866 protein-coding genes, 16 tRNA genes, 2 other RNA genes and 10 pseudogenes (2 of these 894 running past the window's edge) are annotated in these 922746 nt (G+C 74.3%); 515 read left to right on the plus strand and 379 right to left on the minus strand.

Going from position 1 to position 922746, the window contains the following annotated elements; all coding sequences use genetic code 11:
* From JD78_RS22475 to JD78_RS00555, 3 genes are all read right to left on the minus strand, one after another.
* Positions 1-740 carry the 5' portion of a flagellin N-terminal helical domain-containing protein gene (locus tag JD78_RS22475; RefSeq protein ID WP_166520883.1) on the minus strand. It extends 430 nt beyond the left edge of the window, so only the first 740 of its 1170 coding nucleotides appear in the window; the start codon lies at positions 738-740; its stop codon lies beyond the left edge, outside the window.
* A 128-nt stretch (positions 741-868) separates the two neighbouring features.
* Positions 869-1702: a flagellin N-terminal helical domain-containing protein gene (locus JD78_RS00550; RefSeq protein WP_153361093.1), complete on the minus strand. Its 834-nt coding sequence runs from the start codon at positions 1700-1702 to the stop codon at positions 869-871.
* 124 nt (positions 1703-1826) lie between these two features.
* A complete protein-coding gene (locus JD78_RS00555; protein WP_153361094.1) occupies positions 1827-2786 on the minus strand; it encodes a sigma-70 family RNA polymerase sigma factor in 960 nt (319 codons plus the stop codon).
* Between the two features lie 169 nt (positions 2787-2955).
* Between JD78_RS00555 and JD78_RS00560 the strand changes: the two genes are divergently transcribed.
* The 8 genes from JD78_RS00560 (at position 2956) to JD78_RS00595 (ending at position 9463) form a co-directional block, all read left to right on the plus strand.
* The gene (locus JD78_RS00560; RefSeq protein ID WP_153361095.1) at positions 2956-3444 is read left to right on the plus strand and encodes a flagellar protein FlgN; all 489 of its coding nucleotides are present in this window, start codon (positions 2956-2958) and stop codon (positions 3442-3444) included.
* Positions 3441-4856, plus strand: a complete 1416-nt coding sequence (gene flgK, locus JD78_RS00565; RefSeq protein WP_153361096.1) for a flagellar hook-associated protein FlgK — start codon at positions 3441-3443, stop codon at positions 4854-4856. Before JD78_RS00560 ends, flgK begins: the two co-directional genes overlap by 4 nt.
* A gap of 4 nt (positions 4857-4860) precedes the next feature.
* A complete protein-coding gene (gene flgL / locus JD78_RS00570; protein WP_153361097.1) occupies positions 4861-5772 on the plus strand; it encodes a flagellar hook-associated protein FlgL in 912 nt (303 codons plus the stop codon).
* A 140-nt stretch (positions 5773-5912) separates the two neighbouring features.
* On the plus strand, positions 5913-6164 hold the full coding sequence (gene csrA / locus JD78_RS22795) for a carbon storage regulator CsrA (RefSeq protein WP_153361098.1): 252 nt from the start codon (positions 5913-5915) through the stop codon (positions 6162-6164).
* Positions 6165-6301: 137 nt separating this feature from the next.
* Positions 6302-6856, plus strand: coding sequence for a hypothetical protein (locus tag JD78_RS00580; protein WP_153361099.1), 555 nt, complete (start codon positions 6302-6304; stop codon positions 6854-6856).
* 152 nt (positions 6857-7008) lie between these two features.
* Entirely contained in the window at positions 7009-8169 is a 1161-nt protein-coding gene (locus JD78_RS00585; RefSeq protein WP_228395226.1) for a sigma-70 family RNA polymerase sigma factor, read from the plus strand.
* Positions 8170-8360: 191 nt separating this feature from the next.
* Entirely contained in the window at positions 8361-8708 is a 348-nt protein-coding gene (locus tag JD78_RS00590) for a hypothetical protein (protein ID WP_153361100.1), read from the plus strand.
* On the plus strand, positions 8705-9463 hold the full coding sequence (locus JD78_RS00595; protein WP_153361101.1) for a hypothetical protein: 759 nt from the start codon (positions 8705-8707) through the stop codon (positions 9461-9463). Before JD78_RS00590 ends, JD78_RS00595 begins: the two co-directional genes overlap by 4 nt.
* 21 nt (positions 9464-9484) lie before the next feature.
* Here the strand turns inward: JD78_RS00595 and JD78_RS00600 are convergent, their stop codons facing one another.
* From JD78_RS00600 to JD78_RS00615, 4 genes are all read right to left on the minus strand, one after another.
* A complete protein-coding gene (locus JD78_RS00600) occupies positions 9485-11137 on the minus strand; it encodes an NlpC/P60 family protein (RefSeq protein ID WP_153361102.1) in 1653 nt (550 codons plus the stop codon).
* Positions 11138-11538: 401 nt separating this feature from the next.
* The gene (locus JD78_RS00605; RefSeq protein WP_166520884.1) at positions 11539-12735 is read right to left on the minus strand and encodes an IS110 family RNA-guided transposase; all 1197 of its coding nucleotides are present in this window, start codon (positions 12733-12735) and stop codon (positions 11539-11541) included.
* A 302-nt stretch (positions 12736-13037) separates the two neighbouring features.
* Complete coding sequence (locus JD78_RS00610) at positions 13038-14339, minus strand: citrate synthase (RefSeq protein WP_153356401.1); 1302 nt, start codon at positions 14337-14339, stop codon at positions 13038-13040.
* A gap of 111 nt (positions 14340-14450) precedes the next feature.
* A complete protein-coding gene (locus tag JD78_RS00615) occupies positions 14451-15845 on the minus strand; it encodes a class II fumarate hydratase (RefSeq protein WP_153356404.1) in 1395 nt (464 codons plus the stop codon).
* A 177-nt stretch (positions 15846-16022) separates the two neighbouring features.
* Between JD78_RS00615 and JD78_RS00620 the strand changes: the two genes are divergently transcribed.
* Together JD78_RS00620 and JD78_RS00625 are read left to right on the plus strand one after the other, a co-directional pair.
* The gene (locus tag JD78_RS00620) at positions 16023-16628 is read left to right on the plus strand and encodes a hypothetical protein (RefSeq protein WP_153356408.1); all 606 of its coding nucleotides are present in this window, start codon (positions 16023-16025) and stop codon (positions 16626-16628) included.
* 29 nt (positions 16629-16657) lie between these two features.
* The gene (locus tag JD78_RS00625; protein WP_153356411.1) at positions 16658-17308 is read left to right on the plus strand and encodes a DUF1707 SHOCT-like domain-containing protein; all 651 of its coding nucleotides are present in this window, start codon (positions 16658-16660) and stop codon (positions 17306-17308) included.
* Between the two features lie 47 nt (positions 17309-17355).
* On the opposite strand, the gene glpX is transcribed toward JD78_RS00625, so the two are convergent.
* The gene (gene glpX / locus JD78_RS00630; RefSeq protein WP_267128549.1) at positions 17356-18414 is read right to left on the minus strand and encodes a class II fructose-bisphosphatase; all 1059 of its coding nucleotides are present in this window, start codon (positions 18412-18414) and stop codon (positions 17356-17358) included.
* 67 nt (positions 18415-18481) lie between these two features.
* On the opposite strand from glpX, the gene JD78_RS00635 reads away from it, so the two are divergent.
* Complete coding sequence (locus JD78_RS00635) at positions 18482-19135, plus strand: DUF4245 domain-containing protein (RefSeq protein ID WP_153356414.1); 654 nt, start codon at positions 18482-18484, stop codon at positions 19133-19135.
* Between the two features lie 2 nt (positions 19136-19137).
* Here the strand turns inward: JD78_RS00635 and JD78_RS00640 are convergent, their stop codons facing one another.
* The 4 genes from JD78_RS00640 to JD78_RS00655 are packed head-to-tail and all read right to left on the minus strand — an operon-like array spanning position 19138 to position 22580.
* A complete protein-coding gene (locus JD78_RS00640; RefSeq protein ID WP_153356417.1) occupies positions 19138-19362 on the minus strand; it encodes an exodeoxyribonuclease VII small subunit in 225 nt (74 codons plus the stop codon).
* Positions 19359-20582 (minus strand): exodeoxyribonuclease VII large subunit, encoded by a 1224-nt coding sequence (gene xseA / locus JD78_RS00645; RefSeq protein ID WP_153356420.1) that lies wholly within the window; start codon positions 20580-20582, stop codon positions 19359-19361. Before xseA ends, JD78_RS00640 begins: the two co-directional genes overlap by 4 nt.
* A gap of 22 nt (positions 20583-20604) precedes the next feature.
* Positions 20605-21456, minus strand: coding sequence for a M15 family metallopeptidase (locus JD78_RS00650; protein WP_153356423.1), 852 nt, complete (start codon positions 21454-21456; stop codon positions 20605-20607).
* Between the two features lie 59 nt (positions 21457-21515).
* On the minus strand, positions 21516-22580 hold the full coding sequence (locus JD78_RS00655) for a lipid droplet-associated protein (RefSeq protein WP_153356426.1): 1065 nt from the start codon (positions 22578-22580) through the stop codon (positions 21516-21518).
* A gap of 98 nt (positions 22581-22678) precedes the next feature.
* On the opposite strand from JD78_RS00655, the gene JD78_RS00660 reads away from it, so the two are divergent.
* Entirely contained in the window at positions 22679-23650 is a 972-nt protein-coding gene (locus JD78_RS00660; RefSeq protein ID WP_153356429.1) for a 4-hydroxy-3-methylbut-2-enyl diphosphate reductase, read from the plus strand.
* 87 nt (positions 23651-23737) lie between these two features.
* Here the strand turns inward: JD78_RS00660 and JD78_RS00665 are convergent, their stop codons facing one another.
* Entirely contained in the window at positions 23738-24175 is a 438-nt protein-coding gene (locus tag JD78_RS00665) for a DUF6542 domain-containing protein (protein WP_166520885.1), read from the minus strand.
* A 658-nt stretch (positions 24176-24833) separates the two neighbouring features.
* Between JD78_RS00665 and JD78_RS00670 the strand changes: the two genes are divergently transcribed.
* The gene (locus JD78_RS00670) at positions 24834-25829 is read left to right on the plus strand and encodes a YihY/virulence factor BrkB family protein (RefSeq protein WP_166520886.1); all 996 of its coding nucleotides are present in this window, start codon (positions 24834-24836) and stop codon (positions 25827-25829) included.
* Positions 25830-25833: 4 nt separating this feature from the next.
* On the opposite strand, the gene JD78_RS00675 is transcribed toward JD78_RS00670, so the two are convergent.
* The 3 genes from JD78_RS00675 to JD78_RS00685 are packed head-to-tail and all read right to left on the minus strand — an operon-like array spanning position 25834 to position 28976.
* On the minus strand, positions 25834-26904 hold the full coding sequence (locus JD78_RS00675; protein ID WP_153356438.1) for a DNA recombination protein RmuC: 1071 nt from the start codon (positions 26902-26904) through the stop codon (positions 25834-25836).
* A 36-nt stretch (positions 26905-26940) separates the two neighbouring features.
* Positions 26941-27492, minus strand: coding sequence for a methylated-DNA--[protein]-cysteine S-methyltransferase (locus tag JD78_RS00680; protein WP_228394886.1), 552 nt, complete (start codon positions 27490-27492; stop codon positions 26941-26943).
* Positions 27489-28976 (minus strand): AlkA N-terminal domain-containing protein, encoded by a 1488-nt coding sequence (locus JD78_RS00685; RefSeq protein WP_228394887.1) that lies wholly within the window; start codon positions 28974-28976, stop codon positions 27489-27491. Before JD78_RS00685 ends, JD78_RS00680 begins: the two co-directional genes overlap by 4 nt.
* A gap of 142 nt (positions 28977-29118) precedes the next feature.
* On the opposite strand from JD78_RS00685, the gene JD78_RS00690 reads away from it, so the two are divergent.
* The 4 genes from JD78_RS00690 to JD78_RS00705 all read left to right on the plus strand — a co-directional run bounded on the left by JD78_RS00690 (position 29119) and on the right by JD78_RS00705 (position 32858).
* Positions 29119-30015, plus strand: coding sequence for an ABC transporter ATP-binding protein (locus JD78_RS00690; RefSeq protein ID WP_153356444.1), 897 nt, complete (start codon positions 29119-29121; stop codon positions 30013-30015).
* A complete protein-coding gene (locus JD78_RS00695) occupies positions 30012-30842 on the plus strand; it encodes an ABC transporter permease (RefSeq protein ID WP_153356447.1) in 831 nt (276 codons plus the stop codon). Before JD78_RS00690 ends, JD78_RS00695 begins: the two co-directional genes overlap by 4 nt.
* A gap of 115 nt (positions 30843-30957) precedes the next feature.
* On the plus strand, positions 30958-32202 hold the full coding sequence (locus JD78_RS00700) for a sensor histidine kinase (RefSeq protein WP_153356450.1): 1245 nt from the start codon (positions 30958-30960) through the stop codon (positions 32200-32202).
* Entirely contained in the window at positions 32199-32858 is a 660-nt protein-coding gene (locus tag JD78_RS00705) for a response regulator (RefSeq protein WP_279526826.1), read from the plus strand. Before JD78_RS00700 ends, JD78_RS00705 begins: the two co-directional genes overlap by 4 nt.
* A gap of 106 nt (positions 32859-32964) precedes the next feature.
* On the opposite strand, the gene JD78_RS00710 is transcribed toward JD78_RS00705, so the two are convergent.
* Positions 32965-33450 (minus strand): hypothetical protein, encoded by a 486-nt coding sequence (locus tag JD78_RS00710; protein ID WP_153356452.1) that lies wholly within the window; start codon positions 33448-33450, stop codon positions 32965-32967.
* Positions 33451-33556: 106 nt separating this feature from the next.
* Here JD78_RS00710 and ychF point away from each other — a divergent pair, with 106 nt between their 5' ends.
* Both ychF and JD78_RS00720 read left to right on the plus strand, forming a co-directional pair.
* The gene (gene ychF, locus JD78_RS00715; protein WP_153356455.1) at positions 33557-34630 is read left to right on the plus strand and encodes a redox-regulated ATPase YchF; all 1074 of its coding nucleotides are present in this window, start codon (positions 33557-33559) and stop codon (positions 34628-34630) included.
* 133 nt (positions 34631-34763) lie between these two features.
* Positions 34764-34961, plus strand: coding sequence for a YhdT family protein (locus tag JD78_RS00720; RefSeq protein ID WP_153356458.1), 198 nt, complete (start codon positions 34764-34766; stop codon positions 34959-34961).
* A 5-nt stretch (positions 34962-34966) separates the two neighbouring features.
* Here the strand turns inward: JD78_RS00720 and JD78_RS00725 are convergent, their stop codons facing one another.
* From JD78_RS00725 to JD78_RS00735, 3 genes are all read right to left on the minus strand, one after another.
* Positions 34967-35428, minus strand: coding sequence for a hypothetical protein (locus tag JD78_RS00725; RefSeq protein WP_153356461.1), 462 nt, complete (start codon positions 35426-35428; stop codon positions 34967-34969).
* Between the two features lie 89 nt (positions 35429-35517).
* Complete coding sequence (locus JD78_RS00730) at positions 35518-36282, minus strand: LmeA family phospholipid-binding protein (protein ID WP_166520887.1); 765 nt, start codon at positions 36280-36282, stop codon at positions 35518-35520.
* Positions 36279-38672: an MMPL family transporter gene (locus JD78_RS00735; RefSeq protein WP_228394888.1), complete on the minus strand. Its 2394-nt coding sequence runs from the start codon at positions 38670-38672 to the stop codon at positions 36279-36281. Before JD78_RS00735 ends, JD78_RS00730 begins: the two co-directional genes overlap by 4 nt.
* 93 nt (positions 38673-38765) lie before the next feature.
* Here JD78_RS00735 and JD78_RS21620 point away from each other — a divergent pair, with 93 nt between their 5' ends.
* The 4 genes from JD78_RS21620 (at position 38766) to JD78_RS00750 (ending at position 40855) form a co-directional block, all read left to right on the plus strand.
* Positions 38766-39323, plus strand: coding sequence for a hypothetical protein (locus tag JD78_RS21620; RefSeq protein WP_153356465.1), 558 nt, complete (start codon positions 38766-38768; stop codon positions 39321-39323).
* 107 nt (positions 39324-39430) lie between these two features.
* On the plus strand, positions 39431-39796 hold the full coding sequence (locus JD78_RS00745; RefSeq protein ID WP_194290387.1) for a hypothetical protein: 366 nt from the start codon (positions 39431-39433) through the stop codon (positions 39794-39796).
* A gap of 78 nt (positions 39797-39874) precedes the next feature.
* Entirely contained in the window at positions 39875-40165 is a 291-nt protein-coding gene (locus JD78_RS21625) for an ANTAR domain-containing protein (protein ID WP_194290388.1), read from the plus strand.
* A 75-nt stretch (positions 40166-40240) separates the two neighbouring features.
* Entirely contained in the window at positions 40241-40855 is a 615-nt protein-coding gene (locus JD78_RS00750) for an LURP-one-related family protein (RefSeq protein WP_228394889.1), read from the plus strand.
* Positions 40856-40886: 31 nt separating this feature from the next.
* On the opposite strand, the gene JD78_RS00755 is transcribed toward JD78_RS00750, so the two are convergent.
* From JD78_RS00755 to JD78_RS00765, 3 genes are all read right to left on the minus strand, one after another.
* Positions 40887-41294 carry a hypothetical protein gene (locus tag JD78_RS00755; RefSeq protein ID WP_153356468.1) on the minus strand — a complete coding sequence of 136 codons (408 nt, stop codon included), beginning with the start codon at positions 41292-41294 and terminating at the stop codon, positions 40887-40889.
* A gap of 82 nt (positions 41295-41376) precedes the next feature.
* Positions 41377-41736 (minus strand): hypothetical protein, encoded by a 360-nt coding sequence (locus JD78_RS00760; RefSeq protein WP_153356471.1) that lies wholly within the window; start codon positions 41734-41736, stop codon positions 41377-41379.
* A 108-nt stretch (positions 41737-41844) separates the two neighbouring features.
* A complete protein-coding gene (locus JD78_RS00765) occupies positions 41845-42153 on the minus strand; it encodes a hypothetical protein (RefSeq protein ID WP_153356474.1) in 309 nt (102 codons plus the stop codon).
* Here JD78_RS00765 and JD78_RS00770 point away from each other — a divergent pair.
* Positions 42146-43135, plus strand: coding sequence for an LLM class flavin-dependent oxidoreductase (locus tag JD78_RS00770; RefSeq protein WP_153356477.1), 990 nt, complete (start codon positions 42146-42148; stop codon positions 43133-43135). The two genes, JD78_RS00765 and JD78_RS00770, sit on opposite strands and share 8 nt — an antisense overlap.
* Positions 43136-43138: 3 nt before the next feature.
* Here the strand turns inward: JD78_RS00770 and JD78_RS00775 are convergent, their stop codons facing one another.
* From JD78_RS00775 to JD78_RS00795, 5 genes are all read right to left on the minus strand, one after another.
* The gene (locus JD78_RS00775) at positions 43139-44431 is read right to left on the minus strand and encodes a C40 family peptidase (protein ID WP_153356481.1); all 1293 of its coding nucleotides are present in this window, start codon (positions 44429-44431) and stop codon (positions 43139-43141) included.
* 132 nt (positions 44432-44563) lie between these two features.
* Positions 44564-44974, minus strand: a complete 411-nt coding sequence (gene dhaM / locus JD78_RS00780) for a dihydroxyacetone kinase phosphoryl donor subunit DhaM (protein ID WP_153356484.1) — start codon at positions 44972-44974, stop codon at positions 44564-44566.
* Positions 44975-44980: 6 nt separating this feature from the next.
* The gene (gene dhaL, locus JD78_RS00785; RefSeq protein WP_208103936.1) at positions 44981-45613 is read right to left on the minus strand and encodes a dihydroxyacetone kinase subunit DhaL; all 633 of its coding nucleotides are present in this window, start codon (positions 45611-45613) and stop codon (positions 44981-44983) included.
* A gap of 2 nt (positions 45614-45615) precedes the next feature.
* The gene (gene dhaK / locus JD78_RS00790; RefSeq protein WP_153356487.1) at positions 45616-46617 is read right to left on the minus strand and encodes a dihydroxyacetone kinase subunit DhaK; all 1002 of its coding nucleotides are present in this window, start codon (positions 46615-46617) and stop codon (positions 45616-45618) included.
* A gap of 21 nt (positions 46618-46638) precedes the next feature.
* A complete protein-coding gene (locus JD78_RS00795) occupies positions 46639-47559 on the minus strand; it encodes an MIP/aquaporin family protein (RefSeq protein ID WP_153356490.1) in 921 nt (306 codons plus the stop codon).
* Between the two features lie 271 nt (positions 47560-47830).
* On the opposite strand from JD78_RS00795, the gene fdhA reads away from it, so the two are divergent.
* The 3 genes from fdhA (at position 47831) to JD78_RS00810 (ending at position 49995) form a co-directional block, all read left to right on the plus strand.
* Positions 47831-49054 carry a formaldehyde dehydrogenase, glutathione-independent gene (gene fdhA / locus JD78_RS00800; protein WP_153356493.1) on the plus strand — a complete coding sequence of 408 codons (1224 nt, stop codon included), beginning with the start codon at positions 47831-47833 and terminating at the stop codon, positions 49052-49054.
* A 58-nt stretch (positions 49055-49112) separates the two neighbouring features.
* Complete coding sequence (locus tag JD78_RS00805; protein ID WP_153356498.1) at positions 49113-49310, plus strand: hypothetical protein; 198 nt, start codon at positions 49113-49115, stop codon at positions 49308-49310.
* A 76-nt stretch (positions 49311-49386) separates the two neighbouring features.
* A complete protein-coding gene (locus JD78_RS00810) occupies positions 49387-49995 on the plus strand; it encodes a GDSL-type esterase/lipase family protein (protein ID WP_228394891.1) in 609 nt (202 codons plus the stop codon).
* A 160-nt stretch (positions 49996-50155) separates the two neighbouring features.
* Here the strand turns inward: JD78_RS00810 and JD78_RS00815 are convergent, their stop codons facing one another.
* From JD78_RS00815 to JD78_RS00825, 3 genes are read right to left on the minus strand one after another with little or no spacing between them, the layout of a single operon-like run.
* Positions 50156-50935 (minus strand): succinate dehydrogenase/fumarate reductase iron-sulfur subunit, encoded by a 780-nt coding sequence (locus JD78_RS00815; protein WP_228394892.1) that lies wholly within the window; start codon positions 50933-50935, stop codon positions 50156-50158.
* Positions 50932-52878 (minus strand): fumarate reductase/succinate dehydrogenase flavoprotein subunit, encoded by a 1947-nt coding sequence (locus JD78_RS00820; protein ID WP_153356501.1) that lies wholly within the window; start codon positions 52876-52878, stop codon positions 50932-50934. Before JD78_RS00820 ends, JD78_RS00815 begins: the two co-directional genes overlap by 4 nt.
* Before the next feature lie 18 nt (positions 52879-52896).
* On the minus strand, positions 52897-53607 hold the full coding sequence (locus JD78_RS00825) for a succinate dehydrogenase cytochrome b subunit (protein WP_228394893.1): 711 nt from the start codon (positions 53605-53607) through the stop codon (positions 52897-52899).
* Positions 53608-53786: 179 nt separating this feature from the next.
* Between JD78_RS00825 and JD78_RS00830 the strand changes: the two genes are divergently transcribed.
* Positions 53787-54398, plus strand: coding sequence for a sulfite oxidase-like oxidoreductase (locus tag JD78_RS00830; protein ID WP_153356507.1), 612 nt, complete (start codon positions 53787-53789; stop codon positions 54396-54398).
* Entirely contained in the window at positions 54391-55191 is an 801-nt protein-coding gene (locus JD78_RS00835) for an FAD-binding oxidoreductase (RefSeq protein WP_228394894.1), read from the plus strand. The genes JD78_RS00830 and JD78_RS00835 overlap by 8 nt, the downstream gene beginning before the upstream one ends.
* A 68-nt stretch (positions 55192-55259) precedes the next feature.
* On the opposite strand, the gene JD78_RS00840 is transcribed toward JD78_RS00835, so the two are convergent.
* Positions 55260-57371, minus strand: coding sequence for a catalase (locus JD78_RS00840; RefSeq protein WP_153356510.1), 2112 nt, complete (start codon positions 57369-57371; stop codon positions 55260-55262).
* 154 nt (positions 57372-57525) lie between these two features.
* Here JD78_RS00840 and JD78_RS00845 point away from each other — a divergent pair, with 154 nt between their 5' ends.
* The 3 genes from JD78_RS00845 (at position 57526) to JD78_RS00855 (ending at position 59055) form a co-directional block, all read left to right on the plus strand.
* Positions 57526-57810 carry an ATP-binding cassette domain-containing protein gene (locus JD78_RS00845; protein WP_153356513.1) on the plus strand — a complete coding sequence of 95 codons (285 nt, stop codon included), beginning with the start codon at positions 57526-57528 and terminating at the stop codon, positions 57808-57810.
* Positions 57811-57940: 130 nt separating this feature from the next.
* Positions 57941-58129: a hypothetical protein gene (locus JD78_RS00850; protein WP_153356516.1), complete on the plus strand. Its 189-nt coding sequence runs from the start codon at positions 57941-57943 to the stop codon at positions 58127-58129.
* Between the two features lie 104 nt (positions 58130-58233).
* On the plus strand, positions 58234-59055 hold the full coding sequence (locus JD78_RS00855; RefSeq protein ID WP_228394895.1) for a formate/nitrite transporter family protein: 822 nt from the start codon (positions 58234-58236) through the stop codon (positions 59053-59055).
* A 3-nt stretch (positions 59056-59058) separates the two neighbouring features.
* On the opposite strand, the gene JD78_RS00860 is transcribed toward JD78_RS00855, so the two are convergent.
* Together JD78_RS00860 and JD78_RS00865 are read right to left on the minus strand one after the other, a co-directional pair.
* Positions 59059-59604 carry a DUF1990 family protein gene (locus tag JD78_RS00860; protein ID WP_153356519.1) on the minus strand — a complete coding sequence of 182 codons (546 nt, stop codon included), beginning with the start codon at positions 59602-59604 and terminating at the stop codon, positions 59059-59061.
* Between the two features lie 21 nt (positions 59605-59625).
* Positions 59626-61191: a putative bifunctional diguanylate cyclase/phosphodiesterase gene (locus JD78_RS00865; protein WP_166520888.1), complete on the minus strand. Its 1566-nt coding sequence runs from the start codon at positions 61189-61191 to the stop codon at positions 59626-59628.
* Between the two features lie 158 nt (positions 61192-61349).
* Between JD78_RS00865 and JD78_RS00870 the strand changes: the two genes are divergently transcribed.
* Positions 61350-62207, plus strand: coding sequence for a HipA family kinase (locus tag JD78_RS00870; protein WP_153356522.1), 858 nt, complete (start codon positions 61350-61352; stop codon positions 62205-62207).
* The gene (locus JD78_RS00875) at positions 62204-62593 is read left to right on the plus strand and encodes a DUF3037 domain-containing protein (protein ID WP_153356525.1); all 390 of its coding nucleotides are present in this window, start codon (positions 62204-62206) and stop codon (positions 62591-62593) included. Before JD78_RS00870 ends, JD78_RS00875 begins: the two co-directional genes overlap by 4 nt.
* 10 nt (positions 62594-62603) lie before the next feature.
* On the opposite strand, the gene JD78_RS00880 is transcribed toward JD78_RS00875, so the two are convergent.
* The 5 genes from JD78_RS00880 to JD78_RS00895 form a co-directional block, all read right to left on the minus strand.
* Positions 62604-62975, minus strand: a complete 372-nt coding sequence (locus JD78_RS00880) for a 4a-hydroxytetrahydrobiopterin dehydratase (protein WP_153356528.1) — start codon at positions 62973-62975, stop codon at positions 62604-62606.
* 33 nt (positions 62976-63008) lie between these two features.
* The gene (locus JD78_RS00885; protein WP_153356531.1) at positions 63009-63722 is read right to left on the minus strand and encodes a phosphoadenylyl-sulfate reductase; all 714 of its coding nucleotides are present in this window, start codon (positions 63720-63722) and stop codon (positions 63009-63011) included.
* Positions 63723-63891: 169 nt separating this feature from the next.
* Positions 63892-65571 carry a nitrite/sulfite reductase gene (locus tag JD78_RS00890; RefSeq protein WP_153356534.1) on the minus strand — a complete coding sequence of 560 codons (1680 nt, stop codon included), beginning with the start codon at positions 65569-65571 and terminating at the stop codon, positions 63892-63894.
* A gap of 93 nt (positions 65572-65664) precedes the next feature.
* On the minus strand, positions 65665-65769 hold the full coding sequence (locus JD78_RS22800) for a putative leader peptide (RefSeq protein ID WP_369074098.1): 105 nt from the start codon (positions 65767-65769) through the stop codon (positions 65665-65667).
* Positions 65770-65790: 21 nt separating this feature from the next.
* Positions 65791-66273, minus strand: coding sequence for an RrF2 family transcriptional regulator (locus JD78_RS00895; RefSeq protein WP_166520889.1), 483 nt, complete (start codon positions 66271-66273; stop codon positions 65791-65793).
* 27 nt (positions 66274-66300) lie between these two features.
* Between JD78_RS00895 and JD78_RS22480 the strand changes: the two genes are divergently transcribed.
* Together JD78_RS22480 and JD78_RS00905 are read left to right on the plus strand one after the other, a co-directional pair.
* A complete protein-coding gene (locus JD78_RS22480) occupies positions 66301-67065 on the plus strand; it encodes an NUDIX domain-containing protein (protein ID WP_153356538.1) in 765 nt (254 codons plus the stop codon).
* Positions 67066-67245: 180 nt separating this feature from the next.
* Positions 67246-68088, plus strand: a complete 843-nt coding sequence (locus tag JD78_RS00905; protein WP_166520890.1) for an endonuclease domain-containing protein — start codon at positions 67246-67248, stop codon at positions 68086-68088.
* Between the two features lie 140 nt (positions 68089-68228).
* On the opposite strand, the gene JD78_RS00910 is transcribed toward JD78_RS00905, so the two are convergent.
* On the minus strand, positions 68229-68399 hold the full coding sequence (locus JD78_RS00910) for a CsbD family protein (RefSeq protein ID WP_153356545.1): 171 nt from the start codon (positions 68397-68399) through the stop codon (positions 68229-68231).
* Between the two features lie 410 nt (positions 68400-68809).
* Between JD78_RS00910 and JD78_RS00915 the strand changes: the two genes are divergently transcribed.
* The 7 genes from JD78_RS00915 to JD78_RS00945 all read left to right on the plus strand — a co-directional run bounded on the left by JD78_RS00915 (position 68810) and on the right by JD78_RS00945 (position 76909).
* Positions 68810-70531, plus strand: coding sequence for an ABC transporter family substrate-binding protein (locus JD78_RS00915; protein WP_166520891.1), 1722 nt, complete (start codon positions 68810-68812; stop codon positions 70529-70531).
* Between the two features lie 266 nt (positions 70532-70797).
* Positions 70798-71787 (plus strand): ABC transporter permease, encoded by a 990-nt coding sequence (locus tag JD78_RS00920; RefSeq protein WP_153356550.1) that lies wholly within the window; start codon positions 70798-70800, stop codon positions 71785-71787.
* 31 nt (positions 71788-71818) lie between these two features.
* Positions 71819-72781 (plus strand): ABC transporter permease, encoded by a 963-nt coding sequence (locus tag JD78_RS00925; RefSeq protein ID WP_153356553.1) that lies wholly within the window; start codon positions 71819-71821, stop codon positions 72779-72781.
* Between the two features lie 23 nt (positions 72782-72804).
* Positions 72805-74100, plus strand: coding sequence for an ABC transporter ATP-binding protein (locus JD78_RS00930; protein ID WP_228394896.1), 1296 nt, complete (start codon positions 72805-72807; stop codon positions 74098-74100).
* The gene (locus JD78_RS00935; RefSeq protein ID WP_153356556.1) at positions 74097-75158 is read left to right on the plus strand and encodes an ABC transporter ATP-binding protein; all 1062 of its coding nucleotides are present in this window, start codon (positions 74097-74099) and stop codon (positions 75156-75158) included. The genes JD78_RS00930 and JD78_RS00935 overlap by 4 nt, the downstream gene beginning before the upstream one ends.
* A gap of 432 nt (positions 75159-75590) precedes the next feature.
* On the plus strand, positions 75591-76487 hold the full coding sequence (gene mshB, locus JD78_RS00940; protein ID WP_153356559.1) for an N-acetyl-1-D-myo-inositol-2-amino-2-deoxy-alpha-D-glucopyranoside deacetylase: 897 nt from the start codon (positions 75591-75593) through the stop codon (positions 76485-76487).
* Positions 76484-76909, plus strand: coding sequence for a hypothetical protein (locus tag JD78_RS00945; protein ID WP_153356563.1), 426 nt, complete (start codon positions 76484-76486; stop codon positions 76907-76909). The genes mshB and JD78_RS00945 overlap by 4 nt, the downstream gene beginning before the upstream one ends.
* Here JD78_RS00945 and JD78_RS00950 read toward each other — a convergent pair.
* Entirely contained in the window at positions 76866-77618 is a 753-nt protein-coding gene (locus JD78_RS00950) for a GNAT family N-acetyltransferase (RefSeq protein WP_153356565.1), read from the minus strand. The two genes, JD78_RS00945 and JD78_RS00950, sit on opposite strands and share 44 nt — an antisense overlap.
* A 172-nt stretch (positions 77619-77790) precedes the next feature.
* Here JD78_RS00950 and fdxA point away from each other — a divergent pair, with 172 nt between their 5' ends.
* Positions 77791-78117 carry a ferredoxin gene (gene fdxA, locus JD78_RS21630; protein WP_075012384.1) on the plus strand — a complete coding sequence of 109 codons (327 nt, stop codon included), beginning with the start codon at positions 77791-77793 and terminating at the stop codon, positions 78115-78117.
* A 29-nt stretch (positions 78118-78146) separates the two neighbouring features.
* A complete protein-coding gene (gene dapC / locus JD78_RS00955; protein ID WP_279526870.1) occupies positions 78147-79229 on the plus strand; it encodes a succinyldiaminopimelate transaminase in 1083 nt (360 codons plus the stop codon).
* Position 79230: 1 nt separating this feature from the next.
* On the opposite strand, the gene JD78_RS00960 is transcribed toward dapC, so the two are convergent.
* Positions 79231-80163 carry an AraC family transcriptional regulator gene (locus JD78_RS00960; protein ID WP_153356570.1) on the minus strand — a complete coding sequence of 311 codons (933 nt, stop codon included), beginning with the start codon at positions 80161-80163 and terminating at the stop codon, positions 79231-79233.
* A gap of 144 nt (positions 80164-80307) precedes the next feature.
* On the opposite strand from JD78_RS00960, the gene JD78_RS00965 reads away from it, so the two are divergent.
* Entirely contained in the window at positions 80308-81081 is a 774-nt protein-coding gene (locus JD78_RS00965) for a Rossmann-fold NAD(P)-binding domain-containing protein (protein WP_228394897.1), read from the plus strand.
* The gene (locus tag JD78_RS00970) at positions 81081-81539 is read left to right on the plus strand and encodes an anthrone oxygenase family protein (protein ID WP_153356574.1); all 459 of its coding nucleotides are present in this window, start codon (positions 81081-81083) and stop codon (positions 81537-81539) included. Before JD78_RS00965 ends, JD78_RS00970 begins: the two co-directional genes overlap by 1 nt.
* Before the next feature lie 3 nt (positions 81540-81542).
* On the opposite strand, the gene JD78_RS00975 is transcribed toward JD78_RS00970, so the two are convergent.
* Together JD78_RS00975 and dapD are read right to left on the minus strand one after the other, a co-directional pair.
* Positions 81543-82259, minus strand: coding sequence for a hypothetical protein (locus JD78_RS00975; RefSeq protein WP_208103938.1), 717 nt, complete (start codon positions 82257-82259; stop codon positions 81543-81545).
* Positions 82260-82530: 271 nt separating this feature from the next.
* The gene (gene dapD, locus JD78_RS00980; protein ID WP_153356576.1) at positions 82531-83517 is read right to left on the minus strand and encodes a 2,3,4,5-tetrahydropyridine-2,6-dicarboxylate N-succinyltransferase; all 987 of its coding nucleotides are present in this window, start codon (positions 83515-83517) and stop codon (positions 82531-82533) included.
* Positions 83518-83680: 163 nt separating this feature from the next.
* On the opposite strand from dapD, the gene JD78_RS00985 reads away from it, so the two are divergent.
* The 7 genes from JD78_RS00985 to JD78_RS01015 all read left to right on the plus strand — a co-directional run bounded on the left by JD78_RS00985 (position 83681) and on the right by JD78_RS01015 (position 90616).
* Positions 83681-85624, plus strand: coding sequence for a phosphatase PAP2 family protein (locus JD78_RS00985; RefSeq protein ID WP_208103939.1), 1944 nt, complete (start codon positions 83681-83683; stop codon positions 85622-85624).
* 64 nt (positions 85625-85688) lie between these two features.
* Positions 85689-86807 carry a succinyl-diaminopimelate desuccinylase gene (gene dapE / locus JD78_RS00990; RefSeq protein WP_208103940.1) on the plus strand — a complete coding sequence of 373 codons (1119 nt, stop codon included), beginning with the start codon at positions 85689-85691 and terminating at the stop codon, positions 86805-86807.
* Entirely contained in the window at positions 86804-87619 is an 816-nt protein-coding gene (locus tag JD78_RS00995) for an LOG family protein (RefSeq protein WP_153356578.1), read from the plus strand. Before dapE ends, JD78_RS00995 begins: the two co-directional genes overlap by 4 nt.
* A gap of 2 nt (positions 87620-87621) precedes the next feature.
* A complete protein-coding gene (locus tag JD78_RS01000; protein ID WP_153356580.1) occupies positions 87622-87975 on the plus strand; it encodes a DivIVA domain-containing protein in 354 nt (117 codons plus the stop codon).
* Entirely contained in the window at positions 87968-88438 is a 471-nt protein-coding gene (locus JD78_RS01005) for an SRPBCC family protein (RefSeq protein WP_153356582.1), read from the plus strand. Before JD78_RS01000 ends, JD78_RS01005 begins: the two co-directional genes overlap by 8 nt.
* A 148-nt stretch (positions 88439-88586) precedes the next feature.
* A complete protein-coding gene (locus tag JD78_RS01010) occupies positions 88587-89297 on the plus strand; it encodes an ABC transporter ATP-binding protein (protein ID WP_153356584.1) in 711 nt (236 codons plus the stop codon).
* A complete protein-coding gene (locus tag JD78_RS01015; RefSeq protein WP_208103941.1) occupies positions 89294-90616 on the plus strand; it encodes a hypothetical protein in 1323 nt (440 codons plus the stop codon). The genes JD78_RS01010 and JD78_RS01015 overlap by 4 nt, the downstream gene beginning before the upstream one ends.
* Here JD78_RS01015 and JD78_RS01020 read toward each other — a convergent pair.
* The 4 genes from JD78_RS01020 to JD78_RS01035 are packed head-to-tail and all read right to left on the minus strand — an operon-like array spanning position 90613 to position 93711.
* On the minus strand, positions 90613-91110 hold the full coding sequence (locus JD78_RS01020) for a hypothetical protein (protein ID WP_153356586.1): 498 nt from the start codon (positions 91108-91110) through the stop codon (positions 90613-90615). The genes JD78_RS01015 and JD78_RS01020 overlap by 4 nt on opposite strands.
* Positions 91107-92363, minus strand: a complete 1257-nt coding sequence (locus tag JD78_RS01025) for a molybdopterin-dependent oxidoreductase (protein ID WP_153356588.1) — start codon at positions 92361-92363, stop codon at positions 91107-91109. Before JD78_RS01025 ends, JD78_RS01020 begins: the two co-directional genes overlap by 4 nt.
* On the minus strand, positions 92360-93031 hold the full coding sequence (locus tag JD78_RS01030; protein WP_153356590.1) for a TIGR04282 family arsenosugar biosynthesis glycosyltransferase: 672 nt from the start codon (positions 93029-93031) through the stop codon (positions 92360-92362). The genes JD78_RS01025 and JD78_RS01030 overlap by 4 nt, the downstream gene beginning before the upstream one ends.
* A complete protein-coding gene (locus tag JD78_RS01035; protein ID WP_153356592.1) occupies positions 93028-93711 on the minus strand; it encodes a glycosyltransferase family 2 protein in 684 nt (227 codons plus the stop codon). The genes JD78_RS01030 and JD78_RS01035 overlap by 4 nt, the downstream gene beginning before the upstream one ends.
* 79 nt (positions 93712-93790) lie before the next feature.
* On the opposite strand from JD78_RS01035, the gene JD78_RS01040 reads away from it, so the two are divergent.
* Genes JD78_RS01040 through JD78_RS01050 form a run of 3 tightly spaced genes read left to right on the plus strand, consistent with a single transcriptional unit; the run spans position 93791 to position 97647 of the window.
* Positions 93791-95143: a hypothetical protein gene (locus JD78_RS01040; RefSeq protein ID WP_153356594.1), complete on the plus strand. Its 1353-nt coding sequence runs from the start codon at positions 93791-93793 to the stop codon at positions 95141-95143.
* A 44-nt stretch (positions 95144-95187) separates the two neighbouring features.
* Positions 95188-96093 carry a DMT family transporter gene (locus tag JD78_RS01045; protein WP_153356596.1) on the plus strand — a complete coding sequence of 302 codons (906 nt, stop codon included), beginning with the start codon at positions 95188-95190 and terminating at the stop codon, positions 96091-96093.
* A gap of 21 nt (positions 96094-96114) precedes the next feature.
* The gene (locus JD78_RS01050; RefSeq protein WP_153356598.1) at positions 96115-97647 is read left to right on the plus strand and encodes a carboxylesterase/lipase family protein; all 1533 of its coding nucleotides are present in this window, start codon (positions 96115-96117) and stop codon (positions 97645-97647) included.
* A gap of 52 nt (positions 97648-97699) precedes the next feature.
* Here JD78_RS01050 and JD78_RS01055 read toward each other — a convergent pair whose 3' ends face one another.
* Positions 97700-98758: an NAD-dependent epimerase/dehydratase family protein gene (locus tag JD78_RS01055; protein ID WP_153356601.1), complete on the minus strand. Its 1059-nt coding sequence runs from the start codon at positions 98756-98758 to the stop codon at positions 97700-97702.
* A 26-nt stretch (positions 98759-98784) separates the two neighbouring features.
* Here JD78_RS01055 and JD78_RS01060 point away from each other — a divergent pair, with 26 nt between their 5' ends.
* The 7 genes from JD78_RS01060 (at position 98785) to JD78_RS01090 (ending at position 105292) form a co-directional block, all read left to right on the plus strand.
* The gene (locus JD78_RS01060) at positions 98785-99357 is read left to right on the plus strand and encodes a DNA-3-methyladenine glycosylase I (protein ID WP_153356602.1); all 573 of its coding nucleotides are present in this window, start codon (positions 98785-98787) and stop codon (positions 99355-99357) included.
* 133 nt (positions 99358-99490) lie between these two features.
* Positions 99491-99658, plus strand: coding sequence for a DUF3117 domain-containing protein (locus tag JD78_RS01065; RefSeq protein ID WP_064972432.1), 168 nt, complete (start codon positions 99491-99493; stop codon positions 99656-99658).
* An 83-nt stretch (positions 99659-99741) separates the two neighbouring features.
* A complete protein-coding gene (locus tag JD78_RS01070) occupies positions 99742-101286 on the plus strand; it encodes a leucyl aminopeptidase family protein (protein ID WP_228394898.1) in 1545 nt (514 codons plus the stop codon).
* Positions 101287-101377: 91 nt separating this feature from the next.
* Entirely contained in the window at positions 101378-101554 is a 177-nt protein-coding gene (locus JD78_RS01075) for an antitoxin (RefSeq protein ID WP_228394899.1), read from the plus strand.
* Positions 101555-101631: 77 nt separating this feature from the next.
* Positions 101632-103467, plus strand: a complete 1836-nt coding sequence (locus JD78_RS01080; RefSeq protein WP_243730951.1) for a hypothetical protein — start codon at positions 101632-101634, stop codon at positions 103465-103467.
* Positions 103464-104402: an ABC transporter ATP-binding protein gene (locus JD78_RS01085; protein ID WP_153356608.1), complete on the plus strand. Its 939-nt coding sequence runs from the start codon at positions 103464-103466 to the stop codon at positions 104400-104402. The genes JD78_RS01080 and JD78_RS01085 overlap by 4 nt, the downstream gene beginning before the upstream one ends.
* The gene (locus tag JD78_RS01090; RefSeq protein WP_228394900.1) at positions 104399-105292 is read left to right on the plus strand and encodes an ABC transporter permease; all 894 of its coding nucleotides are present in this window, start codon (positions 104399-104401) and stop codon (positions 105290-105292) included. Before JD78_RS01085 ends, JD78_RS01090 begins: the two co-directional genes overlap by 4 nt.
* 105 nt (positions 105293-105397) lie before the next feature.
* Here the strand turns inward: JD78_RS01090 and JD78_RS01095 are convergent, their stop codons facing one another.
* The 6 genes from JD78_RS01095 to JD78_RS01120 all read right to left on the minus strand — a co-directional run bounded on the left by JD78_RS01095 (position 105398) and on the right by JD78_RS01120 (position 113009).
* A complete protein-coding gene (locus JD78_RS01095; protein ID WP_153356610.1) occupies positions 105398-106000 on the minus strand; it encodes a TetR/AcrR family transcriptional regulator in 603 nt (200 codons plus the stop codon).
* Positions 105993-108149, minus strand: a complete 2157-nt coding sequence (locus JD78_RS01100; protein ID WP_153356612.1) for a beta-glucosidase family protein — start codon at positions 108147-108149, stop codon at positions 105993-105995. Before JD78_RS01100 ends, JD78_RS01095 begins: the two co-directional genes overlap by 8 nt.
* A 66-nt stretch (positions 108150-108215) precedes the next feature.
* The gene (locus tag JD78_RS01105; protein ID WP_243730952.1) at positions 108216-109709 is read right to left on the minus strand and encodes a phytoene desaturase family protein; all 1494 of its coding nucleotides are present in this window, start codon (positions 109707-109709) and stop codon (positions 108216-108218) included.
* 44 nt (positions 109710-109753) lie between these two features.
* Positions 109754-110410, minus strand: a complete 657-nt coding sequence (locus JD78_RS01110) for a DUF6461 domain-containing protein (RefSeq protein ID WP_153356616.1) — start codon at positions 110408-110410, stop codon at positions 109754-109756.
* 18 nt (positions 110411-110428) lie between these two features.
* Positions 110429-111298, minus strand: a complete 870-nt coding sequence (locus JD78_RS01115; RefSeq protein ID WP_153356618.1) for a polysaccharide deacetylase family protein — start codon at positions 111296-111298, stop codon at positions 110429-110431.
* A 199-nt stretch (positions 111299-111497) separates the two neighbouring features.
* Positions 111498-113009 carry an HNH endonuclease signature motif containing protein gene (locus JD78_RS01120; RefSeq protein ID WP_228394901.1) on the minus strand — a complete coding sequence of 504 codons (1512 nt, stop codon included), beginning with the start codon at positions 113007-113009 and terminating at the stop codon, positions 111498-111500.
* A gap of 82 nt (positions 113010-113091) precedes the next feature.
* On the opposite strand from JD78_RS01120, the gene JD78_RS01125 reads away from it, so the two are divergent.
* On the plus strand, positions 113092-113511 hold the full coding sequence (locus tag JD78_RS01125; protein WP_153356621.1) for a nuclear transport factor 2-like protein: 420 nt from the start codon (positions 113092-113094) through the stop codon (positions 113509-113511).
* 49 nt (positions 113512-113560) lie between these two features.
* Here JD78_RS01125 and JD78_RS01130 read toward each other — a convergent pair whose 3' ends face one another.
* The 3 genes from JD78_RS01130 to JD78_RS01140 form a co-directional block, all read right to left on the minus strand.
* Positions 113561-115105, minus strand: coding sequence for a DUF2252 domain-containing protein (locus JD78_RS01130; protein ID WP_153356624.1), 1545 nt, complete (start codon positions 115103-115105; stop codon positions 113561-113563).
* Between the two features lie 73 nt (positions 115106-115178).
* Entirely contained in the window at positions 115179-116228 is a 1050-nt protein-coding gene (locus JD78_RS01135; RefSeq protein ID WP_153356627.1) for an ABC transporter permease subunit, read from the minus strand.
* Positions 116225-117139 (minus strand): ABC transporter ATP-binding protein, encoded by a 915-nt coding sequence (locus JD78_RS01140; protein ID WP_153356630.1) that lies wholly within the window; start codon positions 117137-117139, stop codon positions 116225-116227. The genes JD78_RS01135 and JD78_RS01140 overlap by 4 nt, the downstream gene beginning before the upstream one ends.
* A 115-nt stretch (positions 117140-117254) precedes the next feature.
* On the opposite strand from JD78_RS01140, the gene JD78_RS01145 reads away from it, so the two are divergent.
* Positions 117255-118223, plus strand: a complete 969-nt coding sequence (locus JD78_RS01145; protein ID WP_153356633.1) for an App1 family protein — start codon at positions 117255-117257, stop codon at positions 118221-118223.
* Here JD78_RS01145 and JD78_RS01150 read toward each other — a convergent pair.
* Positions 118172-119212: an MsnO8 family LLM class oxidoreductase gene (locus JD78_RS01150; RefSeq protein WP_153356636.1), complete on the minus strand. Its 1041-nt coding sequence runs from the start codon at positions 119210-119212 to the stop codon at positions 118172-118174. The two genes, JD78_RS01145 and JD78_RS01150, sit on opposite strands and share 52 nt — an antisense overlap.
* Positions 119212-120339 carry a spore photoproduct lyase family protein gene (locus JD78_RS01155; RefSeq protein WP_166520892.1) on the minus strand — a complete coding sequence of 376 codons (1128 nt, stop codon included), beginning with the start codon at positions 120337-120339 and terminating at the stop codon, positions 119212-119214. The genes JD78_RS01150 and JD78_RS01155 overlap by 1 nt, the downstream gene beginning before the upstream one ends.
* Positions 120340-120437: 98 nt before the next feature.
* Between JD78_RS01155 and JD78_RS21635 the strand changes: the two genes are divergently transcribed.
* On the plus strand, positions 120438-120857 hold the full coding sequence (locus JD78_RS21635) for a DUF350 domain-containing protein (protein ID WP_153356639.1): 420 nt from the start codon (positions 120438-120440) through the stop codon (positions 120855-120857).
* A 47-nt stretch (positions 120858-120904) separates the two neighbouring features.
* Here JD78_RS21635 and JD78_RS01160 read toward each other — a convergent pair.
* Positions 120905-121753: pseudogene (locus JD78_RS01160) on the minus strand (EamA family transporter); the annotation flags it as partial.
* A gap of 71 nt (positions 121754-121824) precedes the next feature.
* On the opposite strand from JD78_RS01160, the gene JD78_RS01165 reads away from it, so the two are divergent.
* Complete coding sequence (locus JD78_RS01165; RefSeq protein ID WP_153356642.1) at positions 121825-122724, plus strand: LysR family transcriptional regulator; 900 nt, start codon at positions 121825-121827, stop codon at positions 122722-122724.
* Between the two features lie 15 nt (positions 122725-122739).
* Here JD78_RS01165 and JD78_RS01170 read toward each other — a convergent pair whose 3' ends face one another.
* A complete protein-coding gene (locus JD78_RS01170) occupies positions 122740-123087 on the minus strand; it encodes a hypothetical protein (RefSeq protein WP_153356645.1) in 348 nt (115 codons plus the stop codon).
* Positions 123088-123236: 149 nt separating this feature from the next.
* On the opposite strand from JD78_RS01170, the gene JD78_RS01175 reads away from it, so the two are divergent.
* Both JD78_RS01175 and JD78_RS01180 read left to right on the plus strand, forming a co-directional pair.
* Positions 123237-124424, plus strand: coding sequence for a zinc-dependent alcohol dehydrogenase (locus JD78_RS01175; protein WP_153356648.1), 1188 nt, complete (start codon positions 123237-123239; stop codon positions 124422-124424).
* Between the two features lie 82 nt (positions 124425-124506).
* Positions 124507-125472, plus strand: a complete 966-nt coding sequence (locus JD78_RS01180) for a GGDEF domain-containing protein (protein ID WP_153356651.1) — start codon at positions 124507-124509, stop codon at positions 125470-125472.
* Between the two features lie 17 nt (positions 125473-125489).
* Here the strand turns inward: JD78_RS01180 and glgA are convergent, their stop codons facing one another.
* Complete coding sequence (glgA, locus tag JD78_RS01185; RefSeq protein WP_153356654.1) at positions 125490-126662, minus strand: glycogen synthase; 1173 nt, start codon at positions 126660-126662, stop codon at positions 125490-125492.
* A 70-nt stretch (positions 126663-126732) separates the two neighbouring features.
* Here glgA and glgC point away from each other — a divergent pair, with 70 nt between their 5' ends.
* Both glgC and JD78_RS01195 read left to right on the plus strand, forming a co-directional pair.
* Positions 126733-127953, plus strand: coding sequence for a glucose-1-phosphate adenylyltransferase (gene glgC / locus JD78_RS01190; protein ID WP_153356657.1), 1221 nt, complete (start codon positions 126733-126735; stop codon positions 127951-127953).
* A 7-nt stretch (positions 127954-127960) separates the two neighbouring features.
* The gene (locus tag JD78_RS01195) at positions 127961-128461 is read left to right on the plus strand and encodes a 2'-5' RNA ligase family protein (protein ID WP_153356660.1); all 501 of its coding nucleotides are present in this window, start codon (positions 127961-127963) and stop codon (positions 128459-128461) included.
* A 3-nt stretch (positions 128462-128464) separates the two neighbouring features.
* Here the strand turns inward: JD78_RS01195 and JD78_RS01200 are convergent, their stop codons facing one another.
* A complete protein-coding gene (locus JD78_RS01200; protein WP_153356663.1) occupies positions 128465-129142 on the minus strand; it encodes an O-methyltransferase in 678 nt (225 codons plus the stop codon).
* A 213-nt stretch (positions 129143-129355) separates the two neighbouring features.
* On the opposite strand from JD78_RS01200, the gene sigE reads away from it, so the two are divergent.
* From sigE to JD78_RS01220, 4 genes are all read left to right on the plus strand, one after another.
* Positions 129356-129955, plus strand: coding sequence for an RNA polymerase sigma factor SigE (sigE, locus tag JD78_RS01205; RefSeq protein ID WP_243730953.1), 600 nt, complete (start codon positions 129356-129358; stop codon positions 129953-129955).
* The gene (locus tag JD78_RS01210; protein ID WP_153356666.1) at positions 129952-130557 is read left to right on the plus strand and encodes an anti-sigma factor family protein; all 606 of its coding nucleotides are present in this window, start codon (positions 129952-129954) and stop codon (positions 130555-130557) included. Before sigE ends, JD78_RS01210 begins: the two co-directional genes overlap by 4 nt.
* 203 nt (positions 130558-130760) lie before the next feature.
* Positions 130761-132155: a S1C family serine protease gene (locus tag JD78_RS01215; protein ID WP_228394902.1), complete on the plus strand. Its 1395-nt coding sequence runs from the start codon at positions 130761-130763 to the stop codon at positions 132153-132155.
* A 119-nt stretch (positions 132156-132274) separates the two neighbouring features.
* Complete coding sequence (locus JD78_RS01220; protein WP_153356669.1) at positions 132275-132670, plus strand: twin-arginine translocase TatA/TatE family subunit; 396 nt, start codon at positions 132275-132277, stop codon at positions 132668-132670.
* Between the two features lie 87 nt (positions 132671-132757).
* Here the strand turns inward: JD78_RS01220 and JD78_RS01225 are convergent, their stop codons facing one another.
* The gene (locus JD78_RS01225) at positions 132758-133918 is read right to left on the minus strand and encodes an Mrp/NBP35 family ATP-binding protein (protein ID WP_153356672.1); all 1161 of its coding nucleotides are present in this window, start codon (positions 133916-133918) and stop codon (positions 132758-132760) included.
* 75 nt (positions 133919-133993) lie between these two features.
* Positions 133994-134569 carry a VanZ family protein gene (locus tag JD78_RS01230; protein WP_153356675.1) on the minus strand — a complete coding sequence of 192 codons (576 nt, stop codon included), beginning with the start codon at positions 134567-134569 and terminating at the stop codon, positions 133994-133996.
* Positions 134570-134720: 151 nt separating this feature from the next.
* Here JD78_RS01230 and JD78_RS01235 point away from each other — a divergent pair, with 151 nt between their 5' ends.
* Genes JD78_RS01235 through JD78_RS01250 form a run of 4 tightly spaced genes read left to right on the plus strand, consistent with a single transcriptional unit; the run spans position 134721 to position 136931 of the window.
* Positions 134721-135419: an AzlC family ABC transporter permease gene (locus JD78_RS01235; protein WP_153356678.1), complete on the plus strand. Its 699-nt coding sequence runs from the start codon at positions 134721-134723 to the stop codon at positions 135417-135419.
* Positions 135416-135733: an AzlD domain-containing protein gene (locus tag JD78_RS01240; RefSeq protein WP_153356681.1), complete on the plus strand. Its 318-nt coding sequence runs from the start codon at positions 135416-135418 to the stop codon at positions 135731-135733. Before JD78_RS01235 ends, JD78_RS01240 begins: the two co-directional genes overlap by 4 nt.
* A 47-nt stretch (positions 135734-135780) precedes the next feature.
* Positions 135781-136416, plus strand: coding sequence for a DUF6518 family protein (locus JD78_RS01245; protein WP_153356684.1), 636 nt, complete (start codon positions 135781-135783; stop codon positions 136414-136416).
* Between the two features lie 17 nt (positions 136417-136433).
* The gene (locus JD78_RS01250) at positions 136434-136931 is read left to right on the plus strand and encodes a P-loop nucleotide/nucleoside kinase family protein (RefSeq protein WP_166520894.1); all 498 of its coding nucleotides are present in this window, start codon (positions 136434-136436) and stop codon (positions 136929-136931) included.
* A gap of 18 nt (positions 136932-136949) precedes the next feature.
* On the opposite strand, the gene JD78_RS01255 is transcribed toward JD78_RS01250, so the two are convergent.
* A complete protein-coding gene (locus tag JD78_RS01255; protein ID WP_153356691.1) occupies positions 136950-137492 on the minus strand; it encodes a DUF1003 domain-containing protein in 543 nt (180 codons plus the stop codon).
* Entirely contained in the window at positions 137485-138723 is a 1239-nt protein-coding gene (locus JD78_RS01260; protein ID WP_153356694.1) for a magnesium transporter MgtE N-terminal domain-containing protein, read from the minus strand. The genes JD78_RS01255 and JD78_RS01260 overlap by 8 nt, the downstream gene beginning before the upstream one ends.
* A gap of 23 nt (positions 138724-138746) precedes the next feature.
* Between JD78_RS01260 and JD78_RS01265 the strand changes: the two genes are divergently transcribed.
* Genes JD78_RS01265 through JD78_RS01275 form a run of 3 tightly spaced genes read left to right on the plus strand, consistent with a single transcriptional unit; the run spans position 138747 to position 141585 of the window.
* Positions 138747-139658: a PhzF family phenazine biosynthesis protein gene (locus JD78_RS01265; protein ID WP_228394903.1), complete on the plus strand. Its 912-nt coding sequence runs from the start codon at positions 138747-138749 to the stop codon at positions 139656-139658.
* Positions 139655-140578 (plus strand): DMT family transporter, encoded by a 924-nt coding sequence (locus tag JD78_RS01270; RefSeq protein WP_228394904.1) that lies wholly within the window; start codon positions 139655-139657, stop codon positions 140576-140578. Before JD78_RS01265 ends, JD78_RS01270 begins: the two co-directional genes overlap by 4 nt.
* A 53-nt stretch (positions 140579-140631) precedes the next feature.
* Positions 140632-141585, plus strand: coding sequence for an HpcH/HpaI aldolase/citrate lyase family protein (locus JD78_RS01275; protein ID WP_153356697.1), 954 nt, complete (start codon positions 140632-140634; stop codon positions 141583-141585).
* Positions 141586-141595: 10 nt separating this feature from the next.
* Here JD78_RS01275 and JD78_RS01280 read toward each other — a convergent pair whose 3' ends face one another.
* Positions 141596-142279 carry a hypothetical protein gene (locus JD78_RS01280; protein WP_153356700.1) on the minus strand — a complete coding sequence of 228 codons (684 nt, stop codon included), beginning with the start codon at positions 142277-142279 and terminating at the stop codon, positions 141596-141598.
* A gap of 122 nt (positions 142280-142401) precedes the next feature.
* Between JD78_RS01280 and JD78_RS01285 the strand changes: the two genes are divergently transcribed.
* Positions 142402-143340, plus strand: coding sequence for an NADP-dependent oxidoreductase (locus tag JD78_RS01285; protein WP_153356702.1), 939 nt, complete (start codon positions 142402-142404; stop codon positions 143338-143340).
* A 104-nt stretch (positions 143341-143444) separates the two neighbouring features.
* Complete coding sequence (locus JD78_RS01290) at positions 143445-144380, plus strand: DUF808 domain-containing protein (RefSeq protein ID WP_153356705.1); 936 nt, start codon at positions 143445-143447, stop codon at positions 144378-144380.
* Between the two features lie 3 nt (positions 144381-144383).
* Here the strand turns inward: JD78_RS01290 and JD78_RS01295 are convergent, their stop codons facing one another.
* Together JD78_RS01295 and JD78_RS01300 are read right to left on the minus strand one after the other, a co-directional pair.
* The gene (locus JD78_RS01295; RefSeq protein ID WP_166520895.1) at positions 144384-145064 is read right to left on the minus strand and encodes a DNA alkylation repair protein; all 681 of its coding nucleotides are present in this window, start codon (positions 145062-145064) and stop codon (positions 144384-144386) included.
* A 7-nt stretch (positions 145065-145071) separates the two neighbouring features.
* Positions 145072-145473, minus strand: a complete 402-nt coding sequence (locus tag JD78_RS01300) for a hypothetical protein (protein WP_153356708.1) — start codon at positions 145471-145473, stop codon at positions 145072-145074.
* Between the two features lie 150 nt (positions 145474-145623).
* Here JD78_RS01300 and JD78_RS01305 point away from each other — a divergent pair, with 150 nt between their 5' ends.
* From JD78_RS01305 to JD78_RS01335, 7 genes are all read left to right on the plus strand, one after another.
* Positions 145624-146007, plus strand: a complete 384-nt coding sequence (locus JD78_RS01305) for a hypothetical protein (protein ID WP_153356711.1) — start codon at positions 145624-145626, stop codon at positions 146005-146007.
* Between the two features lie 158 nt (positions 146008-146165).
* Positions 146166-147431 carry a TadA family conjugal transfer-associated ATPase gene (locus JD78_RS01310; RefSeq protein WP_166520896.1) on the plus strand — a complete coding sequence of 422 codons (1266 nt, stop codon included), beginning with the start codon at positions 146166-146168 and terminating at the stop codon, positions 147429-147431.
* Positions 147428-148291, plus strand: a complete 864-nt coding sequence (locus JD78_RS01315; RefSeq protein ID WP_166520897.1) for a type II secretion system F family protein — start codon at positions 147428-147430, stop codon at positions 148289-148291. Before JD78_RS01310 ends, JD78_RS01315 begins: the two co-directional genes overlap by 4 nt.
* Complete coding sequence (locus JD78_RS01320) at positions 148288-149229, plus strand: type II secretion system F family protein (protein ID WP_153356713.1); 942 nt, start codon at positions 148288-148290, stop codon at positions 149227-149229. The genes JD78_RS01315 and JD78_RS01320 overlap by 4 nt, the downstream gene beginning before the upstream one ends.
* Positions 149230-149257: 28 nt before the next feature.
* On the plus strand, positions 149258-149464 hold the full coding sequence (locus tag JD78_RS01325; protein ID WP_153356716.1) for a hypothetical protein: 207 nt from the start codon (positions 149258-149260) through the stop codon (positions 149462-149464).
* Positions 149433-149861, plus strand: coding sequence for a TadE/TadG family type IV pilus assembly protein (locus JD78_RS01330; RefSeq protein ID WP_153356718.1), 429 nt, complete (start codon positions 149433-149435; stop codon positions 149859-149861). The genes JD78_RS01325 and JD78_RS01330 overlap by 32 nt, the downstream gene beginning before the upstream one ends.
* Positions 149858-150328 (plus strand): hypothetical protein, encoded by a 471-nt coding sequence (locus JD78_RS01335; protein WP_228394906.1) that lies wholly within the window; start codon positions 149858-149860, stop codon positions 150326-150328. The genes JD78_RS01330 and JD78_RS01335 overlap by 4 nt, the downstream gene beginning before the upstream one ends.
* Before the next feature lie 110 nt (positions 150329-150438).
* On the opposite strand, the gene JD78_RS01340 is transcribed toward JD78_RS01335, so the two are convergent.
* Together JD78_RS01340 and JD78_RS21640 are read right to left on the minus strand one after the other, a co-directional pair.
* The gene (locus JD78_RS01340; protein WP_208103942.1) at positions 150439-151995 is read right to left on the minus strand and encodes a DUF4832 domain-containing protein; all 1557 of its coding nucleotides are present in this window, start codon (positions 151993-151995) and stop codon (positions 150439-150441) included.
* Between the two features lie 77 nt (positions 151996-152072).
* Positions 152073-152318 carry a hypothetical protein gene (locus JD78_RS21640; protein ID WP_208103943.1) on the minus strand — a complete coding sequence of 82 codons (246 nt, stop codon included), beginning with the start codon at positions 152316-152318 and terminating at the stop codon, positions 152073-152075.
* Positions 152319-152513: 195 nt separating this feature from the next.
* On the opposite strand from JD78_RS21640, the gene JD78_RS01345 reads away from it, so the two are divergent.
* Positions 152514-152798 (plus strand): hypothetical protein, encoded by a 285-nt coding sequence (locus JD78_RS01345; RefSeq protein ID WP_153356724.1) that lies wholly within the window; start codon positions 152514-152516, stop codon positions 152796-152798.
* 4 nt (positions 152799-152802) lie between these two features.
* On the opposite strand, the gene JD78_RS01350 is transcribed toward JD78_RS01345, so the two are convergent.
* Together JD78_RS01350 and JD78_RS01355 are read right to left on the minus strand one after the other, a co-directional pair.
* Positions 152803-153456 (minus strand): response regulator transcription factor, encoded by a 654-nt coding sequence (locus JD78_RS01350; protein WP_153356727.1) that lies wholly within the window; start codon positions 153454-153456, stop codon positions 152803-152805.
* A complete protein-coding gene (locus tag JD78_RS01355; protein ID WP_153356730.1) occupies positions 153444-154682 on the minus strand; it encodes a sensor histidine kinase in 1239 nt (412 codons plus the stop codon). The genes JD78_RS01350 and JD78_RS01355 overlap by 13 nt, the downstream gene beginning before the upstream one ends.
* Positions 154683-154834: 152 nt before the next feature.
* Here JD78_RS01355 and JD78_RS01360 point away from each other — a divergent pair, with 152 nt between their 5' ends.
* The 4 genes from JD78_RS01360 (at position 154835) to JD78_RS01375 (ending at position 158657) form a co-directional block, all read left to right on the plus strand.
* Positions 154835-155059 (plus strand): hypothetical protein, encoded by a 225-nt coding sequence (locus JD78_RS01360; RefSeq protein WP_153356733.1) that lies wholly within the window; start codon positions 154835-154837, stop codon positions 155057-155059.
* Complete coding sequence (locus JD78_RS01365) at positions 155056-155820, plus strand: ABC transporter ATP-binding protein (RefSeq protein ID WP_153356736.1); 765 nt, start codon at positions 155056-155058, stop codon at positions 155818-155820. The genes JD78_RS01360 and JD78_RS01365 overlap by 4 nt, the downstream gene beginning before the upstream one ends.
* Positions 155821-155823: 3 nt before the next feature.
* Positions 155824-158334 (plus strand): ABC transporter permease, encoded by a 2511-nt coding sequence (locus JD78_RS01370; RefSeq protein ID WP_208103944.1) that lies wholly within the window; start codon positions 155824-155826, stop codon positions 158332-158334.
* Positions 158335-158453: 119 nt separating this feature from the next.
* The gene (locus tag JD78_RS01375) at positions 158454-158657 is read left to right on the plus strand and encodes a hypothetical protein (RefSeq protein ID WP_153356740.1); all 204 of its coding nucleotides are present in this window, start codon (positions 158454-158456) and stop codon (positions 158655-158657) included.
* A 39-nt stretch (positions 158658-158696) separates the two neighbouring features.
* Here JD78_RS01375 and JD78_RS01380 read toward each other — a convergent pair whose 3' ends face one another.
* A complete protein-coding gene (locus tag JD78_RS01380) occupies positions 158697-158927 on the minus strand; it encodes a hypothetical protein (protein ID WP_153356743.1) in 231 nt (76 codons plus the stop codon).
* Positions 158928-159185: 258 nt separating this feature from the next.
* Positions 159186-159422: a hypothetical protein gene (locus JD78_RS01385; RefSeq protein WP_153356747.1), complete on the minus strand. Its 237-nt coding sequence runs from the start codon at positions 159420-159422 to the stop codon at positions 159186-159188.
* Between the two features lie 185 nt (positions 159423-159607).
* Between JD78_RS01385 and JD78_RS01390 the strand changes: the two genes are divergently transcribed.
* Positions 159608-161377 carry a putative bifunctional diguanylate cyclase/phosphodiesterase gene (locus JD78_RS01390; protein WP_228394908.1) on the plus strand — a complete coding sequence of 590 codons (1770 nt, stop codon included), beginning with the start codon at positions 159608-159610 and terminating at the stop codon, positions 161375-161377.
* A gap of 9 nt (positions 161378-161386) precedes the next feature.
* Here the strand turns inward: JD78_RS01390 and JD78_RS01395 are convergent, their stop codons facing one another.
* Positions 161387-161698: a DUF6343 family protein gene (locus JD78_RS01395; RefSeq protein ID WP_208103945.1), complete on the minus strand. Its 312-nt coding sequence runs from the start codon at positions 161696-161698 to the stop codon at positions 161387-161389.
* Between the two features lie 46 nt (positions 161699-161744).
* Between JD78_RS01395 and prfB the strand changes: the two genes are divergently transcribed.
* The 3 genes from prfB (at position 161745) to ftsX (ending at position 164584) form a co-directional block, all read left to right on the plus strand.
* Positions 161745-162854: a peptide chain release factor 2 gene (prfB, locus tag JD78_RS01400; RefSeq protein WP_153356750.1), complete on the plus strand. Its 1110-nt coding sequence runs from the start codon at positions 161745-161747 to the stop codon at positions 162852-162854.
* 89 nt (positions 162855-162943) lie between these two features.
* On the plus strand, positions 162944-163633 hold the full coding sequence (gene ftsE, locus JD78_RS01405) for a cell division ATP-binding protein FtsE (RefSeq protein ID WP_153356753.1): 690 nt from the start codon (positions 162944-162946) through the stop codon (positions 163631-163633).
* Between the two features lie 66 nt (positions 163634-163699).
* Positions 163700-164584 carry a permease-like cell division protein FtsX gene (gene ftsX / locus JD78_RS01410; protein ID WP_153356756.1) on the plus strand — a complete coding sequence of 295 codons (885 nt, stop codon included), beginning with the start codon at positions 163700-163702 and terminating at the stop codon, positions 164582-164584.
* Between the two features lie 65 nt (positions 164585-164649).
* Here the strand turns inward: ftsX and JD78_RS01415 are convergent, their stop codons facing one another.
* Positions 164650-164832: a DUF559 domain-containing protein gene (locus JD78_RS01415; RefSeq protein WP_166520898.1), complete on the minus strand. Its 183-nt coding sequence runs from the start codon at positions 164830-164832 to the stop codon at positions 164650-164652.
* Positions 164833-165674: 842 nt separating this feature from the next.
* Between JD78_RS01415 and smpB the strand changes: the two genes are divergently transcribed.
* Together smpB and JD78_RS01425 are read left to right on the plus strand one after the other, a co-directional pair.
* On the plus strand, positions 165675-166151 hold the full coding sequence (gene smpB / locus JD78_RS01420) for an SsrA-binding protein SmpB (RefSeq protein ID WP_153356763.1): 477 nt from the start codon (positions 165675-165677) through the stop codon (positions 166149-166151).
* A 4-nt stretch (positions 166152-166155) separates the two neighbouring features.
* Positions 166156-167079 carry an NADP-dependent oxidoreductase gene (locus JD78_RS01425; protein ID WP_153356765.1) on the plus strand — a complete coding sequence of 308 codons (924 nt, stop codon included), beginning with the start codon at positions 166156-166158 and terminating at the stop codon, positions 167077-167079.
* On the opposite strand, the gene JD78_RS01430 is transcribed toward JD78_RS01425, so the two are convergent.
* Entirely contained in the window at positions 167066-167512 is a 447-nt protein-coding gene (locus JD78_RS01430; protein WP_153356768.1) for a hypothetical protein, read from the minus strand. The genes JD78_RS01425 and JD78_RS01430 overlap by 14 nt on opposite strands.
* 73 nt (positions 167513-167585) lie before the next feature.
* On the opposite strand from JD78_RS01430, the gene JD78_RS01435 reads away from it, so the two are divergent.
* From JD78_RS01435 to JD78_RS01470, 8 genes are all read left to right on the plus strand, one after another.
* The gene (locus tag JD78_RS01435; RefSeq protein WP_153356770.1) at positions 167586-168581 is read left to right on the plus strand and encodes a GNAT family N-acetyltransferase; all 996 of its coding nucleotides are present in this window, start codon (positions 167586-167588) and stop codon (positions 168579-168581) included.
* Between the two features lie 20 nt (positions 168582-168601).
* Positions 168602-169546, plus strand: coding sequence for a glycoside hydrolase family 25 domain-containing protein (locus JD78_RS01440; protein ID WP_153356773.1), 945 nt, complete (start codon positions 168602-168604; stop codon positions 169544-169546).
* Between the two features lie 260 nt (positions 169547-169806).
* Complete coding sequence (gene corA / locus JD78_RS01445; protein ID WP_153356775.1) at positions 169807-170979, plus strand: magnesium/cobalt transporter CorA; 1173 nt, start codon at positions 169807-169809, stop codon at positions 170977-170979.
* A gap of 2 nt (positions 170980-170981) precedes the next feature.
* Positions 170982-171527, plus strand: a complete 546-nt coding sequence (locus JD78_RS01450) for a GNAT family N-acetyltransferase (protein WP_153356778.1) — start codon at positions 170982-170984, stop codon at positions 171525-171527.
* Positions 171528-171602: 75 nt separating this feature from the next.
* Positions 171603-171977: a transfer-messenger RNA gene (gene ssrA, locus JD78_RS01455) on the plus strand.
* 164 nt (positions 171978-172141) lie between these two features.
* On the plus strand, positions 172142-173743 hold the full coding sequence (locus tag JD78_RS01460; RefSeq protein WP_153356781.1) for a sodium-dependent transporter: 1602 nt from the start codon (positions 172142-172144) through the stop codon (positions 173741-173743).
* Complete coding sequence (locus JD78_RS01465) at positions 173740-173874, plus strand: methionine/alanine import family NSS transporter small subunit (protein ID WP_153356783.1); 135 nt, start codon at positions 173740-173742, stop codon at positions 173872-173874. The genes JD78_RS01460 and JD78_RS01465 overlap by 4 nt, the downstream gene beginning before the upstream one ends.
* A 225-nt stretch (positions 173875-174099) precedes the next feature.
* Positions 174100-175011 carry a hypothetical protein gene (locus JD78_RS01470; RefSeq protein WP_153356786.1) on the plus strand — a complete coding sequence of 304 codons (912 nt, stop codon included), beginning with the start codon at positions 174100-174102 and terminating at the stop codon, positions 175009-175011.
* A gap of 16 nt (positions 175012-175027) precedes the next feature.
* Here the strand turns inward: JD78_RS01470 and adhE are convergent, their stop codons facing one another.
* Complete coding sequence (gene adhE, locus JD78_RS01475) at positions 175028-177685, minus strand: bifunctional acetaldehyde-CoA/alcohol dehydrogenase (protein WP_153356789.1); 2658 nt, start codon at positions 177683-177685, stop codon at positions 175028-175030.
* Positions 177686-177850: 165 nt separating this feature from the next.
* Between adhE and JD78_RS01480 the strand changes: the two genes are divergently transcribed.
* Positions 177851-178852 (plus strand): aldo/keto reductase family protein, encoded by a 1002-nt coding sequence (locus JD78_RS01480; RefSeq protein ID WP_153356792.1) that lies wholly within the window; start codon positions 177851-177853, stop codon positions 178850-178852.
* A gap of 73 nt (positions 178853-178925) precedes the next feature.
* Here the strand turns inward: JD78_RS01480 and JD78_RS01485 are convergent, their stop codons facing one another.
* The gene (locus JD78_RS01485) at positions 178926-179459 is read right to left on the minus strand and encodes a superoxide dismutase family protein (RefSeq protein WP_153356794.1); all 534 of its coding nucleotides are present in this window, start codon (positions 179457-179459) and stop codon (positions 178926-178928) included.
* A gap of 111 nt (positions 179460-179570) precedes the next feature.
* Entirely contained in the window at positions 179571-181094 is a 1524-nt protein-coding gene (ggh, locus tag JD78_RS01490) for a glucosylglycerate hydrolase (protein ID WP_153356797.1), read from the minus strand.
* Between the two features lie 320 nt (positions 181095-181414).
* Between ggh and JD78_RS01495 the strand changes: the two genes are divergently transcribed.
* On the plus strand, positions 181415-182653 hold the full coding sequence (locus JD78_RS01495) for an EAL domain-containing protein (protein WP_228394909.1): 1239 nt from the start codon (positions 181415-181417) through the stop codon (positions 182651-182653).
* A 66-nt stretch (positions 182654-182719) separates the two neighbouring features.
* Complete coding sequence (locus JD78_RS01500; RefSeq protein WP_153356801.1) at positions 182720-182899, plus strand: DUF1059 domain-containing protein; 180 nt, start codon at positions 182720-182722, stop codon at positions 182897-182899.
* Positions 182900-182908: 9 nt separating this feature from the next.
* Here JD78_RS01500 and JD78_RS01505 read toward each other — a convergent pair whose 3' ends face one another.
* Positions 182909-183937, minus strand: coding sequence for a potassium channel family protein (locus tag JD78_RS01505; RefSeq protein WP_228394910.1), 1029 nt, complete (start codon positions 183935-183937; stop codon positions 182909-182911).
* A 60-nt stretch (positions 183938-183997) separates the two neighbouring features.
* Positions 183998-184528 (minus strand): MarR family winged helix-turn-helix transcriptional regulator, encoded by a 531-nt coding sequence (locus tag JD78_RS01510; protein WP_166520899.1) that lies wholly within the window; start codon positions 184526-184528, stop codon positions 183998-184000.
* Positions 184529-184610: 82 nt separating this feature from the next.
* Here JD78_RS01510 and JD78_RS01515 point away from each other — a divergent pair, with 82 nt between their 5' ends.
* Positions 184611-185462 (plus strand): patatin-like phospholipase family protein, encoded by an 852-nt coding sequence (locus tag JD78_RS01515; protein ID WP_208103946.1) that lies wholly within the window; start codon positions 184611-184613, stop codon positions 185460-185462.
* Positions 185463-185530: 68 nt separating this feature from the next.
* Here JD78_RS01515 and JD78_RS01520 read toward each other — a convergent pair whose 3' ends face one another.
* On the minus strand, positions 185531-186061 hold the full coding sequence (locus tag JD78_RS01520) for a MarR family winged helix-turn-helix transcriptional regulator (protein ID WP_228394911.1): 531 nt from the start codon (positions 186059-186061) through the stop codon (positions 185531-185533).
* Positions 186062-186151: 90 nt separating this feature from the next.
* On the opposite strand from JD78_RS01520, the gene JD78_RS01525 reads away from it, so the two are divergent.
* The 7 genes from JD78_RS01525 (at position 186152) to JD78_RS01555 (ending at position 192314) form a co-directional block, all read left to right on the plus strand.
* Entirely contained in the window at positions 186152-186709 is a 558-nt protein-coding gene (locus JD78_RS01525; RefSeq protein WP_153356810.1) for a YceI family protein, read from the plus strand.
* 126 nt (positions 186710-186835) lie between these two features.
* The gene (locus JD78_RS01530; RefSeq protein ID WP_153356813.1) at positions 186836-187330 is read left to right on the plus strand and encodes a MauE/DoxX family redox-associated membrane protein; all 495 of its coding nucleotides are present in this window, start codon (positions 186836-186838) and stop codon (positions 187328-187330) included.
* The gene (locus JD78_RS01535) at positions 187320-188090 is read left to right on the plus strand and encodes a DsbA family protein (protein WP_153356816.1); all 771 of its coding nucleotides are present in this window, start codon (positions 187320-187322) and stop codon (positions 188088-188090) included. Before JD78_RS01530 ends, JD78_RS01535 begins: the two co-directional genes overlap by 11 nt.
* A gap of 12 nt (positions 188091-188102) precedes the next feature.
* The gene (locus tag JD78_RS01540; RefSeq protein ID WP_153356819.1) at positions 188103-188447 is read left to right on the plus strand and encodes a hypothetical protein; all 345 of its coding nucleotides are present in this window, start codon (positions 188103-188105) and stop codon (positions 188445-188447) included.
* 139 nt (positions 188448-188586) lie between these two features.
* Complete coding sequence (typA, locus tag JD78_RS01545) at positions 188587-190476, plus strand: translational GTPase TypA (RefSeq protein WP_153356822.1); 1890 nt, start codon at positions 188587-188589, stop codon at positions 190474-190476.
* Positions 190477-190783: 307 nt separating this feature from the next.
* Positions 190784-191257 carry a DUF5994 family protein gene (locus JD78_RS01550; RefSeq protein WP_228394912.1) on the plus strand — a complete coding sequence of 158 codons (474 nt, stop codon included), beginning with the start codon at positions 190784-190786 and terminating at the stop codon, positions 191255-191257.
* A gap of 73 nt (positions 191258-191330) precedes the next feature.
* A complete protein-coding gene (locus JD78_RS01555; RefSeq protein WP_166520900.1) occupies positions 191331-192314 on the plus strand; it encodes an NAD-dependent epimerase/dehydratase family protein in 984 nt (327 codons plus the stop codon).
* Between the two features lie 58 nt (positions 192315-192372).
* Here JD78_RS01555 and JD78_RS01560 read toward each other — a convergent pair whose 3' ends face one another.
* The 7 genes from JD78_RS01560 to JD78_RS01585 all read right to left on the minus strand — a co-directional run bounded on the left by JD78_RS01560 (position 192373) and on the right by JD78_RS01585 (position 198596).
* Entirely contained in the window at positions 192373-192999 is a 627-nt protein-coding gene (locus JD78_RS01560; RefSeq protein WP_194290393.1) for a class I SAM-dependent methyltransferase, read from the minus strand.
* A gap of 29 nt (positions 193000-193028) precedes the next feature.
* On the minus strand, positions 193029-194030 hold the full coding sequence (locus JD78_RS01565) for an NAD(P)/FAD-dependent oxidoreductase (RefSeq protein WP_153356827.1): 1002 nt from the start codon (positions 194028-194030) through the stop codon (positions 193029-193031).
* 230 nt (positions 194031-194260) lie between these two features.
* Positions 194261-195280: a sulfite exporter TauE/SafE family protein gene (locus tag JD78_RS01570; RefSeq protein ID WP_153356831.1), complete on the minus strand. Its 1020-nt coding sequence runs from the start codon at positions 195278-195280 to the stop codon at positions 194261-194263.
* An 87-nt stretch (positions 195281-195367) separates the two neighbouring features.
* Positions 195368-195475, minus strand: coding sequence for a putative leader peptide (locus tag JD78_RS22735; protein WP_323368778.1), 108 nt, complete (start codon positions 195473-195475; stop codon positions 195368-195370).
* 58 nt (positions 195476-195533) lie between these two features.
* Entirely contained in the window at positions 195534-196952 is a 1419-nt protein-coding gene (locus tag JD78_RS01575; RefSeq protein ID WP_166520901.1) for an MFS transporter, read from the minus strand.
* Between the two features lie 11 nt (positions 196953-196963).
* Positions 196964-197965 (minus strand): inorganic phosphate transporter, encoded by a 1002-nt coding sequence (locus tag JD78_RS01580; RefSeq protein ID WP_153356834.1) that lies wholly within the window; start codon positions 197963-197965, stop codon positions 196964-196966.
* A 7-nt stretch (positions 197966-197972) separates the two neighbouring features.
* The gene (locus tag JD78_RS01585; RefSeq protein ID WP_228394913.1) at positions 197973-198596 is read right to left on the minus strand and encodes a DUF47 domain-containing protein; all 624 of its coding nucleotides are present in this window, start codon (positions 198594-198596) and stop codon (positions 197973-197975) included.
* A gap of 203 nt (positions 198597-198799) precedes the next feature.
* Here JD78_RS01585 and JD78_RS01590 point away from each other — a divergent pair, with 203 nt between their 5' ends.
* From JD78_RS01590 to JD78_RS01610, 6 genes are all read left to right on the plus strand, one after another.
* Positions 198800-200503, plus strand: a complete 1704-nt coding sequence (locus tag JD78_RS01590) for a copper resistance CopC/CopD family protein (RefSeq protein ID WP_153356837.1) — start codon at positions 198800-198802, stop codon at positions 200501-200503.
* 24 nt (positions 200504-200527) lie between these two features.
* Entirely contained in the window at positions 200528-201250 is a 723-nt protein-coding gene (locus JD78_RS01595; protein ID WP_228394914.1) for a YcnI family copper-binding membrane protein, read from the plus strand.
* The gene (locus tag JD78_RS01600) at positions 201247-201939 is read left to right on the plus strand and encodes an SCO family protein (protein WP_228394915.1); all 693 of its coding nucleotides are present in this window, start codon (positions 201247-201249) and stop codon (positions 201937-201939) included. The genes JD78_RS01595 and JD78_RS01600 overlap by 4 nt, the downstream gene beginning before the upstream one ends.
* Positions 201936-202802, plus strand: coding sequence for a hypothetical protein (locus JD78_RS01605; RefSeq protein WP_243730955.1), 867 nt, complete (start codon positions 201936-201938; stop codon positions 202800-202802). The genes JD78_RS01600 and JD78_RS01605 overlap by 4 nt, the downstream gene beginning before the upstream one ends.
* Positions 202787-203029, plus strand: a complete 243-nt coding sequence (locus JD78_RS21905; RefSeq protein WP_243730956.1) for a hypothetical protein — start codon at positions 202787-202789, stop codon at positions 203027-203029. The genes JD78_RS01605 and JD78_RS21905 overlap by 16 nt, the downstream gene beginning before the upstream one ends.
* Before the next feature lie 196 nt (positions 203030-203225).
* Positions 203226-204020, plus strand: a complete 795-nt coding sequence (locus tag JD78_RS01610; RefSeq protein ID WP_153356843.1) for a M23 family metallopeptidase — start codon at positions 203226-203228, stop codon at positions 204018-204020.
* A 90-nt stretch (positions 204021-204110) separates the two neighbouring features.
* Here JD78_RS01610 and JD78_RS01615 read toward each other — a convergent pair whose 3' ends face one another.
* From JD78_RS01615 to JD78_RS01640, 6 genes are all read right to left on the minus strand, one after another.
* Positions 204111-204599 (minus strand): hypothetical protein, encoded by a 489-nt coding sequence (locus JD78_RS01615; protein ID WP_153356846.1) that lies wholly within the window; start codon positions 204597-204599, stop codon positions 204111-204113.
* A gap of 11 nt (positions 204600-204610) precedes the next feature.
* Positions 204611-204850: a helix-turn-helix transcriptional regulator gene (locus tag JD78_RS01620; RefSeq protein WP_228394916.1), complete on the minus strand. Its 240-nt coding sequence runs from the start codon at positions 204848-204850 to the stop codon at positions 204611-204613.
* 177 nt (positions 204851-205027) lie between these two features.
* Positions 205028-205702, minus strand: a complete 675-nt coding sequence (locus JD78_RS01625; protein WP_153356853.1) for a response regulator — start codon at positions 205700-205702, stop codon at positions 205028-205030.
* Positions 205699-208221 (minus strand): ATP-binding protein, encoded by a 2523-nt coding sequence (locus tag JD78_RS01630; RefSeq protein ID WP_243730957.1) that lies wholly within the window; start codon positions 208219-208221, stop codon positions 205699-205701. Before JD78_RS01630 ends, JD78_RS01625 begins: the two co-directional genes overlap by 4 nt.
* Before the next feature lie 91 nt (positions 208222-208312).
* Positions 208313-208492, minus strand: coding sequence for a hypothetical protein (locus JD78_RS01635; RefSeq protein ID WP_153356856.1), 180 nt, complete (start codon positions 208490-208492; stop codon positions 208313-208315).
* A gap of 200 nt (positions 208493-208692) precedes the next feature.
* Positions 208693-209319: a DedA family protein gene (locus JD78_RS01640; protein ID WP_166520903.1), complete on the minus strand. Its 627-nt coding sequence runs from the start codon at positions 209317-209319 to the stop codon at positions 208693-208695.
* Between the two features lie 144 nt (positions 209320-209463).
* Between JD78_RS01640 and JD78_RS01645 the strand changes: the two genes are divergently transcribed.
* The 11 genes from JD78_RS01645 (at position 209464) to JD78_RS01695 (ending at position 220210) form a co-directional block, all read left to right on the plus strand.
* Entirely contained in the window at positions 209464-209898 is a 435-nt protein-coding gene (locus JD78_RS01645) for a helix-turn-helix domain-containing protein (RefSeq protein WP_243730958.1), read from the plus strand.
* 10 nt (positions 209899-209908) lie between these two features.
* Positions 209909-210331, plus strand: a complete 423-nt coding sequence (locus tag JD78_RS01650) for a VOC family protein (RefSeq protein WP_153356864.1) — start codon at positions 209909-209911, stop codon at positions 210329-210331.
* Positions 210332-210636: 305 nt separating this feature from the next.
* Entirely contained in the window at positions 210637-210717 is an 81-nt protein-coding gene (gene kdpF, locus JD78_RS22805; protein WP_153356986.1) for a K(+)-transporting ATPase subunit F, read from the plus strand.
* Positions 210717-212378 (plus strand): potassium-transporting ATPase subunit KdpA, encoded by a 1662-nt coding sequence (gene kdpA / locus JD78_RS01660; RefSeq protein ID WP_166520904.1) that lies wholly within the window; start codon positions 210717-210719, stop codon positions 212376-212378. Before kdpF ends, kdpA begins: the two co-directional genes overlap by 1 nt.
* Positions 212375-214429 (plus strand): potassium-transporting ATPase subunit KdpB, encoded by a 2055-nt coding sequence (gene kdpB, locus JD78_RS01665; protein WP_166520905.1) that lies wholly within the window; start codon positions 212375-212377, stop codon positions 214427-214429. Before kdpA ends, kdpB begins: the two co-directional genes overlap by 4 nt.
* Positions 214429-215037 (plus strand): potassium-transporting ATPase subunit KdpC, encoded by a 609-nt coding sequence (gene kdpC, locus JD78_RS01670; RefSeq protein WP_166520906.1) that lies wholly within the window; start codon positions 214429-214431, stop codon positions 215035-215037. Before kdpB ends, kdpC begins: the two co-directional genes overlap by 1 nt.
* Positions 215038-215130: 93 nt before the next feature.
* Positions 215131-215203, plus strand: a tRNA-Ala gene (locus JD78_RS01675).
* A 465-nt stretch (positions 215204-215668) separates the two neighbouring features.
* Positions 215669-216400: an SIR2 family protein gene (locus tag JD78_RS22810; RefSeq protein WP_424991701.1), complete on the plus strand. Its 732-nt coding sequence runs from the start codon at positions 215669-215671 to the stop codon at positions 216398-216400.
* The gene (locus JD78_RS01685; RefSeq protein ID WP_153362418.1) at positions 216397-218130 is read left to right on the plus strand and encodes an ATP-binding protein; all 1734 of its coding nucleotides are present in this window, start codon (positions 216397-216399) and stop codon (positions 218128-218130) included. Before JD78_RS22810 ends, JD78_RS01685 begins: the two co-directional genes overlap by 4 nt.
* A gap of 200 nt (positions 218131-218330) precedes the next feature.
* On the plus strand, positions 218331-218909 hold the full coding sequence (locus JD78_RS01690; protein ID WP_153362417.1) for a hypothetical protein: 579 nt from the start codon (positions 218331-218333) through the stop codon (positions 218907-218909).
* Positions 218910-219175: 266 nt separating this feature from the next.
* Positions 219176-220210, plus strand: a complete 1035-nt coding sequence (locus tag JD78_RS01695; protein WP_153362416.1) for a beta family protein — start codon at positions 219176-219178, stop codon at positions 220208-220210.
* Here the strand turns inward: JD78_RS01695 and JD78_RS22815 are convergent.
* Positions 220104-220751, minus strand: a complete 648-nt coding sequence (locus tag JD78_RS22815) for a sce7726 family protein (RefSeq protein WP_166520907.1) — start codon at positions 220749-220751, stop codon at positions 220104-220106. The genes JD78_RS01695 and JD78_RS22815 overlap by 107 nt on opposite strands.
* Before the next feature lie 436 nt (positions 220752-221187).
* Here JD78_RS22815 and JD78_RS01705 point away from each other — a divergent pair, with 436 nt between their 5' ends.
* Positions 221188-223020 (plus strand): MMPL family transporter, encoded by a 1833-nt coding sequence (locus tag JD78_RS01705; RefSeq protein ID WP_166520908.1) that lies wholly within the window; start codon positions 221188-221190, stop codon positions 223018-223020.
* On the opposite strand, the gene JD78_RS01710 is transcribed toward JD78_RS01705, so the two are convergent.
* The 4 genes from JD78_RS01710 to JD78_RS01725 all read right to left on the minus strand — a co-directional run bounded on the left by JD78_RS01710 (position 222911) and on the right by JD78_RS01725 (position 227227).
* Positions 222911-224383, minus strand: coding sequence for a CCA tRNA nucleotidyltransferase (locus JD78_RS01710; RefSeq protein ID WP_208103947.1), 1473 nt, complete (start codon positions 224381-224383; stop codon positions 222911-222913). The genes JD78_RS01705 and JD78_RS01710 overlap by 110 nt on opposite strands.
* A complete protein-coding gene (locus tag JD78_RS01715; RefSeq protein WP_153362566.1) occupies positions 224380-225246 on the minus strand; it encodes a DNA polymerase beta superfamily protein in 867 nt (288 codons plus the stop codon). Before JD78_RS01715 ends, JD78_RS01710 begins: the two co-directional genes overlap by 4 nt.
* Before the next feature lie 147 nt (positions 225247-225393).
* Positions 225394-225762 (minus strand): VOC family protein, encoded by a 369-nt coding sequence (locus JD78_RS01720; RefSeq protein WP_153362642.1) that lies wholly within the window; start codon positions 225760-225762, stop codon positions 225394-225396.
* 55 nt (positions 225763-225817) lie between these two features.
* Entirely contained in the window at positions 225818-227227 is a 1410-nt protein-coding gene (locus tag JD78_RS01725; protein ID WP_208103948.1) for an RNB domain-containing ribonuclease, read from the minus strand.
* A gap of 167 nt (positions 227228-227394) precedes the next feature.
* Here JD78_RS01725 and JD78_RS01730 point away from each other — a divergent pair, with 167 nt between their 5' ends.
* Entirely contained in the window at positions 227395-229053 is a 1659-nt protein-coding gene (locus JD78_RS01730; RefSeq protein ID WP_166520910.1) for a M48 family metalloprotease, read from the plus strand.
* Between the two features lie 12 nt (positions 229054-229065).
* Here the strand turns inward: JD78_RS01730 and JD78_RS01735 are convergent, their stop codons facing one another.
* Positions 229066-229584 (minus strand): MarR family winged helix-turn-helix transcriptional regulator, encoded by a 519-nt coding sequence (locus JD78_RS01735; RefSeq protein ID WP_166520911.1) that lies wholly within the window; start codon positions 229582-229584, stop codon positions 229066-229068.
* A 105-nt stretch (positions 229585-229689) separates the two neighbouring features.
* Between JD78_RS01735 and JD78_RS01740 the strand changes: the two genes are divergently transcribed.
* The 3 genes from JD78_RS01740 (at position 229690) to JD78_RS01750 (ending at position 232945) form a co-directional block, all read left to right on the plus strand.
* On the plus strand, positions 229690-230595 hold the full coding sequence (locus JD78_RS01740; RefSeq protein WP_166520912.1) for a dioxygenase family protein: 906 nt from the start codon (positions 229690-229692) through the stop codon (positions 230593-230595).
* Between the two features lie 95 nt (positions 230596-230690).
* Positions 230691-231518 (plus strand): alpha/beta fold hydrolase, encoded by an 828-nt coding sequence (locus tag JD78_RS01745; protein ID WP_166520913.1) that lies wholly within the window; start codon positions 230691-230693, stop codon positions 231516-231518.
* A 155-nt stretch (positions 231519-231673) separates the two neighbouring features.
* Positions 231674-232945: an HNH endonuclease signature motif containing protein gene (locus JD78_RS01750; RefSeq protein ID WP_323368850.1), complete on the plus strand. Its 1272-nt coding sequence runs from the start codon at positions 231674-231676 to the stop codon at positions 232943-232945.
* A 64-nt stretch (positions 232946-233009) separates the two neighbouring features.
* On the opposite strand, the gene JD78_RS01755 is transcribed toward JD78_RS01750, so the two are convergent.
* Entirely contained in the window at positions 233010-233729 is a 720-nt protein-coding gene (locus JD78_RS01755) for an Ltp family lipoprotein (RefSeq protein WP_153360845.1), read from the minus strand.
* Between the two features lie 164 nt (positions 233730-233893).
* On the opposite strand from JD78_RS01755, the gene mdlC reads away from it, so the two are divergent.
* On the plus strand, positions 233894-235474 hold the full coding sequence (mdlC, locus tag JD78_RS01760; protein ID WP_208103949.1) for a benzoylformate decarboxylase: 1581 nt from the start codon (positions 233894-233896) through the stop codon (positions 235472-235474).
* Between the two features lie 19 nt (positions 235475-235493).
* On the opposite strand, the gene JD78_RS01765 is transcribed toward mdlC, so the two are convergent.
* The 3 genes from JD78_RS01765 to JD78_RS01775 all read right to left on the minus strand — a co-directional run bounded on the left by JD78_RS01765 (position 235494) and on the right by JD78_RS01775 (position 238930).
* Positions 235494-235937 (minus strand): ATP-binding protein, encoded by a 444-nt coding sequence (locus JD78_RS01765; protein WP_228395201.1) that lies wholly within the window; start codon positions 235935-235937, stop codon positions 235494-235496.
* Positions 235934-238117 carry a SpoIIE family protein phosphatase gene (locus tag JD78_RS01770; protein WP_153360844.1) on the minus strand — a complete coding sequence of 728 codons (2184 nt, stop codon included), beginning with the start codon at positions 238115-238117 and terminating at the stop codon, positions 235934-235936. Before JD78_RS01770 ends, JD78_RS01765 begins: the two co-directional genes overlap by 4 nt.
* A gap of 117 nt (positions 238118-238234) precedes the next feature.
* Entirely contained in the window at positions 238235-238930 is a 696-nt protein-coding gene (locus JD78_RS01775) for an SDR family NAD(P)-dependent oxidoreductase (RefSeq protein WP_153360843.1), read from the minus strand.
* Positions 238931-239032: 102 nt separating this feature from the next.
* On the opposite strand from JD78_RS01775, the gene JD78_RS01780 reads away from it, so the two are divergent.
* Positions 239033-239860 carry a helix-turn-helix transcriptional regulator gene (locus JD78_RS01780; RefSeq protein WP_153360842.1) on the plus strand — a complete coding sequence of 276 codons (828 nt, stop codon included), beginning with the start codon at positions 239033-239035 and terminating at the stop codon, positions 239858-239860.
* Here the strand turns inward: JD78_RS01780 and JD78_RS01785 are convergent.
* Entirely contained in the window at positions 239776-240678 is a 903-nt protein-coding gene (locus JD78_RS01785) for a helix-turn-helix domain-containing protein (RefSeq protein WP_153360841.1), read from the minus strand. The two genes, JD78_RS01780 and JD78_RS01785, sit on opposite strands and share 85 nt — an antisense overlap.
* Positions 240679-240779: 101 nt before the next feature.
* Between JD78_RS01785 and JD78_RS01790 the strand changes: the two genes are divergently transcribed.
* A complete protein-coding gene (locus tag JD78_RS01790; RefSeq protein WP_153360840.1) occupies positions 240780-241607 on the plus strand; it encodes an SDR family oxidoreductase in 828 nt (275 codons plus the stop codon).
* Positions 241608-241620: 13 nt separating this feature from the next.
* Here JD78_RS01790 and JD78_RS22485 read toward each other — a convergent pair whose 3' ends face one another.
* The 4 genes and pseudogenes from JD78_RS22485 to JD78_RS01810 all read right to left on the minus strand — a co-directional run bounded on the left by JD78_RS22485 (position 241621) and on the right by JD78_RS01810 (position 245089).
* Positions 241621-242232 (minus strand): MFS transporter, encoded by a 612-nt coding sequence (locus tag JD78_RS22485; RefSeq protein WP_267128566.1) that lies wholly within the window; start codon positions 242230-242232, stop codon positions 241621-241623.
* 64 nt (positions 242233-242296) lie between these two features.
* Positions 242297-243016 (minus strand): annotated as a pseudogene (locus JD78_RS22740) (MFS transporter); the annotation flags it as partial.
* A 262-nt stretch (positions 243017-243278) separates the two neighbouring features.
* The gene (locus tag JD78_RS01805; protein WP_153360838.1) at positions 243279-243692 is read right to left on the minus strand and encodes a hypothetical protein; all 414 of its coding nucleotides are present in this window, start codon (positions 243690-243692) and stop codon (positions 243279-243281) included.
* A 26-nt stretch (positions 243693-243718) separates the two neighbouring features.
* Positions 243719-245089 carry a reverse transcriptase family protein gene (locus JD78_RS01810; protein ID WP_208103950.1) on the minus strand — a complete coding sequence of 457 codons (1371 nt, stop codon included), beginning with the start codon at positions 245087-245089 and terminating at the stop codon, positions 243719-243721.
* 270 nt (positions 245090-245359) lie between these two features.
* On the opposite strand from JD78_RS01810, the gene JD78_RS01815 reads away from it, so the two are divergent.
* The gene (locus JD78_RS01815) at positions 245360-246319 is read left to right on the plus strand and encodes a DMT family transporter (RefSeq protein ID WP_153360837.1); all 960 of its coding nucleotides are present in this window, start codon (positions 245360-245362) and stop codon (positions 246317-246319) included.
* Positions 246320-246332: 13 nt separating this feature from the next.
* Here the strand turns inward: JD78_RS01815 and JD78_RS01820 are convergent, their stop codons facing one another.
* The 4 genes from JD78_RS01820 to JD78_RS01835 form a co-directional block, all read right to left on the minus strand.
* A complete protein-coding gene (locus tag JD78_RS01820; protein WP_153360836.1) occupies positions 246333-248561 on the minus strand; it encodes a putative bifunctional diguanylate cyclase/phosphodiesterase in 2229 nt (742 codons plus the stop codon).
* A gap of 88 nt (positions 248562-248649) precedes the next feature.
* Entirely contained in the window at positions 248650-249045 is a 396-nt protein-coding gene (locus tag JD78_RS01825; RefSeq protein ID WP_153360835.1) for a PPOX class F420-dependent oxidoreductase, read from the minus strand.
* Between the two features lie 34 nt (positions 249046-249079).
* On the minus strand, positions 249080-251179 hold the full coding sequence (locus JD78_RS01830; protein WP_153360834.1) for a SpoIIE family protein phosphatase: 2100 nt from the start codon (positions 251177-251179) through the stop codon (positions 249080-249082).
* Between the two features lie 192 nt (positions 251180-251371).
* The gene (locus JD78_RS01835) at positions 251372-252901 is read right to left on the minus strand and encodes an MFS transporter (RefSeq protein WP_153360833.1); all 1530 of its coding nucleotides are present in this window, start codon (positions 252899-252901) and stop codon (positions 251372-251374) included.
* Between the two features lie 221 nt (positions 252902-253122).
* Between JD78_RS01835 and JD78_RS01840 the strand changes: the two genes are divergently transcribed.
* Entirely contained in the window at positions 253123-254763 is a 1641-nt protein-coding gene (locus JD78_RS01840) for an APC family permease (protein ID WP_153360832.1), read from the plus strand.
* 1 nt (position 254764) lies between these two features.
* Here the strand turns inward: JD78_RS01840 and JD78_RS01845 are convergent, their stop codons facing one another.
* Positions 254765-256312 (minus strand): MFS transporter, encoded by a 1548-nt coding sequence (locus tag JD78_RS01845; protein ID WP_153360831.1) that lies wholly within the window; start codon positions 256310-256312, stop codon positions 254765-254767.
* Positions 256313-256402: 90 nt separating this feature from the next.
* Here JD78_RS01845 and JD78_RS01850 point away from each other — a divergent pair, with 90 nt between their 5' ends.
* Both JD78_RS01850 and JD78_RS01855 read left to right on the plus strand, forming a co-directional pair.
* Positions 256403-256999: a TetR/AcrR family transcriptional regulator gene (locus JD78_RS01850; RefSeq protein WP_153360830.1), complete on the plus strand. Its 597-nt coding sequence runs from the start codon at positions 256403-256405 to the stop codon at positions 256997-256999.
* A gap of 92 nt (positions 257000-257091) precedes the next feature.
* Positions 257092-257274 carry a hypothetical protein gene (locus tag JD78_RS01855; protein WP_153360829.1) on the plus strand — a complete coding sequence of 61 codons (183 nt, stop codon included), beginning with the start codon at positions 257092-257094 and terminating at the stop codon, positions 257272-257274.
* On the opposite strand, the gene JD78_RS01860 is transcribed toward JD78_RS01855, so the two are convergent.
* On the minus strand, positions 257271-258482 hold the full coding sequence (locus tag JD78_RS01860) for a DUF2786 domain-containing protein (RefSeq protein ID WP_153360828.1): 1212 nt from the start codon (positions 258480-258482) through the stop codon (positions 257271-257273). The two genes, JD78_RS01855 and JD78_RS01860, sit on opposite strands and share 4 nt — an antisense overlap.
* 181 nt (positions 258483-258663) lie before the next feature.
* Positions 258664-258885, minus strand: coding sequence for a hypothetical protein (locus tag JD78_RS01865; RefSeq protein WP_153360827.1), 222 nt, complete (start codon positions 258883-258885; stop codon positions 258664-258666).
* A gap of 96 nt (positions 258886-258981) precedes the next feature.
* On the opposite strand from JD78_RS01865, the gene JD78_RS01870 reads away from it, so the two are divergent.
* The 4 genes from JD78_RS01870 to JD78_RS01885 all read left to right on the plus strand — a co-directional run bounded on the left by JD78_RS01870 (position 258982) and on the right by JD78_RS01885 (position 262406).
* On the plus strand, positions 258982-259764 hold the full coding sequence (locus JD78_RS01870; RefSeq protein WP_153360826.1) for an isocitrate lyase/PEP mutase family protein: 783 nt from the start codon (positions 258982-258984) through the stop codon (positions 259762-259764).
* A 43-nt stretch (positions 259765-259807) separates the two neighbouring features.
* Complete coding sequence (locus tag JD78_RS01875) at positions 259808-260350, plus strand: class I SAM-dependent methyltransferase (RefSeq protein WP_153360825.1); 543 nt, start codon at positions 259808-259810, stop codon at positions 260348-260350.
* A 45-nt stretch (positions 260351-260395) separates the two neighbouring features.
* Positions 260396-261577, plus strand: coding sequence for an acyl-CoA dehydrogenase family protein (locus JD78_RS01880; protein ID WP_208103951.1), 1182 nt, complete (start codon positions 260396-260398; stop codon positions 261575-261577).
* A gap of 124 nt (positions 261578-261701) precedes the next feature.
* The gene (locus tag JD78_RS01885) at positions 261702-262406 is read left to right on the plus strand and encodes a response regulator transcription factor (RefSeq protein ID WP_194290481.1); all 705 of its coding nucleotides are present in this window, start codon (positions 261702-261704) and stop codon (positions 262404-262406) included.
* Positions 262407-262419: 13 nt separating this feature from the next.
* Here JD78_RS01885 and JD78_RS01890 read toward each other — a convergent pair whose 3' ends face one another.
* The 9 genes from JD78_RS01890 to JD78_RS01930 all read right to left on the minus strand — a co-directional run bounded on the left by JD78_RS01890 (position 262420) and on the right by JD78_RS01930 (position 269439).
* Positions 262420-263238, minus strand: a complete 819-nt coding sequence (locus tag JD78_RS01890; protein WP_166520914.1) for a response regulator — start codon at positions 263236-263238, stop codon at positions 262420-262422.
* Complete coding sequence (locus tag JD78_RS01895) at positions 263232-263699, minus strand: hypothetical protein (protein WP_166520915.1); 468 nt, start codon at positions 263697-263699, stop codon at positions 263232-263234. The genes JD78_RS01890 and JD78_RS01895 overlap by 7 nt, the downstream gene beginning before the upstream one ends.
* Positions 263696-264352: a signal peptidase I gene (locus JD78_RS01900; protein WP_153360822.1), complete on the minus strand. Its 657-nt coding sequence runs from the start codon at positions 264350-264352 to the stop codon at positions 263696-263698. The genes JD78_RS01895 and JD78_RS01900 overlap by 4 nt, the downstream gene beginning before the upstream one ends.
* Before the next feature lie 44 nt (positions 264353-264396).
* Positions 264397-265029 carry a TasA family protein gene (locus JD78_RS01905; protein WP_166520916.1) on the minus strand — a complete coding sequence of 211 codons (633 nt, stop codon included), beginning with the start codon at positions 265027-265029 and terminating at the stop codon, positions 264397-264399.
* Positions 265030-265223: 194 nt separating this feature from the next.
* Positions 265224-266663, minus strand: a complete 1440-nt coding sequence (locus JD78_RS01910) for a sensor histidine kinase (RefSeq protein WP_153360821.1) — start codon at positions 266661-266663, stop codon at positions 265224-265226.
* Positions 266660-267079, minus strand: coding sequence for a response regulator (locus tag JD78_RS01915; protein WP_228395199.1), 420 nt, complete (start codon positions 267077-267079; stop codon positions 266660-266662). Before JD78_RS01915 ends, JD78_RS01910 begins: the two co-directional genes overlap by 4 nt.
* 198 nt (positions 267080-267277) lie before the next feature.
* Positions 267278-267976 carry a DUF3618 domain-containing protein gene (locus JD78_RS01920; protein WP_153360820.1) on the minus strand — a complete coding sequence of 233 codons (699 nt, stop codon included), beginning with the start codon at positions 267974-267976 and terminating at the stop codon, positions 267278-267280.
* Positions 267977-268012: 36 nt separating this feature from the next.
* On the minus strand, positions 268013-268633 hold the full coding sequence (locus tag JD78_RS01925; RefSeq protein WP_228395198.1) for a phage holin family protein: 621 nt from the start codon (positions 268631-268633) through the stop codon (positions 268013-268015).
* Positions 268630-269439, minus strand: a complete 810-nt coding sequence (locus JD78_RS01930; RefSeq protein ID WP_153360819.1) for a hypothetical protein — start codon at positions 269437-269439, stop codon at positions 268630-268632. The genes JD78_RS01925 and JD78_RS01930 overlap by 4 nt, the downstream gene beginning before the upstream one ends.
* A gap of 356 nt (positions 269440-269795) precedes the next feature.
* On the opposite strand from JD78_RS01930, the gene JD78_RS01935 reads away from it, so the two are divergent.
* Positions 269796-270659 (plus strand): siderophore-interacting protein, encoded by an 864-nt coding sequence (locus tag JD78_RS01935; RefSeq protein ID WP_153360818.1) that lies wholly within the window; start codon positions 269796-269798, stop codon positions 270657-270659.
* A gap of 36 nt (positions 270660-270695) precedes the next feature.
* Here JD78_RS01935 and JD78_RS01940 read toward each other — a convergent pair whose 3' ends face one another.
* Entirely contained in the window at positions 270696-271361 is a 666-nt protein-coding gene (locus JD78_RS01940; RefSeq protein ID WP_153360817.1) for an NADPH-dependent F420 reductase, read from the minus strand.
* Between the two features lie 44 nt (positions 271362-271405).
* Positions 271406-272323, minus strand: a complete 918-nt coding sequence (gene ypfJ / locus JD78_RS01945; RefSeq protein ID WP_153360816.1) for a KPN_02809 family neutral zinc metallopeptidase — start codon at positions 272321-272323, stop codon at positions 271406-271408.
* 122 nt (positions 272324-272445) lie between these two features.
* Here ypfJ and JD78_RS01950 point away from each other — a divergent pair, with 122 nt between their 5' ends.
* From JD78_RS01950 to JD78_RS01960, 3 genes are all read left to right on the plus strand, one after another.
* The gene (locus JD78_RS01950; RefSeq protein WP_153360815.1) at positions 272446-272892 is read left to right on the plus strand and encodes a nitroreductase family deazaflavin-dependent oxidoreductase; all 447 of its coding nucleotides are present in this window, start codon (positions 272446-272448) and stop codon (positions 272890-272892) included.
* A complete protein-coding gene (locus JD78_RS01955) occupies positions 272796-273731 on the plus strand; it encodes an SDR family NAD(P)-dependent oxidoreductase (RefSeq protein WP_166520917.1) in 936 nt (311 codons plus the stop codon). Before JD78_RS01950 ends, JD78_RS01955 begins: the two co-directional genes overlap by 97 nt.
* Before the next feature lie 137 nt (positions 273732-273868).
* On the plus strand, positions 273869-274813 hold the full coding sequence (locus JD78_RS01960) for an ABC transporter substrate-binding protein (RefSeq protein ID WP_208103952.1): 945 nt from the start codon (positions 273869-273871) through the stop codon (positions 274811-274813).
* Positions 274814-274852: 39 nt separating this feature from the next.
* Here JD78_RS01960 and JD78_RS01965 read toward each other — a convergent pair whose 3' ends face one another.
* From JD78_RS01965 to JD78_RS01975, 3 genes are read right to left on the minus strand one after another with little or no spacing between them, the layout of a single operon-like run.
* On the minus strand, positions 274853-275824 hold the full coding sequence (locus tag JD78_RS01965; protein ID WP_153360812.1) for an aldo/keto reductase: 972 nt from the start codon (positions 275822-275824) through the stop codon (positions 274853-274855).
* A 44-nt stretch (positions 275825-275868) separates the two neighbouring features.
* On the minus strand, positions 275869-276921 hold the full coding sequence (locus JD78_RS01970; RefSeq protein WP_153360811.1) for a winged helix DNA-binding domain-containing protein: 1053 nt from the start codon (positions 276919-276921) through the stop codon (positions 275869-275871).
* 37 nt (positions 276922-276958) lie between these two features.
* Entirely contained in the window at positions 276959-277498 is a 540-nt protein-coding gene (locus JD78_RS01975) for a GNAT family N-acetyltransferase (RefSeq protein ID WP_166520918.1), read from the minus strand.
* 91 nt (positions 277499-277589) lie between these two features.
* On the opposite strand from JD78_RS01975, the gene JD78_RS01980 reads away from it, so the two are divergent.
* Both JD78_RS01980 and JD78_RS01985 read left to right on the plus strand, forming a co-directional pair.
* The gene (locus JD78_RS01980; protein ID WP_153360809.1) at positions 277590-278501 is read left to right on the plus strand and encodes an isopenicillin N synthase family dioxygenase; all 912 of its coding nucleotides are present in this window, start codon (positions 277590-277592) and stop codon (positions 278499-278501) included.
* Positions 278502-278706: 205 nt separating this feature from the next.
* Positions 278707-279117: a DUF1801 domain-containing protein gene (locus tag JD78_RS01985; RefSeq protein ID WP_228395197.1), complete on the plus strand. Its 411-nt coding sequence runs from the start codon at positions 278707-278709 to the stop codon at positions 279115-279117.
* Positions 279118-279120: 3 nt separating this feature from the next.
* Here JD78_RS01985 and JD78_RS01990 read toward each other — a convergent pair whose 3' ends face one another.
* Complete coding sequence (locus tag JD78_RS01990) at positions 279121-279789, minus strand: phosphoribosyltransferase (RefSeq protein WP_166520919.1); 669 nt, start codon at positions 279787-279789, stop codon at positions 279121-279123.
* A gap of 183 nt (positions 279790-279972) precedes the next feature.
* Between JD78_RS01990 and JD78_RS01995 the strand changes: the two genes are divergently transcribed.
* Both JD78_RS01995 and JD78_RS02000 read left to right on the plus strand, forming a co-directional pair.
* Positions 279973-280191: a three-helix bundle dimerization domain-containing protein gene (locus JD78_RS01995; RefSeq protein WP_153360806.1), complete on the plus strand. Its 219-nt coding sequence runs from the start codon at positions 279973-279975 to the stop codon at positions 280189-280191.
* A gap of 35 nt (positions 280192-280226) precedes the next feature.
* Entirely contained in the window at positions 280227-281855 is a 1629-nt protein-coding gene (locus tag JD78_RS02000) for an ABC-F family ATP-binding cassette domain-containing protein (protein ID WP_243730959.1), read from the plus strand.
* 37 nt (positions 281856-281892) lie between these two features.
* Here JD78_RS02000 and JD78_RS02005 read toward each other — a convergent pair whose 3' ends face one another.
* From JD78_RS02005 to JD78_RS02015, 3 genes are all read right to left on the minus strand, one after another.
* Positions 281893-283536 (minus strand): GMC family oxidoreductase, encoded by a 1644-nt coding sequence (locus JD78_RS02005; protein ID WP_166520920.1) that lies wholly within the window; start codon positions 283534-283536, stop codon positions 281893-281895.
* The gene (locus tag JD78_RS02010; RefSeq protein ID WP_153360804.1) at positions 283533-284507 is read right to left on the minus strand and encodes a glycosyltransferase family 2 protein; all 975 of its coding nucleotides are present in this window, start codon (positions 284505-284507) and stop codon (positions 283533-283535) included. The genes JD78_RS02005 and JD78_RS02010 overlap by 4 nt, the downstream gene beginning before the upstream one ends.
* A 130-nt stretch (positions 284508-284637) precedes the next feature.
* Positions 284638-285876, minus strand: a complete 1239-nt coding sequence (locus JD78_RS02015; RefSeq protein ID WP_153360803.1) for an amino acid deaminase/aldolase — start codon at positions 285874-285876, stop codon at positions 284638-284640.
* Between the two features lie 125 nt (positions 285877-286001).
* Here JD78_RS02015 and JD78_RS02020 point away from each other — a divergent pair, with 125 nt between their 5' ends.
* Positions 286002-287315: a D-arabinono-1,4-lactone oxidase gene (locus JD78_RS02020; protein WP_153360802.1), complete on the plus strand. Its 1314-nt coding sequence runs from the start codon at positions 286002-286004 to the stop codon at positions 287313-287315.
* A gap of 243 nt (positions 287316-287558) precedes the next feature.
* On the opposite strand, the gene JD78_RS02025 is transcribed toward JD78_RS02020, so the two are convergent.
* Positions 287559-288767: an MFS transporter gene (locus tag JD78_RS02025; protein ID WP_153360801.1), complete on the minus strand. Its 1209-nt coding sequence runs from the start codon at positions 288765-288767 to the stop codon at positions 287559-287561.
* A 180-nt stretch (positions 288768-288947) separates the two neighbouring features.
* Entirely contained in the window at positions 288948-290129 is a 1182-nt protein-coding gene (locus JD78_RS02030; RefSeq protein WP_166520921.1) for a zinc-dependent alcohol dehydrogenase, read from the minus strand.
* Positions 290130-290480: 351 nt separating this feature from the next.
* Between JD78_RS02030 and JD78_RS21915 the strand changes: the two genes are divergently transcribed.
* Positions 290481-291587, plus strand: coding sequence for a M23 family metallopeptidase (locus JD78_RS21915; RefSeq protein ID WP_243730960.1), 1107 nt, complete (start codon positions 290481-290483; stop codon positions 291585-291587).
* A gap of 221 nt (positions 291588-291808) precedes the next feature.
* On the plus strand, positions 291809-292744 hold the full coding sequence (locus tag JD78_RS02040; RefSeq protein ID WP_153360800.1) for a cation diffusion facilitator family transporter: 936 nt from the start codon (positions 291809-291811) through the stop codon (positions 292742-292744).
* Between the two features lie 57 nt (positions 292745-292801).
* Here JD78_RS02040 and JD78_RS02045 read toward each other — a convergent pair whose 3' ends face one another.
* Positions 292802-294349 (minus strand): MFS transporter, encoded by a 1548-nt coding sequence (locus tag JD78_RS02045; RefSeq protein WP_228395192.1) that lies wholly within the window; start codon positions 294347-294349, stop codon positions 292802-292804.
* A 78-nt stretch (positions 294350-294427) separates the two neighbouring features.
* Between JD78_RS02045 and JD78_RS02050 the strand changes: the two genes are divergently transcribed.
* Entirely contained in the window at positions 294428-294943 is a 516-nt protein-coding gene (locus tag JD78_RS02050) for a metallophosphoesterase family protein (RefSeq protein WP_208103953.1), read from the plus strand.
* Positions 294940-295836, plus strand: coding sequence for a putative RNA methyltransferase (locus JD78_RS02055; RefSeq protein WP_153360798.1), 897 nt, complete (start codon positions 294940-294942; stop codon positions 295834-295836). Before JD78_RS02050 ends, JD78_RS02055 begins: the two co-directional genes overlap by 4 nt.
* 30 nt (positions 295837-295866) lie before the next feature.
* On the opposite strand, the gene JD78_RS02060 is transcribed toward JD78_RS02055, so the two are convergent.
* On the minus strand, positions 295867-296145 hold the full coding sequence (locus JD78_RS02060) for a GlsB/YeaQ/YmgE family stress response membrane protein (RefSeq protein ID WP_153360797.1): 279 nt from the start codon (positions 296143-296145) through the stop codon (positions 295867-295869).
* A 312-nt stretch (positions 296146-296457) separates the two neighbouring features.
* Between JD78_RS02060 and ctaD the strand changes: the two genes are divergently transcribed.
* A complete protein-coding gene (gene ctaD / locus JD78_RS02065; RefSeq protein ID WP_153360796.1) occupies positions 296458-298224 on the plus strand; it encodes an aa3-type cytochrome oxidase subunit I in 1767 nt (588 codons plus the stop codon).
* A 155-nt stretch (positions 298225-298379) separates the two neighbouring features.
* On the plus strand, positions 298380-299618 hold the full coding sequence (gene serB / locus JD78_RS02070; protein ID WP_153360795.1) for a phosphoserine phosphatase SerB: 1239 nt from the start codon (positions 298380-298382) through the stop codon (positions 299616-299618).
* A 214-nt stretch (positions 299619-299832) separates the two neighbouring features.
* Here the strand turns inward: serB and JD78_RS02075 are convergent, their stop codons facing one another.
* Together JD78_RS02075 and JD78_RS02080 are read right to left on the minus strand one after the other, a co-directional pair.
* Entirely contained in the window at positions 299833-300402 is a 570-nt protein-coding gene (locus JD78_RS02075) for a nicotinamidase (protein WP_166520922.1), read from the minus strand.
* Positions 300403-300433: 31 nt separating this feature from the next.
* Positions 300434-301726, minus strand: a complete 1293-nt coding sequence (locus JD78_RS02080; protein ID WP_153360794.1) for a nicotinate phosphoribosyltransferase — start codon at positions 301724-301726, stop codon at positions 300434-300436.
* A 62-nt stretch (positions 301727-301788) separates the two neighbouring features.
* On the opposite strand from JD78_RS02080, the gene clpS reads away from it, so the two are divergent.
* Entirely contained in the window at positions 301789-302085 is a 297-nt protein-coding gene (gene clpS / locus JD78_RS02085) for an ATP-dependent Clp protease adapter ClpS (RefSeq protein ID WP_153360793.1), read from the plus strand.
* Entirely contained in the window at positions 302082-302579 is a 498-nt protein-coding gene (locus JD78_RS02090; protein ID WP_153360792.1) for a DUF2017 family protein, read from the plus strand. The genes clpS and JD78_RS02090 overlap by 4 nt, the downstream gene beginning before the upstream one ends.
* Here JD78_RS02090 and JD78_RS02095 read toward each other — a convergent pair.
* Positions 302518-302871, minus strand: a complete 354-nt coding sequence (locus JD78_RS02095; RefSeq protein ID WP_153360791.1) for a hypothetical protein — start codon at positions 302869-302871, stop codon at positions 302518-302520. The two genes, JD78_RS02090 and JD78_RS02095, sit on opposite strands and share 62 nt — an antisense overlap.
* Before the next feature lie 112 nt (positions 302872-302983).
* Here JD78_RS02095 and JD78_RS02100 point away from each other — a divergent pair, with 112 nt between their 5' ends.
* The 7 genes from JD78_RS02100 (at position 302984) to JD78_RS02130 (ending at position 308177) form a co-directional block, all read left to right on the plus strand.
* Positions 302984-303418, plus strand: coding sequence for a M67 family metallopeptidase (locus JD78_RS02100; RefSeq protein ID WP_153360790.1), 435 nt, complete (start codon positions 302984-302986; stop codon positions 303416-303418).
* Positions 303419-303649: 231 nt separating this feature from the next.
* Positions 303650-303928, plus strand: coding sequence for a ubiquitin-like small modifier protein 1 (locus tag JD78_RS02105; protein WP_153360789.1), 279 nt, complete (start codon positions 303650-303652; stop codon positions 303926-303928).
* 47 nt (positions 303929-303975) lie between these two features.
* Positions 303976-304926 carry a PLP-dependent cysteine synthase family protein gene (locus JD78_RS02110; RefSeq protein ID WP_153360788.1) on the plus strand — a complete coding sequence of 317 codons (951 nt, stop codon included), beginning with the start codon at positions 303976-303978 and terminating at the stop codon, positions 304924-304926.
* Positions 304926-305582: an HAD-IA family hydrolase gene (locus tag JD78_RS02115; RefSeq protein WP_153360787.1), complete on the plus strand. Its 657-nt coding sequence runs from the start codon at positions 304926-304928 to the stop codon at positions 305580-305582. Before JD78_RS02110 ends, JD78_RS02115 begins: the two co-directional genes overlap by 1 nt.
* Positions 305583-305620: 38 nt before the next feature.
* Entirely contained in the window at positions 305621-306439 is an 819-nt protein-coding gene (murI, locus tag JD78_RS02120; protein ID WP_153360786.1) for a glutamate racemase, read from the plus strand.
* Entirely contained in the window at positions 306436-307176 is a 741-nt protein-coding gene (locus JD78_RS02125) for an MBL fold metallo-hydrolase (protein WP_153360785.1), read from the plus strand. Before murI ends, JD78_RS02125 begins: the two co-directional genes overlap by 4 nt.
* Positions 307177-307223: 47 nt before the next feature.
* Complete coding sequence (locus JD78_RS02130) at positions 307224-308177, plus strand: DNA polymerase domain-containing protein (RefSeq protein WP_153360784.1); 954 nt, start codon at positions 307224-307226, stop codon at positions 308175-308177.
* 63 nt (positions 308178-308240) lie between these two features.
* Here the strand turns inward: JD78_RS02130 and gndA (JD78_RS02135) are convergent, their stop codons facing one another.
* The 4 genes from gndA (JD78_RS02135) to JD78_RS02150 all read right to left on the minus strand — a co-directional run bounded on the left by gndA (JD78_RS02135) (position 308241) and on the right by JD78_RS02150 (position 311665).
* Positions 308241-309680: an NADP-dependent phosphogluconate dehydrogenase gene (gene gndA / locus JD78_RS02135; protein ID WP_153360783.1), complete on the minus strand. Its 1440-nt coding sequence runs from the start codon at positions 309678-309680 to the stop codon at positions 308241-308243.
* A gap of 70 nt (positions 309681-309750) precedes the next feature.
* A complete protein-coding gene (gene bcp / locus JD78_RS02140; RefSeq protein WP_153360782.1) occupies positions 309751-310251 on the minus strand; it encodes a thioredoxin-dependent thiol peroxidase in 501 nt (166 codons plus the stop codon).
* 83 nt (positions 310252-310334) lie between these two features.
* Positions 310335-310739 (minus strand): secondary thiamine-phosphate synthase enzyme YjbQ, encoded by a 405-nt coding sequence (locus JD78_RS02145; RefSeq protein ID WP_153360781.1) that lies wholly within the window; start codon positions 310737-310739, stop codon positions 310335-310337.
* A gap of 47 nt (positions 310740-310786) precedes the next feature.
* The gene (locus tag JD78_RS02150; protein WP_153362622.1) at positions 310787-311665 is read right to left on the minus strand and encodes an alpha/beta fold hydrolase; all 879 of its coding nucleotides are present in this window, start codon (positions 311663-311665) and stop codon (positions 310787-310789) included.
* A gap of 86 nt (positions 311666-311751) precedes the next feature.
* Here JD78_RS02150 and JD78_RS02155 point away from each other — a divergent pair, with 86 nt between their 5' ends.
* Genes JD78_RS02155 through rdgB form a run of 3 tightly spaced genes read left to right on the plus strand, consistent with a single transcriptional unit; the run spans position 311752 to position 313595 of the window.
* Positions 311752-312240, plus strand: a complete 489-nt coding sequence (locus JD78_RS02155; RefSeq protein WP_153362621.1) for a MarR family winged helix-turn-helix transcriptional regulator — start codon at positions 311752-311754, stop codon at positions 312238-312240.
* Positions 312241-312273: 33 nt separating this feature from the next.
* Complete coding sequence (rph, locus tag JD78_RS02160) at positions 312274-312996, plus strand: ribonuclease PH (protein ID WP_153361732.1); 723 nt, start codon at positions 312274-312276, stop codon at positions 312994-312996.
* Positions 312993-313595 (plus strand): RdgB/HAM1 family non-canonical purine NTP pyrophosphatase, encoded by a 603-nt coding sequence (gene rdgB, locus JD78_RS02165; protein WP_153361733.1) that lies wholly within the window; start codon positions 312993-312995, stop codon positions 313593-313595. The genes rph and rdgB overlap by 4 nt, the downstream gene beginning before the upstream one ends.
* Before the next feature lie 4 nt (positions 313596-313599).
* On the opposite strand, the gene JD78_RS02170 is transcribed toward rdgB, so the two are convergent.
* Positions 313600-314226, minus strand: coding sequence for a hypothetical protein (locus tag JD78_RS02170; protein WP_153361734.1), 627 nt, complete (start codon positions 314224-314226; stop codon positions 313600-313602).
* A complete protein-coding gene (locus JD78_RS02175) occupies positions 314223-316178 on the minus strand; it encodes a glycosyltransferase (protein ID WP_153361735.1) in 1956 nt (651 codons plus the stop codon). Before JD78_RS02175 ends, JD78_RS02170 begins: the two co-directional genes overlap by 4 nt.
* 192 nt (positions 316179-316370) lie before the next feature.
* Between JD78_RS02175 and JD78_RS02180 the strand changes: the two genes are divergently transcribed.
* Complete coding sequence (locus JD78_RS02180; RefSeq protein WP_153361736.1) at positions 316371-316988, plus strand: TasA family protein; 618 nt, start codon at positions 316371-316373, stop codon at positions 316986-316988.
* Between the two features lie 81 nt (positions 316989-317069).
* Positions 317070-317567 carry a hypothetical protein gene (locus tag JD78_RS02185; protein WP_153361737.1) on the plus strand — a complete coding sequence of 166 codons (498 nt, stop codon included), beginning with the start codon at positions 317070-317072 and terminating at the stop codon, positions 317565-317567.
* A 10-nt stretch (positions 317568-317577) separates the two neighbouring features.
* Here the strand turns inward: JD78_RS02185 and JD78_RS02190 are convergent, their stop codons facing one another.
* The 3 genes from JD78_RS02190 to JD78_RS02200 all read right to left on the minus strand — a co-directional run bounded on the left by JD78_RS02190 (position 317578) and on the right by JD78_RS02200 (position 319100).
* Positions 317578-318237, minus strand: coding sequence for a hypothetical protein (locus tag JD78_RS02190; RefSeq protein WP_153361738.1), 660 nt, complete (start codon positions 318235-318237; stop codon positions 317578-317580).
* A gap of 47 nt (positions 318238-318284) precedes the next feature.
* The gene (locus JD78_RS02195) at positions 318285-318995 is read right to left on the minus strand and encodes a hypothetical protein (RefSeq protein ID WP_153361739.1); all 711 of its coding nucleotides are present in this window, start codon (positions 318993-318995) and stop codon (positions 318285-318287) included.
* Between the two features lie 24 nt (positions 318996-319019).
* A tRNA-Leu gene (locus JD78_RS02200) sits at positions 319020-319100 on the minus strand.
* A gap of 64 nt (positions 319101-319164) precedes the next feature.
* Between JD78_RS02200 and JD78_RS02205 the strand changes: the two genes are divergently transcribed.
* From JD78_RS02205 to JD78_RS02225, 5 genes are read left to right on the plus strand one after another with little or no spacing between them, the layout of a single operon-like run.
* Positions 319165-319398 (plus strand): DUF3618 domain-containing protein, encoded by a 234-nt coding sequence (locus tag JD78_RS02205; protein WP_153361740.1) that lies wholly within the window; start codon positions 319165-319167, stop codon positions 319396-319398.
* A gap of 20 nt (positions 319399-319418) precedes the next feature.
* Entirely contained in the window at positions 319419-319916 is a 498-nt protein-coding gene (locus JD78_RS02210) for a DUF427 domain-containing protein (protein WP_153361741.1), read from the plus strand.
* Positions 319917-319953: 37 nt separating this feature from the next.
* A complete protein-coding gene (locus JD78_RS02215; protein ID WP_153361742.1) occupies positions 319954-320247 on the plus strand; it encodes a metal-sensitive transcriptional regulator in 294 nt (97 codons plus the stop codon).
* Between the two features lie 25 nt (positions 320248-320272).
* Entirely contained in the window at positions 320273-320482 is a 210-nt protein-coding gene (locus JD78_RS02220; protein WP_208103954.1) for a heavy-metal-associated domain-containing protein, read from the plus strand.
* Positions 320479-322758, plus strand: coding sequence for a heavy metal translocating P-type ATPase (locus tag JD78_RS02225; RefSeq protein WP_166520923.1), 2280 nt, complete (start codon positions 320479-320481; stop codon positions 322756-322758). Before JD78_RS02220 ends, JD78_RS02225 begins: the two co-directional genes overlap by 4 nt.
* A 123-nt stretch (positions 322759-322881) precedes the next feature.
* Here the strand turns inward: JD78_RS02225 and JD78_RS02230 are convergent, their stop codons facing one another.
* Positions 322882-323505, minus strand: a complete 624-nt coding sequence (locus JD78_RS02230) for a TetR/AcrR family transcriptional regulator (protein WP_228395330.1) — start codon at positions 323503-323505, stop codon at positions 322882-322884.
* 137 nt (positions 323506-323642) lie between these two features.
* Here JD78_RS02230 and JD78_RS02235 point away from each other — a divergent pair, with 137 nt between their 5' ends.
* Positions 323643-324722 carry an EAL domain-containing protein gene (locus JD78_RS02235; protein WP_228395331.1) on the plus strand — a complete coding sequence of 360 codons (1080 nt, stop codon included), beginning with the start codon at positions 323643-323645 and terminating at the stop codon, positions 324720-324722.
* A 61-nt stretch (positions 324723-324783) separates the two neighbouring features.
* Here JD78_RS02235 and JD78_RS02240 read toward each other — a convergent pair whose 3' ends face one another.
* Positions 324784-325383, minus strand: coding sequence for a histidine phosphatase family protein (locus JD78_RS02240; protein ID WP_153361745.1), 600 nt, complete (start codon positions 325381-325383; stop codon positions 324784-324786).
* Complete coding sequence (locus tag JD78_RS02245; protein WP_208103955.1) at positions 325376-326629, minus strand: MFS transporter; 1254 nt, start codon at positions 326627-326629, stop codon at positions 325376-325378. The genes JD78_RS02240 and JD78_RS02245 overlap by 8 nt, the downstream gene beginning before the upstream one ends.
* Positions 326630-326790: 161 nt before the next feature.
* Here JD78_RS02245 and JD78_RS02250 point away from each other — a divergent pair, with 161 nt between their 5' ends.
* Entirely contained in the window at positions 326791-327648 is an 858-nt protein-coding gene (locus JD78_RS02250) for an aldo/keto reductase (RefSeq protein ID WP_153361746.1), read from the plus strand.
* Positions 327649-327790: 142 nt separating this feature from the next.
* Here JD78_RS02250 and JD78_RS02255 read toward each other — a convergent pair whose 3' ends face one another.
* The 5 genes and pseudogenes from JD78_RS02255 to JD78_RS02275 all read right to left on the minus strand — a co-directional run bounded on the left by JD78_RS02255 (position 327791) and on the right by JD78_RS02275 (position 333741).
* Entirely contained in the window at positions 327791-328870 is a 1080-nt protein-coding gene (locus tag JD78_RS02255) for an NAD-dependent epimerase/dehydratase family protein (protein WP_153361747.1), read from the minus strand.
* 112 nt (positions 328871-328982) lie between these two features.
* Complete coding sequence (locus tag JD78_RS02260; RefSeq protein ID WP_153361748.1) at positions 328983-330275, minus strand: PP2C family protein-serine/threonine phosphatase; 1293 nt, start codon at positions 330273-330275, stop codon at positions 328983-328985.
* Between the two features lie 72 nt (positions 330276-330347).
* Positions 330348-331180, minus strand: a pseudogene (locus tag JD78_RS02265) (alpha/beta fold hydrolase).
* A gap of 30 nt (positions 331181-331210) precedes the next feature.
* A complete protein-coding gene (locus JD78_RS02270; protein ID WP_166520924.1) occupies positions 331211-331906 on the minus strand; it encodes a PAS domain-containing protein in 696 nt (231 codons plus the stop codon).
* Positions 331792-333741 (minus strand): putative bifunctional diguanylate cyclase/phosphodiesterase, encoded by a 1950-nt coding sequence (locus tag JD78_RS02275; RefSeq protein ID WP_166520925.1) that lies wholly within the window; start codon positions 333739-333741, stop codon positions 331792-331794. The genes JD78_RS02270 and JD78_RS02275 overlap by 115 nt, the downstream gene beginning before the upstream one ends.
* A gap of 155 nt (positions 333742-333896) precedes the next feature.
* Here JD78_RS02275 and idi point away from each other — a divergent pair, with 155 nt between their 5' ends.
* Complete coding sequence (gene idi, locus JD78_RS02280) at positions 333897-334448, plus strand: isopentenyl-diphosphate Delta-isomerase (RefSeq protein ID WP_153361751.1); 552 nt, start codon at positions 333897-333899, stop codon at positions 334446-334448.
* 12 nt (positions 334449-334460) lie between these two features.
* Here idi and JD78_RS02285 read toward each other — a convergent pair whose 3' ends face one another.
* Positions 334461-335447: an ATP-binding protein gene (locus JD78_RS02285; protein WP_153361752.1), complete on the minus strand. Its 987-nt coding sequence runs from the start codon at positions 335445-335447 to the stop codon at positions 334461-334463.
* Positions 335448-335578: 131 nt separating this feature from the next.
* Between JD78_RS02285 and JD78_RS02290 the strand changes: the two genes are divergently transcribed.
* A complete protein-coding gene (locus JD78_RS02290; RefSeq protein WP_153361753.1) occupies positions 335579-336658 on the plus strand; it encodes an FAD-dependent oxidoreductase in 1080 nt (359 codons plus the stop codon).
* Positions 336655-336819, plus strand: coding sequence for a hypothetical protein (locus tag JD78_RS02295; protein WP_166520926.1), 165 nt, complete (start codon positions 336655-336657; stop codon positions 336817-336819). The genes JD78_RS02290 and JD78_RS02295 overlap by 4 nt, the downstream gene beginning before the upstream one ends.
* Positions 336820-336831: 12 nt before the next feature.
* Here the strand turns inward: JD78_RS02295 and JD78_RS02300 are convergent, their stop codons facing one another.
* The 4 genes from JD78_RS02300 to JD78_RS02315 all read right to left on the minus strand — a co-directional run bounded on the left by JD78_RS02300 (position 336832) and on the right by JD78_RS02315 (position 341752).
* A complete protein-coding gene (locus JD78_RS02300) occupies positions 336832-337275 on the minus strand; it encodes a MarR family winged helix-turn-helix transcriptional regulator (RefSeq protein ID WP_228395332.1) in 444 nt (147 codons plus the stop codon).
* Positions 337276-337472: 197 nt separating this feature from the next.
* Positions 337473-339884 carry a SpoIIE family protein phosphatase gene (locus JD78_RS02305; RefSeq protein WP_153361754.1) on the minus strand — a complete coding sequence of 804 codons (2412 nt, stop codon included), beginning with the start codon at positions 339882-339884 and terminating at the stop codon, positions 337473-337475.
* Positions 339881-340597, minus strand: coding sequence for a biliverdin-producing heme oxygenase (locus tag JD78_RS02310; protein WP_228395333.1), 717 nt, complete (start codon positions 340595-340597; stop codon positions 339881-339883). Before JD78_RS02310 ends, JD78_RS02305 begins: the two co-directional genes overlap by 4 nt.
* 15 nt (positions 340598-340612) lie before the next feature.
* Complete coding sequence (locus JD78_RS02315; RefSeq protein ID WP_153361755.1) at positions 340613-341752, minus strand: helix-turn-helix domain-containing protein; 1140 nt, start codon at positions 341750-341752, stop codon at positions 340613-340615.
* Positions 341753-341893: 141 nt separating this feature from the next.
* Here JD78_RS02315 and JD78_RS02320 point away from each other — a divergent pair, with 141 nt between their 5' ends.
* Positions 341894-342826: a proline dehydrogenase family protein gene (locus JD78_RS02320; RefSeq protein ID WP_153361756.1), complete on the plus strand. Its 933-nt coding sequence runs from the start codon at positions 341894-341896 to the stop codon at positions 342824-342826.
* Positions 342827-342860: 34 nt separating this feature from the next.
* Complete coding sequence (pruA, locus tag JD78_RS02325; RefSeq protein WP_153361757.1) at positions 342861-344486, plus strand: L-glutamate gamma-semialdehyde dehydrogenase; 1626 nt, start codon at positions 342861-342863, stop codon at positions 344484-344486.
* Between the two features lie 21 nt (positions 344487-344507).
* Here pruA and JD78_RS02330 read toward each other — a convergent pair whose 3' ends face one another.
* Complete coding sequence (locus JD78_RS02330) at positions 344508-345053, minus strand: gluconokinase (RefSeq protein WP_153361758.1); 546 nt, start codon at positions 345051-345053, stop codon at positions 344508-344510.
* A 51-nt stretch (positions 345054-345104) separates the two neighbouring features.
* Between JD78_RS02330 and JD78_RS02335 the strand changes: the two genes are divergently transcribed.
* On the plus strand, positions 345105-346280 hold the full coding sequence (locus JD78_RS02335) for an MFS transporter (protein WP_153361759.1): 1176 nt from the start codon (positions 345105-345107) through the stop codon (positions 346278-346280).
* 2 nt (positions 346281-346282) lie between these two features.
* Here JD78_RS02335 and JD78_RS02340 read toward each other — a convergent pair whose 3' ends face one another.
* A complete protein-coding gene (locus JD78_RS02340) occupies positions 346283-346654 on the minus strand; it encodes a hypothetical protein (RefSeq protein ID WP_153361760.1) in 372 nt (123 codons plus the stop codon).
* A 157-nt stretch (positions 346655-346811) separates the two neighbouring features.
* On the opposite strand from JD78_RS02340, the gene JD78_RS02345 reads away from it, so the two are divergent.
* Entirely contained in the window at positions 346812-347519 is a 708-nt protein-coding gene (locus JD78_RS02345; protein WP_153361761.1) for a GAF and ANTAR domain-containing protein, read from the plus strand.
* A gap of 57 nt (positions 347520-347576) precedes the next feature.
* Here the strand turns inward: JD78_RS02345 and JD78_RS02350 are convergent.
* Positions 347577-347649: transfer RNA gene (locus tag JD78_RS02350), tRNA-Lys, on the minus strand.
* Positions 347650-347832: 183 nt separating this feature from the next.
* On the opposite strand from JD78_RS02350, the gene JD78_RS02355 reads away from it, so the two are divergent.
* Positions 347833-349029: a L,D-transpeptidase gene (locus JD78_RS02355; protein ID WP_228395472.1), complete on the plus strand. Its 1197-nt coding sequence runs from the start codon at positions 347833-347835 to the stop codon at positions 349027-349029.
* A gap of 16 nt (positions 349030-349045) precedes the next feature.
* Here JD78_RS02355 and JD78_RS02360 read toward each other — a convergent pair whose 3' ends face one another.
* Positions 349046-349588, minus strand: coding sequence for a DUF1353 domain-containing protein (locus tag JD78_RS02360; protein WP_153362583.1), 543 nt, complete (start codon positions 349586-349588; stop codon positions 349046-349048).
* A 151-nt stretch (positions 349589-349739) separates the two neighbouring features.
* Here JD78_RS02360 and JD78_RS02365 point away from each other — a divergent pair, with 151 nt between their 5' ends.
* Positions 349740-349895: a hypothetical protein gene (locus JD78_RS02365; protein ID WP_166520927.1), complete on the plus strand. Its 156-nt coding sequence runs from the start codon at positions 349740-349742 to the stop codon at positions 349893-349895.
* Positions 349896-349993: 98 nt separating this feature from the next.
* Here JD78_RS02365 and JD78_RS02370 read toward each other — a convergent pair.
* Together JD78_RS02370 and orn are read right to left on the minus strand one after the other, a co-directional pair.
* Positions 349994-350069, minus strand: a tRNA-His gene (locus JD78_RS02370).
* A gap of 49 nt (positions 350070-350118) precedes the next feature.
* Complete coding sequence (gene orn, locus JD78_RS02375) at positions 350119-350799, minus strand: oligoribonuclease (RefSeq protein WP_153362325.1); 681 nt, start codon at positions 350797-350799, stop codon at positions 350119-350121.
* A gap of 145 nt (positions 350800-350944) precedes the next feature.
* On the opposite strand from orn, the gene JD78_RS02380 reads away from it, so the two are divergent.
* Entirely contained in the window at positions 350945-352168 is a 1224-nt protein-coding gene (locus tag JD78_RS02380; protein ID WP_153362326.1) for a hypothetical protein, read from the plus strand.
* Between the two features lie 1446 nt (positions 352169-353614).
* Positions 353615-354214, plus strand: coding sequence for a hypothetical protein (locus tag JD78_RS02385; RefSeq protein WP_166520928.1), 600 nt, complete (start codon positions 353615-353617; stop codon positions 354212-354214).
* A gap of 3 nt (positions 354215-354217) precedes the next feature.
* On the opposite strand, the gene JD78_RS02390 is transcribed toward JD78_RS02385, so the two are convergent.
* Complete coding sequence (locus JD78_RS02390; RefSeq protein WP_153362328.1) at positions 354218-354820, minus strand: SACE_7040 family transcriptional regulator; 603 nt, start codon at positions 354818-354820, stop codon at positions 354218-354220.
* A gap of 55 nt (positions 354821-354875) precedes the next feature.
* On the opposite strand from JD78_RS02390, the gene JD78_RS02395 reads away from it, so the two are divergent.
* A complete protein-coding gene (locus tag JD78_RS02395) occupies positions 354876-356480 on the plus strand; it encodes a carboxyl transferase domain-containing protein (protein ID WP_153362329.1) in 1605 nt (534 codons plus the stop codon).
* Between the two features lie 46 nt (positions 356481-356526).
* Here the strand turns inward: JD78_RS02395 and JD78_RS02400 are convergent, their stop codons facing one another.
* A complete protein-coding gene (locus JD78_RS02400) occupies positions 356527-357057 on the minus strand; it encodes a ferritin (protein WP_153362330.1) in 531 nt (176 codons plus the stop codon).
* A gap of 98 nt (positions 357058-357155) precedes the next feature.
* Between JD78_RS02400 and JD78_RS02405 the strand changes: the two genes are divergently transcribed.
* From JD78_RS02405 to JD78_RS02430, 6 genes are all read left to right on the plus strand, one after another.
* Complete coding sequence (locus JD78_RS02405; protein WP_153362331.1) at positions 357156-357299, plus strand: hypothetical protein; 144 nt, start codon at positions 357156-357158, stop codon at positions 357297-357299.
* Between the two features lie 54 nt (positions 357300-357353).
* The gene (locus tag JD78_RS02410; RefSeq protein ID WP_153362332.1) at positions 357354-359345 is read left to right on the plus strand and encodes an ATP-binding protein; all 1992 of its coding nucleotides are present in this window, start codon (positions 357354-357356) and stop codon (positions 359343-359345) included.
* A 2-nt stretch (positions 359346-359347) separates the two neighbouring features.
* Entirely contained in the window at positions 359348-360502 is a 1155-nt protein-coding gene (locus JD78_RS02415) for an acyl-CoA dehydrogenase family protein (protein ID WP_166520929.1), read from the plus strand.
* Between the two features lie 346 nt (positions 360503-360848).
* Complete coding sequence (locus JD78_RS02420; protein ID WP_166520930.1) at positions 360849-362522, plus strand: prealbumin-like fold domain-containing protein; 1674 nt, start codon at positions 360849-360851, stop codon at positions 362520-362522.
* A 61-nt stretch (positions 362523-362583) separates the two neighbouring features.
* Positions 362584-363147: a GNAT family N-acetyltransferase gene (locus JD78_RS02425; RefSeq protein ID WP_166520931.1), complete on the plus strand. Its 564-nt coding sequence runs from the start codon at positions 362584-362586 to the stop codon at positions 363145-363147.
* A gap of 226 nt (positions 363148-363373) precedes the next feature.
* Positions 363374-365602, plus strand: coding sequence for a LamG-like jellyroll fold domain-containing protein (locus tag JD78_RS02430; RefSeq protein ID WP_208103956.1), 2229 nt, complete (start codon positions 363374-363376; stop codon positions 365600-365602).
* A 56-nt stretch (positions 365603-365658) separates the two neighbouring features.
* Here the strand turns inward: JD78_RS02430 and JD78_RS02435 are convergent, their stop codons facing one another.
* On the minus strand, positions 365659-366672 hold the full coding sequence (locus JD78_RS02435) for an NADPH:quinone reductase (protein WP_153360095.1): 1014 nt from the start codon (positions 366670-366672) through the stop codon (positions 365659-365661).
* 47 nt (positions 366673-366719) lie between these two features.
* Positions 366720-367052, minus strand: coding sequence for a WhiB family transcriptional regulator (locus JD78_RS02440; RefSeq protein WP_194290468.1), 333 nt, complete (start codon positions 367050-367052; stop codon positions 366720-366722).
* Positions 367053-367431: 379 nt separating this feature from the next.
* Between JD78_RS02440 and JD78_RS02445 the strand changes: the two genes are divergently transcribed.
* Complete coding sequence (locus JD78_RS02445; protein WP_166520933.1) at positions 367432-367668, plus strand: hypothetical protein; 237 nt, start codon at positions 367432-367434, stop codon at positions 367666-367668.
* 28 nt (positions 367669-367696) lie between these two features.
* On the opposite strand, the gene JD78_RS02450 is transcribed toward JD78_RS02445, so the two are convergent.
* Positions 367697-369376, minus strand: a complete 1680-nt coding sequence (locus tag JD78_RS02450) for a DUF885 domain-containing protein (protein WP_208103957.1) — start codon at positions 369374-369376, stop codon at positions 367697-367699.
* A 169-nt stretch (positions 369377-369545) separates the two neighbouring features.
* Here JD78_RS02450 and JD78_RS02455 point away from each other — a divergent pair, with 169 nt between their 5' ends.
* Complete coding sequence (locus tag JD78_RS02455; protein WP_166520934.1) at positions 369546-371441, plus strand: adenylyl cyclase; 1896 nt, start codon at positions 369546-369548, stop codon at positions 371439-371441.
* Positions 371442-371483: 42 nt separating this feature from the next.
* On the opposite strand, the gene JD78_RS02460 is transcribed toward JD78_RS02455, so the two are convergent.
* The 7 genes from JD78_RS02460 to JD78_RS02490 form a co-directional block, all read right to left on the minus strand.
* On the minus strand, positions 371484-372452 hold the full coding sequence (locus tag JD78_RS02460; protein WP_208103958.1) for a LacI family DNA-binding transcriptional regulator: 969 nt from the start codon (positions 372450-372452) through the stop codon (positions 371484-371486).
* 125 nt (positions 372453-372577) lie between these two features.
* Positions 372578-375187 (minus strand): bifunctional FO biosynthesis protein CofGH, encoded by a 2610-nt coding sequence (locus JD78_RS02465; RefSeq protein WP_153360079.1) that lies wholly within the window; start codon positions 375185-375187, stop codon positions 372578-372580.
* 205 nt (positions 375188-375392) lie between these two features.
* A complete protein-coding gene (locus JD78_RS02470; protein ID WP_153360077.1) occupies positions 375393-376226 on the minus strand; it encodes an ABC transporter permease in 834 nt (277 codons plus the stop codon).
* Positions 376223-377077: an ABC transporter ATP-binding protein gene (locus tag JD78_RS02475; protein ID WP_228395137.1), complete on the minus strand. Its 855-nt coding sequence runs from the start codon at positions 377075-377077 to the stop codon at positions 376223-376225. The genes JD78_RS02470 and JD78_RS02475 overlap by 4 nt, the downstream gene beginning before the upstream one ends.
* A 107-nt stretch (positions 377078-377184) precedes the next feature.
* Complete coding sequence (locus tag JD78_RS02480; protein ID WP_153360075.1) at positions 377185-378291, minus strand: hypothetical protein; 1107 nt, start codon at positions 378289-378291, stop codon at positions 377185-377187.
* A complete protein-coding gene (locus JD78_RS02485) occupies positions 378275-378787 on the minus strand; it encodes a sigma-70 family RNA polymerase sigma factor (RefSeq protein ID WP_153360073.1) in 513 nt (170 codons plus the stop codon). Before JD78_RS02485 ends, JD78_RS02480 begins: the two co-directional genes overlap by 17 nt.
* Before the next feature lie 107 nt (positions 378788-378894).
* Entirely contained in the window at positions 378895-379404 is a 510-nt protein-coding gene (locus JD78_RS02490) for a flavin reductase family protein (protein WP_153360071.1), read from the minus strand.
* A gap of 35 nt (positions 379405-379439) precedes the next feature.
* On the opposite strand from JD78_RS02490, the gene JD78_RS02495 reads away from it, so the two are divergent.
* Together JD78_RS02495 and JD78_RS02500 are read left to right on the plus strand one after the other, a co-directional pair.
* Positions 379440-380861 (plus strand): dihydrolipoyl dehydrogenase family protein, encoded by a 1422-nt coding sequence (locus JD78_RS02495; RefSeq protein WP_153360069.1) that lies wholly within the window; start codon positions 379440-379442, stop codon positions 380859-380861.
* A 3-nt stretch (positions 380862-380864) separates the two neighbouring features.
* The gene (locus tag JD78_RS02500; RefSeq protein ID WP_166520936.1) at positions 380865-381827 is read left to right on the plus strand and encodes an NAD(+)/NADH kinase; all 963 of its coding nucleotides are present in this window, start codon (positions 380865-380867) and stop codon (positions 381825-381827) included.
* Here the strand turns inward: JD78_RS02500 and JD78_RS02505 are convergent.
* Positions 381812-382597, minus strand: a complete 786-nt coding sequence (locus JD78_RS02505; RefSeq protein WP_166520937.1) for a transglutaminase-like domain-containing protein — start codon at positions 382595-382597, stop codon at positions 381812-381814. The two genes, JD78_RS02500 and JD78_RS02505, sit on opposite strands and share 16 nt — an antisense overlap.
* A gap of 164 nt (positions 382598-382761) precedes the next feature.
* Here JD78_RS02505 and JD78_RS02510 point away from each other — a divergent pair, with 164 nt between their 5' ends.
* Both JD78_RS02510 and JD78_RS02515 read left to right on the plus strand, forming a co-directional pair.
* On the plus strand, positions 382762-383580 hold the full coding sequence (locus JD78_RS02510) for an SGNH/GDSL hydrolase family protein (RefSeq protein WP_153360067.1): 819 nt from the start codon (positions 382762-382764) through the stop codon (positions 383578-383580).
* 87 nt (positions 383581-383667) lie between these two features.
* Entirely contained in the window at positions 383668-384357 is a 690-nt protein-coding gene (locus JD78_RS02515; RefSeq protein WP_153360065.1) for a hypothetical protein, read from the plus strand.
* Positions 384358-384399: 42 nt separating this feature from the next.
* Here the strand turns inward: JD78_RS02515 and JD78_RS02520 are convergent, their stop codons facing one another.
* The 3 genes from JD78_RS02520 to JD78_RS02530 form a co-directional block, all read right to left on the minus strand.
* Positions 384400-386865 (minus strand): putative bifunctional diguanylate cyclase/phosphodiesterase, encoded by a 2466-nt coding sequence (locus JD78_RS02520; RefSeq protein WP_153360063.1) that lies wholly within the window; start codon positions 386863-386865, stop codon positions 384400-384402.
* A gap of 90 nt (positions 386866-386955) precedes the next feature.
* Positions 386956-387495, minus strand: coding sequence for an STAS domain-containing protein (locus tag JD78_RS02525; RefSeq protein WP_243730962.1), 540 nt, complete (start codon positions 387493-387495; stop codon positions 386956-386958).
* A 21-nt stretch (positions 387496-387516) separates the two neighbouring features.
* Positions 387517-387819: a DUF427 domain-containing protein gene (locus JD78_RS02530; RefSeq protein WP_153360061.1), complete on the minus strand. Its 303-nt coding sequence runs from the start codon at positions 387817-387819 to the stop codon at positions 387517-387519.
* Between the two features lie 130 nt (positions 387820-387949).
* Between JD78_RS02530 and JD78_RS02535 the strand changes: the two genes are divergently transcribed.
* Positions 387950-389011 (plus strand): LLM class flavin-dependent oxidoreductase, encoded by a 1062-nt coding sequence (locus JD78_RS02535; protein ID WP_194290466.1) that lies wholly within the window; start codon positions 387950-387952, stop codon positions 389009-389011.
* 19 nt (positions 389012-389030) lie between these two features.
* Here the strand turns inward: JD78_RS02535 and JD78_RS02540 are convergent, their stop codons facing one another.
* From JD78_RS02540 to JD78_RS02550, 3 genes are all read right to left on the minus strand, one after another.
* Positions 389031-390008 carry a sensor histidine kinase gene (locus JD78_RS02540; protein WP_153360057.1) on the minus strand — a complete coding sequence of 326 codons (978 nt, stop codon included), beginning with the start codon at positions 390006-390008 and terminating at the stop codon, positions 389031-389033.
* Positions 390009-390069: 61 nt separating this feature from the next.
* Positions 390070-390828: an ANTAR domain-containing protein gene (locus tag JD78_RS02545; RefSeq protein ID WP_166520938.1), complete on the minus strand. Its 759-nt coding sequence runs from the start codon at positions 390826-390828 to the stop codon at positions 390070-390072.
* Between the two features lie 231 nt (positions 390829-391059).
* A tRNA-Arg gene (locus tag JD78_RS02550) sits at positions 391060-391132 on the minus strand.
* A 238-nt stretch (positions 391133-391370) separates the two neighbouring features.
* On the opposite strand from JD78_RS02550, the gene JD78_RS02555 reads away from it, so the two are divergent.
* Together JD78_RS02555 and ettA are read left to right on the plus strand one after the other, a co-directional pair.
* Positions 391371-391895, plus strand: coding sequence for a single-stranded DNA-binding protein (locus JD78_RS02555; RefSeq protein ID WP_153360053.1), 525 nt, complete (start codon positions 391371-391373; stop codon positions 391893-391895).
* Between the two features lie 113 nt (positions 391896-392008).
* Positions 392009-393679, plus strand: coding sequence for an energy-dependent translational throttle protein EttA (gene ettA / locus JD78_RS02560; RefSeq protein ID WP_153360051.1), 1671 nt, complete (start codon positions 392009-392011; stop codon positions 393677-393679).
* Positions 393680-393746: 67 nt separating this feature from the next.
* Here the strand turns inward: ettA and JD78_RS02565 are convergent, their stop codons facing one another.
* The gene (locus JD78_RS02565) at positions 393747-394178 is read right to left on the minus strand and encodes a protein-tyrosine phosphatase family protein (RefSeq protein WP_153360049.1); all 432 of its coding nucleotides are present in this window, start codon (positions 394176-394178) and stop codon (positions 393747-393749) included.
* Positions 394179-394250: 72 nt separating this feature from the next.
* On the opposite strand from JD78_RS02565, the gene JD78_RS02570 reads away from it, so the two are divergent.
* Positions 394251-394664 carry an acyl-CoA thioesterase gene (locus JD78_RS02570; protein WP_243730963.1) on the plus strand — a complete coding sequence of 138 codons (414 nt, stop codon included), beginning with the start codon at positions 394251-394253 and terminating at the stop codon, positions 394662-394664.
* Between the two features lie 81 nt (positions 394665-394745).
* Here the strand turns inward: JD78_RS02570 and JD78_RS02575 are convergent, their stop codons facing one another.
* The 7 genes from JD78_RS02575 to JD78_RS02605 all read right to left on the minus strand — a co-directional run bounded on the left by JD78_RS02575 (position 394746) and on the right by JD78_RS02605 (position 402567).
* Positions 394746-395273, minus strand: a complete 528-nt coding sequence (locus JD78_RS02575) for an MOSC domain-containing protein (RefSeq protein ID WP_228395135.1) — start codon at positions 395271-395273, stop codon at positions 394746-394748.
* Positions 395274-395353: 80 nt separating this feature from the next.
* Entirely contained in the window at positions 395354-395953 is a 600-nt protein-coding gene (locus JD78_RS02580; RefSeq protein ID WP_208103959.1) for a biotin transporter BioY, read from the minus strand.
* Positions 395954-396051: 98 nt separating this feature from the next.
* Positions 396052-397635, minus strand: coding sequence for a glycoside hydrolase family 13 protein (locus tag JD78_RS02585; protein WP_153360045.1), 1584 nt, complete (start codon positions 397633-397635; stop codon positions 396052-396054).
* Positions 397636-397663: 28 nt separating this feature from the next.
* Complete coding sequence (locus JD78_RS02590; RefSeq protein ID WP_153360043.1) at positions 397664-398062, minus strand: globin; 399 nt, start codon at positions 398060-398062, stop codon at positions 397664-397666.
* Positions 398059-399306, minus strand: coding sequence for an MFS transporter (locus JD78_RS02595; RefSeq protein WP_153360041.1), 1248 nt, complete (start codon positions 399304-399306; stop codon positions 398059-398061). Before JD78_RS02595 ends, JD78_RS02590 begins: the two co-directional genes overlap by 4 nt.
* Positions 399307-399368: 62 nt before the next feature.
* On the minus strand, positions 399369-400385 hold the full coding sequence (locus JD78_RS02600) for a mechanosensitive ion channel family protein (RefSeq protein WP_153360039.1): 1017 nt from the start codon (positions 400383-400385) through the stop codon (positions 399369-399371).
* A 76-nt stretch (positions 400386-400461) separates the two neighbouring features.
* Complete coding sequence (locus tag JD78_RS02605) at positions 400462-402567, minus strand: prolyl oligopeptidase family serine peptidase (RefSeq protein WP_153360037.1); 2106 nt, start codon at positions 402565-402567, stop codon at positions 400462-400464.
* A 131-nt stretch (positions 402568-402698) separates the two neighbouring features.
* On the opposite strand from JD78_RS02605, the gene JD78_RS02610 reads away from it, so the two are divergent.
* On the plus strand, positions 402699-403310 hold the full coding sequence (locus JD78_RS02610) for an HNH endonuclease (RefSeq protein WP_228395134.1): 612 nt from the start codon (positions 402699-402701) through the stop codon (positions 403308-403310).
* A gap of 4 nt (positions 403311-403314) precedes the next feature.
* Here JD78_RS02610 and kynU read toward each other — a convergent pair whose 3' ends face one another.
* Positions 403315-404598 (minus strand): kynureninase, encoded by a 1284-nt coding sequence (gene kynU / locus JD78_RS02615; protein ID WP_153360035.1) that lies wholly within the window; start codon positions 404596-404598, stop codon positions 403315-403317.
* Positions 404599-404634: 36 nt separating this feature from the next.
* Between kynU and JD78_RS02620 the strand changes: the two genes are divergently transcribed.
* The 3 genes from JD78_RS02620 (at position 404635) to JD78_RS02630 (ending at position 406996) form a co-directional block, all read left to right on the plus strand.
* Positions 404635-406065, plus strand: a complete 1431-nt coding sequence (locus tag JD78_RS02620) for an amidase (protein WP_153360033.1) — start codon at positions 404635-404637, stop codon at positions 406063-406065.
* 48 nt (positions 406066-406113) lie between these two features.
* Positions 406114-406455: an aa3-type cytochrome oxidase subunit CtaJ gene (gene ctaJ / locus JD78_RS02625; RefSeq protein WP_153360031.1), complete on the plus strand. Its 342-nt coding sequence runs from the start codon at positions 406114-406116 to the stop codon at positions 406453-406455.
* A 61-nt stretch (positions 406456-406516) separates the two neighbouring features.
* Entirely contained in the window at positions 406517-406996 is a 480-nt protein-coding gene (locus JD78_RS02630; RefSeq protein ID WP_153360029.1) for a DUF5130 family protein, read from the plus strand.
* Between the two features lie 82 nt (positions 406997-407078).
* Here JD78_RS02630 and pepN read toward each other — a convergent pair whose 3' ends face one another.
* Positions 407079-409628 (minus strand): aminopeptidase N, encoded by a 2550-nt coding sequence (pepN, locus tag JD78_RS02635; RefSeq protein ID WP_153360027.1) that lies wholly within the window; start codon positions 409626-409628, stop codon positions 407079-407081.
* A gap of 206 nt (positions 409629-409834) precedes the next feature.
* On the opposite strand from pepN, the gene JD78_RS02640 reads away from it, so the two are divergent.
* Both JD78_RS02640 and JD78_RS02645 read left to right on the plus strand, forming a co-directional pair.
* Positions 409835-410476 (plus strand): mycothiol-dependent nitroreductase Rv2466c family protein, encoded by a 642-nt coding sequence (locus JD78_RS02640; protein ID WP_279526827.1) that lies wholly within the window; start codon positions 409835-409837, stop codon positions 410474-410476.
* A gap of 84 nt (positions 410477-410560) precedes the next feature.
* Positions 410561-411331, plus strand: a complete 771-nt coding sequence (locus JD78_RS02645) for an SDR family oxidoreductase (RefSeq protein WP_153360023.1) — start codon at positions 410561-410563, stop codon at positions 411329-411331.
* A 9-nt stretch (positions 411332-411340) separates the two neighbouring features.
* On the opposite strand, the gene JD78_RS02650 is transcribed toward JD78_RS02645, so the two are convergent.
* Both JD78_RS02650 and JD78_RS02655 read right to left on the minus strand, forming a co-directional pair.
* A complete protein-coding gene (locus JD78_RS02650; protein ID WP_153360021.1) occupies positions 411341-412105 on the minus strand; it encodes an MBL fold metallo-hydrolase in 765 nt (254 codons plus the stop codon).
* A 9-nt stretch (positions 412106-412114) separates the two neighbouring features.
* Positions 412115-413830 (minus strand): SpoIIE family protein phosphatase, encoded by a 1716-nt coding sequence (locus JD78_RS02655; protein ID WP_228395133.1) that lies wholly within the window; start codon positions 413828-413830, stop codon positions 412115-412117.
* A 217-nt stretch (positions 413831-414047) separates the two neighbouring features.
* On the opposite strand from JD78_RS02655, the gene JD78_RS02660 reads away from it, so the two are divergent.
* The 3 genes from JD78_RS02660 to JD78_RS02670 are packed head-to-tail and all read left to right on the plus strand — an operon-like array spanning position 414048 to position 415129.
* Entirely contained in the window at positions 414048-414533 is a 486-nt protein-coding gene (locus JD78_RS02660) for a ribose-5-phosphate isomerase (protein WP_153360017.1), read from the plus strand.
* A gap of 10 nt (positions 414534-414543) precedes the next feature.
* Positions 414544-414708 (plus strand): hypothetical protein, encoded by a 165-nt coding sequence (locus JD78_RS02665; RefSeq protein ID WP_153360015.1) that lies wholly within the window; start codon positions 414544-414546, stop codon positions 414706-414708.
* A gap of 22 nt (positions 414709-414730) precedes the next feature.
* On the plus strand, positions 414731-415129 hold the full coding sequence (locus tag JD78_RS02670; RefSeq protein ID WP_153360013.1) for a hypothetical protein: 399 nt from the start codon (positions 414731-414733) through the stop codon (positions 415127-415129).
* A 23-nt stretch (positions 415130-415152) separates the two neighbouring features.
* Here the strand turns inward: JD78_RS02670 and JD78_RS02675 are convergent, their stop codons facing one another.
* The 3 genes from JD78_RS02675 to JD78_RS02685 form a co-directional block, all read right to left on the minus strand.
* On the minus strand, positions 415153-416394 hold the full coding sequence (locus tag JD78_RS02675; protein WP_153360011.1) for a GNAT family N-acetyltransferase: 1242 nt from the start codon (positions 416392-416394) through the stop codon (positions 415153-415155).
* A 62-nt stretch (positions 416395-416456) separates the two neighbouring features.
* Entirely contained in the window at positions 416457-417113 is a 657-nt protein-coding gene (locus JD78_RS02680; protein WP_153360009.1) for a response regulator, read from the minus strand.
* On the minus strand, positions 417110-418414 hold the full coding sequence (locus tag JD78_RS02685) for a sensor histidine kinase (protein WP_153360007.1): 1305 nt from the start codon (positions 418412-418414) through the stop codon (positions 417110-417112). Before JD78_RS02685 ends, JD78_RS02680 begins: the two co-directional genes overlap by 4 nt.
* 251 nt (positions 418415-418665) lie before the next feature.
* Here JD78_RS02685 and JD78_RS02690 point away from each other — a divergent pair, with 251 nt between their 5' ends.
* From JD78_RS02690 to JD78_RS02705, 4 genes are all read left to right on the plus strand, one after another.
* Positions 418666-420420, plus strand: a complete 1755-nt coding sequence (locus tag JD78_RS02690; protein WP_153360005.1) for a hypothetical protein — start codon at positions 418666-418668, stop codon at positions 420418-420420.
* A gap of 76 nt (positions 420421-420496) precedes the next feature.
* On the plus strand, positions 420497-421513 hold the full coding sequence (locus JD78_RS02695) for a sigma-70 family RNA polymerase sigma factor (protein WP_153360003.1): 1017 nt from the start codon (positions 420497-420499) through the stop codon (positions 421511-421513).
* Between the two features lie 30 nt (positions 421514-421543).
* Entirely contained in the window at positions 421544-421951 is a 408-nt protein-coding gene (locus tag JD78_RS02700) for a VOC family protein (protein WP_208103960.1), read from the plus strand.
* Positions 421951-422505, plus strand: coding sequence for a dihydrofolate reductase family protein (locus JD78_RS02705; RefSeq protein ID WP_153360001.1), 555 nt, complete (start codon positions 421951-421953; stop codon positions 422503-422505). Before JD78_RS02700 ends, JD78_RS02705 begins: the two co-directional genes overlap by 1 nt.
* 29 nt (positions 422506-422534) lie before the next feature.
* Here JD78_RS02705 and JD78_RS02710 read toward each other — a convergent pair whose 3' ends face one another.
* Positions 422535-423146 (minus strand): TetR/AcrR family transcriptional regulator, encoded by a 612-nt coding sequence (locus JD78_RS02710; RefSeq protein WP_153359999.1) that lies wholly within the window; start codon positions 423144-423146, stop codon positions 422535-422537.
* Positions 423147-423302: 156 nt separating this feature from the next.
* On the opposite strand from JD78_RS02710, the gene JD78_RS02715 reads away from it, so the two are divergent.
* A complete protein-coding gene (locus JD78_RS02715) occupies positions 423303-424259 on the plus strand; it encodes a hypothetical protein (protein ID WP_194290463.1) in 957 nt (318 codons plus the stop codon).
* Positions 424260-424806: 547 nt separating this feature from the next.
* Here the strand turns inward: JD78_RS02715 and gndA (JD78_RS02720) are convergent.
* Complete coding sequence (gndA, locus tag JD78_RS02720) at positions 424807-426258, minus strand: NADP-dependent phosphogluconate dehydrogenase (protein ID WP_153359997.1); 1452 nt, start codon at positions 426256-426258, stop codon at positions 424807-424809.
* 573 nt (positions 426259-426831) lie between these two features.
* Here gndA (JD78_RS02720) and JD78_RS02725 point away from each other — a divergent pair.
* The 5 genes from JD78_RS02725 (at position 426832) to JD78_RS02745 (ending at position 434477) form a co-directional block, all read left to right on the plus strand.
* Entirely contained in the window at positions 426832-427653 is an 822-nt protein-coding gene (locus JD78_RS02725; protein ID WP_208103961.1) for an SDR family NAD(P)-dependent oxidoreductase, read from the plus strand.
* Between the two features lie 1563 nt (positions 427654-429216).
* Complete coding sequence (locus tag JD78_RS02730) at positions 429217-430782, plus strand: ABC transporter substrate-binding protein (protein ID WP_153359995.1); 1566 nt, start codon at positions 429217-429219, stop codon at positions 430780-430782.
* A 76-nt stretch (positions 430783-430858) separates the two neighbouring features.
* Entirely contained in the window at positions 430859-431800 is a 942-nt protein-coding gene (locus JD78_RS02735; protein WP_153359993.1) for an ABC transporter permease, read from the plus strand.
* Positions 431797-433629 carry a dipeptide/oligopeptide/nickel ABC transporter permease/ATP-binding protein gene (locus JD78_RS02740; protein ID WP_153359991.1) on the plus strand — a complete coding sequence of 611 codons (1833 nt, stop codon included), beginning with the start codon at positions 431797-431799 and terminating at the stop codon, positions 433627-433629. The genes JD78_RS02735 and JD78_RS02740 overlap by 4 nt, the downstream gene beginning before the upstream one ends.
* The gene (locus JD78_RS02745; protein WP_153359989.1) at positions 433629-434477 is read left to right on the plus strand and encodes an ATP-binding cassette domain-containing protein; all 849 of its coding nucleotides are present in this window, start codon (positions 433629-433631) and stop codon (positions 434475-434477) included. The genes JD78_RS02740 and JD78_RS02745 overlap by 1 nt, the downstream gene beginning before the upstream one ends.
* A gap of 37 nt (positions 434478-434514) precedes the next feature.
* Here JD78_RS02745 and JD78_RS02750 read toward each other — a convergent pair whose 3' ends face one another.
* Positions 434515-435501 (minus strand): Gfo/Idh/MocA family protein, encoded by a 987-nt coding sequence (locus JD78_RS02750; RefSeq protein ID WP_153359987.1) that lies wholly within the window; start codon positions 435499-435501, stop codon positions 434515-434517.
* Positions 435498-436118 (minus strand): TetR/AcrR family transcriptional regulator, encoded by a 621-nt coding sequence (locus JD78_RS02755; protein WP_153359985.1) that lies wholly within the window; start codon positions 436116-436118, stop codon positions 435498-435500. The genes JD78_RS02750 and JD78_RS02755 overlap by 4 nt, the downstream gene beginning before the upstream one ends.
* A 258-nt stretch (positions 436119-436376) precedes the next feature.
* On the opposite strand from JD78_RS02755, the gene JD78_RS02760 reads away from it, so the two are divergent.
* From JD78_RS02760 to JD78_RS02785, 6 genes are all read left to right on the plus strand, one after another.
* On the plus strand, positions 436377-438749 hold the full coding sequence (locus JD78_RS02760; protein ID WP_208103962.1) for a beta-glucosidase family protein: 2373 nt from the start codon (positions 436377-436379) through the stop codon (positions 438747-438749).
* A gap of 148 nt (positions 438750-438897) precedes the next feature.
* Complete coding sequence (locus JD78_RS02765; protein WP_153359980.1) at positions 438898-440358, plus strand: glycoside hydrolase family 43 protein; 1461 nt, start codon at positions 438898-438900, stop codon at positions 440356-440358.
* A 93-nt stretch (positions 440359-440451) separates the two neighbouring features.
* Positions 440452-441651 carry a glycoside hydrolase family 1 protein gene (locus JD78_RS02770; protein ID WP_153359978.1) on the plus strand — a complete coding sequence of 400 codons (1200 nt, stop codon included), beginning with the start codon at positions 440452-440454 and terminating at the stop codon, positions 441649-441651.
* A gap of 74 nt (positions 441652-441725) precedes the next feature.
* On the plus strand, positions 441726-444689 hold the full coding sequence (locus JD78_RS02775; protein ID WP_153359976.1) for a glycoside hydrolase family 2 TIM barrel-domain containing protein: 2964 nt from the start codon (positions 441726-441728) through the stop codon (positions 444687-444689).
* Between the two features lie 44 nt (positions 444690-444733).
* Entirely contained in the window at positions 444734-446527 is a 1794-nt protein-coding gene (gene uidA, locus JD78_RS02780) for a beta-glucuronidase (RefSeq protein WP_153359974.1), read from the plus strand.
* Between the two features lie 181 nt (positions 446528-446708).
* Positions 446709-447911: an MFS transporter gene (locus JD78_RS02785; RefSeq protein ID WP_153359971.1), complete on the plus strand. Its 1203-nt coding sequence runs from the start codon at positions 446709-446711 to the stop codon at positions 447909-447911.
* Here JD78_RS02785 and JD78_RS02790 read toward each other — a convergent pair.
* The 3 genes from JD78_RS02790 to uxaC are packed head-to-tail and all read right to left on the minus strand — an operon-like array spanning position 447908 to position 452261.
* Positions 447908-449476, minus strand: a complete 1569-nt coding sequence (locus JD78_RS02790; RefSeq protein WP_208103963.1) for a gluconokinase — start codon at positions 449474-449476, stop codon at positions 447908-447910. The genes JD78_RS02785 and JD78_RS02790 overlap by 4 nt on opposite strands.
* Positions 449473-450846 carry a mannitol dehydrogenase family protein gene (locus JD78_RS02795; protein WP_228395131.1) on the minus strand — a complete coding sequence of 458 codons (1374 nt, stop codon included), beginning with the start codon at positions 450844-450846 and terminating at the stop codon, positions 449473-449475. Before JD78_RS02795 ends, JD78_RS02790 begins: the two co-directional genes overlap by 4 nt.
* Positions 450843-452261, minus strand: a complete 1419-nt coding sequence (gene uxaC, locus JD78_RS02800; protein WP_153359969.1) for a glucuronate isomerase — start codon at positions 452259-452261, stop codon at positions 450843-450845. The genes JD78_RS02795 and uxaC overlap by 4 nt, the downstream gene beginning before the upstream one ends.
* 130 nt (positions 452262-452391) lie before the next feature.
* Here uxaC and JD78_RS02805 point away from each other — a divergent pair, with 130 nt between their 5' ends.
* Positions 452392-453681 (plus strand): lactate racemase domain-containing protein, encoded by a 1290-nt coding sequence (locus tag JD78_RS02805; protein ID WP_153359967.1) that lies wholly within the window; start codon positions 452392-452394, stop codon positions 453679-453681.
* Here the strand turns inward: JD78_RS02805 and JD78_RS02810 are convergent.
* Positions 453582-454685, minus strand: coding sequence for a LacI family DNA-binding transcriptional regulator (locus JD78_RS02810; protein ID WP_228395130.1), 1104 nt, complete (start codon positions 454683-454685; stop codon positions 453582-453584). The genes JD78_RS02805 and JD78_RS02810 overlap by 100 nt on opposite strands.
* Positions 454686-454985: 300 nt before the next feature.
* On the opposite strand from JD78_RS02810, the gene JD78_RS02815 reads away from it, so the two are divergent.
* Positions 454986-457256: a glycoside hydrolase family 3 C-terminal domain-containing protein gene (locus tag JD78_RS02815; protein WP_153359963.1), complete on the plus strand. Its 2271-nt coding sequence runs from the start codon at positions 454986-454988 to the stop codon at positions 457254-457256.
* Between the two features lie 28 nt (positions 457257-457284).
* On the opposite strand, the gene JD78_RS02820 is transcribed toward JD78_RS02815, so the two are convergent.
* The 4 genes from JD78_RS02820 to JD78_RS02835 all read right to left on the minus strand — a co-directional run bounded on the left by JD78_RS02820 (position 457285) and on the right by JD78_RS02835 (position 461157).
* Complete coding sequence (locus JD78_RS02820; RefSeq protein WP_153360098.1) at positions 457285-458355, minus strand: IS110 family RNA-guided transposase; 1071 nt, start codon at positions 458353-458355, stop codon at positions 457285-457287.
* 306 nt (positions 458356-458661) lie between these two features.
* The gene (locus JD78_RS02825) at positions 458662-459246 is read right to left on the minus strand and encodes a TetR/AcrR family transcriptional regulator (protein WP_166520939.1); all 585 of its coding nucleotides are present in this window, start codon (positions 459244-459246) and stop codon (positions 458662-458664) included.
* A gap of 126 nt (positions 459247-459372) precedes the next feature.
* Positions 459373-460113, minus strand: coding sequence for an SDR family NAD(P)-dependent oxidoreductase (locus tag JD78_RS02830; protein WP_153359959.1), 741 nt, complete (start codon positions 460111-460113; stop codon positions 459373-459375).
* A 384-nt stretch (positions 460114-460497) separates the two neighbouring features.
* Complete coding sequence (locus JD78_RS02835) at positions 460498-461157, minus strand: TetR family transcriptional regulator (RefSeq protein ID WP_153359957.1); 660 nt, start codon at positions 461155-461157, stop codon at positions 460498-460500.
* 224 nt (positions 461158-461381) lie between these two features.
* Between JD78_RS02835 and JD78_RS02840 the strand changes: the two genes are divergently transcribed.
* The 4 genes from JD78_RS02840 (at position 461382) to xylA (ending at position 466663) form a co-directional block, all read left to right on the plus strand.
* Positions 461382-463505, plus strand: coding sequence for an ABC transporter permease (locus tag JD78_RS02840; protein WP_208103964.1), 2124 nt, complete (start codon positions 461382-461384; stop codon positions 463503-463505).
* 454 nt (positions 463506-463959) lie between these two features.
* Complete coding sequence (locus tag JD78_RS21645; RefSeq protein ID WP_208103965.1) at positions 463960-464133, plus strand: hypothetical protein; 174 nt, start codon at positions 463960-463962, stop codon at positions 464131-464133.
* Positions 464134-464500: 367 nt separating this feature from the next.
* Entirely contained in the window at positions 464501-465394 is an 894-nt protein-coding gene (gene larE, locus JD78_RS02850; RefSeq protein WP_228395129.1) for an ATP-dependent sacrificial sulfur transferase LarE, read from the plus strand.
* 78 nt (positions 465395-465472) lie between these two features.
* Positions 465473-466663, plus strand: coding sequence for a xylose isomerase (gene xylA / locus JD78_RS02855; protein WP_166520940.1), 1191 nt, complete (start codon positions 465473-465475; stop codon positions 466661-466663).
* 85 nt (positions 466664-466748) lie between these two features.
* On the opposite strand, the gene larB is transcribed toward xylA, so the two are convergent.
* The 7 genes from larB to JD78_RS02890 all read right to left on the minus strand — a co-directional run bounded on the left by larB (position 466749) and on the right by JD78_RS02890 (position 474155).
* Positions 466749-467429, minus strand: a complete 681-nt coding sequence (gene larB / locus JD78_RS02860; RefSeq protein ID WP_153360624.1) for a nickel pincer cofactor biosynthesis protein LarB — start codon at positions 467427-467429, stop codon at positions 466749-466751.
* Between the two features lie 81 nt (positions 467430-467510).
* Positions 467511-468005 carry a GtrA family protein gene (locus tag JD78_RS02865; protein ID WP_243730964.1) on the minus strand — a complete coding sequence of 165 codons (495 nt, stop codon included), beginning with the start codon at positions 468003-468005 and terminating at the stop codon, positions 467511-467513.
* Between the two features lie 251 nt (positions 468006-468256).
* Positions 468257-469465, minus strand: a complete 1209-nt coding sequence (gene larC / locus JD78_RS02870; RefSeq protein WP_153360627.1) for a nickel pincer cofactor biosynthesis protein LarC — start codon at positions 469463-469465, stop codon at positions 468257-468259.
* Between the two features lie 138 nt (positions 469466-469603).
* Complete coding sequence (locus tag JD78_RS02875) at positions 469604-470266, minus strand: response regulator transcription factor (RefSeq protein ID WP_153360629.1); 663 nt, start codon at positions 470264-470266, stop codon at positions 469604-469606.
* Positions 470263-471441, minus strand: coding sequence for a sensor histidine kinase (locus JD78_RS02880; protein ID WP_153360631.1), 1179 nt, complete (start codon positions 471439-471441; stop codon positions 470263-470265). Before JD78_RS02880 ends, JD78_RS02875 begins: the two co-directional genes overlap by 4 nt.
* Positions 471438-471818, minus strand: coding sequence for a sensor histidine kinase (locus JD78_RS02885; RefSeq protein ID WP_153360633.1), 381 nt, complete (start codon positions 471816-471818; stop codon positions 471438-471440). Before JD78_RS02885 ends, JD78_RS02880 begins: the two co-directional genes overlap by 4 nt.
* A 192-nt stretch (positions 471819-472010) precedes the next feature.
* Positions 472011-474155 carry an MMPL family transporter gene (locus JD78_RS02890; RefSeq protein WP_208103966.1) on the minus strand — a complete coding sequence of 715 codons (2145 nt, stop codon included), beginning with the start codon at positions 474153-474155 and terminating at the stop codon, positions 472011-472013.
* Positions 474156-474522: 367 nt separating this feature from the next.
* On the opposite strand from JD78_RS02890, the gene JD78_RS02895 reads away from it, so the two are divergent.
* Positions 474523-476157 (plus strand): methyl-accepting chemotaxis protein, encoded by a 1635-nt coding sequence (locus JD78_RS02895; RefSeq protein ID WP_208103967.1) that lies wholly within the window; start codon positions 474523-474525, stop codon positions 476155-476157.
* Between the two features lie 63 nt (positions 476158-476220).
* Here JD78_RS02895 and JD78_RS02900 read toward each other — a convergent pair whose 3' ends face one another.
* On the minus strand, positions 476221-476775 hold the full coding sequence (locus tag JD78_RS02900; protein WP_153360637.1) for a TetR/AcrR family transcriptional regulator: 555 nt from the start codon (positions 476773-476775) through the stop codon (positions 476221-476223).
* 53 nt (positions 476776-476828) lie between these two features.
* On the opposite strand from JD78_RS02900, the gene JD78_RS02905 reads away from it, so the two are divergent.
* The 3 genes from JD78_RS02905 (at position 476829) to JD78_RS02915 (ending at position 480345) form a co-directional block, all read left to right on the plus strand.
* The gene (locus tag JD78_RS02905) at positions 476829-478481 is read left to right on the plus strand and encodes an FAD-binding protein (protein ID WP_208103968.1); all 1653 of its coding nucleotides are present in this window, start codon (positions 476829-476831) and stop codon (positions 478479-478481) included.
* 73 nt (positions 478482-478554) lie between these two features.
* Positions 478555-479118, plus strand: a complete 564-nt coding sequence (locus JD78_RS02910; protein WP_228395177.1) for a MarR family winged helix-turn-helix transcriptional regulator — start codon at positions 478555-478557, stop codon at positions 479116-479118.
* A 258-nt stretch (positions 479119-479376) separates the two neighbouring features.
* On the plus strand, positions 479377-480345 hold the full coding sequence (locus tag JD78_RS02915) for a phospholipase D-like domain-containing protein (RefSeq protein WP_153360639.1): 969 nt from the start codon (positions 479377-479379) through the stop codon (positions 480343-480345).
* Positions 480346-480380: 35 nt separating this feature from the next.
* On the opposite strand, the gene JD78_RS02920 is transcribed toward JD78_RS02915, so the two are convergent.
* A complete protein-coding gene (locus JD78_RS02920) occupies positions 480381-480893 on the minus strand; it encodes a hypothetical protein (RefSeq protein ID WP_153360641.1) in 513 nt (170 codons plus the stop codon).
* 1194 nt (positions 480894-482087) lie between these two features.
* Between JD78_RS02920 and JD78_RS02925 the strand changes: the two genes are divergently transcribed.
* Complete coding sequence (locus JD78_RS02925; RefSeq protein WP_153360643.1) at positions 482088-486890, plus strand: DEAD/DEAH box helicase; 4803 nt, start codon at positions 482088-482090, stop codon at positions 486888-486890.
* A 308-nt stretch (positions 486891-487198) separates the two neighbouring features.
* Here JD78_RS02925 and JD78_RS02930 read toward each other — a convergent pair.
* Positions 487199-487272, minus strand: a tRNA-Gly gene (locus tag JD78_RS02930).
* Positions 487273-487348: 76 nt separating this feature from the next.
* Here JD78_RS02930 and JD78_RS02935 point away from each other — a divergent pair.
* The 5 genes from JD78_RS02935 (at position 487349) to clpX (ending at position 492147) form a co-directional block, all read left to right on the plus strand.
* A tRNA-Pro gene (locus JD78_RS02935) sits at positions 487349-487422 on the plus strand.
* A gap of 95 nt (positions 487423-487517) precedes the next feature.
* Entirely contained in the window at positions 487518-488963 is a 1446-nt protein-coding gene (gene tig / locus JD78_RS02940) for a trigger factor (RefSeq protein ID WP_153360645.1), read from the plus strand.
* Positions 488964-489257: 294 nt separating this feature from the next.
* Positions 489258-489899, plus strand: a complete 642-nt coding sequence (locus JD78_RS02945; protein ID WP_438861314.1) for an ATP-dependent Clp protease proteolytic subunit — start codon at positions 489258-489260, stop codon at positions 489897-489899.
* Between the two features lie 17 nt (positions 489900-489916).
* A complete protein-coding gene (locus tag JD78_RS02950; protein ID WP_153360647.1) occupies positions 489917-490555 on the plus strand; it encodes an ATP-dependent Clp protease proteolytic subunit in 639 nt (212 codons plus the stop codon).
* 317 nt (positions 490556-490872) lie between these two features.
* Complete coding sequence (gene clpX, locus JD78_RS02955) at positions 490873-492147, plus strand: ATP-dependent Clp protease ATP-binding subunit ClpX (protein ID WP_153360649.1); 1275 nt, start codon at positions 490873-490875, stop codon at positions 492145-492147.
* Positions 492148-492250: 103 nt separating this feature from the next.
* On the opposite strand, the gene JD78_RS02960 is transcribed toward clpX, so the two are convergent.
* Together JD78_RS02960 and valS are read right to left on the minus strand one after the other, a co-directional pair.
* Positions 492251-493165, minus strand: coding sequence for a DUF559 domain-containing protein (locus JD78_RS02960; RefSeq protein WP_153360651.1), 915 nt, complete (start codon positions 493163-493165; stop codon positions 492251-492253).
* A gap of 140 nt (positions 493166-493305) precedes the next feature.
* The gene (gene valS, locus JD78_RS02965; protein WP_153360653.1) at positions 493306-495891 is read right to left on the minus strand and encodes a valine--tRNA ligase; all 2586 of its coding nucleotides are present in this window, start codon (positions 495889-495891) and stop codon (positions 493306-493308) included.
* Between the two features lie 19 nt (positions 495892-495910).
* Here valS and JD78_RS02970 point away from each other — a divergent pair, with 19 nt between their 5' ends.
* The 3 genes from JD78_RS02970 to JD78_RS02980 all read left to right on the plus strand — a co-directional run bounded on the left by JD78_RS02970 (position 495911) and on the right by JD78_RS02980 (position 498067).
* Positions 495911-497287 (plus strand): bifunctional folylpolyglutamate synthase/dihydrofolate synthase, encoded by a 1377-nt coding sequence (locus tag JD78_RS02970; RefSeq protein ID WP_153360654.1) that lies wholly within the window; start codon positions 495911-495913, stop codon positions 497285-497287.
* On the plus strand, positions 497284-497664 hold the full coding sequence (locus JD78_RS02975) for a DUF4233 domain-containing protein (protein ID WP_153360655.1): 381 nt from the start codon (positions 497284-497286) through the stop codon (positions 497662-497664). The genes JD78_RS02970 and JD78_RS02975 overlap by 4 nt, the downstream gene beginning before the upstream one ends.
* 163 nt (positions 497665-497827) lie before the next feature.
* Positions 497828-498067 carry a hypothetical protein gene (locus tag JD78_RS02980; protein ID WP_153360656.1) on the plus strand — a complete coding sequence of 80 codons (240 nt, stop codon included), beginning with the start codon at positions 497828-497830 and terminating at the stop codon, positions 498065-498067.
* 12 nt (positions 498068-498079) lie between these two features.
* Here the strand turns inward: JD78_RS02980 and JD78_RS02985 are convergent, their stop codons facing one another.
* Both JD78_RS02985 and JD78_RS02990 read right to left on the minus strand, forming a co-directional pair.
* Complete coding sequence (locus JD78_RS02985) at positions 498080-498616, minus strand: Clp protease N-terminal domain-containing protein (protein WP_166520941.1); 537 nt, start codon at positions 498614-498616, stop codon at positions 498080-498082.
* A 1-nt stretch (position 498617) separates the two neighbouring features.
* The gene (locus JD78_RS02990) at positions 498618-498833 is read right to left on the minus strand and encodes a helix-turn-helix domain-containing protein (RefSeq protein ID WP_153360658.1); all 216 of its coding nucleotides are present in this window, start codon (positions 498831-498833) and stop codon (positions 498618-498620) included.
* Positions 498834-498906: 73 nt separating this feature from the next.
* On the opposite strand from JD78_RS02990, the gene ndk reads away from it, so the two are divergent.
* The 18 genes and pseudogenes from ndk to holA all read left to right on the plus strand — a co-directional run bounded on the left by ndk (position 498907) and on the right by holA (position 519349).
* Positions 498907-499329 carry a nucleoside-diphosphate kinase gene (gene ndk, locus JD78_RS02995; protein WP_153360659.1) on the plus strand — a complete coding sequence of 141 codons (423 nt, stop codon included), beginning with the start codon at positions 498907-498909 and terminating at the stop codon, positions 499327-499329.
* A gap of 82 nt (positions 499330-499411) precedes the next feature.
* Positions 499412-501337 carry a TIGR03960 family B12-binding radical SAM protein gene (locus tag JD78_RS03000; RefSeq protein WP_153360660.1) on the plus strand — a complete coding sequence of 642 codons (1926 nt, stop codon included), beginning with the start codon at positions 499412-499414 and terminating at the stop codon, positions 501335-501337.
* A complete protein-coding gene (locus JD78_RS03005; protein WP_153360661.1) occupies positions 501338-502105 on the plus strand; it encodes a TIGR03936 family radical SAM-associated protein in 768 nt (255 codons plus the stop codon).
* Positions 502106-502368: 263 nt separating this feature from the next.
* Positions 502369-505755: an Rne/Rng family ribonuclease gene (locus JD78_RS03010; RefSeq protein WP_153360662.1), complete on the plus strand. Its 3387-nt coding sequence runs from the start codon at positions 502369-502371 to the stop codon at positions 505753-505755.
* Positions 505756-505955: 200 nt separating this feature from the next.
* Positions 505956-506267: a 50S ribosomal protein L21 gene (rplU, locus tag JD78_RS03015; protein WP_153360663.1), complete on the plus strand. Its 312-nt coding sequence runs from the start codon at positions 505956-505958 to the stop codon at positions 506265-506267.
* Between the two features lie 7 nt (positions 506268-506274).
* Positions 506275-506550: a 50S ribosomal protein L27 gene (gene rpmA, locus JD78_RS03020; protein WP_153360664.1), complete on the plus strand. Its 276-nt coding sequence runs from the start codon at positions 506275-506277 to the stop codon at positions 506548-506550.
* Positions 506551-506657: 107 nt separating this feature from the next.
* Positions 506658-508148 carry a GTPase ObgE gene (obgE, locus tag JD78_RS03025; RefSeq protein WP_166520942.1) on the plus strand — a complete coding sequence of 497 codons (1491 nt, stop codon included), beginning with the start codon at positions 506658-506660 and terminating at the stop codon, positions 508146-508148.
* Positions 508145-509266, plus strand: a complete 1122-nt coding sequence (proB, locus tag JD78_RS03030) for a glutamate 5-kinase (protein WP_208103969.1) — start codon at positions 508145-508147, stop codon at positions 509264-509266. The genes obgE and proB overlap by 4 nt, the downstream gene beginning before the upstream one ends.
* 13 nt (positions 509267-509279) lie before the next feature.
* Positions 509280-509759, plus strand: coding sequence for a peptide deformylase (gene def / locus JD78_RS03035; protein ID WP_153360665.1), 480 nt, complete (start codon positions 509280-509282; stop codon positions 509757-509759).
* Between the two features lie 12 nt (positions 509760-509771).
* On the plus strand, positions 509772-510386 hold the full coding sequence (locus tag JD78_RS03040; protein WP_153360666.1) for a GNAT family N-acetyltransferase: 615 nt from the start codon (positions 509772-509774) through the stop codon (positions 510384-510386).
* 80 nt (positions 510387-510466) lie between these two features.
* Complete coding sequence (locus JD78_RS03045; RefSeq protein ID WP_153360667.1) at positions 510467-511717, plus strand: glutamate-5-semialdehyde dehydrogenase; 1251 nt, start codon at positions 510467-510469, stop codon at positions 511715-511717.
* Between the two features lie 272 nt (positions 511718-511989).
* Positions 511990-512700 carry a nicotinate-nucleotide adenylyltransferase gene (gene nadD / locus JD78_RS03050; RefSeq protein WP_166520943.1) on the plus strand — a complete coding sequence of 237 codons (711 nt, stop codon included), beginning with the start codon at positions 511990-511992 and terminating at the stop codon, positions 512698-512700.
* Positions 512697-513155 (plus strand): ribosome silencing factor, encoded by a 459-nt coding sequence (rsfS, locus tag JD78_RS03055; protein ID WP_153360668.1) that lies wholly within the window; start codon positions 512697-512699, stop codon positions 513153-513155. Before nadD ends, rsfS begins: the two co-directional genes overlap by 4 nt.
* Complete coding sequence (locus JD78_RS03060; RefSeq protein WP_153360669.1) at positions 513152-513916, plus strand: histidine phosphatase family protein; 765 nt, start codon at positions 513152-513154, stop codon at positions 513914-513916. Before rsfS ends, JD78_RS03060 begins: the two co-directional genes overlap by 4 nt.
* Positions 513917-513980: 64 nt before the next feature.
* On the plus strand, positions 513981-514841 hold the full coding sequence (locus tag JD78_RS03065) for a DegV family protein (protein WP_153360670.1): 861 nt from the start codon (positions 513981-513983) through the stop codon (positions 514839-514841).
* Positions 514842-514991: 150 nt separating this feature from the next.
* Positions 514992-515873, plus strand: coding sequence for a ComEA family DNA-binding protein (locus JD78_RS03070; RefSeq protein WP_153360671.1), 882 nt, complete (start codon positions 514992-514994; stop codon positions 515871-515873).
* Positions 515874-516555: 682 nt separating this feature from the next.
* Positions 516556-518016, plus strand: a pseudogene (locus JD78_RS21920) (ComEC/Rec2 family competence protein); the annotation flags it as partial.
* Between the two features lie 379 nt (positions 518017-518395).
* Entirely contained in the window at positions 518396-519349 is a 954-nt protein-coding gene (holA, locus tag JD78_RS21925; protein ID WP_228395179.1) for a DNA polymerase III subunit delta, read from the plus strand.
* Positions 519350-519511: 162 nt separating this feature from the next.
* On the opposite strand, the gene rpsT is transcribed toward holA, so the two are convergent.
* A complete protein-coding gene (gene rpsT / locus JD78_RS03085) occupies positions 519512-519772 on the minus strand; it encodes a 30S ribosomal protein S20 (RefSeq protein WP_153360672.1) in 261 nt (86 codons plus the stop codon).
* A gap of 187 nt (positions 519773-519959) precedes the next feature.
* On the opposite strand from rpsT, the gene lepA reads away from it, so the two are divergent.
* Together lepA and JD78_RS03095 are read left to right on the plus strand one after the other, a co-directional pair.
* Positions 519960-521804 (plus strand): translation elongation factor 4, encoded by a 1845-nt coding sequence (gene lepA, locus JD78_RS03090; protein WP_153360673.1) that lies wholly within the window; start codon positions 519960-519962, stop codon positions 521802-521804.
* Positions 521801-522460 carry an MOSC domain-containing protein gene (locus JD78_RS03095; RefSeq protein WP_228395180.1) on the plus strand — a complete coding sequence of 220 codons (660 nt, stop codon included), beginning with the start codon at positions 521801-521803 and terminating at the stop codon, positions 522458-522460. The genes lepA and JD78_RS03095 overlap by 4 nt, the downstream gene beginning before the upstream one ends.
* 4 nt (positions 522461-522464) lie before the next feature.
* On the opposite strand, the gene JD78_RS03100 is transcribed toward JD78_RS03095, so the two are convergent.
* Positions 522465-523430, minus strand: a complete 966-nt coding sequence (locus JD78_RS03100; protein WP_166520945.1) for a zinc-binding dehydrogenase — start codon at positions 523428-523430, stop codon at positions 522465-522467.
* A 55-nt stretch (positions 523431-523485) separates the two neighbouring features.
* Positions 523486-524487 (minus strand): selenide, water dikinase SelD, encoded by a 1002-nt coding sequence (gene selD, locus JD78_RS03105; RefSeq protein ID WP_153360674.1) that lies wholly within the window; start codon positions 524485-524487, stop codon positions 523486-523488.
* 61 nt (positions 524488-524548) lie between these two features.
* On the opposite strand from selD, the gene JD78_RS03110 reads away from it, so the two are divergent.
* From JD78_RS03110 to selB, 8 genes are all read left to right on the plus strand, one after another.
* A tRNA-OTHER gene (locus JD78_RS03110) sits at positions 524549-524644 on the plus strand.
* A gap of 166 nt (positions 524645-524810) precedes the next feature.
* A complete protein-coding gene (locus JD78_RS03115) occupies positions 524811-525809 on the plus strand; it encodes a LacI family DNA-binding transcriptional regulator (RefSeq protein WP_153360675.1) in 999 nt (332 codons plus the stop codon).
* Between the two features lie 328 nt (positions 525810-526137).
* Entirely contained in the window at positions 526138-527496 is a 1359-nt protein-coding gene (locus JD78_RS03120) for an extracellular solute-binding protein (RefSeq protein WP_208103970.1), read from the plus strand.
* 88 nt (positions 527497-527584) lie between these two features.
* Positions 527585-528532, plus strand: coding sequence for a carbohydrate ABC transporter permease (locus JD78_RS03125; RefSeq protein ID WP_153360676.1), 948 nt, complete (start codon positions 527585-527587; stop codon positions 528530-528532).
* Positions 528529-529449 carry a carbohydrate ABC transporter permease gene (locus JD78_RS03130; protein ID WP_208103971.1) on the plus strand — a complete coding sequence of 307 codons (921 nt, stop codon included), beginning with the start codon at positions 528529-528531 and terminating at the stop codon, positions 529447-529449. Before JD78_RS03125 ends, JD78_RS03130 begins: the two co-directional genes overlap by 4 nt.
* A gap of 113 nt (positions 529450-529562) precedes the next feature.
* Complete coding sequence (arfA, locus tag JD78_RS03135; RefSeq protein WP_153360677.1) at positions 529563-531074, plus strand: arabinosylfuranosidase ArfA; 1512 nt, start codon at positions 529563-529565, stop codon at positions 531072-531074.
* A gap of 151 nt (positions 531075-531225) precedes the next feature.
* Positions 531226-532536: an L-seryl-tRNA(Sec) selenium transferase gene (gene selA / locus JD78_RS03140; RefSeq protein WP_166520946.1), complete on the plus strand. Its 1311-nt coding sequence runs from the start codon at positions 531226-531228 to the stop codon at positions 532534-532536.
* Positions 532527-534272, plus strand: coding sequence for a selenocysteine-specific translation elongation factor (gene selB, locus JD78_RS03145; protein ID WP_166520947.1), 1746 nt, complete (start codon positions 532527-532529; stop codon positions 534270-534272). The genes selA and selB overlap by 10 nt, the downstream gene beginning before the upstream one ends.
* Before the next feature lie 82 nt (positions 534273-534354).
* Here selB and JD78_RS03150 read toward each other — a convergent pair whose 3' ends face one another.
* On the minus strand, positions 534355-535140 hold the full coding sequence (locus JD78_RS03150; protein ID WP_228395181.1) for an enoyl-CoA hydratase-related protein: 786 nt from the start codon (positions 535138-535140) through the stop codon (positions 534355-534357).
* A 49-nt stretch (positions 535141-535189) separates the two neighbouring features.
* Here JD78_RS03150 and hemW point away from each other — a divergent pair, with 49 nt between their 5' ends.
* Entirely contained in the window at positions 535190-536434 is a 1245-nt protein-coding gene (gene hemW / locus JD78_RS03155; RefSeq protein WP_153360679.1) for a radical SAM family heme chaperone HemW, read from the plus strand.
* 137 nt (positions 536435-536571) lie between these two features.
* Here hemW and JD78_RS03160 read toward each other — a convergent pair whose 3' ends face one another.
* Positions 536572-537810 (minus strand): Cache 3/Cache 2 fusion domain-containing protein, encoded by a 1239-nt coding sequence (locus JD78_RS03160; protein WP_228395182.1) that lies wholly within the window; start codon positions 537808-537810, stop codon positions 536572-536574.
* 308 nt (positions 537811-538118) lie between these two features.
* On the opposite strand from JD78_RS03160, the gene JD78_RS03165 reads away from it, so the two are divergent.
* From JD78_RS03165 to JD78_RS03180, 4 genes are read left to right on the plus strand one after another with little or no spacing between them, the layout of a single operon-like run.
* Complete coding sequence (locus JD78_RS03165; protein WP_153360680.1) at positions 538119-539051, plus strand: ABC transporter ATP-binding protein; 933 nt, start codon at positions 538119-538121, stop codon at positions 539049-539051.
* A complete protein-coding gene (locus JD78_RS03170) occupies positions 539048-539788 on the plus strand; it encodes an ABC transporter permease (protein ID WP_153360681.1) in 741 nt (246 codons plus the stop codon). Before JD78_RS03165 ends, JD78_RS03170 begins: the two co-directional genes overlap by 4 nt.
* A 35-nt stretch (positions 539789-539823) precedes the next feature.
* The gene (locus tag JD78_RS03175; RefSeq protein ID WP_153360682.1) at positions 539824-540939 is read left to right on the plus strand and encodes a sensor histidine kinase; all 1116 of its coding nucleotides are present in this window, start codon (positions 539824-539826) and stop codon (positions 540937-540939) included.
* Complete coding sequence (locus tag JD78_RS03180; RefSeq protein ID WP_166520949.1) at positions 540936-541541, plus strand: response regulator transcription factor; 606 nt, start codon at positions 540936-540938, stop codon at positions 541539-541541. Before JD78_RS03175 ends, JD78_RS03180 begins: the two co-directional genes overlap by 4 nt.
* Here JD78_RS03180 and JD78_RS22940 read toward each other — a convergent pair.
* Positions 541538-542002 (minus strand): type II toxin-antitoxin system VapB family antitoxin, encoded by a 465-nt coding sequence (locus tag JD78_RS22940; RefSeq protein ID WP_481822771.1) that lies wholly within the window; start codon positions 542000-542002, stop codon positions 541538-541540. The genes JD78_RS03180 and JD78_RS22940 overlap by 4 nt on opposite strands.
* A gap of 339 nt (positions 542003-542341) precedes the next feature.
* Here JD78_RS22940 and JD78_RS03190 point away from each other — a divergent pair, with 339 nt between their 5' ends.
* From JD78_RS03190 to JD78_RS03220, 7 genes are all read left to right on the plus strand, one after another.
* Entirely contained in the window at positions 542342-550195 is a 7854-nt protein-coding gene (locus tag JD78_RS03190; protein ID WP_166520950.1) for a DNRLRE domain-containing protein, read from the plus strand.
* A gap of 612 nt (positions 550196-550807) precedes the next feature.
* Positions 550808-551741, plus strand: a protein-coding gene (locus tag JD78_RS22820; protein WP_424991692.1) for an IS5 family transposase whose coding sequence is annotated in 2 segments (ribosomal slippage) — positions 550808-551158 and positions 551160-551741 — 933 coding nt in all. Because the reading frame shifts where the segments join, the coding sequence is not laid out codon by codon here.
* Complete coding sequence (locus JD78_RS03200; RefSeq protein WP_166520951.1) at positions 551645-552763, plus strand: polymorphic toxin-type HINT domain-containing protein; 1119 nt, start codon at positions 551645-551647, stop codon at positions 552761-552763. Before JD78_RS22820 ends, JD78_RS03200 begins: the two co-directional genes overlap by 97 nt.
* On the plus strand, positions 552741-553238 hold the full coding sequence (locus JD78_RS03205; RefSeq protein WP_153362575.1) for a hypothetical protein: 498 nt from the start codon (positions 552741-552743) through the stop codon (positions 553236-553238). The genes JD78_RS03200 and JD78_RS03205 overlap by 23 nt, the downstream gene beginning before the upstream one ends.
* Before the next feature lie 378 nt (positions 553239-553616).
* Complete coding sequence (gene hrcA, locus JD78_RS03210; protein WP_166520952.1) at positions 553617-554639, plus strand: heat-inducible transcriptional repressor HrcA; 1023 nt, start codon at positions 553617-553619, stop codon at positions 554637-554639.
* 18 nt (positions 554640-554657) lie between these two features.
* Positions 554658-555800 carry a molecular chaperone DnaJ gene (gene dnaJ / locus JD78_RS03215; protein WP_166520953.1) on the plus strand — a complete coding sequence of 381 codons (1143 nt, stop codon included), beginning with the start codon at positions 554658-554660 and terminating at the stop codon, positions 555798-555800.
* Positions 555797-556555 (plus strand): 16S rRNA (uracil(1498)-N(3))-methyltransferase, encoded by a 759-nt coding sequence (locus tag JD78_RS03220; RefSeq protein ID WP_166520954.1) that lies wholly within the window; start codon positions 555797-555799, stop codon positions 556553-556555. Before dnaJ ends, JD78_RS03220 begins: the two co-directional genes overlap by 4 nt.
* 109 nt (positions 556556-556664) lie before the next feature.
* On the opposite strand, the gene JD78_RS03225 is transcribed toward JD78_RS03220, so the two are convergent.
* From JD78_RS03225 to JD78_RS21665, 5 genes are all read right to left on the minus strand, one after another.
* Positions 556665-558266: a PhnE/PtxC family ABC transporter permease gene (locus JD78_RS03225; RefSeq protein WP_166520955.1), complete on the minus strand. Its 1602-nt coding sequence runs from the start codon at positions 558264-558266 to the stop codon at positions 556665-556667.
* The gene (locus JD78_RS03230) at positions 558263-559006 is read right to left on the minus strand and encodes a phosphonate ABC transporter ATP-binding protein (RefSeq protein ID WP_153362624.1); all 744 of its coding nucleotides are present in this window, start codon (positions 559004-559006) and stop codon (positions 558263-558265) included. Before JD78_RS03230 ends, JD78_RS03225 begins: the two co-directional genes overlap by 4 nt.
* The gene (locus JD78_RS03235; RefSeq protein WP_243730966.1) at positions 559003-559932 is read right to left on the minus strand and encodes a putative selenate ABC transporter substrate-binding protein; all 930 of its coding nucleotides are present in this window, start codon (positions 559930-559932) and stop codon (positions 559003-559005) included. The genes JD78_RS03230 and JD78_RS03235 overlap by 4 nt, the downstream gene beginning before the upstream one ends.
* 164 nt (positions 559933-560096) lie before the next feature.
* Positions 560097-560741 carry an MmyB family transcriptional regulator gene (locus JD78_RS03240; protein ID WP_208103974.1) on the minus strand — a complete coding sequence of 215 codons (645 nt, stop codon included), beginning with the start codon at positions 560739-560741 and terminating at the stop codon, positions 560097-560099.
* A gap of 45 nt (positions 560742-560786) precedes the next feature.
* Positions 560787-560945: a hypothetical protein gene (locus JD78_RS21665; protein ID WP_208103975.1), complete on the minus strand. Its 159-nt coding sequence runs from the start codon at positions 560943-560945 to the stop codon at positions 560787-560789.
* 102 nt (positions 560946-561047) lie between these two features.
* Here JD78_RS21665 and JD78_RS03245 point away from each other — a divergent pair, with 102 nt between their 5' ends.
* A complete protein-coding gene (locus JD78_RS03245) occupies positions 561048-561836 on the plus strand; it encodes an SDR family NAD(P)-dependent oxidoreductase (RefSeq protein ID WP_153361472.1) in 789 nt (262 codons plus the stop codon).
* Positions 561837-561878: 42 nt separating this feature from the next.
* Here JD78_RS03245 and JD78_RS22825 read toward each other — a convergent pair whose 3' ends face one another.
* Both JD78_RS22825 and JD78_RS22830 read right to left on the minus strand, forming a co-directional pair.
* Positions 561879-562385 (minus strand): methyl-accepting chemotaxis protein, encoded by a 507-nt coding sequence (locus JD78_RS22825; RefSeq protein ID WP_424991702.1) that lies wholly within the window; start codon positions 562383-562385, stop codon positions 561879-561881.
* Between the two features lie 6 nt (positions 562386-562391).
* Positions 562392-563474, minus strand: a pseudogene (locus tag JD78_RS22830) (GAF domain-containing protein); the annotation flags it as partial.
* Positions 563475-563582: 108 nt separating this feature from the next.
* On the opposite strand from JD78_RS22830, the gene JD78_RS03255 reads away from it, so the two are divergent.
* The 5 genes from JD78_RS03255 (at position 563583) to JD78_RS03275 (ending at position 567412) form a co-directional block, all read left to right on the plus strand.
* The gene (locus JD78_RS03255; RefSeq protein WP_153361474.1) at positions 563583-563954 is read left to right on the plus strand and encodes an HIT domain-containing protein; all 372 of its coding nucleotides are present in this window, start codon (positions 563583-563585) and stop codon (positions 563952-563954) included.
* A gap of 78 nt (positions 563955-564032) precedes the next feature.
* Complete coding sequence (locus tag JD78_RS03260; RefSeq protein ID WP_228395285.1) at positions 564033-565163, plus strand: PhoH family protein; 1131 nt, start codon at positions 564033-564035, stop codon at positions 565161-565163.
* 5 nt (positions 565164-565168) lie between these two features.
* Positions 565169-565681 (plus strand): rRNA maturation RNase YbeY, encoded by a 513-nt coding sequence (ybeY, locus tag JD78_RS03265; protein WP_153361475.1) that lies wholly within the window; start codon positions 565169-565171, stop codon positions 565679-565681.
* Positions 565678-567051, plus strand: a complete 1374-nt coding sequence (locus tag JD78_RS03270) for a hemolysin family protein (protein ID WP_153361476.1) — start codon at positions 565678-565680, stop codon at positions 567049-567051. Before ybeY ends, JD78_RS03270 begins: the two co-directional genes overlap by 4 nt.
* A gap of 22 nt (positions 567052-567073) precedes the next feature.
* Entirely contained in the window at positions 567074-567412 is a 339-nt protein-coding gene (locus tag JD78_RS03275) for a cytidine deaminase (protein WP_153361477.1), read from the plus strand.
* A 131-nt stretch (positions 567413-567543) separates the two neighbouring features.
* Here the strand turns inward: JD78_RS03275 and JD78_RS03280 are convergent, their stop codons facing one another.
* Positions 567544-568140, minus strand: coding sequence for a hypothetical protein (locus JD78_RS03280; RefSeq protein ID WP_153361478.1), 597 nt, complete (start codon positions 568138-568140; stop codon positions 567544-567546).
* A gap of 60 nt (positions 568141-568200) precedes the next feature.
* On the opposite strand from JD78_RS03280, the gene era reads away from it, so the two are divergent.
* The 3 genes from era to JD78_RS03295 all read left to right on the plus strand — a co-directional run bounded on the left by era (position 568201) and on the right by JD78_RS03295 (position 570769).
* Positions 568201-569118 carry a GTPase Era gene (era, locus tag JD78_RS03285; RefSeq protein WP_228395286.1) on the plus strand — a complete coding sequence of 306 codons (918 nt, stop codon included), beginning with the start codon at positions 568201-568203 and terminating at the stop codon, positions 569116-569118.
* A gap of 92 nt (positions 569119-569210) precedes the next feature.
* Positions 569211-570008: a DNA repair protein RecO gene (gene recO, locus JD78_RS03290; RefSeq protein ID WP_153361480.1), complete on the plus strand. Its 798-nt coding sequence runs from the start codon at positions 569211-569213 to the stop codon at positions 570006-570008.
* Positions 570005-570769: an isoprenyl transferase gene (locus JD78_RS03295; RefSeq protein ID WP_153361481.1), complete on the plus strand. Its 765-nt coding sequence runs from the start codon at positions 570005-570007 to the stop codon at positions 570767-570769. The genes recO and JD78_RS03295 overlap by 4 nt, the downstream gene beginning before the upstream one ends.
* Positions 570770-570829: 60 nt before the next feature.
* Here JD78_RS03295 and JD78_RS03300 read toward each other — a convergent pair whose 3' ends face one another.
* Both JD78_RS03300 and JD78_RS03305 read right to left on the minus strand, forming a co-directional pair.
* Positions 570830-571222 carry a Fur family transcriptional regulator gene (locus tag JD78_RS03300; protein ID WP_153361482.1) on the minus strand — a complete coding sequence of 131 codons (393 nt, stop codon included), beginning with the start codon at positions 571220-571222 and terminating at the stop codon, positions 570830-570832.
* The gene (locus JD78_RS03305) at positions 571222-571614 is read right to left on the minus strand and encodes an ArsR/SmtB family transcription factor (protein WP_153361483.1); all 393 of its coding nucleotides are present in this window, start codon (positions 571612-571614) and stop codon (positions 571222-571224) included. Before JD78_RS03305 ends, JD78_RS03300 begins: the two co-directional genes overlap by 1 nt.
* Positions 571615-571665: 51 nt before the next feature.
* On the opposite strand from JD78_RS03305, the gene JD78_RS03310 reads away from it, so the two are divergent.
* Positions 571666-571941 carry an antibiotic biosynthesis monooxygenase gene (locus tag JD78_RS03310; RefSeq protein WP_153361484.1) on the plus strand — a complete coding sequence of 92 codons (276 nt, stop codon included), beginning with the start codon at positions 571666-571668 and terminating at the stop codon, positions 571939-571941.
* A gap of 7 nt (positions 571942-571948) precedes the next feature.
* On the opposite strand, the gene JD78_RS21670 is transcribed toward JD78_RS03310, so the two are convergent.
* Together JD78_RS21670 and argG are read right to left on the minus strand one after the other, a co-directional pair.
* Complete coding sequence (locus tag JD78_RS21670) at positions 571949-573919, minus strand: methyl-accepting chemotaxis protein (protein ID WP_208103976.1); 1971 nt, start codon at positions 573917-573919, stop codon at positions 571949-571951.
* Positions 573920-574058: 139 nt separating this feature from the next.
* Positions 574059-575507, minus strand: a complete 1449-nt coding sequence (argG, locus tag JD78_RS03320; RefSeq protein ID WP_153361485.1) for an argininosuccinate synthase — start codon at positions 575505-575507, stop codon at positions 574059-574061.
* 118 nt (positions 575508-575625) lie between these two features.
* Here argG and JD78_RS03325 point away from each other — a divergent pair, with 118 nt between their 5' ends.
* Complete coding sequence (locus JD78_RS03325; RefSeq protein WP_153361486.1) at positions 575626-577038, plus strand: glycine--tRNA ligase; 1413 nt, start codon at positions 575626-575628, stop codon at positions 577036-577038.
* An 80-nt stretch (positions 577039-577118) separates the two neighbouring features.
* On the opposite strand, the gene JD78_RS03330 is transcribed toward JD78_RS03325, so the two are convergent.
* Positions 577119-578213, minus strand: coding sequence for a type IV toxin-antitoxin system AbiEi family antitoxin domain-containing protein (locus tag JD78_RS03330; RefSeq protein WP_153361487.1), 1095 nt, complete (start codon positions 578211-578213; stop codon positions 577119-577121).
* Between the two features lie 274 nt (positions 578214-578487).
* Here JD78_RS03330 and dusB point away from each other — a divergent pair, with 274 nt between their 5' ends.
* From dusB to JD78_RS03365, 8 genes and pseudogenes are all read left to right on the plus strand, one after another.
* Positions 578488-579648 (plus strand): tRNA dihydrouridine synthase DusB, encoded by a 1161-nt coding sequence (gene dusB / locus JD78_RS03335; protein ID WP_228395287.1) that lies wholly within the window; start codon positions 578488-578490, stop codon positions 579646-579648.
* Complete coding sequence (locus JD78_RS03340) at positions 579645-580103, plus strand: Rv0361 family membrane protein (RefSeq protein WP_153361488.1); 459 nt, start codon at positions 579645-579647, stop codon at positions 580101-580103. The genes dusB and JD78_RS03340 overlap by 4 nt, the downstream gene beginning before the upstream one ends.
* A 232-nt stretch (positions 580104-580335) precedes the next feature.
* Positions 580336-580914: pseudogene (locus tag JD78_RS21940) on the plus strand (PEP/pyruvate-binding domain-containing protein); the annotation flags it as partial.
* Entirely contained in the window at positions 580878-582920 is a 2043-nt protein-coding gene (gene ppdK, locus JD78_RS03345) for a pyruvate, phosphate dikinase (protein WP_424991703.1), read from the plus strand. The pseudogene JD78_RS21940 and the gene ppdK, both read left to right, overlap by 37 nt.
* 93 nt (positions 582921-583013) lie before the next feature.
* A complete protein-coding gene (locus JD78_RS03350; protein ID WP_194290512.1) occupies positions 583014-583640 on the plus strand; it encodes a YdcF family protein in 627 nt (208 codons plus the stop codon).
* Positions 583641-583651: 11 nt separating this feature from the next.
* Entirely contained in the window at positions 583652-584131 is a 480-nt protein-coding gene (locus JD78_RS03355; RefSeq protein WP_153361489.1) for a hypothetical protein, read from the plus strand.
* Positions 584131-586014, plus strand: a complete 1884-nt coding sequence (dnaG, locus tag JD78_RS03360) for a DNA primase (RefSeq protein ID WP_153361490.1) — start codon at positions 584131-584133, stop codon at positions 586012-586014. The genes JD78_RS03355 and dnaG overlap by 1 nt, the downstream gene beginning before the upstream one ends.
* Positions 586011-586589: a hypothetical protein gene (locus JD78_RS03365; RefSeq protein ID WP_153361491.1), complete on the plus strand. Its 579-nt coding sequence runs from the start codon at positions 586011-586013 to the stop codon at positions 586587-586589. Before dnaG ends, JD78_RS03365 begins: the two co-directional genes overlap by 4 nt.
* An 18-nt stretch (positions 586590-586607) precedes the next feature.
* Here JD78_RS03365 and JD78_RS03370 read toward each other — a convergent pair whose 3' ends face one another.
* Complete coding sequence (locus JD78_RS03370; RefSeq protein ID WP_153361492.1) at positions 586608-586850, minus strand: hypothetical protein; 243 nt, start codon at positions 586848-586850, stop codon at positions 586608-586610.
* Between the two features lie 138 nt (positions 586851-586988).
* Here JD78_RS03370 and JD78_RS03375 point away from each other — a divergent pair.
* The 4 genes from JD78_RS03375 (at position 586989) to JD78_RS03390 (ending at position 589599) form a co-directional block, all read left to right on the plus strand.
* Positions 586989-587061, plus strand: a tRNA-Asn gene (locus tag JD78_RS03375).
* Between the two features lie 250 nt (positions 587062-587311).
* Positions 587312-588151: a GAF and ANTAR domain-containing protein gene (locus JD78_RS03380; protein ID WP_153361493.1), complete on the plus strand. Its 840-nt coding sequence runs from the start codon at positions 587312-587314 to the stop codon at positions 588149-588151.
* Positions 588138-588854, plus strand: a complete 717-nt coding sequence (locus JD78_RS03385; RefSeq protein ID WP_153361494.1) for a GAF and ANTAR domain-containing protein — start codon at positions 588138-588140, stop codon at positions 588852-588854. Before JD78_RS03380 ends, JD78_RS03385 begins: the two co-directional genes overlap by 14 nt.
* Positions 588855-589023: 169 nt before the next feature.
* Positions 589024-589599 (plus strand): STAS domain-containing protein, encoded by a 576-nt coding sequence (locus tag JD78_RS03390; protein ID WP_166520958.1) that lies wholly within the window; start codon positions 589024-589026, stop codon positions 589597-589599.
* A gap of 108 nt (positions 589600-589707) precedes the next feature.
* Here the strand turns inward: JD78_RS03390 and JD78_RS03395 are convergent, their stop codons facing one another.
* The 5 genes from JD78_RS03395 to JD78_RS03415 all read right to left on the minus strand — a co-directional run bounded on the left by JD78_RS03395 (position 589708) and on the right by JD78_RS03415 (position 594980).
* Positions 589708-591387, minus strand: coding sequence for a thiamine pyrophosphate-binding protein (locus JD78_RS03395; RefSeq protein WP_153361496.1), 1680 nt, complete (start codon positions 591385-591387; stop codon positions 589708-589710).
* 94 nt (positions 591388-591481) lie between these two features.
* Entirely contained in the window at positions 591482-592477 is a 996-nt protein-coding gene (locus JD78_RS03400) for an ABC transporter substrate-binding protein (RefSeq protein ID WP_153361497.1), read from the minus strand.
* Positions 592478-592547: 70 nt separating this feature from the next.
* The gene (locus JD78_RS03405) at positions 592548-593330 is read right to left on the minus strand and encodes an ABC transporter ATP-binding protein (protein ID WP_153361498.1); all 783 of its coding nucleotides are present in this window, start codon (positions 593328-593330) and stop codon (positions 592548-592550) included.
* A gap of 13 nt (positions 593331-593343) precedes the next feature.
* The gene (locus tag JD78_RS03410; RefSeq protein WP_153361499.1) at positions 593344-594129 is read right to left on the minus strand and encodes an ABC transporter permease; all 786 of its coding nucleotides are present in this window, start codon (positions 594127-594129) and stop codon (positions 593344-593346) included.
* Positions 594126-594980, minus strand: a complete 855-nt coding sequence (locus JD78_RS03415) for an ABC transporter permease (protein WP_208103977.1) — start codon at positions 594978-594980, stop codon at positions 594126-594128. Before JD78_RS03415 ends, JD78_RS03410 begins: the two co-directional genes overlap by 4 nt.
* Before the next feature lie 378 nt (positions 594981-595358).
* On the opposite strand from JD78_RS03415, the gene JD78_RS03420 reads away from it, so the two are divergent.
* The 4 genes from JD78_RS03420 to JD78_RS03435 all read left to right on the plus strand — a co-directional run bounded on the left by JD78_RS03420 (position 595359) and on the right by JD78_RS03435 (position 598524).
* Positions 595359-596741, plus strand: a complete 1383-nt coding sequence (locus JD78_RS03420) for an FAD-binding oxidoreductase (protein WP_153361500.1) — start codon at positions 595359-595361, stop codon at positions 596739-596741.
* A 65-nt stretch (positions 596742-596806) separates the two neighbouring features.
* Positions 596807-597250, plus strand: coding sequence for a DUF3237 domain-containing protein (locus JD78_RS03425; protein WP_208103978.1), 444 nt, complete (start codon positions 596807-596809; stop codon positions 597248-597250).
* A 147-nt stretch (positions 597251-597397) separates the two neighbouring features.
* On the plus strand, positions 597398-598081 hold the full coding sequence (locus JD78_RS03430) for a permease (RefSeq protein ID WP_194290514.1): 684 nt from the start codon (positions 597398-597400) through the stop codon (positions 598079-598081).
* A 161-nt stretch (positions 598082-598242) separates the two neighbouring features.
* Positions 598243-598524: a hypothetical protein gene (locus JD78_RS03435; RefSeq protein ID WP_153361502.1), complete on the plus strand. Its 282-nt coding sequence runs from the start codon at positions 598243-598245 to the stop codon at positions 598522-598524.
* An 18-nt stretch (positions 598525-598542) separates the two neighbouring features.
* Here the strand turns inward: JD78_RS03435 and JD78_RS03440 are convergent, their stop codons facing one another.
* Both JD78_RS03440 and JD78_RS03445 read right to left on the minus strand, forming a co-directional pair.
* A complete protein-coding gene (locus JD78_RS03440) occupies positions 598543-599112 on the minus strand; it encodes a hypothetical protein (protein WP_153361503.1) in 570 nt (189 codons plus the stop codon).
* 30 nt (positions 599113-599142) lie between these two features.
* On the minus strand, positions 599143-599445 hold the full coding sequence (locus tag JD78_RS03445) for a hypothetical protein (RefSeq protein WP_153361504.1): 303 nt from the start codon (positions 599443-599445) through the stop codon (positions 599143-599145).
* A 97-nt stretch (positions 599446-599542) separates the two neighbouring features.
* On the opposite strand from JD78_RS03445, the gene JD78_RS03450 reads away from it, so the two are divergent.
* The gene (locus JD78_RS03450) at positions 599543-599797 is read left to right on the plus strand and encodes a hypothetical protein (protein ID WP_153361505.1); all 255 of its coding nucleotides are present in this window, start codon (positions 599543-599545) and stop codon (positions 599795-599797) included.
* A 1-nt stretch (position 599798) separates the two neighbouring features.
* On the opposite strand, the gene JD78_RS03455 is transcribed toward JD78_RS03450, so the two are convergent.
* On the minus strand, positions 599799-601028 hold the full coding sequence (locus JD78_RS03455) for an acyl-CoA dehydrogenase family protein (protein ID WP_153361506.1): 1230 nt from the start codon (positions 601026-601028) through the stop codon (positions 599799-599801).
* 27 nt (positions 601029-601055) lie between these two features.
* Positions 601056-601565 carry a mycothiol transferase gene (locus JD78_RS03460; RefSeq protein WP_153361507.1) on the minus strand — a complete coding sequence of 170 codons (510 nt, stop codon included), beginning with the start codon at positions 601563-601565 and terminating at the stop codon, positions 601056-601058.
* Between the two features lie 108 nt (positions 601566-601673).
* Here JD78_RS03460 and JD78_RS03465 point away from each other — a divergent pair.
* The 5 genes and pseudogenes from JD78_RS03465 to JD78_RS03485 form a co-directional block, all read left to right on the plus strand.
* Positions 601674-603473 (plus strand): annotated as a pseudogene (locus JD78_RS03465) (non-ribosomal peptide synthetase); the annotation flags it as partial.
* A 155-nt stretch (positions 603474-603628) separates the two neighbouring features.
* Entirely contained in the window at positions 603629-604249 is a 621-nt protein-coding gene (locus tag JD78_RS03470) for a thioesterase domain-containing protein (RefSeq protein ID WP_243730967.1), read from the plus strand.
* A gap of 131 nt (positions 604250-604380) precedes the next feature.
* Positions 604381-606927, plus strand: coding sequence for an AMP-binding protein (locus tag JD78_RS03475; protein WP_166520960.1), 2547 nt, complete (start codon positions 604381-604383; stop codon positions 606925-606927).
* Between the two features lie 428 nt (positions 606928-607355).
* Entirely contained in the window at positions 607356-608762 is a 1407-nt protein-coding gene (locus tag JD78_RS22500; RefSeq protein ID WP_166520961.1) for a lytic murein transglycosylase, read from the plus strand.
* A 52-nt stretch (positions 608763-608814) separates the two neighbouring features.
* The gene (locus JD78_RS03485; RefSeq protein WP_153357399.1) at positions 608815-609843 is read left to right on the plus strand and encodes an ion channel; all 1029 of its coding nucleotides are present in this window, start codon (positions 608815-608817) and stop codon (positions 609841-609843) included.
* On the opposite strand, the gene JD78_RS03490 is transcribed toward JD78_RS03485, so the two are convergent.
* The 5 genes from JD78_RS03490 to JD78_RS03510 all read right to left on the minus strand — a co-directional run bounded on the left by JD78_RS03490 (position 609833) and on the right by JD78_RS03510 (position 613444).
* Positions 609833-610318: a GAF domain-containing protein gene (locus JD78_RS03490; protein ID WP_153357397.1), complete on the minus strand. Its 486-nt coding sequence runs from the start codon at positions 610316-610318 to the stop codon at positions 609833-609835. The two genes, JD78_RS03485 and JD78_RS03490, sit on opposite strands and share 11 nt — an antisense overlap.
* 99 nt (positions 610319-610417) lie before the next feature.
* Positions 610418-610918 (minus strand): DUF2505 domain-containing protein, encoded by a 501-nt coding sequence (locus JD78_RS03495; RefSeq protein WP_153357394.1) that lies wholly within the window; start codon positions 610916-610918, stop codon positions 610418-610420.
* A gap of 54 nt (positions 610919-610972) precedes the next feature.
* The gene (locus tag JD78_RS03500; protein ID WP_153357391.1) at positions 610973-611266 is read right to left on the minus strand and encodes a hypothetical protein; all 294 of its coding nucleotides are present in this window, start codon (positions 611264-611266) and stop codon (positions 610973-610975) included.
* A 55-nt stretch (positions 611267-611321) separates the two neighbouring features.
* Complete coding sequence (locus JD78_RS03505) at positions 611322-611714, minus strand: hypothetical protein (RefSeq protein ID WP_153357388.1); 393 nt, start codon at positions 611712-611714, stop codon at positions 611322-611324.
* A complete protein-coding gene (locus tag JD78_RS03510; RefSeq protein ID WP_166520962.1) occupies positions 611711-613444 on the minus strand; it encodes a carbon starvation CstA family protein in 1734 nt (577 codons plus the stop codon). Before JD78_RS03510 ends, JD78_RS03505 begins: the two co-directional genes overlap by 4 nt.
* A gap of 89 nt (positions 613445-613533) precedes the next feature.
* Here JD78_RS03510 and JD78_RS03515 point away from each other — a divergent pair, with 89 nt between their 5' ends.
* Entirely contained in the window at positions 613534-614283 is a 750-nt protein-coding gene (locus JD78_RS03515; RefSeq protein WP_166520963.1) for a pyridoxamine 5'-phosphate oxidase family protein, read from the plus strand.
* A 5-nt stretch (positions 614284-614288) separates the two neighbouring features.
* On the opposite strand, the gene JD78_RS03520 is transcribed toward JD78_RS03515, so the two are convergent.
* Both JD78_RS03520 and JD78_RS03525 read right to left on the minus strand, forming a co-directional pair.
* Positions 614289-614798 carry a MarR family winged helix-turn-helix transcriptional regulator gene (locus tag JD78_RS03520; RefSeq protein ID WP_153357383.1) on the minus strand — a complete coding sequence of 170 codons (510 nt, stop codon included), beginning with the start codon at positions 614796-614798 and terminating at the stop codon, positions 614289-614291.
* 129 nt (positions 614799-614927) lie between these two features.
* Complete coding sequence (locus JD78_RS03525) at positions 614928-616427, minus strand: aldehyde dehydrogenase family protein (RefSeq protein ID WP_153357380.1); 1500 nt, start codon at positions 616425-616427, stop codon at positions 614928-614930.
* Positions 616428-616717: 290 nt separating this feature from the next.
* Between JD78_RS03525 and JD78_RS03530 the strand changes: the two genes are divergently transcribed.
* From JD78_RS03530 to JD78_RS03570, 9 genes are all read left to right on the plus strand, one after another.
* Positions 616718-617596, plus strand: a complete 879-nt coding sequence (locus JD78_RS03530) for a transketolase (RefSeq protein WP_153357378.1) — start codon at positions 616718-616720, stop codon at positions 617594-617596.
* Positions 617596-618561 carry a transketolase family protein gene (locus JD78_RS03535; protein ID WP_153357375.1) on the plus strand — a complete coding sequence of 322 codons (966 nt, stop codon included), beginning with the start codon at positions 617596-617598 and terminating at the stop codon, positions 618559-618561. Before JD78_RS03530 ends, JD78_RS03535 begins: the two co-directional genes overlap by 1 nt.
* A 39-nt stretch (positions 618562-618600) precedes the next feature.
* Positions 618601-619695: a zinc-dependent alcohol dehydrogenase gene (locus tag JD78_RS03540; RefSeq protein WP_166520964.1), complete on the plus strand. Its 1095-nt coding sequence runs from the start codon at positions 618601-618603 to the stop codon at positions 619693-619695.
* On the plus strand, positions 619692-621209 hold the full coding sequence (locus JD78_RS03545) for a sugar ABC transporter ATP-binding protein (RefSeq protein ID WP_153357372.1): 1518 nt from the start codon (positions 619692-619694) through the stop codon (positions 621207-621209). The genes JD78_RS03540 and JD78_RS03545 overlap by 4 nt, the downstream gene beginning before the upstream one ends.
* On the plus strand, positions 621209-622225 hold the full coding sequence (locus JD78_RS03550) for an ABC transporter permease (protein WP_228394947.1): 1017 nt from the start codon (positions 621209-621211) through the stop codon (positions 622223-622225). Before JD78_RS03545 ends, JD78_RS03550 begins: the two co-directional genes overlap by 1 nt.
* A 104-nt stretch (positions 622226-622329) precedes the next feature.
* A complete protein-coding gene (locus tag JD78_RS03555) occupies positions 622330-623319 on the plus strand; it encodes a sugar ABC transporter substrate-binding protein (protein WP_153357369.1) in 990 nt (329 codons plus the stop codon).
* Positions 623320-623404: 85 nt separating this feature from the next.
* On the plus strand, positions 623405-624202 hold the full coding sequence (locus JD78_RS03560; RefSeq protein WP_153357366.1) for an SDR family NAD(P)-dependent oxidoreductase: 798 nt from the start codon (positions 623405-623407) through the stop codon (positions 624200-624202).
* Between the two features lie 9 nt (positions 624203-624211).
* A complete protein-coding gene (locus JD78_RS03565) occupies positions 624212-625066 on the plus strand; it encodes a sugar phosphate isomerase/epimerase family protein (protein ID WP_153357363.1) in 855 nt (284 codons plus the stop codon).
* Between the two features lie 47 nt (positions 625067-625113).
* Entirely contained in the window at positions 625114-625479 is a 366-nt protein-coding gene (locus JD78_RS03570) for a hypothetical protein (RefSeq protein WP_153357360.1), read from the plus strand.
* Here the strand turns inward: JD78_RS03570 and JD78_RS03575 are convergent.
* The 3 genes from JD78_RS03575 to JD78_RS03585 form a co-directional block, all read right to left on the minus strand.
* Entirely contained in the window at positions 625457-625837 is a 381-nt protein-coding gene (locus tag JD78_RS03575) for a hypothetical protein (RefSeq protein ID WP_153357358.1), read from the minus strand. The two genes, JD78_RS03570 and JD78_RS03575, sit on opposite strands and share 23 nt — an antisense overlap.
* A 163-nt stretch (positions 625838-626000) precedes the next feature.
* Positions 626001-626074 (minus strand) — tRNA-Ile (locus tag JD78_RS03580).
* 25 nt (positions 626075-626099) lie between these two features.
* Positions 626100-627551, minus strand: coding sequence for an arylsulfotransferase family protein (locus JD78_RS03585; protein ID WP_166520965.1), 1452 nt, complete (start codon positions 627549-627551; stop codon positions 626100-626102).
* 64 nt (positions 627552-627615) lie between these two features.
* Between JD78_RS03585 and JD78_RS03590 the strand changes: the two genes are divergently transcribed.
* Together JD78_RS03590 and JD78_RS03595 are read left to right on the plus strand one after the other, a co-directional pair.
* On the plus strand, positions 627616-628566 hold the full coding sequence (locus JD78_RS03590) for a DUF368 domain-containing protein (protein WP_208103979.1): 951 nt from the start codon (positions 627616-627618) through the stop codon (positions 628564-628566).
* A gap of 312 nt (positions 628567-628878) precedes the next feature.
* Positions 628879-629379, plus strand: a complete 501-nt coding sequence (locus JD78_RS03595) for a DUF3145 domain-containing protein (RefSeq protein WP_153357350.1) — start codon at positions 628879-628881, stop codon at positions 629377-629379.
* Positions 629380-629572: 193 nt separating this feature from the next.
* Here JD78_RS03595 and JD78_RS03600 read toward each other — a convergent pair whose 3' ends face one another.
* From JD78_RS03600 to JD78_RS03625, 6 genes are all read right to left on the minus strand, one after another.
* Positions 629573-630985, minus strand: a complete 1413-nt coding sequence (locus JD78_RS03600; RefSeq protein ID WP_153357347.1) for an acyl-CoA carboxylase subunit beta — start codon at positions 630983-630985, stop codon at positions 629573-629575.
* Positions 630986-630998: 13 nt separating this feature from the next.
* Positions 630999-632240, minus strand: a complete 1242-nt coding sequence (locus JD78_RS03605; protein WP_153357344.1) for a beta-ketoacyl-[acyl-carrier-protein] synthase family protein — start codon at positions 632238-632240, stop codon at positions 630999-631001.
* Positions 632241-632311: 71 nt separating this feature from the next.
* The gene (locus JD78_RS03610; RefSeq protein WP_153357341.1) at positions 632312-632557 is read right to left on the minus strand and encodes an acyl carrier protein; all 246 of its coding nucleotides are present in this window, start codon (positions 632555-632557) and stop codon (positions 632312-632314) included.
* An 83-nt stretch (positions 632558-632640) separates the two neighbouring features.
* Positions 632641-633624, minus strand: a complete 984-nt coding sequence (locus JD78_RS03615) for a beta-ketoacyl-ACP synthase III (protein WP_153357338.1) — start codon at positions 633622-633624, stop codon at positions 632641-632643.
* A gap of 62 nt (positions 633625-633686) precedes the next feature.
* Positions 633687-634889, minus strand: coding sequence for an acyltransferase domain-containing protein (locus tag JD78_RS03620; protein WP_153357336.1), 1203 nt, complete (start codon positions 634887-634889; stop codon positions 633687-633689).
* A 149-nt stretch (positions 634890-635038) separates the two neighbouring features.
* A complete protein-coding gene (locus JD78_RS03625) occupies positions 635039-636247 on the minus strand; it encodes a PucR family transcriptional regulator (protein ID WP_194290399.1) in 1209 nt (402 codons plus the stop codon).
* Positions 636248-636292: 45 nt separating this feature from the next.
* Here JD78_RS03625 and JD78_RS03630 point away from each other — a divergent pair, with 45 nt between their 5' ends.
* Entirely contained in the window at positions 636293-636835 is a 543-nt protein-coding gene (locus tag JD78_RS03630; protein ID WP_166520966.1) for a pirin family protein, read from the plus strand.
* Between the two features lie 39 nt (positions 636836-636874).
* A complete protein-coding gene (locus JD78_RS03635) occupies positions 636875-638068 on the plus strand; it encodes a M20 metallopeptidase family protein (protein WP_153357333.1) in 1194 nt (397 codons plus the stop codon).
* A 107-nt stretch (positions 638069-638175) separates the two neighbouring features.
* On the opposite strand, the gene JD78_RS03640 is transcribed toward JD78_RS03635, so the two are convergent.
* On the minus strand, positions 638176-639183 hold the full coding sequence (locus JD78_RS03640; protein ID WP_243731112.1) for a type IV toxin-antitoxin system AbiEi family antitoxin domain-containing protein: 1008 nt from the start codon (positions 639181-639183) through the stop codon (positions 638176-638178).
* 266 nt (positions 639184-639449) lie between these two features.
* On the minus strand, positions 639450-642251 hold the full coding sequence (gene aceE / locus JD78_RS03645) for a pyruvate dehydrogenase (acetyl-transferring), homodimeric type (protein ID WP_153357326.1): 2802 nt from the start codon (positions 642249-642251) through the stop codon (positions 639450-639452).
* A gap of 267 nt (positions 642252-642518) precedes the next feature.
* On the opposite strand from aceE, the gene JD78_RS03650 reads away from it, so the two are divergent.
* The 4 genes from JD78_RS03650 to JD78_RS03665 all read left to right on the plus strand — a co-directional run bounded on the left by JD78_RS03650 (position 642519) and on the right by JD78_RS03665 (position 646438).
* Positions 642519-642947, plus strand: coding sequence for a DUF3052 domain-containing protein (locus tag JD78_RS03650; RefSeq protein WP_153357323.1), 429 nt, complete (start codon positions 642519-642521; stop codon positions 642945-642947).
* Positions 642948-643044: 97 nt separating this feature from the next.
* Positions 643045-643506, plus strand: a complete 462-nt coding sequence (locus tag JD78_RS03655; protein WP_153357320.1) for a peroxiredoxin — start codon at positions 643045-643047, stop codon at positions 643504-643506.
* 94 nt (positions 643507-643600) lie between these two features.
* A tRNA-Val gene (locus JD78_RS03660) sits at positions 643601-643672 on the plus strand.
* Positions 643673-643753: 81 nt separating this feature from the next.
* Positions 643754-646438: a putative bifunctional diguanylate cyclase/phosphodiesterase gene (locus JD78_RS03665; protein WP_153357317.1), complete on the plus strand. Its 2685-nt coding sequence runs from the start codon at positions 643754-643756 to the stop codon at positions 646436-646438.
* A gap of 12 nt (positions 646439-646450) precedes the next feature.
* Here the strand turns inward: JD78_RS03665 and JD78_RS03670 are convergent, their stop codons facing one another.
* Positions 646451-648409 (minus strand): FUSC family protein, encoded by a 1959-nt coding sequence (locus tag JD78_RS03670; protein WP_153357315.1) that lies wholly within the window; start codon positions 648407-648409, stop codon positions 646451-646453.
* Between the two features lie 82 nt (positions 648410-648491).
* On the opposite strand from JD78_RS03670, the gene JD78_RS03675 reads away from it, so the two are divergent.
* The 6 genes from JD78_RS03675 (at position 648492) to nadA (ending at position 658033) form a co-directional block, all read left to right on the plus strand.
* Positions 648492-652223: an ABC transporter ATP-binding protein gene (locus JD78_RS03675; protein ID WP_228394945.1), complete on the plus strand. Its 3732-nt coding sequence runs from the start codon at positions 648492-648494 to the stop codon at positions 652221-652223.
* Positions 652224-652385: 162 nt separating this feature from the next.
* Positions 652386-653507 carry an L-dopachrome tautomerase-related protein gene (locus JD78_RS03680; protein WP_153357312.1) on the plus strand — a complete coding sequence of 374 codons (1122 nt, stop codon included), beginning with the start codon at positions 652386-652388 and terminating at the stop codon, positions 653505-653507.
* A 163-nt stretch (positions 653508-653670) separates the two neighbouring features.
* A complete protein-coding gene (locus JD78_RS03685) occupies positions 653671-654861 on the plus strand; it encodes a Nif3-like dinuclear metal center hexameric protein (protein ID WP_194290401.1) in 1191 nt (396 codons plus the stop codon).
* Positions 654862-654996: 135 nt separating this feature from the next.
* Positions 654997-655737 (plus strand): zinc ribbon domain-containing protein, encoded by a 741-nt coding sequence (locus tag JD78_RS03690; RefSeq protein WP_153357310.1) that lies wholly within the window; start codon positions 654997-654999, stop codon positions 655735-655737.
* Positions 655738-655819: 82 nt separating this feature from the next.
* The gene (locus tag JD78_RS03695; RefSeq protein ID WP_153357307.1) at positions 655820-656935 is read left to right on the plus strand and encodes a bifunctional RNase H/acid phosphatase; all 1116 of its coding nucleotides are present in this window, start codon (positions 655820-655822) and stop codon (positions 656933-656935) included.
* A gap of 72 nt (positions 656936-657007) precedes the next feature.
* On the plus strand, positions 657008-658033 hold the full coding sequence (gene nadA / locus JD78_RS03700) for a quinolinate synthase NadA (RefSeq protein ID WP_228394944.1): 1026 nt from the start codon (positions 657008-657010) through the stop codon (positions 658031-658033).
* Between the two features lie 21 nt (positions 658034-658054).
* On the opposite strand, the gene JD78_RS03705 is transcribed toward nadA, so the two are convergent.
* Both JD78_RS03705 and JD78_RS03710 read right to left on the minus strand, forming a co-directional pair.
* Positions 658055-659287, minus strand: a complete 1233-nt coding sequence (locus tag JD78_RS03705) for an SLC13 family permease (protein ID WP_153357304.1) — start codon at positions 659285-659287, stop codon at positions 658055-658057.
* Between the two features lie 5 nt (positions 659288-659292).
* Positions 659293-660048, minus strand: a complete 756-nt coding sequence (locus tag JD78_RS03710; RefSeq protein ID WP_153357301.1) for a sulfite exporter TauE/SafE family protein — start codon at positions 660046-660048, stop codon at positions 659293-659295.
* Positions 660049-660072: 24 nt separating this feature from the next.
* Between JD78_RS03710 and JD78_RS03715 the strand changes: the two genes are divergently transcribed.
* The 3 genes from JD78_RS03715 (at position 660073) to rnpB (ending at position 661608) form a co-directional block, all read left to right on the plus strand.
* Entirely contained in the window at positions 660073-660432 is a 360-nt protein-coding gene (locus JD78_RS03715; RefSeq protein WP_228394943.1) for a DoxX family protein, read from the plus strand.
* A gap of 28 nt (positions 660433-660460) precedes the next feature.
* Positions 660461-661180, plus strand: a complete 720-nt coding sequence (locus JD78_RS03720; RefSeq protein WP_153357299.1) for a PIG-L deacetylase family protein — start codon at positions 660461-660463, stop codon at positions 661178-661180.
* A gap of 28 nt (positions 661181-661208) precedes the next feature.
* An RNA gene (rnpB, locus tag JD78_RS03725) (RNase P RNA component class A) lies at positions 661209-661608 on the plus strand.
* Positions 661609-661678: 70 nt separating this feature from the next.
* Here rnpB and JD78_RS03730 read toward each other — a convergent pair.
* The 3 genes from JD78_RS03730 to JD78_RS03740 form a co-directional block, all read right to left on the minus strand.
* Complete coding sequence (locus JD78_RS03730) at positions 661679-661882, minus strand: hypothetical protein (RefSeq protein WP_153357296.1); 204 nt, start codon at positions 661880-661882, stop codon at positions 661679-661681.
* 98 nt (positions 661883-661980) lie between these two features.
* Complete coding sequence (locus JD78_RS03735) at positions 661981-664236, minus strand: putative bifunctional diguanylate cyclase/phosphodiesterase (RefSeq protein ID WP_153357293.1); 2256 nt, start codon at positions 664234-664236, stop codon at positions 661981-661983.
* Positions 664237-664313: 77 nt separating this feature from the next.
* Positions 664314-665186 (minus strand): AMIN-like domain-containing (lipo)protein, encoded by an 873-nt coding sequence (locus JD78_RS03740; protein WP_166520968.1) that lies wholly within the window; start codon positions 665184-665186, stop codon positions 664314-664316.
* 380 nt (positions 665187-665566) lie between these two features.
* Here JD78_RS03740 and JD78_RS22835 point away from each other — a divergent pair, with 380 nt between their 5' ends.
* The gene (locus tag JD78_RS22835; RefSeq protein WP_153357287.1) at positions 665567-665977 is read left to right on the plus strand and encodes a YkvA family protein; all 411 of its coding nucleotides are present in this window, start codon (positions 665567-665569) and stop codon (positions 665975-665977) included.
* A gap of 15 nt (positions 665978-665992) precedes the next feature.
* Here JD78_RS22835 and JD78_RS03750 read toward each other — a convergent pair whose 3' ends face one another.
* Positions 665993-666337 carry a DUF8129 domain-containing protein gene (locus JD78_RS03750; protein WP_153357285.1) on the minus strand — a complete coding sequence of 115 codons (345 nt, stop codon included), beginning with the start codon at positions 666335-666337 and terminating at the stop codon, positions 665993-665995.
* Between the two features lie 178 nt (positions 666338-666515).
* On the opposite strand from JD78_RS03750, the gene JD78_RS03755 reads away from it, so the two are divergent.
* Both JD78_RS03755 and JD78_RS03760 read left to right on the plus strand, forming a co-directional pair.
* Positions 666516-667646: a baeRF2 domain-containing protein gene (locus tag JD78_RS03755; protein ID WP_153357282.1), complete on the plus strand. Its 1131-nt coding sequence runs from the start codon at positions 666516-666518 to the stop codon at positions 667644-667646.
* Between the two features lie 38 nt (positions 667647-667684).
* Positions 667685-667900: a hypothetical protein gene (locus tag JD78_RS03760; RefSeq protein ID WP_228394942.1), complete on the plus strand. Its 216-nt coding sequence runs from the start codon at positions 667685-667687 to the stop codon at positions 667898-667900.
* Between the two features lie 62 nt (positions 667901-667962).
* Here the strand turns inward: JD78_RS03760 and JD78_RS03765 are convergent, their stop codons facing one another.
* A complete protein-coding gene (locus JD78_RS03765) occupies positions 667963-668982 on the minus strand; it encodes a LacI family DNA-binding transcriptional regulator (RefSeq protein ID WP_153357276.1) in 1020 nt (339 codons plus the stop codon).
* A gap of 215 nt (positions 668983-669197) precedes the next feature.
* On the opposite strand from JD78_RS03765, the gene JD78_RS03770 reads away from it, so the two are divergent.
* Complete coding sequence (locus tag JD78_RS03770; protein WP_153357274.1) at positions 669198-669623, plus strand: ChaB family protein; 426 nt, start codon at positions 669198-669200, stop codon at positions 669621-669623.
* Between the two features lie 18 nt (positions 669624-669641).
* Positions 669642-670424: a potassium channel family protein gene (locus JD78_RS03775; protein ID WP_153357271.1), complete on the plus strand. Its 783-nt coding sequence runs from the start codon at positions 669642-669644 to the stop codon at positions 670422-670424.
* Here the strand turns inward: JD78_RS03775 and JD78_RS03780 are convergent.
* Complete coding sequence (locus tag JD78_RS03780) at positions 670402-671679, minus strand: M24 family metallopeptidase (RefSeq protein ID WP_166520969.1); 1278 nt, start codon at positions 671677-671679, stop codon at positions 670402-670404. The two genes, JD78_RS03775 and JD78_RS03780, sit on opposite strands and share 23 nt — an antisense overlap.
* A gap of 54 nt (positions 671680-671733) precedes the next feature.
* Positions 671734-672954, minus strand: a complete 1221-nt coding sequence (locus JD78_RS03785) for a GGDEF domain-containing protein (protein ID WP_166520970.1) — start codon at positions 672952-672954, stop codon at positions 671734-671736.
* A 138-nt stretch (positions 672955-673092) separates the two neighbouring features.
* On the opposite strand from JD78_RS03785, the gene JD78_RS03790 reads away from it, so the two are divergent.
* The 3 genes from JD78_RS03790 to JD78_RS22505 all read left to right on the plus strand — a co-directional run bounded on the left by JD78_RS03790 (position 673093) and on the right by JD78_RS22505 (position 674400).
* On the plus strand, positions 673093-673284 hold the full coding sequence (locus JD78_RS03790) for a hypothetical protein (RefSeq protein WP_153357263.1): 192 nt from the start codon (positions 673093-673095) through the stop codon (positions 673282-673284).
* Between the two features lie 100 nt (positions 673285-673384).
* Positions 673385-674080 carry an NADPH-dependent F420 reductase gene (gene npdG / locus JD78_RS03795; RefSeq protein ID WP_153357260.1) on the plus strand — a complete coding sequence of 232 codons (696 nt, stop codon included), beginning with the start codon at positions 673385-673387 and terminating at the stop codon, positions 674078-674080.
* Between the two features lie 8 nt (positions 674081-674088).
* Positions 674089-674400 carry a DivIVA domain-containing protein gene (locus JD78_RS22505; protein WP_153357257.1) on the plus strand — a complete coding sequence of 104 codons (312 nt, stop codon included), beginning with the start codon at positions 674089-674091 and terminating at the stop codon, positions 674398-674400.
* A gap of 4 nt (positions 674401-674404) precedes the next feature.
* Here the strand turns inward: JD78_RS22505 and panB are convergent, their stop codons facing one another.
* Positions 674405-675235 carry a 3-methyl-2-oxobutanoate hydroxymethyltransferase gene (gene panB, locus JD78_RS03805; RefSeq protein WP_153357254.1) on the minus strand — a complete coding sequence of 277 codons (831 nt, stop codon included), beginning with the start codon at positions 675233-675235 and terminating at the stop codon, positions 674405-674407.
* A gap of 245 nt (positions 675236-675480) precedes the next feature.
* Between panB and JD78_RS03810 the strand changes: the two genes are divergently transcribed.
* The 6 genes from JD78_RS03810 (at position 675481) to JD78_RS03835 (ending at position 683122) form a co-directional block, all read left to right on the plus strand.
* Positions 675481-676821, plus strand: a complete 1341-nt coding sequence (locus JD78_RS03810) for a glutamine synthetase family protein (RefSeq protein WP_153357251.1) — start codon at positions 675481-675483, stop codon at positions 676819-676821.
* A gap of 51 nt (positions 676822-676872) precedes the next feature.
* The gene (locus JD78_RS03815) at positions 676873-677619 is read left to right on the plus strand and encodes a type 1 glutamine amidotransferase (protein ID WP_153357248.1); all 747 of its coding nucleotides are present in this window, start codon (positions 676873-676875) and stop codon (positions 677617-677619) included.
* A gap of 2 nt (positions 677620-677621) precedes the next feature.
* Positions 677622-680735 (plus strand): bifunctional [glutamine synthetase] adenylyltransferase/[glutamine synthetase]-adenylyl-L-tyrosine phosphorylase, encoded by a 3114-nt coding sequence (locus tag JD78_RS03820; protein WP_153357245.1) that lies wholly within the window; start codon positions 677622-677624, stop codon positions 680733-680735.
* Positions 680736-680740: 5 nt separating this feature from the next.
* Complete coding sequence (locus JD78_RS03825) at positions 680741-681361, plus strand: FMN-binding negative transcriptional regulator (RefSeq protein WP_153357243.1); 621 nt, start codon at positions 680741-680743, stop codon at positions 681359-681361.
* A complete protein-coding gene (locus JD78_RS03830) occupies positions 681358-681726 on the plus strand; it encodes a CDGSH iron-sulfur domain-containing protein (protein ID WP_228394941.1) in 369 nt (122 codons plus the stop codon). Before JD78_RS03825 ends, JD78_RS03830 begins: the two co-directional genes overlap by 4 nt.
* Positions 681727-681835: 109 nt before the next feature.
* The gene (locus JD78_RS03835) at positions 681836-683122 is read left to right on the plus strand and encodes a hypothetical protein (protein ID WP_153357240.1); all 1287 of its coding nucleotides are present in this window, start codon (positions 681836-681838) and stop codon (positions 683120-683122) included.
* Between the two features lie 27 nt (positions 683123-683149).
* Here JD78_RS03835 and JD78_RS03840 read toward each other — a convergent pair whose 3' ends face one another.
* From JD78_RS03840 to glnA, 4 genes are all read right to left on the minus strand, one after another.
* Entirely contained in the window at positions 683150-684175 is a 1026-nt protein-coding gene (locus JD78_RS03840; protein WP_153357238.1) for an iron-containing redox enzyme family protein, read from the minus strand.
* A gap of 70 nt (positions 684176-684245) precedes the next feature.
* The gene (locus JD78_RS03845; protein WP_153357236.1) at positions 684246-685805 is read right to left on the minus strand and encodes a methyl-accepting chemotaxis protein; all 1560 of its coding nucleotides are present in this window, start codon (positions 685803-685805) and stop codon (positions 684246-684248) included.
* Between the two features lie 137 nt (positions 685806-685942).
* Positions 685943-686914: a D-2-hydroxyacid dehydrogenase gene (locus JD78_RS03850; protein ID WP_153357235.1), complete on the minus strand. Its 972-nt coding sequence runs from the start codon at positions 686912-686914 to the stop codon at positions 685943-685945.
* A 147-nt stretch (positions 686915-687061) separates the two neighbouring features.
* Positions 687062-688495, minus strand: coding sequence for a type I glutamate--ammonia ligase (gene glnA / locus JD78_RS03855; protein ID WP_153357233.1), 1434 nt, complete (start codon positions 688493-688495; stop codon positions 687062-687064).
* 246 nt (positions 688496-688741) lie between these two features.
* Here glnA and JD78_RS03860 point away from each other — a divergent pair, with 246 nt between their 5' ends.
* Positions 688742-689164: an RDD family protein gene (locus JD78_RS03860; RefSeq protein ID WP_153357231.1), complete on the plus strand. Its 423-nt coding sequence runs from the start codon at positions 688742-688744 to the stop codon at positions 689162-689164.
* Positions 689165-689230: 66 nt separating this feature from the next.
* Here JD78_RS03860 and JD78_RS03865 read toward each other — a convergent pair whose 3' ends face one another.
* The 3 genes from JD78_RS03865 to JD78_RS03875 all read right to left on the minus strand — a co-directional run bounded on the left by JD78_RS03865 (position 689231) and on the right by JD78_RS03875 (position 692565).
* The gene (locus JD78_RS03865) at positions 689231-690067 is read right to left on the minus strand and encodes a DUF4191 domain-containing protein (protein ID WP_153357229.1); all 837 of its coding nucleotides are present in this window, start codon (positions 690065-690067) and stop codon (positions 689231-689233) included.
* A 79-nt stretch (positions 690068-690146) separates the two neighbouring features.
* Positions 690147-691133 carry a lipoyl synthase gene (gene lipA, locus JD78_RS03870; RefSeq protein WP_228394939.1) on the minus strand — a complete coding sequence of 329 codons (987 nt, stop codon included), beginning with the start codon at positions 691131-691133 and terminating at the stop codon, positions 690147-690149.
* A 94-nt stretch (positions 691134-691227) separates the two neighbouring features.
* Entirely contained in the window at positions 691228-692565 is a 1338-nt protein-coding gene (locus JD78_RS03875) for a hypothetical protein (protein ID WP_153357228.1), read from the minus strand.
* Positions 692566-692690: 125 nt separating this feature from the next.
* Between JD78_RS03875 and JD78_RS03880 the strand changes: the two genes are divergently transcribed.
* Entirely contained in the window at positions 692691-693620 is a 930-nt protein-coding gene (locus JD78_RS03880; protein ID WP_153357225.1) for an LLM class F420-dependent oxidoreductase, read from the plus strand.
* 90 nt (positions 693621-693710) lie between these two features.
* Here the strand turns inward: JD78_RS03880 and JD78_RS03885 are convergent, their stop codons facing one another.
* Both JD78_RS03885 and JD78_RS03890 read right to left on the minus strand, forming a co-directional pair.
* Positions 693711-694532 carry a phosphocholine cytidylyltransferase family protein gene (locus tag JD78_RS03885; RefSeq protein WP_208103980.1) on the minus strand — a complete coding sequence of 274 codons (822 nt, stop codon included), beginning with the start codon at positions 694530-694532 and terminating at the stop codon, positions 693711-693713.
* A gap of 2 nt (positions 694533-694534) precedes the next feature.
* Positions 694535-695656 carry a CDP-glycerol glycerophosphotransferase family protein gene (locus JD78_RS03890; RefSeq protein ID WP_153357222.1) on the minus strand — a complete coding sequence of 374 codons (1122 nt, stop codon included), beginning with the start codon at positions 695654-695656 and terminating at the stop codon, positions 694535-694537.
* A 555-nt stretch (positions 695657-696211) separates the two neighbouring features.
* Here JD78_RS03890 and leuS point away from each other — a divergent pair.
* Positions 696212-699124 carry a leucine--tRNA ligase gene (gene leuS, locus JD78_RS03895; RefSeq protein WP_153357220.1) on the plus strand — a complete coding sequence of 971 codons (2913 nt, stop codon included), beginning with the start codon at positions 696212-696214 and terminating at the stop codon, positions 699122-699124.
* Positions 699125-699201: 77 nt separating this feature from the next.
* Here the strand turns inward: leuS and JD78_RS03900 are convergent, their stop codons facing one another.
* The 3 genes from JD78_RS03900 to JD78_RS03910 are packed head-to-tail and all read right to left on the minus strand — an operon-like array spanning position 699202 to position 701505.
* Positions 699202-699591, minus strand: a complete 390-nt coding sequence (locus JD78_RS03900; protein WP_153357217.1) for a PPOX class F420-dependent oxidoreductase — start codon at positions 699589-699591, stop codon at positions 699202-699204.
* On the minus strand, positions 699588-700229 hold the full coding sequence (gene lipB / locus JD78_RS03905; RefSeq protein ID WP_153357213.1) for a lipoyl(octanoyl) transferase LipB: 642 nt from the start codon (positions 700227-700229) through the stop codon (positions 699588-699590). The genes JD78_RS03900 and lipB overlap by 4 nt, the downstream gene beginning before the upstream one ends.
* 10 nt (positions 700230-700239) lie before the next feature.
* Entirely contained in the window at positions 700240-701505 is a 1266-nt protein-coding gene (locus tag JD78_RS03910) for an FAD-dependent oxidoreductase (RefSeq protein WP_153357211.1), read from the minus strand.
* Positions 701506-701625: 120 nt separating this feature from the next.
* On the opposite strand from JD78_RS03910, the gene JD78_RS03915 reads away from it, so the two are divergent.
* Positions 701626-703386, plus strand: coding sequence for a serine/threonine-protein kinase (locus JD78_RS03915; protein ID WP_153357208.1), 1761 nt, complete (start codon positions 701626-701628; stop codon positions 703384-703386).
* 5 nt (positions 703387-703391) lie between these two features.
* Here JD78_RS03915 and JD78_RS03920 read toward each other — a convergent pair whose 3' ends face one another.
* The 4 genes and pseudogenes from JD78_RS03920 to lpdA form a co-directional block, all read right to left on the minus strand.
* Positions 703392-704297, minus strand: a complete 906-nt coding sequence (locus tag JD78_RS03920) for a TIGR01777 family oxidoreductase (RefSeq protein WP_153357205.1) — start codon at positions 704295-704297, stop codon at positions 703392-703394.
* Positions 704298-704382: 85 nt separating this feature from the next.
* Positions 704383-705870, minus strand: a pseudogene (gene sucB / locus JD78_RS03925) (2-oxoglutarate dehydrogenase, E2 component, dihydrolipoamide succinyltransferase); the annotation flags it as partial.
* Positions 705795-706241 carry a biotin/lipoyl-containing protein gene (locus JD78_RS21975; protein WP_341800125.1) on the minus strand — a complete coding sequence of 149 codons (447 nt, stop codon included), beginning with the start codon at positions 706239-706241 and terminating at the stop codon, positions 705795-705797. The gene JD78_RS21975 and the pseudogene sucB, both read right to left, overlap by 76 nt.
* Positions 706242-706311: 70 nt before the next feature.
* Positions 706312-707691 (minus strand): dihydrolipoyl dehydrogenase, encoded by a 1380-nt coding sequence (gene lpdA / locus JD78_RS03930; protein WP_153357199.1) that lies wholly within the window; start codon positions 707689-707691, stop codon positions 706312-706314.
* A gap of 157 nt (positions 707692-707848) precedes the next feature.
* On the opposite strand from lpdA, the gene JD78_RS03935 reads away from it, so the two are divergent.
* A complete protein-coding gene (locus JD78_RS03935; protein WP_153357196.1) occupies positions 707849-708199 on the plus strand; it encodes an oxidoreductase in 351 nt (116 codons plus the stop codon).
* A gap of 40 nt (positions 708200-708239) precedes the next feature.
* Here JD78_RS03935 and JD78_RS03940 read toward each other — a convergent pair whose 3' ends face one another.
* Entirely contained in the window at positions 708240-709754 is a 1515-nt protein-coding gene (locus tag JD78_RS03940; RefSeq protein WP_153357193.1) for a leucyl aminopeptidase, read from the minus strand.
* A 90-nt stretch (positions 709755-709844) separates the two neighbouring features.
* On the opposite strand from JD78_RS03940, the gene gcvT reads away from it, so the two are divergent.
* Positions 709845-710966 (plus strand): glycine cleavage system aminomethyltransferase GcvT, encoded by a 1122-nt coding sequence (gene gcvT / locus JD78_RS03945; protein ID WP_194290398.1) that lies wholly within the window; start codon positions 709845-709847, stop codon positions 710964-710966.
* 6 nt (positions 710967-710972) lie between these two features.
* On the opposite strand, the gene JD78_RS03950 is transcribed toward gcvT, so the two are convergent.
* From JD78_RS03950 to JD78_RS03965, 4 genes are all read right to left on the minus strand, one after another.
* Positions 710973-712097, minus strand: a complete 1125-nt coding sequence (locus JD78_RS03950; RefSeq protein WP_228394938.1) for a YihY/virulence factor BrkB family protein — start codon at positions 712095-712097, stop codon at positions 710973-710975.
* Positions 712098-712172: 75 nt separating this feature from the next.
* Positions 712173-712445, minus strand: coding sequence for a DUF4235 domain-containing protein (locus JD78_RS03955; RefSeq protein WP_153357185.1), 273 nt, complete (start codon positions 712443-712445; stop codon positions 712173-712175).
* Positions 712442-712984 (minus strand): DUF3618 domain-containing protein, encoded by a 543-nt coding sequence (locus JD78_RS03960; RefSeq protein ID WP_153357182.1) that lies wholly within the window; start codon positions 712982-712984, stop codon positions 712442-712444. Before JD78_RS03960 ends, JD78_RS03955 begins: the two co-directional genes overlap by 4 nt.
* Complete coding sequence (locus tag JD78_RS03965; protein ID WP_153357180.1) at positions 712981-713298, minus strand: hypothetical protein; 318 nt, start codon at positions 713296-713298, stop codon at positions 712981-712983. The genes JD78_RS03960 and JD78_RS03965 overlap by 4 nt, the downstream gene beginning before the upstream one ends.
* A 167-nt stretch (positions 713299-713465) precedes the next feature.
* Here JD78_RS03965 and JD78_RS03970 point away from each other — a divergent pair, with 167 nt between their 5' ends.
* Positions 713466-713678 carry a hypothetical protein gene (locus JD78_RS03970; RefSeq protein WP_153357177.1) on the plus strand — a complete coding sequence of 71 codons (213 nt, stop codon included), beginning with the start codon at positions 713466-713468 and terminating at the stop codon, positions 713676-713678.
* A gap of 22 nt (positions 713679-713700) precedes the next feature.
* Here JD78_RS03970 and JD78_RS03975 read toward each other — a convergent pair whose 3' ends face one another.
* Both JD78_RS03975 and JD78_RS03980 read right to left on the minus strand, forming a co-directional pair.
* Positions 713701-714684 (minus strand): aldo/keto reductase family protein, encoded by a 984-nt coding sequence (locus JD78_RS03975; RefSeq protein ID WP_153357174.1) that lies wholly within the window; start codon positions 714682-714684, stop codon positions 713701-713703.
* Between the two features lie 139 nt (positions 714685-714823).
* The gene (locus JD78_RS03980) at positions 714824-715438 is read right to left on the minus strand and encodes a DUF3043 domain-containing protein (RefSeq protein WP_153357171.1); all 615 of its coding nucleotides are present in this window, start codon (positions 715436-715438) and stop codon (positions 714824-714826) included.
* A gap of 219 nt (positions 715439-715657) precedes the next feature.
* Here JD78_RS03980 and JD78_RS03985 point away from each other — a divergent pair, with 219 nt between their 5' ends.
* Positions 715658-716014 (plus strand): HesB/IscA family protein, encoded by a 357-nt coding sequence (locus JD78_RS03985; RefSeq protein WP_153357167.1) that lies wholly within the window; start codon positions 715658-715660, stop codon positions 716012-716014.
* A gap of 313 nt (positions 716015-716327) precedes the next feature.
* Here JD78_RS03985 and asnB read toward each other — a convergent pair whose 3' ends face one another.
* Genes asnB through JD78_RS04000 form a run of 3 tightly spaced genes read right to left on the minus strand, consistent with a single transcriptional unit; the run spans position 716328 to position 718999 of the window.
* The gene (gene asnB / locus JD78_RS03990) at positions 716328-718262 is read right to left on the minus strand and encodes an asparagine synthase (glutamine-hydrolyzing) (protein ID WP_153357162.1); all 1935 of its coding nucleotides are present in this window, start codon (positions 718260-718262) and stop codon (positions 716328-716330) included.
* A 37-nt stretch (positions 718263-718299) separates the two neighbouring features.
* Positions 718300-718644: a DUF3817 domain-containing protein gene (locus JD78_RS03995; protein ID WP_228394937.1), complete on the minus strand. Its 345-nt coding sequence runs from the start codon at positions 718642-718644 to the stop codon at positions 718300-718302.
* On the minus strand, positions 718634-718999 hold the full coding sequence (locus tag JD78_RS04000) for a metalloprotease (RefSeq protein ID WP_153357159.1): 366 nt from the start codon (positions 718997-718999) through the stop codon (positions 718634-718636). The genes JD78_RS03995 and JD78_RS04000 overlap by 11 nt, the downstream gene beginning before the upstream one ends.
* A gap of 264 nt (positions 719000-719263) precedes the next feature.
* Here JD78_RS04000 and ctaC point away from each other — a divergent pair, with 264 nt between their 5' ends.
* Both ctaC and JD78_RS04010 read left to right on the plus strand, forming a co-directional pair.
* Complete coding sequence (gene ctaC, locus JD78_RS04005; protein ID WP_228394936.1) at positions 719264-720070, plus strand: aa3-type cytochrome oxidase subunit II; 807 nt, start codon at positions 719264-719266, stop codon at positions 720068-720070.
* Positions 720071-720103: 33 nt separating this feature from the next.
* On the plus strand, positions 720104-720505 hold the full coding sequence (locus JD78_RS04010; protein ID WP_153357156.1) for a cytochrome c oxidase subunit 4: 402 nt from the start codon (positions 720104-720106) through the stop codon (positions 720503-720505).
* A gap of 801 nt (positions 720506-721306) precedes the next feature.
* On the opposite strand, the gene qcrB is transcribed toward JD78_RS04010, so the two are convergent.
* Genes qcrB through ctaE form a run of 4 tightly spaced genes read right to left on the minus strand, consistent with a single transcriptional unit; the run spans position 721307 to position 725619 of the window.
* A complete protein-coding gene (gene qcrB / locus JD78_RS04015; protein WP_153357153.1) occupies positions 721307-723007 on the minus strand; it encodes a cytochrome bc1 complex cytochrome b subunit in 1701 nt (566 codons plus the stop codon).
* On the minus strand, positions 723007-724125 hold the full coding sequence (gene qcrA, locus JD78_RS04020) for a cytochrome bc1 complex Rieske iron-sulfur subunit (protein ID WP_153357150.1): 1119 nt from the start codon (positions 724123-724125) through the stop codon (positions 723007-723009). The genes qcrB and qcrA overlap by 1 nt, the downstream gene beginning before the upstream one ends.
* Positions 724122-725012: a cytochrome bc1 complex diheme cytochrome c subunit gene (qcrC, locus tag JD78_RS04025; RefSeq protein WP_153357147.1), complete on the minus strand. Its 891-nt coding sequence runs from the start codon at positions 725010-725012 to the stop codon at positions 724122-724124. Before qcrC ends, qcrA begins: the two co-directional genes overlap by 4 nt.
* Positions 725013-725019: 7 nt before the next feature.
* Positions 725020-725619: an aa3-type cytochrome oxidase subunit III gene (gene ctaE, locus JD78_RS04030; protein ID WP_341800126.1), complete on the minus strand. Its 600-nt coding sequence runs from the start codon at positions 725617-725619 to the stop codon at positions 725020-725022.
* Positions 725620-725755: 136 nt separating this feature from the next.
* Here ctaE and JD78_RS04035 point away from each other — a divergent pair, with 136 nt between their 5' ends.
* Both JD78_RS04035 and trpD read left to right on the plus strand, forming a co-directional pair.
* Positions 725756-726178 carry a response regulator gene (locus tag JD78_RS04035; protein ID WP_153357142.1) on the plus strand — a complete coding sequence of 141 codons (423 nt, stop codon included), beginning with the start codon at positions 725756-725758 and terminating at the stop codon, positions 726176-726178.
* Positions 726179-726183: 5 nt separating this feature from the next.
* Entirely contained in the window at positions 726184-727242 is a 1059-nt protein-coding gene (gene trpD / locus JD78_RS04040) for an anthranilate phosphoribosyltransferase (protein WP_153357139.1), read from the plus strand.
* Between the two features lie 11 nt (positions 727243-727253).
* Here the strand turns inward: trpD and JD78_RS04045 are convergent, their stop codons facing one another.
* Both JD78_RS04045 and JD78_RS04050 read right to left on the minus strand, forming a co-directional pair.
* A complete protein-coding gene (locus JD78_RS04045; protein ID WP_153357136.1) occupies positions 727254-727541 on the minus strand; it encodes an Lrp/AsnC family transcriptional regulator in 288 nt (95 codons plus the stop codon).
* Positions 727538-729460 carry a DEDD exonuclease domain-containing protein gene (locus JD78_RS04050; protein ID WP_267128551.1) on the minus strand — a complete coding sequence of 641 codons (1923 nt, stop codon included), beginning with the start codon at positions 729458-729460 and terminating at the stop codon, positions 727538-727540. The genes JD78_RS04045 and JD78_RS04050 overlap by 4 nt, the downstream gene beginning before the upstream one ends.
* 396 nt (positions 729461-729856) lie before the next feature.
* Here JD78_RS04050 and JD78_RS21980 point away from each other — a divergent pair, with 396 nt between their 5' ends.
* The 4 genes from JD78_RS21980 to JD78_RS04070 all read left to right on the plus strand — a co-directional run bounded on the left by JD78_RS21980 (position 729857) and on the right by JD78_RS04070 (position 733970).
* Positions 729857-730012, plus strand: a complete 156-nt coding sequence (locus JD78_RS21980) for a hypothetical protein (protein ID WP_228394951.1) — start codon at positions 729857-729859, stop codon at positions 730010-730012.
* A gap of 330 nt (positions 730013-730342) precedes the next feature.
* Positions 730343-731461, plus strand: coding sequence for a C40 family peptidase (locus JD78_RS04060; protein WP_153357131.1), 1119 nt, complete (start codon positions 730343-730345; stop codon positions 731459-731461).
* Between the two features lie 83 nt (positions 731462-731544).
* Positions 731545-732852 (plus strand): M48 family metallopeptidase, encoded by a 1308-nt coding sequence (locus JD78_RS04065; RefSeq protein WP_153357129.1) that lies wholly within the window; start codon positions 731545-731547, stop codon positions 732850-732852.
* Entirely contained in the window at positions 732849-733970 is a 1122-nt protein-coding gene (locus JD78_RS04070) for a glycosyltransferase family 4 protein (protein WP_153357126.1), read from the plus strand. Before JD78_RS04065 ends, JD78_RS04070 begins: the two co-directional genes overlap by 4 nt.
* A 26-nt stretch (positions 733971-733996) precedes the next feature.
* Here the strand turns inward: JD78_RS04070 and JD78_RS04075 are convergent, their stop codons facing one another.
* Positions 733997-735790: an AMP-dependent synthetase/ligase gene (locus JD78_RS04075; protein WP_153357123.1), complete on the minus strand. Its 1794-nt coding sequence runs from the start codon at positions 735788-735790 to the stop codon at positions 733997-733999.
* Between the two features lie 178 nt (positions 735791-735968).
* Between JD78_RS04075 and JD78_RS04080 the strand changes: the two genes are divergently transcribed.
* From JD78_RS04080 to JD78_RS04095, 4 genes are read left to right on the plus strand one after another with little or no spacing between them, the layout of a single operon-like run.
* Complete coding sequence (locus JD78_RS04080) at positions 735969-736400, plus strand: SRPBCC family protein (protein ID WP_153357121.1); 432 nt, start codon at positions 735969-735971, stop codon at positions 736398-736400.
* Between the two features lies 1 nt (position 736401).
* Positions 736402-737580 carry an ArsA family ATPase gene (locus tag JD78_RS04085; protein ID WP_153357118.1) on the plus strand — a complete coding sequence of 393 codons (1179 nt, stop codon included), beginning with the start codon at positions 736402-736404 and terminating at the stop codon, positions 737578-737580.
* Positions 737577-738005, plus strand: a complete 429-nt coding sequence (locus tag JD78_RS04090) for a hypothetical protein (RefSeq protein ID WP_153357115.1) — start codon at positions 737577-737579, stop codon at positions 738003-738005. Before JD78_RS04085 ends, JD78_RS04090 begins: the two co-directional genes overlap by 4 nt.
* On the plus strand, positions 738002-739003 hold the full coding sequence (locus JD78_RS04095; RefSeq protein WP_153357113.1) for an ROK family protein: 1002 nt from the start codon (positions 738002-738004) through the stop codon (positions 739001-739003). Before JD78_RS04090 ends, JD78_RS04095 begins: the two co-directional genes overlap by 4 nt.
* 120 nt (positions 739004-739123) lie before the next feature.
* Here the strand turns inward: JD78_RS04095 and JD78_RS04100 are convergent, their stop codons facing one another.
* Genes JD78_RS04100 through JD78_RS04110 form a run of 3 tightly spaced genes read right to left on the minus strand, consistent with a single transcriptional unit; the run spans position 739124 to position 741897 of the window.
* A complete protein-coding gene (locus JD78_RS04100; protein WP_153357110.1) occupies positions 739124-740359 on the minus strand; it encodes an ornithine cyclodeaminase, nickel-pincer nucleotide-dependent in 1236 nt (411 codons plus the stop codon).
* A 54-nt stretch (positions 740360-740413) separates the two neighbouring features.
* Positions 740414-741103: a hypothetical protein gene (locus JD78_RS04105; RefSeq protein ID WP_153357107.1), complete on the minus strand. Its 690-nt coding sequence runs from the start codon at positions 741101-741103 to the stop codon at positions 740414-740416.
* The gene (locus tag JD78_RS04110; protein ID WP_208103981.1) at positions 741100-741897 is read right to left on the minus strand and encodes an alpha/beta hydrolase; all 798 of its coding nucleotides are present in this window, start codon (positions 741895-741897) and stop codon (positions 741100-741102) included. The genes JD78_RS04105 and JD78_RS04110 overlap by 4 nt, the downstream gene beginning before the upstream one ends.
* Positions 741898-742037: 140 nt before the next feature.
* On the opposite strand from JD78_RS04110, the gene JD78_RS04115 reads away from it, so the two are divergent.
* Entirely contained in the window at positions 742038-742820 is a 783-nt protein-coding gene (locus JD78_RS04115; RefSeq protein ID WP_153357105.1) for a lysophospholipid acyltransferase family protein, read from the plus strand.
* On the opposite strand, the gene JD78_RS04120 is transcribed toward JD78_RS04115, so the two are convergent.
* Positions 742806-744458: a cation:proton antiporter gene (locus JD78_RS04120; protein ID WP_153357102.1), complete on the minus strand. Its 1653-nt coding sequence runs from the start codon at positions 744456-744458 to the stop codon at positions 742806-742808. The genes JD78_RS04115 and JD78_RS04120 overlap by 15 nt on opposite strands.
* Positions 744459-744596: 138 nt before the next feature.
* Here JD78_RS04120 and JD78_RS04125 point away from each other — a divergent pair, with 138 nt between their 5' ends.
* The 3 genes from JD78_RS04125 to JD78_RS04135 are packed head-to-tail and all read left to right on the plus strand — an operon-like array spanning position 744597 to position 745892.
* Positions 744597-744902, plus strand: coding sequence for an antibiotic biosynthesis monooxygenase (locus JD78_RS04125; protein ID WP_208103982.1), 306 nt, complete (start codon positions 744597-744599; stop codon positions 744900-744902).
* Positions 744903-744955: 53 nt separating this feature from the next.
* Positions 744956-745396: a RidA family protein gene (locus JD78_RS04130; RefSeq protein WP_153357099.1), complete on the plus strand. Its 441-nt coding sequence runs from the start codon at positions 744956-744958 to the stop codon at positions 745394-745396.
* 4 nt (positions 745397-745400) lie between these two features.
* Positions 745401-745892, plus strand: a complete 492-nt coding sequence (locus JD78_RS04135; RefSeq protein ID WP_228394935.1) for a polyadenylate-specific 3'-exoribonuclease AS — start codon at positions 745401-745403, stop codon at positions 745890-745892.
* Positions 745893-746152: 260 nt separating this feature from the next.
* Here the strand turns inward: JD78_RS04135 and JD78_RS04140 are convergent, their stop codons facing one another.
* Positions 746153-748270: a methyl-accepting chemotaxis protein gene (locus JD78_RS04140; RefSeq protein ID WP_153357096.1), complete on the minus strand. Its 2118-nt coding sequence runs from the start codon at positions 748268-748270 to the stop codon at positions 746153-746155.
* A gap of 200 nt (positions 748271-748470) precedes the next feature.
* On the opposite strand from JD78_RS04140, the gene JD78_RS04145 reads away from it, so the two are divergent.
* The 3 genes from JD78_RS04145 to JD78_RS04155 all read left to right on the plus strand — a co-directional run bounded on the left by JD78_RS04145 (position 748471) and on the right by JD78_RS04155 (position 752493).
* Positions 748471-749808 (plus strand): class II 3-deoxy-7-phosphoheptulonate synthase, encoded by a 1338-nt coding sequence (locus tag JD78_RS04145; protein WP_153357094.1) that lies wholly within the window; start codon positions 748471-748473, stop codon positions 749806-749808.
* A gap of 16 nt (positions 749809-749824) precedes the next feature.
* Positions 749825-750874, plus strand: a complete 1050-nt coding sequence (locus JD78_RS04150) for a threonine aldolase family protein (RefSeq protein WP_153357091.1) — start codon at positions 749825-749827, stop codon at positions 750872-750874.
* A 131-nt stretch (positions 750875-751005) separates the two neighbouring features.
* Entirely contained in the window at positions 751006-752493 is a 1488-nt protein-coding gene (locus tag JD78_RS04155) for a GntP family permease (RefSeq protein ID WP_153357088.1), read from the plus strand.
* Positions 752494-752573: 80 nt separating this feature from the next.
* Here the strand turns inward: JD78_RS04155 and JD78_RS04160 are convergent, their stop codons facing one another.
* From JD78_RS04160 to JD78_RS04175, 4 genes are all read right to left on the minus strand, one after another.
* The gene (locus JD78_RS04160; RefSeq protein WP_208103983.1) at positions 752574-753761 is read right to left on the minus strand and encodes a S8 family peptidase; all 1188 of its coding nucleotides are present in this window, start codon (positions 753759-753761) and stop codon (positions 752574-752576) included.
* Positions 753762-753919: 158 nt separating this feature from the next.
* The gene (locus tag JD78_RS04165) at positions 753920-754834 is read right to left on the minus strand and encodes a deoxyribonuclease IV (protein WP_228394933.1); all 915 of its coding nucleotides are present in this window, start codon (positions 754832-754834) and stop codon (positions 753920-753922) included.
* 10 nt (positions 754835-754844) lie between these two features.
* Positions 754845-756851 (minus strand): Stk1 family PASTA domain-containing Ser/Thr kinase, encoded by a 2007-nt coding sequence (pknB, locus tag JD78_RS04170; protein ID WP_153357085.1) that lies wholly within the window; start codon positions 756849-756851, stop codon positions 754845-754847.
* A 154-nt stretch (positions 756852-757005) separates the two neighbouring features.
* Positions 757006-758118, minus strand: a complete 1113-nt coding sequence (locus tag JD78_RS04175; RefSeq protein ID WP_153357083.1) for an alpha-hydroxy acid oxidase — start codon at positions 758116-758118, stop codon at positions 757006-757008.
* A gap of 13 nt (positions 758119-758131) precedes the next feature.
* Here JD78_RS04175 and JD78_RS04180 point away from each other — a divergent pair, with 13 nt between their 5' ends.
* The 3 genes and pseudogenes from JD78_RS04180 to JD78_RS21985 all read left to right on the plus strand — a co-directional run.
* Entirely contained in the window at positions 758132-758455 is a 324-nt protein-coding gene (locus JD78_RS04180) for an Rv2175c family DNA-binding protein (protein WP_153357080.1), read from the plus strand.
* A 24-nt stretch (positions 758456-758479) separates the two neighbouring features.
* Positions 758480-758854, plus strand: coding sequence for a lycopene cyclase domain-containing protein (locus tag JD78_RS04185; RefSeq protein ID WP_153357077.1), 375 nt, complete (start codon positions 758480-758482; stop codon positions 758852-758854).
* Between the two features lie 56 nt (positions 758855-758910).
* A pseudogene (locus JD78_RS21985) lies at positions 758911-759060 on the plus strand (lycopene cyclase domain-containing protein); the annotation flags it as partial.
* Here the strand turns inward: JD78_RS21985 and JD78_RS04195 are convergent.
* The 3 genes from JD78_RS04195 to JD78_RS04205 are packed head-to-tail and all read right to left on the minus strand — an operon-like array spanning position 759057 to position 762654.
* The gene (locus JD78_RS04195; protein ID WP_208103984.1) at positions 759057-760019 is read right to left on the minus strand and encodes a phytoene/squalene synthase family protein; all 963 of its coding nucleotides are present in this window, start codon (positions 760017-760019) and stop codon (positions 759057-759059) included. The pseudogene JD78_RS21985 and the gene JD78_RS04195 overlap by 4 nt on opposite strands.
* A complete protein-coding gene (gene crtI, locus JD78_RS04200; protein WP_228394932.1) occupies positions 760016-761527 on the minus strand; it encodes a phytoene desaturase family protein in 1512 nt (503 codons plus the stop codon). Before crtI ends, JD78_RS04195 begins: the two co-directional genes overlap by 4 nt.
* Positions 761524-762654 carry a polyprenyl synthetase family protein gene (locus tag JD78_RS04205; protein ID WP_228394931.1) on the minus strand — a complete coding sequence of 377 codons (1131 nt, stop codon included), beginning with the start codon at positions 762652-762654 and terminating at the stop codon, positions 761524-761526. Before JD78_RS04205 ends, crtI begins: the two co-directional genes overlap by 4 nt.
* Positions 762655-762822: 168 nt before the next feature.
* Here JD78_RS04205 and metF point away from each other — a divergent pair, with 168 nt between their 5' ends.
* Complete coding sequence (gene metF / locus JD78_RS04210) at positions 762823-763722, plus strand: methylenetetrahydrofolate reductase [NAD(P)H] (protein WP_228394930.1); 900 nt, start codon at positions 762823-762825, stop codon at positions 763720-763722.
* 19 nt (positions 763723-763741) lie between these two features.
* Here the strand turns inward: metF and JD78_RS04215 are convergent, their stop codons facing one another.
* A complete protein-coding gene (locus JD78_RS04215; RefSeq protein WP_153357068.1) occupies positions 763742-764359 on the minus strand; it encodes a hypothetical protein in 618 nt (205 codons plus the stop codon).
* Positions 764360-764442: 83 nt separating this feature from the next.
* On the opposite strand from JD78_RS04215, the gene JD78_RS04220 reads away from it, so the two are divergent.
* From JD78_RS04220 to JD78_RS04230, 3 genes are read left to right on the plus strand one after another with little or no spacing between them, the layout of a single operon-like run.
* Complete coding sequence (locus tag JD78_RS04220) at positions 764443-765552, plus strand: LolA family protein (RefSeq protein ID WP_228394929.1); 1110 nt, start codon at positions 764443-764445, stop codon at positions 765550-765552.
* Between the two features lie 5 nt (positions 765553-765557).
* The gene (locus JD78_RS04225; protein WP_153357066.1) at positions 765558-766484 is read left to right on the plus strand and encodes an ABC transporter ATP-binding protein; all 927 of its coding nucleotides are present in this window, start codon (positions 765558-765560) and stop codon (positions 766482-766484) included.
* Positions 766481-767290, plus strand: coding sequence for an ABC transporter permease (locus JD78_RS04230; protein WP_153357064.1), 810 nt, complete (start codon positions 766481-766483; stop codon positions 767288-767290). Before JD78_RS04225 ends, JD78_RS04230 begins: the two co-directional genes overlap by 4 nt.
* Before the next feature lie 16 nt (positions 767291-767306).
* Here the strand turns inward: JD78_RS04230 and JD78_RS04235 are convergent, their stop codons facing one another.
* Positions 767307-768116, minus strand: a complete 810-nt coding sequence (locus JD78_RS04235; protein ID WP_153357063.1) for a lipase family alpha/beta hydrolase — start codon at positions 768114-768116, stop codon at positions 767307-767309.
* Positions 768117-768172: 56 nt separating this feature from the next.
* Here JD78_RS04235 and JD78_RS04240 point away from each other — a divergent pair, with 56 nt between their 5' ends.
* Together JD78_RS04240 and JD78_RS04245 are read left to right on the plus strand one after the other, a co-directional pair.
* A complete protein-coding gene (locus tag JD78_RS04240; RefSeq protein ID WP_153357061.1) occupies positions 768173-768829 on the plus strand; it encodes a CDP-alcohol phosphatidyltransferase family protein in 657 nt (218 codons plus the stop codon).
* Between the two features lie 109 nt (positions 768830-768938).
* A complete protein-coding gene (locus JD78_RS04245) occupies positions 768939-769913 on the plus strand; it encodes a carbohydrate kinase family protein (RefSeq protein ID WP_153357059.1) in 975 nt (324 codons plus the stop codon).
* A gap of 394 nt (positions 769914-770307) precedes the next feature.
* Here JD78_RS04245 and JD78_RS04250 read toward each other — a convergent pair whose 3' ends face one another.
* From JD78_RS04250 to JD78_RS04275, 6 genes are read right to left on the minus strand one after another with little or no spacing between them, the layout of a single operon-like run.
* A complete protein-coding gene (locus JD78_RS04250; protein WP_228394928.1) occupies positions 770308-770952 on the minus strand; it encodes a flavin reductase family protein in 645 nt (214 codons plus the stop codon).
* Entirely contained in the window at positions 770949-772079 is a 1131-nt protein-coding gene (locus JD78_RS04255; RefSeq protein WP_153357058.1) for a glycosyltransferase family 2 protein, read from the minus strand. Before JD78_RS04255 ends, JD78_RS04250 begins: the two co-directional genes overlap by 4 nt.
* The gene (locus JD78_RS04260) at positions 772076-772879 is read right to left on the minus strand and encodes a carotenoid biosynthesis protein (protein WP_228394927.1); all 804 of its coding nucleotides are present in this window, start codon (positions 772877-772879) and stop codon (positions 772076-772078) included. Before JD78_RS04260 ends, JD78_RS04255 begins: the two co-directional genes overlap by 4 nt.
* Entirely contained in the window at positions 772876-774510 is a 1635-nt protein-coding gene (locus tag JD78_RS04265) for an FAD-dependent oxidoreductase (protein WP_208104204.1), read from the minus strand. The genes JD78_RS04260 and JD78_RS04265 overlap by 4 nt, the downstream gene beginning before the upstream one ends.
* Entirely contained in the window at positions 774507-775088 is a 582-nt protein-coding gene (locus JD78_RS04270; RefSeq protein WP_153357055.1) for a GNAT family N-acetyltransferase, read from the minus strand. The genes JD78_RS04265 and JD78_RS04270 overlap by 4 nt, the downstream gene beginning before the upstream one ends.
* Positions 775085-775606 carry a YbaK/EbsC family protein gene (locus JD78_RS04275; protein ID WP_153357052.1) on the minus strand — a complete coding sequence of 174 codons (522 nt, stop codon included), beginning with the start codon at positions 775604-775606 and terminating at the stop codon, positions 775085-775087. The genes JD78_RS04270 and JD78_RS04275 overlap by 4 nt, the downstream gene beginning before the upstream one ends.
* 290 nt (positions 775607-775896) lie before the next feature.
* On the opposite strand from JD78_RS04275, the gene JD78_RS04280 reads away from it, so the two are divergent.
* Genes JD78_RS04280 through JD78_RS04290 form a run of 3 tightly spaced genes read left to right on the plus strand, consistent with a single transcriptional unit; the run spans position 775897 to position 780505 of the window.
* Positions 775897-776220, plus strand: coding sequence for a DUF6504 family protein (locus JD78_RS04280; RefSeq protein ID WP_153357050.1), 324 nt, complete (start codon positions 775897-775899; stop codon positions 776218-776220).
* Positions 776220-776753 (plus strand): SAV_6107 family HEPN domain-containing protein, encoded by a 534-nt coding sequence (locus JD78_RS04285; RefSeq protein WP_153357047.1) that lies wholly within the window; start codon positions 776220-776222, stop codon positions 776751-776753. The genes JD78_RS04280 and JD78_RS04285 overlap by 1 nt, the downstream gene beginning before the upstream one ends.
* Entirely contained in the window at positions 776750-780505 is a 3756-nt protein-coding gene (locus tag JD78_RS04290) for a DNA polymerase III subunit alpha (protein WP_153357044.1), read from the plus strand. The genes JD78_RS04285 and JD78_RS04290 overlap by 4 nt, the downstream gene beginning before the upstream one ends.
* 76 nt (positions 780506-780581) lie before the next feature.
* Here JD78_RS04290 and JD78_RS04295 read toward each other — a convergent pair whose 3' ends face one another.
* Positions 780582-780788, minus strand: coding sequence for a hypothetical protein (locus JD78_RS04295; protein ID WP_153357041.1), 207 nt, complete (start codon positions 780786-780788; stop codon positions 780582-780584).
* Positions 780789-780955: 167 nt separating this feature from the next.
* Here JD78_RS04295 and JD78_RS04300 point away from each other — a divergent pair, with 167 nt between their 5' ends.
* Complete coding sequence (locus tag JD78_RS04300) at positions 780956-781711, plus strand: methyltransferase domain-containing protein (protein WP_153357038.1); 756 nt, start codon at positions 780956-780958, stop codon at positions 781709-781711.
* 16 nt (positions 781712-781727) lie between these two features.
* Positions 781728-782915: an alkaline phosphatase family protein gene (locus JD78_RS04305; protein ID WP_153357035.1), complete on the plus strand. Its 1188-nt coding sequence runs from the start codon at positions 781728-781730 to the stop codon at positions 782913-782915.
* A 3-nt stretch (positions 782916-782918) separates the two neighbouring features.
* On the opposite strand, the gene JD78_RS04310 is transcribed toward JD78_RS04305, so the two are convergent.
* The 3 genes from JD78_RS04310 to JD78_RS04320 are packed head-to-tail and all read right to left on the minus strand — an operon-like array spanning position 782919 to position 785498.
* Positions 782919-783872, minus strand: a complete 954-nt coding sequence (locus tag JD78_RS04310) for a sucrase ferredoxin (protein ID WP_228394926.1) — start codon at positions 783870-783872, stop codon at positions 782919-782921.
* The gene (locus JD78_RS04315; protein WP_243730968.1) at positions 783853-785166 is read right to left on the minus strand and encodes a cupin domain-containing protein; all 1314 of its coding nucleotides are present in this window, start codon (positions 785164-785166) and stop codon (positions 783853-783855) included. The genes JD78_RS04310 and JD78_RS04315 overlap by 20 nt, the downstream gene beginning before the upstream one ends.
* 44 nt (positions 785167-785210) lie before the next feature.
* Positions 785211-785498 (minus strand): hypothetical protein, encoded by a 288-nt coding sequence (locus tag JD78_RS04320; RefSeq protein WP_153357026.1) that lies wholly within the window; start codon positions 785496-785498, stop codon positions 785211-785213.
* 146 nt (positions 785499-785644) lie between these two features.
* Between JD78_RS04320 and JD78_RS04325 the strand changes: the two genes are divergently transcribed.
* The 6 genes from JD78_RS04325 (at position 785645) to JD78_RS04350 (ending at position 790619) form a co-directional block, all read left to right on the plus strand.
* Complete coding sequence (locus JD78_RS04325; RefSeq protein ID WP_153357023.1) at positions 785645-786628, plus strand: acyl-CoA dehydrogenase family protein; 984 nt, start codon at positions 785645-785647, stop codon at positions 786626-786628.
* The gene (locus JD78_RS04330) at positions 786625-787374 is read left to right on the plus strand and encodes a PIG-L deacetylase family protein (protein WP_153357020.1); all 750 of its coding nucleotides are present in this window, start codon (positions 786625-786627) and stop codon (positions 787372-787374) included. The genes JD78_RS04325 and JD78_RS04330 overlap by 4 nt, the downstream gene beginning before the upstream one ends.
* The gene (locus JD78_RS04335; RefSeq protein ID WP_153357016.1) at positions 787371-787985 is read left to right on the plus strand and encodes a class I SAM-dependent methyltransferase; all 615 of its coding nucleotides are present in this window, start codon (positions 787371-787373) and stop codon (positions 787983-787985) included. Before JD78_RS04330 ends, JD78_RS04335 begins: the two co-directional genes overlap by 4 nt.
* Positions 787982-788710 carry a glycosyltransferase family 2 protein gene (locus tag JD78_RS04340; protein ID WP_208103986.1) on the plus strand — a complete coding sequence of 243 codons (729 nt, stop codon included), beginning with the start codon at positions 787982-787984 and terminating at the stop codon, positions 788708-788710. The genes JD78_RS04335 and JD78_RS04340 overlap by 4 nt, the downstream gene beginning before the upstream one ends.
* 115 nt (positions 788711-788825) lie before the next feature.
* A complete protein-coding gene (dinB, locus tag JD78_RS04345) occupies positions 788826-790097 on the plus strand; it encodes a DNA polymerase IV (RefSeq protein ID WP_228394925.1) in 1272 nt (423 codons plus the stop codon).
* 153 nt (positions 790098-790250) lie between these two features.
* The gene (locus JD78_RS04350; RefSeq protein WP_166520971.1) at positions 790251-790619 is read left to right on the plus strand and encodes a DUF3040 domain-containing protein; all 369 of its coding nucleotides are present in this window, start codon (positions 790251-790253) and stop codon (positions 790617-790619) included.
* A gap of 114 nt (positions 790620-790733) precedes the next feature.
* On the opposite strand, the gene JD78_RS04355 is transcribed toward JD78_RS04350, so the two are convergent.
* From JD78_RS04355 to JD78_RS04370, 4 genes are all read right to left on the minus strand, one after another.
* Positions 790734-791714 (minus strand): ribose-phosphate diphosphokinase, encoded by a 981-nt coding sequence (locus tag JD78_RS04355; protein WP_153357010.1) that lies wholly within the window; start codon positions 791712-791714, stop codon positions 790734-790736.
* Positions 791715-791786: 72 nt separating this feature from the next.
* Positions 791787-794054 (minus strand): transglutaminase TgpA family protein, encoded by a 2268-nt coding sequence (locus JD78_RS04360; RefSeq protein WP_243730969.1) that lies wholly within the window; start codon positions 794052-794054, stop codon positions 791787-791789.
* 134 nt (positions 794055-794188) lie between these two features.
* Complete coding sequence (locus JD78_RS04365) at positions 794189-795532, minus strand: DUF58 domain-containing protein (protein WP_153357007.1); 1344 nt, start codon at positions 795530-795532, stop codon at positions 794189-794191.
* A gap of 25 nt (positions 795533-795557) precedes the next feature.
* Entirely contained in the window at positions 795558-796487 is a 930-nt protein-coding gene (locus JD78_RS04370) for an AAA family ATPase (protein ID WP_243730970.1), read from the minus strand.
* Between the two features lie 337 nt (positions 796488-796824).
* Between JD78_RS04370 and mraZ the strand changes: the two genes are divergently transcribed.
* From mraZ to JD78_RS04465, 20 genes and pseudogenes are all read left to right on the plus strand, one after another.
* A complete protein-coding gene (mraZ, locus tag JD78_RS04375) occupies positions 796825-797259 on the plus strand; it encodes a division/cell wall cluster transcriptional repressor MraZ (protein WP_153357004.1) in 435 nt (144 codons plus the stop codon).
* 458 nt (positions 797260-797717) lie between these two features.
* Positions 797718-798731: a 16S rRNA (cytosine(1402)-N(4))-methyltransferase RsmH gene (gene rsmH / locus JD78_RS04380; RefSeq protein ID WP_228394922.1), complete on the plus strand. Its 1014-nt coding sequence runs from the start codon at positions 797718-797720 to the stop codon at positions 798729-798731.
* Complete coding sequence (gene ftsL, locus JD78_RS04385) at positions 798728-799345, plus strand: cell division protein FtsL (protein ID WP_153357001.1); 618 nt, start codon at positions 798728-798730, stop codon at positions 799343-799345. The genes rsmH and ftsL overlap by 4 nt, the downstream gene beginning before the upstream one ends.
* A gap of 138 nt (positions 799346-799483) precedes the next feature.
* Positions 799484-801202, plus strand: a complete 1719-nt coding sequence (locus tag JD78_RS04390; RefSeq protein WP_166520973.1) for a peptidoglycan D,D-transpeptidase FtsI family protein — start codon at positions 799484-799486, stop codon at positions 801200-801202.
* A gap of 229 nt (positions 801203-801431) precedes the next feature.
* Positions 801432-801506: pseudogene (locus JD78_RS21990) on the plus strand (hypothetical protein); the annotation flags it as partial.
* Between the two features lie 116 nt (positions 801507-801622).
* A complete protein-coding gene (locus tag JD78_RS04395) occupies positions 801623-802870 on the plus strand; it encodes a UDP-N-acetylmuramoyl-L-alanyl-D-glutamate--2,6-diaminopimelate ligase (protein ID WP_243730971.1) in 1248 nt (415 codons plus the stop codon).
* Positions 802867-804297 carry a UDP-N-acetylmuramoyl-tripeptide--D-alanyl-D-alanine ligase gene (locus JD78_RS04400; RefSeq protein WP_153356998.1) on the plus strand — a complete coding sequence of 477 codons (1431 nt, stop codon included), beginning with the start codon at positions 802867-802869 and terminating at the stop codon, positions 804295-804297. Before JD78_RS04395 ends, JD78_RS04400 begins: the two co-directional genes overlap by 4 nt.
* Positions 804294-805373, plus strand: a complete 1080-nt coding sequence (mraY, locus tag JD78_RS04405; RefSeq protein ID WP_153356995.1) for a phospho-N-acetylmuramoyl-pentapeptide-transferase — start codon at positions 804294-804296, stop codon at positions 805371-805373. The genes JD78_RS04400 and mraY overlap by 4 nt, the downstream gene beginning before the upstream one ends.
* 11 nt (positions 805374-805384) lie before the next feature.
* The gene (murD, locus tag JD78_RS04410) at positions 805385-806824 is read left to right on the plus strand and encodes a UDP-N-acetylmuramoyl-L-alanine--D-glutamate ligase (protein ID WP_153356992.1); all 1440 of its coding nucleotides are present in this window, start codon (positions 805385-805387) and stop codon (positions 806822-806824) included.
* Between the two features lie 23 nt (positions 806825-806847).
* Positions 806848-808605, plus strand: coding sequence for a putative lipid II flippase FtsW (gene ftsW, locus JD78_RS04415; protein ID WP_166520974.1), 1758 nt, complete (start codon positions 806848-806850; stop codon positions 808603-808605).
* Between the two features lie 13 nt (positions 808606-808618).
* The gene (gene murG / locus JD78_RS04420; RefSeq protein ID WP_166520975.1) at positions 808619-809791 is read left to right on the plus strand and encodes an undecaprenyldiphospho-muramoylpentapeptide beta-N-acetylglucosaminyltransferase; all 1173 of its coding nucleotides are present in this window, start codon (positions 808619-808621) and stop codon (positions 809789-809791) included.
* Positions 809792-809873: 82 nt separating this feature from the next.
* On the plus strand, positions 809874-811352 hold the full coding sequence (gene murC / locus JD78_RS04425) for a UDP-N-acetylmuramate--L-alanine ligase (protein ID WP_153362086.1): 1479 nt from the start codon (positions 809874-809876) through the stop codon (positions 811350-811352).
* Positions 811353-811455: 103 nt separating this feature from the next.
* Entirely contained in the window at positions 811456-812178 is a 723-nt protein-coding gene (locus tag JD78_RS04430) for a cell division protein FtsQ/DivIB (RefSeq protein ID WP_228395384.1), read from the plus strand.
* Between the two features lie 384 nt (positions 812179-812562).
* Complete coding sequence (gene ftsZ / locus JD78_RS04435) at positions 812563-813846, plus strand: cell division protein FtsZ (protein WP_153362084.1); 1284 nt, start codon at positions 812563-812565, stop codon at positions 813844-813846.
* Between the two features lie 141 nt (positions 813847-813987).
* The gene (gene pgeF, locus JD78_RS04440; protein WP_228395383.1) at positions 813988-814707 is read left to right on the plus strand and encodes a peptidoglycan editing factor PgeF; all 720 of its coding nucleotides are present in this window, start codon (positions 813988-813990) and stop codon (positions 814705-814707) included.
* Positions 814704-815477: a YggS family pyridoxal phosphate-dependent enzyme gene (locus JD78_RS04445; protein ID WP_153362083.1), complete on the plus strand. Its 774-nt coding sequence runs from the start codon at positions 814704-814706 to the stop codon at positions 815475-815477. Before pgeF ends, JD78_RS04445 begins: the two co-directional genes overlap by 4 nt.
* A 57-nt stretch (positions 815478-815534) precedes the next feature.
* Positions 815535-816356, plus strand: a complete 822-nt coding sequence (locus tag JD78_RS22510) for a cell division protein SepF (RefSeq protein WP_153362082.1) — start codon at positions 815535-815537, stop codon at positions 816354-816356.
* Between the two features lie 52 nt (positions 816357-816408).
* Positions 816409-816708: a YggT family protein gene (locus tag JD78_RS04455; protein WP_153362081.1), complete on the plus strand. Its 300-nt coding sequence runs from the start codon at positions 816409-816411 to the stop codon at positions 816706-816708.
* Between the two features lie 94 nt (positions 816709-816802).
* Positions 816803-817528 carry a DivIVA-like cell division protein Wag31 gene (gene wag31 / locus JD78_RS04460; RefSeq protein WP_153362080.1) on the plus strand — a complete coding sequence of 242 codons (726 nt, stop codon included), beginning with the start codon at positions 816803-816805 and terminating at the stop codon, positions 817526-817528.
* A gap of 159 nt (positions 817529-817687) precedes the next feature.
* Positions 817688-818380 carry a hypothetical protein gene (locus JD78_RS04465; RefSeq protein WP_153362079.1) on the plus strand — a complete coding sequence of 231 codons (693 nt, stop codon included), beginning with the start codon at positions 817688-817690 and terminating at the stop codon, positions 818378-818380.
* Positions 818381-818419: 39 nt separating this feature from the next.
* On the opposite strand, the gene ileS is transcribed toward JD78_RS04465, so the two are convergent.
* The gene (gene ileS / locus JD78_RS04470) at positions 818420-821575 is read right to left on the minus strand and encodes an isoleucine--tRNA ligase (protein ID WP_153362078.1); all 3156 of its coding nucleotides are present in this window, start codon (positions 821573-821575) and stop codon (positions 818420-818422) included.
* Positions 821576-821671: 96 nt separating this feature from the next.
* Between ileS and JD78_RS04475 the strand changes: the two genes are divergently transcribed.
* Complete coding sequence (locus JD78_RS04475) at positions 821672-823183, plus strand: potassium/proton antiporter (RefSeq protein ID WP_153362077.1); 1512 nt, start codon at positions 821672-821674, stop codon at positions 823181-823183.
* A 198-nt stretch (positions 823184-823381) separates the two neighbouring features.
* Here the strand turns inward: JD78_RS04475 and mqo are convergent, their stop codons facing one another.
* On the minus strand, positions 823382-824866 hold the full coding sequence (mqo, locus tag JD78_RS04480; protein ID WP_153362076.1) for a malate dehydrogenase (quinone): 1485 nt from the start codon (positions 824864-824866) through the stop codon (positions 823382-823384).
* A gap of 286 nt (positions 824867-825152) precedes the next feature.
* Here mqo and lspA point away from each other — a divergent pair, with 286 nt between their 5' ends.
* The 6 genes from lspA to JD78_RS04510 all read left to right on the plus strand — a co-directional run bounded on the left by lspA (position 825153) and on the right by JD78_RS04510 (position 832638).
* Positions 825153-825794 carry a signal peptidase II gene (gene lspA / locus JD78_RS04485; RefSeq protein WP_153362075.1) on the plus strand — a complete coding sequence of 214 codons (642 nt, stop codon included), beginning with the start codon at positions 825153-825155 and terminating at the stop codon, positions 825792-825794.
* A gap of 37 nt (positions 825795-825831) precedes the next feature.
* Complete coding sequence (locus tag JD78_RS04490) at positions 825832-826794, plus strand: RluA family pseudouridine synthase (RefSeq protein ID WP_166520976.1); 963 nt, start codon at positions 825832-825834, stop codon at positions 826792-826794.
* 36 nt (positions 826795-826830) lie between these two features.
* Positions 826831-827652: a CPBP family intramembrane glutamic endopeptidase gene (locus tag JD78_RS04495; RefSeq protein WP_228395382.1), complete on the plus strand. Its 822-nt coding sequence runs from the start codon at positions 826831-826833 to the stop codon at positions 827650-827652.
* Positions 827649-828113, plus strand: a complete 465-nt coding sequence (locus tag JD78_RS04500; RefSeq protein ID WP_153362074.1) for a GNAT family N-acetyltransferase — start codon at positions 827649-827651, stop codon at positions 828111-828113. The genes JD78_RS04495 and JD78_RS04500 overlap by 4 nt, the downstream gene beginning before the upstream one ends.
* Positions 828114-828326: 213 nt before the next feature.
* Positions 828327-831893 (plus strand): DNA polymerase III subunit alpha, encoded by a 3567-nt coding sequence (gene dnaE / locus JD78_RS04505; RefSeq protein ID WP_166520977.1) that lies wholly within the window; start codon positions 828327-828329, stop codon positions 831891-831893.
* An 85-nt stretch (positions 831894-831978) separates the two neighbouring features.
* Entirely contained in the window at positions 831979-832638 is a 660-nt protein-coding gene (locus JD78_RS04510; RefSeq protein WP_153362073.1) for a DUF2567 domain-containing protein, read from the plus strand.
* Between the two features lie 27 nt (positions 832639-832665).
* Here the strand turns inward: JD78_RS04510 and JD78_RS04515 are convergent, their stop codons facing one another.
* Positions 832666-833589, minus strand: coding sequence for an LON peptidase substrate-binding domain-containing protein (locus tag JD78_RS04515; RefSeq protein WP_228395381.1), 924 nt, complete (start codon positions 833587-833589; stop codon positions 832666-832668).
* A gap of 119 nt (positions 833590-833708) precedes the next feature.
* Here JD78_RS04515 and hisD point away from each other — a divergent pair, with 119 nt between their 5' ends.
* The 6 genes from hisD (at position 833709) to JD78_RS04545 (ending at position 839976) form a co-directional block, all read left to right on the plus strand.
* Complete coding sequence (gene hisD, locus JD78_RS04520) at positions 833709-835010, plus strand: histidinol dehydrogenase (protein WP_153362072.1); 1302 nt, start codon at positions 833709-833711, stop codon at positions 835008-835010.
* On the plus strand, positions 835007-836128 hold the full coding sequence (locus tag JD78_RS04525) for a histidinol-phosphate transaminase (RefSeq protein ID WP_166520978.1): 1122 nt from the start codon (positions 835007-835009) through the stop codon (positions 836126-836128). The genes hisD and JD78_RS04525 overlap by 4 nt, the downstream gene beginning before the upstream one ends.
* Positions 836125-836721, plus strand: a complete 597-nt coding sequence (gene hisB, locus JD78_RS04530) for an imidazoleglycerol-phosphate dehydratase HisB (protein ID WP_153362071.1) — start codon at positions 836125-836127, stop codon at positions 836719-836721. Before JD78_RS04525 ends, hisB begins: the two co-directional genes overlap by 4 nt.
* 5 nt (positions 836722-836726) lie before the next feature.
* Positions 836727-836903 (plus strand): hypothetical protein, encoded by a 177-nt coding sequence (locus tag JD78_RS04535; RefSeq protein ID WP_166520979.1) that lies wholly within the window; start codon positions 836727-836729, stop codon positions 836901-836903.
* Positions 836904-836955: 52 nt separating this feature from the next.
* Positions 836956-837594 (plus strand): imidazole glycerol phosphate synthase subunit HisH, encoded by a 639-nt coding sequence (hisH, locus tag JD78_RS04540; protein ID WP_243730972.1) that lies wholly within the window; start codon positions 836956-836958, stop codon positions 837592-837594.
* 84 nt (positions 837595-837678) lie between these two features.
* A complete protein-coding gene (locus JD78_RS04545; protein ID WP_166520981.1) occupies positions 837679-839976 on the plus strand; it encodes a M28 family peptidase in 2298 nt (765 codons plus the stop codon).
* A gap of 3 nt (positions 839977-839979) precedes the next feature.
* Here the strand turns inward: JD78_RS04545 and JD78_RS04550 are convergent, their stop codons facing one another.
* A complete protein-coding gene (locus tag JD78_RS04550; protein WP_153362509.1) occupies positions 839980-840744 on the minus strand; it encodes an SDR family NAD(P)-dependent oxidoreductase in 765 nt (254 codons plus the stop codon).
* An 8-nt stretch (positions 840745-840752) separates the two neighbouring features.
* Positions 840753-841364, minus strand: coding sequence for a nitroreductase family protein (locus tag JD78_RS04555; protein ID WP_153362510.1), 612 nt, complete (start codon positions 841362-841364; stop codon positions 840753-840755).
* 61 nt (positions 841365-841425) lie between these two features.
* On the opposite strand from JD78_RS04555, the gene priA reads away from it, so the two are divergent.
* From priA to JD78_RS22840, 5 genes are all read left to right on the plus strand, one after another.
* Positions 841426-842160, plus strand: a complete 735-nt coding sequence (priA, locus tag JD78_RS04560; RefSeq protein WP_153362511.1) for a bifunctional 1-(5-phosphoribosyl)-5-((5-phosphoribosylamino)methylideneamino)imidazole-4-carboxamide isomerase/phosphoribosylanthranilate isomerase PriA — start codon at positions 841426-841428, stop codon at positions 842158-842160.
* Positions 842157-842561 carry a RidA family protein gene (locus tag JD78_RS04565; protein ID WP_153362512.1) on the plus strand — a complete coding sequence of 135 codons (405 nt, stop codon included), beginning with the start codon at positions 842157-842159 and terminating at the stop codon, positions 842559-842561. The genes priA and JD78_RS04565 overlap by 4 nt, the downstream gene beginning before the upstream one ends.
* The gene (gene hisF, locus JD78_RS04570; RefSeq protein WP_153362513.1) at positions 842558-843352 is read left to right on the plus strand and encodes an imidazole glycerol phosphate synthase subunit HisF; all 795 of its coding nucleotides are present in this window, start codon (positions 842558-842560) and stop codon (positions 843350-843352) included. Before JD78_RS04565 ends, hisF begins: the two co-directional genes overlap by 4 nt.
* Before the next feature lie 129 nt (positions 843353-843481).
* A complete protein-coding gene (locus tag JD78_RS04575; RefSeq protein WP_166520982.1) occupies positions 843482-845581 on the plus strand; it encodes a DUF222 domain-containing protein in 2100 nt (699 codons plus the stop codon).
* Positions 845562-846248 carry a GNAT family N-acetyltransferase gene (locus tag JD78_RS22840; RefSeq protein ID WP_153361515.1) on the plus strand — a complete coding sequence of 229 codons (687 nt, stop codon included), beginning with the start codon at positions 845562-845564 and terminating at the stop codon, positions 846246-846248. Before JD78_RS04575 ends, JD78_RS22840 begins: the two co-directional genes overlap by 20 nt.
* On the opposite strand, the gene JD78_RS04585 is transcribed toward JD78_RS22840, so the two are convergent.
* Both JD78_RS04585 and JD78_RS04590 read right to left on the minus strand, forming a co-directional pair.
* Positions 846170-846544 carry an N-acetyltransferase gene (locus JD78_RS04585; RefSeq protein WP_166520870.1) on the minus strand — a complete coding sequence of 125 codons (375 nt, stop codon included), beginning with the start codon at positions 846542-846544 and terminating at the stop codon, positions 846170-846172. The genes JD78_RS22840 and JD78_RS04585 overlap by 79 nt on opposite strands.
* A gap of 67 nt (positions 846545-846611) precedes the next feature.
* Complete coding sequence (locus tag JD78_RS04590; RefSeq protein ID WP_194290519.1) at positions 846612-847241, minus strand: TIGR03085 family metal-binding protein; 630 nt, start codon at positions 847239-847241, stop codon at positions 846612-846614.
* A gap of 162 nt (positions 847242-847403) precedes the next feature.
* On the opposite strand from JD78_RS04590, the gene JD78_RS04595 reads away from it, so the two are divergent.
* The 17 genes from JD78_RS04595 to JD78_RS04680 all read left to right on the plus strand — a co-directional run bounded on the left by JD78_RS04595 (position 847404) and on the right by JD78_RS04680 (position 870284).
* Positions 847404-849209 (plus strand): ABC transporter ATP-binding protein, encoded by a 1806-nt coding sequence (locus tag JD78_RS04595; protein WP_228395294.1) that lies wholly within the window; start codon positions 847404-847406, stop codon positions 849207-849209.
* Entirely contained in the window at positions 849206-851083 is a 1878-nt protein-coding gene (locus JD78_RS04600; RefSeq protein WP_153361516.1) for an ABC transporter ATP-binding protein, read from the plus strand. Before JD78_RS04595 ends, JD78_RS04600 begins: the two co-directional genes overlap by 4 nt.
* Positions 851084-851130: 47 nt before the next feature.
* Positions 851131-851553 (plus strand): hypothetical protein, encoded by a 423-nt coding sequence (locus tag JD78_RS04605; RefSeq protein WP_153361517.1) that lies wholly within the window; start codon positions 851131-851133, stop codon positions 851551-851553.
* A 29-nt stretch (positions 851554-851582) separates the two neighbouring features.
* Entirely contained in the window at positions 851583-852083 is a 501-nt protein-coding gene (locus JD78_RS04610) for a hypothetical protein (protein ID WP_153361518.1), read from the plus strand.
* 10 nt (positions 852084-852093) lie between these two features.
* On the plus strand, positions 852094-853749 hold the full coding sequence (locus JD78_RS04615) for an FAD-binding dehydrogenase (RefSeq protein WP_153361519.1): 1656 nt from the start codon (positions 852094-852096) through the stop codon (positions 853747-853749).
* Complete coding sequence (locus JD78_RS04620) at positions 853746-854456, plus strand: hypothetical protein (protein WP_153361520.1); 711 nt, start codon at positions 853746-853748, stop codon at positions 854454-854456. Before JD78_RS04615 ends, JD78_RS04620 begins: the two co-directional genes overlap by 4 nt.
* A gap of 35 nt (positions 854457-854491) precedes the next feature.
* Positions 854492-854890 (plus strand): phosphoribosyl-AMP cyclohydrolase, encoded by a 399-nt coding sequence (gene hisI / locus JD78_RS04625; RefSeq protein ID WP_153361521.1) that lies wholly within the window; start codon positions 854492-854494, stop codon positions 854888-854890.
* A gap of 2 nt (positions 854891-854892) precedes the next feature.
* Complete coding sequence (locus JD78_RS04630) at positions 854893-856407, plus strand: anthranilate synthase component I (RefSeq protein ID WP_153361522.1); 1515 nt, start codon at positions 854893-854895, stop codon at positions 856405-856407.
* On the plus strand, positions 856404-857024 hold the full coding sequence (locus tag JD78_RS04635; RefSeq protein WP_153361523.1) for a Trp biosynthesis-associated membrane protein: 621 nt from the start codon (positions 856404-856406) through the stop codon (positions 857022-857024). Before JD78_RS04630 ends, JD78_RS04635 begins: the two co-directional genes overlap by 4 nt.
* A 132-nt stretch (positions 857025-857156) precedes the next feature.
* A complete protein-coding gene (trpC, locus tag JD78_RS04640; protein WP_153361524.1) occupies positions 857157-857966 on the plus strand; it encodes an indole-3-glycerol phosphate synthase TrpC in 810 nt (269 codons plus the stop codon).
* 87 nt (positions 857967-858053) lie between these two features.
* Entirely contained in the window at positions 858054-859442 is a 1389-nt protein-coding gene (gene trpB / locus JD78_RS04645) for a tryptophan synthase subunit beta (protein ID WP_438861319.1), read from the plus strand.
* A complete protein-coding gene (gene trpA, locus JD78_RS04650; protein ID WP_153361525.1) occupies positions 859439-860239 on the plus strand; it encodes a tryptophan synthase subunit alpha in 801 nt (266 codons plus the stop codon). Before trpB ends, trpA begins: the two co-directional genes overlap by 4 nt.
* Entirely contained in the window at positions 860236-861264 is a 1029-nt protein-coding gene (lgt, locus tag JD78_RS04655) for a prolipoprotein diacylglyceryl transferase (protein WP_228395296.1), read from the plus strand. Before trpA ends, lgt begins: the two co-directional genes overlap by 4 nt.
* Positions 861265-861689: 425 nt before the next feature.
* Complete coding sequence (gene gltB, locus JD78_RS04665) at positions 861690-866363, plus strand: glutamate synthase large subunit (protein ID WP_208103988.1); 4674 nt, start codon at positions 861690-861692, stop codon at positions 866361-866363.
* Positions 866356-867843, plus strand: coding sequence for a glutamate synthase subunit beta (locus JD78_RS04670; RefSeq protein WP_153361526.1), 1488 nt, complete (start codon positions 866356-866358; stop codon positions 867841-867843). The genes gltB and JD78_RS04670 overlap by 8 nt, the downstream gene beginning before the upstream one ends.
* 117 nt (positions 867844-867960) lie before the next feature.
* Positions 867961-869376 carry a pyruvate kinase gene (gene pyk / locus JD78_RS04675; RefSeq protein WP_153361527.1) on the plus strand — a complete coding sequence of 472 codons (1416 nt, stop codon included), beginning with the start codon at positions 867961-867963 and terminating at the stop codon, positions 869374-869376.
* A complete protein-coding gene (locus tag JD78_RS04680; protein ID WP_228395297.1) occupies positions 869373-870284 on the plus strand; it encodes an acyl-CoA thioesterase in 912 nt (303 codons plus the stop codon). The genes pyk and JD78_RS04680 overlap by 4 nt, the downstream gene beginning before the upstream one ends.
* 19 nt (positions 870285-870303) lie before the next feature.
* Here JD78_RS04680 and JD78_RS04685 read toward each other — a convergent pair whose 3' ends face one another.
* Positions 870304-872031, minus strand: a complete 1728-nt coding sequence (locus JD78_RS04685) for a pyridoxal-dependent decarboxylase (RefSeq protein ID WP_243730973.1) — start codon at positions 872029-872031, stop codon at positions 870304-870306.
* 325 nt (positions 872032-872356) lie between these two features.
* Positions 872357-872430: transfer RNA gene (locus tag JD78_RS04690), tRNA-Leu, on the minus strand.
* Positions 872431-872499: 69 nt separating this feature from the next.
* On the opposite strand from JD78_RS04690, the gene JD78_RS04695 reads away from it, so the two are divergent.
* Positions 872500-873114: an ANTAR domain-containing response regulator gene (locus JD78_RS04695; protein ID WP_153361528.1), complete on the plus strand. Its 615-nt coding sequence runs from the start codon at positions 872500-872502 to the stop codon at positions 873112-873114.
* Positions 873115-873425: 311 nt separating this feature from the next.
* Positions 873426-874757, plus strand: coding sequence for an ABC transporter substrate-binding protein (locus JD78_RS04700; protein WP_153361529.1), 1332 nt, complete (start codon positions 873426-873428; stop codon positions 874755-874757).
* 133 nt (positions 874758-874890) lie between these two features.
* On the opposite strand, the gene JD78_RS04705 is transcribed toward JD78_RS04700, so the two are convergent.
* The 6 genes from JD78_RS04705 to JD78_RS04730 form a co-directional block, all read right to left on the minus strand.
* Positions 874891-875319, minus strand: a complete 429-nt coding sequence (locus JD78_RS04705) for a DUF1772 domain-containing protein (RefSeq protein WP_153361530.1) — start codon at positions 875317-875319, stop codon at positions 874891-874893.
* Between the two features lie 216 nt (positions 875320-875535).
* The gene (locus tag JD78_RS04710; protein WP_208103989.1) at positions 875536-876423 is read right to left on the minus strand and encodes an ABC transporter ATP-binding protein; all 888 of its coding nucleotides are present in this window, start codon (positions 876421-876423) and stop codon (positions 875536-875538) included.
* Positions 876420-877274, minus strand: coding sequence for an ABC transporter ATP-binding protein (locus JD78_RS04715; RefSeq protein WP_243730974.1), 855 nt, complete (start codon positions 877272-877274; stop codon positions 876420-876422). Before JD78_RS04715 ends, JD78_RS04710 begins: the two co-directional genes overlap by 4 nt.
* Positions 877275-877451: 177 nt before the next feature.
* Positions 877452-878450 (minus strand): branched-chain amino acid ABC transporter permease, encoded by a 999-nt coding sequence (locus JD78_RS04720; protein WP_153361531.1) that lies wholly within the window; start codon positions 878448-878450, stop codon positions 877452-877454.
* A 3-nt stretch (positions 878451-878453) separates the two neighbouring features.
* Positions 878454-879677, minus strand: a complete 1224-nt coding sequence (locus JD78_RS04725) for a branched-chain amino acid ABC transporter permease (RefSeq protein ID WP_153361532.1) — start codon at positions 879675-879677, stop codon at positions 878454-878456.
* A gap of 281 nt (positions 879678-879958) precedes the next feature.
* Complete coding sequence (locus tag JD78_RS04730) at positions 879959-880381, minus strand: PaaI family thioesterase (protein ID WP_153361533.1); 423 nt, start codon at positions 880379-880381, stop codon at positions 879959-879961.
* A 67-nt stretch (positions 880382-880448) separates the two neighbouring features.
* On the opposite strand from JD78_RS04730, the gene polA reads away from it, so the two are divergent.
* Positions 880449-883232 carry a DNA polymerase I gene (gene polA, locus JD78_RS04735; protein WP_153361534.1) on the plus strand — a complete coding sequence of 928 codons (2784 nt, stop codon included), beginning with the start codon at positions 880449-880451 and terminating at the stop codon, positions 883230-883232.
* A gap of 21 nt (positions 883233-883253) precedes the next feature.
* On the opposite strand, the gene JD78_RS04740 is transcribed toward polA, so the two are convergent.
* A complete protein-coding gene (locus JD78_RS04740; RefSeq protein ID WP_153361535.1) occupies positions 883254-883922 on the minus strand; it encodes a 2'-5' RNA ligase family protein in 669 nt (222 codons plus the stop codon).
* Positions 883910-884812, minus strand: a complete 903-nt coding sequence (locus tag JD78_RS04745; RefSeq protein WP_153361536.1) for a class I SAM-dependent methyltransferase — start codon at positions 884810-884812, stop codon at positions 883910-883912. The genes JD78_RS04740 and JD78_RS04745 overlap by 13 nt, the downstream gene beginning before the upstream one ends.
* 227 nt (positions 884813-885039) lie before the next feature.
* On the opposite strand from JD78_RS04745, the gene rpsA reads away from it, so the two are divergent.
* On the plus strand, positions 885040-886527 hold the full coding sequence (rpsA, locus tag JD78_RS04750; protein WP_166520983.1) for a 30S ribosomal protein S1: 1488 nt from the start codon (positions 885040-885042) through the stop codon (positions 886525-886527).
* A 629-nt stretch (positions 886528-887156) separates the two neighbouring features.
* On the opposite strand, the gene JD78_RS04755 is transcribed toward rpsA, so the two are convergent.
* Positions 887157-887411 carry a hypothetical protein gene (locus JD78_RS04755; RefSeq protein WP_153362488.1) on the minus strand — a complete coding sequence of 85 codons (255 nt, stop codon included), beginning with the start codon at positions 887409-887411 and terminating at the stop codon, positions 887157-887159.
* A gap of 165 nt (positions 887412-887576) precedes the next feature.
* Between JD78_RS04755 and coaE the strand changes: the two genes are divergently transcribed.
* Together coaE and JD78_RS04765 are read left to right on the plus strand one after the other, a co-directional pair.
* A complete protein-coding gene (gene coaE, locus JD78_RS04760) occupies positions 887577-888173 on the plus strand; it encodes a dephospho-CoA kinase (protein WP_153362489.1) in 597 nt (198 codons plus the stop codon).
* A gap of 104 nt (positions 888174-888277) precedes the next feature.
* Complete coding sequence (locus JD78_RS04765; protein WP_153362490.1) at positions 888278-888766, plus strand: VOC family protein; 489 nt, start codon at positions 888278-888280, stop codon at positions 888764-888766.
* A 72-nt stretch (positions 888767-888838) separates the two neighbouring features.
* On the opposite strand, the gene JD78_RS04770 is transcribed toward JD78_RS04765, so the two are convergent.
* The 4 genes from JD78_RS04770 to JD78_RS04785 all read right to left on the minus strand — a co-directional run bounded on the left by JD78_RS04770 (position 888839) and on the right by JD78_RS04785 (position 889852).
* Positions 888839-888913, minus strand: a tRNA-Val gene (locus JD78_RS04770).
* A 57-nt stretch (positions 888914-888970) separates the two neighbouring features.
* Positions 888971-889041 (minus strand) — tRNA-Cys (locus tag JD78_RS04775).
* Positions 889042-889083: 42 nt separating this feature from the next.
* Positions 889084-889155 (minus strand) — tRNA-Gly (locus JD78_RS04780).
* Positions 889156-889291: 136 nt separating this feature from the next.
* On the minus strand, positions 889292-889852 hold the full coding sequence (locus JD78_RS04785) for an SsgA family sporulation/cell division regulator (RefSeq protein ID WP_153362491.1): 561 nt from the start codon (positions 889850-889852) through the stop codon (positions 889292-889294).
* Between the two features lie 164 nt (positions 889853-890016).
* On the opposite strand from JD78_RS04785, the gene JD78_RS04790 reads away from it, so the two are divergent.
* From JD78_RS04790 to JD78_RS04915, 26 genes are all read left to right on the plus strand, one after another.
* Positions 890017-890640, plus strand: a complete 624-nt coding sequence (locus tag JD78_RS04790; protein ID WP_228395450.1) for a sigma-70 family RNA polymerase sigma factor — start codon at positions 890017-890019, stop codon at positions 890638-890640.
* Complete coding sequence (locus JD78_RS04795) at positions 890640-891539, plus strand: anti-sigma factor domain-containing protein (RefSeq protein ID WP_153362493.1); 900 nt, start codon at positions 890640-890642, stop codon at positions 891537-891539. The genes JD78_RS04790 and JD78_RS04795 overlap by 1 nt, the downstream gene beginning before the upstream one ends.
* Positions 891540-891637: 98 nt before the next feature.
* On the plus strand, positions 891638-892072 hold the full coding sequence (locus JD78_RS04800) for a TIGR02611 family protein (protein WP_228395451.1): 435 nt from the start codon (positions 891638-891640) through the stop codon (positions 892070-892072).
* Between the two features lie 25 nt (positions 892073-892097).
* Positions 892098-892169, plus strand: a tRNA-Val gene (locus tag JD78_RS04805).
* 80 nt (positions 892170-892249) lie between these two features.
* A complete protein-coding gene (locus JD78_RS04810) occupies positions 892250-892720 on the plus strand; it encodes a hypothetical protein (protein WP_166520984.1) in 471 nt (156 codons plus the stop codon).
* A 35-nt stretch (positions 892721-892755) separates the two neighbouring features.
* Positions 892756-893133: an HNH endonuclease gene (locus JD78_RS04815; protein WP_166520985.1), complete on the plus strand. Its 378-nt coding sequence runs from the start codon at positions 892756-892758 to the stop codon at positions 893131-893133.
* An 11-nt stretch (positions 893134-893144) separates the two neighbouring features.
* Positions 893145-893699, plus strand: coding sequence for an MOSC N-terminal beta barrel domain-containing protein (locus JD78_RS04820; protein ID WP_166520986.1), 555 nt, complete (start codon positions 893145-893147; stop codon positions 893697-893699).
* 50 nt (positions 893700-893749) lie between these two features.
* The gene (locus JD78_RS04825; protein ID WP_166520987.1) at positions 893750-894877 is read left to right on the plus strand and encodes a CapA family protein; all 1128 of its coding nucleotides are present in this window, start codon (positions 893750-893752) and stop codon (positions 894875-894877) included.
* Between the two features lie 77 nt (positions 894878-894954).
* Entirely contained in the window at positions 894955-897009 is a 2055-nt protein-coding gene (gene thrS, locus JD78_RS04830) for a threonine--tRNA ligase (protein WP_153360701.1), read from the plus strand.
* A complete protein-coding gene (locus tag JD78_RS04835; RefSeq protein WP_153360702.1) occupies positions 897006-897590 on the plus strand; it encodes an HIT family protein in 585 nt (194 codons plus the stop codon). Before thrS ends, JD78_RS04835 begins: the two co-directional genes overlap by 4 nt.
* Entirely contained in the window at positions 897591-898256 is a 666-nt protein-coding gene (gene pgsA / locus JD78_RS04840) for a phosphatidylinositol phosphate synthase (RefSeq protein WP_153360703.1), read from the plus strand.
* Positions 898257-898294: 38 nt separating this feature from the next.
* Positions 898295-899212, plus strand: a complete 918-nt coding sequence (locus JD78_RS04845; protein WP_153360704.1) for a phosphatidylinositol mannoside acyltransferase — start codon at positions 898295-898297, stop codon at positions 899210-899212.
* On the plus strand, positions 899212-900441 hold the full coding sequence (locus JD78_RS04850) for a glycosyltransferase family 4 protein (protein WP_153360705.1): 1230 nt from the start codon (positions 899212-899214) through the stop codon (positions 900439-900441). Before JD78_RS04845 ends, JD78_RS04850 begins: the two co-directional genes overlap by 1 nt.
* Before the next feature lie 11 nt (positions 900442-900452).
* On the plus strand, positions 900453-901001 hold the full coding sequence (locus JD78_RS04855) for a LemA family protein (protein WP_153360706.1): 549 nt from the start codon (positions 900453-900455) through the stop codon (positions 900999-901001).
* A gap of 64 nt (positions 901002-901065) precedes the next feature.
* Complete coding sequence (gene pdxS / locus JD78_RS04860; protein WP_153360707.1) at positions 901066-901974, plus strand: pyridoxal 5'-phosphate synthase lyase subunit PdxS; 909 nt, start codon at positions 901066-901068, stop codon at positions 901972-901974.
* Positions 901971-902672 carry a pyridoxal 5'-phosphate synthase glutaminase subunit PdxT gene (pdxT, locus tag JD78_RS04865; protein ID WP_279526829.1) on the plus strand — a complete coding sequence of 234 codons (702 nt, stop codon included), beginning with the start codon at positions 901971-901973 and terminating at the stop codon, positions 902670-902672. The genes pdxS and pdxT overlap by 4 nt, the downstream gene beginning before the upstream one ends.
* Positions 902669-903427: a YebC/PmpR family DNA-binding transcriptional regulator gene (locus JD78_RS04870; protein WP_153360708.1), complete on the plus strand. Its 759-nt coding sequence runs from the start codon at positions 902669-902671 to the stop codon at positions 903425-903427. Before pdxT ends, JD78_RS04870 begins: the two co-directional genes overlap by 4 nt.
* Positions 903428-903579: 152 nt before the next feature.
* Entirely contained in the window at positions 903580-904152 is a 573-nt protein-coding gene (gene ruvC / locus JD78_RS04875; protein WP_153360709.1) for a crossover junction endodeoxyribonuclease RuvC, read from the plus strand.
* Positions 904149-904784, plus strand: a complete 636-nt coding sequence (ruvA, locus tag JD78_RS04880) for a Holliday junction branch migration protein RuvA (RefSeq protein WP_153360710.1) — start codon at positions 904149-904151, stop codon at positions 904782-904784. Before ruvC ends, ruvA begins: the two co-directional genes overlap by 4 nt.
* Before the next feature lie 80 nt (positions 904785-904864).
* The gene (gene ruvB, locus JD78_RS04885; protein ID WP_166520988.1) at positions 904865-905989 is read left to right on the plus strand and encodes a Holliday junction branch migration DNA helicase RuvB; all 1125 of its coding nucleotides are present in this window, start codon (positions 904865-904867) and stop codon (positions 905987-905989) included.
* Positions 905990-906150: 161 nt separating this feature from the next.
* Positions 906151-906489, plus strand: coding sequence for a preprotein translocase subunit YajC (yajC, locus tag JD78_RS04890; RefSeq protein ID WP_153360712.1), 339 nt, complete (start codon positions 906151-906153; stop codon positions 906487-906489).
* A gap of 9 nt (positions 906490-906498) precedes the next feature.
* A complete protein-coding gene (gene secD / locus JD78_RS04895) occupies positions 906499-908046 on the plus strand; it encodes a protein translocase subunit SecD (RefSeq protein WP_166520989.1) in 1548 nt (515 codons plus the stop codon).
* Positions 908043-909509, plus strand: a complete 1467-nt coding sequence (secF, locus tag JD78_RS04900; protein WP_153360713.1) for a protein translocase subunit SecF — start codon at positions 908043-908045, stop codon at positions 909507-909509. The genes secD and secF overlap by 4 nt, the downstream gene beginning before the upstream one ends.
* A complete protein-coding gene (locus JD78_RS04905) occupies positions 909506-910120 on the plus strand; it encodes an adenine phosphoribosyltransferase (protein ID WP_228395184.1) in 615 nt (204 codons plus the stop codon). Before secF ends, JD78_RS04905 begins: the two co-directional genes overlap by 4 nt.
* Before the next feature lie 30 nt (positions 910121-910150).
* On the plus strand, positions 910151-912220 hold the full coding sequence (locus JD78_RS04910; protein ID WP_153360714.1) for an NAD(+) synthase: 2070 nt from the start codon (positions 910151-910153) through the stop codon (positions 912218-912220).
* A gap of 95 nt (positions 912221-912315) precedes the next feature.
* The gene (locus JD78_RS04915) at positions 912316-914715 is read left to right on the plus strand and encodes a RelA/SpoT family protein (protein ID WP_153360772.1); all 2400 of its coding nucleotides are present in this window, start codon (positions 912316-912318) and stop codon (positions 914713-914715) included.
* A gap of 134 nt (positions 914716-914849) precedes the next feature.
* Here the strand turns inward: JD78_RS04915 and JD78_RS04920 are convergent, their stop codons facing one another.
* Both JD78_RS04920 and JD78_RS04925 read right to left on the minus strand, forming a co-directional pair.
* A complete protein-coding gene (locus tag JD78_RS04920; RefSeq protein ID WP_166520990.1) occupies positions 914850-915494 on the minus strand; it encodes a class I SAM-dependent methyltransferase in 645 nt (214 codons plus the stop codon).
* A gap of 41 nt (positions 915495-915535) precedes the next feature.
* Entirely contained in the window at positions 915536-916342 is an 807-nt protein-coding gene (locus JD78_RS04925; protein ID WP_153360715.1) for a peptidylprolyl isomerase, read from the minus strand.
* A 149-nt stretch (positions 916343-916491) separates the two neighbouring features.
* Here JD78_RS04925 and JD78_RS04930 point away from each other — a divergent pair, with 149 nt between their 5' ends.
* The 4 genes from JD78_RS04930 to aspS are packed head-to-tail and all read left to right on the plus strand — an operon-like array spanning position 916492 to position 921285.
* The gene (locus JD78_RS04930; protein ID WP_153360716.1) at positions 916492-917190 is read left to right on the plus strand and encodes an MBL fold metallo-hydrolase; all 699 of its coding nucleotides are present in this window, start codon (positions 916492-916494) and stop codon (positions 917188-917190) included.
* On the plus strand, positions 917187-918449 hold the full coding sequence (gene hisS, locus JD78_RS04935; RefSeq protein ID WP_153360717.1) for a histidine--tRNA ligase: 1263 nt from the start codon (positions 917187-917189) through the stop codon (positions 918447-918449). Before JD78_RS04930 ends, hisS begins: the two co-directional genes overlap by 4 nt.
* Positions 918446-919453, plus strand: a complete 1008-nt coding sequence (locus tag JD78_RS04940) for an aldo/keto reductase (RefSeq protein ID WP_228395185.1) — start codon at positions 918446-918448, stop codon at positions 919451-919453. Before hisS ends, JD78_RS04940 begins: the two co-directional genes overlap by 4 nt.
* A gap of 50 nt (positions 919454-919503) precedes the next feature.
* Positions 919504-921285: an aspartate--tRNA ligase gene (gene aspS / locus JD78_RS04945; protein WP_153360718.1), complete on the plus strand. Its 1782-nt coding sequence runs from the start codon at positions 919504-919506 to the stop codon at positions 921283-921285.
* A gap of 86 nt (positions 921286-921371) precedes the next feature.
* Here the strand turns inward: aspS and JD78_RS04950 are convergent, their stop codons facing one another.
* Complete coding sequence (locus JD78_RS04950; protein ID WP_153360719.1) at positions 921372-922250, minus strand: type IV toxin-antitoxin system AbiEi family antitoxin; 879 nt, start codon at positions 922248-922250, stop codon at positions 921372-921374.
* 216 nt (positions 922251-922466) lie between these two features.
* Positions 922467-922746, minus strand: the 3' end of a protein-coding gene (locus tag JD78_RS04955) for an aldo/keto reductase (protein ID WP_153360720.1). It continues 581 nt past the right edge of the window; 280 of the gene's 861 nt are visible here — the last part of the coding sequence; its start codon lies beyond the right edge, outside the window; its stop codon occupies positions 922467-922469.

The following is a 922746-nucleotide window of genomic DNA, read 5'->3' on the forward strand; positions in this document are numbered from 1 at the left end:
TTGGTGAGCTTGTCGCCGGCGGTGTCGGCCGAGGCGAACCTGACCGAGGCCAGGTCCACGCTCTTGCCGTTGTAGGAGATCGACCCGTTGAGGCCGTCGAACCCGGCAGCGGTGGTGTAGTCGTTCGCCGCACCGACGGTGGACACCGAGGCGGTGCTGGCCGCGGCGTTCGTGGTCTGCGTGCCGGTGGTGCCGGTGCCGGCGGCGGACACGTCGACGCCCTCGACGCCCAGGCCCTGGGCGCCCATGGCGGTGCCGATGCTGACGCCGATGGTCTCCCCGGCGTTGGAGCCGACCTGGAAGCTGGTGTTGTACTTGCCGTCCAGCAGCTGCTTGCCGTTGAAGTTCGTCGTGGAGGCGATCCGGTCCAGCTCGCTCTTGAGCTGGGACACCTCGGACTGGATGTTCTTCTTCGCGTCGTCGTTGAGCGAGCCGGCGTTGGACGCCTGCACCGACAGGTCGCGCATGCGCTGCAGGATCGAGTGCGTCTCGGTCAGCGCGCCTTCCGCGGTCTGCACGACCGACACACCGTCCTGGGTGTTGCGGACGGCGACCTTGAGGCCACCGATCTGCGAGCGCAGGCCCTCGGAGATGGCCAGGCCGGCGGCGTCGTCGGCGGCGCGGTTGATGCGGAAGCCGGAGGAGAGCTTCTCCAGCGACTTGCTCATCTGGCTGTCGGTGACCGACAGGTTCCGGTAGGAGTTCAGCGCAGCGATGTTGTTGTTGACGGTCAGACCCATGGTGGTGGTGCCTCCTTGGACGGGGCCTCGGCGCCCACCACGTCCGTGCGGTGGGCTCTGGCCCCCTCAACGGCGGCTGCCGGGAGGCTCTTGAGCGCCGCTGCGGAGGATCCCCCTCCCGGGGGAGGTCAGCTCAGCAGGCGCAGCACCCGGGGGGCCGACTGGTTGGCCTGGGCCAGCATCGCCGTGCCGGCCTCGGTGAGCACCCGGGTCCGGGCGAGCTGGGTGGTCTCCTGGGCCATGTCGGCGTCGCGGATGCGGCTCTCGGACGCCGCGGTGTTGGTCAGCGCTGTCCCGAGCTTCTCGATGTTGTGCTCGAGCCGGTTCTGCACCGCGCCGACGGCCCCGCGGATCGTCGACACGTGACCGATCGCCGCGTCGAGGGCGGCGATCGCCGCGCGCGCGCCCGAGACGGGGGCGTCCGGGTCGGTCCGCACGTCCACCGCGGCCACGCCCAGCCCGCTGGCGTCCATGGCGGGCCCGAGATCGATCGCGATGGTCTGGCCGACGTCGGCACCGATCTGGAAGCCGGCCCGGTAGCTCCCGTCGAGGAGCGGCCGGCCGTTGAACCGGGTGGTGCCGGCGATCCGGTCCAGCTCGCTGGTCAGCCCGGTGATCTCCGACTGCACGGCTGTCCGGGCGGCGTCGTCGAGAGCGCCGGCGTTGGCCGCCTGCACCGACAGGTCCCGCATCCGGTGCAGGATGCCCTGCGTCTCGGTCAGTGCCCCCTCGGCGGTCCGCAGCACCGAGATGCCGTCGTGGCTGTTGCGCAGCGCGACCCGCAACCCGCCGATCTGGGCCCGCATGTTCTCCGAGATCGCCAGGTTGGCGGCGTCGTCCGCCGCCCGGTTGATCCGGCTGCCGGAGGTCAGCCGCTCGAGCGAGGTGGTCAGCTGGCGGTCGGCGACCGCCAGGGCGCGGTGGGAGTTCAGGCCGGCGATGTTGCTGATGACGAGGCTCAAGGGACCCTCCGTGGACCGAGCGCGGTGAGCAGGCCCACCGCAGTCGTGCGTGGGCCTCCTCACCTACGGTCCGCCCGCTCCGGTGTTGAGCCGAAACGGGTGGGGTGCCGGGTGCTGCTGTGACTCAGGCCGGCTGGGCGGCGGCCTCGCGTTCGGCGACCTGCCAGCCGTACCGCTGGCGCACCCGGGCGGCCGGCGTCGGCACCGCCGTCCGGGGTGCCGCGGGGGCCGGGACCGACGGCCGCGCCGCCTCCCGGCCGGCACCCTGCGCAGCGGCTACCCGGTCCACGTAGGCGCGCTGCTGGTTGCGGGCGCGCACCCCGCCCTGCGCCGTCACGGGCGCGCCGTCCCACACCTCGCTCATCGCCGCGTGCAGCAGGGTGAGGGCGCGGGCCCGCATCTGCGAGACCCGGGACAGGGTCACGCCGAGGGAGTCGGCGATGTCGGTCAGCGACTCGTCACCGAAGAAGTTCCGCTCCACGACCTCGTCGAGGCGGTCGGGGAGGGCGCGGATCGCCTCGTGCAGGTGCCGGGCCCGTTCGGAACGCAGCAGCGCGCGCTCGGGGGAGTCGCCGGTGTCGGGCAGGTCCAGGGAGGTGCCGTCGACGCCGGTCTCGGCGTCGATGCTGACCATCACGGCCCGGTGCACGTCGACCTGGAGGGAGTCCAGCTCGGCCCGGCCGACCCCCAGGCTGGCGGCGAGCTCCTCGCGGGTGGGCGGCCGGCCCAGGCTCATGGTGAGGGCGTCGGCGGCGGCGTCGGTGCGCCGGGCGGCGGCGCGGACCGAGCGGCTGGCCCAGTCGCCCGAGCGCAGCTCGTCGAGGACGGCGCCCTGGAGGCGGGGGAGGGCGTAGGTCGCGAACGTCGCCCCGGCCGTCGGGTCGAACCGGCGGGCCACCTCGACCAGCGCGACGCGGGCGCAGGCCTGCAGGTCCTCCCGGCTGACGTGGCTGGGCAGCGAGATGCGCGAGGCCACCGCGTTCACCGCGAAGTGCGTCAGCGGCAGATGGGTGGTCACCAGTGCGTCGACGTCGGGGTGTCGGCGTTCGCCCCCGGCGACGGGGGTGGGGCTGGCTGCGGTCACGAGGTCTCTCTCGGCGGGCCGGAGCCGGACCGGGACCGGCTGGCGCCGATTTCTGTGTGACCGCGCCGCTCGGCTTGACCGGACGCCGGCCGGTGCCGATGGAGGTGCGTCGGCAGGCCCACCCGGGCACGTGCCGCGGACGGAGACGACGACGAGGAGGGCGGCCGGCATGGACCACCAGCACCTGTCGACGTTGCTGTGGCGGGAGCACGAGCTCCTGGACCTGCTGCTGTTCAAGGCCGAGGAGAAGCAGTACCTGATCCTCACCGGGAAGAGCCGCTGGCTGCCGCGCATCGCGCACGAGATCGAGGTCGTCCTGGAGCAGCTGCGCACCCTCGAGGTGGAGCGCGCCGCCGCGACCGAGCAGATCGCCGGCCGGCTCGGGCTGGAGGCCAACCCCTCGCTGCGGCAGCTGGCCGACTCGGCGCCCGCGCCGTGGAACGACCTCTACGCCAAGCACCACGAGGCGCTGCTGACGCTCGTCACCGAGCTGCGCAGCCTCTCCGACGCGAACAAGGAGCTGATCGAGAGTGGGCTGTCGGTGATCGGCGACGCGCTGCTGTCCTCCCGCACGGGGACCGCGTCGGGCACCTACACGCATAACGGCCGCAGTGCGGGCAACGCCTACCGCTCGGTGACCCTGGACGGTGCCCTGTGAGTGGCACGTTCGGCGGTCTGAACACCGCGACGTCGGCCCTGTGGGCCCAGCAGCGCGGACTGGACGTCACCGGGCAGAACGTCGCCAACGTCAACACCGAGGGCTACAGCCGCCAGCGCGCCGAGCTGCAGTCGGTCGGGGGCAACCCGGTGCCGGCGATCTGGTCGGTGAGCAAGGACGTCGGCCAGGGCGTCAACGCCGACACCGTCATCCGCATCCGGGACGCGTTCCTGGAGGCGCGCGCCCAGGCGGAGAGCGGCAGGACCGCCTCGCTGACGGTGCACGACACGACGCTCGCCCAGATCGAGCAGGCGTTCCGGGAGCCGGGCGAGACCGGCATCCAGGCCAAGCTCACCGACGTCTTCAAGTCCTGGGGCGACCTGGCGAGCAACCCGACCGAGGACGGCGCCCGCACCGCGGTGCTGCAGAAGACGGCCACCCTGGTCGCCGAGTTCCGCACCACCGACGCCGCGCTCGACAAGGCCTGGACGCAGACCCGCAGCGCGCTCGACGTGCTGGCCGACGACGTCAACACCACCATCGCGCAGGTGGCCCAGCTCAACACCGCGATCAAGAAGGCGACCCAGACCGGGCTGCCGAGCAACGAGCTCGCCGACCAGCGCGACGCCCTGGTACTGAAGCTGTCCCAGACGATCGGCGCCACCTCCTCGAAGGGCGACTTCGGCACCGTCGACGTCGCGGTGGGCGGTGCGACGCTGATCTCCGGGAGCTCCTCGACCGGTCTCCGGGTCGTGGGGACCAGCGACCCGCTCGCGGTGACGGGCACCGACCCCCGGCTGGTCACCGACCCCGGGGGGACGACCGTGACCCCGGGCGGCACGGGCGGCGGCCAGCTCACCGCGCTGCGCGAGACCATCCCCGGGTACCGGGCCCGGCTGGACGGCGTCGCCCAGCGGCTGGCCGACGAGTTCAACTCCGCGCACACCGCGGGGGTGGACAAGACCGGCGCCCCCGGCGGCGCGCTGTTCGACGACGGGGCCGGCGCGTTGACCGGCATCACCGCCAAGACGCTCACGCTGGCGATCAGCGACACCCGTCGGCTCGCCGCCGCCGACGGGTCCACGGCCCCCACGCCGACCACCGACAACCGCAACGCGATGGCGATCGCCAAGCTGCAGAGCTCCCCGGACGGCACCGCGGTGGCCTACCGCCAGCTGATCGTCCAGCTGGGCGTCGACGCGTCGGTGGCGACCGGCAACCTGAAGACCCAGACGGTGGTGGCCAGTCAGGTGGAGGCCTCCCGCGAAGCCGTCTCCGGGGTGAACCTCGACGAGGAGATGACCAACATGCTCCGCTTCCAGCACGGCTACTCGGCGGCGGCCCGCATGATCACCACGATCGACGAGACGCTCGACGTGCTGATCAACCGCACCGGCCGCGTGGGGCTGTGACCCGATGAGGATCACGCACAAGGCCGTCGTCCAGACCAGCCTGCAGGGGCTGAACCGGAACATGGACGCGATCCAGAGGCTGCAGCAGCAGCTGACCTCCGGCAAGACGATCAACAAGCCCTCGGACGACCCGGCCGGCACCAACGCCGCAATCCTGACCCGGCAGGAGCTGGCCACCGCCACGCAGCACGCCCGCAACATCAGCGACGGCATGGGCTTCCTCGATGCCACCGACTCGACCCTGCAGAACATGATCTGGCAGGTGCAGAAGGTGCGGGACCTGACCGTCAAGGGCCTGAACACCGGGGCGATGGGCGAGGACTCGCGGGCCGCCATCGCCACCGAGGTCGCCGGCATCCGGGAGAGCCTGCTGGGGCTGGCCAACCGGACGGTGCAGAACCGGCCGATCTTCGGCGGCATCACCGCCGGACCCGCCGCCTACGACGTCGCCTCCGGTGGCTACGTCGGCAGCGGGGACGGCGGGACGCCGATCAACCGGCAGGTCTCCGACGCCGACGTCATCCGCATCGACATCACCGGCCCGGAGGTCTTCGGCGTGAACGACCCGGGGGCGACCCCGCCCACCCGCGACCTGTTCGCGATCGTCGGGGACATCGCGGGCGACGTGGTCGCTGACCCGGCCGCGCTGGAGGGTCACCTGGCGGCGCTGGACGAGGCGCTCAGCCGGATGCTCAAGGGTGCCGCCGACATCGGCACCCGCACCTCCCGGCTGGAGACCGCCAAGCAGGTGAACGCCGACCTGCAGCTGTCGCTGACCAGCCGCTCGGCCGACATCGAGAACGTCGACCTGGCGAAGACCATCATGAACCTGCAGATGCAGCAGACCGGCTACGAGGCGGCCCTCGGGGCCACGGCGAAGGCGATCCAGCCGAGTCTGCTGGACTTCCTGCGCTGAGCAGGGGCGGGTCGGTCGCCGGTCCGGCGGCCGACCTGCCGAGAAGGGAAGTGCGGGACGTCGCCTGACGGCGTCCCGGTCCCGCACCCGCGCGGGGCACGCCACGGATGGCCACACACACCCATGGAGGGGTCAACGACATGCTCACACTCACCCGCAGCGTCGGCGAGAGCATCCGCATCGGCGAGGACATCGAGGTCTACGTCGTCGAGGTCCGCGGTGGCACCGTGCGGCTGGGCTTCAAGGCCCCCCGCGAGGTGGCGATCCACCGCGAGGAGGTCTACCGGCAGATCGCCGAGGCGAACGCCCTCGCCGCCGAGGTGGCCGCCGATGCGCTGGGCGCCTTGGCAGCATTCGCGCCAGAGTCGGAGCAGGCATCCAGCAAGAAGTGACAACGGTCTGGACATTTCGGGCCAACTAGCGCTCGACTCGTCCGCCTCAGTAGTCACAGGGCGGCGAGTCTTGCCGTCGGTCAATCGGGCACTGCGCAACTCTTCCCCTACCGCGCCAGTTACAGGGGGAGACCAAGATGGCACTCAGCGCACGCACCACGAGCACGGTCGAGGCGGTCGACCTGCTCGCCGACAGCACCCTCGCCGACGGCACCGCCGACAGCACCCCGGTCGACGCCGGCTGGTCCGACACGGTCGTCGTGCACGTGCAGCTGCGCCCGCGTCGCTCGGCCACCCGCCGGTGCCTCGCCGCGCTCACCGCGCTGGCCGCACGGCACGAGTCGGTCGCCTTCGCGCTGACCGGCCTGTCGGGTGACGCCCGCGCCGTGCGGGTGACGGTCGGCGTCGAGCTGGGCCCGCGCGACCAGATCGCCCGGTTCTCCCCCGAGGCGCAGGCGGCCTACGCCTTCGTCGACGCCCTCTTCACCGACCTCTACGACTTCATGCCGGTCTACGTCGGGGAGCCGAACGAGGCCGAGCGGGCGGCCGTGGCCGGCGTGCTCGACGCCGTCGGCGGTGCGCGGACCCCCGCGCCCCGCGCGCCGATGCCCCGCATCCCCACCCCGCGCACCCCGTCCTCCGTCGTGGGCGCGCCGGTCGCCGGCCTCCGCGGCATCCCCGTCCCGGCCTGAGCCCGGACGGCGTCCCCCCACAGCAACGACTGTCCCTCCGCACCAACGCTGGTGCAGGGGGAAAGGCATTGATCAGGTCACCTGATCGACGCTGAGAGGCCAGCCGGCCACCCGACACCCCGCCCACCTGCACTTCCCCTCAGGAGGACCCGGTGCCCCAGCACACCACCACCGCCGACACGACCACCACCGCTGACACGGCCACCACCGTCGACAGCACCCTCCTCGACAGCACCCCGGTGACCGACGACGAGCGCGGCCGCGGCCGCGAACCGCTGGTCTTCGGCGGGCTCCCGGAGGCCGAGGGGTGGGCGCTCGCCCCGATCACCCCGCGCGACCGGGTGCACTTCCGCACCGACCGCGAGATCTCGCTGGCCGACTTCCGGGCCGCCCTGCCCGCCGGCGTCGAGGTCAGCTACGACGAGGGCGAGGGGCTCTACCGGGTCGACGGCCGGCCGGGCACGGGGGAGGCGCTGGCCACCCTGGTCCGCAACTGGTGCGCCGGTGAGGGGATCGCCACCGTCGGGCTGCGCCCGGAGGCCGGCGTCCGCCGCCGGGCACCGCGCGACCTGCCGCCGGCGTTCCTCGCCGACCTGTGCCGGCACTACTGCCGGGTCAGCCTCAAGCGCCTGCAGCGGAACATGAGCACCATCCGGCTGCACCTGCCGGACAACGACGACATCGACCAGCAGGTGGCCGAGTGGGTGCTCAAGGCGGTGTCCACCTACGACGAGACGAAGTCGGTGCCCTTCGGCGCCTACCTGGCCACCCAGCTGTCCAAGTGGGTGCACGACCTGGGCCGCAACGCCTACGGCCGCACCGCCGCCGACACCGAGAACAAGCAGCAGAAGGCGGTCGCCGCCTTCACCGCCGAGCACCAGCGCCGGCCCAGCGAGAAGGAGCTCGCCGCCTACATGGGGCAGAGCGTGGCCACGCTGCGCCGCAACTCCCAGACCGTCGCCACGCTCACCGGCCTGCGCAACCTGCAGTCGCTGGACGGCGGCGCCGACGCCGTGGAGTTCGTGCTCCCGGACAGCTCCGAGGTGCCCGACGAGATCATGGGCGAGGCCGAGCAGACGCTGCTGTCCCACGCGCTCACCGCCGCCTGCGCCCCCGACCCCACCGCGCGGCGTGACCAGCGCGCCGCCCAGCCCAACGTGCTCGGCTGGGCGACCTGGTACCTGACCACCTGGGGCGGCAAGACCAAGACGCAGCTGTCGGCGGACCTGGGCACCTCGGTGCGCAACATGAACGTGCACGCCGACCGCGCCGAGAAGGCCCTCAAGACCCGGCTGACCGAACTGGGCGGCTGACCCCGTTCCTCGCCCGGCGACCGCCCGGCCACCCCGACCCGGGTGGCCGGGCGGTCGCCGTTCCGGGACGTGACGATGTGGCAAATGTGCCGGGCTACGGGTCGAACTCGCCGCCGACCTGCCGATATCCCTCTCGTGACCGCCCCGTACCGCGCCCGCCGCACCGCGCGGGAGCGCCGGGGGAACGGCTCGTGAGCGTCCCGCCCGCCGAGGACACCGACCAGTCCGTCCTCGTGCCGCACTGGCTCGACGCCGCCGACCGGGGCGAGGTCGAGCGGGCCGTGCAGGCTGCCCTCGACGGCGAGCCGGTGCACCCCGTGGCCGCCGTCCACCTCGGTGACGTGCTCACCGAGCTGCACGTGGCCGCTGCCCGGGAACTGGTCTGGCCGGCCTCGGTGGCCCGGGTCCGGAGCGCGACCGGCTGGGGGGACGACGTCGTCCCGGTCCGGTTGTCGGCCGTGGAGCTGGCGAGCGTGCTGTCGCTCACCGGCCTCGCCCCCGTCGCCCGGGCCGCCCTGACCACCGGGCGCAGCCGGTGACCGACTCGCCCTTCGGGTCCCCGGCCGGGCTGCTGCGCCGGCTCGTGCGCACCGAGGTCGATCCCGACGACGTCCGCGACGCCGTGGACCACCTGGCCGGGACCGCGCCGCTGCCGGGGCTGCGGCTCTCGGTCGCCGACGGGCCGCGCGGGGAGCTCCTGGTCGTCGAGGAGGCCGGCCGGACGAGCCGGGTGCTGATCGGTGAGCTCGCCGCGCAGATGACCCGGGCACGCGTCGCCGGCACCCCCGACGAGGTGCTGGCCGCGCTGCGCCGCTGGCTGGACCACCGGCCCGTGCCCGACGCGGTTGCCGCCGCGGCCGGGGTGGCCGTCCTCGACTGGGCCGAGGGACGCGCCGGCGCGCTGGGCTGGCGGGTGGTGGTCCGGCGGGCCGGCCTGCTGGTGCCCTGGCGCCCGTCCCGGAACGCGTCGCTGCCCGACGTGCACCACACCCGCTCGGCCGCCTGGGACCGGTCGCTCGCCGTGGAGGGAGCGCTGCGGGTCGAGGGGCCGGTGGGCCTGTGGACCACCACGAGCGTCCCCGGCGCCGACTCCGCCGTCCTCGTCGCCCCCGGCCGGTTGCTGGGCGAGATGCGGGCGCGCGGCATGCGGGTGCGCGACGTGCACGCGGTGGTGACGCCGGGGCGCCCGGTCGCCTGCGCGGAGGCGGGCGTGGCCCGCCGGCTGGTGGCCGAGGCGGCCGACCTGAGCGTCGTCCTGCCCTGGCGGCGCATCCCCGACCTCGGCTGGAGCTGACCGCACCTCCCGCCGGCCCGGTCAGGCCAGGGCGCCGTACTCCCAGTGCCAGGGCTCGGGGTTGCTGCCGCCGGCCTGCGCCCAGTCGGGGTGCACCCAGCCCCAGCGGCCGGCGTTCGCCTGCATCCAGGCGCTCTGCACCGTGCCGAAGCGGTTGATCCCGCCGCACAGGTCGACCGCCAGGGCCCAGCCGTGGTTGGACGTGCCCGGGACCGCGGTGATCCGCGGCTTGCGCGCGTGGGCGTCGATCTGCGCGCTCAGCGACCGGTAGGAGTCGGTGATGCACAGCGGGCCGCCGAAGGTGGCCTGGTAGGCCGCGGACATCGCGGTGTAGGCAGCCGCCGCGTCGCAGCGCAGGCGGTGCGGGTAGCCGATCGAGCACAGCTGGTCGGCCGGGATGCGCCCGTTGGCGAACCCGCCCCAGGCCGGGTCGACGGGTGCCCGGTCGCTGCCCGGTGCCGGCACCGGGGCGCTGCAGGTGGGCGCGGTGGGTGAGGCGGCCGGCAGCGGCGCCGGGGTGCCGGTCGGCACGGTGACCCGGACGGCGGCGCGCAGGTCCGGGACCTCGCGCACCGCGACCTGCCAGCGGTCGGCGGAGGCGGACAGCACGCTGCGGCCACCGACGTAGATGCCCACGTCGTCCACCGTGGTGCCGCCGACGGTGGTGAACACCAGGTCGCCGACCTGCAGCTGCCCCTCGGGCACGGGGGTGCCCTGCGCCCACTGGGCGGCCGGTGCGGCCGGCAGGCCGAAGCCGCCGTGGGCCCAGACGGCGGAGGTGAAGCCGCCGCAGTCGAACCCGTCGGGGCCGCTCCGCCCGGGCAGGTAGGGCCGGCCCAGCAGGGCGAACCCGGCGCTGACCGCCGCGACCGTCTCGGCGGGCAGCACGGTGATCGTCGAGCCGGCGGCGTAGGTCAGGGCGACGCCGGGCACCGGAGTGCCGGCGGCGTCCCGGAGGGCGGCCAGGCCGGTCGGCAGCGAGTCGGGGTCGGCCAGCTCGGCGGCGGCGGGCGGCGTGACGCCGGCGACGGCGAGCCGGGTCAGGTACTCCTGCCAGCCGGTCACGGCGGCGGCGTTGTCGGCCGCCTGCGCGGGGCTGGCGGTGGCGCCGGCCGACCCGGCCCAGGACGCGGCGGTGAGCGGGTCCAGGTCGGTGACCAGAGCCCGCACCTCGGCCAGCACCTCGCCGGACTCCCGTCGCGCCTCGGCGGCGCGTGCCTCGGCCGCGGTGGCGGCGTCGGTGTACTCCGCGGCCCGCACGGCAGCCGAGGCGACCCGCGCCACCCGGGCGTCCCGGTCGTCGGTGAGCTGCTCGGCGAGGCCCTGGGCGTGCAGCACGTCGCCGGTGGTGCCGGGGGAGTGGAGCGAGAGCTGGGCCAGCGGCCAGCGCTCGTCGGCGCTGCGCTGGTAGGCGGCCGTGGCGATCTCGCCGACGGCGACCCGGTCGGCGGCGACCTCGGCCAGCACGGCTGCCCCGGCGTCCCGGGCCTGCTGGGCCTGGGCGGCATGGCGCGCGGCGGTGTCGGCGGCGGTCCGGTAGCGGGCGGCGGCGTCGGCGAGCTCGGTGGCGGTGCCGGGTGCCTGTGCCTGGCCGGCGACCTGGCCGGCCTCGGTCGGCGGCTGGGCGATCGAGCCCAGCAGCGCGACGATCGTGGCGGTGGCCCCGGTGACCACGGCCAGCCGCCGCCACCACAGCCGCAGGGACCGGCGGGCGGGAGGCTTTCCGGGGGACCGGCGGGCACCGGCGGGGCGGGGGCGGCCCGAGGTCCGGGGCCGCCCGGTGCCGGGGTTCCGGCGCTGAGCGGTGGGACGGGGCCGGTGGCCCCGGCGGGGCGGCCGGTGCGGTTGCCGGGGACGGGGCGCTGACGGGGGCTCTGGGCGCGAGGCCGTGGCGCAGCGGACTGCGCGCGCGGTGCGGGCACCGGGGTCCCCCTCGGGTCGTCGGCCGGGTCGTCGGGCCGCCGGGTGGCGACCTGCTCCGATCCCATCGACGTCCCCCGCCGGGGGGTGGAGGGTCCTCACGCGTTCGGGGGGTGCACCTCACCCCATCGGGGGGGGTGTCCCTATGGGTCCGGTCAAGCCGGTCGGGCGGACCGGGTCTCGTAGAGGGTGCCTTCGCGGAGCATGGCGAACAGGACGTCGACTCGGCGTCGGGCCAGGCAGATGAGGGCGGCGTTGTGTCGTTTCCCGGCGGCGCGCTTGCGGTCGTAGTAGGCCCGTGAGGTTGGGTCGGCCAGGGCGGCGAAGGCGGAGAGGAACAGTGCCCGCTTGAGCTGCTTGTTGCCTCCCTGGGGCGGGTGCTCGCCGCGGATCGAGGAGCCCGAGCGGCGGGTGACCGGCGCCAGGCCGGCGTAGGCAGCCAAGTGCCCGGAGGTCGGGAAGGCGCTGCCGTCACCGACTTCGAGCAGGATGCGGGCTGCGGTCCTGACCCCCACGCCGGGCATCGAGGTCAGGACCTTGGCAAGAGGGTGGGCATCGAGGATCCCTTCCACTTCCTCGGCGATCTGCCGCCGTTGGGTGAGCACTTGGGCCAGGGATTCGGCCAGCCGCGGCAGCACCTTCTCCGCGGCTGCGCTGCCGGGAACGACCACTGTCTGCTCGTCGAGTGCGGCGAGCAGGTCGGTGACCAGTTGCTCGCCAGCGCGGGGTGCGGCCTTGCGGGCAACGGTGATCAGTCGCCGCTTGCCGGCTGCGCGAAGTCCGGCGGGGCCGCCGAAACGGGAGAGCAACTCCAGCACGACCGTGGTGCTCACTCGAGGACCGAGCACTCGCTCGGCGGCGGGGTGGATCTGGGTGAGCAGCCCGCGGATGCGGTTGCTCAGCCGGGTGGCCTCGGCGGCCTGGTCATCGTCGAATCCGATCAGCACGCCGAGCTCGGCCAGCACTTCTTCACCGGGATCAACCTGGCGCAGTGTGCGCGGCATGGTCCGGGCGGCCTCGGCGATGACGTAGGCGTCCCGGGCGTCGGTCTTGGCCGACCCCGGGTGCAGGTCCGCGATCCGGCGCATCGCCAGCCCGGGCAGGTAGGCGACCTGGCATCCCACGTCCCGGGCGACCGCGATCGGCAGCGCACCGATTGTGGCCGGCTGATCCACGACCACCAGCACGTCGCCGTGAACCTGCAGGCCGGTGAACAGTTGGCGCAACCGCTGCTCGTCTTGCGGTAGCGCCCCGTCGTGCAGCCGCTTCCCGTCAGGGTCCAGTGCCACCGCGTGATGGGTGCCTTTGCCGACGTCCAACCCGCAGAAGATCGCGTAGCCGAGATCGCTCATCGATGTGCCTCCCGCACCGATGCCCGTCCTGGCCAGTCGAGCACCGGTTGCCGGCAGCCACGTTACGAAGACCTACCCGAAGGCAGCCATGTCCCTATCAGCGGTCCACCAGTGCCACCAGGCCCGGTGACAACACCCCCCGGATCATCAACGACAGGGGCAGTCAGTCATGCCGGACCTGGTGACCAGGAGCCCCCTCAGCGGGGACGCGAGGAAGGTAACGGGGGGGATACCCACACATGACCGAGCCCCCGCCGTCCGGGTGGACGACGGGGGCCGGTGAGGTGTTGGCGCGGGCGGGACTACCGCTGGGCGATCTCCAGGAAGGAGCGCTCGGCCGGGCCGGTGTAGACCTGCCGCGGACGGCCGATCTTGGTCGCCGGGTCCTCGATCATCTCGCGCCACTGGGCGATCCAGCCGGGCACGCGACCGAGCGCGAAGAGCACGGTGAACATCCGGACCGGGAAGCCCATCGCCCGGTAGATGAGCCCGGTGTAGAAGTCGACGTTCGGGTAGAGCTTGCGCTCGATGAAGTAGTCGTCGGAGAGGGCGATCTCCTCGAGCTGGCGGGCCAGGTCGAGCAGCTCGTTGTTGCCGCCGAGCTTGCTCAGCACGGTGTCGGCGGTCTGCTTCACGATCGCCGCGCGCGGGTCGTAGTTCTTGTAGACCCGGTGACCGAAGCCCATCAGCTTGACGCCGGGCTCCTTGTTCTTGACCCGCTCGACGAACCGGGGGATGTCGCCGCCGTCGCGCTTGATCGCCTCCAGCATCTCCAGCACCGACTGGTTGGCCCCGCCGTGCAGCGGGCCGAACAGCGCGTTGATGCCGGCGGAGACCGAGGCGAACAGGTTGGCGTGCGAGGAGCCGACCAGCCGCACCGTGGAGGTGGAGCAGTTCTGCTCGTGGTCGGCGTGCAGGACGAAGAGCATGTCCAGTGCCTTGACCAGCTCCGGGTCGGCCTCGTACGGCTCGGCCGGGAAGCCGAAGGTCATCCGGAGGAAGTTCTCCACCAGGCCCAGGGAGTTGTCCGGGTAGAGCATCGGCTGGCCCACGGACTTCTTGTAGGCGTAGGCCGCGATCGTCGGCAGCTTGGCCAGCAGCCGGACGGTCGAGAGCTCCACCTGCTCGGGGCTGAACGGGTCGAGCGAGTCCTGGTAGAAGGTGGACAGCGCGCTGACCGCCGAGCTGAGCACCGGCATCGGGTGGGCGTCCCGCGGGAAGCCGTTGAAGAACTGCTTGAGGTCCTCGTGCAGCAGGGTGTGCCGGCGGATCCGCTGGTCGAACGCTTCCAGCTGGTCGGCGGTGGGCAGCTCGCCGTAGATCAGCAGGTACGACACCTCGAGGAAGCTGGCCTGCCCGGCCAGCTGGTCGATCGGGTAACCCCGGTACCGCAGGACCCCGGCGTCACCGTCGATGTAGGTGATCTCCGAGGTGCAGGACGCGGTGTTCACGAAGCCGATGTCCAGCGCGACCCTGCCGGTCGTGGACAGCAGCTTGCTGGTGTCGATGCCAGGGGCGCCCTCCGTCGCGGGGATCTCCCGCAGGGGGAGTTCGCCGCCGGGGAAGCGCAGGGCCACGTCGTCGGTGCTCGCTGTCTCGCTCATCAGCTCTGGACGCTACTGCCCCGGGCCCCCGGATGGCGTGCCCGGGGGGCAGGAATCCTGCGCGTGGCACACCATCCGGGTCGCTCGTCCGGGGTGGGTCTCCCGGCTGGGTCAGGGGTGGGTCATCGACAGCACGTCGAGGGCGGCGTCCAGCTGCTCCTCGGTGAGCTTCCCCTGCTGCACGTAGCCGCGCTCCACGACGACCTGGCGGATCGTCTTCTGCTCGGCCAGCGACTGCTTGGCGACCTTCGCCGCCTCCTCGTAGCCGATGTACTTGTTCAGCGGGGTGACGATCGAGGGCGAGGACTCCGCGTACTCCCGGCACTGGTCGACGTTCGCGGTGATGCCGTCGACGCAGCGGTCGGCCAGCAGCCGGCTGACGTTGGCCAGCAGCCGGATCGACTCCAGCACGTTGCGGGCCATCAGCGGCAGGGTCACGTTCAGCTCGAAGACCCCGGTGGTGCCGGCGTACGTGACGGCGGCGTCGTTGCCGATCACCTGCGCGCCCACCTGGATGACGGCCTCGGGGATGACCGGGTTGACCTTGCCCGGCATGATCGAACTGCCCGGCTGCAGGTCGGGCAGTTCGATCTCGCCCAGGCCGGTGCGCGGGCCCGAGCCCATCCAGCGCAGGTCATTGGCGATCTTGATGAGCCCGACGGCGATCGTCTTGAGCTGGCCGGAGCCCTCGACCAGGGCGTCGCGGGAGCTCTGCGCCTCGAAGTGGTCGCGCGCCTCCGACAGCGGCAGACCGAGGTCGGCGGCGAGCTTCTCGATGATCGCGGCGGCGAAGCCGGGTGGGGTGTTGATCCCGGTGCCGACGGCGGTGCCGCCCAGCGGCAGCTCGCCGATCCGGGGGAGCGAGGCGTGCAGCCGCTCGATGCCGTACCGGACGGCGGCGGCGTACCCGCCGAACTCCTGGCCCAGGGTGACCGGGGTGGCGTCCATCAGGTGGGTGCGGCCGCTCTTCACGACCTCGGCGTACTCGGTGGCCTTCCGCTCCAGCGACGCGGCGAGGTGCTCCAGCGCCGGCACCAGGTCGGTGACGATCGCCCGGGTGGCCGCCACGTGGATCGCCGAGGGGAAGACGTCGTTGGACGACTGCGAGGCGTTGACGTGGTCGTTGGGGTGCACCGGGGAGCCCAGTGCCTCGGTGGCGAGGGTGGCGATGACCTCGTTGGTGTTCATGTTGCTCGACGTGCCCGAGCCGGTCTGGAAGACGTCGATCGGGAAGTGCGCGTCCCACTTCCCGGTGGCCACCTCGGCCGCGGCGGCGGAGACGGCGTCGGCGATCTCCTGCGGCAGGACGCCGAGTGAGGCGTTCACGGTGGCCGCGGCGCCCTTGATGGCGGCCAGGGCACCGATCAGCTCGCGCTCGATCGGGGTGCCGGAGATGGGGAAGTTCTCGACGGCGCGCTGGGTCTGGGCCCGCCACTTCGCCCAGGCGGGGACGCGCACCTCCCCCATGGAGTCGTGCTCGACGCGGTAGTCCGTCTCGGTGGCCACGGTGCGCTCCCGGTGTGGTGTGGATGCTGACAGCTCGCGCCAGCGACCCTAGACACCCCCGGGGACGGGGCCGTCCCGGGCGCCTGTGGACAACGGACCGGCCGGGCCGGGTGAGCGCTCTAGCGTTCCTCGGACCCGACCGGCGCGACGCCGGTCCCGGAAGCCCCGGAGGCCCCCTTGTCCGAGCAGCAGCCCCGTCGTCCGCAGTCGCCGGGGCCAGGCGCCGCCTGGCCGGCCCCCGGCTGGTCGGCGGGTACCGCGGTGCCCGGCGGGGCCTGGCCGGGCTCCCCGGCGCCCGCTCCCCGCGACGCCCGGCGGGGCGGGCCACCGCTGGTCACGGCCGCGGTCGTCGGCGGCGTCGTCGCGCTGGGCATCGTGCTGGCGGTGGTGCTGGGCGCGTGGGTCGTCCGGTCGGGCGCCGAGGACCTGGGCCGGGGCATCGGGGCCGGGATGATCGACGCCTCGGCGGCGGCGATGGACGACGCGCTGGCCGACCTCCGGGACGACTACGGGATGGCCGACCGCGGCCTGGGCATCTTCGGCCCGGACGACTCCGGCCTGGACGCGGCCGAGGTGGAGCAGACGGCCCCGGAGGCGCCCGACGGTCTGGGCGAGGACCCGGTGCTGGACGCCCTCGCCCAGCGCTGCTTCGACGGCGAGTTCCACACGTGCGACGACCTGTACCAGGAGGCGCCGCTGGACCCGGGGTACGGGCCGTACGGCCTGACCTGCGGCGGCCGGGTCGCGGAGTACGACGTCTGGACCTGCAGTCAGCTGGACTGAGGCGGGCCGCCGCCCGTTAGGGTCCGGCCATGGCCGAGGACCCAGCTGCCGAGCGTCCCGTCGTCCGTGCGTCGGACGCCGACCGTGAGGCGGTGGTGACCCGGCTGCAGACCGCCGTGGGGGAGGGGCGGCTGGACCTCGACGAGTTCACCCAGCGGGTCGACGCCGCGTACGCGGCGACGACCACCGCCGAGCTCGAGGCGCTGCTGGGCGACCTCCCCGGGCCGGCGTCGGACGTGCCGGCGGTCGGGGAGATCGTCGGGGAGCGGACCACCGGCGCCATCGCCACCGTCTTCGGCGACGTGAAGCTGACCCCGGTGATCGGGGTGCCGGAGCGGGCCAGCACCGTGTTCGGCGACGTCCGGATCGACCTGCGCGGGCTGCGCACCGCCGAGCAGACCGTGCACCTGCAGCTGGGCACGGTCTTCGGCGACGTCGACGTGATCGTCAGCGAGGGCGTCGCCGCGGAGATCGAGGGCTGGACGGTGTTCGGTGACCGGAAGACCGAGCTGGCGCCGGTGCCCCGGCTGGCGGGCACGCCCCGGGTGCTGGTCCGCGGCTGGACCGTCTTCGGTGACCTGCGGCTGCGCAGCCTGGCGCCGGGGGAGTCGCCGAGCCGCTGGCGCGCCGTGATGGACCGGCTCGCCGCCCGCCGCGACCAGCCGCCGCCCCAGGCATAGGAAGCTCTGCACCCGGTTTCCCGGCCGGGAACCGGGTGCAGAGCTTCCTATGCCTCGTCGTCCTCGCCGAAGGGCACTGCCGAGTACTCGTTGAGCTTGGCCAGCGAGTGCAGGCTGTCGATCGAGCGGATGGTGCCCGACCGCGACCGCATCACCAGCGACTGCGTGGTGGCACCACCGGAGCGGTACTGGACGCCGCGCAGCAGCTCGCCGTCGGTGATCCCGGTGGCGACGAAGAAGACGTCGCCCTGCACCAGGTCGTCGATGGTCAGCACCCGGTCCAGGTCGTGCCCGGCGTCGAGCGCCCGCTGCCGCTCGGCGTCGTCGCGGGGCCACAGCCGGCCCTGCAGCGCGCCGCCCATGCACTTGAGCGCGCAGGCGGTGATGATCCCCTCCGGGGTGCCGCCGATGCCCATCAGCAGGTCGACGCCGGTGCCCTCCCGGGCGGCCGCGATGGCCCCGGCGACGTCGCCGTCGGTGATGAACTTGATCCGGGCGCCGGCCTCCCGCACCTCGCTCACCAGCTGCTCGTGGCGCGGGCGGTCGAGGATGCACACGGTCACGTCGCCGACCGAGCTGCGCTTGGCCTTGGCGACCTTGCGGATGTTCTCCGCGACCGGCGCGGTGATGTCGACGACGTCGGCCGCGGCCGGCCCGGTGGCGATCTTGTCCATGTAGAAGACGGCCGACGGGTCGTACATGGCGCCGCGGTCGGCGACGGCCATCACCGCGATCGCGTTGGGCATGCCCTTGGCCATCAGCGTGGTGCCGTCGATCGGGTCGACGGCGACGTCGTAGTCGTTGCCCCAGCCGTCGCCGACGTGCTCGCCGTTGTAGAGCATCGGCGCCTCGTCCTTCTCGCCCTCGCCGATGACGACGACGCCGCGCATGTGGACGCTGCCGATCAGCGCGCGCATGGCGTCGACCGCCGCGCCGTCGCCGCCGTTCTTGTCGCCCCGGCCGACCCACCGGCCGGCCGCCAGCGCGGCGGCCTCGGTGACCCGCACCAGCTCCAGGGCCAGGTTGCGGTCGGGGGCCGGGCGGTCGGCGCGGAGTGTCGAGGGCGGCCGGACCGGTAGCGGGCCGTCGGGCACGGGCAGGGACACGGGACCTCCTGACGTCCGCACGGCGCCGTGCGGCGGGGTGGTGGAACGGTGCTGCGATCCTAGGGGCATGCCCGAGAACGGCCAGGACGGCGAGCACCGCACCCCGACCACCGACGACGCCGCCGCGCCATCCGCCCCCACGGCCACCGCAGCCGCTGCTCCCGGGCCGTCCGCCGCCGGGGCGAGCGCGCCGCCGGTCGACCGGATGCAGCGGTTCACCCCGGCGAACATGATCCGCTCGCTGCTGCCCCTGGTGGCGGTCTGCCTGGTGATCGTCGGGGTCACCGCGCTGCGCCAGAACCCGGAGGACCCGATCCGGGAGGTGGAGATCGCCGGCACGGTGGCGCGCGCCGCGACCGCCGCCGGTCACCCGCTGCCGGTGCCGCAGGGCCTGCCCGACGCGTGGCGGCCGACGAGCGTGCGCGGCGACCTGGAGGCGCCGGTGACGCTGCAGATCGGCTGGTACACCCCCGGGGAGGAGTACGCCGGGTTCGTGGTGAGCGACGACCCCGACGCCGACCCGCTCACCGACGTGCTGGACGGCGCGACCGGCGGCAGCCCCACCGAGGTGGACGGCGAGACCTGGCAGCGGCTGACCAGCGAGCGCGGGGAGACGGTGCTGACCCGCACCGACGGCCCTTCGACCCTGCTGGTGACCGGGTCGGCGACCGACGCGGAGCTGGAGCAGCTGGCCGCCGCCGTGGAGCCGCTCGACCCCTGAGGTCAGTCGCCGTCCGCGGGGGTGGCGGCGGCGAGGCGCTCGCGGGCCCGGTCCAGCCAGTGCTGGCACATCTCGGCCAGCTGCTCGCCGCGCTCCCACAGCGCGAGCGACTCCTCCAGGGTCAGGCCACCGGCCTCGAGCCGGCGGACGACGTCGGCGAGCTCCTCGCGGGCCTGCTCGTAGGTCTGGGTCGGCTCGGCCTGGTCCGGCGCGGGGGTCTCGCTCACGAGTGCCCATCCTGCCGGTCGACGCGCACCGGCAGCCGGCCGCCCGCGACGCGGACCTGCAGCCGCTCGTCGTCGCCGACCTCCGCCGGGTCGCGGACCAGGGCGCCGTCGGCCCGCTGCACCACCGCGTAGCCACGCTGCAGCGTGGCGGCGGGGGAGAGCGCGGTCACCCGGGCCCGGGCGTGCTCGAGGTCGCGCTCGGCGACCTCCACGGTGTGGGTCAGCGTGCGGGTGGCGCGTCGCCGCAGCCCGGCGACGTCGTCGGCGCGCCCGGCCAGCAGCCGCCCCGGGTCGGCCAGCACCGGGCGGCTGCGGACCGACTCCAGCCAGCGCTCCTGCTGCTCCAGCCGGGCGCCGACCAGGTGCCGGGCGCGGGCGCGCAGCCCCTCGACCAGCCGCCGCTGCTCGCCGATCTCGGGCACCACCCGGTGCGCGGCGTCCGTGGGGGTGGCGGCCCGGACGTCGGCGACGTGGTCGACCAGCGTGGTGTCGGTCTCGTGGCCGACGGCGGTCACCACCGGGGTGCGGCAGGCGGCGATGGCCCGCACCAGCCCCTCGTCGGAGAAGGGCAGCAGGTCCTCCACCGAGCCCCCGCCGCGGGCGATCACGATCACCTCGACGGCCGGGTCGGCGTCCAGCCGCTGCAGCCCGGCGATCACGGACTCCGCGGCGGTCGGCCCCTGCACCGCGCAGTTGTGCACCGCGAAGCGGATGGCCGGCCAGCGGCGGCGGGCGGTGACCAGGACGTCCCGCTCGGCGGCGCTGTCCCGCCCGGTGATCACCCCGACGACGGCGGGAGCGAAGGGCAGCGGCCGCTTGCGGTGCACCTCGAACAGCCCCTCGGCGGCCAGCAGCCGGCGGATCCGCTCGATCCGGGCCAGCAGCTCGCCGAGGCCGACCGCCCGGATCTCCGTGGCGCGCAGCGAGAAGGAGCCGCGGGCGACGTAGTAGTCCGGCCGGGCCCGGACGATCACCCGCGCCCCCTCGGTGAGCTCCAGCCCGGGCCGGTCGGCGACGTCCCGGTGACAGGTGACCGGCACCGACAGGTCGGCCGCCGGGTCGCGCAGGGTGAGGAAGACCGTTGCCGCCGCGCCCCGGCGGGACAGCTGCGCGACCTGGCCCTCGACCCACACCTCGCCGAGGCGCCCGATCCACTCGGCGACCTTGCGGGCCACGGTGCGCACCGGCCACGGCGACTCGGGGGAGGACGGGCTGGTCACCCGCCCGAGGGTGCCATGCTCGTCAGCCGGGGTAGCCGGGGGCGGCGGGCAGCCCGAAGAACTCCTCCAGGGTGGTGACCCCGGTGCGCTGCAGCTCGGTGGCCAGCTCCGGGCCGACGTACCGCACGTGCCAGGGCTCGTACTTGAAGCCGGTGACGTCCTGGGCGCCGTCCGGGTAGCGGACGACGTAGCCGAACTCCGGGCCGCGCGCGGCGACCCACCGGCCCTCGGCCGTGGTGGCGAAGCAGCTCTCGATGTCGCAGCCCCCGCCGCCGACGTCGGCCGACAGCCCCGTCTGGTGCTCGCTGTGGCCGGGACGGGCCACCTGGACCTCGGCCCGGTCCTCGCCGAACCGGCGGACCTGGGCGTCGAAGAGGCCGACCTGGTAGTCGTAGGAGCGGTACGCGCTCTGCACGCCCAGGGTGAGCCCGTCGGCCGCGGCGGCGGCGATCATCGCGTCCATCGCCTGCGCGGCCTCGGCGCGCAGCTGGTAGCCGTTCCCGATGGGCACCAGGTCGGCGGGCGCGAAGTCGATCGGCGCGAGCGGACGCGCCTTGTTCACCACCACCCACGGGCTGGCCGGGTCGTCGATGGACAACCGTGCCCGGTCGAAGGCCGGCTCGGCCGGCGTCGGGGGCGCCGAGGTGGTGGGCGCCGAGGTGGTGGGTGACGCGGTGGTGGGTGACGCGGTGGTGGGTGCCACGGTCGCCGGCGTCCCGGACGCGGTCGCTGCCGCGGCGGGCGGGTCGGCGGGGGCGCGGACCTCCCGCACCACCAGGACGACCCCGACCGCCAGCACGAGGACCACCACCACCGACAGCCAGGTCCGTCGTCGTCGCGCCGCGGCGTCGCGCTGCCTGCTGCTGTCGGTCACGGTGGGCCATCCTGGCAGCGCACGCGGCCGGCGCGCGGCACGCCGGGTGGCGGGGCGGGTCAGCCGCGGTCGGCGCTCAGCTTCTCCAGCCGGTTCTGCAGCAGCGTCACGAACGGCGCCCGAGCCCGGGTGGCCCGCTCGTAGTCGAGCAGGTCGGCGACCGTCTCGGCCGGGTAGGAGCGCAGGTGGCCGCGCAGCGCCGGGATGCTGAAGCTGTCGTACCCCTCGACCGGGGCGGTCACCTCGGGCTGCTCGTCGGCCGCCGGCCCGCCCGGGGCCAGCGGGTCACCGGCCGCGCTGTCGGTCACCGGGCTGCCCGGGGTGACGCTCTCCGCCGCCTCGGGGCCGCCGAGGTCGACGAGCTCCGCGGCGGCCTCGTCGAGCGCGTCCGCGGTGCCGGGCGCAGCGTCCCCGCCGGCGACCACGGCGTCGGCCACGAGCTCGTCGGCGACGGCGTCGCCGACCGCCTGCTCGTCCTCCGCGACGTCGGCGACGGTGTCGGCGGTGAGGTCGGCCAGCACCTCGTCCGGCACGGCGGCGGGCACCTCCTCGGCGATCTCGTCCGCCACGTCGTCGGCGAGCTCGTCGACGACCGCGGTGATCTCGTCGGCGGCCGGGTCGTCGGGCAGCGCGGCGACCTCGGCGGGGGTGATCTCGTCAGCGGTGGGGGAGCTCTGGTCCAGCACGGCGACGGCGACGTCGTCCGGGAGCACCTCCGCATCGAGCACCGGCGCGCCGGCCACCGGCAGCGCGTCGGCCGCGAGGTCGTCGGCCAGCACGTCGGCGAGCTCGTCGGCGTCGGTCTCCTCCGGGACGTCGGCCACCCGGTCGAACGCCGAGCTGCGCGGGGCGGGGGCGCCGGCCGGCGGGGGCGGCGCGGGCAGGTCGTCGTCGAAGGTGGCCAGGCCCGGTTCGGCGGCGCCGAGCAGGCCGGTGAACACCTCGTCGCCGCGGGCGACCAGCCCTGAGTACTGCTGCTGCAGCCGCAGCGACGTCTGCAGCGCCTGACCGATCAGCCGCACCGGCAGGCCGGGCAGCTCTCCGGGCAGCTTGCGGGCCTCGTCGAGCACGGTGGCGGCCAGTCCGGCGGCCGCGCGGACCACCTCGGGGATCTCTCGAGCCATGGGCCCAGCGTGCCGTACCGGGCGCGGCACGGCAGCCTGACCTGTGTCCTTCCTCGCTCAGGGGGAGCAGGTGGCGACCGGTCTTTACCATGGGTGGCATGGCTGAACCGCGTGGACGTGTCCTGCTGGCCGACCCCCGGGGCTACTGCGCCGGCGTGGACCGGGCGGTGGTGGCCGTCGAGCGCGCCCTGGAGATCCACGGCGCCCCGGTCTACGTCCGGAAGCAGATCGTCCACAACAAGCACGTGGTGGCCACGCTCGAGCGGCGGGGCGCGGTCTTCGTCGAGGAGACCGACGAGGTGCCCGAGGGCTCGGTCGTGGTGTTCAGCGCGCACGGGGTCTCCCCGGCGGTGAAGACCCAGGCCGCCGAGCGGTCGCTGCGGACCATCGACGCGACGTGCCCGCTGGTGACCAAGGTGCACATGGAGGCCAAGCGCTTCGCCAAGGACGACTACGACATCCTGCTCATCGGCCACCGCGGGCACGAGGAGGTCGAGGGCACGATGGGCGAGGCCCCGGCCCACACCCAGCTGGTCGACGACGCCGACGACATCGCCAACGTCCAGGTCCGCGACCCGGAGAAGGTCGTGTGGCTGTCGCAGACGACGCTCTCGGTCGACGAGACGCTGTCCAAGGTCGACTCGCTGAAGGCCCGGTTCCCCGGTCTGCAGAGCCCGCCGAGCGACGACATCTGCTACGCAACGCAGAACCGCCAGCAGGCGGTCAAGCAGATGGCCGCCGAGTGCGACCTGGTGCTGGTGGTCGGCTCGACGAACTCGTCGAACTCCGTGCGGCTGGTCGAGGTGGCGCTGGAGGCCGGTGCCCGCGACTCCCACCTGGTCGACTTCGCCTCCGAGATCGACGAGGCCTGGCTGGCCGGCGTCGGCACCGTCGGGGTGACCAGCGGGGCCTCGGTGCCCGAGATCCTGGTCAGCGAGGTGCTCGACTGGCTGGCGGCCCGCGGTTTCCCGGACGTGGAGACGGTGAAGGCGGCCGAGGAGCGGCTGGTCTTCGCGCTGCCGCACGAGCTCAAGCAGCGGCGCGAGACGCTCGCGGTCGACGCCGACTGACCCCTCCGCCACGCGCGACGGCCCGGCACCCCATGGGGGTGCCGGGCCGCCTGCGTCCGTGTCTGCTGCCCGGGCCGGGTCAGGCCGTCAGCGGCGGGTGACCAGCCGGAACAGCGAGACGGCGACGGCGGCGCCGGTCGCGATCGCCATCGCCGGGAAGCCGCGTACCAGCAGGGTGGCCAGCGTCGGCAGGGTGAACGTCGCCGAGGGGGCCAGCACGATGTTCAGCAGGGCCACGCCGATGAACACCAGCGGCGGGGAGACCAGCACGGTCACCAGGTCCCGGCGACGCACGACGAGGGCGGCGAAGCCGCTGCTCACCGTCAGCGCCGCGAGGGTGATCGTGCCCAGCCCGATCCCGATGTAGGAGTCCGCGGCGGCCGCGACGAGCGTGACCAGGAAGGCGCCGAGCACCGCGACCAGGCCCGGGGTGCGGGGGCCGGCCGCCGGCGCCGGCCGCCCGGCGGTCGACGAACCGCCGCGGCGGGGCGCCTCGGGCGGTGGGGTGCGTCGCTGCGGGGCCACCGGACGGGAGTCCCGGGAACGGCGGGGATCGAGGTCGGCGGGCCGGCGGGTGCTGGCGGCCTCCCACGGCTCCGCGCCGCGCGCGTCGGGTCGGCGGCGTTCGGGGCGCGACCGCGCTCGGGCGCGCGGCTCTGCGCCTCCCGGGGCATGCGCTCACGGCCACGCGGCGCACCGCCGCTGCTCGCCCGCGGCGAGGGGTACCCGCGGCCCGCGGCTGCGCCGGTGTCGCTGCGTTCTGCCCGCATGGCGTCCTCCCGCCTGTCCTGGAGCCCAGCATCACGGAGCCTGGCATCGACACTGACCGGAGTGATCGTGCACCTCCTCGTCGTCGGGAGGAGGTGCGCCCCTCACCGGTCGGGCCACGGTAGCGGCCCTTCCTGAGTGAACGCTGGACCCGACCGGGAACGGCGGGTCAGAACTCGCCGGTGTCGCACCCGCCGGGGTGGCGGATTGTGCGCACGGACGCGTCACCTGCACCACCCACCCCGGCAGTCGACCGCCCGCCGCACGACGGCCACGTCCGGTGGCGGTCCGGTGACGACCTGACCCGGCGCGCATGACCGGGCACCGGCCGGGGGAGTCCTCACGGGTCCGGTCGATCGCCGGCTGCCGCGACGCGACCGCCCGTCGACGACCCGATCAGGAGGGGCCTGCCCGCATGAGCTCGGTGAGCGAGGTCCCGGAGGTCGCCGCCCGGGACGGCGAACGGCTGACCGCCGGCGATGCGTGGGCGACCTTGCGCAGCTGCCGGGCCACTGCGCTGTGGCGTGCGTCCTGGAACCGGTTCCGGTACGGCGACGGCTTCTCCCACGCGCGGGCGCTCGGTCTGCAGCTGTCGCTGGCCGCGGTCCCGCTGCTGATCGCCGCGATCGGGGTGAGCAACCTGCTCGAGACGCCGTCGCTGCGGCTGCTGGTCGACCGGACGGTGCTGCAGCTCTCGCCCAGCGCCTCCGACGACATGGTCCGGCGGGTGTTGTCGCCGTGGAGCGACGAGCCGGACGGAGTCCCGCTGGCCACCGCCCTGGGCCTGGCCGCAGCGACGTTCGCACTGGCGACCGGCATGGGCCAGCTCGAACGGGGGGCCAACCGGATCTACGGCATCCAGCGCGACCGTCCCACCGTCGAGAAGTACCGCCGGGCCGTGGTGCTGGCGGCGCTCGCCGGCGTGCCCCTGTTCGTGGGTTCGCTGCTGGTGACCACGCTGTTCTCCGCCGCGATGGCGATGGAGGAGGTGTACGGCGTCGACGACGACGTCGTCGTGCTGATCGTCGGCCCCGTCGCCGTCGGGCTGCTGCTGGCCGCGATCACCCTGATGCTCCGGCGGGCGCCGCACCGCCGGCAGCCCGGCTGGTCGCTGCTGGTGCTGGGCAGCGTCCTGGCCCTGGGGCTGTGGACCGGGCTCACCCTGCTGCTGGCGGCCGTGCTCGACCTGATCGGCTACCTGGGCTCGGCGTACGGCCCGCTGACCGGCATCATGGCACTCCTCGTCTGGGCGCAGCTCAGCTCCGGGGCGATCTTCCTGAGCTTCGCCGTCTCCGCCGAACTGGAGCTGGCGGCCATCCGGGTGGCCGAGGGGCGCTTCGCGCGGACCACGGGGCCGGCCGCCGGCGGCTCCCGGCCCAGCGGGGCGTCCGCCACGGGCGCCCACCCCTGACCGGTCAGCCCGTGGTGCCGTCGCGCTCGCCGAACCCGGGCAGCTCCTGGGCCGGTGGGCGGAGGGCCCGCACGGTGCCCTCCACGGGGGCCGGGGTGGGCACCGGCGCCTCGGCGACGCCGAGGTCGTCGAAGCGGCGGGTGGCGACCAGCACCGACCGCTCGTAGGAGCCGACCGTCTCGTTGTACCGGGTGAGCGCCGAGCCCAGCGCCGAGCCGAGCCGGGTCAGGTGCCCGGAGAGCGTGCTCAGCCGGGCGTGCACCGTGCGCCCGGTCTCGAGCACGGCGGCGGCGTCCTGGGCCAGCCGCTCCTGCCGCCAGGAGTAGGCCACGGTGCGCAGCAGCGCCAGCAGGGTGCTGGGAGTGGCGATGACGACGTCGCGGCCGAAGCCGTGCTCGAGCAGCGCCGGTTCGGCCTCCAGTGCGGTGGTGAGGAAGCCGTCGGAGGGGACGAACAGCACGGTGAACGGGGCCGCGGTGCCGAAGGCGGTCGGGTAGTGGCGGGCGGCGAGGGTGTCGACGTGGACCCGCAGCTGCCGCGCGTGGTCGGCGACCCGCTGGGCGCGGACCGCCGGGTCGGTGGCCTGCACCGCCTCGATGTAGCCGGTGAACGGGACCTTGGCGTCGACGACCACCTGCCGCCCGTCGGCGAGGGTGACCACCAGGTCGGGCCGGACGGCGGCGCCCTGGGCGGTGGTGGCCCCCGGCTGCTCGACGAAGTCGCAGTGCTCCAGGAGGCCGGCCACCTCGACCACCCGGCGCAGCTGGAGCTCACCCCACCGGCCGCGCACGTGCGGGGTGCGCAGCGCGGTGACCAGCGCCGCGGTCTCCTGGCGCAGCAGGGCGGAGGTCTGGCCGATGGTGCCGACCTGCTCGCGGAGCTCGCCGTGGGCGGTGGCCCGGTCGCGTTCGATGCCGGCCAGCAGCCGGTGCAGGTGGTCGAGCGACTCGTGCACCGGCTCGAGCCCGTCGGGCGCCGCGGTGGACCGCCCCCGCAGCGCGACGACGCCGAGCGTGATCGCGGTGGCCAGCAGGGCCCCGAGCAGGAGCCCGAGCAGCAGGGAGGCGGCGTCCATGCGCGGCACCCTGCCGCACGGGTCCGACAGTTCCGCTCAGCCGACGGGTGTCGCTGCGTGGGCGGCTTCGTGGTCGAGCAGCCAGCGCTTCACCGGGGTGCCCCAGCGGAAGCCGCCCAGCCCGCCTCCGGTGGCCAGCACCCGGTGGCAGGGCACGAACAGCGCGGCGGCGTTGCGCGCGCACGCCCCGGCCGCGGCACGCACCGCGGCGGGCCGGCCGCACCGGACGGCGAACTGCGCGTAGGTGTCCGGTCGCCCGGCGGGCACGGTGCGGAGCACCTCCCACGCCTCGGTGAGGAACGGGCCGGAGCGCTGCCGCACCGGCACCCCGTCGATCGCGGTGACGTCGCCCGCGCCGAACGCCTCGACGGCGTCCAGCACGGGCAGCCGGCGGGCGCGCTCGACCGCCTGCGGCCGCAGGGTCGGGTGCACCACGGGCAGCAGGTCGTCGAGGTCGGCGGTCCAGCCGCTGGCGAGCACCACGTCGTCCTCGCCGGTCACGAGCACGGTGAACGGGCCGGGCGGGGTGGCGACGGTGGCGTACCGGGCGGTGGCGGACGGGGACATGGTGGACGGGGAGGTGGTCACGAGACGCTCCGTTCGGGGAGGGGACCGCGGGTGAACAGGCTGGGCACCGCGAGCGCCCACAGGTGCATCACGGCGTAGGACCGCCACGGCCGCCAGCGGGTGGCGGCGTCGGCGTCGGAGCTGCCGAGCGCGGCGAGGCTGCGGCGCAGCGCGAGGTCGCCGGGGAGCCAGACGTCGGGGTCGGCCAGCCCGCGCAGGCCGACCAGGGCCGCGGTCCACGGGCCGATTCCGGGCAGGGCGAGCAGGGTCCGCTCGGCCTCGCCGCGGTCGACGCCGGGCCCGAGGGTCACCGTGCCGTCGGCGAGGGCGGTGGCCAGGGTGGTGACCGTCCGCCGGCGGGCGCCGGTCAGACCCACCTCGGACAGGTCGGCGTCGGCCAGCGCCTCCGCCGTGGGGAAGGCGTGGGTGAGGGTGCCGACCGGCTCGGCCAGCGGCCGCCCGGCCGTGGTGACCAGCCGGGCGGTCAGCGTGCGGGCGCCGGCCACCGACACCTGCTGGCCGAGCACCGCGCGCACGGCCAGCTCCGCGGCGTCGGGGGAGGCCGGCACCCGCCGTCCGGGGGCGGTGGCCACCAGCGGGGCCAGCGCGGCGTCGGCGCCGAGCAGCTCGTCGACGGCGGCCGGGTCGGCGTCCAGGTCCAGCAGCCGGCGGCAGCGGGACACCGCCGTCCCCAGGTCGCGCAGGTCGGTGAGCCGCAGTTCGGCGGTGACCGCCGGCCCGCCGTCCGGGGCGGGGGAGAGCCGGACGACGGCCGGGCCGTGCGGCAGGGCGAGCACCCGGGCGAAGGTCGTGCCGTCCCACTCCTCCAGGCCGGGGGTGGCGTGCGCGCCGAGGAACAGCAGCACCTCGTCGGCGGCGAACGGCGCCCGGGCGGCCAGCCGCAGGGTCAGCCGCCCCGGCGCGCCACCGTCCCCGCGCGGGGTGGCCGGGCGCAGCGCGGTGGGCGTGGTCGCGAAGACCGCGCGGATCGTGTCGTTGAACTGCCGGATGCTGGCGAAGCCGGCCGCGAAGGCGACGTCGGCCATCGGCAGCGCCGTGGTCTCGATCAGCACCCGCGCGGTCTGCGCCCGCTGCGCCCGGGCCAGTGCCAGGGCGCCGACGCCCAGCTCCGCGGTGAGCAGCCGGTGCAGCTGCCGTTCGGAGTAGCCCAGCGCCGCGGCGAGCCCGCCCACCCCGCCGCGCTCGACCTCGCCGTCGGCGATCAGCCGCATCGCCCGGGCGACGACGTCGGCGCGGACGTCCCACGCCGGCGAGCCGGGGACGGCGTCCGGGCGGCAGCGGCGGCAGGCCCGGAACCCGGCCGCCTGGGCCCCGGCCGCCGTGGTGTGGAAGGAGACGTTGCGTTGCAGCGGGGTGCGCGCGGGGCAGGAGGGGCGGCAGTAGATGCCGGTGCTGTGCACGGCGGTGACGAACCAGCCGTCGAATCGGGCGTCCCGGCTGGCGACCGCGCGGTAGCAGCGTTCGGGGTCCAACAGCTCGGTCACGACGTCGAGCATGGCACCGCCGCGGGCCGGTAACTGGCGGGTATCGGACGCGGCGATGGCGGGCGGGCGTCCACCGATCGGTGGACGCCCTCCCCACGCTCCGGTGGTCCCGGCGGGCCCGGTGCGGCGACAGGCTCGGGTCATGACATCGACTCAGGTGGCCCCGCCGGCCGCGTACACCGACCGGGACGCCCCGGCGGTGTCCGTCCGCGGGCTGCGGAAGAGCTACGGAGGGAAGGCCGTGCTCGACGGCCTGGACCTGGAGGTCCGCCGCGGGGAGTGCTTCGCGCTGCTCGGGCCCAACGGTGCCGGCAAGACCACCACGATCGAGGTGCTCGAGGGGGTCCGCCGCCGCGACGACGGCGGCGTCGCCGTCCTCGGGGCGGACCCGGCCACCGCCGGCCGGGCGTGGCGCGCCCGCCTCGGCGTGGTGAGCCAGGGCGAGGGCGCCGCGCAGGCGCTGACCGTGCGCGAGGCGCTGGACCACTTCGCCGCCTACCACGCCCGGCCGCGCCGCACGGCCGAGCTGCTCGCGGCGGTGGGCCTGGAGGAGAAGGCCGGCACCCGGGTGGGGCGGCTCTCCGGCGGGCAGCGCCGCCGGCTGGCGGTGGCGCTGGGCGTGCAGGGCCGGCCGGAGCTGGTGTTCCTGGACGAGCCGACGACCGGGATGGACCCGGTGGCCCGGCGGCAGTTCTGGGAGCTGGTCCGCGGCCTGCGCGCCGAGGGGACGACGGTGCTGCTCACCACGCACTACCTCGACGAGGCCGCCGAGCTCGCCGACCGGGTCGGGGTGATCGCGGGCGGCCGGCTGGTCGAGGTGGCGCCACCGGCGGAGCTCGGCGCGGAGCTGCGCCGGATCGCGACCGTCACCTGGCTCGACGGCGGCAGCCGGCGTCAGGTGCGCACCGAGGCGCCGGCCGCGGTGCTGCGCGACCTGCTGGCCACCACCCCGCACGAGGTCCCCGGCCTCACCGTCACCCGGCCCGGCCTGGAGGACGTCTACCTGCAGCTCGTCAGAACCCCCGGAGGAGACCAGTGACCACCGTCCTCGACACCCCCGTGCACACGGCGCCGCCGTCGGCAGCCCGGATCGCGCTGGCCCGCACCCGACTGGAGCTGCGGCTGTTCGCCCGGGAGCGCCAGCAGGTGGTGTTCTCCTTCGCCTACCCGATCGTGATGATGGTCGTCTTCGGCTCGGTGCTGGGCGGCGACGTGCTGCCCGGCGGCGTGCCGTTCCCGCAGTACTTCCTGGCCGGGATCGCCGCCACCGGGATCATGCTGACCAGCTTCCAGTCGATCGCCACCTCGATCGCCGCGGAGCGGGAGGCCGGCCAGCTGGAACGGCTGCAGGTGCTCGGCACCCCGCCGGTGGCCTACTTCGCCGGCAAGGCCGGTCTCGTGCTGGTGACGACGGCGGTGCAGCTGGCCCTGCTGCTGCCGGTGGCGCACTGGGGCTACGACGTCCCGATGCCGGCGGACGCCGCGGACTGGGCGACCTTCGCCTGGGTCGCCGTCCTCGGGTCGCTGGCCGGCACCGTGCTCGGCATCGCCGTCGCCGGGCTGCCCGGCAGCGCCCAGTCGCTGACCACCGGGGTGACGGCGTTCGCCGTGGTCCTGCAGTTCTTCAGCGGGGTGTTCTTCGCCTTCCCCGAGCTGCCCGGCTGGATGCAGCAGCTGGCGGCGGTGTTCCCGCTGAAGTGGCTCACCCAGGGCATGCGGTCGGCGTTCCTGCCCGACCAGGCCGCGGCGTTCGAGGTCGCCGGGGGATGGGAGCACGGCCGGACCGCCCTGGTGCTGGCCGGATGGGTGATCATCGGCGTCGTGGTGTGCACCCGGACCTTCCGCTGGCGCCACGCTGACCGATGAGACGGGCTGACCGATGAGACGGGCTGACCGATGAGACGGGCTGACCGATGAGACGGGCTGACCGATGAGACGGGCTGACCGATGAGACGGGCTGACCGATGAGACGGGGCGACCGTTGACCGTCGTCTCCCGGCTGCGCGCCGCTGTCCTCCCCGACCGGGGCCCGGACAGCGGTGCGCCGCTGTCCGGGCGCGGGTGGCGGATCACCGTCGTCGGCTTCCACGTGGTGTTCGTCGTCCTGCTGGCGCTCGCGGTGGTCGCCACCCAGGTGGGCCGGGTCGAGGGCTCGCCGGGTTGGGCGCTGGCCGCACTCGCCGTTCTCGCGGTGGCCTACCTGTTCCTCGGCGCACCGGCCCTCGCCGAGGAGCACCCGGCCCGCGCGGTCGGGTACCTGACCGTCCTCGTCGTGGTCTTCGGGGTGCTGGGCTGGCAGGCGCCCCAGTTGCTGTTCCTGCTCTTCCTGGCCTATCCGCAGATCTGGTTCCTGGTCGAATCGCCCCGTCCGGGCGCGGTCTGGACGGCGCTGCTGGCGGTGGCGAGCGCGGTGGGCCCGATGACCGCCTGGCGGCGAGGCGAGGAACCACTGTCGGAGGTGCTCGACTCGGGGATCGGCCTGGTGTTCAGCCTCGCGCTGGGGCTGTGGGTGAGCCGGGTGCTGCAGCAGAGCCGCGAGCGGGGGCTGCTGATCGAGGAGCTGGAGGCCACCCGCGGTGAGCTCGCCGCGGCCCACCACCAGCAGGGCATCGCCGCCGAGCGGGAGCGGTGGGCGCGGGAGGTGCACGACACCCTGGCGCAGGGCTACACGAGCATCGTGGTGCTCGCCCAGACCGCGGCCGCCCAGCTGCCCACGGACCCCGGCGCCGCCGCGGAGCGGGTCGCGCTGATCGAGGAGGTCGCCCGGGACAACCTGGCGGAGGCCCGGGCGATGGTCGCGGCGTTCGCGCCGGTGTCGCTGGACTCCGCGACGCTGCTGGAGGCGCTGCAGCGGCTGGCCGAGCGGTTCGGCCGGGAGACCGGGATCGACACCCGGGTCGACCTCGCGGCGCTGGACGAGGCGGGCGCGCTGACCCGGGCGGAGGAGATCGTGCTGCTGCGCGGTGCGCAGGAGGCGCTGGCGAACGTGCGCCGGCACGCCGCGGCGACGTCGGTGGTGCTGCAGGTCAACCGGGTCGGCGCGGGGGAGTCGGGGCAGGTGTCGGTGCACGTGGCGGACGACGGGGTGGGCTTCGACCCGGCCACGGCACCGGGGGTGGGCCTGGCCGGGCTGCGCGACCGGGCCGCGGAGGTGGGCGGCGCGGTCGACGTCGTGTCCGCCCCGGGGCAGGGCACCCGGGTGACCGTCCGGGTGCCGGCCTCGTGAGCACCGACCGGGTGAGCGTGCGGGTGCTGGTGGTCGACGACCACCCGGTGGTGCGCGGCGGGGTGGTCGGCTGGCTGGCCGCGCAGCCGGACATCGAGGTGGTGGGGGAGGCCGGCGACGGGCTGGCGGCGCTCGCGGCGGTGGCCGAGCACGCGCCGGACGTCGTCCTGATGGACCTGCGGATGCCCCGGATGGACGGCGTGACCGCGACCGGACGGATCCTCGCGGCGCACCCCGGCGTGCGGGTGCTGGTGCTGACCACCTACGACACCGACGCCGACATCGTGCGCGCGGTCGAGGCGGGCGCGGCCGGCTACCTGCTCAAGGACACCCCGCTGCCGCAGCTGGCCGACGCGGTGCGGGCCGCCGCGCGCGGGGAGACCGTGCTCGCCCCGCCGGTGGCCGCGCGGTTGGTCTCCCGGATGCGGGCGCCCGCGGTGGAGGCGCCGACGGAGCGGGAGCTGCAGGTGCTGGCCGGGGTGGCCCGGGGGCTGACCAACGCGCAGATCGGCCGCGAGCTGTTCATCGGTGAGGCCACGGTGAAGACGCACCTGCTGCGGGTGTTCACCAAGCTCGGCGTCGACGACCGCACCCGCGCGGTGCTGGTCGCCGTCGAGCGCGGCCTGCTGCCCGGCCCCGGCGCGGCCTCGGGCTGAGGGGGTGCTTCCGCCCCGCGAGTGCAGTTGTTGCCGCCGACACGGGCCGGCACACCGGCGCGAGCGGCAACAACTGCGCACTCGACCGGCACAGCTCACCGTCGGGTCAGTCGGCGGGACCCCAGGGGACGATCGGACCCAGCAGCTCGGCGTCGTGCGGCACGCCGTCGGCATCGTGGTGGACGGCGCGGTGCTCGTGGCTGCCGGCGGCGTGGGACAGCGCGGCCAGCAGCAGCTGCAGGGCGGGCCGGTCGAGCCCGGCGGCGAGGTCGCCCAGGTCGACCGACCGGCCGTCGGCGAGGCTGGCGGCGGCCCGCAGCAACCGCCGCTGGCTGCTGGTGCCGGTGAGGACGCCGGTGCGCAGGGCGCAGTCCAGCTCGGGCCAGAGGACGGCGGCCCACGGACCGCCGTCCAGCGCGCCGTCCAGGGCGATGGTGATCAGACCGGCGGCCTGGAGCCGGGGCAGCCAGTGCCCGTCGTTGGCCAGCAGCAGGATCGCGGCCTCGGCCGCGTAGTCACCGACCGCAGCGCGGAGCAGCGCGCCCTCGAGCGCGGTGAGGTCGAGGTCGGCCACCCGTGGTTCGTCGAACACCGTGCCTCCCTGGGGCTCCGGACGGAGTGCCCAGCAGTGTGCGCGCGGGGTCCGACAGTTCCGCCGTCGGCGGCGTCCTGGCGGACTGCACCTAGGCTGTTGCCCCGTGAGTCTCACCATCGGCATCGTCGGCCTGCCCAACGTCGGCAAGTCGACGCTGTTCAACGCCCTGACCAAGAACGACGTCCTCGCGGCGAACTACCCGTTCGCGACGATCGAGCCCAATGTCGGCGTCGTGGGCGTCCCCGACCCGCGGCTGGACCGGCTGGCCGAGGTCTTCGGTTCGCAGAAGACCATCCCGGCCACGGTGAGCTTCGTCGACATCGCCGGCATCGTCCGCGGCGCCAGCGAGGGCCAGGGGCTGGGCAACAAGTTCCTGGCCAACATCCGCGAGAGCGATGCGATCTGCCAGGTGATCCGGGTGTTCACCGACCCCGACGTGGTGCACGTCGAGGGCAAGGTCGACCCGGCCGACGACATCGAGACGATCAACACCGAGCTCGTCCTCGCCGACATGCAGACCCTGGAGAAGGCCGTCCCGCGGCTGGAGAAGGAGTCGCGCAAGGACAAGGACCGCAAGGTCCTGCACGACGCCGCGGTCGCCGCGCAGGCGGTGCTCGACGAGGGGAAGACGCTCTTCTCCGCCGGGGTCGACCCCGAGTCGCTGCGCGAGCTGTCGCTGTTGACCACCAAGCCGTTCCTCTACGTCTTCAACGTCGACGCCGACGAGCTGGCGAACGAGGCGACGCTGGACGAGCTGCGCGCGCTGGTCGCGCCGGCCGAGGCGATCTTCCTGGACGCGCAGACCGAGTCCGAGCTGATCGAGCTGCCCGCCGACGAGGCCGCCGAGCTGCTGGCCTCGATCGGGCAGGACGAGCCGGGGCTGGACCAGCTGGCGAAGGTCGGCTTCCGCACCCTCGGCCTGCAGACCTACCTGACCGCCGGGCCCAAGGAGTCGCGGGCCTGGACGATCCCGGTCGGCGCCACCGCGCCCGAGGCGGCCGGGGTCATCCACACCGACTTCCAGCGCGGCTTCATCAAGGCCGAGATCGTCGGCTTCGACCAGCTGATGGAGGCCGGGTCGATGGCCGAGGCCAAGTCCAGGGGCTGGGTGCGCATCGAGGGCAAGGACTACGTCATGGCCGACGGCGACGTCGTGGAGTTCCGCTTCAACGTCTGAGCGGGGCCGGGCAGACGGTCGGGCACACCGGGAGCCGCTCGGGCGTTGACCTCCAGCAGCCGCGCGCCGCTGCCGATGCAGTGGCGTGAGGCTCGTCCGACGAGTGAGCACCCGAACCGATCGAGGAGACCCCATGGACTACCTGCGCCAGTTGCAGGCGGAGCGCCCTGTGCTGTTCTGGGTGGGCATGCTGGTGGTGTTCCTCGTCGTCTTCCAGCTCGCCCTGTTCCTCATCGGGCTCGTCATCGGCCCGTTCGGGCTGCCGTCCTGGGCGCCGATCGTGGTGCTGCTGGGCGCCCTGGTGTTCATCGCCCGACGCCAGCAGCGGTAGGCGGCTCAGCCCAGGGTCGCGGTCATCGTGATGCTGCCGTCGGTGATCGTCGTGCACTCGAGGCTGAGCGGCCCGGCGGACACCCCCTCGCCCTCGCTGCAGGAGATCTCCTGACCGGCGACGCCCACCGTGGCCCGCCCGTCCTGCAGCTGGCCCAGCGTCACGGTGGTGCCGAAGACGTCGACCTCCGCGCCCTCCCCGGCGAGCGTGACCGAGCACGAGCTCCCCGAGCAGTCGACGCCGGTCTGCGCACTCGTGGCGTCGGCGGACTCGCTGGGCGTCGCCGAGTCCGAGGTCTCCGTCGCCTCGCTCGTCTCCTCGCCGGCGGGGCTCTCGGCGGCCGTGTCCAGCGCGCTCGTGGCGTCGTCGACCGATTGATCGGAGCAGCCGGTCAGCGGGACGAGGAGGAGGCCGGCGGCGGCGAGACCGGACGCCAGGCGGAAGGGCTGCCTTCGGTGAGTGGTCATGGATCGAGCCTAAAGTGACCCAGATCACACCGCTGGCTCGGTCGTCAAAGTGTCATGCCAGCGTGACCTGCGCCACCCGACCCCCGACGTCACGGCCGGACGACGACGTCGGTACCCCGGACTCCCAGCACCAGCCCGTCCTCGGTGGTCTCGATCGCGGCGAGCTCCTGACCGAAGGGCAACAGGTCGAGCGGCACCAGGAACTCGAACCGCTGCCCGAGCAGGGCCTCGCCGGCGGCGTCCAGGGGTGTCCCGGTGTCCAGGGCACGGGGTGAGACGGCCAGCGTCCCGTCGCGGGGGGAGACGTCGGCGAGGGCGGACGCGGAGACCGGCCGGCCCAGGAGCCCGACCGTCCCGGTCAGCCGCACCTCGCCCCCCGGGGCGGCGCCGACCGTCACCGGGCGCCCGGTGACCTCGAGGTAGCGGTTGAGGTCGTCGTAGCCGAGGAACGCCTCGGTGACCGACCGCTCGACCCACACCGGCGCGGTGTCCTGGACGAGGAGGTCGTGGAAGGACACGTGCACCCCGTTGAGCCGGGCGGTCACCGCGTCGACCGACATCGGCCCGGAGGAGACCACGTCCAGGGAGACCTCGACGTCGTCGTACCGGCCCTGCACCGCCTGGGCGAGGAAGAACGTGCCGTGCACCTGGACCGTCGGCCGTTCGGCCACCCCGGTGGCCTGCTGGATGCCACGCGCCAGCACCGACTCCGCACCCCACCGGGCCAGCCGGTCCGCGCCCCACAGCAGCAGCAGGGTGCCGAGCACCACCGCGACGCCCAGCAGCACGGTCGCTCGGGCCGGTCCCGCCCGCCGGCCGGCCGAGCCACGCCCCGTCGCGCTCGCGCCGGTCACCGTGGTCCCGCCTCGACCCCGGCGGGCTGCCGCTCCTCGTCGTCCACGTCGGCCAGCACCCGGGCTTCCAGCGACTCGTCCCGCAACACCTCGGGTCCGCCGCTGCGGGCGCCGACGACCCCGGTGCGGCGCAGCTCCTCGATCCCGACCGACGCGGTGCGCACCCGGCTGCTGGGCCAGCTCGCCGACCGGCCCAGCAGGGTGAGCACGGCGGGGGTGAGCACCGGGCGGATCAGGAACGTGTCGATGAGCAGGCCGACGGCCATGGTGAAGGCGATCTGCCGGAACGTCTGCAGCGGGATGATCGCGACCATCGCGAAGGTGGCCGCCAGGATCAGCCCGGCCGCGCTGATCGCCCGGGACGTGCTCGGCATCGCCAGCATGATCGCCTTGCTCAGCGGATGCCGGGCGGCGGCCTCCCAGATCGAGCCGACGGCGAACACGTTGTAGTCCGAGCCGAGTGCGAGCAGCAGCACGGCGGTCGCGAACGGGACGTAGAACGCCAGCCCGGGGTCGCCCAGGAGGACCTGGAACACCAGCACGCTGAGGCCGAGCGCGGCGGCCACCCCCAGCGCGCTGCACGCCAGCAGCACCACCGGGGCGCACAGCGCGCGCAGGTAGACGATCAGGATCAGCAGCTCGACCAGCAACGCGGCCGTCAGCGTGGTCCGCAGGTTGTCCCGGGTGATCGCGGCCAGCTCGCCGGCGATCGCCGTCTGCCCGGTGACCGCCGCCTCGGCGTCCTCCAGGCCGGCCTCCGCGGCCAGCGTGTCCAGCCGGGTGCTCAGCTCGCGCAGGTCGCTGATCGCCGGCGCCCCCAGCGGGTCGCTGTCCAGCACGACGACGAACCGCGCGGCGTCGCCGTCCTCGGAGAAGACGACGCCGTAGCTGTCCGGCAGCGGGTTCTGCGCCGGCCCGAGCACCTCCGCCACCCCGGGCTGGGCCGCGATGGCCGACTGCAGCCGCTCCAGGGCCGGCCGCTGCTCGATGACGTCGTCGCCCTCGACGATCACCTCCGTGGGGGCGATGACCCCGCGGACACCGGCCTCTGCGAGCACCTCCGCGCCCTGCCGCACCGGGTCGTCGGCCGGCAGGCCGGAGGTGAAGGAGAGGTCCAGGCGCATCTGCAGCAGCGGCGCCGCAGCCAGCACGAGCAGCCCGGTCGCGAGCAGGGTCGCCACCGTCGCGCCCTTCCGGGAGACGACGATGCGCAGCAGCCGGCCGTTGCCGCGCCGGGTCGGCCGGCGGGGCGAGCGGCTCCGCGTGCCCAGCCCGAACAGCCGTTCCCCGAGGATGGCCATCAACGCCGGCACCAGGGTCAGCGACACCAGCACCCCGATGACGACGGTCAGCGAGAGCGCGGGCCCGAACGCCTGGAACAGCTGGAAGTCCGCCGCGAGCAGCGCCGCGGTGCCGGCCGCGACGGTGATCCCGGCGACGGCGATGATCGGCGCGTTGGCGGTGACCGCCCGCCGGGTGGCGTCCAGCCGCGGCAGCCCCCGGTCCAGCTGCTGGCGGAGGCCGGCGAAGAAGAGCACGCAGTAGTCGGTGATCACCCCGATCAGCAGCGCGGCGATCAGCGGTTGCAGCTGGTCGGGCAGCGCGAAGCCCAGCGTGGCGGCGAGCACCCCCAGGCTGCGGATGGCGACCAGGTAGCCGAGCCCGGCGGCCACGAGCACGACGAGCGGGGCCACCACCGAACGGAAGGTCAGCCCGACGACGCCGGCGATCAGCACCAGGGTGGCCACCTCGAACAGGTGCAGCCGCGACTCCAGGTGGTCGGCCTGGGCGACCTGGGCCGGCAGCACGCCGGCGACGAAGGTCTGCACCGAGTCCTGGTTGTGGAAGTGCGCGGCGTACTCGCGGGCCAGGTCCCGGGTCCGCTCCAGCGACGTGTAGTTCGAGACGTACAGGTAGGTGACGGCCGTGTCCGGCGTCGAGGTGGGCACCGGGACGGCCGCGACGATCTGCCCGCGCCCGGGCGGCACGTCGCCGTCCAGGTAGGCCTGCGTGTGGGCCGCCGCCCACAGCGCCACGTCGGCCTGGGTCAGCACGCTGAGCCCGTCGGGGTCGTGCACCACGACCGAGACCTGGGAGAGCACCGGCACCCGGAACAGCTCCAGGGAGCGTTCCTGGACGGCGGCGGCCGGGCTGCCCTCCGGCAGGAGGTTGCCGATGTCGGCTCCGCCGCCCCCGCCGGCCGTGGGGAGGAGCGCCGAGACCACCACGGTCAGTGCGAGCCAGCCCACCAGCACGAACCAGCGGGCCTTGACGACCGCGTCGCGGTAGGCGCGGCCGGCTCTCCGGAACCCCCGCCGCACCGGCCCGGTCACCCGCCGGGCGGCGGCAGCCAGCCCGGTGGACGATCGGGTGGCGGCCGTGGCTGGCACCGGGGCCTCCAGCCTCGCGGTACTACCGGGTGAGCTCAGCAGTCGAAGGCTACCGGCGGTCGAGGACCGCCGCCCGACGGTGGGAGGACGACCATGACCGACACCGAGCCCGACCCCGACCCCGGCCCCGATCCCGACGACGGGGCCGGAGCAACGTCGCCGGACGGTGCACGCGGTCCGGGGCGGGCGGTGCGCGGATGGCTGGTCGTCGCCGGTTTCGTGGGCGGCGTCGTCGCCGGCGGGCTGCTCGTCGGCCTGGTCGGCGAGGGGTCGGCGCCCGTCCCGCTCCCCGCCGCGGCCGACCCCGCGCAGGACGTCACCATCCGGCTGCCGGACGCACCGGCCGTGGGCGAGTCCGCCGAGGTGGTGGTCAATGCCGACTGCCTGCGGGCGGTGAACGGGGCCCAGGACGTCGTCGCCACCGTCGACGACCTGGCCGAGGCGGCAGCGGCGCTCAACGCCGCCCGCCTCGACGAGGTGGTCCGGCGTCTCCAGCCACTGCAGGGGCGGCTGCGTGACGACCTCGCCGGCTGCACGGTCGTCGCCGTGGACGACGGAGCGGACCCCACGGCCACCACGTCCCCGGCCACCACGGCACCGGCCACCACGTCCCCGGCCACCACGACCTCGCCGTCGGCACCTCCGACCTGAGCCGCTGGTTTCCCGGCGGCGCCATCGGGACAGTCACCAGGAGCCGGTGAGCACCGTCGGCGGAGACCGTCAGGCAGCCGCTCTGGCGCACGACCGGCCGGAGACACGTGCCCCTCGTCGAGAACTTCCACCGTGCGCTCGCCGAGGCCGCGACCGAGCTGCCCGACGCGGAGCTGCTCCCGGAACGTCTCGCCCGGGCGTGCGCCCGGGTGCTGCCGGTGGACGGCGCCGGCATCTGCCTCTTCTTCCTCTCCGACCGGCGGTTGCCGCTGGGGTCCAGTGACGCGGAGTCGGCCGAGGCGGAGCGGCTGCAGTTCACCTCCGGCGAGGGGCCGTGCCTGGCCGCCCACGCCGCGGGCGAGCCCGTGCTCGCCGACGAGGCGGCGATCCGTGCCCGGTGGCCGGGCTTCTACGACAGCCTGGTCGCCCGCACGCGGATCCGGAGCACGATCTCGCTCCCGCTGCGCGACTAACTCCGGGGCATCGGGGCTCTCGACCTGTACCTCGTCCCGCCGCACGACGTCGGCTCGCTGAGCCTGCGGGACGCCCTGGTGGTCAGCGGTGAGATCGGCGCGGTGCTCCAGGCGCAGAGCCAGACGGGCAGGGGCCGGTCCGACGGACCGGGGTGGCTGGACGCCCCGGCCGCGGCGCGGCGCTCCACCGTGTGGCAGGCGATGGGCTTCGTCAACTCCGCCCTGGCCGTGCCCAGCCCGGACGCGCTGGCTCTGCTCCGGGCCCGTGCCTACGCGGAGGGGACGTCCCTCGATGAGCTCGCGGCCCGGGTCCTCGACCGCACGGTGCCGCTCGACGACCTGGCCCCGGACGCCGACAGCTCCCGGTAGCGCGGTGCCTCCCCACCGGGCCGTGTGTCGGGCAGGATCGCTCCGTCGTCCGAACCCCGACAGGAGCGCTCAGCCGTGACCAGCCCGCAGCACCAGCCCGCCGCCATGGTGGTGCCCGCCTTCTTCGTGAAGCAGCGGATCACCATGATGGTCAACCGCTACGAGGTCCTGGCGGCGAACCCGGACGGCTCCGAGGGGCAGCTGATGGCCCTCGCCGAGCAGAAGCGGATGAAGCTCAAGGAGGAGGTCGTCTTCTTCGCCGACGAGTCCAAGAAGCGCCGGGTCTTCTCCTTCAAGGCCCGTCAGCGGCTGGACGTCGCGGCGGAGCACGACGTGTACGACGAACAGGGCCAGCCGCTGGGCATGTTCAGCAAGCAGTTCGGCGCCAGCCTGCTGCGCTCGACCTGGAACCTCTCCGCGCCGGGCATCGAGGCGGTCGGGCAGGAGCGGCGCCCGGTGCTCGCCGTCGTCCGCCGGGTCTGGACGTTCCTCCCGGTGGTGGGCGACGTGTGGGTGCCGTTCGTCTTCCACTTCGACTTCACCGACACCGCGACCGGGCAGCCGGTGCTGGTCAGCGAGCGGCAGAAGGCGGTCCGCGACCGCTACCGGGTCACCGTCCCCGACCCGCGGCTGGACTTCCGGGTGGCGGCCTCGATGGCCGTGGCCCTGGACGCCCTGCAGAGTCGCTGAGTCGCCCTGCAGAGTCGCCCTGCAGAGTCGCTCAGAGGTAGCGGGCCTCCAGTTCGGCGAAGAAGGCCTTCGCCAGGGCGACGAAGTCGGCCTCGCGCAGGACGATCTCGTCGCCCACGTGGTGGCCCAGCACGCTGTGCCCCGGGTGGTAGCGCAGTTCCCGGTCGGCGAGCACCCGGCCGCCGCTGCGCAGTGACGCGGCGAGCACCCGCACCTCGGTGAGCGCGTTGCCGTCCTCGCCCTCGACGTCGCGGCCCCGGTGCACGAAACAGCCCTCCAGCACCAGCACCAGGTCGGTGAAGAAGACCGGCTCGAACTCGCCCAGGGCGGCGTGGTCGCCGACGGCCGCCGACAACCGCCGCCAGGCGGCGACCCGGTCGTCGACGGCGGCCCGCCGCGCGTCGATGTGGTCCTGGCTGTAGCAGCTGTGGCTCAACACGGCGGCTCCTCGTCGAGACGCGCGCTCCTGGCCGGGGCGTGGTCTCCCGAGGGTGCCACCGGGAGCCGGTGGGGGAAAGGGCTCAGACCCAGCTGTAGCGCTGCTCGCCGGTCCGCGGCTGGGGGACCGCCCACTCGGCCGGCGCCGGGGCGTCCCACCGGTGGTCGTAGCGGATCGGGACGACCAGGTCGTCGTCGGTCCGGTGCCGCGGGACCGGGGGAGGGGCGTAGCGGGCGGCCTGCCACTGGGGGAGCCGGACGTCGGCCAGCGGCATCCAGCTGGCCCGCCGCAGGCCGCCGATCTCGAACTGCACGCGCAGCTCGCAGCGGCCCCACGCGTCGTGGCGCCAGCCCAGCAGGGCTGCGGGGAACCACTCGCCCAGGTGGAAGAACTCGACGTCGAGCGGCGCTCCGGCGAGCGTCGTCATCCCAAGGTCCGGCACGAGGCGGACTGTAAGGCGTTGATCATGGTCGCCGGGTGAGGCGCGCGACGCGTGTGACGCCCGTGGCCACCGGGACGGCGCGTCGCCCGGATGCCACGTCCGCGCTGGTCAGCCAGCAGCTCCGGCATCCACCCGGGCGTCGTGCTCGGCGTCGGTCATCGGCCGTGCGCCCTCGAAGGCGGCGCGCGGCACGGCGTCGGGGACCGCCCGGGAGGCACCCATCGCGACCACCGCCACGGTCGTGCCCCGTAGCACCGCGCCCAGGCGGTCGGGCTCCGGCGGGCCGGGCGGCGGGTGTCGGAGGGGTACCGGGGTGGTCACCGGGGCGGTGTGGCAGCGCACCGGACCGCCGGGAAGCAGGTCCACGCCCCGCGCGTTGTCCCGGGCAACCGACTGGAAGGCCTGCACCATGCGCATCCCGCTGTCCGTCCTCGACCTCGCCCCGATCGCCCGCGGGGAGACCGTGAGCAGCAGCATCGCGGCGAGCGTCGCCCTCGCCCAGCGTGCGGAGGCCACCGGCTACCGGCGGGTCTGGTACGCCGAGCACCACAACATGCCGACGATCGCCTCCTCGGCCACGAGCGTGCTCATCTCCCACGTCGGCGCGCACACCAGCACGATCCGGCTCGGTGCCGGCGGCGTCATGCTGCCCAACCACTCGCCGCTGACGATCGCCGAGCAGTTCGGCACGCTCGCGTCGATGTACCCCGACCGCATCGACCTGGGCCTGGGCCGGGCGCCGGGGTCGGACCAGAACACCATGTACGCCCTGCGGCGCGACCCCGGCTCCGCGGAGACCTTCCCGCAGGACGTGCTCGAGCTGCAGGCCTACCTGACCGGCAACTCACGGGTGCCCGGCGTCGACGCGATCCCCGGCAAGGGCACCGACGTGCCGCTGTTCATCCTCGGCTCCTCGCTGTTCGGTGCACACCTCGCCGCGGCGCTGGGCCTGCCGTACGCCTTCGCCAGCCACTTCGCCCCGCAGGCGCTGGAGGCCGCCGTCGCCACCTACCGCCGGGAGTTCAAGCCGTCGGAGCAGCTGGCCGAGCCGTACGTGATCGCGGGGGTGAACGTGGTCGCCGCCGACACCGAGGAGGCCGCCCAGCAGAACCTGGTGGCGGTCCGCCGCAACCTCGCGATCGGGCTGTTCGGCCGCGGTCGGTCGCTGACCGACGAGGAGGCCGACCTGCTCCTCGAGCAGGGCGCCGGCCACCACGTGGGCTCGATGCTGACCCACACCGCCGTCGGCACCCCGGCCCAGGTCGGGGACTTCCTCGACCGGTTCCGCAAGCAGGCCGACGCCGACGAGCTGATCGTCGCCCACCAGTCGCCCACCACCGAGGGCCGGCTGCGCTCGGTCGAGCTGACCGCGGAGGCCGTCGCGGACCCCGCGGCCTGAGCCTCAGGCGCTGGGGCGGACACCACCGATGAAGCCGCCCCAGCGCATCGAGGTGACCCGGATGACCGAGCCGCTCTGCGGAGCTTCGAGGATCCGCCCGTCACCCAGGTAGATCGCCACGTGGTGGATGGTCGCCGCGTTGCTCGTGTCGGTGGCCCAGAAGACCAGGTCCCCCCGCTGCAGCTCGGCCCGGGCGACCTTCGGCAGCGCGGAGTACTGGGCCCGGCTGTTGCGCGGGATGCTGATGCCGGCCTGGGCGTAGGCGTAGCGGGTCAGGCCGGAGCAGTCGAAGCCGACGATGCCGGCGTCCACACCCCAGCCGACGCTCGGCCCGGACAGCGACCCGCCGCCCCAGGAGTAGATGGTGCCGAGGTACCGCTCGGCGGCGTCGATCGCGGTCTCCGCGGACGACGCGGACCCGGCGCCGGCCCGGGGACCGGCCGACGCGGCGGACGAGCCGGAGCTGAGCTGCTGACGCACCGGCTGGGCCTGCGCCCGGCTCGATGCGGCAGCGGCCTCCTGGCGCCGGCGCTCCTCGGCGGCGGCCCGCGCCCCCTGCAGGCCGGACAGCGTCTGCTGGGCGGAGTCGAGCTGCGCCTGCAGCCGGCTCTGCTCGGCGGCGAAGGCCGCAGCCTGCTGACGGGCGCCGGCCTCGATCTGCTCGGCGGCGGCCAGGGCCGCGGCGGCGTCCTGGCGCAGCACCTCGGCGTGGGCCAGCGACTCGCGGGCCGCGGCGTCGGCGGCGGTCGCCTGCTGCTCGGCCACCGTGACCTCGGCAAGGACGTCGGTCCGGTGCAGCCCGGCGGCGTCCAGCAGGGCGGCGCGCTCCAGCACCTCCGCCGGGCCGCCGGCGCTCAGCAGCGCGGCGATGCCGGGGGAGGTGCTGCCCTGCTGGTAGCTCGTCCGGGCGAAGTCGGCCACCGCGCCGCGGGCGGCGGTGAGGTCCTCGGCGGCCCGCCGGGCCGCGGCGGCGGCGGTCTCGGCGGCGGCCTGCGCCGTCTCGTACTCGGCCTGCTTGCCCTGGAAGGTGTCGAGCGCGATCGCCGACTGCGCCTGCGCGGCGGCCAGGTCGGCCTGCGCGCCGGCCAGCTGGGCGGCGGCGGTGCCGACCTGCCCGGCGGCGTCGGCCCTGGCCTGCTCGGCGGCCTGCAACTGGGCGTCACTGGGGGCGCCCGGCGTCGCGGCGGCGACCCCCGGCGCGACCACCAGGGCGACGGCGACGGCGGTGACGACGGCCGCCGCGCGGTGCGCCAGCCGTGCTCCGACCCGACGTCCGGCCGACACCTGCGTGCTCACGATCGCGCTCCTCAGCTGGTCCGTTCACCCGTCCGGGTGACCTGACCACCTGATCGGCGTGGTGCCGGAGGTGCTTGAGGGGCTGGCGAGGAACTGAGTTGCCACAAGCAACCCGTCGCCGTCGCGGTCGGCTCAGCCCAGGTGCGCCTCCTTCGGCGCCAGCCCGCGCGCGGCCTCGGCGGCGACCGCCTCCCGGGCACCGCCTCCAGCGGCCACCACCGCGGCGCCGACCAGCCCCTCGACCAGGGGGCCGGGGGAGAGCACCACCCGCTCGCGCAGCGCGTCGTCGACCAGTTCCAGCGCCGTCTCGGCCGAGAGCACCGCGCTGCCCAGGTCCATCAGCACCACCACGCCGTCACCGCGGTCGGCAGCGGTCAGCGCCTCGGAGATCGCCACCGCATCGGTGCCGAGCCCGCCGTCGTCGGTGCCGGCCGCGACCTCGATCCGGACGTCCTGGGCGGTGACCATCTCCCGGGCGAGCGTGATCGCGGCCTCGGCCAGCGGCCGGCTGTGCGAGACCACGACCAGCCCCACCTGCGCCATCGCCGCTCAGCCCAGTTCGGCGGCCGCGGTCTCGACCAGCAGGCTGGTCGAGGTGGCCCCGGGGTCCTGATGGCCGATGCTGCGCTCGCCGAGGTAGCTGGCCCGGCCCTTGCGGGCGAGCATCGGTACGGTCGCGTCCCGTCCGTCCCGGGCGGCATCCGCCGCCGCGGTGAGCGCCTCGCCCAGCGGCTGGCCCGCGGCGAGCGCGGCGTCGAGGGCGTCGCAGGCCGGGATCAGCGCATCGAGCATCGTCTTGTCCCCGGCCTCGGCCTTGCCCCGCGCCACGACGCCGTCGAGCCCGGCACGCAGCGCCCGGGCGAACGTCTCCGCGTCCCACGGGCCGGCGCCGCCCGCGCCGGCCAGCCGGAGGAAGAACGTGCCGTACAGCGGGCCGCTGGCGCCGCCGACCTTGCTCACCAGCGTGGTGCCGACCTGCTTGAACAGGGCCGCGGCGTCGGCGGGCGGGGCGTCGTCCAGCGCGGCCACCACCGCGGACATGCCCCGGTCCATGTTCGTGCCGTGGTCGCCGTCGCCGATCGCCTGGTCCAGCTTGGTCAGCTGGTCCCGGTTCTCGGCGACGGCGCCGGCGAAGGCCCGCAGCCACGCCTGCAGGGCGTCGACGGAGATCTCGTCGGCCACCCTCACACTCCCCACCGCAGCGCGGGGGTGCGCACGGGTGCGTCCCACAGCCGCAGCAGGTCGTCGTCCACCCGGAGCAGCGTCACCGAGCAGCCGGCCATCTCCAGGCTGGTCATGTAGGAGCCCACGAGCGACCGGGCCACCTGCACCCCGGCCTTCTCCAGCACCTGCACCACCTCGCCGAACATCAGGTACAGCTCGATCAGCGGCGTGCCGCCCATGCCGTTGAGGAACACCAGCGCACCGTCCCCGCCGGTGTAGTCCAGGTCGGCCAGCACCGGTTCCAGCAGCATCTCGGCGACCTCACGGGCCGGCGCCACCGGTACCCGGCGGCGTCCGGGTTCCCCGTGGATGCCGATCCCGACCTCCATCTCTCCCTCGGGCAGGTCGAAGGTCGGCGTCCCCGCGCTGGGCACCGTGCAGGAGGTGAGCGCCACGCCCATGCTGCGGCTGCGGGCGTTCACCGTCCGGGCCAGTTCGGCCACCTCGGTCAGCGGTCGCCCCTGCTCGGCAGCGGCCCCGGCGATCTTCTCGGCGAGCACGGTGGCGCCCACGCCCCGCCGGCCGGCGGTGTAGAGGCTGTCCTGCACGGCGACGTCGTCGTCGACCACCACCGAGACCACCTCGGTGCCCGACTCGGCAGCCACCAGCTCGGCCGCCATCTCGAAGTTCATCACGTCCCCGGTGTAGTTCTTCACCAGGTGCAGCACCCCGGCGCCACCGTCGACGCCGGTGGTCGCGGCGACCATCTGGTCGGGCACCGGGGAGGTGAACACCTCCCCGGCGCAGGCGGCGTCGAGCATGCCGACCCCCACGAACCCGCCGTGCATCGGCTCGTGACCGGAGCCGCCCCCGGAGACGATGCCGACCTTCCCGCGCACCGGGGCGTCGCCGCGGAAGACCACCCGGTTGGGGTGGTCGACCCGCAGCTCGGGATGGGCGATCGCCAGGCCGCGCAGGGACTCGGCGACGACGTCGGCGGGGTCGTTGATGAGCTTCTTCACGGTTCTCCTCCGAGGTGGTGGTCAGGGTGTGTCGGCGGCGCGGGGGCGTCCGCGCGCCTCGCTCGTCGGCCGGTCCTGCTCGACGGTGGTGCGGGGGAGCGGGGCGCGACCGTCCCCGGTGGGTGCGGAGTCGGGCTCGATGGGGGTCCGGCCGGCCTCCGGCTCGTCCTCCACCGGCAGCCGCCGGCCCACCAGCAGCTCGTAGAGCAGGGCACCGACGACGGCGCCGATCAGCGGGCCCACGATCGGCACCCACCAGTAGAAGTCGCCGTTCTGATCTCGCCACGCCCCGCCGTAGCCGGTCAGGTAGGAGACCAACCGCGGACCGAAGTCGCGGGCGGGGTTGATCGCGTAGCCGGCGTTGGTGCCCCAGGCCATGCCGATCGCGACGACGATCAGGCCGATCACGAACGGGCCCAGGTTGACCCCCGGCGCGGTGTTGCGCAGGTCGGTCACGGCCAGCACCAGGAACAGCAGGATCGCCGTCCCGATGATCTGGTCGCGGAACGCACCCCAGGTGCCCACCGGCAGGGCGCCGTTGCCCGGCAGGGTCGAGAAGATGCCCTGGGTGGCGATGGTGTGGTCGGGGTCGATGGCGGCGATGACCTCGGTGTAGTTCCACCGGACCAGGGCGGCGGCGGCCATCGCCCCCAGCGTCTGGGCCAGCGCGTACGGCGCCACCTTGCGCCAGGGGAAGTCGCGGAACACCGCCAGGGCGAGGGTGACCGCGGGGTTGATGTGCGCGCCGCTGATCCGCGCGGCGGTGTAAACGCCCAGGGTGACGCCCAGGCCCCAGGCCCAGGCGATGCTGTCGTGGTCGCCGAGGCCGCCGGCCACCACCTGGGCGACGACGCCGACCCCGAACAGGATCAGGATGAACGTCCCGGCGAACTCGGCGGCCAGCTCGGCCGCCAGCGTGCGTTGCTTCACGGGCTCGGACACGGTCCCTCCAACACTGCGGTGGGTTGGACGGGAACAGGGTGGTGTGATCGCCGTCCCAGCACAATGCCCCGCTGCGCGCCGTTCCAGATCGGGACCTCCGACCCGGGCCGCAGGTCCCGGGCGGGCGTGTCACGTGCACGAGCCGCGATGCGAAGTGCTGCCCCGACGGCCGGACAGGAGCACCATCGGAGGCGTGGCCCGCCGGCCGGTGCACGGTGCCGGGGTGGGCGGGCGACGCGCAGCACGGTCCCCGAGCAGAAGGAGCCATCAGATGGCCGGCAACAGAGGCGTTGCGTACATCGAACCGGGCAAGGTCGAGGTCCAGACCATCGACTACCCGAAGCTGGAGCTGCAGGACGGGCCCGGGGTCAACCCGGCGAACGTGGGACGCAAGCTGAACCACGGGGTGATCCTCAAGGTCGTCACGAGCAACATCTGCGGCAGCGACCAGCACATGGTCCGCGGCCGGACGACGGCGCCGCCCAACCTGGTGCTGGGTCACGAGATCCTCGGCGAGGTCGTGGAGAAGGGGTCCGACGTCGAGTTCATCGAGGTCGGCGACCTCTGCTCCGTACCGTTCAACATCGCCTGCGGGCGCTGCCGGAACTGCAAGGAGGGCAAGACCGGGATCTGCCTGAACGTGAACCCGGCCCGCCCGGGTGCGGCCTACGGCTATGTGGACATGGGCGGCTGGGTCGGCGGGCAGGCCGAGTACGTGACGGTGCCCTACGCCGACTGGAACCTGCTGAAGTTCCCGGACAAGGACCAGGCCATGGAGAAGATCATGGACCTGACCATGCTCTCGGACATCTTCCCGACCGGCTTCCACGGTGCCGTCACCGCCGGGGTGAAGCCGGGCTCGACGGTCTACATCGCCGGGGCCGGCCCGGTCGGGCTGGCGGCGGCCGCCGGCGCGCAGCTGCTGGGCGCGTCGGTGGTGATCGTCGCCGACCTCGTGGAGCAGCGGCTGGCGCAGGCCCGCAGCTTCGGCTGCGAGACCATCGACGTCAGCAAGGGCGACCCGAAGGACCAGATCGAGCAGCTCCTGGGTGAGCCGCAGGTGGACGCCGCAGTCGACGCGGTCGGTTTCGAGGCCCGCGGGCACGGCGAGGGGTCGACCAAGGAGGCGCCGGCCACGGTGCTGAACTCGCTGATGGAGGTCACCGCGGCCGGCGGGGCCATCGGCATCCCTGGGCTCTACGTCACCGGTGACCCCGGGGGCATCGACGAGGCGGCCAAGGTGGGCTCGCTGTCGCTGAGCCTGGGCACCGGCTGGGCGAAGTCCCTGTCGTTCACCACCGGCCAGTGCCCGGTGATGCGCTACAACCTCGGGCTGATGAAGGCGATCCTGCACGACAAGGTGCAGATCGCGAAGGCGGTGAACGCCACGGCCATCTCGCTGGACGAGGCGCCGCAGGGCTACCAGGACTTCGACTCCGGCGCGGCGAAGAAGTACGTGATCGACCCGCACGGGATGACCGGCAAGGCGGCCTGACCTCCCCGCACCGCACCGTCCTCCCCCGGGCCCCGGCGGCTCGGGGGAGGATGGGCCGGTGAACGTCTTCACCGACTACGCCGAGACCCACTGGGTGCCCATCAACGGCGACATGGTCACGGTGCAGACCGTGGACGCCGCCGGCCGGCGGGAGACCCACGTGCTCTCCGTCCCCGACGCGCTGGCGCAGTTCAAGGTCAAGTACCCGTTCATCGACGACGGGATGGCCGCCGAGCTCTTCGCCCAGGGCGGCTGACGCCGGCCGGGGACCCGCGCCCGGGAGGAGCCGCAGCTCACGCAACAGGGGCGGGTGCTGCGCCGTTGTACCGGTCGTGACGCTGCACCTGCTGGTCCTCGGCGACTCCCTGGCGTTCGGCACCGGCGCCGCCTCGTCGGCGGACACGCTCGGCGCCCGGCTCACCCGTGCCCTCGAGGCCGCCGGCCGTGCGGTGCGCCGCACCGTGGTCGCCGTCCCCGGGGCGACCTCGCTCGACCTCGACGCCCAGGTGCGCCGCGCACCGCAGGACGCCGACGTCGCGCTGCTGGTGGTCGGCGCGAACGACCTGACCCGGCAGGTGTCGCCCGCGCAGGGCGCCGCGGCCCTCGGCGCGGCGGTCACCCAGCTGCGCCGGCGCGGCACCGACGTGCTCGTCGTCCCGACCCCGGACCTCTCCGCGGTCGCCTGGGTGCCGCCGGCGCTCCGGTCGGTGGTGGCGGCCGTCTGCGACCAGGTGCGCAGCCGGCAGACCGCGGCCGCCGAGGCGGCCGGTGGGGCGGTGGCCCCGGTGGCGCCGGCGCTGTCCGCCCGGTTCGCCGCCGATCCACGGCTGTTCTCCGCCGACCGGTTCCACCCTTCCTCGGCGGGCTACGCGCTGGTCGCCGATGCGCTGGCCCCGCACCTGCTGACCCTGGTCGCGCGGCGGGAGGACGCCGCCGCCTGACCAGCGACGCGAGATCTGCGAACTCGGGGCCAAGGCGGCTCCTAAAGCCCGAGATCGCAGATCTCGCGTCCCACGGACGACGAACGGGCCGGCACCCCGGTGGGGGTGCCGGCCCGTTCGGCCGGATCGGTCGCTCAGCTGGCCGGCACGCCTCCGGCGCTCAGCTGGCCGGCACGCCTCCGGCGCGGAGTGCGCCGAGCAGGTCGTGGTTGAGCCGGGAGATGGTCTCCATCGAGATGCCCTTCGGGCAGACCGCGGAGCACTCGCCGATGTTGCTGCAGCCGCCGAAGTCCTCGGCGTCCTGCTGCGCCACCATCTTCAGCACCCGGGCGTCCCGCTCCGGCTGCCCCTGGGGGAGCAGGCCGAGGTGGGCGACCTTGGCGGCGGTGAACAGCATCGCCGAGCCGTTCGGGCAGGCGGCGACGCAGGCGCCGCAGCCGATGCAGGTCGCCGCGTCGAACGCCGCGTCGGAGTCCTTCTTCGGCACCGGCATGGCGTGCGCGTCGGGCGCGGTGCCGGTCGGGACGCTGATGAAGCCACCCGCGGAGATGATCCGGTCGAAGGCCGAACGGTCGACCGCGAGATCCTTGACCACCGGGAAGCCCCCGGAGCGCCACGGCTCGATGTCCAGCACGTCGCCGTCGTTGAACGACCGCATGTGCAGCTGGCAGACGGTCGCCTGCTCCGGGCCGTGGGCGATGCCGTTGATCATCAGGCCGCAGGACCCGCAGATGCCCTCGCGGCAGTCGTGGTCGAACGCCACCGGGTCGTCGCCGTCGAGGATCAGCTTCTCGTTCAGCACGTCGAGCATCTCGAGGAAGGACATGTCGGGCGAGACGTCGGTGACGTGGTAGGTCACCATCTTGCCCTTCTGCGTCCGGTCCCGCTGGCGCCAGATGCGCAGGGTCAGGCTCATCATGCGTGGCTCGGTGGTGGTCACTTGTAGCTCCGCTGTGCGAGGTGGACGACTTCGTACTCGAGGGCCTCGCGGTGCAGCACGGGCGGCACGCCCTCCGGGGTGTACTCCCACGCGGCGACGTAGGCGAAGTTCTCGTCGTCGCGCAGCGCCTCACCCTCAGGCGTCTGGCTCTCGGCCCGGAAGTGGCCGCCGCAGCTCTCGTTGCGGTGCAGCGCGTCGACGCACATCAGCTCGGCGAGCTCGATGAAGTCGGCGACCCGGCCGGCGTGCTCGAGGTTCTGGTTGAAGATGCCCTGCTCGCCGGAGACCTTGACGTTGGTCCAGAACTCCTGGCGGATCTCCGGGATCCGGTCCAGCGCCTTGCGCAGGCTCTCCTCCGAGCGCTCCATCCCGCACAGGTCCCACATGAGCTTGCCCAGCTCACGGTGGAACGAGGCGACCGTGCGGGTGCCGTTGATCGACAGCAGCTTCTCGGTCTGGGCGCGGACGCCCTGCTCCGCCTCGACCACCGCCGGGTGGGTCGTGTCGACCTTCGGGAACGGGCCGTCGGCGAGGTAGTCGTTGATCGTGTTCGGCAGCACGAAGTAGCCGTCGGCCAGGCCCTGCATCAGGGCGCTGGCACCCAGCCGGTTCGCGCCGTGGTCGGAGAAGTTGGCCTCACCGATCACGAACAAACCCGGGATCGTGGACTGCAGGTCGTAGTCGACCCAGAGCCCGCCCATCGTGTAGTGGACCGCCGGGTAGATGCGCATGCCGGTCTCGTACGCGTCCTCCCCGGTGATCCGGTTGTACATGTCGAAGAGGTTCCCGTACTTGGCCTCGATCGCCTTGCGGCCCAGCCGCTGGATCGAGTCGGAGAAGTCCAGGTAGACGCCCAGCCCGTTCGGGCCCACGCCGCGGCCCTCGTCGCAGACGTTCTTCGCCTGGCGCGAGGCGATGTCGCGGGGCACCAGGTTGCCGAACGCCGGGTAGATGCGCTCGAGGTAGTAGTCGCGCTCGTCCTCGGGGATCTGCCGCGGGTCGCGGGTGTCGCCGCGCTCCTTGGGCACCCAGACGCGGCCGTCGTTGCGCAGCGACTCGCTCATCAGCGTCAGCTTCGACTGGTAGTCGCCGCTGACCGGGATGCAGGTCGGGTGGATCTGGGTGTAGCAGGGGTTGGCGAACAGCGCGCCCTTCTTGTGCGCGCGCCAGGCCGCCGTGACGTTGGAGCCCTTGGCGTTCGTCGACAGGTAGAAGACGTTGCTGTACCCGCCGGAGGCGAGCACGACGACGTCGGCCATGTGCGAGGTGATCTCACCGGTGATCAGGTGCCGGACGACGATGCCCCGGGCGCGCCCGTCGACGACGATCAGGTCGAGCATCTCGGTGCGCGGGTGCTGCTCGATGTTGCCCAGCCCGATCTGCCGCTCCAGCGCCTGGTAGGCGCCGTACAGCAGCTGCTGGCCGGTCTGGCCGCGGGCGTAGAAGGTGCGCGACACCTGCGCGCCACCGAAGGAGCGGTTGTCCAGCAGGCCGCCGTACTCGCGGGCGAAGGGCACGCCCTGGGCGACGCACTGGTCGATGATGTTGGTGCTCACCTCGGCGAGGCGGTGCACGTTGTCCTCGCGGGAGCGGAAGTCGCCGCCCTTCACCGTGTCGTAGAACAGCCGGTGCACGCTGTCGCCGTCGTTGCGGTAGTTCTTCGCGGCGTTGATCCCGCCCTGCGCGGCGACCGAGTGGGCGCGGCGGGGGCTGTCCTGGAACCAGAAGTTCTTGACCCGGTAGCCGGCCTCGGCGAGGGTCGCCGCGGCCGAGCCGCCGGCCAGGCCGGTGCCGACGACGATGACCGACAACCGCCGGCGGTTGGCCGGGTTGACCAGCCGGGCACGGAACTTCCGCTCCTCCCACCGCTGGGCGATGGGGACGTCGCGGGGTGCCTTGGTGTCGGCGATCGGCTCGCCGACGGTGAAGAGCTCGAGAGGCATCGCAGGTGTCCTTCTCTCTCAGTCGATCAGGCCGAAGGCGACGGACAGCGGGACGAGCAGGAAGCCCACGGTCAGCACGGTGGCGACGACGTAGGCGAACGCGTTGACCGCGCGCTCACGCCGCTTGTTGGTCTGGCCCAGGGTCTGGGTGGCGGCGAAGATGCCGTGCCGCAGGTGGAGGCCCAGCAGCAGCATCGAGACCACGTAGAACGCGGTCACCGGGATGTTGGAGAAGCTGGCGACCAGCCGCTCGTAGGGCGTGCTGTCGTGGCCCTCGGGGTTCACCGCGCCCAGGGTGAGGTCGAGGATGTGCCAGATGATGAACAGCGCCAGGATCACCCCGCCCCAGCGGACGGTGCGCGAGGCGAAGCTCTGCTGGACGCGCTTCTTCGTCGCGTAGGGCACCGGACGGGCGCGCTTGGCCTGGCGCCACAGCGAGATGGCCGCCCAGAAGTGCGCGACCACGGCCACCAGCAGCACGAGCCGGATGATCCAGAGCGCCGTCTGGGCCGGCAGGGCCGGCTCACCGATGGTGCGGATCCACCCGGAGTAGCTGTTGAAGGACTCGGGGCCCGAGAACGCCTTCAGGTTGCCGATCATGTGCGCGACCAAGTACAGGATCATGATGATCCCGCTGACCGCCATCACCGTCTTCTTGACGACCGAGTTGCTGAACCGGCCGGTCTTCGGGGCCCTCGGCGGAGCCTGCTGCGTCGTCGTCGTCGCCACGTCACCCAAGGTATTCCCTGTGCCCACGTGACACCCAGGTGAACCCGCCGTGACACGGCTCATGTAAGGCGACCCTCACCTCGGCCCCTCGGGAGACACCGGGCCCCGAGGAGGAGGATGATCTCCGCCGGACAGCCCCGCCGCCGCCCGCCAGGGCCGGTCAGAGAGGAACCTCGGACGTGCCTGGACCCACTCGCGGCTTCCTCGGCCGCCGCCGCGGCCCCAGTGACCCGCGGCTCCCACCCGGCCAGTACGACGCCGGCGGTGACTGGCCGGTGCTGACCGCCGAGCCCACGCCGCGGATCGCCCCGGAGACCTGGACGATCACCGTCGACGGCGAGGTCGAGAACCCCACGACCTGGACCTGGGACGAGGCGCACGCGCTGCCCGCCTCGGCCTACAGCGGTGACATCCACTGCGTCACCACCTGGTCGAAGTTCGACACCCACTTCGCCGGCGTCAGCGTCGACTCGCTGCTGGAGGTCGCCAAGCCGACCGCCGAGGGGCGGTTCGTGATGGCGACGGCGAAGACCGGCTACACGACCAACCTGCCGCTCGAGGACGTCACCGGCGGCAAGGCCTGGCTGGTGTGGGAGTACGAGGGGCAGCCGCTGCCGATCGAGCACGGCGGCCCGGTGCGCATGCTGGTGCCGCACCTGTACTTCTGGAAGAGCGCCAAGTGGATCAGCAAGATCACGCTGCTCAAGCGCGACCAGCCCGGCTTCTGGGAGCAGAACGGCTACCACGACCGGGGCGACCCCTGGAAGCAGCAGCGGTACCAGGGTGACTGAGGCCGACGCCGTCCTGCCGGACCCGGCGACGCCGCCCGGAGCGGGACCGCAGCCGGTCGAGCCGCCGGCCCTGGTGACCCCGTCTGCGCCGGCGGGTGGGTGGACCACCGCGACCGTCGCCGGGCTGCGCCGGCCGATCGCCCGCTCGGTGGAGCTGCGGCTGGACGTCCACGACCGGGTCGACCACCTGCCCGGTCAGCACTACGTCGTCCGGCTGACCGCCGAGGACGGATACACCGCGCAGCGGTCCTACTCGGTGGCCTCGGCTCCGGGTGACCCGCTGGTGGAGCTGTTCGTGGAGCGCCTGGACGACGGCGAGGTCTCCACCTACCTCGCCGACGTCGTCGAGCCGGGTGACGAGCTGGAGGTCCGCGGCCCGATCGGGGGCTGGTTCGTCTGGGACGGCACCAGCCCGGCACTGCTGGTCGGCGGAGGCAGCGGCGTCGTGCCGCTGGTGGCGATGGTGCGGCACGCCCGGGACATCGGACGGCTGGACCTGCTGCGGGTGGCGGTCTCGGCGCGCACGTTGGCCGAGCTGCCCTACGCCGAGGAGCTCGCCGCGGCCGGCGCGCTGATCGTGACCACCCGGGAGGCGCACGGCATCCGCCCGGCCGCCCGGATGACCGCGATGGACCTGCTGCCGTTGTGGGAGCCGGGGCAGACCGCGTACGTGTGCGGCTCCGCCGCCTTCGCCGAGGCCGCCGGCCAGCTGCTGGTCGGCATGGGCGTGGCGCCGTCGGCGATCCGGCTGGAGCGGTTCGGCCCCTCGGCGCTGGAGCAGCCGGCGCGCTGAGCCAGCCTCGACCGGTGTCCAGCGGCCCCGGGGTGCGTCCGCACCCCGGGGCCGCTGCACGCCGTGGGTCAGGCCGCCGGCGGCACCGCGGAGGAGGTCACCAGCGGCGCGCGGTCCCACACCTTGTGCTGGCCCAGTGCGGCGACCAGGTCCGCCGCGAGCGCAGCACCGCTGTCGGCGGCGAGGACGCCGGGACCGGTGGTGTCGATGCCGGCGGCGGTGAGCACCTCGGCGCCATCGCCCCAGGTGCCGAACGCCTTGAGCTGGCGGAAGGCCTCGTGCAGCAGCACGACCGCCTTGATGTCCTTCTCCTTCGGCGCGCCGTCGGCGACGACGACCGCGTCGAACTCGATGGAGCGGGCGGTCACGTAGGTGCGCTCCACGACCTGCGCGTCCGCCCCGGAGCCGAGCTCGCCGCCGACCGGGGCGAGCACCTTGACCTGGGCCCCGGCGCTCTCGACCGCCTCGCGGAAGGCGGCGATGCCGGCCAGGTCGGCGTCCGGCCCGGCGATGACGGCGACCTGCCGGCCGTCGACCGGGTACGTCTCCCCGGTGACCTGCGCCAGCGCCGGTGACGGGTCGAGGTGGTCGACGAGATCGGGCTCCGGCGCCGGCAGGCCGAGACCGGCGGCGACCGCCCGGCACAGCTCGGTGTCGATCTTGGCGAGCACGGTGAGCGCCCGCTCCTTGATCTCCTTCTCGTAGACCTTGCCCAGCTCGAAGGCGTAGGCCTCGGTGACGTGCACCTGCTCGGGGTGGGACAGGCTGGCGTAGAACATCGCGGCCTGGGAGAAGTGGTCCTCGAAGGAGGACTGGCTCTCCCGGACGACGTCACCCTCGACGTGCCGGGGCACGTTCACGTAGCCGCCGTGCTCCCAGTCGGCCGGCACCGGCTCGCCGCCGTCCACCCAGTTGGGCAGGTAGGGGGCGTCGCCCTCCGGGATGCCCTGCTGCATGAAGCCGTCGCGGTGGTTGTCGTTCACCGGCGCGTGCGGGCGGTTGATCGGGATCTGCCGCCAGTTCGGCCCGCCGAGCCGGGTGAGCTGGGTGTCCAGGTAGGAGAAGTTGCGCCCCTGCAGCAGCGGGTCGTTGGTGAACTCGATGCCCGGGACCACGTGGCCGGTGTTGAACGCGACCTGCTCGGTCTCGGCGAAGTAGTTCGTGGGGTTGGCGTTGAGCACCAGCTTCCCGATCGGCTGGACCGGGACCATCTCCTCCGGGACGATCTTCGTCGGGTCGAGCAGGTCGATGCCCTCGTACATCTGCTCGTCGTTGTCCGGGAAGACCTGCACGCCCAGCTCCCACTCCGGGAAGGCGCCGGCCTCGATGGCGTCGGCGAGGTCGCGGCGGTGGAAGTCCGGGTCGGCGCCCATCGCCAGTTGCGCCTCCTCCCAGGTGAGGGAGTGCACGCCGAGCTTCGGGGTCCACTTGAACTGCACCAGCACCGTGTCCCGGGCCTCGTTCACCAGGCGGAAGGTGTGCACCCCGAAGCCCTCCATCATCCGGAACGAGCGCGGGATGCCCCGATCGCTCATGTTCCAGATCGTGTGGTGGGTGGCCTCGGTGTGCAGCGTCACGAAGTCCCAGAAGGAGTCGTGCGCCGACTGCGCCTGCGGGATCTCCCGGCTGGGGCTCGGCTTGCCGGCGTGGATGATGTCGGGGAACTTGATCGCGTCCTGGATGAAGAACACCGGCATGTTGTTGCCGACCAGGTCCCAGTTCCCCTCCTTCGAGTAGAACTTCACCGCGAAACCGCGGGTGTCCCGGGCCGTGTCGGCCGAGCCGCGCGAGCCCAGCACCGTGGAGAACCGGACGAACACCGGGGTCTGCAGGTCCTTCTCCGCGAGCACCGCGGCGCGGGTGATGTTCCCGGCGGTGCCGTAGGCGGTGAAGACGCCGTGCGCGGCCGCACCGCGGGCGTGCACCACCCGCTCGGGGATGCGCTCGTGGTCGAAGGCGTTGATCTTCTCCCGGAGGTGGAAGTCCTCCAGCAGGGTCGGGCCGCGCCGGCCGGCCTTGAGCGAGTGGTCGGTGTCGGGGAGGCGGACGCCCATGGGCGAGGTCACGAACTCCCCGGCCTGGGCGCGCGGGTCGCGGCCCTCCTCCGGGCCGGTGTAGCCGACGCCGGTGGCGCTGACCGTCTTCGGGGCGGACTGGTCGGGCTTGCGCTTCGGGGGCACGTGGTTCTCCTGCTGTCGAGCGTGCTGCGGTGGTCGTTGCCCTCCGTCTACCCGGCCCGCCGGGCGCCGGAAACGGCTCGGCGCCGTCCGCCGGGGTGGGGTGCCCTCGCGTGTCCGCCGTCGCCCGCGCGGGCCGGTCTGGTGAGGTGACGCGGTGATCGAGCTCACCGGGCTCACCAAGCGCTACCGGGCGCGCACCGCGGTCGAGGACCTCACCGCCCGGGTCGAACCCGGCCGGGTCACCGGCTTCCTGGGGCCGAACGGGTCGGGGAAGACGACGACGATGCGCTGCGTGCTCGGGCTGACCCGGCCCACCGCGGGCGCGGCCACCGTGCTGGGTGTTCCCTGCACCGAGCTGGCCCGGACGACGACGTCGCTGGAGGCGGCGTACTACGCGCTCACCGGGGCCGACGTCGAGTACCGGGCCCGTGGGCGATGACCGGGCTGCTGCGCAGTGAATGGACCACGCTCGGGTCGCTGCGCTCCACCTGAGCGGTGGCGGTGTACGCGCTCCTCGCGGTCGGGTTCGGCTGGCTGGCGGCGGCCACCACGCCGTCGGCCGAGGACCGGTGTTCGGGCTCCCGCTGTTCGGCGACCTCGCCGCCTCGCTGGCGCAGGCGCTGCCGGTGCTCGGGGTCGGCGGGGTGCCCTTCCTGGCCGACGGTCCGGGGTGGCCGGTCGGGTTGGCCGTCACGGCCGCCTGGGCAGGTGCCGTGTGGTTCCTGGCGGCGCTCCTGCTGGTCCGCCGCGACGTGTAGCGGGTGTGTGCCGGTCCCCAGCGGGGTGTGCGCCGCGCCCCAGCGGGTAGTGCGCGGCCGGACCGCGGCGCGCCCCGCCCGGCCATCGGGCAGGAGGAACGACCGTGGCCATCCGCGAGGAGGACGCCCGGGAGGAGCTCGGCGAGACGCCGGGCCCCACCGAGGACGAACTGCAGGAGGCGTTCGACGCCATCGTCAGCGACGGCGCCCAGCGCCTGCACCGCAGCTGGCGCGAGGTGCTCACCACCGGCTTCGCCGGCGGGCTCGAGGTGGCCACCGGCGTGCTGCTGCTGTTCGCCGTCTACGCGGAGACGGGCAGCCACCTGCTGGCCGGGCTCGCCTTTTCCGTCGGCTTCATCGCCCTGCTGCTGGCCCGCAGCGAGCTGTTCACCGAGGGCTTCCTCGTGCCGGTGACCGCGGTGGCCGCCGGCCGGGCCAGCCTCGCGCAGCTGGGCAAGCTGTGGAGCGGCACCCTGCTGACGAACCTGCTCGGCGGGTGGATGTTCATGTGGCTCGTCGTGCGGGCGTTCCCCGACCTCCGGGCCACGGCGATCGAGAGCGCCGTCCACTTCGTCGACGCCCCGCTGGACCTCCAGTCGGCGTCACTGGCCTTCCTGGCCGGGATCGCCATCACGCTGATGACCCGGATGCAGCACGGCACCGAGTCCGACCCGGCGAAGATCGTCGCCGCGATCGCCGGGGCGTTCGTGCTCGCCGGTCTCCAGCTGTTCCACTCGATCCTGGACTCGCTGATCGTCTTCGCCGCGCTGCACGCCGGGGCGCCGTTCGGCTACGGCGACTGGCTGGCCTGGTTCTGGTACACCACCCTGCTCAACATGGCCGGGGGCCTGTTCGTGGTGACCCTGCTCCGGCTGGTCCGCAGCAAGCAGATGATCCAGGACGAGCGCGCCGCGGCCGGGGCCTGACGATCAGCCGCGCGCCGCGCGGCGCATCGTCGTCACGTACCGGTCCAGCGCCAGTGCCTGCACCCGGCTGCTGACCGGGGCGCCGAGGCGGGCGAGCGGGGTGGCCAGCCGGGAGAAGGCGCGCAGCTCGTAGTGGACCTCGCCGTCGGGGTCCCGGGTGACGACGAAGCTCTCCTCGCCGCTCTCCGGGTGGCCGGGCAGCGTGCCGTAGGCGAACCCGCGCCGATCGGGCTCGTCGACCACCCACACGACGCGGCACGGGACGTCCAGGCCCAGCCGGCGCAACCCGGCGGTCATCAGCACGACGGTGCCGACGGCGCTGGCCGGGCCGCTGGCGTGGACCCGCAGGCCGGCACCGCGCTGGGCGGCCCAGCGGAACACGGCCGCGGCGGCGTGGTCGAACGCGACGGGCCCCGAGCCGAGGTGCTCGCGACGGTCCACGTGGTGGTAGCCGGCCGGCAGCTCGGCGTCCCGGGTGGCGCCCACCTCGGGGTAGGTGAACGGGGCGTCGGCGAGCTGGGCGAGGGTCGTGCGGCGGAGGATTCCCACCCGGCCAGTGTGCACGCCGGCTCAGGCGCGGGCGCTGTGCTCCCGCAGGCGCTGCTCCACCGCGGCCACCAGCGCCGGCAGCTCCGCGGACGGGATGGCGCCGCCCAGCCAGAAGCCCTGGATCTCGTCGCACCGCAGGGCGGTGAGCTCCCGCCAGGTGGCGACGCTCTCCACCCCCTCGGCGACCACCCGCAGGCCCAGGTCGTGCGCCAGCCCGATGATCGCCTTCACGATCGTGCGCGAGCCGGCGTCGGTGAGCATGCCCATCACGAACGAGCGGTCGACCTTGAGCGTCTGCACCGGCAGCTGCGACAGGTAGGCCAGCGAGGCGTGCCCGGTGCCGAAGTCGTCCACGGACAGGCCGACGCCCAGCAGCCGCAGCTGGCGGAGCACCTCCCTCGCCCGGGCCGGGTCCTCCATCACGGCGGTCTCGGTGATCTCCAGCTCCAGTGCCCCCGGGGCCACCCCGGCATCGCGCAGCAGGGCGGCGACGTGGCCGGGCAGCTCGAGGTCACCGAGGCTGCGCGCGGAGAGGTTGACCGCGACCCGCAACGGCCGACCGGCGTCGGCCCAGGCGCGGCTGTCCGCGAGGGCCTGCACCAGGACCGCGTCGGTGAGCTCCCGGATCAGCCCGGTCTGCTCGGCCAGGTCGATGAACGACCCGGGCAGCAGCAGACCCCGGCGCGGGTGCTCCCAGCGGACGAGGCCCTCGACCCCGATCACCCGGCCGGTGCGCAGGCAGACCTGCGGCTGGTAGTGCAGCCGCAGTTCACCGGCCGCGACGGCCCGGCGCAGCTCACCGTGCAGCACCAGCCGGTCGGCGTCGAAGGTGTCGATGGCGGGGGAGTAGACGACCAGCCCCGTCCGGTGGGTCCGGGCGTCGGCGAAGGCGACGTCGGCCCGGCGCATGAGCTCCAGCGGGTCCGTCACGGGGCCGGCGGCCAGGCCCGCGCAGACGGACACGTCCAGGGAGAGTTCGCCCAGCTGCACCGGCTGCTGCAGGGCGGTGAGCAGGCCGAGTGCCGAGGTGCCCGGGTCCGCGGTGGCCGCCCCGGTGAACAGCACGCCGAACTCGTCGCCGCCCAACCGCGCCACCACGGCACCGGTCGGCGCCTCGGCAGTGAGCCGGTCGGCCACGGCGCGCAGCAGGTCGTTGGCGGTGTCGTGGCCCAGGGTGGCGTTCACGTCGCCGAACCCGTCCAGGTCGATGAACAGCAGCGCCGGTGGCGTCGCGGCCTCGGCGGCCAGCGCGCCGTCGACGGCTGCGGCGAAGGCGTCGCGGTTGAGCAGGCCGGTGAGCAGGTCGTGGCGAGCGCGGTGGGAGAGATCGGACTCGGCGCGGGCCCGCCGGCGGTGCTCGCGCTTGAGCTGGGCGCCGCGGCGGGCACCGAAGACGATCATGAACAGGTGGCTGCCGGCCAGCAGCACCACCAGGTGGTCGACCGGGACGGGCCCCCGCGACCAGCGGACCAGGGTGGCGGGCAGGTCCACGGCCACGCTGACCGCCCCGAGCGCGAGGGTCAGGGCGGCGACCACGCAGAACTCGACCAGCACGGTGCGGCGCAGTCCGGCGGCGTTCTCACCCACGCTGCCTCCCCGACGCCGGGGGCACCGACCTCTCGGTGGTCGGGTGCCCATCGGTGCACCGTCGTCCGCGACCTGTTCCGGCTGGAGGGGCCACCGGGCCCGGCTCACCACATCGGGGGAGTGGGACGTGCCGGCCCGGGCGGTACGTTGAGCCCACTGTGCTGCCCGCCGTCACCGCCACCCGCTACGTCACCCCGCTCCGCGAGGGTGGCTCGCTGCCCGGCCTCATGGAGGCCGACGACCTGGGCACCTACGTGGTCAAGTGGCGGGCGGCCGGGCAGGGCGTCAAGGTGCTCGCTGCCGAGGTGGTCTGCGGGGAGCTGGCCCGCCGGCTGTCGCTGCCGGTGCCGGCCCTGGTCACCGTCGACGTCGCCCCGGAGCTCGCGGTCGGGGAGCCGGACGTCGAGGTGCAGGAGCTGCTGCGGAACTCGGCCGGGGTGAACCTCGGGATGGACTACCTGCCCGGTGCGCTGGACTTCGAGGCCGGCGCCGCCCGGGTGTCGCCGGAGCTGGCCGGGCGGGTGCTCTGGTTCGACGCGCTCGTCGGCAACGTCGACCGGTCCTGGCGCAACCCGAACATGCTCTTCTGGCACGACCGGCTGCACCTGATCGACCACGGGGCCTCGCTCACCTTCCACCACAACTGGGCGGGGGCCGACGCCGCGGTGAGCCGCCCGTACGACGCCGCCCAGCACGCGCTGGTCGAGTGCGAGCCCGACGTGCCCGCCGCCGACGCGGCGCTGGCGCCCCGGGTCACCCGGGAGCTGCTGCACGAGGTCCTCGCGCTGGTGCCCGACGCCTGGCTGGAGGGCCCCGGCGCCGACGACGGGCCCGCGGACGTGCGGGGTCGCTACGTCGACCAGCTGCTGGCCCGGCTGGTCGCCCGCGACTCCTGGCTGCCCGGCCTGGTCGGCGCCGCCCGATCCGGCGGTGCGGGACGGCGCTCGGCGCCGCGTGGGGAGAACCGGCCGTCCTGGCTCGGCCCCCCGCCGCCCGAGGGCGTGACGCAGCGGTGAGGCAGACCTTCGAGTACGCCGTGCTGCGCGTGGTGCCCCGGGTGGAGCGGGGGGAGTGCCTCAACGCCGGGGTGCTCGTCTACTGCCGCCAGCTGGACTACCTGGGCGCCCGGCTGCACCTGGACGTCGACCGGCTGCGGGCGCTCGACCCGACCGCCGACCCGGCGGCCATCGGTGCCGCGCTGCAGGCGGCCGGCGACGTCTGCGCGGCCGAGCCCGCCGCCGGGGCGGCGGGCCGGGAGGTGCTGGGCTCGCGGTTCCGCTGGCTCACCGCGCCACGGAGCACCGTCGTCCAGCCGGGGCCGGTGCACACCGGCCTGACCGCCGACCCCGACGCCGAGGCCGACCGGCTGCTGCGGCTGCTGGTCCTGCCCGTCGAGGGCTGAGGTAGGGCCTCTATGCGCCGCTGCCGGGCTGACGGTCCGGGGCGAGCAGCGTGTCGACCTGGGCGGCCAGCTCGGGGTCGGTGTCGGTGAACGGCGCCAGCGCCTCGTCGGCGCGCCGGGCGTACTCGACGTCCAGCTCCGTCACGCCCCCGGCGGAGTGCGTCGTGACGGCGATCCGCAGCGTGCGCCAGCGGACGTCGACGTCGGGGTGGTGGTCCAGCTCGCCGGCGGCCAGCGCCAGGTCGGCCATCACCTCGGCCGCGTCGGCGAAGTCGATCCCCTGGACGGTCCGCTCGATGCCGGAGGTGTCCCCGGACCACTCGGGCAGCCCGGCGAGAGCGGCGGTGAGCTGGTCGGGTGTCAGCGGGGTGCGGCGGGCCATGCCGTCAGTGTGGCCGAGCCCCGATGATGGCGCTCAGACGTGCAGCCCGCACTCCACCTTGTTCTTGCCCGCCCAGCGGCCCGCGCGCGGGTCCTCGCCGGGGGCGACCGGCCGGGTGCAGGGGGCGCAGCCGATCGAGGCGTATCCGATCTCGGCCAGCGGGTTCACCGGCACCTGGTGCTCGGCGATGTAGCCGTCGACGTGCTCCTGCGTCCACGCCGCCAGCGGGTTCACCTTCACCATGCCCCGCTTGGCGTCCCAGTCGACGACCTTGGTGGCGGCCCGGGTGACCGCCTCGTCGCGCCGCACGCCCGAGCCCCAGGCCACGAAGGCGGCCAGCGCCTGCGCCAGCGGCTGCACCTTGCGCAGCGAGCAGCACAGGTCCGGGTCGCGCTCGTACAGCTTCGGGCCGTGCGCGGCGTCCTGCTCGGCCACCGAGAGCGGCGGCTGCACGTTGTGCAGCGTGATCGGCAGGACGCCGGTGATCCAGTCGCGGGTGCCGATCGTCTCGGCGAAGTGGTAGCCGGTGTCGAGGAAGACGACGTTCACCCCGGGGACGGCGCGGCTGGCCAGGTGCGCGAGCAGTCCGTCGGCCATGCTGGAGGTGATCGCGAACCCGTCGCCGAAGGTCTCCCCGGCCCAGGTGAGCACGGCGAGTGCCTGCTCCACCGGGTCGGCGATGCCCTCGAAGCGGGCCTCGGCCTCGGCGGCCAGCTCCGGCGTCGGCTGGACGAGGGACGTGGTCACGGTCGGTTCACCCCAGTTCCGGTCAGGTGCACGGTGAAGGTGCGCAGGCACGACGTGCAGTGCCAGCCCCCACCCTCCGGGACGAGGTCCTCGTCGCCGCAGTACGGGCAGTGGAACACCGGCAGCTGGCGGGTCCTTCCCGGTCGCGGCTCGCCCTCCTCCGACATGGTCAGACCAGCCACTCCTCTTCTGCGCGCGCGACGTACTGGGCGAAGCGCTCGCCGGGCTCGCGGCGCTCGAGGTAGCCGCGGAGGACCCGCTCGCAGTAGTCCGCGGTCTCCTCCTTGGTGATCTTGTGGCCGCGGAACTTGCGGCCGAACGAGGCCTCGACCCCGAGGTGACCGCCCAGGTGCACCTGGAAGCCCTCGACGCTCTCGCCGGCGGCATTGCGGACGATCATGCCCTTGAAGCCGATGTCCGCGGTCTGGAAGCGGGCGCAGCTGTTCGGGCAGCCGTTGACGTTGATGCCGATGGGCTCGTCGAAGTCCGGCAGCCGCCGCTCGAGCTCGGCGTAGAGCTCCTGGGCGTGCTGCTTGGTCTCGACGATCGCCAGCTTGCAGAACTCCAGGCCGGTGCAGGCCATGGTGCCGCGGCGGAAGGCGCTGGGGCGCACCAGCAGGTCGTGCTCGGCCAGCGCGGCGACCAGGTCCTCGACCCGGTCGTCGGGGACGTCGAGGATGACCAGCTTCTGCTGGGTCGTCGTACGGATGCGCCCACCCTGGGTGCCGTACTCCTCGGCGAGGTCGGCGATCCGGGTGAGCAGCGTGCCGCTGATCCGGCCGGTGCGCAGCGCGAAGCCGAGGGCGTTGGTGCCGTCCTTCTGCTTGCTGACGCCGACGTGGTCACGCGACTCGTGCTTCGGCCGGGCGGTGGCCGGGCCGTCGGGCAGCTTCTCGTGCAGGTACTCGTCCTCGAGCACCTGGCGGAACTTCTCCGGCCCCCAGTCGGCCATGAGGAACTTGATCCGGGCGTGGTTGCGCGACCGGCGGTAGCCGTAGTCGCGGAAGATCGCGGTGCAGGCGGCCCAGACGTCGCTCACCTGCTCCGGGCGGACGAAGACCCCGATCCGCTTGGCGAACATGGGGTTGGTCGACAACCCGCCGCCCACCCACAGGTCGTAGCCGACCTCGCCGGCCTCGTTCACGACGCCGTTGAGCGAGACGTCGTCGATCTCGGGCTCGGTGCAGCGGTCGACGCAACCGGACATCGACGTCTTCCACTTGCGCGGCAGGTTGCTGAACTGCGGGTCGCCCAGGTACTTCTCGACCGTCTGGGCCAGCACCTCGGAGGCGTCGACGACCTCGTCCTCGAGCACGCCGGCAAGCGGGCAGTTCAGCATCACCCGGGGCACGTCGCCGCAGGCCTCCATCGTGCTCAGGCCCACCGACTCCAGCCGCCGCCAGATCTCCGGCACGTCCTCGATCCGGATCCAGTGGTACTGGACGTTCTGCCGGTCGGTGACGTCGGCGACGTCCCGGCCGAACTCGGTGCTGATCCCACCGAGGACCCGGAGTGCCTCGCTGGTCAGCTGCCCGCCGTCGATGCGGGCCCGCATCATGAAGTAGGAGTCCTCGAGCTCCTCGGCCTCCAGCACGGCGGTCTTCCCGCCGGGGATGCCCTGGGCGCGCTGGGTGTAGAGCCCCATCCAGCGCATCCGCCCGCGCAGGTCACCGGGGTCGATGCCGCCGAAGCCGGTGTGCGCGTAGATGTCGAGGATCCGCTGACGGACGTCGAGCCCGTCGGAGTCCTTCTTCATCCGCTCGTTCGGGTTCAGCGGCTCGCGGTAGCCCAGCGCCCACTGGCCCTGTCCGCGGACGGGGCGGTTGCTGCTGCGGGTGGGGGTCGACACTTCAGTCGTTCTCCTCTGCGCCGGCACGCCGAGCGTGCGCGACGCGGCCGGGTGTGGGTGCAGCGGGGAGGCTGCGGGGGAGCAGGGCCGTGGTCAGCGCGCGGCGCGACAGGCGGCGCTGGAGACCCGCGCCAGGTCGACGTGCAGGCGCTCCACGAGCAGGGCGCCGCAGTCCGTCACGCCTCGATGGTGCCACACCGCCCTTCCCTCCGGCGGTGCTCAGTCGGCGGCGGGGACGCCGAAGGAGCGCCACGCGCTCTCCAGCTCGACCAGCTCGGCCACCTGCGGGGGCATGGTGCCGGCGACGACGTCGGCCAGCGTCACGTTCTCCAGCACCTTCCGGTAGGCCTCCCGGGCGGCGACCCACACGTTGGCCAGGGGGGCGGCCGGGCCCGGGTACTCGACGTCCTCCGGGCGCTGGCCGTGCACCTCGGCGAGGAACCCCTGCTCCACCCGCATGACCCGTGCGATGGAGACCTCCGACGGCGGCAGGGCCAGACGGTAGCCGCCCTCCCGGCCGCGCTGGCTGGTGACCAGCCGGGCGTGCTGCAGGTCGCCCAGGATCGCCTGCAGGAACCGCGCCGGGATGCCCTGCGCCTGGGCGATCCGCTCCGAGGTCAGCGAGTCCGGGGCCGCGGCCGCCAGCTCGACGGCGGCCCGTACCGCGTAGTCGACCCGGGCTGAGATGCGCACGGCGCCCATCCTGCCGTGTCTGGTTGGCTGGACCGCGTGTCCCAGCTGAGGTTCACCACGTTGGTGGAGGCACCGCTCACCGTCGCCTTCGACGTGGCTCGGTCCCTCGGGCGGCCCTGGTCGCGGCCGTTGCAGGAGGTCGTCTCCGACCGGCCGTGGTCCGACGTCTACGCGGCGGCGCCCGGTGGGGGGCTGCGCCGGCTGGTGCACACCCGGCACTTCTCGGCCACCGGCGCCGGCACGCTGGTCGAGGAGCAGGTCGACTGGGAGACGGTCCTGCCCGGCGCCCTGGGCGGCCTGGTCGACCAGACGCTGGTGCGCCGCCGGCTCGTCCGGGCGATGCAGGCGCACCTGGACGCCTACGCCGCGGCAGCCGCGGAACGCGCGCTGGAGGTGACCCAGGTGGTCGGCGCCGCCCTGGTCGACGACCGCCGGCGGGTGCTCGTCGCGCGCCGCGGGTCCGGGCCGCTGGCCGGGCTGTGGGAGTTCCCCGGCGGCAAGGTCGAACCGGGGGAGCCGGACCTGGATGCGCTGGTGCGCGAGTGCCGCGAGGAGCTGGGCGTCGCGATCACCCCGCACGCGTTCCTGGGCGAGGTGCCGCTGGACGGCGTCGTCGCCGGTGGCGCGCCGGGCGCCTCGACGCTGCGGGTGTGGTGGGGCCGGGTCACCGGCGGCGAGCTGGTCGCCCACGAGCACACCGAGCTCCGCTGGGTGGTCGAGGACGAGCTCGAGGAGCTCGACTGGATCCCCGCCGACCGCCCGCTGCTCCCCGCCGTCCGCGCCCTCCTCACCCGCCTCTGACCCCCTCTCAGCTTTCGGCGCCGAAACCGGCCGGCTTTCGGCGCCGAAACCCGGCCAGGATTCGGCGCCGAATCCTGGGCTGTGGATGACGCCGGCGGACGACGGCCCGGATCGGACACGCTTAGCGACGTGACTCCCGTCCGTCGACCGCCGCACGGCCTCTTCGTCGGTGCGCATGCCGTGGCCGAGGGAGCAGTGACGCGCGACCAGTTGGACCGCGGGCTGTACCGGCGGGTCGTGCGCGGGGTCTACGCGCCGCCAGGCATGCCGTTCGATCACGAGCTGGTCGCCCGGGCCACGGCGCTCGTCATGCCGCCGGAGGCCGCCCTCGCCGGACGGTCGGCCGCTGCGTGGTGGCAGGGGCGGACCGCGGGCTCGCGGGACCCGGTCCGCGTGGTCGTGCCCAAGACCTCGGCCTGGCGCGGACCGCGCGGAGTGCTCGTCCACCGGACCGAGGTACGGGCGGGGGAGATCGTCGAGACCGACGACGGCATCCGGATCACCTCCGTCGAGCGGACCGTCTGGGACGTGGCCGCGCTCGAACGGCTCAGGGACGCCGTCGCGTGTCTCGATGCCATGGCGTTCGGCGGAGAGCTTCCCGACGAGGTCCTCCGGCGCGTGCAGCGGACCGCGACACACCAGTGGGGGTCGCGGCGGGTGCGCAAGGCCCTGTCGTTGGTCGACGGACGGGCGCAGAGCCCCGCGGAGTCGTGGGTCCGGGTGGCCTGTCATGCCGCCGGCCTGCCGGAGCCGGTGCCCCAGTTCGTCGTCGTCGACGGAGGCGCGTTCCTCGGCAAGGTCGATCTGGCGTGGCCGGAGGCGAAGCTGATCGTCGAGTACGAGGGCCCGCACCACTTCGACCCGGTCAAGGCCCAGAAGGACGACGCCCGCTACGCCGCCCTCCGCGCAGCGGGCTGGTGGGTCATCAGGTTGGCCAACGCGGACCTCAGGGACATGGACGCCGTCGTCGACCGCATCCGCACGGCACTGGCGCTCGCCACGCCCCGCCCGTTGGGGCAGTGACCCAGCCGGGTTTCGGCGCCGAAACCTGGCTGGGTTTCGGCGCCGAAACCAGGAGGACCTCGTGCTCCTCACCCCGGGCGCGCGAGAGCGCCGCACCGGTCGGACGGGGTGCGGCGCTCTCGACCTGCTGGCTCAGTTGGTCACTTGAAGGTGTCCTTGACCTTCTCGCCAGCCTGCTTCAGGTTGCCGGCGGCCTGGTCCTTCTCACCCTCGGCCTGCAGGTCGCGATCGTCGGTCGCCTTGCCGACGGCCTCCTTGCCCTGACCACCGAGCTCTTGGGCCTTGTTCTTCATCTTGTCCATGGCGCTCATGCGAACTCCTCCGTCGGGTCGGCCGTGGTCGGGTCGACTGGGAGACCGCGTACCCAGCGTGCTGGGGGCGGACACCCGGCGTGTTGTCGGCGTGTCCGGGTGTGTATCGGGCCACACGGAAGATCGTTCGCCAGTCACGCTGCAGAAGCGGAAATCCCGTGGCTTGCGGGGCAGGTGTTGCACCGATGTTTCGGGTCGCTGCGCGCGGTCCTTTGCACAGGTCACAAGTTGATGACGGTCGTGGACGACCCCTCCGGGGCTGCCTACTGTCCTCCCCGTCCGCTCTGTGGGACCGCGTGTCTGCCAGATGCGTACGCATTCGTCACCGACCGGCCACCTCGCCGTCTCCAGGCAGGTCCCGGTTCCCGACCGCCTCCCGTGCCAGTCGCGGGTCGAGGAGGAAATCGAACGTGAAGTTGAGCAAGCGCAGCGGGGCGCTCGTCGCCGCCGGGGTCACCGGCGCGATGGTGCTGTCGGCCTGCGGCGGCAGCAGTGACAGCGGTGGGGGCGGGGGCGAGTCCGGCAACGGGCGGGTCGTCTACGGCGAGGCCACCGACTTCCCGGAGAACCTCTACCCGTTCATCGCCGCGGGCAACGCCACCTCGACCCAGACCGTGATCGGCCGGGTGCTCCCGTCCGCGTTCAACGTCAACGCCGACTTCGACGTCACCTGGGACGAGAACGTGCTGGCCGAGGAGCCGACGCTGGACACCAGCGGTGGCCAGCAGGTGAACGTCTACACGATCAACGACGACGCGGTCTGGAGCGACGGGACGCCGATCTCGGCCGACGACTTCGAGTTCACCTGGCGGGCCAACCGCAGCGCGGACCCGGCCGACGGCGGGTGCGAGACCGTGCTGTCGACGAACGGCTACGCCAACATCGAGTCCGTCGAGGGCTCCGACGACGGCAAGACCGTCACCGTGACCTACGCCGAGCCGTACGCCGACTGGCAGTCGCTGTTCAGCACCTTCCTGCCCGCGCACCTCATGGACAGCGAGGACGACGCCGAGCGCTGCGCCACCACGACCGAGGGCTGGCCGACCGCGAGCGGCCTGCCGGAGGACATCTCCGCCGGCCCGTGGCAGGTCGTGTCGGACAACATCGACACCGGCAACCAGGTCATCGTGCTGACCCCGAACCCCGAGTGGTGGGGTGACGCGCCGGGTCTGAGCCAGCTGGTCATCCAGAACATCGGCAACGACCCGACGACCGCCGTCCAGGGTCTGCAGAACCAGGAGCTCGGGGTCATCTACCCGCAGCCCCAGCTGGACCTGGTCAACCAGGTCGAGGACCTCGCGCCCAACGTCCAGAGCGAGATCACCTTCGGGCTGAGCTTCGAGCACCTGGACTTCAACGCCTCCGACGTCCACCTCGCCGACCCGAACGTCCGCAAGGCGTTCGCGATGGCGCTGGACCGCGAGGAGATCGTGGCCCAGACCGTGGGGCAGTTCTCCTCCGACGCCCAGGTGCTGAACAACCGGCTGTACGTGAACAACCAGCCGCAGTACCAGGACAACGCGCCCGAGGAGTACAAGTCGGCCAACCCCGACATGGCGCGCCAGCTGCTCGAGGAGTCCGGCTACTCCCAGGGCCCCGACGGCATCTACACCCACCCCGAGCGTGGGCGCCTGGCCATCCAGATCAACACCACGGCGAACAACCCGCTGCGGCAGACCACCATCGAGGTCATGATCCCGCAGCTGGAGGATGCCGGTATCGACGCGACCTTCAACGCCGACCCGGACATCTTCGCCGGGGCCGACCGGCCCACCAGCCTCGAGGCCGGTGGCTTCCAGGCCGCGCTGTTCGCCTGGGTCTCGACGCCGTTCGTCTCGTCCAACCAGTCGATCTACTACTCGCCGGACAACGGCCTGGGGCAGAACTACTCCCGCACCGGCACCCCGGAGATCGACCAGCTGCTGGCCGAGATGGTGTCCACCCCGGACCCCGACGCCGCCGCTGACCTGGCCAACCAGGTCGACACGGCGCTGTGGGACCAGATGGCCACCCTGCCGCTGTACCAGAAGCCGACCTTCATCGCGTACCAGTCCGACATCCAGAACGTGGAGGACAACGCGAGCCAGGCCGGGCCGCTCTGGAACTCCGAGGAGTGGACGCTCGCCGAGTGAGTGCCGGCCGGTGCCCCTGACTCCAGGGGCACCGGCCACCCGGCCGGCCCAGCCGGCCGGTGCCGCACGACCCTGAGCACGACCACAGCCCCCGGTGCTAACCGGGGGCTGTGGCATGCCCGGACCCGGTGTTTCGTCCTCGTGACGACGCCATTCCCGGCTGATTCCCCGGACGACGTCGCGCCTCCCGGGGTGACCGACCGCAGACTGTCCGAGCGTCCCGCCTCCGTGCCGGAGGACGTCCGCTCCCGGCGTAAGGTGCACTGATGTTCTTCTTCGTGGTGCGGCGGCTGATCGCATCCGTGCTGGTCCTGCTGGCCAGCTCGCTCCTCGTCTTCGCGCTGTGCGCGGCGAGCTTCGACCCGCTCCAGCGGTTCCGGCAGCGGCAGCCGCCACCGACGCAGGAGTACCTGAACGGCGTGGCCGAGTCCCTCGGGCTGAACGACCCCTTCCTCGTCCGCTACTGGCGGTGGCTCTCCGGCGTCTTCACCGGCGACTTCGGCGAGACGCTCAACGGCACGCCGGTCGGTCCGCAGCTGATCACCCGGCTCGGGGTGACCGGGCGCATGCTGATCGCCGCCATGGTCATCGCCGTGCTGCTGGCCATCGTGGTCGGTGTGATCGGCGCCGTCCGGCAGTACAAGCCGTCGGACTACACCTTCACCTTCCTGGCCTACCTGCTCATCGCGCTGCCCACCTTCTGGTTCGCCGCGCTGCTCAAGGAGTTCGTCGCCGGCGGCGTGAACGACCTGTTCGGCCGGCAGGTGCTGTACACCATCGGAGAACAGACCCCGGGCATCGAGCTGTACGCCACGAGCGGTGAGATCTGGGCCGACCGGCTCGGCCACCTGGTGCTGCCGACGATCAGCCTCGCCCTCCTCTCCTTCGCCGCGTGGAGCCGCTTCCAGCGCTCGGCGATGCTCGACGTGCTGGGCAGCGACTACATGCGGCTGGCCCGGGCCAAGGGGCTCACCTATCGCCGCACCGTCGTCAAGCACGGGCTGCGCAACGCGCTCATCCCACTGACCACGGTGGTCGCCCTCGGCGTCGGCACCCTCTTCGGCGGCGCGGTGATCACCGAACAGGTGTTCGTCTGGAACGGCATGGGCCGGTTCCTGCTGGAGAACGGCATCCGCGCCAACGACCTGAACGTGGTGCTCGGCTGGCTGCTGGTCAGCGCCTTCTTCGTGGTCGTGTTCAACCTGATCGCCGACATCCTCTACGCGGTGCTCGACCCGCGGATCCGGCTCAGCTGACCGCGCCGCGGCACGAGAGAGAGAAGAACTGATGGCCACCACCCAGGCCGCCTCCACCGCGGGCGCAGCCCTTCCGGCCGAGCCGGGCACGCCGACCAGCGGCGGGGCCGACGGCGAGTTCGGCGTCAAGGCACGCAGCCAGCGGCAGCAGATCACCCGGCGGTTCCTGCGCAACAAGGTCGGCATGACGGGGCTGGTCGCCTTCGTCGCCCTGCTGCTCTTCGGCTTCGTCGGGCCGCTGGTGTACGGCACCGAGTACAGGACCCTGAACCGCAACGCGCAGTCGGTGAGCCCCGGCGTCGCCGGCTATCCGCTGGGCAGCGACGAGATCGGCCGCGATCTCCTGGCCGGGTTGATGGCCGGCGTCCAGCGGTCGATGTTCATCGTGCTGCTGTTCGTGGTCATCGCCTTCCCGATCGGCCTGCTGGTCGGCGCGCTGGCCGGCTACTTCGGCAGGTGGGTCGACAGCGTGCTGATGCGCGTCGTCGACCTGATCCTCACCGTGCCGCTGCTGGTCGTGCTGATCGTCGTCGCCAGCAACTTCCCCGGCTCCCGCACTCCGCTGGGCGTCGGCATCATCCTGGGCCTCTTCGGCTGGCTGGACCTGGCTCGCATCGTGCGCAGCCAGTTCCTCTCGCTGCGCGAGAAGGAGTACGTCGAGGCCGCCCACGCGATGGGCGCCTCGAACAAGCGGATCATCTTCAAGCACCTGATCCCCAACGCGCTGGGCTCGCTGATCGTGTGGACGACGCTCGCCGCGGCGACCGCGATCATCCTCGAGGCGTCGCTGACCTACCTGGGCTTCGGCGTGAACGGGGCCAACGAGACGTCGCTGGGCCGGTTGGTCTCCGACGGCGTCCAGGCCGCGTCCACCCGTCCGTGGCTCTTCTACTTCCCGGGCATCACGCTGCTGCTGATCGTGCTGTCGATCAACCTGATCGGCGACGGCATCCGCGACGCCTTCGACCCGAGCAACCGCCGCGTGCGGGCCTGACAGACCTGAAAACGGAGAGCTCCTTGTCCACCTCTGCTGGCTCCACGCCTGCCGGCGCCACCTCCCTGGGCACCCTCGGCGACACCCGCGCCACCGGCGTCGGTGACCGCCTCGACCCCTCCGCCCCGCTGCTGGAGGTCACCGACCTCAACGTCCGGTTCCCCACCGAGGACGGGCTGGTCCACGCCGTCCGCGGCGTCGACTACACGCTCCGCTCCGGCGAGGTGCTCGGCATCGTCGGCGAGTCCGGATCGGGCAAGTCGGTCACCTCGCTGGCGGTGATGGGCCTGCTGCCGGCGTCCGCGCGGGTCACCGGCTCGGTCAAGTACCGCGGCCAGGAGCTGCTCGGACAGAAGGACCGCAGCATGTCGCGCATCCGCGGCAAGGGCGTCTCGATGATCTTCCAGGACCCGATGACGTCGCTGGACCCGGTCTACAAGGTCGGGGCGCAGATCGAGGAGACGCTGCGCATCCACGACAAGTCGCTGTCGTCGAAGGCGTCCGAGGCCCGCGCCGTCGAACTGCTGGAGCTCGTCGGCATCCCCAACGCCCGCGAGCGGGTGCGCTCCTACCCGCACGAGTTCTCCGGCGGCATGCGCCAGCGCGTCGTCATCGCCATCGCGATGGCCAACCAGCCCGAGGTGATCATCGCCGACGAGCCGACGACGGCGCTGGACGTCACCGTGCAGGCCCAGATCCTCGAGGTGCTGCAGACGGCCCTGCAGGAGACCGGCGCGGCCATGGTGATGATCACCCACGACCTGGGTGTGGTCGCCGGGATCGCCGACCGGGTTCTGGTCATGTACGCCGGCCGGCCGGTCGAGATCGGCGGCGTCGAGGAGATCTACTACGAGCCGCGGATGCCCTACACCCTCGGGCTGCTCGGCTCGCTGCCCCGGCTGGACTCCAGCTCCCGCGAGCGGCTCACCCCGATCCTCGGCGCCCCGCCGTCGCTGGTGAGCCTGCCGCCCGGTTGCCCGTTCGCGCCCCGGTGCCCGCTGCACGTCGCCGAGTGCGACGATGCCGAGCCGCCGCTGCTGCAGGTCTCCCCGGGGCACGACGCGGCCTGCATCCGCACCGAGCAGGTCGCCGCGGCCCACGGCCATGCGGCCGACGTCTTCGCCCCGGGCGCGGACGACACGGTGCTGACCGGCGGGCCGTCGACGGCCGACGCCGCGACCCTCGACGGCGACGGCGGTGCGGGTGACCGCGGCACCCCGGCCGCGTCCCAGGCAGAACCGAACGCCGGCGCGGCCGGCACGGAGACCGGCAGCGTCGTCAGCGACCACGGCGGCAGCAGCAAGGGAGACCGGGCATGAGCGCCCCCACGACCGAGCGCCCCGACGGGGCCACGACCGCCCGCGAGCCGATCCTGTCCGTGCGCGGGTTGGAGAAGCACTTCCCGATCAAGGGCGGCGGGCTGATCAAGCGCACCGTCGGTGCAGTCCGCGCCGTCGACGGCATCGACCTCGACCTGTACCCGGGTGAGGTGCTCGGCCTGGTCGGGGAGTCCGGCTGCGGCAAGTCCACCACCGGGCGGGCCATCCTCAACCTCCAGCCGGCCACCGCCGGCTCCGTGGTGTTCCAGGGGCGGGAGATCGTGGGCCTGGGCCGCAAGGAGATGCGCCCCCTGCGCCGGGACATCCAGCTGGTGTTCCAGGACCCGTACGCGTCGTTGAACCCGCGGCTGCCCGTCTTCGACATCATCGCCGAGCCGCTGATCATCCACGGCCTCACCAAGGACGACACCGAACTGCGCAGCCGCGTCCGCGAGCTGGTGGAGACCGTCGGCCTCAACCCCGAGCACACCAACCGGTACCCGGCGGAGTTCTCCGGTGGGCAGCGACAGCGCATCGGCATCGCCCGGGCCCTCGCGCTGCAGCCCAAGGTGCTGGTCCTCGACGAGCCGGTCTCCGCGCTGGACGTCTCCATCCAGGCCGGTGTGATCAACCTGCTCGAGGACCTCAAGAACGAGCTGGGACTGAGCTACCTGTTCATCGCCCACGACCTGTCGGTGGTGCGGCACATCTCCGACCGGGTCGCCGTCATGTACCTGGGCCGGATCATCGAGGTCGCCGACCAGGAGGACCTGTTCACCCGGCCGGCGCACCCCTACACCCAGGCGCTGCTCTCGGCGATCCCGCTGCCCGACCCGCGCCGCGAGCGGGAGCGCCAGCGGATCATCATCTCCGGCGACGTCCCCAGCCCCGCCAACCCGCCCTCGGGCTGCCGGTTCCGCACCCGCTGCTGGAAGTTCGCCAACGTCCTCACCGACGCGCAGCGGCAGCAGTGCATCGACGTCGACCCGCCCCTCGAGGAGCGGGGCACCGGCCACCTCAACGCCTGCCACTACGCCGAGGTCAAGTCGGTGCTGTGACATGGCGATCCTCCGGATCGCATCGCGGCCAGGTGCCCCTGCCGCACCTGCGCTGAGCCGTTGCGTCGGGACCAGTCGGAAACCCTCCGGGCTCCGCGACTGGTCCCGACAGCGCCTCCAGCGCGTCGTCCGTACCGGATCGCATCGCGGTCAGGTGCCCCTGCCGCACCTGCGCTGAGCCGTTGCGTCGGGACCAGTCGGAAACCCTCCGGGCTCCGCGACTGGTCCCGACAGCGCCTCCGGCGCGTCGTCCGTACCGGATCGCATCGCGGCCAGGTGCCCCTGCCGCACCTGCGCTGAGCCGTCCCCCTGCACCAATGGGCGTCCCCCTGCACCAGTGTTGGTGCAGGGGGACGCCTTTCGATCAGGTGACCTGATCATTGCCGAGCGGGTCGGTCTCCTGGGTGTTCCGGCGGGCGCGACAATGTGCCGGTGACCGCTGATCGTCGTCTGCTGCTCGTGCACGCCCACCCCGACGACGAGACGATCAACAACGGCGCCACCATGGCCGCCTGCGTCGCGGCCGGCGTCGAGGTCACCCTGCTCACCTGCACCCTCGGTGAGGAGGGGGAGGTGCTGGTGCCCGAGCTGGCCCAGCTCGCCGCCGACCAGGCCGACCAGCTCGGCGGGTACCGGATCGGTGAGCTGGCCGCGGCGATGGACGCGCTGGGGGTCACCGACTGGCGCTTCCTCGGCGGCGCGGGCCGGTACCGGGACTCCGGGATGATGGGCACCCCGCCCAACGACGCGCCCCGGGCCTTCTGGCGGGCCGACCTCACCGAGGCCGTCGACGCCGCCGTCGCCGTCGTCCGCGAGGTCCGCCCGCAGGTGCTGGTCACCTACGACGAGAACGGCGGATACGGCCACCCCGACCACATCCAGGCCCACCGGGTGGCGATGGCCGCGGTCGACGCCGCCGCCGATCCGGCCCACCGCCCCGATCTCGGGCCGGCGTGGACGGTGGCGAAGGTCTACTGGAACGCGATGCCCCGGTCGGTGGTGGAACGGGGCATCGCGGCGATGGCCGCGCTGGGGGAGGCCTCGCCGTTCGAGGCGCTGGGCGACCTGGACGAGGTGCCGTTCGCGGTGTCCGACGACGTGGTCACGACCGAGGTCGACGCGTCCGCGCACGCCGCCCGCAAGGACGCGGCGATGCGCGCCCACCGCACCCAGATGACCGTCGACGGCCCCTTCTTCGCGCTGTCGAACAACCTGGGTCAGCAGGTGCTGGGCACCGAGCACTACCGGCTGGTCCGCGGGGTCCGGGGGCCGGCCGGTCCCGGTCCGCAGGGCTGGGAGGACGACCTGTTCGCCGGGCTGCCCGGATGAGCGCGCTGCGGCTGCTGGGCTGGGCGGTCGCCGCGGTCGTCGTCCCCGGTTGGCTCGCCCTCGTCGAGGTGCTCTGGCTCCCGTGGCGGCCGGGTGGCGTCCCGGTGCCGATCTCCATCGTGGTCGCCGTCGTCGGCAACGTGCTGCTGGGCCGGGCGGCCCGGGAGCTGTCCGGCTCCCGGCTGGTGGGCGTGCTGCCGGCGCTGGCGTGGTTGGCGGTCGTGCTGGCCGCGGCGAGCCCGCGCCCGGAGGGCGACCTGCTGCTGCCCGGTGGTGACGCGGTGACCACCGCCGTCAACATGGCCTTCCTGCTGCTCGGGGTCGTCTCCGCCGCCTTCGCCGTGGGACAGGCCATCGGGGGCCCGCGCCGTCCCGCGCTCAGCCCGGGAGCCGCCGGTAGTGGTAGCGGTGGTGCTCGATGAAGCCCGCCCGGCGGTAGAGCGTCCGCGCCGGGGCGTTGCTCGTCGTGACCTGCAGGTACACCGAGTGGGCATCGTGCTCTCCGGCCCAGCGCTGCAGCGCGGCCATCACCGCGGTGGCCAGGCCCTGCCGCCGGTGCTCCTCGGCCACCGTCACCGCGCTCACCCCCAGCCACCCGTCGACCAGCACGCCCCGGCCGACCGCGGCCAGCGGGGCCGGCGCGGGTGCCAGCCGCACCGAGGCGAACGCCACCCGCTCGGCGTTGACCAGCACCTCCCGTGCGGTCGGCGGCAGCGGACGCCCGCGGTGCCGGTAGCCGGCCAGCCACGCGTCGTCCGGGACGGGGGAGAGGTCGACCGGCACGTCCGGCGCCGGCGGCGCGGTCAGCGGGGCGGTGAGCACGTGCACGTCCTCGTCGCGGGCCCAGCCCGCCGCCGCGAACGCCGCGTCGGCGGCCCGCGCCTGCACCCCCGGCAGCTGGGCGCAGGGGGCGATGCCCCGCTCGGCGTACCAGCGGCCGACGGCGTCGACCGCGTCGGCCAGCGGCAGCCCCGGGTCGCCGGCGACGAGCACGGAGTTGGCGCGGCCGGTGAAGCCGCCGCCCGCCCGCAGCAGCCAGTCGCCCAGCGGCTCCTCCTCCAGCGCCCGCCAGCCGCGGGCGGCGACCCGTTCCAGGTCGGCGACGCCGAGCGGTGACCGTCTCTGTCCCATGCCCCGATCCTGCGTGGTGCGGTCCCGGCACGCGCCGCCGGGTCACCCTCCGGGGGACCCGCCGACCACCCGTCGCGCTCCCGCCCGGGGTGTCGGGTGATACTTGTCCGCGTACCGCTGCGCCCCTGGTCAGTCCGGGGGCTGCCGCCCCTGCACGTCCCGGAGGAGACCCGTGACCTACGTCATCACCCAGGCCTGCGTCGACGTCCTCGACAAGGCGTGCATCGACGAGTGTCCGGTGGACTGCATCTACGAGGGCGAGCGGATGCTCTACATCCACCCCGACGAGTGCGTCGACTGCGGTGCCTGCGAGCCGGTGTGCCCGGTGGAGGCCATCTACTACGAGGACGACGTCCCGGACAAGTGGAAGGACTTCTACAACGCCAACGTGGAGTTCTTCTCCGACCTGGGCAGCCCCGGCGGCGCCGCGAAGACCGGCAAGATCGCCAAGGACCACCCGCTGGTCGCCGCCCTGCCGCCGCAGGGCGAGGGTCACTGAGCACCACCGGGCCCGCCGGCCGGCCGCAGCTGCCGGACTTCCCGTGGGACTCGCTGGCCGCTGCCCGCGCCCGCGCCGCTGAGCACGCCGGGGGCGTCGTCGACCTGTCCATCGGGACGCCGGTCGACGACACCCCCGCCGTCCTCACCGAGGCGCTGGCCGCGGCCGGCAACGCACCCGGCTACCCGACCGCACTGGGCACGGCCGAGCTGCGCCGCGCCGCGGCCGGCTGGCTCGCCCGCCGGCTCGGCGTGCAGCTGGCCGACCCGTTGGGCGCCGACCCGTCGGTGATCCCGACCGTCGGCTCCAAGGAGCTGGTGGCGCTGCTGCCCACCATGCTCGGCCTGCACGAGGGCACCGTGCTGCTTCCCGAGGTCGCCTACCCGACCTACGAGGTGGGCGCGGTGGTGGCCGGGCTGGACGTCGTCCGCGCCGACACCCCACCGGCCGAGCCGGGGAACGCGGTGCTGGTCTGGCTGAACTCGCCGGGCAACCCGCACGGCCGGGTGCTCGGCGACGACGAGCTGCGCGCCTGGGTCGCCTGGGGGCGCGAGCACGGCGTGCCGGTGGTGGCCGACGAGTGCTACGTCGAGCTCGGGTGGGACGTCGTCCCCCGCTCGGTGCTGCACCCGGAGATCGCCGGCCCCGACCACACCGGCCTGCTGGCGGTGCACTCGCTGTCCAAGCAGTCGACGGCGGCCGGCTACCGGGGCGGGCTGCTCTCCGGTGACCCGGCGCTGGTCCGCCGGGTGTGGGAGGTCCGCCGCCACTTGGGGCTGCTGGTGCCGGGGCCGGTGCAGGCGGCGATGGCCGCCGCGCTCGCCGACGACGGGCACGTCGAGGCGCAGCGGGAGCGCTACCGGTCGCGTCGGGAGCGGCTGGTGGCGGCGGTGCGGGCGACCGGCGCGCGGATCGACCACTCCGAGGCCGGGCTGTACCTGTGGGTCACCCGCGACGAGGACTGCTGGACGACGATCGACTGGCTGGCCGGCCTCGGCATCGTCGCCGCTCCCGGCTCCTTCTACGGGCCCGCGGGCGCCCGGCACGTGCGGATGGCGCTCACCGCCACCGACGAGCGCATCGACGCCGCGGTGCAGCGGCTGACCGACTAGCTCAGCCCGCCGCCACCCGGTGGGCGGCGGGACTGCGTCCGGTGGACCGCTTCACCGCGGCGCTCAGCGCGAACGGCGTCGCGTAGCCCACCCGCCGGGCGATGGCGGCCAGGGTGAGGTCGGGGTCGCGCAGCAGGTCCGTGGCCAGCGCGATCCGCCACCCGGTCAGGTAGGCCATCGGCGGTTCGCCGACGAGCGTGGTGAACCGGCGGGCCAGGGTGGCTCGGGCGACACCCACCGCCCCGGCCAGCGAGTCGACCGTCCACGGCCGGGCGGGCTCGTCGTGCAGCAACGTGAGGGCCGGACCGACCACCGGGTCGGCATGCGCCGAGTACCAGCCCGGCGCCTGCGCCCCGGGCCGGTCGAACCAGGAGCGCAGTGCGGAGACGAGGGTGACGTCGAGCAGCCGGTCCAGCACCGCGGTCTGCCCCGGCGCCTCCCGGGCCAGCTCGTCGGCCAGCAGCCCGACCAGCGCACCGGTGCCCGCGTCCCGGGGGACGACGGCGAGCTCGGGCAGCGCGCGCACCAGCCGCCGGCCGATCTCCCCGGGGTCGGGGTAGGTGCCGGTGAGCAGCACCGTCTCCCCGGCCGTGTCGTTGCCCCAGGTGCGCACCCCGAGCACGGTCATCCGCCCCTCGCCGCCCGGCACCGGTGCGCACTCCTGACCGGGGCCGACGACGACCTGCGGGCGGGTGCCCGGGTCGTCGGCGACCGTGTACGGACGCGGGCCACGCAGCAGGGCGACATCGCCGGCGTCGACCCGGGTGGCGCGGCCGTCGTCGTCGACCACCCACGCCGATCCCCGCAGCACCGCCAGCGTGGTCAGCGGCGCCTCGTCGGCCACCCGCAGCGCCCAGGGGGCCCGCAGCACCGAGCGCAGCAGGAACGCGTCCTGCGCGCGCGGCGCGGTCAGCAGCGCGGAGACGGCGTCCATGTCCGGGACCGTAGACGCCGGCGCATGCGGGCGGGAGTCCTGACCATGGACCGTCTCACCGGCCGTCGCTGTACTCGGTGCATGACGACCCAGGGCAGGACGACGACCCTCGTGACGGGCGGTACCGGGACCACCGGGAGCCGCGTGACTGCACGCCTGCGGGCGGCCGGGCACACCGCGGTGCCGGCGAGCCGCAGCGGTGCGCGCCGGCTGGACTGGGCCGGACCCAGCGGCTGGGACGCGGCCCTGGCCGGCGCGGACGCGGTGTACCTCGCCTACGCGCCGGACCTGGCGGTGCCCGGCGCGGGGGAGACCCTCGCCGCGTTCACCGGCCGCGCGGCCGCCGCCGGTGCCCGGCGGGTGGTGCTGCTCTCCGGCCGGGGCGAGCCGGGTGCGCAGGCCGCCGAGCAGCTGGTGGCCGCGGCCGCCGACGCGGGCGGGCTGGAGTGGACGGTGCTGCGGTGCAGCTGGTTCGCGCAGAACTTCACCGAGGGCGCGTTCGCCCCGGCCATGGCCGAGGGGGAGCTGGCGCTCCCGGTGGGCATGGTGCGGGAGCCGTTCCTCGACGCCGACGACATCGCCGACGTGGCGATGGCCGCGCTCCTGGGTGACGGGCACGCTGGTCGGGTGCACGAGCTGACCGGCCCACGGGCGCTCACGTTCGCCGAGGCGGTGGCCGAGGTCGCGGCGGCCACCGGCCGGCCCGCCCACTTCCGCACGGAGCCGGTCGAGGAGCACCTCGCCGGGCTGGCCGCGGCGGGCGTGTCCGACGACGTCCGCGAGCTGATGCGCCACCTGTTCACCGAGGTGCTCGACGGGCGCAACACCGCGACCACCGACGGGGTGCGCCGCGTGCTCGGGCGGGAGCCGGCCGATGTCGCCGCGCACGTCCGGTGCGCGGCGCCCGCGAGGGTCTGATGGCGTTGCTGCCCGGGCTGACCGCGCTCGGTGCCGCACTGGTCGCGGGCGCGTTCGCGGTGTTCAGCCTGATGGTGCTGCCGGCGCTGGCGGCGCTCCCGCCGGGGGCCGGGGTGGCGGCGATGCAGTCGGTCAACCGGACGGCGCTGCGCCCAGCCTTCCTCACGCTGCTGTTCGGCACCGCCGCGCTGTGCCTGGTCACCGGGGCGCGCGAGCTGGCCGGGGACGGGCGGGCGGCGGTGCTCGCCGGGGCGGCCGCCTACCTGGTCGGTGTGGTCGGCGTGACGGTGGCCGGGAACGTGCCGCTCAACGACGCGCTGGCCCGGCAGGACGCCGGGTCGGCCACGGCGGGCGAGCGGTGGCCCGGCTGGGTGCGCCGGTGGACGGCCTGGAACACCGTCCGGGCGCTCGCCGGGACGGCTGCCGCGACGCTGCTCGCCGTCGGGGCCACCGGCTGACGGTCAGCCCGCCAGCTCCAGCCGCAGCGGTCGCCCGCCGGTGCCCGGGGCCTCGGCCCACCCGTCGTCCAGCGTCCACCGCCAACCGTCCAGCGACACCCGGTCCAGCTGCAGCCGGGCGGCCGACGCCACCGCCCAGTGCGCCGCGGGCCAGCCCTCGCCGGGCACGGTGAGGGCGCCGCCGACGCCCACCTCGGCGGGCCCCGCTTCGCGGCGGACGGCGTCGGCCACGGCGGCGACCCGCTGGTCCATCGGGTTGTCGGTGGCGGTCGGCTCGTAGCTGCACGACAGCGTTCCCGGCCCGTCGGCCAGCAGCGCACCGCCCAGCGCCTGCCCCAGCGGCTCCCACTGCTGGTAGGCCTCCGGGAAGCCGCTGCGTTGGACGGCCTGGGCGATGTCGGTGAGCCGGCCGGTCTCCCAGCCGGGCACCTCGACCAGGCCGTCGAAGAACTTGCCGGCGGAGTACACCGGGTCCTGCACCTGCTCGGGGCTGCCCCATCCCTGGGACGGGCGCTGCTGGAACAGGCCCAGGGAGTCCCGGTCGCCGTAGTCGAGGTTGCGCAGCCGCGACTCCTGCTGCGCGGTGGCCAGCGCGATCACCGTGGCCCGCGGCGGCAGCCCGCGCGAGCGGGCGACCGCGGCGATCGTGGCGGCGTGCGCCGCCTGCTCGGTGGTCACGGAGACGTCGGAACCGGTCACCGTGCACGTGCCGGTCGCCATGGGTGCAGCGTCGTCCCCACCCCGCCAGACCGCCAGGCCACCGATCAGCAGCACCGCCAGCACGAGCACCAGCGGGCCGACGGGCCGCCTGCGGCTCGGCCTCCGGGACGGCGCGCGGCGCGCCGGCGGCCGCCCTGACCGGGCGGGGGGACGCCCCGACCGGGCCGGGGGCCGCCGCGTCGACGCCGGGGAGCTGGCCATCGCCGTCGATGCTAGGCAGGCAGGCTGTGCCTTCCCTGGCAGGACGACGCGGCGAGCCCCCGGTCAGCCGTCAGTCGTTGGCGTGCAGGGCGGCGTTGAGCGAGCCCCAGTCGCCGTCGCGCGGGGTGGCCTCCAGCGCGCCGGTCACCGAGTTGCGGCGGAACAGCAGCCCGTCGCGGCCGGAGAGCTCCGCGGCCTTCACCGTGGAGCCGTCGGGCAGGGTGATCTTCGCGCCGGCGGTGACGTAGCAGCCGGCCTCGACCACGCAGCGGTCGCCGAGGGAGATGCCGATGCCGGCGTTGGCGCCCAGCAGGCAGCCCTCGCCGATGGAGATGACCTGCTTCCCGCCGCCGGACAGCGTGCCCATGATCGACGCGCCGCCGCCGACGTCGGAGTCGCGCCCGACCACGACGCCCGCGCTGATCCGCCCCTCCACCATCGAGGGCCCGAGGGTGCCGGCGTTGAAGTTCACGAAGCCCTCGTGCATGACCGTGGTGCCCTCGGCCAGGTGGGCGCCCAGGCGCACCCGGTCGGCGTCGGCGATGCGCACGCCGGAGGGGACGACGTAGTCGACCATCCGCGGGAACTTGTCGACGCCGAAGACGGTCAGCTGGCCGTGCGCGGAGCGGATCCTGGCCCGGACGGCGTCCAGCTCGGTGGCGAGCACCGGGCCGGCGCTGGTCCACGCGACGTTGGCCAGCAGGCCGAACTGCCCCTCCAGGCTGACCCCGTGCGGGCGGACCAGCCGGTGCGACAGCAGGTGCAGCCGCAGCCAGACGTCGTAGGTGTCGACCGGGGGCTCGGACAGGTCGGCGATGGTGGTCGCGACGGCGATCGACTCCACCCCGCGGGTCTCGTCGGAGCGGACCAGGCCCGAGTAGTCCGGCCCGAGCAGCCCTTCCAGCTCCAGCACGCCCAGCTGCTGGGTGCCGCTGCCGCCCTGGTCGGCGGAGCTGAGCGAGGGAGCCGGGAACCAGACGTCGAGCACGGTGCCATCGGCGCTCAGGGTGGCGATGCCGACGCCGTTCGCGCCGGTGGTCTCTGCGGGGGTCGTCACGGTCGTCCACGCTACCCAGCGCCCCGGCCGGGTCCGCGACCGAGCGGCCCACTGGCCGCCCGACTGTTGGTGATCACGACGCTCGCCGTTGGCCGGGTGGTGGCCTGGCTCGACCAGGGTCCTCGGCGGCGGACAGGCCGCCACGGATCCCAGGAGGCATGCAGTGCAGGTGAAGGACGGCGCGTCGTCGGACGGCCAGGTCGTGCAGGGCGTGAACCGGCGCAACTTCCTCAAGGTGGGTGCCGCCGGGTCGGCCCTGCTGCTGGCGCCGGCCACGCTCTTCCGCCCGGCGCGGGCGCTGGCCGCCCCGGGGGAGGCGACGCGGGTGGCGAGCGACAGCCCGCTGCTGCCCTTCGTCGACCACTACGACACGAACACGACGGCCAACCTCAGCGCGGAGACGAACGCCGCGGTCGTGATCCTGTCCGGCATGCAGGGCCTGTGGGCCACCGGGTCCAGCTGGGACACCGGCGTGGCGGTCGACCCGCTGCTGCGGCAGAACATCACCCACGTCGTGCAGGTCACCCGGGCGCGCACCGCCGCGGAGGCGAAGCAGTCGTTCATCTTCGACCGCCAGCACCAGAGCTACTCGGTGACCGGTGGCCTCGGCCCGCTGACCGAGCTCTACCGAACCGGGGCCAAGGCGGTCACCAGCATCACCTCGGCCCCCGACGGCACCCCGCCCACCAAGATCGACGACGCCGTGCCGGCCGGTGCGCCCGCCGGCTCGTCGACCGGCGCCGGCTCGCCGTCCTCCGAGCTCGGCCGGGTGGTCGACCTGGTCAACACGCTGCGCGGCTCCAACACCTCGAGCAACCCGACCAAGTACACCTTCCAGTACCCCCGCCCCTGGCGGCTGACCAGCGCCAGCACCGTGGTGCCCACCGGTGCCACCGACGAGCTCGGCTACCCGGTCTACCGCACCGACGTGGTGGTGGCCCCGCAGCTGCTGCGCCAGCGCAGCACCACCCCGGCCGAGGACGGCGGCTACCCGAGCGGGCACACCAACGCCACGTGGCTGGCGTCGCTGGCCCTGGCCTACGCCGTGCCGGAGCGCTACCAGGAGATGGTGGCCTGGGCCTCCCGCCTGTCGGACTACCGGATCGTGACCGGCATGCACTCCCCGGTCGACGTCATCGGCGGGCGGATCCTGGGCACCGCGCTGGCCGCGGCGAAGCTCTACGAGGCGGGCAACGCCCAGGTCAAGGCGGAGGCCCGGGCGCAGGCGCTGGCCTACTTCACCGCCCGCACCGGGACGACGCCCGACACGCTCGCCGCGTTCGCCCAGGCCGGCGTCGACCGGGAGACGACCCGGCGTCAGCACCTGCAGCGGCTCACCTACGGCCTGCCCACCCGCGGGTCGACGTCGGTGCCGATGGTGGTGCCCAAGGGCGCGGAGGCGCTGCTGGAGACCCGGCTGCCCTACCTGTCCGCCGAGCAGCGGCGCGAGGTGCTGCGCACCACCGCCCTGCCGTCGGGGCACCCGCTGCTGGACGGCCCCGAGTACTGGGGCCGGCTGGACCTGTTCACCGCCGCGGACGGTTACGGCAGCCTGGACGGCGAGGTGCGGGTCGCGCTGGACGCCGCCGCCGGCGGGTTCGCCGCCCGGGACACCTGGCGCAACGACGTCACCGGCGCCGGCCGCCTGGTGAAGGCGGGCTCGGGCACGCTCGAGCTGGCCGGGACGAACGCATTCACCGGGGGCATCCGGGTGGTCGACGGCGCCCTGGTGGCCCGGTCCAACGGCGCGCTGGGCAACGGCCCGGTCTCCGTCGACGGCGGGGCCCTGCGCCTGGCCGCCGGCGCGACGGTGGTCGCCGCCCGCGGTGACGTCGCCGTGACCGGGGGCGCGCTGCAGCTGACCCTCGGCTCCGGCGCGCAGCCCCCGCTGTCGGTGATCGGCACCGCGACGCTGGGCGCGGGCAGCCGGCTGGAGCTCACCGTGACCGACGCGCGCCGGTGGGCGCACGGCGGCGAGGTACCGGTGCTGCTGGCCCGGTCGGTGCGGGGCGCCTTCGGCTCGGCGCTCGACACGACCGGCAGCTGCCGGGTCGAGGTCGTGCACCGCGCCGGTGGCGTCTTCGTGCGGCTGACCCCGGCGCGCTGACCGGTCCCCGGCGGTCCCCGCGCGTGCGGGGCGGTCACGGGCCGGGCCTGATTAGGCTCGGCCCGTGACCGATCCCGCCCCGCTGGACCTGACCGCCGACGTGCTGACCCTCACCCGGGCGCTGGTCGACACCCCGTCGGTCTCCGGGGCGGAGCAGCCGCTGGCCGACGCGGTCGAGGCGGCGCTGCGCGGGCTGGGCGGGCTGGAGGTCGAGCGCGTGGGCGACACCGTGCTGGCCCGCACCAACCTCGACCTGCCCACCCGGATCGTGCTCGCCGGGCACCTGGACACCGTGCCGGTCGCGGACAACCTGCCCAGCCGGGTCGAGACCGTCGACGGCGAGGAGCGGCTCTACGGCTGCGGCACCAGCGACATGAAGGCCGGCGACGCGGTCATGCTGCGGCTGGCCGCGCGGTTCGGCGTCCCGGGGGCCCGGCCGGCCCGCGACGTCACGTTCGTCTTCTACGACAACGAGGAGGTCGAGGCGGTGCGCAACGGCCTGGGCCGGGTCGCCCGCGAGCGCCGCGGCTGGCTCTACGGCGACCTCGCGATCCTGCTCGAGCCCACCGACGGCGTCGTCGAGGGCGGCTGCCAGGGCACGCTGCGCGTCGTGCTCACCGTGCCCGGGAAGCGCGCGCACAGCGCCCGGTCCTGGCTCGGCGTCAACGCCGTGCACGGCGCGGCCGGCATCCTCGCCACCCTCGCCGGGTACGAGGCGCGGCAGGTGGAGATCGACGGCCTGCAGTACCGGGAGGGGCTCAACGCGGTGCGGATCGAGGGCGGGGTCGCCGGCAACGTCGTCCCCGACGAGTGCCGGGTGACGGTGAACTTCCGCTACGCCCCCGACCGCGACGAGGACGCCGCGGAGGCGCACGTGCGCGAGGTGTTCGCCGACGCGCTGGCCGCCGGGGTGACCTGCGAGGTCACCGACTCCTCCGGCGGCGCGCTGCCCGGCCTCGGCGAGCCGGCGGCGGCAGACTTCGTGGCGGCCGTGGGGCAGCCGCCGCGGGCCAAGCTCGGCTGGACCGACGTGGCCCGGTTCGCCGCCTTCGGCATCCCCGCGGTCAACTACGGCCCCGGAGACCCCAACCTGGCCCACCAGGCCGGGGAGTACACGCGCATCGACCGGCTGCAGCCGGCCGAGGACGCCCTGATCGCCTACCTCAGCGGGAGCGACGCATGAGCTCGACCGAGAACGGACGCCGCCCGCGGCCCACCCGCCACCGCGGCCCGATCACGCTGCGCGGGGGAGAGCCCGACCCGCAGGCCGAGGGCTCGACCACCGACCAGCGACTGCTGGACCGGCGCGGCCCCACCGACTGGGTGCACGCGGACCCGTGGCGTGTCCTCCGCATCCAGAGCGAGTTCGTCGAGGGCTTCGGCCTGCTCGCCGAGCTGCCGCGGGCGGTCAGCGTCTTCGGCAGCGCCCGCACCCCGCGCGACTCCCCGTACTACGAGACCGGGGTGCAGCTGGGTGCCGCCCTGGCCGAGGCCGGCTACGCGGTGATCACCGGTGGCGGCCCGGGGGCGATGGAGGCGGCCAACAAGGGCGCCTGCGACGCCGGCGGCATGTCGGTGGGCCTGGGCATCGAGCTGCCGTTCGAGCAGGAGCTCAACGAGTGGGTCGACGTCGGCATCAGCTTCCGCTACTTCTTCGTGCGCAAGACGATGTTCGTGAAGTACGCCCAGGCCTTCGTCATCCTGCCCGGCGGCTTCGGCACCCTGGACGAGCTGTTCGAGGCGCTCACCCTGGTGCAGACCCGCAAGGTCACCCGCTTCCCGGTGATCCTGTTCGGCTCGCAGTACTGGTCCGGGCTGCTGGACTGGATCCGCAGCACGATGGCCGAGGCCGGCACCGTGAGCCAGAAGGACCTGGACCTGCTGCACGTCACCGACGACGTCGCCGAGGCGGTGGCGATCATCTCCGCCGCCGAGGCCGAGCGGGAACGGGACCCGGCCGCGGACGCACCGCCGCCGGCCCCGGTCGACGACTGACCGTGTCCGCGGTCGTCTTCGTCCTGGGCCTGCTCGTCGTCGGCGGGCTGCTCTTCCTCGGCGGCTCGCTGCTGCTGGGCCGGGGGGAGACCCAGCCCCCGGCCGACCCCGCGCGCTCGCCGGTCGAACTGCCCGACGACCGGCCGGTGGTGGCCGCCGACGTGCGAGCGCTGCGGATGTCGGTCGCCGTGCGGGGCTACCGGATGAGCGAGGTCGACTGGCTGCTGGACCAGCTCGCGACGGCCCTGGACGAGCGCGACGAGGAGATCGCCGCGCTGCGCGCCGACGCCGCTCGGCGGGACGACCCGCACACCGATCAACCCGTGGACCACCCCGAGGAGCGCACCGATGCCTGAACTGGTCGAGCGGATCGACGTCGACGCACCGCCGGAGCAGGTGTTCGCGGCCCTGGTCGACTGGGAGCGCCAGGGGGAGTGGATGGTGCTCACCGACGTCGAACCCGACGACGACGGCGGCGCGCAGGGCGTGGGCGGCCGGATCGCCGCGGTCACCGGCGTCAGGCTGCCCTTCGGGCTGTTCGGCGGGCGCCGCATCGGCGTGCTGGACACCATGCTGGTGACCCGCTGGGAGGCGCCGCGCCGGGTCGACGTCCGGCACACCGGGAAGGTCGTGCGCGGCACCGGCACGTTCGAGGTGCTGCCCCGCGGGGAGAACGGGTCGACGTTCGTGTGGACCGAGGAGGTCGACCTGCCGCTGGGCGCGCTCGGCCGGGCCGGCTGGCCGCTGGCCCGCCCGGTGATCGCCGCCGCCTACCGGGTGTCGCTGCGCCGGTTCGCCGCCTACGCGCGCGCCCACTGACCGGCGGCGGCCCGCTCGACGTCCCGGGCCGCCGCCCGCTCCTCCCGCCGGGGAGGACGGTGCCGTACGACCGCCGGTGGACACCGGCGGTCGAGGATCCGCCCCCGGGGCGACGCGGCCGGGGGCCCGGCCGCCCGACGATCAGGGCATGACAGCAGTGCTCTCCGCCCGCGAGGTGCGGATGACCTACGGCGCCGGCCCGACCGCGGCGCACGCGCTCGCCGGCGTCGACCTCGACGTCGGCCCCGGGTCGCTGGCGGTGATGGGGCCGTCGGGTTCGGGCAAGACCACGCTGCTGCACGTGCTCGCCGGCATCGTGCGGCCGACGTCGGGCTCGGTGACCTGGCGCGGGCAGGACCTGGCCCGGCTCTCCGACGCCCGGCGCACCGCGCTGCGCCGCACCGACTTCGGGTTCGTCTTCCAGTCCGGCCAGCTGCTGCCGGAGCTGCCGGCGGTGGAGAACGCGGCGCTGCCGCTGATGCTGGCCGGGGCCGGCCGCCGCACGGCGACCGCCCGGGCCGCGGAGTGGCTGGGCCGGCTCGGCCTGACCGGGCTGGAGCAGCGCCGCCCGGGGGAGCTGTCCGGCGGGCAGGGGCAGCGGGTCGCGATCGCCCGCGCACTGGTGGGCGAGCCGGGCGTGGTCTTCGCCGACGAGCCGACCGGGGCGCTGGACGCCGCCACCGGGCAGGAGGTGCTGCGGCTGCTGGTCAGCGCGACGTCGGCGGCCGGCGCCGCGCTCGTCGTCGTCACCCACGACGACCGGGTGGCCGCCGGGTGCGACCGGGTGGTGACCATGGCCGACGGCCGGCTGGTCGACGATCGGCGCACCACCCCGGCCGCGGGTGCGGTGCCGCGGTGATCGCCGCGCTGCGGCTGTGGGCGGGCCTGGCCCGCCGGCAGGGCGGTGACCGGCTGACCACCGGTCTGGCGGTGCTCGCGTTCACCGCGGTGACGTGGGCGCTGCTGACCACCCTCGGCGGGGTGCACGCCTTCGTCGAGCGTGCCCGGGCGGAGGCCGAGGGCTTCGACGAGCTGATCTACGTGGTGCTGTCGCTGACCGCGGCCGCGCTGATCCTGGTGCCGCTGGTGACCCTCGGCGGCGCGGCGGCCCGGCTGGCGGTCGCCCGGCGGAACGCCCGGATGGCCGCGCTGCGGCTGGCCGGGGCGACCACCGGGCAGGTGTCGGCGATGGCGGTGGCCGAGGCCCTGACCCAGGCGGTGGCCGGCGCACTGCTCGGGGCGGTGCTCCACGGCGCGACGCTGCCGCTGGTCGCCCTGCTGCCGTTCCAGGGGCGCACGTTCGACGTCGCCGAGCTGTGGGTGGGCGGCTGGGCGGCGATCGCGCTGCCCGCCGTCCCGCTGGTGGCGCTGGTCTCCGCGCTGGCCGCGCTGCGCCGGGTGGCGATCAGCCCGCTCGGGGTGGCCCGCCGGCTCCCGCCGAAGCGGCTGTCGTGGACCCGGCTGGTGCCGCTCGTGGCCGTCGGCGGGGTGTTCGCAGCAGCTGCCGGCGGGATGTTCCAGGTCGAGCTGGTGTTCCTCCTCGCCATCCTGCTGGTGACGCTGGCCGGGGCCATGTGGGTGTTCACGCTGGTCGGGCCGTGGCTGGTCTCGGTGATCGGCCGGGTCGCCGTCCGCCGGGCGCACAGCGTGCCGACGCTGCTGGCCGCACGCCGGCTGGTCGACGACCCGAAGGCCGCCTGGCGCAGCGTGGGCGGGGTGGCGCTGATCGCCTTCGTGGCCGGCGTGCTCAGCGTGAGCCCGGCGATGTCGGCCACCGCCGAGGAGGCGGATCGGTACCTGGGCATCGACATCGCCACCGGGACGGCGGTCACCCTGGTGATCGCCGCGCTGCTGGCCGCGGTCTCGACCGGGGTGACCCAGGCCGGCCGGGCGCTGGACTCCGCCACCGAGTACCGGGCGCTGCACCTGGCCGGCACCGAGGTGGGTACGCTGCACGCCGCGCGGATGCGGGAGACCGCCCTGCCGCTGGTGGTGTGCGTGGGCGGGGCGTCGGTCACCTCGCTGCTGATGATCACCCCGTACCTCGACTCGCTGGCGCAGGAGCCGATCGGGCTGGTGCTGTTCGCCGGCTCCGTCGTCGTGGGGTGCGCGCTGGTGCTGGCCGGCACCGCGGCCAGCCGCCGGATGGTCGACCGCGCTGCGCGGTCGCTCGCCTAGTGCCCCTGGCGGCGGGCCCGGCGGACGGCGACCAGCGCCCACACCGCGGCGACCAGCCACACCGCCAACACGATCAGCAGCAGGTTCCGGTCGTAGTCGCGCGGCAGGAACGACGGGTCGCCGGGGTCGCCGCCGAAGCCCAGGACGAACGGCAGCGCGACGAGCGACAGCACACCGCTGACCAGTGCGGCGACCACCACGGGCCCCCGCGCGGGCCGGGGGAGGAACCGGGCGGCGAGCCAGCCCAGGCCGATCCAGAGCGGTGCGATCACCAGGTCGTGCAGCAGTGCGCTGCCGAGGAACCAGGTGCCCCAGGCCAGCAGCGGCACCCGCCCACCCGCGCCGACCAGGCCGAACGCCCCGTAGCCGACCGCGGCCAGCCCGGGGACGAGGAACAGCCAGCGCCACCACGGGGTCAGTGCCGAGGTGGCCGGCCGCCTCGGGTCGGATGCGTACGGGGTGGACCCGCCCGCTGTGCGGGAGCTGGTGCTCATGCGCCGATCCCGCCGGTGCCGGGCGCGATCCGGGTGATCCACTTGGTCTGCATGACGCCGGGCCGGTTGGGCGCGATCAGCCGCACCGGGTAGCCGTGGTCGAGGTCCAGCGGCTCGCCGGACAGCTGCAGCGCCAGCAGCGTCCGCGGGCTGGTCGCGTGCGGCGGGCGCACCGTCGAGACCCGGTAGAGCCCGCCGGTCTGCAGCGACTCGACGGTCACCGAGGTGTCCGCCGGGATGCCGGCTGCCGCCAGCACGTCGCGGAGCCGGGGGCCGGTCCAGTCGCCGTCCGCGCTCCACCCCTCGACGCAGGTGATCGGCAGCCGCTCGGTGTGCTGGTCGAAGCCGGCCAGGTCGGCCAGGCTGAGCTCCAACCGTTCCGGGCCCTCCACGACCAGCCGGAAGGCGGGATCGACCGCGGTCTCGGTGACCCCGGCACCGGCAGCGGTCTGGTTGACCGGCACCCCCTGGGGGCCGACGCCGGGCGCTCGCGGGGCGAGGCCGGAGACCGGGCTCAGCGCGCTGATCGTCTGGCCCCAGGTGGTCAGGGCGACCGCCCCGACGCCGAGGCCGGTGGCCAGCACGAAGGTGCGCCGGGACACCGCGCCGTCCTCCGCGGCGGCATCGGTGGCGGCCACCTCGTCCGCCTGCGCCGCGGCCAGCCCGGCGGTCGCCGCAGGAGAGCCACGGCGGGCCAGCCCCCGCCGGATCTGCGGGGCGTAGGCGCCGACGTGCACGGCGACGGCGCCGATGGCGATCCAGCCGGTCCAGTAGTGCGCGACCGTGAAGAAGAAGCCGAACGGGTACCACTGGCTGATGTTGATCAGGCCGGTGGCCAGCTGCATGACGCCGGCGCCCACCAGCACCAGGATCGACAGCCGGCTGACCACCCCGGCCACGGTGGACACCGGCGGCCAGCGGAACAGCTCCGGGTAGACCGTCCACAGCTTGACCAGGATCAGTGGGATGGCTGCCAGGCCCACGGCGACGTGGGTGCCCTGGGTGACCCGGTACAGCCACACCGGCTCGGCCGGCCAGGTGAACCAGCCCGGTGGCTGCTGGATCCAGTGGCTGATCAGCCCGGTGCCGAAGCAGACCAGGAAGGCCGCCCCCAGCCACACCCCGACCCGGGCGGTGCGCCGCTCGGAGTGCAGCGGACTGGGGAAGGCACCGCGCCGGAAGGGGCCGCGGCGCAGCCCCTCCGGGGGGTCGGGCAGCCGGGCGCCGAGCAGCCGGTCCAGGGCGGCGGTCACGGCAGCCCCGCCGCCACCTCGTCCACGGTGCGGCGGGTGCGGCTGTCCGGCGGGCAGAGCGCGGCCACCGCGACCGCGTCGGGGAAGTGGTCGACGTCGGTGAGCTGCGGCAGGTCGAGCACGGTCAGCCCGGCGCCCTCCAGCGCGGCCCGGGTCAGCACCGCGGTGTCGTCGCGGGACATCGGCACGTCGGGCAGCACCTGCGCGCCGTCGGGGGAGTGCAGGCCGAGCGCCCACCAGCCGCCGTCGGGGGCGACCCCGAGGACCGCCGTCCCCGGACCGGCGTCGACCAGCCGGTCCAGCGAGGCCGCGAGCAGCTCCGGGGTCACCTGCGGGGTGTCCATCCCGATGAGCAGCGTCGGGGTGGTCGCGTGTGCCCCGGCCATCGCGTCGGCGAAGGCGGCGGCCAGCCGGGTGCCGAGGTCGCCGTCGACCTGCGGGACGACGACGCAGCCGGACAGGTCGAGGTCCCGGGGCGCGCCGTCGAGGGCGACCACCCGGCGGGCGACGTCGCTGGCCCGGACGACGTCGAGGGTGTCGCCGACCGCGGCCGAGGCGATCGCGGCGGCCTGCTCGGGGGTGCACGGCGGGGTGAGCCGGGTCTTGCTCCTGCCCGGCACCGGCGCCTTGGTGATCACCAGCAGCTGGGTCACCGTCGTCGGGGTCATCGCGCCAGCACCTCCCGCATGTCCCGGATCGTGCGCAGCGTGCCCAGCGCGGTGCCGGTCACCTTGGACTTCGTCCCCTCGGCGCGGGGGGCGTAGTCGACGTCGACCTCGATGATCCGCCAGCCGGCGTCGGCGGCCCGGGTGACCATCTCCAGCGGGTAGCCGAACCGGCGGTCGGTGATGCCCAGGGCGAGCAGCGCCTCGCGGCGTCCGGCGCGCATCGGCCCCAGGTCGCGCAGCGCCAGCCCGGTGCGGCGGCGGAGCATCACGCTTAGCGCGGTGTTGGCGACCCGGGCGTGCAGCGGCCAGGCGCTGCGGTGCGTGGGCCGGCGCCGGCCGAGCACCAGGTCGGCCTCCCCGGCCAGCACCGGGTCGGCGACCGTCGGCAGGTCGGCGGGGTCCATCGAGGCATCGGCGTCGCAGAAGCAGACGACGTCGGCGGTGGCCGCCTCCAGCCCGGCGTGCGCGGCGGCGCCGAACCCCCGCTGAGGCACGTGCACGACGGTCGCGCCGTGGTCGGCGGCGATCTGCGCCGAGCCGTCGGTCGAGCCGTTGTCGGCCACGATCGCGCGGTAGCCGGCGGGCAGCCGGGTGAGCACCGCGGGCAGCGCTCCGGCTTCGTTCAGGCAGGGGAAGACGACGTCCGGCACGAACGGACGGTAGCCGGGTTCGACGGTCATCGCCTGCTGTTCGGTCGTGGACCACCGATCGGATGACCTCGACCGGCCGGCCCGGCGCCGCGCCCCTACTCTCGACCCGGTGCAGACGGCGCCCGCTCCGGTCGAGTCCCCGCGGGGCGGGCAGCGCCGGCCCCTGGTCGCCGTCGCGCTGACCGCGCTCGTCGTCGTGGTCACCGGGTTCGTCGGCTGGCGGCTGAGCGAGAACGGCGTCGTCCTCCACCTGCTCGGCGGGTACGTGCTGCGCGGCGGCTTCGGCGTGGTGCTCACCCCGGCTGTGCTGCTGCCGGTGGCCGTCGGGCTCGCCGGCGTGCTGTGGGGGCCGGCGCTGGCTGCCCGGGCGAGCTGGCGGCTGCTGCTGCCGGCGTCGGCGCTCGCCTCCGCCGGCTGGGCCGTGGGGTTGGCGCTGAGCTCCGGGGTGCACCGGCTGACCGAGCCGCTGGACTCGGTCTACGAGTACCCGAACGACGTGCCCCGGGTGGGCTCGATCGGCCAGTTCCTGTCCGGGTTCGCCGCCTCGGTCCCGGCCGACTCCGCGGACCCGTGGACCACCCACGTCGCCGGCCACCCACCCGGCGCCCTGCTCGCCTTCGTGGCCCTCGACCGGCTGGGCCTCAGCGGACTCGGCTGGGCGGCGGCGCTGTGCGTCGCCGGCGGGGCGCTCGCCGTCCCCGCGGTGCTCGTCACGGTGCGGGCGGTGGCCGACGAGGCGAGCGCCCGGGTGGTGGCGCCGTTCCTGGTGCTCGCGCCGGTCGCGCTGTGGGTGGCGACCAGCGCCGACGCGTTCTTCGCCGGGGTGGCCGCCTGGGGCGTCGCGTTGCTCGCGACGGCGGCCGCCCGTGCGCCGGGCCTCGCGGCCGACCTGCGTGCCCTCGGCGGGGGGGTGCTGATGGGGGCGGCGTTGTTCCTCTCCTTCGGGCTCACCGCGCTCGGCCTGGTCGTGCTCGTCGTGGTGCTGGTGCACCGTGGGCGGCTCGGCTGGGTCGGGGTGGCCCGGGTGCTCGGCGTCGGCGCGGTGGGCGTGCTGCTCGTGGTCGCCGCCTTCGCCGTCGGCGGCTACTGGTGGGTGGAAGGCTTCACCGTCGCCGGGGACCGGGTGCGCTCCGGCCCGTCGTACGCGAACCGGCCGCTGCCGTTCTTCCTGGTCAGCAACCTGGCCGCCGGTGCGCTGGCCATCGGGCCGGCCGCGGTCGCCGGTCTCGCCTCGCTGCGCCGCCACCGGCTGGCGCTGGTGCCGCTGGCCGCGCTCGCCGGCGTCCTGGTCTCCGACGCCACCGGGCTGGTGCGCGGGGAGACCGAGCGGATCTGGCTGCCGTTCTACGTCTGGCTGCTGGTGGCGACGGTTTTCCTGCCGCCGCGCCAGCGCCGGGTCTGGCTGGCGGCCGCGGTCGTGCTGGCGATCGCGATCGAGGTCGTCGTCCGCACCGAGTGGTGACCCGCGCATGATGTCCCGGTGACCGGGGTGTCGGGGGTGGTTCGGTGAGCCGGCGGGGCTGGGCGCTGTTCGTCGCGATGGCGGTGATCTGGGGCGTCCCGTACCTGCTGATCAAGGTCGCGGTCGGCGAGTTCTCCCCGGTGCTGGTCGTCTTCGCCCGCTGTGCGATCGGTGCCGCGGTGCTGCTGCCCTGGACGATCGCCCGCGGCCAGCTGCGCCCGGCGCTGCGGCACTGGCGGGCGCTGCTGCTGTTCACCGTGCTGGAGATGACCGGGCCGTGGCTGCTGCTGTCCTGGGCCGAGCAGTCGCTGTCCAGCTCGCTCACCGGGCTGCTGGTGGCCGCCGTCCCGTTCGTCGCGGCGCTCACCGCCCGGCTGGCCGGCGACGAGGACCGGCTGTCCCCGGTGCGGGTGGTGGGCATGCTGATCGGCGTCGTCGGCATCGCCGCGCTGCTCGGGCTGGACGTCGGGGGCGCCCAGCTGTCCGCGATCGGCGCCGTCGCCCTGGTGGTGGTCGGTTACGCGACCGCGCCGATGGTGGTCACCCGCGCGCTGCCCGACGTCCCCGGCGTCGCGGTCGCCGCCATCGCGCTGACGGTCACCGCGCTGGTCTACGCCCCGTTCGCGCTGCCCCAGGTCGGCGAGCTGCCCGGCGCCCCGGCGGACGCGCTGGTGTCGGTGGCCGTGCTCGGGCTGGTCTGCACGGCCCTCGCGCTGGCGCTGTTCTTCGCGCTGATCCGCGAGGCCGGGCCGCAGCGGGCACTGGTGATCACCTTCGTGAACCCGGCGGTCGCCGTCCTGCTCGGGGTGCTGCTGCTCGACGAGCCGTTCACCCTCGGCCTGGCCGTCGGCCTGCCGCTGGTGCTGCTCGGCTGCGTGCTGGCCACCCGCCGCAGCCCCACCCGCCCCCGTCGCTCGGAGCTGACCGAGGTCGACAGCGCCGTCCCCTGACCCCCACCCGAGGAGCAGTCCATGACCGAACCGTCGACGTCGCCGGTGGTCCGTACCCGTGCCGGCGCGGTCCGCGGCCGCACCGAGCAGGGGCTGGCGGTGTTCCGCGGCATCCCGTTCGCCGCCCCGCCCGTGGGCCCGCTGCGGTTCCAGGCACCGCGGCCCGCCCGGCCGTGGGACGGCGTCCGCGAGGCCGACGTCTTCGGGCCCCCGCCGCCCCAGGCGCCGATGGGCCCGCCGCCCCCGGAGCCGCCCCACCCGGGGCCGGTGCGGCACGACCCGACGGACTGGCTGACCCTGAACGTGTGGACACCGGACCCCGGCGCCACCGGGCTGCCGGTGCTGGTCTGGGTCTACGGCGGCGCCTACCGGATGGGCCGCGCCGACGTGCCCGAGTACGACGCCGCCGCCCTGGCCCGCACCGGCGCCGTGGTCGTCACCGCCAACCACCGGGTCGGCGTCGAGGGCTGGGCGGAGTTCGACGGCGCCCCGGCCAACCGTGCCCTGCTCGACGTCGAGGCGACGCTGCGCTGGGTGCAGGCGGAGATCGCGGCGTTCGGCGGGGACCCGGCGCGGGTGACGGTGTTCGGTGAGTCGGCCGGGGCCGGCATCATCGCCGGGCTGCTGGTGATGCCGACGGCCCGCGGGCTGTTCGCCCAGGCGGTGCTGCAGAGCGTGCCCGGCACCTGGTTCACCCCGGAGCTGGCGCGCGACGTGGGCGCCGAGCTGGTCGCGCCGCTGGGCCTGCCGGCGACGGCGGCCGCGCTCGCCGACGTCCCACCGCAACGGCTGGTGGACGCCCTCACCGAGCTCGACCGGCGGCTGCCGCAGCTGGACCGCTGGGGGTTGGTGTCGCACACCCCGACGCCGTTCTCGCCGGTGGTCGACGGCGAGGTGCTGTCCACCGACCCGTGGACCGGGCTGACCGGCGGCGCCGCGCGCGACGTGCCGCTGGTGGTCGGGCACAACCGGGACGAGTGGCGGCTGTTCCTCGCGCTGGGCGGCCAGGTCGGCACCGTCACCGAGGAGCAGGCGGCCACGGCGATGGCGGTGTTCGGCCCGGGGGCGACGCCGGAGACGCGGATGCGGGCGGCGTACCCGGAGGCATCGCCCGAGGAGCTGTTCGTCCTGGCGCACTCCGACCGGATGTTCCGGGTGCCGAGCCTGGACGTGGCGCGGGCGCAGACCGCGGGCGGCGGCCGGGCGCACCTGTACGAGCTGACCTGGCCCGCGCCGGGCGGAGGTGGCGTGTTCGGCGCCTGTCACGCCCTCGACGTCCCGCTGGTGTTCGGCCGGCTGGACGCCGGCCTCGGCGCGCAGCTGCTGGGCACCCCGCCGCCGGCCGAGGCCGCCGAGGTCTCCGCGCAGCTGCAGGGCGCCTGGACCGCCTTCGCCCGGGACGGCGACCCCGGGTGGCCGGCGTTCGACGAGCGGCGGGCGCTCACCCGGGTGTTCGACACCGGCGAGCGGGGCGGCGTACGGCCCTACCCCGAGCAGCCCACCCGCGACCTGTGGCGGGGCGCGCCGATCAGCCTGCTCGACCTCCGCGCCTGACCCCGTACCCGTCCCGCCGACATGGCCATCTCGGCGGGACGGCGAGGTGCGCTCAGGGGGCGGGGCGCAGGGGGGCGGTGGCGAACTCGCGCATGCCGTCGGCGAACGTCACCTGCGCGCGGAAGCCGAGCTCGGCCTCGGCCCGCGCGGGGGAGGCCACCACGTGCCGGACGTCGCCGATGCGGTACTCGCCGGTGACCTCCGGAGCCGGCCCGCCGAACGCCTCGGCCAGCGCGGCGGCCATGTCGCCGACGCTGTGCGGCACCCCCGACGCCACGTTGTACGCGCGCAGGGCCGACTCCGGGGGAGTGGCCTCCAGCGCTCGCAGGTTCGCCTGCGCCACGTCGCTGACGTGCACGAAGTCGCGCATCTGGCCACCGTCCTCGAAGACCCGCGGCGCCCGGCCGCCCTCCAGGGACGACCGGAAGATCGACGCGACCCCGGCGTAGGGGGTGTCCCGCGGCATGTGCGGGCCGTAGACGTTGTGGTACCGCAGCGCGACCGCGCCACCCCCGGTCGACCGGGCCCACGCCGACGCCAGGTGCTCCTGGGCGAGCTTGGTCGCGGCGTAGGTGTTGCGCGGATCGGCCGGGGTGTCCTCACCGACCTCGCCCCAGCTCAGCTGCCGGCCGCAGACGGGGCAGGGCGGCTCGAACGCGCCGGCGTCCAGGTCGGCCCGCCGCCGCGGCGCCGCGGGGACGACGCCGTGCTCCGGGCACTCGTACCGGCCCTCGCCGTAGACCACCATCGAGCTCGCCAGCACCAGCCGGCCGACGTCGGCGCGGGCCATCGCGGCCAGCAGCACCGCCGTGCCCAGGTCGTTGATCCCGGCGTACTCCGGCATGTCCTGCACGTCGACGCCGAGGCCGACCATCGCCGCCTGGTGGCAGACGGCGTCCACCCCGGCCAGCGCCCGGTCGACGGTCGCGGCGTCCCGGACGTCGCCCTGGGTCAGCTCCACCCCGTCGAGGCCGGGGACGCCGTCGGTGTAGCTGGGGTGGACCGCGGGCAGCAGGGCGTCGAGCACCCGCACCTCGTGTCCGGCCGCACGGCAGGCGGCGACGACGTGCGAGCCGATGAAGCCCGCCCCTCCGGTGATCAGGATGCGCACGAGCGCAGACGCTAGCTTCGGCACCCGTGGAGCGCCCCCGGAGCACCGACGACCTGCAGCGCTGCGGCTGGGCGACGAGCGCGCCCGAGTACGTGACGTACCACGACGAGGAGTGGGGCACCCCGCTGTCCGGGGACGACGCGCTCTACGAGCGGCTCACCCTCGAGGCGTTCCAGTCGGGGCTGTCCTGGATCACCATCCTCCGCAAGCGGCCGGCCTTCCGGGCGGCGTTCGCCGGCTTCGAGATCGAGGTGGTCGCGGAGTTCACCGACGACGACGTGGCGCGGCTGATGGCCGACGCCGGCATCGTCCGCAACCGGGCGAAGGTCACCGCAGCGGTCGCCAACGCCCGCGCGGCGCTGGCCGTGCCCGAGGGGCTCTCGGAGCTGCTGTGGTCGTTCGCGCCGTCCGGGCCGCGGCCCCGACCGCGGACGCTGGCCGACGTGCCGGCCACCTCGGCGGAGTCGGTGGCGATGGCGAAGGAGCTGAAGCGACGCGGCTTCCGGTTCGTCGGACCGACCACCGGCTACGCGCTCATGCAGGCCACCGGGATGGTCGACGACCACGTCGCGACGTGTTTCCGGGCCGGTCCCGCCTGACCCGTCCGGGCCGCGCCGGAGGGTCCGGGTTGGTCGATCGGCCCCCCATACGGGATCATGGCACCCGGTTCTCTGCACAACTGGTGCCACACCGCGGCCGTCCGGCCGCGGGTGGCGGGCGAAGGAGGCACGCATGGCGGCCATGAAGCCGCGCACGGGTGAGGGTCCCCTCGAGGTCACCAAGGAGGGCCGCGGCCTGGTCATGCGCGTCCCGCTGGAGGGTGGCGGCCGGCTGGTCGTCGAGCTGTCCCCCGACGAGGCGAGCGCCCTCTCCGAGGCCCTGAAGGGCGCGATCAGCTGAACACCGCCGCGAGCCTGCCCCCGGGCAGCCCCGCGGGCGACGACACGGCCCCGGCCGTCGGCACCACGCCGGCGACCGGGGCCGTGTCGCGCCTGCCGTCCCCGCGGGTCACCGTCGTGCCCGCGCTGCCGGTCCTGGGCCCGGACGACGTGCTGGCGGTGCCCGTCGGCGCACAGGGCGCACTGCCGCCCTGGCTGACCGGCCCGGACGCCGGCGAGCCCCCGGTCGACCCGGAGTTCCTGGCGGGTGCGCTCGCGGACACCGGCAACGGCGGCAAGCCGGGCGGGATCACCAACGTCCCGGTCCCGGGCCGGCGGCCGCGCAGCGTGGTCGCGGTCGGCGTCGGTGACGGCACCGTCCCCGACCTGCGCAGCTACGTGGGCGTCGCGGTCCGCCGCGCGCAGACCCTCGCCGAGCACGGCGCCCGCCGGCTGGTGCTGCCGCTGGACTCCGCCGCCGGTCCCGCCGGTGCGGAGGAGGTGCGCGCCGCCGTCGAGGCCGTCGTGCTCGCCGGGTACCGCTTCCGCGCGACGTCCACGCCGCACCCGCCCCGGCTCGAGGAGGTGGCGGTGGTGGCCGCCGACGCCGACGACCCGGCCGTCGCCGCCGGGGAGCTCGCCGGCGCGGTCGCCGCGGACGCCGTCGCCTGGGCCCGCGACCTGGTGAACACCCCCAGCGACACCAAGGACCCGGCCTGGCTCAGCGACCAGGTCATCGCCCGGCTCGCCAGGCTCCCGCACGTCGACGTCACCGTGCTCGGCCCGGGCGAGCTGCGCGCCGGAGGCTTCGGCGGGGTGCTCGCCGTCGGCGGCGGCTCGGCCTCGCCACCGCGGGTGGTCGTCGTCCGGTACGCCCCGCCCGGGGCGGGGGAGTCCCGCCCGGTGCTGGTCGGCAAGGGCATCACCTTCGACACCGGTGGCCTGTCGATCAAGACCACCGCCGGCATGCGCGAGATGAAGACCGACATGGCCGGCGCCGCGACCGTGCTCGCCGCGGTCGACGCCGCCTCCCGGCTGGAGCTGCCGGTCGGGGTCACCGCGGTGGTCGCGCTCGCCGAGAACGCGGTCTCCGGATCGGCCTACCGCCCGGCCGACGTGGTCCGGCACGTGGGCGGGCGCACCACCGAGGTGCGCAACACCGACGCCGAGGGGCGCCTCGTGCTCGCCGACGCCCTGGCGTACGCGCACGCCGAGCTGGGCGCGAGCGTCCTGGTCGACGTCGCCACCCTGACCGGTGCGATGAAGACGGCGCTGGGCGCCCGCACCGCGGGGCTCTACGCCACCTCCGACGGGCTGGCCGACGCGCTGCTCACCGCCGCCGGGCACGCGGGGGAGTCGTTCTGGCGGATGCCGCTGGCCGAGGAGCACGTGTCGCACCTGCGCCCGCAGCTGGCCTCCGACGTCGCCGACGCCAACAACGCGCCGGGCAACCCCGGGTCGACGACGGCGGCGCTGTTCCTGCAGCCGTTCACCGGCGGCCTGCCCTGGGCCCACCTGGACGTCGCCGGCCCGGCGCGCGCGGGCAGCGACGCCGCCGAGGTGGTCAAGGGCGGCACCGGGTTCGCCGTCCGCACGCTGCTGCGGTGGCTGGCGGCGGGCGCACCGGTGGCGGACGACCGGATCGGCTGAGAGGTGTTCCGGGGTCGTGCCGCGGGCATGGCAGTCCCCGACGTCGCGCCGCAGGGCGCGGCCGGATGCGAGGGGGACCACCGTGGGCATGATGGACAAGGCCAAGGGCGCGCTGAACAGCGACAAGGGCGAGCAGCTCAGCGACAAGGGCCTGGACAAGGGCGAGCAGTTCGCCGACCAGAAGACCGGCGGCAACCACGACGCGCAGATCGACAAGGGTCGCGACTTCGCCGACGACCGGATCGGCCGGCCCGGCGACGGCAGCTGATCCACGGCATCACCTGATCCTCGGGGCCGGCGCCTGGAACCGGGCGCCGGCCCCGGCTGTTCGGGCAGGATCGGCGGATGACCTCCTCGGAGCAGTCGGACCAGCAGCAGTCGGAACAGCAGCAGCCGGACCAGCGCGGCGTCGTCTTCCCGGCCGGCCCGGACGGCCGGCGCAGCACGGCGGCGGTCGGTCGCGCCGTGATCGCCGACGCGCTGCGCCCCGTCGACCCGACCGGCGCCCGCGCGGCCGAGCACGAGACGAACTGGCGCGGCGGCTACCTGACGCACCTCCGGCGCACGGTCGAGGCCGGCCTGGCCTCCCCGGCGGCCGCCCGCGCCATCGCCGGCGCCGGGCTCGATTCCCTGCACACCCGGATGCGGGTCGCCGGCCCGGACGGTGAGGTCGCGCTGGGCTCGCTGCGCACCGCGTCCCCCCGCCGGTCGCTGACCACGGTCGAGGTGCGCGGTGAGGCCCCGCCCGAGCAGGAGCTGACCCTCCCCTGGCGTGGGGAGCGGTTGCGCGGTGACGACGTCCGCCGCCGTCTCGACGCCTGGGTCGGCGCCGGCATGGTGGAACCCAGCTGCGCCGACGCGGTGCGCGCCGTGCTGGACCACCCGGAGTGGCTGGCGCTGCACGGGCGCACGGTCGTGGTGCTGGGCGCCGGCGCCGAGATGGGCCCGCTCCCCGCCCTGCTGCGGTGGGGCGCCCGGGTGGCCGCCGTCGACCTGCCCCGCGTCGAGCTGTGGCGCCGGGTGCTGGAGACCACCCGGCGTGGCGCGGGCACCCTGCTGCTGCCGGCCCGGCGGGACCACGCCGACCCCGCGGCCGAGGCAGGGGCCGACCTCGTGGCCGAGGTGCCCGAGGTCGCCGAGTGGCTGCTCGGCCTGCCCGGCGGCCTGGTGCTGGGCAACTACGTCTACGCCGACGGCGCCACCAACGTGCGGGTCTCCGCCGCGGTCGACGCGCTCACCGTGCGCCTGCAGCAGCAGCGGCCCGACCTGGCGCTGGCCTTCCTGGCCACCCCCACCGACGTCTTCGCCGTGCCCCGGGACGCGGTGGCGGCCTCGGCCGCGGCCTACGCCGATCGCTCGCGGACGGCGAAGCTGCTGGGCCGGCCCCTGCGCACGCTCTCGGCGGGGCGGCTGCTGCAGCGCAACTACGTGCCCGGCGCCGACCCGGGGGTCAACGACAGCCTGGTGCCGCAGCAGGGCCCCAACTACGCGCTGGCCAAGCGGGTGCAGCGCTGGCGGGCCACCGTCGCCCGCACCGACGGGGCGACCGTCTCGCTGAACGTCGCGCCCCCCACCCGCACCCGCTCGGTGGTGAAGAACCGGGCGCTGGCCGCCGCGTACGCCGGCGCGCACCGGTTCGGGGTGGAGGTGTTCGAGCCCGCGACGTCGAACGTGCTGATGGCCGCGCTGCTGGTGCACGACCTGCACACCGGCGGTGGCCCCGCGCACGCCCACCCGTGGCAGGACGAGGCCCACGCCGCCGCGCACGGCGGGCTGTGGCGGGCGCCCTACGCCCCGCGCAGCGCCCTCGGGCTGGCCGCCGTGCTGGGGTCGCCGGCGCCCGCGGCTGACGTCCCCCCCCGGTCGTCCGGGGCGCTGGCCCGGGCCACCGGGTCCTCCCGCGGAACCTCGTGCACTGAGTCGCCAGGTGACTCACTGCACGAGATCGCGGACCCCCACCCGGTGCCGCCGATCCCGGCACCGAGGCCGGGACGGTCGTGGGGAACGGCCGGGGAACGCCGCGAGAACGGCGAGGGTGCGGGTCAGGGGACCCCGGGGTCCCGGGTCGGGGCAGCCTCAGGGTCGGTTGGGGGGCCTCCCCGATGTACGGCGGGAGCGCCCGCCGACAGGCTTCTCGGCATGGACACCACCGCTGCACAGCAGGCCCGGGCTCCGCGATGATCATCGCCCGGGACCTCACGAAGACGTACGGCTCCAAGGTCGCCGTGGACGGCGTCAGCTTCACCGTGGAGCCCGGCCGGGTCACCGGCTTCCTCGGCCCGAACGGCGCCGGCAAGTCCACCACGATGCGGATGATGATCGGGCTGGACCGGCCCACCAGCGGCACCGTCACCGTCGGTGGCCGCAACTACGCCGACGTCCCCGCCCCGCTCCGCTCGGTCGGCGCGCTGCTCGAGGCACGGGCCCTGCACCCGGGCCGCAGCGCCCGCAACCACCTGCGCTGGCTGGCCGCCAGCAACGGCATCCCGGCGAAGCGGGTCGACGAGGTGCTCGACCTGGTGGGGCTCACCGACGTCGCCGACCAGCGGGTCGGCCGGTTCTCCCTCGGCATGGGCCAGCGGCTGGGCATCGCCGTCGCCCTGCTCGGTGACCCGCCGGTCGTGGTCCTCGACGAGCCGGTCAACGGCCTGGACCCCGAGGGCATCCGCTGGGTGCGCAACCTCGCCCGCGAGCTCGCCGGCCAGGGGCGCACCGTGCTGGTCTCCAGCCACCTGATGAGCGAGATGGCGCTCACCGCCGACCACCTGATCGTGATCGGCCGCGGCCGGGTGCTGGCCGACTGCTCGATGGCGCAGTTCATCACCGACCACGCCGCCTCCTACGTCCGGGTGCGCACCCCGCGGACCGCCGAGGCCGCCGAGCTGCTCGTGCGCTCCGGCCTGGACGTCGACCGGCACGGCAGTGGCGTCGACGTGGAGCTCCGCGTGCAGGGGCTGGACGCCGCCGGCATCGGGGACCTGGTCGGCGGCGCCGGCCTGCACCTGCACGAACTCACCCTCGTCCAGTCCTCGCTCGAGGACGCCTTCATGACCCTGACCGCCAGCAGCGTCGAGTACGCCGCCGGGCCGGTCGCGACCGCAGGAGCTGCGCGATGAGCCAGACCGTGACCACCTCGACCGTGACCGACCGCCCGCCCACCGACGGCACCTCCACCGACCGCACCTCCATCGACCGCGTCTCCCTCGACCCCGACCGGCACGTGCCCGGGCGCCGCGATCCCGGCCTGGGTGCGGCCCTGCACGCCGAGTGGCTGAAGTTCTGGTCCGTCCGGTCCACCCGGTGGTCCCTGGGCCTGCTCTTCGTGCTCGGTGCGGGGCTCACCACGCTCGTCTGCTGGGCCGCGGCGGCCGACCTCGCCAGCGGCGAGGCGGGGGAGTCCCCGGCGTCGTTCCTCACCTGGGGGCTGCTGTTCTCCCAGCTGACGGCGATCGCGCTCGGCACGCTGGTGGTCACCAGCGAGTACGGCACCGGGATGATCCGGGCGACGATCACCGCCGTGCCGCACCGCGGCCGGGTGGTCCTGGCGAAGGTCCTGGTGCTCGCCGGGGTGCTGTTCGTCGCCGGCGTCGTGACGGCGTTCGTCGGCTACCTGGGCGGCAACGCCTTCCTGGACCGCGAGGGGATCGGGATGGCGCTGTCCGACGACGGGGTGCTGCGCGCCCTGCTCGGCAACGGCCTCTACCTGGCCGGCCTGGGTGTGCTCGCCCTCGGCGCGGGCTTCCTGATCCGGAACACCGGCGCGGCGCTGACCGTCGGCATCGCGCTGGTGCTCATCGTCGGGAACCTGGCCTACGCCCTGCCCGGCACCTGGGGGGAGTGGGTGGCCAAGCTGATGCCCGGCAACGCCGGTGGCGCGGTCGCCCAGGTGGTCCCCTTCACCGGCGGCGCCTCCCTCGCACCGTGGACGGGCTTCGCGGTCTTCGCCGCCGAGGCGCTCGCCGTCCTGCTCGCCGGGTACGTCGTCCTCCGCCGCCGCGACGCCTGACGGAGGACCCCTTCGCCCCCACCCTCCGCAAGCTCAGGGCGGGACCCTGCGAAGGGGCCGGACCGGCACCCCTGGCCTCTGCGAGGCCCGGGGTGCCGGCGCGTGTCAGGGCAGCAGCAGCGCGGCGGCGCGGTCCCACTCGCCGACCAGGTCGACCTCGTCGGGCGTGCGCAGCCACTGCTCCTCCAGGCCGCCCATCACCGCGAGCAGCTGGCGGGCGGTGGACCCGGGGTGCGGCACGTGCCCGCCGACCAGCCGGGTGAAGGTGGCCAGCACGCGGGCGTCCCGGTCGCGGAAGTAGCCGTGCGCGGGATGGCCCTCGAACAGCGACTCGGTGCGCAGCATCGAGTACAGCCGGACGATCTCCGGCTGGGTGGTGTTGCGGACGACGACCGCCCGCAGCACCGCCCGCATCTCGGCCACCGACGAGTCGGCCAGGTCGTCCAGGCCGGCACCGAGCTCCCCGGCGACGGCGGCGGCGTCCCGGCGGTCGCGGTCCTCGAGCAACGCCACGAGCAGCCCGTCCTTGGAGCCGACGTGGTGCAGCAGCCCGGCGACGGTCAGCCCGCAGGCGTCGGCCACCGCCTGCACGCTGAACCCGTAGTAGCCGCGCTGCCCGACGATCCGGGTCGCCTCGTCGAGGATCTGCCGGCGCCGCTGCTCCGGCGTCCACCGGCTGCCCGGGCCGCGCGGCCGCGCCTCAGCCAAGCCGGAGGACGGCGGCCTGCGGGTCGCCGGCGTACGCGCCCACCTCCAGCTCGACGTCGGTGGCGTCGGGCAGCACGCGCTCGCGCCGGTCGTCGTCCCACCGGGCCAGCGCGAGCAGGCTGACCGGCACCTCGACGGGAACCGAGGCGCCGGCGGGCACGGCGACGCTGCGGAAGCCGACCAGCAGCCGCTCACCCGGGTAGCCACCGGTGCCGGTGCGCCCGTAGACCTGCACCACGTGCCGGCCGTCGCGGTCGCCGGTGTTGGTCACCGTCGCGGTCACCGCCGCGCCGGCCGCGGTCACGTCGCCGATGGTGAACGACGTGTACGACAGCCCGAAGCCGTGCGGGTACGCGGCCTCGACGCCGAGTCGGTCCAGCAGCCGCTGGCCGTGCCACCGGTCGTAGGTGATCGCGGTGGCGTCGCGGTCGAAGAAGGGCAGGTGCTCCTCGCTGGTCGGCACGCTGAACGGCAGCCGGCCGGCCGGTTCCGCGGCACCGGTGAGCACGTCGCCGAGCGCCGGGCCGCCCTCCATGCCGGCGTACCACTGCAGCAGGACGGTCGGCACCTCCTGGCGCCAGGCCTCGGTGAGCACCGGGCCGGCGGCGACCATCGTGACGACGGTGCGCGGGTTGGCCGCCACCGTCGCGCGGATGACCTCCTCCTGCTCGGGGCGCAGCCGCAGCGAGTCGCGGTCGCCGCCGAACCCCTCGCCGGCGGTCATCACGACCTCGTCGCCGGTGGCCCGCACGCCGTCCGGTCGCGGCGGGTACAGCGCCAGCAGGTCCGGGTTGTTCATCGTGTCCGAGCCGACGTACTCGCCCTCGTCCTCGGCGGTGAAGCCGGCGACGACGATCGCGACGTCGACCTGGCGCGCCGCCTCCGCGGCGGCCGCCGGGTCGTCGTCGGCGACGTGCACGATCCGCGCGCCGGGGAAGGCGGCGGTGATGCCCTCCAGCGGGGTGGTGCTGCTGGGCGGGCGGACGTCGGAGGAGCCGTGGTCGCCCTGGTTGACCTCCGTGGCCAGCCGGCCGATGACCGCGATGCTCGACACCGCCGCCGGGTCCAGCGGCAGCAGCGGGGCGCCGCCGACCGGCTCGTTGCGCAGCAGCACCATGGCGCGGGCGGCGACCTCGCGGGCCAGTGCCCGGGCGTCGTCGTCGGCCATCAGCTCGGGGCCGAAGGCGCCGTCCTCGCGGGCGGCGTAGGAGCGCAGCATCGCGGCGATCATCCGGACGCCGGAACGCTCGACGCCGGACCGGTCCGCGCTGCCGTCCGCGAGCTGGCCGGCGAGGTGCTGGGCGCGCTGCTGGCGGAAGGGCTCCTCCAGGTCCAGGCCGGCGTCCAGCGAGGCGCCGGCGTCGCGCAGACCCCAGATGAAGTCGCTGACCGTGATCCCGTCCCAGCCCCACTGGTCGCGCAGCACCTCGGTGAGCAGGTGCCGGTTCTGGCCGGCCCACTCGCCGTTGACCGAGTTGTAGGCGCTCATGATGGCCGCCACGCCCTCGTCGACGGTGCGCTTGAAGTGCGGCAGGTAGACGTCCTGCAGGGTGGCCTCGTCGATGGTGACGTCGACGGTGAAGCGGGCGTTCTCCATCGAGTTCAGCGCGTAGTGCTTGGCGCAGGCCATCACGTACCGCTGGGTGCCGCGCACCAGGGCCGCGCCCATCTCGCCGAGGTGGAACGGGTCGTCGCCGTAGGTCTCCTGCGCGCGGCCCCAGGCGGGGTGGCGGAGCAGGTTGATGCAGACGCCGCCGAAGAAGTTGCCGCCGACGGCGCGCACCTCGCGGCCGATGACCTGGCCGACCCGCTCCTCGAGCTCGGGGTCCCATGTGGCGCCGCGGGCCATGGAGACCGGGAAGGCGGTGCCGTTGCCGGAGACGCAGCCGCGCGGGCCGTCGACGAACTGGGTGCCGGGGATGCCGAGCCGGGCGACGGCCGCGTGCGGGATCGGCACGGTGTTGTAGCCGCCGGTCAGCATCGCCAGGAAGCCGTCCCAGAACTCCCAGTCGCCGTCGAGCAGGCCGAGCTGCTCGTCGGGGGTGAGCTGGGCGAACAGCTGCCGGGCCTCGGCCTGGACGCCGGCCCCGCCACGGACGGCGGCGACGGCGGTCGCGAAGGCGGTGCTCTGCGGAGCGTCAGTGCTCACGGGGTCCCCTCGGTACTACCTAGTGGTCTGTAGGTAGTGCGACCCTAGCCCCTCAGGCCGGACCGATCAGCCCGGCGGCGATCTGCGCGGACAGGGTGACCAGCGGCAGCCCGCCGCCGGGGTGCGCAGAGCCGCCGACCAGGAACAGCCCCGGCACCGGGGAGGCGTTCCCCGGGCGCAGGAAGGCGGCCCGGGCGCCGTTGCTCGACGTCCCGTAGATCGACCCGCCGGGGCTGGCGGTCTCCCGCTCCAGGTCGGCCGGGGTGCGCACCACCCGCCAGCGCACCCGGTCCCGCACGTCCAGCCCGCGGTCGGCCAGCACGTCGAGCACCCGGTCGGCCTGGGCGTCGGCCAGCCCGGGGCGGTCCAGTCGACGCCCGTGCCCGGTTCGTGTCTCGGCGCGTTGACCAGCACGAACCACGACTCGCTGTCGGCGTCGGGGCGGGTGGCCGGGTCGTCGGGTGCGCTGACGTAGACCGTCGGGTCGGCGACCGGCCGCTTCGGGCCCCGCCTGCCGAGGTGCTGCCGCCCGAACAGCGCGTCGAACTCGGCGTCGTAGTCGTGCGGGAAGAGCACGGTGTGGTGGGCGAGGCCGGGGGTGCGCCCGCGCAGCGCGAGCAGCAGCACCAGGCCGGACGACGACGGGGTGACCCGGCGCAGCGCGGCCCGGGGTCCGCGGGCCGGGGCGGTGCCGGGCAGCAGTCCGCGGTAGAGGGCGGTGGCGTCGGCGTTGCTCACGACGACGTCGGCCGCGATCCGCTCGCCGTCGGCCAGTCGCACCCCGCCGGCCCGGCCGCCCTCGACGAGCACTTCGGCGACGGCGGCGTCGGTGCGGATGGTGGCGCCGCGCTCGACGGCGCGCTGCGCGACCGCCTCGACCAGCCGGCGCAGGCCACCGCGGACGTACCAGGAGCCGAAGGCCTGCTCGGCGTACGGGACGGTGAGCAGCGCCGCGGGGGCGCGCCGCGGGTCGGAGCCGGAGTAGGTGGCGTAGCGGTCCAGCAGCATCCGCAGCCGCGGGTCGCCCAGGTACGTGCTGCCCAGGCCGCGCAGCGTGCGGCCGGGGGCGATGGTGCGCAGGTCGGCGGCCCGTCGGGCCAGGCGCAGCAGGGTGCCGGCCCCGGCGAGCGGGGAGCGCAGGAACGGCTGCTCGGTGGCCCGCCACATCGCCTCGGCGCGGTCGAGCAGCGCCGCCCACTGGGCGCCGGCGCCGTTGCCCAGGGCGTCGTCCAGCGCGGCGGGGATGAGCTCGCGGCTGCCCGGGACGTCGACCGTCGTCCCGTCTGCGAAGCGGTAGGCGACGGCCGGGTCGAGCCGCTGGAGGTCCAGGACGTCGTCCAGCGGCGCGCCGGTGGCGGCGAACAGGTCGCGGAGGACCTGGGGGAGGGTGACCAGGCTGGGGCCGGTGTCGAAGCCGTGCCCGTCGCGGGAGAACCAGCCGAGCTTGCCGCCGACCACCGGCGCCTGCTCCAGCACGGTGACCGCGTGCCCGGTCGCGGCGAGCCGGGCCGCGGCCGCCAGCCCGCCGAGCCCGGCGCCGATCACCACCACCCGGGCCACGGAGGTCACGGTAGTCGCGGCGGTGCGTCAGTCGGCCCGGCGCCTCACCGATCTGACGGGCCTCCTTGCCGGGTGGGGTCCGGCATCAGGGTGCCGGGTACGAGGGGAGCCGCTCCGCGCGGACTCCCGTCCCCCGTACCGGTGTGCCCCGGCATGGTGGCGCAGGGCAGGGGGTCCTCCAGCATCGCCGGGGTGAGCGTCACCCCGGTCAGCAGGTGCAGGAACGACGCCGCCGGTGCGCCCGGCGTCGGGAGGGATCCGGGGAACCCGGCGGCCTGGATCTCTGCGTCGAAGGCGTGCGGCGCCGACCCCCAGCGCATCCAGTCGGGGCTGGCCGGCTCGAAGCCGCAGAGGTAGTCGCCGTCGCGCGCGACGTGGACCCCGCTGATGTTCGGGGTGAAGCAGAGGCTCACCGCTGTGCCGCCGTCCGCGGTCAGGCGGGCCAGGACGCGGGAGTCGCCTCCCGTGGTGGACGCGTGCTCGACCGCGTAACTCCACTCCGCGGCGGTGCCGAGCCTCATCGACGGCCGGTCGAGGTCATAGGCCGACTGCAGCGACAAGGTGCTGCGGTCGAAGTCCGTCGGCCCGAAGGCGGCGAGCACGCGGACCGGGTCGGGGATGGAGACGACGGTCAGCGTCAGCAGCAGGTGCTGCTCGACCCAGTCGGAGAACCACTCGAACGGCTGGTGCGTGTTGGGCATCCTGGTAGGTCCCATCCGTCAGAAGTCGGCGTCGAGGTGGGCGAGCAGGGTGGGCCCGTCCCAGGTGGGTGGCGGCATGATCCGGCGGATGGTGAGCAGCGGCTGCGCTGGGTCGGTCGGGTCGGCGAGCTGGAACGCGGCCCGGTAGCCGGCCGCCGCCACGTGGGTGAGCGTCTCCTGGTTCCACACGCCGTGCGGGTAGGCGAGCAGGTCGACCGGGTGCCCGAGGACCTCGGCCAGGGTCTGCCGGGGCTGGTCCACCTGCTCGGGCCACTGGTCGCCGATGAGGCGGTCCATCCGCTGGTGGTCCCAGCTGTGCGCGCCGATGGTCATGCCGGCGGCGTCGAGCTCGCGCAGCTGGTCGCTGCTGAGCCAGTTCGGCTTGTCCAGCACGACGGTCATCGGGAAGAACGCGCCCGGGAAGCCGAACTCGCGGAGCATCGGGAGCCCGACGGTGGCGTGGGTGGCCGAGCCGTCGTCGAAGGTGAGCAGGACCGGGCGGTCGGGCAGCGGGGTGCCGAACTGCAGGTGGTCGACGAGCGCGGGGGCGGTGACCGGGGTGTGGCCGCCGTCGCGGAGCGCGGTGAACTGCGCGCGGAGGGCGTCGGGCGGGGTGGTGATGCTGCGGGCGTACGCGCTGTCGTCGGAGGTGTGCTCGCGCAGCTGGTGGAAGCAGAGCACCGGGACGGTCGAGCGGGCCAGGACCTCCGCCGCCGTGCCCGGGGTGGGCGGCGGCTCCTCGGTCGGCGTGGGTTCCGCGGACGGCTCGGGCGACGGGGTGGTCCGCGCCGGTGACGTGGTCGGCCCGGCTGCCTGCCGCGCCGGTCCGGCGCTGCACCCGGCGAGGGCGAGGGCAGCTCCGGCGGCGAGGAAGTGGCGTCTGTGCACCCGCAGAGCGTGCTGTCCGGGGGTGCTGGATGCAACGACCCATTGCGCAGCGCCGTTCGCGTGCGGCGCCGTTCGTGTGCCGCGCCGTCCCGTCGGGCATCCGCCCGCCGAGTGAGCGCGTGTCCAGGTCACCGCCTGTCGACCTGTCCGCATGTCGACAGGGCGGCATGCGGACACATCGAGAAGTGGGCTGCGCGGATCAGAACGGTGGTGGGTCCTCATCCGTATTGCCGGCCGGAGGGGGTGGCTCGGGTCTGTCGGGTGGTCGTTCACCGGGCGGGGGGTGCGGCGGCGCCACTGGTGGTCGGAGGCCGGGTGGTCGGGTGGTGCGGGTGACGCCGCTGGGGGTGGTGACCTGGAGGGTGCCGTCGCCGGTCATGGTGAACCGCCAGCCGGGGGCGTGGGTCTTGAGCCGGTGGTGGCTACGGCACAGGCAGCAGAGGTTGGCGCAGTCGGTGGCCCCGCCGCAGGCGTGGGCGATGACGTGGTCGATGTCCTTGGCGCCGACGCGCTGCCCGCAGCCGGGGAACCGGCAGCGCCGGTCGCGGGCGGTGACGAACGCCCGTTGCCGCTCGGTGGGCCGGTACCGGTCGGTGGCCGGCGGCGGGCCGGCCACTTCACACCCGCAGTCGCCCGCGGGGTGGTCGGGACAGCCGCGCGTGGCGAGCCGCTCCAGTTCGGCGGGGGTCAGCGTGGCGAGCAGTTCCCCGTCCGGGCCGGTGAGCGCGTAGCTCAACGAGCCGCCCTCGGGCGTGCTCACGCCGAGCGCGGCCAGGCGAGCGAGCAGGTCACGCAGGTGGGCCGCGGTGATCACCAGCCCGTTCACCTCACCCGGCGCACACCCGCCCTCCAACGCCTCCAGCGCGGCGGTGATGGTCAGGTTCGCCGTCACCAGCGGCAGGCCGGTGTCGGCCGGGCGGAGGATCAGCGCCGCGGCCACCAGGGTGCGCAGCTGCCCGATCGGCCGCTCATCGCCATCGGCCTTCAACATCCGGGCAAGCTGGTCGATGAGGTCCTTCGCCGCGGCGGCCTCCTCGGCGGGCAGGTCTACCGCGAGCACCGCCCGCCCGTCGACGGGTGAGGGGTAGACGTGCACGTCAGCGGCCTTGGCGGCCTCTACCCGCGCCTCTTCGGCGGCGGCGTCCAGCTGCAGCACGAGCTCGGCGGCGCGGGTGCCGACCCGGGTCACCGACAGATCGCTCGCCTCGGGCAGCAACTCGGCTTCCACGCGGCCGGCGACGTCGGCGGGGACGTTCTTCACCGCATCGGCCAGCTGCTGTGCCCGCCGCTCATCGATGTCCCCGGCCCGCAGTGCGGCGAAGGTGCCCGGGAGCTTTCGCGCCCAGGTCAGTGCCCGGGTGAGCCGGATCGCCGCCGTTCCCCGCCCGACGTTGAGCACCGTGGCCAGCTCGGCGGTGAAGAACTCACTGACCTCACCGTCACCCGGCTGGGCAGTCCACCCCGCTCGCCGGGCACCCGGGTGCTCCGGTGCCGGATCCGCGGCGGCGGGCCGCTGCCCGGCCAGGGCGAGGATCAGCTCCGCCTCTTCCGCGGCAGCCTTCGCCCGTTGCCGCTGAAGGCCCTGCACGCGGGCCGCCAGCAGGTCATCGGGCCACTCCGACGCCGGCCCCGGTCCCTCGGACCCCGGGTAGTACAGCTCCAGCACCATGGTGGCCGACCGCACAGGGGAACTCGCGGCCGCCGTCGTCATGCACCGAAACTACGGCGGGGGTACGACAGTTCCGGCTGACCCCGCGGGCGTCGGCGGATCGGGGTGCCCGCACAATCCCGACGTGGATGTCGACCAGGCCGCGGTGACTGCGGAGGCGTCGGCAGCGACCCGGGCGGCGGTCCTCGAGCACGTGGCTGCCTTCAATGCCCACGACACGGACCGCCTGCTCGCCGGCCTGCACGAGGACGTCGTCTGGGCCACCGGCTCGGACCTGTTCCGCGGGACCGCACAGTTGCGGGACGCCGTCTTCGACGTGGGGTTGTGGGAGATGCGTCCGTCCCTCGCCGTCCGGACGCTCCTCGTCGAGGGAGGAGCCGCGGCCGGCACGTTCCGCGAGGTCTTCGTCGTGGGTGACGAACGCCGCGAGGTCGACATCGCCGTCTTCGTCACGGTCCACGACGCCGTGATCCGGACCGTCACGGTGTTCCGGGAGGGCAGCGCTGACGTCGAGCCGCCCCGCGACCCGGGCGGCGGTGGGTAGCCGGCCCGGACACCCGGGGTGGCGGCGCTGCCACCCCGGCACCGGCCCATCAGCGGTAGACGACGTCGACGTTCTGGAAGGCGCCCAGCTCGTGGTCGGCGACGAAGTACTCGTGGTCCTGGCGCACCCGGTCGGCGGCCTCCTCGGCGAAGCGGAGGATGTCGTCGATGAACAGCTCGCGCCCACCGATCGCGTCCAGGATCGCCGGCTCGACGTCGTAGTCGATGTTGCCGCTCTCGTCGGACATCGCGTGCGTGTGCGCGAGCACCTTCCCGCAGATCTCCGCGTAGTCCTTCCAGTCGCCCGTCGACAGCGAGCCCAGGCTGATGTCGTCGCGGAAGGGTGCCCGCTCGCGGACCATGAAGCTCAGCCCGTCGATGTCGACGCTGCCGTAGAAGACGTCGCCGTCGACCAGGTGCACCCGCTGGGCGTGCCGGATCCGGTCGCCCTGCTTGTCGACCTCGTACCCCGAGGGCGGCACGAGCCCGGCCAGCGCGGACCGGCGGGCGCGCTTGAACTCCAGCAGCAGGTCGTCGGTGCCGTCGTCCTGCACCCCGGCGATGAGGACGTAGTACCGGGTCAGGCCCAGCGACGCGGTGCCCGCACCGCGCCGTTCGGCGACGTCCTTGACCTGCATCCGCCCCGCCCGCTCGGGCACCCGCACCTCGTTCTCGGCGATGAACCGGTCGACGATGCCCTGGAACTCCTCCCGGCGGCTGCGCACCGGCACGAGCTCCTCGTCGGTGCGGAAACCACGGCGGGTCTCGTCCAGCAGGCCGGCCAGCCACTCCGTGCGGCTGGTCTCCAGCGTGCTGGAGATCAGGTCGGCGATCAGCGGCGGGGCGTTGTCCAGCCGCAGCTGCTCGGTCTGCTCCCGGCCGTCCGCGGCGTAGGAGGCGATGCCGTCGACGTAGCCCTGCACGAACCGGCGGGCGACGGCGCGCTGCTTCTTCCGGCTCAGGTCGCCCTTCTCCTCCGCTCCCAGCATGAAGCCCACGGCACCGCGCTTGAGGTCCCAGGTGAACGGCGCGTAGTAGGCGTCGTCGAAGTCGTTGACGCTGAAGATCGGCACGTTGTCCGAGCTGGGCATCACCCCGAAGTTGCCCGGGTGCACGTCGCCCAGGGCCAGCACGGTGGGCAGCCGGGAGTCCTCGCCGACGAGGTCGCGGTAGAAGAGCAGGTTGGTGCCGCGGAAGAACTGGAAGACCGACCCGGCGAGCTTGTCGAACTTCGCGCGGGCCTCCAGGTCACCGGTGGCGATGCGGGTCTCGTGGTCCTCGCGCACGGTCTCCCGGACGTGCACGCGGCGGTCGTTGCCGGTGAGCATCCGGGGGATGAGCACCATCTCGCCGCGGGCCCGCGCTTCGGCGAGCAGGTGGAAGGCGTCGACCCGGGAGTGCACCGGGCGCCGGCCGTCACCACGCACGGTGGCGTCCTCGCCGGGTGCGCCGTCGCCGTCGGCCCCCGCGCCGTCGGATGACCCGAGGTGCTCGAGCAGCTGCTCCTTGGTCATCGACGAGCGTCCGGGGACGTCCTGCTCGCGCGCGCGGCGCAGCAGCTCGGTACGGGTGGCGGACTCCAGGTCAGTGGCCATGACCAGCGCGTACCCGATGACCTCCCCGGTCCCAAACGCATGTCATCAGGTCGTCAGGAAAGACGACCCGCGCTCAGGGCACGTCCCGCCGGCTGAACAGCACGACGCCGACGCCGACGACGACCGCGGTGACGACGGTCAGGACGATCCCGCTCTGCAGGTGCGTGATCAGGTACTCGGTGGTCTCCCAGAAGACGTTCCCCTGCGCGTCGACCCGCTCGCCCTGCTCGACGACGACCGTGAGCCCGTCGGGGAGGGCCAGCGCCGTCACGTTGTTGGTGAGCAGCCACGGTTGCCACTCCGGCCGGAGCGCGCGGACGGCGGTCTCCACCACCAGCACGTAGATGAACGCCGTGCCCAGCGCCGCCCCGGTGTTGCGCACCAGGTTGGTGAGCCCGAAGCCGATCAGCCCGGCGAACACCGTCAGCAGCACCCCGCGGCCCTCGGCGCCGACGAACTCGGACCAGAAGCCGTCGGGCAGGGCACGGCCGTCGCCGACGACGCCCTGCCAGATGCCGGCCATCGCCAGCCAGGCCACCTGCGCGACCACGCCGAGCACCACCGAGGCGGCGGCGACGACGGCGGCCTTGGCGCCCAGCACCCGCGACCGGCGCGGCTCCCAGAACAGCAGGTTGGTCATCGACCGGCTCGACCACTCCGCGCCGACGAAGGTGGCGCCGACCAGGAAGGCCAGCGCCCCGGCGAGCAGGCCGAGGACGGCCGCTCCCGTCGGACCCTGCTCCGCGAAGGAGAACGGCGGCGGGCTGATGAACATGTCGATCGGGAAGTCGGAGTCCTGGATCGGTGGGCCGCACCACTCGTCGGGGGTCATCCCCGCGTCCGCGGGCACCTGCTCGAGGCACTCCGCGCGCCCCTGGGCCGACAGCTCGACCTGTTCCTGCCGCTGCTGCTCGGCCGCGGCGAGCCGCTCGGGGGTGGGCGAGGACCAGTTGAGCAGGCCGATCACGAGCGCGCCGACCCAGACGAGCGCGGCGGTGAGCAGCAGCAGCCGGATGAACCGGCGGGCGGTGAACCGGTGGAGCTCCGCGCGCAGCAGCCCGCTGAACCGCCCCGCGGGGACGGTCGGCCGGTCGGCCTGCGGCGGGGTCTGGACGGCGCTCATGCCCGCTCCGCCGTCAGCGCGAGGAAGGCGCTCTCCAGGTCTGCGGTCATCGGGGTCAGCTCCTCCAGCCAGTGTCCGGACCCGGCCAGCAACCGGGTCACCTCCGCCGGGGCGGCGACCGCGTGGACCAGCAGGCCGCCCTCGGGTGCGGGTGCCACCTGGTAGCCGGCGGCGGTGAGCACCGCGGCGGCGGCCGCGGGGTCGGGCACGCGCACCCGGACGTCGGGGGCTCCGCCGCCGGCCAGCACCTCGTGCACGGGGCCGGAGGCGATGCACCGGCCGCGGGCCATGATCGACACCGAGTCGGCGACCTGCTGGATCTCGGCGAGCAGGTGCGAGCTGATCAGCACCGTCGTCCCCTCCTGGCCCAGCCGCCGGACGAGCTCGCGGACGTCGCGCATGCCGCCGGGGTCCAGCCCGTTGCCCGGCTCGTCCAGCACGAGCAGCTGCGGCGCCTTGAGCAGCGCCGCGGCGATGGCCAGGCGCTGCTTCATGCCGAGGGAGTAGCCGGCGAACCGGTCCTCGGCCCGGTCGCGCAGCTCGACGACCTCGAGCACCTCCTCGACCCGGGTGCGGGGGAGGCCGGCGGTCTCGGCCAGCAGCCGCAGGTTCCGGCGGCCGGTGAACCCGGGGAAGAACAGCGGCGTCTCGACGAGGGCGCCGACGCTGCCGATCACCTCGGGCAGGCCGCTGGGCACGGGCCGGCCGAGCAGCCGCACCTCACCGCTGTCGGGCCGCACCAGCCCCAGCGCGACCCGGATCATCGTGGTCTTGCCCGAGCCGTTGGGCCCCAGCAGGCCGTGCACCCCGCCGTCGCCGACGACCAGCTCCAGCCCGTCCAGTGCCCGCTGCGGTGGGCGCCCGCGCCGGGCGTAGGTCTTGGCGACCGCGTGCATCTCGAGGGCGGGCACTGGCGGCTCCTGACCTGGGGGAACGGGCGGGAGCACCGTGGCACAGCCGACGGCTGGATGGTGGGTTCCGCGCCGCGACGGTCCGCATCGTGCCGACGACTGGCAGGCTGCCCGGATGGTCTCCCTGCCTGCGCTGGCCCACCGCGCCGACGTCGCCGTCCACGACCTGCTCTCCGGGGTGGCGCGCCGGGTCGGCTGGACGCCGGTCGTGCTGGCGCACCCCGGCTACGGCAGCGACGGGCGGGCGCGGGTGCTGGGGCGGGTGCTGCTGGCCCCGGCCGGTGCCCACCCGGAGGCGCGCCGCGCGGTGCCCGGATGGCAGCGGTTCCTCACCCTGGAGAGCCCGCGCACCGAGGTCACCGTGGAGCTCGCCGGGCAGCGCCGCACGGTGGTCAGCGACGACGACGGGCTGATCGACGTCACCCTCGACCTGTCACTGCCCGACGCCGGCGCCGTCCCGGTGGTGCTGCGGGCCGGGGACCGGGAGTCGCGCACGGTGGTGCACCTGGCCTCGCCCGAGGCGGCCCGCGGGGTGGTCTGCGACATCGACGACACGGTGCTGGTCACCGGGCTGGCCACCCCGCTGCGCGCCGCGTGGCGGACCTTCGTGAAGCCGATGAGCCGGCGGCGGGCGGTCCCGGGGATGGCCGCCCTGCTGCACGAGCTGACCGCCGGCTCCCCGTCGGTGCCGGTCGTCTACCTGAGCAACGGGCCGTGGAACCTGGCCGGCCCGCTGGCCCGCTTCCTCGAGCGGGCCGGCTTCCCGCGCGGCGCGCTGCTGCTCACCGACTGGGGACCGACGCCGGACCGCTGGTTCCGCGACGGTCAGGCGCACAAGCGGACGTCGCTGCGTCGGCTGGCCACCGACCTGCCCGGCGTGCGCTGGACCCTGGTCGGGGACACCGGTGAGCACGACCCGGCGCTGTACGAGGAGTTCGCCCGGGCCGAGCCGGCGCGGGTGGCCGCCGTGCTGCTGCGCGACGTGCGCGACACCTCGACCCGGACGGCGCGGTTCGGCGGGGTGCCGGTGGTCTACGCCCCCGACGGGACGGCGCTGGCCGGTGCCCTGCCGGCGGCCGGCTGACGGCCGAACAGCTCCGCCAGCGCCGCGTCGGAGGCGGCCAGCGCCGCGCGGTCGAAGGTGCTGCTGGAGGCGATCAGCTCGGCCGCCCCGGTGCGCTCGAGCAGCGCTCCCAGCCGCTCGGTGACCTGGTCGGCGGTGCCGGCGACCGCCGCGGCGGTGCTCTGGTCGACGTACCGCCGCTGGATGGCCGTCATCGAACCGATGTCGGTGACCGGTTGCAGCGGGGGGAACGTGCCCTCGGTGCGAGCCCGGGCCATCGCCCAGGCCTCGGGCAGCAGCAGGTCGCGCGCCTCGTCGTCGGTGCCGGCGACCAGGACGTCGAGGCTGATCGACACCCGCGGCTCCGGCGCCTGCGCGCTGGGCCGGTACCCGTCCCGGTAGCGGGCGAGCGCGTCGAGGCCCGGCGCCGGGTCGCCGGCCACCCCGAGCAGCGGTCCGCCGACGACGACCGGCAGGCCGAGCGCGGCGGCCACCTCCAGGCCCCGGCCGGTGGCCAGCACGGTCATCGGCACGGGGGCCGCCGGGCGCGGGTGCACCGTCACCTCCGCCGTCCCGGTCAGGAAGGCGCGCAGCTCGGCCAGGTCGCCGGCGAAGTCGTCGCCGTCGGCCGAGCGCAGCGCCCGGCGCACCGGCGGGGTGAAGCCGGGGGAGCGGCCCAGCCCGAGGTCGACCCGGCCGGGGGCCAGCGCCGACAGCATGGCGAACTGCTCGGCCACGACCAGCGGCTGGTGGTGCGGGAGCATCACGCCGGCCGAGCCGATCCGCAGCGTCGTCGTCCGGCCGGCGATGGCGGCGAGCAGCACGGCCGGTGCGGCGCTCGCGACGCCGGGCACGCCGTGGTGCTCGGCGACGAAGAACCGGTCGTAGCCCAGCCGCTCGGCGGCGACGGCGCGCGCGACGGTGCCGGTCACGCCGGCGCTGTCCGGCTCGCCCGCCCGGGTGCGCGAGCGGTCCAGCAGCGAGAGCGCGACGCCGGTGGGGACGGTCATCAGAACGCGTACCGGACGGGCAGCCACGGGGTGTGCTGGGCGATCAGCGCCTGCAGCCGCTGCACCCCGGCCCGCTTCACGTCGTTGCGGTAGCGGACGTTGAGCTGCCCGTTCTGGCTGACCTTCGGCTGCTGCACCTCCGGGCGCCAGAGCAGCTGCTCGGCCTGGGGGTGCCAGCCCAGGTTGACCTCGTGCAGCCCCTCGTTGTGGGTCAGCATGATCACCTCGGTGGCGGCCTGGGCCTTGGCGGCGGGGGAGAGCTCGTCGTCCAGCTGCCGCAGCAGCGCCGTCCAGTCCGCCTCCCACCCTTCACGCAGCACGACGGGGGAGAAGTTGAGGTGCACCTCGTAGCCGGCGGCGACGAAGTCGTCGATCGCGGCGATCCGCTCGGCGATGCGGCTGGTGCGGACGTCGAGCAGGTGCGCGTCGGCGTCGGGCATCAGCGAGAAGCGCACCCGGGTGCGGCCCTGCGGGTCGAGGTCGAGCAGCTGCCGGTTGACGAACTTGGTGGCGAAGGAGGCCTTGGCGGTGGGGAGGTCGCGGAAGGTGGCGACCAGGTCGGCCACGTTGTCGCTGACGACCGCGTCGACCGAGCAGTCGCTGTTCTCGCCGAGGTCGTAGACCCAGCTGTCCCGGTCGCACTGGTTCGGCTCGGTCTTGGGGCCCTGGCGGGCGACGTGCCGGCGCAGGTGGGCGGTGATCTGCTCGATGTTGGTGAACACCGTGATCGGGTTGGCGTAGCCCTTGCGCCGGGGCACGTAGCAGTAGGCGCAGGCCATCGCGCAGCCGTTGGAGGTGGACGGGGCGATGAAGTCCGCCGAGCGGCCGTTGGGGCGGGTGCTCAGCGACTTCTTGACGCCGAGCACCAGCGTCTCGCTCTTGACCCGCACCCAGCGGTCAACGTTGCCGGCGTTGCCGTGCAGCTCGGGCAGTTGCCAGTGCGAGGCCACCTCGACCACCTCGGCGGCGGGGAACCGGGCGAGCACCTGGCGGCCCCGCGGGGAGGCGGCGGCCGCGGGCTCGGCGTAGACCGTGCGCACCTGCAGCAGGCGGTTCTCGACGGGCGTCTCCGCCGGGACCACGTCGTCGTCCGGGCCCACGTCGAACAGCGTCAGCGCGTCGGTCACGACGGGTGCAGCGCGCAGCTCCCGGGTGCCATTCCGGACCCCGGTGCGGCCCACCCCCTAGGCTCCCTCCCGCCCCGCCCCCGACCTGGAGGTCCCCCGTGCTGGCCAGCATCGGTTACGCCGTCGCCTACACCGCCGTCGGCATCGCGCTGCTGTTCGTCGGCGCGCTCGCCCTCGACCTGCTCACCCCGGGCCGGCTCGCCAAGCACATCTACGAGGAGCGCTCGATGAACGCCGGGATCGCGCTCGCGGCCGGCTTCCTCGGGCAGGGCGCGATCGCCTTCACCACCATCTGGACCAACGCCACCAGCGGGTTCGGCCGGGCGCTGGCCTACACCGTGGTGTTCGGCCTGCTCGGCGTGCTGCTGCAGGTGCTGGCGTTCCTGCTGCTCGACGTGGTCACCCCCGGGCGGCTCGGCCACCACCTCACCGGCGTGGACTTCCACCCCGCCAGCCTGGTGTCGGCCGGCTCGACGCTCGCCGTCTCGGCGATCATCGTCGCTTCGATCTGGCCCTGAGCCCCGGTCGGGCCCTGAGCCCGCACGCGGCCGGTCGTCGCGAGCAGCACTCCGGCCACGACGACGGCGCCGCAGCCGAGCTCCACGGCTGAGGTGGCGTCGCCCAGCGCCAGCCAGGACACGGCGATGCCGACCACCGGCACCAGCATGGAGAACGGTGCGACGGTGCTCGAGGGGTGCCGGGCCATCAGCGCGGTCCAGATGCCGGACCCGAGCAGGGTGGCGAGCACGACGGTGTAGAGCAGGCCGGCGAGCGCGAGCAGCCCCTGGGTCGTGCCGAGCGTGGTGAACGACCGGGCGATCGCCGCCGGGCCCTCGGTCACGAGCGAGACGCCGAGCATCGGCAGCGGCGGCACGACGCTCATCCAGAGGGTGAGCTTCAGCGGCTCGGCCGCCCGGGCCTGCCGGGTGCACAGGTTGCCCAGCGCCCAGCCCAGCCCGCCGCAGAGGGTGAGCAGCACCGGCAGCAGGAGCGCGGCGCCGCCGACCTCGGCCCGGTAGAGCGCGATCCCGGCGAGGCCCGCCACCGCGATGCCGATGCCGGTGAGCTGGCGGGCGGTGAGCCGTTCGTGCAGCAGCAGGCCGGCCAGCAGCACGGTGAACGGCGCCGACGACTGCAGCACCAGCGAGGCCAGGCCGGTCGGCATCCCGGTGTCCATGGCCAGGTACAGGAAGAGGAACTGCAGCACGCCGAAGCCGGTGCCGTAGCCGATCAGCCAGCGCAGCGGGACGTCCGGCCGGGGCACGAACAGCAGCGTCGGCACGGCCAGGACGGCGAACCGGAGCGCGACCAGCGCGAAGGGCGGGAACTGCTCGAGCGACAGGTGGATGGCGGTGAAGTTCACGCCCCACAGCACGGCGACGAGGCAGGCGAGCAGGCGGTCGCGGAGGGGCACGGGTCGAGCGTGCCGGGTGGCGCCGTCCAACTCCAGTGAAGAGATCTTGACGGTTCGTTCAGACTGCCTTCATGGACCTGCGCTCGCTGGAGACCCTCCGTGCCGTCCGCAGCCGGGGCGGGGTCACCGCGGCCGCCGCGGTGCTGCACCTGACGCCGTCGGCGGTCTCCCAGCAGCTGGCCGCGCTCACCGCGGAGCTGGGGGTGCCGCTCACCGAGCGCGTGGGGCGCGGGCTGCGGCTCACGCCGGCCGGGGACGCGCTGGCCGACGCCGCCGTCGACGTGGCCGAGGCGGTGGAGCGGGCCCGCGCGACCTGCCAGGCGTTCGCCGAACGGCCCGTCGGCACGGTGCGCGTCTCGGCGTTCCAGAGCGCCGCGCAGCTGGTGTTCCCCCGGCTGCTGGGAGCGGCGCCGGACGGCGTCACGCTGGAGTGCGCCGACGAGGACGTGGCGCTCGCCGAGTTCCCCGACCTCACCGACCGCTTCGACGTCGTGCTCGCCCACCGGCCCGACGGCGCCGCCGACTGGCCCGCGGGCGTGCGGGTGGTGCCGCTGTTCCGCGAGCCGCTGGACGTCGCGGTCGGCCCGGGGCACCGGCTCGCCGGCCGGACGGCGGTCACCCCGGAGGAGCTGGCGGGCGAGGAGTGGATCACCGTGCGCGAGGGGTTCCCCGTCGCACCGGTGCTGGCCGCGGTGGCGACCGGGTCCGGCGCCGCCCCGCACATCGCGCACCGGATCAACGACTTCGCGGTCGCCTCGGCGATGGTCGCCGCCGGTCACGGGGTCTCGCTGCTGCCCCGGCACACCACCGTGCCGGTGCCCGGGCTACGGCTCCTCCCGCTGGCCGGGGTGCCGGCCGGACGTCGGGTCGAGGCGCTGCTGCGCCCCGACCGGGCCGAGCGCCGGGTGGTGGCCCGGGTGGTCGAGGCGCTGGCCGGGATCGCCGCGGAGATCGACCGCGGCGAGCACTGACCCGCCCGGCGCGGCTCAGCCGGTGACCCGGTCGGCCAGCTCCTTGGCGGTCACCAGGGACAGCGCTGGCTCGGCCCGGCGCAGCGCGACGACGGCGGCCACCCCCTCCGGCGAGCCGGCCTCGGCGATCACCCGGCGCGCCCAGGCCTCGTCGACGTGGCCGGGCACCGGGGCGGGGACGGCGGAGCTGCGGCGGTACCACCACAGCCAGTTCAGGGCGAGCAGGGCGAAGACCACCGCCCACGGCCAGGTGCCGCCCACCGCGGCGCCGACGGCCGACGCGCCACAGGCCACGGCCAGCACCAGCGGCACCCACCGCTGGACGCGCGGGGACTCCAGGAACCTCGTGGGGGTCTGCGACACGCGGGGCATGCTGCCAGGCACCGACCGCCCGCGGCGTCCGGTCACGCACCGTGCGGGGCCGACGTGGGATCGGGCACCGTTTGTGCTGGTCAGGCCGGGGCACAGCTCGTCCGACGGCGCAGGCCGCGTCGTCCGACGATCGGAGACCCATGAAGGCAGTGACCTGGCACGGCAAGCACGACGTCCGGGTGGACACGGTGGACGACCCCTTCGTCCAGCAGCCCACCGACGCGGTCATCCGGGTCACCACGACCAACATCTGCGGCTCCGACCTCCACCTGTACGACCCGCTCGGCCCCTTCATGGGCGTCGGCGACGTGCTCGGTCACGAGGCGATGGGGCAGGTCGTCGAGGTGGGTCCCGAGGTCGGCGACCTGAAGATCGGGGACCGGGTCTCCGTCCCGTTCCAGATCTCCTGCGGGCACTGCTGGATGTGCCGGCAGGGCCTCTACACCCAGTGCGAGACCACCCAGGTCCGCGACCAGGGCATGGGCGCGGCGCTGTTCGGCTTCTCCAAGCTCTACGGCCAGGTGCCCGGCGGTCAGGCGGAGTACCTGCGCATCCCGCAGGCACAGTTCACCCACGTCAAGCTGCCCGAGGGCCCGGCCGACGACCGGTTCGCCTACCTCTCCGACATCCTGCCCACCGCCTGGCAGGGCGTCGCCTACGCCCAGGTGCCCGAGGGGGGCACCCTGGTCGTGCTCGGGCTCGGGCCGGTCGGTGACTTCGCCTGCCGGATCGCCCAGCACAAGGGCTACCGGGTCATCGGCGTGGACCTGGTGCCCGAGCGGCTGGCCCGGGCCGCGGCCCGGGGGATCGAGGTGGTCGACCTCCGGGAGCACGCCGACGACCTCGGCGACGCCATCCGCGACATGACCGGCGGGCGCGGCCCGGACTCGGTGCTCGACGCCGTCGGCATGGAGGCGCACGGCTCCCCGGCCACCGGCTTCGTGCAGAAGGCGGCCGGGCTGCTGCCCGACGCGGTGGCCGCCCCGATCCAGAAGGCGGCCGGCGTCGACCGGCTCAACGCGCTGTACTCCGCGATCGACATCGTGCGCCGTGGCGGCACGATCTCGCTGTCCGGCGTCTACGGCGGCGCGGCCGACCCGATGCCGATGATCACGCTGTTCGACAAGCAGATCGCGCTGCACATGGGCCAGTGCAACGTGAAGCGGTGGATCCCGGAGATCATGCCGCTGCTCACCGACGCCGACCCGCTGGGCGTGGACACCTTCGCCACCCACCGCCTGCCGCTGTCGCAGGCCCCCGAGGCCTACAAGGCGTTCCAGGAGAAGGCCGACGGCTACGTGAAGGTGCAGCTCAAGCCGGAGCTCTGAGCCCACTGGGCGCGTCCGCTGGGTGGGTGGGGCGGTGCCGGAGGATGCTGCTGTCTCCCCGTCCCCGGACCGAAGAGGCTGCATGAGGTGGAGCCGGCGCGCGCCCGAGGTGGCCACTGCCCGGGTGGCCGGTCCCGTCATCGGGCTGCTCTACGCCCTCGGTGGGCTGGCCGTGCTCGCGGTGGTGTGGCTGCCCGGTGGGCCGGGCCACCGGGAGTCCCCGCTGCTCACCGCCATCGGCCCCACGGCAGTGCTGGTCGGTCTGGGGCTGGTCGCGTGGGGGCGGGCACTGCCGCGCTGGGTGCTCCACCTCGCGGTGGTGCTGGGCACCGGGCTGATCACCGCGGTGGTCGCCCGGGCGCCGGACACCGCTGACGCGCTGGCGCTGGCCGGCGTCTACTCCTTCGTCGCGGTCGCCGCCTTCTTCCTCTTCGCGCCGTCCGTGGCGCTGGGCTACCTGCTGCTGGCGATGACCGCCTGCGTCGTCGTGCTGGCGGCCCGGGGGCTGCCCCCGGGGTCGGTGGTCGCGGTCGCGCTGGTGACGGCCACCATCGGGCTGGTGGTGGCCCTGCTGGTGCGGCAGGCCTCGTGGGCGAGCGTCGACGCGCTCACCGGGCTGGCCAACCGCCGCGGGTTCGACGACGCGCTCGACGAGGCGGTGCGGGTCGCCGTCCGCTCCGGGGAGGAGTTCTCCGTCGCGCTGGCCGACGTCGACGACTTCAAGACCGTCAACGACGAGCAGGGGCACGCCGCCGGCGACGAGCTGCTGTGCACGGTGGCCGACAGCTGGGGGCCGCTGCTGCCGCGGGGCGCCGTCCTGGCCAGGCACGGCGGTGACGAGTTCGCACTGCTGCTGCCCGCCTGCTCCGGCCCGGACGCGCTCCGGTTCGTGGAGCGGTTGCGGGCGGCGAGCACCCGCGTCCCGCTCTCGGTGGGCGTAGCCGAGCACCGGGCCGGGGAGCAGGCCTCGCACGTGATGCGCCGGGCGGACGCCGCGCTGTACCGGGCCAAGGAGGCCGGCCGCGGCCGCAGCGAGCTCGACCGCTGACCGACCGCCCCCGTGACTCACCCTCGGGCGCGGAGCACGTCCTCGTAGACCGCGAGGGTCTGCGCGGCGATCGCCGGCCAGCCGAACTCGGCGAGCACCCGCTCCCGGCCGGCGGCGCCCATCGCGGCGGCGCGGTCGGGGTCGGCGAGCAGCTCGGCCATCCGCGCCGCCAGCCCGGCGGCGAAGGCGGCCGGGTCGCCGGCGTCGTAGGGCACCAGCAGCCCGGTGCGGCCGTCGTCGACGACCTCGGGGATGCCGCCGACGGCGCTGGCCACGACCGCGGTGCCGCAGGCGGCGGCCTCCAGGTTCACGATGCCCAGCGGCTCGTAGACCGAGGGGACGACGAAGACCGTCGCCCCGGTGATCAGCGGCACCAGCTGCTCGCGCGGCACCATCTGCTCGATCCACACCACGCCGGTGCGGCGTCGCTGCAGCTCGGCGACGGCGTCGGCGACCTGCTGCCGCTCCGCCGGCGTGTCCGGTGCGCCGGCGCACAGCACCAGGCCGGCCTCCGGCGGCAGCTGCTCGGCCGCGGCCAGCAGGTGCGTGAGCCCCTTCTGCCGGGTGATCCGGCCGACGAACAGCGCGTACGGCCGGTCCGGGTCGACCCCGAGGGAGCGGACGACGTCGGCGTCCTGCACCGGCCGGTAGGCCTGGGCGTCGACCCCGTTGCCGACGACGACGACCTTGGCCGGGTCGAGGTCGGGGTAGACGTCGAGCACGTCGGAACGCATGCCCCGGCTGACCGCGATGACCGCGTCGGCGGAGTGGTAGGCGGTGCGCTCGACCCAGGAGGAGAGCCGGTAGCCACCGCCCAGCTGGTCGGCCTTCCACGGCCGCCGCGGCTCCAGCGAGTGGGCGGTGACCACGTGCGCGGAGCCGTGCACCAGCTGCGCCAGGTGGCCGGCGTGGTTGGCGTACCAGGTGTGCGAGTGGACCAGGTCGGCCCCGGCCACCGCGGCGGCGATCTCGACGTCGGTGCCGACCGCCTGCAGCGCGCCGTTGGCCGAGCGCAGGCCCTCGGGCACCCCGTGCCCGGTGGCGTCCCCGCGGGGCCCGCCGAAGCAGTGGACGTCCAGCTCCGGCCCCTGCTCGAGCCCGCGGAGCGCGGCGACGAGGTGCTCGACGTGCACCCCGGCCCCTCCGTAGACGTCCGGCGGCCATTCCCGGGTGATCACTCCGACGCGCACGCGCTCACCCTAGGTGGTGAACGGCCCGGCAGATGGGGCGAACTCCCGGGGGAGCCGCTACGGTCCGTCCATGCGTGGCGGCCCCCGAGTTCTCGGCATCGTGTTGGCAGGTGGTGAGGGGAAGCGGCTGGCCCCGCTGACCCAGGACCGGGCGAAGCCCGCGGTGCCCTTCGGGGGCAACTACCGGCTCATCGACTTCGTGCTGTCGAACCTGGTCAACGCCGACATCCGGCGGATCGCGGTGCTCACCCAGTACAAGAGCCACTCGCTGGACCGGCACGTCACCACCGTGTGGCGGATGTCGACGCTGCTGGGCAGCTACATCACCCCGGTGCCGGCGCAGCAGCGGCTGGGCCCGCGCTGGTACACCGGCAGCGCCGACGCGATCTACCAGAGCCTCAACCTCATCTACGACGACCGGCCGGAGATCGTCGTCGTCTTCGGTGCCGACCACGTGTACCGGATGGACCCGGCGCAGATGATCGACCAGCACCTGGCCACCGGCGCCGGCGTGACCGTGGCGGGCCTGCGGGTGCCCCGCCAGGAGGCGACCGCCTTCGGCGTCATCGACGCCGACGAGAACGGCAAGGTGCGCCAGTTCCTGGAGAAGCCGGCCGACCCGCCCGGGATGCCGGGCAGCCCCGAGGAGACGTTCGCCTCGATGGGCAACTACGTGTTCACCACCGACGCGCTGCTCGAGGCGCTGCGGGTGGACGCCGCCGACGAGAACTCGGTGCACGACATGGGCGGGTCGATCATGCCGATGATGGCCGACGCCGGTGACGCCTACGTCTACGACTTCAGCAGCAACGTCGTGCCGGGGGAGACCGAGCGCGACCACGGCTACTGGCGGGACGTGGGGACGCTGGACGCCTACTACGACTCGCACATGGACCTGGTCTCGGTCAGCCCGATCTTCAACCTCTACAACGACCGCTGGCCGATCTACACCCTCCCGCCGATGCTGCCGCCGGCGAAGTTCGTGCTCGGTGGCCGCGCGGAGGAGTCGATGGTCAGCGCCGGGGTGATCATCGACGGCGGCTCCGTGCACCAGTCGGTGGTCTCGCCCAACGTGCGCCTGGAGCGCGGCTCCCGCGTCGAGGGCAGCGTGCTGATGGACGGCGTGCACGTCGGCGAGGGCGCGGTGGTACGCCGGGCGATCCTGGACAAGAACGTCGTCGTCCCGCCGGGCGCGCGGATCGGCGTCGACCTGGACCGCGACCGCGAGCGGTACCACGTGAGCGCCGGCGGGATCACCGTGCTCGGCAAGGGCGCCCGCGCGATCGGCTGAGCACCGCGTGGTCGATCCGCTCATCGTGACCCTGCTGCTGGACGACGCCGCCCAGCAGCGGTTCGACCGGCTCCGCGCCGCGCACTTCCCGGCCGAGCGCAACCACCTCCAGGCGCACGTCACGCTGTTCCACGCGCTGCCGGGGGAGCACCTCGGTGAGGTGCGCGACGAGCTGCGGACGGCGGCCGGCCGGGCACCGTTCGACGTCGCCGTCACCGGTGTGCGGTTCCTCGGCCGGGGCGTGGCGATCGACCTGGACGCCGCCGAGCTGACCGGGCTGCGCCGTGCACTGGCCGCTCGGTTCGGCCCGTGGCTCACCCGGCAGGACCGGCAGTGGGCGCACCCGCACGTCACGGTGCAGAACAAGGTGCCGCCCGACGTCGCCCGGGCGCTGCACGCGCAGCTCGCGGCGGCGTTCACACCCGAGACGGTCCGCGCCCGGGGGCTCGGGCTGTGGCACTACCGCGGCGGCCCCTGGGAGCCGGCGGGGGAGTTCGGCTTCGGCTGACGCTCAGTCGCGCTTGGTGGCGACCAGCAGGCCGGCGCCGACGGGCAGGACGGCGCTGGTGAGCGACTCGTCCTCGCGGACGGTGCGGGCCACCTCCCGCCAGGCGACGGTCTGCTCGTCGCGGGCGGCGCGGTCGGCGATCCGTCCGTCGGCGAGCAGTCCGTGGCAGACCAGCGACCCGCCCCGGTGCAGCAGGCCGACCAGCCCGGGCAGCTGCGCCGACCACTCCAACGGCGGGCCGGTGCACACCACCAGGTCGTAGGCGCCGGGGGAGAGCCGGGGCAGCACCTCGCCGGGGGTGCCGAAGATCAGCCGGGTGCGGCCCTGCGGCACCCCGGCCTCGGTGTAGGCCCGCCGGGCGGCGCGCACCTCGGCGGGGTCGGCGTCCAGCGCGGTGAGGACGCCGTCGCGCCGCATGCCCTGCAGCAGCCACAGGCCGGCCACCCCGCCGCCGCTGCCCAGCAGCACGACCGAGCGCGCGTCGACCCCGGCGGCGAGCACGGCCAGCGTCGCGCCGACCGCCGGCTCGACCGGCGTCGCGGTGCCGAACGCCAGGGCCGACGTCGTCGCCCGGTGCCGGGCGGTGGCCACGGCGGGGGGCTCGGCGGCGAAGCCGTCGGCGTAGTCCGCGGGGCTGGTCGGGGAGGCTCCGGGAGAGGGCGGGCCGCCGACGCTGGTCACCGCCCGAGCCTAGAGGCGCCGGCCCGGTCCGCGCCTGGCCGGGGGCGCAACCTGTCAGCTCCCTGTGGGTCCTGCCGTCCGGGAACACGCCCGCGCTCGCCGGCCGTTGATCCGATCGTGCGTCTCTCGCGTGCCGCCCGCCCGTCCACCGCCGCCGATCTGTCCACCCCCGCTGGGGAGGTGTCGGCGTCGGCCGTCTGCGATCCTGAGCAGGTGACCGCACCGGACCCCGCCAGCGGCGCGCCCCTGCCCGAGGGCGGCGCCCCGGCCGGCGACGGCTGGGTGGCCCCGACCTGGGAGCAGGTCGTGCGGGACCACTCCGCCCGGGTCTACCGGCTGGCCTACCGCCTGTCGGGGAACCAGCAGGACGCCGAGGACCTCACCCAGGAGACCTTCGTCCGGGTGTTCCGCTCGCTGGCCGACTTCTCCCCGGGCACGTTCGAGGGCTGGCTGCACCGGATCACCACCAACCTGTTCCTGGACATGGTGCGGCGCCGGCAGCGGATCCGCTTCGACGCGCTGCCCGAGGACACCGAGCGGCTGCCGGGATCGGCGCCCTCGCCCGAGCAGGTGTACGCCGACACCCACCTCGACCCGCAGATCCAGGCGGCGCTCGACGCGCTCTCCCCGGAGTTCCGCGTGGCCGTGGTGCTCTGCGACATCGAGGGCCTCACCTACGAGGAGATCTCCGCGACGCTGGGCATCAAGCTCGGCACCGTGCGCTCCCGCATCCACCGCGGCCGCGTGCAGCTGCGTGAGGCGCTCGCGCACCTGGCCCCGAACCGTCCGGTGCCCGTCCAGGGGGTCTCGTGAGCATCCCGGAGAGCCATCTGGCCCAGGAGGCGATCGCCGCCCTCGTGGACGGCGAGCTCTCCGGCGGGGCCGCCGGGCGCGCCGCCCGGCACCTGACCGGCTGCGCGCAGTGCCGGATGGCGGTGGCCATGCAGCGCGAGGCGAAGTCCGCCCTCCAGCACGAGCAGGAGGTGGCCGTCCCCGGCGACCTGCTCTCCCGGCTGAACGCCATCCCGTTCACCGCCGAGGTGAGCGGGTTCGGCGGCGGGGGCCTGAGCGCCGGCTCCGGTGGGCTCACCGCCAGCGGCACGGGGGGCTCCTGGGCGATCCCGCTGACCCCGACCGACCCGCCGGCCCGCACCGGCTCCGCCCGCTGGCTGCGCCGCGGCATGACCGGTGCGCTGGCCGGCCTCGGCATGGGCGTCGCGGTGCTCGCCGCCGGGCTCCCCGCCGGCGACGACCCGACCCGTGAGGTGCCCCCGCCGGGGTCGCTCGCCGGCGAGGTCCGCGACCAGGCGCCCCGTGGTGTGGTGCCCAGTGAGCGCACCGACGTCGTCCCGCCCGTGGTCCGCACGCTCACCGTCGGCTCGGCCACCTCGCTGCCTCCCGGCGGAACGCCCTGACCGAGAGCGCCGGCGGCCCGGACCGGCCCGGCTCCGGCGGGACGCCCGCCGGTCCCGGCCGGTCCGAGGAGCGCGCCGCCTACGCGCGCCCCGAGGGCACCGCCGGCGCCTTCGCCGACGACCAACCCCGCCTCCGCCCTGCCCCGGTCAGCGCCCCGCCGCCGCCCGCGGCGCAGCAGGCCGCCTTCGGCCGGCCCGGCGAGGTGACCGGCTCCTTCGGCGCCGACCGCCCGCAGGCGCCCCCGCCCGCGCCGGCACCGGCTCCACCGCCGGAGGCCGTGCTGCGTGCCTTCGCGCCGCGCGGTGACGACCGTGGGCTGGGTGAGCCGCCCGGCGGCCGTCCCGGTCCCCGTCGCACCGCGGCCGGCCCGTTCTGGAAGCGCGACGCCGAGAACGACCCGTGGCGTGACCCGCAGGCCCCCGCCGGTCTCGGTGCCCCGGCCGTCTACCCGGCCGAGGCCGACCAGCCCGGACCGGTCGTGGTCGACGCCCAGGGCCGGCGGAAGGTGCGGCTGCGTGATCTGTCGGTCCGGCTGACCGCGCTGGCGCTGCTGGGCCTGCTGCTGGTCGGCATGGTCGGTGGCACCACGGCCTGGTGGCTCGGCCGCAGCGTCGACGAGCAGCCGCTGCTGTCGCCGGACACCCGGCTGTCCCAGGTCTCACCCGGCGTGAGCCGCGAGCCCGGGTCGATCTCCGACATCGCCGCCCGGGTGATGCCGGCGGTGGTCTCGGTCGAGGTGCGACTGGCCAACGCCGGGGCGACCGGCTCCGGAGTGGTCCTCGACGCCGACGAGGGGTACATCGTCACCAACAACCACGTGGTCTCCGGCGCCGCCGACGTCGACGACGCGGAGATCCGCGCGGTGTTCAGCGACGGCAGCGGCTCGCCGGCCCGGATCGTCGGCCGCGACCCCGCCAGCGACCTCGCCGTCCTCAAGGTCGAGAAGCCCGGCCTGGTCGCCGCTGCGCTGGGCAGCTCCGACGACGTCGTCGTCGGCGACGCGGTCGTGGCGATCGGCTCGCCGCTCGGGCTGGCCGGCACGGTGACCAGCGGGATCGTCAGCGCGCTGGACCGCCCGGTGCGCCTGTCCGGTGAGGGCAGCGACACCAACGCGGTCATCAGCGCCGTGCAGACCGACGCCCCGATCAACCCGGGCAACTCCGGCGGGGCGCTGGTCGACGCCAGCGGCGCGGTGGTCGGGATCAACACCGCGATCGCCTCGGTCGGCGGCAACGGCACCACCGGCGGCTCGATCGGCCTGGGCTTCGCCATCCCGATGGACACCGTGCGCGACGTCGCCGAGCAGCTGATCACCACCGGTTCGGCGGTGCACGCCTCGCTCGGGGTGAACGCCCGCTCGGTCACCGACGGCACCCGCGACGGCGCCCTGGTGGTCAACGTCGAGCCGGGTGGCCCCGCGGCCGAGGCCGGCATCCAGGAGCAGGACGTCGTCATCGCCGTGGACGGTGAGCCGGTGGGCAGCTCGGAGGAGCTCGTCGTCGCCATCGACGCCCACGAACCCGGCGACACGATCACCATCGAGGTCGTCCGCGGCGGCAGTTCCCGGGAGCTGCAGGCCACCCTCGTCACCGCCTGACCGCGGCCCCGTCCCGGGTGGCGGACACCTCGTGTTGGGTCGCTGCTCAGCTCCGCGACAGCCGGTTCACCTACGCTGGACGTCGGCCGCGACGTGCGGCCGGTCAGCGAGGAGGAGCGGTGTTCGACTCGATCGGCTGGGGCGAGATCATGGTCCTGGCGCTGGCCGCGCTGTTCATCTTCGGCCCCGACCGGCTGCCCGGGCTGGCCAAGGACGCGGCCAGTGGGCTGAAGAAGGCCCGCTCGGCGATCACCGGCATGCGGGGCCAGCTGCACGACAGCCTGGGTGACGACTTCGACGGCCTCCGCGACATCGACCTGCGCCAGTACCACCCCAAGACGTTCATCCGGCAGCAGCTGCTCGCCGACGACGACGAGCCCGTCGCGCAGCGGGGGAGCGCCACCGGCAGCACCGGCCTGGCCGCAGCCGCGGCCGCCGGCTCCGCCCGCCCCTCCCAGGCCGGCCGCAGCCGGGACACGTCCGTCCCACCGCCCTTCGACGCCGACGCGACGTAGCGCCACCCGGCCGGTGAGGCCGGCACCGACGCAGGGAGGCCGGTCACCCCGGGTGGGGTGACCGGCCTCTCTGCCGTGCGGCGTCGACTACCGGTTGACCGGGGTGAGCCCCAGGGACATGCCGGACAGGCCGCGGGAACGTGCGGTGAGCCCCTCGGCGATCGCGGTCAGCGCCTGCGCGGCCGGGGCGTCGGGCTCGGCGAGCACGATGGGAGCACCGGCGTCGCCGGCCTCGCGCAGCCGGGTGTCCAGCGGCACCTGGCCCAGCAGCGGCACCCGCGCACCGAGGGTCTTGGTCAGCGCGTCGGAGACGGCCTCGCCACCACCGGAGCCGAAGACCTCCATGCGGGAGCCGTCGGGCAGCTCCAGCCAGGACATGTTCTCGATGACCCCGACCACCTGCTGGTGGGTCTGCGTGGCGATCGCACCGGCGCGCTCGGCCACCTCGGCGGCGGCCTGCTGCGGGGTGGTCACCACGAGGATCTCCGCGTTGGGCAGCAGCTGGGCGATGGAGATCGCCACGTCACCGGTGCCGGGCGGCAGGTCGAGCAGCAGGACGTCGAGGTCGCCCCACCACACGTCGGCGAGGAACTGCTGCAGCGCGCGGTGCAGCATCGGGCCACGCCACACCACGGGGGTGTTGCCCGGGGTGAACATGCCGATGGAGATGACCTTCACGCCCAGCGCCTGCGGCGGCATGATCATGTTGTCGACCTGGGTGGGCTTGTCGTCGACGCCCAGCATGCGCGGCACCGAGTGGCCGTAGATGTCGGCGTCCACGACGCCGACCGACAGGCCCTTCTTCGCCATCGCGGCGGCCAGGTTGACCGTGACGCTGGACTTGCCGACCCCGCCCTTGCCGGAGGCGACCGCGTAGACGCGGGTCAGCGAGCCGGGCTGGGCGAACGGGATGACCGGCTCGGCCGCGTCGGTGCCCCGCACGGTCTTGCGCAGCTCCGACCGCTGCTCGTCGCTCATCACGTCCAGGCCGACCTGCACGGCGGTGACGCCGGGGACGGCGCCGACGGCCTGGGTGACCCGGTTGGTGATGGTCTCGCGCATCGGGCAGCCGGCCACGGTGAGGTAGACCTCGATGCGCACCGAGCCCGGGTCTCCGCCGACCCCGATCTGCACGTCCTTGACCATGCCGAGCTCGGGCAGCGGACGGTTGATCTCCGGGTCCTGGACGGTCGCGAGCGCCGCGTTCACGGCGTCCAGCGCCGGCGATCCGGTCAGCGTGTCGGACATACGGGATGGATCTCCTTCGACGGGTACCCGCGGGAATCGGCTCGCGGAAGAGCTCGCGCGCGGGCAGCACCCACTCTACGACCGGTGCACGGCGGACCTGCTGGTCGGCCGGGTCCCGCGCCAACGGACGCGGTCGACGAGTGCGGCGACGCGGGGCACCCGCGACAGCGCGCGGAACAGCCCGGCGCCGAGCGCCGCGCCCAGCACGTTGAACACCAGGTCGTTGACGTCGGCGATGTGCCCGCCGGACAGGAAGTGGTCGGTGAGCAGCTGGGTCAGCTCGATCGCCAGGCTGAGGCCGGCGCCGGCGGCCACCGCCTGCCACCAGGAGGCCGTGTCCCGCAGCAGCGGCACCAGCACCCCGACCGGGACGAGGACGAGGACGTTCACCAGCGCGTCGGCGACCTCGTAGCCGGCCAGCGGCACCAGGTTGAACGACGTCGCCCAGGAGCCGTCGGCCACGGGCTTGTCCAGGAAGACCGGGAAGACGGTGTTCGCCACGATCCCGGCCAGGTACCCGCACAGGACCAGGGCGACGGCGGCGCGGGGCACCGTGAGCCGGTCGCGGCGGTGCAGGTGCCACAGCAGTGCCACGAACAGGACCGCGGCGGACGGGACGACCACCGGGATCACCGGTACCTGGCGGAACATGGGGCGCTCGATCTCCTCGGGGCGTCCGGCGCGCGACGTGACTGGCGGCGCGGCAGTGGATCATGGCGCACCACGCCGCCGGTCCCGACGGTGGGGGGCGGCAGCGGAGAGCGCGCCCCGCCCTGTCGGTGCGGCTCACTAGGGTGCCCCCGTGCCCCGCTCCGCCCGGTCCGCCACGCTGCGGGACGCCGTGGGGCTGGGCGTCGCCGTCGGCCTCTACGGGGTGGCCTTCGGTGCCGCCGCCGCGGCCGCCGGGCTGGACACCTGGCAGGCCCTCACCCTGTCGGCGCTCATGTTCACCGGCGCCTCGCAGTTCGCGCTGGTCGGCGTGCTCGGGGCGGGCGGTGGCGCACTGGCCGCTGTCGGCAGCGCCCTGCTGCTCGGCACCCGCAACACCGTCTACGGCGTCCGGCTGGCCCCGATGCTGGCGATCCGCGGCTGGCCGCGCCGGGCCGGCGCGGCGCACCTGGTCATCGACGAGACGACGGCGATGGCGGTCGCCGCACCCGACCGGGAGCTCGGCCGGCTGGCCTTCTGGGTCACCGGCGTCACCCTCTACCTGGGCTGGAACGCCACCACGCTGGTCGGCTCGCTGAGTGCGGCGGCGCTCGGGGGGACGGCGCAGGCCGCCCTGGACTCCATCGTCCCGGCGGCGTTCCTCGCCCTGCTGTGGCCGCGGCTGCAGCGCACCGCCCGCGAGCCGGGGGTGCAGCGCCGCGTCGCCCTCGCCGGCGCGGTGGTCGCGCTGGCGCTCACGCCGGTGGTGCCGGCCGGTGCCCAGGTGGTGCTGGCCGTCGTCGCCGTCGCGCTGGTCGGCCGGCCCCGGCCCGCCCGGGAGGGGGTGGCGTGAGCGGCGGGACGCTGTGGACCGTCGTCTTAGTCGCCTCCGTCGGCTGCTACCTGCTCAAGCTCGCCGGGCTGTCGGTGCCCGCGGCCTGGGTCGAGCAGCCCTGGGTGACCCGGGTCGTCGAGTTCGTGCCGGCCGCGCTGCTCGCGGCGCTGGTCGCGGTGCAGGCTGCCACCTCGGGCTCCGCGCTGGTGCTCGACGGGCGGCTGGTCGGGCTCGCGGTGGCGGCTCTCGCGCTGGCGCTGCGGGCGCCGTTCATCGTCGTCCTGGTGCTGGCCGGCGCCGCCGGGGCGCTGGTGCACGTGCTCACGGGCTGACGGCGCGGCTGCCGCTCGACCTGCGCGTTCCCCGGCAGGATCACCGCGTGACGACGGCGACCGGCACCCGCTCGGAGACGCCCCGGGTGCTGGGCTGCGCCGGGCTGGGCCTGCTCGCCGGGGTCGCGGCGAAGGCGGGGGACGAGTCGGGCTGGCGCTGGGCCGCGGACCTGGGCACCTACCCGGCGGCCTGGGTGCTGGTGGTGGCGCTGGTCGGCTGGCTGGCGCCCTCGGTGCGCGCCGCCGCCGTCCGGGCGGCGGTCTTCTTCGCCACGATGACCGTCGCCTACTACGCGTGGGCCGCGCTCGTCCTGGACTTCGGCTGGGCCACCCGGCTGCTGCTCGCCTGGCTGCTGCTGTCGGCGACCGCGGTGCCGGCCACCGGCGCCGTCGTGCACTGGGCGACGCGGCGGTCCGGCTGGCTGCCGGGGGCGCTGCTCGGTGTCCCGGCCGGGCTGGTGCTCGGCAGCGGCGCGACGCGGGGGCTCTGGCTGACCTGGGTGCAGCCGGAGCTGTCGCTGCCCGACCGGCCGGTGCAGGTGGCCGCCGAGCTGGTCACCGCTGCGGTGCTGGTGGCGGTGCTGCCCACCGACCGACGCACCCGGCTCTGGGCCGCCGTCCTCGCGGTGCCGGCGCTGCTGGTGGCCACCGACGTGCTCGACCTGTTCCGGAGCCTGGTCTGACCGGCACCATGGCGGGCGTGCTGGTCGTGGTCGGCGGTCTCCCCGGGGTGGGCAAGACGACGGTCGCCCAGGCGGTCGCGGCGGCGCTGCCCGCCGCGCACCTGCGGATCGACGCCTTCGAGGCGGCGCTCGTCCGTCAGCAGCTGGTCACCGGCCCGGGCGACGTCGGCGCGCACGGCTACGACCTGGCGACCGCCGCCGCGGACACCTGCCTCAGCGCCGGCACCGACGTCGTGGTGGACGCGGTGTTCGACGTCGCCGCGGCCCGCCGGCCCTTCCGGGAGCTGGCCGCCCGGCACGGCGCGCGCGTGCACTGGGTGCGGCTGATCTGCACCGATCCGGCCGAGCACCGCCGCCGGGTGGAGCAGCGGACCGCCGACCTCGCCGGTCACACCGTGCCCACCTGGGCGCAGGTGCAGGGCCGGCGGCTCGACCAGTGGCACGAGCGGCACACCGTCGTCGACACCGCCGTCGCCGACCCGGTCGCCGCGGTGCTCGCCGCCATCCGGGGCTGAGCCGGGTGGGTCGGGGCGTCAGCCGACCGGGTCGGCGGCCGCCTCGCGGCGCTTCTTCTCCTTCTTCTTCCGCTCCCGGTCCTCGCCCTCGTCGGGCACCAGGCGGTTCAGCTCCCCGCGGATGAAGTCCCGGGTCGCCAGCTCGCCGATCGACACCCGCAGCGAGGCCAGCTCCCGGGCCAGGTACTCGGTGTCGGCGCGGTTGGCCGCGGCGCGCGCCCGGTCCTCCTCGGCCTGCACCCGGTCGCGGTCGGCCTGCCGGTTCTGCGCCAGCAGGATCAGCGGCGCGGCGTAGGCGGCCTGGGTGGAGAAGGCCAGGTTCAGCAGGATGAACGGGTAGGGGTCCCAGCGCAGCTGCACCGCCGTCACGTTCAGCGTGATCCAGACGATGACGATGATCGTCTGCACGGCGAGGAACCGGCCGGTGCCCAGGAACCGGGCGATGCCCTCGGCGAACTTGCCCACCGCGTCGGGGTCGAGCCGCAGGAAGCTGCCCAGGCCGCGCGCCCCGCGGGGCTGGTCCAGCCGCAGGTCGGCCCGGCGGTCGGCGGACTCAGCCACGACGGGCCCGCTCGCGCCAGTCGTCGGGCAGCAGGTGGTCCAGGACGTCGTCGACGCTGACCGCCCCGACCAGCCGGCCCTGCGCGTCGACCACCGGGGCGGCCACCAGGTTGTAGGTGGCGAAGTACCGGGTGACCTCGGCCAGCGGGGCCTCCGGGCGGAGCGGGTCCATGTCGTCGAGCACGCCGCTGACCAGCGACGACGGCGGTTCGCGCAGCAGCCGCTGGATGTGTGCCAGCCCCAGGTACCGGCCGGTGGGGGTGGCCGACGGCGGCCGGCACACGTACACCTGGCTGGCCAGCGCCGGGCTGAGCTCGGGTGTCCGGACCCGGGCCAGCGCCTCGGCGACGGTGGCGTCGGGGGAGAGGATGACCGGCTCGCTGGTCATGATGCCGCCGGCGGTGTCCTCGGAGTACTTCAGCAGCTGCCGGACGGGCTCGGCCTCGTCGGGCTCCATCAGCTCCAGCAGCCGGTCGCGGTCGACGTTGGAGAGCTCGGCGAGCAGGTCGGCGGCGTCGTCGGGGTCCATCTCCTCGAGCACGTCGGCCGCGCGGCCCTCGTGCAGGGTGCCGAGGATGGTGATCTGCTCGGACTCCGGCAGCTCACCGAGGACGTCGGCCAGCCGCTCGTCGTCCAGCGCCTCGGCCACCTCGTGGCGGCGCTTGATCGGCAGGTCCTGCAGGGCGTGCGCCACGTCGGCGGCGTTGAGCTCTCGGTAGGTGGCGATCAGCGTCTCCGCGCTCTGCCCCGTCTCCGGCAGCGACAGCCCGCCGACCTCGTCCCAGGCCAGCTGCTGGAGCTGACCGCGCCGGCCCAGCCGGCCCGGCTCCTGCACCGCGAGGCGGGACACCACCCAGTCGCCGGTGCGGGTCTGCTCGATCGCCGCGTCGACGACGGTGGCCGGGCGGTCGGACTCGTCGATCGTCACCCGCCGGTCCAGCAGCTCGCCGAGCACCAGCGTCTCCCCGGCGCGCTGCTCGAAGCGCTTGAGGTTGACCGTGCCGGAGGCGAGCGTCACCGAGGACGCGTCCAGCCCGGTGACCCGGCCCATCGGGCAGAAGATCCGCCGCCGGGCGACCACCTCGACGATCAGCCCGAGCACGCGCGGGGCGGCGCTGCCCACCCGCAGGGCGATCAGCACGTCGCGCACCTTGCCGACCCGGTCGCCGTTGGGGTCGAAGACGGTCAACCCGGCGATCCGGGAGACGTACGCCCTCGTCACCGTGGTCACGGGGGGAGGCTACCGTCGCGCAGGTGAGCGCCCCGGTACCTGACGGACTGGCACCTGGTGGACCGGCACCCGATCGGCTGGCCTACGAGGTCGTCGACGTGTTCGCCCCCCACGCCTACGCAGGCAACCCGCTCGCCGTCGTCCTCGACGCCGACGCGCTGACCACCGGGCAGTGCCAAGCGCTGGCGTTCGAGTTCCACCTGTCCGAGACGTCGTTCCTGTGCGCCCCCACGCCGGGCTCGGGCGCCGACTACCGGGTGCGGATCTTCACCCCGTTCGCCGAGCTGCCCTTCGCCGGGCACCCCAGCGTCGGCGCCGCGCACACCCTGGTGCGCACCGGCCGGCTCCCGGCCGGGCGGCTGCGCCAGGAGTGCGCCGTCGGCGTGCTCGACCTGACGGTCGACGACGACGGCGCGACCCTCGGCGGCGGGGAGCCCACGCTCGCCGACGCCCCGGACCCGGTGGCCGTGGCGGTCGCGCTGGGGCTGACCGCCGACGACCTCGCCGGCCAGCCCGCGCACGTCGCCGGCTGCGGCCTGCCCTTCACCTACCTCGCCGTGCGCCCGGACGCCGTCGACCGGGCCCGGCCCGACCAGGGCGCGCTGGACCGCCTCGGCGTCGGCGAGGGCGTCTCGGTGCTCAGCTGGGACGCCGGCGCCGCGACGGCCCGCGCCCGGGTGTTCGCCGGCGACCTGCGCTGGGGCGAGGACCCGGCCACCGGCTCCGCGGCGCTGGGCGCCGGGGTGTGGCTGGCCGCCGTGGGGCTGGTGCCGGCCGACGGGACGGCGCGGTACACGGTCCGCCAGGGCGAGCAGCTCGGCCGCCCGTCGCTGCTGGAGTGCACGGTGACCACCGCCGGGGGCCGGGCCACCGCGGCCACCGTCGCCGGCGCCGTCGTCCCGGTCGCGACGGGCACCATCCGGACCCCCTCGTGAGCTCGGCCGCCACGGCCGCCCCGGCGTGGGCGGTCTCCCGGCCGGGTGGGCGGGACGCGGCGCTGATGGCCGTCGCGGTCGTCGGCGTCTCCTTCTCCGGGCCGCTGACCGCGCTGGTGGCCACCTCGTTCCTGGCGATCGCCTTCTGGCGCAACGCCGCGGGGGCGGTGCTGCTGGTGCCGCTGCTGCTGCGCGACCGGCCCGCGCTGGCCGGTGTGGGCGTGCGCCAGCTGGGCAGCTCGGTGGTGGCTGGGCTGTTCCTGGCCGCGCACTTCGCCGCCTGGCTGCCCAGCCTGTCGATGACCACGGTCGCCGCCTCCACCGCGCTGGTCACCACCACCCCGATCTGGACGGCGCTGGCCGCCCGGGTCTCGGGCGTGCACCTGCCCCGGCAGGTGTGGGCCGGGTTGGCGCTGGCGGTGCTGGGTGCGGCGCTGATCGCCGGGGTCGACGTCACGGTCTCCTGGGAGGCGCTGGCCGGTGACGGGCTGGCGCTGCTCGGCGCGATCTGCGCCGGCGGCTACATGCTCGCCGGCGCGCGGGCCCGCACCCGGCTGACCACCTCCGCCTACGCCGTCGCCTGCTACTCGACCTGTGCGCTGGCCCTCGCCGTCGCCGCGCTGGTCGCCGGGGTGCCGCTGGTCGGGTTCAGCGCCCGCGACTGGTGGCTGATCGCGGCGATCACCGTCTGCGCGCAGCTGCTCGGCCACACGATCCTGAACAAGGTGCTCTCCACGGTGGGCCCCACGGTGGTCGGCCTGGCGATCCTGCTGGAGGTGCCCGGCGCGCTGCTGGTCGCGCTGGTGCTGCTGCAGCAGGCGCCGCCGCTGCTCGCGCTGCCGGGGATGGTCGCCGTCGTCATCGGGGTGGCCCTGGTGGTCCGCGCCGGCCGCCCGGCTCCGGAGGCCGACCCGCTGTAGGGCGCGCCGCTAGGGTCCGGGCCTGACACCGTCGTCGGCAGGAAGAAGGCACCGTGGCCGAGCTCCGTTCCCGTCGTTCCAACCTCGCCGTCCCGGGCAGCAACCCCCGGTTCCTGGAGAAGGCCAAGGGCCTGCCCGCCGACCAGGTCTTCCTCGACCTGGAGGACGCCTGCGCGCCGCTGGCCAAGCCGGGCGCCCGCAAGAACATCGTCGCCGCGCTCAACGAGGGCGGCTGGGGCGAGAAGATCCGGGTGGTGCGGGTCAACGACTGGACGACGGAGTGGACCTACCGCGACGTCATCGAGGTGGTCGAGGGCGCCGGGGCGGAGCTGGACTGCCTGATGCTGCCCAAGGTGGTCGACGCCGCCCAGGTCCGGGCGCTGGACCTGCTCCTCACCCAGGTGGAGAAGGCCAACGGCCTGTCGGTGGGTCGGATCGGCATCGAGGCGCAGATCGAGAACGCGCAGGGCCTGATCAACGTCAACGAGATCGCCGGCGCCAGCGACCGGATCGAGACGATCGTCTTCGGCCCGGCCGACTTCATGGCCAGCATCAACATGAAGTCGCTGGTGGTCGGCGCGCTCCACCCCGACTACCCGGGTGACCCGTTCCACCACATCCTGATGACCATCCTGATGGCCGCCCGGGCCCGCGGCGTGCAGGCCATCGACGGCCCGTTCCTGCAGGTGCGCGACGTCGACGGGTTCCGTGAGGTGGCCAAGCGCTCGGCGGTGCTCGGCTTCGACGGCAAGTGGGTGCTGCACCCCGGCCAGATCGAGGCGGCCAACGAGGTCTACGCGCCCTCGCAGGAGGACTACGACCACGCCGAGCTGATCCTCGACGCCTACGAGTGGTCGACGTCGGAGGCCGGCGGCGCGAAGGGGTCGGCGATGCTCGGGGACGAGATGATCGACGAGGCCAGCCGGAAGATGGCGCTGGTCGTCGCCGGCAAGGGTCGCGCCGCGGGGCTCACCCGGACGTCGTCCTTCACCCCGCCCGAGGGCTGAACCCGGCCGGTCAGCCGCCGACCGCGGCGGCGGGCAGCGCGGCCATCCGGGTGGCGATCGAGCGGCCGGCCGCGGCGGTGATCGCCGGGTCCTCGCCGATCAGCACCGACAGGAGCTGGCCGGTGGCCTGCGCGATCACCACCTGGGTCGTGCCGTCGGCGAGCCGGTACTGGAAGACGACGCTGGTGGGGGCCAGGCCCTCGGCGCTCGGGCCCGGCTCGAAGGTGTACTGGTCCTCCGGGCAGCGGCTGAAGGCCTGGACCAGCTCCTGCACGGCGGCCTCGGCGGCGGCCGGCGACGCGTAGGCGATCGCCTCCGACGACAGCTGGGGCGTGCCGGCGTCGTCCAGCCCGACCACCGGCTGCTTCGACGTCCGCTGCGCCTCGGAGGCGAAGGTCTGGCCGCAGATGCCGGTCAGGCTGGGGTTGCCCGCGAGGTCGGCGTCGGCGGGGAGCGGGTTGGCCTGCACCGACCACCCGGCCGGCAGGTCGGCGGCCCGCAGGGCGATGGCGACCGCGGCCTGGGCGGGGTCCTGCGCGGCGGCCGGGTCGGCGGTCGCGGCGGCGGCGGCCGCGTCACCGGCCGCGGTCGGCTCCGCCGTGCCCGGGCTGACGGCGGCCGGCTCCTCCGTCGACGAGCAGCCGGCCAGGGAGAGCACGACCAGTGCGGTGATCAGGACACGGCGGAGCATCACCGCTGCGACGGTAACCGCCGGCCCTGTGCCACCCGGCCGCTCGGCCTCGTAGCGGCGAGCGTGGCTTCCGCCACGTGGCCGTCCGGTGTGCCCGGCGCGGGCGATCGGGTACGCCGGAGGGCATGAGAGCAGTCGGAGTGACGGAGTTCGGTGGGCCCGAAGCCCTGCAGCTGGTCGACGTCCCGCAGGAACCCCTGGGCCCCGGGCAGGTGCGCGTGCGGGTGGCCGCGGTGGCGGTCAACCCGACCGACACCGGCCTGCGCAGCGGTCTGTACGCCGAGCGCGACCAGGTCGAGGAGTTCCCGTACGTCCCCGGCATGGACGTCGCCGGGGTGCTCGCCGAGATCGGCGAGGGCGTGGAGACCGACCTGCAGGTGGGGGACCGGGTGATGGGGATCGTGGTGCCCACGGGTGCGCACGGCGCCTACCGGGAGGACATCGTGCTCCCCGCCCGCTCGATCGCCCGGGTGCCGGCGGGCGCCGGCGACGCGGCCGCCGCGACGCTGCCGATGAACGGGCTCACCGCCCGCCAGGCGCTGGACGCGATGGCGCTGCAGCCGGGCCAGGTGCTCGCGGTGACCGGCGCGGCCGGGGCGTTCGGCGGGTACGTGGTCCAGCTGGCCAAGGCCGAGGGGCTGACCGTCGTCGCCGATGCCGCGGAGGCCGACGAGCAGCTGGTGCGCGAGCTGGGCGCCGACGTCGTCGTCCGGCGCGGGGACGGCGTCGCCGACCGGATCCGCGAGCAGTACCCCGACGGCGTCGACGGGCTGGCCGACGGCGCGGTGCAGAACGAGGCCGTGCTGCCCGCGGTGAAGGACGGCGGCCAGGTGACCACCGTGCGCGGCTACGCCGGGGACGGGCAGCGCGACCTGCACGTGCACCCGGTGTTCGTGGGCCAGTACGCGGAGGAGCAGGAGAAGCTCGACGGGCTGCGCGCGGCGGTGGAGAAGGGGGTGCTGACCCTGCGGCTGGCGGAGACCTTCCCGGCCTCCGGGGCCGCCGAGGCGCACCGCCGGCTCGAGGCCGGCGGGGTGCGTGGACGGCTGGTGCTCACCTTCTGACCGGGCTGCCGGTCCCCGCTCGTGCGCGGCGCGCGAGCGGGGACCGGCGCGACACCGCAAGATGTCCGGGTCAGCACATCGCTGACCGACCGGAAGGACTTGTCGTGGCGGGTGGACTGGTAGCGCTGCTGGACGACGTGGCGGTGCTGGCGCGTGCCGCAGCGGCCTCGATCGACGACATCGGGATGGCGGCGGGGCGGGCCAGCGCGAAGGCCGCGGGCGTGGTGGTCGACGACGCCGCCGTCACCCCGCAGTACGTGCGCGGGCTGGCGGCCGAGCGCGAGATCCCGATCGTGCGGCGCATCGCGCTGGGGTCGCTGCGCAACAAGCTGCTGATCCTGCTGCCGGTGGTGCTGCTGCTCAGCCAGTTCCTGCCGTGGCTGCTCACCCCGATCCTCATGATCGGTGGCTGCTACCTCGCCTACGAGGGCGCGGAGAAGGTGTGGGCCAAGGTCGCCGGGCACTCCGACGACCACACCACCGACGAGGGTGCGCTGCCCGACGAGGACACCATCGTCTCCGGTGCCGTGCGCACCGACTTCATCCTGTCGGCGGAGATCATGGTCATCTCGCTGAACGAGGTCGTCGACCAGGGGTTCTGGGCGCGGGCGATCATCCTGGCGGTCGTCGCGGTCCTGATCACCATCGCCGTCTACGGCTTCGTCGGGCTGCTGGTCAAGATGGACGACGTCGGCCTGAAGCTCGCCGAGCGACCGCGCGCGGGCGTGGCCCGGTTCGGGCGCGGGCTGGTGACGGCCATGCCCAAGGTGCTCACCGCGCTCACGATCGTCGGGACGGCCGCGATGCTGTGGGTGGGCGGGCACATCCTGCTCGTCGGCAGCGAGGAGCTGGGGCTGCACGCCGTCTACGACGTGGTGCACCACCTGGAGGAGGCGGCGGCCGACGCCACCGGTGCCCTCGGTGGCGTGGTGGGCTGGTCGGTCAACACCCTGGCCAGCGCGCTGATCGGGCTCGCCGTGGGCGCGCTGATCGTGCTGGTCATGAACCTCACCGTGCACCGGGGCAAGTCCGCCCACTGACCGTCAGGTCAGGTGCTTGGCCGCCTCCCGGCGGGAGAGCGGGCTGAGCTCGTGCTCGGCCAGGAACCGCCGGACCGAGGCCGGGTCGGTCTTCGCGTGCTCGCGCAGCGCCCAGCCGATCGCCTTGCGGACGAAGAACTCCGGGTCGGCGGCGTTGGCCTCGACCACCTCGGCCAGCAGTGCGGTGTCGGTGCGTTCCTTGGCGCCCAGCTGGGCGATGACGGCACTGCGACGCAGCCAGCGGTCGGGGTCGTGCGCCCAGCCCTGCAGCACCGGCCGCAGCGTGTGGGGGTGCGCGAGCAGCAGGTCGCGGATCCGGGGCTGCACGCCGTCGACCAGGTCCCACCAGGCGCCGGTGGTGATCATCTCCCGGTACAGCGGCAGCAACTCGAGGGCGCCCCGCGCCGCGGGGAGGCCGGTGAGCGCGATGGCGGCGTGCCGCTCCTCCCGGTGCTCGGCGCCGCGCCAGAGCAGCTGCCCCGCCGCCCCGACCTCGATGGCGGAGCCGGGCGGGTGCGCCTCGGCGGCGGCCCGGACGATCCGGCGGACGTCGGGCAGCCGCACGCCGAGGCAGGGCTCGGTGGTCTTCAGGTAGGCCTGCGTGCTGCGGGCCCGTTCCGGGTCGCCCGCTTCGGTCAGCCCGCGCCGGACGGCGTCGACGAGCGCGCTCACCTCGGCGGGCATCCGGGACCTACCGGCGCCGGGCGGCCATCGGCAGCCAGACCGCGAGGCCGAGCAGCAGCATCGCCAGCGGCACGTGCAGCGGCAGGCCGGCGTCGCCGGCCCGGCCGAGGAAGTACTCGGCCACCAGCAGCACCAGCAGCAGCGCCGTCCCGATGAGCAGGTCCCGGCGGCGCCGCAGCCAGCGCACGGCGGCGATGGTGGCGATCGCGGCGAGGGTCAGGGTGATCTCGGCGCCGCGCTGGTGCAGCGTGTACCAGGTGCTGCCGTCGGCGTCCGGGCGGAGGAACAGCCCGGCCCACAGGCCCTGCAGCAGCACGCCGAGCGAGGTCAGCCCGACCAGGGCGCTCCAGATCGGGTGCGGTCGCCGGGTGGCGTCCCGGGTGGTGGCGGGGGAGTCGGTGGCGGCCATGCCTGGATCCTGCCGCAGCGCGCCGGCGGGACCAGGGGCGATGGACCTCCCCCCGACGAGGGACCAGTGGGCATGCCACCCGGTTGTGCGCGCTTCATCCGGGCACTGGCCGGTCCTGGCCGCTGGGGTCACTCGACATCGGAAGGCACCATGCGCACTCCCTCGCTCCGCACCGCTCTCGTGTTCGCCGCCGCCACCGTCGCGCTGGCCGGGTGCGGCTCCACCGCCGCACCGGCCGGCGGGCAGCTGGACCGCAACCAGGGCGCGGCCGAACTCGCGGTGGCCCAGCGGGCTGCGCTCGCCCCGCTCGCCGTCCGGGTCGAGCTGCTGGGCCGGGCCGCGCAGCGGGCCGTGCTCGCCGGGGACGGGTCGACCGCCCGGGAGGTGCAGGGCCAGCTCGCCGCCTACCGCGAGCTGGCCGCGGCGGTCGACGGTGCAGTGGACCCGACGGAGGTGCACGTGCTGGTCGACCGGGCCGGCCTGCCGCTGACCGTGGACGGCGGGCCGACCGTCGATGGCGTACCGGCCGGCTGACGTCTGGATGCGGTCGCTGTAACCAGTGGCCGCCCGCGAGGCCGGAGCGGTGCCATCGCGGTCGCCTGAACGGGTGATCGTCCGGGTGAACTGGTCACGCGTTGTCCACAGCGGCGTCCCGCCGGAACGCGATCTCCCCTTACAGTCGCTGCACTCTGATGGCATCTGGGCTGTTCGACGGGGGGATCGTGCCGGTTCTGGGTTCGGCGGTCGACGTCGTCGACGGCGAGGTGCGTGAGCTGATCCGCCGGCGCGGCCTCGATCCGTTCGCCGACCCGGCACCGGTCCGGGTGCTGGTGCGCGACGTCGTCACCGACTACTCCGAGCGGTCGCTGTCCTCGGCGCTGCCGCCGATCGGTGACCCGGAGTCCGTCGTCCGCGACGTGCTCGACCGGGTCGCCGGCTACGGGCCGCTGCAGCGGTTCCTCGACGACCCGGAGGTCGAGGAGATCTGGGTCAACGAGCCGGGCCGGGTGTTCGTCGCCCGCCGGGGCCGCTCGGAGCTGACCACCACGGTGCTGCGCGCCGGGGAGCTGGCCGACCTGGTCGAGCGGATGCTGCGCACCTCGGGCCGGCGGATCGACATGTCGACGCCGTTCGTCGACGCGATGCTGCCCGACGGGTCGCGGCTGCACGTGGTGATCCCCGACGTCACCCGCCGGCACATGGCGGTGAACATCCGCAAGTTCGTGCTGCAGGCGCACAGTCTCGACGAGCTGGTCGCGCTCGGCACGATCACCCCCCAGGCCGCCCGCTTCCTGGAGGCCTCGGTTGCGGCCGGGCTGAACATCCTCGTCGCCGGCGGCACCCAGGCCGGGAAGACGACGCTGCTGAACTGCCTGTGCGCGGCGATCCCGGCGCGGGAGCGGGTGGTGACCTGCGAGGAGGTCTTCGAGCTGCGCATCCCGCTGCCCGACGTGGTGGCGATGCAGACCCGGCAGGCCAACCTCGAGGGCGCCGGGGAGATCCCGCTGCGCCGGCTGGTGAAGGAGGCGCTGCGGATGCGGCCCTCCCGGCTGGTGGTCGGCGAGGTGCGACAGGAGGAGTGCCTGGACCTGCTCATCGCGCTCAACTCCGGGCTGCCGGGCATGTGCACGCTGCACGCCAACAGCGCCCGCGAGGCCGTGGTCAAGATGTGCACGCTGCCGCTGCTGGCCGGGGAGAACATCGGCCACGCGTTCGTCGTCCCGACCGTCGCCTCCAGCGTCGACCTGGTGGTGCACGTCGGCACCGACCCGTCCGGCCAGCGCCGGGTGCGGGAGATCGTCGCGCTGCCCGGCCGGGCCGAGGGCAGCGTGGTGGAGACCGCTGACGTCTTCACCTCCCGCGAGGGCCGGCTGGTGCGCGCCGACGGCTACCCGCCGCACGCCGAGCGCTTCGCCGCCGCGGGCTTCGACCTGGCCGCCCTGCTGGGGGAGGCGTGACCGTCCCCGGTGGGCTGATCGGGCTGGCGCTCGGCGTCGGCCTGCTGCTGATCTGGCGCTCCGGGCCGCGCGCACCGCAGCGCCGTCCGGGTCGGGGTGGCTCAGGACGGCGGCGGCAGCTGCTGGCCGCCGCCGGGCTGACCGGCATCAACGGTGCCCAGTTGGTGGGGCTGCAGGTGGGGCTCGGGCTGGTCACTGCGCTGCTGGTGCTGCTGACCACGGCGACGGTGAGCATCAGCGCGGTCTTCGGCGTCTTCGGCGCCGCGGTGCCGCACCTGCTGGTGCGCCGGCTGGCCGCCAAACGCCGCGCCGACCTGCGCGAGGTGTGGCCCGAGGTGGTCGACAACCTGGCGTCCGCGGTGCGGGCCGGCCTGTCGCTGCCCGAGGCGCTGGGGGCGCTGGCCGTCCGGGGACCGGAGGTGTTGCGTCCGCACTTCGCCCGGTTCGCCGCCGACCACCGTTCCAGCGGGCGGTTCGCCGATGCGCTCGACCGGCTCAAGGCCGACCTCGCCGACCCGGTCGGCGACCGGATCGTGGAGACCCTGCGGGTGGCGCGCGAGGTCGGCGGCAGCGACCTGGGGCGGGTGCTGCGCACGCTGGCGGCGTTCCTCCGCGAGGACGCCCGCGCCCGCGCGGAGCTGGAGACCCGGCAGGGCTGGGTGGTGCAGGCGGCCCGGCTCGCGGTGGCCGCCCCCTGGGCGGTGCTGCTCCTGCTCGCCACCCAGCAGCAGACGCTCACCGCCTACGACACCCCGACCGGGATGGTGCTGCTGCTGGTCGGTGGCGCGGTGTGCGTCGTGGCCTACCGGCTGATGAAGCGGATCGGGCGGTTGCCCGAGGACGTCCGGGTGCTGCAATGACGGCCGGTGTGCTGGGGATGCTGCTCGGGCTGGCCGCCGGCTGCGGGGTGCTGCTCGCGGTGTCGTTCTCCCCGCCGTTCCGGCAGGTGCGGCTGGTCGACCGGCTCGCGCCCTACGTGCACGACACCCCGGCGCCGTCCCGGCTGCTGGGCACGGTCACGCAGCCGGGCATGCTCACCGCCGCCCGGCGGGTGTTCGCCCCGGTGCTGGTCGACGGTGCCCGGCACGTCGACCGGCTGCTCGGTGGCCGCGGTGCGGTCCGCCGGCGGCTGGACGCGCTCGGCACCGAGACCACGGTGGAGGACTTCCGGGTCGAGCAGGTCGTGTGGGGTGGGCTCGGCCTGCTCGGCGGCGCGCTGCTGACCCTGGTCGGCTCGGCGCTGGCCGGTTCGGTGAACGTGCTCTCCGCTGTGCTGCTGTGCGTGGCCGGTCTGGTCGGCGGGGTGCTGGGCCGCGACTGGTGGCTGACCCAGCAGGTGCAGCGTCGCGAGGAGCTATTGCTCGCCGAGTTTCCCGTGGTGGCCGAGCTGCTGGCGCTGGCGGTGACCGCGGGGGAGAGCCCGGTCGCGGCGATCGCCCGGGTCACCCGCCTGTCCGGTGGGGAGCTGGCCCGTGAGCTGGGTGCCGCGCTGGGCCGGGCCCGGGCCGGCACGCCGCTGGTCGAGGCGCTGCAGGAGCTCGCCGACCGCACGTCGCTGGAGACGCTGGCGCGGTTCGTCGACGGCGTCGTCGTCGCCATCGAGCGCGGCACCCCGCTCGCCGAGGTGCTGCGCGCGCAGGCCGCCGACGTCCGGGAGGCCGGCAAGCGCCGGCTGCTGGAGGCCGGCGGTCGCAAGGAGATCGCCATGATGGTGCCGGTCGTCTTCCTGGTGCTGCCGGTCACCGTCCTGTTCGCCCTGTACCCGGGCCTGATCAGCATCGTCTCGCTGGCGCAGTGACGCCGGTGACCAAGAGGAAGGACGACGGATGCGCGCCTACGCGTACCTGACCGCGACACTCACCGCCCTGGCGGCACGGCTGGACGACGGGGATCCCGAGCGGGGCGACGTGCCCGGCTGGGTGATGATCACCGTGATGACCGCGGCGCTGGTGCTGGCGATCCTGATCCCGTTCCGGACGGCGATCGTCACCGCGGTGAGCAATGCGCTGTCCTCGGTCACGACCGTCCAGTAGCGGGCCGGACGACGACGGCGAGCGGGGGAGCGCCGTCGTCGACTTCGTGCTGGTCGGGGTGCTGATCCTGGCGCTGTTGCTCGCGGTGCTGCAGGTGGCGGTCTACGTGCACCTGCGCAACGTCGTGGTGGCCAGCGCGGCGGAGGGCGCCCGGTACGCGGCGAACGCCGACGTACCGGCCGACGTCGGTGCGGCGCGGGCGGTGGAGGTGGTCGCCCGGGCGACGTCGGAGGGGACGGCGGCGGGGCTGGCGTGCTCGTCGTCGGAGGAGACCGACGAGTCCGGGCTGACGCTGGTCGTGGTGCGCTGCTCGGGGGCGGTGCCCTCGCTGATCGGTGGGCTGGGGAACCTGCTGCCGATCACGGTGACCGGCCGTGCGGTGGAGGAGGCCCGGTGAGGTGGCTGCGGGTTCGGCTGGGGCAGGGCGGCGACGGCGAGCGCGGGTCGGCGATCGTGGAGTTCGTGTTCGTGGCGCTGGTGGTGTTCCTGCCGCTGATCTACGTGATCGCCGGGTTCTCGGCGGTGCAGCGAGGGGTGTTCGCGGCGAACGCGGCGGCGCGGGAGGCGGGGCGGGCGCTGGCGACGGCGCCGGACCTGGCAACCAGGCAGGCGCGGGCGGAGGCCGCAGTCGCCGTCGCGGTGGAGGACCAGTCGGTGGCGGCGACCGACGTGGTGCTGGCCTACGCCCCGGCGGGCTCGGGCTGTGACGCGGCGGGGTCGTACACGCCGGCGATGGTGCCGGGGGAGGAGTTCAGCGTGTGCGTGACGGTGACCGTGCGGGTGCCGCTGCTGCCGGAGTTCATCGACGCCAACACCGCCACCGGCCAGTTCGTCGTCGAACGCGACCGCTACGTCGACGGCTGACCCCACCGTTGTGCACTCGTCGTCGGTTCGCCTCGAGAGAACCGACGACCAGCGCACAACGGCGGCGGGACGCCGGCCGGGGGGCGTCCGCACCCCCGGCCGGCGAGAGGTCAGCCGTCCAGCCGGACGGCGGGGGTGCAGCCCGCCGGCTGGCTGCCGGCCACCGCGATGGTCTGGCCGAGGTCGTTCCAGCCGGTGCCGGCCTCCCAGGTGCCCTCGTTCGCCGTCCGGATCGACCAGTCCGGGTTCCCGCGCAGCGACGCCTCGGCCGACGGCAGCTCCAGGTGGGCGGCGTAGGTCCCGGCCGGGACGCCGCACGGGGTCGCGCTGATCGTGGTGGTGGTGCCCGGCGCCCAGTGCCGCGCGTCGGCCGGCCCGGACGCCGCCGCGGCGCCGCCGGCGCCCACGGAGTCCACGAACGGCACCGCCCAGGTGCCCGCGTCGCCCTGAAGGACCAGGCGCGCCGGCCGCTGCTCGTACGGTGCCGCCCAGCCCTCGTTGCGGACGGCGACCGTCACCGTGGGGACGGCCCGGCGCGGCGTCCGGACCGTGCTCTGCTCCAGCACGAACCGGTAGCCCAGCCGCCGGGCGGTCTCCGCCAGGCCCTCGGCGCCCCAGGAGTCGAGCACGTCCTGGTGGTAGTCCCGGTTGAGGTAGCTGTAGTGGTACCGGGCCATCTCCGCCGAGGCGCTGGCCCACCCCGAGCGCGGCGCGTTCACCGTGCAGGTCTCCCCGCCCATCGGCACGAACTGCGTCTCCTGGGCCAGGTAGTCCTGGTCCAGGGCCAGCGGATAGGACAGGAAGGTGCCGTAGTCGTCGGGGCTGGCCAGGAAGCAGTCGTTGTGGTGCCCGACCCGGGCGACGTCGGACCCGTCGAAGGCCTGCTCCGCGGTCAGCGCCCCGGCGGTGCCGGTGGGCACCCCGAGCACGTGCTGCTTGATCGCCATGGTGCGCACCTGGACCGGCACGTCCACCGGCAGCGCGTCGAGCAGGGCGTGCACGACCGCGGCCCGGTTCGCCCAGTCGGCGTCGGTCAGCACGACCGGGTTCGCCGGGTCGGCGGCGAAGTGGTCGGTGTAGTACCACTCGCCCCACAGCCCGATGAAGCCCGCCTGCACGGTGGCGATGACGTCGCTGTTGGCCCGCAGCACCGGGGTGAGCTGGTCGATGTGGGCCAGGACGGTGTCCAGCGGGGCGTCACCGTAGGAGGGCGCGTACGGCCAGGCGCCGCCCTGGGCGTAGGCGAACCGGACGACCACCGAGACGCCGGCCTCCCGGGCGGTGTCCAGGTCGGCGTCGACCAGGGCCAGCCACGCCGGGTCCAGCGTGGGGTCGGCCGCGTACTTCTCCAGGTAGAAGACCCGCAGCACCTGGGTGATGCCCTCGGCCCGGTAGCCGCGCAGGGTGGCGGCGTCCAGCGGCGTGTAGCCGGAGCCGTCGGCCCGGTAGTGGGTCTCGGTGTGGTGGTAGAAGCCGCGGGACGGGTTGGCGATCACCCGGTCGGTCGGCGCGTACTGCACGGTCGAGGCCGTGGTGCGGGTTCCCGCCCCCGCCTCCCCGGCGAGGACCACCTGGGTCGAGCCGGCGAGACAGGCGAGGGCGAGGGCCGCGGCGGCGCGGCGTGGGGTCGAGGTGCGGGCGGAGCGCGAGCGGAGGAGCTGGGTCACGCGGCCCAGTGTGGACGAGCGCGGCCGCCGTCCCCGGGATGCGCCGGGGACTCGCGGGCCGGGGCAGCGGGCGCCGGTCAGCCGGCGATGCGGCTGCACTCCGGGCAGCGGTCGGTGCCGGCGAAGGCCAGCCAGTCCTGGTCGGCGACGGCGGACACGAGCACGCCGCAGACCGACTGGTCGAGGCCGTCGACCACGGGCCGGGCAACGGCGTGGGTGATCGCGCTGCTGCTGCGCGGGTCGTGCGCCGTGGAGGCGACATGGCTGCCGACGAGGCGCGTGGCGGTGAGGGAGGTGCCGGTCAGGGAGAGGCTCGCCGTCATGGCGGTGAGCCTGCCGGACGAACATGACGATCAGACGTCGGTTCGGCTGTGATCGCGCGATGCTCCGTCACATCCGCACACGTGCCGGGAGAACGGCGCACCGAACCGTGAGGGTCAGCCGGTCGCGGCGGGGGTAGGGCGTCGGCAGCCCGAGCCGAGGGCACGGTCCGTCACCGCCTCCCGGGAGGTCTCCTCATGACCCGCTCCACCCGCGTCTCCACGCGCAGCAGCCACCCGCTGGTCAACCAGAACGACACCGACCGCCGCACCAGCGTCGAGAAGATCAGTGCCGCCGAGGGTGAGCCCGCCGATGTCTCTCCCGCGGAGGCCGGCGAGTCGAACGCACCGCGGACGCGCGGACTGTTCCAGAGGCACAGCTGGCTGGTGCCGGTGACCGTCGTGGTGGCCATCTTCGCCGCCTTCGGGCTGATGATCGCGCTCACCCTGCTGGCCGGCGGCAGCACGCCGTTCACCTCGTGACCGGTCAGCGGCGCACGGCGTCCAGGTAGCGCAGCACCGCACTGACCCGGCGGTCGGTCGCATCGGTCGGCGGCAGGTCGAGCTTGGCGAAGATGCTGCGGATGTGCTTGTGCACGGCCCCGTCGGTGACGACCAGCCGCCCGGCGATCGCCGTGTTGCCCAGCCCCTCGGCCATCAGCGCCAGCACCTCCCGCTCGCGGGCGCTGAGCCGGTCCAGCCCCGCGTCCGGCCGGGAACGGGTGAGCAGCTGGGCCACCACCTCCGGGTCGATCGCCGTCCCGCCGTCGGCCACCCGGTGCAGCGCCCCCAGGAACTCCTCCACCCGGCCCACCCGCTCCTTCAGCAGGTAGCCCAGCCGCCGCGCGCCGCCGGCCAGCAGCTCGGTGGCGAACGCCTGCTCCACGTACGCCGACAGCACCAGCACCGCCAGCTCCGGCTGCCGGTGCCGCGCCTCGACCGCGGCCCGCACCCCCTCGTCGGTGTGCGTGGGCGGCATCCGGACGTCGACGATCGCGACGTCGGGCCGGTGCTCGTCGACCGCGGCCAGGAACCCGTCCGGCTCACCCGCGGTGGCCACCACGTCCAGGCCCTCCGCGCGCAGCAGCAGCGCCAGCCCCTCCCGCAGCAGCGCGTCGTCCTCGGCGATCACGATCCGCACGGCAGCTCCACCTCCAGCGTCGTCGGCCCGCCCGGCGGGCTGTCCAGGGTGAGGACGCCGTCGTGCGCCTCCACCCGCCGGCGCACCCCGGCCAGCCCCGAGCCGCCACCCTCGACCGCTCCGCCGTGGCCGTCGTCGGTGACGGTCACCGAGAGCCGGTCCCCGTACCGCCGCGCGGTCACCCGCACCGACGAGGCGCCGCTGTGCCGGGCCACGTTGGTCAGCGCCTCGGCCACCACGAACCACGCGGTCGCCTCCACCGACGCCGGGCAGCGACCCGGGACGTCGACGTCGACCGTGCACGGCACCGGGCTGGACGCCGCCAGCCCGGTGAGCGCCCCGGCCAGCCCGCGGTCGACCAGCACCGGCGGCAGGATGCCCCGCGCCACCGACCGCAGCTCGGCCAGCGCCTGCTCGGCGGCGTCCTGGGCGCGCCCCATCAGCTCGCCGGCCGCGGCCGGGTCCCGGTCCATCGACCGCCGCGCCGCGCCCAGCAGCACGGTGACCGCGACCAGCCGGTTCTGCGTGCCGTCGTGCAGCGACCGTTCGATCCGCCGCAGCTCCGCCACGTGCGCGTCCAGCGCTGCGGCCCGGGTGGCGGTCAGCTCGGCCACCCGCAGCGACAGGTCGGTGCCCGGTGGGGGGCCGAGCAGCCGGCCCACCCCCCGCCGCTGGGACCGCGCCATCAGCGGCGTCAGCCCCACGGTCAGCGCCGCGAAGCCCAGGCCCAGCAGCGACACCGCCACCGCGCCGGTCCAGTCGGACACCGACCACCACCAGGGCGAGCCGAAGGTCTCCGGGGCCAGCGCCCGCCAGTACAGCGGGTAGGTGAGGTCCCGCACCGCGTAGACCGGCAGCGCGATGCCCGCCAGGTCGTAGACCAGGCCGACCGTGCCGTGCCCGGCCACCCACGCCAGCTCCCGCCGGGTGGCGGCGTCGCCCAGCGCGGCCCGCCAGGAGTCCGGCGCCGGGCCGGGGCCGAGCACGTCGGGACCCCACCGGCTCAGCCGCGCGCGTTCCCGGTCGGCCAGCCAGCGCACGCCGCGCAGCGCCGCCGGTGCCAGCAGCAGCCCCACCCCGACCAGCGACAGCACGGCCACCACGACCAGCCAGAGCAGCAGGCAGAACGCCAGCAGCGCGGTCCCCAGGCCGCCACCGAGCTGCTCCAGCGCGCCCAGCACCGGGCGGACGCCGCCCCAGCGGGCGGAGGAGACGGGGCGCGGCACGGCCCAGACGCTAGGGCGGCGGGAGCCCGGCGTCACGCGCACGCGGCCAGGAGTACAGCAGGCACTACCTCGAAAAGGCCAGGTGAGGGGATCGGAAAGCGGTCCGGGCCGGACGAACCTCGACGGGGACACCGCACCCCCAGGAGGACACCGTGCCCGATCCCTACCGCCTCGACGGCGCCCCGCAGACCCCTACGACGTCCGCGTCCGTGGCCCGCCCGCTGCGCACCCTGCTGTGGGTGCTGCTCGCGCTCAGCGTGGCCGGCAACAGCCTGGCCTCGCTCGGCGTGCTGCCGCTGGCGCTGAACATCGCCTTCGGCCTGGTCACCGCGGCCTGCGTCGCCGCGCTCGTCGTCGACCACCTCCGCCGGCGATGAGCGCCCCCCTGACCGCGCCCGGCGCGCGCCGCGCGGAGCAGTCCGAGCCGGCCGTGGTGCTGCGCTCGGTGAGCAAGCTGCACCCCGGCGGCGTCCGCGCCCTCGACGACGTCTCCCTCACCGTGCGGCGCGGCACCTTCCTCGCCGTCATGGGCCCCTCCGGCTCGGGCAAGAGCACCCTGCTGCACTGCGCAGCGGGCCTGGACACCCCCACCAGCGGCGAGGTGCTGCTGGCCGGGCAGGAGATCGGCCGGCTGGACGAGGCGCGCCGCACCGAGCTGCGCCGCGACCGGATCGGCTTCGTCTTCCAGTCCTACAACCTGCTGCCGGCGCTCACCGTCGCCGACAACGTCACCCTCCCGCTGCGGCTGGCCGGCGCCCCGCTGGACCGCGACTGGGTGCAGCACCTGCTCGACCGGGTCGGCCTCGGACAGCACCTGGACCGCCGGCCGGCCGAGCTGTCCGGTGGGCAGCAGCAGCGGGCCGCCATCGCCCGCGCCCTGGTCGCCCGGCCCGCCGTCGTCTTCGCCGACGAGCCCACCGGCGCGCTCGACCGGGCCAGCGCCGCGGGCGTGCTCGGGCTGCTGCGCGAGCTGGTCGACGAGCTGCAGCAGACCGTCGTGATGGTCACCCACGACCCGGCGGCCGCCGCCGAGGCCGACCGCACCGTGGTCATGGCCGACGGCCGGATCGTCGACACCCTGGACTGGCCGACCGCGTCGGCCCTGGCCGCGCGCCTGGTCGCGCTCGGGGAGGGCTGAGCCGTGCTCGGACTCGCCACCGCGATGGCCCGCCGCCGGCTCGCCGCACTCGTCGCGGTCTTCTGCGCGGTGCTCGGGGCGGCGGCGATCGTCACCGGCACCGGCGTGCTGATGGAGTCCGGACTGCGGTCGGAGCTGCCCGCCGGCCGGCTCGCCGGCGCCGACGTCCTCGTCTCCGCCGACCAGACCGTGCGGCCGCCCGAGGACCTGCCGATCGCGCTCCCCGAGCGCGCGCCGCTCCCCGCCGACCTGGCCGGCCGGCTCGCCGACCTGCCCGGGGTCACCGCCGTCGCCACCGACGTCAGCTTCCCCGCCGCGCTGCTCACCGGCGACGACGCCGTCGTCGGTGCCGCCGACCCGGCGCAGGGCGGGCACGGCTGGTCGTCCGTGGACCTGCTGCCCGGTGCGGAGGTGACCGGCACCGCGCCCGACGGACCCGGTGAGGTCGCGCTCGGCGCCGACCTGGCCACCGCCGCCGGCGTCGCCCCCGGCGACCGGGCTCGGGTCGTGGTCGACGGCGGCCCGCCGACGGACGTCCGGGTCACCGCCGTGGTGCGCCCCGAGGGCGCCGGCATCCTGCTCCCGGACGACGCCGCCGCGACGCTGCGCGACGAGGGGCCGCGAGCCGGCACCGTCGACCTGATCGGCCTGCGGGTCGAGCCCGGCACCGCCGACGACGTGGCTGCGGCCGCCCGCCGGCTCGTGGGGTCCGACGTCGAGGTGGCCACCGGCGACGCCCGCGGGGAACTGCTGCAGCCCGAGGCGGCCGCCGGTCGTTCGCTGCTCGTGGTGCTGGCCGGCTCACTGGCCGGGGTGCCGCTGCTGGTGGTCGGCTTCATCGTCGCGGGGGCGCTCAGCGTGAGCATCGCCGGCCAGCGCCGCGAGCTGGCGCTGCTGCGCGCGGTCGGCACCACCCCGCGCCAGGTGCGCCGGCTGGTCGCCACGCAGGCGTCCCTGGTCGGCGCGGTCGCCGCCGTCCCCGGGCTGGCGCTGGGGTACCTGGTGGCCGGCCAGCTCCGCCGGCTGCTGGTGCACCTGGGCATGCTGCCGGCCGAGCTGCCGCTGACCTTCTCCCCGCTGCCCGCCCTGGCGGCAGTGCTGCTGGTGCTCGCCGTCGTCCAGGTCGCGGCCCGCTCGGCCGCCTGGCGGGTCTCCCGGGAGCCGGTGACCACCGCGCTCGGGGAGTCCCGCACCGGGCCGAGGACGCCCTCGCGCGGCCGCACCGTGGCCGGGCTGGCGCTGCTCGCCGCCGCCGTCCCGCTCGCGGTGGCCCCGCTGCTGGACCGCACGGTGCTCGGCGCGGCCGGCACCTCGCTGGCCGGCATCGTCGCCGCCATCGGGCTGGCGATGGCCGGGCCGGCGCTGCTGCGCGCGGTCAGCGGCCGGGTCGTCCGGGCGCTGCCCGCGGGCACGTCGGCGCCCAGCTGGCTCGCGGTGGCGAACCTGCACGGCTACGCGCTGCGCTCGGCCGGGGCGATCACCACGCTGGCGATGGCGGTGGTCTTCACGCTGACCTACGCCTTCTCCCAGACCACGGTCAGCGGGGCCGCCGCGCGGGAGGCCGAGGCCGGCACGCGGGCCGACACCGCCGTCGCCGCACCGGCCCTGGGCGGGGTGCCCGCGGGCCTCGCCGACTCGGTCGCGGCGGTGCCCGGGGTGGACGCATCGGCGCCGGTGAGCACCACCACCGTCCTGCTCGGCACCCGGCTGTTCGGTGACGTGACCGTCGAGCCCGAGCCGGCGCTCGTGCTCACCCCGGACGCTGCCGGGGTGCTCGACCTGGACGTGCGCGACGGCGACCTGGCCGACCTGCGCGGCCCGACCGTGGCCGTCGCCCGCGGGGTCGCCGACGTGGGGGAGGACCTGCCGCTCACGCTGGGCGACGGCACCGACGTCGACGCCCGGGTGGTCGCCGTCTACGAGCGGGCCCTCGGGTTCGGTGGGGTGGCGGTGTCGGCCGACCTCGTCGCCGGGCACCGCACCACCGACCTCGCCGACCAGGTGCTGGTGCGCACCGACGGCAGCCCGGCGACCGCGGACCGGCTCGCGGCGCTGGCCGGCGACCGCCCCGGCGTGGTGGTGGCCGACGCGGCGGCCGGGGCCGAGCGGGGGGTGGCGCCCGAGGTGTGGCTCAACATCGCCGTCCTCGGGGTGCTGCTGGGCTACGTGCTGCTGGGCATCGCCAACTCGCTGGTCGCGGCCACCTCCCAGCGCGGCGACGAGCTGGCCGCGCTCCGGTTGACCGGCACCACCCCGGCGCAGGTGCGGTCGATGATGCGCCGGGAGGCCGGGCTGGTGTCGGCCGCCGCGATCGCGGCGGGCACGCTCGTCGCCGCCGTCCCGCTGGCGCTGCTCGGGATCGGCTTCCTCGGCCACCCCTGGCCGGCCGGGCCCTGGTGGTTGCTGCCGGCGACCGTGGCCGTCGTCGTCGGGGTCGCGTTCGCCGCGATCGAGGTGCCGACCCGGCTGGCGCTGCGCACCGGCCCGGCGGAGACGCTCGCCCGGGCCACCTGACCGCCGCGCAGGGTCCTCCGGCCCGGCGCGCGGGACCGTCGGCCCTGCCCCGGTGGTCGCGCCGTCCCGAGCATGGGAGGCGGGCGCCGTCCGGCGCCCGCCTCGCAGAGGGAGTGGTCATGAGCGTCGACACCGGGCAGCGTCCCGACACGGTGGAGCAGCCGGCCGAGCAGCCGCCGGCCCCGCAGCCCCCGGCCGGGAGGTCGGGGCTGGAGGACCGCGGGTGGGTCCTCGTCGTGGGCGTGCTGGTGGTGGCGCTGCTGGTGTTCGCGGCGATGATCGCGCTGACGGCGCTGGGTGGCGGGGACGGCTACCGGCCCTGAGTCACCCGGGCCGCGGCCCCGGACCGGGCCCGCTGCCGGTCACTGGCCCAGGTCGCGGTTCTGGCTGTGCTCGCTGAGCTGGGGCGCTGCGGGGTCCGGGCACGGCCGCGGTGGTGCGGCGGTCACGTGCGCCCAGCAGAGCCGGCACAGCTGGGTGGGCTCCGGTTCGACCAGCGGACGACCACCCAGCGCGCGCACCTCCACCCACCCCACGGCGGACTCTGCGGGAGACTGGGCCCCGCACTGGTCGCAGCGGTACAGCACGGTCATCGTGGTGCCTCCAGGACGAGGAACGCCGGTGGTCCTCGGTGGGGTGCGCAGGTGTCTGCGCGGGGAGGGGCTCAGGCGGTGGGCAGCAGCTCGGCCAGCTCCGCCTCGAACCACGCGTCGTCGAGGTCCTCGACCTCGTGCAGTTCGAGTTCGGCGAGCAGGGCGCGGGCGGTGGCGAGGTCCATGCCCCGACCCTGCGAGGCCGGCCGCACGGACGCCTCCAGCGTTCCGCAAGGGAACCGCAATCCACCGCCGGGTTCAGCCGCCGCGGTCGACCTCCGCGCGCACCACGCCCAGCAGCGCCGTCTGCGGCGCCGGGTCGGTGTGCTCGCCGCGGTCCAGCGCCTCCCGGGCCGGCCCGGGCAGCAGGCTCGCGGCCACGTCGTCCAGCCACACGGTGTCCCCGCGCAGCTGGCGACCCAGCCGGAGCACCTCGCCCTCGCGGTGCACCAGGTACTCCTCGCCGCCGAGCTCGATCGTCGTCGATCCACTCATGCGCCAGCCCCTACCCGGGGCCGGGAACCGGCTACACGCGGCACCGCCGCCCGGGCGCGTCGTCCCTCACTCTTTCCGGGCGTTTCGGCGCGGCGTGCCTCATGCTCGGAACGGTGCCGCCGATGGTGTCGGTGACACCGGGTCCGGATCCGCGGCGCCCGACGACCCTCAGCCCGGAGGTGCACGTGCCCCCAGCGACCAGGGTCTCCCTCCTCCCCGCCGACGTGCACGCAGGCCGGCACGGCGACCAGCTGGAGGCCGGCCTGCTCGCCGGCGTCCTCGACGCCCTGCCCTCGCCCACCGTCCTCATCGACACCGACGGCACCATCCTGCTGGCGAACTCCGGCTGGACCGAGGTCGCCGACGTGCTCGGCGTCGAGGAGCTGCGGGTCGGCGTCGGCGGCAACTACTTCCGCCTGATCCTGGGCCTCGGCGACGACGCCCGGAACCGGCAGCGGATCGCCGAGCTGCACGCCCTGATGGAGGGTCGGCGGGAGACCGTCGCCGCCGACTACGCCCTGCCGACCCCGGCCGGGGTGCGCTGGTACCACCTGCAGGCCGCGCGGGCCGACCAGGCCGGCCGCGTGGTGGTCACCCACACCGACGTCACCTCCCGCGTCCGGGCCGAGCGCGACTCCGCCTGGCAGGCCCGGCACGACCACCTCACCGAGCTGCCCAACCGGGCCCACCTGCACGAGCTCATCACCGCCGAGCTCGCCCGGCCCGACCACGGGCCGGTCACCGTGCTCTTCCTCGACGTCGACGGGTTCAAGGACGTCAACGACACCCTCGGCCACGAGGTCGGCGACCACCTGCTGCGGCAGCTGTCCGCCCGGCTGACCGCGCGCACCCGGTCCGAGGACACCGTCGGCCGGCTGGGCGGCGACGAGTTCGTCGTGCTGTGCCGGGACTGCGACGTCGAGGGCGCGCTGACCCTCGCCGAACGTTTCCGCCGCACCTTCGACGAGCCCTTCCAGCTGGCAGGGGAGCGGATCACCGGGCTGAGCGTGAGCATCGGGATCGCCACCGCCGCCGACGGCGAGGTGCGCTCCACCGACCTGGTCCGCGACGCCGACCTGGCCATGTACGCGGCCAAGGCCGGCGGACGCGACCGGGTCCGGGTCTTCACCCCGGAGCTGCGCTCGGCGGTCCGGCAGAAGGTGCTGGTCGCCGGGGAGCTGCGGGACGCCATCGACGCCGGGCAGCTGGTGCTGCACTACCAGCCGGTGCTGCACCTGGCCAGCGGCGAGGTCAAGGGCGTCGAGGCGCTGGTCCGCTGGCAGCACCCCGAGCGGGGCCTGCTCATGCCGGCGGACTTCATCCCGGCCGCCGAGCAGAACGGCGTGGTGGTGCGGCTCACCCAGTGGGTGCTGGCCGAGGCCACCCGCCAGGCCGTCGCCTGGGACGCGCTCGGCCTGCCGCTGGTCGTCGGCGTCAACATCAGCGCCGCCCACTTCGCCACCGGCACGCTCGTCGCCGACGTCGACGACGCGCTGACCGCCGCCGGGCTGCCGCCGGAACGGCTGCTGCTGGAGCTCACCGAGACCAGCGTCGCCGAGGACCCGCTGCGCGCCGCGGCGCAGTTCGCGCAGCTGCGGGTGGCCGGCGTCGAGGTCTCCATCGACGACTTCGGCAGCGGCTTCTCCTCGCTCAGCCAGCTGGTCTCCATCCCGGCCGGGCTGCTCAAGCTCGACCGCAGCCTGATCGCCGGCACCCGGGTCCGCCGCAGCGAGTCGGCCGCGGCCATCGCCGCCGTCGTCGGCCTCGCCGCGGCCTGCGGGATGCGCAGCCTCGCCGAGGGCGTGGAGACCGCCGACCAGCTCGCGCTGGTCACCGAGCTGGGCTGCACCCACGCGCAGGGCTTCCACATCGGGCGGCCGATGCCCGCCGACGAGCTCACCGCGTGGCTGCACCGGCGGGCGTCGGCCCGGACCGCCGAGCACCCGCCGGGCTGACCGCCGGGCTCAGCCGGGCTCGCCGCGCGCCTTCCGCCGCGCCACCACGCCCAGGTCGACCAGTGCGACCACCGCCAGCACGCACAGCACGACGGGGATGAACACCGGGACGTCGGAGGCGAACGCCAGGACGGCGAGCACGGCGCACAGCACCAGCCCGAAGGCGGCCAGCACCAGCCGCAGGGTCAGCGCGCTGCGCGCTTCACCCGCGCCACCCTCCACCGCCCGGGGCTGGGACTCGGGGATGCCGTGCGGGAAGTCGTCGCGCTCGTACTCGGTGAGGTCGTCGGGGGTGCGCCGGTCGTCGCGGGGCTCGCTCATGCCTCGTGCAGGTACCCGGGGCCCGGGCGCACTACCCTGGATCGACGTGGCCGCTGACTTCTCCGTCGTCCTGGACGAACTGAACACGACCCTCGCGTCGATCGAGGCCGTCCTGCGCGTCGACGACCTCCGGCAGGAGATCGCCGAACTGGAGGAACAGGCCGCCGCCCCGGACCTCTGGAACGACGTCGAGGCCGCGCAGGCGCTGACCTCCAAGCTCTCCTACCTGCAGGGCGACCTGCGCCGGGTCGAGGACCTCCGCAGCCGGCTGGACGACGTCGCGGTGCTGCACGAGATGGCCGCCGAGGAGGACGACCCCGCCGTCACCGCCGAGGCCGAGCGCGAGCTGACCGGCATCCGCACCGCCATCGAGGAGCTGGAGGTGCGCACGCTGCTCTCGGGCGAGTACGACGCCCGCGAGGCGCTGGTCACCATTCGCTCCGAGGCCGGGGGCGTCGACGCCGCCGACTTCGCCGAGATGCTGCTGCGCATGTACCTGCGCTGGGCCGAGCGGCACAAGTACCCGACCGAGGTCTACGACGTCTCCTACGCCGAGGAGGCCGGCATCAAGTCGGCCACCTTCGCGGTCAAGCAGCCCTACGCCTACGGCACCCTCTCGGTCGAGCAGGGCACCCACCGGCTGGTGCGCATCTCGCCCTTCGACAACCAGGGCCGCCGGCAGACCTCCTTCGCCGGCGTCGAGGTGCTGCCGGTCGTCGAGCAGACCGACCACGTCGACATCCCCGAGAACGAGATCCGGGTCGACGTCTTCCGCTCCTCCGGTCCGGGTGGGCAGAGCGTCAACACCACCGACTCCGCCGTCCGGATGACGCACATCCCGACCGGCATCGTCGTCTCCTGCCAGAACGAGAAGTCCCAGATCCAGAACCGCGCCGCGGCGCTGCGCGTGCTGCAGGCCCGGCTGCTCGTCGTCCGGCAGCAGGAGCAGCGGGCCGAGATGGACGCGCTCAAGGGGGAGGGGAGCAGCTGGGGCAACCAGATGCGCTCCTACGTGCTGCACCCGTACCAGATGGTCAAGGACCTGCGGACCGAGGTGGAGAGCGGCAACCCGTCCAGCGTCCTGGACGGCGACCTCGACTCCTTCATCGAGGCCGGCATCCGCTGGCGGCGGCAGCAGGACGCCGAGGTCTCCTGAGGTCCTGACCCGCGCGGCGCTCGCACAGCTTCGAGGCGCGCCGCGCGGGGGGATCGTGCCGGGGCCCGCGGCAGGTACCGTGGCGCCTCGTGATCGAATTGCAACACGTCACCAAGATCTACCCGACCAGTCCCCGGCCGGCTCTGGATGACGTCTCGATGCAGATCGACAAGGGCGAGTTCGTCTTCCTCATCGGCTCCTCGGGTTCGGGCAAGTCCACGTTCCTCCGGCTGCTGCTGAAGGAGGACAGCCCGACCAAGGGCGTCATCAAGGTCAACGACAAGAACCTCAGCACCATGAGCAAGTGGCAGGTGCCCAAGCTCCGCCGCACCATGGGCTGCGTCTTCCAGGACTTCCGGCTGCTGCGCAACAAGACGGTCGCCGAGAACGTCGCGTTCGCCCTCGAGGTGATCAACAAGCCGCAGCGCACCATCAAGCGGGTCGTGCCCGAGGTGCTGGAGATGGTCGGCCTGGACGGCAAGGAGAACCGGCTGCCCAACGAGCTCTCCGGTGGCGAGCAGCAGCGGGTGGCGATCGCCCGCGCGTTCGTGAACCGGCCGCTGGTGCTGCTGGCCGACGAGCCGACGGGCAACCTGGACCCGGAGACCAGCCAGGACATCATGCTGCTGCTGGAGCGGATCAACCGCACCGGCACGACCGTGGTCATGGCCACGCACGACTACCACATCGTCGACTCCATGCGGCGGCGCGTGATCGAGCTGAACGACGGGATCCTCTCCCGCGACCAGTCTCGTGGCGTCTACGGCGTCGGCCGCTGAGATGCCGGCCGCTGAGATGCGGGCCGCCGAGCCCGCCGTGCAGCTGAACGACACGACAGGGAACTGATGCGCGTCAACTTCGTCCTCTCCGAGGTGGCCGCCGGGCTGCGCCGGAACCTCACCATGACGGTGGCCATGATCCTGACCACGGGCATCTCGCTCGGGCTCATGGGCACCGGCCTGCTGATCGCCAACATGATCAGCGACATGCGCGAGATCTACTACGACAAGGTGCAGGTCTCGATCTACCTCACCGACGACGTCACCGAGGAGCAGCGCGACTCGATCGCCGCCACCCTCGAGGGCTCGCCGGAGGTGGCCAGCTACCTCTACGAGTCCAAGGCCGAGGCCTACGAGCGCTTCACCCAGCAGTTCCAGGAGCAGCCGGCGCTGATCGCCAACACCCCGGAGGACGCGCTCCCGGAGAGCTTCCGGGTCGAGCTGGTCAACCCCGAGCGGTACGAGGTCATCGCCGAGCAGTTCCCGGTCGGGCAGAACGGCGTGGAGGACGTCCGCGACGAGGGCGACTTCCTCGACCGGCTGTTCAGCCTGCTCAACGGAGCGCGGAACGCCACCATCGCGGTGGCGGTGGTCCAGGCGCTCGCGGCGCTGCTGCTGATCTCCAACACCATCCAGCTGGCCGCGTTCAACCGGCGCAACGAGACCAACATCATGCGGCTGGTCGGCGCCTCGCGCTGGTACACCCAGCTCCCGTTCATCCTCGAGGCGGCGCTGGCCGGCCTGATCGGCGCGGGGCTGGCGATCGGCGGCCTGGTGCTCACGAAGATCCTGTTCGTCGACAAGACGCTGGCCGGGCCGATCAAAGCCGGGATCATCCCACCGGTCGACTGGTCGGCGATCGCCGCGATCTCACCGATCATCGCCGCGGCCGGCGTTGGCCTGGCCGCCATCGCCGCCTACGTCACCCTGCGGCTCTACGTCCGGCTGTAGCCGCACGCTCGCACGATCTGCGACGTCGTGGCTTCCCGGCCCGGGAAGCCACGACGTTGCAGAAGTCACCGCGCAAGGGCACGGCGGACGGCGGTCACCACCTCGTGCGGCCGACCCAGGACGTCGGCGGAGGTGAAGCGCAGCACGACCCAGCCCGCCAGGACCAGCCGGTTCTGCCGCCGCAGGTCGTCGACGAAGACGTCGCGCTCCCGGTGCACGTTGCCCTGAAGGACCCGCCTGCTCCCCACGCCTCGCATGCTCGCCGCGGGCCCCTGCACGCGGGCCGGCGAAGGCGGTACTGCAGCGTCGGGCGGGGCAGCCCTGCCTCGTGCAGCAGCCACCGGGTCCCCGACTCCATCGGTGAGTCGACCCGGGGGTCGGCCACCGCCAGCACCCGCCGAGCCCGGGCCGCACCGTGTCCGGTGGGCCGCCGGCGCAGCGCCTCCTCCAGCTCGGCCGGCCGGCAGAGGACGTCGAGCAGCTGGTCGGTCACCGCGAGCAGAGCCGCGGGCGCCAGCTCGGCCGCGAGGTCGCGCCAGGTGCGGGCGGGGGAGGTCACGGGCATGCCCCAGCGCCGTTCGACGTCCTCGGGTGACAGGGGTGTCCGGTGCAGGTGCCGGTCGGCCCGGTTCCTCGCCTTCGAGCGGGGAGGCACCGTCAGGTGGGCCACGGACGACGCGGCGGCCAGCGGGATCTCCACCCGCCACATCGCGGCAGCGGTGTGGTGGCTGACCACGGCACCGGCCGGCGCGGTCAGCAGGACCGCCGGCAGCCGGGAGCGCAGGTCGGCGTCGTCCCCGCGGGGGAGGTACGTGTCCCGCGACAGCCGGACGACGTCGGGGTGCCGCAGCCGCCAGTCGCTCACGCCACGGGCGAGGGCGCCGGCCCGGGTGCTCGGCCCCGGCAGCTCGGACGGACGACGGCGGCGGGGCACCGGCAGAGGGTGACGGTTTGGCGGCCTGGTCCGCTCCCGTCGTCCACAGGTGCGGTGAGGTCTGCGGTCTCGTGGTCTCCCGGCCCGGGAGACCACGAGACCGCAGACCTCGCGGCGAGGAGTCCCCGGTTGCCGCCGCTTCGTAGACTGGTCGGCATGCCGCGTGAACAAGGGCGCAAGCTCATCGCCCAGAACAAGAAGGCGCGGCACGACTACTCGATCCTCGACACCTACGAGGTGGGCCTGGTGCTCACCGGCACCGAGGTGAAGAGCCTGCGCGCCGGTCGTGCCTCGCTGGCGGACGGTTTCGCCACGGTCGACCAGGGCGAGGTGTGGCTGCAGCACGTCCACATCCCCGAGTACACCGAGGGCACGTGGACCAACCACGCCCCGCGGCGCAAGCGGAAGATCCTCATGCACCGCGCCGAGATCGAGAAGCTGATCGGCAAGACCAAGGAGGGCGGGCTCTCGCTCGTCCCGCTGGACCTGTACTTCAAGGACGGCAAGGTCAAGGCCACCCTCGCCCTGGCGAAGGGCAAGAAGGCCTACGACAAGCGTCAGGACCTCGCCGAGCGCGACTCGCGCCGGGAGATGGAACGCGCCTTCGGGCGCTACGTGAAGGGACGGCGCTGACTCCGTGCGCGGCATCGCCTACGACCGGTTCGGGGACGTCGACGTCCTGCAGTTGCGCGACGACCTGCCCGAGCCGCCGGTGGGGCCGGACACGGTCCTGGTCCGCGCCCGCGCGGCCGGGGTCAACCCGGTGGACATGGGCATCCGGCAGGGGGGCCTGGCCGGTTTCTTCCCGCACCACTTCCCGATCGTGCCCGGCTGGGACCTGTCCGGCGTCGTCGAGCAGGTCGGCCCGGCGGTGGTCGACTTCGCCCCCGGTGACGAGGTGTTCGGGTACCTGCGACGGGACGACGTCCAGTGGGGGACGACGGCCGAGCTCGTGCCCGCCCCGCAGCGGTGCATCGCGCACAAGCCCGACTCGCTGGGGTTCACCGAGGCCGCCGCACTGCCGCTGGCCGGGCTGACCGCCTACCAGGCGCTGACCGAGGCGCTGGACGTCGGCGAGGGCGACCGGGTGCTGGTGCACCGGGCCGCCGGCGGCGTGGGCTTCTTCGCCGTGCAGATCGCCGCCGCGCTCGGCGCGCACGTCATCGGCACCGCCAGCCCGCGCAACCACGGCTTCCTGCGGGACGCCGGCGCCGCCGAGGTGCTGGACTACGCCGCCGGCCCGATCTCCGGGCAGCTGTCCGAGCCGGTCGACGCCGTCCTCGACCTGATCGGCGGGCCGGCGCTGGGCGACGCCCCCGACCAGGTGCGCGACCCGCGGCGGATCGCCAGCGTCGTCGACCCGGTCGTGCGCGAGCTCGGCGGTCGCTACGTCTTCGTCCGCCCCGAGCGGCACGACCTCGAGGAGCTCGGCCGGATGGCCGACGCCGGTCAGCTGCGGGTGGCGATCGCCAAGGCCTTCCCGCTGGAGCAGACCGCCGATGCCCAGGAGCTGGTGGCCGGCGGGCACGTCCGCGGCAAGGTCGTCGTCACCCTCGACTGACCCTGGCGCGCCGGCGCCGCCCCGCCGCGAGCGCGCTCGGCAGCACCAGGACGCCGCCGCCGACCACCCTCGTGCCAGCGGAGACGGCCAGCTGCCAGAGCGGGTTGCCACTGCCTACCACCGTGCCGCGCGTGCCGCCGGCCGCAGCGGGGAGCGTGGGGACCGCGACCAAAAGAGCGACGAGCACTGCCCGGCCCCGCCGGCCCCGCACCCGCATCGCCCAACGGGCGAGCGGGGGCGCGCCCGCGGCCAGGACCAGGGTGACGAGCGTCGGTCCCAGTTGGCTGCCGCGGGAGCCGCGCGCGAGGCGAACCAGCGCCACGACCAGGTCGGACAGCGTGCCCGCGAGCACGACCGTCTGGCTCAACAGGGCGTCCTGCTGACGCGGCGTCAGGTCGCGGGAGGTGAGGCGGGCGGGCGTCGGTCGGTCCACGGGGCGAGGTTCCCACCTGCCGGCCTGCGGTAGCTGACCAACAGGCTCGGCGCACCGGCTAGCGTCGACCCTCGTGCCCGACCTCTCCCTCCCCGCCGGACTGACCGCCCGACCCATCCACCCGGACGACGTGCCGGCGCTCGCCGAGCTGCTGGCCGCCGCGGAGGCCGTCGACGACACGGGGGAGCACGAGGGGGCCGAGGACCTGCGCGGCTGGTGGGTGAACGAGCTGGTCGACCTGGACCAGGACACCCGCGTGGTGCTGGACGGGGACGGCGCCCCCGTCGCCTTCGCCACCGCGATCGCCCCGCCCACCTTCCGCGACGCCTACGGCGTGCACCTGGAGGGCCGGGTGCACCCGGACCGGCGGGGCCGCGGCATCGGCCGGGCGCTGCTGGACTGGCAGCTGGCCCGCGGTGCGCAGGTGCACGCGGAGCGGCACCCGGAGGCACCGGCCCGGCTCACGGTGACCGCGTACACCTCGATGCCCGACCTGGAGGCGTTGGCCCGCCGGGCCGGGTTGCAGCCGGTGCGCTGGTTCCACCACATGGAGCGCCCCCTGACCGACCTGCCGGAGCCGCGCGCGGTGCCCGGCGTCGACCTGGTGCCCTTCACCTGGGACCGCGACGACGAGGTGCGCCGCGCGCACAACGCGGCCTTCACCGAGCACTACGGCTCCAGCGAGCGCGACGAGGCGTCCTGGCGGGTGATGTTCACCGGCCAGCAGGGCTTCCGCCCGGACCTGTCGGTGCTCGCGGTGGAGGACGGCGCGGTGCTCGCCTACGCGCTGTCCTACGTGTCGGAGACCGCCGCGGCGGCGACCGGCTCCCGGGAGAGCTACTTCGGCCAGATCGGCGTCGTCCCCCAGGCGCGGGGCCGTGGGCTGTCCAAGGCGGTCATCGCGCAGGCGCTGCGGGCTGCCGCGGCGGGGGGCTGCCAGACCGCGGGACTGCAGGTCGACAGCGAGAACGTGACCGGCGCGCTGGGGCTCTACGAGAGCCTCGGCTTCGCCACCGCCCGCACCCAGGTCTCCTGGTCGCGGCTGCTCGGACCCGTCGCCGGGGGCTGAACCCGCGTACCGTCGAGGTGATGCGGACAACTCTGCGCGTCCTCGTGGCCACCGGCCTGACGGTCGGCACTGCCCTGGTCGCGCCGACCGCCGCGGCCGCCGCCGCCGAGCGGCCGGAGCGCGAGACGCCCGCTCGGGAGACCACCGCGCGGGAGACGCCCGGGCGGGAGACCGCGAACCGTGCCGCCCCGGTCGGGTACGACGTGTCGTACCCGCAGTGCCGCACCGAGCTGCCCGACGACGCCGCGTTCGCCGTCGTCGGCGTCAACGGTGGGCTGGCCACCACGCCGAACCGGTGCCTGCCCGAGCAGTGGGTGTGGGCGACCGAGGCCGGCGGCGACGTGCCCGGCCAGCCGCCGGTGCAGTTCTACGTGAACACCGCCAACCCCGGCCAGGTGCGCGACCAGGTCACCACCTGGCCGGAGCTGGGCAGCAACCGATACGGCGTCTGCGACGGCGGGAACACCGCGGCCTGCTCCTACGAGTACGGCGTGGACCGGGCCGCGGGCGACGTGCGGATCGTGCTCGCCGCCGCCCGGGAGCTGAGGAGCGAACTCGGCGACGAGGTCCCCGCCGAGATCGATGCGGTGGACGACGTGTCCGACCTCGCCGGGTACCGCTGGTGGCTCGACGTCGAGACGATGAACACCTGGCAGGTCGGCGGCGCCGACGCCGAGCGGAACAACCGCGCCACGCTGGAGGGCATGGCCGACCACTTCACGGCGCTCGGCGGCGAGGTGGGCATCTACTCGACCGGGTACCAGTGGGGTCGGATCGCCGGCTCGGTGCCGGCGGGCAGCAGCCTGACCGGCCTGGACAGCTGGCTGGCCGGCGCCGACGACCGCACCGACGCCGCCCGCAGGTGCGGCCGGGAGCCGCTGGTCGACGGCGGTGAGGTGACGCTCGTGCAGTACGTCGTCGACGACCTGGACCACAACCGGGCCTGCACCCCCGCCGGGAGCTGAACCGGCGGCGCCGGGTGTTCATCACCCGGACGGTGCACCGGGGTGCACCACCTGCGGCAGGCGTGTCACGATGGACGACGGCCCGCTGATCCACGCCGGCCCCGTGGGACCCCCGGGAGGTGACTGGTCGTGCGCACCGAACCACCCAGTTGCAGTCCCCAGGTCCCCACCTGCTGACCCGCCCGGTCACCGATCGACCCGGCGGCGTCGCGGCGGGGACCTGCTCGGCGTCCTGATCCAGCAGCCCCCGGGAGTCCCTCGTGACCGACCGTCGCCGTGCGTCCCGCACCGGCCACCGCAGCGCGTCGCGCAGCGCGCTGGCCACCCTCGCCCGCCTGCCCCGCCCCGTGGTCGTGCCCCCGCCCCCGCCGGCGCGGGAGACCCCCGCCGCTCCCGAGCCGGTGCGCACCTCGAAGATCATGGACAACGCCGTCTACGCGGCCGGGCGCCGGATCGCCACCCCCGGCTCGGCGGCCGAGAGCCACGAGTGGCTCACCGAGGGCTTCGACGACCGCATGGTCTGGCTCGGCCTCTACCGCCCGCAGCCGGCGGAGCTGGGAGAGCTGGCCGAGCAGTACGAGCTGCCCGACCTGGCCGTCGAGGACGCCATCCAGGCCCACCAGCGGCCCAAGTTCGAGCGGTACGGCGACACCCTGTTCGTCGTCCTCAAGGCCGCCCGCTACATCGACGCCACCGAGGAGGTGGAGTTCGGTGAGCTGCACCTGTTCCTCGGCAAGGACTTCGTGGTCACGGTGCGGCACAGCGAGTCGCCGGACCTGGCCCGGGTGCGGCGCCGGCTGGAGAGCACCCCGGAGCTGCTGGCCCGGGGGAGCGAGGCGGTGCTCTACGCGATCCTCGACGCGGTCGTCGACGGCTACGTCCCGGTGGTCAACGGGCTGGACAAGGACATCGACGAGATCGAGGCCGAGGTGTTCCGCGGTGACCCGCAGGTGTCCCGGCGCATCTACGAGCTGTCCCAGGAGGTCGTGGACTTCCAGCGGGCCTGCCAGCCGCTGACCGGCATCCTCGCCGCGATCACCGCGGGGTTCGAGAAGTACGGCGTCGACGAGGAGCTGCGCAGCTACCTGCGCGACGTCGCCGACCACGTCACCGGGGTGAACGAGCGGATCGAGGGCTTCCGGCTCCAGCTGCGCGACATCCTGACGGTGAACGCGACGCTGGTGGCGCAGCGGCAGAACGACGAGATCCGCGAGCTGACCATCACCAGCCTCGCCCAGGGCGAGGAGGTCAAGAAGATCTCCGCCTGGGCGGCCATCCTGTTCGCGCCCAGTCTGGTCGGCGGCGTCTACGGGATGAACTTCGACCACATGCCGGAGACCGACTGGTACTACGGCTACCCGTTCGCGCTGGTGCTGATGTTCATGGTCAGCCTCACGCTGTACCTGGTGTTCAAGCGCCGCGACTGGATCTGAGGGTGACCGGCCTGCTGCACGCCGCCCCGCCGGCGCGCCTGGCGGACGACGGCGTCGTCCTCCGGGCGATGACGGAGGACGACTGGGTGCTGGAGCAGGCGCTGTCCCGCGACCCGGAGGTCCTCCGGTGGACGACGCACCCGCCGCACCTGGACGAGGCGGCCGCGCGGCAGCGGATGCTCGACGTCGCCGACCGGGCGCACCGGCGGCTCGGCCAGCGGTACGCGGTGCGCCCCGTCGAGGGTGGGGTCGAGGGCCCGGCCGTCGGGATGGCGGCGCTCACCGTCGAGCGCTCGCCCGAGCCGTCGGTCGGGTACGCGCTGCTGCCGGCCGGGCGGGGCCGCGGGCTGGCCGTCGCGGCGGTGCGGCTGATGACCGACTGGCTGCTGTCGGTGGGCCACCCGTGCGTCCGGCTCGGGATGCTGCCGGACAACGAGGCCAGCGCCGCCGTGGCCGCCCGGGCCGGCTACCGCGACCTGGGGGTCCAGGCCGCGCCGCGGCCGGACGGGTCGGTGGGCCGGGTGCGCTGGTGGGAGCGCCGGGCCTGACCTGCACGGGCGGGTCGGGACGGCGGGGAACACGAGCGGCCCGGCAGCCGTTACCCTGGCTGCACAACTACACAGGGGGGCGATTGGTCTCGACTGCGGTCGTTTGACCAGGGGAAGCGAGCCGAGGAAGGCAACGATGATCTCGTTAACCATCCGTTGCAAAAACACAAGCGCCGATTCCAATCAGCGCGACTTCGCTCTCGCTGCCTGACGGCAGCTAGGCGAGTCTGTCAGCCCGGGTTCGTCATCGGCCCGGATCCTGGCATCAGCTAGATGACTCACCGCACGTGCCGGTCACGGGTACGTGTGGGACACCAAACAGTGACTGGGCCCGTCATCCTGACTCGTTCGTGAGATCAGGAGGGTCGAGCAGAGGCAGAGCGAACTGCGCTCGGAGAAGCCCTGGTGATGCGTCGCAGGACGCGGGTTCGATTCCCGCCGCCTCCACCCCCCGCAGTACGGCGAACCGCCCCGGACCCCACGGTCCGGGGCGGTTCGTCGTCCCACGGGCAGCGGGCTCCGGCAGCCGAGCCGCCCGGGTGCTGGCATCCTCTCCCCGATGGCAGGACGCCGACCGGTGCGCCGGTCCGGTGGCACACGACGCGGGAGGGCACATGAGCGCGAGGGCGGAGCAGCCCACGGGGCAGCCGGACCAGGAGCGCCGCCGCGGTGGGTTCAGCTCCCGGCGCGTGTTCATCCTGGCCGCGATCGGCTCGGCGGTCGGGCTGGGCAACATCTGGCGCTTCCCCTACGTCGCCTACGAGAACGGCGGCGGCGCCTTCCTGCTGCCCTACCTCGTCGCGCTGCTGACCGCCGGCATCCCGTTCCTGCTGCTCGACTACGCGCTCGGCCACCGGCACCGCGGGTCCGCGCCGCTGTCGTTCGCCCGGCTGCGCCGGGGCGCCGAGGGGCTGGGCTGGTGGCAGGTCGGCATCTGCTTCGTCATCGCCGTCTACTACGCCGCGGTCATCGCCTGGGCGCTGCGCTACACCTTCTTCTCCCTCGACGAGGCCTGGGGGGCCGACCCCGAGGGCTTCTTCTTCGGCGAGTTCCTCCAGGCCGGCGACGTCCGGGTCACCGCCGACGTCGTGCCCGGGGTGCTCGTGCCCCTCGCGCTCGTCTGGGTGGCCGTCCTGGTGATCATGGCGCTCGGTGTGCAGCGGGGGATCGGTGCGACGTCGCTGTTCTTCATCCCGGTGCTGGTGCTCGCCTTCGCCGCCCTGGTCGTGCAGGCGGTGCTGCTGCCCGGCGCCGGCACCGGGCTCGACGCGCTCTTCACGCCGGACTGGTCGGCCCTCGCCTCGGGGTCGGTCTGGGCCGCCGCGTTCGGGCAGATCTTCTTCTCGCTCTCGATCGGCTTCGGCATCATGATCACCTACGCCTCCTACGTGGGCCGGCGCGAGGACATGATCGGCTCGGGTCTCGTCGTCGGCTTCGCGAACTCCAGCTTCGAGCTGCTCGCCGGCATCGGGGTCTTCGCCGCGCTGGGCTTCATGGCGCAGGCCAACGGGGTCGCGGTCGACCAGGTCGCCAGCGACGGGATCGGGCTGGCGTTCGTCGCCTTCCCGGCGATCATCAGCGAGGCCCCGGCCGGCGCCCTGCTGGGCGTGCTGTTCTTCGGCTGCCTGGTGCTCGCCGGCATCACCTCGCTGGTCAGCGTCATCGAGGTGGTCATCTCCGCGGTCCGCGACAAGCTCGACACCGGCCGCCTCACCGCGACCCTGCTGGTCGGCGTCCCCGCCGCGGTGCTGAGCCTGGTGCTGTTCAGCACGACCAGCGGCATCTACGTGCTCGACGTCGTCGACCACTTCGTCAACCAGTACGGCATCCTCGTGGTCGCGCTGATCAGCATGCTGGTCGTCGCCTGGCTGCTGCGGGCGCTGACCCGGCTCGGGGACCACCTCAACGTCCACGGCCGGCCCCGGGTGGGCACCGGCTGGCGCCTGCTCACCAGCGTCGTCGCCCCGGTGGGCCTCGCCGTCGTGCTCGTGCTGGCGCTCCGCGACGACCTGACCGCGCCCTACGAGGACTACCCGACGTGGCTGCTGGTGGTCTGCGGCTGGGGGATGGTGGTGGCGCTGCCCGTCATCGGGTTCCTGGTCGCCCGGCTGCCGTGGCGGGCCGGGACGCACCTGGACGGTCCGCCACCCGGCTCCGACCCGGTGACGCCGCTGGGTGCGGCCACCACCGGACACGACGAGGGGGGCACCCGATGAGCACCGAGGCGATCGTGATGATGGTGGTGGCGATGCTCGTGATCTGGGGCGGGCTCGCCCTGGCCATGGTCAGCCTGGTCCGCCACGGAGCCGTCGAGGACCGCAGCGAGAACGTCCGCCGGGACCTCTGACCCCGCGCTCGCCGGCCGGGCCGGCCGCCGCTCGCCACCGTCGGTCACGGACCGTCATCGGGCTCCGGGCGGGCTCCTGCGCTGTGCGCACGCGCCCTGGATTGGCGGTGGTTGTGTTGTGCGTGGTTAAACTGCTGCTCTCTTGACCAGAAGCTGGTGTTCGCTCGCTGTTCACCCACGGGATCTCCGTGTCGTGCCGGCGTCCGGGCCAGCACAGGGAGTGACATGTTGACGAGCCTCAGCACCCCGGCCCGGAGGTCGCTGTCCGTCCGGCGGCCACTGCACGCGACCGTGGCCGCCGTCGATCGGGACGCGGCCCGCGACGGGCTGCCCCGGTCGCTCGCGCGCGCCGTCGCCTGGACGCCGGTGGTCGGGATCGTCGTCGGCGTGGTCCTCCTGGCGGTCGCCCGGCCGCTGTACTACACGGTGCTCCGCGAGGACAACGTGGTCGAGTGGCTGCAGTTCGCCGTCTGCCTGCTCGCGGCCGTGCTGGCCGGCGCGGCGGCGGTCCGGCTGGGCCGCCGGCGCGAGCTGCTGCCGGCCGTGCTGATGATCGCGGTGGCGCTCGGCGCCCTCCTGCTGGCCGGCGAGGAGATCTCCTGGGGGCAGCGGGTGTTCGCGTTCACCACCCCCGAGGACCTCGCCGCGGTGAACCAGCAGGCCGAGGTGAACGTCCACAACGTGCGGGTGGCGGGGGAGTTCAGCCTGCAGGCCGTGTTCAAGGTCGTCTCCTGGCTGATGGGTGTGGCGGGGCTGGCGCTGGCGCTGCTCGTCCGCGGTCCCCGCCCGGTGCTCCGCGGCCCGTTCTGGGCCCGGGTCACCCCGCCGCTGTGCGCCGTCCCCGGCTTCCTCGGCATGGCGCTGTACTGGCCGGTCGCGGTGGTCCTGCCCGTGCTGCCGCCGCTGACCCGCTTCCAGGAGTGGGTCGAGTTCGGGCTGCACCTGGCGATCGCGGTCACCGTGCTGTGCGTGTACCTGCGGGCCACGCGGCCGGCCGACGCCGCGACCGACGCGGCTCCCACCCGGGGCGGCTGGGTGCTCCCGGTGACGGTGTTCGCGGTCATCGCCGTCCTCACGCTCGTCTTCGCGGCACTGACCGTCCACCACGGCATCATCCCGGTCAACGCCCGCAGCTGACCGGCCCCGTCGCGGCTCAGCCGTAGTACGCCGCGCGCATGATCCGCTCCATGTCCGCCAGCATCGGCATCCGCGGGTTGGCGGGGGCGCACTGGTCCTCGTAGGCGTTCATCGCCTGCTGGGGCAGTGCCGCCAGGTACTCGGCCTCGTCCACCCCGGCCTCCCGGAACGACGCCGGCACACCGATCCGCGCCCGCAGCTCCTCGACCGCCCGGGGGTAGGACTCCACCCCTTCCTCGGGGGTCGAGGCCGGCAGCCCGAGCGCCCGGGCGATGTCCTGGAACCGTTCGGGTGCGGTGTAGACCCCGTACTTGGGCCAGCCGGTCAGCTTGGTGGGGACGCTGCCGTTGTAGCGGATGACGTGCGGCAGCAGCACAGCGTTGGTGCGCCCGTGTGCCAGGTGGAAGGTCAGCCCCAGGGTGTGCGCCATCGCGTGCACGATGCCCAGGAACGCGCTGCCGAACGCCATCCCGGCGATGGTGCCGGCGTTGTGCATCTTCTCCCGGGCCTCGGCGTCGTCGGCCCCGTGGGTCACCGCCCGCTCGAGGTGGGCGAAGACCAGCCGGATGGCCTGCAGGCACAGCCCGTCGGTGAAGTCGTTGGCGTAGACGGACACGTAGGCCTCGGTGGCGTGGGTCAGCGCGTCCATCCCGCTGTCCGCGGTCACGGTGGCCGGCATGTCGTGGGTGAGCACCGGGTCGACGATGGCCACGCTCGGCGTCAGCGCGTAGTCGGCCAACGGGTACTTGCGGCCGGTCGCCGTGTCGGTGATGACGGCGAAGGGGGTCACCTCGGCGCCGGTGCCCGAGGTCGTCGGGATGCAGACCAGCCGGGCCCGCGTCCCGAGCGTGGGGAAGGTGAAGGCCCGCTTGCGGACGTCGAAGAACTTCTCCCGCAGGTCGGCGAACTCGACCTCCGGGTGCTCGTACCGCAGCCACATCACCTTGGCGGCGTCCATCGGGGAGCCGCCACCCAGCGCGATGATGGTGTCCGGCGCGAACTCGCGCATCAGTGCGGCGCCATGGTCGACGGTGGCCACGCTCGGCTCCGGCTCGACGCCGTCGATGATCTGCACGGCGACCCGCTCGTGCCGCTGCTCCAGCACCGAGATCAGCCGGTCGACGAAACCGAGGCGGGTCATCGTGGGGTCGGTGACGATGGTGGCCCGGTGCAGCCCGGGCATGTCGGCCAGGTAGCGGATGGCGTTCGGCTCGAAGTAGACCTTCGCCGGCACCTTGAACCACTGCATGTTGTTGGTGCGGCGCCCGACCCGCTTGACGTTGATCAGGTCCAGCGCCGAGACGTTGTTCGACACCGAGTTCCGCCCGTAGCTGCCGCAGCCCAGGGTCAGGGACGGGATGAAGGCGTTGTAGATGTCGCCGATGCCGCCCTGCGACGACGGCGCGTTCCAGATGATGCGGACCGCCTTGACCCGCGTGCCGTAGGCCTCGGCGAGGGCAGCGTCCTCGGTGTGGATGACGGCGCTGTGGCCCAGGCCGTCGAACTCGACCATCGCCTCCGCGAGTGCGAACCCCTCGGCGGCGTCCTGGGCGCGCAGCACCGCCAGCACCGGGCACAGCTTCTCGCGGGTCAGCGGCTCGGCCGGCCCGACCCCGGCCACCTCGACGAGGATGATCGAGGTGTCCGGGGCGACGGAGAAGCCGGCCTGCTCGGCGATCCACACCGGTGACTGCCCGACGGCGGCGGCGTTGAGCCGGGCCCCGGCGCAGTTGGCGTCGGCGGCGGTCACCCCGAACAGGAATCGCTCCAGCAGGGCCTTCTCGTCGGGGGTGGCCCGGTGGGCGTGGAGTCGTGCCAGCCCCGCCATCGCCCGCTCGTAGACCGGTTCGTCGAGGATCACCGCCTGCTCGGAGGCGCAGATCATGCCGTTGTCGAACGACTTCGACAGCACCAGGTCGTGCACGGCCCGGGCGACGTCCGCGTCCCGGTGGACGTACGCCGGCACGTTCCCGGCACCCACGCCGAGTGCGGGCTTGCCGGTCGAGTAGGCGGCGGTGACCATCGCGTTGCCCCCGGTGGCCAGCACCGTCGCCACCCCGGGGTGGTTCATCAGTGCGCCGGTCGCCTCGATCGAGGGCTGCTCGACCCACTGGATGCAGTGCTCCGGCGCGCCGGCGGCGACCGCCGCGTCGTGCACGATGCGCGCGGCGGCCGCGCTGCACCGCTGGGCGGCCGGGTGGAACGCGAAGATGATCGGGTTGCGCGTCTTGAGCGCCAGCAGGGCCTTGAAGACGGTCGTGCTCGTCGGGTTGGTCACCGGGGTGATGCCGGCGACGACGCCGACCGGCTCGGCGATCTCGGTGATGCCGGTGATCTCGTCACGGCTGATCACCCCGACGGTGCGCATGTCCTTCATCCGGTGCGTCACGTGCTCGCAGGCGAACACGTTCTTCACCGCCTTGTCCTCGAACACCCCACGGCCGGTCTCCTCCACCGCGAGCGCGGCCAGGGCGCCGTGCTGGGCGAGCGCGGCGAGCGAGGCCTTCCCGACGATGTGGTCGATCTGCGCCTGGTCGTAGGCGTCGTAGGCGCCGAGCGCCGTCAGCCCGTTGCGCACCAGCTGGTCGATGCCGGCCTCGGGCGCCGGCGACGGTGGGCCGTCGGCCCGCTCGGCGGCCGTGGTCGTGGTGGGGGTGCGGTCGATGACGGACATGCGGGTCCTCTCCCGGGTGCTCGCTGCTCTCCCGCCCCACCTTGGCCGTCCCGGTCCCCCCCGCACGGGGGTCGTAGGTCCCCTGCTGCTGCGCCGGTGGTCCGTGGGACCGGGTTGCCGGGCCGGGTGCGTGAGAGCGCTCCCCGGCCGGGTAGGACGTGCGGCATGGAGTTCCGACACCTCGGCCGCAGCGGCCTCAAGATCAGCGAGATCACCTACGGCAACTGGATCACCCACGGCGGGCAGGTGGAGGCCGACGCCGCCCACGCGTGCGTCCGTGCGGCGCTGGACGCCGGCGTCACCACCTTCGACACCGCCGACGGCTACGCCGAGGGCCGGGCCGAGCAGGTGCTCGGTGAGGCGCTGGCGGGGGAGCCGCGCAGCAGCATCGAGATCTTCAGCAAGGTCTACTGGCCGACCGGGCGCGGCCCCAACGACCGGGGCCTGTCCCGCAAGCACATCCGGGACTCGATCGACGGCTCGCTGCGCCGGCTGGGCACCGACTACCTCGACCTCTACCAGGCCCACCGCTACGACTACGAGACGCCACTCGAGGAGACGATGGAGGCCTTCGCGGCGGTCGTGCACAGCGGCAAGGCGCTCTACATCGGTGTCTCGGAGTGGCGGGCGGAGGAGATCCGCGCGGCGAAGGTGCTCGCCGACGAGCTGCACGTCCCGCTGGTGTCCAACCAGCCGCAGTACTCGGCGCTCTACCGGGTGCCCGAGGCCGAGGTGATCCCCACCTGCCGGGAGCTGGGCATGAGCCAGGTCGTCTTCTCCCCGATCGCGCAGGGCGTCCTGACGGGCAAGTACCAGCCGGGTCAGCCGCCGCCGGCCGGCTCACGGGCCACCGACGAGAAGGGCGGCGGCGCGAACTTCATCTCCCGGCTGATGACCGACGACGTCCTCACCCGGGTGCAGGAGCTCCGGCCCATCGCCGACGACCTCGGGTTGTCGATGGCCGCCCTGGCGGTGGCGTGGGTGCTGTCGGAGGAGAACGTGGCGGCGGCGATCATCGGCGCCAGCCGGCCGGAGCAGGTCGTCGACAACGTCAAGGCCGCCGGGGTGGAGCTCGAGGCGGACGTCAAGGCCCGCATCGACGAGGTGCTGGCACCGGTGGCGCTCACCGACCCGGCGCTGACCCAGAGCCCGGATCCCCGCCCCTGACGGAGCGGTCCTGACGTCGGGGGTCCCCGCTCCATGCGGGGCGGGGACCCGTGACGTCAGGGCGGTACCCGGCTCAGCCGCCGACGGGCGCGCAGGCCAGGGCCTCGGTGTCCTCCCCGTCGGCGCCGACGGCGTGCACCAGCAGGGCCGTGCCGTCCTCGTCCAGCAGGGTGTCCAGGTCCACGTTCGCGACGACCGCGCTGACCTCGCCGGTGCCGTCCTCGCCGACGACGAGCTGCGGCAGTTCGATGCCGGGCAGCGCCGCACCCACGCCGGTCCAGTCGCCGACCAGCGTCGGGTCGTCGGGGGTGGCCGGCGCATCGCAGTCCGCGGTCTCGTGGAGCGACAGCGGGTGCTCCCCGGCCGGCAGCCCGGTCGCCTCGGCGACCACCTCCATGCCGGTCTCCGCGTCGGTGAAGGTGACCCGACCGGCGCTGCTGCCCTCGGGGTCGACCAGGTAGGCGCTCTCCTCGACCGGGACCGCCAGGTCGTCGGGGAGCGCGCCCTCCTCCTCGGTGAACGAACCACCCACGCCGGTCGGGTTGTCGCCGCACGCGGCGAGCAGCAGCAGTGCGGTGGCGGCCGGGACGAGGTACCTGCGCGGCACGGGGAACTCCTCAGGAGGGCGACGGTGGGGCGGGTGGGTTGTGCCCGCCCGACCGTCGGGTGCACCCCGTCCGCCCGCTTTCGTCACCGGATCGTCATCCGGCTCGCGCGGTCAGCCCGGTCGCTGCTGCGGCTGCGGGCGCGTCGCCGGGCCGTGGCCGTGCGCCGGCCGGTGGCCGGCCGCCCGCTGGTGCTGCGCTGCCTGGTGCGCGGCGCGCTGCGCCGGGGTGATCCGGGGCAGCTCGCTGGTCAGCCACCGCACCGGACGTCGCTGGGCCGGCCGGCGGGCGGCCAGGAAGTCCAGCGCGATCGCCGCCGTCCACGACTGGTCGCGGCTGCCGAGGGTCTCGCCGGTGACCGGCTCGTAGTACTCGGCGAAGTCGCAGTCGATGAGCTGGGACAACCCGGCCAGCCGCAGCTGGTTGGCCGCCTCCTGCTCCCCGGAGCGGTTCAGCGCCCAGGCCATCAGCCAGTTCAGCACCGGCCACTGCGGCCCGCGCCAGTAGGTGCGTTCGCGGAAGTCCGCCGACGCCGGGGACACGGAGGGCACCACGGGCCAGCGCAGCCGGGAGTGCCCGCACCAGCGCGGCCCCAGCAGCAGGTCGCGCTGCCGCCGGGTGACCGCCTCGTCGCCGCCGCACAGCAGCGGTGCGAAGCCCGCGGCGCTCTCCACCTCCAGCCAGTTACCGGTGCGCAGGTCCAGGTCGCGGGCCAGGCCGGTGTCGGGGTCGACGGAGCGCAGCACCCCGGTGCGGAACCGCCGGGCGATCGCCCGGGACTGCTCCACGCCGCCGGACGAGCCCCCGCCGATGCCCAGCTCCTCGCCCATGTCGGCGAGCAGGTCGCTGGCGGCCGCCAGCAGCGCCGAGACCAGCACGTCGCCGACGACGAAGTCCCCGGTCGACCGGTAGGCGGCGTCGTCGTAGCGGACCCGGACCTTCTGCTCCAGCAGCCACAGGTAGCGGGCGTACTCGGCGTCGGAGGGGCGCTGCGAGGGGTCGGCGACGTGGGCGAGGTCGGCGCGGACGAACGGCGGCATGTCCGGCTGCGGGTGCACGTTGGCGTAGGGGACGTCCCAGCGCGGCGAGTCGTCCATGCCCGACTCCCAGCCGTGGTGGATCTCCACCAGCCCGTAGCTGTAGGGGTCGCGGGCGGTGGCCAGGTACTGGTGCCAGGCCAGCCACTGGTCGAAGGTCTCCCGGACGAAGTCCTCGGCCAGCTGCTGGTCGGTGCCGCCGCGGCGCCGGGCGTCGTGCAGGATCCGGGACAGCGCGATCACGTGGATCGGCGGCTGGCAGATGCCCGAGGTGAGCACCTCGGGCGGGCGCGCGGCGGCCACCTGGGTGCGCCAGCGCTCCGGACCGGGGAAGTAGTCGCTGGGGGAGTGGAACAGGATGTGCGGGATCATCCCGGTCGCCCACTGCCCGGTCAGCAGCGTGCGCAGCTCGTCCAGCGCCCGGGGCACCGACACGGTGGCGATGCCCAGCGCGACGAACCCGGCGTCCCAGCTCCACATGTGCGGGTAGAGGGTGGGGGAGGCGACCGTGAACCGGCCACGGTCGTTGGCCCGGAGCACGTAGCCGGCCCGCCCCGCCATCAGGCCGACCTCCACCGCGCTGGGCTGGGACACGGTCATCTGCGGTCTCGCTCCTCTCGCCGGTCGGTGCGATCCTCCCCCGCGGGGTGCGGGTCGCGCCGCTGTTCACGCAGAAGTCACGAACGAGTCGTTGACCGCTCCGCTCGGGGTCCGTGGCCCCGCTTCCCGCACCAGGGTGCCCGGCCGGGCCCGCGGGCGCGCCGCCCGGCCCACCTCCGGGGCGACGCCGGGCCCGCGTGCCCCGACGGGGTGAGCCGCCCCGGCTGCGGCTCGCCCCCGCCGCCCGGGCCGGGGCAGGCTCATGGCCACGGCGAACGGTCCAGGGACGGGCCCCCCGCCGCTTCCAGGAAGAGGGCCCGGTGACCGCAGCGACCAGCGACCTCGCGGACGCGCGTGCGGCGGTGGCGCCCGCGGGTGGCTGGGCCGCGGCGCTGACCGCCGTGCTCGCCGACCCCGCGCAGCCGCGACTAGTCTTCCAGCCCATCGTCGACCTGCGCCGCGGCGTCGTCGCCGGCTACGAGGCGCTCTCCCGCTTCGACGCCGCGCCCGGGATCGGCCCGGACCGCTGGTTCGCCGCGGCCGACGAACTGGGCCTCGGCGCCCGCCTGGAGGGCCAGGTCGTCGCCGCCGCCCTGCGCGCCCGGGAGGAGCTGCCGGCGGGCCGCTTCCTGTCGGTGAACGTCAGCCCCCACCTGCTCACCGAGCCCGAGCTCGCCGACGTGCTGCTCGCCGCCCCCGACCTGGGCAGCCTGGTGCTCGAGCTGACCGAGCACGTGCCCGTCGACGACCACGAGCGCCTCACCGGGCTGCTCGCCCGGCTGCGCGCGGCCGGTGCTGCCGTCGCACTGGACGACGCCGGGTCCGGCTACTCCGGCCTGCAGCAGCTGGCGTTGCTGCGCCCGCAGTTCGTCAAGCTGGACCGGGCGCTGGTCGACCACGCCGACCGGGACGAGGCCAAGCTCGCCCTGGCCGAGCTGCTGGGCACCTACGCCGGGCGGCTGGACGCCTGGCTGCTGGTGGAGGGGATCGAGCGGCCCGAGGAGCTCGCCGCGTTCGTCCGGCTGGGGGTGCCGCTCGCCCAGGGCTACCTGCTGGCCCGGCCGGCCCCCGGCTGGCCGGAGCTGGACCCGGCCGCCGCCGAGCTGCTGCAGACGATGGCCGGCCGCAGCGGCCAGGCCGACACGGTGGCCCCGCTGGTCGAGACGGTTCCCGCGGTGGCCGTCGGCGACCTGGCCGGGGACCCGGCGGGGGAGCTGGCGATGGACCTGACCGCGGCCCGGGCGCGCTTCGCCGCCGACGCCGGGCTCGACGTCGTCGTCACCGTCGACGCCGCGGGCTGCCCCACCCACCTGGTCCGGCCGGGCCTGCGGGACGGCGACGACGAGCTGCAGGTCGTGCCGGTGAGCCTGCGGGTGCGGCCGGGCGCCCCGCTGGTGGAGGTGGTCACCCGCGCGATGACCCGGGTCGCCGCCCGGCGCTTCGACCCGGTGCTCTGCGTGGACCCGGGCGGGCGGCTGCTCGGCCTGGTCCGCCCCGAACGGATGACCCTGCGGCTCGCCGAGCTCCAGGGAGGGTCGTCGCCGGTCGACGTCCCCTGAGCACACCGTCCTCGACAGGACACGACGCCGCACGGCTGCGGCCGAGAGAGACCACGGAGGAACCCGGTGAAGGAGTTCGACTGCGCCGACGTCGTCCCCGGTTGCGGAGCCAGCTTCCGCGCCCCGACGGCGGAGGAGCTGCTGCTGCACGGCCGCGTGCACGCCGAGCACGGCCACGGCAAGGTGGCCGCGGACATGCCCGCGGTCGACGTGGCCGTGGGCCGCGCGATCCGCGACGTCGCCTGAGGCGACCGCTCAGCTGCCCTCGGGGCCGCGGTGGGCCTTGACGACGACGAGCACGTCCTCGCTCTGCAGCGTCCCGATCAGCGGGTCGTCGAAGCGCAGGGTGCGCCCGCCGCGGGTCACCGACAGCACCACGTCCCGGAGCTGACGGGGGCTCAGGCCGACCTCGGAGTGGGTCACCGTGCGCTGCTGCAGGTCCAGGCCGCGGCCGCTGGTGAGCAGGTCCTCGACCGCGGCCACCACGCGCGGCTGGTCGGTGGAGAGGCCGAGCAGCCGGCCCGACGTCGCCGCGGTGGTGATCACCGTGTCGGCGCCGGACTGGCGCAGCAGGCTGGCGTTCTCCTCCTCGCGGACGCTCGCGGTGATCGGCACGGTCGGGTTGAGCTGCCGCACGGTGAGGGTGATCAGCACCGAGGCGTCGTCCCGGTGCGCGGCCACGATGACCGCCCGTGCCTTCTCCACCGCCGACCGGCGCAGCACCTCGGTCCGGCCGGCGTCGCCGAGGATGCCGGTCAGCCCGGCCGCCGTCGCCTCCTCGATCATCCGGGCGTCGGTGTCGACCACCACGATGTGGTCGGCGTCGGTGCCGGTGGTGAGCAGCGCCCGGATGGCGCTCCGGCCCTTGGTGCCGTACCCGCAGACGACGACGTGCTGGCGCACGTGGGACCTCCAACGTCGGAGCCGGAACTCCTCCCGGGACCGCGCGGTGAGCGCCTCCAGGGTGGTTCCGATGAGCACGATGAGGAACATGATCCGCAGCGGCGTGATCACGAGGATGTTGACCAGGCGGGCACCGGGGGTGACCGGGGTGATGTCTCCGTAGCCGGTGGTGGAGAGGCTCACGGTGGCGTAGTAGGTGGCGTCCAGGACGCTGATGTCGCCGCCCTGGCTGTCCCGGTAGCTGTCCCGGTGGAGCCAGACGATCAACACGGTCAGCGCCAGGACGATGGCGGCGATGATCACCCGGCGGCCCACCTGCCGGGCCGGTGACGCCTCGACGTGGGCGAGCTGGACGCCGGTGTGGTCGCCGTGGTTCAGCACGGGGCCGGCATCTTCCTGGTCACCGGGGGCACGATAGCGACCGCCGGTGGCCGGAGCCGGTCAGGCGGGGGGCCCGTCGTCCCCGGCCGCTGCCGAGGGGCCGACGTCGTGGCCGGGGGACACGTGCGCGAGCACCCGTTCCAGCAGCCCGTGCAGGGTGGCCGCCTCCGTCGCGGACAGGCCCAGCGCCTCCGGACGGTTGAGCTCGGCGAGCAGCGGTCCGGCGGCGGCGAGGGCGGCGTGGCCGGCCTCGGTGAGCCGCACGTCGATCCGCTGCCCCCGGCGGACCTCCTCCTGCCGCTCGATCCACCCCTCGTCGGCCAGGGTGCGCAGCAGCGCGCTCATGCTCTGCGGGGTGAGCTCGAGGCGCCGGGCAAGCTCGGCGGAGGTCAGCACCCGGTCCCGGGAGAGGTGCACCAGCACGAAGAACGTGTGCGTCCGCAGGCCCACCCGGGCCAGCTGCCGGGCGAACAGGTCGCTGACGGCGGCACCGGCGCGGGCCAGGGCGTAGGCGGGGATGCCGCCGGGGTCCTGGGCGACCCAGCCGGGGGGCCGGTGACGCGGGCCGTCGCCGTCCGGTGGGTGCTCCATGGGAGGAGACCGTAGGTGGCGCGCGGACCGACAGCCGACCGATGGCCCTGCGTGGCGGGCGTCGGCAGGCCAGGATGGCCGGGTGAGCGAGCAGCGCAGGGCCCTGGTCCTCGGTGGCGGCGGCGTCACCGGCATCGCCTGGACGACCGGGGTGCTCACCGGCCTCGCCGACGCCGGCCTCGACCTGACCGACGCCGACCTGGTGGTCGGCACCTCCGCCGGGTCGATCGTCGGCACCCAGCTGCGCAGCGGCGTCCCGGTCGCCGAGCTGTTCGACACGGAGATCGCCCCGCCGGCCCCCGGGCCGACGGCGCGGCTGGGGCGGCGCACGCTCGCCCGCTACGGGCTGGCCATGCTGATGGCCCGTCGGGACGACGCCGCGTTCCGACGCCGCGTGGGCGCGCTGGCCCTGGCCGCCGCCGACGCCGGGGCCACCCCGTCGGAGGAGGACTGGCGGCAGCTGATCGCGGTCCGGCTGCCCGGCCCGGACTGGCCGGAGCAGCCGCTGGTGCTCACCGCCGTCGACGCGCAGAGCGGGGAGTTCCGCACGTTCGACCGTGACTCGGGCGTGGACCTGCTCGCCGCGGTGGCGGCCAGCTGCGCCGTCCCCGGGGTGTACCCGCCGGTGACCGTCGACGGCCGCCGCTACATCGACGGCGGGATGCGGTCGGTGGCCAACGCCGACCTGGCCACCGGCTGCGACCGGGTGGTCGTCATCGCCCCGATCGTGCGCGGGGTCGGGCCGATGGCCGGCGTCGACGCGCAGGTCACCGGCATGGTCAGCCGGGTCGCCGTCGTGGCGCCGGACCAGGGCAGCCGGACGGCGATCGGCAAGAACGTGCTCGACCCGGCGGCACGCCCGGCGTCCGCCCGGGCCGGTCGCGCCCAGGCCGCCGCGGTCGCCGCGGAGGTCGCCGAGGCCTGGCAGGGCTGACGCCGGGCGCGCGGACTCCCGCCGGTGGTGACACGCCGTCGGGGTCGACCGGCGTCACCCGGTGCGGGTCACTGCTCGTGCAGGTGGCGGAGCAGCGTCTCGCCGATGTCGCGCATCGCGGCGATCTGGGCCGGGCTCAGCTGGTCGAACAGGTGGCTGCGCACGCCCTCGACGTGCACCGGCGCGGCGGCCTCCAGGGCGGCGAAGCCCTCGTCGGTGAGGACGGCGAGCTGGCCGCGGCCGTCCTCGGCGCAGACCTGCCGGCGCACCCACCCACGCTCCTCCAGCCGGGACACCGCGTGCGACAGCCGGCTGCGGGAGGACAGGCAGCGCTGGGCGAGCTCGCTCATCCGCAGCTGGCGGCCCTCGGTCTCCGACAGCTGGACCAGGATCTCGTAGTAGGCGTGCGAGATGCCGGTCTCCCGGGTGAGCTCGCGGTCCAGCAGGTCGTCGAGGATCATCCAGCTGTACATGTAGGCCCGCCAGGAGCGCTGCTCCTCCGCGTCGAGCCAGCGCGGCGCGGCCGGCGGGACGTCGGCGGCGCCGGCCGGGGCGCCGTCCGCGGCCGGCGGGCGCTCGGGGGACACGTCGGTGGTCACCCCTTGAGGGTACTGGCGGAATACTCAAGCTCTCAACTACGCTGCCGCCCGACGACATCGGTCAAACGCTCAACCAGTTGGAGGGTCACCATGGCCAGCACCACCCAGATCCCCGGATACGTCGTCGGCACGTGGGACATCGACGCGTCCCACTCGACCGTCGGCTTCGCCGTCCGCCACATGATGGTCAGCAAGGTCCGCGGCTACTTCCGCGAGTTCTCCGGCGTGATCGTCACCGCCGAGGACCCCTCGCAGTCGACCGTCACCGCCACCGTCGACATGGACTCCATCGACACCCGCCAGGAGCAGCGCGACGCCCACATCAAGTCCGCCGACTTCTTCGACGTCGGCAACCACACCGTGATGGAGTTCCGCTCCACCGGCGTGCGCAACAAGGGCGAGGACTGGGTCGTCGAGGGTGACCTCACGATCAAGGGCATCACCAAGCCGGTGACCCTGGACCTGGAGCTCAACGGCTTCGGCCCCGACGCCTACGGCGGCACCCGCGCCGGCTTCTCCGGCAAGACCTCCATCTCCCGCAAGGAGTACGGCGTCGACATCGACATGCCGATGGACGGCGGCGGCGTCGTCGTCGGCGACAAGATCGAGGTCGAGCTCGAGATCGAGGGCGTGCTCCGCACCGCCTGATCCGCGACACCAGACGACGAAGGTCCCGGGCGCTGCCCGGGACCTTCGTCGTCTCCCGGCCCCGTCCGGGTGAAGTCACAGCCGGTCGGCAGGAACTGCCCGTGGTCCGGGGACGACAGTTGAGCCGTGCGTGTTCGGTACGGCGCGGTGGCGCCCTGGCTGGCGACGGCGGCGCGGTTGCTGCTCGGTGTCGTCCTGGTGGTCGCCGGGGCGCTGAAGATGCCCGACCCGGCCGCGGCCGAGCGCGCGGTGCGGGCCTACCGGCTGCTGCCCGAGGAGCTGGTCTCCCTGGTCGCGTTCGGCCTGCCGGTGCTGGAGATCGCCGCCGGTCTGGCCTTGCTGGCCGGGGTCTTCGTGCGCACCGCGGCCATCGCCGGAGCGGTGCTGATGGCCGTGTTCATCGCCGCCATCGCCTCGGCGTGGGCGCGCGGCCTGCAGATCGACTGCGGCTGCTTCGGCGGTGGGGGCGAGGTGGCCGCCGGCCAGACCGCCTACCCCGGCGAGATCGCGCGGGACACCGCGCTGCTGCTCGTCGCCCTCGCGCTGGCGTGGCGGCCGCGGTCGCGGCTGGCCCTCGGCGCCCCACGTGTCGACAGGACGGAGAACGCCGGTGTCCGGTGAGAACAAGCGGGACGCCGCACGGCGGCGGATCGCGGAGAAGCGGGCGGCGGAGGCCGCGGCCCGGGCCGCCGCCGAGCGACGCCGGCGCACGGTGATCGGCGGGGTGGTGGCCGCGGCGGTCCTGGTCGTCGCGCTGGTGGTCGTCGTCGTCGTGCAGACGCAGCGGACGTCGACGGCGGCCGACGCCGGCGCGCCCGCCGGGACGGTGGCCGACAGCACCGCCTTCCCGGTCGGGGACGCCGGCGCCCCGGTGACGGTGACCGTGTACGAGGACTTCCAGTGCCCGGTGTGCCGGAGCTTCGAGGAGGCCAACGGCGACACCCTGGACCAGCTCGTCGCCGACGGGGACATCGTGCTGCAGTACCGGCCGGTCGCGATCCTCGACCGGTTCTCCACCACCGACTACTCGACCCGGGCGCTGAACGCCGCCGCGGTGGTGGCCGACGAGGCCGGCATCGACGCGTTCGAGCAGTTCCACGACCTGCTGTTCGCCGACCAGCCGGCGGAGAACGGGCCGGGGCTGTCCGACGACCAGTTGATCGACTACGCCGCCCGGGCCGGCGCCACCGGCGAGGCGGTCGAGCAGGGCATCACCGAGCTGCGGTTCGAGGACTGGACCGCCCAGGTCACCGAGGCCTTCAGCCAGGCCGGGATGACCGGGACGCCGACCGTGCTGGTCGACGGTGAGCCGCTGGACAACGGCACGCAGCTGACGCCGCAGGGCATCACCGCCGCGGTCGAGGCCGCCGCGCAGCCGTAGGAGACTGGGGGCATGTCGACCACGACCCTCGCCCGCGTGCAGACCCGTTTCCCGTCGGCCGTGGCGGCCGCCGTCGGACTGGCCGCCGGGTTCGGCGTCGCGCAGGGCACCGGCGTGCGCGCGCTGGGCGGCATCGTCTTCGCCGCGGGCGGCCTGGCCGCCGGCTGGCTCTGGTACCGCCGCCGCGGGGCCGCCGTCGCCGCCGGGCTGGCGGTCGCCTACGTGGCCGCGTTCGTGCTCGCGCACGTGCTGGCCCTGGGCGTCGGCTGGCCGGCGTGGCTGGCGGTCGGCCTGGTCACCGTGGCCGTCGCCGCGCTGTCCTGGGCGGTCGCCGACCGGCCCGCGTCCACCCTCTGAGTGGGGGACCGGTCACAGCGGGCCTGTCCGGAGCCCGGCGTCGCCTACCATGGGAAGGTCTCTGCCGCACTCGCGGTTGAGTCCTGATGTGCGCGCCGCTGCGCGCAGACTCCCGCGACCCCCTGAGGTGCCTCTCCGCATGCCCACCCGCAACGACCTGCGCAACGTGGCGATCGTCGCCCACGTCGACCACGGCAAGACGACCCTCGTCGACGCCCTGCTCCGGCAGGCGGGTGCCCTGGGCCGCGCCAAGGGCGAGGGCACGGACAACGACTCGACTCAGGACCGGGTCATGGACTCGATGGACCTGGAGCGCGAGCGCGGGATCACCATCCTCGCCAAGAACACCGCGATCCGGCTGGCCGACGACGAGGGCAATCCCGTCGTCGTCAACATCGTCGACACCCCCGGCCACGCCGACTTCGGCGGTGAGGTCGAGCGCGGCCTGTCGATGGTCGACGGCGTCGTCCTGCTCGTGGACGCCTCCGAGGGCCCGCTGCCGCAGACCCGCTTCGTGCTCCGCAAGGCGCTGGGCAAGGGGATGCCGGTCATCCTCGCGGTCAACAAGACCGACCGCGCCGACGCCCGCATCGAAGAGGTCGTCGACGAGTGCTACGAGCTGTTCCTGGAGCTGCTCGAGGACGCGGGCTCCGACGCCGACGCGCTCGAGTTCCCGATCGTCTACTGCAACGGCCGCACCGGTCAGGCCTCGCTCAACCGCCCGGAGAACGGCACCGTCCCGGACAGCCCGGACCTCGGACCGCTGGTGAAGACCCTGCTGGACACCATCCCGGCGCCGGAGTACGACGCCGAGGAGCCGCTGCGCGCGCAGGTCACCAACCTCGACGCCTCACCGTTCCTCGGCCGGCTGGCGCTGCTGCGCATCCACTCCGGTGAGATGAAGCGCGGCCAGCAGGTCGCCTGGTGCAAGGTCGACGGCACCATCCAGCGGGTCAAGATCACCGAGCTGCTGGTCACCGAGGGCCTCACCCGCACCCCGGCCGACAGCGCCGGCCCCGGCGACCTGGTCGCCATCGCCGGCATCGAGGACATCATGATCGGCGACACCCTCGCCGACCCGAACGACCCGCGCCCGCTGCCGCCGCTGACCGTCGACGAGCCGTCGATCTCGATCACCATCGGGATCAACACCTCGCCGATCTCGGGCAAGAGCGGCAAGAAGCTGACCGCCCGGCTGATCAAGAACCGCCTCGACCAGGAGCTGGTCGGCAACGTGTCGGTGCGCATGCTGCCCACCGAGCGCCCCGACACCTGGGAGATGCAGGGCCGGGGCGAGCTGGCGCTGGCCATCCTCGTCGAGCAGCTGCGCCGCGAGGAGTTCGAGCTCACCGTCGGCCGCCCGCAGGTGGTCACCAAGGAGATCGACGGCAAGCTGCACGAGCCGGTCGAGCGGGTCACCATCGACACCCCGGGGGAGTACGTCGGCACGCTCACCCAGGCGCTGGCCACCCGGCGGGCGCGGCTGGAGAACCTGGTGCACCACGACACCGGCTGGGCGCGGATGGAGTACATCGTCCCGTCCCGTGGCCTGATCGGGTTCCGCACCGAGTTCCTCACCGAGACCCGCGGCACCGGCGTGCTGAACCACAACCTCGAGGGCTACGAGCCGTGGCTGGGCGACATGCGTGCCCGCCCGACCGGCTCGCTGGTCGCCGACCGCAGTGGTGTGGCGACGACGTACTCGATGTTCTCGCTGCAGGAGCGCGGCCAGATGATGGTCGAGCCGGGCACCGAGGTCTACGAGGGCATGATCGTCGGTGAGAACTCCCGTCCGGACGACATGGACGTGAACATCACCAAGGAGAAGAAGCTCACCAACATGCGCAAGTCCACCTCCGAGGAGCTGGAGCGGCTCATCCCGCCGCGGATCCTCAACCTGGAGCAGGCGCTGGAGTTCTGCGCCGAGGACGAGTGCGTGGAGGTCACCCCGGGCGCCGTGCGGGTGCGCAAGGTCGAGCTGGACCAGACGATCCGCGGCCGGTCGAAGAACCGGAAGCCCAAGCCCTGATCAGCTGAGCTGCACACGACGGACGCCGCCGTCCCCGCACCGGGGACGGCGGCGTCCGTCGTTCCCGGGTTGGGCGTGACGCGCGGGCAGGGCTGACGAGACGGATGGGTCCGCTGTGGCAACTGTTGTTGTGTCGCCACGGAGCGTGATGACGAGCCGCGGTCGCCGGACACGTGGCGCAACGCTGCCCGCAGGTGGTCGGGGTGTCGCGCGCGTCGGCCTACCTTCCGCTCGGGAGACGACCGTCTGCGCAGGGGAAGGCCGGGCGGCGTCTGGGGGAACGGTGCGGAAGGTGGTCGGAGGACCGATGACGGTGCAGCGGGCAGCAGGCTTCCGGAACGGGATCGACGTGCGGGTGCGCCTGCGGCGGGAGGGGACCCGCGCGGACGTGCCGGTGGACGGCGCCTGGTGGCCGCGCAGCCGGGACCTCGCCGCGGAGCTCCCCGAGCTGGTGGCGGCCCTGGCCGGCCTGGGCGTGCGGGTGGAGCGGTTCACCTACCCGTCCACCGTGTGGCAGCCGGTCGAACGCCGGATCGCGGTGGCCGGGCGGATCGTGCGCACCGGCGCCTTCACCAGCATGGACCCGCAGCTGGTGTCGCTGACCGTGGAGGACGACCGCCGGCTGGACCTGCTGGTGGTGCCGCCGGAGGCCGACGCGCTGACCGGCGTCCGGGCGCTTCGGCTGGCCGGGCTGAAGGAGAACTCCGGCACCGCGCAGCGGGTGTTGGCCACCGCCGGCGCCCGCCCCGGCCCGGAGGTCGTCCCGCTCCGCGCCGGCTGAGCCGCCCGGGTGTCGGCTGCGCCGGCAGCGAACCGCGTGGACGCGAAGCGCTCCGGTGCGGTGGGCTCGGCGCATGCGACTCCTCGTCCTGGGCGGCACCCACTTCCTCGGCCGGCACGTGGTGGCCGCCGCACTCGCGCGCGGGCACGAGGTGGCCACCTTCACCCGCGGGGTCTCCGGCGAGCCGCCGGCCCGCGTCCGCGTGCTGCACGGGGACCGGGACGACCCCGGCGCGCTGCCCGCGGCGCTGGCCGGCTGGACGCCCGACCTCGTGGTGGACACCTCCTGCCAGGGGCGCGCCGCGGCCGAGCACGCCGCTGCCGCCCTGGCCGACGTCGCGGGCTACGTCTTCGTCAGCAGCCTGAACGCCTACCGGAGCTGGCCGCCCGGGCCGGTCACCGGCGAGGACGATCCCACCTGGGACACCGAGGACGACGAGTACGGCCCGATCAAGGCCCACGCCGAGCGGGTGCTCGCCGCCGCTCTGGGCGACCGGTTCCTCACCGCGCGGGCCGGGCTGATCGTCGGCCCGCACGACCCGCTGTACCGGGTGGGGTGGTGGCTGGACCGGATCGCCGCCGGTGGCCGGGTCGTCGTCCCGGCCGACACGCTCGACCAGCCGATCGCGCTGGTCGACGCCCGCGACCTCGCCGGCTGGCTGGTGGAGATGGCCGAGGCGCGGCCCGGCGGCGCGGTCAACGCGACCGGCCCGGCCGGGATGACGACGTTCGGCGGCCTGCTGGAGACCTGCCGGGAGGTCACCGGGAGCGACGCCGAGTGGGCGCCGGTGACCGACGCCGACCTGCTCGCGACCGGCGTCCAGGAGTGGACCCACCTGCCGCTGTGGCTGACCGCCGACCAAGCCCGCACCGCCTGGGACGTCGACACCACGCGCGCCCGGGCGCTCGGCCTGCCGTCCCGGCCGGTGCGCGACTCGGTCGCCGACACCTGGGCGTGGATGCGGTCCTCGCCGCGGCCCGCACCTCCGCCCGGGCGGACGCTGCCCGGCCTGCCTCCGGAGCTGGAGCGGGCGCTGCTGTTCGCCGCCGCGGGGTGAGCCGCGTCGGCGTCGGTGGAGCCGGGTCGTACCCCGGCTCCACCGACGGCCGAGTGGCTCAGCCCCGGCGGCGGAGCCGCAGGATCTCGTCGGCGTGGTGGTGGCCGCCCTCGTCGCCGGACCGCGGGCGGGACTCGGCGGTCACCACGTCCCACTGCGCCGGGTCGAGGTCGGCGAGCACCTGGGCGGCGGTGGCGAACCGGTCCCCGCCCCACCGGGCGGCCCGCTCCTCGTCGTACGGGTGCCCGACCCACAACAGCGTGCCGCTCGCGGCGACGCCCGACGCCAACCGCGGCACCAGCTCGTGCCGCAGCGCCTCCTGCGGGTGCAGGAAGTGCGCGGTGACCAGGTCGTAGGCGCCGTCCGGCGGCTGCCACGTGGCGACGTCGCCGCGCACCCACTCGACGCGCTCGGTGAGGCCCGCCGCAGCCGCGTGCTCGGCCGCGCGGGCGAGGGCCACCTCCGACCAGTCCAGCCCGGTCGCCTGCCAGCCCCGGCCGGCGAGCCACAGCACGTCGCCGCCCTCGCCGCAGCCGACGTCCAGCGCACGCCCCGGCGGCAGGTCGGCGGCCTCGGCCACCAGTGCCGCGTTGGCCCGGCCGCTCCAGAGAGCAGGGGAGTCGCGGTAGCGCTCCTCCCACGACGCCAGGTCGTGCCCGTCGGGCTGCGCGCTGTGCTCGTGCACCGGTCCTCCTTCGGCTGTGGTGCCCGCGGTCACCGGGCACCTGCCCCGGCCGGGGCTCCGACCTGGATCTCGGCAGAGGATGCCGCTCGGCGGGCCGCCACGGCCAGCCGGGTCTCCTCCATGATCAGCTCGCCGTTGATGCCGGCGCCGGCCTTCAGCCCGGCGGCGGCCGCGCCGATCACCTGCGCCATCAGGTCGGTGACGTTGCCGGCCACCCAGACCCCGGGGACGTCGGTCGAGCCGACCGGGGTCGACGGGACGGCGTGGCCGACGACGGTGCCCATCGCCTCCACCGGCTCCACGGGCAGGCCGAGGGACTCCAGCACGGCGGAGCGGGCGGTGAACGTGGGGGCGACGACGAGCGCGTCGCGGGCCACCACCTGCCCGGAGGCCAGCCGGACGCCGGTCAGCCGGTCGCCGTCGGACTCGACGGCGGTGACCTCGCCCACGACCACCGAGACGCCACGGGCGGCCAGCTGCTCCCACTCCTCGTCGGTGGGCTCGGCCTGGCCGTGCACGAAGAGCGTGACGTCCGCGCTCCACTGCCGCCACATCAGCGCCTGGTGCATCGACATCGGGCTGGTCGCCAGGATGCCGATGGCCTGGTCGCGCACCTCCCAGCCGTGGCAGTAGGGGCAGTGCAGGACGCCGTGTCCCCACTGCTCGCGCAGGCCCGGCACGTCCGGCAGGTCGTCGACCAGGCCGGTGGTCACCAGCAGCCGGCGGGCGGCCACGGTGCGCCCATCGGCCAGGGACACCGTGAACCCGTCGCCCTCGCGCGCGGCGGACACCACCTCGCCGCTGACCACCTCGCCGCCGTAGCCGACCACCTCGGCTCGGCCGGCGGCCAGCAGCTCACCGGGCGGGGTGCCGTCCCGGCCCAGGTAGTTGTGCATCTCGGCGGCGGGGGCGTTGCGCGGCTCCCCGCCGTCCACCACCAGCACCGACCGGCGGGCCCGGCCCAGCGCCAGCGCCCCGCTCAGCCCGGCGGCGCCGCCGCCGACCACCACCACGTCGTACCGCTCGCCCATGGTCGCGCTCCTCGTGCCCGGGCGGCCGGGGATCGGCCGCCGTCGCGATCGAGGGTGCGACCGCCACCGTCGTCCTGACAAACTTCTTTGCCGATTCGACAAACTCCCTGCAGTTCGCTTTTTGATCAGGTGCCCTGATCAAAAAGCGTCCCCCCGAACCGCATTCGGTGCAGGGGGACGCCGTTGGATCAGGGCACCTGATCGAAGCCGAGCGCCGGCTGGCGGGCCGGCTACCCGCGGGGTGCGCTCGGGCGGCCGGCGCGGACGCCGGCCTGCGGCTCGGCGTCGTGCGACTCGGTGACGCTCGGCTCGGTGACGTTCGGCTCGCGCTCGGCGCGGGCGAGCTCCTCGGCCTCGGCGGCCAGCGCGTCGGCCGACTCCTGGGCGCGGTCCTTGCGGTACTCGCGGAACGAGTGCGCGACCGCGGCGGCCCAGACCAGGTAGATGACCACGTAGACGCCGTAGCGCACCGGGTCGGCGGCGTCGATCCAGTCGCTGCGCAGCAGGGTGCGGGTGTTGGTCAGCACGATCATGCCGCCGACCAGCGACCCGAGCAGCCGTGGCGGGACGTGCCGGACGAGCCACGCCGCGATCGGCGCGGCCAGCAGACCACCGGCGAGCAGGACCCCAACCCAGGCGAAGTCGATGCCCTGGCTGCCGAGGGCGAGCAGGAAGCCCAGGCTCGCGGCGATGGCGACCAGGAACTCGGACGTGTCGATGGAGCCGATCACCTTGCGCGGCTCCATCCGGCCGCTGGCCAGCAGGGCGGGGGTGCCCACCGGACCCCAGCCGCCGCCGCCGGTGGCGTCGACGAAGCCGGCGACGAGGCCGAGCGGGCCCAGGAAGCGCTTGCGCACCGGCTTGCCCAGGTTGCGCCGGTCGATGCCGCGCAGGGTGAACCGGACGAGCAGGTAGACGCCCAGCGACAGCAGGATCAGCGACATGACCGGCGCGGCGAGCTCGGTGGAGAGGTTGGACAGCACGGTGGCGCCGACGAACGCGCCGATCGCGCCGGGCAGGCCGACCTTGGCGACGACCTTCCAGTCGACGTTGCCGAACTTCCAGTGCGACAGGCCGGAGGCGAGGGTGGTGCCGATCTCCGCCAGGTGGATGGTGGCCGACGCCGCGGCAGGGTTGGTGCCGATGGCCAGCAGCATGGTCGTCGACGTGACGCCGTAGGCCATGCCGAGGCTGCCGTCGACGAGTTGTGCGCCGAACCCGACGAGGGCGAGCAGGACGAGGGTCTTCACGGGAGGGTGCTCCGGGATGGTGGCGCCGGGCGCGACGGGACGCGCGTCAGGCTGGCTGGACGGGGGACGCCGCGAACGGCGCGGAGGTCAGCGGCCCGGACAGGTTGCGGTGGCGACCCGGAGCAGGTCGACGTGCAGACGGCTCACCAGGAGCTCGCCCGGCAGGGTGGCCGGGAGCAGGGCCGTCGTCGTCACGGCGACATTCCTACCACTTTGGTGCAGATTGCGTGCAACCCGCTCCCATGCAGTGGGATCAGGGGCGCAGGACGTCGTTGCGGATGGTCGCCCAGGCGGTCAGCCCGCCCACGAGCATGACCCCCGCGCACGCCCACAGGGCGCGCTGGTAGCCGGCGCTGAAGCTCACCTCGTCGACCTGGCCGCCGGCGGCGAGCCCCACCGCCACCGGCAGCGCCGCGACCGCCAGCAGGCCGGCGGCCCGGGCCACCGCGTTGTTCACCCCGCTGGCCACGCCGGCCAGGTGGTCGGGGGCGGCGGCCAGCACGGTCGCGGTCAGCGGCGCCACCAGCGCCGACATGCCCAGCCCGAACAGCACCGACCCGGGGAACACCGCCGTCCAGTACCCGCTCCCGGCGTCCACGGCCGACAGCCAGAGCAGCCCGGCCGCGGCGACCACCGGGCCCACCGTCATCGGCAGCCGGGGGCCGATCCGCTGGGCGAGCGCGCCGGCCCGCGCCGAGAGCAGGGTGAGCAGGATGCTCGGCGGCAGCGACGCCGCGCCGGCGAGGGTGGCGCTGTAGCCGAGCACCGTCTGCAGCTGGAGCACCAGGAAGAAGGAGAAGCCGCCGAGCGCGCCGTAGACGGTGAGGGTGCTCAGGTTGGCGCCGGTGAACTGGCGGTCGGCGAAGACGCCCAGCGGCAGCATCGGGTGGGCGGCCCGCCGCTCCCGGACGACGAACGCGGCCGCCGAGGCCACCCCGATCGCGGCCGCCGTCCACACCGCGGCGCTGCCCGGGTCGTCCCCGGCGGCGATCAGCGCGTAGGTCACCCCGCCCAGCGCCACGGCGCCGGTGGCCGCGCCCAGCACGTCGAACCGGCCGGAGGCGTCCGGGTCCCGGCTCTCCGGCACGTGCCGGACGGCGACCACGACGACCGCGACCGCCAGCGGCACGTTCACCCCGAACACCCACCGCCAGCTCACGGCGTCCACCAGGAACCCGCCGACGAACGGCCCGACCAGGCCGGCGATGCCGCCGAGTGCCGACCAGAGACCGATGGCGCGGGCCCGGTCGTGCGGGCGGAAGGAGGACTGCAGGATGGCCAGGCTGCCGGGGGTGAGCAGCGCGCCGCCCACGCCCTGCAGCGCCCGGGCGGCCACCAGTTGCGCGGTGTCCTGCGCGAGCCCGCACAGCAGGGAGGCCAGGGCGAACCAGATGACGCCGATGAGGAACACCCGCCGGCGCCCGTAGCGGTCGCCGAGCGCGCCGCCGAGCAGGATCAGCGCGGCCAGGGTGAGCGTGTAGCCGTTGACGGTCCACTGCAGCGCGGCGAGCGAGGCGCCCAGCTCGGCGCCGATCGTCGGCAGGGCGACGTTGACCGCGGTGGCGTCGAGGAAGGCGACGCCGGAGGCCAGCACGGTGGCCAGCAGCACCCAGCGCCCGCGGGCGGTGCCCAGGGCGACGGCGTCGTCGGCGGGTGCTGCCGACGGTGCCACGTCCGCCGAAGCTAGCCGACGACGGCGTGGGTGACCACGTACGCCAGGGCGGCGACCCCGGCCGCGGCGGGCAGGGTGACCACCCAGGCCATCACGATGCCGCCGGCCACGCCCCAGCGGACCGCGGAGAACCGCCGCGTCGCGCCGACGCCCATGATCGAGGTGGTGATGACGTGCGTCGTCGACACCGGGACGGCGAAGACCGTCGCCGTGGTGACCATCACGCCCGAGGCGACGGACTGCGCGGCGAAGCCGCCGGCCGGGGTGAGCTGGATGATCCGCCGGCCCAGGGTGCGCATGATCCGGAAGCCGCCGGCGTAGGTGCCCGCGCTGATCGCGATCGCCGCGGCGAGCACCACCCACGCCGGCACCTCGAAGGTGTCGATCTCCCCGGCGGTGAGCAGCGCCAGGGTGATGATGCCCATCGTCTTCTGCGCGTCCTGCATGCCGTGCCCCAGCGCCATCGTCGCCGAGCTGACCACCTGCGCGTACCGGAAGCCGCGGTGCGCCCGGTGCGCGTTGGCGCCGCGGAAGGCCCACAGGAGGCCCAGCATCACCAGGTAGCCCGCGCCGAAGCCGACCAGCGGTGAGACCACCATCGGGATCACGACGTCGCCCAGCACGCCCCCCCACTGCACCGAGTGGGCCGCCGCCAGCGCGGCGCCGACCAGCCCGCCGATCAGCGCGTGCGAGGAGGAGGAGGGCAGCCCGAGGTACCAGGTGACGACGTTCCACACGATGGCCCCGACCAGCGCGGCGAACACGATCTCCAGGCCCTCGGCGCCGGTGGGCGGCTCGATGATCCCGGCGCCCACGGTCTCCGCCACCTGCGTGGAGATCAGCGCACCGACCAGGTTCATCACCGCGGCCAGCGCGAGCGCCACCTTCGGCGTGAGCGCCTTGGTGGAGACGGCGACGGCGATCGCGTTCGCGGCGTCGTGGAAGCCGTTGGTGTAGTCGAACGCCAGCGCGACGACGATGATGACCGCCAGCGCGGGGAGCAGTGGGTCCATGCCGGGGTCAGGAGTCCTTCACGGCGATGGTCTCGACCACGTGCGCCACGTGCTCGAAGGCGTCGGCGGCCTCCTCGAGCTGGTCGGCGACCTCCTTGAGCTTGAGGATCTCCAGCGCGTCGAACTCACCGGAGTACAGCCGGGACAGCAGCCGGCGGTAGAGCTTGTCCGCCTCGTTCTCCAGCCGGTTGACCTCGATCCAGTAGTCGGCGAGGTCCTTCATCGAGCGCAGCCGGGGCATCGACTCGGCGGTCACGATCGCGCAGCGCTGCAGCAGGGCCACCTGCTGGCCCATCTCGGCCGGCAGCGTGCCCAGGTGGGTCAGCAGCACCAGGTCCGCCGCGGCCTCGATCGCGTCCATCACGTCGTCCAGCTGGCTGGCCAGGGCGACGATGTCCTCCCGGTCGAACGGGGTGACGAAGCTGGAGTTGACCTGCCGGAAGATCGCGTGGGTGGCCTGGTCCCCGGCGTGTTCGAGGTCCCGCAGCCGGCCGGCCAGCTCCTCGCGGAGGGTGTGCTCGTGCACGAACTGGCCGAGCAGGTCGGTGGCGGTGACCAGGTTCTCGGCGGCGGCGGTGAACATCCCGTAGAAGCTGGAGTCGCGAGGGGTGAGGCGGAGGCGGAAGGCCACGCAGGTGCTCCGGGGTGAGGGGATCGGCGGCGCTGCCCGTGCGGGCGGGAGCCGCACGGGAGCATAGGTCGGGGTCGGCGGCCCGTCGTCCACCCTCAGTCCATCGGGGTACGGGTGCGTGCTCTGCGCCACAGCGGGAACCGGTGGGGGTTGCCGGGCGACTTGTCTGTCGTGCAGCACACCGGCCGGGGGAGGACCCGCACGTGACCCGGGCCGTCCCCGCGCTCCTGCTGCTCGGCGCGCTCCTGCTGGCCGGGGTCGGCGTCGACGTGCTCACCGCACCGCCGGCCGCCGCGCACGCCACGATCGTGAGCACCAGCCCGGCCGACGGCGCGCGGCTGGACGCCGTCCCGGACGCGGTGACCCTGCAGTTCGACGAGCCGGTCTCGCTGGGGGCGGGCTACGCCCGCGTGCTCGGCGCCGACGGCGAGCGGGCCGACACCGGCGCGGCCGAGGTCGGTGACGACACGGTCACCGTCCCGCTGCGCGACGGCCTGCCCGAGAGCGGCTACCTGGTCACCTACCGGGTGGTCTCCGCCGACTCGCACCCCGTGTCGGGGGCGTTCTCCTTCGTCGTCGGCGACGGCGAGCTGCTGGCGGTCGACGCCGCGATCACCGACGCCGACGTGCACCCGGTGGTCGCGGCCGCGCTCCCGGCCGCCCGCTGGCTGGGGTACCTGGGCCTGGCGCTGGGCGTCGGCATCCCGCTGACGCTGGCGGTCTGCTGGCCCGGTGGCTGGGCGGTGCCGCTGCTGCGCCGGCTCACCCTGGCCGGGCTGGGCGCCGTCGCCGTCGGCGCGCTGCTCGGGGTGCTGCTGCAGGGGCCGTACGCGGCCGGCGCCGGACCGGGCTCGCTGCTGGACCCCGACCTGCTGGGCGCCACCCTCGGCTCCACCTACGGCCTGACCCTGCTGGCCCGGCTGCTGCTGGCCGCCGCCCTGGCCGGGCTGCTCGCCGCCGGCTGGCGCGCCGGCCGGCCGCCGGCCCGGGGTCTGCTCGTCGGCGCCGGGGTGCTCGCCGCCGTGCTGGTGGTGGCGGTGGCCGCCGTCGGGCACCCGGTGGCGGGCCCGCTGCCGGGGCTGGCGGTGCCGGTCGCCGCGGTGCACGCCGCGGCGATGGCCGGCTGGCTCGGTGGGCTCACCGCGCTGTTCGCCGGGGCGCTGCGCCGGCGGGAGGACGCCGCGGAGCGGGTCGGTGAGCTCGCGCTCGCACTGCCCCGCTGGTCGCGGCTCGCCGCCGGGCTGATCGCGGCCCTGGTGGTCACCGGCGTCCTGCAGTCGGTGCGGGAGGTGGGCACGCTCTCCGCGCTGCTCACCACCACCTACGGGTGGCTGCTGGTCGTCAAGCTGGTGCTGGTGCTCGGGGTGCTGGTCGCCGCCCTGGTCAGCCGCGACTGGGTGCAGCAGCGGCTGGGCGACCGGCGCCGGGACCGGGTGGCGACCGCCGGGTCGCCCGCGGAGCACCTCGGGGTGCTGCGGCGTTCGGTGCTGCTCGAGCTCGCCGGTGCGGCCGCGGTGCTGGCGCTGTCGGCGGCGCTGGTCGGCACCCCGCCCGCGCGGGCCGCCGTCGCCGACCCGGTCGAGGTGACGCTCCCGCTGCAGTCGGCCACCGGCACCGACGGCACCGTGCAGGTGACCCTCGCCCCGGCCTCGCCCGGGCCCGCGTCGCTGCACGTCTACCTCTACGACGACGCCGGCACGCTGATCCAGCCGCAGCAGATCACCGTCTCGCTCACCGAGCCGCAGCAGGAGATCGGCCCCCTCGACGTCGAGCTGGCCGGCGCCGGCCCCGGCCACTACATCGGCGACCCGGTGCTGCCGACCGCCGGCACCTGGACGCTCACCGTCACCGTCCGGCTGGACGAGTTCACCGCCCGCACCGCCAGCACCACCTTCCCGGTGCGCTGACCCACCCTGATCGAGGAGAACCCCGTGCCCCTGTCCCGTTCCGCCCGCCGGCTCGGCGTCGTCGTCCCCGTCGCGCTGGCCACGCTGCTCACCGCCGGCGTCGGCGCCGCCTCGGCGCACGTCACCGTCTCCAGCGCCGACGCCGCCCCCGGTGGCTACGGCAAGCTGACCTTCCGGGTGCCCAACGAGAGCGACACCGCGAGCACGGTGGGGTTGCGCATCCAGATCCCGACGGACGCGCCGCTGGCCTCGCTGCGGGCGCAGCCGGTGCCGGGCTGGACGGTCACGATGACCCGCAGCGAGATCGACCCGCCGGTGGAGGTGCACGGCCAGGAGGTCGAGGAGGCGGTCTCGGTGGTGGAGTTCCGCGCCGAGGAGGGGCAGGGCATCGACCCCGGCGAGTTCCAGGAGTTCGCCCTCTCCGGCGGGCCGTTCCCCGACGCCGAGCAGCTGGCCTTCGCCGCGGTGCAGAGCTACAGCGACGGCAGCGAGGCCGCCTGGATCGAGCCCACGGTCGAGGGGCAGGCCGAGCCCGAGCGCCCGGCGCCGGTGCTGTCCCTGGCCGGTGAGGGCGCCGCGCACGGTGCGGAGACCGGCACCGACGACGCCGCGGCGGTCGCGGCCGACGACGACGGCGGCGACGGGCTGGCGGTCACCGCGCTGGTGCTCGGCGTGCTGGGCCTGCTCGCCGGGCTCGGTGGTCTCGGGCTCGGTCTGGCCGCGCGGCGACGTACCGTGTCCTCGTGAGCTCGCGGACCCGCCCTGCCCGCTTCCGTCCCGCCCCGGCAGGGGCGCTGGTCGCCGCCGGGGTGCTGCTGGCCGGCTGCGGTGGCGACGCGTCCGCTGACGACCCGGCCCAGGCCGAGGGGCACGACCACGGCGCCGGGGTCGAGGCCCCGGCGGTGGTCGAGGGCCCGGACACCGGCCCCTACGAGGGTCTGCACCTGCAGGACCCGTACCAGAAGCCGTCGTTCACGCTGACCGGCAGCGACGGGCAGCCCTACGACTTCGCCGCCGCGACCGCCGACGGGCCGACGCTGCTGTTCTTCGGGTTCACCAACTGCCCCGACATCTGCCCGACCACGATGGCCGACGTCCGGCTGGCGCTGGGCGACGTCGACCCGGCGGTGGCCGAGCGCACGAACGTGGTCTTCGTGACCACCGACCCGGCCCGGGACACCCCCGAGGTGCTGGGGGCCTACCTGGACCAGTTCGACGCCGAGCTGCCCACCCAGTTCGTCGGGCTGACCGGCGACCAGGAGCAGATCGAGCAGGCGCAGCTGGCCGCCGGGGTGCCGCTGGCGCAGGACAACGGCGAGTCGCACTCGGCGCTGCTGCTGCTCTACGGCACCGACGGGGAGGCCGACGTCGCCTTCGACGCCGGCAACACCAGCCGCGACATCGCCCACGACCTGGCGCTCGTCGCGGCGGAGTGAGCACGCGCGCGGGCGCCTGGCCGGGCCGGCTGGTCGTCGTCCGGCTGGGCGTCGTCCTGCTGGGGGTGCTGGCGACCCTGCTGGTGGCGGGCCCCGCCGTCGCGCACGTCGGCGGGGGAGCGGCCGGCAGCGACTTCGACGGGCGGGTCACCTCGGTCAGCCCGGCGCCGTCCGGGGTGAGCGTCCGGGTGCTGGAGTTCGGTGACGCCCTCGAGGTGGTCAACGAGACCGGCACCGAGCTCACCGTGCCGGGCTACACCGACGAGCCGTACCTGCGGATCGGCCCGGACGGGGTGTGGCGCAACGCGCTGAGCCCGGCCACCTACCTGAACCTGGACCGCTACGGGCTCACCCGGGTGCCCGACGACGTCGACGTGACCGCGCCGCCGCGGTGGGAGCAGGTCTCCACCGAGCCGGCGTACGTCTGGCACGACCACCGGACGCACTGGATGACCGAGGACCTGCTGCCGCCGACCGTCGCCGCCGACCCCACCCGCGCGCACACCGTCGCGGAGTGGACGGTGCCGATGGCCTACGGGGGCACCCCGCTCACCGTGTCCGGGGTGCTGACCTGGAGCCCGCCGCCGCCGGCCTGGCTGGTGTGGCCGGTCTACGCGTTGCTGCTGGGCGCCACCGTGCTGGCGGGCTGGCGGGCGAGGACGCCGCGCCCCCTGGGGTTCGCGCTGGGCCTCGGTGCGCTGGCGGCGCTGGCCCACGCGCTGACCACCCCGGAGCCACCGGTGACGGTCGGCTCCTGGCCCGGGGCGCTGGTCTCCGCCCTGCTGCCGGCGCTGCTGGCGGTGCTGGTCGCGGCGATCGGGGTGCGGGCGGCGCTGCGCGGCCGGGGGTGCTCGCCGGGCTGATGGCGGTGGTGGCGGGGTGGCTGCTGCTGGTGCAGGGCCTGCCCGACGTCGACGTGCTGTGGACCGCGCACACCCTCACCCGGGGGCCGGAGCTGCTCGGCCGGGCCACGGTCGCCGTGCTGGTGGCCGTCGGGCTCGGTCTGGTGATCGGCGGCGCGCTGGCCGCCCGACGCTTCCGGGACGACGCCGTCAGCCGCCGCCCGTCCGTGGAGCCGGTCGCGGCCTGAGACGAGGCCGCCCGGCCGGGTCGATGTGTCGACAGGTCGACACATCGACCCGTTTCTGACCGTCGTGGAGTGATTACACGGCGTGTCCCGGCGAACACGCCGCGAGGTAAATTACAAAGCTGCAACTCGATGTTTGGATGACTGCCGACCCGATCCGGCGCTCCTGGCGCCGACGTCGAACGGAGAGGCAGGGCGGATGGCTTCGAGGCACGTCGGCAGCGTCGTCGAGGGAACCCGACGGTCCGTTGCCGAGGTCGTCGCCGAGGTCTCGCCCGACACCGCCGAGCGCCTGGCCGTCCGCCCCGGCACCTCCGTGTCGCGCCGGCCCGCCGCCCTCGTGGCGGCCCTGGCGATCGGCGGGGTGATCGCCTTCCTGGGCAGCCACGCCCTGCAGCCGGCGGCGGCTGAGCCGGTCGAGGTCGCCGCGCTGCTGGCCGCCGACTCGTCGCTGATCGACGAGGAGGCGGCGCTGATGCCGCAGTCGTCGATCAGCGAGGCCGAGGCCCGCGAGCGGCTCGCCGAGGTGGCCGCGGCCCGCGCCGAGCGCAAGGCCCGCGAGGAGGAGGCCGCTGCGGCTGCCGCCGAGGCCGCCCGCCCCAAGGTCGTGGCCCCGCTGGACAGCTACCGGTTGACCAGTGGCTTTGGCTCGCGCTGGGGCACCACGCACTGGGGCGTGGACCTCGCCGCCCCCATGCACACCCCGGAGTACGCGGTGGAGGACGGCGTCGTGCTGCGGGCCGGCGCGGCCAGCGGCTACGGGCTGGCGGTGTACATCCTCGGCGAGAGCGGCGACGTCACCGTCTACGGCCACATGGACAAGATCCAGGTCACCGCCGGCGACGTCGTCGAGGCCGGTGACCAGATCGCGCTGCTCGGCAACCGTGGCCAGTCGACCGGGCCGCACCTGCACTTCGAGGTGCACTCCGGCGGGCTGGAGGGCAAGCGGGTCGACCCGGTCACGTGGCTGGCCGCCCGCGGCGTCGACCTCTGACCTCACCCAGCAGCTCTCGGCGCCGAAACCCGGCCGGCTTTCGGCGCCGAAACCCGGCCGGCTTTCGGCGCCGGAACCTGGTCTGCGAGCTCAGAGGTCGCGGACGGTGGCGGTGACCAGCGTGGGCAGCACCAGACTGACGTGGAAGGTCACCAGGAGTGCGCCCAGGACGACGCCCGCGCTGGGTGCCGGCCAGCCGGCGGCCAGCCAGACGGCGGTGACGGCGAGCTCTGCGGTCAGCAGGCCGACGCCGATCCGGTAGGCCCGGGCGTAGGCCTCGCCGCGCAGCTGCCACTGGCGTTCGTCCAGCGCGTCCGCCGGCAGCTCCTCCACCCCGCGGGTGCTGGCCTTGAGGGTGCCCAGGAGCAGGACGAAGGCGATCACCACGACGCCCATGCCGACGACGAAGACCACGGGTGCGCGCTCGGCGAGGAGGCAGAGGCCGGCCTCGACGACCAGCAGTCCGGTGAGGGCGGCGACCAGCCGGCGGCGCATCCGCGGGGTGCGGAGCGACTCGAATCGCGGGTCGTCGAGGCGGGCGGCGCGGCGCTGGGTGCGGGTGGACATGGGGGTGCTCATCGGGACTCCAGTCATCGGGGCTGGGGGGTGCCGTAGACCTGCTCGGACAGGGTGCGGAACGGGGTGAGGGAGAAGACCGCCTCCATCGGGAGGCCGAAGACCGCGGCCAGCCGCAGCGCGAGGGTGGCGCTGGGGCTGTACTCGCCGCGCTCGAGGTAGCCGATGGTCTGGTAGTGCACGCCGACCGCGTCGGCCAGCTCCTGGCGGGACATGCCGCGCTCGGTGCGCAGCACGGTCAGCCGGTTGTACAACTGAGGCTCGTCAGAGCGTTTGCGCGGCGGCATGTAGCAAACTTACTACCACACATCCGCCCATCGCTACCCGTCGCAGCTTGTGGCGCCGAAACCCGGACAGCTTGTGGCGCCGAAACCCGGGGCGGGCACGGCGCTGCGAGCTCGCGGCGGCGCGGGGAGCGGGGGCGGGGCGGGCTACGGGGTGAAGCGGTAGCCCATGCCGGGCTCGGTGTGCAGGTACCGCGGGTGCGCCGGGTCGGGTTCGAGCTTGCGGCGCAGCTGGGCCAGGTAGACCCGCAGGTAGTTGGTCTCCCGCTCGTAGGCCGGACCCCACACCGACTTGAGCAGCTCCCGCTGGCCGATCAGCCGCCCGGGTGCGCGGACCAGCTCCGACAGCAGCGCCCACTCGGTGGGGGTCAGCCGCACCGGGACGCCGTCGACGGTCACCTGGCGGGCGGCGAGGTCGACGGTGAAGTGGTCGGTCTGCACCACCGGTTCGCCGGGGCGGGGGGTGGCCCGGCGCAGCGCCACCCGCAGCCGGGCGAGCAGCTCGGGCATGTCGAAGGGCTTGGTGACGTAGTCGTCGGCGCCGGCGTCGAGCGCGCCCACCTTGTCCGAACTGTCACCGCGGGCAGAGAGCACCACGACCGGCCCGGTGAACCAGGGCCGGAGCCCGGCGAGCACCTCGGTGCCGTCGAGGTCGGGCAGGCCGAGGTCGAGCACCACCAGGTCGGGGTGGGCGGCGGCGGCCTCGGCGAGCGCGGTGCGCCCGTCCTCGGCGGTGACGACGTCGAAGCCGGCGGCGCGCAGGGTGATCCGCAGCGCGCGCCGCAGCTGCGGGTCGTCGTCGACGACGAGCACCCGGCTCACGCTTCGGCCACCGTCAGCCGGGCCTCGGGGGCGACGGTCGGGGCGGCCGGCAGCGCGACGACCATGGTCAGCCCGCCGCCGGGGGTCTCCTCGGCGGTGAGCGTGCCGCCCATCGCCTCGGTCAGGCCCCGGGCCACGGCCAGGCCCAGGCCGACGCCCTGCCCGGCGGGGGAGTCGCCCAGCCGCTGGAAGGGGGCGAACATCCGGTCCCGGTCGCGGGCGGGCACGCCGGGGCCGCGGTCGACCACGCGCAGCTCGACCTGACCGTCGACGAGGGCGGCGTCGACGTGCAGGCCGCCGGTGGCGTGGCTCGCGGCGTTGAGCAGCAGGTTGGCCACCACCCGCTCCAGCAGGCCGGGGTCGGCCACGGCGGGCGGCAGGTCGGGGGCGTCGGGGCGGGTCACCCGCCGCCGCTCGGTCGGCTCCAGCCAGGTCAGCGCCCGGCTCACGACCGCGGCGACGTCGACCGGGACGGCGGCGGGGGTGACCACGCCGGCCTGCAGGCGGCTCATGTCCAGCAGGTTGTCGACCAGGCCGGTCAGCCGGTCGGCGGACTCGTCGATGGTGGCCACCAGTTCGTCGCGGTCGTCCTCGCTGAGCGCCAGCTCCTCGGTGCGCAGCGCGGAGGCGGCGGCCTTGATCCCGGCCAGCGGGGTGCGCAGGTCGTGGCTGACCGCGGCCAGCAGGGCGTTGCGCATGCTGTTGCCGGCGGCCAGCCGGGAGGCCTCCGCGGCCTGGGCGGCGAGCCGCCCCTGCTGCAGGGCGACGGCGGCCTGCTCGGCGAAGGAGACCAGCACGCGCCGGTCGCCGGCGGGCAGCGCCCGGCCGCACAGCCGCAGGGTGAGGGTGTCGGTGACGGCGACGTCCTCGACCTGCTCGTCGGCGCCGTGCTCGCCGCAGGTGCCCACGGTGTGCTCGCGGCCGTCGCTGCTCTCCACCATGGTGACCGAGCGCAGCCCGAACGCCTCGCGGATCTGCTCCAGCAGGCTGGGCAGGCCGCGGTCGCCGGCGAGCACCGAGCGGGACAGCGAGGCGAGCATCGCGGTCTCGGCGCGGGAGCGGGCGGCGGCGGTGGCCCGGCGCGCGGACCGGTCGACGACGGCGGCGACGGCCACCGCCACGACCACCCCGCCGAAGAGCGAGACGACGTCGTCGACCTGGCTGACCGTGAGCCGGCCGGTGGGGGCGGTGAAGAACCAGTTGGCGACCAGCCCACCGGCGACCGCGGCGGCCAGCGCGGGCCAGAGCCCACCGACGATGGCGACCGCGGTGACCAGCAGGACGAAGACCAGCAGCACGCTGGCCAGCGACAGCGCCGCCTGGGCGGCGATGCAGGTGAGCGCCAGCACCGGCACGCCGATAGCGGCCACCAGCCAGCCCAGCCAGCGGCGCCGCGCGGTGAGCGCACCCTGGCTGCGGGGCAGCCGCCAGCCCTGCGAGCCGGCGGCGGAGTGGGTGACGATGTGCACGTCGATCTCGCCGGACCCGGCGATCACCCGGCCGCCGATGCCGCCGCGCAGCGCCCGCGCCCAGCGGGTGCGCCGGCTGGTGCCGATGACCAGCTGGGTGGCGTCGACGCCGCGGGCGAACTCCAGCAGCGCCTCGGCGACGTCGTCCCCGATCACGTGGTGGTAGCTGCCGCCCAGGCTCTCGACCAGGGCCCGCTGGGCGCGGAGCGCGCCCGAGGAGGCGCCGGCCAGGCCGTCGCCGGAGAGCACGTGCACGGCGAGCAGCACGCCGTTGCCGCTGCGCCGGGCCACCCGGGAGGCACGGCGGATCAGCGTCTCGCCCTCCGGTCCGCCGGTGAGCGCGACGACGACCCGCTCGCGGGCCTCCCACACGTGGTCGATGGCGTGGTCGGCCTTGTACTTGCGCAGCCCCTCGTCGACCCGGTCGGCCAGCCACAGCAGGGCCAGCTCGCGCAGCGCGGTCAGGTTGCCGATCCGGAACCAGTTGCCCATCGCGGCGTCGACCCGCTCGGCGGCGTAGACGTTGCCGTGCGCGAGCCGGCGGCGCAGCGCCTCCGGGCTCATGTCGACGAGCTCGATCTGGTCGGCACGGCGGACCACCGCGTCGGGCACGGTCTCCTGCTGGGGCACGCCGGTGATCTGCTCGACGACGTCGTTGAGGCTCTCCAGGTGCTGCACGTTGACCGTGGTCAGCACGTTGATGCCGGCGTCGAGCACCTGCTCGACGTCCTGCCAGCGCTTGTCGTGCCGGCTGCCGGGCACGTTGGTGTGGGCCAGCTCGTCGATGACCACCCAGTCGGGGTGGCGGGCGAGCAGCCCGTCGACGTCCAGCTCCTCGAGGGTCACGCCGCGGTGGGTGACGGAGGCGCGGGGAAGCACCTCCAGCCCCTCGAGCGCGGCGACGGTGCGCGGCCGGCCGTGCGTCTCCACCAGGCCGACGACGACGTCGCAGCCCCGCTCGCGGCGCCGGTGCGCCTCGCCGAGCACGGCGAAGGTCTTGCCGACGCCGGGGGCGGCGCCCAGGTAGATGCGCAAGGTCCCGCGGGGCATGGCACCCATGATCACCCTGCTGTCCGACAGTTCGGCGCCGACGGGCGTCAGGATCGCGTCAAGACCACCCCCGCGGGGTGGACGGGACCGGTCACCAGTGCTGCCGGTGCGCGGCCACGCAGATGGGGCAGTGCGCGCCGGTCCGGGCCGTGCGGCGGCGCCGGCGGGACGGCGGGTTGCCCAGGTTGGCGCGGTAGCTGGTGTCGAACAACCAGGCGAGGGCCCAGGCGACGGCGCCGAAGGCGAGCAGCAGCAGGGCGTCGGCGATCACCGGCGGTCCTCCGGGCCGGGGTGCGCGCGGCACCAGCGGCCCACGGCGACGTTCACCCCGATGGCCAGCAGACCCCAGAGGACGACGATCAGTTCGGTCACGGGTCCATCCGACGCCGGGGCGGGCGCGGGGGCGAGGCCCTTGACGCCGTCCTGACGGGGTCGCGCCGTTCCTTGACGCGGCGGGCACGCCCGGCCCGGTCACGGCGGGGGCAGCGACCGGTGCCGCAGCCGGCGGCGGACGAGCACGGCCCCGGCCAGGACGGCGAGCGCGGCGACCGGCACCCAGCCGGCGTCGTCGGCGACCTGCTGGCCGAACTGCCGGGAGAGCAGGACGACGGTGGTGGCCCAGGCGGCGCAGCTCGCGGTGACGACGGGTGCCACCAGCCGCAGCGGCACGTCCGCGCCGCCGGCCACGCGCGGGGTGAGCGTGCGGGTGACCGCGGCCCAGTGCGCGGCGGCGAGCACCAGCGCCGTCTGCCCGGGCGGCCGGGCGGTCAGCCACGCCTGCGCCTGGCGCACCGCCGGTTCGGCCCGGGGGCGGAGCCGGCCGAGGGGCAGGCCGGTGCCGGGGTGGCGGTGGCCGCGCAGCCAGCCGTGCAGCGCGCCGCCGGTGCTGGCGGCCGCGGCGACCGCGATGGGCAGCGCCGGGTGGGCGCCGGCCGTCGCCGACCACAGCCCGAGGACGACGAGCGTGGTCGACCCGGGCAGCAGGACGCCGACGAGCACCCCGCTCTCCAGGGCGAGCACCAGCGCGGCGGCACCGAGCACCAGCGCGGCCGGCCACCCGCCGACCTGCTCGAGCACGGCGTCCACCACCCGGTCCACGCCCTTCCTGACCGCCGCCGGCGCCCGAACTGATCGGTGCCGGCGGCGACCCGCCGAGGTGAGCGTGGCGGCTCCCGGTCGCGCGCACATCAGGGGAGTCCCGGATCCGGCTCCCGACTCCGCCCGGGTGCCATGCTCGCGGCCGTGAGCCGGGCGTCGGAGGACTCGAACCTGCGGATGCTGCGGGCGCGGGACGCGATGGACCGCGCCTACGCCGAGCCGCTGGACGTGCCCACGCTGGCCCGGCTCGCCCACGTGTCACCGGCGCACTTCAGCCGCACCTTCACGGCCACGTTCGGCGAGCCCCCGCACCGCTACCTGCAGCGGCGCCGGGTGGAGCGGGCGATGTTCCTGCTGCGCAGCACCGACCGGTCGGTGACCGACATCTGCATGGCCGTGGGGTTCAGCAGCCTGGGCACGTTCAGCCGGGTGTTCGCCGGGATCGTGGGGGAGCCGCCGAGCGTCTACCGGCGCCGTGGCCCGCTGGCACCGGTGCCGTCATGCTTCGGCATGCGGTGGCTGCGGCCCAGCGGGGAGACCGCACGTTCGGAGAAGCCCGGGGACGCCGCCCGGCCCTAGCGTCCTGCCCATGTTGACCTCCATCTCGATCACCTCCCTCTACGTCCTCGACCAGGACCAGGCGCTGGACTTCTACGTCGGCACGCTCGGCTTCGAGGTGCAGACCGACCAGCACTTCGGGCCGATGCGCTTCCTGACCGTGGCGCTGCCCAGCGACCCGGGGCACGCCGTCCTGCTGGAGCTGCCCGCGCCGCCGTCGGTCAGCCCGGAGATCGCCGGCCAGGTGCGCGACGTGGTCACCAAGGGCGTCGGCGGCGGGCACCTGTTCTTCACCACCGACGACGCGCACAAGACCCACGCCGCGCTGCAGGAGAAGGGCGTGGAGCTGCCCGAGGAGCCGGTGGTGCAGCCCTACGGCATCGACTTCGGCTTCCGCGACCCGTTCGGCAACTCGGTGCGCGTCGCCCAGATGACCCCGCCGCCGTCCGCCTGACGACGCCGTTGTGCGCTCATCGTCGGTTCCCCGCCGGAAACCGACGATGAGCGCACAACGGTGGGTCCCGTCCGCCGCCCGTCAGGACGGCGTCAAGGTCGCCGCCCCGCACCGTCAAGGACGCGTCAAGACAGCCGTCAGCATCCCCGAGCGCTCCTAGCGTCGCCGGCCGGACGTGGACGACGACCGGTCGTCCGCCCGGATCGGGATGAAGGTGCTCACGACGTGACCGACGTGGTCTACGTGCTGCTCACGCTGGCGGTCTTCGGACTGCTGCTCCTCGCGGTGCGGGGGGTGGAACGGCTGTGACCTGGGTTGCGCTCGCCGTGGCCACCGGCCTGGTGCTCTACCTGCTCGGCAGCCTGCTGTTCCCGGAGCGGTTCTGATGAGCAGCACCGCAGCCGGGTGGCTGCAGGTCGCGCTGCTGGTGGTCGCGCTGGTCGCCGTCCACAAGCCACTGGGCGACTGGATGGCCCGGGTGTTCACCAGCCCGCGGCACGCCCGCGCCGAGCGGCTGGTCTACCGGGCCGTCGGGGTGGACGCCGACACCGAGCAGCGCTGGCCGGTCTACCTGCGCAGCGTGCTGGCGTTCTCGCTGGTGTCGGTGCTCTTCCTCTACCTGCTGCAGCGGGTGCAGCAGTGGCTGCCGCTGGGCAACGACATGGCCGCCGTGGAGCCGGGTTCGGCCTGGAACACCGCGGTCAGCTTCGTGACCAACACGAACTGGCAGGGCTACAGCGGCGAGTCGACGATGGGCCACCTGGTGCAGATGGCCGGGCTCGCGGTGCAGAACTTCGTCTCCGCCGGGGTCGGCATCGCGGTGGCGGTCGCGCTGGTGCGCGGCTTCGCCCGCAGCGGCACCGACCGGCTGGGCAACTTCTGGGTGGACCTGACCCGGGCTGTCACCCGGGTGCTGCTGCCGCTGGCCGTGGTCGCGACGGTCGTCCTGGTGCTCGGTGGCGTGGTGCAGAACCTGTCGTCGGGCACCGACGCGAACACCCTGGCCGGGGCGACCCAGTTCCTGCCCGGCGGGCCGGTGGCCTCGCAGGAGGCGATCAAGGAGCTGGGCACCAACGGCGGTGGCTTCTACAACGCCAACTCCGCGCACCCGTTCGAGGGCCCGAGCGCCTGGATCTCGCTGTTCCAGGTGTTCCTGCTGCTGGTGATCCCGTTCTCGCTGCCGCGCACCTTCGGCCGGATGGTCGGTGACCGCAAGCAGGGTTACGCGATCGTCGGCGTGATGGCCGGCCTGGCCGCGGCGTCGCTGGCGCTGGCCAGCTGGGCGCAGGCCCGGGCCGGGGGAGCGGCGCTGCAGCTGGCGGGAGCCGCGACCGAGGGCCGGGAGGTGCGCTTCGGCGGTCCGCTGTCTGTCCTCTTCGGGACGGCGACGACGCTGACCTCCACCGGCGCGGTCAACTCGATGCACGACAGCTACACGCCCACCGGCGGGATGCTGGTGCTGGCGAACATGATGCTCGGCGAGGTCGCGCCCGGCGGGGTGGGCTCCGGGCTCTACGGGATGCTCGTGCTCGCCGTCGTCGCGGTGTTCGTCGCCGGCCTGATGGTCGGGCGCACCCCGGAGTACCTGGGCAAGAAGCTCGGCCGCCGGGAGATGACGCTCGCCTCGCTGTACGTGCTGGTCACCCCGGTGCTCGTGCTCACCGGGACGGCGGTCGCGGTGGTCACCGACACCGGGCTGAGCTCGCTGCTCAACAGCGGGTCGCACGGGCTGAGCGAGGTGCTCTACGCCTTCACGTCCGCGTCGAACAACAACGGTTCGGCGTTCGCCGGGCTGAGCGCGAACACGCCGTTCTACAACACCGCCCTGGGCCTGGCGATGGCCTTCGGCCGGTTCCTGCCCATCGTGCTGGTGGTCGCGCTGGCCGGCCGGCTGGCGACGCAGGGCAAGGCGCCGGTGACCGCCGGGACGCTGCCCACCCACCAGCCGCTGTTCGTCGGCCTGCTGGGCGCCGTCGTCCTGGTGATCGTCGGCCTCACCTATTTCCCGGTCCTCTCCCTCGGACCCCTCGCAGAAGGACTGTCATGACCGCGGCGCTCGATCGTCGTCCCGTCTCGCCCGCACCCACCGAGCCACGTCCCCGCGCGTCGATCGAGTGGGGGCCGGCGCTGGCCGGCGCCGTCCGCAAGCTCGACCCGCGTGGGCTGGTGCGCCAGCCGGTGGTGTTCGTGGTGTGGGTCGGCTCGGTGTTCTCCACCGTGCTGGCGATCACCGACCCGTCGGTGTTCGGCTGGCTGATCGCCGGCTGGCTGTGGCTGACCGTGCTGTTCGCCAACGCCGCCGAGGCCGTGGCCGAGGGGCGGGGCAAGGCGCAGGCCGACACCCTGCGCAAGGCCCGGCAGACCACCGTCGCGTACCTGCTCGACGGCTCCGAGGTGCCCGCGGCCGACCTGCGGCCGGGCATGCGGGTGGTCGTCGTCGCGGGGCAGGTGATCCCGGGGGACGGCGACGTCGTCGAGGGGATCGCCAGCGTCGACGAGTCGGCGATCACCGGGGAGTCGGCGCCGGTGATCCGCGAGTCCGGCGGTGACCGCTCGGCGGTGACCGGCGGGACGACAGTGCTGAGCGACCGGATCGTCGTGGAGATCACCAGCAAGCCGGGGGAGACGTTCGTCGACCGGATGATCGCCCTGGTCGAGGGCGCCTCCCGGCAGCGGACGCCGAACGAGATCGCGCTGAACATCCTGCTCAGCTCGCTGACCATCGTGTTCCTGGTCGTGGTCATCACGCTGCAGCCGCTGGCGATCTACTCCGGCGCGGAGCAGTCGCTGACGACGCTGATCGCGCTGGTGGTGTGTCTGATCCCGACCACGATCGGCGCGCTGCTGTCGGCGATCGGCATCGCCGGGATGGACCGGCTGGTGCAGCGCAACGTGCTGGCGATGAGCGGCCGCGCGGTCGAGGCAGCCGGTGACGTGAACACCCTGCTGCTGGACAAGACCGGCACCATCACCCTCGGCAACCGGCAGGCGTCGGAGTTCGTCGCCGTCGGCGGGTGCTCGGACGACGAGGTCGCCGACGCCGCGCAGCTGGCCTCGCTGGCGGACGAGACGCCGGAGGGGCGCAGCATCGTCGTCCTGGCGAAGGAGCGGTACGGCCTGCGCGGGCGGGACGACCTGCCGGGTGCGGAGTTCGTGCCGTTCACCGCGCAGACCCGGATGAGCGGGGTCGACCTGCCCGACGGCCGGCAGCTGCGCAAGGGCGCTGCGGGTGCGGTGCTGGCGTGGGTGCGGGCGCAGGACGGCCCGGTGCCGCCGGAGGTCGGGGACGTCGTCGACAGCATCTCCGCCGCCGGCGGGACGCCGCTCCTGCTGGCTGTCGCTTCCTCGGACGGCGCCCGGGTGCTGGGCGTCATCCACCTGAAGGACGTCGTGAAGGCGGGCATGGCCGAGCGGTTCGCGGAGATGCGCCGGATGGGGATCCGCACGGTGATGATCACCGGCGACAACGAGCGGACGGCCCGGGCGATCGCCGAGGAGGCCGGGATCGACGACGTGCTGGCCGAGGCGACGCCGGAGGACAAGCTGGCGCTGATCCAGCGCGAGCAGGCCGGTGGCCGGCTGGTGGCGATGACCGGTGACGGGACGAACGACGCCCCGGCGCTGGCGCAGGCCGACGTCGGGGTGGCGATGAACACCGGGACGACCGCGGCCAAGGAGGCCGGCAACATGGTCGACCTGGACTCCGACCCGACGAAGCTGATCGAGATCGTGGAGATCGGCAAGCAGCTGCTGATCACCCGGGGGTCGCTGACCACGTTCTCCATCGCCAACGACCTGGCGAAGTACTTCGCGATCCTGCCGGCCATGTTCGCCGGAGTCTTCCCGGGGCTGGACGCGCTCAACGTCATGCGGCTGAGCTCGCCGGAGTCGGCGATCCTCTCCGCGGTCGTGTTCAACGCGCTGATCATCGTGGCGCTGGTGCCGCTGGCGCTGCGCGGCGTGAGGTACCGGCCGGCGTCCGCGTCGGCGATGTTGCGCCGCAACCTGCTGCTCTACGGCGTCGGCGGCGTGGTGCTGCCCTTCGTCGGGATCAAGCTCATCGACCTGCTCGTCTCTCTCATCCCGGGGATCGCGTGATGTCCGCTCTGCGTTCGGGCCGCCAGCTGGTGGCTGCTGTTCGTGCCCTGCTCGTGGCCACCGTGGTGCTGGGGCTGGCGTACCCGCTGCTGATGACGGGCGTCGCCCAGCTGATCGCGCCGGCTCGAGCCGACGGGTCGTTGGTTTCCGTGGACGGTTCCGTCGTCGGGTCGTCGCTGATCGGCCAGTCGTTCACCGACGAGGACGGGGACCCGCTGCCGGAGTACTTCCAGACCCGGCCGTCGGCGTCGGACTACGACGGCGCGGCGTCGGGTGGCTCGAACCTCGGGCCGAACTCCGAGGAGCTGGTCGCCGCGGTGGGGGAGCGGCGGGCCGACGTGGCCGCGTTCAACGGGGTGCCCGAGTCGGAGGTGCCGGCCGACGCCGTGACGGCGTCGGGGTCGGGGCTCGACCCGGACATCTCGCCGGAGTACGCGGCTCTGCAGGTGGCTCGCCTCGCCGAGGCGCGCGGGGTGCCGGTGGACGACGTCCAGGCGCTGGTGGACGAGCACACCGACGGGCGCGACCTCGGCTTCATCGGGGCGCCGCACGTGCGGGTGCTGGAGCTCAACCTGGCGCTCGACCAGCGTTTCGGCGCCGAGGGCTGACGACACGGTGCCCGGCGGGGACCCCTCCGCCGGGCACCGTTCACCCTGATGTAGTGTTCTCCACGGCTCGGACGCACCAGACCGGGTCGGCAAGGGGCTGTGGCGCAGCTGGTAGCGCACCACACTGGCAGTGTGGGGGTCAGGGGTTCGAGTCCCCTCAGCTCCACCCAAAGCCTTGGCCGTCATCCGTTTCCGGATGGCGGCCATGCTTATTTATGGCACCAAGAGTACTTCTGCATGTTTGCGCAGCTGTAATTGGGTCGGTACTGTGCGCAAGGGCTCCAAATGAGCAGTGCGACACGGGGGAACGTTGGATCTTGATACCGCGTACAGGCATGCGCAAGATCTGTTTCGCCCGGGCCTGGTAACGCTGATCGGCTCTGGACTTTCAGCCGCTTCTGGGCTTCCAGGCATGTGGGACCTCGCGCAACACCTGTTGTCCTCAGTCGGCTCGCACTTGACCGAGGAAGGCGCGAGTCAGTGGGCTGCTATAGCGAAACGCCTCGAGCAGGGGCAGGGGCTCGAAGAGGCGCTGACTACGATTGCGCTGACCGACGAGTTGCACAGAGTCTTGACGCGCCAGGTGGCGATTCGGATACTCGAATCTGAGGCGGTGGCGCTCCAAGAGATTATGCAGGCGTCCTATGATCCGCCACTGACCCGCCTATTGCGACACCTTCTCCGGGTAACCGACGTTGCGAATGTGATAACCACAAATTACGATCGCCTTATCGAGTACTCGGCAGCTCGAGGGGCTGTCCGAGTCAACACGATGTTCGCTGGGAGCCCGTTTGGCTTCCTTGATGAGAGTGAATCGGCGAACGAGTGTCGCAGATTCAAGCGGATCGCTGGCGCTCGACAACGGTGGGAGACGTCGATAGTTCCGCACGTCTGCTTGTCGAAGCCCCATGGCAGTCTTGATTGGTACCAGACCGGCGATGCTGGTGGTCCAGTCATGCAAAGCCAAGTGTCTGTCGGAGACCAAGCGCCGCTTATCGTGTCGCCCGGTGATGGCAAACTGCGTTTGGGGTACGAGACTCCGTTCGATCTGCAGCGAAACCGAGCTAATCAGGCCATCGATCGAGCGTCCGGCCTGCTGATACTGGGTTTCGGTTTCAATGACGATCATTTGCAGGTGCACCTTAAGGCGCGGTACTCGAGGGTGCCGTCCGTCATCTTGACAAGAGACTTGACGCTAGCGGCCCACCAGTACTTGGAGGCGAGCAGTGGCCAGTCCATTGCTCTATCGGCGGGTGCGGGTGGGAGTGGCACTGAACTGACTACAAGCATTGGTAGTCAGAGGATCAGTGATCTCAATCTTTGGCAGCTCGACACATTTCTCAGAGAGGTGTTAGCGGCATGACCCCTGCATTGACTTTTGATAAGGCCGATGCTCTAGGTCGAGTCTTTCGCGTTGATACGGCAAGCGTTTGGGTTGAAGCCAGCGATCACGACCGGGTTACGCGCGTGAGTGTCGGAAGCCTAGTCGCGATTCAGGGAGCGGTAGCCTCCGAGTACTTGGTCGGCCTACTCGACCGTGTGACTCGCGACTTGCAGGACGACCTTCTGTTCGACGAAACGTCTGATGGAAATGAAGCCTCGCCGTCGACCACTCGCCAGCGCGATCTCGTCCGCGTGGTGCTTCTGGGCACCTATCGACAGGTCTCCGGCCTCTCAGGGGACAGCTTCAAGCGCGGCGCGGATAGTTACCCCGTGGTCGACTCGGGCTGCTGGGTAATCGAGGGGCCGGATCTGCAGGCCTTAATGAACTTGTTGACCAGTCAAGTTGAGCCAGAGCGCCAGTTGAGGCTTGGGACGTTCGTAGCAGATGGCTCCGCAACGGCAATTGCTGATGGAGATCGACTGTTTCAACGGCATGCCGCACTTTTGGGTAGCACTGGTTCGGGTAAGAGTTGGTCCGTCGCAGTGGTACTTGAGAGGGCGAAGCGACTGGCCCATCCAAACTTGGTTGTGTTCGATATGCATGGTGAGTATGAGCCGCTCACGGACGGTCCTGATCCTGTGGCTAAGTACCTGAAAGTTGCTGGTCCTGGGGACGCAGCGTCCGATGATGATCGCTTGCTCTTCCTGCCATGGTGGCTCCTGAACCAAGAGGAAATGCAGGCTCTTCTGTTGGATCGAACAGAGGAGAACGCACCCAACCAGGCGGCTCGGCTGTCCCATCACGTGCGTCGGCTCAAGGCTGAATCTTTGTCAGTGGTCGGGGATCCGGAGCTCCTGGCTAGCTTCACGGTCGACAGTCCGGTCCCTTTTGACCTGGGCGGACTAGTGGCAGGACTCGTTGCAGACGATGAGGGGATGGTTCCCGGGAAGTCGACTCTAGTCAAAGGTCCGTTCAATGGCCGGCTCACAAGATTCATATCGCGGCTTGAGTCCCGAATCGAGGACCGACGGTATGGATTCATGTTCGCCCCACCTGCTTCGGCGATGGCTCTTGATTGGCTAGACGACCTAGCCAAGGTTCTGCTAGGCACTAGCCCTGGCATTAAGGTCGTCGACTTCAGCGAGGTGCCAAGCGACGTTCTTCCGGTCGTTGTTGGCGTCTTGGCTCGAATCCTTTACGACATTCACTTCTGGGCTCCGGAGTCCGCTCGGACCCCGGTAACGTTCGTCTGTGATGAGGCGCACCTTTATTTGCCGGCGCGCGATCATGGGGCGGGGGAGCAGCGGGCCTTGGACGCTTTCGAACGCATCGCCAAGGAAGGTCGAAAGTACGGAGTGTCCCTCCTCGTCGTAAGTCAGCGACCGTCTGATGTCAGTCGGACTGTCCTGTCGCAGTGCAACAACTTTGTCGTGCTGCGACTGACCAATGATCAGGATCAGCGGGTCGTCCAACAGTTGCTGCCTGACAACATGGGTGGGCTCGCTGCCGCTCTTCCGCTACTGGACGTGGGCGAGGCGCTCATTCTTGGTGACGCGATGGTCTTGCCAACAAGAATCAAATTCGACACCCCTGCAACGAAGCCGAACAGTGCGACGAAACGTTTTTGGACGGACTGGAACGAGACTCCTGCCGACGAGGCGGGAATCGTCTCCGCAGTACGGGCGATGAGGCTCCAATCGCGTCCATAGCTGACTAGAGTCAACTGGAAATCTGAGGCGACTGCGTACCCCCTTCGATGGCTCAGTCGAACGAGTAGCCGCCTTGCCCGGTTGGCTCCGCGTCAGCCTCAACAAGACCGCCCGCGGTGGACTGTCATCGATCAGCCGCATCACCGTTAGCAGCCTTCATGGTCAATGCACTCGAGTAGCGTGTGCAGGAACAAGTAGGGATGCCGTGGCTGAAACGGGGGGCCGGGTTGGTGGCGGCCGAGCTATTCCCGGCAGCGATGCTCTACCGCCGGGCCTGCGCGACGGCCTATCAGGCGCGGAAACGTGCGACGGAAGCCGCCGAGACGGGGCGTTTCGAGCGGCGCCTGCGCGAACTCGACGCTGCGGTCGAGACCGTCGTGCTGGCGCAGGCCGCTGCCGAGGGTTGGATTCATCGGGCTTACCACCTCGCGGAAGTTGAGCCGCGAGGCGCGGGCGGCTGGGTGGCTCGCTGGGAGGCGGCACCCCGAGCCATCGGCGGCCCGGGCACCCGCGACCTCGACGCCGAGACGGTCAGAACGTTGCGCTGGCTGAGTACCTGGCGCAACTACCTCGTCCATGACGACGCGCGGGCTCGCGAGCGACTGCGTGCCAGTGGAATCGACGCTGGCAGCGAAGCGTTGCACTTGAATGCCGACATGGCTCAGACGGTCATCGCTCGGATGGACGACGCCTTCACTGACATCGGCGCTGCCATCGGCTGGCGAACGCTGGCTGGCCTCAACTCGGCGTACCTCTGGCGGTCGCACGATGAGCGGTAGCCCGCCCAGTCGGCAGCTTCGTCTGGCCTGGTAGTTATTGCGTCCTCCCTGTGGGAGTTATTCTGAACCCGCGACTGGCAACCTCCCGCTCGTGAGGCGCCATCGTGGTGCGGTGGGGCAGTCCCCGCCGCGTGATCCACCGCGAGCCTGTTACCTCTGGCTGTGAGGGATCCGGCCCTAGGGGTGAGGTCGCGGCGTAGGACGCGAACTAAGTGACGTGACCTACGGGTGGCGCTCGCTGCTGTTCCGAAACTAGAGTTCCGCGCATGGTCGCCACGGGTGCAGTCGACTCCACGTCCTACGTTGCCATCCTCAAGTGCAAGCAGGCCGAGCTGCATGCGGTGGCGGCAACTGTCTCGCCCAATCTGGTTCCACTGTTCGAAGTTCGAGACCCCGAGGCGAATGCGCGGTCCATCGTGCGGGCATGGCAACTGTCGGGTCAGGATATCTGGGTCCATCCTCTAAATCTGGATGGTTTCGATCCGACGACATGGGTCGGTAAAATCTCGAACGCATTCAGCCTTCTTCGGAGCGGCAATGTGTCCGCCGTTCCGGTGGTCACTATCGACGATGATGCTGGCGTGCTATCAACAATGGCTACCGTCGCGGCTACGGACAGTCGGGGAGTCGTCCTACGGCTTGAGGCGGAGGACGTGCTCACAACATCCGCTGCTGGCCTAGCCGCGGAAGTCTCGGGTGTCATGTCCGCCTTGTCTGTGACCGAATCAGAGGTGGACTTGGTCTTGGATGTGGGACTCGTGCGCGACAGTACAGCGTCGCGTATTGCGACTGCGGAGTCGGCCCTTCGGTCGGTGCCTAATCTCACTGGTTGGCGCAGTTGTACCGTCGCTTTCTCGGCATTCCCTGAGTCGGTTGGCGATGTCGTGCAAAAGAACAGCGTCGTGCAGGTAGCCCGGAATGATGCTCAGGCATATCGCGCGCTGGTGGCGCGGGGGCCTGGCCGAGAGCTCACCTACGGTGATTATGCAGTGGGCGTGCCTACTTACGCTGACATTGCTTGGTCGCCCATCCCGAGCATTCGGTATACGACTGACGACACGTGGGCCGTTCATAGGGCCGAGAGTCGCACTAATCCAAGCCCCCAGTACGTAGCGCTGGCGGGAGACCTTGTGCGTGAGCCCTATTTCCGCGGCAGTGGGTACAGTTCGGGCGATGCGTACTTGGAAGCTGTGGCTAGCGGCGTCGACGGTCCAGGAAACGCGACGACGTATTTGCGTTCGGCGATATCTCACCATCTGGCAGTGGTGTTGGACCGCCTCGCCACCCACGGCGTCCCCTGAGTCGAGAGCTAACGATCTCTCGTAGTTCCGCACCTTGGGCCTCTTGGATGAGGCGATGCATTAACTCAAGACGAGTGGCAGAGCTTAGGCGCTCGCTCGCACCCATCGAAGCTAGTTGTTCGGCCAGTTCGTCCCGCCAAAGCAGTCCAGCGACATGCAGCGGCTCGACCTCTCGGTTGAGGGCGGGTCTCCGCCATGAGCGCAAAGCCACCGAGCGAGGAGTGGGTTCGGCAATCAGAATGCCCCATGAGTCGGGGACGAGTAGGAATGCTTCGGCGAGATGTCGCTGAGTTAACACAATGCTCGTATAGTCAAATACTTCGTTGAAGGCGTCTATCTGCTTGGGGAGGCGACTTAGATTGTCTAGGTCGGACTTTAGCTCATACCCGTGAAGCCCGAGGTCAACGACGGCGATATCGATTCGGGAAGCGCCAAAGTGGGTTCCTAGTTCTTCAATGACCAGGGCGCCCGATTGGGTGGGCCACCTGCGGCGAAGTCGACGAAGAGTGGCCTCGCGTAGGCTCCCCTCCTGCACCAGCACCTCTTCAATCTACCTTCGCAGATGAACCTCTGGAAGTTGCGGGGTGCGGGTGCGGCGGAGTGGTCCACAGGTGATCGTGTGAGCAACAAACGCCCGTCCGCTCTGATGGTCATGCGCGCGTGTACAGGACGGGCTCGACGTCATCCCACAAGGTCGACATCTACCTCGCGCACCTCCCCGCCGGCACCGCGGACACCCGTTGGCTCGACGGCCCGCAGAGCGAGCCGGTGCTCGACCGTTGATCAGACCGGTCACGCTACGGCGGGTCGCCTACTGAGAACGCCGTAGTCAGAGCCTGCGCCTGCACGACGACGGGACCCCTGCCTGGACGAAACGCTCTTCGGGACAACCACCACGACCGCTGGGGTGTACCGACATGGCAGGTCTGCTCGATCGTCTCGGCCGCTTCTCCTTCCGAAGGCGGTGGTCGGTCGCTGTGATCTGGCTGCTGGTCCTGGCCGGGGCGGTGACGGCCGCCGTCACCTCCGAGGGCCCGGTGAACACTCGGGCGACCATCCCGGGCATCGAGTCGCAGGACGCCTTCGACCTCCTCGCCGAGCGCTTCCCCGACACGCCCTCGGACAGCGCATCGGCGACCCTCGTCTTCGTCGCCCCGGACGGCGGGCAGCTCGAGACGCCGGCGAACCAGGCGGCCATCGAGGCGGTGCTGGCCACCGCCGCCGAGAGCCCGCAGGTGTCCCGGGTGGTGCCGCCTTCCGCGGGCACCAGCATCAACGCCGACGGCTCGAACGGCTTCGCGTCGGTGAGCTACGAGGTGCCCTCGGCGGAGGTGACCGACGAGTCGCGCGCCCTGCTGGAAGAGGCCGTCGAGCAGGCGCGGGACGGCGGGCTGACTGCGGAGATGCGCGGCTCCGCCCTCAAGAGCCCCACCAAGATGAGCGCCACCGAGCTCATCGGGGTCGCGGTCGCCGCGCTCGTCCTGCTGCTGACCTTCGGGTCGCTGGTGGCAGCCGGCCTGCCGCTGCTCACCGCGATCATCGGGGTGGCCATCTCGTTCCTCGGCGTCTGGGCCGTGGCCGGCCCGCTGGGCATGGCCATCACCAGCGGGATGCTCGCGCTGATGCTCGGGCTCGCCGTCGGCATCGACTACGCCATGTTCGTCGTCTCGCGGTACCAGGAGGAACGGCTCACGCACGACGCCGAGACGGCCGCCGGTCGCGCCGTCGGCACCGCCGGGTCCGCGGTCGTCTTCGCCGGGACGACGGTGGTGATCGCGCTCGCCGGCTTGGCCGTGGTCGGCATCCCGTCGCTGATGAAGATGGGGCTGGCCGCCGCCGGTGCCGTCGTCGTGGCCGTGCTGGTCGCCCTCACCCTGGTCCCGGCGCTGCTGGGCATGTTCCCCAACCGGGTCCGGTCGCGGTCGCAGCGGCGCGGGACCCGCACGAGCCCCCGCGTCCCGGTGGCCCGGGGCTGGATGCGGCTGGTGCGGCGCCGCCCGCTGCTGGTCACGATCGCTGGGGTCGCGGTGCTCGTCGCCGTCGCCGTCCCGGCGCTGTCGCTGCAGCTGGGCACCCCCGGCGACGCCTCGCTGCCCACCACGGACACCGAGCGCCGCGCCTACGACCCGCGCGCCGAGGCGTTCGGCCCCGGCTCCAACGGCCCACTCACCGTGGTCGTCGACGCGCGGGCCGCCGCAGACCCGGAGACCGCGGTCGCGTCCGTCGCGGACGAGATCGCAGCGACCGACGGCGTTGCCTCGGTGTCGACCCCGACCTTCAACGCGCAGGGCGACACCGCGATCCTCACCGCCGTCCCCACCACCGGCCCGACCGACGAGCGCACCGAGGCGCTGGTGAACACGCTGCGCGACGCCCGCCCGGCCGTGGAACGCGACCAGGGCGTGAGCTACGAGATCACCGGGACGACGGCGCTGGACATCGACATGGCGCAGAAGACCCAGTCGGCCCTGGCGACGTACGCGCTCGTCGTCGGCCTCGCGGTTTTGCTCCTGCTGGTGGTCTTCTGCTCGATCTGGGTGCCCATCAAGGCCGCGTGGCCATGGCGGCTCCGGCGTGCTCGACGGGGCGACAACGGCGATCGCGGTCAACGATGTGCTGTGCCCGGTCGGCGCGGCGGTGTGCCTCGACAGGGGAGCGGTGTCTCGCCGGTGATCCGTACCGGGCACCGGGAGTCCGCCGTCAGGCCCGGGTGCGGTGCCGACCTGCGAGGCCTTCCTGCAGCCACGCGTCCAGCCGGCCGTCGGCGGCCGCAGCGGCCAGCCACTCGACGGCGCCGGCGTGGTCGGTGAACGCGCCGTCGTCCTGCGCGTCGAGAGCCGCGGCCATGACCGGCGCGTAGTGGCGGCCGGGCGCGTGCCCGAGGGCCATCAGGTCCGTGCCGCGCAGCAGCAGCTTCCCAGGCCGCTGGGTCACGCCCACGTTCTCGGCGACGGCGAGCCAGGCGAGCGTCGGGTTCGGCCCGGACCCCGTGCCGCGGCCACCGTGGTCGCCGCCGCAGACCAGCGACCACTCGGCGACGGTCGCCGGTGCCAACCGGCGGGCCAGCCGGCGGACGACCGACGCGCGCGGCGTCCCCACCGACCCGATGGCCACCATGTGCTCCCGGACGATCGGCGTGATCCGCGCGATGAGCCCCGGCGGCGCACCGATCGCGGTGAGCAGCTCTCCCGCGGGCGCGACGCCGGCCGCGGCGTGACCGTAGGAGGTGATCCGCCCGTCCGCCCGCACCTGGGTGTGCGTCGCCTTGCCGAGATCGTGGACGAGCGCGCCGAGGACGACGACGCTGCGGTCGTCCCCGGTCAGCCCGGCGGCGTCGGCGAGCCGGGCGGCGGCATCGGCGGCCAGCCCGCTGTGGGTGAGGACGTCGCCCTCCGGGTGCCAGTGCGGGTCCTGGGGGATGCCGGCCAGCCGGGCCAGCTGCGGGAAGTGACCGAGCCACCCGGCGTCGTCCAGCGCGGTGAGCGCGGCGCTGACGTGCCGGCCCTTCTCGCCGATCTTGCGCCACTCACCCCACACCCGTTCGGTCGCCAGCTCGCCGAACGTGGGCGCCAGTTGCCGGCACAGCGCGGCCGTCTCGGCAGCGAGGCGGAAGCCGAAGCGGGCGGCGAACTGCGCACCGCGCAGCACCCGCAGCGGGTCCTCGGCGAACGCGGCGGTGGTGTGCCGCAGCACGCCGTCCCGCAGGTCGGCCAGGCCGCCGAAGAAGTCGAGCACCTCCTCGGTCGCCGGGTCGTACATCAGCGCGTTGAGGGTGAAGTCGCGCCGACCGGCCGCCGTCCGGGGTGGCGTGGCCGGATCCGGGACGACGACGAAGCCGGTGTGACCCGGTCCGGTCTTGACCTCCGTGCGCGGCAGGGAGACGTCGAAGTCCTCCTCGCCGCGCCGCAGCTTGAGAACCGCGAACGCCCGGCCCACCTCGTCGACCGGCCCGACCGTGCGCAGCGCCGCCACGAGCGGGTCGAGGGCCAGCCCGAAGACCTCGACGTCGACGTCCTTGGGCCGTCGGCCCGGGTGCAGCAGCGCGTCCCGGACGCAGCCGCCGACCAGGTACGGCCGACCACCGGCCCCCCGCACGGCGGCGAGCAGCGCGCGGGTCGTCTCGCTGAGGTCGATCAAACCGGGCAGGTGCTGCCGTACCGCGTCGTCCGTCACGCTCGTGCGGCCCAGAAGCGGGTGTACGAGCGGTGCAGCCACGCGTCGATCCAGGCCCGGTCCGGCTCCCTCGGCAGCGGCTCGGTGGCGGCGAGCGCGGCCAGCTGCGCGTCGAGGTCGTCGTACCAGGCGAGGACGTCGGCCAGCGACCACTGCCCGAGCCGCACCTCCCGCAGCGCGGTCAGGTGCGGCTCGGGGACGGGCAGGGTGATCCGGCCGGTGCTCAGGTACTCGATGCCCTGCACGCCCAGCCGGAGCGCGTGCATCGCGTACTTGCAGTCGTAGCCGAACTCCGCGACCAGCTCGGGGCGGTTGGTACGCCCGCGCTCCCCGGAGATGCCGTACCGCTGCTTCGTCATGTAGCCGGAGAAACGCTGGGCGGCGTGCATCGAGGCGAACGCGGCCGCCCCGTCGCGCAGCTCCCGCCCCGCCTCGGTGATCGTCACGATCTCCGCGTCGGGGACGAACAGCGGCAGCAGCACGGTGGGGTTGCCGCTCGCGGCCAGCTGTGCGTACTTGCGCGCCGAGTAGACGATCACGTCCAGGTCACCCGCGCCGCTGCGGTTGGCCAGGCCACCGGCCCGCTGCCAGGCGGTGTGGTACTCCCACTGCTCGAACGGGACGGTCGACCCGCTGGTCGCCACCGGGTTGGGCACCCGGGCGATGCCGGTGACGAACGCCGGAGGCTCCAGGCACACGCCCATCTCGTCGCGGTCGTCCGAGCCGTCGACCGCAGTGCCGTGCACCCCCGAGCCGACCTGCACCCGCAGGATCGTGCCGGCCTCGGCGATGGCCCGCGCCTGCCGGGAGGAGTGCGGGTGCGCCTCGACGTAGTCGGCGTCGGACAGCGGGACGTCGTTCATGCGCGCGGCTCGTGCTCTCTCGTCGACGGGGGTGATCGCCTGGCCAGCGTGCCTGGTCGCCCTCCCCGCGGCCAGCGACTTCCCCTGCGCGTGCCGCTTGCTCGGCTTCGGGTCGGGACCTCGTCGGAGCGCGCGGTGCCACGGATCTCAGTGCCGAACGGGGCACTGCAGGTTGACCGGGTTGCCGTCCGGGTCGGTCACGTGGGCCACGCGCACGCCCCGGGCCATGTCGGTCGGCCCGCCGGTGACCGCGCCGCCGTGCGCGCGCACGGCGTCCAGCAGCGCGTCGACGTCGGCGACGTCGATGCTGAGCAGGGTCCGGTTGCCCGCCGGCGGGTCCGACTCGCGGATGAACCCGAGCGCCGAGTCGTCGAAGCGGACGCTCAGGAAGGACGGCGGTTCACCGGCCTCCTCCGGCGACGTCCGCTCGACCTCCGCGGCGCCCAGGGCTCCGACGTAGAAGTCCCGCAGCCGTTCGGGGTCGGCGGTGAGCAGCATCGGCAGGATCGTGGGCACGGGTCCTCCTCCGGGTCGGTCGTCTCCCAGCACTGACTCGGGGACGACGGCGAAGTCATCGGGGCGCGCGAGCCCGGTCACCAGCGGCGGTGAATCGGACGATGCGGGTAGCCGGGTCCGCCGTCACGAGTCGCACGCGGACTCGCTGGCCCGGGGTCAGCGGGTCGTCGCAGCGGGCCTCGACGGCCAGGTCGCTGAGCACCACGGTCGAGCGCTTCTCGTCCGCGTCGAGCACGACGGCGTCGAACACCTCACCGACCCGCCCGGCCAGCACGGTGGCCTCGACCAGGTCGATGACGGCGCGCTCGACCTCGCGCGTGCGCCGGTCAGAGGCGGCCATCAGCCCGGGGAGCTCCGGCAGTGCGGCGCGCAGCTCGGCGGGAGGCTGCTCGCCGGCGGCCAGCGCCAGGCAGACCTCGGTGCCGAACCGGTCGACCAGCCGGCGCAGCGGCGCGGTCACGTGCGCGTACGGCCCGCCGACGCCACCGTGCCCGGGCTGGTCCGGCGGCGTCCCGTCGAACGCGGTGTAGCCGGCGCCGCGCAGCAGCGAGGTCGCGGCGTCCAGGAAGGCCGCATGCCGGGGCCGGGCCGGGTCCAGCGTGGCGATCACGTCGCCGGGGCCGGCGCCGTCCGGCCAGTCGACGCCCAGCTCGGGAGCGAGCCGGCGGAGCGTCTCTACCGCGCCCGGGTCGGGCGGCGGCAGCGTGCGCAGCACCCCGACCCCGCCGTCGAGCATGAGCCGGGCCGCGCAGCGTCCGGTGAGCAGCGAGATCTGCGCGTTCCACCCCTCGACGTCGGACTGGCCGCGGAAGGCGATGGTCCAGCCGCCGCCGGGCGCGGGCTCCACCTCCTGGGACGGCGTGCCGAGCTCGATCGCGCCGCGGTCGCGGGCGTGGGCCTGCAGCAGCCGGCCGATCTCCGGCAGCAGCGCCAGCTCGGCGGGCACGTCCGCGCCCACCGACGCGTAGTCCAGCTGGGCCCGGCTGCGCACCCGGGCGCGGCGCAGGTCGACCGCGGTGACCTCGCCGTCGGCGTCCAGGTCGATGGTCCACAGCGCGGCCGGCCGCAGCTGCCCGGGCAGCAGGCTCGCCGCGCCCTCGGACAGCTGCGGCGGGTGCAGCGGCGTCCGGCCGTCGGGGGAGTAGACGGTCTGGCCGCGTCGCCGGGCCGCGGCGTCGATCGCGCCGCCCAGCGGCACGAAGGCGCCGACGTCGGCGATCGCGTAGGACACCCGGTAGCCGCCGGCGGTGCGGGCCAGGTGCACCGCCTGGTCGAGGTCGCGGGCGCCGGGCGGGTCGAGGGTCACCAGCGGCAGGTCGGTGGCGTCGTGCTCGGGCAGCGGGGGATCGGCGGCCACCCGGTCGGCCTCGGCCAGCACCTCGGCCGGGAACTCCTCGGGTACCCCGGCCCCGGCCCGGATCGCGGCGAAGTCGAGCGGGGCGGAGACCTTCAGCACGCGAGCCACGCCGCCACCCTGGCAGAGCGCGCGGTCCGCCACCGGCCGGACCGCGCGGCAGCGGTTGCGGGCTGCACCGGTCCGCGGCAATCTACCCGCGGCGCGGCTCGTGATCATGGTGCGGGGCGCGGGGGGGACCAGGCACACGCCCTGTCGTCGACGCTCGGGAAGGCCCCATGACCGGCTACGTGCTCCGCCACTCCGCGGTGTCGCTCACCCTGCTGGTGGCCCTGCTCGCCGCCGGCGGTGGCGTGCTCCTGCTCCTCGGCGCGCCGCTCTGGGTGCCGGTCGTGCTGGCGGTGGTGGTCGTGGCCGCGCAGTACGCGCTCGCCCCGTACCTCGTCCAGTGGCTCATCCCCGCCACCCGCATCGCCTGGACCGGTGACCGCTACGACACCGACCACGAGGTCGGTGCGCTCGTCGCGCGGCGGTGCGCCGAGGCCGGCGTCCGCCCGGTGCGACTGGGCATCGTCGACGACGGGACGCCGAACGCGTTCACCTTCGGGCACACCCGCGGCAACGCCCGCATCTACGTGACGCGCGGGCTGCTCGAACGCCTCGACGAGCAGGAGCTGGACGCCGTCGTCGCCCACGAGGTCGGGCACGTGCGGCAGAACGACGTCGTCGTGATGGCGATCGCCGGCACCGTGCCCGTCGTCCTCTACTACGTCTACCTCTCGCTGCGGAGCAGCAACAACGCCAACACGGCCATCCCCGCGGTGGTCGGCTTCCTCGGCTACCTGCTCTCCCAGCTCGTCGTCCTGTCGCTGAGCCGCGCGCGGGAGCTCGGCGCCGACCACTACAGCTGCTCGGTCACCGGCCACGGGGACGCGCTCTGCTCCGCCCTGGTGAAGATCGGCTACGGCATGGGCCAGGTGGACGCCGAACGGGCTGCCGCCGCGCACGAGGCCAAGGTGGACAAGCAGAAGGAACGGCAGAAGGTGCTGGCCAAGGAGGAGCGGCGGCACCAGCGGGTGCGGGCCGTCGGGGTGCTCGGCATCGCCGACCAGGCGCAGGCGGCCACCGTGCTCGCCGCCCGGGAGCGCGGGCTCGAGCCGACCGAGGTGATCGGCGCGCTGCGCTGGGACACCTGCAACCCGTGGGCCCGGTTCAGCCAGCTGTTCAGCACCCACCCGCTGATCGTGCGGCGGATCGCCTCGCTGGAGGACAGCGGACTGCCCGGCGCTCCCCGGCGGTGGAGCGCCCACGCGGTCGCCGAGTCCTGCGAGGGGCCGGAGCTCAGCCGGGCCCGGCGCCGCTTCTGGCTGGAGCTCCCGGTGCGGTACCTGCCGTTCATCGCGCTCCTCGTCGGCGCCGTCGCCTGGGGCCTGGACGACCTGCTGCTGATGGCCCAGGCCGCCACCGTCGGCGGCGTCGCGCTGTTCGTCCGCACCGCCCTCGCGCGGCCGCTCGCGCCCAGCCGGCCCCAGCCCCGCGTCACCGAGCTGCTCACCCGGCTGGACGCCAGCCCGGTCACCGGCCTGCCCGTCGAGCTGCGCGGACGGGTGATCGGTCGCGGTACCCCGGGCTACGCGCTCAGCCCGGACCTCGTCGTCCAGGACGACTCGGGGTTCGTGCCGGTGCTGTACCTGCAGCCGTGGCCCTTCGCGCGCAGCCTCTTCGGGCTGCTGCGCGTGCCCGACCTGCTCGACACCGACGTCGTGGTCCGCGGCTGGTACCGGCGCAACCCCGCCCCGGTGCTGGAGCTGCGCGAGCTGGTGCCCGAGCGGGGTGCCCGGGTCCGCGGCGTGCAGTGGATCGCTGCCTACCTCGTCGCGGCGCTCATCGCCGCCGTCGGCGGGGGCGCCTGGATGTACCTCTCGCTCAGTGCCTGACCGCGGCGGTGATCAGGTGCCGGTGCGGTCCGGTGGCTCGGCGGCGTCATAGCGGGTGTAGACGGCGGACAGCGAGCCGGACGGGTCGAGCCGGGCGAGGACGGCGTCGCCGATCGCGGCGAGCTGGTCGACCTGCTCCGGGGTGAGGGCGTCGATGACGTGGTGCCGGGCGGTGGCGGCGTGGCCGGGGGCCGCGTCCTGCACCTTCGCCCAGCCCGCACCGGTGAGCCGGGCGTTGGTCGCCCGCCGGTCCGCCGGGCAGGGGAAGCGCTCGACCAGGCCGCGGGACTCCAGCCGGCTGACCACGTGGGAGAGCCGGGGGAGGGTGGCGGTGGTGTGCCGGGCCAGCTCGGTCATCCGCAGGGTCCGGTCGGGCGCCTCGGAGAGCGACACCAGGACGTAGTACTCGAAGTGCGTGACGTCGGAGTCCCGGCGCAGCTGCGCGTCCAGCGTGCCGGGCAGCAGCTCGAGCACGCCGATCAGCCGTACCCACGCGCGGAGCTCGCGCCGGTCGAGCCAGGGGGTGTCCACGGGCCCATCATCGACGTCGATGGTTGTAGGGACAAGCTTCCTGCGGCAGACTGTCGCTTGTCGCGACAACCAACCGCGTTGCCGGCCGCCGGTAGAGGAGTCCCCATGACCAGCCCGAGCGCCACCGCGGTGGCCGACGCGCGCATCCCCGCCGCGCACCCGTTCGCCGCGCACCTCCGCCGGGTCGCTGCACGGGAAGCCGAGTCACCGCACCGGCCGTGGACGCCGGAGGACGGGCCGCTGCCCAGCCTCTACCTGTCCCACGGCGGCGGACCGATGCCGTTCCAGCGCCCGGACTGGCTCGACCCGCTGCACCACTGGGCCCGCGCGCTGCCCCGGCCGACCGCGATCCTGGTGGTGTCCGCGCACTGGGAGTCCGCCCCGCTGTCGGTCAGCGCCGGCCGGCCCGACGAGCTGGTCTACGACTTCGGCGGCTTCGACCCGATGTACTCCGCGTTCCGCTACGACACCCCCGACGCCGGGCGGCTCGCGCGGCAGGTGGTGGGGCTGATGCCCGACACGACCCAGGTGCACCAGCACACCCGGCGCGGGCTGGACCACGGCGCCTGGGTGCCGCTGAAGATCATGTACCCGGCCGCCGACGTCCCCGTGCTCCAGCTGTCGCTGCCCACCGAGGACCCCGACCAGCTGCTGGCGCTCGGCGCCCGCCTCCGGCCACTGCGGGAGCAGGGCGTGCTCGTGGTCGGCTCGGGGCACATGACCCACGGCCTGCCGTTCCTGAGCCGGGAGAACTTCACGGAGAACCGGGTGCCCGGCTGGTCGGCGGACTTCGACGCCTGGGCCGCCGACGCCCTGGCTCGCGGTGCGGTGGACGAGCTCGCCCGGTTCCGCACCGCGGCACCGGGCATGCCCTACGCGCACCCGACGGTGGAGCACTTCACCCCGTTGTTCGTCACTCTCGGCGCGGCCGCCGACCCGACGGCGCCGGTGGTCACCACGCTGGACGGGTACGACATCGGGCTCGCGCGGCGCTCCTTCCAGGCCGGGTGACCGCGGGGCGCCGTCCCGGTGTTCGCTGGGGTCGAGGTCGCGCCCTGCTCCCGGATCTGGAGTCCACCCCGCAGCCAGGCATAGGGTCGCGCGGCATGACGAGAGTGCCGCCATCGGCCACGTCATGGACCGGCCGGGTCGGCGCGGTCTCGGTGCACGCTGTCTCGCACGGCGGCGCCCTGCCGCTGGTCGCGCTGCACGGCGCCGGCGTCGACCACCGCGAGATCGAAGCGGCGGTCGAGGCCGTCGTCCCGGACGTCGCGCTGCGCCGGGTCTACCCGGATCTCCCCGGCATGGGCCGCACGACGGCCGACGGGCTGACCAGCAACGACGACGTCGTCGCGGTGCTGGCCGGCTTCCTCGAGCAGCTGGCCGACGGGCCGGTGCTGCTGCTGGGCCACTCCTACGGCGCCTACCTGGCGCGCGGCCTGGCCGCCCGCCGTCCCGACCTGGTGCTCGGCCTCGCGCTGGTGTGTCCGCTCGGGGCGCGGACCGGCCAGGTGCCGGAGCACCAGGTGGTCCGTCACGACGACGACGCGCACGACGAGCTGGCGCCGGAGCAGCGGGCGGGCTTCGACGAGTACCTCGTGGTGCGCACCTGTGCGACCGCCCGCCGGTACCGCGACTCCGTCGTCCCCGGCATGGCGCTGGCCGACGAGGATGCGCTGGGCCGGGTCTTCGCCGGGTGGTCGATCGACCTGGGCACGGGCTACGACGGGCCCGCCCTCGTGGTGGCCGGCCGCCGCGACTCCACCGTCGGCTACGCCGACGCGATCGACCTCCTGGTCCAGTGCCCGAACGCCACGCTCGCGGTCGTGGACGGCGCCGGCCACGCGCTGGTGCACGAGCGGCCCGAGGTCTTCGGCGCGCTGCTGCGCGAGTGGATCGACCGCGCCGCGCCTGACCTCGGCCGTCGGAGCTGAGCTGGTGTGCCGGGCCTTCAGGTGCGTTCGGCGGCGCCCTGTCAAGACCACCGGTAGATCTGTGGACAGGCTTCTGACCTGCGGATTCGGGTTGTCTAGGCCGCGCCGGTCGACTATTCTTCGTACACATGTTCGAATGAATCGGGAGGTGTTCGGTGGTCGGGTCGACGACGCTGGACGCCGCCGCGCCGAACGTGGTCGCCGAACTCGCCGATGACCTGTCCGGGTTGGACGTGTTGGCGGCGTTGGACGGCCTGGCGGGCGAGGACCTGCATGGGATGACCGGTGGTCAGGTGCTGGACCGGACGGCGCTCCTGGTGGCGGTGCAGAACCGGGTGGCCGCGGAGCTGACCCGCACGGTGCGGCATGCGGCGGTGTCCCAGGCCGCGGAGCGTGACGGGCTGAGGAGCATGCGGTCGTGGTTGATCGGGCACGTGCGGGTGTCGGCGGGGGAGGCCGACCGGATCGTGCGGGCCGGTCGGGTGCTGGAGTCGTTCCCGGTGCTGGCTGCGGGGTTCGCTGCGGGTGAGGTGAGCGCGGCGCAGGTGAACGTGGTCGCGGACAAGGTCGGCGACCGCGAGGTGGCCCGGGCCGCGGAGCAGGGCATCGACCTGGGCGCGTTCGACGTCGACTGGGCCCGGGTGGCGGCGGAGTCGCCGCATGCGTCGATGGTGGCCGCGGTGCAGGCCTTCGACGCCGCCCTGGATCCCGATGGCCCGGAGCCGGACCCGACCGAGGGCCGGCGGCTGACGATCGTGACGCACGCCGATGGCAGCATCACCGCCCGGTTCGACGCCGACGCGGTCGGCGGGGAGAAGTTCAAGGCGGTGATCGAGTCCCACGTGCAGGCCGACCGCCCCAAGGGTGACACCCGCACCCGGCCCCAACAGCAGGGCGACGCCCTCGTGCAGGTGTGCGACAACCAGCTGGCGGCGGGGAACCTGCCCACGCTGCGGACGGTGAAGCCGCACGTGGTGGTCGGGGTCGACCTGGAGGACCTCGTCGATGACGCCACGGGTGCCGGTGCGGCGGAGCTGGGGTTCGGGGCCACGATCTCCGCCGCCCGGGCCCGCTACCTGGCCTGCGACGGCAGCATCTCCCGGATCGTCATGGGGCCCGACGGGGTGCCGCTGGATCTGGGTCGGGACCACCGGGTCGTGACACCGGGTCTGCGTAAGGCGGTGGAGCGCCGGGACAAGTCCTGCGTGTTCACCGGCTGCGGGGCACCGACCTGGTGGTGCGACGTGCACCACCTCATCCACTGGCTGCACGGCGGTGAGACGTCACTGACCAACTCCGCGTTGCTGTGCGAACGCCACCACACGAAGGTGCACCACGGGTTCCGGGTCGAGCGACAACCCGACGGGCAGTGGCGCACCTGGCGACCCGACGGCAGCGAGATCCTCATCGGACCCTTGCTGAGCTGAACCGCGCGCCACCCCGGCAGCCGGCCACGGACCCACCGTGGCCGGCTGCCGGTGCGCGTCCGGGTCAGAGGCCGGTCTGGCTCACCCCGTACTCGGCCTGCTCGCGCGTGAACCCCTCGTACTCCAGCTGCTCGATGAGGCCGGAGCGGGAGAAGGAGCTGTAGTCGAGGTACTCCGCGGCCTTCTGCGCTGCCTGCGCGTTCCAGTCCGCGCCCACGTTGTCGACCGCCCAGGTGGCGTCGGCATTCGAGTAGCCCTCGTACTCCAACTGCTCGATGAGACCCGAGCGGGAGAACGACGAGTAGTCGAGGTAGTCCTCCGCCGACCCCAGGGCGTTCTGCTGGCCGACCGTCTGCCCGGGTCCAGGCGCGGGCGCGGGGGCCGGTGTGGGAGCGGGGGCGGGTGCCGGGGCGGGTGCCGGGGCGGGACGCGGTGCCGAGCTGGTGGCCGTGGCGGGTGGCGTGGCCGTCACCGTCACGGTGGCAGGGGCGGGCGCCGGTGCCGTGACCGTCGTGGTGGCTCGCGGCGCCGCACTGCTCGAGGCGGCGTCGGCCACGGCGCGGGTGCTCGTGCTGCTGCTGGCGCCACCGATGCCGATGCCGATCAGCAGCACCGCAACACCGGAGACCGCGAGGAACCACGTCCGCCGGTAGAACGGCTGCGCCGGCTCCGAGGGTGTGCCCGCACCAACGGGAGTGCCGGGCCCGACCGGTGCTCCCCACTGCTCGGTCGGCTGGTGGAAGGGCGGTTCACTCACGTTGATCCCCGTCTGCGCGTCGGCCATGGACGCCGCAGAGTAGGGCGGGCCGGCAGTGAGTGGAACCGTTCTGACCGGATCGTGGGAACTCCGTGACCTGCGTGAGTTCCGGCTTCGTCGCCGGGCGAGCCAGCACGGAGAGGCCGACGGCTAGCGTGAGCGGCACCACAGCCGTCCGCAGAGGGGGATCAGTGCTGATCCGCACCGTGGCCCACGAGTTCCTGCGCCGCCAGGGGCTCACCACCATCTTCGGCAACCCCGGCTCCAACGAGCTGCCGTTCCTCGCCGAGCTGCCCGGCGAGTTCCGCTACGTGCTCGGCCTGCACGAGGGCGCCGTCGTCAGCATGGCCGACGGCTACGCCCAGGCCACCGGCCGCCCGGCGCTGGTCAACCTGCACGCCGCCTCCGGCTCGGGCAACGCGATGGGCGCCCTCACCAACGCCGTCTACTCCCGCACCCCGCTGGTGCTCACCGCCGGCCAGCAGGTGCGCTCGGCCATCGGCCTGGAGGCGATGCTCTCCAACGTCGACGCCGCCCAGCTGATGCGGCCGCTGGTCGGCTGGGCCGCCGAGCCCGCCACCGCCGCCGACGTCCCGCGCTCGCTGGCCCAGGCCGTGTTCGAGGCCCGGTTGCGCCGCCGGCCCAGCTACCTCTCCGTCCCCTACGACGACTGGACCGCCGAGGCCGACGCGAACACCGCCGCGGTGCTCGACCGCGACGTCGAGCGCTCCGCGCACCCCGACCCGGCCCAGCTCGACCGGCTCGTCGCCGAGCTGCAGGCCGCGCGCAACCCCGCGCTGGTCCTCGGCGGCGACCTGGACACCGACGGCCTGTTCGACGAGGTCACCGCACTCGCCGAGCGGATGGGCGCCGACACCTGGGGTGCGCCCAGCCTGTTCCGGCTGCCCTTCCCCAACCGGCACCCGCTCTTCCGCGGCGTCCTGCCCGCCGGCATCGCCCCCATCGCGCAGGCCCTCGAGGGCCACGACCTCGTGCTCGTCCTCGGCGCCCCGGTGTTCCGCTACCACCAGCACGAGCCCGGCGACCTGCTGCCCGCGGGCACCCGGCTGGTCCAGGTCACCGACGACGCCGAGGCCGCCGCCCGGGCACCGATGGGCCGCGCCCTGGTCACCGACCCCGGCGCGGTGGTCCGCGCGCTGCTCAAGGCCTTGCCCGAGCCGCCCGAGCAGCCCCGCGAGTACACGACCCCGGCCACCCCGGCGCAGCCACGGTCCGACGACGTGCTGCACCCCGAGCAGGTCTTCGCCGCGCTCCGCGACACGCAGCCCGCCGACACCCGCTACGTCGTCGAGTCCACCTCGACCAGCCGCGCCTGGTGGCGGCAGATCGACCTGCGCCGCGGCGCCTCCTACTTCTGGCCGGCCTCCGGCGGGCTCGGTTTCGGCCTGCCCGCCGCCGTCGGGGTCGCGCTCGCCGACGGCGACCGGCCGGTCGTCGGCGTCATCGGTGACGGCTCGGCCAACTACGGCATCACCGCGCTGTGGACCGCGGCGCAGCACCGGCTGCCGGTCACCGTCGTGCTGATGCGCAACGGCACCTACGGCGCGCTGCAGTGGTTCGCCGACCTGCTCGGCACCCCCGACGCACCGGGCACCACCATCCCCGGGATGGACTTCACGACGATCGCCGAGGGCTACGGCGTCACCGGCGTCCAGGCCACCGACCTCGACCACCTGCGCGCGCTGCTCGCCGAGCCGACCGACACCCCGCGCCTGGTCCAGGTCGACACCGAGAGCACCCGGCTGCGCTGAGCACGCCCACCGGCCGGACTCAGTCCTCGCTGGTCAGGCTGACGAAGCCCCACACGTGCTTGCGCCCGTCCTCCGGCGCCCACCCGTGCGCGGCGCACAGCCGCGCGATCAGGTGCAGGCCGAGCCCGCCGTGCGCCGGGTCGCGGTCGATCGCGGGCACCGGCTCGTCCCGCGGGTCGGCGTCGGTGACGTCGATCAGCCAGCCGGTGCTGGTCGCCGTCACGGTGGTCCACACCGGGGGCAGGCCGTGCCGGACGCCGTTGGACGTCAGCTCCTCGAAGGCCAGCAGCAACCGCTCGACCGCGGCCTCGTCGGCGTCGTCCCGGTCCGCAGGCAGCGCCTCGAGCCGCAGCTGCCGCCGGTAGCGGGTGAGGTCGGCCGGCTCGCGGAGCTCCCAGTTCCACGACCGCCACACCTCCAGCGGGCGCGGCGGGGTGAGCATCGGCCAGGAGAGGTGGCTCACGCCGGCCCCCCGGCGGGCGCGAGGGCGGCAGCGGGTGCCGCGCCGGCCAGCTGGCGGTCGCGCTGGGGGTGCAGCCGGACGGCGACCAGGGCGACGTCGTCGTCCGGGCGCCCGTGCACCATCCGGTCCAGCACGCCGTCGCACAGCTCGTCCAGCGACGCCCCGGCCAGGTCGGCGGCGGCGTCGACGAGCCGGGCCAGCCCGTCGTCCAGCGAGGCGTCGCGGCGTTCGACCAGCCCGTCGGTGTAGAGCACCACGGTGTCCCCGCGCTCCAGCAGGTGCACCCGGTCCCGCCGCCGGACCGCCGGGTCGACGCCGAGCAGCAGGTCGGCGCGGCCGTCGTCCAGCACGGTGACCACGCCGTCGGGGGCGATGACCAGCGGAGGTGGGTGACCGGCGCTGGCCCAGACCAGCCGGGTCACGCCCCGGGCCAGCTCGTCGGTGGTCTGCTCGAACCGGGCGACGGCCGCGGTGGCGAGGGTGCCGACCACCAGCGTCTCCATCGACTCGTCGAGGCCGCGCAGCACCTCGGCCGGGCCACCGCCGCTGTAGGTGGCGATCCCGCGCAGCAGCCCGCGCAGCTGCCCCATCGCGGCGGCCGCGGCGGTGTCGTGCCCGACGACGTCGCCGATCACCAGCATCGTCCCGGCGCCGCGCTGGACGAACGCGTCGTACCAGTCGCCGCCCACCTGCGCCGCCGCGGCGGCGGGCAGGTAGCGCACCGCGATCTCCTCGTGGGCCGGCTGCGGCGGATCGGTGAGCAGGCTGCGCTGCAGGCTCTCGGCGATCGTGGCCTGCGCCCGGGTCAGCCGGGCGTTGTCCAGCGCCAGCCCGATCCGGTCGGCGATCTCCTGGGCGGTCGACTCCCACGCCGGGTCCATCGGCCGGCTGGCCGCGCTGAGCAGGGTCAGCGCGCCGAACACCGTCCCGCGCCCGCGCACCGGGAGTTTCACCGTCCGCGTCTCACCCAGCAGCTCCAGCTGCCGGCGCGCCTCGCCGGTGGGCAGCGCGGCAGCCAGCTCGGCGCCCGGCACCGAGACCGGCCGGCCCGACTCCAGCACCCGGTTCAAGGTGGTGTGCACGTGCATCGCGTCGGAGCGGGCCTGCACGTAGCGGTCGAGCACCGGGCGCAGCGCGGGGTCGGTGTGCGCCCAGCCGACGTCCCGCAGCCGCCCGTTGCCGTCGGCCACGGTGAGGACGCAGGCATCCGCCAGCGCCGGCGTCAGCGCGCCGGGCAGCCCGGCGACGGCGGTCGGCACGTCGTCGGCCTCGACCAGCTCGGCGTTCACCAGGGCCAGCAGGGCCAGCCGGGCGGCCAGCTGCCCGGCCTCGTCCGCGGTGCGCTGCCGGTCGGTGACGTCGGAGAAGTACAGGGACAGGCCGTCACCGGTGGGCCAGGCCAGCACGTCGTACCAGGTGTCCAGCGGAGCCGGGTAGTAGGCGGTGAGCGTCTGCGGTTCGCCGGTCTCGACCGCCGTGCGGTAGGCCGACTCGAACTCGTTGCCCACCGCCTCCGGGAAGACCTCCCAGATCGTGCGGCCGAGCAGCTCGCCGCGGTCGTGACCGAGGAGCCGCTCGGCCGCCGCGTTCAGCAGCGTGAACCGCCACCCGGCGTCCACGGAGAAGAACCCCGACGGCATCGCCTCGACCGTGCGGGAGGTGCGGCGTTCGGTCTCCCGGGCCGCCTCCACCTCCCGGGTGCGGGTGGTCAGCTCGGCCTGCAGCTGCTGGACCTGGCTCTCCAGGTGGTCGTCCCCGCCGTCCGCGCGGGGGAGCCCCCGGTCGCGCACGAACTCGGTCAGGTCGTCGACGCGCTGCACGAACACCGACACCTCGCCGTCCTCGTCGAGCACGGGGACGGCGGTGACCGCCCACCAGCGGTCCTCGACCAGGCCGGTGCCGGGCACCACCAGCGGGTACCGCTCGATCGGCAGCGCGTCGGGCCGCCCGGTGGCGCGGGCCCGCGCGAAGGACCGGGCGATGTAGGGGACGCCGTCGGGGTCGAGCGCGGCGGGGCCCGGCGGGAAGGCGGCGAACAGCTCGCGGCCGACGATCTGCTCCGGTGTGACCCGCAGGGTGCGCAGGTAGGCCGGGTTCGCGTAGCGGATGACCAGGTCCGGCGTGAGCACCAGGTGCGGCGCCGGCAGCGCCGCGAACAACTGCGCGAAATCGAGCTCCACTGCGGTGCGTCCCCGTCCGTCGCGGCGCCCGGTGCCCCGGGTGCGCCGCGTCGATCCTCCCAGACCGCGCGGCCGTGCGGCGGGGGCGCCGCGCGACGCCCCCGCCGCACCGGGCGGTCACCAGCCGACGGCGCCGTGCCGGTCGGTGAAGGTGCCGGTCGGCCCGTCGGCCCCGATCGTGGCCATCGCGACGATCGCGTCGGTGCCCTCGGTGACGGTCTGCGGACCGGAGTGGCCGTTGAAGTCGGTGGCCGTGTAGCCCGGGTCGACCACGTTGACCCGCAGCTCGGGGAGGAACCGGGCGTAGACCGACGTCAGCATGTTGACCGCCGCCTTGCTCGCCGAGTACGTGAGCGTGGGCAGGGTCGACTCGATGCGCGAGGTGTCGGCGCGCACCGCGAAGGAGCCCAACCCGCTGGTCACGTTCACCACCACGGGGGCCGCGGACCCGCGCAGGAGGGGCAGGAACGCGTGCGTCGTCCGGACGATCCCGACCGTGTTGGTGTCGAACACCGCCAGCGCCGCCGGCCCGTCGAACTCGTCCACCCCCGCGAAGGCCCCGGAGACGCCGGCGTTGTTGACCAGCACGTCCAGGCCGCCGAACCGGTCCCGGACCTCCGCCGCGGCCGACGCCACCGATTCGTCGGAGGTCACGTCCAGCTGCACCCACGCCACGCCCAGCTCGTCGGCCGCACGAGCGCCGCGCTCCGGGTCACGGGCCCCGATCAGCACCTGGTGCCCGTGGTCTCTCAGCCGCCGGGCCGTCTCGAAGCCCAGGCTCTTGTTGCCACCGGTGATCAACGTCGTCGTCATGAGGTCGACGGTGCCCCCGATCCGGTGGTCCCCGGTGGGCCGCTCCGACCGTATGACCGGCAGTACCACCCAGGACCCCCGCGGTGGACGACGATGGGGGACATGACCGAACGGGGCGACTTCGCGCAGCTGCTGCGGGCCTGGCGGGAGCGGCTGCCACCCGCCGCGGTCGGCTTCCCCGCCGGCAACCGCCGGACCAGCGGGCTGCGCCGCGAGGAGGTGGCGCTGCTGGCCGGGGTCTCGGTCGACTACCTGATCCGGCTGGAGCAGGGACGTGCCGACCGGCCCTCGGCGCAGGTCGTCGCGGCGCTCGCCCGGGCGCTGCAGCTGTCCGACGCCGAGCGGGAGCACATGCACCTGGCCGCAGGTCTGCCCGCGCCGCTGCCCGACGCCGTGCCCGTGCACATCCCCGCCAGCGTGCAGCGGCTGCTGGCCCGGCTGCCGGACGTGGCGATCGGCGTCTGGACCTCGCACTGGACGCTGCTCACCGCCAACGACGCGTGGCGGTCGCTGCTCGGGGACATGCGCCCGGGCCTGAACCTGGTGGTCGCCGAGTTCACCGGCAGGGCCCCGCAGGTCGTCTGGGCCGACGGCGACAGCGAACGCCACGAGCGCGCGCTGGTGTCGGACCTGCGCTGTGCCCAGCTGCGGTATCCGGACGACCCGTCGGTGCAGGCGGTGATCCGCGAGCTGCTGGCCGTCGACCGGTTCGCGCAGCTGTGGGCCGAGGGCACCGTCACCGAGCACCGCGTCCAGGCGAAGACCTTCCGGCACCCGCTCGTCGGGCAGCTCACCCTGGACTGCGACGTGCTCACCGTGGCCGGCACCGACCTGCGGATCGTCACCTACACCGCGGAGCCCGGCACGGAGGACGCGTCCCGCTTCGACCTGGTCCGCACCCTCGGGACGGTCGAGACGAGCCCGGCCTGATCGACGGCTGCGAGTGAGGACAGCAGGGTCAGCGCCTCGGCCGACCGGGAGCCCGGCTCGGCCTGGTAGACGACCAGCACCTGGTCCTCGGCGTCGGCCACGGTGAACTTGTCGTAGCGCAGCTCGAGGTCGCCGACCTGCGGGTGCGCCACGCGGTACACCCCGCCGCCGGGGTGCCGGCGCACGTCGTGCCGGGCCCACAGTCGCCGGAACAGCTCGCTGCGCACCGACAGCTCACCCACGAGCTCGGTCAGGTGCGGGTCGTCGACGTCCGGCCCGGCCGCGTTCCGCAGGATGGCGACCAGCTGGGCCGCCGTCGCCTCCCGGGCGGGGCCGAGCTCGGCGCCGGGCGCCAGCAGGAAGGAGCGGAGCAGGTTGGTGCCCGGCTGGAACAACGGCGACAGCGCCACGGCCAGCGGGTTCGCGGCCAGCACGTCGAGGTGGCGACCCTGCACGAACGCCGGCGTCCGGTCCCAGGTCGCGAGCAGCCGGGCGACGCTGGGCCGCACCCGCTCGGTGCGGCGGGGCGCGCGCCGGCGGCGGGGCGCCGGGTCGGCGAGGTCGTGCAGGTGGGTGGTCGAGGCGGCGTCCAGCCCCAGCGCGCGGGCGACCGCGTCCAGCACCTGCGCGGACGGGTGCCGGTCGCGGCCCTGTTCCAGCCGCGTGTAGTACTCGCTGCTGATGCCGGCCAGCATCGCCAGCTCGTCCCGGCGCAGGCCGGGGACGCGGCGGGAGCCGGTGGCGGTGATGCCGACGTCGTCCGGGCGCACCTGCTCCCGCCGGGCGCGCAGGTACTCCCCGATCAGGTTCTCCGCCACGCAACGACGGTAGGGCGCACCGGTGCCGGGCGCCTGGCCCTGCCGGCACCCCCCTCGGCGCGGCCTGGTGAGGGGCGGCGCCGAGGTCCGAGGCTCGGGTCATGACACGCACCTGGCTCGTGACCGGGGTGAGCAGCGGCTTCGGCCGGCTGCTCGCCGAACAGCTCCTCGCCCGCGGCGACCGGGTCGCCGGGACGGTGCGGCGACCCGACGCGGTCGCCGACCTCCGCGCTGCCCACGGCGACGCCTTCTCCGTCCACCAGCTCGACCTCACCGACACCGGCCGCATCCGCGGCGTGGTGGACGACGCCGCAGCCGCGCTCGGCCGGCTCGACGTGGTCGTCAGCAACGCCGGCTACGGGCTGTTCGGCGCCGCCGAGGAGCTCAGCGACGACCAGGTGACCCACCAGCTCGACACCAACCTCCTCGGCTCGATCCAGCTGGTCCGCGCCGCGCTGCCGCACCTGCGCGCGGCCGGCGGCGGGCGGGTGCTCCAGGTGTCCTCGTCGGCCGGGCAGGCGGCCTGGCCCGGCTCGTCGCTGTACAACGCGACCAAGTGGGGGATCGAGGGCTTCTGCGAGGCGGTCGCCGCGGAGGTCGCGCCGTTCGGGATCGGCGTGACGATCGTCGAGCCGGGCGGCGCCCGCACCGGCTTCGGGCCGACCGGGCTGCGCTTCGCCGAGCCGCTCGCCGCCTACGACGGCACGCCGGCCGCCGCGTCCCGGGCGTTCCGCGACGGTGGTCCGCCCGGGGTGATCGGCGACCCCGCACGGATGGTCGCGGCGATGATCGCCAGCGTCGACCGGAGCCCCGCCCCGCTCCGGCTGGTGCTCGGCAGCGACGCCTGGACGGCGATGACCGCGGCGCTGGAGGCCCGGCTGGACTCGGTGCGGGGGCAGCGGGCCACCGCGGGGGCCACGGACGGCTGAGCGGTCGGGAGCGTCAGCCGGCGGCGGCCGTGGTCTCGGTGGTGGCCGGCTGCGCCGCCGCCGGCCGGTCGCCGCGGGGCATGAGCAGGACGGCGACCAGCAGCAGCACCGCCACGCCCGCCGTCGCCAGGAACACCGAGTGCACGGCGCCGGTGAGCGCGTCCGGGCCGACGTCGGCGGACTCCAGCGACGCCGACCCCAGCGTGCCGTTCACCACGGCGCCGAAGGCGGCGACGCCGAGGGCGCTGCCCATCGAGCGGAAGAACATGTTCGTGCCGGTGACCACGCCGCGTTGCTGCCAGCTCACCGCCGACTGCGCCGCGATCAGCGTCGGCGCGGCGGTGAGCCCCATGCCCAGCCCGATCACGAAGCACGTCGCGCCCACCTGGACGACGCTGGAGGAGGCGTCCAGGAGCAGCAGCAGAGCGGCGCCGGCCACCACGACCAGCGAACCCAGCAGCGCGGTGGCCCGGATCCCGATCCGCAGGTACAGCCGCCCGGACAGCGACGCCGAGACCGGCCACCCGATGGTGAGCGCCGCCAGCGCGAAGCCGGCCACCAGCGGGCCGGTGCCCAGCGCCTCCTGCACGTAGGTGGGCACGTAGGTGGTGAGCCCGAGCAGCACCTACACCGACGGCGGCGGAGACCAGGCTCGTCGTGACGATCAGCCGGTGCCGGAACAGGCTCAGCGGCACGACCGGGTCGGCCGCCCGGCGCTCGACGAGCACGAAGACGGCGAGCAGGACGACGCCGGCGGTGAGCACGGCGACGCTCTGCGGAGACGCCCACGCCCACGCCTGCCCGCCCTCCAGCAGACCGAGCACCACCAGGGTGAGGCCGACGGTGAGCAGGCCGGCGCCGGCGTAGTCGATCCGCGGCCGGGCGCGGCTCACCGTCTCGGTGAACCGGCGCCCGATCATGGTGGCGGCGAGCAGGCAGAACGGGACGTTGACGAAGAAGATCCACCGCCAGCTGACGTACTCGGAGAACACCCCGCCCAGCGTCGGGCCGACGACCGAGCTGATCGCCCACACGCTGGCGATGTAGCCCTGCACCTTGGCCCGCTCGGCCAGGGAGTAGAGGTCGCCGACGATCGTCATCGCCATCGGCTGGACCGCGCCCGCGCCCAGGCCCTGCAGCGCGCGGAAGGCGATCAGCGAGCCCATGCTCCAGGCGAAGCCGCACAGCACCGAGCCGAGCAGGAACAGCCCGATGCCGACGAGCATGACCGGCTTGCGGCCGAACACGTCGGCGAGCTTGCCGTAGACCGGCACGGTGACCGCCTGGGCCAGCAGGTAGATCGAGAACAGCCAGGGGAACTCGGCGAAGCCGCCGACGTCGTCGACGATCGAGGGGACCGCGGTGGCGATGATCGTCGAGTCGATCGCCACCAGGGCGGTCGCGAGCATGACGCCGATCAGCACCGGCCCCCGCTCGGACCGGAAACCGACCCCCGTGGTCGCCGTCGTCGTGGTCACGCTGCTCCTCTGCCGTGCGGTCCGCGGTCGCGCGGGATGGTGGGGACAACCAACGATCCCGCGGCTTCATGCCGGACGCCGGGTGAGGGGGTCACCACGACGGTGCTGGCGACGCTCGGCTTCCAGCGCGACCACGGCACCACCGACGCGGCCGGCGAGGTGGTCTGGCTGCTCGCCACGCGCTGATCCGGCGTCAGGGCTCCTCGACCTCGACGCCGGGGGAGCCGGCGACGATCTCCTGCTCGACCGCGGCGAAGCCGTAGCGGACCGGCACCATCAGCGGCCGCCCCGTCCGCAGCTCGATCACCGCCAGTTGGTTCGACAGCCGGCTGCGCCGGATGAGCGCGACGTCCAGCAGCGACACGGTGCCCCGCCGCAGCGGCGTCGCCCACTCCAGCTGCGGCCCGTCGACCCGCAGCTCGACGCAGACCCGGAGCAGGAACCAGTAGGCGTTCCAGCCCAGCGCGCCCAGCCAGAGCAGCAGGAACAGCAGCGGCGGCCCGTCGCCCCGCAGGGTCGCGGCCACGAGGGCGACCGCGGCGACGGCGAACACGGCGAACAGCAGCGGGAACGCCCAGCGGGCACCCCGGATCGGTCGGTAGCTCACCCGCGGGTCGTCTCCTCGATCACGCGTCAATCGTGCCCGGGCCCCTCGGGGGAGCGCACCGGGTGCGCCGTCCAGTCGATCCGGTCGGCCAGCCGGCGGGCCCGGACGCCGAACGCCGGGTCGATCGACGCCGCCCACGCCACCCGGCCCAGCACGTGGTCGCGGAACGTCGCCGGGTCGTGGTCGCGCACCTGGGACCGCCAGCCGTGCACCGCGCAGTTGTGCAGCAGCGCCCGCAGCGCGTCCCGGTCGGTGCGCGGCAGCGTCGGGTGCACGTTCACCACCGCGCCCAGCACCGACTGCCGCCCCGCCGACGTCGTCGACCGGGTCTTCGCCGCGTTCAGCCGGAAGCCCTCCTCGGCCACCACCGCACCGACCAGCGAGGCGAACCGCCCCCGGTCCAGCGCGCGGTCGCCGCTGAACGTCAGGTCGTCGACGTACCGGGTGTACTGGGCGCCGAACGACGCGGCCAGCCCCGCCAGCCGCCGGTCCAGCCGGAACGCCACCAGGTTCGCCAGCGCCGGCGAGGTCGGTGCCCCCTGCGGCAGGTGCGGCACCGCGAGCCGCCGGCCGACCCGGTGGTGCCGGTCCCTGTCCCGGTCAGGGCCGGCCGGCACCGGCACCGCCGCCCACACCGACCGCGGCACCACCGTCGTCACCAGGCCGGTCACCGCGTGCGCCACCGGCTCCGGCAGCCCGCCGACCGTCTGCAGCAGCGCCTGCACCCGCTCCGCGGCGATGCTCGGGAAGAACGCCTCCAGGTCCAGCTGCAGCACCACCGCCGCCCCCGCGTGCGGCGCCACCGCCGTCCGCACCGACCGCCCCGGCACGCACCCGTGCGCCGCCCCGTGCACCGGCAGCGGCCCCACCACGTGGCGCAGCAGCCGCCGCTGCGCCTCCTTCAGCCGCGGCTTCGGCGCCGCCACCAGGCGCGAGCCGACGGTCCGCCACCGGTAGTGCCGCAGCGGCTCCCGGACCGTGCGCTCCAGCCGGTGGGCGTCGGCGAACCAGGCCAGCTCGCCGGTGTCCAGGTCCAGCAGCCGGGCCAGCGCCGCCAGGTCCGGCAGCTCCGTCACCCCGTGCCGGCGGAACGCCACCTCGGTGACCGTCGGCTGCCACCGCGCCACCCGGGGCTGCGGCACCCTCGTCCAGCCGCGCTGCCAGCCCGCCGTGGTCCGCACGAAGGCGGCCAGCTCCCGCGGCCGGTCCACCGGGGCGTCCCGGTAGGCCACCAGCACCTCACCGACGAGGGTGCCCACCCACCGCGGGGCGCGGGCGTACCCGAGCGCCACCGCCGTCGCGCGGACCATCTCCCGCCGGCGCCAGCGGCTGCCCAGCAGGGCGACGGCGATGCCGGCGGCCGTCGTCGCCGCCCGCCGCCCGGACGGGGCCGTCACCGGTGGCGTGCGCGACGGGGCGGCCAGCCAGCCCCTGATCGAGGCGCCACCAGGTGCGCGGAGCGCACGGCCGGGCGGGTGACGAGATGCTGGGTCCGAACACGACCCCCGGGGTTGCCCCGGGGTGACCGGTCCACGCCGGTCGTCCTGCCCGCCCCGTCGCACACCCGGCCCACCGTAACGGTCCGCTGCTGTGACGGAAGTGGTTCCTGAGCCGCTGGTCCCGCCGTCACCCGGCCCGGCGGCTGATCCTGTGGTGAACTCGGCGGCGTGACTGCGGCCATCCTCCTGGCGCTGCTGTCGGCGTGTGCCTTCGCCACCTCGACCGTGGTGCAGCACCGGTGCGCGACGTCGGCGGGTGAGTCCCTGCCCGACGGGGCCGTGCTGCGGCTGGTCGGTCGGCTCGTCCGGCACCGCGGGTGGCTGATGGGTCAGGTCGCCGCGCTCGTCGGGTTCCTGCTGCACGCCGCCGCCCTGACGTTCGGCCCGGTGGTCATCGTCCAGCCGCTGCTCTCCGGCGGGCTGGTGCTCTCCCTCGCCCTGGGTGCGCTGATCGACCGGCGACACCCCGAACGCACCCTGCCCGACCGCGGGCAGTGGGTCGCGGCCGCGCTGGTGGTCCTCGCGCTCGCCGTCTTCGTCGTCTCGGCCAAGCCCGACCACGGTTCGGAGTTCGCCGACCCCGCTCCGCTGCTGGCCTGCCTGGGCGCCGGGGCCGGGATCATGGTGCTCGCCGCGCTGTGGGCACTGCGTCCCGCCCCGCCGCACAAGGCCCTCGCCCTGGGCATCGCCGCCGGCTTCGGCTTCGGCCTCACCGGCCTGCTGCTCAAGGACGTGGTGGCCCATCCGCCCGCCGAGCTGCTGACCTCGTGGACCACGTACGTGCTGCTGGCCAGCGGCGCCGCCTCCATCGTGTTCGCGCAGTGGGCCTACCAGTCCGGCGCGCTGATCGAGATGCTGCCGGCGATGGCGGTGCTCGAGCCGCTCGTCGCCGTCGGCCTGGCCACCCTGGTCTACGACGAGCGGCTGCAACCGGGGGCGCTCGCCCACGCCGGCCAGGCCTTCGGCGTCGTCGCGCTCGTCGTCGGGGTCGCGGTGCTGGCCCGCCGGTCGGCGGCGCAGGAGGAGTCCGAGGTGCCGCTCGGGCTGCCGCCACCGGCGTCCTTCGCGGTGCCGCACTCCATCGAGCAGCACGAGCCCGCCGTCGGACGGGGCGGCCCCCGCCGCTGACCGCGGCGCCGGTTCAGGCCGGCTGCCGGACCGGGGGAGCGGTGGTGGCGACGGCGAGCAGGGCGGTGACGGCCGGGGCCGGCACCGGGCGCGAGTGCAGGTACCCCTGGCTCTCGTCGCAGTCCAGCCGCGCCAGGTGGGCCAGCGTCGCCGCGGTCTCGACCCCCTCGGCCACCACCCGCAGGCCCAGCCGGTGGGCCAGCTCGATCGTGCCGTGCACGATCGCCGCCGTCCGGGGCTCGGTGAGCAGGTCGGCGGTGAACGAGCGGTCCAGCTTGAGCTCGGTCACCGGCAGGTCCTTGAGGTAGGTCAGCGACGACCAGCCGGTGCCGAAGTCGTCGATGCTGATCGCGGCGCCCAGCTCGGCCAGCGCGCGGACGACGACGAGGCCGGCGTCCGGCTCGGTCATCAGCACCGTCTCCGTCACCTCCAGCACCAGGGCCGAGGCCGGCAGCCCGTGCTCGGCCAGCAGCGCCGCGACCCGGGCGGGCAGCGCGGTGTCGGACAGGTTGCTGGCCGACAGGTTGACCGACACCCGCAGCGGCGTCCCGGTCCGGCGCCACTCGGCGCCCTGGCGGACCGCCTCGGCGAGCACCCGCTCGGTGACCGGCCCCATCAGGGCGTGCGCCTCGGCGAGGGGGAGGAACTCCGCGGGTGCCAGCAGGCCCCGGGTCGGGTGCTGCCACCGCACCAGCGCCTCCACACCGACCGTCCGCCCGGAGGCGACGTCGACCTGCGGCTGGTACCAGAGCACGAGCTGGTCGGTGTCGACGGCGGCGCGCAGCTCCTCGACCAGGGTGATCCGGCCGCTGGTGTCCACGTGCCGGGTGGCGTCGTAGGTGACCGCCGTCGCGCCGTGGCGCTTGGCGTCGTAGAGGGCCGCGTCGGCGCGGCGCAGCAGCCGGGTGGCGCAGTCGCCCGGCGCGTGGCCGTCGGCGACGTGCCCGGTCGTGCCGACGCAGACCGGGGCGTGCAGCACCAGCCCGTCCACGTCGTAGGGCTCCCGGGACAGCGTGACCAGGTCGGCGCCGAGCGACGGGGTCAGGTCGCCGGGGTCGCCCTGCGGGGGCACCGGGACGACGACGGCGAACTCGTCGCCGCCCAGCCGCCCGACCATCGCACCCGCGGGCAGGTGGTCGGCCAGCCGACGGCTGACCCTGCGCAGCAGCTCGTCGCCGGCCGCGTGGCCGAGACCGTCGTTGACCTCCTTGAAGCGGTCCAGGTCGACCAGGCCCAGGGAGAAGGGGTGCCCGGTGGCACACAGCTCCTCGATCCGCCGGATCAGCGCGCGGCGGTTGGCCAGCCCGGTCAGCTCGTCGGTCAGCGCCTCGCGCCGGCTCACCGCCAGCTGCGCCAGGTCCCGGAGGTTCACCAGCAGCCGCAGGCTCGAGGCGACCGCGGCCAGCCCCGCGCACCAGATGATCGCGGCCCGCGAGTCGGTCAGCGCACCCACCACCAGCGTCACCGTGGCCACCGAGATGAGCGCGAAGGCGCCCACGGTGGAGTCCGCCGGGTCGGCCGGCTGCGGGGTGCTCGTCCGCGCCGGCAGCGCGGCCGCGACGCTGCACATCACCACCGCGGCGCCGGTGACGGCGGCGACGGGTCCGACCGCCTCGCCCGCCGACCACAGCGCCAGACCGGCCGCGACGAGCAGTGCGACCTGCGTCCCCGCCACCAGCGCCATGCGCACGTCCCGGGCCAGTCCGGCCACGGCGGTGATCACCCAGCTGGTGCCCAGCTCGATGACGGCCACCGCGGCGGCGGCCAGCATCGGCTGCAGCTGCCATTCGGGGAGCTCGGTCAGCGGCCCGCCGACCAGGTCGACGACCACGTTGCCCATGGCCACCGCGACCAGCACCGCGGCGGAGGCGTTGAGCACGTCGTTGGGGTCGGCGGCGCTGGTCGAGAACCGGTTCCAGCGGAGGAGGCCGCCGTACGTCGTCGGGAAGCCCACCACCACGGCGACCATCGCCGGCACCACGCCGAGCGGACCCGCGGCGGGGAGCACGGTGACCAGCACGCCGACGGCCAGCAGGACCGCGGTGCCCTGCAGTCGCACCCACACGCGCCGGTCCGGACCCGGCACGGCGCGGCGCAGGAACACGGCGAGCGCACCCAGCGCGAGCACGACGGCCAGCGGGACGACGGCGGGACCGGGCGCCCCGGCCACCAGGACGGCCAGCGCGAGCACCGCCGTCCCGGTGCGGAGGACGGCGGTCGGCGCGCCGCGGTCGCGTTGCATGTCCCCACCGTCGGCCGGTCCGCCGCTCCTCATGACGGGGAGCCGCCCCTGCCTCACCCCAACGGGCGGCAACGGGCGGCGCGCCGGGTCACCCCTGCGGCGAGGAGATGCGGTCCGCGGCGATCCGCACGATCAGCCGCTGCTGGTCCCGGCCGCCGTACCAGGGGTAGGGGCCGCCCAGGTACTTCTGCGCGAGCTGATCGATGTGCGCCGCGGCGCCGTCGGCGGTGATCTCCACGACCCGCCCCCGGACGGCGACGTAGCGCGACACGTCCCGCGGGTCGGCCACGTTGACCGCCACCCGCGGGTCGCGCTGCATGTTCCGCACCTTCTGGAACCCCGCCACGGTGTTGATGACGATGTGCGTCCCGTCGGTGTCCACCCAGGTCTGGGTCATCTGCGGCGACCCGTCGGGCATCAGCGTGGCCAGGAAGCAGGGGCTCGGCCCCCGGAGCAGGGCGAGCAGCGAGGCGGGCAGGTCCACGGTGGTCCTCCAGGGTGGGGTCGCCGGGTGGCGGTCAGGGGGTGGCCGGGTCGGCCGGCACCACGTCGGGCACCCGGTTGGGGCCTGCCTCGGGTGGCCGCGGCCGGTCCTGCGGGTGCAGGCGCACGGCGACCAGCGCCACGTCGTCGTCCGGCTTGCCCTCGACCAGGCGCTCGATCAGCTCGTCGCACAGCTCCTGCAGCGGCCGGTCGGCGAGCTCGGTGAGCGCCGCGCGCAGCCGGTCCAGGCCGGTGTCCAGGTCGGAGTCGCGGCGCTCGATGAGCCCGTCGGTGTAGAGCAGCACCGTCGCGCCCCGGTCCAGGGTGACCACCGAGTCGCTGCGCACCGTCCCGGAGTCGACGCCGAGCAGCAGGTCGGCCTTCCAGTCGGCGAGCACCGCCACGCTGCCGTCGGGGTGGAGCGCCAGCGGCGGCAGGTGCCCGGCGTTGGCCCAGATCATCCGGGTCACCCCGCGCTCCCGTTCGTCGTCCGTCTGCTCGAACCGGGCGACGGCGGCGGTGGCGATGGTGTCCAGCTGGAGCACCGCCATCGCCGCGTCCAGCCCGCGCAGCACCTCGCCGGGGGGCGCGTCGCTGTAGGCGGCGATGCCGCGCAGCAGGCTGCGCACCTGGCCCATCGCGGCGGCGGCCGCGGTGTCGTGGCCGACGACGTCGCCGATCACCAGCATCGTCGAGCCGTTGGGCTGCAGGAACGCGTCGTACCAGTCGCCGCCCACCCGGGCGGCCTCGGCGGCGGGCAGGTACCGCACCACGATCTCGGCGTGGTCGGGCTCCGGCGGCTCGGTGAGCAGGCTGCGCTGCAGCCCCTCGGCCATCTGCCGCTGCTGGCCGAACAGGCGGGCGTTGTCCAGCGCGAGCCCGGCCCGGTCCGCGACGTCCTGGGCCACGGCGACGTCCTCGTCGGTGGGCTCGTGCCCGCCGGCGTAGAAGAGGGTGAGCAGGCCCAGCGTGCGACCGCGGGCCCGCAGCGGCAGCGCGACCTCGCTCCCGGGGGCGAGCACCGAGATCAGCTCCCGCGCCCGGCCAACCGGCAGCAGCTGCGTCACGTCCTCGGCGCGGAAGGAGACCGGTTCGTCGGAGTACAGCGCCCGCGCCACCGGCGCGGTCAGCGGCATCGCGTCCAGCCGGACCTCGGTGTAGTGGTCCAGCACTGCCCGGCTGCCGGGGTCGACGTGCCAGCTGCCGACGTCGCGGGGGTGCCCGTCGTCGTCGATCACGGTGACGACGCAGAAATCGGCCAGCGCCGGGACGACGATCCGCGGGAGCCGTGCCGTCGCCGCCTGCACGTCCAGCGTGCCGGCCAGCTCCGCGCTGACCTGGGCGAGCAGCGCCAGCCGCCGGGCGGCGCGCTCGGCCTGCTCCAGGGCGCGGTGGCGCTCGGTGACCTCCAGGAAGTAGACCGACAGGCCCTCGGGGGTCGGCCAGGCCCGGACCTCGTACCAGCCGTCCAGCGGGGCGGGGTAGTGGGCGTCGAAGGCGACCGGCAGCCCGTCGGCGACCGCTGCGCGGTAGCTGTCCTCGAACACGCTGTTCACCGCCGCCGGGAAGGCCTCCCAGATGACCTCGCCCAGCAGGTCCTCGCGGGAGCGCTGCAGCAGCCGCTCGGCCTCGGCGTTGACGTGCGTGAACCGCCAGTCGGGGTCGAGCTGGTAGAAGCCGGCGGGCATCGCCTCGAGCACCCGGGTGACCCGGGCCTCGCCGTCCAGGGTCGCGGTGACGTCGGTGGCGACCCCGATGACCCGGACCGCGGCGCCGTCGGGACCGGGCAGCGCCCGGCCGCGGGCGGACACCCAGCGGGTCTCGGCGCCGGGGACGACCACCCGGTAGACGGCGTCGTAGTCGCCGCACTCGTCGATCGCGGTGTTGAGCGCTTCGGTCACCCGCGGGAGGTCATCGGGGTGCACCCGGTCGTTGAACGCCTCGATGGCCTCCCCGAAGGTGTCCTTCCGGTAGCCGAACAGCGCGATCAGCCGGTCGTCCCAGACCAGGCGTCCGCTGATCAGGTCCCAGTCGAAGGTGCCGATGTCGGCCGCGGCGATCGCCAGCTGGGCGCGCAGCTGCGCGGCGTCCTGGTCGGTACGCGACGCCCCGCCGACCCTGGTCGGCTCTTGCACGGTTCACCATCCACGTCGATGCCCGGCGCGGGCCGAGAGGTCACGGCTCGCTGATGAGCACCTGACACGGAGTTATGTCACGTGCGACCGGGCTGACGCAACCACCCGGGCCGAGATCACGTGTCGCCCGGGCCACCCGGGTGCGGCGCCCGCCCCGGGACGGGGACGGGCGCCGCGCGGTTGAGGCCGGACTCAGTGCCCGGCGGGCACCTGGGCGCCCCGCTGAGGCACCGGGTTCGGCCCGTTCGGCAGCACCACCAGGCTGACGAGCGCCCCCAGGGCGAACACCCCGGCGGAGACCAGGAACGCCCGGGTCTCGCCGGCCACCGCCGCCTCGGCCACGACCGACGGCGACTGCGCGTGCGACGCCAGGTAGGCGGTGGTCGCGGTGGTCGCGATCGTGTTCAGCAGCGCGGTGCCCAGCGCGCCGCCGACCTGCTGGCCGGTGTTCACCAGCGCCGAGGCGACCCCGGCGTCGGAGGGCTGGGTGCCGGAGGTCGCGGTGTTGAAGCACGAGGCGAAGATCAGCCCCATGCCCAGCCCCATGACGAACAACGCCGGCAGGACGTGCGCCGCGTAGCCGCTGTCGGACTCGAGTCGCCACAGGTAGAGCAGGCCGGCCACGCCGAGCAGCTGACCGGTGGTGATGAGGAAGCGCGGGCCGATCCGCGGCAGCAGCCGGGGGACGATCACCGTCGAGCTGGTGATGATGCCGGCGACGAAGGGCAGGAAGGCGACCCCGCTCCGCAGCGGGCTGTACCCCTTGGTCTGCTGGAAGTAGTAGGTGAGGAAGAGGAACACGGCGAACATGCCGATCGCGGCCAGCGCGATGGCCAGGTAGGCGCCGCCGCGCCGGCGGTCGAGCACCACCCGCAGCGGCAGCAGCGGGTGCGCGACCCGGCGCTGGAGGAGCACGAAGGCGACCAGCAGCACGACCGAGACGGCGATCAGCACCAGCGTCGTCGGATCGGCCCAGCCGTCGGTCTCGGCGCGGGCGAAGGCGTAGACCAGCCCACCCAGACCGAGGACGGCGGTGACCACGCCGGGGATGTCCAGGTGCACGTTGCCGGCCGGCGGGACCGGGCGGACGAACCGGAGGGCGCCCAGCCCGGCGACGAGGGCGATCGGCACGTTGACGTAGAGGCACCAGCGCCAGCTGAGGTACTCGGTGAGCACGCCACCGAGCAGCAGCCCGATGGCGGCGCCGGCGCCGGCGATGGCACCGAAGATGCCGAAGGCCTTGCCGCGCTCCTTCGGGTCGCTGAACGTGATCGTGAGCAGGGACAGCGCCGACGGCGCCAGCAGCGCGCCGAACACGCCCTGCAGGGCGCGCGCGGCGACCAGCGTGCCGAAGCCGGTGGCGGCGCCACCCAGGGCGGAGGCCAGCGCGAAGCCGGCCAGCCCGATCAGCAGGGTGCGGCGGCGGCCGAACATGTCCGCGAGCCGGCCGCCGAGCAGCAGCAGCCCGCCGAACGCCAGCGCGTAGGCGGTGACGACCCACTGCCGGTCGGCGTTGTCGAAGCCCAGGTCGGCCTGGGCGCTGGGCAGCGCGATGTTCACGATCGTGGCGTCGAGGACGACCATCAGCTGGGCGAGGCCGAGCGTGGCCAGGGTCCACCAGCGTCGGCCGTGGTCGTGCTCCTGCTCGCGGGCGGCCCGGCCCGCGGCGGTCTCCGGGCCGGCGGGCGAGCCGGGGGTGCTGGGCGGGGCGGGGTGGGACACAGCGCACTCCTGGACGGTGGGAGGTGGGGGCGCCGCGTCGCGCCGGGGCCGAGCAGGTGATCGGGTGGGACGAGATGCTTGTTCGGCGCAAGCAACCCGCGCTCGCCCGCCGATGTTCCCCCCGGGCACCGACAGTTCTCGCCGGGCGTGCACCCACCCCGGGCCGAGACGGCGTCGGCCGTGTGCGATAACAGCAGCATGACTGCCTGCACGGCCCCCGCATGACCGGTTCGTCCCCGGCGCCGCTCGCGCCCGCCCGCACCGACGGCGTCGCCGTCGACAAGGGGCTGAAGAGCGGCGCGCTCGGGCTGGGCTCCTCGATCGTCCTCGGCGTCTCCTCGACCGCGCCGGCCTACGCGCTCGCCGCCACCCTGGGCTTCGTCGTCATCGCGGTCGGGGTGAAGGCGCCGGCGATCATGCTGCTGGCGTTCGTGCCGATGTGGCTGATCGCGATCGCCTACTCGGAGCTGAACAAGCGGGAGCCCGACTGCGGCACCACCTTCACCTGGGCGGCCCGGGCCTTCGGCCCGCGCACCGGGTGGATGGGCGGCTGGGGGATCATCGCCGCCGACGTCATCGTGATGGCCAACCTGGCCCAGATCGCCGGCTCCTACGGCTACCGGCTGGTCGGGCTCGACGGGCTGGCCGAGAGCACGCTGTGGACGACGGTCGCCGGCGTCGGGTGGATCGCCCTGATGACCTGGATCTGCTACCGGGGGATCGAGCCGACCGCCCGGCTGCAGAAGGTGCTGCTGGCGATCGAGCTGGTCGTGCTGGTCGCCTTCGCCGGCTACGCGCTGGTGAAGGTGTTCGGCGGCGGCGCACCCGCGGGGTCGCTGACGCCGTCGCTGTCCTGGCTGTGGCCGTCCGGGGTGAGCTGGCCGGCGCTCACCGAGGCCGCGCTGCTGGCGATCTTCATCTACTGGGGCTGGGACTCCGCCCTGGCGGTGAACGAGGAGACCGCCGACCCCACCCGGTCACCCGGGCGCGCGGCGATCATCTCCACGGTGCTGCTGGTGGGCATCTACGTCGTCGTCTCGGTGGCCACCGTCGCCTTCGCCGGGGTCGGCACCGAGGGGATCGGGCTGGGCAACGAGGCCAACGCCGAGGACGTCTTCGCCGCGCTCGGGGCGACCGTCTTCGGTGACGACCTGGTCGGCCGGGCGTTCGAGGCGCTGCTGATCATCTCGGTGCTGACCTCGGCCGCGGCCTGCACCCAGACGACGATCCTGCCCACCGCCCGCGGGACGCTGTCGATGGCCGCCTACGGCGCGCTGCCGCGGTCCTTCGCCCGGATCCACCCCCGGTACCTGACGCCGACGGTGTCGACGATCTGGATGGGGATCGTCTCGATCGCCTTCTACGTGGGCCTCACGCTGGTCAGCGAGAACGTGCTGATCGACTCGATCACCGCGACCGGCATGCTCATCGCCTTCTACTACGGGCTCACCGGCTTCGCCGCCGCCTGGGGTTTCCGCCGCTCGCGCTCGCCGCGGGACGTGCTCATGCGCGTGGTGCTGCCGCTGCTGGGCGGGCTGTTCATGCTGGTGGTCTTCGTGCTCGCCTGCATCGAGTACGCCGACCCCGACTACGGCTACACGGTGATCGGCGGGGTGGGCGGCGTCTTCGTCGTCGGCGTCGGCTCCCTGGTGCTCGGGCTCGTGCTGATGGCCGTCTGGAACCTGGTGGCGCCGGCCTTCTTCCGCGGCGAGACGATGGCCAGGGGCACCGGTGACCTGCTGCTGGAGCCGGCGCAGGTGACCCTGGCGCTGCCGGACAGCACCGAGGCGACCGTCGTCGCCCCGGACCTGTCCAACCTGCCGCCGGGCCGGGAGCCCTTCGACCCGCGCGCCGGCTCCTAGGTCACGCCGGGGCCGGGACCGGCTCGGCGGTGGGCTCGGGGAGCCGGTGCCGGGCGGGCAGGAACGCCAGGACGACGACGGCGCCGACCGCGCTGGCCACCGCGCACACCCACGACCCCGCGCTGACGCCGTCCAGGAAGGCCTGCCGGACCGCCTCGGTGGCGTTGCCCGGCACCTGCCCGGCGACGGCCAGGCCGGCGAACACCGAGTCGGCCGCGCCCTCGGCGGCCTGCGCCGGGGCGCCGGCCGCGGTGAGCCCGTCGACCACGGCCGGGCCGTACACGGTGCTGAGCACCGAGCCGACGACCGCGACGCCCAGGGTGCCGCCGACCTCCCGCACGGTGTCGTTCACCGCCGACCCCGCGCCGGCCTGGTCGCCGCGCAGCGCGCCCATCACGGCCTCGGTGGCCGGGCTGGTGACCAGGCCGAGACCGGCGGCCATCAGCACCATCGCCAGCACGATCCGGCCCCAGTAGGCCGACTCCAGCGTGGTGCCGGTGGCGACGACGAACCCGGCGGCCATGGTGGCCAGCCCGGCCGCGACGACGAGCTTGGTGCCCACCGCCCGCATCGCGACGATCGCCAGCGGTGCGGTGACGGCGATGACGGTGGCGAACGGGAGCGTGGCCACGCCGGCGGTGAGCGTGCCGTAGCCCCGGACCGACTGGAAGTACTGGGTGATCATGAAGATGAACCCGAACAGGCTGAAGAAGGCCAGCGCGATGGCCCCGCTGCCGACCGACACCCGCGGGTCGCGGAACAGCCGGACGTCCAGCAGCGGCTCGGGGGTGCGCAGCTCGCGGGCGACGAACGCGGCGAGCACCAGCACCGCGGCCGCGTAGCCGCCCAGGGTGGTCGCCGAACCCCAGCCGTGTCCGGGTGCCTCGATCGTCGTCCAGACCAGCAGGCCGATGCCGAGCACCGAGGCGGCGGCGCCGCCGAGGTCGAAGCCGTGCGCTCGGGCAGACCGGGACTCCGGGACCAGCAGCCGCCCGGCGACCAGGGCGACCGCCGCGATCGGCAGGTTGACCAGGAAGACCGAGCCCCAGGCGAAGTGCTCCAGCAGCAGGCCGCCGGTGACCGGGCCGATGGCCACCGACAGGCCGGTGACCGCCGACCACACGCCCAGCGCGGTGGCCCGCTCCCGGCGGTCGGTGAACGTGGTGACCAGCAGGGCGAGGGTCGCCGGGTAGATCGCCGCCGCGGCCACGCCCATCGCCGCGCGGCCGGCGATGAGCTGGTCGGTGCTGGCGGCCATCGAGGCCAGCGCCGAGGTCAGCGCGAATCCGAGCAGTCCGGCCTGCAGCACCCGCCGCCGGCCGAAGCGGTCGCCGAGCGCGCCGCCGAGCAGCAGCAGGGCCGCGAAGGCCAGCGTGTAGCCGTCGACGACCCACTGCAGGTCGCTCGTGCTGGCCGACAGCTCGCGGCTGAGGGTCGGCAGGGCGACGTTGACGATCGTGTTGTCGATGCTGACCAGCAGCACGGACAGGCAGAGCACGGTGAGCACCCACCACCGACGGGTGGTGGGCGCAGGTGGGGGAGTGGGCATGGCGGCCTCCGGCTTGTAGAACGGTGTGCCAGAACAGTAGGACCATGTTCTACAACTGGGCAAGAGGGATCGGTGCAGGAGGATGAGGTCGTGACAGATGTCAGGCCCGGCGCCGGGCGCACCCCCAGCCGTGCGGTCGAGCAGGCGCTGGTCGACGCGGCGGAGCGGGTGCTGGTGCGCGACGGGCTGGGCGCGGTCACGGTGCGGGCCGTCGCGACCGAGGCGGGCGTGGCGCCGATGGGCGTCTACAACCGCTTCGGCAGCAAGGACGGGCTGATCGCCGCCGTGCTGGTGCGCGGCTTCGACGGGTTGCGCGGCGCGGTGACCGCGGACGACGACGCCGACCCGCTGGCCCGGCTGCTGGCCAGCGGGCGCAACTACCGGCTCTTCGCGCTGGACCGGCCGCAGCACTACGGCGCGATGTTCGGGGGGCGGCCGCTGCCCACCGAGGGCGCCGACGAGCTGGTCGCGGCGGCGACGGCCGCATTCGAGGCACTGGTCGGGCACGTCCGGTACGCGATGGCGCGCGGGGCGCTGCGTGACGGGGACCCGGTCGAGGCAGCGCAGGTCATCTGGAGCTCGGTGCACGGGGCGGTGAGCCTGGAGCTCGGTGGGGCGGTGCTCACCCCCGATCCGTCGGCCACCTACGAGACGCTGCTGCGGATGCTGCTGGCCGGCCTGGCCTGACCCCTTCGGGGGCGGTCGACGCACGATCCGGCGGCCGGGGCTCAAGCTCCGGCCGGGACTGCCGACCTCTCCTGGGACGGAAGGGGTCGATCATGATGGTGTTGGCGTGCAACGCGGTGGGGCAGGCGGCGCTGGCCGCAGGGGTGGCGTCGCTGGACGACGCCCTGCCCGAGCAGCTGCTCTACGTGGCGGGGTGGATGAGCACCGCCACCGACCTGACCCAGCAGTCGATGCTGATCGCCGACCTGGGGTCCACCTTCGACGTGCTCATCTAGCCGGGCAGGGCGCGGCGACCGCCGCCGAGGTCCGCCTCGTCGGCCGCCCTCCGCCCGGCGTCCCAGCCGGCCGGGTCGACCATCGGCCCCTGCCGCCGCCGGACGTGCGGGAAGAGCTCCTCGACCGCCCGGTCGACGGTGGCCTCGCGGTCGGCCAGCAGCGGCACCAGCGCGCCGCCGTACGTGGCCCGCGCCTCGGCCCGGGCGGCGTCGCGGGCGTCGGTGAGCCGCTCGGCGACCCGGGCGGCGTAGGCCAGCCAGAAGCCCCGCCGCCACGCCGTCGCGCGGGTGCGGGAGCCGCCCTCGCGCAGCTCGTGGTCCAGCGCCCGGCCCGCCTGCACCAGCAGCGAGGTGACCAGCAGCTCGACCAGGTCCAGGTCGGCGGCGAACCCGACCAGCGTGGCGATCCCGAAGGCCGGCATCAGCACCACCCGCACGCCGTTGGCGGCGGCCACGCCCTGCAGCACCGCGGCCTTGGCCTCCACGTGCGGGTCGTCGAGGTGGAACCGGCGCGCGGTGACCCCGCCCTCGCCGATGCCGGTGGCCCCCTCGCCCATCGCGGCGTCGATCGCGTGCCGGGCCATCAGCTCCTGCGCCTTCGCCGTCAGCGCCTCGGCCTCCGCGGCGAACTCGGTGGACTCCGCCTTGGCCAGCAGGCCGCGGATCCGGCCGAGCGCCCGCTCGTCGGTGACGACGGCGGGGCCGGGAGCCGCCCCGGCCGTCCACCGGGACGGCGGGGGGAGCAGCTCCTCCACCCGGGGCAGGCCCCGCAGCACGCCGATCACGCGCAGCACCTCGCGCCAGGCCGCCGCCGCGGGAGTCCCCTCCGCGCGCCACCACTCGCTGACCGTGCCGCCGCGCGCGTCGAGCGCGGCCAGCTGCGCCGACCAGGCGGCCGGGGCGGCGTCGGCGCCGGCCGGGGCCGACCCGGCGATCACCGTGGCCGCCAGCCGGGCGGCGCGCTGGGTGGCCCGGCGGCGGACCACGTGCACGACGTCGGCCGGCTGCCAGCCGCCCTCCCACAGGTGCGGGAGCAGGTCGCCGATCACCCGCTGGGCCTGCCCGTCGCTGTCCACCCCGGGGTCGCGGCTGGTCAGCCGGACGACGACCCGGTCCAGGTCGGCGACCCGCACCCCGGGTTCGGCCGCCAGCCGGCCACCGGCCAGCAGCAGTCGCAGCACGTCGTCGGTCGTCGTCGTCCCCGGCACGGGACCTCCTCGTCGGTGGGGTGCCCCAGCGTGCGGGAGCGGCGTCGTCGGTGGGCGCCGGTCCCGCAGTCGGTGGACGACGGCCCCACCTGTGGACGGCGGTGGGCGGATCCGGGCCCGGCCACCCAGCCTGCCAGCGGCCTGGACGGCCGCCGCTCAGGACCCTCCGGTGCCCGCCGGATCAGTCGTCGTCCTCCTGCTCCTCGCCGCCGCCGTCCTCTTCCTCCTCGCCGCCGCCGCCGTCCTCTTCCTCCTCGCCGCCGCCACCGTCCTCGACGATGCCGGCTCCGCCGTCCTCGCCACCGCCGCACGCGGCCGTGGTGAACGAGAGGGTGGCGACGGCGAGGCCGGCGGCGGCCATGCGCCAGCGGGACCGGTGACCGGGGAGGGTGGCGCGGCTCATCGTCAACTCCTGTGGTGTGGGTCGCCGGGTGCCCCGGCGGACGTGCCCGCTCCCTGCCCCGCCCGCAGGTGCCGCACACCCGGCTACGTTGCCCCCATGGCCGACCTCGCGACCCGCGCCCGCACCCTCCTCGACCTGCACGAGGCCCCCGGGATCCTGACCCTGACCAACGTCTGGGACGTCGTCTCCGCGACCGTGGTCGCGAGCACCCCGGGCGTGCGCGCGCTCGCCACGGCGAGCCACTCGATCGCGGCCACCTTCGGGTACGAGGACGGGGAGAACATCCCCCTCGACCTGCACCTGGACATGGTCGAGCGGATCGTCCGGGCGGTCGACGTGCCGGTCAGCATGGACCTCGAGGCCGGCTACGGCGACGCGGGGGAGACCGCCCGCCGGGCCATCGGGGTCGGCGTCGTCGGCGGCAACCTGGAGGACCAGATGAAGCCGCTGGACGAGGCGGTGGCCGCCGTCGAGGCCGTGCTGCGCGCCGGCCGGGACGCCGGGATCGACTTCGTGCTCAACGCCCGCACCGACGCCTTCGTGCGCGCAGCGCCGGACGCCGACCACGACGCGGTGCTCGGCGAGGCGATCACCCGCGGGCAGGCCTACCTCGCGGTCGGGGCGCCGGTCGTCTTCGTCCCCCGGGTCGTCGCCCGGGAGGACGTCGTCGCCCTCGTCGACGCCTTCGGCCCGCGCAAGCTGACCCTCATCAGCGTGCCCGGTGCCTCGCTGCCCGCGCGCGAGCTGGAAGCGCTGGGGGTCGCCCGGGTGTCGACCGGGCCCTTCACCCAGCGGGTCGCGCTCACCGCGCTGCAGGATGCTGCCACCGAGATGGTCGCCGGCGGCACCCTCCCGACGGGGACGCGGCCGCTCAACTGACGCCGCCGACCTGACGCCGCCGACCTGACGCCGTTGACCGCAGATGGCCGCCGACGTGTCCGCCCGGCTCGCCTGGGCCGCGCAGGTCGCCGCCCCCCGGCCGGGGGAGCGGGTGCTGGAGGTGGGGTGCGGGCACGGTGTCCTGCTGTCCCAGCTCGCGGCGCGGCTGACCAGCGGCTCGGTCCTCGGCCTGGACCGCTCGGCCACCATGACCGCGGCGGCAGCGGCCCGGAACGCAGCGGCGGTGGCGGCCGGCAGGGTCGTGCTGCAGACCGCGGCCCTGATCGACGCGGACCTGCCCGACGCGGCCTTCGACCTCGTGGTCGCGGTGCACGTCGGGGCCTTCTGGCGGCCCCCGGCCGACGAGTACGCCGTCGTGCGCCGGGTGGTCGCCGAGGGTGGTCGCTTCCTCCTGGTCGACCAGCCCCTGCAGCCGGGGACGGCGCAGGGCAGGGCCGACCGGGTGGGCCGGCTGGCCGCGCCGCACGGGCTGACCGTCGCCGCGGTGCACACCGGTGACACCCCGCCCCGCCCGTCGATCGCCGTCGAGCTGCGCCCGCGCCGGACGCTTGTTACTGGCGAGTAGTACCGTCGGTCAGGTCGACGCCGACGACCCGAGAGAGGCACCCGCGTGACCACCGACCTGCTGCTGCCCGCCGACTTCTTCGCCTTCCAGTCGCTGCTCAGCGACGAGGAGCAGAAGGAGCTGCTGGCCCTCCGCGAGTTCCTCGAGTCGGAGGTCAAGCCGCGGGTCAACGCGGCCTGGGCCGCCGCCGAGTTCCCGATGGACCTGATCCCGGCGTTCGCCGACGCCGACATCGTCGGGCGCTCCTACGACTGGGAGGGGCGGCCCCGGGCCTCCCGGCTGTTCACCGGCTTCCAGGCGATGGAGCTGTCCCGGGTCGACCCGTCGATCGCCACCTTCCTCGGCGTGCACAACGGCCTGGCCATGGGCTCGATCATGATCCTCGGCTCGGAGGAGCAGCGGCAGCGCTGGATCCCCTCGATGATGGCGATGCAGACGATCGGCGCCTTCGCGCTGACCGAGCCCGAGGGCGGCTCCGACGTCGCCCGCGGCATGCGCACCACCGCCCGGCGTGAGGGCGACGAGTGGGTGCTCGACGGCGCCAAGCGCTGGATCGGCAACGGCACCTTCGCCGACGTCGTCGTCGTGTTCGCCCGCGACGTGGCCGACGACCAGGTGAAGACGTTCGTCGTGGAGAAGGGCACCCCCGGCTTCGCCGCCAGCAAGATCGAGGACAAGTTCGCGCTGCGCACCGTGCAGAACGCCGACCTGACCTTCACCGGGTGCCGCATCCCCGCGGCGAACAAGCTGGCGGACGGCAACACCTTCAAGGACGTCAACAAGGTGCTCAAGGTGACCCGCGGCGGGGTGGCCTGGAGCGGTGTCGGCTGCCAGGTCGGGGCCTACGAGGCCGCGGTCGCCTACGCGAAGAGCCGCGAGCAGTTCGGTCGGCCGATCGGTGGCTTCCAGCTGATCCAGGACCTGCTGGCCAAGATGCTCGGCAACGTCACCGCCAGCCTCGGCATGACCGTGCGGATCTCCCAGCTGCAGGAGGTCGACGCGCTCGGCGACGACCAGGCCGCGCTGGCCAAGAGCTACGTCACCAGCCGTGGGCGGGAGACCGTCGCGATGGCCCGTGAGCTGTTCGGCGGCAACGGGATCGTGCTGGAGAACGACGTCGTCCGGTACTTCAACGACGCCGAGGCGCTCTACTCCTACGAGGGCACCCGGGAGATGAACACCCTCATCGTCGGCCGCTCGATCACCGGTATGAGCGCCTTCGTGTGAGGGCCCGCGTCACCCGTTCGGGGCGGGTGGCCGGCTGCCCGCTGGAGAGCCCCGCCCCGGATGTCGATGACTGCCCCGGATGCCACCTGCGTCCGGGGCAGTCGTCGTCCGTGGAGGAGAGGTCGTGTCGGGTCAGTCGGTCCTCGTCGTCGAGGACACCCAGGAGATCCGCGAGCTCGTCGTCACCGTCCTGCGCCGGGCGGGCATGGACGTCCGCGAGGCGACCACGGGTGCCGAGTGCCTGGCCGAGGTGCGTCGCGAGGCTCCCGACGTCGTCGTGCTGGACCTCGGCCTGCCCGACGCCGACGGCACCGAGGTCTGCCGCCAGCTGCGCGCCGAGACCGACTGCTACGTGCTGATGCTGACCGCCCGCGCCGAGGAGGTCGACCTGCTCATCGGGCTGGCCGTCGGCGCCGACGGGTACATGTCCAAGCCCTTCTCCCCGCGCGAGCTGGTGGCCCGGGTGCAGACCATGTTGCGGCGGCCCCGCACCGTGGCCGTGCCCGAGCCCCGGCCGGCCCTCGAGGACTCGGTGCAGCGACTGGCCGACCTGGAGGTCGACCCGGACACCCGGGAGGTGCGGGTGGACGGCGCCGCGGTCGACCTGACCCGCACCGAGTTCGACCTGCTCGCCGCCCTGGTCTCCCGGCCCGGCCGGGTGCTGCAGCGCGAGACGCTGCTGCGCGAGGTCTGGCAGACCGACTGGGAGGGCAACCTCCGGCTGGTCGAGGCACACATGTCCAACCTGCGCCGCAAGCTCACCGCGGCGGGCCTGAACTCACCGGAGATCAAGACGGTCCGGGGCGTGGGCTACCGCCTCGTCGCCTGAGCGACGCGAACGGTCAGGCCGCGAGGCCGCGCCGCCGGGCCAGCATCCGGCCGGTCGCCGCGTCGACCGCGTGCAGCGTGGCGGCCAGGTCGGCCCGCCCCGCCGTCACGTCGGCGGCGAAGGCCACCTGGCGGCGCCGGTCGACGTCGTCCCGGCTGCCGGCCGGGCGGGCCAGGCCGCTGAGCTCGGCCAGCCGGCCGTGGGCGACGATCCCGCGCCGGGCGTCGGCCGCGATGGCCCGGCAGACGTCGGCGACCTCGGGGTGCCCCAGCTGGCCGGAGGGGCCGGCGAGGGCCTGGGCGGCGCTGGCCACGGCGCGGGGGTCACCGGACCGGACACCCCGGGCGATCGCCGACAACCGGGTCGGCAGCGCGTCGGCGTACATCACCTGCAGCCGGTCCATCAGCTCGGCGTCCAGGTCGGCCTCGGCCAGGTCCTCGACGTCCACCAGGTCGAGGACCCCGGCGGTCGCTGCGGCGCTCCGGTTGCGCAGCAGGTCCAGCAGGAGGCGTGCGTCGAACGGGGCGGCCAGGCACGCGAGGGCGCCGGCCGCCGCAGCGGCGGCGCGCACCTCGTCCGTGGGTTCGGGGGTGACGACCAGGAAGCGGGCGGTGCTGCCGGCGGCGCGCAGCTCGGTGAGCAGGGCGGGCCCGTCCGGTGCGCCGGGCACCGCGGCGGCGGTGACCACCAGGTCCATCGAGATGGAATCGCTCAGCCAGCGGGCGTCCTCGGCGTCGCCGGCCTCGTGGACACCCCAGCCGGCCAGCTCCAGCAGGCCGGTGACCTGCTGCCGGGCGGCGGGGGAGGCGTCGATGACGAGGGCGGTCAGCACGTCACTGCTCCTGTCTGGGCCGGTGCGGAGGTCCAGCCGTAGCTGGTGAGGGTGGTGATGCGGACCCGGATCCCCTGGTCGGCGTAGGAGCCGTCGACGTCCTGGGTGAGGCTGGTCGTGCCCGGGCCGACGGTGGCCAGCGGGAAGGTGCTGCCGTCGCGGAAGACGGCGGTGAGCTGGTACCCGGTGACCCCGCGGGTCGTGCTCGGGCTCCAGGACACCCGGGCGTGCAGGGTGCGGCTGGCGTACCAGGTGTTGTTCCACTGGCTGTAGGTGTAGGTGGTGCTGCACCGGGTGCCGGCGGTCGAGGGGTTGGTGACCGGTGCGACGGTCAGCGTGCTGGCGTCCACGGTGGTGCGGGCCTGAGCGGTGAAGGACGCCTGGGCGGGGGAGACGGTCAGCCCCAGCACGGTGGCGACGGCGACGGCGAGGAGCAGCAGGCTGCGGTGCACCCGGGTCATGCCCGATCACCCTCGGTGTCGTCGTCCTGCGCGACCTCCTGCTCGACCTCCGCCGGCCGCCAGATGGTCAGCAGCAGCCAGCCGGCCAGCAGCGCCGGAGCGCCGTAGACCAGGGCCTGGCTCACGACCGGCGTGCGCAGGGCCTCGATGAGGTGGCCCAGCTCGGGCACCACGGCCCGCACCTGCCAGGCGGTGTCGCCCTGCAGCGTGGCCTGCCACGGGTCGACCGCGTCGTTCGCGTCGCCCTTGGTCTCGACGGTGACCTGGCCGTTCTCGCCGTGCTCCACCGAGAGCACCCGGTGGCTGACGACGCGGTGGTCGTCGACCGGGATGTGGTACGCGATGATCATCCCCGGCTCGACCTCCTCGACCGGCAGCGGCGTCACGATCGTGACGTCACCCGGGTCGATGACCGGCGACATGCTCCCGGTCAGCATCGTCATCGTGCGGTACCCCAGGACGTGGGGGCCGATCGCCAGGACCGCGAAGACCAGGACGGCGAGCGCGAGCAGCAGCCGCACCGTCCAGCGCGACGCCCGGGCCAGGGCCCGCTTCCCGGCGCCCGACGGACGGGCGGCCTGGGTCAGCTGCTGCGCCGGACGCTGGTCGGCGTCCGCGGTGCGTGCGGGGGGTGCGAGCAGGGCGGTGGTCATGGCGGGTCCTCCGGGAGGGTGTCAGCGGGTGGGGGAGCGCCAGGTCAGCGCGCGGAACCGGTGGCCTGGGTGCCGGAGAAGGTCAGGGCCAGGGTGGAGGTCTTGTTCTGGAACTCGTTGCCGGCGCTCGCGGGCAGCGACAGGGTGACCACCAGGTGGTCGGTGCCGCCGACGGCCAGGCTCTTCAGGTTGTTGATGGCGATGGACGCCCCCGGAACGGCCCGGCCGGCGTACAGCGACGCGGGAGTGCTGCACGAGTAGGTCGCAGCGCCGCCGGAGATCGACTCGGTCCACGCGACCGGGCAGGAGCTGACGGTCATCTGGAGCCCGTTGCTGGCGTCGGTGTCCAGGATGCTGCTGGCCGTTGCGGTCGACTGGAGCAGGAGGCCCGAGAAGGGCAGGTCGCCGGCGTTGCGCAGGTCGACGGCCCGGCTGATCGAGGAGCCGGGCACGAAGCCGGCCGCGCTCATCGGCAGCGTGGTGGTGCCGGCCCGGTCCAGCTGGATGTCGAGCGTGCCCGTCGTGACCGACGCGTTCAGCGGGGTGGTGCTGTCGGTGAAGGTGCCGAAGGTGCCCAGGCCGGCGACGGCGGCCGCGGCGCCCACGACGCCGAGCGAGCCGAGGATCTTGCGGGCGGTGCGGCCGCGGGTGGCGGAGGCGGTGGTGGTGGCGCTCATGGCGGGTCTCCCTGGTCTCGTGCCGGTGTCGGCGGGGGATCCCGGCGACAGACACGACTCTGGAGGCCCTTCCGCAGGGGTCCCGCGAGCGATCCGCAAGAAAACCGCAAGGAACGCGGCACCTTCCCGCACACGCGAACGCCCCCGCCGGCAGAGCCTGGCGGGGGCGTTCGGGAGAGCCGGACGAGCAGGCCTCAGCCGAGCGGCAGGGCGAGGATGAAGGTCGTGCCGCGGCCCTCGACGCTGGTCACGCCGAGCGTGCCGCCGTGCGCGGTGGTGATCGCCTTGGTGATGGTGAGCCCCAGCCCGACGCCGGGGACGGCGTTGCGGCGCGCGGTCGAGGCGCGGAAGAAGCTGGTGAACAGCCGCCCCTGCTCACCGGCCGGGATGCCGACCCCGGTGTCGCTCACCGACAACAGCGCGACGGGGCGCGCGCCGGCGGTGCCGGGGGCGACCTCCGCGCCGGCGTCGTCCTGCCACCCGGCGCGCAGCCGCAGGGTGACCGAGCCGCCGGCGGGCGTGAACTTCACCGCGTTGGAGACCAGGTTGTCGCAGGCCTGCCCCAGCCGGAGCGCATCGCCGCGCACCACCAGCCCGTCGTCCGGCACCTCCACGGCCAGGGCGATGCCCCGCCCGGCAGCGGTGACCCGCGCGGTCTCCTCGGCGCCGCGCACCACCGCGGCGAGGTCGACGTCGGCGGGCTGCAGGGTGAACTTCCCGGCGTCCACCTGGGCGGTGAACAGCAGGTCGCCGACCAGCCGCAGCAGGCGCTGGGCGTTGCGCTCGACGGTGCCCAGGTACTGGCGCTGCTCGTCGGTCAGCGGCTGGTCGGGATCGTCGAGCACCAGTTCCAGGTAGCCGAGGATGGAGCTCAGCGGGGTGCGCAGCTCGTGGGAGATCAGGCTGACGAACTGGTCCTTGAGCCGCTCGCTGGCGCGCGCCTCGGTCATGTCGGTGGCGACGAAGTTCCAGCCGGCCTGCTCGCCGCCGTCGTCGGTGCGGGGGGTGATCGCCACGGCGACGGTGAGCCGCCGGCCGTCGGCGGTGAGGTAGGTCCAGTCCCGGACGTCGCTGCCCTGCTCCCGCGCCACCTGCACGAGCGCGGCGAAGCGGTCGGCCGGGTCGGCGTCGGCACCGGGCCGGAGCTCCTCGGGGTCGTGGAACTCGGTGATGCTCCGCCGGCGGACGACCTCCGCGCGCGGGAGCCCGAGCAGCCGCTCGGCGCCCGGGTTCCACACCCGGATCACGCCATCGGGGTCGGTGCCGATGATGGACTGCTCGGTGACGGCGTCGATGACGCTGGTCATCGTCTGCGCCCGGGCCCGCATCATCCGGGTGGCGACCTCGAGCTCCTCGGCGGTCGACTGGCCCCGGCTCACCAGTTCCCGCCGCTGCCCCTCCAGCGCCGCGGAGGCGGCGAGCTGCCGGTGCAGGCGCCGGGCGAGCTCGCCCACGGCGAGCACGGCCACGAGCCCGGCGACGCCGAGCAGCGTCGACCCGGGGCGGGTGAGCAGCACGGCCACGGCGGAGACGACGACGGCGGCCAGCACCACGGGGGCGGACGACGCGGCAGGGGGCCGTGGGGCCGGGGGAGGGGAGCCGGCCGTGGCCGCCGGGTCGAGCAGGGCGGTCACGAGGCACTCCCCGGTGAGCAGAGCCGGCGGACCTCGGCGACCAGGCCGGCGACGGTGAAGGGCTTGGGCAGGTACGCGTCGGCGCCGGCGGCCAGCCCGCGGGCGACGTCGTCCGGCGACGCACCGGCCGACAGCAGCAGTACCCGGGTGCCCGCGGTGGCCGGGTCGGCGCGCAGTTCGGCGCAGACCTCCAGCCCGGTGAGCTCGGGCATCGACACGTCGAGCACCACGAGGTCGGGCCGCTCGGTGCGGGCCGCGGCCAGGGCCTGCGCACCGTCGGCGACGGAGGTCAGCAGGGTGCAGCCGGCCTTGCGCACGGCGAGGGAGACGAGCAGGCGGATGTCGGCCTCGTCGTCGGCCACCAGCACGCGGGCGGCGGGGTCCACGGTGCCGGGGTCCACGGGTTGGGGGTCCACGGCGTCACGCTCCTCTGCGGGCAGGGCCCGTCCCGGCCGGGACGGAGTCCGTCGCCTCGGACAACGTCAGCCCGGTGGTGTTCCTGGAGCAGCGCCGCCCGGCCGCTCACCCGTGCAGGTGAACCAGGCCGGCAGGCCCGGGACGCACGTCGGCCCCCGGTGCAGCTGCACCGGGGGCCGACGGGGTGTCGCGGCCGATCAGGAGGAGGACTTCTCCTGGACCTTCTGGCGGGACTCCTGGGCCTGGCCCTTGACGTTCTGGGCGGCGTGCTGGCCCTCGCCCTTGACGTCCTCGGCGGCGTGCTGGCCCTCGTCCTTCACGGTCTGCACGCCGTCCTGGGCGGTGGTCCTGACCGACTCCATCGCGTCCTGGGCGGCCGGCTTCAGGTTGTCGCCGATCTCCTGGGCCACGTTCTTCGCCTGCTCCTTGAGCGGCTCGGAGTGCTCCTTGAGCGCCGACTCCGCCTGCGAGGCGAGCTGCTTCTCCCGCTCGCTGGTGGGCAGCAGCGAGGAGACGAGCCAGCCGACCCCGAAGGCGATCACGCCGGCGGCGAGGGGGTTGCCCTGCGCCTGGCGCTGGATCGTCTCGGGCGCGTGCTGGACGGTGTCCATGGCGCTGTGCGCGGCACCCTGGACGTTGCCGGCGGCGTCGTGCGCGGCCCCCTGGGCGCTGCCCTGGGCCTGCGACGCACGGTTGCTCACCTGGTCACGGGCGTCGTGGGCGCTGCCGAACACCTTGTCCTTGAAGCCGGACATGGTGGTCTTGGCCTTGCCGACGCGACGGTCCATCACCCGGGTCGGGCTGACCTTCTCGTTCAGCGCGTCCACGTCGTAGCTCAGGTTGGCGCGGGTGTCCTCGATCTGGCGCCGGATCTGGTCCGGGTCACTGCTGGTCATGGGAGATCTCCTGTCGGAGTAGAGGAGGGGAGCAGGTCAGTGGGGCTTCAGCGCGCCGGGCACCTGCTTGAGGGTGTCCACGGTCTGCTCGGGCTTCGGGTCCACCTGCTTGAGCTGCGAGAAGTCGACCGCCTGCGTGACCCGCTTGGGGTCGACCTCCTTGAGCTTCTTGCGGCCCATGGCGGCGAGGACGGCGGCGATCAGCCCCCAGACGACCGCCACGATCAGCGCGGACCAGCCGACGGGGATGGCGCTGGCCAGTGCCCACATCAGCGCCAGGCTCAGGAAGAGCACCAGCATGTAGCCCGCGAAGGCGGCCCCGCCGAGCATCCCGGCGCCCTTGCCCGCCTTGGTCGCCTCCGCCTTGGCCGCGGCGGTGGCCTCGTTCGCCTGGCTCTTCACGATGCCGGTGGCCTCGTTGGCCTCCTGCCGCAGCTCGGCCTTGGCCAGCTCCAGCTCCTGACGCATCAGGGTGGACAGGTCCCGGCTGACCTCGCCGATCAGCTGACCGACCGACGCGCGTTCCACGTCGGGGTGGCCCTCCTCGGTCATCGGCTGCGCCGTGTTGCCGGAGTGCTCCGTCGGGACGAACCCGGTGGCCCCGGCGCCCGCGTAACCGGCCTGGCCGTAGGTCTGGTTGCCGCCGGGGGCGGTCACAGCCGACCCTCACCCGGGGTGCGGGACTCGTCGTCCCAGCCGGCACCGGCAGCCGGGGTCACGGTCGTGCCCTCCGGCGGCAGGGTGCCGTACGGCGGGGGCGGGACCGAGCCGGTGGTACCGGTGGTCGCGTACCCCGTGGTGCCGACGGCGTAGCCGGTCGTCGGCGTCTCGGCGACGTAGTTGCCCGTCGCGGGCTGGCGGGTGCCGCCGTCGCCCTGGCCGGAGTCGTTCTCGTCCTTGTGTGCCGCGACGGCGCCGGTGGTCAGCCGCCCGGCGACCACGCCGGCGATGGCCGCACCGAGCAGGAACGCGCCCGGCCGGCGGCGGGCGAAGGCCCGCACGTCCTGGAGCATGTCGCCGGGCTCGCGGTCGGACACCCAGCTGGCCAGCTGGTCGACCTTGTCGCCCGCCTGACGGACCAGGTCGGCCGCCGGCCCGCTCGGGGTCTCGCCGCCGCCCTCGGCCATGCTGCGCAGCTGGCCGGCGATCTCGCCCAGGCCCTGACCGGCCTTCTGCTGGCCGGTGCGGGCCTGCTCGGTGAGCTGCTGGCGGCCCTGGGCCACGAGGTCCTGCGCCTGACGGCTGGCCTCGTGGGTCACCTGCTTGGCCTGGTCGGCCGCGGTGGCGGCGACCTGGCTGCCGGCCTCGGCAGCGGTGTGGCCGACGTTCTTCGCCTGGTCCCTGGCGGTGTCCGTGGTCTCCTGGGCGGCGCCCTTGGCGGCGTCCTTGGTCGACGCGTTGCCCGTGCGGTCAGCTGCCCCGCTCGAAGGTGACTGCGTCGGGGTGTCGATGGAGTGGGTCATCGTTCCTCCTCGTCGTGCATCGGGCTCGTGGTGTGGAACTGGTGGTGTGGAACTGGGCTCCGGCCGTCCGCGACCGGGCGCGCGCCATCGCCGGCCGAGCAGGCCGGGGTGGTGGTGTCGGGTCGCGGAACGGAGGTGCGGGCACCCGGAGGTGTCCAGGTCGGTGTCGCGCGGGTGGGCCCACCGTGGTCTCGGTGGACGCCGTTCCGTTGGACTGGCGGGTACCCGTGCCCGTCTACGGTGTAAACCGGTGCGATCGACATTCCCGGACCACCGGGCGGACCGGGGCCGGACCGTCGGCGTAGCCTCCCCTCTCGGTAAGGGGAGCCTTCCCTTGCCTGGTGGGAGGAGACGGGATGACCGGAGCGACACAGGCGGCAGCGGAGCCCAGGAAGCGGCGGGCACGCGCGCCCAGGGTGGCGGAGGTGGTCGGCACCTCGCGGCTGACGCCGCACATGATCCGGGTGGTGCTCGGCGGTGAGGGGCTGACCGGGTTCCCCGCCGGGGAGTTCACCGATCACTACGTCAAGTTGCTGTTCCCGCCGGCCGGTGCGTCCTACGGGGTGCCCTTCGACCCGGAGCAGGTCCGGGCGGAGCTCCCCGGTGACCAGTGGCCGGTCACCCGCACCTACACGGTGCGGGCCTGGGACCCGGTGACCGGTGAGCTCACCATCGACTTCGTGCACCACGGCGACGCGGGGGTGGCCGGGCCGTGGGCGGCGTCGGCGCAGCCCGGCGACCGGATCCAGCTGCTCGGCCCCGGCGGGGCCTACACCCCCCGGCCGGACGCCGACTGGCACCTGCTGGTGGGCGACGAGAGTGCGCTCCCGGCGATCGCGGCCTCCCTGCACCGGGTCGGCGACGGCGCCCGGGCGCTGGTGTTCCTGGAGGTCGCCGGGCCGGAGGAGGAACAGGCCGACGTGCCGACGCCGGCGGGCGCCGAGCTGACCTGGGTGCACCGCGGCTCGGCGGAGCCCGGGCGGGCGCTGGTCGACGCGGTGCGCGCCGCGCCGCTGCCGGCCGGCCGGGGTCACGTGTTCGTGCACGGCGAGGCGGGGCTGGTCCGCGAGCTGCGCCGGCACCTGCGCGCCGAGCGCGGGCTCGACCCGGAGTTCACCTCGATCTCCGGGTACTGGCGGGTGGGCCGCACCGAGGACCGCTGGCAGGCCGAGAAGCGCGACTGGAACGCGCAGATCGAGGCCGAGGAGCAGGCGGGCTGACCCGCGGGGCCGCCTCGGCGGCCCCGCGGCCCGGCGTCACATGTCCCGGTAGCGCTTCGCCGCGGCGGTGGCGGCGCGGAGCTGCTCGGCGTCCATCCGCGGCCCGTAGCCGGGGGTGTCCCGCTGGATCCGCCAGCCTTCGGCCAGCGGGCCGAGGTCGACGACGTCGAAGCCGAGCTCGGCGATGAACGACCCGACCTGCTCCTTGGCGGCGGCATCGTCCCCGGCCACGGCCAGCGCCCGCCGGTGCGGGGTGCCGGCGGGCTGCCCCTGCTCGACGATGTCCCGGGCGCCGATGTGGTTGAACGCCTTGACCACGCGCGAGGTCGGCAGGTGCGCCTGCAGCAGCTCCGCCGTCGTCGTCGACTCGTCGTCCAGCTCGGCGATCTGGCCGTCGCGCTGCGGGTAGTAGTTGTTCGTGTCGATCACGACCTTGCCCGCGAGCGGTTCCACGGGCACCTGGTCGACGTTCTTCAGCGGGATCGTCACCACCGCGAGGTCCGCGGCCGCCGCGGCCTCGGCCGCGGTGCCGGCGCGCACGCTGCCGCGCCGGCCCGGGCGCTGTTCCAGGGCGGTCACCAGGTCGGTGAGCGTCTGGGGGCCGCGGGAGTTGCTGAGCACGACGTCGTGGCCGGCGTCGAGGGCTGCCTGGGCGAGGGCGGTGCCGATGTTCCCGGCGCCGATGAGTCCGAGGGTCGTCATGGTCGCTGCAACCGCGGGTGGCGGACCCGGCTTCCCGTCCGGTGTCAGCCGAGGTCGTCGACGGCGAAGGTGTCGCACTGCGCCGGGTCGCCGGTCCGGAACCCGGTGGTGAACCAGCGGCGGCGCTGCTCGGAGGTGCCGTGGGTGAACGACTCCTGGTCCACGGTGCCGTCGCCCAGCTCGCCCTGGATGAAGTCGTCGCCGATCCGCCCGGCGGTGTCCAGCGCCCGCTGCACGTCCTCCTCGGTGATCTCCGCGATCAGCGGCTCACCGGAGTCGTCGGGCACCGTGGTCGCGTGCGCGGCCCAGGCGCCGGCGTAGCAGTCGGCCTGCAGCTCCAGCCGCACCGAGCCGCTGGTGGGCCCGCTCTCCCCGGGCTGCACCCGGTCGGTGGTGCCCAGCAGGTGCTGCACGTGGTGGCCGTACTCGTGGGCGATCACGTAGGCGTTGACGAACAACCCGCCCTGCGCGCCGAACCGGGTGCGCAGGTCGTCGAAGAAGGACAGGTCGATGTACACCTGCTCGTCGCCGGGGCAGTAGAAGGGGCCGGTGCCGCTGGACGCCCCACCGCACCCGGTCTGCACGGCACCGTCGAAGAAGACGGTCTGCGCCGGCCGGTAGCCGCCGACGGTGCCCGACCACCAGTCCTGGATCGACTCGACGTCGGCGACCACCGCGCAGTCGACGGAGTCGTTGGCGTCGGCGCCGGTGCGGCAGGACTCGGCGAGCCGGCCGGTGTCCACGGTCTGGCCGCTCTCCAGCTCCCCGAGCACGCTGGTGAGGTCCGCACCGGTCCCGCCGCCACCACCCAGCACCTGCACCAGGACGACGACCAGCACGCCGACCAGCCCGAGGCCGCCGCCGCCGACCGCCACACCCCGCCCGCCGCGCATGCCCCCGCCGCGCCCGCGCCGGTCCTGCACCCCGGAGGTGTCCAGGCTGCCGCTCTCCCGGTACCGCATGCCCGCCCGGTCCTCCTCGTCGTCGCCGGCGGCGCAGGTGCCGTCGGCCTCCGAGAGGGTGGCAGAACCGGGCCCGGCCCACCTCCCGAGCGCGGGACCGGGGACCGACCTAGGGTCGGGGCATGCCCCTGGACGGTGAGTACCAGCCCAGCCCGGAGAAGTGGGTTCGTGACCAGGTCGAGCTCTACGAGCGCACCGGTGGGCGGGAGGGCAACACCCTGCCCGGCCGCACCGAACCGGTCGTCGTCTACAGCACCCGTGGCGCGAAGAGCGGCAAGGTGCGCAAGAACCCGCTGATGCGCATCGAGCACGACGGCGCCTACGCGATGGTCGCCTCCGCGGGCGGGGCGCCGAAGCACCCGACCTGGTACTTCAACCTCACGGCGCACCCCGACCAGGTGACCGTGCAGGACGGCGACCAGGTGTGGGACGGCGTGGCCCGCGAGGTCACCGGCGAGGAGAAGGCCGTGTGGTGGGAGCGGGCGGTCGCCGCGTTCCCCGACTACGCCGAGTACCAGACCCGCACCGACCGGGAGATCCCGGTGTTCGTCGTCGAGCGCGCACGCTGAGCGGCGCACCGGACGAGCGCCCGGTCGCCGTCGTCACCGGCGCCAGCGACGGCATCGGAGCCGCGGCCGCCCGCCGGCTGCACCGCGCCGGGTGGCGGGTGGTCGCCGTCGGCCGGTCGCCGGAGAAGACCGCCGCGATCGGGGCGGAGGTCGGCGTCGAGACGGCGGTCGCCGACTTCGCCCGGCTCGAGGACGTGCGGCGGCTCGCCGCCGACCTGACCGCCCGGCTGCCGCGCATCGACGTGCTGGCCGGCAACGCCGGCGCCACGTTCGGCCGCCCGGGGCGCACCGTCGACGGCATCGAGCAGACCTTCCAGGTCGACCACCTCGCGCCCTACCTCCTCACCCGGCTGCTGGAGGAGCCGCTGCGGGCGGGCGGGGGCCGGGTGGTGACCACCTCGTCCGGGGCGCACTGGCTGGGCGGCGTCCGGCGCGGCCGGCTGGCCGGGCTCGCCGAGGTGCCCCGGCCGTACGCGGGCATGCTCGTGTACTCCCGGGCCAAGTGGGCGAACGTGCTGTTCACCCGGGAGCTGGCCCGCCGCTGGGCGCCGGACGTGACCGCCACCAGCTTCGAGCCCGGGGCGGTCGCCACCTCGTTCGCGCAGGCCTCGCGCGGGGTCGCCGGGCTGGTGTTCCGCAGCCCGCTGCGGGCCTTCATGCGCACCCCCGCCCAGGGCGCGGACACGCTGGTCTGGCTGGCGACCGCCGAGGAGGGCTGGCGCGACGGCGGCCACCACAGCGACCGGTCCCCGGCCCGGACCCTGCCCTCGGCGGCCGACGACGTCCGGGCGCGCGAGCTGTGGGACCTGTCGGCCCGGCTGGTCGGCCTGCCCGCCTGACCTGGGCCGTGGACCGCGTCGATCCGCCCCCGTCGGCTTTGGTTAGGCTGCCCTTCCTTCCGTTGCGTCGGCGCGACGGGTGTCGAGAGGTGGCGCAGGTGCCGGGACGGCGGACGGGTCGAGCAGGAGCCGGGCTGGTGGGGCTGGTCGCCGCGGTGACGGTCAGCGGCTGCGGGGGCTCCGGCAGCGAGACCACCGGGAGCGCGGCCGGGGCTGCCGCCAGCACCGCCGACGAGGTGCGCACGGTCGACCACGCCCTGGGCGAGGCGGAGATCAGCGGCACGCCGGAGCGCGTGGTCGTGCTGGACACCGGCGAGCTGGACACGGTGCTCTCGCTGGGCGTCACACCGGTCGGTGCCGTGCGCACCGACGCGAGCACCGAGCTGCCCGGCTACCTGGCCGACGCCGGCGCCGACCCCGACGAGATCGCCGAGGTCGGCACGATCGCGGAGCCGAACCTGGAGGCGATCGCCGCACTGGACCCGGACCTGATCCTGTCCAACACCGCGCGGCACACCGACCTGTACGACCAGCTGCAGGGGATCGCCCCGACGGTCATGGGCGAGGGCGTCGGGGAGACGTGGAAGCAGAACCTCCCCGTCTACGCGGAGGCGCTCGGCCGGCCGGAGGAGGGCGAGGAGCTGCTCACCGAGTACGAGGACCGGGCCGCCGAGGTGGGCGCGCTCTTCGGCGAGCCGGCGGAGGTCGAGGTGAGCATCGTGCGGTCCGTCGGCACGGGCTCGGCCCGGCTGTACGGCGAGGGCTCGTTCATCGGCACCGTGCTGGCCGACGCCGGCTTCGCCCGTCCGGAGCTCCAGCGCACCGACGAGACGTTCGTCGAGGTGGGCCCGGAGGAGATCGGCCGCGCCGACGGCGACCTGCTCTTCTACTCCGCCTACGGCGAGGGCGGCGAGGCGGAGCTGGCCGACCTCACCAACGGTGGGCTGTGGCAGTCGATGGGCGCCGTGCAGCGGGGCGACGCGGTGCCGGTCGACGACGACCGGTGGTTCCTGGCCATCGGGCCGCTGGGCGCCGGGCTGGTGCTCGACGACCTGACCGAGGTCGCCCAGCAGCGGTCCTGAGCGGGGTGGGCCCGGCCCACCCGGGCCCACCCGCTCGCGTCAGGCGAAGCCGACCACCGCGTGCGGGGTGTACGGCTCCTCCAGCCGGGCCACCTCCTCCTCGGTCAGCTGCAGGTCCACCGCGGCGACGGCGTCCCGGAGGTGGTGGTCCTTGGTGACCCCGACGATCGGCGCGGTGACCACCGGCTTGCTCAGCAGCCAGGCCAGCGCCACCTGCGCGCGGGGGACGCCGCGGGCCTCGGCGACCTCGGCGACCCGCTCGACGATCACCTGGTCGGCGTCGTTGTAGAGCTTGCCGCCGAACTCGTCGGTCTCCGACCGGGTGGTCGAGACGTCCCAGTCGCGGGTGAGCCGGCCACGGGCCAGCGGGCTCCACGGGATGACCCCGACGCCCTCGTCGGCGCAGAGCGGCAGCATCTCCCGCTCCTCCTCGCGGTTGAGCAGGTTGTAGTGGTCCTGCATGGAGACGAAGCGGTGCCAGCCGTGCTCACCGGCGCGGTGCAGCGCCTTGCTGAACTGCCACGCCCACATGCTCGAGGCGCCCAGGTAGCGCACCTTGCCCGACCGCACCACCGAGTCGAGCGCCTCCAGCGTCTCCTCGATCGGCGTGGCCGGGTCCCAGCGGTGGATCTGGTACAGGTCGACGTGGTCGGTGCCCAGCCGGCGCAGCGAGGCGTCGAGCTCACGGATGATCGCGGTGCGCGACAGCCCGCCGCCGTTGGGGCCCGGCCGCATCCGGCCGTGCACCTTGGTGGCCAGCACGACGTCGTCCCGGTCGGCGAAGTCGCGGATCGCCCGGCCGGTGATCTCCTCGCTGGAGCCGGCCGAGTAGACGTTGGCGGTGTCGAAGAAGGTGATCCCGGCCTCGACGGCCTGCTTGATCAGCTCCCGGCTCTGCTCCTCGGGCAGGCTCCACGGGTGCCCGCCGCGGGCGGGGTCGCCGAAGCTCATCATCCCCAGGCAGATCCGGGAGACCTGCAGGCCGGTGGTGCCCAGACGCGTGTACTCCATGACCTGAGCCAACTACCGGACCGCCCGGTCCGCGCGGCGAGCGCTCAGGACAGCGCCGCATACCGGGCCTCGACCGCGGCGCGCACGTCGGCGGGCAGCTCCCCGAACGGCTCCAGCTCCAGCGCCCGCGCCTTCGTCCGGCCGGTGCGCCAGACGGCGACGACGGTGCCGCGGTGCACCACGGTGGGCCGGAACATCCCGTTGTTGCCCGGCACGATGCGCTGGGCGTGCTCGGCCGGCACGGTGCAGCTGCGGTCGGCGTAGCCCAGCACCAGCTCGTCGAAGCCGGGCAGCAGCAGCACCCCGCCGGCCGCCTCCCGGGCCGCGGCCAGCCGGTCGGGGGTCTCGGGGTCCATCAGGTGCTCGACGCCGTCGACGGTCAGCGGCTCCAGCTGTGGGCGGGCCAGTGCCAGGCCGGCCTTGACGTCGCCCACCGTGCAGCCGGCCCAGCGCACCAGGTCCTTGACCGTGGCCGGCCCGTGGCTGCGGAAGTAGCGCAGCGCCAGCTCGCCGAGCGCCTCCTCCCGGTCCAGCCGCCGCGGCGTGGGCACCCACTCGTCGAGCAGCACGAACTGCTGGTCGCCGTCGGCGGTCGGGCCGAGCACGAGCGTGCCGGTCTGGGAGAGGTACCAGAGCACGTGGTAGCCGCGCTGACCCTCGGTGGGCACCCCGCCCGCGGTCAGCTCGGCCAGCAGCTCCGCCCGGCCCAGCCGGCGTCCGCCGGTGAGCGCGGCGAGAGCCACCTCGCGGGCCCGCTCGACGTCGGCGTCGGTGAGCTCCAGGGACGCCCGGCGACCGGCCGCGCCGGCGAGCACCCGGGGGCCGAGCAGCTCCAGCAGCCAGGGCAGGTCGTCGGCCGCGGTCAGGTGCAGGGTGCCGCGCATCGGCCACGAGCGGACGATGCTGCCCTCGTCGAGCGCGGCGGTGACCGCCGCCCGCGTGCCGGGCCCGGACCGCAGCGCCACCGACAGCACGGCCCCGGGCAGGTCCTGCCCCTGGACGGCGGTCAGCCACCGCACCGCCTCGGCCGGGGTGCGCGGAGACGGACCGACCAGCCGCTGGGCGGCCAGCCGCAGCAGCGCGAGCTCGGACGTCATGGCGGCAGCCTGGCAGCCGGCACCGACAGGAGGGCGGTCAGCGCCGCAGCCGGAGGTGGACCAGGTCCTCGGCGTCCGGCTCGGTGGTCAGCGGCCGGAAGCCCGCCGCCGCGGCGGCCCGCAGGCTGGCGGCGTTGTCCGGCTCGATGCCCAGCACGAACTGCTCGACGTCGGCCAGGTCCGCCACCGCGGTGTAGGCCCGCCGCGCCGCGCGGCCGTAGCCGTGACCCCAGCGGGCCGGGTCGACGACGTACGCCGCGCTCGCCGCACGTCCCGGGTGCTCCGCGGCCACCCGTCCGGCCACCGGGTCCCAGACGGTCCACCGGTCGTGGACGTCGCCGCCGATCTGGGCCACCGGTGCGCCGGCGTCGTCCACCGCCACGTAGGTGTGCGCGCGGAGCACGCGGGCACCGCGGAACTCCTCGTCCCGCGCCGCGGCGCGCAGGGCGAACTCGCGCTCCGGCCAGGTGCGGCCACCGAGCCGGCGCCGCACCTCGGGGTGGTCGAACCACGGCAGCACCCGGGGCAGCAGCTCCGGCTCGAACGGCACCAGTCGGAGCGTGGGTGCGGCGGCCACCCACCCACCCTGACGCACTGTCACGCCGACGTCATCCGGAGGCAACGGGGCCGGCCTAGCGTCGCCGTCGACCGACCCGGGAGGACGTGCGATGACGGTCGTGCCGCTGGTCGACCTGGCCCCCTGGTACCGCGGGGACGCCGCCGCTCGCCGGCAGGTGGCCACCGACGTCGACCGGGCGCTGTGCGAGCTGGGCGTCCTGAACGTCACCGGCCACCCGGTCAGCGCTGCCCTCACCTACTGCGTGCGGGAGGAGGCCCGGTCCTTCTTCGCCCAGCCGCCGGCCGTCAAGGCCGCCCTCGCCTGCTTCCCGGGCGGGCGGGGCTGGGTGCCGCCCGCCCCACCCGGCGGCACCGGTGCTCCGCCGGACCTCAGGGAGCAGTTCTGCTTCGGCCCCGAGCCCGAGCCCGGTACCTGGCCGACGGGCACCCCGAGCCTGCGCCCTGCGGCGACCGCCTTCGCCGCCGGGTGCGCCGCGCTCGCCGCCGAGCTGCTGCGGGTGCTGGCCCTGGCGCTGGACCTGCCCGAGGACTTCTTCGTGGCCCGCTGCCCCGCCGACGCCTGGGCCGCCGACCTCAGCTGGTACCCGGCCCGGTCGGCGGTCGGCTCGGTGGCGCCCGGGCAGCTGCGGGTGGGGGCGCACACCGACGACGGCGTCCTGGCCCTGACCGACCATCAGGCCGGCATCGGTGGGCTGCAGGTCCGCACCCCGGACGACGAGTGGGTCGACGCACCGGCCGTGCCGGGGGCGCTCACCGTCAACGCCGGCGACCTGCTGGCCCGCTGGACCGGCGACCGCTGGCGCTCGGCGCCGCACCGGGTGCTGCCGCCCCCGGTCGAGGCCCCGGCCGAGGAGCTGCTCGCCCTCGCGCTGCGCCAGGACGCCGACCCGCTGGCCCTGGTCGAGCGGCTGCCGACCCCGGCGGCCGGGCCCACCCGCTACCCGCCGGTGACCGCAGGGGAGTTCCTCCGGGACCGGCGAGGCTCCGTGGCCGTCGGCTGACGTCGTACCGTGCCTGCATGATGGGCATGGGGAACCTCGGGCCCGACGGCCGCCGTCGTCAGCGGCTGGTCGCCGGGATCATCGTGGCGGCGATGCTGCTGGCTGCCGGGGCGGTGCTGTTCAGCGGCGTCTTCTGATGGGCGGCGTCTTCTGATGGGCGGCGTCTCCTGATGGGCGGCGTCTCCTGATGGGCGGTGGAGCCGACGTGGACGACTGGTTCGCCGCCGCGGGCACCCGGGAGGCCGACCTGCGGGCCACGGATGCGCTGATCCGGGGCGCGGCGCCCGGGATCGACCGGCAGCTCGTGCCGATGGGCCGTGCCCAGGTGCTCGGCTACGGCCTGATGCCGTACCGGCCGCGGTCGGCGAAGGAGACCACGATGTGGCCGCTGCTCGCGCTGGCGGCGCAGAAGCGGCACCTCTCGCTGTACGTGTCGGCCGTCGTGGACGGCGCCTACCTGGCGGAGGCGCGGGCGGCGCAGCTCGGACGCGTGTCCTGCGGGCGGAGCTGCATCCGGTTCACGGCGCTGGACCGGGTGGACGCCGCCGCGCTGGCGCAGCTGGTGCGTGACGCCGTGGCCAGCACGGCCCGCGGGGAGAACGGTTTCTCCGCCTGAGGCTCAGCCGCGCCTCCGGGACGTGGCGCCGACGCGGTCGGCCACCGCGCGGCGCAGCAGGTCGACCACCTCGTCGTCGCCCACCTGCCCGAAGTGCCGGTACGCGTCGCTCACGGCGCGGAACGGCTCCGGGGTCTCCACGACGACCACCTCGTCGGCCGCCGTCCGCAACCGGGCCGGTGCCCCCGGCGCGCAGACCGGGACGGCCAGCACGACCCGCGCCGCGCCGCACGCCCGCACCGCCGCGCACGCCGCCCGGGCGGTCGCTCCGGTGGCGACGCCGTCGTCGACCACCACCGCGGTGCGCCCGGCCAGCGGCAGCCGCGGCCGCAGCCCCCGGAAGCGCTGCACCCGCCGGGTCAGCTCGGCCTGCTCGTGGTCGAGCGCCGAGCGGAACTGCTCGGCGCCCACCCCCGCCCGTTCGGTCACCCGCTCGTCGCGGACCACCGCGCCGCCCTCCGCGACCGCCCCCATCGCGACCTCCGGGGCGGCGGGCAGCGGGATGCGGCGCACGACGACGAGGTCCAGCGGAGCGCGCAGTGCGACGGCCACCTCGGCGGCCACGACCATGCCGCCACGCGGCAGGCCCACGACGACGACGTCCGCGCCGGCCAGGTGGTCCAGCTCGGCGGCCAGCCGCCGCCCGGCCTCGGTGCGGTCCCGGAAGGGCACGGTCCACCTCCGACCACGGGGAGCTCCAGCGGGTTGATCGTCCTCCTCGCCGGCACCGGTGCCCACCCCCTGCCGCGCGGGACGTTGGGCCCTGGCGTGTCGGCCGGCGACCGGGCCACGGTGGACCGGCACACGCGCCGCCCGGCCCCGGCGGCGCCACCGACCACCCGCGGAGGACCGCCGGTGTCCGACAGCGCCAGCCCCCATCCCTCACCCGAGCCGCCCGACGACGGCGTCGGCCAGGCCGTCGACCGGCTGGTCCGCGAGTTCGCCGGCCGCCCGCCCGCGACGGTGACCGCCGTCGTCCGCGGTGCCCGCACCGAGCTCAGCGGCGCGCCGGCCGGGGCGCTGCCCGAACTGGTCGAGCGGCTGGCCCGCCAGCGGCTGCGCGCCGCCGGCTGAACCGGCCGGGCAACCGGTTTGCCCCGCCCGGCACGATGGTCGGTGTGGGCTACCTCGACGTCACCGGTGTCCGGTTCACCCTCCCCGACGGACGGGTGCTGCTCGACGACGTCGCGTTCCGGGTCGGTGAGGGCGCGATCGCCGCGCTGGTCGGGGAGAACGGCGCCGGCAAGACCACGCTGCTGCGCATCATCAGCGGCGACCTGACGCCCGACGCGGGGTCGGTGGCGCTGGTCGGTGGGCTGGGTGTCATGCGCCAGTTCATCGGGTCGGTCCGCGACGACACCACCGTGCAGCAGTTCCTCGTCGACCTCGCCCCGCCCGCCGTCCGGGCCGCCTGGGACGGCGTCGAGGCCGCGGAGCTGGCGATGATGGAGGACGACGACGAGCCGACCCAGATGGCCTACGCGAACGCGCTGGCCACCTGGGGCGACGTCGGTGGTTACGACGTCGAGGTCACCTGGGACACCGTGACCGTCGCTGCCCTCGGCGTCCCCTACGAGAACTGCAAGTACCGCGGGCTGAACAGCCTGTCCGGCGGTGAGCAGAAGCGGCTGGCGCTGGAGTGCCTGCTGCGCGGCCCCGACCAGGTGCTGCTGCTCGACGAGCCGGACAACTACCTCGACGTCCCGGGCAAGCGGTGGCTGGAGGAGCGGCTGCTGGAGACCCGCAAGACCGTCCTGTTCGTCACCCACGACCGCGAGCTGCTGGACCGGGTCGCCGACCGCGTGGTCACCGTCGAGGGCGGGACGGCGTGGGTGCACGCCGGCAGCTGGGCCGCCTACCCCGAGGCGCGCGCCGCCCGGCACGAGCGGATGGCCGACCTGCGCCGCCGCTGGGACGAGGAGCACCAGCGGCTCGTCGACCTCACCCGCACGATGCAGCAGCTGGCGAAGAACTCACCCGACATGGCCGCGCGGTACCACGCGATGCAGACCCGGCTGGCCAAGTACGAGGCCGCCGGGCCGCCCCCGGAGCGGCCGCCGGAGCAGCAGGTGCAGATGCGGCTGCGCGGCGGGCGCACCGGCGTCCGGGTGGTGATGGCCGAGCAGCTCGAGCTCACCGGCCTGATGCAGCCCTTCGACGTGGAGATCGAGTACGGCGACCGGGTCGCGGTGCTGGGCTCCAACGGCGCCGGCAAGTCGCACTTCCTGCGGCTGCTGGCCGGCCAGGACGTCGCGCACACCGGCGGCTGGCGGCTCGGGTCGCGCGTGGTCCCGGGGTTCTTCGCCCAGACCCACGCCCACCCGGAGTGGCTGGACGAGACGCTGGTCGACCTGCTGTGGCGTGGTGAGGGCGACCGGCCCGGCGTGGACCGGGGCCGGGCGATGGCCACGCTGCGCCGCTACGGCCTGGCGCCGTCGGGCGACCAGCTGTTCCGGTCGCTGTCCGGTGGGCAGCAGGCCCGGTTCCAGGTGCTGCTGCTGGAGCTGTCCGGCGCCACGCTGCTGCTGCTCGACGAGCCCACCGACAACCTCGACGTGCTCAGCGCGGAGTCGCTGGAGGCCGCGATCGGCGCCTTCGACGGCACCGTGATCACGGTGACCCACGACCGCTGGTTCGCCCGCACCTTCGACCGGTTCCTGGTGTTCGGCGCCGACGGGCAGGTACGCGAGACGCCCGAGCCGGTCTTCGACGAGGGCCGGGTGCAGCGCGCCCGCTGACGCCTTGCCACCCCTGCCCGGCACGGGCCCGAGCGGCTCAGTGCACGGGGCGTGCGGCCTCCGGGGAGCTGGTGGTGGCCCGCCCGTCGAGGACCTCGGTCGCGATCCGGACGGCGTTGGCCATCACGGTGAGCGTGAAGGTGGTCGAGGCGATGCTCGGGAGCACGGAGCCGTCGACGAGGTGCACCCGGTCCCAGTCCGGCAGCCGGCCCCACCGGTCCGTCCCGCCCGGGACGCCGGGTGCGCGGTGCGGGAAGGTGCCGCCGAAGTGGTAGCTCTTGCCGGCGCCGCTGAGCGAGACGTGGGTCGGCACCGGCCACAGGTCCAGGGCCGGCGCGGCGCGGGCCAGCCGGCGCACCGCGGCGCCCAGCATCGGCGGTCGTCGCCCGGTGCCCTCCGGGGTGACCTCCAGCTCCGGGAGTGCGCCGGCACCCCGGCGGATGGTCAACCGGATGCCCGGTGAGGTCCAGGAGGGCAGGTAGCCGAACCCGACCGTGAGCCGGCGGAGCAGCCCGGTCGCCACCCCGGTGAGCGCCGGGTGCCGCAGCGGGCCGGGCAGGGCGTCGTCGAACGCCGGGTTGTAGGGATAGCAGTGCAGGTGCGCGGTGTCGACGTCCGTGCCGTCGTCGAAGGAGAGCAGCACGTTGAACTGGTTCAGGGTGAAGTCCCGCGCGCCGGGGCGGCGGGGGTCGGCGACCGCCCGCCGGGAGACCAACGGCACGACGAACTGCCGGGACTCGGCCATGGTCACGTGCCGCGGCAGCTGCGGCAGGGAGCCCAGCACCAGGCGGGTGGTGCCCACCGCCCCCGCACCGAGGAAGACCCGGTCGGCCCGGAGCTCGTGGCGCACCCCGGTGGCCACCTCGCGGAACCGCGCCACGCAGCCGCCGGCGTCCTGCCCGATCTCCTCCACCAGCACCCCGCCGACGTACCGGACGCCGGGCAGCTGCCGGACCCGGTCCATCGTCTGGGACGCGCTGTAGACCAGCCCGGTGGGGCAGCCGGTCATGCACAGACCGCACCGCGTGCAGTCGGTGGCGCGGAAGGCCAGCCGGGCCCGCCCGACCGTGACACCGCGGCGCCGCAGCGACGTCCGGTGGGCCTCGTAGCGGGCCAGCACGGCCGCGGCTCGGGGCCCCAGCGGCGGCAACCCGCCGCGCGCGTGGAGCAGCGGGAACGAGTCGGCCAGGTCGTCGACCTCCGCGGCCAGTGGCACGTGCTCCAGCGCGGCGCGGTAGTGCGGTTCCATCTCGGCCCAGGAGACCGGCCAGTCCCGGAAGGTGCTGGGGGAGAACGGCATCGCCTGGGCGCCCCAGACGGTGGTGAACCCGCCGTAGGCCGAGGAGACGAGGTCGACGTTCGTGCCCGGCGGGGTTCCCCGGATGCCGTCGAGCTGGCCCAGGTCCTGGAACGGGTGGTCCGACCCGTACACCCGCTTCCGTGGCACCGTGCGGCCGCGCGCCGCGGGCCGGGCGGTGATCACCTCCAGGTCCGAGGGGTCCCAGGACGTCTCGTCCCGGCCGGTGATCCGGGCCAGCACGCCGAGCCGGTGGTCGTCCAGTCGGCCGCCGAGGTCGAGCACGGTCACCTGCTGGTCGCCGCGGCAGGCCAGCGTCCAGGCCACCATGGCGGCCGACGCGCCCGAACCGACCACGAGGTGGGAGCCGCCGCCGGCGGTCACCGCTCCTCGAGCCCCACGGTCAGTGACGCCGGGAGCCGGCCCGTCCGGAGGTCCAGCCGGCCCCGCAGGTGCCCGACGGCGGCCGCGGCCAGCCCTCCGACGATCGCGGCGGCCTGCCGTCCGGCGTCGCGGTCACCGCGCAGGGCACGCAGCACCTTGCGGGCCACCCTGCCCACCATGTCGCGGGCGAACTCGAGCTCGGCCCGGATGTTGCCGGCCGCCCCCATGTCGGCGAAGGCCCGGACCTTGCCGCGGTTGATCGTGTAGCAGCGGCGCCAGAAGTAGTCCCAGGTCAGCCGCTCGGGGTGGACGACGTGGTAGATGCGGGCCTTCGGTTCGTAGACCACCGCCGCCGGCCCGTGCGCCGCCGCGATCCGGTGCGAGAGGTCCATGTCGTCGTGCTTGTCCGAGTGGAAGCCGCCCACCGCCCGCAGGGCATCGACACGGACCGACATGCTGGCGCCGATCAGGTGCCGCACCGGCCCGCGGGTCTCGGGCAGCCCGGCGTAGTGGCAGCCGAACACCCAGTCGAACTCGTGGGGGAACCAGCCGGGCCGCGGCACCTGGTGATTGGGCAGCGGGGCCCCGCCGACGGCGACCGCACCGTCCTCGGCGTAGACGGTCAGCAGGGTCTCCAGCCAGGTCGGGTCGGCCTCGGCGTCGTCGTCGAGGAACGCCACGACGTCGGCCGTGACCCGCTCCACCGCGGTGTTGCGGGCCGAGCCCAGCCGGCCCGCGAAGCGGTTGGGGAACACCTCGACGGGCGGTCCCGGCTGGTCGGTGCCGGGGCCCCAGGTGGCCCGGGCCCGCGCCAGCAGGTCGTCGTTGTGGTCGATGCAGAGCAGGATCGTCGACGGGGCGACCGTCTGGGTCTGGACCGAGGCGACCGCGCGCACCAGCAGGTCCCACCGGTCGGCGGTGTAGCTGCAGATGACCACGTCGGCCAGGGCTGTGCGGTGTTGGACAGCCATGCCATCCCTCTCGCCGAGGCGCCCCCGGACGGGGCATCGGGGGCCTCGTGCGGCGTCGGACGAGGACGGGGCCGAAAGCTAGCAGCGGGGCCGGGGGCCGGACAGGGCTTCGCGCACGGCGGGTGGATCGTCAGCCGAAGGAGCGGCCCTGGCCGCGGTAGGTGGGCACCACGTCGTTGACCACCACGTCGGCGAGCCCGTCCCCCTGGACCAGGTGCAGCTCGTCGACCCGTTCGCACAGCTCGCCGGCCTTGGCGTGCCGGAACCACACCCGGTCGCCGATCGCCAGCTCCGCCGTCCCCGGGCCGCGCAGCGGGGTCTGCACCTCTCCGGCCCCCTCGGACGCCAGCAGGTGCAGCCCGGCGGGGTGGACCGGCGTCGGCGAGCGGTCGCGTCCGGGCGGGCCGGAGGCGATCCAGCCACCGCCGGCGACGGTGACCACGCCGGCCGCCGGGCGGCGGGTGACCGGCAGCGCGAACAGCGCCGCCGGCCGGCCGCGGAAGGACCGGTAGCCGTCGAACAGGGTGGGGGAGTAGAGCCCCGAACCGGCCGCCAGCTCGGTCACCGACTCCTCGGCCGCGGTGCGTTCCAGGCTCCCGGTGCCGCCGCCGTTGACGAACCGCAGGTCGGCGACCTCCCGGACGGCGGCGACCGCGGCGGCCCGCCGGACGGCGAGCTCGCGCACCGAGGCCCGCTGCATGCCGCGCACGGCCAGCCCGCGCACCGGGCGCCCGGCGGGGGCGTCGCCGACCCCGGCGACCTGCGCCTCGTAGGCCATCACCCCGACCAGTCGCACTCCTGGGCGGGCGACGACGGCGCGGGCCAGCGCGGCGGCCTCGGCGGGGGAGTGCACCGGTGAGCGGCGCACCCCGACGTGCGCCGGCCCGACCCGCCAGGAGGCGTCCAGGTCCAGGCAGACCTGCACGACCGGCCGGGTCGCCGGCGGGGCGACGGCGTCCAGCAGGTCGAGGTGCGCCACCGAGTCGACCATCAGCGTGACCCGGTCGGCGAGCTGCTCGTCGCCGCCGAGCCGGCGCAGCGCCGCGCGGTCGACCGAGGGGTACCCGACCAGCACGTCGGTGCTCACCGGGTCGTTGCCGCCGGCCAGCCAGAGCGCCTCGGCCAGCGTGTAGGCCAGCACACCGGCGAAGCCGGGCCGGTCGAGCACCCGCCGCAGCAGCGCCCGGCACCGCACCGACTTGCTGGCCACCCGGATCGGCCGCCCGCCCGCCCGGCGCACCAGGTCGGCGGCGTTGGCGTCCAGCGCGTCGAGGTCGACGACCGCCAGCGGCGGGTCGAGGTGCGCGGTCGCTGCGTCCAGCCGCTCGCGCGCCCCCGCTGCTGCCACCGGGACGGCCGTCGTCGTCATGGACCGGCAGCTTCCCGACCGCACCGGGCCCGGTCAAGGGAGCCCTGCGCACGACCGGGTTCCCTTGACCGCCCGGTCCGCGGCCGGGCACTCTCGCGCCACCCACCCGGCGGTCAGGAGGCAGCGTGCCCGGAGCGGACACGTGGCGGAACTGGGCGGGCAACCAGTCCGCCACCGGCCTCACCGTCGTCCATCCCGCCGGGGCGGAGTCGATCGCCGCGGTGCTGCGGCGGGCGGCGGCCACCGGCCGGCGGGTCCGCCCGATCGGCAGCGGCCACTCCTTCAGCGCCGTCGGGCGGCCGGAGGACGTCCAGCTGGTGCTCGACCGGCACGCCGCGCTGGTCGACGTCACCGTCGACGGGCTGGTCACCGTGCAGGCCGGCATGCCGCTGCACCGGCTCACCACCGAGCTGGCCCGGCGTGGCTGGGCGCTGGAGAACCTGGGTGACGTCGACCGGCAGACCATCGCCGGCGCCGTCTCCACGGGCACCCACGGCACCGGTGCCCGTTTCGGCGGGCTGGCCACCCAGTTGCGCGCGCTGGAGCTGGTGCTGCCCGACGGGTCGCTGCTGCGCTGCTCGGCCGGTGAGCACGCCGAGGTCTTCGCCGCCGCGCGGGTCGGGCTGGGCGCCCTCGGTGTGCTGAGCACCGTGACCCTGCAGGCGGTGCCCGCCTTCGCGCTGCGCGCCGAGGAGGGCGCCGCCCGGCTGCCGGAGCTCATCGAGGGGTTCGCCGAGCACATGCAGGCCACCGACCACGTCGAGTTCTACTGGTTCCCGCACACCGACCGCTGCCTCACCAAGGCCAACACCCGGGTGCCGCTGGCCGAGTGCGCGCCGCTGTCCCGCGGCCGCGCGCTGTGGGACGACGAGGTGGTGGCCAACGGCGCCTTCGCGGGGGTGGTCGCCGCCGGTCGAGCGGTGCCGCCGCTGGTGCCCCCGCTGGCCCGGGTCGCGGCGCGGGCGCTGGGTGCGCGCAGCTACACCGACCACGCGCACCGGGTGTTCGTCTCCCGCCGCCGGGTCCGCTTCCGGGAGATGGAGTACGCGGTCCCGCGGGCGGCGGCGCCCGACGTGCTGCAGGAGCTGCGCGCCGCCGTCGACCGCAGCGACTGGCGGGTGCCCTTCCCGGTGGAGGTGCGGGTGGCCGCCGCCGACGACGTCCCGTTGTCGACGGCCGCAGGCCGGGACACCGCCTACGTGGCGGTGCACGTCCCGGCGCGCAGCGAGCCGGGCGGGTACTTCGCCACCTTCGAGGCGATCGCCGGTGCGGTCGGTGGCCGGCCGCACTGGGGCAAGCTGCACTCGCTGGACGCCGCGACGCTGGCCGGGCGGTACCCGCGGTTCGCCGAGTTCACCGCCCTCCGCGAGCGGCTGGACCCGGCCGGGGTGCTGTCCAACGCGCACCTGGACCGGGTCCTGGGGTCGACCGTCCGTTGACCGTGGTCCGGCCCTCGTCCAGGGGCCCGCGCCGAGCTCGCGAGGCATGGGGAGGACGGGGGTCCTGCATCAGAGGTCGACGTCGGGCCCGCACGTTCTCCTCCGGGTGCTGCACGGACGTCGTGCCGGGGATGAGCAGCAGGTCGGGGGAGCGGGCCAGCAGCCAGCAGCCAGGCGAGCGCGATCTCCATCGGGGTGGCCTCCAGCCACCGCGCCACGGTCTCCAAGCGGCGGCGCTGAACGTCAGCCGGCCCGGAGCGGCTCGGGCACCTCCCCGGCCGGATGATCGGCCGTGCGGCCCGCAGGGCGGCGCCCCCGGTTCGCGACCACCGCGACGAGGGCCAGGGCGGCGCCGGTCAGCGCCAGCCCCACGCCCACCCACATCGGTGCCGTGTAGCCCAGCCCGGCCGAGAGCGCCGCGGCCCCGAACGCGGCCCCCAGCGCGTTGGCCACGTTGAACGCCGCCTGGTTGGCGGCGGAGACCAGGCTGCCGCCGGGCACCCGGGCCACTTCGATCACCCGGTTCTGCAGGACCGGGCCGAGCGAGAAGGTGGCGGCGCCGAAGAGCACGACCAGCACGATCGCGGCCACCGGGAACCGGGCCAGCAGCGCGAACGCCACCAGCAGGGCGGCGGCCGTGACCAGCACCCCGGTGACGAACGACATCCCCCAGCGGTCGCCCAGCCGGCCACCGATCAGGGTGCCGACGGTGGCGCCGACCCCGAAGACGGCGAGCACCGGGGTCACCCAGCTCTCGGGCAGCCCGGCCAGCTCGGTGAGGATCGGGCTGATGTAGCTGTAGACGGCGAACATGGCCGCGCAGCCGATCGTGGTGACCCCCAGCACCAGCCAGACCGCGGGGCGGCGGAACGCGACCAGCTCGCTGCGCAGGTCCGCGCGCTCCCCGGAGACCGGCGGCATCCAGGCGAGCAGGCCGGCGATGGTGACCAGCCCGAGCCCGGCGACCACCCCGAACACCAGCCGCCAGCTGAGCTGCTGGGCGAGCAGGGTGCCCAGCGGCACACCGACGACGTTGGCGAGGGTGAGGCCGACGATCATCAGCGAGATGGCCTGGGACGCGCGGTGCGCGGGCACCAGCCTCCTCGCCGCCACCGCGCCGACCCCGAAGAACGCGCCGTGCGCCAGGGCGGTGAACACCCGGGCGGCGACCAGCGTCGGGTAGTCGGGGGCGAGCGCGGAGAGGGCGTTGCCCACGGTGAACAGGACCATCAGGCCGAGCAGGGTCTGCCGCGGGCTGAACCGCACCGCCAGCGCGGTGAGCGTGGGGGCACCGATGACCACGCCGACGGCGTAGGCGGAGATCAGCAGCCCGACGGCGGACACCGAGACGTCGAGCCCCTCGGCGATCTGGGGCAGCATCCCCATCACCACGAACTCGGTGGTGCCGATGCCGAAGGCGCCGATGGCGAGCGCGAGCAGGGCGCGGGGCACGGGCGGGCTCCTCAGGGGCGGTGCTGGGGGAGGGGAGGGACGACGGCGTCCTCCCCGCACCCAACGGCATCGGGCGGCCGAACCCACCCCCGGGGCGGCATGAACCGCGTCACGTCGCCCCTCGCGCCGCGGGCCGGCGCGCGGCGACAGCCACGCACCGGCCCGGAGGGTGCTGCGGGATCAGGGGGTGAGGAGCACCTTGACCGCGCCGTCCTGCTTCTGGCGGAACGTCTCGTAGGCCTGCGGCGCCTGCTCCAGCGGCACGTGGTGGGTGGCGAAGGTGTCCACGCCCAGCGGGTCAGCGTCGGTGAGCAGCGGCAGGATGTCGGGCACCCAGCGCCACACGTTGGCCTGGCCCATGCGCAGCTGCAGCTGCTTGTCGAAGATGCGCATGAGCGGCAGCGGGTCGGTGGCGCCGCCGTAGACGCCGGAGATCGAGATCGTGCCGCCCCGGCGGACCGCCTCGATCGCGGTGTTCAGCGCGGCCAGCCGGTCGGCGCCGGCCACCGTCATGACCTTCTCCATGATCGCGTCCGGCACGATCGCGCTGGCCTTCTGGGCGAGCCGGGCGCCCGGCGAGCCGTGCGCCTCCATGCCGACCGCGTCGATGACGGCGTCCGGGCCCCGCCCGTCGGTCTTGTCGCGCACCCAGGCCACGACGTCGTCCTGTTCGGTGGAGTCGAGGACGTCGATCCCGTTGGCCCGGGCCCGGGCCAGCCGCTCCGGCACGGTGTCGACGGCGTAGACCGCGGAGGCGCCCAGGTGCTTGGCGATCCGGGTCGACATGTCGCCGATCGGGCCCAGCCCGAGCACCAGCACCGTCCCGCCCGGCACGACGCCGGCGTACTGCACGGCCTGCCAGGCGGTGGGCAGGACGTCGGAGAGGTAGACGAAGCGGTCGTCGGCCGGGCCCTCGGGCACCTTGATCGGCAGCGTGTTGCCGAACGGGACCCGCAGGTACTCGGCCTGCCCGCCGGGCACCTGGCCGTAGAGCTTGGTGTAGCCGAACAGCGACGCGCCGAAGCCCTGCTCGCGGTTCTGCGTGGTCTCGCACTGGCTCTGCAGGCCCTGGGAGCACATCCAGCAGGTGCCGCAGGAGATGTTGAACGGGACGACGACCCGGTCGCCGGCCTTCAGCTCGGTCACGCCGGGACCCACCTCGCGCACGATCCCCATCGGCTCGTGGCCGAGCACGTCGCCGACGGTCATGAACGGTGCCATCACCTCGATCAGGTGCAGGTCGGAACCGCAGATGCCGCTGGAGGTGATCTCCACGATGACGTCGGTGGGGTCGGTGATGGTCGGGTCGGGGACGGTGTCCACCCGGACGTCGTCCCGGCCGTGCCAGGTCACTGCGCGCATGCGTGAACTCCTCGGTCTCGGGAGGCCACCGGGCCGGCCGCGAGCATGCCGGGGCCAGGTCGGGGGCCGTGATGTCCCTCGCACCTACCCGTCACGGCGCGTTCGACTCATCAGCCGCACGCAGTCCTGACGTCACGCAGGGTGCACTTTTGGCAGCCTTTGTTGTGACGCTTGCCACTTGACCTGGTGTGCGTCGGTAGTTGAGCGCATCACGAACTGGTCACGACGTGTTTACATGGGCGCCGCGTCCCACCCGTCGGTACCCCGCTGGGCGGGACGCAGTCCTGTCCCCGACGGAAGACTGGTGCTTTGGACCCGCTGGACCTCGCCCGACTCGACGACGACGGGTCGATGCGCCGCAGTCGCATCGACACCCTCGGCGGCTCGCCCGCCGGCCCGTCGACCGCGAGCCCCGAGGTGCTCCCGGAGGCGCCCGTCCTCCGGCTCGTCCGCACCGACGCCGCGGCCCCCGTCCCGGCCTCGCTCGAGCTGGTGGCCCTGGGCTCCGCGCTGGAGGTCTCCGCGGCCTCGCTCGCCGCCGGCTGGCCGCTCCCCGTCCAGCCCGCCCGCCGGTCGTCCGGCGCGACCGGGTCCAGCGACTGGCCGCTCCCGGTGGAGGCCGCCGACGACGCAGCCGCCGAGCGGTTCGTCGACGCCGTGGCCGGCGGGCGCCGGTCGGAGTCCACGCCGCACGCGGTCGTCGCCGCCGTCGCGGCCGGCCGGGGCGCCCGTCACCGGCGCCCGGTGGAGTCCTCCCGCCGTCCCTCGCGCTACCTGGCCGCCGCCATGGTCGGCGCGGCCGGTCTCGCCCTCACGTCGGCCGGTGCGCACACCGCCGCGCCCGCGCACGCCGCGGAGCCGGTCAGCATCGCCGAGGAGCTCGGCCTCGAGGAGCCCGGCCGGCCCACGCTCAGCGGCCAGGCCGCCACCTCCCGGTTGCGGGACCTGGTCGCCACCCGCGCCGAGCGGGAGGATGCCCAGGTCGCCGCCGCCCAGGCGCAGGCCGAGGCCGACCAGGTCGCCGCCGAGGCCGCCGCGGCCGCCGCGGCCGAGGCGGCCCGCCCCAAGGCCGTGCTGCCCGTGCAGGGGGCCCGGCTGACCAGCGGGTTCGGCTACCGGTGGGGCACGCTGCACGCCGGCGTCGACTTCGCCGCACCGCTCGGCACCCCCGAGTACGCCGTGATGGACGGCGTCGTGCTCCAGGCCGGGCCGGCGAGCGGGTACGGGCTCGCGGTCTACATCCAGCACCCCGACGGCGACGTCACGGTCTACGGCCACATGCAGGAGATCCTGGTCGCCGAAGGCCAGACCGTCCGGGCCGGCGACACGATCGCGCTGCTCGGCAACACCGGTCAGTCGACCGGGCCGCACCTGCACTTCGAGGTGCACCGCGGTGGCCTGGACGGGGAGAAGGTCGACCCGCTGCCCTGGCTGCGGGACCGCGGCGTCGACGTCTGACGAAGGACCCCCTCGCCCCCCACGCCTCGCGAGCTCGGCGCGGGTCCCTGCGAGGGGGCCGTTCCAGTACGTCACCTGCTCGGGGCGAGCCTCTGGACGGGGCCGTCGCGGCGGGTCCCTGCGAGGGGGCCGTTCCGGCACGTCACCCGACCGGTGCTGGCGCGAACGGCTGACATGCGGAATGGTGCATGTGAGCAGTTCGGTCGGCCAGGAGGACGTTGATGGGGCACGGGCACAGCCACGGGCACGCCCACGGGCACGCAGGGGGCACGGTGTCGGCGGCCCACCGCGGCCGGCTGGCGCTGGTCCTGGTGCTCACCGGCAGCGTCTTCGTCGTCGAGGTCGTCGGCGCGCTGCTCTCCGGGTCGCTCGCCCTGCTGGCCGACGCCGCCCACATGGCCACCGACGCCCTCGGCATCGGCATGGCGCTGACGGCGGTCACCCTGGCCCAGCGGCCGGCGCGCGGTCGCCGCACCTTCGGCCTGCAGCGGATCGAGGTGCTGGCCGCCGTCGCCAACGGCCTGCTCCTGCTGCTCGTCGGTGGCTACGTCGTCGTGGAGGCGGTGCGCCGGATCGGCGACCCGCCGGAGATCCACGCGGGCTGGATGCTCGGCGTCGCCCTGCTGGGCCTGCTGGTCAACCTGGGGTCGCTCGCGCTGCTGCGCCGCGGCCAGTCGGAGTCGCTGAACACCCGCGGCGCCTACCTCGAGGTGCTCGGCGACGCGCTCGGGTCGGTCGCGGTCATCGTCGCCGGCGTCGTCATCTGGACCACCGGCTGGACCGGCGCGGACGTCGTCGCCTCCTTCGCCGTCGGCGCGCTGGTGCTGCCGCGCGCCTGGTCGCTGCTCCGCGAGGCGCTGGACGTGCTGCTGGAGGCCGCCCCGCGGGGCGTCGACCTGGACCAGGTGCGCACCCACGTGCTGGGCGTGCCCGGCGTGCTGGAGGTCCACGACCTGCACGCCTGGACGATCACCTCCGGCCTGCCGGTGCTCTCCGCCCACGTCGTCGTCACCGACGACGCGCTGGCCGACGGGCACGGCGGACGGGTGCTCGATGCCCTGTGTGCCTGCCTGGGTGACCACTTCGACCTCGAGCACTGCACCTTCCAGCTGGAGGCCGCCGGGCACGCCGACCACGAGGCGCCCGTCCACGAATGACGGCGGCGCCCGCCTCCCCGGAGGGAGACGGGCGCCGTCGTGGATCGCGCCGGGGCGTCAGCCGGCGTGGACGATCGTCTCCGGCCCGGTGGGCAGGTCCTCCTTAGTGGCCTTGATCAGCACCGCGGAGACCAGCGCGCCGACGACCAGGAGCACCGAGGCCCAGGTGAAGGCCGTGGTGTAGCCCTCGACCTGCGCGGCCAGGCCGACACCGGGGTCGGCCGGGTCCTGCCCGGCGGCGACCGCGTCGGTGACGGCCGCGGTGATCGCACCCACCGACAGCGTCGCCAGGAGCGCCGTGCCGATCGAGGCGCCCACCTGCTGCGTCGCGTTCAGCAGCGCGCTCGCCGCGCCGGCGTCGTGCTCCCCGGCGCCGACCAGCGCCAGGTTGGACAGCGGCACGAAGGTGAACCCGAGGCCCAGGCCCAGCAGCAGCTGGCCGGGGAAGGCCAGCGCCCAGAACGAGGTGTCCACGCCCAGGAAGGACATGGTGAACAGCCCGGCGGCGGCGAGCAGGCCCCCGAGCACCATCAGCGGCTTCGGCCCGACCCGCGGCACGAGGCCACTGGCTGCGCCGGCCGAGATGAGCACGCCCAGCGTCGTCGGCAGCGAGGCGAAACCCGCCGCGACCGGGGTGTAGAGGAGCACCTGCTGGAAGTACAGGCTCAGGAAGAAGAACGCGCCGATGAGCCCGGCACCGACCAGGGTCGAGGTGAGGAAGGCGCCGCCGCGGTTGCGGTCGAGCACCAGCCGCATGGGCAGCAGCGGGTTGCGCACCCGGAGCTCCAGGACGACGAACGCGGCGACGAGCACCACGCCGACGGCGATGAAGGTCAGCGCCGGACCGTTCGTCCAGCCGCTCTCGGTGCTGCCGGTGTCGGCGTTGGTCTGGGCGGCCTCGGCCACCCGGGTGAAGCCGTACACGAAGGAGGCCAGGCCGAGGGTGATCAGCACGGCGCCGGGGATGTCGTAGCTGGTCTCACCGGGCGCCTTGCTCTCCGGGACGACCGGGATCGCCGCGACGATGGCGATGATCGCCACCGGCACGTTCACCCAGAAGCACCAGCGCCAGTCGGCGTACTCGGTCAGGACGCCGCCGAGCAGCAGGCCGACGGCGGAACCACCACCGGCGATCGCGCCGTAGACGGCGAAGGCCTTGGCGCGCTCCTTGGCGTCGGTGAACAGCACCGTGATCAGCGCCAGCGAGGCCGGGGCGAGCAGGGCGCCGAAGGCACCCTGCAGGGCGCGGGCGGCGAACAGCAGCTCCTCGTTGGGTGCGAAACCGCCCAGGGCGGAGGCGACCGCGAAGCCGGCGGCGCCGACCAGGTAGGTCCGCTTGCGGCCCCAGAAGTCGGCGATCCGGCCACCGAGCAGCAGGAAGCCGCCGAAGGTCAGGGTGTAGGCGGTGACGATCCACTGCTGTGACGCCGGGCTGATGTCCAGGTCGGTGGAGACCGCGGGCAGCGCGATGTTCACGATCGTCGCGTCGAGGATGACCATCAACACGGTCACCGCGACGACCGCGAGGGCGAGCCACCGCTTCGGGTAGGGCTCGGAGTACGGGGTGGTCCCCACGTCCGCGGAAGTGGGGGAGGGGTCGCTCACGTCGTCGTCCTCAATCGTTCGTGCGGTCCGGCCGATGCGTCGGCCGGAGGGAAGGTAGCGAGCTGCGACGATGCAGTCGTGGCGATTTCCGTGGTGTTCATCTCGGACACCCACGTCCCGAAGCGCGCACGTGACCTGCCTCATTCCCTGTGGGCGGAAATCGAGGCGGCCGACGTGGTCGTGCACGCCGGCGACTGGGTGGACGTGGCCCTCCTGGACGAGCTCGAGCGCCGCGCACGGCGGCTGGTGGGCGTGCACGGCAACAACGACCACGGTGTGCTGCGCGAGCGGCTGCCGGAGGTGGCCCGCGTCGAGCTGGCGGGGGTCCGCCTCGCCGTCGTGCACGAGACCGGCGACGCGAAGGGCCGGGAACGCCGCTGCGCCGACCGCTTCCCCGACGTCGACGTGCTGGTCTTCGGGCACAGCCACATCCCCTGGGACACCACGGCCGACACCGGCCTGCGGCTGCTCAACCCCGGCTCGCCCACCGACCGCCGGCGGCAGCCGCACGCCACGTACGTCACCGCGGTCGCCGACGGCGGCCGGCTGACCGACGTCGTGCTGCACCGGCTCCCGCCGCGGACCCCGGCGTGACGCGCCCGCTCCCGCCCGCCGCGGTGGCGGTGCTGGCCTGCCCGGTGTGCGGCGCCGCCCTGCACGAGCAGCCGGCCGGGCTCGGCTGCGCCGACGGTCACGCGTTCGACCGCGCCCGCCAGGGGCACGTCACGCTGCTGCCGGCCGGTGGCTCCCCCCATGCCGGGGACTCGGCCGCGATGGTGGCCGACCGCGCCGAGTTCCTCGCCGCCGGCCACTACGCCGGGATCACCGCGGCGCTGGCTCGGGCCGCCCTGGACGGCCCGCCGGTCCGCACCCTGCTGGACGCCGGCGGTGGCACCGGCGCGCACCTGGCGGGGGTGCTGGAGCGGGCCCCGGGCGCCGTCGGGGTGGTGCTGGACGCCTCGCGGTACGCCGCCCGCCGGGCCGCCCGCGCCCACCCGCAGGCGATGGCGGTCGTGGCCGACAGCTGGTCGCGGTGGCCGGTGCGCGATGCGGCGGTCGACCGGGTGCTGGTGGTCTTCGCCCCGCGCAACGGTGCGGAGACGGCCCGCGTGCTGCGCCCCGGTGGCCGCCTCGTGGTGGTCACGCCGGCCGCCGAGCACCTGGCGTCGCTGGTCGGACCGCTCGGGCTGCTCACCGTCGACCCGGCGAAGGCCGACCGGCTGGCGGCCGCGCTCGAGCCCCACCTGGCGCCGGTCGCGGCGGTGCGGCACCGGGAGGAGCTGCTGCTCGACCACGCCGCGGTCCGCACGCTGGTCGGGATGGGGCCGCACGCGCGGCACCTGGCGCCCGGGGAGCTCGCCGCCCGGGTGGCCGCGCTGCCCGAGCCGGTGCGGGTGCCGGTGGCCGTCGACGTCACCAGCTGGACCGCGGTCGGCCCCCCGGCACACGACGAGGGCCCGGCCAGCGTGGCCGGGCCCTCGTCGTGAGGTGGTGCTGTCCGCTGACGCGGACGGGCGTCAGCGGGTGACGCGGCGGTTCTTGCTGGTGGCGGCGACGTAGATGCCGAGCACCACGATGGCACCGATGATCGAGCCGATCCAGCCGGCGGTGCCGAACGAGAACTCGCCGTCGAAGATCAGGCTGCCGAGCAGGTTGCCGACGAACGACCCGATGACGCCGAGCACCACGGTGGCGACGAGCCCCATCGACTGCTTGCCGGGGATGACCGCGCGGGCGATGAAGCCGGCGACGGCGCCGATGACGATCAGGACGATGATGTTCCAGAGAACGTCCACGTGAGCCTCCTACGCAGGACGGGGGGATCCCGTCTGCGCTGGGCTGTCCAGCGCAAGATCATCGATGCCCGCGGCGCCCGACCGTGAAACCAGTACCGCGGCGTCTCGCACGGGTTCCCCCGATCGGGGGAACGTCCCTGTCCGCCCGGCGTGTCTCGCCGCTGACCAGCGGGGATCCCGAGGCCTCCGGCGGCGGGCGCCGCCGGTGCCGCTCGGCACCGCCCCGCACCGGGGACGCGGGCCGCCGCGGCACGCCGCACCGAGTCCCTCTCCGGTCGCGTCCGCCGTACGGCGACCGTCTAAGCTCCGAGCGTGACGATCGCACCCGCCCCGATCGTGAGCCGGCCCAGTCCGGCCCACGAGGCCGAGAAGGGGTCGCGGCTCCTGGGTCTGCTGCGCACCACCGACCACAAGACCATCGGCCTGATGTACACCGTCACGGCGTTCATCTGGTTCTTCGTCGGTGGTTTCATGGCGCTGCTGATGCGCGGCGAGCTGGCCCGGCCCGAGCTGCAGTTCCTCTCGCCCGAGCAGTACAACCAGCTGGTCACGATGCACGGCACGATCATGCTGCTGTTCTTCGCGACGCCGATGTTCTTCGCCTTCGCGAACCTGATCATGCCGCTCCAGCTGGGCGCCCCGGACGTCGCCTTCCCGCGGTTGAACGCCTTCTCCTTCTGGCTGTTCCTGTTCGGGTCGACGCTCGCCGTCTCCGGCTTCCTGACCCCGGGTGGCGCCGCCGACTTCGGCTGGTACGCCTACACCCCGCTGTCGACCGGTGCGCACAGCCCGGGCGCCGGCGGTGACCTGTGGATCGCCGGCCTCGCGGTCAGCGGGCTGGGCACCATCCTCGGTGCGGTCAACTTCATCGCCAGCATCGTCTGCCTCCGCGCGCCGGGGCTGACGATGTTCCGGATGCCGATCTTCGTGTGGGGTGCGCTGACCACCAGCATCCTGATCCTGCTCGCCTTCCCGATCCTGACCGCCGCGCTGTTCGCGCTGCTGGCCGATCGGCACCTGGGTGCACAGGTCTACGCGCCGGAGAACGGCGGGCCGATGCTGTGGCAGCACCTGTTCTGGTTCTTCGGCCACCCCGAGGTCTACATCATCGCGCTGCCGTTCTTCTCGATCATCAGCGAGGTCATCCCGGTGTTCAGCCGGAAGCCGCTGTTCGGGTACAAGGGCATGATCTTCGCCCTGATCGGCATCACCGCCCTGTCGCTGGCGGTCTGGGCGCACCACATGTTCGCCACCGGCGCGGTGCTGCTGCCGTTCTTCGCCTTCCTGACGTACCTGATCGCCATCCCGACCGGCATCAAGTTCTTCAACTGGATCGGCACCATGTGGCGGGGCCAGATCACCTTCGAGACGCCGATGCTGTTCTCGGTGGGCTTCCTGATCACCTTCCTGCTCGGTGGCCTGACCGGTGTGCTGCTGGCCAGCCCGCCGCTGGACTGGCACGTCAACGACAGCTACTTCGTCGTCGCCCACTTCCACTACGTGGTCTTCGGCACCGTGGTGTTCGCCGCCTACGCGGGCCTGTACTTCTGGTTCCCGAAGATGTGCGGCCGGATGATGGACGAGCGGATCGGCAAGCTGCACTTCTGGCTGACCTTCATCGGCTTCCACGCCACGTTCCTCATCCAGCACTGGCTGGGCAACGCGGGCATGCCGCGCCGGTACGCCGACTACCTCGGCACCGACGCCGGCGGCGACTTCACCTGGATGCACACGGTCTCCACGATCGGTTCGTTCATCCTCGGCGCCTCGGTGATCCCGTTCGTCTACAACGTCGTCAAGTCGTGGAAGCACGGCCGGCTGGCGCTGCGCGACGACCCCTGGGGTCACGGCAACTCGCTGGAGTGGGCGACGTCCTCCCCGCCGCCGCGGCACAACTTCGTCGAGATCCCGCGGATCCGCTCCGAGCGCCCGGCGTTCGAGCTGCACTACCCGCACCTGCTCAAGCAGCTCGAGGACGAGAAGCACGCCGGCAAGCGGCACGAGCCGTACGGCGGGGTCAGCAACATGGGCCTCACCGGCGGCAGCCGGAGCGGCGAGCGCGACTCCGACTTCACCTGATCAAGGACCCCGTCCTCCTCACCCCTCGCACGCTCGGGGCGAGCCTCTGGACGGGGCCGACCTCGACGACGCCCCGTCGGCCACCCGGCCGACGGGGCGTCGTCGTACCCGGGGGAGCGCGCAGCGCGCCCGGCGGCATCCGGCACGATGGCCCGGTGACCGACCGAGCCGCCGCCCCCGCGCCGCCCGAGGCGTCCCCGGACGCCCGACCCGGGGCGCTGCTCACCGTCACCGGCGCCGACCGGCCCGGGGTCACCGCCGCGCTCTTCGCCGCACTCGCCGAGCTGGGCACCCCGGTGGAGGTCGTCGACGTCGAACAGGTCGTCGTGCACGGGCAGCTCGTGCTCGGGGTCTTCGTCGGCCCGACCGGTGAGGTCACCGACCCCGATGAGCTGGCCGAACGGATCCGCCCGCTCGCCGACCGGGTCGCCGCCGAGACCGGCGTGCACATCGCCGTCGAGGCATCCGGGAGCGCCGGACCCGCCCGGACCGCTCGCCACCACGTGACCGTGCTCGGCCGCCCCGTGCCACCGGCCGCCGTCGCCGGCGCCGCCCGGGCCATCGCCGGGGTCGGCGGGAACATCGAGGCCATCCGGCGCCTGTCCGACTACCCGGTCACCAGCTTCGAGCTGACCGTCTCCGGCGGCGAACCGACCGAGCTGCGCACGGCCCTCGCCACCGTCGCCGCCGAGACCGGCACCGACGTCGCCGTCGAGCGGATCGGGCTGGCCCGCCGCAGCAAGCGGCTCATCGTCCTCGACGTCGACTCCACCCTCGTCCGCGGCGAGGTCATCGACGAGCTCGCCGCCCGGGCCGGACGGGCCGCCGAGGTCGCCCGGATCACCGCCGCCGCGATGAACGGGGAACTGGACTTCGAGCAGTCCCTGCGTGCCCGGGTGGCCGTGCTCGAGGGCCTGCCCGCCGGCGTGCTCGACGAGGTGCGCGAACACCTGGTGCTCACCCCCGGCGCGCGCACGCTGATCCGCACCCTGCAGCGGCTCGGCTTCCGCTGCGGCATCGTCAGCGGTGGCTTCAGCCAGATCACCGATCCCCTGGCCGAGTCCCTCGGTCTGGACTTCGCCGCCGCCAACACCCTCGAGGTCACCGACGGCCGGCTCACCGGCGGGCTCGTCGGCGAGGTCGTCGACCGGGCCGGCAAGGCCCGCGCCCTCGCCCGGTTCGCCGCCGAGCACGGCGTCCCGCTGGAACAGACCGTCGCCGTCGGCGACGGCGCCAACGACCTGGACATGCTCAACGCCGCCGGCCTCGGCATCGCCTTCAACGCCAAGCCGTTCGTCCGCGAACAGGCCCACGCCGCGCTCAACCAGCCCTACCTCGACGCCGTCCTGCAGGTGCTGGGGTTCACCCGGGACGAGGTCCTGGACGCGGTGTAGATGGTCGGCCTGCCGGCCTCCAACCGCGGCCAGGGCCGTGGTCCTGGTGCGCTGAGCTGTTACCCGGTTCCGGGTCGGGAGCCTGCGGCCCCGCGACCCGGAACCGGATGCGGCTCTCGCCGCAGCTGCCCGTACCGGTGGTCGCTTGCCCCGCGGTTGCGTTCCCCGGGGTTGCCTTCTCGGTGGTGGCGTTCCTCGTGGTCCTGGTGCGGCCTCAGGTCGGTCGGCGGACGCTGCCTTCGAGCTGGACGCCGGCGGTGCGGAGCTGGTCCAGGGCGGCGGCGGTGCTGGCCTCGGCGACCCCGGCGGTGAGGTGGAGCAGCACCCGGGTCGCGAACCCGGCGGCGACGGCGTCCAGCGCGGTGGCCCGCACGCAGTGGTCGGTCGCGATGCCGACCACGTCCAGCTCGTCGACGTCGTGCGCCCGCAGCCAGTCGGCCAGGCGCACGCCGTCGCAGCTGCCCTCGAACCCCGAGTAGGCCGCGGCGTACTCGCCCTTGTCGAACACCGCCTCGATCGGCCGGCGGTCCAGCCGGGGGTGCAGCTCCACGCCGGGGGTGCCGACGACGCAGTGCGGCGGCCAGGTCTCCAGGAAGTCCGGCTGCTCGGCGAAGTGACCGCCCGGGTCGACGTGGTGGTCGCGGGTCGCCACGACGTGCGCGTACGGGGCCTCCGCCATGTGCGCGCTCACCGCTCGGGCGACCGCCTCACCACCACCGACCGCGAGGCTGCCGCCCTCGCAGAAGTCGTTCTGCACGTCCACGACGACCAGGGCCCGAGTCATGCCGCCATCGTGCCCCGGACGCGGTCCGCCGTCATGCGGTGACCGTGTCGATCACCGGCTCACCGCGCATCAGCGAGAAGGCCTCCGCCGGCAGGGTCTGGCGCAGCACCCGGTGCCGGTCGCGGGCCGCCGCCAGCGCCTCGGCGGGGGAGCAGGGGTCGACCAGCTCGCCATCGCGCACGAGCGGCGCCAGCAGGTCCCGGTCACCGTCGCGCGGCTCCACCGCACCCGCGGTCACCACCTCGGCGATCGCCGTCCCGTCGGCGTCGTGCCGGCGGACCGCCCGCTTGCGACCGCCCACCGACCGCTTGCCCTCGGAGTTCTTCGCCACCGGCACGCCGTCGCGCTCCACGAGCTTGTAGACCATCCCGGCGGTGGGCGACCCCGAGCCGGTCACCAGGGAGGTGCCCACGCCGTACCCGTCGACCGGCGCGGCGGCGAGGGCGGCGATCGCGTACTCGTCCAGGTCGCTGGTCACGATCACCTTCGTCTCCGTGGCACCCAGGGCGTCCAGCAGCTCGCGGGCCCGGGTGGCCTGCACCGTCAGGTCACCGGAGTCCAGCCGTACCGCGCCCAGCCCGGGCCCGGCCACCTCGATCGCGGTGCGGATGCCCTGCTCGACGTCGTAGGTGTCCACCAGCAGCGTGGTGCCGGTGCCCAGGGCGGCCACCTGCGCCCGGAAGGCAGCGGCCTCGTCGTCGTGCAGCAGGGTGAACGCGTGCGCGCTGGTGCCGGTGGTGGGGATGCCGTAGCGGGCGCCGGCGGCGAGGTTCGACGTCGCGGCGAAGCCGACCAGCACAGCGGCCCGGGCCGCGGCGACAGCGGACTCCTCGTGGGTGCGCCGGGAGCCCATCTCGATGCACGGCCGCTCGCAGGACGCGCCGACCATCCGGGCGCCGGCGGACGCGATCGCGCTGTCGTGGTTGAGGATCGACAGCGCCAGCGTCTCCAGCAGCACCGCCTGGCCGAACGGCGCCCGCACGGTGAGCACCGGCGAGCCCGGGAAGTAGAGGTCGCCCTCGGCGTAGCCGTCGACGTCGCCGGTGAACCGGAAGTCCGCCAGCCAGGCCAGCAGCTCCGGGTCGTCGACGCCCTGGGCGCGCACCGCCGCGAGCTCGGCGTCGCCGAAGCGGAAGCCGGCCAGCAGCTCCAGCAGCCGGCCGGTGCCCGCCAGCACCCCGTACCGCCGGCCGTGCGGCAGCCGGCGGGAGAACACCTCGAACACGCAGTCCCGCTCCGACGTCCCGTCGGCGAGGGCCGCGGCCAGCATCGTGAGCTCGTAGCGGTCGGTGAGCAGCGCAGGGCTCAGCTGCGGCATCGGCATGGACAGGCACGATAGGTGGCCGCCGAGTGGGCCGCCCGGGACGGGCGTCCTAGAGTGATCACGTGGCCGGACCCCTCGCGCCCGCACGGACGCCGGAGACGACGTCGCGGGAGGAATCCGAACTCGACCGCCCCTGGGTGACGATCGTCTGGGACGACCCGGTCAACCTCATGACCTACGTGACCTTCGTGCTCCAGGAGCTGTTCGGCTACGACGAGGCGACGGCCACCGAGTTGATGCTGCAGGTGCACCACGAGGGCAAGGCGATCGTCAGCTCCGGGCCGCGGGAGCGCATGGAGCACGACACCAACCGGCTGCACGCCTACGGGCTGTGGGCCACCTACCAGAGGGACGCATGAAGCCGTTCCGCCGCAAGGGCGACGACGTGGTGGCCCGGCTGGTCGACGCCGAGGCCGGCATCGTCGCGCTGCTGCTGGACCAGCTGGAGCAGCTGCTCTCCGCCGACCGCACCGACACCGGGGGCGACCCGGTGGTCGAGCGGCTGCTCCCGCCGGGGAACGTCGACGACCCGGAGATCGCCGCCGACTACCGCGACCTCACCGAGACGGCGCTGCGCGCCGGCAAGGCCGACGACCTGGCCACCGTCCGCGCGACCCTGCCCACCGCGGGCGGGGAGGTGCGGCTGGACGCCGAGCAGGCCCGCGCCTGGCTGCGCACCACCAACGACCTGCGCCTGGCGCTGGGCACCCGGCTGGGCGTCACCGCCGACACCGAGCCCCCGGAGGACGCCGGCGGCGAGGACGAGCAGCAGCTCGCCGTGTACTACTGGCTCACCGCCGTGCAGGGGTCCCTCGTCGACGCGCTGGTGGCCGGACGAGACGGCCGACGGTGAGCAGCACCAGCAGCGCCACCAGCAGGTCGGCGACGAAGAAGACGTAGACCAGGCTGTGCACCTGCACGTCCTGGACGATCGCGCCGATGCAGGCCAGCAGGGTGATCGCGGAGAGGGCGGTCAGCAGGAGCAGGCCGATCAGCCGGCCGAGCACCAGCAGGACCAGCTCGATCCGGTCGCTGCGCTCGTCGGTCGCCCGGCCGCTGCGGTGCAGCAGCCGCATGCTGCCGAGGACCAGCGCCGGCAGGGGCACCAGCACCACGCCGACCACCATCAGGACCTCGATCACCACGGACGTGGACGTTAGCGGTCGTCCACCCGTGCGGCCCAGCCCGTTCCCCTCCGCGTCACCCGGCAGCGGGGGCCGGGAGCCGGACGTGCGGCGTCCGCCTAGGATGGTCGTCGTGCTGCGCATCGACCGCGCGACCTACGACGCCATCGTGGCCCACGCCCGGGCAGACCACCCGGACGAGGCCTGTGGCGTCGTGGCCGGGCCCGAGGGCTCCGACCGTCCCGAGCGGCACATCCCGATGCTCAACGCGGCCCGCTCGCCGACGTTCTACGAGTTCGACAGCGGCGACCTGCTCAAGCTCTACCGGGAGATGGACGATCGCGACGAGGTCCCCGTCGTCATCTACCACTCGCACACCGCCACCGAGGCGCGCCCCTCGCGCACCGACATCAGCTACGCCTCCGAGCCCGAGGCGCACTACGTGCTGGTCTCCACCCGCGAGCACGGCGCGCAGACCGGGCTGGCCGGTGACGACGTCGAGTTCCGCAGCTTCCGGATCGTCGACGGAGAGGTCACCGAGGAGGACGTCGAGGTGGTCGGCTCGTGACCGTCGAGTCCTGCCTGTTCGGCCACTCGCCGACCGTCGTCGTCTACGACTGACGGAGGACCCCGCTGCCCCGCGCCACGTGCCTCGGCGCGGGCCCGGCAGCGGGGCCTCAACGGCCGGCGGAATCGTCGGCCGCACCGCGGCGTTGCCCCGAGCAGCCGCACCTGGCGTCGACGACCGCGTCGCCGCACCACGTCCGAGCACCCCACCTGCACGAGGAGTTCTGAAGCCATGGCCATCGAGGTCCGGATCCCGACCATCCTGCGCACCCACACCGGCGGCAACAAGACCGTCGAGGGGTCCGGGGACACCCTCGGCGCGCTCGTCGACGACCTCGACTCGCAGCACCCCGGCCTCAAGGGCCGGCTGGTGACCGAGGAGGGCAAGCTGCACCGCTTCGTCAACGTCTACGTCAACGACGAGGACGTGCGCTTCACCGGTGCGCTGGACACCGCCGTCAAGGACGGCGACTCGGTGACGATCCTCCCGGCGGTCGCCGGCGGCTGCTGAGCGGCCCCGCCGCCAGCACCCCACCCCGTCTCCCGGAAGAGCCCCCCATGGCCCGCTTCTCCTCTCTCGTCGACAGCCTCGGCAACACCCCGCTGGTCGGGCTGCCGCGGCTGTCGCCCACCCCCGACGTCCGGCTGTGGGCCAAGCTCGAGGACCACAACCCGACCGGGTCGATCAAGGACCGGGCCGCCATCTCGATGATCGAGGCGGCGGAGAAGGAGGGGCGGCTCCAGCCCGGGGCGACCATCCTGGAGCCGACCAGCGGCAACACCGGGATCTCCCTGGCGATGGTCGCCCGCCAGCGCGGCTACAAGCTGATCTGCGTGATGCCGGAGAACACCTCGGTCGAGCGGCGGCAGCTGCTGGAGATGTACGGCGCCCAGATCATCAGCTCCCCGGCCGCCGGCGGCAGCAACCAGGCCGTCGCCGTCGCCAAGGGCCTCGCGGCGGAGCACGAGGACTGGGTGATGCTGTACCAGTACGGCAACCCGGCCAACGCCGAGGCGCACTACACCGGTACCGGCCCGGAGATCCTCGCCGACCTCCCGTCGATCACGCACTTCGTCGCGGGCCTGGGCACCACCGGCACGCTGATGGGGGTCTCGCGCTTCCTGCGGGAGAACAAGCCCGGCGTCCAGGTGATCGCCGCCGAGCCGCGGTACGGCGAGCTCGTCTACGGGCTGCGCAACATCGACGAGGGGTTCATCCCCGAGCTGTACGACCCCGAGCTGCTCGACGGCCGGTTCTCCGTCGGACCCGACGACGCGGTGCACCGCACCCGTCAGCTGGTGGAGAAGGAGGGGATCTTCGCCGGCGTCTCCACCGGCGCGATCCTGCACGCCGCCCTCGGTGTCGCCGACAAGGAGGTCGCGGCGGGCCGCCGGGCCGACATCGTCTTCATCGTCTGCGACGGCGGCTGGAAGTACCTCTCCACCGGTGCCTACGCGGGCACCCTGGAGGAGGCGACCGCCGCGCTCGACGGGCAGCTCTGGGCTTGATGGCGGACCTGATCCTGCCCGCGCGCGGGCTGCTGTTCGACAACGACGGCGTGCTGGTCGACTCCGAGGTCAGCGTGGTCACCTCGTGGCGTCGCTGGGCGAAGGACCTCGGCCTCGACCCGGACGAGGTCATGGCCGCCGTCCCCGGCCGGCGGGCCGCGGACACCGTGGCGCTGTTCGTGCCGGCCGACGACGTCGCCGGCGCGGTCGCGGAGATCACCCGCCTGGAGCTCGAGGGCGCTGCCGACACCGTGGCGGTGCCCGGCGTGCTGGACCTGCTGCCGCAGCTCATCGGCGTCCCCTGGGCCGTCGTCACCTCCGGCGTCCGCGAGCTGGCGGCCGCACGCCTGCGGGGCGCCGGGGTCGAGCCGCCCGCCGTCGTGGTCACCGCGGAGGACGTCGCCGCGGGCAAGCCCGACCCCGAGCCCTACCTGGCGGGGGCGGCCCGGCTGGGCCTGGACCCCGCCGACCTGATCGTGCTGGAGGACAGCCCCAGCGGCGTCGCCGCCGGCCTGGCCGCCGGGTGCACCGTGCTGGGCATCGGTGCGCCGGCGCTGCACACCCCGGCGCCCGCCGTCGTCACCGACCTCACTGGTGCCCGCTGGACCGGCACCGGCCTGCAGCTGCCGGCCGCCGCGCTGCTCCGCCGCCCCTGACGTCGGGCGTCGGCACCGGCAGCTAGCCTGGCCCGGTCATGAGCACCGCTGCCTCCGCCGACGCCCCGATCGGCATCTTCGACTCGGGGGTGGGTGGGCTCACCGTTGCGCGGGCGGTGCTCGACCAGCTGCCGCACGAGGCCATCCGCTACGTCGGCGACACCGCGCACGGCCCGTACGGGCCGCTCCCGATCGCGGAGGTGCGCCGGCACTCCCTCGCGGTGATGGACGACCTGGTCGAGGCCGGCGTGAAGATGCTCGTCGTCGCCTGCAACTCGGCCAGCGCCGCCTGCCTGCGCGACGCCCGGGAGCGCTACGACGTGCCCGTGGTGGAGGTCGTGCTGCCGGCGGTCCGCCGCGCCACCGCCGCCACCCGCAACGGCCGGATCGGCGTCATCGGCACCCAGGCCACCGTCACCAGCGGCGCGTACGAGGACGCCTTCGCCGCCGCGCCGCAGCTGACCGTCACCAGCGCCGCCTGCCCCAGCTTCGTCGACTTCGTCGAGCGCGGGGTCACCAGCGGCCGGCAGCTGGTGGGGTTGGCGCAGTCCTACCTCGACCCGCTGCTGGCCGCCGACGTCGACACCGTGGTGCTGGGCTGCACCCACTACCCGTTGCTCACCGGCGTGCTGTCGCTGGTGCTCGGCGAGGAGGTCACGCTCGTGTCCAGCGCCGAGGAGACGGCCAAGGACGTCTACCGCGTGCTCACCCGCACCGACCTGCTGCGCGACCCCGCCGGGCCGCCACCGGTGCACCGGTTCCTCGCCACCGGCGACCCGGAGCCCTTCGCCCGGCTGGGCCGGCGCTTCCTCGGCCCCGAGGTGGACACCGTGCTCCGGGCGGGGGAGGCCGCGTGAGGCTCACCGTCGTCGGCTGCTCCGGCAGCGCGCCCGGCCCCGGCTCGCCCGCCTCCTGCTACCTCGTCGAGCACGACGAGTTCGTGCTGCTGCTCGACCTCGGCAACGGCTCGTTCGGCTCGCTGCTCGGGCTGCGCCACCCCAGCGACGTGGACGCGGTCTACCTCTCGCACCTGCACGCCGACCACTGCCTGGACGCCGCGCCGTTCATCGTGTGGCACCGCTACTCCGGGCAGTCCGACGGCCGGGCTGTGCCGCTCTACGCACCGGTCGGTGCCGACCGGCGCCTGGCCGCGGCCTACGACGCCGACGGCGGCCCCATCGACGACGTCTTCGACGTCACGCCGGTCGGGCCCGGCAGCTGGACCATCGGCCCCTTCGAGGTGACCACGGCGCGCACCGCGCATCCGGTCGAGTGCTACGCGGTGCGGCTGACCGCGGGCGGCCGGTCGCTGGTCTACACCGGCGACACCGGTCCGTCCGACGCGGTCGTGGAGCTGGCCCGGGGCGCCGACGTGCTGCTCGCCGAGGCCGCCTACGCGGAGGGGCCCGACCTGCCCCCGGGTCTGCACCTGACCGGCCGGCAGGCCGGCGAGCACGCGGCCGCCGCCGGGGTGGGGCGGCTGCTGGTCACCCACGTGCCCGCCTGGATCGACGCCGAGGTGCAGCTGGCCGCCGCCCGGTCGGTGTTCTCGAACAGCGAGCTCGCCCGGCACGGCGCCGTCCACGACATCTGACGAAGGACCCGGTTGCCGACGCCGGGCCGGGCGGGCACGGTGACGGGGTGGCCGAGGAGGAGCGGGACGGCGTCCGGCTGAGCAGCCTGGACTCCCCGCTGGGCGACGGGCTCGAGGTGACCAAGCGCGACCTGGTCGACCACTACGACGCCTTCGCCGACCGGCTGGTGCCGCTGCTCACCGGGCGGCCGCTGACGATCAAGCGGGTGCGCCCCGGCGCGGCGCCGTTCATCCAGCGCGACGTCCCGAAGGGCGCACCGGACTGGGTGCGCACCGTGCCCACCTGGTCCGACCGCGCGCACCGCGAGGTGCACCAGGTGCTCTGCGAGGACCGCCGCACGCTGCTGTGGCTGGCCAACCAGCGGGCGGTGGAGCTGCACGTGCCCTTCGGCCGGGTGGGGGAGGAGGAGCCCACCGGGCTGGTGCTCGACCTCGACCCGCCGGACGGCGCCGATCTCGCCGCCGTGGTCGCGGTGGCCCGGCTGGCCCGGCGCGCGCTCGCCGACGCGGGGCTGGTCGGCGCGGTGAAGACCAGTGGGTCCACCGGGCTGCACGTCGTCGTCCCGGTGCACGGTTCGCCCGGGGAGGACGTCGCGGCGGCGACCCGGGCGCTGGCGGCGCGCACCGAGCGGCTGGATCCCGCGGTGGCGACCACCGCCTACGTCGTCGCCGAGCGAGGCGGTCGGGTGTTCGTCGACTCGACACGGTCGGGGCGCGGCACGATCGCGGTCGCCTACAGCCCGCGGGCTCGACCGGGCCTGCCGGTGTCCACGCCGGTCGCGTGGGACGAGCTGGACGGCGTCCGGCCCGGCGACGTCACCGTGCGCACCGCCCGCGAGCGGATCGGGGACGGCGACCCCTGGGCGGATGCGCTGCCCGAGCCGCAGCGGCTGCCGGCCGACCTGGTGGCCGAGGGGCACACCATCCCGGTGGCCCGGGTGGCGGCGATGCACGAGGGCAAGCGCCGGGCCCGCGCGCGGGCGCAGGAGCAGCCGGGCTGATCAGCCCGGCCCGGAGCGGTCGTCGGGGCATCCCGCCCGCGGGACACCCCGACGACCACGCACTCAGGAGGTGCTCACCTCGCGGCCGTCCTCGCCCCACATGGTGTGGAAGGAGCCCTCGACGTCGACCCGGCGGTAGGTGTGCGCGCCGAAGAGGTCCCGCAGGCCCTGGATCAGCGCGGCCGGCAGCCGCTCGGCCCGCAGCCCGTCGTAGTAGGCCAGCGCGCTGGCGAACCCGGGCACCGGCACGCCGTGCCGCGCGGCGCCGGCGACGACCTGCCGCCACGCCTCCTGCCCCTCGCTCACCGCGCCGCGGAAGTACTCGTTGGTCAGCAGCGTCGTGACGTCGGGCTCGTCGGTGTAGACCTGCGCGATCCGGTCGAGGAACTTCGCCCGGATGATGCAGCCGCCCCGCCAGATCCGGGCCAACGCGGCCCGGTCGATGTCCCAGCCGTGCTGGTCGGCGCCGGCGGTGATCTGGTCGAATCCCTGCGCGTAGGCGACGACCTTGGAGGCGTAGAGCGCCTGCCGCACCGACTCGATGAATGCGTCCCGGTCGGCGACCTGCTCGTCCCACTCCCGGTCCGGACCGGGCAGCACCCGCTGGGCGGCCTGCCGCTGCTCCCGGTGGCCGGACAGCGCGCGGGCGAAGACGGCCTCCGCGATGCCGCTGACCGGCACTCCGAGGTCGAGCGCCGACTGCACGGTCCAGCGCCCGGTGCCCTTCTGCTCCGCCTCGTCCAGCACGACGTCGACGAACGGCTTCCCGGTCCGCGCGTCGGTGTGCCGCAGCACCTCGGCGGTGATCTCGATCAGGTAGCTGTCCAGGTCGCCCTCGTTCCACGAGGCGAAGACGTCCCCGATCTCGGCGGGGGACAGCTGCAGCCCCTGCCGCAGCAGGTCGTAGGCCTCGGCGATCAGCTGCATGTCGGCGTACTCGATGCCGTTGTGCACCATCTTCACGAAGTGCCCGGCCCCGCTCTCGCCGACGTGGGTGCAGCACGGCTCCCCGTCGACGACGGCGGCGATCGACTCCAGCAGCGGCCCGACCAGCTCGTAGGCCTCCGCCGAGCCACCGGGCATGATGCTCGGCCCGTTGAGCGCGCCCTCCTCGCCGCCGCTGATCCCGGTGCCCACGAAGTGCAGCCCCCGGGCGGTGAGCGCCTCGGTGCGGCGGATCGTGTCGGTGAAGCGGGCGTTGCCGCCGTCCATCAGCACGTCGCCGGCGTCCAGCAGCGGGGCGATCTCGTCGATCACGGCGTCGGTGGCCGCGCCGGCCTGCACCATGATGATCACCTTGCGGGGGCGCTGCAGCGCCCCGACGAACTCCTCCATCGAGCCGGTCGGCACGAAGTCGCCCTCGCTGCCGTGCTGTTCGACCAGGGCGTCGGTGCGCCCCCGGCTGCGGTTGTGCAGCACCACCTGGTGGCCGTGCCGGGCCAGGTTGCGGGCCAGGTTCGCGCCCATGACAGCCAGCCCGGTGACGCCGATCTGATCACTCATGCCGCTGACCCTGCCGCATCGGACCGGTCGCTGCCAGGCACTGCTGGCCCCCCGTCAGGCCGGCGGAGCCCTACTCGATCCCGAGGTCGCGCCGGAGCTTGGCCACGTGGCCGGTCGCCTTCACGTTGTAGGCGGCCTTCTCGACCCGCCCCTCGGCGTCGAGGACGAACGTCGAGCGGATCACCCCGACGACCTCCTTGCCGTACAGCTTCTTCGGGCCGTAGGCGCCGTAGGCGGTGAGCACCTGCTTGTCCTGGTCCGACAGCAGGGTGATCGACAGCGACTCCTGCTCGCGGAAGCGGGTCAGCTTCTCCGGGGCGTCGGGGGAGATGCCGATGATGTCCAGCCCGGCCTCGGCCAGGTCGCCGGCCGCGGCCGTGAAGTCGACCGCCTGGGTGGTGCAGCCCGGGGTCAGCGCCGCGGGGTAGCAGTAGACGATGACCCGCCGGCCCCGGTAGGAGGCCAGGGAGACGGGGGTGCCGTCGGCGTCGGGGAGGCTGAACTCCGGCGCCGGGTCGCCGGGCGCGAGGCGGACGGGTGCCGTGTCGGTGGCGGGGCCGGTCTCGGTCATGGTGCGCATCGTGCCGCACCCGGGTGACGGTTCCCAACGCCGGTCACCGCCGGGCGGGAGTCCGACGTCCCGGAGCGGGGTGCTCAGCCGGCCAGGAAGCTGAAGCGCACGTGCCGGGACGGGTTGTCGACGTTGGTGTCGACGAAGCAGATCCGCTGCCAGGTGCCCAGCGCCAGCCGGCCCTCGAGCACCGGCACGGTGGCGTGCGGTGGCACGAAGGCCGGCAGCACGTGGTCGCGGCCGTGCCCGGCGGCCCCGTGCCGGTGCCGCCACCGGTCGTCGCGGGGGAGCAGCTCGTCGAGCTGGGCGAGCAGGTCGTCGTCGCTGCCGGCGCCGGTCTCGATGATCGCGATGCCCGCGGTCGCGTGCGGCACGAACACCTGCAGCAGCCCGTCGCCCTCGCTGCGGACGAACTCCGCGCACTCGTCGGTGAGGTCGACGACGGAGGCCACGCCCCCGGTCCGGACGGCGCGCAGCTCGGATCGCATGGGCACACCATGACACCGGCCGGCTCCGGCCCGCACGACGGCCCAGGTCAGGGCGCGTCGACCTCGCGGAAGAACTCCAGCAGCGCGGTGGCCACCGCCGCCGGCGCCTCCAGGGCCGCGTGGTGCCCGACGCCGTCGAGGATGACGGAGCGGACGTCGCCGGTGACGACCTGGGTGAGGGTGGCGGCGGTGAACTGCCCCCCACCGGCGCCGATCGCGAGCGCGGGCACCCCGACCGGGTGCTCGGCGGCGAGCGCGGCGATCTCTGCGCCCTCGCGCAGCATGGAGCGGTAGAGGCCGCTGGCGCCGCGGAAGCCGTCGGGCTGCGCGTAGGTGCGGACGAACTCGTCGAGGTCGGCGTCGGTGACCGCGCCCGGCGTCGCGGTCAGAGCGGAGAAGAAGCCGCCGATCACCTCCCGTTCCCGGCCGGTCAGCAGCAGCTCGGGCACCCCCGGTGCGGCCAGGACGCCGATGTGCCAGCTGCCCCCGCGCGTCACGTCGGCGAACGCCTCCAGGCCGAAGCCGGGCAACCCCATCTCGATCGCGGTGAGGCTGAGCACGTCCGCCGGGTGGGTGGCCGCCAGCCGGAGGACCGTCGCCCCGCTGATGTCCTGCCCCACCAGGTGCACCGGTCCGAGCCCGAGCTGGGCGATGAGCTGGTGCAGGTCCTCGGCAGCGGTGGCGCTGTCGTACTCGCCCGACGCGTGGGAGGACTCGCCGAACCCGCGCAGGTCGACGGCGACGACCCGGTGCCCGGCGGCCAGCAGCGGGATGACCCGGGAGAAGGCCCACCAGCTCTCCGGGAAGCCGTGCACCAGGAGCACCGGGGACCCGTCGGCGCCGGCCTGGACGTGGTGCAGCCGAGTTCCGTTGACCGCGGAGTGGTGGTGGGTGACGTCGGGCAGGGTGGCCGGTGCTGCGGTCATGGTGCACTCCTCAACTGGTCAATCAGGTTGTCTGTCACAGTAGACAACAAGGTTGTCGTTGTCCACCGGCTGGCTACCATCAGCAGATGTCGCGATCCGGCGCCGACCTGGCGCTCCTTCTGCTCGGAGGCTTCCGTGCGCTGGTCGACGACGCGCAGGCCGAGCTCGCCCGGCGCGGCTTCGAGGACGTGCGCCCGGTGCACGACTTCGCCATCCGCGCGATCGCCGCCGGTGCCGACAGCGCCTCCGAGCTGGGCCGGCGCATGTCGGTGTCCAAGCAGGCAGCGGCGAAGACGATCGCCGTCCTGCAGGAGCGCGGCTACGTCGGCCGGGACATCGACCCCGACGACGCCCGCCGCAAGCGCCTGCAGGTGACCGAGCGCGGGTTCACCGTGCTGCGCGAGGGCGAGCAGATCTTCGACGAGCTGCGCGACCGCTGGGCCCGGGAGATCGGCGCCGAGCAGCTCGCCGAGCTCGAGGCCCGGTTGGCAGACCTGGTCGGACCCACCCCGGTGCGCCTGGACGCCCCGGGCTGGATCGCCACCCAGGAGCTGGCGGAACCGGACCGCGACTAGGTCGCGGCACGGGCCTCACTACCCTCACGACACGTGACCCGCCCCGACGGCCGCAGCGCCGACCAGCTCCGCCCGGTGACCATCACCCGCAACTGGCTCGACCACGCCGAGGGCTCGGTGCTCGTGGAGTTCGGCCGCACCCGCGTGCTGTGCGCCGCCAGCGTCACCGAGGGCGTCCCGCGCTGGCGCCGGGGCTCGGGCCTGGGCTGGGTGACCGCCGAGTACTCGATGCTGCCGCGCGCCACCCACACCCGCAGCGACCGCGAGTCGGTCAAGGGCAAGGTCGGCGGCCGCACGCACGAGATCAGCCGGCTCATCGGCCGGTCGCTGCGCGCCAGCATCGACCTGGCCGCGCTGGGGGAGAACAGCATCGCGCTGGACTGCGACGTCCTGCAGGCCGACGGCGGCACCCGCACCGCGGCCATCACCGGCGCCTACGTGGCCCTCGCCGACGCGGTGAGCTGGCTCGGTGCGCGCGGCACGCTGGCCAGCGCGACCCCGCTGCCGAACTCGGTGGCCGCGGTCAGCGTCGGCGTCATCGACGGTGAGCCCCGGCTCGACCTCGCCTACGAGGAGGACGTGCGCGCCGGCACCGACATGAACGTCGTCTGCACCGGCGACGGCGGCTTCGTCGAGGTGCAGGGCACCGCGGAGGGCGCCGTCTTCGACCGCCCGACCCTCGACGCGCTGCTCGACCTCGCCGTCGCCGGCTGTGCCGAGCTCACGCTCGCCCAGCAGGTGGCGTTGTCGGCATGACGCAGCTGCTGCTCGCCACCCGCAACGCCGGCAAGCTCGCCGAGCTGCAGCGGCTGCTGGCCACCGCCGTCCCCGGGGTCGAGGTCGTCGGCCTGCGCGACGTCCCGGAGTACCCCGAGGCGCCGGAGACCGGGGCGACCTTCGAGGAGAACGCGCTGCTCAAGGCGCGCGAGGCGGTCCGGTACACCGGCCTGCCCGCGGTGGCCGACGACTCCGGCCTGACCGTCGACGCGCTCAACGGGATGCCGGGGATCCTGTCCGCACGCTGGTCGGGCCGGCACGGCGACGACGCCGCCAACACCGCGCTGCTGCTCGGCCAGCTCGCCGACGTCCCCGCCGAGCGGCGCGGCGCGGCGTTCGTCTGCGCGGCCGCGCTGGTCACGCCCGAGGGCACCGAGCACGTGCTGCGGGCCGAGTGGCGGGGCACCGTGATCGGCGAGCAGCGCGGCACGAACGGGTTCGGCTACGACCCGGTCTTCGTGCCGGAGGGGCTGGACGTCACGTCGGCGGAGCTGGCGCCGGCGGAGAAGGACGCCCGCAGCCACCGCGGGCAGGCGTTCGCCGCGCTGGTCCCCGTCCTCGCCGACGTGCTGGGCTGACTGCTCAGCGGCGGCTGCTCCAGTCGATGAACCACAGCGAGAACGCGGCCATCGCCGGGTGGAAGGCGAGCACGAGGAACGCGGCGAGCACCCGGTCGGACCGCCAGTAGGTGCGCAGCCGGACGCCGCGGGTCCACAGCCGGCTGCGGTCGCCGGACAGCGCGCGCTGGGCGAGGGCGGCCTCCTCCTCGGCGGTCAGCGACCGCGAGCGGGTGGCCTGCCAGGCCTCGACCCGGGCCCAGCCGGGCGCGAACCCGCAGGCCAGCGCCAGCAGCGCGGCGCCGCCGAGCAGCGGCAGCAGGCTCGCCTGGTCCAGCACCACCAGGCCGGCCGCGGCCGCCCCGGCGGCGAAGCCGGCCACGGTCACCGCGGCCAGCACGAACACCAGGCCGAAGGTGGCCATCAGGATCACGTAGCCGGGCAGCAGCACCTCGTCCCAGCTGCGGTCGGTGACCAGCAGCGCCGCCGTCTGCACGGCGAGCACGGCGGCGCAGGTGGCCATGACCCGCCCCATGCGGACCCGGGGGAGGTGCGCGGTGGTGGCCAGCCGGGCGCGGGCCTCGGCGAAGCTGGCCGCCTCGGTGGGGGAGGCGTCCGGCCGGGTCCCGGCGTACGGGTGGGGCGCGCTCATGCGTGGACCGCCGGTCGGGGGCCGTCGGGCGCGGGCCCGTCGCTGGACTGCACGTGGCTGGACAGCCCGTGGTTCGTCTTCTCCCAGTAGAAGGGGTTGACCAGCAGCTGCCAGAGCGCCTTGTAGGAGGCGATCGAGTGCAGCAGCCAGTAGACGGGGGAGAACAGCGCGAAGGGCACCAGGCCGTAGCTGCGCCGCTTGAACCCGGCCAGCAGCGACAGGTAGATGATCACGCTGTTGCCCAGGAGCAGGTTCGCGAAGCTGACCTGCACCAGCCAGTCGGGGAGCGTGGGCACCAGGGCGCCCGGCCAGATCAGCTCCACGATCATGATCGCGTAGAGCCAGGGCGTGGCCAGGAACATCAGCGGGGTGCCGCCGATGAGCAGTGCGAAGCCGGCGGTCTGCCGCGGGCCGACGCTGCGCAGCAGCCGCCACGGGTGGCGGGTGTGCACCAGCACGGTCTGCATGTAGCCCTTGATCCAGCGGCTGCGCTGCCGGATCCAGTTGCCGACGGCCATGTTGGCCTCCTCGTACGTCGTCGAGTTGACGACGGCGACGCGGTGGCCGCGGGCGGAGGCGCGGATGCCGAGGTCGGCGTCCTCGGTGACGTTGTACGGGTCCCAGCCACCGAGGTCGCGCAGCATGTCGGTGCGGAAGTGGTTGCTCGTGCCGCCCAGCGGGATCGGCAGCCGGAGCTTGTCCAGGCCGGCCAGGGTGTAGTCGAACCAGGAGGAGTACTCCAGGGTGAACATCCGGGTGAGCAGGTTCTCCCGGGCGTTGAAGTAGTTCAGCGCCGCCTGCACGCACACCAGGTCGTCGCCGCCCTTGCGGAAGGCGACGATCGACTTCTTCAGCTGGTCGGGGTCGGGGCGGTCCTCGGCGTCGTAGATCACCACGTACTCGCCGCGGGCGAAGGCCAGCCCGACGTTGCAGGCGCGCGGCTTGGTCTTGGGCAGCGAGTGCGGCACGACCACGATCCGGACGATGTCCGGCGGGGCGGCGGCCAGCGCGGCGGTCAGCGTCTCCGGGTCGTCCTCCTCCAGCAGGAGCAGGATCTCCAGCTTCTCCCGCGGCCAGTCCAGGTCGGCGAGGTTGCGCATCAGCAGCCCCACGATCCCGGCCTCCTTGTAGACGGGCACGAGGATCGTGTAGATCGGCAGCTCGGCGTCGTCGAGGGCGGCGACCTCCTCGTCGGTGACCTGCTCGACGGTCTCCCAGGCGGTGCCGACGGTGCTGATCACCGCCTTGGTCCCCACGGCGAGGGCGACGGCGACGTTCACCGTCGCGACGAGCACGACCAGGGTGGTGGGCAGGTCCCAGACCGCGCCGGTCACCAGGGCGGCGAGGGCCAGGACGGCGCCGACCACCTGCTTGCGGACGAACACCGTGGACGCCGACTCGTCGGGACGCCGCTCGGCCAGTGAGGTGACCGCGTCGTGCACCAGCTCCTCGCGCCAGACCGTGCGCAGGGCCCGCTGCACGTCCCAGTCGGTGGTGACCACCTGGCGCACGCGGGAGATCCCGGTGCGCTGCACGACCTCCTCGGCGATGTGCGCCGACGGGCGGCCGGCGGTGGCCACGACCACCTGCAGCTCGCCCTCGTCGTCGCGCTCGACCCGCAGCGGCAGCCACACCTCGCGGGCCAGCATCGCCGCGGGGAACAGCCGGGCCAGCTCCTCGTCGACGTCGACCGGGTCGACGAAGGCCAGGTCGGCGTCCCACACCTCGGCCAGCGCGACGTACAGCTGACGGCGGGTGACCCAGCCGCGGGCCAGCACGATCGCGCCCAGCGGCGCGCCGACGCGCTCCTGGTGGTCGAGCGCCTCCGCCAGTTGCTCCTCGGTCAGGGCACCCTGCTCCAGCAGGACGTCGCCCAGCCGTTCGGGCGCAGCGTGCCGGCCGCGCCGGCGCCGGGGCCCGGGCGCGGCGCCGCCCGATGCGGTGACTGTCACCTGGGGGAGGTCGGCGGGCAGCCACCCGGACTGTGCTGCTGCCGGCGTGGTCTCACCCGGTCGGGGGACGTCGCGGCCGGAGGCGGTCTTGCGGAGTTCTTGCGGAACCCTGCGGCCGGGCCTGCGGTTGCCCGCCCAGAGTCGGCGCTGTCGGCGGGAGAGCCCCCGACTCGCACCGACCCGAGGAGCACCGTGAACGCCACCCGCACCACCGCCAGCAACGCCCGCCGGGCGACCGCCGCCAGGGTCCTGGGCTCCGTCGGGGTCGTCGGCGCGGCCGCGCTCGTCGCCGGCATGGGCACCTTCGGCGCCTTCACCGACAGCACCGACCCGGCGGAGGTCTCCGTCGCCTCCGGCGTCGTCTCGATCGACCTGACCGCCCGCGACGGCTCGGCGACCGTGCCGGTCAGCTTCGAGGGCGTCGTGCCCGGCTCGTCGGTCACCCGCGCGCTCGACCTGGTCAACGACGGGGACTCGGCGCTGGCCTCGGTCGAGCTGTCGACCGTTGCGACCGCCTCCAGCCTGCTGGACAGCGACACCACCAACGGGCTGCAGATGTCGGTGCGCTCGTGCTCGGTGGCCTGGGCCGAGGACCTCAGCTGCGCGGGCACCGTGCGCACGCTGCTGGCCGCGGGCCCCGTCGTCCGCACCGGCGACCTGACCGCCCCGGCCAGCCTGACCGCCGGCGCCACCGACCACCTGGCCGTCACCCTCGCGCTGCCGGCGAAGGCCGGAGACGCCTTCAAGGGCCAGACCAGCGAGCTCGCGCTGACCTTCACCGCCACCCAGGCCGGTGGCACCGCCCGCTGACCCGACGTCGACCGCCCGGCCCCTGACCCGGCCGGGCGGTCGCGCGCAGAAACCGGTTGATCGGCCGGGCAGGCTGGCAGCGTGCGGATGACCTTCCGGCGGATGGCCGACCGGCGTCCCGTGGAGACCACGGTCGCGCGGGACGACGGCGTGGTCTTCGAGCTGCGTGGCGCCGGCGGCGGGGCCGATCTCCCGCACGACCTGGTGCACGCCCTGGTCGAGCGGGAGCTCCGGGTGGCCGACGGCATCTGGGGCTGCATCGCCGACGGCGTCGTGTGGCAGAGCATGCGGCACGTGTCCGGTCGTCAGCCCCCGCACGCCGCGGAGCGGTCCGCCGCGCTGAAGCGGGCGCGCTCGGCGCGCGTCCAGCAGGCCGAGCTGCTGGCCGACGTCGTCGCCCGCCTGGCCCGGGACGCCGAGGTGCTGCCCACTGAGGTCGCCGGCTCCGGGCACCCGCGGGCGCAGCTCACCGAGGCGGCCGCAGCGCTCCGGGCCGCCGGCCGCGAGTGGGCGGCGCTGCGGCCCGGGGAGACGCTGGTGGTCGACTGGGCACGGCCCGGCGGACGCCGGCGCCGCTGACTGCCCCGCCTCAGCTGGCCGGGTCGCCCGCCGGGTCGCGCCGCTGCAGGAAGTAGGCGCCCAGCGCACCGGCGAGGGTGGCGAAGACGGCGACGGAGTACACCGCCAGCGCCACCTCCAGGAACCGGGCGAACCCGTGCTCGGTGTCCAGCACGGAGCCGGTGACGGTGGCCAGCGCCGCGTCGTGCAGCGCGGGGCCGTAGGTGTCGTAGGCGCCCAGCACGTACAGCAGCTGGCTGCTGGCCAGGACGACGACGCCGGTGACCGCGGTGAGCCAGCCGATCCGGCCGGTGAGCAGCCGCCCGGCCGAACGCGAGCCGCGGACGGCGGCGGACAGGACCCCGCCGATGCGGGCGGTCCGCAGCAGGGTGAGCGCGCGGGCGAAGCGGAGGAACGGCAGGGCCAGGAAGACCAGCTGCCACCAGTTGCGCAGCCAGAAGCGGCGCTGGCTGGGCGCCCGGACCGCACGGAAGACGAACTCGCCGACGAAGACCGCCCAGCAGACCCAGCCCAGGACGCCGAGCGTCGTCACCAGCCAGGGCTCCCGGGCCAGGGCCTGGCCCAGGACGATCAGCACGAACACCAGACCGAGTGCGCCCATCGGCCGGTCCAGCCGTCTCGCCAGGCCCTCGGTCTCGAGGGCCTCGTCGGTGGTGCTCTCGGTGCGCATGCCCGGGTCCTACCCGACTGACTCCCGATGGTCCCGCGCAGCGCAGATCAGGCAGCGGTCACCTGCTGGAGGCGTGCCCACAGGTCATCGTCGACCAGGTCGCGGTGCAGCACAGCCCAGTCCTGTGCGAGGTCGAAGGGCCCCTGGCCCTCGATCGAGGTGACCACGTTGTGCAGGTAGGTGTCCTCCGCTGCGACCTCGCGGATCCGAGCCCACTTCGGGTCGCCCCGCCACAGGGGGAGGTGCAGTGAGGGGTCGAAGGTGTTGGCCGTGCGGTCGACCCCACCCTGCAGGCCCATCTCCCGGCAGCCGGTGAAGTCGTTCCCGCGGATCACCGCCAGCCTGGCTGGGTCCCGAGCGTCACGACGCGCATCGAAGGTGCCCTCCCACCGTCCCGAGAAGACGCAATTCTCGAAGTGCGCGGACGTCGTGCCGAGGGTGAGCCGTACGTCCACGTCCTCGAACCGGCACTGCACGAAGCGGGCGATCCCCGGGTCGAGGGCGGGACAGGCCAGGCCGCTGAAGTCGCAGTCGATGAACTGCGGGATCTCGTGGCCGGGGCGCCCGCGCTTCAGCTGCCGGGGCAGCACGCGGTCCAGAGCGCTCGTGCTGTCGGCGAACCGCAGCCACGACACCGTCCACCCGGACAGGTCCGCACCGCGCACGACCCCGCCGCCCTCGATCGTGACGTCGTCGTCTGGTCGCACGCCAGCCTGGAGTTCGGCGTAGGTGAGGCGGGTCGTCCCGTCCCGGTCCATCGCTGCCCGCCTTCCGCCGGCCGGTGCGGGAGGCGGGAGTCGAACCCGCACGCCCGAGGGCACCAGGACCTAAACCTGGCGTGGCTGCCGTTACACCACTCCCGCGTGCGGGTGAGTCTAGGAGGTGCCTGAGCAGGCCCCCGGCGCGCGCGTCTGGCAGGCTGTCGGCGTGCCGCGCAGCCCCGAGCAGATCCAGCAGGAGATCGACGCCGCCCGCGAGTCGCTGGGCGCCACCCTCGACGAACTGGCCTTCCGCACCAACCCGAAGCGCCTGAGCAACGAGGCCAAGGCCAAGGTGCAGGAGTTCCTGGCCAGCCCGCCCGGCAAGGCGCTGATCGCCGCCGTCGGCCTGCTCGCGGCGTTCGTGATCACCCGGCGGATCGTCCGCGCCGTCCGCGACTGACCGGGGCGCAGACTGGGGGCGTGTACCCACCGCCCCGTGATCCCGTCGGCCCCGGTCAGGAGTCCGTCTGGGACTACCCCCGCCCGCCCTCGGCCGACGTGACCGGCCGGCGCGTCGAGGTGGTCCTCGGCGGGCAGGTCATGGCCCGCACCGACCGCGCCGTCCGGGTCTGCGAGACCAGCCACCCGCCGGTCTACTACGTGCCCCGCGACGACGTCGTCCCCGGCGTGCTCGAGCGTGCGAGCGGCGCCTCGTGGTGCGAGTTCAAGGGCACGGCGACCTACTGGGACGTCGTGGTCGACGGCGTCCGCCACCCCGGCATCGCCTGGTCCTACGAGTCGCCCACGGCCGGCTACGAGCAGCTGCGCGGGGCGATCGCCTTCTACCCGAGCCGGCTGGACCGGGCCACCGTCGACGGCGAGCCGGTGCGCGCCCAGGCCGGTGACTTCTACGGCGGCTGGATCACCGATGAGGTGGTCGGCCCGTTCAAGGGGGAGCCCGGCACCCGCGGCTGGTGACTTGATACGGGTACCCCCTAGGGGTACCTTCGTCGTCATGACGGGCTACGACGGCAGCAAGGACCAGGTGCTCGCGCGCCTCAAGCGCGTGGAGGGCCAGGTCCGCGGCATCGCGCGCATGGTCGAGGACGACACGTACTGCATCGACGTCCTCACCCAGGTCTCCGCCGCCACCAAGGCGCTGCAGGCGGTCGCCATCGGCCTGCTCGACGACCACCTGGCGCACTGCGTCCGGGAGGCCGTCGCGAACAGCGCCGACGACGACGGAGCCGCCGCCGACGCCAAGATCGCCGAGGCCTCCGCGGCCATCGCCCGGCTCGTCCGTTCCTGACCCACCCCTCCAGGAGGAGATCCCCGTGCAGACCCTCGACTTCACCGTCACTGGCATGACCTGCCAGCACTGCGTCGCCTCGGTCACCGAGGAGGTCTCCGAGCTCGCCGGCGTCCGCGAGGTCGACGTCGACCTGGCCGGCGGCCGGCTGCACGTCGTCGGCGACGACGTGACCCCCGAGCAGGTCCAGGCGGCCGTGGCCGAGGCGGGGAGCTACTCCGCCACCCCGGCATGACCGCCGGGCCGCAGGCGGCCCCGTCCGGGGAGGCCGTGCAGGGCCCGGCGCCCCAGGAGGCGCAGCTGGACGAGGTCCGCCTCGACATCACCGGCATGACCTGCGCCAGCTGCGCCAACCGGATCGAGCGCAAGCTCAACAAGCTCGACGGCGTCCAGGCCAGCGTCAACTACGCGACCGAGGCCGCCACCGTCCGGTACGACGCAGCCCGGGTCGACACCGACCGGCTGCTGGAGACGGTCTCGGCCGCGGGCTATTCGGCCGCGCTGCCGGCGCCGCCGGTGGTCGAGGACGACGAGCCGGCGGCCGAGGCCCCGGCCGGCCGCGAGGACGCGCTGCGCCAGCGGCTGCTCATCAGCGCTGCGCTGGCCCTGCCGGTGCTGCTGCTGTCGATGGTGCCGGCGCTGCAGTTCGACAACTGGCAGTGGCTGGCCCTCACCCTGGCCAGCCCGGTCGCCGTGTGGGGCGCCTGGCCGTTCCACCGCGCCGCGGTGGTCAACGCCCGGCACGGCGCGAGCACCATGGACACCCTGGTGTCCTTGGGCATCACCGCCGCCTACCTGTGGTCGGTCTGGGCGCTGTTCCTCGGCGACGCGGGGATGCCCGGGATGCGGATGGAGTTCACCCTGCTGCCCGAGCAGGGGAGCGGTACCCACGAGCTGTACCTCGAGGTCGCCGCGGCGGTCACCGTCTTCCTGCTGGCCGGCCGCTGGGCCGAGGCCCGCGCGAAGCGGCGCTCCGGCGCCGCGCTCCACGCCCTGCTGGAGCTGGGCGCCAAGGACGCCGCGGTGCTGCGCGACGGGCGCGAGGTCCGGGTGCCCGCCGCCGCCCTGGCCGTGGGCGACCGGTTCGTCGTCCGGCCGGGGGAGAAGATCGCCACCGACGGCGTCGTCGTCGGCGGCAGCTCCGCGGTCGACCTGTCGATGCTGACCGGCGAGAGCGTGCCGGTGGAGGTCGCCGAGGGCGACCGGGTCACCGGCGCGACGGTCAACGTCGGCGGCCGGCTCGTCGTCGAGGCCACCCGGGTGGGGTCGGAGACGACGCTGGCCCAGCTCGGCCGGTTGGTCACCCAGGCGCAGAGCGGCAAGGCGCAGGTGCAGCGGCTGGCCGACCGGGTGTCGGCGGTGTTCGTCCCGGTCGTGCTGGCGATCGCGCTGGCCACCCTGGTCACCTGGCTGCTGGTCACCGGCGACGCCACCGCCGCCTTCACCGCCGCCGTCGCCGTGCTGGTCATCGCCTGCCCGTGCGCCCTCGGCCTGGCCACCCCCACCGCGCTGCTGGTGGGCACCGGCCGCGGCGCCCAGCTGGGGGTGCTGATCAAGGGCCCGGAGGTGCTGGAGAGCACCCGGGTGGTCGACACCGTCGTGCTGGACAAGACCGGCACGGTGACCACGGCCGCGATGAGCGTCGTGCAGGTGGCCGGGCACCCGGACACCCTGCGGCTCGCCGCCGCCGTCGAGGCCGGCTCCGAGCACCCGATCGCCCGCGCCGTCGTTGCGGCCGCTGACGCGCCCCTGCCGCCGGTCACCGGCTTCGCCAACCGGCCCGGGCAGGGGGTCGTCGGCACCGTCGAGGGCCACGAGGTGCTCGTCGGCGTCGCCGGGACGGCGTTGCCGGCGGACCTGGCCGCCGTCGTCGACGCCGCGGAGTCCGCCGGTCGCACCGCCGTCCAGGTCGGCTGGGACGGCGGGGTCCGGGGGGTGGTCGTGGTCGCCGACACCGTGAAGCCGAGCAGTGCGGCGGCGATCGCCCAGCTGCGCGCGCTGGGGCTCGCCCCGGTGATGGTCACCGGCGACAACCCGGGTGCGGCCGCCGCGGTGGCCCGTGCCGTCGGGCTCGACCCCGACCGCGGGGAGGTCGTCGCCGGGGTGCTGCCGGCCGGCAAGGTCGACGTGGTCCGGGAGCTGCAGGCCCGCGGCCGGGTGGTCGCGATGGTCGGCGACGGGGTGAACGACGCCCCGGCGCTGGCCCAGGCCGACCTCGGCCTGGCGATGGGGTCGGGCACCGACGTGGCCATCGAGGCCAGCGACCTGACCCTGGTGCGCGCCGACCTCACCGCCGCCGTCGACGCGATCCGGCTCTCCCGCCGCACCCTCGCGGTGATCAAGGGGAACCTGTTCTGGGCCTTCGCCTACAACGTGGCCCTGGTGCCGCTGGCTGCGCTCGGCTTCCTCAACCCGGTGCTGGCCGGTCTGGCGATGGCGGCGTCGTCGGTGCTGGTGGTCACCAACAGCCTGCGGCTGCGCCGGTTCCGCTCGACCGCACCCGCGAGCTGAGCCGCACGCGACGAGGGCCCGGCCGGTGCACCCGGCCGGGCCCTCCTGCATGTCCTCGTGCGTGCCCTCATGCGGGCGCTCGTGCGGGCGCTCGTGTCCGCGCGGTGCGCGGGCCCGTGCTGCTCAGGCGGCGCGGGCGCGGCAGTTCACCAACGGCAGGACGACCTCGGCCAGCACCTCGTCGACGAAGTCGATGGGCACCGGCTGCCCGCTGAACAACCAGCGCTGCAGGATGGGTGCGCTCGCGGTGGACGACAGCGCCGAGCCCACCACGTCGGTCGGCACCTCCCCGCGCTCCCCGGCGCGAGCCCACACGGCGGTGAAGGCCTGGCGCCACAACTCCATCGGGCCGGTCTGGAACGCCTCGCGCAGCGCGGGCTCGTGCGGCAGGGCCGACAGCAGGGACAGCGTGGCCGCACCGACCGGGCCGTTCACCGCGCCGACCAGCCAGTGCAGCAGCACCCTCAGGTCGCCCTCGAGGTTGCCGGTGTCCGGCGAGTCGACCGGCACCTGGCTGAGCTCGGCGACCGCGTCGGCGACCAGGTCGGACTTCGTCCGCCAGCGCCGGTAGATCGTCGCCTTGCCGACGCCGGCGGCCGACGCCACCGCGTCCATGGTCAGGCCGGTGTAGCCGGACTCGGCCAGGACCTGCAGGATCGCCGCGCGGATCGCGCCGTCGCGGGAGGGGTCGCGGGGGCGGCCGCCACGGCCGGGCCGGTCGCCGTCGGCCGGTGTCAGGTCAGGCACACCTGCAGACCCTAGCCCTGATGATCTTCCGTTTCGATCTCCGGTTGCGTGTGACCTGGCCCGCATCGCACCGGTGCGCACGATCCGTCTGCGCGCGCCTACTCGGTGTCACACGCGGCGTCGGTCATCCTGCTGGCGTGAACGGGGGAGGGGACGCGGTGCGACCGTCGTGGGCGACGCCGCAGCGGGCCCGCCGGCTGCTGCTGGCCAGCACGCTGGACCACGTGCTGCCCAGCATCGCGCGGGTGGCCAACGCCATGGGGCTGACCGTGGGCACCGCCCCCGGCCTGCTCGACGTCGTCGACCACCAGGGCGGACGGCGGATCGACCGGCTGCTGGAGCGGCTGGCCCGGGAGCTGACCGGCGCGGAGACCGAGTCGGTCCGGGTCACCACCGACCCGCCGGCCGACGGGGTGTCCCTGGCCACCCGGCTGCTCACCGCTCCGACGCTCGCCGTCGAGCTGGCCCGCCGTGGCGTCACCGTCGAGATGTCCCTGCTCACCGAGGCCGAGCTGTGGCCGGTCTACCAGCCGATCATGTCGCTGACCTCCGGCGGCATGGTCGGGCACGAGGCACTGCTGCGCGGCCGGGTCGACGGCCGTGAGGTCGGCGGCGGGGACCTGTTCTTCCTCGCCCAGCGGGCCGGCTGGCTCTCCCGCCTGGACCGCCTGGCCCGGGAGGCCGCGATCGCCGGTGCCGCGCACTGGCTGGGTGGCGCCGACCTCTACGTGAACTCCGACCCGGCGGCGGTCCACCGCCCCTCGGTCTGCCTCGCCGGCACCGAGCGGGCCGTGCACGAGGCCGGCATCGACCCCCGGCAGGTCGTCTTCGAGGTGGTCGCCTCGCACGCGGTCACCGACCGCGAGCACCTGCTCTCCGTGCTGGAGCACCACCGCTCGCTGGGCTGGCGGGTCGCCCTCGACGACGTCGGGGTGGGCTGGTCGAGCCTGGAGCTGGTCTCCGTGGTCCGCCCGGACGTGGTCAAGCTGAGCAAGGCGCTGGTCTGCCGGCTGGGCGAACCCGGGCCGAACGCCATCGCCCGCGCGCTGTGCGAGCTCGCCCACCTGCAGGGCGGCGTCGTCGTCGCCGAGGGGGTGGAGCACGAGCGGATGGCCGACCAGGCCCGCGCCGTCGGCGCCGACCTCGGTCAGGGCTGGCTGTTCGGGCGCCCGGTGCGCCCCGAGCCGGAGAGCGAACCCGAGCTCGTCCTCGCCTAGTGGCCCCCTCGCAGGGACCCGCCGCGAGCGCGCGAGCGGTGGGGGGCGAGGGGGTCCTCCATCAGGGGCAGCCGGTGTTCCAGCCGGTCAGCGCGGGCCACTCGTGGTCGTGGCCGAGGATGCCGTAGCGGCCGGTGGCCAGCGGGAACAGCGCGCCCTTGTCCGGCTCGAACCCCAGCCAGCGTGCGGTCAGCACCCGCAGCACGTGCCCGTGCGCGACCAGGGCGACGTCACCGCCGTCCAGCAGCGGCCGCGCCTGCGCCAGCACCCGGTCGACCCGCTCGCCCACCTGCACCAGGGTCTCCCCGGGGGTGTCGCCGGGCTCGGTGCCGTCGTGCCACAGCGACCAGTCGTGCCCGGTCTGCTCGCTGATCTCCGGGGTGGTCAGCCCCTCCCACCGGCCGTAGTCGACCTCGACGAGGTCCGGCTCGAGCACCGTCTCGATGCCGTCGTCGAACAACCCGGCCAGCTCTGCCGTGCGCCGGGCCCGGACCAGCGGGCTGACGAAGGCGTGCGTGATGTCCCGGCCGCCCAGCACGGACCGCAGGCGCCGGCCGTCGTCCTCCCCGTCGGGCAGCAGGGGCAGGTCGGTCAGCCCGGTGTGCTGGCCGCTGCGGCTCCACTCGGTCGCTCCGTGCCGGACGACGACGATCTCACCCACGCTGGACCTCCTCCGCCGGGACCTGGCCCGGCTCACGTCGAACGGGCGGCGTCCGGCCGCCCACGGATGCGGTGCCGGCGACGGCCATCACGGTCATCGCGGCCAGGATGACCAGCAGGGGCGCTGTCCAACCACCGGTGGCATCGTGCACTGCCCCCACGACCAGGGGGCCGGTCGCCCCCACCGAGTAGCCGCACCCCTGCACCATCGCCGACAGCTGCCGGCTCTCCGTCTGCCCCTGGGACCGCCGGACGATCGCGATGAAGATCACCGTGATCCCGCCGCCCTGCGCCACGCCGGCCAGCGAGCACCACAGCACCCACAGCGACGGTGCGGCGAGCAGGCCCACCGGCAGCGTGAACCACAGCGCCATCACCGCCAGCAGCACCGCGTACGGGCGCTGCCACCAGGAGACCAGCGCGGGGATCGCGAAGGCGCCCGCGACGGCGAGCACCTGGAACAGCGAGGAGCCCACCCCGGCGGCCTCCAGGGACAGGCCCTGCTCGTCGGCCAGCAGCACGGCCAGCCAGGCCGTCGTCCCGTAGAACGCGAAGGACTGCCCGGCGAAGGCGGCGGTGAGCCCCCAGGCGACCGGCCGGCGCCACACCGACCGGCCGGGCACCGGTGCCGGGGGAGGGGGTGGGGTGGTGCCGGCCGCGGCGGCGCGGGCCACGTGCCGGCGCAGCGCTGCGGTCCACACGGTGGCGGCGACCACCGTCATCAGCCCCCACGAGGCCAGCGCCAGCTGCCAGCCGACCACGGCGGCCAGTGGGGCGGTCAGCGCGGAGGTGAAGGTGGAGCCCAGGTTCATCGTCGCGGTGTAGGCCGCGGTGACCACGTTCGTCGCGCCCGGGAAGTCCCGGCCGATCACCACGGGGACGACGATGTTGCCCACCGTGATGCCCAGGCCGATGACCACGGTGCCGGCGATCGCGGCCTCCTCGGTGCCCAGCGAGCGCAGCAGCGTCCCGGCCAGCACCCCGGCCATCGACGCGACGACCGCTCGGTGCACCCCGGTCCGGGCGATCAGCAGCGAGGCGAACGGGGCCGCGAGCCCGAAGCAGAGCACCGGGATGCTGGTCAGCAGGCCGATCGTGCCGGCCCCGACGCCGAGGTCGTCCCGCACCAGCTCCACCACGGGGGCCACCGCCACCAGCGGCCCGCGCATGTTCAGCGCGACCAGCAGCACCCCGACCAGCAGCAGGGCCGGCAGTGCCGGCGTCCGTGCGCCCCGTGTTCGTTGCACCGGTCCACTCAACTCCACCCGGCGATGCGGTCGCGCGCCGGGTCTGTGCGGCCGGACACATGACGTGCGGTCGGGAAGGCGGCGGGGCAGAACCTGCTTGTGCGCAACGAGACCCCGGTGGCAGAGCCCGGGGCCGGCACCCCATCTCCAGGAGGACTCCGATGACCACCGCCACCACCCCCACGCCCACCTTCGACCTCGGCGGGGACCTCACCGTCCACCGCCTCGGCTACGGCGCCATGCAGCTCACCGGCGACGGCGTCTGGGGCGAGCCGGCCGACCGGGCCAACGCCGTCCGCGTCGTGCAGGCCGCCGTCGAGCAGGGCGTCGACTTCATCGACACCGCCGACTCCTACGGCCCGGTGGTCAGCGAGCAGATCATCGCCGACGCGCTGCACCCCTACGCCGACGGCCTGGTCGTGGCCACCAAGGCCGGCCTGACCCGCACGGGCCCCGGCGAGTGGATCCCGGTCGGCCGCCCGGCCTACCTCAAGCAGCAGGTCGAGCTCTCCCTGCGCAACCTCAAGGTCGACCGGATCGACCTCATCCAGCTGCACCGCATCGACTCCGAGGTGCCGCTGGCCGACCAGCTCGGCGCCTTCGCCGAGCTCAAGGAGCAGGGCAAGGTCCGGCACGTCGGCGTCTCCGAGGTCTCCGTCGACGAGCTCAAGGCCGCCCGCGAGATCACCGAGATCGTCAGCGTGCAGAACCTGTACAACCTGACCAACCGGCAGAGCCAGGACGTGCTCGACTACGCCACCGCCGAGGGCATCGCCTTCATCCCGTGGTTCCCCATCGCCACCGGTGACCTGGCCAAGCCCGACAGCCCGGTGGCCGCGGTGGCGAAGGAGCTGGACGCCAGCCCGTCCCAGGTCGCGCTGGCCTGGCTGCTGGCGAAGTCGCCGGTCATCCTGCCGATCCCGGGCACCAAGTCGCTGGACCACCTGGCCGAGAACCTCGGTGCGGCCCAGCTGACGCTGACCGACGACGAGATCGCCCGCCTCGACGCGATCGCATAGGCGAAGGACCCCCTTGCCCCCCGCCACTCGCAGGCTCGCGGCGGGTCCCTGCAAGGGGGCCGAACGTGGACGGGCGGCGGGAGCTCTCCGAGCCCCGCGCCGCCCGTCCACACCGGCCCAGGGGCCGGGTGGTCCGTGGTCCCTAGGCGGGGGTGTGCTCGGGGCCGGTGCCCGGGTGCAGCAGCGGGCCGGTGTGGCCGCCGCCCGCGCCCAGCGCCGCCACGAACTCGCGCAGCAGGTCCCCGCCGTTGTGCTTCGCCCGCCACCCCAGCTGGGTGCGCGCCTTCGTGGTGTCCATCGGCGGCACCCCGATGCCGAGGTCGAGCCAGCCCGGCTCGATCTGCAGCACCCGGGCGGTGAACGCGGCCTGCATGCCGGCCCGCAGCACCGCGGCCGGCACCGGCACCCGCCGGCTGCCCACGGCCCGGGCCAGCCCGTCGGCGTCGAAGTGCGGCGGGGCGGTCACGTTGAACGCCCCCGCTGCCCGCCGGTCCAGCACCCGGGTGATCAGGTCGGCGACGTCGCCGGCGTGCACGAACCCCAGGTGCAGCGACCCGGGCAGCGGCAGCGGCAGCACCTTCGCGACCGGCCCCGGGACCGCCCGGGCGACGGGGAAGAGCAGCGGCCCGAGGAAGTAGCGCCCGATCTCACTGGCGGCGTCGGGCTGCAGCACCAGCGTCGGCCGGATCGGCGAGACCGTCACCTCGGGGTGCGCGGCGTCGTGGTCGCGCAGCAGCTGCTCGACGGCGGACTTCTGCCGGCTGTACTGCGAGCTGGGGATGCCGGTGGTCGGCCAGTCCTCGCCGACCGGGTCCACCTGCGGGCCGGCGGCATAGGTGCCGATCGAGGACAGCGCCACCACGTGCGCCACCCCGGCCCGGCCGGCGGCGGCCAGCACCCGGCGGGTGCCCTCGACGTTCACCCGGTGCAGCAGATCCGGCTCCCGGTCAGGGATCAGCGCCCAGGCCGAGTGGACGACGGCGTCGGCGCCGGCGAGGAACTCGTCGAGCACCGGCTCGCTGGCCGCCTCGCCCAGATCGGCGGTGTACCAGCGCACCCCCGCGTAGGGCTCGGTCTCCGGTGGCCGGCGGCGGGCCAGCCCGCGCACCTCGGCGACCCCGGCGTCGGCCAGGGCGCGCAGCAGCGCCGTCCCGACGTTGCCGGAGGCGCCGGTGACCGCCACGGTCATGCCCGACAGGTGTCCGCTGGGGAGCTCAGCCATGTCGGCGGCCTACCCGCGCAGCCGCCGGTCCACCCCTCAGCCGGCGACGGGCGGCCGGGCGGAGGTCGGCTCGGCGCTCACCCCGAACGCCTGCCCGGCGTGGCGGCGGGGTTCACCCGCCGGCCCCGGTCAGCGGTCCGGGCAGCCGCGTGGCGCCGGCCTCCGCGGGCCGCGGTCGGTCCTCGGGGTGGGCGCGCACGGCGAGCAGCGCGACGTCGTCGGCCGCGGAGCCGGGCACCAGCCGGGTCAGCAGGGTGTCGCACAGCTCCTCGAGCGGAGTGCGCCCTAGGTCGCGCAGCGCCTCCTGGAGGGCGGCGAGCCCGGCATCGAGGTCGGAGCCCGGCCGCTCGACCAGGCCGTCGGTGAACATCAGCAGCGTGCTGCCGTCGGGCAGGTCGACGTCGTGCTCGTGCCGCGCCGTGTCGGCGGTGACCCCGAGCATCAGGTCCGCGGTGGTGGCCAGCGCCTGGGAGGTGCCGTCGGCGGCCAGCAGCACCGGCGGCAGGTGACCGGCGTTGCTCCACCGCAGGACACGGCCGCCGGTGCCGGCCCGGCGCTCGACCCGGGCCAGCACCGCGGTGGCCAGGGTGCTCACCGCCAGCCCGGCGGCCGCGTGCTCGGTGCGGGACAGCGTCGCCGGCAGCGGTTCGTCGTTGTCGTAGGCGAGGGCGCGCAGCAGCCCGCGCAGCTGCCCCATCGCGGCCGCGGCGTCGCTGTCGTGCCCGACGACGTCGCCGATCACGAGCACGGTCGCGCCGTCGGGCTGCAGGAACGCGTCGTACCAGTCGCCGCCGACCTGCGCGCCGGAGGCGGCCGGCAGGTAGCGCACCACCAGGTGCAGGTGGTCCGGCTGCGGCGGCGGGGTGAGCAGCGCCTGCTGCAGCCGGTCGGAGAGCGCGCGGTCCTCGGCGGCCCGGCGGGCGATCTCGCGCAGCCGGGCGGCCTCGGCCTCGGCGGCCTGCCGTTCGGTGAGGTCGCGGAAGGAGACGACGACGCCGGTCACCCGCCCGTCCTCGACCGTGGGCACGGCGACCAGGTCGACGGGGACGGCGTGCCCGTCGCGGTGCCAGAACACCTCGTCGGCGGCGTGCACCGTCTCCCCGGTGCGCAGCGCACGCCACACCCCGCACTCCTCGACCGGCAGCCGGGTGCCGTCGGGGCGCCGGGCGTGGATGAGCTCGTGCTGGTTGCTGCCGAGCTGGACGGCCTCCGGGTACCCGGTGGCCCGCTCCGCGGCGGGGTTGACGAACTCCACGCGGCCGTCGGCGTCCAGGCCGTAGATGCCGTCGGCGGTGTTGTCCAGGATCTTGCGGGACAGCTCCAGTGCTCGGGAGAGCTCCGCCTCGACGGCCTGCAACCGGACGACGTCCGCGGAGTGCTGGGCGGGGGTCCGGCGGTCCGGCATGGGGTGGGGCTCCTCCTCGAGGTGCACGGGTGCCCCCAGCCTGCCGCACGCCCGGTCGGCGGCTCCGGCGGGTCAGTCGGAGGTGCGCACGTGCGCGGTGACCAGCTCACCGACCCGCTCGGCGGCGAGCTCGGGCAGCCAGTGGTCGACGTCCTCGAGCACCTCGAGCGCGTAGGGCGCGGCCACGAACTGCCGGGTGGCCTCGGTCGCGGCGCGCCCCAGGAAGGTGTCCTGCGCGCCCCACACGTGCAGCGTCGGGACCCGCACGCGGCCGACCGGATCACGGCCGGCCAGCGGCAGGGCCCGGTACCAGTTGAGCGCGGCGGTCAGCGCCCCCGGTTCCCGCATCCGCTCGACGTAGCGGTCGACGAGGGCCTCGGGCAGCCCGCTGCGCCGCAGCATCCGCCGCAGCCCCGTGCCGCCGCCGGCGAGCAGCACGGCTTCCGGGGCGGCGGGCAGCTGGAAGAAGCCGACGTACGCCGAGCGCAGCGCCTGGTCGCTGTGCCCCAGCGCCTGTGCCATCGCGGCCGGGTGCGGCACCGACAGCGCGGTGAGGGTGCGCACCCGCCACGGGTGCCACGCGGCCAGCGCCCAGCCGACGATGCCACCCCAGTCGTGGCCCACGACGTGCGCGCTCTCCAGCCCGGCGGCCTGCAGCAGCGCCAGCACGTCGTCGGCCGCCTCGCGCAGCCGGTAGGCGGCGCGGCCGGCGGGCCGGGCGCCGGGGAGTAGCCGCGCTGGTCCGGCGCCAGGGTGCGCAGCCCCGCGGAGTGCAGGACCGGGCTCAGCCGGTCGAACGCACCGGAGTCCTGCGGGAAGCCGTGCAGCAGCACGACCGGCTCGCCGTCGGCCGGGCCGGCGTCCCGGACGTCGAACACGAGGTCACCGCGGCGGAAGGAGTCCATGCCCCGGTCACTGCCCGGCCCGCCCCCGGATCACTCCGGCAGGACGTGGGAGAACACCGACCGCGGTGCGCCGTCCCGGTCGCGCACCACCGAGACCCGCACCAGCGCCGGCACCGTCGAGCCGTCGGTGTGCACGAAGGCGGTGGACAGCTCGGTCACCCCGGTGAACTCGGTGAAGAGACCGGCGACGGCGGGCCGCTCCGGCGCCGGGGTGAGCTCCTGCACGTGGCAGTCGCGCAGCTCCTCGGTCGTGGTGCCCAGCAGCGCGGCGAACGCCTTGTTCACCCGCAGCAGCCGGCCGTCCATCCGGGTCAGCGTCATCCCGATCGGGGCGTCGTCGAAGGCGTGCCGGAACATCGCCTCGCTGGCGGCCAGCTCCCGCCGCGCCTCGACGGTGGCGGTGACGTCCCGGGAGACCGACAGCACCTCCCGCACCCGGCCGTCGTCGTCGCGCAGCTGCCGGGTCTCGCTCTCCAGCCAGCGGAGGTCGCCGTCGCGGTGCACGTACCGGTGCACGGCGGTGCCGTCGAGCACGTGGGCGGCCAGCTCCGGGTCGGCGATCAGCCGGCCCAGGTCCTCGCGGTGCAGCAGGTCGCCGATCGACCGGCCGATCAGCTCCTGCGGGAGCCAGCCGAGGATCGGGCCGCTGCTGGCGGAGGCGTAGCTGATCCGCAGGTCCGGGGCGGTGACCAGCACCAGCTCGTCGTTGCCCCCGAGCGGCAGCACCGCGCTGCTCCCGGCCCCGGCCGGGGGCCGCTCACCGCGCGCCTCGACAGCCGCTCGGTGAGCGCGGGGGAGGCCGGCTCGGGCTTGCCGAACAGCCAGCCCTGGGCCGCGTCGCAGCCCATCGCGATCAGCTGCCGGGCCTGCTCGTCGGACTCGACGCCCTCGGCCAGCACCCGGCGGCCCAGGCTGTGCGCGGCCTCGACCACCAGCCGGACCAGCACCGCGTCGGCGGTGTCGCTGGCCACCCGCTCGACGAAGGACCGGTCGATCTTCACCAGGTCCAGCGGCAGCGCGCGCAGCAGGCTCAGCGCCGAGTGCCCGGCGCCGAAGTCGTCCAGCGCGAGCCGCACGCCCAGGTCGCGGACCTGGGTGAGCCGGGCCGCGGTGGCGCCCAGGTCGGTGATCGCGGCCGTCTCGGTGATCTCCAGGCACAGCCGCTCGGGGGCCAGGCCGCTGTCGGCCAGCGCCCGCACGACGTCGTCGAGGAAGTCGCGCTGGGCCAGCTGGACGGCGGAGACGTTGACCGCGACCGTGGCGGCGACGCCGGTCGGCCCGGCCGGCCAGCCCGCGGCCTCCCGGCAGGCGGTCTGCAGCACCCAGCGGCCCAGGTCGACGATCAGCCCGGTCTGCTCGGCCAGCGGGATGAACCGGTCGGGCGGGACGACGCCGAGCTCGGCGTCGTCCCAGCGGGCCAGCGCCTCGACCCCGGTGACCTGCCCGCCCGGCAGCGCCACGACCGGCTGGTAGTGCAGCGCCAGTCCACCGGTCTCGATGGCGTGCCGCAGCCGGCGCTCCATCTCGTGCCGGGCGCGGACGACGTCGGAGGTCTCGGCCTCGGCCAGCAGCTCGCTGTCGAAGTGCGCGACCCGGCCGCGGCCCAGCGACTTGGCGCGGTACATCGCCAGGTCGGCCTGGTGCAGCAGGTCGTCCAGCGACACCGGCAGCCGGCCGTCGGACCCGGCCACCCCGACGCTCGCGCCCAGGCTCACCAGGTGCTCGGCCGGCCCGTCGGCGCCGAGCGCGCTGACCACGAACGGCGCGGCCGCGGCCAGCACGATCCGGTCGGCCAGCGCGCTGCGCTGCTCAGCGCTCATCGCCGTACCGGTCACCACGGCGAACTCGTCGCCGGAGAGCCGGACCACCAGGTCCTCGGCGCGGGCGACCCCGCGCAGCCGGCGGGCGAACTCCACCAGCACCTGGTCACCGGCGCTGTGCCCGAGGTGGTCGTTGACGTCCTTGAACCGGTCCAGGTCGATGTAGCAGAGCACGCCCTGGCTGTCGGTCTGCCGGAGCCGCTCGAGCAGAGAGATCCGGTTGGGCAGCCCGGTCAGCGGGTCGTGCAGCGCCTGCCAGGCGTACTGCCGGGCCAGGTGCTCGAACAGTGCGGTGACCGGTACCACCAGCAGCCGGTTCCCCGGCGCGGTCACCACGACGGCGTCCAGCAGGTGGTCGCCCGCCGCGCGCCGCTCCACCACGGCGGCGGCCGCCTGCGGCACCGGAGCACCGGCGGGGAAGCGCAGGGTCGCCGGTACGCCCAGGTCGGAGAGGTCGCGGCGGGCGTGCACCAGCCGGCCGTAGCCGAGCCGGCCGGTCATCGATACCTCGAACCAGGACCGGCTGACCAGCACCGGCGCCTCGGGTCGGTCGGTGACCACCCAGCGCAGCCCCGCGTCCCGGCGGAACAGGGCGTCGAGGGCGGCCAGCGGCATCTGCGGGGGCACCAGCCGGGCCGGCACCGCCAGGTCGCCCAGCGTGGTGCCCGTCGTGCCTGGCTCGTCGGGGTCCGGCACCGCGAGTGCCGAGGTGGCGGACGCCACCGTCCCGGTGCTGGTCATCGACCCTCGTCCTCCCCGGACCGCCGGGTGACGGTCGTCGGGACGAATGATGATCATGAACCGTGGGGCGCGGCGATGCCCTCTCACCCGTCCGGGTCGGCGCCGCCGGGGAGCCCCTGCGGGCGCCCGAGGCCGCGGTCGGGGACGATGGTCGCGTGGTGGCACCCGTGGCGCGTGAGCTGATCGTCCTGGTCGACGACGACGGGACGGAGATCGGCACGCTGCCCAAGTCGCTGGTGCACCACGGCGAGACCCCGCTGCACCGTGCCTTCTCCGCCTACCTCTTCGACGAGGCCGGACGCCTGCTGGTCACCCGCCGCGCCGAGGACAAGGCGACCTTCCCGGGCATGTGGACCAACACCGTCTGCGGGCACCCGGGTCCGGGGGAGGACGACCCGACGGCGATCGCGCGCCGGGCGCGCTACGAGCTGGGCCTCGGGGTCGCCGACCTGCGCCCGGCGGTGCCGTCCTACCGCTACCGGGCGGTGTTCCGCGGCGTGGTGGAGAACGAGATCTGCCCGGTGTGGATCGGTCGCTTCACCGGCACCCCGGCACCCGAACCGACCGAGGTCGGTGAGTGGGAGGTGCTGGACTGGGCGGAGTTCCGGGCCCGCCAGGAGGCGCAGCTCGACGACGCCTGGTCACCCTGGTGCCGCGAGCAGGCCCGGCTCATCGAGGCCGCCGGCCTCGTGCCGACCGGGGCCTGACGGGTCTCCTCGTCAGGCGCGCACGACGAGCCGGACGGTGCAGCCCTGACCGCTGTCGTCGGCCGCGGTGGTGGTGAGGGTGTCGACCGACCGGCGGGCCAGCCACAGCCCCATCCCGCCGACGGCCATGTCGCCGTGCGCGGGGCCGTAGCCCACCAGCGGGTCGTCGAAGGACGTGCCCCGGTCGGTCACCGCGCACAGCAGCCGCTCCGGGGTGCACCACAGCTTCACGTCGACCGGGGGCACGCCGTGCTCGGCGGCGTTCGCGGTCACCTCGTCGATGGCCAGCACGAAGTCCTGCGCGGCCTCCTCGGTCAGGGCGCTGTCGGCCAGCGCCTGGCGCAGCGCCCTGCGCAGGGCCCGCATGTCGTCGAGGTCGATGACCGACAGCGTGGGCTCGGTGGCCTCCAGCGGATCGGGCACCAGCGCCCGCTCCACCTCGCGCAGCAGCTCGTCGGGCGCCCGGTAGTCGGGGTTGCGCAGGACGCCCTCCTCGGTCAGCAGCCACGGGTGGGTCGCCCGGGCCACCGCCTGCGCGTCCACGCCGTCCAGCTCGCCGAGAGCGGGGGTGAGCAGGCACAGGTGGTCGACCGGGCGCTCGGCCAGCACGTGGTTGAGCAGCGCCTCGGTCTGCGCCCACGACCTCCAGTCGTCCGGGTCACCGGGGCCGGTCACCAGGTGCAGCCGGCGCCCGTCGTCCGGGAGCTCGCGGTCGACCAGGGAGCCGATCGCGGCGATGGCGTTCGGCGGGCGGTCGTCCAGCGCCTCCGCGGGGTGCACGTGCACGTCCTCCGGGTGGCCCACGGCGACCAGCAGCTGGGTGGCCACCGGCTCGGTGCAGGCGACCACCACCGGTTCACCGGCGTCGAGGGCGGCCCGCAGCACCGGCCCCACGAGCGCCGCGACGTCCTCGCCAGGGCGCACCACGTGGCCGATGTGCCGGTAGCCACGCACCGCCGGGCTCGGTGACGGATCGACCTGCTGCTGGGCGTGCTCCACGGGGCGGGCCCGCCTCCTCCGTCGGTTGCTGTGACGCGGGGTCTGTGCCCGAGGAACGTGATCGGGAACCATCGGACGCGGCAGGTCACACCGGCCGGCATGCGCGGGCGGCTCCCGGTGTTCCCACCGCCGTGCACAGCGACGTCGTGGTGATCGGGGCCGGTCAGGCCGGGTTGTCGGCCGCGTACGCCCTGCGCCGGGCCGGCGCCGACTTCGCCGTCCTGGACGGCGACGCCGGGCCCGGCGGTGCCTGGCAGCACCGCTGGCCGTCCCTGCGGCTGGACCGCGCGCACCGGATCGCGCCGTTGCCGGGGATGCCGCTGCCGGCGGCCGACCCGGCGACCCCGGCGAGCGAGGTGGTCACCGACTACTTCACCGCCTACGAGCGCCGGTTCGAGCTCCCCGTGCTCCGCCCGGTCGCCGTCCGGGCGGTGCACCGCACCGACGACGGCTTCCTGCTGCGCACCGACGCGGGGGAGTGGACGGCGCGGGGGCTGGTCAGCGCCACCGGGACCTGGACCCGCCCGTTCTGGCCGGCCTACCCGGGTCGCGAGCTGTTCGCCGGCCGGCAGCTGCACACCGCCGACTACCGCAGCGCCGAGGAGTTCCGCGGGCAGTCGGTGGTCGTCGTCGGCGGGGGGACCTCGGCGGTGCAGCAGTTGATCGAGATCAGCGAGGTCGCCGAGACCACCTGGGTCACCCGCCGGGAACCGGTCTGGCGCCGGGACGGTTTCGACGAGGACGCGGGCCGGGCAGCGGTCGCGCTGGTCGAGCAGCGCGTGCGGGCGGGGCTGCCGCCGGGCAGCGTCGTGAGCGTGACCGGGCTGATGGAGACCGGGGCCGTGCTCGCCGCCCGGGCCCGCGGGGTGCTGGACCGGTCGCCGGTGTTCGACCGGCTCACCCCCGACGGCATCGCATGGGACTCCCCGGCCCGGTTCGTCCGGGCCGACGCCGTGCTGTGGGCCACCGGCTTCCGCGCCGCGCTGGACCACCTGGCGTCGCTGCACCTGCGCGCTCCCGGCGGGGGGATCGCGATGGACGGCACCCGGGTGGTCGCGGAGCCGCGGCTGCACCTGGTCGGCTACGGGCCGTCGGCGAGCACGATCGGCGCCAACCGCGCGGGGCAGGCCGCCGTGCGGGAGCTGCTGCGCACGCTGGACGCCGACCCGGCGGTTGACCGCTGGTCGGCGGAGGTAGTCACCAGCGCATGAGCGAGGCCCCGGACCCCGACCTGCCCGACACCGCGATGGCCACCGGCAACGACGAGGGGTCGCCCGGCGAGGCCCCACTGGCCGCAGAGGGGCAGGAGGTCGCAGCGGCGAACGGTGGCGGCAACGACGACGGGCTGGACCCGCAGTTCACCGACCGCTGAGCGGCCTGGCGCTCAGTCCACGGTCGCGACGTTGCGCGACAACCGCTCCAGCTGCCCCTTCATCCGGTCGAACTCCTGCTGGTCCAGCTGGAGCGCGCCGATCATGACGGCGGAGACGTCCTCGGCCGGCCGGCGCAGCGCACTGCCCACGTCGGTGAGCCGGACGATCACCTGGCGCTCGTCCGCGGTGCTGCGCTCGCGGACCACCAGCCCGGCCGCGGACAGTCGCTTGAGCAGCGGGGACATGGTGCCGGTGTCGAGCTGGAGCCGTTCGGCGATGCTGTGCACGGGGAGCCCGTCGGCCTCCCAGAGCACCATCAGCACGAGCAGCTGCGGGTAGGTCAGGCCGAGCTGGTCGAGCATCGGCCGGTAGCGCGCGGTCACCGCCCGCGAGGCGGCGTACAGGGCGAAGCACAGCTGGTCGTCGAGGGCCACGCTGGGCTGGGGTGCGCTCACGCGGTCACATTAAGTGAGTTTTCGGTTGTGAGCCATTGAGTTGTGCGATCATTCCCGTTCCGGTACCCCTTCACCCCGAAGGGTGCGAGTCCACGAGCAGGTGTCCAGCTGAAGAGTGGCGCGCCCGGTCACCGACGGCGCCCGCCGGTCCGCCTCGTCGCCGGTGCCCCGCCGGTCGCCGGAGTCGGTGCGCCCGCTCAGCCCCGCTGCTCGTTGAGCCGGACGGCGATCAGGGCGACGTCGTCCTCGGCGCCGTCCGGCAGCAGCCGGGTGATCAGCGCGTCGGCGATCTCGCCGACCGGCCGGTCGGCGAGGGTGCCCAGCTCGGCGCACAGCCGCGCGACCCCCTCGTCGAAGACCTGGTCCCGGCGCTCGACCAGGCCGTCGGTGTAGAGCAGCACGGTCGAGCCGCGCGCCATCGTGGTGACGTGCTCGCGGCGGGGCGCATCCGGGGAGACGCCCAGCAGCAGCTCCGGGTGCGGCCCGTCGAGCACCTGCACCGAGCCGTCGGGGGCCTGCACGACCGGCGGCAGGTGGCCGGCGTTGGACCAGCGCATCCGGGTCAGCCCCCGCTCGCGCTCCTCCGGCGTCTGCTCCAGCCGGCCCACCAGCACCGAGGCCATCGTCCTCAGCTGCAGCCCCTCGATGGCCCGGTCCAGCCGGGACAGCACCTCGGCCGGGGTCTCGGAGCTGGCAAAGGCGATCCCGCGCAGCAGCCCGCGCAGCTGCCCCATGCTGGCCGCGGCCTCGGTGTCGTGACCGACGACGTCCCCGATCACCAGCATCGTGCTGCCGTCGGGCTGGGTGAACACGTCGTACCAGTCGCCGCCCACCTGGGACTCCCGGGCCGCGGGCTCGTACCGGACGGCGAAGTCGAGGTGGTCGGGGTCCGGCGGTTCCGACAGCAGGCTCCGCTGCAGGGTCAGCGCGGTGCGCGCCACCCGCCGGCTGCGCGCGTACAGCGCCTCGAGCAGGTTGGTGCGCAGGTCCTCGACCTCCGCGCACTGGGTCGGCTGCCAGGGCTCGGACCGGTTGCGGACCACCTCGCGCCAGCGGTCGAAGGACTTCCGCGGGGAGAGCCGGACGGTGTAGCCCTCGCGCTCGGCGATCGCCTTGTTGTGCGGGTCACCACCCCAGTCGACCGAGTGCACCTGCTCCGCACGGGTCCAGATCACGTACTGGCCCTCCGGCAGCGGGATGGCCATCACCCCGCAGGCCAGCTCCGCGGGCACCGCCAGCTGGGGGGCGACGAGCGGCAGCCGGTCGGTGGTGACCACGTCGCCGCCCTGCTCGGTCGCCCAGCGGGCCAGCGCGGTGACCACCTCGGCGGGCAGCGGCACACCGGCCGCCCCGCTCGTGCCCTGCAGGTTGACCACCACCGAGTCGGCCGGGACGACGTCGAGCAGCCCGGGCCGGCCCAGCAGGGTGTCGGCGAGCGGGCGCTCCTCGTCCAGCGCGGCGGCGGTGAGCCAGGCCATCGTCGAGCGGACCTGGAGGGCACGCCGGTGCTCCTCGTCCTCCGCCCGGTCGACGAGGCGCAGCGACAGCGTCGAGCCGAGGAACTCCGCGGCCGCCCGGGTGGCGTAAGGCGGGGCGTGCGTGCCGGTGTAGTGGTGGCAGGCGATGAGCCCCCACAGCCTGTCGCCCTGCAGCAGCGAGATCGACATCGAGGCGCGAACGCCCATGTTGCGCAGGTACTCGCAGTGGATGGGCGAGACGCTGCGCAGCGTGGAGTAGGTCAGGTCCAGCGGCCGGCCCGTGGCGGGCAGGTCGACCGGCTCCAGCGGCGAGGGCGTGTAGTCCACGTCGTCGATCAGCCGGATCCAGTTCTTCTCGTACAGCGCCCGGGCCTGCGCCGGTATGTCCGAGGCCGGGTAGTGCAGGCCGAGGAAGGAGTTCAGCTCCGGCGCCCTCGCCTCGGCCACCACCTCGCCGTTGTACTCGGCGTCGAACCGGTACAGCATCACCCGGTCGAAGCCGGTGAGCGCGCGCACCGCCTGGGTCGTGATGTCGTAGAGCTGTGGCAGCGAGGTGGCCCGGTTCAGCTCGACGATGGTGCCGCGCACCGCCTGGTAGGTGTTCGGGAAGGAGAACGGCCGCGGGCCGGAGGCCGGCTCCAGCTCCACCACGAGCGTCGTCGCCGCGATGGGGGTCAGTCGCCCGCCGACCGACGGATCGTCGGGGTGCGCGGCGGGCCCGCGGTCGTCGGCGCGGTGGGACACCCGGTGCAGGATCGCGTCGACCGGGCACGGGGTGCCGTCGCAGTCGAGGATCAGCTCGACCGGGTTGCGCTCGCGCAGGTCGCCGAATGCGCTGGCGGACCGGGCCACGGCCCCGGCCGCGGGCACCCCCAGCACCTCGGCCAGCGGGCGGCCGAGGGCGTCGTCCCAGGCCATGCCGACGACGTCGACGAGGTTGCGCGACACCTGCCGCACCACCATGTCCGGCTCGCTGACCGCCAGCAGCACGCCGCGGGGCTGGACACTGCCCGGGACGTGGATCGGCTCCCGCTCGCAGTTGGTCAGGTCGACCGGTTCACCGGGCGCCAGCCACGGGCTGGTCGACGTCTCGTCCGTCTGCACCCGGCCGGTCTGCACCTGGTCGGTCATGCGGTGACCTCGCTCCCTCGGACGTGCGCCCGCGGCAGCGCTGATCCAGAGTCTCCCTGCTCCGCGGCGACCGCGCCGCACCAGACGGCGAGTGCGCCGAAGGTCTCCCGCGCGGAGGCCACCACCCGCTCGGCGTCGCCCCCGCCGGCGACCCGCTCCCGGGTCGCCGACCGGAAGGCGTGCCACATCGCGCCGGTCTCCGCGCCGTAGGGCGAGAACGCGCGCAGCGCGCCGGGCGCCGCGACGTGCGGCAGCGTGGCCAGGTGCCGGTCGATGAACACCCCACCGAGCGAGGAGCCCTCCAGCACGTACAGCCGTCCCAGCGCGGTGTCCGTGCCGGCCACCGGCGGCAGGTGCGGCTGGTCGACCGGCGTCGCCGGCGCGTCGAGCTCGGCGAGGTCGGCGGCGAAGAGGTGCGATCGGCGCCGGCGCGACCAGCCGACGCGGGTGGCGTCGGCCGGCTCGGCCGCGGCCCAGGCGTCCAGACCGGCCTCGGCGGCGCACCAGAAGCCGTGCATCCGGGTGAGGGCGGTGACCAGGCGGGCGCGGGTCAGCTCCGGGTCGAGCAGGTCCAGCGCGTCCTCGACGGCCCGGTGCTCGGTCGCGGTCTCGGTCCGCAGCCGGCGCAGCACGTCACCGTCGTCGGCCATCCGGTTCCCGTCGTCCAGCACGCCGGCCCGGGTCGCGGGGAGCGCGTCTCCTGCTCTGCTCAACGCACCCAGGGTAGGTCACCCCTGCGACGGTTCCGTCGCCGTGTGCAACTGGTCGGCGCGCACGCCGAGGTGCAGCAGCAGGCGGTCCGCGCCGTCGGCGAGGTCGAGCCCGGTGAGCTGCTCGATGCGTCCCAGCCGGTAGTACAGCGTCTGCCGGTGCACGCGCAGCCGCGCGGCGGCGCGCTGCGGGCTGCCGGCGCAGTCCAGCCAGGTGGCCGCGGTGGTGGTGAGCACCGGGTCGGCCAGCAGCGGGGCCAGCGCCGGGTCCGGCCCGGGCAGCGCCGCCACCTGCCGCCAGGCGCCCAGCTCGGACCAGGAGGCCGCCGGGGAGAACCGGGGGTCGACCGCAGCGACCCGGGCCGCGGTGCGGGCCTCCGCCCACTGGGCGGGCAGCTCGGCGCAGCTGGCCCGGGGGGCGGCCACCCCCGCGGTGCTCCCCGGTGGCAGGCCGGTCAGGGCGGCCGCACTCAGCGCACCCGCCGCCCGGGCGTCGCCGTCCCCGGGCAGGGCGAGCAGCACGGCGACCAGTGTGCCGCCGTCCAGCACCGAGGTCACCGCCCCGGCGCCCGGCGCGACCCAGCCCGCGGGCAGGCCGGCGGTTCCCGGGCGCAGCGCCACCAGCGTCACCGGGGTGCCGGCGCCCACCGCGTCGGTCAGCCGGCGCACCGCCCGGCCGGGGGAGTCCGCGGTCAGCGCCGTGCGCAGGGCGGCGGTGAGGTCCGGCGTCCCCGCGCCGTCCCCGGCCAGCAGCCGGCCGGCCTCCGCGGCCAGCTCCCGCGCCGCCGCCAGCCCGGGCGCGTGCGGGTCGGTCACGTCGGTCCGGCCGCCGTCCAGCAGCCACAGCCACCCGTGCAGCCGGTCGCCCGAGCGCACCGGCAGGCAGAGCCGGGTGAGGATGCCGGCGGCCGGGTCGGCGGGGATGCGCAGCGGGTCGGTCGCGGTGGTGATCCCGTGCTCCTCGAACCGGGCGCGCACCTGCGGGGTGGAGCCGCGGCCCAGGATCGAGCGGGTGCGGACGGAGTCCATGGTGCTGTCGCTGCCGTCGTCCCCGTGGGCGCAGAAGGCGAGCAGCGTGAAGTCCCGGTCCTCCAGCGTCGCCGGGGCGGCCAGCACCCGGGACACCTCGTCCACCAGGTCCTGCAGGTCGTCGCGCACCGGGCTCCTCCCGCCGTTCAGACGATCGTACGAAGACCGGTGCCGGATTCCCTACGTCTGTCGCTGGTGCGGGTGAGCCGCCGTCCCTAGCGTCGGAGGTCACACCCCGGTGTCCCTGCCCCGTCGCCCCAGGAGGCGCTCGTGCTCACCTCGAAGGCCCTGCTGGCCGCTGCGCGACGCCCCGGGCTGCGCCGGGTGGTCACCGGGACACCGGTCACCCGGCGGGTCGTCGACCGGTTCGTGGCGGGGGAGACCCTGCCCGAGGTGCTCGACGTCGTCACGACGCTCACCGGCCAGGGCCTCGCGGTGACCCTGGACCACCTCGGCGAGGACGTCACCGACCGCCGTGAGGCGCAGCGCACCCGGGACGCCTACCTCGCGGCCCTCGACGGGCTCGCGCCGCTGCAGCTGGGCCGGCGGGCGGAGGTGTCGGTGAAGCTGTCGGCGTTCGGGCAGGCGCTGCCGGTCGGTGGGGACGACGTGGCGCTCCAGCTGGTGCGCCCGGTGGTCGAGGCCGCCTCCGCGCTGGGCACCACGGTCACCCTCGACATGGAGGAGTCGCGCACCGTCGACTCGACGCTGGGCGTGCTGGCCGAGCTGCGCCGCGACCACCCGGGCACCGGGGCGGTGCTGCAGGCGATGCTGCACCGCACCGAGGACGACGCCCGGACGCTGGCCACCCCCGGCTCCCGGGTGCGGCTGGTCAAGGGCGCCTACCGCGAGCCGGCGGGCGTGGCGCACCAGGAGAAGGCCGCCGTCGACGCCGCCTACGCGCGCTGCCTGCAGACCCTGGTCCGCGGCGACGGGTACCCGATGGCCGGCACCCACGACCCGGCGCTGATCGCCCGGTTCCTGGAGCTGGTCACCGAGACCGGGCGCACGCCGGACAGCTACGAGTTCCAGCTGCTCTACGGCATCCGCCCCGACGAGCAGACCCGGCTGGCGGCCGCCGGCCACACCGTGCGGGCCTACGTGCCCTACGGCGCCGACTGGTACGGCTACTTCATGCGCCGGCTGGCCGAGCGCCCGGCCAACCTGCAGTTCTTCCTCCGCTCCCTCGCCACCCGTTCCTGATGAAGGACCACCTGATCCAAGGAGCTGATCCCACGTGGACGCCGTCACCCAGGTCCCCGCGCCGCGCAACGAGCCGGTCGGCGACTACGCCCCCGGCTCGCCCGAGCGGGCCGCGCTCCAGCAGCGGCTGACCGAGCTGGCCGCCGCGCCGGTCGAGCTGACCGCCACGATCGGCGGGGAGCAGCGGATGGCCGGCGGCGCGGCGTTCGACGTCGTCGCCCCGCACCGGCACGCCCAGGTGCTCGGCACCTCCGCGGCCGCCACCCACGCCGATGCGCAGGAGGCGGTGCGCTGCGCGAAGGACGCCGCACCGGGGTGGGCGGAGCTGTCCTTCGACGACCGGGCCGCGGTGTTCCTCAAGGCCGCGGACCTGCTCGCCGGGCCGTGGCGGCAGACGCTCAACGCCGCCACGGTGCTCGGCCAGAGCAAGACCGCGTACCAGGCCGAGATCGACGCCGCCTGCGAGCTGATCGACTTCTGGCGCTGGAACGTGCACTTCGCCCGCCAGGTGATCGCCGAGCAGCCCGTGTCGTCGGCCGGGGTGTGGAACCGCACCGACCACCGCCCGCTCGAGGGCTTCGTCTACGCGGTCACGCCGTTCAACTTCACCGCCATCGCCGGCAACCTGCCCACCGCCCCGGCGCTGATGGGCAACACCGTCGTCTGGAAGCCCGCGCCCACCCAGCAGTTCGCCGCGCACTTCCTGATGCGGCTGCTCGAGGCCGCCGGGCTGCCCGCGGGCGTGATCAACATGCTGCCCGGTGACGGCGTCGCCGTGTCCGACGTCGTGCTCGCCGACCGCGACCTGGCCGGCATCCACTTCACCGGGTCCACCCCGGTGTTCCAGCACCTGTGGCGCACGGTGGGGGAGAACATCGCCTCCTACCGCGGCTACCCGCGCATCGTCGGGGAGACCGGCGGCAAGGACTTCATCGTCGCCCACCCGTCGGCCGACCCCGACGTGCTGCGGACGGCGATGATCCGCGGCGCCTTCGAGTACCAGGGGCAGAAGTGCTCGGCGGCCTCGCGGGCCTACGTGCCGCGCAGCCTCTGGCGCCGGATCCGCGACGACCTGATCGGCACCGTCGAGGAGATCCCGATGGGCGACGTCACCGACTTCACCAACTTCATGGGCGCGGTCATCGACCGGAAGTCCTTCACCAAGCTCTCGGGGGTCCTCTCGGCGGCCCGGGACGACGACGCGCTGACCGTCGTCGCCGGTGGCACCGCCGACGACAGCGAGGGCTTCTTCGTCCGGCCCACCGTCATCGAGGGCACCGACCCCGGCCACGACGTCTTCACCACCGAGTACTTCGGCCCCGTGCTGGCCGTGCACGTCTACGACGACGCCGACTACGACACGGTGCTGACCCAGATGGAGTCGGTGGCGCCCTACGCGCTCACCGGCTCGGTGATCGCCCAGGACCGGACGGCGATCGCGCACGCGCAGCGCTTCCTCCGGCACGCCGCCGGCAACTTCTACGTCAACGACAAGCCGACCGGCGCCGTCGTCGGCCAGCAGCCCTTCGGCGGTGGCCGCGGCTCGGGCACCAACGACAAGGCCGGCGCCGCGCAGAACCTGCTCCGGTGGACCAGCACCCGGTCGATCAAGGAGACGTTCGTCCCCGCCACCGACCACCGCTACCCGCACATGTCCTGACGGCCGGCAGGCCGACCGATGTCAGGGCAGCGGGATCTGCCGCTCGGCGCAGAGCTCGGAGAGCATCTGGCCGACCGTCTCCTCCACCGAGCCCTCACCGGCGACGACGGCGCCCGGCTCGTCGTCGCCCAGCGGCTCGAGGGTGTCCAGCTGGCTGCGCAGCAGGCTCGGCGGCATGTAGTGCCCCTGGCGCTTGGCCAGCCGCTCGGTGAGCACCTCCTCGGAGGTGTCGGCGTGGGCGAACCACACCGAGGGGTGCCCGTCGCAGAGCAGGTCGCGGTAGCTGCGCTTCAGCGCTGAGCAGGTGAGGATGAACGACGTCCCGGCGGCCTCGTGCTCGCCGATCAGCTCGGCCATGCGGCGCAGCCACGGCCAGCGGTCCTCGTCCTCCAGCGGGGTGCCGCTGCGCATCTTCTCGACGTTCTCCGGCGGGTGCAGGTCGTCGCCCTCGATGAACTCCCACTGCAGGCGGCGGGCCAGCTCGTTCGCGACGGTCGACTTGCCGGAGCCGGAGACCCCCATGACGACGATCGAGGTGGTCGCGGGGATGCTGGGCGTGGAGTCCATGCACCGACCGTAGGGAACCGCCCGCGGTGTGACCAGCGGGGGAGAGCGACCATGACGGCGGTCCAGGGGCGGGCGTCGCTGTGGCGCCTGCCGGCCGTCCGCTCCCTGGTCGCGCTCAACGCCCTCGGGTTCCTCAGCTACTCGCTGCTGCTGTCGGCGCTGCCCGCGCACGCCGCCGCGCTGGGCGCCGGGCTCACCGCGGCGGGGTCGGTCACCACGGTGTTCCTGGTGGCCACCGTGCTCGCCCAGACGGCGGTGCCCGCGCTGGTCGCCCGGCTGGGCATCGCCCCGGTCCTCGCCGGCGGGCTGGTCGCGCTGGGGGCGCCGTCCCCGCTCTACCTGCTGGCCGACGACGTGCGCTGGTTCGCCGCCGTCTCCGTGGTGCGGGGGGTCGGCTTCGCGGTGCTCACCGTGCTCGGCTCGACGATCGCCGCCCAGGTGGTGCCGCCGGAGCGGCGCGGTGAGTCGATCGGCATCTACGGGCTGGCGATCTCGGTGCCGACGCTCGCGGCGGTGCCCGGTGGGACGGCGCTCACCCTGGCCGGCCACTTCCCGTGGGTCGCCGCGATGGCGGCCGCCCCGGTGCTCGCCCTGGTGTTCGTGCCGGGGCTGGTGCGGGCGCTCGGCCCTCCGGAGGTGTCCGCCCCGGGTGGCTCTCGCGCGGCCGTGTGGGCCGCGGCCGCGCCGTCGCTGGTGCTGCTGGTGATCACCCTGGCCGGCGGCGGGCTGGTCACCTTCCTGCCGATCGAGCTGCCCGACGGCGCGCTGGCGGTGGTGGCCCTGCTGGTCTTCGGGGTCAGCACCGCACTGTGCCGGTGGGGCGCCGGGGTGCTGGTCGACCGGCTGGGCGCGCGGGTGCTGCTGCCGGCGACGCTGGCCGGCGGGGTCGCCGGGATGCTGCTGGTGGCGCTGGGCCTGCAGGCCGAGGACGCCGGTGGCGCCGCGGCCGTGCTGGCCGGGGCCTTCGCGCTGGGCGTCGCGTACGGCGCGGTGCAGAACCTGACCCTGGTGATCGCCCTGGCCCGGGCCGGTGCGGGGCAGACCACGACGGTCAGCGCCGTGTGGAACGCCTGCTACGACACCGGCACCGCGATCGGTGCGCTGGCGGTGGGGGCGGTCGCCGCGCAGGTGGGGCTGCCGCTGGGCTACGTGCTCGTGGCGGCGCTGCTGGCCCTGGCGCTGCCGCTGGCGGTCACGCTGCCGCGTGCGCTGCGCGCCACGAGCTGAGCTCAGCCGGCGGAGGCCTGCTCGCCCAGTCGCCGGCGGGCCGCCTCGGCCAGCCGCTGCACGGTCTGCACCTCCGCGGCCGCCTCCCGCAGCCAGGTGCGCAGCCCATCGGCGTCCCCGCGGTTGCGGTCGCGCAGCTGACCGAGCAGCACCTGCCGGCTGCTGGCCTGGGCGCGCATCGCGGTGGGCAGCGTGCGACCGGTCCGGCGGGCGAGGGCGGTGAACTCGGCGCCCACGTAGACCAGCTCGCGGGTGTCGGTGAGGCCGGTGAGCAACTGCTCGGCGTCGTCGGTGCGGCCGGCCTCGACCAGCTGCAGGTACTCGCGGGCGCGGGCGGCGCCCCGGTCGGCGGAGGAGTCGGAGGGTGCGGTCACGCCCTCCACTGTGCCCCGCCCGGCCGGAGCGCTCACCCCGGGCCCGGCTGGCCGGCGTCGGTGAACCGCTCGGCGACGTCGTGCACCTCGCTGGTGGCCGGGACGACGGGCATCGAGCCGCCCCATCGCGGGGCCGCTGCCTGGGTAGCCTCCCCGCATGACGGCGCGTGAGGTGCACACCGGGCTGGGGGAGGTGCTGGGCCGGGTCGCGCGGCAGCTCCAGGAGGAGCACGGCGACGTCGAGGGGACGCTGCGGGCGATCACCGCGGCGGCCGTCGGCGCGGTGCCGCACGCCGACGAGTGCGGGATCACCTACGTGATCGGCCGCACCCAGGTCGAGCCGCGGGCCTGGACCAGCGAGCTGCCCCGCTCGGTCGACCACCTGCAGCAGGAGGTCGGCGAGGGGCCCTGCATGGACGCGGTGTGGCAGGAGCACGAGGTGCTGCTCGACGACATCCGTTCGGAGCAGCGGTGGCCGCAGTTCGCCGCCCGGGCGTCGGAGCTGGGCGTGGGCAGCATGCAGTGCTTCCAGCTGTTCGTCGAGGGCGGGCAGATGGGCGTGCTGAACCTCTACTCCCGGACGCCCGAGGCCTTCGACGACGAGTCGCGCGAGGTCGGCCGGCTCTTCGCCAGTCACGCGGCGATCGCGCTCGCCGGGGCCGAGCACGAGCGAAACCTGCGCGCGGGGATCACCCACCGCGACCTCATCGGCCAGGCCAAGGGCATCCTGATGGAGCGGCACAAGCTCACCGCCGACCAGGCGTTCGCCGTGCTGGTGCGCACGTCGTCGCTGACCAACCGCAAGGTGCGGGACCTGGCCGAGGAGCTGACCGCCACCGGCGAGCTGGCGCACCCGGAACGCTGAGCCCGGGGGGCACGAGAAAGCGGCCCCGTCCCGGAGGACGAGGCCGCTTAGTGAGGGTGCGCCATCAGGGACTCGAACCCCGAACCCGCTGATTAAGAGTCAGCTGCTCTGCCAATTGAGCTAATGGCGCGTGTCGCGCGGCGTGGCCGGGCAACGATGGAGAACTCTACACGCGGTCCGCCGCCGATGAGCAGCCGGGGCGGCATGCCGCTGCTCACACCCGACTGTCAGCCCCGGCGTGGACACTGGATCGAGGTGCACGACGCAACCGGGAGGGTCCCGGGTCGCGGGCGCCGGGAGAGGTCAGGTCGTCGTGGGTTCGCGCCAGGTGAGAGCCGCCGCCGCAGTGCTCGTCGCAGCCGTGCTCGTGCTGCTGGTCGGCTGTCAGGGGTCCGCCGACGGATCGGGGGAGTCGGCGGCGCCGTCGTCGGCCGCCCCGGCCGAGGTCTCCCTGAGCGTCGCCGACGGCGCCACCGACCTGTCACCCACCACCCCGGTCCAGCTGACCGTTGCGGCCGGTGAGCTCGACCGCGTCGCGGTGACCACCGCCGACGGCACGGCCGTGCCCGGCACGGTGGAGCCGGCCGCCGACGACCCGGCCGCCCAGGTCTGGACGCCGGCGGAGCCGCTGGCCTACGGCACGAGCTACACGGTGACCGCCACGGCCACCAACGCCGACGACGCGGAGACCACGGCCACCAGCACCTTCACCACGGTCACCCCCGCGACGCTGTCCACCCCGGGCATCGGCCCGCTGGACGGCACCACCGTCGGCGTCGGCATGCCGATCCGGGTGTTCTTCGACGACCCGGTGGCCGACAAGGCCGCGGTGGAGAGCCACCTGCTGGTCGACAGCTCCACCCCGACCGACGGGGTGTGGAACTGGGTGCGCGACGACGAGGTGCACTTCCGCCCGTCGACGTACTGGCCGGCGAACACCGACGTGACGCTGCACGCCGACCTCTACGGCGTCGACTTCGGCGAGGGCGTCTGGGGCGAGAAGGACCGCACCATCTCCTTCTCCATCGGGGAGCGGCACGTCTCCGTCGCCGACGCCGGCGCCCACACACTGACCGTCTACGACGGTGACCAGCTGGTGCAGACCTTCCCGATGAGCGCGGGCAGCAGCGAGAACCCGACCCGCAACGGGGCGCACGTGGTGCTGGAGAAGTTCGCCGACATCACCATGGACTCCTCGACCTTCGGCCTCGCCGTCGACGCCCCCGGTGGCTACCGCACCGACGTCGAGTACGCGACGCGGATCTCCAACAACGGCGAGTTCGTGCACGCGGCGCCGTGGTCGGTGGCCGACCAGGGCTCGGCCAACGTCTCGCACGGCTGCATCAACCTCTCCACCGACCGGGCGAAGTGGTTCTACGACTTCTCCCAGCCCGGGGACGTCGTCGAGGTGGTCAACTCCATCGGCCCGATCCTGTCCCGCACCGACGGCGACATCTACGACTGGGCCGTCACGTGGGAGAACTGGAAGGCCGGCTCCGCGCTCTCCTGACGACCGCGGGGTGCGGCTACAGCCGCATCCCGCGGTCGGAGCGGCGGCCGCTGCTCGGCAGCACCGTGGTGACCACGGTCTCCACGGCGGTGTAGACCCCGAGCGCCAGGGCGATCAGGGCGCCCGGAGGCACCACCAGGGGCGCGGCGAGCACCGACAGCGCCAGCACCCGCGGCGCGTCCCGCCACCAGCCCGCCCGGCGGGCCGGGTTCAGCAGGGCGCTCCAGCGCACGCCGGTCCACATCAGCCAGCGGCGCACCGGAGGCACGCCCACCTCGCGGAGCACCCGGCGGAAGATGCCGTCGGCGTCCCGGGGACCCACGACCCCGGCGCCCAGCCCCTCGGCCACCAGCCAGTCGTGCAGCACCGCGGCCAGGGTGTAGCGGCCGAAGCGCGGGAAGAGCCACACGGCCACCCGCGGCACGGAGGCGAAGTCGGTCTCGAAGCCGGCCGGGACGACGAACAGGTCGCGGCGTCCGCGGTAGACCAGCGGCTCGACCACCTCCCAGCACTGGTCCTCGGTGCGGCGGACGGTCAGCGGCGGTGGGTCGAACGGCACCCGCGGAGCTTCCCGTACCCGGGGAGGGGTGCCGGGGGCAGGTCGGCGGGCGGGGTGACGCGACGGCGCGAACACGCGTCGATCGCGGGTCTCAGGTGCACCAGTGCGATCTGCGGGTAGGAGTCACCTCCACGCCAACGAGGAGGTACGGGTGCTCGGGTTCATCGCACTGCTGCTGGTCATCTGGCTGGCACTCACCGTCGTCGGCGCCGTGGTGGAGGGCCTGTTCTGGCTCGTCATCGTCGGCGCTGTCCTGTTCCTCGCCACCGCGGCCTTCGGCTGGGTCAAGCGGAACACGAAGGTCTGAGTCGGGGCCTGAGGGGCGGCGGGTCGGCCCTCCGGTCCGGAGGGTCGCCCGCCGCAGACGACGAGAGGCCCCGGTCAGCTGACCGGGGCCTCTCGTCGTGGGGTGAGTGACGGGACTTGAACCCGCGACATCCAGGATCACAACCTGGCGCTCTACCAGCTGAGCTACACCCACCATCGTCCGCCCCGAGCGGGGCGGGCCGGGGCAACGATACCGGAGTCGTTCAGCCCGCCGCCGGGGGCTGGTCGGCGGGGGTGTCGCCGCCGGCCGCGCCGGCCGCCAGGACGCCCGCGAACGCCTCGACGACCTGCGCCGACGCGGCCTGCGCCTGGTCGCTGCTGGGGCCCGGGTCGGCCACGAACAGGGTCTGCCGGTAGAAGGCGAGCTCACGGATCGACTCGATGATGTCGGCCAGCGCCCGGTGGGCCAGCCCCTTCTGCGGCTGGGCGAAGTACACCCGGGGGAACCAGCGCCGGGCCAGTTCCTTGATCGAGGAGACGTCGATCATCCGGTAGTGCAGGTGGTCGTCCAGGGTCGGCATGTCCCGGGACAGGAAGCCGCGGTCGGTGCCGATCGAGTTGCCGCACAACGGTGCGGTGCGCCGCTCGGGCACGAACCGCTTCACGTAGGCCAGCACCTGCTCCTCGGCCTCGGCCAGGGTCACCGTGGAGGCGCGCACGGCCTCGGTCAGCCCGGACTTCGCGTGCATCTCGGTGACGACCTCGAGCATGCCGTCCAGCGCGGCGTCGTCCGCGTGGATGATCACGTCCAGCCCGGGGTCGAGGACGTTCAGCTGCGAGTCCGTGACCACGACGGCCACCTCGATCAGCTTGTCCCGGGTCAGGTCCAGCCCGGTCATCTCGCAGTCGATCCAGACCAGGTTCTGCGGTGCGCTCTCGGCCACGACCCGGCACCCTACGCAGGCGGCTCCCGAACAGCGCACCGACACCAGCCGCCACACCTGCCCCACCTCCGTCTGCGGCGCGCTGACCTGCGGCTTCGGCGCCGCTACTGTGCGGGCTCCTGCACCTGGACCAGCGGAGCTGATCGTGACCTCGACCGTGCCCGTCGCATCCCGACCCGCGGCGGTCCCCCTGGCTCCCGGCTCGCTGCGCGTCGGCCTGCGCCACCCGGTCGCGCTGCTGCGCTGGCTGTGGGCGGCCTACATGACCCCCGGCCGGCCCGGCCGGCCGACCAGCCAGGTCGAGCTCCGCTGGATCTACACCGCCTGGCTGGCCGCCTTCGCGCTGAAGATGCTCGGCTCGTCGTGGGACGTCTCCTGGCACTTCAGGTGGCTCCGCGACGACCTGGCCCCACCGCACCTGCTCAACACCCTGGGCACCGTGGTGGTGGTCGCGCTGGTCGTCTTCCACAGCTACAGCGGCCACGGCGTCGACCGCCGCGCCCTCCGGCTGATGCAGACCGGCACCGCGACGTTCCTGGTGGCCATCCCGGTCGACCTGCTCAACCACCGGATCAACGGGCTGGACATCACCAGCTGGAGCCCGAGCCACGCGCTGCTCTACCTGGGCACGGCGATCATGCTCGCCGGGGCCATCCGGGGCTGGTGGCTCTACGCGGCACCCGGGCGGCTGCGGGACCTGGTCGCGCTCGGCCTGTGGCTGTTCTTCGTGGAGAACGTCCTGTTCCCCAACCAGCACCAGGAGTACGGCGTGCTGTCGCTGGCCGCCTACCGCGCCGGGCGGACCACCGCGGAGCCCCAGCTGCTGGACTTCGCCGCCTCGCAGGGGCAGGACGCCGCCCAGTTCATGCTGCCGGTGCCCTCCTGGGTGCACCCCGCGTGGCTGGTCTGCGCCGGGCTCCTCGCGCTGGTGGTGGCCCGCCGGGCGGTCGGGCTGCGCTGGACGGCGACGACGATCGCCGGCGGCTACCTGGCCTACCGCGCCGTCACCTGGCTGCTGCTGACCGGCACCGGCTTCCCGCCCTCGGTGGTGCCGGTGATGCTGCTGGCCGGGGCCGTGCTCGTCGACCTGGCGGTGCTCGCCCGGGTGCCGGGCTGGCTGGCCGCCTTCCCGGTGACCGCGGGCGTCACGCTGGCCGCGTTCGTGCAGTCGGTGGTCGCGGAGATCCCGCCGTGGAACTGGGCCGCGCTGCCGGTGGTCGCCCTGGTGTTCGCCGGGCTGTGGGGCGCCGTCGACGGTGTCGCCCGGACGTCGGCCTTCCTCCGCTGGCGGGCCCCGGTCGAGCCCGCCGCCGCCGGTGCGCCGGACGCCGCGATCCCGGCGGGAACCGGCGGCGCGCCCGTCCGGTGAACCCGGTCGGGACGGGGCGATGACGTAACGTCGGGTCGGTCCGTGCCGCCGGTGCACCCGTCGCGGCGGCCCGTCGCATGACCGTGGAGACCCCGTGCTGATCGTCACGCCGAGCCGCCTCGAGTCGGCCGCGGAGCGTGCGTTCTTCGCCGAGCTCGCGGGCTGGGACACCGGCAGCGCCGTGCGCGGCGCGGTCATGGTCTCCCTGCCGATCGTCGAACCGCCGCTGCAGCGACGGCAGTCCGACGCGGTGCTGTTCGTGCCCGAGGGCCTCGCGGTCGTCCGGGTCGTCGAGGTCGAGCGGCAGTCCGGGGTGGTGACCGCCGGCCCGGAGGGCCCCTGGACGATCGGGGACGGCGACGGGCCGGGCAGCGTCCTGCAGCTCGGTGGCGGCGGGTCGACCCCGCTGGACGGGTTGATGCGGGCCGGCATGCACGCGGCGGTGACCCTGCGGCAGGCGGGGCTGGAGCCCGGTCGGATCGCCCGGCTCACCGTGCTCACCGGCGCCGTCACCGGGCTGGTCCCCGCCGACGGTGACCTCGGCGAGGGCGACCAGGTCGCCGTGCTGGACCCCCGGTCGCTGCTGCTCGGCGTGGCCCGGGCCAGCCGGCACGCCGGCACCGACAACCCGCGGTTGTGGACCACCGCCGACGTGCGGGCGGCCATCGAGGCGCTCGGCGTGCCCGGCCGCACCCCCTCGGTCGAGGAGCTCAACGGCGAGGGCTTCCCGTACTCGCCCTACGTGCTGCGCCGTCCCGACCTGCTCACCCCCGCGGCGCTGAACGCCTCGCCCAGCCGGGTCGCCGCCGGGCCGGCGACCGGCAACGGCGTCGCCCGGGTCGCGCCGCCCGGCCCGCTGGTCGACCCCGCCGCGGCCGCGCGGGTGGCCGCGGCCGCCGTGGCCGCCCAGCAGGCGGAGGAGCCTCCGCCGCCGGCCCGCGACGAGCCCGCCGCCGAGGCAGTGGCCGTCGAGCCGGCTGCCGAGCCGGCTCGCGAGGCGGTCGTCGAGGAGCCCGCCGTGGCCCCGCACCCGGCGCCGGAGGCACCGCGGGTGGACCAGACCCAGGAGGCGGTCGTGCACGCGGACCTCCGGCCGGCCACCTCCGGGGACACCGTCTCCCTGCGCAGCGACCCCGAGCCCCGCGAGACCCCGGCGGAGGACGAGCGGGACGACACCGGTGGGCTGGACGGGCTCTTCGGCGGCGGGGCCCCGCCGCCCGCGGGCTCCGGCCCCGCGACCGCGGTCCAGCCGCCGGTCTCCGGACCCTCGACCGGGTCCCGGTCGACGACCGCCTACCCGTTCGGGCCGGGGAGCGTCGGCAGCCCGCCGTCCGGACAGCGGCCGGATGCGGCCGCCCGTGAGCTGCCCCCGGGGCTGCGGCCGCGGCGGAGCCCGCAGGGGGGCGGGGCCCCGCCACCGGCGACGCGCCCCGCAGCCGGCGGGCCGTGCTCGTGGTGGTGGCGCTGGCCCTGGTGCTGCTCGCGGGGGTGCTGGGCGTCGTCGTGCTCACCTCGGGCGGGGAGGACGCGCGGACGGCCGACCCGGCCGGCGCCACCACGGACGCGTCGCCGCCGGTCGACGACGGCCCGCAGCCGGGGGACACCGAGCTCATCGACGGGGTCACGTACACGCTGCAGGTGCGCCAGCGCGACACCAGCTGCGCCGACCACGCCTACGGGTCGGTCGCCTCGTTCTTCGCCCAGAACGAGTGCACCGGGCTGGCGCGGTCGCTGTGGTCGGCGGAGGCCGAGGGTGGCACGGCGGTGGTGTCCGTCGCCGAGGTCACCATGCCAGCGGAGTCGCTGGCGGAGGCGCTGCGCGCGCTGGCCGACACCGACGGCAGCGGCAACGTCAGCGACCTGCTCCGGGAGGGCGTCGGCTACCCGGGTGCCCCGGCGCGGCTGCAGGGTGCCCAGTACGCCAGCAGCCAGCGTGGCGAGGAGGTCACCATCGTCGAGTCGGCGTGGGCCGGCCAGGCCGGGTCCGGCGCGGTGCTGGACGTGCTGGCCAGTTCCGCGCTGGCGTTGCCGGCCAGCGGCGGGTGACCCTCAGGCTGGCGCGGTGGCGGCGGCCAGGGCCATCGCGCCGAGCAGCTCGGCCATCACCGGGCGGGGCAGCTGTCCGGCGCTGTGCGGCGTGGAGTTGACCAGCCCGAACAGCGCGTGGGCCCGCCCCCGGCAGGCCGCGGTACCCGCCTGCGGGTGCACCCGGCCGAGCACGGCCACCCACACCTCGACGTAGCGCCGTTGCAGCTGGCGCACGCGCCGGGCGTCCGGGTCGCTGAGCACGCCGAGGTCCCGGTCGTGCACCGTGATCAGCGCGGGGTTGTCCAGGGCGAACTCCACCTGGAAGGCGATCAGGGCGCGGAGCTGCGCCAGCGGGTCGTCTCCCGCGGCCGCCACCCGGTCACCGCCCCCGGCGAGCAGCCGCTCGCTGATCCGCAGGAGCATCTCGGCGAGCATGGCGTCCTTGCCGGCGAAGTGCCGGTAGATGGCCGGGCCGGTCACGCCGACCGCGGCGCCCACGTCGTCGACGCCGACGGCCCGGGCCCCGCGCTCGGCGAACAGCTGCGCGGCGGCCCGCAGGATCTGCTCCCGGCGGGAGGGGTGCGCGGCGTCAACGGTGAGCGCGGTGTCGGGGTCGGCGGCCACGCCGTGAGGTTAACGGCTGTTCACATCGGCCGGGGTGACGTGGTTCACTCGGCCCGTGGACGCACCGGTGCTCCCCACCGCCCCGCCGGCGGACCCGACGGCGGCCGCGCGCAACGCCGCGGCCCACCGCGCGCTCGTCGCCGAGCTGTCCGGGCACCTGGCCCGGGCTGCCTTCGGCGGTGGTGAGCAGGCCCGCCGCCGGCACCTCGACCGCGGCAAGCTGCTGCCGCGCGAGCGGGTCGACGCGCTGCTCGACCCGGGCAGCCCGTTCCTCGAGCTCTCGCCCCTGGCCGCGCACGGCCTGTACGGCGGTGACGTCCCGGCCGCCGGCATCGTCACCGGGATCGGCCGGGTGGCCGGCCGGGAGGTCGTCGTCGTCGCCAACGACGCGACCGTCAAGGGCGGCACCTACCACCCGATGACGGTGAAGAAGCACCTGCGCGCCCAGGAGGTGGCGCTGCACAACCGGCTGCCCTGCGTCTACCTGGTCGACTCCGGTGGCGCCTTCCTGCCGCTGCAGGACGAGGTGTTCCCCGACCGCGACCACTTCGGCCGGATCTTCTACAACCAGGCCAACCTGTCCAAGGCCGGGATCGCGCAGATCGCCGCCGTCCTGGGCTCCTGCACCGCTGGTGGCGCGTACGTGCCGGCGATGAGCGACGAGGCGGTCATCGTCCGCGGCCAGGGCACGATCTTCCTGGGCGGCCCGCCGCTGGTGAAGGCCGCGACGGGGGAGGAGGTCAGCGCCGAGGACCTGGGCGGCGGCGAGCTGCACTCCCGGGTCAGCGGGGTCACCGACCACCTGGCCGAGGACGACGCGCACGCGCTGCAGATCGTCCGGCAGATCGTCGGCACCCTCGGTCCGCGCAGCCCCCGGCCGTGGGACGTCGACCCGGTCGAGGAGCCGCGGTACCCGGCGGAGTCCCTCTACGACGTCGTCCCGGTGGACGTCCGCACGCCGTACGACGTCCGCGAGGTGATCGCCCGGCTGGTCGACGGCAGCCGGTTCGCCGAGTTCAAGCCGCTGTACGGCCCCACCCTGGTCACCGGGTTCGCCCGGCTGCACGGCCACCCGGTCGGGATCATCGCCAACAACGGGGTGCTGTTCGCCGAGTCGGCGCTCAAGGGCGCGCACTTCATCGAGCTGTGCGACCGCCGTTCCATCCCGCTGCTGTTCCTGCAGAACATCAGCGGCTTCATGGTCGGCCGGGACTACGAGGCCGGCGGCATCGCCAAGCACGGCGCGAAGATGGTCACCGCCGTCGCCTGTGCCCGGGTGCCCAAGCTGACCGTGGTCATCGGCGGCTCGTTCGGCGCCGGCAACTACTCGATGTGCGGCCGGGCGTACTCACCCCGGTTCCTGTTCAGCTGGCCGAACGCCCGCATCTCGGTGATGGGCGGGGAGCAGGCCGCCAGCGTGCTCGCCCAGGTGCGCCGCGACCGGCTGGGGGACGCCTGGACCGCCGCGGACGAGGAGTCGTTCAAGGAGCCGATCCGGGCGCAGTACGAGGAGGAGGGCAACCCGTACCACGCCACGGCCCGCCTCTGGGACGACGGCGTGATCGACCCCGCGCAGACCCGCACCGTGCTCGGGCTCGCGCTCTCCGCGTGCGCGAACGCGCCCCTCGAGGAGGTCGGCTATGGCGTCTTCCGGATGTGACCGCTCACCCGAGGGCGAAAATGGCCATTTTCGCCCTCGGGGTGGGTCAGTCGGCGACGCCGGCGATCGCGGGCGCGGTCGGGTCGGCCGACTCCGGCTTCACCTCGCGCAGCACGTAGTCCTCGATCGACTCCAGGTCGTGCGTGGAGCGCTTCACGATGGCGAGCAGGTCGCCCATCTTGCTGACCTCCTCGACCTGCTCCTTGATGAACCACTGCATGAACTGGTCGCTGGCGAAGTCGTTGTGCTGCCGGGCGACGGCGGTGAGCTGGTTGATCTGCTCGGTGACCCGCTTCTCCTGCTCGAGGGCGAGCGCGACCGGGGCGACGACGTCGGCGAAGTCGGTGATCGGGGCCGGGATGCCGGGGATCTTCACCGGTGCGTCGGCGTCGAGGAGGTAGCGCACCATCATCATCGCGTGGTTGCGCTCCTCGGCCGCCTGGTCGAAGAACAGCTGCGCGGTCTGCGGCATGGTCAGGTCGTCGAAGTAGATGGCGCAGGCCACGTACTGCTGGTGGGCGGCGAACTCGTGGCCGATCTGGGCGTTGAGCAGGTCGATGAAGGGCTCGGCGGCCATCGGGGCTCCCGTTTCTCGCGAGGTGACGTCCTCCGCACGGTAGTCGGCGACACGCCGCACCCGTGGACGGCCCACGAAGGCTTGGCTAACCTCATCGCGTGGGGAAGTCGGCCAAGATGCCCAAGAAGAAGTGCTGCGTCGACAAGCCCCGGTGCGGCCGGTGCCCGTTGCGTGCGCTCGCGGAGGGCACCCTCCCGCCCGGGTACACGGTCAAGAAGCGCCGCCTGGTCAAGGTCGCCTGAGTCCAGCCCCCGCGGCACGGGTCGCGATCTCCGCCCCCGCGGAGGGTGCTGACCGTGTTCGGGACCGTCCTGGTCGCCAACCGCGGCGAGATCGCCGTCCGGGTGATCCGCACGCTGCGGGCGATGGGCATCCGCTCGGTCGCGGTGCACAGCGACGCCGACGCCGGGGCGCTGCACACCCGGCTGGCCGACGTCGCCGTCCCCATCGGCCCGGCCCCCGCGGCGCAGAGCTACCTCTCGGTCGACCGCGTGCTGGACGCCGCCCGGCGCACCGGGGCGGAGGCCGTGCACCCCGGCTACGGGTTCCTCTCCGAGAACGTCGACCTCGCCAGCGCGTGCGCGGACGCCGGGATCGTCTTCATCGGCCCGCCGATCGCCGCGATCGAGGCGATGGGCGACAAGATCCGGGCCAAGCAGACCGTCGCCGCCGCGGGCGTGCCGGTCGTGCCGGGCCGCACCGAGCCCGGCATGGACGACGACGCGGTCGCCCGGGCCGCGGTCGCGGTCGGCTTCCCGGTGCTGCTCAAGCCCAGCGCCGGGGGTGGCGGGAAGGGCATGCGGGTGGTGCGCGGTCCGGAGGAGCTGACCGAGCAGATCGCCGGCGCCCGGCGGGAGGCGCGCGGCTCCTTCGGCGACGACACGCTGCTGGTCGAGCGGTACCTGGCGCGGTCCCGGCACATCGAGGTGCAGGTGTTCGGCGACATCCACGGCACCGTCGTCCACCTGGGCGAGCGCGAGTGCAGCCTGCAGCGGCGGCACCAGAAGGTGGTCGAGGAGGCGCCGTCCCCGCTGCTGTCCCCGGCCCAGCGAGAGGCGATGGGCGCGGCGGCGGTCGAGGCGGCCCGGGCCGTCGGCTACACCGGGGCCGGCACCGTGGAGTTCATCGTCGACGCCGAGCGGCCGGAGGAGTTCTTCTTCCTGGAGATGAACACCCGGCTGCAGGTCGAGCACCCGGTCACCGAGTGCGTCACCGGGCTGGACCTGGTGGAGCTGCAGCTGCGGGTGGCCGCCGGGGAGCCGCTGCCCTTCGGCCAGGACGACGTCGTTCTCGACGGGCACGCCATCGAGGCGCGGCTCTACGCGGAGGACCCGGCGCGCGGGTTCCTGCCGCAGACCGGCACGCTGGTCGGGCTGGTCGAGCCGGCCGGCCCCGGCATCCGGGTGGACAGCGCGCTGGCCGTGGGCACCGTCGTGGGCACCGACTACGACCCGATGCTGGCCAAGGTCATCGCCTGGGCGCCCGACCGGGAGACCGCCCGCGCGCGGCTCGCCGCGGCGCTCGGCCGCACCGCCGTGCTCGGGGTGGCCACGAACGCCGCCTTCCTGCGGGACCTGCTGGCCGACCCCGACGTCGTCGCCGGCCGGCTGGACACCGGGCTGATCGAGCGGCGCGGTGAGCGGCTGACCTCGGCCGGCCCGCCGCCGGACCTGCACGCCGCCGCCGCGCTCGCGCTGCTGCTGGAGGCCGAGCCGGACGGCCCGGTCGCCGACCCGTGGGACGACCCGGGCGGGTGGCGGCTGGGGGAGCCCGCCTGGACCGTCCGCCGGCTGCAGGCACCCGGCGGGGACCCGGTGACGGTGCGGGTGCGCGGCCGGTCCGGTGCCGCGGAGGTCGCCGTCGGCGACGGCGACCCGCGCCCGGCCACCGCCGTCCGGGACGGCGACCAGCTGCACGTCACCCTCGGCGGGGTCACCACCCGGTGGACCGTGGCGCACGCCGACGGCACGGTCTGGCTCGCCGGCGGCGGGCACGTGACCGCGCTGCGGGAGCACGAGCGGTCGACCGGCGCCGCGGCGGCGACCGCCGTCGACGGCGCGGTGACCGCCCCCATGCCCGGCACCGTGACGGTGCTGCGCGCGTCGCTCGGTGACGAGGTGGCCGCGGGGACCCCGCTGCTGGTCGTCGAGGCGATGAAGATGGAGCACGTGCTGACCGCCCCGCTCGCGGGGGTGGTCACCGAGCTCCCGGTGACGGCCGGCCAGTCGGTCCGGCTCGACGAACGGGTGGCCGTGGTGACCCCACCGGCGCCCGCAGAGGGGGAGTGACCGTGCTGGACTACCGGCTGGACGAGGAGACCGAGGCGCTGCGGACGGTGGTCCGCGAGTTCGCCGTCGAGGTGATCGCCCCGCAGATCGGCGGCTTCTACGAGCGCGACGAGTTCCCCACCGACATCGTGCGGCAGATGGGCGAGCTGGGGCTGTTCGGGCTGCCGTTCCCCGAGGAGTACGGCGGCTCGGGTGGGGACTACTTCACCCTGTGCGTCGCTCTGGAGGAGCTGGCCCGGGTCGACTCCTCGGTGGCGATCACCCTGGAGGCCGGGGTGTCGCTGGGGGCGATGCCGATCTTCCGGTTCGGCACCGAGGAGCAGAAGCAGCGGTGGCTGCCCCGGCTGTGCGCCGGCGAGGCGCTGGGCGCCTTCGGCCTCACCGAGGCCGGTGGCGGTTCCGACGCCGGGGCCACCAGGACGACCGCCCGGCTGGACGGCGACCAGTGGGTGGTCAACGGCTCGAAGGCGTTCATCACCAACTCCGGCACCGACCTGACCGACCTGGTCATCGTCACCGCGGTCACCGGCACCAAGCCCGACGGCGGCAAGGAGATCTCCGCGATCATCGTGCCGTCGGGCACGCCGGGGTTCACCGTCGGCAAGCGGTACGCGAAGGTCGGCTGGAACGCCTCGGACACCCGGGAGCTCGCCTTCGACGACGTCCGGGTGCCCGCGGCGAACCTGGTGGGGGAGCGGGGGCGGGGGTACGCGCAGTTCCTGTCCATCCTGGACGAGGGGCGGATCGCGATCTCCGCGCTGGCCGTGGGGCTGGCGCAGGGGTGCGTCGACGAGAGCGTCAAGTACGCCGGGGAGCGGGAGGCGTTCGGGCAGCCGATCGGCCGCAACCAGGCGGTGCAGTTCATGATCGCCGACATGGAGGTGCGGGCCTCGACCGCGCGCCTGGCCTACTACCGGGCGGCGGAGAAGATGCTGCGCGGGGAGCCGTTCAAGCGGGAGGCGTCGATCGCCAAGCTGTACAGCTCGGAGATGGCGATGGAGAACGCCCGGTACGCCGCCCAGGTGCACGGCGGCTACGGCTTCATGACCGAGTTCCCGGTCGGCCGGTTCTACCGGGACGCGAAGATCCTGGAGATCGGCGAGGGGACGTCCGAGGTGCAGCGGATGCTCATCGCCCGCTCCCTCGGCGTCGGCTGAGAGACCCCGAGCGCCCCTGTTGTCGATCATGGGCGTGTTGATCGCTGGCACGCCGTCGGTGCGCGTGTCCGCCGACCACGTGCCCATGATCAACTCGTGGTCTCGGTGGTGAGCGCGTCATCGCCCGGCTCGTGCAGAACTGACGACGGCGACAGGTGTGATTGGTGACCGTCTGGGCTGCAGATGCCCAGGACAGTGGGGCGCCTGGGGCTCTCGGGGCGCGGGGGAACCGGCCCGCGAACGTCCGGCGCGTCGTACCCGTACATGATCATCCGCGGGTCGACCAGCCGGGACGCTCCCGTGCGGCTCACGGCGACGGTCGCCGGGAGAACCGCTGGAGACCGCGATGCAGGCCACCCGACGTCCCGCCCCGACGCCCCTCCGCCGTCGGGTCACCCAGGGGTCCGTGCTGGGGATGGGCCTGCTCGTCGCCACCGGCGCCGCCGCGCCCGTGGCGCTGGCGGAGGACGCGACCACGCCGCAGCCGGCGGGTGCCGCCGGCCGGCTGACCGCGGACGGCACGGTGGGCGCGCCCCTGCAGGCGGCGCCCGCCGCTCCGGTGATCGGGGAGATCGGCGCCGACTTCGGCACCGGCAAGAACGAGGAGGTCTCGACCTTCCGGCTCGCGGTGCGCGCCGACGACGTGCCGCCGAACTACAGCTACGCCGGGGCCACCTTCCGGCTCCGGGACGGCGACGGGCACACCGGCACCTGCACCACCGACGCCCACGGCCTGTGCACCATCACCCACGGCGCGCGGGTGGTGGAGTCGGGCTCGTCGCTCACCCTCCCGGCCGGCACCTACCGGGTGGAGCAGCTCACCTCCTCGGCGGGGCTGGCCAGGACGGGTGGGGACGGTGAGCTCACCATCGCGAAGAAGGCGACCAAGGGCGCCCCGACCGGCGACACCATCGGCAACGCCTCGCTGTTCCGCCGTCAGGTGCTCGCCGCGGTGCACGACCGGCGGTCCGCCCTGCTGCCGGTGCCGGGAGCCGTCTACACGCTGACCGCCCCGGCCTACCCGCAGCAGGGCACCACGCCGGCGCCCCAGCCGGCCCGGGACCGCAGCGATCTCCTGGGGGTGCTCAGCTGGCAGGGCTGGTTCCTGCCCGGCGAGGGGTACACCCTCACGCCGGTCAGCGTGCCGCGCGGCTACCAGGTGCCCGAGGCGACGTCCTTCTCGGTGCGGACGACCACGGTCGGGCAGCGGCTGCTGCCGTGGACCGAGGACCTGCCGCTGGTGCACGGCTCGGGGGCGGAGCCGGTGCCGACGCCGCCGGTCACCTCGGCCCCACCGGTGCCGACCACCGTGCCGTCGTCACCCGAGCCGTCGTCGCCCGAGCCGACCGCCCCCGCGCCGACGACCACGGCTCCCGCGCCCACGACGCAGCCGGAACCGACGCAGCCGGAACCGTCGCCGCCGGTCACCACGGAGCCGTCCGCGCCGGTCACCACGGCGCCGGAGCCGACCGCGACCGCGCCGACGAGCCCCGAGCCGACGAGCCCCGAGCCGACCGCGCCCGAGACGACGGTGCCGGTGACCACCGAGCCGGAGCCGACCGTGCCCGTGACCACCGGCCCGGAGACGGGTGCGCCGGTTCCCCCGGTGGTCACCACCAGCGCGCCGCGGCCCACCGCGGTGTCTCCCACGAGCGTCCCGGGCACGCCACCCCGGCCGGCGGGTCAGGCCGGTGCGCCGGTCGCCCCGACGCCGGTGGGCGCCTCCCGGGCGCAGGGGCGCACCAACGCCGGGGCCGCGACCGCCGCCGGCGGGGCCGTGGTGGTCCCGCCGGCCGCGGATGCGCCGTCCGGACCGGCGCAGGAGACCGCCGCGCCGGTGCCGGCCGGGACCGCAGCGCCCGCACCGGCGCTCGCCGTCGGCGGTGACCAGCCGGAGCTGCAGACGGCGAGCGCCGGGATCTCCGACCTGAGCGTCGCGGGCATCGGACTGGGCTTCCTGGCGGTGGTCGTCGCCGGCCTGGGCTACCTCGCGCGCCGCCGGGCCCGTGCTCGCGGCTGACCCCGCGGGCAGCCCGTGGTGGGCCCGGTCGGTCTCGCTGCCCGGACCCGGACGGCCGGCGGTGCAGACGCTGACCGCGGTGCTCACCGGGGAGTTCCCGGCCGAGAGCGTCGTCGACCTGCCCGACGACCGCCGGCCGGGCGGCTGGCAGGTGGCCGTCCGCTCCGACCCGGGCACCGGACGGCTGCACCGGATCGAGGTGGCGCTGCCGGGCGCACCGCTGCTCTGGTACGTCGAGCTCGCCGAGCCGCAGGCGGACCCCGCGGCGACCACGCTGGTCGCCTTCTCCGACGACCGGTTCGCCGACGGCGAGGTGCTCGATGCCGACCAGGCGCGGCAGGCCGGCGTCAGCGGGGAGCAGCAGGTGGCTGCCGTGCGCTGGTGGACCGGCAGCGGGCTGGTCCACCAGGTCTACGTCGGGCCGGCGTTCCGCCGTCGTGGGGTCGCCGGGAAGCTCGTGCAGGCCGCGGCCGGTGCCCAGGCCGCCCGCGGGCTGCCCCTGGTGCACGGCGACGGCCGGCGCACCGACCTGGGGGAGCAGTGGCGAGCCGGGCTCCCCGGGTACGTGGCCGTCCGGATGGCGCAGCTGACCCACCGGATGGCCGCCATGACGCCGGTGAGCTGACGGTAGGTAACGGAACCGTCCGGTGTAGTGACTACAGCTTCACGATCGCCTGGCGTGCCGTACACGGACCCGACACCCGCTGGCCACAGCTGGTCGACAGCGTTCCTGCGCGGTGGGACCCCCACCGCATCCAGGACAGCCGGAGGTCAGCAACCCCATGCACCTGCTCAGATCACGACCCGCGCAGCGCGCGGACCGACCCGCCGGGAGATCCCGCCTGCGCGCCGTGGCCGGCGCCGGCGTCGTCACCACCGTTGCCGCCCTCGCCACGGCCGGTGGCCTGGCGACCGCCGCCCCGGCCCAGGCGGCGCCCACCGAGCCGGCTTCCCGGTTCACCCTCGCCGTGCTGCCGGACACGCAGTTCTACTCCCGGTACGCGAAGTCCGAGTTCGAGCGGCCCGACCGCTACGGCCCCGGGAACAACCCCTACGCCGCGCAGACGACGTGGCTGGCCGAGCACGCCGACGAGCTGCGGATCCCCTTCGTCGCCCACCTCGGTGACGTCGTCGACCAGGTGAACACCGAGGGAGAGTGGCGGGTCGCCGACGCCGCCATGCAGACCCTGGACGACGCCGACCTGCCCTACTCGATCCTCGCCGGCAACCACGACGTCCGGAACAGCTCCGACAACTGGTTCGACGACCAGTACGACCTGGCCGCGGAGCCCTTCCTCCGCTGGTTCGGCCCCGACCGCGCGGCCGAGCAGTCCACCTTCGGCGGCAGCGATCCGACGGGGATGAACCAGTACCACCTGTTCGAGGCCGAAGGTCAGCAGTTCATGGTGCTGGCGCTGTCGTGGCGGGCGTCGGACGCCACGCTGCGCTGGGCCGACGAGGTCATGGCCCAGCACCCGACCGTGCCGGTCATCCTCACCTCGCACGACATCATCGGCATCCAGAACGACGGCGTCTCCCCGCAGGAGACCGGCTACGGCCTGCGGCTCTGGGAGAAGCTCATCAAGGGCAACGACCAGATCTTCATGACGCTGAACGGCCACTTCCACGGCGCGACCCGGCTGGTCAAGCAGAACGACTTCGGCCACTCGGTGACCCAGGTGCTGATGGACTACCAGATGGCCTACGAGGGCGGGAACGGCTACCTCGGCCTGTTCGAGTTCGACCTCACCAACGACACCATCTCGGCGCAGACCGCGTCCCCGTGGGTGGTCGCCAAGCCGCAGGAGAAGCTCACCTCCTACGACCAGGCGTTCCTCGAGGGGCCGGGTCAGCAGTTCACCGTCGACATCGACTTCGCCCAGCGCTTCGCCGGGTTCAACCCGACGTTCACCGCGGGCTCGGCGGACGAGCCCTCGCTCACCCAGGCGGCCCGGGACATCCTGCTCGACGGCTTCGTCGCCCCGGACCCGGTGACCACCGAGCTGCCCGGCTCGCCGGCGGACTACCCGCACGTCGAGGGCACCCTGGCGCACTGGCGGATGAACGGGCTGCGCGGCGTGGTCGCCCAGGGCGGGGTCATCCGGGACGTCGAGGGCAACAACCGCAACAACCTGATGCGCGTGCCGATCAGCCAGTCCGGCTCGCCGACCGCCCAGCTGCGGGACGTCAACTTCTCGCAGGACGCGCACCCGTACTCCTCCGACGGCGCGGCGGTCTGCTTCACCAACGCCAGCAAGGCGACCGACCGGTACAGCTACCTGACCACCCGGGCGGACGCCCCGGTGAACACCGCGGCCCTGGCCGACGGCTACACCATCGAGACGTTCCTCAAGATCGACCCCAGCTGGAGCCAGTCGGACAACGCCTGGATGAAGGCGATCGTGCGCTCGGGCAACCGCTCGCAGATCGGCGTCCCGCAGACCCGGTGGGACTGGACGGCCTCGCCGGTGGCGCTCGGCCTGTCCAACCTGAAGGAGTTCCAGTGGACCGAGGTCGGCATCGACACCGCCAAGGGTGACCGCACCGCCTGGTCCGGGGAGATCATGGTCGACACGTGGGCGCACGTCGCCGTGGTGAACGACCCGGCCACCCGCACCACCACCATGTACGTCGACGGCGCCCCGGTGCTGCGCAACGCCTCGAACACGGTGGGCCACGGCCTCGACGGCGCGATGCCCTGGCTGTTCGGCACCGACTGGGTCGACGACCAGGCCACCAACGGCTGGAACGGCTGCATCGGTGAGACCCGCGTGGTCGACCACCCGATCGGCCCGGACGAGTGGCTGACCGCCCGCGCCGACATCGAGGGCCTGACGGTCACCTCGCCGGCTGTCGACGCGACGACGAAGCCCGCGGTCACCGCGACGGGCACCGGGACCCCCGGCGCCACCGTCACGGTGCGGGCGGGCATCACCCGCACGGTCACCGTCCTCCCCGACGGCACCTGGCGGGCGGCGATGGGGACGCTCCAGCCCGGCGCCTACGAGCTGGTCGCGCAGCAGTCGCTGGGTGGCCGCTCGGCCGACCCGGTGAGCGTGTCCTTCACCGTCAAGCGCTGACCTGATCGACGGTGCGGCCCCGGCTCCCTCGAGCCGGGGCCGCACCCGTTCGCGCGTCAGGCGGTGACGTCGATGAGCACCTTGCCGACGGCGCCGTCCTGCACCGCCTGGTGTGCGGCCGCGGTCTCGGCCAGCGGGTACACGTGCAGGGGCAAGCCGGCGTCGTCCCCGACCCGGACGGCCCCGTCGAGCACCGCGGCGTTGACGTCCTCCACGGCGACGTCCTTCGCGCGGGTGGGCTCGGTGTAGACGAGCACGAACTGCCAGCGGGCGTTGGGGACCATCTGGGCGCGCACCGGGATCGTCACCTCGGCGCCGCCGTCGTCGGCGTACACGGCGACCGACCCGTGCGCGCCGATCACCTGGGCGTCGACGGCCGCGTTCTGCGCGGCGGAGACCTCGACGATCGCGTCGACGCCGGCGGGGGCGATCTTGCGCACCTCGGCGACGACGTCCTGGGTCGTGTAGTCCACGACGTGCGACGCTCCCGCGGCGGCGGCCAGCTGCGCCTTGCGCGGGGAGCTGACCGTGGCGATCACGGTGGCCTCGGCCCAGCGGGCGAGCTGGATGGCGGCGTTGCCGACGGCGCCGGCGCCGCCCTGCACCAGCACGGTGCGGCCGTTCAGCGAGCCGGGGGCCAGCCGGTCGGGGAGCGACTCCGCGACGGTGAGGCAGCGGTGCGCGGTGAGGAACGGGATGCCGAGGGCGGCACCCAGTTCGAAGGAGGGGTCGGCGCCCAGGAGCACGGTCTGCCGGGCCGGGACGACGGTGTACTCCGCCGCCGTACCGTGCGGCCGCTGCCAGGCGGCCTCCCAGACCCACACGCGCTCACCGGTGAGCACCGGGTCGACGCCCTGGCCGACGGCCTCGATGGTGCCGGCGCCGTCCTGGTTCGGGACCTGGCCGCCGCGACCGGGCTGCGCGCTGCTGCGGGACTTCCAGTCGGTGGGGTTCACGCCGGAGAAGGCCAGGCGGACCAGCACCTCGCCAGGACCGGGCTCGGGGGTGGGGCGGTCGACGAGGGAGAGGACGTCGGGGCCGCCGGGCTGGGTGTAGGTGATCGCTCGCACGGCCCGGGCCCTACCCCGGGCCGACGTCGGTCACCCTCGCGCGTGCGTCAGGAAGCGCGGCGACGCAGCCGGCGACGCTCTCGCTCGGACAGGCCGCCCCAGATGCCGAAGCGCTCGTCGTTGGAGAGCGCGTACTCCAGGCACTCGGCGCGGACCTCGCAGCCGGTGCAGATCTTCTTCGCCTCGCGGGTGGAGCCGCCCTTCTCCGGGAAGAAGGCCTCCGGGTCGGTCTCGGCGCAGAGGGCGTTCTCCTGCCAGCCCTGCTCCTCGCCGTCGAAGCCGGGGAACCCGACCTGGTGGACGGTGGCCAGGCCCAGCACGTCCTGCCCGGCCCAGTCGACCGGCGCCGCCGCCGCTGCTGCACTCCGGTACTCGCTCATCCACGACACCTCGGCCATCACGATCGTCCCCCTGCGTCTCGTTTCCGGCCGCCGTACTCGCGGTCGCCGGTTTGTCACCACCTGTGACAACGACACGAATTACACGGCTGTCCTTCACAACTGGTCAAATGTCGTCCGTGTGACGCCGGGTCACAGTCGCCCCACAGGTCACGGGCGTCGCAGTCGTGTTCACCGCACCGCCCGACACGCCGGGGTCCACGGCAGGTCTTGCCCACGGTGGTGGGGAGCTTCGTCCAGATCGGCGATCGTCGGGGTGGACGATCCGGGTGCGCATCGTCCAGGCGCAGGCCGCCGTTGATCTTCCTCGGCAGTGCACACGGTGAACCGCACCGGCCGGCGGCGCCGGTAGGTTCGCCCGGTGACGTGGCGGTGGCGGTCCGAACCCCGGCGGAGCAGCTGGGTGGTGGCCGTCGCCTTCGCCCCGGTCTGGCTTGCCCTGGGTGTCGGCAACCTCGGGAACGACGAGCCGGTGTTCGGCTGGATCCAGGTGGCGCTGGGCGTCGCCTGGGCCGTCCTGGGAGTCCACGAGTGGCGCCGATGGCGGGCGGTCGCGCGCTCGTCGAGTGGCAGCCGAGGGGGAGGGGAACTGGGCTGATCCCCGCTGAGCTGTCACTCGGCGGCGGTCACATCCGGGCGAGCTCCGCGGCCAGCGGGCCCAGCCCGAGCGGGCCGAGGTCGAGTGCGGCCCGGTGCCACGCCTTGAGGTCGAAGTCGGCGCCGGCCCGCGCCTGGGCCTGCTCGCGGCAGGTCAGCCACACCCGCTCGCCGACCTTGTACGACGGCGCCTGCCCCGGCCAGCCCAGGTACCGGTGCAGCTCGTCGATCCGCATCGCGTCCGCGAAGGCGACGTGGGTGCGCAGGAACGCCAGCGCGACGTCGTAGGTCCAGCGGTCGCCGGCGGCGCGGCCGGGCGGGATCGGCAGGTCCAGGTGGACGCCGATGTCGAGCACCACCCGGGCGGCCCGCAGCTCCTGGGCGTCGAGCATGCCCAGCCGGTCGCCGGGGTCGTCGAGGAAGCCGAGCTCGCCCATCAGCCGCTCGGCGTAGAGCGCCCAGCCCTCGCCGTGCCCGGAGCACCAGGCCATCAGCCGCTGCCAGCGGTTGAGCAGGGCGGCGTTGTGCACGTTCTGCGCGATCTGCAGGTGGTGGCCGGGCACGCCCTCGTGGAAGACGGTCGTCGTCTCCCGCCAGGTGGTCATGTCGGTGACGCCCTCGGGCAGCGACCACCACATCCGGCCCGGCCGGGAGAAGTCCTCGGTGGGGCCGGTGTAGTAGACGCCCTCGCCGGAGGTGGGCGTGAGCCGTCCCTCGATGCGCTTGACCGGGTCGGGGATGTCGAAGTGCACGCCGTCGAGGGCGGCGATCGCCCGGTCGGCGGTCTCCTGCAGCCAGGCCTGCAGCGCGTCCCGGCCGTGCACCTGCCGGGCGGGGTCGGCGTCGAGCGCCGCCATCGCCCCGGGGATGCCCTGCCCGGGTGCGATCAGCTCGGCCACCGCGGCCTTCTCCGCGACGACCCGGGCCAGCTCGTCCCAGCCCCACGCGTAGGTCTCCTCCAGGTCGAGGTCCATGCCGGTGAACAGCCGGGACTCCAGCGCGTACCGCTCCCGGCCCACGGCGTCGGCCTCCGGCGCGTGGGGGAGCAGGTCGCGCTCGATGGCGTCGGCGAAGGAGACCAGGGCGTCGTTCACGCCCTGCGTCGCCCGGTCCAGGTCGGCGCGCAGCGCGCCGTCGACCGGTGCCCGGCCGGCGAACTCGGTGAAGAACCCGGGCTGCCCGGCCGCCCCCGCCCAGCGGCGGGCGATGCCGGCGGTCAGCCGCACCTGACGGACGGCGGACACCCGCCCCCGGCCCGCCGCGGCGCTGAGGCCGGCGGTGTAGCCGGCCAGGGCATCGGGGAGCGCGGTGAGCCGGCGGGTGATCGTCGCCCAGTCCTCGGTGGTCTCGGTGGGCATCAGGTCGAAGGTCGAGCGGAAGTCCTGCAGCGGGCTGTCGATGGTGTTCAGCGCGGCGAGGCTCCAGCCCGCCTCGTGCAGGGCGAGCTCGGCGCCGATCCGCTCGACCATGGCGCCGCGTGCGACGTCGTCCCGGCGGTCGACCGGCTCGGCGCGCTCGACGTCGGCGAGGGTGCGGCGCAGCAGCTCCGCGGTGGCCGCCCGGCCGTCCGGGGTGAGGTCGGGCCAGCGGTCGTCGTGACCGGCGACGCCCAGGTAGGTGGCCTGGGCCGGCTGGTCGGCGGCGTAGGCGTCGACGAACCGGTCGGCGAGCTGGTCGAGGTCGGACGGCGGTCGCTGCGGCTGCGTCACACCCGCCACGCTAACCCCGCCCCTGTCCGGGCGGACGTGCCGGCGGAGGTCCGCCCGGGTGTCCGCGAGCGCCGCGCCGGACCACGGTTGACAGCCCGCGCCCGGGCCGGGACGCTGCGTGTCGCACGTCACATGACACGTGTCACCTCTTCGATGACGAGGACTCCGCATGGTCTCTCCCAGTGCACCTGCACGGCCGCCGGCCCGCCGTGGCCGCCGGCTCCGCCGACTCGGTGTCGGCCTCGCCGCGGCCCTGGCGCTCTCCGCCGTCCCGGCCACCGCGCACGCCGCGCCGCCCGGCCGGCCCGCCCCGGCACAGCAGCTCGGCCCGAACGTCACCGTCTTCGACCCGAGCATGCCGGTCCGCCAGATCCAGGCCACCCTGGACGCCACCTACGCCCAGCAGGTCGACAACGAGATGGGCACCGAGCGCTACGCCTACCTCTTCCTGCCCGGCACCTACGGCACCGCCGACCAGCCGCTGCAGATCAAGGTGGGCTACTACACCGAGATCACCGGGCTGGGTGAGTCGCCGCGCGACGTCGTGATCAACGGCAAGGTCGAGACGTACAACCGGTGCCTCGCCCCGGACAACTGCATCGCGCTGAACAACTTCTGGCGCACCGTCTCGAACCTGACCATCCAGGTGAACGGCACCGGCCAGGACGGCTGCCGGGCGCCGACGAACTTCTGGGCCGTCTCGCAGGCCGTCTCCATGCGCCGGGTGCACGTCACCGGCGGCGGCCTGTCATTGATGGACTACTGCACCGCGGGCCCCCAGTACGCCAGCGGTGGCTTCATCGCCGACTCCGAGCTGCCGGCGGTGACCAACGGCTCCCAGCAGCAGTGGTACACCCGCAACAGCTCGGTGGCCTCGTGGTCCAACGGCGTGTGGAACCAGGTCTTCTCCGGGGTGACCGGCGCGCCCAGCGACGCCGCGTTCCCCACCGAGCCGTACACCACCCTGGCGACGACCCCTGTCAGCCGGGAGAAGCCGTACCTGTTCGTCGACGGGCAGGGTCGCTACCAGGTGCGCGTCCCGGCGGCGCAGCGCGAGTCCGCCGGCACCTCCTGGTCGTCGGGCACCACCGCCGGCCGCACCCTGCCGCTGTCGGACTTCTTCGTCGCCTCGCCCGCCACGTCGGTGCTGGAGATGAACCTGCAGCTGGCACGGGGCAAGCACCTGCTGCTCACCCCCGGGGTCTACGACGCGAACTGGAGCATCGCGGTGCTCCGGCCCGGCACCGTGGTCCTGGGCATCGGCCACGCCACCCTCACCGCCGGCCGGGGCGCCACCCCGCTGTTCATCGCCGACGTGCCCGGCGTCGTCGTCGCCGGGGTCACGATCGACGCCGGCGAGAAGCGCTCGAAGACCCTGCTGCGGGTCGGGCTGCCCCACTTCCCGGACCTGCTGACCCGCCCGTCGGACCCGATCACGCTCTCCGACGTCTACTTCCGGGTCGGCGGCCCGCACGTGGGCAGGACCGACACGGCGCTGGAGGTGAACAGCGACCACGTGCTCATCGACCACACCTGGGTGTGGCGGGCCGACCACGGGGTGGAGGACTTCACCGCGGGCGTGAACGGCGACACCGACCGGTGGCGCACCAACGTCGGCCGCAACGGCGTGGTCGTCAACGGTGACGACGTCACCGCGACCGGCCTGTTCGTCGAGCACTTCCAGCAGCACAACACCATCTGGAACGGCGAGCGCGGCCGGGTCGTGCTGTACCAGAACGAGATCCCGTACGACCCGCCGTCGCAGGCCGACTGGCAGGAGCCGGACGGCACGCTCGGCTGGGCCGGCTACAAGGTCGGCGACCGGGTGCGGGAGCACCGGCTGGACGGCGGCGGTGTCTACGGCTACCAGCGCAACGCCGAGCCCGGCATCACCACCGCGATGGGGTTCGAGGTGCCGCGCACCCCGGGCGTGCAGCTGCACCACGTGATGACCGTCCACCTGGACGGGATCGGGGTGATCGAGCACGTGGTCAACGACACCGGCGGCCGGTCGGACTCGAGCACCCAGGGCACGCCGCAGTACGTCGCGGACTACCCGGGCTGACCCGTGGCCGGCGGGCCGGGGCCGCGCGCTCCGGCCCGCCGGTCAGGTCGACCGGCGGACCACCACCCGCAGGACGTCGCCCGGTTCGGGGTCCGGGCGGGGGAGGTCGTCGAGTGCTGCCACCACGGCGGTCGCGATCGACCGGGCCTGCACCCTCGCGTCCTGGGCCACGGTGGTGAGCGGCGGGTCGCTCAGCCGCCCGGCGTGGACGTCGTCGACGCCGATCACGGCCAGGTCGTCCGGCACGGCCAGCCCACGGGCGCGGGCCCCGGCGAGGACGGCGAGCGCCACCTCGTCGTTGTAGGCCGCGACGGCGGTGACCCCGGCGGTGTGCCAGGTGCGGACAGCGTCGGTGGCGGACCGGACGTCGAGGTCGACCTCCTGCACCACGGGCGGGGCCATCCCTCGCCAGGCGCACTCGGCGCGCACCCCGGCCAGCCGGCGCTCGGCGAAGTCCGCCAGCCGGGGCTCGGCGGGTCCGGCCCAGCCCAGCCGCACGTGGCCGGCGTCGGCCAGGTGCTCCGCCTGCAGCTGCCCGACCCGGGTCTGCGGCACCGCGAACACCGCCCGCGGGTCGTCGTCGAGAGAGGTGCTGAGCACCGGGATGCCGGCCCGGCGCATGGCGTCGGCGTCCTGCGCGCCGAACTCGGTGAAGCCGACGACGGCGCGCGGGGTGACCGCCCGCCAGAGCTCGGCCAGCGGGCGGGCTCCCCGGCCGTGGTGCACCAGCACCGACAGCTGCCGCTCGGCCAGCTCCCGGGTGAGCTCGTCGAGCACGGTGTCCAGCACCGGCCCCACCGGCCAGTTCGGCAGCACGCAGAGCACCAGGTCGCTGCGGCCGCTGCGCAGGGCGCGGGCGGCGGCCGAGGGGGAGTAGCCCAGCCGGTCGGCCGCGTCCCGCACCCGCTGGCGGGTGTCCGCGGAGATGGTCACGCCCGCGGTGTCGTTGAGGACGTAGCTCACCGTCGTGCGCGAGACGCCGCTCTCCCGGGCGACGTCCGCGCTGGTCACCCGGGCCACGGTCCTCCTCCCGCCGGCGTCCTCGGCCGTGCCCGGACATGGTGCACCACCGGGTGCGGCCGTGGGACGTGCACGACGGGGACGCCGTCACTCGCCCGCCCAGGAGCCCGCAGGCGTCAGACCAGCTTGAGGGTGAGCGCCGCGCGGCCGGACTCGGAGCGGGCGGTGGCCATCCGCTCGGCCGACGGTGTGCCGTACTCGGTGGTGCGCTGCCGCGCGGGCCGGCCGATCGCCGCGGCCATCGCCTCCAGTTCGGCGATCGTCTTCAACGACCCGTTGCCGGAGCCGGCCATCCGGCTGATCGTCTCCTCCATCAGCGTGCCGCCCAGGTCGTTGGCGCCGCCGTCCAGCATCGCCTGGGTGCCGACGTCGCCGAGCTTCACCCACGAGGTCTGGATGTTGTCGATCCGCCCGTGCAGCAGCAGCCGGGCGACGGCGTGCACCGCCCGGTTCTCCCGGTTGGTCGGCCCCGGGCGGGCGACGCCGGCCAGGTAGATCGGCGCGTTGTGGTGCACGAACGGCAGGAGCACGAACTCGCGGAAGCCGCCGGTCTGGTCCTGCAGCGCGGCCAGGGTGCGCAGGTGGGCGACCCAGTGGGCGGGGGTGTCGACGTGGCCGTACATCATCGTCGACGTCGTCGGCAGGCCCACCTCGTGCGCCGTCCGGACGATCTCCAGCCAGGCGGCCGCGGGCAGCTTGCCCTTGGTCAGCACCCAGCGGACGTCGTCGTCGAGGATCTCCGCCGCCGTGCCGGGCAGCGAGTCGACGCCGGCCTCCTTCGCCGCGGTCAGGAAGTCGCGGTACGAGAGCCCGGTGCGGGCCGCGCCGTTCACCACCTCCATCGGGGAGAACGCGTGCAGGTGGATGTCGGGACGGCGCGACTTCACCTCCCGCGCCAGCTCGAAGTAGGCGGTGCCGGGCAGGTCGGGGTGGATGCCCCCCTGCATGCAGATCTCGGTCGCGCCGCCGGCCCACGCCTCGTCGACCCGGTCACCGACCTGCTGCATCGAGAGGGTGAAGGCGTCGGCGTCGGTGCGCCGCTGGGCGAAGGCGCAGAACCGGCAGCCGGTGTAGCAGACGTTGGTGAAGTTGACGTTCCGGTTCACCACGTAGGTGACGTCGTCGCCGTTGACGTCCCGGCGGACCGCATCGGCCAACGCGGCGAGCCCCTCGAGGTCGGGGCCGTCGGCGCCCAGCAGCGCCAGGTACTCGGCGTCGGAGAGCCCGGCGGGGTCGGCCTCGGCGTGCCGCAGGGCCGCGTGCACCTCCGGGTCGCCGGCCGCCAGCGCCGTCGAGTGCCCGTCGCGGGCGCTCTCGGTGCGGGAGCGCAGCTCGGCCCAGTCGCCGTAGACGGCGTCGAAGTCGCTGCGCCGGTCGCCGGTGCGCCCGACGGTGTCGATCTCGGTGTGCAGGTCGACCCGGCCCGTCCCGGCTGCCGCCGTCCAGGCCTCGTCCGGCTCCTGCCACGGCAGGCCCACCGGGAGCCGGCCCTTGACCGCCAGCCCGTCGGGGCCGGAGAGGGCGGAGACGTGCGGGCGCACCCGCGGGTCCAGCCACGGCTCGGGGGAGGTGACGTAGCCGGGCTGGGCGGCCAGCCGCTCGTGCAGCGTGAACCCGGCGTCGGCGGTCAGCTCGGCGAGCTTGTCGATGTTCGGCCAGGGCCGTTCGGGGTTGACGTGGTCCGGCGTCAGCGGGCTGACCCCGCCCCAGTCGTCGACGCCGGCGCGCAGCAGCAGCCCGAGCTCGGTGGAGTCGCTGAGGTTCGGCGGGGCCTGCACCCGGGCCGCGGGCCCCAGCAGCAGCCGGGTGACGGCGACGGCGGCGACGTACTCCTGCAGGCCGAGGTCGTCGTGCGCGGCCATCGCGGTGCGCGGCTTGGCCCGGAAGTTCTGCACGATCACCTCCTGCACGTGCCCGTGCCGGCGGGCCGACGCCCGGATCGCGGCGATCGCCTCGACCCGCTCGGCGTAGTCCTCGCCGATGCCCAGCAGCACCCCGGTGGTGAACGGGACGGCGGAGCGGCCGGCGTCCTCCAGCACCCTCAACCGGACGGCGGGCTCCTTGTCGGGGGAGCCGAAGTGCGGGCCGCCCTTCTCCGACCACAGCCGGGTCGCCGTGGTCTCCAGCATCATCCCCATCGACGCCGAGACGGGCTTGAGCCGCTGGATCTCCTCCCAGCTGAGCACGCCGGGGTTGAGGTGCGGGAGCAGCCCGGTCTCCTCCAGCACCCGGACCGCCATCGCCCGCAGGTACCCCAGCGTGGAGTCGAAGCCGTGCGCCTCGAGCCACTCGGCGGCCACGGGCCAGCGGTCCTCCGGGCGGTCGCCCAGGGTGAACAGGGCCTCCTTGCAGCCCAGCGCGGCGCCCTGGCGGGCGATGTCGAGCACCTCGTCGGGGGAGAGGAACGGCGCCTTGCCCTCGGCGCGCAGCTGACCGGGGGTGGTCACGAAGGTGCAGTAGTGGCAGCGGTCGCGGCACAGGTGGGTGAGCGGGATGAACACCTTGCGGCTGTAGGTGACCGCCCCCGGCCGGCCGGCGGAGGCCAGCCCGGCGTCGCGCACCCGGCCGGCCGCGGTCAGCAACCGGTCCAGCGGCTCGCCGTCGGCCAGCCCGCGGGCGTGCAGCAGGGTCTCGGCCTCGGTGGCGTCCAGGGTCACGCCGCGTTCGGCGCGGGTCAGCGCGCGGCGGACGGCGGACTCGGACGGCGCGGGCAGGGCGGTGCTCATCAGCGACGACGCTAACCCCGCCGGGTGACCGGCGCGTGTCCGCGCCCCGCGCGGCTCGACCCGCGCGGCCGGACGTGGAGCCGCGTCACGGCACGGCTCCACGTCAGCTCGCCCGGGTCGACCCGGGCGGGGAGGGGTTGAGCCGCATGCGCACGCGGCTCGACCCCTCCGTACCCGGGTCAACCCGGGCAGGGAGGGGCCGAGCTCAGACGTCGCGGCGGCGGAAGGAGAGCACCGCGAGCCCGCCGACGAGCAGCACCCACACGGCCACCCAGCCCAGGTAGGTGGCGGTGAGCGGCGCCTGACCGAGGAAGGGGAAGCCCACCTCGCCGAAGACGCGCAGCGCCGTCGGGTCCTGGAAGGCGTACATCGCGCCCCGCCACAGCCCGTCGGTGGGCAGCAGCATCCGGGAGACCTCGCCCACCCGGGCGACGCCGTCGTTGCCGATCGCCTCGCCCACCCCGCCGACGACGCCGGCCACCCAGGTGGAGCCGAACAGGCCGACCGCGACGATCCCCGAGGCCATCGGGGAGATCGCGGTGGCCAGCAGCAGCACCAGGGTGAGCAGCACGGTGGTCTGCAGGGCGAGCAGCAGCAGCCCGATCACCGGCTGCGGCGGCCAGAAGCCGACGGTCAGCTGGACGACGAGGAACTGGGCGAGCCCGGCGACCACCACGAAGCCGGCACCGAAGGCGACCAGGCCCAGCCACTTGCCCAGCAGCACCTGCCAGCGACGCACCGGCCGGGCCAGCACCGCCAGCGCGGTGCCGGACTCGACCTCCCCGGCCAGCGACGGCCCGGCGAGGAAGGAGGTGCCCAGCGCGGCGATCAGGCTGAACCCGAACATCACCAGGTTGAGCAGCTGGGAGGAGATGAGCCGGGCCTCGCCGCTGGTGAGCGTGCCCAGCTCGGCGTCCAGCCGGGAGAAGCCCCAGCCGCTGAGCGCCAGCAGTGCCACCGTGAGCAGCACGACGGCCCGCAGCACCTTGCGCCGGGAGGCCTCGCGCAGCGTCAGGCCGGCCAGGGTCAGCACGATCACGGCCGGTCCTCCTCGCGCAGGATGCCCAGCAGCCGTTCCTCCAGGCTGATCCGCACCGGCTCGACCGCGTGCACCCGCACCCGGTGGGCCACCAGGTCGGCCACCAGGTCGGGCACGGCGGTGCCGTCGTCGTCGGCCGGCAGGGTGACGGTCAGCCACTCGCCCTCGCGGGACACCTGGCCGAGCGCGGTCAGCCGGGCCTCGGCGGCGGGGGTGAGGTGCTCCAGGTGCAGCCGCAGCTCGCGCTGGCCGAGCAGCTCGGCCAGCGTGCCGGCGGCGGCGACCCGGCCGTGGTTGAGCACCACGACCCGGTCGCAGACCCGCTCGACCTCGCCGATCAGGTGCGAGTTGAGCAGCACCGCCACCCCGCGGGACTTCAGGTCCAGCACCAGGTCGCGGACGTCGACCCGGCCCACCGGGTCCAGCGCGCTGGTGGGCTCGTCGAGCACGACCAGCTCCGGGCGGGCCACCAGCGCGACCGCCAGGCCCAGCCGCTGCTGCATGCCCTTGGAGAACCCGCCCACCCGGTCGCCGGCGCGATCGGCCAGGCCCACCAGCGACAGGCACTCGCGGCGCTCGGCGTCCGGCACCCGGACCCCGGCCAGCCGCACGTGCAGTGCGAGCACCTCCTCCGGCGTCAGCCACGGCTGGTAGCGGAAGAGCTCGGGCAGGTAGCCGACCGCGGCCCGGGCCTGGGGGTCGTTGCCCGGCCGGCCGAGCAGCACGACCTCCCCGGCATCGGGCCGGACCAGGCCCAGCAGCATCTTGATGACGCTGGTCTTGCCGGCGCCGTTGGGGCCCAGCAGGCCGACCACCTCGCCGCGGCCGACGGTGAAGGAGACCCCGTCCACCGCCGTGCGCCTGGCGTAGCGCTTGCGCAGCCCCGAGCACCAGACCGCGGCCGACGGCGGCAGCCCGGCGACCTGCCGCTGAGCCGCGGTCAGGTCGCCGGTGGTGCTCAGCGCAGCCCCCGGGCGACGTCGAGCACCTCGTCCTCGCTGATGGTCCCGGCCACGCCGGTCACCACGCCGTCGGCGACCCAGACGACGCCGTGCACCAGGCCGTCGCGGGAGGCCAGCACGGTCGCCGGCGCACCGTCGACCTCGGTGGTGGAGGTGGTCACCAGCTCGGCCGGCACCGGCAGCGGCAGGGTCGTGCCGTCGCCGGTGAAGGTGCGCAGCTGGTCGGCGAGGGCGTCCGGCAGCCCGGGCAGGGACAGCAGGTGGTCGCGGGCCACCTCGAAGGGGACGCCGCTGGACTCCGCCGTCGGGGCGGTGACCCGGCCGACCGCGAGGGCGGGCAGCCCGCGGGCCTCCGACCACACCGCGGCGACGCCCGGGCCGGCGGTCAGCCGGAACGTGCTGCCGTCGAGCCCGGCGGGCACCTCGGGGAGCTCCTCGCCGGCCGTGGCCGCCGCTTGCGCCGCCCGGTCCGCGGAGAAGGTGAACTCCGCGACCAGCTGTCCGCCGACGGTGTAGGCCGGCTCGCCGGTGACGCCGCGCGGCAGCTCGTCGACCTGCGGCACCTCCAGGCCGGTGGCCTCCTCGGCCGCCGCGGCGTCGGAGACCTCCCGCACGTCGGGCTCGCTGACCGCCCGCAGGGTGCCGTAGGCCGACAGGTCGGGCAGCGCGACCAGGTCCGCCTCGGTGACCGCGACCGGGGCGATCTCCTCGGTGCGGAACACCTGCACCCAGTCGCCGGCGGCTGCGGCTCCCGCACCGCCGACGACCAGGACGACGCCGGCGGCGGCGACCACGGGGCTGCGCAGCCGGTTCCGCCAGCTCCGCGCCGGTGCGGCGGTGCGGGCCGTGGCGGCGGTGGCGGCCGCGTTCGGGCGGGTGGCGGCCTGCAGCCGCTGCCAGCCGCGGTCCACGTCCGGGGCGGCGGCGGAGCCGGCCATCGCCGACGCGGTGGCCGCGGCGTCGTCCGCCACGGCAGCGAACCGGTGCAGGCAGGCCGGGCAGCCGGCGACGTGCGCCCGGTCGGCGTCGGGGACGCCGGCGGGCTCGTCGACGAGCCGGCGCAGCGTGCCGTCGGCCGGGTGGGTGTCAGAGCGGAGACGCATCAGGGGTCAACTCCTTGCGCAGGGCGGACTCGGCGCGCCGGACGGTGGTGCCGACGCTGCCGGGGGAGAGGTTCAGGGCCGCGGCGACCTCGGCGTAGCTGAGGCCGCTGTGGCGCAGCACCAGGGCCAGCGCCTGGGTGCGGGGGAGCCGGGCGAGCGCGGCGCGCACCCGGCGGTGCTCGTCGCGGGCGACCACGGTGTCGGCGACGTCGGGGGCGGCCACCTCCCGGTCGGCGACGGTCGCCTCCCGGGCGGTCCGGCGGCGGCCGGACCGGATCAGGTTCAGCGCGGTGTGCGCCGCGGCCACCGACAGCCAGCCCGGCGCTTCCGCGGCGGGCACCGCGGACCGGCTGAAGGCCAGGAACACCTCCTGGGCGACGTCCTCGGCCTCGTCCCCGGAACCGAGGACGCGGGCGGCCACGGCGACCACCCGGGGGTAGCCGTCGCGGAACACCTGCTCGAGATCGGGGTGCACGCCGTCGCCCGCACGTGTCACGGCCGATCTCCTGCGTGCGCGCACCGCGGCCAGCGGTGCCACCTGGCTGTGCCCGACGACGTCCACACCTCTAGAGCACCGCCGACGTCACCGATGTGACAACCGGGTCAGCCGCGGCCGGCGAGCCGCCCGGCGCCGTCGGTCCAGCGGCCGCGCAGCCGCACCAGCGGGTCGCCGTCACCGAGCACCGGCACGCCCTCGACCGCCAGCAGGACGACGACGTGGCTGCCGGCCTCGACCACCGACTCGACCCGGCAGTCCAGCGCGGTCAGGGCGCCGTCCAGCGCGATCGCGTCACTGACCGGGGCCCGGTGCCAGGGCACCGTCTCCAGCAGGTGCCGGGCGCTGGGCCGGCCGGCGGAGGCGAACCGGCTGGCCAGGATCGCCTGGGGCGCGGCCAGCACGTTCACGACCGCGGTGCCGACCGACTGCAGCACCTCCGCGGGGTAGCCGTCGGCGGCCAGCCCGACCGCCACCAGCGGCGGGTCCGCCGAGACGCTCATCAGCGAGGTGACCGTCGTCCCGACGTCGTCGATGTCGTCGCGCACCGTGAGCAGCACGACCCCGGTGGCGTGCTGGCGGAGGGCGGCGGCGAACTCCTGCGCATCGACCGGCATGGCGGCCAGTCGACCACACCCGACAGGATGGCCGGGTGACCGATGCAGAGCAGTCCTACGACGTCATCGTCCTCGGCGCGGGGTCGACCGGGGAGAACGTCGCCGACATCGTCGTCCGGGGCGGCCTGAGCGCCGTGCTGGTCGAGTCCGAGCTGGTCGGCGGCGAGTGCTCCTACTGGGCGTGCATGCCCAGCAAGGCGCTGCTGCGCGGCAGCGAGGTGCTCGGCCAGGCCCGGGCGGTCGCCGGCGCCGCGGCGGCGGTCACCGGCGAGCAGGACGTCGCGGCCACCCTGGACCGGCGCGACGGCTTCACCAGCCACTGGGACGACGCCGGGCAGGTGGAGTGGGTCGAGGGCGCCGGCATCGCGCTGGTCCGTGGGCACGCCCGGCTGGCGGGGGAGAAGCGGGTCGTGGTCACCACCGACGACGGCGCCGAGCGGGTGCTCACCGCCCGGTACGCGGTCGCCGTCTGCACCGGCTCGCGCGCCGCCGTCCCGCCGGTCGACGGGCTGGCCGACGTCCGGCCCTGGACCCCGCGCGAGGGCACCAGCGCGAAGGAGGCGCCGGGCCGGCTGCTGGTGCTCGGCGGCGGTTACGTCGGCTGCGAGATGGCCACCGCGTGGCAGCAGCTGGGCGCGCAGGTGACGCTGCTGCAGCGCGGCGACCGGCTGCTGCCGCACCTGGAGCCCGCGGCCGGTGAGGCGGTGCTGGCGTCCCTGCGCGAGCTCGGGGTCGACGTGCGGCTGGGCACCGACGTGGACGCCGCCCGCCGCGACGGCGACGAGGTGGTGCTCAGCGGCTCCACCGGGGAGTTCCGCGGCGACGAGGTGCTGGTCGCCGCCGGCCGGGCCGCCAACACCGACGACGTCGGCGTGGACACCGTGGGGCTGACCCCCGGGGAGTACCTGGACGTCGACGACTCGCTGCAGGTCAGCGGCACCACCTGGCTCTACGGCGTCGGCGACGTCAACGGGCGCGCCCAGCTCACCCACATGGGCAAGTACCAGGCCCGGCAGGCCGGCGCGGCGATCGTCGCCCGGGCCCGCGGCGAGCAGGTCGACCTGGCCGACTGGTCGCCGTTCGTCGCCACCGCCGACCACCGGGCCACGCCCAGCGTCGTCTTCACCTCCCCGCAGGTCGCCGCGGTCGGGCTCACCGCCGCGCAGGCGGCCGACGCCGGGCTCCCGCACCGGGTCGTGGAGTACCCGATCGGCAGCGTGGCCGGTGCGGCGGTCTTCGCCGACGGCTACTCCGGGACGGCGATCGCGGTCGTCGACACCGACCGGGAGGTGCTGCTCGGGGTCACCTTCGTCGGCGAGGGCGTGGCCGAGCTGCTCCACTCGGCGACGATCGCGGTGGTCGGGGAGGTGCCGATCAGCCGGCTCTGGCACGCCGTCCCGTCCTACCCGACGATCAGCGAGATCTGGCTGCGCCTGCTCGAGACCTACCGGGGCTGAGGCGTGCACGACGGCAGCCGGATCGGGCTGGTCCTGCACCCGCACCGCGACTGCTCCGGGGCGGCCACCCAGGTCGCGACCTGGACCAGCACGCACGACGTGGAGCTGGTCGCCGCGGCCGACGACGTCCACCGGCTGGCCCTGACCGGGGTCACGCCGGTGGCGCCGACCGAGCTCGCGGACAGCTGCGACGGGATCATCGCCCTCGGCGGTGACGGCACGCTGCTCGGCGCCATGCGGCTGGTCGCCGGCCGGCCGGTGCCGGTGCTCGGGGTGAACTTCGGGCGGCTGGGCTTCCTCACCGAGGTGGAGGGCCGCGAGCTCGACGCCGCGCTCACCGCGATGGCCGAGGGCCGGTCGACCATCGAGTCGCGCAGCTGCCTGGTGGTCCGGGGTCCGGGCTGGGAGACGGTCGCCTTCAACGACGTCGTGCTGGCCCGGGTGCCGGGGGAGGGGATGGTCGACGCGACGCTCTCGGTGGCCGGCCGCCGGTACGGGCACTACCGCAGCGACGCCCTGATCATCGCCACCCCGATGGGGTCGACCGCCTACAGCTTCGCCGCGGGTGGGCCGGTGATGTCCCCGGGAGCGGAGGGCGTGCTGGTGACGCCGTCGGCGCCGCTGAACGGCATCGACCGCACCGTCGTCCTGGGCCCGCAGGAGCCGCTCAAGCTGACCCTGCCCGCCACCGCCGGCCGGCCGGCGGTGGAGGTCGACGGGCTGGTCCGCGGCCGGCTGGGACCGGGCGACGAGCTGCAGGTCTCCAGCCGCGCCGAAGCGGGGCTGCTGGTGCGCCTGGACGACTGGGCCGCCGCCGACCGCAGCCGGGTGAAGCTCTCGCTGCTGGACCTGCCACTGCTGCCGGAGGAGCTGGTCGAGCTGGTGCCCGAGGAGCTGCGTCGCCGGCAGCCCGGCGGCGTCTCCGAGCCCGGCGGCGGGCAGGCGGGCACTCAGGCCAGCGCGTAGGGCTCCTGGCTCGGGGCGGGCAGCTCGCCGTCGACCGTGGCGGTGACCGTCATCGCGCCGAGGGTGGCCTGCCCGCCGAACAGCGACAGGAAGGCGGTGTCGGCGGCGTCGCGCCCCGAGCAGATGCGCACCAGCGCCGACGTCGGCGCCAGCCGGGTGGCGTCGACGGTCCGCCACACGCCGTCGACGTCGGCCTCGACCACGGCGTGGAAGTCCATCGGGGACAGGCCCGGGGCGTAGACGGCGACCAGCCGGGCCGGCACCTCCAGGGCACGCAGCAGCGTGACGGTCAGGTGCGCGTAGTCGCGGCACACGCCCTGCCCGAGCAGCAGGGTGTCGACCGCGGTGTCGACCGGCCGGCTGGACCCGGCGGTGTAGACGAGCCGGTCGTGCACCCAGGCGGCGACCGCGGCCACCAGCTCCGCGCGCGGCAGCGACCGGTCGAACTCCGCGCCGGCGTAGCCCTCCAGCTGGTCCGAGGGGCAGTAGCGGCTGGGCCGGACGAACTCCGCCCACTCGGCCGGGGTCACCGTGCGCGGCTCGCCGTCGCCGGTCACGTGCCCGGTGTAGGCGATCGTCGTCTCCCCGGCGGGCAGCTGCAGCCGGTGCACCCGAGCCCCGGGGACGGCGATCTCTTCGGCCGCCACCGGCCGCCCGTCGCAGAGCACGGTGAGCTGCTCACCGGCCGGCGCGGCCAGCGCGACCTGCAGCAGTGCGGTCGCCGGGGCGGGGGAGGAGACGGTGAGCCGGCAGGCGACGTCGGTGCGCATGGCCGCATCCTGACCGCCCCGTGTTGCGGGCGTGTGGCGCGCCGCCGGCACCGGGTCCGCGCACGGTCGTGCGCTGCCCACGTGGGGTGGGCAGAGCACGACCGTCGGCGGGACCGTCCCGGGGGCCGGTCGGGCGGGTCGGCGGCATGTGGTGCAGTGGACCCGTGCAACCGGGCAGTGACCGTCGGACGTGGCAGCGCTACATCGCGCTGGGGGACTCCTTCACCGAGGGGCTCAGCGACCCCGACCCCGGTACGGCCGACGCCTTCGTCGGCTGGGCCGACCGGCTGGCCGCCCACCTGGCCGACGCCGCACCCGGTGGGGACGTGGAGTACGCCAACCTCGCCGTCCGCGGCCGGCTGCTCGCGCAGGTGCTCGACGAGCAGGTGCCCGTGGCGCTCGCGGCCGAGCCGGACCTGGTGAGCCTGGTCGCCGGCGGCAACGACCTGCTGCGTCCCGGCGTCGACCCCGACCGGCTGGCCGCGGACCTGGAGCGCGCGGTCGTCGCGTTCCGGGACGCCGGCGCCGACGTGCTGCTGGCCACCGGCGTCGACCCCCGACAGACCCCGATCATCCGGCGCACCCGCGGCCGGGTCGCGGTGTTCAACGCGCACCTGTGGTCGATCGCCGCCCGGCACGGCGCCGTCGTGCTCGACCAGTGGGGCGCGGCCTGGCTGCAGGACGCCCGGATGTGGGACCCCGGTGACCGGATCCACCTGACCGCGGAGGGGCACCGGCGCACCGCGCTGGCCGCCGCCGCGGCGCTCGGGGTGCCGGTGGCCGACGACGTCGACTGGCGGACGCCGCTGGACCCGGCGCCGCCGAAGGCGGTCCGCGAGGTCGCCGCGCAGGAGCTGGCGTGGGTGCGCGGGTTCGTGCTGCCGTGGATCGGCCGCCGGCTGACCGGCCGCTCCTCCGGCGACGGCCGGGCGGCCAAGCGCCCGGTGCCCGTGCCGCTGCACCGGTCCGCCCAACTCCGGTAGTACACGATCGGGTGACGGGCAATCCGCCTGCGCTGCGCGCGCCGAACCCCTGTCGAGCACCACTCGACGAGATCCAGGGAGTTCCTGATGAGCAGCAACCGCGTCGCCCGCACCTCCATCGCCCTCGCCGTCGCGGCCACCGCCGCCCTCGGCCTGTCGGCCTGCGGCGCCGGCGAGAGCACCGCCAGCGCCGCCGACTCCTCGGCCAGCTCGTCCTTCGGCCGCCCGGAGCCGGTCGCCACCATCCCCGCCGTCCCCGGCGGGAGCACCGCCGTGGCGCTGGACACCGGCTTCACCGACGCGCTCACCCAGCTCGGCCTGACCCCCGGCACCGTGGGTTCGGCCACGCTGGACGGCGCGACGGGGACGATCACCTTCCCGATCACCGGGGGGACCGTGACGCTCTTCGACCGCGAGTCCGGCTACCGGCCGTGGGTGCAGGGCACCCTGTTCCACGAGGGCAGCGGGCTCAGCCTCACCGCGGGCGGCACCACCGTCGAGCTCACCGACTTCACCATCGACCCGGGCAAGCCGGCCCGGCTGTTCGGCAACGTCTCGGTCAACGGCGAGCTCGCCGTCCCCAGCGCCCCGCTGTTCGACCTGGACGGCAGCACGCTGAACCCGCCCACCACCTCGGCCGGGTCCGCGGAACTGGACGGCACCACCGTCGAGCTGTCGCCGGAGGCGGCCGAGCTGCTGAACGCGACCTTCGGCACCGACGCACTCACCGGCGGGTTCGTCGTCGGCACGTCGACCATCACCGTCGAGACCGAGTGATCCCCGGACCGTGCGGTGCCCGTGGGGCACCGCACGGTCCGCTCACCGACGGTCGCCGGGCTCCGGCAGGTCGCGCGGGACCGGCCCGGTGGCCGGGCCACCGAACGGCCGCGGGAACGGCCCGGACCGTGGCCCCCGCCCCGCGTACTCGCCGTGGTCGGCGGAGTCGCGGGGCTCGGGCAGTCGCAGCGCGTCCGGCCGGCCGCTGGCGGCCAGCAGCGCGCTGAGCTCGGCCAGCGCGCTGGACGGGGCGAAGGAGTGCGGGTCGAAGGCCGGGTCGGCCGCCGCCCCGGGCCCCGCTGCGGGCTCCGGCTGGGCCACCGGCTCCGCCGGGGTCCCCGGGTCCTCCGTCGCCCAGCGTCCGAACAGTGGGATCGGCTCGGCGATCGGGCCGGACGTCGGCTCGTCCGCAGCCTGCGCCGTCGGCTGCTCGGGTGTCTCCGGGAGGTCCTCCGGCTCGGCGAAGTCACGCGGGTCGGTGGCGAACACCGCGAACGAGTCCAGCTGCGGGACGGCGGGGGGCGCGGGCTGGGCGTCGGCGTCCGGCCGCTCGCCGTCGACCGCGGGTGCGGCGTCCCAGGCGTCGTCGCCCGGCAGCGGCAGCCCGGCGTCGGTGCCGTCCTCGACGCCGTCGACCAGCTCGACCCCGCCGGCGTCGGCCGCCGGGTCGAGCGGGCCGTACCCGTCGTCCCCGTCCGCCGCACCGTCCGCGTCGTCGTCCGGGACGACCGACGGGTCGTCCAGGCCGACCAGGTCCGGCGGCACCGCCAGGTCGTCGAGCTCGCGGGCCGGCAGCGGGGCGGGGCGCCCGAAGGCGTAGCCCTGGGCCATGGCGCAGCCGTGCTCGCGCAGCCAGCGGGCCTGCTCGCCGTCCTCGATGCCCTCCGCGATCACCTGCAGCCCCATGCCCTGGCCGAGCTGCAGCAGGCCCTGGACCAGGGCGGCGGTGGCCGGCTGGGTGACGACGTCGGCGACGAAGGAGCGGTCGATCTTGACGGTGTGGATCGGCAGCCGGTGCAGCGCGGTGATCGCCGAGTAGCCGGTGCCGAAGTCGTCCAGTGCCAACGTCACGCCGCTCTCGGTGACCTGGTCGACCGCGTGCAGCGTGGCGTCGGCGGCGAACAGCGCCGTGGACTCGGTGATCTCCAGCTCCAGCCGCTCCGGGGCGAGCCCGGAGGTGGCCAGGGCATCGGCGACCAGCTCGCTGAACCCGGGCTCGGCCAGGTGCCGGGCGGAGATGTTGACGTGCACGCGCAGCGCTGGGTCCCAGCCGGCGGCGTCCCAGCAGGCCTGGTGCAGCACCCAGGCGCCCAGGCGCGAGGTGAGCCGGTTGTCCTCGGCCGCGGCCAGGAACGCGCCCGGCGGGAGCAGCCCGCGGGTGGGGTGCTGCCAGCGGATGAGGGCCTCGTAGCCGAGGAGGTGCTCGTCGGAGAGCGCGACGATCGGTTGGTAGAACAGCCGCAGCTCGCCGGCCTCCAGCGCGTGGCGCAGGTCGGTCTCCAGCTGGAGCTGGTCGACGTAGCCCTCCCCGAGCGCCTCGTCGTGCACCTCGACCCGGCCGCGCCCGCCGTTGGCCTTGGCCCGGGCCAGCGCGCTGTGCGCCTGGCGGAGCAGCGCCTCGGGGGCCACGTCGGTGCCGAGGGTGACCCCGACGCTGGCCGAGAGGGTGATCTCGCGGTCGTTCACGTGGAAGGGCTCGTCGAGCACCGAGAGGAGCCGGTCGGCGATGGTGCGCAGCCCGTCGACGTCGTCCACCTCCTCTGCCAGCACGAGGAACTCGTCGGCGCCGAACCGGACGGCGGTGTCCTCGACCCGGGTGCTCCAGCGCAGCCGGTCGGCGACCTGGCAGAGCAGCTGGTCGCCTCCTTCGTGGCCGAGGGAGTCGTTGACCGCGGTGAACCGGTCCAGGTCCAGGTGCAGCAGGCCCACGGAGGTGCCGCGCCGGCGGGAGAACGCCAGCGCCCGGCCCAGCCGGTCGGTGAGCGCGCGGCGGTTGGGCAGCCCGGTCAGCGGGTCGGTGAAGGCGCGGCGGACCAGGTCCTCCTCGGCCCGGCGACGGTCGGTGACGTCGACCATCGACAGCAGCACGAACTGGAGCGCACCGTTGGCGTGGTGCACCAGCTCCTGGGTCTGGTGCACCCAGACGCTCTCGCCGTCGGCGCGCCGGAGCCGGCGCTCGCCGACCACGGCCAGCTGCGGGTCCAGCAGCGGGGCACCCGGCACGTGCTCGGTGGCGCGGTCCTCCAGCGGGACGTCGTCGGGGTGCGTCAGCAGGTCCAGGTGACGACCGGTCAGCTCACCGGAGGTGCGGCCGGTCAGCTCGCACAGCGCCGGGTTGACCAGCAGCATCCGTCCGCTGGGGTCGACCACGGCCTTGCCGATGGGGGCGGAGAGGAACAGGGCTCGGAAGAGCTGGCCCCGGTCGGCCAGCAGGACGTCGGCCGCGCGCAGCCGCTGCCCCGTGCCGGGCCCGGGGGCGCTCGACGACTCGGGTGCGGAGGAGGTCACGGGGGACAGCCTCGCTCATCGACGGGCCCGATCCAGGGAACCTCGACCGCGTGGCTGTGTTCGTGCCGTCACTGCCCGTGACGGATCGGGTCACCGGAGGACGGTGTGCCTGGCGTGGTCGGTGAGGCCGGTCTCCGCCGGCCGGCTCGGCGCGGGGACCCGGTACGGGCGGGCCGACGACGGTGGCGCGGAGTCGCTGAACAGCCCGGTCTGACCGGTGAGTGCCAGCAGCCGGGTCACGCACCGCGGGGCCACCCCGAGTCGCAGCTCCCGGCCCGCCGCGGCGGCCGTGCGGGCAGCCGCGGTGAGCGCGCGCAGGCCGCCGGCGTCGCAGAACGTCACCTGGCCGGCGTCGATCGTCCATCCGACCCGGTCGGTCACCAGCAGGGTCTCGACGGCGTCACGCAGGTGGTGCGCGGAGTCGCGGTCGAGGTCGCCGCGGAGGTGGACGAGCCCGGTGGTCAGGTCGAGGTCGACGACCAGCGTCGGGTCGTCGGTGCGCGCGTCGGTGGTCGTGAGGGTCCCCTTCCCGGGGTCGTCCGCCGGGACCGTGCCCGGGTGGCGGTGCGCCGCTCGGGCGCGTCGTCGGGGCCGGACGACCGGCCCGCCGCGACCGTAGCAGCGCCGCACCCCCACCCGGAACCGTCCGGTTCAGTCGCCGACGGTCACCCCGGGGGAGAAGGCGACGTAGCCGGCGAAGTCCCGGCCCACGCGCTCGACCGCCGAGGGCTTGATGTCCGGGTAGCTCCAGGCGCCGTCCTTGCGCACGCCGCCCGGGGTGACGACGTCCCAGTACTGCGCGGCGCCCTTCCACGGGCAGGTGTAGGCGGTCGGGCTCTCGGTGAGGGCGCCGGGCACGACGGCCGACGGCGGGAAGTACCAGTTGCCCTCGATGCTGACCAGCTCCTCCTCGGGGGCCTCGGCGATCACGGTTCCGTCGATGGTGGCGCGCATGGCTGTCTCCTCGGGTCCGGACGGGTTCTCCGGCCGGTGCAACCCCACCGGGGGGCCAGATCGTCCCGGCGGGGAACAGCAGCCGCCACCGCGGCGCTGAGCCGCAGGACGACGACGAGAGGTGGACGTGGTGGAGAAGCGGATCGGCTTCCTGAACTTCGGGCACTGGCAGCCCATCCCGGGGTCGCAGGTGCGCACCGGGGCCGACGCCCTGCTGCAGACCGTCGAGCTGGCGCAGGCGGCCGAGGAGCTGGGGGTCGACGGCGCCTACGTGCGGGTGCACCACTTCGCCCGGCAGCTGTCCTCGCCCTTCCCGCTGCTGGCGGCGATCGCCGCGCGCACGAGCCGGATCGAGATCGGTACGGGCGTGATCGACATGCGCTACGAGAACCCGCTGTACATGGCCGAGGAGGCCGCCGCCGCCGACCTGCTGTCCGCCGGCCGGCTGCAGCTGGGGATCAGCCGGGGATCACCGGAGACGGCGCTGCGCGGCTCGGAGGCCTTCGGCTACGTGCCCGCCGACGGCAGTGACGACGCGGAGCTGGCCCGGGCGAAGACGGCCCGGTTCCTCGCCGCCGTCGCCGGGGAGACCGTGGTGGACGCCGACCCGCGGATGGTCGGGGGCCACGGGGGCGGGGGCAACGGGGTCTGGGGCAGGGCACGCCTGGCGGTCCAGCCGCAGTCGCCGGGCCTGCGCGAGCGGATCTGGTGGGGATCGGGCACCCGGCAGACGGCGGTCTGGACGGCGCGGCAGGGGATGAACCTGATGAGCTCCACGCTGCTCAGCGAGGACACCGGGGTGCCGTTCGACGAGCTGCAGGCCGAGCAGATCGCGCTGTTCCGGGCCACCTGGGCCGACGCCGGCTGGGCGCACGAGCCGCGGGTGTCGGTGAGCCGCTCCGTCATGCCCATCACCACCGACGAGGACCGGCAGTACTTCGGCCGGGAGCGCACGAGCACCGACCAGGTCGGGCTGCTGGAGGGGGTGCGCGCCCGCTTCGGGAAGAGCTACGCCGGGGAGCCGGACCAGCTGGCCGAGGAGCTGGCCAAGGACGCCGCCGTGCGGGACGCCGACACCCTGCTGCTGACCGTCCCGAACATGCTCGGCGTCGACTACAACGCCCGGCTGCTGGAGACGATCACCCGGCACGTCGCCCCGGCGATCGGCTGGGTCCCGCCCGCGGGACGCTGACCCCGGGCTGCCGGCGCGGTCAACGCGCCGGCAGCTCCGTGGTCACCCGCACGGTGACGCCGCGCTCGTCGGTCCAGATGTCGACGTGGTCGCACAGCTGGCGGGCCAGCCACAGGCCCATCCCGCCGCGGGAGAGGTCCTCCCCGTGCGCCGGCCCGTAACCCGCGAACGGGTCACCGGGGCCGGTGCCGCCGTCGGACACGGTGCACACCACCGTGCCGCCGTCCGCCCAGACCCGGACGTCGGCCGGCGGGCGGCCGTGCACCAGCGCGTTGGTGACCAGCTCGTCGATCGCGAGCAGCAGGTCGTCGGTCGCGTCGGGGGAGCGGTCCAGGCCGGCGAGCAGCGGGACCAGGGCGTGCCGGACCGCACCCGGGCGGGTCACCCCATCGGCGGACAGCAGCGGGGGTGCGGCCTGCAGCGGCTCGGTGGGCACGGGCAGCTGCGCCAACAGCTGCTCGGCGGCCTGGAACTCCGGGTTGGGGCGCCGGCCCCGAGCGGCGTGCACGTGCCGGTGGGTGCAGTGCGCCCAGCGGACCACCTGCGCGGGCAGCTCCCCGGTGTCCTGCAGGCACAGGAACCACACCGGGCAGCCGGCCAGCGCGTGCTCGACCACCGCCTCGTACCGCTGCCACTCCAGCCAGTCGCGGTCACCCGGCCCGCCGGCGATCTCGGCGATCACCCGCAGCCGCCGGCCGGGGGGCAGCTCGGCCCCGGCCACCAGCTTCCGGAACGCGGTCAGGGTCGCCGGGGTGCGCCGCCCGTAGACGTCCCGCTGGTCGAGGAAGGTGAGGCCGGGCGGCTGCCCGAGCGCGGCACGGAGGGCGTCGGCCACGGGTTCGCCGGTGACCACCACCACCGGGTCGCCGGCGGCCAGGCCCTCGCGGGCGAAGGGGAGAGCGACCTCGACCAGCCCGGCCGCAGAGTCGGCGAAGGCGACGTCGTGCAGCGGGCCACCCGAGGCGGGCGCTGCCAGACCGGCCGCGGACACGGTCACGCATCAGTCCCTTGTTCGTCCGGAACCGGCTCTCTGCTGAACCGGTCCCGCTCCGTGGAGGCTACGACAGGGGCAACCCGCCCGCAGCAGGTCGACCGGACGCGTCCCGGGGGAGCTGTCCGGTCTCGGCCAGTTCCTGGGCGAGGTCGAACAGCTTGGTGTTGGACTGCTGCGACAGGCCGCGCAGCAGCGCGAACGCGTCGGCCGCGGTCATCTTGTACCGCTCCATGAGGATGCCCTGGGCCTGGCCGATGACCGTCCGGCGTTCGACCGCCTCCTCCAGGTGGCCCGCCCGGCGGGCCGAGGCCAGCACCACCGAGGTCAGCGCGGCGAAGGACTCGGCGTCCTCCGCCGGCAGCGCGGCCAGGGCCGCCGCGTCGGTGCCGTAGACGTTCAGCGAACCCAGCGGGTGCGCCTGGCTGCCCAGCCGGACGCTGAGCACGCCGGCGTACCCCGCCTCGGCGACGACCCGCGGTGCCCACTCCGGCCACGGGGTCTCGCCGTCGACCAGGGAGGCGCGGACGAGCGGGCTGCCGGCGGCAGCGTCCAGGCACGGCCCCTGGGCCAGCTCGTACTGCCACGTGTCGGCCCGCACGGCGCGCTCGCTGGTGGAGGCCACCGTGGCCGGCGTGCTCCCGGGTGCGACCGAGGTCAGGCTGGCGTCGGTGCACCCGGGCAGCTGCGCGACGGCCGCACCCACCAGCACCTCGAGCGCGTCGGGGCCCCAGGTGCCCCGGCCGAGCGCCTCGATGAGCTGGTGGGCGAGCGAGGTCAGGGGGGTGTCGCCGGGGGGCGGCACGGACGGCTGTGCGCCGGACACGTCGATCTCCGAGAGGTCCTGGGCCGCGCAGGGGCTGTGGGGTCAACCGGCGACGGCGTTCCCGCGGGTGGTCGCACGAGGAGTCGACGACCGCCAGGGGCCCCGCCACTTTACTGGCGCACAACCGAGTGATGTGGAGGCGGTCGGGTCCGGTGCGCCGGGCCGTTCCCGTGCAGGGCGCCGGCCCGCGAGCCGGCCGCGTCGCGCGACCGTGAGCCAGCAGCTCGAGGGCGCGCCCGGCAGGGATCGAACCTGCGACCAAGTGCTTAGAAGGCACCTGCTCTATCCGCTGAGCTACGGGCGCTCGGGCCCGATCATGACATCGGGTCCGGGCGACCGGGTGGGAACGGTGCCCGGCCGGGACCCGGGGCGTCGCCGTAGCCGACGGCGGCCGGGCCCGCCGGCGGCCGTCCACAGCCGGGGTGCGGGTCCACATCCCGGCCGCAGCCCTGTCCCGCCCGCGGCGTCCCGGCGACGGTGGGTGCACGCCGGCGGACCGCCGGCCGCGCCGATCCGGCGCCCCACCTCGTCCGAGGAGCACCGTGAAGGAAACCGAGCTCACCGTCGTCGGCAACGTCGTCAACTCCCCGCAGCGCAGCCGGCTGGCCAGTGGCGCCAGCGTCACGAACTTCCGGCTGGCCTCCACCTCCCGCCGGTTCGACCGGGAGAGCCAGACCTGGACCGACCACCGCACCCTCTTCCTCGACGTCGAGTGCTGGGGCGACCTGGGCGGCAACGTCTCGCACACCCTCAGCAAGGGCGACCCGGTGATCGTGGTGGGGGAGCTCTTCACCCACCGGTGGGAGTCCGAGCAGGGCCCGCGCAGCCGCTCGCAGCTGCGCGCCGAGGCGGTCGGACCCGACCTCTCCCGCGGCGTGGCCGAGTTCCGCCGGACGCCCCGAGCGGCGGCGCCGGCCGGTGCGGTCGAGGAGCCGCCCGCCGACGCCTACGCCGACCGGTCCACCGATTACGCGCCCGAGGACTACGACGGGGGGCCGGTGACGTTGGACGATGAGACAGCCGACGAGCTCGGCGACGGCCGCCCGCTGGTCCCGTCGCTGACGTGAGCCTCCCGAACTGGGAGGATCGGCGCTGAGAACGCAGGTGGCGGGGCGGGCGACGGAGACCCCGGTGCCCGCCCTGCTCCCGATCGCGACCTGACGGAAGGCTCGACAGCCCAGTGGCCCAGTACATCTACTCCATGGTCCGTGCGCGCAAGGCGCACGGCGACAAGGTCATCCTCGACGACGTCACGCTGGCGTTCCTGCCCGGCGCGAAGATCGGTGTGGTCGGCCCCAACGGCGCCGGCAAGTCCACGGTCCTCAAGATCATGGCCGGCATGGAGAACGCCTCCAACGGCGACACGGTGCTCGCCCCCGGCGCGACCGTCGGCATCCTGCAGCAGGAGCCCCCGCTCAACGAGGAGCTCGACGTGCGCGGCAACGTCGAGGAGGCGGTGGCCGACCTCCGCCAGGCGCTGACCCGCTTCGAGGAGGTCAGCGCGGCGATGGGCGAGCCCGACGCCGACTTCGACGCGCTGATGGCCGAGCAGGGCGAGCTCATGGAGGTCATCGAGAACGCCGACGGCTGGGAGCTCGACAACCGCATCGAGCAGGCCATGGACGCGCTCCGGTGCCCGCCCGGCGACGCCGACGTCAAGGTCCTCTCCGGTGGTGAGCGCCGCCGCGTCGCGCTGTGCAAGCTGCTGCTCGAGGCGCCCGACCTGCTGCTGCTCGACGAGCCCACCAACCACCTGGACGCGGAGAGCGTGGCCTGGCTGGAGCAGCACCTGGAGAAGTACGCCGGCACCGTCGTCGCCGTCACCCACGACCGGTACTTCCTGGACAACGTCGCCCAGTGGATCCTCGAGCTGGACCGTGGCCGGGCCTACCCCTACGAGGGCAACTACTCCACCTACCTGGAGACCAAGGCCACCCGGCTCAAGGTCGAGGGCGCCAAGGACGCCAAGCGCGCCAAGCGGCTCAAGGACGAGCTGGAGTGGGTCCGGTCCGGTGCCAAGGCCCGCCAGGCCAAGAGCAAGGCGCGGCTGGCCCGCTACGAGGAGATGGCCACCGAGGCGGACAAGTTCCGCAAGCTGGACTTCGAGGAGATCCAGATCCCGCCGGGCCCGCGGCTGGGCAACGTGGTCATCGAGACCAAGGACCTCACCAAGGGCTTCGGCGACCGGGTGCTGATCGACGACCTCTCCTTCACGCTGCCCCGCAACGGCATCGTCGGCGTCGTGGGCCCCAACGGCGTCGGCAAGACCACGCTGTTCAAGATGCTGGTCGGCGAGGACAAGCCCGACGACGGCGAGATCAAGGTCGGTGAGACGGTCAAGGTCGCCTACGTCGAGCAGAGCCGCAGCGGCATCGACGCGAACAAGAGCCTGTGGGAGGTCGTCTCCGACGGCCTGGACCACATCAAGGTCGGCAACGTCGAGATGCCGTCCCGGGCCTACGTCTCCGCCTTCGGGTTCAAGGGCCCCGACCAGCAGAAGAAGGCCGGGGTGCTCTCCGGCGGTGAGCGCAACCGGCTGAACCTGGCGCTGACCCTCAAGCAGGGCGGCAATCTGCTGCTGCTCGACGAGCCCACCAACGACCTGGACACCGAGACGCTCACCAGCCTCGAGGGCGCGCTGCTGGAGTTCCCCGGCTGCGCCGTGGTGGTCAGCCACGACCGGTGGTTCCTCGACCGGGTGGCGACGCACATCCTGGCCTACGAGGGCGACTCGAAGTGGTTCTGGTTCGAGGGCAACTTCGACGACTACGAGAAGAACAAGGTCGAGCGGCTGGGCGCCGACGCGGCACGTCCGCACCGGGCCACCTACCGCAAGCTCACCCGCGACTGACGGGGACCGCCTCCAGCACGTCGACCGGCCGGTCGGGGCAGCAGCTCCGGCCGGCCGGCGGCGTCTGTCAGGCGGTCCCGAAGCGGGACACGAACCGGGCCTGACCGCGGGTCTCCACCGCGTGCCGCCGGTAGTGGCTGCGCACGTAGGCCACCGCCCGGGCCGCGGGCAGCCCGTCCAGCACGGCCAGGCAGGCCAGCGCCGTCCCGGTCCGGCCGGTGCCGCCGGCGCACGCCACCTCCACCCGCTCGGTGGCCGCCCGGTCCCACACCTCCAGCAGCGCGTGCCGCAGGTCGCCGGGGGCGGTGGGCAACCGGAAGTCCGGCCACCGCACCCAGCGGGTCTCCCACGGCACCGGGCACGGTGCGCGGCCCAGCAGGTAGACGCCGAAGACCGGTTCCGGGCCCGCCGGCAGCGTCTGCCGCAGCCCGCGGCCGCGCACCCGACGCCCCGAGGGCAGCACCAGCACACCGGGCTCGCTGTCGTCCCACGGGTCCATGACCGCACCGTAGGCCGGGCAGGCCGTGGCGGGAACGGGTCCGTGCTCGGCGCCGGTCGGTCATGAGGCAGGGTGACCGCCGTGAGGCACACCGTCGCCGTCCCGATGCGCTGGTCGGACATGGACGCTTACCAGCACGTCAACAACGTGGCCTTCCTCGGCTACTTCGAGACGGCTCGGGTCGACCTGTTCTTCGACCAGCCGACGCACGACGAGGAGACCGGGCTGCGTCGCGGGATCGTCGTCGCCAGCCACCAGATCGCCTACAAGCGCCCGGTGGTCTACAGCGCCGACCCGCTGCGGATCCAGATCTGGGTGTCCGGCGTGCGGGCCGCCTCCTTCACCTGCCACTACGAGCTGTTCGACCACGGCGAGCTCGCCGTCACCGGCAGCACGGTGCTGGTGCCCTTCGACTTCGCGATCAACCGCCCGCGCCGGCTCACGGCCGCGGAGAAGGTGTTCCTCGCCGCCCACCACGACGACTGACGCCGTCCCCGCGCCGGCCCCCGGCCGGCTTTCGGCGCCGGGACCCGGCCGGCTTTCGGCGCCGAAAGCTGGTGGGGCGGGTCAGTCGGGGAGGACGACGGTGCGGGGGACCGGACGGTCGGCGCCGGTCGGGGCTCCACGGCGGGCGGCCTCCGCGTCGTCCACGGCTCGGACGGCGGCGCCCCCGGTGACCTCACCGGCGCCGAACACCGCCGCGTTGATCCCGCCCCGGGAGGCCATCGCCCTGACCAGCCGCACGCCGGTCAGCCGCTCCAGGTGGGCGCACGGCGGGCACCGCTTGGTGCCGAACAGCAGCACGTCCCCGACCAGGAACCACCGCCCCACCAGCGCGGGCAGGTCGACGCCCCGGGTGACCAGGTTGCGCCGGGTCCAGCCGGGGGAGAGATCGACGCCGGCTTCGGCCGCCACCGCCGCGACGTCGTCGGCGTCGATCAGCGTGACCTGCTTCACCTGCAGCGGGTACCGCGCCCACGTGCCGCCACCCGCGGCGTAGCGGTCCCCGGCCAGCCCGACGCCGGGCACCGCGGGCACCGAGTCACGGCGCACCATCGGCGCCGCGGCCACCGGCGCCGTCCAGATCTCCCGCACCCGCCCGGTCCCGGACGCAGGACGCCCCGCGCCGGTGCCCGGGGTGGGCACCGGCGCGGGGCGGTCGGGGAACGGCTGGGTCAGCGGGTGCGGTCCGCCGCGAGCCAGGCGCCGCGGAACGCCAGCGCGGCGACGCCGGCCTTGACCACGCCACCGAGGATGAACGGGTAGAAGCCCGCCTCCAGGGCCTGGGACGCCGTCAGGCCGGCGCTGACCGCCAGCCACGGCACGCCCACGGCGAAGACCACGAGCTGACCGGCGGCGAACAGCGGCAGCGCCTGCCAGATCTTCCGGTCCGCGCCGCGGCGGGCGGCCAGCCCGATCAGGAACGCGGCCGGCAGGAAGCCCACGACGTACCCGCCGGTGGCGCCGAAGACGACGTCGAAGCCGCCGCTGGCCTCGGAGTAGAAGGGCAGCCCGACCAGCGCGCACAGAATGTACAGCGCCTGCACCGCGACGCCGCGGACCGGGCCGAGGGCGCCCGCGGTGAGCACGACGGCCAGCGTCTGGCCGGTGATCGGCACCGGGGACCCCGGGACCGGGACCGACACCTGCGCGAGCGCCGCGGTCAGCAGCACCCCCAGGGCGACGAGGACGGCGGTGCGGGCGCGGCTGGCCGGGACCAGGTCGGCGAGGACCAGCCGGCGGGACGGCAGCGCGGGCATCGAGGCGGTGGCCACGGGACCTCCTGGAGCGCAGGGAGGGGCGTGATCGCCCCCGATCGGGGAGTGAGTCTGCCCTACCGCCGGGGTGGCGGGGTCGCCCGGTCAGCCGCCGGTCACGCCTGCAGCCAGACCGCCCCGTCGTCCGGCACGGTCCCGTCGGTCACCGGCTCGCTGGCCAGCAGCACCTGCCCCTCGGGGAGCGGCACCGGGCCACCGGAGAGGTTGAGCAGGCAGACCAGCCCGCCGGGCCGACGGAAAGCCAGGCAGCCGTCCGGCGCGGGCAGCCACTCCAGCCCGTCGCCGGTGAAGGCGGGGGAGCCCCGACGCAGCCGGAGCGCCACCCGGTACAGCGACAGCATCGAGTCGGGGTCCTGCTCCTGGGCCTCGACGGTCAGCGGCGCCCAGCCCGCGGGCATGGGCAGCCAGGTGTCCGGCGTGGTGGAGAAGCCGTAGGAGGGCTGGTCGCCCGACCAGGGAACCGGCACCCGGCAGCCGTCGCGGCCCCGCTCGGTGTGCCCGGAGCGCTCCCAGATCGGGTCCTGCAGCACCTCGTCGGGCAGGTCGACGTCGGGCATGCCGAGCTCGTCGCCGTTGTAGACGTAGGCCACGCCGGGCAGCGCCAGTTGCAGCAGCGCCGCGGCGCGGGCCCGGCGGGTGCCGACCGCGCCACCGCCGTAGCGGGTGACGTGGCGGGGACGGTCGTGGTTGCTCAGCACCCAGCAGGCCGGCGCCGGGGTGCTCGCCACCGTCGCCAGCGAGTGCTCGACGGCGCTGCGCAGCTCCGCGGCGTCCCAGTCGGCGGTGAGCAGCCGGAAGTTGAACGCCAGGTGCAGCTCGTCGGGGCGCAGGTACTGGGCCAGCCGCTCGTCGTCGAACACCCAGACCTCGCCGACGGCCATCCGGTCGGGGTAGCGGTCCAGCACCGCCCGCACCCGCTGGTGCAGCTGGTGCACGTGGTCCTGGTCGAACCGCAGGTCACCCGGGCCGTCGTCGGCGAACAGGCCGGTGTCCTCGGCGGGCACCATGTCCGGCAGGCCGGCGGGCTTGGCCATCCCGTGCGCGACGTCGATCCGGAAGCCGTCGACCCCGCGGTCCAGCCAGAAGCCCAGCGTCTCCTCCAGGTCGGCGACGACCTCGGGGTTCGCGTAGTCCAGGTCCGGCTGCTCCGGCGCGAACAGGTGCAGGTACCACTGCCCGTCGGGCACCCGGGTCCACGCCGGCCCGCCGAACACCGAGGGCCAGTTGTTCGGCGGCTCCACGCCGTCCGGCCCGCGGCCGTCGCGGAAGAAGTAGCGGGCCCGGGCAGCCGATCCCGGCGGTGCGGTCAGCGCCTCGGCGAACCACTCGTGGTCGTGCGAGCTGTGGTTGGGGACCAGGTCGATGGTCACCCGGATGCCGCGGGCGTGCGCGTCGGCCAGCAGGGCGTCGAACGCTGCGAGGTCGCCGAACACCGGCTCCACGTCCCGGGGGTCGGCGACGTCGTATCCGTGGTCGTGCATCGGCGAGGGGTAGAACGGCGTGATCCACAGCGCGTCGACGCCCAGCTCGGTCAGGTAGGGGAGCCGGGACCGGATGCCCGCCAGGTCCCCCACGCCGTCACCGGTGCCGTCGGCGAAGCTGCGCACGTAGACCTGGTAGAAGACCGCCTCCCGCCACCAGTCGGCGTCGGGGCGGGGGGACGTCGGGACCGTGGTCACCGGGCTCCTCGGGGTGTCGTGGGGCGCGTCAGCGGTTCCGCATGCTCTGGGCCGCCATGACCAGGTAACCCCACAACGTCGCGTCCTGCTCGTCGGTGAGCTCCAGCGAGTCGACCGCGTCCCGCATGTGCCGCAGCCACGCGTCCTGCGCCGCCTCGTCGACGGCGAACGGCGCGTGCCGCATCCGCAGCCGCGGGTGGCCGCGGTTCTCCGAGTACGTCGTCGGCCCGCCCCAGTACTGCTCCAGGAACATCCGCAGCCGGGTCTCCGCGCCCTCCCAGTCGTCGGCGGGGTACATGGGCCGCAGCACCGGGTCCTCGCGCACCCCGGCGTAGAACCGGGCGACGAGCGCCCGGAACGTGGGTTCGCCGCCGACCTCGTCGTAGAAGGTGCGCGCCGAGGGCAGCGACCGGCTGGTCTCGCTCATGTCCTCGATCGTCCCTCAGCCGGGTCCGGGCGCGGCACCCGGCCGTCGGTGCGCCGTCCGGGCCGGGTGCGGTGCAGGCCGACCAGCGGCCCGGCGAGCGCGACCAGGCCGATGCCGCCGGCCAGCGCGACCACGGTGCCCGGCGCCAGCACCTCGGCGCCGAGCCCGGCCAGCACCACCCCGATCCCCTGCACGCCCGACAGGCCGGCGACCGCGACACCGAACGCCCGGCCGCGGTACGCGCTGGGCACGGCCTGCACGAACGCCACGTTCAGCGGGATGTTGCTGGCCCCGCCGAGCCCGGCGACGAACAGCAACCCCAGGACGACGACGTAGGCCGCCGACCCGGTGCCCAGCCACAGCGGGGTGAGCCCGGCCAGCAGCACCCCGGCCAGCGAGAGGACCAGCAGGGGCACCAGCAGCCGGTCCCGCACGTGCGGGGGGCAGAAGCGGCCCACCAGCAGCCCGCCGAGCGCGGTGCCGGCCGGGTTGGCGGCCAGCAGCAGGCCCGCGGCGGCGGCGGTGCCCTGCAGCTGCAGGGCCCACGGGGTGGCGATCCCCTCCGGGGCGTTGATGAACAGGGCGCCCACCCAGAGCACCGCCACGATCGCCAGCAGCCGCGGGGACCCGGCGATGAACCGCACCCCGCCCGCGGTGTCCCGCCAGAGCGAGCCGGCCTCCCCCTCGGCCGCCGGCGCGGGCCGGCGCCGCAGGCCGTGGGTCAGCCAGACCGCCGAGACGGCGAAGGTGGCGGCGTTGATCAGCAGGGCCGCGGAGGGCGACAGCGCGGTGATCAGCGCACCGCCCAGCAGGAAGCCGATCAGCTGGCTGGCCTGGCTCGCGACGCCGGTGAGCGAGGTGCCCACCGCGTAGCGGTCGCCCTCCAGCACGTCGGCCATCAGCGCCGACCGGGCGGCCTCGAACGGCGGGGCGCAGAGCGCCACGAGCAGCAGCAGCCCCAGGAGCACGGGCAGCGGCGTGCCCGGGACCGCCATGCCGGCGACCAGCACGGCGCGGGCGACGTCGCTGGTGATCAGCACCCGGTGCCGCGGGAACCGGTCGGCGAGCGAGGCCAGCACCGGCCCGACGAGCACCCACGGCAGGTAGCTGATGGCGAAGGTGATCGCGGAGAGCAGCGCCGAGTCGGTGCGCTGGTAGACCAGCACGGTCAGCGCGACCCGGGCGAGCTCGTCGCCGATCGTGGAGAGCGTGAAGGAGCCGAACAGCGGCCGGAACTCGGCCACCGCGAAGACCTGCCCGAACGTGGCCGGGCGGCCGGTGGGGTGGTCCCGGCCGGGGCGGCGGCTCAGCGGGGCCCCGTGCCGGTGATCGTCCCCAGCAGGGGGAGCGGGGTGCGGATGCCCTCGGTCGCGAAGCGCGCCTGCAGCCGCTGCCGCAGCTCGCGGGCCACCTGCCACTGGACGGCGTTCGTGGTGCGGACCTGCACCCGGAGGACGACCCCCTCGGCGGTGATCTGCTCGACGCCCAGGGACTCCGGCTCGCCGAGGAAGACCTCCGCCCACTCCTCGTCAGCGGCCATCGCGTCGGCGACCTCCTGCATCACCGCGCGGCAGCGCTCGAGGTCGGTGTCGTGCGCGACCGGCATGTCGATGACCACCTGGGCGAAGCCCTGGCTGCGGTTGCCCACCCGCAGCACCTCACCGTTGCGGACGTACCAGACCACGCCGTTGATGTCCCGCAGCCGGGTGATCCGCAGGCCGACGGCCTCGACCGTGCCGCTGGCCTCCCCGAGGTCCACGACGTCCCCGACGCCGTACTGGTCCTCCAGGATGATCCCGATCCCGGCGATGAAGTCCTTCACCAGGTTCTGCGCGCCGAAGCCGAGCGCGACGCCGATGACGCCGGCGCTGGCCAGGATCGGCGCCAGGTTCACGCCCAGCTCGCCGAGGACGAGCACGATCGCGATGCCGAGGACGACGAACGAGGCGAAGCTGCGCAGAACCGACCCGATCGCCTCGGCCCGCTGGGTGCGCCGGGCGGCGATCAGCTCGAGGCCGTCCGGGTCGGCCTGCCGGACCCGGTTGCGCCACGGCCGCAGGATCGTCGGGACGGCGCCGGTCGCGGTGCGGTCGGTGAGCCGGTGGATCGCCCGGTTGATCAGCGCCCGCGCGACCACGGCCAGGACGACGATCAGCAGGATCCGCGCCGGCGTGCCCACCAGGGTGTCGGCGTTGGCGGCCAGCCAGTCCAGGCCGAACCAGTCCCACAGTCGCGCACAGAGCGAGCCGGGGTCGGCGGTGGCGCAGTCGGGCGCGACCGGACCCGGATCGTCGGCCGCCGTGACCGTGGGTGTCCCGTTCATCGCCGTCAGTCTCGCAGGTCCGTTCTGGGCGGTCGATCACCCGGACGGTGCCGTTCCGGTGTGTCGTCCGCGCAGGTCAGCCGCCGGTCGGCGGCTCCGTGTCCGACGGGCTGGCGGGCGTCAGCCCCGTGTGCGCGGCCAGGAACGCCAGCTGGTCGGCGGCCAGGCCGACCGTGCGGCTCACCGCGCGGGCGCCGTGTCCCACCGACAGCTCCCGCCGGAGCACGATCGGCGCCTCGGCGGAGGTGGCGTGCTGCAGCGCCGCGGCGAGCTTGCGCGCGTGCAGCGGGTCGACCCGGGTGTCGGACTCGAAGGTCGTGAACAGCACCGCCGGGTACGCGGTGCCCTCGACCACCCGGTGGTAGGGCGAGTACCCGAGCAGCCAGCCCAGCTCCTCGGCGTCGGCGGCCGTGCCGTACTCGTCGTTCCAGGTGCGCCCCAGCCCGAACAGCTCGTACCGGACCATGTCCAGCAGCGGCGCGCTGCACACCACGGCGGCGACCAGGTCCGGGTGCTGGGTGGTCATCGCGCCCACCAGCAGGCCGCCGTTGGAGCCGCCCATCACGGCGAGCTGCGCCGGCGTCGTCCACCCGGTGGCGATCAGGTGCTGGGCCGCGGCGGCGAAGTCGTCGAACACGTTCTGCTTGCGCTCGCGCATCCCCGCGCGGTGCCACTCCTCGCCGTGCTCGGAGCCACCCCGCAGGTTCGCCACCACCCACACGCCACCGGCGGCGACCCAGGCCAGCGCCTGCGCGCTGTAGGCCGGGGTGAGCGAGACGTTGAAGCCGCCGTAGCCGTAGAGCACGGTCGGGCGCGGGGTGTCGGGGGTGCCGGCCGCGGAGAGCACGAACAGGTGCACCGGGGTGCCGTCGGCCGACGTCGCGTGCGCCTCGACCACGCGCAGGTCGGGGACGTCGCCGTCGACGGGTGCCTGCTCGTGCGTGGTGAGCGCGGCCGGGTCGGCGGCGTCCCAGCGCAGCACCGACGGCGGCGTGGCGTAGTCGGTGTAGCCCACCCACGCCGTCGTCCCGCCCTCCGGCGGCGCGCTGACCCCGGAGACGCTGCCCGGGCGCAGGCCGGTCACCTCGGCCAGCCGGCCCGAGCCGTCCCCGGCCCAGAGCGACAGCCGGTCGGTGGCGTCGACGGCGTGCACCGCGAGCACCCGCAGGTCGCCGTCCGGGCCGTCGACGAGCGCCACGTCGGAGAGCACGCCCTCGTCGGACTGGCCGATGACCTCGGTCCACGCCTCCGGCGTCCAGCTCGCCGGGTCGGCCGGGTCGGCGACGGCGAGCCGGCTGCGCGGGGCGTCCCGGTCGGAGTGCAGCCACAGCCGGCCGTCGCGGGCCACCCAGGCGGTGAGCTGCGCGTCGACGCCGACCTGCAGCGGGCGCAGCTGCGCGTCACCGGACAGGTCGGCCAGCCACACGTCGTCCCGGGGCGCGGTGCCCACCGAGGCGGAGACCACCAGCCAGCGGCCGTCGGCGCTGGTGCGCGCCCCGAAGTAGGTCGAGGGGTCGCTGCCCTCGCCGTGCACGAGGACGTCGGTGTCCGGGTCGGCGCCCACCCGGTGACGCCAGACCCGGCGGTGGAACTGCTCCTCGCCGGCGGGCACCAGCTCGGGGGCCAGCCGGCGGACGTAGTAGAGCTCCTCCCCGCCGGGCAGCCAGCCGACGGGGGAGTAGCGGCAGCGGTCGATCGGGCCCTCGAGCAGCTGCCCGGTGGCGACGTCGAGCACGTACAGCTGCGACTCCTCGTCACCGCCCACCGACACCTGGTAGGCCAGCCGGTCGCCCTCCCAGGACGGCGACCAGGCGTCCAGCGTGGTCGTGCCGGCCGGGTCGAGCGCGATCGGGTCGACCAGCACGCGCACGCTGCCGTCGGGTTCGGTGACCCGCAGGACCGCGTGCTCCTGGCCGGGGTCGCGCCGGGTGGAGAACGCCCGGCCGCGCCGCCACACCGGGATGCCGACGGCGCCGGCGTGCACCAGCCGGGTGAGCCGGTCGGCGAAGGACGGCCGCGCGGGCAGGCTGCCGAGCAGCTGTGCCGCGAGCTCGTCCTGGGCCGCGGCCCAGGTGACGGTGCGTTCGTCGGCGGGGTCCTCCAGCCACCGGTAGGGGTCGGCGACCCGGTGACCGTGCAGGTCCTCGACCAGGTCCAGGCGGGGGGCTTCGGGATGGCGCACGCGGCGACCGTAGCCGCCCGGACGGCACCGCCCGAGGGGGCGCTGGCCTGTATCACACCCCGGCAGGGCACTATGAGGCGACCCAGGGACTCTCGAAGCCGTCGGGAGCCCGGGGCCCTCGGAGGTGTCCCGTGTCGATCACCGCACTCGGGTCGTCGTCCGTGCCCGCTCATCCGGGCCCGGCCACCGACCTCGTCCCCGGTCCGCGCGCGCCCGTCCCGGCGCAGGTCACGACCGCGGCCACGCTGCTGTTGAACGCCACCTACGAGCCGTTGTGCGTGGTCTCCAGCCGACGCGCGATCGTGCTCGTGCTGGCGGCCAAGGCGGAGGCCGTGGACGTCACCGAGGACCTCGTCCACGCCGAGCGGCTCGCCGTCGCCGTCCCGGTCGTGGTCCGGCTGACCCGCTACGTCCGGGTGCCCTACCCGGTGCAGGTGCCGCTGTCCCGCCGGGCGGTGTTCACCCGGGACTCCTCGACCTGCGTCTACTGCGGCGGGTCGGCCACCAGCATCGACCACGTGGTGCCGCGCAGCCGGGGTGGCACCCACACCTGGGACAACGTGGTCGCCGCCTGCCGCCGGTGCAACCACACCAAGGCCGACCGGTCGCTGGCCGAGATGGGGTGGACGCTGCCCTACCCGCCGGGGGCGCCCAGCGGCGCCGCCTGGCGGCTGCTCGGGCACCGCACGGTCGACCCGCGCTGGCGCACGTGGCTGGGCATGGCGGAGTCCGTCAGCGCCTGACGGGTCAGGTGACCCGGGCCCGTTCGGTCGGGTACGTCGTCCACGAGCCGTCGGCGACCACGGTCCGCAGCCGGGCCATGGCGTCCCAGACGTCGACGAACCGGGTGTACAGCGGCGCCGGGCCCAGCCGCAGCCGGTCCGGCGTCCGGAAGTCCGGGACGACGCCGCGGTCGATCAGCGCCTGGGTCAGCTGCCAGGCGGCCGGGTGGGTGAGGCTGACGTGCGCGCCGCGGCGGGCCGGGTCGCGCGGGCTGGCAACCGACACCCCGTGCTCGGCCAGCCAGGCGTCCGCCAGCTCCACGACCAGCCCGGTCAGCGCCCGTCCCTTGGCGGCGATCCGCTCGACCCCGGCCTCGGCGGTGATCCGCACGCCGACCTCCACCGCCGCCATCGCCAGCACCGGGGGCGTGCCGACGGCGAACCGGTCCACGCCCTCGGCCGGCTCGTAGGCCGGGCCCATGGCGAACTGGTCGCGCTGGCCGAACCAGCCCCAGATCGGCTGGCGCAGCTGGTCCTGCAGCTCGCGCCGCACGTAGAGGAACGCGGGTGCGCCCGGGCCGCCGTTGAGGTGCTTGTAGGTACAGCCGACGGCGAGGTCGGCACCGGCGGCGGTCAACTCGGCGGGGACGGCGCCGGCCCCGTGGCTGAGGTCCCACACCACCAGTGCACCCGCCGCGCGGGCCAGCCGGGTCACCTCGGCGACGTCGACCAGCGCGCCGGACCGGTAGGCGACCTGCGAGAGCACGACCACCGCCACCCGCTCGTCGAGCGCCGCGGCCAGCACGCCCGGGTCCAGCCCCTCGTCGACGTGCGCCTCGACCTCCCGCACCGTCATCCCACGCTGCTCGGCGACGCCGGCCACGACGTACCGGTCGGTGGGGAAGTCGTCGGCGCAGCAGACCAGCACGTCGCGCCCGGGGCGGGCGTCGGCCGCGGCCACCAGCAGCTTGTAGAGGTCGATGCTGGTCGAGTCGGAGACCAGCACCTCGCCCGGCCGGGCCCCCAGCACCCCGGCGGCCAGCAGGTCGCCGATCCGGCGGGCGTGCCCGATCCAGTCGGCCCACGAGCCGACCAACCCCTGCCCCCACTCCTGCTCGACCGCCCGGGCGACGGCCGCCGGCGTCTCGACCGGCAGCCGGCCGAGGGAGTTGCCGTCCAGGTACAGCAGCCGGTCCGGGCCGTCGTCGTCGGTGCCGGTGAAGCGGGCCCGGAAGCCGGCCAGCGGGTCGGCGGCGTCGGCGGCCAGGGCGGCGGCGCGGGAGAGGTCGGTGCTGGGGGACGGGTGCACGGGCCGATCCTGCCCCGGGTTGGCTAGCGTCCGGCCGTGACCACGGCACGCGGGACGCAGCTGCACGACCTCACGGCCCTGGAGCAGGCGGCCGCCGTCCGGACGCGGGAGGTGAGCCCCACCGAGCTGGTCGACCACGCACTGGCCCGGGTCGAGGCGCTCGACCCCGGGCTCGGCGCCTTCATCACCGTCACCCCGGAGCGGGCCCGGACCGCCGCGGCCGCCGCCGACCGGGCGGTGCTGGCCGGCGGCGAGCTGCCCCCGCTGTTCGGCGTCCCGACCGCGATCAAGGACCTGGCCAGCACCGCCGGCGTGCGCACCACCTTCGGCTCGGCCCTGCTGGCCGACTTCGTGCCCGACGTCGACGACGCCGTGGTCACCGCGCTGTCCGCGGCCGGCACGATCAGCCTCGGGAAGACCAGCACGCCGGAGTTCGGCTTCCCCTGCTACACCGACAACGACCTCGTCGGCCCGGCCCGCTGCCCCTGGGACCCCGGGTTGCTGGCCGGCGGCTCCAGCGGCGGGGCGGCGGTGGCCGTCGCGTCCGGGATGGTCCCGTTCGCGCACGGCTCGGACGGCGGCGGCTCCATCCGGATCCCGGCCGGGATCAACGGCCTGGTGGGGGTGAAGCCCACCCGCGGCCGGGTGAGCAACGCCCCGCTGGGCAGCGAGGTGACCGGGCTGGGCGTCCAGGGGCCGCTGGCCCGCACGGTGCGCGACGCCGCCGCGATGCTGGACGCGATGGCCGGGCCGGTGCCCGGCGACCCGTACTGGGCGCCGCCGTTGCCAGCGGGGGAGACCTTCCTCGGCGCGACCGAACGGCCGCCGGGGCGGCTGCGGATCGGCCGGTACCCGGACTCCGGGATGCCCGGCGCCGACCTCGACCCGCAGGTCCGGGCGGCGTTCGAGGACGCCTCCGCGCTGCTGGCCGGGCTCGGCCACGAGGTCGAGGACGTGCCGGCGCCGCCGCTGTCCGAGGGGGTGTTCCCCGCCTTCGAGGTGGTGTGGGCGCTGTCTGCCACCACCCTGCCGGTGGCGGAGACGCAGGTGCACCGGCTGCGTCCGCTCACCCGCTTCCTGCGCGAGCGCGGGCTGGCCCTGTCGGCCCGGGACGCGATGCAGGCGATGTTCACCCTGCGGGTGTTCGCCCGCCGGTTCGTCCAGGCGACCAGCGGCTACGACGTCCTGCTCGCCCCGGTCTGCACGCTGCCGCCCCGGCCGGTGGGCTGGTTCGGCGAGGACGGCGAGGCGGACTTCGAGCGGCAGAAGCGGTACGCCGCCTTCCCCGCCGTCTACAACGTCACCGGGCAGCCGGCGTTGAGCGTGCCGCTGTGGTGGACCCCCGAGGGCCTGCCGATCGGCACGATGCTGGTGGGCCGGCCGGCCGAGGAGACCGTGCTGCTGTCGCTGGCCGCGCAGCTGGAGCAGGCCCGGCCGTGGGCGCACCGGCACCCGGCCGGCTGGTGACCGCGCGGCTGCCGGGCCGGTGACCCGGGCTCCCGGTAGATTGCGCCCATGCCCTGGTACGAGACGGTGCTGATCTTCGCCGTGATCCCGCTGGTGATCGTCCTGCTCTTCGCCCTCGCCACGCTGATCCCCGGCCGCGGCAAGGACCGGACCCGGTACCGGCCCGGCCAGCCCTGGGACCACGAGCCCGTCTGGTACGAGCCGCACCCGGACGTCCCCGGCGTCCACGGTGGGCACGGGGACGACGATGCCGCCGACCACGGCAGTGCGGACGGCCACGGCCGGCGCGCGCTGGGCGCCACCGCTGCGGCGCTGGCCATCGGCCAGCGCGCGCACGAGGCCCCGGCCGCGCCGCGCACGGCTGCCGGCGGCGCCCGGGGCACCTGGTGACCCCCGCCGCGGCACCGCTGCTCCCGACCTGCCGTTCCCTGCCGACCGGAGGCACCCGCTGATGAGCACCCAGCACCTCGACGCCGGCCCCAGCGCCAGCCAGGACACGATCAACACCGCGGTGGCCGAGCCCGGACCCGGGCCGTTCAGCTACTCCGACCTCGCCCGGCTCGACGAGGCGCTGACCATGTCCTCCCGGGAGACCGGGCTCCGGTTCACCCTCTACGTCGGCGACCTGGGCAGCGACACCCGCGGCACGGCCGAGGGCCTGCACGCCCGCGCGGGCGGCGACACCTCGATCGGGGTGCTCGTCGCGCTCTCACCCGGGCAGCGGGTCGTGGAGATCGTCACCGGGTCGGCCGCGGCCCGCCGGCTGCCCGACCGCGCGTGTGCGCTCGCCGTGCTGGCGATGACCAACCGGCTCGGCTCGGGTGACCTGACCGGCGCGATCGTGAACGGCCTGCGGCAGATGTCCGACGCGGCGGGCCACCCCCACCACCGTGAGGACAACGTGCCGCGCGGGATCGCCACCTCGCACTGAACGGCACGCACTGAACAGCACGCGCTGAACGCCAGCGGCCCAGAACTCGTCGAGTTCTGGGCCGCTGGCGTTCAGTCCTCGCTCAGCCTGCCGCGGCGTCCCGGGCGCGGGCCCGCAGCGCGCGGGCGACCCCGTCGCGGCCCTCGCTGACCAGCCGGCGCAGCGCGGCCGGGTGGCTGGGGTCGGCCAGCCACTGGTCGGCGGCGGCCACGGTCTGCTCCTCGATCACCTTCGGGAAGAGGTACTCCACCGCGTTCTTGGCGATCTCGCCGGGCCGGCGGTCCCAGACGCCCCGGATGTCGGCGAAGTACCGCTCGACGTAGGGACGGGTGAACTCCTGCTGGGCCGAGTGCCAGAACCCGGCGACCATCGCCTCGTGCACCGCGTTGGGGATCGACTCGTCGGTGAACGCCCGCTCCCAGGTCTGCGCCTTGGACTCCGCAGTGGGCCGCAGCGCCCGGGCGGTGGCGGCGCGGCGGGCACCGGTCGCGGTGGCGTCGCGGGCGGCCTCGGCGTCGATCTCGGCGTCACCGGCGGCGCCCATCGCGACCAGCCCGTGCAGGAACGCCCACCGGGCGTCGGCGTCGACGGCCAGCCCCTCGACCACGCGTGAGCCGTCGAGCAGGCCGCGCAGGGCGGCGGCGTGCTCCTCGGTGCGGGCCGCGGCCGCCAGCGTGCGCGACCACTGCAGCTGGGCGTCGCTGCCGGGGGCGGCCTCGGTGAGTGCGGCGAGGGCCTTGTCGCCCAGCTGCGCCCAGCCGGTCGGTGCCCACGCCGGGTCGGCGTAGGAGGCCAGCGCGGTCTGCACCCGGGCCAGCAGCGACTGCACGACGCTGATCTCGGTCTCCGCGTCGACCCCGGCCAGCACCAGCTGCACCCAGTCGCGCGCCGGGGTCTCCGCGTCCCGCGTCATGTCCCACGCCGCCGACCAGCACAGCGCGCGGGCCAGCGAGTCCGGGATCGCCGCGATCTGGCCGCGCAGCGTGGCGAGCGACCGCTCGTCCAGCCGGAGCTTGGCGTAGGTCAGGTCGTCGTCGTTGACCAGCACCAGGTCCGCGGCCGGGTGGCCGACGAGCTCGGGCACCTCGGTGCGGGCGCCGGCGACGTCCAGCTCGACCCGGTGCGAACGGGTCAGCCCGTCGGGGCCGCTGCTGTACAGCCCGACGGCGAGGCGGTGCCGGCGCAGCACCGGGTGCTCGGGCACCGCGGTCTGCTCGATGGCGAACGAGGCGTACCGGCCGGCGTCGTCGAGGGTGGACACCGGGCGCAGCGTGTTGACCTGGCTGGTCTGCAGCCACTGCGCCGACCAGTCGGACAGGTCACGGCCCGAGGCCTGGGACAGTTCGCTGAGCAGGTCGTCGAGGGTGGTGTTGCCGTACTCGTGCTTGCGGAAGTACCGGCGCACCCCGGCCAGGAAGTCCTCCTGCCCGACGTAGGCCACCAGCTGCTTGAGCACCGAGGCGCCCTTGGCGTAGGTGATCCCGTCGAAGTTCACCTCGACCGCGGCGACGTCGACCATGTCCGCGGCGATCGGGTGGGTGGAGGGCAGCTGGTCCTGCGCGTAGGCCCAGCTCTTCTCGGTGTTGGCGAACGTCGTCCACGCGGTCGTGTACTCGGTGGCCTCGGCCTGGCACAGGGTGGAGATGTAGGTGGCGAAGGACTCGTTGAGCCACAGGTCGTCCCACCAGCGCATGGTCACGAGGTCGCCGAACCACATGTGCGCCAGCTCGTGCAGGATCGTCTCCGCCCGCCGCTCGTAGCGGGCCCGGCTGGTCTTGGACCGGAAGACGTAGTCCTCCAGGAACGTCACGCAGCCGGCGTTCTCCATCGCCCCGGCGTTGAACTCCGGCACGAACAGCTGGTCGTACTTGTCGAACGGGTACGGGTAGTCGAAGACCCGGTGGTAGAAGTCGAACCCGGCCTTGGTGACGGCGAAGATTGCGTCGGCGTCCAGGTGCTGGGCCAGCGAGGCCCGGCAGTAGACCCCCAGCGGGATCCCGTCGTGCAGGTCGGTGACCCGCGCGTAGGGGCCGGCGACCAGCGCCACCAGGTAGGTGGAGATCCGCTTGGTCGGGGTGAAGTGCACCAGCTGGGAGCCGCCCTCGCCGGCCTCGATCGTGCGGTCGCCGGTGTTGCTGACGACCTGCCAGTCGAAGGGCGCGGTCACGTGGACGGTGAAGGTCGCCTTGAGGTCGGGCTGGTCGAAGCAGGTGAACATCCGCTTCGCCTCGGCCGGCTCGAAGTGCGAGTACAGGTAGACCTGGCCGTCCTCCGGGTCGACGAAGCGGTGCAGGCCCTCGCCGGAGCGGGAGTACCGGCAGTCGGCGTCGACGACCAGCTCGTTCTCCTCGGCCAGCCCGGGCAGCGGCAGGCCGCCCTCGGGCGTGTAGCCGGACACGTCGAGCTCGACGCCGTTGAGGGTGGCGGAGCGGACCCGGTCGGCGACCAGGTCGACGAACGTGTCGGCACCGGGGGTGCGGGCGGTGAACTGGATGGTGGTGACCGAGCGGAAGGTCTCCTCGCCGGGGTGCCCGGCGCCGTCGGTCACGTCGAGGGCCAGGTCGTAGCTGGAGACCGACAGCAGCGCGGCGCGGGCCGCGGCGTCGTCACGAGTCAGGTTGGGAACTGCCACGTCCGGGAGCTTCCCACGGGGCGCCGACGGTCCGCGCCGGGGCTCTGGCTGTTCGCGCCGGGGCCCTGACGGTTCGCGCCGGGGTGCCGGTGGGAACAAGCCGATCGCGGCCGGCCTTGCTGGCGCGCGAGGACCCTGCCGGCTGGCGGGGTCGACAGACGACGGAGGGACACCCACCGATGACCGAGGCAGTGCAGAGCGCCCCCGTGACCGCACGCGTGGACTTCTGGTTCGACCCGCTGTGCCCGTGGGCGTGGCTGACCAGCCGCTGGGTGCTGGAGGCGGCGAAGGTCCGCGACATCGACCTGCACTGGCACGTGATGAGCCTGTCGGTGCTCAACCGCGGCCGGGACCTGCCCGAGGAGTACCAGGAGATGATGGCCAAGGCGATCGGCCCGGTGCGGGTCGCCGTCGCCGCCGCCCAGCAGCACGGTGACGGCGTGCTGGGCGACCTCTACACCGCCATGGGCACGCTGCGGCACCACGACGGCCTGGAGATCGACGAGGTCATCGCCCCGGCCCTGGAGCGGGTCGGGCTGCCGGCCGAGCTGGCCGAGGCCGCGTCGTCCACCGAGTACGACGAGGCGCTGGAGAAGAGCCACCACGCGGGCATGGACCCGGTCGGTGACGACGTCGGCACCCCCGTCATGCACATCGACGGGGTGGCCTTCTTCGGCCCGGTGATCAGCAAGGTGCCCACCGGGGAGGACGCCGGCAAGGCATTCGACGGCGCCGTCCTGCTGGCCAACCTGCCCGACTTCTGGGAGCTCAAGCGCACCCGCAGCACCGGCCCGGACATGTCGTCCGTGCCCGCGGACGCCCTGGAGCTGCGCGGCACCTCGCGCTGACCCTCCGGGTTCCGGCGCCGAAACCCGGCCGGGGTTCGGCGCCGAAACCCGGAGACGTGCGGGCGGTTGCGGCAGGATGGCGAGATGGCGAAGCCACCCGTCCGGCAGCGGATCTTCATCACCGGTGCCAGCGCGGGCCTCGGGCAGGGCATGGCCCGGGAGTTCGCTGCCCGCGGCCGCGACCTGGCGCTGGTCGCCCGGCGCCGGGACCGCCTCGACGACCTGCGCGCGGAGCTGCTGGCCGCTCACCCCGGCATCCGCGTGGTCGTCGGGGAGCTGGACGTCGACGACCCGGACGCGGTCGCCGAGGTCGTGCCCCGGCTGGCCGCCGAGCTGGGCGGCATCGACCGGTTCATCGCCAACGCGGGCCTGGGCAAGGGCGTGCCGGTGGGCACCGGCGGTGCCCGGCCCAACCGGCAGGTGCTGGTCACCAACGTGCTGGGCACCCACGCCTGCTGCGAGGCCGCGGTCGCGCTGTTCCGCGCCCAGGGGCACGGGCACCTGGTGGTGGTCTCCTCGGTCGCCGGGGTGCGGGGCATGGGCGGCACCCGGACCGCCTACGCCACCTCCAAGGCCGCCGACGCCGTGCTCGCCGAGGGCATCCGGGCCGACCTGCTCGGCGACCGGCGCACCCGCGGCATCCGGGTCACCACCGTCCACCCGGGGTTCATCGAGACCGACATCAACGTCGGCCGTCGCGGTCCGTTCACCGTCGACCTGGCCACCGGCGTCACCGCGCTGACCGCGGCGGTCGAGCGGGAGCCGGTGCGCGCCTACGTGCCCGAGTGGCCGTGGCGCCCGGTCGCCGGCCTGCTGCGCGTCCTGCCGCTGCCGCTGGTCCGCCGGCTCGCGTAGCCGCCGGGACTACAGCCGTCCGCGGGCGGTCTCCCGGGTGGCCTCGTCGAAGGGCGCGTCGGCCCCCGGGTCGGTCAGCCAGCGGGCCAGCCCGGCCAGCTCGTCGCGCTGCGCGGTGACGAAGGCGGCGTCGACCACCGCCCCGTGCCCGGGCACGACCGGCCCGCGGACCAGCCCGAGCAGCGCGTCCAGCGCGGCCGCCCACTCCAGCGGGAAGGCGTCCTCCATCGCCGGCGGGTTGCCCTCCTCGACCAGGTCCCCGGCGAACACGACGTCGGCCACCGCGACGACGAGGTCGCTGTCGGTGTGCCCCCGGCCCAGGTGGCGCAACGTCACCGGCCGGCCGCCGACGTCGAGCACGGCGACGTCGTCGACCAGGTGGTCCGGGACGTCGATCGGGGCGATCGCCACCAGCTCGGCCGCCGGGTCGCCGTCGGCCCGGAGCCCGGCGACGACGGCCGCCCGCTGCGCCTCGCCGGTCGCGGCCAGCCCCTCGGCGCAGCGCCGGTGCCCCCACACGTCGGCCGGGCGGAACGCGGCGTTGCCGAAGCAGTGGTCGTAGTGGTCGTGGGTGTTCACCACCGTCCACGGGTGTGGGGTGACCGCCCGCACCGCCTCGGCGAGGGCGCGCCCCTCACCCAGGTGGCAGCGGGTGTCGACCACCAGGCAGGCACCGTCGCCGACCACCAGGCCGCAGTTGAGGTCGAGGTCGGCGTGCCGCCGGACGAACACGCCGTCCCCGACCTCCCGCCACCCCGCCGCGCCGGCCGCCACCGTCGCCCCTCAGCCGGCCGGGAGCGGTGCCACGTCGGCCGGGGCGCCCTGGTCGGGGGAGTGGCCGGTCAACCGCACCGCGACCAGCGCCACGTCGTCGTCCGGGCGGCCGGCGACCAGCCGGTCGAGGACGGCGTCGCACAGCTCCTGCAGCGGGAGCGCCGCGAACTCGGTCAGCGCCGCCCGGAGCCGGGCCACGCCGGCGTCGAGGTCGGTGCGCCGGTCCTCGACCAGCCCGTCGGTGAAGAAGAAGACCGTCGACCCGCGGTCCAGGGTCAGCACCGACTCCCGGCGGGGAGCGCCGGGGTCCACGCCGAGGAGCAGGTCGGCCCGCCAGCCGCCGAGCACGACCACCGAGCCATCGGGGTGGATCGCCAGCGGGGGCAGGTGCCCGGCGTTCGACCAGCGCAGACGCACGAGCCCGCGGTCCCGCTCGCCGTCGTCCTGCTCGAACCGGGCGACCGCCGCGGTGGCCAGGGTGTGCACGCCCAGCACCGCCATCGCCCGGTCCAGGCCGGCGAGCACCTCGGCGGGGCCGCCGTCACTGTGCGTGGCGATCCCACGGAGCAGGCTGCGCAGCTGGCCCATCGCCGCAGCGGCCTGCACGTCGTGACCGACCACGTCGCCGATGACCAGCATGGTCGTCCCGCCGGGCTGGACGAACGCGTCGTACCAGTCGCCACCCACCTGGGCCGCCTCGACGGCGGGCAGGTACCGGACGGCGATCTCGGCGTGCTCCGGCTCCGGGGGATCGGTGAGCAGACTCCGCTGCAGCCCCTCGGCCAGCAGGGCCGCCTCGGTGTAGAGCCGGGCGGTCTCCACGGCGGTGCCGGCTCGACCGGCGACGTCGACGGCGGCGCTCAGCTCGCGCGCGGTCCAGCCGGGCCGGCCGGCGTCCCGGTAGAGGCTGAGCAGGCCGATCACCCGGCCGCCGGACAGCAGCGGCACCGAGGCCACCCAGCCCGGGGCGAGCTCGGTCACCAGCCGGCGGGCGGTGGGAGTGGTGACCAGCCGGGAGACCAGCTCGCTGATCGACTCGGCCCGGCCGTCGCCGACGGTGATGACCTCGCGGGCGGCGAGGGCCCGGTGGGCCGGCGCACCGGGCGCGATGGCGGCGACCCGGTGCCGGGCGTAGCGCGCGGCCACCCGTTCCAGCCGCGGGTCGCGGTGCGCGACCGCGAGGTCCGTCAGCTGCCCGCCGGGGGTGCGTGAGCTGACGATGCACCAGTCGGCGAGCCGGGGGACCACCAGCCGGGCCAGCCGGTGGACGGCCTCGTCGATGTCCAGGGTGGCGCTCAGCGCGGCGGAGGTCTCGGTGAGCAGGTCCAGCAGGGCCTGCGCCTCGTGCGCGGTGGCGGCCGGCCCCTCGTCACCGAGCCGCTTGCTCTCGGTCACGTCGGCGAACGCCACGTCGAGCCCATCGGGACCCGGCCGGACGTCCAGGCGGTACCAGAGGTCCTGCGGCGGCCAGTACTGCTCGAACACCACCCGCTCACCGGTGGACATGGCGTGCCGGTAGGCGCGCTCGAGCTCGGTGCCGAGGGTCGCCGGGAACACCTCCCACTGGGTGCTCCCCAGCAGCCGGTCGCGTGGCACCTCGACCAGCTGTGCGGCGGCGGCGTTCACGTAGACGAAGCGGAAGTCCCGGTCGAAGCAGACCAGCCCGGTCTCCGAGGCCTCCAGCCACCGTTGCGCCCGGCCCAGGTCACCCTCCTCGGCTGCCACGCCCACCCCCGTTGCACCAGCGCTGCTCCAGCGGTCCCGATCATGGTGGATGCCGGTCGGTGCCGGGGGGACGGGCCTCTCCCGGTCACCAGCAGTCGCACGGCCGCCCTCGGGAAGTGCGCCGGCGCACCTCCCGTGCCCGCCGTCCACCCCGAGCGCCGCCACCGGGCCAGCCTGCCAGGCGCCGGTCCGGAGGGGTCGGTGAGAAGATCGGGGCATGCGCGTCTTCCTCGGCACCGACCACGCCGGTCTCGAACTGAAGTCCCACCTGCTGCAGGTGCTGGCCGACGAGGGCTTCGAGCCCGTGGACTGCGGCGCCTTCGACTACGACCCGCAGGACGACTACCCGCCGTTCTGCTTCGAGGTGGGGGAGCGGGTCGTCGTCGAGCCGGGCAGCCTGGGCATCGTCATCGGCGGTTCCGGCAACGGCGAGCAGATCGCCGCCAACAAGGTGCCCGGGGTGCGGGCTGCGCTGATCTGGAACGAGAGCACCGCGCAGCTCGCCCGCCAGCACAACGACGCCAACGTCGCCGCGGTCGGCAACCGGCAGCACAGCGTCGAGGAGGCCACCGCGCTGGTGCTGACCTTCCTGCGCGAGCCGTTCAGCGGTGAGGAGCGGCACGCCCGGCGGATCGGCCTGCTGGCCGACTACGAGCAGAACCGGCAGCGCCCGGCCGGCGGGCTGCCCACCCGCACCCCGTGAGGGCACGCCCGTGACCGGGGACGACCTGCGGTCCGCGGGCGTCGCGGTCCGGGACCTGTTCGCCCGGGTGCCCGACGGGGCCGCCCCGGTGCCCACCCTGGGCACCGACGTGGTCGGGGTCGCCGCGCACATCCTGGCCCCGTCCAGAGGCTCGGCCCGAGCCTGCGAGGGCTGAGGAGGACGGGGTCCTTCGTCTGGTGCGCCGGCCGGACGCCGAGCTGGCCGACGTGCTCACGCAGCTGCGCGCGGCCACGGAGGTGCTCGCCCGGGTGGTGGACGCCTCCGCGCCGGGGGAGCGGGGCTTCCACGACTGGGGCCTGGCCGACGGCTCGGGTTTCGCCGGGATGGGCTGTGCCGAGCTGCTGCTGCACGCCGGGGACGTCGCCCTGGACCGGCAGCTGGCCTGGACGCCGCCGCCCGAGCTGGCCGGCGCCGTCCGGGCCCGGTTGTTCCCGTGTGCTCCGGCCGACGCCGACCCCTGGGCCGCGCTGCTGTGGGCCACCGGCCGGGGCGAACTGCCCGGCCGCGAGCCGGTCACCTCCAGGCGCTGGCACAGCGCCCCCCTCGACGAGTGGGACGGCACCCGGCCCCGGTGACCTGAGCCAACGGGGGCCGCTCGTCAGAAGGAGTCGGGGCACCAGGGGGCGGTCGGCCAGCCGAACGCCGTCGACGCCTGGGTCACCGCACCCGGGCTGATCTCGGTCACCCGGCCGGCGCCCTGCAGGCTCGCCAGCGAGACCCCACCCAGGTAGGCGGCGGACAGCGCCTCGACGTCGAGCACCAGGTCCGGGTCGCGGTCGGTGCGGTCGCAGAAGGCGCCGGCGGGGTGACCCCAGACGTGCCAGCGCCCGTCGTTCCAGTCGCAGAACCGATCACGTACCTCGAACACCATGTCCAGCGGAACCGGGTAGCGGCGGGCGGACAGCGCCGCGCCGACGTCGACCAGCCGCACCCAGAGGGCGTCGACCGGGCGGGCGTGCCAGGCCCGCCCGTCGACCAGCAGGTGGACCAGCGGGTCGTCGGCGGGACCGTGCGGGTACTCGATGGTGCGCATCAGGTCGTGTCCGAGCAGGTAGCGCCACAGGGCGGCGTAGCCGGCCGGGCTGCTGGCCCGCACCTCCTCGACGGTCAGCGTGCCGTCGGGCTCGCTGGTGTCGGTCCAGGCGGCCTTGACCCGGTAGCTCGCGAACCCGGTGACCGTTCCGTCGGTCTCGGTGTGCAGCGCCAGCTGGCGGGGCGGGCCACCGGCGGAGAGCTCGGCGGAGTCGTGCAGCCGCCGCGCCCACCACCGGTCGTCACGGGCCAGGTTGCCCGGCACGAACCGGCGCACCTGCTCGTGCAGCGCGGCGGCCGCCGGGCGGAACTCCTCCACGTCGACCAGCCGCACGGTGCCGGTGCCGCAGTCGACGTCCGGCCGCAGGCGCAACCGCTCGACCTGCCCGGTCCAGCCCCCGCGCCACGCGGCCGGCGCGTAGCCGAACCGGCCGTAGATCGGCCACTCGGCGGCCCACAGCGCCGCCACCGGCTCGCGCCCGGCGGCGTGCACCTCGGCGAGCTGGCGCCGCATGATCGCCGTCAGCACCCCGCGCCGTCGGTGGGTGGGGGAGACGGTGATCCAGGTGATGCCTGCCGTGGGCACCACCGCGCCGGGCACGGACATCTCCAGGCCGTAGATCCCCGCGGTCGCCGCCACCCGCTCGCCGTCGAACAGCGCCAGCGACCGGTCCAGCTCGGCCGTCGGGGACGGCTCGTCGAGGTAGGGGCCGCTGTGCTCGTTGGCGAACGTGGTGCGCAGGCCGCGGACGAAGCCCGGCCACTCGGCGGCGGTGATCGGGCGGAGCTGGTCGGCGAGATCGGTCACGGGAGCTGTCTACCGGTGGGCACCGACGGTCCGCCAACCAGTTCCGCCCGGCGGCTGCAGGCTCAGCTGCGCAGGTACGCCAGGGTCGCCATCACCCGGCGGTGCTGGTCCTCGTCCTGCGCCAGGCCGAGCTTGGCGAAGATGTGCTGGGTGTGCTTCTCCACCGCGCCCTGGGTGACGACCAGCCGGCGGGCGATCGCGGCGTTGGAGTGCCCCTCGGCGATCAGCCCCAGCACCTCCCGTTCCCGCGGCGACAGCGACTGCACCGGGTCGTCCCGCCGGCGGCGGGCGAACAGCTGGGAGACCACCTGCGGGTCCAGCACGGTGCCGCCGGAGACGACGTCGTCCAGCGCGGTGAGGAACTGCTCGACCTGGGCGACCCGGTCCTTGAGCAGGTAGCCGACGCCGCCTGCCCCGTCGGCGAGCAGCTCGTCGGCGTAGGCGACCTCGACGTACTGGCTGAGCACCAGCACCGCCGTCGACGGCACGACCCGGCGCGCCTCCACGGCGGCGCGCAGCCCCTCGTCGGTGTGCGTCGGGGGCATCCGGACGTCGACGACGGCGACGTCGGGCCGGTGCTCGACGACGGCGCGGACCAGGCCGGGCCCGTCGGCGACCGCGGCGACGACCTCCGCCCCGGCCTCCCCGAGCAACCGGACGAGGCCCTCGCGGAGCAGCACCGAGTCCTCGGCGAGCACGACGCGGCGGGGGGTGGTCATGGACACGGGAGGTCTCCGATCAGGCGGGTCGGGCCACCGCGGGGGCTGTCCACGGCGAGCACGCCGTCCACCGCGCGCAGCCGGTCGGCGAGCCCGGCCAGCCCGTGGCCGGGCGCGAGGACGGCTCCGCCGCGGCCGTCGTCCTCCACCTCGACCCGCAGCCGGCCGGCCCGGCAGACCACGCTCACCCGGGCGACGGTGGCCTCGCTGTGCTTGGCGGCGTTGGCCAGCGCCTCGCTGACCAGGAAGTAGGCGGAGTTCTCCACCGCCGGGGCGAGCCGCTGCCCGGGTGCGAGGTCGACGGCGAGCTCGACCGGCACCGGGGAGCGGGCGGCGACGGCGGCGAGCGCGGCGGCCAGACCGCGGTCGGCGAGCACCGGTGGGGCGATCCCCCGGGACAGCGCCCGCAGCTCCTCCAGCGTCTCCCGGGTCTGCTCCGCGGCCTCCCGCAGCGTGGTCCGCGCGCCGGCCGGGTCGCGCTCGAGCATCCGCTCGGCCCGGTGCAGGTCCATGCTCAGCCGCACCAGCCGCTGCTGCGGACCGTCGTGGATGTCCCGTTCCAGCCGGCGCAGCGCCACCGCCTCGGCGGCGACCGCGGCGTCCCGGCCCTCGGACAGCCGGCCGATCTCCGCCTGGGCCTCGCCCCGCCAGGTCAGCAGCCCGCGACCGAGCTGGGCCTGGGCCAGGGCGCAGCCGCGGACGACGGCCGGCAGGGTGAGCGCGAAGACCAGCCCGATCACCGCGTAGACGGCGATCCGCAGGGGCAGGCCGCCGTCGAACCCGAGCAGCTCGGGCAGGTCCTGGTCGTCCGGGCCGTCGGGCAGCGCCCAGCCCCAGGCCGGGAAGGTGAGCCCGCCGAGGGCGACCGACCACCAGGCCACCACCAGGGAGAAGGCCGGAGTGGCGACGCCCAGGTGGAGCAGGGCGTGCAACGCGTCCAGCCAGCGCTGCGGGTCGCGCAGCGGGGTGATCAGCCGGCGCAGGGCGGATGCGCCCGGGTCGGCGACGTGGTACCCCGGCGTCGGCACCACGCGCCCGAGCACCGCGGGCAGTCGGCTGCGTTCCAGCGCGGCGAATCCCCGGGCGGCGTACAGCGTGCCGGCCAGCAGCGGCACACCGACCCAGATCACCACCAGACCCGCGCCGGCCGCCAGCCCGGTGACCACCAGGACGAAGGACAGCAGCGAGAGCGGGAAGGCCAGCAGGACGTAGCCGGTGTCCACGCCCAGCTGCCGCCACCAGCGGCGGCGGGGGAGCCGGTCGGTCCGCCCGGCGGGGAGGACCGCGGTGTCGGTGATCATGCCGACCAGCCTGCTCGGCCCTTCGGCCCGCGCCGAGCCCGCAGGCTGGCCGCCGTGCCTTCGGGCTGCCCCGACCTCTGCGCGTCCATCTCGGCGGGGATCATCCTGGCCGCCCGATCCGGCGTCCAGCACCCGCTCCACCTGTGGGTCCGGCGGCGAGGCCTCTACCCTCGGGACCCAGTCGACCGCATTCGTGCCCGCCGGCACCGAGGACCCCGGTTCCCCGGTGCCGTGGCCACAGGAAGAAGGCCATGCGCCCCGCCGCCGCCGTCCCGTCCGCCGCCTTCGCCCTGGTCCTGCTGGCCGGGTGCACCAGCGGGGAGTCCTCCGACGACCCCGCCGGCGCCCAGGCCCCGGAGGACACCGCGTCGGCCGTGACCGCGGCCCCCGACGCAACCCGGACCCTCGTCACCGACGCCGACCCGGTGGCCTCGGCCGTCTCCACCAGCCGCGCACTGTTCCGCAGCTCACCGGTGGTCGTCCTCGCCGAGGCCGGCGACCCGGCCGCTCAGCTGCTCGGCGCCTCGGCTGCGGTGGGGCTGGGCGTGCCCCTGCTGCTCGACGACGGGTCGGCTGCCGACGACGTCCTCGACCCGGAGCTGGACCGGCTGGGTGTGGAGACGGTGCTCGCGGTCGGCGACGCCTCGGTGGAGGGGGTCGACGACGTGCGCGCCGTCCCCGCCGACGTGGACGCCGTCGGTGAGGTGACCGGGCTGGACCTGGACACCGCCGAGCCGGTCGCCGCCGACGGCCGGGTCGCCGCGGTCGCCGCACTGGACCCGGAGTCGCCCGCCGCGCTGGAGCCGGCTCCCGAGGAGCCGCCGGCCGGGGAGTCGCCGGCCGCGGACCCCTCCGCCTCGCCGTCCGCCTCGCCGTCGGCCTCCCGGTCGTCGTCGGCGGCCTCGTCGTCGGAGGCCTCGTCGTCGGAGGCAGCGGCGACCGAGCTGCCCGACCCGTTGCCGGAGTTCGACCGCGGCGAGCCGCTGGTGGAGACCCTGGTGGTCACCAGCGGCAGCTCCGACGCCCTCGCCGGGGTCGCCACCGCGCGCGCGGCCGGGGCCGAGGTGCAGCTGATCGAGGGCACCGACCCGCGGGCCTCGTCCGAGCTGGTCGACCGGCTGGCCGCCGAGCCCACCGTCGTCGTCCTGGGCGCCGACCTCGGCGCCGAACCGGGCCTGGAGTGGAAGCTGGACACCGCAGCCACGGGCACCCAGCTGCCGGGCGGCGGCCAGCTGCTGTTCCCGGAGCACACGATGATCGCCCTCTACGGCATCCCCGGCAGCGGGGCGCTGGGCCTGCTGGGCGAGCAGGACCTGCCCGCCTCCATCGCGCGGGCGCAGCAGTACGCCGACGAGTACCGGCCGCTGGTCGACAACACCGTCGTCCCGACCTTCGAGATCATCGCCACGGTCGCCTCGGCCTCGGCCGGCCCGGACGGCAACTACTCCGCCGAGCAGGACGTCGAGACGCTGCGCCCGTGGGTGGAGGCCGCCGGTGAGGCCGGCCTCTACGTGGTGCTGGACCTGCAGCCGGGTCGCACCGACTTCCTCACCCAGGCCAAGCAGTACGAGCCGCTGCTGGAGCTGCCGTACGTCGGCCTGGCGCTGGACCCGGAGTGGCGGCTCGGGCCGAACGAGGTGCACCTGGTGCAGATCGGCCAGGTCGGCATCGACGAGGTCAACCAGGTCGTCACCTGGCTGGCCGACCTGACCCGGGACAACGCGCTGCCGCAGAAGCTGCTCGTGCTGCACCAGTTCCAGGTCCGCATGATCGTCGACCGGGAGCGGCTGGACACCTCCCGGGACGAGCTGGCGATCCTGGTGCACGTCGACGGGCAGGGGTCGCAGCCGGCCAAGCAGGACACCTGGGCGGTGCTGCACCGCGACGCCCCGGAGCCGCTGTACTGGGGCTGGAAGAACTTCATCGACGAGGACGTCCCGATGATCTCGCCGCAGGAGACCATCGAGACGGTGCAGCCGACGCCGGAACTGGTCACCTACCAGTAGCGGCCGGCCCCTTGGTTCTGTCGGTGCTCCCCGGCAGGATCGTCCGCGAGCGTCCGACGAGGGCAGGAGCGGTGCCATGACCGGTGTGATCTCCGAGGGGACCGGTACGACCGGGGCGGTGGAGCTGGAGCCACGCCTGGCCGAGCACCGGCGCGAGCTGACCGGGTACTGCTACCGCATGCTCGGGTCGTCCTTCGACGCCGAGGACGCGGTGCAGGAGACGATGGTCCGCGCCTGGCGTTCCCTCGACCGCCTGCAGGGCGCGGGCGCGCTGCGCTCCTGGCTGTACCGGATCGCCACCAACGTCTGCCTCGACGCCCTCGACGGGCGCAAGCGGCGGGCGCTGCCGGTCGACCTGTCCGGGGGCGAGCCGAGCGCGCCGGTGGTGGCGTCGCTGGCCGGGGTGCTGCCCGACGGGGCGTGGATCCAGCCGGCGCTGGACCGCCAGGTGCTGCCGACCGGCGCCGACCCGGCGGAGCTGGCCGTCCAGCGGGAGTCGGTGAAGCTGGCGTTCGTCGCGGCGCTGCAGCACCTGCCGCCGAAGCAGCGGGCGGTGCTGATCCTGCGCGACGTGCTCCGCTGGCGGGCCGACGAGGTCGCCGGGCTGCTGGAGACGTCGGTCGCGGCCGCCAACAGCGCGCTGCAGCGCGCGCGGGCCACCCTCGCCGCCCACCGGTCGGCGGAGGACCAGCCGGCTCCGGTGGTCGCCGCCGAGCACACCGAGCTGCTGGCCCGCTACCTCGACGCGTTCGAGCGGTACGACGTCGAGGCGCTGGTCGCGCTGCTGCACGAGGACGCGGTGATGGACATGCCGCCGTACGCCATGTGGCTGCGTGGCTCGGCCGACATCGCCACCTGGTACACCGGCCCGGGTCACGGGTGCCGGGGATCGCACGTGGTGCCGCTGGAGATGAACGGCAACCCGGCCTTCGCCCAGTGGCGGCCCAGCGGGCCCGGTGGCTCCTTCGAGCCGTGGGCGGTGCACGCGCTGGAGTTCCGCGACGGCCTCGTCGTGCGGACGACGGCGTTCCTGGGGCCGCAGCTGTTCGAGCTGTTCGGCCTCCCGCGCAACCCGCAGCCGGCCGGCCGATGAGTCCGGCGACCGGGAGAGGTCTGTAGGGGCATGACCGCGACCCAGGAACCGATCCCGCTGCTCGCCGCCAGCGAGGCGTTCAGCGGCTTCTCCGTCGACGACCTCGACCGTGCCCGCGCCTTCTACGAGCAGGTGCTGGGCCTGCGCACGTCGCCGACCGCGATGGCCGGGGTGATGCACCTGCACCTGGCCGGTGAGCGGCACGTGCTGGTCTACGCGAAAGGCGGTGACCACACGCCGGCCACGTACACGGTGCTGAACTTCCCGGTCGCCGACGTCGACGCGGCGGTCGCCGAGCTCGCGGCCCGCGGGGTCGAGTTCCTGCACTACGACTCCCCGCCCACGGACGAGAGCGGGGTCATGCGTGCCGGTGGCCCGCTCATCGCCTGGTTCACCGACCCCGCCGGCAACGTGTTCTCCGTGATCGAGCAGGGCTGATGGCCCGCCTGCTCTACGCCGTCATCTGCTCGCTGGACGGCTACACGGTCGACGCGCGGGGGAGCTTCGACTGGGCGGCACCCGATGCGGAGGTGCACGCGGCGGCCAACGACCTCGAACGGCAGGTCGGTACCGCCCTGTACGGCCGGCGCATGTACGAGACGCTCGCGGTCTGGCAGACCGTCGGCGGTCCGGACGTGTCGGCCGTCGAGAACGAGTACGCCGATGCCTGGCGGGCCACCGACAAGGTCGTCTTCTCCCGGACCCTGGCGGAGGTCGGCACGCCCCGGACCCAGCTGGAGCGGGAGTTCGACCCGGAGCTGGTCCGGCAGCTGGTCGCCGTCGCGGACCGGGACGTCAGCATCGGCGGACCGGAGCTGGCCGGCCAGGCACTCCGCGCCGGGCTGGTCGACGACCTGCACCAGTTCCTGCACCCGGTCGTCGTGGGCGGCGGCACCCGGGCGCTGCCCGACGGCGTCCGGCTCGACCTGGAGCTCGTCGCCGAGCGCCGGTTCGCCGGCGGCGTCGTGCACCTGCACCACCGCCGGCGCTGAACCCCGCCGCGGGACGGCTCGAGCCGGCCTCAGCCGCCGGCCGGGTCGGCGTCCGCGGGCTGGGGGCGCCGGCTCGAGGTCACGAGCAGGGGGACGACGACGTCGTCGACGATCGAGTCGAGTGCTGCGTCCGTGAGGGCGCCGACGACGAGGAACTCGTGGCGGGCCAGGTCGAAGGGCAGCGACAGTGCCCTCGGCGCCAGCGGGGTCGCGCCCAGCTCGCCCCGCGTGCGGGCTCGCTCGATGCTCGGCTGGAGCAGCTCACCGACCTGCGAGAAGAGCAGGACGCGGAGTGACTCGCCCGCGGACGCATCCAGCTCCGCCATCAGGCTGAGCAGGGTCGCCCGGTTGGTCTCCCCGACCAGAGCACGCATCGTGCGCAGCAGACTCCGCAGGTCCCCGGCGAGGCTGCCGGTGTCGGGAGCCGGGATCAGGTCGCGGGAGCGGGTCGACGTGGTGGCCGCGACGATCATCTCGGCCTTCGACGGCCAGCGCCGGTAGAGGACGGCCTTGCTCGTCCCCGCCCGTGCCGCGATCCGCTCGTAGGTCGCGCCCGCGTAGCCGTGCTCACGCACGTCGGCCAGGACCGCGTCCTCGATGGCGCGCTGGAGTTCGGCGCCACGTCGGCGAGTGGACGTCATGACACACCTCTTAGGGAACGTTGCGTTTCTTATGGCCGGGACCTACGGTGAGAAGAGACGGAGCGTATCTTAAATCTGGAGGTCATCATGGCAACGGTCGCGACACCTGACGGCGCCCCTCCCGGAGACAGTCTGCGGAAGTCCGGGCTGGTCGTCGTGGCACTCACCGCGCTGGCGGTCACGCTGTTGCTGGCCTTCGCCCTGCCGGCCATCCACAGTGGCGCGCGCGGCGTACCGATCGGCGTGGTCGCGCCGGCGGGCCAGGCCGAACAGGTCGGGCAGCAGGTGCCGGGGGTCGACGTCACCACCTACGCCGACCCGCGAGCGGCACGGGAGGCGATCCTCGACCGGGAGGTGTACGGCGCCGTCGTGATCGAGGACGACGGATCGGTGGAGACCCTGGTCGCCTCGGCCGCCAGCCCGCCGGCCGCCGCGGTGGTCGAGCAGATCGGTGCCGGAGTGGCGGCGACGACCGGTGCCGAGGCCACCGTCACCGACCTTCGTGCATTCCCCGACGACGACCCCCGTGGCGTGGGGCTGTCCGCCGGCGCACTCCCGCTGGCGCTCGGTGGCTGGATCGCCGCGGTGGTCATCCTGCTGGTGGTGCACACGCCGGTGTTCCGCGTGCTGACCGCTCTCGGGTTCGCCGTCGTCGGCGGTTTCGCCATGACCGCGACGCTGCGCTTCGTCACCGGGACCTTCGACGACGCCTACCTGCTGACCTCCCTCGGCGCGACGCTGGGCATCGCGGCCACGTCCGTCGCGGTCCTCGGACTCCGCAGCCTGCTCGGCGGTGCCGGGATCGCCATCGCCGCGGTCGCGCTGATCCTGCTGGGCAACCCGCTGTCGGGGCTGTCCAGCGCTCCCGAGATGCTGCCCTCGCCCTGGGGTGCGATCGGCCAGCTGCTCCCACCCGGCGCGACGGGGTCGCTGCTGCGCAGCCTCGCCTTCTTCGACGGGGCCGGGGCGCTGCAGCCGCTCGTCGTCCTGAGCTGCTGGCTGGCGGGCGGGGCCGTGCTCTACGCCATCGCGCTCCGGCGTGAGCGCGGCGACGCCGACGCCGCGGCTCCCGAGCCCGGCGACCGGACGGCGGTCGCCGGCGCCCACGGGTGACGTCCGGCGGCCCGGTCGACGCGCGGGATGCCGGCGCCTCGCCGGGACGTGCGGACAGCCGTGCGAGCTCCCGGCCACGTGGAGCGGGTGACCGGGATCGAACCGGCATGGCCAGCTTGGAAGGCTGGGGCTCTTCATCCCCACTGTGGCTGGTCTGTGGAGAGTCAACCGAATGTCGTGCCTTCCACGTGCCTCAGCGCTGGTCCGAAGACCGGGGCGCTTCCTCGGGCCGGTCGGCGGCCCTGCCGGGCGGGCGGCTCGCGAAGGGCGTACTGCCCACCCCTGCGGACACCGGACGCTTCGGTCTGCCATGACCCCGTCCGCGGTGATCGGACCCTCGCTGAGGACGCGCTCGCCGGCGCCTTCGAGGAAGGACTGCGTCGCTGGCCGGAGCCCGGCGTGCCCGAGAAGCCCGAGGGCTGGTTGCCCACCGCGGCCAGGAATCGGCAACTCGACGTCTGGAAGTCCGCGGCGTGGACGGCGGCACCGCTCGAGGAAGGCCGGCTCGTCCAGCTCGGGTCGGGTCGGGAAGCAGTCACTGACCGCGTCAATCGCCGACCGGTACCTCGCTGCGGTCACCGGACCACAGGACGTGGAAGGCGCCCGCGCTGTCGATGCGTCGGTAGGTGTGCGCACCGAAGAAATCGCGCTGCCCCTGGATCAGCGCAGCCGGTAGCCGCTCGGATGCGAGCGAGTCGAAGTAGGCCAGCGCGGAGGAGAAGCCGGGCGCCGGCACCCCGGACAACGCTGCGGTGGCAACGACCCGGCGCCATGCCTGCGCGCCTCGAGTGACTGCGTCGGCGAAGTAGTCGTCGGCCAGCAGGGTCGCCAGCTGCGGGTCCCGGGCGTAGGCCTCGACGATCCGGTCGAGGAACCGGGCGCGGATGATGCAGCCGCCGCGCCAGATCCTGGCCACCGCGCCCAGGTCGATGTCCCACCCGTACTCGCGGGCGCCAGCGACGATCAGGTCGAACCCCTGCGCGTAGGCGACCACCTTGGAGGCGTAGAGCGCGGCCCGTACGTCGTCCTCAAAACCGTCGTAGGACGGCTGCACCTCCGGCCGCTCCGACATCGCCGTCTGGACGGCGGCTCGCTGTGCCGGCCTGCTGGACACCGCGCGGGCGAAGACCGCCTCGCCGATGCCCGAGACCGGCACCCCGAGGCCAAGGGCGTTCTGCACGGTCCACACGCCGGTGCCCTTGGACCCGGCCTGGTCGACGACCACGTCGACCAGCGGTCCACCAGTACGGGCGTCGGTCTGCCGGAGCACCTCCGCGGTGATCTGTATCAGGTAGGACTCCAGGTCGCCGGCGTTCCAGGTGGCGAACACGTCCGCGATCGCTGGCACGTCGTGCCCGCCCACCCGGCGTAGGAGGTCGTAGGACTCCGCGATCAGCTGCATGTCGGCGTACTCGATGCCGTTGTGCACCATCTTCACGAAGTGGCCGGCGCCGTCGGTGCCCACGTGGGTGACGCACGGCTCGCCCTCGGCGACCGCGGCGATCGACGCCAGGATCGGCCCGAGCGTCGCGTAGGCCTCCGGGGAGCCACCGGGCATGATCGACGGGCCGTGCAGCGCGCCCTCCTCGCCGCCGGAGATGCCCGCGCCCACGAAGTCCAGGCCGCGTTCGCGTACCGCGCGCTCGCGGCGGATCGTGTCGTGGAAGTCGGCGTTGCCGCCGTCGACGATGATGTCGCCCGGCTCGAACCGCTCGGCCAGCTGTTCGATGACCGAATCGGTGCCCCGGCCAGCCTGCACCATGATGATCGCCGTCCGCGGCCGGGCCAGCGACGCCACGAAGTCGTCGATCGACTCCGACGGCACCAATCCCGCGTCAGGGTGCTCCGCGACCAGGGCTCGGGTGCGCCCTGGCGAGCGGTTGTAGACCGCGACGGTGTTGCCCGGTCGGCTGGCGAGATTGCGGGCCAGGTTCGAGCCCATGACGGCCATGCCCACCACGCCGATGTTCGCTCGGCCCGGCTCGGTCGCCCTGGTCATGGTCGTCTCCGTTCTGCAGCGAGGCAGGTCGTCGGCTCGTCGTGGTCATCGGCTCGACGAGCCGCTTCGGGCGCGGTGGGCCGATGCCGGGGGCCGGGGTTGCGTCGGCGGGACGCTGGGGTCCCTCCGACTCCGCGGGACGTTAGGTCGTGGCTGCGCGACCTACCCGGAGTTGCCTGATGTTGGCTCCGGGTGGCCTCCGCCAGCAGTCGGGGACGTCCCGGTCCCTGCTCGCGGCGAGGACGACGCTCACGTCACCGCGGTTCGCCGACCGCAGGGAGGCAACTCGTGGCAAGGGCACGGGCGCCGCGCTGGCCATCACTACGTTCGACCACCGGTTGTCGCTCCTAGCGATGGCTGACGTGCGGATGAGGGGACGACACAGTGGCTGGAACGACGGTTGTCACGGCCGGCAGCTCGGTCGAGACGTGGTTGGCGCACCCGGAAGGCGGCCCGCTGCTGAGGCAGCTGCTGGCCCAGGGTGGGATGGACGAGGAGCGGCTGGCACCGGTCCGTGGCTTCTCGCTCCTGCAGCTGGCGGAACTGAGCCAGGGCGCCCTCCCGCGTGAGGTCGTGGACGACCTGGTGCGCAGGGCGAACGGCGGCTCGGTCCCCGTGGGGGATGAGGAGGTCATCGGCTGGCAGGAGCGGATCGTGCCCAGCCGCTTCGAGGGGCGGACGGTCATCGTGACCGGGGCGGCATCGGGCATCGGACGCGCGACCGCTTCACGGATCGCCCGCGAGGGCGGGCGTGTCGTCGCGGTCGATCTCTCGGGCGATGCCCTTGGTCAGTTCGCCGCCGAGCAGGGGGAGGCGGTCACCGCGGTGGTCGGTGACATCACCCAGATCGGAGACGTCGAGCGCATCGTCGCCACCGCCGGCGCCCAGATCGACGGCCTGGCCAACGTGGCCGGCGTCGCTGATGACTTCACCCCGGTGCACGAGGTCTCGGACGCCGTGTGGCAGCGGTGCTTCCGGGTCAACGTCGACGGCACTTTCCAGCTGACGCGCGCCGTCCTGCCGGCGATGCTGTCCGCCGGGCGGGGGGCCATCGTCAACGTCGCATCGGAGGCGGCTCTCCGCGGCTCTGCAGCGGGTGCCGCCTACACCGCGTCCAAGCACGCGGTCATCGGTCTCACTCGCAGCGCCGCCTTCATGTACGGGCCCCAGGGCATCCGCGTGAATGCGGTCGCGCCCGGCGGTGTGGCCACCGGGATGCGACCCACCGCTGCCTCCGAGTTCGGGCAGCAGCGCGTCGGGCCGCTCATGGCGCTCATCCCACCGGTGGCGACCGCCGACCAGCTCGCCGCGTCGATCACGTTCCTGCTCAGCGATGACGGGGTCAACGTCAACGGTGCGGTGCTGCCCTCGGACGGCGGTTGGTCGGTGCAGTGAGCTCAAGTGCCGTCCGGGCGGTGGCAGCACGGCTCGGGCGGCACAGCGGGCGCGGGAACGCGACCCGTTCTATGCGGATTTCGGTCGCCGTACTGCCCGACCGGCATCCGGTGGTGCACTTCCTGGACGACGTGCGCGACGGCGAGGTCTCCGACGTACGGAACGGGTGAACCTACGACCATTTGACCTGGCACCGGCTGGCCGATGCCTTCTGGCAGGGGCTTGCTGGCCATCGCCGCGACGTGCCCGGAGCGGTCCGCCTGCGGACGCTCGTCGCCTCGCTGCACTTCCGCCACCCGGTGCCCCTCGCCAAGGAGCCCATTGACTCCGACCAGTGGACCGGAGGGCGTCTCGACCTGGGCGTCGGCGTGGCACCGAAGGGCCAGGTCAGTGGTGCTCGGCGACCCACCGCGCAGCCGCGGCGTTCGAACAGGTCGGTTCGGCGAGTGGCTCGGTCTGCTGAACCAGCTGCAGAGAGCCACTGACGTCGCTTGCTGGCGATCGGTCCTCCGCGATCGAAGTCACCAGTTGCGGCAGTGCCCACCGCCCACGGTTACCGGTCACGGCGACCGGTCCGCTGTTGCTGACCACGCGCCACGGCGCGCGGTGGCACGCGATGTGTCACCCAGAGCCCGTCGGTGGGGATCGGTCCGAGGGGGTGGCTGGCGGGTGTCCCCGACCAGAGTCGCCACGCCGCTCTCGATGTTGCGGGGCGACAGCGTTCGGCGCCGAGGCGTCCGGTTCTGATCGGGCTCGAGACGACCCGGCGTTCGAGACGCGACTTCGCTAGTCGACACCTCCGGACCGATGTCAGCCGTCGGATGACCGGCGTGAACGTCCACTGGCCGCCCCCTGGGTCGACGGCCAGTGACGACCGTGACGGAAGCGACATGCGGAGCGAGCTCCCGTCAACTGGTGGCAGAGAGCACTCCAGGCGATGCCCACGGACCGCGATCAGGCGAGCTGTCCGCTGACGACCACCTGGGCGCCCTGCTCGGCCTCACCTCCATCCGGGTCCGCGTCCGGCGTCCTGGTCATATGCAGGACGTGCTGAGTGCGGCGACGACCCCCTTCCCCGCCTTGGAGCAGCAACTGGCCTTGAGCCTGGTGGTCCACCATCGCAGGACCTCCCCATCGACGGCCGCGTCCCAATGGACGTTGACGCAGGGGGTGGGGGTGGCTCGATCCGGGGACCTCGCTCCGCACGGCGTCGTCGGACATCAGCCTGAGCCGGCCGGCGGTGCGTGCTCGATCCCGGGGAGGGCCCGCCGCGATCCTGCCTCGCGGGTCCGCTGGCGGACCGTGTCGGTCGCTGGAGCTGACGACGAGTTGCCCGACACCTGCCTCTCCGGTCATGTCGTGGCATCTCGTGTGACCGGCACAACACGCGACGACAACTCGTGGCAACCGGTCGCCAGTGGCTTCCGTCACTGATTGCCTACTGGCATTCGGCGGCCGGATGCCCTGACTCACGTCATGGCGCCGGCCCCCCACGAAGACCCCGGGCGGCGACTGCGATCGTCTTCAGCGCCTCAGCGCCCCCGCATCACGAAGGAGTGATCAGTGCGGACTCGTACAACCGGCTCACGGCGCACCGGGCGCCGCCTCACGGCGGCGTTCGGGGTGGCCGCCGTCCTCACCACCGCCGCCTGCGGCGGCGACTCGGACTCGTCCGGCAGTGGTGGCAGCCAGTCGGGCGACGCGTCCCTGGCGCTCGCCATCAACGCCCAGCCAGCGACCCTGGACCCGGCGCAGCTGGCAGAAGGCCAGCAGGCCTACCTCTGGACCTCCATCTACGACACCCTGCTCACCCTCGACAACGAGGGGCAGTTGCAGCCCAACGCTGCCGAGAGCTGGGAGTACTCGGCGGACGGGCGCACCCTCACCCTGAAGCTGCGGGACGGGATGACCTTCAGCTCCGGCGACCCGGTGACCGCCGAGGCGGTGCGGGCGACGCTGGAGCGCACCCGCACCACACCCGGGCAGCAGCAGGGGAAGCTCGCGGCAGTCGAGTCCGTCGAGGCCCCCGACGACAGCACCGTCGTGCTGAACCTCAGCGAGCCGGACAGCTCGCTGCTCGTCAACCTCGCCCAGGCGGCCGGCGTGATCGGTGACCCGGCGACCATCGAGAACGAGGACAGCGTGCTCGACCCGGTCGGGTCCGGCCCCTACGTCCTCGACGACGAGGCCACCGTTCCCGGCAGCACGTACGTCCTCGAGCGCCGGGACGACCACTGGAACGTCGACGCCTACCCGTTCGAGACGGTGACGGTCCGGGTGATCCAGGACCGCACAGCCGTCTTCAACGCGCTGCAGACCGGTGAGTTGAACGCCGGCACGGTCGAGGCGCCGCAGGGCGAGCAGCTGGCGAGCCAGGGCTTCGACATCGCGAAGGTCGACGCCACCGCCGTCGGCAACCTGGTGCTCGCCGACCGGAGCGGCACCGTCCAGCCGGCATTCGCCGACCCCAGGGTTCGGCAGGCCATCAACATGGCCTTCGACCGGGAGAAGATCGTCGAGCAGTTGCTCCAGGGCAACGGTCTGGCGACGCAGCAGATCTTCAACCCGAAGGGGGAGGCGTACGTCGAGGAGCTCAACGACACGTACGAGTACGACCCCGAGGGGGCCAAGGCGCTGCTCGCCGAGGCCGGGTACGCAAACGGGTTCGAGATCACGATGCCCAGCACCATCATCTCGCAGAACTTCGAGCCGACCATCACCCAGGCGCTGGCCGACATCGGGATCCGGGTGACCTGGGAGCCCGTGCCGCCGCAGAACACGGCATCGGCGGTCGCGTCGGGGACCTACCCGGCGGTGTTCTTCATCGACGGGCTCAACGCCGCCCCGCGCGAGCTGGCGAACAACTTCGCTCCCGACGGTTTCCTCAACCCGTTCGACAGTGAACTGCCCGCCGAGCTCACCGAGCTGATGGACCAGATCGCGACCGAGACCGACCCGACCGCGGCCGGTGACCTGCTCCAGCAGGCGAACGAGGTGATCGTGGAGAACGCCCTGACGGCGCCGCTGTTCTACGCCGGCACCACCTGGGCCACCACCGACGGGATCGAGTACCTCGGGGACGGCTCGAACACCCTCAACACGGTGCGCGCCTTCGGCGTCTCGGCCTAGTCCTGCTCGCCCCGGGCGGCGGTCGGCGACCGCCGCCCGGGGCCTGTCCCCGTCCGAATCAGCGGAAAGACCACACATGACCCTCTACGTGGTGCGGCGACTGGCCACCGGCCTGGTGCTCGCCCTCCTGGTGACGCTGATCACCTTCCTGTTGCTCAGTCCCTCCTTCGACGGTGTGGTCCGCAGCATCCTGGGCAGCGCAGCCACCCCCGAGTCCGTGGCCGCGCTCAAGGAGCGGTTCGGCCTGGACCGGCCGCTCCTGGTGCAGTACGGGGACTGGCTGGGCGGCGTGCTGCAGGGTGACTTCGGGCGGTCGTACTTCACCAGCCAGGAGGTGGCCCCGGCCGTGGCGTCGCGGCTCAGCGTGACGCTGTCGGTGGTCCTGGTGGCCCTGGCGGTCACCGTCCTGATCAGCGTCACCCTCGGGGTCCTCGCCGCTTGGCGGGGGGGCGGGGTCGACCGGGCGGCGCAGGGTGTCTCGCTCGTGGGGTACCTGATCCCGAACCTGCTGATCGCGATCGTGCTCGTGTACGTGTTCGCCATCCAGCTGGGCTGGCTGCCGGCCACGGGGTACACCCCGCTGTCGGAGAACCCCGGTCGCTGGGCGACCTCCATCCTGATCCCGGTGATCGCGTTGGTCATCGCGGGAATCGCCAACATGGCGGCACAGGTGCGCGGGTCGATGATCGACGAGCTGCGCAAGGACTACGTCCGGACCCTTCGCACGCGTGGCATCAGCACCCGCTCGGTGGTGCTCCGGCACGCGCTGCGCAACGCCGCGGGGCCTGCGCTGACCGTCATGTCGCTCGAGTTCATCTCGATGCTCGGGGGCGCGCTCATCATCGAGAACGTCTTCGCGCTCCCCGGGTTCGGCAGCTACGCCTTCAACTCGTCCCTGCAGGGAGACATCCCGGTCATCATGGGCATCACCTTGTTCACCGTCCTGCTGGTGGTCTGCGTCAACTTGGTCACCGACCTGGTCAACGGCTGGCTCAACCCGAAGGCGAGGGTCCTGTGACCGTCAACGCGGAGACCTTCGCGACCGACGCAGGAGAGGCCGAGCAGGCCGGCCCGCCACGGCGGTCGCCGTGGCGCAAGCTGCTGCGCGACCCGCAGGCGGTCATCACCGCGACCATCCTGGTCACCTTCGTGGTGCTCGGTGTGCTGGCAGACGTGATCGCGACGCACGGCCCGAACGAGGCGTCGCTCGACGCGTACAACGCTCCCCCCGGTACGCCCGGCTTCCCCCTGGGCGGCGACCAGAGCGGCCGCGACATCCTGGCGAGGCTGCTGCACTCGATCAACACCAGCGTGGTCTCCGCCCTCATCGGTACGTCGGTGGCGCTCGTCATCGGCGTCACCGCGGGGCTGGTCGGCGGCTACTTCGGCCGCCGAACGCGCGGGGTCACCGAGTGGCTGTTCAGCCTGATCATGACGTTCCCGGGGCTGCTCCTGCTCATCGTGCTGCTGCCGGTGACCAAGGGCGACTTCCGGGCGACCATGTTGATCTTCGGAGTCCTACTCTCGCCGAGTGTGTACCGGATCGTCCGCAACCTGGTGCTCGGCGTGAAGAACGAGTTGTACGTGGACGCCGCCCGGGTGTCGGGCCTGAACACCAAGCGGATCCTCGCCCGGCACGTGCTGGTGGTGGTGCGCGGGCCGATCATCATCGCCGCCGCCTTCATGGCGGGGACGTCGATCACCCTGCAGTCGGGCCTCGCGTTCCTCGGCGTGGGTTCGACGTCGGTCCCCAGCTTCGGTGCCATGGTGGCGGAGGGCTTCCGCAACCTCTACGTCGAGCCCATGCACTTCGTCTGGCCCAGCCTGGCCCTCGGGCTCATGACGGCCTCGCTGGTGCTCCTCGGCAACGCACTACGGGACGCTCTCGAAGGGGTGCGTCGGAAGCCGGCGAAGCTCGAGACGGGAACCGATCGGGCGGGTGCTGCCACGGCGCCGGCCGACGGTGCAGCTCCCTTGCCGGTCCCGGGTGCCGACGCGGACGGCTCCTCGTCGCTACTGGTGGTCGAGGACCTCGCCATCGCCTACCCAGCACCCGACGGCAGTTTCCGCGAGGTGGTCCACGGAGTCTCCCTGCACCTGGAGGCCGGGGAGACCCTCGGTCTGGTGGGCGAGTCCGGGTCGGGCAAGACCCAGACGGCATTCGCGGCCCTGGGCGTGCTGCCGGCGGAGGCCGTCGTCACCCGCGGGTCCATCCGGCTCGAGGGGCGGGAACTGCTGGGCCTGAGCGAGCGGGAGCTGCGCGGGATCCGTGGCAGCGCCATCGCCTACGTGCCGCAGGAGCCGATGTCGAACTTGAACCCGTCGTTCACCATCGGCGCCCAGCTCGTGGAGGGTCTGCGGGCGTCGACCCAGCTCTCCCGGAGCGCGGCCCGTGAACGCGCCCTCGCACTGCTGGGGCGGGTCGGCATCCCGGACCCGCAGCGGACCTTCGACTCCTACCCGCACCAGATCTCCGGCGGGATGGCGCAGCGGGTGCTCATCGCTGGCGCAGTGGCCAGCCGGCCCAAGGTCCTGATCGCGGACGAGCCGACGACGGCCCTGGACGTCACCGTGCAGGCCGAGATCCTCGACCTGCTGCGGGAACTCCAGCAGGAGCTCGGCATGGCCGTGCTGCTGGTGACGCACAACTTCGGCGTGGTCGCCGACATCTGCGACCGCATCGCCGTGATGCAGACGGGACGCGTGGTCGAGGCCGGCGAGACCCGCGAGGTGTTCCGCAACCCGCAGCACCCGTACACCCGGATGCTGCTCAACTCCATCCTCGACGAGACCACCGTGCGGCAGGACGGCCCGTCGGCCGGCGTGCCGCTGACGACGGAGGCGTGATGACCGCACCACTGCTCGACGTCCAGGACCTCCGAGTCGCGTTCCCCGGACGCGGCTTCCGCAGCAAACCGATCGAGGTCTTGCACGGCGTCTCCCTCGACATCGCCGCTGGCGAGACGCTGGGTGTCGTGGGGGAGTCCGGTTCCGGCAAGACCACGATCGGCAGGGCAGTGCTCGGGCTCGTCAAGCCCAGCGGCGGGCGGATCACCTTCGACGGCCAGGACGTCACGCACGCCGCGCCCAAGGACCGACGGGGGAGTGCGCAGGACATCCAGGTGGTGTTCCAGGACCCCTACACGTCACTCAACCCGTCGATGCAGATCGGCGACATCCTCAGCGAGCCGTTGGTCGTGCGGGGGGCGAGCCAGCGCGATGCGCGAGCCCGGGTGCGGACGCTGCTGGATCAGGTGGGGTTGCCGGCGAACGCCGCCGAGCGGCTGCCGCGTGAGTTCAGCGGTGGTCAGCGTCAGCGTGTGGCCATCGCCCGGGCCCTGGCGCCGGAGCCCAGGCTGATCGTCTGCGACGAGCCGGTCTCGGCGCTCGACCTCAGCACGCAGGCGAAGGTCCTGGACCTGTTCATCGAGATCCAGCGCAGCACCGGAGTGGCCTACCTGTTCGTCTCGCACGACCTCGCGGTGGTGCGGCACATCAGCCACCGGGTGAGCGTCGTCTACCGGGGAGACATCGTCGAGACCGGGTCGGCCGACGCGGTGACGTCCACGCCGGAGAACCCGTACACGCAGCGCCTGCTGCTGGCCGCGCCGGTCGCGGACCCCGCGGAGCAGGAGCGCAGGCGAGCCCAGCGACGGCAGCTGGAGGCCGCGGCGAGCGGCTCCACCGCCGCCTGACGGTCGTCCGGTCCGCCGAGCCCGCTGACTCACGCGCTCAGGCGAGGTGGGCGGGCTCGCGTGGTGACATGCCGGCGGCTCGGTAGATGGCGTCGATGGTGCGCATCGTGGCGGTGGCCTGCAGGGGGCCGGTGAGCAGGCCGCCGCCGTGCACCACCGCGTCGCGGAAGGCCGCCAACTGGAAGCTGTACGTCGTCCGCGCGTCTCCCTGCTCGGTGACGGTGCCCGCCGGCGTGACCAGGGTCAGCAGTCCGTGGAAGTGCGGGTGGTACGGCATGCGGACGGTCAGCCGGCCGGCCGTCCCGGTCATCAGCAGCTCGGCAGCCCCCCTCTCCTCCGGATGCATGCTGGCCCGCACCCGGCCCGCCGCGCCGCGGCCGAACAGCAGGTCGGCGGTCATGGAGGCGTCAACGCCGCCGACCTCGTCGGCGTCGGCCCGCACCACATCAGGCACACCCAACAGGTCGAGCAGCAGGCGTACCGGGTAGCAGCCGAGGTCCATGAGCGCTCCGCCACCGAGTGCCGCGTCCCACCGGATGTCGGTGCGGTCCGCATGCGGCACCACGAAGGTGGCCGTCGCGTCGAGGACCTCACCGAGGGACCCCGACGACACCAGGTCGGTCACCCGTGACCACATCGGGTGGTGGACCGAGTGGAACGCCTCCATCACCACCAGGTCGCTCCCCAGCGCCAGTTCGGCGATCATCTCGGCCTCGTCCGCGTTGGCGGTGAACGGCTTCTCGCAGAGCACGTGCTTGCCGGCGTCGATCGCGCGGCGGATCCAGCGCCCGTGCATCGCCGCAGGCGTCGGGATGTAGATCGCGTCGACGTCCGGGTCGTCGACCACGGCGTCGTAGTCGGCGAGCGCGCGGGGGATGCCGTGCTGGGCCGCGTAACGGGCCGCCCGTTCGGCCGACCGGGCGGCGATGGCGGTCACCACCACGCCGTCCACCTCGGCTGCCGGCCGCAGAAGCGCGGACTCCACGATCCGGGCCGCCCCGAGGACGCCGATGCGCACGGTCACCGGGCCAGCCCGGGGAGGTAGGTGAGCAGGAACTGCCGCATCGACGCGGCCATGCGGACGTGCTCCCGGTCGAACAGCCACTGGGCCTGCAGTCCGTTCATCAACGCCACCGTCATCACGGCCAGCGTCTCCGGGTCTGCTCCTGCCGCGAGCTCGCCCCGCTCCGCGAGGGCGGTGAACGCCTGGGCGTAGAAGTGGCGAAGCGCCCGGTACTGCTCGGCGTAGTGGGTGTGCGCGGGGTGGTCCGGCGACGTCGCCTCGCCCGCCAGCACGCAGTGCAGGGCGAGCAGGCCGGGCAGGTGCTCGTTCTCGGCGACGACACCGAGCATGCCTCGCAGGGCCTCGAGTGGCTGTGTGCGCGGGTCCAGCGCCTGAGCCGACCGGAGGTACTCGGTGCTGAGCTCCGCCCGCAGTGCCAGCACGGCAGTGAGCAGCTCCTCCTTGCTCGCGAAGTGGTGCAGGAGGCCGGTGTAACTGATCCCCGCGCGTCGCGCGACGTCCTTCATCGTGGCGCCGTAGAACCCGGTCTCGCCGAATGCCTCCACGCAGGCCTCGACGATGCGCCGCCGGACCCCCTCCGTCTTCGCGTACGGGCCCCGTGGTGCGGTCGCCGGCATGCCGTCTCCTGAATGTCGTATTGCATTACGGTTTACATGCTAGCGTGACGTGCGTCATGACCGGGCGGTGACGGGGCCCGCCGAGTGGCTGGCCGGCTCCGCCGCCTCGGCTGCTGCCGTGGCGGCGCCCTGATCCTGTCGACCGTCCGATCCGCTCCACCAGGTGACCCGCGGTGGACCCATGAGAGGCATCCCACGATGGACCACAAGGACACTGCCCGGTCGCCTGAGGAACGCGCTCGCGACCTGCTCGGACGGATGACCGTCAGTGAGAAGGCCCAGCAGCTCGTGGGCGTGCTGCCGCATGCGCTGGCCGGTGCCGGCGGAGTCTCCGGAGACGCCCTGCGGCGGCACCTGGCCGACGGGATCGGGCACATCTCCGGCGCGGCCCTCACGTCCGATTCGCCGGTGGCGATCGCGCGCGTCAACAACGCCGTCCAGCGTCACCTCGTGGAGGACACTCGCTTGGGCATCCCCGCCATCCTGCACAACGAGGCCCTCAACGGTGTGTCGGCCAAGGGCTTCACCGTCTTCCCCACGAGCATCGGCCTCGCCGCCACCTGGAACCCGGTGCTGGTCGGCGAGATGGCCGCCCTCATCCGCCGCCAGCTGCGCGCTGTCGGCATCAGGCAGGCCCTGTCCCCGGTGCTGGACGTCGCCCGCGATGCCCGTTGGGGACGGGTACACGAGACCTACGGCGAGGAGGTCGCCCTGGTCACCGCGATGGGTGTCTCCTTCGTCGGCAACATGCAAGGTGAGGACCTCCGGGACGGCGTCATCGCCACGGCCAAGCACTTCCTCGGCTACGCGATGACCGAGGCCGGGCAGAACCTGGCGGCGACCCACTTCGGCCCGCGCGAGCTGTACGACGTCTACGCCACCCCGTTCGAGGCGGCCATCCGGCTGACCGGCATGCGCAGCGTCATGAACAGCTACTCCGAGATCGACGGCGAGCCCGTGGCGACCTCGGCGGCCGTGCTGGATGACCTGTTGCGGGGGCGCCTGGGCTTCCAAGGGACCGTGGTCTCCGACTACCGGACCGTCCAGTACCTGGTCGAGCGCCAGCTGGTGGCGAGCTCTCCGGAAGAGGCCGCCGGGCTCGCCCTCGCTGCAGGTCTGGACGTCGAGCTCCCCAGCGCCTACGGCTACGGAGCCACGCTGGCGCGCGCAGTCGAGGCGGGGGAGATCGACGAGGCCCTCCTCGACCGCGCAGTGCTCCGCGTGCTCGTGCACAAGTTCGAGCTCGGTCTGTTCGAGGCCCCCTACGTCGCCGAGGACGCCGTGCTGCTCGACGGCCTGGGGCGCGAGGGCGTCGACCTCTCTGCCACGCTGGCCGAGCAGTCGGTGACGCTGCTGAAGAACGACGGCGGCGTGCTCCCCTTCGACCCGGCCGTGCGCCGGGTCGCGGTCATCGGGCCGCACGCCGAGTCTGCACTGGTCAACTTCCCCAACTACACCTATCCGGCCAGCCAGGAGATGCTGCGCGGGCTGGCCACCGGGCAGGCCCAGATGGTCGGCATGGAGGGCGTCCTCGGGGAGATGTCCGAGGAGAAGCGGAAGGTCGCGGTCGCGCGTCTGGAGGCCATGTCCAAGATCGACGTCGAGCAGATCGTGCGCGACGACTACGGGGCCGTCGGGTTGGCCGAGGCGGTACAGGCAGTCCTGCCCGACGCCCAGGTCTCCTCCGTCGTGGGCGTCGGCCTCATCGACCCCGAGCCGAGCGATCTGGACGCGGCCCTGGCGGCGGCGGCGGACGCCGACGTCGTCGTGCTCGCCCTGGGCGGGCGTTCCGGCGCCTTCGCCGGGCGGATGACGGAGGGGGAGGGGACAGACTCCGCGGACATCGACCTGCCTGCCGGTCAGGTCACGCTCGCTCGTGCGGTCGCCCAGCTGGGCAAGCCGACGGCAGCAGTCCTCTTCATGGGTCGCCCGTACGGCATCGCCGCCGTCGACGAAGTGGTGCCGGGCATCGTCACCGCCTACTTCCCGGGCTCGGAGGGGCCGGTCGCGCTGGCCCGCGTCCTCTTCGGGCTCTCGACGCCGGGCGGGAAGCTGCCCTTCACCATGCCGCGGCACTCCGGCCAGGTCCCGATCTACCAGGCGCACAAGCGGGGCAGCGGAGACCGCCGCGAGCCGGCCGACATGTGGAAGGGGTACCGGGACATGCCCATGACGCCGCTGTTCCCCTTTGGTCACGGCCTCACGTACACGACCTTCGAGTACGGGGATGTCAGCAGCGAGGCGGCCGAGGTGACTCCGGAGGGCGAGGCCGTGCTCCGCGTCCCCGTCCGGAACACCGGGTCGAGGGCGGGGGCGGAGGTGGTGCAGTTCTACGCGAGCCAGCCGGTCCGCGGCATGACCCGCCCGGTGCAGCAGCTCGTTGGCTTCGCCCGGGTGGACCTGGAGCCCGGCCAGGAGGCCGAGGTCGAAGTCGTGTTGCCGGTGGACCAGCTCGGCTTCACCGGTGTCGACGGTCGGTTCGTCGTCGCGCCGGGCGAGGTGACCGTGCACGTCGGCTCCTCGTCGGTCGACCTCCGGACCTCCAGTTCGTTCGCCATCACCGGCGACCGGCCGCAGCTCGTCGGTCGGCGGACGTACCTCCCGCGTGTCTCGGTCCGCCGGCCGGGATGACCCCCTCGGTCGGGGAGGCGGGATCGCCCGCCTCCCCGGCTGACTTCGAGCCACGGCCGGTCACGGCCCCGTGGTAGCCGCACACCCACCGGACGGGGCCGGCGCGGTCCGCCCGTCCGGCTCGCCCGCGAGCGGAGGAGACCGCCCGATGAGTGCCATCCCGATCTTGCCCGGCTTCCACCCGGACCCCTCCATCTGTCGGGTCGGTGACACCTACTACCTCGCCACGTCCAGCTTCGAGTACGCGCCGGGCGTGCCGCTGTTCAGCAGCCGCGACCTGCTCCGCTGGGAGCAGATCGGCAACGTGCTCGACCGCCCCAGTCAGCTCAACGTCCGGCCGGGGCTCGCGAGCGCCAGTTCCGGCGTCTACGCGCCGACGTTGCGGCACCACGCCGGCCGCTTCTGGCTGGCCACCACGAACATCGCCGACATCCGGCTTGGGCACCTGCTCGTCCACGCCGAGGACTCGGCCGGCCCGTGGAGCGAGCCGGTGTACACCGCGGGCACCATCGGCGTCGACCCGGACCTGGCCTGGGACGACGACGGCACCTGCCTGCTGACCTGGTCGGACCCGTTCGGTGGGGTCGCCCAGGCGGTCCTGCTCCCGTCGACCGGTCGGCTCGGCTCCGAACCGAGACCGCTCTGGGCGGGCAGCGGGCTGGCCCATCCTGAGGGCCCGCACCTGTTCCGACGCGACGGCTGGTGGTACCTCGTCGTGGCCGAGGGCGGTACGGGGCGGGGTCACGGGGTCTCCGTCGCCCGGGCCCGTAGTGCCACCGGGCCGTTCGAGGGGCACCCGACCAACCCTGTCTTCTCGCACCGCAGCACCGGCGACCCGGTCCAGAACACCGGCCACGCCGACCTCGTCGAGCTCCGTGACGGCAGCTGGGCCGTGGTGCATCTGGGAGTCAGGCCGCGCGGCTCCTTCCCGCAGTACCACGTCAACGGGCGTGAGACCTTCCTCGCCGGCGTCGACTGGGTCGACGGCTGGCCGGTCGTGGTCGAGGACCGGTTCGAGGTCCCCGAAGCGGTCACCGCCTTCGTGGACGACTTCTCCGGTGACCGCCTGCACCCGCGATGGATCTCACCCGGGGTCCAGCCGCAGCAGTTCGCCGCGGTCCGTCCGGGAGGCGGGATCCAGCTCGCCGCAGGACGCCCGGTGTCCGCACGCGAGGCCGAGCGGCTGTTGGCGGTACGAGCGCGCGACGAGGAGTGGACCGTCGAGGTGACGGTCACGGAGGGGGACGTGGCGCTGACCGTGCGCATCGACGACGCCCACTGGGTGGCGGTGGAGCGGTGCGGCGGTGCCCTCGCGGTCCGCATGGCCGTCGGTCCGCTGGACCAGGTGCTCGCCACTGCCACTGACGTGTCGCCGGACCGGCCGCTGGTCGTGCGCGCTGTCGCTGCCCAGGACCGTCGTGGCCGCCGCAGCGGGCCGGACCGGCTCGAGCTGGGTTGGGTGGACGAGGAGGGGGTGCACGTCCTGGCGGGCGTGGACGGTCGCTACCTGTCCACCGAGGTGGCCGGCGGGTTCACCGGACGCGTCATCGGCGTCGAGGCCCTGGGTGGACCGGCGGTGCTCACGCGATTCGAGTACCGGACCTCATGAAAATAGTGTTGTAGTACGGGATTGATGCTAGTGTGACGCCAACCACGACAGCTGCGATGCCGCCGTCCTCCGTCCTCGTCGAAGGGCCATGACATGTCCGAACTCCCACTCGGGTTCCTCTGGGGGGCCTCGACCGCCCCGCACCAGGTGGAGGGAAACAACCTCAACAGCGACTTCTGGGCGCGTGAGGGCTCGATGCCGGGCAGCGAGCGCAGTGGCGACGCGTGCGACAGCTATCACCGCTACCCGGAGGACATGCAACTGCTGGCCGACGCCGGCCTGACCGCCTACCGGTTCGGCATCGAGTGGGCTCGCATCGAGCCCGAGCCGGGACTCGTCTCCCGTGCGGTGCTCGCCCACTACCGGCGGATGATCGACACGGCCCTCGGCCTGGGGCTCACCCCGGTCGTCACGTTGCAGCACTTCACCACCCCGCGCTGGTTCGCCGAGGAGGGCGGCTGGATGAGCGACCGGGCGGTCGACCGCTTCGTCGGCTACGTGCGCGCCGCGACCGGCATCCTGGACGGCGTTCCGTGGGTCGTCACCATGAACGAGCCGAACATGCAGGCGATGATGACCATGCTGGCGCGGCTCGCCCGTGACCCGGAGCAGCGGAAGAAGTGGCAGAGCCCGACGGTCGAGGGTGGGCCCCGGCCGCCCCTCCCGGCGCCGGATCTGGAGATCGGACGGCGCATGGTGGAGGCGCACCACGCCGTCCGCGACGTCGTGCGGGAGCAGACCGGCGCCAAGGTGGGCTGGACGGTCGCCAACCGTGCTTTCGTCGCCCGTCCGGGAGCCGAGGAGAAGGCCCGCGAGCTGCAGTGGCAGTGGGAGGATCTCTACCTCGACGCGGCGAGGGAGGACGACTTCGTCGGCGTGCAGTCCTATTCCAGCCAGTGGGTCAACGCCGAGGGGATCGAGCCGTACCCGCCGTCGCCGGACAACACCCTGGTCGGGACCGCCTATCGGCCCGACGCGATCGGCATCGCCGTCCGGCACACGGCGGAGGTGACCGGGGGAGTGCCGATCCTGATCACCGAGAACGGGATCGCCACCGCTGACGACAGCCGGCGCGTCGCCTACACGACCGAGGCGCTGCAGCACCTGTTCGCCGCCATGGACGACGGCGTGGACGTGCGCGGCTACCTGCACTGGAGCGCCCTGGACAATTACGAGTGGGGCCACTGGGAGCCGACCTTCGGGCTCATCGCGGTCGACCGGGAGACATTCGAGCGCCACCCGAAGCCGAGCCTGGGCTGGCTGGGGAGCGTTGCCCGTCGCGGTGGCCTGTGACGCCCGAGGCGACGGCAGTGCCGCTCCCGGCGCCCACTGACGACACCGGTCTGCACGCGGTCGGTCGGCTGCCCATGCACTCGCTGCGGCGTGAGCCGGAGGTACCGCTCGACGGGCTCTGGGACTTCCAGTTGCTCCCGTCGCCGACCGCTGCGCGCAGCAACCGGTGGGCGACCGTCCAGGTGCCCGAGCTGTGGACCATGCGCGAGCCCGCCGACCCCCCGCACTACACGAACGTCCCCATGCCCTTCGACGAGGTGCCGCCCGCCGTCCCGCGAGCGAACCCCACCGGGGTGTACCGGCGCACCGTGTCCCTCAGTCTGCGGCCGGGCCGCCGCACGGTGCTGCACGTCGGTGCCGCCGAGGGGCTGCTGCGCGCCTTCGTCAACGGGCGCCCCGTCGGGCTCAGCTCTGACTCGCACCTCGCCGCCGAGTTCGACGTCACCGACGCCGTCGTCGAGGGACCGAACACCGTGGAGCTGGTCGTCAGCAAGTGGTCGGCGGTCAGCTACCTGGAGGACCAGGACCAGTGGTGGCAGGCCGGCATCAGTCGATCGGTCTTCCTCTACAGCGTGCCCGAGGTGCACCTGGCCGACCTGAGGGTCGTCGCCGACCTCGACCCGGCCACCGGCCGCGGCAGCCTGCAGGCCACCGTCCAGACCAACGGCCTGGCCCACCTCCGCGACGTCGAGCACACCCTGCAGGTGGAGGTGCTCGGCCGCACAGAGGAGGTGCCGGTGGCACCGCGGGTGACCGCACCCACGTTGCCCAGGGGCGGCGACGACCGGTCCACCCGTCCGGAGCCCCGCCTGCCGGCGGACTTCATGGACCTGGTCAGCCTGAACGCCGCGAGCGCGCCGATCCCACCGGAGTTCCGGGCCACCCCGGGGATGCTCGGCCAGCAGCACCGGTCCTCGTCGCCCGCCGGGACCGCGGTCGTCTTCCTCGGCGACCTCGACGTCCGGCCGTGGTCGGCTGAGACCCCGCACCTGGAAGAGCTCGTCGTCCGGCTGGTCGACGGCGGTGGCGAGGTGGTCGACGAGACCCGCACGCGGATCGGCTTCCGCCGGGTCCGGATCGAAGGGCCCGACCTGCTGGTGAACGGCCGGCGGGTGCTCATCCAGGGCGTGAACCGGCACGACGTCGACCCGTGCACCGGCCGCGTGCTCTCGCAGGAGCGTCAGCTGGCCGAGCTGTCGCTGCTCAAGCGGTGCAACGTCAACGCGATCCGCACCGCCCACTACCCGAACGACCCGTCGTTTCTGGACCTCTGCGACCGACTCGGCTTCTACGTCGTGGACGAGGCCGACGTGGAAGGGCACGCCTTCGCCTCCACGATCGCGGACGACCCTCCGTACCTCGGCGCCATCGTCGAGCGGGTGCAGCGCATGGTCGCGCGGGACCGCAACCACCCGTCGGTGATCCTCTGGTCGCTGGGGAACGAGACCGGCTACGGCGCAGCGCACGACGCCGCAGCGGCGTGGGTCAGGCACGCCGATCCGACCCGGCCCGTCCACTACGAGGGCGCCGTCGCCACCGACTGGCACGGAGGACGGGCAGCCACCGATGTCGTCTGCCCGATGTACCCGACGTTCGACGCGCTGCGGGCCTACTCGGCCGACGAGCGCACCGACCGGCCGTTGATCACGTGCGAGTACGCCTACTCCCAGGGCAACAGCACCGGAGGCCTGGCCGAGTACTGGGAGCTCTTCGAGTCGCTCCCCGGCCTGCAGGGCGGGTTCATCTGGCAGTTCACCGACCACGCGCTCGATCCGGATGGCGACGGGCGACACCGGTACGGCGGCGACTTCGGCGACGAACCGAACAACGGGCCGACCCTGCTCAACGGCGTGGTGTTCGCCGACCTCACCCCGAAGCCGGCGCTCTACGAGGCCCGTGGCCTGTTCAGCCCGGTCCGCCTCCTGTCCGGAGCAGACGAGGCCCTGAGCGGACGGGTGCGCCTGCGCAACCGGCAGAGCTTCGCCGACCTGAGCGGCTTCGAACTCGAACTGCGCGTCGAGACGACAGCCGGACCGCTGGGTGCGGTCCTCGTGCCCACCCCGGACGTGGCCGCCGGCGCCGAAGGCGGCCTGGTCCTGCCTGCGTCGGTGTGCGACCTGCTCCGCAGCCCTGCGGCTCTCGCGCTCACCCTGGCCGTGCGCACGCGCGGCGACGCGCTGTGGGCGCCCAGCAGGACGGAGGTCGCACTGCAGCAGGTGGTCCTCCCGCGACGGCCCGTGCCGCTGCCCGCCGGGCACGCCCCGGAAGCAGAGGTCAGGGGTGACGGCGCGGTGGAGCACCCAGTCCTCCACCGCGCTCCGCGACTGTGCCTGTGGCGCGCGCTGACCGACAACGACCGGTCCTTCGCCCTGGACCAGCGGTTCGTGCGCAGCGGCTTCTTCCGGCTGACCCCGACCGGCACGGACGTGGACCGGTCGGCGCACGGCACCGTCGTGACCACGCGGTACGCGGCCGCTTTCGGCGACGAGGTGGTGCACCGGCGGACCGTCCGGACCATCGGCCCCGGGGACTGGGTTCTCCGCGAGGAGGTTTCCCTGCCAGAGGGCACCACCGACGGGCTGAGGGTCGGGGTGGAGTTCGAGCTGGTCGATGGCTTCGAGCAGGCCCAGTGGGTCGGTCTGGGACCGTGGGAGAACTACCCGGACCGCGCCGCCTCGGCGCTGCTCGGCGCGTGGGCGAGCCCGATCGACGACCTCGCGGTGCCCTACGTCCTCCCGCAGGAGAACGGCACCCGCGGCGGCGTCACCGAGCTGCGGCTGTCCGGCCCGGCCGGTGAGGTGCGGGCTGTTTCGCCGACCCCGCTCCACCTGAACGTCAGCCGGTACACCGTGGACCAGCTCGAGGGCGCCGCGCACTGGTGGGAGCTGCCGCCCAGCCGCACCACCGTCGTCCATCTCGACGTCGCCCACCGCGGGGTGGGCACGGCGCTGCTCGGCCCGGACACACGGAAGCCCTACCGGCTGTCGAGTCGTGAGCACGCCTGGGAGTGGCAGCTCACGCTCACCGGCCCCCGCTGACCCCCCGGCGCCGGATCCCGGCGTCGCGAACCTGGAGGAGATCGATGCTCAAGCCCCGTTCCACCCCGACCCGGGAACTGGTGAACCTCGACGGCCTGTGGCGGTTCGGCATCGCCGGCCGCGTGCAGGACGAGCCGTGGACCGGCCGCCTCGACACCACGCTGGAGGCGGCGGTGCCGGCCAGCTACAACGACCTTTTCGCCGACCGGGAGATCCGGGACCACGTCGGGTGGGTCTGGTACCAGCGCACGGCGCGCGTGCCCCGCGGGTGGGCCGACGAGCGGGTGCTGCTGCGGTTGGACTCGGCCACCCACCAGGGCCGGGTGTACGTCGACGACCAGCTCGTCGCCGAGCACGTGGGTGGGTACACCCCGTTCGAGGCCGACATCACCGACGTCGTCCGGGCGGGGGAGGAGTTCCGGCTCACCGTCGGGGTGAACAACGAGCTGACCAACGTCACGCTCCCGCCGGGCACCCTCACCGTGGAGCAGTCCGGCCGGCGCAAGCAGACCTACCTGCACGACTTCTTCAACTACGCCGGGCTCGCGCGGTCGGTGTGGCTCTACAGCCGCCCCGCCACGCACGTCGAGGACGTCACGGTCGTCACCGGCGTGGACGGCGCAGCGGGCACCGTCGACTACGCCGTCCGCACCAGCGCGCCGGCCGACGTCCGGGTGCGCGCGGTGGACGTCGACGGCACCGAGGTCGCCGCCGGCACCGGCGCGGAGGGCAGCCTGCGGATCGAGGACGTGAGGCTGTGGCAGCCCGGCGCGGCCCACCTCTACGACCTCGTGGTCGAGCTGGTCGACGGCGGGACGGTGGTCGACAGCTGGACCGAGTCCTTCGGCGTGCGCACCGTCGAGGTGCGCGGAACCCAGTTCCTGATCAACGGCGAGCCGTTCTACTTCACCGGCTTCGGCAAGCACGAGGACACACCGATCCGCGGCAAGGGCCACGACGACGCCTACCTGGTGCACGACTTCCAGCTGATGGAGTGGATCGGTGCGAACTCCTTCCGCACCTCGCACTACCCCTACGCCGAGGAGGTGCTGGAGTTCGCCGACCGGCACGGCATCGTGGTCATCGACGAGACCTCGGCCGTCGGCCTCAATCTGGCCGTCACCGGGGGGCTCGCCGGCGCGGTCACCACGCCGACGTTCTCGCCGGAGACCTTCAACGACCAGACGCAGGCCGCACACGCCCAGCACCTCCGCGAGCTGATCGCGCGGGACAAGAACCACCCCAGCGTGGTGATGTGGTGCATCACCAACGAGCCCTCGTCCAACGAGGAGGGCGCCCGGGAGTACTTCGAGCCCCTCGTGCAGCTCACCCGTGAGTTGGACCCGACCCGCCCGGTCACCTACGCGGTGGTCATGTTCGCCAACCCGAGCAACGACCGCATCGCCGACCTGTTCGACGTGATCTCGCTGAACCGCTACTACGGCTGGTACGTCGCCAACGGGGACCTCGTCACGGCCGAGGACTACCTAGAGCGGGACCTGCGGGGCTGGGCGGCGAAGTACGACAAGCCGATCCTGATGACCGAGTACGGCGCGGACACGATGCAGGGGCTGCACTCCTTGTGGGACATCCCGTGGACCGAGGAGTACCAGCGGGACTTCCTCGACATGCACCACCGGGTGTTCGACCGGGTGGAGGCGTTCGTCGGCGAGCAGATCTGGAACTTCGCCGACTTCCAGACCACTCGGGCCATCCACCGGGTGGACGGGAACAAGAAGGGGGTCTTCACCCGGGACCGCAGGCCCAAGGCGGCAGCGCACGCGCTGCGTCAGCGCTGGCTCGGCCTGAACGGCGTCAAGCCGTCCGGTCCGGCCTGAGCGGGGGCGGGCAGCGGTGAGCGCCGACCCTTCGGGCCCCGGCGTACCGGCCGTGGTCGGAGCAGCCCCGCCCGCCGTGCTGCCCGATGCTCCAGCCGCGCGGGGCGCGGCTCCGCGCCCGCCCCGCCCGCGCGCGGAGGACGACGACCGCCCGCGGGTCCCGGGCTGGCAGGTCGTCGCCATGATGGTGGCCACCTTCGGCAGCTCGATGGCCCTCATCGTGCCGATGGCCTTCTCGCTGGCCCTGCGGGTCGACGAGCTGGCCCCCGGGCGGGAGGAGGTGCTGGGCTACCTGATCGGCATCGGGTCGGTCGTCTCACTGCTGGCCAACCCCCTGGTCGGCACGGTCAGCGACCGGACCAGGTCCCGCTTCGGTCGACGCCGGCCGTACCTGCTCGCGGGCAGCCTGGTCGGCACGGTCGGGACGGCGGTGATGGCCTGGTCCGCCACGGTGCCGATCTTGGGCCTGGGGTGGGTGCTGACCACCGTCGGGTGGGGCACCGCCCTGGGTGCCATCTCCAACGTGCAGGCCGACCGGCTGCCGCGCTCGCAGCGGGGGCGGGTGTCCGGGCTCACCGGGGTCACGACCCAGACCGCGCCGGTGCTGGGCGTGCTGCTGGCCGGTGCGGTGAGCAGCAACCAGGTGCTGCTGTTCGCGCTGCCCTGTGTCGCCGGTACCGCGCTCGTGCTGCCCTACCTGCTCGGCGTTCGGGAGACCGACAGTCGCGGTCCGGCGCCGGCGGACCGGCTGACCGTGGGGCGGCTGCTCCGCTCCTACGGCTTCGACCCCCGGGCGCACCGGGACTTCGCCTGGAACTGGCTGGGTCGCTTCCTGTTCTTCCTCGGTCTCTCCATGACCACCACCTTCGCCACCTTCTTCTACGCCCAGCGGCTGGACGTGGACATCCCCGGCGTCGCGGGCTTCCTCGCGGTCACCGCCGCGTGCGGGGTCCTCACCGCGCTCGCCGGCGGACTCGGTGGAGGGTTCCTCTCCGACCGGCTGGGCCGTCGCCGGGTCTTCGTGTTCCTCGCCGGCGGCGTCTTCGCCTCGGGTGCAGTGGTGTCCGCCTTCGCGGACAGTTACGTGCTCCTCCTCACCGGGTCGTTGCTGGCCTCGCTCAGCATCGCCGCGTTCGCCGCGGTGGACCAGGCCATCGTGCTCGACGTGCTGCCGCACCGGGACACCCAGGCCGGCCGCTACATGGCGGTGGTCGGGTTCTCCCAGAAGATCCCGAGCGCAGTGGGCCCGCTGGTCGCCCCGCTGGTCATCTCGCTCAACGCCTCGAGCGAGGGGGGCAACTACACGCTGCTCTACCTGACCGCCGGTGCGCTTGGTCTGGTCGGGGCCACGCTAATCGCCCTCCGGGTCCGCAGCGTCCGCTAGCTCACCGTGAACGCCGGCGCTGTCAGGTCGCCGGAACGGTCGCCGGCGAGCGCACCGGCCGCCGCGGCCACCCCGTTCGCCAGCCCGGGCAGGCGTTCGCGCAGTCGCTGGAAGACCTGGACGTGCTCGGGCGGTGCGACCACGGTCGCTCCCTCCCAGGCGCTGGGGCCGGTCAGCAGCGCCGCCGCGTCGACCAGTCGCTCGACCCGCCCCAGCGCGAACAGCCCCAGTGCGGCGGCACCGAGTGCACCCCCCTCCGCATCGGACGTGAAGGTCACTGGACGGTCGAGCGCGGCGGCGACCACCGTGCGCCACAGCGGCGCCCGGAAGGCGCCGCCGGTCGCCCGCACCGTCGTCACCGGCTCCAGCCGGTCGACCAGATCGACCACCGCTGCCAACTGCAGTGCGACCCCCTCCACAGCAGCCCGGATGAGGTGCGCACGGGTGTGGTCCCGCCGCAGTCCGAGGTATGCGCCGGGTAGCTGCGGGTCCCACAGCGGCGCGCGCTCCGCGACGAGGTACGGCAGCATCACCAGCCCGTCGCTGCCCGGCGGTGCCTCAGCGGCCATGCCCAGCAGCGCCTCGTCCGATCCGGAAGTGCCCGCGGTCGTGGCGACGTCCGGAGCGAGCCCGTCGGCCGCCCAGCGGACCACGTGCGCCCCGTTGCTGATCGCGCCACCGACGACCCAGAGCTCGTCGGTGAGCGCATAGCAGAAGGTGCGCCCGTCCGGATCGGTCAGCGGACGGTCGACGACCATGCGCACGGCGCCGCTGGTGCCCAGGTTCAGCCCGGCCTCCCCGGGGGCGACAGCCCCGGTGCCCAGGTTGCCCAGCGGACCGTCGGCCGCCCCTGCGACGACCGGCGTGCCCGTCGGCAGCCCGGTCGACGACATCGTCTCCGGGGTGGTGCCGAGCACGGTCGTCGTCGGGCGGACGTCGGGCAGTTGCCACCGGTGGACGGCGGCGAGTTCGAGAGCTGGTCCGTACCAATCGCCGGCGCGCAGGTCCAGCATGCCGGTCGCCGACGCCGAGGACAGCTCGGTCATCAGCGTGCCGGTGAGGCACAGCAGGACGTAGTCCTTCAGCCCGATCCACCAGCGGGCCCGTCGGCAGGTGCCCGGATCGTGGCGAGCGGCCCAGCGCAGCTTGGTCAGCGGGGACATCGGGTGCACCGGCGTCCCGGTGACCTGGTGCAGATCCACGGCGACGGAGGTGACGCGCAGCTCGCTCGCCTCCGAGGACGCCCGCGAGTCGGCCCAGGTGATCAACGGGGTGATGGGGCGGCACTCGTCGTCGAGTGCGAGCAGGCCGTGCATGGCCGTCCCGACCGAGACAGCGGCCACCGGCACGCCGGCCACGGCGACGCACTCACGGAGCGCCTCGACCGTCGCCGCGACCACGAGATCGGCGTCCTGGATCTGCCAGCCCGGTCGGGGCTGCAGCAACGGGTACTCCCGCACGGCAGAGCAACGCCAGGCGCTCCCGACCCCGAAGGCGACGGCCTTCACGGCCGTCGTGCCGACGTCGAGGCCGATCACCACCTCGGCCGGTCGCAGGGCGGTCACCGGTGTCCGGAGAGGTCCGCCACCCGGCTTCGGACGGCTGTCACCAGTTCGGCATCGTCGGCGAGCGCCGGATCGAGTGCCGCCAGCACTGCCGGGACCGATTGGGGGAGTGGCGCCTGGGCCGCCGGCTCCAGCTCAGCCGCCCGCACGTCGCGGACCGGGAGCCCGGTGCCGCGTAGGTGCAGCAACCACGCGGCCAGGACCGTCACGACGACGTCGGGGCGATGGCCGGCGTCCAGGTCTCGGTGGAGCACCGGGAGGAGCCGGACCGGCAGCTTCTGTGAGCCGTCCGTGGCGATCTGGCCGAGTGCGTGCCGCATCCGGGGGTTCGCGAACCGCTCCCGCAGGGCCGCGCAGTAGCGCTCGGCATCTCCCGGGGGGAGGGACAGGTGAGGGGTGCAGGCCCGCCACCACTCGTCGAGCAGGGCAGCACAGTGTGGATCCGCCACCGCCTCGTCGACAGTCGTGTGCCCGCGCAGCGAGCCGACGTAGGCGAGCAGCGAGTGGGCGCCGTTCAGCAGCCAGAGCTTGCGCTCCTCGAACGGCTGGACCGCGTCGGTGAACACCGCACCGGTGTCCTCCCACGCCGGTCGCCCGCCCGGGAACTCGCCGGCGATCACCCACTCGCTGAAGGGTTCGGTCACGACGGGGCTCCGGTCGTCGACGCCGGTGGCCTCGAGCACCGCCCGACGATCGGCATCGGTCGGCTCGGGGGTGATGCGGTCGACCATGGTGGTGGCGGTGGAGACCCGCTCGTCCATCCAGTCGAGCAGCGACGGGTCGACCAGTTCGGCCAGGTCCCGCACGACGCGGGCGAGCACGCCACCGTTGTCCGGGAGGTTGTCGCAGGGCACCAGCGTGAGCGGGCCCGCGTCGGAACGGCGCCGGGCCAGCAGACCGGCCAGTACCCGTGCCGGTACCGACCTCACCGGTGCGGTGGGATCGTCCCGGAGCACCGTCAGGTCGCGGCGCACCACCGGATCGTCGGCGTCCAGCCCGCCGCGAGCGTTCCGGAGGTAGCCCGCCTCGGTCACCGTCAGGGTCAGCACCCGGACGTCGCCGGAGGAGAGGTGCGCCAGCCAGGCGTGGTGGTCGCTGGCTGCGTGCGCCCGGCTCACGGACCGGACGACGTCGTGTCGGTCTCCCTCGGCTGCGCGGGTCACCAGCGTGTAAAGGCCCTGCTGGGCACTCAGGGTGTCCGCCAGGTCCGGTCGGCGCCCGGTGAAGCCGGCGAAGCCCCAGGGGTCGTCGCCCGCGGCCCGGTCGGTGTACCAGGCCTGGTGGGCGCGGAAGAAGCTGCCGAGGCCCAGGTGCACCGCACGAACCGGCGGGGCCGCGACGCCGCCGCGGGTCAGGGACTGCGCGGTCACAGCTTGAAGACCTCGCGCGGTCGGCCGTCCACCAGGTCGACGACGGTTTCGAGCGCCTCGTCCTCGTCGAGCAGGTGCTCGGACACGAGTCGCGCCAGGTAGCCGCTGTCGAGCCGTCGCGACATGTCGTGGCGGGCCGGGATGGAGCAGAACGCCCGGGTGTCGTCGATGAAACCGGACGTGCGCCGGAACCCGGCCGACTCGGTGACCGCGTCACGGAAGCGCCGGACGGCCCCAGGTGCGTCGAGGAACCACCACGGGGCACCGACGTACACCGACGGGTAGAAGCCGGCCAGCGGGCCGAGCTCGCGGGAGAACACCGTCTCGTCGAGGGTGAACAGCACCAGGTGTAGACCTGGGTGGGTGCCGAACCGCTCGAGGAGCGGCCGGAGGGCATCGGTGTACTCCATCCGCAGCGGGATGTCGTGCCCGGTGTCCGGCCCGTGTGACGCGAGTGTCGGGGCGTGGTGGTTGCGGCGGACACCGGGGTGCAGGGTCATCACCAGACCGTCGTCGCAGGACATCCGGGCCATCTCCAGCAGCATGTGCCGGCGCAGGGCGAGGCACTCGTCCGCCGTTGCGTCACCGCTCAGCGCCGCTCGGTACAGCTGCTCGGCCTGCCCCGGGGAGAGCGGATCGGTCCGCACGTCCTCGTGGCTGTGGTCGGCGGAGGTCGCGCCGTGGGCGGCGAAGTGGGCGCGCCGCTGCTCCATGGCGGTGACCCACCCCGACCAGCTGCCGGTGTCGGTGCCGCTCACCTCACCCAGCCGGGACACCGCGGCAGCCCAGCCCGGAGCGGAGACCTCGAGGTAGCGGTCCGGGCGGAAGGTCGGTACCACCCGGCCCGGGAAGGAGTCGTCTGCAGCCAACGCCGCGTGCGCGGACAGGTCGTCGCAGGGGTCGTCGGTCGTGGCGAGGAACTCGATGCGGAAGCGCTCGAACAGCGCCCGGGGCCGGTACGCGTCCTTGGTCAGCCGTTCCGCGACCTGGTCGTAGATGTCGTCGGCGGTGTCGGTCGACGGCTGCACGCCCACGTCGAAGACCTCGGCCAGCTCGGACTCCAGCCAGTAGCGGGTCGGGGTCCCCCGCAGCACGTGCCAGTGCTCGCAGAGCCGCCGCCAGACTGCGCGCGACTCGGACTCCGTGAGCTGCCCGCGTCCGACACCGAGGTCGCCGAGCGGGATACCGGAGGCGTGCAGGAGCCGGGTCACGTAGTGGTCCGGGGTGACGAACAGGCTCGCCGGGTCACGGAACGGGACGTCGTCGGCGAGCATCTGCGGGTCGACGTGGCCATGCGGCGACAGGATCGGCAGGTCGCGCACGGCGTCGTACAGCCGCCGGGCGATGGCCCGGGTGCCGGGCTCGGACGGCAGCAGTCGATCGGGGTGCCGGGAGAGGACGGCAGGTGCGGGCATGACGGTGATGCTCGGTGTGACGCGGACAACTCGGCAAACGGTTGTCGCCTGTTGCCGCGTCGTCCGGTCGGTTGCCACCTGTTCCAGCCGGGCCTTGTCGCCGTGTCCGCCCTCGTCGCATGGTCTGACCATGACGTCCCCGCTCGCCGCCACGGCTGACCTGGCCCGGCAGGCCGCCCTGATCGGCGGACCCGACGGTGTCCTGGCGGAGCACGAGGTGACCGCGTTCGTCCGCGAGCAGCTGGCCGGGCAGGACCTGGACGGCCGCAGCGTCTGCGTGGTCATCCCCGACGCGACCCGCAGCTGTCCGTTGCCGCTCCTGCTCAGCGCGGTGCACGGCGCGCTGGTCGGACGGGTGACCCGGCTGACGGCGTTGATCGCCTTGGGCACGCACGCACCCATGTCCGAAGCCCAGCTGGCGCGACACCTCGGCTTCCCCGCAGGTGATCTCGCGGCCCGCTATCCGGGCATGGCACTGCTGAACCACGAGTGGGCCGATCCGGCCACGTTCGCCTCGTTGGGGGTCATCCCGGCGTCGCGCGTCACGGAGCTGTCCGACGGGCGACTGCGCGAGAGCGTCGACGTACGGCTCAACCGGGCCGTCGTCGAGCACGACGTCGCGCTCGTGGTCGGCCCGGTGTTCCCGCACGAGGTGGTCGGGTTCTCGGGGGGCAACAAGTACTTCTTCCCGGGCGTCGCAGGACAGGAGATCATCGACCTGTCGCACTGGCTGGGCGCGTTGATCACCAGCGCCGACATCATCGGTACCCGGGGCATCACGCCGGTCCGAGCGCTCATCGACGAGGCGGCCGCCCTCATCCCAGCGGAGCGGCTGGCCCTCTGCGTGGTCGCCGAGTCGGGGAGTGGCGCGCTGCACGCGGCGGCGTTCGGGGAGCCGCGGGCGGCCTGGGCGGCCGCGGCAGGGGTGTCGGCCGAGACCCACGTGCGCTACCTGGACGCGCCGGTGCGGCGGGTCGTGTCCGTGGTGCCGGACAAGTACGACGACATGTGGACCGCCGCGAAGGGCTTCTACAAGGTGGAGCCGGTGGTCGCCGACGGGGGAGAGGTCGTCATCTACGCCCCGCACATCACCGAGATCTCGGCCATGCACCCGGAGATCAACGAGATCGGCTACCACTGCCGCGACTACTTCGTCGCGCAGTGGGACCGGTTCTCGCACCTCCACTGGGGAGTGCTGGCCCACTCCACGCACCTGCGCGGCGCCGGCACCTACGACTCCGTTCACGGAGAGCAGTGCCGACTGAGGGTCACCCTGGCCACCGGCATCCCCGAGGAGATCGTGCGGGGGGCGAACCTCGACTACCTCGACCCAGCCGAGGTGGATCTCGCCGCCGCGGCCGCGGACCCCGGGATGCTGTTCGTGCCCGAGGCCGGTGAGGTCCTCTTCCGCTTGCGCTGAGCCGTCGAGCCACGGACCACCAGCAGGGTCGGCAGCACCGCGGACAGACTCTGCTGCCGCCGACCACTCTCGATGAGGGTCAGCAGGTGCTTCGTCGCCGTCGAGCCCTCGGTGTAGAGCGGTGCCGCCACCGTGGTCAGCCCGGGTGAGATCAGCTCGGAGGCGAAGATGTTGTCGAAGCCGATGACGCTGACGTCGCCGGGTACACGGATCCCCCGAGCGGCAAGACCCCGGATGACCCCGATGGCCAGCTGATCGTTGTAGGCGATGACCGCCGAGGTCGGGTTCCTGGTGAGCACCTCGGCCGCCTGCACGCCGCCCGGGACGTCGGGCGAGAACGGACCGATGCGCCGCACACGCAGGGAGTGGTCGGGTGCTGCTTCCAGCAGTGATCGCCAGCGCATGCCGTCGGCCCAGGAGGCCTCCGGGCCGGCGACGTACGTGATCGACCCGTGCCCCAGGCTCGCCAGGTGCTCCGCGGCCTGGCGCATGCCCCGAGCGTTGTCCGGGACGACGGAGGGCACGTCCACGATCGCTCGGTTGAGCACGACGACCGGCTTCTGCTTGGAGACCATCCGGATGGCCGAGTCCGACAGGCGTGAGCCGGCGAGCACGATCCCGTCGACGCTCGGGATGGCGCGTTCGATGGCCGCCCGCTCCAGTCGTTCGGACTCCTGCGCGTCGGTGAGCAGCACGGTGAAGCCAGCGTCGGCGGCAGCGGCCTGAGCTCCCCGGATGACCTCGGAGTAGAACGGGTTGGCGACGTCGGACACCACCAGTGCCAGCATGTGGCTGCGGGCGGTGGACAGGGCGCGGGCGAGCGGGTTGGTCCGGTAACCGAGTTCTTCGGCCACCTGGCGGATCCGTTCCGCCGTCTCCGAGTTGACCCGTCCGGGACGCGAGAAGGCGCGGGAGACGGTGGACGGCGCCACGCCTGCGGCCTTGGCGACGTCGTAGATCGTGGTCGCCCGGTGCTCCCGGTGGCCGGCCTCCGTGGGCTCCACTGCCCTCACCCCTCTGCCGACTCGTCGATGCGCGCGCTCTCGGCAACCGGTGGCCGCCAGCGTTGCCCCAGTATGGCCCGGATCACCTGAGGGTCGTGCCGGGGGAGGAGGGGTGAGCGCCACGTCCCCAGCGGGAGTCGGGAAGGATGCGGGCGTGGGGGCCCGCCGAGCTCCACGACAACTCATGGCACGAACTCAGCGCTCGTGCCGGCCGATGTGCAGCATGGAGCTGCCCGAATGCGCGCACGGATCGAGCACTCGCCGCCGGCCGGGCCGGCCGGACACCCTGGAGACCCCTGCATGGACCTCGGCATCTCGACGGCCGTCACGGACCTGACGCTGGCGCAGCGGGCTGCGCTCGGCAGTGGAGCCGACATGTGGACCACCGAGGCTGCCGGGTCGGTGCCCCCCGTCCGCCTCGCGGACGGTCCGCACGGATTGCGCACCCAGGCGGGGACCGGTGACCACCTCGGCATCGGCGCCAGCGTGCCGGCGACGTGCTTCCCGCCCGCGGTCGGGCTCAGCCAGAGCTGGGACGTCGCGCTTGTCGAACAGGTCGGTGGGGCTCTGGGTGACGAGTGCCAGGCGCAGGGAGTGGGAGTGCTCCTCGGTCCCGGGGTGAACATCAAGCGCGACCCGCGGGGCGGCCGGAACTTCGAGTACTTCTCGGAGGACCCCCTGGTGAGCGGGGTTCTCGGCGCGGCGTGGGTCCGCGGCGTGCAGAGCCGGGGCGTGGGCACTTCGCTCAAGCACTTCGCGGCCAACAACGCCGAACACGACCGCATGCGGTCCAGCTCGGACGTCGATGAGCGGCCCCTGCGTGAGATCTACCTCCGAGCTTTCCAGCGGGTGGTCCAGGACGCGCGTCCCTGGACGGTCATGTGCTCCTACAACCGCGTCAACGGCGTGTACGCCGCGGAGAACCGGTGGCTGCTGACCGAGGTCCTCCGTGGCGAGTGGGGTTTCGACGGTGCGGTGGTCAGCGACTGGGGTGCGGTCCGGGACAGAGTGGCTGCCGTGGCGGCGGGGTTGGACCTGGAGATGCCCGGGGGTGGAGGTCGCACAGATGCCCAGGTGGTCACCGCCGTCGGGGCGGGCGCGCTCGACGAGGCCGTCGTCACGCGCTCCGCTGAGCGCGTCGCCGAGCTGGCTGGTCGGGTGGCGGCGGGACGCCGGGACGGCGTGACGCTGGACGAGGAACAACACCACGCGCTGGCCCGGGACGTGGCCGGGCGCTGCATCGTCCTCCTCAAGAACGATGACGGGGTGCTCCCGCTGGCCGCTGAGGCGTCGCTCGCGGTCATCGGTGAGCTCGCGCAGGTGCCGCGGTACCAGGGCGGCGGGAGCTCGCACGTGAACGCCACCCGGGTCGACGTCCCGCTCGACGAGATCCGCGCGCTGGCCGGTGGCGCGGTGGAGTTCGCCACCGGCTTCACGACCGACGGTTCCGGTGATGCTGGGGTTCTGCGAGACGAGGCCGTTCGCGTTGCGGCTGCCGCGGACGCCGCCGTCGTCTTCCTCGGGCTGGCCGCCCGCCAGGAGTCCGAGGGCTTCGACCGCGAGCACATCGAGCTCCCGGCCGAGCAGGTGGACCTGCTCGCTGCGGTCGTGGCGGTGCAGCCGCGCACGGCGGTCGTCCTCTGCCACGGTGGTGTCCTCAGACTGGCCCCGGTTGCGGCCGTCGCCCCGGCTGTCGTGGACGCCGCCCTGCTCGGCCAGGCGGCCGGTGGTGCCGTCGCCGACGTGCTGTTCGGGGTCGTCAACCCCTCGGGCCGGCTCGCCGAGACCGTGCCGCTGCGGCTGCAGGACTCGCCCGCCTACCTGGCGTTCCCCGGGGAGCACTCCCACGTCCGTTACGGGGAGGGCCTGTTCGTCGGTTACCGTTGGTACGACGCCCGGGAGATGGACGTGACCTTCCCCTTCGGTCACGGGCTCTCCTACACCACCTTCGAATACGCCGGGTTGGCGCTGGAAGCAGCCGCGGAGGGGATCCGCGCGCGGGTCACCGTCACCAACACCGGGCGGCGGGCGGGCCGAGAGGTGGTCCAGTTCTACGTCGGAGTGCCCGGATCGGCGGTCACCCGCGCCATGCGTGAGCTCAAGGGCTTCGTGGTCGTCGACCTGGCGCCGGGGCAGGGCGCGACGGTGGACGTGCTGCTGCGGAGGGACGACCTCGCGTACTGGGACACCCGCCTCGACCGCTGGGTGGTCGAGGGAGGTGCGTACGAGGTGTGGGCCGGCGTGTCCAGCCGCGATCTCCGGGTGCACGGCTCGGTCGACGTGGCCGGGGACCCGGTGCACGTGCCCCTGACCCTGGACTCGACACTCGGTGAGGTCATGGCGGACCCGACAGCGGCGGCTGCCCTCGGGCAGGCGCTGAGCGGCATGCTCGGTGGTGGGGCAGTGGCTGCCGCCACGGGGGCCGACCTGGGTGTCGACCTCGCCAGGATGATGGCCTCCATCCCGCTGGGGCGGGTGCTGGGCTTCTCCGGTGGTCAGGTGGGGCCGGAGCAGCTGGAGCAGTTGCTCGCGGCCGCCAATGCGGCCCATGACGCTGACAGCGGCTCATGACCCCGGACTGAGATGCTCCTATGCCTCGTCAAGCAGTCAGCACGTGGTGGATCTCGCGGGCGATGTAGCGCTTGAGGCAGCGGATGATCTCAAGGTTGCTCAGGCATTCGGCTCGTCGTCGGGCGGCGTAGTCCTGGGTCGGTTGGTGGGATGAGAGCCGGACCAGGGCGATGATGTGCAGCGCGTAGTTGGCGTGCCGATCGCCGCCGCGGTTGAGCCGGTGGCGTGTGGTGCGTCCGCTGCTTGCCGGTAGTGGTGCGGTGCCGCAGAGTTGGGCGAAGGCTGCTTCGGAGCGCAATCGGTCGGGGTTGTCCCCGGCGGTGACCAGCAGCTGGGCGGCGACCTCGGTGCCCACGCCGTAGACGGCCATCAGCGCCGGAGCGGTGGCGGTGACCAGCGGCCGCAGCTCGGTGTCGATGTCGTTGATCTCTTCGCCGAGTGCGGTGATGCGCCGGGCCAGTCGGCGCAGGGTCAGCTTCGTGGCTGCGGTCACCGGGTCGGCGAGGTGGGTGAGGCGGGTGTCTGCGCGCAGCCGCCGGCAGGTGGCCAGCAGCTGGCGGGAGGTCAGCCCGGTCAAGGCCTGGCGCAGCTCGGCCGGGCCGGTGAGCACGAGCGCCTTGAGCTGGTTGATCGCCTGGGTGCGGGCCTTGATCGCGCTGCGCCGGGCAACTCGCAGCGTGCGGATGGCCTCGACCCGCCCATCGCGGGTCTTGGGTGTGCCGGTCGCCGCGCCGGAGAGCACCGCGGCGGCTGCGGCGTAGGCGTCGATCGGGTCGCTCTTGCCGCGCTGCCGGCGGGTCTTGCGGTCGGGGCGGTCGACCTCGATCACCACCTGCCCGGCGGTGCGCAGATGCCGGGCCAGACCGGCGCCGTAGGCGCCGGTGCCCTCCACGCCGAAGCCGACCACCTCCCCGTGACCTTGTGCCCAGACGAGCAACTGCTGGTAGCCGGCCGGGGTGGTCGGGAAGCCGGCATCGGCCAGCGGCCGCCCGACCGCGTCGATCACCGCCGCATGGTGGGTGTCGCTGTGGGTGTCCACCCCGACGGTGACCACCGCTGAGGGCACCGCCTGGTCGACAACTGGTGAGGTGCTGGTCATGCTCGTCATGTCGTCTCCCGCTCGCACCGGTGATGGCGATGCGCGGCCGGGCGGGCTGGTCGGACAAGACAGTGACGGGCGCCTCTCGCACAGGCTCCTATGAGGTCACGGCCGCCCGTCCGGACGTGCGCACCAGCGGCACCAGGAGCCGCCGACAGATCTCAGCCAAGACAACCTTCGCGTCGGTCAGCACACCGGGTCAGACGACCCCCGATGACGCCAACCCCATCCTCACTGTCGGCCGCCGGGTCCGCGTTCAGCACCGACCTGCCGGAGAGCTGACGCCACCGAGCAACCGGGCAGCGGTCACCCGTCGATGCCGCGGGCTGCGGCGACCCCGTCGTGCCGCGGACGCAAGGACACGGGGGTCGGGTGCGAGAGCGTCAGCTGCAAGGCGCCGCCGTAGAGCTCGACGACGCTCTCGGCCGGTGCGGTCGCGAGGTAGTCGTCGTCGTACACCGACAGTGCCACCATCAGTCCGATGAACTGCGCGCAGAAGAGGTGGGCGCGCAAGGCGGCGTCAGGGCCGGGCAGGGCAGCTTCCAGGGGTCCGGACAGCTGCGTGGCGATGGAGTTCCTGAGCGTGGCGTGGATGTCCGGCCGACCCGAGGCGCGCACGATCGCGCCGAAGGCGCGGTGGCCGTGCCGGTGGCCGTCGAGGATGGCCCGCACGGCCCGGGTCCCGAGCTGGTCGAGCGGGCCGTCCAGCACGTCACCCCAGCTCGCGTCGGCGCCGACCGTCTCGATGAAGAGCTGCTCTTTGCTCCCGAAGTGACGGATCACCAGCGCGGGGTTCACGTCGGCATCCGCGGCGATGTCGCGGATGCCGGTCGCCTCGAACCCGTCCCGGCCGAAGAGCACGCGGGCTGACGCGCGGATCCTGCTCTTCACGGCGGCGGAACGGTCCAGCCGGCCCGGTTCCGGCGGGACCGTCGGCGGTGCGGCCATCTGCTCGACTCCGATCGTCGGTGGCGCGCCACGGTACCGGGGGGCCGGCCACCATCGGAGAGAAGCAGCTCAGACCAGGTACCGGCCGCCGTTCACACTGATCGTCTGCCCCGTGACGTAGCCGGCCTCGTCCGATGCCAGGTAGGCCACGGCGTGGGCGATGTCCTCCGGCTTGCCCGCCCGCCGCATGGGGGTGGTCGTCGCGTGGTCGTCGACGTCGACCGGCGACTCGCGCAGCATCGGGGTGTCCACGAATCCCGGGGGCACGTTGTTCACCGTGATGCCCGCGGGGGCGTACTCCATCGCGAGCGCCTTGGTGAACCCGATGACGCCACCCTTGGACGCGGCGTAGTGGCCCATCGCGGGCGCTCCGGTCTGCGCCGACGACGAGGAGATGTTGATGACGCGGCCCCAGTGGGCGGCCAGCATGTCGGGCAGCAGTTCCTGGGTGCAGAGGAACGGGCCCTTCAGGTTGATCGTCATCATCCGGTTCCAGGACTCCTCGGTGATGCTGAGGAACGGTTCGAACCCGCTGATCCCCGCGTTGTTCACCAGGATCGTCACCTGACCGAGCTCCTGGCGCGTCCGAGCAGCCGATGCCGCGATCGTCGCCCGGTCGGACGCATCGCCCGAACACGCGATCGCGGTTCCTCCGGCGGCCCGGATGGCTGCAACGGTCTCATCGGCCCCATCGGCGTTGAGATCCCAGACGGCCACCGCGGCTCCCTGCGCCGCGAGCGTCGTGGCGATCGCGCGACCGATCCCACGGCTACCGCCGGTCACGACCGCGACTCGTCCGTTCAACGACATTTCTGCTCCTCGGCTCGGTGGTCGAGCGGGTGGGTGCCCGCTCGGTGCCCGACCAGGAGTAAACGTTGTTTACATCGAAAGTCAAGACGAACGGACCCGATGGGTGCTCGGCACCTGATCGGAGAGGACTGCTTCCGACGGGTGTCGACAGGTGGTTCCAGCGACCGCGCCGCGGGGGTGAGCAAGCGGTCGGTGGAGAAGCTGGGCCGGCGGTGGCCGGCAGTGGCCGGCAGTGGCCGGCGGCGCGGTGGCGGGGCAGGAAGGGGGCGGGAGGCCGGTGGCCCTGTCCCGCGGCGCTGTTGGCGCCATCGGGCGCCAGGTCGTCGGTCGGCTGTGGACCGCCGAGCGGCTCGACTCCGTCCGTCGCGGCACGACCCCTGCCCGTTACAGCACCGGGGCGGCCCGGTGGTCGGTGAGGCCCAGGGTGGGGCGGTGTCGGTGAGTGATGGGAGCCGACAGCATCCCGGCGATCGCGTCGGCGAGGAAGTCGCCCACCTCGTGCCAGGAGGTGATCGTGCCGTCCCGCTCGGACTGTTTCTCGACGTCCGCGCACGTCGTCGAGACGATGCGGGTCATCAGCCGAGCCCGCCCCGTGATGACGTGTCGGTCCAGGTGGTGGAGGCGGTCGACCGCGGAGTGCACGATTGCTGCCGCCGACGGGGCCAGGCTGGCGGACTCCCGCAGGAGGTCTGCGGTGGCCGGGTCGTGCAGCGCCTGGGCGAGGAAGCGGGCGCGGCTGCTCGGCTGGGGCAGCGCGGCCAGTGCGTCGGTGAACGGGACCACCAGGCTGCGGACGTCCCCGAGCACCGAGTCGGACCGGGCGAACATCGCCCGTCGCGGCTCCTCCAGGGGTGCGAGGTGGCGGGTGATCAGCGCCTGGAGGAGACCTTCCCGGCCGCCGAAGTAGTACCGCACGGCGGAGTGGTTGGTGTTGCCCGCGCTCTCGGCGACCTTCCGGTCGGAGGCCTGGGCGATCCCGGACTCGGCGAACAGGCGCTCGGCCGCGTCCAGCAGGGCCGTGCGGGCAGCGTCGGACCGTGCCACCTGGGTGCCTCCTCGGCTGACATCGTGCGTTGTGACCGGCGTCAAGCTAGCCGGCTGCTGACTTCCTAAGTCACATGACTTACATTCAGTTCGTCTCATCCCGGGTGCACGCGTCCCGGCCCCGCCGCCGCAGCCGGAGCCGGTCACCTCACCGATGCTCGCCCGCCCTCGTCAGGAGCAGTCGCATGGAGCCCATCGCCGCCTCGTCAGCTGCCGGCCCCCCCGTGGCCGGCCCCCCGGAGGAGGACCGGAAGACCCGGATCGCGCGGTACGTCTTCCTGTTCCTCATCCCCTTCCTCATGGTCACGATGATGTACGCGACGTACGTCGGGACCATGCACGCACCGCAGCCGCGGGACATGCCCGTGGCCGTGGTGGGCGTCGGCGCCCAGGCGGAAGCGGTCGTGGACTCGCTCGCCGCCGTCCCGGACGACGCCGTGGACCCGCGTCTGGTCCGGTCGGCGGACGAGGCGATCGCACTGCTGGAGAGCCGTGAGGTCGTCGGCGCGCTGGAGGTACCGCAGCCGGGGACCGACGCGGCGGTCCTCTACACCGCGAGCGCGGCCGGGCCCTCGCAGGCGACCACGGTTCAGCAGCTGCTCGCGCCGGTCGCCGTCCAGCAGGGCTGGAGCATCGAGCCCCGGGACGTCGCCCCGCTGAACCCGGGTGACTCGTCGGGCACGGCGGTGCTCTTCGCCGCCATGGGGATGATGCTGGCCGGGTACGTACCGCTCAGCGTGGTCCTGCTGGGCCTGCCGCACCTGCTGGCGGTCCGGCGGTTCGTCCCCGTGCTCCTGGGCTGGGCGGCCGGGACGAGCGCGCTCATCTGGCTCATCCTCGGGCCGATCGTGGGTGCCGTGGACGGGCACTTCCTCGGGTTCTTCGGCGTCGGTGTGCTGGCGGTCGGCGCGGTCGGGGCGGCCCAGCTGCTGTTCACCAAGCTGATGGGTCCCCTCGCCGTCCTCATCGGCATGCTGCTCTACGTCGTGCTGGGCATGCCGGCCTCGGGTCTGGCGCTGTCGGTCGACGTCATGCCGGGGTTCTTCTCCTTCCTGCACGGCGTGCTGCCGCTCCCGGCCGCGGGCGAGGCGCTGCGCTCGCTCGTGTACTTCGACGGCGACGGGCTCGGCCGGCACCTGCTCACGCTCACGGGGTGGGTCGTGGTGTCGCTGGGGCTGTCGCTGCTCAAGGAGCGCGCCAGCGGCTTGGCGGTCCCCGGCGCCCCGCCGGTCAGCGACCCGGACGCGCCGCTGCCGGCGCTGGCCGGCGGCCCGCTGCGGTCCCTGCGGTTCCGCTACGTGACCGCAGCGGCGTTCCCGCTGTCCATCCTGGTCATGGTGGTCGGCCTGATGAGCTTTGCCATGCACGAGCCGACGGTGCGCGACCTCCCGGTCGCCGTGGTCGCGCCGACGGAGGAGCAGGCGGAGCAGGTGGCCGACGGTCTCCAGTCGAGCCTGGGGTCGATGGTCGAACTCCAGGTGGCCGGATCGGTGGACGCCGCAACCGACGCCGTCGTCGACGGCGAGGTCGTCGCCGCCTACGTGCTCCCCGCCGGCCCGGGCGAGGACGCCACGCTCTACACCTCCGCGGGCGCGGGCGTGAGCCAGCAGAGCGTCGTGCGCGCGGTGTTCGGCCAGGTCGCCGCCGGGCAGCAGGTGCCGCTCACCGAGACCGACCTGACGCCGCTGACCGACTCCGACACCATGGGCAGCAACAGCATGTACGTCGGGATGGCCTGGATCATGGCCGGTTTCCTGATCATGGCCGTGTTCCGCGGTGGGGCTCCCGAGCTGACGCGGTCACGCCAGTTCCTGCCGCACCTGGCCGGCTGGTCGGTCGGGATGGCCGTCTGGCTCTGGTTCCTCTTCGACGTCATCATCGGCGCGGTCAACGGCAACGCCTGGCAGATGATCGGCTTCGGGGCGGCGACCATCTTCGCCATGGCCGCCGTCACTGGCGTCTTCACCCGCACGCTGGGGCTGGCCGCGATCGTGCCGGTCATGGTCGTGCTGATGCTGGCCGGCGTCCCGGCCTCGGGTGGCGGGCTGTCGCTCTACATGGTCCCCGAGCTCTTCCGGGGCCTGTCGGGCGTGCTGCCCCTGCCCGCGGCGGTGGACGCGGCCCGCTCGCTCGTCTACTTCGACGGCGCCGGAGTCGGGCGCGACCTGTTGGTCATCGCGGTCTGGGGCGCCGCGGGCGTGCTGCTGAACCTGGTCGTCGACCGGTGGCTGCGGCGCCGGGAGGACTCGCCCGGCGTGCCGGGGCCGGAGAACCCGATGCCGACGCCAGGGACGGCGGGCGCGGATCGGGACGACGCCGAGCAGCTCCAACACGCCGGCGCGCGCTGAGACATCGGTGCGGAAGGTCCGGGCCGGCGGGTGAGCCAGTTCAGGAGTGCCGCGGTCCGTGCCAGACGCGGGTCGCGACCTCCGGAGGGCCGGTGGGTCAGGGGGACCCCGAGCACGGCTCCCCCTGATGCTGCGCCGGCCGTCCCGCGCTCCGGCACCGAGGACCGAGGTGCCACGAGGCCGCTGGCCCGAGTGCTCAACCGGCTCAGCGGGGACGACCGGGTGGCACAGTTCACCCGGTTCGTCCTCGTGGGCGGAGTTGCCAACGTCCTCTACGCGGCATCGTTCCTCCTGCTCGCCGGCCTCGGCAGCCAGCCGGCCAACCTCGTCGGCGCGGTCGCGTCCTCCGCGCTGGCCAACGAGCTGCACCGCCGGCTGACCTTCCACGCCGGTGGGCGGGTCGGCTGGTGGCGCGCCCAGTACCAGGGGGGGCGGTCTGGCGCTCGGCGGGATCGTGGCGACCTCCACTGCGCTGGAGCTGTTCGAGACGCACGCCCCGGGGAACGGCGCGCTGGCCCACCTGACCGTCGTGGCTGTCGTGACCGGGGTGATCGGGCTGGTGCGGTTCACCGTCTTGCGGTGGTTGCTCGGAGCCGCGCCCGGTGAACGGACGACCGTCGCGGCATGACCCACCCGCGCCCCCGACTGCCTGATCACCACAGCCGGGCCGACCGGCGCCCGGGCAGCGACGTCCTGCACCGTCGCCCTCGCGCAGCCGCCCTCCCGGAACAGCTCCCCGGCGGGCAGCGCTGGTGACCACCCGTCTCCGATCGCCGGGCTGCCATCCGATCGTCGTAAGAGTGGTTCGCGCCCGCTGGCGTCACCTACCCGGGCGGCTCGGTCGGGGGCGAGCCGGGTCGGTGGTGCTTGCGAATCAGGGCGGGCGGAGGCAACTCATGGCATCCGCTCCCTGGCCCGGCCGCGCCCGCGCAGCATGGTCGGGGAGTCCGGGCCGAGCCGTTGGGTGTGGTCTCGTGGTCGGGTGAGGAGTGATCGTGACTGAGCTGTCGGACGTCGGCGACGACTCTCTCGGGCGCGGTCGTCCACCGTGCGGCACGAGGACGCTGGAACACCGGTTGGCCCTGCTGAACGCCGAGCTGGCCGCCGTGCCGGGGGTGCTGGTCGCCTTCTCCGGCGGCGTCGACTCCGGGGTGGTGCTGGCCGCTGCGGTGCGGGCGCTGGGAACCGACCGTGTGGTCGCGGCGACCGCGGTGTCGGCCAGCCTGCCCGCCGCCGAGCGGGCGGCAGCCCACGAGTTCGCCGTGGGCCTCGGGGTCCGTCACGAGCAGCCGCGCACCGACGAGCTCGCCCGCCCCGGGTACGTGGCCAACGCCGGTGACCGCTGTTCCTTCTGCAAGAGCGAGCTGGTGGAGGTGCTCGCCCCGCTGGCCGCCGGGCTGGGCATTGCCGACGTCGTGACCGGCACCAACGCCGACGACCTCCGCGCCGGGTTCCGCCCGGGCATCCGGGCCGCCGCCGAGCGGGGCGCGTGGGCGCCGCTGGCCCGGGCCGGGATGACCAAGGACGACGTCCGCGCCGCCGCCCGACGCTGGGGGCTGTCGCTGGCGGACAAGCCCGCCGCCGCCTGCCTGGCCAGCCGGATCACCTACGGCGTCCCCGTCACCGCCGCTGGCCTGGCGCGGGTCGAGCGGGCCGAGGCCGGGCTGCGCGCCGCGCTCACCGCCGCCGGCCTACCGGTGCGCAATCTCCGGGTGCGCGACATGGGAGAGGACGTGGCGCGGGTCGAGGTGGACGTCGCGCTGGTCTCGGACGTCAGCCCGGACCTGCTCGCCGCGGTTACCGGCTTCGCCCGGGTCGAGCTGGACCCCCGCGGCTTCCGCTCCGGGGCGATGAACGAGCTGCTGCCAGACCCCGTCCGCTACCGCTGAGCGGCCGCACGGCCGGCTTCGGCAAGTGACCGCCCGGTACACCTCCTGATCCACCTGCACTCGAGAGGAACTCCCCTGATGACCGACCTGAAGCCCACCCGCGAGGACAAGTTCACCTTCGGTCTCTGGACCGTGGGCTGGCCGGCGGCCGACCCGTTCGGCACCGCCACCCGTGAGCCGGTCGACGTGGTCGAGTCGGTGCACCGGCTCGCCGAGATGGGTGCCTACGGCGTCACCTTCCACGACGACGACGTGATCCCGTTCGGCAGCGACACCGCCGCCCGCGACGCGCACATCAAGCGCTTCCGCGCCGCCATCGACGAGACCGGCCTGGTCGTCCCGATGGTGACCACGAACCTGTTCACCCACCCGGTGTTCAAGGAGGGCGGGCTCACCGCCAACGACCGCGAGGTGCGTCGCTACGCGATGCGCAAGGTCATGCGGAACATGGACCTGGCCGCCGAGCTGGGCGCCCAGACCTACGTGCTGTGGGGTGGGCGTGAGGGCGCCGAGGTCGACATGGCCAAGGACCTCATTGCCGCCCTCGACCGCTACGCCGAGGCGATCGACACCCTGGCCGCCTACTCCGAGGCCCGCGGCTACGGGCTGCGCTTCGCGCTGGAGCCCAAGCCCAACGAGCCCCGCGGTGACATCTTCCTGCCCACCATCGGGCACGCGCTGGGCTTCATCGCCAAGCTCGAGCACTCGCACCTGGTGGGGCTCAACCCGGAGACCGGGCACGAGCAGATGGCGAACCTGAACTTCACCCACGGCATCGCCGAGGCGCTGTGGGCGGGCAAGCTGTTCCACATCGACCTCAACGGCCAGCACGGGCCGAAGTTCGACCAGGACCTGGTCTTCGGCCACGGTGACCTGCTGCAGGCCTTCTCCACCGTCGACCTGCTGGAGAACGGTGGCGTCGACGGGGCTCCGGCCTACGACGGCCCGCGGCACTTCGACTACAAGCCGCTGCGCACCGAGGACATGGACGGCGTGTGGCGCTCGGCCGCGGCCAACATGCGCACCTACCTGCTGCTCAAGGAGCGGGCCGCGGCCTTCCGCGCCGACCCCGAGGTGCAGGAGGCGCTGGCCGCCGCCCGCGTGCCCGAGCTGCGCCAGTCCACCCTCGGCGCCGGTGAGAGCTTCGAGGACCTGCTGGCCGACCGTTCGGCGTTCGAGGACTTCGACGCCGAGGCCGTGGCCAAGCGGGGTGCCGGCGTGGTCCGCGTCGACCAGCTGATGATCGAGCACCTGCTCGGCGCCCGCTGAAGGGCTTCAGGGCCTGCGGAGTGGGCGCGAAGGTCGCCCTGACCTTCGCGCCCACCACCCGGCAGGACAGTGCCCGGCACGGTCACTACGGCTGGGCGTGGGCCGATCGGGCGATGCGAGCGGCCGCGATGCCGGCGCCGAAGCCGTTGTCGATGTTGACCACCAGCACACCCGGCGCGCAGGCGGTCAGCATGGTCAGCAGGGCCGCGAGCCCCTCGAACGCGGCGCCGTAGCCCACCGACGTCGGCACCGCGACCACCAGCCGGTCGGTCAGCCCGGCGACGACGCTGGGCAGCGCACCGTCCATCCCGGCGACCACCACCACGGCGTCGGCCGCGGCCATGTCGGGAGCCACAGCCAGCACCCGGTGCACCCCGGCCACCCCGACGTCGTCCACCCGACGGCAGCCCACCCCGCTGGCGGCCAGCGTCGCGACGACCTCGGCGGCGACCGGACCGTCCGAGGTGCCCGCGGTCAGCACCAGCACCTGCCCGACCGGCGGTGGGGGAGTGCCCACCCAGGCGACCCGGGCGACCGGGTCGATGTGGGCGTCGGGCCAGCGGTCGCGTACCGCGGTGGCGGTCGCCTCATCAACCCGGGTCGCCCACGCCAGGGGCACGCCGGCGTCCAGCAGGCCGGCCAGGCAGCCGACCGTCTCGTCGGGCGTCTTACCGCCGGCGAAGACGACCTCGGGGGTGCCGGTGCGGGCGGCGCGATCGGGGTCCAAGCGGGCGAAGCCCAGGTCGGCGGTGCGCGGGGCGCTCATGTGCCCGATCCTCCCAGCCATCTCGACGGCGACCTCGCTGCCGTCATCTCCTCACCCTGGCATGGTGCTCGGCTCGGCTGATCAGGCGCAGCGCGGCCTCCGGGCGCCGAACGCCCAGCGGAGGGCGGCAAAGCGGACCAGTCCGATGGCCCCGGTCACCAGGCCGATGGTGGCGAGACCGATGACCGGGCTGGCCTCAGGAGCGAGGGCGCCGACCCAGCCCAGCGCCACCGAGGTCGTCGCCATCCCGGCGAGCGCCAGGCCGCCTCCCTCCCACTGTGCGGCGTGCCAGCTCACCCGCTGACCGGCCCGGAAGGTCAGGCGACGATGGAGCTCGTTGGCGACCACCGAGGAGGCGAGTGCTCCGACGAGGTTGGCCGCCTGGGCACCGGCGCCCGCCGAGAGGAGGAAGAGCAACGCGTACAGCAGGTTGGCGAGCCCACCCACGGCCACGAACCGCAAGAACTGGCCGGGGCCGTCGTCGCTGCTCACCCGGCACACCAGCCGCTCCGTCGCCCGGCGGATCGACGTCCGGGTCCGACCAGCGATCGTCGGCTGGTCGATCGAGGTCGTCACGGTCGGCGCTGCCCTTCGTGGGACCGGCTCCTGCCGCCGGTCGGTCACTGTCGAGCGTGCGCGCTCGGACGCCGCCGGGCGTCGTCCGAGCAGACCACCTCCCGCTGCTGCGTTCGCAGTAGCCGTGCGGCCGGGGTGGCCGCAGCACTCGCGGCCGGACCGGCAGTAGCCGCGCTGAGCTCGCTGTCGAGGACCGGGCTGCGTGCACCCGCTCCCTCGGCCATCGCCGTCCGTTCGAGGTCAGGCCTTCGTCAACGCTCTGGCACCGGGACGGAGTCTCCCCCGGAGGCGGGCGCTGGCGGATGGGTCCGGTGAGCGGCGGCGGTGGCGGCCCGCAGCACTTCCTTGACCGGCAACCCGCTCCGCCGAGCCAGGGCCGCGACGTCCTCGAACTCCACGCTCACGTTCACGACCTCTCCGGCGGTCGAGGCGACCTTCACCCCGACCCGTCCGCCCAGCACCTCGACGGTCGACTGCTGCCGGTCCAATGCGATCTTCTGCACCGGGCTCAGTCGCATGCCGATGCTCGTGGTGCTGCCGACGACGATGTCCTGCACGGCGGCGAGCGTCTCCGGGCGGCACAGCGCCGACAGGGTGTGGGCCGGTCGCCCCTTCTTCATCAGGATCGGGCTGAGCCAGGCGTCCGATGCCCCGGCGGCGAGCAGGTCGGCCAGCACGCCGGGCCACAGTCGGGGGTCGAGGTCATCGACGTTGGTCTCGAGCAGCAGGTTGTCGGGCTGACCGGTCTGGTGACCCAGGACCAGGCGCACCAGGTTGGGGTGCTCCCGGGGGTCGCGGCCGCCGGCGCCACTGCCCACCCGCTCCACCCGCATCGGCGGCAGGGTCGTCCAGTCCTGGACCCGTGACACCAGCAGGGCGGCGCCGGTGGGCGTGCACGTCTCGGCCGGCACCGACCCGGCGGTCACCGGCACCCCACGCAGCAGTTCCAGAACGGCGGGCCCGGGTACCGGGACGACGCCGTGCGCCCCGTGAACGGTGCCGCTGCCCAGGGCCACCGGGGACGCGGTCAGCCGTTCGAGCCCCAGGTGCTCGAACCCGGCCACCACCCCGACCACGTCGGCGAGCGCGTCCAGCGCCCCCACCTCGTGGAAGTGGACGGCGTCGGGCGGAACCCGGTGGACGCGCCCCTCCGCGTCGGCCAGTCGGGCGAACACTTCCAGCGCGCCGTCCCGGACCGGTCCGGACAGGGCCGCATCAGCCAGCAGCTGCCGGACGTCGGCCCAGGTGCGGTGGATCGAGGCCCCGGGAGCGCGCACGTGCACGCGAGTGGCGCCCAGCCCGTGCCGGGTGACCGGCTCGGCGGTGAGCACGACCGGTTCGACCGGCAGCGCCGCCACCGCGCGCGCCATGATCTCCAGCGGCACACCGCCGTCCACGAGAGCCCCCAGGAGCATGTCCCCGCTCGCCCCCGCGGCGAGGTCCAACCAACCGATCGTCATGGGTCTCATCCTCGTTCCAGGACAGCGCAGGATCACCCGCGTTGCCGGCAGTTGCTGCCCTTTCGCGGCGACCGCCGACCCGAGCAGGCGGCCACCACCCCGAGGTCGCCACGTCATCGACGCGTCAGGGCGGGCGCACTAGTCCGGGCGTATCCCGGCGCGGATGGCGAACGCGACCAGCTGCGCCCGGTCCCGGGCAGCCACCTTGGTCATCGCCCGGTTGGCATGGGTCTTGACGGTGAACGGGGAGAGGCAGAAGCGTTCGGCGATCTCGGCGGCGTCGAGGCCGGCGGTGAGCGCGCTCACGACCTCCCTCTCCCGGGGGGTGAGCTCGGCGAACCGGGCGGCCAGCGCCGGGTCGACGTCGACCGCCCGCTGCTGCACGACGTGCTCGACGACGGCGCTGACCGCGCTGGGGGAAAGCGCCCGGTCACCGGCGGCCACGGACACGATGGCGTCGGTCAGCTCGGTCGGGCCGGCGCCCTTGCTGAGGAAGCCGTCGGCGCCGGCCCGCAGTGCCTGCAGCACGTTCTCGTCCTGGTCGAAGGTGGTCAGCACCAGGATCCGCAGCCGCTCGGCTGGCCGGGTGAGCCGGATCCGCCGGGTGGCCTCGACCCCGTCGATGCCGGGCATCCGGATGTCCATCAGGACCACGTCGGGCCGGGCCTCGTCCAGCTGCCGCAGCACGGCGAGCCCGTCGCCGGCCTCCGCGACGACCTCGAGCTCGGGATGGGCGCCGATGATGGCCCGCAGCCCGGCCCGGATCATCTCCTGGTCGTCGACCAGCATCACCCGGATCACCGCCGCGCCCCCTCGACGACGACGGGCAGCTCGGCGCGGACCAGGAAGCGTCCGCCGTCGGCGGTCACGTCGAGCCGGCCGCCGGCGGCGGAGGCCCGCTCCCGCATCCCGATCAGCCCCTGCCCGGCTCGGTCGACGTCGGACTGCGGTCCGACGTCGTTCACCGCCTCCACGGTGACCGCCGGGCCGACAACGTCGACGGTCAGCCGCACCCGTCCGCGGCCGTACCGCTGGGCGTTGGTCAGCGCCTCCTGGGTGATCCGGTAGGCGGCCGCGCTGGTCTGCGGCGACAGCTCGCGGGACAGGTCGCCGAGCACGGCATCCACCTCCAGGCCCGCATCACGGACCTTCTCCACCAGGTCCGGGATGTCCCGGTGGCTGGCGACCGGACTCGGCGTCGCACCGTCGGTGCCGGTGTGCAGCACTCGGAGGATCTCCTGGGTCTCGGCCAGCAGTGACTTCACGCTGCCTCGGGCGGCGGCGAGGTGTTCCCGGGCGGGCACGGCCGATGCGGGCAGCTGCACCTCCGCCGCACCCAGGTGCATGCTCACCACGGCGATCTCGTGGCCGAGGGTGTCGTGCAGGTCCCGGGCGATCCGCAGCCGCTCCTCCGCGACGCTGCGCGCCACGGCGGCGTCCCGGCCGGCGACCGCCTCGTGGGTCCGGCCCTGCAGCGCCGCCCAGTACTCCCGCTGCCCCCGGATGGCGCTCCCAGTGGCCGCCGCCGCGAGGGCTGCCGCCCCGGCGATCCAGGCGATCGGGTCGCCTGCGCCGAAGGTGCCCGCGGCGAGGCCGACAGCAAGGAGGTTCGCGATCCCGACCACCGGTCCGCTCAGCAGACCGGAGAGGCCGCGCAGGGTGAGCAGGAACGTCCCGAACACCGCGATTTGCCACATCAGGAGCGGCTCTGCCCCGGCAGCGTGGGCGACCAGGGGTCCGGCGGCCAGCAGTCCGAGGCCGGCCTGCGGCCAGCGGTGGCCCAGGACGACGCCGGCGGTGCTGATCAGCAGGGCCGTCAGGCCGCCGGGACCGTGTTCGTCGAAAGGCACGGTGACGAGGCCGGCCACGATGGTTGCACCGATGAGGACCGGGGCGCCGAACTCCAGCAACCGGGGGTGACGCATCCACAGCGGGGGGCGCGGCATGCCCCCCGCGATGGAGGAGGACCCGGTCACCGGTCGATCCTCGCACCGGCCGGGTCGCTGCCACGTCCGACAGGCGGCAGTGCACCGTGACCGTCGCCTACGGGCAGCGTCGCGGCGACCAGGAACCCACCGGCCGGCGGGGTGTCGAGCCGCCAGACCCCGTCCGCCACCAGTACCCGGTCGCGGGAGTGGCGGAAGCACTCGTCGATGGACGGCGCCGTTTGCGGCTCGCGCCCGCCGTCGGCCACCCCGCTCACCACGAGCACGTCGAGGTGCTGGGCCGACCAGGTGAGAGACAGCGAGAGGGCTGCACCGGGGGCCCGTGCGGTGGCGACGGCCAGCGTCTCCTGAGCGAGCTGCTGGATCGCGAGCTCGCTGTGGGTGGACAGCGGTCGGCCCTCGCCCACCACCGAGATGCGCAGGGCGGCGCCGCCCGCGCGAAACCGGGCCAGCAGACCGCTGAGCGACTTGAGCCCGAGTTACTCCGACGGCGACGCTTCGGGCAGCACGGGGGTCCTCTCGAGGAGCACGGGTGGAGACGGGGCGGTGGCCGGCCCGGCCGCAGCATGCAACCGGGCCGGCGATCGGAGGGGTCGAGGTCAGCCTCGGCCGGCGGTCTCGAGTTCCGGGACCGCCGGGTGCTCGGCCGGCGTGGCCGGCCCACCCTCGACGGACACCCGGGGGGTGATCCGCTCGGCCCAACGCGGATACCACCAGGTGCGGGCGCCCATGCGGTGCAGGAGCGCGGGCACCAGCACCAGCCGGACGAGGAAGGCGTCGACCAGGACGGCTGCGCCCATGCCCACCCCCAGCTCGGCGATGATCCGCTCGCCGGAGAACCCGAAGGCGGCGAACACACAGGCCATGATCACCGCGGCCGTGGCAATCACCCGACCGGTCTCGGCCATCCCTACGCGGACGGCACGGTGGTGGTCGCGGGTGTGCGCCCACTCCTCGTGCATCCGGCTGACCAGGAAGACCTGGTAGTCCATCGACAGCCCGAAGACGATGCCGACCACCATCACCGCCACGAACGGCTCTACCGGCGCCGCCGAGCCCACTCCGAACAGGGTCGAGCCCCAGCCGAACTGGAAGACCGCGGTGACGATGCCCAGGCCGGCGGCGATGGACAGCAGGTTGGTGACGGCGCCGATCAGCGGCACCAGCACGCTGCGGAAGGCCAGCGCCAGCAGCACGAAGCCCAGCACGGCGATGATCGCCAGGTAGACCGGTAGTTTCGAGGTCAGCGCCTGGGCGAAGTCGATGCCGCTGGCGGTGCTGCCGCCGACGTACACCTGCAGACCGGTGTCCTCCTCGGCGGCCGGGACCACGTCCTCGCGCAGCGCGGTGACCAGGTCGGCGGTCTCCTCGGCCTGCGCGGTGGACGACGGGGTCACGGTGATGACGCCGATCTCCTGCCCGGCGGCCGGCGGTGCCGCGCTCACCGCGGCCACGTCCTCGACGGCGGACAGCTGCTCGGCGAGGGCGGTGAAGGCGGTGCGCGAGTCGTCGTCGGGGGTCTGCCCGACCAGCAGCAGCTGGGCGTCGAACCCGGCGCCGAAGCCCTCGCTCATCACCTGGTGGTACTGCTGCGTCGCCGAGTCCGCCGGGTCACTGCTGGCATCGGCGGAGCCCAGCCGCATGCTGAGCGCGGGCGCGGCGAGCAGCACGACCAGGGCGGCCGCGGCGACGCCCAGGACGGCGGGACGGCGCTGGACGGCGGTGGCCCAGCGGCTCCACAGGCGTCCGCCGGGCTCGGAGACCGGCTCACCGGCGGCCAGGGCGCGGCGCTGGCGGCGGCCCAGCACGCGGTTGCCCAGCACGGCGAGCAACGCAGGCAGCAGGGTCAGCGCGGACACCACGGTGAGCAGCACGGTGACCGCCGCACCCAGCGCCATGCCGGTGAGGATGCCGATGTCCAGCACGGTCATGCCCAGCAGCGCGACCACGACCGTGGCACCGGCGAAGACGACGGCCCGGCCCGAGGTGGTGACCGCCTGGGTGATCGACTCCCGCAGCGGCGACCCCGACAGCAGCGCCTTGCGGTGCCGGTTGACGATGAACAGCGCGTAGTCGATGCCCACACCGAGACCGACGAGCGAGCCCATGGACATCGCGTAGCTGGGCAGGTCGACGACGTTGGAGCCGAGCAGGATGACCAGCGCCGCGATGCCGACCCCGGCCACGCCGGTGACGATCGGCAGCACGGCCGCCCACACCGACCGGAACACCAGCAGCAGGATCACCAGCGCGCAGAGCACCCCGATGACCTCGGCCGGTCCGCCGGCGCTGAACCCAGGGTCGAAGGCGGACCCGCCGGTCACGGCGACCAGGGTCTCGCTGTCGAGGGAGTCGGCGAGGGCGGTGATCCGCGCGGTGTCGGCGTCCTCGGTCAGAGCCAGCGTCGCGTAGGCGACGTCACCGCCGGGGGAGACCTGTGCGGCGCCGGCGGGGTCGTAGGGGCTGACCACCGACTCGACCCCGGGTACGGCGGCGATCCGCTTCAGCACGTCCTGCACCTGGGCGACCACGGTGGGGTCGGTGACCGGGACGCCGTCGGTCTGCCAGACCAGGTTGCCGGCGTCGGTGCCGCCGTCCTCTGGGTTCGCCCCGGCCTGGGCGAGCAGGTCGTAGGCGGCGCTGGACTCGCTGCTGGGCAGGTCGGTGGAGTCGGTGAACGTCGACCCGATCCCCCCGACCGCCCCGCCGAGACCGACGAACGCGACCAACCACAGGGCGAGCACGACGAACCGTCGTCGCGCACACCATCGAGCAAGAGCAGACACAGCGGGTCCTCCGGGATCGGTCGGGCAACTGCAGTGAGCCTCGGTCGTCGGACCTGCCCGGACGTCGTCCCCGCGGATCGATGTGGGCTACTGCGATCGCAGCAGTGCCCCACCGGCGGAACGGCTGGTGCCATGGCGTCGCACTCGCACGAGGTGGGGGACCGCGGGAGCGACGGCGGCCCCGCGCGCACGCCGGTGGGCCTGGCCCCACGCCTGTGACAGGGGGTTGCCATCAGTTGTCTCGACGCTCGACGCGAGACCGGCGGCGTCCCACCGATGACCAGGGCGACAGCCCGCATGGAGCGGGCCGACCCTGGGAGCAGGCATGGACACCAGCACGGAGAGCGCACCGGAGACCGACGTCCGGACGCGGCCGGACCGCCCGTCCCTCGCGGCACGGGTCGGGCTGCGCGGGCGGCTGCTGATGGCCATCCTGCTGGTGGCGCTGACCACCCTGACGGTGGGGGTGGTGGGCATCCAGCGGATGTCCGTGCTCAGCGACAAGGCCGACCAGGTCTACAGCGAGGGTGCCGTGCCGCTGGACACCCTGCGCACCCTGCAGGCTCGGTGGTGGCAGCTGCAGAGCTACAACAACCTGCTCGGCATCACCGGCCTGCCGCAGAGCCTGGCCGGCCCGGCCGCCCAGAACGTCGCGGACATGACGGTCGCGTTGGAGGAGGGGATCGCGGAGCTGCAGGATGCGCCGCTGTCGCCGGCGGCCCGGACGTCGTTCGAGGCGTTCGTGGCGTCGACCTCGCAGTGGCTGGACATGCGTGGCCAGCTGCAGACGGTCACCGACGTCCGGGCGCGGTTGGCGCTGGCGACCGAGCTGTCGGAGGTGCAGGCGGCCATCTCCACGGCCATCGAGGAGGCCACGGCCGCGGCGAGCGCGTCGGCGGCGGCGACGGCGGAGGAGGCCGAGGATGCCTATGCCTCGGCGCGGGCCGTCACCGTGGCGATCATCGCCGTCGGGCTGCTGGTCTCGGTCGTGCTGGCGACGCTCGTGCTGCGGTCGGTGATGCGCCCCGTGCGGCGGGTGCGGGAGGTGCTGGAGCTGGTGGCCGCCGGCGACCTGAGCGTGCGCGCCGGGGAGACCGGTGGCGCCGAGCTCGGTGAGGTCGCCCGGTCGCTGGACGCCACCCTCGACTCGCTGACCGGGGTCCTCACCTTGGTCAGCGGGTCCGCCGACCGGCTGGCCGACGCATCGCAGGCGCTCACCATCGGTGCGAAGGGCATGGCCGCCAGTGCGCGGACCGCCACTGGGCAGGCCGACGTCGTGGTGGCCTCGGCCGGTGAAGTGGCGGCCAGCGTGGACACCGTGGCGACGGGCTCGCAGCAGATGGAGGCGGCGATCCGGGAGATCAGCCAGAACGCCAGCGAGGCGTCGCGAGTGGCGAACCAGGCGGTGAGCGTGGCGGAGACGACGACGCGCACGGTGGGCAAGCTGGGTGACTCGTCGCAGGAGATCGGCAACGTGGTCAAGACGATCACCTCGATCGCGGAGCAGACGAACCTGCTGGCGCTGAACGCCACCATCGAGGCCGCTCGCGCCGGTGAGGCCGGCAAGGGCTTCGCCGTGGTGGCCAACGAGGTCAAGGAACTGGCGCAGGAGACCGCGCGGGCGACGGAGGACATCGCCCGGCGGGTGGAGGCCATCCAGGGCGACACCGCCGGTGCGGTCGACGCCATCGGCGAGATCTCGTCCGTGATCGCCCAGATCAACGACTTCCAGGCCACGATCGCCGCCGCGGTGGAGGAGCAGACCGCCACCACGAACGAGATGAACCGCAACGTCGCAGAGGCAGCGACCAGCTCGCGCAGCATCGCCACCGCGATCACCGGCCTCGCCGCGGGCACGCAGCAGACCAACGAGGGCGTCGCCGAGGCGCAGCGCTCGGCGGCCGAGCTGGCCCGGATGAGCGACGAGCTGCAGGAGGCCGTCCGCCGCTTCACCATCTGACCGGCGGGCTCCGGCCCATCGCCGCCAGCACCTGCCGGGTCCGGGGGTGCTGGCGGCGCTGCGTCAGGGGAGGGGCAGCAGGGCGCGCACGCGTTCGACGGCGGGGGCGACCTCGCTGGGATCGGTGGTGGTGACCACCACCCCGAAGACCATCCGCCACGCCAGCAGGACGTCGTCCGGGGTCAGCCCGGCGTCCACGGAGCCCGACTCCTGCGCCCGCGGCAGGGTGGCCCCGACCAGCTCCAGAAGCCGGAGGTTGCCGCGGTAACCCGGCAGGTCCTCCCGGGCGTCCAACGCCATCTCCACGAACGCTGACGACTCGACCGTCAGCTCCACCAACCGGTCCCACAGCTGGGCGAAGGCGCCGGGCCCGGGGTCGGCGGCAGCGGCTGCCAGCTCGGTGAAGTTGTCCTCGAAGACGGCGAGGGCCAGGTCCAGCCGGGTGGGGAAGTGGCGGTACAGCACCCCCTGGCTCACCCCCGCCTCGCGCACGATCGTGCTGAGCGGTACGCGGTAGCCGCGCTCGGCCATCACCCGGCGTGCCGCCACGAGGATCGCTCGGCGGTTGTCGACGGCCGCCGCAGGACCACGGTTGACGGCGCCACCACGTATGGCCATGCTCACACCCTAAGCATCCGGACAACCTTGTCCGGTGGGAGGGGAGCCACTGCATGACCATGGCGGGCGGAGCGACGCAGGACGAGACCTTCGACGTGGTGGTGGTGGGCAGCGGGGCTGCCGCGTTCGCCACCGCGCTCGGGGCGGTCGACGAGGGGCTCAGCGCGGTGCTGCTGGAGAGCACCGACAAGTGGGGTGGCAGCACGGCGATGTCCGGGGGTGGCATGTGGCTGCCGGACAACCCCCTCATGGCCCGCGACGGGGTGGGGGACTCCCGGGAGGAGGCACTGACCTACCTCGCGGCGACGGTGGGCGAGGAGGGGGCGGCCGCTTCCTGGGCGCGGCAGGAGGCCTTCGTCGACGGAGTGGCGGACTTCGTCACGACGGCCGAGCGGCACGGCATGCGCTTCGCCCGCGCCACCGACTACCCCGACTACTACCCGGAGCGCCCGGGCGGCAAGGTCGGGCGCTCGATGGAGGTCGAGCCGCTGGACTCCAAGGCCATCGGGGACTGGTGGCGCACCCTGCGCAACGCGGTGCCCCTGCCGGCCAAGACCGACGACGTGTGGCTGCTCGGCCGGGCCTGGTCGACGCCGGGCGGGTTCGTCCGTGGTGCGCAGTTCGTCTTCCGGGCGCTCGGCGGGATGCTGCGCGGCCAGCGGCTGGCCGGCATCGGCGTCGGCCTGGCCACCTCGTTCTGCCAGGCCGTGGTGGTGAACGGGCGGGTGCCGCTGCGGCTCAACTCGGCCGTGGAGGACCTGGTCGTCGAGGACGATCGCGTGGTCGGCGTCCAGATCACCCGCGACGGCCGGGCAGTGACCATCCGCGCCCGGCGGGGCGTGATGCTGGCCGGCGGCGGGTTCGAGCACAACGTCGACTGGCGACAGAAGCACCACGGCATCGACGGTGCGCCCTCGGGCAACCCGGGCAACGTCGGGGGGCCCATCGCGATCGCCCAGCGAGCCGGCGCGGCCGTGGAGCTGATGGACGAGGCGTGGTGGGGCGGGTCGATCGCACCGCTTCCGGGCTCCTCACCAGCCTTCATCGTGGGCGAGCGCTCGATGCCGTACTCGATCATGCTCGACGCGGACGGGGATCGGTTCGCCAACGAGTCCGAGTCCTACGTCGACCTCGGTCACCACATGCTCGCCCACGACAAGGACGGCCCGTACTGGCTCGTCGCCGACGCCCGGCACGCCCGCCGGTACCTGCGGACCTTCGCCCTGGACCCGCGGGCCAACAGGGCGATGCGCAAGGCCGGCATCATGGTCAAAGCCGACAGCGTCGACGAGCTCGCCCGCGGGCTGGGGGTGCAGCCGGATCGCCTGCGCGCCACCCTCGAGCGGTTCAACGGCTACGCGCGCGCCGGCAAGGACGGCGACTTCGGCCGGGGCGACTCCGCCTACGACCGCTACTACGGCGACCCGACCGTCCGGCCCAACCCGTGTCTCGGCCCGCTGGAGAAGGCGCCCTTCACCGCGTTCAAGGTGGTGATCGGCGATCTGGGCACCAAGGGCGGGGTGGTCACCGACGGCGACGGTCGGGCGCTGCGCGAGGACGGCTCGGTCATCGACGGCCTGTACTCGGCGGGCAACAACTCCGCCTCCGTGATGGGCCGTACCTACCCCGGGCCAGGCTCGACCATCGGGCCGGCTGTGGTGTTCGGCATGCGCGCCGCCCGGCACATGGCCCGCTCCGGCGGCTGATCCGCCGGTGAGACCCGCCGGGAGCCGTGCACCTACCGGGTGCGCCGGTCCTGGCGCAACGACAGGAGATCGCGTGACCGCTGCACCTGACCGTGGCTTCGAGGCAGATGATCGTCCCAACAGCTCCCGTCGGTCCGTCCGGACGGACGTGGACGGGGTTCCTGGCTGCGTCACGGACCCGGAGCTGGCTGCCTTCGCCGCCCTGGAGCGGGAGGTGACGCTCCTCCTGCGTCGCTCGCGAACGGTGCAGGGTCGGTTGGGCGGGCAGGTGCACGGCGGCCTGGACGGTGCCGTCTACGCCTTGTTGCTGCTACTGGACGACGCGGGGCCATTGCGGGCCGCTGACCTCGTCGTCCGGCTCGGCATGGATAAGAGTGCAGTGAGCCGGCAGGTGGCCTCCTTGGTCGAGCTCGGGCTCGTCGAACGGACAGTGGACCAGGAGGACGGACGGGCTCAGGTCCTCTCGACGTCCGCGGAGGGGCACCGTCGGCTGAGCCGGATCCGGGCCGCGCGGCGGGCGCGTTGGGAGGCAGACCTGAGCGGCTGGGAAGTCGAGGACGTGGCCGCGCTGGCCGCGCTGTTGGAACGCCTCAACCAGCTGGGTGCGGTGCACGAAGTGGAGTCCGCCGCGAGGTGAGCGCGCGGGACTGCCGCTGGTTCCGCGGGCCGAGTAGCTGGTGGCGGTGCTCGTTCGGTCCCAGGCTGATGATCGGGTGCTGGGTGAGCTGGTGGGGGGAGCAGGACAGCGTCCTCGAAGGGGACGTGGGCTCCCCGCAGGCAGCTGGCGGAGGCGCGAGAGGCCCTGCGAAGGGCGGTTCGCCGGGCGAGGTGGCAGTTTCAGGGCGGCGTGCACGATCCGCTGCGGGCGGGCCCGGGACGGCGGCAGACTGCGCTGATGGCCGCGCCTGGGGACGTCCTGCCGGAGATGCGCGCCGGGCTGGAGTTGCTCGTCGCTGGGGCGGCGGCGCGGGTCGACCTGTGCAGCCCGTTCCTGAGCGGCGGGACGGCGCTGTGGCTGGCCGCGGCGGCGGCGGCCAGCCCGGCGGAGTGGACGTTGCTGACGAGGCTGGACGCGGTGTCGGCCGCGGGCGGCTTCCTGTCCGTGCCGGGGCTGCGGGCGCTCCGCGACGCGGGCGTGCGGCTGCTCCACGCCGACCGGCTCCACGCGAAGGTGTTCCTCGCGGACGGGGTGTCGGGTCTGCTCGGGTCGGGGAATCTGACAGCGTCCGGGCTCGGGGAGCCGACCAAGCCGAACCTGGAGCTCGGGGTCGCCCTCGACGCCGCGCAGGCCGCAGTCGCCGACGGGGTCCTCTTGGGGTGGCGCGCGGCGGCGAGGCCGATCACGTCGTCGATGCTCGACGAGTGCGAGAAGCAGGCGAAGGGCCTTCGGGTGCCCGCGCCGCGGCTGCCGGGCGGCGAGTCCGCGGACGACGTCGAGGCGGTCCTCGCGGAGGGGCTCGCGGCGAAGCAGGTCTGGATCAAGGCGCTGTACGCGGACGCCGCCGAGGCGGACCGGCCCTGGTCGCCGGGCGACTGGATCGCAAGCCCTGCGGTCCGCCGTCCTTCGTTCGCCGTCGGCGATTTGCTCCTGGTCTACGCGTCGTACGCCCGGGTCTGCAACGCTGTCATCCGCGTCGTGGCACCGACCCGGCTTGACCCGTCGTTCGCCGTCGCGCAGGGCACGCCGCAGGACGAGGCCGACCGCTGGCCGTGGATCACGCCGGTCGAGCCCGTGCTCCAGGTGCCCGCGGCCGACGGCGTCCCGCTGCAGCGGCTCGGGCTGACAGGGCAGTCGCTGCAGAACGGGCACACGCGGATGCCCGTCGGCGGGCTCGCGGCGGCCCTGCGGCACATGCGTCCCTAACCGTCGACGACGCCGCCGGAGCAGCGACGGAAGGTCTAGGCGCCGGCGGCCGGCGCCGGCGCGGCGAGCCGTCGCAGGAGCGGGCCCGGCTCGACGCCTTGCGACTCCGCTGCGGCGAAGACGAGCGCGGCGACGGCTCGCAGCGCGTCGTGGACCGCGACCTCGTAGTGCGTCGCGTCGCTCTCGCCCTTGCGGCGCGTCAGGAGAAGGAGCGTCTCCGGGGAGCTCCAGATCGGCGTCCAGCCGAACGGGCCGTCGGAGCCGTCGGTGGACCGCTGCAGCCTGCCGGTGCCCGTGGCGTACTCGTCGAAGTGGGTCACCATGTCGCGGACGTTCTTGAGGTCCGGCGCCCTGCGCAGGCACTCCGCGACGGCCGGGTGGTCCCGCCCGAGGAGTCGGGTCGCGCCGACGACGGCGTTCTGCAGCGCGATCACGCACATCATCCCGTCGACCTCCCCGTCGACGTCCCTGCCCCGCGCCGCGGAGGCGTGCCCGTCCGCGGCGACGAGGAAGGCGTGGGAGTAACCCAGCAGCGTCCTTACGCTCATGACCCGAGCCTGCCAGGCCCCACCGCACGCACCGCGCCCCGCGGTCAGAGATCGGGGCCGCGCCCAGGCCAGCAGAGCCGCCGGACCAACTCCTCGTCGTGACGGACGGGCCCGACGACGTCGCGGTCACGCAGGAACGCCAGCATCTCGTCGACATGGTCCCTGTCGATGTGCTCCCCCCGCGCCGTGTGCACCGTAGCCCTCAACCGGGAGGCCCGCTCCCTGTCCCGCCCCGGGTTCAGTGGAGGCTCGGAACTAACGCAGTGACGGTCGCCGTCGCGGTGTGGTGCCGGTCGAAGAGGTCCTCCTGTTCGGCCGAGGGGCAAGGCCGATCTCGCCGCCAAGCCGCGGACTTCTCACCCAGCCGACCTCTTGGCTAGACGTGTCCTGACCGTCACTTTGACCTGTCAATGGCTCGCCCCGGCGTACTAGCTTCCGACGCTGCGCCCGGCTCTCGGTTCAGTGCGCTTGACAGGCTGGCGGCTTTCCTGGGACGTCAACGCAGAACGGGGCCGTTGGGCGACGACGTCCACAACCCGATGGCGGTAGCGGCCACCGGTAACGTGCCCGGTAACAGGGAATGCTCGAGCTGCGTGCCACTCGCGACCTCGCCCACGACGACCTCGCCGAAGCCGGCGGGGAGGACAGCCCGAGGTGGTCCTCCCTTGCGTCAACATCAACCCGGCTGCGGACCGACCGCCTGATCACCGGGCTGAGCCGCCCACCCACGACTCCACGCGGGCCCGGGTCGTCCACCCGCCAGCCACCTCTTCAGCCAGCGGTGGTTGCAGTTCTGGTTGCAGTTGCGCTGAATCCGTAGCTGTTCGCCCTTATTCGCCGCTGTGTTGAGAGGCGCCAAACCTGCTGTTCAGAGGGCCGTTTTGGACGCCGGCCGACGACCACGAACGCGATCATGACGGCCTGGCAGTGTCGGGGTCGGGAGTTCGAGCCGGCAGCCCCTCTGATCAAGTCGCGGCCGTAGGCCGCTTTCGAGCGCCCGCCGATCGCGGTAGACACGTCAAGTAGCCCAGCACCACGTGTTGCAGCGCCTCAGATGACGGGTTGGACGAGGTGGTTGTCAACCGTAGGTCAACATCGATGGACGCGGGTCAGTCGATCTTGAGCCCTGCGAGGGGGAGACTCGTCCGGGCGGGGCAACCCTGTCCCGACGCGCTGTCGGGCAAGATGCGAAGCGTGACGGGGACCATCCACACTGTCCTGGACCGACTTCGCAGCGAAGCGCTGGACGAGCGGGACAAGGGCAGCAAGTTCGAGCGACTGATCAGGGCCTACCTGACCTCCGACCCCGAGTGGAAGTCGCGGTTCTCCGACGTCTGGCTGTGGTCGGACTGGCCCGAGCGCGCCGGCCGGCCGGACACCGGCATCGACCTGGTCGCGGCGAACGCCGACGACGGCGGGCTCACCGCCATCCAGTGCAAGTTCTACGCACCGGGTCGCACGGTCGCCAAGGCCGACATCGACTCGTTCGTCTCCGCCTCCGCCTCCGCCCAGTTCACCAAGCGGATCGTGTTCGACACGGCAGCGGGCTGGTCGTCCAACGCCGAGGAGACGCTGGCGGGGGGAGTGGCTCAGCGCGTCGACATCGGCTACCTCGCCGACGCCGCCATCGACTGGGACCAGTTCTCCTGGACGACGCCGGAAATCGTCGTCCCGACGGGCAAGAAGGCGCTGCGCCCACACCAGCAGAAGGCGCTGGACGACGTACGTGCCGGGCTCATCGAACACGACCGTGGCCAGCTGGTGATGGCCTGCGGCACCGGAAAGACCTTCACCAGCCTGCGGATCGCCGAGGAGCTCGCCGGTGCGGGTCGTAACGTGTTGTTCCTCGTCCCGAGCATCCAGTTGCTGTCGCAGAGCCTGCGGGAGTGGATGGCCAACGCCGAGGTCGACATCCGGGCGCTGGCCGTCTGCTCCGACGTCAAGGTGGGCCGGCGGGCGGTGTCCGACGACGCGGACCAGCTGCCGATCGACCTGACAGAACCCGCCTCCACCGACCCGCAGACGCTGCTGACCCGTTTCCAGGCCGGCACGGCTGACGGGCGGATGCGGGTGGTGTTCTCCACCTACCAGTCCATCGACGTGGTGACCCGCGCCCAGGAGCTCGGCCTACCCAACTTCGACCTCGTGATCTGCGACGAGGCGCATCGAACCACCGGGGTCACCCTCGCCGAGTCCGACGAGTCGGCCTTCGTCCGGGTGCACGACGCCGATGCGCTGAAGGCGACCAAGCGGCTGTACATGACCGCAACTCCCCGGGTGTTCGGCGAGGAGGTCAAGCGCAAGGCCACCGACGCCGACGCGGTGCTGGCCGACATGGGGAACGAGGCGGTATTCGGGCCGGAGCTGCACCGGCTCGGCTTCGGGCAGGCGGTGGAGGCCGATCTGCTCACCGACTACAAGGTGCTGGTGCTGGCGGTCGACGAGAAGTACGTCGCGGAGAACTTCCAGCAGGCCATGGCGCACTCCGGCGAGATCCAGCTCGATCAGGCGGCGAAGCTGATCGGCTGCTGGAACGGCCTGGCCAAAAACTTCGGCCCGACGTCGGCCGATGGGGATGTGCCGGCGGCCGTTACGGCGCCGATGCGGACAGCGGTCGCCTTCGCCCAGCACATCAAGGCGTCCAAGGCCGCAGCTGCCGCGTTCCCCGACCTCGCCGACCGGGCGCTGATCGACGCACCCGAGGGCCGCCCCCGGCTGCGCGTCCAGGCCGCGCATGTCGACGGCACGATGGGCGTGCACGAGCGCAACGCTCATCTGGCGTGGCTCCGGGAGCCCGCACCCGACGGCGTGTGCCGCGTGCTCACCAACGCCCGCTGTCTTTCCGAAGGCGTGGACGTGCCGTCGCTGGACGCGGTTCTCTTCCTCACCCCGCGCGGCTCGCAGGTCGACGTCGTCCAGTCGGTCGGGCGGGTGATGCGCAAGTCGCCGGGCAAGGAACTGGGGTACATCGTGCTGCCGGTGGTGGTGCCCACCGGTGTCGCGCCGGAGGAGGCGCTGCGGGACAACGAGCGCTACAAGGTGGTCTGGCAGGTGCTGCAGGCGCTGCGCAGCCACGACGACCGGTTCTCCGCGCTGGTCAACCAGATCGAGCTGAACAAGCACAAACCCGACAAGATCGAGATCGTCTCGATCACCGGTCCCACCGACGGCGACGGCGTCTCCGTGCCGGATCCCGATCAGCCGGCGAAGAAGGGCACCGAGCAGTTGCTCATGGAGTTCCCGGCCGACCAGTTCCGGGACGCGATGTACGCGCGGATCGTCGACAAGGTCGGCGAGCGACGCTACTGGGAGTCCTGGGCGAAGGACATCGCCGACATCGCCGCCGCGCACGTCACGCGCATCAAGGGCCTGCTCGCCACGCCCGGGGCGGCAGCGACCGAGTTCGAGCACTTCGTCGCGGGGCTGCGCGGCAACCTGAACGATTCGATCACCGACGACGCCGCGATCGACATGCTGGCCCAGCACCTCATTACCCGGCCGGTGTTCGAGGCGCTGTTCGCGCACTCCAGCTTCCTGGCCGGCAACCCGGTCGCCCGAGTCATGGAGAACATGCTCGCGGTGCTCGACGAGCACGCATTGGAGAGCGAGAACGAGACCCTCGAGGGCTTCTACGACACCGTGCGCAAGCGGGTCGCCGGGGTGGACAACGCCGCCGGCAAGCAGCGGGTGCTCGTTGAGCTCTACGACAAGTTCTTCGCCACCGCATTCCCGAAGACAGTGGCCAAACTCGGCATCGTCTACACGCCGGTGGAGATCGTCGACTTCATCCTGCGCTCGGCCGACGAGGTGATGCGGGCCGAGTTCGGCCAGGGGCTCACCGACGAGGGCGTGCACGTCCTCGACCCGTTCACAGGTACTGGCACGTTCCTGGTGCGGCTGTTGCAGAGCGGGCTGATCGAGCCGCACGATCTGGCCCGCAAGTACGCAAACGAGCTGCACGCCAACGAGATCCTGCTGCTGGCCTACTACATCGCGGCGGCGAACATCGAGACGACGTACGAGGAACTGGAGGGGGCGCCGCAGCCGTTCCCCGGTCTCGTGCTGACCGACAGCTTCCAGTCGTGGGAGGACGGCGACCAGCAGGACATCGACGTCATGCCAGAGAACAACGATCGCCTGGAACGGCAAAAGCAGCTGCCGATCCAGGTGATCGTCGGCAACCCGCCGTACTCGGTCGGGCAGGAATCGGGCAACGACGCCAACCAGAATGAGAAGTACCCGACCCTCGACGGCGAGATCGAGCGCACCTACGTCGCCCGATCGACTGCCACGTCAAAGCGGACGCTCTACGACTCATATATTCGGGCTATCCGATGGGCGACTCTACGCATCCAGGACCGTGGCATCGTCGCCTTCGTCACCAACGGCGGCTTTCTAGACTCCAACGCCGCAGACGGCATGCGACAGACCTTGGCCGAGGAATTTTCAACCATCCATGTCTTCAACCTGCGGGGCAACCGTCGGCAGGGCGGCGCCGAGGGGCGACCTATTTGGGAGGCGTTCGCCAAGGGGTCCGGTGGCTCTATTGCCACCATTGCCATCATCGTGCTGGTCAAGCAACCGGATTCAACGGGGCCAGCAACGATCTACTACTCGCAGGTCGGCGACTTCACCACTGCCTCCGAGAAGGTGGCGGAAATAGTTTCGGCGGGCAGCCTCGGTGGTCTCGCGCCAGTCGCGATAACGCCTAACGAACACGGCGACTGGCTCTCCCAGCGCCGCGACGACTTCCACACCTTCTTCCCGCTTGCCGCCAAGGGCGGGACGGGCGCCATCTTCGGGTTAACATCGCTGGGACTTGCGACGGGGCGTGACGTGTGGGCGTACAACAGTTCGCGTCGCCGCCTGGCCGACAACATCGGAAGGCTCGCCGAAACGTTCAATCGGGAAGTTGCTCTCCGAGAGATGGACCCAGCTCGGACTCCACTCCGAGATGCGACATTGATTAGCTGGAACCGCAATCTCGAGCAGGACTTGAAAAGAGGGCGCCGGATTGATCTGGCGCCGGAGGCTGCAATCCGGCGGTCTCAGTACCGCCCCTTCACTCGCCAGTGGGTATATTATCAGCGCGCCGTTAATGCGATGCAGTACCGCCTCGACGCGCTATTTCCGCAGTCAGGACTCAGCAACGCCGGGTTTTCGCTGACCGGCCCGTCGTCGCATTACGAATTCTGCACGATGGCCGCCGGGGAGTTGCCCGACCTGCACCTGTTGGATTCTGGCCAGTTCTTCCCGCGGTGGCGGTACGACAAGGTTGACGACTCCGGGATGTTCGACATCCACCAGGGAGAAGTTGTCGACGGCTACCGGCGGATCGACAACATCACCGACGAGGCGCTGACCGCTTTCACCGCTGCCTACCCGGGCGAATCGATCAGCAAGGACGACGTCTTCGACTACGTCTATGGCCTACTGCACTCGCCGGAGTACCGGGAGACGTACGCGGCGGACCTGAAGAAGATGCTGCCGCGTATCCCGTTCGCCAAGGATTTTCGCGCCTTCGCCGACGCAGGTAAGCAGCTGGCCGAGCTGCACCTGGGCTACGAGACCGTCGAGCCGTACCCGCTGGACGGGCTCGATGCCGCCGGCCCGGGTGGCGATGCGGACTACCCCTTCTACGCCGTCCGGAACAAGAAGATGGCCTTCGGCAAGCCGACCGCGGAGCAGAAGGCCGCTGGTCTGCGGGCTGACCGGTCGGTGATCCAGTACAACGACCGGATCACCCTGCGCGGCGTCCCAGAGGAGGCGTACCGGTACACGTTGGGAAGCCGGTCGGCCATCGAGTGGATCATCGATCGCTACTGGGTGAAGACCGACAAGGCGTCGGGCATCGTCAACGACCCCAATGACTGGTCCCGCGAAATCGGCGATCCGCGCTACATCGTCGACCTGCTGGCACGCATCGTCACGGTCTCCGTTGAGACGGTCAGGTTGGTGGACTCGCTGCCCCCGCTTGATGTCCGCCACGATGCGTGAACGACAGGGGACGGTCAGGCCGCGATCACGGTGCGCCGGCCGCTCCTGATGCGGCACAGGCCAGCCACGAGACGACGCTTGGCGGTCCATGCACAGCGTCGCTCGTCGGCTGGCTGCCCCGTGCCCCTGCAGCTGCGGAGCTGCACGACGTCAAGGTCATTCACGGCCGGGCGCGTGCCTTATCCGTGCCTTAAGCACCGGCCAAAGCCGGTGGTCAGCGGTCAGCAGGGGTCAGCACCGTTAAGGCACGGGAGCGGCGCAAAGTCCGCGCTGAGCTGCGCAGACGGGCATACGCGCTGGTCAGGAGATGGAGCGGGTGACCGGGATCGAACCGGCATGGCCAGCTTGGAAGGCTGGGGCTCTACCATTGAGCTACACCCGCATGCGTACCGCCGCAGCCTATCCCGTGCCCGCGCGGCGCCGTCCGCAGGCCGTCGGCCTAGACTCGCCGGTGGCCACGGGGTGTAGCGCAGCTTGGTAGCGCACCTGCTTTGGGAGCAGGGGGCCGCAGGTTCAAATCCTGTCACCCCGACACCGCCGCGAGGTCTGGAAGACTCGCGGGCACGATCGGCCGCCGTCCCCACGGCGGTCGCGCCCATCGCCGTCGTACCCGAGGAGCACGCCGCTGTGAAGAGCACCATCGAGAACCTGGGCCCGACCCGGGTCCGGCTCGCGATCGAGGTGCCGTGGAGCGACCTGGACCACGCCTTCGGCGAGGTCTACAAGGAGCTGCGCAACCAGGTCCGCATCCCGGGCTTCCGTCCCGGCAAGGTGCCCAACCGCGTGATCGACCAGCGGGTCGGCCGCCCGGTCGTGCTGGAGCAGGTCGTCCAGCACGCCGTCCCGGAGGTCTACTCCGAGGCGGTCCGGGAGAACCAGGTGCGCGTGATCGCCCAGCCCGAGGTCGAGGTCACCCGCCTGGAGGACGGCGAGCTGCTGGCCTTCACCGCGGAGGTCGACGTCGCCCCCACCCTCGAGCTGCCCGCCCTGGACTCCCTCGCGGTCACCGTCGACGACGTCGAGGTCACCGACGAGGAGATCGAGCAGCAGATCTCCGTCATGCGCGAGCGGTTCGCCACCCTCACCGGTGTCGAGCGGGCCGCCGAGGACGGCGACTACGTCTCCATCGACCTGGAGGCGACGCTCGACGGCGAGGTGCTCGAGGACGGCAGCACCACCGGCATGTCCTACGAGGTCGGCTCCGGCAACCTGATGAACGGCCTGGACGAGGCCGTCCGCGGGCTGTCCACCGACGAGAGCGCCACCTTCACCACCCCGCTGCTCAACGGCCCGGACGCCGGCAAGGAGGCCGAGGTCACCGTCACGGTGCGCTCGGTCAAGGCCAAGGAGCTGCCGGAGCTGGACGACGAGTTCGCCTCGATCGCCAGCGAGTTCGACACCCTGGCCGAGCTGCAGGACGACGTCCGCACCCGGCTGTCGCGCACCAAGGTGCTGCAGCAGGGCGCCCAGGCCCGCGACAAGCTGGTCGAGCACCTGATCGAGTCGACCGAGGTCCCGGTGCCGGAGAAGCTGGTCGAGCAGGAGCTGACCTTCCGTGCCCAGTCGATGGAGCGCGAGCTGCTCCAGGCGGGCATGGACTGGGACGCCTACTTCTCCGCCGCCGGCATCGAGGGCGGCCGCGAGGCCTACGACGCCGAGATGCGCGAGAACGTGGAGAAGGCGGTCAAGACCCAGTTCCTGCTGGACTCGATCGCCGACTCCCGTGAGGTCACCGTCGACAACGAGGACCTGTCGGCGCAGATCATGGCCCAGGCCCAGCGCAACCGGGTGAGCCCGGAGCAGTACGCCCAGCAGCTGCAGCAGGGCAACAACATCGCCGAGTTCGTCGCCGACGTCCGCCGCACCAAGGCGCTTGCCCAGCTGCTCGAGCAGACGACGATCACCGACGCGTCGGGCAACACGGTCGACCTCGAGGCGCTGCGCCCGAAGACGGTTTCCGCTGACGAGGCCGGCGCCGAGGCGGCCGACGAGGCTGCCGACACCGCCGACGGTTCCGTGACCCCGGCCGAGGCCGGCGTCGACGACGCCGAGGGCAGCACCGCCAAGGCCTGACCGCCACCGTTCCGACAGCGCCGCCCGCACCCCGCTCCGGGATGCGGGCGGCGCTGTCGTTCCCGGGCGGTCGTCCCGGGCCGTCCCCGGACCGCGCTGCGCCCACGGCGAACACCGGCCCGCGCCGGGAGGAACGCGTCGGGGGTGCGCGTTAGGGTCGACGTGACACCGAGGCGGTCATCGCGGGACCACCGGCCGACACCCGTCGGCGGGGGCCGCGACCGCACCGAGACCACCGACCCACCCGTTCCACGAGACCGACTGCACCGCAGTCCTACGGAGGTCACCGCACCCGTGAGCACCACTGACCCGAACCTGGCGAGCATGCCGCTGCTGCGTGCGGCCGCCGGGGGGATGAACCTCAACGACTCGGTCTACGAGCGCCTGCTGCGCGAGCGGATCATCTTCCTGGGCAGCCAGGTGGACGACGTGATCGCCAACCAGCTCGCCGCGCAGATGCTGCTGCTGTCCGCCGAGGACCCCACCCGCGACATCCACCTGTACATCAACTCGCCCGGTGGCTCGGTGACCGCCGGCATGGCGATCTTCGACACCATGCAGTTCATCGACTGCGACGTCGCCACCTACGCCATGGGCCTGGCCGCCTCGATGGGCCAGTTCCTGCTCACCGCCGGCACCAAGGGCAAGCGTTACTCGCTGCCGCACACCCGGATCCTGATGCACCAGCCCTCGGCCGGCGTCGGCGGCACCGCCTCCGACATCGCCATCCAGGCCGAGCTGTTCCGCAACACCAAGCAGCAGCTCAACGAGCTGCAGGCGCAGTTCACCGGGCAGACGGTGGAGCAGATCGAGAAGGACTCCGACCGCGACCGCTGGTTCACCGCGCAGGAGGCCCTCGAGTACGGCTTCGTCGACCACGTGGTGACCCGGGCCTCCAGCACGACGCAGACCGACAACCCGGTCACCGAGAACTGAACGGTCGGAGGACTGACATGAGCGACTTCCAGATGCCTTCGAGCCGGTACATCCTGCCCTCCTTCGTGGAGCGCACGAGTTACGGCATGAAGGAGAGCAACCCGTACAACAAGCTCTTCGAGGAGCGCATCATCTTCCTCGGGGTGCAGGTCGACGACGCGTCCGCGAACGACGTCATGGCCCAGCTGATCACGCTGGAGTCCAACGACCCCGACCGCGACATCACCATGTACATCAACTCGCCCGGTGGCTCGTTCACCGCGCTGACGGCGATCTACGACACGATGATGTTCGTCCGGCCCGACATCCAGACCGTCTGCATGGGCCAGGCCGCGTCCGCGGCCGCCGTCCTGCTGGCGGCCGGGACGCCGGGCAAGCGCCTGGCGCTGCCCTACTCCCGCGTGCTGATCCACCAGCCCTCCGGCGAGGCCGGCGGTCAGGTCACCGACCTGGAGATTCACGCCGCCGAGATCGAGCGCGTGCGCACCCAGATGGAGCAGATCCTGGCGCGGCACACCGGGCAGACCCAGGAGCAGGTCCGCAAGGACATCGACCGGGACAAGATCCTGACGGCCGAGCAGGCCAAGGACTACGGGATCGTGGACCAGGTCATCGCCAGCCGGAAGCTCAACGCACTGCCCCCGATCCCGGCCTGATCGGCGCGGGCCGGGGACGCGCGTGTCGCGTCCCCGGCCCGTACCGTTCACCCCACCGCGAGGCCATCGGCCCGTCGCCGGCGGCGTCGCGGGGGAGCCGGGGCGGGTGTGACGTACCGGACGACCCGGGGGCGTTCCTACCCCGGAACGTCACACCGGCCGGGTAGGTTCAGCGAACGCCCGATCCCCGGTTCGCACCGTTCGGTCAGCACCGCAGGGACATCCGCAGACGCCCACAGATGGGGCGTCGACAGGGCACGACAACGCGTATCCGGGGCAGCCGCAGTGCCGTCCCACTCGAGGTGGAGGTCAGCCAGGTGGCACGTATCGGTGAGAGTGGCGACCTGCTGAAGTGCTCGTTCTGCGGGAAGAGTCAGAAGCAGGTCAAGAAGCTCATCGCTGGCCCCGGGGTCTACATCTGCGACGAGTGCATCGACCTCTGCAACGAGATCATCGAGGAGGAGCTCTCGGAGTCGTCGGACCTCAAGTTCGACGAGCTGCCGAAGCCCAAGGAGATCCACGACTTCCTCGAGCAGTACGTCATCGGCCAGGACAAGGCCAAGCGCACGCTGGCCGTGGCGGTCTACAACCACTACAAGCGGGTGCAGGCCGGCGGTGGCGCGGGCAGCCGTGACGACTCCGTCGAGCTGGCCAAGTCCAACATCCTGCTGATGGGCCCCACCGGGTGCGGCAAGACCCACCTGGCGCAGACCCTGGCCCGGATGCTGAACGTGCCGTTCGCGATCGCCGACGCCACCGCGCTGACCGAGGCCGGTTACGTCGGCGAGGACGTCGAGAACATCCTGCTCAAGCTGATCCAGGCCGCCGACTACGACGTCAAGCGCGCCGAGACCGGCATCATCTACATCGACGAGGTCGACAAGATCGCCCGCAAGAGCGAGAACCCGTCGATCACCCGCGACGTCTCCGGCGAGGGCGTGCAGCAGGCGCTGCTGAAGATCCTCGAGGGGACGACGGCGTCGGTGCCGCCGCAGGGTGGGCGCAAGCACCCGCACCAGGAGTTCATCCAGATCGACACCACCAACGTGCTGTTCATCGTGGGTGGCGCGTTCGCCGGGCTGGACCAGGTCATCGAGGCCCGCACCGGCAAGCAGGGGATCGGCTTCGGCGCCGAGGTCCGCGGTAAGGCCGAGATCGAGGAGGCCAACGCCTTCGCGCAGGTCATGCCGGAGGACCTCATGAAGTTCGGGATGATCCCCGAGTTCATCGGCCGTCTCCCGGTGATCACCAGCGTGCAGAAGCTCGACCGCGAGGCGCTGATCAACATCCTCACCGAGCCGAAGAACGCGCTGGTGCGCCAGTACCGGCGGCTGTTCGAGCTCGACGGCGTGGAGCTGGAGTTCACCGACGACGCCCTCGAGGCGATCGCCGACCAGGCGATCCTGCGGGGAACCGGTGCCCGTGGGCTGCGGGCGATCATGGAGGAGGTCCTCCAGTCGGTCATGTACGACATCCCCAGCCGGGAGGACGTCGCCACCGTCGTCATCACCAAGGACGTCGTGCTGGAGCACGTCAACCCGACGATCGTGCCGCGCAAGCCCAGCCGGGCTCCCCGCGAGAAGAGCGCCTGACCCCAGTCGACGCCGACGGCCCGTTCCCCAGCAGGGGAGCGGGCCGTTGCCGTCTCCGGGGTCGCGCTCCTCATCCGGCCATCAGGAGGCCGCGAGTGGCCGGTCACCGAGCGAGGATCAGCCGCTGCTGGTACACCGCTGCAATCTCGGCCTGGCACTCAGCGGGCTCCCTGGTGAGCCGGGCGTGGCTGAAACGCAGGACGAGCCAGCCGCGTGCGGCGAGTGCGGCGTCCCGCGTGAGGTCGCGCTCCCGCTGCTCCCGGCCGCCATGGAAGGCTGCGCCGTCCAGCTCGATGGCCAGCTTGACGCCCGGCCAGGCAGCATCCAGGTACACCCGCCGCCCGTCGGGCAGTCGCACCCGATACTGCTGGACGCATCCGGGCAGCCCTGGCACCGAGAGCACGTGCAGCACGCCGAAGACCTCCAGCTCGCTCTGGCAGCCGCGCTCGAGCAGCGCGATCAGCTGCACCAGACCGGACCGGCCGGGCAGCTCCGGTCGCCGGTCCAGTTCCAGTCCCAGCGCGGCGGTGCTGATCGCTCGCTCACGCGCCGACCGGAGCAGCGCTGCGCGCGCCTCCGCGATGAGGGCAGGCCCAGCGGACCGGCGGTGTGCGCCCGCCCAGCTGTCCACCAGAGCCCGCGCCAATGTCGTCGCCGGGAGCCCCGAGACGATCAACGAGCGGGGGAGGGCGCCGCGGTGGACGGCCAGCCCCGCGGTGGAGCGGAGGCGACGGTCCGTGCCGACCGTGACGTCCAGTCGCCGCGGCCGATGATCCAGCGCTCCGTGGACGGCGAGGGCGCTGCGGTGGCTCAGCACTCCGCCGGTGTAGCCGACGGCGGCGTGCGCGCGCACCGTCCAGTCATCGGCCCATCCGGGGGCGGTGACCCAGCCGGGGTGCAGGCGCACGAGCCGACCGCCGGCAAGCCACCGGCCCACGCTGCGCGAACTGGCGCGCTCGGTGAGGTCGGCGATGGACGACGTCCGTGTGGGGCCGAGCAGCTCGGGGAGGGCATGCATCAGGACACGATGCGTCTTCGGGGGATCGGCCTCGCCCTTTCGACCCGTACCTGTGGACAGCGCCCAGAGCGTTGCTCCCCACCCGGCCAGGATGGTGCTCGACGTGGCCGGATGGGGAGCGAAGACGCTCCCCGGCTGGGTCAGGCGTCGGGTGACTCGGCGAGGACGACGTCGACCCGCAGGGGGCCCTCACCGGCGACGATCGACAGCTCCGCGATCCGCCCGGCGTCCACCAGGTCGGCCCGGCCGGCCTCGATCGCGGACACCCGGGCTTCCGGCGCGGTCACCGTGGTCGTCGCGACGTCGGCGCGCATGGACGCCTTCGCGTCGGACTTGGCCTTGCGGACCGCCGACAGCACCTCCGCTGCCGCGGTCACCACCGCCGGGTCGCCCTCGGTGGGCAGCTCGGTCGCGGCCGGCCACAGTGCGCGGTGCACCGAGCCGGTCTGCCACCAGGACCAGACCTCCTCGGTGACGAACGGCACCACCGGCGCGAACAGCCGCAGCTGCACCGACAGCGCCACGGCCAGCGTCGCCTGGGCGGAGGTGGCGGCGTCGCCGGTGCCGTAGGCGCGGGACTTCACCAGCTCCACGTAGTCGTCGCAGAAGGACCAGAAGAACGCCTCGGTGACCTCCAGCGCCCGGCTGTAGTTGTAGGCCTCCATCGCCGCGGTGGCCTCGTCGACCACCGACGCCAGCGAGGCGAGCAGCCCCCGGTCGATCGGCTCGGTCACCTGGTCGGCGGTCAGCGCCGTCGAGGCGCCCAGGCCCAGGACGAACTTGCCGACGTTGAGGATCTTCATGGCCAGCCGGCGGCCGACCTTCATCTGCGCCTCGTCGAAGGGCGAGTCCGCGCCTGGCCGCGCCCCGGCCGCGCGCCAGCGGACGGCGTCGGTGCCGTAGCGCTCCAGCACGTCGATCGGGGTGGTGGCGTTGCCCTTGGACTTCGACATCTTCTTGCGGTCGGGGTCGACCACGAAGCCGGAGATCGTCGCGTGCGTGAACGGCACCGTGCCGTGCTCGAAGTGCGCCCGCACGACCGTGGAGAACAGCCAGGTGCGGATGATGTCGTGCGCCTGCGGCCGCTGGTCCATCGGGAAGACGTGCGCGAACAGCTCCGGGTCGGTCTCCCACCCCGACGCCACCTGCGGCGACAGCGACGAGGTGGCCCAGGTGTCCATCACGTCGGGGTCGGCCAGGAAGCCGCCCGGCTTCCCGCGCTGGTCCTCGGTGAAGCCCTCGGGGACGTCGGAGGACGGGTCGACCGGCAGCGCCGACTCCGGCGCCAGGATCGGCGCCGAGTAGTCCGGCTCGCCCTCGGCGTCCAACCGGTACCAGACGGGGAACGGCACGCCGAAGAACCGTTGCCGGCTGATCAGCCAGTCGCCGTTGAGCCCCTCGACCCAGTTCTCGTAGCGGTGCCGCATGTGCTCGGGCACCCACTGGATCTCGCGGCCGCGGGCGAGCAGCGCCTCGCGCAGGTCGGCGTCCCGGCCACCGTTGCGGATGTACCACTGCCGGGTGGTGACGATCTCGAGCGGGCGCTCGCCCTTCTCGAAGAACTTCACCGGGTGGGTGATCGGCTTGGGGTCACCGACCAGGTCGCCGGATTCGCGGAGCAGCTCGACGATCCGCTGCTGCGCGCTGAAGGAGGTCTTGCCGGCCAGCTCGGCGTAGACGTCGGCGGGCACGTCGGCCGGCGGCTCGGCGACGAAGCGGCCGTCCCAGCCGATGACGGCGCGGGTGGGCAGCTGCAGCTCCCGCCACCAGGTGACGTCGTTGAGGTCACCGAAGGTGCAGATCATCGCGATGCCCGAGCCCTTGTCCGGCTCGGCCAGCCGGTGCGCGACCACCGGGACCTCCACACCGAACAGGGGAGTGGTGACGGTCTTCCCGAACAGCGGCTGGTACCGCGCGTCGTCGGGGTGGGCGACCAGGGCGACGCAGGCCGGCAGCAGCTCCGGCCGCGTGGTCTCGATGAACACCGGGCCCTCGGGGCCCGCGAAACCCACGCGGTGGTAGGCGCCGGGGCGCTCCCGGTCCTCCAGCTCCGCCTGTGCGACCGCGGTGCGGAAGGTGACGTCCCAGAGGGTCGGCGCCTCCTGGGCGTAGGCCTCACCGCGGGCCAGGTTGTGCAGGAACATCTTCTGCGCGGTGGCCCGGGAGGACTCCGAGATCGTCCGGTAGACGTTCGACCAGTCGACCGACAGGCCCACGCGCCGCCACAGCTCCTCGAACGCGGCCTCGTCGACGGCGGTCAGCCGCTCGCACAGCTCGACGAAGTTGCGCCGGGAGATCGGCTGCTGGTCCTTGCCCGGCTTCTCCGGCGGCTGGAAGCCGTCGTCGTAGGGGAGCGAGGGGTCGCAGCGCACGCCGTAGTAGTTCTGCACCCGGCGCTCGGTGGGCAGGCCGTTGTCGTCCCAGCCCATCGGGTAGAAGACGTGCTTGCCGCGCATCCGGTGGTACCGCGCGACGATGTCGGTGTGGGTGTAGCTGAACACGTGGCCCACGTGCAGCGACCCGCTCGCGGTGGGCGGCGGGGTGTCGATCGCGTAGGTCTGCGCGCGCGGGGCGGACAGCGCCGCGCTCCGGTCGAAGCCGTAGGTGTCCTGCTCGGCCCAGCGGGCGACCCACGTGGACTCCAGCCCGTCGAGCGTGGGCTTGTCGGGTACACCGACGGACGCTCCCGGAGCCGTGCTGTCCAGGGGGGAGGTGTCGGCTGCCATGACTGGCATCCTAAGAGCGATGAGCACCTCTCTTTCCCCAGGGCAGGACGCCGGTGGCCGTGAGCTGGCCCGGGTCGAGCAGGCGCTCCTGGCGCGGTGGCCGGAGAACCGGCTCGAGCCGTCGCTGGCCCGCATCTCCGCGCTGGTCGACCTGCTGGGCGCGCCGCACCGCGCGTTCCCCGTCGTCCAGGTCACCGGCACCAACGGCAAGACGACGACGGCGCGCATGATCGACGAGCTGCTGCGCGGCTTCGGCCTGCGCGTGGGCCGGTTCACCAGCCCGCACCTGGAGACCGTGCGCGAGCGGATCGTCATCGACGGCGAGCCGATCAGCGCCGAGCGCTTCGTCGAGGTCCACGACGACATCGCGCCCTACGTGCAGATGGTCGACGCCGGCAGTGACGTGCCGATGAGCTTCTTCGAGGTGACGGTCGCGCTGGCCTACGCCGCGTTCGCCGAGACCCCGGTCGACGTCGCCGTCGTCGAGGTGGGCATGGGCGGCACCTGGGACGCGACGAACGTCGTCGACGCGCGGGTCGCCGTCGTCACGCCGGTCTCCCTCGACCACGCCGAGTACCTGGGCCCCGACGTCGCGACGATCGCGACGGAGAAGTCCGGGATCATCAAGCCCGAGTCGGTCGCGGTGCTGGCCCACCAGCCGGCCGGTGCCCTGGAGGCGCTGGTCCGCCGCGCGATCGAGGTCGACGCCACCGTGGCCCGCGAGGGGACCGAGTTCGGCGTGCTGGAGCGGCGGGTGGCCGTCGGCGGCCAGCAGGTGCGCCTGCAGGGCCTCGGTGGCGAGTACGACGAGGTCTTCCTCCCGCTGTTCGGCGCGCACCAGGCGCAGAACGCCGCCGTGGCGCTGGCCGCGGTGGAGGCCTTCCTGGGCGCCGGTGCGGCCAGCGGGCCCGTCGCTCAGGACGTCGTCCGGGAGGCGTTCGCCGGCGTCCGCTCACCGGGCCGGCTGGAGCGGGTGCGCACCTCGCCGACCGTGCTCATCGACGCCGCCCACAACCCGGCCGGCATGGCTGCGACCGTCGAGGCGGTCCGCGAGTCCTTCGACTTCACCCGGCTGGTCGGCGTGGTCGGCTGCGTGGTCGGCAAGGACGTCAGCGGGATCCTGGCGGCCCTCGAGCCGCTGTGCGCGGAGCTGGTCGTCACCCAGAACAGCTCGGCGCGGGCGATGCCCGCCGACGAGCTGGGGGCGCTGGCGGTCGACGTCTTCGGCGCCGACCGGGTCAGCGTGCACCCGCGGCTGACCGAGGCCCTGGAGTCGGCGATCGAGCTGGCCGAGGCCGGGCCGGACGACGCGCTGGGCGGCTCCGGCGTGCTGGTCACCGGCAGCGTGATCACCGCCGGTGAGGCTCGCACGCTGCTCGCCGGCCGGCGGTCGTGACCGCACCCGACCCGGTCCGGGCCGGGAAGGCGCTGGGCGGCGCGGCCGCGGCGATCCTGTTCCTGGAGGGGATCGCCGTGCTGTTCGTGCCCCGGGCCTTCGCCCCCACCGACGACGGGCTCTCCGGGCTGGGCCTGTGGTCGGTGCTGGTGCTCGCGGTCGTCCTGGTGCTGGCCAGCGGGCTGCAGCGCCGACCGCAGGGGCTGCTGATCGGCAGCGCGCTGCAGGTGCCCCTGGTGCTGACCGGCCTGCTCGGCGCGGCCATGTGGTTCGTCGGCGGGGTCTTCCTGCTCATCTGGCTCTACCTGCTGCAGATCCGCAAGGAGCTGCTGGGCACCGCGCTCGGCCCGCCGCCCGCCGCGCCGCCGGCCGGCTGACGGTTCTTCACCCGTTCGGGCCACCCTCCCCGCGCCGGGACTCTCGTCGTGAGCCACAGTGGTCGTGACAAAGGGTGCACGGGTGATCATGCAGGAGTGATCGCCGGTGAGGACGGGGGAGACCATGGCGAACCATCGGAGTTGCTGCGGGGGCAGCCACGACGTGCCCAGCCGCAAGGCCAGGCGGAGCACCACCGAGGAGCCGGTCATCGGCCCGGCCGGGCCGATCAGCACGACGATCGTCGACTACGCGGCCCGCGTCCGCTTCCGGCTGCCCGAGGACGCCGTCGAGCGCCGGGCGCAGCAGCTGCACGCCCGCAACAGCTACGACTGCTGGAACGGGCTCAGCGACAAGGACCAGGAGCTGTGGCGGCACATGGCCCGGGTGGACCTGGCCGGCTGACCACCGCGGCCCTCACGCCGCCTCGGTCGCGTCGACCCGGTCCTGCACCGCAGCGGCCGTGGTGCCCAGCTGCCGCAGCACGGCGGTGACCACCGGGTCGCCGACGTCGAGCACGCCGAACAGGACGTCGGCGCTGTCGATGCCCCGGCCGCGGCGACGGCGTCGGCGGCCGACCGCGTGCCGCAGCGCCTGCTCGAGGGCCCTCTTGCTGCCCCCGGCGAAGGGCAGGTGGGCTCCGCTCTCCGACCGGCTGAGCTCCAGCGCACCGGGGCCGAACGTCGCCTCCACGGTGGCCCGCACCCGGTCCAGGTCGACGCCGAGCGCGGCCAGTGCGGCCGGGTCGAGCGGGTCGCCGGCGGCACTGATCGCGGCGTGCAGGCCGGTGGGTTCGATCCCCGCGGCAGCGAGTGCGTCGGCGCCCCGGCCTGCGCGGGTGCCGATCGCGAGCAGCAGGTGCACCGGCTCGATCCGGTCGGCCCGGAGTCCGCGGGCCTGGGCCTGGGCGTCGACCACGACCTGCCGGGCGTCGTCGGTGAATCGTTCGAACACCTCAGTCGTCCTTCCTGCTGCGGGCGTGCTTCTTGTGCACCGCCTGGCGGCTGACGCCGAGCGCATCGGCGATCTGCTGCCAGGACCACCCGCGATCACGGGCGCTGGAGACCTGGAGGACCTCCAGCCGGTCGGCCAGCTCGCGCAGCGCCCGGATGGCGCGCAGCCCGGTGGCCGGGTCGTCGGCCGCGGCGGCGGTGACGTCGGTGGTGGACATGCCCGTCAACGTAGGTTGACGGAGTAGGACTGTCAACCTGAGTTGACGGACGTCGTCCCGTACGCTGCCGCGCGTGTCTGCACCCACCGCTGAGCGCACCCTCGTCCTGGTCAAGCCCGACGGCGTGGCCCGCGGCCTGGTCGGCCAGGTGATCGCCCGGCTCGAGGCCAAGGGCCTGCGCCTGGTCGCCGCCGAGCTGCGCACGCTGACCGCCGAGGTCGCCGAGACCCACTACGCCGAGCACCGCGAGCGCCCGTTCTTCGGCTCGCTCGTGGAGTTCATCACCAGCGCGCCGCTGATGGCGCTGGTCGTCGAGGGCCCGCGGGCCATCGAGGCGTTCCGCGCGCTGGCCGGCGCGACCGACCCGGTCAAGGCCGGCCCGGGCACCATCCGCGGCGACTTCGCCCTGGAGGTGCAGGCCAACATCGTGCACGGCTCGGACTCGCCCGAGTCCGCCGCCCGCGAGATCGCGCTGTTCTTCCCCCAGCTGGGCTGACCCGTGCCCTCGGGGGCGGAAACGGCCGTTTCTGCCCTCGAGGGACCGGGCTGTCGCCACCGGCGGCTACCCTGGACGGGTCATGACTGGTGAGTCCCTGTACCCCCGCCTCGAGCCCCTGCTCGCCCAGGTCCAGAAGCCCATCCAGTACGTCGGCGGTGAGCTCAACGCCCAGGTGAAGCCCTGGGACGACGTCGCCGTCCACTGGGCGCTGATGTACCCCGACGCCTACGAGGTGGGGCTGCCCAACCAGGGCCTCATGATCCTCTACGAGGTGCTCAACGAGCGCCCCGACGCCCTGGCCGAGCGCACCTATGCGGTCTGGCCCGATCTGGCCGGGCTGATGCGCGAGCACGGCGTCGGCCAGTTCACCGTCGACAGCCACCGCGCGTTGCGCGACTTCGACCTGCTGGGCGTCAGCTTCGCCACCGAGCTGGGCTACACCAACCTGCTCGAGGCCCTCGACCTCGCCGGCGTTCCGCTGCACGCCGTCGACCGCGACGAGACCCACCCGGTCGTCGTCGCCGGCGGGCACGCCGCCTTCAACCCCGAGCCGGTCAGCGACTTCGTCGACTGCGCCGTCCTCGGTGACGGCGAGCAGGTCGTCGGCGACATCACCGACGTCGTGGCCGCCTGGAAGGCCCAGGGCCGGCCCGGCGGGCGCGTGGAGCTGCTCGCCCGGCTCGCCCGGGTCGACGGCGTGTACGTGCCCCGCTTCTACGCCGTCACCTACGGCGCCGACGGCACGATCGCCGAGGTGCTGCGCACCCGCGACGACGTCCCGGCCCGGGTCGGCAAGCGCACCGTCATGGACCTCGACGAGTGGCCCTACCCCAAGCAGCCGCTGGTCCCGCTGGCCGAGAGCGTGCACGAGCGGATGAGCGTGGAGATCTTCCGCGGTTGCACCCGGGGCTGCCGGTTCTGCCAGGCCGGCATGATCACCCGCCCGGTGCGCGAGCGCACGATCACCGGCATCGGCTCGATGGTCGACGCCGGCCTCAAGGCCACCGGCTACGAGGAGGTGGGCCTGCTCTCGCTGAGCAGCGCCGACCACTCCGAGATCGGGCAGCTGGCCACCGAGCTCGCCGACCGCTACGAGGGCACCAACACCGGCCTCTCGCTGCCCAGCACCCGGGTCGACGCGTTCAACGTGACGCTGGCCAACGAGCTGTCTCGCAACGGCCGCCGGTCGGGCCTGACCTTCGCGCCCGAGGGCGGCAGCGAGCGCATCCGGCGGGTGATCAACAAGACCGTGTCCAAGGAGGACCTGGTCCGCACGGTCACCACGGCGTACGCGAACGGCTGGCGCCAGGTGAAGCTCTACTTCATGTGCGGGCTGCCCACCGAGACCGACGAGGACGTGCTGGAGATCGCCGAGCTGGCGGTCGAGGTGATCCGCGCCGGTCGCGAGGCCAGCGGCTCCAAGGACATCCGCTGCACGGTCTCCATCGGTGGCTTCGTGCCCAAGCCGCACACCCCGTTCCAGTGGGCCGGGCAGGCCAGCGCCGAGACCATCGACCACCGGCTGCGCATCCTGCGCGAGGCGATCAACGCCGACCGCCGCATCGGCCGCTCCATCGGCCTGCGCTACCACGACGGCAAGCCCGGGGTGATCGAGGGTCTGCTCTCCCGCGGCGACCGTCGCGTCGGCCGGGTCATCGAGCGGGTGTGGCGCGACGGCGGGCACTTCGACGGCTGGAGCGAGCACTTCTCCTACCAGCGCTGGACGACGGCCGCGGCCGAGGAGCTCGCCGCCTTCGGCGTCGACCTGGACTGGTACACGACCCGGGAGCGCACCGAGCACGAGGTGCTGCCCTGGGACCACCTGGACTCCGGGCTGGACAAGGAGTGGCTCTGGGAGGACTGGCAGGAGGCGATCTCCGAGGAGGAGGTCGGCGACTGCCGGTGGACCGGCTGCTACGACTGTGGCGTCTGCCCGACGATGGGCACCGAGATCCAGATCGGCCCCACCGGCCGGAGCCTCATCCCGCTGACCGTGGTGCGCTGAGTGGCCCGCCAGCCCGACGGGCCACCGCCGCCGCCGACCGTGCAGAAGCTGCGGCTGCGCTACACCAAGCGCGGGCCGCTGCGGTTCGCCTCGCACCGCGACCTCGCGCGTGCGCTGGAGCGCGCCCTGCGCCGGGCGGGCGTGCCGATGGCGTTCTCGGCGGGCTTCAGCCCCCACCCGAAGATCTCCTACATGGGCGCTGCACCCACGGGCGCCGCGTCGGAGGCCGAGTACGTCGAGATCGGCCTCTCCCAGCGGCGCGACCCCGAGCAGGTCCGCGCCGCCCTGGACGCGTCGCTGCCCCCGGGCATCGACGTGCTGGAGTGCGTGGAGGCGGGGGAGGGGACGGGCTCGCTCGCCGACCGGCTGGACGCGACCCGGTGGCGGGTCGACCTGGCCGGCGTCACCCCGGAGCAGTTGTCCGCGGCGGTCGCCGAACTGCTCGCCCGGGACACCCTGATGGTCGCCAAGCGGACCAAGAACGGCACCAAGGACGTCGACGTCCGGCCCGCGATCGTCCGCGCGTCGGTGGCCGGGGACACAGGTTGTGCCATACTGCAGGTGGTCGTACGGCAGCTCACGCCGACCGTGCGACCGGACGACGTGATGGCTGCCCTGGCTGTCGTCGCCGACCTGCACCCGCCGTCGCCCCCACGGGCCGTGCGTGAGGCGCAGGGCCGGCTCGACGAGAGTGGTGACGTCACCGACCCGCTCGATCCAGATCGTGCGATCCGCTCCTGCTGCCAGGAGGAGCGAGCGCCGGTCTGACCGGCGGGGCCAGGTGCCGGACGCCGTCTGCGACACGTCTGCCAGCCGTGGCGCGACCCTAGAGCTCTGCACCACCGCACCACCCGCGATCTGCTGCACCACCGGGCCCCAGCCGCACCGGCCGGGGCACGAAACAGACTTCGCGGGCCGGCCGACCCCGCCGCACCTCGGTGTGGCCGCCCGACCCGCCCAACCCGCGTTCCTGCGCGGCCGCCAGTCGGAGACGATCGGCGCCCGGGAGCGCACCAGGAGGCGAGCCCTTCGTGGCCGACCGCATCGACGAGAACGACAGCACCACCGAGGCGAACGAGGCCCAGCCGCCCGTCGCCCCGGACTCCACGGGGACCGGCTCGGTACACGAGCCGGACACCCTGACCGAGGGCTCGGCCGAGGAGCCCGAGGAGGAGACCCCGGCCGAGGACGAGACCGTCCAGGACGCGGTCGCCGAGACCACCGGCGCCGTCCCGGCGGAGCCCCGGTCGGTCGACGAGCCCGAGCCCGAGGCCCCGCGCTTCGGTGCCCAGTTCAGCTCCCCGGAGCCGACCGCCGTCACCGCGCGTCCCCGCCGGCGGGCCACCCGTCCGGCGCTGGCCGCCGACCCCGACTCGGTGGCCCCGGCGCCGTCGGCCCCGCCCGTGGCGCCGGCCTTCGTCAGCTTCATGGCCCCGCCGGAGCCGGAGGCCGTGTCCCCGCGCCGGCGCAGCCGCCGCACCGAGGCCGAGTCCCCGGCCGATCCGGAGGCCGCGTCCCCGGCCGACCGCGACGAGCAGCCGGCCGCACCGGCCCGCCGGTCCCGTCGGCGCCGTCCCGCGGACGCCGAGGACGCTCCGGCCGAGGACGTCACCGCCCCCGCCGTCGCCGAGCCTCGGGCCGACCGCTCCGACGACGACCAGGACACCGACGACCAGGACACCGACGAGCAGGACACCGACGAGCGCGACAGCGATGACCGCGACGGCGACGACGGCGGCTCGGCCAGCAGCCGGCGCCGCCGCCGAGGCCGTCGTGGTCGTGGCCGTGGCCGGTCCGGTGACGACGCGGCCGACACCGACGACGACGCCTCCGAGCAGTCCACCGGCGAGCCCCGCCGGGACGCTGCTCAGGACGGCGAGGGCGCCGAGGAGTCCGGCAGCGCCGACGACTCCGACGACAACGACGACGCCGAGGGTGGCAGCGGGTCCAGCACCCGGCGCCGGCGGCGGCGTCGTCGCCGGGGGAGCAGCGGCGAGGGCGCTGACGACACCGCCGAGGACGCCGACGACCGCCCCGAGCGGGCCGGCCGCAACGGCCGGGTCAGCAGCGAGGACGACGTCAAGGGCGTGGCCGGCTCGACCCGGCTGGAGGCCAAGCGCCAGCGCCGCCGGGAGGGTCGCGACGGTGGTCGCCGCCGTGCGCCGATCCTCACCGAGTCCGAGTTCCTCGCCCGCCGCGAGGCCGTCGACCGGGCCATGGTCATCCGCCAGCAGGGCGAGCGCACCCAGATCGCCGTCCTCGAGGACGACGTCCTGGTCGAGCACTACGTCACCCAGGCGCAGGCGACCTCGTTCGCCGGCAACGTCTACCTCGGCCGCGTGCAGAACGTGCTGCCCAGCATGGAGGCGGCCTTCGTCGACATCGGCAAGGGGCGCAACGCCGTCCTGTACGCCGGTGAGGTCAACTGGGACGCCGCCGGCCTGACCGGCAAGTCGCGGTCGATCGAGACCGCGCTGAAGTCCGGCGACAAGGTCCTGGTGCAGGTCACCAAGGACCCGATCGGCCACAAGGGCGCCCGGCTCACCCAGCAGGTCAACCTGCCCGGCCGGTTCCTGGTCTACGTGCCCGGCGGCTCGATGACCGGCATCAGCCGGAAGCTGCCGGACAAGGAGCGCACCCGGCTCAAGGACATCCTCAAGAAGATCGTCCCCGAGGACGCCGGTGTGATCATCCGGACCGCGGCGGAGGGCGCCTCGGAGGAGGAGCTCACCCGCGACGTGGCCCGGCTGCAGGCGCAGTGGGAGGTCATCCAGACCAAGGCGGCCTCCACCAGCAGCGCCCCGACGCTGCTCTACGGCGAGCCGGACCTGGCGATCCGGGTGATCCGAGACGTCTTCAACGAGGACTTCAAGCGGCTGGTCGTGCAGGGCGACGACGCGTGGGACACCGTCGAGGCCTACGTCGCGCACGTCTCCCCGGAGCTCTCCGAGCGGCTGCAGCGCTACACCGGTACCGGTGACGTCTTCCGCGACCTGCGGATCGACGAGCAGCTGGCCAAGGCGCTGGACCGCAAGGTCTGGCTGCCCTCCGGTGGCTCGCTGGTCATCGACCGCACCGAGGCGATGACCGTGGTCGACGTCAACACCGGGAAGTTCACCGGCTCCGGGGGCAACCTGGAGCAGACGGTCACCCGGAACAACATCGAGGCCGCCGAGGAGATCGTCCGCCAGCTGCGGCTGCGCGACATCGGCGGGATCATCGTCATCGACTTCATCGACATGGTCCTGGAGAGCAACCGCGACCTGGTCCTGCGGCGGCTGACCGAGTGCCTGGGGCGCGACCGCACCAAGCACCAGGTCGCCGAGGTCACCTCGCTGGGCCTGGTGCAGATGACCCGCAAGCGGGTCGGCCAGGGCCTGCTGGAGGTCTTCTCCGAGCCGTGCGAGCACTGCCGTGGCCGGGGTGTGCTGGTGCACACCGACCCGGTCGACGACAAGAAGCGCTCGGGCGGGAACGGCGGCGGCAACGGGAACGGCGGCGGGAACGGGAACGGCAACGGCGGCGGGAGCGGCGGCGGCCGCAACCGCGACCAGCAGCGCGCCGACAACGCCGGCAGGAGCTCGGGCAAGGACCAGTCCAAGGACCAGTCCAAGGACCAGGGCGGGGACCAGGGCAGGGACCAGGGCAGGGAGTCGGGCCGGGAGTCGCGGCCGGACCCCTCCGCCGCGGAGGCCGGTGTCGCCGCCGAGGCCACGCCGTCGGACGAGACGTCCGGCGCGGTGGCCGGCGCTGCGGCCGCCGGCGAGGAGCTGGGCGGCGAGTCCGGCTCCGAGGGACGCAGCAGCCGGCGCAGCCGAGGACGACGTGGGCGCGGGCAGTCCGGTGAGGCCCGGGCGGCCGAGGACGCGGCGGTGCTCGCCGCCGCCGGCGAGTCCGGTGCCGCGGCGACGCCGGAGCCGGCCGAGTCGGGCAGCGACGCGCAGCCCGAGGCGGCCACCCCCGACACGCTGCTGGCCGGTCGCATCGCCGACACCCCGCTGGCCCCCGCGGTCGGGCGGGACGAGGTGGCCACGGGCCTGCAGGAGGCTTCGCAGGACGCCTCCCAGCCCGTCCGGGGGTCCCAGCCGATGGCGGCGCCGGACGCACCGGTCCCGCCGGTCGTCGTGGCGCCGCTGCCGGTGGCCGAGCCGGCGCAGTCGGCTCCTGAGGCCACGGCTCCTGAGACCACGGCTCCTGAGACCACGGCTCCTGAGACCACGGCTCCTGAGACCACGGCTCCTGAGACCACGGCTCCTGAGACCACGGCTCCCGAGGCCGTGGCTCCCGAGGCCGTGGCTCCCGAGGCCGTGGCTCCCGAGGCCGCAGCTCCCGAGGTCGTGGCGCCCGAGGCTGCCGCGCCCGCACGGCCGCGTCGTCGCCGGGCGGCGTCCCGCCCGGCGGGGCCGCCGGCCTCGTAGCCGGGCCGGCCCACAGGCCACGTTCGACCCGGACGGCCGGGCTCGGGTACGCTGGCCGGGTTGCCGCTGCGCGGAGGCACGTCGAGTGCCCGGCGCTTCACCTCAGCAGAGGTCGGCGGCCCGTCCAGCACCTGGCCACCGTGCCGGAGTGCGTGCAGGACACAGTGCTGGATACGTAGGAACCGATCGAGGAGTCAGTGGTGTACGCAGTCGTCAAGGCCGGTGGAGCGCAGCACAAGGTGGGTGTCGGTGACACGTTCACCATCAACCGCCTCGCCGGGGAGGCCGGTGACACGATCACCCTTCCGGCCCTGCTGCTGGTCGACGGCGACACCGTCACCACCGACGCGCAGGCGCTGGCCGGCGTGACCGTGACCGGCGAGATCGTCGAGCACGGCAAGGGCCCGAAGATCAAGATCCACAAGTTCAAGAACAAGACCGGGTACCACAAGCGGCAGGGGCACCGTCAGCCCCTGACCAGCGTCGTGGTCCGCGACATCACGAAGGGCTGACGACGACATGGCACACAAGAAGGGCGCCTCGTCCTCACGCAACGGCCGCGACTCGAACGCCCAGCGCCTGGGCGTGAAGCGGTTCGGCGGTCAGGTCGTCAAGGCCGGCGAGATCATCGTCCGCCAGCGCGGCACCCACTTCCACCCGGGTCTCGGCGTCGGCCGGGGCAAGGACGACACGCTGTTCGCGCTCGTCCCCGGCTCGGTGACCTTCGGGTTCCGCCGTGGTCGTCGCGAGGTCGCGATCTCGGCCGTCCCGGCCCGCGAGACCGTCTCGGCCTGAGCACCACCCAGTTCCACCAGCTCTGAGGGGTGGCGGCGCCGGACTCCGGCGCCGCCACCCGTTTCCCTTTCCGGACAGTTCGGCCGTAACGCAGAGAGGCGGCGATCATGGCCGCTTTCGTCGACCGCGTGACGGTCCACGTGGCCGCGGGCAAGGGTGCCAACGGGGTCAGCTCCGTGCACCGCGAGAAGTTCAAGCCCCTCGGTGGGCCCGACGGCGGGAACGGCGGCGACGGCGGCGACGTCGTCGTCCAGGTCGACCCGAGCGTGCACACCCTGCTGGACTTCCACCACCACCCGCACCAGAAGGCCGGCAACGGCAAGCAGGCCGCCGGCAACTACCGCAACGGTGGCCGCGGTGAGGACCTGGTGCTCGGTGTGCCCTCCGGCACCGTGGTGAGCATCGGTGGCCAGCCCGTGGTCGACCTGGTCGGCGCCGGGGCCCGCTTCGTGCTCGCCCGCGGTGGCAAGGGCGGGCTGGGCAACGCCGCGCTGGCCAACGCGCGCCGCAAGGCCCCCGGCTTCGCCCTGCTCGGCGAGCCCGGCGAGGCCGTGGACGCCGTCCTGGAGCTCAAGAGCATCGCCGACGTCGGGCTGGTCGGGTACCCCTCGGCGGGCAAGTCCTCGCTGGTGGCCGCGATGTCCGCGGCCCGGCCGAAGATCGCCGACTACCCGTTCACCACGCTCGTGCCGCAGCTGGGCGTCATCCGCTCCGGCGACACCACGTACACGATGGCTGACGTGCCCGGCCTCATCCCCGGCGCCTCGGTGGGCAAGGGCCTCGGCCTGGAGTTCCTCCGGCACGTCGAGCGCTGCGCGGTGCTGGTGCACGTCGTCGACATGGCCACGATGGAGCCCGGGCGTGACCCGGAGACCGACATCGAGGCGCTCGAGCACGAGCTGCGCGAGTACGGCGGTGAGGAGCTGGACCTGGTGGGCCGGTTGCGGATCGCCGTGCTCAACAAGATCGACGTCCCGGACGGCCGGGAACTCGTCGACCTGGTCCGCGCCTCGCTCGAGGAGCGTGGCCTGACGGTCTTCCCGATCAGCGCGGCCACCGGTGAGGGCCTGGCCGAGCTGGGCTTCGCCCTCGCGGCCGCCGTCGAGGAGCACCGCGCCGCGCTGCCCGAGCTCCCGGCGGCCCCGGTCACCCTGACCCCGCGCGCGGTCGACGACGGCGGGTTCACCGTCGAGCCCGACCCGCGCACCGACGGCTGGCTGGTGCGCGGTGTCCGCCCCGAGCGCTGGGTCCGGCAGACCGACTTCAGCAACGACGAGGCCGTGGGCTACCTCGCCGACCGGCTCAACCGGCTGGGCGTGGAGGAGGAGCTGGCCAAGGTCGGCGCCGTCCCCGGCGACGCCGTCACCGTCGGCGACGTCACCTTCGACTGGGAGCCGACGCTGCCCGCCGGCACGCTCAGCATCGAGGAGACCGCGGGTCTCGGCGGCCGGGGCACCGACACGCGGCTGGAGACGAACACCCGGCTCTCCGCCGACGAGCGACTGGCGGCGAAGAAGGCCCGGCGGCTGCCCTACGAGCTGGCCGACGCCGACGGCTCGTTCGACCAGGACCTCCTCGAGGGCGACCGCGACCGGTGAGCGTGCGGGCGGAGATCGCCGGCGCGCAGCGGGTGGTCGTGAAGGTGGGGTCCTCGTCGCTGACCACGCTGCCCGGCGGGCTGGACGAGGACCGGCTGCGCGCGCTGGTCGACGTCCTGGGCGCGCTGCGCACGGCCGGCCGGGAGGTCGTGCTCGTCTCCTCCGGAGCGATCGCCGCCGGCCTGGCGCCGCTGGGGCTGGACAGCCGCCCCCGTGACCTGGCCACCGCCCAGGCGGCGGCCAGCGTCGGGCAGCTGCGCCTGGTGCAGACCTACGCCGACGCCTTCGCCGGGCACGGGGTGACCGTCGGGCAGGTGCTGCTCACCGCCGACGACCTCACCCGGCGCAGCCACTACCGGAACGCCCGGCAGACCGTCGAGCGGCTGCTCGCGCTCGGCGTGCTGCCGGTCGTCAACGAGAACGACACGGTCGCCACCGAGGAGATCCGGTTCGGCGACAACGACCGGCTCGCCGCGCTGGTGGCGCACCTCGCGGTCGCCGACGCGCTCGTGCTCCTCTCCGACGTCGACGGCGTCTACGACGGCGACCCGCGCACCGGCCCCGCCCAGCTGGTCGACACCGTGCGCAGCCGCGAGGACCTCGCCGCGGTGGCCCTCGGCTCGGCCAGCCGCAACGGCGTCGGCACCGGCGGCATGGCCACCAAGGTGGAGGCGGCCTTCATCGCCTCCGCGGCCGGGGTGCCCGTCGTGGTCACCTCGACGCCGCAGGCGGCCGCCGCGCTGGCGGGGGAGCGGGTGGGCACCCTGTTCGCGCCCAGCGGCCGGCGTCCCTCCGCCCGGCAGTTCTGGCTGCGCTACGCCAGCCGCCCCCGCGGGCGGCTGCTGCTCGACGACGGTGCCGTGCGCGCCGTCCGTGAGCGGCACGCCTCGTTGCTGGCGGCCGGCATCACCGGGGTGGCCGGGGAGTTCCTGGCCGACGACCCGGTCGAGCTGGTGGGCCCCGACGGCGTCGTCGTCGCCCGGGGGCTGGTGGCCTACGACGCCCGCGAGCTGCCCGCCCTGCTCGGCCGCAAGACCGGCGACCTCGACCCGGAGCACCGCCGCGAAGTCGTGCACCGCGACGAGATGGTCCTCGTCGGTCGGCGGGCACCGGCCTGAGAGACTGCCCGGCGTGAGCGTGCGACCCATCCGCGAGATCGGTGACCCGGTGCTGCGCACCCCGGCCGACCCGATCCGCGTCTTCGACAAGGACCTGGCCGCGCTCGTCCGCGACCTGGAGGAGACCGTCGACCACCCCGGCCGGGCCGGGGTGGCGGCCACCCAGATCGGGGTGGGGCTCCGGGTGTTCTCCTACAACGTCGACGGCGTGATCGGGCACCTGGTGAACCCGGTGATCACCGAGCGGTCCGAGGAGACCCAGGACGACGACGAGGGCTGCCTGTCCATCCCCGGGCTGTACGCGCCCACCGTGCGGGCGATGCACTGCGTCGCCGAGGGCTTCGACGTGCACGGGGAGCCGCTGCGGCTGGAGGGCAGCGGGCTGATGGCGCGCTGCCTGCAGCACGAGGTCGACCACCTGGACGGGAAGCTGTTCGTCGACCGACTGACCGGGGACGCCCGCAAGCAGGCCATGCGGGCCCTGCGTGCCTGAGACGTGCACCTGATGGCCGCGTGGCAGCCGGTCACCCTGACCGGCCGGCTGGTGACCCTTTCACCGCTGTCCCTCGCCGACGCCCCCGACCTGGCGGTCGCCGCGGCCGACGGACGGCTGTGGGAGCTCTGGTACACCTCGGTGCCCACGCCCGAGGCCATGGCCGACGACGTGGCGGCCAAGCTCGCCGCGCAGGAGGCGGGCACGATGCTGCCCTTCGTCGTCCGCCGCCGCGGCACCGGTGACGCGCTCGGGGTGACGACGTACTGCAGCGTCGACCGGGAGACGCCGCGGCTGGAGATCGGCTACACCTGGACCCGGGCCTCGGCCCAGCGCACCGGGGTGAACACCGAGAGCAAGCTGCTGCTGCTGGCGCACGCCTTCGAGGTGCTCAGCTGCGTCGCCGTGGAGTTCCGCACGCACTGGCACAACCGGCAGTCCCGGACGGCGATCGCCGCGCTCGGCGCCCGGCAGGACGGCGTGCTGCGTGCCCACCGCCGGCAGCCCGACGGGTCGCTGCGGGACACCGTGGTCTTCTCCATCACCTCGACCGAGTGGCCGGCGGTGCGCAGCGACCTCCGCTCCCGCCTGGCCCGGCACTCCGCACCCCCGTCTCCCCAGGCATAGGAGGCTCTGCACCCGGTTCCGGGGCCGGAATCGGGTGCAGAGCCCCCTGTGCCTCGCCGGGCGCCGCGTAACCTCGGCGCGTGTCCGACGCCGACTTCCCGCTGATCGGCGCCGCCGCGGCGCGTGCCCGCGAGGCCGCCCGCGTGCTGCGCACCCTTCCCACCGAGACCAAGGACGCCGCGCTGGCCGCGATGGCCGAGGCGCTGGTCGAACGGGCCGACGAGGTGCTGGCCGCCAACGCCGCCGACGTCGAGGCCGCGGCGGCCGACGGCACCCCCGACTCCGTGCTCGACCGGCTCCGGCTGGACCGGCCGCGGGTGGCGGGGGTGGCCGACGCGCTGCGTCAGCTGATCGCGCTGCCCGACCCGGTGGGCGACGTCGTCCGTGGGTCGACGCTGGCCAACGGGCTCCAGCTGCGCCAGGTCCGGGTGCCGCTCGGTGTGGTGGGCATCGTCTACGAAGCCCGCCCCAACGTGACCGTCGACGCCGCGGGGCTGTGCCTGAAGAGCGGCAACGCGGCGCTGCTGCGCGGGTCGGCGTCGGCGCACCGCACCAACACCGCGCTGGTGGCCGTGCTCACCGAGGCCGCGGAGAAGGCCGGTCTGCCGGCCGGGTCGATCGCCCTGCTGCCCGCCGAGCGGGCGTCGGTGGGCGAGCTGCTGGCCGCCCGCGGGCTGGTCGACGTGGTCATCCCGCGCGGTGGGGCGTCGCTGATCCAGCGGGTCGTCCGCGAGGCCGTCGTGCCGGTGATCGAGACCGGGGTCGGCAACTGCCACGTCTACGTCGACGCCTCGGCCGATCCGGCGATGGCCGAGGCGATCGTGTTGAACGCCAAGACGTCCCGGGTCAGCGTGTGCAACTCCGCGGAGACGCTGCTGGTGCACCGCGACGTCCCCTTCCTGCCGCGGCTGCTCACGGCCCTGGCCGAGGCGGGCGTGACGCTGCACGGCGACGACGCGGCCCGGGAGGCGCACGTCGGCGTCCTGCCGGCCACCGACGAGGACTGGGCGACCGAGTACTTGTCGCTGGACATGGCGGTGCGGGTGGTCGACGACCTCACCGGCGCGCTGGACCACATCAGCCGGTGGGGGAGCGGGCACTCCGAGGCGATCGTCGCCGACTCCGCCGCGGCGATCGCCGCCTTCACCGCGGGGGTGGACGCCGCCGCGGTGCTGGTCAACGCCTCGACCCGGTTCACCGACGGGGGCGAGTTCGGCTTCGGTGCCGAGATCGGCATCTCGACCCAGAAGCTGCACGCGCGTGGACCGCTGGGCCTGCCGGAGCTGACCTCGACCACCTACGTGGTGACCGGCAGCGGCCACGTCCGCTGACGGCGTCGCCGACGCCCGGGGGCATGCCAAGCGAGACAACACCGTCCACATGTGTCAGGGTGTGCGGCGGCGGGCGGCTGCCCGCGGGCGCCCGGGATCTCCCACGGGGGGACCGGCGGCACGGGGGCGCCGGTCTCCGGGCCGCGCGACGGCGGCCGTCCGCCCCGCCCTCGTCCGCCCCGCCTTCGTCCGCCCGGTCCGATCACGGCCGCCCGAGCCGGGATCCGGTGGTCGGCCGACCGGATCCCGCGGCGCCGGGCTAGGCTCGGTCGGTGGCAGCGCGTCGACTCGGGGTGATGGGTGGCACGTTCGACCCCATCCACCACGGTCACCTGGTGGCCGCCAGCGAGGTGGCCGAGCTGTTCGGACTGGACGAGGTCGTCTTCGTCCCGACCGGCCAGCCCTGGCAGAAGTCCGAGCGCGGGGTCAGCCCCGCCGAGGACCGCTACCTCATGACGGTGATCGCCACCGCGTCCAACCCCCGTTTCTCGGTCAGCCGCGTCGACGTCGACCGCGGCGGGCCCACCTACACCATCGACACCCTGCAGGACCTGCACCGCGAGCACCCGGACAGCGAGCTGTTCTTCATCACCGGTGCCGACGCCCTCGCCCAGATCGTCGGCTGGCGGGACACCGACAAGCTCTTCGACCTGGCGCACTTCGTCGGGGTGACCCGGCCGGGCTACCAGCTCGGGGACGCCGATCTCCCGCCGGGCGCGGTGAGCCTCGTCGAGGTGCCGGCGCTGGCGATCAGCTCCACCGACTGCCGCGACCGCGTGCAGCGGGGCCGGCCGGTCTGGTACCTGGTCCCCGACGGCGTGGTGCAGTACATCGAGAAGCGCGGTCTCTACCGCGCCGAGCGGGCCGGACGCCCCGCGGTCGGCCGCCCGGCCACGGGCCGGCGTGCACCCGAGCCGACACTGCCCGACGACCCAGCCCCCGGGGACACCCCGTCCCCCGACCTGCAGGAGATCCCCCGATGACCGCCTCGGCCGAGGCCACAGAGACCGCGCTGATCGCCGCGCAGGCCGCCGCGGACAAGCTCGCCACCGACGTCTCCATCGTCGACGTCAGCGACCGGCTCGCCATCACCGACGCCTTCGTCCTGGCGTCGGCGCCCAACGAGCGCCAGGTGCAGTCCATCGTCGACGCGGTCGAGGAGAAGCTGCGCGACCACGGGGTCAAGCCCGTGCGACGTGAGGGCGTGGCCGAGTCCCGCTGGGTGCTGCTCGACTTCGTCGACGTCGTCGTGCACGTCCAGCACGCAGAGGAGCGCGCCTACTACGCCCTCGAACGGCTCTGGAAGGACTGCCCGGTCATCCCCTTCGTCGACCGGGCCGCGCCGCCCGCCGCCCCGGCGGCCGGCGCCGAGGCGGCCGGGGACGGTGCCCCGGGCGGGTCGCCGGAGGACACCGGGTCGGACGCGACCGACCGGTGAGCGGGGCCGCGCCCAGCACCCCGCCGGTCCGCCGGCTGCTGGTCTGGCGCCACGGCCGCACCGAGTGGAACGCCAGCGGGCGCTTCCAGGGCCAGCTCGACCCGCCGCTGGACGCCGAGGGCCGGGCGCAGGCTGCCCGCACCGCACCGGTGCTGGCGGCCGCGCTCGACCCGGCCAGCACCGTGCTGGTCTCCAGCGACCTGCAGCGCGCCCGGGACACCGCCGGAGCCCTGGCGCCGCTGCTCGGACTGCCCGTGCAGGTGGATGCCCGGCTCCGCGAGCACGGTCTGGGCAGCTGGGAGGGGCTGACCCGCGCGGAGGTCGCCGACCAGCTGCCCGATCAGTACGCGGAGTGGGTCGCCGGGCGTCCGGTGCCCGGCCGCGGCGGGGAGCTGCAGGCCGACGTCGCCGCCCGCGCGCTGGCGGCGGTGGCCGAGCTGCCACCGGCCGAGACGGCCGTGCTGGTGACCCACGGGGGCACGGCCGGCCGGCTGCTGGAGGCGCTGCTGGACCTCGGTCCCGAGCACCGGCGGGTCTTCGGCCCGCTGGGCAACTGCCACTGGAGCGAGCTGTCCTTCCAGGCGTCCGGCTGGCGGTTGATGCGGCACAACACCGCGGTGCCCACCCCGGGACCCGTCGAGGGTGGCGCAACCGCCCACCGGGACCGCGGACGGTCCGGTTCGGACGTGCCCGACGCGCCGGTGCCGGCCGCCGGCGCCAGCCCCGAGGAGGCCGCGCCGACGCAGGACGCCGACGCCTGAGCTCGTGGCGCCCGCGTGACCCGTGGGTGGCGACGCCCGGTGCGGCGCCGGTTAGCCTCCGCCCATGTCCGTCGCCGTGGTCACCGACTCCACGGCCTACCTGCCGGCCGAGGTCGTCGCCGAGCTGGGCATCGAGGTCGTGCCGCTGTACGTGGTGCTCGCCGGCCGGTCCGGCCGGGAGGGCAGCGACGTCACCTCGGCCGAGGTGGCCCGCGCGCTCTCCGTCCGCGGCGGGCACGTCACCACCTCCCGGCCGACGCCCGGTGACTTCGTCACCACCTACCGCCGGCTGCTGACCGGCGGAGCCGACCGGGTCGTCTCGGTGCACCTCTCCGGTGAGCTCTCCGGGACCTGGGACGCCGCCCGGGTCGCCGCCGGGCAGGTGGGGGAGCACCTGGTCACCGTGCTGGACTCCCGGTCCGCGGCCATGGGCAACGGGTTCGCGGTGCTGGCCGCCGCGCGCGCGGCGGCGGCCGGTGGCAGCGCCGAGCAGGTCGCGCAGGCGGCCCGGGAGACCGCCGCAGCGAGCCGCACGTTCTTCGTCGTCGACACCCTCGAGCACCTGCGCCGCGGCGGCCGGATCGGCTCGGCGGCCGCGTGGCTGGGCACGGCGCTGGCGGTGAAGCCGGTGCTGCACGTGACCGACGGGCGGGTCGTGCCGCTGGAGAAGGTGCGCACCTCTGCCCGCGCGATCAGCCGCCTGGTGCAGCGCGCCGTCGAGGTGGCCGGCGACCGGCCGGTGGCTGCCGCCGTGCACCACCTCGCCGCCCCCGAGCGGGCAGAACGCCTCGCCGAGCAGCTGCGGGACCGGCTGCCGCAGCTGCGTGAGCTGCACGTCAGCGAGCTCGGCGCTGCCGTCGGTGCCCACGTGGGCCCGGGTGCGGTCGGGGTGGTCGTCGACCCGACGGCGCGCGCCGAGGACTGACCGGGACCGGGGTCGGGGGAGAGGCAGCACCGGGCCACCGTCTCCGCTCACCGGGGCGGGTCGCCCGCCGTCGTCCACAGACGAGTGCTCCGTCCACAACCTGGCCGGACGCGGTGCGGACGTCAGCCCGACGTCCCTACCGTCCCCGGCGTGCGCTCCTCCCCCCGTCCTGGCGATGACGACGTCATCCGTGCCCGGCTGCGGGCGCTGCTGGCGGAGGGGCAGCAGCGTCCGGGCGGGTGGGTTCCCGAGCCGGTCGACGAGGACGAGGAACCGCCGGACGGCGAGCAGCTCCCCGGGCCCCGGCGGCTGTGGGCGGCCGACGACCAGCGCACCACCCCGCTCGACGAGGCGGCCGACGAGCCGTCGCTGCCGGCCGGGCTGGGGCGCCACCGGGCACCGGGTCCGGCCGCGCGGGTGAGTCCTGGCCGGTCGGGCGCGTGGACGCTGTGGGCGGCGGCCGTCCTCGCCGCCGCGGCCGTGGTCGGCTGGACGTGGGCCGACCGGCCGACGGTGGACCAGGTACCCGCCGGGGCCAGTGTGGCGGTGCCGTCGGCCCCGTCGTCGGGCCCGGCGCCGGGGGTGCCGGAGAGCAGTGCGCCGGCGGCCGGCGCCGAGGTCGTGGTGTCGGTGATCGGCCAGGTCGCCTCGCCCGGGCTGGTCACCCTGCCCGCCGGGTCGCGGGTCGCGGACGCCCTCGCCGCCGTGGGGGGACTGCTGCCGGAGGCCGATCCGGCGTCGGTCAACGCAGCGGCCGTCCTCGTCGACGGCGAGCAGCTCGCGGTGGGCCTGCCGGGGGCGGTCGCCGGTCCCGCGGCGGCAGCCGGTGGACCGGCCGGTGGGCTGGTGGACCTCAACCGGGCCACCGTGGCCGAGCTGGACGCGCTGCCGGGCATCGGACCCGTGCTCGCCCAGCGGATCGTCGACCACCGGGACACCTCCGGGCCCTTCACCAGCGTCGAGCAGCTGGACGACGTGAGCGGCATCGGGCCGGCGGTCTACGCCGACCTGGTCGACCGGGTCACGGTCTGAGGTGCCGGCCGGACGACGGTCTCCCGGCCGGCCCGATGTGGAGGTGCACCGCGTGCGGGCCGAGGGCCGGTGGCGCTGGGTCGACCTGCGGCTGGTCCCGGCGGCGGCCACGGTCTGGGTGCTGACGCTCCTCGCGCCGCACGCCGGGCCGCGGCTGCTCCTCACCGGTGCGGCCGGTGCCGCGGTGGCCGGGGCCGTGCTGCTCGCCGGGCACCGGGGGCACCGGTCCCCGGCGGCGCTGGTCCTGGTCGGGTGCCTGGCCGCGGCCACCGTCACCGCCGCGTTCGCCGGTGTGCGGGCGCAGGCCCGTGCCGATTCGCCACTGGCGGGGCTGGCCGAGCGAGGGGCGGTGGTCCCGCTGGTCGTCCGGCTCGGCTCGGATCCCCGGCCGCTGGCCGGCAGCCCCGAGCGGGTGCTGGTGACCGGCCGGGTCAGCGAGGTCGACGGCGTCCCGGCCGACGCGGGCCGGGTCCTGGTGTTCGGCCCGGCCGAGGAGTGGCGCGGACTGCTGCCCGGCCAACCGGTGGCGCTGCGGGCGTCCCTGCGCCCGGCCGGCCCGACCGACGAGGTGGTCGCGGTGCTGTCGGCGCGCTCCCCGCCCCGGCCGGTGGAGAGCGCGGGCCCGGTGCAGGGTGCGGCGGGCACGCTGCGCGCCGGGCTGTCCGCGTCGGCGGACCGCACCGTGCCCGATCCGGCGGGCGGGCTGCTGCCGGGCCTGGTCGTCGGCGACACCTCCGGGCTCGACCCGGTCCTCGTCGGGGAGTTCCGCCGGTCGGGGCTGTCCCACCTGCTCGCGGTCTCGGGCGCGAACGTGGCGATCGCGGTGGGGCTGGTGCTCGCCCCGCTCCGGGCGCGCGGGAGCGATCGGCGGGTGCAGGCGCTCGTGGGGGCGCTGGCGATCGCCGGGTTCGTGGTGCTGGCCCGCCCGGAGCCGAGCGTGCTGCGGGCGGCGGCCATGGGTGCGGTGGCGCTGCTGGCGCTGGCGTCGGGGCGCAGCCGGGTGGCCGTCCCGGCGCTGGCCGCGAGCGTGGTCGTGCTGCTGGTCGTCGACCCGGCGCTGGCGCGGGACCCGGGCTTCGCCCTGTCGGTCACCGCGACGGCCGCGATCGTGCTGCTCGCGCCCGGCTGGTCACGCCGGCTGCGGGCGCGCGGGGTGCCGCGGCCGGTCGCCGACGCGCTGGCGGTGAGCGCGGCGGCGGGGCTGGCCACCGCACCGCTGGTCGCGGCCCTCTCCGGTGCGGTCAGCCTGGTGTCGCTGCCGGCCAACCTCCTCGCGGCTCCGGTGGTCGCGCCGGCGACCGTGCTGGGGCTGCTGGCCGCGTTGGTCTCCCCGCTGACCGGGACGGGCGCGGATGCGCTCACCTGGCTGGCGGGGTGGCCGGTGCGCTGGCTGGTCCTCGTCGCCCGGACGGCGGCCGCCGTGCCCGACGGCGTCACCCCCTGGCCGACCGGCCGGACCGGCGCCATCGCCCTGGCGCTGGTGCTGGGGGCGGTCTGCTGGGCACTGGTCCGCTGGCCACGGCTGCGGGTGCTCGCCCTGGCCGCCGTGCTGGGCGCGGTCGTCGTGGGCTGGCCGCTGCGGCAGGCCGGGCGGGGCTGGCCGCTGCGGGAGACGGTGGTGGTCGCCTGTGACGTCGGGCAGGGGGACGCCCTGGTGTTCCCGACCGGGCCCGGGGAAGCGGTCCTGGTCGACGCCGGACCCGACCCCGCGCTGGCCGACGGGTGCCTGGACCGGCTCGGCATCGACCGGCTGCCGCTGGTGCTGCTCTCGCACCTGGACGCCGACCACGTCGGGGGCCTGTCCGGCGCACTCGGCGGCCGGGAGGTGGGCGAGGTCGCCACCGGCACGCTCGCGCCGGACGAGGACCGGCTGCCGGAGCTGCTGGCGGTGCTGGACCAGCTGGGTGGCCGGCACACCGTGCTGCCGCCGGGGGAGCGGCGCGCCGTCGGTGGCGCGGTGTTCGACGCCCTGGCGCCGGATCCGGACGAGGCCGTCCGGGGCGGCGACGCCAACCAGCTCTCGCTCGTCGTCCGGGCGGAGGTCCGGGGGCTGCGGGTGCTGCTCACCGGCGACGTCGGGGAGGAGACCGAGGCCCGGCTGCGGAGGTCCGGGATCGACCTCACCGCCGACGTGCTCAAGGTGCCCCACCACGGCAGCGGCGACGTCGACCCGGAGTTCGTCGCCGCCACCGGTGCGCAGGTGGCGCTGACCTCCGTGGGTGCCGACAACACCTACGGCCACCCGGCCGCGACACTGCTGACGGCGCTGGCGGACGCCGGGATGCGCCACTACCGCACCGACCGGGACGGCGACGTGGCAGTGGTGGGCCGGGCGGGGGAGTGGGGCGTGGCGGTGCGGGGCCCGGACACCGTGCTGCGGGCGGCCGCCGGCCGGCCGACCCCGCTGCCGGCGGCGACCGTCCCGGTCCGGCGGGCGGCAGCACGGTCGTGTCGGTGGCGCGTGGCAGCATGGCGCCGTGGCCGCCGCACCCCCAGCCCCGACGTCCCGGTTGCGGCTGGTCGTGGGCGAGGAGGAGCTGCTGCGGGCCCGCGCCGTCTCCGCCGTCCGCGCCGCGGTCCGCGACCGCCACCCCGACGTCGAGGAGCACGAGCTGGTCGCCGCCGGCCTGGAGCTCGGGCACCTGACCGAGGTGCTCTCACCCTCGCTGTTCGGGGGCCACCGGCTGGTCGTCGTCGCCGGCGCGCACGAGGCCGCGGCCGCGCTCGCCGACTCCCTCACCGGCTACCTGAAAGACCCGGACCCCGAGCTCACCCTGGTGCTGGTGCACAGCGGGGGGAAGCGGAACGAGGCGCTCCTCAAGTCCTTCAAGGCCGCCGGGGCCGCGGTCGACGAGTGCCCGAAGATCAGCTCGGCGGGGGAGCGGGTGGCCTTCGTCCGCAACGAGGTGCGTCACGCCGGCGGGCGGATCACCCCCGACGCCGTCACCGCCCTGCTCGACGCGGTCGGCAACGACCTGCGCGGGCTCTCCGCGGCGGCGAGCCAGCTGGTGTCGGACTTCGGCGGGAACATCGACGCCGACGACGTCGCCCGCTTCCACCGGGGGCAGGCGGAGGTCACCGGGTTCACCGTCGCCGAGCGGGTGCTGGTCGGTGACACCGCCGGGTCGGTGGAGATGCTGCGGTGGGCGCTGGACCGCGGCGTGGCGCACGTGCTGATCGCCGACGCCCTCGCCGACGGCGTGCGCACCGCGGCCCGGGTCGCGTCGCTGAACACCTCGAACATCGGTGAGCTCGCCCGGCAGCTGAAACTGCCGCCGTGGAAGGTCAAGAAGGCGCAGAGCCAGGCCCGCGGCTGGAGCATCGACGCGCTGCAGCAGGCGATCGGCGTGGCCGCCGAGCTGAACGCCGACGTCAAGGGTGCGGCGGCCAGCGCCGACTACGCCCTCGAGCGGGCGGTGCGCCGGATGGTGGCCATCCGGGCCGCCGGCGGCGGACGGTCCGGCGCCGGCCGCTGAGCCCACGCGCCGACGTCCTCGACCCACGGCCAGGCCGGCCGGTCCCGGTCCGTCAGACCGGCGAGGCCCGACGGACCGGGCCACCACATGCGTCGGGCCCCCGCTCCCGGAGGTGGAGTGAGGGCCCGAGGTGCCAGCGGTGCGGGGCACCGCTGCGGTCGCTCAGAGAGAGGCGACCTTCTTGGCCAGCGCCGACTTGCGGTTGGCGGCCTGGTTCTTGTGGATGATGCCCTTGCTGGCGGCCTTGTCCAGCGCCTTGCTGGCGGTCTGGAGCGCGGTGGTCGCCGCTTCCTTGTCCCCGGCGTCGGCGGCCGCGCGGAAGCGACGCACCTGCGTCTTCAGGGCGGACTTGACCGCGACGTTGCGCTGACGCGCGATCTCGTTGGTCTTGATCCGCTTGATCTGGGACTTGATGTTCGCCACGCGTGAGCCTCGGATGTCTCGCAGGGAGGTGTACTTCTGACAGTGCGTCCACGGCACGACGAATCGCCTGCGGACCGGCCTCACAAGATACCAGGAAGTCGCAGGGCCCCCCAACCCGCGTCGCGGGCGGCGGCGCCCCGCCGGGCGATCGCCTTACCCGGGGCAGCCGTGGGACGATGGCGGCACTGTGACGACTCCTGCCTCCACCGATCCCGCCCGGATCCGGAACTTCTGCATCATCGCCCACATCGACCACGGCAAGTCGACGTTGGCCGACCGGATGCTCGAGGTGACCGGGATCGTCGAGGGGCGCCAGATGCGCGCCCAGTACCTCGACCGCATGGACATCGAGCGTGAGCGCGGCATCACCATCAAGGCGCAGAACGTGCGCCTGCCGTGGACCCCGCGATCCGGGCCGCTGGCCGGCGACGAGTACGTGCTGGACATGATCGACACCCCCGGCCATGTCGACTTCACCTACGAGGTGTCCCGGTCGCTGGCCGCTTGCGAGGGCGCGGTGCTGCTGGTCGACGCCGCGCAGGGGATCGAGGCCCAGACGCTGGCGAACCTGTACCTGGCGCTGGAGAACGACCTCACGATCATCCCGGTGCTGAACAAGATCGACCTGCCGGCCGCCCAGCCGGAGAAGTACGCCGCCGAGATCGCCCACATCATCGGCTGCGAACCGGACGACGTGCTGCGGGTCAGCGGCAAGACCGGTGAGGGCGTCGCCGAGCTGCTGGACACGATCGTGGAGAAGATCCCGGCTCCGGTCGGCGACGCCGACGCCCCGGCCCGCGCGATGATCTTCGACTCGGTCTACGACATCTACCGCGGCGTCATCACCTACGTCCGCGTCGTCGACGGCCGGATCAGCGGCCGCGAGCGGATCAAGATGATGTCCACCGGCGCGGTCCACGAGCTGCTGGAGATCGGCGTGATCTCCCCGGAGCCCAAGCCGGTCCCGGCGCTCGGCGTCGGCGAGGTCGGCTACTTCATCACCGGGGTGAAGGACGTCCGCCAGTCCCGCGTCGGTGACACCGTGACCCTGCAGCACAAGCCGGCCAGCGAGCCGATCGGCGGCTACAGCGACCCCAAGCCGATGGTCTACTCCGGCCTCTACCCGATCGACGGCAGCGAGTACCAGCTGCTGCGGGAGTCGCTGGACAAGCTGCTGCTCAACGACGCGGCGCTGGTCTACGAGCCGGAGACCTCTGCGGCCCTGGGCTTCGGCTTCCGGGTCGGCTTCCTCGGCCTGCTGCACCTGGAGATCGTCCGCGAGCGGCTGGAGCGCGAGGCGGGCATCAGCCTGATCTCCACCGCGCCCAACGTCGTCTACCGGGTGGTGATGGAGGACCGGTCCGAGGTCGTCGTCACCAACCCCAGCGACTGGCCCAGCGGGAAGATCGACAAGGTCTACGAGCCGATCGTGAACGCCACGATCATCGCCCCCAGCGACTACACCGGCGCGATCATGGAGCTCTGCCAGAGCCGGCGCGGGTCGCTGACCGGCATGGACTACCTCTCCGAGACCCGGGTCGAGCTGCGCTACACGCTGCCCCTGGGCGAGATCATCTTCGACTTCTTCGACGCGCTGAAGTCGCGCACCCGCGGCTACGCCTCGCTGGACTACGCCGAGGCCGGGGAGCAGGAGTCGAAGCTGGTCAAGGTCGACATCCTGCTGCAGGGCGAGGCCGTCGACGCCTTCTCCGCGATCGTGCACGCCGACAAGGCCTACAGCTACGGCGTGCTGATGGCCGGCAAGCTGCGCGAGCTCATCCCGCGCCAGCAGTTCGAGGTGCCCATCCAGGCCGCCGTCGGCTCCCGGGTGATCGCCCGCGAGACGGTGCGCGCCATCCGCAAGGACGTCCTCGCCAAGTGCTACGGCGGTGACATCACCCGCAAGCGGAAGCTGCTGGAGAAGCAGAAGGAGGGCAAGAAGCGGATGAAGATGGTCGGCCGCGTCGAGGTCCCCCAGGAGGCGTTCGTCGCCGCGCTCTCCACCGGCGAGCCCACCAGCGCGAAGAAGTGATCACCGGGCGCATCGAGGCGGTCTGCGTCTCAGGCAGCGACCTGCTGCCGTTGCCGGACAAGCGCCCCAACCGGTCGGGCATCGACAAGAAGCCGGTGGCCGGCCGGGTCGCCGTCCACCCGCTGGGCCTGGACGGCGACGTCCAGGTCAACCGGAAGCACCACGGCGGCGAGGGCCAGGCGGTCTACGCGTACGCCCAGGACGACGCCGAGTGGTGGGAGGCCGAGCTGGGCCGCGAGCTGCCGCCCGGCCGGTTCGGCGAGAACCTGCGCACCACCGGGCTCGACCTGCGCAACGCCGTCATCGGCGAGCAGTGGCAGGCGGGGACCGCACGGTTCGAGGTGACCGCCTGGCGTACCCCGTGCGCCAACTTCGCCCGCTTCTGGGGCGTGCCCGACCTGGTCAGGCGGTTCACCGCGCACGGTGCCACCGGCGCCTACCTGCGGGTGCTGCAGACCGGCGACGTCGGGTCCGGCGACCTGGTCCAGGTGCACCACCGTCCCGACCACGGGATCACCGTCGAGACCGCCTTCCGGATCGTGATGACGCAGAAGGCCCGGCTCCCCGAGCTGACCCCGATCCTGCCGTTCCTCGCGGACAAGGACCGGCCGGTGCTGGCCGCCAAGATCGAGAAGCGGCTCGCCGCCCGGGCCTGAGCCGTCAGATCGTGAAGACGATCTTGCCGTTCGTGCGGCCCTCGAGCATCCGCGCGAAGCCCTCCCGGGCCTCGGACAGCGGCAGCTCGACGTCGATCTGCGGGCGCACCCCGGTGACCCGGCACATCTGGATCAGGTCGTCGAGCTCCTCGCGGCTGCCCATCGTGGAGCCGACCACCGACAGCTGGGTGAAGAACACCCGGTTCAGCTCGGCGCCCGGGTTGAACCCGGTGGTGGCCCCGCAGACGACGACCACGCCGCCGGGCTTCAGCGACTTGATGCTGTGGCTCCAGGTCGCCTCGCCCACGGTCTCCATCACGCCGTCCACCCGCTCGGGCAGCCGCGCCCCGGACTCGAACGCCTGGTCCGCGCCCAGGGCCAGCGCCGCGGCGCGCTTCTCCTCGCTGCGCCCGGTCACCCACATCCGGTAGCCGGCGGCCGACCCGAGCCGGACCAACGCGGTGGACACCCCGCCGCTCGCGCCCTGCACCAGCACCGTCTGACCGGGCCGCAACCCGGAGCGGACGAACAGCATCCGGTAGGCGGTCAGCCACGCCGTCGGCAGGCAGGCTGCCTCGGCGAAGGAGAGCTCGGCCGGCTTCGGGACGACGTTGCGGCGCGGCACCGCCACCCGTTCGGCCAGCGTGCCCTGGTACCGCTCGGAGAGCAGCGAGCGCTTGGGGTCCATCGTCTCGTCGCCGGTCCAGTCGGGGGAGGAGATGACCGCGTGGACGACGACCTCGTTGCCGTCGGCGTCCACCCCCGCGGCGTCGCAGCCGAGCACCATCGGCATCCGCTCGGCCGGCAGCCCCACACCGCGCAGGCTGAACAGGTCGTGGTGGTTCAGCGAGGCGGCCTTCACCTCGACCGTCGTCCAGTCCTCGGGTACCTCCGGCTCGGGCCGGTCACCGACCTCCAGCACCGAGAGCGGGTCGTCCGGAGCGGGCGTGGAGACGAAGGCAGCGAGCATGCCTGGCAACGTAACCGAGGCGGCCGACGACAGCGACGTGGGTCACGCCGCGTCCTCACCGCACGACGACGGCGAACTCCTGCTGCTCCACGAACTCCCCGATCACCGGTGCGCCGAGCACCTCACCGCCGAGCAGCAGCCCGCCGGAGGTCTGCGCGTCGGCCAGCAGCAGCGCCTCCTCCTCGCCGACGGCGGACAGGTCGGTGTGCGGGCGCACCCAGTCGAGGTTCCGCCGGGTGCCGCCGGAGACGTAGCCCGCGGCGAGCGCCTCGCGCGCGCCGGTCAGGTAGGGGACGGCGGCGGCGTCGACCACCGCGGTCACCCCGCTGGCCCGCGCCATCTTGTACAGGTGGCCGAGCAGGCCGAACCCGGTGACGTCGGTGCCGGCGCGGATCCCGGCGGCGACGGCGGCGCGGGAGGCCTCGGCGTTGAGCGTGGTCATCGCGGCGAGCGCCTCCGCGGACACCTCCCCGGTGGCCTTCATCCGGTTGTTCAGCACGCCGACGCCCAGCGGCTTGGTCAGCGACAGCGGCGTGCCGGCGACCGCGCCGGCGTTGGTGATGATCCGGTCGAGGTCGACCAGCCCGCTGACGGCCATGCCGTACTTGGGCTCCGGGTCGTCGATGGAGTGCCCGCCCCCGACGTGGCAGCCGGCCTGGTGGGCGATCTCCAGGCCGCCGCGCAGCACCTCGGCGGCCAGCTCCGCGGGGAGCACGTCGCGGGGCCAGCCGAGCAGGTTGACCGCCACGACCGGGGTGCCGCCCATGGCGTAGACGTCGGAGAGGGCGTTGGCCGCGGCGATCCGGCCGAAGTCGTAGGCGTCGTCGACCACCGGGGTGAAGAAGTCGGTGGTGAGCACCAGGCCCTGGCCTCCCGGGAGGCGGACGACGGCGGCGTCGTCGCCGTCGTCCAGCCCGACGACGAGCTGCGCGGCGGGGTCGACCGGGCCGGTGGCGGTGAGGCCGGCCACGACGGCCTCGAGCTCGCCGGGCGGGATCTTGCAGGCGCAGCCGCCTCCGTGGGCGAACTGGGTGAGCCGGATCGCAGTGGCGGTCATGCCTGCGAATCTATGCCCGTCGTCACCGGCCTCGCTCGCGGCCCGGCGTAGGGTCCTCCGCGGAGACGTCAGGGTGCCTGGTGGCCCCCGCGGCCTCTAAAGCCGACGTGGCCGAGCAACTCGGTCAGGCGGGTTCGATTCCCGTCCGTCTCCGCCAGCATCCCGCGGGGCCCGGCCCTCCGGGCCGGCCCCGCGGACGCAGCCCGGCGCCACCGCGGCCCGCGGCTGCCCTTCCCGACGGTCCCGCTGTGGCAGTCTCCCGGGGGACGACGGACGGGTGTCCGCCTCCAGGTCCGGAGGGTCGGTGACGGGAGGAGGTGCCGGTGGCCGCCACGCTGCACGACGTGGCCCGGCTGGCGGGGGTCTCCTTCAAGACCGTGAGCAACGTGGTCAACGACTACCCGCACGTCCGCCCGAGCACCCGGCAACGGGTCCAGGCGGCGATCGAGCAGCTCGGGTACCAGCCCAACCTGTCCGCCCGCAGCCTGCGCTCCGGGCGCAGCGACGCGATCAGCCTGGCGGTGCCCGAGCTGCGCCTGCCCTACTTCGCCGAGCTGGCCGACGAGGTGATCCGCGCGGCGGAGCGGCGCGGGCTGGTGGTGCTCATCGAGCAGACCAACCGCGACCGGCGCCGCGAGGTCGACCTGCTGTCCAGCAACCGGCTCCGGATGGTCGACGGGCTGCTGTTCAGCCCGCTCGGGATGGGCGAGGAGGACGCCTCGCTGCTGGAGATCGGCGTCCCGCTGGTGCTGCTCGGGGAGCGGTTGTTCCACCCCGCGGTCGATCACGTGCTGATCCAGAACGTCGAGGCCGCCCGGGGCGCGACGCGTTACCTGATGGACCGGGGCCGCCGGCGCATCGCGGTGGTCGGCTACCACCCCGGTGAGGTCATCGGCTCGGCCGGCCTGCGTTTCCGCGGCTACCGGGAGGCGCTGGAGGAGGCGGGCATCGCCCTGGACGAGCGCCTGCTCGGCGTCGCCGAGCTCTGGCACCGGCACCAGGGGGCCGAGGCCGCGCAGCAGCTGCTGGACTCCGGGGCGGAGTTCGACGCCGTCTTCGCCTTCAACGACACCCTGGCCCTGGGGGCCATGCACGCCCTGCTCGCCGCCGGGCGACGGGTGCCGGAGGACGTCGCCGTCGTCGGCTTCGACAACACCGACGAGGGGCAGTACTCGCAGCCCACGCTGACCACGATCGACCCGGGGCGCGGCGTGATCGCCGACCGTGCGGTCGACGCCCTCACCCGGCGGATCGCCGACCGCGCCCTGCCGGTGCAGCACGTCGAGGTCGGCTGGTCCCTGGTGGAGCGGGAGTCCACGTGACCCGGCCCGGCGGCCGCTGAGGTCCACCGGCGGTTGAGAGCGCTCTCCTCCGCGTGCGTCGGAGAGGGTCTCGCGCGGCCGTGGTCGCGGCTTCATCACGACTGGGTCGCGGGTGCTTGACAGCGTTCGGAGCAGTGAGCACCATCTCCTTTCACAACGTTGTAAAAGTGCTCGGCCGCACACGCCGTTCGTTCCGACCACCCCGCCGCGGCGGCCGCGAACGGCCCGCTCCGGCACCCAGGGCACCCCTCGCTCGCCCGTGCCCTCGCTCCACCGCACCACCCCACGACGACGACGTCAGTGGGCGCCACTTCCGAGAGGGAGCACCGTGAAGAACAGACTCCTCACCGCCGTCATCGGCGCCGGCACCGTGATGGCCTCGCTCGCCGCCTGCGGGGGCGGGGACGGGGGCGGCGGCGACGCCGCCAGCGCGGACGCCGGCAACTGCAGCGTCCCCATCACCAAGACCGAGGCCCCGGTCGTCTCCGTGTGGGCCTGGTACCCCAACATGAAGACGGTCGTGGAGAACTTCAACGAGTCCCACGACGACGTGCAGGTCTGCTGGACCAACGCCGGCCAGGGGGCCGACCAGTACGCCCGCTTCCAGACCGCGGTCTCCGCGGGCACCGGCGCCCCGGACGTCGTGATGCTCGAGACCGACATGGTGCCGGTGTTCTCCCTGCAGGAGGCGCTGGTCGACCTCACCGGGTACGGCGCCTCGGAGGTCGAGGGCAACTTCGGCGCCGGCGCCTGGGAGGACGTCTCCAGCGGTGACGCCGTCTACGGCATCCCGATCGACGGCGGCCCGATGGCGATGATGTACCGCACCGACGTGTTCGAGCAGTACGGCATCACCCCACCCACCACCTGGGACGAGTACCGGGCAGCCGGCGAGGCGCTGAAGGCCGCGGGCGGCCCCCTCATGGGCGACTTCCCGGCCAACGTGCCCGCCCCGACCGTCGCGCTGATGCAGCAGAACGGTGCCGAGCCCTGGGTCTACGACTCGGCCGACCCGACCCAGCTGGAGATCGACCTCAACAGCCCGGAGAGCAAGGAGGTGCTCGACTACTGGGCCGGTCTGGTGCGTGACGGCCTGGTCGGCACCCAGGACCAGTTCACCACCGACTACATCGCCGGTGCGATCCGCGGTGACTACGCCACCTACATCTCCGCCGCCTGGGCGCCCGGCTACCTCACCGGCGCCGGCGCCGGTGAGGGCGAGGACGCGGGCAACTGGGCCGTCGCGCCGCTGCCCCAGTGGGACCCGGCCAACCCGGTGTCGGTGAACTGGGGCGGCTCGGTCCTCGCCGTCACCAGCCAGGCCCCGGAGCCCGAGCTCGCCGCCCAGGTGGCGATGGAGCTCTACGCCGACGACGCGTCGCTGACCGACGGGTGGACCAGCCAGACCATCTTCCCGCTCAACCAGTCGGTGCTCAGCTCCCAGGAGTTCATCGACAACGAGTCGGAGTTCTTCTCCGGCCAGACGGCCAACAAGGACGTCTACATCCCCGCCGCCGAGGCCTACGAGGGCTCGACCTACAGCCCCTTCGGCACGACGTTCTACGCCCAGTTCACCGAGGAGATCGCCGCGATCAACGCGGGGGAGAAGACCGGCTCCGAGGCGCTGGACGACCTGCAGGCCGAGATGGAGGAGTACGCGACCCAGCAGGGCTTCACGCTCAACTGAGCTGACCCCGCCCGGCCGTCCGGGTCCCGGGAGCGCACCCCGCTCCCGGGACCCCCTCCACCTCCCTGCGCACGAGAGCGAGACCGCAATGGCAACGCTGGACACGGCGCCGCGGCCGCAGGCCCCGGCCGCGCACCCGGCCCCCGCACGCAGCCGACGGCGCCGCCGCGGCCGCACCCAGGGCCTCATCGGGTGGGCCTTCCTGGCCCCCTTCGCAGTGGTGTTCCTGGTCTTCCTGGTCGCCCCGCTGCTGTACGCCTTCTACCTCAGCCTCTTCAGCAAGGGGCTGGCCACCGGTGAGCGCTTCGCCGGGCTGGACAACTACACCCGCGCGTTCACCGATCCCGCGTTCCTCAACGGCGTGTGGTTCGTCGTCCGCTTCTCGCTGGTCGTCATCCCGGTGCAGATCCTCGTCGCGCTGGCCGCCGCGCTGGTGCTGGACTCGGTCACCAGCCGCTTCGCCCGGTTCTCCCGGCTGATGATCTTCGTGCCGTACGCCATCCCGGCGGTGATCGGCGCGGTGATCTGGGGCTTCCTGTACAGCCCGAACTTCGGGCCGCTGGAGCAGCTGTTCGGCGACGGCGCACCGTTCCTGCTCAGCCCGGACAACCTGTTCTACGGCTTCACCAACGTGGTCACCTGGCAGTGGGCCGGCTACTACATGATCATCATCTACGCGGCCCTGCAGGGCATCGACCCCGCGGTCTACGAGGCCGCGCGGATCGACGGCGCGGGCTCCTGGCAGATCGCGACCCGGATCAAGATCCCGATGATCAGCTCCGCGCTGATCCTCATCCTGGTGTTCTCGCTGATCGGCACGCTGCAGTTCTTCACCGAGCCGCAGGTGCTCACCCCGATCTCCAACGGGGCGATCTCCACCGACATCACGCCGAACGTCTACGCGTTCAACCTGGCGTTCCGGTTCGCGCAGTTCAACTACGCCTCCGCCATCTCCTTCGCGTTGGGCTTCGTCGTCTTCATCGGCGTCTACGTCTTCCTCTTCCTGACCCGCAAGCGTGGAGGGTTCCTCAAGTGAGCGTGCTGACCCGCACCGCCGACGTCGACGCCCCGCCCACCGGCGCCGCCGGCGCACCCCGCCGCCGGAACCGGCGCTCCTGGGGCTCGCACGTGTTCCTCGCCTTCCTGGTCCTCTACTTCGTGCTGCCGCTGTGGTTCCTGGTGGTGGCCAGCACCAAGAGCGGCGGCGGGCTGTTCAACTCGCCCAACGGCGCGCTCTGGTTCGGCGACGGGTTCGCCCTGTTCGACAACCTCCGCACGCTGTTCACCTACAACGACGGCATCTACCTGCGCTGGCTGGGCAACTCGCTGCTCTACGCCGTCGGCGGGGGAGTGGGGGCCACCGTCCTCGCCGTCCTGGCCGGCTACGCCTTCGCCAAGTTCGACTTCCCCGGCCGCCGGCTGACCTTCGCGCTGCTGCTGGGCGCGGTGATGGTGCCGATGACGGCGCTGGTGATCCCCACCTTCGTGATGCTCTCGGAGGTCCAGATGACCAACACCGTCTGGGCGGTGGTCCTGCCCTCGATGCTCAGCCCGTTCGGCGTCTACCTGATGCGGGTGTACTGCGCCGACGCGGTGCCCGACGAGCTGCTGGACGCCGCCCGGATGGACGGCGCCGGGGAGTTCCGGGTGTTCCGCCAGGTCGCCCTGCCGCTCATGCGCCCCGCGGTGGTCACCGTGCTGCTGCTGTCGGTGGTGGGCACCTGGAACAACTACTTCCTGCCGCTGGCCGTCCTGTCGGACTCGCAGCTGTTCCCGGTGACCGTCGGCATCAACCTCTGGCAGGGCCTGGCCGGTGCCAACAACGGCGGCGGGGTGTCGCTCTACACCCTGATCATCGTCGGCTCGCTGGTCTCGATCCTGCCGCTGATCGCGGCCTTCCTCGGCCTGCAGAAGTACTGGCAGGGCGGTCTGTCCATCGGCAGCCTCAAGTAGCGCCCGGCGCCGCCCGCCACCACGGCGGGCGGCCCCGGCCGGCTTGCCGGCCGCAGCCGTCCCCACCCCCGTTCATGCGATCGCGGCACCGCCGCGCCTCGAGGAGCACCCCCATGCCCGCAGCACGTCTCACGCTCGACCCGCGCTTCACCGTCGGCGCCGTCCACCGCCGGGTCTTCGGCTCCTTCGTCGAACACCTCGGCCGCTGCGTCTACGACGGCATCTACGAGCCGGGCCACCCGGCCGCCGACTCCGACGGCTTCCGCACCGACGTCCTGGACCTGGTCCGCGAGCTGGGGGTGTCGACGATCCGGTACCCGGGCGGCAACTTCGTCTCCGGCTACCGCTGGGAGGACGGCGTCGGCCCGCGGGAGTCCCGGCCCCGCCGGCTCGACCTCGCCTGGCACTCCGTGGAGACCAACCAGGTCGGCCTGCACGAGTTCGCCCGCTGGAACGACCAGGTCGGCAGCGAGCTGATGCTGGCGGTCAACCTCGGCACCCGCGGTGTCCAGGAGGCGCTGGACCTGCTCGAGTACAGCAACGTCCGGTCCGGCTCGGCGCTGTCGGACCAGCGCATCGCCGACGGCACCCGGGACCCCTTCGGCGTCCGCATGTGGTGCCTGGGCAACGAGATGGACGGCCCCTGGCAGCTCGGGCACCGCAGCGCCGAGGACTACGGCAAGCTCGCCAGCCAGACGGCGAAGGCGATGCGCCAGCTGGACCCCTCGGTGCAGCTGGTGGTGTGCGGCAGCTCCAACTCCGCGATGCCGACGTTCGGCGCGTGGGAGCGCACCGTCCTGGAGCACACCTACGCCGACGTCGACTACATCTCCTGCCACGCCTACTACGCCGAGAAGGACGGCGACCTGGCCGGCTTCCTCGCCTCGGCCGTCGACATGGACCACTTCATCGAGTCCGTCGTCGCCACCGCCGACCACGTCAAGGCGGTGCTGCGCAGCGAGAAGACGATCGACATCTCCTTCGACGAGTGGAACGTCTGGAACCAGGACCGCTTCCACGACGAGGACCAGATCACCGACATCGAGCAGTGGCCCTACGCCCCGCGGCTGCTCGAGGACGTCTACTCCGTCGCCGACGCGGTCGTGGTGGGCAGCCTGCTGATCTCGCTGCTCAAGCACGCCGACCGGGTGACCTCGGCGAGCCTCGCGCAGCTGGTCAACGTGATCGCGCCGATCATGACCGAGCCCGGCGGCCCGGCCTGGCGGCAGACGACGTTCTTCCCGTTCGCGCTCACCTCCCGGCTGGCCCGGGGCAACGCGCTGCGGGTCGAGCTGGAGTCCGAGACCTACCCCACCGGGAAGTTCGGCGACGTCCCGGTCGTGGACGCCGTGGCCACGCACGACCCGGAGACCGGCCGCACCGCGCTGTTCCTGGTCAACCGGGCCATCGAGGGGCCGGTGACGGTGACCGTCGACGCCGCAGCCCTGGGCGGTGCCCGGGTCCTGGAGACCCACACGCTGACCGACGGCGACCCGTACGCGGCCAACACCCTGGCCGAGCCGAACCGGGTGGTCCCGGGCGAGAACAAGAGCGCCCTGCTGGAGGACGGCGTCCTCACCGTCGAGCTGCCCCCGGTCTCCTGGACGGCGATCAGCCTCGGCTGAGCCGTCGCTCCCGCTCGTCGGGGGCCGCCGCGCAGCGCGGCGGCCCCCGGCCCCACCCGTGGCCGGCCCGTTCCCGTGGTCCGGCAGTGACCGCGGGCGGGGCCCGGACCGGCGCCGCGGCGCCGCGGCGCCGCCCTAGGCTGGTGCCGCCATGACGACCGACCCCCGCCGCGCAGTGCCGCGCACCGACACCGTCCTCGCCGAGCCGCAGGTCGCCGCCGCCGTCGCCCGGCTGGGGCGGGACCTGGTCAAGACCGCGGTGCAGGCCGCGCAGCAGCAGGTGCGCGAGGGGGCACTGGCCCCGGACGACGTCGTCCCCGCGGTGCTGGACGGGCTGCCGGGCAGCACCAGCAGCCTGCGTCCGGTGCTCAACGCCACCGGGGTGCTGGTGCACACCAACCTCGGCCGGGCGCCGCTGTCGCCGGCGGCCGTGGACGCCGTCGTGGCCGCCAGCGGGACCACCGACGTGGAGATCGACCTGGCCACCGGCCGCCGCGGGCCGCGCGGGGAGGGGGCGCTCGGCGCGCTGCTGGACGCCGTCCCCGCCGCGGGGGCCGCGCTGGTGGTGAACAACTGCGCCGCCGCGCTGGCCCTGGTCGCCACCGCGCTCGGTGGTGAGCTGGTCATCGCCCGCGGCGAGCTGGTCGAGATCGGCGACGGCTTCCGCATCCCCGAGCTGATCACCAGCACCGGCGCGCGGCTGCGTGAGGTCGGCACGACCAACCGGGTCGCCGTCGCCGACTACACCGGCGCGCTGGGACCGGACACCGGCGCCGTGCTCAAGGTGCACCCGTCGAACTTCGTCGTCCGCGGGTTCACCCGGTCCGCCGACGTCGCCGAGCTGTCCACCGCGCTGGCCGGCACCGGCGTGCCGCTGGTCGCCGACGTGGGCAGCGGGCTGCTGCGCCCGCACCCGCTGCTGCCCGACGAGCCGGACCTGCAGACCACCCTCGCCGGCGGCGCCGACCTGGCGCTGTGCAGCGGGGACAAGCTGCTCGGCGGGCCGCAGGCCGGGATCGTGCTCGGCCGCGCGGAGCTGGTCCAGCGGCTGCGCCGGCACCCCCTGTACCGCGCGCTGCGGGTGGACAAGACGACGCTCGCCGCCCTGGAGGCCACGCTGCGCGGGCCGGTGCCGCCGGTGCGCCGGATGCTGGACGCCGACCTCGCCGGGCTGCGTGCCCGCGCCGCCGCCGTCGCGGCGGCCCTCCGCGCGCGGGGCGTGGAGGCCGACGCCGTCGAGGCCACCGCCCGGGTCGGCGGCGGGGGAGCGCCGGAGTTCGAGCTCCCCAGCGCCGCGGTGGCCGTGCCGCTGGCCTTCGCCGGCCCGCTGCGGGCCGCGAGCACCCCGGTGGTCGGGTACGCCGCCGGTGACCGCACGCACCTGGACCTGCGCAGCCTGGCCCCCGCCGACGACGAGCGGCTGACCGCGATGGTGCTGGAGGTGGCGGCCACGTGGACGTGATCGCGACCGCCGGCCACGTCGACCACGGCAAGTCGACCCTGGTGCGGGCGCTGACCGGGATGGAGCCCGACCGGTGGGAGGAGGAGCGCCGGCGCGGCCTCACCATCGACCTCGGCTTCGCCTGGACGACGCTGCCCGGCGGCCGCCGGCTCGCCGTGGTGGACGTGCCCGGCCACGAGCGGTTCGTCGGCAACATGCTCGCCGGCGTCGGCTCCGTGCCGGCCGCGCTGGTCGTGGTGGCCGCCGACGACGGCTGGTCGGCGCAGACCGCCGAGCACGTGGCCGTGCTGGACGCGCTCGGGGTGCGGCACGGGCTGCTCGCCGTCACCAAGGCCGACCTCGCCGACCCCGGCCCGGCGCTCGCCGACGCCACCGAACGGCTGGCCGGCACCTCGCTGGGGCGGCTGCCGGCGGTGGCCGTCAGCGCCCGCAGCGGGGCGGGGGTGCCGGAGCTCACCGCCGCCCTGGAGGGCGTGCTGGCGGCGCTGCCGGCGCCGGACCCGGCCGCGGCGGTGCGGCTGTGGGTCGACCGGGCCTTCACCATCCGCGGCGCCGGCACCGTGGTCACCGGCACGCTCGCCGCCGGCACCGTGCGCGCCGGGGACCGCTTCGCCCTCGGCGACCGCGAGGTGACCGTGCGCGGGCTGCAGTCGCTCGGGGCGCCGGTCGAGTCGGCGACGGCCACCGCCCGGGTGGCGCTGAACCTGCGCGGGGTGGCGGTCGAGGAGATCGCCCGCGGAGACGCGCTGCTCACCCCGGGCGCGTTCCGCCGCACCGCGGAGCTGGACGTCTCCCTCGCCACCCCGACCGAGGACCGGCTGCCGGCAGAGCTGGTGGTGCACATCGGCTCGGCCACCGTCTCGGCGCGGGTGCGCCCGCTGGACGGGTCGGCGCTGCGGCTGCGGCTGAGCGCGGAGCTGCCGCTGCGGGTCGGCGACCGGCTGCTGCTGCGCGACCCCGGCGCCCGCCGGGTGCTCGGGGCCGACGTGCGCGACGTCGACCCGCCGGAGCTGCGCCGCCGCGGGGCGGCCCGGTCACGGGGCGCGGAGCTGGCCGGGCAGCCGGCGGGGGAGGCCGGTGCGCTGGCCGACCTGACGCGGCGCCGGTTCGTGCGGCGGGCGGACTTCGTCGCGATGGGCTGGCCGGTGCCCGCCGACGCGACCGAGGTGGGGCCGTGGCTGATCGCGCCGGGGCTGGCCGACGAGCTCGCCGCGCGGGTCCCGCAGGTGGTGGCCCGCTACCGGCAGCTGCGTCCGCTGGAGACCGGTCCGCCGATCGCGGTGCTGCGCTCGGCGCTCGAGCTGCCCGACGCCGACCTGGTGCCGGCGGTGGTGCGGCCGCCGCTGGCGCTGCGCGACGGCCGGGTCGTCGCCGGGAGCGCCGGGCTGCCGCCGCACGTGCAGCGGGCGGTCGACGAGGTGCGCGCGCGGCTGGCCGGGGCCCCGTTCGCGGCGCCCGAGGCACCGGACCTCGTCGCCGCCGGGCTCGGCCCGCGGGAGCTGGCGGCCGCGGTGCGCGACGAGCAGCTGGTCCGGATCGCCGAGGGGATCTACCTCGCGCCCGGCGTGGCCGAGGAGGCGCGGCGCCGGCTGGCCGGCCTGCCGCAGCCGTTCACCCTCAGCGACGCGCGCAAGGCCTGGGACACCACGCGCCGGGTCGCCGTCCCGCTGGCCGAGTGGCTGGACGCGCGCGGGGTCACCGTGCGGCAGCCGGACAACACCCGCCGGCTGCGCTGAACCGCCCCGGGGGGAGGTGTTCCGTCGGACGTGGTGCTCTGCCCACCCCGGGTGGGCAGAGCACGACTGTCCGAGGAGGCGCTCAGTCGCCGGCCGGCACCCAGCGGGCCGGGCGCTTCTCCCGGAACGCGGCGATGCCCTCCTGACCCTCTGCGGAGGCGAACGCCCGGGCGGACAGCTCGGCCAGCTCCGGGAACCGGCCGGCGAGGTCGTCACCGCCACGGAGCAGCCGCTTGGTCGCCGCCAGCGCTGCCGGCGCACCGGCCGCCAGCGCGCTGACCTGGGCGGCCACGGTGGCGTCCACCTCGTCGTCGGGCACCGCGAGGTCGACCAGCCCCGCGGACGCCGCGGTGGCGGCATCGAAGACCTCGCCGGTGAGCATCAGCCGGTGGGCGGCGTGCGGCTGCATCCGCGGGCGGCAGACCGCGGAGATCACCGCCGGCACCAGCCCGAGCCGCACCTCGCTGAAGGCGAAGGACGCCGACGCCCCGGCGACGACGACGTCGCAGGCCGCCGCCAGCCCCACCCCGCCGGCCCGGGCCGGACCCCGGACGACGGCGACCACCGGCTTGGGCGCGTGCCACAGCCGGTCCAGCAGCTCGGGGAACTCGCGCACCCCCTGGTCGCTGCTCGCCCCGCCGGTGGCCTCGCGCAGGTCCATCCCCGAGCAGAACACCCGCCCGGTGTGGTCGAGCACGACCACCCGCACCGCGTCGTCGGCCAGTGCGTCGTCCAGGGCGCCGCGGAGCTGGGCGCGCAGGGCCCGGGAGAGCGCGTTGCGGTCGGCGGGGGAGTCCAGCGTCAGCCGGGCCACCCCGGCGGAGACGTCGACGGTGAGCACGCGGTCGTCGCTGGTCGCGGAGGTCACCCCGGCATCCTGCCGGGACATCGCGCGCGGCGGTCACACTGGAGGGCACATGACTGCCAGCCTGCCCCTGCTCACCGGTGCCCGCGCGAGCGACCCGGTGCTGCCGGCCGACCCGGCGATGCTCCCCGACAGCGCCCGGGCCGGCCTGGCCACCACCCCGTTCGGCCTGTACGTGCACGTGCCGTTCTGCGCGACCCGCTGCGGCTACTGCGACTTCAACACCTACACCTCCGACGAGCTCGGCCCGGGCGCCAACCGCAGCGAGTACGCGGCCACCGCGATCGCCGAGCTGCGGCTGGCCGCCGAGGTGCTGGGCCCGGACCGGCCCGCGGTGCAGACCGTCTTCGTCGGCGGCGGCACCCCCACGCTGCTGCCGGCCGGCGACCTGGTCGCGGTGATGGACGCCGTCCGGGAGCTGTTCCCCGTGGCGCCCGGCATGGAGGTGACCACCGAGGCCAACCCGGAGTCGGTCACCCCGGAGTCGCTGGCCGTGCTGCGCGAAGGCGGCTTCACCCGGATCAGCCTGGGCATGCAGTCCGCCGCCGAGCACGTGCTCGCCGTGCTCGACCGCCGGCACACCCCCGGCCGGGCGGTGCAGGCCGCCGCCGAGGCGCGCGCCGCCGGCTTCGAGCACGTGAACCTCGACCTGATCTACGGCGCGCCGGGGGAGACCGACGCCGACTGGCAGGCCTCGCTGGACGCCGTCCTCGCCGCGCCGGTCGACCACGTCAGCGCCTACGCGCTGATCGTCGAGCAGGGCACCCGGCTGGCCCGCCGGGTCGCCCGCGGCGAGCTGCCGATGCCGGACGACGACGTGCTCGCCGACCGGTACGAGCAGGCCGACCGCGCGTTCGGCGGCGCAGGTCTGGGCTGGTACGAGGTGTCCAACTGGGCGCGCGACCGGGCCGCCCGCTGCCGGCACAACGAGCTGTACTGGGCCAACGCCAACTGGTGGGGGATCGGGCCCGGCGCGCACTCGCACGTCGGTGGGCTGCGCTGGTGGAACGTCAAGCACCCGGCCGCCTACGCCGACCGGCTCGCCTCCGGAGAGCACCCGGCGGCCAACGTCGAGTTGCTCACCCCCGCCGACCAGGCGCTGGAACGGGTGATGCTGGGGCTCCGGCTGCGCGACGGGCTGCCGCTCACCGCGCTCAGCGAGGCCGGCCGCGCCCGTGCGGCGGAGTCGGTCGTCCGCGGGCTGCTGGAACCGGCGGCGCACACCGGCGGGCGGGCGGTGCTGACCGACCGCGGCCGGCTGCTCGCCGACGCCGTCGTCCGCGACCTGACGGATTAGACGGGGACCCTCCGGGCCGCACCGCGACCACGTGCCGTCCCGGCCGCGGTGGAGCCGCTGCCCGCGCCCGCGGCGGGACCCTCCGGGTCCGCGCCGCGGCCCCGGACCGGCTTTCGCCGGGGTGTCCGGGCCGCGGCTCAGCCGATCTCGTCCAGCGGCAGGCCGACGTAGAGCATGCCGATGAGCTCGCCGCTGGCGGAGTGCACGCCGGTGTAGGCGGTGAAGAACGGCTTCCCGGCGACGGTGGCCGGCCCGGTGTAGGTCTGCCCCGCGAGCACGGCGGCGAGCACCGGGTTGGCGCTGCCGTCGGCGTTCGTGCGCGAGATGTAGGTGCCGATGTTGCGCCGCCCGGCCGGGGTCAGCACCGACGTCGTGGCCCGGACCATGCTGTCGGTGGCGTCCAGCCGCTGGAACAGCGTGCAGCTCCCGCCGACCTCGGCGACGACGGCGTCGACCAGCGGCGCGGGCCGGCGGGGGTCGTCGTCGCGGTCCACCGGCACACCGCCGAGCAGCAGCTCCGGGAGGGTGGCGGCGTGCGCGGCGCCGGTCGCCTGGTCCCGCACGGTCAGGTCCACGGTGCGCTCGCCGAGCTCGACCCCACCGGCGTCGTCGAGCAGGTCCTGGGCGGTGGTGAGCGCGCGACGCACGTAGGCCAGCCGCTGGCTGTCGGCCAGCTGGGCGACGGCGTCGGTGATCCGGGCCGAGCCGCTGGCGGCCCGGTCGACGTTGTCGACGACCCGGTCGGTGGCGGCGCGCTGCTGGTCGACCGCGGCGCTGATCGCGTCCTGCGCCTCGGCGATCGAGCCCAGCGTGCCGGTGATCCGCTGGATCGCGCTGACCGCCTGGCGGGTCTCGGACTGCACCGCCTCGATCTGCGACCCGATGTCCTCCGCGGCCTGGGCGGTGCGGCTGGCCAGCTGCTTGACCTCGTCGGCGACGACGGCGAAACCGCGCCCGACCTCCCCGGCGCGGGCGGCCTCGACGAAGGCGTTGAGCGCCAGGAACCGGCTCTGCTGGCTGATCGCGGAGATCAGCCGGACCATCTCGGTGATCGACTCGCTCGCCGTCTGCAGCGCGGCGATCCGCTCGTCGACGGACTGCGCCTCACGCACGGCCTCCTCGGCGACGGTCGAGGCGCGCGAGGTGCTGGCGGAGATGTCGGAGATCGAGGCGCGCAGCTCGGTCAGCGACTCCGCTGCCTCACGCGAGGTGTCGGAGACCTCCCGGCTGGCCGCCGAGAGGACACCGGCCTGCTTGGCCGCGGTCTCCAGCGTGCCGTCGTGCTCGGCCCGCCGGCGGGGACGGGTGGGCGGTGGCGGCGGCGGTGCGACGACCGCCGTCGCCGGCGGGGTGTTCCCGGGAGTGGACCAGCGCACGAACAGGCTCCTTCCGGCGCGCCCGAGCGCGACCGGCCGGACGTCGCGGGCACCGGGTGCGCACCTGCTGGTCGCGCCCGGTCCTCCGACATGGACAACAGTCACGCCGGCAGGGCTCCTGTGACCGGCCGGCGGACCGCGAGGCAGATGCTAGGGACTGGTGCGCACCAACTCACGCCGTCGTGTGACGACGCGCCGACCCTCAGTGCTCAGTTCCGTCCGGGATCGTTCCCACGTGACGGATGTCAGACCGGGTCGACGACGTCTCGCACTGCCGCGGCACCTGCCCCGGCCGCCAGGCTCGTCCCGTGCCCGACACCCCCGCCCTCGAGATCGAGGGCCTGACCATCCGCTACGGCGGCACCGTCGCCGTCGACGCCCTGGACCTGCGCATCGGTGCCGGTGAGACCGTCGCCCTGCTCGGCCCGAACGGCGCCGGCAAGTCCTCGACCGTGAACGCGGCCCTGGGGCTGTTCCGCCCCGCCGCCGGCCGCGTGCGGCTGCTGGGCCGGGAGCCGGACGCCGCCGTCCGGGCCGGCGCCGTCGGCGCGATGCTGCAGCACGGCGGCCTGCCGAGCGAGACGCGGGTGCGGGAGGTGCTCCGGCTCGTCGCCGGCCGGTACCCGACGCCCTGGCCGCTGGCCGACCTGGCCGCCACCGTGGGCATCGACGGGCTGCTCGACCGGCGCACCGACGCCCTCTCCGGCGGGCAGCGTCAGCGGGTGCTGCTGGCGGTCGCACTGGTCGGCTCCCCGCCGCTGCTGCTGCTCGACGAGCCGACCGCGGCGATGGACGTCGAGGCGCGGCGGGCGTTCTGGGCGACGATGCGCGGGCTGGCCGGGCGGGGGCACACGATCGTCTTCGCCACCCACCACCTGGAGGAGGCCGAGGCGGTGGCCGACCGCGTGGTCGTCGTCGACGGCGGGCGGGTGGTGGCCGACGGATCGGTCGCCGACGTGACCCGGGGTGCGGGGGAGCGCACGGTCCGCTTCCGCGTCCCCGAGCCGCACCCGGAGCTCGCCGGGCTGGCCGGGGTCACCGGCGTGGGCGGCTCGGCCGACGTCGTCGAGCTGGTGACCAGCGACGCGGAGGCCACCCTGCGAGCGCTGCTGTCCCGCTTCGACCGGCTGCCGGACCTGGAGGTCCGGGGCGCCAGCCTCGAGCAGGCCTTCCTCGCACTGCTCGACGGCCGCGCAGCCGACCGACCCACGACCCGACCCACGACCGGAGCCGACCGATGACCGACCTGCTGCTCTTCCAGCTGCGCCGGGTGGGGCGCAACAAGCAGTACCTCTTCTTCACCGTGCTCCTGCCCGCGCTGTTCACCGTCTTCTTCACGCAGGTCATCGGGGCGCAGGCGGCGCAGGGCGACTACCAGGACGTGGCCGGCTCCGTGCTGGTGTCGATGATGTCCTACGGCGCGATCGGGGCGGCGCTGGGCGCGACGATCCGGATGGCCTTCGACCGCTCCTCCGGCTGGCTGCGGCAGCTGCGGGTGACGCCCGTGCCCACCGGCACGGTGTTCGCCGTCGACGTGCTGGTCGGCGCGCTGCTGGTGCTGCCCAGCCTGGTCGTGGTGGCCGCGGTCGGCCGGTTCGTCAACGGCGTCGAGCTCGGGCTGGGCACCTGGCTGGCCCTGGTCGGGTCGCTGTGGGCGGGCTCGGTGGTGTTCGTCGCCCTCGGCGTGGCTGTGGGGCTGGCGCTGGACGCCCAGGCCGCGGGTGCGGCGATCGGCATCCTGGGCACGGTGCTCGCTGCGCTCGGCGGCCTCTGGTTCCCGGTCGACCTGTTCCCGGCCGGGTTGGCGTCGGTGGCCCGCACGCTGCCGTCGTACTGGTTCGCCGAGCTGGGGCGGGACGTCGCGGCGGGCACCGTCACCGGCGCGCCGGTGCTCGTGCTGGCGGGGTACGGCGTCGTGTTCGCCGCAGCGGCGATGGCCGTGGCCCGCCGCCGTCCGCTGCACGCGGTGGCGGGCTGACCGTCGTGCGGGCACCGGGCGATAGCGTCGCCGACGTGGAGACGGCCGGCCGCAGCTGGTGGGGTGCCCTGTGGGCGCTGCCGTGGCTGTTCTTCCAGCTGTTCCCGATCGCCGACCTGGTGACCGAGCCGCGCCCGGCGGGGACCGTGGCACTGGCGGTGGCCGGGCTGGTCGTCTTCACCGGCACCTACCTGTACTGCGTCACCGCGGTGCCCGGCGCCGGGGGTGCCCGGTGGGACCTCGCGGTGCTGGCGGTGCTCGGGGTCTCGCTGGCCGTCTCGTTCGGCAGCGCCTGGGCCGGGCTGATGATCTACGTGTCCGCGGCGGCGGCGATGACGTTGCCGCCGCGATGCACCTGGCCGGTCTCGGGGGGCGCGGCCGTGGTGTGCGCCGCCGTGCTGGCGGTCAACGACGACTACAGCCTCGCCGTCCTCCCGGCGCTGTGCCTGCTCACCGCCTTCGCCATGCGCGGCATGCGCTACCTGATCACCGTCAACCGCGAGCTGCAGGAGGCCCGCGAGGAACTGGCCCGCGGCGCCGTCGCCGAGGAGCGGCTGCGCTTCGCCCGCGACCTGCACGACCTGCTCGGGCACTCGCTGTCGCTGATCGCGCTGAAGAGCGAGCTGGCCCGCCGGCTGGCCGAGCGCGACCCGGCCCGGGCGGCGGCGGAGATGGGAGACGTCGAGGAGGCGGCCCGCCGCGCGCTGGCCGAGGTGCGCGAGGCGGTGAGCGGCTACCGGCAGGTGACCGCCGGCCAGGCGCTGGCCGAGGCCCGTGCCGCGCTGTCCGGGGCCGGGATCGCCGTCCGGCTGCCGGAGCGCGTGCCGGTGCTGCCGGGCACCGTCGACGCCGCGCTGGGCTGGGTGGTGCGGGAGGCGGCCACCAACGTGCTGCGGCACAGCGGCGCCCGCCGGGTGGGGATCACGCTCACCGAGGACGGGGTCACGGCGGCGCTGCAATTCGAGGACGACGGGGACGGGGCGGGGGAGCGGGTCCGGGTGGTCGGCGCGTCGGCGGGGTCGGGGCTGGCCGGGCTGCGGGAGCGGGTGGCCGCGCTGGGCGGCGACCTCACCGCGGGCCCGGTGGACGGCGGTGGCTGGCGGCTCGCGGCCCGGGTGCCACTGAGGCCCGCGGAGGTGGTGGCCGGGTGATCCGGGTGCTGCTGGCCGAGGACCAGACGCTCGTGCGGGGCGCGCTGCGGGCGCTGCTGGACCTGGAGGAGGACATCGAGGTCGTCGCCGAGGTGGGCCGCGGCGACCTGGTGCTGGCGGCGGCCCGCGAGCACCGGCCCCACGTCGCGCTGCTGGACATCGAGATGCCCGGGCAGGACGGCATCGAAGCCGCCCGCGAGCTCGCCGACGCGCTGCCGGAGGTGCGTGCGGTGGTGCTGACCACCTTCGGCCGCCCGGGGTTCCTGCGCCGGGCGATGGAGGTGGGCGCGGCCGGCTTCCTGGTCAAGGACTCCCCGGTGGCCGAGCTGGCCCGGTCGATCCGCGCCGTGGTGGCCGGCGAGCGGGTGATCGACCGCGACCTGGCCGCGGCCGCGCTGGCGCTCGGTGCCACGCCGCTGTCGGCCCGGGAGGCCGACGTGCTGCGGGCCGCCGCCGACGGCGCCACCGTCGCCGACATCGCCGGCCGGCTGTTCCTCAGCGAGGGAACGGTGCGGAACTACCTGTCCTCGGCCATCGGGAAGACCGGCGCCCGCACCCGGGTGGAGGCCGCCCGGGTGGCCGAGCAGAAGGGCTGGCTCTAGCCGCCGCGGTGCGCGCTCCACGCCCCGCTGCCCCACGGCGCCCCGGTGCCGTGGGCGTCGGTGCCGTGGGCGTCGGTGGAGACGGCGGGCAGCTCGGCGGTATCCGGCGCCGCGTGGCGGGCCCGGGACTCGCGTGCCAGCGCGTCGAGGTCGAGCACCCGGACGTGGATCACGTTGCGCTGCTGCAGCGCCGCGCGCAGCGCTCGGTGCAGGCCGTCCTCCAGGTACATCTCGCCCTGCCACTGGACGGCGTGCGGGAAGAGGTCGCCGTAGAAGGTGGAGTCGTCGGCGAGCAGGGCGTCCAGCGCCAGCTCGCGCTTGGTGGTGACCAGCGTGTCGAGCCGGATCTGCCGGGGCGGGATCATCGCCCAGTCGCGCGTGGAGAAGTTGTGGTCGGGATACGGCCGCCCGTCCCGCACCGCCTTGAAGATCAGAGCTGGTCCTCCCGTTCCCCCGGACACCCGTGACGGTGCTCTCGACCGCCGTCCACCCTAGTGCGCCCGCAGGGGACCCCGCCGGTCCCGTCTTACTGGCATCGATCCCACGCTGGTCGCAGCGCGAAGCGCTCATCAGCCCGCCCAGCGAGACTCTCCGGTTCGTTACCTCCAACAACGCTGAGAGATCTTGTGCGCACGCTGTGTATCTGGTTGGTTCACCGCGATCGCCTCGGCCAAGGCGCTCATCCCCGTTGGATTCCCGGCGTGAGCTGGGCTGACGCAGTCTTGGCGAGGTCTCGGTGGCGAGTCGTTTCGGGTTCCAGCCTGTCCGCAGGTGGCCGTTCAGCCCCCCCGTGGGGCGTAGTGATCGCCGCAGCTGTGGCCGGCGGTGTCCTGGTCCCCGGGCAGTCCGCCTGGGCGACCCCGGTGGCGCCGGCCGGCGACGAGGCCGCCGCGCCGGTCGCCGAGCGCGGTCCGGACGGGCTCCAGGCCCCCGACACGGCGACGGCGCTCACCATCGCGCGGCTGGAGGACGAACGGGTCGAGGTCATCGGGGAGCGGACCGAGACGTCGTCCACCTGGGCCCTGCCCGACGGCACGTTGACCACCGGGCAGGCCATCGCCCCTATCTGGATACGCCAAGGCGATGGGGACGGCACGGCGTCGGCGGACTGGTTGTCGGTAGATCTGACACTGCAGCGTGACGAGGATGGCCTCGTGCGGCCCAAGGCTCACCCGGTCGACCTCGTGCTGGCCGGCGGGAGTTCGTCGGGCGACCAAGCACTGGTGACCGTTGATGGGCCGGCTGGTGAGTCCGTTGCTCTGCTCTGGGGAGGCGAGCTGCCCGAGCCGCGACTGCAGGGGCCCCGTGCGATCTACGAAGACGTCGAGCCAGGCGTAGATATGGTCATCGACGCGACGCGGACAGGCTATGAGCAGTTCTTTGTATTGACCGACCGGCCCAGTGACGACGAGACGCTCGAACTGTCGCTCACGCTGGCCGCTGAGGGAATCACGCCGGCGACGACCGCGGACGGTGGGGTGTCATTCACTGCTCAGGACGGCGATGTAGTTGCTTCGACTGGTACGCCCCTGGTCTGGGATGCCAGCGTGGACCGGCAGCGTCAGCATCCGGTCGGCGAGAGCTGGAGCAACGAGGGACAGTCGGCCTCCTCGTTGGCGCCCGTACCCGACTGGGGGACGGGTGGGTCCGTGGGCGGGGGGCCGCCCACGGACTCGCCCTCCACAAGCCAAGCCGCCACGAGCACGGAGATGGTGCCTCCCGCTACCGAGGTGCTGCCGTTGCCTCAGCCGAGTGACCCAGGCCCCGGCGAGGAGACGGGACGCGCCGAATCCGCCCTGGTTGGAGGGGTCGGCGGCAGCCCCGCACTGCCGTTGCACGAGTCAGCGACGGTGACGCCGGACGGCGACGTCGATCTTGCGCTTACTCCGGATGTCGCCTTTCTGCAGGACCCTGAAACCGAGTATCCGGTGGTGGTGGACCCGGACTATCGGTGGGAGTGGGGCTTCGACACCTGGGTGCAGCGGGGCTTCACCACTGACCAGTCAGCGACCGACGAACTTCGTCTCGGTACCTATGATGGCGGCTACACAGTTGCGCGGTCCTTCATCAACCTCGATCTGAGCGGCATCAAGAACCGGCTGATCCTCAACGCTGGGCTCTTCCTGTGGAACTGGCACTCGTCTACTTGTCAGCCACGAAACTGGGAGGTCTGGGCAACTGATCTGGCGACGACCGCGACCCGGATCGACGCGCAGCCCTATTGGGGTGGGCGGTGGAGCACATCGTCTCAGACGACCGGGTACGCAAACGGTGGATGTGGTGAGGGCTGGGTCTCAGCGGACGTCAAAAATCTCATCCAGGCCTGGTCCAACGGTGGCGCTGAACTCGTCACCATGGGCCTGAAGGCGGAGAATGAGTCCGACAACCTGGCCTGGAAGAAGTTCAACTCCGCTGATGCCGGTTGGAACGTGCCGACGATATACATCCAGTGGAATACCCCGCCTGCGCCGGCGACGAACTTGCAGACGGTACCGATGGTGAACAACCACGGCTTGTGGACCGCATCGTTGACCCCGGAACTGTCTGCGCAGGTGCACGATGCCGACGGTGTGGCCAGCATGCAGTTCCAGCTCTACCGCAGCGGCGGGTCGCTGCTGTGGACCAAGGACGCGGTCAACGTTCCAGACAACGGCATCGGCAAAGTTCAAGTTCCACCCGGGCTGCTGACCGACGGCGGTCAGTACACTTTCATCGTGCACTCCTACGATGGAGTGCAGTGGAACACCGCCGCTTCGGTCTGGTACGAGTTCAAGGTCGATGTCACCGCTCCGGGTGCGCCGGAGGTGAGTTCGGCGGACTTCCCGAACGACGGGACGTGGAACAGAGGTGCCGGCCAGACCGGCAGCTTCACGATTGGTCTCAAGACCCCCGACAAGACCAACGTCGGGTTCGAATGGGGGCTGGACCAGGCGCCGACTGCCGGCGTGGTGTCATTGGGCACCCTGACGCTCCCCGTGACGCCGTCCACCAACGGCAGGCACATCTTGCAGGTGCGCTCCATCGACGGGGCAGGCAACCGCTCCGACATCGTCAAGTACGCCTTCAACGTCGGCCGGGCTGGATTGCTCACGCCCGACGGGGGTGCACAGGTCGTTCGTCGGGTTCGCCTGGAAGTTGGTGCCCAGCCGGAACTTGCCTACGTGCAGTACCGCTGGCGTCGTGGGCCCGACGCCAGCAACCCCCAGCCGATCGACCTGAGCACCTTGACCCGGTCCGACGGCAGTCCGGTGACCACCGTGTGGACGCCGCGACCGGAGTCCGGCGGATATCTGACCTGGGACGCCGGCGCGACGCTGGGGCAGGTCTCCGGCCCGGTCCAGGTTCAGGCGGTGCTGGCAGAGAATGCCTCCGGCAGCGGCGCGTACGAGACCGCATGGGCGACCGTGACGGTGTCCCCGGACGCACAGAACGCCGCAACCGACAGCGTCGGTCCAGGCACGGTGAACCTGCTGACCGGCGACTACACCCTGCAGGCCACCGACGTCGACGAGTTCGGTCTGGTCCTGGGCCGCACAGCAAGCTCACGAAACCCGCGGTCCGGGTTCGAGCCGCAGGGCGAGATCCTCACCGCGGCCCAGCAGAAGATGTCCGATGTCGGCGGCTTCCGGGGCGGAAACGCCTCGGTGTCCCGGGCCACCGGACGGGGACACAGTCCCAGCGGACCGCTTGCCACCGCCAGTCCCGATTCCCTCCGTATCGCAGCCGCCGGCGGCTCGAGCGACTCCTTCGCGATCCCCTTCCCAGATCCGGCGTTGCCCAAGGGCAACACCTATCGAATCACCGGCTGGATCTACGTGCCATCCACCACCGGTCTGAACCCGGATCACCCCGGGTGGGGGCAGCGGCTGCTGGCCTACTACGTCGATGCGGCCGGGGTGACCCAGGTGGCGGTGTCGGACAAGCCAACCAGAACCGACAGCTGGCAACAGCTCAGCCTCGACGTCACGGTTCCTGTTGCTGCCCGATCGGGGGCCCTGCTGCGGCTGTACAACGGTTCGCAGACGGCGGGCAAGGAAGTCTTCTTCGATGATTTGTCGGTGCGCCAGATCTGGGCGCCGCTAGGCCCGCAGTGGAGTCTGGGCACGGCCGACGAGGTCGCTGGCACGGCCTACACCCGAATCAGCCAGCCCTATCCCGACGTCGCGGCCCTGCACCTGTCCGGAGGCGGAGAGATTTGGTTCACCGCCTCCGGCGACGGCCGCTGGTGGCCCGAACCTGGTGCCGAGGCCCTCACCCTCACGGCTCCTAGTCCGGGTGCCTGGCGCGTCCAGGAAGTAGACGGCACAGTCAGTGACTTCGTCCGTGGAAGCGGCGAAACCGACTTCAAGCTGCGCAGCACCTCGCCACCCGCGGGCACGGGACAGAGCCGCTTGGTGTATGACACCACTGCTAACGGTCGGTTGCGGCTGTCCCGGTTGATCGCCGCGGTCGAGCCGGGAGTCGACAGTTCACCAACCAATACAGCAGCGTGCACCGGCCTACCCGATGAACTGCCGCCTTCGGCCGGCTGCGAGGTCATGCAGCTCGTCTATGCCAGCGGCACCACCGCCACCACCAACGCCTTCGGTGACTATGCCGACCGGCTCGTGAAGGTGGTGCTCTGGTCGACGTTGCCCGGCGCTGTGAGCAGCTCGTCAGTGGTTGCACTTCGCTACGGCTTTGACGACAAGGGTCGACTGCGGGAGGCATGGGACCCGCGAATCTCGCCCGTGCTGAAGACGACGTACGACTACGACGCTGACGGGCGCGTCGTCGAGCTCGGCGTCCCGGGTGAGCTGCCCTGGAGATTCCGTTATGGCGTCGGTGGAGCGAACTCGATCGTGGGCAACGGCGACCTGCTCGACCGCAGCTCTGGACGGCTGCTGAGCGTCTCTCGATCTTCCTTGCAGCCTGGAACGCTCGACCAGGTCGGTCCGGAGACGACGAGCACCGTCGTCTACGCGGTCCCGACGGCGCGGTCGACCGGCGGCCCCTATGACCTCGACACGGCTGCGCTGGCCACCTGGGCGCAGACCCGCGGTCCGACCGACGCCACGGCGATCTTCGGGCCTGAGGACGTCCCCTCGGTGACGACCGCCTCGGTCCGCGCGCCGGGCAAGGACGGCTACCGGGCGGCCACCGTGCACTACCTGGATGCATCCGGCCGCGAAGTGAACACGGCCACGCCGTCCGGACCTGGCGCGCCCCCGGCTGGGTTCATAGACACCGCGGAATACGACCGGCACGGCAATGTCGTCCGTTCACTCGACGCGACGAACCGGCTGCTGGCGCTCGGACTCCTCCCGTCGTCGGCGAGTGACCTGGCGGCGCTGAACCTCACGTCGGCGGACAGTGCCACGCGAGCGATCGCGCTGTCGTCACTGTCCACCTACGATCCCGGGGGGTTGGACCTGGTGCGCACTCGGGGTCCGCTGCTCCGGCTGGCGATCGGGAACAACCCGAACGACGTCCGGCTCGTGCACGACCTGACCACCTATGCCTACGACGAGGGCAAGCCCGACGGTGCCGCCTACCACCTGGCGACCACAGAGACCGAGGGCCTGCTGGTCGCCGGCGCGGTGCCGGAGCAACTGGTCGATGTGGTGGTCACCAAGAACGTGTACGACCCGATCGACGGTGCGCCGGCTCGCGAGGAAACGTCCGGCTGGGTGCACAAGCAGCCCACCCAGGTGATCGTCGATGCCGGCGCTGGCGGTGCCAATGTCACCGCGAAGGTGCGGTACGACGCCCAAGGGCGCCCAGTGGAGTCCCGCAGAGCAGGCTCCACCGGCACCGATGCCGGCACGACGCTCACCGTCTACTACTCGGCCGCTGTCAACGCACAGTTCCCGGAGTGCGGTGGCCAACCCGGCACCGCTGGGCTTGCGTGCCGCACGTATAGCGCAGGTCCGGCCACAGGGCATGACGTCGGCCGGATGGCGGCGCAGCTGCCGGTCAAGACGGTCACGTACAACCGCTACGGGTCCATCACCTCCGTCACGGAGTCGGCCACCGGTCCGGTCGGCGGCGCGACAGTGACCCAGTCCCGGACGACGACGACCGAGTACGACGCTGCCGACCGGGTGCTGTCGGTGCAGATCACTGGCACCGGGATGAACACCCCGGCCCTGGGCAAGACCGTCAGCACCTACGACCCGGTCAGCGGCGACGTCATCAGGATGGCCACCACCAAGCCCGATGGCTCGGTCAGCAAGGTGGAGAAGACCTTCGACCAGCTGGGTCGGATGACCCGGTACGTCGATGCCTCTGGTGGAGTGACCGACAGCGTCTTCGACCGGTTCGGCAAGCCGACGAAGGTCAGCGACAGCATCGGGACCTCGACGACGTTCACCTATGACCGGTCGATCGAGCCGCGCGGGTTCGTCACCTCGGTGCAGGACTCGGTGGCCGGCACCTTGTCGGCGGTGTACGGGCCCGACGGTCAGGTGATGAGCCAGTCGCTGCCCGGCGGGGTGCGGCTGGACGTCGGCTACGACGCCAACCAGTCGCCGGTGACCCGGACCTACACGCGGGCCAGTGACGACGCCGTCGTGGCCACGTCATCGGTGGTGGAGAACGGCGCTGGGCAGTGGATCAGCTCGACCACGTCGGCGTCGACGAAGAACTACGCCTACGACCGGCTGGGCCGGCTGACCGACGTGCAGGACACCACCCTGGGCGCCGGGGTCTGTACCGCCCGGAAGTACGACTACGACGAGCGGGCCCAGCGGACGTCGCTGCGTACGGCGGTCTCGCCGACGGCGGCATGTGCGGACCCGACGTCGCCGGACGCGGCGGTGGTCAGCTACGCCTACGACAGCGCCGACCGGCTGGTGTCGGAGTCGCTCAACGGTGGGGCGTGGGTGTACGACCCGTTGGGCCGGATCACCGGGGCGCCGGTGCGGGGCAGCCCCGGCGCGCGGGTGGCGAACACCTTCTACGCCAATGACCTGGTGGCCTCGCAGACGATCGAGGGGGTGGCCCGGCAGACGTGGGTGCTGGACCCGCTGCAGCGGTTCTCCTCCTACACCTCGGAGTCGTGGGCGGCGGGAGCCGACGGGGTGCCGGCCTGGCAGCAGGCGGTCACGAAGGTCAACCACTACGACTCGGACTCGGACTCCCCGGCGTGGATCGCCGAGGACGCGTCGCTGCCCGATGAGATCACCCGGTTCGTCGACGGGCTGGACGGCAACCTGGCGGTGCAGACCGGCAAGTCCGGTGCGCGGGTTCTGCAGCTGGTCGACCTGCACGGCGATGTGATGACCACCGTCCCGATCCGGGACGGCGAGGCCACCGCGGACTGGGCGGGGCTGAAGCACCAGGCGGCGGATGAGTTCGGCAACACCACCGACCTGACCACCGGCGCGGCAGTCGAGTCGAATGGAGCGGCGCCGGGCAAGGACGGCCGATACGGCTGGCTGGGCGGGAAGCAGCGCTCGGCGGATGCACTGGCCGGGGTGCTGCTGATGGGGGTGCGGCTGTACGACCCGGGGACGGGCCGGTTCTGGTCGGTGGACCCCTCACCGGGTGGCAACGCCACCGCCTATGACTACTGCACCGCGGATCCGGTCAACTGCACCGACCTGGACGGCAACTGGGGCTTCGGCTGGGCGAAGAAGGCCCTGAAGAAGGTCGCCGCAGTGGCCGAGGTGGCGTCGATGATCCCGGGGCCGATCGGGGCAGCGGCGGCGGGCATCTCCGCGGGGGCGTATGCGGCGACGGGGAACCGGGCCAAGGCGCTGATGATGGGCATCACCGTGGCTGCGGCGATGATCCCCGGCGGCGGGGCGATGGTGAAGGTCGGCATGGCCGCGGCCAAGTCCGCGGGCAAGGTGTCCGCCCGCGCTGGTCGAGCAGTGGTCAAGGCGTTCAAGGGGGGCGGGAGCTGCCGGGTTCCCAACAGCTTCACGCCGGAGACCGGTGTGCTGATGGCCGACGGTGCCACGGTGCCGATCGGCCAGGTGCAGGTCGGTGACCTGGTCGCCGCGCGTGACCCGGAGACCGGGGAACTGACCGCCCAGCCGGTGCTGGACGTCATCGTCGGCCACGGGGATAAGCACCTGATCAAGGTCGTCACCGCCCCGGCACCGGCCAGCGCCCTGGCTGAGGGGCAGGTCGCTGACGACGACCCGCGCGCCGACACGTGGACCGCGACCGCCAACCACCCCATCTGGGTCGACGACGAGGGCTGGACCGAGGCCGACGACCTCGCCCTCGGTGACCTGCTCATGGGCGCAGCAGGCGAATACCGTGTCGTCCAGGACCTCGACGACCGGGGGTGGCTGCCCGGCCAGGTCGTCTACAACCTCAGCGTCGCCAACGTCCACACCTTCGTCATCGGTGCGATTGGCGACGGCAGCCTGGTGCACAATTGCAGTGCTCCAGGCTTTCGCAGCCAGCAAGCGAATATGCGTGCACTCATCAATAATGATAAGGTATCTCGAACCATACGGGGAGAACTAGCCAACCTCGCGAAGCAAAAGAAGCGGCTGCGAGTCGATGGAATGCAAATGGCCCATCGCCGGACACACGAAGCGGCCAAGGGTTGCGGATATCAGTGCTCGGTGCTACAGACGCGGGGTAATCATATGCGTCAGCACAGGATCGACGACTGGGGTCGCGCTTACAAGAACAAGCCTTTCATGCGGCGCTGACGCTATTTGACTCGGAGGAGCAACCTGAGATGGCACAAGACCCACTTCCATCGCGAAGCCAACTTTTGGCCCAGCTGCGTAAGTCAGTGGTCGAACGTAAAGAACTTTGGGCTTGGGGTACTCCTACTGGACTAATACCCTGGGAGGGGAGAGGTGGGTCTCTCATGATTGCTCTGTGGGAGTCAGAGTCTCGGGCGCGAGAGGAAAACGGGGATACCGCCACTCCAGAGGAGGAGCCAGTGCGATATTCGGTGGATGAGCTGCTCGAGCGAATTCCTGACTGGACTCGTTCGGGCGTTCGCCGCTTTGGCCTGGAGTCGAGAAACGGAAAGTTCTTATACTCTCTCACTGTCCCCGAATTCAAGCAGTTCATTATTTCGGGTCGCCCTACGGCGAGCAAGCTGCCGTAAACTTTGAGGGCGACAATCCAAGACGTGCGCGTCTGGATCCAACTCCCGAGCACTTCGCTCGATGTCACCGCCCTTGGCTACGCTAACCAGCCTGTAGAAATCGACGCAATTGCGCTGGTCGACCAGGACCCAGGAGATGCATGACCCGACCGCCCAAGACTACAGCCGGGCTAGGGCGCATCTCTCAAGCTGGAGACGGCCGGTGCGGGATCTTGATCCGGTGGGCGTTCGTGCTGAGCTGAGTGATGGGCAGTGGGCGGTGATCGAGCCGTTGATGCCGCAGGTGATGGGCCGGTCGCGGCCATACCGGGATCATCGACAAGTGGTTGAGGGGATCGTGCACCGGTATCGTTGCGGACTGGCTTGGCGGGATCTGCCGGTGCGGTTCGGGCCGTGTCAGACGGTGTGGAAGCGGCATGCCCGGTTCTCCCGGGACGGGACGTGGGACGAGGTGCTGGCCGCGGTCATCGCGCACGCTGATGCCGCCGGCGACGTCGAGTGGGCGGTCAGCGTGGACTCCTCGGTCAACCGCGCGCATCAGTACGCCACCAACCTGCCGCGAGCCGAGATCCCCACGGGGGGCATCGGCGAACTACATGAAACAGATACTCGGGCCTGGGACGAAGGCGCTGATCGAGCCGCCTGATCACGGGATCGGCCGCTCCCGTGGCGGCCTGTCGACCAAGGTCCACCACGCCGTGGACGGCCGCGGCCGCCCGCTGTCAATCCTGATCGGCGCCGGTCAGGCAGGCGACACACCGGCCTGCCTGCCACTGCTGGCCGGCATCCGGGTGGCCCGTCCTGGGCGGGGCCGGCCTCGGACCCGACATACCGCTGTGCTCGGAGACCGCGCGTACTCATCCAAGGCGATCCGAGCCCACCTGCGCTCCCGTGGCATCACCGCGGTCATCCCCGAACCCCGCGACCAGCAAGGACACCGCACCCGCCGCGGCAGCGCAGGTGGCCGCCCGGTCAGCTACGACCGGGAGATGTACAAGAAGCGCAACGTCGTCGAGGGCTCATTCGCCCTGCTCAAACAGTGGCGCGGCCTGGCCACCCGTACTGCACCGCGGACCCGGTCAACTACACCGACCTGGACGGCAACTGGGGCTTCGGTTGGGCGAAGAAGGCCCTGAAGAACGCCGCTCAGGTCGCGGAGATCGCGTCGATGATCCCGGGGCCGATCGGGGCAGCGGCGGCGGGCATCTCCGCCGGTGCGTATGCGGCGACGGGGAACCGGGCCAAGGCGCTGATGATGGGCGTCACCGTGGCTGCGGCGATGATCCCCGGTGGCGGGGCGATGGTGAAGGTCGGGATGGCCGCGGCCAAGTCCGCGGGCAAGGTGTCCGCCCGCGCCGGACGAGCCGTGGTGAAGGCGCGGAAGGGCTGCAACAGCTTCACGCCGGAGACCGGTGTGCTGATGGCCGATGGCGCCACGGTGCCGATCAGCCAGCTCGAAGTCGGGGATCTTGTCGCCGCACGCGACCCGCAGACCGGCGAGCTGACAGCCCAACCGGTGTTGAACGTGATAGTCGGCCAGGGCGACAAGCACCTGATCAAGGTCGTCACCGCGCCAGCCCCAGCCAGTGCCTTGGATGAGGGGCAGGTCGCCGATGATGACCCGCGCGCCGATACCTGGATCGCGACCGCCAACCACCCGATCTGGGTGGACGGCGGCGGCTGGACCGACGCTGACGCCCTGGCGCTCGGCGACCTGCTCGTGGGCGCAACCGGCAAATACCGTGTCGTCCAGGACCTCGACGACCAGGGCTGGCTGCCCGGGCAAACCGTCTACAACCTCAGCGTCGCCAACGTCCACACCTTCATCGTCGGCGACACCGGCGACGGGACGGCGGTTCACAACAGCAGTGATTCATGCCCGATCAACGTCGGGAAGCAGATGCGCCACGTGCCGGGAACGAGAGAGGCAAAGCAGAAGCCGGGCGGGTCAATGTTCTTTGATAAGGCAAGCGCTATGAAGGCTGTGCAGATGGCCGTCCGACGCGGTACGCCCGTCAAGCCCCGTGGTAGCGAACTGGAACGCCGCGTGTGGGAGGCTGGGGTTTCAATCGGTCGGGGCACCAGGGGACAAGTTCGGACCACTATCACCGTCGTGCGTGGGAATCGAGGTTGGCATGGCTGGCCAGGAAGCCGATGACAAGCTGCATTCGACCGTTGTGGCCTACGTGGTGGCTGCCTACGGCGAGAGGCCGAAGGAAATGCTGGGGCGCGCTCGGGAACTTGCTGGCGCTAATCAGCACGTGTCGATTCAAGAGTCGCTGTCAGGTCTCGGGGCTGTCGAGGTCATTACCGATGAAGACGCTGGAGATCTCGCCTGCGCGTATCGGGTGAGTGACCCAAGCGACACGGAGGTAGACGTAGAGGTCTACATATCTACCGTGTTGCCGTATGCGGCCGCATTCTTGAAGCGATTCAACCGGGTCGTGAGTGTTGTGAGTTTGGCTGATGAAGGTTTGCCGGGACTCATAGCCCGGACGCTGAGTGGTCACGGAGTAGCTTTGCTGGCTCAGGATATCTGGAGATCTCCTGTGCCGACCTCCGTTGCCGCTAGAGGGGTAAGTGTGGCCACATTATGGGAACTGCTGTTTGAGCAGGAAATGGACGTTCCTTAGCCATTCTCGTCCAAAACTGTGGCGTGCCGTGCTCGCGGCTAGGGAACATAAAGGCGGGCCGGCGCAGGCGGCGTTCATGTTCAAATTGACCGTGAAGGTGCCCGACGAGTCGAAAAGGCTCTGGCGGTAGGTGTCTGCCGTACTGTGTGGCAGCGGGCAGCGGAACGGTGCGCTGTGGTGACGACGCACTCCAAGGCGCCGTTGGCGCACCCGACCACGATCACGCGCTAGACCAAGACTCTCGAGCGGCTGCTTGCTGCGAGTGCGCAGCCTGTCGAAGGCTCCGGTCGTATGCTGGCACTCGGCTCGCATGAGTGCCAGGACGCGTCCTGGCCGACCGGACGCGGGCCCGTCGAACCGGTACGGGAGGTGTCAGCCGTGGCGCACGACGACCGGCGCCTGCGGGTGCTGCGGGCGATCGTCCAGGACTACGTCTCCACCAACGACCCGGTGGGGAGCAAGGCGCTGGCGGCCCGGTACGACCTCGGGGTGTCCTCGGCCACCATCCGCAACGACATGGCGGTGCTGGAGGAGGAGGGGTACATCACCCAGCCGCACACCAGCGCCGGCCGGGTGCCCACCGACAAGGGCTATCGCCTGTTCGTCGACCGGCTCTCCAGCGTCAAGCCGCTGTCGGTGGCCGAGCGGCGGGCGATCGAGAAGTTCCTCGACGGCGCCGTCGACCTGCACGACGTGCTCGGTCGCAGCGTCCGGCTGCTGGCCCAGCTGACCCGCCAGGTCGCCGTCGTCCAGTACCCGACGCTGTCGCGCAGCGCCGTCCGGCACCTGGAGCTCGTACCGCTGACGGCCAGCCGGCTGCTGATGGTGCTCATCACCGACACCGGCCGGGTCGAGCAGCGCGTCGTCGACAGCCCCGACGACGTCGCGCCGGACACCGTCGCCGAGCTGCGCACGCTGCTCAACGCGGCGTTCACCGGCAAGAAGCTGGCCGAGGCCAGCGACACCATCGGCGACGTGGTCGAGAACGCCCCACCACCGCTGCGGGCGCTGCTCGCCGCGGTCAGCGCCACCCTGCTGGAGACCCTGGTCGAGCCCTCGGAGGACCGGCTGGTCATCGGCGGCACGGCCAACCTCGCGCAGGGCAGCGCGCTGGACTTCCCCGGCACCTTCCGCCCGCTGCTGGAGGCGCTGGAAGAACAGGTCGTGGTGCTGCGGTTGATGGCTGAGGTGGGCCCGAGCACGGTGACGGTGAGCATCGGCGAGGAGAACGAGCACGAGGCGCTCACCGCCGCGTCGTTCGTCTCCGTGGGCTACGGGGCCGGCGAGCAGGCGCTCGGTGGCCTCGGCGTCGTCGGCCCCACCCGGATGGACTACGCAGGAAACATGGCCGCGGTACGAGCCGTGGCCCGCTACGTCGGCCACCTGCTGGCCGAGAGCTGAGGACGGGACAACGACTGCATGGCGACCGACTACTACGGCGTGCTGGGCCTGGCCCCGGGAGCGACCGACTCCGAGATCAAGAAGGCCTACCGCCGGATGGCGCGGGACCTCCACCCCGACGTCAACCCCGACCCGGGGGCGAAGGAGCGCTTCGGGGAGGTCAGCCGCGCCTACGAGGCGCTGACCGACCCGGAGAAGCGCCGCATCGTCGACCTCGGCGGTGACCCCTACGACGCCAACGGCGGCCGCGGCGGCAACCCGTTCGGCAACGCGGCCGGCTTCGGCGGGCTCGGCGACATCATGGACGCCTTCTTCGGCGGCGCCGGGGGAGCGCGCGGCCCGCGCGGTCGGGTCCGCGAGGGCGGCGACGCGCTGATCCGGGTCGAGCTCGACCTGGCCGAGACGGTCTTCGGGACGACGACCGACATCACCGTGGACACCGCGGTGCTCTGCGACGTCTGCACCGGCGCGGGCACGGCTCCGGGCACCCACCCGGAGACCTGCTCCACCTGCAACGGCCGCGGCGAGGTGCAGAGCGTGCAGCGCTCCTTCCTCGGCCAGGTCATCGCCAGCCGCCCGTGCCCGACCTGCCAGGCCACCGGCCAGGTCATCCCCAACCCGTGCCCGCAGTGCGCCGGCGACGGCCGGGTCCGCGCCCGCCGCACCATTCCGGTGAAGGTCCCCGCCGGCGTCGAGGACGGCATGCGCATCCGGCTGGCCGGCCACGGCGAGGTCGGCCCCGGCGGCGGTCCGGCCGGCGACCTCTACGTCGAGGTGCACGAGCGGCCGCACGACGTCTTCACCCGCGACGGCGAGGACCTGCACTGCCGGGTCACCCTGCCGATGACCGCCGCCGCGCTGGGCACCACGCTGAAGCTGGAGACCCTCGACGGCAACGAGGACCTCGACATCCGCGCGGGCACCCAGTCCGGCAGCGTGCTCACCCTGCGCGCGCACGGCGCCCCGCGCCTGCGCGGCACCGGCCGCGGCAACCTGCAGGTGCACATCGACGTGCAGACCCCCAGCCGGCTCGACGAGCGCCAGCAGGAGCTGCTGCGCGAGCTCGCCGCGCTGCGGAACGAGGAGCTCGCCGACGGCGCCGCGGCCAACCACGGCGGCGGTCTGTTCTCCCGGGTGCGCGACGCGTTCAACGGCCGATGAGCGAGGGGTCCGAGGCGATCGAGGCCGACGGCGCCCCCCTCTTCCTGCTCGACGAGGTGCCCGAGGGCGACGTCGTCACCGTGGACGGCGCCGAGGGCCGGCACGCCGTCGACGTGCTGCGGCTGGCCGCCGGTGAGCGGGTCCGGGTGAGCGACGGCCGCGGCCTGCTCGTCGAGGGCTCCGTGCTCACCGCCGGCTCCGGTGCGCTGCAGGTGCAGGTGACCGCCCGGCACGAGGTGCCCGCGCCGCAGCCGCAGTTCCTGCTGGTGCAGGCGCTGCCCAAGGGCGACCGCGGCCCGCTCGCCGTCGACCTGGCCACCGAGCTCGGCGTCGACCGGATCGTGCCGTGGACCGCGGCCCGCTGCGTCACCCGCTGGCGCGAGGACCGGGTGGAGAAGGGCCTGGCCAAGTGGCGCTCCGCCGCCCGCGCCGCCAGCAAGCAGGCCCGCCGTCCCCGGGTCCCCGAGGTCACCGAGCCGATGACCACCCGGCAGGTCATCGGGCTGCTCGCCGACGTCGACCTGACCCTGGTGCTGCACGAGCAGGCCCGGGAACCCTTCGCCCGGGTCGAGGTCCCGGCCACCGGCAGCGTCGCCGTCGTCGTCGGGCCCGAGGGCGGGCTCACCGACGGCGAGGTGGTCGCCTTCCGGGCCGCCGGTGCGCGTTCGGTCCGGCTGGGCGCCGAGGTGCTGCGCACGTCCACCGCCGGCGCCGCCGCGCTCGCCGCGCTGAGCGCCCGCACCCGCTGGGCCTGACCCGCCTCTTTCCACGCTGATCATGGGCGTGTTGCCAGTGACACGCCGGCAGAGGGCGTGGTGACCGGCGATCTGCCCATGATCAACTGGCGAGGGGGCGGTTCGCCGGCTACCTCAGGGCCTGCCGCGCCCGGTCGCTGACCAGGTCGACGGCGGCGGTCAGCAGGACGGTCGCGGCCAGCACCGTGGTCACCGCGCCCCAGTCGAAGGTGGCCAGCGCGGTCGCCAGCAGCGCCCCCAGGCCGCCGGCACCCAGCAGCCCGATCAGGATCGTGTCCCGGATGGCCACCTCCCACCGGTACAGCGCGTAGGCCAGCACCGGCCCGACCGCCCGCGGCGCCACCCCGTACAGCCAGCCGGCCACCGGGGGTGCGCCCATCGCGGCCAGCGCGGCCCGCGGCCGTGGGTCGAGCTCCTCGGTCGCCTCCGCGGCCAGCCGGCCCAGCACCCCCAGCGTGTAGACGCCCAGCGCCAGCGCCCCGGGCAGCACGCCGGGCAGCAGCACGAACAGCAGCACCAGCGCCCAGACCGGTGGCGGCACCGCGCGGAGCAGCAGCAGCGCCAGCCGGACGACGCTGCCCACCAGCCGGCGCAGCGGGCCCGGGCGGCCGGCCGGGTGGGCGGCGACCCCTGCCAGCAGCACCGCCCCGACGGTGGCAACGGCGATCGCGATCACCGACATCTGCAGCGTCTCCACGGCCGCGGCGAGCACCGCGCGCAGGAAGCCGGCGTCGGTGTCCGGTGGCCAGGCGGCGGACAGCACGTAGCGCAGCTGCTCGCCGGTGCGGTCGGAGACCAGCGTCGCGGGGGAGACCGCCAGGTACCACCAGGACCACACCACCCCGAGCACCGTCACCGTCACGGCGGCGGTGAGGGCCGGGTCGCGTTGCAGCCGGTCACCGGCCGAGCGGGGGGCGGCGACCCGCCGGCGCACCGCCCGCCCGGCCACCACGGCCAGCACGCAGAGGGCGGTGAGCGCGTAGACGCAGGTCCACACCTGCTCCCAGCGCAGCGAGCTGAACGACAGCGACAGCTGGTAGCCCAGCCCGCCGGCGCCGATCAGCCCGAGCACCACCGCGGAGCGCACCGCGCACTCCAGCCGGTAGAAGGAGTACGACAGCAGCCCACCCGAGGCCGGCGGCAGCAGCCCGTAGAGGACGGCGGACACCCGGCCGGCGCCGGCGGCGAGCAGGGCGTCGTGCGCACCCCGGGGCACCTCGTCGAGCAGGTCGGCGAACACCTTCGCGGTCACCGCGCCGTACGGGATGCCGATGGCCAGCACGCCGACCCACGGGTCCAGGCCGAGCAGGTTGACCAGCAGCAGACCCCACACCGCCTCGTGCAGCCCGCGGGGCACGGCCAGCGCCCCGCGGGCCAGCAGCCAGCCGAGGCGGCGGCGTCCCCAGGTGGTGCGGGCGACGGCGACCGCCCCGACGGCCCCGAGCCCGACCGCCAGCGCGGTGCCCAGGGCCGCGTAGGCGATGGTCACCAGCGTCGCGGTGCCGAGCACCGAGAGGAAGGCACCGTCGAGCTCGGGGGAGAGGGCGGCGGCGGCGAACCGGCCGAACTGCGCCGTCCCCGACCGGTTGACCACCTGGTCGGCGAACAGCCCGGCGCCGGCCAGCGCCCAGCCGACGACGGCGAGCGCGCCCAGCCCCCAGGCCCAGCGGGTGCGGTCCCGCCGCAGCCGGGGTGCGGTCAGCACGGTCACCGCGGTGCCGCGTAGAAGTCCGCCAGGTCACCGGCGTCCAGGTCGGCGACGGGCGCGTCGAGCACCACCCGCCCGTCGACCAGGCCGACCACCCGGGTGCAGTGCCGCAGCGCCAGCGCCGGGTCGTGCAGCGAGGCGACCAGCGCACCACCCTGCTCGGTCAGCCCGGCGAGCAGCCCGAGCACCGCGTCGGCGAGCACCGGGTCCAGCGCCGACGCCGGCTCGTCGGCGAGCACCAGCTCCGGGCGCTGCACCAGCAGCCGGGCCACCGCCACGCGCTGGCGCTGACCACCGGAGAGCCGCTCGGTGCGCTCGTACGCCCGATCGGCCAGGCCCACGGCGCTCAGCGCGTCGAGCACCTCGGGCACCCCCTGCGGGCGCACCAGCGACCAGGCCGCCCGGGCCGCCGACCAGTCGGCCAGCCGCCCGGCGTTGACGTTGTGCACCACCCGCAGCTGGCCGACCAGCTCCAGGTGCTGGTGCACCGTGCCCACCCGGGCGCGGAGCCGCCGCAAGGCGGGGCCGCGCAACCGGGAAGGGTCGTCGCCGAGCACCCGCAGCGACCCGGCGGTGGGCAGCACCGAGCCGTTGACCAGCCCGAGCAGCGTCGACTTGCCGGCACCCGACGGCCCGACCAGCGCCACCCGCTCGCCGGCGCCGACGGTCAGGTCGACGCCGGTGAGCGCGGCGGTGCCGCCGTAGCGGACCGAGACGCCGTCCAGCCGGAGGACGGCGGTCAGCTGATCAGCCCCAGCTCGCGGCCGATCTCCTCGATCTGGGTGTAGTTCGAGGCCTCGGTCGGGATGAACGACCCGGCACCGAACAGCTCGAGCACCTCGGCGTCCGCCGGGTCGTCGGGGGACAGCCCGGTGAACCAGTCGGTCAGCCGGCCGGGCAGGTCGTCGCCGACCCGCTCCACGGCCTGCGGCCCGAGCAGCCAGTGGTAGTCGTGGTAGGCCGGGGTGCGGGCGTACTGCACCACGGCGGGGTCGACGGCGCCCTCGGCGGTGCGGGAGTTCCAGACCTGCTCGTTGAGCACCCCGGCCTGGTAGCTGCCCGAGGCGACGAGCTCGATGGTGGCGTCGTGCGAGCCGGAGAAGCCCGGCCCACCGGGGAAGCCCTGCGGGTCGACGCCCTGCTCGGAGAGGAAGAACGCCGGCATCAGCCGCCCCGACGTCGAGGTCTCGCTGCCGTAGGTGAAGCGCAGGTCGGCCAGCGGGGTCAGGTCGTCGGCGGGGGAGAGCCCGGTGGCCGCGTTGACGACGAACACCGAGTGGAAGGACTCGTCGATGTCGCGCTGGGCGATCGGCTCGGCGCCGGGGGTCTGCAGCCGGGCCTGGACGCCGGTGAGGCCGCCGAACCAGACGAGGTCGAGGTCGCCGGTGCGGAAGAGGGAGACGGCGGCGCCGTAGTCGGTGACCGGCTGGTAGGTCACGTCCAAGTCCAGCCCGTCGGACATGGCGTCGGCGACGGTGCCGTAGAGGCGCTGGAGGACCTCGGGGTCCTGGTCCGGGATGGCCCCGATGGTGAGGGTCTGGCGGCCGGTCGTGGCCGGGGTGTTCGCATCCCCGGAGGACGAGACGGGGGAGGAACGGTCACCGCAGGCGGCCAGCGCCGCGGCGGTGAGGGCGGCGGCGGAGCCGGCCAGGAAGCCGCGCCTGCTCACCCCTCTGTTCGCTTGTACGAGACCACCCGACCGGACGGCGCGACGGGTGTTCACTACGTCCTCGGGTGGGGCTGGGGAGCGGGCACGGCAGGACCTCCAGGGGACGACGGGGCGGGACCGCGCCCATCGTGGCCCATCGCACCCGGTCGGTCGTGACCGGGCCCTCAGCCCGCCGGCGTCGGTGCGCTCGCTCCCCAGCTGGCCAGCAGCGGCAGCTGCCGGGCGGTCGTCGACCCGGGCTCGACGGTGTAGACGATCAGCCGCTGGTCGAGGTCGTGCGGGGCGGCGACCAGCTCGATGTCGAACGACAGCGGCCCGGCCACCGGGTGCTGGATGCGCTTGGGCACCGACGCGTAGTCGCGCACGGTCTGGTCGTCCCACCAGCGGGCGACGTCGGGGTCGGCGGCGCGCAGGTCGTCGATCAGGGCGTGCAGCGCGGCGTCGTCGGGGTGCCGGGCGGCGTCCCGGCGGAGCGCCCCCACCGACGCGGCGGCGAACTGCGCCCAGTTGACGATGCGTTCGCGGGCGAGCGGGTCCAGGAACAGCCAGCGCAGCAGGGACGACCCCGGCTCGAAGTGGGTGCCCAGGACGGCGGTGAGCAGGGCGTTGCTCGCCAGGACCTCGCCGCGCTGGCCGAGCACGAGCGCGGGGAGGTGGTCCAGCCCGGTCATCAGCCGGAGCAGCCCGGGGTCGGCGCGCTGCGGCACCGGGGAGACGGCGCGGCGGCGCCGGGTCGGCGCGGCCAGGTCGCGCAGGTGGGCGTGCTCGACGCCGTCCAGGCGCAGCGCGCGGGCGAGCGCGTCGAGCACCTCGTCGGAGACGTTGGCCTGCCGGCCCTGCTCCAGCCGCGAGTACTAGTCCGGGCTCAACCCGGCGAGCACCGCCAGCTCCTCCTTGCGCAACCCGGGCACCCGGCGCGGGCCGGGGAAGGCGGCCATCCCGGCCCGCGCCGGGGTGAGCCGGTCGCGGCGGGAGCGCAGGAAGGCGCCCAGCGCGGCGCGGTCGGTCGGCACGGATCCCACGGTAGGGCCGCTCCAGGAGGTCGTGCCTGGTCATGCCGTGCCCAGGCCGAGCCGGGCCTGGCCGGGCACCGGCCGGCGGGGCTGACTGGGGTCATGACCTCTTCGACGACCACCACCACCGACGCCGGCCGCCTGGCCGGCCGCACCGCCCTCGTCACCGGTTCCACCAGCGGCATCGGCGCCGCCATCGCCCGCACCCTCGCCGCCGAGGGCGCCACCGTCGCGGTCAGCGGCCGGGACGCCACCCGCGGGGACGCCGTCGTCGGCAGCATCACGGCCGACGGTGGCCGGGCCGTGTTCGTGCCCGCCGACCTCGGCGGCTCCTACGCCGACCTCCGGGCCTTCGCCGCCGCGGCCACCGAGGCCCTCGGCGGGCGCGTCGACGTCCTGGTCAACAACGCCGGCATCTACCCGGTGACGCCCACCGCCGACCTGCCCGACGCCGACCTGGACGCGATGCTCGCGGTCAACGTCCGCGCGCCGCACGTGCTCGTCGGTGCCCTCGCCCCGGCCATGGCCGAGCGCGGAGATGGCGCCGTGGTGACCATCGGTTCCTGGATGGCCTCGGTGGGCAGCCCGTTCGGCGCCATGTACACCGCCACCAAGGCCGCCGCCGAGCAGCTCGCCCGGGCCTGGGCGGCGGAGTTCGGGCCGCGCGGCGTGCGGGTGAACACCGTGTCGCCGGGGGTCACCCGCACCCCGGGCAACGAGGCCGCCAGCGAGGTGCTGGACGCGATGACCGCCACGACCCCGGCCGGCGTCGTCGTCCGGCCCGACGACGTCGCCCGCGGGGTGCTCTACCTCGCCTCCGACGACGCGGCGATGGTGCACGGCATCACGCTCCACGTCGACGGCGGGATCACCGCGACGAAGCTGAGCTGACCGGGGTGGAGCTGGGCTGACCGGGACGTCGGCCGGGTCTGCTCAGCCCAGCTCGACGATGCTGCGGGTGACGCTGGCCTGCTCGGTGAGCACCTCGCCGATGTGCTGCTGGGTCTCGTTGATCCGGCCGACGATCTCGCGGATGGAGGACAGCGCGCCGACGACGTTCTGCACGTCGCCCTGGATGGTGGTCACCCGGCTGCTGACCTCCTCGGTGGCCTGCGCGGTCTCCCGGGCCAGCTCCTTGACCTCGCCGGCGACGACGGCGAAGCCCTTGCCGGCGTCCCCGGCGCGGGCGGCCTCGATGGTGGCGTTGAGGGCGAGCAGGTTGGTCTGCTCGGCGATCCCGTTGATCACCTTGACCACCTTGTCGATCTCCGCGCTGGACCGGCCGAGCCCGGCGACGAACTCGCTGGCCTCCCCGGCGACCCGCTGCCCGTCGCCGGCCACCTGGGTCGCCTCGGCGACGTTGCGCTGCACCTCGTCGATGGAGGCGACCATCTCCCGGCCGGCGTCGGCGATCCGCTTGGCGGCGGTGATCCGCTCCATCGTCTGCCCGATCAGGAACGCGGTGTTGCGCAGCGCGTCCTTGCGGCTGTCGGCCATGATCAGCGTGCGCTTGGCGAAGAAGTCCATCGTGCCGACGATGCGGCCCTCGACCTCGATGGGCAGGCAGACGCCGGACTTGACGCCGGCCGCCCGGGCCGAGGGCGCCCGCACGCAGTCGGTGACCGAGCCGAGGTCCTCGACGAAGACCAGGTCCTGCGCCGCCCAGGTGCGCCCGGCGACGCCGACGCCCTTGGCGAAGCTGGCGTCCCGGCTGACGGCGTGGAAGTCCGCGCCGAGGTCCCCCGACTCCAGGGACAGCACGAGGGCGCTGCGGCCCTCGTCGACGGTCCAGAAGGAGCCGTAGTGCCAGTCGAACTCGCGGCGGATGGTGTCCAGCGCGGTGGTGATCGCCTCGTCCACGGTGCCGATGCGGCTCAGCCGGCGGAGCAGCCCGCTGGTGGCCGCGACGTCGCCGGCGGCCCGCTTCTGGTCCGCGGCCTCGGCGACCCGGCCGAACGCCTGGGACACCAGCAGGCCGACGGCGCGCAGTGCGTCGAGGCGCTCCTTGGACGGGCTCAGGGTCTCGGTGGTGAAGAAGTCCATCGTCCCGATCACCTCGCCCTTGCGGATGATCGGGAAGCACACACCGCTGCGGACGCCGACCTTCTGCGCCACCGGGGCGCGGACGCAGTCGGTCATCTCGCCCAGGTCGGCGACGAAGAACAGGTCACGGTTCTTCCACGCCCGGCCGGAGAGGCCCACGCCCTCGGCGAAGGACGCGGTGAGCGTGACCGCTCGGAACTCGGGGCCGGCGGAGCCGGACTCGACGGCGAAGTGCAGCGCGTGGTCGTCGGGGGAGATCCGCCAGTAGGAGCCGTAGGCCCAGCCGAAGTTCTCCCGCACGGTGTCCAGGGCGGCGCGGGCCACCTCGTCCTCGGTCGCGGCGCCGTCCAGGGCGACCAGCACCCGGGTGACGGCGGTGACGTCCGAGCGCGCCTCCGCCAGCAGCGCGGCGCTGTCCTCGCCCGTCTGCCGGTTCGCTCCGAACCTCATTGCTGCTCCTGACGCCGGTGGTGGAATCCGTCCCATGGCCCTTTCGGCAGCTGTTCACCGGAACTTGAGTGCAGATGATCAGATTGCGCACGGTGCAAGCAGCGGCCGCGCTCCGGTCGCTGACCAGGCGCTACGGTTCTCGGCATGTCCGGGCCCAGCAGTGACTGCCTGTTCTGCCGCGTGGTCGCCGGGGAGATCGCCCCCGACGTCGTCCGGGAGACCGACCGCACCCTGGCGTTCCGGGACATCTCGCCGCAGGCGCCGACCCACGTGCTCGTCGTCCCCCGGGACCACCACCCGACGATCGGCGCGCTGACCGCCGCCGACCCGGGGCTGGCCGCCGAGCTCCTCGCCGCCGCCCAGGCGGTCGCGGAGCAGGAGGGCCTGGCGACGGCGGGCAGCCCCGAGCCGGGCTGGCGGCTGGTGGTCAACAGCGGACCGGACGGCGGGCAGACCGTGCACCACGTGCACCTGCACGTGCTCGGCGGTCGGGGTCTCACCTGGCCCCCGGGCTGAACAGCGGTTGCCCGGGCCTCGCACGGGTAGACTCGCCGACGTCCCAGCCCCGTCGCAGGAAGGCAGGGTCGAGCGTACTTGCCCGACACCTCACCAGACGCCGTCCCGGACGCCCTCACAGCGTCGGCCCGTGAGCTGTCCGCGCGTGCCGCGGCAGCCGGCGTCCCGGACAGCGCGGCCGCCCCGGCCGCCGTCCGGACCTCCATCACCGTCCCCGAGACCGTCTCCATGGTCGCGCTGCTGGGCTCCGGTGACGAGCTGCTCCGGCTGGTCGAGAGCGAGCTCGTGGCCGACGTCCACGTCCGCGGCAACGAGATCGCCGTCACCGGTCAGCCGGCGGACAACGCGTTCGCCGTCCGGGTCTTCGACGAGCTGATCGCGCTGCTCGCCACCGGCCAGGTGCTCCGGCCGGACTCGGTCCGCCGGGTCGTCGCGATGCTCAAGGCCGGCGGCTCCGAGCGCCCGGCCGACGTGCTGAGCCTGGACATCATCAGCCGCCGGGGCCGCACCATCCGGCCCAAGACGCTGAACCAGAAGCGCTACGTCGACGCGATCGACACCCACAGCGTGGTGTTCGGCATCGGCCCGGCCGGTACCGGCAAGACCTACCTGGCGATGGCCAAGGCCGTGCAGGCGCTGCAGACCAAGCAGGTCAACCGGATCATCCTGACCCGCCCCGCGGTGGAGGCCGGTGAGCGGCTGGGCTACCTGCCGGGCTCGCTGTCGGAGAAGATCGACCCGTACCTGCGCCCGCTGTACGACGCGCTGCACGACATGGTCGACCCCGAGTCGATCCCGCGGCTGATGCAGTCGGGCACCATCGAGGTCGCCCCGCTGGCCTACATGAGAGGCCGGACGCTGAACGACGCGTTCGTCATCCTCGACGAGGCGCAGAACACCACCGCCGAGCAGATGAAGATGTTCCTCACCCGGCTCGGGTTCGGCTCGAAGATGGTCGTCACCGGCGACGTCACCCAGGTCGACCTGCCCGGCGGCGCGCAGAGCGGCCTGCGGGTGGTCCGCGACATCCTGCAGGGTGTCGAGGACGTGCACTTCTCCGTGCTGAGCAGCTCCGACGTGGTGCGCCACCGCCTGGTCGGCGACATCGTCGACGCCTACGAGCGGTGGGACTCCGCCCGCCAGACCACCGACGGAGCGGGTGCCGGCCCGTCCCGGGCGGCCCGCCCCCGCCGGCAGCAGGGGAGCTGACCGCCGTGCCCGTCGAGGTGGCGAACGAGTCCGAGATCGCCGTCGACCAGGAGGCGCTGGCCGGCGTCTGCCGCTACGTGCTCGACAGCCTGGACGTCAGCCCGCTGGCCGAGCTGTCCGTGCTCTGCGTGGACGTCGACTACATGGCCACCCTGCACGAGCGGTGGATGGGCGAGAAGGGGCCGACCGACGTCCTCGCCTTCCCGATGGACGAGCTGGACACCGGCCGTCCCGACGACCCCGAGCCGGGCCCGGCCCTGCTCGGCGACGTCGTCCTCTGCCCGGCCGTCGCCGTCCGCCAGGCGCGGGCCGCGGGCCACTCCATGGCCGACGAGCTGCTGCTGCTGGCCACCCACGGCGTGCTCCACCTGCTGGGCTACGACCACATGGAGCCCGACGAGGAGAAGGAGATGTTCGGCCTGCAGTCCTCGCTGCTGGAGGGCTGGCGCTCCGTCCCGCGGGAGCCGGTCACGGGTGAACCGGTCACCGGCGAGCCCCAGGAGCCGGAGGTCCGGTGAGCACGACAGCGATCGTCCTGCTGGTCATCGCCGTCCTGCTCGTCCTGCTCGCCGGCGTCTTCGGCGCGCTCGACGCCGCCCTGCAGCGGCTGTCCCCGGCCGGGGTCGACGAGCTGCGCCGCGACGGGGTGAAGCGCGCTCCCGCGCTCATCGAAGTGATGGCGGAGCGGGCCCGGCACGTGGCCCTGCTCCTGCTGCTGCGGATCGTCTGCGAGATGACGGCGGCGGTGATGGTCGCGGTCGTGCTCTACGACCTCGTCGAGGGCCTGGCGGCCGGCATCGCGAGCGCCGCCGTGGTCATGACCGTGGTGAGCTACGTGCTCGTCGGCGTCGGGCCCCGCACGCTGGGCCGCCAGCACGCCTACCCGATCGGGCTGGCCGCGGCCGGGTTGATCCGGCTGCTGGGCCGGTTGCTGGGCCCGGTCGCCACCCTGCTGATCCTGATCGGCAACGCGATCACCCCCGGCAAGGGCTACCGCGACGGGCCGTTCTCCAGCGAGGTCGAGCTCCGCGAGCTGGTCGACATGGCCGAGGAGCGCGGCGTCGTGGAGGCCGGCGAGCGGAACATGATCCACGGGGTCTTCGAGCTCGGCGACACCATCGCCCGCGAGGTGATGGTGCCCCGGCCCGACGTCGTGTGGATCGAGCGCGGCAAGAACCTCCGCCAGGCGCTGGCGCTGTCCCTGCGCAGCGGCTTCTCCCGGATCCCGGTGATCGGGGAGAACGTCGACGACATCATCGGCGTGGTCTTCATGAAGGACCTCGTGCGGCGGTCCCAGGGGCTGGCCTCCGGCGACCAGGGCCCGCAGGTCGAGGACCTCATGCGCCCGGCCACCTTCGTGCCGGAGTCCAAGCCGGTCGACGAGCTGCTGCGGGAGATGCAGGCCTCGCGCACGCACATGGCCGTCGTCGTCGACGAGTACGGCGGCTTCGCCGGCCTGGTCACCATCGAGGACATCCTCGAGGAGATCGTCGGCGAGATCGACGACGAGCACGACGCCGTGCAGCGCCCACCCGTCGAGGAGCTCGAGGACGGGTCGGTGCGGATCACCGCCCGGCTGCCGGTCGAGGACCTCGCCGACCTGTTCAAGGTCGAGCTGCCCGACGACGACGGCGTGGAGACCGTGGGCGGGCTGCTGGCCCGGGAGATCGGCATGGTGCCGATCGAGGGGTCGGCCGCCGAGGTCGGCGGGCTGCACCTGCTGGCGGAGAGCACCGGCGGGCGGCGCAACCAGATCGACACCATCCTGGTCAACCGGGTGCCCGAGCCCGGCTCGGACGACGACCGGGAGGCCGAGGACGCCGTCGAGCCCGAGGGGCGCGGCGCCACCGCCGTCCGGCAGTCGGAGCCGGCCGCTGCCGAGTCGTGACGGCGTGGAATCCTGACGCCTCGTGAGCGCCGCTGAGCTGGACCCCGAGGACGGAAAGCTGATCACCCTGGCCCGCTCCGCGCGCGGCCGCACGGGGGCGCCCGAGGGGGCCGCCGTGCGGGACACCGACGGGCGCACCTACCTCGCGGCCACCGTGACGCTGCCCTCGCTGCGGCTGACCGCGCTGCAGGCCGCTGTCGCCGCGGCCGTGTCCAGCGGGGTCGAGAGGCTGGAGGCCGCGGCCGTGGTCAGCGACGCCGAGTCGGTCGAGGCCGCCGGGCTCGCCGCGGTGCACGACCTCACCGCCTCGGCGCCGGTGCTGCTGGCCGGCCCCGACGGCGTGGTCCGCGGCATCGCCTGACGCCCGCGGGGGTTTGATCAGGTTCCCTGATCAACAGGCGTCCTCCTGCACCAGCGTTGGTGCGGGAGGACGCATGTTGGTGCAGGGGGATGCCGCTCCCGGCGCAGGGGCAGTCCCGGGCAGCGGCGGCGTCAGGGCAGCGGGCGGCCCAGGGCGTCGGCGAAGGCCTCGGGGTCGCGCACCCGCACGGTGAACGCCTCCTCGGTCAGCCCGTCCATGCCCAGGTGCCGGACGCTGACCCGGGTGCGACCCGGCCACCAGCCACCGCGGCGGCGGGCCTTCGGCCAGCCGGCCGGCGGGGCGCCGACCACCACCTCCTGGACCAGCACCCGCGGGACGACGCGGAACACCGACACCTGCCGGAGCCCGGCGATGTCGGTGGACACCCCGAAGTCGGAGACGGTCAGCCGGCCGGTGGACCCGGCGACCACCAGCGCGCCCAGCGCCAGGGCGATCGGCAGCTCGCCGGCCATCGCCGAGGCGCCGTCCCGCCAGGCGATGGCGCCGAGCCAGAGGGCGACGCCCAGCACCGTGAGCCCGAGCACCAGCGGGCCGGCCGGGTCGTACTGCCAGTAGCGCAGCGGGGCGGGGGTGACCGTGACCGAGCGCTTCGGGCCGCGGGCGGCGACGTAGCCGTAGCTGGTGACCTGCGTGACGTGCCGCTCGCGGTCGCGGGCGGCCGTCACCACGAGCGGCTCACCCTGTTCACGTCGGGACCGGGGGGACATGTGCCCATGATCGCAGCCGCCCGCACCGGGCTGTCGGTGCGCAGTGGGACACTGACCGGCGTGACCGACACCGACCAGCCGCCCTACCGCAGCGGCTTCGCCTGCCTGGTGGGCCGGCCCAACGCCGGCAAGACCACGCTGACGAACGCCCTGGTGGGGGAGAAGGTCGGCATCGTCAGCAACCGGCCGCAGACCACCCGGCACGCCATCCGCGGCGTCGTGCACCGGCCCGCCGGGCAGCTCGTGCTCGTCGACACCCCCGGCCTGCACAAGCCCAAGAGCCTGCTGGGCAAGCGGCTCAACGACGTCGTCCGCGACACGTTGTCCGAGGTCGACGTCATCGTCTTCTGCATCCCGGCCGACCAGCCCGTCGGCGCCGGTGACGCGTTCATCGCCCGGCAGCTCAAGGAGGTCACCACCCCGATCGTGCTGGTGGTGACCAAGACCGACGCGGCCGGCAAGAAGCAGGTCACCGAGCAGCTGGTCGCGGCCAGCAAGCTGGTGGAGGCGCGCGAGATCGTGCCCGTGAGCGCCGTCGCCGGTGACCAGGTCGAGCTGCTGGAGGACCTGCTGATCGGCCTGCTGCCCGAGGGGCCGCCGATGTACCCCGACGAGCAGACCACCGACGAGGACGTCGAGCGCCAGATCGCCGAGCTGGTGCGCGAGGCGGCGCTGGAGAAGGTGCGCCAGGAGGTGCCGCACTCCCTCGCCGTCACCGTCGAGGAGATCATCCGCAAGCCCGACCCCCGCGACCCCGACGCGGTGTTCACCGAGATCCACGCGCTGCTGCACATCGAGCGCCCCAGCCAGAAGCCGATGCTGCTGGGCAAGGGCGGGCAGACGATCAAGGCGATCGGCAGCGAGGCCCGGGTCGGGCTGGAGACGCTGCTGGGGGGCCGGGTGCACCTCGACCTGCACGTCACGGTGCTGGGGGAGTGGCAGGACGACCCGAAGAAGCTCAACCGGCTCGGCTACTGAGGCGGCGGGCGAGTGAGCATCGCAGTGAGCGCCAGCGACCGAGGAGCGGAGCGATCCGTCGCCGGGGACACGGCTACTGAGGCGGCGGGCGAGTGAGCACCACACCGCAGTCGCTGTACCGCGACGAGGGGATCGTCCTGCGCACCCAGAAGCTGGGTGAGGCCGACCGGATCGTCACCGTGCTCACCCGGCGCACCGGCAAGGTGCGCGCGGTGGCCAAGGGCGTGCGCCGCACCAAGAGCAAGTTCGGCGCCCGGCTCGAGCCGTTCAGCCACGTCGACCTGCAGCTCTACACCGGCCGGAACCTCGACGTGGTGAGCCAGGCCGAGTCGATCCGCGCCTACGGCCCCGCCGTCGTCGGCGACTACCGCGCCTACACCGCGGGGACGGCGGTGCTGGAGACCGCCGACCGGCTGACGGTGGAGGAGAAGGAGCCCGCGCTGCGGATGTTCCTGCTCGTCGTCGGGGCGCTGCGCACCCTCGCCGAGGGGACCAAGCCGCCACCGTTGGTGCTCGACGCGTTCCTGCTGCGCGCCATGTCGGTGGCCGGCTGGGAGCCCGCGCTGGGTGACTGCGCGCGGTGTGGCGAAGAGGGGCCGCACCGGCACTTCTCCGTCCCGGCGGGCGGCACCGTCTGCCCGGCCTGCCGCCCCACCGGCTCGGCGATGCCCAGCCCGGTGACCGTCGAGCTGCTGGAGGCGTTGTTGACCGGTGACTGGGGCCGGGCCGAGGCCAGCCAGGGCATCAACCGGCGGGAGGGCAGTGGCCTGGTCGCGGCGATGCTGCAGTGGCACCTGGAGCGCGGGCTGCGCTCGCTGCCGCTGGTCGACCGCACCGAGGCGCCCCGCCCCGTCGTGGCCACCGCCTCCCCTGTCGAGGTCGCTCCGTGAGGCGTGAGGTGAAGGCGCCGAACCCGCACCCCTCCGGGGTCACCCCGCCGGCGATCCCGGCCGACAAGGTGCCGGGCCACGTCGCGATCGTGATGGACGGCAACGGCCGCTGGGCGAAGCAGCGCGGGTTGCCGCGCACCGCCGGGCACGAGGCCGGCGAGGCCTCGTTGTTCGACTGCGTCGAGGGCGCGATCGAGCTGGGCATCGGGGCGATCAGCGCCTACGCCTTCTCCACGGAGAACTGGCGGCGCAGCCCGGAGGAGGTCCGCTTCCTGATGGGCTTCAACCGCGACGTGATCCGCCGCCGCCGCGACGAGATGCACGAGCTCGGCGTGCGGGTGCGCTGGGCGGGCCGACGGCCACGGCTGTGGCGGTCGGTGATCAAGGAGCTCGAGGTCGCCGAGGAGCTGACCCGCGACAACGACGTCCTGACCCTGACCATGTGCGTCAACTACGGCGGCCGGGCGGAGATCGCCGACGCCGCGGCTGCGATCGCCCGCGAGGTCGCCGCCGGCCGGATCAAGCCGGACAAGGTCGACGAGGAGACCGTCGCCCGGTTCCTCGACGAGCCGGACATGCCCGACGTCGACCTGTTCGTGCGCAGCTCGGGGGAGAACCGCACCAGCAACTTCCTGCTGTGGCAGTCCGCCTACGCCGAGCTGGTCTTCCTGGACACCCTGTGGCCGGACTTCGACCGCCGGCACCTGTGGCAGGCCTGCGAGGAGTACGCCAGCCGCCAGCGCCGGTTCGGCAGCGCTTAGCGGCCCCCGTGCAGGGCCCCGCTGCGAGCGTGGGAGCAGTGGGGGCACGGGGGTCCTTCATCAGCCGCGGCCGGCGGTGCGGCAGGCCTCGCAGGTGCCCATGATCTCCAGGGTGTGGCTGACGTCGGAGAAGCCGTGCTCGCCGGCGACCCGGTCGGCCCACTGCTCCACCGCCGGGCCGGCCACCTCCACCGTGCGCCCGCACGAGCGGCAGACCAGGTGGTGGTGGTGCTGGGTGGAGCACCGGCGGTACAGCGCCTCGCCGGAGTCGGTGCGGATCGAGTCGAGCTCGCCGTCGTCGGCCAGCGCCTGCACGGCCCGGTAGACCGTCGACAGCCCGACCGTGTCACCGGCGGTGCGCAGCTGGGCGTGCACCTCCTGCGCGCTGTGGAAGCCCTCGAGGGAGTCGAAGGCGGCGGCGACGGCGGCGCGCTGGCGGGTGGTGCGGGCCATCAGGCGTGCTCCTCGGTGTTCTGCCGGGTCGCGGTCGCCGCCGGCTCCGCGGGCGCCGACCGGTGGGCGGCCGTGTCCCGGTGCGCCGCATGGGCGATCGCGTCCCGCACGATGTGCGCCACGTGCCCGTCGACGAGCCGGTAGTCGACCTCCCGGTGCCGGCGCACACCGGTGACCAGGCCGGCGCCGCGCAGCACCCGCAGGTGCTGGGAGACCAGCGGCTGCGGCACCCCGAGGGCGTCGACCAGCTGGTGCACGCAGCGGGAACCGTGCTCGTCGAGCAGGGCCACGATGGACAGCCGGAGCGGGAAGGCCAGCGCGGTGAGCAGCTCGCTGGCGGCCAGCACGTCGGCGGGGACGGTCCGGCTGGGGGTGGTGACGGCCACGGACATGACATCATCCTCCACGCACATGAGAACGGTTGTCAAACAACGGAGGTCGTCGTGTTCGCCGTCACCCGGTTGCGCGTCCCCGTCGACGACGTCCCGGCCCTGGCCGCCGCGGCGGCCGACCTGCTGGCGGTGCTGCGCGCCCGGCCCGGCTTCCGCGACGGCGCGGTGGGCCGGGCGGCGGACGACCCGGGGCTGCTCGCGCTCTGGACGTCGTGGGACGGCGTCGGCACCTACCGCCGGGCGCTGTCCGCCGCCGAGGTGAAGCTCGCCGGGGCGCCGGTGTGGGTGCACGCCCTGGACGAGCCCGGCGCCTACCTCACCGACTGAGCGCCGGTCAGGGCAGCTGGAACCGGGCGACCAGCCCGCGCAGCTCCTCGGTGATCCGGGCCAGGTCCGCGGCCGTGCCCCGGGTGCTCTCGGTCGAGGTCGCCGTCGAGGCGGTCGCCTCGGCAACCGAGCGGACGTCGTCGCTGACCCCCTCGGTGCCGTGCGCCGCCTGGGCGACGTTGCGGCTCATCTCCGCGGTCGTCGCGCTCTGCTCCTCCACCGCCGAGGCGATGGTCTGCTGGAAGTCGTTGACCTGCTCGACGATGCCGGCGATCCCGGAGATGGCGGCGGCCGCGCCGGCGGTGTCGGCCTGGATCGCATCGACCCGCCGGGTGATGTCCTCGGTGGCCTGCTGGGTCTGCGCCGCCAGGTCCTTGACCTCGCCGGCCACCACGGCGAAGCCCTTGCCGGCCTCCCCGGCCCGGGCCGCCTCGATCGTCGCGTTGAGCGCCAGCAGGTTGGTCTGCTCGGCGATCGCGGTGATGACCGAGACCACCTCGCCGATCTGCCGCGAGGAGTCGCCCAGGCGGGCCACCGTGGCGGTGGTCTCCCGGGCCGCCTCGACCGCGGAGCCGCCCACCCGGGCGGCCTCGGACGTGCTGTGCGCGATCTCCCGGATGGAGGCGCCCATCTCCTCAGCACCTGCGGCCACCGTGCGCACGTTCTCGCTGACCACGTCGGTCGCTGCCCGCGCCCGGCCGGCCACCTCGGTGCCCCGGGCGGCGTCCCGGGCGACGTCGTCGGAGAGGTCGCGCAGCCGGTCGGAGGCGCCGGACAGGTCCCCGGTGCGCTCGCGCAGCGCCGAGAGCGCGCCGGCCACCTTCTCCAGCGACCGGTTGAGCGCCTGGGCGAGCGTGCGCACCTCGTCGGTGCCCGACTCCGGCAGCCTCGGCCGCAGGTCGCCGTCGGCGACCTGCTCCAGCGCGTCGACCGCGCGGTCCAGCGGCCGGGTGAGCGCCCGCGCGACCAGCAGGGCCACCGCGGTGACGACGACGGCGACCACCAGCGCCAGCAGCAGCACCGCGCGCAGCAGGGACGACGCCGGGGCGACGGCGTCGGCCAGCTCCTCGCTGAGCACCACGCCCCAGCCGTAGCCGGCGAACCCGAGGGCGCCCTGGGACGCCGACCAGCCGCGCACCTTCTCCACGCCGTCGCCGGTGCCGTCGGCGAGGTCGTCGGTGCCGTGTCCGGACTCGCCGTCGACCAGGGCGGCGGCCGCGGGCAGGCCGGCGGCCGCGAGGTCCAGCGACCCGCCGGCACCCGGGCCGACCAGCACCTGGCCGTCGCTGCGGAGCAGCTGCGCGGTGACGTCCAGCCCGCGGCCGGCCAGCCCGGCGACCTGCTCGTCCAGGATCTGGCCGATCACCCGGGGCACCGAGGCCCAGTTGACCCACAGCCGCTGCACGCTGCCGTCGGGGCCGTAGACCGGGGCGGCGAACACCAGCGTCGCGTCGTCCCGGCCGGTCGCCGCGGCCACCAGCGGGTCGACCTCGGGGTCCTGCACGTACGTCTGTCCTGGCTCGAGCGCCAGCGCCTCGGCGAACCAGGGGTAGCTGGACAGGTCCGCGCCCGCGTACGCGGAGGTCCCCACCGGCTCGCCGTCGCCGGTCACGCTGTTGCCCCCGACCACCCGGCCGGTCCGGTCGACGACGAGCAGGAGGTCGTAGATGACGTAGTTCGTGCTGTAGAAGTCCGCGGCCTCGGCGACCGTCGCCGGGTCGGCGGAGGCGTCGGGGTTGAAGGCGAAGGCCTGCACGTCGCCGTAGCGCTCGAACAGGTTGCGGTCGATCTTGTCGATCGTCGAGCGGGCCTCGCTCTGCAGCAGCTCGCCGGAGTTGCGCACCCAGTCGCCCTCGCTGCGCTGCCAGGCGAAGACGCCCAGGCCGACCAGCGGGAGGATCGTGCAGGCGGCGACGACCAGGACCAGGAGCACGCGCAGGGAGCGCAGGCGGAGTGCGGTGACCAGGCGGTGGGTCATGGTTGGCCTCTCGGGCGGACGCGGGCGGCCAGCTCACCGGCCGTCCTCGTGCTGCCCATCGGCAGGCTGACCTGCGATGTTGACCCGTTCGGACCCGGCGGTCGGGACTCCCTCGATCCGGTACCACCCGGGCCCGTCGTCAGTCGGTGCCGGACTCCATCGCCGCGCGGTCGAGCAGCTCGTCGTTGGGGGAGACCTGCCCGCGGGAGGCGATCGCCTCCGCGCCGCCCTCCTGCGAGGCGTCGATCAGCCCGGTCGACGCCGCCTGGGCGGCGCCGATGGACGTCGGGGTCGCGCCGCCGACGAGACCCATCCGGGCGTACTGCTCGAGCTTCGCGCGGGAGTCGGCGATGTCGAGGTTGCGCATGGTCAGCTGGCCGATCCGGTCGACCGGGCCGAACGCGGAGTCGACGGTGCGCTCCATGGAGAGCTTGTCCGGGTGGTAGCTGAACGCCGGGCCGGCGGTGTCGAGCACGGAGTAGTCCTCGCCGCGCCGCAGCCGCAGGGTCACCTCGCCGGTGACGGCCATGCCGACCCAGCGCTGCAGCGACTCGCGCAGCATCATCGCCTGGGGGTCCAGCCAGCGGCCCTCGTACATCAGCCGGCCCAGCCGCCGTCCCTCGCTGTGGTAGTTGGCGAGGGTGTCCTCGTTGTGGATGGCGTTGACCAGCCGCTCGTAGGCGATGTGCAGCAGCGCCATGCCCGGGGCCTCGTAGATGCCGCGGCTCTTGGCCTCGATGATCCGGTTCTCGATCTGGTCGGACATGCCCAGCCCGTGCCGGCCGCCGATGGCGTTGGCCGCCAGCACCAGGTCGACGGCGGAGGCGAACTCCGTGCCGTTGATGCTGACCGGACGGCCGTACTGGAAGCCGATCGTGACGTCCTCGGTGGCGATCTCCACCGCCGGGTCCCAGAACTTCACGCCCATGATCGGCTCGACGGTCTCGATGCCGGTGTCCAGGTGCTCCAGCGTCTTCGCCTCGTGGGTCGCGCCCCAGATGTTGGCGTCGGTGGAGTAGGCCTTCTCCGCGCTGTCCCGGTAGGGGAGGCCGTGGGCGACCAGCCACTCCGACATCTCCTTGCGGCCGCCGAGCTCGGTGACGAAGTCGGCGTCCAGCCACGGCTTGTAGATGCGCAGCCCGGGGTTGGCCAGCAGGCCGTAGCGGTAGAACCGCTCGATGTCGTTGCCCTTGTAGGTCGACCCGTCGCCCCAGATCTGGACGTCGTCCTCGAGCATCGCGCGCACCAGCAGCGTGCCGGTGACCGCGCGGCCCAGCGGGGTGGTGTTGAAGTAGCTGCGGCCGCCGGAGCGGATGTGGAAGGCGCCGCAGGTGAGCGCGGCCAGGCCCTCCTCGACCAGGGCGGCCTTGCAGTCGACCAGCCGGGCGATCTCCGCGCCGTAGGCGCTGGCGCGGCCGGGCACCGAGCCGATGTCGGGCTCGTCGGCCTGGCCGATGTCGGCGGTGTAGGTGCACGGCACCGCGCCCTTGTCGCGCATCCACGCGACCGCCACGGAGGTGTCGAGACCACCGGAGAAGGCGATGCCGACGCGGTCGCCGACGGGCAGGGAGGTGAGCACCTTGGACACGGGTAAGAGTATGCACAGCAGTGTATGGACATGCAAAAGCGGGCCGTCGCCCGGCCGGGAGCCGGGCGTCTAACGTTCAAGGGTCCACCCCACCGACCGCCAGCCGGATGGAGCCTCCGTGCCCAGCGACACCCCTGCCCCCCGTACCGCCGACCCGGCCCGCCTGGACAAGGTGGTCAACCTCTGCAAGCGCCGGGGGATCGTCTTCCCGTCCGGGGAGATCTACGGCGGCACCCGCTCCGCCTGGGACTACGGGCCGCTGGGCGTCGAGCTCAAGGAGAACATCAAGAAGCAGTGGTGGCGCACCGTCGTCCAGGGCCGGGACGACGTCGTGGGCCTGGACTCCTCGGTCATCCTGCCCCGCCAGGTGTGGGTCGCCTCCGGTCACGTCGGGGTCTTCACCGACCCGCTGACCGAGTGCCAGAACTGCCACAAGCGGTTCCGCGCCGACCACCTCGAAGAGGCGTACGAGGAGAAGAAGGGCCGGGCGCCGGCGAACGGCCTGGCCGACATCACCTGCCCCAACTGCGGGGTCACCGGTTCGTGGACCGAGCCGCGCGACTTCAACATGATGCTCAAGACCCACCTCGGCCCGGTCGAGGACGAGTCGGGGCTGCACTACCTGCGCCCGGAGACCGCGCAGGGCATCTTCGTCAGCTTCGCGAACGTCATGGGCGCCTCGCGGAAGAAGCCGCCGTTCGGCATCGGCCAGATCGGCAAGTCCTTCCGCAACGAGATCACCCCGGGCAACTTCATCTTCCGGACGCGTGAGTTCGAGCAGATGGAGATGGAGTTCTTCGTCCAGCCCGGCACCGACGCCGAGTGGCACCAGTACTGGATCGACGAGCGCACCCGCTGGTACACCGACCTGGGCATCGACCCGGCGAACCTGCGGCACTACGAGCACCCGGCGGAGAAGCTCTCCCACTACTCGACGCGCACCGTCGACATCGAGTACCGGTTCGGCTTCCAGGGTTCGGAGTGGGGCGAGCTGGAGGGCATCGCCAACCGCACCGACTTCGACCTGAAGACCCACTCGGAGCACTCCGGCTCCGACCTGTCCTACTTCGACCAGGCCGCCAACGAGCGGTGGACGCCGTACGTCATCGAGCCGGCCGCCGGGCTGACCCGCTCGCTCATGGCGTTCCTGGTCGACGCCTACACCGAGGACGAGGCGCCCAACGCCAAGGGCGGCATCGACACCCGCACCGTGCTGAAGCTCGACCCGCGGCTGGCGCCGGTGAAGGCCGCCGTCCTGCCGCTGTCGCGCAACGCCGACCTCTCGCCGAAGGCCCGTGACCTCGCCGCCGAGCTGCGGAAGAACTGGAACGTCGACTTCGACGACGCCGGCGCCATCGGCCGGCGCTACCGGCGGCAGGACGAGGTCGGCACCCCGTTCTGCATCACCGTCGACTTCGACACCCTCACCGACGACGCGGTGACCATCCGCGAGCGCGACGCCATGACCCAGGAGCGGGTGGCCCTGGACCAGGTCGTCTCCTACCTGGGCGCCCGCCTCCTCGGCTGCTGAGGCCTGCTGCCGCCCGGGTCAACCCGGCTGGGGAGGGGTTGACCCGCGTGCGCACGCGGCTCAACCCCTCTCGGCTCGGGTCAACCCGCACGGGACGGACGACCGGTCGGCCGGACTCCCACCCGGTCGTCGGCTCGCGCGAGCCACCCGTCGTCGACGACGGAGCCGTCGCGGAGACGGCCTTCAGGGCGAGGGACGTCCTGCCACTCCCGAAGCGCCGGGCCGGGCCGGGCGAGGCAGCGTCGGACCTGCCGGGCCAGTGCGTTCCGGCCGCCGGACAGGTCCTCGTGCACGACCCGGACGAACTGCACCCCGAGCGAGCGCAGCAGGTCCTCGTCGCGCTTCTCGCGCCAGAGTTCCTCTGCGGGCGTGCGTCCGTAGGACGGTTCCCGGTACTTCACCCTTCCGTCGAACTCCACCGCCAGGGCGGCCTCTCGGTACCAACCGTCGGCGACCTTGACCAGCCGGCCGTCGACCCGGAGCTCCACCTGGGGCAGGAACGGCGGCAGACCGAGCGCGGCGAACGTCAGGCGGCCGTAGGTCTCCAGCCACGACTCGGCTCGGCCGTCGGCGAGTGCGACGGCTCGGGCCGCCCGGGGGATCCCAGGGACGAACTCCTGCCTCGCGAGCACGCGGCGCAGCTCGCCCTGGTCGGTCAGCCCACGTAGCAGGGCGGCGTCGGTGGCCGCGACGGCGTGCACCTCGGGCCACGAGCGCGCCACGTCGATGATCGTGCGGGCCGCCGTGGTCACCCGGTAGGCCCCGCGCAGGGTGACCTCGTCGTCCGGGAGAGCCGCCCGGGTCATCGACCACCCCTGTCCGCGGCGCCACCGGCGCGGATCGGTCAGCTCCACGGTCGCGGACGACGTACGGGGTCGGGGGAGCCCCCACACCCACGCCGCGGAGCTGCCGCTGAGCACCGCCGACGGGCGGCCCAGGCTGGTGGTCACGGCGAGCGCGTCCAGACCCGGACGGCGTCGGGTCTCGGCCACCTCGGCCAGGTCGGCCGCCGTCACCAGGATGCCTGGCCGCAACCGCACCAGGCTCCCGCTGCGGACCGCGCTGGCGATCTCGGCCTTCGTGACGCCGGCCGCGGCCAGACCGGCGGAGGTGACGATGCCGAGCCGGCGGCGCGCGGGTTCGTCGACGCTGAGCGGTACCGGTGCGGTGGACATGAGCGGACCGTGCCGCGTGCGGGCCGTTCGTGGCCCGTGAACGCCGAGGCGGTGGACGGCCGCGCCGGTTGGGGACGGGCTCGGGCGCCGTGCGTCGCTGAGGTGCTACTCGGGTCAACCCGGGCCGGACGGGGTTGAGCCGCGTGCGCACGCGGCTCAACCCCGCCGCCCCCGGCTTGACCCGGACGGGACGACGAGAAGACGACGACGGGCGTGCGGCCGCCTCCCGCGCCGTGAGCCCGGGCACACATCCGGGCCACCTACTCTGGACGGCGTGACCAGCGGGACGCTCGAGCGGACGACGGGGCTGCCGCCGCTGCGGCTGGGCCCGCTGACCGTCGACCCCGCGGTGGTGCTCGCGCCGATGGCCGGCATCACCAACCCGGCCTTCCGCACCCTGTGCCGTGAGTTCGGTGCGGGGCTGTACGTGTGCGAGATGATCACCACCCGCGCCCTGGTCGAGCGCAGCGAGAAGACGCTGCAGATGGTGCAGGCCGCCCCCGGTGAGGCCGACGCGTTCAGCGTGCAGCTGTACGGCGTCGCCCCGGCCACGGTCGCCCGCGCGGTGGAGATGCTGGTCGACGAGCACGTCGCCGGCACCCGCCCGGCGCACATCGACCTGAACTTCGGCTGCCCGGTGCCCAAGGTGACCCGCAAGGGCGGCGGCTCGGCCCTGCCCTGGCGGCGCACCCTGCTGCGGAACATCGTCCGCTCGGCGGTCACAGCGGCCAAGGACGTCCCGGTCACGATCAAGACCCGGATCGGGATCGACGCCGACCACGTCACCTACCTCGACGCCGGCCGGATCGCCCAGGACGAGGGCGCCGCCGGGATCACGCTGCACGGGCGCACCGCCGACCAGCTCTACAGCGGCACCGCCGACTGGGCGCCGATCGCCCGGCTGGTGGAGACCCTCGACATCCCGGTGCTCGGCAACGGCGACCTGTGGGAGGCCGACGACGCGCTGCGCATGGTCGCCGAGACCGGGTGCGCCGGCGTCGTCGTCGGGCGCGGCTGCCTGGGCCGGCCCTGGCTGTTCGGTGACCTGGCCGCGGCGTTCGCCGGCTCGTCGCAGCGCGCCCTGCCGACGCTGCGCGAGGTGGCCGCGGTCATGCACCGGCACGCCACCCTGCTCGCGGCGGACCAGGGCGAGCTGTGGGGCTGCACCGACTTCCGCAAGCACGTCGCCTGGTACCTCAAGGGCTTCAGCGTGGGCTCCGACGTCCGCCGCGCGCTGGCCATGGTCTCCGGGCTCGACGAGCTGGCCGAGCTGCTCGCCCGCATCCCCGACCAGCCCTATCCGCAGGCGGTGCTGGGCGCTCCGCGCGGGCGCACCACCCCGCCCCGGCCGGTCGCGCTGCCGGAGGGCTGGCTGGCCGACCGGGACGACCCGACCCCGCCGTCGGGCGCCGAGCTGACGGTGAGCGGCGGATGACCAGCGGCCCCTTCCTCTACGACGACGACCCGGCGCCGCTGCACACCGGCACCCCGCGCCGGCGCACGGGCCTGCTGGTGGGGCTGCTCGTCGGCACCCTCGCGCTGGCGGTCGCCATGGCCGCGTCGATCGGCGTCTTCAAGGGGTCGGCGGAGGAGCAGTCCACGGAGGTCGCCACCGTGTTCGTCCGGGCGCTCGCCGCCGGTGACCTCGCCACCGCCTACGACCTGGTCTGCGACGACGTGCGCGCCCGGGTGCTCGCCCCCGACCTCGCCGACACCTACCTGCGTCCGGGAGTCCCGGAGGTCACCGGGACCACCCGCGACGAGGTCGACGGGTCGCCGGTGGAGCTGGTCGACGTGCGCTGGGACGACGCCGGCGCGATCTCCCGCACCCAGCTCACCGTCGTCCCCGAGGGCGGCACGAAGGTCTGCGGCACCCGCGGCCTGGACTGATCAGGTCCCGGCGCGGCCGGGTCCTCCGGCTCTGGCCCGGTGACCCCGGCAGCGCGAGCGTGGTGGTGACGCCACCGGGCACACCGAGGTGCCCCCGCCCCGCGCGGCGTGGTGGCCCGGGTGACCGGAGGACGCCATGTCGCAGGTCTGGGTGCAGGACTTCCGCCACGGGTCGATGGACCAGAAGGAGCTGCTGGGCGGCAAGGGCGCCCACCTGGCGGAGATGACCAGGATGGGGTTGCCGGTACCGGCCGGCTTCACCATCACCACCGAGGCCTGCCGCTGGTACCTGACCCACGGCGCGCCGCCGGACGGTCTGGCCGAGCAGGTCGACGCGCACGTGGCCGTGCTCGAGTCGGCGATGGGCAAGCGGCTGGGCGACCGCCGCGACCCGCTCCTGGTCTCCGTGCGCTCCGGCGGGGCGAGGTCGATGCCCGGGATGATGGAGACCGTCCTGGACGTCGGGCTGAACGACGAGTCGGTGCTCGGTCTGGCCGAGCAGTCCGGCAACCCGCGCTTCGCGTGGGACTCCTACCGCCGCCTGGTGCACATGTTCGGCACCACCGTGCTGGGCATCGCCGACCGGCCGTTCGCGGACGCCCTGGACAAGGCGAAGGCGGCGCAGGGGGTGAGCCGCGACGTCGACCTGGACGCCGGTGCCCTCCAGCAGCTCGTCGGCACCTACCGGGAGCTGGTGCGCGAGCTGGCGGGACGCGAGTTCCCCACCGGTCCCCGGGAGCAGCTCGAGCTGGCGATCGCGGCGGTCTTCCGGTCCTGGAACGCCGAGCGGGCCGTGGTCTACCGCCGGCAGGAGCGGATCCCCGCCGACTCCGGCACCGCGGTCAACGTGATGGCGATGGTCTACGGCAACCTGGGGAGGACTCGGGCACCGGCGTCGCGTTCACCCGTGACCCGGCCACCGGCGCCCCCGGCGTCTACGGCGACTACCTGGCCGACGCCCAGGGGGAGGACGTCGTCGCGGGCATCCGCAACACGGTGCCGCTGACCGACCTCGCGACCCTGGACGCCCGGTCGTTCGCCGGCCTGCGCGAGGTGATGCGGCTGCTCGAGGAGCACTACCGGGACCTCTGCGACATCGAGTTCACCATCGAGCGCGGGCGGCTGTGGATCCTGCAGAACCGGGTCGGCAAGCGCACACCCGGCGCGGCCTTCGTGATCGCCGCGCAGCTGGTCGACGAGGGCGTCATCGACCTCGACGAGGCGCTGCGCCGGGTCACCGGTGACCAGCTGGCGCACCTGATGTTCCCGGCGTTCGGCGACGCGGGTGGCGCCGTGGAGCTCACCCGGGGGATGAACGCCAGCCCCGGCGCGGCCGTGGGCCGGGCGGTCTTCAGCTCCGCGGCCGCCGTGGAGTGGGCCGGGCGGGGGGAGGACGTCGTGCTGGTCCGGCGGGAGACCACGCCCGACGACCTGGCCGGCATGATCGCCGCGCGCGGGGTGCTGACCAGCCGCGGCGGGCGCACCAGTCACGCCGCCGTCGTCGCCCGCGGGATGGGGCGCACCTGCGTCTGCGGCGCCGAGGAGCTCGACGTCGACCTCGAGGCCCGCCAGGTCACGGCCCCCGGCGGGGTCGTCGTCCGGGAGGGCGACGTGCTGTCGGTGGACGGGACGACGGGGCGGGTCTGGCTGGGGGCGGTGCCGGTGGAGACCTCGGCCGTCGTCCGGTACTTCGAGGGCGAGCTCGCCCCCGAGGACGGCGACGACGTCGTCCAGGCCGTGCACCGGCTGATCGGGCACGCCGACGCCCGGGCCCGGCTGGGCGTCGAGGCCAACGCCGACACCCCGGCGGACGCCGCGCGGGCGCGGCGGTTCGGTGCCCGGGGGATCGGGCTGTGCCGCACCGAGCACATGTTCCTGGGCGAGCGGCGGCCGCTGGTGGAGCAGCTGGTCCTCGCCGAGGACGACGCCGGGCGGGAGGCCGCGCTGGCCGCCCTGGCGCCGCTGCAGCGCCAGGACTTCACCGAGCTGTTCGCGGCGATGGACGGGCTGCCGGTCACCATCCGGCTGCTCGACCCGCCGCTGCACGAGTTCCTGCCCGACCTCACCGAGCTGTCGGTGGAGGTGGCGGTCGCCGAGGAGCAGCACCACCACGACGCCCGCGGTCTGCGGCTGCTCGCCGCGGTGCGGCGGATGCACGAGCAGAACCCGATGCTCGGCCTGCGCGGGGTACGGCTGGGGCTGGTCGTGCCGGGGCTGTACCGCATGCAGGTGCGGGCGGTCGCGGAGGCGGCGGCCGAACGGATCGCCGCCGGCGGCGACCCACGGCCACAGGTGATGGTCCCGCTGGTGGCCACGGTGACCGAGCTGGAGCTGGTCCGCGCGGAGGCGGAACGGGTGGTCGCCGAGGTGGCTGCCGAGCGGGGGGTGGAGCTGCGCGTCCCGATCGGCACGATGATCGAGGTGCCGCGCGCGGCGCTCACCGCCGGTGAGATCGCCGGGGCGGCGGAGTTCTTCTCCTTCGGCACCAACGACCTCACCCAGCTCACCTGGGGCTTCAGCCGGGACGACGTCGAGGCCGCGTTCTTCCCGGCGTACCTGCAGCGCGGGGTCTTCGCCGTCTCGCCGTTCGAGTCGCTGGACCGGACCGGCGTCGGTGCGCTGGTGGAGCTCGCCGCCGCGCGCGGCCGGGCCGCCCGGCCGGGGCTGCGCACCGGCGTCTGCGGGGAGCACGGCGGTGACCCGGAGTCCATCCACTTCTTCGCCCGGGCCGGACTGGACGACGTCTCCTGCTCGCCGTTCCGGGTGCCGGTGGCGCGGCTGGAGGCGGGCCGGGCGGCGGTGCTGGCGGCCGGCTGACCGTGGGCGGCCGGGAGAGGCGGGGGGGGCCCGGACGAGCCACCCGCCCCCAGGGGTCCCACGGCTGTCAGCGCAGCGTGGTACCCATGACGGGTGGCGTTCGCGGGCCGGCTGGCCGTCCGGGTGATCGGGGCCGCGGTGGCTGCGGTGACCCTGCTCGTCGGCTCGACGGCGCTGGCGATCTGGTGGACGGCGCGGCAGGACGCGCGGCCGGCCTCCGATGCGATCGTGGTGCTGGGCTCGGCGCAGTACAACGGCGTCCCGTCGTCCATCTTCGAGGCGCGGCTGGAGCACGCCCGTGAGCTCTACGAGGACGGCGTGGCTCCGGTGATCGTGACCGTGGGCGGCCGCGCGGAGGGCGACGAGTTCTCCGAGGCCGAGGCCGGGCGCGACTACCTGGCCGACACCGGTGTCCCGCGCGACGCGCTGCTGGCCGTGCCGGAGGGCGTCGACACCCTGGAGAGCGTCCGCGCGGTCGCGGCGGAGTTCGCCGACCGTGGCTGGGAGAGCGCCGTCCTGGTCAGCGACCCGTGGCACGCCATGCGGGCCGAGCGGATGGCCTCCGACGCCGGCCTCGAGGCGACCAGCTCGCCCACCCGCCAGGGGCCCGCCGTGCAGACCCGCACCACGCAGTTCCGCTACATCCTCCGGGAGACCGCCGCGTACCTGCTCTACCGCGCGACCGGTGAGAGCGTCGCCGGCGCCCCGGGCATCGGCTGAGGAGGAGGACCGTGCTCGAGCTGGGCAAGAAGGGGGCGCACGGCGTGCCGAAGGGCGTCGTCCCCGTGCTGTCCGACGGGGCCGTGGTGGCCACGCTGCACGCCGCCCACTGGCGGGAGGCGGCCACCGCCGAGGTGGGTGACCGGCGCTGGGAGTTCCAGCGGCAGGGCAGCCGCGAGCTGGTCGGCCGGTGGGCGCAGGAGCCGGCGGGCAGCGTGCGGCTGCGCGCGCACGCGGTGTCGTTCTGGAAGAACCGCTGGGCCGTGGAGCTGGACGGCGTGCCCGTCGACGTCGAGACCGGGTCGTGGTGGAAGGGCACCCGCCGCTACCGACGCGGTGATCGGCTGCTGGCCGAGAGCGGCCGCACCGGCGGCTGGGGCTGGCGGCACACCCTGACCACCGACGCCGGCCTCCCGCTCGACCACGCCGTCTTCCTGCTGTGGTTCGAGTCGGTGCTGACCCGCCGTCAGGCCGCCGCGGCGGCGGCCTGATGGCCGGCCGGGGGCGCATCCGCGCCGCGGACATCGCGCTGGTCCGCGAGCGGGCCAAGATCGACGACATCGTCGGTGAGCACCTGCAGCTCAAGCGCGCCGGCGGCGGCAGCCTCAAGGGGCTGTGCCCGTTCCACGACGAGAAGTCGCCGTCCTTCCACGTGACCCCGTCGCGGAACCTCTTCCACTGTTTTGGTTGCGGGGCCGGTGGCGACGTCATCCGGTTCATCCAGGACATCGACCACCTGTCCTTCACCGAGGCCGTCGAGCTGCTGGCCGGCCGGGCCAACGTCGAGCTGCACTACGAGGACGACGGCGGGCGGCCCACCGGCGGCCCCGACCGGGCCGCGGCCGGGCAGCGGGCCCGGCTGGTGTCGGCCAACGCCGAGGCCGCGCGGTTCTACGCCGAGCAGCTGATGACCCCCGACGCCGCGCCGGCCCGGCAGTTCCTCGCCGAGCGCGGCTTCGACCGGCAGGTCGCCCTCGACTTCGGCTGCGGCTACGCCCCCGGCGGCTGGGACGTGCTCACCCGGCACCTGCGCGGTCTGGGCTACTCGCAGGCCGAGCTGGTCACCGCGGGCCTGGCCAAGGAGTCCTCCCGCGGCACGCTGATCGACCGGTTCCACCGCCGGCTGATCTGGCCGATCCGCGACCTCACCAACGACGTCATCGGCTTCGGTGCGCGCAAGCTGATGGACGACGACCCGGGCCCGAAGTACCTGAACACCCCCGAGACGCCGCTGTACAAGAAGAGCTCGGTGCTCTACGGCGTCGAGCGGGCCAAGCGGGACATCGCCCGCAACCACCAGGCCGTCGTCGTCGAGGGCTACACCGACGTGATGGCCTGCCATGTCGCCGGCGTCACCACCGCCGTCGCCTCCTGCGGCACCGCGTTCGGCGCCGAGCACATCAACGTGCTGCGCCGGCTGCTGATGGACCAGGACGAGTTCCGCGGGGAGGTCGTCTACACCTTCGACGGCGACGCGGCCGGCCAGGCGGCGGCGATGAAGTCGTTCAAGGAGGACCAGCGCTTCGTGGCGCAGACCTTCGTCGCGGTCGAGCAGGAGGGCCGCGACCCGTGCGAGCTGCGCCAGGCGCACGGCGACGCCGCGGTGCGTGACCTCATCGCCCGGCGCACCCCGCTGATCGAGTTCGTGCTGCGCACGATGCTGGCCGAGTACGACCTGGACACCGTGGAGGGCCGGGTCGCGGCGCTGGACAAGACCGCACCGCTGCTGGCCCAGATCAAGGACCACGCGCTGCGGCCGGCCTACGCCCGCCGGCTCGCCGGGCTGCTCGGCCTGCCCGACGAGAGCGAGGTGGTCGCGCGGGTGCGCCGGCTGGCCGACGGCGGTGCCTCCCCCGAGCGCGGCCGGGTGCGCACCCCGCGCAAGAGCCCGGACGACGTCGCGGTCGAGGTGGAGCGCGAGGCGGTCAAGGCAGCCCTGCAGTGCCCGGAGATCGCCGGGCCGGAGTTCGACGCCGTGCGCGCCGAGGACTTCACCCACCCCGACTACGCCGCGGTGGCCGCCGCGGTCGCCGCCGCCGGAGGAGCGGCCGGGGCCACGGTCAGCGGCGCCGACTGGGTGGAGCAGGTGGAGCAGCACTGCGACCGGGAGACGGCGACGGCGATGCTGACCGCGCTGGCGGTGGAGCCGATGCGGTCGGTGGGGGAGAACGACGTCACCTACGTCAACGCCCTGATGGCGCGGCTGCAGGAGATCATCACCATCCGGCAGGTGGCTGCGCTGAAGGGCAAGCTGCAGCGGATGAACCCGGTCGAGGCCGCCGACGAGTACATGAAGGCGTTCAAGCAGCTGATGGACCTCGAGCAGCTGGCGATCTCGCTGCGCAAGCGGGCGGCCGGCGGCCTGACGCCGTGAAGGTGCTCGACGCGCTGCGCGCCCGGTTCGCCCGCCCGCCGGAGCTGGTGCGGGCGGTGGTCGCCGCGTCACCGGACCCGGACGAGCGGGTGCTCGCCTGGGGGCCGCTGGCGGGCGGCGGCTGGCTGGTGGCGACCTCCCGCGGCCTGCGGGTGGTGCCCGGTGACCTGGCGCTGACCGACGCCGCGGCGGTGCCGGTGCTGCGCTGGCACGAGGTGGGCACGGCGCGGTGGACGGCGGCGGGTGCCGGGGGGAGCTTCCTGGTCACGCCGCTCACCGAGGTGGAGCCGGGGGTGCAGGCCCGGGGCCCGCAGCAGCGGTACGTGCTGACCGAGGCGGGGGAACTGCCGGGCGAGGTGCGCAGCCGGGTCGACCGCACGGTGGTGACCAGCCAGCGGCACCCGCTGCCCGGTGGGGGTGCGGTGCTGCTGGTGGCGCGCCGGGTGCCCGGTCAGGCGGCGCGGGAGTGGAGCGTGGTGTTCGACGACGACGCCGACCGCGACGACCCGCAGGCCCGGCAGGTCGCCCGGGACCGGCTGGCCGCCGCGGTGGACGCCGACGACCCGACCCGCTGACCGTGGGCCGGGTGGAGGTCAGCGCCGGGTGTTGCCCTGCCCGTTGTTGCCCTGCCCGGAGTTGCCCTGGCCGAGACTGGACTTGACCGACTGCACCGCGGCGTCCGCCTGGGCCTGGGCCATGCCCGCGACGCTCTGCAGGCGCGGGTCGTCCTTGGCGTGGGCGTAGGCGCGGCGGATCTGCTCGTAGCGCTCCCGGCCGGCCTTGGCGCCGAGGACGTAGCCGGCACCGAAGCCGGCGAGGAAGGACAGCTTGGCCACGGGGGCTCCTCCAGTGATCGGGACGGACTGGGGACGCTACCGGCCGGCGCGCCGCGCGACCCGCCGAGAACCCCCTCCCGGCCACACCGGCGGGGTGGGGTAATCTCTTCCAGGCGCACGGGCGACCAACCCGTTCGTTCCCCCGTAGCTCAATTGGCAGAGCATGCGACTGTTAATCGCAGGGTTACTGGTTCAAGTCCAGTCGGGGGAGCTCCACCAGGCTCCTGACCAGCGGAGACGCTGATCAGGGCCTTCGTCGTTCCCGGACCGGTCAGCTCGTGGTCTGCCCGGGGGTGGACGTCGCCCCTCATCGAGTTGGGGCGCCGGGCGCGACGCACCTGGGCGTAGGGTCATGCTCTCTGCCCGACCTGGCGAGGAGACCTCGCGACAGGACTGGGGCCGGACATGACACCGAGCACGACGCTCCGCCCCTCTCGGCGGCCGGCCTGCGGGCGCCGGTCATGACCGCGGACGTGCCGTCTTCGGCGCCGCGGGTGGCGGACGTGCTCGCCTCGGTGGTGAGCCGGGACGACCGTGCGACCTGGCCGATGGCCCTGGTCGAGGAGTGCCGCCGTGCCCTCGGTGCCGACGGTGCGGGCCTGGCGGTCGCGGACCCGGACGGTTCGATCGCCGTGCTCGCGGCCACCCCGGGCCTGGGGCAGGCGGGGGAGGACCTGCAGTTCACCCTGGGCGAGGGGCCGTGCCAGGTGGCGTCCGCCTCGGGTCGGCTGGTCCTGAGCCCCGACCTCGGCGCCGATCCCCGCTGGTCGCAGTACTCTCGCGAGGCCGGGGCGCACGGGATCCGCGCGGCGTTCAGCGCCCCGCTGCAGGTCGGCGCCGTCCGGCTGGGTGTGCTGGACGTCTACCGCCGCGTCCCGGGTTCGTTGACGATGGCCGCGTTGACCTCGCTGCAGGTGTACGCCGAGGCCGCGGTCGCGGTGCTGCTCCTGATGTCGGATGCCGGGGAGGCAGCAGGTGTGCCGGCCGACGTCATGGAGTTCGCCGACATCCGGCCGGTGGTGCACCAGGCGGCCGGCATGGTCGCCGTCCAGCTGGACGTGAGCCTGCAGGTGGCGCTGGTGCGGCTGCGGGGCGAGGCCTTCGCCGCGGGACGGTCGCTCCGTGCGGTCGCCGGTGACGTCGTCGCCCGGCGGCTCGCGTTCGACCACACTGACCGCGGGTCGTCGTGGCGTGCAGGTGGGGAGTCCGGCGACGGTGCCGGTGAGTGTCCGAACGGTCACATCGACCGGGTCGACGACGGCGATGACCCGAGGAGAGGGAGTCCAGATGAGCACGCGTGAGGACTTGATCGCCGACACGTTCGTCGAGTTGGCCGACTCGTTGGCGGCCGGCTTCGAGGTGACCGACTTCCTGGACCGGCTGGTCACCCGGGCGGTGGAGCTGCTGGACGCCGACGCCGCCGGGATCATGCTGGCCGACTCCCGTGGGCAGCTGCAGGTGCTGGCGGCCGGCTCGCACGACGTGCGGCTGCTGGAGCTCTTCGAGCTGCAGGGCGACTCCGGTCCCTGTCTGGACAGCTTCCGCAGCGGTCTCCCGGTGACCCCGCCGGACCGGGCGGCCATGCAGTCGTCCTGGCCGCTCTTCGCGGCCGAGGCGGAGGCGGGCGGCTACTCGTCCGTCCAGGCCGTCCCGATGCGCCTGCGGCACGAGGTGATCGGCGCGATGAACGTCTTCCGCCGGGCCGAGGGCGCCCTGATCGGCAGCCAGCTCAAGCTCGCGCGGGCCCTGGCCGACGTGGCCTCGGTCGCGCTGATCTCCGAGCGCACCATCTCCGCCCGGGAGCTGATGGCCGACCAGCTGCAGGGTGCGCTGAACAGCCGCGTGCTGCTGGAGCAGGCGAAGGGGATGCTGGCCGAACGCACGGGCGTGGGCGTGGACCAGGCGTTCACCGAGATGCGGGACCACGCCCGGCGCAGTGGGCGGTCCCTGCGGGACGTGGCGGCCGACGTGGTCCGGGACCGAGGGGTGCCACCGCGGGGGTGATCACGCTCGGCGGGACCCGGGGCGACACGCCGGTGACCCGCCGACGGGCTCCGGGTGGACACGTTCGGCCATGGCGCTCAGCCGTTGCGTTCCGCTAGGTTGTGCTCTGCGCGACAGCGCGCTCACAGGTGGCCCCGGACCCGGCGACCCTCATCTCGAGGGGACTCGCATGTCCGAACTATCCGTCATCTCCATCCACGCCGGCGACTCCCAGGTCATCGAGATCCAGGAGCACCTGGTCGGGCCCGGGCAGGCCGTCCTCACCGTGGCCGGCGAGGTCGACCAGGGCACCTGTGCCCTGCTCCGCGCGGTCCTGCTGCGCACCTGGGACACCAGTCCGACCGCCGTGGTCGTCGACCTCCGCCAGGTCACCTTCCTCAACGCCGGCGGCTTGCGGGCCCTGCTGCTGGCGAGCCGGACGGCGCGGCTCCGCGGGGTCCCGCTCGTGTTGCAGGTCGAGCGGGGGCTGGTGGCCCGGCTGCTCGACGTCGTCGGGCTCGGGGAGCTGGCGCTGACCCCGGAGGGGCTCCGCGCCGTGCTGCAGGAGACCGCACCCGGGCCCCCGCCGGTGCTGAGCCTCGTGCCGGCCTGGCGGGGCCGCAGCCGGACGCCGCCGGTGCCGGACCTCGTCGGGCAGCCGCCCGGATCGAGCCGGCGACCGGACCTACGGCTGGTCCCCGCGCCGGGCAGGCTCCGTTCCGCGCGCACCGACCGGGCGCAGCCGGCGCGCTCCGACGGGGGCTGACCGGTGCGGTCGCACCGCGCCCCCGCCGGTCGCCTCCCGGTGCCGGTTCGGCTGCCGGACCCTGACCCCGTCCGCACCCGAACCGACCCGCACCGGCCCGACGCCGTGTCAACCTGCGGTGTCGGCGTCCTCCGCCTGGCTCTCGGTGGCGAAGGAGTGGGCGATCATCCACGAGGCGAAGTCGGTGATCCGCGCGTCGATGACGATCGGCCGCCGCCGGGGGCCGGCCACCCAGTCCTGCACGGCCTTGAGGTCCTCGGGGGTCCGCACGGTGACCGCGTCGCAGCCGTAGCCGCGGGCGATCGACGCGATGTCGGTCTCGGGGAACTGGACGATGTCCAGCGGGTGGCCCTCCGGGCCGAAGTGGTGGGTCTCCGCGCTGTAGGCGTGGTCGTTGTAGACGATCACCGCCAGCGGCAGCTCCAGGCGCACGGCGGTGTCCAGCTCGACGTGGCTCATCATGAACCCGCCGTCGCCGACGCCGGCGACCGCGATCCGCCCCGGCGAGGCGAGCCCCGCGCCGATGGCGGTCGACAGCCCCAGGCCGATCGACTGGAAGGCCAGCGTCAGGCAGAAGCCCCGCTCGTCGGGCACCTCGAGGAACATCGCCGGGTAGCCGTTGAAGTTGCCGCCGTCGGGGGCGACGACGCGCTCCTTGGGCAGGATGTCGTCCAGCGCGATGGTCAGCGTGCGCGGGTCGATCAGCGCGTCGGTGCTCGTGTCCTCGTACGGCTCGTCCCGCCAGCGCAGCCGGGTCCGGATCCGCTCCTGCAGCTCGGGGCTGCGCCACGGCGCCGCCGTCCGCGGCCGGGCCCGCAGGCTCTCGGCGGCCGCCTCGGCGGTCGCCCGCACATCCCCGACGATCCCGTGGTCGACCGCGACGTGCCGGCCGATGGCCGCCGGGTCCTCGTCGATCTGCACGACGGTGGCGTCGGGGCCGACCAGCTGGCCGGCGCGCAGGGTCCACACGTTCAGCGACGCGCCCCAGCCGACGACGAGGTCGGCGGAGCTGATCAGCTCGGCGGCCAGCGGGCTGGCGAAGCCACCGGACACGTCGATGGACCACTCGTGCCCGGCGAACAACCCACGGGCCACGCCCGACGTCGCCAGCAGGGCGCCGCTGAGCTCACCGAGCTCGGCCAGTGCGTCCCGCGCGCCGGACAGCCGGGCGCCACGGCCGGCGATCAGCACCGGGCGCTCCGCCGAACGCAGCAGGTCGGCCAGCTGCTCGACCGACCGGGCGCCGGCCACGGGGGTCTCCAGCACCGGCAGCGGCAGCGGCGCGGCGGCGTCGTCGGGCACCTCGGCCTCCTGGATGTCCAGGGGCAGGTTGAGGACGACGGTCCGGTGGTCCACGGCCGCCCGGCGGAAGGCGCGCACGGCCTCCTGCACGGCGGTGCCCGCAGAGGTGATCGTCTCGGACTCGATCCCCAGGCCGCGGAGCACGGCGGGCTGGTCGACGTTGAAGTTGGACAGCACGTTCCAGCCGGCGGTGTCGGCCGCCAGCACCAGCAGGGGAGTGCGGCTCTTCGCCGCCTCGGTCAGCCCGGTCAGGGCGTTGGTCAGCCCGCACCCCTGGTGCACGGTGACCGCGGCCACCCGCTGGGTGGTCCGCGCGTAGGCGTCGGCCATGGTGGCCGCGCCCGCCTCGTGCCGGGTGGCCACGAACCGCGCACCCGCGCCCACGAGGGCGTTGGTCACGTAGAAGTTGCCGCTGCCGACGACGCCGAACACCTGGTCCAGCCCCTGCCGGGCCAGCTCCTGACCGATCGCTTCTGCTACTCGCACTGTGCTCGTGCTCCTCGTGAGATCCGGTGAGATGGGACCGGCCGCCGTCCCGGGGCAGGGCCTCGGGACGGCGGCCGGTCATGCGCGGCTCAGGTCAGCCGCAGACGAGCTCGTCGGCGGTGGGGGCCTCGTCGACGATGTCGTAGGTCTCCAGGAACCCCATCTGCTGGTCGATGGCGTCGTTCTGCAGCTCCGACTGGTAGACCGGCAGCCGCATCCGGCTGGCGACGTCCTCGGAGATCTGGGTGTAGGTCGGGATGATCTCCCGGATGGCGTCCGGGTTCTCCCGGGCGTACTCCAGCGAGGTGGTCATCGCCGACTCGAAGCGCTCGAGGACGTCGGGGTTCTGCTGCACGAACTGCTCGCTCGTCGCGTAGGACCCGTTCGGGTACTCCGGCGCGATGGTCGACTGCGGCGCGAAGGCGACCTTGCCGCCTTGGTCGAGCACGGTGGTGACGAACGGCTCGGACGTGTAACCGGCGTCGATCCGGCCGGCCTCGACTGCGGCGGGCACCTCCGGGAAGGGCACCTCGATCAGGTTGACCGTGCTCCAGTCGACCCCCTCCTGGTCCAGCGCCGCCTTGAGCATGACCTCGGCGACACCGCCCAGGCCGTTGACGCTGATGGTCTTGCCGGCGAGGTCCGCCGCGCTGGAGATGTCGCTGTCGCCGCTGGCGACCAGCACCTGCCAGTCGTCCTCGGTGGTGGTCCCCGTGGCGTCGCTGGCGGTCGCCACGCAGACCGGCACCCCCTGGGCGGCCGCGATGCCGGCGGAGATGTAGCCGACGAAGCCGAAGTCGAAGTCGCCGGACACCAGCCCGGTGATGATGTCGTTGCCGGTCTGCAGGACGGTGGGCTCGATCTCCAGGCCCTCGTCCTCGAAGAAGCCCTGCTCCATGCCGAGGTACATGGCGGCGGCGTTCGCGATGGGCAGCGTGCCGACCTGCACGGTCTCCGTGCCGCCGCCCTCACCCCCGCCGCCGGAGGCCTCGGTGTCGCTGTCGCCGCCACAGCCGGTGGCCGCGAGGGCGACCACGGCCAGGCCGGCGACCGTGGTGGTGGCGCGACGGGTGAACGGACGGTGGCTCATCGTTCTCCTTCAGGTGGTGTTGCGTCGGTGGAACACCGGGCGGCCCCTCGGGGGAGCGGCCGCCGGAGGATCAGGCCGGGACGTCGGCGGCCTCGGGCCGCTTGATGGAACGCCAGACGTAGGCCCGCAGGTGGGCGAAGTCCGCCAGCTCCTTGGTGGCGACCTGGTCGCGGGGGCGGGGGAGCGGGACGTCGACGATCTCCTGCACCCGGGTGGGCGACGGCGACAGCACCACGACCCGGTCGCTGAGGTACACCGACTCGTCGATGTCGTGGGTGACGAAGACGACGGTGACGCCGTACCGCCCGCGCAGCTCCAGCACGAGGTCCTCCAGGTCGGCGCGGGTCTGCGCGTCGACGGAGGCGAACGGCTCGTCCATGAGCAGGATCTCGGGCTGGTAGGCCAGCGCCCGCGCGATGGCCACGCGCTGCTGCATGCCGCCCGACAGCTGCCAGGGGTACTTCTTCCCGGCCCCGGCCAGGCCGACCGACTGCAGGGTGTCGCGCACCAGCTCCGCGGACTCGGACTTCTCCAGCTTCCGGTGCTTGAGCGGGAAGGCGACGTTCTCCTCCACGGTCATCCACGGGTAGAGCGACCGCGAGTAGTCCTGGAAGACCAGGGCCATCTTCTCCGGCGGGCCGTCGACCACCTCGCCGTCGAGGTAGACACCGCCCGCGGTGGGCGGCAACAGCCCGGCCATCATCTTCAGCAGCGTGGTCTTGCCCGCGCCCGAGGGGCCGACGATGCAGACCAGCTCCCGCTGCTCGACGGTGAAGGTGATGTCGGCAACGGCTTCGAAGGCACGCTTGGTGCCCTCCTGGTAGACCTTCCTGAGGCCTTCGACGCGCAACATGGGGGACCTCCGGTCAGCCGGCGCCGGCGCGGGCACCGCGGTGCCAGCGGAGCACTCGGCGCTCGACGAGCAGGAACAGGACGTTGAGCACGTAGCCGAGGATGGCCAGGAGGAAGATCCCGGACCACATCGCGGTGATGGCGTACGTGCGCTGGGACTGCAGGACGAAGTAGCCGATGCCGTTGCTGCTGGCGATCATCTCCGAGACGACCATCATGATCACGGCCAGCGACAGGCTGATCCGGGCACCGGCGAAGATCTGCGGCGAGGCCGAGGGCAGCACCACGCGGAACAGCCGGTCCCGCGCCGGGATGCCGTAGCTGCGGGCGGTCTCCCGCAGCGCCGGGTCGACGCCGGCCACGCCGTCGATGGTGTTGAGCAGGATGGGCCACACGCAGACGAAGGCGATCAGCGCCACCTTCATCTCCGAGCCGATGCCCAGCAGCAGGATCCCGGCGGGCAACAGCACCGGGGCCGGGATGGCCCGCAGGAACTGGACGACGGGGTCGGCCATCCGGCCGAGCGTCTTGTTCAGCCCCAGCGCCACCCCGATGACCACCGCGGCGACCACGGCGATCGCGTAGCCGGCGAACATCCGGGCCAGGCTCGGGACGACGTCGCTGCCGACCCGCTCGAACAGCCAGGTCTCGCCGAAGGCGCGGAAGATCTCCACCAGCGGCGGGAAGTAGAACGACGTGCTGTTCGACGACGCCAGCGCCCAGGCCGCCAGCAGGGCGATCGGGACGATGAACTCCAGGCCGATGCCCAGGAACCGGATCGGCCGGCTGGTCTCCCTCATCGGGCACGCTCCCGCTGCGACGCGTGCCAGTGCAGCAGACGCCGTTCGATGACGGACAGGACGATGTTCAGCAGCCAGCCGATCAGGCCGGTCACGATGATCAGGGCGTACATCCCGGGCACCGCGCCGCTCTGCCGGGCGATGTTGATCTCCTGCCCGAGGCCGGGTGCGCCGAGGACCAGCTCCGCGGTCACCGACAGGATCAGCGCGACCGCCGAGGAGATGCGCACGCCGGTGACGATGTAGGGCAGCGCGCTGGGCAGCACCACCCGACGCAGCCGGGTGAAGGCGCCGATGCCGAAGGAGCGGGCGGTGTCCAGGCCCACCGGGTCGACGTCGCGGACGCCGTACAGCGTCTGCAGCAGGATCGGCCACGTCGCGGCGAACGCGGCGAGGAACCACTTGCTCTCCAGCCCGGCCCCGAAGACGAGCACGGCCAGCGGGATCAGCGCGACCGACGGGATCGGGCGGAGGAACTCCACCGTCGTCCGGGTGGCCATGAACAGCAGGAACACCGAGCCGATCACGATGCCCAGCGGCAGTGCGATCACCAGTGCGGTGCCCAGGCCCAGCCCCCAGCCCTGGAGGGTCTGCCCGATCGGCTCCCAGATGGAGCCGTCGGCGACCCGGTCCCAGAGCGCGCCGAACATCTCCGACGCCGGCGGGAAGAACCGCCGGTCGATCAGGCCGATCCGGGGGAGCAGCTCGAACAGGCCGATGGCGAGGGCCACCCCCAGCAGCGGGAGCCCCCAGTCGCGCAGCTGCCCGGCCCGCCGGTCGTCCGGCGTCCGGGCCGCGCGGTCACCGCGCGGGCCGGGCGCCGCGGCGTCCGCGGCGGACTCGCTGGCCACCGAGGGCGGTGTCGTCGGGCCCACGGGGGCGGTCGTCGTGGCCTCGACCGTGGGGCTGCCCGAGGACCGGGCGTCGCCAGGTCCCGCAGGTCGACTGGACCTCGTCACGGTCCTCCCTTCGAGTGCGTCAGGTGGTGGAACGTCCGGCTGTGCATGCGAACGGGGGTGTGCGGGCGTTCTGTGCGGCACCGCCACCCCGGGATGAGCCTAGGGCGCAGATGTGGCGCGCGACACCATTGCACGGGCCGGTTCGACAGAGCGTTTCCGGCAGGTGGAACCGCGACGTCCGTCCTGGCCGGCTACGTCGGACGACGTAGCCGGTGTGCGCGCCGCCGCCGGCCGCTTGCCCGCCGGGCCGCCGTCTGCTTGCTTGGGTGGATGGAGGACACGGTCGCCCAGGGCGCCCCGGTCGAACTGCTGCGGACGGCGCTCCCGGACGGGGTGGTCGTCACCGACCCGGCGGTGGTCGAGGGGTACCGCCACGACTGGTCGCGGCTGCCCGACGCCGGGTGGCCGGTGGCCGTGGTGCGCGCCGAGTCGGCCGCCCACGTGCAGACCGCCGTCCGCTGGGCCGCCGAGCACCGGGTCCCGGTGACCGTGCGGGGCGCGGGCACGAGCCTGGCCGGCGGGGCCACCGCCGTCGACGGCTGCCTGCTGCTGAGCACCGAGCGGATGACGGCGATCGAGATCGACCCGGTCGACCGCACCGCCGTCGTCGGGCCGGGGGCGCTCAACGCCGCCGTCAAGGACGCCGCCGCGGCGCACGGGCTCTGGTACCCGCCGGACCCCGGTTCCTTCCGGATCTCCTCGATCGGCGGGAACGTCGCGACCAACGCCGGTGGCATCTGCTGCGTCAAGTACGGCGTCACCACCGACTACGTCCAGGGGATCGACGTCGTGCTGGCCGACGGGCGGCTGATCACCCTGGGTGGGCGCACCGTCAAGGACGTCGCCGGGCTGCCGCTGCTCAAGCTGTTCGTCGGCAGCGAGGGCACCCTGGGCGTGATCACCCGGGTCGTGCTCCGGCTGGTGCCGCAGCCGCACCCGGCCGGGACGCTCGTGGCCTACTTCGACACCCCCCGGGACGCCGCCCGCGCCGTGGTGGCGATGGGCTCCCGGGTGCGGCCCTCGATGCTGGAGCTGATGGACTCGGCGTCGATCAACGCCGTCGAGGACCTCCGGGCGATGGGCCTGGACCGGGACGCCGGCGCCCTGCTGGTCGGCCAGTCCGACGCGCCCGGCGGCGCCCGGGCCGGCGAGCTCGCCGTCATGACCGAGTGCTGCGAGGCGGCCGGTGCGACCACCGTGTTCGCGACCGACGACCCGGTCGAGGGGGACCTGTTCCTCGAGGCGCGACGCGCGGTCGGCCCGGCCATCGAGGTCCGCGGCGCCGCCCTGCACGAGGACATCTGCGTGCCCGTGCACCAGCTGCCCACCGCGATGGCGCGCATCGAGGAGATCGCCGCGACCTTCCAGGTGGAGATCCCGGTCTTCGCGCACGCCGGTGACGGCAACCTGCACCCGGTGATCGTCCACCGCCCCGGCGACGAGGAGGGCCGGGCGCGCGCCCTGCAGGCCTTCGACGCCGTCCTCCAGGTGGCCCTCGAGTGCGGCGGCACCATCACCGGCGAGCACGGGGTCGGGCGCACCAAGCGGGCGGCCCTGCTCGACCAGCTCGACGCCGACGTGATGGACGTCGGACGGCGGGTGCGCAGCGCGCTGGACCCGCTGGGCATCCTCAACCCCGGCGTGCTCTGGTGAGCCGCCCTCGACCGGATCGGAGCACGGTGCCGCCCACCGCACCACCCTCACCCACCCCGCCTCCCTTGGAGCACCTGCTGCACCTCGAGGTCACCGTCGCTCCGCCGATCGAGATCGGCGCGACCCCGGGCGGCCTGCGCCGGGTCGTCCCGATCACCGGCGGCATCGTCTCCGGCCCGCTGCTGACCGGCCGGGTGCTGCCGGGCGGGGCCGACTTCCAGGTGATCCGGACCCCGACGGAGACCGTGGCCGAGGCCCGGTACGTGCTTGAGTCCGACCAGGGGGAGCGGGTCTACGTCGAGAACACCGGCCTGCGCACCGGGTCGGCCGAGGACATCGCCCGGCTGCGCGACGGCCTCCCGGTCGACCCGGCCCGGATCTACTTCCGGTCGGTGCCCCGCTTCGAGACCGACGCCCCGCGGCTGGCCGTGCTCACCTCGCACGTGTTCGTCGGGTCAGGGGTCCGGCATCCGGACACCGTCGTCTTCGACTTCTTCCGCGTCGGCTGACGGACGCGCTCCCGGCGCTCCCGGCGGTTCCCGCGGAGTTCCCCGCGCGGGTGACGATTCGGTGACAGCTCCGTCCCTGATGGTGGGCCGCGGGCCTCGTGGGAACAGCTCTGGTGTCAACGACCCCGAGCGGAACGAGGAATCGAGATGACGGAGAGTCGTACACGAACGGAGACGGCGTTCACCGAGAACGTCGCCGAGCCCGTCGGCGTCAGCGGTGAGGGCGCCACGCGTGCCGGGGCCGTCGACCCGGTCGCCCACACCGGCACCGCGCCGGTGCTCGTGAGCGGGTCGTCGTCCCGCCGCGACCGGGTGCGCTGGGGTCCGGTCTGGGCCGGCCTGATCGTGGCCGTGCCGACCTTCCTGCTCCTGCAGGTGGCCACTCTCGCCGTGGGCTGGTGGGACGTCGGCGCCAACGACGGGGCGAGCAACGCCGACTGGCTCAGCGGCGTCAACGGCCTGATCGCCCTGTTCCTGGGTGGGCTGACCGCGGGTGCGACCGCGCTGTGGCGCGGGTTCGCCGAAGGGCTGCTGCACGGCATCCTGGTGTGGGCCCTCACCGTGGTCACCCTGGTGGTCCTGACCCTCTTCGGTGGGGGTGCCCTGTTCGGTTCCCTGGCCGGCGTGGTCACCGACGTCGCCAGCATCCAGCAGGCCAACCTGCCGGACATCGCCGCCGGCCAGGCGGCCGACGTGGCCCGCAACAGCGCCGAGTGGGCCGCCCTGGGCCTGGGCCTCTCGATCGCCGCGGCTGCGATCGGTGGCGTGATCGGCGCCAAGATGTGGCCGAGCAAGAAGGCCGTCGAGAAGGACGACTCGACCGTCCGCTGACGCCTCGGCGCCTCACGAGCGCCTGCCATGACCGCCCCGTGCACCGTCCGGTGCACGGGGCGGTCGTGTGTCCGGGGGTGCCTCGTCGCGGCTGCCCGGATGCCGGGTGGCGTGGGGACGGCCATGATCGGTGACGTGATCATCTCTGCAGCGGGTCGTGCATGACCGCGTCCGAGCAGCGCCCCTCCAACCGCTGGGAGCGGGCGGCGCAGGCGGACCGACGACGCTCCAGGGAAGAGGCCAGGGCGTTCCTGGCTCGGCGCTCGTTCGGGCACGACCTGGCCGTCCAGCTGGCCTGGGGGTGCCTGGGCGCGGTCGTGGGACTCCTGCTGAGCGGCTGGGGCCTCGCCGCCGTCAACTTCGTGATCCTCACCGGCGGGGGCCTGCTGACCCGCGAGTTCCTCCGTCGCCGCTACGCCCGCGACCCAGATCCCGACAGCTGACTGCGCCGGCTCCGCAGCTCAGCTCCGGCGGCGACGGGACTCGATCGCGGCCAGCACCGTCTTCCGGCTGCTGCCCAGCTCGCGCTCCGCCTGCTCGGCCCGGTCGAGCTGTGAGTCCCCGCTCATCCGTCGCACCGCCCGCTGCGCCTCGTCGGCGGTCATCCCGACCAGCTCGGCGGCCGCGCGGGCCTCCCGGGCCGCGTCGGTGTTGGGCACGTGCTGGTCCTGCGCCCGCTCCTTGACCCTCTCGGTCTCCGCGCGATCATCGTCGCTGAGCAGTTGCCACGCGGCGTCGGGGAGGTAGCGCCCGGTGTGGTCGCCGTGCCGGGCGCGGTCACCGCCGTCCCCGGTGTGCCAGTCCTGCTCGGTCCACTGCCGCAGGTGCTGCTGGGACTCGCTGCGCTCGCCCTCGTGCCGGTAGCCGCCGCCGTGCTGCTCGTACTCGTGCACCAGCAGCTGGCTCTTGCGGGCGCTCCACTGACCGGGGCGACCGCCGCGGTCACCTGCCTTGATCTTCTCCTTGAGCCGCTCCCGCAGCTCGGGGTCGCTGTAGTCGCCCGCGTAGTCCTCCGCTGACTTCCCGCTCATGGGCAGCGCCGTACCCCGGGTTCGGAGACGTCAGTCCGAGGGCGGCAGCAGCCGGGGCGCGAAGACCTCGTCGATCGGGCGCGGACCGACGTACTGCCGGCAGCTGCAGCTCACCCAGGTGTGCCCGGCCCACTTGCCGCGCTTGGTGTAGGCGTCCCGGGCCACCTCCGAGTGGCAGATGCCCTGCTCCGGGTCGTGCTGGCTCAGCGGATGGCCGCAGCCGCACATCGCCTGCGGCAGCGCCGGGGCTGCGCCCCGTCGTCGTCCCAGCCGCCCGGCGACGAAACCGACCGCCAGCAACGCGCCACCCACCAGCAGGCTCACCGGCTCCACGGGGCACCTCCTCGACTCACGCTCCGACGGTAGCGCCGTCCGGTGGTCAGGCGGCGACGATGGTTGACCAGTTGTGGCCTGGGGCACACCGAAATGCGTGAACAGCTACGCCGTCGGCTTCGCCCGACCAGACCGCCGGTCCTGGGCCCAGCCGGCAGACCAGCCCATGTCCTGGCACGCGGTGGAGGCCCACCGCCCCGCCGACGAGCTCGACGGGGAGGTGGAGCTCGCCGTCTGCGGGGCGATCGTGCAGGTCTGGGGATCGCAGCGGTGGGAGCGGGTCGGCCGCGGACGGTCCGGCTGCACCGACTGCCGGCGGCGGACGGCGCAGGAGCTGCAGCGGGTGAGCTGATTCAGATCGACTGCGGCGGCTCGGGCGCCGTCCGCGGGGCGGCCCGGCGGCCGGTGATCGCCGAGATGCCGGTGACCTCCCGGCCCACGATCAGCGCCTGCACGTGGTCGGTGCCCTCGAAGGTGTAGATCGCCTCGATGTCGGCGTGGTGCCGGGCCACGTGGTGCTCCAGCAGGATCCCGTCGCCGCCGAGCAGGTCCCGCGCGTCGGCCACGATCGCCCGGGCCTTCTTCGCGTTGTTCATCTTCGCCAGCGACGCCATCGCCGCGGTCATCCGGTCCTCGTCGGCCAGCACCGACAGCCGCCAGCACAGCAGCTGCATGCTGGTGATCTCCGCGAGCATCCGGGCCAGCTTCTCCTGCACCAGCTGGTAACCGGCGATCGGCTGGCCGAACTGCTCCCGCCGCAGGGTGTGCGCCAGCGCCAGCTCGTAGGCGGCCTCGGCCACGCCCAGCGCCCGCCAGGCCACGGTGTACCGGGTCCGGTCGAGCACCTTCGCGACGTCCTTGAAGGAGTGGCACCCGGCCAGCCGGTTCTCCGCCGGCACCCGCACCCCGTCGAGGGTGATCTCGGCCTGCCACACCGCGCGCAGCGCCGTCTTGCCGGTCATCCGGGTCGCGGTCCAGCCGATCGACCCCTTCGGGACGACGTAGCCGCCGACGTCGCCGTCCTCGTCCCTGGCCCAGATCAGCACCAGGTCGGCGATGGTGCCGTTGCCGATCCACTTCTTCGCCCCGGTGAGCACGTACTCGTCGCCGTCCCGCACCGCCCGGGTCTCCAGCGCCACGGCGTCCGAGCCGTGCTGGGGCTCGGTCAGGCCGAACGCGCCGATCGTCTCCAGCCGGGCCATCGCCGGCAGCCAGCGCTCCTTCTGCTCCGCGCTGCCGAGCATGTCGATCGACTGCATCGCCAGGAAGCTGTGCACGCCGTAGAAGGTGCCGAGGCTGCCGTCGGCGCGCGCCCACTCGCGGGCCACCAGCCCGGCCGCGACGGCGCTCATGCCGGGGGAGCCGTACCCGCGCACGGTGCCGCCGGCGATGCCCAGCCCGGCGATCCCCGGCAGCAGCGCGTGCGGGAACTCGGCGCGCTCCCAGTAGTCGTTGATCACCGGGGTGACCTCGCGGGTGCAGAACTCCCGGACCCGATCGCGGACCTCGATCTCCGCCGGGTGCAGCAGGTCCTCGAGGACGTAGAAGTCGGTTCCGGTCGGGGTGGTGGCAGCGCTGCTCACCCGGCGGACGTTACGCGCGCGAGCGGTTCAGCGGCGGTCGAGGGTGCCGCGCAGGAACGCGGCCTGGCCGGCGTGCTGCAGGTCGTCGGTGAGCACGCTGACCAGCCGGACCCCGAGGGTCACCGGCGGGTCCCAGCGCTCGTCGACGACCCGGTCGAGGTCGGCGTCGGACAGGCCGCGGACGAACTCCGCGGTCCGGCGGTGCACCTCGGTGGAGTAGCCGGTCAGCAGTTCGGGGTCGGTCACCCGGGTCGCGGCGACGTCGTCGCTGCTGAAGCCGTAGCCGGTGGCGCCGAGGTCGAACGGGAGGTCGAACCGCTCGGCCCACCCCGCGTCGGTCCAGGCCTGCGGACGGCCGGCGACCTCGGCCACGTGGTCGTCCTGCACCCGGAGGAGGTGCCAGACCAGCCAGCCGATCGTGTTGGCCTGGGGGTCGATCCGCTCGTCCAGCAGTGCCGGGTCCAGGCCGTCGAGGACTCCCCGGACGGCCCCTTCGACGTTGTCGAACGCGGTCAGCAGCAGGTCGCGGCTCAGCATGCCGGCGGCGTACCCCCGAGCCGGGTCGCGGCAACATGCGTTCCGCCCGAGCACCCGCTCGGCTGATCGGCGTTCCCTTCCTGCCGATGTCGTACTACTTTCCCGACCATGGAGCCCGGGGAGCAACAGGGGTTGCGGTCTGGTCCGGTGGGGTTCGCGCCCCTGGACGAGCGCAGCGTGGACGACTGGTTGATCGACCGGATCGCCGAGGTGGCGCTCGGCCAGCCGGAGGTGCCGGCGCTGGCCGACCGGGATCGCGCGGTGTCCTACGCCGACCTCCTGCGGGAGGCGGAGACCGTCCGCGCCGCGGTCGTGGCGGCCGAGGACGACGGCCGCCCCGTGTGCGTGCTCCGGCGGCCGGGGGTCGACGCGGTGGTCGCGGTTGTCGGGGTGATCGCCGCCGGCACGCCGGTGGTGGTGCTCGACCCCACGACCCCGGCCCCGCGGCTGCGGCACTACGTGGAGCTGGCCGGGGCGCGGGTGTGCGTCTCCGAACCGGCGCACGCCGAGGTCGCCGCCGAGGTCTGCCCGGTGGTCGTCCAGCCGACCGGGCCGGCGGGCGACCCGGAGCTGGCGTCGGTCGCCGCGGCGCTCGGGTCGGCACCGCGAGGGCCGGGCGAGGCGGTCAGCCTGGTGTTCACCTCGGGATCGACGGGGCTGCCCAAGGGCGTGTTCTCCGACTCCCGCACGCTGGTGCACGACGCCTGGACGAACTCCGTGGCCAGCGGTTGCTACGGCCCCGGTGACGTGGTGGCCAACCTGCTGCCGCTCGGGTTCGACGCGGGGTTGAAGGGCGCTCTCGCCGGGCTCCTGGCCGGCACGACGCAGCAGCTGTTCGACCCCCGCACCCGGTCGGTCTCCGAGCTGCCGGGCTGGTTGCGGGAGGTGGGCGCCTCCGTGCTGGTGGCCAGCCCGGCGATCATGCGGGGCCTGGTCGCGACGCTCCCGCCGGGGGACCGCCTGGACACGCTGTCGACCGTCACGATGGGCGGGGAGACGGTGCACGCCGCCCAGATGGCCGCGATCCGCGGGGTCGTCGGCCCGGACTGCGAGATCCGCAACCGGTACGGGTCGACCGAGACCGGGCTGCTCGCCGAGTTCCGGCTGCGGCCGGGAGACCCGGCGCCCGCCGGCGCCGTACCGGTGGGCCGGCCGGTGCCCGGCATGCAGTTCCTCGTGGAGATGGAGGACGGCGAGCGGCGCGAGCACGGCACCGGGCGCCTGGTGGTGACCTCCCACTGGCTGGGCCGCGGGTACTGGGGCGCGCCGGAGCTGACCGCGGCTGCCTTCTCCGACGCGGCCGACGGGGCCCGCACGTTCCGGACCAGTGACTCGGCCCGGATCGACGAGGACGGCTACGTGACCCTGCTGGGCCGCACCGACCACAGCGTCAAGGTCCGCGGCCACCTCGTCGAACCGGGCGAGGTCGACGCCGCCCTCTTCGCCCTCCCCGAGGTCCGCGAGGCGGTGGTCGTCGGGGCCGAGAACGCGCGGGGGCAGATCCGCCTCGTCGCCTACGTCGTTCCAGCGGCCGAGCGGCTGGACGCTGCGACCGTCCGGCGCGCCGTCCGCGACGTGCTGCCCGGCTTCATGGTGCCGCAGGACATCGTGTTCCTCACCGCCCTGCCGCGGACCGAGCGGGGCAAGCTGGACCGTTCCGCGCTGCCGCCGCCGCCCGCCCGGACCGGGACCGTGCCGCCCGGCACCGACTGGGAGCGGGTGGTCGCCGCCGAGTTCGCGCGCGCCCTCGAGCTCGAGGAGGTCGGGCTGCACGATGACTTCTTCGAGCTGGGCGGCGACTCGCTGGCGGCGGAGGCGCTGCTGGCGTCGATGGGCACCGAGATGAAGGTGCCGGCGCGAGTGCTCACCACCACGCTGCTGCAGGAGTCGCCGACGGTCGCGTCCTTCGCCGAGGCGGTGCGACGGGGCCGGACCCCCGAGCACCCGACCATGGTCCGGCTCCGCGGCGAGGGCAGCCGTGCGCCGCTGTTCTGCGTCGCGGGGGCGGGGGTGTGGCCGTCGGTTTCCGGTCGCTGGCCCTCCGGCTCGGGCCGGACCAGCCGGTGTGGGGGTTGCAGGCCCACGGCATGGAGAACCGCGGGCTGCCGGACTGGTCGGTGCAGGCCATCGCCCGCCGTCACCTGGTCGCCGTGCGGACCGTGCAGCCGCACGGGCCCTACCGGCTCGCCGGGCACTCCCTGGGCGGGGTCGTCGCCCTGGAGATGGCTCATCAGCTGCGGGCCGCGGGGGAGGAGGTCGCACTGCTGACCGTCCTCGACTCGTTCCCGCCCGACCCCCGGACGTCGCCTCCGGCGATCGACGGTGGGCCGCTCAGGCGGGTGAAGCAGATCGGTGCCCTGGTGCTGACCGGGATCGTCCCGGACGCGGGCAAGGGGCACTACCTGCGCTTCTTCCGGCAGGGGATGTGGCTGCAGCGGCGGTACCGGGGGGTTCCCTGGGACGGCCGCACGCTGGTGCTGGTGGCCGGGGATGACCCGGACTCCGCGGCGCGCTCCCGCTGGTCCGGCTACCTGACCGGGCAGTGGTCGATGCACGAGGTGCCGGGCAACCACACCGGGATGCTGCACGAGCCGAACGTCGCCGAGGTCGCGAAGCTCGTGGCGGCCGAGCTCGACGCGGTGTCCGGCGTCGGCAGCTGGGTCCCCACGGGGCTGGACGCGTGACCTGACGAGGCAGGGGCGGCCTCGCCCCGACCTGCACGCCAGGACGGCCCGGATGTTGCTCCGGACGGTTCCGTACTAGCTTCCCGATCATGAGCCATGCGGAGCGCGACTCGGTTGGCCACCATTTTTCGATGGTTGGTGCAACCGACCGGCTGTCACCGCTGGACGGGCGCGATGCGGACGGCCGCCTGATCGACCGGCTGGTCGAGGTCGCGCTCGCGCAGCCGGAGGTGCTGGCGCTGGCCGACCGGGAACGCTCGGTCCGGTTCGCCGACGTCGTGTTCGAGGCCGAGGCCGTCCGCGCCGCGGTGGCCGAGGCCGAGGACGCCGGCCGTCCGGTGTGCGTGCTCCGGACGCCGGGGGTCGACGCCGTGATCGCGGTGGTGGGCGTGATCGCGTCCGGCGCGCCGATGGTCGTGCTCGACCCCACCACCCCGGCTGCCCGGCTGCGGCACTACGTGGAGCTGGCGGGCGCGCGGGTCTGCGTCAGTGACGCCGCGCACGCGGACGTCGCCGCGGAGGTGTGCCCCGTGGTGCTCCTGCCCGGTAGGGGACCCGACGGGCAGGACCTGCAGGAGGTGGCGGCCGCGCTCCGGTCCACCCCGCACGGTTCGGGGGACACGGTCAGCATCGTCTACACCTCCGGCTCGACGGGCCTGCCCAAAGGCGTGTTCTCGGCCGCCGGCACCGCGCTGCACGACACGTGGACGAACTCCTCCGGCAGCGGCTGCTACGGGCCCGGTGACGTGGTGGCCAACCTGCTGCCGATGGGGTTCGACGCGGGGTTGAAGACCGCCCTCGGCGGCCTGCTGGCCGGCAGCACCCAGCAGCTGTTCGACCCTCGCACCTGCCCGGTGCCCGAGCTGGCGGGCTGGCTGCGGGAGGTGGGCGCCTCGGTCCTGATCGCCAGCCCGGCGATCATGCGCGGGGTGGTGGCGACCCTCCCACCCGGCGACCGGCTGGAGACGCTGACGAGGGTCTCGATGGGCGGGGAGACCGTCCACGCCGCACAGCTCGCCGCGATCCGCTCCGTCGTCGGACCCGGCTGCGAGATCCGCAACCGCTACGGCTCGACCGAGACGGGCTTGCTGTCGGAGTTCCGGCTGATGCCCGGTGACCCCCTGCCCGCCGGTGCCGTCCCGGTGGGGCGGTCGGTCGAGGGGATGCACTTCGCCGTGGAGGACGAGCAGGGTCAGCGGCACGAGCACGGCACCGGGCGTCTGGTGGTGAGCTCCCGGTGGCTGACCGAGGGCTACTGGGGCGCGCGGGAGGCCACCGCGGCCGCCTACTCCGGTCCGGTCGACGGGGTCCGGAGCTTCCGCACGAACGACGTCGCCCGGATCGACGAGGACGGCTGCGTGACGTTGCTCGGCCGCACCGACCACAGCGTCAAGATCCGCGGCCACCTGGTCGCGCCGGGGGAGGTGGACGCCGCCCTCTTCGCCCTGCCCGAGGTGCGGGAGGCGGTGGTCGTCGGCGTCGAGGCGGGCGGGCAGACCCGGCTGGTCGCCTACGTCGTCCCGGCGGTGCAGCGGCTGGACGCCGCGACGGTGCGGCGCGCGGTCCGCGAGGTGCTGCCGGGCTTCATGGTGCCGCAGGACGTCGTCCTGCTGCCGGCGCTGCCGCGCACGGAGCGGGGCAAGCTGGACCGTTCCGCGCTGCCGCCGCCCCCGCCCCGGACCGCCACCACCCCGCCGGGCACCGACTGGGAGCGCGTGGTGGCCGCCGAGTTCGCGCGCGCCCTCGGGCTGGACGAGGTGGGGCTGCACGACGACTTCTTCGAGCTCGGTGGCGACTCGCTGGCGGCCGAGGCGCTGCTGGCGGCGATGGGGACGCAGATGGACGTGCCGGCCCGGCTGCTGTCCACGACCCTGCTGCAGGAGTCGCCGACGGTCGCCTCGTTCGCCGAGGCGGTGCGGCGCCGCCGGGCGCCGGAGCACCCGACCATGGTCCGGCTCCGCGCCGAGGGCAGCCGCCCGCCGCTGTTCTGCATCGCGGGCGCGGGCGGCGTGGCCGTCGGTTTCCGGTCGCTGGCGCTCCGCCTGGGGCCGGACCAGCCGGTGTGGGCGTTGCAGGCGCACGGCATGGAGAACCGGGGGCGGCCGGACTGGTCGGTCCAGGCGATCGCACGCCGCCACCTGGCCGCGGTGCGGACCGTGCAGCCGCACGGCCCGTACCGGCTCGCCGGGCACTCGCTGGGCGGGATCGTCGCGCTGGAGATGGCCCACCAGCTGCGCGCCGCGGGGGAGGAGGTGGCGCTGCTGGCCGTGCTCGACTCCTTCCCGCCGGGCAGGAAGACATCCCCACCGGCGATCGACGGGGGGCTCCTCCGGCGGGTGAAGCAGATCGGCGCCCTGGCGTTGACCGGCATCGTCCCGGACGCGGGCAAGGGCCACTACCTGCGCTTCTACCGCCAGGGCATGTTCCTGCAGCGCCGGTACCAGGGCGCTGCCTGGGACGGCCGCACCCTGGTGCTGGTCGCCCGGGACGACCCGGACGCCACCGCCCGGGCCCGCTGGTCGAGCCACCTCACGGGGGAGTGGGCCTTGCACGAGGTGCCGGGCAACCACACCGGGATGCTGCACGAGCCCGACGTCGGCCGGGTCGCGGAGCTGGTGGCCGCCGAGCTCGACGCGGTGGTGAACTCGGGACGTCGACCGGGCCACGGCGCGCCGTGAGGGGTTGCGCCGCTTCGCCGGCACCCCTTCACTGAGGCCCGGAACGCGGGCTCGGCACCGGTGGTGCCGGGGCCGCGTCGGGGGCTCCGGGGCGGCGACACGATCCCGGGCTGCCTCAGACCGTTGGGGGACGGATGAGCAGGTGGCGGGGGCGGACGGCGGTCGGGTACCGCGGGGCTCCGTCGGGGACGCTCGGGCGCCGCGTGGGTGTCGTGGTCACCGCGGGGATGACCGTCGCGGCGCTGGCGAGCGCATCGGGCGCCGAGGTCGTGCCGGCGGCAGCGTCGGCTCCGGTCGTGGAACGGCCCGCGCCCCGCACGGAGCGTTCGGCAGCGCCTCCGGCGGCCGCGAGCGAGGACGCACCCGCCCCACCCGTCGCCGGTGAGCCAGCGGTCCTGGCGGACACCGCGCGACCGCCGGAGCCGCCCGTGGCCGGGCCGGTGCAGAGCTCACCGCTGGCCGCCGGCGGGATCCCGGCGGCGGCGCTCGGCGCCTACACCCGGGCCGCGCAGGCAGCGCCCCCGTCGTGCGGCATCCGCTGGGAGCTGCTCGCGGGGATCGGCCTGGTCGAGTCGAACCACGGCCGGTTCGCCGGCGCGGTGCTGCAGCCCGACGGCACCTCGAGCCCGCGGATCGTGGGCATACCGCTCACCGGGTCCGGAGCGACGGCGGAGATCCGGGACACCGACCAGGGCCGGCTGGACGGCGACGCCAGCTACGACCGGGCGGTCGGCCCGATGCAGTTCATCCCCTCCACCTGGGCGCGCTACGCGGCCGACGGCGACGGTGACGGCCGCACCGACCCGTTCGACCTCGACGACGCGGCCGCTGCTGCCGCGCGCTACCTCTGCGCCGCCGGGGGCGACCTGTCGAACCTCGCCGGGCAGGCCCGCGCGGTGTACGCCTACAACCACTCCACCGAGTACGTGACCTCCGTGCTGCTGCTCGCCGCGAGCTACGCGGGGACGCCGGTGACGCCGACCGCCCCAGCGCCGGCCGTACGGGTGCCCGCGCCGGAGCCGGTGCCCGCGCCGTTGCCGGTGCCCGCGCCGGCCGGTCCGCCGCCACCGCCGCCGGTGCTCCTCGCCGCCGAGCCGGCAGCGCCTGTCGAGCCGACCCCGCCGACCCCGCCGACCCCGCCGACCCCGCCGACCCCGCCGGTCGAGCCTGAGGTGCCGGTCGAGCCTGAGGTGCCGGTCGAACCCGAGGTGCCGGCTGAGCCGCCGCCCAGCCCGAGTCCGGAACCCACCCCAACGCCGAGCCCGGAGCCGACGCCGAGCCCGGAGCCGACGCCGAGCCCGGAGCCGACGCCGAGCCCGGAGCCGACGCCGAGCCCGGAGCCGACGCCGAGCCCGGAGCCCACGCCGAGCCCGGAGCCCACGCCGAGCCCGGAGCCGACGCCGCCCACGCCGAGCCCCGGCCCGGAGCCGACGCCGCCCACGCCGGCCCCGGAGCCCACCCCGCCGCCGCCCGCGACCTGTGACCCCGAGCCGTGGACCGTCGACGTCCGCGATGCCTCCGCCGACCCCGCCACCGCGGAGGCGGTCGTCGCGGAGCTGCGGCAGGACGGCGCCGTCGTCGGCACCGTGAGCGTCGCCGACGGCCCGGCGCCGGAGACCGCCGTCGAGTTCCCGGCCGGCCGGGAGGACGAGGCCGGCGTCCTGGCCGAGGCGCTGGGCCTCGCGGCGGCAGAGCGCGAGACCGGCGCCGTGCGCGAGGCGGACGTCCCCCAGCTGACCGTCGTCCTCGGCGCCGACGCGGGTGAGCTGCACGCCTTCCTCGGCGGGCTGACCGGCCTCCCGGTCAGGCCGTGCGAGGTGCCGGCCGAGGACTGACCGGAGGGCGAGGCGCTAGGTTGCCGGGAACGCCCGACCCGGCAGGAGGCCCGTGTTCACGTTGTTCTCGCGGCTGACCCGTGTGGTGAGCAGCCGGCTGCACGGCTGGCGGCTGCCGCTGGTCGTCATCGTGGTCGTCTTCCTGACCAGCTGGCTGGCGATGGCGCTGGTCGAGCCGCCGGACAGCGAGATCGCCTCGCCGGGCAACTACTGGTGGTACTTCGTCGTCACCGCCGCGACGGTGGGCTACGGCGACCTGTTCCCGGTCTCCGACGGCGGGCACGTCGTCGGGGCCTACGTCATCGTCGGCGGCATCGTCACGCTGACACTGCTGTTCACGCGGCTGGCCGACTACCTGTCGACGGTCCGCGGCAAGCGTCTGAGGGGCGTCGTGGTACTGGACCTGACCGACCATGTCGTCGTCCTGGGGTACACCCCGGGGCGCACGGAGCGGATCCTCGCCGAGCTGGCGAACGAGGGCGCCGGCGAGATCGTGCTCTGCGCCTGGGAGGACGTCCACGAGCACCCGGTGCCCGAGCAGGACGACGTCTCCTTCGTCCGCGGCGACCTGACCCACACCGACGTGATGAGCCGGGCCTGCGTCCCCCGGGCCCGGACGGTGATCGTCGACGGGCGCGACGACAACGAGACGCTGGCCATCGCGCTGGCCGCCGACCACGCCAACCACGGGGCGCACATGGTGGCCGCCCTGCGTGACCTGGGCCGGCGGGAGAACCTGCGCTACGTCGACCCGCGGATCGCCTGCGTGCAGTGGCACATGCCCTACCTGCTCACCGAGGAGGCGCTGGACCCGGGCATCACCGACGTCTACACCGACGTCATGAGCCACGGCGGGCACGGCAACACCTACTCGGTGCGGCTGCCGGCCGGCCACCGGTTCGCCGCCTTCGGCGACTGCCAGACGCACCTGGGCCGGGAGTTCGGCGCGACCGTGCTGGCGGTGCGCGACGGGGGCGAGCTGGCGGTCAGCCCGCCGTGGGACACCCCGGTGCCGGAGGGGACGACGCTCTACTACATCGGCCGACGGCGGATCGAGGCGCGGGAACTGCTCAGCCGCTGACCGGCGGCCCGGAGGAGTCGGGGGGCAGCAGCGTGCTGAGCAGCCGGGCGGTGTGCTCCACCGTCGGCAGGAACCGGGCCATGCTGCGCGGCTGGGCCCGCGCGGAGAAGCCGCACAGCGTGCCGAACAGCTCGCCGGAACGCGTCACCAGCGGCACCCCGACGTAGGCGGCGATCCGCTCCGGGTGGCCGGCCAGCAGCTGGGAGTACACCGGGACGGCGGCGGTGACGGTCGCGACCCGGGGCCCGGTGCCGCTGACCATCTGGCGGCAGAAGGTCTGCTCCCAGGGGAACGCGGTGCCGGCGGGCACCGCCTCGCGGGGATGGGCGTGCAGCACCACCTGCTCGGCACCGGTGACCTCGGTGAGCATCCAGACGTCGAGGCCGATGGTGCGGTGCAGGTGGGTGAGCGAGGCCTGGACGGCGGCGGCCCAGTCGTCGAACGGCGCGAGGTCGTCGACCACCAGAGGGCGCATGCGGCAACCTGACCGCGTGTCCGGTCGGACGTCAATCCCCCCGACCGTTCGGGATCCGGTACAGCCGGGTCGGCACGCTCCGTCAGCGGGTGGTCTCGCTCAGTTCCGTTCCCCGAACCGCCGGTTCAGCACCTCGTCCTCGCGCCGGAACACGACCCCGATCAGCTCGCGGACGGCGGCCTCGGCCTGCCGGCCGATCAGCGGGGCGTCGACCGTGGCCTCACCGGTCACCGTGGAGCGGCTGCCCGCGGCGTCCGGGACCAGGCGCCGCTCGCCGGTGACCTGCACCGTCCGGCCGAACACCTCGGCCTGCACGTCCAGGTCGCTGCGGTGCCCGCCGGTGCCGTCCGGCGTCCACGCGGTGCGTTCGACCACGGTCACCCGGTCGCCGACGAAGCGGGCGAACACCGGTGGGATGCCGGTGGTCGGCGCGGCCAACCGCACCTCGGTGCGGGGCCGGTCGCCGTCCGTGCGCACGGTGAGCTCCTGGACGTCGGCGCCGAGCGCGGCCGCCCGTTCCCGGAGGAAGGCCTCGTCGGTCAGCGCCGCGAGCAGTGCGTCGGGGGACACGGGGTAGGTGGCGTCCTGGGTGATCGGCACGCCGTCATCCTGCCGCCGGCGCGCCCGGGCCGCTCCGTGGCCCGGGCGTCGGGCTCAGTCGTCCCGGCCGACGATCCTCAGGTGCGGCCTGGTGCGCGCACCGGTGGGGGCGGTGGTCGGCAGGCCCGCGGCGCGGCGCACCCGGTGCTCGGGCACCCCGAGTGACCGGGCCAGCGCCCGGGCGACCCGGTCGTTGACGTAGATCGACGTGGTGCCGGCGACCAGGCCGCGGATCGCCTCCTTGGAGAGCGTGCCCTCGGTGCGCTTCGCCGCCTCGTCGGCCGTGAGGCCCAGCTCGAACAGCCGGCGCCAGATGAGCCGCTGCAGCCGCAGCCGGGTCGTGGTCACCAGCGCCTCGATAGCCCCTGGCGGGGGCCGGGAAACCTGGTGCGCCGGGAGGGGGTCAGGGCAGGCCGAGCTCCGCCCGGGTGGCGGCGAGCGCGGCGTCCGGCGGCGGGAGCCCTCCGGAGGCGAGCACCGAGCCGCCCGCGATCAGCGACTCCAGGGCCAGCCCGGCGCGCACCGAGCGCCGCAGCGCGGCTCCCCGGAGCCCGCGCCGCCGGCCGTCGCCCACCAGCGCGGGCACCAGCCACAGCCAGTTCGACGGGGAGACGACCTCGATCGCGACGTCGTCGGGCAGCCCGGTGCGCAGCGCGCGGTAGACCGCGCCGACCGGGTCGTCCGGCGTCCGGTGGTGGTGCTGACCACCGGCGTCGAAGGGGCGCACGTCCCCGCTGCAGCACCCGCCTCCGCCCGGGCCGCGCGCGCCCCGGACCAGCACGACGCGGCGGCTCACCGCGGCTCGTCCCGCGCCACCGCCGGTCGCTCCCCGGCGTCCGTCGTCGTCCGGTCGCGGAAGGCGCCGCGCAGCGCCAGGGCGGCCTCGACGATCAGCCACAGCGCGAGCAGGAAGATGACGGCGTCCAGCGGGGCCAGCACCCACTGGTCGTCGCGGACGAAGTTGCGCAGGTTGACCAGCAGCGCCCACGAGGTCATGGCCAGCAGGAACACCAGCGGGATGAGCACCACGACCGGGCTGCGGCCGCGGCGGGTGACCCAGACGGCGATGACGGCGAGCGCGAGGCCGGCGGTGAGCTGGTTGGTGGTGCCGAACAGCTGCCACAGCACGCCGAAGGTGTAGCCGGCCTCCCCGCCGCCGGGCAGCAGCGCCATCGCCAGCGGGATCACCACGGCGATGGTGGTGGCGAGGCTGAGGTTGCGGGCCAGCACCCGGATGCCGGTGAGCTCACCGATCTCCTGCACGACGTACCGCTGCAGCCGGACGCCGGTGTCCATCGTGGTGGCGGCGAAGCTGATCACCACCACTGCGGCGAAGATCGTGGCGATGTCCAGCGGGATGCCGATGTTGTTGGCGAAGACCGCGACCCCGTCGACGAAGTTCCCGGTGGCGCCGCCCGATGCGGTGGCGAAGTCGGGGTAGAGCGCCTGCCACTCGGCCTGCGAGGCGGCCACGCCGGCGGTGGCGGCGAGCACCGCACCCGTGGCCAGCGAACCCTCACCGACCGCCCCCATGTACCCGACGTAGCGGGCGTCGGTCTCCCGGTCCAGCTGCTTGGACGTCGTCCCCGAGGCGACGAGGGAGTGGAAGCCGGAGATGGCGCCGCAGGCGATGGTGATGAACAGGAACGGGAAGAAGCTCGGCGACCCCTCGGGGACGTCGTTGACCAGCGGTGCCTGGATGGTGTTCAGGCCGATGATCACGCCGAGGGAGATGACGCCCAGGGCGATGAAGAGCTGGTGGCTGTTGATGTAGTCCCGCGGCTGGAGCAGCACCCACACCGGGATGCGCGAGGCCACCCACGTGTAGACGAACAGCAGGATGACCCACAGGTTGCGGGTCTGCTCGAAGCCGAGGGTCTCGGCGAGGCCGTCGAGGGAGACCGGGACGGCGTTGCCGACGAGGATCAGCGCGTAGAGCAGCAGCACCCCGACGATCGAGGGGATGAGGGCGGAGGACCGGGTCTTGTAGATGTACTGGCCGATGAGCATGGCCACCGGGATCTCCACCACGATCGGGATGACCGCGCCGGGGTTGTTCACGAACAGGTTGCCGATGACCACGGCGAAGACGGCGTTCACCAGGGTCAGCAGGAAGAAGATGATCGCCAGGAACAGGCCCCGGGCCCGGCCGTTGACGACCTCGCCGGCGAGGGTGCCGATGCTGCGGGCCTTGTGCCGCACCGAGACGACCAGCGAGCCGAAGTCGTGCACGCCGGCGGCGAAGATCGTGCCCAGCACGATCCAGGTGAGCGCCGGGCCCCAGCCCCAGAACACGGCGATCGCCGGGCCCACGATGGGGGCGGCGCCGGCGACGGAGGTGAAGTGGTGGCCGAAGAGGACGTGCTTGTTCGTCGGCACGAAGTCGTTGCCGTCGTTGAACTCGTGCGCCGGCGTGACGAACGCCGGGTCGAGCACGTAGACCTTCCGGGCCAGGTAGCTGGAGTAGTACCGGTACCCGAGGAAGAACAGCACCCCGACCACGGCGGCCACGACGACTGCGGGCACGGCGACCTCCAGCGCAGGGCGGCCCGAGCGGCCGCAGGCACGGAGAGTAGACAGCGGATGTGACAGCGGACACAAATCCGACGCGAGCGGTGCGGGCCGCCGGGCTGGCCGAGCTGGTCTGGCGGCGCGACGGCGGTCCACCCGGGGCTCTCGGCGTCGTCCCGCTGCTGCTCGGCGAGCGCCCCGCGGTGGCCCTGCCGTGGGCGCAGGCGGCCACCGCCCGCAGCGCGGCCGGGGCGGACGCCGTCGCGCTCGTGCTCTCCGACCCCCGGCTCACCGGGTCCGGCTGGGAGCCGCTGGTGCTGAGCGGCCGGCCGACCCTGCTGGAGGACGGCGACGGTGCGCTGTTCACCGGGGAGCTGCTGGCCCAGGAGCTGCGCAAGCACCCGCCCTCGCGCGCGCTGGCCGACTCGGCGATGCTCCGCCGGGAGCACTGGTGGTACCTGCCGCGGCTGGTGCTGGTCCTCGACGACGTCCGGATCACCCCGACCCGGCGCCGCGACGGGCCGGCGGACGTCGTCCTCGCGGTCGACGACGGCGGCCTGCACGTGGGCACGGCGCGGGTGGGGGAGTGGGGTGCCGACCCGCTGGTGCTCGAGGGCGCGCCGGACGTGTCCGGCCCGGCGACCCTGGTCGGACAGGAGGTCTCGGTGCCCGACGCCGAGCGGTGGACGGTGCACGAGACGACCGGGTGGCTGGCCGGTGGACAGCTGTCCGGCGTCGTGCCTGCGGCGACCCGCGAGCTGGAGCCGACCCCGGGCCTGCTGGCCCGGGTCCGCCGGCAGCGGGCGCTGCACCGGGCGTGCGTGGCGGAGCTGCGGGCAGCCGGCCGCGCCTGACCGGATCAGTCCCGGCGGGCGGTGCGCTCCTCCAGGGCCTCCTCGGCCTGCAGGTCGCGGACGTGCCCGAGCAGGCGGCGCAGCAGGTGGTTGAGCTGGGCGACGTCGTCCTCGGAGAGGTCGGCCAGGATGATCTCCTGGCCGCGCAGCGAGATCGGCAGCATGGCGTCGTGCATCTGGGCGCCGGCCGTGGTCAGGAACAGCTGCCGGGACCGGCCGGTGTCCTCCACCTGCACGATCAGCCGGCGGTCGGTCAGCACCCCGACGCTCTTGGAGATGATCGCCTTGTTCATCGCCACGAACTCGGAGATCTCACTCGCCGTCGCACCGGGACGGATGGCGAGGGCGGAGATGACGCGCCAGTCGTTGGTGCCCAGGCCGAAGCGGGTGCGCAGGGCGCGCGACTCGCGCCAGACCAGGGTGTTGGACAGCAGGGAGATCAGGCGGGGGGTGAAGTTGTCGCTGTCGATCACGGTCGGCATCGGGTCGGAGACGGCATCCGGCGGCAGCTCCATCGTTCGCGTTTCCTCATCGGGGTGGCACGGCGCGCGGCCCCATCCCTCATGAGATGCGACTTCTGCCTGTCCGGAAAAGCCTAGTCACGGCACGGTGCCGGGGCGCGCTGTGCGCCCCGGCACCGCGGGTCAGTGCGCGGCCCCGGCCTGCTGCGTCTCGTTGGCCGCGTGGGCGATCGAGCGGGTGTCCTGGAACGCCCGGACCCCCTCGATGCCCTGCTCGCGGCCCATGCCCGAGGCCTTCATGCCGCCGAAGGGGGCCCGCAGGTCCAGCCGCGCCGCGCCGTGGTCGTTGACCCAGACGTAGCCGCACTCCAGCTGGGAGCCCAGCCGGTCGGCCGCGTCGTCGTCGGCGGTCCACACCGAGGCGCACAGCCCGGCCCAGGTGTCGTTCGCCTGGCGCACGGCCTCGGCGTCGTCGTCGAAGGGGATGACCGGGATGACCGGGCCGAACTGCTCCTGGGTGACCACCCGCAGCGAGGGGTCGGGGTCCACGACGACGGCCGGGCGGAGGAAGTTGCCCTCGGCGAACTCGCCGCCCGGCAGCTCGCCGAACTCCAGCACCGTCGCCCCGGCGGCCTTGGCCTCCTCGATGATCTCGGCGACGAAGGCCTTCTGCGCCGGCTGGTGCAGCGGGCCCATCGTGGTGCCCTCGGCCAGGCCGTGACCGAGCACGACCTTCTCCAGGCGGGCGGTGAGCCCGGCGACGAGCTCGTCCATCCGGGACCGGTGCACGTACAGCCGCTTGGCGTTCATGCAGATCTGGCCCGTGGTGTCGTACACGGCCCCGAACAGCCGGTCCAGGTGGTCGTCGTCGAGGACGGCGTCGGCCCGGATGATCGCCGGGTCGTTGCCGCCAAGCTCCAGGGTGACCCGGGTGAGGCTGCGGGAGGCCATCTCCATGATCCGCTTGCCGCCGTTGACGCTCCCGGTGAAGCAGACCTTGGCGATGTCGGGGTTGTCGATCAGGCCGGCCATCTCGCCGTCCCGGCCGGTGACCACGTTGAGCACGCCCGGTGGCAGCTTCTCCGCCACGCGCTGCACCAGGCGGGTGGTGGCCAGCGGGGTCGAGGGCGGCGGCTTGACGATGGCGGTGTTCCCCGCGAGCAGGGCGTGGGGCAGTGCCGCCGCGAGGATCGCGATCGGCCAGTTGAACGGGACGATCACGGTCACCACGCCGATCGGCTGGTAGGCGACGGTCGTCTGCACCGGGATGCCGGGGGCGGGCGGCAGCACCTTGGTCGCGTCCACCTCCTCGGCGAGGGAGAGGGCGAGCTGCCAGCGGATCTCGAAGACCAGCGCGTCGACCCACGCCTCGTGCACGATCTTGCCGTTCTCCAGGGAGAGCACCCGGGCGTCCTCGTCGCGCTCGTCGGCGATCCCCGCGATGGCCGCGGCCATCCGGGCCGCGCGCTCCGTGGCCGACAGCGCCGACCAGGCCGGGTACGCCGCCTTCGCCGCGGCGACGGCGTCCGCCACGTCCTCCTCGGACGCCGCCGCCGCGTGGCCGACGACGACGCCGGGCCGGGCCGGGTCGACGACGTCGAGCACGTCGCTGGTGCTGCGCTCCTGTCCGCCGATGTAGAGCCCCGTCGTCACCGGAGCCGTCGTGCTGGATGTGACCGTCATGCGGATCTCCACCTCTCTGTGTGTCCGTTGCTGGTCGGGCGCCAGGACCGACGCCCCCGGGCCGGACGTCGGGAGCGCCGGCCCGTCGTGTGTCCCGCACTCCGGCGGGGCGAGCTGTTTACATGTGAACCATAGCTGGTTAGTGTGGCGGCGCACACAGTGTTGACATGTGAACCATCCACTGCAACTGTGACGCAGCTCACATAACAGGGCGCAGCTGGCGCACCCGGCAGTCCGGGCGCAGCCGCCAGCACCCGCACCTGACCGTCATCGACGAGGAGTTCCCGAGGATGAGTGACGACGTTGGCCGGCTGGAGGGTGAGCGACCCTCGGTGCCGGAGCTGGAGGACCTGGCCTTCGAGCTGCGGTCCAAGCTGCTGCACCTGTGCGGCACGTACGAGGGTGCGGTGCACATCGGCGGGGACCTCTCCGCGGCGGACATCTTCACCGCGCTGTTCCACTACGGGCTGCGGGTCGACCCCGACGACATCAGCAACCCCCGGCGGGACCGCTTCCTGCTGAGCAAGGGCCACGCCGCCGTCTGCATGTACATCGCGATGTCCATGCGCGGCTTCTTCTCCTACGACGGGATCGTCGAGACCTACGGGAAGCTCGACAGCGCCTACGGGATGCACCCGTGCAAGGTGCAGCTGCCCGGCGTGGAGGCGTCCACCGGCTCGCTCGGCCACGGCCTCCCGCTCGCGGTCGGCATGGCGCTGTCCGCCCGGCACCGCGGTGAGTCGCACCGGGTGGTCTGCCTGCTCGGCGACGGCGAGACCGGTGAGGGCTCGGTGTGGGAGGCCGCGATGGCCGCCCGCAGCAACCACCTCGGCAACCTGGTCGCCTTCGTCGACCGCAACCGCCAGCTGATGACCAGCCACGCGGAGGAGCGGATCGCCTTCGAGCCCTACCCGGACAAGTGGCGGGCCTTCGGCTGGGACGTCGTGGAGATCGACGGCCACGACATGGCCTCGCTGGTGGCCGCGATCGACGCGCTGCCGGCCACCGACAGCGACCGCCCGACCGTCGTCATCTGCGAGACGGTCAAGGGCAAGGGCGTCGACTTCATGGAGCGCAACCTCGCCTGGCACGCCGGCTCGCTCGGCGCCGCCGACCTCGAGCGGGCGCTGGCCGCCCTCGAGGCATCCCGGGAGAAGGAGTCGGTCTGATGCCGGTCACGTTCACGTTCGGCGAGATGCTGTCGGCCCGGTCGGTGATCGGGTCGACCCTGGCGGAGCTGGGGAAGACCCACGACAACCTCTGGGTGCTGACCCCGGACATCGGCGCGACGCTGGTGGAGTTCCAGGAGACCTTCCCCGACCGCTTCGTCGACGTCGGCCTCGCCGAGCAGGTCTGCGTCGGCATCGCCGCGGGCCTCGCCTACGACGGCAACATCCCGGTCGTCTCCGGGATGCTGCCCTTCCTGAGCATGCGGGCGCTGGAGCAGATCCGCACCGACGTCTGCTACCCGAACCTGCCGGTGAAGATCATCGGTACGCACGGCGGGCTGGTCGGCAACGGGGGCTCCACGCACTACGCCGTCGAGGACCTCGCGCTGATGTGCGCCCTGACCAACATGACGGTCACCTCGATCGGCGACCCGATGATGGTCGGCGAGGTGCTCCGCCAGTCGATGACCATGCCGGGCCCCCTCTACATCCGGCTCGCGGTCGGCAAGAAGGACAAGGTGCTCTACGCCGAGGGCGAGCACGACGTCCGGATCGGCAAGGGCATCGTCGCCCGGGACGGCACCGACGCCACGATCTTCACCCACGGGACCACGGTGGCCCAGGCGCTGCAGGCCGCCGAGGACCTCGCCGTCGACGGCCGGTCGGTGCGGGTGGTCGACATGTTCACCCTCAAGCCGATCGACGCCGACCTCATCGCCCAGTGCGCCGAGGAGACCGGTGGCCGGTTCGTCGTGCTCGAGGACCACCTGGCCTACGGCGGCCTCGCGAGCCGGGTCGCCGACGTCGTCGCCGACCGCGGCATCCGCCTCACCGGGTTCGAGCGGCTCGGCATCCCGCAGGTCTACGCCGGCTTCGGCGACGACGAGGAGCTGCGTGACAAGCACGGTTACGGCCTGGCGGCCACCGTGGCCGCCACCCGCCGCGTGATCGCCGCCAAGCCCTGACCCCCTTCCCCGCTTCATCGGCGCTCAACGGAGAGACGGATGAGAACAGTCGCGGTCACCAAGATCGGCAGCCTGCGCGACCCGGACGAGTCGGCGCGCGGCCGGGTCGGCATCGTCGAGCTGCCCGACCAGCCGCTCGGGCCGGAGGACGTCCGGATCCGCGTCGCCTACGCGGCGATCTGCGGTTCGGACCCGCACCTGGCCGAGGGGTTCTTCGGCACCGACGTGCCGATCGGCCTCGGACACGAGCTGTCCGGCGTCGTGGAGGCGGTGGGGGACGGCGTCCGCACCGGGATCCGGGTGGGCGACCGGGTCGCCGGCAACTTCCTGCGCTTCTGCGGCAGCTGCGGGCCGTGCCGGGACGGGCGCCAGCAGTTCTGCGAGCACATCCAGGACTACAACCGCCCCGGCATGGCCGAGACGGTCACCTGGCACGAGTCGCAGGCGTACCGGCTCCCGGAGTCGGTGAGCCTGCGGCAGGGGTGCCTGCTCGAACCGGTGTCGGTCGCCGTCCGGATCGCCGACAAGACGCGGCTGCGGGTCGGTGACCGGGTCGCGGTCTGCGGCGGTGGCCCGATCGGGCAGCTCGCGCTCCAGGTCATGCGGCTGCACGGCGCCACCTCGCTCACGCTGATCGAGCCGATCGCCGCCCGCCGCGAGATGGCGCTGGCCGCCGGCGCCGAGCACGTCATCGACCCGGTCGGGGAGGACCAGGCGGCCCGCGCGGCCGAGATCACCGGCGGGCGCGGGTACGACGTGGTGATCGACGCGTCCGGTTCGACCCGCGCGGTGCGCGGCCTGCTGGACATCGCGGCCAAGGGCGGCACCGTCGTCTACGGGGCCATGTACCCGCACGACTTCGAGATGCCGCTGAACCTGTCGGACGCCCTGTACCTCAAGGAGCTCACCCTCACCGGCGTCTTCGTCTCGCCCTACGCCTTCCCGCGGGCGGTGCAGCTGCTGCCGCTGCTGGACCTCGACGCGCTGAGCGCCACCTGGTTCCCCTTCGACCAGGCCGTCGAGGCGTTCGCCGCGCACCTGTCCGGCGAGCACCCGAAGGTGCTCATCCGGTGCAACGACCTCGACAGCCACGACCTCGACAGCCACGACCTGGACGAGGGTGGTGCGTCGTGAGCACCGCGTTCGCGGCGGCGGAGTCGACGGCGGCGCTGGAGGCGGTCGGCATCTCCAAGCACTTCGACGGGGTGTTCGCCCTCGACGACGCCCGGTTCTCGGTCCGGCCCGGGGAGATCCACGCGCTGCTGGGCGAGAACGGCGCCGGCAAGTCGACGCTGGTGAAGGTGCTCACCGGGGTGCACGCCCCGGACGGCGGCAGGATCATGCGCGCCGGTGAGCCGATCGAACTCGCCAACGTGCGGGTCGCCAACCGGGCCGGGATCGTCGCGTTGTACCAGGAGCTCTCGATCATCCCCTCGATCAGCGTGGCCGAGAACATCCTGCTCGGTGAGCGGCTCCCCAGCCGCGGCGGCATCGTGCAGTGGTCGGCCCTGCGCCGGCGGGCGAAGGAGCAGCTGGACCGGCTCAACCAGCGGATCCCGCTGCGGCAGCTGGCCGGCGAGCTGTCCCCGGTGCAGCAGACGATGGTCTCCTTCGCCCGGGCGCTGGCCAACGACGCGCGGATCCTGATCCTCGACGAGCCGACCGCCTCGCTGACCGACACCGAGATCACCGAGCTGTTCGCGGTGCTCCGCTCGCTGCGCGACGACGGGGTGGCGATCGTCTACGTGTCGCACCGGCTCGAGGAGGTCTTCGAGCTCTGCGACCGGCTCACGATCATGCGCAACGGCGAGACCGTGCTCACCAAGGACGTGGCCGACTCGACGATCGACGAGGTCATCTCGACGATGGTCGGCCGCTCTCCCGGTGACCTGTTCCCGGAACGCGGGACGGCGACCTCGGAGGTGGCCCTGCGGGTCAGCGGGCTCTCCGGGCGCCGGGTCCAGGACGTCTCGTTCACCGCCCACCGCGGTGAGGTGCTGGGCATCGGTGGCCTCGCCGGGTCCGGGCGCAGCGAGCTGCTGCGCATCCTCGCCGGGGCGCAGAAGCACAAGACCGGGACGATCGCGGTGGGGGACACCCAGCTGCCGCACTCCGCCGGCGTCGCCAAGACCCTGGACGCCGGCATCGCGCTGGTCCCGGAGGAGCGGCGGAGCCAGGGGGTCATCCTCAGCGCGTCCATCCAGGACAACGTGGCGCTGGCCAACATCGGCGCGGTGAGCTCGCTGGGCATGGTGAACGGCGGGCGCATCGCCGACATCACCCGACGCGGCATGTCCGACCTGCAGGTCAAGGCGCGCAGCCCCCACCAGCCGGTCGGTGAACTGTCCGGCGGCAACCAGCAGAAGGTCGTGCTGGCCAAGATGCTGGCCCGCAACCCGGCCGTCCTGCTCATGGACGAGCCGACCCGCGGGATCGACGTCGGCACGAAGGCCGAGATCTACCGGCTCATCCGCCGCCTCGCCGCCCAGGGCACGACCGTGATCGCGGTCAGCTCCGAGCTGCCGGAACTGATCGGCATGAGCGACCGGGTGCTGATCATGCACGAGGGCCACATCGCGGGCGAGGCCCGCTCCGAGGACGCCACCGAGGAACTCCTGCTCGCCCACTGCTACGGGAAGACGGTCTGATGACGACGAGTGAAGACCGCGCCGTGACGGCGCGGGACGACCGCCCGATGGCGGCTCCGGACCTCCCGGCCCAGCCGCGCACGTCCATCGGGAAGACCCTGGTGCAGAGCGGTACGTCCATCGCCCTGCTGGCGCTGATCGTGTTCTTCTTCGCGATGCGCCCGGACGTGTTCCTGACCTTCACCAACGTCCGGAACATCCTCTACCAGATCTCCATCCTGGCGATCATCGCCGGGGCGCAGACCCTGGTGATGGTCGTCGGGGACTTCGACCTCTCGGTCGCCGCCACCTCCAGCCTGGCCGGCGCCGTGGCCGCCTCGCTGATGCTGGACGGGCAGCCGACCCTGGCGGCGATCCTGGTCGCGCTCGCCGTGGGGCTCGCGATCGGCCTGGCCAACGGGGCTCTGGTCGCCTACCTCAACCTCTCCGCCTTCGTGGCCACACTGGCGACGATGACGTCGGTGACGGGGCTGGCCTACCTCGTCACCGAGGGGACGACGCTGTTCAACCTCCCGGCCGGGTTCAACTCACTGGGCCAGGGCCGGGCGCTGAACATCCCCGTGCCGGTGTTCGTCGCCATCGGGCTGGCCGTCCTGCTCTGGGCGTTGCTGCGGTTCACCACGACCGGGCGGAAGTGGTACGCCGTCGGCGGCAACGTCGAGGTGTCCCGGCTCTCGGGCATCAACGTCCAGCGGGGCCGGCTGATGGCCTTCGCCGCCGCGGGGCTGATCGCGGCCGTCGGCGGGGTCCTGCTGGCGGCCCGGCTGGGCAGCGCGAGCGCCGTCCAGGGCAGCGACAACCTGCTGTTCTCGGTGGCCGCGGTGTTCCTGGGGATGACGGTCATCAAGTCCGGCCGGGCGAACATCGTCGGGACGATGGTGGGCGTCGCGATCATCGGGGTGATGAGCAACGGGCTCAACATCCTCGGCGTGAACTCCTACGTCCAGCAGGTGGTCACCGGGCTGATCATCATCGCCGCCGTGACCCTCTCGTCGGTCCGCACCCGGGAGCGGTGACCGGGACTCCTCCCGCCGCTCCGCACTCCCCGCACTCCCCGCACCCGGCCGGCACCCGCCGGCCTCGGTTGGCACACCCGCACGTCCTACAAAGGAGTAAGACCATGCGCAGAATCACCGGACTGGGCGCCAGCGTCGCGGTCCTGACCCTGGTCCTGGCCGGCTGTTCGTCCGGTGACGACGGCGGCGGTGGTGGCGGGGGCGGTGACGACTCGTTCCGGGTGGTCGCCTTCACCTCGGGCAACCAGACCCCGATCGGCGCCTGGTGGGTCAAGGCGGTGGAGGAGAAGGCCGACGAGCTCGGCTGGGACCTGACCATGATCCAGGGCGACTTCGACTTCCAGAAGATGAACCCGCAGGTGGAGAGCGCCATCGGGCAGGGCACCGACGTGGTCCTGGACGGCTACACCGACGTCGCCTCGATCGGGTCGATCGTCACCGCTGCCCGGGACGCCGAGGTGCCCATCTTCGCGATGGACAGCGCGACCGAGGCGACGGACGCGTTCGCGCTCAACATCACCACCGACCAGCAGGGCATCGTCGACGGCACGCTGGGGGCGCTCGAGGAGTCGCTCGGTGGGCTCGAGGGCAAGAACGTGATGGTCATCGGCCACGACCCGCACCCCGGCATCCGGATGCGGGCCGAGCTCGCGATGGAGAGCCTGGAGGAAGCGGGGGCGACCATCGCCGGCGGCGGGGTCCAGAAGGTCGAGTCCCCGGCCACCGGCCGTACCGAGGCGCTGTCCCTGGTCACCGACTACCTGACGGCCAACCCGGACGGCCTGGACGCGGTCTGGGTCGGCTGGGACGACGCGGCGCTGGGCGCGTCGCAGGCCATCGCGGAGGCCGGTTCGCAGGCGAAGGTGACCGGCTCGGACGCCACCAGCGAGGCCATCGCCCAGATCCAGGGCGGCGACACGTTCGTGGCCACCGCCAACCAGCCGTGGCCGGAGGTGCTGGACACGGTGGTCGAGCAGGTGGAGACCTACCGGGAGACCGGTGAGCTGCCGGCGGAGAACTACGAGGCGGTGGACACCACCATCGTCGACGACGAGAACGCCTCGACCATCACGCCCTCGGACAAGTTGGGCTGAGCCCCACCCCGAGCGGTCGGGGGCGGGAGCGTCCGTCCCGTCCCCGACCGCTGTCCACGATCGACGTCAGCGGAAGGCAGTTCCCATGCGTGGAGAAGGCAAGCGTCTCGAGGGCAAGGTCGCCCTGATCACCGGCGGGGCCAGCGGCATCGGCCTCGCGACGGTGCAGAAGTTCGTCCGGGAGGGCGCCAAGGTGCTCGTCGTCGACATCGACGCCGAGCGCGCGGAGAAGGTGGTCGCGGAGATCGAGGCCGACGGCCAGGCCGGGTCCGTCGCGGCGGCGCAGGCCGACGTGTCGGTGTACGCCGACGTCGAGGCCGCCGTGCAGCGCGCGGTCGACGTCTTCGGCAGGCTCGACGTCATCTTCAACAACGCCGGCATCGCCGGGGGCAAGGCGCTGCTCGACCACGACCCGGCTGTCGACTACGCGCCGATGATCCGGGTCGACCAGGACGGCGTCTACCACGGCATCCTCGCCGCCGGCCGCCAGTTCAAGTCGCAGGGCACCGGTGGGGTCATCATCAGCACCTCCTCCATCTACGGGGAGCAGGCGGCCGAACTGGCGTTCAGCTACAGCGCGGCGAAGGCCGCGGTCATCTCCTTCACCCGCTCGGCGGCCTACGAGCTGGCCGAGTACGGCGTACGCGCGGTGGCGATCACGCCCGGGCGGGTGGGCACCCCGATCATCAACCAGTTCAGCGAGGAGCTGCGGACGACGTTCGCATCCGAGCAGCTGCGCAACGCGCTGACCGAGCCCAGCGAGATCGCCGACGTCGTGGCGTTCCTCGCCTCCGACGAGGCGAACGCGATCAACGGCACCGTGGTGCACGTCGACGACGGCTACTCGGTGTTCAAGCAGCGCCTCGACCTGCCGACGTTCTGAGGGGTCGACGTGCCGATCGAGGTCGCCTGCCACCTCAACGTGCTGGTGCCGGACATGGCCGAGCCGGAGCTGGGCCGGGCGCTGCGCACGCTGGCCGACCTGGGCTACACCGCGGTGGTGCTGCCGCCGATCGACCCGGACAGCGCGCCGCTGGGGGAGTGGGCCGCGGTGTTCCGCGACCACGGGCTCACCCCGATCACCATCGCGGGGCAGGCGCCGGGTGCCGACGTCTCCTCCGCCGACCCGGTCGAGCAGGAGCGGGGCGCACAGGCGCTGCGCCGGATGGTCGAGGCCACCGCGGCGCTGGGCGGTGACCAGATGAACGGGGTCTCCTACGGGCTGTTCGGGCGGGCGCCGACCGCGGCGCCGGCCGGGGCGTTCGAACGGGCGGCGGCCCAGCTCGGCGCCGTCGCCGACCACGCGCACGACCAGGGGGTCGCGATGACCTTCGAGGTGCTCAACCGCTACGAGACCGCGCTGATCAACACGGCGGCGCAAGCGCGGGACTTCGTGGCCGCCAGCGGCTCATCGCACCTGCGCGTGCACCTGGACACCTTCCACATGGCGGTCGAGGAGACCGACATGGTGGGTGCGGTGCAGGAGACGGCGCCGGTGCTCGGCTACCTGGAGCTGGGGCAGTCGGGTCGGGGAGCGCTGGCCGGCGGGGTGGTGGACGTCGAGGCGGTGGTGCGGGCGGCGATCGACGCCGGGTACTCCGGCCGGGTCGGGCTGGAGGCGTTCTCCCGCTCGGTGCTGACGGCCGGGGCGAGCGACCTGCTCGCCATCTGGCGGGAGACCTACACCGACGGCGCCGCGCTGGCCGCGGAGGCGATCGAGCTGGTGCGGAAGGCCGAGGCCGGCTGACGGCCCGGTCCCTTGCCCTCCGCGGTGCGCCGGGCCAGGGTGAGCGGGTGCCCACGCTCCGTGCGCCCTACCTCTGGTTCGTCGGGCTCTACGCCGCCGCCCTGCTGGTGGCGCAGCTGCCCGGCGACCCGAGCGGGGACTTCCCGCCGTTCTGGCTGGCCGTCGACCTGCTGCTGACGGTGCTCGCCTGGCGGGGGAGCCGGGCGGCGTGGGCGGTACTGCTGGCGCTGCACCTGTTCTTCCTGGCCAGCTTCTTCCTGCTGGTCTGGCCGATCGGGTGGCAGCTCGCCGCCTTCTACGGCCTGCTGGCGCTGGCCGCGGTGTCGCTGGCTGGGGTGCCGCTGGGCAGCCGCGAGGCCCGGGGTGCGGGTCCGGCGGCCCGACGTGAGGTCATCGCCGGTCGAAGGGCGTGACCTCGTCCGGGGTGGCGGTGAACGGGTTGGCCCATTCCGAGGCGGCGCCGGTGATCGGCTGGGCATCGGTGACGACGGTGAACGGCGTGCCGGGGTAGATCGCCAGCACCCGGGTGGCCGAGGTCAGCGTCTCGGTGTGCTCGAGCACCTCACCGCGGCGCAGCAGCCGTGTGGTCCGGACGCCGCTCAGCTCCTCACCGACCTGCGCGGTCCACCGGGCGTCGTCCTGGTCGAAGGTGATCGCCCGGACCCGCTCGCCGGCCGGGGCGGCGGCGACGCCGGCGAACTCGGCCAGCGCGTCGTACAGCCGTTCGGCCTGCTCGGCGTCGGCGGCGCGGGGGACGAAGAAGGCGACCATGCCCGACAGCCTGCCTGCTCCCACCGACGGTTCCGTTCGCCAGGCGATGGGGCCCCCGCCGGCCACGGGGGTAACCGGCGGAGGCGGAATCGACAGTACATGCGGAACCTGGCGTTCTCGGTAGGTGCTCCCCGGGGCCACCCCAAGGGGTGTGCCGATGCGGTGGGGCGGGTGGGGCTCGAACCCACGACCCAGGGATTATGAGTCCCATGCTCTGACCGGCTGAGCTACCGCCCCAGGTCGTTCACGCTAGCGGTCGCGCTCAGTCGCCCAGCACGGTGCTGCCCAGCACGCCGCCGTCGGCGTCCAGCGCCTCCACCGCCACGTACGCCGGGTCGCCGTCCAGTGGGACGGCCGTCTCGAAGCCGGTGCGCGGCACCGGGTCGCCGGCCACCGCGCTCTCCTCGTCCTCCCCGGTCACGACGCGCCAGGCGGCCACCTCGGTCGCGCCGTTCCAGCTCACGTGCACCCGGCCGTCCGCCAGCACCGCATCCGGGTCGGTCTCCGGCCGCCCGGTCCACCGATCGCGGTAGGCCCGGTAGTTGTCACCCGAGCCGAGCGCGACGTCGGTCAGCAGCGTGCCGTCGTCGGCGAACTCCGAGTAGAACGGCCGCGACCCCCAGCCGATGAGCACGGTCCCGTCGGGCAGCTGCTGGAAGCTGCCCTGGCTGCCGGCCAGCCGGTCCGGGTCGGGCGGCAGGTACTCGGTCACCACCGCGGCCGTCATCGCCTGCTCGTCGAGGGCCAGCCGCAGCCCCCGGGACGTCGGGCCGACGTCGGGCTCGGACTGGTTGTCGAAGAGGGTGAGCGTGCCGTCGGGCTGGCGCTCGGCGTCGTGCTGCCAGGCGAACTCGACGCCGTCCCCGAGCGCGAAGTCGCTGGCCTCCCCGCCGAGCGTCCACGCGACCTCCCCGGTCGCCCGGTCGACGTCGTAGACCGCCCAGGTGTTCCGCGCCGACACCAGCAGCGACCCGTCGGCGTCCTCGGCGACCGAGTTGACGTGGAACCAGTCGAACGGCTCCTCCTCGGTGCCGCCGTCCTCGGGCAGCTCGCTCCTGGTCTCCTCCAGCGGCACGTGCTCCAGGGCGCTCCAGTGCAGCAGCACCTCACCGGTGTCGACGTCGACCTCCTGCACGACGCCGTCCCAGACCCAGCCGTCCTCGGAGCCGCCCACGGAGGTGAGGTCGTGCTCCTGCTTCACGTACGCGGCCAGCAGCATCGTGCCGCGGTCGGTCAACCGGCCCTCGTGGATGTCGGCCTGGCCGGGTTCGAGCGGGGCGCCGGTGGTGACCGTGCCGATCTCGGAGTAGGACTCGTCGACCAGCACGAACTCCCCGGCTCCCAGGCCCACGGTGGGGCTCTCCCCGCGCCACCAGGTGAGCACCGGCTCGCCGTCCAGCTCCTGCACCCGGACGTCGTAGGCGCGGCTCTCCGTGGGGTGGATCCAGACCGGGTCCCCGGCGTCGTCGACGATCAGGACCCCGGTGAGCGGCGCCCCCTCGCTCTTGGGCCCCAGGAACAGCAGCGACCCGTCGGGGGAGCGGGCGGGGCCGCGCTGGTCGACCTCCAGGTCGGGCGCGACCAGGTCGGGCCGGCTCACGAACTCCACCGCCGGGCCGGTGCTGGGGGCGGCCTCGGACGTCTCCGGGTCGCCGTCGCCGCACGCGGTCAGCAGCAACCCGAGGCACACCATCGCCACCGCCGGCCGGTTCATCGCCGCAGCGTCCCAGACGTGTGGCGCGGCCGCGCGCCGATCGCGCACCACTACCTTGGAACGGGTGCGTACCGAGCAGTCAGGCAGTCCGACCGTCCCCGTCGCCGACGGGGGGCTCCGCACCTCGCCCGGCCACGTCGTCCGCGGCCTGGCGATGGGTGCCGCAGAGGTGGTGCCCGGGGTGAGCGGCGGCACCGTCGCGCTGGTACTGGGGGTGTACGAGCGGCTCATCGACGGGGCGGGGCACGTCGTCACCGCACTGCGGCACGCCGTCACCGGGCGGTTCGCCGAGGCGCGCGCGGAGATCGGCCGCGCGCACTGGTGGACCATCCTGCCGCTGCTGGCCGGGATGGCCGTCGCCGTCCTGGCCGGTGCCCGGGTGCTCGAACCGCTCATCGAGGACCACCCGGTCGGCGCCCGGGCGGTCTTCTTCGGCATGGTGCTGTTCTCCATCGCCGCCCCGGCGCGGATGGTCGGCCGCTGGTCGGCCCGGGACGTCGTCGTCGCGGTGCTGGCGGCGGTCGGCGCCTTCCTGCTCACCGGCCTGCCGCCCGGTGGCGAGGCGAACCCACCCCTGCCCGTGGTCGTGCTCGCTGCCGCCATCGCGATCTGCGCCCTCGTGCTGCCCGGCATCTCCGGGTCGTTCATCCTGCTCACCCTGGGCCTCTACGGGCCCACGCTCGCCGCCGTCAACTCCCGCGACCTCGCCTACGTGGGTGCCTTCGCCCTGGGCGCGGCCCTCGGGCTGGGGCTGTTCGTCAAGGCGTTGCAGGCGGCCCTCCGCAGCCACCGCGCGCTCACGCTCGCGCTGATGACCGGCCTCATGGTCGGCTCGCTCCGTGCGCTGTGGCCCTGGCAGACCGAGGACCGCACCCTGTTGAGCCCGGACGACGGCGGCCTGGCGATGGTTGCCCTCGCGCTCGGCGCCGGCCTCGTCGTCGCCGGTGCCCTCGGGCTGCAGACCTGGCTGGACCGGCGTGCCGCGGCCCCGCCTCTGGCGCCGCGGGCCGACTGACCTGCAGACTGGGCGTCGACCGGCGAGGGGCGTCGAGCCCGCCGGGCGTCCACTCAGTGAGATGGACATTTACTGCCCGTATCGTCCACTTCTCGCGGTAAAAGCCGTGGTCGACGCGCGCCTCACTCGTCCCACTGGACACATCGCACCCCAGGCGTCTCGCTCGTCACAGATGGCACTGGCGCGCTGCATGATCGGTCGGGCAGACTGGCGGCCGGTTGCTCCTGGAGCCGCCGCAGTGCGAACGCAGCGCCACCGAACACGACAGGTCCGTTGGGGAAGACGAACCAGTCGAGTCGATGGAGGTGCGCCGTGCAGCGACGGTCAACCCAGGGTGTCGTCTTCGTGCACGCGTGCCCGAAGGCGTTGTGCCAGCACGTCGAATGGGCGCTCGAGCGCGTCGTCGGCGCGCCGGTGTCTTTGACGTGGGCCGACCAGCCCGTGGCGCACGGCTCCTACCGTGCCGAGATCGCCTGGACGGGCGCCCCCGGCACCGGGGCCAAGCTCGTCGCTGCCCTCAAGCAGTGGCCGATGCTGCGCTTCGAGGTGACCGAGGAGGCCAGCCACGGCAACGACGGCGAGCGCATGTCCTACGTGCCCGGGCACGGGGTGCACCGCGCGCCGGTCAGCGCCAACGGCGACCTCGTCATCACCGAGCAGCAGCTGCGGCACCTCGCCGCCACCGCCACCTCGGTCGAGGCCTTCCGGCACGGCGTCGACACGCTGCTCGGTGCCGCCTGGGACACCGACCTGGAGCCCTACCGCTACGCCGGCGACGCCGCGCCGGTCACCTGGCTGCACCAGGTCGTGTGAGCAACGGGCGGCGTCCTGACTCGACCGCCGCCGTCCCTGGGGCGCACCAGCGCCCCTCCTCCCGCACCACAGGGCGTCCCCCTGCACCGATGTCGGTGCAGGGGGACGCCCTTTGATCAGGTGACCTGATCGAACCCACCGGACGACGACGGCCCGGCACCCTCTCAGCGGGGTGCCGGGCCGTCGTCGTTCGTCAGAGCGGGATGTTGCCGTGCGCGCCCCGGCCGGCCGGGGTCTCCGCCAGCGCGGCCACCAGCCGGCGCTTTGTCTGGGCCGGCTCGACGACGTCGTCGACGACGCCGATCTCCCGGGCCCGGTTCACCCCGCCGGCGATCCGCTCGTGCTCCTCGGCGAGCTGCGCGTGCAGCGCCTCCCGCTCCCCGGGCGGGGCGGCGGCGAGCTTCTTGCGGTGCAGGATGCCGACCGCGGCCTTGGCGCCCATCACGGCGACCTCCGCGCCCGGCCACGCGAACACCGCGTTGGCGCCCAGCGAGCGGGCGTTCATGGCGATGTACGCGCCGCCGTAGGACTTGCGGGTCACCAGCGTCACCCGCGGCACCACGGCCTCGGCGAAGGCGTGCAGCAGCTTGGCGCCCCGGCGGACGACGCCGTCCCACTCCTGGCCCACGCCGGGCAGGTAGCCGGGCACGTCGACCAGCACCACCAGCGGCACCCCGAAGGCGTCGCACATCCGCACGAAGCGGGCGGCCTTCTCCGCCGAGGCGGAGTCCAGGCAGCCACCCAGCCGCAGCGGGTTGTTCGCGATCACCCCGACGGTGCGCCCGGCGAGCCGGCCCAGTGTGGTCACGATGTTCGGCGCGAACCGCGGGTGCAGCTCCAGGCCGGGACCGTCCAGCAACGCGGCGACCAGCGGCTTCACGTCGTAGGCCCGGTTGCGCTGCTCGGGCAGCAGCGCCGCGAGGTCGACGGCCGGCTCGTCCTGGGCTGGGGCGAAGCTGCCCTGCGCGGCCAGCAGGTCGACCGCCGTCCGGGCGGTCTCCAGCGCCTCGGCCTCGGTGTCGGTGACCACGTGCACGACACCGGAGCGCCGGCCGTGGGTGTCCGGCCCGCCGAGCTGCTCCTGGTCGACGACCTCGCCGGTCACCGACCGGACGACGTCGGGACCGGTCACGAACACCCGCCCGGCCGGACCCATGATCACCAGGTCGGTGAGCGCCGGCCCGTAGGCGGCGCCGCCGGCGGCCGCCCCGAGGACGACGGAGATCTGCGGGACCCGCCCGGAGGCGCGCACCATCGCGGCGAACACCTCACCGACCGCGTGCAGTGCGGTGACGCCCTCGGCCAACCGGGCACCGCCGGAGTGCCAGATGCCGACGACGGGCAGCCGCTCGCGCAGCGCGGTGTCGATGGCGTCGACGATGTGCCGGCAGCCGTCGAGGCCCATCGCCCCGCCCATGATCGTGGCGTCGGTGCAGTAGGCGATCGCCGGGGACCCGGCGACGGTGCCGCGGCCGGCGAGCACCCCGGAGGTGTCGCGGGCGGCCAGCAGCTGCAGCGAGCCCGGGTCGAAGAACCGGGCGAGCCGGTCCTCGGGGTCGCGGGGGTCGACGGTCGCGACCGGCGGCGCGGGGGTGGCGGTGGTCATGAGCAGCTCCTCATCAAGCCGTGGTGAAGACCAGGGCCATGTTGTGGCCGCCGAACCCGAAGGAGTCGTTGAGCGCGGCGGTGAACGAGGCCTTGCGCGGCTCGCGGCGCACGATGTCCAGCGCCTGGACCGCGGCGTCGTCGTCGGGGTCGTCGAGGTTCGCCGTCGCGGGCACCAGCTGGTCGCGCAGCGCCAGGATGGTGAACACCGACTCCAGCGCCCCGGCCGCGCCGAGCAGGTGCCCGGTCTGGCTCTTGGTGGCGGTGACCAGCGGGTGGTCGCCGATGGCGTTGCGGATCGCGGAGGCCTCGGCGGTGTCGCCGATCGGCGTCGACGTGGCGTGCGCGTTGACGTGGCCGATGTCGGCGGCGGTGAGGCCGGCGTCGCGGATCGCGGCGGCGATCGCCCGGCCGGCGCCCTCGCCCTCGGGGTGCGGGGCGACCAGGTCGTAGCCGTCCGCGGTGGCGCCGGCGCCGGCGAGGCGGGCGTGGACCTTCGCGCCACGGGCCCGGGCGGCGTCGGCCCGCTCGAGCACCAGCGCGCCGGCGCCCTCGCCGAGCACGAAGCCGTCGCGGCCCTTGTCGAACGGGCGGGAGGCGCGCTCGGGCTCGTCGTTGCGGGTGCTCATCGCGCGCATCGCGGCGAAGCCGGCCATCGGCAGCGGGTGGACGCAGGCCTCCGTGCCGCCGACGACGACCATGTCGGCGCGGTCGAACCGGAGCAGGTCCAGGCCCCAGCGGATCGCCTCGGCGCCCGAGGCGCAGGCGCTCACCGGGGCGTGCACGCCGGCCTTGGCGCCGACGGCCAGGCCGACCGCGGCCGCGGGGCCGTTGGGCATGAGCATCGGGATGGTGAAGGGGGAGACGCGCTTGGGGCCCTTGGCCTCCAGGATGTCGTCCTGGTCGAGCAGGGTGACCGCACCGCCGATGCCGGTGCCGAAGACGACGGCGATGCGCAGCGGGTCGACACCGGAGTCGGCGCCGGCGGCATCACGCCAGGCCTCCTCGGCGGCGATGACGGCGGTCTGCTGGCTGCGGTCGAGCCGGCGGGAGCGGACCCGGTCCAGCTGCTCGGACGGCTCGACGGCGAGCCGCGCGACGAGCTGGGCCGGCATGTCCGCCGCCCACTCGTCGGTCAGCCGGCTCACCCCGGACCGGCCGGCCAGCAGTGCCTCCCAGGTGGAGACGACGTCACCACCGAGGGGCGTGGTGGCGCCGAGCCCGGTGACGACGACGTCGGCGGTGGGCGTGCTCATGACTTCCTCCTGGGACTGACTGGCCGGACGGCCCGGGTGAGCGGCTGGAACGAAGGCTGATCAGCCTCGGCTCAGGCCTGGTTCTTCTCGATGTAGGACATGGCGTCCCCGACGGTCTTGATGTTGCCGAGCTCGTCGTCGGGGATGGCCACGCCGAACTTGTCCTCGACGGCCGTGGCGATCTCCACCATCGACAGCGAGTCGACGTCGAGGTCCTCGGTGAAGGACTTCTCGGGGGTGGCGTCGGCCGGGGCGACGCCGGCCACCTCCTCCAGGATCTCGGCGAGGCCGGCCTGGATCTCTGCGGTGCTGGGCACGCGGGGTCCTCTCTCTGGCTGTGGGTGGCGGAGCCGGGTGGCCCCGCCGTCGACCGGGACGGTGCCCCGGCAGGTCTGGTCTATCAGGGCAGGCGGACGACCTGGCCGGCGACGGTGAGGCCGGCGCCGTAGCCGAGCACCAGCGCCAGATCGCCGCTCTTGGCCTCGCCGGACTCCATGAGCGCGGTGAGGGCCAGCGGCACCGAGGCCGCGGAGGTGTTGCCCGACTGCACGATGTCCCGGGCGATGACCGTCTTCTCGCCGAAGCCGAGCTTCTTCGCCATCGACTCGATGATCCGCAGGTTGGCCTGGTGCGGGGCGAACACGTCGATGTCGGCGGCGGTGACGCCGGCGGACTCCATCGCCTCGGTGAGGGTGGCGGTGAGCTTGGTGGTGGCCCACCGGTACACGGCCTGCCCGGCCATCGACATCGTCGAGGTGCCGGGGGCGATCTCGATGGCGGTGTACTGGTCGCCGTCGCTGCCCCAGGCCACCGGGCCGATGCCGGGCTCCTCGGACGGCCCGACCACGGCCGCGCCCGCGCCGTCGGCGAAGATCACCGCGGTCGAGCGGTCGGTGAGGTCGGTGACGTCGGTGAGCCGCTCGACGCCGACGACGAGCACGTGCTGCGCGTCGCCGGTGCGGATGGCGTCCGACGCCATGCCCAGCGCGTAGCAGAACCCGGCGCAGCCGGCGTTGAGGTCGAACGCGCCCGGCCGGGTGACGCCCAGCCGGTGGGCGACCTGCGGGCCGATGCCCGGGATCGGCGCGGTCAGGCTCGCGCTGGCCACGATGACCAGGTCGACCTGGTCGGGGGAGAGCCCGCTGGCGGCCAGTGCCTTGCCACCGGCGGCCACGGCCATCTCGACCAGCGTCTCGTCGTCGGAGGCCCAGCGGCGCTCGGCGATGCCGACGCGGGTCTGGATCCACTCGTCGCTGGTGTCCATCACCGTCTCGAGCTCGGCGTTGGTCACCCGGCGCCGGGGCCGGTAGCCGCCCAGGCCGAGGATCTGCGCGCCGGGCGCGCCCTGACGCAGCTTGATCGTGCTCCGGGTCTTCTGTTCCATCCCGCCCTCGTTCCGCTCCTCGGTCGCTGGCGCTCCCTGCGATGCTCGCTCGGGCGTCCTGCTCACTGGGCCACCTCCGGGTAGAGGCGGGCGATCGGGTCGCCGGCGTCGACGAGGTCCCCGTCGGCCACCAGCCACTCGGCGAGCACGCCGTCGTAGCCGGCGGAGACGTTGACCTCCTCGCGGCGGCTGCGGATGCAGCCGAGCGGCGTGCCGGCCGGCAGGTGCGTGCCCTCGGCGACGTCGGCCGGGGCGACCGTGCCGCGGGCGGGGGCGACCACGACCCGCCAGTCGGGGGAGTGCTCGGCCTCCGCGCGCCCGCGCTCGGCGGCGATGAGCTCCCGCGCGCGGTCGAGGTCGGCGGGCTTGGTGAGCGCCAGCACCTCGATGTCGGCACCCTTCCACTCGCGCTTGGCCAGGCCGGCGAGCGCACCCGCCGGCGGCAGCTCCAGGACGGCGGTGACGCCGAGGTCGCGCAGCGTGGCCAGGCAGGCGTCGAACCGCACCGGGCTGGTGACCTGGCTGACCAGCCGGGAGAGCACCTCGGCGCCGCTGTCGACCGCGGCGCCGTCGGCGTTGGACAGCAGCAGCCGGCTCGGGTCGGCGGGGCGCAGGCCACCGACCAGCGCCTCGAGCTCCTCGCGGGCGCTGGCCATGAACGAGGTGTGGAAGGCGCCGGCGACCGACAGCGGCATGATCCGCGCCTTCTCCGGCGGGTCGGCCTTGAGCGCGGCGAGGCCCTCCAGCGACCCGGCGGCGACCACCTGGCCACCGCCGTTCATGTTCGCCGGGGTCAGGCCGTGCTGCTCCAGGGCGGCGAGCACCTGCTCCGGGTCGCCCCCCAGGACGGCGGACATCCCGGTCGGCGTCTGCGCGCAGGACCGCGCCATCGCCCGGCCGCGCACCGCGGTCAGCGCGATCGCGGCCTCGACGGAGAGCACCCCGGCCAGCGCGGCGGCGGTCAGCTCGCCCACCGAGTGACCGGTGATGACGACGTCGCGGCCGGCGGCGGGGGCGTGCACCACCGGGCCGGGCATCCCGCCGAGCTCGCGGGCGATGAACAGGCTCATCGCCACGACCAGCGGCTGGGTGACCGCGGTGTCCTTGATCGCCTCGGCGTCACCTGTGGTGCCGAGCTCCAGGAGGTCGGCGTCGGCGATCGCCCCGGCCCAGCGGAAGAAGGACTCCGCGCCGGGGAGGTCGAGCCAGTCGGTGAGCATCCCGGGCTTCTGGGCACCCTGTCCGGGGGCGAGAACGGCCAGCACGTGACAACCCTGGCAGTTGCCGGGCCGATGCGGAGCCGGAAGTCCCACGAATTACAGCGGTCGGTCTTTGGAGGAACCCTCCAAAAGACCGTCTCCTGACCGCCCCCGGTGACGCGTTCGGGTGGGAGGGGCCACGATGACCGGCTGGATCAGTGCCAGAGCGACCGGGAGCCCTCGAGGCGGGTGAGCGCCAGCGCCAGCTGCAGGGTCCAGGCCCCGCGCGGGTCGGTGATCGAGCACCCGGTCAGCTCGGTGGCCCGCTTGAGCCGGTACCGGACGGTGTTGGGGTGCACGAACAGCGCCCGCGCCGTCCCCTCCAGGTTGCCCCCGTGTGCGAGCACCGCCCGCACGGTGTCCAGCACCTCCCCGCCGGCGGCCTCCAGCGGGCGGGCCACCCGCTCGGCCAGCTCGGTCCGGGCCACCGGGTCACCGTCGAGGGCGCGCTCGGGCAGCAGCGCCTCGGCGTCCACCGGGCGGGGCGCGTCGGGCCAGGCGGCCGCGGCGCGCAGCCCGGCGAGGGCCGCCGCCGCGGACTCGGCGGCCCGGGCCAGCGAGTCGACCTGGGGTCCGACGACGATCGGGCCGGGGCCGAACTCCCGGCACACCCGCTCGGCGACGGCGCCCAGCCCGTCGACACCGCCCAGCACCACGACGAGCTTGTCCGCGTGCACCCCGACGAGCACCTCGCTGCGCAGCGAGCGGGCCGCGCGGCGCACGCCGGCGCGGGAGTCCCGCTCGGCCGAGGGGGCGGCGCCGACGAGCACGAGAACCGGGCCGGTGGTGGCCCAGCCCAGCGCCGCGGCCCGGCCGGGCAGCTCCTCGGACCGGTCGCCGCGGACGAGGGCGTCGACGACGAGCGCCTCCAGCCGCGCGTCCCAGGCGCCCCGGTTCTCGGCGAAGCTGGCGTAGACGTGCGCGGTGGCGAAGGCGACCTCGCGGCTGAACTGCAGCACGGCCAGCCGCAGCGGCTCGGCCTCGCCGGGCTCGGCGACCTGGGTCACCCGGGCCTCGACCACCTCGACGGTCACCTTGATCAGGTCGACGGTCTGCTTGAGCGGCACCGCGCGGGCCAGCTCCCGGGGCGCGGCGCCGAACACCTCGCCGGTCAGCCGGGGCGGTCGGCCGGGGTTGCGGCACCACTCGACCAGCGAGGCGATGCCCGCCTGGGCGACCAGCGTGACCCAGGAGCGCTGGTCGGCCGGCATCGCCCGGAACCAGGAGAGCTCCTCGTCCATCCGGGCCACCGCCTGGGTGGCCAGCGACCCGGAGGCGCGCTCCAGCCGGCGCAGCGTCGCCTCCGACGGGCGCACCCGGGCCGGTCGCGCCGCCGTGGTGTCCGCCGTCGGGGTGTCCTCCACGGCGGCAAGGGTGTCACGGCGGCTGCGGTCGGGGACCCTGGAGCCGTGCACACACCGGGAGCGGGGCTGGAGTCACGGGTGCTGCTGGACCCCGCGGACGGGTCGCTGGGCCCGCTGCTGCGGGTGGCGGACGACCGGCTGGGCGGGGGAGCGGGCTACGGCCGGCACCCCCACCGGGACGTCGACGTGGTCGCGGTGGTGCTCCGCGGCTCGGTGCGGCACGCCTGGGGCCGGGAGGCGGTGGCCGGACCGGGTGACGTCGCGGTGCTGCGGGCCGGGCGCGGGCTGGAGCACGACGAGATCGCCGGCGCCGACGGCGCGCACGTCGTCCAGACCTACCTGCGGGCCGCCGCACCCGGGGGCGAGCCGGCGCACGACGTGCTGCTGCGGCCCACCGGCTGGGTCGACCTCGGCCGCGCCGACGCCCGGCTGTGGCTCGGGACGGCGGGGCCCGACGTGCCGCCGGGGCTGCGCCTGGTCGCCGGCGACGACCGGGTGACGGCGACCGTGGGGGAGGGCCCGGTGCCCGGCGACGGCGTCGTCCTGGTCTGGCAGCTGGACACCGCCCGGCCCGCCTGGGCCGACTGACCCTGCCGCGATCCTGAGCGTTGCTACAGACTGGCCCCCATGTCCGAACTCCTCTCCGCCGCCCGCGCCGACGCCGACCGCACCCTGGACCTGCGCCGCCGGCTGCACCGCCGTCCGGAGATCGGCCTGCACCTGCCGGAGACGCAGGCCGCCGTCGTCGAGGCCTTCGCCGGCCTGCCGGTCGAGCTGACCACCGGCACCACCACCAGCTCGGTGGTCGGCGTGCTCCGCGGCGCCCGGCCCGGGCCGACCTACCTGCTGCGCGCCGACATGGACGCGCTGCCGGTGCAGGAGGACACCGGGCTGCCCTTCGCCTCCGAGGTGCCCGGGGTGATGCACGCCTGCGGTCACGACACCCACGTCGCGATGCTGCTGGGCGCGGCCCGGCTGCTCGCCGCGCGCCGCGATCAGCTCGCCGGGCAGGTCGTGTTCATGCTGCAGCCGGGGGAGGAGGGGTTCCACGGCGCCCGGTTCATGCTCGAGGAGGGGCTGCTGGACGCCGTCCCCGAGGCGCCGGTGAGCGGCGCCTTCGCGCTGCACATCTCCACGGTGTTCCCGACCGGGACGATCAACGTCCGGCCCGGCCCGATGATGGCCTCGGCCGACCAGTTCCGGATCACCGTGCACGGCCGCGGCGGGCACGCCTCCACCCCGCACCTGGCCGCCGACCCGGTGCCGGTCGCCGCGGAGATCATCCTGGCGCTGCAGTCGATGGTCACCCGCCGCGCCGACGTCTTCGACCCCGCCGTCGTCACCGTCGGCCACCTGGAGGCCGGCCGCACCGACAACATCATCCCGGAGACCGCACTGGTGCACGGCACGATCCGCACCCTGTCCGCCGAGCGCCGGGCCGACATGGTGGCGTCGGTGCAGCGGGTGGGCGAGCACGTCGCCGCCGCGCACGAGCTGCGCGGGGAGTTCGAGCGGGTCGAGGGCTACCCGGTCACCGTCAACGACGCCGGGGTCGCCGCGCAGGTCACCGCCGCGGCCGCCGCGATGCTGGGCGAGGACGCCAGCGCCGTCATGGAGTGGCCGCTGATGGGTGCGGAGGACTTCTCCTACGTGCTGGAGCGGGTGCCGGGCGCGATGGCCTTCCTCGGCGCCTGCCCGCCCGACCTCGACCCGGCCACCGCCCCGGGCAACCACTCGAACCTGGTGGTCTTCGACGAGGACGCGCTGCCCGCCGGCGTCGCCCTCTACGCCCAGATGGCGATGGACGCCCTGGCGGGCTGACCCCGGGTCGGGGCTTCGATCAGGTTCCCTGATCGAAGGGCGTCCGCCTGCACCGACGTTGGTGCAGGGGGACGCCCTTCGGTGCAGGGGGATCGGGTACAACGCTGTCAGGCGGCGGACCACCGGGGCGTCACCCGGAGACCGCCGTTCCACAGCTCCGTGCGGTAGCGGGGTGCCCCGGGCCGGCCACCGCTCAACAAGGCGCGCAGCCGTGTGACCTTGCCGTCGAGTCGGCCGTCCAGGTCCTCGGGCGCGATCCGCACTCCCCGCAGGTCGAGGTCGAGCAGATCGTCCTGACGGCGCTTCTCGTCCCAGAGCACCTGAGCGGGCGTCCGGTTTCGCCAGGGGTCGGTGTACTTGACCCTGCCGTCGCACTCGGCGAAGACCCCGTGTTCGGGCCAGTACATGTCGAGTACGGCGATCAGCCGGGACCCGACGCGGACCGCCTGCTGCAGAAGCGGCTCGGGCAGGCCGGCATCGAGCAGAGCCAGGCGGGTCAGCGTCTCGTGTGGAGAGTGTGCGCCGACGCGAGCCAGCGAGAAGGCACGGGCGGCGCGACCGCAGCCGACCCAGTGCGTCTGGGCGAGGGCGGCCGCGCGCAGTTCGTCCAGCGTCGTCCGCCCATCGGCCAACGCGTCATCGACGGCCACGACCGTGTCGGGGAGAGCCCATTCCCGGCCGACGTCCGCGAGCGTGCGAGGGACCGTGGTAAGGGAGACGCCGTCCTGGATGACGACGTCACCGAGAGGGAGCGCCGCTTCGCTGATCCGGTAGCCACGGCCGGTGCGGAACTGCTCGGGGTCGGTCAGTCGCACGTCGGTCTCGGGGGAACGGGGCAGGACGAGCCCGTGCAACCGGGCGGCCGAGCCGTGGCTGACCGCGGCGCCGGACCGGTCGAGGCGGCGGAGCACGGCCGCGCACTCGAGGCGGTGCGCCCGCCCCATGGCCTCGTGCTCGTGCCACACGTCAGCGGTCGTGTAGACGCCGAACCGGATGCGGCGCCACTCGCCGGAGCGCAGGAGAGGTCCGATGGCCTTCGGGTGGACGCCGGCGGCCAGGGCATCAGAGGTCGCGAAGACGCCGGCGTGGCGACTCATCGCGCGGGTGAGGCTCATGATCACGGCGTCACCGTGCCGCGGGAAGGTGCCGGTCGGGAAGCCGTGCCGGCGAGCTGTGGACCACCGGCGCAGCTGTGGACGACTGCCCGGCATGACCGAACCCTGCGGTAGCAGGCGTCCGCGGTACTGGGCGCTACATCCGTCATCCGCCTGCACGTCGTCCCCCTGCGCCAAAAGGCGTCCCCCCGCACCGATGTTGGTGCGGGGGGACGCCTTTGAATCAGGTCACCTGATCGAACCCCCAGGGGGCGTGGACATAGTGCTCAGGTGGCCGGGCTCTCGTCCGTCCGCTCCTCGGCGGGCGCCTTCGTCTCATCGCCGATCTGGTACTTCTCGACGGCCTGCCGGACGACGTCGCGCTCGATCTCGCCGCGCTGCGCCAGCGAGGCCAGCGTGCGGACGACGATCGACTCGGCGTCGACCTGGAAGTGCCGGCGCAGCGCCGGGCGGGTGTCGGACAGGCCGAACCCGTCGGTGCCCAGCGAGGCCAGGCCGCCGGGGACGAACGGCGCGATCAGGTCGGGCACCGCCTTCATCCAGTCCGAGACCGCCACGACCGGCCCGGGGGCGTCGGCCAGCTGCCGGGTCACGAACGGCACCCTCGGCTCCTCGGCCGGGTGCAGCAGGTTCCACTCGTCGGCCTCCACGGCGTCGCGCCGCAGCTCCGTCCAGGAGGTCACCGACCACACGTCGGCCGACACCCCCCAGTCGTCGGCCAGCAGCTGCTGCGCCCGCAGCGCCCAGGGCACCGCGACACCCGACGCCAGCACCTGGGCCTTCTTCCCCGACCCGGTGCCCTCCGAGCAGCGGTACATGCCGGCCAGCAGACCGGTGACGTCCAGGTCCTCGGGCTCGGCCGGCTGCTGGTAGGGCTCGTTGTAGATCGTCAGGTAGTACATGACGTTCGGGTCGCGGTGCCCACCCAGCGGGGCGCCCGGGTCGGTGCCGTACATCCGGGCCAGGGCGTCCTTGGTGATGTGCCCTACCTCGTAGGAGAAGGCGGGGTCGTAGGTGACGACGGCGGGGTTGGTCGCGGCCAGCAGCAGCGAGTGCCCGTCCTCGTGCTGCAGGCCCTCGCCGTTGAGCGTCGTCCGCCCGGCGGTGGCGCCGAGCAGGAAGCCACGGGTCATCTGGTCGGCGGCCGCCCAGATGGAGTCGCCGGTGCGCTGGAACCCGAACATCGAGTAGAAGATGTAGATCGGGATCATCGCCTCGCCGTGCGTGGCGTAGGAGGTGCCCGCGGCGATGAACGACGCCGTGGAGCCGGCCTCGTTGATCCCCTCGTGCAGGATCTGCCCCTGCTCGGACTCCTTGTAGGCCAGCATCAGCTCGCGGTCGACCGAGGTGTAGTTCTGCCCGTTGGGGTTGTAGATCTTCTGCGTCGGGAAGAGCGAGTCCATCCCGAAGGTGCGGGCCTCGTCGGGGATGACCGGCACGAAGCGCGGGCCGAGCTCCTTGTCCTTGATCAGCTCCTTGAGCAGCCGGACGAAGGCCATGGTGGTGGCCACCTCCTGCTTGCCCGAGCCGCGCTTGAGGACGTCGAAGGCCTTGTCCTCGGGGGTCTTCAGCGGCTTGTGCTCCGACCGGCGCCGCGGCACCGACCCACCGAGCTGCCGGCGCCGCTCGAGCATGTACTGCATCTCGGGGGAGTCGGGGTCGGGCCTGTAGTAGGGCGGCAGCGTCTTGTCCAGCTGCTCGTCCGGGATCGGGATCTCCAGCCGGTCGCGGAAGCCCACCAGGTCCTCGGCGGTGAGCTTCTTCATCTGGTGCGTGGAGTTGCGGCCCTCGAAGTGGCTGCCCAGGGTCCAGCCCTTGATGGTCTTGGCGAGGATGACCGTCGGCTGGCCCTTGTGCTCGGTGGCGGCCTTGTAGGCGGCGTAGACCTTGCGGTAGTCGTGCCCACCGCGGGCGAGGTCCCAGACCTCCTGGTCGGTCATGCCCTCGACCAGCTTGCGGGTGCGCGGGTCGCGGCCGAAGAAGTACTCGCGGACGTAGGCGCCGTCCTCGGCCTTGTAGGTCTGGTAGTCGCCGTCCGGCGTCTGGTTCATCAGGTTGACCAGCGCGCCCTCGCGGTCGGCGGCCAGCAGCTTGTCCCAGCCGCTGCCCCACACGACCTTGACGACGTTCCAGCCGGCGCCGCGGAAGAACGACTCCAGCTCCTGGATGACCTTGCCGTTGCCGCGCACCGGGCCGTCGAGGCGCTGCAGGTTGCAGTTGATGACGAAGGTGAGGTTGTCCAGCTCCTCACGGGCGGCCAGCCCGATCGGGCCGAGCGACTCCGGCTCGTCGGTCTCGCCGTCGCCGAGGAAGGCCCACACGTGCTGGTCGCTGGTGTCGGCGATGCCGCGGTTGTGCAGGTAGCGGTTGAACCGCGCCTGGTAGATCGCGTTCATCGGGCCCAGGCCCATGGAGACGGTGGGGAACTCCCAGAAGTCCGGCATCAGCCGCGGGTGCGGGTAGGACGACAGCCCGCCGCCGGGGTGGCTGGTCTCCTGGCGGAACCCGTCGAGCTGGTGCTCGGTCAGCCGGCCCTCGAGGTAGGCGCGGGCGTAGATGCCGGGGGAGGCGTGGCCCTGGAAGTAGATCTGGTCGCCGCCGCCGGGGTGGTCCTTGCCGCGGAAGAAGTGGTTGAAGCCGACCTCGTAGAGCATCGCCGACGACGCGTAGGACGAGATGTGGCCGCCGACGCCGATCCCCGGCCGCTGCGCGCGGTGCACCATGATCGCGGCGTTCCAGCGGATGGCGTGGCGGATCTTCCGCTCGGCCTCCAGGTCGCCGGGGAACCACGGCTCCTGCTCCGGCGGGATCGTGTTGATGTAGTCGGTGCTGCGGAGCGCGGGGACGCCGACCTGCTGCTCACGGCTGCGCTCGAGCATCCGGAGCATGAGGTAACGGGCCCGGTTGCGACCGGCGTGGTCGACGACCGCGTCGAGGGACTCCAACCACTCGGAGGTCTCGTCCGGGTCGGTGTCCGGGAGTTGGCTGGCCCGCCCGTCGGTGATGACCGCGCGAGGGGTGCCGGTGGTGCGGGCGGGGTCTCCGTCCGACTGCTGCGGTGCGCTCATGGGCACATCGTCCCCTGCCGGGGTAGCGCGCGTCACGCGGCCCGCCCGTGGCGTCCTGCAGAACGGGATCCGGGGGCTCCGCGGGCCCGCCGCGGTGCGCTCCCGGAGGCGGTCGGGACGTCGGGCCGGCCACCCGATGAGCCGGTCGGGTATCGCTGAGGGCCTCCGAACCAGCAGACTGTCGGTCCACCGGCACCGCGCGGGGTGTGTGATCGTGCGCAGGACCGCCGGAACCGATCTACTGGGACACATGGAGGACGAGCAGGGATGAGCGTCGACTCGGGCAGCACCAGCATGGCTGCCCGGCTGGGGATCAAGCCGGGCATGGTCGTGCAAGAGCTCGGCTGGGACGAGGACGTCGACGACCAACTGCGCGACTCCGTCGAGGAGCTCTCGGGCAGCGAGATGGTCGACGAGGACTCCGACGAGGTGGCCGACGTCGTCCTGCTGTGGTGGCGGGAGGAGGACGGCGACCTGATCGACGCCCTCGTCGACTCCATCGCCGCGCTGGCCGACGACGGCGTGGTGTGGCTGCTGGTGCCGAAGTCCGGGCGTCCCGGCCACGTCGAGCCCGGCGACGTCACCGAGGCGGCGCCGACGGCGGGGCTGCAGCAGACCTCGAGCATCTCCGCGGCCAAGGAGTGGTCGGGCATCCGCCTGGTCACGCCCAAGGCGGCCCGCCAGCCCCGCCGCTGAGGAAGGACCCCCTCGCCCCCCACCGCTCTCGGGCTCGCGGTGGGCCCCTGCGAGGGGGCCGTTCCAGCACGTCGGCCGCTGCGGCACGATCGGGCTCATGAGCCTCTCCGTCGGCGACGTCGCGCCCGAGTTCAGCCTGCCCGACCAGGACAGGCAGCCGGTCTCGCTGAACGGGCTGCGCGGCTCGCCGGTGCTGGTGGTCTTCTACCCCTTCGCGTTCTCCGGCACCTGCACCGGCGAGCTCTGCCAGCTGCGCGACGACCTCGCCACCTACAGCGCGGCCGGCGTCCGGGTCGTGGCGATCTCCACCGACCCCGTGTTCAGCCTCAAGGCGTTCCGCGAGAAGGAGCGCCTGCAGTTCCCGCTGCTGTCGGACTTCTGGCCGCACGGGGCGACCGCGCAGGCCTACGGGGTGTTCAACGAGCGGGCCGGCATGGCGCTGCGCGGCACGTTCCTGGTCGACGCCGACGGCGTGGTCGCCTTCACCGAGGTCAACCAGCCCGGTGACGCGCGGGCCCAGTCGGGGTGGAAGGACGCGGTCGTCCGGCTCGCCTCCTGATCCCGGCGGCCGGTGAACGGCCCGCGTGCAGGGCCCGCTGCGAGCTCGCGAGTGGCGGGGGCGGGAGGGTGACCTCCCGCTACCCTGGCCGCACGGGCGCGTAGCTCAGCGGGAGAGCTCTCGCCTTACAAGCGAGCGGTCGCAGGTTCGATCCCTGCCGCGCCCACCGGTCCTTCCGGAACCAGTTCGTCACTCCGTCGGGGTGGCTGTGCTCAATGCGACCTGCGGCACAGCCGATGTGGCTCACGTGCTGCGCAGACCGACGACGACGCGACGCCGCCCCCGCCCGGGCGCCGGCCGCGGCGTCCCGCTGTGGGTGCACCTGAGCGCGCTGGTCGCCGTACCGCTGGTCGGGGTCGCGGTGCTGACCGCGGCGACGACCCGGTCCAGCATCGCCGAGGCGGCCAGCGCGACCCGTGCGGAGGCGGCGGTCGGGGCGCTGGCGCACCTGGACACCGCCCGCAGCAGCGTGGAGCAGGAGATCCTGCCGACCCTGGCGCTCGCGGTCATCGACCGGCCCGCCACCGCCACCGACCTGGGGCTGCCGGTCGCCGTCCTGGCGCAGCAGCGAGCCATGGTGCAGGCGACGCTGCAGACCGCACGGGCGACCACCGACGAGGCGCTCGCGCAGACCGCCCGCGGCACCTACGGGGCCGACGCGGCCGTCCGGGCGCGCGCCCAGCTGAGCACGTTGCGGGATCGGGCCGACACCTTCGCCGTCTCCGTCGAGGGCATCTACCTGGGCTACCTCGCCATCTCCAACGACCTGGTGCACACCCAGCGGGCGGTGGCCGCGGCGGCCACCGCCGAGGGGCTGCCACCCCGGACCCAGCGCGCCATCCAGGACGTGCAGGTGGTGGCCCAGCTGGCCACCGCCGCCAGCCGGCAGACACCGCTCTACCTGGGCGCCGTCTTCGGCGGCACGGGCACGTTGATCGGCTCCCAGCTGGCCTGGGAGACCGGCTGGCTGGCCTACAGCGACGCGCTGGAGCAGATGCAGGAGCTGTCCCAGACGTCGCTGCGGACGGCCTGGGAGGGCGCGCGCGGCGTCGAGGTGTCGAGGACGCTGGACCAGCTGCTCGGACCGGCACCCGGTGGGGGCCGGCCGACGTCTCCCGACGTCTCCCGGATGCTGTCGCTGCTGCAGCAGAGCGGCGAGCGCGACGCGCTGCTGAGCGGGCTGGTGCACACCGCTGCGGACAGCGCCCGGGCCTCGGCCGCGGCCGACCGGGACCAGGCGGTGGACCGGCGCAACCGCACGCTGGTGGGCGCCGTGCTCGTGGTCCTGCTGTCGCTGCTGAGCGTGCTCGTCGTCGGCCGGGCGGTGGCCCGCGCGCTGCGGGTGCTCGCCGGGCAGGCCGGCCACGTCAGCGACGGTGCGCTCGTGCAGGTCGAGGTCGCCGGTCCCCGGGAGGTGCGCACCGTCTCGGCCGCGCTGGCCTCCGCGGTGGCCAGCCTCCGGCGCGTGCAGGAGCAGGCCCGCGCCGTCGCCCGGGGCGACCTGGACAACGCCCTGCTCGCCGAGCCGCTCCCCGGTCCGCTGGGCGAGGTCGTGCACGCCTCGGTCCGCCAGATCGTCAGCTCGGTGCGCCAGCGGGAGGAGCTGCAGTCGGCGCTGGCCCACCGCGCCGCCCACGACCCGCTCACCGAGCTGCCCAACCGGGCGCAGGCGAGGCAGCTGACCGAGTCGGCGCTCTTCCGCGCCCGCCGCTCCGGCGCGATGACCGGGCTGCTCTTCGTCGACCTCGACGGGTTCAAGGCGGTCAACGACACGCACGGGCACGCCTGCGGCGACGAGGTGCTGCGCGCCGTCGCCGGACGGCTGGAGTCCGCGGTCCGCTCGGGGGACGTCGTCTGCCGCCTGGGCGGGGACGAGTTCGTCGTCCTGGTCGAGCCGGTGGCGGCCGAGCGCGACCTGCTGGAGCTCGCCGAGCGGCTGATCGCGGAGGTCAGCCGGCCGATCGCGGTCGGCGGTCACCAGCTGCGGGTGGGGGCGAGCATCGGTGTCGCGGTCGGCCGGGACGCCGCCACCGACGCCGACGTGCTCTTCGCCGAGGCCGACGCGGCCGCCTACCGCGCCAAGCGGCACGGCCGCGGCCGGGCCGAGGTGTTCGACGAGACGCTGCGCGCGCAGCTCGCCGATCGGGCCGAGCTGGAGGCCGCGGTCGCCGCGGGCCTGGCCGCCGGGGAGATGCTGCTGCACTACCAGCCGGTGGTCGACGCCCGCACCGGGCAGCTCACCGGCTTCGAGGCGCTGGTGCGCTGGGACCGCCCGGGAGTCGGCATGGTGCCCCCGGACGTCTTCGTCCCGGCGGCCGAGGGCTCGCGACTGATCTGCGACCTGGACCGCTGGGTGCTGCACGAGGCCACCCGGCAACTGGCCGCCTGGCGGGGCAGCGTGCCGCTGCCCCCGGGGCACCCGGAGCCGACGGTGGCGGTGAACGTCTCCGGCCGGCACCTGGCCGACCGGCAGGTGGTCACCGACGTCGCCGACGCCCTGGCCGCGTCCGGGCTGCCCGCGCACCTGCTGGTGCTCGAGGTGACCGAGACGGTGCTGGTCGACGACCTGGTGGCCATCGAGCACCTGGTGGCGTTGCGGGCGATGGGCACCGCGATCGCGATCGACGACTTCGGCACCGGCTACACCTCCATCGGCCAGCTGCGGCACATGCCGGTCGACACGCTCAAGATCGACCGCAGCTTCGTCGCCTCGACCGACCCCGGCGCGAGCGAGCTCGTCGCGCTGATGATCCGCGCGGCGCACACCTTCGGGCTGACCGTCGTCGCCGAGGGCGTCGAGGAGCCCGGTCAGCTGGACCGGCTGCGGGCCGAGGGCTGCGACCACGCGCAGGGCTTCCTGCTGCACCGCCCGCTGCCGCCCGCGGCGGTCGAGGCGCTGCTGGCCCGGACGGCGGTCCCCGCGCCGCGCTGAGCGGTGCCCCGATCAGTCGTCGTCGCCGCGGACCCCGGCCCACCGGCCCGGCGTGGTCTCCCGGACCAGCCGGCGGGCGGCGTCGACCTCCCGGGCCACCAGCGCCAGCACCCCCTCGGCGTGCACCTCCGCGTCGTCGGGGAGGCGGTGCGCGCGGAGGTCCTGTTCGAGCTCCCGGATCGCCTTGCACAGCACGGCGACCTGGCCGGTCTCGGGCACCGGCTCACCCGCGCGCAGCTCGATCACCGCCTCGGTGACCGCGTCGGAGGTCCGCTCCAGCTGCACGATGACCGGGTACCAGGCGGCGGCGCGGGTGCTCACCGGCGGTGGCTCGGCCAGCCGCCGCTGCAGCTGCGTCTGCAGCTCGGCCAGCGCCCGGTAGCTGGCCCGGCGAGCCCGGCGGGTGGCCTCCGGGCTGCCGGTGAACGCCGCGTCGACGAAGCGTTCCAGCGCGAGGATCGCGGCGCGCAGCGCGTCGTCCAGCGGCGCCCGCCAGGTCTGCGGCCACAGCAGGTAGCCGAACACCAGCACGATCGCGCAGCCGATGAGCGTGTCGACCAGCCGGGCGCCGACCAGACCGGCGCCGGCCGGGGTGGCCAGGTCCAGCAGCAGGATGATCAGCGGGGTCTGGAAGACCGAGAACAGCCCGAAGCTGCCGCTGCGCGCCCAGGGCAGCGCCGCCGCCGACACGGCCAGGGGGAGCAGGATCCAGGCGTCCCGCGAGACGACCATCAGCAGCAGCGAGCCGATCAGGACGCCGAGCAGCGTGCCGGCGCCGCGGTGCACGGCCCGGGTGAACACCGACCCGTAGTCGGGCTTCAGGACGATCGCCACGGTGAGCAGCACCCAGTAGGGGCGCTCGACCGGCAGCGTCTGGCGGGCGATCTCGGCGACGGTCATGCACAGCGTCAGCCGGACGACGAAGGAACGGGAGTCGGCGTCGCCCACCGTGCGGTCGACCAGGTCGCGGGCGCGGGCCCGGCGGTCGACCTGCGGGCGGGGGACGGCGGCCGAGGCGCGCTCCTCCGGGTCGCCCACCACGTTCCACGCCAGCCGGATCCCGTGGCGGACGGCGCGTCGCTGCGAGGGCCCGTCCTCCACCGGCGGCGGGCGCTCCCCGGCGAGCGGGCGGCGCTCGGTCACGGCGGTGGCCAGGGCGCGGGCGGCGCCGATGTCCCGGGAGTCGGCGGCGACGCCGGTGCGGGCGCTGGCGACCGCCGCCTCGACCAGCGGCGCGGCCGAGTTCAGCACCCCGGCCAGCTCGCCGAGCTCGGCGCTGCGCCCGGCCGCGCGGCTGCGGGCGTGGATCACCCGGTCGTAGCCGGTGTTCAGCGCCAGGGTCAGCGCCCGCCGGGCCTCCTCGGCCCCCTCGGTGCCGACCGCCTCCAGCAGCTCGGCCACCCGGGTGAACACCGCGCCGACCGCGGCCCGGTCGGGGTCGTCGTGCTCGGTGCGGGCCTGCAGCAGCACGGCGAGGGTGCCCAGCGCGGCGCCGGCCAGGAACCAGCCGACCTCCCCGGCGAGCGGCAGGGGGGTCTGCAGACCGGAGGAGATGGCCGTGTAGACGAGCAGCTGCAGCGCACCGAGCGACAGCGGTGCGCTGACCGCGCTGATCAGCGCCGCCAGCGCGGAGACCGTGGCGAGCAGCAGCACCGGTGCCCAGCCGCCGCCGGTCAGTGCGTGCCCGACCACCAGGCCCAGCCCGCCGAGCAGCGATGCGGCCGCGACGCGGCGAAGGCGGATGCGCAGCGGCCCCTGCTGCGGGGCGAGCGTGGCCGCCAGGGCGCCCATGGTGCCGAAGACCCCTCCGCCCAGCGCGCCCCCCGTCGTCCCCCCGAGGGCCAGCGCGACGGCGAGCGGGGCGGGCACGACGAGCCCGAAGCGGACGACGTCGCGCCACGGGACGGAAGGGCGGTTGGTGTGCACGAGCTCCTCGAGCCACGCCGGCGCCCGCAAGCCCCTGTCCGCCACGACCCAACCCTGCCACCCGCCAGCGGCGCGCTGCGGCACGGCGTCGCACACTGGACGCCGTGCCGCGCCCCGGATCCGCCTCGTGACGCGTCCTCCCGGCACCGAGCAGCGCTCCGCCGGTGGCTGGCTGCGCCGGCTGACCGGCTACTGCCTGCGCCACCGCCGTGACCTGGTCGGCGCCTTCGCCGCGGCGCTGGCCGGTTCGGTGATCGCCGCGCTGGTGCCGCTGCTCACCCGGGAGGTCGTCGACCGGGTGGTCGCCGGCGCCGAGGACGGCGGTGCCGTGGACGTCACCCCGTTCGTCGTGGCCCTGGTGGTGGCCGGGGCGCTGCGCTTCGCGGCCGGGTTCGTCCGCCGCTACCTCGCCGGCCGGCTCTCGCTGGACGTGCAGATGGACCTGCGCAGCGACGTGCACACCGCGCTGGCCCGGCTCGACGGCCCCGGCCAGGACCGGCTGCAGACCGGGCAGGCGGTCAGCCGGTCGATCAGCGACATCACGCTGGTGCAGGGGCTGCTGGCGTTCCTGCCCAACCTGACCGGCAACGCGCTGCTGTTCGTCGTCTCCCTCGGCGTGATGGCCTGGCTCTCCCCGCTGCTCACGGTGGTCGCCCTGGCCGTCGGGCCGGCGCTGTGGTGGCTGGCGCTGCGGTCCCGCCGTGACCTCTTCCCGGCCAACTGGGCCGCGCAGCAGCAGGCCGGGGTGCTGGCCGGCGACGTGGAGGCCGCGGTCTCCGGCGTCCGGGTGGTGAAGGGCTTCGGCCAGGAGGACCGCGAGCTCGACCGGGTCGACGGCGGTGCGCGCACGTTGTTCGGGGCGCGGATGCGGGTGGTGCGCTTCACCGCCCGCTACAACCCGCTGCTGCAGGCGGTGCCCGCCCTCGGCCAGGTCGGGGTGCTGGCGCTGGGCGGCTGGCTGGCGCTGCGCGGCTCGATCAGCCTGGGCACGTTCCTGGCCTTCGCCACCTACCTGGCGGTGCTGGTCTCCCCGGTGCGGCAGCTGGCCGCGGTGCTCACCATCGGGCAGCAGGCCCGGGCCGGGGTGGAGCGGGTGCTGGAGGTCATCGACACCCACCCGACGCTGGTCAGCGGATCGACGCCGCTGCCCGGCGGGCCGCTGACCGTCGAGCTGGACGAGGTCACCTTCGGCCACGACCGCGACCGGCCGGTGCTGGCCGGGGTGTCGCTGCGGATCGAGCCGGGGGAGACCCTGGCCCTGGTGGGCAGCTCGGGGTCGGGGAAGTCCAGCGTGGTCAGCCTGCTGCCGCGCTTCTACGACGTCGACGCGGGCGCGGTGCGCGTGGGCGGGGTCGACGTCCGCGAGCTGGACACCACCGCACTGCGGGCGGCGCTGGGCGTGGTCTTCGAGGACAGCTTCCTGTTCTCCGACACGGTGCGCGCCAACATCGCGTTCGGCCGGCCGGACGCCACCGACGCCGAGGTCCGCGCCGCCGCCCGGGCGGCGCAGGCCGACGGGTTCATCGCGGCGCTGCCGCACGGCTACGACACCGTCGTCGGCGAGCAGGGGCTCACCCTCTCCGGCGGGCAGCGGCAGCGGATCGCGCTGGCCCGGGCGCTGCTGCCCGACCCGCGGGTGCTGGTGCTCGACGACGCCACCTCCGCGGTCGACGCGGCGGTGGAGGCGCGGATCCACGCCGCGCTGCGCACCGCCGTGCAGGGCCGGACGACGCTGCTGGTGGCGCACCGCCGGTCGACGCTGGCGCTGGCCGACCGGGTCGCGGTGCTCGACGCCGGCCGGGTGGCCGACGTCGGCACGGTGGCGGAGCTGGAGGAGCGCTCCCCGCTGTTCCGCGCGCTGCTGTCCGGGTCGGCCGACGACCTGCCCGAGCTCGAGCCGGCGCCGGTGGGCGGGGTCACCCGGGCGACCTGGCCCGACGTGGCGCCGGCCGCCGAGGACGACGGCCCGCTGCGCGCCGCGGCGAGCTCCATCGGCGGGCGGGGCTCGGCGATGGCCGCCGCGGCGCCGACCACCCAGCTCAAGGAGCTGGTGCGCCGGCTGCCGCCGACCAGCGACGAGCCCGACGTCCCCGCCGGGCGGGCCCGGGCGCCCGAACCGGACTTCACCCTCCGTGGGCTGCTGCGCCCGTTCCGCTGGGTGCTCGCCGGTGCGCTCGTGCTGGTGGCCCTGGACACCGGCGCGCAGCTCGCCGTCCCGGCGCTGGTGCGGGAGGGCGTCGACGACGGGATCACCGCCGGCTCGCTGCCGCTGCTGCTGGGCATCGCCGGCATCTCGCTCGCCGTCGTGCTGGCCGACGTCGTCGCCGCCCGGGGCGCGGCCTGGCTGACCGGCCGCACCGGCGAGCGGCTGCTCTACACGCTGCGGGTGAAGACCTTCGCCCAGCTGCAGCGGCTCGGGCTGGACTACTACGAGCGCGAGCTCGGCGGCCGGATCATGACCCGGATGACCACCGACGTCGACGCGCTGTCGGCGTTCCTGCAGAACGGCCTCACCACCGCGCTGATCAGCGTGCTCACGCTGGTCGGGGTGCTGGTCGCGCTGTTCTGGTTCGACGTCGAGCTGGCGCTGGTGCTGGTGGCCTCGCTGCCGGTGCTGGTGGTCGCCACGGTGTGGTTCAGGTCCCGGTCGGTGCCGGCCTACACCGAGGCCCGCGAGCGGGTCAGCGCCGTCAACGCCCGGCTGCAGGAGGACGTCGCGGGGCTGCGGGTCACCCAGGTGTTCGCCCGCGAGGGCCACTCCACGGCGGTCTTCCGGGAGCGGGCACAGGAGTACCGCGACGTCCGGCTGCGGGCGCAGCGCTACATCGCCACCTACTTCCCGTTCGTCGAGTTCCTCTCCGAGGTGGCCGCCGCCGCGGTGCTCGCGGTGGGCGCGGCGCGGCTGACGGCGGGTTCCATCACCCCCGGCGTGCTCATCGCCTTCGTGCTGTACGTGAACACCTTCTTCTCCCCGGTGCAGTCGCTGTCGCAGGTGTTCGACAGCTACCAGCAGGCCTCGGTCGGGCTGCGCCGGCTGCGCGACCTGCTGCGCACCCCGACGTCCACCCCCGCGGCGGCCGACCCGCGGCCGGTGGGCCGGCTGCGCGGGGAGGTGCGGCTGGCCGACGTCACGTTCGCCTACCGCGGGGCCCCGACCCCTGCGCTCCGTGAGGTCTCGCTGACCGTGGCGCCGGGGGAGACGGTGGCGCTGGTGGGGGAGACCGGGGCGGGGAAGTCGACGGTGGTCAAGCTGGTCGCGCGGTTCTACGACCCGACGTCCGGGGCGGTGTGCGTCGACGGCGACGACCTGCGGGACCTCGACCTGCTGCAGTACCGCGCGCGGCTGGGCGTCGTCCCGCAGGAGGCGTACCTGTTCTCCGGCACGGTGCGCGACGCGATCGCGTACGGCAGGCCCGACGCCACCGACGCGGAGGTGGAGGCGGCGGCCCGCGCGGTCGGCGCGCACGAGATGGTGGCGACGCTGCCGCAGGGCTACCGCACCCGGGTGGGGGAGCGTGGGCGGTCGCTGTCGGCCGGGCAGCGGCAGCTGATCGCGCTGGCCCGGGCCGAGCTGGTCGACCCCGACGTCCTGCTGCTCGACGAGGCCACCGCCTCGCTGGACCTGGCCACCGAGGCGGCGGTCACCCGCGCGGCCGATGCCGTCGCGCGCCGGCGGACGACGCTGGTGGTGGCCCACCGGCTGACGACGGCGGCGCGCGCGGACCGGGTGGCGGTGCTGGACGGCGGGCGGATCGTCGAGGTGGGCACGCACGACGAGCTGCTGGCCGCCGGCGGCGCCTACGCGGCGCTGTGGGCGGCGTTCACCGCCGACGAGGACGCCGCCCCGCTGCTCACCTGAGCCGCGTCGCCGAGCCCCGTGCGGAGCGCGGGAGCACTGTGCGGTGGGTGCCCGGATGGCGACCGTTCTGGGCAGTGGGCGCACATCGCTCGGGCGGGACGTCGATGGTGCGACTGCTCACCTGACGTTGCAGCGGAGGGTGGGCGGGGCACAACAGGTCCCATGACGGCGAACACCGCGGACCTGCAGACCGACCGGACGCTGGGCGAGCTCGAGGTGGTGCACCAGTTCACCGACGGGCCGATGCCGACCGGCGTCTCCGTGTCGCACACCGGCCGGGTGTTCGTGAACTTCCCGAAGTGGGGCGACGACGTGCCGGCCACCGTGGCCGAGATCCGTGACGGGCAGGTCGTGGCCTTCCCCGACCAGGCGTGGAACGACCCGTCCGGCGACGACGACCGCGGGGCCTTCGTCAGCGTGCAGAGCATCGTCGTCGACCCCGCCGACCGGCTGTGGGTGCTCGACACCGGCTCACCGCTGTTCCAGCCCACCCAGGTCGGCGGGCCCAAGCTGGTCTGCGTCGACCTCGCCACCGACACCGTCGTGCAGACCATCGTCTTCCCGCGCGAGGTCGCGCTGGAGACCACCTACCTCAACGACGTCCGGTTCGACCTGCGTCGCGGCGAGGCCGGCATCGCCTACATCACCGACTCGGCCGACTCCGGGGAGAACGCGATCATCGTGGTCGACCTGGCCAGTGGCGAGGTCTGGCGGCGGCTGCGCGACCACCCCTCGACCAAGGCGCAGGTGCCCCCGGAGCTGCTCCTCATGGTCGAGGGCCGGCCGTTCCTGGAGCAGCCCGAGCCCGACGCCCAGCCCCAGCCGGTTGCGATGGGCGCCGACGGCATCGCCATCTCCGCCGACGGCGCCCGGCTCTGGTACTGCCCGCTGGCGTCGCGGCACTGGTACAGCGTCGCCACCGACGCGCTGGTCGACCGCGCGCAGGACGACGCGGCGGTCGCCGCCACCGTCGTCGACGAGGGCGACAAGGGCTGCGCCGGCGACGGCCTGGAGACCGATGACGCCGGCAATCTCTACGCCACCGCCGGCGAGCAGAACGCGATCGTGCGCCGCCGGCCTGACGGGACGATGGAGACCGTCGTGCACGACCCGCGGCTGCTGTGGCCCGACACCATGTCCGTCGCCACCGACGGCCACCTCTACGTCACCGCCAACCAGCTGCACCGCCAGTCCCGTTACAGCGGCGGTACCGACCTGCGCCGCTTCCCCTACGTCCTGTTCCGCACGCCGATCGGCGCCGGCCCCGTGCTGCTCCGCCGGTGAGCCCGGCCCTCCTGCGGCGCGGACCGCTCCCGGTGCATCCGGACCGGGCCCGGCGCACGAACGCCGCACGATGACCACCACCTCCGAGGGACGTCACACCCTCGATACGTCGCGCACAACAGGCCGCCGCGCGCGGGCTGACCTACAGTCCGAGACCGTGGCCATGCCGGTGGGTGACGACGAGACGACGATCCGACAGCTGCCGCTGCCCGGGGCACCGCTGGCCGAGGTGGTGGCGGCCCTCGAGTCCCGCTACGACCCGGCGCTGGCCGAGAGCTGGGACGCCGTCGGCCTGGTGTGCGGCGACCCCGCGGAGACCGTCCGCTCGGTGCTGTTCGCCGTCGACCCGACCGCGGCCGTGGTCGACGAGGCGATCGCCACCGGCGCCGACCTGGTGGTGACCCACCACCCGCTGCTGCTGACCCCGGTGCACGGCGTCCCGGCCGACGACGCCAAGGGCCGGCTGGTGCACCGGCTGATCCGCGCCGGCATCGGGCTGTTCGCCGCGCACACCAACGCGGACCGCGCCGCCGACCACGGGGTCAGCGACGCCCTGGCCGCGGCGCTCGGGTTGGCCGACACCCGCCCGCTGGAGGCGGTGGGCGCTCCCCGGACCGACACCCTGGTCGCCTTCGTCCCGGTGGCCGGCGCCGACCGGCTGGCCGACGCGCTGTCCGCGGCCGGCGCCGGGGTGATGGGCGACTACACCCGCTGCGTCTGGCAGACCACCGGCACCGGCTCCTTCATCCCCGGTGGGGAGGCGCACCCGGCGATCGGCTCGCAGGGCCGGCTGGAACGGGTCGCCGAGGCCCGCCTGGAGATGGTCGTACCGCGGGACCGCCGGGCGGACGTGCTGCGCGCGCTCCAGGAGTGGCACCCCTACGAGGACCCGGGCTACGCCTTCTTCGAGAACTCGGCGACGCCCTCCCGGGCAGGTCTCGGCCGGGTCGGCGAGCTGGCCGAGCCGATCACGCTCCGCCAGTTCGCCGAGCGGGTCGCCCGGGTGCTGCCGGCCACGCCGGGCGGGGTCCGGGTCGCCGGTGACCCCGACCGTCCGGTGCGCACCGTCGCCGTCTGCGGCGGCAGCGGCGGGTCGCTGCTGGGTGCGGCGACCGCCGCCGGCGCCGACGTCCTCCTGACCAGCGACCTGAAGCACCACGCGGTGTCCGACGCGCTGGAGACCCCCGGCCCGGCGCTGGTCGACGTCGCGCACTACGCCTCGGAGTGGCCGTGGCTGTCGGTGGCCGGCGAGCTGCTGGCGCGTGACCTCGGTGGCCGGGTGCAGGTCGCGGTCTCCGAGCACCGCACCGACCCGTGGACCTGGCACGTGCCGAACCCGGCAGACGATCGCTGACCCACCCGCCGCCGTCCCGGGGCTCGGGACGGCGCGGGTAGTCGAAGGGCCCCCGTGCCCCCCACCACTCGCAGGCTCGCGGTGGGACCCTGCACGGGGGCCGACGAGCACGGACGAGCCCGGTAGGTTGATGGCGTGCAGGCTGACCACTTCGACCAGCAGAAGCTGCTGGCTCTCGCCGCGGAGGACGTCGCCCTCGCGCAACTCGCCCACCGCCGGCGGACCCTTCCCGAGCTCGCCGCCGTCGAGGCCGCGCTGGAGGCCCAGCGGACCGCGTCCGACGACGCCGTCCGCGCCGAGACCGGCGTCCGCGACCTGGACCGCGAGCAGAAGCGGCTGGAGAGCGACGTCGACACCGTGCGCCAGCGGGCCGACCGCGACCAGCAGCGGATCGACTCCGGGGGCGCGACGCCCAAGGAGATCACCGGGCTGCAGCACGAGCTGGAGTCGCTGCAGCGCCGGCAGGGCGACCTCGAGGACCAGGTGCTCGAGCTGATGGAGCGCCGGGAGGCCGCCGACAGCGCGCTGGCCGCCGCGCAGGCCGCGGAGGCCGCGGCCCGCACCGAGCAGGAGCGCGCCGAGGAGGCGCGCGACGCCGCGCTGGCCCAGATCGCCGAGGGCGAGCAGCAGCACACCGCGAAGCGCGCCGAGATCGCCGCCACCGTCCCGGCCGACCTGCTCAAGCTCTACGACCGGGTCGCCGGGCAGACCGGCAGCACGGGTGCGGCCGAGCTCAAGGCCCGCCGCTGCCAGGGCTGCCGGATCGAGTTCTACGGTGCCGAGCTCGCCGGGTACCGCAAGGCCGACCCGCACACGGTGATCCGCTGCGAGAACTGCGGCCGGGTGCTGGTCCGCACTGCCGAGTCCGGCCTGTGAGGACGACGACGGGCGAGCGAGCATCGCAGGGAGCGCCAGCGACCGAGGAGCGGAACGAGCCCGGAGCCGAACGGATGACGCTGTGACCTCGCGCAAGCTGATCATCGAGGCGGACGGCGGGTCGCGGGGCAACCCGGGGCCGGCCGGCTACGGCGCCCTCGTCCGCGACGCCGAGACCGGTCGGGTGCTCGCCGAGCGCGCCGAGTCGGTCGGGCGTGCCACCAACAACGTGGCCGAGTACGGGGGCCTGGTCGCCGGGCTGCAGGCCGCCCTCGACCTCGACCCGACGGCGAGCGTCGAGGTCCGGATGGACTCCAAGCTGGTCGTCGAGCAGATGTCCGGGCGCTGGAAGATCAAGCACCCGGACATGCAGAAGCTTGCCGTCCAGGCCCGGGACATCGCCCGCCAGCTGGGCCCGGTCCGCTACACCTGGGTGCCGCGGGCGCAGAACGGCGCCGCCGACGCGCTGGCCAACAGCGCGATGGACGGCAAGCCGGTGCGCCGCGACCTGGCCGCGGAGCCGGTGGTCGTCGAGGACGACGTGCAGCCGGCCGAAGCTGTCCTCGACCCGCCCTCGACCACCCCAACCGTCACGACGGTCACCCACCTGCTGCGGCACGGGCGCACCGAGCACACCCCGGAACGTCGTTACAGCGGCAGCAGCGACCTGCCGTTGTCCCAGCTCGGACGCGCGGACGCCGAGGCCGCGGCCCGCCACCTCGCCGGCCGGGGCATCGACGTCATCGTCAGCTCACCGCTGCAGCGCACCCGGCAGACCGCCGAGGCCGCCGCCGCGGTGCTGGGCGTCCCGGTGGAGGTCGACACCGACCTGCGCGAGCTGGACTTCGGCGCCTGGGAGGGGCTGACCGCCGACGAGGCGCGCCAGAAGAGCCCGCTGGCCTACCGCCGCTGGTCCGGCGCCACCGACGTCCGCCCGCCCGGCGGGGAGTCGATCGCCGACGTCTCCGCGCGGGTCGCCCGGGCGCGCGCCCGCATCCTCGAGCGGCACGCCGGGAAGACGGTGCTGCTGGTCAGCCACGTCACCCCGATCAAGCTGCTGCTGGCCGCCGGGCTGGGCGTGGGCGACGAGATCGTGCACCGGGTGTTCCTCGAGGCCGCGTCGCTCTCGACGGTCACCTGGGCCTCCGACGGCCGCACGACGGTGCGGCTGGTCAACGACACCAGCCACCTGAGCTGAACCGGGAAGCCGGAGCCCGACCGTTCCGTTGTACGTCCCGGTAGCGAGAGCCCGCACGACACTGGAGTCCGCGTGACCCTGACCACCCCTGACCGCACCGGCCTGACCGGCGACCGCAGCATGTCCCCGGCCGAGTACGGGGCGTGGGCCGCCGAGGTGCGCCGGCTGGCCGACGAGCGCGGCGCCGTCGTCCTGGCGCACAACTACCAGGTGCCCGAGATCCAGGACGTCGCCCACTTCACCGGCGACTCGCTCTACCTGTCCCGGGTGGCGGCCGAGACCGACGCCCGGGAGATCGTCTTCTGCGGCGTCCACTTCATGGCCGAGACGGCGAAGATCCTCTCGCCGGAGAAGACCGTGCTGCTGCCCGACCACGCGGCCGGCTGCTCGCTGGCCGACTCGATCACCGCCGCGCAGCTGCGCGAGTGGAAGGCCGAGCACCCGGGCGCCGTCGTCGTCAGCTACGTGAACACCACGGCGGCGGTGAAGGCCGAGACCGACATCTGCTGCACCAGCTCCAACGCCGCCGACGTCGTCCGCTCGATCCCGGCCGACACCGAGATCCTGTTCTGCCCCGACCAGTTCCTCGGCGCGCACGTCAAGCGGGTCACCGGGCGCGAGAACATCCGCATCTGGGCGGGGGAGTGCCACGTGCACGCCGGCATCAGCCCCAGCGACGTCCGCGCGCAGATCGCTGCCCACCCCGACGCGGAGGTGCTGGTGCACCCCGAGTGCGGCTGCACCACCTCCGTCCTCGACCTGGTCAGCCACGGTGACCTGCCCGCCGACCGCACCCGGGTGCTCTCCACCGGCGGCATGGTCGACGCCGCGGCCGCCACCCGCGCCCCGCAGGTGCTGGTCGCCACCGAGCTCGGCATCCTGCATCAGCTGCGCGCGGTCAACAGCGGCACGGAGTTCCTGCCGATGAACGACCAGGCGGCCTGCCGCTACATGAAGATGATCACCCCGGCCAAGCTGCTGCACACGCTGCGCACCGGCGAGGGTGCGGTCGACGTCGGCCCCGACGTCGCCGCCCGCGCCCGCCGCGCAGTGGAGGCGATGGTCGCCATCGGCGAGCCCGGCCGCGGCGGCGAGTGACCCGACCGGCAGGCGCGCGGGTCAGATCTGCAGCGCCAGCCAGAGTGCGGCCGTGGCGGCGGCGAGGGTCAGCGGCACCGTCACCAGCCCGACCGAGCTGAACCGGGCGGCCGCCGGCGCGTGCTCGCCCAGCACCCGCCGCCACAGCAGGTTCGCCAGAGAACCGGCGTAGGTCAGGTTCGGGCCGACGTTCAACCCGATCAGCACCGCCAGCACGGTGGGGGTGCCGGCGGCGGCCGCGACCGGCACCAGGGCCAGTGTCGCCGGCAGGTTGTTGACCAGGTTCGCCAGCAGTGCCGCGAGCCCCGCCGCGGCCAGCAGCGCCGACAGGCTCGCCCCGCCGGGCAGCAGCGCGGTGAGCAGCGAGCCGAGCCCGGCCCGCTGCAGCGCGGCCACGATCACGGCCAGGCCCAGCACGAACAGCGCGAACGGCAGGTTGGCCGCCACCAGGAGCTCCGCCGGGCGGGTCCGCCGGGTGGCCAGCTGCCGGACGGCGAGCACCAGGACGCCGGCCACCGCGGGGAGCACCGGCGGCAGGTCCGCCAGCGACGCCGCGACGAACCCGGCCACGGTCAGCCCGACGACGGCGAGCGCCAGCCGCGGCACCGCCGGGCCGTCCGGTGACGGTGCGCCGGCCACGGCCCGCAGGTCCCGGCGGAACAGCCACCGCAGCAGGCCGTACTCGACCGCGACGGCCGCCAGCTGGGGGAGGGCCATGAGCCCGGTGAAGTGCACGAACGACAACCCGGTGGCCGCGACGGCGAGCAGGTTGGTCAGGTTGGAGACCGGCAGCAGCAGCGACGCCGAGTTGGCCAGGTGCCCCACGACCATGCCGTGCGGCGCCACCGGTACCCGCATCCGTGCCGCGGTGGCCACGACGACCGGGGTCAGCAGCACCACGGTGGCGTCCAGGCTGAGCACGGCGGTGACCGCCGTGGCCAGCAGCGTGACCCGCCAGAGCAGGCCGCCGGCCGAGCGCCCGGCCCGTCGGGCGGTGACCGCGGCAGCCCAGCGGAAGAGCCCCTCCCGATCGGCGAGCGCGGCCAGCAGCAGCACCACCACCAGGAACCCTGCGGTGGGCGCCACCTCCCGGAGCCGGTCGACCGCGGCCGGGACCGGGAGCGCGCCGGCCACCACCAGCAGGGCACCGGGGACGGCGACCGCAGCCGGTGGCACCCGGCGGTGGTCGGCGGCCGCGGCCACCAACGTGCCGGTGAGGAACACCCCGGCGGGCACGACGGCCCAGGCGGCCACGGCGGTCAGCCGCGGAGGAACAGGTAGATCGAGACGGCCACGCCGAAGACGACGATGAGCACCCGCAGCGGGGTCGTCGGGATGCGGGTGGCGACCTTCGCCCCGAGGAACCCGCCGACCAGGCTGGCCGGCGCGCACACCGCGACGTAGGCCCAGGAGACCGGGCCGAAGAGCCCGAAGACGACGACGGTGACCGTGGCGGTGACCGTGGCGATCGCGCTCTTCATCGCGTTGGCGAGCTTCAGCCGGCCCAGGCCGAGCCCCAGCACCCCGACCAGGATCACGCCCAGCGCGCCGCCGAAGTAGCCGCCGTAGACGGTGGCCAGGAAGAGCGCGACGTAGAGCCACGCGGGGTCACCGGTGCGCCGGTCGGTCTCCCGCCGCTTGAGCCGGGTGGTCACCAGGGGCTGGGCGGCCAGCAGCAGGCTGGCCAGCAGCACGAGCACCGGGACGATCGTGTCGAAGGCCTCCGACGGCAGCGTCAGCAGCAGGATCGAGCCGACCGTGCCGCCGAGCACCGCGACGACGGCGAACGCGATCAGCCGGCGCCGCTGCCCGGCGTACTCGCGGCGGAAGCCCAGCACCCCGCCGATGTAGCCGGGCCACTGGGCGATCGAGTTGGTCACGTTGGCCGCGACCGTGCCCAGGCCCAGGGCGACCAGCACCGGGAAGAGGATCAGCGACCCGCCGCCGGCGATGGAGTTGATGCCACCGGCGAGGAGGGCGACCCCGGCGGCGATGAGCAGGTCGACGGCGGACACGACCGGCGAGCCTACTGTCGCCCCATGCGGGAGCAGACACGCGCGCTGGTGATGGCGGCCGGGATGACCGGCACCGGGGTGTTCCACCTGGTACGGCCACAGGTCTACGACTGGATGATCCCGCCCGAGCTGGGCCCGGCGCGGCCGTGGGTGATCGGCAGCGGCGTGGTCGAGCTGGCCACCGCGGCGCTGCTGGCGCTGCCGGCCACGCGCCGCGCCGGGGGGTGGGCTGCGGTCGGGCTGCTCGTCGGCGTGCTGCCGGCGCACGCCCAGACGCTGCGGGCCACTCGTCGGCACCCGGCGAAGCTGGCGGTCGCCGCCGCGCGGATCCCCTTCCAGGTGCCGATGGTCCAGGCCGCGCTGCGGGTGGCCCGCGGCCGCTGACCGGACCGGCCGGAGCACACTCGGCGCCATGGCCGTTCCGTTCCCCGACGACTGGCAGCGCGCCCTCGTCGTCGCCGCCCACCCCGACGACATCGAGTACGGCCCCGCCGCGGCCGTCGCGGTCTGGACCGCCGCGGGCAAGGAGGTCCGCTACCTGCTGGCCACCCGGGGTGAGGCCGGCATCGCCGGGCTCGCGCCCGCGGAGGCCGGGCCGCTGCGCGAGGAGGAGGAGCGCCGGTCCGCGGCGGTCGTCGGCGTCCCGGTGGTGGAGTTCCTCGACCACGCCGACGGCGTGCTCGTGGCCGACCTGGGGCTGCGGCGGGACCTCGCCGCCGCGATCCGCCGGCACCGGCCGGACCTGGTGGTGACCATGCACGGCGGGGACACCTGGACCTCGCCGGAGGTGACGCCCGGCGCGCTGAACTCCGCCGACCACCGGGCGCTCACCCGCTCGGTCCTCGACGCGGTCGCCGACGCCGGCAACGAGTGGATCTTCCCCGACGTCACCGAGACCCCGTGGTCGGGCGTGCAGTACGTCGCGGTGCACGCGGTCGGGTACCCGCCGCCGCACGTCGTCGACGTCACCGCCGGGGTCGAGCCCGCCGTCGCCTCGCTCACCGAGCACCGCCGGTACCTGGAGGCGCTGTCGGACGACCCGGTCGAGGAGCAGGCCCGCCGCCAGGTCGACATGTCCACGCTCACCGAGGACGGCGACCGGCAGGTGGGCTTCCGGCTCTACTGGGGCTGAGCAGCGGGTAGGGTGCCGGCACGACGGACGAGTCGGCTGGGCGGTCGCGTCGGTGGGGGAGACCCTGCCGCCGAGGAACGTCCGGGCTCCACAGGGCAGGGTGGTCGTTAACAGCGACCCGGGGTGACCCGCGGGACAGTGCCACAGAGAACAGACCGCCAGTGCTCGCACTGGTAAGGGTGAAACGGCGGTGTAAGAGACCACCGCACACCGGGTGACCGGTGTGGCTCGGTAAACCCCACCCGGAGCAAGGTCGAAAGGGACGGCGGTCCGCCGCCGTCCTGCGCAGGCGATCGAGGGCTGCCCGCCCGAGCCTGCGGGTGGACCGCTCGAGCCTGCCGGCAACGGCAGGCCCAGATGGATGGCCGCCCAACGGGGTGCCGCGAGGCCCCCGGGGACAGAACCCGGCGTACAGGCCGACTCGTCCGTCGCCCCCCCCCCCCCCGGCCGGGAGGGCTCAGCCCCCGGCCGGGAGGGCTCAGTCCCCGCCGGGTGGGTTCAGTCCCGCTGGGGGGAGACGTCGGCGACGATCGCCCGGAAGGTGGTCGTGTCGACCTCCTCGTCCACCGTCACCCGCACGATGTCGGTGACCTGCTGGTGGGTGGCCGGGCCGCAGGCGCTGACCCGGGCGGCGGCGATCAGCCGGAGCTGGTGCAGGCGGGCGGTCGAGGAGGTGGCCGGGGAAGGGCGGTTCTCGCGCATGGACGGACGGTAGGGCGATCGTCCACCGCAACTGCGCGCGTCGGGCGTCGTGTCGGGCGCGACCGACCCCGGGCGCCCCACCGGGCGCAGCCGTCCCGTCAGCTGTGCGCGCGGACCAGGGCGCCGCGCACGCGCAACCACTCCTCCAGCTCGTCGGCGGGCAGCGCCGGGGAGTGCAGGTACCCCTGGCTCTCGTCGCACTGCAGCACGCGCAGGTGGCCCAGCGTGGCCAGGTCCTCGACCCCCTCGGCGACCACCCGCAGGCCCAGCCGGTGTGCGAGGTCGACGGTGCCGGCGACGATCGAGGCGACCCGGGGGTCGGTGAGCAGCTCGGCGGTGAAGGTCCGGTCCAGCTTGAGCTCTCCGACCGGTAGCTGGCGGAGGTAGGTCAGCGACGCCCAGCCGGTGCCGAAGTCGTCGATGCTGACGGTGGCGCCCAGGTCGGCGAGCGCCCGCACCACCGCGAGGCTGCGCTCGGCGTCGCTCATCAGCACCGTCTCGGTCACCTCGAGCACCAGTGCCGCGGGTGGGACGTCGTGCGCCCGCAGCAGGGCGGCCACCCGGTCGGGCAGCGCGGTGTCCAGCAGGTTGCTCGCCGACAGGTTCACCGACACGCGCAGCTCGCGCCCGGCCCGGTGCCAGGCAGCGGCCTGCGCGACGGCCTGCCGGAGCACCTCGTCGGTGACCGCGCCCATCAGGCCGTGCACCTCGGCCAGCGGCAGGAACTCGGCCGGTCCGAGGAGGCCGCGCTGCGGGTGCTGCCACCGCAGCAGTGACTCCACGCCCACCGCGCGGCCGGTGGTGACGTCGACCTGCGGCTGGTGGTGCAGCACCAGCTCGCCCCGGCTCAGCGCCGTGCGCAGCTCCTCGACGAGGGCGAGGTGCCCGCTGCTGTCCGCGTGCCGGTCCCGGTCGTGGACGACGAAGCCGTCGCCGGTGTGCTTGGCGTCGTACATCGCGGCGTCGGCCTGCCGCAGCAGCGCCGACCGCGCGGTGCGGGGGCTGCCGGCGGCGCCGGGGGAGCACCAGGTGACGCCCACGCTCGCGTTGACGTGCACCGCCATGCCCCCGACCGGGAACGGTGCGGCGAGCGTCGCGCGCAGCAGGCGTCCGAGCGCCGCCGCGCGGTCGGCCGTCGCCGGGCCACCGGTCGTGGTGACCACGGCGAACTCGTCCCCGCCCAGCCGGCCGACGAGCTCCGCCGAGGCCACCGCCGCGCGCAGCCGGAGGCCGACCTGCCGCAGCAGGTCGTCGCCGGCGGAGTGCCCGAGGCCGTCGTTGACCTCCTTGAACTTGTCCAGGTCGAGCAGGGCGAACAGCACCGGCCGATCGGCGGCCGCGAGCTCGTCCAGGCGCCGGAGCACGGCCCGGCGGTTGGCCAGCCCGGTGAGCTCGTCGGTCAGCGCCTCGTGCTGGCTGACCGTGAGCTGGGCCAGGTCGCGCACGTTCAGCAGCAGCCGGACACCGGCGCCGGCCGCGGCGACTCCCGCGGCCCAGGCGGCGGCCGGCGTCGGCCACCCCACGGCGGCGATGACGAGCACGACGGTGGAGACGCTGAGCACCACGAAGGCGCCGATGGTCGTGGTCGCCGGGTCGGTGCGGGTCCGGGGGATCGACGCGGGGCGCATCAACGCGGCCACCGCGGTGCAGGCGACGCCGACCGCGGCCACCGCCCACCCCTCGGGGTGCCCGGTGGCGACGGCGCTGCCGGCCACGAGCTCGGCGGTCACCGCCGCCAGCAGCCACCGGGACCGGGGGTCGCGGTGCATGCCGGAGATGAAGGGGACCGTCGTCGCCGTGCCCACCAGCACCAGGCCCGCGGCGACCAGCACGAGCACCGGCTGCAGCTGCCACCAGGGCTCGGTGCTCAGGACGCTGCTGACCCGGCCGAGGACGGTGTCGGTGACGGCGACGGCGGCGAGCACGGCGGCGACGCCCAGCAGGGTGTCGCTGGGGTCGGCGACGTTGCTGGCGTCCCGGTTCCACAGCACCATGCCGCCGTAGACCAGCGGGAACGCGGCCACGTGCGCCAGCACCAGCGGGAGCGCCGCGGTGGTGGCCCCGGCCCCCGCCGTCGCGAGCACCGCCGCGACCGGCGCAGCGCCGGCCACCAGCATGTGGCCCAGGGCCAGCCGCAGCCAGAGGGACCGCTCGTCCGGGCCCCGGCGGGAGCGGCGCAGCAGCAGCACGGCGAGGGTGAGCTGCACCACCGCGGCGACGCCGAGCAGGAGGGCCGGGTGGGTCGCGCCGAGCGACAGGGCGACGACGACCTGCACGGCGCACAGCAGCGCCAGAAGCGCGCCCGACCGTCGGCCGGCCGCGTCCACGAGCGGCACGCGGTGGCGGTCGGGCATGCCTGGGACATCGGCCGATCGGTCACCCGGTTGAGTGGGCGGGCCCGCCGGCTCACTCCTTCGGGCCCCCGGCGACCTCAGTCGCCCGCGGTGACCTCCAGCGTCTCGACCATCCGGTCCAGCACCTCGACGTTGCGGGCGTAGTCGAACTGCGGGAGCTCCACGGTGTCGACCACCAGCGTGCGCGGCCCGTCCTCCCCGTCGGGCAGGCCGACGACGTAGCCGGTCCAGCGGGTGCCCGCCGGCCACAGGCCGCGGCCCCGGCTCTCGCGCTCCACGCGCACCGCGGGCCGGCCGTCGACGGTGGTCTCGCTGCGCTGCAGGTCCCGTTGCGGGTCGGGCGCGGCGACCTGGTCCACGGCCGCCGGCTCGACCGATGCGGTGACCGCACCCACGCGGGCGTCCGTTCCCGCCGGCACCGTGAACGGGTCGGGTGCGAAGCGGGTGCACGGCGGCGCGATGTCCCCGTCGTTCACCGCCCAGCCCTCGGGGTAGCTGACCGCGAACCCGGCCGGGCTCTCGCACCGCTGGCCCAGCGGGACGACGCCGGACCGCTGCTCGGCGACGAGGTCCACGACGATCCGCTGCGGGTCGCTCAGGAGGCCGACCGCGAACGGCCGCCGCTCGTCGAGGCCGGCGAAGAAGGTGGCCCACCCGTCCAGCACGGTGTCGCGGACCAGGGCGTCCAGGACGCCGGTGCCCGGGACCCGCAGCCGCGCCGGCCCGTTCCACGGCTGCACCCCAGCCGGTGCGTCACCGGGCAGCGCGATGGTGGTGAGGGTGATGCCGAGGGTCGCCTCGCCGGGCACCTCGACCGGCTGTCCCGACCCCTGCGACAGAGGGCTGTCGGTGTAGCCGACCTCCCAGCCGGCCAGCCCACCCCCGGCGAGTTCGAACACGATCCGGTCGAAGGCCTCGTGGGTGCCCAGCCGCACGTCGACCAGGGTCACCGGGGCGCCGGTCCCCGCGGCAGCGGAGTCGTTCGTGTCCGGTACCCCGATCGGCTCCAGCTCTCGGTCGGCCGGGTCCTCGCCGGGGAGGGGGCGCCCACCCCGGCGGTGGCGGTCGCGCCGGTGGTCCCGGTGGCGCCGGTCGTGGGCGCGGCCTGTGGCTCCGGGACGGCGGCCGAGCCGCAGCCGGCCAGGAGGAGGGCCGCACAGGCGCCGGCGAGGGCGTGACGCATGGGGATCGGTGCCTCCCGTGCTCGGGTCCGGGTCACCGGGGGAGTTGCCGCTCCCGGAGGCGCGGAACGTCCGGGAGGTCATCTCCACGAGAGCGTCATGTGGGCCGGGTGCGCCCGCCCGGGCACCGGGTCGGCCACCATGGGGGCATGAGCGGCTGGTGGACGGCGCTGGGCACCGCTCTGGCGGTGGTGCTGCTGAGCTGGGGCGTGCTGGTGCTGCTCGCCCGGCGGCTCCCGCCGGGCACCGCCCGCGAGCTGGCCCGCTTCCTGCCCGCCTGCGTCACCACCGTCCGCGTGCTGCGGCGGCACCCGGCGGTGCCCGGCCGGGCGAAGGTCGCGCTGGTCGTCGCCGGGCTGTGGGTGCTCTCGCCGATCGACCTGATCCCGGAGTTCCTGCCGGTGATCGGCCCGCTGGACGACGTCGTCGTGGTGGCGCTGGCGTTGCGCTACGCCGCCCGCCGGGTCCCCCGCGACGTCCTGCTGGGCGCCTGGCCGGGGGACCGGCGGATCATCGAGCGGCTGCTCGGCCCGGTGGGCCGGCTGACCCACCCGCCGTGACCCACCCGCCGCGAGTCAGCCCGTCGAGCGGGGCTGTGCGGGGTTGGTCGGGTCGCCCTGCGACGGCGGGTTGACCACCGGGCCGGTCGTCGCCTCGGACACCGGCGAGCCGCCGGCCGGGGCTGGGGCGTGCTCGGGCTGCGTGCCCTCGGGGTCGCCCCCGGAGGGCTGGGCGCCCGACCTCAGCTCCGCGAGCCGGTGGTCCATGGCCTGCACCACCTGCACCCGGTTGGCGTGCGCCCGCTCGTAGCCCAGCACGGTCTCCAGCTGCTCGGCGTCCAGCGTGCGGATGCGCGAGGTCAGGCTGCCCACGGGCAGGTGGTCGTAGTCGGGGACGGGGAGGGCGTCTCGATCGGTCATGCCGGCTCCTTCGTACGTCGCGGCAACGGGTCCGGGTCCGCCTACCCGCGCCGCCGGGACTGACACACCGGGTGTGAGCACCGGGGGCGTGGGTAGGCCGCGACGACGCACATCGCGACGCTGCACACCGCGGTCCCACCGGGCCGCGAGACGAACGACCGAAGGAGCTGCACACCCGATGGACGTGTCCTTCCTGGAGCCGGTGTTCGCCGCCCCGGGCCCGTACGCCACCGTCTGCGTGGACGTCACCCACACGACCGAGAACGCCGATGCCGAGGTGGAGCTCCGGGTCCGCGCCGCCTGCGAGCAGCTGGGCGGGCAGGGGGCGCCCGAGGAGGTCGTCGAGGCCGTCCGCAGCCGCCTGCTGCAGGTGAACGAGGGTGGCCAGCTGGCCACCCTGCGGGGCCGGGCGCTGATCGTGGCCGGCGACGGCCGCATCGTGCTCGACGAGGTGCTGGCCGACGCCCCCCGCGAGCCGCTCGCCGACTGGTCGCCGAACCCGTCGCTGCTGCCGGTGCTGCGGCAGCTCGCCGGGCGCGTGCCGCACGTGGTCGTCGTCGCCGACCGGGTCGGCGCCGACGTCTCCGTCGCCACCCTTGCCGGGCACCCCACCGACGAGGACGAGGTCGACGGCGACACCTTCCACATGCGCAAGGTCAAGGTCGGCGGCTGGGCGCACAACACCTACATGCACACCGCCGAGAACCAGTGGGAGGAGAACGCCGGCCGGGTGGCCGCCGAGGTCGACACCCTGGTCAAGCAGTACAAGGCGCAGTTCGTGCTGCTCGCCGGCGACGTGCGGGCCAAGCAGCTCATCACCGACAAGGCCACCAAGGAGGTCTCCGACGTCCTCGTGTCGATGGACGGCGGCGGCCGTGCCGCAGGGGCGGACCGCGAGCCGATCGAGCAGCGCGCCGTCGAGCTGGTCGCGGAGAACGAGGCGCACGAGCAGTCCGGCGCCGTCGAGCGGGTCCAGGCGGCCAGTGCCCACGGCCTCGCGGTGACCGGGACGGCGCTGGTGGTCGAGGCGCTGCGCAAGGCCCAGGTCGAGGAGCTGGTGCTGGCCGACGACATCACCGGTGAAGGCGACCTGCTGGTCGGCCCCGAGCCGCTCCAGCTGGGCGTCGGCGCCGACGAGCTGCGCACCCTCGGCGTCGACGGCGCGGAGTCCGTGCCCGCCGACCGGGCGCTGCTGCGGGCGGCGATCGGCAGCAGCGCGCGGGTGGTCGTCGTCCCGCGGACGGCGATGCCCGGCGACACCCCGGTGGCCGCCGTCCTGCGCTACACGGACGACTCCACCCCCAGCTGAGCGACCACCGTGATCGACGAGGAGGCACCGTGCCGAGCATGAAGGAGCCCACGCCGGAGGCGCGGGCCAACGTCACCGAGGACAACGTGGAGTCGCGCGCCCAGCTGCTGCCGGAGGAGACGTCGGTCGGACCGAGCGCCGACCCCGAGGCGCAGGCCGCGGCGATCCTCGCCGAGTCCGAGGAGCGCACGGTGCACCCCGACCCCGACGACGCCTCGGGCGGGCACCGGCAGAGCTCGGACACCGCCGACTGACCCGCTGACCGACCCGCGCACGACAGCGCCCCCGAGGAGTTCCCCGGGGGCGCTGTCGTGCGTCAGGCCGGCGGTGGGGCCGTGCTGTCCCGGACGACGAGCTCGGTGGCCAGCTCCAGCCGCGGGCTCTCCACCGGCTCACCGCGGACCAGCCGGAGCAGCGTGCGCGCGGCCACCATGCCCATCTCGGCCAGCGGCTGGTGCACCGTGGTCAGCGGCGGCGAGCACCACGGGGCCGCCGGGAGGTCGTCGAAGCCGACGATGCTGACGTCCTCGGGCACCCGCAGCCCCCGGCGCCGGACCGCCTCGTAGACGCCCATCGCCATCTGGTCGTTGGCGGCGAAGACCGCGGTCGGCGGCTCGGGGAGGGCGAGCAGCCGGCTCGCCGCCGCGAAGCCGGACTCGTACCCGAAGTCGCCCTCGTCCATCAGCTCCGGGTCGACGCGCAGCCCGGCCGCGGCCAGCCCGGCCCGGTACCCGCCGAGCCGCGCCCGGCTGCAGGACAGCGACGGTGTGCCACCCACGTAGCCGATCCGACGGTGCCCCAGGCCCAGCAGGTGCTCGGTGGCGCTGACGCCGCCGGCCCAGTTGGTAGCGCCGATGGTCGGGACGTCGAGCGCCGGCACCCCCGCGGGGTCGATGACCACGGCGGGCACGTGCAGTTCGCGGAGCTCGGACTCCAGGGTCGGGTCCAGGGCGCTGGTCACCAGCACCGCGCCGTCGCTCGCCCGGGTCCGCAGGTTGTCCAGCCACACCCGGGCGTCGCTGGCCCGGCGGTGGATGGCGCTGATCACCGTGCCGGCGCCCTCGGCGTGCACGGCCCCCTCGACGCCCCGGATGATCTCCACCGCCCACGGGCTGTCCAGGTCGCTGAAGACCAGGTCGACGAGCTTGGGGGCCTCCGGGGCACGCCCGCCGCGCCGTTGGTAGCCGTGCGAGCGCAGCAGCGCCTCGACCCGCTGGCGGGTGTGCGGGGCGACGTCGGAACGGCCGTTGAGCACGCGCGAGACCGTGGGCACGGACACCCCCGCCTCGGCCGCGATGGCCGCGATGGTGACCGTGCGGGTCTGGGTCTCGGACACGAGCCCCTCCTGTCGTCGAGGAGGTCACCCTACGGCGCGCCGGCGACACGCTCGACGCGCCGTCCACGGGTCCCACCCGATGGGACGACCGTCGGCCGGGCACCCGATCGTCCCTGCGCCTGGAGTCATCCCCAGCGGGAGGGGGTGGGTGTTCGCGCACCCCCTCCCTGGGTAGCCCTGCCCGGTCCATCGCACCGACCGGAGAGGAGCGCGCCGTGCCGAAGACCACGAAGAGCGGCGACGCGAAGCAGAGCGAGATCCCCAGCACCCTGCAGCGCTCGGACGAGAAGGCGCAGCGCACCTTCGCCAAGGCGCACGACTCGGCCGCCGAGTCCTACGACGACGAGCAGCGCGCGAACCGGGTCGCCTGGGGTGCGGTGAAGCACACGCACGAGAAGGTCGGCGACCACTGGGAGCCGAAGGACCACAAGGGCCCCAGCGACGAGCAGTCGGCCGAGGGCAACGCCGGCACCGACTACGACAGCAAGGGCGGCGTCGACGCGAACGCCGCCAAGTCCCACCTGTACGACCTGGCCAAGGACGCCGACATCCCGGGCCGCTCCACGATGGACAAGGACGAGCTGGCCGACGCGCTGCAGAAGTCGAACGACCGGAAGACCGCCGAGGCGCGGGAGAAGTGACCCGGCGACACTGAGCAGGTGCACCGGGAGGAGATCAGGGTCCGCTACGAGCGGGCCAGCCAGTGGCCGCTCGTCGTCGTCGCGTTGCTGTTCGTCACCGCCTACGCCTGGCAGGTGCTGCGCACCGGCCTGCCGGACTGGGCCGAGACGACGCTGACCGTCGTCACCCTGGCGGCCTGGCCGATCTTCCTCGCCGACTACGTCGTCCGGCTGGTGCTCGCCGAGCGGCGCTGGCGGTTCGTCCGGCGGAACTGGGTCGACGGGCTGGCGGTGCTGCTGCCGCTGCTGCGGCCGCTGCGCATCATCAGCCTGGTCCGGGTCGCGCGGGTGCTCGACCGCAAGCTCACCGGTTCGCTGCACGGCCGGGTGGCCTGGTACGTCAGCGCGATCGCGCTGCTGATCTCCTTCATGGCCTCGCTGGCCGTCTACGACGCCGAGCGGGACGCCCCGGACGCGGTGATCACCAGCTACGGCGACGCCGTCTGGTGGGCGCTGACCACCATCACCACGGTCGGCTACGGCGACACCTACCCGGTGACCACCGAGGGTCGGCTGGTGGCAGTGCTGCTGATGGTCGGTGGCATCGCCCTGCTCGGTGTCGTCACCGCCGCTGTCGCCTCCTGGTTCGTCGGCCGGGTGGCCGACGCCGCCCAGGCCGACCGCGCGCTGGAGGAGCACCCCACCGTGCTGCAGGAGGAGGTGCGCCAGCTCGCCGAGGAGGTCCGCCGGCTGCGCGCCGAGCTCGGCCGGCGCCGGGACGACGTGGTGACCGACGACGTCAGGACGACGGGAGGACGATGAGCTCGGTCTGCCGGCCGTCGAGGTACTCCACCCCGGCCGCGGTCAGCGCGATGCCCTGCTCGAGCCCCATCCGCACCAGCTGACCGCCCCACTCGGGCACCGGCACCCGCACGCACAGCTCCAGCGCCCAGACGGTGTCGGGGTGGACGACGGCCTCGCCGGCGCCGGGGACGCCGCCCTGCTGGTCCCACATCCCGATCGCCGGGCCGGCGCCGTGCCCGTGCACGCCCACCGGGTGGGAGTAGACGTCGCCGTCGATGCCGGCGGCAGCCGCACCGGCGCGGGCGGCGGCGAGCACCTCGTCGCCGGTGCACCCCGGCTGCAGCGCCGCCGTCGTCAGGTCCTGCATCCGGTTGCCCACCCGCAGCGCCTCGGCCAGCCCGGCCGGCGGCCGGGTCTCCCCGGGGCGCAGCACGTAGGCGTTGCGCTGGGTGTCGGTGGTGAGGCCCAGGCTGGACAGGCCGACGTCGCAGTGCAGGAGGTCCCCGGGCTGGACGACGGCGTCGTAGGGCACCCCGGGCAGCGCCGTGCCGTGCTCGTCGACCAGCGGGGTGCCCGCGCGCTGGAGCCCCACGGTCGGCTGGAACCACGGGTCGACGCCCAGGTCGGCGAAGCGCTGCCGGATCCACCAGGCGACGTCCAGCGCGGTGGTCCGCCCCACCTCGACCACCGCGGGGGAGAACGCCTCGGCGATGACCTCGTGCACCAGCCGGTTCATCGCGCGCAGCGCGGCGATCTCCTCCGGCAGCCGGGTCTCCAGCCAGCCGACGACCAGCTGCTCGGCGGAGACGACCCGGTCCGCGTGCGGTCCGAGCGCGGCCATCAGCAGCCGGTGCTCGGTGGTGGACAGCCCGTCGGCGTGCGCGAACGTCGCCGACACGTCGACGCCGATCGTCCGGGGCGCCGCCTGGTCGACGAACCGGCGGACCGACGCCCACTGCGACTCCTCGGCGCTGGTCCCCGGGCGCCCGTCGTCGTCCCAGGCCGGCTGGAACTGGCCGACCGGGTAGCGGGACACCGCCGCCGCGGTGACGCCGTCGTCGCTGCGGTGGAACAGCAGGATCGTCCGGCGCCGGGCCGACAGCCAGGTCGCCGGCAGCAAGGTCGTGAGCACCGGGTCCTCGTTGTACTCCCGGCCCACGACCACCCACAGGTCGATGCCCGCCCGGTCCATCAGCGCCGGCAGCAGGTCCAGCAGCCGCTGGGTGAGCCAGCGGTCGCGGACGTCGGCCTGGTCCCGCAGCGGCAGCGGCACGGTGCGGGTCGGGTGCGGTCGGGTCGGTGCCCGGACGGCCCGGAGTGGTCACGGTCATGAGAGGGAGGAAAGCAGAACCGGCGGCGCTCCACCGCTCGACGCCGTCAGGCCATGCCACCGGACGCCGGGTCGGGTTCGGGCGACGAGGGCCGCCGGGCTCCGGGTGGCGGGGAGCGGCACGAGCTGGGTGCCGGCCAGCACCACCTGGTCCCGGCCGCTCTCCTTGGCCCGGTACATCGCCGCGTCGGCCCGGTCGACGAGCCGCCACAGCGCCTCCGTCGGGTCCTCGGTGTCGCCGGGCCGGGTCACCGCCACCCCGATCGAGACGGTGACCTCCCGGTCGCGCCCGGCGGTGCTGGTGGCCACCGCGGTGCGCAGCCGCTCGGCCAGCTGCCGCGCCTCGGCGGGGTCGCCGGCCAGCCCGATGACCACGAGCTCCTCACCGCCGGTGCGGGCCAGCACGTCGGTGGGGCGCACGGTGCGGGTCAGCGCGTCGGCCACGGCGCGGAGCACGTCGTCACCGGCCGCGTGGCCGAAGGCGTCGTTGAGCCGCTTGAAGTGGTCCAGGTCGAGCACCAGTGCCACCACGCGCTGCCCCTCCCGGCGGGCTTGGCGCCAGATCCGCGGTGCCTGCTCCACCAGGCACCGGCGGTTGGCCAGGCCGGTCAGCGGATCGGTGGAGGACAGCGCCCGGGTGTGGGTCAGCAGCCGCTCGACCCGGCGGCGCAGCGTGAAGACGACGACCGTGACCAGGTCCAGCACCACCGAGTTCACCGTGACCTGGACGACCAGGCCGGCGGTGTCGGGGTAGTTGCCGGCGAGCGCGGCGGTGCAGGCGACCACCACCAGCACCAGGTGGATGACCAGCATCCGGGGGCCGAGGAACCAGGCCGCCGCCGCGCAGCAGAACAGCAGCATCAGCGGGGTCGCGTAGAGCATCGGGTCGGTGACCGAGCGGGCCACCACGACGTAGACGACGTCGCCGAGCACGACCAGCCCGGCCGTGGTCGCGGCATCGACCCGCCGGCGCACCGCCAGCGCGGCACCCAGCAGGGCCAGCACCAGCATCGTGGCCAGGTACACCCAGCGGGTGGGCCCGTCGCGCAGCACCCCGTCGATGAACAGGTTCAACGAGCCGAGCCCGGCGCCCACGGCCAGCAGCGCGGCCAGGCACCAGGCGGTCACCCGGTCGTCAGGAGCCCGTCCGGGAGGCGGGCCGGGGATGTCCTCGGGACGACGGTGACGCTGCGTGTCCGGCTCCCGCTCGCGCGTCATGGCAGCAGGATGCACCACCGGCGGCGCAGCAGAAACCCCCGCCGACCTGCACGTTCCACCCTGTGGAATCGGCATGGGGCGGCACGGGCCGGGTCGGGGTGCGAGGCTGGGACGGTCCGGAGGAGAGAGGAGGCCGACGTGGCCACAGGTCCCTGGTTCTGGTGCCTCAAGCACCACGCGGTGGAAGACCGCGACGGGTGCGCGGAGCGGCACCGGCTCGGCCCGTTCGACACCCGCGCGGAGGCCGAGCAGGCGCTGGAGAAGGTCGCCGAGCGCAACGAGGCGGCCGATGCCGCCGACCAGGAGTGGGAGGAGGGGCGCCGCCGCTGAGCGGGGCCGGCCGGTGCCCGCTCGGCCGGGCACGGCCGGGAGGGGCATGATCGTCGGCAGCGGAGCGCGCAGGTGCGCGACCGGAGCGGCAGGAGGGCTCGTGACGGACGGACGTGCGGTGGAGGACCTCGTGGTCGGCGTGCTCGGGGGCACCGGGCCGCAGGGGCGCGGGCTGGCCGTGCGGCTGGCCGCCGCGGGGCAGCGGGTGCTGCTCGGGTCCCGGGACGCCGAACGCGCCGAGGAGGTCGCCGGCGAGGTCGCCACCCGGGCCGGTGCGGCCGCCGGGGGAGTGGAGGTCTCGGTCCGCGGTGGGTCGAACACCGACGTCGCCGGCGCCGCCGACCTGGTCGTCGTCGCCGTGCCCTACGCCGGGCACGCCGACACCCTGGCCGAGCTGGCGACGTCGCTGGCCGGCAAGGTCGTCGTCGACTGCGTCGTGCCGATGGGCTGGGACGAGCTCGGCGCCTACGTGCTCGACGTCCCGGAGGGCAGCGTGTGCCAGCAGGCCGCGGTGCTGCTGCCGGACAGCTTCGTCGTCGGCGCCTTCCACCACCTCTCCGCCGTCCTGCTCGAGGACCTCTCCCGGCCCACGCTCGACGGCGACGTGATGGTCGTCGGCGACACCCGGGAGGCCACCGACGTCGTCCAGGCCCTGGCCGGCCGGCTGCCGGGCATGCGCGGGGTCTACGCCGGGCGGCTGCGCAACGCCCGGCAGGTCGAGGCGCTGACGATCAACCTGGTGTCGGTCAACCGCCGCTACAAGGCCCACGCCGGCCTCCGAGTCACCGACGTCTGACACGCGCGGTGACCGGAGCAGAACTCCGTGCTGTCGAGCTGCGTCGACCGGGCTGGGGGAGGAAGGGCTACCGCACGGAGGAGGTCGACGAGTTCCTCACCCGGGCCGCCGAGGCGCTGGATGCCCTGGGGGCCGGCCGGCGCCCCGGACTGAGCCCGGAGGACGTGCACGACGTCGTCTTCCGCAAGCCGCCCTTCGGCCGTGGCCGGGGCTACGACGAGGACCAGGTCGACGACCTGCTGGACCGGGTCGAGGCCGCGCTGCGGGGCGGACGTCCAGCCGGGGGGATCGAGCTGAACGGCCGCCCGCTGGACGGCTGACCGGCTACTCGAAGGAGTGCTCGGCCGTCGGGAAGGCGCCGGTGCGGACCTCGTCGGCGTACTCCCGGGCCGCGCGCAGCAGCTCGCCCCGCAGGTCGGCGTACTTCTTCACGAACCGCGGCACCCGGCCGCCGGTGAGGCCGGCCATGTCGGGCCACACCAGCACCTGGGCGTCGCAGCCGGGGCCGGCGCCGATGCCGATGGTCGGGATCGCCAGCTCCGCGGTCACCTGCGCGGCGATCGCGGCGGGCACCATCTCCAGCACGACGGCGAACGCACCGGCCTCCTGCACGGCGCGCGCGTCGGCGAGCAGCTGCTCGGCGCCGGCGCCGCGGCCCTGCACCCGGAAGCCGCCCAGGGCGTGCTCGCTCTGCGGGGTGAAGCCGATGTGCGCCATGACCGGGATGCCGGCCTCGTGCAGCAGCCGGATCTGCGGCGCCACCCGGACCCCGCCCTCGAGCTTCACCGCCTGCGCGCCGCCCTCCTTCATCATCCGGACGGCGGTCTCGTAGGCCTGCTGCGGGCCGGACTCGTAGCTGCCGAAGGGCAGGTCGGCGACGATCAGCGACCGCGCCGTGGACCGGGTGACCGCCCGGGTCAGCAGCAGGATGTCCTCGACCGTCACCGGCACGGTGCTGGTGTGCCCCAGGACCACGTTGCCGGCCGAGTCCCCGACCAGCAGCACCGGGATGCCGGCCTCCTCGAAGACCGCGGCGCTGACGGTGTCGTAGGCGGTGAGCATCGCCCACCTCTCGCCGCGCTCCTTGGCCTGCTGCAGGTGGTGCACGCGCACCCGGGCGGTCGACGTGCCGCCATAGAGCACCGACTCGGTCATGACGCTCCTCCACGGACGCCGACGGCGGGGCCGCGGCGCGGACGGTTCCGGCGCCCCCGGCGGGTGGCACCGGGGGAGATCTTCGTCCTGCCGTCCCCGGCCGTGCACGGGCCCCCGGTGCCGACCGGGCCGCGGGCCGCCGATCTGGACTCCGACCCCGCGTCCCACTCGTGCCGACTCCTCCCAGGGGGCAGGCTGGGGGCCGCGTAACACGACCGTCACGACCGGAGGCCAGCATGGCGAGCATGGACCGCCAGCAGGAGTTCGTCCTGCGCACCCTGGAGGAGCGCGACATCCGCTTCGTGCGGCTGTGGTTCACCGACGTCTCCGGCTACCTCAAGGCCGTCGCCGTCGCCCCGGCCGAGATCGAGGCGGCGTTCGCGGAGGGCATCGGCTTCGACGGCTCGGCGATCGAGGGCTTCGCCCGGGTCTACGAGTCCGACATGCTCGCCAAGCCCGACCCGGGCACCTTCCAGGTGATGCCGGCGGCGAAGGGCCAGGCCAGCGACACCGCGCGGATGTTCTGCGACATCACGCTGCCCGACGGGTCGCCGGCGTGGGCCGACCCGCGGCACGTGCTGCGGCGCACCCTGGCGAAGGCCGCCGACATGGGGTTCACCTTCTACACCCACCCCGAGGTCGAGTTCTTCCTGCTCAAGGACCTGCCCAGCGACGGCACCCCGCCGCAGCCGGCGGACACCGGCGGCTACTTCGACCTGTCCACGCACAACGTCGCGCACGACTTCCGCCGCGAGGCGGTCTTCGCGCTGGAGGCGATGGGCATCTCGGTGGAGTTCAGCCACCACGAGGTCGCGCCCGGGCAGCAGGAGATCGACCTGCGCTACGCAGACGCCCTGTCGATGGCCGACAACATCATGACGCTGCGGCACGTCGTCCGGGAGGTGGCGCTGGGCCAGCAGGTGCACGCGACCTTCATGCCCAAGCCGTTCACCGAGCTGGCCGGCTCGGCGATGCACACCCACCTGTCGCTGTTCGAGGGCGACCGCAACGCCTTCCACGACCCGGCCGACCCGATGCGGCTGTCGACGACGGCGAAGCAGTTCATCGCCGGGCTGCTGACCCACGCCCGGGAGATGACCGCGGTCACCAACCAGACGGTCAACTCCTACCGGCGGCTGCTGGCCGGCACCGAGGCGCCCACCGCCGCGACCTGGGGCCGGGCCAACCGCTCCGCGCTGGTCCGGCTGCCGGCCTACAAGCCGAACAAGGGCAACTCGGCCCGGGTCGAGGTCCGCTCGCCGGACTCCGCCTGCAACCCGTACCTGACCTTCGCGGTGCTGCTGGCCGCCGGGCTGCGTGGGATCGAGAAGGGCTACGAGCTCCCGCCCGAGGCAGAGGACGACGTGTGGTCGCTGACCGACACCGAGCGCCGCGCCGCCGGCTACCAGGACCTCCCGGTCTCCCTCGGTGAGGCGCTGACCGCGATGGAGGGCAGCGAGCTGGTCGCCGAGACCCTCGGCGAGCACGTGTTCGACTTCTTCCTGCGCAACAAGTGGGAGGAGTTCAACGCCTACCGGCAGAACGTCACCCCGTTCGAGCTGCAGCGCTACCTCCCCGGCCTGTAGGAGCACCCGCCGCGGACCCCGGCGTGGGCGCCGTTCCATAAGCTCACCTCCGTGGCCCGCCTGCTCGTCGTCGTCCCGTCCGACACCGACCCGCCCACCCGGCTGGGGGAGTGGCTGGCCGACGCCGGGCTGGAGCTCGACGAGCGACGGCTGTCCCGCGCGGAACCGCTGCCCGGTGACCTGACCGGGGTCGACGGGCTGCTGGTGCTCGGCGGCCCGCAGTCGTCGCTGGACGACGCCGAGGTCTCCCCGGAGCTGGTCGGGGTCCGGCACCTGCTGGCCCAGGCGCTGGCCGCCGACCTGCCGACGCTGGCCATCTGCCTGGGCGCGCAGCTGCTGGCCCAGGTCGGTGGCGGCAGCACCCGGGCCGGCGTCGACGGGCCCGAGGTGGGCGCGACGCTGGTGGCCAAGCGGGACGCCGCGGACGCCGACCCGCTGTTCGGCCCGCTGCCGCTGTCGCCGGACGTGCTGCAGTGGCACCACGACGAGATCGACCGGCTGCCCACCGGCGCGACTCTGCTGGCCAGCAACCCGGCGTACCCGCACCAGGCCTACCGGGTCGGGCAGCACGTGTACGGGCTGCAGTTCCACGTCGAGCCCGACGAGGCGGTGCTGCGCCAGTGGGCCGGCTCCGACCCGGTCGGGGTGGCTGCCAGCGGCACCGACGCGGAGACCGTCTGCGCCCGGGCTGTCGCCGTGCTGCCCGACGTCGCCGAGGTCTGGGCGCCGTTCGCCGGCCGGTTCGCCGCGCTGGTCGAGGCGCACGCCCGCGCCCGCCACACCCCGGCCGGGGGCTGACGGTGACCGCCGTGCCGGCCGAGGACGGCGTCCCCCGGCGCGCCGTCGTCCGGCTGGTCCGCCTGGGCTTCGAGGACGGCGAGCGCGCGGCCCGGCAGTTGTCGGACCCGGCGCTGGGCCTCTGGGACCTGGACCGCAACGAGCCCGCCGACCCCGAGGCCGCGCCGGTGGTCTCCGCGCTGGCCCGCGCGGGCGACCCCGATCTGGCGCTGCGATCGCTGAGCCGGCTGGTCGAGGCGCTGGACGGGATCGACCCCGACGGTGGGGCGGCCGCCGCGCTGCTGGCCCGGCTGCGCGGCTCGGCGATGGTCCGCACCCGGCTGCTCGGGGTGCTCGGCGCCTCCGCCGGGCTCGGTGACCACCTCGCCGCGCAGCCCGCGGACTGGGTCGTGCTCGACACCGAGGACCGCTGGGGCGCCCGGCCAAGCCCGCAGGAGCTGGAGCAGCAGCTGCTGTTCGCCGTCGGCGCCGACCCCGACGACCCGCCGTGGGGCGTCGGGCTGGGCACCGCCGCGCCGGACGCCGACCCCGCCCGGGTCCGCGACCTGCGGCACGCCTACCTGCGCGCCGTGCTCTCCCTGGCCGGCCGGGACATCGCCGACGGGCTGCCGGCCGACGAGGTCGCCGGTGAGCTCGCCGACATCGCCGCCGCCGTGCTGACCGCCGGGCTGGCGCTGGCCGTCGCCGAGCAGCCGGCCGACGCCGCGCCCTGCCGGCTGGCGGTGATCGCGCTGGGCAAGGCCGGTGGCCGGGAGCTCAACTACGTCAGCGACGTCGACGTCGTCTTCGTCGCCGAGGCGCTGGCCGACTCCCCGGAGGGCGCCGACGAGGCGGCGGCGCTGGGCACCGCGACCCGGGTCGCCGGCGCCCTCATGCGGATCTGCGGTCAGGCCGCGTGGGAGGTCGACGCCGCGCTGCGTCCCGAGGGCAAGGCCGGGGTGCTGGTGCGCACGCTGGCCGGGCACCGGGCCTACTACGAGAAGTGGGCCAGCACCTGGGAGTTCCAGGCGCTGCTGAAGATGCGGCCGGTCGCCGGGGAGCCCGCGCTGGGGCGGGAGTACGTCGACGCGCTGTGGCCGCTGGTGTGGAAGGCCGGTGACCGGCCCGGGTTCGTCGGGGAGATCCAGGCGATGCGCCGCCGGGTCGAGCAGCACATCCCTGCCGCCCAGGTCGACCGGGAGCTGAAGCTGGGCCGCGGCGGGCTGCGCGACGTCGAGTTCAGCGTGCAGCTGCTGCAGCTGGTGCACGGCCGCGCCGACGTCACCCTGCGGGTCGGCGGCACCGTCCCGGCGCTGACCGTGCTGGGCGCGAGCGGCTACATCGGCCGGGAGGACGCCGCGACCCTGGTGTCGGCCTACCGGTTCCTGCGCACGGTGGAGCACCGGCTGCAGCTGCTGCGCCTGCGGCGCACCCACCTGATCCCGGTCGCCGACGACCAGCTGCGCTGGCTGGCCCGGTCGCTGGGCTACAAGCCCGACGAGCGCGGTGACTCGGTGGCGGTGCTGCGCGCCGAGCTGGCCCTGCACGCCCGGGTGGTGCGCCGGCTGCACGAGAAGCTCTTCTACCGGCCGCTGCTGTCCTCGGTGGCGAAGGTCCCCGGCGACCAGCTGCAGCTGGGTCCGAAGGCGGCGGGGGAGTGGCTGCGGGCGCTGGGCTTCGCCGACCCCGACGGCGCGCTGCGGCACATGGGGGCCCTCACCGGCGGGCTGAGCCGCTCGGCCTCCATGCAGCGCTACCTGCTGCCGGTGCTGCTGCAGACCTTCGCCTCCTGCGCCGACCCCGACGCCGGGCTGCTGGCCTACCGCCGGGTCAGCGAGGCGCTCGGGTCGGACCAGTGGTTCCTCCGCCTGCTGCGCGACGAGGGGCGCACCGCCGAGCGGCTGGCCGTGCTGCTGGGCTCCAGCCAGTACATCGCCGGGCTGCTCACCCGCACCCCGGAGGCGATGCGCACGCTGGCCGACGACGCCCAGCTGGAGCCGCGCAGCACCGAGGCGCTGACCTCCGCCTGGCGGCAGGCGGTCTCCCGGGCCGGCGACGCCGCCGCGGGCATGCAGGTGCTGCGCGCGCTGCGCCGGCAGGAGCTGCTGCGCATCGCCTGCGCGGACCTGCTCGGCCGGCTCGACGTGGTCCGGGTCGGGCAGGCGCTGCACGCGGTCGCCGTCGCCACCCTGCGCGCCGGGCTGGACGCCGCGGTGCGCAGCTGGGCGGCCGAGACGGGCACCACCCCGGCCGACGTGCCGGTCGACCTCGCCGTCATCGGCATGGGCCGCCTCGGTGGCGCGGAGATGGGCTACGGCTCGGACGCCGACGTGCTGTTCGTGCACCGGGTGCGGCCGGGCGCCGACCCGGGGAGGGCGGCCCACGCGGCGAACAGCGTCGCGCACACCCTGCGCCGGCTGCTCGGCGAGCCGGCCCCGGACCCCGCCTTCGAGGTGGACGCCGACCTGCGCCCGGAGGGCCGGCAGGGCGCGCTGTCGCGCAGCCTGGAGGCCTTCGCCGAGTACTACCAGCGCTGGGTCTCGACCTGGGAGGTGCAGGCCCTGCTGCGCGCCGACCCGGTGGCCGGCGACGAGGACCTGGGTCGGGAGTTCGTGCGGCTCGTCGACCCGCTGCGCTACCCGGCCGCCGGGTTGAGCGCCGAGCAGATCGCGGAGATCCGCCGGGTCAAGGCACGGGTCGACAGCGAGCGGCTGCCCCGCGGCGCCGATCCGGCCACCCACACCAAGCTGGGGCGCGGTGGCCTGGCCGACGTCGAGTGGACCGTGCAGCTGCTGCAGCTGGAGCACGCCGCGGCCCACCCGTCGCTGCGGGTGACCTCCACGGTGACCGCGCTCGGCGCGCTCGCCGACGCCGGGCTGCTCGCCGAGGAGCAGCGGGCCGCGCTGCAGGCGGCCTGGGAGCTGGCCAGCCGGGCCCGCAACGCCGTCTTCCTGGTGCGCGGGCGCCCCGGTGACCAGCTGCCCCGCCACGGCCTGGAGCTCAACGGGGTGGCGCGCGCCTGCGGCTACGGCCCGGACGCCGACCCCGGCCAGTTCCTGGACGACTACCGCCGGGTCACCCGGCACGCGCGCACCGTCGTCGAGTCGGTCTTCTACGGCCGCACCGAGGAGGCCTGAGCCCCGTGTACGTGCCCGCGCACTTCGCCGCGCCGGACGACGCCGTCACCCGGCTGCTGGCCGCCCCCGGCGCCGTCGACCTGGTCAGCGTGACCCCGGCCGGGCTGACCGCCACGACGCTGCCGATGGTGCACGACCCGGACACCGGCACCCTGCGCGGTCACCTCGCGCGGAACAACACGCAGTGGCGGGACACCGTGGGGGAGGTGCTGGTCATCGTGCGCGGGCCGGACGCCTACGTCTCGCCGTCCTGGTACGCCACCAAGGCCGAGCACGGGCGGGTCGTGCCCACCTGGGACTACGTCGTCGCCCACGTGCACGGCGAGCTGGTGGTGCACGAGGACCCGGAGTGGCTGGCCGCGCACGTGACGGCGCTGACCGACGCCCACGAGAGCGGCCGCACCGAGCCGTGGGCGGTCGACGACGCCCCGGAGCGGTTCGTCGCCGGCCAGCTGCGCGCCATCGTCGGCGTGGAGGTGCGCATCGCGCGGGTCGAGGCGAAGTGGAAGCTGTCGCAGAACCGGTCGGCCGCCGACGTCGACGGGGTGGTCACCGGCCTGTACGCCGACGGCGCCACCGCGGTGGCCGACGCGGTCGCCGCCGTCCGCCCACCGGCACACGGTTGAGCGCGACCGACCGGGGGAACGGGCTCCCCGTGCAGCCCGACACCGCTGAGCCGACCGACCCCGCCGACGAGATCTCCGACGACAGCGTGCGCGATCTGGGACCCGCCGGTGAGCCGACGGCGACGATCACGCCCTACCGCGACGGGCCCCTGGTGGTGCGGGGCGACTTCCGGCTGGTCGACACCGACGGCAACGAGATCGACCCCGGCCGCAAGACCGTGGCGCTGTGCCGCTGCGGGAAGTCCGGCATCAAGCCGTTCTGCGACGGCACGCACAAGCGCTCCGGGTTCCACGCCGCCAGCGCACCCGCCCGGCCCCGGCCGGCCGCGCGGATCGTGGCGGAGGCCCGCGAGGACCGCGGCTGACCTCGCTGGACGGGGTGGGGTCACCGCCCGTTCACCGGCCGGCCACCGGACGCTGGTCCGCCCCGGTCAGGGTGGGCGCGATCCCGCCCCCGACCGCAGAAGGTGGCCTGTGCTCCAGCGCCCGCTCCGCCCCGTCCACGCCGCAGTCCCCGCCGTCGTCACCGCCGGCCTGCTGACCGCCGTCCTCGCCGCCGGCCCGGCGTCGGCGGTCACCCCGCCGACCTTCCAGGCGCTGGCCACCTTCCCGGTCGCCGGTGAGGTCGCCGAGATCATCTCCGCCACCCCGGACGGCCGCACCGTGGTCTACACCGACTCCGCGCTGGGCCAGGTCGGCCTGGTCGACCTGAGCCGGCCCACCGCGCCGCGCCAGCTGGGCTCGATCGACGTGGGCGGGTCGCCGACGTCGGTGACCGTGCTGTCCAACGCGCGGTACGCCCTCGTCGCCGTCGACACCACCACCGACCTGGCGCAGCCCTCCGGGCACCTGGCGGTCATCGACCTGCCGCGGCGGGCCGTGGTGCGCACCATCGACCTGGGCGGCCAGCCCGACTCGATCGACGTCGGCCCCAGCGGGGTGTTCGCCGCGATCGCCATCGAGAACCAGCGCGACGAGGACCTCGTCGTCGACGACGTCGAGGGCGGCCTGCCGCAGCTGCCGGCCGGCTTCCTCTCCGTGGTCGACCTGCGCGGGCCGGTGTCGGCCTGGACCGTCGACCGGGTCGAGCTCACCGGGCTGCCGGGCATGGTCTTCCCCGCCGACCCGGAGCCGGAGTTCGTCGACGTCGACGGCCGGGACATCGCCGCGGTGACGCTGCAGGAGAACAACGCGATCGCGCTGGTCGACCTGGCCCGCAAGCGGGTCGTGCACTCGTTCTCCGCCGGCACGGTCACCCGCACCGACGCCGACACCGTCGACGACGACGTCGTCGCCTTCGACGACACCCTCGTCGCGCCGCGCGAGCCGGACGCCGTGCAGTGGACGCTGCGCGGTGAGCTGGTCACGGCCGACGAGGGCGACCTGTTCGCCGAGCCCGCCGGCGGCCGGGGGTGGACGGTGTTCCGGCAGGACGGCACGGTCCGCTGGGGCAGCGGCGCCTCCGCCGAGCAGGCGCTGGCGGCCGAGGGGCGTTACCCCGACGGGCGCAGCGACGACAAGGGCGCGGAGTTCGAGGGCGTCGAGGTCTCGCGGATGCGCGGCACCGACTACGCGTTCATCGGCTCCGAGCGGGGCGACGCCGTCCTCGTCTACGACATCGGCCGGTCCGCCACCCCGCGGCTGCTCCAGGTGCTGCCCACGGGCGAGGCCCCCGAGGGACTGCTGGCCATCGAGTCCCGCGAGCTGTTCGTCACCAGCGACGAGGACGACGGCACGCTGTCGGTCTTCGGCCTGCGCTGACGCCCGGGAGCCGGTCGCTGCCTGCTGTCACGGCTGGGCGGCGACCGGCTCCTGCCGCAGCCCCGACCGCCCGGACTCCCAGGCGGCGAGCAGGTACCCGGCGGTGAGGCCGTCCAGGGCCAGCGAGCACTGGGCCCCGAAGAGCACGTCGGTGGCCAGCGCCGGCTGCTCGGCCACCAGCGAGCCGCACATGTCGACGGCGGCGATCTGCTCGTGCACCGCGTCGGCCTCGACGTGCTCGTCGTAGAAGACGCTGGTCTCCGGGCCGAACCCGAGCCGGCGCAGCCCGGCGGAGTAGCGCCGGCTGGGCTCGGAGGAGGTCATCTCCACCGCGGCCAGGTGGCCCAGGCAGGCGCCGCGCCACCGGCGGTGGAGCCCGAACAGCGACATGGTGTTGACCGAGGTGAAGGCGACCGCCGGGGCGTCGTCCCACAGCGCGCCGTAGCCGTCGTCCAGGCCGAGGTCGCGCATCATCCCGGCGAACAGCCGGCTGTGCATGCGCTCGGGTGCGCCGCCGCCGTACTCGTCGGCCTGGATCTCCACCATCGCGGCCTTGCTGCGCCCGGTGATGCGGGGGATGGCCCAGGTGTGCGGGTCGCCCTCCTTGAGGTGGTACACCGAGCGCAGGGCCAGGTACTCGCGCCACTGGTCGGCGGTGCCCTCCTTGGCCATGTACCGCGACAACGAGGGGCCGTCGTCGGCGGCGATCACCGCGGCGAGCTGCCGATCGACGGTCGCCTCGGGGAGGTCCGCGTCCAGACCCAGGCCCCGGACGAGCGTCTGCAGCGCGCGCAGGTGCACGTCCTCGAGCAGCGCCCGCAAACGCAGCAGCTCCGGGTGCCACTCCCAGGCGTCGTCGACGTCGTCGAACCCCTGGTAGTGCAGCTCGTAGCAGATCGCGAGGGACAGCTGCAGGTCCTCGTCGCTGAGCGGGTCGGTGGCGGCCGCGGCGAGTGCCTCGGCGGTGGCGACGGTGGCCGGACCGATCGAGTCCCCGGCGAGGTCGGCGCAGAGCGCGGCGCTCAGCGGGCCCCGTGGCTTGGGAAGGCGCATGTCAGCCACCATGCCCCGGACCGCGTCGTCCCGAACGTGACGTGCAGCGGGCGGCCCCCCGCCGGGTGGGTCAGGCGTGCGCCTCGAAGGCGGTGGCCATCTTCGCCTGCTCCTCCAGCACGTCGTTGATCCGCGCCTGCACCACGTCGAGCTGGCCGATGATCTCGCTGGTGGCGTGGATGCCCTCGGCCACCGCCTTGCTGCTGGCCTGGATCCCGGCGATCTGGTCGGAGACCTTCTGCGTGGCGTTGGCGGTCTCCCGGGCGAGGTCCTTGACCTCGCTGGCGACGACGGCGAAGCCCTTGCCGAGCTCCCCGGCGCGCGCCGCCTCGATGGTGGCGTTCAGCGCGAGCAGGTTCGTCTGGTCGGCGATGCCGGAGATGATCCGGATGACCTCGCCGACCGCGGCCGACGCCTCGTCCAGCGAGACGACCTCACCGGTCATCGTGGACGCCTGGGTGACCGCGCTCTCGGCGACCCGGCCGGCGTCACCGGCGGCCTCGCGCAGCCGGGAGACGGTGTCCAGCAGCTCGCGGGCGTTGTCGGCGGACTCCTCGCTGCGCCGCAGCACGTCCAGCCGCTGGGAGACCAGCTGCTGCACGTTGCGCAGCGCGGCGCGGCGGGACTCCGACAGCTCGATGGTCTCGGTGACGAAGAAGTCCATCGTGCCGATGACCCGGCCGCCGACCAGGAGTGGGAAGCAGACTCCGGACTTCACGCCGGCCCGCTGGGCCGCGGGGGCCCGCACGCAGTCGGTCATCTCGCCGATGTCGCTGACGAAGAACAGGTCCCGGGAGCGCCAGGCCCGGCCGGACAGGCCCACGCCCTCGGCGAAGCTGGCGGCCAGGGTCACCTTCCGGAACTCCTCACCGGCCGAACCCGACTCCTGCTGGAAGCGCAGCACGCCGGCGGACTCGTCCAGCGCCCAGTAGGAGCCGTAGGCCCAGCCGAACGCCTCCCGCACGGTGTCCAGCGCGGTGCGGAGTGCGCCGGCCTGGTCGCGGGCGGCGCCGAGCTCGGTGACGACGGTGGTCACCGCGACGCGGTCGTCCAGGGTCTCCTGCAGCTCGTTGCGGGCCAGCGCGGCGCGACGGGCGTGGGCCAGCAGCCGGCCCAGGGAGTCCCACTTGCCCTGGCGGGGGCCGGTGAACGGCAGCTCACCCTGCCCGTAGTACTCGTTCAGCGCGACGACGACGCCGTTCTCGACGGTGGGGAGCACGCAGCCGTGCGTGGCGCCGGCGGCGCGGGCGCCGGCCCAGCGCAGGCAGCTCGTCGTGTCGCTGCCGACGTCGACCAGCACGGCGGTCTTGGTGCGGATCGCCTGGCCGCCGTACCCGTCACCGGCCGAGATCTCGGTGACCCGGCCCGCCGGGCTCGCGGCGATCGCCCCGGCCAGCTGCCCGAACTCGCCGGCCAGCTGGAACGTGCCGCTCCGGCCGGGGAGCCAGGTCCCGCCGTAGCAGAGGCCCAGCTCGTCGACGAGCGTAGCGGTGATCTTGTTGTGCGCGTCCGTGGGGTCGATGACGCCCCGGTCGAGCACCGCGATCACCTGCTCGACCGCCTCCACGTCCCGGGGCATCTCCGCTGGGATCGTCGGAACGCCCGCCGGACTGTTGGAACGCCGCCTCATCTGTTCCCCCGTGTGCCGTGGCTGGTCGGCCGCCGTCGTGGGGCGGGCCGGTTCCCCGATCTCATCGGCAGCCGGCGATCGGTGTTGAGCCGACGACCGGATCGTGCGCGACCGGATGACGCGCCCCGGGCCGCGGGTCAGAAGCCGGCGGCCTTGTCCACGACGTTGAGCAGCGGCTCCCCGGCGGCGAACCGGCGGCAGTTGTCGGCGAGCAGGGCGTACCGGCGCTCGTCGACGTCCGGGCCGCGTTCGGCCACGTGCGGGGTGATCAGGACCCGGGGCGCGTCCCAGAGCGGTGAGTCGGCGGGGAGCGGCTCGGGGTCGGCGACGTCGAGGGCGGCCGCGCCGAGCAGCCCGTCGGTGAGGGCCCGGACCAGGTCGGCGGTCACGGTGGTGGCGCCGCGCCCCACGGTCACGTACAGGGCGCCGCGGCGCATCCGGCCGAAGCGGTCCAGGTCGAACGTCCCGGTGGTGGCCGCTGTCTCGGGCAGGACGTTGACCACGACGTCGGCCCGGGGGAGGAGCGCGTCGAGGGCGTCGGGCCCGTGCACCTCGGCGACGCCCGGCGGGGGGTCCCCGGGGCGGGCGTCGGTGGCCAGCACGGTCATGCCCAGCGCGGCGGCCAGCCGGCCGATCTCGGCGCCGATGCTGCCCAGGCCGGCGACCAGCAGGGTGGCCCCGTCCAGGTGCAGCACCGGGCCCTCGTCGAGGCGCCAGCGGTGCTCGTCCTGCTGGCCCCGGTACACGTCCAGGCGACGGGCCAGGGCCAGCACCAGCGCGATCGCGTGCACCCCGACCGAGTCGGCGTAGACGCCCCGCACGTTGGTGACGACGACGTCGGAGTCGACCAGCTCGGGGAAGAAGAACCCCGCCGGCGGGTTGGCCTGCGGCGAGTGCAGCCACCGCAGCCGGCCGGCGGCGGCCAGCAGCCGGGGCGTGAGCGTGCCGAACGCGGCGTCCGCCTCGGTCAGCAGCTCGGCCAGCTCGGCGTCGGTGGCCTGGGCCGGGGCCAGGACGACGTCCAGCTGCGGCACCTCCTCGGTCAGCCGGTCGCGCCAGGCGGCCAGCGGCGTGCCCGCCCGCGGCAGGAGCACCAGTCGTGGGTCCATCGTGTGCCTCCCCGTGGTCGCGGGCGTGTTCCCGCCGTCCGATCCTGGCCGAGCAGCCGCACCCCGGCGCGCCGGGGTGCGGGATCCGGACGCACCGCGGCCCCCGACCTCGGGCGAGGTCGGGGGCCGCGGGAACGAGCAGGTGGATCAGATGTCGTAGTACATCGCGAACTCGTGCGGGTGCGGGCGGAGGCGGATCGGGTCGATCTCGTTCTCCCGCTTGTACTCGATCCAGGTCTCGATCAGGTCGGAGGTGAACACGCCACCGTCGAGCAGGTAGTCGTGGTCCACCTCGAGCCGGTCGAGGACGGCGTCCAGCGAGGCGGGCACCTTGTCGATGCCCAGGGCCTCCTCGGGCGGCAGCTCGTAGAGGTCCTTGTCGACCGGCGCCGGCGGCTCGATCTTGTTCTTGATGCCGTCGAGGCCGGCCATCAGCATCGCGGAGAACGCGAGGTAGGGGTTGGCCGACGGGTCGGGCACGCGGAACTCGATGCGCTTGGCCTTCGGGCTGTCACCGGAGATCGGGATGCGGCAGCAGGCCGAGCGGTTGCGCGCGGAGTAGACCAGGTTGATCGGCGCCTCGTAGCCGGGCACCAGGCGGTGGTAGCTGTTCACCGTCGGGTTGGTGAAGGCCAGCAGCGACGGGGCGTGGGCGAGCAGGCCGCCGATGTAGTGCCGGGCGGTGTCGGACAGCCCCGCGTAGCCGGTCTCGGCGTGGAAGAGCGGCTCGCCGTCCTTCCAGAGGCTCTGGTGGCAGTGCATGCCCGAGCCGTTGTCCCCGAAGAGCGGCTTCGGCATGAAGGTCGCGGACTTGCCGTGCGCCCAGGCTGTGTTCTTGACGACGTACTTGAACAGCATCAGGCTGTCGGCCGACCGCAGCAGCGTGTCGAACTTGTAGTTGATCTCGGCCTGACCGCCGGTGCCGACCTCGTGGTGGCCGCGCTCGAGCTCCAGACCGGCGTTGGCCAGGTTCACCATCATCGTGGCGCGCAGGTCGCTCTGGTGGTCGTAGGGCTCGACCGGGAAGTAGCCGCCCTTCGGGCGGGTCTTGTAGCCCAGGTTCGGGCCGCCGTTCTCGCCGGTCAGCGCACCGGTGTTCCAGGAGCCCTCGACCGCGTCGATGTGGTAGTAGCCCTCGTTGATCGAGGTGCTGTGCCGCACCGAGTCGAACACGTAGAACTCGGCCTCGGGGCCGAAGTACGCGGTGTCGGCGATGCCGGAGCTCGCCAGGTAGGCCTCGGCCTTCTTGGCCACGTTGCGCGGGTCGCGGCTGTAGGCCTCGCGCGTGATCGGGTCGTGGATGAAGAAGTTGATGTTCAGCGTCTTGTGGATCCGGAACGGGTCGACGTACGCGCTGCTCGCGTCGGGCAGCAGCAGCATGTCGGACTCGTTGATCGCCTGGAAGCCGCGGATCGAGGACCCGTCGAAGCCCAGGCCCTCGCTGAAGGTGTCCGGGCCGAAGGTCTCCGCCGGGATGGTGAAGTGCTGCATGACGCCGGGGAGGTCGCAGAACCGGACGTCGACGAACCTCACGTCGTTGTCGCGGATGTAGGCGGTGACCTCTTCGGGACTGGTGAACATCGATCCTCCGGTGTGAGCGGACAGGGGGTCGAGCATCGCAGCGCGGGGCGAGCGAGGCGCGGGCACCCCCGCCGGCGCGGACGTGGACAGGAGTGGACGGGCAGCCGTCACGCAAGCTACGAGCGCGCGATTGCCCCGGGGTGTCTCTCGTGTTTCCGGGGCGTAACAGCGACCCCGGCGTGTCGCGACCCTCGCCCGGACGCCGCCCGCCGGGGCGTGCCCGCGCCACGTCCTAGGCTGACGGGCGTGGCCAGTGCAGACGTCCCGTCGTCCCCGAACCGCACCCGCGGGCAGGCGCTCGGGCTGCCGGCCACCGGCCCCGGCTCGCTGGCGGGCTTCGGCCGGCGGGTGGGGCAGTACCTGATCGACGCGGTGGCCGCGGCCCTGGTCGCCGGGCTGTTCACCGCGCCGGAGGCCCCGCGGCTGTGGAGCCTGCTGAGCTTCGGCGTCCTCACCGTGGTCTCGCTGGTGCTCACCGGGCAGACCCCCGGCATGCGGCTGGTGGGGCTGCGTCTGGCCCACCCGCACCCCGGCCAGCGGCTGGCGTTGTGGCGGGCCGTCGTCCGCACCGCCCTGCTGGTGGTGCTGGTCCCGGCGCTGGTGGTCGACGCCGACGGCCGGGGGATGCACGACCGGCTCACCGACACCGCGGTGGTCCGCGACCGCTGACCCCGCAGACGACGAACGCCCCCGGCCACGTGGCCGGGGGCGTTCGTCGTCTGCAGCGAGGGTGGCTCAGCGGCGGCGGACCTGCCGCTGGCTGACCGACATCTGCCGGCCGCCGGGCAGCGGGCCGCCGGGGACCGGCATCCGGCTGCCACCCAGGGCGCTCATCCGCTTGGACAGGGCGTTGACCTCGGCGCCGGAGAGGTTGCGGGGCAGCTTCATGACGTGCGTGCTGAGCTTCTTCAGCGGCACCTCGCCCTCGCCGTCGCCGACCACGACGTCGTAGATCGGGGTGTCGCCGACGACCTTGGCGATCCGGCGCTTCTCCTGCGCGATCAGGCCGCGCACCCGCTGGGGGGTGCCCTCACCGACCAGCACGATGCCGGGGCGGCCGAGCACCCGGTGCAGGGCGTCGAACTCCCGGGTGCCGGCGACGCCGGAGGAGACCCGCCAGTCACCGCGCATGCCTTCCAGGACCCAGGACGCCGCGCCGGGCTGGCCCTCGACCTGCCGGTAGGCCGAGCCCTGGGCGCGCCGGCCGAACACGATGAGGGCGGCGAGCAGGCCCAGCAGGACGGCGATGGGGAGGAACAGGAACGGCGAGCTGAAGACCAGCAGACCGAACAGCTCGACCGCTGCGGCCACCACCACGAAGGCGATGAGCATGATCCAGGGGAGCTTGGGGTCGTTCCGGTAGGTCAGCGTGTAGGCCTGGCGGATCATCCCCGCCTGGCTCTTCAGCTTCGCCAGCCGCTTCACCTTGGGCTTGCCGTCCTTGCCCACCTTGCCGGTCTTCGAGCTGCTCACGGCGGTGGCGCCGGTGCTGCGTCCGGGCGCGCCGCCGGCCGGGCCCCGGCCGGCCTTGCCGGCGGGGGCGGAGGTGTCGGTGGACCTGCTGCGTGCCATGCGCCGAGGATAGTCCGAGGACTCGCCGGGGCCCGCCACGCGGATGCTCGCGGCGGGCCCGGCGGCGTGCCGCGGGAGGTCAGGCGGTGGTGACCGTGAGCCCGCGGGCCTCGGCGGCCTGCTGGTACAGCCGCCCGGCCCGGTAGGAGCTGCGCACCAACGGCCCGGAGAGGACGCCGGCGAAGCCGATCCGCTCGGCCTCGGCGTTGAAACCGACGAACTCGTCGGGCTTGACCCACCGGACCACGGGGTGGTGCCGGACGCTGGGCCGCAGGTACTGGGTGATGGTGAGCAGGTCGCAGCCCGCGTCGTGCAGGGCCTGCATCGTCTCCACGACCTCCTCCGGCTCCTCGCCCATGCCCAGGATCAGGTTGGACTTGGTGACCAGGCCCGCCTCCCGGGCGGCGGTGATGACCGACAGGGAGCGCTCGAACCGGAAGCCGGGGCGGATCCGCTTGAAGATGCGCGGCACCGTCTCGACGTTGTGCGCCAGCACCTCGGGGCGGGAGGAGAAGACCTCCGCCAGCTGGGCGGGGTCGGCGTTGAAGTCGGGGATGAGCAGCTCGACGCCGCAGCCGGGGAGCGCCCCGTGGATCTGCCGCACGGTCTCGGCGTACAGCCAGGCACCGCCGTCGGGCAGGTCGTCGCGGGCGACGCCGGTGACCGTGGCGTAGCGCAGGCCCATCGTCGCGACGCTCTCGGCGACCCGGCGCGGCTCGTCGGCGTCGAAGTCGGCGGGCTTGCCGGTGTCGATCTGGCAGAAGTCGCAGCGGCGGGTGCACTGGTCACCGCCGATGAGGAAGGTGGCCTCCCGGTCTTCCCAGCACTCGTAGATGTTGGGGCAGCCGGCCTCCTCGCACACCGTGTGCAGGCCCTCGCGGCGGACCAGCGACTTCAGCTCGGTGTACTCCGGGCCGGTCTTCAGCTTGGTCTTGATCCACTCGGGCTTGCGCTCGATGGGGGTCTGGCTGTTGCGGACCTCCAGGCGCAGCAGCTTGCGACCGCCCGGTTCGATCCGGGAGGCGTCGGAGGTCCTCGTGGTCGCCTCGTCCATACCCAGGCTCATGATCTGCACGGTACTCCGGGGTCGTGCCCCACCCGGGACGGCGAGGGGGCCCCGCCGAACCGGCGGGGCCCCCTCGTGGAGCGGTGTGTCGGACTCAGCCGTCGCTGGGCTGCTTGCCCAGGCTGGACGGGGTGTCATCCGGGCCGGCCGTCTTGGCCGGCACGTCACCGGCGTCGGCGGTGCCGGTGGCGGAGTCCGGGCGGCCCTGGTTGCTGGGCTCGCCGGCGCCTGAGGCGGGCTGTGCCGTCTGGGCGCCCAGGTCGCTGTCGGGCGGGGTGGCGTCGCCCACGGCGTTCTCGGCCGTGGAGACGGTCTTGCCCTGGGCCTCCGGTGACTCGGTGCCGCCGGCCGGGGTGCTGGGGGAACTGGACACGGGGTCCTCTCGGTAGCTGGGCACGGGGCCGTCGCCGGTGGGCGCCGGGTTCCACGGGTCCTGCCCCTTCTTCCCCCGCAGGGCCACGGCCACACCCACGACGACCGCCAGGACCGCGAGCACCCACGGCCAGCGCCGCGGCTCGGGCTCCGCGCCGACGCGGCGCTTGACCGACGTGACCGTCCGCGCGGTGCGCTTGCCGGCGTCCTTGCGCGCCTTGCCCGCGGCCTTCTCGAGCTCGCCGCGGCGCTTGGCCGCCTTCTTCGACAGCTTGTCCGCCCGCTTGCCCAGCTGATCGGCCTTCTTGCCGGCGGCCCGGCGGCTGGTCTCCGCGGCGGCGACCGCCGCGGCGAGCCGGGCGGCCGCCTGGTCGCGGGCCGCCTCGGCGGCGGACGCGGCGTCCTTGCGGGCCTTCTCGGTCTGCTTGCCCGCGGCCGTGCCGAGGGTGGCCGCGGCCGCGGTGAGCTCGGCGCTGCGGGCCTCCAGCTGGGCCCGGGCGGCCTCGACGCTGGCGAGCAGGTTCTCCCGCGCCGTCTCGAACGCCGGCCCGGCCGCCTCACGGGCCGCGGTCACCCGCGGGGCCGCGTAGGCGGCGGCCGCGGTGGACGCCGCGGTCAGCCGCGGCCCGGCGGCCTCGAGGTTGGTGCGCGCGGTCCGCGCGGCGTTGTCCCACGCCGGCCCGGCGGCCTCGCGGGCTGCCTCGATCCGCGGCACGGCGGCGGCCACCGCCGTCTCCAGGTTGGCCCGGGCGACCTTGGTCGCGGCCTCCAGCCGGGGGACGACGTCCTTCTCGTACGTCTTCTGCGCGGCCTCCAGCCGGGGCACCAGCACCTCGCGGGCAGCGTCGAGCTGCGGGGCAAGGGCCGCCACGGCGGCCTCCACCTTCGGGGCCACGTCGGCGGCGTAGGTCTTCTGCGCGGCCTTGCTCGCCGCCGCCACCTGCGGCCCGAGCTGCTCCGCCGCGGCCCGACGGGCCTCGGTGACCGCGGCGCCGATGTGGGCGAGCCCCTCTTGCAACTCGGTCCCGATGACCTCTGTCGAGCTCTTCTTGCGGAACACTCCAGCACCTCCGAGTTGATCGCGTCGCGATCATCCTGCCCGCCATCGCCCGTGGGCACACCCCGAGCCCCCGTGCGGTCGCACACGGGCCAGCGGTGGACGGCGCGGCTGGCTAGGTTCCACCCGTGCAGCTACGGATCTTCACCGAACCCCAGATGGGCGCCACCTACGACGACCTGCTCGCGGTGGCCCGGCGCACCGAGGAGACCGGCTTCGACGCCTTCTTCCGCTCCGACCACTACCTGACGATGGGCGGCGACGGGCTGCCCGGGCCGACCGACGCCTGGGTCACCCTCGCCGGCCTGGCCCGGGAGACCAGCCGGATCCGGCTGGGCACGCTGATGACGGCGGCCACCTTCCGGCTGCCCGGCCCGCTGGCCATCTCCGTGGCGCAGGTCGACCAGATGAGCGGCGGCCGGGTGGAGCTGGGCATCGGCTCGGGCTGGTTCGCCGAGGAGCACAGCGCCTACGGCATCCCGTTCCCCGAGCTGGGGGAGCGCTTCGACCGCTACGAGGAGCAGCTCGCCGTCGTCACCGGGCTGTGGAACACCCCGGTGGGGGAGACCTTCGACTTCGCCGGCACCCACTACCAGCTCACCGGGTCCCCGGCGCTGCCCAAGCCGGTGCAGCCCGGCGGCGTCCCGGTCCTGGTCGGCGGGACCGGCAAGCGGCGCACCCCGCGGCTGGCCGCGCGGTACGCCGCGGAGTTCAACGTCCCGTTCGCCTCGGCCGAGGACAACGCCCGGCTCTTCGCCGGCGTCCGGGACGCCTGCACGGAGGTGGGCCGCGACCCGGCGGACCTCGTGTACAGCTCGGCGCTGGTCGTCTGCGTGGGCCGGGACGACGCCGAGGTGGCCCGGCGCGCGGCGGCGATCGGCCGCGACCCCGACGAGCTGCGGGCCAACGGCGTCGCCGGCACCCCGGCCGAGGCGGTGGAGACCCTGGGCCGCTACGCGGAGGCGGGCGCCACCCGGGTCTACCTGCAGGTGCTCGACCTGGCCGACCTGGACCACCTCGACCTGGTCGCCGCCGAGGTCGCCCCGCAGCTGGGCTGATCGGTGCTGGGCTGATCGGTGCTGGGCTGATCGGCGCTGGGCTGATTGGCGCGGTGCCCCGCCCGCCGGTGACGGGCGGGGCGTCGCGGCTCAGCCGAGCTCGGAGGCCAGCGGCTCCAGCGCCGCGCGCGACCCCAGCCAGGTGTTGGCCCGCTGCAGGTCGTCGTCGAAGTCGACCTCGACGGCGGAGAACCGGGAGATGTCCAGCGGCCGGAACCGCACCCCGGCCCGCTGGATGGCCAGCTCCATGCCGCGCTCGAAGTAGTCGGTCGCCTCGCAGGCGGCCAGCTGCTCGATCAGCGCCGGCTTGTCGGCGGCGGAGACGTAGTTGATGCCCACCGCCTCCCCGAGCCCGCCGACCACGGTCTTCGACAGCTCGGTGATGAAGCCGTTCTCGTCGAGGGTGTACTTGACCTCCTCGTCGGCCACGGTGGAGGTGTCCACGCAGACGAAGCTCTCGTCGGCCTGCACCAGCGGCGCGGCGTGGTCGAGCACCGCCGGGTCGAAGACGACGTCCCCGTTCAGCCACAGCACCCCACCGGGCTGCGACGTCCGCAGGGCCCGCAGCAGGCTCTGCGAGGTGTTGGTGACGGCGAAGTCGGGGTTGAAGGCGAACAGCAGGTCCGGCTGCGCGCGCATGACGGCCTTGGCCCGGTAGCCCACGACCGCGGTGATCGGGGCCGCCTCGCCGAAGACGGCGCGGACGCCGTCCAGCTGCTGCTGCATGATGCTGCGGCCGTCCATCAGCGGGGTGAGCGGCTTGGGCAGCTTGCGGCCCAGCCGGGTGCCCATGCCCGCGGCCAGGACCACCACCTGCGGCGGGATGCCGGAGCCCTCGTGCGGGGGGACGGCGACCAGGGGACGAGACCGCTGATCGCGGCCCCCGGTCAGGATCGGGTCAGCAGTGCGCATGCTCATCTCCTCGGTTCGTCGTTCGCGGGCAGGGCGCCCCGGGCGGCCGGGCGGCCGTCCGGGGGGAAGAGCAGCTGGAGGACCCGCTCCGTGGCGGCGCCGTCCTCCAGCGAGCAGAAGGTGTCCTGGAAACGCTCGTACCGCTCGGTGGGCTCCCACGGGCGCTCGCGCAACCCGGCGATCGCCGCCAGCACCTGCTCGCTGGTGGTGAGCAACGGCCCGGGGGCGATCTCGGCCAGGTCGAAGTAGAAGCCGCGCAGGTCGTCCCGGTAGTGCTCCAGGTCGTAGGTGAAGTGCACGATCGGCTTCCCCGTGACGGCGAAGTCGAACATCGTCGAGGAGTAGTCGGTCACCAGGACGTCGGCGGCCAGGTACAGCTCGCTGATGTCCGGGTACCGCGACACGTCGACCAGCGGGGCCGGCCCCTGCACGACGAGCCGGTCGGAGACCATGGCGTGCAGCCTGACCAGCAGCACCGAGTCCGCCCCGAGGCCCCGCGCCAGGTCGCCCAGGTCGACCGGGAAGGTGTGCTTCGGGCCGTCGTCGGAGAGCACGAGGTCGTCGCGCCAGGTCGGGGCGTACAGCACCGCGGTCACGCCGTCGGCGATGCCCAGTTCGGCGCGGACCCTGGCTCGGCGGGCGTCACGGTCCGGGGCGTTCAGCACGTCGTTGCGTGGATAGCCCGTCTCGTGCACCGGGCCGGTGAACCCGAAGGCGCTGCGCAGGTGCGGGGTGCTCGCCGCGTTGGGCGACAGCAGGACGTCCCAGCGGGCGACGTCGCGCATGACCAGCTCCAGCCGGCCCTCGGGTGCCCACACCGCGTCCCGGTGGAGTCGCTTGAGCGGCGTCCCGTGCCAGGTCTGCAGGTAGGTGGTGGCCGGGTCCTTGTCCCACTCCCGGGAGATGCCGTCGTTGGAGACGATGACGTCGGCGGACTCCACGGCCGCCCGGGCGTCGGGCCCCCAGGTCTCCACCGTGGACACCCCGGCCGGGAAGTCCCCGCGCAGCTCGGGCCGGGCCAGCCAGACGGCGTCCATCTCGGCGCCGCGCGCGACGAGCGCCTCGTAGACCGCCCGTGGGTTGTCGTTGTACCGGCCGCCGAAGCTGTTGAAGACGACCTTCATCGCCGGCCGTGCGGGAGGCAGGGCGCCTGGCGCTCCGCCGCCGGACGGGGTACTCGCTCCATCGTGCTCACTGCTCCTCCTCGGGGCGGACCGGCCGTGTGCGGGTGCTCGGCGGCCGGCCGGTGGTTCGTCGTGGCCGGGCCGGCCGCGGCGGGGACGTGCGATGCGACCGGGCGCGCACCTGCCCGTCGCGTCGACGAGGCTCCGGTGCGGACCTGGGCTGGTCCGGTCGCGCTGCCGCCCGCTCCGCGGCGCTGCTGACCTTTCCGGAGGACGTCGACGTCCCGCGCCCACCAGCAGCGGTCCTCCGGCCGGGGCTGCTCCCCGCCGAGTTCACGCGCCGGTGCGCAGTCCAGCACGTGCAGGCTACGGCCTGGACGCCCCCGAGGTCGAGCCAGGCGATCGGGGCACGCGCTAGGATCGGTGCCGTGACCGGTGGACTCCTGCTTCCGCAGCCGTGCTGATCTGACCTGATCCAGACCAGCACGGCGACCCCTCCTGTGTGAGGGGTCTTTTTCTGTCCGCCGCCAGATCTTCTCCAGTGGGAGCACGACGATGAGCCAGCACACCGATCCCACCGCCGAGGCGTCCAGCGCCGACGGGGTCCCCCCGCACCGGTACACCCCGGCGCTGGCGAGTGAGATCGAGCTCGCCTGGCAGGACCGCTGGGAGGCCGAGGGCACCTTCCACACGCCGAACCCGGTGGGCCCGCTGAGCGGGGGCTTCGACCGCGTCGCCGACCGGCCCAAGGCGTTCGTGATGGACATGTTCCCGTACCCCTCGGGTGCCGGGCTGCACGTCGGGCACCCGCTGGGCTACCTGGGCACCGACGTCACCAGCCGTTTCCTGCGGATGGACGGCCACAACGTGCTGCACCCGATGGGCTACGACGCCTTCGGCCTGCCCGCCGAGCAGTTCGCCGTGCAGACCGGGCAGCACCCGCGGGTCACCACCGAGGCCAACATCGCCGCGATCAGCGCCCAGCTGCGCCGGCTGGGCGTCGACCACGACACCCGCCGCACCTTCGCCACGATCGACCCCGGCTACTACAAGTGGACCCAGTGGATCTTCCGGCAGGTCTTCGAGTCCTGGTTCGACGAGACCGCGGACGGTGGGCGCGGGAAGGCCCGGCCGATCGCCGACCTGGTCGCCGAGCTGGACGCCGGCACCCGGCAGCCCGCGGAGGGCACGCTGCCCGAGGGGCGCAGCTGGGCCGAGCTGTCCCCGGTAGAGCGGCGCCGGGTGGTCGACGCCCACCGGCTGGCCTACCGGCACGAGGCACCGGTGAACTGGTGCCCCGGGCTGGGCACCGTGCTGTCCAACGAGGAGGTCACCGCCGACGGGCGCTCCGAGCGCGGCAACTTCCCGGTCTTCCGCCGCCCGCTGACCCAGTGGATGATGCGGATCACCTCCTACGCCGAGCGGCTGCTGACCGACCTGGACCGGCTGGACTGGTCGGACTCGCTGAAGCAGATGCAGCGCAACTGGATCGGTCGGTCGACCGGCGCCCGGGTGCGGTTCGCCACCGGAACCGAGTCCATCGAGGTGTTCACCACCCGGCCGGACACCCTGTTCGGCGCCACCTACCTGGTGCTGGCCCCCGAGCACCCGCTGGTCGGCGTGCTGACCGCCGCGGCGTGGCCGGAGGGCACGGACCCCCGGTGGACCACCGGCGCCGCCACCCCGGCCGACGCCGTGGCCGCCTACCAGCGGCAGGCCTCCCGCCGCTCGGAGCTGGACCGGCAGGCCGAGGGCCGGGAGAAGACCGGTGTCTGGTTGGGCGCCACCGCCCGCAACCCGCTGACCGGGGCGGACCTGCCGGTCTTCATCGCCGACTACGTGCTCACCGGGTACGGCACCGGCGCGATCATGGCGGTGCCGGGGGAGGACCAGCGCGACTGGGACTTCGCGAGTGCCTTCGGGCTGCCCGTCGTGCGCACGGTGCAGCCGCCCGCGGACTTCGACGGCGGCGCGTACACCGGCACCGGGCCGATGATCAACAGCTCGAACGAGCAGCTGTCGCTGGACGGGCTGGACAAGGCCGCGGCGATCGCGAAGGTCACCGAGTGGCTGGTCGCCAGCGGTGCCGGTGAGGCGACCACCACCTACAAGCTGCGCGACTGGCTGTTCAGCCGGCAGCGGTACTGGGGCGAGCCCTTCCCGGTCGTCTACGCCGTCGACGGTGACGACGCCGACCTGCCGATCGCCGTCCCGGACTCGATGCTGCCGGTGCTGCTGCCCGACGTCGACGACTACTCGCCGACGACGTTCGAGATCGACGACGCCGACTCCAAGCCGGAGCCGCCGCTGTCCCGGGCGACCGAGTGGACCACCGTCACCCTGGACCTGGGCGACGGACCGCGGGAGTACCGGCGGGAGACCAACACGATGCCCAACTGGGCCGGCTCGTGCTGGTACTACCTGCGCTACACCGACCCGACCAACGACGAGCGGCTGGTCGACCCGGAGCTGGAGGCCTACTGGATGGGCCCCCGGGAGCCCGGTGACGTGGGCGGCGTCGACCTGTACGTGGGCGGTGTGGAGCACGCGGTGCTGCACCTGCTGTACGCCCGCTTCTGGCACAAGGTGCTGTTCGACCTGGGGCACGTGTCCAGCGAGGAGCCGTTCCGGCGGCTGGTCAACCAGGGCTACATCTCCGCCTACGCCTACACCGACGAGCGCGGCTTCTACGTGCCCGCCGCCGAGGTGGAGGAGCGCAACGGGGTCTGGTTCCACGACGGCGCACCGGTCACCCGCGAGTACGGGAAGATGGGCAAGAGCCTGAAGAACGTCGTCACGCCGGACGAGATGATCGCCATGTTCGGCGCGGACACCTTCCGGGTCTACGAGATGTCGACAGGCCCGCTGGACCAGTCCCGCCCGTGGGAGACCAAGGCGGCGGTCGGCTCGCAGCGGCTGCTGCAGCGGATCTGGCGGGTCGTGCTCGACGAGGAGACCGGTGCCGTGCGCGCCGCCGACGTCGAGCCGGACGAGGAGACCTCCCGCGCGCTGCACCGCACCATCGAGGCCGTCCGCGACGGGATGTCGACCCTGCGGTTCAACATCGCCATCGCCCGGATCACCGAGCTGACCAACCACCTGACCTCGGCCTACCCGCCGGGGACGGAGGTCCCGCGCTCGGTCGCCGAGACGCTGGTGCTGCTGACCTCGCCGCTGGCCCCGCACCTGGCGGAGGAGCTGTGGTCGCGGCTCGGCCACGACGGCTCGGTCGCCTGGGCGTCGTTCCCGGTCGCCGACCCCCGGTGGTTGGTCGACGAGACGGTGACCGTGGCCGTGCAGGTCAACGGCAAGGTCCGGGCGCAGGTCGCGGTGCCGGCCGACGCGGACGCCGCCGCGCTGGAGGCCGCCGCCCGCGCCGACGAGAAGGTGGCCGCGCAGCTGGCCGACAAGACGGTGCGCCGGGTCATCGCGGTCCCGGGCCGGCTGGTCAACTTCGTCGTCGGCTGAGGAAGGACCCCCTCCTCATCCCTGGCGAGCTCGGGACGAGCCTCTGGAGGGGGCCACCGTGGGGTGCCTCGAGCGGGTCAGTTCGGTGTGGGTGCGGCGGTGATGCGGATGAACGCCCGGCGTTCCCGACGGCGGACGATCTCCACCACCCGCCCGGTGCCGTAGCTGATCCGCCACTGCCAGCCGTAGCGGCGGCCCAGGGCGCGCGCCGCGGAGGGCCACTTGGCCAGGTCGAGCAGCTCCGCGGTCGCCGCCACGGCGGGGCCCTCGACCCGGCCCCGGACGTCGCACGGCGCGACGGTCACCCGCGCGGTGTCCCGCAGCCGCTTCACCTTGCCCGAGCCGGCGTTGGTCCAGACCACGAGGGCCTCGCCGGCCGGCGCCGCCCAGACCGGGGTGCTCACCGGCTCGCCGCTGCGACGGAACGTGGTCAGGCTGACGTACCGGCTGGCCGGCAGGCTCGTCACGCCACCAGCGATGCGGTGAGCAGCCGCCGCATCGCGGCCTCGACGGTGTCGATCACCTCGGCCACCGGGACGTCGCGGCCGAGCTCGGCGCTCAGGGACGTCGCCCCGGCGTCCGGGATGCCACAGGGCACCATGTTGGAGAAGGCCGACAGGTCGGGGTCGCAGTTGAGCGCGAAGCCGTGCATGGTCACCCCGCGGGCAACTCGCACGCCGATCGCGGCGATCTTGCGGTCGGGCCCGCGCTCGTCGGCCAGCACCCAGACCCCGCTGCGCCCGTCGACCTGCTCGGTGGCCAGGCCGAAGCTGCCGCAGACCTCCATCAGCGCGCGCTCCAGTCGGCGCACGTGGGCCACCACGTCGACCGGGTCGGGCAGCCGCACGACGGGGTAACCGACGAGCTGGCCGGGCCCGTGCCAGGTGATCTTCCCGCCGCGGTCGACGTCGATGACGGGCGTGCCGTCGAACGGCCGCTCGTGCGGCTCGGTGCGCTTGCCCGCGGTGTAGACCGGCGGGTGTTCCAGCAGCAGCATCGTGTCCGGGCCGGTGCCGGCGACCCGCTGTTCGTGCAGCTCCCGCTGCCAGGCCCACGCCTGCTCGTAGGGGACCAGACCTGCCCGGACGACCTGCAGCTCGCTCACGGTCACCAGCCTATGCCCGTGCCGGGGACGGGGCGCCCGGGCTGGTGCCGCCGCCGCGCAGCCGGGCGAGGACCGCGTGGGCGGTGCGGCGCCCGCTGGCCATCGCGCCCTGGATGGACGGGGTGTCGCGGTGGTCGCCGCAGACGAACACCCCGTCGCCGAGGTCGACCGGACGGCGGTGCTGCAGCGGGGGAGCGGCCGCCGGCTGGGCCCCGGTCACCGTGACGCTGGTCAGGTGGTCCAGATCGCCGGGGGAGACGCCGTGCAGGCCGGCGACCTCCGCCCGGACGTCGGCCTCCCGGGTCGGGGCCAGGGTGGAGCTGGCGACCAGGGCGCGGCCGTCGGGGCTGTAGGCGGGCTGGGCGTCGGAGACCACCACGCTGTTGACCAGCTGCCCACGCGGCTGCCCGAGCACGATCAGCGGGTCGGGCCACGGCGACTCCGGCAGCACGTGCAGGTGCGTGGTCACCTGCCGCGGGGCCGACCCCTGGACGCCCGGCAGGAGCGCCGCGGCCGTGTCCGGGTCGGTGGCCACGACGACCACCGGCGCCGTCGTGGTGCCCGACGCGGTGCGCACCACCCCGCTCTCGACGCCGGTGACGCGGACGCCCAGGTGCAGCCGGTCGGCGGGGAGCCGGTCGGCGAGCTGCTGGCCGACCGCGTGCATCCCGGCGGCCGGCAGCCCGACCCGCCCGCGGACGAAGCTGCGCCAGACCAGGTCCAGGTACCTGCTGGAGGTCTCCAGCTGGTCCTCCAGCAGGACGCCGGCCAGGAACGGCCGGAGGAAGACCTCCAGCGCCCGTTCGCCCACCCCGGCCGCCCGGAGCGCCTCGGCGGCGGTGCGCTCGCGCGCCGCCAGCAACCGGGACACCGGCGCGTAGCCCGCCCGGGCGGAGAAGGCGCCGAGCGCCGCCTCGCGCAGCGGCCCGCCCAACGGGGCGCGCAGCGTGTCGGGCAGCGCGCCGGGGTGCTGCCGGGGGTCGACCACCCGGTGGGCCCGGCCGTCGACCCGGAACACCGCACCGGTCCAGAACCAGCCGAGGTCCAGGGCCGGCAGGTCGAGGTCGGCGACCCGCGGGTAGCCGGTGTTCAGCACCTGGAACCCGCGGTCGACCAGGAACCCGTCGACCCGGGCGGTCGACAGCCGCCCGCCCGCGTGGACGGCGGCGTCGAGCACGTGGACGTCGCGGCCGGCGGCGGCCAGCCGGGTGGCGACGCTGAGCCCGGCCAGTCCGGCGCCCACGACGACGACCTCGGCACGCGACGGCGGTGACATGCAGTCGAACCTAGGCGGTCGCGTGCCCGGACGCCGGGCCGGACGCCGGCGCTGTGGACGGTCCTGGGGCCTGTGGACAACGCGCACGGGCGGGCGGCTCCGCCCCCTACCGTCCCCGGCATGCCTGCGCCCGTCCCGCCCTCGGCCGCTCCCGTCGTGCCCGGTTACGTGCTCGAGGAGATGCTCGGCCGGGGCGGCTCCGGTCAGGTCTGGCGGGCCCGCCCGCGCGACGGCGGCGCGCCGGTGGCGGTCAAGGTGCTGCTCCGCGGCGACCCCGAGCGGCAGGAGCGGGAGGCCCGGCTGCTCGCGGAGCTGGACCACCCGCACCTGGTCCGGCTGCACCGGGTCGTCCGCCGGGAGGTGCGTGGCGGGCCGGCCGAGGTGAGCCTGGTGCTGGAGCTGCTCGCCGGGGGCAGCCTCGCCGCCCTGCTCGCCCGCCGGGGCCGGCTCCGGCCGGGCGAGGTGGTCACCACGGTCGCCCCGGTCGCGGCGGCGCTCGCCCAGGCGCACGAACGCGGGGTGGTCCACGGTGACCTGTCACCGGGGAACGTGCTGTTCACGGCCGAGGGGAGGCCGGTGCTCACCGACCTGGGCACCGCGCGGCTGGTGGGCGACACCGCCCGGGCGGAGGTCACCCCGCCCTACGTCGACCCGGTCGTGGCCCGCGGTGGCGCCCCGGGCCCGGCCTCGGACGTGTTCGGCGTGGCGGCGGCGGCCTTCCACGCGCTCACCGGCATCGCCCCGTGGAACGCCGCCGACCCGGGCGAGACGCTCGTGGTGGCGGCGGCCGGTCAGCTCCCCGACCTGGCGCTGCTGGCGCCCGAGGCGCCCCCGGAACTCGTCCGGGTGGTGCTCCGCGGCCTCTCGGCGGACCCCCACCTGCGGGGCACGGCGGCGGCGTTCGCCCTGGACCTGCGGCACGCCTGCCGTCCCGAGCCGGTGCGACTCCCGGTGACCGGGGTGCCCGACCACGAGCTGGGCGCCACCGGACGGGGACCGCGCACCGAGCTGACCCATCAGGTGCCGGGGCGGCGGCCGCGCGCCGCGCACGCCGCGCCAGCACCCGCCGGGCGGTGGAGCCGGCTCGGCGATGCCGTGTCGCGGGTCGCCCGCGGACTGCGCCGGGACCCGGACCCGATGCCGGTCCCGGGACGACGGTGGGTCGACCTCAGGCGACTGCTCGTGCCGGTGGTGGTGCTGGCCACGGTGGTGCTGGGGTTGGGAGGTGCCGCCTGGATCGGCACCCACTGGGGCGCGGGGACGCCGGTCCCGGTGCCGGCGGCCGACGGGGTGGACGTGTCGCCCGGCGAGCCGGACGAGCCGGTGAGTCCGGCGCCGAGCACCCCGGCACCGACTGCTCCCGCACCGGACACCCCCGCACCGGCTGCTCCCGCCCCGAGCACTCCCGCACCCGGCAGCTCATCACCCGGGACCGCCGCGGAGGGTGAGCCGCTCGGGGACGGACCGACCGCCGCCGCGGCGATGCCCACCGACCCAGGGGAGTGGCGGGCCCTCCTCGCGGAGCTCTACGAGCGGCGGGCGGGCGCGTTCATGGCCGCGGATGCGGCTGCGGTCGCCGCCGTCCACCTGCCGGGCAGCGCGCTCGCCCAGCGGGACCTGGCCCAGGTCGAGATGCTCGCGGCGGCGGGGCGGGTGCTCGCCGGGTTCGAGCCACGGGTCTCCGAGGTGCAGGCGGTGACGGTCGAGGACGATGACCGCGCCGTCCTCGAGGTGCTCGACACGCTCCCCGGCTACCGGGTGACCGACGCCGCCGGCGGGCTGGTGCAGGAGGTCCCCGCCCGGGGCGAGGCGCGGGTGCGCATGGTCCTGCAGTTCACCGCGACGGGGTGGCGGATCGCCGCGGCCGAGCGGCTGACCTGAGCGGGTCAGCCGTCGGCGAGGGCAGCCGCCAGGGCGGCGTCGACGTCGGTGTGGGTGTGCCGGAACCCCGCGGCCTCCAGCACCGCCGGGACGGCGCGCTGGCCGGCCAGCACGCCCACCTCGGCGAACTCACCGAGCACCAGGTGCAGGGCCGGGCCGGGCACCGGCAGCACGGCCGGGCGGTGCACGGCGCGGCCGAGGGCGGCGGTGAACTCGGTGTTGGTGACCGGCGTGGGCCCGGTCAGGTTCACCGGTCCGGAGACGTCGGCGGTGAGCAGGAAGCGGATCGCGTCGACCTCGTCGCGCAGGCTGATCCACGGCTGGTACTGCCGCCCGGAGCCGAGCCGCCCACCGAGTCCGAGGCGGAACAGCGGCAGCATCCGCCCGAGCAGGCCGCCGCGGCCGAGGACCAGCCCGGTGCGCAGGGTGGCCACCCGGACGCCGGCGTCGGTGGCCGGGGCGGTCGCGCCCTCCCACGCCACGCACACCCGGGCGAGGAAGTCCGTGCCGGCGGGCGCCGACTCGTCGACCACCCGGTCGCCGGTGTCGCCGTAGAAACCGACGGCGGAGCCGGACAGCAGCACGCGCGGGCGCCCGGGGTCGGCCGCCGCGGCGTCGGCGAGCGCCTGGCTGACCGTGGTGGTGCTGTCCACCCGGCTGCGCAGCACCCGCTGCTTGTGGCCCTCGCTCCACCGCCGGTCGCCCACTCCCACGCCGGCCAGGTTGACCACCGCGTCGACGTCGGCGAGCACCGCGGGGGCGATCTGGCGGTGCTCGGGGTCCCACCGGTGCTCGTCGGCGGTCCGCGGGGTGCGGCGGACCAGCCGCAGCACCTCGTGGCCGTCCGCCTGGAGCGCGGGCACCAGCGCGGTGCCGATGAGCCCGGAGGAACCTGTGACGGCGACCTTCATCGCGAGGTGCTCCCTGCTGCTGGGGGTGGTGGCCGGGCGGGACGACGAAGGGCCCCGGCCGCAGCCGGGGCCCTTCCTCAGGCGATCAGGCGAGGCCGAGCTCGCCCTCGAACTGGCCGGCTTCCAGCCGCTCCTTCATCGTGCTCAGGAAACGGGCGGCGTCGGCGCCGTCGACGATCCGGTGGTCGTAGCTGAGGGCCAGGTAGACCATCGACCGGACGGCCACGACCTCGCCGAGCTCCGGGTCGGTGACCACCACGGGGCGCTTGACCACCGAACCCACACCCAGGATGGCGACCTGGGGCTGGTTGATGATCGGGGTGTCGAACAGCGCGCCGCGGCTGCCGGTGTTGGTCAGCGTGAACGTGCCGCCCCCCAGCTCGTCCGGGGTGACCTTGTTGGTGCGGGTCCGCTCGGCCAGGTCGGCGATCTTGCGGGCGATGCCCGGGATGTTCAGGTCGCCCGCGCCGTGGATCACCGGCACCAGCAGTCCGCGCTCGGTGTCCACCGCGATGCCCAGGTTCTCGGCGTCGTGGTAGGTGACCGTGCCGGCCTCCATGTCCACCGACGAGTTCACCACCGGGTGCACCTTGAGGGCGTCGACGGCGGCCTTGGCGAAGAACGGCAGGAACGACAGCTTCACGCCCTCGCGGGCGGCGAAGTCGCCCTTCACCTGGTCGCGCAGCCGGGCGATCTTGGTGATGTCCGCCTCGACGACGGTGGTCAGCTGGGCGCTGACCTGCAGCGACTCGAGCATGCGCTTGGCGATGACCGTGCGCAGCCGGGACAGCTTCTCGGTGCGCCCGCGCAGGCTCTGGTCCGGGCTGGCCGCCGGGGACGGGGTCCGCGTGGCCGACGGGGCTGCCGCCGCGGCCGGGGCCGGCTGCTGTGCCTTCTCGGCGGCCGCCAGCACGTCCTGCTTGCGGATCCGCCCGCCGACGCCGGTGCCCTCGACCGAGCCGAGGTCGACGCCGTGCTCGGCCGCGAGGCGACGCACCAGGGGGGTGACGTACGCGCCACCGCCGTCGGGCGCCGGTGCGCTGGCCGGGCGGGAGGCCGGGGCCACCGCCTCGGCCGGGGCCGGCTGGTCGGTCGGCGACTCCGCGGGCAGCGCACCGCTGGAGCCGTAGTCGGCGCCCGGCGTGGCCGAGGAGGGCTCGGCCTGCACCGGGGTCGGCTCGACGCTCTGGGGCGCCGAGGCCGTCTCCTGGGACTGGGGCTGCTCCGCCGGGGGCTCGGGCTGCGCCGGCTCGGCGGCCGGGGCCGCGGCGCCGTCGGAGGAGCCGATCACGGCCAGCTCGGCGCCGACCTCGACCGTCTCGTCCTCGTTCACCGAGATCGACAGCAGGGTGCCCGAGACGGGCGCGGGGATCTCCGTGTCGACCTTGTCGGTGGAGACCTCGAGCAGCGGCTCGTCGGCGGTGACCTCCTCGCCGACCGCCTTCAGCCACCGGGTCACGGTGCCCTCGGTGACGCTCTCGCCCAGCGCGGGCATGGTCACCGGGGTGCCCTGACCACCACCGGAACCGCCGCCCGAGGACTGCGCCGGAGTCGGCTCAGCAGGGGCCTCCTGGGCCGGTGCCTCCTGCGCGGGGGCCTCCTGCGCGGGCTCCTGCTGCGCGGGCTCCTGCTGCGCGGGGCCTCCTGGGCCGGTGCCTCCTGCGCGGGGGCCTCCTGCGCGGGGGCGGCCGGGGCGCCGCCGTCGCCGTCCCCGCCGATCACCGCGAGCTCGGCGCCCACGTCGACCGTCTCGTCCTCACCGACCAGGATCTTGGTGAGCACGCCGGCGGCCGGCGACGGGATCTCGGTGTCCACCTTGTCGGTGGACACCTCCAGGAGCGGCTCGTCGACCTCGACCTGCTCACCCTCCTGCTTCAGCCAGCGGGTGACCGTGCCCTCGGTGACGCTCTCGCCCAGGGCGGGCATGGTGACGGACGTCGGCATCGAAGGCAGGTCTCCTCAGGTCGGGGGTGCGGTGCTGGCTGGAACGGGGGTGGTGCGGGTCGGGTGGCGGTCAGCTGTGCGCGTGCAGCGGCTTGCCGGCCAGGGCCAGGTGGGCCTCGCCCAGGGCCTCGCTCTGGGTCGGGTGCGGGTGGATCAGCTGGGCGACCTCGTCGGGCAGGGCCTCCCAGTTGTAGATCAGCTGCGCCTCGGCGATGAGCTCGCCGACGCGGCTGCCGACCATGTGGACGCCGATGACCGGCCCGTCGGCGGCGCGGACGAGCTTGACCGCGCCGGCGGTCTTGAGGATCTGGCTGCGGCCGTTGCCGCCCAGGTCGTAGGTGAGCACCTCGACCTCGCCGTACTTCTCCTTCGCCTGGGCCTCGGTCAGGCCGACGGAGGCGACCTCGGGGTCGGAGTAGGTGACCCGGGGGACGCCGGCGTAGTCGATCGGCACGACCGGCAGGCCGGCCAGGCGCTCGGCCACGAGGATGCCCTCGCCGAAGCCGACGTGGGCCAGCTGCAGGGTGGGGATGAGGTCGCCGACCGCGGAGATCGTCGGGACGTTGGTCTGGCAGTACTCGTCGACCAGGACGTAGCCGCGGTCCATGGCGACCCCGGCCTCCTCGTAGCCCAGGCCCTGGCTGACCGGTCCGCGGCCGACGGCCACCAGCACCAGCTCCGCCTCGAGCTCCTTGCCGTTCTCCAGGGTGACCTTCACGCCGTCGGCGGTGGTCTGCACGGTGGAGACGCGGTTGCCGAGCTCGAAGCCGATCTTGCGACGGCGGAAGGCCCGCTCCAGCAGCTTGGAGGAGGACTCGTCCTCCAGCGGGACCAGGTGCTTGAGGCCCTCGACGATGGTGACGTCGACGCCGAAGGACTTCCAGGCGCTGGCGAACTCGCAGCCGATGACGCCGCCGCCGAGGATGATCGCCGAGGTGGGCACCCGGTCCAGGCCCAGGGCGTGGTCGCTGGTGATGACCTTGGTGCCGTCGACGTCGATGCCCGGCAGCGAGCGGGCGTAGGAGCCGGTGGCCAGCAGGACGTGGCGGCCCTCGTAGGTCTCGCCGTTCACCTGGACGGCGGTGGGGGAGACCAGCCGGCCCTCGCCCTCGACGTAGGTGATCTTGCGGCTCTTGATCAGGCCCTGCAGACCCTTGTAGAGCTTGCTGATCACGCCGTCCTTGTAGGCGTTGACGCCGTCCATGTCGATGCCGGCCAGCGAGGTCTTCACGCCGAACTGCTCGCCCTCGCGGGCCATGTCGGCGATCTCGCCGCTGTGCAGCAGCGCCTTGGTGGGGATGCAGCCACGGTGCAGGCAGGTGCCGCCGACCTTGTCCCGCTCGATCAGCACGACGGACAGGCCGAGTTCCGCGCCGCGCAGCGCGGCGGCGTAGCCACCGGAGCCACCACCGAGGATGACCAGGTCAGCGGGGGTGGTCGGTGCGCTCACAGGTGCTCCTCAGTGCTGGTGGCCCGGTGTCTGACCCGGACGCGGCGATCGTGCGCCTGCTCATCCTGCCACTCCCGGGAACGACGTGTCCGCATGCTCCGTTGCTGTCGCCAGAGCGTCGCGGAGCAGACCGCGGTGGTCGGCGACGGGAGCTGGGATGGGACTGTTCGACCGGTTGCGCGGACGGCGGGGGGTCGGTGGCCCCGGACGGGACCGCCGGGGCACGCTGGACCGGGCCTCGGCGTCCGGGGACCTCGCGCACCTCGAGCAGTTCGTGGCGACCCGTCGGGGGGTCGAGGGGTACGTCGAGCCGCGGACGGCGGTGACCGAGACGACGATCCTGCTCGTCGCCGCCGACGGCGAGTGGACCCGCCGGCGGATCGACGGCCCGGACGTGGCCCGCCGCCTCTCCCGCGACCTCGCCGTCCCCGTCTACGACGCGCAGGTCACCGGCTACCCCCAGCGGATGCGCGACTGGAGCGCCCGCCAGAAGGACAACAAGCTCTGAGCTCGGCCCGCCGCGTGGTGCGCCGGGCCGAGCCCAGGGGTCACGAGCGGGCGATCAGGTCCTCGATCGTGGCCAGCAGGGTGCGCACCGGCACCCCGGTGCCGCCCTTGGGCGTGTAGCCCCACGGGGCGCCGGTGTTGTACGACGGGCCGGCGATGTCGATGTGCGCCCACGGCAGCCCGGCCGGGACGAACTCGGCCAGGAAGTGCCCGCCCACGAGCATGCCGCCCATCCGGTCGGCGTTGGCGTTGACCAGGTCGGCGACGGAGGAGTCCAGGCCGCGGCGCAGCTCCGGCGGCAGCGGCATCGCCCACATCGGCTCGCCGGTGCGGGTGCTGGCGGCCACGACGGCGTCCCGCAGGTCGTCGCTGCCCATGACCCCGGCGGTCCGGGTGCCAAGCGCGACCAGCTGGGCGCCGGTCAGCGTGGCGGTCTCCAGCAGGTAGTCGGGGGAGTCCTCGGCGGCGCGGCAGATCGCGTCGGCGAGCACCACGCGGCCCTCGGCGTCGGTGTTGGTGATCTCCGCCCGCTTCCCGTTGCGGAAGGTGACGACGTCGGCCGGGCGGTAGGCGGTGCCGCTGGGCAGGTTCTCCGCGATCGGCACGGTTGCGGTCACGTCGACCGGCAGCCCGAGCTCGGCGACCAGGCACACGGTGGCGATCACGGCGGCGGCGCCGGCCATGTCGCTCTTCATGTCCTCCATCTTGGCGGCGGGCTTGATCGAGATGCCGCCGCTGTCGAAGGTGATGCCCTTGCCGACCAGCGCCACGCTGGTGCGCGCCTTCTTGCCCTCGTAGACCAGGCGCAGCAGGCGCGGACCGCGGGCCGAGCCGCCGCCGACGGCGAGGATGCCGCCGTAGCCGCCGTCGGCCAGCGCCTTCTCGTCGAGCACCTCGACCGACAGCCCGGCCTTCTTGCCGGCGGCGGCACCGCGGGCGGCGAGCTCGGCCGGGTGCAGGTCGTTCGGCGGGGTGTTGACCAGGTCCCGGACCAGGCCGACCGCGGCCGCGACGGCGCGCACCCGCGCGAGCGGCGCCTTCGCCGCACCCGCGTCCGGCACCACCAGCTCGAAGGAGGCCGGCGGCGTGGGCCGGTCGGCGGGCAGCCCCGACTTGTAGGCGGTGAACTCGTAGGCGCCGAGCAGCGACCCCTCACCGACGGCGTGCAGCCGTTCGGCGTCCGGGGCGCCGCCCACGGCCGCCAGCAGCGTCACCACCGAGCTCCGGCCGGTCAGCGCACGGCTGGCGGCGCCGGCGGCGCGGCGCACGGCCTCGGCGGAGTACGTGCCGTCGGCCTGCGGGGCGCCCAGCCCGGCGACGGCGACCACCGGGAACGGGGCCTGCCCGAACGTCGGCAGCCGGGTCACCTCGTCCTCGGCGCCGCGGGCGCCCAGGTCGGCTAGCGCCTCCAGCAGCCGCCCGCCCAGCAGGCGGTCGACGGCCTCGGCGCCGGGTGTGGTCAGCAGGCCCGTGGGTCCCGCGCCGACCCCGACGACGACGGCGTCGGCGGTCAGCTTCTCGAGCGGGCGGTCGGTGGCGGAGATCGTCGGCGGCACGGGCTCGATCCTAGAAGGACCCTCCTGCCCCCCACCGCTCGCAGGCTCGCGGCGGGCCCCTGCAGGAGGGCCGCACTAGCGTCTCCCGCCGTGGACGCACCCCGGCAGTCTCCCCTGCACGACCGGCACGTCGCCGCTGGCGCCAAGTGGGCCGACTTCGGCGGTTGGTCGATGCCGGTCGAGTACGCCGGGGGAGGGGTCCTGGCCGAACACGCCGCGGTGCGCGAGGGCGTCGGGCTCTTCGACGTCTCGCACCTGGGCACGGCCACGGTGCGCGGCCCGGGCGCGGCGGACTTCCTGGACGGCTGCCTGACCAACGACCTCTCCCGCCTCGGGCCCGGCCAGGCGCAGTACACGCTGTGCTGCGTCCCCGACGGGGAGCCGGCCGCCGGCGGGGTGGTCGACGACCTGATCGCCTACCGGCACGGGGACGACGAGGTGCTGCTCGTCCCCAACGCGGCGAACGCGGCGGCGGTGCTCGAGCGGCTGACCGCGGCCGCGCCGCCCGGGGTGGCCGTCACCGACCGGCACACCGACGTCGCCGTCCTCGCGCTGCAGGGCCCCCGGTCGGTCGAGGTGCTCGCCGCCGCCGGGCTGCCGGGGGCCGAGCTGGGCTACATGACCTTCGCCACGGGGGAGCGCGACGGCGGGGACGTCACCGTCTGCCGGACCGGCTACACCGGTGAGCGTGGCTACGAGCTGCTGGTGGCGGCCGACCGGGCAGGCGCGCTCTGGGACGCGCTGCTGGCCGCCGGTGCGGGCGCGGGCATCCGTCCGTGCGGCCTCGGCGCCCGGGACACGCTGCGCACCGAGATGGGCTACCCGCTGCACGGCCACGAGCTCTCGACCGCGATCACGCCGAACCAGGCCCGGGCCGGCTGGGCGGTGGGCTGGCACAAGCCGTCGTTCTGGGGGCGGTCGGCGCTGCTCGCCGAGCGGGAGGCCGGTCCGGCCCGGCGGCTGTGGGGGTTGCAGGCGCCCGGCCGCGGCATCCCGCGGCCCGGCATGGCGGTGCTCCGCGCCGACGGCGCGGTGATCGGCACGGTCACCAGTGGCACCTTCTCGCCGACGCTGCGCACCGGCATCGCGCTCGCGCTGCTGGACGAGCCCGCGGGGGTCGCGGAGGGGGACGAGGTCGCCGTCGACGTCCGTGGCCGCCCGCAGCCGGTCGTCGTCCGGCGTCCGCCGTTCGTGCCCGCCCGGGTCCGCTGAGGGCGGCTACTTCGACGGCACCGGCGGGTCGGGCACCTCGTCGGCGACGACGGCGTCGCGCTCGCCCATCGGCAGCGGGTCGCCCTCGGTGGTGTCCACCGTGGTCTGGTGCTCGGTCTCGGCGTTGATCTCCGCCCCGAAGAGCACCAGGTAGCAGGTCAGGTACAGCCACAGCATCAGCACGATCACACCGGCGATCGCGCCGTACGTCTGGTCGTAGGAACCGAAGTTGTTCACGTAGAGGCTGAAGCCGAGGCTGACCAGTGCCCAGACGACCGTGACCACGACCGAGCCGAGGCTCACCCACTTCAGCTGCGGGGCGTCCCGGTCCGGGGCGACCCGGTAGAGCACCGCGAGCGCGCCGGCCATGACCCCGAGCAGCAGGAGCCAGCGCAGCACCTGGGAGAGCACGGTGCCGACGACGCCGAGCGGCAGCGCGTCGAGCACGACCGGCAGCACGGCGACCAACGAGAACGTGATCAGCACGAACACGATCGCGCCGAGCGTGAGCAGCAGGGACAGCGCGCGCAGCTTGACGAAGTTCCGGGTCTCCACCTCGTCGTAGGCGATGTTGACCGCCTTGAGCAGGTTCCCGGTCCCGCCGGAGGCGCTCCACAGCGCACCCAGGATCGAGACGACGAGGCTGATCGTGAGGGCGCCGCCGCTGTTGGACACGATGTCGCTCAGCTGATCGCTGATCAGGGTCGCTGCCTCTCGGGGCAGCTGGTCGGACAGCGACGAGATCTGCGACTGCACCGTGTCGGGGTCGGCGACGAGGCCGTAGATGGAGATGGTGGCGATCAGGGTGGGGAAGATTGCCAGGAAGGCGAAGAACGCCACGCCGCCGGCGATGATCGGCATGTTGTCCGCGTTGTTCTCCGCCCACGCCCGCTTGACCACCTGCAGCCATCCCCGCGGGGGGATCTGCAGCGGCGTCTCGGCGTGCACCCCGGGCATCTGCTCGGGGCTGGGCTTCGCCGGTGCCGGACGTGCCGCCTCGCGCCGCTCGGCCGCCACGACGGTCGACGCGGATGCGCCGGTGGCGGGGTCCTCCGCCGCGCGCGCCGCCACGGCCCGGGCGGCGGCACGCCGCTCGGCCTTCTCCTGCACCCGCTGGCGAATGCGTTCCACGGAGCTCTCACGGCGTCCGGCGTCGACCATCTGTGCGGGTCCCCTCGTCTCGGGTGGTGGTCGGGGCGTACTGGGTCAGTCGCCGGGCCAGTTGCCGGTGACCTTGGTGAAACCACGGGCGCCGGCGCGGTCGATCAGGGCCTTCGTCGCGCCGAACAGCGCCCCCTGGATCGCGGCGGCCAGGACGACCTCGCGCATCCGGTACTCGCTCTGCAGGGCTCCGGGCGCGTCGTCCTCGTCGGCGACCCGCTTCCAGATCTGCTTGAACACCGCGCCGGAGAGCGCGCCGGCCAGGACACCGCCCAGCAGCCCGATCGGGCGGTAGACGGCCTTCGGGCTCGGGCTCACCGGTGGCTCGCGGTCCGCCGCGCGGTCGCGGCCACCCGGGCGACGGTGCGCCGGCGCACCGTCGCCCGCCTGCGGCTGGCGAGCGCGCGTCCCGCGGCCCGGCGACGCGCCGCGGACCGACCCGCGACCGCCGCGTGGGCAGCCGCCCGTTCCTCGCGGGCTCGGGAGGCTGCCTGCTGGACCACCGCGCGACGCTGTTGCGCCTGAGCGGCCGCCGCGCGCGCCGGGGCCGTCCGCCGGCGCCGCCGACGCCAGGCGAGCAGGCCGACGACCGCGGTCAGGGCGGCGACCCCGCCCCCGATCACCGCCGGCGGGCTCTCCCGGTAGGTCTCCACGGCCGTGTCCCGGGTCCGGGCGATGCTCTCGATCGCGGACTCCTTGGCGCGGGTCGGCACGTCGAGCCGGTGGGTCAGCTCGTCGACGGTCCGGCCGAGCTGCTCGCGGGTCTGCTCGATGTCGGCCCGGATCGCGTCCGGGTCGGTGGGCCGGGGGCCGGCCGGCTGGTGATCGCCGGGCGGGTGCTCGTCGGGTCCGGTCATCGGGACGCACTCTCCTTCAGGGTGGCGATGTCGATCTCGACCAGGGTGGCGATGTCGATCTCGACGCTGGAGATCGCCTTGGTGGGCACCGGGGGAGCGGCGTGCTGGAGGTCCTCCTCGCCGTTGCGGGCGAGCACGCCGGCGACCACGAGGAGCGCGCCGGCCCCGATCTCCTCGGCGGTGGTGCTGACCTCGGCCGGGGCCAGCCGCCTCTCGGCCCGCACCGACCTGGTCAGCCGGTCGGAGAGCTGACCGGTGGAGGCGTGTTCAGCGGGCGGCGTCTCCACCCGGCTGGCGCCGGCGGGCTGGCTCATCGTTCCTCCGCAGGGTCGGGCGTGCACGCTGCTCCCACCCATGCCCAGGCACTTACCCTGTAAACCAAGATCGTCGTCGCGGCCGGCCCCGCACGCCGACGGGAGTGACCGCCGCCGCGACCCGGTCCGGGCTGCCGCACCACCGCTGCGCTCGCTAGCCTCCCGCCATGAGCTGGACGTGGCAGCTGGAAGGCCCTTCGGGGGCGCCCGTGGACCCGGCGACGGTCGGGGTGGAGGTGCCCGACCACGACAACCAGGGTGACGCCGAGTCGTGGCTCGGGGAGACCTGGCGGGAGCTGCTCGACCGAGGGGTCGCGACGGTCACCCTGCTCGAGGACGGCGAGCGGGTGTACGGCCCGATGGGCCTGGCGGCGACCTGATCGGCCGCCGCCAGGTCGGTCGTCAGCCGCGCGAGGTCTTGGCCGGGTCGCGCTCGACGACGTCGCCCAGCGCCTCGTCGATCCGGGTCATCACCTCGGCCGGCAGGCGGACGCCGGCGGCCTGCACGTTGTCCCGCACCTGCTCGGGCCGGCTGGCGCCGATGATCGCTGCCGCGACGTTGGGGTTCTGCAGCACCCAGGCCACCGCCAGCTGGGCCATGGACAGGCCGAGCTCGTCGGCGATCGGCCGCAGCTGCTGCACCCGGGTCAGCACGTCGTCGGTCAGGTAGTCCCTCATCGACCCGCCCACGGTGGCGTGGCCGCCCCGGCTGTCGGCCGGCGGCTGCTGCCCGGGCAGGTACTTCCCGCTGAGCACGCCCTGGGCGAGCGGGGACCAGACGATCTGGGAGAGGCCTTCCTCCTGGCTGGTGGGCACCACCTCGGCCTCGATGACCCGCCACAGCATCGAGTACTGCGGCTGGTTGCTGATCAGCGGCACCTTGAGCTCGCGGGCCAGCTCGGCGGCGGCGGCGATCTCCTCGGCCCGCCACTCCGACACCCCGAGGTAGAGCACCTTGCCCTGCCGCACGAGGTCGGCGAAGGCGGTCATCGTCTCCTCCAGCGGCACCGAGGAGTCGTACCGGTGCGCCTGGTACAGGTCGACGTAGTCGGTCTGCAGCCGCCGCAGCGAGGCGTGGCAGCTCTCCACGATGTGCTTGCGGGAGAGCCCGCGGTCGTTGGCTCCGGGCCCGGTCGGCCAGTAGACCTTGGTGAAGACCTCCAGGCCCTCCCGCCGCTGACCGGCCAGGGCCCGGCCGAGCACGGACTCGGCCTTGGTACCGGCATAGACGTCGGCGGTGTCGAAGGTGGTGATCCCGGCGTCGAGGGCCGCGTGCACGCAGGCGTGGGCGGCGTCCTCCTCGACCTGGCTGCCGTGCGTCAACCAGTTGCCGTAGGCGATCTCGGAGATGGTCAGGCCGGAGCGGCCGAGGCGTCTGAATTCCACGCCCGAACGCTAGTCCTCAGCCTGGCTAAGTACTGGGACGGCCCTGCCGCAGGGTCCCGCCCCGAGCGGAGCGAGGGGTGGGGGGCGGCAGGGTCCCGCCCCGAGCGGAGCGAGGGGTGGGGGGCGGCAGGGTCCTTCTTCAGACCTCCGCGCCCTGCGGCACCTGCGGCTTGGGGAAGCGCCAGCGGCGGATCATGGTGGCGCGGCTGACGCCGTACCAGATCAGGCCGCGCATCCGCTCCGTGTGGTCCGGGTACCGCTCGCCGACCACCTTCTTGATCCGGCGGCCCAGGAACACCGAGTCGACGACGATGACCAGGAAGAAGGCGAACCAGACGAACACCGTGTAGCTCTGCACGGCCGGGTTCGGGATGAAGTAGCCGACCAGCACGAGGGCGGCCACGACCAGGAAGAAGCTGCCGGCGTTGCGCCGGGCGTCGACGACGTCGCGGACCAGTCGCCGGACCGGTCCACGGTCGCGGGCCGGCAGCGCGCTGTCGTCACCCCGCAGGGCCGCCTGGCGCGTGGTGCCGCGGTTGGCCGCCTGCTGCTCCCGCATCCGCCGGTAGGCCTCCTTGCGGGTGGTCGGCGGCGGGGGCACCGGCCCGGAACGGCGGCCCTGGGCCTCGTTGCGCTTCGGCGTCGGCCGGCCCTTGCCCACCGCCGTGCTGCCGGCCAGCTGGGCGGACAGGTCGGAGGAGGTGTCCGGGGTGGTCGCGGAGTCGGTGCGGCGGCCGGGCAGGCGGAGCTTCACGGCAAGGGAGTCTACGTGGCCGGGACGCCCTGTCGGCCCGGTTCGGCCGGTGCCGTGCCGGGCACCCGCCCCGTCGGGGGATCCCATCCGCGCCCGCACCGCCGTACAGTGGGAATGGCCCGCCGCGAGCGGTGTTGACCCCGGGTGGACGACAGCCCGCCGCGTCGGCACCGGAGCGGACCGGGCAGCGACACCCTCGAGCGTGGGAGGACCACACACATGACCGTGCAGGACACGCAGGCCCCCGACGCCACCGGCGTCGTGCTCAGCGACCCGGCCGCCCTCAAGGTGAAGACGCTGCTGGACCAGGAGGGCCGCGACGACCTGCGGCTGCGCATCGCCGTGCAGCCCGGTGGCTGCTCGGGCCTGCGCTACCAGCTCTTCTTCGACGAGCGCTTCCTCGACGGCGACCAGACCTACGAGTACGGCGGCGTCGAGGTGATCGTCGACCGGATGAGCACCCCCTACCTCAGCGGCGCGACGATCGACTTCGTCGACACCATCGAGAAGCAGGGCTTCACGATCGACAACCCGAACGCGGGCGGCTCCTGCGCCTGCGGCGACAGCTTCCACTGATCGCCGGCTGAACCGTCGCGAGGCCCGGCTCCCCCTCGGGGGAGCCGGGCCTCGTCGTGTCCGGACCCGTCGCCGTCCGGCTCAGTCGGCCGGGGCCGAGGGGATCGGGATCGGCAGCCCGGAGGAGGGTGCGGGCGGCGCCGGCGGATCGACCGTCGCGGACCCGGACGGCGCGATCGGCGGCGGGGTCCGGGGGTCGGCGACGCTGTCGTGCCGGGCGCGGGAGCCGGCGCCCCGTCGTCGCCGGTGGAGCAGCCGGTCAGCAGGACGGCGAGGGTGACCCCGGCGGCCAGTGCCCCGGACCGGCGGCGCGTCACAGCCGGACCGGGTAGACCGGCTCCGGGATCTCCGGGGTGATCCGTTCCTCGACGAAGATGCCGTGCCAGATCATGAAGACCAGCACCTCCCACACCTGCCGGGCGACCCGCTTGCTCGGGGTCTCCGCCTGGCGCAGCCGGTCCAGCAGCGCGAGCACGTGGTCGCGGTCCAGCCACTCGTCGGTCTGGCTGGCGGTCACGACGTCCCGGGCCCACTCGTGCAGCGGCCCGGCCAGGAACTCCGCCGTCGGCACCGGGAAGCCCAGCTTGCGCCGGTTCATGATCTTCGGCGGGACGATCTGCCGCATGGCCTGACGCAGCGCGTACTTGGTCGCGTCGCCGCGCCGGGGCACCCGCATCTCCAGCGGCAGCGTGCTGGCCAGCGCGAAGACCTCGGGGTCGAGGAACGGGACCCGCAGCTCCAGGGAGTTGGCCATCGTCATCTTGTCGGCCTTGACCAGGATGTCGCCGCGCAGCCAGGTGAACAGGTCGACGTACTGCATGGCGGTGACGTCGTCGTACCCGGCCTCGCGGGTCTGCCGGTAGAGGGCCTCGGTGACGGTGACGTGCGAGAGGTCGGGGTCGCGGCCCGGCAGCAGCTGGGCGAGCTCGTCGGCGTTGAGGTTGCGGGCGTTGCCGTAGTACCGCTCCTCCAGCGGGATGGAGGCCCGCCGCAGCAGGTCCTGCCCGCGCACGCCCTCGGGGACCACCCGGGACAGCGACCCCAGTGCCCGGCGGCCGGCGGCCGGGAGCTTGCCGGCCCAGGCGAGGCTGAGCGGCTCGCGGTAGATGGTGTAGCCGCCGAACAGCTCGTCGGCGCCCTCGCCGGACAGCACGACCTTCACGTGTTTGCGGGCCTCGCGGGCCACGAAGTACAGCGGCACCAGCGCCGGGTCGGCGACCGGGTCGTCGAGGTACCAGACGACGGTGGGGATCGCCTCGGCGAACTCCTGGGCGGTGATCTCCACCGGGACGTGCCGGACGCCCAGGATCCGGGCCGACTCGGCGGCGATGTCGACCTCGGACGTGGCCTCCCGCTGGAAGCCGACGGTGAAGGTGACCAGGTCCTGGTTGTACTTGTGCGCCAACGCGGCGACGGCGGTGGAGTCGATGCCGCTGGAGAGGAACGAGCCCACGGTGACGTCGGCGCGCATGTGCTTGGCGACCGAGTCGTCGAGGACCTCGGCGATGCGGTCGAACAGCGCCTGCTCGGAGCCGGGCGCCACCGGGGTCGGACGGAACGTCGGGTGGAACCAGCGGCTGGTGTGCAGCTCGCCGTCGACCACGGTGAAGCTCGTGCCGCTCTCGATCCGGCGGATGCCGCGGTGCAGCGTGGCGGGCTCGGGCACGTACTGCAGGGTCAGGTAGTGCTGCAGCGACGCCGGGTCGACGCCGCCGGCGCCGGTGGTGCCGCCGAGGAGCTCCAGCAGCGCCTTCTTCTCGGAGCTGAAGACCAGCCCGCCGTCGGCCAGGCGCGCGGTGAACAGCGGCTTGATGCCGAAGGCGTCCCGCGCGCCGAACGCCGTCCCGGTCTCGGTGTCCCAGATGACGAAGGCGAACATGCCGCGCAGTCGGGGCACGACCGCCTCGCCCCACAGGTGGTAGCCGGCGACGATCGCCTCGGTGTCGCCCTCGGTGGCGAACGTGGCGCCGGCCGCCTTCAGCTCCTCGCGGAGCTCCAGGTAGTTGTAGATCTCGCCGTTGAAGACGATCCGGTACCGGCCCTCGGCGTAGGGCATCGGCTGCGGGCTGCCCTCGATGTCGATGAACGCCAACCGGTTGAAGCCCAGGACGGCGTGCGGGTCGGCCCAGACCTCCCGGTCGTCGGGGCCCCGGTGGCGCAGGCAGCGCAGCGCGTGCCGCACCTGCTCGACGGTGCCCTCTCCCACCCGGTCGGCGTCGGTGGACAGGTAGGCGAGCAGGCCGCACATGCGGGGAGGTCTCCCAGGAGGGTGAGGAGCGGGACGGTCAGAGGGGCTCGCCGGCGCGGACCCGCGCCGACACCCGGCGCTCCGCGACGAACGAGACGAACGGCACGACACCGGCGAGCAGGACCAGGACGGTGCCCTTGGCGGTGAACCGCGCCTTGAGGGCCAGCTCGAAGGCCGTGACCAGGTAGACGATGTAGAGGAAGCCGTGGACGGGGGAGACCACCGCGGAGACCTCGGGGACGTCGGAGACGTACTTGAGCGGCATGGCGACCAGCACCAGCACGAGGAGCATCACGCCGACGATCCAGGCCATCACCCGGTAACGGGTCAGGGCTCCGGCGAGCTTCGGCTCCAGGGGCGCCGTCCCGGTGTCAGCGGCCACCGTTCACCCGCTGTCCCAGCGCCTTGGCGTTGAGCTCGGCGAGGTAGGCGTTGTAGGCGGCCAGCTCGGGGTCTCCCGTGGTGTCGATCCGGGGGCGCTGATAGAGCACCACGGCGTTGCCGGGCTCCCCGTCGTCGGGGTCGCGCCGGTACTCGTCCCGGAGCATGCGCAGGTAGAAGCCCAGACCCATGAAGCCGTACAGCGGCCACTGCAGCGCGTAGCTCCAGTTGACGGCGCCCCCGCCGGCCTCGGCCTTGGACAGCTGCCAGGCGCCCAGGAAGAACGTCATCACGAACAGCGCCAGGACCAGCAGGTGCATGAGCACCCACCGCCAGGTCAGCAGGCGTTGGTACACGCCCCGACTGTAACCGCCGGCCCCGCGCCCCCGGTGCCGTCGGCCCCGGGCGCGGCCGTGGCGTGTGGTCGGGCGCTCCGGGGACGTGCTGGATGGTGGGCCGACCCGCCGGGAGCCCCTGCCCGCCCCGGGCACGGGAGGCGCGGTCGGATAGTCTCCGGGAGACTTGTGGTGGGGGTGAGCGGCACCTGTCGATGGGTGTCGGTGGACCTCCACCGGGAAGACCTCGTGGTGTCGCCACGGGGGAGATGAGGAGGGTGCTCGGTGGACCGCAGCTTCTGGAGCTGGGGGTGGCCTGAGGGCATCACCGACGAGGCCGAGCAGATGCACGCGCTCTGGATCGGCTCGACGATCGCCGCGCTGGTGGTCGGCATCGCGGTCTGGGCGCTCATCGCCTACGCGGCGATCCGTTACCGCAAGCGGGGCGACGAGCTGCCCAAGCAGACGGCGTACAACCTGCCGCTCGAGGTGGTCTACACGATCATCCCGTTCATCATCGTCTCCGTGCTGTTCTTCTTCACGGTGAACACGCAGAACCGGGTGCTGGAGCGCAGTGCCGACCCCGACGTGACCGTCGGCGTCAACGCGTTCAAGTGGAACTGGCAGTTCGTCTACCCCGAGACCACCGACGAGAACGGTGGCGAGCCGGTGTCGACGGTCGGGAGCACCAGCGAGATCCCGATCCTCGTCGTCCCGGTCGACGAGACGATCCGGTTCGAGCTCGCCTCGGCCGACGTCATCCACTCGTTCTGGATCCCGGACTTCCTGTTCAAGCTGGACATCATCCCCGGCAACGAGAACGGCATCAACAACGTCTTCGAGGTGACCGTCCGCGAGGAGGGCGCCTACGTCGGGCGCTGCGCCGAGCTCTGCGGCACCTACCACGCCTTCATGAACTTCGAGCTCCGCTCGGTGAGCGGCGAGCAGTTCGACGAGTTCATCAGCCTCCGCGAGTCGGGTCTGACGACCCACGACGCGCTCGAGGCCATCGGCGAGCCCGGGTACGCCACCTCCACGAGCCCGTTCGCCGGCGCTCGCGAGCAGCAGGTGTCGGCCTCCTCCGATGACTGATCCGACCACCCCGCCGCACCAGGAGGACCGACCGTGAAGGTCGAAGCGCTCATCTTCAACTTGATCACGGTCTTCTGTCTCGTGGCCGCGGTCGTCTACGGCTTCTGGGCGCGCGAGCCCGTCGGCACGACCGCCCTGGCGCTCTCCGGGGGTCTCACCGCGCTCATCGGTGGCTTCTTCTGGTTCGTCAGCCGGCGCATCGACGCCCGTCCCGAGGACCGCAAGGACGCCGAGATCGCCGACGGCTCCGGCGAGCTGGGCTTCTTCAGCCCGGCGAGCTACTGGCCCTTCGGCCTGGCGCTCTCCGCCGCGCTGATGGGGCTCGCGCTGGCCTTCTGGTACCCCTGGCTGGTCCTGATCGCCGGGATCGCGCTGCTGATCACGGTCGGTGGGCTGCTCTTCGAGTACTACGTCGGGCAGAACGCGCACAGCTGAGCCCGGCACCACCTCCGTCCAATCGGGGCCCCTCCCACACCGGGAGGGGCCCCGGTGGCGTTTCGGTGGCCTTCATCGAGCGGTACAGCGGCGCCACACCGGCTGCCAGGTGCGCCGGCCGGGTCATGACCGGCCGAGGTGTGGCAGTGGTCGGGGAAGGCGGTGGTCGGGGAAGGCAGTGGTCGGGGGAGAGGCGGTCGGCTGCGGGCGAACGCCGGCGCGGACCGATCGATCACCCGGACTCCGCGCTGACGGGTGCGCGGCGACCAGCCGCGTGCGGCCGCGCAGAGCTGAGCCCGCCGCGCTGCGCGCCGACCCCCGGGCTGGCTCGCACCGACGGCTGCGGACCTCTCCTGGCGCCGGGTGGTCGCCACCGGCATCTCGCGTCTCGCGCCGTCCTGCGTCCTGCGCGGTCGCGACCGTAGCGGGGAACAGTCACCCCCCCTCGGTGCGGTGGAGACCACGTCACCGGGCGCAGGGGCCGGGGTGCCGGGAGAGCGGGCCGCCCGGGTGATGCACCCGTGGCCCCGTGCGATGGCGCCAGGGCGGCTCGGTCGCGGCCCCAGCAGCTGCTCGCGGGGCGCAGCCCGGCACGCCGGACGGGGGGCCGCGGCGGAGCTGCCGTCCGCCGACCGGCGCGCAGGGGGTGGCATCGACCACCCCGGGACGCGGCTCGGCTCGGGATGGCGGAGCTCCGGTCGACGCTCCCGTGTCGAGCAGGCGGCCGGCTCAGCGAGCCCGTCAGACGCAGCAGGGCCCCCGGCGGAGTTCCGCCGGGGGCCCTGTGGTGGTGCGGGTCGATCAGTCGCGCGGGTCCTGGGGACGGCCGCCCTCAGCGGGACGTCCGCCCTCTGCCGGGCGACCACCCTCGGCCGGCCGACCCGAGCCGGTCAGCTCCCGGTTGGCCTGCTCTGCCTCCAGACCACGCGACTCGCGCTCGGCGGCAGCCTGGACCGCAGCCGGCTCCTCGATCGGCTTGAAGAAGCCCCGGATGGCGCGGCGGGCGCCACCCACCTGGTTCATCTTCTTGGGCACGGAGGCACCGCCGTAGGCGAGCACCCCGTGGCCGTGGTCGTCGACCGGGCCCAGCGGCTGGTGCACCTCGATGAACTCGCCGTTGGGAAGCCGGCGGATCACGCCGGTCTCGATGCCGTGCTCGAGCACCTCACGGTCGTGCCGCTCGAGGCCCAGGCAGATCCGGTAGGTGAGCCAGTACACGGCCGGCGGGATCACCAGCATGCCGATCCGGCCGAACCAGGTCATCGCGTTGAGGCTGATGTCGAACTTGTCCGCGATGACGTCGTTGCCACCGGAGATCCACAGCACGACGTAGAACGAGATGGCCATGGCACCCAGCGAGGTCCGCACCGGCACGTCGCGCGGACGCTGGAGCAGGTGGTGGCTGGCGGTGTCCCCGGTCAGCTTGCGCTCGATGACCGGGTAGAGCGCCAGCACGCCGAACATCAGGCCGGGGATGACCGCAGTGGCCCAGAACAGCGCCGGGATGTGGTAGCCCCAGAGCACGATCTCCCACGGCGGGAAGAGCCGCGCGGCGCCGTCGAGGAACCCGATGTACCAGTCCGGCTGCGAACCGGCGGACACCTGTGCCGGGTTGTACGGACCCAGCAGCCAGATCGGGTTGATCTGCACCAGACCACCGAGGGCGGCGCAGACACCGAACACGATGAAGAACAGCGCGCTCGCCTTCGCGGCGAAGGCCGGGAAGAGCCGGTTGCCGACCACGTTGTGCTCGGTCCGCCCCGCACCGGGGAACTGCGTGTGCTTCTGCTTGACCAGGATCAGCAGGTGCAGCGCGATCAGGGCGAGCAGGACAGCCGGGACGATCAGCACGTGCAGGATGTAGAGCCGGCCGATGATCAGCTCACCCGGGAAGTCGCCACCGAAGACCGCGAAGAAGATCCAGGTGCCGACCACCGGGATGGAGATGATCACCGCGGAGGCGATCCGGAGGCCCGTGCCGGAGAGCAGGTCGTCGGGGAGGGAGTAGCCGGCGAAGCCCTCGACCAGGGCGAGCACGAGCAGCGCGACACCGATGAACCAGTTCGTCTCCCGCGGGCGGCGGAACGCGCCGGTGAAGAAGATCCGGAACAGGTGGACGACGATCGCCGCCACGAACAGCAGCGCCGCCCAGTGGTGGATCTGCCGGACGACGAGACCACCGCGGACGTCGAAGGAGATCGCCAGGGTCGACTCGTAGGCCCGCGACACCTCGATGCCCCGCATGGGGGCGTACGAGCCGTCGTAGACGACCTCGGTGAGGGAGGGGTCGTAGAAGAACGTCAGGTAGGTGCCCGAGACCAGCAGGATGACGAACGCGTACAGCGCGATCTCACCGAGCAGGAACGACCAGTGGTCGGGGAACACCTTGTTCAGGGTCCGGCGGAGCGGGCCGGCCACGATGAGGCGGTCGTCGACCTCGAGGGCCGCCTTGCCGATCCTCGTGGACGGTTGCGCCGGACGCACCGAGGTGCTGGTGGCCATCAGAGCCTCCCAAGGTTCCAGAACGAGGGGCCGACCGGTTCCGGGAAGTCCGCTCGAGCGACGAAGTAACCCTCATCATCCACGGCGATCGGCAGTTGGGGGAGCGCGCGGGTGGCCGGGCCGAACACGGGGCGTGCGCCCTCGGTCACCAGGAACTGCGACTGGTGGCACGGGCACAGGATCCGGCCGGTCTCCTGCTCGTACAGCGACACCGGGCAGCCGGCGTGCGTGCAGATCTTCGAGTAGGCGACGTAGTCGCCGTAGCCGTAGTCCGCCCGGCCCTCGGGCGCCTCCAGCTCCTCGATCTGGTCGGGGCGGAGCCGGATCAGCATGACCGACGCCGACGCGTCGGCGTGGAAGTTGCCTCCGGGGACGGCCGGGAACACGGTCTCCAGGGAGCCGGGCTGCTGGTCGGACGGGCGGACCGGGGTGCCGTCGTCGCGCAGCAGCCGGACGCCGTCCGCCCACGGGGTCGTGCCCAGCGGGTTGCCGGTGTTCGGGTTGCGGATCAGGCCACCGAGGGGTGCCAGGATCATGGCGCCGGCACCCGCGCCCATCAGGCCGATGGTGGTCAGCAGCAGCTTCCGGCGCGGCAGCCCGGACTTGTCCAGGCCGCCGAGCAGGGTGGCGCCGGTGGTGACCCGGTCGAAGTGCGACCCGTCGTGCTTGTCCTGCACCGCGGTCTCGTGCGGCAGCAGCTTCTTGACGTAGAGCACCAGGCCGATGCCGATCGCGGTCAGCGAGATGCCCATGGTCACGCCCAGCAGGGGGGTGAACAGCGCGCTCCAGTCGCTGCCGCCGACCTGCCACTCCCAGTCGGGCAGGAACCAGCCGGAGCCGGCGTAGATGACGAGGAACGCCAGCGCCGCGACGGCGGCCAGGGCGAACCACATGGTCACCTGCCGGGTGGCGCGCTTCTCCAGCGGTGAGCCGGGTTCGGGCGCCGGGTCGACGTGGAGGACCTCGACCCCGTCGTAACGGGCACCCAGCCGGTCCAGCTCGGTGCGGTCCATCGTCGCCAGCCGCTCGGGGCTGTAGTCGTCGTCCGGGCCGCCGTGCACCGGACCCGAGGTGTCGTCGCCGCCGGCAGCGCCGGGGCCGGAGTGGGTGGTGCTCACGCCTTCGTCCCCATCCAGAAGATCCCGAACAGCAGGGCACCGATGCCGGCGACCCAGATGACCAGCCCCTCGGCCACCGGGCCGACCCGGCCGACGCCGGCGCCGCCGGGGTCGGCCTGCGCCTGCACGGTCTGCACGTAGGTGATGATCGACCGCTTCTCCTCCGGGGTGAGCTGGTTGTCACCGAAGACCGGCATGTTCCCGGGGCCGGAGAGCATCGCGGAGTAGATCGTGAGGTCGTTGGACTCGGTCAGGGACGGAGCCCGCTTCCCGGAGGACAGCGCCCCGCCCTGTCCGGTGAAGTTGTGGCACTGGGCGCAGTTCAGCCGGAACAGCTCGCCACCGGCGGCCAGGTCGCCCGAGCGCAGGTCGCCGGACGGGAGCGTGGGGCCGCCGCCATTGGCCTGGATGTAGGCCATCAGCTGGTCGATCTCCTCCTCGGAGAAGACCGGCGGACGCGCGGGGGCCTGGGCCTCCTGGCGGACGAGCGGCATGCGGCCGGTGTGCACCTGGAAGTAGACGGCGGCCTCGCCCACGCCGATGAGCGAGGGGCCGCGGTCCTCGACGCCCTGCAGGTTGGAGCCGTGGCAGCTGATGCAGCTGCGGACGTAGAGGTCGCGACCGGCCTCGACGGCGTTCGACGGGTTGCCGGTCGACTCGTCGGCGGCGCTGGCACCCGGGGCGAGGGCCGAGTAGCCGACCCCGGTGAGCACGAGGGCGGCCATCAGGCCGGCGACGTTCGCCAGCCGGCGACGCTGCTTGGACCGACGACGGGCCTGCGCGGCCGCGGCCGGGCTGCCGGCCACCGGGCGCCGGCCGAACCGGGCGAGCGCGCCGCGGCGGCCGCGCGCGGCGGAGGCCTCGGACGAGGGGTTCGTGGTGGTCACCGGTTCCCTAGCGGATCAGGTAGATCGTGGCGAAGAGCCCGACCCACACGACGTCGACGAAGTGCCAGTAGTAGGAGACCACGATGGCCGAGGTCGCCTGGGCTGGCGTGAAACGGCCCATGGTGGACCGGATGAGCACGTAGACGAAGGCCACCAGGCCGCCGATCACGTGCAGGGCGTGGAAGCCGGTCGTCAGGTAGAAGACCGAGCCGTAGACCGACGACGAGATCGTCGTGCCGTGCTCCTCGACCAGCACGCGGTACTCGTTCATCTGGGCGAGCACGAACACCGCGCCCATCAGGAACGTGATGGCGAACCAGCGGCGCAGCCCGTAGACGTTGCCGCGCTCGGCGGCGAAGACCCCGAGCTGGCAGGTGACCGAGGAGGCCACCAGGATCACGGTGAAGAAGGTCGCATAGGGCAGGTTCAGCTCGGTCGGCTCCGGAGGCCAGCCGTCTGTCGCCCGGGCGCGGGCAGTGAAGTACATGGCGAAGAGTCCGGCGAAGAACATCAGCTCACTGGCGAGCCAGACGATCGTGCCGACGCTGACCATGTTCGGTCGGGTCAGGGAGTGCACCCGCGAGGTGTCGAAGGTGCTGCTCGCCACGGGGGCCGTTGTCACAGGGCCATCATGGCATCGGGACGGGCTTGCCACGACGTGGGGTGGGCGCGCGTGGCGTGTCTCCTGGTGAGCGCGCGGTGTCCTCTCCGCCACGGCGGCCGCAACCACTAGTCTCGGCCGGGTGAGCGTCGACGCCGCACCGGCCACCGTGCTGGTCTTCAGCCAGCGGGCCGAGGTCCGCGCCGCCGTCCGTACCGCGCTGGGCGCCTCGCCGGCTCCCGACGTCGGCCCCCTCCGGTACGTGGAGTGCGCCACCGGCGACGAGGTCGTTGCGGCGGTCGATGCCGGCGGGGTCGACCTGTGCGTCCTGGACGGCGAGGCCCAGCCCACGGGGGGCATGGGGATCAGCCGCCAGCTGCGGGCCGAGGTGGCCGACTGCCCGGCGATGGTGGTGCTCATCGCCCGCCAGGCCGACCGCTGGCTCGCCCACTGGTCGCAGGCCGACGCGACGCTGGCCTACCCGGTCGACCCGCTGGTGGCCCCGGAGACGGTGGCCGGGCTGCTGCGTGAGCGGGCCGCTGCGCGGCCCGTCGCGCGGCGCTGAGCGGCGTGACGGGCCCGACCCCGACCCCGACCTGGCCCGCGCTGCTCGGCCGGCTGGCCCGGCGGGAGGACCTCGGGACCGATGACACCCGCTGGGCGATGCGCCAGGTCATGACCGGCGAGGCCACGCCCGCGCAGATCGCCGGGCTGGTCATGGGGTTGCGGGTCAAGGGCGAGACGCCGGACGAGGTGCTGGGCCTGGCCACCACCATGCTCGAGCAGGCGGTGCCCGTGTCGCTCTCGCGGGAGTGCGTCGACATCGTCGGCACCGGCGGGGACGGCGCCCAGACGGTCAACATCTCGACGATGGCGGCGGTGGTGACAGCGGCCGCCGGGGTCCCGGTGGGCAAGCACGGGAACCGGGCGGCGTCCTCGCGGTCGGGTTCCGCGGACGTCCTCGAGGCGCTCGGCGTGGTGCTCGAGCTGCCGGCCGGCGGCGTCGTCCGGTGCGTGGAGGAGGCGGGGATCGGCTTCTTCTTCGCGCCTGTGTTCCACCCCGGCTTCCGGTTCACCGCCGCCCCGCGGCGGGAGCTGGGCATCGGGACGGTGTTCAACTTCCTCGGCCCGTTGACCAACCCGGCCCGTCCGGTCGCGGCGGCCATCGGCTGTGCGGATCTGCGCATGGCGCCGGTGCTGGCCGACGTGCTGGCCGCCCGGGGCACCCGTGCGCTGGTCTTCCGTGGGGACGACGGGCTCGACGAGCTGACCACCGGGACGACCTCGTCGGTCTGGGTGGTGCGCGACGGCGACGTGGTGGCCGAGCGGCTGGACCCGGGGGCTCTGGGCATCGTTCCGCCGCCCGCGGACGCCCTGCGCGGCGGTGACCCGGCCGAGAACGCGGCGGTCTTCCGGCGCGTGCTGGACGGCGAGCCCGGCCCGGTCCGGGACGCGGTCCTGCTCAACGCCGCGGCGGCGCTGACCGCGTTCGACCCGGCTGGCGGCCCGCTGCACGACGAGGTCGCGGCGGGGCTGGAGCGGGCGGCCGCGGCCGTCGACGACGGGCGGGCGGCAGCGAAGCTCGCCGAGTGGGTGCAGGTCAGCCAGGAGCTCCGCGCCCGCCCGTGACGGCCCCGCTCTCAGTCGGTGGACTCGAAGCCGATCGAGAAGGCGGCCTCGAGGTCGTGCCGTGAGTAGGCGCGGAAGGCGATGTGCGTGGCGGTGTCGACGACGCCGGGGACCTTGTTGATCCGCCCGGCGATCACCTGGGCGATCTCGTCGAACTCGTGGACGCGGATGATCGCGACCAGGTCGACGTCCCCGGCGACGGAGTAGACCTCGCTGACTCCGGGCAGGTCGGCGACCGCCTCGGCGACCTCGGCGATGGAGTCGGTGGCGGCATCGATCATCACGATGGCGGTGATCACGTCCGGGATGCTAGCCGGGCGGCGCCCCGGCCGCGCCTGGTCTCCGGCCGGTCGGCGGCGACCCGGTCGGGCTGGCTGCGGGTGCGCAGCGGCCGCCCGTCGCCGAAGGGGTCCCGCTCGGCGTGGCCGGCCTCCACCCGCGCCAGGAACGCGCGGTAGGCGCCCGTGCCCGGGGTGCGGCTGGCCAGCGTGCCGTGGACGTCGACCAGCCGGGTGCCGGGCTTCTCCATCCAGCGCAGCACCAGCTCGGTCTCGTCGACGGTCGCGGCGAGCTCGCCGTCGGGTCCGGTGGGGGTCTCGGCCGTGGCCCGCAGCCCGGCCAGGCACTCGCGCACCGAACGGCCCCGCTCGGCGACCCCGGCGGCGACGAGCCGGCCGCGGCGCACCACCGACAGCTGCCAGCCGCCCGCGCCGTCGGGGCGTGCGAGCACCATCTCCGGCACGGTGGCCAGCGACTCCAGCCGCTGACGGCGCTGCACCGCGCGCACCAGCACCGCCACCCGGTCGCGCAGCAGCGCGGCGTCCTCGTAGCGGCCCTCGGCGGCCAGCCGGTCGACCCGGGTGAGCAGCGGGGCGACCAGCTCGCGCGGGTCGGCGTCGACGGCGGCGGCGAACACCGCGGCGATCGCGGCGTACTCCTCCCGGCTCTGTGCGCCGGTGCAGGGCGCGCCGCAGCGGCCCATGCCGGCGAGGGCGCAGGCGGTGCCGGTGCCCGCGAGCGCCAGCCGGGGGGTGCACTGGCGCAGCGGCAGGGACTCGTGCACCGCCGCGACGGCGGCGTCGGCGGCGCGGCGGTCGGGGAAGGGGCCGAGGAAGGACCCGGTGCCCGGGCGGACCCGGCGCACCACCGACAGCCGCGGGAAGGGCTCGTCGGTGAGCCGGACCCACAGGGCGCGCTCGGGGAAGCGGGAGCGGCGGTTGTAGCGGGGCTTGTGCTCGGCGATCAGCCGCAGCTCGCGGACGGCGGCCTCGAGGTCGTGGGCGCAGGGCAGCGCGTCGACCCGCTCGGCCAGCCGGATCATCTCCGTCATCCGGCTGCGCTGCTCGCCGGCGGAGAAGTAGCTGCGCACGCGGCTGCGCAGGTCGGTGGAGGTGCCCACGTACAGCGCCTCGTCGCGGGGGCCGCGGAAGACGTAGACGCCGGGGCCGGTGGGGACGTGCTCGGCGAGATGCCGCTTCCGGCGGCGCTCGGGGTCGACCTGGCGGGTCAGCCCGGACAGCTCCTCCAGCGTGGTGATCCCCAGCGGGCCCAGCCGCTCGAACAGCCCGTGGAGGACGTCGACGGTCGCCCGGGCGTCGGCCAGTGCCCGGTGGCAGGGCTCGGTGGTGGTGGCGAAGTAGGGGGCGAGGGTGGCCAGCTTGCAGTTGGGCACCTCGTCACGGGTGAGCAGCCGGCGGGCGAGGACGGCGGTGTCGACCGACGCGGCGGCGGGCCAGGCGACGCCGGACTCCTCGCAGGCCGCCCGCAGGAAGCCGAGGTCGAACGGGGCGTTGTGCGCCACCAGCACCGCGCCCCGGGCGAACTCCAGGAAGGCGGGCAGCACGGTGCCGATGCGCGGCGCCGCCGCCACCATCATCGTGGTGATGCCCGTGAGCACGCTGATGTAGGGCGGGATCTCCCGGCCCGGGTCGACCAGGGTCTGGAACTCACCGACCACCTCGCCCCCGCGCACCTTGACCGCGCCGATCTCGGTGATCGCGCTGTCCTTCGGGGAGCCGCCGGTGGTCTCGAGGTCGACGACCACGAAGGTGACCGCGGACAGCGCGGTGCCCACGTCGTCGATCGTGGCCTGCTCGTAGCGCGGCCCGGCCGGTGCCGCCGGGGCGGCCGGCGGGAGCGCGGCGGAGGCCCAGCCGGTGGGACGGGCGCCCGGCCCACCGGGGAGCGGAGCGGGAGGCAGGGCGGGAGCAGGTGGCACGTCGCGGACGGTAGGTCGGGGGTCCGACAGTCCGGGGGAGGGCACGCCGGGACGAGGGTGGCGCGCGGACCCGGGCCCGGTCCGGCGCCGGACCGGGACGGTCTGCGGCGCGGAACTGTCGGTGGCTGTTCCTACGGTCCGCGCTGTCGGGACGGAGGGCCGTCCGGATCGAGAGAGAGAAGGAGAGCCGCCGTGCTCATCGACTGCGACACCTGCACCGTCCGCGGTCAGGGCTGCGCCGACTGCGTCGTCACCGTGCTCCTGGGCGCACCGCCGGGCTGGCAGGGGAGCGACCCGAGCGTCGTGCCCCTGGTCCCACGCTCGGCGGCGGGGGCTGTGCCGGCCGAGGGCACCGCGCGTGGCGACGCACCCGGGCGGGCTCGAGACGGACGTGACGTGTCGAGCGTCGACGCGGCCGACGCCGATGCCCGGCTCGTCGTGGAGCTGGACGACGTGGAGCGCCGGGCGGTCCGCGCCTTGGCAGACTTCGGCCTGGTCCCGCCGTTGCGTCATCAAGATGCGTCAGGTCGGGGCGACCGCCACGTGAGCTGACAAATCGCACGCCTGTGATTCGTCAGGTCTGGGCCCAGGTTTCGGGTTTACGTGTCTTTGTCTCGGTCCGGTCACGGACCTAGTTTCGTGACGTCCGGTAGGGAAGTCGTCACTGAACAGGGTGGCCCCGGCCGGAGACCGCCGAACCAGCCGGCCCCGTCGGCTGGACCGGGGACCCACGCAGGACAGAGGTGGGGGCTCACGTGCGCCGGGTCGCCCCGGGCACACCGCGTCGGTGTCGACGCGGCCGAGATCGGACGCACCGCCGCGCCCGGACCCGTCAGCTGACCGGTAGGCGGTGCGCCGAACGAGAACGGAGCCCCGCCGTCCATGGCGAGCCCCCAGTCCCGCCCCTGGTCCACGCGGCCCCGCCCCTGGGCCACGCAGCCCCGCCCGGTCACGCTGCGCGCCGGCTCCCGGCGGGTCCGGTCGACCGGCCGGCTCGGTGCCGGGCTCCTCCTCGGGGTCACCGCCAGCCTGACGCTCACCCTGCTCCCGGGGAGCGCGGCCGCCGCCCCCGGCGACCCGGTCGCCCAGGCCGGCACGGCCGAGGAGGCCACCCGCCTGGTCTCCGATGCGACGCACGAGCTCGAGGTCGTCACCGAGCAGTTCAACGACGCCCAGGAGACGCTCGCCCAGCAGCGGGCCGCCGCCGAGGCGGCCGGCCAGGCGCTCGCCGCCGCCCAGGTGCAGCTGGCCGCCCTCGACGAGCAGATGCGCCGCGTGGCGCGCAGCGCCTTCACCGGGGAGAACCTGTCCCGGTTCAACGCCCTGATGACCAGTGGTTCGGCCGACGAGTTCCTCTCCCAGGTGACCACGCTGGACGCCATCGCCGGGCACACCACCGACGTGCTCGCCCAGGTGACCGCGGCGGCCCGGGCAGCGGAGCAGGCCAAGGCGGCCGCCGACGCCGCGATCGGGCAGGCCGAGGCCGGCCTGGCCGACGTCACCGCCCGGCAGGCGGACCTGCAGGGGCGCATCGCCGAGTACCAGGCGCAGTACGACTCCCTCAGCGCGGTGCAGCAGCAGGCGGTGGTCGAGCAGCACGCCGGCCCGACGCTGGCGCCGCCCGCGCCAGAGGAGGTCGTCGCCTCCTCCGAGGGTGTGCAGGCCGCGGTCGACACGGCGCTGGCGCAGGTCGGCGACCCCTACGTCTGGGGCGCCGGCGGTCCGGACGCCTTCGACTGCTCCGGGCTGACCCAGTACGCCTACGCCGCGGCCGGCATCCGGCTGCCGCACTCCAGCCGGGTGCAGGCCACCATGGGCACGGCGGTGAGCCGGGCCGACCTGCAGCCCGGTGACCTGGTGTTCTTCTACAGCCCGGTCAGCCACGTCGGCATGTACGTGGGCAACGGGAAGATGGTGCACGCGCCCACGTTCGGCAGCCCGGTCGTCGTCACCGGGGTCGACATGGCCGGCTACGTGGGGGCGCGCCGGCTGGTCGGCTGAGCCGGCCGGGGCCGGCCGGCACGCACAGGTCACCGTCCTAAGCTCGCCCGCGTGTGCGCCCAGCCCCTCCCGAAGCGGTCCGTGTGAGCACCGCGGCGGTCGCACCCACCCCGGTGCGGTCCCGGCGACGTGCGCTCGGTTCGGCGGTCGTCCTGGGGGCGGCGCTCGTCGTGGTGATCGCGGTCGCCACCCCGTGGGACGTCCTCGGCACACCGCCCGGCGGCCGCACCCCGGTCGACCCGGCCGCGGCGTTCAGCGCGGAGCAGGTCGCCCGGGCCGAGGCCTTCGCCGGCGCGCTGCGGCCGGCGTCGCTGGTCTCCCTGCTGCTGAGCCTGACCGTCTCCGCGGTGTTCGGCCTGACCCGCGCCGGGGCGGCCACCGCCCGGCGGCTGGCCCGCCCGCTCGGCGGCGGCTGGGTCTGGCAGGTGCTGCTGGGCGGGGTCGCGATCCTGCTGGTCGGCCGGCTGGTGACCCTGCCGCTGTCGGCCTACGGCGAGGTGGTCCGGCACCGGTACGGGCTGTCCACCCGTGGCTGGGACCTGTGGGCCCGCGACGTCGCCGTCGCCACCGGGATCAACGCCGGGCTGACCGCCCTGGGTCTCCTGGCGGTGGTCGCACTCGCGCGACGGGCACCACGCACGTGGTGGGCCTGGGCCGGCGGGGGAGCGGCCGCGCTCGTCGTCGTCGGCTCGTTCCTGTACCCCATGGTCATCGAGCCGGCGTTCAACGAGTTCCAGCCGCTGCCGGCCGGTGAGCTGCGCACCGACCTGTTCGCGCTCGCCGAACGCAGCGGCACCCCGGTCGAGGACGTGCTCGTCGCCGACGCCAGCCGGCGCACGACCGCGCTCAACGCCTACGTCTCCGGCTTCGGCTCGACCCGCCGGATCGTCGTCTACGACACGGTGCTGGACCGGCTGCCCGACGCGGAGATCGAGTCCATCGTCGCCCACGAGCTGGGGCACGTGGCGAACGACGACGTCCTCACCGGCACCCTGATCGGCGCCCTGGGCGCCGGTGCCGGGGTGTCGCTGCTCGGCTGGCTGCTCGGCTCGGCGCCGCTCCTGCGCCGGGCCGGGGCGCGGGGACCGGGCGACGGCGCCGTCGTCGGCCTCCTGCTGTTCCTCGTCGCCGCCGGGACGCTGCTCTCCACGCCGGTGCAGAACCTGGTCTCCCGGCAGATCGAGGCCCGGGCGGACCTGCACGCGCTCGACCTCACCGAGGACCCGGCGAGCTTCACCGCGATGCAGCGGCGGCTGGGGGAGGCCAACCTCAACGACCCCGACCCGCCGGCGGCCTGGCACTGGTTCTACGGGTCGCACCCCACGGTGCCGCAGCGCATCGCCTTCGCCGGGGACTGGGCGCGGCTGCACGACGCCCCGGTGCCCGAGTGAGCCGCACGCTCGTCGTCACGAACGACTTCCCGCCCCGGCAGGGCGGCATCCAGACCTTCGTGGCGGCGCTGCTGGCCACCCGCCCGCCGGAGTCGCTGGTCGTGCTGGCCTCCGACCACCCGGGGGCCGCCGAGCACGACGCGCGGCTGCCCTACCCGGTGGTCCGGGCCGGCACCGGGATGCTGCTGCCCACCCCGGACGCCACCCGCACCGCGGCCCGGCTGGCGCGCGAGCACGGCTGCGACACGGTGTTCTTCGGCGCGGCGGCCCCGCTGGGGCTGATGGCCCCCGCCCTGCGCCGCTCCGGGGTCCGTCGGCTGGTCGGGGCCACCCACGGGCACGAGACCGGCTGGGTCGCGCTGCCCGCGGCGCGGCAGCTGATGCAGCGGATCGCGGCGGGGCTCGACGAACTCACCTACATCAGCGCCTACACCCGGGACCGGCTCGCCCCGGCGCTCGGGGACCGCACGGTGCTCAGCCAGCTGTCCCCGGGGGTCGACGTCGACCTGTTCACCCCCGACGCCGACGGCTCCTCCGTGCGCGAGCGCTACGGGCTCGGCGGGGCGCCGGTCGTCGTCTGCGTCTCCCGGCTGGTGCCCCGCAAGGGGCAGGACGTGCTCGTCGCGGGCTGGACGCAGGTGCTCGCCCGGCACCCGGACGCCCGGCTGCTGCTGGTCGGCGGCGGTCCGCTGGAGCTGCGGCTGCGCCGCGAGATCGCGAACCGCGGGCTCGGTGGCTCGGTGGTGCTCACCGGCGGCGTGCCGGCCGGTGAGCTGCCCGCGCACTACGCCGCCGGCGACGTCTTCGCCATGCCCTGCCGCACCCGCCGCGCGGGCCTGGACGTCGAGGGGCTGGGCATGGTGTTCCTCGAGGCGGCCGCCTGCGGCCGGCCGGTGGTCGCCGGTACGTCCGGCGGCGCCCCGGAGACCGTCCGCGAGGGCGAGACCGGGCACGTCGTCGACCCGCGCTCGCCCACCGCCGTCGCCGGGGTGCTCGGCGACCTGCTCGACGACCCGGCCCGGGCCCGCGCCATGGGGGCCGCGGGCCGGGCGTGGGTCGAGCAGCGCTGGTCCTGGACGACCATCGCCGGCACCTTCGCCCGGCTGCTGTCGGGCTGAGGTGCCGGCGGCGCCCCGCGGGGTGGCTACTTCCGGTAGATCGCCTCGACCTCGTCGCCGAACTCCTTCATCACCACGCCCCGCTTGAGCTTCAGGCTCGGGGTGAGGGTGCCGTTGGCCTCGGTGAAGTCCTCGGCGAGCACCCGGTACTTCTTGATCGCCTCGGCGTGCGACACGGCCTTGTTGGCGTCGGCGACCGCGGTGTCGAGCTCGGCCAGCACCTCGGGGTCGTCACGCAGCTGGGCGGCGGTGAGCGACTCGTCCCTGCCGCGGCTCTTCAGCCAGGCCGGCAGCGCCTCCGCGTCCAGGGTGACCAGCGCGGCGATGAACGGCCGCTGGTCGCCGACGACGATGCACTGGCTGACCAGCTTGTGCGCCCGCAGCCGGTCCTCCAGCACGGCCGGGGCGACGTTCTTGCCACCGGCGGTCACCAGGATCTCCTTCTTGCGGCCGGTGATCCGCAGGAAGCCCTGCTCGTCGAGCTCACCGAGGTCGCCGGTGTGGAACCAGCCGTCGGCGTCGATCGCCTCGCGGGTGGCCTGCTCGTTCCGCCAGTAGCCACGCATCACGATGCCGCCGCGCAGCAGCACCTCGCCGTCCTCGGCGATGGCGGCGTCGACCCCGGGCAGCGGGCGGCCCACCGTGCCGATCCGGATGGCGGCGTCGTGGTTGACCGCAGCAGCCGCGGTGGTCTCGGTGAGGCCGTAGCCCTCGTAGATGGTCACGCCCAGCCCGCGGAAGAAGTGGCCCAGCCGCTCGCCGAGCGGCGCGCCACCGGAGACGGCGCCGGCGCAGTGCCCGCCCAGGGCGGCGCGCAGCTTGCCGTAGACCAGCCGGTCGAACAGGGCGTGCTGCAGCCGCAGCCCCAGGCCCGGGCCGCCGGTGTCCTGCGCGCGGGACCAGTCGACGGCCACCTGCGCGGCCCGGTCGAAGATCTTGCCCTTCCCGTCGCCCTCCGCCTTGGCCTTCGCGCCGTTGTAGACCTTCTCGAACACCCGGGGGACGGCGAGCACGAACGTCGGCTGGAACCTGCCGAGGTCGCCGACCAGGTCGGCGACGTCGGGGGTGTGCCCGATGACCGTGCGGGCGTCGACGGCGCCGACCTGCAGCACCCGGGCCAGCACGTGCGCCAGCGGGATGAACAGCAGCATCGAGCCGTCGGGGTTGATGAAGCGGTCGAGCAGGGTGATCCCGTTGCGGACCTCGAACAGGAAGTTGCCGTGGGTCAGCTCGCAGCCCTTGGGCCGCCCGGTGGTGCCGCTGGTGTAGATCAGCGTGGCCAGGCTGTCCGAGCCGAGGGTGCGGCGGCGGGCCGCCAGCTCCTCGTCGGGGACGTCGGCCCCGGCGGTGGTCAGCTGGTCGAGCGCGCCGTCGTCGATGACCCACACCGGGCCCAGGTCCGCGGCTTCACCGCGCACCGACTCGACGTCGTCGGCGTGCCGGGTGCTCTCGACGAAGATCCCCCGGGCGCCGGAGTCGGCGAGGATCCAGGCGATCTGGTCGGGGCTGGACGTCTCGTAGACCGGCACGACGACGGCGCCGGCGGTCCAGATGGCGTAGTCCAGGACCGTCCACTCGTACCGGGTGCGCGCCAGCAGGCCCACCCGGTCGCCCGGGCCGATCCCGGCGGCCACCAGCCCCTTGGCGACGCCGGCGACCTCCGCGGCGAACTGCGCCCAGGTCACGTCCCGCCACTCGCCGTCGACCTGTCGCCGCAGACCCACGTCGTGCGGGTGTTCGGTCGCGTTGCGGGTGACCATGTCCGTCAGGGCGTCATCGGCCCCCACGGTGGCGGTGGGGGGAACGCTCAGCTCGCGCACGCCGGTCCTCTCTGCCCCGCCCGGGCAGGAGGCGCCGTCGCCTCCCGGACCCGGACGCTGGGTCGGGGTGTCAATCTAGTCCGGAAGGCCCCCGGGGAGCACTGCAACGACCCCCGACCGGGGCAGCCGGCCCGGTCACGGCCCGGGGCGGTCCCGGTCGGCGACTACCCTGCGGCGCATGGCCGACCAGTCCACCCAGTCGATCGTCGTCGACGCGCCCGCGGCCCAGGTGATGGCCGTGATCGCCGACTTCCCGTCGTACCCGCAGTGGGTGGCCGCGGCGAAGACCGTCGAGGTGCTCGAGACCGGACCCGACGGCCGGGCCCGCCGGGTGCACTTCGTCATCGACGCGGGGCCGGTGAGCGACGACTACGAGCTGGCCTACACCTGGGACGGCGACCGCGCGGTGCACTGGACCCTGGTGCACGGCCAGATGCAGAAGCAGCAGGACGGCTCCTACACCCTGGACGAGGCCGGCGGGCGCACGACGGTCACCTACTCGATCACCATCGACCTGTCGATCCCGATGCTCGGGCTGATCAAGCGCCGGGCCGAGAAGGTCATCCTGGACACCGCGCTCAAGGAGCTCAAGAAGCGCGTCGAGGGCTGAGGTGCAGACCCTCCTCGTCACCGGTCCCGGCGGGGCCGGCAGCTCCACCGTGGCCGCGGCCACGGCGCTCCGGCTGGCCGCCACCGGCACCCGCTGCCTGCTGCTGACCGACGCCGCGCCCCGCGTGCCGGGCCTCTCCGACGCGGTTGCCGTCGAGGTGGTCGGGGCCCAGCCGGCGGTGCAGCAGGTGTGGAGCCGGCATGTCGAGCAGCTGGCCGGCGTCCTGCCGATGCACGTGCTCCCACCGGCCACCTCGGTCGTCCCGGTGCCGGGGGTCGACCGCGTCGCGCTGCTGGCCGCGCTGGCCGGCCACGCCGCCAGCGGGCGGTTCGACGTCGTGGTCGTCGATGCGGGGCCGACGCCGGCCGCCCTGTCCCTGCTGACCCTGCCCGGCGCGTTGCGCTGGTGGCTCGGCCAGCTGGCGCCCACCCGGCTGCGGGTGCTCGCCAGCCTGCGGGCGGCGGCCGCGTCGGGGCGGCCGAACGGCATCGCGGGGGCGCTGGCCGGCGCCGAGGGGCTCGAGCAGCTGGTCGACCGGGTGCCGTTGGACGACCCGGCCCGCACCGCGGTGCACGTGGTGCTGCGGCCCGATGCCACCGCCGCCGACGAGCTGCGCTCCGCCGCCACCGCCCTGGGGGTGCTCGGGCAGCAGGTCGCGTCGGTCACGGCCGCCCGGCTGCTGCCCGGCGGCACGGGGGAGTGGTGGACCGCGCGTGCGGCGGCGCAGACCGGTGCGCTGCGCGAGCTCGCCGACCTGGCCGGGGCCGTCCGGCAGGTCGCCGAGGCCGCGGTCACCCCGCGGACCCCGGCCGCCCTGTCCGCCCTGGACGCCGCCGTGCCGGAGACGCCCGCCGTCGGCGGACCGCGGCCGGGGGTGCCGCGCACCAGCCGGTCGGCGGCGGGGGAGTGGCTGCTGGAGCTGACCCTGCCCTTCGCCCGGCGGGGCGAGGTGGAGCTCACCCGGTGGGCCGACGACCTGGTGGTCACCGCGGCGGGTGTGCGGCGGTCCTTCCCGCTGGACCCGCTGCTGCGCCGGTGCACCGTCTCCGGCGGGGCGCTCGACGACGCCGGGACCGCCACGGCCACCCTGGCGGTGCGCTTCACACCCGATCCCGCACAGTGGCCCGCCGGCCTGCTCCCCACCGATCCGCACCCCTCCGACGACCAGGAGACACCGTGACCGCGCCGGGACAGGACTGGATCGAGCAGGCTCGACGCCTGGTGGCCGGTCTGGCCGAGCACCCCGCTGCCGAGAAGCTGGCCGCAGGTGGCCTCGCCGGTGCGCTCGGTGGGCTGCTCGGCGGCGCGGCGACCAGCACCGGCGCCCAGGACCACCCGGTGGGTGACTGCCGCTGGTGCCCCGTGTGCACCGGACTGGCCGCACTCCGGGAGCGTCGTCCCGACGTGGTGGACGCCGTCGCCGACGTGCTCGTCACGGCGGCCGAGGCGCTGCGCGCCCACGCCGGCACCGGTGCCCGTGACGCCACGGACCCCACCACCCCCGATGACGGCGCCCGTGAGCCGGGTGCCCCTGCCTCGACCGAGGAGCCCGTGTCCCACCCGCACCCCCGCACCGCCCGCGTCCAGCGGATCGACGTCGCGTGAGCGGCCCCGACCGCACGCCGCCCGCCGCTGAGCTGCCCGCGCTGGGCATCGACATCGGCGGGACCAAGGTCGCCGGTGGCGTCGTCGCCGCCGACGGCACGATCCTCGACACCGCCCGCCGGGCCACGCCGGGGAAGTCGGTGTCGGCCACCGAGGACGCGATCGCCGCGGTCGTCGACGAGCTGGCCGAGCGCCACGGCGGCCCCCTGGTCGGCGTCGGCGTCGGCGCGGCCGGCTGGTTCGACCGCACCGGCGACACCGTGCTGTTCAGCCCGCACCTGGCCTGGCGCAACCAGTCGCTGCGCAAGGACCTCGGCGCGCGGCTGCAGCGCCCGCTGTGGGTGGGCAACGACGCCGACGCCGCCGCCTGGGCCGAGTACCGCTACGGGGCGGCCCGCGGCAGTGACCTGGTGCTGATGATCACGCTGGGCACCGGCATCGGCGGCGGGCTGGTCATCGACGGCCGGCTGCAGCGCGGCGCGCACGGGGTGGCCGGCGAGTGGGGGCACATGCGGGTCGTGCCCGACGGCCGGCTCTGCGCCTGCGGCAACCGCGGCTGCTGGGAGCAGTACGCCAGCGGCAACGCCCTGGGGCACACCGCCCGGGAGGTCGCGCAGAACTCCCCGGCGGCTGCCGCGGCGCTGATCGACCGGGTGGGCGGTGACCTCGAGGGGATCACCGGTGAGGTCGTCGCGCGGGCCGCGGCCGACGGCGACCCGCTGGCCGGTGAGCTGCTCGCGGAGGTCGGGTCCTGGCTGGGGCAGGGCATCGCCGACCTCTCCGCCGTCCTCGACCCCGAGGTCGTGGTGATCGGCGGCGGGGTCAGCGTGCTCGGCGAGACGGTCCTCGGGCCCGCCCGGCAGCGGCTGGAACGGGCGCTGCCCGGGCGCGGCTTCCGGCCCGGCCCGCGGGTGGTGGCCGCCGAGCTCGGGGCGCAGGCCGGGCTGGTCGGCGCCGCCGACCTGGTGCGCCGGGCGGTCGCGGACGGCGACGCCTGACCGCCGGGAGGCGGGTGGGCCGGCCGCGGGGCCCGGAGGCTCCCCGGGCGGGACGCGGTCAGCGGCTCGCCGCAGGCCGGGGACGCCACCTGGCCGCGGTGTCGGCCGGGCGGCCGACGGTCAGCACAGCTCGCGGGCCAGCTGCTCGAGGAACAGGCCGATGTCGGTGACGATGCCCATCGCCTGGGCGCTGCCGCGGTCGGCCAGCTTGGTCACCGTGGCCGGGTTGATGTCCACGCAGACCAGCGGCACCGACGCCGGCAGCAGGTTCCCGGTGGCGATCGAGTGCAGCATCGTGGCCACCATGATCGCGAAGCCGACGTCGGGCAGCTGGGCGCGCATCGCCCGCTGACCGTCGATCACGTCGGTGAGCACGTCGGGCAGCGGTCCGTCGTCGCGCACCGAGCCGACCAGCACGAACGGCTTGCCCGCCTGGACCATCGCGTGCATCACCCCGCCGGTGAGCACCCCGGACTCCACGGCCGCGGCGATCGACCCGGCCGCCCGGATCGTGTTGATCGCCCGGATGTGGTGCTCGTGGCCGTGCGGCACCCCGGCGCCCCGGGACAGGTCGACGCCGAGCGAGGTGCCGAACAGGGCCGATTCGATGTCGTGGGTGGCCAGCGCGTTCCCGGCGAACAGCACGTCGACGTACCCGGCGCGCACCAGCCGGACCATCGCCGGTGCCGCGCCGGTGTGCACGACCGCCGGGCCCCCGACCCACAGCACCCGCTTCCCGGCGGCCTTCACCTCCCGCATCCGCTCGGCGATCTGGCGCACCAGCAGCGCCTGGGGCTTCTCGCTGGAGACCGCCGAGGACATGAAGCCGAAGTCCTCCTCCTCGCCGCGGGCCACCTGCGGGGTCATCTCCACCCGTACCCCGCCGGCGCCGCAGACGACGGCCTCCCCGGCCCGCACGTCGCTGACCGGGACGGTGCGCACGACCGGCCGGCCGGCGCGGGTGTCCACCACCAGGCCGCAGTCCATCTCGGCCCGGTCGACGGCGAGCCACTCGCCGTCCAGCCGGACGAAGGTGTCCAGGTTGGTGGTCGAGTAGAAGTCCTCGGGGAAGACGCCGTCGGCCGGCGCCGGGCGGGTGGTCGCCGTGCCGGGGTCGAGGGCGTTCGCGCCGTGGGTCTGCAGCCGCATGACGATCCGCTCGAGCAGGTCGGCGTCCCCGGCCCGGACCTCGACCAGCGCCCGTGACTCGTCCTCGTGCTGGCGGCCGAGCTCCAGGTCGTCGATCCGGTAGTCGCCGCCGTACTCCAAGACGTCGTCGAGCACCCGGGCGAGGATCCCGGTGTCCATCAGGTGGCCGGTCAGCGCGACCACGGTGCGGTGCGGGTGGCTGCTCATGCCGGGGACGCTAGGGGAGCCGGCCGCCGCGGAGAAGGCCGTCGGCCGAGGTGCCTAGACGACCGCGCCGTCGTCGCCGTCGTCGGAGCGGTCGCGCATGCGGGAGACCAGGATGCCGACCCCGCCCACCAGGGCCGCGACGCCGAACACGAGCCCGGCCTCGAGGGTCAGGCCCACCCGGCCGGGGACGATCACCAGCACCGCGCCGACCGCGATGAGCAGCATCGCCGTCAGCGACGCCGGCGCGAGCACCGGCAGCGGCGGCGGGGGCGGGGGCTCGTAGTGCTCCTCCGGCAGGTCGAGGACCGAGACCTCCGCGGGCGGGGGCGGCGGGTCGTCGCGGGGCTCCTCGTCGACGACGGTGCGCCCGTGCTCGGCCTCGAAGGCGGCCACGATCCGGGCGAACTCGGCGTCGTCGTCGGTGACGGCGCCCGGGCGGCGGGCCGGCTGGTCGACGGCGGGCCCGGCCACCGGTTCCGCGGCGTGCTGCTCGACGACGACCCGCGCCTCGGCGCTGCGGGCGCGGTCGACGAACAACCGGTCCGAGGGCGGGCTGGGCAGGTAGACGTTGCGGGTGTAGGGCGCCACGTCGGTCGACGGCTCCAGGTAGGCGGCGATGCCGGCGGCGGCGAGCACGTCGAGCAGGTGCTCACCGACGCGCGGGTCCACGTCGCGCAGCGGGTGCCACAGCGGTGCGTCCAGTCCGTTGTCCCGGCGGCCGCGCCCGCGGCGGGGCAGCGTCACGGCGCCGGCTCCGTGCTCTCCGCCGGGACCCGCTCGCGGATCCACTCGACGGAGCGGGCGAACAGCGCGGGGGCGTCGTTGTCCAGGGTGGCCACGTGGAAGCTGTCGTGCAGCAGCACCTCGGTGGCGTCGGTGCTGGCCACGCCGGCGAGCAGCACCCGGGTGGAGGCGGGCTCGACCACGTGGTCGGTGACGCTGCGGAAGACCAGCAGCGGTGCCCGGACGGCGCCCAGGTCGGCACGGGTGGCCGCCCACAGCCGGCGCAGCGCGAGCATCGCCCGGGTGGGCAGCCGGGGGTAGGCGAGCTCGGTGCAGCCGGGCTTCTTGACGTCGTTGGCGATCGGCGCCCAGGCGGGGGTGATCCGGGCCAGCAGCGGCAGCAGCTTCGCCTCGGGGCGTTCGGTGAGCAGCGAGGGGTTCACCAGCACCAGCGCGGCGACGTCGTCGGGCCGGCGCTCGGCCAGCCGCAGCGCCAGCGTCCCGCCCATCGACAGCCCGGCGACGACCACGGCCGAGCACCGGGAGGTCAGCTCGTCGAGGGCCCCGGACAGTGCGCCGTACCAGTCCTCCTCCGTGGTGGCGTTCGCGTCCTGCCAGCGCGTGCCGTGCCCGGGGAGCAGGGGGCAGCGGACGGTGAAGCCCGCCGTGGCCAGGTGCTCGCCCCAGTCGCGCAAGCTCTGCGGGGTGGAGGTGAAGCCGTGGCACAGCAGCACGCCGACCGGCCCGCCGGGGAGGTCGAAGGGATCGGCGCCGGGCATCCGGCTGGCGGAGGGCGGCGGGGGAGCCTGGCGCATCGGACCTCCGGGGGACGGCGGACGGCTGTGGTCGGTGCAGGTGGGGCCGGGGACTTCAGGTGGGGCGGGGGGCACGCGGGGACGCCGATTGTCGTGGAGCTGGGCGCTTCCCTAGTCTGACAGCCGCTGAGGGAGGCGCGTTGTTCTACTGGTTCCTCAAGTTCGTGGCCGTCGGGCCACTGGTGCGGCTGGCGTTCCGGTGGCGCCCGGTCGGCACCGAGCACGTGCCGCGGACCGGTGCGGCCATCCTCGCCAGCAACCACCTGGCGGCCGCCGACTGGATCTTCATGCCGATGTCGGTCCGCCGGCGGGTGACGTTCCTGGCGAAGGCGGAGTACTTCACCGCCAGCGGCGTCAAGGGTTGGGCGCAGCGGGTGTTCTTCGGCGGCACCGGGCAGGTGCCCATCGACCGGACCGACGCCTCCGCCGCCGAGAACGCGATCCGCACCGGCATCCGGATCCTGCGCGAGGGCAAGCTGCTGGGCATCTACCCCGAGGGCACCCGGTCGCCCGACGGCCGGCTGTTCCGCGGCAAGACCGGGGTGGCCCGGATGACGCTGGAGACCGGGGCCCCGGTCGTCCCGGTGGCGATGACCTACACCCCGCGGGACCTGCCGCTCCCCGGCGCGCTCGGCCGCAAGGTCAACCGCACGTTCGTCCGGGTGGAGGTCCGCTTCGGGCAGCCGCTGGACTTCTCCCGCTACGCCGGCCTGGCGGGCGACCGCTTCGTCGAGCGCTCGATCACCGACGAGATCATGTACGAGATCATGGAGCTCTCCGGCCAGGAGTACGTCGACCTGTACGGCGCCAAGGTCAAGAAGTCGATGGACTCGACCGGGGCCAGCGCCCGCGAGGTGGTCGGCCGGCTGCAGCCGCCGCCGAGCGAGGCCGCCGACCGGCTGCCCAGCTCACTCGCCGGTTGACCACTCGCCGGCTCCGGCCGGGGCCGGTCGGGCCGGCGGGCCGGTCCGCAGCTCGAGCCGGATCTGGTCGGCGTCGACGACGGCGAGCGCCCGGGTCAGCGTGGCGGCGCTGAACGTCCCGTCGTCCCGGGCGTCCAGCAGCGCCCGCCGCTGCGCGCGGAGGACCGCGAGCTCCGGGCGGCCGTCGCCGACGTGCGGGGTGGCGACCGCGACCTCGGACAGCAGGGTGCGCAGCCGGGCGGCCTCCGCCTCGTCGCCGTCCCCGGCCGCCCCACGACCGGCGCCGAGCCGGGCGACCACCGCGGGCAGCGAACCGCCCTGCAGCAGCAGCGAGCCGGTCGCGACGAGGAACGCGACCAGCACCAGCAGCGAGCGTGCGGGGGTGTCCTGCGGCAGGGTCTGCGCGGCGGCGACCGTGACCACCCCGCGCATGCCCGCCCACACGACGACGCCGCCGTCCCGCCAGGTCAGCGGCTGGGCCAGCAGGGCGTCGATGTCGGCCAGGCCGCGCCGCAGCCGGGTGCGGGCCTGCTCCAGCCACCGGGCCGACCGCGGCCGGCCGCCGCGGCCCAGCGGGGCCGACGCCGCCGGGTCGGCGAGCTGGGCGTGCAGCTCGGTGAAACGCGGCTTGAGCCGGGCGCCGCGGGCGGCCCGCCGGCGCAGCCCGGCCAGCAGCGGCACGACGTACAGCGCGCGCACTGCGAGCGTGATGAGCAGCGCGCCGGCCGCGAGGGCGACCGCGGTCCCGGCGCCGGCGTGGTCGGCGCGCACGTCGGTCACGACGCCGGCGAACTGCAGCCCCATGGTGAGGAAGACGGCGCCCTCCAGCACGAGCTCCACGGTGCGCCAGTTCTGCGCGTCGGCGAGCCGCTGCTGCGGCGACAGCGCCCGGGGACCGGTGTGCCCGGCGACCAGCCCGGCGACGACGGCGGCGACCAGGCCGGACGCGCCGATCTCCTCGGCGGGCACCGAGGCCAGGAACGGCACCGTGAACGACAGCACCGTGCTGACGGCGACGTCGCGCACCCGGGCGCGGACCGCCAGCGCCGCGTGGCCGACGGCGAGCCCGACGGCGGTGGCCCCGACGACCGCGACGAGGAAGTCGCCCACCACCTCCCAGACCGTCACCGACGCGGCGGCGCCGGCGATCGCCGTCCGCAGGAGCACCAGGGCCGTCGCGTCGTTGAGCAGGCTCTCGCCCTCCAGGACGGCGACCACCCGGTGCGGGGCGCCGAGGCGCTTGGCGATCGCGGTGGCCACGGCGTCGGTCGGGCTGACCACGGCCCCCAGGGCGATGCCCCAGGCCAGCCCCAGCCCGGGCACCGCCCAGGCGAAGAAGACCCCGAGCAGGAGCGAGGTGAGCCCGACCAGGGCCACGGACAGGCCGCTGATCGCGCCGAAGTCGCGGCGCATGTCCATCGTCGGCATGCCGACGGCGGTGGAGTAGAGCAACGGCGGGAGGACCCCGGCGAGGATCCACTCGGGGTCCAGCTCGATGTCCGGCACCGCCGGCAGTGCGCCGACCGCGATGCCCGCACCGACCAGGAGCAGGGGCGCGGCCACGCCGATCCGTGCGCCCAGGGCCGTGGCGCCGGCGATCGCCAGCAGCCCCACCACGACCAGCACCAGCGTCTCCACCGTTCCTCCTCCGCGTCCGATCCCGTCCGGTGTCCCATCGGCGCACCGGGACCGATCGGACAGTCGAGCGCTGACGCCGGGCTGACGGCACGCTGACCGAGGAGGCGGTGCGCAGGGTGTCGCCGGGGAGGAGGAACCGTGTTCGCGGTGGTCTACCGGTGGCGGCTGCGGCCGGGCAGCGAAGAACGGTTCCGGGACGGCTGGGAGCGGGTGACCCGGGCGATCTCCGCCGGCTGCGGCAGTCACGGCTCACGGCTGCACCGCGCGGACGACGGCACCTGGGTGGCCTACGCCCGGTGGCCCGACGCGGCGACCCGCGAGCGCTGCACCTTCGACGAGCCGGAGGGGGAACGGCTCATGGCGGAGTCGGTGGTCGAGCGGTTCCCCGAGCTGACCCTGGAACTGGTCAGCCACCTGCTGGCCGAGCCGCCCACCACCGGCTGACGGCGGCCGGCGCTCGGGGAGCGGACCGCGGCCACGTCACTGATCATGGGCGGGTGACCGCGGGGATCGAGCTCGTCCGCCTGCCCGACCTCGCCGCCGTCCCGTACGCGTACGCGGCCGTGACCGACCCCGGCCGGATGGTGGTGACCGCGGGCGCCTGCCCGCTGGACGCCGACGGGGCCGTCGTCGCCGAGGGGGACGTCGCCGGGCAGGCCCGCCAGGTGATGGCCAACCTGGTCGCCACGCTCACGGCGGCCGGCGCCGCGCTGACCGACGTCCTCAAGACGACCGTCTACGTGGCCACCACCGACCGGGCCGACCTCGACCGGGCGTGGGACGTCGTGCGCGCGGCGTTCGGCGAGCACGACGCGCCCAGCACCCTGGTCGGGGTCACCGTCCTCGGGTACCCCGGGCAACTGGTCGAGGTGGAGGCCCTGGCGGTGCGGGACAGCTGGCAGGAGCCGGGGCCGCCGGACGACGTCCCTCTACCGTGACGGCGTGAGCGTGCGCCGGTACTTCTACGACACCGAGTTCATCGAGGACGGGACCACCATCGACCTGGTGTCGATCGGGGTGGTCGACGAGACCGGCCGCGAGTTCTACGCGGTGAGCACCGAGTTCGACCCCGACCGGGCCGTCCCCTGGGTCCGCCGCAACGTGCTGGACCAGCTCCCGTCCCCGGCCGACAAGGCCTGGCGCAGCCGGGAGCGGATCCGGGACGACCTGCTCTCCTTCCTCACCGCGCCGGGGGAGGAGATCGAGCTGTGGGCCTGGTTCGCCGCCTACGACCACGTCGCGCTGTGCCAGCTGTGGGGCGCCATGCCCGCCTTGCCCCGGCCGATCCCGCGGTTCACCCGCGAGCTGCGGCAGCGGTGGGACGACGCCGGGAAGCCGGCGCTCCCGCCCAAGCCCGCCGGCACCCACGACGCCCTCGTCGACGCCCGCTACAACCTGACCCGCTGGCACGTGATCGAGGCCGCCGGGCGGTGACGGTCGCCGGGATCCGGACGCTGCCGGCCCGGGCCTGAGCCGACGTCCCGGGCGCGTACCTGCACGTCCTCGCCGTCGCGCCGGGCGCGCAGGGCCGCGGGGGGCCGAGCACTGTGCGCCAGGTGCCCGTTCCGCTGGCGGAGTGGGCACCTGACGCACAGCGCTCGGGAGCGCGGGTGGGCCGACGGCTCCGGGTGGCCGGGAACGCGACGGGGCCGCCGGCAGCTGATCGCTGCCGACGGCCCCCGGGGCCTCCGCTGTCAGACGGTGAAGACGTTGATCAGCCGGGTCAGCTCACCGGAGAGCTGGTCCAGCTCGCGCGCCGAGGCGCGGGCGGTCTCCACGTCGGCCGCGGTCCGGTCGACGTCGGAGGCGACCTCGGTCATCACGTCGGTCACCGAGCCCGCGCCGTCGGCCACCGAGGTGACGCTGCGGGACAGCTCGTTGGTGACCGCGGTCTGCTCCTCGACCGCGCTGGCGATCGTGGTCTGGTGGTCGTTCATCTCGCGGATGACCCCGACGATCTGGCTGATCGAGCCCACCGCCGCGCTGGTGTCGGCCTGGATCGACTGCACCCGCTGGTGGATCTCCTCGCTGGCCCGCGACGCCTCCTGGGCCAGCTCCTTGACCTCGGTGGCGACGACGGCGAAGCCCTTGCCGGCCTCCCCGGCCCGGGCCGCCTCGATGGTGGCGTTGAGCGCCAGCAGGTTGGTCTGCTCGGCGACGGCCGAGATGACCTTGACGACGTCGCTGATCTCTGCCGAGCTGGTGCCCAGTGCGGCGATCGCCGTCTCGGTGCTGGCGGCCAGCTCGACGGCGCCCTGGCCGACGTGGCTGGCGTCGCTGGCGCTGCGGGCGATCTCGCGGATCGCCGAGCCCATCTGCTCGGCGCCGGCCGCGGCCGAGGTGACGCCGGAGCTGATGTCCGAGGCCGCCTGGGACGCGCTGCGGGCCTGGTCGCGGTTGCGGGTCGCCCGCTCGCCCAGCCCGTCGGCCACCCGGGCCACGCCGGAGGCGGAGATGGCCAGCGACCCGGCGCAGTTGCCGATGTCCCGGATGGTGCCGGCCACCTTGTCCACGAACCGGTTGAACGCCCGGGCCAGCTCGCCGACCTCGTCGTTGGTCGACTCGTCGACCCGCTGCGTCAGGTCGCCCTCGCCGTCGGCGATCTCGACCATCCGGCGGTGCAGCGCGTGCAGCGGCTCGGTGAGCCGGCGCCCCAGCCACAACGCCACGAGGGCACCGACGAGCGCGATGACGACGGCCGCGACGACCATCCCGGTCGTCATCGACGACCGCCCCTGCTCCAGCCGCTCCACCGGGCCGGCGAAGTCGCTGTCCTGCGCGTCGACGACGATCACCCAGTCCCAGGGCTGGTAGTAGGCGACCTGCACGGTGTGCCCGCCGGTCTCGGCGTCCCGGTAGCGGACGGTCGCCTGCTCGCCCGGCTGCAGCGTCACCGCCTTCGCCACGAGCTCCTGGACGTAGGTCTTCCCGTCGGCGTCCGTCGCCTCCATCAGCGAGGTGCCGTCGGCGCTGCCGTCCGCGCTGACCAGCACGGTGCCGGTGCGGTCGCCGGTGCCGCCCAGCACCCACAGGGTGCCGTTCTCCCCGGCGGTGGTGTTCTGCAGGCTCTCGCGCAGCGCCGGCAGGTTCTCCTGCTTGACGCCCACGTAGAGCATGCCGACCACCTGGCCGGCGGGGTCGAACAGCGGCTGGTAAGCGGTCGCGTACCAGGAGTCGACGACGTACGCCGTGCCGCGGTAGGTCTGCCCGGCCAGGACGGCGGAGACCACCGCGTTCGGCGTGCCGTCGGCGCCGGCGGCCGGGATGTAGGTGCCGATCGCGCGGCTGCCGGTGGCGCCGACCACGTTGGTGGCCACCCGCAGCATGTCGCCGGCCGGGTTGATCCGCTGGAAGATGGTGGCGGTGCCGCCGACGAGGGCCTGCACCCCGTCGACCACGGGGGTGGGGACGGCGACGTCGGCGTTCTTGCCCAGCGGCTGGCCACCGATCTCGACGCGGGGGAGCGCGACGGGGGTGACCTCACCGCTGACCTGGTTCTTCGCGTCCCAGGCGACGGTGTTGCGGGTGGGAGAGCCAAGGGCGAAGCCGCCGGACTGCTGGAGGACGTAGCCGGCCACCTGCAGGTCGCTGTCGACCTTGGCCGCGGTCGATGCGCCCTGGGTGGCGACGACGTCGTAGACGCCGTCGGTGATCCGGCTGATGCTCTGGTCGGTCAGGTCGGCGACGTCGGCCTTCGTCTCGTCGGCGAAGGAGCTGCTCTGCCAGCTGCTCACCCCCACCATCACCCCGGCGGTGACGGCGATGCTGGCCACCGCCAGTGCGACCACCTTGGTCCTGATGCCCCTGCGCACGTCTGCCCCCTGGCCTGCTTCCCCGGACGAGATGCCTCTCGCCTCGTACGTCTCATCGGCAGGGGCGGCGGCCGGTGCGACCCGAGTTGGGATCTTGATCGCCGGTCCACCCCACGCGTCCCGTCCATCACAGGCGGCGGGTCTTCCCACCATGCGGACGCGCGTCCCGGGATCGGCGCAGCGGGCCGTACCCTCGACCTGTGAGCCTGCCTGAACCCGCGGAACTGGTCCCCGACCTGGACCGGTGGCGGGGTCTGCCCGCCGCCCAGCAGCCCGAGTGGCCCGACCGCGCCGCGCTGGACAGCGTCCTGTCCACCCTCTCGACGGTCCCGCCGATCGTGGCGCCGGCCGAGGTCGACACCCTCCGCCAGCAGCTGGCCGACGTCGCCCAGGGCAAGGCGTTCCTGCTCCAGGGCGGTGACTGCGCCGAGACGTTCGACCTGAACACCGAGCCGCATCTGCAGGCCACCACCCGCACCCTGCTGCAGATGGCGGTGGTGCTCACCTACGGGGCCAGCGTGCCGGTGGTCAAGGTCGGCCGGGTCGCCGGGCAGTACGCCAAGCCGCGCAGCTCCAACACCGACGCGCTCGGCCTGCCCTCCTACCGGGGCGACATGGTCAACTCGCTCAACCCGGTGCTGGAGGAGCGCATCCCCGACCCGGGCAGGCTGGTCCGCGCCTACGCGAACTCCGCGGCGGCGATGAACATGATCCGCGCCTACGCCCGCGGCGGGCTGGCCGACCTGCACGCGGTGCACGACTGGAACAAGGACTTCGTCGCGACGTCGCCGGCCGGGGTCCGCTACGAGGTCATCGCGCGGGAGATCGACCGTGCCCTGGCGTTCATGAAGGCCTGCGGCATCGACTCCGACGCGCTGCGCGGGGTCGAGCTGTACAGCAGCCACGAGGCGCTGATCCTCGACTACGAGCGGGCCCTGCTGCGGATGTACGAGGGCCGCCCCTACGCGCTCTCCGCGCACTTCGTCTGGGTGGGGGAGCGCACCCGCCAGATGGACGGCGCGCACATCGAGTTCGTCTCCAAGCTGGCCAACCCCATCGGGGTCAAGATCGGCCCGACGACGACGCCGGAGCAGGCCACCGAGCTGGTGGAGCGCCTGGACCCCGAGGGCGTCCCCGGGCGGCTCACCCTGATCAGCCGGATGGGCAACGGCAAGATCCGCGACGTCCTCCCGGGCATCGTGGAGAAGGTCACCGCCAGCGGCCACCAGGTCGTGTGGCAGTGCGACCCGATGCACGGCAACACCCACGAGTCGCCCAGCGGCTACAAGACCCGGCACTTCGACCGGGTCGTCGACGAGGTGCTCGGCTTCTTCGACGTGCACCGCGGGCTGGGCACCTGGCCCGGTGGCATCCACGTCGAGCTCACCGGTGAGGACGTCACCGAGTGCCTGGGCGGGGCCATGGAGATCAGCGACGACGACCTCAACAGCCGGTACGAGACGGCCTGCGACCCGCGGCTGAACACCGGCCAGTCGCTGGAGCTGGCGTTCCTCGTCACCGAGATGCTGCGCGGCTGAGGTGACCGGGGCTGACGTGACGGCGGCTGACGTGACGGGTGCGGACACGGCGGGCGCCGTCGACCTCCGGTCGGACACCGTCACCCGGCCCACCGCCGGGATGCTGCGGGCGATGACGACGGCGCCGGTCGGCGACGACGTCTACGTCGAGGACCCGACGGTCAACGCCCTGGAGGAGCGGGTCGCCGACCTGTTCGGGCACGAGGCCGCGCTCTTCGTCCCCTCCGGCACGATGGGCAACCAGATCGGCCTGCGGCTGGTCTGCGAGCCCGGCCAGGAGGTCGTCGGGGACGCCGACGCGCACGTGTTCACCTACGAGCTGGGCGCGGCCGCGGCGCTGTTCGGGCTGAGCAGCCGCACCGTGGTCACCGGCGGGCCGCTGTCGGCCGACCAGCTGATCGCCCAGGTGCGCCCCAAGGACGACTGGCACGTCACCTCCACCGCGGCGATCGCGGTCGAGAACACGCACAACCGCGGCGGTGGCCTGGTGCAGCCGCTCGGTGAGCTGCAGGCGCTGTTCGGCTGGACCCGCGAGCACGACGTCGCCGTGCACCTCGACGGCGCCCGCATCTGGAACGCGCACGTCGCCGCCGGCGTCCCGCTGGCCACCTACGGCCGGCTGGCCGACACCGCCTCGGTCTGCCTGTCCAAGGGGCTGGGCGCCCCGGTCGGCTCGGTGCTGGTCGCCGACGCCGAGCGGATCGCGGCCGGCCGGCTCTGGCGCAAGCGCCTGGGTGGGGGCATGCGCCAGGCCGGGGTGCTCGCCGCCGCCGGGCTGTACGCGCTGGACCACCACCTGGAGCGGCTGGCGGAGGACCACGCGCACGCGCGGCTGCTGGCCGAGCGGCTGGGGGTCGACCCCGCCGGGGTGCCGACCAACATGGTCGTGGTCGACGACGTCCCCGCCGCCGAGGTCGCCGCGGCCGCTCGGGCGCAGGGCGTGCTGGTCGGGCAGGTGAGCGGCCGGCGGATCCGGCTGGTCACCCACCTGGACGTCGACCGGGCCGGGGTGGAGCGCGCGGCGAAGGTGCTCAGCCAGGTCATCGGCGAGCTCACGGGGCGCTGAGCCGGGCGCGTCTCTCCGAGACCGGATCGAGACCCGTCCTCCGGTCGCGCGCCGGTGATCACCACTGACACAGTGGGGCCGCGCCTCACAGCAGGGTGAGGAGACGACGCCGTCGATCCGAGGGGTTCCCCGTGCCCGAAGTAGAGCCCGTCCTGGGCACCACGCCACTGCTGTTGATCGCGGTGGCCGCGGTGGCCGTGCTGCTCGTGCTGATCATGAAGTTCAAGGTCCACGCCTTCGTGGCGCTGGTGCTGGTGAGCCTGCTGACCGCGCTGGCGACCCGGATCCCCACCGGCGACGTCATCGACACCCTGCTGGCCGGGTTCGGCTCCACGCTCGCCAGCGTGGCGTTGCTCGTCGGTCTGGGCGCGATGATCGGCAAGCTGCTGGAGGTCACCGGCGGCGCCGTCGTGCTGGCCGACACGATGATCAACCGGTTCGGCGAGAAGCGGGCGCCCCTGGCGCTCGGCGTCGCCTCGCTGCTGTTCGGCTTCCCGATCTTCTTCGACGCCGGCTTCGTCGTGTTCCTGCCGATCATCTTCAGCGTCGCCCGGCAGTTCGGCGGGTCGGTGCTCATCTACGCGCTGCCCTCGGCGGGTGCCTTCGCGGTCATGCACGCGTTCGTGCCGCCGCACCCCGGCCCGGTGGGCGCCGGTGACATCCTCGGTGCCGACATCGGTCTGCTGGTCGTCGTCGGCCTGGTCATCGGGATCCCGACCTGGTTCATCTCCTGCTACCTGTTCAGCCAGTGGATCGGCCGCCGGGTCCAGGTCGGCATCCCCTCGACCTTCGCCGGGCGGAAGTCCGAGGCCGACGACCCGCGGGTCGAGGCCAGCGACGTGGACGACGCGGACGGTCCGATGGGCGGCGGCGGGAGCGGCGCCACGGCGACCGGAGGGACGACGACGGCCACCGACACCGCCACCCGGACCGGGCCGCCGAAGTTCTCCTCCGTGCTGGCGCTGCTGCTCCTGCCACTGGTGCTGATCCTGCTGAACACCGGCTTCAACACCCTGGCCACCGCCGGCGCGGTCGACGGCGACGCCGGCTGGCTGGACTGGGTGACCCTGCTGGGGCAGACCCCCGTGGCGCTGCTCATCACCCTGCTCGTCGCGGCCACCGTGCTCAGCCGCGAACGGTTCTCCCGCTCGGAGACCGAGGACCTGCTCAACTCCTCGATCGGCCCGGTCGCGGCGATCATCCTGATCACCGGCGCCGGTGGCATGTTCGGTGGGGTCCTGCGGGCCAGCGGCATCGGCACCGCGCTCGCCGACAGCCTCGAGTCCATCGGTCTGCCGGTGATCGTGGCCGCCTTCGTCATCGCCACCTGCCTGCGCGTGGCGCAGGGGTCGGCCACGGTGGCCCTGCTGACCACCGCCGGGCTGATCGCGCCGGCGGTCGAGGCCGCGGACCTCTCCCGGCTCGACGTCGCGCTCGTCGTCATCGCCATCGCCTGTGGCGCCACCGTGCTCTCCCACGTCAACGACTCGGGGTTCTGGCTGGTCGGCCGGTTCCTGGAGATGGACGTCAAGACCACGCTGCGCACCTGGACGGTCATGGAGACGCTGATCGGGGTCGTCGGCTTCGGCATCGCCTGGGTGCTCAGCGGCATCGTCTGACGCGCCGCCCCGGGTGCGGACGACGCCGGCCGGGCAGTCCTCCAGGGGAACTGCCCGGCCGGCGCCGTGACGACGGTGGCTCAGTAGGCGCTGAACAGCAGGTCGTTGTTCGCCGTCCGGGTGGTCCGGACGGCGTCCCGGGTGGTGCCGGCGGTGATCGCCGCGCCCACCGCCGCCGGGGAGGCGGCCGGGTTGCCCTGCAGGTGGAGCGCCGCGACGCCGGCCACGTGCGGGGTGGCCATCGACGTGCCGCTGATGGTGCTGGTCGCGGTGTCGCCGGTGTACCAGTCGCTGGTGATCCCCACGCCCGGGGCGAACAGGTCCACGCAGCTGCCGTAGTTGCTGAACGACGCCGGGGCGTCGGTGCGGTCCGTCGCGCCGACGGTCAGGGCGCCGGCGACCCGGGCGGGTGAGGAGTTGCAGGCGTTCTGCGGCACGCCCTGGGCGTTGCCGTTGCCCGCGGCCACCGCGTAGGTGACGCCGTCGGCGATCGAGCGGGCCACCGCGTTGTCCAGCGCGGTGCTCGCGCCACCACCGAGGCTCATGTTGGCCACGGCCGGCTGCCCCGGCTGGTGGTGGGCGGTGACCCAGTCGATGCCGGCGATGACCCCCGCGTTGGTTCCGCTCCCTGCGCAGTCCAGCACCCGGACGGCCACCAGACGCACGCCCTTGGCCACGCCGTGGGTGGTGCCGCCGACGGTGCCGGCCACGTGGGTGCCGTGCCCGTTGCAGTCGTCGGCGCTGCCGCCGTCGACCGCGTCGTAGCCGGAGACCGCCCGGCCGCCGAAGTCGCCGTGGGTGAGCCGGACGCCGGTGTCGATGACGTAGGCGGTGACGCCGGCGCCGGTGGCGGTGTAGCCGTAGGTGCCGGTGAGCGGCAGCGCACGCTGGTCGGTGCGGTCCAGGCCCCAGGTGGCCGCCGACTGGGTCGCGCTCAGCCCCACCGGCGCGTCCTTCTCGACGCCGGCCACGCCGGGGAGGGTGGCCAGCCGGTCGGCGACGGCCGTGGGCAGCTCGACCGCGAACCCGCTGAGCGCGGCGGTGTAGACGTGCTCGACCTCACCGTCGAACCGCTGGGCGGCCCGCTCGGCGATCGCGGCCGCGGGCGAGCCGGGCACCAGGCTGACGATGTAGGTCTCCCGGGGCCCGGACGGCGCGGCGGACGCGGTGCCGGCGGTGGCCCCGAGGCCGGTGGCGACGAGCGCGGTCAGCGCTGCGGCGGTGAAGGCCGTGCCGGTCAGGGTCCGGCGGGGGAGGGAGTTGAGCACAGGGGTCTCCTCGGTCGACGCGGCCGCACTCTCAGGTACGACTCAGACACGGAGAGTCAAAGCGCACCAGCGCCGTCCGGTAAAGACCGGATCCGGTGGGATCGATCCCGGACCGGCGAGTCGCCCGGACTCGCCCATGCGACTCGCCGACGGCCCGGTCAGCCGGGCAGGGGAGTGCCGTCGCGCAGCGCGCACAGCAGCGCGATGTCGCGGGCGTGCCCGTCGTCCGCGCTCGGGGTCTCCACGACCACCGGGACACCGGCCATCAGCGGGTGGGTGAACAGCTCGCCGAACGGGGCGACGCCGATGGAGCCCGCGCCGATGGTGGTGTGCCGGTCGCGGGTGGAGCCGCGCGCGTCGAGGGAGTCGTTGGCGTGCACCAGGCCGAGCCGGCCCGGGCCGACGGTCGCCTCCAGCACGGTGAGCATCGCCGTCATGCCGCCGGGGGAGGCCAGGTCGTGGCCGGCGGCCCAGGCGTGACAGGTGTCCAGGCAGACCCCGACCGCGGGGTGGTGCTCCACCGCGGCCAGGTAGGGCCCCAGGTCCTCCACGGTGGCGGCGAGGGACTTCCCGCCGCCGGCGGTCGGCTCGATCAGCAGCCGCGGCGCCCCCTCGGGCAGCTCGTCCAGCACCGGCAGCAGCCGGTCGTGCAGCTGGGCCAGCGCCGCCTCGTAGCGGTCGGCGCCCACCGAGGAGCCCGCGTGGACCACGACGCCGGCGCAGCCGAGCTCGTGGCCGCGGGCCAGGTTGTGCCGGATGGTCGCGATCGACTGCTCGACGGTCGCCTCGCTGGGCGAGCCGACGTTGACCAGGAACGGGGTGTGGATGAACGAGGGCACCCCGCGCTCGGCGCAGCCGACGGTGAAGGCGGCGTCCTGCGCCGGGTCCCCGGCGCTGGGCTTCCAGCCGCGCGGGTTGCCGACGAACACCTGGACGGCGCGGGCGCCGACGGCGTCGGTGTAGGCGAGCCCGCCCTTGGCCAGGCCGCCCTTGACCTGGATGTGCGCCCCGACGGGCGGCGGCGCGGTCGGTGCGGGATCGGCGGAGAGCAGGGTGGTGCTGGGGGAGGTCACGAGGAAGGGGTCACCCGAAGCTGATGAGGATGCGGACGGTGCTGCCCTGGTCGACGACCTCGCCGGCCCGGGGGCTCTGCTGGAACACGCGGTCGCCCGCGATGAACTGCGTCTGCTCGACCTCCAGGCCCGCCTGCGTGAGCAGCGCGGTCGCCTCGTCCCTGGACTTGCCCTTCACGTCGGGCACGGTCACCTGGGGCACGCCCTCGGAGACGGTGATGGTGACGGTGCTCCCGTAGGGCTGGGCGGCGTCCCCGGGGCCGGGGCTCACCGCCATCACCTCGCCGGGGTCCACGTCGGCGCTGCGCCCGGTGGCGGTGGCGACCTCGAAGCCGCGCTCGGTCAGGTTGGCGGTCGCGGCGTCCGGGCTCAGGCCGACGACGTCGGGCACCTTCACCGGGGCCCGCCCGGCGCTGACCACCGCGGTCACCGTGTCACCGCGCTTGAGCTCGGTGCCCGCCGCCGGCTCGAAGCCCAGCACGGTGCCCCGGGGCTGCTCGTCGTCGAACTCCTCGCGCGAGGTCAGGGTCACCGGCACCCCGCCCTCGGTGAGCGCGGCCTGCACGGCCTCCAGTGGCTGCCCGACCAGCGCGGGGTCGACCTCGAACCGCTCCCGGCCCTTGGAGAGCACCAGGGTCACGTCACTGCCGCGGATGGCCTCGCCGTCGGCGGGGTCGGCCGAGATCACCGTGCCCGCCGGGACGTCCTCGCTGAAGACCTCCTCGCCGAAGACCGGGTCGAGCCCGGCCTCCTGGAGCAGGCCGACCGCGGTGTCCCGGTCCTGGTTGAGCAGGTCGGGCACGTCGGTGAACCGGCCGCTGCCCAGCCACCAGCCGACCGCGCCGATGGTGATCGCCAGCAGCAGCACGACGGCCATGGCCAGCCGCGCCCGGCGGCGGCGGATGTGCGGGGGGACGCCCGGCCGGACCGTGGGCTGCCGGGGCGCCGGGGACCGCGCACCGCCCAGGTGCGCGGTGGCGCCGCTGCCGCCCAGCACGGTGGTGCCCCGGCTGCGGCCGCCGCCGAGCACCTCGGTGCGCGGCTCGCTGCGGCCGGTGCCCGGCGCGCTCGCCGAACGGGGGCGCGGCGCGGTCGTCCGGTTCACCGGGCGCATCGCCGCGGGGCCGTCGGTGGTGCGCCCGGTGGGCACCGGCACCCGGGCGAGGCCCAGGTCGGTGCGCAGGTCGATGAGCTCGGCGAGGAAGGCCCCGGCGTCCAGCGGCCGGGCGGCGGGTTCGCGGCGCGTCGTGCGCGCGACCAGCTCGTCGACCTGCCACGGCACGCCCGGCACCTCCGCCGACGGCGCCGGCACGTCGTGGTGCACGTGCTGGTAGGCGACCGCGAGCGCGGTGTCACCCTGGTACGGCGGGTGCCCGGTGAGCAGCTCGTAGAGCATGATCCCCGCGGCGTAGACGTCGCTGCGGGCGTCGCTGCGCCCGCGCTCGAGCTGCTCGGGGGACAGGTAGGCGACGGTGCCGATGAGCACCCCGCCGGTGTGGCTGGTCTGCCCGGTGCCGGCGACCGCCCGGGCCAGCCCGAAGTCGGCGACCTTGACCTCGCCGTCGGTGGAGATCAGCACGTTCTCGGGCTTGACGTCGCGGTGCGCGATCCCCGCCCGGTGGGCCGCGGTGAGGCCGGCCAGCACCGGCTCCAGCACGGCGAACGCCTCCCCGACGGTGAGCCGGCCGCGGGCCTGCAGCAGGTCGCGCAGCGTGCGCCCGCGGACCAGCTCCATCACCAGGAAGACCAGGCCCTGGTCGGCGCCCTGGTCGCTGACCGAGACGACGTTGACGTGGCTGAGCATCGCCGTGGCCCGGGCCTCCCGGGTGAACCGGTCGACGAACGCGGGGTCGTGGGCGAGGTGCTCGGCCATCACCTTCACCGCGACGGTGCGGTGCAGCCGCAGGTCGGTGGCGGCGTAGACGGTGGACATGCCGCCGCGGGCGAGGCGCTCCTCGAGGCGGTAGCGCCCCTCGAGGAGCAGGCCGACCGCGGGGTCGGTCACGACGGTGTCCACGGCGGTGAGTCTAGGAGCGGATCCCGCCGGCTGGACGAAACGACGCGGACTCGTCGGGGCGGTGGGCCGGGTGTGACCCGATGGGCTGGACGGACGGTGGGGCGCCGGTCCACGTCCTGGCCGACCGGGGCCGCGATCGACCAGCCGCCGTCGCTCAGCCCGCGGGCCGTCCCGCCCGGACGACGGTGTCGCGGGGGACGGACCGCACGTCGTCGAGGCCGCACACCACCATGGTGTGCGACAGCTCCCCGGTCAGGCCACCCAGCACCCGCGCCACGCCGTCGGCGCCGCCGGCCGCCAGCCCCCACGTGGTCGGCCGCGCGACGAACACCGCGCGGGCGCCCAGGGCCAGCGCGACCAGCACGTCCGAACCCGAGCGGATGCCGCCGTCGACGTAGACGTCGACCTCGCCGGCCACCGCGTCGACCACCTCCGGCAGCGCGTCGGCGCTGGCCACGACCGGGTCGGCCTGCCGGCCGCCGTGCGTGGAGACCCACACGGCCGCGGCGCCGGCCTGCACGCAGCGGACCGCGTCGTCACCGCGGAGGACGCCCTTGACCACCACCGGCAGCCCGGAAAGGTCGGCCAGGCGGCGGATGTCGGCCGACGTCCAGGCCGGCGACTCGGCCGCCCGCATCGAGACCGGTGCGCCACCGGCGCCGGGGTGGTTGGCCATCGGCAGCCCGGCGGGGAGGTCGAAGCCGTTGCGCAGGTCACGCAGCCGCCGGCCGAGCACCGGGACGTCGACGGTCAGCACCAGGGCGGTGTAGCCGGCGGCACCGGCCCGCCGGGCCAGGTCGTCGGTGTACTCGCGGGAGTGCAGCTGGTAGAGCTGGAACCAGCGTGGCCCGGCCGGGGTGACCGCGGCGACGTCGGCCAGGGCGGTGTTCGCGCTGGTGGAGACGGTCATCAGCGCGCCCACCTCGGCCGCACCCCGGGCGGTGGCGCGTTCGCCGTCCGGGTGCGCCATCGCCTGGAACCCCCAGGGCGCCACCCCGACCGGGGTCGCCACCGGTTCGCCCAGCAGCGTCGTCGCCAGCCGCGGCGGGGCGTCGCCGCGGAGGACCCGCGGGCGCAGCCGCCAGCCGCGCCAGGCCGCGGTCGCCTCGCCCAGGGTGATCTCCGCCCCGGCGCCACCGGCGTAGTAGTCGTGGACGGCGGCCGGCAGCTGCTGCCGGGCCGCCTCCTCCAGCGCCGCCAGGTCCAGGAAGAGGGGTGGGCTGTCGGGGTCGCCCGGGCCCGTCGCCGCGTTCGCAGAGCTCGCCATAGGCTGGGAGCCTATGGACACGCTCACCCCAGCCGAGGTCGCCCAGCAGCTCGGTGTCTCGCCCAACCGGGTCCGACAGCTGCTCCGCGAGCACAGGCTCATCGCCGTGCCGGGCAGCGGCAACAGCAAGATCCCGGCCGACCTGCTGCTGGACGGCGAGGTGCTCCGGCACCTGCCCGGCCTGCTCACCGTCCTGATGGACGGCGGTTACAGCGAGGCCGACGCCTTCGACTGGCTGTACCGGGAGGACGACACGCTCCCCGGCACGCCGGTGCAGGCGCTGCGCGACGACCGGCACCGTGAGGTCGTGCGCCGGGCCCAGGCGCTGGCGTTCTGAGCAGGCCCTGGTGGTGACCCGGTCATGGGGCAGCTGACCTACGGGGCCCTCCTGGTGGGCTGCCTGGTGGTCACCGCCCCGCTCGAGCTGTTCCTGCGGGTGCGGGTCTACGCCCGCTGGCGCCGGCTGCTGCTCGCCCTCGTCCCCGAGCTGGTGGTCTTCCTCGCCTGGGTGCTCTACGCGATCGCGGAGGGGCACTGGGACTACAGCGCCACCCGCACCATCGACGTCCGGCTGCCCGGCGGCATCCCGGTCGAGGAGGTCCTCTTCTTCGTGGTCGTGCCGATCTGCGCGGTGCTCGCGCTCGAGGCGGTGCGGAAGGTGACCGGCTGGGACGCCGGCTACCCGGCAGAAGAGGCCGAGCCCAGCGGCGCCCGGCCGGCCGGAGGGTCCCGGTGAGCTACTCGGCGCTCGCGGTCGTCGCGGTCCTCGCGGTGCTCGTCGTCGACCTGGCGGTGCTGCGCACCCGGCTGGTCACCCGGCGCGTCTTCTGGACCGCCTACGCCATCGTCATCTTCTTCCAGCTGCTGATGAACGGCGTGCTCACCGGGCTGGACGTGGTCACCTACGACCCCGACGCGATCTGGGGCCCGCGGATCGCCTACGCCCCGGTCGAGGACCTGCTGTTCGGCTTCGCCCTGGTGCTCCTCACCCTGGCCAGCTGGGCGGCGGTCAACCGCCGGGCGAACACCGCCAGGCGCCGGGGCCTCGACACCCGCACCCGGCCGTCCAGCACCCGGTAGTCGGCCCGCTCGATCTCGGTCAGGATCCCGCCGTAGAGGTCGGTGGCCGCGCGCACGCAGTCCCGCGACTCCGGCGCCAGCATCGGCGTGCCGGGGGTGGCGTCGTCGTAGCGACGGCGGGTCACCGCGACCATCTCCCGCATCAGCGCGGTGAAACCGGGGGTGTGCTGCCGCGCGGCCAGCTGCTCCCGGGTCACCCCGTGCGCGGCCATCATGTCCGCCGGCAGGTAGACCCGGCCGCGGTCGACGTCCTCGGCGACGTCGCGGAGGAAGTTGGTCAGCTGGAAGGCCTCGCCCAGGGCGATCGCGTGCGGCGCGGCCTCCTCCCGGGCGACCCCGCGCGCGGTGCCCAGCACCGGCAGCACCTGCAGCCCGATCACCGACGCCGAGCCCCACATGTAGCGGTCCAGCGCGGCCAGGTCGGCGTAGCCGCTGACGTCGAGGTCGCTGGTCATCGCGGCGAGGAAGTCGACCAGGTGCTCCATCGGGATGCCGTACCGGCGGTAGGTGTGCACCAGGGCCAGCCGCACCGGGTCGTCGGACCAGCCCGCCTCGACCTCCTCCAGGGCCGCCGTCGACCAGGCCAGCAGCTCGCCCTCGGGGTCGCGGCCGGGCTGGTCCGCGCCGACGTCGACGATGTCGTCGGCGACCCGGGCGGCGGCGTACAGCGCGTGGATGGCGGCCCGGCGGTCGGGCGTGAGCAGCCGGGTGGCCAGGAAGTAGGACTTGCCGTGCTCGGCGGCGATCCCCCGGCAGACCGCGTAGGCGGCGTCCAGCCGTGCCTGCTGCTGCTCCCGGGTGGGCGGCGGGGTGGCGATCACCCGCGCACCCCGGTGATCCGCTCGGCGGCCAGGCGGCCGCTGAGCACGACCATCGGCACGCCGACGCCGGGCTGCACCGACGACCCGGCCAGGACGACGTTCTCCGGGCCCGAGCGGGGCAGCGTGGACGGGCGGAACGGCCCGGTCTGGCCGAAGGTGTGCGCCAGCGCGAACGGTGTGCCGGCGGCCATGCCCTGCGCCGCCCAGTCGACCGGGGTGAGCAGCTCCTCCACCTCGATCGCGTCCCCGACCCCGGTCCAGCCCCGGGCGTCCAGGGCGGCCAGCAGCTCCTCCCGGTAGCGCGGCGCCAGCGCCGGCCAGTCCAGGTCGGGGTTGCCGCCGCTGCGCGGGTCGAGGTTCGGGGTGGGGGCGACGACGCTGAGCACCTGGCCGCCCTCGGGCGCCAGCGACCGGTCGGTGACCGACGGCATGCTGATCAGCAGGCTGGGGTCGCTCATCGGCCGGCCGTCGCGGGTCAGCTCGTCGAACACCTGCCGCCAGGAGGCCCCGAAGCTGATCGTGTGGTGGGCCTGACCGGGGAACGTCGCCCGCGCCCCCAGGTGCAGGGCCACGCAGGACGGCGAGTACACCGGGCGGCGCGGGCCGCGCAGGCCGGGCACCAGCCGGTGCGGGGCGTCGGCGGTGACCACGACGGCATCGGCGGGCAGGCGGTCGCCACCGGCCAGCCGGACCGCGGCGACCCGGGAGCCCTCCACCTCCAGCTCGGCGTCGACCCCGTAGCGGAACTCCACGCCGGCGTCGGCGGCCGCGGCGGCCATCGCGCGCGGGACGGCGCCGATGCCGCCCTCGGGGTGCCAGACCCCGGCGCCGATGTCGAGCTGGGCGATGACCGCGTAGGCGGCGATCGCCCGGAACGGCGACACCCCGGCGTAGAGGGCCTGGAAGCTGAACAGCCGGCGCAGCCGGTCGTCGCCGAAGAACCGCTCGACGTGCGAGGACAGCCGCCGGAAGCCGCCCCGGCGGACCAGCTGCACCAGCTCGGGCCCGGCCAGGTCCAGCGGGGAGTCGAGGTTCCGGTCGATGAAGGTGCGCAGCTGCAGCCGGTACAGCTCGGCCAGGTCGTCGAGGTAGCGGTGCAGCGCCGCGGCCTCCGCCGGCCCGCACAGCCGCTCGACCTCGGCGGCGAAGGCCGCGCGGTCGGCGTGCACGTCCAGGTGCGACCCGTCGGCGAACTGGGCGCGGTAGGTGGTCTCCAACGGGGTCAGCGTCAGCCGGTCGGCCATCCGCTCGCCCACCGCGGCGAAGGCGTCCTCGACCAGCTCGGGCGCGGTGAACACCGAGGGGCCGGTGTCCAGCGTGTAGCCGGCCCGGCTGACCACCCCCGCCCGCCCGCCGGGGCTCAGGGCCCGGTCGACGACGGTCACCTCGCGGCCGGCGCCGCGCAGCCGCAGCGCGGCCGACAGCCCGGCCAGCCCGGCGCCGACGACGACCACCCGGTCGGTGCGGCCCGGGACGGTGCGCACCCGGCCGTTGCGCAGGCCGCTCACGCGGCGCGGGCGGTCGCGGCCACGGCGAGCGCGTCCAGTGCGGTGCGGGCGTCGGCGACGATCGGCGCCTCGGCGATGGCGGTCCGGGCGAGGGCGGTCCGCTCGGTGATCCGCTCCTCGACCCGGGCCCGGGCGCCGGTGCGCTCGATCAGCTCGCGCAGCGCGGCGAACTGGTCGGGGCCGGCGGTCGGGTCGCCGAGCGACTCGGCCAGCAGCCGGCGGCCGGCGTCGTCGGCGCGTTCCTGGGCCAGCGCGATGAGCAGGGTCTGCTTGCCCTCGCGCAGGTCGTCGTCGGCGGACTTGCCGGTGACCGCCGGGTCACCGAACACGCCGAGCACGTCGTCGCGCAGCTGGAAGGCCTCGCCCAGCGGCAGGCCGATCGCGGTGTAGGCCTCGGTGACCTCCGGCGCGGCGCCGGCGATGGCGGCACCGAGCTGCAGGGGGCGCTGCACCGTGTACCCGGCGCTCTTGTACCGGGCGACGGTCAGCGCGCCCTCGGGACCGGGCAGCCCGCCTCCGGCGCGCAGCAGGTCCAGGTACTGGCCGGCGGTGACCTCGGTGCGCATCACGTCCCACACCGTGCGGGCCCGGGCCAGCGCGGCGGCGGAGATGCCCGACCGGCGCAGCTGCTCGTCGGACCAGACCAGCGCCAGGTCCCCGACCAGGATCGCGGCGCCGACGCCGAACAGGTCCGCGTCGCCGTCGAGGCCGTCGTCCCCGTGGCGGGCGGCGAAGCCGATGTGGGTGGCCGGGCGGCTGCGGCGGGTCAGCGCACCGTCCATGACGTCGTCGTGCACCAGCGCGCTGGCGTGCACGAACTCCAGCGCGGCGACCGCGCGCAGGACCGCGGCGTCGTCCTCGGCCGGACCGGTCGCGCCGGCCGCCCCGCGCCAGCCCCAGTAGGCGAACAGCGGGCGCAGCCGCTTGCCGCCCTCGGCCAGGGCGCACACCTCGTCGACCACCGGCGTCAGCTGCGGCGCCATGGCCGCGAGGGTGACGCGCTGCTCGGTGAGGAAGGCGGCGAGCGCGTCGCTGACGGCGCTGCGGACACGGTCCAGGTCGGCCGCCTGCGAGGCGGCGACCGCAGGGCCGGGTGGGCTGTCGCGGTGCTGGGTCCCGGCGATCACCTGGTCAGTATTGCCCAACCCGATCGGTCGCGGCCCGCGCAAGGTATCAGTTGACTGATGCCGGTTCATCTGCTCTCCCACCTGGACCGTTGCGGGTCCTCGTCCGGCAGTGTCGGAGTCCCTTCGCCCGCGACCGCCCGGACGGATGCAGCCACTACCCTCCATGCCGTGACCGGCACCGTGCGCGAGCTCCTCGACCAGGGGCGGCCCACGTGGTCGTTCGAGTTCTTCCCGCCCAAGGACGCCGCGGGGGAGACCCAGCTGTGGACGGCGCTGCGCGAGCTGGAGCGGCTGCAGCCGTCGTTCGTGTCGGTGACCTACGGTGCCGGGGGCTCGACCCGCGAGGGCACCGTCGCGGTGGCCGAGCGGATCGCCGCGGAGACCACGCTGCTGCCGCTGGCGCACCTCACCGCGGTCGACCACAGCATCGCCGAGCTGCGGCACGTCGTCAGCCGGCTGGCGGCGGCCGGGGTGCGCAACCTGCTGGCGCTGCGCGGCGACCCGCCCGGCGCCGATCCGCAGGCGGAGTGGGTGGCCCACCCCGACGGCGTGCGGCACGCCGCCGAGCTGGTCGCGCTGATCAAGGACGCCGGCGACTTCTGCGTCGGCGTGGCGGCCTTCCCCGAGCTGCACCCCCGCTCGCCGGACGCCGAGACCGACACCGACATGTTCGTGGCCAAGTGCCGGGCCGGTGCCGACTACGCGATCACCCAGATGTTCTTCCGGGTCGAGGACTACCTGCGGCTGCGCGACCGGGTGTCCGCCCGCGGCTGCGAGGTCCCGGTGATCGCCGGGGTGATGCCGGTGACCAGCGTCCGGCAGATCACCCGGATCGTGGAGCTGTCCGGGCAGGCCTTCCCCGCGGAGCTGGCCGACCGGTTCGCCGCCCTGGACGGCGACACCCCGGAGGCCCGCCGGGCGGTGCGCGAGCTGGGCGTCGAGGTGGCCACGGACATGTGCCGGCGGCTGCTGGACGAGGGCGTGCCGGGCATCCACGTCATCACCATGAACCGCTCGGCGGCGGCCCTCGAGCTCCACGCCGCGCTGGCCGGGGCGCCCGCCGTCTGACCCGCCCCGGCCGGGTACCTCAGCGGGACAGCACCTCGTCGGCCTCCCGGGCGGCCCGGCGCAGCCCCTCGTGCTCGGCGGCGTAGCCACCGACGACGCCCACCACCGGCAGCTGGGACAGCGCGCGGTGCCGCAGCTTGCCCTGCGGGCGGGCGTCGAGCGCGTCGTCGATCCGGCCGAGCAGCCGTGCCGCCCGCCAGACCGCCCGGGCCGCGCCGGTGACCCCCGTCCGCCGCTCGCCGAATGCCTCCTGCGCGTACACCCCGCGGTCGCGCGCCAGCAGCGGGCGCACCCGGGCCGCCGGCAGGTCCCGGTCCAGCAGCACCCGCGCGAGCAGCGTGATGCGGTCGGCCGGGTCGGTCACCCGGTGCTCCCCGGCGACGCCGAGGACCACCAGGGACTGCACCGCGGAGCCGACGGTGTTCTGCACCGGCAGGAGCGAGGCCAGCCGGCCGGCGAAGCGCGGGGCCGCGGAGACGCCGGCGGCGACCCGGCTCGCCCGGTCGGCCCACCAGGCGGCGCGGCGCTCGGCCGGCAGCTCGGGTGGCCGGCCCAGCCGCCGGACGACCGGGGTGAGCAGCCGGTCGACCCGGCGCAGGACGTCGACGACCACGGCGTCGCTGATCGGAGGGGCCATCCCGCGACCGTAGGGGCGGAGCCTCCGGCGCGCATGATCACCGGGCCGGGCAGGTTGCGGGCAACCGACGTACCGTCGTCGGCGTGGCGCGACGGCGGACCGGGGCAGCCGCCCGCTGGGCAGCGGTGGTCACCGGCGTCGTCCTGCTGGTGAGCCTCCCCGCGCTGGTCGCCGCGCTGCCGGCCACCGACGCCTCCGTGTCCGCCCCCGAGCTGCGGGCACAGGCGCTGGCCTCGGCCGGCGTGGCGCACTCCGGCTACGCCCAGGCCGCCGGCGGCCTGTCCCTGCCGGTGGGGCAGCAGCTCACCCCGGTCGCCGACCTGCTCAGCGACCGGACGTCGATGCGCACCTGGTACCGCAGCCCCCAGGACTGGCGGGTCGACGTGGTCAGCCCCACCGGGGAGACCGGGGTCTACCGCGACTCGGCGGGGGTGTGGACCTGGGAGTACGAGGACGCGGTCGTGACCCGCGCCGGCACCCCGCCCCTCGCCCTGCCCACCGCCCCGGACCTGCTGCCCACCGCGCTGGGGTGGCGGCTGCTGTCCGAGGCCGACGAGGCGGAGCTGTCCCGCGCGCCGGCCGCCCGGGTCGCCGGGCGCGACGCCCTGGGGCTGCGGCTGGTGCCTGCGGCGGACGCCTCCTCGATCGCCCGGGTCGACGTGTGGGTCGACTCCGCCACCGGCCTGCCGCTGCGGGTCCGGGTGGTCGGCGAGGGCGGCAGCGACGCCGACCCCGCGCTGGACACCGCCTTCCTGGACGTCGACCTCGCCGACCCGGGGGCCGCCGCGAGCCGCTTCACCCCACCGCCGGCGCGGGACCTGCGCACCGGTCCGGACGAGCAGCTGTACGAAGCGGCCCGGACCGGGCTGCGCGACGGCGTCGTCCTGCCGCCCACGCTGGCCGGGTTGGCGCGCCGGGACGTGCCGGGGACCCCGGCGTCGGTCGGTGCCTACGGCCGGGGGGTGACCGTGCTGGTCGCCGTCCCGCTGCCCGACCGCGCCGCCGACGGGCTGCGGAGGGCGCTGCGGCGGTCCCCGGACGCGGTGGCGGACCCCGCCGGCGTGCGGCTGTCCGCCGGGCCGCTGGGGCTGATGCTGGTCGACGGGAGCACGGGCCCGCTGCTGCTCACCGGCACCGTCGACGGCGAGGCCCTCGCGGGAGCCGCGGCCGAACTGACCGGCGGCGGCCGGTGAGCACGGTGATCGCGACCACCGGGCTGGTCAAGCGGTACGGCCGGCTGCGCGCCGTCGACGGCATCGACCTCGACGTGCGGGCCGGGGACGTCTACGGCTTCCTCGGCGCGAACGGCTCGGGCAAGACGACGACGGTGCGCATGCTGCTGGGGCTGGTGCTGCCCACCGCCGGCGAGGTGCGGCTGCTGGACCGGCCGATGCCGCGGCGGGCGCGCGAGGTGCTGCCGCGGGTGGGTGCCCTGGTCGAGGGCCCGGCGCACTACGGCCACCTGTCCGGGCGGGCGAACCTGGCACTGCTCGACGCCGCCGGCCCCGGCGGGTCGCGGCGCACCCGCCGCACGCGGATCGACACGGTGCTGGAGCAGGTCGGGCTGGCCGGCGTCGGTCGCCGTCCGGTGCGCGACTACTCGCTGGGCATGCGCCAGCGGCTCGGCCTGGCCGGGGCGCTGCTGCGCCGTCCGGAGCTGCTCGTGCTCGACGAGCCCACCAACGGCCTGGACCCGCAGGGCATCTCCGAGATCCGCGAGCTGCTGCTGACGCTGAACCGGGAGGGGACGACGGTGTTCCTCTCCAGCCACCTGCTGGCCGAGGTCGAGATGCTGGCCACCCGGGTGGGGGTGCTCGACCGGGGGCGGCTGGTGCTGCAGGACGAGCTGGCCACGCTCACCGCGCCCACCGGGGCCACGGTGGTGGAGACCCCCGACCCGGAGCGGGTGCGGGCCGCGCTGGACGGGCGGGTGCTGTCCCTCGACGGTTCCCGCGCCGTGGTCCGCGGGGCCGACCCGGCCGAGGTCAACGCCGCGCTGGTGGCGGCCGGGGTGCCGGTCACCGGGCTGGCGCTGCAGCGGCCGACCCTGGAGGAGGTGGTGCTGGCCGCGGCGAGCACCAGCGCCGACCGGGTCGACGCACCCGGGGAACGGAGCCGGCGGTGATCGGCGTCGAGCTGCGCAAGCTGTTCCGCCGGCCGCGGACCTGGGTGACGATCGGGCTGCTCAACGCGCTGCCGGTGCTGGTGGCCGTGCTGCTCGCGGTCACCGACCTGGCGCCGCGGCCGGGGGAGGGGCCGGCGTTCCTGTCCGCGGTGCTGACCAACGGCACCCTCTACCCACTGGCGGCGCTGGCGATCGTGCTGCCGCTGTTCCTGCCGATCGCGGTCGCGCTGATCGCCGGGGAGTCGGTGGCCGGGGAGGCGCAGGCCGGCACGCTGCGCTACCTGCTGGCCCGCCCGGCCGGGCGCACCCGGCTGCTGGTGGCCAAGCTGGTCGCGCTGATCGCCTTCGTGTTCGTCACCGTGCTGGTGGTCGCGCTGGTCGGCTACCTGGTGGGGCAGCTGCTGTTCGACGTCCAGCCGATCGGCGGGACGACGCTGTCGGGCACCACCCTCACCCCCCAGCAGCTCGCCGGCCGGACCGTGCTGGCGATCGGCTACGTGACCGTCTCCATGCTCGGGGTGGCGGCGTTCGCGCTGTTCTTCTCCACGCTCACCGACTCCCCGCCGGCGGCGATGCTCGGGGCGCTGGCGGTGTTCATCGCGTCCTCGTTGCTGCTCACCCTGGACGCCGCGTCGTCGTTCGCGCCCTACCTGCCCACGCGGTACTGGCTGGCGTTCGTCGACTTCTTCCGCGACCCGGTGTTCTGGCGCGACATCGTGCGCGGCATCGCCCTGCAGGGCGTCTACGTCGGGGTGCTGCTGGCCGCGGCGTGGGCGAACTTCACCACCAAGGACATCACCAGCTGAGGGGTGCGCTCCGGGGTCAGCCGGCGGCCAGCGTCGTGCAGTCGTCGGAGCCGAGCTCGACCGGGTCGCCCGGCTGGAGCTGGGCCAGCACCATGGCCTGCACCAGCGGGTCGGTGGGGAGCTGACCGTGCGAGACGTCCGAGTCCGCACAGACCGACTGCACCGGCAGCTCCAGCGCACCGGCCAGCTCGGCCGACGCCGGCGGGGTGACCGTCTGGTCCACGGTGCTCCAGATCGACACCCAGCTGGGGCCGGCCGGCGTCTCGTCCCCGGCGTTCAGGCCGGCGAGCAGGTCGCTGTCGGTGGTCAGCTGCTGGCAGCCCACCCCGCACTCCGCCGGGACGAAGCTGCGCGCCAGGTCGGCGACGGTGGTGCCGTGGTGCGGCGAGCCGAGCGTGACCACCCGGCGGGCCTGCGCCGCACCGCCGTCGGCGGCCCACAGCCGGGCGATCACCCCGCCGGCGGAGTACCCGACGACGTCGACGCTCTCCGCGCCGGTGCGGTCGAGTGCGGCGTCGACGGCGTCGCCGAGCGCCTCGGCCGAGCCGCGCAGGTCGCCGGTGCCGCCGTCGGGCACCTCGACCACGGTCGCGTCGCGCCCTGCGGCGGTGAGCTGCTCGGCCAGCGGCCGCAGCGACTCCGTCGACCCGCCGTACCCGGGCACGAGCAGCACCGGGCCGGGCTGCTCCGGGTCGGCCGCGGTCCCCGGGGCGGCGTCGTCCCCGGTGAGCAGCGGGACGGCGACGGCGACCGCCGCGGCCACCAGCACGAGCGCCAGGAGGACCAGCAGCAGACGACGACGGGCGGGGGCGAGACCGGCGAGCACGGCCCCACTCTCCCTGCTGGCGGCGCCCGGTGCCCGCATCGTGGTGGACTGCACGCGTGCTGAGCCGCGACGAATACCTCATCGCGTGGTCACGCTGGCACGGCGGCACCGACCCGGCAGCCAGCCGGCTGGTGCGCGGCTGGCTCACCCTGGCCTACACGCTGGCCGTGCCGCTGGCCCGGATGTCGCCGCTGGTGGCCACCGCGCTCGGGCTGGTGGTCGCGGGTGCGGCCGTACCGGCGGCGGCGGCCGGGGGGCTGTGGCTGATCGCGGCCGGGCTGCTCGTCGGGCTGTCCGGGCTGCTGGACTCCCTGGACGGGGCGCTGGCCATCGCGGGGGGCCGGGCCTCCCGGCGGGGCTTCGTGCTGGACTCCGTCGTCGACCGGCTCACCGAGGTCGCCTACGCGCTGGCGCTGTGGGCCGCCGGGGCACCGGGCTGGCTGGCCGTGACCTTCGGGGCGCTGTGCTGGCTGCCGGACTACCTGCGTGCCCGGGCGGGCCAGGCCGGGGTCAGCGAGACCGGGGCGATCTCGGTGTGGGAGCGGCCCACCCGGGTGGCGATGACCGGGATGACCCTCGGCGGCGCCGGGGTGGTCGCGGCGCTGGTCTCGCCGGCGGTCGTCGTGGGCATCGGCACCGGCGTGGGCTGCCTGCTCGGCGCCGTCGGCACCGGGCAGCTCGGCGTCCAGCTGCGCCGGGCACTCGAGGACTGACCCGGCCGGGGGAGGGCGCCGGGCGCGGCAGCCGCAGTGCTCCTACGCTTGCCGGGCACCCCGGACGCCGCGGGTCGTGCCCCGCCGTCCTCCAGGAAGCAGCTGCACCATGCCCGTCGTCGTGACCGGTTCCATCGCCACCGACCACCTCATGACCTTCCCCGGCCGGTTCGCCGACCAGTTCGTCGAGGGGAAGATGCAGAACGTCTCGCTGTCCTTCCTGGTCGACGACCTGGTGCAGCACCGGGGCGGCGCGGGCGCCAACATGGCCTACGGCCTCGCCCTGCTCGGGCAGGCGCCGGTGCTGGTCGGCGCGGTCGGGGGCGACTTCGCCGACTACGACGCCTGGCTGACCCGGCACGGGGTCGACACCGGCAGCGTGCACTGGTCCGAGCTGAAGCACACCGCCCGGTTCACCTGCACCACCGACGCGGCGAACAACCAGATCGCGTCCTTCTACTCCGGCGCGATGAGCGAGGCCTCGCTGATCGAGCTGGCTCCGGTGGTCGGCCGCATCGGCGGGGTCGACCTGGTCGTCATCGGCCCCAACGACCCGACCGCGATGGTGCAGCACACCCAGGAGTGCCGGCAGCTCGGCTTCCCGTTCCTCGCCGACCCCTCCCAGCAGCTGGCCTGGGCCGACGGCGAGATGATCCGCGAGCTGGTCGACGGCGCGGAGCTGCTGTTCACCAACGAGTACGAGCACGCGCTGCTGCTGCAGAAGACCGGCTGGGACGACGCCGAGGTGCTCGCGCGGGTCGGCAGCTGGGTCACCACCCGGGCGGCCAACGGCGTGCGGGTGGAGCAGGCGGGACGGGAGCCGATCGAGGTCATCGCCGTCCCGGAGACCAAGCCGGTCGAGCCCACCGGCGGCGGGGACGCGCTGCGCGCCGGCTTCGTGGCCGCCCGGCAGTGGGGGCTGGGCCTGGAGCGGTGCCTGCAGGTCGGCTCAGCGGTGGCCACGGCCGCCGTCGAGGTGGTCGGCACCCAGGAGTACTCGCTGCCCCGGGAGGACTTCCTGAGCCGGTTCGCCGACGCCTTCGGCGCCGACGCCGCCGACGAGGTCGCCCCGCACCTGCCGTGACATGGTCGTCCTCCGGACGACACCGCGACCAGCGGCCGTTCCCCGGCTGCGACGAGCGCGTCCGATGATCCGGCCGGGGAGCCTCCGGCCCCGCGACCGGACCACCACGCCGACACCGCGACCAGCGGCCGTTCCCCGGCTGCGACGAGCGCGTCCGATGATCCGGCCGGGGAGCCTCCGGCCCCCGCGACCGGACCACCACGCCGACACCGCGACCAGCGGCCGTTCCCCGGCTGCGACGAGCGCGTCCGATGATCCGGCCGGGGAGCCTCCGGCCCCCGCGACCGGACCACCACGCCGACACCGCGACCAGCGGCCGTTCCCCGGCTGCGACGAGCGCGTCCGATGATCCGGCCGGGGAGCCTCCGGCCCCGCACCCGGACCACCACTGCGACTAGCTGCCGCGGAGGCGCTCGCCGATGGTCGGGTCGGCGAGCCAGTCGCGGTGCGGGATCCGGCGGATCTCCTTGACCTCGCCGATCGTCGACCACTCGTTCCCACCCAGGCGGGCCAGCGGCCGCAGGTGCTCGATCCGCGGCCGGCCGTCCTCGACGGCGGCCGCGGCGACGGCGATGTGCACGACCCGGCCGAAGACGACAGTGCTGTCGCCGAAGGAGACCGTGCCCTGCAGCACGCACTCCAGCGACACCGGCGACTCCGCCACCCGGGGCACGCCCACGACCTCGCTGGCCTCCAGCCGCACGCCGGTGTGCTCGGCCTCGTCCTGGTCCGGCGGGAAGTCGGTGCCGGTGGCGTTGACCTGCTCGAACATCGCCTCCGGGGTCAGGCTGACGGTGAACTCGCGGGTCTGCTCGGCGTTGGTCAGCGAGTCCTTGCGGCCCACTGACGTGAACTGGACGACCGGCGGGTCGACGCAGGCCACGGTGTAGAAGGAGTGCGGCGCCAGGTTGAGCACGCCGTCGGCCGAGCGGGTGCACACCCACGCGATGGGCCGGGGGACGACGACGGAGTTCAGCACCCGGTAGAAGGCCGGGGGCGCCATCTCGGCGGGGTCGAAGTGCACGCGCGGGGAGCTCACCCGGCCATCCTGCGCGACGTGGTCGGCGGTGTCGCGGTGGCCACCGGCCGGCCGCGCCACCTCAGCGTCCCCCGCCGGTGCTCGACCAGCGACCGGGCGACCAGGACGTCGAGCAGGGCGATCGACGCCGGGTGCGCGAAGGCGTCGGGCCACCACCGGCTGCCCGTGCGGGCTGCGACGACGGCCCGCCCGGCCACGCCGGCCGCGTAGCCGACCGCCCCGGCGCGGGAGCCGGTGAGCGCGGCCAGCGGCGGGACCAGCCACACCGCGGTCAGGACGGCGGCAGCGGCCCCGGCCGCCGCGGGCCGGCCGCCGACCGCCGACCACAGCGACTTGGCGTACCCGGCGCGCACCTCCGGCCAGCCGCGGTACATCCGGCACGCGGCCAGCGTCGACCCGTCGACGACGACGCCGCGCCCGCCGGCGGCCTTCACCGCGCGCAGCAGCGCGACGTCCTCGATCACCTCGCCGCGCACCGCCGCATGCCCGCCGGCCCGCTCGTAGGCGGCCCGCCGGACCACCAGGAACTGCCCGTTGGCCGCCGCCAGCGACGGACGCGCCGATCGTTCGGCCGCCCGCAGTGGCAGCAGGGTCGACCACAGCCACTGCTGGAGGGGCTGCACCAGCCGCTCGGCCGGGCTGCCGGCCAGCTGCCGGGGCCAGGGGGAGACCAGGTCCAGCCAGGCCTCGTCGAGCAGCGCCACCGCGGCCGCGACGGCGTCGGGCATCAGCCGCACGTCGGCGTCGAGGAAGACCAGCACGTCGGCGTCGCCGGCCGCCGCGACCCCCTGCGCGCAGGCGTTCGGCTTGCCCAGCCAGCCCGGAGCCGGTGGGGTGGCCCGGAGCTGGGTGACCCGCTCGTCGGCGGGCACCCGCTCGGCGGTGCCGTCGGTCGAGCCGTCGTCCACCACCACGACCGACAGCTGCGGCACCCCGCGCTGGTCGAGCACCGCGGCCACGCAGTCGGCGACCTGGTCGGCCTCGTCGCGCACCGGCAGCACGACGGTGACCCGCCGGGTGACCGGCGGCGGGACGGCGGGCGGGCGGCGCAGCAGCCTGGTGTTGACCGCGGCGTGCACCGCGCCGAGCACCGACAGGCCGGCGCAGGCCCGGACGAACCGGCTCACCGGCGCGCCTGCACGGCCACCGCGGCGAGCACCGGCAGGGCCAGCACCACCCCCCACACGGCGGAGCCGGGCAGGCCCAGCCAGCCGGCGTGCGCCAGCGCCCCACCCAGGGTCATCCAGGCCAGCACCAGCAGCGGTGCGGCGTCACCGGTGCGCCGGGGACGCGCGGTGCGGGTGACCAGCAGGTCGAGCAGGGTCATCAGCACCAGCCCGGCCAGCAGCCAGCCGCCCAGGTTGGTCAGCGGCACGGTGTCGATGCCGGGCAGCCCGGGCTCGGGGTGCGCCCAGCGCCAGTAACCGGCCTGCACCAGCTGCGGGTCGAGTACGACGTCCCAGGCGGCGAAGACGTAGGCGGCGACCAGCACCCGGACGACGCGGGGGCGGGCGAGCCGGCGGGTCAGCCACGCGGCCAGCACCCAGCTGGGCCAGGCCATCATCAGCCAGGCCAGCGGCACCAGGAACGGCACCCCGAGCAGCGTGGGCCCCAGCAGGTCGCTGTAGGTGTACTCGCCGTAGGGGAAGCCGGTGGCCAGGCCGAGCGCCTCGAAGAGCACCGCCACGGCGCCGACCAGCACCAGCACGCCCAGCCCGGTGCGCCAGCCACGGCTCACCGTCGCCGCGCTGACCGTGACCCCGGTGCCGAGCAGCACGATCGTCCAGCTGACCGCGTCGCGGGCGCCGCCGTCGGTGAGCGGGTAGGCGATCGCGGTGGCGACGACGCCGAGCGCCAGCGCCCAGGGCAGCCAGGGCACCGGCGCCCGGTCGGCGACCGGGGGCGTGCGGGCGACCGTGCTCGTCACCGCCGCACGCTCCGCAGCCGGTCCGCGGCGAGGGCGCGCAGTCGCGCGGCCGGCCGCCGGTCGGCGAGCACGACCCGGGCGGCGGTGCGACCGGAGTTGCCGGAGACCCCGCCACCGGGGTGGGTGGAGGCGCCGGCGAGGTACAGCCCGGCCAGCCCTGGCACCCGGTGCCCGGAGAGGGCGGGGGTGGGGCGGAAGCCGAACATGCTGGCCAGCCCCATCTCCACGTGCATGACGTTGCCGCGCAGCAGGCCCAGCTCCCGCTCGAGTGCCAGCGGTGTCTGCACGTACAGCCGCTGTACCGAGTCGGCGAAGCCCGGGGCGTACCGGTCGACGGCGGCGATCAGCTGCTGGGCGGCGGTGTCGGCGATGGCGTCCCAGTCCGACCCGTCGGCGAGCGTGTAGGGGTACCACTGCCCCCAGATCGTCACCACGTGCTGACCGGGCGGGGCCAACGTGGGGTCGCTCGCGGAGAACGACATCGCCAGCGGCACCGGCTCCCGGGGCAGCTCGCCGGCCAGCCAGTCGCCGTGCGCGCGGGCGAGCTGGGCCCGGTCGGTGCACAGCAGTTGCAGTCCCTGTAGCGCCTCGTCACCAGCGCCGGGGTAGCGGGGGAGGGCGTCGGTCTGCGCGCGCAGCACCAGGCCGAACCCGTTCCCCACCGGTGGTTCGGCGTCGGCCAGCGCCGGAGGTGCGTCGTCCCCCGCGAGGGCCTTGGTGGTCAGCACGTGGCACGCGGCGACCACGGTGCCGGCCCGGATCCGCCGGCCGGACTCGGTCAGCACGCCGGTCACCCGGCCGTCGTCGACCAGCAGCCGGGCGGCGCCGTCGCCCAGGGTCACGCGTCCGCCGTCGGCGGCCAGCCGCGCGGCGAGCGCCTCGGTGAGCCCACCGGAGCCGCCGACCGGGTGCCCGGGGGGCACGTCGTGCAGCAGGGCGACCCAGGCGACCATCGCCGCGGTGCCCGGCTCGGACATCGGGGGCCCGGACTGGGCGCCGAACCAGGCCAGCGCCGCCTTGAGCCGCTCGCTGGTGAACCACCGGTCCAGCAGCGCGTCGCCGGAGCCGAGGAAGTCGGTGGCGATCTCCCCGCCCGGGGTGCGGGGCTGGCCGGACCGGGGGGCGCCGACCGGCCAGAGGTGGCGGACCAGCCGGCTCATCGCCGGGCGGTCGCCGAAGGCCTTGACGACGGCGGCGCTGCGCGGCCCCCACACCCCGACGAACCGGCGGTAGGCGTCGGCGTCGTCGTCGCCGCAGGCGGCCGCGATCGAGGCGCAGGTGGCATCCAGGTCGACGGAGAACACCAGCGGCCGGCCGTCGGGGCCGGGGTCGCCGGGTACCGGGGCGGGAGCGAACCCCCACGGGTCGCAGTCGACGTAGCGCAGCCCGAAGCGCTCCAGCTCCAGCTCCTCGACCACGCCGCTGTGCCGGATGATCACGTGCGCGCTGGAGCCGCGGTCGACCCGCACGCCCGGCCAGCGCTCGACGGTGGAGACCGCGCCGCCGAGCACCTCGTCGCGCTCGACCACCTCCACCCGCAGCCCGGCGCGGGCCAGGTGGCAGGCGGCGACCAGGCCGTTGTGGCCGGCGCCGATGACGACGGCGTCGACGGTGCTGTCGGTGGTGATCAGTTCCTCCGGGGAGCGGGGGTGAGCGGGAGGCGGGCGCCGAGGATGGCGAAGGGCCGCGAGTCGCCGGGGAAGTGGTAGCCGCGGGCCAGGTCGACGAAGCCGTCGGCGTGGTAGAGCCGGAACGCCTTGGTGTCGGTGTCCGGGGTGCTCAGCAGCGCCGCCGGGTGCGGCAGGTCGGCGACCAGGGCGTGCAGCAGCTGGCGGCCGATGCCCCGGCTCTGGTGGTCGGGCAGCACGTGCAGCTCGCAGACCTCGAAGGCGCCGGGCAGCCACTGCTTCGCCGTCCGCCGGTCCAGCGCGTTGCGCACCTGGTCGTGCCACCACTGGCCGGGCGCGACCAGGTAGCCGTAGCCGAACCCGACCAGCCGCTCGGCGCCGCCAGCGTCGGCGGCGAACGCGCCGACGGCGCGGAACCCGGGGCGCTCGGTGTGCTGGACGGCGTAGCCGTAGCGGCCGGCGACGACGGACTCGCCGTAGCCCATCGCCGCCCCGTAGACGGCCAGCGCCTCGTGCAGGTGCTCGCGCAGCCAGCCGGCCGGGAGCTCGGTGACCCGGTGGGCGGGGGTGGTGCCGGTCATCGGTGGTCCTCCTGGGGGACCGCCGGCCCGGGGCCGACCTCGGCGGCCGTGCCGGCGGTGAGCTGCAGCAGCTCGTCGTAGGTGGTGGGGAAGACCGCGTGCGGGTGGCCGGCCGCGGCCCAGACGGTGGGGTGCCGGGCGAGCTCGACGTCGACCAGGGTGCCGATCGGCGCCGGGTGCCCGACCGGGGCGACCCCGCCGATCGCCTGGCCGGTGTGCTCGCGGACGAACGCCGGGGACGCCCGGGTGAGCGAGGGGACGCCGAGCAGGCCGGCCACCAGCGCCTCGTCGACCCGGTGCGCGCCGCTGGTCAGCACCAGCACCGGGTGCCCGTCGGCGTCGAACACCAGGCTGTTGGCGATCGCGCCGACCTCGACGCCGAGCGCGGCGGCGGCGGCCGCTGCTGTGCGGGCGCTCTCCGGCAGCACGCGCACCTCGCCGGGGACGCCGGCGGTGCGGAGCAGCTGGGCGACCTCGGCGACCCGGGGGTGGTGCGCGGTCCCCTCCGCTGCGGTCATGCCGGTGATCCTCCCACCGGTCGCCGACCTCCGCCCCACCGGTGATCGACCGCCGTGGACGGTGCGACGCCACCGCCCCGCGAGTGCAGTCGCTGTAACGACACGGACGGGACGCGCCCGTGTCGGCTTGACGGCCCCGGCCCGGTCCGGTCTACTCGTCGGTGTTCGAACACCTGTTCGAACACCGGTGGCGCCGTCCACCGTCCCGGGCGCCGGGAGCTGCTGCTCCCGTCCTTCCCCGCCGGGCCGGTGCCGGCTCCGCCGGTGGGGGCGGAAGGGCGGAGTCTGTCATGAGCCGGGTGCTCGTCGGGGCCGGTGGCCGCGTCGGTGAAGAGGTCCAGGTCGAGCGGGGAGCCGAGGGGCCGGCACAGTTCTGGCGCGGCCAGACCCGCTACGTGGTGGGGGAGCTGCTCGACTCCTGGGTGGAGACCTCCCCCTGGTGGCAGACCGGCACCGGCCAGGGCGGCGCATCGGCGGACCTGGTGGCCACCCGCCAGGTGTGGCGGGTGGAGGCGGTCCGGGCCGGACGGTCCCGGATGAGCTTCGCCGGGGTCTTCGACCTGTCCTGGGAACCGGCGGACAACCAGTGGCTGCTCGTCCGGGTGCACGACTGATGGGCGCCGCCCGGGCCCTCCCGGCCGCCACCGACGGGCAGCTCCCGTTGCTCCCGCCGCTGCCGGCGGCCGCCGCCCAGCTCCTCGGCCAGGCCCACCGCGGGCTGGCCGAGGCGGCCAGCAGCCCCGATGCGGCCTGGCGGTACGCGACCGCCCACCTGGCCGCCCTGCGCGCCGCGGCGGCCGTGCTGGCCGCCCGCACCCAGCCCGAGGCCGGGCGGCGCCGGCCGCGCAGCGCCTGGGTGCTGATCGGTCAGGTCGCCCCCGAGCTGGGCGAGTGGGCGGCGTTCTTCGCCGCCGGGGCGGCCAAGCGGGCCGCCGCCGAGGCGGGCCTGTCGCACGCGGTCACCGAACGGGAGGCCGACGACCTCGTCCGGGACGTGGGCACGTTCCTCGGTGTCGTCGAGACCACGATCAGCCGCCCGGCGGCGCCCCCGCGCCTGCGCGCGGTCGACCCCGGCTCCCGTCGGCGCGGTCCGGCCCGCCCGGGCTCCGGCTCCGGTGCCCTCTCCACCCCCGACACCGCCTCGTGAGCGACCCCTTCGTCCACCTGCACGTCGCCTCCGGGTACTCGATGCGCCACGGCGCCAACCACCCGGCCGACCTGGTGGCCCGGGCCGCCGAGCACGGCATGGGGGCGCTCGCGCTGACCGACCGGGACGGCCTCTACGGCGCGGTCAAGTTCGCGCTGGCCTGCCGGTCGGCCGACATCCGGCCCTTGTTCGGGGTCGATCTTGCCGTCGACCCCGTCGCCGGCGGCGAGCCGGGGGAGACCGGGCGGATCCGCTCGGCCGAGCTGCGCCGGGCGCACCACCCCGCCGGCCGCCGGTCACCGGCCCGCGGCGGGGCCGCCGTCGACCCCCGGCTGCCGCGGGTCACCTTCCTGGCCCGCGACGGCGCCGGCTGGCGTTCGCTGTGCCGGCTGACCAGCGCCACCCACCTGAGCGGCACCCGCGGGGAGCCGGTCAGCTCGCTGGCCCTCGCCGGGGAGCACGCCCCCGGGCTGCTGGCGGTGCTCGGCCCCGACTCGTCGGTGGGCCGGGCGCTGGCCGCCGGCAACGCCGACCTCGCGCACGCCCGGCTGGCCGCCTGGCGGGCGGTCTTCGACGGCGGGGAGGGGGGCGGCCGGCTGGTGCTCGAGGTCGTCCACCACCGGGGTCGGGGCGACCGGGCCCGCGCCCAGGCGATGCTGCGGCTGGCCGGCGAGGCCGGGGTCCCGGCGGTGCTCACCAACGCGGTGCGCTACGTCGACGCCCTCGACGCCCCCACCGCCGACGTCCTCGACGCCGCCCGCCGGCTGGTCCCGCTGGGGGAGCGGCACGTCGACCGGCGGACCGCCGAGGGGTACCTGAAGTCGGGCAAGGAGATGGCCGAGCTCGCCGCGGAGCTGGCCGGGCCCGACCGCGACGCGGCGCTGCGGCTGCTGGAGACCACCGCCCGGGTCGCCGAGCAGTGCGTCGTCGACGTCCGGGCCGACCTGGGCATCGGCAGCGTCCGCTACCCCGAGCTCGACGTGGTCACCACCGCCGCCGAGCGGGGGATGGGTCCCTCGCAGGTGCTGCGCGCCCGGTGCGAGGCCGGCTTCGGCCGGCGGGCGATGGCACCCACGGCCGCGGTGCGCGAGCGGCTGGAGGAGGAGCTCACGGTGATCGACTCCCTCGGCTACCCCTCCTACTTCCTCACCGTCGCCGACGTGGTCACCCTGATCAAGGAGCTCCGGGTGCGGGCGGCGGCCCGGGGATCGGGCGCCGGCAGCCTGGTCACCTACCTGCTGGGCATCTCCGACGTCGACCCGATCCGCTACGGCCTGCTGATGGAGCGGTTCCTCTCCCCGCTGCGCCACCAGCTGCCCGACATCGACATCGACGTGGAGTCCGCCCGGCGGATGGAGGTCTACGACGCGGTGATCGAGCGCTTCGGCGCCGACCGGGTCAGCTGCATCTCGATGATGGACACCTACCGGGTGCGGCACGCCATCCGCGACGTCGGGGCGGCGCTCGGGCTGCCCCCGGCCGAGATCGACGCGGTCGCCAAGGCGTTTCCGCACATCCGGGCCGACCAGGTGCACGCGGCCCTGCGCGACCTGCCGGAACTGCGGGCCAGCCGGCTGGGGTCGAAGCGGTCCGGCGGCAGCGGCGACCTCGACCTGCTGTTCGACCTGGTCGCCCGGCTCGACGGGCTGCCCCGGCACATCGCCCTGCACCCCTGCGGGGTGCTGCTCTCCGACGCCACCCTGCTGGACCGCACCCCGGTGGAGAGCAGCTACCTCGGCTACCCGATGAGCCAGTTCGACAAGGACGATGTCGAGGAGCTCGGGCTGCTCAAGCTCGACCTGCTCGGCATCCGGATGCAATCGGCGATCGCGCACGCGATGGACGAGGTGGCCCGGGTCGACGGGCAGCAGGTCGACATCGACGCCGTCCCGCGCGACGACCCGACCACCTTCGCGCTGATCCGCAGCACCCGGACGCTGGGCATGTTCCAGATCGAGTCACCGGGGCAGCGGGAGCTGGTCGGCAAGTTCGGCCCACAGACCTTCGAGGACCTCATCGTCGACATCTCGCTGTTCCGGCCCGGTCCGGTGAAGAGCGACATGGTCACCCCGTTCCTGCTGGCCCGGAACGGCTGGCGCGACCCGGAGTACCTGCACCCCGCGCTGAAGCCGGCGCTGGAGCAGACCGCCGGGGTGGTGGTCTTCCACGAACAGGTGCTGATGATCGTCGCGGCGATGACCGGCTGCTCGCTGGCCGAGGCCGACGAGGTGCGCCGTGCGCTGGGGGAGAAGGACGCCCACCCGGAGGTGAAGGCGTGGTTCGCCCCGCGCGCGCTGGACGAGGGCTTCCCGGTGGCGGTGGTCGAGCAGGTGTGGGAGGTGCTGGTCGCCTTCGGCTCGTTCGGCTTCTGCAAGGCGCACGCCGCGGCGTTCGCGCTGCCCACCTACCAGTCGGCCTGGCTGAAGACCCACCACACCGCGGCGTTCCTGGCCGGGGTGCTCACCCACGACCCGGGGATGTACCCCAAGCGGCTGATCCTCGACGACGCCCGCAACTTCGGGGTGCGCGTGCTGGGCCTGGACGTCAACGCCTCCACCGGCACCTACCGGGTGGAGCGGGTCGACGGGGACGGGTCCGGCGCGGACGGGCGGGACGGCGACGCGTGGCGGCGCCCGGAGTGGATGCCCGCCTCGATGCCCGCGCCGGGCCGGTACGGCATCCGGCTGTCGCTGGCCGACGTCAAGGGCATCGACGACGACGAGGTGGGCCGGGTCGTCGCCGGGCAGCCGTACCGCTCGCTGGCCGACTTCTGGACCCGGGCGGCGGTGTCCCGGCCGGTGGTGGAGCGGCTGGTCCTCGCCGGGGGGTTCGACTCGGTCTACGGCTTCGGCGTGCGCGACAGCGAGGGGGGCCGGCCGGCCCGACGGCGCCAGCAGCTGACCCGCCGCGACCTGCTGCTGCAGATCGGCGAACTCGAACGGTGGAGCCGCAGCGGCCGCAAGGCCAGCAGCACCGGTCAGCTCGGGCTGGACCTGTTCGGTCTGGAGGAGCCCGATGCCGGGGCGGACCGGGGCGACGGGGACGGCGGGCCGCCGGACTTCGTCCCCTCCGGCCTGCCGGAGTTCACCGACGCCGAACGGGTGCGTGCCGAGCTGGAGGTGCTCGGGCTGGACGCCAGCCGGCACGTCGTCGACTTCTACCGGCCGTTCCTCAGCGCGCTCGGCGCGGTCCCGGCCGAGGACCTGCTGGGCTGCCGGAGCGGGTCGGAGGTGCTGGTGGCCGGGGTGAAGGTGGCCACCCAGACCCCGCCGATCCGGTCCGGCCGGCGGGTGGTGTTCGTGACCCTCGACGACGGCACCGGGTGTGCTGACTCGACGTTCTTCGAGGACGCCCAGGGCCCCTACGCCGCCACGGTCTTCCACTCGTGGCTGCTGGTGGTCCGCGGGGTGCTGCGCCGTACCGGCCCGCGCGGGGTCTCGCTGCGTGCCACCGGGGCGTGGGAGCTCCCCGCGCTGCACGAGGCGTGGGAGACCGGCGGGCCGGCCGCGGTGGCGGAGCTGATGGCGGCCCCGGGGGAGTACACCGACCAGGCGATCGCCGGGGCGGCGGCCTCGCACGGCTCGCGGCCGGTGGTGGTGCGGCCGGTGCTGGTGCACCCGACCGGGTTCCGGATGTCGCCCTACGCCGACATCAAGCCGGCCGGCGACGACGCCGCGACCGCCGCCCGCCGGGCAGCGGCAGCGCCGCCGCGCAAGCTGTGGCACTCCAGCCCCGGCAGCTCGGGGCATTGAGGAAGGACCCCGTCGTTCGGCCCCGTCCCGAGGCTCGCCCCGAGCGTGCGAGGGGTGAGGAGGACGGGGTCCTTGTTCAGGCGGGCGCCCAGGCCAGCAGCAGGCGCCAGCGCTCGCCGTCCTGCCGGTGCACCTGGAAGTCGCGACGGCCCCCGAACCGGGGCTCGGGGCGGGGGTAGTCCTCCGCCCGGGCCACGGCGAAGACCCGGGCGTCCTCGTCGCAGGCCGCGGTGAACGTGTCGGTCGGGTACCCGTACCCGTCCATCAGTCGGTAGCTGGGCATGGCGGGACGGTAGGGAACGACGCTGCCGGCACCACGGCCGACGCGCGAACGGGAGGTGACGCACGCCTCAACAGTCACCCTGGCCCCAGGGGGCCCGGGTGGCGGGCCCGGAGCCGGGTGGCGCCCACCGGGCTGTGGCCCCGGCTGCACCGCACTAGGCTCCGCACGTGCCGCCCACCTCCTCCGCCGCGCCGACCCAGGCCCCCGCCCGGACGGCGGCCGTCTGGGCGGCGCTGGACCCGGTCGTCACCGGCGGTCACCCCCTGCAGGTCCTCGACGTCGGCGGGGGCAGCGGCATGTTCGCCGTGCCGCTCGCCCAGCTGGGCCACACGGTCACCGTCGTCGATCCCAGCGCCGACGCGCTGGCCACCCTGCACCGGCGCGCCGAGACCGCCGGGGTCGGCGGCCGGGTGCGCAGCCTGCAGGGCGACGCCGACCGGATGCCCCCGGTCGCCGCGGACGGACCGCAGGCCCCCGGCTTCGACCTGGTGCTCTGCCACTTCGTGCTCGAGGTGGTCGACGACCCGTCCAGCACCCTCGGCCAGATCGCCGCGGTGCTGCGGCCGGGCGGCACCCTCTCGCTGGCCGCGGCCAACCGGGCCGGTGCCGTGCTGGCCCGCGCCGTCGGCGGTCACCCGGTCGAGGCCCGCGAGCTGCTCGCCGACCGCGACCCCGCCCCGGCCCGTGGTGGCCCCGCCCGGCGGCGCTTCGACCCCGACCAGCTGCTCGCCCTCGTCGCCGGCGCCGGCCTGCAGCCGGGGGAGTGGCGCGGGGTCTCCGTCGTTGCCGACCTGCTGGAGGCCTCCTCCGGCGCCGTCCCCGAGGCCGTCCGCGCCCTGGAGCTCGCGCTGTCCGGGGCCTCGCCCTACCGGGACGTCGCGACCGGCCTGCACGTGCTCGCCACCCGACCCGCCACCGCCTGATCCGCAGCGGCGCGCCATGACCCTGCCGTCGGACACCCTGCCGGCGGAGTTCACGGTCCCGGCCTACGGCAGCGCCACCCTCGCCGACGTCCTGCCCAGCGTGGCGACCGCGCTGGGCGTCCCGGTGCAGCGCGGCGACCTGCCCGGTGACCCGCTCCGGCTGACCGAGGCCCTCGACGGTGCCCGCCGGGTCGTCGTCCTGCTGGTCGACGGGCTCGGCGCGGAGCTGGTCGCCGCCCACCCCGACACCGCCCCGGTGCTCAACGCCCTGGGCACCCCCGCGGGGGTGCTGTCCGCGCCCTGCCCCAGCACCACCCCGGTCAGCCTGACCACCCTGGGCACCGGGCTGCCGCCGGGCAGCCACGGGGTGCTCGGCTTCGTCACCGAGGTGCCCGGCACCGGGCGGACGCTCAACCACGTGCAGTGGAAGGACGACCCCGACCCGCGGCAGTGGCAGTCCCGGCCCACCGTCTTCGAGCAGGCCACCGCCGCCGGGGTCCGGTGCACGGCGGTCGGCCCGCACTCCTTCGCCGGCTCCGGGCTGACCCGGGCGGCCTACCGCGGGGCCGACTACACGCCCGCCTACAGCCCCGGTGACCTGGTGGCCCTGGTGCACGGGGCGCTCGCCGCCGGGGAGCCCAGCCTCGTCTACGCCTACACCGCCGAACTCGACCTCACCGGGCACGTTCGCGGCATCGACTCGCCCAGCTGGCGGGCCCAGCTCGCCGTCGTCGACGGCGTGGTCGAGCAGCTGGCCGCCGGCCTCCCCGACGACGCCGTCCTCCTGGTCACCGCCGACCACGGCATGGTCGACGTCCCCGGTGACACCCGGCTGGACGTCACCGAGGAGCCGGCGCTCACCGACGGCATCCGGCTGCTCACCGGCGAGCCGCGGGCCCGCTACGTGCACACCGAACCCGGCGCCACCGACGACGTGCTGGCCACCTGGCGGGAGGTGCTCGGCGAGCGCGCCTGGGTGGCCGGCCGCGAAGAGGCCGCCGCCGCCGGCGTGTTCGGCCCGGTCGACCCGGCGGTCGTCGAGCGGATCGGCGACGTCGTCGTCCTCGCCCGGGGCACCTGGGCCTTCCCCGCCGGCGCCACCGAGCCACCGCACGCGGCGCTGCTGGCCGCCTACCACGGCTCGCTCACCTCGGCGGAGCTGGCGATCCCGCTGCTGGCCGCCCGCGGTCGCGCGCTCCGCTGAGGATCAGGCCGCCGGAGCGGTGACCTGCAACGACATCGGGTGCCAGGTGCGCCAGTGCGCCGGCCGCAGCGCGCGGCAGGTGGTCAGCGCGGCCACCTCCGAGCGGCGGCTCTCGATCGTGACCCGCACGTCGCCGTCCGGCGAGCCCAGGGTCACCGCCCAGCGCTCCACCCCCTCGCCCGGGGAGGGCAGGTGGGTCAGGTGCACCAGCGGCAGGTCGCCGACCCCGAGCAGCCCGAGCTCGGCCCGGGCGTGCTGCTGGGCGGCCTGGGCCGCCGGCGCCCAGCCCGACCGGCCGCGCAGCCACGGCAGCGCGACCTCGCCCCGGGCGTGGGCGGCCACCAGCTCGACGCCGTCGGTGGGCACCTGCCCGTAGACGTGCCCGGTGGGCAGCACCAGCACGTTGGCGGCGAACCGGTCCCCGCCGAGGTGGCTGGTCTCCCAGACCTCCGCCGCCCCCGCGGCGACCAGGCCCTGGGTGAGCGGCCGGCCCCGCACGGCGCAGCACGCGTCGTGCGCGCCGTGGGTGCAGACCAGGTACGAGGGGACGTCGGTCGGTTCGCCGACCGAGCCGTCCCAGGGCACCTCGAGCAGCTCGGCATCGGTCTCCCGGGTCGCCCAGCGCACCGTCTCCACCCCCGGGGTGGTGTCGGCCAGCGCCCACCGCCGGCCGGTGTCGGCCAGCCGCCCGCCGGGCCGCCGCACCAGCTGCACCCGGACGCCGGCCTCCCGCGCGCGGGCCGCCAGTCGTGGGGCCACCGCCTGGTCGAACCGGGACTCCAGCAGCGCGTCCCGCCCCCACGGCCCGGGCTGCTCGACCAGCAGCCAGCGCCGGGCCGGCGGCGCGGTGGCCGTCGGTGCATCACCGCGCACCAGCGCCTGCACCGAGCAGCGGCCCTCGTCGAGCCGCCCGGCGGGACGGCGGGCGGGCGACTGGTCACCCACCGACGGCGTCATGCCCCCCATCGTGCCCGCCGGTGCGCGCGGGCGCGTCGGCCCGGGCGTCGGGGACGAGCGCGATCGACTCGGTCACCAGCCGGCGGGCCAGGGTGAGCTGGTCGTCGGCGTCCAGCCCGGGCAGGTCGCCGACCTTGAGCTCGCCCGCGGCCAGCAGCGCGGCCAGGGCGGCGTGGGTGCTCGCCGGCAGGTCGTGGGTGCGCCGGCCGGCGACCAGCGCCACCCGGTCGCCCACCGGCTCGCGGAGCTGCGCGCGCAGCAGCGGTCGTACACGCAGCACGGTCTCGCCGTCCAGGGCCGCGACGGCGGCCGACTGGGCCAGCGGCGACACCGGCGCCGGGCGCACCTGCGCCCAGGTGCGGGCGCGGAGGGCGTCGGCGACGGCGGCCGGGTCGACCTCGCCGATCCAGCGCTGCAGGCCGCTGAGCACCGCGGCGACGTCCTCGGTGGTGGCCGCGGGGTCGGCCAGGTCGACGCCGAGCGGCAGCGAGCCGCGCAGCGCGGGGTCGTCGGCGGCGAGGGTGCGCACCAGGTCCAGCGCCGACTCGACCGCGCCCCAGCGGGTCACCGAGTGCACCCCGACGGTCAGGTGGGCGCTGATCTCCCCGAGCGCGACCGCGGAGTGCAGGTAGCCGCGGGGGAGGTAGAGGGCGTCGCCGGGGCGCAGCACCGCGTCGATCACCGGCGGGCGCTCGGCCGCGGCGGCGACCTCGGCGGCCCGGTCGGTCCAGGGCTGGGTGCGCAGCGGGTCGGGCAGCACCGGCTCGTGGATGGTCCAGTGCTTCTCCCCGGCGACCTGCAGCACGAAGACGTCGTGCACGTCGTAGTGCGGGGAGAAGCCGCGCGAGGACGGCGGGGTGACGTAGGCGTTGACCTGCGTGGGGTGGCCGAGGTCGGCGGCGAGCTGGCCGGCGAAGTCGATCAGCGGCGGCCACAGCCGGTGCAGCCCCTGCAGGACGACGGTGCTGCCCTCGGCGAACAGCCGGAGCACCGCGTCGGAGGAGACCTGGTCGGCGACCTCGGCGCCGGCGCCCTGGGGGCTGGTGAACCGCTTGGCGTCGACGACCGCGCCGTCCTTGGCGATGCGCAGGAACGGGGTGCGCAGGCCGCGGGTGCTCAGCAGCTCGTCGACCGCCTCGAGGCTCAGCAGGTCGGTGAAGGTGCCGCCCAGCTCGGCGGCGGTGGACAGCAGCGGGCGACGCGACCAGTGCTCGGCGGCGAAGACGTCGGGGTCGACGGCGATGCAGCGGCGCAGCGCGGGGCGGGCACCCGGGGAGCGGGCACCGCCCTCCACGGGGGAGGACGGTGCCCGGTACTGCGGTTCAGGGTCGAGCACGGTCAGGCCGAGCCGTCCGCGCCGCCGTCGTGCTGCCCCGGGGTGCCGCCGCCGGCACCGGAGTCGGCCGGGCCCTCGGCCCCGCCGTCGGCGCCACCGTCGGCACCGCCGTCGGCACCGCCGTCCGCGCCACCGTCGTGCTGGCCGGGCGTGCCGGCACCGGCTCCGCTGTCCGCGGGGCCCTCGGCGCCGCCGTCGGCACCGCCGTCGTGCTGGCCGGGCGTGCCCTCACCGGCACCGGAGTCGGCCGGGCCCTCGGTGCTGGTCATGTCCTCGTCGTCGAGCGCCATGGCTCCTCCGATCGTCGAGTCGCGGCCGCCGGTCGGCGGCCCCGGGCCAGTTCTACCGCGATGATCGACTCGCCACACCTCGGTGGCCCGACCCCGGTGCCACGACATCCGGTAGGGGACGACGGAGTGCGGCATCATCACCGGTGATGATCACCTCAGGGACCGGCGCCGACGACCCGGTGGCGCGGACCGCGTCGTCCTTCCGGTCGCTGCTGGAGGCAGGGTGGTCCCCGCCGCTGCCCGGCGCCGGGGCGACCCTGGACCGCTGGCGGCAGTTGGCCGCCCTCGCCGAGCGCGACCTCCCGCTGGCCCGGCTGGCCGAAGGCCACGCGGACGCCGTCGCGGTGCTCGCCGAGCTGGGGGAGCCCGAGACGCCGCACGGCGCCCGGCTGGGCGTGTGGGCGGCCGAGCCGCCGGACGGCCGGGTCGCCGCCACCCCCACCGACGACGGCGGCTGGCAGCTGACCGGCCGCAAGCGGTGGTGCTCCGGTGCGGGGGTCCTCACCGCCGCGCTGGTCACCGCGACCGCCGACGACGGACGGCGGCTCTTCCTGCTGGACCTGGACCACCCGGGGGTGCGGGTCGACCCGACCGCGTGGGTCGGCGCCGGGATGGCCGGCAGCGACACCGCCGACGTGCACCTGCACGACGTCCCGGTCCGGCCGGTCGGCGGTCCCGGGGCCTACCTGGCCCGGCCCGGCTTCTGGCACGGCGGGATCGGCGTCGCCGCCGTCTGGGCCGGTGGCGCCCGGGGCGTCGCGGCCGCACTGGTCGCCGCCGCGGTCCGGCGCGGCCCCGACCCGCTGCGGGACGCCGCCGTCGGCGCGGTCGACGTGCTGCTCGCCGGGGTGGACGCCGCCCTGCGGGGAGCTGCGGCGGAGGTCGACGCCGACCCGCTGGACCGGGCCGGGACGGCCCAGCTGCGGGCCCAGCGGCTGCGGGCGCTCGCCGCCCGGGCCGGGGAGGAGGTGCTCGGCACCGTCGGCCGCGCGCTGGGGGCGGCGCCGCTGGCGCACGACGCCGAGCACGCCGCCCGCGTCGCCGACCTCACCGTCTACCTGCGCCAGCACCACGGGGAACGGGATCTCGCCGCCCTGGGCGCCCTGGTGCGCGAGCGGGCCGCCCGGTGACGGGACCCGAGGACCGGATCGCCGCACCCGGCACCGACGAGGTGACCTGGGCGGCGTGGCTGCCGGCGCAGGACTGGCCACGGTGGGTGCCCGACCCGGCGTGGACCCGGGTGGCGGTCTGCGCCGCCCACCCCGACGACGAGGTGCTCGGCGCCGGCGGGGTGCTGGCCCTGCTCGCCGGTGCGGGGATCGCGCTGCACCTGGTCGCGGCCACCGACGGCGAGGGCAGCCATCCGGGCAGCGCGGTGCTCTCCGCGGCGGAGCTGGCCACCCGGCGGGTGGCCGAGACCCGGGACGCGCTGGCCGAGCTGGGGGTCGCGGCCACCACCACCCGGCTGGCGCTGCCGGACTCCGGGCTGGCCGCGCGGGAGCCGGAGCTCACGGCCGCGCTGGCCGCCGCGGTCGAGGGGGCGGACGCCGTCCTGGCGCCGTGGACCGGGGATGCACACCCCGACCACGAGGCGGTCGGCCGGGCGGCGGTGGCCGCGGGGCGCGCGCTCGGCGTGCCGGTGTGGCAGTACCCGGTCTGGACGTGGCACTGGGCCACCCCGGACGACGCCCGGGTGCCCTGGCACGCGGCGCACCGGGTCGACCTGCCAGAGGGGGTGCGGGCGGCGAAGCGGGCCGCGGTGGCCCGGTTCACCACCCAGGTCCGGCCGCTGGGCCCGGACCCGGCCGACCGGGTGGTGCTGCCACCGGAGGTGCTGGCCCACTTCGACCGCGACTGCGAGGTGCTCTTCCGGTGACCCTGCCCCCGTCCTTCTTCGACGCCATGTACGCCGCGGCCGAGGACCCCTGGTCCATGCGCGCCCGGTGGTACGAGCGGCGCAAGTACGCCCTGACGACGGCGGTGCTGCCGCGCGAGCGCTACGCCGAGGGGTTGGAGGTCGGCTGCTCGGTGGGGGAGCTGACCGCCCGGCTGGCCGACCGGTGCGACCGGCTCACCGGGTGGGACGCCAGCGCCGCGGCGGTCGAACGGGCAACCCGCCGGGTCGCCGGCGCCGGCTCTGTGCGGATCGAGCAGGCCACCGTCCCGGACCACCCGCTCCCGCAGGTCGACCTGCTGGTGCTCTCCGAGGTCCTCTACTACCTCGACCAGCCCGACCTGCAGCGGTTCCTGGCCCAGGTGCCCGGCGCCGTCCGCCCCGGCGGCACCGTGCTCGCCGTGCACTGGCGCCACCCCGTGGCGGAGTACCCGCAGACCGGCGACGCGGTGCACGAGGCGCTGCGCGCGGCGCTGCCCTGGCCGCGGGTGGCCGCGCACGAGGAGCCGGACCTGCTGCTGGACTGCTGGGTGGTGGCCGGCGCCGACGACGTCCGCGCGGCCTCGGTGGCGGCCGCCGAACAGCTGTGGTGAGCGGGGTCGACCTGCTCGGGGTGGTGGTGCCGGCGCGGGACGAGGAGGAGCTGCTGCCCGGGTGCCTGGCGGCCCTCGCGGCCGCGGCCGCCCACCCGGAGCTGTCCGGGGTGGCCGTCCGCGTGCTGGTGGTGACCGACGGGTGCACGGACGGCACCGCCGCCGTCGGCCACGCCGCCGGGGTCACCGTCGTGCCCGGAGCCGGTCGGGGGGTGGGCGCGGCCCGGGACCTGGGGGCGCGGACCGTGCTGCACGCCGCGCGGCAGGAGGGGGTGCCGGCCGGACGGGTGTGGCTGGCCTGCACCGACGCCGACAGCCGGGTGCCCGCCGACTGGCTGGTCGTGCACCGGGCGGCCGCCGCGGCAGGGGTGGACGCGCTCGCCGGCACGGTGACCGTCGAGGACTGGTCCGGTTTCCCGCCCGGCGCCGAGGCGGAGTTCACCGCCGCCTACACCGCGTGGCGGGGTGCCCCGGACGCGGTCCACCCGCACGTGCACGGCGCGAACCTCGGCGTCCGCGGGGACGCCTACCTCGCCGCCGGTGGCTTCCCGCCGCTGCTGGTCGGGGAGGACCACGGCCTGGTCGACGCGCTCGTCGCCGGGGGAGCGGTGGTGCTGCGCAGCCCGGCGGCCCCGGTGCGCACGTCGTCCCGGCGGGTGGCCCGGGCGCGGCTGGGCTTCGGCGCGGACCTGGACCGGCTCGCCTGCCGGCTGGGAGCCGACTGACCCGCTACCCTGTCGAACAGGTGTTCGACGGTCGCGGGGAAGACGGCCGTCGGGCGGGTGCCGGGTGCCGGGTGCCGGGTGCGCGGGGGCGCGGGGTGGTGAGGGGTGTCACGGAGTGTCCGATCGGGCTGCCGGCTGCACGGTGCTGCACGTCGACATGGACGCCTTCTTCGCCAGCGTCGAGGTGCGCCGGCACCCCGAGCTGGCCGGCACGCCGGTGATCGTCGGCGGCGCCGGCAACCGCGGGGTGGTCACCTCGGCCACCTACGAGGCCCGGGCCTACGGGGTGCACAGCGCCATGCCGACGTCACGTGCCCTGCGGCTCTGCCCGACCGCCACCGTGCTGCCCGGTGACCTGGCGCTCTACGCCGAGGTCTCCCGCTCGGTCATGGCGCTGTTCCGCAGCGTCACCCCGCTGGTCGAGCCGCTGAGCCTGGACGAGGCGTTCCTCGACGTCTCCGGCGCCGGTCGCCGGCTGGGCGGGCCGGTGCAGATCGGCGAGTACATCCGGGGCCGGGTCTTCGACGAGCAGGGGATCACCTGCTCGGTCGGGGTGGCCGGGAGCAAGTTCGTGGCCAAGCTGGCCTCCACCCGGTCCAAGCCCGACGGGCTGCTGGTGGTGCCGCCGGCCGAGGTCATGGACTTCCTGCACCCGCTGCCGGTCGGGGCGCTGTGGGGTGTGGGCGCGAAGACCGAGGAGGTGCTGCTGCGCCTGGGGCTGAAGACGGTGGGCGACCTGGCGCACGTGCCGGCCCGCACCCTGCAGCGGGCGGTGGGTCAGGCGGCCGGCAGCCACCTGCACGAGCTGGCCTGGGGGCGCGACCCGCGCCGGGTGGTGCCCGACGAGCCCGACCGGTCCACCGGGGCCGAGGAGACCTTCGGCACCGACGTCGACGACCCCGCGGTGGTGCACCGGGAACTGCTGCACCTGGCCGAGCGGACCGCGGGGCGGCTGCGCTCCACCGGCCACCTGGCCCGCACGGTCACCCTCAAGGTCCGCTTCGCCGACTTCACCACGATCACCCGGTCGCGCACCTTGAAGGTCCCGACCGACGTGGGCCAGGAGCTGTACGACACCGCCCGCACGCTCTTCGACGCCCTCGGGCTGGACCGGGCCCGGATCCGGCTGGTGGGCGTGCGGGCCGAGGGGCTGGTGGAGGCCGAGGGAACCGCCCGCCAGCTGGAGCTCGGTGCCCGGGAGCACGGCCGCCGGGACGCCGAGCTGGCCGCCGACCGGGCCGCCCGGCGCTTCGGGGCCGGTGCCGTCCGCCCGGCCACCCTGCTCGGTCGCACCCGGCCGCCCGGTGAGCGCCCGGCCACCTCCCGGACGGCGCCGGGGGAGGGGCCGCGACCGGGGCCGCGACAGGGACCGGGGACCCCTCGCTGACCGTCCCGAGCGGCCTCCGGGGGCATGATCACCGCACTCCCGGGTGTGTCGGGAGCCGCTCGCCTTTCGCACCCCGCAAACGGCTCGTATCCTCGGTGCCACCACCGGCGGACTGTCGTCGTTGGGTTGTGTACTGCGCACCTGGAGGTCGACGTGCCGCTCTCCGAGCACGAGCAGCGTCTGCTGGAGCAGATCGAGCGCGCCCTCGTCGACGACGATCCGAAGTTCGCCTCGACCGTCCGCACCGGTGACCGCCGGCAGAAGGCCCGCCGCAAGGTGCAGTTGGGTGCTCTGCTGGTCGTCGTCGGACTGGGCGTGATGGTCAGCGGCGTGGCCCTGAACAACGTCGTCGTCGGCGTGCTGGGGTCCTTGATCGCGTTCGGTGGAGCCGCACTCGGCGTGCTGAACTACAAGGCCGCCACCGGCGCCGTCGAGGCCGGCCCGGCCCCGACCGGTCCCGGGGCGCCACGGCCAGCCGCGGCAAGCCCGGGAAGCCCGGCAAGGCCGCGCGCCAGCCGCTGAAGAACCGGCTCGAGGAGCGCTTCCGCCGCCGCTACGACCAGTAGCCGCAGCGACCCCGTCCACCAGCGCAGCCGCCGTCCCCCGGGACGGCGGCTGCGCTGACTCCGGCGACGGTCAGCCGGCGGCCGAGGGTGCCGTGGTCGAGGGTGCCGTGGTCGGCAGTGCGGTGTCGAACAGCGCGCTGACCGACTCCCCGTCGTGGATGCGCTGCACCGCCTGGGCCAGCGCCGGGGCGACCGACAGGACGGTCAGCTTCTCCGAAGCACCCACCGGCACCGTGTTGGTGCAGACGATCTCGAGCACGTCCGGCTGCGCGCCGATCCGATCGAGCGCCCCGGCGGTGAACAGCCCGTGCGTGCAGGCCACCCGGATCGACCGGGCGCCGGCGTCCCGCAGCCGGTCGATCAGCTCCAGCACGGTGCTGCCCTTGGCGATCTCGTCGTCCAGCACGATGACGTCGCGGTCGGCCACCTCGCCGATGACCGCGCTGATGCTCACCCGGTCGTCGGCGTACCGCTGCTTGGCGCCCGCAGCGACCGGCACGCCCAGGCGGCGCGCGAACGCCGCCGCCTCCTTGGCGTTGCCCAGGTCCGGGGAGACCACCGTGGTGCGGGACAGGTCCAGGGACCGGAAGTGGTCGGCCAGCTCCCGCAGCGCGTGCAGGTGGTCGACCGGCACGCTGAAGAACCCGTGCACCTGCGGGGAGTGCAGCGTCATCGCCAGCACCCGGCTCGCGCCGGCGGCGACCAGCAGGTCGGCGATCAGCCGGCCGCCGATGGAGATCCGGGGCGCGTCCTTCTTGTCCGACCGGGCGTAGGCGTAGTGCGGCATGACCACGGTGATCCGGGCCGCCGACGCCCCGCGGGCGGCGTCGATCATCAGCAGCAGCTCGACCAGGTTCTCCTGCACCGGGGTCACCAGCGGCTGCACCAGGAAGACGTCGCGCTCCCGGCAGTTGGCCTGCAGCTGCACCTCGAGGCAGTCGTTGGCGAACCGGGTCAGCCGCACCGGCTGCAGCGGCACGCCCAGCTGGGCGCACATCTCCTCGGCCAGCTCGGGGTGGGCACTGCCGGCGAAGACGGCGATCTCGCGCACGAGGCACTCCGGGGGTCGGGTGGGCCGGCGTGCTCGCCGACGCGACGACCGTAACCAGCGAGCGCCGGCCCGTCAGGCCGAGCGTGGGCGGCGCGGCACGCGCCCGGCCACCCAGCGGCCGGCGTCGGCCAGGGTGGAGGCCGGCCACAGCGCCGCCGCCACCTGCTGCCGCCGCCCCACGCTGCGCAGCAGCGCCCGCCGCACGGTGGCCAGCGCCGCGCGCAGCTCCGGGTCGGCCGGCCCGGCCGCGGGGGGGCCGTAGACGGCCCGTTCCTCGGCCTCGGTGAGCTCCCGCAGCGCCTCGACCACCCGCGGCGCCTCGATCGGGCCGGTCGAGGCGCCGCCGGGGCCGGTCACCCGCCCGGTGACCTGCCGGGCCAGCTGCCGGGTCGTGGCGCTGCCGCTCACCGGCACCCCGAGGTCGGTGGCGGTGGCCAGCAGCTCCTCCCACAACGCCGCCGGCCGGCCGTCGGCCAGCCGGGCCAGCCGCCGGCGGTGCCGGGCCACCCCCGGGAGCGCGGCCAGCGCCACCACCAGCAGCAGGCCGGCCACCCCGGCCAGCCACGGCCCCCGCGCGGTCGCCGTCGCGGGGGTCGCCAGGGGCACGTACTGGTCGTCCCGGTCCAGCTGGGCGGTCGGCCCGGCCGGCGCCGGCACCGGTGCGCTCGGCGCCGCCGGTGCGGCCGCCTGCGCGGCGGGAGCGTCGGCGCGCGGCGCCCACGGCAGCTCCGCGGCGCGCTCGGCGGCGATCGGCGTGGGGTCGAAGGGGATCCAGCCCTGCCCGGGGAAGTAGACCTCCACCCAGGCGTGCGCGTCGTCGCTGGTGACCAGCCGGCTGCCGTCGGGACGGTCGGTGCCCCGGGTGTAGCCCAGCACGACCCGGGAGGGCACCCCGGCGGCGCGCACCAGCACGGCCATCGCCCCGGCGTACTGCTCGCAGTAGCCGCGCTTGCGCTCCAGGAAGTCGGCGAGGTCGTCGCCGGACGTGCCCGGCTGGGTGGACAGGCTGTAGACGAACCCGTTGGACCGGTCGGTCAGGTGGTCGAGGACCGCCCGCACCCGTTCGTAGGGCGACTGCTCCGGGCCGGTCAGCTGCTCGACCAGGTCGGTGACGGCCGGCGCGAGCGGGGGCAGCTCGAGGTAGCGGTCGATGCCGTCGCTGCCGGGCTCGGCCGGCGGAGCCGCCGCCAGGTCCGCCACGCTCGGCTCGGGCCGGTCGGCGGTGACCCGGTAGGCCAGGTCGGCGGTGGTGGTGCCGCGGCCGAAGACCGTGCGGCCGGCGCGGTCGAACCGCCAGTCGCCGTCGTCGCTGCCGGCCACGTCCACCTCCTGCGGGGAGTAGGGCAGCGGCAGGAACTGGTCGTCGTGGCCGACGCTGGTGATCTGGGCGGTCACCCGCTCCCGGGCCACCCCGCTCGGCAGGGGCGCGAGCGAGTCGTCGCCGGCGATGGAGCGCTGACCGTCGGCGTTGCTCCGCTCCCAGCCGTCGGCGGTGAAGCGGTCGAGCACCACCGAGCGCAGGTAGCCCAGGTCGCCGTCGGCGCGCACGCTGAGCAGGTCGATCGGGGACGGCCGGTTCAGCTGCCCGCGCATCTCGGCCACCGGGTCCAGTGCGGTGCCGGTGCCCTGCCCACCGGTGCCCCAGCGGGCGGCCAGCGAGCCCTCCCCGAGGGTGGGGACGACGGCCGCCAGCAGCACCCCGAGCACCAGCGCCAGCGCGCCGGTGCGCAGCGCCGGCAGGGTGCCGGTGCCCAGCGGTGCGCCGCTGCCCGCCCGCGCGCCGGTGGTCAGCCGGGCGCGCTGGTCGGCCCACAGCAGCAGCGCGAAGCCGGTGGCCGGACCGAGGAACGCGACGAGCGCGACGTCACCGGTGATCGTGCTGACCGGCACGCAGTAGAGGACCAGCAGCCCGAGGCCGCCCAGGGCGGGCTGGCGGGCCGGTACGGCGAGCAGGTCGACGGCGACGGCGACCAGCGCCACGAAGACGGCGGTGAGCGCCACCAGCCCGGTCAGCGGCAGCGCCGGCGTCGCCTGCTCGCGGATCTCCTCCGTGCCGTCGGCGAGCAGGCCGCCCAGCTCCGCCACGCTGCCCGGGGTCGGCAGCACCCCGGCCCACGCCTCGCCCGGCGCGAACACGACCGTGAGGGCGGCGAGCACCAGGGCCAGCTGGCCGACGGGCACCAGCGGCCGCACCCGGCGGGCCACGGAGCCCGGCAGCCGCGCCGCCCCGGCGCGCAGCGCCACCCCACCGAGCCCCACCGCGGCGACGACGAACAGCACCGGGAGCAGCCACCCCGGGGTGGCGAACACCGGCGCCAGCGCCAGGCTCCCCAGCGCCACGGCGGCGGTCGCGGCCAGGGCGGTCCCGACGGACTCGGGCGGCGGTGTCGGTTCGGGTGGCGGTGTGGGTTCGGGTGGCGGTGTGGGTCTGGGTGGCGCGGTGCGTCCGGGCCGCGCGGTGGACGCAGGGTGGCTCATGCCGGCACCCGCGCGGCCGGGTCGCCGAGGGTCTCCCACAGCTGCTCGACACCGGCATCGGCCCGGGCCAGCGCGATTCGCCAGCCGGCCGCGGCGAGGAGGTCGGCGGCCTGCTGCTGCTGGGCGACCACCTGGGCGCGGGCCGCCGGTGCGAGCGGCCGCCGTCCGCGCACCGCGCCGGCGTCCAGCCAGCTCTCCGGGTCGACCAGCACGGCCAGGTCGGTGCCCGGCCCGGAGCGCGCCCGGGCCAGGGCCTGCACGTCGTCCGGGCCCAGGAGCCCCAGCAGGGCGACCACCGGACCGGCGTCCCCGCCCCGCCGCAGCTCCTGCAGCCCCGGCTCGAGGCCGCTGTGCCGGGAGGGGGCCAGCTCGGCGAGCGAGTCGAGCAGCTCGCCCGCCCCCAGGCCGCGGGCGCCGGTGGCCGGGCGCAGCTCACCGGCCTCGGTGACCACCCGCAGCCCCGCGCCGCGGCCGATCAGGTGGCTGCCGATGCTCGCCGCCGCCTCGATCAGCCACTCCAGGGTGTCCGTGGGGGGCGCCGTGTCACCGGCCGGCCCGGCCGCCGTCCCGCCGAGCAGGTGACCGGTCGAGCGGCAGTCCAGCAGCAGCGTCGCCGACGCCCGCCAGGGCCGCTCCTCCAGCCGCACCATCAGCTCACCGGTGCGTGCGGTGGCCCGCCAGTGCACCATCCGCAGGTCGTCGCCGTGGCGGTACTCGCGGGTGCTGACGTCGTCCTCCCCGTGGACGGCGATCGAGCGGCGGGCGCCCTCCCCACCGCTGCCGCCGACGCCGGCCAGCGGCCCCGCGCCGGACAGCGGGCGCACCCGGGGGACGACGACCAGGGCGGCGGTGTCGGCGCCGGCGGCGGTGCGCAGCACCAGGCCGAAGGGGTCGACCAGGCGCAGCCGCAGCGGGCCGAGGGCGAACCGGCCCCGCCGGCCGCCGTGCACCCGGTACCGCAGCGCGGCGGTGACCCCGGCGGCCAGGCGCTCGACGACGAACTGCGGCCGGGCGCCCAGCTCGGCGGGCACCTGCTCGGCGAGCAGCCACAGGCCGCCGGGGCGCCGGTCGGTGTTGGTGACCTCCAGCAGCACGGAGGCGTCGTCGCCGCGGGGCACCCGGCCGGGGGTGACCGAGCGGCGGGAGGCCAGCCGGAAACGCTGCCGGGCCACCCCGACCGCGGAGAGCACCGGGAGGGCGAGGACGAACAGCGCCAGCTGGAGCAGCGTCCGCTCGCCGAGGAGCGCGCCCAGCAGCGCCAGGGTGACCCCGGCGGCGACCAGGCAGCGGCCGCGCAGGGTCAGGGAGGAGACGGCGTCGCCGATCCGGGTGCGTGCCACCGGGTGACCTCGGGGGGTGTCGGGCTCAGCGGCCGCGGGCCGGGACGGTGGCGAGCAGGTCGGTGACCACCCGCTGGGTGTCCCGGCGGGCCATCGCGGCGTCCTGGCTGAGCAGCAGCCGGTGGGCGAGCACCGGCACCGCCATCGCCTGGACGTCGTCGGGGAGCACGTGGTCGCGCCCGGCCAGCGCGGCGGTGGCCCGGGCGGCGCGCAGCAGCTGCAGACCGGCCCGGGGGGAGGCGCCCAGCCGCAGGTCGGGGGAGCGGCGGGTGGCCTCCACCAGCGCCACGACGTAGCGGCGCAGCGGTTCGGCGACGTGCAGCCGGCCGACGGCGGCGACCAGGGCGCGGACGCCCGCGGCGTCGATGACCGGGGTGAGGTCGCCCAGCGGGTCGGTGCTGGACCGCTCGTCGAGCATGGCCAGCTCCGCGTCCCGGTCCGGGTAGCCCATCGAGACGCGGGCGGTGAACCGGTCGCGCTGGGCCTCGGGGAGGGGGTAGGTGCCCTCCATCTCCAGCGGGTTCTGGGTGGCCACCACCATGAACGGCCGGGCCAGCTCGTAGGTGACCCCGTCGACGGTGACCTGCCGCTCCTCCATGCACTCCAGCAGGGCCGACTGGGTCTTGGGCGAGGCACGGTTGATCTCGTCGGCGACCACGACGTTGGCGAAGACGGCCCCGGGCTTGAACTCGAAGGCGCGGCTCTCCTGGTCGTAGACGGCCACGCCGGTGACGTCGCTGGGCAGCAGGTCCGGGGTGAACTGGATCCGGCGCACGGTGCCGTCGATGGACCGGGCCAGCGCCTTGGCCAGCGTCGTCTTGCCCACGCCGGGGACGTCCTCGATGAGCAGGTGGCCCTCGGCCAGCAGCACGGCCAGGGCCAGCCGGACGACGTCGGGCTTGCCCTCCACCACCCGGCTGATCGAGGCGGCCAGCTGCGCGCCGGCGGCCGCCACGTCCAGGTCGAGGTCGGCGTCGCCGGGAGCGGGTCCCCGGGCCCCCCGGTGGTCGTCGTGGGATCCAGCTCCCGGGTGCCCTCGGTCACCCGGCCCACGGTACGTGCGAAGCGCCGCCGAGGGGTGCCCAGCTCGCGGGCGGGCGTCGGCGGCCAGCGAGGCGGGGAGCCCGGGTGGTCGGGGGAGCCCGGTGGGGGTCGGTGGAGCGGAGGGGCCGACACGGCACGAAGTGGTGTCCAGTGGGGGCCAGTGGGTTAATGTGTCGCCGGATGGGGAGGCCGGGACCACGGATGGGATCCGGCAGAGCCACAGGAGGACAGATGCGGGGGGTGATCCGGTGTTCGTCGGCAGCTACCCCCTGCGCCTCGACGAGAAGGGCCGGCTCGCCCTCCCCGTGCGCTACCGCGAGCTGGTGGCCGGCGGCATGGTGATCAAGAAGGGCCAGGAGCGCTGCGTCTACGGCCTCACCATGGCCCGGGTCGCCGAGCAGAGCGCCGCCCTCAAGGCCATGGCCCCCTCCGACACGAACGCGGCCCGCATGCACGCGCGCATGAGCTTCGGCTCGATGGTCGAGGTGGAGGCGGACAAGACCGGCCGCATCACCCTCCCGGCCAGCCTCCGCGAGTACGCCGGCCTGGACCGCGACGTCGTCGTCGTCGGCGTCGACACCCGGTTCGAGATCTGGGACAGCACGACCTGGGACGCCTACGTGGCCGAGCAGGAGGCCGTCTTCGCCGCCATGGAGAGCGAGGGGATGCCGACCCTCTCCTGAGCCCGTCAGCACCCCACCGGCCCCCACCCCCGACCGCACCACCCGCCCGCACCACAGACCTGCACCACCCACCGGGCCGAGCCGACTTCCCCGCGGCTCGACCCACCGGGTCACGAGCCGGCTTCCCCCCGGCTCGGGCCACCGGACAGCGAGCCGACTTCCCCCCGGCTCGACGTCCTGCACCACCCGTGCACAGCACGACCGCACCGCACCACCCGTGCACAGCACGACCGCACCGCACCACCCGCGCAGGCACCACCCGCCCGAGCCGCCCCGGCAGGGCTCCACCTGGTACCGCTTCCCCGGCGCCAGGCGAGCCCTGCGGGGCGGCGGGCCCGGGTGGACGCCCACCGCGTGCCCACCAGGGCCCCACTCCGCTCCACCGCCCCCACTGCGCCCCACCCCACCCAGCCACCACCAGACCCACCGTGACCCCGAGCGCCGGAGAGGAGCCGTCGATGAGCACCGCCCCCGGCGACTCCACCGGCGACTCCACCGGCGACCCCGCCGCGGTCGGCCCGGCCGTGCACGTGCCGGTGCTCCTGGACCGGGTCACCGAGCTGCTCGGCCCGGCCCTGCAGGGCCCCGGCGCGGTGCTGGTCGACTGCACCCTCGGGCTGGCCGGCCACTCCCTGGCCCTGCTGCGCGCCCACCCCGAGCTGCGCCTGATCGGCCTGGACCGCGACCCCGACGCCCGCGCCGAGGCCGCCGCCCGGATCGCGGCCGCCGGCTGCGCCGAGCGCGCCACGCTCGTCCCCGCCGTCTTCGACGAGCTGCCCGACGTGCTCGCCGACCGCGGGGTCGCCGAGGTGCAGGGCGTGCTGTTCGACCTCGGCGTCTCCTCGCTCCAGCTGGACCGCCCCACCCGCGGCTTCAGCTACTCCACCGACGCCCCGCTGGACATGCGGATGGACCCCACCGGGCCCCGCACCGCGGCCGACGTGGTCAACACCTACAGCCGGGGCGAGCTCACCCGGGTGCTGCGGGTCTACGGCGAGGAGCGGTTCGCCGGCCGGATCTCGTCCGCCATCGAGCGCGAGCGGGCGCGCGAGCCGTTCACCGGCACCGCCCGGCTGGCCGAGCTGGTCCGCGACGCCATCCCGGCCGCGACCCGGCGGACCGGTGGCCACCCGGCCAAGCGGACCTTCCAGGCGCTGCGCATCGAGGTCAACGACGAGCTCGGCGTCCTCACCCGTGCCCTCCCCGCCGCCATCGACGCCCTCGCCGTCGGCGGCCGGGTCGCCGTCATCAGCTTCCACTCCCTCGAGGACCGCATCGTGAAGCAGACCCTCGCCGCCGAGGCGGTCGACCGCACCCCGCCCGGCATGCCGGTGCCCATGCCCGAGCACGCCCCGGTGCTCCGGCTGGTCACCCGGGGCGGCGAGGCCCCCGGGGCCGAGGAGGTCGCGGCGAACCCGCGGGCCGCCTCCGCCCGGGTGCGCGCCGCCGAGCGGGTCCGGAGGGCCGGGTGAGCGCCCCCGCCCGGACGACGTCCGGCCGCGCCGGCGCGCCCCGCGCCCGCACCGCGACCACCGGGCCGGTGCAGGTGCCGCGCACCGCGCCCTCCCGGCGCAGCGGTCCGGTGCCGCGGCCGCAGCTTCGGCTGGTGCCCGGGGACGCCGGGGCCTCCCGGCCCGTCCCGCGACCGGCACGCCGCACGGTCCGCCGGCGCGCGCCCTTCGTGCTCCTCGTCGTCGGCCTGCTGGTGGCCACCACGCTGGGCCTGCTGCTGCTGAACACCGCCATCGCCGTCGACTCCCTGGAGGCCACCCGCCAGCGGACGGCGAACGCCGAGCAGGCCCAGGAGGTCGCTCGACTGGAGCAGCGGGTGGTCGCTGCCGACAGTGCAGCCGAGCTGGCCCGCGCGGCCACCGAGGAGGGCCTGGTCCCGCCCGGTTCCGCCGGCCACCTCGTGCTCTCCCCCGACGGCACCTCCGTGCTCGTCGGGACCGCCGTCCCCGCACCCGCCCCCGAACCCGCCTCGCCGGGGGACACGACCACCACCGAGGACACCGTCTCCCCGCAGGACGCGAGCCCACCCCCGAACGACACCGCCCCGCAGAACGCCCAGACCCCCGGGAACTGATCCGTGCCACCAGCAGGACCCCCGCCCCCGTTCCGCCCCGGCACGGCCCGGCGGACCCCGTCGCGACCCAGCGGCCCGGCCGGCCGGGCCGGCGGGCTGCGACCCCGGCGGGAGGGCGGCCGCCGGCAGCCGCTGGGGATGGCCCAGCGCGAGCAGCGCAACCGGTGGGGCCTGGCCTTCCTGGTGACCCTGCTGGTGGTCGTGGTGGCCAAGCTCGTCGTGCTGCAGGGCGTCGACGGCGCGCCCTACGCCCAGGCGGCGGAGAACGACCGGATGAAGGTCTTCCCGATCGCCGCCGTCCGCGGGCAGATCACCGACCGGGACGGCCAGCTGCTGGCGTACTCCGTGGACGCCGAGCGGGTGACCGCCGACCCCTCGCTGGTCGAGGACCCGGCCCGCACCGCCCTGGCGCTGACCACGCTGCTGGACGTCCCGGCCGCGGAGCTCACCGCGAAGCTGTCGGAGGACAGCCGCTACGTGGTCCTCGCCGAGCAGGTCTCCACCGAGGTGACCGACCGGATCCGCGCACTGGACGAGCGGCAGGGCCTCTTCTTCGAGGACGACCCGGTGCGGCTCTACCCGGCCGGCGCGGTCGGCGGCCAGGTGGTCGGCTTCATCGGGCGGGACGGCGACGGGCTGGCCGGCATCGAGCAGCGCTACGAGGACGTGCTGTCGGGCACCGACGGCGAGGAGCGGGTCGAGGTCGACGGCCGGGGCAACCCGATCCCCTCGGGCATCGACGACACCGTGCCCGCCGTCGACGGCAGCACCGTCCAGCTCACCCTCGACGAGGACCTGCAGTTCGTCGTCCAGCAGCGGCTGGACGCCGCCTGCGCCGACGGCTTCACCACCACCGCCTCGGCCGTGGTGCTGGAGGTGGCCACCGGCGAGGTCGCGGCGATGGCCGGCTGCCCCGGGTACGACCCCGGCTCCTACAACACCACCGACCCCGACCTGCTGGGCAACCCGGTGGTCTCGGAGGTGTACGAGCCCGGCTCGGTGATGAAGGCGGTCACCCTGGCCGCCGCCATCGAGGAGGGCAAGGCCACCAAGGACTCGGTGCTGAACGTCGACGGCCACATCCAGGCCGGGGACGTCGTCGTCACCGACGCGCACGACCACGAACCGATCGACTTCACCGTGACCGGCATCCTGGCCAAGTCCAGCAACGTCGGCTCGATCATGCTGGCCCGGGAGATCGGCGACAGCACCTTCGAGCGCTACCTGCGGGCCTTCGGCCTCGGGTCGACCACCGGCATCGAGCTGCCCGGCGAGAGCGCCGGCATCCTCCAGGACTCCGCGGACTGGACGGCCAGCCGGGCGGCGAACGTGCCGATCGGGCAGGGCATCTCGGTGACCACGCTGCAGATGGCGTCGGTCTACCAGACGCTGGCCAACGGCGGGGTGCGCGTCCCGCCGCGGCTGGTCGACTCGGTGACCGCCCCGGACGGCACGGTCACCCAGGCGCCCCGGCCCGAGTCCACCCGGGTGGTCAGCGAGGGCACCGCCGACCAGCTCAGCCACATGCTCGAGGCGGTTGTCGGCCCCGGGGGCACCGCGCCCAAGGGCGTCGTCGACGGGTTCCGGGTCGCGGGGAAGACCGGCACCGCCCAGCGGGCCAACCCCGAGTGCGGCTGCTACACCGGGGGTGGCTACTTCACCACCTTCGTCGGCTACGCCCCGGCCGACGACCCGCAGTACGTCGTGGCCGTGGACCTGGAGCGCCCGACCAGCGACGCCGAGGGCGGCCAGGTCGCCGCGCCGGTCTTCGCCGACGTGATGCGGTACGCCCTCACCGCCGGCGGCGTGGTGCCCTCGGGCACGGCGCGCCCGGACTTCACCCTCACGGTCCCCTGACCGGCCGACGTCCGGCGGGCCAGCCACTGACCAGCGGGGACGGCGCGCGACACGGACCGGGGTGGGCGGCCGGGTCGCGGCGGCCCGCGCCGGTAGATTGGCCTGTCGTGACCCCGACCGTCCCCGGCTCGGTGCCCCGGCCCGCGGGACCCGCCCGCTCCGCCTCGCCGAGCTCGCCGACCTCGTCGGGCAGCCGGTCCAGGGCGACCCCGGCACCGCCGTCACCGGGGTGACCCACGCCTCCGGCGAGGTCCGCCCCGGCGACCTGTACGCGGCGCTGCCCGGGGCACGCACCCACGGCGCCCGGTTCGCCGCCGACGCCGCGGCCCGGGGCGCGGTCGCCGTCCTCACCGACCCCGCCGGGCCGACGCCGCCCGGGCGACCGGGCTGGCGGTCTGCCTGGCCGACCACCCCCGGGCGGTGCTGGGCCCGGTCGCCGGCCGGGTCTACGGGCGGCCCAGCGAGCAGCTCACCGTGCTGGGCATCACCGGCACCAACGGCAAGACGACGACGGCGTACCTGGTCGAGGCGGGGCTGTCCGCGGCCGGCTGGACCAGCGGGCTGATCGGCACGGTGCAGACCCGCACCCGCGGCACCGGCCCGGACGGCGAGCCCCGGACCACCACGCTGCCCAGCGCCCGGACCACGCCCGAGGCGCCCGACCTGCACGCGCTGCTGGCGACGATGGTCGAGTCCGGCGTGCGCGCGGTGGTCATGGAGGTCTCCAGCCACGCGCTCTCGCTGGACCGGGTCGGCGGGGTGGGCTTCGCCGCCGCCGGCTTCACCAACCTGTCCCGCGACCACCTGGACCACCACGGCGACATGGAGAGCTACTTCGCCGCCAAGGCGCTGCTGTTCGACGGGCGCGCGGCGGTGGAGGTGGTCGACGTGGACGACGAGCACGGGCGGCGGCTGGTCCGGCCGGGCACCGTCACCGTCGCCACCCGGGGCGCCGACACCCGCGCCACGGCCGACTGGTCGGCCACCGACGTCACCGCGCTGCCCACCGGGGGGTCGGAGTTCACCGTGCACGGGCCCGGCGGCCGCTCGTGGCCCGCCCGGCTGCGCCTGCCGGGGGAGTTCAACGTGGCCAACGCCGTCCTCGCCGTCGCGCTGCTGGACGCCGTCGGCGTCCCGGTGGAGGCCGCGGTCGCGGGCCTCGCCGAGACCGTGGTGCCCGGCCGGATGGAACCGGTGGACGCCGGTCAGCAGTTCGTCGCCGTCGTCGACTACGCGCACACCCCGGACGCGGTGACCACCGCCCTGGACGCGCTGCGGGCGGCGACCCCGGGCCGGTTGCTGACCGTGCTGGGCTGCGGCGGTGACCGGGACCCCGGCAAGCGACCGGCGATGGGCGCCGCCGCGGCCGCGGGCAGCGACGTGCTGGTGATCACCGACGACAACCCGCGCTCGGAGGACCCGGCCGCGATCCGCGCCGCCGTCCGCGCCGGCGCCGACGACGTCCCGGCCGGTCGGCGGGCCGAGGTGCTGGAGGTCGGCGACCGCCGCGCGGCGCTGGCCGCCGCGGTCGAGCTGGCCCGCCCGGGTGACACGCTGCTGGTGGCCGGCAAGGGCCACGAGACCGGTCAGGAGGTGGCAGGGCAGGTGCACACGTTCGACGACCGCGCCGTGCTGCGCGAGGTGCTGAGCGCGCGGGCGGGCGCATGATCGCGCTCACCCTGGCCGAGGTCGCCGCCGCCGTCGGCGGCCGGCTGTCCGGCGACGGCTCGGCCACCGTCACCGGCGCCGTGGTCGCCGACTCGCGCCGGCTCGCCGCCGGGGACCTCTTCGTCGCGCTGCCGGGCGAGCGGGTGGACGGCGCCGACTACCTCCCGGCCGCGGCCGCCGCCGGCGCCGCGGGGGCGCTGGCCACCCGCGCCGACGCCGCGCTGCCCACCGTCGTGGTCGCCGACCCGGTCCAGGCGCTGGGCCGGCTGGCCGCGGAGGTGCACCGCCGGCTGGTCGCCGGCGGCCTGGTCACGGTGGGGATCACCGGCTCCTCGGGCAAGACCTCCACCAAGGACCTGCTCGGCCAGGTGCTCGCCGCCAGCGGCCCGACGGTCAGCCCGGAGGGTTCGTTCAACAACGACATCGGGCTGCCGCTGACCGTGCTCACCGCGGACGCCGCCACCCGCTTCCTGGTCCTGGAGATGGGCGCGCGGGGGCCCGGGCACATCGCCCGGCTCTGCGCCGTCGCCCGCCCGCGCATCGGGGTGGTGCTCAACGTCGGCTCCGCGCACCTGGGCGAGTTCGGCAGCGCGGAGGTGATCGCCGAGAGCAAGGGCGAGCTGGTCGAGGCGCTGCCGGCCGAGGGCACCGCGGTGCTCAACGCCGACGACGCCCGGGTGGCCGGCATGGCGCCGCGCACCGCCGCGACCGTGCTGCGGACCGGACTGGCCGGGGACGCCGACGTGCGGGCCGCCGACGTGGAGCTCGACGAGCAGGCCCGCGCCCGCTTCACCCTGCTCGCCGCGGGGGAGCAGCACTCCGTGGCGCTGCAGGTCGTCGGTGTGCACCAGGTCGCCAACGCGCTCTCCGCCGCCGGGGCCGCGCTGGCCGCCGGGATGACCCCGGCGGCGGTCGCCGCCGCGCTGTCGGCCGCGGGCACGCGCAGCCGCTGGCGGATGGAGGTCACCCGCCGCGCCGACGGGGTCACCGTCGTGAACGACGCCTACAACGCCAACCCGGAGTCGATGCGCGCCGCGCTGGCCGCTCTCACCCGGCTGCCCGCGCGTCGTCGTGTCGCGGTGCTCGGCGCGATGGGGGAGCTGGGGCCCGGATCGGACGCCGAGCACACCCGGCTCGGCCGGGACGTGGTGCGCGGCGGCGTGGACCTGCTCGTCTCCGTGGGGGACGACGCCATCGGGCTGCACACCGGCGCCCTCGCCGAACGGACGGCGGACGGGACGGCGGCAGCCGACACACAGGAGGAAGTGGTGCACGTGCCCGACCGGGAGACGGCCCGGCGGTTGCTGGCCGAGGTGCTCGCCCCGGGTGACGTGGTGCTGGTCAAGGCCTCCCGCGCCTACGGCCTGGAGCAGCTCGCCGCCGACGTCCTCACCGACGTCCCCGCCGAGCCAGGGGCGGGCGCGTGAAGTCCGTCCTGGTCGCGGCCGCCTTCGGGCTGATCATCTCGATCCTGCTGACCCCGCTGGCGATCAAGGCGTTCCGCCGGCACGGGTTCGGTCAGGAGATCCGGGACGACGGCCCGGAGAGCCACCTGGCGAAGAAGGGCACCCCGACCATGGGGGGCACCGTGATGGTGCTGGCCACCGTCGGCGGCTACCTGATCGCCCACCTGTTCCTCGTCCAGCAGCCCGGGCGCGGGGTGACCGCCACGGGGCTGCTGCTGCTGTTCCTGCTCATCGGGCTGGGCACGGTCGGCTTCCTCGACGACTACCTGAAGATCCGCTACCGGCGCAGCCTGGGGCTGAACAAGACCGCCAAGCTGGTCGGCCAGCTGGTCATCGGGGTCGCCTTCGCCGTCCTCGCGCTGATGGCCGACGGCGACGACGGGACGGCGGTGGCGACGACCGCGGTCTCCTTCGTCCGCGACATCGCGCCGCTGACCCTGCCGGTGTTCCTGTTCGTCGCCTTCGCCTACCTGTTCATCGCCGGCTTCTCCAACGCGGTGAACCTCACCGACGGGCTGGACGGCCTGGCGGCCGGCTGCTCGGCGATGGTGTTCGCCAGCTACGTGATCATCTCGTTCTGGCAGTTCGGCCACGACTGCGCGGCAGAGCTGGTCGACGGCTGCTACACGGTGCGCGACCCGCTGGACGTCACCCTCGTCGCCGCCGCGGCGATGGGCGCCTGCCTGGGCTTCCTGTGGTGGAACACCTCGCCGGCCCGGATCTTCATGGGCGACACCGGCTCGCTGGCGCTGGGTGGCCTGATGGCCGGGCTGGCGATCGTCACCCGCACCGAGCTGCTGCTGGTGGTGCTGGGCGGGCTGTTCGTCGCGGTCACGCTGTCGGTGGTCATCCAGGTCGGCTTCTTCCGGGCCACCCGCCGCCGGGTCTTCCGGATGGCGCCGCTGCACCACCACTTCGAGCTGGCCGGGTGGGCGGAGAACACGGTCATCGTGCGGTTCTGGCTGGTCACCGGGATGGCGGTGGCGTTCGGGCTGGGGCTGTTCTACGCCGACTGGCTCTCCTTCGCCGGACTGTGAAGGCTGGGCCGGTGACCTCCCCCTCCGCCCCCGTCCCCGACCGCGTCCTGGTCGCCGGGCTCGGCGTCTCCGGTGCCGCGGCCGCCCGGGTGCTGCTGGCCCGCGGCGCCCAGGTCGCGCTGACCGACGCCGCCGAACCCGCGGTGGTGGCCGAGCTGGTCGGTGCCGGGGCGCGCTGGCTGGGGCCGCTCGCCGAGCCGCCGGAGGACGTCGACCTGGTGGTCACCTCGCCGGGGTGGCGCCCGGACAACCCGCTGCTGCGGGCCGCCGCGGCGCGCGGGCTGGAGGTGGTGGGGGAGCCGGAGCTCGCCTGGCGGCTGCGGCTGCCGGGCCCCGACGGCGAGCCCGCGCCCTGGTACGCGGTCACCGGCACGAACGGGAAGACCACCACCGTCACCATGCTCGAGGCGGTGCTGCAGGCCGGCGGTCGTCGGGCGATCGCCGCCGGCAACGTCGGCCGCCCGCTGGTCGAGGTGGTCACCGCCACCGACGCCGACGGCACCCCCTCCTACGACGCGCTGGCGGTGGAGCTGTCCAGCTTCCAGCTGCACTGGTCGTCCTCGATCGCGCCGGCCGGGGCCTGCGTGCTCAACGTCGCCGACGACCACGTCGACTGGCACGGCTCGCCGGAGGCCTACCGCGACGCCAAGGCCCGGCTGCTGCTGCACGCCCCGGTCGCGGTCGCCGATGCCGGTGACCCGGTCGCCGCGGCGCTGGTCGCCCGGCACCGCCGCCCGGTCACCGTCACCCTCGACGAGCCCGCCCGCGGTCAGCTCGGCGTCCGCTCCGGCGCGCTGGTCGACCGGGCCTTCGCCACCGCCCCGGCCGGCGAGGTGCTCGCCGAGCTGGAGACCCTGCAGGTCCGCGGGCCGCACAACACGGTGAATGCACTCGCCGCGGCCGCGCTGGCCCGGGTGGCCGGCATCGCGCCGGCCGACGTCGGCCGTGGCCTGGCCGGCTTCCGCGGCGGCGCGCACCGCAACGTGCTCGTGGGCACGGTGGACGGCGTGGACTTCGTGGACGACAGCAAGGCGACCAACCCGCACGCCGCCGCCGCGTCGCTGGCCGCCTACCCGCGGGTGGTCTGGATCGCCGGCGGCCTGCTGAAGGGCGCCGACGTCGACCCGCTGGTCGCCGCGGTCGCCCCGCGGCTGGCCGGGGTGGTCCTGCTGGGCCGCGACCGCGAGCTGCTGGCCCGGTCTCTCGCGCGACACGCCCCCGCGGTCCCGCGAACCGTGGTCCCCAGCGGCGACGATGGGGCCATGGTGAGTGGTGGGGGTCCTGTGACGTACGGGGACCAGGTGATGCGCGAGGTGGTGGCGGCCGCGGTGCGGCTGGCCGGCCCCGGCGACACCGTGCTGCTCGCGCCCGCCGCCGCATCGATGGACGTGTTCACCGACTACGCGCACCGGGGCCGCGCCTTCGCCGACGCGGTCCGCGCCCTGGGTTGAGGTAGTGCGCCCGTGAGCTGCCGATGACCGCGACCGCCCGCGAGCGCCGTCCCCGCACCGAGCCCACCGGCCGGCGGGACGGCGACCGCCCGCACGCCGACCGCCCGCACGCCGACCGCCCGGTGGGCGGGCTCCGCTGGCGGCTGCGCGGGCCGGCCTGGCTCGAGGGCCCGATGACCAGCTCGCACCTCGTGCTCGGCTCGGCCGGCATGCTGCTGGCCATCGGCCTGGTCATGGTGTTCTCCGCCTCCGCGATCGAGGCGGCCACCTCCGGCCAGCCGGCGTGGCTGCCCGGGGTGCGGCAGCTGGTCTTCGCGCTGATCGGCCTCGCCGGGATGCTGGTGGCCATGCGGCTGCCGGTCGGTCGCATGCGGCAGTGGGCCGGGCGCGGCATGCTCGTGGTGTTCGCCCTCCTCCTGCTCGTGCTCGTGCCGGGCATCGGGCTCAAGCTGAACGGCTCGCGGGCCTGGTTCGACCTGGGCTTCACCAACTTCCAGCCCTCGGAGCTGGCCAAGCTGGTCTTCGCGCTCTGGGGCGCGCACGTCATCGCCCTGCGCGAGCGCTACCTGACCACCCGTTCGCTCGTGGTCCCGGTCATCCCGGTGTTCCTGCTGATGTGCCTGCTGCTGCTCGCCGAGCCGGACATGGGCGCCGTGGTCAGCCTCGGGCTGGTCGTCGCCGGGCTGATGTGGGCCGGCGGGCTGTCCCGCCGCTACATCGCCGGCGCGGTCGGGGTCGTCGCCGCGCTGGTCGCGGTGATGGTCGCGGTGGCGCCGTACCGGATGGCCCGGGTCACCTCGTTCCTCGACCCGTTCGCCGACCCGCTCGGCGACGGCATGCAGGCCATCCGGGGCTTCTACGCGCTGGCCACCGGCGGCGTGTGGGGCGTCGGGCTGGGCAACAGCGCGATGAAGTGGAACCTGCTGCCGCACGCGGAGTCGGACTACATCTTCGCCATCATCGGCGAGGAGCTGGGCTTCCTCGGCTGCCTGGTGGTGATCGGCCTCTACGGCATGCTCGCCTACGCCGGCTTCCGGATCGCCCGCCGCTCCACCGACCGGTTCGTCCAGCTGGCCAGCGTCGCGATCACCACCTGGCTGATCGGGCAGGCCACCATGAACATGGGCTACGTGGTCGGGCTGCTGCCGGTCACCGGCGTGACCCTCCCGTTGATCTCGGCCGGCGGCACCTCGCTCGTGCTCACCCTCTTCGTCATCGGCCTGCTGGCCCGCTTCGCCCGGTCGGAACCGGCCGCGATCGTCCACCAGCGGGCCACCCGGCGCGGGCGCCTCGCCCGGCTGCTGCTGCCGGTCCCGGCCGCCCCGGTCGACCCGCTGCCGGCCCGTCGTCGCCGGCCGGCGCGGTCGGCGCAGGGGCGCGGGCCGGCACCGGAGGCGGACCGGCCGCGCCCGGGCCGCACGGTCACCCGGGTCCCCGGGCTGCGCACCCAGGAGCAGGAGGCGGTGCGCGGCACTGCCCGGGAGCGCGGCACCGCCCGGGAGCGCGGCACCGCCCGGGAGCGCGGCACCGCCCGGGAGCCACGCCGGGCCGCCCCGCTGCCGTGGGACGCCCCGGGCGCGCGCCCCGAGGGGGTCCAGCGGCAGACTGGGCGCGGCCGGCAGCCTGCCGGTGACCGCCCGACCGACCGCGGCCGCACCCCGGCCGTGCCCGCTCCCGCCGACCTCCGCGACCACCGTGCCGCCGCGGCTGCTCCCGGCGCGCGGGGCCGGTCGGTCCCGCGGTCCCGCCCGAGAACGGAACGGCCGACCCGCCCGCAGTGACAGGACGCCCGCAGTGACCCAGCCCCACCCCGCCCCCGGTGCCGCCGGGGTGCCCTCCGGTGCGCGCCCCGGCCCCCACGTGGTGCTCGCCGGCGGCGGCACCGGCGGCCACATCGAACCGATGCTGGCCCTCGCCGACGCGCTCACCCGGCGCACCGGCTCGACCGGCGGCGACGCACCCGACCTCGCGCCGCGGGTCACCTGCCTGGGCACCGCCCGCGGCATGGAGACCCGGTTGGTGCCCGCCCGCGGCTACGACCTGCGGCTCATCCCCCCGGTGCCGCTGCCCCGCAAGCCCACCGTCGACCTGCTCCGGGTGCCCGGTCGGGTGCGCCGTGCCGTGGGGGAGACCCGCGCACTGCTCACCGAGCTGGGCGCCGACGTCGTCGTCGGGTTCGGCGGGTACGTCGCGCTGCCGGCCTACCTGGCCGCCCGGCGGGCCGGGATCCCGGTCGTGGTGCACGAGCAGAACGCGCTGCCGGGGCTGGCGAACCGGATCGGGGCGCGGCTGGCCGCGCGGGTCGCGGTCACCGTCCCCGGCACCCCGCTGCGCGGTGCGGTGCACGTCGGGATGCCGCTGCGCACCTCGATCAGCGGGCTGGACCGGGCCGCGCGGCGCGCCGAGGCGCGGGCTGCCTTCGGGCTGGACGCCGACCGCCCCACCCTGCTCGTCTTCGGCGGCTCGCAGGGCGCGGCTTCGCTCAACCGGGCCGCGGTGTCCGCCGCCGACGCGCTCACCGCCGCGGGGGTGCAGGTGCTGCACGCCCGGGGGCCGAAGAACACCGATGTCGCGGTGCCCGCCCGCCCGGCCGGTGCCGCGCCCTACGTCGTCGTCGACTACCTGGACCGGATGGACCTCGCCTACTCGGCGGCCGACCTGGCGCTGTGCCGGTCGGGTGCGGTGACGGTCGCCGAGCTGTCCGCCGTCGGGCTGCCCGCGGCGTTCGTGCCGCTGCCGATCGGCAACGGCGAGCAGCGGCTGAACGCGCTGCCGGTGGTCGAGGCCGGTGGCGGTCTGCTCGTGGCCGACGCCGACCTGACGCCGGGGTGGATCGCCGCGGAGCTGGTCCCGCTGCTCACCGATCCGGCGCGGCTGGCGGCCCTGGCCGGGCGGGCCGCCGCGGCCGGCGCCCGCGACGCGGACGAGAGACTGGCGGACCTGGTGCTCGGAGTGGTGCGGCCATGAGCGCCGCGACGACGACGACGGGCGAGCGAGCATCGCAGGGAGCGCCAGCGACCGAGGAGCGGAACGAGTTCGGAGTGGAGCCATGAGTGCTGCGGACGTCGCTGCCTGGCGGGAGCCGATCCCGGCGCTGGCCGACCTGGGCGCCGTGCACTTCGTCGGCATCGGCGGTGCCGGGATGAGCGGGATCGCCCGGATCATGCTGGCTCGGGGGCTGGAGGTCTCCGGCAGCGACCGCCGCGACTCCCCGGCGCTGCGCGCGCTCGCGGCACTGGGGGCCCGGGTCGAGGTCGGCCACCACGCGGCCCACCTGGGGGACGCGGCGACCGTCGTCGTCTCCACCGCCATCCGGCCCGACAACCCCGAGCTGGTCGCCGCCCGCGAACGCGGCCTGCGGGTGGTGCCCCGTGCCGTGGCGCTGGCCGCGGTGATGACCGGCCGGCGCAGCGTCGCGGTCGCCGGCACGCACGGCAAGACGTCGACGACGTCCATGCTGACCGTGGCGGTGCAGGCCTGCGGCGTCGACGCCTCCTTCGCCATCGGCGGCACGCTCAACGAGTCCGGGTCCAACGCGCACGCGGGGGAGGGGGACGTCTTCGTCGCCGAGGCCGACGAGAGCGACCGCTCGTTCCTGCTGCTGGCCCCCCGGGCGGCGATCGTGACCAACGTGGAGGCCGACCACCTGGACAACTACGGCGACCTGGCCGCCGTCGAGACGGCCTTCGACACCTTCGTCCGCACCGTGCCCGCCGACGGGTTCCTGGTGCTGTGCGCCGACGACCCGGGCGCCGCCCGGCTCGCGAGGGTGGCGGGTGGGTCGGCAGGCGGCGCCTCGGCCCGGGTGCGCACCTACGGCCAGGGCGAGGACGCCGACCTCCGGCTCACCGACCTGCGGGTGGGGCCCGACGGCACCCGGTACACCGCCGTCCTGGACGGCCGGGTGCTCGGCGAGGTGCACCTGCAGCTGCCCGGTGAGCACATGGCCCTCAACAGCGCGGCCGCGCTGCTGGCCGGGCTCGAGCTGGGGCTGCCCGCCGCCGGGCTGATCGGCGGGCTGGGCCGGTTCGGCGGCGTGCACCGCCGGTTCGAGCTCAAGGGCACCGTCGCCGGCGTGCGGGTCTACGACGACTACGCCCACCACCCCACCGAGGTGGCCGCCCAGCTGCGCGCGGCCCGCGCGGTGACCGGCTCCGGCCGGCTGCTGGTGCTGTTCCAGCCGCACCTGTACAGCCGTACCGCGGAGTTCGCCGTCGGCTTCGGGACGGCCTTGGGGCTGGCCGACGAGGTGGTCGTGATGGACATCTACGGCGCCCGCGAGGACCCGGTGCCCGGGGTGACCGGCGCCCTGGTGGCGCAGGCGGTGCCGCTGCCGGCCGGCCGGGTGGCGTTCGAGCCGTCGTGGTCGGCGGCGGCGCCGGCGATGGCCGAACGCGCCCGCCCCGGCGACCTGGTGGTCACCATGGGCGCCGGCGACGTCTCCATGGTCGGGCCGGAGATCCTGGCCGCGATCGCCGGGCCGGAGCCGGGGACCGAGGAGACCGCCGCGCCGGTGGCCCCCCGGTGAACCGGGCGGGGTCGACCACGCGGGACCGGGTCCGGTCGGGCCGGCGCGGGGCGGCCCCGGGGCGGACGTCGTCAGCGGGGCGGGGGCGTCCCCGGTCACGCCGTTGCGCCCCCGGCGCCGGTCGCGCCGGCCGGCCCGGCCGCGCCGCCGGCTGGCGGCCGGCCTGGCCGCGGCCGTCGGGCTGGTCGGCGTGCTCGCCTGGCTGCTGCTCGGCTCGCCCGTGCTGGCCGTGCAGGAGGTCCGGGTCGACGGCGTGGTCACCCTCTCGCCGGAGCAGGTGATCGACAGCGCCGGGATCGTCGAGGGCATCCCCCTGGTCCGCGCGGACACCGAGGGGGCCGCCGAGCGGGTCCGCCGGCTGCCCCCGGTCGCCTCCGTCGAGGTCACCCGGGGCTGGCCGGACACCGTCGTGGTCACCGTGGTCGAGCGCCGGCCGGTGGCCGTCGTCTCCGACGCCGGCCGCCGCCAGCTGATCGACGCCACGGGCGTCGTGTTCGACACCATCACCGGGCCGGCCCCCGACGGCGTCGTCCCGCTCGACGTCCGCGACCCCGGGCCCGACGACGACGCCACGACCGCCGCGCTCGGTGCGCTCACCGCGCTGCCGGGCGACGTGCGGGCGCAGGTCACCGCGGTGTCGGCGACCGGCCCCGACGACGTGACCCTCACCCTGACCGACGGCCGGTCCGTGCTGTGGGGGAGCGCCGACCGGACCGACCGCAAGGCCGAGGTCCTCGACGCGCTGCTGGACCAGATCGACACCGGCACCCTCGACCCCGCCGACACCCTGGACGTGAGCACGCCCGACGCCGTCGTCCTGCGCTGAACCGCGCACACCCGGCCGCGGCTTCGCCCGGGGGCGCGGCTGGACGGATCGGGGGCGGGACGTCCAACCCGGCGTGGCGCGCCGTCCGGGACGACACGCCCGGGCGGAGAAATGTCCAGCGAGTTCCCGGACTCGGCGCGCCGGTCGGTCCTCGAGGCGTCTGCACCACGGCGTGAGACTCGGCCAGCGCGGGTCGTCACAGCGCGTGAGGCAGATGTGACCGACGGGTCGACCGAGATTCGTGAGGTGGTGCCCGTGGGACACGCCGAGTCCGGAGGGGTGCTTGCTGGGCCCCGAGGGGGCACCTAACTTCGTCCCCAACGCCACAGTTGACATAACTATAAGGCTCTACATGAGGATGAGGGTTCAGTTGGGGAGCGCCGCATGACACCTCCGCACAACTACCTCGCGGTCATCAAGGTCGTCGGCATCGGCGGCGGCGGGGTGAACGCGGTCAACAGGATGATCGAGGTCGGCCTCAAGGGGGTCGAGTTCATCGCCATCAACACCGATGCGCAGGCGCTGCTGATGAGCGACGCGGACGTCAAGCTCGACGTCGGCCGCGAGCTCACCCGCGGGCTCGGCGCGGGCGCACAGCCCGACGTCGGCCGGCAGGCCGCCGAGGACCACCGCGAGGAGATCGAAGAGGTGCTCAAGGGCGCCGACATGGTCTTCGTGACGGCGGGGGAGGGTGGCGGCACGGGCACCGGCGGTGCCCCCGTCGTCGCCTCCATCGCCCGCAAGCTCGGTGCCCTGACCATCGGTGTGGTCACCCGCCCGTTCTCCTTCGAGGGGAAGCGGCGGGCGGTCCAGGCCGAGTCGGGGATCGAGGAGCTGCGCAACGAGTGCGACACGCTCATCGTCATCCCGAACGACCGGCTGCTGCAGCTGGGCGATCGGAACGTCAGCGTGATGGACGCCTTCCGCACCGCCGACCAGGTGCTGCTGTCCGGTGTCCAGGGGATCACCGACCTGATCACCACGCCCGGCCTGATCAACCTGGACTTCGCCGACGTCAAGTCGGTCATGTCCGGGGCGGGCTCGGCGCTGATGGGCATCGGCAGCGCGCGGGGCGACAACCGGGCGCTGCTGGCTGCCGAGCAGGCGATCGCCTCGCCGCTGCTGGAGGCCTCGATGGAGGGCGCCCACGGCGTCCTGCTGTCGATCTCCGGTGGCTCGGACCTCGGCCTGTTCGAGATCAACGAGGCGGCGTCGCTGGTCAGTGACGCCGCGCACCCCGATGCCAACATCATCTTCGGGGCGGTCATCGACGACGCCCTGGGTGACGAGGTGCGGGTCACCGTGATCGCGGCGGGCTTCGACGGTGGCAAGCCGGGCAACCGCAAGGACGCCACGGCGGTCTCCACCGCGCCGCCGCCCGCGCAGGCGGCGCCGCGGCCGGCGGTCCCGGCGCAGACCGGCCAGCCGGCAGCTCCGCCGGCCCAGGCGATCCCGCCGCAGGTGAGCACGCCGCCGGCCACCCCGGCGCCTGCCCCCTCGGCCGCCGCACCGCGGCCCGGGCAGCCGGGCGCCGCACCGGCCGGTGGCGGGATCACGGTCCCGCCGCTGCCGCCGATCCAGGGCTCGACGGGCAGCAAGAACCGCCCGCTGGCCACGGACGACTTCGAGGAGGAGCTCGACATCCCCGAGTTCCTCCGCAGCCAGTAGAAGGACCTGCGTGCCCCCCACCACTCGCGAGCTCGTGGCGGGCCCCTGCACACGGGCCGTTCCAGCCCGCTGCGGTGGCTCGCCCCGGGTCCCTGCAGTGAGGCCGTTCCATTGAGTCGCCATCCGGCCGCCCTGCCGGCGGTGCGCCCACGACGGGTGGTCACCGACCGGCGGGGCGGCCGTTCCGCGTCCCCGTGGGACTCCTTCAACCTCGGGGTCCACGTCGGTGACGACCCGGCCGACGTCGCGGCCAACCGGCAGCGGTTGGCCGGCGGCATCGGGGTGCCCGAGCGGCAGCTGGTCTGGATGACCCAGGTGCACGGCACCGGGGTCGCGATCGTCGAGGACGCCGCGGAGAACCCGGTGGCCGACGTCGACGCGCTGGTCACCGCCACGCCCGGCCTGGTGCTGTGCGTGCTGGTCGCCGACTGCGTGCCGGTGCTGCTGGCCGACCCGGTCGCCGGAGTGGTCGCCGCGGTGCACGCCGGGCGCGAGGGCGTGCGACGGGGCGTCATCCCGGCCACGCTGGCGGCGATGACCCGGCTGGGCGCCCACCCGGCCGACGTCGAGGCGCTGCTGGGCCCGGCCGTCTGCGGCGCCGACTACGAGGTGCCGGCGGCGATGCAGGCCGAGGTGGCCCGGGTCGCCCCGGCCAGCGCGGTGCGCACCCGCGCCGGCACCCCCGGGCTCGACCTGCGTGCCGGCATCGCCGGCGTGCTGCGGGACGCCGGCGTCGGCCAGGTCGTGCACGACCCGCGGTGCACGGTGGAGGACCGCACGCTGTTCTCCCACCGCCGGGACGGCGTCACCGGACGGCAGGCCGGCCTGGTCTGGCTGGACCCGACGCCGGGTCCGGGGTGACCACCGCCGACCGGCTGGCCGCCAACCTGGCCGCCGTCCGGCGGCGGATCGACGCCGCCGCCCGGGCCGCCGGGCGCGACCCGGCCGAGGTGCGGCTGCTCGCGGTGAGCAAGACCTGGCCCGCGGACGACGTCCGGGCGCTCGCCGCCCTGGGGCAGCGCGACTTCGCCGAGAACCGGGTGCAGGAGCTGCTGGGCAAGGCCGGGGGGCTCTCCGACGACCCCGCGGTGCCCGAGCTGCGCTGGCACCTGGTCGGGCAGCTGCAGCGGAACAAGGCGGCGGCGGTCGCCCGGCTGGGGGCGACCGTGCACTCGGTCGACCGCGCCCCGCTGGTCCAGGCGCTCGCCCGCGCGGCCGAACGGGCGGAGCGCACCCTCGACGTGCTCGTGCAGGTCGACCTCGGCGGGCCGGCGGGGGAGCTCGGCTCCCGCGGCGGCGCCGCCGTCCCCGAGGTGCCCGGGCTGGCCGACGCCGTGGCAGCCGAGCCGGCGCTGCGGCTGCGCGGCCTGATGGCGGTGGCGCCCCGGGGTGCCGACCCGGCGCCGGGCTTCGCCCGGCTGGCCGAACTCGCCCTCCGGGTCCGCGGTGACCACCCCGACGCCTTGGAGCTATCGGCAGGCATGAGCTCGGACCTGGAGGCTGCTGTGACAGCTGGGGCCACCGTGGTGCGTGTCGGTACCGCGTTGTTCGGCGCGCGCCCCCTAGCCTCCGATCGAGGTGTTGGCCCGGGACCCGTGCACGCTCCCGAGTCACACCAGCCCCACCCGTGACACGCAGGACCTGACGACACCACCGCACCAGCGCGCGAGACCAGAGGGAGACGCCGGATGGCCGGAGCCATGAGGAGGATGGGGGTCTACCTCGGCCTCGTCGAGGACGACGACACCCGCGGCGGGTACGACCGCTACGCCGCGCGGCAGGCCGACTACGACCACGACGGGCGGCGGTACGACCGTTACGCCGCTCGTGAAGAGCCCGGCTACGACGCCGAGCCGCGGTTCGCCGCCGACGAGTACCCCGCCGGGGACTACGGCTACGAGCCGGAGTACGCCGACGACTACACCGCCGACGAGCCCTTCGAGCCGGCTGCCGAGGTGGCGCCCGAGCCCGCGGTCTCCTTGGGCCGCCGTCCGGGCGCCCGGCGGCTGGACCTGGCCGGGCCGAGCGGTGCCACCAGCGTGTCGCGCCTGGGTGGCGGGCTCGCCGCGGGCGCCGGGCTCACCTCGACCGGGCCCTCGCTCGGCTCGGTCGGGTCGGGGCGCTCCGGTGGCATCTCGGCCGGCGGTGGTGGCGGCGCCGTGGGCGCTGCCGGGCTGGCCATGCGCGAGCCGGTGCTGGCCCCCGCGCCGGAACCGGCCCCCAAGCCCGACTCCTACCGGATCACCACCGTCCACCCCGCCTCCTACAACGAGGCGCGGACCATCGGTGAGCGGTTCCGGGACGGGATGCCGGTGATCATGAACCTCACCGACATGGAGCACGCCGACGCGAAGCGACTGGTGGACTTCGCCATCGGCCTGACGTTCGGCCTGCACGGTAGTATCGAGCGGGTCACGGCCAAGGTGTTCCTGCTCAGTCCGCAGGACGTCGACGTGACCGCGGAGGACAAGGCCCGGATCCGTGAGGGCGGGTTCTTCAACCAGTCCTGACCAGTCCACCGCGTGACCTCCGGCCACGCGATGCCCCGAACGAGCGAGGACCGTGCCACTTCTCCTGCAGATCGTCTCGTCGATCCTGCTCGTCTTCCTGATCCTGCTGTTCGCCCGGTTCGTCGTGGACTGGGTGATGGTGCTGGCCCGCAGCTGGCGCCCGCAGGGGGCCGTCGCCGCCGGGCTGGAGGTCGTGTACGCCGCGACCGACCCGCCGTTGAAGGCGGTGCGCAAGGTGATCCCGCCGTTGAACCTGGGGTCCATCCGTCTGGACCTCGGGTTTATGGTGCTGCTGATCGCGGTGATCGTGTTGCGCAGCGTGGTCGACAGCCTGGCCGTCTCCGCGCGATGACCTGTTCCACCGAGCCGGCGAGGGGCGCGGGCCGGCGGTCCGCCGCCGGTCCGTGCCCGTCCTCGTTCCTCCCGTCCGACCTGAGGTGAGCCGCATGCCACTGACTCCCGCCGACGTGCACAACGTCGTCTTCAAGAAGCCGCCGATCGGCAAGCGTGGCTACGACGAGGACGAGGTCGACGCCTTCCTCGACGTCGTCGAGGCCGAGCTGGCCCGCCTGATCGAGGAGAACAACGACCTGCGGGCCACCGGCGGGTCGGGCCGGGCCGAGGAGCGCGTCGAGTCGGCGCCGATGACGGTCACCGCGCCGCCGCCCCCGCCGCAGAGCTCCCCGCAGTCGCGGGAGGACGAGGCGATCCGGGCGTCCCGGATGCTCGCGCTCGCCACCGAGACGGCCGAGCGGCACGTCAACGAGGCGAAGGCGCAGGCCGACCAGATGGTGGGCAGCGCCAAGAGCACCAGCGACCGGATGCTGACCGAGGCCCGCACCAAGAGCGAGCAGATGGTCGGCGAGGCCAAGCAGCGCGCCGATGCCATGCTCGGTGACGCCCGTACCCGGGCCGACACGATGGAGCGCGAGGCCCGCGCCAAGGCCACCGCGCTGCAGCAGGACGCGGAGCGCAAGCACGTCGAGGCGATGGGCTCGCTGGAGGAGAAGCGCGCGAGCCTGGAGCGCAAGGTCGACGAGCTGCGCACCTTCGAGCGCGAGTACCGCACCCGGCTGCGCTCCTACCTCGAGTCGCACCTGCGCGACCTGGACAGCCGCGGCTCGGCCGAGCCGTCGTCCGCCAGCCGGCAGAACCAGCACGTCAGCGCCTGATCCACGGGCCACCCCGCCGTGACAGAGCCCCTCCGGACCCCGGTCCGGAGGGGCTCTGTCGTCAGGCGGGTCGTCCGGCGCGTCGCCCCGCGCGTCGACCCCGGCGCCGTGCCGCCCCGCCGCAGGCGTGTGCCGGCCGGCGCCGGATAGCATCCGGAGGTGGTTGTGGTCGCGGCGCTGCTGGTCCTGGTCGCGGTAGGTCTGCTCGTCGCCGGGGTCGTCCTGGGCGAGCCGGTGCTGCAGTGGAGCTCGTTCGGGGTGAGCGCGCTGGCGACCCTGCTGATCGCCGTCGGTGCGCTGCGCAACCGCGCCGGCAGGGAAAGCCCGGACGAGGTCCGGACGCCCTACCACCCGCAGGAGCCGGACGCCGAGCCCACCGACCTGCCGCCCACCGACCTGCCGCCCACCGACCTGCCGCCCACCGACCTGCCGCCGGCCGGCGGTGGGCGGCCCGGCAGCGCCCTGGCCGGGCTGGCTTCTCCCGGCGACGACGAGGTGGTGCGGCGGGTGGCCCCGCCGCCGGTGCCGCCCAGCTCGCCGATGCTGCCCCGGGTGGGTGGGGCGACCCGCTGGGAGGACTCGCCGGCTCCCGCCGCACAGCCGCCGGCAGCCGGGGAGCCGCCCGCGGAGGACGTCGAGTTCTCCGACCTGCTGCTGATCATGGACCTGACCGACGAGGTCCTCGTCATCGACGAGCACCCGCGGTACCACGTGGCGGGCTGCCCCCGGCTGGTCGGCGTCCCGACGATCCCGATCCCGATGCTGCAGGCGCGCACCGACGGCTTCACCCCGTGCGGCTGGTGCAGCCCGGACCGGACGATGGCGCAACGGGAGCGCGCCCGCCGAAGCTGACGCGGGGCCCCGTCGCAGGGCCTCGCGCCAGCTCGTCGCTCAGGCCCGGGCGATCCAGAACCGCGCGCCCGCCGGCCCCTCGAGGCCGTCGCCGGTGCCGGCGGTCTGCGCGTGCACCGCGGTGGCCAGCACCTCACCGGCCCACGTGCCGCCGGCCTCGGTCAGCGCCGCGGCCAGGGCGCCCTCGCCGGTCCACCACACCTGGATCCGGTCGCTCACCGCCAGCCCGCTGGCCTTGCGGGCCTCCTGCACCAGCCGGACCACCTCGCGCACCAGCCCGGCGCGCTCCAGTTCCGGCGTGAGGGTGAGGTCCAGGGCGACGGTGAGGCCACCGGCCGAGGCGACCGTCCACCCCTCCCGCGGGGTCTCGGTGACGATCAGGTCCCCGTCCTCGAGCGCCACCGGGGTGCCGTCCACCTCGACGGCGGCGTTCCCGGCCCGGTAGGCGGCGACCAGGTCGGCGGCGTCGGTGGCGGCGACCGCCGTGGCGACGGCCTGCACCTGCTTGCCCAGCCGGCGCCCCAGGGCGCGGAAGTCGATCTTCACGCTCACGTCGACGAGGTCGCCGCCGACCGCGGCCAGCTCCTCCAGCCCGGCGACGTTGAGCTCGTCGGCCACCTCGGCGACCAGGTCGCGGGGCAGCTGCGACCAGCCCGGGGCGGAGACGAGGGCGCGGGCCAGCGGCTGCCGGGTGCGCACCTTCGACGTCGTCCGTGCCGACCGGCCCAGCTCGACCAGCCGGCGCACCAGGGCGACCTGCTCGACCAGCGCGTCGTCGCGGGCGTCGGCGTCCACGGTCGGCCAGTCGGCCAGGTGCACGGAGTCGGTGGCACCCTCCGCGCCGGGCAGGACGGCGCTGCGCCACACCCGCTCGGTGAGGAACGGGGTGAACGGCGCCATCAGCCGGGTCAGGCCGTCGAGCACCTCGTGCAGCGTGCCCAGCGCGGCCGGGTCGCCGTCCCAGAACCGGCGACGGCTGCGCCGCACGTACCAGTTGGACAGGTCGTCGACGAAGGTCGCCAGCAGCCGTCCGGCGGTCTGGGTGTCGAACTGCTCCAGGGCGTCGGTGACCCCGGCGGTGACCGAGGCCAGCTCGGCGAGCGCCCAGCGGTCCAGCAGCGGCCGCTCCGCCCGCGGGGGAGCGGGGGTGGCGGCCGGGTCCCAGCCGTTGGTCTCGGCGTAGAGGGTGAAGAAGCTCGCGGTGTTCCAGTAGGTCAGCAGCACCTTGCGGACGACCTCGGACAGCGTCTCGTGGCCGACCCGGCGGGCCGACCACGGCGAGCCGCCGGCGAGCATGAACCAGCGGACGGCGTCGGCGCCGTGCCGGTCCATCAGCGGCATCGGCTCGAGGATGTTGCCCAGGTGCTTGCTCATCTTCCGGCCGTCCTCGGCCAGGATGTGCCCGAGGCACAGCACGTTCTCGTAGGAGCTCTGCTCGAACACCAGCGTGCCGACGGCCATCAGCGTGTAGAACCAGCCGCGGGTCTGGTCGATCGCCTCGGCGATGAACTGGGCCGGGTAGGCCGCCTCGAACTCCGCCTTGTTGCGGTGCGGTGCGCCCCACTGGGCGAAGGGCATCGACCCGGAGTCGTACCAGGCGTCGATGACCTGGCGGACCCGCCGGTAGGTGCCCTTCTCGCCGGGCACGGTGAAGGTCACGTCGTCGATGAACGGCCGGTGCGGGTCCAGGTCGGACAGGTCGGTGCCGGTCAGCTCCGAGAGCTCGGCCAGCGACCCGACGACCACCATCCGGGTCGGGTCGGCGTCGTTGCGCCAGATCGGCAGCGGCGTGCCCCAGTACCGGTCCCGGGACAGCGCCCAGTCGACGTTGTTGTTGAGCCAGTCGCCGTAGCGGCCCCACTGGATGCTCTCCGGGTGCCAGTGGGTGCGCTCGTTCTGCGCGAGCAGCTGGTCCTTGACCTGGCTGGTGCGGATGTACCAGGACGGCTGCGCGTAGTACATGAGCGGCGTGTGGCAGCGCCAGCAGTGCGGGTAGCTGTGCTCGTAGCGCAGCTCCCGGAACAGCACCCCGCGGTCGGACAGGTCCTGCACCAGCGTCGGGTCGGCGGCCTTGAAGAAGTGCCCGCCCACCAGCGGCACCTCGGCGGCGAAGTGACCGGTCGGGTCGATCGGGTTGACCACCGGCAGGCCGTAGCCGCGGCACACCGCGAAGTCCTCCGCGCCGAACGCGGGGGACTGGTGCACCAGCCCGGTGCCGTCGTCGGTGGTCACGTAGTCGGCCAGGACGACGTAGTGCGTGTCGCCCTCGGGGAACTCCACCAGCTCGAACGGACGCTGGTAGTGCACCCGCTCCCAGTCGCGCCCGGTGGTGCGGGCCAGCACCTCGACCGGGTTGTCCGGGCCGTCCTCGCCCAGCACCGCGGTGAGCAGCGGCTCGGCCACGACGAAGGTGCCGGCGCCGGTGCGGGCCACGACGTAGGTGACGTCGGGGTGCACGGCGACCGCGGTGTTGGACGGCAGCGTCCACGGCGTCGTCGTCCAGACCAGCAGGTCGGCCCTGCCGGCCCACTCGCCGTCGGTGACCGGCAGCCGGACGTAGACCGACGGGTCGGTCAGCGTCTCGTAGCCCTGGGCCACCTCGTGGTCGGACAGGCCGGTGCCGCAGCGCGGGCAGTACGGCGCGACCCGGTGGTCCTCGACCAGCAGGCCCTTGTCGAAGACCTGCTTCAGCGACCACCAGACGCTCTCGATGTAGCTGGCGTCCATCGTCCGGTACGCGGTCGACATGTCGACCCAGTAGCCCATCCGGTGGGTGAGCTCGGCGAACGCGTCGACGTGCCGCTCGACCGACTCCCGGCACTTGGCGTTGAACTCGGCGATGCCGAACCGCTCGATGTCCGGCTTGCCGGCGAAGCCCAGCTCCTGCTCGACGGCGATCTCCACCGGCAGGCCGTGGCAGTCCCAGCCGGCGCGACGCGGGACGTGGAAGCCCTGCATCGTCTTGAACCGCGGGAAGACGTCCTTGAACGCCCGCGCCTCGATGTGGTGCGTGCCGGGGCGGCCGTTCGCCGTCGGCGGGCCCTCGTAGAACACCCACTGCGGCTTGTCGGCGGAGCCCTCCAGGGAGCGGGCGAAGACCTTGTCGGCCTCCCACTGCTCGAGGACCTCGTGCTCGAGGGCCGGCAGGTCGACCTGGGGAGGAAGGGCCCGGAAGGGCCCGGAAGGCGCACTCACGTCACCAGTGTCTCAGTTCCCGGACACGGTCCACCGACAGCGGCTGCACGGACCCGCCTGCCCGGTACGGGAGACTGCCCCCATGGGGGCCCGCCGATGAACACGACGGTCACCGTTGCGCTCGCCATCGGCGCCCTGGTCGTGCTCGTCGCGGCGGTCGCCCTGCGGCTGGCCGACCGCATCGGCCTGCCCTCGCTGCTCATCTACCTGGCCCTCGGGGTGGTCATCGGCGAGAGCGGCCTGGGTGTCGAGTTCGAGGACGTCGGCCTCACCCAGACCCTCGGCGTCGCCGCCCTCGTGGTCATCCTCGCCGAGGGCGGGTTGACCACCCGGTGGTCCGACGTGCGCCGGGCGGTGGGCCCCGGCATCGCGCTGGCCACCGTCGGGGTGGTGGTCAGCATCGCCGTCGTCGCCTCGATCGCCGTCTGGCTGCTCGACTTCTCCTGGCTCTTCGCCCTGCTGGTCGGCGCCGTCGTCACCTCCACCGACGCGGCCGCCGTCTTCTCCACGCTGCGCCGGCTGCCACTGCCGCGGCGGATGGTCGCCGCCATCGAGCTGGAGTCCGGGCTGAACGACGCCCCGGTCATCCTGCTGGTGCTCGCCCTCAGCGAGCAGCTCACCGGCGGCGCGGGTGACGCCTGGTACCTCGTGCTCGCCGAGGTGCTGGGCGAGCTCGCCGGCGGGACGGCGATCGGGGTCGCGATCGGCTTCGGCGGCGCCTGGCTGCTGCGCCGGGCCGCGCTGCCCCTGGTGGGCTTCTACCCGCTGGCCACGCTGGCGCTGTGCGTGCTGGCCTTCGCCTCGGCCGACCTGGCGCACACGTCCGGCTTCGTCGCGGTCTACCTGTGCGGGCTGGTGCTGGGCAACGCGGCCCTGCCGCACCGCGCCGGCACCATCGGCTTCGCCGAGGGCATGGCCAGCCTCGCCCAGATCGGGCTGTTCGTGCTGCTCGGCCTGCTCGTCTCGCCCGCCCGGCTGCCCGATGCGCTGCTGCCCGCGCTGCTCATCGGTGGCGCGCTGCTGCTGGTCGCCCGCCCGCTGTCGGTGCTGCTCAGCCTGGTCTGGTTCCGCATGCCCTTCACCCAGCAGCTGTTCGTCTCCTGGGCGGGGCTGCGCGGCGCCGTGCCGATCGTGCTCGCGACCTTCCCGGTCGCCGCCGCGGTGCCCGGCGCCACGCGGGTGTTCGACACCGTCTTCGTGCTCGTCGTCGTCTTCACCGTCGTGCAGGGCTGGTCGCTGCCGGCGGTGGCCCGGTTGCTGCGCATCGCCACGCCGGTCACCCCGCGGGACATCGACGTGGAGTCCGCCCCGCTGGACGAGCTCGGGGCGGAGCTCATGCAGCTGCGGGTCCCGGAGACGTCCCGGTTGCACGGTGTCTACCTGCCCGAGCTGCGGCTGCCCGAGGACGCGGCGGTGGTGCTCGTCGTCCGCGAGGGCCGGCCGTTCGTCCCCGACACGACCACCCGGCTCATGCACGGCGACCAGGCTCTGCTGGTCTCCGCCCGGGCCTCCCGTCAGGAGGCCGAGCGGCGGCTGCGCGCGGTCAGCCGGGCCGGGCGGCTCGCCACCTGGCGCGGCGAGAGCGGCGAGGCGTCGCAATCGGACTGAGCACCTCGCGACCCTCCGGGCCGCACCGCAGCCAGGAGCCGTGCCCCTGTCGCGTGGAGCCGTTCCGCGCCCTGCCGTCGGGGAGCCGCCGGCCCCCGCGACGTCAGGCCGCAGCGGCCCTCCGGGCCGCACGTGTCCTCGTCGGGTTGCGGTGGAGCGGCCTGATCGGGAGGCCTCCGGCCCCGCGATCGGGGTCGCTCAGCCCTGCAGCTCCAGGGTCTTCGTCGTGTCGGCGCGGACCTCGGCCAGCAGCTCCGGCTCCTCGGACAGCTTCCGCCCGTAGGAGGGGATGGCCTCCTGCAGCACCGGGCGCCAGCCGTCGATGCGGTCGGGGAAGCAGCGCTCCAGCAGGGTGAGCATCGCCGAGGTGGCGGTGGAGGCGCCGGGGGAGGCGCCCAGCAGGCCGGCGATCGAGCCGTCCCCGCCGACGATGAGCTCGGTGCCGAACTGCAGCACCCCGCGGCCGGCCTCGTCCTGCTTGATGACCTGCACCCGCTGCCCGGCGGTGATCAGCTCCCAGTCGTCGGACTCCGCGGTGGGCACGAACTCCTCCAGCGCCCGGAACCGCGCCTTCTCCGACTGCAGCACCTGGCCGATGAGGTAGCGGGTCAGCGGGATGTTGGCCCAGCCGGCGCCGAGCATCGAGCCGAGGTTGCCGGCCCGCACCGAGCGCGGCAGGTCCCACATCGAGCCGGCCTTGAGGAACTTGGGGGAGAAGCCGGCGTAGGGGCCGAACAGCAGCGCCTGCTCGCCGTCGATGAGCCGCAGGTCCAGGTGCGGCACCGACATCGGCGGGGCGCCGACCTTGGCCTGGCCGTAGACCTTGGCCTGGTGCTGGGCGACCAGCTCGGGGTTGCGGGTGCGCAGGAACTGCCCGCTCACCGGGAACCCGCCGAAGCCGCGGATCTCCGGGATGCCGGCGCTCTGCAGCAGCGGCAGGGCGCCGCCACCGGCACCGACGAAGAGGAACCGGCTGCGCACGGTCCGCGTCCGGCCGGTCGTCAGGTCCTTGACCGTGGTGGCCCAGCGGCCGGCGGAGTCGCGACGCACCCGCTGCACCCGGTGCTGCAGGTGCAGCTGCACCCCGCGGTCGACCGCGGACTCGGTCAGCAGCCGGGTGAGCGCGCCGAAGTTCACGTCGGTGCCGGCCAGCGAGCGGGTCGCGGCGACGGTCTCGCGGGGGGAACGCTGCTGCATCATCAGCGGCACCCAGGAGTCCAGCTCGGCCGGGTCGTCGGAGAACTCGAGCCCGGCGAACAGGGGCTGCGGCGCCAGCGCCTCGTACCGGTTGCGCATGTACCGGTGGCCGTCGTCGCCGGTCACGAAGCTGATGTGCGGCACCGAGGTGATGAAGGTCTTCGGCGAGTCGGTCAGCCCGGCGCGGACCAGGTGCGACCAGAACTGGCGGGAGACCTGGAACTGCTCGTTGATGCCGACGGCCTTGGCCGGGTCGACGGTGCCGTCCGGGCGCGCCGGGGTGTAGTTCAGCTCGCACAGCGCCGAGTGGCCGGTGCCGGCGTTGTTCCACGGCCCGGAGCTCTCCCCGGCCACCTCGCTGCCGGCCTCGAAGACCTCGACGGTCCAGTCGGGGGCGACGATGCCCAGCAGTGCGGCGAGCGTGGCGCTCATGATGCCGCCGCCGACGAGGACGACGTCGGGGTTCGCGGAACCGTCCGTGCTCAAGGTCTTCTCCCGTGCTGGTCCGTGCCGTGCAGATGCAGATGGGGGCCGTGCAGACTCGTGCGTGGTGCTCCATCGTCGTCCGCCGGCCCGGGGTCGACGTCCCGCAGGGGGTGTCCACCTCGAACTGAGGGCGAGAGATGCGTCACACGGCGGGCCGGAACGTGGTCGGTGCGGGTCCGGCCGCCCCGTCAGCCTGACAGACGGGTCCGCGTCGCCGGAGGGCGCCGGGACGCCGCTATCGTGGTCGAGGACGTGGCCGCCCGGCCGCGACCGGGAGGCGGCGACGGTGTCCGAGCAGACCGACCGGCCGACGGCCGAGCAGGGCGCGGAGTCGGCCTCGCAGCCCTCCGGTGCCACGCCGTCCTCGGGCGACGACGTGCCCCGGCGGTCCCGGGCCCGACTGCTGCTGGGTCTGGCCGCTGCGGTCTTCGCCCTCGACCTGGCCACCAAGCTGATCGTGGTCGCGACCCTGTCCGACCGGGAGCCGCTGCGGCTGCTCGGTGGGGCGCTCTACCTGACCGAGGCGCGCAACACGGGCGCGGCGTTCTCCTTCGCCGAGGGCGCCACGGTGGTCTTCACGCTGATCGCCGTCGCGGTGGTGGTCGTCATCGTGCGGTTCGCCCGGCGGATGTACTCGACCGCGTGGGCGGTCGCGCTCGCACTGGTGCTCGGCGGTGCGCTGGGCAACCTGGTCGACCGGGTCTTCCGCGACCCGGGCTTCCTCCGCGGCGGCGTCGTCGACTTCCTCTCGCTCTTCGACCCCTACGGCCAGGTGTGGCCGATCTTCAACGTGGCCGACTCGGCGATCGTCTGCGGCGGGGTGCTCGGCGCGCTGCTGGCCTTCCGCGGCGTGGAGTTCGACGGCCGCCGCGGCGGTGACGACAGCGGGGACCGGCCCGCGGAACGCACCGACGGCACCCCCGGCTGAGCGTGCTGCCGCCGGACCGTCGGCGGCACCGGTCACAATGGACCGCGTGACCAGCAGCCCCTCCCCGGCGCCCCGGGGCGAGATCCGCGCGCTGCCGGTGCCCGACGGGCTCGAGGGTCAGCGGGTCGACCAGGCGATGTCCCGGCTGTTCGGGGTGTCCCGCGCGGTCGCCGCCGACCTCGCCGACGGCGGCTCCGTGCTGGTCGACGGGCGGGCCCGCGGCAAGGGCGACCGGCTCGTCGCGGGCAGCTGGCTGGAGGTGGAGCTGCCGCCGCCGCCGGGTGAGCCGGTGGCTCCCCGGCCGGTCGAGGGGCTCGCCGTCGTGCACGACGACGACGACGTGGTGGTGGTCGACAAGCCGGTCGGCGTCGCCGCGCACGGCAGCCCCGGCTGGGACGGGCCCACCGTGACCGGTGGCCTGGCGGCCGCCGGCTACCGGATCAGCACCAGCGGCGCCGCCGAGCGGCAGGGCATCGTGCACCGGCTGGACGCCGCGACCACCGGGCTGATGGTGGTGGCCAAGAGCGAGCGGGCCTACACGCTGCTCAAGGCCGCGTTCAAGGAGCGCACGGTCGACAAGGGCTACACCGCCCTGGTGCAGGGCCACCCCGACCCGTCCAAGGGCACCATCGACGCCCCGATCGACCGGCACCCCAAGCACGACTGGCGCTTCGCCGTCGTCAGCGGGGGCCGCCCGTCGGTCACCCACTACGAGGTGGTGGAGGCATTCCCCGCCGCGAGCCTCGTCGACATCCACCTGGAGACCGGTCGCACCCACCAGATCCGGGTGCACTTCTCCGCGCTCCGCCACCCCTGCGTCGGGGACATGACCTACGGCGCCGACCCGACCCTCGCCGCCCGGCTGGGGATCTCCCGGCAGTGGCTGCACGCGCGGCGGCTCGGCTTCGCCCACCCGGCCGACGGCCACTGGGTCGAGTTCACCAGCGACTACCCGGCCGACCTCGCCGGCGCCCTGGCGGTGCTGCGTGCGGAGAACTGAGCGGTGCCGCGTGCCGAGGACCGAGCTGCCCCGCTCGTGACCACGGTGCCCGACCTCCCCGACGCCTTCGCCGACCTGGGGCCGGCGCAGCTGGCGGCGGCGATGATCGCCGTCTACCTGGTGGTGGGGGAGCCCTTCGTGGGCTGGGTCCTGCACCGGAGGTTCGAGAGCCGGCTGCGCACCGACCCGGCCGCCCGCCGGTCCTTCTACCGGCGGCTGCTGGTGCTGGAGTGGGGGCTGGCGGCGGTCGCCGTGGTGGTGTGGCTGGCCGCGCCGGACGTCGGTGCCGCCGGGGTGGGGCTGGTGTGGCCGCAGCGCTGGCCGGGCCCGGTCTCCTGGATCGCGGTGCTGGCGCTGGCGGTGCTGGTCGTGGTCTCGGTGCGGGCGCTGCGCTCGGGTGCGCTGGTCGGGCCACCGCCGGAGGTGGTGCGGCCGCACGTCCCCGGCAGCCCCCGGCACGCCGAGCCGACCGGCCAGCCGGCCGGGCAGTCGACGGTGGCCCTGCTGCCGCGCAGCCGGTCCGAGCGGCGCCTCTTCGCGCTCGTCGGTGTCACCGCCGGGGTGTGCGAGGAGTGGCTGTACCGGGGGTTCTTCCTCGCCGTCGTGGCCGCGGCGCTGCCCGGGCTGCCGTTCGGCCTGCTCGTGCTGGTCGCCGCGGTCGCCTTCGGCCTGGCGCACGCCTACCAGGGGGTCTCGGGGGTGGTCACCACCGGCGTGCTCGGCGGCGTGCTGGCCGCGGTCTACCTGGAGACCGGATCGCTGCTGCTGCCGGTCCTGCTGCACGCCCTGATCGACCTGCGGTTCCTGCTCGTGCCGGCGTCGGCGCTGCCGCCCGGCCCGGCGGTGGCGGCCCGGTGAGCCGGCCCACCGCCTCGGTGGCCACCCCGGCCGACCTCCCGGAGATCGGCGAGCTCCGGCACCGGGTGTTCGTGCTCGAGCAGGGGGTGCCGGCCGAGCTCGAGCGCGACGCCGCCGACGCCACCGCGGTCCACGCGCTCAGCCGCGACGGCTCGGGCCGGGTGGTGGCCACCGGCCGCCTGCTGCTCGACGCCGCCGGACCCGGCCGCGCGGTGATCGGGCGGATGGCCGCCGACGCCGGCGTGCGCGGTAGGGGGCACGGGGCAGCGGTGCTGGCTGCGCTGCACCGGGCGGCCGCCGAGCGGGGCCAGGCGGAGGTCGAGCTGCACGCTCAGGTCGCCGCGCGCCGGTTCTACGCGCGGGCGGGTTACGTCCCCGTCGGCGCGGAGTACCTGGAGGCCGGCATCGTGCACGTGACCATGCGCCGGGCGCTCGTCCCGGAGGACCCGGGGCCGGTGTGACGGAGTGGTCCGGATCGCGGAGACACGAACCTGTCGGTGGTGTCCGGTAGACCTCGGCAGGTGGGAGGATCGAGCGCACCGGACGCCGTCCTCCCCGAGCACCACCGCACCACGCAGAACGGCCTTCCCCGCCGGTCACCCAGAACGACCCGCCGTCGCCGTCCAGCCCCGCTGGCCGGCGCACAGCGCGACCCGTGAGGAGCACTCCACAGCATGAGCAGCACCCCGTCGTCCGGGAACTTCGTGCACCTGCACGTGCACACCGAGTACTCGATGCTCGACGGGGCCGCGAAGCTCGGTGAGGTGACCACGGCCGCCGCCGAGGAGGGCATGCCGGCGCTGGCGATGACCGATCACGGCAACGTGTTCGGCGCCTACGACTTCTACAAGCAGGCGAAGTCCGCCGGGGTGAAGCCGATCATCGGCATGGAGGGCTACTACACGCCCGGCTCCCGGTTCGACCGTGCTCCCTTCGACTTCGGCGACAAGCTGATCGACGAGGAGGGCGACGGCGGGTCCAACCGCGGCAAGGCCGCGTACACGCACATGACGCTGCTCGCCCGCACGACCGAGGGCATGCACAACCTGTTCCGGATCTCCTCGCTGGCCAGCCTGGAGGGTCAGTACCGCAAGCCGCGCTTCGACCGCGACCTGCTGGAGAAGTACGGCACGGGCCTGATCGCCACCACCGGCTGCCCCTCCGGTGAGGTCAACATGTGGCTGCGCGCCGGCAAGGTCGACCGCGCCCGGCAGGCCGCGGCCGACTTCCAGGACATCTTCGGGCGGGAGAACTTCTACGCCGAGGTGATGGACCACGGGCTGTCCATCGAGAAGAAGACCAAGCCCGCGCTGCTGGAGATCGCCAAGGACCTCGGCATCCCGCTGCTGGGCACCAACGACCTGCACTACACCCGCCGCGAGGACTCCCAGGCGCACGACGCCCTGCTGTGCATCCAGACCGGGTCGCGGCTCAACGAGCCCAACCGCTTCAAGTTCAACGGCGACGGCTACTACCTGAAGTCCGCAGCCGAGATGCGCGCGCTCTTCAAGGACATGCCCGAGGCGTGTGACAACACGCTGCTGGTCGCCGAGCAGTGCGAGGTCAGCTTCACCGAGGGTGCCGACCTCATGCCCCGCTTCCCGCTGCCGGAGGGGGAGGACGAGACCTCCTGGTTCGTCAAGGAGGTCGAGGCCGGGCTGCACAAGCGCTACCCCGGTGGCATCCCCGACCACGTGCGCAAGCAGGCCGACTACGAGGTCGGGATCATCACCCAGATGGGCTTCCCGGGGTACTTCCTCGTGGTCGCCGACTTCATCAACTGGGCCAAGGACAACGGCATCCGGGTCGGCCCCGGCCGTGGCTCGGCCGCCGGCTCCATGGCCGCCTACGCGATGGGCATCACCGACCTCGACCCGCTGCAGCACGGGCTGATCTTCGAGCGGTTCCTCAACCCCGAGCGCGTCTCGATGCCCGACGTCGACATCGACTTCGACGACCGCCGCCGCGGCGAGGTCATCCAGTACGTCTCGCAGAAGTACGGCGAGGAGCGGGTCAGCCAGATCGTCACCTACGGCACCATCAAGGCCAAGGCCGCGATCAAGGACGCCGCCCGCGTGCTCGACCGGCCCTACTCGGTGGGCGACGAGCTGACCAAGCTGATGCCGCCGGGCGTCATGGGCAAGGACATCCCGCTGTCGGGGATCTTCGACCCCAAGCACGACCGGTACAAGGAGGCCGGGGAGTTCCGGGCCCGCTACGAGTCCGACCCGGGCGCGGCCGAGGTCGTCGACCAGGCACGCAAGCTCGAGGGCCTGAAGCGGCAGTGGGGCGTGCACGCGGCCGGGGTGATCATCGGCCGCTACCCGCTGATCGACAGCATCCCGATCATGCGCCGGGAGGCCGACGGCGCGATCATCACGCAGTTCGACTACCCGACCTGCGAGACGCTCGGCCTGCTCAAGATGGACTTCCTGGGCCTGCGCAACCTCACCGTCATCGACGACGCGCTGCGCAACATCGTGATCAACGGCAAGGAACCGGTCGACCTCGACGAGATCAGCAAGGACCTCACCGACCCGGCGACCTACGCCCTGCTGTCCCGCGGCGACACCCTCGGCGTCTTCCAGTTCGACGGCGGCCCGATGCGCTCGCTGCTGCGGCTCATGCGCCCGGACAACTTCGAGGACATCTCCGCCGTCGGTGCGCTCTACCGGCCCGGCCCGATGGGTGCGAACTCGCACACCAACTACGCGCTGCGCAAGAACGGCCAGCAGGAGATCACCCCGATCCACCCGGAGCTGGCCGAGCCGCTCGCGGAGATCCTGGGGCAGACCTACGGCCTGATCGTGTACCAGGAGCAGGTCATGGCGATCGCGCAGAAGGTCGCCGGGTACTCCCTCGGCAAGGCCGACCTGCTGCGCCGCGCGATGGGCAAGAAGAAGAAGTCCGTGCTGGACGCCGAGTACGTCGGCTTCGAGGCCGGGATGAAGGCCAACGGCTTCTCCGCCGCCGCGGTCAAGACGCTCTGGGACATCCTGGTCCCGTTCGCCGACTACGCCTTCAACAAGGCGCACTCGGCCGCCTACGGGCTGGTCTCCTACTGGACCGCCTACCTCAAGGCCAACTACCCGGCCGAGTACATGGCCGGCCTGCTGACCAGCGTCGGCGACGACAAGGACCGCCGCCCGGTCTACCTGGCCGAGTGCCGCCGGATGGGCATCAAGGTGCTCCCGCCGGACGTCAACGAGTCCTCGTGGGACTTCACCGCCGTCGGCAACGACATCCGGTTCGGGCTGGCCTCGGTGCGCAACGTGGGCACCAACGTGGTCGAGTCGATCGTCCGAGCGCGCGAGGAGAAGGGCGCGTTCAAGGACTTCGCCGACTTCATGCGCAAGATCGACACCGTCGCCTGCAACAAGAAGGTGATCGAGTCCCTGGCCAAGGCCGGCGGGTTCGACTCCCTGGGCCACTCCCGCCAGGGCATCGCCGCGATCCACGCCCAGGCCGTCGACTCCGCGATGAGCCTCAAGCGCAAGGAGGCCGAGGGGCAGTTCGACCTGTTCGGCAGCTTCGGCGAGGGGGACGGCGACGTCGCCGACCCGCTGAGCGCCGCGCTGGACATCCCGATCCCCACCGCCGACTGGTCGAAGGCCGAGCGGCTGGTGTTCGAGCGGGACATGCTCGGCCTCTACGTCTCCGACCACCCGCTGCACGGGGTGGAGCACGTGCTCACCTCGCACGCCGACACCCCCATCGCCGAGATCGTCGGCGGCGGGGTGGAGGACGGCGCGAACGTCACCATCGCCGGCATCCTCACCGCGGTCGGGCCCCGGACGAACAAGCAGGGCGCGCCGTGGGCCATCGCGACGCTGGAGGACCTCGAGTCCGGCATCGAGGTGCTGTTCTTCCCGAAGACCTGGCAGCAGGTGTCGGACAAGGTGGTCCGCGACCAGATCGTGGTGGTGAAGGGGCGGATCAGCCGCCGCGACGACACCCCGTCGCTGTTCGGCTCCGAGGTCAGCATCCCCGAGCTCACCGAGGGTCCGCGCGGTCCGGTGCTGGTCTCCATGCCGGCCGCCCGGTGCACCCCGCCGGTGGTCGAGCGGCTGCGCGAGGTGCTGGGCAGCCACCCCGGCACCACCGAGGTGCAGCTGAAGCTGCTCAACGGTGGCCGGGAGACGGTGCTGCGCCTGGACCAGGGGCTGCGGGTGCGTCCCAGCACCGCGCTGATGGGCGACATCAAGGCGTTGCTGGGCCCGACCAGCGTCGCGATCCTCTGAGGAGGGACCCCGGTGCCCCCCGGCACTCGCCAGTCCGTGGCGGGACCCTGCGCGAGCGTCGAGGACCTCGGGTGAGGATGGTGGGGTGAGCGCTTCCACCCCGCCGTCGTCGTGGGCACCACCGGCCGGATCGGGCGCCTGGCTCCCGGCCCGCCGGTCCGGGGTGCCCGGCCTCCGGGACAGCCGAGCCGACCTGCCCGCCGCGCTCATCGCGGCCGGCGTGCTGACGCTCGCTGGGCTGCTCGTCGGCGGCGCGTGGCTGTGGCTCGCCCCGCGGGCGGACTTCCGGGTCACCGAGACCGACGTGGTGCCGGTCGGCGCGGCGCCGTCCAACGAGCTGTTCGTGGCCGACGACGGCGTCCTCGTGCTGCTGCTCGCCGGCCTCGGGCTGGTCGCCGGGGTCGCCGGCTGGCTGTGGCGGCGCCGGCGTGGCGCGATGCTCCTCGCCGGCTTGTCCACCGGCGCCCTGGCCGCCGGCGTCGTCGCCTGGCAGCTGGGGGAGTGGCTGGCCCCCGGGCCGACCGAGGAGGAGCTGGGCCGGGTGGGCGCGACGGTGACCACCGGCCTGGACCTGGGCGCAACGGCGGCGCTGGCCGTCGGGCCGTTCGTCGCCGTGCTCGCCTACCTGGTCGCCACCGCGCTCACCGCGCGCGACGACCTGGGCCGCGACGAACCGGTGGCGCAGCTCCCGCCGGAGGGCCGGCTGCCGCTGCCCCCGGTCCCGCCGCCGCGCCCGCGGAGCTGACCGGCCGGACCGGCCCCGGGGGCTCGGTCAGTTGGGGGTCAGCGGACCGGCGAACTGGGCCAGCGGCACGGGCACCGCGCCCAGCGTGCGCAGCAGGGTCAGCTCGCGGCGGAGCAACCGGGACTCCAGGGTCAGCCGGCGCCGGGTCGCTGACTCCGCGAGCAGCGCCTGCCGGTCCTCGGTGGTCAGCAGCGCTGCGGAGGCGACCAGCCAGGACAGCCCGCGCGCGTCGTCGCTGACCTCGCGCAGCGCCGACGCGGTCGGGTCGGCCTCCGCGCCGTCCTCCCCGTCCTCCCCGTCGCCGGTCAGCGCGGCGAGCACGTCCTCCGGCAGCGCGCCGACGCCGCCGCTCTGCCGCACCGCGACGTCGGCGACGTAGCGGGCGAACAGCTCCCGGACGTTGCCGGCCAGCAGCTCCAGCGAGCCACGCACCACGTCGGTGACGACGTCGTCACCGGGGCCGTCCGCGGCGTCCTTGCCCGGCCCAGGGCCGGTCAGGGCCGGCGGGTGTCCCTCGCCGGCGGCCTCGGAGTCGCCGGCCGCCTCCTCGGCGGCCTCCTCCTCGACCAGCCACTCGACCTCGGCGCGCAGGTAGGGCGGCTCGCCGCTGTCCGGGTCGGGGAGCAGCACGTCGAGCAGCCGGAAGCGCTCGCCGCCCACGGCGACCACCCGGTAGCCGCCGTCGGGCCGGGGGGAGATGAGCCGGAGCACCGCCGTGCAGCCGACGTCGAACAGCGCCTCGGCCGGCGCCACCTGCTCGACCTCCCAGCCCTGCCGGATGGCGACCACCCCGAACCGGCGCTCGGGCCCCTCGGGCAGCGCCCCCAGCTCCGCGATCAGCCGGCGGTACCGCGGCTCGAAGATCTGCAGTGGCAGCACCACACCGGGGAACAACGGGGTCCCCAACGGGAACAGCGGGATCACCGCACGGCCCGGCACGCTCTCGCCCACGCCGGGGAGCCTAGGGGCAGGCGCGCCCGGTCACCCGTCGTCCTCCCCGGCACGCGCCGGAGCCCCGCGCCCCGCCGACTACGCTTGACGAGCCGTATACCGCTGCCCGGAGGTGCTCTGTGCTCGCCCGCATCGACCTGCGTGGGTCCGCTCTGCCGGGTCCGCGCGAGCTCGCGCACCTGCTGCCGCGCGCCGCCACCGACATCGACTCGGTCCTGGCGGTCGTGCGCCCGATCTGCGAGGACGTCCGGCTGCGCGGCGCCCAGGCGGTCCGGGAGATCACCGCCCGGCTCGACGGCGTCGACGCGGCCGACTTCGCCGTCCCGCAGGCGGCCCTCGACGAGGCGCTGGCCACGATCGACCCCACGCTCCGCGCCGCGCTGGAGGAGTCGATCGCCCGGGTCCGCCGGGTGCACGCCGACCAGCGACGCACCGACGTCACCACCCAGGTCGTCCGCGGGGGCACGGTCACCGAACGCTGGGTGCCGGTCCGCCGGGTGGGGCTGTACGTCCCCGGCGGGCTCGCCCCGCTGCTGAGCTCGGTGGTGATGAACGTCGTCCCCGCGCAGATCGCCGGGGTCGAGTCGATCGCCGTGGCCACCCCGCCGCAGCGCGACAACGGCGGCCTGCCCGACCCGGGGGTGCTCGCCGCCTGCGCGCTGCTGGGCGTCACCGAGGTCTACGCCGTCGGCGGGGCGCAGGCGATCGCCGTGTTCGGCTACGGCGCGGGCGGCTGCGCGCCGGTCGACATGGTCACCGGGCCCGGGAACGTCTACACGACGGCGGCCAAGCGGCTGCTGCGTGGGCTGATCGGCATCGACTCCGAGGCCGGCCCGACCGAGGTCGCCGTGCTGGCCGACGACACCGCCGACCCGGTGCACGTCGCCGCCGACCTGATCAGCCAGGCCGAGCACGACCCGCTGGCCGGTGCGGTGCTGGTCACCACGAGCGAGCAGCTCGCCGACGCGGTCGTCGACCTGCTGCCCGGGCAGGTGGCGGCCACCAAGCACAGCGACCGGATCACCACCGCCCTGGGCGGGAGCCAGTCCGGCGTCGTCCTGGTCGACGACCTCGACGCCGGGCTCGCCGTGGTCGACGCCTACGCCGCCGAGCACCTGGAGATCCAGACCCGGGACGCCCGCGCCGTCGCGATGCGGGTCCGCAACGCGGGCGCGGTCTTCGTCGGCCCGTGGGCGCCGGTGTCGCTGGGCGACTACGCCGCCGGCTCGAACCACGTGCTGCCCACCGGCGGCTGCGCGCGGCACTCCAGCGGGCTCAGCGTGCAGACCTTCCTGCGCGGCGTGCACCTGGTCGAGTACGACGAGCAGGCGCTGGCCGAGGTGGCCGGGCACATCGACGCCCTGGCGAACGCCGAGGACCTGCCGGCGCACGCGGCCGCCGTCCGGGCGCGCGGCCGATGACGTCCCTGGAGGACCTGCCGCTGCGCCCCGAACTCCGCGGCCGCACGCCCTACGGGGCGCCGCAGCTGGCCGTTCGGCACGCGCTGAACACGAACGAGAACCCGTACCCGCTCCCCCCTCCGCTGCTGGCCGACCTGGCCACCGCGCTCGCCGACGCCGCCCCCGGGCTCAACCGCTACCCCGACCGCGACGCCACCGCGCTGCGGGCCGACCTCGCCACCTACCTGACCCGCACCAGCGGCGTCCCGGTCGAGCCGGCGCAGGTCTGGGCGGCCAACGGCTCCAACGAGGTGCTCCAGCAGCTGCTGCAGACCTTCGGCGGCAGCGGCCGGACGGCGCTGGGGTTCACCCCCTCGTACTCGATGCACCCGATCATCAGCGCCGGCACCGCGACCCGCTGGGTCGACGGCCACCGGCGGGCCGACTTCACCATCGACCCGGTCCGGGCCGCCGCGCAGGTGCGGGAAGTGGCCGCCGACGTCGTCTTCGTGACCAGCCCGAACAACCCCACGGGCACAGCGGTCGACCTGGACACCATCGCGGCGCTCTACGACGCGACGCCCGGGGTGCTCGTCGTCGACGAGGCGTACACCGAGTTCGCCCGCGCTGGCACCCCGTCGGCGCTCACCCTGCTGGCCGGCCGGCCGCGGCTGGTGGTCAGCCGCACGATGAGCAAGGCGTTCGGGATGGCCGGGCTGCGGCTGGGCTACCTGGCGGCCGACCCCGCAGTGGTCGACGCCGTCCAGCTGGTCCGGCTGCCGTACCACCTGAGCTCGCTCACCCAGGCCGCCGCCCGGACGGCGCTGGCGCACACCGACGCCCTGCTGGCCACCGTCGACGCGGTGAAGGCCGAGCGCGACCGGATCGTCGCCGCCCTGCCCGGCCTGGGGCTGACCAGCGTGCCCAGCGACGCGAACTTCGTGCTCTTCGGCCGCTTCGCCGACGCCCACGCCGCCTGGCAGGCGCTGCTGGACCGGGACGTGCTGGTTCGCGACGTCGGGCTGCCCGGCTGGCTGCGGGTCACCGCCGGCACCCCCGAGGAGACCGACGCGTTCCTCACCGCGCTGGGTGAGATCGCCGCCGACCACCGCACCACTGAGGGAGACTCGAGCTCATGAGCCGCACTGCACGCGTCGAGCGGGCCACCAGCGAGACCAAGCTCGTCGTCGAGCTGGACCTGGACGGCACCGGCACCTCCGACATCGCCACCGGGGTCGGGTTCTACGACCACATGCTCACCGCGCTGTCCAAGCACAGCGGCATCGACCTGACCGTCCGGGCCGACGGCGACCTGCACATCGACGCCCACCACACCGTCGAGGACGTCGCGATCGCGCTGGGGCAGGCCTTCGCCGAGGCGCTCGGGGACAAGCGGGGGATCACCCGCTACGGCGACGCGACCATCCCGATGGACGAGGTGCTGGTGCAGGCCGCGGTCGACCTGTCCGGCCGGCCGTACTTCGTGCACGCCGAGCCGGAGACCATGACGCCGATGATCGGGCCGGACTACCCGACGTCGCTGACGAAGCACGTGCTGGAGTCCTTCGCGTTCAACGCGCGGATCACCCTGCACGTGCGGGTGCTCTACGCCGGCCGGGACGCCCACCACATCGTCGAGGGGCAGTTCAAGGCGCTGGCCCGCGCGCTGCGCACGGCCGTCGCCCTCGACCCGCGGGTCAGCGACGTCCCCTCGACCAAGGGCGCCCTGTAACGCCGATGAACTTCGGCATCATGCTCATGGTCCTCGGCGGCTTCCTGCTCGGCGGTGCCTACAGCATCTTCAAGGCCGACTCCGACACCGACGGGCGGACCGGGGTGCAGGTGGCGTTCGCCGTGATCCTGCTGGTCGCCGCCCTGCTGTCGACGGCGGCGGGCGTCCTCCGCCTGGTCTGAGCGGACGGGAATGACGGCGGGCCGCCGGCGGCTGGTGGGTAGCGTGGCTGCTGTGAAGAAGGTCGTCGTGCTCGACTACGGGTCGGGCAACCTGCGCTCCGCCGAGCGGGCGCTGTCCCGGGTCGGTGCCGACGTCACGGTGACCGCCGACCCGCAGGCCGCGCTGGAGGCCGACGGGCTCGTCGTCCCCGGCGTCGGTGCATTCGCCGCCTGCATGGACGGGCTGCGCGCCGTCGACGGCCCGAAGGTGATCGGCCGCCGGCTGGCCGGCGGCCGGCCGGTGCTCGGCATCTGCGTGGGCATGCAGATCCTCTTCGAGCGCGGCGTCGAGCACGGTCAGGACGCCGACGGTTGCGGCGAGTGGCCCGGCGTGGTCGAGCCGCTGCAGGCGCCGGTGCTGCCGCACATGGGCTGGAACACCGTCCAGCCGCCGGAGGGGTCCACCCTCTTCGCCGGGCTGGCGGACCAGCGCTTCTACTTCGTCCACTCCTACGGCGTGCGCGAGTTCCCGCTCGCCGAGGCCGGGGTGACCGGGCGGCTCACCCCGCCGGCGGTGACCTGGGCCGAGCACGGCGACCGGTTCGTCGCCGGGGTGGAGAACGGCCCGCTGTCGGCGACCCAGTTCCACCCGGAGAAGAGCGGCGACGCCGGCGCCCAGCTGCTGACGAACTGGCTCGACACCCTCGACTGACTCGCGTGGCCGGGCGTGGGCCGGGCCACCCCTAGGGTGATCCGGCCCACGCCCGTCGGAGGCGTGGCCTGCCGGAGGTGTCCCGTGCGGTCCGCCCGCCTGCTCGGCCTGCTCGTCCTGACACTGCTGGGCGCCCTGGCCGCGCTCAGCATCGCCGTCCTGCAACCGCCGGACTCCGCACCGGCCGACGCCCCGGCCGAGGGGTTCAGCGCCGCGCGGGCGTTCGACCACGTCGAAACGGTCGCTGCCGAGACGCACGTGACCGGCAGCCCGGCGAACGACCGGGTGCGCCAGCACCTGGTCGAGACCCTCACCGAGCTGGGCCTGGATCCGCAGGTGCAGGACACGGTGGGCGCGAACCCGGGCGGGCCGGGGGAGCTCGAGGTCGCCCGGGTCCGCAACGTCGTCGGGGTCCTGCCCGGCACCGACCCCACCGGCCGGCTGTTCCTGGTCGCCCACTACGACTCGGTGGAGAACGGCCCCGGCGGCAACGACGACGCCGCCGGCGTCTCCACCGTGCTCGAGACCGCCCGGGCGCTCGCGGCCGGGCCGCAGCTGCGCAACGACGTCGTGGTGCTGCTGACCGACGCCGAGGAGGCCTGCCTCTGCGGTGCCGAGGCGTTCGTCCGGGACCACCCGCTGGCCGACGACGGCGGGGTGGTGCTCAACCTGGAGGCGCGGGGCACCGGCGGCCCACCGGTGATGTTCGAGACCGCCACCGGCAACGCGGCGCTGGCCGGGGTGTTCGCCGACGCGGCGGTGCACCCGGTGGCGACGAGCTTCGCCGTGGAGGTCTACCGGCTGCTGCCCAACGACACCGACTTCAGCCCGTTCCTGGACAGCGGCCGCTTCACCGGGCTGAACACCGCCTACATCGACGGGTCGGCGGCCTACCACACCCCGCTGGACACCCCGTCCCGGATGAACCGCGGCAGCCTGCAGGCGATGGGCGACAACACCCTGGCGCTCGCCCGCGAGCTCGGGGCCGCCGACCTCGACGAGCTCGCCGAGCCCGCGGCCGGGGACGCGACGTACTTCCCGGTGCTGGGTGGGCTGGTGCGGGTGCCCGGCTGGACGGTGTGGCCGGTCGCGCTGCTCGCCGTCGGGGCGGTCGGCGCGCTCGCCGTCGTCCTGCGGCGGCGTGGCGGCACCCCGCTGCGCCGCACGTCCGCTGGGTTCGCCCTGGCCGCCGTCCCGGTCGTCGCCGCGCCGCTGGCCGCGCAGGCGGTGTGGGCGCTGCTGGTCGCGGTCCGCCCCGGGTACGGCGGGATGACCGACCCGTGGCGGCCGGGCTGGTACCGGGTCGCCGTGGTCGTGCTGGTGCTCGCCGTGGTCCTGGGCTGGTACGCGTTGCTCCGCCGGCGGGTGGGGGCCGGGGCGCTGGCCACCGGTGGGCTGGGCTGGCTCGCCGTGCTGGGCGTCGTGCTGGCGGTCGTGGCCCCGGGCGGCTCCTACCTGGCCGCGGTCCCTGCGCTCGCGGCTGCGGTGGCCGTCGTGATCGCGGTGCCGGCCCGGCCGGGCTGGGTGTCTGCGGTGGCGGCGGCCGGCGCGGGCGCGGTGGCCGTGCTGGTGCTCGCGCCGACGATCGCGCTGTTCTTCCCGGCGCTGGGCCTGGCCACCGGTGCGGCGCCGGCGCTGTTCACCGTGCTGCTCGCGCTGGTACTGCTGCCGGTGTTCGAGCTGCTGTTCCCCGCCGCTCCGGCCCGCCGTCGGGTCACCGCGCTGGTGCCCGGGGTGGCGCTGGTCGTGGCCGGCGCGCTGCTGGTCACCGGACTGGTGGTCGACCGGTTCGACGCGGCCCACCCGGCGCCGACCCAGCTGATGTACGCCCTGGACGCCGACTCCGGCGACGCCTGGTGGATCAGCACCGAGGACGACCCGGTGCCCTGGACGGCGGAGTACGTGGCCGGCCCGGACGCCGATCCCGACCAGCTGACCGAGGCCTTCCCGGTGTTCTCCGGCGATGTCGCCACCGGTCCGGCCGAGGCCGCCGATCTGCCCGCGCCCGAGCTGACGGCGACGAGCGCGCCGGTGGACGGTGGCCGGGAGGTGACCGTGCAGGTGACCTCCCGGCGCGACGCGCGCCTGCTGGTGCTCGACGTCTCCGGCGCGCAGGTGAGCGGTGGCGAGGTGCTCGGGCGGAGCGTCCCGGAGTCCGTGCTGGGGGAGCAGCGGCTGACCGTGACGGTGCACGCACCGCCGGCCGGCGGCGCCACCGCCACGTTCCGGGTGGCCGGCGAGGGTCCGGTGACCGTGCGCGCGCTGGACGGCACCGACGGGCTGGCCGGGGTGCCGGGCTTCACCGGCCGGCCGGACGACGTGGGCATCGCCGGGACGCACACCTCGGACCTGCTGGTGGTGTCGACGTCCCAGGTCCTGTGACGCTCAGCTGCGCAGGTAGGACGCCCCGTTGACGTCGATGATCGTGCCGGTGGAGAACCGGGCCCCGGGGGAGGCGAGCCAGAGCACCGCGGAGGCGACCTCCTCGGGGCGGGCCACCCGGCCGTAGGGCGACTGCGCGCGCACGGCGTCGCCGCCCGGGCCGTCGAGCACCTCGCGGGCCATCTCGGTCTGCACGAAACCGGGGGCGACCGTGCCCACCGAGATCCCGTGCGGCGCGAGCGCCAGGGCCATCGACTGGCCGAAGGCGTTGAGCCCGGCCTTCGAGGCGCCGTAGGCGGGGGTGTTCGGCTCGCCGCGGAAGGCGCCCCGGCTGGAGACGTTGACCACCGCGCCGCCGCCGGCGGCGACCAGGTGGGGGAGGGCGCGGAAGGTGGCGTTGGCCGGGCCGAGCAGGTTCACCGCCAGCGTGCGCTGCCAGGCCTCCTGCCACTGGGCGTAGTCGACCTCCAGCGGCGGGTGGGCGGTGAAGACGGCGGCGTTGTTGACCAGCACGTGCAGTCCGCCCAGCGCCTCGGCGGCGTCGTCGACGGCGCGGCCGATCGCGTCGGGGTCGGCGACGTCGGCGGTGACCACGGTGTGCCCCTCACCGGGCAGCTCGTCGCGGACCGCCTCGGCCTGTGCGCGGGAGGTGTTGGCGTGCACCGCCACCCGGTCGCCCTGGGCGGCGAAGGCCAGCGCGATGGCGCGGCCGATGCCGCGGGAGGCGCCGGTCACCAGGACGGCGCGGGACTCGGTCTGCTCAGCCATGCGCGGAGTCAACCAGTCACGCCCCAGGCGCCCCGGTGCACGACCTCGTCCAGCCCCCGCCGGCCGCGCTTCAGCGAGGGTGACCGCTTGTCCTCGCCGCCGGCGTAGCCGACCGAGATGCAGCCGACCGGGCGGTGTGTCCCGGGCACCCCGAAGGCATCCCGGACGGCGGGCACCCGCTCGGGCGGGACGCCGAAGAACGCCGCGGCCAGCCCCTCGTCGACCGCGGTCAGCAGGATCAGCAGCGAGGCCATGCCGGTGTCGACGTCCCAGTAGGGCACCGGCCAGCGGGCCTCGTCGCGGTCGGTCCAGCCCTTGTCGGGCTCGGCATACCGGTCCAGGTAGGCGTCCTTGGACGAGAACGGCACGATCAGCAGCGGGGCGCGGCGCATCCGGGTGAGCCAGCCGTCGGGGGTGCCACCGTCGGTGGTGGCCGCCCAGAAGCGGTCGCGCTCGGCGGCCGATTCCAGCACCAGGAAGGCCCAGCCCTGGCTGAACCCGGCCGACGGGGCCCGGATCGCGTGTTCGAGCAGCCGGTCGCGCACCTCCGGCGGCACCGGGCGGTCGGGGTCGTAGTCACGCACCATCCGGCGCCGTCGCACCACCTCGCTGAACTCCACGGGGAGCACCCTGCCGCAGCGGTCCGACAGGACCGTCGGCGGCGTTCCCTAGGCTGGACCCGTGCCGAAGCTGGAGCTGCTCCCCGCCGTCGACGTCGCCGACGGCCTCGCCGTCCGTCTGGTCCAGGGGGAGGCCGGGAGCGAGACCTCCTACGGCGACCCGTTGGAGGCCGCGCTGGCCTGGCAGCGCGACGGCGCGGAGTGGGTGCACCTGGTCGACCTGGACGCCGCCTTCGGGCGCGGCTCCAACCGGGAGCTGCTGGCCCGGGTGGTCGGTGAGCTCGACGTCGACGTGGAGCTGTCCGGGGGCATCCGGGACGACGAGTCGCTGGCCGCGGCGCTGTCCACCGGCTGCCGGCGGGTGAACCTGGGCACCGCGGCGCTGGAGTCGCCGGAGTGGTGCGCCCGGGCTATCGCCGAGCACGGTGACCGGATCGCGGTGGGCCTCGACGTCCGCGGCACCCGGCTGGCCGCCCGCGGCTGGACCAAGGAGGGCGGCGAGCTGTACGAGACCCTCGCCCGGCTCGACGAGGAGGGCTGCGCCCGCTACGTCGTCACCGACATCACCAAGGACGGCACGCTGCGCGGCCCGAACCTGGACCTGCTGCGCGAGGTCTGCGCCGCCACCTCGCGCCCGGTGGTCGCCTCCGGTGGCGTGAGCTCGCTCGACGACATCCGGGCGCTGGCCGGGCTGACCGAGGTCGGCGTCGAGGGCGCGATCGTCGGCAAGGCGCTGTACGCCGGGGCGTTCACGCTGCCCGAGGCGCTCGCGGTCACCCGCGAGGTGGCCGGGTGAGCGCACGGCGCATCGGCTCCGGGGCGCCCTGGGAGGACGTCGTCGGCTACAGCCGCGTCGTCGTGCACGGCGACTCCGCCTGGGTGAGCGGGACGACGGCGACGATCGACGGCGTCGTCGCCCACCCCGGGGACGCCGGCGGGCAGACCCGCGTGGCGCTCACCGGTGTCCAGCGCGCGCTCGACGAGGCCGGCTTCGCCCTCGGCGACGTGGTCCGCACCCGCATGTACGTCACCGACATCAGCGAGTGGGAAGCCGTCGGTCGGGTGCACGGGGAGTTCTTCGGCGACGTCCGGCCGGCCACCGCGATGGTGCAGGTCGCCGCCCTGATCGACCCGGCGATGCTGGTGGAGATCGAGGCCGACGCAGTCCGGGGTGCAGCCGTGCGGGGTGCCGCGTGAGCCTCGCCGTGCGGGTGATCCCGTGCCTGGACGTCGACGCCGGCCGGGTGGTCAAGGGCGTCAACTTCGTCGACCTGGTCGACGCCGGCGACCCGGTGGAGATGGCCCGGGTCTACGACGCCGAGGGCGCCGACGAGCTGACCTTCCTCGACATCACCGCCAGCTCCGGTGACCGGGAGACCACCTACGACGTGGTCCGGCGCACCGCGGAGAGCGTGTTCATCCCGCTGACCGTCGGCGGGGGCGTGCGCAGCGTCGGCGACGTCGACAAGCTGCTGCGTGCCGGGGCGGACAAGGTCGCGGTGAACACCGCCGCCGTCGCCCGGCCGGAGCTGATCGCCGAGATCGCCGATCGGTTCGGCAACCAGGTGCTGGTGCTCTCGCTGGACGCCCGCCGCGTGCGCGACGGCGCGGTGACCGACTCCGGGTTCGAGATCACCACCCACGGCGGACGCCGGGGCACCGGCCGGGACGCCGTCGAGTGGGTCGTGCAGGCCGCGCAGCTCGGCGTCGGCGAGGTGCTGCTGAACTCGATGGACGCCGATGGCACCCGGGCCGGCTTCGACACCGACCTGATCGCCGCCGTGCGCCGGGAGGTGACCGTCCCGCTGATCGCCAGCGGGGGAGCGGGGGCGGTCGACCACTTCCCGCCCGCCGTCGCGGCGGGCGCCGATGCGGTGCTCGCGGCCAGCGTCTTCCACTTCGGGCAGCTCCGGGTGGGCGACGTCAAGGCCGGGCTGGCCGCCGCCGGGGTGCCGATCCGCCAGGAGACCGACCACCCGCTGCGCTGAGCACCCGCTGCGCTGAGCACCCGCTGCGCTGACCACCCGCTGCGCTGAGCACCCGCTGCGCTGAGCAGCTCGTCCACAGCCCTGCGGCATCGGTCGCGGGTGTAGGGCATCTCCGCTACGATCGAACACGTGTTCGAACAGCTGCTGCGGCTCTTCGAGGAGCGCGACGAGTCGCTCCTCGAAGCCGAGCTGCGCCGGCTGCTCGACGATGTCGACCCCGACGCCGACCACGTCAGCGAGGCGACCGGCAGTCGCGGTCGTCCACTGACCGCCGAATCCAGATCCGAAGCCGAGCCCGCGGAGGCCGCCGAGGCCGGAGCGGAGCCGGACAGCCCGCTGGAGGGGAACGCCGAGCGGCTCGACCGCCTGGTCACTGCAGGACGTGCCCATCTCGACCTGGCTCGGGGTGCGGCGCGGCAGCAGGCGTGCGCGGCCGCTGAGCAGGCTCGGGCACTGGCGGCCTTCGCGCGCACCCGGCCCTCCTCCCTCGACCGGTCGGACGCCGAGATCGGTGCGGCGGCCGCGCAGACGCGGGCGGGAAGGCACTCGGCGCTGGCGGCGGTCAGCGAGTGGGCGGTCGACGAGGTGATGGTCGCGCTCGGGCTGACCTCGGACGCGGCGACGACGCTGCTGGTCGACTCGCTGCTGTTGGTCGACCGGCTGCCGGGCACGCTGCAGGCTCTGTCCAGCGGCCGGATCAGCTGGGCGCACGCCCAGGTGATGACCGACCTGGTCGCGCCACTGCCCGCCGACGTCCGCGCCACTGCTGAGGAGCGCCTGCTGGCGAAGGTCGAGGGGCGCACCCGGACACAGCTGCGCGCCGCCGCTCGCCGGATGGTGCAGAAGCTGGACGCCGCCGGGGTGGCCCGGCGGGTCACCGAGGCCATCCGTGAGCGGCGGGTGACCGTTCACGCGGGCGACGACGGGATGGCCACCCTGAGCGCGACGCTGCCAGCTCCCGTCGCCCGGGCGGTCCAGGACGCGCTGGGTCGCTACGCGGACGCTGCCGCGTCCACCGGGGACGAGCGGACCCGCCAGCAACGGATGGTCGACTGCCTGGTCGACCTCGTCCTGCGTCCGGGCGAGCACGGACTGGCGCCGGTGCAGGCGCAGATCAGCCTGGTCGCCGCCGTGCAGACGCTGCTGGGCGGAGACGAGCCAGGAGAGGTCGACGGCGACCTGGTGCCGGCCGAGATGGTGCGCGAACTCGCTGTGGCGCTCGGGCTGATGCCGCGCGCGGAGTCGCCCGGTACCGAAAGGGAAGCCGAGCCAGCCGGGCCGATGGCGAGCGGTCAACCTCCGGCCGATGACAGCGCCGACCAGGAGCGCATCGCCGGCGACCGCACCGGTGACGAGTCCACCGGTGACGAGTCCACCGACGCCGAGTCCACCGACGCCGAGTCCACCGACGCCGAGTCCACCGACGCCGAGCCCACCGACGCCGAGTCCACCGACGCCGAGTCCACCGACGCCGAGCCCACCGACGCCGAGCCCACCGACGCCGAGCCCACCGACGCCGAGCCCACCGACGCCGAGCCCACCGACGCCGAGCCCACCGACGCCGAGCCCACCGACGCCGAGCCCACCGACGCCGAGCCCACCGACGCCGGCGGTGACACGGGTCCCCGAGACGATGGCCGCCGCGCCGCACTGGCCGACCTGCTCACCACCCGCACGGTGCGCGACACCGCGCTGGCGCACCGGCCGCAGGTCGCGCTGGTCGACGAGCTCAGCGGGCAGCTGGTCGCCCTCACCGACGCGTTCGCGGTTCGTGCCGGTCGGGCGCTGGGCCCGCCACCGGAGTCGCCCGGTTACTCACCTGGAGCCGAGCTCGACCGGTTCGTCCGGCTGCGTGACCGCCGGTGCCGGTTCCCGGGCTGCCGGGCCCGGCCGATCCGCTGCGACCTCGACCACACGGTGCCGTGGCCGCAAGGCCCGACGTCGCACGACAACCTCTGCAGCCTGTGTCGGCACCACCACCGGCTGAGCCACCAGGCGCCCGGCTGGGCCATGCGCGGGCTGGCCGACGGCGGGCTCGAGTGGACGACACCCTCGGGGCAGGTGGTCACCACCCATCCGACCCGCTGCGGCGCGGACGACTGGCTCGACCACCCGCCCCCTGTCGTAGCCCGGGCGGACGACGTGCCAGTCCCTGACGTCCCGCCCGGCGAGCCCCGACCCGGAAGCTCGGCACCGGACGGTCGGCGGGATGACCCGCCACCGTTCTGATCGGCGCGGCGCTGCTGTGCGCTCGTGTACCGACGACCTGTCGCGACGCGGCGTGGGGGCTGACGCGGCGTGGGAGCTCCGGTCGCGCCGGGTCACCACTGGTCCTGACGCAGGGGAGCGCAGGAGCCCCCACCATCGCAGAGGTCGAGGACCTGTACCGGGACGCATCACGGGACGAGCCGCTCTGCGAGCCCCCGCAGATCGCGACCATGTTCGCCGACCTCTACGCCGGACTCCGCGCGCGACCGGACCTGCTCGTGGCCTCCCGGCGCGACGAAGGGCGCCTGGTCGGGTTCGGCTACGGCCACCCGTGGTCCTGGCGCGAGCAGACCGACGCCTGGGCGCGGGAGCTGCACGACCGGCTCGGCGACGCGGCACCCCTGCTCGAGGGCACCTCGCCGTGTACCTGCTCGCCGTTGCGCCCACCCACCGCGGTCGCGGGCTGGGCGGGGCGCTGCTCGCCGCCCTGGTGGCTGCCGCCGGCCGCCCCGCCTGGCTGTCCACCCGAGACGAGCCCACCCCGCCTCGTGCGCTCTACGAGCGCCTCGGCTGGCGACCCGTGGGTCGTAGCCCCGACGCGCCGAACGGTCAGCCCGCTGTGGTCCTGCTGCTCGACGAGTCCCCGCGGCCGGTGGTGGAGTCCGCGGCGCGCGTCATCCCGACGTAGGGGGACCCGTCCGGGCCCGGTCTGGTGCGGTCGTCCCGCCGCCAGCCCCGGTGCGCATGGGAGTCGAGGGCCCGGCCGTTGCCGCGCCAGACCTCGAGCACGCCCAGGCGCGCGGGCCCGCTGGTCAGTCGGGTGGTGAACGCGTCGTGCAGCTGGGAGCCCAGCCCGCTGCCCCAGGCCCAGGGCAGCACGTCCCACATCGCCCGTCGCTCCGGCGCCGGAGTGAGCACGCCGTCGAGCTCAGTGCTCGCCCCGGCGTAGTAGGACCCTCGGGCCGTCTCATGCACCGCGGCCACGGCCGCCGCGTCGTCCGGGCCCGCCGAGCGCAAGCCAGTGATCACCGGGATCGCCCGGCGGCCGTGCTCAGTCGACGGTCAGGTCCACGCAGGCGACGTCCTCGCGCCCGCTGACCCAGAGCAGCACCTCGAGCGGAGCGCCCACCACGGTGGTCGTCGGGGTGCCCTTGCGTAGCCGCCGCTCGCTGCCCGGGGCGCCGTCGGTGACGTCGCTGCGCCGCACCATCAGCCCGCCGTCGGGTCGGGGGGCTTCCCGGCCGCGGGCCAGCAACGGCACGGCCTTCCACAGCTGGTCCTGCACCTCGCCGGGCAGCTCACGAGGCGACCAACCGGGCTGGGCGCGCCGCACGTCCTCGTGGTGGATCACCATCTCCGTGCTGTTCAGCAGCCGGTCGGCCACCGGCCAGGCCCCGGGGAGCCACGGCGGCGGCCCCGAGCGCACCGCGGCGACGAGCTCGGTCCAGTCTCGGCCGGTGCCGGCCCGGTCCTGCACGCGCTGGGTCCACGTCCGGAACGGCCCACCCAGGGCCAGCCCGGGCATCGAGTCCGGCCGGCGGTCACGTACGACGAGGTGGGCGGCGAGGTCGCGGGTGGTCCATCCGGCGCACCGCGTCGGCTGGTCGGGCCCGAGTTCGGCCAGCAGGTCCGCCAGCGCCGCTCGCTCCGACCGGGACACGGGCACGGCGGGGGTGGGCACGCGTCGAGGCTATGCCAGCTCTCCCTCGGGTGGAGCCCCAGCGAGACGCCTGTGTCCCCGAGACCGACGGCCCCGGAATCAGTCGAGCCCGGAAAGCGGTTAGGCCGGGTAAGCAACCCGGGTAGGCTGACCGCACCGCCCGCACCATCGACTGGAGGCACCGTGCCGCGCCGCAGAGACGCCGTGGTCCGCCGCGGCGTCCGTCACATCGGGCGCGCCGTCGCCGGGCAGCCGGGGATCTTCGTCCTCGCCTTCCTGGGCAGCAGCCTCTACGGCGGGATGACCGTCGCCAGCGCCTACGTGATCGGCGGGATCACCGACCGGGTGCTGCTGCCGGCCTTCGACGAGGGCGACACCACCGCCACCGCCCTCTCCCTGGCCGCTCTGGCGATCATCGTCGTCGCCCTGCTGAAGATCGTCGGCATCCTCGGCCGCCGGCTCTTCGCCGGCATCATGAGCTACCGGCTGCAGGCCGAGTACCGCCGCCGGGTCACCGGCCAGTACCTGCGGCTCCCGCTGTCCTGGCACCAGCGCCACCCCACCGGGCAGCTGCTGTCCAACGCCAACTCCGACGTCGAGGCCGCCTGGTTCTTCGTCGCCCCGCTGCCCTTCGCCTGCGGCGCCATCGTAATGATCGCGATCACCATCGCCGCGCTGGTGCTCACCGACCCGTTGCTGGCGGTCGTCGGGTTCGTCGTCTTTCCGCTGGTCTTCGTGATCAACGCCGTCTACAGCCAGGTGATGAGCCCTCGGATGGCCCGCGCCCAGCAGTTGCGCGCCGAGGTCAGCGAGATCGCCCACGAGAGCTTCGACGCCGCCCTGGTCGTGAAGACCCTCGGCCGGGAGGCCGACGAGACCACCCGCTTCGGCGCCCGGGCCGACGAGCTGCGCGACGGCCTGGTCGCCGTCGGCCGGGTCCGCGGCCTGTTCGACCCGCTGATGGAGGCCCTGCCCAACCTCGGCACCCTCGCCGTGCTGCTGGTCGGCGCCGAGCGGGTCGCCGCGGGCGCCACCGGCGCCGGCGACCTGGTCTCCATCGCGTACCTGTTCACCCTGCTGGCGCTGCCGATCCGCGCCATCGGCTGGGTGCTGGCCGACCTGCCGCGCGCGCTCGCCGGCTGGGACCGGGTCACCCCCGTGCTGGAGGCCACCGGCGAGATCGCGCACGGCCCGGACGCCGCCCCCGGCGGCGACCGGGGGGCCGCCGTCGGCCTGCACGAGGTCGGCTTCGGCTACGCCGACGCCGCCCGGCCCACCCTCGACGGCGTCACCTTCGACGTGCCGGCCGGTCGCACCCTCGCCGTCGTCGGTCCCACCGGCGCCGGCAAGTCCACCCTCGCCGGCCTGCTGGTGCGCCTGGTCGACCCCCAGCGCGGCGACGTCCTCCTCGACGACGTCGACCTGCGCACCCTGCGCGAGGGCGAGGTGAGCGACCAGGTGGCCTTCGTCGCCCAGTCGACCTTCCTCTTCGACGACACCGTGCGTGACAACATCACGCTCGGCGGCGACTTCACCGACGACCAGGTGCACGAGGCGCTGCGGATCGCCGCGGCCGAGGACTTCGTCGCCCGCCTCCCGCACGGCCTGGACACCCGGGTCGGCGAACGCGGCGCCAGCCTCTCCGGCGGCCAGCGGCAGCGCCTGGCGCTGGCCCGCGCCGTCGTCCGCCGGCCCCGGCTGCTCGTGCTCGACGACGCCACCAGCGCCGTCGACCCCGCGGTGGAGGCCCGCATCCTCGACGCGCTGCGCGCCGCCGACCGCCCGGCCACCGTCGTCGTCGTCGCCTACCGGCAGGCCACCATCGCCCTCGCCGACGAGGTCGTCTGGCTGGAGCGCGGGCGCCTGGTCGCCCGCGGCACCCACGCCGAGCTGCTCGCCCAGGTGCCCGGCTACGCCCGGCTGGTGCACGCCTACCAGCTGCCCGAGGCCGGCGCGGCCGACCGCGCGCCCGCGGGGGCCCAGGCATGAGCGAGCCCAGCGACGGCGACGTCCTGCTCGCCGCCGACCGCCGGCCGGAGAGCGCCACCGCCACCCTGCGCCGGGGCCTGCGGATGATGCCGGAGTTCCGCCAGGGCCTGCCGGTCACCTTCCTGCTCGCGCTGATCGCCACCGCCGGCCGCGTGGTCGTGCCCGTCGCCGTCCAGCAGGTGCTCGACCGCGGGCTGAACGGCCCCGGCGGCCCGGACATCCCGCTGGTGCGCGAGCTGGTCCTCGCGTCCGCCGTCGTCGTGGTGGTCACCGGCGTCGCCGTCTACCTGATGAACGTCCGGCTGTTCCGCACCACCGAGACCGCGCTGGCCGGGCTGCGGGTGCGCGCCTTCCGGCACGTGCACGACCTCTCGGTCCTGCACCAGCAGGGGCAGCGGCGCGGGTCGCTGGTCTCCCGGGTCACCAGCGACGTCGACCAGCTGTCGGTCTTCATGCAGTGGGGCGGGGTCCTCGGCCTGGTCAGCATCGGCCAGCTCGTCGTCGCCACCGTGGTCATGGCGATCTACTCCTGGCAGCTCACCCTCCTGGTGCTGGCCTGCTTCGTACCGCTGGCGATCGCGGTGAAGTGGTTCGCCAAGCGGCTGGCCGCGGTCTACGGCGTGGTCCGCGAACGGGTCGGCGACGTCCTCGCCGCCGTCGGCGAGTCCGTCGTCGGCGCGCCGACGGTCCGGGCCTACGGCATCCGGGCCCGGACGGCGGCCCGCATCGACCGCGCCATCGACCGGCACTACCGCGCCTCCATCGACGCCCAGAAGGTCACCGCCGGGGTCTACGTCAGCGGCGAGCTGGTCGCCGCGATCGCCAACGCGGCGGTCGTCGTCGTCGGGGTGCTGCTGGGCATCGCCGGGGACATCAGCGCCGGCACGCTGGTCGCCTTCCTCTTCCTGGTCACCCTCTTCGTGGCGCCGGTGCAGACCGCCAGCGAGGTGCTGAACGAGGCGCAGAACGCCGTCGCCGGGTTCCGCCGGGTGCTCGACGTGCTCGACACCGAGCCCGACGTGCGCGACCCGGCGGCCACCGACCCGGCCACGGGGCGCTCGCTGCCACCCGGCCCGCTGGACGTCCGGTTCGACCACGTCTCCTTCGCCTACGCCGCCGGCGGCGCCAAGGCCCTCGACGACGTCGACCTGACGATCACCGCGCGCACGCGGGTGGCGATCGTCGGGGAGACCGGCTCGGGCAAGACGACGTTCGCCAAGCTGGTCACCCGGCTGATGGACCCGACCGAGGGGCGTGTCCTCGTCGGCAACGGGCGGGACGGCGGGGCGACCGGCATGGTCCCGCTGGACGAGGTCGCGTTCGCATCGCTGCGCCAGCGGGTGGTGATGGTCCCGCAGGACGGGTTCCTCTTCGACGCCTCGGTCGCCGACAACGTCCGGTACGGCCGTCCCGGGATGACCGACGCGCAGGTCGCCGCCGCCTTCGACGACCTCGGGCTCGGCGACTGGGTGGCCGACCTGCCGGACGGCGTCGCCACCCCGGTCGGCCAGCGCGGCGAGTCGCTCAGCGCGGGGGAGCGGCAGCTGGTGGCCGTGGCCCGCGCCTACGTGGCCGATCCCGACCTGCTGGTGCTGGACGAGGCGACCAGCGCGGTCGACCCGGCCACCGAGATGCGGCTGACCCGGGCGCTGGACACGCTGACCGACGGCCGGACGACGCTCACCATCGCGCACCGGCTCTCCACGGCCGAGCGCGCCGACGAGGTGCTGGTCGTCGACTCCGGCCGGGTCGTGCAGCGCGGCACGCACGCCGAGCTCGTCGACGCCGACGGCGCCTACGGCCGGCTGCACGCCTCCTGGCGGCGCAGCTCCGGCCGGCAGCCGGGGGCCCCGCTGGAGGAGCCGGTCGGCTGACGGCGCGTCCGGGCCCGGCGGGACGCGGACGGCCCTACGGTGCGCGCGTGTCCGCTCCCGTTCGCCGCCCGCCCCTGCCGGCACTCCTCGCCGCGCCGCTGGCGGTGCTCACCGCGCTGACCACCGCCGCCTTCGCGCTGCTCGCCCTGGCGTTCTCCAACGGCCGGTTCGACGGCGGCGGCTGGCTGGTCGTCGCCGTCCCCGTGCTGCTGTCGGTGTGGCTGCTGACCGGGGCGCTGCTGCTCCTGCTGGGCCGGAGCTGGCTGGCGGTCTTCCTCCCCGCCGCCGCCCTCGTCGCGGTGCTCGGCTGGGTGCTGCTCGCCGACGGGCTGATCGCCGACTCCGACGGCCTCCTGCTGCTGGTCTGGGCGCTGCCGGCCGGTACGGCGGTGCTGGCCGCGCTGCCCGGCGTCCGGCGCTGGGTCGCCGCCCGGCGGGCAGCCGGTGACGTCCAGCCGGCTCCCAGCTGACCGTCAGGACGGCGTCCTAGCCTGCCGGCATGCCGTCGCCCCGACCGCAGACCCGGTCCCGTCAGGTCCCGCCCCGGCACCCGCTGGGCCGGGGGTCCCGCCTCGCGCACACGGCCCCCACCCGGCCGCAGGCCGCCCCGTTCGCCGCGGCGTTCGGCCTGCTCGTCGCGGTCGTCGACGGGTACCTGGGCTGGCTGCTCTGGGACGCCGACCCCGGCTGGGGCTGGTACCTGCTCGCGCCGGGGGCGCTGGCCGCCCTCGCCCTGCTCGGCGCGGTGCTGGTCTGGCGCGGCACCGGGGTGGGCCGCCTGCCGGGCTGGCTGGTGCTCGTCCTCGCCTGCCTCCTGCCGCTGGTCGGGCTCGTCCTGCTGGCCGGGTTCTTCGGCGTGCTCGGCGGCGGGTCGGCGGCGTGGACGACGCTGCTGCTGGCCGTCGGGCCGCTCGTCGGCCTGGTGCTCGCCGCGCAGCAGCCGGTGCGGGAGTGGGCCGGTGCGGGCCGTCGGCCGCCCGCGGTGGCGCGCGCCCGCTAGCGTCGTGGAGGTGAGCACCGACGCTGACGTGATCGTGGTGGGTGCGGGGCTGGCCGGGCTGGTCGCCACCGCGGAGCTGGCCGACGCCGGCAAGCGGGTGCTGCTGCTCGACCAGGAACCCGAGGCCTCCCTCGGCGGCCAGGCGCACTGGTCCTTCGGCGGCCTGTTCCTCGTCGACACCCCCGAGCAGCGCCGCCTGCGCGTGCACGACTCCCTGGAGCTGGCCCGCCAGGACTGGTTCGGCACCGCCGGCTTCGACCGCACCGAGGACCACTGGCCGCGGCAGTGGGCCGAGGCGTACCTGCAGTTCGCCGCGGGGGAGAAGCGCGCCTGGCTGCGTGCGCAGGGCGTGCGGTTCTTCCCGGTGGTCGGCTGGGCCGAGCGCGGCGGGTACACCGCCACCGGCCACGGCAACTCGGTGCCCCGCTTCCACATCACCTGGGGCACCGGCCCCGGCGTGGTCGCCCCCTTCGCGCGGCGGGTCGCCGACGGCGCCGCCCGCGGGCTGGTCGACGTCCGGTACCGGCACCGGGTCGACGGGCTGGTAGTCACCGACGGCGCGGTCACCGGCGTCCGGGGCGCGGTGCTCGAACCCAGCGACGTCGCCCGCGGGGTGGCCAGCTCGCGCGTCGAGGTCGGCGGGTTCGAGCTCGCCGCGCCGGCCGTCGTCGTCACCTCCGGGGGGATCGGGGCCAACCACGACCTGGTCCGGCGCAACTGGCCGGCCCGGCTCGGCCCGGCGCCGCGGCGGCTGCTCTCCGGCGTCCCCGCGCACGTCGACGGCCGGATGCTGGAGATCACCCAGGCCGCCGGCGGCAACGTGATCAACCCCGACCGGATGTGGCACTACACCGAGGGCATCACCAACCACTCGCCGGTCTGGGAGCGGCACGGCATCCGGATCCTGCCCGGCCCCTCCTCGCTCTGGCTGGACGCCACCGGCACCCGGCTGCCGGTGCCGCTGTTCCCCGGCTTCGACACCCTGGGCACGCTGGCGCACATCGGCACCACCGGCCACGAGCACACCTGGTTCCTGCTCACCCAGAAGATCGTGGAGAAGGAGTTCACCCTCTCCGGCTCCGAGCAGAACCCCGACCTCACCGACAAGGACCTGAAGCTGCTGCTGACCCGGGTGCGCAGCGGCGCAGCGGCCCCGGTGCAGGCGTTCCTGGACCGCGGCGAGGACTTCGTCGTCGCCCCCACGCTGCCGCAGCTGGTCGCCGGGATGAACCAGCTCACCGGCGACCGCCCGCACGTCGACCTCGCGACCGTCGAGCGGGAGGTCGTCGCCCGCGACCGGGAGATCGCCAACCGGTTCACCAAGGACGCCCAGGTCACCGCCGTCCGCCAGGCCCGCGGCTACCTCGGCGACAAGCTGATCCGGGTCGCGACGCCGCACCGGCTGCTCGACCCCGAGGCCGGCCCGCTGATCGCCGTCCGGCTCAACCTGCTCACCCGAAAGACCCTCGGCGGCCTGGAGACCGACCTCTCCGGCCGCGTGCTGCGTGGTGACGGCGAGCCGTTCCCCGGTCTGTACGCCGCCGGGGAGGTCGCCGGCTTCGGCGGCGGCGGGATGCACGGCTACCGCTCCCTGGAGGGCACCTTCCTGGGCGGCTGCCTGTTCTCCGGCCGGGTCGCCGGGCGGGCGCTGGCGGCTCAGCTGTGAGCCAGCCCGACTGGGACGCCGTCCCGCCCGGCCAGCCGCCCTACGGCGGACCCCCGCCCACCGGGCAGCCCTGGGCCGCACCGCCGGGGCAGCAGCACCCGTGGGGCCCTCCGCCGCAGTGGGGCCCGCCGCAGACCCCGCCGCAGACCCCGCCGCAGTGGGGACCGCCGCAGTGGGGACCGGCGCCGTGGGGCGCCCCGCCGCACCCGGGCCAGCAGGCGTACGCGGGCCAGCAGCCGTTCACCGCCTGGGGCGGGTACGCGCCGCCGTACGCCCGCGCGCCCCGGCGGCCGGGCGTGGTCGTTGGGGCGGCGGCGCTGGCCTTCGGCTCGGCGCTGCTCACCCTCGTCGGCACGGTCTACGCGATGGCGTTCAGCGCACTGCTGGCGGTCACCCGTGGGCCCTCCGCCGGGATCGGGCCGTGGATCGCCCTCGTGCAGCTGCTGGTCGTCGCGCTGTTCGTGGTCGGCGGGCTCACGGCGCTGTCCGGCGGGCGCCGGGAGTGGCTGTGGGCGGCAGCCGGCGGCCAGGTCTGCCTGTCGGTGTACTGGGTGGTGGTGCTCACCGGCACCTCCGCGCCGATCGGGGAGGCGGTGGTGGTGCTCCCGGTCGTCTACGGGGCGCTCGGCATCGCTGCTGCCGGGCTCACGGTCCTGCCCGACGCGGTGGCGTGGTCCCGGACGGCGGCCGCCGCACGCAGGGCCTGACCGGGCGGTTCCGGTCGGGTGGGACGATCAGCGGCATGTCCGCCCCCTCCCGATCCGAGCTCGACCCGGCGGTCGCCGGCCTGCTCCGCCGCGACCCCGCCGGCCTGGTCGCCGCCGTCGTCCAGCAGCACGACACCGCCGAGGTGCTCATGGTCGCCTGGATGGACGACGAGGCGCTGCACCGCACGCTGACCACCGGCCGGGCCACCTACTGGTCGCGCAGCCGGCAGGAGTACTGGGTCAAGGGCGAGACGTCGGGCCACCGGCAGTGGGTGCGCGACGTCCGGCTGGACTGCGACGGCGACGCGCTGCTGGTCCTCGTCGACCAGGAGGGGCCCGCGTGCCACACCGGCGAGCGCAGCTGCTTCCACCGCCCGCTGCGGGGTCACCAGGCGTCCGACCTCGCCGGGATCCGGCCGGAGGCCGGCGAGTGACGATGCGACTCGGTGAGACCACCCCCTCGGCGGCGGGTTTCGCCGCGGTGGGAACTCCCGTCGTGCCGGTCACCCGCCGGCTGCTGGCCGACAGCGAGACCGCCGTCGGCCTGTACCGCAAGCTCGCCCGCAACCGTCCCGGCACGGTGCTGCTGGAGTCGGCCGAGCAGGGCAAGCAGTGGTCGCGGTACAGCTTCGTCGGGGTGCGCAGCGCCGGCACGCTGACCGAGCGCGACGGCGCGACCGTGTGGGTGGGTGACCCGCTGCCCGGACTGACCGACGACCTGCCGGCCGACCCGCTGGCCGCGGTCCGCACGCTGGCCCGCCGGCTCCGCTCGCCGCGCGGTGCCACCGCCGACCAGCAGGGCCTGCCGCCGCTCACCGGTGGCCTGGTCGGCTACCTCGGCTACGACGTCGTCCGCCGGCTGGAGCGGCTGCCGAGCACGAGCACCGACGACCTCGGCATGCCCGAGCTCGCGCTCATGCTGGTCACCGACCTGGCCGTGCTCGACCACACCGACGGCACGGTGCTGCTCATCGCCAACGCGCTGGCCGCGGGTCCCGCGGCCTACGACGACGCCGTGGCCCGGCTCGACGCGATGGCCGCGGACCTGACCGATGCGGTGCCGCCGTCGGTGGCCACGCTCACCACCGCCGACGCCCCGCCGGTCACCAGCAACATGGCGCCGGGGGAGTACGAGGCCGGGGTCGAGCGGGTGCGGGAGCACGTCCGGGCCGGCGACGTGTTCCAGACGGTGCTCGCCCAGCGCTTCGAGCTGGCCACCGACGTCGACGCGCTGGACCTCTACCGGGTGCTGCGCGCCAGCAACCCCTCGCCGTACATGTACCTGCTGCGCTTCGCCGGCCGGGAGTCGCCGTTCGACGTCGTCGGCTCCTCGCCGGAGGCGCTGGTGACGGTGACGGGGGAGCGGGCCGTGGTGCACCCGCCGGCCGGCACCCGGCCCCGCGGTGCGACGCCGGAGGACGACCTGCGGCTGACCGAGGAGCTGCTCGCCGACCCCAAGGAGCGCGCCGAGCACGTCATGCTGGTCGACCTGGCCCGCAACGACCTCGGCCGGGTCTGCGTGCCGGGCTCGGTGGAGGTCGCGGACTTCATGCGCGTGGAGCGCTACAGCCACGTCATGCACCTGGTCTCCACCGTCGCCGGCCAGGTGTCGCCGGGCCGGGACGCGCTCGACGTCTTCGACGCGACGTTCCCCGCCGGCACGGTCTCCGGGGCGCCCAAGCCGCGGGCGATGGAGGTCATCGAGTCCCTGGAGCCGACCAGGCGCGCGCTCTACGCGGGCACGGTCGGCTACGTCGACGCCGGCGGCGACATGGACATGGCGATCGCCATCCGCACCGCGGTGCTGCACCAGGGGCGGGCCTACGTGCAGGCCGGCGCCGGGATCGTCGCCGACAGCGACCCGGCCACCGAGGAGGCGGAGACCCGGCACAAGGCGCGGGCGGTGCTCTCGGCGATCGCCACCGCGGAGGGGCTGCGGGAGCTCCCGTGAACGGCCCCGCCAGCAGTGCCTCGCGGGCTCGGCGGGAGCTGACCGTCGCGGTGCTGGGCAGCGCCCTGGCCGGCGGGCTGGCGCTGTCGACGGCGGGTCAGGGGTGGGCCGACGTCACGATCGTCCGCGAGCCGCCGCTGCCGCCGGTCGACGCGGTGCTCACCGGCTCCGACGCGGCCCCGCTGGTCGCCGCCTGCGGACTCCTGCTGCTCGCCGCCGCGGTGGCGGTGATCGCCGTCCGGGGCGCCGCCCGGGTCCTCGTCGGCGGGCTGGTGGCGCTCGCCGGGGGCGCGGTGGTCTGGTCGACCGCGCAGGCGGTGCGGGGCGGGCTGTCGGAGGTCTCCACCGAGCTGCCCGGAGTCGGCCGGGGCGGTGGTCCGGTGACCGTCGACGTGGCCGCCGGCTGGCCGGCGCTCGCCGTCGCCGCGGGGGTGCTCGCCGTGCTCGTCGGCCTGCTCGTGGCGCTGCGCGGTCGGAGCTGGCCGGGCATGGGCCGCAGGTACGAGCGGACGGCGCCCGGTGCGCCGCCGGCGCGGCAGGCCCGGCCGGCCACCGACGAGGACCGCCACCAGGCGGCCTGGAAGGCGCTGGACCGGGGCGAGGACCCGACAGTGTGACCCCCCGCGTCGGGGGGCGCTCGCCCGGCCCCCGGCCGGGGCGCCGGATCGCCGCCTCTACAGTGATCTCACCGACTCCCGGTGGTGGGAGTCGTTCCGGTGGCACATCATGAGGGGTTGCGAGGAGGGGTCATGAGCGTCCTCGACGACATCGTGGCGGGCGTTCGTGAGGACGTCGCCGCGCGGCAGGCCGCGGTGCCGCTCCCGGAGGTGCAGGCCGCCGCCCGTGACGCCCGCCCGGCGCTGGACGCCCTCGCGGCCCTGCGCGCCCCCGGGGTCGGGGTGATCGCGGAGGTCAAGCGGAAGAGTCCGTCGAAGGGCGAGCTGGCCGAGATCACCGACCCCGCCGCCCTGGCCGCCCAGTACGCCGCCGGGGGTGCCCGGGTGATCAGCGTGCTCACCGAGGGCCGCCGGTTCGGCGGCTCGCACGCCGACCTCACCGCGGTCCGCGCCGCCGTCGACGTCCCGGTGCTGAACAAGGACTTCGTGGTCAGCAGCTACCAGGTGCACGAGGCGCGCGCCGCCGGTGCCGACCTGGTGCTGCTGATCGTCGCCGCCCTCGAGCAGCCGGTGCTCACCGGCCTGCTGGAGCGGATCGAGTCCCTCGGCATGACGGCCCTGGTCGAGGTGCACAGCGAGGCCGAGGCCGACCGCGCCCTGGCCGCCGGGGCGTCGGTGATCGGGGTCAACGCCCGCGACCTGACCACCCTGTCGGTCGACCGCTCGACGTTCGAGCGGATCGCCCCCGGGCTGCCCAGCGAGGTGGTCAAGATCGCCGAGTCCGGCGTCCGTGGGCCGCACGACCTGATCAGCTACGCCGGCGCCGGCGCCGACGCGGTGCTCGTCGGCGAGGGGCTGGTCACCGCCGGCGACCCGCGACAGGCCGTCGCCGACCTGGTCACCGCCGGTTCGCACCCCGCCACCCCGCGCGCCACCCGCTGAACCGACACGGGGACCCCCGCCCGGTCACCGCGCACATCGTGTCAAGCTGGGCACGTGACCATCTCCGCGCACCCTCCGGCCCCTGACGTGAGCAGCCCCGCTCTCGACGCCAGTTCCCGAGATGGCATGGCGCGCCCGGAGTGGCCGGACGCGACCGGCCACTTCGGCCCCTACGGCGGCCGGTTCGTCCCCGAGGCGCTGATCGCCGCGCTCGACGAGCTGACCGAGGCCTACGAGGCGATGCGGGTCGACCCCGCGTTCCTCACCGAGTTCGCCGAGCTGCAGCGTGACTACACCGGCCGGCCCAGCCCGATCACCGCCGTCCCGAAGTTCGCCGAGCACTGCGGCGGCGCCACGGTGCTGCTCAAGCGCGAGGACCTCAACCACACCGGCTCCCACAAGATCAACAACGTGCTCGGCCAGGCGCTGCTGACCAAGCGGATCGGCAAGAGCCGGGTCATCGCCGAGACCGGTGCCGGCCAGCACGGGGTCGCCACCGCCACCGCGGCGGCGCTGATGGGGCTGTCCTGCACGATCTACATGGGCGAGGAGGACACCCGCCGCCAGGCGCTGAACGTGGCCCGGATGCGGCTGCTCGGCGCCGAGGTCGTGCCGGTCACCACCGGCTCGCGCACCCTGAAGGACGCCATCAACGAGGCGTTCCGCGACTGGGTCACCAACGTGGAGACCACCAACTACGTCTTCGGCACCGTCGCCGGCCCGCACCCGTTCCCCGCCATGGTCCGCGACTTCCAGCGGGTGATCGGCGACGAGTCGCGCGGTCAGCTGCTGGACCGGCTGGGTCGGCTGCCCGACGTGGTGCTCGCCTGCGTCGGTGGCGGCTCCAACGCGATCGGCATCTTCACCGCCTTCGTCCCCGACGAGGACGTGCGGCTGGTCGGCCTGGAGGCCGGGGGCGACGGCGTGGAGACCGGGCGGCACGCCTCCTCCATCACCGGGGGCGACCCCGGGGTGCTGCACGGCGCCCGCAGCTACCTGCTGCAGGACGCCAACGGCCAGACGATCGAGTCGCACTCGATCTCCGCCGGCCTGGACTACCCCGGCGTCGGGCCCGAGCACTCCTACCTGCACGACCTCGGGCGGGCGGAGTACCGGCCGGTCACCGACGCGCAGGCGATGGAGGCCTTCGCGCTGCTGTGCCGCACCGAGGGGATCATCCCGGCGATCGAGTCCGCGCACGCCCTGGCCGGCGCGATGCAGGTCGGCCGGGAACTGGGCCCGGACGCGGTGCTGCTGGTGAACCTCTCCGGCCGCGGGGACAAGGACGTCGAGACCGCGTCGGCGTGGTTCGGTCTGGGTGAGGAGACCGCGCCCACCGACTCCGACGAGCGAGCGGTCGAGGCCGGTCGCGGCGCCGAGCCCGGAGCCGGGATGGACACCGAGCAGCACACCACGGAGGGCGCGATCGCCAACGGCGCCGCCGTGCCCGGCCAGCAGGCGGGGGAGCAGGCATGAGCCTGCTCGCCACCCGGATCACCGCGGCCCGCGCCGAGTCCCGCGCCGCGCTGATCGCCTACCTCCCGGTCGGCTACCCCGACGTCGACGGCTCCATCGCGGCCATGGTGGCCGCGGTCGAGGGCGGTGCGGACATCGTCGAGATCGGCGTCCCGTACTCCGACCCGGGCATGGACGGCCCGGTCATCCAGCAGGCCGTGGACGTCGCCGTCCGGGCCGGGGTGGGCATGGCCGACGTGCTGCGCGCCACCCGGGCGGTGGCCGACGCCGGCGCCGTGCCGGTGGTGATGAGCTACTGGAACCCGATCGAGCGCTACGGCGTCGACCGGTTCGCCGACGACCTGGCCGCCGCCGGGGGAGCGGGGGCGATCACCCCCGACCTGATCCCCGACGAGGCCGGTCCCTGGATCGCCGCCACCGACCGCACCGGCCTGGACCGGGTGTTCCTGGTCGCCCCGTCGTCGACCGACGCGCGGCTGGCGTCCACCGCCGCGGCCGCCCGCGGGTTCGTCTACGCCGCCTCCACCATGGGCGTCACCGGCACCCGCGCGACCGTGGGCGACGCCGCCGAGCGGCTGGTCGCCCGCACCCGCGAGGTCGCCGAGCTGCCGGTGTGCGTGGGCCTCGGGGTCTCCGACGCCGACCAGGCCGCCGAGGTCGCCGCGTTCGCCGACGGAGTGATCGTGGGCTCGGCCTACGTCCGCCAGCTGCTCGAGGGCCGTGGCCCCGACGGCGTCCGGGCGCTGTCGGCGGAGCTGTCCGAGGGCGTGCGCCGCCGGCCGGTGGTGCTGTCGTGACCGGCGCCGGCGACGTGCTCGCCGCGATCCCCAGCCCGACCCAGGCCGTCTGGGAGATCGGGCCGTTCCCGCTGCGCGCCTACGCGCTGGCGATCATCGCCGGCATCGTGCTGGCCGTGCTGATCGCCGAGAAGCGCTGGGTCGCCCGCGGCGGCGCCCCCGGCGACGTGCTTGACATCGCCGTCTGGGCGGTGCCCTTCGGCATCATCGGCGGCCGGATCTACCACGTGCTCACCACGCCGGAGCCGTACTTCGGTGAAGGTGGCGACCCGATGCGTGCGTTCGCCATCTGGGAGGGCGGCCTGGGCATCTGGGGGGCCATCGCCCTCGGTGGCGTCGGCGCCTGGATCGCCTGCCGCCGGCGGGGCATCCCGCTGCCGGCCTACGCCGACGCCATCGCCCCGGGCATCGTCGTCGCCCAGGCGGTCGGCCGGCTGGGCAACTGGTTCAACAACGAGCTCTACGGCCGGGCCACCGACCTGCCGTGGGCGCTGACCATCCACCGCTGGGACGCCTCCGCCGGCCGCGCGCTGACCGGGCCCGACGGCGAGGCCCTGGTGCTGGGCACCTTCCACCCGACGTTCCTCTACGAGCTGCTGTGGAACCTCGGGGTCGCGGCGCTGGTGATCTGGGCCGACCGCCGCTTCCGGCTCTCCCACGGCCGGGCCTTCGCCCTGTACGTGGCGGCCTACTGCGCCGGCCGGCTGTGGATCGAGATGCTCCGGATCGACACCGCCGAGCAGTTCCTCGGGCTGCGGCTCAACGTCTTCACCTCGGTCATCGTCGGGCTGCTCGCGGTGGCCTACCTGGTCTGGCAGCGCGGCCGCCCGCGCGAGGTGATCACCCGGGGCCGGGACGCCGGCGCAGCTGCCGGCCCCGACGCCGGGGGCACCCCGACCGCCGGTGGGTCCGCTGCCGCGACCGGCACCCTCACCGGGGCCGCGGAGCCGGCGCCGGACGCCGGTACGGGGTCCACGGCGGCGCGGGCCGGTGGTGACGAGGCCCGGGGACCGGTGCCGGGCTGACCCGCCCACCAGGGGGTCCGGCGCCCCGCGGACGAGAGATGTGCGACATCAGATCGACATGTCCCGCAGGTGACGCTGCTGTGTACGCTCCTTGTCGGCCGCCCAGTGATCCTGGGCCGGCCGGCGACGTCGGAACCGGGCCAGCGCTGCCCCGCACACGACCTCCCCGCGGACACCCGCCCGCGGGACCGCGGGTCAGCAGGCCGTCCGGGCGAACCGAGTCCACCCGGCCTGCGCCGCCCCACCCGTCGGACCGCTCCGGTCCTCCGCTCACCGGACCAGACCGCACCGGATCCGACCGCACCGCCCCTCCCTGCACCACCCACCCGCTCTGACCACCCGGCGGGGTCCTCGCGACCCCCCGCACCGCGCCCGGGCCCGGCTCCGCCGGACGGGCGTCGCGGCCAGCCGACGACGGGAGTGACATGTCTGACCTCGCCGCCCCCAGCACCTCCGCCGGCACCTCTGCCGGGACGGCCCCGGTGGCCTTCTCGGCGCTCCCCGCCGCCACCGGTCTGTACGACCCCGCCCGCGAGCACGACGCCTGCGGCGTGGCCTTCGTGGCCGACGCCCGCGGTCGCCGGTCCCGCTCGATCGTGGCCGCCGGGCTCACCGCCCTGCACAACCTCGACCACCGCGGCGCCGCCGGGTCCGAGCCGAACTCCGGTGACGGCGCCGGCATCCTCACCCAGGTGCCCGACGCGCTGCTGCGCGCCAGCGTCGACTTCGACCTCCCGCCGCTGGGCGAGTACGCCGTGGGCATCGCCTTCCTGCCGGCCGACGAGGCCGAGCGGGCCACCGTCGTCGACGGGGTCGCGGCGCTCGCCGCGGAGGAGGGGCTGACCGTGCTGGGCTGGCGCGAGCTGCCGGTCGACCCCGACGGCGCCGACCTCGGCCCCACCGCCCGCCGGGTCATGCCCTGCTTCACCCAGCTGTTCGTCGCCGAGACGATCGGCGCGCGGGCCGACGCGCAGGCCTTCGGCGGCACCGCCGCCCCGCACGGGGTCACCCGGCTGGAGCGGCGCGCGTTCGTGCTGCGCAAGCGCATCGAGCGGGCCGCCCGGGACGCCGGCACCAGCTGCTACATCGCCTCGCTGTCGGCGCGCACCATCACCTACAAGGGGATGCTGACCACCGACCAGCTGCCGGCCTTCTTCCCCGACCTGCGCGACGAGCGCTACGAGTCGGCGATCGCCCTGGTGCACAGCCGGTTCTCCACCAACACGTTCCCGAGCTGGCCGCTGGCCCACCCGTTCCGCTTCATCGCGCACAACGGCGAGATCAACACGATCAAGGGCAACCGCAACCGGATGCGCGCCCGCGAGGCCAAGCTGGAGACCGGGCTGTTCGACGGCCCGGCCGGCCCGGCCAGCGAGCTCGGGCTGGAGCGGATCTTCCCGGTCACCGCCAGCGACTTCAGCGACTCGGCGACCTTCGACGAGGTGCTGGAGCTGCTGCACCTGTCCGGGCGCTCGCTGCCGCACGCGGTGCTGATGATGATCCCCGAGGCGTGGGAGAACCACGCCGAGATGGACGCGGCCCGCCGGGCGTTCTACCGCTTCCACTCCTCGATCATGGAGCCCTGGGACGGGCCCGCCTGCGTGGCGTTCACCGACGGCACGCTCATCGGCGCGGTGCTCGACCGCAACGGGCTGCGCCCGGGCCGCTGGTGGCGCACCAAGGACGACCTGGTCGTGCTGGCCAGCGAGGCCGGCGTGCTGGACATCCCGGCCTCGGAGGTCGTCGCCAAGGGCCGGCTGCAGCCCGGCCGGATGTTCCTGGTCGACACCGAGCAGGGGCGGATCGTCTCCGACGAGGAGGTCAAGGGCGAGCTGGCCACCGCCGAGCCGTACGACGACTGGCTGCACGCCGGCCTGGTGCACCTACCCCAGCTGCCCGAGCGCCGCCGCGCGCGGCCCAGCCACGAGTCGGTCGTCCGCCGTCAGCTGCTCTTCGGCTACACCGAGGAGGAGCTGCGCATCCTGGTGCAGCCGATGGCCGCCAGCGGCGCCGAGCCGATCGGCTCGATGGGCACCGACACCCCGATCGCCTCGCTGTCGGACCGCTCCCGCTCGCTGTTCGACTACTTCACCCAGCAGTTCGCCCAGGTCACCAACCCGCCGCTGGACGCGATCCGCGAGGAGCTGGTCACCAGCCTGGGCCGCACCTTCGGCCCCGAGCAGAATCTCCTCGCGGCCACCCCGGCGTCCTGCCGGCAGGTGTTCCTGCCGTTCCCGGTGATCGACAACGACGAGCTGGCCAAGATCCTGCACATCGACGACGACGGCGACCTGCCCGGGTTCGCCGCCGTGCGGATCACCGGCCACTTCGACGTCAACGGCGGCGGGACGGCGCTGGCGCAGGCGATCACCGAGCTGCGCACCAAGGTGAGCAAGGCGATCGCCGCCGGTGCCCGGGTCATCGTGCTGTCCGACCGGGACTGCGACGAGAAGCGCGCACCGATCCCGTCGCTGCTGATGACCGCCGCCGTCCACCACCACCTGGTGCGCGAGCGCACCCGGATGGAGGTCGGCCTGGTCGTCGAGTCCGGCGACTGCCGCGAGGTGCACCACATCGCCCTGCTGCTGGGCTACGGCGCGGCCGCGGTCAACCCCTACCTGGCCTTCGAGAGCGTCGAGGACCTGATCCGCTCGGGTCAGCTCACCGGCGTCCAGCCCGCGCAGGCGGTGCGCAACGTGGTCAAGGCGATGGGCAAGGGCGTGCTCAAGGTGATGAGCAAGATGGGCATCAGCACCGTCGGCTCGTACACCATGGCGCAGATCTTCGAGACGGTCGGCCTGTCCAAGGCCCTCGTCGACGAGTACTTCACCGGCACGTCGGCCACCCTCGACGGCGTCGGGCTCGACGTGCTCGCCGAGGAGGTGGCGATGCGCCACCGGAAGGCCTACCCGAGCAACCCGACCGAGCGCGCCCACCGGCGGCTGGAGACCGGCGGGGAGTACCAGTGGCGCCGCGAGGGCGAGGTGCACCTGTTCAACCCCGAGACGGTGTTCCTGCTCCAGCACGCCACCCGCTCCCGCCAGTACGAGGTCTTCCAGCGCTACGCCGACACCGTCGACGGGCTGTCGGCCGAGGCGGCGACGCTGCGCGGGCTGTTCCGGTTCAGGACCGGCGAGCGCCCCGCGGTGCCGCTGGCGGAGGTGGAGCCGGTCAGCGAGATCGTCAAGCGGTTCCAGACCGGGGCGATGAGCTACGGCTCCATCTCGGCCGAGGCGCACGAGACGCTGGCGATCGCGATGAACCGGCTCGGTGGTCGCTCCAACACCGGTGAGGGCGGCGAGGACCCCGACCGCTTCACCGCCGACCCCAACGGCGACCTGCGCCGCAGCTCGATCAAGCAGGTGGCCAGCGGCAGGTTCGGGGTGACCAGCGAGTACCTGGTCAACGCCGACGACATCCAGATCAAGATGGCCCAGGGCGCCAAGCCCGGCGAAGGCGGCCAGCTGCCCGGCAGCAAGGTCTACCCGTGGGTGGCGCGGACCCGGCACTCCACGCCGGGCGTGGGGCTGATCAGCCCGCCGCCGCACCACGACATCTACTCGATCGAGGACCTCAAGCAGCTCATCCACGACCTCAAGAACGCCAACGACGAGGCGCGGATCCACGTCAAGCTGGTCTCCGAGACCGGCATCGGCACGGTCGCGGCCGGGGTGGCCAAGGCCAAGGCCGACGTCGTCCTGGTGTCCGGGCACGACGGCGGCACCGGCGCCGCCCCGCTGACCTCGCTCAAGCACGCGGGGACGCCGTGGGAGATCGGCCTGGCCGAGACCCAGCAGACGCTGCTGGCCAACGGGCTGCGCGACCGGATCGTGGTGCAGGTCGACGGCCAGATGAAGACCGGCCGCGACGTGATCGTGGCCGCGCTGCTGGGCGCCGAGGAGTTCGGCTTCGCCACCGCGCCGCTGGTGGTCGAGGGCTGCGTGATGATGCGCGTCTGCCACCTGGACACCTGCCCGGTGGGCGTGGCCACGCAGAACCCCGAGCTGCGCAAGCGGTTCACCGGCAAGCCCGAGTTCGTGGTCACCTTCTTCGAGTTCATCGCCGAGCAGGTGCGCGAGCAGCTGGCGCAGCTGGGCTTCCGCTCCCTCGACGAGGCGATCGGCCACGCCGAGGTGCTCGAGGTGGCGCCGGCGGTCGACCACTGGAAGGCGGCCGGGGTCGACCTGTCCCCGATCCTCGCCGTTCCGGAGCTGCCCGAGGGCGCGGCCCGCCGGCAGGTGGCCACCCAGGACCACGGTCTGGACGTCGCGCTGGACCAGACGCTGATCCAGCTGTGCGAGGGGGCGCTGCTCGACGCCCGCCCGGTGCACCTGGAGCTGCCGGTCCGCAACGTCAACCGCACCGTCGGCACGATGCTCGGCTCGATGGTGACCCGCCGCTTCGGTGGTACGGGGCTGCCCGACGGCACGATCGACCTGACCTTCACCGGGTCGGCCGGCCAGTCCTTCGGCGCGTTCCTGCCCGCGGGCATCACCATGACGCTGCTGGGCGACGCCAACGATTACGTCGGCAAGGGCCTGTCCGGTGGCCGGATCGTGGTGCGGCCGGCGCCGGAGTCGGCCTTCGCCGCCGAGGACAACGTCATCGCCGGCAACGTCATCGGCTACGGCGCCACCGCCGGCGAGCTGTTCCTGCGCGGCCGGGTCGGTGAGCGGTTCTGCGTCCGCAACTCCGGTGCGCTGGCGGTCGTCGAGGGCGTGGGCGACCACGCGCTGGAGTACATGACCGGCGGGTCGGCGATCATCCTGGGACCCACCGGTCGCAACATCGCGGCTGGCATGTCCGGCGGGATCGGGTACGTGCTCGACCTCGCCCGGCACCGGGTGAACCCGGAGATGGTGGAGGTCGAGCAGCTGGACGGCGAGAGCTCGCTGTGGCTGCGCGACGTCCTCACCCGGTACCGGGAGGCGACCGACTCCACGGTGGCCGGGGCGCTGCTGGCCGACTGGGGCCGCTGGTCCGAGCGGTTCAGCGTGATCATGCCCCGGGACTACCGGCGCGCCATGGAGGCCCGACGGGCCGCCGAGGCCGCCGGGTACGACGTGGACCGAGCTGTGATGGAGGCCGCACGTGGTTGATGCAACGGGGTTCCTCAAGTACGACCGGCAGATGCCGCCGCGGCGGCCGGTCGACCTGCGGCTGCTGGACTGGAAGGAGGTGTACCTCAACCGGGACACCGGTGAGGACGCCGTCTTCCCCGTGACCGCCCTGCGCGAGCAGGCGGCGCGCTGCATGGACTGCGGCATCCCCTTCTGCCACCACGGTTGCCCGCTGGGCAACCTGATCCCGGAGTGGAACGACCTCGCCCGCCGGGACGACTGGCAGGAGGCGATCGAGCGGCTGCACGCCACCAACAACTTCCCGGAGTTCACCGGGAAGCTGTGCCCGGCGCCGTGCGAGGCCGCCTGCGTGCTGAACCTGGAGAACTCCCCGGTCACGATCAAGCAGATCGAGTGGGAGATCATCGACCAGGCCTTCGTCAACGGCTGGGTCACCCCGCAGCCACCGGCGGTGCTCACCGGCAAGCGGATCGCCGTCGTCGGCTCCGGGCCGGCGGGTCTCGCCGCCGCCCAGCAGCTGACCCGGGCCGGGCACGAGGTCACCGTCCTCGAGCGGGACGACCGGATCGGCGGGCTGCTGCGCTACGGCATCCCCGAGTTCAAGATGGAGAAGCGCCACCTGGACCGGCGGCTGGACCAGATGCGCGCCGAGGGCACCCGCTTCGTGGCCGGCGTCGACGTCGGTGGCGACGGGCCCGACGACGTGACGGTGGAGCAGCTGCGGTCGGACTTCGACGCGGTCGTGCTGGCCATCGGCACCCCGGTCGCCCGGGACCTGCCGCTGCCCGGCCGCGACCTGCCCGGCGTGCACTTCGCCATGGAGTACCTGCCCGACGGCAACCGCCAGGCGCTCGGCGAGATCGAGCACCCGGCGATCGACGCCCACGGCAAGCACGTGGTGATCATCGGCGGCGGCGACACCGGCGCGGACTGCCTGGGCACCGCCCACCGGCAGGGCGCCGCGTCGGTGGCCCAGCTGGACTACAAGCCGGCTCCGCCCGGCACCCGGCCGCAGGACAACCCCTGGCCGACGTACGAGATGGTGCTGCGGGTCTCCCCGGCCCACGAGGAGGGCGGCGAGCGGCTGTTCGCCGTCAACACCGAGGGCTTCGTCGCCGGTGACGACGGCCGGCTCGCCGGCGTGCAGGTCTCCGACGTCCGGCTGGTCAACGGCCGCAAGGAGACCGTCGAGGGCACCACCCGGGTGCTCCCGGCGGACCTGGTGCTGCTGGCGCTGGGCTACACGGGTCCGCAGACCGCGGGGCTGGTCGAGCAGCTGGGCTGCGCGGTCACCGAGAAGGGCGCGGTCGCGCGCGACCAGGACTACATGTCCACCGCGCCGGGCGTGTTCGTCGCCGGTGACATGGGTCGCGGGCAGTCGCTCATCGTCTGGGCGATCGCCGAGGGGCGGGCCGCCGCGGCCGCCGTCGACACCTGGCTGACCGGGGCCACGATGCTCCCGCGGCCGGTCACCCCGACGGCGGTCCCGCTGCGCTGACCTGCGTCTGATCGGCGTCTGACCTGCACAGACGTCCCAGACGACTGCGACCCCCCGGAGGGACACGGCCGACCCCGTGCGGCGTGTCCCCCCGGGGGGTCGACTAGTTTCAGTGGCATGTCTCGCCGCGCCAAGATCGTCTGCACGTTGGGGCCGGCGACCGGCACCCCGGAGCAGGTCACCGCCCTCGTCGAGTCCGGGATGGACGTCGCCCGGCTCAACTTCAGCCACGGCAAGCACGCCGACCACGAGCAGGCCTACCGCCTGGTCCGGGAGGCCTCGAACAAGGTCGGTCGCGCCGTCGCGATCCTCGCCGACCTGCAGGGCCCGAAGATCCGCCTCGGCACGTTCACCGAGGGCAAGGTGGAGTGGCCGACCGGTGCCCGGGTCTGCATCACCGTCGAGGACGTCGAGGGCACCGCCGAGCGGGTCTCGACCACCTACAAGGACCTGGCCAACGACGTCCGCGTCGGTGACCGCCTGCTGGTCGACGACGGGAAGCTCGCCCTCACCGTCGCCGAGGTCGACGGCCCGGACGTGTGGTGCCTGGTGCTCGAGGGCGGTCCGGTCTCCAACAACAAGGGCCTCTCCCTGCCCGGCGTCGCCGTCAGCGTCCCGGCCATGTCGGACAAGGACGAGGAGGACCTGCGCTTCGCCCTCTCCCTGGGCGTGGACTTCGTCGCCCTGTCCTTCGTCCGTTCCCCCCGCGACGTCGAGCTGGTCCGCGAGGTGATGGCCCAGGAGGACGTGTTCGCCCCGGTCATCGCCAAGCTGGAGAAGCCCGAGGCGGTGGAGAACCTCGAGGCGATCTGCGACGCCTTCGACGGCATCATGGTCGCCCGCGGCGACCTCGGTGTGGAGCTCCCGCTGGAGCAGGTGCCGCTGGTGCAGAAGCGGGCCGTGCAGGCGGCCCGCGAGCGCAACAAGCCGGTCATCGTGGCCACGCAGATGCTCGAGTCGATGATCGAGAACTCCCGGCCCACGCGCGCCGAGGCCTCCGACGTCGCCAACGCCGTCCTCGACGGCGCCGACGCGGTGATGCTGTCCGGGGAGACGTCGGTCGGCAAGCACCCGATCGCCGCCGTCCGGACCATGGACCGCATCATCGCCGCGGTCGAGGTCGACGAGATCCTCGCCCCGCAGCTGCTCAAGGCCTCGCACTCGCGCCCCGGCGCGATGGTCCGCGCGGCGAAGGACGTCGGCGAGACGCTGGACGTGGCGGCGCTGGCCGCCTTCACCTCCACCGGCCGCAGCGCGCAGCGGCTGGCGGCACTGAAGACCCGGCTGCCGATCCTCGCCTTCACCAACGACCCGCGGGTGCGCAGCCGGCTCGCGCTGTCGTGGGGCGTGGAGACGTTCATCGTGCCCCAGGTGGAGCACACCGACGACATGGTCGCCCAGGTCGACTTCTCGCTGCTGTCCATCGGCCGGCTCCGCGAGGGTGACCAGGTGGTCGTGGTGGCCGGCTCCCCGCCCAACACCGCCGGCACGACCAACCTCGTCCGGGTGCACGAGGTGGGCACGCAGGCGTGACCCCCGCAGCGGCGTCGTCGGGGTCGGGGTCGGCTGCGCAGCCGCCCCCGACCCCGGCGGCGGAGCTCATGGTCGTCCTCGACCTGGAGGAGCGCGCCCCGGACCTGTTCGTCGGCACCACTCCGACGACGCCGTTGCAGCGGATCTTCGGCGGCCAGGTGGCCGCCCAGGCGCTCGCCGCGGCGAACGCCACGGTGCCGGCCGAGCGGCCGGTGCACTCGCTGCACTCGTACTTCCTCCGGCCGGGCGACCCGCACGAGGAGATCCGCTACGAGGTGGACCGGATCCGGGAGGGCCGGTCGTTCAGCACCCGGCGGGTGGTGGCCCGGCAGACCCGCAAGGGCTCCGACGTCGCCATCTTCGCCCTCACCGCGGACTTCACGGCGGGGGAGCGGGCGGTGGTCGAGCACTCCCTGCCGATGCCGGAGGTGCCCGGCCCCGACGGCCTGCCGGGGCTGCCCGAGGTGCTCGCCGCCCACCCCGACCGGGCCGAGGGTGCGCAGGCGCTGAACCGGGCGGTCGAGTCCCGCTACCTGCGCGACCCCTACGACCCCGAGCCGCGGGAGGCGGGCGACACCGCGTTCCGGGCCTGGTTCCGGGTGGCCGGGCGGCTGCCCGACGACGACAACGTGCACGCGGCCGCGCTGACCTTCGTCAGCGACCTGACGCTGCTCTCCGCCGGCCTGGCGCGCATCGGTGGTGGCTGGGGCGGGTCGATCGTGGGCGCGAGCCTGGACCACGCGGTGTGGTTCCACCGGCCGGCCCGGGCCGACGAGTGGTTCCTCTACGAGACCGACAGCCCGGCCGCGGCCAGTGGGCGGGCGGTGTGCTTCGGGCAGATCTGGTCCGCCGACGGCACGCACGTGGCGACCGTCGCGCAGGAGGGGCTCATCCGCTCGCTCGGCTGAGCCCCTCCCGGCCGGCGGCTCAGCCCTGGGCGGGCCCGCCGTCCAGGTCGGCCTGGGCGACGGCCTGCTCGGCCGTCTCGTCCTGGGCGGCGGGGGTCTCGACGGCCCGCTCGGCCGCCGCGTGGTCCGACGTTGCCCGCTCGGCTACTGCTCGCTCGGCCGCTGCCTGCTCGGCCGCTGCCCGCTCGGCCGCTGCCTGCTCGGCCGCTGCCTGCTCGGCCGCTGCCCGCTCGGCGTCCGCGCGCTCGCGGCGTTCGGCCTCGCGCCGTTCGCGGGCCAGTTCGGCGAAGTCGTTGGCCAGCCAGTCGTGGCCCTCGACCAGCAGGGCCCAGACCCGCTCGACGTGCGCGCGGGTGGTCGCCGGTGCGCCGATCGCCACCCGCAGCACCGCCGCACCGCCGACCGTCGTGTGGGTGAGGAAGACCTCTCCGCCGTCGTTGAGCCGCTCCAGCAGGGTCATGGTTGCGACGTCGGCGTCCACGCCGTCGGCCCAGCGGGGTCGCAGGCACACCAGCGACAGCGGGTGGGGCGCGACGACGTCGAACCGCTCGTCGGACGCCGCCCACCCCGCCAGTTCCTGGGCGAGGGCCACGTGCGCGCGGACGTGCTCACGCAGCCCCTCGGCGCCGTACCAGCGCAGCACGAACCACAGCTTCAGGGCGCGGAACCGGCGGCCCAGCTCGATCTGCCAGTCCCGGTAGTCGACGACGGCACCGGCGTCGGTGGCCGCGTTGCGCAGGTACTCCGGCAGGATCGACAGGGCACCGGTGAGGGCCGCCCGGTCGGCGACCCAGAACAGCGTCGCGTCGAAGCCGGTGAGCAGCCACTTGTGCGCGTCGGTGGTGTAGCTGTCGGCCCACTCCACCCCGGCCTGCAGCGCCCGCAGCTCCGGGGCGACCGCGCTCACCCCGGCGTAGGCGGCGTCGACGTGCAGCCAGACCCCGAACCGCTGGCAGACCGGTCCGAGCTCGGCCAGCGGGTCGATCGCCGTGGTCGACGTCGTGCCGACCGTGGCGCAGACCAGCACCGGGGTGAACCCGCGGGCGACGTCGCGCTCCAGCCGGGCGGCGAGCGCTCCGGGCCGCATCGCCAGCTCGTCGTCGACCTCGACGACGCGGATGGACTCGGTGCCGAGGCCGGCGATGCGGGCGGCCTTCTCCATCGAGCTGTGGGTCTGCGCGGAGACGTAGACGGTGTACTCCTCGGGGAGCACCCCGTGGCGCAGCGTGGCGCCCTTGCTGGCCCGGTGCAGGGCGGCGAGCAGCGCGACCAGGTTGGCCCCGGAGCTGGAGTCCTGGACGACGCCGCCGCCGGTGCCGGTGGAGCGGAAGCTCTCCGGCAGGCCCAGCAGCTCGGCCAGCCAGTCCATGACGTGCTGCTCGAGCTCGGTGGCGGCCGGGCTGGTCACCCAGGACATGCCCTGCACGCCGAGGCCGGCGCTCACCAGGTCGCCGAGCACCGAGGGGCCGGACGTGTTGGCCGGGAAGTACCCGAAGAAGCCCGGGTGCTGCCAGTGGGTGAGCCCGGGGAGGACGACGCGGTCGAGGTCGGCCAGCACCGCGGCGAACGGCTCGCCCTGCTCGGGAGCCTGCGCCGGGAGGGCAGCGCGCACGTCGCCGGGGGAGACCTGCGACCGGACCGGGAGCGACCCGGGGTCCTGCTGCAGCCGGGCCCAGTAGTCGGCGATCCAGTCGACCACCTCGTGGCCGTGCTGGCGGAACTGCTCGGGTGTCATGTGGCCGGTCACGCGGCCACGGTATTGCGGCGCGCGTCCGGCACGCGCGGTGGGTACCGGGTCGTTCCGCAGGCTGGGTGAGTGCTGGTGACGGGTCCCGTGGAGTCGGGGACGGCCACCCGGCCGGGGTGGCTCCGGCGCGGGGCCCGGAGGGTCCCCGCCGGAGGCACGGGCAGCGGCTCAGCGCCGGCCGGGAACGGCCGTTGGCCGCGTTGCGGCGTGGTGTCGTGAGGAGTGGGGCCCGGAGGGTCCCGCGATCGAGCGACGCAGCGGCTCAAGGTCGGTCGGGCACGGCACTTGGCCGCGGGGCGATCCGTCAGGATCGCGATGAACAGAGTGCCCCCGGTGCGACTCGAACGCACACTGCGCGGGTTTTGAATCCGCTCCCTCTGCCGATTGGGGTACGGGGGCCTACTCGACGGAGTGGCCCGCAGCCTATCCGGCGCGGGATCCGCGCCTGCGGTCGATAGGATCATCTCCGTGAGCAACGAGCCGACCCGGGTCCTCATCGCCGAGGACGAGGCACTGATCCGCCTCGACCTCAAGGAGATGCTCGAAGAGGAGGGGTACGTCGTCGTCGCCGAGGTCGGCGACGGGCAGGCCGCGGTCGACCAGGCCCAGCAGTTGCGCCCCGATCTCGTCGTCCTCGACGTGCAGATGCCGGTGCTGGACGGGATCGCGGCGGCCGAGCAGATCGCCAGCGCCCGCATCGCGCCGGTCATCGTCCTCACCGCCTTCAGCCAGCGCGAGCTGGTCGAGCGCGCCCGCGACGCCGGCGCGATGGCCTACCTGGTGAAGCCGTTCTCCAAGAACGACCTGGTCCCCGCGATCGAGGTCGCCGTCGGCCGCTTCCAGGAGATGCACGCGCTGGACGCCGAGGTCGCCGACCTCAAGGAGCGGCTCGAGGCCCGCAAGGTGATCGAGAAGGCCAAGGGCCGGCTGATGACCGAGCGCGGGATGACCGAGGCCGAGGCCTTCCGGTGGATCCAGCGCACGGCGATGAACGAGCGCACCTCGATGCGCGCGCTCGCCGAGGCGATCATGGCCACCGAGATCGGCGACAGCGCCCCGGCCGGGGAGCAGCCCACCGTCTGACCCCTCCAGCACTGCTCCGACGGCCGTCGGCCCCGCACACCGGGGGCCGGCGGCCGTTCCGCGTCCGGGCCTCGTGTGCGGTGGCTCACCCGGACCGGCGTGGCGGGCGTCACCCGCGTTGCGGGCGTGTGTCGGCGTGTCCCACCGTGTGGCACGCCGGAGACGCCCAGGTCACAACGTCATCACGGTGTTTTCCCGGGGACTGGCGGGGGCCGGAAGGGCAGTTAGGTTCTCGGCACTGACCGGCCGGCCGGTGGGCCGTCCAGCCCTCCGGACCCGGTGACCACGCACGAACCCCTGGGAGTTCCTTGATGCGCACCCGCACCACCGCTCGCGCGATCGCGCTCTCCGGTGCCGCCCTGCTGGCGCTGACCGCCTGTGGCGGCAGCGACGACAGCGGCGACTCCGGCGGCAGCACCGACGCGAGCGGCGAGAAGCAGGTCAACGTCTACGGCACCGACGGCAACATGGGCAACGCCCTCGGCGAGGACTTCTCCGACGAGGGCGCCCTGGCCGGCATGTCGGGCACCACGCCGCTGACCGAGCTGTCCGGTGACTTCACCGACCGGCTGCTCGCGGTCGACCCGGAGCTGCAGGACTACAACTACGCGGGGGAGACCTACGACGCCGTCATCCTGACCGCGCTCGCGGCCCAGGCGGCCGGCAGCAGCGAGGCCACGGTGTTCGCCCCGTACATCAACGGCCTGACCTTCGGTGGCGAGACCTGTGACTCCTACAGCGCCTGCCTGGAGATCATCAACGCCGGCGGCAACGTCGACTACGACGGCGTCAGCGGCCCGCTGAGCTTCGCCGAGGCCGGCGAGCCGGCCCAGGCCAGCTTCGGCATCCTGCAGTTCGGTGAGGACAACGCCCTCGACGACTCGGCGACCGAGTTCGTCATCGCCGGCGACGAGGCCAACGCCGCCACCGACGAGGGCCCGGCCTACGCCCCGGCAGGCGCCACCGGTGACCCGCTGGTGATCGGCACGCTGCTGCCGCTGACCGGCAACCTGGCCTTCCTCGGCCCGCCGGAGGTCGCCGGTGCCCAGCTGGCCATCAACGAGGTCAACGAGGCCGGCGGCGTGCTGGGCCAGCCGGTCCAGCTCATCGAGGGTGACTCCGGTGACGCCTCGACCGACACCGCCACGCAGACGGTCGACCGACTGCTCCAGCAGGGCGTGGACGCCATCGTGGGCGCCGCGTCCTCGGGCGTGAGCCTGACGGTCATCGACACCATCACCGGTGCCGGGGTCCTGCAGATCTCGCCGGCGAACACCTCCGACCAGTTCACCGAGTACGCCGACAACGGTCTGTACTTCCGGACCGCGCCGCCGGACACCCTGCAGGCCCGTGCCCTGGCCGACCTGATCGCCGAGGACGGCAACAACACCGTCGGCATCCTGGCGATCAACGACCCGTACGGCACCGGCCTGGCCGAGAACACCCGGGACAACCTGGTCGCCGGTGGTCTGTCCGAGGACAGCATCGAGTACATCACCTACGACCCGCAGGCGGCGAACTTCGACGCCGAGGTCCAGCAGATGGTCGACTTCAACCCCGACGCCGTCGTGGTCATCGGGTTCGAGGAGTCCTCGCGGATCATCCAGGGCCTCAACGCCCAGGGCATCGGGCCCCAGCGCTGAGCTGAGGTCCGCTGAGTTGAGACCCGGCGCGCTGTGACACGGCAGCGCTGAGGCAGTACCACCGTTCCAGGCTGCGGCCCGGCGCCCCCGAGGTGCCGGGCCGCAGTGCTGTCCGGGGCGATCGGGCTCGCGGTCAGCCGAGCACCAGCCAGCCGGCAGCCAGCACGTTCCCGGTGGCGGCGGCGGTCCGGGCCGTGTCCACCCGGAGGAGGCGACGGTGGACGTCGGCGGAGAAGCCCCGGCCCAGCTGCCGGTGCAGCGGCACCGCGCCGAGTGCGGTGAGCAGCAGCACGCCCGCCAGCGCCCCGGCCGTGAGCGCCACCGGGGGCCACGTGGTCCCGGACGGCGGGGCGATCAGGAGCCAGCCCGTCGTCACCGCCTGACCGGCGAACAGCGGCCCGACCAGCCGGCTGATCAACCGGGAGTGCCGGACGTGGACCTCCGGGAAGGCATCGGCCGGGACGGTGGCGAACTGCGGGTAGACCAGCACGCGCACCGTCCACTGCAGACCTCCGTAGGCCGCCACCAGGGCGAGGTGGACGAGGGGGAGGGCCTCGGTCACCCGCGCACGGCCTCGGGTCGTTCCCCGCGCCCGGCGAGGCCCTGCCTGCGCCCGCCGACCGCGGGGTCGAGCACCAGCTCCCGGTAGCGGGCCGGCTGGGCGGCGGGGTCGGGCACCGGACCAGTCTCGCCGCCGCAGGCCTGCGCTGCCCGCGGACGCACGACGGCGCCGTTCCCCGGGGGGAGCGGCGCCGTCGCGTGCGGTGCGGAGAGGGGGCTACTGGGCCTTGGCCAGGGTGCCCAGGTAGAGCTCGATGACCTTCGGGTCGTTCATCAGGGACGTGCCGGTGTCGGTGTAGGCGTTCCGGCCCTGGTCGAGCACGTAGCCGCGGTGACAGATCTGCAGGCAGCGGCGGGCGTTCTGCTCGACCATGATGATCGAGACCCCCGTGGCGTTGATCCGCCGGCAGCGGATGAACACCTCGTCCTGCAGCGCCGGGGACAGCCCGGCCGACGGCTCGTCGAGCAGCAGCACCGACGGGTCCATCATGAGCGCGCGGCCCATCGCCACCATCTGCCGCTCACCACCCGACAGCGCCCCGGCCTTCCCCTTGCGCCGCTCGCCGAGCAGCGGGAAGAGGTCGACGACGTAGTCGAACCGGTCCTTGAACGTCTTCGGCCGCAGGTAGACGCCCATCTGCATGTTCTCCTCGATGGTGAGCGAGGGGAACACGTTGTTGTTCTGCGGCACGTAGCCGACGCCCATCGACACCAGCCGGTGCGCCGGTGCGGAGGTGATCTCCTCACCGCGCAGCGTCACCGAGCCGGAGCGGACCGGGATCAGGCCGAACAGCGTCTTGAGCAGCGTGGACTTGCCGGCGCCGTTGGGGCCGATGATCCCGACCAGCTCGCCGTCCTGCAGGTAGAAGTCGCACCCGTTGAGGATGTTGACCCCGGGGACGTACCCGGCGACCAGGTCGTCGGCGCGGACCAGCGCGCCCTCGGCGAGGCGCTGGTGCTCCTCCCGGGTGGCCGCCTTCTCCGCCGGGGAGAGTTCCGCCGCGGCGCCCGCGCCGGGCTCCTGGGCGACGGGTGCGTCCTGGTCGGACTCCGGCACGGTGAACCGCCGGTCGTCCGGCGGGCCGGGGAGGTCTCCGGTGCTCATCGTCCTGCCCTTCTCTTGCGGCCGCGCTCGGAGTCGAGGACGTCCTCGCGCCCGGCACGGGCCTCCGCCTCGTCCTCGGCGAGGAAGCGGTCCTCCTCCTCCGGGGTCAGCGGGGCGTCGTGGTGCGCGCCGAGGTAGGCGTCGACGACGGCCTTGTTCTGGCTGATGGACTCCGGGGCGCCCTCGGCGATCACCTTGCCGGCGGCCATGACCACCACCCAGTCGCTGATGTCGCGGACGACGTCCATGTCGTGCTCGACGAAGATGACCGTCATGCCCTCCTCGCGGAGGTCCTTGACGTGCCCGAGCAGGCTCTGGGTGAGGGCGGGGTTCACCCCGGCCATCGGCTCGTCGAGCATCACCACCTGCGGCTCGCTCATCAGGGCGCGGGCCATCTCCAGCAGTTTGCGCTGGCCGCCGGAGAGGCTGCCGGCGAAGTCGTCCTTCTTGGCGTCGAGCTTGAACCGCCGCAGCAGGTCCATCGCCCGCTCGGTGTTCGCCGTCTCCTGTGCCCGCCACGTGCCGGGGACCAGCGCGCGCAGGAAGCTCTCGCCGCGCTGGCTCTGCGCCCCGAGCAGCATGTTCTGCAGCACGGTGAGCCGGGAGAGCGCCTTGGTCAGCTGGAAGGTGCGGACCACGCCGAGCCGGGCGACCTGGTGCGGGCTGAGCTTGCCCAGGTCGCGACCGTTGAACGACCAGGTGCCGGTGTTGGGCTGGTCGAACCCGGTGAGCAGGTTGAACAGGGTCGTCTTCCCGGCACCGTTGGGCCCGATGAGACCGGTGATGCCGCCCCGCTGGACCTCCAGGTGGTCGACCGACACCGCGGTCAGGCCACCGAAGGTGCGGGTCACGTGGTCGACGACGATCGCCGGGTCGGGCTTGGCGACCCCGACCTCCCACGGGACGTCGCGGAGCGCCGCCTGGGCCAGCCGCTGGGGCGCCGCCCGGTGCGCACCGCCGCCGGAGGGGGTCGCCCCCCGGGCCGGGCGGCGGAGGCGCCGTGCGGCCCGGCGCCGGTGGGCTTGTCGTCAGCGGGCATCGAGCATCACCTCTCGTCGGTCACCGAAGATGCCCTGGGGCCGGAACACCAGCAACAGCATGAGCCCGATCCCGACCAGGACGTAGCGCAGCTGCGCGACGTCGGTGGAGGAGAGCAGCTCCGCCGGGATCACCCCGTTGTCGATCAGTGCGCGCAGCCCGGTGTCGGCGAACTGCAGGATGAACAGCAGCAGCATCGAGCCGATCACCGGCCCGAGGACGCGGGCGGCGCCCCCGAGGATCAGTGCCGCGTAGGCCAGGAAGGTGTTGGCGTTCTGGTACTGGTCGGGGATCGCCGAGCCGGTGCCGACGGCGTAGACCATGCCGCCGAACGCACCGAAGATCCCGCCGAGCACCAGCGCCTGCATCTTGTAGGCGTAGACGTTCTTGCCCAGCGAGCGGACGGCGTCCTCGTCCTCGCGGATGGCCTTGACCACGCGCCCCCAGGGAGCGCGCATGAGGGCCCACACCAGCAGCGAGCAGAGCGCCACCAGGATCCACCCGACGGTGCAGACCCAGAGCTCGCCGCCGCTCCACGTGGTGCCCAGCAGGTCGTAGCGCCGGCCGGTGTCCCACGGCGCGAGGGCGATGAAGTCCCGGTTGAACGCCGACAGGCCACGGGTGCCGCCGGTGACCGGGGTGGCCGACACCGACCGGAAGACCAGCCGCAGCCCCTCCGCCGTGGCGATCGTGACGATCGCGAGGTAGTCGGCCCGCAGGCGCAGGGTCGGCAGCCCGAGCAGCAGCGCGAGGGCCACCGCGGCGAGCACCCCGACCAGGACACCGACCCAGAAGGGCAGCCCCCACTGGCTCACCGAGATCGCGATGCCGAACCCGCCGAGCATGGCGAAGGCGATCTGCCCGAAGTTCAGCAGCCCGGTGTACCCGAAGTGCACGTTGATGCCGATGGCCAGCAGGGCGAAGAAGATCGCCTGGAAGCCGAAGAACGCCTTGCCCGCGATGGCGAACGCGTTGAGGAGGTCGGCCATCGGTCAGCCGATCCTGGCGCGACTGCCCAGGATGCCCTGGGGACGGACGACGAGGATGACGATCAAGAGGAGCAGCCCTCCGACGTACTTCATGTCATTCGGGATGACGAGGGTGGACATCTGCACGAAGACGCCGACGATCAGGCTGCCGAGCAGGGCGCCGTAGGCGGTGCCCAGCCCGCCGAGGGTGACCCCGGCGAACATCAGCAGCAGGAGCCGGAAGCCCATGTCCCACTGGACCTGGTCGGAGAGGCCGAGGAGCACCCCGCCGAGCGCGGCGAGTGCCCCGCCCAGGACCCAGACGAAGAGGACGACGCGGTTGACGTCGATGCCCGAGGACGCGGCGAGGTCGCGGTTGTCCGCGACGGCGCGCATGGCCTTGCCGATCTTCGTGCGCTGCAGCATCAGCGCGACCAGCACCAGCACCACGACCGCGATGACGATCGAGGCGATGTCCCGGTCCTGCAGGGTGAAGACGCCGTAGTCGCGCGCCCGCTGGCCCTGGTAGTCGGCGTAGGGGTTGGAGAACCCGCCGTAGAAGATCTGGTAGCCGTAGCGCAGCGCCAGGGAGAGCCCGATCGAGACGACCAGCGCCGCGATCAGCCCGGTGCCGCGACGCCGTAGCGGCCGCCAGACGGCCAGCTCGTTCAGGGCGCCGACGACGCCGCCGACCACCATGGCGAGCAGGGCCGCCGGGATCAGCGGCACGCCGCCCTGCACGTTGATGTACCAGGCGGCGATGGCGCCGATGGTCACCAGCTCGCCGTGGGCGAAGTTGGTCAGCCCGGTGGTGCCGTAGATGAGCGACAGGCCCACCGCGGCCATGGCGATCAGGAGCCCGAAGCGGAGGCCGTCGACGAACAGCTGGACGGCGCGGATGGTGCCGCCCCCGTCGTTGCGGCTGCCGTCGTTCAGCCCGATGTTGACCGGCTGCGCCCGCCCGCTGTCCACGGTGACCGTCCGGCTGGGCTCGCCGTTGGGCTCGACCCCGTCCGGCAGGTCGTCCGGGTCGATGCTGACGACGTACTGGCCGGGACCCGGGAGGTCGACCTCCCACCGACCGTCCTCGCCGGTCTGGACCGTGTCGACGGTGTCGCCGTCCGGCGTGGCCACCTCGACGGTGACGCCCTCGATCGGTCCGCTCAGGCTCGTCTGCAGGGTGCCGCGCACCTGCTCGCCGGCCTCCGCCGCGGAGGCGACGCCGGGCACCAGGGTGGCGAAGGCCATCCCGAGAGCGGCGACGAGCAGCGTCAGGACGAGCGGACGACGGGCGCTGCGCCACCGGCGTGCGCTCCGCCGGGATGCTGACCGGTCCTCCCGGGTGGAGCTGCGTTCCCCGTACCTCGCGGCACGGTGGGGCGCGTGCGTCACTCGACCTCCCAGCCGTTGGATGTGGAGCGGGACAGTAGCCCACGTCTGTTACGCGGATCGACCTGCTGAGACGCTTCGTGACCCATCTGCGACACGCCGGTGTGCTAGCGATCGGTCGCGCACGACCGGTCCGGGGCTCAGCCGGCGCGCGCCGGACGGGCCGGCCGGATCATGCAGGTCAGCCTCGCGCTGGCCGTCGGACGGCCTGCGTCGTCGGTGACCGAGATGAGGAAGGTGGCCAGCGTCCGGCCGCGGCGGACCGGGGTGCAGACCGCGGTGACGAGGCCGGAGCGGGCGGCGCTGAGGTAGCTCGCGTTGAGCTCGATGCCGACCACGGATCCGCCGGGGCCGGCGTGCAGCACCGCCGCGTACGAGCCGATGCTCTCGGCCAGCGCACAGGTGGCGCCGCCGTGGAGCAGGCCGAAGGGTTGCTCGTTGCCGGCCACCGGCATGGTCGCGACCAGGCGGTCGGGGTCCCACTCGGTGATCCGGATGCCCAGCTTGTCGTCGAGTGGGCCCTGGGTGTCGGCCGGCAGCCAGTCGGGGCGGGGATGCGTCACGCCGTCGCACGCTAGCCACTGCGGCACCGGGCCGGGATGTCGGTGGGCGGACCTAGGATCGGCCCCGATGTCCGCTCCGGTCCCTGCCTCCGTGTCCGCCGCCCCCGCGCCCGCCGCCCCCTCGACCACCGAGGGCACGCGCCCGCGGCTGCTGCTGCTCGATGGTCACTCGCTGGCCTACCGGGCCTTCTTCGCCCTCCCGGTCGAGAACTTCTCCACCACCACCGGGCAGCCGACCAACGCGGTCTACGGCTTCACCTCGATGCTGATCAACGTGCTGCGCGACGAGCAGCCCTCCCACCTGGCGGTCGCGTTCGACGTCAGCCGGAAGACCTTCCGCAGCGAGATCTACGCCGAGTACAAGGCCAACCGGGCCGAGAGCCCCACCGACTTCCGCGGCCAGGTCAGCCTGGTCCAGGAGGTCCTCGGCGCGCTGCACGTGCCGGTGATCACCGCGGAGAACTACGAGGCCGACGACGTCATCGCCACGCTCGCCGTGCAGGCGGTCGAGCAGGGCATGGACGTGCTCATCTGCACCGGCGACCGCGACGCGCTCCAGCTGGTGAACGAGCACGTCACGGTGCTCTACCCCCGCAAGGGGGTCTCCGACCTGACCCGGTTCACCCCGGAGGAGGTCGAGGCGAAGTACGGCCTGAGCCCGGTGCAGTACCCGGACTTCGCGGCACTGCGCGGCGACCCCAGCGACAACCTGCCGAACATCCCTAGCGTGGGGGAGAAGACCGCGGCCAAGTGGGTGCGCGAGTACGGCTCGCTCGACGCGCTGGTCGACCAGGTCGACACGGTCAAGGGCAAGGTGGGGGAGAAGCTGCGCGAGCACCTGTCCCAGGTGCTGCAGAACCGGCGGCTCACCGAGCTCGACCGGCAGGTCCCGCTGGAGCTGGGCCCGGCCGACCTCGCCGTCCAACCCTGGGACCGCAACGAGGTGCACACCCTCTTCGACAACCTGCAGTTCCGGGTGCTGCGCGACCGGCTCTTCGCCACCCTCTCCAGCGCCGAGCCGGAGGTGGACGGCGGGTTCGACGTCACCGCCGACGAGGTGCCCGCCGGTGGCCTCGCCGACTGGCTCGCCGCGCACGCCGGCGGCACCACGGGCGTCGTCTTCCGCGGCACGTGGGGCCGCGGCACCGGGCAGCTGACCGGGCTCGCCCTGGCCACCGCCGACGACCACGCGACGTTCGTCGACCTCACCGACCACGACCACGGCGACCAGGGGCAGGGCCCGGCCCTGGACGTCACCGACGAGCAGGCGCTGGCCACCTGGCTGGCCGACCCGGACACCCGCAAGGTGGTGCACGAGGTCAAGGGCCCGCTGCTGGCGATCTGGGCGCGTGGCTGGGACCTCCGCGGCGTGGTCAGCGACACGGCGCTCGCCGCCTACCTCGCCACGCCCGGTCAGCGGTCGTTCGACCTGGGTGACCTGGCGGTGCGCTACCTGCGCCGTGAGCTGAAGGACGCCGCCGAGCAGGAGGAGCAGCTCACCCTCGACGGCCTCGGCCCCACCGACGCCGACGTCGCCGCGGAGGCCGCCAAGGCCGACGTGCTCAAGGCCGTGGCGGTCAACGACCTCTCCGACGCCCTCGAGCAGGTGCTCGGCCAGCGGGGCGGGGACCACCTGCTCGGGGAGATCGAGCTGCCGCTGACCCGGGTGCTGGCCCGGATGGAGCAGCGGGGCATCGCCGCCGACCTGGACTTCCTGCACGACCTGCAGAAGGAGTTCGCCGCGGGCGTCACCGCCGCCGCGCAGGAGTGCTACGACGTCATCGGCAAGGAGATCAACCTCGGCTCGCCCAAGCAGCTGCAGGTGGTGCTCTTCGACGAGCTCGGCCTGCCCAAGACGAAGAAGATCAAGAGCGGCTACACCACCGACGCCGAGGCGCTGACCTCGCTGCTGGCCTCGACCGGGCACCCGTTCCTGGAGCACCTGCTCCGGCACCGCGACGTCACCCGGCTGCGCACCGTCATCGACGGGCTGATCCCGATGGTCGACGACGGCGGACGCATCCACACCACCTTCCAGCAGATGATCGCCGCCACCGGTCGGCTCTCCTCGACCGACCCGAACCTGCAGAACATCCCGATCCGCAGCGCCGAGGGCCGGCGGATCCGCCAGGCGTTCGTCGTGGGCGCCGGCTACGAGTCGCTGATGACCGCCGACTACAGCCAGATCGAGATGCGGATCATGGCGCACCTGTCCGAGGACGCCGGCCTCATCGAGGCATTCACCTCGGGGGAGGACCTGCACTCCTTCGTGGCCTCGCGGGCCTTCGACATCCCGATCTCCGACGTCGACCCCGAGATGCGTCGCCGCATCAAGGCGATGAGCTACGGGCTGGCGTACGGGCTGAGCGCGTACGGGCTGTCCCAGCAGCTGCGGATCACCCCGGAGGAGGCGCGGGCGCAGATGCACGCCTACTTCGAGCGGTTCGGCGGCATCCGCGACTACCTCGACGGCGTGGTCGACGACGCCCGGCAGACCGGGTACACCGAGACGACGCTGGGCCGGCGGCGCTACCTGCCCGACCTGACCAGCGACAACCGGCAGCGCCGGGAGATGGCCGAGCGGATGGCGCTCAACGCCCCGATCCAGGGCTCGGCGGCCGATGTCATCAAGGTCGCCATGCTGGGTGTGGAGCGGGCCATCGAGGCCGAGGGCCTGCGCTCGCGGATGCTGCTGCAGGTGCACGACGAGCTGGTGCTCGAGGTCGCCCCGGGGGAGCGGGAGCAGCTGGAGGCCCTGGTGCGCCGGGAGATGGCCGGGGCGGCGCAGCTGTCGGTGGCGCTGGAGGTCTCCGTGGGCGTCGGCGCCAGCTGGGACACCGCCGCGCACTAGCCGCCGCGGGCCCGGCCGACGTCAGGTGGAGCTGGCCGACCCGGGGTCGTCGGCCAGCGGGAACTCGGCGACGACGTGCCAGGAGTCGGGTTCCCGGGTTCCGGCGAACAGGCTCACCGTGCCGATCCGCGACCGGATCGGCAACTGCCCGGTGATCGTCTCCTCGACCCTGCGCAGGCCGGCCTCGTCACCGAGGCGCCGCTCGGCGAGCGACAGGTGCGGCTTGGGGTCCGCCCCGTGGGCGCCCCGGTAGGGCGGGTGGTCGGGGAAGGCGGCGACGACGGCCTCGGTGAGCCGGCGGAACGGCTCGTCGTCGGCGGGGGCCAGCCACAGCACCTCCTCGCCGAACCAGGCGGTGTGGTCCAGGACGCAGTCGAAGGCAGGGAGGCCGGCGAGGACCCGGCGCAGGCCGGTGAGCAGCCCCTGGTCGACCTGGTTGGGCGGTACGAAGGGGTAGACGACCGCGACGTGCGCCGGCACGCCCCAGGAGGCTGAGACGTCGAACTGCAGCCGGTGGTCGCCGATCACCGGGTCGGCCTCGGGCACCAGCACCAGCACGGCGGTCTCGGTCGCGCCGGCCAGCGCCCGGCACGCGGCCTCGTCCAGGGGCTGGAAGGCGGCGTCCTGCTGATCCGGGGACCGGTCGGCGCGTGCCTGGTCGGTGCGGGCCTGCTCGGTCAGCTCGTCCATGCGGTCTCCTCCGGTCGGTCGGGCAGCTCGCAGACCAGCACGAGCGTGCCCGGGACGAGCGCTCCCCGCGCGGGGGACCACTGGCCCCACGTCTGGGTGCGGCCCGGCGTCCACTCTGGTTCCAGCAGGTCCCGGAGCACCAGCCCTGCGCCCACCACGGCCCGGACCCAGTCACCCACGGTGCGGTGGTGCTCGACGTACACGGTCCGCCCGGCGTCGTCGGTCTCGACGTAGGGGGTGCGGTCGAAGTAGGAGGACGCGACCCGCAGGTCCGCCGGGTCGGGGGAGTCCGGCATCGGCCAGCGCATCGGGTGGTTCACCGAAGCGACGAAGCGCCCGCCGGGCCGCAGCACCCGGGCGACCTCGCCGAGCACGGCCTGCGCGTCCGCGACGAACGGCAGCCCGCCGAAGGCCGAGCACGCCAGGTCGACGCTGTCGGTGGCCAGCGGCAGCGCCCCGGCGTCGGCCTGCAGCAGCGGCACCGGCAGCCCGGTGGCCCGGTTCAGCTCCGCGGCCCGGGCCAGCATCCCGCCGGAGACGTCCAGGGCGATCGGGGAGGCGCCGGCGCGGCGCAGCCAGCGGGAGCAGGGCGCCGAGCCGCAGCCGATCTCCAGCACCCGGCGACCGGTCACGTCGCCGAGGAGGTGTGCGTCGGCCTCCCGGAGCCCCTCGGGGCACCACAGGAAGTCCGCGTCCCCCAGGTCGGTGCCGTGCTCGGCGAGGTAGGCCGGGGCGGCGGCATCCCACCAGCCCCGGTTGGCCCGGGCGGACTCGGCCTGGCCGACCGGCCGGCGCGTCACGTCGCCGGCCGCGGGGTAGCCGTCCGCGGCCAGCGGGAGGGTGGCTGGGGCTGGGGCTGGGATGGAGCCGGGCTCCGGGGCAGGGTCCATGACGCGCCGATCGTGACACGCCGAGGTGCGGCACACCGGCCGGACCCGTGGTGGACCTGCCCAGTCGGCGTCCGTACCATGGGGAATTGCGCCAGAGGTCTGTGGTGTCGCCGTCCCCCTCGCCGGGGGGCGCGCCCCTGCCGCCCCCCGGCCGTGCACTTCTCCCGTGGCCCCTCGGTCGCGGGTTCCCTGTCCCTACGCACCCCCCGTCCGGAGCACTCGACCACATGACCTCCACCCAGGTCCGTCCCGACAGCACCCCCCAGATCGCGGTCAACGACATCGGCACCGCCGAGGACTTCCTCGCTGCGATCGACCAGACCATCAAGTACTTCAACGACGGCGACATCGTCGAAGGCGTGATCGTCAAGGTCGACCGGGACGAGGTGCTGCTGGACATCGGCTACAAGACCGAGGGCGTCATCCCCTCGCGCGAGCTGTCCATCAAGCACGACGTCGACCCGACTGAGGTCGTCAACGTCGGCGACGAGGTGGAAGCCCTCGTCCTCCAGAAGGAGGACAAGGAAGGCCGCCTCATCCTGTCCAAGAAGCGTGCGCAGTACGAGCGCGCCTGGGGCACGATCGAGGCGAAGAAGGAAGCCGACGAGGTCGTCACCGGCACCGTCATCGAGGTCGTCAAGGGCGGCCTGATCCTCGACATCGGCCTGCGCGGGTTCCTCCCCGCCTCGCTGGTCGAGATGCGTCGCGTCCGCGACCTGCAGCCCTACGTGGGCCGTGAGCTCGAGGCCAAGATCATCGAGCTGGACAAGAACCGCAACAACGTGGTCCTGTCCCGCCGTCAGTGGCTGGAGCAGACCCAGTCCGAGGTCCGCAGCGAGTTCCTCAACAAGCTCGCCAAGGGTCAGGTCCGCACGGGCGTCGTCTCCTCGATCGTCAACTTCGGTGCGTTCGTGGACCTGGGCGGCGTCGACGGCCTGGTGCACGTCTCCGAGCTGTCCTGGAAGCACATCGACCACCCGTCCGAGGTCGTCGAGGTCGGCCAGGAGGTCACCGTCGAGGTCCTCGACGTCGACCTGGACCGGGAGCGGGTCTCGCTGTCGCTGAAGGCGACGCAGGAGGACCCGTGGCGTCAGTTCGCCCGGACCCACCAGATCGGCCAGGTCGTCCCCGGCAAGGTCACCAAGCTGGTGCCCTTCGGTGCGTTCGTCCGCGTCGACGAGGGCATCGAGGGCCTGGTCCACATCTCCGAGCTGGCCGAGCGCCACGTGGAGATCCCGGAGCAGGTCGTGCAGGTCGGCGACGAGATCCTGGTCAAGGTCATCGACATCGACCTGGACCGCCGCCGCATCTCGCTGTCGCTGAAGCAGGCCAACGAGGGCGTCGTCGGCGACGAGGACCAGTTCGACCCGGCCGCCTACGGCATGGCCGCGTCCTACGACGAGCAGGGCAACTACATCTACCCGGAGGGCTTCGACCCGGAGACCGGCGAGTGGCTCGAGGGCTACGACGAGGCCCGCGAGACCTGGGAGAAGCAGTACGCCGACGCCCAGGCCCGGTTCGAGGCGCACCGCAAGCAGATCGCCGCGGCGAAGGAGGCCGACGCCGAGGCCGCTGCCGGTGGCAGCTACTCCAGCGCCGCCGAGCCCGAGGGTGACGACACCGTCTCCACCGGTGGTGGCGGCGGCGGTGGCGGCACCCTCGCCTCCGACGAGGCCCTGGCCGCGCTGCGCGCCAAGCTCGCCGGCGGGGAGTGACCTCGCAGCTTAAGTCGAGCAGCACCTGAACAGTGCGCCGTCCACCCTCCGGGGTGGGCGGCGCACTGTCTATCTCCCGCTGGGCCGGACAGCTGAGGGTCGCGCGATCGAGCGACGGAACGGCTCGGCCCGGATGGGGTACGGCACGTGGCCGCGGTGCGGGTGTCCGGTCGTGAGGAGTGGGGCCCGGAGGGTCCCGGGATCGAGCGACGGAACGGCTCGGCCCGGGTGGGGTACGGCACGTGGCCGCGGTGCGGGTGTCCGGTCGTGAGGAGTGGGGCCCGGAGGGTCCCGGGATCGAGCGACGGAACGGCTCGGCCCGGGTGGGGTACGGCACGTGGCCGCGGTGTGGGTGTCCGGTCGTGAGGAGTGGGGCCCGGAGGGTCCCGGGATCGAGCGACGGAACGGCTCGGCCCGGGTGGGGTACGGCACGTGGCCGCGGTGCGGTCCGGAGGACCGCCATGTGACACGACGGCCCCGCCGACCGGTGCGGTCGGCGGGGCCGTCGTGGGTGGGCGTGTGGGCCGGTGTCCGGTCGTCCCTGACCGGATCAGCGCGAGGTCTGCCGTGACCTGGCTGCCGTGAGCCGCACGCCGAGCGGCGGGGAGCCGCTCAGGGTCGGGGAGGTGTCAGAGGCTGAGGATGATCGCGAACGCGGTGCGGGGGCGTCCGCCGGCGTTGGCCAGGAAGTCCCAGGTGTGGCGGCCGGAGGTGACGGTGGGCATCAGGGCCCGCAGGAAGGACGACGTCCGGCGCTGCGGCAGGCGCTCGCGGACGCCGGGCAGTTCGGAGCAACGGACCCCACCGGGGACGTCGATCCGGTGACGGCCACGGCGGGCGGTGCCGCGGGCCGACTGCGTGCCGTCGAGCGTGCTGCGGGACATGGTCACTGCCTCTCTGCTGTGGCGGGGGAAGTCCACCGGGACGAAAGGTAAGCCCTGTGACTGCTGTGACTCGTGTGGCGCGCCGGGCGGGCGCTCCTGTGATCTGGCTGTGACCTCACCGGTGCACGCGGCCGGGCCCGGCGTGGCCGGGCTTAGGGTCGCCGTGTGCTGAGGATCGGGTTGACCGGTGGCATCGGGTCGGGGAAGAGCACGGTGGCCGCGCTGCTCGCCGAGCGTGGGGCACGGGTGGTCGACGCCGACCGGCTGGCCCGCGAGGTGGTAGCCCCGGGGACGACGGGCCTCGCCGAGGTGGTCGCCGCCTTCGGGGACGGTGTGCTCGCGGCCGACGGCTCGCTCGACCGGCCCGCGCTCGCCGCGATCGTGTTCCGGGACCCCGCGGCACGGGCCCGGCTGGACGGCATCGTGCACCCGCTCGTGCGCGCCCGGGCCGCCGAGCTGGTCGCTGCGGCCCCGCCGGACGCCGTGGTGGTCCAGGACGTCCCCCTGCTGGTCGAGACCGGTCAGGCGGGCTCCTACGACCTCGTGCTGGTCGTCGAGGCGCCGCTGGAGACGCGGGTGTCCCGGCTGGTCGACCGGGGGCTCGTCGAGGACGACGCCCGCGCGCGGATCGCCAGCCAGGCCACCGACGAACAGCGGCGGGCGGTGGCCGACGTCGTGCTGGCCAACGACGGGGACCGGGCCGGGCTGGCCGCTCAGGTCGACCGCTTCTGGACCGAACGGGTGGCGCCCGCGCCGCGCTGATCTCCCGACGGCCGCCGCCGGTGCGATGACTTCCGATGTCCGGGCCGGTCCCCTCTCCCGTCACCCCGAGCGGGCGCGGGCCCGCCACCCCGAGAGGACGCGCCATGGCCCAGAAGATCGTCCCCAGCCTCTGGTTCGACATGCAGGCCGAGGAGGCGGCGCTCTACTACATCGACGTGTTCGGGGACGGGCGCATCGTGTCCACCGCCCGGTATCCGGAGGGCGCGCCCGGCCCGGCCGGTGAGGTGATGAGCGTGGAGTTCGAGGTGGCCGGCATGCGGCTGGACGGGATCAACGGCGGGCCGCAGTTCCCGTTCACCGAGGCCGTCTCCCTGCAGGTGAAGTGCGCCGACCAGGCCGAGGTCGACCGGCTGTGGGACCGGTTCGTCGGCGACGGGGGAGAGGAGGGCCAGTGCGGTTGGCTGAAGGACCGCTACGGGCTGAGTTGGCAGATCATCCCGGAGGGCGTGGACGAGGTCTTCGCCGATCCGGATCCCGCGCGTGCCCAGCGGGCCGTGCAGGCGATGCTCGGCATGACCAGGCTGGACGTCGCGGCGCTGCGCGCTGCGGCCGACGGCGTGCCGGTCGGCTGACCGTCGCGGCCGGTCGTCGCACCCGTGAACGCGGAGAGGCCCCCAGGTCAGTGACCTGGGGGCCTCTCCGGCTGGTGGGCGATACTGGGATCGAACCAGTGACCTCTTCCGTGTCAGGGAAGCGCTCTACCGCTGAGCCAATCGCCCGTTCCGGCCCGCTGGCCGGATCCGCCTCCCCCGTCGACACACCACAGGGTGGCGCCGAGGTGGAGACGGGATTTGAACCCGTGTAGACGGCTTTGCAGGCCGTTGCCTCGCCTCTCGGCCACTCCACCGCACGCCGGGCGCCGGTCTACGACCAGCGCCCGGGAGTTCCGAGCGGACGACGGGATTCGAACCCGCGACCCTCACCTTGGCAAGGTGATGCTCTACCACTGAGCCACGTCCGCTTGCTCGTTGCGTACTGCGCTGTGCAACGGGAAGAACTCTAACCGATGCCCTCCGGGCCTCCAAACCCGGGGGGTACCCAGGGTGTCGGGGAGGGGTGTCCGCCCAGGTCAGCCGCCTGCGGTGGCCCGCCGGACGTCAGAGCGCGGTGGGGTTGTCGGTGCCGCCGCGGAGCAGTTCGGACAGCTCCTCGTCGACCGACGTCGCGTCGCTCTCCGTGCCGACGGGCACCAGCAGCTCGCTCTCCCGCAGGAAGTCGCCGACGACGCTGGCCGACAGCTCGAACAGCGCCTCGCCGGAGGGCGCCCGCAGCTGCAGGAAGAGCACGTCCAGCCCGCCACGGGCCGGCCACAGGCGGACGTCGCCGTCACCGGCCGGGGTGCTGAGGCCCGCGCGGAGCAGGTCGCGGCTGAGCAGCCACTCGACGCCGTCGTCCTCCGCCTCGTCCAGCAGGTCCTCGTGGGCGAGGTCGGCGTCGAGGAGACCGCCGTCGACGAGGTCGCTGCCGGGCAGCTCCTCGGCGAGGGCGTCGGCGAGGGCGTCGGCCGGGTCGTCCCCGCCGTCGCCGAACCGGATCCGGACGGCGAAGGGGTCGGTGGAGTCGTAGACCAGCGCGGCCGGCACCGCCGTCCAGGACTGCGGGCCGACCAGGTGGAGGGTCGTTCGAGCAGTGCAGCCGGACCTCGGGAAGCGCGCCATGTCCTTCACAACGACCAACCGTGGGGGAGGTGACGCCCCGCTGCGGCGTGTCGCACCCCAGCCGTCCCAGCTGTCACACCGGCCCCGCCGCCCACCCGGTCGGGTGGCTCCCGGGGGAGTGGTGAACCGATCGGTCGGGAACAGGCGAACCCCCCCGTGTGACGATGGTCCTCGTGAGCCGACCGCTGCGCCGCCCCGAGGACGGCGCGGCCGACCGCCAGCTGCTCGCACGGATCGCCGCGGGTGACCGGACGGCGGTCGACGACCTGTACGAGCGGTTCCGGCGGCCGGCGTTCGCCCTGGCCCGCCGGGTGGTCGCCGACGACGTCCTCGCCGAGGACGTGCTGCAGGACGTGTTCCTCGCCGTCTGGCGGGACCCGGGTGCCTTCGACGGCAGCCGCGGCACGGTCGCCTCGTGGCTGCTGGCGATGGTCCACCACAAGGCGGTCGACGCCGTGCGCCGCGAGGAGTCCCACCGCCGGCGGCAGGCCCGGGCGGAGGACGAGCTGGCCCTCGCCGCACCGGTCGCGGTCTCCGACGTCGCCGACGAGGCGGCCGACCGGGTCGCCGCGGCCACGGTCCGCAGCGCGCTGCAGGCGCTGCCGGACTCCCAGCGCGAGGCGCTCACGCTGGCCTACTACGGCGGCTACACCCAGCGGGAGGTGGCCGCCCTCACCGGCGCACCGCTGGGCACGGTCAAGACGCGCATGCTCGCGGGCATGCGCCGGCTCAAGGACGCGCTCGGTACCGGGGTGCCCGGCGAGACGCCCGCAGACGGGACCGCTTGATGACCATCCACGGGACGTCGGAGCCCGCTCCCGGCGAGGACCACCGGGCCTGGGACGAGCTGGCCGTCGGCTGGGCGGTGCACGCCCTGGAGCCGGAGGACGAGGACCGGTTCAGCGCGCACCTGCCCGGGTGCGGGCGCTGCGCTGCGACGGTCGCGGACACCCAGCAGGTGATGGGGGCGCTCGCCGCCGACCTGCCCGCCGCCGAGCCCTCCGACGCCCTGCGCGACCGGCTGCGGGCCGCGGTGGAGGAGACCGAGCAGGTGCGCCGCGCCGACCCGGCCCCTGCCCGGCAGTCGGCTCCGCCGGCCGGCCCGCCGGCCGGCCCGCCGGTCCCCGCGGCTGCCCGGACCGGTGGGCGCGACCTCGACCTGGTGGTGCCCCGGCGCGGGGGTGACCCCGACCTGCGGCCCGCCTGGCGGCGGGTGCTGCCCACGGCGCTGGTCGCCGCGGCCGTCGCGGCGGTGCTGGCCCTGGGGGCGTGGAACGTCCTCCTGGCCGGCGACCGGGACGCCGCCCGCGCGGTGGCCGCCCAGCGGTCCCAGGTTCTGGACGAGCTGCTGGTCCCCGGTCGGGCCACGATCGCCCCGCTCACCGAGGAGGACGGCCGGCAGGTGGCCACCGTCGTCGCCCGGGACGGCCAGGTGCAGGTGCTCTCGACCGGCCTGGCACCCAACGACCCCACCGACACGACCTACGTCGTCTGGGGGGTGGCCGGCGACACCCCGGTCGCGATCGGGGAGTTCGACGTGGAGACCCCACAGATGGAGCTGCAGGTCGTAGGCTCTGCCGCGACCGGGCTGGACGAGTACGGCACCTACGCCATCAGCATCGAGCCCGGCCGGCAGGCTCCGTCGGAACCCACGGAGATCGTCGCGAACGGGCAGGTGACGAGCTGAGCGGTCAGGAGACGGTCACGGCGCCGGGGGAGCACCTCCCGCGCCGCACGGCGTCGTCCGGTGGTGACGTCGCCCCCGACGAGGACCAGCGCGAGCGGGTGGCCGAGCGGCGGGAACGGTTCGCCGACGACGGCGTGCACAGCCTGCGCGAGCGCGTCGCGGAGAGCGGCTGGCGCCGTCGGATCGCCGCACGGCGGTCCCTCGACGCGCCGTACCGGGTGGGCGTGGGCGTCGTCGGTGGGCTGGTGGTCGCGGTGGGGATCGTCACCATCCCGCTGCCCGGGCCGGGCTGGCTGACCGTGATCGCCGGGCTCTTCGTGCTCGCCTCGGAGTTCACCTGGGCCGAGCGGCTGCTGGAGTTCACCCGCCGCCACGTGAACAGCTGGACCGACTGGCTCGCGCGCCAGGCGCTGTGGGTACGGCTGGCGGTCGCCGCGCTGACGGCGGCGTTCGTGGTGGCCGTCCTGGTCGTGACGCTGCACCTGATGGGCGTTCCGGACTGGGTCCCGGGGTGGGTGCCGCTCTGGCGCTGAGCGTCTGGCAGAATCATCGACGTCCGGGCGATTGGCTCAGTGGTAGAGCGCTTCGTTCACACCGAAGAGGTCACTGGTTCGAACCCAGTATCGCCCACCGGATGCGGCCCCCGACCTGATCAGGTCGGGGGCCGTTCGCGTTCTGGTGCACGTCGGACCGGGTGGCAGCATGGCCGGGTGACCTTGGACGACGCGCCGCAGTTCCCCCTGCCCGGCTGGCCCGGACCCGACCGCTACACCCTCCGCGCCATGGCCGAGCTGGACGTGGCAGTGGGGGCCGGCGGCGTCGTCCTGGACGCCGCCCATGCCGTGGTCAGCGACCTGGCCGGCGCCGTGTTCGGGCGTGCCTGGCGGAGCTGGCTCACCGAGGCGCTGGCGGCTGAGGGCGAGCCGGACCTGCGCGGGCTGGTCGAGGACGAGGAGCTGCTGGGCCGGGTCCTCGACCGCCTGCACGACCGGATGCGAGCCGCCGCCGAGGGCGACGAGGAGGCCCCGCCGGTGCCCAGCGGCGAGCTGGTGTGGACCGCGACCAGCCCGCAGCACACCCGGCGCCGCTTCCACCGGGCGGCGCAGGTGCACCGGCGGGCGGTGGCCATGCTGCAGCCGCGGCGCCCGGACGTCGCGGGGGAGCGGGCCCGCCGCCGCTGACGGCGCCGGCCGCCGATCGCGGGGACCATGGTGGCGTGCAACCCGATCGCGCCGCCCGGCTGGCCGGGGCGCTGGTGCGTGACGGCGGAACCTGCATCTGGTGCGGGCGCGCCTTCACCGGCCTGGTCCGGCCCACCACCGAGCACCTGGTGCCCCGGGTGAAGGGCGGCCCGTCGTGGGCGGAGAACGAGGTGGCTGCCTGCGGCCGGTGCAACGGCGCCCGCGGGCACGCCGGGCCGGTCGACTGGCTCGCCGAGTGCCGCCGGCGGGGCTGGGAGCCGGACGAGGAGCGGCTCGCCCGCGTCCTCGGCTCACTGGCCGCGGCGATCGCCCGTCGCGGCGGGCAGCGCCGGGCGCGGCCCTACCTGGACGCCCAGCTGCGCCGGCTGCGCCGTCGCGGGCTGGCCGCGTAACGTCCGCGGGCATGGGTGAGGTCGTCGGCAGCGTCGGTCAGGTGTCGGTCTACCCGGTGAAGTCCCTCGGCGGCCGCACCGTGGCCGAGGCGGAGATCGACGCGGCCGGCCTGCGCGGTGACCGCGCCTGGGCGGTGGTCGACGCCGACACCGGTGAGCGCGTCACGGTGAAGACCACGCCGCAGCTGCGCGAGGTCGTCGCCACCGGGGACGCCGAGGCGGACACCGTCACGCTGACCGGGGTGCTGGGCCGGCCGGTGCGGCTGGCGGCGTCCGCGGCCGGTCCCCAGGTCGACGCCGCCGCGGTGCACCTGGTCTCCCGGGAGTCGATCGACCGCGCCGAGGCCGGTGACGTGCCCGAGGGCTGCTCGGCCGACGACCCGCGGGCCAACCTGCTGCTGCACCTGCCCGCCGGCGACGAGCGCAGCTGGGTGGGCCGGCGGGTGCGGGTCGGGGAGGCCGTGCTGGACGTCGTCCGCACCCCGAAGCACTGCCTCGGCGTGTACGCAGAGGTGGTCACGCCCGGGCGGGTCGCCGCGGGTGACCCGGTGGAGCTGCTGGGCTGAGCTGCGCGTCGGCGCCGGTGCCGGCGCGGTCCGTGGCTAGGGTCGGGTACGTGCGGAGCGGTCGGGGAACGGTGCTGGTCGCGCTCGCGGTGCTGCTGGTCGGCTGCGGTGCCGACGAGCCCGCACCGGCCGCGGCGCCGTCCAGCTCGCCGTCGTCCGCTGCTCCTGCGGCCCCCAGCACGACCGCCCCCGCGCCGGACTCCTTCTCGCTGGTCGCCACCGGGGACGTGCTGGTGCACCAGGGCCGCGCGCTCACCCGGGGCGCGCAGCAGCCGGACGGCTCCTGGGACTTCGCCCCGGTCTTCGCCCCGATCGCCCCGGTCATCGAGCAGGCCGACCTGGCGATCTGCCACCTGGAGACCCCGGTGGCCCCGGTCGGCGGCCCCTACTCCGGCTACCCGGCCTTCGCTGCTCAGCCCGAGATCGTCGACGCCCTGGCCGGCGCGGGGTACGACCTGTGCTCCACCGCCTCCAACCACTCGCTGGACGCCGGGTTCGCCGGGCTGGTCCGCACGCTGGACACCCTCGACGCCGCCGGCATCGCGCACACCGGCACCCACCGCAGCGCGGGGGAGCCGCCCACGGTCGTCGACGTCGCAGGCGTGCGGGTGGGGCACGTGGCCACCACGTTCTCGCTGAACGGGGTGCCGCTGCCGGCCGACGCGCCCTTCGCCGTCGACACCTTCGCCGTGCCCGACGTCAGCGGGGTGCTGGCCGACGCGGCGGCCGCGCGGGCGGCGGGTGCCGAGGTCGTGGTGGCCAGCGTGCACTGCTGCGCCGAGTACGACCACGAGCCGACCGCGGCCCAGGAGCAGGCGGTGCGCACCCTGCTCGCCTCACCCGACGTCGACCTGGTGCTCGGCCACCACGCGCACGTCGTCCAGCCGTTCGAGGAGGTCGACGGCGAGTGGGCGGCCTACGGCCTGGGCAACCACCTCGCCGAGCACGCCACCCGGGGGTACGACACCGAGGACTCGGTGATCGCCCGGTTCACCTTCACCCGCGGCGACGACGGCCGGTTCGCCGTCACGCAGGCCGAGGCGGTGCCGGTGCGCATCGAGGTGGGCGCCGACGCGGTCACCCTGGTGCCCGCCGACCCGGTCAGCGCCGACCGGATCACCGCGGTGCTCGACGCCCGCGGCGCCGTCGCCGACGGCCTCCGGGTCGTCACCGGGTGACCCGGCCGGGGCCGGGCGCGCACTACTCTCAGGGTCCCGGCCACCCGGCCGGACCGCGCCGACCCCCAGGAGCCAGAGTGTCCGCCCCGCCCTCCCCGACCGCCGTCACCCCGATCCGGGTCCCGGCCGGGACGACGGCGCTGCAGGCGCTCAAGGACGCCGGGGTGCCGCTCAAGGGCGCGGACGCCGCCGTCGTCGTCCGGGACCTGTCCACCGGTGAGCTCAAGGACCTGGCCTGGACCCCGGCGGCCGACGCCGAGGTCGAGCCGGTGCCCGCCTCCAGCGCCGACGGCCGGGCGGTCATCCGGCACTCCACCGCCCACGTGCTGGCCCAGGCGGTGCAGGACCTCTTCCCGGGCACCCGGCTGGGCATCGGCCCGCCGGTGGACAACGGCTTCTACTACGACTTCGACCCCGAGCGGCCGTTCACCCCCGAGGACCTGCAGGCGCTGGAGAAGCGCATGCAGGCGATCGTCAAGCAGGGGCAGCACTTCAGCCGCCGGGAGATCGGCGACGACGAGGCCCGGACCGAGCTGGCGCACGAGCCGTTCAAGCTCGAGCTCATCGGCCTCAAGGGCGGGGCTGGTCAGGACGGTGCGGACGAGGCAGCCGAGGGCGCCGACGTCGAGGTGGGCGGCGCGCAGCTGACCATGTACGACAACCTCGACCCGCGCACCGGCGACCGGCTGTGGACCGACCTGTGCCGTGGTCCCCACCTCCCGCGCACCTCGACCATCCCGGCCTTCGCGCTCACCCGCAGCGCCGCCGCCTACTGGCGGGGGAGCGAGAAGAACCCGCAGCTGCAGCGGGTGTACGGCACCGCCTGGGAGAGCAAGGACGCGCTCAAGGCGTACCAGGAGCAGGTGGCCGAGGCCGAGCGCCGTGACCACCGGCGCCTGGGCGTCGAGCTGGACCTGTTCAGCTTCCCCGACGAGATCGGCTCCGGCCTGGTCGTCTTCCACCCCAAGGGCGGGGTGGTGAAGCGGGAGATGGAGGACTACGTCCGCCGCCGGCACATCGAGGAGGGGTTCGACTACGTCGGCACCCCGCACATCAGCAAGGCCCAGCTGTTCGAGACCTCCGGCCACCTGCCGTACTACGCCGACACCATGTTCCCGCCGATGGAGCTGGAGAACAGCGAGTACTACCTCAAGGCCATGAACTGCCCGATGCACAACCTGATCTTCCGGTCGCGCGGGCGGTCCTACCGGGAGCTGCCGCTGCGGTTCTTCGAGTTCGGCTCGGTCTACCGGTACGAGAAGTCCGGTGTGGTGCACGGCCTGACCCGGGTGCGCGGCCTCACCCAGGACGACTCGCACAGCTACGTCACCCCCGAGCAGGCGCCCGGGGAGATCCGGCACCTGCTGGCGTTCGTGCTCGGGCTGCTGCGTGACTTCGGCCTGGACGACTACTACCTGGAGCTGTCCACCCGCGGCGAGTCGGAGAAGTTCATCGGCTCCGACGAGGAGTGGGCCGTCGCGACCGCGGTGCTGGAGGAGGCGGCGCGGGAGACCGGGCTGGAGCTGGTGCCCGACCCCGGAGGCGCCGCGTTCTACGGCCCGAAGATCTCGGTGCAGGCCCGGGATGCCATCGGTCGCACCTGGCAGATGTCGACCATCCAGTACGACTTCAACCAGCCGGCCCGCTTCGGCCTGGAGTTCAGCGCCGCCGACGGCACCCGGCAGCAGCCGGTGATGATCCACTCGGCCAAGTTCGGGTCGATCGAGCGGTTCTTCGGCGTGCTGACCGAGCACTACGCCGGCGCCTTCCCGGCCTGGCTGGCGCCGGTCCAGGTGGTCGGCATCCCGATCACCGACGAGCAGGTGCCCTACCTCACCGACGTCGCCCGGCAGCTGCGCGCCCGGGGCATCCGGGTGGAGGTCGACGACTCCGACGACCGGATGCAGAAGAAGATCCGCACCGCCAGCAAGCAGAAGGTGCCCTTCGTCCTCATCGCCGGGGCCACCGACGCCGAGGCCGGCGCGGTCTCCTTCCGCTACCGCGACGGCTCGCAGCGCAACGGGGTGCCGGTCGCCGAGGCCGTGGAGCAGGTCGCGGCCTGGATCAGCGCCCGGACCAACACCGACCCGACGGCGGCCGAGCCCGCCGGCGAACCGGTGGCCGCCGGATGACCGACGCCCGGGAGGAGCTGCGGATCCCCGTCGTCAACGACGACGGGGGGCCCTCGGCGGGGTTCGAGCACCTGTGGACGCCGTACCGGATGGCCTACATCCGCGGGGAGAACAAGCCGGTCACCGACGCGGCCGACGACTGCCCGTTCGACCGGATCCCCGGCCTGGACGACGCCGACGGGCTCGTCGTCGCCCGGGGGGAGACCGTCTACGCGGTGCTCAACCTGTACCCCTACAACGCCGGCCACCTGATGGTCGTGCCCTACCGGCACGTGCCGGACTACACCGACCTCACGCCCGCGGAGGTCGCCGAGCTGGGCGCCTTCACCCAGACGGCGATGCGCGTGGTCCGGGCGGTCAGCGGCGCGCACGGCTTCAACGTGGGGATGAACCAGGGCTCGATCGCCGGCGCCGGCATCGCCGACCACCTGCACCAGCACGTCGTCCCGCGCTGGGGCGGGGACACCAACTTCATGCCGGTGATCGGGCTGACCCGGGTCCTGCCGCAGGTGCTCACCGAGACCCGCCGGCTGCTCGCCGACGCCTGGCCGTCGGCGGGTCGCGCCGAGACGGGGGCCTGAGTGCTCGGGGTCAACCTGCGCCCGGCCGTCGCCCGGTTCTGGGCGCCGGTGGTGCGCGGGCTGCTGCGGGTCGGGGTGACCGCCGACGCCGTCACCGCCACGGGCACGGTCGGCGCGGTCGCCGCCGCGGTCTTCCTCATCGGCAACGGCTGGCTGTTCTGGGGTGCGGCGACCGTCACCGTCTTCGTGCTGCTCGACATGCTCGACGGCGCGCTGGCCCGGGCCCGTGGTGGCGGGTCGGTGTTCGGTGCGGTGCTGGACTCCACCGGCGACCGCGCGGCCGACGCCGCCATCTTCGCCGGCCTGGCCTGGTGGTTCTCCGGCGAGGGCGACAACCGGCTGCTGGTGCTCCTCGCGCTGATCTGCCTGGTGCTGGGCGTCCTCACCTCCTACGTGAAGGCCCGGGCCGAGGGCGTCGGCCTGACCTGCGACGTCGGGATCGTCGAGCGCACCGAGCGGCTGATCCTGGTCCTCGTGGGCACCGGCTTCACCGGCCTGGGCATCCCGTACGCGCTGCACGTCGCGCTGTGGGCGCTGCTGGCCGGCAGCGCGGTCACCGTGGCGCAGCGGTTCGCCGAGGTGCACCGCCAGTCCCGCGGCCGGGCCCTGCCGCCGGCTCCCTCCTCGGCGCCGGACGCGACCTCGGCCGCCGACCCGGCGCCGTGAGCCCCGGCCGGGGCCCGGGCGCCCTGAGCCGGGACCGCGTGACCGTCCTGCGCGACCGGCTGACCGACGGCGGGTACGCGGCGGGCTGGCGCGCCGTCCGGCTGCTGCCCGCGCCGGTGGCGTCGGCGGCGTTCGGCGCCGGCGGCTCCTGGGCCGCGGCGCGCAACGGGCGGGGCGTGCGCCAGCTGCGGGCCAACCTGCGGGTCGTCACGGGGCTGGACGGGGCAGCGCTGGACGAGCTGACCCGACGGGCCATGCGCTCCTACGCGCGGTACTGGCAGGAGGCCTTCCGGTTGCCGGCGATGGGACCGGCCACGGTGCTCGCCGGGGCCACGGTGGCGGGTCGCGAGCACCTGGAGCAGGTGCGCGCCCAGGGCCGCGGCGCGGTCCTCGCCCTGCCGCACAGCGGCAACTGGGACGCAGCCGGGGTCTGGCTGATCGAGTGGCTGGGCGGCCCCTTCGTCACCGTCGCCGAGCGGCTGCGACCGGAGTCGCTCTACCGGCGCTTCGTCGACTACCGGGAGGGGCTGGGCATGCGGATCCTGCCGCTGACCGGCGGTGAGCGACCGGTGTCGGCGGTGCTGCGCGAGTGGCTGGCCGACGGGGGCACCACCTGCCTCCTGGTCGACCGCGACCTCTCCGGCGACGGCGTGCCGGTGGAGTTCTTCGGCCGGCCCACCACCATGCCGGGCGGCCCGGCCCTGCTCGCGGCGCAGACCGGCGCGGCCCTGCTGCCGGCGGTCTGCCGGTTCGACGGCGCCGGCTGGCGCTTCGTCGTCCACCCCGAGGTGCCGGTCGCCGGGCCGGGCCGGTTGCGCGACCGGGTGGGCGCCGCCATGCAGCAGGTCGCGGACGCGTTCGCCGCCACGATCGCCGAGCAGCCCGAGGACTGGCACGTGCTCGGCCGCATCTGGCCCGACGTCGGACCCGACCCGGTCGAGGCAGGGGGGCCTTGATGCGCATCGGCCTGGTCTGCCCCTACCAGTGGGACGTGCCCGGTGGGGTCCAGTACCACGTGCGGGACCTCGCCGACACGCTGCGCGCGCTCGGGCACCACGTCGAGGTGCTCACCCCCGCCGAGCACGAGGAGAACCTGCCGGCCGAGCACGTGACCTGGGCCGGGCGAGCGGTGCCGATCCCCTACAACGGCTCGATGGCCAGCGTGCAGTTCGGGCTGGTCTCCGCCGCCCGGGCCCGCCGGTGGCTGCGGGAGGGCGCGTTCGACGTCGTCCACGTGCACGAGCCGGCGTCGGTGTCGCTGTCGCTGCTGGTCTGCATCATCGCGCAGGGCCCGATCGTGGCGACGTTCCACGCGGCGACGACCCGCTCCAAGGTGCTCGCGGCGCTCGGGCCCTGGGCCCGGCCCTGGCTGGAGAAGGTGAACGGCCGGATCGCCGTCTCCGACTTCGCGCGCCGGGTGCAGGTCGAGCACCTCGGCGGGGACGCCGTGGTCATCCCCAACGGGGTGCACGTGCCGGCCTTCGCCGAGGGCCCGTCGCTGCCCGGCCACCAGCGCGGCACGGGCGGCCCCACGATCGGCTTCCTGGGCCGCTACGACGAGCCCCGCAAGGGACTGCCGGTGCTGCTGCAGGCGATGCGGACCGTGGTGGCCGCCCACCCCGGGGCCCAGCTGCTGATCGCCGGCCGGGGCGACCCCGACGAGCTCGCCGAGCTGGTGGGGGAGGAGCTCCGCCCGCACGTGACGCTGCTCGGGGAGGTGGACGAGCCGGCGAAGGCCGCGTTCCTCCGGTCGGTCGACGTCTACTGCGCGCCGAACCTGCTGGGGGAGTCCTTCGGCGTCATCCTGCTCGAGGCGATGGCCGCCGGGGCGCCGGTCGTGGCCAGCGACCTCGACGCGTTCGCCCGGGTGCTGGACGACGGCGCCGCCGGGGTGCTGGTCCGCCGGGGCGACGCGGCCGCGCTGGCGGCGGCGCTGACCGGGCTGCTGGCCGACCCGGCGCGGCGTGCGGAGCTGGCCGACGCCGGCCGCCGGGTCGTCGCCGGCTACGACTGGTCGGTGGTCGCCCAGCGGATCCTCGCGGTCTACGAGACCGTCGCGCTCCCGGGCGGGGCGCCGGTCACGGCCTCGACCCGCGACGACGCGGCCCTGCTGGGCGAGGTCCCCGGCTCGCCCGGTGCACGCGCCGCGCCGCCGGGTCCCTTCCGCCGCCGGGTGCGCCGCTAACCTCGGCAGTCATGACCACCGCCACCTGGCTGCTGCTCGCCGTCGCGGTGCTCGTCGTCCTGCTGCTGGGCTGGGCCGCCTGGACGCTGACCCGGTTGCGGCGGTTGGCCGGGCGGGTCCGCCGGGCGCGCGAGGTCCTCGACGCTGCCCTGCTGCGGCGGGCCGAGCTGGCCGCCGCGGTCGCCCGGGAGCGCGCCGACGACCTCGGCCCCGAGCTGGCCGCGGCGCTGGCGGCGGCCGCGGCGGGGGCCCGGGCGCCCACGGCCGGTGACCGCGAGGCGGCGGAGAACCGGCTGGGCGGCCTGCTGCGCCGGGTGCCGCCCGAGGCGCGCCCCCCGGAGCTGCAGGACACCGGGATGCGGGTGGGCCTGGCGCGCCGGTTCTACAACGACGCCGTGCGCGACACCCTCGTCCTGCGCCGCGGCCGGCCGGCCCGGCTGCTCCGGTTGCACACCGGCCGTCCCCTGCCGCGGTACTTCGACATCGACGACGGCCTGGACGCGGTGCTCACCGGCCCCGGGGCCGGTGCGGTCTCCGGGGCCGGGCGGCTCCCCGGCTGACCCGCCGTACGCTGGGAGGTCCGCACGCGACGACTCCGTACGCCACCACCCGGAAGGCCCCACCGTGTCCCTGACCGATCCCCAGCACCAGCCCGGCACCGGCACCGACCGGGTCAAGCGCGGCATGGCCGAGCAGCTCAAGGGCGGTGTGATCATGGACGTCGTCACCCCCGAGCAGGCCCGCATCGCCGAGGACGCCGGCGCGGTCGCGGTCATGGCGCTCGAGCGGGTGCCCGCCGACATCCGGGCCCAGGGCGGCATCGCGCGGATGAGCGACCCGGACATGGTGCAGGGGATCATCGACGCGGTCTCCATCCCGGTGATGGCCAAGGCCCGGATCGGCCACTTCGTCGAGGCCCAGGTGCTGCAGGCGCTCGGCGTCGACTACATCGACGAGTCCGAGGTGCTCACCCCGGCCGACGAGGCGCACCACATCGTCAAGACCGACTTCACCGTGCCGTTCGTCTGCGGCGCGACCGACCTGGGTGAGGCGCTGCGTCGCATCGCCGAGGGCGCGGCGATGATCCGCTCCAAGGGCGAGGCCGGCACCGGCAACGTCGTGGAGGCCACCCGGCACATGCGCGCGCTGCGCGCCGGCATCAAGCGGCTGAGCACGCTGGACGAGACCGAGCTGTTCGTCGCGGCCAAGGAGCTGCGCGCCCCGCACGACCTGGTCGCCGAGGTCGCCCGCACCGGCGCGCTGCCGGTCGTGCTGTTCACCGCCGGCGGCATCGCCACCCCGGCCGACGCGGCGATGATGATGCAGCTGGGCGCGCAGGGCGTCTTCGTGGGCTCGGGCATCTTCAAGTCCGGCGACCCGGCCCAGCGGGCGGCCGCGATCGTCCAGGCCACCACCTTCTTCGACGACCCCGCGGTCATCGCCAAGGTCTCCCGCGGGCTCGGCGAGCCGATGGTCGGCATCAACGTGAGCACGCTGCCGGAGTCCGAGCGGTACGCCACCCGCGGCTGGTGACCGCCCTGCACGCGAGCGCGCGGCACTCGAACACCTCGGACGTCACGGTCGGGGTGCTGGCGCTGCAGGGCGACGTCCGCGAGCACCTGGCAGCGCTGGCCGCCGTCGGCGCGCGGGCGGTGCCCGTCCGCCGGCCCGGCGAGCTGGCCGACGTCGACGGGCTGGTGCTGCCCGGCGGGGAGTCGACCACGATGGCGAACCTCGCGCAGCGGTTCGGGCTGCTCGGGCCGCTGCGGGACGCCGTCCGGGCCGGGCTGCCCACCTACGGGTCGTGCGCCGGGATGATCCTGCTCGCCGACCGGGTGCTGGACGCCCCCGCCGGCCAGCAGACCATCGGCGGGCTGGACGTCACCGTGCGCCGCAACGCCTTCGGCCGGCAGGTCGACTCCTTCGAGAGCGCGGTGGAGGTCGACGGCGTCGCCGGGGGGCCGGTGCACGCGGTCTTCATCCGCGCGCCGTGGGTCGAGCAGGCCGCCGAGGGCGTCGAGGTCATCGGCCGGGTCGTGGGCGGCCCGGCCGACGGTAAGATCGTCGCCGTCCGCCAGGGATCCCTGGTGGCCACCAGCTTCCACCCCGAGCTCACCGGTGACACCCGGGTGCACGCGCTGTTCGTGGAACTGGTGCGGGCAGCCCGTGCCCGGTACCGGAGTTCCGACGGCGCCATCGCAGGCGTCGGCAGTGGAGGAGGCAAGTCGTGAGCGGCCATTCCAAGTGGGCGACGACCAAGCACAAGAAGGCCGGGATCGACGCCAAGCGCGGCAAGCTCTTCGCCAAGCTGATCAAGAACATCGAGGTGGCGGCCCGGACCGGTGGCGGTGACCCCTCGGGCAACCCGACGCTGTTCGACGCCATCCAGAAGGCGAAGAAGAGCTCGGTGCCCAACGACAACATCGACCGTGCGGTCAAGCGCGGGTCCGGTGCCGAGGCCGGTGGCGTCGACTACCAGGGCATCACCTACGAGGGCTACGCGGCCGCCGGGGTCGCCGTGCTCATCGAGTGCCTCACCGACAACAAGAACCGGTCGGCGATGGAGGTGCGCACCGCGATGACCCGCAACGGCGGCACCATGGCCGACCCGGGCTCGGTCTCCTACCTCTTCTCCCGCAAGGGCGTCGTGGTCGTGCCGGCCGCCGGGCACACCGAGGACGACGTGCTGATGGCCGTCCTGGACGCCGGGGCCGAGGAGGTCCGCGACCTGGGCGACACCTTCGAGGTGGTCAGCGAGCCCGGCGACATGGTGGCCGTGCGCACCGCGCTGCAGGAGGCCGGCATCGAGTACGACTCCGCCGACATGGGCTTCGTGCCCAGCGTGCAGGTCGAGCTGGACGTCGAGGGCGCCGCCAAGGTCTTCAAGCTGATCGACGCGCTCGAGGACCTCGACGACGTGCAGAACGTCTACGCCAACTACGACGTCTCCGACGAGGTCATGGAGCAGGTCACCGCCGACGCATGACGAAGGACCCCCTCGCCCCCCACGCCTCGCGAGCTCAGCGTGGGACCCTGCGAGGGGGCCGGCGGCTGGGCGCGTGTCGTGCCCGGCTCACGCGCCGTTCCGGGCTAGCGTTCCCATCGAACAGGTGTTCGTGCGATGGTGGGAGTGTGGGCATGCGCGTGCTCGGCATCGACCCGGGCCTCACCCGGTGCGGCTGGGGAGTGGTCGAGGGGCGGCCGGGTGGACGGCCGACCGCGCTGGGCGTCGGCGTGGTGCGCACGTCCCCCGACCTGGACCTGGAACTGAGGCTGCTGGAGGTGCACACCGCCGTGACCGCCCTGCTGCGTGAGCACCGGCCCGCCGCCGTGGCCATCGAGCGCGTCTTCACCCAGAACAACAAGGGGACGGCGATGGGCACCGCCCAGGCCGCCGGGGTCGCCGCGCTCGCGGCCGCCCAGGCCGACCTGCCCGTCGCCTGGCACACCCCCAGCGAGGTGAAGGCCGCCATCTCCGGCAACGGCCGCGCCGACAAGGACCAGGTCACGCTCATGGTGACCCGGGTGCTGGGGCTGGCCACGCCGCCCAAACCGGCCGACGCCGCCGACGCGCTGGCGCTGGCGATCTGCCACACCTGGCGCGCCCCCGCGCAGCAGCGGCTGCGCACCGCGGCCCTCGCCGGCGGCATCGGTGCGCCGCTGCCCGCTGCCCGCACCCTGCCCCGCTGGACGGGGGTCTCCGCACGATGATCGCCAGCGTGAGTGGCCGGGTGGCGGCCGTCTCGCCCGACGGTGCGGTCGTCGAGGTCGGCGGGGTCGGGCTCTCCGTCCAGTGCACCCCGGGCACGATCGCCCGCCTGCAGGTGGGCGAGCAGGCGCGGCTGTCGACCAGCCTCGTCGTCCGGGAGGACTCGCTCACCCTCTACGGCTTCGCCGACGACGACGAGCGGCAGCTGTTCGAGCTGCTGCAGACCGCCAACGGCGTCGGCCCCCGGCTCGCCCAGGCCGTGCTTGCGATCCACCCGCCCCGCGAGGTGCGCCGCGCCGTCTCGATGGGCGACCTCAAGGCCCTCATGCAGGTGCCCGGGATCGGCAAGAAGGGCGCCGAGCGGCTGGTGCTGGAGCTGCGCGACCGGCTCGGCACCACCGCCGTCGACACCCAGCTCGACGGCCCGCTGCCCGCCGGGCTGGCGCCGGTCACCCCGGTGGCCCCGTGGCGTGACCAGCTCACCGCCGCGCTCGTCGGGCTGGGCTGGTCCGGCCGCGAGGCCGAGACGGCGCTGACCGCCCTGGAGCCGGTCGCCGACGAGCAGCAGGCCGCCGGCGGGGTGCAGGTCGCGGTCCTGCTGCGCCAGGCGCTGCAGATCCTGGGCCGGTCCTGACATGAGAGGGAGCGGGTCGTGAGCATCGCAGCGAGCGCCAGCGAGCGAGGAGCGGAGCGATCCGCGGGAACGGGGGGCTGATGAGTTCGCCCTTCGACCGGTCGCTGACCGGGGAGGCTGCCGAGGGGTACGGCCGCGACTTCTCCGTCGAGGCCGGCGCCGGTGACGAGGAGCGCGTCGTCGAGTCGGCGCTGCGCCCGCACTCGCTGGCCGACTTCATCGGCCAGCCGAAGGTGGCCCGCCAGCTCGACCTGGTCCTGGAGGGCGCCAAGCGCCGCGGCCGCCCGCCGGACCACGTGCTGCTGTCCGGCCCGCCCGGGCTGGGCAAGACCAGCCTCGCGCTGATCATCGGCTCGGAGCTGGGCACCGCGGTGAAGATCACCAGCGGCCCGGCGATCGAGCGATCGGGCGACCTGGCCGCGATGCTGTCCAACCTCGGGCACGGCGACGTGCTGTTCATCGACGAGATCCACCGCATCGCCCGCCCGGCCGAGGAACTGCTGTACATGGCGATGGAGGACTTCCGGGTCGACGTCGTCGTCGGCAAGGGCCCCGGCGCCACCGCGATCCCGCTGGAGATCAACCCGTTCACCCTGGTCGGTGCCACCACCCGGGCCGGGCTGCTCACCGGCCCGCTGCGCGACCGGTTCGGCTTCGTCGGGCAGATGGAGTTCTACGAGACCGCCGACCTGCAGCGGGTGCTCGCCCGCAGCGCCGACCTGCTCGGGGTCGAGCTGACCGACGACGGCTCGGTGGAGATCGCCGGCCGCTCCCGGGGCACCCCGCGGATCGCCAACCGGCTGCTGCGCCGGGTGCGCGACTTCGCCGAGGTGCGCGCCGACGGCCGGATCACCCGCGACGTCGCCCGGGCGGCCCTGGCCCTCTACGACGTCGACGACCTCGGCCTGGACCGGCTGGACCGGGCCGTGCTCGACGCGCTGGTGACCAAGTTCGGTGGCGGACCGGTCGGGGTGGCCACGCTCGCCGTCGCCGTGGGGGAGGAGCCGCACACCGTCGAGGAGGTCTGCGAGCCCTTCCTGGTGCGTGCCGGGCTGCTCGCCCGCACGCCCCGCGGGCGGGTCGCCACGGAAGCCGCGTTCGCCCACCTGGGGCACCCGGTGCCGCGTGGGGGTCCTGCGCTCAGTGGGGGCACAGCTGACCCGCCGTCGGACGGGGCGTCGTCACAGACCCTCTTCGACGCCTAGACTCCTCGGCGCTGGCGCGCAACCCGGCCCGCCCGGGCCGGCACGCCTGGCCCCGGGACCACTCCGCGTGGATGGGAGTGCCCCGGCGCCGATGTACCCGAGCGGCCCTCCCCGGGCCGCACCGACCGCGCGACCTGTCGCGGTAGAGAGGCTCACCAGTCGTGGAACAGTTCTTCCCGTTCGTCCTGCTCGCCCTGGCGTTCGTCCTGCTCATCGTGCTGCCCGCCCGGCAGCGCAAGAAGATGCAGGCCAACGCGCAGGCGCTGCAGGAGTCGCTGACGGTGGGGACGCCGGTCATGCTGACCAGCGGCATCCACGGCACGGTCGCCGGCCTCGGTGACGGGACCGTCGACCTCGAGGTCGCCCCCGGCGTGGTCGTGACCGTCGCGCGCCCGGCGGTGATGGAGGTCCGCACCCCGGCCGCCCCGGCCGACGGCGCCCCGAACAGCACCGGCGGGACGGTCGACGGCGACGGCGACCCCACCGACCGCACTCGCTGACCCGGGTCCATGGCTGCCCGTCAGCTCGCTGCGCGCCGCTACTTCGCGGCCTTCCTGCTGATCGTCGCGGGGTTGTACGCACTCGTCTTCCTCACCGGTGACCAGCGCACCCCCCAGCTCGGCCTGGACCTCCAGGGCGGCACCACCGTCACGCTGACCGCCCGCACCCCCGGTGGTGAGGCCCCGGCTCGCGAGGACCTCGAGCTCGCCCGGCGGATCATCGAGCAGCGGGTCAACGGCCTGGGCGTCGCCGAGGCCGAGGTGGTCACCGAGGGCGACAGCAACATCGTCATCTCGGTGCCCGGTGACGACGGCGAGCGCGCCCGCGAGCTGGGCACCACCGCGCAGCTGCGCTTCCGCCCGGTGCTGCAGGGCGAGGCGGTGACCCCGCCCGCGGAGGACGCCGCGCCGACCGAGGCACCGGCCGAGGAGCCCGCCGAGGAGCAGGTCCCCGACCCGGGCGCGGCACCGGTCACCCAGGAGGAGGCCGCCGCGGAGTACGCGACCCTCACCTGCGACGACCAGACGGGCTCCGTGGACCGGGCCGAGGACTTCATCGCCGCGTGCGGTGAGGACGGCGCGGTCAAGTACCTGCTGGGCCCCTCGGTGCTCGAGGGCACCGACGTCACCGACGCCACGGCCGGCACCCGCGCGGGCACCGGGGAGTGGATCGTCGACCTGTCGCTGAACAACTCCGGCGCCGACGCGTGGGCGACCTACACCACCGCCAACGTGGGCAACAGCGTGGCGATCACCCTGGACGGCCGGGTGGTCTCCGCCCCGACGATCAACAGCGCGATCGTCGGTGGCCGCACCGAGATCACCGGCAACTTCAGCCAGGCCGAGGCCACGGAGCTCGCCAACCAGCTGAAGTACGGGGCGCTGCCGCTGACCTTCGAGCAGGCCACCGCCCAGACGATCACCACCGAGCTGGGGGAGGAGCAGCTGCGCGCGGGGCTCATCGCCGGCGCCATCGGCGTCGCCCTGGTCTTCGTGTACGCACTGCTGTACTACCGCCTGCTCGGGCTGGTGATGATCGCCAGCCTGCTGCTGTCGGCGGTCGTCGTCTACGGCAGCCTGGTGCTGCTCAGCCGCGAACTGGGCCTGGCGCTCAGCCTGGCCGGCATCGCCGGGTTCATCGTCTCGATCGGCATCACCGCCGACTCGTTCGTCGTGTACTTCGAGCGGCTCAAGGACGAGATCCGCGAGGGGCGTTCGCTGCGCAGCGCCGTGCCCCGCGCCTGGGTCCGTGCCCGGCGGACCATCCTGTCCGCCGACGCGGTGAGCTTCCTGGCCGCGGCGATCCTCTACTGGCTGGCCATCGGTGACGTGAAGGGCTTCGCGTTCACCCTCGGCCTGTCCACCGTCCTCGACCTCATCGTGGTCTTCCTCTTCACCCACCCGCTGATGGCGGTGCTGAGCCGGGTCAAGTCCTTCGGCTCCAACCGCTTCTCCGGCCTGGGCCAGGTCGACCGCGGACGCCGCACCGCCCCGGCCACGGCGCGCGAGCCCGAGCTGGTCGGCGCCGGCAGCAGCACGAACGGGAGCACCCGATGACCACCCCCCGGGACGACGCCGGCCAGACGCCCGACCAGGCGCCCGACCAGACGCCCGACCAGACGCCCGGCCAGACCCCGGACCAGGCCCCCGTGCCGGCCGGGTCCGCCGCCGACGAGTCCGTCGACGACTCGGCGGTGACCAGCCAGGCCACCGAGGACAGCGTCGGTGACCAGGCGCTCGCCGACGCCGGCCTCCCCGCGGAGGGCGGCGACGCGCGGGGTGCGGCCGGGGCCCGCCCGCCGCACCGGGCGTCGCTGGCGCACCGGCTCTACAACGGCCAGGCCGGCCTGGCGGTCGTCGCCAAGCGCCGGTTCTGGTTCCGGGTCACCGCCGTCGTGGTGCTGCTCTGCGTGCTGGCGATGGGCGTGCGGGGGTTCAACTTCAGCATCGAGTTCTCCGGCGGGAACAGCCTGCGGGTGCCGGCCACGAGCGAGCAGCTCGCCGACGTCCGCGAGGCGGCCGAGGGCGCCGGGGCCGACGTGGCCAGCGCCCAGGTCGTCGGCGGTGACTCCGTGCTGTTGCGCACCAGCGCGCTGGACAACGACACCGAGCGGGCCGTCGTCGACGCCGTGGCCGAGGCCGCCGGGGTCGAGCCGTCCGCGGTGAGCCCGCAGTCGGTGAGCGCCGACTGGGGCGGCGACGTCACCAACCAGGCGCTCATCGCGCTGGCGGTGTTCCTGGTCGCCGTCGTCGCCTTCCTCGCCGTGCGGTTCCAGCCGAAGATGGCCGTCGGGGCGATCGTCGCGCTGCTGCACGACATCGTCGTCACCGCGGGGATCTACGCCCTGGTCGGCTTCGAGGTGTCGCCGTCCACGGTGATCGGCCTGCTCACCATCCTCGGGTTCTCCCTCTACGACACCGTCGTCGTCTTCGACAAGGTCGACGAGAACGTCAAGGACCTCACGAAGAGCAACCGGTCGACCTTCACCGAGGCGTCGGACCTCGCGGTCAACCAGACGCTGATGCGCTCGATCAACACCTCGGTCATCGCGCTGCTGCCGGTCGCCGGGCTGCTGTTCGTCGGCGCCGGGCTCCTGGGCGCCGGCACCCTCAAGGACCTCGCGCTGGTGCTGTTCGTCGGCCTGGCGGCCGGTACCTACAGCTCCATCTTCCTGGCCACCCCGGTGCTCGCCGCGCTCAAGGAGCGCGAGCCCGAGCAGCAGGCCCTTCGCAAGCGGGTGCTCGCCCGCCGGGCCTCGGAGGCACGCAACGCCGGCGTCCCGGCCCCCGGGCCGGTCGCCAGCGCGCGCCGCGGCGGGGCGACCCGCCGGTCGGCGGTGGCCGTCGCCGAGCGCCCCGGCAGCGGTGCGCTGCCGGCGCGGCCGGAGGCCGACGTCCAGATCGAGTCGCCGTCCTCGGTGCAGGCCGCCCCGGCGCAGCCCGGGGCCGCCCCGGGTGGCGCGAGCGCGCCCCGCCCGGGGCAGCGGCCGCAGCGACCGGCGGGCAAGAAGCGCCGGTGAGCACGGGACCTGCCGCCGGTGTCCGCGGTGCCGGGACGCAGGTGCCGATCGACGAGCTCATCGCGTCGATCGCGGTCAGCATCCCGGACTTCCCCGAGCCCGGGGTGCTGTTCCGCGACCTCACCCCGGTCTTCGGCGATGCGGAGGCCTTCCGCCGGGTCGTCGACGCCCTCGCCGAGCCGGCCGGGGTCGACCCGCGGGCGGCTGCCCTCGGCTCCGCGGACGGGACGTCGGACCCGGGCTTCGACGTCGTCGCCGGCGTCGAGGCGCGTGGCTTCCTGCTGGCCGCCGCCGTCGCGGTGCGCACCGGCACCGGCGTCGTGCCCATCCGCAAGGCCGGCAAGCTGCCGCGCGAGCGGGTCTCGGCGGACTACGCGCTGGAGTACGGCACCGCCACCCTTGAGCTGCACACCGACTCCATCCGCCCCGGGCAGCGGGTGCTGCTCGTGGACGACGTGCTCGCCACCGGCGGCACGCTCGGCGCGGCCGTGGGGTTGCTCGAGCAACTCGGCGGCGTGGTCACCGCGGTGTCGGTGGTGATCGAGCTGAGCGCCCTCGGCGGGCGCCAGCGGATCGCGCCGCACCCGGTGCACACCCTCTGGACCACCTGAGCCGACGGCACCGGATGACATGATCGGCCGGTGAGTCCAGCAGCTGAGGAGTCCGCGGGCCGGTTCCGCTCCGTCTACCGGCACGGGTTCGCGCGGGTCGCCGCGGTCACCCTGCCGGTGACGATCGCCGACCCCGCGGCCAACGCCGCCGCCGTGCTGGCACAGGGACGGGAGTGCTCCGCCGAGGGCGTCGCCGTCGCGGTGTTCCCGGAGCTGTGCCTGTCGGGGTACTCCATCGAGGACCTGCTGCTGCAGGACCCGCTGCTGGACGCCGTGGAGGCCGCGGTCGCCGACGTCGTCGCCGGCTCCGCCGACCTGACCACGGTGCTGGTGGTGGGCGCTCCGCTGCGCCACCGCAACCGGGTGTACAACACCGCCGTCGTCGTGCACCGCGGCCGCGTGCTCGGCGTCGTGCCGAAGTCCTACCTCCCCACCTACCGGGAGTTCTACGAGGGCCGTCAGCTGGCGTCCGGGGTCGACGCCGCCGGTGACGTGCACACCGTGGCGGGGGAGTCGGTGCCCTTCGGCCCGGACCTGCTGTTCGATGCCGTCGACGTCCCCGGCCTGGTGCTCGCGGTGGAGCTCTGCGAGGACATGTGGATCCCGGTGCAGCCGAGCGCCGAGGCGGCGCTGGCCGGCGCCACCGTGCTGGCCAACCTCTCCGGCAGCCCGATCACCGTCGGCCGGGCCGAGCAGCGGGCCACCCTGGCGCAGGCGTCGTCGATCCGCTGCCTGGCCGCCTACGTCTACGCCGCCGCCGGGCAGGGCGAGTCGACCACCGACCTGTCCTGGGACGGGCAGACGATGGTGTGGGAGAACGGCGTCCTGCTCGCCGAGTCCGACCGCTTCCCCGACGGCCCGCGCCGGTCGGTCGCCGACGTGGACCTGGACGTGCTGCGCGCCGAGCGGGCCCGGATGGGCACCTTCGACGACAACCGGCGCGCGCTGGCGGGCCGCCCGGAGCACCGGCGGGTGGAGTTCCGGCTGCAGCCCCCGACCGGTGACCTGGGCCTGCGCCGCCGGCTCGACCGCTTCCCGTTCGTGCCGGCCGACCCGGCACGCCTGGCCCAGGACTGCTACGAGGCCTACAACATCCAGGTCGTCGGCCTGGAGCGGCGGCTGGCCGCCGTCGGCCACCCGACCGTCGTCATCGGTGTCTCCGGCGGGCTGGACTCCACGCACGCACTGATCGTGGCCGCCCAGGCGATGGACCGGGCCGGCCGGCCGCGCAGCGACGTCCTGGCGTTCACCCTGCCCGGCTTCGCCACCGGCGAGGAGAGCAAGACCAACGCCGTCGCCCTCGCCACCGCGCTGGGGGTGACCCTCGAGGAGATCGACATCCGCCCCGCGGCCACCCGGCTGCTCACCGACCTGGGCCACCCGGCCGGCCGCGGCGAGCCGGTCTACGACGTCACCTTCGAGAACGTGCAGGCCGGCCTGCGCACCGACTACCTCTTCCGGCTGGCCAACCAGCGCGGCGGGATCGTGCTGGGCACCGGCGACCTGTCGGAGATCGCGCTGGGGTGGTCGACCTACGGCGTCGGTGACCAGATGTCGCACTACAACGTCAACGGCGGGGTGCCGAAGACCCTCATCCAGCACCTCATCCGCTGGGTGGTCTCCTCCCGGCAGTTCGACCAGCCGGTGCTGGCGACCCTGGAGCGGATCCTGGCCGCCGAGATCAGCCCGGAGCTGGTCCCGGCGGGCACCGGGGAACCGGTGCAGAGCACCGAGGCGGCGGTCGGCCCCTACGCCCTGCAGGACTTCACGCTCTTCCACGTGCTCCGCTACGGGATGCGGCCGTCGAAGATCGCCTTCCTCGCGATGCACGCCTGGGGCGACGCCGAGGCGGGGGAGTGGCCGGCGGGCTTCCCGGCCGACCGTCGCGCCGCCTACCAGCTGGGGGAGATCCGGCACTGGCTGGAGGTCTTCTGCCGGCGGTTCTTCGCCTTCAGCCAGTTCAAGCGCTCCGCGATGCCGAACGGCCCGAAGGTCTCCGCCGGGGGCTCGCTCTCCCCGCGGGGCGACTGGCGGGCGCCGTCGGACGCGACCGCCCGGGTGTGGCTGGCCGAGCTGGCCCGCGAGGTCCCCCAGAGCTGACACCCACCCGCCCGGGGGGGACACGATCGGCCGACCCGCCCCGGGCGCGGCTAGCATGGGATGGGTCCCACCCTCCTCGACAGGCAGGAGCTCACGTGGCCGGTGACGTCGCCGCACCGCGGACGTCCGACGCGCCCGCCGTCGAGGTCGAGCCGCCCCGCGCGGCCCTGCCCGAGCGGCCGGTCGTCCGCCGTCCCGACGACGTCGCGCCCGAGCCCGGTGGGGACGCCGAGGCGGTACCCCGCCGGCGGGTCCGGGACCGGCTGGCCCGCCGCATCGTCGCCGGCCAGCGCTCCACCGGCATCCGGCCCGTGCTCGAGCCGCTGGCGGTGCTGCACCGGCAGAGCCACCCCAAGGCCGACCTGGCGCTGCTGCAGCGGGCCTACGACGTGGCCGAGGAGGCGCACGCCCCGCAGAAGCGGAAGAGCGGCGACCCCTACATCACGCACCCGCTGGCGGTCGCGACCGTGCTGGCCGGCCTCGGGATGGACACCACCACGCTGGTGGCCGCGCTGCTGCACGACACCGTCGAGGACACCGGCGTCACGCTGGACACCATCCGGGCCGACTTCGGCCCCGAGGTCGCGCACCTGGTCGATGGCGTCACCAAGATCGACAAGGTCACGTTCGGGGACGCCGCGCAGGCCGAGACGATCCGCAAGATGATCGTGGCGATGTCCCGCGACCCGCGGGTGCTGGTCATCAAGCTCGCCGACCGGCTGCACAACATGCGCACGCTGCGCTTCCTCCCGCCGGAGAAGCAGGAGAAGAAGGCGCGCGAGACGCTGGAGATCCTCGCCCCGCTGGCGCACCGGCTGGGCATGAACACCATCAAGTGGGAGCTGGAGGACCTCGCGTTCGCCACGCTGTACCCCAAGCGCTACGACGAGATCGTCCGGCTGGTCGCCGAGCGCGCGCCCTCCCGGGACACCTTCATCTCCGAGGTGACCAGCCAGGTCACCGAGCAGCTCAAGGCGTCGAAGATCGAGGCCACCGTCACCGGCCGGCCCAAGCACTACTACTCGATCTACCAGAAGATGATCGTCCGCGGCCGGGACTTCACCGACATCTGGGACCTGGTCGGGATCCGCATCCTGGTCGAGTCGGTGCGGGACGTCTACGCCGCGCTGGGCATCATGCACGCGCACTGGCAGCCGGTACCGGGCCGCTTCAAGGACTTCGTGGCGATGCCGAAGTTCAACATGTACCAGTCGCTGCACACCACGGTGATCGGCCCGCAGGGCAAGCCGGTCGAGCTGCAGATCCGCACCCACGAGATGCACCGCACCGCCGAGTACGGCATCGCGGCGCACTGGAAGTACAAGGACAAGCTGCGCACCGGCGGCACCCAGGCCGGCCCCGCGCCGGGCACCGCCGGCGACGACATGCTGTGGCTGCGCCAGCTGCTGGACTGGCAGCGCGAGGCGCAGGAGCCCGGGGAGTTCCTGGAGACGCTGCGGTACGACCTCGGGCCGCAGGAGGTCTTCGTCTTCACGCCCAAGGGCGACGTCATCAGCCTGCCCGGCGAGGCGACCCCGGTCGACTTCGCCTACGCGGTGCACACCGAGGTCGGGCACCGCTGCATCGGCGCCCGGGTCAACGGCAACCTGGTCTCCCTGGACAGCAAGCTCGCCAACGGCGACGTCGTCGAGGTCTTCACCTCCCGCTCGCCGACCGCCGGCCCGTCGAAGGACTGGCTGGCGTTCGTCGGCTCCTCGCGGGCGCGGACCAAGATCCGGCAGTGGTTCACCAAGGAGCGGCGCGAGGACGCCGTCGAGGCCGGCAAGGACGCGCTGACCAAGGCGATGCGCAAGGCCGGCCTGCCGCTGCAGCGGCTGCTCGGCGGGGAGGCGCTGGCCACGCTCGCCGCCGACCTGCACTTCTCCGACGTCAGCGCGCTGTACGCCGCGGTGGGGGAGAACCAGGTCTCCGCGGCCTCGATCGTGGAGAAGCTGCTCACCGCGCTGGGCGGGTCCGAGGGCGCCACCGAGGACATCGCCGAGACCGCGATCCCCACCAAGCGGACGGTCGCCCGCACGGCCAGCGGCGACCCGGGCATCGTCGTGCACGGCATGACCGACGTGTGGGCCAAGCTCGCCAAGTGCTGCACCCCGGTGCCCGGCGACGACATCCTGGGCTTCGTCACCCGCGGTGGCGGGGTGAGCGTGCACCGCACCGACTGCACCAACGCCGCCGACCTGCAGAGCAAGCCCGAGCGGCTGGTGGAGGTCGACTGGGCCTCCCAGCCCGGCGCGGTGTTCCTGGTGGCCATCCAGGTCGAGGCGCTGGACCGGCACCGGCTGCTCTCCGACGTCACCCGGGCGCTGGCCGACGAGCGGGTCAACATCCTCTCCGCGTCGGTGCAGACCAGCCGGGACCGGGTGGCGATCAGCCGGTTCACCTTCGAGCTGGCCGACCCCGCCCACCTGGGCGCGGTGCTGCAGACCGTGCGCAACGTCGACGGCGTCTTCGACGTGGAGCGCGTCACGGCCTAGACGGCGATCCTCCGGATCGCACCGCGGCCAGGAGCCGTGCCCCTGCTGAGCTGAGCACAGCCCTCCCGTCGGCGAGAGGGGACGAGTCCCCCTCCGGGCCCCGCTCAGGAGGACGGTGTCGTACCCCTGGCGGGTTACCCGGTGCGGGTGGCGACCACGGCGTAGAGCGGGTCGCCGGGGCCCGGCGGGGTGCGCAGGGCCACCGTCGGCTCGGTGAACCGGCCGGTGCGGCGCACCAGCTCGGCGACGACGGCGCCGTGCTGCTGGTCGTCGGTGGCCAGCCAGCCGCGGACGGCCTTGGTGGGGAAGCAGCGGTTGGAGAAGGTGATCGCCAGCGCGCCCCCCGGGCGCAGCACCCGGCCCACCTCGGCCAGCACCTCGACCGGCCGGGTGAGGTAGTCGATCGACACGCAGCAGACGGCGGCGTCCACGTCGTCGTCGGGCAGCGGGATGCGCGGGTCGGCGTTCAGGTCGTGCACCAGCCGCTGCGTCGCCGCCGGGTTGGCGGCCAGCTCCGCGGCGTTCATGCCGAGCACCACCAGCTCCGCCGGCGGCGTGCGGAAGTGCGACACCCAGGACGACATCAGGTCCAGCACCCGCGTGGGCCGCGACGCCGCACCGTCGATGCCCAGCTCCGCGTACAGCGCACCGACGGCGGCGATCGCGCCGTCGTCGATGTGCGTGACGAGCCGGGGCCGGTCGTAGAACCCGGCGTCCGGCCCGTCGTCGCTGCGGTCGAAGAACCCCGGCGGGAAGCCGGCGTAGGGGTCGGCGTCCATCGCGCCCCAGTGTGCGGCGCGCGGCGCAGCCCCGCGAACGGTCAGGGTGCGGCGACGGTCGCCGAGTCGATGGTCACCGGAGTGGCCGGGGCGCCGTCGGAGGCGCCGCCCTCGATGCCGGCGGCCGCGATGGCGTCCAGCGTGGCCAGCCCGGCCTCGTCGATCGTGCCGACGACGGTGTAGTCCGGCTGCAGCTGGCTGTCGGCGTAGACCAGGAAGAACTGGCTGGCGTCGGTGCCCTGCCCGGCGTTCGCCATCGCCAGCGTGCCGCGGGGGTAGGTCTCCGACCCGGTGACCTGGGTCGGGAAGTCGTAGGTGGGGCCACCGGTGCCGGTGCCGCTGGGGTCGCCGCACTGCAGCACGCTCAGGCCGCCGCTGGTCAGCCGGTGGCAGGGCGTGTCGTCGAAGAAGCCCTGCTGGGCCAGGTAGACCATGCTCGCCGAGGCGCAGGGCGCGTTCGCCTGGTCCAGGGTGAGCCCGATGTCACCGGCGGAGGTGGCCAGCGTCAGGCCCGTCGTGCCGGTCGTCGGCACCTCGGCAGGCGGGATGCCGACGTCGGTGAGGGTGTCGCTGCCGGAGGTGTCCGGGACGAAGTCGCAGGTGCCGTCGCTGCCGTCGACGACCGGCGCCGTGGTGGTGTCGGTCGCGCCGGAGGCGGTGTCGGTCGTGTCGTCCTCGCCGGTGATCCCGGTGATGATGAAGACGGCGGCCACCACGGCCAGCACCGCGATGACCGTCACGCCGATCAGCGCGTTCCGGCGCCGCTTGCGGGCCAGCTGCTCACGGCGCTCCAGCTGACGCTGCAGGTGGCGCTGGGCGGCCTCACGGCGCTGCTTGTTGGTCGGCACGGTGTCGGGCTCCTCGGACGGGGTGGGCGTCGGGCCCGGGGCGGCGGCGGCCGTGCGCCCGGGCGGCGTCAGGTGCGCAGTGTAGGGGCGCTCCCTGGCGGCTCCCTGGCAGCGCGGCCGGCGTGATCACCGCCGCGTAACCTGCACGGGTGCTCATCCGCTCGTTCCCCGCCGGCGCGTTCGGCACGAACTGCTACGCGGTGGCGCCCCGCGCTGGCTCGTCGGCGCTGAAGCAGGAGTGCGTCGTCGTCGACCCGGGGATGGACGCCGTCGAGCCGCTGCGCGCCATGCTCGCCGACAACGGCCTGCAGCCGGTCGCCGTCGTGCTGACCCACGGCCACCTGGACCACACCTTCTCGGTCGTGCCGGTGTGCTCGGGCTACGACATCCCGGCCTACCTGCACTCGGCCGACCACCCCATGCTCGCCGACCCGGTGCGCTGGCACGGGCCGCAGCTGGCGCCGCTGATCGGGGCGGCCGACCTCCCCGAGCCCGACGACGTGCGGGTGCTGACCGACGGCGCCACGCTCTCGCTGGCCGGGGTGGACCTGACCGTCCGGCACGCGCCGGGGCACACCCAGGGCTCGGTGGTCTTCTCCCTCGACCTCGCGGACTCGCCCGGGCTGCTCGCCGGGGACGTGCTGTTCGCCGGGTCGGTGGGCCGGGTCGACCTGCCCGGCGGTTCGTGGGACGACATGCTGCGGTCGCTGCGCGACGTCGTCCTCCCGCTGGACGACGAGACCGTCGTCCTCCCCGGGCACGGGCCGGCTACGACGATCGGGCGCGAGCGCGCCACCAACCCGTATCTCGCCGAGGCCGCTTCGGCACCGAAGGGACCTGGACTGTGAGTGGGCTGACCGCCCCCAAGGGCACGTTCGACACGCTGCCGCCGGCGTCGGCGCAGTTCCTCGCCGTGCGCGACACCCTGACCGCGCCGCTGCGCCGGGCGGGCTACGGGTACGTCGAGACGCCGACGTTCGAGGACACCGCGGTGTTCTCCCGCGGGGTGGGGGAGTCCACCGACGTCGTCGCCAAGGAGATGTACACCTTCACCGACCGTGGCGGCCGGTCGCTGACGCTGCGCCCTGAGCTCACCGCCGGGCTGATGCGCGCGTTCATCGAGCACCGGCTGTACTCCGGTGCGCTGCCGGTGAAGATGTGGGCGGTCGGTTCGGCGTTCCGCTACGAGCGGCCGCAGGCCGGCCGGTACCGGCACTTCACCCAGGTCGACTGCGAGGCCCTCGGCGTCGACGACCCGGCGCTGGACGCCGAGGTGGTGGCGCTGGCCGCCCAGGGGTTCCGCGACCTGGGCCTGCGCGACGTCGAGCTGCTGCTCACCTCGCTCGGCGACGCGACGTGCCGGCCGCAGTACCGCGAGCTGCTGGTGGACTACCTGGCTGGTCTCGACCTCGACGAGGACACCCGGCGCCGGGCGGAGATCAACCCGCTGCGGGTGCTGGACGACAAGCGGCCCGAGGTGCAGGCCCAGCTCACCGACGCCCCGCTGATGGTCGACCACCTCTCGGACACCACCAAGGCGCACTACGACGCCGTCCGGCAGCACCTCAGCGACCTGGGCGTGCCCTGGACCGAGGCGCCGCGGCTGGTCCGCGGCCTGGACTACTACACGAAGACGACGTTCGAGTTCGTGCACTCCGGCCTGGGCGCGCAGTCGGCGATCGGCGGCGGTGGGCGCTACGACGGGCTCTCCGCCGCGCTCGGCGGTCCGGACCTGTCCGGCATCGGGTACGCCGTCGGCGTCGACCGCACCCTGCTGGCGGTGCAGGCCGAGGGGCTCGACATCGGTGCGGCCGCGGGGGTGCAGGCCTTCGTGGTGCCGTTGGGCGCGGAGGCCAAGCGCGTCGCCGTCCGGCTGGTCGGGCAGCTCCGCGAGGCCGGCGTCTCGGCCGACACCGTCTACGGCGACCGCGGCCTCAAGGGCGCGATGAAGGCCGCCGACCGCTCCGGCGCCACGCACGCCGTCGTCCTGGGCGAGCGGGACCTCGCCGACGGGGTGGCCCAGCTGAAGGACCTGCGCACCCAGGAGCAGGTCGCCGTCCCCCTGGGCGAGCTGTTCGAGCGCGTGCGTGCGACGGTTGGTGGGTGACTGTGACTTCCTCGACCCCGCTCGAGACCCGCCCGCTCGGCCGCACCGGCGCCGACGTGTCCGTCGTCGGACTCGGCACCTGGCAGCTGGGTGGTGACTGGGGCGAGGTCACCGAGGCCGACGCCGCCGCCGTCCTGGACGCCGCGCTCGACGCCGGGGTGACCCTGCTCGACACCGCCGACGTCTACGGCGACGGCCGCTCCGAGCAGCGCATCCGCGCCGCGCTGGCCGCCCGCGGCGAGCGCCCGTTCGTCGCCACCAAGGCCGGCCGGCGCGCCGACCCGTTCACCGCCGAGGAGTACACCCCGGCGAACCTGCGCGCCTGGATCGACCGCTCGCGGACCAACCTCGGCGTCGACACCCTCGACCTGGTGCAGCTGCACTGCCCGCCGCCCACCGTCTACTCCGACGAGCGGGTCTACGACACCCTGGACGCGCTGGTCGAGGAGCAGGCGATCGCCGCCTACGGCGTCTCGGTGGAGACCGTGACCGAGGGGCTCACCGCGCTGCAGCACCCCGGCGTGCAGTCCATCCAGGTCATCCTGAACATCTTCCGCCGCAAGCCGCTGGAGCAGCTGCTGCCCGCCGCGCAGCGCGCCGAGGTCGGCATCCTCGCCCGGGTGCCGCTGGCCAGCGGCCTGCTGTCGGGGAAGTACTCCACCGACACCACCTTCGCCGCCGACGACCACCGCACCTACAACCGCAACGGCGAGGCCTTCGACGTCGGCGAGACGTTCGCCGGCGTGCCGTTCGAGGTCGGCGTGGCCGCTGCGCGCGAGGTCGCCGAGATCGCCGGGCCGGACGTCTCCACCGCCGGGTTCGCGCTGCGCTGGGTCATCGACCAGCCCGGCGTCACCACCGTCATCCCCGGCGCCCGCAACGTCCGGCAGGCGCTGGACAACGTCGCCGCCGCCTCGCTCCCGCCGCTCACCGAGGGCCAGCTGGCCGATCTCGAGCGCGTGTACGACGAGCGCATCCGCGCCTCCGTGCACGACCGCTGGTGAACCGCTCCCCTCATCCGTCCCACCCCACCACCCTCTGAAGGGCCTGAAACGTGCTCCGCACCCACGACGCCGGAACGCTGCGCGCCTCCGACGCCGGCTCCACGGTCACCCTCGCCGGCTGGGTCGCCCGCCGCCGCGACCACGGCGGGGTCGTCTTCCTCGACCTGCGCGACTCCTCCGGCTACGCCCAGGTCGTCGTCCGCGAGGAGGAGGCGCACGCCCTGCGCAACGAGTACTGCGTGCTGGTGACCGGTCAGGTGCAGGCGCGCCCGGCCGGCAACGAGAACCCCGAGCTGCCCACCGGTGCCATCGAGGTGGTCGCGTCCACGCTGGAGGTGCTGTCGGCCTCGGCGCCGCTGCCGTTCCCGATCGAGACCGCGCAGGCCGCCGGGGACGACGTCCGGTACAAGTACCGCTACCTCGACCTGCGCCGGCAGGGCCCGGCTGCGGCGCTGCGGCTGCGCAGCGAGATCAACAGGATCGCCCGGAACGTGATGGCCGAGAAGGGCTTCGTCGAGGTCGAGACCCCGTCGCTGACCCGCTCCACCCCCGAGGGCGCCCGCGACTTCGTCGTCCCGGTGCGGTTGCAGCCCGGGCACTGGTACGCCCTGCCGCAGTCGCCACAGCTGTTCAAGCAGCTGCTGATGATCGGTGGGCTGGAGCGGTACTACCAGATCGCCCGCGCCTTCCGAGACGAGGACTTCCGCGCCGACCGCCAGCCGGAGTTCACCCAGCTGGACTTCGAGATGAGCTTCGTCGACCGGGACGACGTGCTGGCCGTCGCCGAGGACGTCATCCGGGCGCTGTGGTCGCAGCTGGCGGCCTACGAGCTGCCCGCCATCCCGCGGATGACCTACCGCGAGGCGATGGACCGGTTCGGCTCCGACAAGCCCGACCTGCGGTTCGGCGTCGAGCTGACCGAGCTGACGTCGTACTTCGCCGACACCCCGTTCCGGGTGTTCCAGGCGCCCTACGTCGGCGCGATCGTGATGCCCGGCGGCGGCTCACAGCCGCGGCGGGCGTTCGACGCGTGGCAGGACTGGGCCCGTTCCCGCGGCGCCAAGGGCCTGGCCTACGTCACCATCGCCGAGGACGGCACCCTCGGTGGCCCGGTCGCGAAGAACATCTCCGAGGCCGAGCGGGCCGGGCTGGTCGAGGCCGTCGGCGCCGAGCCCGGTGACTGCGTCTTCTTCGCCGCCGGGGCCCGCCGCGGGGCGCAGGAGCTGCTGGGCGCCGCGCGCAACGAGGTGGCCAGGCGCCTCGAGCTGATCGAGCCGGGCTCGTGGTCGTTCCTGTTCGTCGTGGACTTCCCGATGTTCGAGGAGACCGAGGACGGCGACTGGACCTTCATGCACCACCCGTTCACCTCGCCCACCCCGGAGTTCCGCGACTCCTTCGAGGCCGACAAGGGCGCGGCGCTGTCGGACGCCTACGACCTGGTGTGCAACGGCAACGAGCTGATGAGCGGCTCGGTCCGCATCGCCGACGCGGCGCTGCAGGAGCGGGTGTTCGAGGCGATCGGCATGTCGACGGAGGAGGCCCGCGAGCGGTTCGGCTTCTTCCTGGAGGCCTTCGACTACGGCCCGCCGCCACACGCCGGTGCCGCGATCGGCTGGGACCGGCTCACCGCGCTGCTGGCCGGGGTGGACTCCATCCGCGAGGTCATCGCCTTCCCGAAGACCGGCGCCGGCTACGACCCGCTGACCGGCGCGCCGACGCCGATCACCGCGGCGCAGCGCACGGAGGCCGGCATCGACGTCGACCCCGACGCCGAGCCCGCCCCCGGCGAGCCGGGCGCGCCCGGCCCGAGCGACCCGTCGAAGAAGGCCTGACCCCTCGCCCTTCCCGGTTGTTGATCATGGGCGTCTTGCCCGGTGCCGCGCCGTCTCCCGGCGCGCCACTGGCAAGGCGCCCATGATCAATTCGGGGGCGGTCGCCAGCCGCGGCTGACCAACGCCCGGCGGGTCCGCTCGACCACGGTGCGCGGCCCGGTCAGGTGGTGGTCGGCGAACCTCAGCACCAGCCACCCGTCGAGCGCGGTCAGGGAGTAGCGGTCGACGTCACGGCGGAACTGCTCGGGCTCGGCGTGCTGCCGTCCCTCGTACTCCAGCGCGATCTTCCAGTCGCGGTAACCGAGGTCGCCGTGCACGACCACACGGTCCCAGCGGTCGACCACGGCGACCTGGGGTTCCGGGTCAGGCAGGTCGCTGTCCACGAGCCAGAACCGCACCAGGCTCTCGGGCCGGGACATGGCCTCCCGACACAGCAGTGGAGCGCAGGCGCGGGCCCGGACGACACCGCGGACCCGGCCCGCACGGGCCAGACGCTCGGCCAGTCGGTCGGGGTCGAGACGGTCCCGGCGGTACAGCGCATCACCGACGGCCACCAGCTCGGCCGGGGGCAGGCTCGCGGCCAGGTCGAGGAACGTCTGCGCACCGGACGTGACGCGGACGCCGTCGACCTCCGTCACGTCCTCGTCCGCCATGCAGCGCTCGTGGCGGACCAGCTGGGGCCGTGCGGGCACGACCACGCCCGACGGGACCACGACCGTCAGCCGGGACGGCTGGGCCAGGGGAGCGCCGAGCAGGACTGCCGCCGTCGAGCCACCGAAGACGGCGCCGGTCGGCAGCACCTGCGCCCACGCCCTGCAGAGCTCACGCAGCGAGGGCTCAGCAGCGCAGGAGAGGTAGAGCCCGTGCCCGAGACGGCGGCCGTCGCGTTCCACCTGCCGTCGGCTCAGGCCCGCGGCGCGTGCGCCCGCCCACGTGTAGCTGCCGTCCAGTCCGACGTCGTCCACGACGCTGACCCTCACGGCCGGGGCGGCCGCGGACGAGGTGTCCACGGCTTCTGTGGACAGCCCGCTGGCTGTGGATGCAGTGGCTGTAACGACTGCGGGATTCGTTGATCATGGGCGATCCGGCCGGGGACACGCCCTCCGGCGGCGTGTCATCGGCAAGACGCCCATGATCAACACGGGGCGGGGCGGGGCGGGGCGGGGCGGGCGGGAGGGCGGTCAGCCGGCGGAGTCGAGGCGGGCGAGCTGGTCGGGGCTGAGCTGCAGGTCCGCGGCCGCAGCGGAGTTGGTGATCGACTCGGCGCGGGAGGCGCCGGGGATGGGCACGACGACGTCGGCCTGCGCCAGGTGCCAGGCGAGCGCAACCTGGAACACCGAGACCCCCAGCTCGTCGGCCACGGCGGCGAACGCGCCGGCGGTCGAGCCGAGCGACTTCGCCGAGCCCACCCCGCCGAACGGGCTCCACGGGATGAACGCCACCCCCAGCTCCGCGCAGTGC

It is taken from the genome of Modestobacter roseus, assembly GCF_007994135.1.
GTDB lineage: Bacteria > Actinomycetota > Actinomycetes > Mycobacteriales > Geodermatophilaceae > Modestobacter > Modestobacter roseus.

Coding starts and splice junctions, on each gene's coding strand:
- JD78_RS03730 (WP_153357296.1), bottom strand. CDS start 661,882: ATGCGCGAGAACCGCCCTTCCCCGGCCACCTCCTCGACCGCCCGCCTG.
- JD78_RS04745 (WP_153361536.1), bottom strand. CDS start 884,812: ATGGACCCTGCCCCGGAGCCCGGCTCCATCCCAGCCCCAGCCCCAGCC.
- JD78_RS03340 (WP_153361488.1), top strand. CDS start 579,645: ATGACCAGCGGCCCCTTCCTCTACGACGACGACCCGGCGCCGCTGCAC.
- JD78_RS00660 (WP_153356429.1), top strand. CDS start 22,679: ATGGCTGAACCGCGTGGACGTGTCCTGCTGGCCGACCCCCGGGGCTAC.
- JD78_RS03065 (WP_153360670.1), top strand. CDS start 513,981: ATGTCCGTCGCCGTGGTCACCGACTCCACGGCCTACCTGCCGGCCGAG.
- JD78_RS03845 (WP_153357236.1), bottom strand. CDS start 685,805: ATGAGGCGGCGTTCCAACAGTCCGGCGGGCGTTCCGACGATCCCAGCG.
- JD78_RS02815 (WP_153359963.1), top strand. CDS start 454,986: ATGGACCTCGGCATCTCGACGGCCGTCACGGACCTGACGCTGGCGCAG.
- JD78_RS03985 (WP_153357167.1), top strand. CDS start 715,658: ATGACCGTGCAGGACACGCAGGCCCCCGACGCCACCGGCGTCGTGCTC.
- JD78_RS03540 (WP_166520964.1), top strand. CDS start 618,601: ATGAGAACAGTCGCGGTCACCAAGATCGGCAGCCTGCGCGACCCGGAC.
- asnB (WP_153357162.1), bottom strand. CDS start 718,262: ATGTGCGGCCTGCTCGCCTACCTGTCCACCGACGCCGACCGGGTGGGA.
- JD78_RS02260 (WP_153361748.1), bottom strand. CDS start 330,275: ATGCCGGACCGCCGGACCCCCGCCCAGCACTCCGCGGACGTCGTCCGG.
- JD78_RS22835 (WP_153357287.1), top strand. CDS start 665,567: ATGAGCGGCTGGTGGACGGCGCTGGGCACCGCTCTGGCGGTGGTGCTG.
- JD78_RS04725 (WP_153361532.1), bottom strand. CDS start 879,677: ATGGCCTTCGCCACCCTGGTGCCCGGCGTCGCCTCCGCGGCGGAGGCC.
- JD78_RS04820 (WP_166520986.1), top strand. CDS start 893,145: ATGGGTGAGGTCGTCGGCAGCGTCGGTCAGGTGTCGGTCTACCCGGTG.
- JD78_RS02745 (WP_153359989.1), top strand. CDS start 433,629: ATGACCGCACCACTGCTCGACGTCCAGGACCTCCGAGTCGCGTTCCCC.
- valS (WP_153360653.1), bottom strand. CDS start 495,891: ATGGCAGCCGACACCTCCCCCCTGGACAGCACGGCTCCGGGAGCGTCC.
- ftsZ (WP_153362084.1), top strand. CDS start 812,563: ATGACACCTCCGCACAACTACCTCGCGGTCATCAAGGTCGTCGGCATC.
- ftsX (WP_153356756.1), top strand. CDS start 163,700: ATGCGCGTCAACTTCGTCCTCTCCGAGGTGGCCGCCGGGCTGCGCCGG.
- JD78_RS04275 (WP_153357052.1), bottom strand. CDS start 775,606: ATGACCGCAGCGGAGGGGACCGCGCACCACCCCCGGGTCGCCGAGGTC.
- JD78_RS02645 (WP_153360023.1), top strand. CDS start 410,561: ATGGCGAAGCCACCCGTCCGGCAGCGGATCTTCATCACCGGTGCCAGC.
- JD78_RS03715 (WP_228394943.1), top strand. CDS start 660,073: ATGCGGGAGCAGACACGCGCGCTGGTGATGGCGGCCGGGATGACCGGC.
- JD78_RS01150 (WP_153356636.1), bottom strand. CDS start 119,212: ATGACCGTCCCCACCGGCGTCGCGCTCTCGCTGCTGGACCGCTCGCGC.
- JD78_RS00560 (WP_153361095.1), top strand. CDS start 2,956: ATGGACCACCAGCACCTGTCGACGTTGCTGTGGCGGGAGCACGAGCTC.
- JD78_RS02010 (WP_153360804.1), bottom strand. CDS start 284,507: ATGGCTGTCCAACACCGCACAGCCCTGGCCGACGTGGTCATCTGCAGC.
- JD78_RS02275 (WP_166520925.1), bottom strand. CDS start 333,741: ATGACCAGCACCGGGACGGTGGCGTCCGCCACCTCGGCACTCGCGGTG.
- JD78_RS03680 (WP_153357312.1), top strand. CDS start 652,386: ATGACGGCGAACACCGCGGACCTGCAGACCGACCGGACGCTGGGCGAG.
- JD78_RS02420 (WP_166520930.1), top strand. CDS start 360,849: ATGCAGGCCACCCGACGTCCCGCCCCGACGCCCCTCCGCCGTCGGGTC.
- JD78_RS01310 (WP_166520896.1), top strand. CDS start 146,166: ATGGCATCTGGGCTGTTCGACGGGGGGATCGTGCCGGTTCTGGGTTCG.
- glnA (WP_153357233.1), bottom strand. CDS start 688,495: ATGTTCACCAGTCCCGAAGAGGTCACCGCCTACATCCGCGACAACGAC.
- JD78_RS01630 (WP_243730957.1), bottom strand. CDS start 208,221: ATGCCCCGCGGGACCTTGCGCATCTACCTGGGCGCCGCCCCCGGCGTC.
- JD78_RS00975 (WP_208103938.1), bottom strand. CDS start 82,259: ATGGCGACCGGCACGTGCACGGTGACCGGTTCCGACGTCTCCGTGACC.
- rsfS (WP_153360668.1), top strand. CDS start 512,697: ATGACCGCCTCGGCCGAGGCCACAGAGACCGCGCTGATCGCCGCGCAG.
- JD78_RS02400 (WP_153362330.1), bottom strand. CDS start 357,057: ATGGCCGCCGAGCCCTTCATCGACCTGCTCAACGCCCAGATCGGCCAC.
- JD78_RS02770 (WP_153359978.1), top strand. CDS start 440,452: ATGTCCGAACTCCCACTCGGGTTCCTCTGGGGGGCCTCGACCGCCCCG.
- larC (WP_153360627.1), bottom strand. CDS start 469,465: ATGACGATCGGTTGGTTGGACCTCGCCGCGGGGGCGAGCGGGGACATG.
- JD78_RS03640 (WP_243731112.1), bottom strand. CDS start 639,183: ATGAGCCTCACCCGCGCGATGAGTCGCCACGCCGGCGTCTTCGCGACC.
- JD78_RS02080 (WP_153360794.1), bottom strand. CDS start 301,726: ATGCCGATGCCGCAGCTGAGCCCTGCGCTGCTCACCGACCGCTACGAG.
- JD78_RS01395 (WP_208103945.1), bottom strand. CDS start 161,698: ATGAGCGAGCCCCGCGACGACCGGCGCACCCCCGACGACCTCACCGAG.
- JD78_RS02990 (WP_153360658.1), bottom strand. CDS start 498,833: ATGTCCACCACCGACGTCACCGCCGCCGCGGCCGACGACCCGGCCACC.
- JD78_RS03960 (WP_153357182.1), bottom strand. CDS start 712,984: ATGACCGGACCCGACGAGCACCCGCCCGGCGATCACCAGCCGGCCGGC.
- JD78_RS01375 (WP_153356740.1), top strand. CDS start 158,454: ATGAGCGTCGACACCGGGCAGCGTCCCGACACGGTGGAGCAGCCGGCC.
- JD78_RS03490 (WP_153357397.1), bottom strand. CDS start 610,318: ATGCGCCCTCTGGTGGTCGACGACCTCGCGCCGTTCGACGACTGGGCC.
- JD78_RS01780 (WP_153360842.1), top strand. CDS start 239,033: ATGACCGAACGGGGCGACTTCGCGCAGCTGCTGCGGGCCTGGCGGGAG.
- JD78_RS01065 (WP_064972432.1), top strand. CDS start 99,491: ATGGCGGCCATGAAGCCGCGCACGGGTGAGGGTCCCCTCGAGGTCACC.
- JD78_RS03205 (WP_153362575.1), top strand. CDS start 552,741: ATGGCTGGCCAGGAAGCCGATGACAAGCTGCATTCGACCGTTGTGGCC.
- JD78_RS02195 (WP_153361739.1), bottom strand. CDS start 318,995: ATGGACCGGGACGGGACGACCCGCCTCACCTACGCCGAACTCCAGGCT.
- JD78_RS04400 (WP_153356998.1), top strand. CDS start 802,867: ATGATCGCGCTCACCCTGGCCGAGGTCGCCGCCGCCGTCGGCGGCCGG.
- ypfJ (WP_153360816.1), bottom strand. CDS start 272,323: ATGCGGTACCGGGAGAGCGGCAGCCTGGACACCTCCGGGGTGCAGGAC.
- JD78_RS01745 (WP_166520913.1), top strand. CDS start 230,691: ATGACGAGAGTGCCGCCATCGGCCACGTCATGGACCGGCCGGGTCGGC.
- JD78_RS02505 (WP_166520937.1), bottom strand. CDS start 382,597: ATGCGCACCGACGTCGCCTGCCGGCTCACCGTCTCCTCCCCCGCCCCG.
- gltB (WP_208103988.1), top strand. CDS start 861,690: ATGTCTGACCTCGCCGCCCCCAGCACCTCCGCCGGCACCTCTGCCGGG.
- JD78_RS03040 (WP_153360666.1), top strand. CDS start 509,772: ATGGCCGCGTGGCAGCCGGTCACCCTGACCGGCCGGCTGGTGACCCTT.
- qcrB (WP_153357153.1), bottom strand. CDS start 723,007: ATGGCCACCAGCACCTCGGTGCGTCCGGCGCAACCGTCCACGAGGATC.
- JD78_RS03330 (WP_153361487.1), bottom strand. CDS start 578,213: ATGTCCACCGCACCGGTACCGCTCAGCGTCGACGAACCCGCGCGCCGC.
- JD78_RS01525 (WP_153356810.1), top strand. CDS start 186,152: ATGGCCAGCACCACCCAGATCCCCGGATACGTCGTCGGCACGTGGGAC.
- adhE (WP_153356789.1), bottom strand. CDS start 177,685: ATGTCCGTCATCGACCGCACCCCCACCACGACCACGGCCGCCGAGCGG.
- JD78_RS03890 (WP_153357222.1), bottom strand. CDS start 695,656: ATGAAGGTCGTCTTCAACAGCTTCGGCGGCCGGTACAACGACAACCCA.
- JD78_RS01610 (WP_153356843.1), top strand. CDS start 203,226: ATGGCTTCGAGGCACGTCGGCAGCGTCGTCGAGGGAACCCGACGGTCC.
- JD78_RS01020 (WP_153356586.1), bottom strand. CDS start 91,110: ATGAGCACCAGCTCCCGCACAGCGGGCGGGTCCACCCCGTACGCATCC.
- JD78_RS00970 (WP_153356574.1), top strand. CDS start 81,081: ATGGCGTTGCTGCCCGGGCTGACCGCGCTCGGTGCCGCACTGGTCGCG.
- JD78_RS01970 (WP_153360811.1), bottom strand. CDS start 276,921: ATGACGTCCGAGCTCGCGCTGCTGCGGCTGGCCGCCCAGCGGCTGGTC.
- JD78_RS04080 (WP_153357121.1), top strand. CDS start 735,969: ATGGCCGACCAGTCCACCCAGTCGATCGTCGTCGACGCGCCCGCGGCC.
- JD78_RS01615 (WP_153356846.1), bottom strand. CDS start 204,599: ATGAGCACCCCCATGTCCACCCGCACCCAGCGCCGCGCCGCCCGCCTC.
- JD78_RS02330 (WP_153361758.1), bottom strand. CDS start 345,053: ATGGACTCCACGCCCAGCATCCCCGCGACCACCTCGATCGTCGTCATG.
- JD78_RS01540 (WP_153356819.1), top strand. CDS start 188,103: ATGTCGACCACGACCCTCGCCCGCGTGCAGACCCGTTTCCCGTCGGCC.
- JD78_RS04280 (WP_153357050.1), top strand. CDS start 775,897: ATGAGCCGGGTGCTCGTCGGGGCCGGTGGCCGCGTCGGTGAAGAGGTC.
- JD78_RS03575 (WP_153357358.1), bottom strand. CDS start 625,837: ATGGTCGCCTTCTTCGTCCCCCGCGCCGCCGACGCCGAGCAGGCCGAA.
- JD78_RS04630 (WP_153361522.1), top strand. CDS start 854,893: ATGCGACTCGGTGAGACCACCCCCTCGGCGGCGGGTTTCGCCGCGGTG.
- gndA (WP_153360783.1), bottom strand. CDS start 309,680: ATGAGTGATCAGATCGGCGTCACCGGGCTGGCTGTCATGGGCGCGAAC.
- JD78_RS01875 (WP_153360825.1), top strand. CDS start 259,808: ATGGCCGCCGACGTGTCCGCCCGGCTCGCCTGGGCCGCGCAGGTCGCC.
- JD78_RS02075 (WP_166520922.1), bottom strand. CDS start 300,402: ATGACTCGGGCCCTGGTCGTCGTGGACGTGCAGAACGACTTCTGCGAG.
- obgE (WP_166520942.1), top strand. CDS start 506,658: ATGGCCGCTTTCGTCGACCGCGTGACGGTCCACGTGGCCGCGGGCAAG.
- JD78_RS02145 (WP_153360781.1), bottom strand. CDS start 310,739: ATGCGATCCGAGCTGCGCGCCGTCCGGACCGGGGGCGTGGCCTCCGTC.
- JD78_RS02950 (WP_153360647.1), top strand. CDS start 489,917: ATGAGCGACTTCCAGATGCCTTCGAGCCGGTACATCCTGCCCTCCTTC.
- trpC (WP_153361524.1), top strand. CDS start 857,157: ATGAGCGTCCTCGACGACATCGTGGCGGGCGTTCGTGAGGACGTCGCC.
- JD78_RS04790 (WP_228395450.1), top strand. CDS start 890,017: ATGGTCCTCGTGAGCCGACCGCTGCGCCGCCCCGAGGACGGCGCGGCC.
- JD78_RS02735 (WP_153359993.1), top strand. CDS start 430,859: ATGACCCTCTACGTGGTGCGGCGACTGGCCACCGGCCTGGTGCTCGCC.
- JD78_RS00935 (WP_153356556.1), top strand. CDS start 74,097: ATGAGCGCCCCCACGACCGAGCGCCCCGACGGGGCCACGACCGCCCGC.
- JD78_RS02805 (WP_153359967.1), top strand. CDS start 452,392: ATGACGTCCCCGCTCGCCGCCACGGCTGACCTGGCCCGGCAGGCCGCC.
- xylA (WP_166520940.1), top strand. CDS start 465,473: ATGACCGACCTGAAGCCCACCCGCGAGGACAAGTTCACCTTCGGTCTC.
- JD78_RS22510 (WP_153362082.1), top strand. CDS start 815,535: ATGGCCGGAGCCATGAGGAGGATGGGGGTCTACCTCGGCCTCGTCGAG.
- uidA (WP_153359974.1), top strand. CDS start 444,734: ATGCTCAAGCCCCGTTCCACCCCGACCCGGGAACTGGTGAACCTCGAC.
- JD78_RS03810 (WP_153357251.1), top strand. CDS start 675,481: ATGGACCGCCAGCAGGAGTTCGTCCTGCGCACCCTGGAGGAGCGCGAC.
- JD78_RS01380 (WP_153356743.1), bottom strand. CDS start 158,927: ATGACCGTGCTGTACCGCTGCGACCAGTGCGGGGCCCAGTCTCCCGCA.
- JD78_RS03920 (WP_153357205.1), bottom strand. CDS start 704,297: ATGAAGGTCGCCGTCACAGGTTCCTCCGGGCTCATCGGCACCGCGCTG.
- JD78_RS04215 (WP_153357068.1), bottom strand. CDS start 764,359: ATGGCCCCTCCGATCAGCGACGCCGTGGTCGTCGACGTCCTGCGCCGG.
- JD78_RS01740 (WP_166520912.1), top strand. CDS start 229,690: ATGACCAGCCCGAGCGCCACCGCGGTGGCCGACGCGCGCATCCCCGCC.
- kdpA (WP_166520904.1), top strand. CDS start 210,717: ATGAGCAGCACCGCAGCCGGGTGGCTGCAGGTCGCGCTGCTGGTGGTC.
- hisB (WP_153362071.1), top strand. CDS start 836,125: ATGAGCCGCACTGCACGCGTCGAGCGGGCCACCAGCGAGACCAAGCTC.
- JD78_RS02295 (WP_166520926.1), top strand. CDS start 336,655: ATGAGCGAGGCCCCGGACCCCGACCTGCCCGACACCGCGATGGCCACC.
- lipA (WP_228394939.1), bottom strand. CDS start 691,133: ATGAGCCTGGGTATGGACGAGGCGACCACGAGGACCTCCGACGCCTCC.
- rsmH (WP_228394922.1), top strand. CDS start 797,718: ATGAGCACCGCCCCCGGCGACTCCACCGGCGACTCCACCGGCGACCCC.
- JD78_RS04320 (WP_153357026.1), bottom strand. CDS start 785,498: ATGGCGCTCGACGACGAGGACATGACCAGCACCGAGGGCCCGGCCGAC.
- JD78_RS04060 (WP_153357131.1), top strand. CDS start 730,343: ATGGCGAGCCCCCAGTCCCGCCCCTGGTCCACGCGGCCCCGCCCCTGG.
- JD78_RS02920 (WP_153360641.1), bottom strand. CDS start 480,893: ATGAGCGTAAGGACGCTGCTGGGTTACTCCCACGCCTTCCTCGTCGCC.
- typA (WP_153356822.1), top strand. CDS start 188,587: ATGCCCACCCGCAACGACCTGCGCAACGTGGCGATCGTCGCCCACGTC.
- JD78_RS02190 (WP_153361738.1), bottom strand. CDS start 318,237: ATGCGCACCGAGAGCACCACCGACGAGGCCCTCGAGACCGAGGGCCTG.
- JD78_RS03910 (WP_153357211.1), bottom strand. CDS start 701,505: ATGTCACCGCCGTCGCGTGCCGAGGTCGTCGTCGTGGGCGCCGGACTG.
- JD78_RS02115 (WP_153360787.1), top strand. CDS start 304,926: ATGGCGGACCTGATCCTGCCCGCGCGCGGGCTGCTGTTCGACAACGAC.
- JD78_RS03685 (WP_194290401.1), top strand. CDS start 653,671: ATGCCGGTGGGTGACGACGAGACGACGATCCGACAGCTGCCGCTGCCC.
- JD78_RS03100 (WP_166520945.1), bottom strand. CDS start 523,430: ATGCTCGCTGCCTTCGTCTCCACGCCCGCTCCGGACGACCCGCTCTCG.
- arfA (WP_153360677.1), top strand. CDS start 529,563: ATGCCCGCAGCACGTCTCACGCTCGACCCGCGCTTCACCGTCGGCGCC.
- JD78_RS02685 (WP_153360007.1), bottom strand. CDS start 418,414: ATGATCACCGACACCGCGGTCCTCCCCGCCGGGCGGACCGACCGGCTC.
- JD78_RS04850 (WP_153360705.1), top strand. CDS start 899,212: ATGCGCATCGGCCTGGTCTGCCCCTACCAGTGGGACGTGCCCGGTGGG.
- JD78_RS03380 (WP_153361493.1), top strand. CDS start 587,312: ATGACCGCGGACGTGCCGTCTTCGGCGCCGCGGGTGGCGGACGTGCTC.
- JD78_RS01900 (WP_153360822.1), bottom strand. CDS start 264,352: ATGACCACCGCCCTGCTCGCACCCCCCGCACGCACCGCGGACGCCGAC.
- murC (WP_153362086.1), top strand. CDS start 809,874: ATGAGTGCTGCGGACGTCGCTGCCTGGCGGGAGCCGATCCCGGCGCTG.
- JD78_RS02000 (WP_243730959.1), top strand. CDS start 280,227: ATGGTCGGTGTGGGCTACCTCGACGTCACCGGTGTCCGGTTCACCCTC.
- JD78_RS03840 (WP_153357238.1), bottom strand. CDS start 684,175: ATGCGCCTTCCCAAGCCACGGGGCCCGCTGAGCGCCGCGCTCTGCGCC.
- JD78_RS02900 (WP_153360637.1), bottom strand. CDS start 476,775: ATGGCCATACGTGGTGGCGCCGTCAACCGTGGTCCTGCGGCGGCCGTC.
- JD78_RS02915 (WP_153360639.1), top strand. CDS start 479,377: ATGGCCGCGCCTGGGGACGTCCTGCCGGAGATGCGCGCCGGGCTGGAG.
- JD78_RS04710 (WP_208103989.1), bottom strand. CDS start 876,423: ATGAGCACCGGAGACCTCCCCGGCCCGCCGGACGACCGGCGGTTCACC.
- JD78_RS03585 (WP_166520965.1), bottom strand. CDS start 627,551: ATGAACCGGCCGGCGGTGGCGATGGTGTGCCTCGGGTTGCTGCTGACC.
- JD78_RS02960 (WP_153360651.1), bottom strand. CDS start 493,165: ATGCATGCCCTCCCCGAGCTGCTCGGCCCCACACGGACGTCGTCCATC.
- JD78_RS03220 (WP_166520954.1), top strand. CDS start 555,797: ATGAGCGAGGGGTCCGAGGCGATCGAGGCCGACGGCGCCCCCCTCTTC.
- JD78_RS01035 (WP_153356592.1), bottom strand. CDS start 93,711: ATGACCGTCGAACCCGGCTACCGTCCGTTCGTGCCGGACGTCGTCTTC.
- JD78_RS02105 (WP_153360789.1), top strand. CDS start 303,650: ATGGCCATCGAGGTCCGGATCCCGACCATCCTGCGCACCCACACCGGC.
- JD78_RS02830 (WP_153359959.1), bottom strand. CDS start 460,113: ATGTCGTTGAACGGACGAGTCGCGGTCGTGACCGGCGGTAGCCGTGGG.
- JD78_RS02150 (WP_153362622.1), bottom strand. CDS start 311,665: ATGACCGCAGCACCGGCCACCCTGCCCGACGTCACCCACCACCACTCC.
- JD78_RS03970 (WP_153357177.1), top strand. CDS start 713,466: ATGAGCTGGACGTGGCAGCTGGAAGGCCCTTCGGGGGCGCCCGTGGAC.
- JD78_RS04185 (WP_153357077.1), top strand. CDS start 758,480: ATGGGGCAGCTGACCTACGGGGCCCTCCTGGTGGGCTGCCTGGTGGTC.
- secF (WP_153360713.1), top strand. CDS start 908,043: ATGACCACCCCCCGGGACGACGCCGGCCAGACGCCCGACCAGGCGCCC.
- JD78_RS02710 (WP_153359999.1), bottom strand. CDS start 423,146: ATGACGTCCACTCGCCGACGTGGCGCCGAACTCCAGCGCGCCATCGAG.
- JD78_RS00880 (WP_153356528.1), bottom strand. CDS start 62,975: ATGGCCCGCCGCACCCCGCTGACACCCGACCAGCTCACCGCCGCTCTC.
- JD78_RS04525 (WP_166520978.1), top strand. CDS start 835,007: ATGACGTCCCTGGAGGACCTGCCGCTGCGCCCCGAACTCCGCGGCCGC.
- JD78_RS02040 (WP_153360800.1), top strand. CDS start 291,809: ATGGGGCACGGGCACAGCCACGGGCACGCCCACGGGCACGCAGGGGGC.
- JD78_RS02970 (WP_153360654.1), top strand. CDS start 495,911: ATGAGCACCTCTCTTTCCCCAGGGCAGGACGCCGGTGGCCGTGAGCTG.
- glgC (WP_153356657.1), top strand. CDS start 126,733: ATGCGTGGCGGCCCCCGAGTTCTCGGCATCGTGTTGGCAGGTGGTGAG.
- JD78_RS03460 (WP_153361507.1), bottom strand. CDS start 601,565: ATGCTGAGCCGCGACCTGCTGCTGACCGCGTTCGACAACGTCGAAGGG.
- fdhA (WP_153356493.1), top strand. CDS start 47,831: ATGGCCGGCAACAGAGGCGTTGCGTACATCGAACCGGGCAAGGTCGAG.
- JD78_RS01935 (WP_153360818.1), top strand. CDS start 269,796: ATGACCGGAGCGACACAGGCGGCAGCGGAGCCCAGGAAGCGGCGGGCA.
- JD78_RS01690 (WP_153362417.1), top strand. CDS start 218,331: ATGCCGTGGCTGAAACGGGGGGCCGGGTTGGTGGCGGCCGAGCTATTC.
- JD78_RS02785 (WP_153359971.1), top strand. CDS start 446,709: ATGATGGTGGCCACCTTCGGCAGCTCGATGGCCCTCATCGTGCCGATG.
- JD78_RS01130 (WP_153356624.1), bottom strand. CDS start 115,105: ATGGCCACTGACCTGGAGTCCGCCACCCGTACCGAGCTGCTGCGCCGC.
- JD78_RS04490 (WP_166520976.1), top strand. CDS start 825,832: ATGGACCGCGTGACCAGCAGCCCCTCCCCGGCGCCCCGGGGCGAGATC.
- JD78_RS03125 (WP_153360676.1), top strand. CDS start 527,585: ATGGCAACGCTGGACACGGCGCCGCGGCCGCAGGCCCCGGCCGCGCAC.
- JD78_RS00605 (WP_166520884.1), bottom strand. CDS start 12,735: ATGAGCGATCTCGGCTACGCGATCTTCTGCGGGTTGGACGTCGGCAAA.
- JD78_RS02335 (WP_153361759.1), top strand. CDS start 345,105: ATGACGGCGGTCCAGGGGCGGGCGTCGCTGTGGCGCCTGCCGGCCGTC.
- JD78_RS02480 (WP_153360075.1), bottom strand. CDS start 378,291: ATGCGTCTCCGCTCTGACACCCACCCGGCCGACGGCACGCTGCGCCGG.
- JD78_RS02895 (WP_208103967.1), top strand. CDS start 474,523: ATGGACACCAGCACGGAGAGCGCACCGGAGACCGACGTCCGGACGCGG.
- JD78_RS01715 (WP_153362566.1), bottom strand. CDS start 225,246: ATGAACGACGTCCCGCTGTCCGACGCCGACTACGTCGAGGCGCACCCG.
- dhaM (WP_153356484.1), bottom strand. CDS start 44,974: ATGGCGCAGGTGGGGCTGGTCGTGGTCTCGCACAGCCGGCCGCTGGCC.
- JD78_RS04310 (WP_228394926.1), bottom strand. CDS start 783,872: ATGACGCCGTCGGTGGGTGACCAGTCGCCCGCCCGCCGTCCCGCCGGG.
- JD78_RS21620 (WP_153356465.1), top strand. CDS start 38,766: ATGACCGACACCGAGCCCGACCCCGACCCCGGCCCCGATCCCGACGAC.
- aceE (WP_153357326.1), bottom strand. CDS start 642,251: ATGAGCGCACCGCAGCAGTCGGACGGAGACCCCGCCCGCACCACCGGC.
- JD78_RS03385 (WP_153361494.1), top strand. CDS start 588,138: ATGAGCACGCGTGAGGACTTGATCGCCGACACGTTCGTCGAGTTGGCC.
- rdgB (WP_153361733.1), top strand. CDS start 312,993: ATGACGCAGCTGCTGCTCGCCACCCGCAACGCCGGCAAGCTCGCCGAG.
- JD78_RS02455 (WP_166520934.1), top strand. CDS start 369,546: ATGGTCTCTCCCAGTGCACCTGCACGGCCGCCGGCCCGCCGTGGCCGC.
- JD78_RS00920 (WP_153356550.1), top strand. CDS start 70,798: ATGTTCTTCTTCGTGGTGCGGCGGCTGATCGCATCCGTGCTGGTCCTG.
- JD78_RS00765 (WP_153356474.1), bottom strand. CDS start 42,153: ATGCGCATGGTGCAGGCCTTCCAGTCGGTTGCCCGGGACAACGCGCGG.
- JD78_RS01440 (WP_153356773.1), top strand. CDS start 168,602: ATGCGGACAACTCTGCGCGTCCTCGTGGCCACCGGCCTGACGGTCGGC.
- JD78_RS03650 (WP_153357323.1), top strand. CDS start 642,519: ATGAGCGTCGACTCGGGCAGCACCAGCATGGCTGCCCGGCTGGGGATC.
- JD78_RS03245 (WP_153361472.1), top strand. CDS start 561,048: ATGACCTCTTCGACGACCACCACCACCGACGCCGGCCGCCTGGCCGGC.
- JD78_RS03600 (WP_153357347.1), bottom strand. CDS start 630,985: ATGACCACCGCCACCCCCGCGCCGCCGGTCGCGACCGTCGACCCCCGC.
- JD78_RS03305 (WP_153361483.1), bottom strand. CDS start 571,614: ATGTCCGTGGCCGTCACCACCCCCAGCCGGACCGTCCCCGCCGACGTG.
- JD78_RS04835 (WP_153360702.1), top strand. CDS start 897,006: ATGACCGACGCCCGGGAGGAGCTGCGGATCCCCGTCGTCAACGACGAC.
- JD78_RS02305 (WP_153361754.1), bottom strand. CDS start 339,884: ATGACCGACCAGGTGCAGACCGGCCGGGTGCAGACGGACGAGACGTCG.
- ctaJ (WP_153360031.1), top strand. CDS start 406,114: ATGCCCTGGTACGAGACGGTGCTGATCTTCGCCGTGATCCCGCTGGTG.
- JD78_RS01165 (WP_153356642.1), top strand. CDS start 121,825: ATGGACCTGCGCTCGCTGGAGACCCTCCGTGCCGTCCGCAGCCGGGGC.
- JD78_RS04765 (WP_153362490.1), top strand. CDS start 888,278: ATGGCCCAGAAGATCGTCCCCAGCCTCTGGTTCGACATGCAGGCCGAG.
- JD78_RS01820 (WP_153360836.1), bottom strand. CDS start 248,561: ATGCAACGCGACCGCGGCGCGCCGACCGCCGTCCTCCGCACCGGGACG.
- JD78_RS00655 (WP_153356426.1), bottom strand. CDS start 22,580: ATGGCTCGAGAGATCCCCGAGGTGGTCCGCGCGGCCGCCGGACTGGCC.
- JD78_RS01840 (WP_153360832.1), top strand. CDS start 253,123: ATGACCGGTTCGTCCCCGGCGCCGCTCGCGCCCGCCCGCACCGACGGC.
- JD78_RS01895 (WP_166520915.1), bottom strand. CDS start 263,699: ATGACCCGGGTGCACCGCAGCCTGCTGCTCCTCGCCGTCGCCGTCGCC.
- JD78_RS03255 (WP_153361474.1), top strand. CDS start 563,583: ATGTCCGGGCCCAGCAGTGACTGCCTGTTCTGCCGCGTGGTCGCCGGG.
- JD78_RS03405 (WP_153361498.1), bottom strand. CDS start 593,330: ATGTTGCGCGTCGAAGGCCTCAGGAAGGTCTACCAGGAGGGCACCAAG.
- JD78_RS22810 (WP_424991701.1), top strand. CDS start 215,669: ATGCAGGCGTCCTATGATCCGCCACTGACCCGCCTATTGCGACACCTT.
- JD78_RS03965 (WP_153357180.1), bottom strand. CDS start 713,298: ATGAGCCAGCCCGCCGGCGCCAGCCGGGTGGAGACGCCGCCCGCTGAA.
- secD (WP_166520989.1), top strand. CDS start 906,499: ATGGCTGCCCGTCAGCTCGCTGCGCGCCGCTACTTCGCGGCCTTCCTG.
- JD78_RS02705 (WP_153360001.1), top strand. CDS start 421,951: ATGGCCCGCCTGCTCTACGCCGTCATCTGCTCGCTGGACGGCTACACG.
- murI (WP_153360786.1), top strand. CDS start 305,621: ATGAGCACCGCTGCCTCCGCCGACGCCCCGATCGGCATCTTCGACTCG.
- JD78_RS03755 (WP_153357282.1), top strand. CDS start 666,516: ATGGACGTGTCCTTCCTGGAGCCGGTGTTCGCCGCCCCGGGCCCGTAC.
- JD78_RS01480 (WP_153356792.1), top strand. CDS start 177,851: ATGGAGTTCCGACACCTCGGCCGCAGCGGCCTCAAGATCAGCGAGATC.
- JD78_RS03750 (WP_153357285.1), bottom strand. CDS start 666,337: ATGACCGATCGAGACGCCCTCCCCGTCCCCGACTACGACCACCTGCCC.
- JD78_RS01330 (WP_153356718.1), top strand. CDS start 149,433: ATGCGCTGTCCTCGGTCACGACCGTCCAGTAGCGGGCCGGACGACGAC.
- JD78_RS02755 (WP_153359985.1), bottom strand. CDS start 436,118: ATGCCGGCGACCGCACCACGGGGCCCGTACGCGAAGACGGAGGGGGTC.
- JD78_RS03390 (WP_166520958.1), top strand. CDS start 589,024: ATGTCCGAACTATCCGTCATCTCCATCCACGCCGGCGACTCCCAGGTC.
- JD78_RS02700 (WP_208103960.1), top strand. CDS start 421,544: ATGACCGCGACCCAGGAACCGATCCCGCTGCTCGCCGCCAGCGAGGCG.
- uxaC (WP_153359969.1), bottom strand. CDS start 452,261: ATGCCCGCACCTGCCGTCCTCTCCCGGCACCCCGATCGACTGCTGCCG.
- JD78_RS01685 (WP_153362418.1), top strand. CDS start 216,397: ATGACCCCTGCATTGACTTTTGATAAGGCCGATGCTCTAGGTCGAGTC.
- JD78_RS00895 (WP_166520889.1), bottom strand. CDS start 66,273: ATGGGCGCCGTGCGCATCTCAGCCCGGGTCGACTACGCGGTACGGGCC.
- JD78_RS03615 (WP_153357338.1), bottom strand. CDS start 633,624: ATGGAACAGAAGACCCGGAGCACGATCAAGCTGCGTCAGGGCGCGCCC.
- JD78_RS01755 (WP_153360845.1), bottom strand. CDS start 233,729: ATGGCCGACGCGCAGACGGGGATCAACGTGAGTGAACCGCCCTTCCAC.
- JD78_RS01460 (WP_153356781.1), top strand. CDS start 172,142: ATGAGCGCGAGGGCGGAGCAGCCCACGGGGCAGCCGGACCAGGAGCGC.
- JD78_RS01790 (WP_153360840.1), top strand. CDS start 240,780: ATGACACGCACCTGGCTCGTGACCGGGGTGAGCAGCGGCTTCGGCCGG.
- JD78_RS04270 (WP_153357055.1), bottom strand. CDS start 775,088: ATGACCGGCACCACCCCCGCCCACCGGGTCACCGAGCTCCCGGCCGGC.
- JD78_RS03865 (WP_153357229.1), bottom strand. CDS start 690,067: ATGGCACGCAGCAGGTCCACCGACACCTCCGCCCCCGCCGGCAAGGCC.
- JD78_RS02345 (WP_153361761.1), top strand. CDS start 346,812: ATGACGGCGCGTGAGGTGCACACCGGGCTGGGGGAGGTGCTGGGCCGG.
- JD78_RS00625 (WP_153356411.1), top strand. CDS start 16,658: ATGGCCGAGGACCCAGCTGCCGAGCGTCCCGTCGTCCGTGCGTCGGAC.
- JD78_RS04110 (WP_208103981.1), bottom strand. CDS start 741,897: ATGCGCCAGGCTCCCCCGCCGCCCTCCGCCAGCCGGATGCCCGGCGCC.
- gndA (WP_153359997.1), bottom strand. CDS start 426,258: ATGACCAGGGCGACCGAGCCGGGCCGAGCGAACATCGGCGTGGTGGGC.
- leuS (WP_153357220.1), top strand. CDS start 696,212: ATGAGCCAGCACACCGATCCCACCGCCGAGGCGTCCAGCGCCGACGGG.
- JD78_RS04100 (WP_153357110.1), bottom strand. CDS start 740,359: ATGAGCAGCCACCCGCACCGCACCGTGGTCGCGCTGACCGGCCACCTG.
- bcp (WP_153360782.1), bottom strand. CDS start 310,251: ATGACCGAGACCGGCCCCGCCACCGACACGGCACCCGTCCGCCTCGCG.
- JD78_RS04610 (WP_153361518.1), top strand. CDS start 851,583: ATGCCGTCGCCCCGACCGCAGACCCGGTCCCGTCAGGTCCCGCCCCGG.
- JD78_RS01855 (WP_153360829.1), top strand. CDS start 257,092: ATGATGGTGTTGGCGTGCAACGCGGTGGGGCAGGCGGCGCTGGCCGCA.
- JD78_RS02530 (WP_153360061.1), bottom strand. CDS start 387,819: ATGCGCGCCACCATCGACGGAACCGTGATCGCCGAGGCCCCCGAGGAG.
- JD78_RS04740 (WP_153361535.1), bottom strand. CDS start 883,922: ATGGACGAGCTGACCGAGCAGGCCCGCACCGACCAGGCACGCGCCGAC.
- JD78_RS03530 (WP_153357378.1), top strand. CDS start 616,718: ATGAGTGACGACGTTGGCCGGCTGGAGGGTGAGCGACCCTCGGTGCCG.
- JD78_RS00910 (WP_153356545.1), bottom strand. CDS start 68,399: ATGAGCGCCATGGACAAGATGAAGAACAAGGCCCAAGAGCTCGGTGGT.
- JD78_RS02090 (WP_153360792.1), top strand. CDS start 302,082: ATGAAGCCGTTCCGCCGCAAGGGCGACGACGTGGTGGCCCGGCTGGTC.
- JD78_RS02600 (WP_153360039.1), bottom strand. CDS start 400,385: ATGAACGGGACACCCACGGTCACGGCGGCCGACGATCCGGGTCCGGTC.
- ruvA (WP_153360710.1), top strand. CDS start 904,149: ATGATCGCCAGCGTGAGTGGCCGGGTGGCGGCCGTCTCGCCCGACGGT.
- JD78_RS03430 (WP_194290514.1), top strand. CDS start 597,398: ATGACGGAGAGTCGTACACGAACGGAGACGGCGTTCACCGAGAACGTC.
- JD78_RS01465 (WP_153356783.1), top strand. CDS start 173,740: ATGAGCACCGAGGCGATCGTGATGATGGTGGTGGCGATGCTCGTGATC.
- JD78_RS04855 (WP_153360706.1), top strand. CDS start 900,453: ATGACCACCGCCACCTGGCTGCTGCTCGCCGTCGCGGTGCTCGTCGTC.
- JD78_RS01345 (WP_153356724.1), top strand. CDS start 152,514: ATGACCCGCTCCACCCGCGTCTCCACGCGCAGCAGCCACCCGCTGGTC.
- JD78_RS01555 (WP_166520900.1), top strand. CDS start 191,331: ATGCGACTCCTCGTCCTGGGCGGCACCCACTTCCTCGGCCGGCACGTG.
- JD78_RS02465 (WP_153360079.1), bottom strand. CDS start 375,187: ATGAGCACCGCCCTGCCCGCGCCGTCCGAGTCCGCCGTCCGCCGCGCG.
- JD78_RS01695 (WP_153362416.1), top strand. CDS start 219,176: ATGGTCGCCACGGGTGCAGTCGACTCCACGTCCTACGTTGCCATCCTC.
- JD78_RS02215 (WP_153361742.1), top strand. CDS start 319,954: ATGACGGGCTACGACGGCAGCAAGGACCAGGTGCTCGCGCGCCTCAAG.
- JD78_RS01230 (WP_153356675.1), bottom strand. CDS start 134,569: ATGTTCCGCCAGGTACCGGTGATCCCGGTGGTCGTCCCGTCCGCCGCG.
- JD78_RS01225 (WP_153356672.1), bottom strand. CDS start 133,918: ATGTCCGACACGCTGACCGGATCGCCGGCGCTGGACGCCGTGAACGCG.
- JD78_RS04600 (WP_153361516.1), top strand. CDS start 849,206: ATGAGCGAGCCCAGCGACGGCGACGTCCTGCTCGCCGCCGACCGCCGG.
- JD78_RS01365 (WP_153356736.1), top strand. CDS start 155,056: ATGAGCGCCCCCCTGACCGCGCCCGGCGCGCGCCGCGCGGAGCAGTCC.
- JD78_RS21670 (WP_208103976.1), bottom strand. CDS start 573,919: ATGACCCACCGCCTGGTCACCGCACTCCGCCTGCGCTCCCTGCGCGTG.
- JD78_RS00610 (WP_153356401.1), bottom strand. CDS start 14,339: ATGAGCGAGACAGCGAGCACCGACGACGTGGCCCTGCGCTTCCCCGGC.
- JD78_RS01470 (WP_153356786.1), top strand. CDS start 174,100: ATGTTGACGAGCCTCAGCACCCCGGCCCGGAGGTCGCTGTCCGTCCGG.
- JD78_RS03535 (WP_153357375.1), top strand. CDS start 617,596: ATGCCGGTCACGTTCACGTTCGGCGAGATGCTGTCGGCCCGGTCGGTG.
- JD78_RS02905 (WP_208103968.1), top strand. CDS start 476,829: ATGACCATGGCGGGCGGAGCGACGCAGGACGAGACCTTCGACGTGGTG.
- JD78_RS01300 (WP_153356708.1), bottom strand. CDS start 145,473: ATGGCCGCCACCGACTCCCCCGCCACCACCCGGGACGCCACCCGGCGA.
- JD78_RS04920 (WP_166520990.1), bottom strand. CDS start 915,494: ATGGACGCCGACCCCTACGCCGGCTTCCCGCCGGGGTTCTTCGACCGC.
- JD78_RS01580 (WP_153356834.1), bottom strand. CDS start 197,965: ATGGACCCACTGCTCCCCGCGCTGGCGGTCATCATCGTCGTCGCGCTG.
- JD78_RS02015 (WP_153360803.1), bottom strand. CDS start 285,876: ATGACGACGACGGCCGTCCCGGTGGCAGCAGCGGGGGCGCGCGAGCGG.
- JD78_RS02515 (WP_153360065.1), top strand. CDS start 383,668: ATGAGCAGCAACCGCGTCGCCCGCACCTCCATCGCCCTCGCCGTCGCG.
- JD78_RS01385 (WP_153356747.1), bottom strand. CDS start 159,422: ATGAGTGGATCGACGACGATCGAGCTCGGCGGCGAGGAGTACCTGGTG.
- JD78_RS01865 (WP_153360827.1), bottom strand. CDS start 258,885: ATGAGCCGCGCCACCCTCCCCGGTCACCGGTCCCGCTGGCGCATGGCC.
- JD78_RS02255 (WP_153361747.1), bottom strand. CDS start 328,870: ATGGCTGAGCTCCCCAGCGGACACCTGTCGGGCATGACCGTGGCGGTC.
- JD78_RS04390 (WP_166520973.1), top strand. CDS start 799,484: ATGGCCCAGCGCGAGCAGCGCAACCGGTGGGGCCTGGCCTTCCTGGTG.
- JD78_RS01565 (WP_153356827.1), bottom strand. CDS start 194,030: ATGGGCGAGCGGTACGACGTGGTGGTGGTCGGCGGCGGCGCCGCCGGG.
- JD78_RS01320 (WP_153356713.1), top strand. CDS start 148,288: ATGACGGCCGGTGTGCTGGGGATGCTGCTCGGGCTGGCCGCCGGCTGC.
- JD78_RS03915 (WP_153357208.1), top strand. CDS start 701,626: ATGCCTGCGCCCGTCCCGCCCTCGGCCGCTCCCGTCGTGCCCGGTTAC.
- JD78_RS00770 (WP_153356477.1), top strand. CDS start 42,146: ATGCGCATCCCGCTGTCCGTCCTCGACCTCGCCCCGATCGCCCGCGGG.
- JD78_RS01730 (WP_166520910.1), top strand. CDS start 227,395: ATGACCGGCTACGTGCTCCGCCACTCCGCGGTGTCGCTCACCCTGCTG.
- JD78_RS01090 (WP_228394900.1), top strand. CDS start 104,399: ATGAGCCAGACCGTGACCACCTCGACCGTGACCGACCGCCCGCCCACC.
- JD78_RS01110 (WP_153356616.1), bottom strand. CDS start 110,410: ATGCCCAACACGCACCAGCCGTTCGAGTGGTTCTCCGACTGGGTCGAG.
- JD78_RS01120 (WP_228394901.1), bottom strand. CDS start 113,009: ATGACGACGGCGGCCGCGAGTTCCCCTGTGCGGTCGGCCACCATGGTG.
- rpsA (WP_166520983.1), top strand. CDS start 885,040: ATGACCTCCACCCAGGTCCGTCCCGACAGCACCCCCCAGATCGCGGTC.
- JD78_RS01650 (WP_153356864.1), top strand. CDS start 209,909: ATGTTGACCTCCATCTCGATCACCTCCCTCTACGTCCTCGACCAGGAC.
- JD78_RS03935 (WP_153357196.1), top strand. CDS start 707,849: ATGGGACTGTTCGACCGGTTGCGCGGACGGCGGGGGGTCGGTGGCCCC.
- JD78_RS04295 (WP_153357041.1), bottom strand. CDS start 780,788: ATGCCCAGCTACCGACTGATGGACGGGTACGGGTACCCGACCGACACG.
- hemW (WP_153360679.1), top strand. CDS start 535,190: ATGACTGCCAGCCTGCCCCTGCTCACCGGTGCCCGCGCGAGCGACCCG.
- JD78_RS01295 (WP_166520895.1), bottom strand. CDS start 145,064: ATGCCCGCCGAGGTGAGCGCGCTCGTCGACGCCGTCCGGCGCGGGCTG.
- JD78_RS01550 (WP_228394912.1), top strand. CDS start 190,784: ATGACGGTGCAGCGGGCAGCAGGCTTCCGGAACGGGATCGACGTGCGG.
- JD78_RS01870 (WP_153360826.1), top strand. CDS start 258,982: ATGGCCGACCTCGCGACCCGCGCCCGCACCCTCCTCGACCTGCACGAG.
- JD78_RS00725 (WP_153356461.1), bottom strand. CDS start 35,428: ATGACCACTCACCGAAGGCAGCCCTTCCGCCTGGCGTCCGGTCTCGCC.
- dnaE (WP_166520977.1), top strand. CDS start 828,327: ATGAGCAGCACCCCGTCGTCCGGGAACTTCGTGCACCTGCACGTGCAC.
- JD78_RS01180 (WP_153356651.1), top strand. CDS start 124,507: ATGAGGTGGAGCCGGCGCGCGCCCGAGGTGGCCACTGCCCGGGTGGCC.
- JD78_RS22840 (WP_153361515.1), top strand. CDS start 845,562: ATGACCCGCCACCGTTCTGATCGGCGCGGCGCTGCTGTGCGCTCGTGT.
- panB (WP_153357254.1), bottom strand. CDS start 675,235: ATGACCGAGTCGGTGCTCTATGGCGGCACGTCGACCGCCCGGGTGCGC.
- JD78_RS01775 (WP_153360843.1), bottom strand. CDS start 238,930: ATGACGACGACGTTGATCACCGGTGGCAACAAGAGCCTGGGCTTCGAG.
- JD78_RS01940 (WP_153360817.1), bottom strand. CDS start 271,361: ATGACGACCCTCGGACTCATCGGCGCCGGGAACATCGGCACCGCCCTC.
- JD78_RS02565 (WP_153360049.1), bottom strand. CDS start 394,178: ATGGACCCGTGGGACGACAGCGAGCCCGGTGTGCTGGTGCTGCCCTCG.
- JD78_RS01075 (WP_228394899.1), top strand. CDS start 101,378: ATGGACAAGGCCAAGGGCGCGCTGAACAGCGACAAGGGCGAGCAGCTC.
- JD78_RS01085 (WP_153356608.1), top strand. CDS start 103,464: ATGATCATCGCCCGGGACCTCACGAAGACGTACGGCTCCAAGGTCGCC.
- ruvC (WP_153360709.1), top strand. CDS start 903,580: ATGCGCGTGCTCGGCATCGACCCGGGCCTCACCCGGTGCGGCTGGGGA.
- JD78_RS01135 (WP_153356627.1), bottom strand. CDS start 116,228: ATGAGCGCCGTCCAGACCCCGCCGCAGGCCGACCGGCCGACCGTCCCC.
- JD78_RS04795 (WP_153362493.1), top strand. CDS start 890,640: ATGACCATCCACGGGACGTCGGAGCCCGCTCCCGGCGAGGACCACCGG.
- dnaG (WP_153361490.1), top strand. CDS start 584,131: ATGGCCGGCCGGGGGCGCATCCGCGCCGCGGACATCGCGCTGGTCCGC.
- dnaJ (WP_166520953.1), top strand. CDS start 554,658: ATGGCGACCGACTACTACGGCGTGCTGGGCCTGGCCCCGGGAGCGACC.
- JD78_RS02765 (WP_153359980.1), top strand. CDS start 438,898: ATGAGTGCCATCCCGATCTTGCCCGGCTTCCACCCGGACCCCTCCATC.
- JD78_RS02760 (WP_208103962.1), top strand. CDS start 436,377: ATGACCGTCAGTGAGAAGGCCCAGCAGCTCGTGGGCGTGCTGCCGCAT.
- JD78_RS04550 (WP_153362509.1), bottom strand. CDS start 840,744: ATGGCTGAGCAGACCGAGTCCCGCGCCGTCCTGGTGACCGGCGCCTCC.
- JD78_RS01010 (WP_153356584.1), top strand. CDS start 88,587: ATGACAGCAGTGCTCTCCGCCCGCGAGGTGCGGATGACCTACGGCGCC.
- hisI (WP_153361521.1), top strand. CDS start 854,492: ATGTCCGCCCCCTCCCGATCCGAGCTCGACCCGGCGGTCGCCGGCCTG.
- JD78_RS03785 (WP_166520970.1), bottom strand. CDS start 672,954: ATGACGCGCGAGCGGGAGCCGGACACGCAGCGTCACCGTCGTCCCGAG.
- JD78_RS04175 (WP_153357083.1), bottom strand. CDS start 758,118: ATGGCGAGCTCTGCGAACGCGGCGACGGGCCCGGGCGACCCCGACAGC.
- selD (WP_153360674.1), bottom strand. CDS start 524,487: ATGACCGCCACTGCGATCCGGCTCACCCAGTTCGCCCACGGAGGCGGC.
- JD78_RS04305 (WP_153357035.1), top strand. CDS start 781,728: ATGACCCTGCCGTCGGACACCCTGCCGGCGGAGTTCACGGTCCCGGCC.
- JD78_RS04180 (WP_153357080.1), top strand. CDS start 758,132: ATGGACACGCTCACCCCAGCCGAGGTCGCCCAGCAGCTCGGTGTCTCG.
- JD78_RS04475 (WP_153362077.1), top strand. CDS start 821,672: ATGAACACGACGGTCACCGTTGCGCTCGCCATCGGCGCCCTGGTCGTG.
- JD78_RS02630 (WP_153360029.1), top strand. CDS start 406,517: ATGAGCACCCAGCACCTCGACGCCGGCCCCAGCGCCAGCCAGGACACG.
- JD78_RS03555 (WP_153357369.1), top strand. CDS start 622,330: ATGCGCAGAATCACCGGACTGGGCGCCAGCGTCGCGGTCCTGACCCTG.
- trpA (WP_153361525.1), top strand. CDS start 859,439: ATGAGCCTGCTCGCCACCCGGATCACCGCGGCCCGCGCCGAGTCCCGC.
- JD78_RS00995 (WP_153356578.1), top strand. CDS start 86,804: ATGAGCTCGACCGAGAACGGACGCCGCCCGCGGCCCACCCGCCACCGC.
- JD78_RS03300 (WP_153361482.1), bottom strand. CDS start 571,222: ATGGCCCGCACCACCCGCCAGCGCGCCGCCGTCGCCGCCGCCTTCGAC.
- JD78_RS01950 (WP_153360815.1), top strand. CDS start 272,446: ATGCCCCTGGACGGTGAGTACCAGCCCAGCCCGGAGAAGTGGGTTCGT.
- JD78_RS03000 (WP_153360660.1), top strand. CDS start 499,412: ATGACTGGTGAGTCCCTGTACCCCCGCCTCGAGCCCCTGCTCGCCCAG.
- wag31 (WP_153362080.1), top strand. CDS start 816,803: ATGCCACTGACTCCCGCCGACGTGCACAACGTCGTCTTCAAGAAGCCG.
- JD78_RS03420 (WP_153361500.1), top strand. CDS start 595,359: ATGGAGGACACGGTCGCCCAGGGCGCCCCGGTCGAACTGCTGCGGACG.
- JD78_RS02590 (WP_153360043.1), bottom strand. CDS start 398,062: ATGAGCGAGACCAGCCGGTCGCTGCCCTCGGCGCGCACCTTCTACGAC.
- JD78_RS00670 (WP_166520886.1), top strand. CDS start 24,834: ATGAGCTCGGTGAGCGAGGTCCCGGAGGTCGCCGCCCGGGACGGCGAA.
- polA (WP_153361534.1), top strand. CDS start 880,449: ATGTCCGCTCCGGTCCCTGCCTCCGTGTCCGCCGCCCCCGCGCCCGCC.
- JD78_RS01050 (WP_153356598.1), top strand. CDS start 96,115: ATGACCGAACCGTCGACGTCGCCGGTGGTCCGTACCCGTGCCGGCGCG.
- JD78_RS01080 (WP_243730951.1), top strand. CDS start 101,632: ATGACCTCCTCGGAGCAGTCGGACCAGCAGCAGTCGGAACAGCAGCAG.
- JD78_RS04535 (WP_166520979.1), top strand. CDS start 836,727: ATGAACTTCGGCATCATGCTCATGGTCCTCGGCGGCTTCCTGCTCGGC.
- JD78_RS03655 (WP_153357320.1), top strand. CDS start 643,045: ATGAGCCTCTCCGTCGGCGACGTCGCGCCCGAGTTCAGCCTGCCCGAC.
- JD78_RS01845 (WP_153360831.1), bottom strand. CDS start 256,312: ATGCCCACTCCCCCACCTGCGCCCACCACCCGTCGGTGGTGGGTGCTC.
- kdpB (WP_166520905.1), top strand. CDS start 212,375: ATGACCGCGGCGCTCGATCGTCGTCCCGTCTCGCCCGCACCCACCGAG.
- JD78_RS01145 (WP_153356633.1), top strand. CDS start 117,255: ATGGTCTCCCTGCCTGCGCTGGCCCACCGCGCCGACGTCGCCGTCCAC.
- JD78_RS21640 (WP_208103943.1), bottom strand. CDS start 152,318: ATGACGGCGAGCCTCTCCCTGACCGGCACCTCCCTCACCGCCACGCGC.
- JD78_RS01510 (WP_166520899.1), bottom strand. CDS start 184,528: ATGGAGCACCCACCGGACGGCGACGGCCCGCGTCACCGGCCCCCCGGC.
- JD78_RS01030 (WP_153356590.1), bottom strand. CDS start 93,031: ATGACCCCGACGACGGTGACCCAGCTGCTGGTGATCACCAAGGCGCCG.
- JD78_RS00945 (WP_153356563.1), top strand. CDS start 76,484: ATGAGCGCGCTGCGGCTGCTGGGCTGGGCGGTCGCCGCGGTCGTCGTC.
- JD78_RS03760 (WP_228394942.1), top strand. CDS start 667,685: ATGAAGGAGCCCACGCCGGAGGCGCGGGCCAACGTCACCGAGGACAAC.
- JD78_RS03550 (WP_228394947.1), top strand. CDS start 621,209: ATGACGACGAGTGAAGACCGCGCCGTGACGGCGCGGGACGACCGCCCG.
- JD78_RS02690 (WP_153360005.1), top strand. CDS start 418,666: ATGCGCCCCGCCGCCGCCGTCCCGTCCGCCGCCTTCGCCCTGGTCCTG.
- pyk (WP_153361527.1), top strand. CDS start 867,961: ATGTCTCGCCGCGCCAAGATCGTCTGCACGTTGGGGCCGGCGACCGGC.
- JD78_RS02490 (WP_153360071.1), bottom strand. CDS start 379,404: ATGCCGGTCGATGCGCAGGAGTTCGCCGCCGCCCTCCGCCAGCACGCC.
- JD78_RS02775 (WP_153359976.1), top strand. CDS start 441,726: ATGCACTCGCTGCGGCGTGAGCCGGAGGTACCGCTCGACGGGCTCTGG.
- JD78_RS00820 (WP_153356501.1), bottom strand. CDS start 52,878: ATGCCTCTCGAGCTCTTCACCGTCGGCGAGCCGATCGCCGACACCAAG.
- JD78_RS03280 (WP_153361478.1), bottom strand. CDS start 568,140: ATGTCCCCCCGGTCCCGACGTGAACAGGGTGAGCCGCTCGTGGTGACG.
- JD78_RS02695 (WP_153360003.1), top strand. CDS start 420,497: ATGACCGGTGTGATCTCCGAGGGGACCGGTACGACCGGGGCGGTGGAG.
- JD78_RS01965 (WP_153360812.1), bottom strand. CDS start 275,824: ATGGAGTACACGCGTCTGGGCACCACCGGCCTGCAGGTCTCCCGGATC.
- JD78_RS00925 (WP_153356553.1), top strand. CDS start 71,819: ATGGCCACCACCCAGGCCGCCTCCACCGCGGGCGCAGCCCTTCCGGCC.
- JD78_RS03400 (WP_153361497.1), bottom strand. CDS start 592,477: ATGAGCCACCGTCCGTTCACCCGTCGCGCCACCACCACGGTCGCCGGC.
- ruvB (WP_166520988.1), top strand. CDS start 904,865: ATGAGTTCGCCCTTCGACCGGTCGCTGACCGGGGAGGCTGCCGAGGGG.
- JD78_RS03520 (WP_153357383.1), bottom strand. CDS start 614,798: ATGGAGCTGCCGCCGGATGCCGTCTCCGACCCGATGCCGACCGTGATC.
- JD78_RS03410 (WP_153361499.1), bottom strand. CDS start 594,129: ATGAGGGAGACCAGCCGGCCGATCCGGTTCCTGGGCATCGGCCTGGAG.
- JD78_RS04785 (WP_153362491.1), bottom strand. CDS start 889,852: ATGGCGCGCTTCCCGAGGTCCGGCTGCACTGCTCGAACGACCCTCCAC.
- JD78_RS03440 (WP_153361503.1), bottom strand. CDS start 599,112: ATGAGCGGGAAGTCAGCGGAGGACTACGCGGGCGACTACAGCGACCCC.
- JD78_RS03435 (WP_153361502.1), top strand. CDS start 598,243: ATGACCGCGTCCGAGCAGCGCCCCTCCAACCGCTGGGAGCGGGCGGCG.
- JD78_RS03605 (WP_153357344.1), bottom strand. CDS start 632,240: ATGAGCACGCCCACCGCCGACGTCGTCGTCACCGGGCTCGGCGCCACC.
- JD78_RS21915 (WP_243730960.1), top strand. CDS start 290,481: ATGCGCCGCAGTCGCATCGACACCCTCGGCGGCTCGCCCGCCGGCCCG.
- JD78_RS02250 (WP_153361746.1), top strand. CDS start 326,791: ATGACCACCGCCACCACCCCCACGCCCACCTTCGACCTCGGCGGGGAC.
- JD78_RS03735 (WP_153357293.1), bottom strand. CDS start 664,236: ATGCCCGACCGCCACCGCGTGCCGCTCGTGGACGCGGCCGGCCGACGG.
- JD78_RS04700 (WP_153361529.1), top strand. CDS start 873,426: ATGCGCACCCGCACCACCGCTCGCGCGATCGCGCTCTCCGGTGCCGCC.
- JD78_RS01305 (WP_153356711.1), top strand. CDS start 145,624: ATGCGCACTCCCTCGCTCCGCACCGCTCTCGTGTTCGCCGCCGCCACC.
- JD78_RS02660 (WP_153360017.1), top strand. CDS start 414,048: ATGCGCGTCTTCCTCGGCACCGACCACGCCGGTCTCGAACTGAAGTCC.
- JD78_RS00580 (WP_153361099.1), top strand. CDS start 6,302: ATGGCACTCAGCGCACGCACCACGAGCACGGTCGAGGCGGTCGACCTG.
- JD78_RS04720 (WP_153361531.1), bottom strand. CDS start 878,450: ATGGCCGACCTCCTCAACGCGTTCGCCATCGCGGGCAAGGCGTTCTTC.
- JD78_RS22825 (WP_424991702.1), bottom strand. CDS start 562,385: ATGGAGCGGATCACCGCCGCCAAGCGGATCGCCGACGCCGGCCGGGAG.
- JD78_RS03170 (WP_153360681.1), top strand. CDS start 539,048: ATGACCGACCTGCTGCTCTTCCAGCTGCGCCGGGTGGGGCGCAACAAG.
- JD78_RS01905 (WP_166520916.1), bottom strand. CDS start 265,029: ATGAGCGCCACCACCACCGCCTCCGCCACCCGCGGCCGCACCGCCCGC.
- JD78_RS00960 (WP_153356570.1), bottom strand. CDS start 80,163: ATGGACGCCGTCTCCGCGCTGCTGACCGCGCCGCGCGCGCAGGACGCG.
- JD78_RS02170 (WP_153361734.1), bottom strand. CDS start 314,226: ATGAGCGCGCCCCACCCGTACGCCGGGACCCGGCCGGACGCCTCCCCC.
- JD78_RS03475 (WP_166520960.1), top strand. CDS start 604,381: ATGGTTGGTGCAACCGACCGGCTGTCACCGCTGGACGGGCGCGATGCG.
- JD78_RS03525 (WP_153357380.1), bottom strand. CDS start 616,427: ATGACGGTCACATCCAGCACGACGGCTCCGGTGACGACGGGGCTCTAC.
- JD78_RS00720 (WP_153356458.1), top strand. CDS start 34,764: ATGGACTACCTGCGCCAGTTGCAGGCGGAGCGCCCTGTGCTGTTCTGG.
- ggh (WP_153356797.1), bottom strand. CDS start 181,094: ATGACCGTGTCCCAGCCCAGCGCGGTGGAGGTCGGCCTGATGGCGGGG.
- kdpC (WP_166520906.1), top strand. CDS start 214,429: ATGTCCGCTCTGCGTTCGGGCCGCCAGCTGGTGGCTGCTGTTCGTGCC.
- csrA (WP_153361098.1), top strand. CDS start 5,913: ATGCTCACACTCACCCGCAGCGTCGGCGAGAGCATCCGCATCGGCGAG.
- JD78_RS01285 (WP_153356702.1), top strand. CDS start 142,402: ATGAGAGCAGTCGGAGTGACGGAGTTCGGTGGGCCCGAAGCCCTGCAG.
- JD78_RS04755 (WP_153362488.1), bottom strand. CDS start 887,411: ATGTCCCGCAGCACGCTCGACGGCACGCAGTCGGCCCGCGGCACCGCC.
- JD78_RS01005 (WP_153356582.1), top strand. CDS start 87,968: ATGCCTGAACTGGTCGAGCGGATCGACGTCGACGCACCGCCGGAGCAG.
- JD78_RS02030 (WP_166520921.1), bottom strand. CDS start 290,129: ATGCGCGCAGTGACCTGGCACGGCCGGGACGACGTCCGGGTGGACACC.
- rpmA (WP_153360664.1), top strand. CDS start 506,275: ATGGCACACAAGAAGGGCGCCTCGTCCTCACGCAACGGCCGCGACTCG.
- JD78_RS02680 (WP_153360009.1), bottom strand. CDS start 417,113: ATGACCACCCCCCGCCGCGTCGTGCTCGCCGAGGACTCGGTGCTGCTC.
- flgL (WP_153361097.1), top strand. CDS start 4,861: ATGAGGATCACGCACAAGGCCGTCGTCCAGACCAGCCTGCAGGGGCTG.
- JD78_RS00950 (WP_153356565.1), bottom strand. CDS start 77,618: ATGGGACAGAGACGGTCACCGCTCGGCGTCGCCGACCTGGAACGGGTC.
- JD78_RS01325 (WP_153356716.1), top strand. CDS start 149,258: ATGCGCGCCTACGCGTACCTGACCGCGACACTCACCGCCCTGGCGGCA.
- JD78_RS04325 (WP_153357023.1), top strand. CDS start 785,645: ATGATCACCTCAGGGACCGGCGCCGACGACCCGGTGGCGCGGACCGCG.
- JD78_RS03560 (WP_153357366.1), top strand. CDS start 623,405: ATGCGTGGAGAAGGCAAGCGTCTCGAGGGCAAGGTCGCCCTGATCACC.
- larB (WP_153360624.1), bottom strand. CDS start 467,429: ATGAGCGCCCCGCGCACCGCCGACCTGGGCTTCGCCCGCTTGGACCCC.
- smpB (WP_153356763.1), top strand. CDS start 165,675: ATGCCGCGTGAACAAGGGCGCAAGCTCATCGCCCAGAACAAGAAGGCG.
- JD78_RS02225 (WP_166520923.1), top strand. CDS start 320,479: ATGACCGCCGGGCCGCAGGCGGCCCCGTCCGGGGAGGCCGTGCAGGGC.
- JD78_RS21975 (WP_341800125.1), bottom strand. CDS start 706,241: ATGCCGACGTCCGTCACCATGCCCGCCCTGGGCGAGAGCGTCACCGAG.
- selA (WP_166520946.1), top strand. CDS start 531,226: ATGACGACCGACCCCCGCCGCGCAGTGCCGCGCACCGACACCGTCCTC.
- JD78_RS02155 (WP_153362621.1), top strand. CDS start 311,752: ATGTCGCGATCCGGCGCCGACCTGGCGCTCCTTCTGCTCGGAGGCTTC.
- JD78_RS01920 (WP_153360820.1), bottom strand. CDS start 267,976: ATGACCAGCAGTGACCCGGACCAGATCCGGCGCCAGATCGAGGACACC.
- JD78_RS03720 (WP_153357299.1), top strand. CDS start 660,461: ATGGCCGTTCCGTTCCCCGACGACTGGCAGCGCGCCCTCGTCGTCGCC.
- ftsW (WP_166520974.1), top strand. CDS start 806,848: ATGACCGCGACCGCCCGCGAGCGCCGTCCCCGCACCGAGCCCACCGGC.
- JD78_RS02440 (WP_194290468.1), bottom strand. CDS start 367,052: ATGAGCGAGTACCGGAGTGCAGCAGCGGCGGCGGCGCCGGTCGACTGG.
- JD78_RS04245 (WP_153357059.1), top strand. CDS start 768,939: ATGCCCGTCGTCGTGACCGGTTCCATCGCCACCGACCACCTCATGACC.
- JD78_RS01175 (WP_153356648.1), top strand. CDS start 123,237: ATGAAGGCAGTGACCTGGCACGGCAAGCACGACGTCCGGGTGGACACG.
- JD78_RS01930 (WP_153360819.1), bottom strand. CDS start 269,439: ATGACCCACTCCATCGACACCCCGACGCAGTCACCTTCGAGCGGGGCA.
- JD78_RS03885 (WP_208103980.1), bottom strand. CDS start 694,532: ATGCGCACTGCTGACCCGATCCTGACCGGGGGCCGCGATCAGCGGTCT.
- JD78_RS03635 (WP_153357333.1), top strand. CDS start 636,875: ATGTCCGAACTCCTCTCCGCCGCCCGCGCCGACGCCGACCGCACCCTG.
- JD78_RS01980 (WP_153360809.1), top strand. CDS start 277,590: ATGACGGTCGTGCCGCTGGTCGACCTGGCCCCCTGGTACCGCGGGGAC.
- JD78_RS03850 (WP_153357235.1), bottom strand. CDS start 686,914: ATGGACCCACGACTGGTGCTCCTGCCGCGGGCGGGCACGCCGCTGGCC.
- JD78_RS02820 (WP_153360098.1), bottom strand. CDS start 458,355: ATGACCAGCACCTCACCAGTTGTCGACCAGGCGGTGCCCTCAGCGGTG.
- JD78_RS00675 (WP_153356438.1), bottom strand. CDS start 26,904: ATGGACGCCGCCTCCCTGCTGCTCGGGCTCCTGCTCGGGGCCCTGCTG.
- JD78_RS02110 (WP_153360788.1), top strand. CDS start 303,976: ATGGCCCGCTTCTCCTCTCTCGTCGACAGCCTCGGCAACACCCCGCTG.
- JD78_RS04285 (WP_153357047.1), top strand. CDS start 776,220: ATGGGCGCCGCCCGGGCCCTCCCGGCCGCCACCGACGGGCAGCTCCCG.
- JD78_RS00635 (WP_153356414.1), top strand. CDS start 18,482: ATGCCCGAGAACGGCCAGGACGGCGAGCACCGCACCCCGACCACCGAC.
- JD78_RS00690 (WP_153356444.1), top strand. CDS start 29,119: ATGACATCGACTCAGGTGGCCCCGCCGGCCGCGTACACCGACCGGGAC.